Annotated in this window: 803 protein-coding genes, 10 tRNA genes, 2 other RNA genes, 3 pseudogenes and 1 riboswitch (1 of these 819 cut by a window edge); of the genes and pseudogenes, 412 read left to right on the forward strand and 406 right to left on the reverse strand. The window is 70.1% G+C overall.

Features of this window, described 5'->3' with window-relative positions:
• Positions 1-674, reverse strand: partial view of a DVUA0089 family protein gene (locus ACEN96_RS10890; protein WP_495588031.1) — the 5' portion only. The gene continues 28 nt to the left of window position 1, outside the view; the window shows 674 of its 702 coding nt (coding positions 1-674); the start codon lies at positions 672-674; its stop codon lies beyond the left edge, outside the window.
• Between the two features lie 321 nt (positions 675-995).
• Here ACEN96_RS10890 and ACEN96_RS10895 point away from each other — a divergent pair, with 321 nt between their 5' ends.
• Genes ACEN96_RS10895 through ACEN96_RS10905 form a run of 3 tightly spaced genes read left to right on the forward strand, consistent with a single transcriptional unit; the run spans position 996 to position 3,655 of the window.
• Positions 996-1,655: a response regulator gene (locus ACEN96_RS10895; protein WP_495588032.1), complete on the forward strand. Its 660-nt coding sequence runs from the start codon at positions 996-998 to the stop codon at positions 1,653-1,655.
• Positions 1,652-3,025 (forward strand): sensor histidine kinase, encoded by a 1,374-nt coding sequence (locus ACEN96_RS10900; RefSeq protein ID WP_495588033.1) that lies wholly within the window; start codon positions 1,652-1,654, stop codon positions 3,023-3,025. Before ACEN96_RS10895 ends, ACEN96_RS10900 begins: the two co-directional genes overlap by 4 nt.
• A 54-nt stretch (positions 3,026-3,079) precedes the next feature.
• Complete coding sequence (locus ACEN96_RS10905; RefSeq protein ID WP_495588034.1) at positions 3,080-3,655, forward strand: outer membrane beta-barrel protein; 576 nt, start codon at positions 3,080-3,082, stop codon at positions 3,653-3,655.
• Between the two features lie 487 nt (positions 3,656-4,142).
• Here ACEN96_RS10905 and ACEN96_RS10910 read toward each other — a convergent pair whose 3' ends face one another.
• Entirely contained in the window at positions 4,143-5,018 is an 876-nt protein-coding gene (locus tag ACEN96_RS10910; RefSeq protein WP_495588035.1) for a DUF2968 domain-containing protein, read from the reverse strand.
• Positions 5,019-5,150: 132 nt separating this feature from the next.
• Here ACEN96_RS10910 and dusA point away from each other — a divergent pair, with 132 nt between their 5' ends.
• Positions 5,151-6,197, forward strand: a complete 1,047-nt coding sequence (gene dusA / locus ACEN96_RS10915) for a tRNA dihydrouridine(20/20a) synthase DusA (protein WP_495588036.1) — start codon at positions 5,151-5,153, stop codon at positions 6,195-6,197.
• 24 nt (positions 6,198-6,221) lie between these two features.
• On the forward strand, positions 6,222-6,803 hold the full coding sequence (locus ACEN96_RS10920) for a methylated-DNA--[protein]-cysteine S-methyltransferase (RefSeq protein ID WP_495588037.1): 582 nt from the start codon (positions 6,222-6,224) through the stop codon (positions 6,801-6,803).
• Positions 6,804-7,014: 211 nt separating this feature from the next.
• On the opposite strand, the gene ACEN96_RS10925 is transcribed toward ACEN96_RS10920, so the two are convergent.
• The 6 genes from ACEN96_RS10925 to aptA all read right to left on the reverse strand — a co-directional run bounded on the left by ACEN96_RS10925 (position 7,015) and on the right by aptA (position 13,419).
• Entirely contained in the window at positions 7,015-8,031 is a 1,017-nt protein-coding gene (locus tag ACEN96_RS10925) for a recombination-associated protein RdgC (RefSeq protein ID WP_495588038.1), read from the reverse strand.
• Positions 8,032-8,178: 147 nt separating this feature from the next.
• Positions 8,179-8,871: a DsbA family oxidoreductase gene (locus ACEN96_RS10930; RefSeq protein ID WP_495588039.1), complete on the reverse strand. Its 693-nt coding sequence runs from the start codon at positions 8,869-8,871 to the stop codon at positions 8,179-8,181.
• 22 nt (positions 8,872-8,893) lie between these two features.
• Entirely contained in the window at positions 8,894-9,889 is a 996-nt protein-coding gene (locus ACEN96_RS10935) for a succinylglutamate desuccinylase/aspartoacylase family protein (RefSeq protein WP_495588040.1), read from the reverse strand.
• Between the two features lie 134 nt (positions 9,890-10,023).
• Positions 10,024-10,959, reverse strand: coding sequence for a PIG-L deacetylase family protein (locus ACEN96_RS10940; RefSeq protein WP_495588041.1), 936 nt, complete (start codon positions 10,957-10,959; stop codon positions 10,024-10,026).
• Between the two features lie 150 nt (positions 10,960-11,109).
• On the reverse strand, positions 11,110-12,084 hold the full coding sequence (locus ACEN96_RS10945) for a DMT family transporter (protein ID WP_495588042.1): 975 nt from the start codon (positions 12,082-12,084) through the stop codon (positions 11,110-11,112).
• 24 nt (positions 12,085-12,108) lie between these two features.
• Entirely contained in the window at positions 12,109-13,419 is a 1,311-nt protein-coding gene (gene aptA / locus ACEN96_RS10950) for an omega-aminotransferase AptA (RefSeq protein ID WP_495588043.1), read from the reverse strand.
• Between the two features lie 134 nt (positions 13,420-13,553).
• On the opposite strand from aptA, the gene ACEN96_RS10955 reads away from it, so the two are divergent.
• Entirely contained in the window at positions 13,554-14,027 is a 474-nt protein-coding gene (locus tag ACEN96_RS10955) for an Lrp/AsnC family transcriptional regulator (protein ID WP_343641440.1), read from the forward strand.
• 25 nt (positions 14,028-14,052) lie between these two features.
• On the opposite strand, the gene ACEN96_RS10960 is transcribed toward ACEN96_RS10955, so the two are convergent.
• Both ACEN96_RS10960 and ACEN96_RS10965 read right to left on the reverse strand, forming a co-directional pair.
• Entirely contained in the window at positions 14,053-14,946 is an 894-nt protein-coding gene (locus tag ACEN96_RS10960) for a DMT family transporter (RefSeq protein WP_495588044.1), read from the reverse strand.
• Positions 14,947-15,004: 58 nt separating this feature from the next.
• Positions 15,005-15,826: a ferritin-like domain-containing protein gene (locus ACEN96_RS10965; RefSeq protein WP_495588045.1), complete on the reverse strand. Its 822-nt coding sequence runs from the start codon at positions 15,824-15,826 to the stop codon at positions 15,005-15,007.
• Between the two features lie 114 nt (positions 15,827-15,940).
• Between ACEN96_RS10965 and hslO the strand changes: the two genes are divergently transcribed.
• Positions 15,941-16,921, forward strand: a complete 981-nt coding sequence (hslO, locus tag ACEN96_RS10970) for an Hsp33 family molecular chaperone HslO (RefSeq protein ID WP_495588046.1) — start codon at positions 15,941-15,943, stop codon at positions 16,919-16,921.
• A gap of 26 nt (positions 16,922-16,947) precedes the next feature.
• Here the strand turns inward: hslO and ACEN96_RS10975 are convergent, their stop codons facing one another.
• From ACEN96_RS10975 to ACEN96_RS11020, 10 genes are all read right to left on the reverse strand, one after another.
• Positions 16,948-18,708 carry a bifunctional metallophosphatase/5'-nucleotidase gene (locus ACEN96_RS10975; RefSeq protein ID WP_495588047.1) on the reverse strand — a complete coding sequence of 587 codons (1,761 nt, stop codon included), beginning with the start codon at positions 18,706-18,708 and terminating at the stop codon, positions 16,948-16,950.
• A 113-nt stretch (positions 18,709-18,821) separates the two neighbouring features.
• Complete coding sequence (locus ACEN96_RS10980; RefSeq protein ID WP_495588048.1) at positions 18,822-19,493, reverse strand: AAA family ATPase; 672 nt, start codon at positions 19,491-19,493, stop codon at positions 18,822-18,824.
• Between the two features lie 13 nt (positions 19,494-19,506).
• Complete coding sequence (pnuC, locus tag ACEN96_RS10985; protein WP_495588049.1) at positions 19,507-20,193, reverse strand: nicotinamide riboside transporter PnuC; 687 nt, start codon at positions 20,191-20,193, stop codon at positions 19,507-19,509.
• Between the two features lie 17 nt (positions 20,194-20,210).
• Positions 20,211-20,480: a septum formation initiator family protein gene (locus tag ACEN96_RS10990; RefSeq protein WP_343641447.1), complete on the reverse strand. Its 270-nt coding sequence runs from the start codon at positions 20,478-20,480 to the stop codon at positions 20,211-20,213.
• Between the two features lie 118 nt (positions 20,481-20,598).
• Positions 20,599-21,885 (reverse strand): phosphopyruvate hydratase, encoded by a 1,287-nt coding sequence (eno, locus tag ACEN96_RS10995; protein ID WP_495588050.1) that lies wholly within the window; start codon positions 21,883-21,885, stop codon positions 20,599-20,601.
• Between the two features lie 143 nt (positions 21,886-22,028).
• A complete protein-coding gene (gene pyrG / locus ACEN96_RS11000) occupies positions 22,029-23,705 on the reverse strand; it encodes a CTP synthase (protein ID WP_495588051.1) in 1,677 nt (558 codons plus the stop codon).
• Positions 23,706-23,776: 71 nt separating this feature from the next.
• A complete protein-coding gene (locus tag ACEN96_RS11005) occupies positions 23,777-24,619 on the reverse strand; it encodes an alpha/beta hydrolase (RefSeq protein WP_495588052.1) in 843 nt (280 codons plus the stop codon).
• Between the two features lie 26 nt (positions 24,620-24,645).
• On the reverse strand, positions 24,646-27,243 hold the full coding sequence (gene mutS, locus ACEN96_RS11010; protein WP_495588053.1) for a DNA mismatch repair protein MutS: 2,598 nt from the start codon (positions 27,241-27,243) through the stop codon (positions 24,646-24,648).
• Positions 27,244-27,412: 169 nt separating this feature from the next.
• On the reverse strand, positions 27,413-27,880 hold the full coding sequence (locus ACEN96_RS11015; protein ID WP_495588054.1) for a Panacea domain-containing protein: 468 nt from the start codon (positions 27,878-27,880) through the stop codon (positions 27,413-27,415).
• A gap of 186 nt (positions 27,881-28,066) precedes the next feature.
• Positions 28,067-29,029 (reverse strand): inositol monophosphatase family protein, encoded by a 963-nt coding sequence (locus tag ACEN96_RS11020; protein WP_495588055.1) that lies wholly within the window; start codon positions 29,027-29,029, stop codon positions 28,067-28,069.
• 137 nt (positions 29,030-29,166) lie between these two features.
• On the opposite strand from ACEN96_RS11020, the gene ACEN96_RS11025 reads away from it, so the two are divergent.
• Together ACEN96_RS11025 and cysE are read left to right on the forward strand one after the other, a co-directional pair.
• A complete protein-coding gene (locus tag ACEN96_RS11025) occupies positions 29,167-29,985 on the forward strand; it encodes an RNA methyltransferase (protein WP_495588056.1) in 819 nt (272 codons plus the stop codon).
• A gap of 105 nt (positions 29,986-30,090) precedes the next feature.
• Complete coding sequence (gene cysE / locus ACEN96_RS11030) at positions 30,091-30,858, forward strand: serine O-acetyltransferase (RefSeq protein ID WP_495588057.1); 768 nt, start codon at positions 30,091-30,093, stop codon at positions 30,856-30,858.
• A 96-nt stretch (positions 30,859-30,954) separates the two neighbouring features.
• Here the strand turns inward: cysE and ACEN96_RS11035 are convergent, their stop codons facing one another.
• From ACEN96_RS11035 to yjgA, 3 genes are read right to left on the reverse strand one after another with little or no spacing between them, the layout of a single operon-like run.
• Positions 30,955-31,458: an FKBP-type peptidyl-prolyl cis-trans isomerase gene (locus ACEN96_RS11035; protein WP_495588058.1), complete on the reverse strand. Its 504-nt coding sequence runs from the start codon at positions 31,456-31,458 to the stop codon at positions 30,955-30,957.
• Positions 31,459-31,508: 50 nt separating this feature from the next.
• Positions 31,509-32,126, reverse strand: a complete 618-nt coding sequence (gene mog / locus ACEN96_RS11040; protein ID WP_495588059.1) for a molybdopterin adenylyltransferase — start codon at positions 32,124-32,126, stop codon at positions 31,509-31,511.
• A complete protein-coding gene (yjgA, locus tag ACEN96_RS11045) occupies positions 32,119-32,724 on the reverse strand; it encodes a ribosome biogenesis factor YjgA (protein ID WP_495588060.1) in 606 nt (201 codons plus the stop codon). The genes mog and yjgA overlap by 8 nt, the downstream gene beginning before the upstream one ends.
• Before the next feature lie 120 nt (positions 32,725-32,844).
• Here yjgA and pmbA point away from each other — a divergent pair, with 120 nt between their 5' ends.
• Both pmbA and ACEN96_RS11055 read left to right on the forward strand, forming a co-directional pair.
• On the forward strand, positions 32,845-34,212 hold the full coding sequence (gene pmbA, locus ACEN96_RS11050; protein ID WP_495588061.1) for a metalloprotease PmbA: 1,368 nt from the start codon (positions 32,845-32,847) through the stop codon (positions 34,210-34,212).
• Positions 34,213-34,340: 128 nt separating this feature from the next.
• The gene (locus ACEN96_RS11055) at positions 34,341-35,423 is read left to right on the forward strand and encodes a TRAP transporter substrate-binding protein (RefSeq protein ID WP_495588062.1); all 1,083 of its coding nucleotides are present in this window, start codon (positions 34,341-34,343) and stop codon (positions 35,421-35,423) included.
• A gap of 109 nt (positions 35,424-35,532) precedes the next feature.
• Here the strand turns inward: ACEN96_RS11055 and ACEN96_RS11060 are convergent, their stop codons facing one another.
• From ACEN96_RS11060 to ACEN96_RS11070, 3 genes are all read right to left on the reverse strand, one after another.
• Positions 35,533-35,691, reverse strand: coding sequence for a hypothetical protein (locus tag ACEN96_RS11060; protein ID WP_495588063.1), 159 nt, complete (start codon positions 35,689-35,691; stop codon positions 35,533-35,535).
• 242 nt (positions 35,692-35,933) lie between these two features.
• The gene (locus ACEN96_RS11065) at positions 35,934-36,308 is read right to left on the reverse strand and encodes a hypothetical protein (protein ID WP_495588064.1); all 375 of its coding nucleotides are present in this window, start codon (positions 36,306-36,308) and stop codon (positions 35,934-35,936) included.
• Positions 36,309-36,421: 113 nt separating this feature from the next.
• Positions 36,422-37,069, reverse strand: a complete 648-nt coding sequence (locus tag ACEN96_RS11070; protein ID WP_495588065.1) for a hypothetical protein — start codon at positions 37,067-37,069, stop codon at positions 36,422-36,424.
• 468 nt (positions 37,070-37,537) lie between these two features.
• Here ACEN96_RS11070 and ACEN96_RS11075 point away from each other — a divergent pair, with 468 nt between their 5' ends.
• The 4 genes from ACEN96_RS11075 to ACEN96_RS11090 all read left to right on the forward strand — a co-directional run bounded on the left by ACEN96_RS11075 (position 37,538) and on the right by ACEN96_RS11090 (position 41,446).
• On the forward strand, positions 37,538-38,161 hold the full coding sequence (locus ACEN96_RS11075) for a hypothetical protein (RefSeq protein ID WP_495588066.1): 624 nt from the start codon (positions 37,538-37,540) through the stop codon (positions 38,159-38,161).
• Positions 38,162-38,316: 155 nt separating this feature from the next.
• A complete protein-coding gene (locus tag ACEN96_RS11080; RefSeq protein WP_495588067.1) occupies positions 38,317-38,667 on the forward strand; it encodes a hypothetical protein in 351 nt (116 codons plus the stop codon).
• A 1,114-nt stretch (positions 38,668-39,781) separates the two neighbouring features.
• Positions 39,782-40,996 carry a hypothetical protein gene (locus ACEN96_RS11085; protein ID WP_495588068.1) on the forward strand — a complete coding sequence of 405 codons (1,215 nt, stop codon included), beginning with the start codon at positions 39,782-39,784 and terminating at the stop codon, positions 40,994-40,996.
• A gap of 6 nt (positions 40,997-41,002) precedes the next feature.
• Positions 41,003-41,446, forward strand: coding sequence for a hypothetical protein (locus ACEN96_RS11090; RefSeq protein ID WP_495588069.1), 444 nt, complete (start codon positions 41,003-41,005; stop codon positions 41,444-41,446).
• 45 nt (positions 41,447-41,491) lie between these two features.
• Here ACEN96_RS11090 and ACEN96_RS11095 read toward each other — a convergent pair whose 3' ends face one another.
• From ACEN96_RS11095 to ACEN96_RS11115, 5 genes are all read right to left on the reverse strand, one after another.
• Positions 41,492-42,106, reverse strand: coding sequence for an immunity protein Imm33 domain-containing protein (locus ACEN96_RS11095; RefSeq protein ID WP_495588070.1), 615 nt, complete (start codon positions 42,104-42,106; stop codon positions 41,492-41,494).
• Between the two features lie 37 nt (positions 42,107-42,143).
• Positions 42,144-42,464 carry a hypothetical protein gene (locus tag ACEN96_RS11100; protein ID WP_495588071.1) on the reverse strand — a complete coding sequence of 107 codons (321 nt, stop codon included), beginning with the start codon at positions 42,462-42,464 and terminating at the stop codon, positions 42,144-42,146.
• A 157-nt stretch (positions 42,465-42,621) separates the two neighbouring features.
• On the reverse strand, positions 42,622-42,972 hold the full coding sequence (gene rbp, locus ACEN96_RS11105) for an RNA-binding regulator (RefSeq protein ID WP_495588072.1): 351 nt from the start codon (positions 42,970-42,972) through the stop codon (positions 42,622-42,624).
• A 96-nt stretch (positions 42,973-43,068) separates the two neighbouring features.
• The gene (locus tag ACEN96_RS11110) at positions 43,069-43,290 is read right to left on the reverse strand and encodes a hypothetical protein (protein ID WP_495588591.1); all 222 of its coding nucleotides are present in this window, start codon (positions 43,288-43,290) and stop codon (positions 43,069-43,071) included.
• 273 nt (positions 43,291-43,563) lie between these two features.
• Positions 43,564-43,890 (reverse strand): EthD family reductase, encoded by a 327-nt coding sequence (locus ACEN96_RS11115; RefSeq protein WP_495588073.1) that lies wholly within the window; start codon positions 43,888-43,890, stop codon positions 43,564-43,566.
• 556 nt (positions 43,891-44,446) lie between these two features.
• Here ACEN96_RS11115 and ACEN96_RS11120 point away from each other — a divergent pair.
• The 3 genes from ACEN96_RS11120 (at position 44,447) to ACEN96_RS11130 (ending at position 45,896) form a co-directional block, all read left to right on the forward strand.
• Positions 44,447-45,223 carry a GH12 family glycosyl hydrolase domain-containing protein gene (locus ACEN96_RS11120; protein ID WP_495588074.1) on the forward strand — a complete coding sequence of 259 codons (777 nt, stop codon included), beginning with the start codon at positions 44,447-44,449 and terminating at the stop codon, positions 45,221-45,223.
• Between the two features lie 87 nt (positions 45,224-45,310).
• A complete protein-coding gene (locus ACEN96_RS11125) occupies positions 45,311-45,706 on the forward strand; it encodes a type II toxin-antitoxin system RelE/ParE family toxin (protein WP_495588075.1) in 396 nt (131 codons plus the stop codon).
• A 22-nt stretch (positions 45,707-45,728) separates the two neighbouring features.
• Complete coding sequence (locus tag ACEN96_RS11130; protein ID WP_495588076.1) at positions 45,729-45,896, forward strand: hypothetical protein; 168 nt, start codon at positions 45,729-45,731, stop codon at positions 45,894-45,896.
• A gap of 4 nt (positions 45,897-45,900) precedes the next feature.
• On the opposite strand, the gene ACEN96_RS11135 is transcribed toward ACEN96_RS11130, so the two are convergent.
• From ACEN96_RS11135 to ACEN96_RS11150, 4 genes are read right to left on the reverse strand one after another with little or no spacing between them, the layout of a single operon-like run.
• Complete coding sequence (locus ACEN96_RS11135) at positions 45,901-47,922, reverse strand: ATP-binding response regulator (RefSeq protein ID WP_495588077.1); 2,022 nt, start codon at positions 47,920-47,922, stop codon at positions 45,901-45,903.
• Between the two features lie 3 nt (positions 47,923-47,925).
• A complete protein-coding gene (locus ACEN96_RS11140) occupies positions 47,926-48,384 on the reverse strand; it encodes a response regulator (protein WP_495588078.1) in 459 nt (152 codons plus the stop codon).
• 12 nt (positions 48,385-48,396) lie between these two features.
• Positions 48,397-50,709: an ATP-binding protein gene (locus ACEN96_RS11145; RefSeq protein WP_495588079.1), complete on the reverse strand. Its 2,313-nt coding sequence runs from the start codon at positions 50,707-50,709 to the stop codon at positions 48,397-48,399.
• Entirely contained in the window at positions 50,706-51,317 is a 612-nt protein-coding gene (locus ACEN96_RS11150) for a biliverdin-producing heme oxygenase (protein ID WP_495588080.1), read from the reverse strand. Before ACEN96_RS11150 ends, ACEN96_RS11145 begins: the two co-directional genes overlap by 4 nt.
• Before the next feature lie 242 nt (positions 51,318-51,559).
• Here ACEN96_RS11150 and ACEN96_RS11155 point away from each other — a divergent pair, with 242 nt between their 5' ends.
• Positions 51,560-51,934 carry a response regulator gene (locus ACEN96_RS11155; RefSeq protein ID WP_495588081.1) on the forward strand — a complete coding sequence of 125 codons (375 nt, stop codon included), beginning with the start codon at positions 51,560-51,562 and terminating at the stop codon, positions 51,932-51,934.
• 253 nt (positions 51,935-52,187) lie between these two features.
• Here ACEN96_RS11155 and ACEN96_RS11160 read toward each other — a convergent pair whose 3' ends face one another.
• Together ACEN96_RS11160 and ACEN96_RS11165 are read right to left on the reverse strand one after the other, a co-directional pair.
• The gene (locus ACEN96_RS11160) at positions 52,188-53,528 is read right to left on the reverse strand and encodes a sigma-54-dependent transcriptional regulator (RefSeq protein ID WP_495588082.1); all 1,341 of its coding nucleotides are present in this window, start codon (positions 53,526-53,528) and stop codon (positions 52,188-52,190) included.
• Positions 53,521-55,407, reverse strand: a complete 1,887-nt coding sequence (locus ACEN96_RS11165; RefSeq protein ID WP_495588083.1) for a sensor histidine kinase — start codon at positions 55,405-55,407, stop codon at positions 53,521-53,523. The genes ACEN96_RS11160 and ACEN96_RS11165 overlap by 8 nt, the downstream gene beginning before the upstream one ends.
• A 281-nt stretch (positions 55,408-55,688) precedes the next feature.
• On the opposite strand from ACEN96_RS11165, the gene ACEN96_RS11170 reads away from it, so the two are divergent.
• Genes ACEN96_RS11170 through ACEN96_RS11185 form a run of 4 tightly spaced genes read left to right on the forward strand, consistent with a single transcriptional unit; the run spans position 55,689 to position 59,292 of the window.
• Positions 55,689-56,612, forward strand: coding sequence for a branched-chain amino acid ABC transporter permease (locus tag ACEN96_RS11170; RefSeq protein ID WP_495588084.1), 924 nt, complete (start codon positions 55,689-55,691; stop codon positions 56,610-56,612).
• 10 nt (positions 56,613-56,622) lie between these two features.
• Positions 56,623-57,738: an ABC transporter permease subunit gene (locus ACEN96_RS11175; protein WP_495588085.1), complete on the forward strand. Its 1,116-nt coding sequence runs from the start codon at positions 56,623-56,625 to the stop codon at positions 57,736-57,738.
• A 21-nt stretch (positions 57,739-57,759) separates the two neighbouring features.
• The gene (locus ACEN96_RS11180; protein WP_495588086.1) at positions 57,760-58,551 is read left to right on the forward strand and encodes an ABC transporter ATP-binding protein; all 792 of its coding nucleotides are present in this window, start codon (positions 57,760-57,762) and stop codon (positions 58,549-58,551) included.
• Between the two features lie 24 nt (positions 58,552-58,575).
• The gene (locus ACEN96_RS11185) at positions 58,576-59,292 is read left to right on the forward strand and encodes an ABC transporter ATP-binding protein (RefSeq protein ID WP_495588087.1); all 717 of its coding nucleotides are present in this window, start codon (positions 58,576-58,578) and stop codon (positions 59,290-59,292) included.
• Positions 59,293-59,489: 197 nt separating this feature from the next.
• Here ACEN96_RS11185 and ACEN96_RS11190 read toward each other — a convergent pair whose 3' ends face one another.
• Positions 59,490-60,446, reverse strand: a complete 957-nt coding sequence (locus ACEN96_RS11190) for a PEP-CTERM sorting domain-containing protein (protein WP_495588088.1) — start codon at positions 60,444-60,446, stop codon at positions 59,490-59,492.
• Positions 60,447-60,774: 328 nt separating this feature from the next.
• Between ACEN96_RS11190 and ACEN96_RS11195 the strand changes: the two genes are divergently transcribed.
• The 18 genes from ACEN96_RS11195 to ACEN96_RS11280 all read left to right on the forward strand — a co-directional run bounded on the left by ACEN96_RS11195 (position 60,775) and on the right by ACEN96_RS11280 (position 83,199).
• Complete coding sequence (locus ACEN96_RS11195; RefSeq protein WP_495588089.1) at positions 60,775-61,656, forward strand: ThiF family adenylyltransferase; 882 nt, start codon at positions 60,775-60,777, stop codon at positions 61,654-61,656.
• Between the two features lie 139 nt (positions 61,657-61,795).
• Positions 61,796-62,434: an XrtA/PEP-CTERM system exopolysaccharide export protein gene (locus ACEN96_RS11200; RefSeq protein ID WP_495588090.1), complete on the forward strand. Its 639-nt coding sequence runs from the start codon at positions 61,796-61,798 to the stop codon at positions 62,432-62,434.
• A 133-nt stretch (positions 62,435-62,567) separates the two neighbouring features.
• Positions 62,568-64,160 carry an XrtA system polysaccharide chain length determinant gene (locus tag ACEN96_RS11205; RefSeq protein WP_495588091.1) on the forward strand — a complete coding sequence of 531 codons (1,593 nt, stop codon included), beginning with the start codon at positions 62,568-62,570 and terminating at the stop codon, positions 64,158-64,160.
• 13 nt (positions 64,161-64,173) lie between these two features.
• Positions 64,174-65,160 carry an XrtA-associated tyrosine autokinase gene (locus ACEN96_RS11210; protein WP_495588092.1) on the forward strand — a complete coding sequence of 329 codons (987 nt, stop codon included), beginning with the start codon at positions 64,174-64,176 and terminating at the stop codon, positions 65,158-65,160.
• 4 nt (positions 65,161-65,164) lie between these two features.
• Positions 65,165-66,748 carry a TIGR03016 family PEP-CTERM system-associated outer membrane protein gene (locus ACEN96_RS11215; RefSeq protein ID WP_495588093.1) on the forward strand — a complete coding sequence of 528 codons (1,584 nt, stop codon included), beginning with the start codon at positions 65,165-65,167 and terminating at the stop codon, positions 66,746-66,748.
• Positions 66,749-66,769: 21 nt separating this feature from the next.
• The gene (locus tag ACEN96_RS11220; protein WP_495588094.1) at positions 66,770-67,867 is read left to right on the forward strand and encodes an XrtA/PEP-CTERM system-associated ATPase; all 1,098 of its coding nucleotides are present in this window, start codon (positions 66,770-66,772) and stop codon (positions 67,865-67,867) included.
• Positions 67,864-68,733: an XrtA system polysaccharide deacetylase gene (locus ACEN96_RS11225; protein ID WP_495588095.1), complete on the forward strand. Its 870-nt coding sequence runs from the start codon at positions 67,864-67,866 to the stop codon at positions 68,731-68,733. The genes ACEN96_RS11220 and ACEN96_RS11225 overlap by 4 nt, the downstream gene beginning before the upstream one ends.
• Positions 68,730-69,788, forward strand: a complete 1,059-nt coding sequence (locus ACEN96_RS11230; RefSeq protein WP_495588096.1) for a FemAB family XrtA/PEP-CTERM system-associated protein — start codon at positions 68,730-68,732, stop codon at positions 69,786-69,788. The genes ACEN96_RS11225 and ACEN96_RS11230 overlap by 4 nt, the downstream gene beginning before the upstream one ends.
• Before the next feature lie 9 nt (positions 69,789-69,797).
• A complete protein-coding gene (locus ACEN96_RS11235) occupies positions 69,798-71,033 on the forward strand; it encodes a TIGR03087 family PEP-CTERM/XrtA system glycosyltransferase (protein ID WP_495588097.1) in 1,236 nt (411 codons plus the stop codon).
• Between the two features lie 79 nt (positions 71,034-71,112).
• Positions 71,113-72,717, forward strand: coding sequence for an exosortase A (gene xrtA, locus ACEN96_RS11240; protein WP_495588098.1), 1,605 nt, complete (start codon positions 71,113-71,115; stop codon positions 72,715-72,717).
• Positions 72,714-73,910: a TIGR03088 family PEP-CTERM/XrtA system glycosyltransferase gene (locus tag ACEN96_RS11245; protein ID WP_495588099.1), complete on the forward strand. Its 1,197-nt coding sequence runs from the start codon at positions 72,714-72,716 to the stop codon at positions 73,908-73,910. The genes xrtA and ACEN96_RS11245 overlap by 4 nt, the downstream gene beginning before the upstream one ends.
• Before the next feature lie 21 nt (positions 73,911-73,931).
• On the forward strand, positions 73,932-75,848 hold the full coding sequence (locus tag ACEN96_RS11250; RefSeq protein ID WP_495588100.1) for an XrtA/PEP-CTERM system amidotransferase: 1,917 nt from the start codon (positions 73,932-73,934) through the stop codon (positions 75,846-75,848).
• A gap of 17 nt (positions 75,849-75,865) precedes the next feature.
• The gene (locus ACEN96_RS11255; protein WP_495588101.1) at positions 75,866-77,074 is read left to right on the forward strand and encodes a glycosyltransferase family 4 protein; all 1,209 of its coding nucleotides are present in this window, start codon (positions 75,866-75,868) and stop codon (positions 77,072-77,074) included.
• Between the two features lie 5 nt (positions 77,075-77,079).
• Positions 77,080-78,282: a glycosyltransferase family 4 protein gene (locus ACEN96_RS11260; RefSeq protein ID WP_495588592.1), complete on the forward strand. Its 1,203-nt coding sequence runs from the start codon at positions 77,080-77,082 to the stop codon at positions 78,280-78,282.
• On the forward strand, positions 78,275-79,591 hold the full coding sequence (locus ACEN96_RS11265) for a putative O-glycosylation ligase, exosortase A system-associated (RefSeq protein ID WP_495588102.1): 1,317 nt from the start codon (positions 78,275-78,277) through the stop codon (positions 79,589-79,591). The genes ACEN96_RS11260 and ACEN96_RS11265 overlap by 8 nt, the downstream gene beginning before the upstream one ends.
• Entirely contained in the window at positions 79,591-80,553 is a 963-nt protein-coding gene (locus ACEN96_RS11270; RefSeq protein ID WP_495588103.1) for a polysaccharide deacetylase family protein, read from the forward strand. The genes ACEN96_RS11265 and ACEN96_RS11270 overlap by 1 nt, the downstream gene beginning before the upstream one ends.
• A gap of 131 nt (positions 80,554-80,684) precedes the next feature.
• Positions 80,685-81,893 carry a hypothetical protein gene (locus tag ACEN96_RS11275; RefSeq protein ID WP_495588104.1) on the forward strand — a complete coding sequence of 403 codons (1,209 nt, stop codon included), beginning with the start codon at positions 80,685-80,687 and terminating at the stop codon, positions 81,891-81,893.
• 22 nt (positions 81,894-81,915) lie between these two features.
• Positions 81,916-83,199, forward strand: a complete 1,284-nt coding sequence (locus ACEN96_RS11280) for an AAA family ATPase (protein ID WP_495588105.1) — start codon at positions 81,916-81,918, stop codon at positions 83,197-83,199.
• A gap of 49 nt (positions 83,200-83,248) precedes the next feature.
• Here the strand turns inward: ACEN96_RS11280 and ACEN96_RS11285 are convergent, their stop codons facing one another.
• The 7 genes from ACEN96_RS11285 to phnD are packed head-to-tail and all read right to left on the reverse strand — an operon-like array spanning position 83,249 to position 90,821.
• Positions 83,249-84,460, reverse strand: coding sequence for an alkaline phosphatase family protein (locus ACEN96_RS11285; protein WP_495588106.1), 1,212 nt, complete (start codon positions 84,458-84,460; stop codon positions 83,249-83,251).
• Between the two features lie 50 nt (positions 84,461-84,510).
• On the reverse strand, positions 84,511-85,929 hold the full coding sequence (gene phnY, locus ACEN96_RS11290) for a phosphonoacetaldehyde dehydrogenase (RefSeq protein WP_495588593.1): 1,419 nt from the start codon (positions 85,927-85,929) through the stop codon (positions 84,511-84,513).
• 38 nt (positions 85,930-85,967) lie between these two features.
• Positions 85,968-87,077, reverse strand: a complete 1,110-nt coding sequence (gene psrA / locus ACEN96_RS11295; RefSeq protein ID WP_495588107.1) for an iron-containing alcohol dehydrogenase PsrA — start codon at positions 87,075-87,077, stop codon at positions 85,968-85,970.
• Between the two features lie 9 nt (positions 87,078-87,086).
• On the reverse strand, positions 87,087-88,322 hold the full coding sequence (phnA, locus tag ACEN96_RS11300; protein WP_495588108.1) for a phosphonoacetate hydrolase: 1,236 nt from the start codon (positions 88,320-88,322) through the stop codon (positions 87,087-87,089).
• Positions 88,322-89,137, reverse strand: coding sequence for a phosphonate ABC transporter, permease protein PhnE (phnE, locus tag ACEN96_RS11305; RefSeq protein WP_495588109.1), 816 nt, complete (start codon positions 89,135-89,137; stop codon positions 88,322-88,324). Before phnE ends, phnA begins: the two co-directional genes overlap by 1 nt.
• Positions 89,134-89,943 carry a phosphonate ABC transporter ATP-binding protein gene (gene phnC, locus ACEN96_RS11310; RefSeq protein ID WP_495588110.1) on the reverse strand — a complete coding sequence of 270 codons (810 nt, stop codon included), beginning with the start codon at positions 89,941-89,943 and terminating at the stop codon, positions 89,134-89,136. The genes phnE and phnC overlap by 4 nt, the downstream gene beginning before the upstream one ends.
• Positions 89,940-90,821, reverse strand: coding sequence for a phosphonate ABC transporter substrate-binding protein (gene phnD / locus ACEN96_RS11315; RefSeq protein WP_495588111.1), 882 nt, complete (start codon positions 90,819-90,821; stop codon positions 89,940-89,942). The genes phnC and phnD overlap by 4 nt, the downstream gene beginning before the upstream one ends.
• A gap of 215 nt (positions 90,822-91,036) precedes the next feature.
• Between phnD and ACEN96_RS11320 the strand changes: the two genes are divergently transcribed.
• Positions 91,037-91,930: a LysR substrate-binding domain-containing protein gene (locus tag ACEN96_RS11320; RefSeq protein WP_495588112.1), complete on the forward strand. Its 894-nt coding sequence runs from the start codon at positions 91,037-91,039 to the stop codon at positions 91,928-91,930.
• 10 nt (positions 91,931-91,940) lie between these two features.
• Here ACEN96_RS11320 and ACEN96_RS11325 read toward each other — a convergent pair whose 3' ends face one another.
• From ACEN96_RS11325 to ACEN96_RS11370, 10 genes are all read right to left on the reverse strand, one after another.
• On the reverse strand, positions 91,941-93,602 hold the full coding sequence (locus tag ACEN96_RS11325; RefSeq protein WP_495588113.1) for an asparagine synthetase B family protein: 1,662 nt from the start codon (positions 93,600-93,602) through the stop codon (positions 91,941-91,943).
• Positions 93,599-94,594, reverse strand: a complete 996-nt coding sequence (locus ACEN96_RS11330; RefSeq protein WP_495588114.1) for a glycosyltransferase family 2 protein — start codon at positions 94,592-94,594, stop codon at positions 93,599-93,601. The genes ACEN96_RS11325 and ACEN96_RS11330 overlap by 4 nt, the downstream gene beginning before the upstream one ends.
• Positions 94,591-96,030 (reverse strand): lipopolysaccharide biosynthesis protein, encoded by a 1,440-nt coding sequence (locus ACEN96_RS11335; protein WP_495588115.1) that lies wholly within the window; start codon positions 96,028-96,030, stop codon positions 94,591-94,593. The genes ACEN96_RS11330 and ACEN96_RS11335 overlap by 4 nt, the downstream gene beginning before the upstream one ends.
• Before the next feature lie 85 nt (positions 96,031-96,115).
• The gene (locus tag ACEN96_RS11340; RefSeq protein ID WP_495588116.1) at positions 96,116-98,287 is read right to left on the reverse strand and encodes a GNAT family N-acetyltransferase; all 2,172 of its coding nucleotides are present in this window, start codon (positions 98,285-98,287) and stop codon (positions 96,116-96,118) included.
• A complete protein-coding gene (locus ACEN96_RS11345; protein ID WP_495588594.1) occupies positions 98,284-99,543 on the reverse strand; it encodes a glycosyltransferase in 1,260 nt (419 codons plus the stop codon). The genes ACEN96_RS11340 and ACEN96_RS11345 overlap by 4 nt, the downstream gene beginning before the upstream one ends.
• A 25-nt stretch (positions 99,544-99,568) precedes the next feature.
• Entirely contained in the window at positions 99,569-100,771 is a 1,203-nt protein-coding gene (locus ACEN96_RS11350) for a DegT/DnrJ/EryC1/StrS family aminotransferase (protein ID WP_495588117.1), read from the reverse strand.
• Positions 100,768-101,610, reverse strand: coding sequence for a tetratricopeptide repeat protein (locus ACEN96_RS11355; protein ID WP_495588118.1), 843 nt, complete (start codon positions 101,608-101,610; stop codon positions 100,768-100,770). Before ACEN96_RS11355 ends, ACEN96_RS11350 begins: the two co-directional genes overlap by 4 nt.
• A 12-nt stretch (positions 101,611-101,622) precedes the next feature.
• Complete coding sequence (locus ACEN96_RS11360) at positions 101,623-102,555, reverse strand: hydrolase 1, exosortase A system-associated (protein WP_495588119.1); 933 nt, start codon at positions 102,553-102,555, stop codon at positions 101,623-101,625.
• Positions 102,552-103,439 carry a hydrolase 2, exosortase A system-associated gene (locus ACEN96_RS11365; protein ID WP_495588120.1) on the reverse strand — a complete coding sequence of 296 codons (888 nt, stop codon included), beginning with the start codon at positions 103,437-103,439 and terminating at the stop codon, positions 102,552-102,554. Before ACEN96_RS11365 ends, ACEN96_RS11360 begins: the two co-directional genes overlap by 4 nt.
• A gap of 28 nt (positions 103,440-103,467) precedes the next feature.
• Entirely contained in the window at positions 103,468-103,719 is a 252-nt protein-coding gene (locus ACEN96_RS11370; RefSeq protein ID WP_343641195.1) for an acyl carrier protein, read from the reverse strand.
• A 141-nt stretch (positions 103,720-103,860) separates the two neighbouring features.
• Here ACEN96_RS11370 and ACEN96_RS11375 point away from each other — a divergent pair, with 141 nt between their 5' ends.
• The 6 genes from ACEN96_RS11375 to ACEN96_RS11400 all read left to right on the forward strand — a co-directional run bounded on the left by ACEN96_RS11375 (position 103,861) and on the right by ACEN96_RS11400 (position 112,738).
• Positions 103,861-105,468, forward strand: a complete 1,608-nt coding sequence (locus tag ACEN96_RS11375) for an acyl-CoA ligase (AMP-forming), exosortase A system-associated (protein ID WP_495588121.1) — start codon at positions 103,861-103,863, stop codon at positions 105,466-105,468.
• Between the two features lie 158 nt (positions 105,469-105,626).
• Complete coding sequence (locus ACEN96_RS11380; protein ID WP_495588595.1) at positions 105,627-106,838, forward strand: pyridoxal-dependent decarboxylase, exosortase A system-associated; 1,212 nt, start codon at positions 105,627-105,629, stop codon at positions 106,836-106,838.
• Positions 106,835-107,869 (forward strand): acyltransferase family protein, encoded by a 1,035-nt coding sequence (locus ACEN96_RS11385; RefSeq protein WP_495588122.1) that lies wholly within the window; start codon positions 106,835-106,837, stop codon positions 107,867-107,869. The genes ACEN96_RS11380 and ACEN96_RS11385 overlap by 4 nt, the downstream gene beginning before the upstream one ends.
• 101 nt (positions 107,870-107,970) lie before the next feature.
• Positions 107,971-108,861 carry a sialate O-acetylesterase gene (locus tag ACEN96_RS11390; protein ID WP_495588123.1) on the forward strand — a complete coding sequence of 297 codons (891 nt, stop codon included), beginning with the start codon at positions 107,971-107,973 and terminating at the stop codon, positions 108,859-108,861.
• Positions 108,862-109,061: 200 nt separating this feature from the next.
• Positions 109,062-110,957, forward strand: coding sequence for an aspartyl protease family protein (locus tag ACEN96_RS11395; protein WP_495588124.1), 1,896 nt, complete (start codon positions 109,062-109,064; stop codon positions 110,955-110,957).
• Complete coding sequence (locus ACEN96_RS11400) at positions 110,954-112,738, forward strand: aspartyl protease family protein (protein WP_495588125.1); 1,785 nt, start codon at positions 110,954-110,956, stop codon at positions 112,736-112,738. The genes ACEN96_RS11395 and ACEN96_RS11400 overlap by 4 nt, the downstream gene beginning before the upstream one ends.
• Positions 112,739-112,754: 16 nt before the next feature.
• Here ACEN96_RS11400 and ACEN96_RS11405 read toward each other — a convergent pair whose 3' ends face one another.
• From ACEN96_RS11405 to ACEN96_RS11455, 11 genes are all read right to left on the reverse strand, one after another.
• Positions 112,755-113,318 carry a hypothetical protein gene (locus ACEN96_RS11405; RefSeq protein WP_495588126.1) on the reverse strand — a complete coding sequence of 188 codons (564 nt, stop codon included), beginning with the start codon at positions 113,316-113,318 and terminating at the stop codon, positions 112,755-112,757.
• 121 nt (positions 113,319-113,439) lie between these two features.
• Positions 113,440-113,928 (reverse strand): DUF1203 domain-containing protein, encoded by a 489-nt coding sequence (locus ACEN96_RS11410; RefSeq protein WP_495588127.1) that lies wholly within the window; start codon positions 113,926-113,928, stop codon positions 113,440-113,442.
• 109 nt (positions 113,929-114,037) lie between these two features.
• Positions 114,038-122,752, reverse strand: coding sequence for a GH36-type glycosyl hydrolase domain-containing protein (locus ACEN96_RS11415; protein ID WP_495588128.1), 8,715 nt, complete (start codon positions 122,750-122,752; stop codon positions 114,038-114,040).
• Positions 122,753-122,871: 119 nt separating this feature from the next.
• Complete coding sequence (locus ACEN96_RS11420; protein ID WP_495588129.1) at positions 122,872-123,072, reverse strand: hypothetical protein; 201 nt, start codon at positions 123,070-123,072, stop codon at positions 122,872-122,874.
• Positions 123,073-123,245: 173 nt separating this feature from the next.
• Entirely contained in the window at positions 123,246-123,779 is a 534-nt protein-coding gene (sodC, locus tag ACEN96_RS11425) for a superoxide dismutase [Cu-Zn] SodC (protein WP_495588130.1), read from the reverse strand.
• Positions 123,780-123,850: 71 nt separating this feature from the next.
• Complete coding sequence (locus ACEN96_RS11430) at positions 123,851-124,477, reverse strand: LysE family translocator (RefSeq protein WP_495588131.1); 627 nt, start codon at positions 124,475-124,477, stop codon at positions 123,851-123,853.
• Positions 124,478-124,623: 146 nt separating this feature from the next.
• On the reverse strand, positions 124,624-125,451 hold the full coding sequence (locus ACEN96_RS11435; protein ID WP_495588132.1) for a DUF3037 domain-containing protein: 828 nt from the start codon (positions 125,449-125,451) through the stop codon (positions 124,624-124,626).
• Positions 125,448-126,176: a HipA family kinase gene (locus tag ACEN96_RS11440; RefSeq protein WP_495588133.1), complete on the reverse strand. Its 729-nt coding sequence runs from the start codon at positions 126,174-126,176 to the stop codon at positions 125,448-125,450. Before ACEN96_RS11440 ends, ACEN96_RS11435 begins: the two co-directional genes overlap by 4 nt.
• 148 nt (positions 126,177-126,324) lie before the next feature.
• Positions 126,325-126,415, reverse strand: a tRNA-Ser gene (locus ACEN96_RS11445).
• Between the two features lie 100 nt (positions 126,416-126,515).
• A complete protein-coding gene (locus ACEN96_RS11450; protein ID WP_495588134.1) occupies positions 126,516-127,442 on the reverse strand; it encodes an SPFH domain-containing protein in 927 nt (308 codons plus the stop codon).
• A gap of 98 nt (positions 127,443-127,540) precedes the next feature.
• Complete coding sequence (locus ACEN96_RS11455) at positions 127,541-127,972, reverse strand: NfeD family protein (protein ID WP_495588135.1); 432 nt, start codon at positions 127,970-127,972, stop codon at positions 127,541-127,543.
• Positions 127,973-128,213: 241 nt separating this feature from the next.
• On the opposite strand from ACEN96_RS11455, the gene ACEN96_RS11460 reads away from it, so the two are divergent.
• On the forward strand, positions 128,214-130,490 hold the full coding sequence (locus ACEN96_RS11460; protein WP_495588136.1) for an Orn/Lys/Arg family decarboxylase: 2,277 nt from the start codon (positions 128,214-128,216) through the stop codon (positions 130,488-130,490).
• A gap of 94 nt (positions 130,491-130,584) precedes the next feature.
• Here the strand turns inward: ACEN96_RS11460 and fabI are convergent, their stop codons facing one another.
• Complete coding sequence (fabI, locus tag ACEN96_RS11465) at positions 130,585-131,367, reverse strand: enoyl-ACP reductase FabI (RefSeq protein WP_495588137.1); 783 nt, start codon at positions 131,365-131,367, stop codon at positions 130,585-130,587.
• 189 nt (positions 131,368-131,556) lie between these two features.
• On the opposite strand from fabI, the gene rimP reads away from it, so the two are divergent.
• The 6 genes from rimP to typA all read left to right on the forward strand — a co-directional run bounded on the left by rimP (position 131,557) and on the right by typA (position 140,190).
• On the forward strand, positions 131,557-132,246 hold the full coding sequence (gene rimP / locus ACEN96_RS11470; protein WP_495588138.1) for a ribosome maturation factor RimP: 690 nt from the start codon (positions 131,557-131,559) through the stop codon (positions 132,244-132,246).
• The gene (gene nusA, locus ACEN96_RS11475) at positions 132,243-133,721 is read left to right on the forward strand and encodes a transcription termination factor NusA (protein WP_495588139.1); all 1,479 of its coding nucleotides are present in this window, start codon (positions 132,243-132,245) and stop codon (positions 133,719-133,721) included. Before rimP ends, nusA begins: the two co-directional genes overlap by 4 nt.
• A gap of 81 nt (positions 133,722-133,802) precedes the next feature.
• A complete protein-coding gene (gene infB / locus ACEN96_RS11480) occupies positions 133,803-136,802 on the forward strand; it encodes a translation initiation factor IF-2 (RefSeq protein ID WP_495588140.1) in 3,000 nt (999 codons plus the stop codon).
• Positions 136,803-136,877: 75 nt separating this feature from the next.
• Positions 136,878-137,258 (forward strand): 30S ribosome-binding factor RbfA, encoded by a 381-nt coding sequence (rbfA, locus tag ACEN96_RS11485; protein ID WP_343641226.1) that lies wholly within the window; start codon positions 136,878-136,880, stop codon positions 137,256-137,258.
• A 52-nt stretch (positions 137,259-137,310) separates the two neighbouring features.
• The gene (truB, locus tag ACEN96_RS11490; RefSeq protein ID WP_495588141.1) at positions 137,311-138,270 is read left to right on the forward strand and encodes a tRNA pseudouridine(55) synthase TruB; all 960 of its coding nucleotides are present in this window, start codon (positions 137,311-137,313) and stop codon (positions 138,268-138,270) included.
• A 96-nt stretch (positions 138,271-138,366) separates the two neighbouring features.
• Positions 138,367-140,190 carry a translational GTPase TypA gene (gene typA / locus ACEN96_RS11495; RefSeq protein ID WP_495588142.1) on the forward strand — a complete coding sequence of 608 codons (1,824 nt, stop codon included), beginning with the start codon at positions 138,367-138,369 and terminating at the stop codon, positions 140,188-140,190.
• 118 nt (positions 140,191-140,308) lie between these two features.
• Here typA and xdp1 read toward each other — a convergent pair whose 3' ends face one another.
• From xdp1 to ACEN96_RS11510, 3 genes are all read right to left on the reverse strand, one after another.
• On the reverse strand, positions 140,309-141,142 hold the full coding sequence (gene xdp1, locus ACEN96_RS11500) for an exosortase-dependent surface protein XDP1 (protein WP_495588143.1): 834 nt from the start codon (positions 141,140-141,142) through the stop codon (positions 140,309-140,311).
• A 194-nt stretch (positions 141,143-141,336) separates the two neighbouring features.
• Positions 141,337-144,141: an XrtA/PEP-CTERM system TPR-repeat protein PrsT gene (gene prsT, locus ACEN96_RS11505; protein ID WP_495588144.1), complete on the reverse strand. Its 2,805-nt coding sequence runs from the start codon at positions 144,139-144,141 to the stop codon at positions 141,337-141,339.
• 10 nt (positions 144,142-144,151) lie between these two features.
• Entirely contained in the window at positions 144,152-144,646 is a 495-nt protein-coding gene (locus ACEN96_RS11510) for a YajQ family cyclic di-GMP-binding protein (RefSeq protein WP_495588145.1), read from the reverse strand.
• Between the two features lie 68 nt (positions 144,647-144,714).
• On the opposite strand from ACEN96_RS11510, the gene murB reads away from it, so the two are divergent.
• Positions 144,715-145,785 (forward strand): UDP-N-acetylmuramate dehydrogenase, encoded by a 1,071-nt coding sequence (gene murB, locus ACEN96_RS11515; protein WP_495588146.1) that lies wholly within the window; start codon positions 144,715-144,717, stop codon positions 145,783-145,785.
• Between the two features lie 25 nt (positions 145,786-145,810).
• Here the strand turns inward: murB and ACEN96_RS11520 are convergent, their stop codons facing one another.
• Together ACEN96_RS11520 and ACEN96_RS11525 are read right to left on the reverse strand one after the other, a co-directional pair.
• Positions 145,811-146,653, reverse strand: coding sequence for an HNH endonuclease family protein (locus ACEN96_RS11520; RefSeq protein ID WP_495588147.1), 843 nt, complete (start codon positions 146,651-146,653; stop codon positions 145,811-145,813).
• On the reverse strand, positions 146,650-147,459 hold the full coding sequence (locus ACEN96_RS11525) for an AAA family ATPase (protein WP_495588148.1): 810 nt from the start codon (positions 147,457-147,459) through the stop codon (positions 146,650-146,652). Before ACEN96_RS11525 ends, ACEN96_RS11520 begins: the two co-directional genes overlap by 4 nt.
• A gap of 74 nt (positions 147,460-147,533) precedes the next feature.
• On the opposite strand from ACEN96_RS11525, the gene ACEN96_RS11530 reads away from it, so the two are divergent.
• Complete coding sequence (locus ACEN96_RS11530; RefSeq protein WP_495588149.1) at positions 147,534-147,677, forward strand: hypothetical protein; 144 nt, start codon at positions 147,534-147,536, stop codon at positions 147,675-147,677.
• Positions 147,678-147,916: 239 nt separating this feature from the next.
• Here ACEN96_RS11530 and ACEN96_RS11535 read toward each other — a convergent pair.
• The 3 genes and pseudogenes from ACEN96_RS11535 to ACEN96_RS11545 form a co-directional block, all read right to left on the reverse strand.
• Positions 147,917-148,084: pseudogene (locus ACEN96_RS11535) on the reverse strand (AAA family ATPase); the annotation flags it as partial.
• Positions 148,085-148,126: 42 nt separating this feature from the next.
• Positions 148,127-150,043: an ATP-binding protein gene (locus ACEN96_RS11540; RefSeq protein WP_495588150.1), complete on the reverse strand. Its 1,917-nt coding sequence runs from the start codon at positions 150,041-150,043 to the stop codon at positions 148,127-148,129.
• Positions 150,044-150,045: 2 nt separating this feature from the next.
• Positions 150,046-150,585, reverse strand: a complete 540-nt coding sequence (locus ACEN96_RS11545) for a putative pterin-binding protein (protein ID WP_495588151.1) — start codon at positions 150,583-150,585, stop codon at positions 150,046-150,048.
• Positions 150,586-150,841: 256 nt separating this feature from the next.
• Here ACEN96_RS11545 and ACEN96_RS11550 point away from each other — a divergent pair, with 256 nt between their 5' ends.
• Positions 150,842-152,554 (forward strand): long-chain fatty acid--CoA ligase, encoded by a 1,713-nt coding sequence (locus tag ACEN96_RS11550; RefSeq protein WP_495588152.1) that lies wholly within the window; start codon positions 150,842-150,844, stop codon positions 152,552-152,554.
• Between the two features lie 160 nt (positions 152,555-152,714).
• Here the strand turns inward: ACEN96_RS11550 and ACEN96_RS11555 are convergent, their stop codons facing one another.
• The 3 genes from ACEN96_RS11555 to ACEN96_RS11565 are packed head-to-tail and all read right to left on the reverse strand — an operon-like array spanning position 152,715 to position 156,287.
• Positions 152,715-153,563 (reverse strand): DUF924 family protein, encoded by an 849-nt coding sequence (locus tag ACEN96_RS11555; protein ID WP_495588153.1) that lies wholly within the window; start codon positions 153,561-153,563, stop codon positions 152,715-152,717.
• Positions 153,560-155,686 (reverse strand): prolyl oligopeptidase family serine peptidase, encoded by a 2,127-nt coding sequence (locus ACEN96_RS11560; RefSeq protein ID WP_495588154.1) that lies wholly within the window; start codon positions 155,684-155,686, stop codon positions 153,560-153,562. Before ACEN96_RS11560 ends, ACEN96_RS11555 begins: the two co-directional genes overlap by 4 nt.
• Before the next feature lie 40 nt (positions 155,687-155,726).
• Positions 155,727-156,287 (reverse strand): YaeQ family protein, encoded by a 561-nt coding sequence (locus tag ACEN96_RS11565; RefSeq protein WP_495588155.1) that lies wholly within the window; start codon positions 156,285-156,287, stop codon positions 155,727-155,729.
• A 187-nt stretch (positions 156,288-156,474) separates the two neighbouring features.
• Here ACEN96_RS11565 and ACEN96_RS11570 point away from each other — a divergent pair, with 187 nt between their 5' ends.
• Complete coding sequence (locus tag ACEN96_RS11570; protein ID WP_495588156.1) at positions 156,475-157,137, forward strand: hypothetical protein; 663 nt, start codon at positions 156,475-156,477, stop codon at positions 157,135-157,137.
• Positions 157,138-157,277: 140 nt separating this feature from the next.
• Positions 157,278-159,332 carry a M3 family metallopeptidase gene (locus ACEN96_RS11575; RefSeq protein WP_495588157.1) on the forward strand — a complete coding sequence of 685 codons (2,055 nt, stop codon included), beginning with the start codon at positions 157,278-157,280 and terminating at the stop codon, positions 159,330-159,332.
• A gap of 107 nt (positions 159,333-159,439) precedes the next feature.
• Here the strand turns inward: ACEN96_RS11575 and ACEN96_RS11580 are convergent, their stop codons facing one another.
• The 3 genes from ACEN96_RS11580 to ACEN96_RS11590 all read right to left on the reverse strand — a co-directional run bounded on the left by ACEN96_RS11580 (position 159,440) and on the right by ACEN96_RS11590 (position 161,793).
• Entirely contained in the window at positions 159,440-160,033 is a 594-nt protein-coding gene (locus ACEN96_RS11580) for a GNAT family N-acetyltransferase (protein ID WP_495588158.1), read from the reverse strand.
• A 125-nt stretch (positions 160,034-160,158) separates the two neighbouring features.
• A complete protein-coding gene (locus tag ACEN96_RS11585; protein WP_495588159.1) occupies positions 160,159-161,151 on the reverse strand; it encodes an alpha/beta fold hydrolase in 993 nt (330 codons plus the stop codon).
• Between the two features lie 147 nt (positions 161,152-161,298).
• Positions 161,299-161,793 (reverse strand): MarR family winged helix-turn-helix transcriptional regulator, encoded by a 495-nt coding sequence (locus ACEN96_RS11590; RefSeq protein ID WP_495588160.1) that lies wholly within the window; start codon positions 161,791-161,793, stop codon positions 161,299-161,301.
• Positions 161,794-161,983: 190 nt separating this feature from the next.
• Here ACEN96_RS11590 and ACEN96_RS11595 point away from each other — a divergent pair, with 190 nt between their 5' ends.
• Positions 161,984-163,018 carry a hypothetical protein gene (locus ACEN96_RS11595; protein WP_495588161.1) on the forward strand — a complete coding sequence of 345 codons (1,035 nt, stop codon included), beginning with the start codon at positions 161,984-161,986 and terminating at the stop codon, positions 163,016-163,018.
• A gap of 28 nt (positions 163,019-163,046) precedes the next feature.
• Here the strand turns inward: ACEN96_RS11595 and acpA are convergent, their stop codons facing one another.
• Positions 163,047-164,753 carry an acid phosphatase gene (gene acpA, locus ACEN96_RS11600; protein WP_495588162.1) on the reverse strand — a complete coding sequence of 569 codons (1,707 nt, stop codon included), beginning with the start codon at positions 164,751-164,753 and terminating at the stop codon, positions 163,047-163,049.
• Positions 164,754-165,085: 332 nt separating this feature from the next.
• Between acpA and ACEN96_RS11605 the strand changes: the two genes are divergently transcribed.
• A complete protein-coding gene (locus ACEN96_RS11605) occupies positions 165,086-166,306 on the forward strand; it encodes a cytochrome-c peroxidase (protein WP_495588163.1) in 1,221 nt (406 codons plus the stop codon).
• 86 nt (positions 166,307-166,392) lie between these two features.
• Positions 166,393-167,478: a substrate-binding domain-containing protein gene (locus ACEN96_RS11610; RefSeq protein WP_495588164.1), complete on the forward strand. Its 1,086-nt coding sequence runs from the start codon at positions 166,393-166,395 to the stop codon at positions 167,476-167,478.
• Positions 167,479-167,485: 7 nt separating this feature from the next.
• Here ACEN96_RS11610 and ACEN96_RS11615 read toward each other — a convergent pair whose 3' ends face one another.
• The 3 genes from ACEN96_RS11615 to ACEN96_RS11625 form a co-directional block, all read right to left on the reverse strand.
• Complete coding sequence (locus ACEN96_RS11615) at positions 167,486-168,301, reverse strand: class I SAM-dependent methyltransferase (protein ID WP_495588165.1); 816 nt, start codon at positions 168,299-168,301, stop codon at positions 167,486-167,488.
• 98 nt (positions 168,302-168,399) lie between these two features.
• Positions 168,400-170,574, reverse strand: a complete 2,175-nt coding sequence (locus tag ACEN96_RS11620) for a TonB-dependent receptor (RefSeq protein ID WP_495588166.1) — start codon at positions 170,572-170,574, stop codon at positions 168,400-168,402.
• A gap of 117 nt (positions 170,575-170,691) precedes the next feature.
• Complete coding sequence (locus ACEN96_RS11625) at positions 170,692-171,042, reverse strand: hypothetical protein (protein ID WP_495588167.1); 351 nt, start codon at positions 171,040-171,042, stop codon at positions 170,692-170,694.
• Between the two features lie 206 nt (positions 171,043-171,248).
• Here ACEN96_RS11625 and lepB point away from each other — a divergent pair, with 206 nt between their 5' ends.
• The gene (lepB, locus tag ACEN96_RS11630) at positions 171,249-171,929 is read left to right on the forward strand and encodes a signal peptidase I (RefSeq protein ID WP_495588168.1); all 681 of its coding nucleotides are present in this window, start codon (positions 171,249-171,251) and stop codon (positions 171,927-171,929) included.
• A gap of 109 nt (positions 171,930-172,038) precedes the next feature.
• Positions 172,039-172,749 carry a glutathione S-transferase N-terminal domain-containing protein gene (locus tag ACEN96_RS11635; protein WP_495588169.1) on the forward strand — a complete coding sequence of 237 codons (711 nt, stop codon included), beginning with the start codon at positions 172,039-172,041 and terminating at the stop codon, positions 172,747-172,749.
• A gap of 316 nt (positions 172,750-173,065) precedes the next feature.
• Here the strand turns inward: ACEN96_RS11635 and ACEN96_RS11640 are convergent, their stop codons facing one another.
• Genes ACEN96_RS11640 through ACEN96_RS11655 form a run of 4 tightly spaced genes read right to left on the reverse strand, consistent with a single transcriptional unit; the run spans position 173,066 to position 177,380 of the window.
• A complete protein-coding gene (locus ACEN96_RS11640) occupies positions 173,066-173,308 on the reverse strand; it encodes a SlyX family protein (RefSeq protein ID WP_495588170.1) in 243 nt (80 codons plus the stop codon).
• Positions 173,305-175,164 (reverse strand): DUF885 domain-containing protein, encoded by a 1,860-nt coding sequence (locus ACEN96_RS11645; RefSeq protein WP_495588171.1) that lies wholly within the window; start codon positions 175,162-175,164, stop codon positions 173,305-173,307. The genes ACEN96_RS11640 and ACEN96_RS11645 overlap by 4 nt, the downstream gene beginning before the upstream one ends.
• 43 nt (positions 175,165-175,207) lie before the next feature.
• Complete coding sequence (feoB, locus tag ACEN96_RS11650) at positions 175,208-177,070, reverse strand: ferrous iron transporter B (protein ID WP_495588172.1); 1,863 nt, start codon at positions 177,068-177,070, stop codon at positions 175,208-175,210.
• On the reverse strand, positions 177,063-177,380 hold the full coding sequence (locus ACEN96_RS11655) for a FeoA family protein (protein ID WP_495588173.1): 318 nt from the start codon (positions 177,378-177,380) through the stop codon (positions 177,063-177,065). The genes feoB and ACEN96_RS11655 overlap by 8 nt, the downstream gene beginning before the upstream one ends.
• Before the next feature lie 302 nt (positions 177,381-177,682).
• Here ACEN96_RS11655 and ACEN96_RS11660 point away from each other — a divergent pair, with 302 nt between their 5' ends.
• The 11 genes from ACEN96_RS11660 (at position 177,683) to dut (ending at position 188,880) form a co-directional block, all read left to right on the forward strand.
• A complete protein-coding gene (locus ACEN96_RS11660) occupies positions 177,683-178,675 on the forward strand; it encodes a BMP family lipoprotein (protein ID WP_495588174.1) in 993 nt (330 codons plus the stop codon).
• A gap of 24 nt (positions 178,676-178,699) precedes the next feature.
• Positions 178,700-180,277 carry an ABC transporter ATP-binding protein gene (locus ACEN96_RS11665; protein WP_495588175.1) on the forward strand — a complete coding sequence of 526 codons (1,578 nt, stop codon included), beginning with the start codon at positions 178,700-178,702 and terminating at the stop codon, positions 180,275-180,277.
• Entirely contained in the window at positions 180,274-181,407 is a 1,134-nt protein-coding gene (locus tag ACEN96_RS11670; RefSeq protein WP_495588176.1) for an ABC transporter permease, read from the forward strand. Before ACEN96_RS11665 ends, ACEN96_RS11670 begins: the two co-directional genes overlap by 4 nt.
• Positions 181,400-182,365, forward strand: coding sequence for an ABC transporter permease (locus ACEN96_RS11675; RefSeq protein WP_495588177.1), 966 nt, complete (start codon positions 181,400-181,402; stop codon positions 182,363-182,365). Before ACEN96_RS11670 ends, ACEN96_RS11675 begins: the two co-directional genes overlap by 8 nt.
• Positions 182,366-182,367: 2 nt before the next feature.
• A complete protein-coding gene (locus ACEN96_RS11680; protein ID WP_495588178.1) occupies positions 182,368-182,808 on the forward strand; it encodes a cytidine deaminase in 441 nt (146 codons plus the stop codon).
• A gap of 38 nt (positions 182,809-182,846) precedes the next feature.
• Positions 182,847-183,704, forward strand: coding sequence for a purine-nucleoside phosphorylase (locus tag ACEN96_RS11685; protein WP_495588179.1), 858 nt, complete (start codon positions 182,847-182,849; stop codon positions 183,702-183,704).
• Between the two features lie 91 nt (positions 183,705-183,795).
• Entirely contained in the window at positions 183,796-184,572 is a 777-nt protein-coding gene (gene deoC, locus ACEN96_RS11690; protein ID WP_495588180.1) for a deoxyribose-phosphate aldolase, read from the forward strand.
• Positions 184,573-184,651: 79 nt separating this feature from the next.
• On the forward strand, positions 184,652-185,968 hold the full coding sequence (gene deoA, locus ACEN96_RS11695; RefSeq protein WP_495588181.1) for a thymidine phosphorylase: 1,317 nt from the start codon (positions 184,652-184,654) through the stop codon (positions 185,966-185,968).
• 299 nt (positions 185,969-186,267) lie between these two features.
• Positions 186,268-187,029, forward strand: coding sequence for a tRNA (guanosine(46)-N7)-methyltransferase TrmB (gene trmB, locus ACEN96_RS11700; protein ID WP_495588182.1), 762 nt, complete (start codon positions 186,268-186,270; stop codon positions 187,027-187,029).
• Between the two features lie 126 nt (positions 187,030-187,155).
• A complete protein-coding gene (gene coaBC, locus ACEN96_RS11705; protein WP_495588183.1) occupies positions 187,156-188,385 on the forward strand; it encodes a bifunctional phosphopantothenoylcysteine decarboxylase/phosphopantothenate--cysteine ligase CoaBC in 1,230 nt (409 codons plus the stop codon).
• Between the two features lie 45 nt (positions 188,386-188,430).
• A complete protein-coding gene (gene dut, locus ACEN96_RS11710) occupies positions 188,431-188,880 on the forward strand; it encodes a dUTP diphosphatase (protein WP_495588184.1) in 450 nt (149 codons plus the stop codon).
• 269 nt (positions 188,881-189,149) lie between these two features.
• On the opposite strand, the gene ACEN96_RS11715 is transcribed toward dut, so the two are convergent.
• Together ACEN96_RS11715 and ACEN96_RS11720 are read right to left on the reverse strand one after the other, a co-directional pair.
• On the reverse strand, positions 189,150-192,527 hold the full coding sequence (locus ACEN96_RS11715; protein ID WP_495588185.1) for an amidohydrolase family protein: 3,378 nt from the start codon (positions 192,525-192,527) through the stop codon (positions 189,150-189,152).
• A gap of 124 nt (positions 192,528-192,651) precedes the next feature.
• Positions 192,652-193,215 carry a hypothetical protein gene (locus tag ACEN96_RS11720; RefSeq protein ID WP_495588186.1) on the reverse strand — a complete coding sequence of 188 codons (564 nt, stop codon included), beginning with the start codon at positions 193,213-193,215 and terminating at the stop codon, positions 192,652-192,654.
• Positions 193,216-193,382: 167 nt separating this feature from the next.
• Here ACEN96_RS11720 and ACEN96_RS11725 point away from each other — a divergent pair, with 167 nt between their 5' ends.
• Complete coding sequence (locus ACEN96_RS11725; RefSeq protein ID WP_495588187.1) at positions 193,383-194,051, forward strand: hypothetical protein; 669 nt, start codon at positions 193,383-193,385, stop codon at positions 194,049-194,051.
• A gap of 154 nt (positions 194,052-194,205) precedes the next feature.
• Positions 194,206-195,354, forward strand: coding sequence for a YfaP family protein (locus tag ACEN96_RS11730; RefSeq protein WP_495588188.1), 1,149 nt, complete (start codon positions 194,206-194,208; stop codon positions 195,352-195,354).
• Positions 195,355-195,511: 157 nt separating this feature from the next.
• Here ACEN96_RS11730 and fusA read toward each other — a convergent pair whose 3' ends face one another.
• Positions 195,512-197,614, reverse strand: coding sequence for an elongation factor G (gene fusA / locus ACEN96_RS11735; RefSeq protein ID WP_495588189.1), 2,103 nt, complete (start codon positions 197,612-197,614; stop codon positions 195,512-195,514).
• 371 nt (positions 197,615-197,985) lie between these two features.
• On the opposite strand from fusA, the gene ACEN96_RS11740 reads away from it, so the two are divergent.
• Positions 197,986-198,234 carry a hypothetical protein gene (locus ACEN96_RS11740; RefSeq protein ID WP_495588190.1) on the forward strand — a complete coding sequence of 83 codons (249 nt, stop codon included), beginning with the start codon at positions 197,986-197,988 and terminating at the stop codon, positions 198,232-198,234.
• A gap of 181 nt (positions 198,235-198,415) precedes the next feature.
• Complete coding sequence (purL, locus tag ACEN96_RS11745) at positions 198,416-202,420, forward strand: phosphoribosylformylglycinamidine synthase (protein WP_495588191.1); 4,005 nt, start codon at positions 198,416-198,418, stop codon at positions 202,418-202,420.
• A gap of 19 nt (positions 202,421-202,439) precedes the next feature.
• On the opposite strand, the gene ACEN96_RS11750 is transcribed toward purL, so the two are convergent.
• The 11 genes from ACEN96_RS11750 to ACEN96_RS11800 all read right to left on the reverse strand — a co-directional run bounded on the left by ACEN96_RS11750 (position 202,440) and on the right by ACEN96_RS11800 (position 221,219).
• Positions 202,440-203,852, reverse strand: a complete 1,413-nt coding sequence (locus ACEN96_RS11750; protein ID WP_495588192.1) for a hypothetical protein — start codon at positions 203,850-203,852, stop codon at positions 202,440-202,442.
• A gap of 174 nt (positions 203,853-204,026) precedes the next feature.
• The gene (locus tag ACEN96_RS11755; protein WP_495588193.1) at positions 204,027-205,031 is read right to left on the reverse strand and encodes an LLM class flavin-dependent oxidoreductase; all 1,005 of its coding nucleotides are present in this window, start codon (positions 205,029-205,031) and stop codon (positions 204,027-204,029) included.
• Positions 205,032-205,113: 82 nt separating this feature from the next.
• Positions 205,114-206,202 (reverse strand): S1C family serine protease, encoded by a 1,089-nt coding sequence (locus ACEN96_RS11760; protein ID WP_495588194.1) that lies wholly within the window; start codon positions 206,200-206,202, stop codon positions 205,114-205,116.
• Between the two features lie 34 nt (positions 206,203-206,236).
• Positions 206,237-206,830, reverse strand: coding sequence for a response regulator (locus ACEN96_RS11765; protein WP_495588195.1), 594 nt, complete (start codon positions 206,828-206,830; stop codon positions 206,237-206,239).
• Between the two features lie 9 nt (positions 206,831-206,839).
• Positions 206,840-207,085 (reverse strand): hypothetical protein, encoded by a 246-nt coding sequence (locus ACEN96_RS11770; RefSeq protein ID WP_495588196.1) that lies wholly within the window; start codon positions 207,083-207,085, stop codon positions 206,840-206,842.
• Complete coding sequence (locus tag ACEN96_RS11775; protein ID WP_495588197.1) at positions 207,085-210,723, reverse strand: response regulator; 3,639 nt, start codon at positions 210,721-210,723, stop codon at positions 207,085-207,087. The genes ACEN96_RS11770 and ACEN96_RS11775 overlap by 1 nt, the downstream gene beginning before the upstream one ends.
• Positions 210,720-214,013 carry a response regulator gene (locus tag ACEN96_RS11780; RefSeq protein WP_495588198.1) on the reverse strand — a complete coding sequence of 1,098 codons (3,294 nt, stop codon included), beginning with the start codon at positions 214,011-214,013 and terminating at the stop codon, positions 210,720-210,722. The genes ACEN96_RS11775 and ACEN96_RS11780 overlap by 4 nt, the downstream gene beginning before the upstream one ends.
• Positions 214,014-214,147: 134 nt before the next feature.
• A complete protein-coding gene (locus ACEN96_RS11785) occupies positions 214,148-215,353 on the reverse strand; it encodes a response regulator (RefSeq protein ID WP_495588199.1) in 1,206 nt (401 codons plus the stop codon).
• Positions 215,350-218,922 carry a hybrid sensor histidine kinase/response regulator gene (locus tag ACEN96_RS11790; protein ID WP_495588200.1) on the reverse strand — a complete coding sequence of 1,191 codons (3,573 nt, stop codon included), beginning with the start codon at positions 218,920-218,922 and terminating at the stop codon, positions 215,350-215,352. The genes ACEN96_RS11785 and ACEN96_RS11790 overlap by 4 nt, the downstream gene beginning before the upstream one ends.
• A gap of 133 nt (positions 218,923-219,055) precedes the next feature.
• Complete coding sequence (locus ACEN96_RS11795) at positions 219,056-220,045, reverse strand: hypothetical protein (RefSeq protein ID WP_495588201.1); 990 nt, start codon at positions 220,043-220,045, stop codon at positions 219,056-219,058.
• Positions 220,046-220,202: 157 nt separating this feature from the next.
• Positions 220,203-221,219, reverse strand: coding sequence for a hypothetical protein (locus ACEN96_RS11800; protein WP_495588202.1), 1,017 nt, complete (start codon positions 221,217-221,219; stop codon positions 220,203-220,205).
• A gap of 51 nt (positions 221,220-221,270) precedes the next feature.
• Between ACEN96_RS11800 and ACEN96_RS11805 the strand changes: the two genes are divergently transcribed.
• Genes ACEN96_RS11805 through pdeM form a run of 4 tightly spaced genes read left to right on the forward strand, consistent with a single transcriptional unit; the run spans position 221,271 to position 227,312 of the window.
• Positions 221,271-222,356, forward strand: coding sequence for a ligase-associated DNA damage response exonuclease (locus ACEN96_RS11805; RefSeq protein WP_495588203.1), 1,086 nt, complete (start codon positions 221,271-221,273; stop codon positions 222,354-222,356).
• On the forward strand, positions 222,353-224,026 hold the full coding sequence (locus ACEN96_RS11810) for an ATP-dependent DNA ligase (protein ID WP_495588204.1): 1,674 nt from the start codon (positions 222,353-222,355) through the stop codon (positions 224,024-224,026). Before ACEN96_RS11805 ends, ACEN96_RS11810 begins: the two co-directional genes overlap by 4 nt.
• Positions 224,023-226,596, forward strand: coding sequence for a ligase-associated DNA damage response DEXH box helicase (locus ACEN96_RS11815; RefSeq protein ID WP_495588205.1), 2,574 nt, complete (start codon positions 224,023-224,025; stop codon positions 226,594-226,596). Before ACEN96_RS11810 ends, ACEN96_RS11815 begins: the two co-directional genes overlap by 4 nt.
• Positions 226,593-227,312, forward strand: coding sequence for a ligase-associated DNA damage response endonuclease PdeM (pdeM, locus tag ACEN96_RS11820; protein ID WP_495588206.1), 720 nt, complete (start codon positions 226,593-226,595; stop codon positions 227,310-227,312). Before ACEN96_RS11815 ends, pdeM begins: the two co-directional genes overlap by 4 nt.
• A gap of 45 nt (positions 227,313-227,357) precedes the next feature.
• On the opposite strand, the gene ACEN96_RS11825 is transcribed toward pdeM, so the two are convergent.
• The 8 genes from ACEN96_RS11825 to ACEN96_RS11860 form a co-directional block, all read right to left on the reverse strand.
• On the reverse strand, positions 227,358-227,594 hold the full coding sequence (locus ACEN96_RS11825; RefSeq protein ID WP_495588207.1) for a hypothetical protein: 237 nt from the start codon (positions 227,592-227,594) through the stop codon (positions 227,358-227,360).
• A gap of 131 nt (positions 227,595-227,725) precedes the next feature.
• Entirely contained in the window at positions 227,726-228,265 is a 540-nt protein-coding gene (locus ACEN96_RS11830; protein ID WP_495588208.1) for an MgtC/SapB family protein, read from the reverse strand.
• Positions 228,262-230,001 (reverse strand): ABC transporter ATP-binding protein/permease, encoded by a 1,740-nt coding sequence (locus ACEN96_RS11835; RefSeq protein ID WP_495588209.1) that lies wholly within the window; start codon positions 229,999-230,001, stop codon positions 228,262-228,264. The genes ACEN96_RS11830 and ACEN96_RS11835 overlap by 4 nt, the downstream gene beginning before the upstream one ends.
• Before the next feature lie 276 nt (positions 230,002-230,277).
• Positions 230,278-231,477: an NAD(P)/FAD-dependent oxidoreductase gene (locus ACEN96_RS11840; protein WP_495588210.1), complete on the reverse strand. Its 1,200-nt coding sequence runs from the start codon at positions 231,475-231,477 to the stop codon at positions 230,278-230,280.
• Positions 231,478-231,554: 77 nt separating this feature from the next.
• Positions 231,555-232,586: a serine hydrolase gene (locus ACEN96_RS11845; protein ID WP_495588211.1), complete on the reverse strand. Its 1,032-nt coding sequence runs from the start codon at positions 232,584-232,586 to the stop codon at positions 231,555-231,557.
• 144 nt (positions 232,587-232,730) lie between these two features.
• Positions 232,731-233,204, reverse strand: a complete 474-nt coding sequence (locus ACEN96_RS11850; protein WP_495588212.1) for a hypothetical protein — start codon at positions 233,202-233,204, stop codon at positions 232,731-232,733.
• A 2-nt stretch (positions 233,205-233,206) separates the two neighbouring features.
• Positions 233,207-233,701 carry a hypothetical protein gene (locus ACEN96_RS11855; protein ID WP_495588213.1) on the reverse strand — a complete coding sequence of 165 codons (495 nt, stop codon included), beginning with the start codon at positions 233,699-233,701 and terminating at the stop codon, positions 233,207-233,209.
• Between the two features lie 110 nt (positions 233,702-233,811).
• The gene (locus ACEN96_RS11860; RefSeq protein ID WP_495588214.1) at positions 233,812-235,902 is read right to left on the reverse strand and encodes an ATP-dependent helicase; all 2,091 of its coding nucleotides are present in this window, start codon (positions 235,900-235,902) and stop codon (positions 233,812-233,814) included.
• Positions 235,903-236,042: 140 nt separating this feature from the next.
• Between ACEN96_RS11860 and ACEN96_RS11865 the strand changes: the two genes are divergently transcribed.
• The gene (locus tag ACEN96_RS11865; protein WP_495588215.1) at positions 236,043-236,897 is read left to right on the forward strand and encodes a TspO-related membrane protein; all 855 of its coding nucleotides are present in this window, start codon (positions 236,043-236,045) and stop codon (positions 236,895-236,897) included.
• On the opposite strand, the gene ACEN96_RS11870 is transcribed toward ACEN96_RS11865, so the two are convergent.
• The 7 genes from ACEN96_RS11870 to ACEN96_RS11900 all read right to left on the reverse strand — a co-directional run bounded on the left by ACEN96_RS11870 (position 236,812) and on the right by ACEN96_RS11900 (position 244,796).
• Positions 236,812-237,867 (reverse strand): ABC transporter ATP-binding protein, encoded by a 1,056-nt coding sequence (locus ACEN96_RS11870; protein WP_495588216.1) that lies wholly within the window; start codon positions 237,865-237,867, stop codon positions 236,812-236,814. The genes ACEN96_RS11865 and ACEN96_RS11870 overlap by 86 nt on opposite strands.
• A gap of 13 nt (positions 237,868-237,880) precedes the next feature.
• A complete protein-coding gene (locus ACEN96_RS11875) occupies positions 237,881-238,765 on the reverse strand; it encodes a carbohydrate ABC transporter permease (protein ID WP_495588217.1) in 885 nt (294 codons plus the stop codon).
• Positions 238,766-238,781: 16 nt separating this feature from the next.
• Positions 238,782-239,660 carry a carbohydrate ABC transporter permease gene (locus tag ACEN96_RS11880; RefSeq protein ID WP_495588218.1) on the reverse strand — a complete coding sequence of 293 codons (879 nt, stop codon included), beginning with the start codon at positions 239,658-239,660 and terminating at the stop codon, positions 238,782-238,784.
• A gap of 113 nt (positions 239,661-239,773) precedes the next feature.
• Entirely contained in the window at positions 239,774-241,027 is a 1,254-nt protein-coding gene (locus tag ACEN96_RS11885; RefSeq protein WP_495588219.1) for an ABC transporter substrate-binding protein, read from the reverse strand.
• A 100-nt stretch (positions 241,028-241,127) separates the two neighbouring features.
• On the reverse strand, positions 241,128-242,315 hold the full coding sequence (locus tag ACEN96_RS11890; RefSeq protein WP_495588220.1) for a maltoporin: 1,188 nt from the start codon (positions 242,313-242,315) through the stop codon (positions 241,128-241,130).
• Between the two features lie 244 nt (positions 242,316-242,559).
• Positions 242,560-244,053: a sensor histidine kinase gene (locus ACEN96_RS11895; RefSeq protein ID WP_495588221.1), complete on the reverse strand. Its 1,494-nt coding sequence runs from the start codon at positions 244,051-244,053 to the stop codon at positions 242,560-242,562.
• 53 nt (positions 244,054-244,106) lie between these two features.
• On the reverse strand, positions 244,107-244,796 hold the full coding sequence (locus ACEN96_RS11900; RefSeq protein ID WP_495588222.1) for a response regulator transcription factor: 690 nt from the start codon (positions 244,794-244,796) through the stop codon (positions 244,107-244,109).
• Positions 244,797-244,956: 160 nt separating this feature from the next.
• On the opposite strand from ACEN96_RS11900, the gene ACEN96_RS11905 reads away from it, so the two are divergent.
• The 14 genes from ACEN96_RS11905 to ACEN96_RS11970 all read left to right on the forward strand — a co-directional run bounded on the left by ACEN96_RS11905 (position 244,957) and on the right by ACEN96_RS11970 (position 257,545).
• Positions 244,957-245,172, forward strand: coding sequence for a hypothetical protein (locus tag ACEN96_RS11905; protein WP_495588223.1), 216 nt, complete (start codon positions 244,957-244,959; stop codon positions 245,170-245,172).
• A 132-nt stretch (positions 245,173-245,304) separates the two neighbouring features.
• Positions 245,305-246,534: an acyl-CoA dehydrogenase family protein gene (locus ACEN96_RS11910; RefSeq protein ID WP_495588224.1), complete on the forward strand. Its 1,230-nt coding sequence runs from the start codon at positions 245,305-245,307 to the stop codon at positions 246,532-246,534.
• A 13-nt stretch (positions 246,535-246,547) separates the two neighbouring features.
• On the forward strand, positions 246,548-247,393 hold the full coding sequence (locus ACEN96_RS11915) for a methionine ABC transporter ATP-binding protein (RefSeq protein WP_495588225.1): 846 nt from the start codon (positions 246,548-246,550) through the stop codon (positions 247,391-247,393).
• Positions 247,386-248,060 carry a methionine ABC transporter permease gene (locus tag ACEN96_RS11920; protein ID WP_495588226.1) on the forward strand — a complete coding sequence of 225 codons (675 nt, stop codon included), beginning with the start codon at positions 247,386-247,388 and terminating at the stop codon, positions 248,058-248,060. Before ACEN96_RS11915 ends, ACEN96_RS11920 begins: the two co-directional genes overlap by 8 nt.
• Positions 248,061-248,168: 108 nt before the next feature.
• Positions 248,169-248,978, forward strand: coding sequence for a MetQ/NlpA family ABC transporter substrate-binding protein (locus tag ACEN96_RS11925; protein ID WP_495588227.1), 810 nt, complete (start codon positions 248,169-248,171; stop codon positions 248,976-248,978).
• Positions 248,975-250,441: an LLM class flavin-dependent oxidoreductase gene (locus ACEN96_RS11930; RefSeq protein WP_495588228.1), complete on the forward strand. Its 1,467-nt coding sequence runs from the start codon at positions 248,975-248,977 to the stop codon at positions 250,439-250,441. Before ACEN96_RS11925 ends, ACEN96_RS11930 begins: the two co-directional genes overlap by 4 nt.
• Positions 250,438-251,439: an aliphatic sulfonate ABC transporter substrate-binding protein gene (locus tag ACEN96_RS11935; protein ID WP_495588229.1), complete on the forward strand. Its 1,002-nt coding sequence runs from the start codon at positions 250,438-250,440 to the stop codon at positions 251,437-251,439. Before ACEN96_RS11930 ends, ACEN96_RS11935 begins: the two co-directional genes overlap by 4 nt.
• Complete coding sequence (locus ACEN96_RS11940) at positions 251,436-252,191, forward strand: ABC transporter permease (RefSeq protein WP_495588230.1); 756 nt, start codon at positions 251,436-251,438, stop codon at positions 252,189-252,191. The genes ACEN96_RS11935 and ACEN96_RS11940 overlap by 4 nt, the downstream gene beginning before the upstream one ends.
• Positions 252,188-252,949, forward strand: a complete 762-nt coding sequence (locus ACEN96_RS11945) for an ABC transporter ATP-binding protein (RefSeq protein ID WP_495588231.1) — start codon at positions 252,188-252,190, stop codon at positions 252,947-252,949. The genes ACEN96_RS11940 and ACEN96_RS11945 overlap by 4 nt, the downstream gene beginning before the upstream one ends.
• A gap of 91 nt (positions 252,950-253,040) precedes the next feature.
• Positions 253,041-253,631: an NADPH-dependent FMN reductase gene (ssuE, locus tag ACEN96_RS11950; protein WP_495588232.1), complete on the forward strand. Its 591-nt coding sequence runs from the start codon at positions 253,041-253,043 to the stop codon at positions 253,629-253,631.
• Positions 253,632-253,683: 52 nt separating this feature from the next.
• Complete coding sequence (locus tag ACEN96_RS11955; protein WP_495588233.1) at positions 253,684-254,679, forward strand: sulfonate ABC transporter substrate-binding protein; 996 nt, start codon at positions 253,684-253,686, stop codon at positions 254,677-254,679.
• 13 nt (positions 254,680-254,692) lie between these two features.
• Positions 254,693-255,874 (forward strand): FMNH2-dependent alkanesulfonate monooxygenase, encoded by a 1,182-nt coding sequence (gene ssuD / locus ACEN96_RS11960; protein WP_495588234.1) that lies wholly within the window; start codon positions 254,693-254,695, stop codon positions 255,872-255,874.
• Position 255,875: 1 nt separating this feature from the next.
• Complete coding sequence (gene ssuC, locus ACEN96_RS11965) at positions 255,876-256,670, forward strand: aliphatic sulfonate ABC transporter permease SsuC (protein ID WP_495588235.1); 795 nt, start codon at positions 255,876-255,878, stop codon at positions 256,668-256,670.
• The gene (locus ACEN96_RS11970) at positions 256,670-257,545 is read left to right on the forward strand and encodes an ATP-binding cassette domain-containing protein (RefSeq protein ID WP_495588236.1); all 876 of its coding nucleotides are present in this window, start codon (positions 256,670-256,672) and stop codon (positions 257,543-257,545) included. Before ssuC ends, ACEN96_RS11970 begins: the two co-directional genes overlap by 1 nt.
• Before the next feature lie 213 nt (positions 257,546-257,758).
• Here ACEN96_RS11970 and ACEN96_RS11975 read toward each other — a convergent pair whose 3' ends face one another.
• Positions 257,759-258,640 (reverse strand): MBL fold metallo-hydrolase, encoded by an 882-nt coding sequence (locus ACEN96_RS11975; RefSeq protein ID WP_495588237.1) that lies wholly within the window; start codon positions 258,638-258,640, stop codon positions 257,759-257,761.
• Between the two features lie 110 nt (positions 258,641-258,750).
• Between ACEN96_RS11975 and ACEN96_RS11980 the strand changes: the two genes are divergently transcribed.
• Positions 258,751-259,665 carry a LysR family transcriptional regulator gene (locus ACEN96_RS11980; RefSeq protein WP_495588238.1) on the forward strand — a complete coding sequence of 305 codons (915 nt, stop codon included), beginning with the start codon at positions 258,751-258,753 and terminating at the stop codon, positions 259,663-259,665.
• Here the strand turns inward: ACEN96_RS11980 and ACEN96_RS11985 are convergent.
• Entirely contained in the window at positions 259,660-260,622 is a 963-nt protein-coding gene (locus ACEN96_RS11985) for a hypothetical protein (RefSeq protein WP_495588239.1), read from the reverse strand. The genes ACEN96_RS11980 and ACEN96_RS11985 overlap by 6 nt on opposite strands.
• Before the next feature lie 90 nt (positions 260,623-260,712).
• Here ACEN96_RS11985 and metE point away from each other — a divergent pair, with 90 nt between their 5' ends.
• A complete protein-coding gene (metE, locus tag ACEN96_RS11990; RefSeq protein ID WP_495588240.1) occupies positions 260,713-263,004 on the forward strand; it encodes a 5-methyltetrahydropteroyltriglutamate--homocysteine S-methyltransferase in 2,292 nt (763 codons plus the stop codon).
• Between the two features lie 60 nt (positions 263,005-263,064).
• Here the strand turns inward: metE and ACEN96_RS11995 are convergent, their stop codons facing one another.
• The 6 genes from ACEN96_RS11995 to ACEN96_RS12020 all read right to left on the reverse strand — a co-directional run bounded on the left by ACEN96_RS11995 (position 263,065) and on the right by ACEN96_RS12020 (position 269,204).
• Complete coding sequence (locus tag ACEN96_RS11995; RefSeq protein WP_495588241.1) at positions 263,065-264,021, reverse strand: lysylphosphatidylglycerol synthase domain-containing protein; 957 nt, start codon at positions 264,019-264,021, stop codon at positions 263,065-263,067.
• The gene (gene clsB / locus ACEN96_RS12000) at positions 264,018-265,313 is read right to left on the reverse strand and encodes a cardiolipin synthase ClsB (RefSeq protein WP_495588242.1); all 1,296 of its coding nucleotides are present in this window, start codon (positions 265,311-265,313) and stop codon (positions 264,018-264,020) included. The genes ACEN96_RS11995 and clsB overlap by 4 nt, the downstream gene beginning before the upstream one ends.
• The gene (locus tag ACEN96_RS12005) at positions 265,310-266,047 is read right to left on the reverse strand and encodes an endonuclease/exonuclease/phosphatase family protein (protein WP_495588243.1); all 738 of its coding nucleotides are present in this window, start codon (positions 266,045-266,047) and stop codon (positions 265,310-265,312) included. Before ACEN96_RS12005 ends, clsB begins: the two co-directional genes overlap by 4 nt.
• A gap of 410 nt (positions 266,048-266,457) precedes the next feature.
• A tRNA-Ala gene (locus tag ACEN96_RS12010) sits at positions 266,458-266,533 on the reverse strand.
• An 82-nt stretch (positions 266,534-266,615) separates the two neighbouring features.
• Positions 266,616-267,953, reverse strand: a complete 1,338-nt coding sequence (locus ACEN96_RS12015) for a hypothetical protein (protein ID WP_495588244.1) — start codon at positions 267,951-267,953, stop codon at positions 266,616-266,618.
• Between the two features lie 138 nt (positions 267,954-268,091).
• Positions 268,092-269,204, reverse strand: a complete 1,113-nt coding sequence (locus ACEN96_RS12020) for a C40 family peptidase (protein ID WP_495588245.1) — start codon at positions 269,202-269,204, stop codon at positions 268,092-268,094.
• 307 nt (positions 269,205-269,511) lie between these two features.
• On the opposite strand from ACEN96_RS12020, the gene ACEN96_RS12025 reads away from it, so the two are divergent.
• A complete protein-coding gene (locus tag ACEN96_RS12025; protein WP_495588246.1) occupies positions 269,512-271,410 on the forward strand; it encodes a propionate--CoA ligase in 1,899 nt (632 codons plus the stop codon).
• Here ACEN96_RS12025 and ACEN96_RS12030 read toward each other — a convergent pair.
• Positions 271,388-272,245: an HAD family hydrolase gene (locus ACEN96_RS12030; RefSeq protein ID WP_495588247.1), complete on the reverse strand. Its 858-nt coding sequence runs from the start codon at positions 272,243-272,245 to the stop codon at positions 271,388-271,390. The genes ACEN96_RS12025 and ACEN96_RS12030 overlap by 23 nt on opposite strands.
• A 96-nt stretch (positions 272,246-272,341) precedes the next feature.
• Between ACEN96_RS12030 and mdtD the strand changes: the two genes are divergently transcribed.
• Positions 272,342-273,805 carry a multidrug transporter subunit MdtD gene (gene mdtD, locus ACEN96_RS12035; protein WP_495588248.1) on the forward strand — a complete coding sequence of 488 codons (1,464 nt, stop codon included), beginning with the start codon at positions 272,342-272,344 and terminating at the stop codon, positions 273,803-273,805.
• 72 nt (positions 273,806-273,877) lie between these two features.
• Here the strand turns inward: mdtD and ACEN96_RS12040 are convergent, their stop codons facing one another.
• From ACEN96_RS12040 to ACEN96_RS12050, 3 genes are all read right to left on the reverse strand, one after another.
• Entirely contained in the window at positions 273,878-275,593 is a 1,716-nt protein-coding gene (locus ACEN96_RS12040; protein WP_495588249.1) for a PhoH family protein, read from the reverse strand.
• A 361-nt stretch (positions 275,594-275,954) separates the two neighbouring features.
• A complete protein-coding gene (locus ACEN96_RS12045; RefSeq protein WP_343640515.1) occupies positions 275,955-276,434 on the reverse strand; it encodes a peroxiredoxin in 480 nt (159 codons plus the stop codon).
• Between the two features lie 172 nt (positions 276,435-276,606).
• Complete coding sequence (locus tag ACEN96_RS12050) at positions 276,607-276,981, reverse strand: Mth938-like domain-containing protein (RefSeq protein WP_495588250.1); 375 nt, start codon at positions 276,979-276,981, stop codon at positions 276,607-276,609.
• Positions 276,982-277,112: 131 nt separating this feature from the next.
• Here ACEN96_RS12050 and ACEN96_RS12055 point away from each other — a divergent pair, with 131 nt between their 5' ends.
• From ACEN96_RS12055 to ACEN96_RS12085, 7 genes are all read left to right on the forward strand, one after another.
• Positions 277,113-278,339 carry a pyridoxal phosphate-dependent aminotransferase gene (locus ACEN96_RS12055; protein ID WP_495588251.1) on the forward strand — a complete coding sequence of 409 codons (1,227 nt, stop codon included), beginning with the start codon at positions 277,113-277,115 and terminating at the stop codon, positions 278,337-278,339.
• A 29-nt stretch (positions 278,340-278,368) separates the two neighbouring features.
• Positions 278,369-279,691, forward strand: a complete 1,323-nt coding sequence (locus ACEN96_RS12060) for a homoserine dehydrogenase (protein WP_495588252.1) — start codon at positions 278,369-278,371, stop codon at positions 279,689-279,691.
• Positions 279,688-281,097: a threonine synthase gene (gene thrC / locus ACEN96_RS12065; protein WP_495588253.1), complete on the forward strand. Its 1,410-nt coding sequence runs from the start codon at positions 279,688-279,690 to the stop codon at positions 281,095-281,097. The genes ACEN96_RS12060 and thrC overlap by 4 nt, the downstream gene beginning before the upstream one ends.
• 64 nt (positions 281,098-281,161) lie before the next feature.
• The gene (locus ACEN96_RS12070; protein ID WP_495588596.1) at positions 281,162-282,394 is read left to right on the forward strand and encodes a molybdopterin molybdotransferase MoeA; all 1,233 of its coding nucleotides are present in this window, start codon (positions 281,162-281,164) and stop codon (positions 282,392-282,394) included.
• A gap of 43 nt (positions 282,395-282,437) precedes the next feature.
• Positions 282,438-282,689 carry a molybdopterin converting factor subunit 1 gene (gene moaD, locus ACEN96_RS12075; protein ID WP_495588254.1) on the forward strand — a complete coding sequence of 84 codons (252 nt, stop codon included), beginning with the start codon at positions 282,438-282,440 and terminating at the stop codon, positions 282,687-282,689.
• Between the two features lie 234 nt (positions 282,690-282,923).
• The gene (locus ACEN96_RS12080) at positions 282,924-283,223 is read left to right on the forward strand and encodes a type II toxin-antitoxin system RelE/ParE family toxin (RefSeq protein ID WP_495588255.1); all 300 of its coding nucleotides are present in this window, start codon (positions 282,924-282,926) and stop codon (positions 283,221-283,223) included.
• Positions 283,204-283,521, forward strand: a complete 318-nt coding sequence (locus ACEN96_RS12085) for a helix-turn-helix domain-containing protein (protein WP_495588256.1) — start codon at positions 283,204-283,206, stop codon at positions 283,519-283,521. The genes ACEN96_RS12080 and ACEN96_RS12085 overlap by 20 nt, the downstream gene beginning before the upstream one ends.
• A 13-nt stretch (positions 283,522-283,534) precedes the next feature.
• On the opposite strand, the gene ACEN96_RS12090 is transcribed toward ACEN96_RS12085, so the two are convergent.
• Entirely contained in the window at positions 283,535-285,172 is a 1,638-nt protein-coding gene (locus ACEN96_RS12090) for a flavin monoamine oxidase family protein (RefSeq protein ID WP_495588257.1), read from the reverse strand.
• Entirely contained in the window at positions 285,169-286,776 is a 1,608-nt protein-coding gene (locus tag ACEN96_RS12095; protein WP_495588258.1) for a polyamine aminopropyltransferase, read from the reverse strand. Before ACEN96_RS12095 ends, ACEN96_RS12090 begins: the two co-directional genes overlap by 4 nt.
• Positions 286,777-286,876: 100 nt before the next feature.
• Between ACEN96_RS12095 and ACEN96_RS12100 the strand changes: the two genes are divergently transcribed.
• Positions 286,877-287,305: a hypothetical protein gene (locus ACEN96_RS12100; protein ID WP_495588259.1), complete on the forward strand. Its 429-nt coding sequence runs from the start codon at positions 286,877-286,879 to the stop codon at positions 287,303-287,305.
• A gap of 77 nt (positions 287,306-287,382) precedes the next feature.
• On the opposite strand, the gene ACEN96_RS12105 is transcribed toward ACEN96_RS12100, so the two are convergent.
• Together ACEN96_RS12105 and ACEN96_RS12110 are read right to left on the reverse strand one after the other, a co-directional pair.
• Positions 287,383-287,823 (reverse strand): VOC family protein, encoded by a 441-nt coding sequence (locus ACEN96_RS12105; protein ID WP_495588260.1) that lies wholly within the window; start codon positions 287,821-287,823, stop codon positions 287,383-287,385.
• A gap of 73 nt (positions 287,824-287,896) precedes the next feature.
• Positions 287,897-288,298, reverse strand: coding sequence for a 4-oxalocrotonate tautomerase (locus tag ACEN96_RS12110; protein ID WP_495588261.1), 402 nt, complete (start codon positions 288,296-288,298; stop codon positions 287,897-287,899).
• Between the two features lie 143 nt (positions 288,299-288,441).
• On the opposite strand from ACEN96_RS12110, the gene ACEN96_RS12115 reads away from it, so the two are divergent.
• The gene (locus ACEN96_RS12115; protein ID WP_495588262.1) at positions 288,442-289,014 is read left to right on the forward strand and encodes a TetR/AcrR family transcriptional regulator; all 573 of its coding nucleotides are present in this window, start codon (positions 288,442-288,444) and stop codon (positions 289,012-289,014) included.
• A 120-nt stretch (positions 289,015-289,134) separates the two neighbouring features.
• On the opposite strand, the gene ACEN96_RS12120 is transcribed toward ACEN96_RS12115, so the two are convergent.
• The 8 genes from ACEN96_RS12120 to ACEN96_RS12155 form a co-directional block, all read right to left on the reverse strand.
• The gene (locus tag ACEN96_RS12120; protein WP_495588263.1) at positions 289,135-289,905 is read right to left on the reverse strand and encodes an ABC transporter ATP-binding protein; all 771 of its coding nucleotides are present in this window, start codon (positions 289,903-289,905) and stop codon (positions 289,135-289,137) included.
• Positions 289,905-291,032 (reverse strand): succinylglutamate desuccinylase, encoded by a 1,128-nt coding sequence (locus ACEN96_RS12125; protein ID WP_495588264.1) that lies wholly within the window; start codon positions 291,030-291,032, stop codon positions 289,905-289,907. Before ACEN96_RS12125 ends, ACEN96_RS12120 begins: the two co-directional genes overlap by 1 nt.
• Before the next feature lie 70 nt (positions 291,033-291,102).
• Positions 291,103-291,789, reverse strand: coding sequence for an ABC transporter permease (locus ACEN96_RS12130; RefSeq protein WP_495588265.1), 687 nt, complete (start codon positions 291,787-291,789; stop codon positions 291,103-291,105).
• Between the two features lie 58 nt (positions 291,790-291,847).
• Positions 291,848-292,540 (reverse strand): ABC transporter permease, encoded by a 693-nt coding sequence (locus tag ACEN96_RS12135; RefSeq protein ID WP_495588266.1) that lies wholly within the window; start codon positions 292,538-292,540, stop codon positions 291,848-291,850.
• Positions 292,541-292,608: 68 nt separating this feature from the next.
• Positions 292,609-293,406 (reverse strand): ABC transporter substrate-binding protein, encoded by a 798-nt coding sequence (locus ACEN96_RS12140; RefSeq protein ID WP_495588267.1) that lies wholly within the window; start codon positions 293,404-293,406, stop codon positions 292,609-292,611.
• 140 nt (positions 293,407-293,546) lie between these two features.
• Positions 293,547-294,521, reverse strand: coding sequence for an alpha/beta fold hydrolase (locus ACEN96_RS12145; RefSeq protein ID WP_495588268.1), 975 nt, complete (start codon positions 294,519-294,521; stop codon positions 293,547-293,549).
• Positions 294,518-295,309, reverse strand: a complete 792-nt coding sequence (locus ACEN96_RS12150) for a sulfurtransferase (protein ID WP_495588269.1) — start codon at positions 295,307-295,309, stop codon at positions 294,518-294,520. Before ACEN96_RS12150 ends, ACEN96_RS12145 begins: the two co-directional genes overlap by 4 nt.
• Positions 295,310-295,519: 210 nt before the next feature.
• Positions 295,520-296,596 (reverse strand): peptidylprolyl isomerase, encoded by a 1,077-nt coding sequence (locus ACEN96_RS12155; protein WP_495588270.1) that lies wholly within the window; start codon positions 296,594-296,596, stop codon positions 295,520-295,522.
• Positions 296,597-296,655: 59 nt separating this feature from the next.
• On the opposite strand from ACEN96_RS12155, the gene dnaE reads away from it, so the two are divergent.
• Positions 296,656-300,222 (forward strand): DNA polymerase III subunit alpha, encoded by a 3,567-nt coding sequence (gene dnaE / locus ACEN96_RS12160; protein ID WP_495588271.1) that lies wholly within the window; start codon positions 296,656-296,658, stop codon positions 300,220-300,222.
• A gap of 410 nt (positions 300,223-300,632) precedes the next feature.
• Complete coding sequence (locus ACEN96_RS12165) at positions 300,633-301,931, forward strand: patatin-like phospholipase family protein (protein WP_495588272.1); 1,299 nt, start codon at positions 300,633-300,635, stop codon at positions 301,929-301,931.
• 34 nt (positions 301,932-301,965) lie between these two features.
• Here ACEN96_RS12165 and ACEN96_RS12170 read toward each other — a convergent pair whose 3' ends face one another.
• The 6 genes from ACEN96_RS12170 to glf form a co-directional block, all read right to left on the reverse strand.
• Positions 301,966-303,264: an ATP-binding protein gene (locus ACEN96_RS12170; protein ID WP_495588273.1), complete on the reverse strand. Its 1,299-nt coding sequence runs from the start codon at positions 303,262-303,264 to the stop codon at positions 301,966-301,968.
• Positions 303,261-303,965: a response regulator gene (locus ACEN96_RS12175; protein ID WP_495588274.1), complete on the reverse strand. Its 705-nt coding sequence runs from the start codon at positions 303,963-303,965 to the stop codon at positions 303,261-303,263. The genes ACEN96_RS12170 and ACEN96_RS12175 overlap by 4 nt, the downstream gene beginning before the upstream one ends.
• 143 nt (positions 303,966-304,108) lie before the next feature.
• Positions 304,109-305,029: a peptidase associated/transthyretin-like domain-containing protein gene (locus tag ACEN96_RS12180; protein ID WP_495588275.1), complete on the reverse strand. Its 921-nt coding sequence runs from the start codon at positions 305,027-305,029 to the stop codon at positions 304,109-304,111.
• A gap of 104 nt (positions 305,030-305,133) precedes the next feature.
• On the reverse strand, positions 305,134-306,942 hold the full coding sequence (gene msbA / locus ACEN96_RS12185; RefSeq protein WP_495588276.1) for a lipid A export permease/ATP-binding protein MsbA: 1,809 nt from the start codon (positions 306,940-306,942) through the stop codon (positions 305,134-305,136).
• Positions 306,943-307,067: 125 nt separating this feature from the next.
• Positions 307,068-307,973, reverse strand: coding sequence for a hypothetical protein (locus ACEN96_RS12190; RefSeq protein WP_495588277.1), 906 nt, complete (start codon positions 307,971-307,973; stop codon positions 307,068-307,070).
• Between the two features lie 7 nt (positions 307,974-307,980).
• A complete protein-coding gene (gene glf / locus ACEN96_RS12195) occupies positions 307,981-309,081 on the reverse strand; it encodes a UDP-galactopyranose mutase (RefSeq protein WP_495588278.1) in 1,101 nt (366 codons plus the stop codon).
• Between the two features lie 169 nt (positions 309,082-309,250).
• On the opposite strand from glf, the gene ACEN96_RS12200 reads away from it, so the two are divergent.
• A complete protein-coding gene (locus ACEN96_RS12200; protein WP_495588279.1) occupies positions 309,251-310,387 on the forward strand; it encodes a glycosyltransferase in 1,137 nt (378 codons plus the stop codon).
• Positions 310,388-310,401: 14 nt separating this feature from the next.
• On the opposite strand, the gene ACEN96_RS12205 is transcribed toward ACEN96_RS12200, so the two are convergent.
• From ACEN96_RS12205 to gyrA, 12 genes are all read right to left on the reverse strand, one after another.
• Positions 310,402-311,463, reverse strand: a complete 1,062-nt coding sequence (locus tag ACEN96_RS12205; RefSeq protein WP_495588280.1) for a glycosyltransferase family 2 protein — start codon at positions 311,461-311,463, stop codon at positions 310,402-310,404.
• 10 nt (positions 311,464-311,473) lie between these two features.
• Entirely contained in the window at positions 311,474-312,241 is a 768-nt protein-coding gene (locus tag ACEN96_RS12210) for a glycosyltransferase (RefSeq protein WP_495588281.1), read from the reverse strand.
• Positions 312,242-312,262: 21 nt separating this feature from the next.
• Entirely contained in the window at positions 312,263-313,420 is a 1,158-nt protein-coding gene (gene lapB / locus ACEN96_RS12215; RefSeq protein WP_495588282.1) for a lipopolysaccharide assembly protein LapB, read from the reverse strand.
• The gene (locus ACEN96_RS12220; RefSeq protein ID WP_495588283.1) at positions 313,410-313,709 is read right to left on the reverse strand and encodes a LapA family protein; all 300 of its coding nucleotides are present in this window, start codon (positions 313,707-313,709) and stop codon (positions 313,410-313,412) included. The genes lapB and ACEN96_RS12220 overlap by 11 nt, the downstream gene beginning before the upstream one ends.
• Positions 313,710-313,813: 104 nt before the next feature.
• Complete coding sequence (locus ACEN96_RS12225) at positions 313,814-314,131, reverse strand: integration host factor subunit beta (RefSeq protein WP_279757796.1); 318 nt, start codon at positions 314,129-314,131, stop codon at positions 313,814-313,816.
• A gap of 165 nt (positions 314,132-314,296) precedes the next feature.
• The gene (gene rpsA / locus ACEN96_RS12230; protein ID WP_495588597.1) at positions 314,297-315,982 is read right to left on the reverse strand and encodes a 30S ribosomal protein S1; all 1,686 of its coding nucleotides are present in this window, start codon (positions 315,980-315,982) and stop codon (positions 314,297-314,299) included.
• Between the two features lie 185 nt (positions 315,983-316,167).
• Complete coding sequence (locus tag ACEN96_RS12235) at positions 316,168-318,189, reverse strand: bifunctional 3-phosphoshikimate 1-carboxyvinyltransferase/cytidylate kinase (protein WP_495588284.1); 2,022 nt, start codon at positions 318,187-318,189, stop codon at positions 316,168-316,170.
• Positions 318,190-318,226: 37 nt separating this feature from the next.
• The gene (locus ACEN96_RS12240; protein ID WP_495588285.1) at positions 318,227-319,114 is read right to left on the reverse strand and encodes a prephenate dehydrogenase; all 888 of its coding nucleotides are present in this window, start codon (positions 319,112-319,114) and stop codon (positions 318,227-318,229) included.
• Positions 319,115-319,147: 33 nt separating this feature from the next.
• Positions 319,148-320,287: a prephenate dehydratase gene (gene pheA / locus ACEN96_RS12245; protein ID WP_495588286.1), complete on the reverse strand. Its 1,140-nt coding sequence runs from the start codon at positions 320,285-320,287 to the stop codon at positions 319,148-319,150.
• Entirely contained in the window at positions 320,280-321,404 is a 1,125-nt protein-coding gene (gene serC, locus ACEN96_RS12250) for a 3-phosphoserine/phosphohydroxythreonine transaminase (protein ID WP_495588287.1), read from the reverse strand. The genes pheA and serC overlap by 8 nt, the downstream gene beginning before the upstream one ends.
• 128 nt (positions 321,405-321,532) lie before the next feature.
• Positions 321,533-322,144, reverse strand: coding sequence for a DUF2059 domain-containing protein (locus tag ACEN96_RS12255; RefSeq protein ID WP_495588288.1), 612 nt, complete (start codon positions 322,142-322,144; stop codon positions 321,533-321,535).
• 5 nt (positions 322,145-322,149) lie between these two features.
• Positions 322,150-324,846, reverse strand: a complete 2,697-nt coding sequence (gyrA, locus tag ACEN96_RS12260; protein WP_495588289.1) for a DNA gyrase subunit A — start codon at positions 324,844-324,846, stop codon at positions 322,150-322,152.
• Between the two features lie 259 nt (positions 324,847-325,105).
• On the opposite strand from gyrA, the gene ompA reads away from it, so the two are divergent.
• From ompA to ACEN96_RS12295, 7 genes are all read left to right on the forward strand, one after another.
• Positions 325,106-325,756: an outer membrane protein OmpA gene (gene ompA / locus ACEN96_RS12265; RefSeq protein ID WP_343640249.1), complete on the forward strand. Its 651-nt coding sequence runs from the start codon at positions 325,106-325,108 to the stop codon at positions 325,754-325,756.
• 175 nt (positions 325,757-325,931) lie between these two features.
• A complete protein-coding gene (gene ubiG / locus ACEN96_RS12270; protein WP_495588290.1) occupies positions 325,932-326,633 on the forward strand; it encodes a bifunctional 2-polyprenyl-6-hydroxyphenol methylase/3-demethylubiquinol 3-O-methyltransferase UbiG in 702 nt (233 codons plus the stop codon).
• Positions 326,630-327,337 carry a phosphoglycolate phosphatase gene (gene gph / locus ACEN96_RS12275; protein WP_495588291.1) on the forward strand — a complete coding sequence of 236 codons (708 nt, stop codon included), beginning with the start codon at positions 326,630-326,632 and terminating at the stop codon, positions 327,335-327,337. Before ubiG ends, gph begins: the two co-directional genes overlap by 4 nt.
• A 106-nt stretch (positions 327,338-327,443) precedes the next feature.
• Positions 327,444-327,802, forward strand: a transfer-messenger RNA (tmRNA) gene (gene ssrA, locus ACEN96_RS12280).
• 99 nt (positions 327,803-327,901) lie between these two features.
• On the forward strand, positions 327,902-329,836 hold the full coding sequence (locus ACEN96_RS12285) for a UvrD-helicase domain-containing protein (protein ID WP_495588292.1): 1,935 nt from the start codon (positions 327,902-327,904) through the stop codon (positions 329,834-329,836).
• 125 nt (positions 329,837-329,961) lie between these two features.
• Positions 329,962-330,951, forward strand: a complete 990-nt coding sequence (locus ACEN96_RS12290) for a hypothetical protein (protein ID WP_495588293.1) — start codon at positions 329,962-329,964, stop codon at positions 330,949-330,951.
• Between the two features lie 42 nt (positions 330,952-330,993).
• Entirely contained in the window at positions 330,994-331,413 is a 420-nt protein-coding gene (locus ACEN96_RS12295) for a hypothetical protein (protein ID WP_495588294.1), read from the forward strand.
• Between the two features lie 17 nt (positions 331,414-331,430).
• On the opposite strand, the gene ACEN96_RS12300 is transcribed toward ACEN96_RS12295, so the two are convergent.
• The 22 genes from ACEN96_RS12300 to ACEN96_RS12405 all read right to left on the reverse strand — a co-directional run bounded on the left by ACEN96_RS12300 (position 331,431) and on the right by ACEN96_RS12405 (position 352,223).
• On the reverse strand, positions 331,431-332,255 hold the full coding sequence (locus ACEN96_RS12300; RefSeq protein ID WP_495588295.1) for an alpha/beta fold hydrolase: 825 nt from the start codon (positions 332,253-332,255) through the stop codon (positions 331,431-331,433).
• A gap of 25 nt (positions 332,256-332,280) precedes the next feature.
• Positions 332,281-334,434: a TonB-dependent siderophore receptor gene (locus tag ACEN96_RS12305; protein ID WP_495588296.1), complete on the reverse strand. Its 2,154-nt coding sequence runs from the start codon at positions 334,432-334,434 to the stop codon at positions 332,281-332,283.
• Positions 334,435-334,619: 185 nt separating this feature from the next.
• The gene (gene sctT, locus ACEN96_RS12310) at positions 334,620-335,432 is read right to left on the reverse strand and encodes a type III secretion system export apparatus subunit SctT (RefSeq protein WP_495588297.1); all 813 of its coding nucleotides are present in this window, start codon (positions 335,430-335,432) and stop codon (positions 334,620-334,622) included.
• Positions 335,433-335,460: 28 nt separating this feature from the next.
• A complete protein-coding gene (sctS, locus tag ACEN96_RS12315; RefSeq protein ID WP_495588298.1) occupies positions 335,461-335,733 on the reverse strand; it encodes a type III secretion system export apparatus subunit SctS in 273 nt (90 codons plus the stop codon).
• A 74-nt stretch (positions 335,734-335,807) separates the two neighbouring features.
• Positions 335,808-336,458 (reverse strand): type III secretion system export apparatus subunit SctR, encoded by a 651-nt coding sequence (sctR, locus tag ACEN96_RS12320; RefSeq protein ID WP_495588299.1) that lies wholly within the window; start codon positions 336,456-336,458, stop codon positions 335,808-335,810.
• Positions 336,459-336,467: 9 nt separating this feature from the next.
• Complete coding sequence (locus ACEN96_RS12325; RefSeq protein WP_495588300.1) at positions 336,468-337,286, reverse strand: hypothetical protein; 819 nt, start codon at positions 337,284-337,286, stop codon at positions 336,468-336,470.
• Complete coding sequence (locus ACEN96_RS12330) at positions 337,283-337,972, reverse strand: response regulator transcription factor (protein WP_495588301.1); 690 nt, start codon at positions 337,970-337,972, stop codon at positions 337,283-337,285. The genes ACEN96_RS12325 and ACEN96_RS12330 overlap by 4 nt, the downstream gene beginning before the upstream one ends.
• Positions 337,969-339,222: a sensor histidine kinase gene (locus ACEN96_RS12335; RefSeq protein ID WP_495588302.1), complete on the reverse strand. Its 1,254-nt coding sequence runs from the start codon at positions 339,220-339,222 to the stop codon at positions 337,969-337,971. Before ACEN96_RS12335 ends, ACEN96_RS12330 begins: the two co-directional genes overlap by 4 nt.
• 13 nt (positions 339,223-339,235) lie before the next feature.
• Positions 339,236-340,150, reverse strand: a complete 915-nt coding sequence (locus tag ACEN96_RS12340; protein ID WP_495588303.1) for a hypothetical protein — start codon at positions 340,148-340,150, stop codon at positions 339,236-339,238.
• Positions 340,147-340,860, reverse strand: a complete 714-nt coding sequence (locus ACEN96_RS12345; protein WP_495588304.1) for a GNAT family N-acetyltransferase — start codon at positions 340,858-340,860, stop codon at positions 340,147-340,149. Before ACEN96_RS12345 ends, ACEN96_RS12340 begins: the two co-directional genes overlap by 4 nt.
• A complete protein-coding gene (locus tag ACEN96_RS12350) occupies positions 340,835-341,566 on the reverse strand; it encodes a hypothetical protein (RefSeq protein ID WP_495588305.1) in 732 nt (243 codons plus the stop codon). The genes ACEN96_RS12345 and ACEN96_RS12350 overlap by 26 nt, the downstream gene beginning before the upstream one ends.
• Complete coding sequence (locus ACEN96_RS12355) at positions 341,560-342,090, reverse strand: hypothetical protein (protein WP_495588306.1); 531 nt, start codon at positions 342,088-342,090, stop codon at positions 341,560-341,562. Before ACEN96_RS12355 ends, ACEN96_RS12350 begins: the two co-directional genes overlap by 7 nt.
• A complete protein-coding gene (locus ACEN96_RS12360; RefSeq protein ID WP_495588307.1) occupies positions 342,087-343,442 on the reverse strand; it encodes a FliI/YscN family ATPase in 1,356 nt (451 codons plus the stop codon). The genes ACEN96_RS12355 and ACEN96_RS12360 overlap by 4 nt, the downstream gene beginning before the upstream one ends.
• A complete protein-coding gene (locus tag ACEN96_RS12365) occupies positions 343,439-344,086 on the reverse strand; it encodes a FliH/SctL family protein (RefSeq protein ID WP_495588308.1) in 648 nt (215 codons plus the stop codon). Before ACEN96_RS12365 ends, ACEN96_RS12360 begins: the two co-directional genes overlap by 4 nt.
• A complete protein-coding gene (locus ACEN96_RS12370) occupies positions 344,083-344,733 on the reverse strand; it encodes a hypothetical protein (protein WP_495588309.1) in 651 nt (216 codons plus the stop codon). The genes ACEN96_RS12365 and ACEN96_RS12370 overlap by 4 nt, the downstream gene beginning before the upstream one ends.
• Positions 344,726-345,508, reverse strand: a complete 783-nt coding sequence (sctJ, locus tag ACEN96_RS12375; RefSeq protein ID WP_495588310.1) for a type III secretion system inner membrane ring lipoprotein SctJ — start codon at positions 345,506-345,508, stop codon at positions 344,726-344,728. Before sctJ (ACEN96_RS12375) ends, ACEN96_RS12370 begins: the two co-directional genes overlap by 8 nt.
• Before the next feature lie 4 nt (positions 345,509-345,512).
• Positions 345,513-345,938 carry a hypothetical protein gene (locus ACEN96_RS12380; protein WP_495588311.1) on the reverse strand — a complete coding sequence of 142 codons (426 nt, stop codon included), beginning with the start codon at positions 345,936-345,938 and terminating at the stop codon, positions 345,513-345,515.
• Entirely contained in the window at positions 345,935-346,225 is a 291-nt protein-coding gene (locus ACEN96_RS12385) for a hypothetical protein (protein ID WP_343640280.1), read from the reverse strand. The genes ACEN96_RS12380 and ACEN96_RS12385 overlap by 4 nt, the downstream gene beginning before the upstream one ends.
• Positions 346,226-346,296: 71 nt before the next feature.
• Positions 346,297-347,265: a SctD/MshK family protein gene (locus tag ACEN96_RS12390; protein WP_495588312.1), complete on the reverse strand. Its 969-nt coding sequence runs from the start codon at positions 347,263-347,265 to the stop codon at positions 346,297-346,299.
• The gene (sctC, locus tag ACEN96_RS12395) at positions 347,262-349,349 is read right to left on the reverse strand and encodes a type III secretion system outer membrane ring subunit SctC (RefSeq protein ID WP_495588313.1); all 2,088 of its coding nucleotides are present in this window, start codon (positions 349,347-349,349) and stop codon (positions 347,262-347,264) included. The genes ACEN96_RS12390 and sctC (ACEN96_RS12395) overlap by 4 nt, the downstream gene beginning before the upstream one ends.
• Positions 349,350-349,374: 25 nt before the next feature.
• Entirely contained in the window at positions 349,375-351,345 is a 1,971-nt protein-coding gene (locus ACEN96_RS12400; protein ID WP_495588314.1) for an FHIPEP family type III secretion protein, read from the reverse strand.
• Positions 351,342-352,223, reverse strand: a complete 882-nt coding sequence (locus tag ACEN96_RS12405) for a lytic transglycosylase domain-containing protein (RefSeq protein ID WP_495588315.1) — start codon at positions 352,221-352,223, stop codon at positions 351,342-351,344. The genes ACEN96_RS12400 and ACEN96_RS12405 overlap by 4 nt, the downstream gene beginning before the upstream one ends.
• Positions 352,224-352,558: 335 nt before the next feature.
• On the opposite strand from ACEN96_RS12405, the gene sctU (ACEN96_RS12410) reads away from it, so the two are divergent.
• The 5 genes from sctU (ACEN96_RS12410) to ACEN96_RS12430 all read left to right on the forward strand — a co-directional run bounded on the left by sctU (ACEN96_RS12410) (position 352,559) and on the right by ACEN96_RS12430 (position 357,878).
• Positions 352,559-353,734, forward strand: coding sequence for a type III secretion system export apparatus subunit SctU (gene sctU / locus ACEN96_RS12410; protein ID WP_495588316.1), 1,176 nt, complete (start codon positions 352,559-352,561; stop codon positions 353,732-353,734).
• 203 nt (positions 353,735-353,937) lie between these two features.
• Complete coding sequence (locus tag ACEN96_RS12415) at positions 353,938-354,612, forward strand: hypothetical protein (protein WP_495588317.1); 675 nt, start codon at positions 353,938-353,940, stop codon at positions 354,610-354,612.
• A 152-nt stretch (positions 354,613-354,764) separates the two neighbouring features.
• Positions 354,765-356,018, forward strand: a complete 1,254-nt coding sequence (locus tag ACEN96_RS12420) for a TolB family protein (protein ID WP_495588318.1) — start codon at positions 354,765-354,767, stop codon at positions 356,016-356,018.
• A gap of 56 nt (positions 356,019-356,074) precedes the next feature.
• Positions 356,075-357,130, forward strand: coding sequence for a TolB family protein (locus ACEN96_RS12425; protein ID WP_495588319.1), 1,056 nt, complete (start codon positions 356,075-356,077; stop codon positions 357,128-357,130).
• Between the two features lie 31 nt (positions 357,131-357,161).
• Entirely contained in the window at positions 357,162-357,878 is a 717-nt protein-coding gene (locus ACEN96_RS12430; protein ID WP_495588320.1) for a DUF6683 family protein, read from the forward strand.
• A gap of 18 nt (positions 357,879-357,896) precedes the next feature.
• Here the strand turns inward: ACEN96_RS12430 and ACEN96_RS12435 are convergent, their stop codons facing one another.
• The 3 genes from ACEN96_RS12435 to ACEN96_RS12445 all read right to left on the reverse strand — a co-directional run bounded on the left by ACEN96_RS12435 (position 357,897) and on the right by ACEN96_RS12445 (position 361,493).
• The gene (locus ACEN96_RS12435) at positions 357,897-358,733 is read right to left on the reverse strand and encodes a hypothetical protein (protein WP_495588321.1); all 837 of its coding nucleotides are present in this window, start codon (positions 358,731-358,733) and stop codon (positions 357,897-357,899) included.
• A gap of 130 nt (positions 358,734-358,863) precedes the next feature.
• Positions 358,864-360,486, reverse strand: coding sequence for a TIGR02594 family protein (locus ACEN96_RS12440; RefSeq protein ID WP_495588322.1), 1,623 nt, complete (start codon positions 360,484-360,486; stop codon positions 358,864-358,866).
• Positions 360,487-360,644: 158 nt separating this feature from the next.
• The gene (locus tag ACEN96_RS12445; protein WP_495588323.1) at positions 360,645-361,493 is read right to left on the reverse strand and encodes a DUF1521 domain-containing protein; all 849 of its coding nucleotides are present in this window, start codon (positions 361,491-361,493) and stop codon (positions 360,645-360,647) included.
• 253 nt (positions 361,494-361,746) lie between these two features.
• On the opposite strand from ACEN96_RS12445, the gene ACEN96_RS12450 reads away from it, so the two are divergent.
• The 4 genes from ACEN96_RS12450 (at position 361,747) to ACEN96_RS12465 (ending at position 363,906) form a co-directional block, all read left to right on the forward strand.
• Positions 361,747-361,989 carry a hypothetical protein gene (locus tag ACEN96_RS12450; protein WP_495588324.1) on the forward strand — a complete coding sequence of 81 codons (243 nt, stop codon included), beginning with the start codon at positions 361,747-361,749 and terminating at the stop codon, positions 361,987-361,989.
• A 32-nt stretch (positions 361,990-362,021) separates the two neighbouring features.
• On the forward strand, positions 362,022-362,651 hold the full coding sequence (locus tag ACEN96_RS12455; RefSeq protein ID WP_495588325.1) for a hypothetical protein: 630 nt from the start codon (positions 362,022-362,024) through the stop codon (positions 362,649-362,651).
• Between the two features lie 197 nt (positions 362,652-362,848).
• Positions 362,849-363,262, forward strand: a complete 414-nt coding sequence (locus tag ACEN96_RS12460; RefSeq protein WP_495588326.1) for a hypothetical protein — start codon at positions 362,849-362,851, stop codon at positions 363,260-363,262.
• 68 nt (positions 363,263-363,330) lie between these two features.
• Positions 363,331-363,906 carry a DUF6933 domain-containing protein gene (locus tag ACEN96_RS12465; RefSeq protein WP_495588327.1) on the forward strand — a complete coding sequence of 192 codons (576 nt, stop codon included), beginning with the start codon at positions 363,331-363,333 and terminating at the stop codon, positions 363,904-363,906.
• Positions 363,907-363,943: 37 nt separating this feature from the next.
• On the opposite strand, the gene ACEN96_RS12470 is transcribed toward ACEN96_RS12465, so the two are convergent.
• Positions 363,944-364,471, reverse strand: a complete 528-nt coding sequence (locus tag ACEN96_RS12470; RefSeq protein WP_495588328.1) for a hypothetical protein — start codon at positions 364,469-364,471, stop codon at positions 363,944-363,946.
• A gap of 109 nt (positions 364,472-364,580) precedes the next feature.
• Between ACEN96_RS12470 and ACEN96_RS12475 the strand changes: the two genes are divergently transcribed.
• Positions 364,581-365,060 carry a GNAT family N-acetyltransferase gene (locus ACEN96_RS12475; RefSeq protein WP_495588329.1) on the forward strand — a complete coding sequence of 160 codons (480 nt, stop codon included), beginning with the start codon at positions 364,581-364,583 and terminating at the stop codon, positions 365,058-365,060.
• Between the two features lie 46 nt (positions 365,061-365,106).
• Here the strand turns inward: ACEN96_RS12475 and ACEN96_RS12480 are convergent, their stop codons facing one another.
• Entirely contained in the window at positions 365,107-366,213 is a 1,107-nt protein-coding gene (locus tag ACEN96_RS12480) for a Leu/Phe/Val dehydrogenase (RefSeq protein ID WP_495588330.1), read from the reverse strand.
• Between the two features lie 234 nt (positions 366,214-366,447).
• Here ACEN96_RS12480 and ACEN96_RS12485 point away from each other — a divergent pair, with 234 nt between their 5' ends.
• The 3 genes from ACEN96_RS12485 to ACEN96_RS12495 are packed head-to-tail and all read left to right on the forward strand — an operon-like array spanning position 366,448 to position 369,568.
• Positions 366,448-367,896, forward strand: a complete 1,449-nt coding sequence (locus ACEN96_RS12485) for a sensor histidine kinase (RefSeq protein WP_495588331.1) — start codon at positions 366,448-366,450, stop codon at positions 367,894-367,896.
• Between the two features lie 5 nt (positions 367,897-367,901).
• Positions 367,902-368,327 carry a response regulator gene (locus ACEN96_RS12490; protein WP_495588332.1) on the forward strand — a complete coding sequence of 142 codons (426 nt, stop codon included), beginning with the start codon at positions 367,902-367,904 and terminating at the stop codon, positions 368,325-368,327.
• Entirely contained in the window at positions 368,324-369,568 is a 1,245-nt protein-coding gene (locus tag ACEN96_RS12495; RefSeq protein WP_495588333.1) for a hybrid sensor histidine kinase/response regulator, read from the forward strand. The genes ACEN96_RS12490 and ACEN96_RS12495 overlap by 4 nt, the downstream gene beginning before the upstream one ends.
• A 79-nt stretch (positions 369,569-369,647) precedes the next feature.
• On the opposite strand, the gene ACEN96_RS12500 is transcribed toward ACEN96_RS12495, so the two are convergent.
• On the reverse strand, positions 369,648-370,394 hold the full coding sequence (locus ACEN96_RS12500; protein WP_495588334.1) for a 2OG-Fe dioxygenase family protein: 747 nt from the start codon (positions 370,392-370,394) through the stop codon (positions 369,648-369,650).
• Positions 370,395-370,475: 81 nt separating this feature from the next.
• The gene (locus tag ACEN96_RS12505) at positions 370,476-371,513 is read right to left on the reverse strand and encodes a CDP-6-deoxy-delta-3,4-glucoseen reductase (RefSeq protein WP_495588335.1); all 1,038 of its coding nucleotides are present in this window, start codon (positions 371,511-371,513) and stop codon (positions 370,476-370,478) included.
• A 143-nt stretch (positions 371,514-371,656) separates the two neighbouring features.
• On the opposite strand from ACEN96_RS12505, the gene ACEN96_RS12510 reads away from it, so the two are divergent.
• On the forward strand, positions 371,657-372,580 hold the full coding sequence (locus tag ACEN96_RS12510) for an SDR family oxidoreductase (protein WP_495588336.1): 924 nt from the start codon (positions 371,657-371,659) through the stop codon (positions 372,578-372,580).
• A gap of 28 nt (positions 372,581-372,608) precedes the next feature.
• Here the strand turns inward: ACEN96_RS12510 and ACEN96_RS12515 are convergent, their stop codons facing one another.
• On the reverse strand, positions 372,609-373,202 hold the full coding sequence (locus tag ACEN96_RS12515) for a rhomboid family intramembrane serine protease (protein ID WP_495588337.1): 594 nt from the start codon (positions 373,200-373,202) through the stop codon (positions 372,609-372,611).
• Between the two features lie 273 nt (positions 373,203-373,475).
• Positions 373,476-373,560: transfer RNA gene (locus tag ACEN96_RS12520), tRNA-Leu, on the reverse strand.
• Between the two features lie 102 nt (positions 373,561-373,662).
• Between ACEN96_RS12520 and cysM the strand changes: the two genes are divergently transcribed.
• The 3 genes from cysM (at position 373,663) to ACEN96_RS12535 (ending at position 375,529) form a co-directional block, all read left to right on the forward strand.
• Positions 373,663-374,589: a cysteine synthase CysM gene (cysM, locus tag ACEN96_RS12525; protein ID WP_495588338.1), complete on the forward strand. Its 927-nt coding sequence runs from the start codon at positions 373,663-373,665 to the stop codon at positions 374,587-374,589.
• Positions 374,590-374,708: 119 nt separating this feature from the next.
• Positions 374,709-375,236, forward strand: coding sequence for an NUDIX domain-containing protein (locus ACEN96_RS12530; protein WP_495588339.1), 528 nt, complete (start codon positions 374,709-374,711; stop codon positions 375,234-375,236).
• Positions 375,237-375,301: 65 nt separating this feature from the next.
• Positions 375,302-375,529: a sulfurtransferase TusA family protein gene (locus tag ACEN96_RS12535; protein WP_343640311.1), complete on the forward strand. Its 228-nt coding sequence runs from the start codon at positions 375,302-375,304 to the stop codon at positions 375,527-375,529.
• A gap of 132 nt (positions 375,530-375,661) precedes the next feature.
• Here ACEN96_RS12535 and galU read toward each other — a convergent pair whose 3' ends face one another.
• On the reverse strand, positions 375,662-376,531 hold the full coding sequence (galU, locus tag ACEN96_RS12540) for a UTP--glucose-1-phosphate uridylyltransferase GalU (protein ID WP_343640312.1): 870 nt from the start codon (positions 376,529-376,531) through the stop codon (positions 375,662-375,664).
• 84 nt (positions 376,532-376,615) lie between these two features.
• Here galU and ACEN96_RS12545 point away from each other — a divergent pair, with 84 nt between their 5' ends.
• Positions 376,616-377,590: an NAD(P)-dependent oxidoreductase gene (locus ACEN96_RS12545; RefSeq protein ID WP_495588340.1), complete on the forward strand. Its 975-nt coding sequence runs from the start codon at positions 376,616-376,618 to the stop codon at positions 377,588-377,590.
• Here the strand turns inward: ACEN96_RS12545 and ACEN96_RS12550 are convergent.
• Positions 377,532-380,390, reverse strand: a complete 2,859-nt coding sequence (locus tag ACEN96_RS12550) for a valine--tRNA ligase (RefSeq protein ID WP_495588341.1) — start codon at positions 380,388-380,390, stop codon at positions 377,532-377,534. The genes ACEN96_RS12545 and ACEN96_RS12550 overlap by 59 nt on opposite strands.
• A 347-nt stretch (positions 380,391-380,737) precedes the next feature.
• Between ACEN96_RS12550 and ACEN96_RS12555 the strand changes: the two genes are divergently transcribed.
• The 13 genes from ACEN96_RS12555 to ACEN96_RS12615 all read left to right on the forward strand — a co-directional run bounded on the left by ACEN96_RS12555 (position 380,738) and on the right by ACEN96_RS12615 (position 393,237).
• Positions 380,738-381,409, forward strand: coding sequence for a hypothetical protein (locus ACEN96_RS12555; RefSeq protein WP_495588342.1), 672 nt, complete (start codon positions 380,738-380,740; stop codon positions 381,407-381,409).
• On the forward strand, positions 381,409-381,765 hold the full coding sequence (locus tag ACEN96_RS12560) for a 4Fe-4S dicluster domain-containing protein (RefSeq protein ID WP_495588343.1): 357 nt from the start codon (positions 381,409-381,411) through the stop codon (positions 381,763-381,765). Before ACEN96_RS12555 ends, ACEN96_RS12560 begins: the two co-directional genes overlap by 1 nt.
• Complete coding sequence (locus tag ACEN96_RS12565; protein WP_495588344.1) at positions 381,743-382,462, forward strand: response regulator transcription factor; 720 nt, start codon at positions 381,743-381,745, stop codon at positions 382,460-382,462. The genes ACEN96_RS12560 and ACEN96_RS12565 overlap by 23 nt, the downstream gene beginning before the upstream one ends.
• On the forward strand, positions 382,459-383,745 hold the full coding sequence (locus ACEN96_RS12570; RefSeq protein WP_495588345.1) for a sensor histidine kinase: 1,287 nt from the start codon (positions 382,459-382,461) through the stop codon (positions 383,743-383,745). Before ACEN96_RS12565 ends, ACEN96_RS12570 begins: the two co-directional genes overlap by 4 nt.
• Positions 383,746-383,968: 223 nt before the next feature.
• The gene (locus ACEN96_RS12575) at positions 383,969-384,556 is read left to right on the forward strand and encodes a hypothetical protein (protein ID WP_495588346.1); all 588 of its coding nucleotides are present in this window, start codon (positions 383,969-383,971) and stop codon (positions 384,554-384,556) included.
• 265 nt (positions 384,557-384,821) lie between these two features.
• Positions 384,822-385,934 carry an IS481 family transposase gene (locus ACEN96_RS12580; RefSeq protein WP_495588347.1) on the forward strand — a complete coding sequence of 371 codons (1,113 nt, stop codon included), beginning with the start codon at positions 384,822-384,824 and terminating at the stop codon, positions 385,932-385,934.
• 424 nt (positions 385,935-386,358) lie between these two features.
• On the forward strand, positions 386,359-387,180 hold the full coding sequence (locus ACEN96_RS12585; protein ID WP_495588348.1) for a MipA/OmpV family protein: 822 nt from the start codon (positions 386,359-386,361) through the stop codon (positions 387,178-387,180).
• Between the two features lie 11 nt (positions 387,181-387,191).
• Positions 387,192-387,875: a response regulator transcription factor gene (locus ACEN96_RS12590; RefSeq protein ID WP_495588349.1), complete on the forward strand. Its 684-nt coding sequence runs from the start codon at positions 387,192-387,194 to the stop codon at positions 387,873-387,875.
• Positions 387,847-389,343 (forward strand): sensor histidine kinase, encoded by a 1,497-nt coding sequence (locus tag ACEN96_RS12595; RefSeq protein WP_495588350.1) that lies wholly within the window; start codon positions 387,847-387,849, stop codon positions 389,341-389,343. The genes ACEN96_RS12590 and ACEN96_RS12595 overlap by 29 nt, the downstream gene beginning before the upstream one ends.
• Positions 389,344-389,502: 159 nt before the next feature.
• Positions 389,503-389,976, forward strand: a complete 474-nt coding sequence (locus ACEN96_RS12600) for a helix-turn-helix transcriptional regulator (RefSeq protein WP_495588351.1) — start codon at positions 389,503-389,505, stop codon at positions 389,974-389,976.
• Between the two features lie 77 nt (positions 389,977-390,053).
• A complete protein-coding gene (locus ACEN96_RS12605; protein WP_495588352.1) occupies positions 390,054-390,467 on the forward strand; it encodes a VOC family protein in 414 nt (137 codons plus the stop codon).
• Positions 390,468-390,479: 12 nt separating this feature from the next.
• On the forward strand, positions 390,480-390,905 hold the full coding sequence (locus ACEN96_RS12610; RefSeq protein ID WP_495588353.1) for a DUF1801 domain-containing protein: 426 nt from the start codon (positions 390,480-390,482) through the stop codon (positions 390,903-390,905).
• A 31-nt stretch (positions 390,906-390,936) separates the two neighbouring features.
• Positions 390,937-393,237 (forward strand): diguanylate cyclase domain-containing protein, encoded by a 2,301-nt coding sequence (locus ACEN96_RS12615; protein WP_495588354.1) that lies wholly within the window; start codon positions 390,937-390,939, stop codon positions 393,235-393,237.
• A gap of 69 nt (positions 393,238-393,306) precedes the next feature.
• Here ACEN96_RS12615 and hxsA read toward each other — a convergent pair whose 3' ends face one another.
• From hxsA to hxsB, 3 genes are read right to left on the reverse strand one after another with little or no spacing between them, the layout of a single operon-like run.
• Positions 393,307-393,975 carry a His-Xaa-Ser repeat protein HxsA gene (gene hxsA / locus ACEN96_RS12620; protein ID WP_495588355.1) on the reverse strand — a complete coding sequence of 223 codons (669 nt, stop codon included), beginning with the start codon at positions 393,973-393,975 and terminating at the stop codon, positions 393,307-393,309.
• Entirely contained in the window at positions 393,968-395,077 is a 1,110-nt protein-coding gene (gene hxsC / locus ACEN96_RS12625; RefSeq protein WP_495588356.1) for a His-Xaa-Ser system radical SAM maturase HxsC, read from the reverse strand. The genes hxsA and hxsC overlap by 8 nt, the downstream gene beginning before the upstream one ends.
• A 2-nt stretch (positions 395,078-395,079) precedes the next feature.
• Positions 395,080-396,495, reverse strand: coding sequence for a His-Xaa-Ser system radical SAM maturase HxsB (gene hxsB, locus ACEN96_RS12630; protein WP_495588357.1), 1,416 nt, complete (start codon positions 396,493-396,495; stop codon positions 395,080-395,082).
• A gap of 353 nt (positions 396,496-396,848) precedes the next feature.
• Between hxsB and ACEN96_RS12635 the strand changes: the two genes are divergently transcribed.
• From ACEN96_RS12635 to ACEN96_RS12660, 6 genes are all read left to right on the forward strand, one after another.
• The gene (locus ACEN96_RS12635; protein WP_495588358.1) at positions 396,849-397,040 is read left to right on the forward strand and encodes a DUF4304 domain-containing protein; all 192 of its coding nucleotides are present in this window, start codon (positions 396,849-396,851) and stop codon (positions 397,038-397,040) included.
• 402 nt (positions 397,041-397,442) lie between these two features.
• Positions 397,443-402,617, forward strand: a complete 5,175-nt coding sequence (locus tag ACEN96_RS12640) for an FG-GAP-like repeat-containing protein (RefSeq protein WP_495588359.1) — start codon at positions 397,443-397,445, stop codon at positions 402,615-402,617.
• 11 nt (positions 402,618-402,628) lie between these two features.
• A complete protein-coding gene (locus tag ACEN96_RS12645; protein ID WP_495588360.1) occupies positions 402,629-406,045 on the forward strand; it encodes an RHS repeat-associated core domain-containing protein in 3,417 nt (1,138 codons plus the stop codon).
• Positions 406,046-406,561: 516 nt separating this feature from the next.
• Positions 406,562-407,275, forward strand: a complete 714-nt coding sequence (locus tag ACEN96_RS12650; RefSeq protein WP_495588361.1) for a hypothetical protein — start codon at positions 406,562-406,564, stop codon at positions 407,273-407,275.
• 157 nt (positions 407,276-407,432) lie between these two features.
• The gene (locus tag ACEN96_RS12655) at positions 407,433-409,262 is read left to right on the forward strand and encodes an RHS repeat domain-containing protein (RefSeq protein ID WP_495588362.1); all 1,830 of its coding nucleotides are present in this window, start codon (positions 407,433-407,435) and stop codon (positions 409,260-409,262) included.
• Positions 409,259-409,876: a hypothetical protein gene (locus ACEN96_RS12660; protein WP_495588363.1), complete on the forward strand. Its 618-nt coding sequence runs from the start codon at positions 409,259-409,261 to the stop codon at positions 409,874-409,876. The genes ACEN96_RS12655 and ACEN96_RS12660 overlap by 4 nt, the downstream gene beginning before the upstream one ends.
• Here ACEN96_RS12660 and ACEN96_RS12665 read toward each other — a convergent pair.
• A complete protein-coding gene (locus tag ACEN96_RS12665; protein WP_495588364.1) occupies positions 409,850-410,182 on the reverse strand; it encodes a DUF6572 domain-containing protein in 333 nt (110 codons plus the stop codon). The two genes, ACEN96_RS12660 and ACEN96_RS12665, sit on opposite strands and share 27 nt — an antisense overlap.
• 865 nt (positions 410,183-411,047) lie before the next feature.
• Here ACEN96_RS12665 and ACEN96_RS12670 point away from each other — a divergent pair.
• The 3 genes from ACEN96_RS12670 to ACEN96_RS12680 all read left to right on the forward strand — a co-directional run bounded on the left by ACEN96_RS12670 (position 411,048) and on the right by ACEN96_RS12680 (position 414,168).
• The gene (locus ACEN96_RS12670) at positions 411,048-413,108 is read left to right on the forward strand and encodes an RHS repeat domain-containing protein (protein WP_495588365.1); all 2,061 of its coding nucleotides are present in this window, start codon (positions 411,048-411,050) and stop codon (positions 413,106-413,108) included.
• 8 nt (positions 413,109-413,116) lie between these two features.
• Positions 413,117-413,440: a hypothetical protein gene (locus tag ACEN96_RS12675; RefSeq protein WP_495588366.1), complete on the forward strand. Its 324-nt coding sequence runs from the start codon at positions 413,117-413,119 to the stop codon at positions 413,438-413,440.
• Positions 413,441-413,775: 335 nt separating this feature from the next.
• Positions 413,776-414,168 (forward strand): hypothetical protein, encoded by a 393-nt coding sequence (locus ACEN96_RS12680; protein WP_495588367.1) that lies wholly within the window; start codon positions 413,776-413,778, stop codon positions 414,166-414,168.
• Positions 414,169-414,523: 355 nt separating this feature from the next.
• Here the strand turns inward: ACEN96_RS12680 and ACEN96_RS12685 are convergent, their stop codons facing one another.
• The 4 genes from ACEN96_RS12685 to ACEN96_RS12700 all read right to left on the reverse strand — a co-directional run bounded on the left by ACEN96_RS12685 (position 414,524) and on the right by ACEN96_RS12700 (position 416,694).
• Positions 414,524-415,051: an RNA polymerase sigma factor gene (locus ACEN96_RS12685; RefSeq protein ID WP_495588368.1), complete on the reverse strand. Its 528-nt coding sequence runs from the start codon at positions 415,049-415,051 to the stop codon at positions 414,524-414,526.
• 16 nt (positions 415,052-415,067) lie between these two features.
• On the reverse strand, positions 415,068-415,274 hold the full coding sequence (locus ACEN96_RS12690) for a YgaP family membrane protein (RefSeq protein ID WP_495588369.1): 207 nt from the start codon (positions 415,272-415,274) through the stop codon (positions 415,068-415,070).
• A gap of 181 nt (positions 415,275-415,455) precedes the next feature.
• Positions 415,456-415,875 carry a VOC family protein gene (locus tag ACEN96_RS12695; protein ID WP_495588370.1) on the reverse strand — a complete coding sequence of 140 codons (420 nt, stop codon included), beginning with the start codon at positions 415,873-415,875 and terminating at the stop codon, positions 415,456-415,458.
• A gap of 216 nt (positions 415,876-416,091) precedes the next feature.
• Positions 416,092-416,694: an alpha-ketoglutarate-dependent dioxygenase AlkB gene (locus ACEN96_RS12700; protein WP_495588371.1), complete on the reverse strand. Its 603-nt coding sequence runs from the start codon at positions 416,692-416,694 to the stop codon at positions 416,092-416,094.
• Between the two features lie 109 nt (positions 416,695-416,803).
• Here ACEN96_RS12700 and ACEN96_RS12705 point away from each other — a divergent pair, with 109 nt between their 5' ends.
• From ACEN96_RS12705 to ACEN96_RS12720, 4 genes are all read left to right on the forward strand, one after another.
• Positions 416,804-417,217, forward strand: coding sequence for a hypothetical protein (locus tag ACEN96_RS12705; RefSeq protein ID WP_495588372.1), 414 nt, complete (start codon positions 416,804-416,806; stop codon positions 417,215-417,217).
• Positions 417,218-417,233: 16 nt separating this feature from the next.
• Entirely contained in the window at positions 417,234-417,632 is a 399-nt protein-coding gene (locus ACEN96_RS12710) for a hypothetical protein (RefSeq protein ID WP_495588373.1), read from the forward strand.
• A gap of 130 nt (positions 417,633-417,762) precedes the next feature.
• Positions 417,763-417,960 carry a hypothetical protein gene (locus tag ACEN96_RS12715; protein WP_495588374.1) on the forward strand — a complete coding sequence of 66 codons (198 nt, stop codon included), beginning with the start codon at positions 417,763-417,765 and terminating at the stop codon, positions 417,958-417,960.
• 18 nt (positions 417,961-417,978) lie between these two features.
• Complete coding sequence (locus tag ACEN96_RS12720) at positions 417,979-419,064, forward strand: serine hydrolase domain-containing protein (protein WP_495588375.1); 1,086 nt, start codon at positions 417,979-417,981, stop codon at positions 419,062-419,064.
• Positions 419,065-419,215: 151 nt separating this feature from the next.
• Here the strand turns inward: ACEN96_RS12720 and ACEN96_RS12725 are convergent, their stop codons facing one another.
• Positions 419,216-419,746 carry a gamma carbonic anhydrase family protein gene (locus ACEN96_RS12725; protein ID WP_495588376.1) on the reverse strand — a complete coding sequence of 177 codons (531 nt, stop codon included), beginning with the start codon at positions 419,744-419,746 and terminating at the stop codon, positions 419,216-419,218.
• Positions 419,747-419,780: 34 nt separating this feature from the next.
• Here ACEN96_RS12725 and ACEN96_RS12730 point away from each other — a divergent pair, with 34 nt between their 5' ends.
• Both ACEN96_RS12730 and ACEN96_RS12735 read left to right on the forward strand, forming a co-directional pair.
• Complete coding sequence (locus tag ACEN96_RS12730; RefSeq protein ID WP_495588598.1) at positions 419,781-420,167, forward strand: hypothetical protein; 387 nt, start codon at positions 419,781-419,783, stop codon at positions 420,165-420,167.
• Between the two features lie 63 nt (positions 420,168-420,230).
• Positions 420,231-421,232, forward strand: a complete 1,002-nt coding sequence (locus tag ACEN96_RS12735; RefSeq protein ID WP_495588377.1) for a threo-3-hydroxy-L-aspartate ammonia-lyase — start codon at positions 420,231-420,233, stop codon at positions 421,230-421,232.
• Here the strand turns inward: ACEN96_RS12735 and ACEN96_RS12740 are convergent.
• Positions 421,216-422,172, reverse strand: coding sequence for a hypothetical protein (locus ACEN96_RS12740; RefSeq protein WP_495588378.1), 957 nt, complete (start codon positions 422,170-422,172; stop codon positions 421,216-421,218). The two genes, ACEN96_RS12735 and ACEN96_RS12740, sit on opposite strands and share 17 nt — an antisense overlap.
• Entirely contained in the window at positions 422,169-423,176 is a 1,008-nt protein-coding gene (locus ACEN96_RS12745) for a family 43 glycosylhydrolase (RefSeq protein WP_495588379.1), read from the reverse strand. The genes ACEN96_RS12740 and ACEN96_RS12745 overlap by 4 nt, the downstream gene beginning before the upstream one ends.
• A 285-nt stretch (positions 423,177-423,461) precedes the next feature.
• Between ACEN96_RS12745 and ACEN96_RS12750 the strand changes: the two genes are divergently transcribed.
• The 8 genes from ACEN96_RS12750 to mmsB all read left to right on the forward strand — a co-directional run bounded on the left by ACEN96_RS12750 (position 423,462) and on the right by mmsB (position 431,789).
• Positions 423,462-424,409: a M15 family metallopeptidase gene (locus ACEN96_RS12750; protein WP_495588380.1), complete on the forward strand. Its 948-nt coding sequence runs from the start codon at positions 423,462-423,464 to the stop codon at positions 424,407-424,409.
• Positions 424,410-424,501: 92 nt separating this feature from the next.
• Positions 424,502-424,969: a hypothetical protein gene (locus tag ACEN96_RS12755; RefSeq protein WP_495588381.1), complete on the forward strand. Its 468-nt coding sequence runs from the start codon at positions 424,502-424,504 to the stop codon at positions 424,967-424,969.
• A gap of 88 nt (positions 424,970-425,057) precedes the next feature.
• On the forward strand, positions 425,058-425,681 hold the full coding sequence (locus tag ACEN96_RS12760; protein ID WP_495588382.1) for a phosphohydrolase: 624 nt from the start codon (positions 425,058-425,060) through the stop codon (positions 425,679-425,681).
• Between the two features lie 172 nt (positions 425,682-425,853).
• Positions 425,854-427,362, forward strand: coding sequence for a CoA-acylating methylmalonate-semialdehyde dehydrogenase (locus ACEN96_RS12765; RefSeq protein ID WP_495588383.1), 1,509 nt, complete (start codon positions 425,854-425,856; stop codon positions 427,360-427,362).
• Positions 427,363-427,375: 13 nt separating this feature from the next.
• Positions 427,376-428,536, forward strand: coding sequence for an acyl-CoA dehydrogenase family protein (locus tag ACEN96_RS12770; RefSeq protein ID WP_495588384.1), 1,161 nt, complete (start codon positions 427,376-427,378; stop codon positions 428,534-428,536).
• Positions 428,537-428,868: 332 nt separating this feature from the next.
• Positions 428,869-429,672, forward strand: a complete 804-nt coding sequence (locus ACEN96_RS12775; protein ID WP_495588385.1) for an enoyl-CoA hydratase — start codon at positions 428,869-428,871, stop codon at positions 429,670-429,672.
• Positions 429,673-429,682: 10 nt separating this feature from the next.
• The gene (locus ACEN96_RS12780) at positions 429,683-430,825 is read left to right on the forward strand and encodes an enoyl-CoA hydratase/isomerase family protein (protein ID WP_495588386.1); all 1,143 of its coding nucleotides are present in this window, start codon (positions 429,683-429,685) and stop codon (positions 430,823-430,825) included.
• 28 nt (positions 430,826-430,853) lie between these two features.
• Entirely contained in the window at positions 430,854-431,789 is a 936-nt protein-coding gene (gene mmsB / locus ACEN96_RS12785) for a 3-hydroxyisobutyrate dehydrogenase (RefSeq protein ID WP_495588387.1), read from the forward strand.
• Positions 431,790-432,162: 373 nt separating this feature from the next.
• Here the strand turns inward: mmsB and ACEN96_RS12790 are convergent, their stop codons facing one another.
• Positions 432,163-433,581 carry a short-chain fatty acyl-CoA regulator family protein gene (locus tag ACEN96_RS12790; RefSeq protein WP_495588388.1) on the reverse strand — a complete coding sequence of 473 codons (1,419 nt, stop codon included), beginning with the start codon at positions 433,579-433,581 and terminating at the stop codon, positions 432,163-432,165.
• Between the two features lie 105 nt (positions 433,582-433,686).
• Here ACEN96_RS12790 and ACEN96_RS12795 point away from each other — a divergent pair, with 105 nt between their 5' ends.
• Genes ACEN96_RS12795 through ACEN96_RS12815 form a run of 5 tightly spaced genes read left to right on the forward strand, consistent with a single transcriptional unit; the run spans position 433,687 to position 440,120 of the window.
• Complete coding sequence (locus tag ACEN96_RS12795; protein ID WP_495588389.1) at positions 433,687-434,193, forward strand: acyl-CoA thioesterase; 507 nt, start codon at positions 433,687-433,689, stop codon at positions 434,191-434,193.
• Positions 434,190-435,344, forward strand: a complete 1,155-nt coding sequence (prpC, locus tag ACEN96_RS12800; RefSeq protein WP_495588390.1) for a bifunctional 2-methylcitrate synthase/citrate synthase — start codon at positions 434,190-434,192, stop codon at positions 435,342-435,344. Before ACEN96_RS12795 ends, prpC begins: the two co-directional genes overlap by 4 nt.
• On the forward strand, positions 435,344-438,019 hold the full coding sequence (gene acnD, locus ACEN96_RS12805) for a Fe/S-dependent 2-methylisocitrate dehydratase AcnD (RefSeq protein WP_495588391.1): 2,676 nt from the start codon (positions 435,344-435,346) through the stop codon (positions 438,017-438,019). The genes prpC and acnD overlap by 1 nt, the downstream gene beginning before the upstream one ends.
• A complete protein-coding gene (gene prpF / locus ACEN96_RS12810) occupies positions 438,016-439,260 on the forward strand; it encodes a 2-methylaconitate cis-trans isomerase PrpF (protein WP_495588392.1) in 1,245 nt (414 codons plus the stop codon). Before acnD ends, prpF begins: the two co-directional genes overlap by 4 nt.
• A complete protein-coding gene (locus ACEN96_RS12815) occupies positions 439,257-440,120 on the forward strand; it encodes an isocitrate lyase/PEP mutase family protein (RefSeq protein WP_495588393.1) in 864 nt (287 codons plus the stop codon). Before prpF ends, ACEN96_RS12815 begins: the two co-directional genes overlap by 4 nt.
• A gap of 271 nt (positions 440,121-440,391) precedes the next feature.
• Here the strand turns inward: ACEN96_RS12815 and ACEN96_RS12820 are convergent, their stop codons facing one another.
• Positions 440,392-442,278, reverse strand: a complete 1,887-nt coding sequence (locus tag ACEN96_RS12820; RefSeq protein ID WP_495588394.1) for a TonB-dependent receptor domain-containing protein — start codon at positions 442,276-442,278, stop codon at positions 440,392-440,394.
• A 70-nt stretch (positions 442,279-442,348) separates the two neighbouring features.
• Positions 442,349-442,624, reverse strand: a riboswitch (cobalamin riboswitch).
• 47 nt (positions 442,625-442,671) lie between these two features.
• On the reverse strand, positions 442,672-443,595 hold the full coding sequence (locus ACEN96_RS12825; protein ID WP_495588395.1) for a LysR family transcriptional regulator: 924 nt from the start codon (positions 443,593-443,595) through the stop codon (positions 442,672-442,674).
• 96 nt (positions 443,596-443,691) lie between these two features.
• On the opposite strand from ACEN96_RS12825, the gene ACEN96_RS12830 reads away from it, so the two are divergent.
• Positions 443,692-444,447: a uroporphyrinogen decarboxylase/cobalamine-independent methonine synthase family protein gene (locus ACEN96_RS12830; RefSeq protein WP_495588396.1), complete on the forward strand. Its 756-nt coding sequence runs from the start codon at positions 443,692-443,694 to the stop codon at positions 444,445-444,447.
• On the opposite strand, the gene ACEN96_RS12835 is transcribed toward ACEN96_RS12830, so the two are convergent.
• Entirely contained in the window at positions 444,440-445,417 is a 978-nt protein-coding gene (locus ACEN96_RS12835) for a GMP reductase (RefSeq protein ID WP_495588397.1), read from the reverse strand. The two genes, ACEN96_RS12830 and ACEN96_RS12835, sit on opposite strands and share 8 nt — an antisense overlap.
• Positions 445,418-445,665: 248 nt before the next feature.
• On the opposite strand from ACEN96_RS12835, the gene ACEN96_RS12840 reads away from it, so the two are divergent.
• The 3 genes from ACEN96_RS12840 to ACEN96_RS12850 all read left to right on the forward strand — a co-directional run bounded on the left by ACEN96_RS12840 (position 445,666) and on the right by ACEN96_RS12850 (position 451,159).
• Positions 445,666-446,787 carry a beta-ketoacyl-ACP synthase III gene (locus tag ACEN96_RS12840; RefSeq protein WP_495588398.1) on the forward strand — a complete coding sequence of 374 codons (1,122 nt, stop codon included), beginning with the start codon at positions 445,666-445,668 and terminating at the stop codon, positions 446,785-446,787.
• 118 nt (positions 446,788-446,905) lie between these two features.
• Positions 446,906-447,931 carry a substrate-binding domain-containing protein gene (locus ACEN96_RS12845; protein ID WP_495588399.1) on the forward strand — a complete coding sequence of 342 codons (1,026 nt, stop codon included), beginning with the start codon at positions 446,906-446,908 and terminating at the stop codon, positions 447,929-447,931.
• Between the two features lie 15 nt (positions 447,932-447,946).
• A complete protein-coding gene (locus tag ACEN96_RS12850) occupies positions 447,947-451,159 on the forward strand; it encodes a hybrid sensor histidine kinase/response regulator (RefSeq protein WP_495588400.1) in 3,213 nt (1,070 codons plus the stop codon).
• Here the strand turns inward: ACEN96_RS12850 and ACEN96_RS12855 are convergent.
• From ACEN96_RS12855 to ACEN96_RS12880, 6 genes are all read right to left on the reverse strand, one after another.
• Entirely contained in the window at positions 451,127-452,431 is a 1,305-nt protein-coding gene (locus ACEN96_RS12855; protein ID WP_495588401.1) for a hypothetical protein, read from the reverse strand. The two genes, ACEN96_RS12850 and ACEN96_RS12855, sit on opposite strands and share 33 nt — an antisense overlap.
• Positions 452,432-452,539: 108 nt before the next feature.
• Entirely contained in the window at positions 452,540-453,061 is a 522-nt protein-coding gene (locus tag ACEN96_RS12860) for a hypothetical protein (RefSeq protein ID WP_495588402.1), read from the reverse strand.
• Positions 453,062-453,267: 206 nt separating this feature from the next.
• Complete coding sequence (locus ACEN96_RS12865) at positions 453,268-454,293, reverse strand: ribonuclease T2 family protein (RefSeq protein WP_495588403.1); 1,026 nt, start codon at positions 454,291-454,293, stop codon at positions 453,268-453,270.
• An 83-nt stretch (positions 454,294-454,376) separates the two neighbouring features.
• Positions 454,377-455,195, reverse strand: coding sequence for a transporter (locus ACEN96_RS12870; protein ID WP_495588404.1), 819 nt, complete (start codon positions 455,193-455,195; stop codon positions 454,377-454,379).
• A 25-nt stretch (positions 455,196-455,220) separates the two neighbouring features.
• Complete coding sequence (locus ACEN96_RS12875; protein ID WP_495588405.1) at positions 455,221-457,674, reverse strand: penicillin-binding protein 1A; 2,454 nt, start codon at positions 457,672-457,674, stop codon at positions 455,221-455,223.
• A gap of 166 nt (positions 457,675-457,840) precedes the next feature.
• A complete protein-coding gene (locus ACEN96_RS12880; RefSeq protein WP_495588406.1) occupies positions 457,841-458,713 on the reverse strand; it encodes a CPBP family intramembrane glutamic endopeptidase in 873 nt (290 codons plus the stop codon).
• Between the two features lie 111 nt (positions 458,714-458,824).
• Between ACEN96_RS12880 and sbcB the strand changes: the two genes are divergently transcribed.
• From sbcB to ACEN96_RS12895, 3 genes are all read left to right on the forward strand, one after another.
• A complete protein-coding gene (sbcB, locus tag ACEN96_RS12885) occupies positions 458,825-460,282 on the forward strand; it encodes an exodeoxyribonuclease I (protein WP_495588407.1) in 1,458 nt (485 codons plus the stop codon).
• 80 nt (positions 460,283-460,362) lie between these two features.
• A complete protein-coding gene (locus ACEN96_RS12890; protein ID WP_495588408.1) occupies positions 460,363-461,292 on the forward strand; it encodes a GGDEF domain-containing protein in 930 nt (309 codons plus the stop codon).
• A 408-nt stretch (positions 461,293-461,700) separates the two neighbouring features.
• The gene (locus ACEN96_RS12895; RefSeq protein ID WP_495588409.1) at positions 461,701-462,006 is read left to right on the forward strand and encodes a flagellar basal body protein; all 306 of its coding nucleotides are present in this window, start codon (positions 461,701-461,703) and stop codon (positions 462,004-462,006) included.
• 7 nt (positions 462,007-462,013) lie between these two features.
• Here ACEN96_RS12895 and ACEN96_RS12900 read toward each other — a convergent pair whose 3' ends face one another.
• Positions 462,014-463,960, reverse strand: a complete 1,947-nt coding sequence (locus ACEN96_RS12900) for a bifunctional 2',3'-cyclic-nucleotide 2'-phosphodiesterase/3'-nucleotidase (protein WP_495588410.1) — start codon at positions 463,958-463,960, stop codon at positions 462,014-462,016.
• 4 nt (positions 463,961-463,964) lie between these two features.
• Positions 463,965-464,480, reverse strand: a complete 516-nt coding sequence (locus ACEN96_RS12905; RefSeq protein WP_495588411.1) for a GAF domain-containing protein — start codon at positions 464,478-464,480, stop codon at positions 463,965-463,967.
• A 116-nt stretch (positions 464,481-464,596) separates the two neighbouring features.
• Here ACEN96_RS12905 and ACEN96_RS12910 point away from each other — a divergent pair, with 116 nt between their 5' ends.
• The gene (locus ACEN96_RS12910) at positions 464,597-465,247 is read left to right on the forward strand and encodes a hypothetical protein (protein ID WP_495588412.1); all 651 of its coding nucleotides are present in this window, start codon (positions 464,597-464,599) and stop codon (positions 465,245-465,247) included.
• Between the two features lie 41 nt (positions 465,248-465,288).
• On the opposite strand, the gene ACEN96_RS12915 is transcribed toward ACEN96_RS12910, so the two are convergent.
• From ACEN96_RS12915 to ACEN96_RS12935, 5 genes are all read right to left on the reverse strand, one after another.
• On the reverse strand, positions 465,289-465,765 hold the full coding sequence (locus ACEN96_RS12915; RefSeq protein ID WP_495588413.1) for a DUF2269 family protein: 477 nt from the start codon (positions 465,763-465,765) through the stop codon (positions 465,289-465,291).
• A 65-nt stretch (positions 465,766-465,830) separates the two neighbouring features.
• Positions 465,831-466,220, reverse strand: a complete 390-nt coding sequence (locus tag ACEN96_RS12920; protein WP_495588414.1) for a DoxX-like family protein — start codon at positions 466,218-466,220, stop codon at positions 465,831-465,833.
• Positions 466,202-467,065: an NAD-dependent epimerase/dehydratase family protein gene (locus ACEN96_RS12925; protein WP_495588415.1), complete on the reverse strand. Its 864-nt coding sequence runs from the start codon at positions 467,063-467,065 to the stop codon at positions 466,202-466,204. The genes ACEN96_RS12920 and ACEN96_RS12925 overlap by 19 nt, the downstream gene beginning before the upstream one ends.
• 4 nt (positions 467,066-467,069) lie before the next feature.
• On the reverse strand, positions 467,070-467,567 hold the full coding sequence (locus tag ACEN96_RS12930; protein ID WP_495588416.1) for a thiol-disulfide oxidoreductase DCC family protein: 498 nt from the start codon (positions 467,565-467,567) through the stop codon (positions 467,070-467,072).
• A gap of 75 nt (positions 467,568-467,642) precedes the next feature.
• Entirely contained in the window at positions 467,643-468,173 is a 531-nt protein-coding gene (locus ACEN96_RS12935) for a GbsR/MarR family transcriptional regulator (RefSeq protein WP_495588417.1), read from the reverse strand.
• Positions 468,174-468,752: 579 nt separating this feature from the next.
• On the opposite strand from ACEN96_RS12935, the gene ACEN96_RS12940 reads away from it, so the two are divergent.
• Positions 468,753-469,595: an Ig-like domain-containing protein gene (locus ACEN96_RS12940; RefSeq protein ID WP_495588418.1), complete on the forward strand. Its 843-nt coding sequence runs from the start codon at positions 468,753-468,755 to the stop codon at positions 469,593-469,595.
• Positions 469,596-469,600: 5 nt separating this feature from the next.
• Here ACEN96_RS12940 and ACEN96_RS12945 read toward each other — a convergent pair whose 3' ends face one another.
• From ACEN96_RS12945 to ygfZ, 4 genes are read right to left on the reverse strand one after another with little or no spacing between them, the layout of a single operon-like run.
• Positions 469,601-470,833, reverse strand: coding sequence for an alpha/beta hydrolase family protein (locus tag ACEN96_RS12945; RefSeq protein ID WP_495588419.1), 1,233 nt, complete (start codon positions 470,831-470,833; stop codon positions 469,601-469,603).
• A gap of 52 nt (positions 470,834-470,885) precedes the next feature.
• A complete protein-coding gene (locus ACEN96_RS12950) occupies positions 470,886-472,622 on the reverse strand; it encodes a cation:proton antiporter domain-containing protein (protein WP_495588420.1) in 1,737 nt (578 codons plus the stop codon).
• Positions 472,622-472,963: a DUF4936 family protein gene (locus ACEN96_RS12955; RefSeq protein ID WP_495588421.1), complete on the reverse strand. Its 342-nt coding sequence runs from the start codon at positions 472,961-472,963 to the stop codon at positions 472,622-472,624. The genes ACEN96_RS12950 and ACEN96_RS12955 overlap by 1 nt, the downstream gene beginning before the upstream one ends.
• The gene (ygfZ, locus tag ACEN96_RS12960; RefSeq protein WP_495588422.1) at positions 472,960-473,937 is read right to left on the reverse strand and encodes a CAF17-like 4Fe-4S cluster assembly/insertion protein YgfZ; all 978 of its coding nucleotides are present in this window, start codon (positions 473,935-473,937) and stop codon (positions 472,960-472,962) included. Before ygfZ ends, ACEN96_RS12955 begins: the two co-directional genes overlap by 4 nt.
• A gap of 122 nt (positions 473,938-474,059) precedes the next feature.
• Between ygfZ and mltG the strand changes: the two genes are divergently transcribed.
• From mltG to ACEN96_RS13015, 11 genes are all read left to right on the forward strand, one after another.
• On the forward strand, positions 474,060-475,043 hold the full coding sequence (gene mltG / locus ACEN96_RS12965; protein WP_495588599.1) for an endolytic transglycosylase MltG: 984 nt from the start codon (positions 474,060-474,062) through the stop codon (positions 475,041-475,043).
• 39 nt (positions 475,044-475,082) lie between these two features.
• A complete protein-coding gene (gene tmk / locus ACEN96_RS12970; protein ID WP_495588423.1) occupies positions 475,083-475,694 on the forward strand; it encodes a dTMP kinase in 612 nt (203 codons plus the stop codon).
• On the forward strand, positions 475,691-476,752 hold the full coding sequence (holB, locus tag ACEN96_RS12975; protein ID WP_495588424.1) for a DNA polymerase III subunit delta': 1,062 nt from the start codon (positions 475,691-475,693) through the stop codon (positions 476,750-476,752). The genes tmk and holB overlap by 4 nt, the downstream gene beginning before the upstream one ends.
• Before the next feature lie 53 nt (positions 476,753-476,805).
• Positions 476,806-477,189, forward strand: a complete 384-nt coding sequence (locus ACEN96_RS12980) for a PilZ domain-containing protein (protein ID WP_495588600.1) — start codon at positions 476,806-476,808, stop codon at positions 477,187-477,189.
• Between the two features lie 40 nt (positions 477,190-477,229).
• Positions 477,230-478,015, forward strand: a complete 786-nt coding sequence (locus ACEN96_RS12985; RefSeq protein ID WP_495588425.1) for a TatD family hydrolase — start codon at positions 477,230-477,232, stop codon at positions 478,013-478,015.
• An 80-nt stretch (positions 478,016-478,095) separates the two neighbouring features.
• Complete coding sequence (locus ACEN96_RS12990) at positions 478,096-478,773, forward strand: ankyrin repeat domain-containing protein (protein ID WP_495588426.1); 678 nt, start codon at positions 478,096-478,098, stop codon at positions 478,771-478,773.
• A 185-nt stretch (positions 478,774-478,958) separates the two neighbouring features.
• Positions 478,959-479,237: a hypothetical protein gene (locus ACEN96_RS12995; protein WP_495588427.1), complete on the forward strand. Its 279-nt coding sequence runs from the start codon at positions 478,959-478,961 to the stop codon at positions 479,235-479,237.
• 164 nt (positions 479,238-479,401) lie between these two features.
• Positions 479,402-480,031 (forward strand): OmpA family protein, encoded by a 630-nt coding sequence (locus ACEN96_RS13000; RefSeq protein WP_495588428.1) that lies wholly within the window; start codon positions 479,402-479,404, stop codon positions 480,029-480,031.
• Positions 480,032-480,057: 26 nt separating this feature from the next.
• A complete protein-coding gene (locus ACEN96_RS13005) occupies positions 480,058-480,768 on the forward strand; it encodes a hypothetical protein (RefSeq protein WP_495588429.1) in 711 nt (236 codons plus the stop codon).
• Positions 480,769-480,971: 203 nt separating this feature from the next.
• Positions 480,972-481,133 carry a DUF1328 domain-containing protein gene (locus ACEN96_RS13010; RefSeq protein WP_091733447.1) on the forward strand — a complete coding sequence of 54 codons (162 nt, stop codon included), beginning with the start codon at positions 480,972-480,974 and terminating at the stop codon, positions 481,131-481,133.
• A 59-nt stretch (positions 481,134-481,192) separates the two neighbouring features.
• Positions 481,193-481,741, forward strand: a complete 549-nt coding sequence (locus tag ACEN96_RS13015; RefSeq protein ID WP_495588430.1) for a hypothetical protein — start codon at positions 481,193-481,195, stop codon at positions 481,739-481,741.
• 185 nt (positions 481,742-481,926) lie between these two features.
• Here the strand turns inward: ACEN96_RS13015 and ACEN96_RS13020 are convergent, their stop codons facing one another.
• Both ACEN96_RS13020 and ACEN96_RS13025 read right to left on the reverse strand, forming a co-directional pair.
• The gene (locus ACEN96_RS13020) at positions 481,927-482,052 is read right to left on the reverse strand and encodes a hypothetical protein (RefSeq protein ID WP_495588431.1); all 126 of its coding nucleotides are present in this window, start codon (positions 482,050-482,052) and stop codon (positions 481,927-481,929) included.
• A 238-nt stretch (positions 482,053-482,290) separates the two neighbouring features.
• Positions 482,291-482,770, reverse strand: a complete 480-nt coding sequence (locus tag ACEN96_RS13025; RefSeq protein ID WP_495588432.1) for a carboxymuconolactone decarboxylase family protein — start codon at positions 482,768-482,770, stop codon at positions 482,291-482,293.
• A 167-nt stretch (positions 482,771-482,937) separates the two neighbouring features.
• On the opposite strand from ACEN96_RS13025, the gene ACEN96_RS13030 reads away from it, so the two are divergent.
• Positions 482,938-484,233, forward strand: coding sequence for an MFS transporter (locus ACEN96_RS13030; protein ID WP_495588433.1), 1,296 nt, complete (start codon positions 482,938-482,940; stop codon positions 484,231-484,233).
• 124 nt (positions 484,234-484,357) lie between these two features.
• Here the strand turns inward: ACEN96_RS13030 and ACEN96_RS13035 are convergent, their stop codons facing one another.
• Together ACEN96_RS13035 and ACEN96_RS13040 are read right to left on the reverse strand one after the other, a co-directional pair.
• Complete coding sequence (locus tag ACEN96_RS13035) at positions 484,358-484,573, reverse strand: CsbD family protein (RefSeq protein ID WP_343641788.1); 216 nt, start codon at positions 484,571-484,573, stop codon at positions 484,358-484,360.
• A gap of 91 nt (positions 484,574-484,664) precedes the next feature.
• Positions 484,665-484,889, reverse strand: coding sequence for a hypothetical protein (locus ACEN96_RS13040; protein ID WP_495588434.1), 225 nt, complete (start codon positions 484,887-484,889; stop codon positions 484,665-484,667).
• Positions 484,890-485,465: 576 nt separating this feature from the next.
• Here ACEN96_RS13040 and ACEN96_RS13045 point away from each other — a divergent pair.
• A complete protein-coding gene (locus ACEN96_RS13045) occupies positions 485,466-485,783 on the forward strand; it encodes a hypothetical protein (protein WP_495588435.1) in 318 nt (105 codons plus the stop codon).
• Positions 485,784-485,873: 90 nt separating this feature from the next.
• On the opposite strand, the gene ACEN96_RS13050 is transcribed toward ACEN96_RS13045, so the two are convergent.
• Entirely contained in the window at positions 485,874-486,569 is a 696-nt protein-coding gene (locus ACEN96_RS13050; RefSeq protein ID WP_495588436.1) for a Bax inhibitor-1/YccA family protein, read from the reverse strand.
• A gap of 118 nt (positions 486,570-486,687) precedes the next feature.
• Here ACEN96_RS13050 and ACEN96_RS13055 point away from each other — a divergent pair, with 118 nt between their 5' ends.
• Together ACEN96_RS13055 and ACEN96_RS13060 are read left to right on the forward strand one after the other, a co-directional pair.
• Entirely contained in the window at positions 486,688-487,089 is a 402-nt protein-coding gene (locus ACEN96_RS13055) for a GlcG/HbpS family heme-binding protein (protein WP_495588437.1), read from the forward strand.
• Positions 487,090-487,257: 168 nt separating this feature from the next.
• Positions 487,258-487,755 (forward strand): FxDxF family PEP-CTERM protein, encoded by a 498-nt coding sequence (locus tag ACEN96_RS13060; protein WP_495588438.1) that lies wholly within the window; start codon positions 487,258-487,260, stop codon positions 487,753-487,755.
• 199 nt (positions 487,756-487,954) lie between these two features.
• Here the strand turns inward: ACEN96_RS13060 and ACEN96_RS13065 are convergent, their stop codons facing one another.
• Both ACEN96_RS13065 and ACEN96_RS13070 read right to left on the reverse strand, forming a co-directional pair.
• Positions 487,955-488,995 carry a quinone-dependent dihydroorotate dehydrogenase gene (locus ACEN96_RS13065; protein ID WP_495588439.1) on the reverse strand — a complete coding sequence of 347 codons (1,041 nt, stop codon included), beginning with the start codon at positions 488,993-488,995 and terminating at the stop codon, positions 487,955-487,957.
• A gap of 377 nt (positions 488,996-489,372) precedes the next feature.
• A complete protein-coding gene (locus tag ACEN96_RS13070; protein ID WP_495588440.1) occupies positions 489,373-490,323 on the reverse strand; it encodes a LysR family transcriptional regulator in 951 nt (316 codons plus the stop codon).
• 152 nt (positions 490,324-490,475) lie between these two features.
• Here ACEN96_RS13070 and ACEN96_RS13075 point away from each other — a divergent pair, with 152 nt between their 5' ends.
• From ACEN96_RS13075 to rpiA, 3 genes are all read left to right on the forward strand, one after another.
• Positions 490,476-491,471 carry a DMT family transporter gene (locus ACEN96_RS13075; protein WP_495588441.1) on the forward strand — a complete coding sequence of 332 codons (996 nt, stop codon included), beginning with the start codon at positions 490,476-490,478 and terminating at the stop codon, positions 491,469-491,471.
• Between the two features lie 52 nt (positions 491,472-491,523).
• Entirely contained in the window at positions 491,524-492,657 is a 1,134-nt protein-coding gene (locus ACEN96_RS13080; protein ID WP_495588442.1) for a 3-deoxy-7-phosphoheptulonate synthase, read from the forward strand.
• Positions 492,658-492,727: 70 nt separating this feature from the next.
• A complete protein-coding gene (rpiA, locus tag ACEN96_RS13085) occupies positions 492,728-493,387 on the forward strand; it encodes a ribose-5-phosphate isomerase RpiA (protein WP_495588443.1) in 660 nt (219 codons plus the stop codon).
• Between the two features lie 10 nt (positions 493,388-493,397).
• Here the strand turns inward: rpiA and ACEN96_RS13090 are convergent, their stop codons facing one another.
• Positions 493,398-494,948 carry a methyl-accepting chemotaxis protein gene (locus ACEN96_RS13090; protein WP_495588444.1) on the reverse strand — a complete coding sequence of 517 codons (1,551 nt, stop codon included), beginning with the start codon at positions 494,946-494,948 and terminating at the stop codon, positions 493,398-493,400.
• A gap of 285 nt (positions 494,949-495,233) precedes the next feature.
• On the opposite strand from ACEN96_RS13090, the gene ACEN96_RS13095 reads away from it, so the two are divergent.
• Positions 495,234-495,647 carry a hypothetical protein gene (locus tag ACEN96_RS13095; protein WP_495588445.1) on the forward strand — a complete coding sequence of 138 codons (414 nt, stop codon included), beginning with the start codon at positions 495,234-495,236 and terminating at the stop codon, positions 495,645-495,647.
• Positions 495,625-496,032, forward strand: a complete 408-nt coding sequence (locus ACEN96_RS13100; protein WP_495588446.1) for a hypothetical protein — start codon at positions 495,625-495,627, stop codon at positions 496,030-496,032. Before ACEN96_RS13095 ends, ACEN96_RS13100 begins: the two co-directional genes overlap by 23 nt.
• 6 nt (positions 496,033-496,038) lie before the next feature.
• Here the strand turns inward: ACEN96_RS13100 and mnmC are convergent, their stop codons facing one another.
• Together mnmC and ACEN96_RS13110 are read right to left on the reverse strand one after the other, a co-directional pair.
• On the reverse strand, positions 496,039-497,979 hold the full coding sequence (mnmC, locus tag ACEN96_RS13105; RefSeq protein ID WP_495588447.1) for a bifunctional tRNA (5-methylaminomethyl-2-thiouridine)(34)-methyltransferase MnmC2/FAD-dependent 5-carboxymethylaminomethyl-2-thiouridine(34) oxidoreductase MnmC1: 1,941 nt from the start codon (positions 497,977-497,979) through the stop codon (positions 496,039-496,041).
• Positions 497,980-498,078: 99 nt separating this feature from the next.
• Complete coding sequence (locus tag ACEN96_RS13110) at positions 498,079-499,623, reverse strand: DEAD/DEAH box helicase (protein WP_495588448.1); 1,545 nt, start codon at positions 499,621-499,623, stop codon at positions 498,079-498,081.
• A gap of 395 nt (positions 499,624-500,018) precedes the next feature.
• Between ACEN96_RS13110 and ACEN96_RS13115 the strand changes: the two genes are divergently transcribed.
• On the forward strand, positions 500,019-500,726 hold the full coding sequence (locus ACEN96_RS13115) for a winged helix-turn-helix domain-containing protein (protein ID WP_495588449.1): 708 nt from the start codon (positions 500,019-500,021) through the stop codon (positions 500,724-500,726).
• A 28-nt stretch (positions 500,727-500,754) separates the two neighbouring features.
• Here the strand turns inward: ACEN96_RS13115 and ACEN96_RS13120 are convergent, their stop codons facing one another.
• The gene (locus ACEN96_RS13120) at positions 500,755-502,386 is read right to left on the reverse strand and encodes an ABC transporter substrate-binding protein (RefSeq protein WP_495588450.1); all 1,632 of its coding nucleotides are present in this window, start codon (positions 502,384-502,386) and stop codon (positions 500,755-500,757) included.
• A 196-nt stretch (positions 502,387-502,582) separates the two neighbouring features.
• Between ACEN96_RS13120 and ettA the strand changes: the two genes are divergently transcribed.
• From ettA to ACEN96_RS13140, 4 genes are all read left to right on the forward strand, one after another.
• Positions 502,583-504,247: an energy-dependent translational throttle protein EttA gene (gene ettA, locus ACEN96_RS13125; protein WP_495588451.1), complete on the forward strand. Its 1,665-nt coding sequence runs from the start codon at positions 502,583-502,585 to the stop codon at positions 504,245-504,247.
• 194 nt (positions 504,248-504,441) lie between these two features.
• Positions 504,442-505,020, forward strand: a complete 579-nt coding sequence (locus tag ACEN96_RS13130) for a Spy/CpxP family protein refolding chaperone (protein ID WP_495588452.1) — start codon at positions 504,442-504,444, stop codon at positions 505,018-505,020.
• A 95-nt stretch (positions 505,021-505,115) separates the two neighbouring features.
• Positions 505,116-505,829 (forward strand): response regulator, encoded by a 714-nt coding sequence (locus tag ACEN96_RS13135; RefSeq protein WP_343641821.1) that lies wholly within the window; start codon positions 505,116-505,118, stop codon positions 505,827-505,829.
• Positions 505,830-507,341, forward strand: a complete 1,512-nt coding sequence (locus ACEN96_RS13140; RefSeq protein ID WP_495588453.1) for a sensor histidine kinase — start codon at positions 505,830-505,832, stop codon at positions 507,339-507,341.
• 19 nt (positions 507,342-507,360) lie between these two features.
• Here the strand turns inward: ACEN96_RS13140 and ACEN96_RS13145 are convergent, their stop codons facing one another.
• The 3 genes from ACEN96_RS13145 to trpS are packed head-to-tail and all read right to left on the reverse strand — an operon-like array spanning position 507,361 to position 510,235.
• On the reverse strand, positions 507,361-508,740 hold the full coding sequence (locus ACEN96_RS13145) for an MATE family efflux transporter (RefSeq protein ID WP_495588454.1): 1,380 nt from the start codon (positions 508,738-508,740) through the stop codon (positions 507,361-507,363).
• Positions 508,733-509,215 (reverse strand): DUF3717 domain-containing protein, encoded by a 483-nt coding sequence (locus tag ACEN96_RS13150; RefSeq protein ID WP_495588455.1) that lies wholly within the window; start codon positions 509,213-509,215, stop codon positions 508,733-508,735. The genes ACEN96_RS13145 and ACEN96_RS13150 overlap by 8 nt, the downstream gene beginning before the upstream one ends.
• Before the next feature lie 15 nt (positions 509,216-509,230).
• Positions 509,231-510,235, reverse strand: coding sequence for a tryptophan--tRNA ligase (trpS, locus tag ACEN96_RS13155; RefSeq protein WP_495588456.1), 1,005 nt, complete (start codon positions 510,233-510,235; stop codon positions 509,231-509,233).
• A gap of 96 nt (positions 510,236-510,331) precedes the next feature.
• Between trpS and purN the strand changes: the two genes are divergently transcribed.
• Positions 510,332-510,970, forward strand: a complete 639-nt coding sequence (purN, locus tag ACEN96_RS13160) for a phosphoribosylglycinamide formyltransferase (protein WP_495588457.1) — start codon at positions 510,332-510,334, stop codon at positions 510,968-510,970.
• 57 nt (positions 510,971-511,027) lie between these two features.
• Here purN and ACEN96_RS13165 read toward each other — a convergent pair whose 3' ends face one another.
• Together ACEN96_RS13165 and ACEN96_RS13170 are read right to left on the reverse strand one after the other, a co-directional pair.
• A complete protein-coding gene (locus ACEN96_RS13165; protein ID WP_495588458.1) occupies positions 511,028-511,678 on the reverse strand; it encodes a DUF1345 domain-containing protein in 651 nt (216 codons plus the stop codon).
• A 5-nt stretch (positions 511,679-511,683) separates the two neighbouring features.
• A complete protein-coding gene (locus tag ACEN96_RS13170) occupies positions 511,684-511,911 on the reverse strand; it encodes a DUF1653 domain-containing protein (protein WP_495588601.1) in 228 nt (75 codons plus the stop codon).
• A gap of 100 nt (positions 511,912-512,011) precedes the next feature.
• Between ACEN96_RS13170 and ACEN96_RS13175 the strand changes: the two genes are divergently transcribed.
• From ACEN96_RS13175 to ACEN96_RS13185, 3 genes are all read left to right on the forward strand, one after another.
• The gene (locus ACEN96_RS13175) at positions 512,012-513,280 is read left to right on the forward strand and encodes an RsmB/NOP family class I SAM-dependent RNA methyltransferase (protein WP_495588459.1); all 1,269 of its coding nucleotides are present in this window, start codon (positions 512,012-512,014) and stop codon (positions 513,278-513,280) included.
• 259 nt (positions 513,281-513,539) lie between these two features.
• Positions 513,540-514,751, forward strand: coding sequence for a DesA family fatty acid desaturase (locus tag ACEN96_RS13180; RefSeq protein WP_495588460.1), 1,212 nt, complete (start codon positions 513,540-513,542; stop codon positions 514,749-514,751).
• A 140-nt stretch (positions 514,752-514,891) separates the two neighbouring features.
• Entirely contained in the window at positions 514,892-515,410 is a 519-nt protein-coding gene (locus ACEN96_RS13185; protein WP_495588461.1) for a DUF3016 domain-containing protein, read from the forward strand.
• A 70-nt stretch (positions 515,411-515,480) separates the two neighbouring features.
• Here the strand turns inward: ACEN96_RS13185 and rpmG are convergent, their stop codons facing one another.
• From rpmG to trxB, 3 genes are all read right to left on the reverse strand, one after another.
• A complete protein-coding gene (gene rpmG / locus ACEN96_RS13190) occupies positions 515,481-515,651 on the reverse strand; it encodes a 50S ribosomal protein L33 (protein ID WP_058934741.1) in 171 nt (56 codons plus the stop codon).
• Between the two features lie 22 nt (positions 515,652-515,673).
• A complete protein-coding gene (gene rpmB / locus ACEN96_RS13195) occupies positions 515,674-515,907 on the reverse strand; it encodes a 50S ribosomal protein L28 (protein ID WP_067067039.1) in 234 nt (77 codons plus the stop codon).
• Positions 515,908-516,143: 236 nt separating this feature from the next.
• On the reverse strand, positions 516,144-517,103 hold the full coding sequence (gene trxB / locus ACEN96_RS13200; protein WP_495588462.1) for a thioredoxin-disulfide reductase: 960 nt from the start codon (positions 517,101-517,103) through the stop codon (positions 516,144-516,146).
• Positions 517,104-517,284: 181 nt separating this feature from the next.
• Between trxB and ACEN96_RS13205 the strand changes: the two genes are divergently transcribed.
• The 5 genes from ACEN96_RS13205 (at position 517,285) to ACEN96_RS13225 (ending at position 523,480) form a co-directional block, all read left to right on the forward strand.
• Positions 517,285-517,953, forward strand: a complete 669-nt coding sequence (locus ACEN96_RS13205; RefSeq protein ID WP_067067043.1) for a Crp/Fnr family transcriptional regulator — start codon at positions 517,285-517,287, stop codon at positions 517,951-517,953.
• Positions 517,954-518,062: 109 nt separating this feature from the next.
• Positions 518,063-520,441, forward strand: a complete 2,379-nt coding sequence (locus ACEN96_RS13210) for a DNA translocase FtsK (protein WP_495588463.1) — start codon at positions 518,063-518,065, stop codon at positions 520,439-520,441.
• Positions 520,442-520,452: 11 nt separating this feature from the next.
• Entirely contained in the window at positions 520,453-521,076 is a 624-nt protein-coding gene (lolA, locus tag ACEN96_RS13215) for an outer membrane lipoprotein periplasmic chaperone LolA (RefSeq protein WP_495588464.1), read from the forward strand.
• Between the two features lie 64 nt (positions 521,077-521,140).
• The gene (locus ACEN96_RS13220; protein ID WP_495588602.1) at positions 521,141-522,475 is read left to right on the forward strand and encodes a replication-associated recombination protein A; all 1,335 of its coding nucleotides are present in this window, start codon (positions 521,141-521,143) and stop codon (positions 522,473-522,475) included.
• Between the two features lie 27 nt (positions 522,476-522,502).
• Positions 522,503-523,480 (forward strand): amino acid ABC transporter substrate-binding protein, encoded by a 978-nt coding sequence (locus tag ACEN96_RS13225; protein WP_495588465.1) that lies wholly within the window; start codon positions 522,503-522,505, stop codon positions 523,478-523,480.
• Here the strand turns inward: ACEN96_RS13225 and ACEN96_RS13230 are convergent.
• Complete coding sequence (locus ACEN96_RS13230) at positions 523,395-524,414, reverse strand: LysR family transcriptional regulator (RefSeq protein WP_495588603.1); 1,020 nt, start codon at positions 524,412-524,414, stop codon at positions 523,395-523,397. The genes ACEN96_RS13225 and ACEN96_RS13230 overlap by 86 nt on opposite strands.
• Before the next feature lie 128 nt (positions 524,415-524,542).
• Here ACEN96_RS13230 and sugE point away from each other — a divergent pair, with 128 nt between their 5' ends.
• The gene (gene sugE / locus ACEN96_RS13235) at positions 524,543-524,863 is read left to right on the forward strand and encodes a quaternary ammonium compound efflux SMR transporter SugE (protein ID WP_495588604.1); all 321 of its coding nucleotides are present in this window, start codon (positions 524,543-524,545) and stop codon (positions 524,861-524,863) included.
• A gap of 16 nt (positions 524,864-524,879) precedes the next feature.
• Here sugE and ACEN96_RS13240 read toward each other — a convergent pair whose 3' ends face one another.
• The gene (locus ACEN96_RS13240) at positions 524,880-525,866 is read right to left on the reverse strand and encodes a hypothetical protein (protein WP_495588466.1); all 987 of its coding nucleotides are present in this window, start codon (positions 525,864-525,866) and stop codon (positions 524,880-524,882) included.
• A gap of 200 nt (positions 525,867-526,066) precedes the next feature.
• Here ACEN96_RS13240 and ACEN96_RS13245 point away from each other — a divergent pair, with 200 nt between their 5' ends.
• A complete protein-coding gene (locus ACEN96_RS13245) occupies positions 526,067-526,387 on the forward strand; it encodes a hypothetical protein (protein WP_495588467.1) in 321 nt (106 codons plus the stop codon).
• Positions 526,388-526,396: 9 nt separating this feature from the next.
• Here ACEN96_RS13245 and ACEN96_RS13250 read toward each other — a convergent pair whose 3' ends face one another.
• The 5 genes from ACEN96_RS13250 to rpsU all read right to left on the reverse strand — a co-directional run bounded on the left by ACEN96_RS13250 (position 526,397) and on the right by rpsU (position 529,931).
• Positions 526,397-527,974 carry a TRAP transporter large permease gene (locus tag ACEN96_RS13250; RefSeq protein WP_495588605.1) on the reverse strand — a complete coding sequence of 526 codons (1,578 nt, stop codon included), beginning with the start codon at positions 527,972-527,974 and terminating at the stop codon, positions 526,397-526,399.
• Positions 527,974-528,582 (reverse strand): TRAP transporter small permease subunit, encoded by a 609-nt coding sequence (locus ACEN96_RS13255; protein WP_495588468.1) that lies wholly within the window; start codon positions 528,580-528,582, stop codon positions 527,974-527,976. The genes ACEN96_RS13250 and ACEN96_RS13255 overlap by 1 nt, the downstream gene beginning before the upstream one ends.
• Positions 528,583-528,707: 125 nt before the next feature.
• Positions 528,708-529,049: a protein tyrosine phosphatase family protein gene (locus tag ACEN96_RS13260; protein ID WP_495588469.1), complete on the reverse strand. Its 342-nt coding sequence runs from the start codon at positions 529,047-529,049 to the stop codon at positions 528,708-528,710.
• Positions 529,050-529,085: 36 nt separating this feature from the next.
• Positions 529,086-529,532: a GatB/YqeY domain-containing protein gene (locus ACEN96_RS13265; RefSeq protein WP_495588470.1), complete on the reverse strand. Its 447-nt coding sequence runs from the start codon at positions 529,530-529,532 to the stop codon at positions 529,086-529,088.
• Between the two features lie 186 nt (positions 529,533-529,718).
• Positions 529,719-529,931, reverse strand: a complete 213-nt coding sequence (rpsU, locus tag ACEN96_RS13270) for a 30S ribosomal protein S21 (RefSeq protein ID WP_012346814.1) — start codon at positions 529,929-529,931, stop codon at positions 529,719-529,721.
• A 317-nt stretch (positions 529,932-530,248) separates the two neighbouring features.
• Between rpsU and ACEN96_RS13275 the strand changes: the two genes are divergently transcribed.
• Positions 530,249-531,274 carry a GGDEF domain-containing protein gene (locus ACEN96_RS13275; RefSeq protein WP_495588471.1) on the forward strand — a complete coding sequence of 342 codons (1,026 nt, stop codon included), beginning with the start codon at positions 530,249-530,251 and terminating at the stop codon, positions 531,272-531,274.
• A gap of 22 nt (positions 531,275-531,296) precedes the next feature.
• Here the strand turns inward: ACEN96_RS13275 and ACEN96_RS13280 are convergent, their stop codons facing one another.
• The 8 genes from ACEN96_RS13280 to ACEN96_RS13315 form a co-directional block, all read right to left on the reverse strand.
• Entirely contained in the window at positions 531,297-531,734 is a 438-nt protein-coding gene (locus ACEN96_RS13280; RefSeq protein ID WP_495588606.1) for an EVE domain-containing protein, read from the reverse strand.
• Between the two features lie 131 nt (positions 531,735-531,865).
• Positions 531,866-532,044, reverse strand: a non-coding RNA gene (gene ssrS, locus ACEN96_RS13285) — 6S RNA.
• A 30-nt stretch (positions 532,045-532,074) separates the two neighbouring features.
• Positions 532,075-532,401: a cell division protein ZapA gene (locus ACEN96_RS13290; RefSeq protein WP_495588472.1), complete on the reverse strand. Its 327-nt coding sequence runs from the start codon at positions 532,399-532,401 to the stop codon at positions 532,075-532,077.
• Positions 532,398-532,652, reverse strand: coding sequence for a DUF904 domain-containing protein (locus ACEN96_RS13295; protein WP_495588473.1), 255 nt, complete (start codon positions 532,650-532,652; stop codon positions 532,398-532,400). The genes ACEN96_RS13290 and ACEN96_RS13295 overlap by 4 nt, the downstream gene beginning before the upstream one ends.
• A 48-nt stretch (positions 532,653-532,700) precedes the next feature.
• Entirely contained in the window at positions 532,701-533,339 is a 639-nt protein-coding gene (gene nth, locus ACEN96_RS13300) for an endonuclease III (protein WP_495588474.1), read from the reverse strand.
• A 25-nt stretch (positions 533,340-533,364) separates the two neighbouring features.
• Entirely contained in the window at positions 533,365-533,997 is a 633-nt protein-coding gene (gene rsxB / locus ACEN96_RS13305; RefSeq protein ID WP_495588607.1) for an electron transport complex subunit RsxB, read from the reverse strand.
• A 116-nt stretch (positions 533,998-534,113) separates the two neighbouring features.
• A complete protein-coding gene (locus ACEN96_RS13310) occupies positions 534,114-535,436 on the reverse strand; it encodes a polyhydroxyalkanoate depolymerase (protein WP_495588475.1) in 1,323 nt (440 codons plus the stop codon).
• A 241-nt stretch (positions 535,437-535,677) separates the two neighbouring features.
• On the reverse strand, positions 535,678-536,880 hold the full coding sequence (locus ACEN96_RS13315) for an amino acid aminotransferase (RefSeq protein WP_495588476.1): 1,203 nt from the start codon (positions 536,878-536,880) through the stop codon (positions 535,678-535,680).
• A 167-nt stretch (positions 536,881-537,047) separates the two neighbouring features.
• Between ACEN96_RS13315 and uvrB the strand changes: the two genes are divergently transcribed.
• Entirely contained in the window at positions 537,048-539,213 is a 2,166-nt protein-coding gene (uvrB, locus tag ACEN96_RS13320; RefSeq protein ID WP_495588477.1) for an excinuclease ABC subunit UvrB, read from the forward strand.
• Between the two features lie 11 nt (positions 539,214-539,224).
• On the opposite strand, the gene ACEN96_RS13325 is transcribed toward uvrB, so the two are convergent.
• Positions 539,225-540,910 carry a rhodanese-like domain-containing protein gene (locus ACEN96_RS13325; RefSeq protein ID WP_495588478.1) on the reverse strand — a complete coding sequence of 562 codons (1,686 nt, stop codon included), beginning with the start codon at positions 540,908-540,910 and terminating at the stop codon, positions 539,225-539,227.
• A gap of 181 nt (positions 540,911-541,091) precedes the next feature.
• Between ACEN96_RS13325 and ACEN96_RS13330 the strand changes: the two genes are divergently transcribed.
• Positions 541,092-541,538, forward strand: a complete 447-nt coding sequence (locus ACEN96_RS13330) for a hypothetical protein (RefSeq protein WP_495588479.1) — start codon at positions 541,092-541,094, stop codon at positions 541,536-541,538.
• Here ACEN96_RS13330 and ACEN96_RS13335 read toward each other — a convergent pair.
• On the reverse strand, positions 541,463-542,416 hold the full coding sequence (locus ACEN96_RS13335; protein ID WP_495588480.1) for a LysR substrate-binding domain-containing protein: 954 nt from the start codon (positions 542,414-542,416) through the stop codon (positions 541,463-541,465). The two genes, ACEN96_RS13330 and ACEN96_RS13335, sit on opposite strands and share 76 nt — an antisense overlap.
• Positions 542,417-542,549: 133 nt before the next feature.
• Between ACEN96_RS13335 and ACEN96_RS13340 the strand changes: the two genes are divergently transcribed.
• The 36 genes from ACEN96_RS13340 (at position 542,550) to ACEN96_RS13515 (ending at position 578,134) form a co-directional block, all read left to right on the forward strand.
• Positions 542,550-542,948, forward strand: coding sequence for a RidA family protein (locus tag ACEN96_RS13340; protein WP_495588481.1), 399 nt, complete (start codon positions 542,550-542,552; stop codon positions 542,946-542,948).
• A 20-nt stretch (positions 542,949-542,968) separates the two neighbouring features.
• Positions 542,969-543,433: a low molecular weight protein-tyrosine-phosphatase gene (locus ACEN96_RS13345; protein WP_495588482.1), complete on the forward strand. Its 465-nt coding sequence runs from the start codon at positions 542,969-542,971 to the stop codon at positions 543,431-543,433.
• Between the two features lie 168 nt (positions 543,434-543,601).
• Entirely contained in the window at positions 543,602-544,135 is a 534-nt protein-coding gene (locus ACEN96_RS13350) for a Fe-S cluster assembly transcription factor (protein WP_091724267.1), read from the forward strand.
• Between the two features lie 67 nt (positions 544,136-544,202).
• Positions 544,203-545,423, forward strand: coding sequence for an IscS subfamily cysteine desulfurase (locus tag ACEN96_RS13355; RefSeq protein ID WP_495588483.1), 1,221 nt, complete (start codon positions 544,203-544,205; stop codon positions 545,421-545,423).
• A 42-nt stretch (positions 545,424-545,465) separates the two neighbouring features.
• Positions 545,466-545,864, forward strand: a complete 399-nt coding sequence (gene iscU / locus ACEN96_RS13360) for a Fe-S cluster assembly scaffold IscU (RefSeq protein ID WP_495588484.1) — start codon at positions 545,466-545,468, stop codon at positions 545,862-545,864.
• 8 nt (positions 545,865-545,872) lie between these two features.
• Positions 545,873-546,196 (forward strand): iron-sulfur cluster assembly protein IscA, encoded by a 324-nt coding sequence (gene iscA, locus ACEN96_RS13365; protein WP_343637529.1) that lies wholly within the window; start codon positions 545,873-545,875, stop codon positions 546,194-546,196.
• Between the two features lie 78 nt (positions 546,197-546,274).
• Positions 546,275-546,796: a Fe-S protein assembly co-chaperone HscB gene (hscB, locus tag ACEN96_RS13370; protein WP_495588485.1), complete on the forward strand. Its 522-nt coding sequence runs from the start codon at positions 546,275-546,277 to the stop codon at positions 546,794-546,796.
• A 30-nt stretch (positions 546,797-546,826) separates the two neighbouring features.
• Positions 546,827-548,695: a Fe-S protein assembly chaperone HscA gene (gene hscA / locus ACEN96_RS13375; protein WP_495588486.1), complete on the forward strand. Its 1,869-nt coding sequence runs from the start codon at positions 546,827-546,829 to the stop codon at positions 548,693-548,695.
• Between the two features lie 34 nt (positions 548,696-548,729).
• Positions 548,730-549,068 (forward strand): ISC system 2Fe-2S type ferredoxin, encoded by a 339-nt coding sequence (gene fdx, locus ACEN96_RS13380; protein ID WP_279759358.1) that lies wholly within the window; start codon positions 548,730-548,732, stop codon positions 549,066-549,068.
• Between the two features lie 7 nt (positions 549,069-549,075).
• Positions 549,076-550,134, forward strand: coding sequence for a tRNA (adenosine(37)-N6)-threonylcarbamoyltransferase complex transferase subunit TsaD (gene tsaD, locus ACEN96_RS13385; protein ID WP_495588487.1), 1,059 nt, complete (start codon positions 549,076-549,078; stop codon positions 550,132-550,134).
• 98 nt (positions 550,135-550,232) lie between these two features.
• Positions 550,233-551,447 (forward strand): branched-chain amino acid ABC transporter substrate-binding protein, encoded by a 1,215-nt coding sequence (locus ACEN96_RS13390; protein WP_495588488.1) that lies wholly within the window; start codon positions 550,233-550,235, stop codon positions 551,445-551,447.
• 184 nt (positions 551,448-551,631) lie between these two features.
• A complete protein-coding gene (gene rpsO, locus ACEN96_RS13395; RefSeq protein ID WP_343637517.1) occupies positions 551,632-551,901 on the forward strand; it encodes a 30S ribosomal protein S15 in 270 nt (89 codons plus the stop codon).
• A 287-nt stretch (positions 551,902-552,188) separates the two neighbouring features.
• A complete protein-coding gene (pnp, locus tag ACEN96_RS13400; RefSeq protein WP_495588489.1) occupies positions 552,189-554,327 on the forward strand; it encodes a polyribonucleotide nucleotidyltransferase in 2,139 nt (712 codons plus the stop codon).
• Between the two features lie 28 nt (positions 554,328-554,355).
• A complete protein-coding gene (locus ACEN96_RS13405; protein WP_495588490.1) occupies positions 554,356-555,342 on the forward strand; it encodes an NAD(P)H-quinone oxidoreductase in 987 nt (328 codons plus the stop codon).
• 48 nt (positions 555,343-555,390) lie between these two features.
• On the forward strand, positions 555,391-556,131 hold the full coding sequence (tpiA, locus tag ACEN96_RS13410; RefSeq protein ID WP_495588491.1) for a triose-phosphate isomerase: 741 nt from the start codon (positions 555,391-555,393) through the stop codon (positions 556,129-556,131).
• Between the two features lie 34 nt (positions 556,132-556,165).
• On the forward strand, positions 556,166-556,549 hold the full coding sequence (gene secG / locus ACEN96_RS13415) for a preprotein translocase subunit SecG (RefSeq protein WP_495588492.1): 384 nt from the start codon (positions 556,166-556,168) through the stop codon (positions 556,547-556,549).
• 134 nt (positions 556,550-556,683) lie between these two features.
• A tRNA-Leu gene (locus ACEN96_RS13420) sits at positions 556,684-556,768 on the forward strand.
• A gap of 292 nt (positions 556,769-557,060) precedes the next feature.
• Positions 557,061-557,420, forward strand: coding sequence for an NADH-quinone oxidoreductase subunit A (locus ACEN96_RS13425; RefSeq protein ID WP_343637507.1), 360 nt, complete (start codon positions 557,061-557,063; stop codon positions 557,418-557,420).
• 171 nt (positions 557,421-557,591) lie between these two features.
• Entirely contained in the window at positions 557,592-558,068 is a 477-nt protein-coding gene (locus ACEN96_RS13430) for a NuoB/complex I 20 kDa subunit family protein (protein ID WP_067067101.1), read from the forward strand.
• Positions 558,069-558,088: 20 nt separating this feature from the next.
• On the forward strand, positions 558,089-558,685 hold the full coding sequence (locus ACEN96_RS13435) for an NADH-quinone oxidoreductase subunit C (protein ID WP_495588493.1): 597 nt from the start codon (positions 558,089-558,091) through the stop codon (positions 558,683-558,685).
• A gap of 2 nt (positions 558,686-558,687) precedes the next feature.
• Entirely contained in the window at positions 558,688-559,944 is a 1,257-nt protein-coding gene (locus tag ACEN96_RS13440) for an NADH-quinone oxidoreductase subunit D (protein WP_495588494.1), read from the forward strand.
• A gap of 11 nt (positions 559,945-559,955) precedes the next feature.
• Positions 559,956-560,483, forward strand: a complete 528-nt coding sequence (locus tag ACEN96_RS13445) for an NADH-quinone oxidoreductase subunit NuoE family protein (protein ID WP_495588495.1) — start codon at positions 559,956-559,958, stop codon at positions 560,481-560,483.
• Positions 560,484-560,495: 12 nt separating this feature from the next.
• A complete protein-coding gene (gene nuoF, locus ACEN96_RS13450; RefSeq protein ID WP_495588496.1) occupies positions 560,496-561,884 on the forward strand; it encodes an NADH-quinone oxidoreductase subunit NuoF in 1,389 nt (462 codons plus the stop codon).
• Positions 561,885-561,905: 21 nt separating this feature from the next.
• Positions 561,906-564,260, forward strand: a complete 2,355-nt coding sequence (gene nuoG, locus ACEN96_RS13455; RefSeq protein WP_495588497.1) for an NADH-quinone oxidoreductase subunit NuoG — start codon at positions 561,906-561,908, stop codon at positions 564,258-564,260.
• Between the two features lie 13 nt (positions 564,261-564,273).
• Positions 564,274-565,368, forward strand: coding sequence for an NADH-quinone oxidoreductase subunit NuoH (gene nuoH / locus ACEN96_RS13460; RefSeq protein WP_495588498.1), 1,095 nt, complete (start codon positions 564,274-564,276; stop codon positions 565,366-565,368).
• Positions 565,369-565,383: 15 nt separating this feature from the next.
• Positions 565,384-565,866 (forward strand): NADH-quinone oxidoreductase subunit NuoI, encoded by a 483-nt coding sequence (gene nuoI, locus ACEN96_RS13465; RefSeq protein WP_343637497.1) that lies wholly within the window; start codon positions 565,384-565,386, stop codon positions 565,864-565,866.
• Between the two features lie 81 nt (positions 565,867-565,947).
• Positions 565,948-566,595: an NADH-quinone oxidoreductase subunit J gene (locus tag ACEN96_RS13470; protein WP_495588499.1), complete on the forward strand. Its 648-nt coding sequence runs from the start codon at positions 565,948-565,950 to the stop codon at positions 566,593-566,595.
• Positions 566,595-566,906 carry an NADH-quinone oxidoreductase subunit NuoK gene (gene nuoK / locus ACEN96_RS13475; protein WP_343637493.1) on the forward strand — a complete coding sequence of 104 codons (312 nt, stop codon included), beginning with the start codon at positions 566,595-566,597 and terminating at the stop codon, positions 566,904-566,906. Before ACEN96_RS13470 ends, nuoK begins: the two co-directional genes overlap by 1 nt.
• A gap of 25 nt (positions 566,907-566,931) precedes the next feature.
• Complete coding sequence (nuoL, locus tag ACEN96_RS13480; protein WP_495588500.1) at positions 566,932-568,968, forward strand: NADH-quinone oxidoreductase subunit L; 2,037 nt, start codon at positions 566,932-566,934, stop codon at positions 568,966-568,968.
• A gap of 18 nt (positions 568,969-568,986) precedes the next feature.
• Positions 568,987-570,456: an NADH-quinone oxidoreductase subunit M gene (locus ACEN96_RS13485; protein WP_495588501.1), complete on the forward strand. Its 1,470-nt coding sequence runs from the start codon at positions 568,987-568,989 to the stop codon at positions 570,454-570,456.
• Between the two features lie 12 nt (positions 570,457-570,468).
• The gene (gene nuoN / locus ACEN96_RS13490; protein ID WP_495588502.1) at positions 570,469-571,950 is read left to right on the forward strand and encodes an NADH-quinone oxidoreductase subunit NuoN; all 1,482 of its coding nucleotides are present in this window, start codon (positions 570,469-570,471) and stop codon (positions 571,948-571,950) included.
• A gap of 27 nt (positions 571,951-571,977) precedes the next feature.
• Positions 571,978-572,313, forward strand: a complete 336-nt coding sequence (locus ACEN96_RS13495) for a DUF2818 family protein (protein ID WP_495588503.1) — start codon at positions 571,978-571,980, stop codon at positions 572,311-572,313.
• A complete protein-coding gene (locus ACEN96_RS13500) occupies positions 572,294-572,953 on the forward strand; it encodes an NUDIX domain-containing protein (protein WP_495588504.1) in 660 nt (219 codons plus the stop codon). The genes ACEN96_RS13495 and ACEN96_RS13500 overlap by 20 nt, the downstream gene beginning before the upstream one ends.
• Before the next feature lie 12 nt (positions 572,954-572,965).
• On the forward strand, positions 572,966-573,445 hold the full coding sequence (locus ACEN96_RS13505; RefSeq protein ID WP_495588505.1) for a DUF1178 family protein: 480 nt from the start codon (positions 572,966-572,968) through the stop codon (positions 573,443-573,445).
• Positions 573,446-573,590: 145 nt separating this feature from the next.
• A complete protein-coding gene (gene ggt, locus ACEN96_RS13510; RefSeq protein ID WP_495588608.1) occupies positions 573,591-575,261 on the forward strand; it encodes a gamma-glutamyltransferase in 1,671 nt (556 codons plus the stop codon).
• 155 nt (positions 575,262-575,416) lie between these two features.
• On the forward strand, positions 575,417-578,134 hold the full coding sequence (locus tag ACEN96_RS13515; RefSeq protein WP_495588506.1) for an EAL domain-containing protein: 2,718 nt from the start codon (positions 575,417-575,419) through the stop codon (positions 578,132-578,134).
• On the opposite strand, the gene ACEN96_RS13520 is transcribed toward ACEN96_RS13515, so the two are convergent.
• Positions 578,110-579,465, reverse strand: a complete 1,356-nt coding sequence (locus ACEN96_RS13520) for a 3-deoxy-D-arabino-heptulosonate 7-phosphate synthase (protein ID WP_495588507.1) — start codon at positions 579,463-579,465, stop codon at positions 578,110-578,112. The two genes, ACEN96_RS13515 and ACEN96_RS13520, sit on opposite strands and share 25 nt — an antisense overlap.
• Before the next feature lie 183 nt (positions 579,466-579,648).
• Positions 579,649-580,905 (reverse strand): NADH:flavin oxidoreductase/NADH oxidase family protein, encoded by a 1,257-nt coding sequence (locus ACEN96_RS13525; protein WP_495588508.1) that lies wholly within the window; start codon positions 580,903-580,905, stop codon positions 579,649-579,651.
• 91 nt (positions 580,906-580,996) lie between these two features.
• Between ACEN96_RS13525 and ACEN96_RS13530 the strand changes: the two genes are divergently transcribed.
• Positions 580,997-581,470, forward strand: coding sequence for a MerR family transcriptional regulator (locus ACEN96_RS13530; RefSeq protein ID WP_495588509.1), 474 nt, complete (start codon positions 580,997-580,999; stop codon positions 581,468-581,470).
• On the opposite strand, the gene chrA is transcribed toward ACEN96_RS13530, so the two are convergent.
• Positions 581,415-582,788 carry a chromate efflux transporter gene (gene chrA / locus ACEN96_RS13535; RefSeq protein ID WP_495588510.1) on the reverse strand — a complete coding sequence of 458 codons (1,374 nt, stop codon included), beginning with the start codon at positions 582,786-582,788 and terminating at the stop codon, positions 581,415-581,417. The two genes, ACEN96_RS13530 and chrA, sit on opposite strands and share 56 nt — an antisense overlap.
• A gap of 561 nt (positions 582,789-583,349) precedes the next feature.
• Between chrA and ACEN96_RS13540 the strand changes: the two genes are divergently transcribed.
• From ACEN96_RS13540 to ACEN96_RS13550, 3 genes are all read left to right on the forward strand, one after another.
• Entirely contained in the window at positions 583,350-583,772 is a 423-nt protein-coding gene (locus tag ACEN96_RS13540) for a hypothetical protein (RefSeq protein WP_495588511.1), read from the forward strand.
• Between the two features lie 169 nt (positions 583,773-583,941).
• Positions 583,942-584,484: a GAF domain-containing protein gene (locus ACEN96_RS13545; protein WP_495588512.1), complete on the forward strand. Its 543-nt coding sequence runs from the start codon at positions 583,942-583,944 to the stop codon at positions 584,482-584,484.
• Between the two features lie 32 nt (positions 584,485-584,516).
• Positions 584,517-584,663: a hypothetical protein gene (locus ACEN96_RS13550; RefSeq protein ID WP_495588513.1), complete on the forward strand. Its 147-nt coding sequence runs from the start codon at positions 584,517-584,519 to the stop codon at positions 584,661-584,663.
• On the opposite strand, the gene ACEN96_RS13555 is transcribed toward ACEN96_RS13550, so the two are convergent.
• Both ACEN96_RS13555 and ACEN96_RS13560 read right to left on the reverse strand, forming a co-directional pair.
• Positions 584,636-584,878, reverse strand: a complete 243-nt coding sequence (locus ACEN96_RS13555) for a hypothetical protein (RefSeq protein WP_495588514.1) — start codon at positions 584,876-584,878, stop codon at positions 584,636-584,638. The two genes, ACEN96_RS13550 and ACEN96_RS13555, sit on opposite strands and share 28 nt — an antisense overlap.
• A gap of 236 nt (positions 584,879-585,114) precedes the next feature.
• Positions 585,115-585,618 carry a hypothetical protein gene (locus tag ACEN96_RS13560; RefSeq protein WP_495588609.1) on the reverse strand — a complete coding sequence of 168 codons (504 nt, stop codon included), beginning with the start codon at positions 585,616-585,618 and terminating at the stop codon, positions 585,115-585,117.
• 347 nt (positions 585,619-585,965) lie between these two features.
• On the opposite strand from ACEN96_RS13560, the gene ACEN96_RS13565 reads away from it, so the two are divergent.
• Together ACEN96_RS13565 and ACEN96_RS13570 are read left to right on the forward strand one after the other, a co-directional pair.
• On the forward strand, positions 585,966-586,130 hold the full coding sequence (locus ACEN96_RS13565; protein ID WP_279756418.1) for a hypothetical protein: 165 nt from the start codon (positions 585,966-585,968) through the stop codon (positions 586,128-586,130).
• 135 nt (positions 586,131-586,265) lie between these two features.
• On the forward strand, positions 586,266-587,984 hold the full coding sequence (locus ACEN96_RS13570; protein WP_495588515.1) for an NAD(P)/FAD-dependent oxidoreductase: 1,719 nt from the start codon (positions 586,266-586,268) through the stop codon (positions 587,982-587,984).
• Between the two features lie 43 nt (positions 587,985-588,027).
• Here ACEN96_RS13570 and ACEN96_RS13575 read toward each other — a convergent pair whose 3' ends face one another.
• Positions 588,028-589,176, reverse strand: a complete 1,149-nt coding sequence (locus ACEN96_RS13575) for a lytic polysaccharide monooxygenase (RefSeq protein WP_495588516.1) — start codon at positions 589,174-589,176, stop codon at positions 588,028-588,030.
• 223 nt (positions 589,177-589,399) lie between these two features.
• Here ACEN96_RS13575 and ACEN96_RS13580 point away from each other — a divergent pair, with 223 nt between their 5' ends.
• The 23 genes from ACEN96_RS13580 to ACEN96_RS13690 all read left to right on the forward strand — a co-directional run bounded on the left by ACEN96_RS13580 (position 589,400) and on the right by ACEN96_RS13690 (position 611,024).
• A complete protein-coding gene (locus ACEN96_RS13580; RefSeq protein ID WP_495588517.1) occupies positions 589,400-590,314 on the forward strand; it encodes a LysR family transcriptional regulator in 915 nt (304 codons plus the stop codon).
• 33 nt (positions 590,315-590,347) lie between these two features.
• Positions 590,348-591,793 (forward strand): 3-isopropylmalate dehydratase large subunit, encoded by a 1,446-nt coding sequence (gene leuC / locus ACEN96_RS13585; RefSeq protein WP_495588518.1) that lies wholly within the window; start codon positions 590,348-590,350, stop codon positions 591,791-591,793.
• A 127-nt stretch (positions 591,794-591,920) separates the two neighbouring features.
• A complete protein-coding gene (leuD, locus tag ACEN96_RS13590) occupies positions 591,921-592,571 on the forward strand; it encodes a 3-isopropylmalate dehydratase small subunit (RefSeq protein WP_495588519.1) in 651 nt (216 codons plus the stop codon).
• A 7-nt stretch (positions 592,572-592,578) separates the two neighbouring features.
• A complete protein-coding gene (gene leuB / locus ACEN96_RS13595) occupies positions 592,579-593,700 on the forward strand; it encodes a 3-isopropylmalate dehydrogenase (RefSeq protein ID WP_495588520.1) in 1,122 nt (373 codons plus the stop codon).
• Positions 593,701-593,825: 125 nt separating this feature from the next.
• The gene (asd, locus tag ACEN96_RS13600) at positions 593,826-594,956 is read left to right on the forward strand and encodes an aspartate-semialdehyde dehydrogenase (RefSeq protein ID WP_495588521.1); all 1,131 of its coding nucleotides are present in this window, start codon (positions 593,826-593,828) and stop codon (positions 594,954-594,956) included.
• A gap of 383 nt (positions 594,957-595,339) precedes the next feature.
• Positions 595,340-598,036 carry a FimV/HubP family polar landmark protein gene (locus ACEN96_RS13605; protein ID WP_495588522.1) on the forward strand — a complete coding sequence of 899 codons (2,697 nt, stop codon included), beginning with the start codon at positions 595,340-595,342 and terminating at the stop codon, positions 598,034-598,036.
• Positions 598,037-598,137: 101 nt separating this feature from the next.
• Positions 598,138-598,920: a tRNA pseudouridine(38-40) synthase TruA gene (gene truA, locus ACEN96_RS13610; RefSeq protein WP_495588523.1), complete on the forward strand. Its 783-nt coding sequence runs from the start codon at positions 598,138-598,140 to the stop codon at positions 598,918-598,920.
• 34 nt (positions 598,921-598,954) lie between these two features.
• Entirely contained in the window at positions 598,955-599,590 is a 636-nt protein-coding gene (locus ACEN96_RS13615; protein WP_495588524.1) for a phosphoribosylanthranilate isomerase, read from the forward strand.
• Between the two features lie 43 nt (positions 599,591-599,633).
• Entirely contained in the window at positions 599,634-600,953 is a 1,320-nt protein-coding gene (gene trpB / locus ACEN96_RS13620) for a tryptophan synthase subunit beta (protein WP_495588525.1), read from the forward strand.
• A complete protein-coding gene (gene trpA, locus ACEN96_RS13625; protein WP_495588526.1) occupies positions 600,950-601,747 on the forward strand; it encodes a tryptophan synthase subunit alpha in 798 nt (265 codons plus the stop codon). The genes trpB and trpA overlap by 4 nt, the downstream gene beginning before the upstream one ends.
• Before the next feature lie 52 nt (positions 601,748-601,799).
• Positions 601,800-602,672, forward strand: coding sequence for an acetyl-CoA carboxylase, carboxyltransferase subunit beta (gene accD / locus ACEN96_RS13630; protein ID WP_495588527.1), 873 nt, complete (start codon positions 601,800-601,802; stop codon positions 602,670-602,672).
• Positions 602,673-602,752: 80 nt separating this feature from the next.
• A complete protein-coding gene (gene folC, locus ACEN96_RS13635) occupies positions 602,753-604,132 on the forward strand; it encodes a bifunctional tetrahydrofolate synthase/dihydrofolate synthase (RefSeq protein WP_495583639.1) in 1,380 nt (459 codons plus the stop codon).
• 152 nt (positions 604,133-604,284) lie between these two features.
• Positions 604,285-605,250 (forward strand): SPOR domain-containing protein, encoded by a 966-nt coding sequence (locus ACEN96_RS13640; RefSeq protein ID WP_495583640.1) that lies wholly within the window; start codon positions 604,285-604,287, stop codon positions 605,248-605,250.
• 64 nt (positions 605,251-605,314) lie between these two features.
• Complete coding sequence (locus ACEN96_RS13645; RefSeq protein ID WP_495583641.1) at positions 605,315-605,803, forward strand: CvpA family protein; 489 nt, start codon at positions 605,315-605,317, stop codon at positions 605,801-605,803.
• Between the two features lie 60 nt (positions 605,804-605,863).
• Entirely contained in the window at positions 605,864-607,375 is a 1,512-nt protein-coding gene (gene purF, locus ACEN96_RS13650; RefSeq protein ID WP_495583642.1) for an amidophosphoribosyltransferase, read from the forward strand.
• Complete coding sequence (locus ACEN96_RS13655) at positions 607,375-608,610, forward strand: O-succinylhomoserine sulfhydrylase (RefSeq protein ID WP_495583643.1); 1,236 nt, start codon at positions 607,375-607,377, stop codon at positions 608,608-608,610. The genes purF and ACEN96_RS13655 overlap by 1 nt, the downstream gene beginning before the upstream one ends.
• Positions 608,607-609,995, forward strand: a complete 1,389-nt coding sequence (gene gltX, locus ACEN96_RS13660; RefSeq protein WP_495583644.1) for a glutamate--tRNA ligase — start codon at positions 608,607-608,609, stop codon at positions 609,993-609,995. Before ACEN96_RS13655 ends, gltX begins: the two co-directional genes overlap by 4 nt.
• A gap of 145 nt (positions 609,996-610,140) precedes the next feature.
• Positions 610,141-610,216, forward strand: a tRNA-Ala gene (locus ACEN96_RS13665).
• Between the two features lie 43 nt (positions 610,217-610,259).
• Positions 610,260-610,335, forward strand: a tRNA-Glu gene (locus ACEN96_RS13670).
• Between the two features lie 182 nt (positions 610,336-610,517).
• Positions 610,518-610,594 (forward strand) — tRNA-Asp (locus tag ACEN96_RS13675).
• Between the two features lie 49 nt (positions 610,595-610,643).
• Positions 610,644-610,719: transfer RNA gene (locus ACEN96_RS13680), tRNA-Ala, on the forward strand.
• 50 nt (positions 610,720-610,769) lie between these two features.
• Positions 610,770-610,845 (forward strand) — tRNA-Glu (locus ACEN96_RS13685).
• Between the two features lie 102 nt (positions 610,846-610,947).
• A tRNA-Asp gene (locus ACEN96_RS13690) sits at positions 610,948-611,024 on the forward strand.
• An 83-nt stretch (positions 611,025-611,107) separates the two neighbouring features.
• On the opposite strand, the gene ACEN96_RS13695 is transcribed toward ACEN96_RS13690, so the two are convergent.
• Together ACEN96_RS13695 and lexA are read right to left on the reverse strand one after the other, a co-directional pair.
• Positions 611,108-611,413 (reverse strand): helix-hairpin-helix domain-containing protein, encoded by a 306-nt coding sequence (locus ACEN96_RS13695; protein ID WP_495583645.1) that lies wholly within the window; start codon positions 611,411-611,413, stop codon positions 611,108-611,110.
• A 17-nt stretch (positions 611,414-611,430) separates the two neighbouring features.
• Positions 611,431-612,108: a transcriptional repressor LexA gene (gene lexA, locus ACEN96_RS13700; protein WP_495583646.1), complete on the reverse strand. Its 678-nt coding sequence runs from the start codon at positions 612,106-612,108 to the stop codon at positions 611,431-611,433.
• Between the two features lie 136 nt (positions 612,109-612,244).
• Between lexA and ACEN96_RS13705 the strand changes: the two genes are divergently transcribed.
• Positions 612,245-613,180 (forward strand): asparaginase, encoded by a 936-nt coding sequence (locus ACEN96_RS13705; protein WP_495583647.1) that lies wholly within the window; start codon positions 612,245-612,247, stop codon positions 613,178-613,180.
• Between the two features lie 86 nt (positions 613,181-613,266).
• Here ACEN96_RS13705 and ACEN96_RS13710 read toward each other — a convergent pair whose 3' ends face one another.
• The 10 genes from ACEN96_RS13710 to queF all read right to left on the reverse strand — a co-directional run bounded on the left by ACEN96_RS13710 (position 613,267) and on the right by queF (position 622,878).
• On the reverse strand, positions 613,267-613,701 hold the full coding sequence (locus ACEN96_RS13710; protein ID WP_495583648.1) for an organic hydroperoxide resistance protein: 435 nt from the start codon (positions 613,699-613,701) through the stop codon (positions 613,267-613,269).
• Between the two features lie 46 nt (positions 613,702-613,747).
• On the reverse strand, positions 613,748-614,254 hold the full coding sequence (locus ACEN96_RS13715) for a MarR family winged helix-turn-helix transcriptional regulator (protein ID WP_495588610.1): 507 nt from the start codon (positions 614,252-614,254) through the stop codon (positions 613,748-613,750).
• Positions 614,255-614,525: 271 nt separating this feature from the next.
• Positions 614,526-616,520 carry an ATP-binding cassette domain-containing protein gene (locus ACEN96_RS13720; protein ID WP_495583649.1) on the reverse strand — a complete coding sequence of 665 codons (1,995 nt, stop codon included), beginning with the start codon at positions 616,518-616,520 and terminating at the stop codon, positions 614,526-614,528.
• Positions 616,517-617,416: a 50S ribosomal protein L3 N(5)-glutamine methyltransferase gene (gene prmB / locus ACEN96_RS13725; protein ID WP_495583650.1), complete on the reverse strand. Its 900-nt coding sequence runs from the start codon at positions 617,414-617,416 to the stop codon at positions 616,517-616,519. The genes ACEN96_RS13720 and prmB overlap by 4 nt, the downstream gene beginning before the upstream one ends.
• Complete coding sequence (dapE, locus tag ACEN96_RS13730; RefSeq protein WP_495583651.1) at positions 617,413-618,564, reverse strand: succinyl-diaminopimelate desuccinylase; 1,152 nt, start codon at positions 618,562-618,564, stop codon at positions 617,413-617,415. Before dapE ends, prmB begins: the two co-directional genes overlap by 4 nt.
• A gap of 8 nt (positions 618,565-618,572) precedes the next feature.
• Entirely contained in the window at positions 618,573-619,739 is a 1,167-nt protein-coding gene (locus ACEN96_RS13735) for a PilT/PilU family type 4a pilus ATPase (RefSeq protein WP_495583652.1), read from the reverse strand.
• Positions 619,740-619,779: 40 nt separating this feature from the next.
• Positions 619,780-620,598, reverse strand: coding sequence for a 2,3,4,5-tetrahydropyridine-2,6-dicarboxylate N-succinyltransferase (gene dapD / locus ACEN96_RS13740; RefSeq protein WP_495583653.1), 819 nt, complete (start codon positions 620,596-620,598; stop codon positions 619,780-619,782).
• Between the two features lie 53 nt (positions 620,599-620,651).
• The gene (dapC, locus tag ACEN96_RS13745) at positions 620,652-621,926 is read right to left on the reverse strand and encodes a succinyldiaminopimelate transaminase (protein ID WP_495583654.1); all 1,275 of its coding nucleotides are present in this window, start codon (positions 621,924-621,926) and stop codon (positions 620,652-620,654) included.
• Between the two features lie 63 nt (positions 621,927-621,989).
• The gene (locus ACEN96_RS13750) at positions 621,990-622,415 is read right to left on the reverse strand and encodes an SET domain-containing protein (RefSeq protein ID WP_495583655.1); all 426 of its coding nucleotides are present in this window, start codon (positions 622,413-622,415) and stop codon (positions 621,990-621,992) included.
• A gap of 31 nt (positions 622,416-622,446) precedes the next feature.
• Positions 622,447-622,878, reverse strand: a complete 432-nt coding sequence (gene queF / locus ACEN96_RS13755; protein ID WP_091725219.1) for a preQ(1) synthase — start codon at positions 622,876-622,878, stop codon at positions 622,447-622,449.
• A 245-nt stretch (positions 622,879-623,123) separates the two neighbouring features.
• Here queF and smc point away from each other — a divergent pair, with 245 nt between their 5' ends.
• The 4 genes from smc to ACEN96_RS13775 all read left to right on the forward strand — a co-directional run bounded on the left by smc (position 623,124) and on the right by ACEN96_RS13775 (position 628,926).
• The gene (gene smc, locus ACEN96_RS13760; protein ID WP_495583656.1) at positions 623,124-626,636 is read left to right on the forward strand and encodes a chromosome segregation protein SMC; all 3,513 of its coding nucleotides are present in this window, start codon (positions 623,124-623,126) and stop codon (positions 626,634-626,636) included.
• Between the two features lie 67 nt (positions 626,637-626,703).
• Positions 626,704-627,804: a cell division protein FtsZ gene (locus tag ACEN96_RS13765; RefSeq protein WP_495583657.1), complete on the forward strand. Its 1,101-nt coding sequence runs from the start codon at positions 626,704-626,706 to the stop codon at positions 627,802-627,804.
• A gap of 187 nt (positions 627,805-627,991) precedes the next feature.
• A complete protein-coding gene (locus tag ACEN96_RS13770) occupies positions 627,992-628,582 on the forward strand; it encodes a hypothetical protein (protein ID WP_495583658.1) in 591 nt (196 codons plus the stop codon).
• Entirely contained in the window at positions 628,582-628,926 is a 345-nt protein-coding gene (locus ACEN96_RS13775; RefSeq protein WP_495583659.1) for a hypothetical protein, read from the forward strand. Before ACEN96_RS13770 ends, ACEN96_RS13775 begins: the two co-directional genes overlap by 1 nt.
• Here ACEN96_RS13775 and ACEN96_RS13780 read toward each other — a convergent pair.
• On the reverse strand, positions 628,923-629,675 hold the full coding sequence (locus tag ACEN96_RS13780) for a phosphoribosyltransferase (RefSeq protein WP_495583660.1): 753 nt from the start codon (positions 629,673-629,675) through the stop codon (positions 628,923-628,925). The two genes, ACEN96_RS13775 and ACEN96_RS13780, sit on opposite strands and share 4 nt — an antisense overlap.
• A gap of 129 nt (positions 629,676-629,804) precedes the next feature.
• Here ACEN96_RS13780 and ku point away from each other — a divergent pair, with 129 nt between their 5' ends.
• Complete coding sequence (gene ku / locus ACEN96_RS13785) at positions 629,805-630,824, forward strand: non-homologous end joining protein Ku (RefSeq protein ID WP_495583661.1); 1,020 nt, start codon at positions 629,805-629,807, stop codon at positions 630,822-630,824.
• A 46-nt stretch (positions 630,825-630,870) separates the two neighbouring features.
• Positions 630,871-633,591 carry a DNA ligase D gene (ligD, locus tag ACEN96_RS13790; protein WP_495583662.1) on the forward strand — a complete coding sequence of 907 codons (2,721 nt, stop codon included), beginning with the start codon at positions 630,871-630,873 and terminating at the stop codon, positions 633,589-633,591.
• Here ligD and ACEN96_RS13795 read toward each other — a convergent pair.
• The gene (locus tag ACEN96_RS13795) at positions 633,569-637,177 is read right to left on the reverse strand and encodes an ATP-binding protein (protein WP_495583663.1); all 3,609 of its coding nucleotides are present in this window, start codon (positions 637,175-637,177) and stop codon (positions 633,569-633,571) included. The genes ligD and ACEN96_RS13795 overlap by 23 nt on opposite strands.
• Before the next feature lie 156 nt (positions 637,178-637,333).
• Between ACEN96_RS13795 and ACEN96_RS13800 the strand changes: the two genes are divergently transcribed.
• Positions 637,334-637,831 (forward strand): SixA phosphatase family protein, encoded by a 498-nt coding sequence (locus tag ACEN96_RS13800; protein WP_495583664.1) that lies wholly within the window; start codon positions 637,334-637,336, stop codon positions 637,829-637,831.
• A gap of 108 nt (positions 637,832-637,939) precedes the next feature.
• Positions 637,940-639,262, forward strand: coding sequence for a polyamine export protein PaeA (gene paeA, locus ACEN96_RS13805; RefSeq protein WP_495583665.1), 1,323 nt, complete (start codon positions 637,940-637,942; stop codon positions 639,260-639,262).
• Here paeA and ACEN96_RS13810 read toward each other — a convergent pair.
• The 8 genes from ACEN96_RS13810 to ACEN96_RS13845 are packed head-to-tail and all read right to left on the reverse strand — an operon-like array spanning position 639,204 to position 647,461.
• Complete coding sequence (locus ACEN96_RS13810) at positions 639,204-639,734, reverse strand: lytic transglycosylase domain-containing protein (protein WP_495583666.1); 531 nt, start codon at positions 639,732-639,734, stop codon at positions 639,204-639,206. The two genes, paeA and ACEN96_RS13810, sit on opposite strands and share 59 nt — an antisense overlap.
• An 11-nt stretch (positions 639,735-639,745) precedes the next feature.
• Positions 639,746-640,822, reverse strand: a complete 1,077-nt coding sequence (locus ACEN96_RS13815) for a type II secretion system F family protein (RefSeq protein ID WP_495583667.1) — start codon at positions 640,820-640,822, stop codon at positions 639,746-639,748.
• A 3-nt stretch (positions 640,823-640,825) separates the two neighbouring features.
• Positions 640,826-642,631 carry a GspE/PulE family protein gene (locus ACEN96_RS13820; protein WP_495583668.1) on the reverse strand — a complete coding sequence of 602 codons (1,806 nt, stop codon included), beginning with the start codon at positions 642,629-642,631 and terminating at the stop codon, positions 640,826-640,828.
• Complete coding sequence (locus ACEN96_RS13825) at positions 642,628-643,335, reverse strand: hypothetical protein (protein WP_495583669.1); 708 nt, start codon at positions 643,333-643,335, stop codon at positions 642,628-642,630. Before ACEN96_RS13825 ends, ACEN96_RS13820 begins: the two co-directional genes overlap by 4 nt.
• Positions 643,292-644,728: a type 4b pilus protein PilO2 gene (pilO2, locus tag ACEN96_RS13830; protein WP_495583670.1), complete on the reverse strand. Its 1,437-nt coding sequence runs from the start codon at positions 644,726-644,728 to the stop codon at positions 643,292-643,294. The genes ACEN96_RS13825 and pilO2 overlap by 44 nt, the downstream gene beginning before the upstream one ends.
• Positions 644,725-646,377 (reverse strand): secretin GspD/PilQ domain-containing protein, encoded by a 1,653-nt coding sequence (locus tag ACEN96_RS13835; protein ID WP_495583671.1) that lies wholly within the window; start codon positions 646,375-646,377, stop codon positions 644,725-644,727. The genes pilO2 and ACEN96_RS13835 overlap by 4 nt, the downstream gene beginning before the upstream one ends.
• The gene (locus ACEN96_RS13840) at positions 646,374-646,808 is read right to left on the reverse strand and encodes a toxin co-regulated pilus biosynthesis Q family protein (protein WP_495583672.1); all 435 of its coding nucleotides are present in this window, start codon (positions 646,806-646,808) and stop codon (positions 646,374-646,376) included. Before ACEN96_RS13840 ends, ACEN96_RS13835 begins: the two co-directional genes overlap by 4 nt.
• Before the next feature lie 11 nt (positions 646,809-646,819).
• Entirely contained in the window at positions 646,820-647,461 is a 642-nt protein-coding gene (locus ACEN96_RS13845) for a type 4 pilus major pilin (protein ID WP_495583673.1), read from the reverse strand.
• A 125-nt stretch (positions 647,462-647,586) separates the two neighbouring features.
• Between ACEN96_RS13845 and ligA the strand changes: the two genes are divergently transcribed.
• Positions 647,587-649,665, forward strand: a complete 2,079-nt coding sequence (gene ligA / locus ACEN96_RS13850) for an NAD-dependent DNA ligase LigA (protein WP_495583674.1) — start codon at positions 647,587-647,589, stop codon at positions 649,663-649,665.
• A gap of 6 nt (positions 649,666-649,671) precedes the next feature.
• Here the strand turns inward: ligA and ACEN96_RS13855 are convergent, their stop codons facing one another.
• Positions 649,672-650,958, reverse strand: coding sequence for an MFS transporter (locus ACEN96_RS13855; protein ID WP_495583675.1), 1,287 nt, complete (start codon positions 650,956-650,958; stop codon positions 649,672-649,674).
• Between the two features lie 146 nt (positions 650,959-651,104).
• Here ACEN96_RS13855 and ACEN96_RS13860 point away from each other — a divergent pair, with 146 nt between their 5' ends.
• Positions 651,105-651,695: a TetR/AcrR family transcriptional regulator gene (locus tag ACEN96_RS13860; RefSeq protein WP_495583676.1), complete on the forward strand. Its 591-nt coding sequence runs from the start codon at positions 651,105-651,107 to the stop codon at positions 651,693-651,695.
• Here ACEN96_RS13860 and ACEN96_RS13865 read toward each other — a convergent pair.
• The 3 genes from ACEN96_RS13865 to ACEN96_RS13875 are packed head-to-tail and all read right to left on the reverse strand — an operon-like array spanning position 651,658 to position 654,643.
• A complete protein-coding gene (locus ACEN96_RS13865; protein ID WP_495583677.1) occupies positions 651,658-652,548 on the reverse strand; it encodes a DMT family transporter in 891 nt (296 codons plus the stop codon). The two genes, ACEN96_RS13860 and ACEN96_RS13865, sit on opposite strands and share 38 nt — an antisense overlap.
• Positions 652,545-653,117, reverse strand: a complete 573-nt coding sequence (locus ACEN96_RS13870) for a methylated-DNA--[protein]-cysteine S-methyltransferase (protein WP_495583678.1) — start codon at positions 653,115-653,117, stop codon at positions 652,545-652,547. Before ACEN96_RS13870 ends, ACEN96_RS13865 begins: the two co-directional genes overlap by 4 nt.
• The gene (locus ACEN96_RS13875) at positions 653,114-654,643 is read right to left on the reverse strand and encodes a DNA-3-methyladenine glycosylase 2 family protein (protein WP_495583679.1); all 1,530 of its coding nucleotides are present in this window, start codon (positions 654,641-654,643) and stop codon (positions 653,114-653,116) included. The genes ACEN96_RS13870 and ACEN96_RS13875 overlap by 4 nt, the downstream gene beginning before the upstream one ends.
• A 205-nt stretch (positions 654,644-654,848) precedes the next feature.
• Between ACEN96_RS13875 and ACEN96_RS13880 the strand changes: the two genes are divergently transcribed.
• Together ACEN96_RS13880 and ACEN96_RS13885 are read left to right on the forward strand one after the other, a co-directional pair.
• On the forward strand, positions 654,849-656,237 hold the full coding sequence (locus ACEN96_RS13880) for a phosphomannomutase/phosphoglucomutase (protein ID WP_495583680.1): 1,389 nt from the start codon (positions 654,849-654,851) through the stop codon (positions 656,235-656,237).
• Positions 656,238-656,271: 34 nt separating this feature from the next.
• Entirely contained in the window at positions 656,272-657,594 is a 1,323-nt protein-coding gene (locus ACEN96_RS13885; RefSeq protein ID WP_495583681.1) for a 3-deoxy-D-manno-octulosonic acid transferase, read from the forward strand.
• On the opposite strand, the gene ACEN96_RS13890 is transcribed toward ACEN96_RS13885, so the two are convergent.
• The gene (locus tag ACEN96_RS13890; protein WP_495583682.1) at positions 657,572-660,103 is read right to left on the reverse strand and encodes a GspE/PulE family protein; all 2,532 of its coding nucleotides are present in this window, start codon (positions 660,101-660,103) and stop codon (positions 657,572-657,574) included. The genes ACEN96_RS13885 and ACEN96_RS13890 overlap by 23 nt on opposite strands.
• Positions 660,104-660,315: 212 nt before the next feature.
• Here ACEN96_RS13890 and pcp point away from each other — a divergent pair, with 212 nt between their 5' ends.
• Positions 660,316-660,954: a pyroglutamyl-peptidase I gene (pcp, locus tag ACEN96_RS13895; protein WP_495583683.1), complete on the forward strand. Its 639-nt coding sequence runs from the start codon at positions 660,316-660,318 to the stop codon at positions 660,952-660,954.
• Between the two features lie 9 nt (positions 660,955-660,963).
• Here the strand turns inward: pcp and ACEN96_RS13900 are convergent, their stop codons facing one another.
• Positions 660,964-661,926: a helix-turn-helix transcriptional regulator gene (locus tag ACEN96_RS13900; protein WP_495583684.1), complete on the reverse strand. Its 963-nt coding sequence runs from the start codon at positions 661,924-661,926 to the stop codon at positions 660,964-660,966.
• A gap of 131 nt (positions 661,927-662,057) precedes the next feature.
• Here ACEN96_RS13900 and ACEN96_RS13905 point away from each other — a divergent pair, with 131 nt between their 5' ends.
• From ACEN96_RS13905 to ACEN96_RS13920, 4 genes are all read left to right on the forward strand, one after another.
• The gene (locus ACEN96_RS13905) at positions 662,058-662,720 is read left to right on the forward strand and encodes a LysE family translocator (RefSeq protein WP_495583685.1); all 663 of its coding nucleotides are present in this window, start codon (positions 662,058-662,060) and stop codon (positions 662,718-662,720) included.
• A 188-nt stretch (positions 662,721-662,908) separates the two neighbouring features.
• Positions 662,909-663,199: a BufA1 family periplasmic bufferin-type metallophore gene (locus tag ACEN96_RS13910; protein ID WP_495583686.1), complete on the forward strand. Its 291-nt coding sequence runs from the start codon at positions 662,909-662,911 to the stop codon at positions 663,197-663,199.
• Positions 663,196-664,164 carry an MbnB/TglH/ChrH family RiPP precursor modification enzyme gene (locus tag ACEN96_RS13915; RefSeq protein WP_495583687.1) on the forward strand — a complete coding sequence of 323 codons (969 nt, stop codon included), beginning with the start codon at positions 663,196-663,198 and terminating at the stop codon, positions 664,162-664,164. Before ACEN96_RS13910 ends, ACEN96_RS13915 begins: the two co-directional genes overlap by 4 nt.
• Positions 664,151-664,957 (forward strand): hypothetical protein, encoded by an 807-nt coding sequence (locus ACEN96_RS13920; protein ID WP_495583688.1) that lies wholly within the window; start codon positions 664,151-664,153, stop codon positions 664,955-664,957. The genes ACEN96_RS13915 and ACEN96_RS13920 overlap by 14 nt, the downstream gene beginning before the upstream one ends.
• Positions 664,958-664,991: 34 nt before the next feature.
• Here ACEN96_RS13920 and tolA read toward each other — a convergent pair whose 3' ends face one another.
• The 13 genes from tolA to ACEN96_RS13985 all read right to left on the reverse strand — a co-directional run bounded on the left by tolA (position 664,992) and on the right by ACEN96_RS13985 (position 682,144).
• Positions 664,992-665,930, reverse strand: coding sequence for a cell envelope integrity protein TolA (tolA, locus tag ACEN96_RS13925; RefSeq protein WP_495583689.1), 939 nt, complete (start codon positions 665,928-665,930; stop codon positions 664,992-664,994).
• 22 nt (positions 665,931-665,952) lie between these two features.
• Positions 665,953-666,393, reverse strand: coding sequence for a protein TolR (gene tolR, locus ACEN96_RS13930; RefSeq protein WP_495583690.1), 441 nt, complete (start codon positions 666,391-666,393; stop codon positions 665,953-665,955).
• A 28-nt stretch (positions 666,394-666,421) separates the two neighbouring features.
• Positions 666,422-667,114, reverse strand: a complete 693-nt coding sequence (gene tolQ, locus ACEN96_RS13935; RefSeq protein ID WP_343641657.1) for a protein TolQ — start codon at positions 667,112-667,114, stop codon at positions 666,422-666,424.
• Between the two features lie 101 nt (positions 667,115-667,215).
• Positions 667,216-667,647: a tol-pal system-associated acyl-CoA thioesterase gene (gene ybgC / locus ACEN96_RS13940; RefSeq protein WP_495583691.1), complete on the reverse strand. Its 432-nt coding sequence runs from the start codon at positions 667,645-667,647 to the stop codon at positions 667,216-667,218.
• A 12-nt stretch (positions 667,648-667,659) separates the two neighbouring features.
• Entirely contained in the window at positions 667,660-668,856 is a 1,197-nt protein-coding gene (locus ACEN96_RS13945) for a pyridoxal phosphate-dependent aminotransferase (RefSeq protein WP_495583692.1), read from the reverse strand.
• A 56-nt stretch (positions 668,857-668,912) separates the two neighbouring features.
• Complete coding sequence (locus ACEN96_RS13950) at positions 668,913-673,754, reverse strand: hypothetical protein (RefSeq protein WP_495583693.1); 4,842 nt, start codon at positions 673,752-673,754, stop codon at positions 668,913-668,915.
• A gap of 624 nt (positions 673,755-674,378) precedes the next feature.
• Complete coding sequence (locus ACEN96_RS13955) at positions 674,379-675,338, reverse strand: carbohydrate kinase family protein (RefSeq protein WP_495583694.1); 960 nt, start codon at positions 675,336-675,338, stop codon at positions 674,379-674,381.
• The gene (locus ACEN96_RS13960) at positions 675,331-676,416 is read right to left on the reverse strand and encodes an ADP-ribosylglycohydrolase family protein (protein WP_495583695.1); all 1,086 of its coding nucleotides are present in this window, start codon (positions 676,414-676,416) and stop codon (positions 675,331-675,333) included. Before ACEN96_RS13960 ends, ACEN96_RS13955 begins: the two co-directional genes overlap by 8 nt.
• A gap of 14 nt (positions 676,417-676,430) precedes the next feature.
• On the reverse strand, positions 676,431-677,414 hold the full coding sequence (locus tag ACEN96_RS13965) for an ABC transporter permease (RefSeq protein ID WP_495583696.1): 984 nt from the start codon (positions 677,412-677,414) through the stop codon (positions 676,431-676,433).
• Positions 677,411-678,547: an ABC transporter permease gene (locus ACEN96_RS13970; RefSeq protein ID WP_495583697.1), complete on the reverse strand. Its 1,137-nt coding sequence runs from the start codon at positions 678,545-678,547 to the stop codon at positions 677,411-677,413. Before ACEN96_RS13970 ends, ACEN96_RS13965 begins: the two co-directional genes overlap by 4 nt.
• Before the next feature lie 47 nt (positions 678,548-678,594).
• Positions 678,595-680,211 (reverse strand): ABC transporter ATP-binding protein, encoded by a 1,617-nt coding sequence (locus ACEN96_RS13975; RefSeq protein WP_495583698.1) that lies wholly within the window; start codon positions 680,209-680,211, stop codon positions 678,595-678,597.
• Positions 680,212-680,231: 20 nt separating this feature from the next.
• The gene (locus ACEN96_RS13980) at positions 680,232-681,344 is read right to left on the reverse strand and encodes a BMP family lipoprotein (protein WP_495583699.1); all 1,113 of its coding nucleotides are present in this window, start codon (positions 681,342-681,344) and stop codon (positions 680,232-680,234) included.
• A 47-nt stretch (positions 681,345-681,391) separates the two neighbouring features.
• The gene (locus ACEN96_RS13985) at positions 681,392-682,144 is read right to left on the reverse strand and encodes a GntR family transcriptional regulator (RefSeq protein WP_495583700.1); all 753 of its coding nucleotides are present in this window, start codon (positions 682,142-682,144) and stop codon (positions 681,392-681,394) included.
• A 239-nt stretch (positions 682,145-682,383) separates the two neighbouring features.
• Between ACEN96_RS13985 and ACEN96_RS13990 the strand changes: the two genes are divergently transcribed.
• The 6 genes from ACEN96_RS13990 (at position 682,384) to ACEN96_RS14015 (ending at position 691,784) form a co-directional block, all read left to right on the forward strand.
• Positions 682,384-684,669 (forward strand): TonB-dependent receptor, encoded by a 2,286-nt coding sequence (locus ACEN96_RS13990; RefSeq protein ID WP_495583701.1) that lies wholly within the window; start codon positions 682,384-682,386, stop codon positions 684,667-684,669.
• Positions 684,666-685,844: an esterase-like activity of phytase family protein gene (locus ACEN96_RS13995; protein ID WP_495583702.1), complete on the forward strand. Its 1,179-nt coding sequence runs from the start codon at positions 684,666-684,668 to the stop codon at positions 685,842-685,844. Before ACEN96_RS13990 ends, ACEN96_RS13995 begins: the two co-directional genes overlap by 4 nt.
• Positions 685,841-686,428, forward strand: coding sequence for an RNA polymerase sigma factor (locus ACEN96_RS14000; RefSeq protein WP_495583703.1), 588 nt, complete (start codon positions 685,841-685,843; stop codon positions 686,426-686,428). The genes ACEN96_RS13995 and ACEN96_RS14000 overlap by 4 nt, the downstream gene beginning before the upstream one ends.
• A gap of 150 nt (positions 686,429-686,578) precedes the next feature.
• The gene (locus ACEN96_RS14005; protein ID WP_495583704.1) at positions 686,579-687,544 is read left to right on the forward strand and encodes a hypothetical protein; all 966 of its coding nucleotides are present in this window, start codon (positions 686,579-686,581) and stop codon (positions 687,542-687,544) included.
• Positions 687,545-687,559: 15 nt separating this feature from the next.
• Complete coding sequence (locus tag ACEN96_RS14010; RefSeq protein ID WP_495583705.1) at positions 687,560-689,305, forward strand: hypothetical protein; 1,746 nt, start codon at positions 687,560-687,562, stop codon at positions 689,303-689,305.
• A 250-nt stretch (positions 689,306-689,555) separates the two neighbouring features.
• Positions 689,556-691,784, forward strand: a complete 2,229-nt coding sequence (locus tag ACEN96_RS14015) for a hypothetical protein (RefSeq protein WP_495583706.1) — start codon at positions 689,556-689,558, stop codon at positions 691,782-691,784.
• A 487-nt stretch (positions 691,785-692,271) separates the two neighbouring features.
• Here ACEN96_RS14015 and ACEN96_RS14020 read toward each other — a convergent pair whose 3' ends face one another.
• The 15 genes from ACEN96_RS14020 to ACEN96_RS14090 form a co-directional block, all read right to left on the reverse strand.
• Positions 692,272-692,940: a hypothetical protein gene (locus ACEN96_RS14020; RefSeq protein ID WP_495583707.1), complete on the reverse strand. Its 669-nt coding sequence runs from the start codon at positions 692,938-692,940 to the stop codon at positions 692,272-692,274.
• 68 nt (positions 692,941-693,008) lie between these two features.
• Positions 693,009-694,331 carry a type III secretion system ATPase SctN gene (gene sctN / locus ACEN96_RS14025; protein ID WP_495583708.1) on the reverse strand — a complete coding sequence of 441 codons (1,323 nt, stop codon included), beginning with the start codon at positions 694,329-694,331 and terminating at the stop codon, positions 693,009-693,011.
• Positions 694,332-694,345: 14 nt separating this feature from the next.
• Entirely contained in the window at positions 694,346-695,116 is a 771-nt protein-coding gene (gene sctL, locus ACEN96_RS14030) for a type III secretion system stator protein SctL (protein ID WP_495583709.1), read from the reverse strand.
• Entirely contained in the window at positions 695,113-695,775 is a 663-nt protein-coding gene (locus tag ACEN96_RS14035; protein WP_495583710.1) for a type III secretion protein HrpB4, read from the reverse strand. Before ACEN96_RS14035 ends, sctL begins: the two co-directional genes overlap by 4 nt.
• Before the next feature lie 8 nt (positions 695,776-695,783).
• On the reverse strand, positions 695,784-696,671 hold the full coding sequence (gene sctJ / locus ACEN96_RS14040; RefSeq protein ID WP_495583711.1) for a type III secretion system inner membrane ring lipoprotein SctJ: 888 nt from the start codon (positions 696,669-696,671) through the stop codon (positions 695,784-695,786).
• Positions 696,672-696,727: 56 nt separating this feature from the next.
• Positions 696,728-697,123: a hypothetical protein gene (locus tag ACEN96_RS14045; RefSeq protein WP_495583712.1), complete on the reverse strand. Its 396-nt coding sequence runs from the start codon at positions 697,121-697,123 to the stop codon at positions 696,728-696,730.
• Positions 697,124-697,146: 23 nt separating this feature from the next.
• Positions 697,147-697,617: an HrpB1 family type III secretion system apparatus protein gene (locus tag ACEN96_RS14050; RefSeq protein WP_495583713.1), complete on the reverse strand. Its 471-nt coding sequence runs from the start codon at positions 697,615-697,617 to the stop codon at positions 697,147-697,149.
• A 115-nt stretch (positions 697,618-697,732) separates the two neighbouring features.
• On the reverse strand, positions 697,733-698,443 hold the full coding sequence (locus ACEN96_RS14055; RefSeq protein WP_495583714.1) for a hypothetical protein: 711 nt from the start codon (positions 698,441-698,443) through the stop codon (positions 697,733-697,735).
• A gap of 39 nt (positions 698,444-698,482) precedes the next feature.
• A complete protein-coding gene (locus tag ACEN96_RS14060; RefSeq protein WP_495583715.1) occupies positions 698,483-699,856 on the reverse strand; it encodes an HrpF/NolX family T3SS translocon protein in 1,374 nt (457 codons plus the stop codon).
• Between the two features lie 83 nt (positions 699,857-699,939).
• Positions 699,940-700,233, reverse strand: a complete 294-nt coding sequence (locus tag ACEN96_RS14065; protein ID WP_495583716.1) for a hypothetical protein — start codon at positions 700,231-700,233, stop codon at positions 699,940-699,942.
• A gap of 94 nt (positions 700,234-700,327) precedes the next feature.
• Positions 700,328-700,750 carry a hypothetical protein gene (locus tag ACEN96_RS14070; RefSeq protein ID WP_495583717.1) on the reverse strand — a complete coding sequence of 141 codons (423 nt, stop codon included), beginning with the start codon at positions 700,748-700,750 and terminating at the stop codon, positions 700,328-700,330.
• A gap of 16 nt (positions 700,751-700,766) precedes the next feature.
• On the reverse strand, positions 700,767-701,027 hold the full coding sequence (locus tag ACEN96_RS14075) for a hypothetical protein (protein WP_099863940.1): 261 nt from the start codon (positions 701,025-701,027) through the stop codon (positions 700,767-700,769).
• 48 nt (positions 701,028-701,075) lie between these two features.
• Complete coding sequence (gene hrpD5, locus ACEN96_RS14080) at positions 701,076-702,086, reverse strand: HrpD5 family protein (protein ID WP_495583718.1); 1,011 nt, start codon at positions 702,084-702,086, stop codon at positions 701,076-701,078.
• Positions 702,087-702,126: 40 nt separating this feature from the next.
• A complete protein-coding gene (gene sctC, locus ACEN96_RS14085) occupies positions 702,127-703,941 on the reverse strand; it encodes a type III secretion system outer membrane ring subunit SctC (protein WP_495583719.1) in 1,815 nt (604 codons plus the stop codon).
• Positions 703,941-704,171: a hypothetical protein gene (locus ACEN96_RS14090; protein WP_495583720.1), complete on the reverse strand. Its 231-nt coding sequence runs from the start codon at positions 704,169-704,171 to the stop codon at positions 703,941-703,943. The genes sctC (ACEN96_RS14085) and ACEN96_RS14090 overlap by 1 nt, the downstream gene beginning before the upstream one ends.
• A gap of 277 nt (positions 704,172-704,448) precedes the next feature.
• Between ACEN96_RS14090 and ACEN96_RS14095 the strand changes: the two genes are divergently transcribed.
• The 3 genes from ACEN96_RS14095 to ACEN96_RS14105 are packed head-to-tail and all read left to right on the forward strand — an operon-like array spanning position 704,449 to position 708,238.
• Entirely contained in the window at positions 704,449-704,892 is a 444-nt protein-coding gene (locus tag ACEN96_RS14095; RefSeq protein ID WP_495583721.1) for a hypothetical protein, read from the forward strand.
• Positions 704,885-705,565 (forward strand): lytic transglycosylase domain-containing protein, encoded by a 681-nt coding sequence (locus tag ACEN96_RS14100; RefSeq protein ID WP_495583722.1) that lies wholly within the window; start codon positions 704,885-704,887, stop codon positions 705,563-705,565. Before ACEN96_RS14095 ends, ACEN96_RS14100 begins: the two co-directional genes overlap by 8 nt.
• Positions 705,566-705,571: 6 nt before the next feature.
• Positions 705,572-708,238 carry an ankyrin repeat domain-containing protein gene (locus ACEN96_RS14105; protein WP_495583723.1) on the forward strand — a complete coding sequence of 889 codons (2,667 nt, stop codon included), beginning with the start codon at positions 705,572-705,574 and terminating at the stop codon, positions 708,236-708,238.
• A gap of 71 nt (positions 708,239-708,309) precedes the next feature.
• Here ACEN96_RS14105 and ACEN96_RS14110 read toward each other — a convergent pair whose 3' ends face one another.
• From ACEN96_RS14110 to ACEN96_RS14130, 5 genes are all read right to left on the reverse strand, one after another.
• Positions 708,310-709,788, reverse strand: coding sequence for a helix-turn-helix transcriptional regulator (locus tag ACEN96_RS14110; protein ID WP_495583724.1), 1,479 nt, complete (start codon positions 709,786-709,788; stop codon positions 708,310-708,312).
• Between the two features lie 274 nt (positions 709,789-710,062).
• Positions 710,063-710,527, reverse strand: coding sequence for a hypothetical protein (locus ACEN96_RS14115; protein ID WP_495583725.1), 465 nt, complete (start codon positions 710,525-710,527; stop codon positions 710,063-710,065).
• A 76-nt stretch (positions 710,528-710,603) separates the two neighbouring features.
• Positions 710,604-711,404: a hypothetical protein gene (locus tag ACEN96_RS14120; protein WP_495583726.1), complete on the reverse strand. Its 801-nt coding sequence runs from the start codon at positions 711,402-711,404 to the stop codon at positions 710,604-710,606.
• A gap of 140 nt (positions 711,405-711,544) precedes the next feature.
• The gene (gene sctT / locus ACEN96_RS14125; RefSeq protein WP_495583727.1) at positions 711,545-712,372 is read right to left on the reverse strand and encodes a type III secretion system export apparatus subunit SctT; all 828 of its coding nucleotides are present in this window, start codon (positions 712,370-712,372) and stop codon (positions 711,545-711,547) included.
• Between the two features lies 1 nt (position 712,373).
• Complete coding sequence (locus ACEN96_RS14130; RefSeq protein WP_495583728.1) at positions 712,374-712,886, reverse strand: hypothetical protein; 513 nt, start codon at positions 712,884-712,886, stop codon at positions 712,374-712,376.
• A gap of 450 nt (positions 712,887-713,336) precedes the next feature.
• On the opposite strand from ACEN96_RS14130, the gene ACEN96_RS14135 reads away from it, so the two are divergent.
• Positions 713,337-714,131, forward strand: coding sequence for a winged helix-turn-helix transcriptional regulator (locus ACEN96_RS14135; protein WP_495583729.1), 795 nt, complete (start codon positions 713,337-713,339; stop codon positions 714,129-714,131).
• A gap of 31 nt (positions 714,132-714,162) precedes the next feature.
• Here the strand turns inward: ACEN96_RS14135 and ACEN96_RS14140 are convergent, their stop codons facing one another.
• From ACEN96_RS14140 to ACEN96_RS14180, 9 genes are all read right to left on the reverse strand, one after another.
• Positions 714,163-714,618, reverse strand: coding sequence for a CesT family type III secretion system chaperone (locus ACEN96_RS14140; protein WP_495583730.1), 456 nt, complete (start codon positions 714,616-714,618; stop codon positions 714,163-714,165).
• A complete protein-coding gene (locus ACEN96_RS14145; protein WP_495583731.1) occupies positions 714,615-715,610 on the reverse strand; it encodes a hypothetical protein in 996 nt (331 codons plus the stop codon). The genes ACEN96_RS14140 and ACEN96_RS14145 overlap by 4 nt, the downstream gene beginning before the upstream one ends.
• Positions 715,607-715,867, reverse strand: a complete 261-nt coding sequence (gene sctS / locus ACEN96_RS14150) for a type III secretion system export apparatus subunit SctS (protein ID WP_343640950.1) — start codon at positions 715,865-715,867, stop codon at positions 715,607-715,609. The genes ACEN96_RS14145 and sctS (ACEN96_RS14150) overlap by 4 nt, the downstream gene beginning before the upstream one ends.
• A 43-nt stretch (positions 715,868-715,910) precedes the next feature.
• The gene (sctR, locus tag ACEN96_RS14155) at positions 715,911-716,519 is read right to left on the reverse strand and encodes a type III secretion system export apparatus subunit SctR (RefSeq protein ID WP_495588611.1); all 609 of its coding nucleotides are present in this window, start codon (positions 716,517-716,519) and stop codon (positions 715,911-715,913) included.
• Between the two features lie 50 nt (positions 716,520-716,569).
• Positions 716,570-717,715, reverse strand: coding sequence for a type III secretion system cytoplasmic ring protein SctQ (gene sctQ, locus ACEN96_RS14160; protein ID WP_495583732.1), 1,146 nt, complete (start codon positions 717,713-717,715; stop codon positions 716,570-716,572).
• Positions 717,712-718,392, reverse strand: a complete 681-nt coding sequence (locus ACEN96_RS14165; protein ID WP_495583733.1) for a type III secretion HpaP family protein — start codon at positions 718,390-718,392, stop codon at positions 717,712-717,714. Before ACEN96_RS14165 ends, sctQ begins: the two co-directional genes overlap by 4 nt.
• Positions 718,393-718,414: 22 nt before the next feature.
• Positions 718,415-720,469, reverse strand: coding sequence for a type III secretion system export apparatus subunit SctV (sctV, locus tag ACEN96_RS14170; RefSeq protein WP_495583734.1), 2,055 nt, complete (start codon positions 720,467-720,469; stop codon positions 718,415-718,417).
• 24 nt (positions 720,470-720,493) lie between these two features.
• A complete protein-coding gene (gene sctU / locus ACEN96_RS14175; RefSeq protein WP_495583735.1) occupies positions 720,494-721,606 on the reverse strand; it encodes a type III secretion system export apparatus subunit SctU in 1,113 nt (370 codons plus the stop codon).
• 381 nt (positions 721,607-721,987) lie between these two features.
• Entirely contained in the window at positions 721,988-725,800 is a 3,813-nt protein-coding gene (locus ACEN96_RS14180) for a hypothetical protein (protein ID WP_495583736.1), read from the reverse strand.
• Positions 725,801-726,129: 329 nt separating this feature from the next.
• Between ACEN96_RS14180 and ACEN96_RS14185 the strand changes: the two genes are divergently transcribed.
• From ACEN96_RS14185 to gtfA, 8 genes are all read left to right on the forward strand, one after another.
• Positions 726,130-727,821, forward strand: coding sequence for an HrpF/NolX family T3SS translocon protein (locus ACEN96_RS14185; protein ID WP_495583737.1), 1,692 nt, complete (start codon positions 726,130-726,132; stop codon positions 727,819-727,821).
• A 20-nt stretch (positions 727,822-727,841) separates the two neighbouring features.
• The gene (locus ACEN96_RS14190) at positions 727,842-728,327 is read left to right on the forward strand and encodes a type III effector protein chaperone (RefSeq protein WP_495583738.1); all 486 of its coding nucleotides are present in this window, start codon (positions 727,842-727,844) and stop codon (positions 728,325-728,327) included.
• A gap of 13 nt (positions 728,328-728,340) precedes the next feature.
• A complete protein-coding gene (locus ACEN96_RS14195; RefSeq protein WP_495583739.1) occupies positions 728,341-729,642 on the forward strand; it encodes a hypothetical protein in 1,302 nt (433 codons plus the stop codon).
• Positions 729,643-729,810: 168 nt separating this feature from the next.
• Positions 729,811-731,181 (forward strand): glycoside hydrolase family 27 protein, encoded by a 1,371-nt coding sequence (locus tag ACEN96_RS14200; RefSeq protein WP_495583740.1) that lies wholly within the window; start codon positions 729,811-729,813, stop codon positions 731,179-731,181.
• A gap of 44 nt (positions 731,182-731,225) precedes the next feature.
• The gene (locus tag ACEN96_RS14205; RefSeq protein ID WP_495583741.1) at positions 731,226-732,272 is read left to right on the forward strand and encodes a LacI family DNA-binding transcriptional regulator; all 1,047 of its coding nucleotides are present in this window, start codon (positions 731,226-731,228) and stop codon (positions 732,270-732,272) included.
• Positions 732,273-732,560: 288 nt separating this feature from the next.
• Positions 732,561-734,870 carry a TonB-dependent receptor gene (locus ACEN96_RS14210; RefSeq protein ID WP_495583742.1) on the forward strand — a complete coding sequence of 770 codons (2,310 nt, stop codon included), beginning with the start codon at positions 732,561-732,563 and terminating at the stop codon, positions 734,868-734,870.
• Between the two features lie 69 nt (positions 734,871-734,939).
• Complete coding sequence (locus tag ACEN96_RS14215; protein WP_495583743.1) at positions 734,940-736,283, forward strand: MFS transporter; 1,344 nt, start codon at positions 734,940-734,942, stop codon at positions 736,281-736,283.
• Positions 736,280-737,776, forward strand: coding sequence for a sucrose phosphorylase (gtfA, locus tag ACEN96_RS14220; protein WP_495583744.1), 1,497 nt, complete (start codon positions 736,280-736,282; stop codon positions 737,774-737,776). Before ACEN96_RS14215 ends, gtfA begins: the two co-directional genes overlap by 4 nt.
• Before the next feature lie 102 nt (positions 737,777-737,878).
• Here the strand turns inward: gtfA and ACEN96_RS14225 are convergent, their stop codons facing one another.
• Complete coding sequence (locus ACEN96_RS14225) at positions 737,879-738,370, reverse strand: Fic family protein (protein WP_495588612.1); 492 nt, start codon at positions 738,368-738,370, stop codon at positions 737,879-737,881.
• Positions 738,371-738,447: 77 nt separating this feature from the next.
• Between ACEN96_RS14225 and ACEN96_RS14230 the strand changes: the two genes are divergently transcribed.
• From ACEN96_RS14230 to ACEN96_RS14260, 7 genes and pseudogenes are all read left to right on the forward strand, one after another.
• Positions 738,448-740,289 (forward strand): type I restriction-modification system subunit M, encoded by a 1,842-nt coding sequence (locus tag ACEN96_RS14230; protein ID WP_495583745.1) that lies wholly within the window; start codon positions 738,448-738,450, stop codon positions 740,287-740,289.
• Positions 740,286-741,626, forward strand: coding sequence for a restriction endonuclease subunit S (locus ACEN96_RS14235; RefSeq protein WP_495583746.1), 1,341 nt, complete (start codon positions 740,286-740,288; stop codon positions 741,624-741,626). The genes ACEN96_RS14230 and ACEN96_RS14235 overlap by 4 nt, the downstream gene beginning before the upstream one ends.
• Positions 741,627-741,631: 5 nt before the next feature.
• On the forward strand, positions 741,632-741,958 hold the full coding sequence (locus ACEN96_RS14240) for a hypothetical protein (protein ID WP_495583747.1): 327 nt from the start codon (positions 741,632-741,634) through the stop codon (positions 741,956-741,958).
• A 17-nt stretch (positions 741,959-741,975) separates the two neighbouring features.
• Entirely contained in the window at positions 741,976-742,602 is a 627-nt protein-coding gene (locus ACEN96_RS14245; RefSeq protein WP_495583748.1) for a nucleotidyltransferase domain-containing protein, read from the forward strand.
• Positions 742,550-743,002: a DNA-binding protein gene (locus ACEN96_RS14250; RefSeq protein ID WP_495583749.1), complete on the forward strand. Its 453-nt coding sequence runs from the start codon at positions 742,550-742,552 to the stop codon at positions 743,000-743,002. Before ACEN96_RS14245 ends, ACEN96_RS14250 begins: the two co-directional genes overlap by 53 nt.
• A complete protein-coding gene (locus ACEN96_RS14255) occupies positions 742,999-746,115 on the forward strand; it encodes a type I restriction endonuclease subunit R (RefSeq protein ID WP_495583750.1) in 3,117 nt (1,038 codons plus the stop codon). The genes ACEN96_RS14250 and ACEN96_RS14255 overlap by 4 nt, the downstream gene beginning before the upstream one ends.
• Positions 746,116-746,240: 125 nt before the next feature.
• A pseudogene (locus tag ACEN96_RS14260) lies at positions 746,241-747,287 on the forward strand (IS256 family transposase).
• 47 nt (positions 747,288-747,334) lie between these two features.
• Here the strand turns inward: ACEN96_RS14260 and ACEN96_RS14265 are convergent.
• Positions 747,335-748,714 (reverse strand): TAXI family TRAP transporter solute-binding subunit, encoded by a 1,380-nt coding sequence (locus ACEN96_RS14265; RefSeq protein WP_495583751.1) that lies wholly within the window; start codon positions 748,712-748,714, stop codon positions 747,335-747,337.
• 220 nt (positions 748,715-748,934) lie between these two features.
• Positions 748,935-749,573: a GNAT family N-acetyltransferase gene (locus ACEN96_RS14270; protein ID WP_495583752.1), complete on the reverse strand. Its 639-nt coding sequence runs from the start codon at positions 749,571-749,573 to the stop codon at positions 748,935-748,937.
• A gap of 237 nt (positions 749,574-749,810) precedes the next feature.
• Here ACEN96_RS14270 and ACEN96_RS14275 point away from each other — a divergent pair, with 237 nt between their 5' ends.
• Complete coding sequence (locus tag ACEN96_RS14275) at positions 749,811-751,010, forward strand: pectate lyase (protein ID WP_495583753.1); 1,200 nt, start codon at positions 749,811-749,813, stop codon at positions 751,008-751,010.
• An 81-nt stretch (positions 751,011-751,091) separates the two neighbouring features.
• Here the strand turns inward: ACEN96_RS14275 and ACEN96_RS14280 are convergent, their stop codons facing one another.
• Positions 751,092-754,181, reverse strand: a complete 3,090-nt coding sequence (locus ACEN96_RS14280) for a hypothetical protein (protein ID WP_495583754.1) — start codon at positions 754,179-754,181, stop codon at positions 751,092-751,094.
• A gap of 187 nt (positions 754,182-754,368) precedes the next feature.
• Between ACEN96_RS14280 and ACEN96_RS14285 the strand changes: the two genes are divergently transcribed.
• The 8 genes from ACEN96_RS14285 (at position 754,369) to ACEN96_RS14320 (ending at position 764,556) form a co-directional block, all read left to right on the forward strand.
• A complete protein-coding gene (locus ACEN96_RS14285; RefSeq protein ID WP_495583755.1) occupies positions 754,369-756,537 on the forward strand; it encodes a glycerophosphodiester phosphodiesterase family protein in 2,169 nt (722 codons plus the stop codon).
• 71 nt (positions 756,538-756,608) lie between these two features.
• Positions 756,609-757,901: a pectate lyase gene (locus tag ACEN96_RS14290; protein ID WP_495583756.1), complete on the forward strand. Its 1,293-nt coding sequence runs from the start codon at positions 756,609-756,611 to the stop codon at positions 757,899-757,901.
• Positions 757,902-758,142: 241 nt separating this feature from the next.
• Positions 758,143-758,589, forward strand: coding sequence for a hypothetical protein (locus ACEN96_RS14295; RefSeq protein ID WP_495583757.1), 447 nt, complete (start codon positions 758,143-758,145; stop codon positions 758,587-758,589).
• Positions 758,586-759,092 carry a hypothetical protein gene (locus tag ACEN96_RS14300; RefSeq protein ID WP_495583758.1) on the forward strand — a complete coding sequence of 169 codons (507 nt, stop codon included), beginning with the start codon at positions 758,586-758,588 and terminating at the stop codon, positions 759,090-759,092. The genes ACEN96_RS14295 and ACEN96_RS14300 overlap by 4 nt, the downstream gene beginning before the upstream one ends.
• Positions 759,089-760,939 carry a hypothetical protein gene (locus tag ACEN96_RS14305; RefSeq protein WP_495583759.1) on the forward strand — a complete coding sequence of 617 codons (1,851 nt, stop codon included), beginning with the start codon at positions 759,089-759,091 and terminating at the stop codon, positions 760,937-760,939. The genes ACEN96_RS14300 and ACEN96_RS14305 overlap by 4 nt, the downstream gene beginning before the upstream one ends.
• A gap of 87 nt (positions 760,940-761,026) precedes the next feature.
• Positions 761,027-761,845 carry an alpha/beta fold hydrolase gene (locus tag ACEN96_RS14310; protein WP_495583760.1) on the forward strand — a complete coding sequence of 273 codons (819 nt, stop codon included), beginning with the start codon at positions 761,027-761,029 and terminating at the stop codon, positions 761,843-761,845.
• A 141-nt stretch (positions 761,846-761,986) separates the two neighbouring features.
• Positions 761,987-762,937 carry a LysR substrate-binding domain-containing protein gene (locus ACEN96_RS14315; protein WP_495583761.1) on the forward strand — a complete coding sequence of 317 codons (951 nt, stop codon included), beginning with the start codon at positions 761,987-761,989 and terminating at the stop codon, positions 762,935-762,937.
• Between the two features lie 83 nt (positions 762,938-763,020).
• Positions 763,021-764,556 carry a catalase gene (locus tag ACEN96_RS14320; RefSeq protein ID WP_495588613.1) on the forward strand — a complete coding sequence of 512 codons (1,536 nt, stop codon included), beginning with the start codon at positions 763,021-763,023 and terminating at the stop codon, positions 764,554-764,556.
• Between the two features lie 7 nt (positions 764,557-764,563).
• Here the strand turns inward: ACEN96_RS14320 and ACEN96_RS14325 are convergent, their stop codons facing one another.
• Entirely contained in the window at positions 764,564-765,331 is a 768-nt protein-coding gene (locus ACEN96_RS14325) for a hypothetical protein (protein ID WP_495583762.1), read from the reverse strand.
• 295 nt (positions 765,332-765,626) lie between these two features.
• Here ACEN96_RS14325 and ACEN96_RS14330 point away from each other — a divergent pair, with 295 nt between their 5' ends.
• Positions 765,627-766,811 (forward strand): DUF4382 domain-containing protein, encoded by a 1,185-nt coding sequence (locus ACEN96_RS14330; protein ID WP_495583763.1) that lies wholly within the window; start codon positions 765,627-765,629, stop codon positions 766,809-766,811.
• Here ACEN96_RS14330 and ACEN96_RS14335 read toward each other — a convergent pair.
• Together ACEN96_RS14335 and ACEN96_RS14340 are read right to left on the reverse strand one after the other, a co-directional pair.
• On the reverse strand, positions 766,798-768,387 hold the full coding sequence (locus ACEN96_RS14335; protein WP_495583764.1) for a sensor histidine kinase: 1,590 nt from the start codon (positions 768,385-768,387) through the stop codon (positions 766,798-766,800). The two genes, ACEN96_RS14330 and ACEN96_RS14335, sit on opposite strands and share 14 nt — an antisense overlap.
• Positions 768,384-769,085: a response regulator gene (locus tag ACEN96_RS14340; RefSeq protein ID WP_495583765.1), complete on the reverse strand. Its 702-nt coding sequence runs from the start codon at positions 769,083-769,085 to the stop codon at positions 768,384-768,386. Before ACEN96_RS14340 ends, ACEN96_RS14335 begins: the two co-directional genes overlap by 4 nt.
• A 225-nt stretch (positions 769,086-769,310) precedes the next feature.
• Between ACEN96_RS14340 and ACEN96_RS14345 the strand changes: the two genes are divergently transcribed.
• A complete protein-coding gene (locus ACEN96_RS14345; RefSeq protein ID WP_495588614.1) occupies positions 769,311-770,510 on the forward strand; it encodes an NAD(P)H-dependent flavin oxidoreductase in 1,200 nt (399 codons plus the stop codon).
• A gap of 97 nt (positions 770,511-770,607) precedes the next feature.
• Here ACEN96_RS14345 and nusB read toward each other — a convergent pair whose 3' ends face one another.
• From nusB to ACEN96_RS14400, 11 genes are all read right to left on the reverse strand, one after another.
• Entirely contained in the window at positions 770,608-771,108 is a 501-nt protein-coding gene (nusB, locus tag ACEN96_RS14350) for a transcription antitermination factor NusB (protein ID WP_495583766.1), read from the reverse strand.
• Positions 771,105-771,569 (reverse strand): 6,7-dimethyl-8-ribityllumazine synthase, encoded by a 465-nt coding sequence (gene ribH / locus ACEN96_RS14355; protein ID WP_495583767.1) that lies wholly within the window; start codon positions 771,567-771,569, stop codon positions 771,105-771,107. The genes nusB and ribH overlap by 4 nt, the downstream gene beginning before the upstream one ends.
• A 13-nt stretch (positions 771,570-771,582) precedes the next feature.
• Positions 771,583-772,692: a bifunctional 3,4-dihydroxy-2-butanone-4-phosphate synthase/GTP cyclohydrolase II gene (gene ribBA, locus ACEN96_RS14360; protein ID WP_495583768.1), complete on the reverse strand. Its 1,110-nt coding sequence runs from the start codon at positions 772,690-772,692 to the stop codon at positions 771,583-771,585.
• 26 nt (positions 772,693-772,718) lie between these two features.
• Positions 772,719-774,374 carry a bifunctional diaminohydroxyphosphoribosylaminopyrimidine deaminase/5-amino-6-(5-phosphoribosylamino)uracil reductase RibD gene (ribD, locus tag ACEN96_RS14365; RefSeq protein WP_495583769.1) on the reverse strand — a complete coding sequence of 552 codons (1,656 nt, stop codon included), beginning with the start codon at positions 774,372-774,374 and terminating at the stop codon, positions 772,719-772,721.
• Positions 774,371-775,477, reverse strand: a complete 1,107-nt coding sequence (locus ACEN96_RS14370; protein ID WP_495583770.1) for a pilus assembly PilX family protein — start codon at positions 775,475-775,477, stop codon at positions 774,371-774,373. The genes ribD and ACEN96_RS14370 overlap by 4 nt, the downstream gene beginning before the upstream one ends.
• A complete protein-coding gene (locus tag ACEN96_RS14375) occupies positions 775,474-776,130 on the reverse strand; it encodes a PilW family protein (RefSeq protein ID WP_495583771.1) in 657 nt (218 codons plus the stop codon). Before ACEN96_RS14375 ends, ACEN96_RS14370 begins: the two co-directional genes overlap by 4 nt.
• An 11-nt stretch (positions 776,131-776,141) precedes the next feature.
• Positions 776,142-776,561 carry a type IV pilin protein gene (locus tag ACEN96_RS14380; protein WP_495583772.1) on the reverse strand — a complete coding sequence of 140 codons (420 nt, stop codon included), beginning with the start codon at positions 776,559-776,561 and terminating at the stop codon, positions 776,142-776,144.
• The gene (locus ACEN96_RS14385) at positions 776,558-777,175 is read right to left on the reverse strand and encodes a GspH/FimT family pseudopilin (protein ID WP_495583773.1); all 618 of its coding nucleotides are present in this window, start codon (positions 777,173-777,175) and stop codon (positions 776,558-776,560) included. The genes ACEN96_RS14380 and ACEN96_RS14385 overlap by 4 nt, the downstream gene beginning before the upstream one ends.
• Positions 777,176-777,315: 140 nt before the next feature.
• Entirely contained in the window at positions 777,316-777,759 is a 444-nt protein-coding gene (gene nrdR, locus ACEN96_RS14390) for a transcriptional regulator NrdR (RefSeq protein ID WP_343641010.1), read from the reverse strand.
• 16 nt (positions 777,760-777,775) lie between these two features.
• Positions 777,776-779,026, reverse strand: coding sequence for a serine hydroxymethyltransferase (gene glyA, locus ACEN96_RS14395; protein WP_495583774.1), 1,251 nt, complete (start codon positions 779,024-779,026; stop codon positions 777,776-777,778).
• A gap of 318 nt (positions 779,027-779,344) precedes the next feature.
• Positions 779,345-780,196: a lytic transglycosylase domain-containing protein gene (locus ACEN96_RS14400; RefSeq protein WP_495583775.1), complete on the reverse strand. Its 852-nt coding sequence runs from the start codon at positions 780,194-780,196 to the stop codon at positions 779,345-779,347.
• 310 nt (positions 780,197-780,506) lie between these two features.
• Between ACEN96_RS14400 and ACEN96_RS14405 the strand changes: the two genes are divergently transcribed.
• Positions 780,507-782,060, forward strand: coding sequence for a UbiD family decarboxylase domain-containing protein (locus ACEN96_RS14405; RefSeq protein ID WP_495583776.1), 1,554 nt, complete (start codon positions 780,507-780,509; stop codon positions 782,058-782,060).
• A gap of 221 nt (positions 782,061-782,281) precedes the next feature.
• Here the strand turns inward: ACEN96_RS14405 and ACEN96_RS14410 are convergent, their stop codons facing one another.
• On the reverse strand, positions 782,282-783,049 hold the full coding sequence (locus ACEN96_RS14410; protein ID WP_495583777.1) for a YdcF family protein: 768 nt from the start codon (positions 783,047-783,049) through the stop codon (positions 782,282-782,284).
• Between the two features lie 85 nt (positions 783,050-783,134).
• On the opposite strand from ACEN96_RS14410, the gene ACEN96_RS14415 reads away from it, so the two are divergent.
• The 7 genes from ACEN96_RS14415 to ACEN96_RS14445 all read left to right on the forward strand — a co-directional run bounded on the left by ACEN96_RS14415 (position 783,135) and on the right by ACEN96_RS14445 (position 793,044).
• The gene (locus tag ACEN96_RS14415; protein WP_495583778.1) at positions 783,135-787,046 is read left to right on the forward strand and encodes a DUF748 domain-containing protein; all 3,912 of its coding nucleotides are present in this window, start codon (positions 783,135-783,137) and stop codon (positions 787,044-787,046) included.
• A 76-nt stretch (positions 787,047-787,122) separates the two neighbouring features.
• Positions 787,123-787,698: a peptide-methionine (S)-S-oxide reductase MsrA gene (msrA, locus tag ACEN96_RS14420; protein WP_495583779.1), complete on the forward strand. Its 576-nt coding sequence runs from the start codon at positions 787,123-787,125 to the stop codon at positions 787,696-787,698.
• The gene (locus ACEN96_RS14425) at positions 787,698-788,378 is read left to right on the forward strand and encodes an ABC transporter ATP-binding protein (protein WP_495583780.1); all 681 of its coding nucleotides are present in this window, start codon (positions 787,698-787,700) and stop codon (positions 788,376-788,378) included. Before msrA ends, ACEN96_RS14425 begins: the two co-directional genes overlap by 1 nt.
• Positions 788,375-789,628, forward strand: coding sequence for an ABC transporter permease (locus ACEN96_RS14430; protein ID WP_495583781.1), 1,254 nt, complete (start codon positions 788,375-788,377; stop codon positions 789,626-789,628). The genes ACEN96_RS14425 and ACEN96_RS14430 overlap by 4 nt, the downstream gene beginning before the upstream one ends.
• A gap of 97 nt (positions 789,629-789,725) precedes the next feature.
• The gene (locus tag ACEN96_RS14435; protein WP_495583782.1) at positions 789,726-790,286 is read left to right on the forward strand and encodes a DUF3299 domain-containing protein; all 561 of its coding nucleotides are present in this window, start codon (positions 789,726-789,728) and stop codon (positions 790,284-790,286) included.
• Between the two features lie 24 nt (positions 790,287-790,310).
• Entirely contained in the window at positions 790,311-790,727 is a 417-nt protein-coding gene (locus ACEN96_RS14440; protein WP_495583783.1) for a hypothetical protein, read from the forward strand.
• A gap of 151 nt (positions 790,728-790,878) precedes the next feature.
• A complete protein-coding gene (locus ACEN96_RS14445; protein WP_495583784.1) occupies positions 790,879-793,044 on the forward strand; it encodes a TonB-dependent receptor in 2,166 nt (721 codons plus the stop codon).
• A gap of 403 nt (positions 793,045-793,447) precedes the next feature.
• Here ACEN96_RS14445 and pdxH read toward each other — a convergent pair whose 3' ends face one another.
• Entirely contained in the window at positions 793,448-794,083 is a 636-nt protein-coding gene (pdxH, locus tag ACEN96_RS14450; protein ID WP_495583785.1) for a pyridoxamine 5'-phosphate oxidase, read from the reverse strand.
• A gap of 150 nt (positions 794,084-794,233) precedes the next feature.
• On the opposite strand from pdxH, the gene ACEN96_RS14455 reads away from it, so the two are divergent.
• Entirely contained in the window at positions 794,234-794,878 is a 645-nt protein-coding gene (locus ACEN96_RS14455) for a nucleotidyltransferase family protein (protein ID WP_495583786.1), read from the forward strand.
• Between the two features lies 1 nt (position 794,879).
• Here ACEN96_RS14455 and ACEN96_RS14460 read toward each other — a convergent pair whose 3' ends face one another.
• Positions 794,880-795,503 carry a gamma-glutamylcyclotransferase gene (locus ACEN96_RS14460; RefSeq protein WP_495583787.1) on the reverse strand — a complete coding sequence of 208 codons (624 nt, stop codon included), beginning with the start codon at positions 795,501-795,503 and terminating at the stop codon, positions 794,880-794,882.
• Between the two features lie 172 nt (positions 795,504-795,675).
• Here ACEN96_RS14460 and edd point away from each other — a divergent pair, with 172 nt between their 5' ends.
• Entirely contained in the window at positions 795,676-797,496 is a 1,821-nt protein-coding gene (gene edd / locus ACEN96_RS14465) for a phosphogluconate dehydratase (RefSeq protein WP_495583788.1), read from the forward strand.
• A gap of 60 nt (positions 797,497-797,556) precedes the next feature.
• Entirely contained in the window at positions 797,557-798,192 is a 636-nt protein-coding gene (eda, locus tag ACEN96_RS14470; protein WP_495583789.1) for a bifunctional 4-hydroxy-2-oxoglutarate aldolase/2-dehydro-3-deoxy-phosphogluconate aldolase, read from the forward strand.
• Between the two features lie 283 nt (positions 798,193-798,475).
• Here the strand turns inward: eda and ACEN96_RS14475 are convergent, their stop codons facing one another.
• A complete protein-coding gene (locus ACEN96_RS14475; protein WP_495583790.1) occupies positions 798,476-799,030 on the reverse strand; it encodes a PaaI family thioesterase in 555 nt (184 codons plus the stop codon).
• Between the two features lie 122 nt (positions 799,031-799,152).
• Between ACEN96_RS14475 and ACEN96_RS14480 the strand changes: the two genes are divergently transcribed.
• Positions 799,153-799,671: a MarR family winged helix-turn-helix transcriptional regulator gene (locus ACEN96_RS14480; protein ID WP_495583791.1), complete on the forward strand. Its 519-nt coding sequence runs from the start codon at positions 799,153-799,155 to the stop codon at positions 799,669-799,671.
• Between the two features lie 24 nt (positions 799,672-799,695).
• Here ACEN96_RS14480 and ACEN96_RS14485 read toward each other — a convergent pair whose 3' ends face one another.
• The gene (locus ACEN96_RS14485) at positions 799,696-800,460 is read right to left on the reverse strand and encodes an exodeoxyribonuclease III (protein WP_495583792.1); all 765 of its coding nucleotides are present in this window, start codon (positions 800,458-800,460) and stop codon (positions 799,696-799,698) included.
• A gap of 306 nt (positions 800,461-800,766) precedes the next feature.
• On the opposite strand from ACEN96_RS14485, the gene ACEN96_RS14490 reads away from it, so the two are divergent.
• Entirely contained in the window at positions 800,767-802,632 is a 1,866-nt protein-coding gene (locus ACEN96_RS14490) for a carbohydrate-binding module family 20 domain-containing protein (protein ID WP_495583793.1), read from the forward strand.
• 92 nt (positions 802,633-802,724) lie between these two features.
• On the opposite strand, the gene ACEN96_RS14495 is transcribed toward ACEN96_RS14490, so the two are convergent.
• Positions 802,725-803,219 (reverse strand): Lrp/AsnC family transcriptional regulator, encoded by a 495-nt coding sequence (locus ACEN96_RS14495; RefSeq protein ID WP_495583794.1) that lies wholly within the window; start codon positions 803,217-803,219, stop codon positions 802,725-802,727.
• A 159-nt stretch (positions 803,220-803,378) separates the two neighbouring features.
• Between ACEN96_RS14495 and ACEN96_RS14500 the strand changes: the two genes are divergently transcribed.
• Positions 803,379-804,395: a 1-aminocyclopropane-1-carboxylate deaminase gene (locus tag ACEN96_RS14500; RefSeq protein ID WP_495583795.1), complete on the forward strand. Its 1,017-nt coding sequence runs from the start codon at positions 803,379-803,381 to the stop codon at positions 804,393-804,395.
• Between the two features lie 9 nt (positions 804,396-804,404).
• Here ACEN96_RS14500 and ACEN96_RS14505 read toward each other — a convergent pair whose 3' ends face one another.
• The 3 genes from ACEN96_RS14505 to ACEN96_RS14515 form a co-directional block, all read right to left on the reverse strand.
• Positions 804,405-806,018, reverse strand: a complete 1,614-nt coding sequence (locus tag ACEN96_RS14505) for a hypothetical protein (protein WP_495583796.1) — start codon at positions 806,016-806,018, stop codon at positions 804,405-804,407.
• Positions 806,019-806,131: 113 nt separating this feature from the next.
• Positions 806,132-806,710 (reverse strand): DUF4337 domain-containing protein, encoded by a 579-nt coding sequence (locus ACEN96_RS14510; protein ID WP_495583797.1) that lies wholly within the window; start codon positions 806,708-806,710, stop codon positions 806,132-806,134.
• Positions 806,711-806,767: 57 nt separating this feature from the next.
• A complete protein-coding gene (locus ACEN96_RS14515; RefSeq protein WP_495583798.1) occupies positions 806,768-807,274 on the reverse strand; it encodes a dihydrofolate reductase in 507 nt (168 codons plus the stop codon).
• Positions 807,275-807,394: 120 nt separating this feature from the next.
• Between ACEN96_RS14515 and ACEN96_RS14520 the strand changes: the two genes are divergently transcribed.
• Positions 807,395-808,525 carry an SGNH/GDSL hydrolase family protein gene (locus ACEN96_RS14520; RefSeq protein WP_495583799.1) on the forward strand — a complete coding sequence of 377 codons (1,131 nt, stop codon included), beginning with the start codon at positions 807,395-807,397 and terminating at the stop codon, positions 808,523-808,525.
• 21 nt (positions 808,526-808,546) lie between these two features.
• Here the strand turns inward: ACEN96_RS14520 and ACEN96_RS14525 are convergent, their stop codons facing one another.
• A complete protein-coding gene (locus ACEN96_RS14525; protein WP_495583800.1) occupies positions 808,547-808,849 on the reverse strand; it encodes an antibiotic biosynthesis monooxygenase family protein in 303 nt (100 codons plus the stop codon).
• Between the two features lie 146 nt (positions 808,850-808,995).
• Between ACEN96_RS14525 and ACEN96_RS14530 the strand changes: the two are divergent.
• Positions 808,996-809,742, forward strand: a pseudogene (locus ACEN96_RS14530) (inorganic phosphate transporter); the annotation flags it as partial.
• A gap of 105 nt (positions 809,743-809,847) precedes the next feature.
• Positions 809,848-810,771, forward strand: coding sequence for a polyphosphate kinase 2 (gene ppk2, locus ACEN96_RS14535; RefSeq protein ID WP_495583801.1), 924 nt, complete (start codon positions 809,848-809,850; stop codon positions 810,769-810,771).
• A 43-nt stretch (positions 810,772-810,814) separates the two neighbouring features.
• Here the strand turns inward: ppk2 and ACEN96_RS14540 are convergent, their stop codons facing one another.
• Together ACEN96_RS14540 and ACEN96_RS14545 are read right to left on the reverse strand one after the other, a co-directional pair.
• Positions 810,815-811,615 (reverse strand): response regulator, encoded by an 801-nt coding sequence (locus ACEN96_RS14540; RefSeq protein WP_495583802.1) that lies wholly within the window; start codon positions 811,613-811,615, stop codon positions 810,815-810,817.
• Between the two features lie 377 nt (positions 811,616-811,992).
• Entirely contained in the window at positions 811,993-812,793 is an 801-nt protein-coding gene (locus ACEN96_RS14545) for a helix-turn-helix transcriptional regulator (protein ID WP_495583803.1), read from the reverse strand.
• A 232-nt stretch (positions 812,794-813,025) separates the two neighbouring features.
• On the opposite strand from ACEN96_RS14545, the gene ACEN96_RS14550 reads away from it, so the two are divergent.
• Both ACEN96_RS14550 and ACEN96_RS14555 read left to right on the forward strand, forming a co-directional pair.
• Positions 813,026-814,240, forward strand: coding sequence for a hypothetical protein (locus tag ACEN96_RS14550; protein ID WP_495583804.1), 1,215 nt, complete (start codon positions 813,026-813,028; stop codon positions 814,238-814,240).
• On the forward strand, positions 814,237-815,331 hold the full coding sequence (locus ACEN96_RS14555; RefSeq protein ID WP_495583805.1) for a tetratricopeptide repeat protein: 1,095 nt from the start codon (positions 814,237-814,239) through the stop codon (positions 815,329-815,331). The genes ACEN96_RS14550 and ACEN96_RS14555 overlap by 4 nt, the downstream gene beginning before the upstream one ends.
• Positions 815,332-815,430: 99 nt before the next feature.
• Here ACEN96_RS14555 and ACEN96_RS14560 read toward each other — a convergent pair whose 3' ends face one another.
• On the reverse strand, positions 815,431-815,772 hold the full coding sequence (locus ACEN96_RS14560) for a PRC-barrel domain-containing protein (protein ID WP_495583806.1): 342 nt from the start codon (positions 815,770-815,772) through the stop codon (positions 815,431-815,433).
• A 105-nt stretch (positions 815,773-815,877) separates the two neighbouring features.
• Here ACEN96_RS14560 and ACEN96_RS14565 point away from each other — a divergent pair, with 105 nt between their 5' ends.
• From ACEN96_RS14565 to ACEN96_RS14595, 7 genes are all read left to right on the forward strand, one after another.
• Positions 815,878-816,837, forward strand: a complete 960-nt coding sequence (locus ACEN96_RS14565) for a YihY/virulence factor BrkB family protein (protein ID WP_495583807.1) — start codon at positions 815,878-815,880, stop codon at positions 816,835-816,837.
• Positions 816,838-817,029: 192 nt separating this feature from the next.
• Positions 817,030-818,091 (forward strand): hypothetical protein, encoded by a 1,062-nt coding sequence (locus tag ACEN96_RS14570; protein WP_495583808.1) that lies wholly within the window; start codon positions 817,030-817,032, stop codon positions 818,089-818,091.
• Positions 818,092-818,154: 63 nt separating this feature from the next.
• Positions 818,155-819,240: a glycosyltransferase family 9 protein gene (locus ACEN96_RS14575; protein ID WP_495583809.1), complete on the forward strand. Its 1,086-nt coding sequence runs from the start codon at positions 818,155-818,157 to the stop codon at positions 819,238-819,240.
• A gap of 60 nt (positions 819,241-819,300) precedes the next feature.
• Positions 819,301-819,888: a hypothetical protein gene (locus ACEN96_RS14580; protein WP_495583810.1), complete on the forward strand. Its 588-nt coding sequence runs from the start codon at positions 819,301-819,303 to the stop codon at positions 819,886-819,888.
• 214 nt (positions 819,889-820,102) lie between these two features.
• Positions 820,103-820,447, forward strand: coding sequence for a hypothetical protein (locus ACEN96_RS14585; protein ID WP_495583811.1), 345 nt, complete (start codon positions 820,103-820,105; stop codon positions 820,445-820,447).
• A gap of 411 nt (positions 820,448-820,858) precedes the next feature.
• On the forward strand, positions 820,859-822,325 hold the full coding sequence (locus tag ACEN96_RS14590; RefSeq protein WP_495583812.1) for a sigma-54-dependent transcriptional regulator: 1,467 nt from the start codon (positions 820,859-820,861) through the stop codon (positions 822,323-822,325).
• Positions 822,326-822,371: 46 nt separating this feature from the next.
• Positions 822,372-823,472, forward strand: a complete 1,101-nt coding sequence (locus ACEN96_RS14595; protein ID WP_495583813.1) for a DNA topoisomerase IB — start codon at positions 822,372-822,374, stop codon at positions 823,470-823,472.
• Here the strand turns inward: ACEN96_RS14595 and ACEN96_RS14600 are convergent.
• Positions 823,384-824,067, reverse strand: a complete 684-nt coding sequence (locus ACEN96_RS14600; RefSeq protein ID WP_495583814.1) for a D-glycero-alpha-D-manno-heptose-1,7-bisphosphate 7-phosphatase — start codon at positions 824,065-824,067, stop codon at positions 823,384-823,386. The two genes, ACEN96_RS14595 and ACEN96_RS14600, sit on opposite strands and share 89 nt — an antisense overlap.
• 19 nt (positions 824,068-824,086) lie before the next feature.
• Complete coding sequence (locus ACEN96_RS14605; RefSeq protein WP_495583815.1) at positions 824,087-824,632, reverse strand: response regulator; 546 nt, start codon at positions 824,630-824,632, stop codon at positions 824,087-824,089.
• 267 nt (positions 824,633-824,899) lie between these two features.
• On the opposite strand from ACEN96_RS14605, the gene ACEN96_RS14610 reads away from it, so the two are divergent.
• The 4 genes from ACEN96_RS14610 to ACEN96_RS14625 all read left to right on the forward strand — a co-directional run bounded on the left by ACEN96_RS14610 (position 824,900) and on the right by ACEN96_RS14625 (position 827,029).
• Positions 824,900-825,403 (forward strand): hypothetical protein, encoded by a 504-nt coding sequence (locus ACEN96_RS14610; protein WP_495583816.1) that lies wholly within the window; start codon positions 824,900-824,902, stop codon positions 825,401-825,403.
• A 127-nt stretch (positions 825,404-825,530) separates the two neighbouring features.
• Entirely contained in the window at positions 825,531-825,896 is a 366-nt protein-coding gene (locus ACEN96_RS14615; RefSeq protein ID WP_495583817.1) for an ElaB/YgaM/YqjD family protein, read from the forward strand.
• Positions 825,897-826,077: 181 nt separating this feature from the next.
• Entirely contained in the window at positions 826,078-826,452 is a 375-nt protein-coding gene (locus tag ACEN96_RS14620; protein WP_495583818.1) for a hypothetical protein, read from the forward strand.
• Positions 826,427-827,029, forward strand: a complete 603-nt coding sequence (locus ACEN96_RS14625) for a hypothetical protein (protein WP_495583819.1) — start codon at positions 826,427-826,429, stop codon at positions 827,027-827,029. Before ACEN96_RS14620 ends, ACEN96_RS14625 begins: the two co-directional genes overlap by 26 nt.
• Here ACEN96_RS14625 and ACEN96_RS14630 read toward each other — a convergent pair.
• The 3 genes from ACEN96_RS14630 to ACEN96_RS14640 form a co-directional block, all read right to left on the reverse strand.
• Positions 827,026-827,484 (reverse strand): ferritin-like domain-containing protein, encoded by a 459-nt coding sequence (locus ACEN96_RS14630; protein WP_495583820.1) that lies wholly within the window; start codon positions 827,482-827,484, stop codon positions 827,026-827,028. The genes ACEN96_RS14625 and ACEN96_RS14630 overlap by 4 nt on opposite strands.
• Before the next feature lie 45 nt (positions 827,485-827,529).
• Positions 827,530-829,905, reverse strand: a complete 2,376-nt coding sequence (locus tag ACEN96_RS14635; protein WP_495583821.1) for an ATP-binding protein — start codon at positions 829,903-829,905, stop codon at positions 827,530-827,532.
• Positions 829,906-829,987: 82 nt separating this feature from the next.
• Positions 829,988-831,199 carry an AI-2E family transporter gene (locus tag ACEN96_RS14640; RefSeq protein ID WP_495583822.1) on the reverse strand — a complete coding sequence of 404 codons (1,212 nt, stop codon included), beginning with the start codon at positions 831,197-831,199 and terminating at the stop codon, positions 829,988-829,990.
• A 467-nt stretch (positions 831,200-831,666) separates the two neighbouring features.
• Here ACEN96_RS14640 and rpoN point away from each other — a divergent pair, with 467 nt between their 5' ends.
• The gene (gene rpoN, locus ACEN96_RS14645) at positions 831,667-833,070 is read left to right on the forward strand and encodes an RNA polymerase factor sigma-54 (protein WP_495583823.1); all 1,404 of its coding nucleotides are present in this window, start codon (positions 831,667-831,669) and stop codon (positions 833,068-833,070) included.
• A 48-nt stretch (positions 833,071-833,118) separates the two neighbouring features.
• On the opposite strand, the gene ACEN96_RS14650 is transcribed toward rpoN, so the two are convergent.
• Positions 833,119-833,511 (reverse strand): hypothetical protein, encoded by a 393-nt coding sequence (locus ACEN96_RS14650; RefSeq protein WP_495583824.1) that lies wholly within the window; start codon positions 833,509-833,511, stop codon positions 833,119-833,121.
• Positions 833,512-833,585: 74 nt separating this feature from the next.
• On the opposite strand from ACEN96_RS14650, the gene ACEN96_RS14655 reads away from it, so the two are divergent.
• Together ACEN96_RS14655 and ACEN96_RS14660 are read left to right on the forward strand one after the other, a co-directional pair.
• On the forward strand, positions 833,586-834,347 hold the full coding sequence (locus ACEN96_RS14655; protein WP_495583825.1) for a hypothetical protein: 762 nt from the start codon (positions 833,586-833,588) through the stop codon (positions 834,345-834,347).
• A 50-nt stretch (positions 834,348-834,397) separates the two neighbouring features.
• Complete coding sequence (locus ACEN96_RS14660; RefSeq protein ID WP_495583826.1) at positions 834,398-835,519, forward strand: mechanosensitive ion channel family protein; 1,122 nt, start codon at positions 834,398-834,400, stop codon at positions 835,517-835,519.
• A 46-nt stretch (positions 835,520-835,565) separates the two neighbouring features.
• On the opposite strand, the gene otsB is transcribed toward ACEN96_RS14660, so the two are convergent.
• The 4 genes from otsB to ACEN96_RS14680 all read right to left on the reverse strand — a co-directional run bounded on the left by otsB (position 835,566) and on the right by ACEN96_RS14680 (position 839,458).
• Entirely contained in the window at positions 835,566-836,327 is a 762-nt protein-coding gene (gene otsB, locus ACEN96_RS14665; RefSeq protein ID WP_495583827.1) for a trehalose-phosphatase, read from the reverse strand.
• Positions 836,324-838,612 carry an alpha,alpha-trehalose-phosphate synthase (UDP-forming) gene (locus ACEN96_RS14670; RefSeq protein WP_495583828.1) on the reverse strand — a complete coding sequence of 763 codons (2,289 nt, stop codon included), beginning with the start codon at positions 838,610-838,612 and terminating at the stop codon, positions 836,324-836,326. The genes otsB and ACEN96_RS14670 overlap by 4 nt, the downstream gene beginning before the upstream one ends.
• Positions 838,609-839,175 carry a hypothetical protein gene (locus tag ACEN96_RS14675; protein ID WP_495583829.1) on the reverse strand — a complete coding sequence of 189 codons (567 nt, stop codon included), beginning with the start codon at positions 839,173-839,175 and terminating at the stop codon, positions 838,609-838,611. Before ACEN96_RS14675 ends, ACEN96_RS14670 begins: the two co-directional genes overlap by 4 nt.
• 70 nt (positions 839,176-839,245) lie before the next feature.
• Positions 839,246-839,458, reverse strand: a complete 213-nt coding sequence (locus ACEN96_RS14680) for a hypothetical protein (protein ID WP_495583830.1) — start codon at positions 839,456-839,458, stop codon at positions 839,246-839,248.
• Between the two features lie 523 nt (positions 839,459-839,981).
• On the opposite strand from ACEN96_RS14680, the gene ACEN96_RS14685 reads away from it, so the two are divergent.
• The 3 genes from ACEN96_RS14685 to ACEN96_RS14695 all read left to right on the forward strand — a co-directional run bounded on the left by ACEN96_RS14685 (position 839,982) and on the right by ACEN96_RS14695 (position 841,932).
• Complete coding sequence (locus tag ACEN96_RS14685; RefSeq protein ID WP_495583831.1) at positions 839,982-840,974, forward strand: SDR family oxidoreductase; 993 nt, start codon at positions 839,982-839,984, stop codon at positions 840,972-840,974.
• 65 nt (positions 840,975-841,039) lie between these two features.
• On the forward strand, positions 841,040-841,372 hold the full coding sequence (locus tag ACEN96_RS14690) for a hypothetical protein (protein WP_495583832.1): 333 nt from the start codon (positions 841,040-841,042) through the stop codon (positions 841,370-841,372).
• Complete coding sequence (locus ACEN96_RS14695; RefSeq protein WP_495583833.1) at positions 841,369-841,932, forward strand: hemerythrin domain-containing protein; 564 nt, start codon at positions 841,369-841,371, stop codon at positions 841,930-841,932. The genes ACEN96_RS14690 and ACEN96_RS14695 overlap by 4 nt, the downstream gene beginning before the upstream one ends.
• A 112-nt stretch (positions 841,933-842,044) precedes the next feature.
• On the opposite strand, the gene ACEN96_RS14700 is transcribed toward ACEN96_RS14695, so the two are convergent.
• On the reverse strand, positions 842,045-844,549 hold the full coding sequence (locus tag ACEN96_RS14700) for a catalase (protein ID WP_495583834.1): 2,505 nt from the start codon (positions 844,547-844,549) through the stop codon (positions 842,045-842,047).
• A gap of 141 nt (positions 844,550-844,690) precedes the next feature.
• Between ACEN96_RS14700 and ACEN96_RS14705 the strand changes: the two genes are divergently transcribed.
• A complete protein-coding gene (locus tag ACEN96_RS14705) occupies positions 844,691-844,891 on the forward strand; it encodes a DUF6496 domain-containing protein (RefSeq protein WP_495583835.1) in 201 nt (66 codons plus the stop codon).
• 41 nt (positions 844,892-844,932) lie between these two features.
• Here ACEN96_RS14705 and ACEN96_RS14710 read toward each other — a convergent pair whose 3' ends face one another.
• The 3 genes from ACEN96_RS14710 to ACEN96_RS14720 all read right to left on the reverse strand — a co-directional run bounded on the left by ACEN96_RS14710 (position 844,933) and on the right by ACEN96_RS14720 (position 849,574).
• Positions 844,933-846,348, reverse strand: coding sequence for a PQQ-dependent sugar dehydrogenase (locus ACEN96_RS14710; RefSeq protein ID WP_495588615.1), 1,416 nt, complete (start codon positions 846,346-846,348; stop codon positions 844,933-844,935).
• Positions 846,349-846,452: 104 nt separating this feature from the next.
• Positions 846,453-847,814: a hypothetical protein gene (locus ACEN96_RS14715; RefSeq protein WP_495583836.1), complete on the reverse strand. Its 1,362-nt coding sequence runs from the start codon at positions 847,812-847,814 to the stop codon at positions 846,453-846,455.
• Between the two features lie 176 nt (positions 847,815-847,990).
• Positions 847,991-849,574, reverse strand: coding sequence for a hypothetical protein (locus ACEN96_RS14720; RefSeq protein WP_495583837.1), 1,584 nt, complete (start codon positions 849,572-849,574; stop codon positions 847,991-847,993).
• 197 nt (positions 849,575-849,771) lie between these two features.
• On the opposite strand from ACEN96_RS14720, the gene ACEN96_RS14725 reads away from it, so the two are divergent.
• Positions 849,772-851,910, forward strand: coding sequence for a TonB-dependent receptor family protein (locus tag ACEN96_RS14725; protein WP_495583838.1), 2,139 nt, complete (start codon positions 849,772-849,774; stop codon positions 851,908-851,910).
• Positions 851,911-852,438: 528 nt separating this feature from the next.
• On the opposite strand, the gene ACEN96_RS14730 is transcribed toward ACEN96_RS14725, so the two are convergent.
• Positions 852,439-852,897 carry a hypothetical protein gene (locus ACEN96_RS14730; protein ID WP_495583839.1) on the reverse strand — a complete coding sequence of 153 codons (459 nt, stop codon included), beginning with the start codon at positions 852,895-852,897 and terminating at the stop codon, positions 852,439-852,441.
• Positions 852,898-853,088: 191 nt separating this feature from the next.
• On the opposite strand from ACEN96_RS14730, the gene ACEN96_RS14735 reads away from it, so the two are divergent.
• The 8 genes from ACEN96_RS14735 to ACEN96_RS14770 all read left to right on the forward strand — a co-directional run bounded on the left by ACEN96_RS14735 (position 853,089) and on the right by ACEN96_RS14770 (position 861,655).
• Positions 853,089-854,237, forward strand: a complete 1,149-nt coding sequence (locus ACEN96_RS14735) for a hybrid sensor histidine kinase/response regulator (protein ID WP_495583840.1) — start codon at positions 853,089-853,091, stop codon at positions 854,235-854,237.
• Between the two features lie 23 nt (positions 854,238-854,260).
• On the forward strand, positions 854,261-855,052 hold the full coding sequence (locus ACEN96_RS14740; RefSeq protein WP_495583841.1) for a beta/gamma crystallin-related protein: 792 nt from the start codon (positions 854,261-854,263) through the stop codon (positions 855,050-855,052).
• On the forward strand, positions 855,049-858,609 hold the full coding sequence (locus ACEN96_RS14745) for a response regulator (protein ID WP_495583842.1): 3,561 nt from the start codon (positions 855,049-855,051) through the stop codon (positions 858,607-858,609). Before ACEN96_RS14740 ends, ACEN96_RS14745 begins: the two co-directional genes overlap by 4 nt.
• A gap of 13 nt (positions 858,610-858,622) precedes the next feature.
• The gene (locus tag ACEN96_RS14750; RefSeq protein ID WP_495583843.1) at positions 858,623-859,474 is read left to right on the forward strand and encodes a CheR family methyltransferase; all 852 of its coding nucleotides are present in this window, start codon (positions 858,623-858,625) and stop codon (positions 859,472-859,474) included.
• An 87-nt stretch (positions 859,475-859,561) separates the two neighbouring features.
• Positions 859,562-859,927 carry a DUF2946 family protein gene (locus ACEN96_RS14755; protein ID WP_495583844.1) on the forward strand — a complete coding sequence of 122 codons (366 nt, stop codon included), beginning with the start codon at positions 859,562-859,564 and terminating at the stop codon, positions 859,925-859,927.
• An 87-nt stretch (positions 859,928-860,014) separates the two neighbouring features.
• Complete coding sequence (locus ACEN96_RS14760) at positions 860,015-860,611, forward strand: SCO family protein (protein ID WP_495583845.1); 597 nt, start codon at positions 860,015-860,017, stop codon at positions 860,609-860,611.
• Between the two features lie 43 nt (positions 860,612-860,654).
• Positions 860,655-861,164 carry a copper chaperone PCu(A)C gene (locus ACEN96_RS14765; RefSeq protein WP_495583846.1) on the forward strand — a complete coding sequence of 170 codons (510 nt, stop codon included), beginning with the start codon at positions 860,655-860,657 and terminating at the stop codon, positions 861,162-861,164.
• An 86-nt stretch (positions 861,165-861,250) separates the two neighbouring features.
• Entirely contained in the window at positions 861,251-861,655 is a 405-nt protein-coding gene (locus ACEN96_RS14770; protein WP_495583847.1) for a hypothetical protein, read from the forward strand.
• 506 nt (positions 861,656-862,161) lie between these two features.
• On the opposite strand, the gene ACEN96_RS14775 is transcribed toward ACEN96_RS14770, so the two are convergent.
• The gene (locus ACEN96_RS14775; RefSeq protein WP_495583848.1) at positions 862,162-862,461 is read right to left on the reverse strand and encodes a hypothetical protein; all 300 of its coding nucleotides are present in this window, start codon (positions 862,459-862,461) and stop codon (positions 862,162-862,164) included.
• A 386-nt stretch (positions 862,462-862,847) separates the two neighbouring features.
• Between ACEN96_RS14775 and pepA the strand changes: the two genes are divergently transcribed.
• Entirely contained in the window at positions 862,848-863,648 is an 801-nt protein-coding gene (gene pepA, locus ACEN96_RS14780; RefSeq protein WP_495583849.1) for a flocculation-associated PEP-CTERM protein PepA, read from the forward strand.
• An 88-nt stretch (positions 863,649-863,736) separates the two neighbouring features.
• Here the strand turns inward: pepA and ACEN96_RS14785 are convergent, their stop codons facing one another.
• The 8 genes from ACEN96_RS14785 to ACEN96_RS14820 form a co-directional block, all read right to left on the reverse strand.
• Positions 863,737-864,528, reverse strand: a complete 792-nt coding sequence (locus tag ACEN96_RS14785) for a Crp/Fnr family transcriptional regulator (RefSeq protein ID WP_495583850.1) — start codon at positions 864,526-864,528, stop codon at positions 863,737-863,739.
• Positions 864,529-864,641: 113 nt separating this feature from the next.
• Positions 864,642-865,352, reverse strand: a complete 711-nt coding sequence (locus ACEN96_RS14790; RefSeq protein WP_495583851.1) for a heavy metal response regulator transcription factor — start codon at positions 865,350-865,352, stop codon at positions 864,642-864,644.
• A gap of 6 nt (positions 865,353-865,358) precedes the next feature.
• Positions 865,359-867,581, reverse strand: coding sequence for an aldehyde oxidoreductase molybdenum-binding subunit PaoC (paoC, locus tag ACEN96_RS14795; RefSeq protein WP_495583852.1), 2,223 nt, complete (start codon positions 867,579-867,581; stop codon positions 865,359-865,361).
• The gene (locus ACEN96_RS14800) at positions 867,578-868,543 is read right to left on the reverse strand and encodes an FAD binding domain-containing protein (protein WP_495583853.1); all 966 of its coding nucleotides are present in this window, start codon (positions 868,541-868,543) and stop codon (positions 867,578-867,580) included. Before ACEN96_RS14800 ends, paoC begins: the two co-directional genes overlap by 4 nt.
• Entirely contained in the window at positions 868,540-869,280 is a 741-nt protein-coding gene (gene paoA, locus ACEN96_RS14805; RefSeq protein WP_495583854.1) for an aldehyde dehydrogenase iron-sulfur subunit PaoA, read from the reverse strand. The genes ACEN96_RS14800 and paoA overlap by 4 nt, the downstream gene beginning before the upstream one ends.
• A 249-nt stretch (positions 869,281-869,529) precedes the next feature.
• Entirely contained in the window at positions 869,530-869,712 is a 183-nt protein-coding gene (locus tag ACEN96_RS14810) for a DUF3606 domain-containing protein (protein ID WP_495583855.1), read from the reverse strand.
• Positions 869,713-869,723: 11 nt separating this feature from the next.
• Entirely contained in the window at positions 869,724-871,859 is a 2,136-nt protein-coding gene (locus ACEN96_RS14815) for a sensor domain-containing diguanylate cyclase (protein WP_495583856.1), read from the reverse strand.
• A gap of 67 nt (positions 871,860-871,926) precedes the next feature.
• A complete protein-coding gene (locus ACEN96_RS14820) occupies positions 871,927-873,444 on the reverse strand; it encodes a RecQ family ATP-dependent DNA helicase (RefSeq protein ID WP_495583857.1) in 1,518 nt (505 codons plus the stop codon).
• Between the two features lie 184 nt (positions 873,445-873,628).
• Between ACEN96_RS14820 and ACEN96_RS14825 the strand changes: the two genes are divergently transcribed.
• Positions 873,629-873,784, forward strand: coding sequence for a DUF3309 family protein (locus ACEN96_RS14825; RefSeq protein ID WP_343640794.1), 156 nt, complete (start codon positions 873,629-873,631; stop codon positions 873,782-873,784).
• Positions 873,785-873,817: 33 nt separating this feature from the next.
• Here ACEN96_RS14825 and ACEN96_RS14830 read toward each other — a convergent pair whose 3' ends face one another.
• Both ACEN96_RS14830 and ACEN96_RS14835 read right to left on the reverse strand, forming a co-directional pair.
• Positions 873,818-875,155 carry a 3-oxoacyl-ACP reductase gene (locus tag ACEN96_RS14830; protein WP_495583858.1) on the reverse strand — a complete coding sequence of 446 codons (1,338 nt, stop codon included), beginning with the start codon at positions 875,153-875,155 and terminating at the stop codon, positions 873,818-873,820.
• Positions 875,152-876,000 carry an ATP-binding protein gene (locus ACEN96_RS14835; protein ID WP_495583859.1) on the reverse strand — a complete coding sequence of 283 codons (849 nt, stop codon included), beginning with the start codon at positions 875,998-876,000 and terminating at the stop codon, positions 875,152-875,154. The genes ACEN96_RS14830 and ACEN96_RS14835 overlap by 4 nt, the downstream gene beginning before the upstream one ends.
• A gap of 4 nt (positions 876,001-876,004) precedes the next feature.
• On the opposite strand from ACEN96_RS14835, the gene ACEN96_RS14840 reads away from it, so the two are divergent.
• The gene (locus ACEN96_RS14840; RefSeq protein WP_495583860.1) at positions 876,005-876,517 is read left to right on the forward strand and encodes a DUF4148 domain-containing protein; all 513 of its coding nucleotides are present in this window, start codon (positions 876,005-876,007) and stop codon (positions 876,515-876,517) included.
• 189 nt (positions 876,518-876,706) lie between these two features.
• Here ACEN96_RS14840 and ACEN96_RS14845 read toward each other — a convergent pair whose 3' ends face one another.
• Positions 876,707-877,765 (reverse strand): alpha/beta fold hydrolase, encoded by a 1,059-nt coding sequence (locus ACEN96_RS14845; protein ID WP_495583861.1) that lies wholly within the window; start codon positions 877,763-877,765, stop codon positions 876,707-876,709.
• A gap of 324 nt (positions 877,766-878,089) precedes the next feature.
• Here ACEN96_RS14845 and ACEN96_RS14850 point away from each other — a divergent pair, with 324 nt between their 5' ends.
• From ACEN96_RS14850 to ACEN96_RS14865, 4 genes are all read left to right on the forward strand, one after another.
• The gene (locus ACEN96_RS14850; RefSeq protein WP_495583862.1) at positions 878,090-879,208 is read left to right on the forward strand and encodes a beta family protein; all 1,119 of its coding nucleotides are present in this window, start codon (positions 878,090-878,092) and stop codon (positions 879,206-879,208) included.
• 102 nt (positions 879,209-879,310) lie between these two features.
• On the forward strand, positions 879,311-879,508 hold the full coding sequence (locus tag ACEN96_RS14855) for an AbrB/MazE/SpoVT family DNA-binding domain-containing protein (protein WP_495583863.1): 198 nt from the start codon (positions 879,311-879,313) through the stop codon (positions 879,506-879,508).
• Complete coding sequence (locus tag ACEN96_RS14860; RefSeq protein ID WP_495583864.1) at positions 879,505-879,747, forward strand: AbrB/MazE/SpoVT family DNA-binding domain-containing protein; 243 nt, start codon at positions 879,505-879,507, stop codon at positions 879,745-879,747. The genes ACEN96_RS14855 and ACEN96_RS14860 overlap by 4 nt, the downstream gene beginning before the upstream one ends.
• Positions 879,747-880,250 carry a type II toxin-antitoxin system VapC family toxin gene (locus ACEN96_RS14865; RefSeq protein WP_495583865.1) on the forward strand — a complete coding sequence of 168 codons (504 nt, stop codon included), beginning with the start codon at positions 879,747-879,749 and terminating at the stop codon, positions 880,248-880,250. The genes ACEN96_RS14860 and ACEN96_RS14865 overlap by 1 nt, the downstream gene beginning before the upstream one ends.
• Here ACEN96_RS14865 and ACEN96_RS14870 read toward each other — a convergent pair.
• Genes ACEN96_RS14870 through ACEN96_RS14880 form a run of 3 tightly spaced genes read right to left on the reverse strand, consistent with a single transcriptional unit; the run spans position 880,168 to position 882,913 of the window.
• Positions 880,168-881,223, reverse strand: a complete 1,056-nt coding sequence (locus ACEN96_RS14870; protein ID WP_495583866.1) for an aldose epimerase family protein — start codon at positions 881,221-881,223, stop codon at positions 880,168-880,170. The genes ACEN96_RS14865 and ACEN96_RS14870 overlap by 83 nt on opposite strands.
• The gene (locus ACEN96_RS14875) at positions 881,220-882,164 is read right to left on the reverse strand and encodes an SMP-30/gluconolactonase/LRE family protein (RefSeq protein ID WP_495583867.1); all 945 of its coding nucleotides are present in this window, start codon (positions 882,162-882,164) and stop codon (positions 881,220-881,222) included. The genes ACEN96_RS14870 and ACEN96_RS14875 overlap by 4 nt, the downstream gene beginning before the upstream one ends.
• Positions 882,161-882,913 (reverse strand): SDR family NAD(P)-dependent oxidoreductase, encoded by a 753-nt coding sequence (locus ACEN96_RS14880; RefSeq protein ID WP_495583868.1) that lies wholly within the window; start codon positions 882,911-882,913, stop codon positions 882,161-882,163. Before ACEN96_RS14880 ends, ACEN96_RS14875 begins: the two co-directional genes overlap by 4 nt.
• A 214-nt stretch (positions 882,914-883,127) precedes the next feature.
• Here ACEN96_RS14880 and ACEN96_RS14885 point away from each other — a divergent pair, with 214 nt between their 5' ends.
• From ACEN96_RS14885 to ACEN96_RS14930, 10 genes are all read left to right on the forward strand, one after another.
• Positions 883,128-884,057, forward strand: coding sequence for a dihydrodipicolinate synthase family protein (locus ACEN96_RS14885; RefSeq protein WP_495583869.1), 930 nt, complete (start codon positions 883,128-883,130; stop codon positions 884,055-884,057).
• A 29-nt stretch (positions 884,058-884,086) separates the two neighbouring features.
• Complete coding sequence (locus ACEN96_RS14890; protein ID WP_495583870.1) at positions 884,087-885,535, forward strand: aldehyde dehydrogenase family protein; 1,449 nt, start codon at positions 884,087-884,089, stop codon at positions 885,533-885,535.
• Complete coding sequence (locus ACEN96_RS14895) at positions 885,535-886,506, forward strand: arabinan endo-1,5-alpha-L-arabinosidase (RefSeq protein ID WP_495583871.1); 972 nt, start codon at positions 885,535-885,537, stop codon at positions 886,504-886,506. The genes ACEN96_RS14890 and ACEN96_RS14895 overlap by 1 nt, the downstream gene beginning before the upstream one ends.
• Positions 886,507-886,580: 74 nt before the next feature.
• Positions 886,581-887,672, forward strand: coding sequence for an ABC transporter ATP-binding protein (locus tag ACEN96_RS14900; RefSeq protein ID WP_495583872.1), 1,092 nt, complete (start codon positions 886,581-886,583; stop codon positions 887,670-887,672).
• Positions 887,669-888,571, forward strand: coding sequence for a carbohydrate ABC transporter permease (locus ACEN96_RS14905; protein ID WP_495583873.1), 903 nt, complete (start codon positions 887,669-887,671; stop codon positions 888,569-888,571). Before ACEN96_RS14900 ends, ACEN96_RS14905 begins: the two co-directional genes overlap by 4 nt.
• Entirely contained in the window at positions 888,568-889,404 is an 837-nt protein-coding gene (locus tag ACEN96_RS14910; RefSeq protein ID WP_495583874.1) for a carbohydrate ABC transporter permease, read from the forward strand. Before ACEN96_RS14905 ends, ACEN96_RS14910 begins: the two co-directional genes overlap by 4 nt.
• The gene (locus ACEN96_RS14915) at positions 889,404-890,762 is read left to right on the forward strand and encodes an extracellular solute-binding protein (protein WP_495583875.1); all 1,359 of its coding nucleotides are present in this window, start codon (positions 889,404-889,406) and stop codon (positions 890,760-890,762) included. The genes ACEN96_RS14910 and ACEN96_RS14915 overlap by 1 nt, the downstream gene beginning before the upstream one ends.
• Positions 890,759-891,733 (forward strand): glycoside hydrolase family 43 protein, encoded by a 975-nt coding sequence (locus ACEN96_RS14920; RefSeq protein WP_495583876.1) that lies wholly within the window; start codon positions 890,759-890,761, stop codon positions 891,731-891,733. Before ACEN96_RS14915 ends, ACEN96_RS14920 begins: the two co-directional genes overlap by 4 nt.
• Positions 891,734-891,850: 117 nt before the next feature.
• On the forward strand, positions 891,851-892,612 hold the full coding sequence (locus ACEN96_RS14925; RefSeq protein ID WP_495583877.1) for a FadR/GntR family transcriptional regulator: 762 nt from the start codon (positions 891,851-891,853) through the stop codon (positions 892,610-892,612).
• Between the two features lie 12 nt (positions 892,613-892,624).
• Positions 892,625-893,590 (forward strand): LysR family transcriptional regulator, encoded by a 966-nt coding sequence (locus ACEN96_RS14930; RefSeq protein WP_495583878.1) that lies wholly within the window; start codon positions 892,625-892,627, stop codon positions 893,588-893,590.
• A 228-nt stretch (positions 893,591-893,818) separates the two neighbouring features.
• On the opposite strand, the gene ACEN96_RS14935 is transcribed toward ACEN96_RS14930, so the two are convergent.
• The 5 genes from ACEN96_RS14935 to ACEN96_RS14955 all read right to left on the reverse strand — a co-directional run bounded on the left by ACEN96_RS14935 (position 893,819) and on the right by ACEN96_RS14955 (position 899,459).
• Positions 893,819-894,793 (reverse strand): glycoside hydrolase family 43 protein, encoded by a 975-nt coding sequence (locus tag ACEN96_RS14935; RefSeq protein WP_495583879.1) that lies wholly within the window; start codon positions 894,791-894,793, stop codon positions 893,819-893,821.
• 53 nt (positions 894,794-894,846) lie between these two features.
• Positions 894,847-895,848, reverse strand: coding sequence for a galactofuranose ABC transporter, permease protein YjfF (gene yjfF, locus ACEN96_RS14940; protein WP_495583880.1), 1,002 nt, complete (start codon positions 895,846-895,848; stop codon positions 894,847-894,849).
• Positions 895,845-896,876, reverse strand: coding sequence for an ABC transporter permease (locus ACEN96_RS14945; protein ID WP_495583881.1), 1,032 nt, complete (start codon positions 896,874-896,876; stop codon positions 895,845-895,847). Before ACEN96_RS14945 ends, yjfF begins: the two co-directional genes overlap by 4 nt.
• An 85-nt stretch (positions 896,877-896,961) precedes the next feature.
• Positions 896,962-898,482 (reverse strand): sugar ABC transporter ATP-binding protein, encoded by a 1,521-nt coding sequence (locus ACEN96_RS14950; RefSeq protein ID WP_495583882.1) that lies wholly within the window; start codon positions 898,480-898,482, stop codon positions 896,962-896,964.
• Positions 898,482-899,459, reverse strand: coding sequence for an ABC transporter substrate-binding protein (locus ACEN96_RS14955; RefSeq protein ID WP_495583883.1), 978 nt, complete (start codon positions 899,457-899,459; stop codon positions 898,482-898,484). Before ACEN96_RS14955 ends, ACEN96_RS14950 begins: the two co-directional genes overlap by 1 nt.
• Before the next feature lie 213 nt (positions 899,460-899,672).
• Here ACEN96_RS14955 and ACEN96_RS14960 point away from each other — a divergent pair, with 213 nt between their 5' ends.
• Positions 899,673-900,191 (forward strand): pyridoxamine 5'-phosphate oxidase family protein, encoded by a 519-nt coding sequence (locus ACEN96_RS14960; RefSeq protein WP_495583884.1) that lies wholly within the window; start codon positions 899,673-899,675, stop codon positions 900,189-900,191.
• An 89-nt stretch (positions 900,192-900,280) separates the two neighbouring features.
• Here the strand turns inward: ACEN96_RS14960 and ACEN96_RS14965 are convergent, their stop codons facing one another.
• The 3 genes from ACEN96_RS14965 to ACEN96_RS14975 form a co-directional block, all read right to left on the reverse strand.
• Positions 900,281-901,210: a pyridoxal-phosphate dependent enzyme gene (locus ACEN96_RS14965; RefSeq protein WP_495583885.1), complete on the reverse strand. Its 930-nt coding sequence runs from the start codon at positions 901,208-901,210 to the stop codon at positions 900,281-900,283.
• Positions 901,211-901,236: 26 nt separating this feature from the next.
• A complete protein-coding gene (locus tag ACEN96_RS14970) occupies positions 901,237-902,172 on the reverse strand; it encodes a DUF6602 domain-containing protein (protein WP_495583886.1) in 936 nt (311 codons plus the stop codon).
• Positions 902,173-902,296: 124 nt separating this feature from the next.
• Positions 902,297-903,064, reverse strand: coding sequence for an SDR family oxidoreductase (locus tag ACEN96_RS14975; protein WP_343636931.1), 768 nt, complete (start codon positions 903,062-903,064; stop codon positions 902,297-902,299).
• Positions 903,065-903,184: the final 120 nt, after the last annotated feature.

Genomic DNA, 903,184 nt, shown 5'->3' on the forward strand with positions numbered 1-903,184 from the left:
GCCTTGCGGCGGCGGATCAGGCCGGCGGCGCCGAGCGCCGCGCCGGCCAGCAGCAAGCTGCCGGGCTCGGGCACGTCGGAGGCGGCCGCGCTGGCGCCGGTCAGGACGATCTCGTAGTCGCCCGATTCGCTGGTGATGCTGTTCCAGCCGCTCAGCGCGCCCGCGCCGGGATTGGCCGCGACGTTGCCGGCCTGGCCCAGCAGCGACGGGAAGATCGCCGCGCCGCCGCTCACCGGCGTGTAGCTCGCGCCGGTGATGGCCAGGTAGTACAGGCCGCTGACGGTCGGGATGTAGCCGCTCAGCGTCGATTGCGAGCCGCCGGCATTGCCGTCGTCGTCATTGGCGATCAGGCCCTTGCCGGCGGCGTCGAACAGGTACAGGACCGTGTCGAAGAAGTTGTACGGGAAGCCCGCCGCGGTCGTCGTGGCCGAGAAGGCCGTGCCCGCGGTCAGGTAGACGGCGAACAGGTCGGCGTCGGCGCCGCCGTCCAGCGTGCCGCGGATCGCGTCGACCGAACCGGAGCCGGTCACGGCCGTCGCGGTGGCGAGGGATTCACCGGCATCGGTGCCGCCCTCGAGGAAGACCGCGGCGGCCTGGGCGGACGTCGCCGCGCCGAGGGCCAGTGCCGCGATCGGCAGCCAGGTGTGCTTGAAGCGCTTGATTCTTGTGGACATCGTGATCTCCCTTGATCGTGTGGACACAACGCACCGGGGCAACCGCGCTCGGTGCGGTACTGCACACATCATCTGTTTGCAGGAGGTGTGCCAGGTGTTGTCCCGGCGTCAGGGGGCGTGGCCGCGGAGGCCGATGGCGACTGGCGTCGCGCCGATCCAGGCAGAGCCGTGCGGCGTACGCCGAGGCGCGAAGGCAATCCCGCGAACGCGGGGTGTAAAGCCGGCCGACTCCGGGTTTACGCGGGAGGTGAGGCGGGCGGCGGCGGGCGGCGGTTCGGCGAAGATGCCGCTCCTCCAAGCTGTCCGAGCCCCGAACGCGACATGCACATTCTTCTGATCGAGGACGACCTCGACCTTGGCCGCGCGCTGCAGGCGGCGCTCCAGCTCGAAGGCCATAGCAGCGAATGGCTGCGCTGCGCCGACGCCGCGCCGCCGCGGCTGGACCCGGCGGCGCAGGATGCCGTGCTGCTGGACCAGACGCTGCCGGACGGCGACGGGCGGGCGCTGCTGGCCCGCTGGCGCCGGCAGGGCAGCGAAGTGCCGGTGATCGTCGTCACCGCCCGCGCGGGCCTGCAGGACCGGCTGGCCGGCTTCGACGGCGGGGCCGACGACTACGTGGTCAAGCCTTTCGAGATGCCCGAGCTGATCGCGCGGCTGCGCTCGGTGCTGCGCCGCAGCGCGCAGCAGGCCAGCGACTGCTGGCGGCTCGGCGCGTTGACCCTCGAACCGCGCCGCCATCGCGCGCTGCTGGATGGCGAGGAACTGGCGCTGTCGCCGCGCGAGTACCAGCTGTTGATGGAACTGGCGCGCGAGCGCGGTGGCGTGGTGGCCAAGCGCACGCTCGCGCAACGCCTGTCCCCGCTGGGGGAGCCGCTGGACTTCGGCGCGCTGGAGGTGCACCTGTCCAACCTGCGGCGCAAGATCGGCGCGTCTCGCATCGGCACCGTGCGCGGCGTGGGCTATTGGCTGGAGTGCGCATGAGGCGCTGGCGGGTCCCCACGCTGACGCGCCGCATCACCGGCGCGCTGGTGTTGGCGGTCGCGCTGCTGGCCGTGGTCGTGCTGGTCCAGGACCAACTGGACCTGCGGCGGGAGATGGCCACCGATCCGGGCGTCGGCCGGATGGGCCGGATGATCGGCGCGGGCCTGCATGAACTCGACGATCCCGGACAGGCGGCAAGGCTGGTGGCCGGCCATGCCCGCCACGGCAACCGGGAGCGGCACCGTTCCGGCCTGCTGCACGGGGACCTGCTGATCCAGCTCTATGACCGGTCGGGGCGCCTGCTCTACGCATCCGCCCCTGCGGCGCCGATCGAGGCGGTCGGCATCGGAACCCAGGTCCTCGCCGGCCAGCCGCATTGGACCTATCGCGAGGACGGCCCGCGCTGGTCGCTGCGGATCGCGGAACCCTCGATCACCAGCGCCAGCCTGCTCGGTTTCTCGAGCGTGGAACTCGGCAAGCAGCTCGCGCTGGCATTCCCGCTGATGGTGCTGCCGTTGTGGATCGCGGTGCACACGGGGCTGCGCCCGCTGCGCCGGCTGACGCGCCGGATCGAGCAGCTCGACGCCAGCCACGCGCTGGAGCCGCTGGCCATGGACCTGCGCTACGCGGAACTGCGTCCGTTGGGGGAGGCCTTCGACACGCTGATGCGCCGGCTGCGTGAGCGGGTCGTCCGGGAGCAGTCCTTCGTCCAAGATGCGGCGCACGAGTTGCGCACGCCGCTCGCCGTCATCGCGACGCAGGCGCACGTGCTGGCGAACGCGGCGGACGCGCCGGCGCGCGAGGCCGCCGCCGCGGCCATGCAGGACGCGGTGGCGCGCGGCGCGCACCTGTCGGGGCAGTTGCTCGATCTCGCGGCGCTCGATCGGGGCGGCCAGGCGTCGCCCGAGACCGTCGACTTGGCCGAGCTGACCGCGCGGATGCTGGCCCGGCAGGCCGGGGCGGCGCGCCGGGCGGGCCTGTCGCTGTCGCTGGAGGCGCCCGAGCGGCTGTCCCTGGCCCTGGACGGCATGGCGTTCCAATCCATCCTCCAGAACCTGCTCGACAACGCGCTGCGCTATGTGCCGGCCGGCGGCCGCGTCGAGGTGGTCCTCGCGCACGAGCGGCGCCAGGGCCTGCGGCTGACCGTGTCGGACGACGGACCCGGCATTGCCGGGCAGGACCGGGAGCGCGCGTTCGAGCGCTTCTGGCGCGGGCCGGGGCACGACCGCCCGGGCTCGGGCCTGGGCCTGGCGATCGTCCGGCAGGCCGCGTCGCGCCTGGGCGGGCGCGTGAGGCTGGGCGCCGGGCTGGAGGGGCGGGGCGCCTGCTTCGAGCTCGAGGTGCCGGCCGCGGCCTTGGGCATTCCTTAAGGTCGGCGTTTTCAGAATGGCCGCGTCAATGTCGACAGCCTTCTGAAAGCCGCAGTGAAGACGCTTCCGAACTTCCTTTTCCTGATCGCCTCGACGGCGCTGACGGCCTCCGTGGCCCGCGCCGCCGACCCGTACGCCGGGGTGTCGCTCGCCACGCCGGGCGAGGCGCGGATCAATGCCGGCCCTGGCGCGACGCTCGGGAACGACAATCATCCGGCGGCGTTCAAGCTCTATGCCGGCCTGCGTTTCAGTCCGGAATGGTCGGTGGAGGCGGGTTATGGCGCCTTTGGCAGCTGGCGCTTCTCGGATCCGGCGCCGGGGGCCGTGGACTCGGCGCGGATCGCCTCGAACGCGTTCACCGTCGCCGCGCGTTACACCGTGGACCTCGGTGAGGCGGTTTCGGTGTTCGCCAAGCTCGGCCTGGCGGCCAACCGCTTCCGCTACAGCGACAGCGCGGGCCAGTCGGCGCGCGGCAGCTTCGTCCGGCCGCTGTGGGGCTTCGGCGCGGAACTCAAGCTGAGCAAGGAACTCAGCGTGCCGCTGGAGTTCGAGTCCTTCGGAAAGGGCCGGACCGCGCTGGGCGAGTTCCATCAGCGCAAGCTGGAACTGGGGTTGAGGTATCAGTTCTGACGACGGGCCGGCCCGTTGACCGCCTCCGCCCCGTCAATTCCGGTCCGGGCGCAGCGCGCGGCCCTCGGGCGATTCGCCCGCCTCGGTGACCCGGCCGCTGGCCTTGCGGCTGGCGGGCCCGGTTGCCGGGCGGGGAGGCGGGCTTTCCTGCTCCGCCGAGGACGGCTCGATGGGCGTCTGCACGGCGGGGGAGGGGCCTGGCGCGGGGGCTGGGCCGACGCGGCCGGCGGGGCGCTCCACTGGCCGGCATCGATCGGCGGACCGACGGTGCCGGACTGGCGCCGGCTCGCGCTCGACGCGGCGGGCGCTTCCGGTGTCTGGGCGATGGCCGCGGCGGCGGCGGCGACGGTCATGCTCGCGGCGAGCAGCGTCATCTTGCTGAGGCGCTTCATGGCGGCTCCTCGCGGGACTGCGATAGGCGAAGTCTTCGCCCGTTGGCGGGGGCTGTCTGTAGGACAGGGCCGCGTATTGGAGCGCTGGCGGGGGCCTAGCGCGTGGGCAGCGGTGTGGACGCGGCCGGCTCCAGCCGCAGCGAGGCGCGGGCCTCGGCCTGTCGCACGAGCTGTTCGAAGGCGCGATCGGCATCGGCGGCATCGCGGCTGCGCACCATCATCACGACCGTCGCGTGGCGGGTGAGCGCCGCGAAGAACTCCTGGGTCTCGCTGCTCCAGACCAGACGCACGACGTCGTCTCCGATGCGCTGGCGGCGCACCGTCTCCACCGCGCTGCCGAAGAAGCGCAGGTCGGGGCCGTCGGACAGCGGCGTCATCGGCACGGCGGGCAGCAGCATCTCGGACGGCAGCGTGGACCGCGCCGGTGTCGAGGCGGGGACGTCGTCGGTCATGCGGCCCAGCAGGACCGGGCGGCCGACTTCGCCAGCAGCGGCCATGCGCCGGAAGCTGTCGAAGTGCTGCCACGCGATCGACTCGTCGGCGGTGGTGAGCGTGCGCCGCATCGCGCCTTGCTGCGACACGGCGACGTAGTACTTGCGGGGGGCCGCGCTCGACCAGACCTCGATCGCGACATCGTCGACCTCGGCGCGGCGCGCCAGTTGCACGGACTTCGCGGCCAGCCGCTGGCGGAGCTCGTCCATGTCGGCGGCTTCGGCCTCGATGGCGGCGGGGGCGGCGCTTGCCGCGGAGGCCGGCCGCTGCGGCGGCGCTGCCGGTTTCGTCTTGCCGCCAGGCTTGCCAGCGGGGACGGTCTTTCCGGCTTTCCCTCCCTTGGAGGGCTTGGAGGGCTTGGAGAGCTTGGCTGGGGCGGCCTTCCGGGGGGATTTCTCCTGCGCCGCCTGGGCGGTCGAGGACGCGCCGGCCAGTGCGAGGCCGACCGCGGTCAGCAGCGCGATGACCGGACCGCGCACTGGCGCGAGACCTCGGGAACGACGGAAGGGCGGAACCATGAGCGGTCGGCATGGTACGACGTACGCGCCCCCGCGAGGCACCGCGCCCGCGCCGCCGACGCAAATCGACACACGGCGGATAATCCGCGCCCTATGTCCCCGAAGTTCTCCCCCTGGCGGCTGTCCGTCGCGCCGATGCTCGACTGGACCACCGCGGATTGCCGTTTCCTGCACCGGCTGCTGACCCGCCACACGCTGCTCTACACCGAGATGGTCACGACCGGCGCGATCCTGCATGGCGACAAGCCGCGCCACCTCGACTTCAACGCCGAGGAGCATCCGGTCGCGCTGCAGCTGGGAGGCTCGGAGCCGGCCGATCTGGCCGCCTGCGCGAAGCTGGCGCAGCAGTGGGGCTATGACGAGGTCAACCTGAACTGCGGCTGCCCCAGCGAGCGCGTCCAGCGCGGCGCGTTCGGCGCCTGCCTGATGGCGGAACCGGGACTGGTGGCCGACGGCGTCAAGGCGATGCGGGACGCGGTTGCTATCCCGGTGACCGTCAAGCACCGCATCGGCATCGACCGGATCGAGAGCTACGGATTCGTTCGCGACTTCGTCGGCCAGGTGGCCGAGGCGGGGTGCGAGGTCTTCATCGTGCATGCGCGCAACGCCTGGCTGCAGGGGCTGTCGCCGAAGGAGAACCGGGACATCCCGCCGCTGCGGTACGAGCTCGTCCACCAGCTCAAGCGCGAGTTTCCCGGGCTCACGATCGCGATCAACGGCGGCCTCAAGGCCGATGACGAGATCGCGGAGCAGCTCCAGCATGTCGACGGCGTGATGATCGGCCGGCAGGCGTATCACGAGCCCTGGCAGATGGCGCAGTGGGATCAGCGCTTCTTCGGCGAAGCGGCGCCGTGCGTGACGAGCCGGGAGGAGGTCGAGGCGCGGTGGCTCGAGTATCTGGACCGGCAGGTTGCGCTGGGGCGGCCATGGTCGCAGGCGATGCGGCACGCGCTGGGGCTGTGGAACGGATTGCCGGGCGCGCGCCGCTGGCGGCAGGTGTGGTCGGATCACAAGCTCAAGGCGCTGGCGCCGCGCGAGGTGGCCAAGCTCGCCACCGAGGCCCGCGTGCAGGCCGCGGAGATCGCCCGGCAGCATCCGGCATTCCAGGAGCCGGCGGCGCAGGCGCCCGTCACCAGCTGACGCGGCGGCGAGGAGCATCGCGCGATGGCGCCGCAAGTCTTCTTCCATTGCTATCCGACGGCGCTCGGGCACTGCGGCATCGCGTGGACCGAGCGCGGCATCGTGGGCTCGCAGTTGCCGGAAGAGACGCCGTCGATGACGCGCGATCGCATGTGGGTGAGATTCCCCGCGGCGCGGGAGGAGATGGATGTCGAGCGCCTGCCGGAGGCGGTGAGGCAGGCCTGCGAGGGGGTGCGCGCGCTGCTCGAAGGGGAGGCGCGGGATCTGCTCGAGGTGGAGTTGGACGACAGCGCGGTGCCGGCTTTCGATCGGGAGGTGCTCGCGCTGACGCGGCGCATTCCGGTCGGGCAGACGCTGACTTATGGCGAAGTGGCCGCGCGGCTCGGCCATCCGGGCGCGGCGCGCGCGGTGGGCCGGGCGGAAGGCCACAACCCGTTCGCGCCGATCGTGCCTTGCCATCGCGTGATGGGCGCGCCGGCCACGGGCAAGGCGGCCAACCTCACGGGCTTCTCCGCCGCGGGCGGCGTGGCGACGAAGCTCAAGATCCTCGCGATCGAGGCGCGCGCGACAGGACAGCAGGTCGGCGAACAGCAGGATCTGTTCTGAGGTTGAGCCCTTGCGCAAGAACTCCCTCGCCCCCCGCGAGGGGGGAGAGGGCAGGGGAGAGGGGGGGCTTCGAAGGGCAGCAGCGCTATGGCACGAGCCCCCTCTCCCCTCCCTCTCCCCGCTGGGGCGAGGGGGTTTACTACGACGTCCGGCTCATACTCCCTCGCCCGCTTGCGGGAGAGGGCAGGGGAGAGGGGGTTCGTGGCGCCCCTCAATCCCAGGGCGCCGCCTCAGTCGCGAGGTCCTGATCCTTCGCGGCGGAAGGCGCCGCGGCGGGCTTGGCGGCAGCGCCGCCAGGCGCGTGTTCCGCCGCGATCTTGGCCGACTGCCCGATGAAGTCGAGCTCGCCGCCCAGTCCCTCGATCAGGTCGGGGATCAACTGCGCGAGCTCGCCGGTCGCCAGCGCCGCGTCCACATCGAACGCCTCATCCTTGGCCGGCTTGTCCCGCCCGTCGAAGACCACGTCCAGGAACTTGATGCCCTTGATCTGCATCGTGTCCGTCAACGTGAACGACACGCGCTCCTTCCAGGTCATCGCCAGCCGCGTCGGCATCTTGCCGCTGGTCAGATGCGCCTTCACCTCATCGGTGTCCAGGTTGTGACGCGCATAGCGCACCGCCGCCTTCATCTCATCGGCCGCCTTCAACTCGCAATCGCGGTCGATGATGAAATCCTTCGGCGGTACGCCGTCCATCAGCCACGCGGCCATGCACGCCGCCGGCGATTCCGCGCTCTGCAGCAGATGCAGGTTGATCGACGAATCCGCCTTCACCAGCAGCGTGATCAGCTCATCCGCCTTGCCGATCGAGCCCGCGTCCACCATCAGCAAGCCCTGCTTCGGCGAGACCCACACCCGCAGGTGCGACTGCAGCGTGAACGCGCGCGGCAGCAGTTCCAGCGTGGCCTGGTCCTTCATGTCGCGCTGCTGCTTCTTGCCGGGACGCCGGCCGGTCTCGTTCTCGATCTGCTCGACCATCTCCTCGACCCGCTCGCGCACCACCGAACCCGGCAGCACGCGCTTCTCCATGCGCAGGCTGAGCAGCCAGTGGCCGTCGATCTCCTCCAGCAGGCGGGCGCCGGGCTCGCCGCGCGGCGGCACCCAGCCGGCCGACAGCGCCTGCGTCGCGCCGCAAGGCTGGAAACGCTCCTGCTCGAGCGCGTCCTCGAGCTTCTCCACATTGGGCTGCCAGTCGTTGGACAGGCGGTAAACGATCAGGTTCTTGAACATCTCGGAACTACGGCAGGCAAGGACGGCGCGCCAGGGCGCCAGGAATGACGACGGGGCCACGCGGACGACGCGTGGCCCCGTTCAAACGATGGGCGATTGTCTCAGTTCCCGCGGCCGCTCCGGCCACGGATCAACCCGGTTGCGCGTTCAGGACGAGGCGGATTCGGCGGCGATCTGGCGCAGCGCCTGCTCGAAGGCCTCGGGCGGCTGGCCGCCCTGGATCAGGTACTTCTCGTTGATCACGACCGCCGGCACCGAGTTGATGCCGCGCGTCAGCCACAGCGACTCGGCATCGCGCACCTCGTCGGCGTAGCCGCCGCTGTCGAAGACGCGCGCCGCCTCGGCCGCGTCCAGCCCGATCTCGCGCACCGCGGCCAGCAGCGTGTCGCGCTCGCCCGGGTTCCGGCCGTGCGTGTGATACGCCGTCAGCAGCGCCAGCTTCAGGTCGTGCTGCGCCTTGAGCGACTGCAGCCCGGCCCAGTGCAGCAGGCGATGGGCGTCGAAGGTGTTCCAGACCCGGCTGCGCGCGCCCTCGGTGAAGGTGAAGCCGACATCGGCGCCGCGCTGGCGCAGATGCGCGCGGATGTCCTTGCGCTGCTCGGGCGTCGAGCCGTACTTGCGCGTCAGGTGCTCCTCGATGTCCTCGCCCTCGGGCGCCATCTGCGGATTGAGCTCGAAGGGCTGGAAGTGGATGTCCACCGGCACGTCCGGCAGGCGCTCCAGCGCGGTCTCCAGCGACTTCAGGCCCACCGCGCACCAGGGGCAGGCGACGTCGGAGACGAAATCGATGCGCAGCGGCTGCGGCGCGCCGGCGGAGGCGGAAGCGGAGGTGTCGTTCATGCCCGCGACTCTAGCCACAAGCTCAAGTCAACACGCGGTCGCTGGGCTTTGCCAGGTAGAACCACTCGTGGCCGGGCTCGGCGTTGTTGTTGGGAAAGACGATGCGTCCGCCGGCAGGCGCCAGCACCGGCGTGCCGTCGGCGCGCGTGCCGATGCGCTCGCCCGCGGCGACGGCGTCGAAGCTGGCCCAGGCGCGCTCGAAGCGGTCATCCAGGCTCTCGCGGTCGATGACCTCGTAGAGCTGCAGCAACTCCACCGGGCGCTTCGGATCGGCGAGCTCGATGTCCGCCGGCGCCACCATGCCCAGCAGCGCCAGCGTGCGCAGGATCGCCTTGAAGGCGACTTCGGGCCCTTGCGGGTCGGCGTGCTGGCCGCATTCCAGCGTGATGCAGTAGCCGCCGGTGCTGCGCATGTACTCGGTGGTGCCGACGCCGTAATGCGGGTCCTGCTGCAGCGCCATGCGGCGCGAGCCGTCGGCCGCCTTCCCGGCGCGGCGCTTCAGGCCGAGCGCGTAGGTCGACAGCCAGCCCTCGACGATGCGCGAGGTGCCCACCGCCAGCGCCAGCGCGGTTTCCGCGGCCTGATGGCGGAAGGGCTCGAGCTCGCCGTCGTTGTCGCGCGGGCCCATCATCGCGAAGGCCGGTCCGGGGTTGTTGAAGCTGTGAAGGTCCAGCAGCACGTCGCTGGCCGCGATCCACGGGCACAGGCGGTTGGCGACGCGGTCCTCGAAATCCTGCGGGATCGGATTGACGCGCAGGTTGCGGTTCAGGTTGCGCTCGCCCTCGCGGCGCTGCAGCCGGTGCGCCAAGGGGTTGACGACGGGGATCATCGTCAGCGTCCCCTTGAGCAGCGTGAGCCGGCCCTCGTCGAGCATCCGCATCACGCGCTCGATCGCGCCGACGCCGGCGACTTCGTTGCCATGCACGGCGGCCGTGACCAGCAGCTTCGGACCGGGCGTCAGGCCGGCGAACTGGTGGACGCGGAGATGGGTCGGGTGATCGAGGCGGGCGTCGCTCATGGCGTGAGGAGGGGGGCTCGAAAAAGGTCGAAAGGGGAAGCGCCGAGCATAGGCCCGCCGCGCGGACGCGCGTGCGCGCCGCGCATATCGAAAGCGCGGCCGGCCATGAGTTCAGGTGCGGAGGCGGGCGGCGCTCAGCCGCCGAGCAGCGCCGCCGCGTCGAGCGGCGTGTCGCAGGACCAGTGCGTGCTCGGCAGATCGCCGGCGGGCGCGCCATCGGCCCAGCGCGTCAGCCGGTACAGCGTGCCGAAGGCGAAATCGGGCGGCGCCTCGCCCGCGCCGGCGAGCAGCTCGCCGCCGCGGCGCACGTTGTCGGCCATCCAGGCCGGCAGGCGCAGGTGATACGGATTGCGCGCGATCTCGCCGTGATGGCAGGCCAGGGCGCGCACCAGCCGCGCGGTGTCGCGCTGACCCGTCTCGATCAGCGTGGTCGGCGACGGCTGCGTCGCCCAGAACTCGGTGTGGGCGAAGACGGTGGCGATCCGCGCCTGGGTCAGCGCCTCGGTGACCAGCAGATGGACGCCGATGTGGGTCGGAATGCCGTCGCCGGCGTGCGGCACCAGGATCAGCGCCGGCTTCTCCGCCACCAGCAGCTCGGCGACCAGGCGCACCTGCTCCTGCCATTGCGGCGTGCGCGCGGCGGCGGCCTCGGGCTTGACCTGCTCGAAGCCGTCGGCGGCCAGCAGGCGCAGGTCGAAGCCCAGCACGTCGCAGGCGGCGCCCAGCTCGGTCCAGCGCTCGGCGCGCCGGCCCTGCTTGCTGCCCAGCGTCACCGCGATGTTGGTGACGCGCCAGCCGGCCTCCTGGCGCAGCCGCAGCGGCAACGCGCCGACGATGCATTCGTCGTCCGGATGCGGGGCGAAGACCAGCGCCAGCGGCGCGGGGCCCGCGGAACCGGATCCGTCCGGGGCGGATCGCGCCGTCAAAGGACTGACACCGGTACGCACGGGTTGCTGCAGGACGGCATACCAGCTGGCGATCCAGGCTTCCCAGTCGGCCTGGCTGGCGGCGGGGCGGGTGCTGATCGGAAGGGCAGGCGTGGGGGCCGGGGGAGAGGCGTTCGCGTTCATCGGCGGGGATGTTGCGGCCCGGAAGCGAGACCTCCGGGCGGGTTCGTTCGGCCCATTCTGGCGGGCCGCATCCCCAAATGGTATTACATTGGTAGTAAAACTAGAAGCAGACCGGTGTAATTCCGGAAGCGGAGCGGTCGCCTCGCGGGTTCAGCCGCGGGCGGGGCGCGCCGGTCTGCCCGGCCAGGTTGCCAGCACGACGCCGCCCAGCGCCAGCGCATAGGCCAGCAATTGGGTGGCGCTCATGCGCTCGCCCAGGAAGAGAAGGCCGATCAGCGCCGTCGACACCGGCAGGAAGACCATGAACACCCCGGCCTTGGCGGCGCTGACGTGCTGCAGGCCCTTCATCCACAGCCAGACGGTGACCGTGCTGGCGGCGATCGCGTAGAAGAGCAGCAGGCCCCAGTCCTTGGGCGCGACGGCGCCGAAGTCGAAGTCCACCGCCTGCCACAGGCCCAGCGGCGTGACGAGCACCAGCCCCCACAGGTTGATCAGCGCGCTGATGCGCCGGGGCGGCAGATCGGCCGTCAGCCGCTTGCCGATGACGACGTAGCTGGCCTCGCAGCACATCGCGCCCACCAGCAGCAGCGCCCCCCAGACCGAGGTCTGGCCGAGTTCGCCGTCCGGCCCGGCGCCATGGCGGTCGAGCGCCACCATGACGATCCCGCCCACCGCCGCCGCGATGCCCAGCAGCGTCCGCGGCGCGATGCGCTCGCGCAGGAAGAGCCAGCTCATCAGCGCGACCGTCGCCGGGATGCCGGCCATGATCACGCCGGCCACCACGGCCGAGCTGTGCTTCATCCCGAACAGCAGGCAGATCGAGAACAGGAAGTTGCCGAAGAACGATTCGAGGAACAGCAGGAAGCGGGTGCGACCGGAGAGCGGCTTCTCCGCCGGGCCGCGCCGCAGCCACGGCAGCATGAACACCGCCGCCATGCCGAAGCGCAGGAAGGCCAGCAGGAAGACCGGGAAGGCCAGCACCAGCAGCTTGGACAGGCCGACGTAGCTGCCGATCAGGCTGGTGCTGGCGGCCAGGCTCAGGTAGGAGAGCCACGGCACCGGGTGGCCGTGGCGACCCGGGTGATCATGCGGAACGGGCGTCGGATCGGTGGTGGCGCTGGACATGGTGCGCGATGATGCCCGACGCCGTCACTTCAGGCGCCGCAGCGCCACGCGGATCGCGTCGATCATGCGGTCCAGGTGCTCGCGCTGGGCGATCAGCGGCGGCGACAGCGCCAGGATGTCGCCGGTGGTGCGGATGAGCACCCCCTGCTGCCAGCAGTCGAGGAAGGTCTCGAAGGCGCGCCTGGTCGGCTCGCCGGCGCGCGGCGACAGCTCCACGCCGCCGACCAGCCCGAGGTTGCGCACGTCGATCACGTGCGGCTCGCCGCGCAGCGCATGCAGCTGTTCGGCGAAGTGGTCCTGCAGTTCCGAGGCGCGCGTCAGCAGGCCGTCCTCGGCGTAGGTGTCCAGCGTCGCCAGGCCCGCCGCGCAGGCCAGCGGATGCGCCGAATAGGTGTAGCCGTGGAAGAACTCGATCAGGTGCTCGGGGCCGGTCATGAAGGCGTCGTGGATGCGCTGCTGCGCCAGCACCGCGCCCATCGGCACGCAGCCGTTGGTCAGCCCCTTGGCCACCGTCATCAGGTCCGGCGTGACGCCGAAGGTCTGCGCCGCGAAGGCCTGGCCGGTGCGGCCGAAGCCGGTGATGACCTCGTCGAAGATCAGCAGGATGCCGTGCCGGTCGCAGATCTCGCGCAGGCGCTGCAGGTAGCCCTGCGGCGGGATCAGCACGCCGGCCGAGCCGGCCACCGGCTCGACGATCACCGCCGCGATCGTCGACGCGTCGTGCAGCGCGACCATCCGTTCGAGGTCGTCGGCCAGTTCCGCGCCATGGGCCGGCTGGCCGACGCTGAAGGCGTTGCGCGCGAGGTCGTGGGTGTGACGCAGATGGTCGACGCCGGCCAGCAGCGTCCCGAACATCTTGCGGTTGGCGACCATGCCGCCCACCGACATGCCGCCGAAGTTGACGCCGTGATAGCCGCGCTCGCGGCCGATCAGCCGGGTGCGCTGGCCTTCGCCGCGGGCGCGGTGGTAGGCCAGCGCGATCTTGAGCGCCGTCTCCACCGACTCCGAGCCGGAGTTGGTGAAGAACACCTTGTTCATGCCCTGGGGGGCGATCTCCGCCAGGCGCGACGCGAATTCGAAGGCCTTGGGATGGCCCATCTGGAAGGGCGGCGCGAAGTCCAGTTCGGCGGCCTGCTCCTGGATCGCCCGGACGATGCGCGGCCGGTTGTGGCCCGCGTTGACGCACCACAGGCCGGCCACGCCGTCCAGGATCTGGCGGCCCTGGTCGTCGGTGAAGAACATGCCGTCGGCGCGCGTGAGCAGGCGCGGCGACTGCTTGAACTGGCGGTTGGCCGTGAACGGCATCCAGTAGGCGTCGAGGTCTGGCGTGGTCATGGGAACTCCGAGGTCAATGGCGGCCAGTCTAGGCAAGCCCTCGCGCAATCGGTGAGCGTTCCGGAGGCGGGTAAACCCGTGAATGCGCAATCCAGTGCGGCGTGTCGATGACTTCCTCGAACACAATGCCGCCCATGGTCAAGGAAGTGCAACTGGATGCGATCGACCGCGCGATCCTCGCGGTCTTGCAGCGCGACGCGCGCATCTCGAATCAGGACCTCGCGCAGCAGGTCCATCTGTCGCCATCGGCCTGCCTGCGGCGGGTCAAGCGGCTGGAGGACAGCGGCGTCATCGACCGCGTGGTCGCGCTGCTGAACCCGAAGGCGATCGGCAAGCCCGGCACCAGCTGGACCATCGTCAATCTGGAGCGGATGACGCCGGCGGCGCTCGCCGAGTTCGAGCAGGCGGTCAAGGACGCGCCCGAGCTCCTCGACTGCTTCTACGTGGCGGGGACCAATGACTACCTGCTGCGCTTCGCCTACAAGGACGCGGACGACCTCGAGCGGCTGCACACGCACGTGCTGATGCAGCTGCCGGGCGTGGCCAAGGCGAACTCGATGCTGGTGCTGCGGACGGTGAAGAAGTCGAGCGCGTTCCCGCTGGACTGAGCCGCGCCGCGCGGCCGTGGCCGTGTCAGGCCGCGCGCGGTCTGAGCACGCGCAGCATCGGCAGCAACTGGATCAGCAGCATCGCGCCGAGGATCAGCGCGCAGCCCGCCAGGCCGGCGCTGCCCAGCCGGTCGCCCATCAGCAGGTAGCCGAAGATGGCGGCGAAGAGCGTCTCCGACGACAGGATGATCGCGGCGTCCGCCGCATGCGCGTAGCGCTGCGCCACCACCTGGGCGGTGAAGGCCACGCCCACCGACAGCACGCCGGTGTACAGGAGCGGGCCGGCCGCGGCCTGCAGGCCGGCCCAGCTCCAGGACTCGAAGCCCAGCGCCCAGGCCAGCGCCACCACGCCGCAGAACAGGAACTGGCCGCCGGCCACGGTGAACGGCGCGTTCATCCGGTCCGCCACCAGGCCCACCAGCAGCACGTGCACCGCCCAGGGCAGCGCCGACGCGATCACCCAGGCGTCGCCCAGGCCGATGCTGAGCTCGTGCGCGCCCGACAGCAGGAAGGCGCCGACCAGGCAGGCCAGGGCGCCCGGCCACACGGACCAGTGCGGCAGGTGGCGCAGCAGGAGCCAGCCCAGCAGCGGCACCAGCGGCACGTAGAGCGCGGTCAGGAAGCCGGCGTTGGTCACGGTCGTGTACTGGATGCCGATCTGCTGCAGCGCCGCGCCGACGGTCAGCAGCGCGCCCAGTCCCATGATCTTCAGCGCGTCGCCGCCGCGCAGCGCGGTCGCGCCGGGCGCGCGGCGCTCGCGCACGATCAGCGGCAGCACCACCAGCGCGCCGATCAGGAAACGCACGCCGGTGAACATCATCGGGCCGATGCTCTCCATGCCATGGGCCTGGGCGACGAAGGCGGAGCCCCAGATCATCGCGATGAGGGTGAGCAGCAGATTGGCTTGGATGCGGGTCATGGAGCGGGAGTGTGCGGCATGGCCGGAGCGCCGGCCGATGGCCAGGACGCGTCAGCCTTCATGAGCTGAGATAGGCGATTTCTTCAGGGCTGAAGCCCGCGGCGCTGCGCGCCTCGACATTGAAGGGCGGGCGCAGCTTGGGCGCCTCGAAGCGCTCGACCAGCGCCGGATAGAGCGCCACCGGATCCAGTCCGCGCTCGCGGCACAGGTGGCGGTACCAGTGGTTGCCGATGCGCACGTGCCCGACCTCGTCGCGCAGGATCACGCCCAGGATCTCCACCGCGCGCGCGTCGCCGGCCTTGGCGAACTTGGCCTGCAGCGGCGGCGTGGCGTCCAGCCCGCGCGCCTCCAGCGTGCGCGGCACCAGCGCCATCCGCGCCAGCACGTCGCCGGCGGTGCGCCGCGCCATCGACCACAGCCCGTCATGCGCGTCGAAGTCGCCGTAGCGGCGGCCCAGCGATTCGCGCAGGTGGCCGTCCAGCAGCGAGAAGTGCAGCGCCTCTTCCGACGCGACCTGCAGCCAGTCCAGGTAGAACGCGCGGGGCATGCCGGGGAAGCGCCAGACCGCGTCCAGCGCCAGGTTGATGGCGTTGAACTCGATGTGCGCGATCGCGTGCAGCAGCGCCGCGCGGCCCTCCGGCGTGAATGGCGAGCGCGAGGCCACCTGCAGCGCCGCGACCAGGCGCGGCCGCTCGGGGCGGCCGGGGGGCTCGGTCTCGGGGACGAGGAGGGCGGCGGTGTCCAGCGCGAGGGCCGGCGCGCCGCCCGCGGGCGTGGCGCCATCGGCGGTGGCGTCGGCATGCAGCGCGCGGGCCGCCTGCGCCTTGGCCTGCGGGTCCGCGATCAGAAGGACCTGCAGCGCGCGGGTTCGAAGTTCCATTCGTAGAATTATCGGCCTGCGCAACGATGCGCCGCGCGGCCCGCTTGCGCGCGCGCCGTTTGCCCCCATCTCCGGACCTTCCCCCGATAACTCGAATTCCCCGAAGGACTCGCCATGACCACGCCCCTCAAGCCCGCCACGAGCGAGCTGCACAAGTTCCTCTTCGAAGGCCTGCCGGTGCGCGGCATGCTGGTGCGCCTGGACGAGGGCTGGAAGGAACTGCTGGGCCGCCGCAAGGAGCCGCTGGCGCCGGCGGTGCGCGACCTGCTCGGCCAGATGACCGCCGCCGGCGTGCTGATGCAGGCCAACATCAAGTTCAACGGCGCGCTGGTCTTCCAGGTCATGGGCGACGGGCCGCTGAAGCTGGCGGTGGCCGAGGTCCAGCCGGACATGACCTTCCGCTCCACCGCCAAGACCCGCGACGCGGTGCCGGACGGGGCGACGCTGCAGCAGATGCTCAATGTCCATGGCCAGGGCCGCTGCGCGATCACGCTCGATCCGAAGGACAGACTGCCGGGCCAGCAGCCCTATCAGGGCGTGGTGCCGCTGAATGGCCCCGATGGCCGGCCGCTGGAGAAGCTCAGCGACGTGCTGCAGCACTACATGCGCCAGTCGGAGCAGCTCGAGACCACGCTGGTGCTGGCCGCCAACGACCAGCTCGCGGCGGGCCTGCTGATCCAGCGCCTGCCCATCGAGGGCGAGGGCAACCTGGAGGCGGGCGCCTCGTCGGGCGTCGCGCGCGAGGAGATGGAAGAGGCCTACAACCGCATCAGCATGCTGGCGTCGACGCTGACCTCGGAGGAGCTGCTGACGCTGGACAGCGACACCATCCTGCGCCGCCTGTTCTGGGAAGAGACGGTGCGCCGCTTCGACCCGCAGTACCCGCGCTTCCAGTGCACCTGCTCGCGCGAGCGCGTCGGACGGATGCTGCTGGGCCTGGGCCGCCAGGAGGTGGACGAGGTGCTGGCCGAGCTGGGCGGCGTCGAGATCGGCTGCGAGTTCTGCGGCAACCACTACGTCTTCGACGCGGTGGACGTCGGCGAACTCTTCACCGAACCGCAGAAGCAGGCGCCGGGCTCGCGCAAGGTCCAGTAAGGGGATGGCCCCGAGGGGCCAGCTCCTCAGCGATCGACGCGCACTGCGCGATCCAGCGCCGTGGGCTGCACGCGCGTGGCGCCCTGGGCCTTGAAGTAGGCCTCCAGCGTTTCGACGTCCACCGGGCCGGTCTGCACGAAGCGCGCGTCCTTCAGCGCGACGAAGCCGTCGCCGCCGACCTGCAGGAACGAATTGATCGCCACGCGCAGCGTCTGGTCCGGGCCGATCGGCTTGCCGGCCAGCGTCATGCTGCCCGGCACGACGCGCGCGCCGAACGGGCGGCGCTGGTCCCAGCGGTAGCTGAAGCCTTGCGACAGCTGCAGCGGCATCCACTTCGCATCGTTGTTCTGCCACTGCTGCTCGAGCACCTGCTGCAGGCGTGCGCCGTTCATCTCGACGACGACCACCATGTTCGAGAACGGCAGCGCCGCGAACAGGTCGCCGAAGGTGACGCGGTCATCGTCACGATGGATCAGGCCGGTGCGCACGCCGCCGATGTTGACGAGCGCGATCTGCGCGCCGCCGGCGGCCGGCGCGCGGGTGGCCGCCAGCATCGAGTCCGCGACCAGTTGGCCCATCGTCGTGCCGCCGCCTTCGTTCTTGTCGCGGTCTTCCTTGCTCAGCGCCTGGCCGAGGAAGCCCACCGGCCGTTCGATCAGCGGCTGGGCGACCTGCTGGTAGCTGTTGATCAGCAGCGTCTGGCGCGGATCCTTCGCGGTCTCCGGACGGACGACGACGTTGTTCGCGCTGGCCTGCGTGAGCGTCCCGGTGGCGCGGTCCAGCGTCAGGTCGATTTCGGTGACCAGCGTCCCGTAGCGGTGGCTGCTGGTGACGAGACGGCCGTCGATGCGGCAGTTGTAGGCCTGGTGCGTGTGGCCGGACACGATCAGGCCGACGCGCTTGTCGAGCTTCTTCACGATGTCGACGATCGGGCCGGAGATGCCCGGGCAGTCGTTGATGCCGCCGGTCGGATAGCCGCCTTCATGGATCAGCACCACGACGGCGTGCACCCCCTGGCGGTCCAGCTCGGGCACCAGGCGGTTGATGGTCTCGGCCTCGTCGTCGAAGCGCAGGCCCTGGATGCCGGTCGGGCTGACCAGCTCCGGCGTGCCCTTGAGCGACAGTCCGATGAAGCCCACCGGCACGCCGTCGAAGCGCTTGATCGCATAGGCCGGCAGCACGGACTGGCCGGTCGCCGTGTCGATCGTGCTCGCCGCCAGGTACTGGTACTTCGCGCCCTTGAACTCGGTCGGCCCCTTGCAGCCGTCCTTCGGATGGCAGCCGCCGCGCTGCTTGCGCAGCAGCTCGCCGATGCCCTGGTCGAACTCGTGATTGCCCACCGACGACAGGTCCAGTCCCATCAGGCCGAGCGACTCGATCGTCGACTCGTCATGGAACAGCGCCGACAGCAGCGGGCTTGCGCCGACCAGATCGCCGGCGGCCACGAACACGTGGTTGGGATTCTTCGCCTTGATCTGCGCGACCACGGTGGCCAGGCGCTCGGCGCCGCCGGCGTTCAGCGTGACCGTCTTGTCCGGATGCTGCGGATCGGGCAACTGGATGCCGCCGGCCGGGGGCATCAAGTTGCCGTGGAAATCGTTGATCGCGACCACCTTGACGGCGACCTGGCCGGTGCGCGCCGGCGCGGGGGCGGGCGGAGCGCTCAGGATCGGCGGCTGCGGCGCCTGCGGGCCCGACGGGTTCAGCGAGCCGCAGGCGGCGAGCAGTGCCGCGCTCAGCAGCATCGACAGCGTGCCCAGCGGGCCGCGCGTGGAAGGACGATTCATCAAGAAGGCTCCGGGACCGAACGGAAAGTGCCTGACAACGCGTGCGCAAATGTTTGCGACGGCAAAGCGGCGGATTGTGCCTCGCGCTTCTTGCGATGCCGTGAGGGCAGCGTTCAGGCGCGCGGAAGGCGCGCCGCGGTGCGGCTGGCGTGCTCGCAGTCGGGGTCGTCGCACAGTTCGCAGCGCCAGTCGCCGCCGAGCTGCTCGCCGCGCTGGAGCAGGCGGCCGAACAGGCCGTCCTCGCGGCCCAGGCGCGGCCGCAGCAGCGGGCCGAGCGCGTTCAGCGCCTGTTGCAGGCGCTCCGGCCCCGTGCCGGTGACCAGGCTGTAGCCCAGGCCCGCGTCGCGCAGCGCGCGGCGGAGCAGCCGATCGGTGGGCTGCTGCGCATGCGGGCCGTCGCGCTGGCCGTCGGCCACCCAGGGCAGGTCCAGCGCCATCAGCAGCGTCGCGTCCATGCGGGCCTGGACCTCGAGCGCGAACGGGTACAGCGACTCGTCGTCGAAGAGCTGCTCGCTGTAGACGGCCGTCATCAGCGGCGTGGTGTCGTGGATCACCACGTCGTGACCGGCGGCGGCGGCCTCGGCGCGGCGCCATTGCTCCTGGGCGATCGCGCGCTGCTCGTCGGGGCGCGGCGTGCGCCCTTCGCGGTCGCACCATTCGCGCAGGACCTCACCGACCAGCGCGCAGCGCAGCCGCGTCTGTGATGCCAGGTGATCGAGCAGCGCCACGCCCAACTGGCTCTTGCCGGTGCTCTCGGCGCCGACGAGGGCGATGTGCAGCGTCATGACGGACCGGCGTTCAGGCCGCGATCGCGGCCGGACGCAGCTGGCGCTGCCAGGCGCGCCAGCCCGCCACCGACATCGGCACGAACACCGCGTACAGCACCACCGTCAGCCAGTAGCCCTTGAGGGCGAACAGCGCGATGCTCACCAGGTTCACCATCACCCAGACGGGCCAGTTCTCCTGGTACTTGCGGCCGAGCAGCCACTGCCCGGTGATGCTGGCCACCGTCGGGAGGGCATCCCAATAGGGGAGCGGCGAATCGGTGCGGTGCTGCAGGAACAGCCCGAGCAGCGGCCAGGCCGCGAGCGTGACCAGCAGCGCGGTCATGCGGCCGCGCGGGCCCAGTGTGCGCACGCGCAGCGCCTCGCCCTCGGCGGTGCGGCCGCGCAGCCACTGCCACCAGCCCCACAGCGCGAGCGCCGCGAAGAGCAGCTGCAGCGTGGCCTCGCCGTAGAGCTTGCCGCTCCAGAACAGCAGGAAGTACAGGAGCGAGCTGGTCAGCGCCAGCGGCCAGGCCAGCACCTGCACCCGCATGTTGCAGACGACCATCCAGATCGCCAGCACGAAGGCGATCAGCTCCAGCCAGCTGATCGGACTGCCGAGCGCCGTGAAGGCCGGCGACAGCGCCCAGCCCAGCGAATGGGAGAGCAGGGAGGGGAGGGCCGACAACGGGCCGGTCAACGCATCCATCGGCGTGAGCATGCGGGAATTGCGGAAGTTCAGCGGCGCAGCGGGACGAAGACCTCGTCCGGCTTGACCATGCCCAGCTCCATGCGGGCTTTCTCCTCGACCATCTCGAGGCCCTCGCGCAGGTCGAGCAGTTCGGCCTGCAGCTGCGCGTTGCGCGCGCGGGCCTTCTCGTTGGCGTCCTCCTGCTCGCGCAGTTCGGCGCGCAGCTGGACACCGCGGGCCAGGCCGCCCTTGCCGGCCCAGAGCTGGGCCTGGATGGCAACGAGGAAGGCGGTGAGGACGATGGCCAGGGCTTTCACAGGCCGCGAGTGTAGCTGCAATGAAAAAAGGCACGCCCCTTGGGGCGTGCCTCCTGGCGCGGCTTGCACGCCTTGATCGCGGCATTCCCCCGCGAAACGGGGGGAGCCGCGCGCGGGATCAGCGCAGGTTGTAGAACGCGGCGCGGCCCGGGTACACGGCCACGTCGCCCAGGTCTTCCTCGATGCGCAGCAGCTGGTTGTACTTGGCCATGCGGTCCGAGCGCGACAGCGAGCCCGTCTTGATCTGGCCGGCGTTCAGGCCGACGGCGATGTCGGAGATGGTCGAGTCCTCGGTCTCGCCCGAGCGGTGCGAGATCACGGCCGTGTAGCCGGCGCGCTTGGCCATCTCGATGGCGGCGAAGGTCTCGGTCAGCGTGCCGATCTGGTTGATCTTGATCAGGATCGAGTTGGCGATGCCCTTGTCGATGCCTTCCTTCAGGATCTTGGTGTTGGTGACGAACAGGTCGTCGCCCACCAGCTGCACCTTGTCGCCGAGCTTCTCGGTGATGTGCTTCCAGCCGTCCCAGTCGCCTTCGGCCATGCCGTCCTCGATCGAGATGATCGGGTACTTGTCGACCCAGGTGGCCAGCATGTCGGTCCATTGCCCGGCCGTCAGCTGGATGCCGCCTTCGCCTTCCAGCACGTACTTGCCGTCCTTGTAGAACTCGCTGGCGGCGCAGTCCAGGCCCAGGGCGATCTGCTCGCCGGCGGTGTAGCCGGCCTTGTCGATCGCTTCCAGGATCATCTGGATCGCGGCTTCGTGGTTCTCGACGTTGGGGGCGAAGCCGCCTTCGTCGCCGACGGCCGTGGACATGCCCTTGGCGTCGATGATCTTCTTCAGCGCGTGGAAGACCTCGGCGCCCCAGCGCAGCGCTTCGCGGAAGCTCGGCGCGCCCACGGGGATGATCATCAGCTCCTGCAGGTCGATCGAGTTGTTGGCGTGGGCGCCGCCGTTGATGACGTTCATCATCGGCACCGGCAGCTGGTTGCCGGCCATGCCGCCGAAGTAGCGGTACAGCGGCAGGCCCGATTCCTCCGCGGCGGCGCGCGCCACGGCCATCGACACGGCCAGCATCGCGTTGGCGCCCAGGCGGCTCTTGTTCTCGGTGCCGTCCAGGTCGATCAGGGTCTTGTCCAGGAAGGCCTGCTCGGAGGCGTCCAGGCCCAGCACGGCTTCGGAGATCTCGGTGTTGATGTGCTCGACGGCCTTGAGCACGCCCTTGCCCAGGTAGCGGGACTTGTCGCCGTCACGCAGTTCGATGGCCTCGCGCGAACCGGTCGACGCGCCCGAGGGCACGGCGGCGCGGCCCATCACGCCGGACTCCAGCAGCACGTCGCATTCCACGGTGGGGTTGCCGCGGCTGTCGAGGATCTCGCGGCCGACGATGTCAACAATGGCGCTCATGGGAACAGTCTCCAGAAGTGAAAAAACTCGGTCGGCGCGCATGGTGCCAGCAACGGGTTACCCGTGCTGAACAAGCTGCGGCCTGAAAGGGGGACGGAGGACCCTCACTCTTGAAGTCCTGGCGTCCGTCGCGGCCTGGGCGTTCAGGCCGCCGCGGGCGCGCTGACGTCGTGGCCGGCCCTGGCCTTGTGTTCCAGCGCGGCCTTGATGAACGCGATGAACAGCGGATGGCCGTCCCACGGGGTCGACTTGAACTCCGGGTGGAACTGCACGCCCATGTACCAGGGGTGCACGTTGCGCGGCAGCTCGACGATCTCGGTCAGCTTCTCGCGCTGCGTGATCGCCGAGATCACCAGGCCCGCGTCCTGGAGCTGGTCCAGGTATTGCTCGTTGGCCTCATAGCGGTGGCGGTGGCGCTCGTTCACGACCGGACCGTAGATTTCATAGGCCAGCGTGCCGGCCTTGACGTCCGAGCTCTGCGCGCCCAGGCGCATCGTGCCGCCCAGGTCCGACTGCGCGGTGCGCTTCTGGATCGAGCCGTCGGCGTCCTGCCATTCGTCGATCAGCGCGATCACCTTGTGCGGGGCGTCGGGTTCGAACTCGGTCGAGTTGGCGCCGTCGAGGTGGGCCTTGTGGCGCGCGTACTCGATGGTCGCGACCTGCATGCCCAGGCAGATGCCCAGGTAGGGCGTCCTGTGCTCGCGGGCGTACTGGGCGGCGAGGATCTTGCCCTCGACGCCGCGCTTGCCGAAGCCGCCCGGCACCAGGATCGCGTCGTACTTCTCGAGCTGCTTGACGTGATCGGCGTCCAGCGTCTCCGAGTCGACGTACTCGATGTTGACGCGCGCGTGGTTGTGGATGCCGGCGTGGCGCAGCGCCTCGTTCAGCGACTTGTAGCTGTCCGACAGGTCGGTGTACTTGCCGCACATCGCGATCGTCACTTCGGTCTTCGGGTTCTCGACCTCGTTGACCAGCATGTCCCAGCGCTTCAGGTCGGCGGACTTGGTGTTGAGCTGCAGCTTGGTGCAGATCAACTGGTCCAGGCCCTGCTCGTGCAGCACGCGCGGCACCTTGTAGATCGTGTTGACGTCCCACATCGAGATCACGCCGTACTCGGGCACGTTCGTGAACAGCGAGATCTTCTCGCGCTCGTCGTCCGGGATGCGGCGGTCGGCGCGGCACAGCAGCGCGTCGGGCTGGATGCCGATCTCGCGCAGCTTCTGCACGGTGTGCTGGGTGGGCTTGGTCTTGAGCTCGCCGGCGGCGGCGATCCACGGGACGTAGGTCAGATGCACGAACGCGACGTTGGTCGGTCCGAGCTTGAGGCTCATCTGGCGCGCGGCTTCCAGGAAGGGGAGCGACTCGATGTCGCCGACGGTGCCGCCGATCTCGACGATCGCCACGTCCACCGCGTCCGCCGAGCCGTGACCGGCGCCGCGGCGGATGAAGTCCTGCATCTCGTTGGTGATGTGCGGGATGACCTGGACGGTCTTGCCGAGGTAGTCGCCGCGGCGCTCCTTCTCCAGGACCGACATGTAGATCTGGCCGGTCGTGAAGTTGTTGCTCTTCTTCATCCGCGTGGTGATGAAGCGCTCGTAGTGGCCCAGGTCCAGGTCGGTCTCGGCGCCGTCGTCGGTGACGAAGACTTCGCCGTGCTGGAACGGAGACATCGTGCCCGGATCCACGTTGATGTAGGGATCCAGCTTGATGAGGGTGACTTTGAGGCCGCGGGACTCGAGAAGGGCCGCGAGAGAGGCCGATGCGATGCCCTTGCCGAGGGAGGACACGACACCGCCGGTGACGAAGACGTACTTGGTCATTGTCTTGCAGCGCCTGATTGCGTCCGGATGCGTCGTACCGGACCTCAAAACGCCGTGGTGGTAAAGCGCGATTATAGCGACGCCGACCTGGCCTTCATTTCACCGATCAGCGCCAGCACCAGCCGGGCCGTGTCGTCGGGCCGCTCGAACGGATAGAGGTGGGTGCCCTCGAACCAGCGGAACAGGTCCTTGGCCAGCGCCTTGGAGCCGGCGGCCGTGGCCTGTCTGAGCTCCTCGGACTGCGTGCCCGCGATGAAGGCCACCGGGCATTTCGGCGCATGGCGCTTGAGGATGCGCGGCAGGTTGTGCGGCAGCGTGTTGTAGATGCGGGTCTCGATCTCGCGGCTGAAACCCAGGCGCACCTGGCCGTCGTCGTGTTCGTCGAAGCCGCTGTCGATGTAGTCCTGCAGCACGCGCGGATCCCAGCGCGCGAACTTGCCCTTGGCGGCGAAATGCGCATGGACGTCGGCGCGGCTGGGCCACTCGTAGCGGCGCTGGTGCGAGACCTTGCCGGGGGAGACCCGCTTGATGAAGCCCGCCGACTTGGCCACGCGCAGGCTGTGCGCGCGCCAGCCGTCGACGACCGGCGAGTCCAGCATCACCAGCCCCTGCGCGAGCGCCGGCTTGCGGCATGCGGCCAGCAGCGACAGCAGCCCGCCCAGCGAATGCCCGACCAGCATCACCGGTCCGGCGGGCTTCACCTCGTCCTGGATGAAGTGCAGCAGTTCGTCGCGCAGATGCGGCCAGTTGCTGGTCACCGGATAGCGCGGGTCGTGTCCGATGCGCGGCAGCGCGTGCACGGTCCAGCCAGCGTCGCGCCAGATGTCGAACAGCACGCGATAGCAGCCCGACGGAAACCCGTTCGCATGCGAGAAGACCAGCGTGCGGAGCGGCGGGGTGGGGTCGGTGTCCATGGCGGGTGGTTGGGCGGCGGAAGGCGTCAATGGCGGCCGGCGGCCAGCGTCTTCAACTGGTAGAGCGCCGCGTGCGCCTCGCGCGGGCTGAGCGCGTCGGGGTCGAGGTCGCGCAGCGCGTCCAGCAGCTCGGACGGTTCCTGCGTGACCACGCCTGGTGCCGGTTCAGGCGGCGCGGCGAACAGGTCGATCTGGGACTCGCCTTCGCTGGCGCGTGATTCGAGCGCGTCCAGCGCCGTCCGCGCCTGCCGCACGACCATCGTCGGCATGCCCGCCAGCCGCGCGACCTGCACGCCATAGCTGCGGCTCGCGGGGCCGGGCTGGATCTCGTGCAGGAAGACGATGTCATCGCCGCTCTCGACCGCCGAGACATGCATGTTGACCGCCTGTGGATGCTTGGCCGGGAACTCGGTCAGTTCGAAGTAGTGGGTCGCGAACAGCGTGAACGCGCGGCACTTGTCGTGCAGGTGCGTCGCGATCGCGCCGGCCAGCGCCAGGCCGTCGAAGGTCGAGGTGCCGCGGCCGATCTCGTCCATCAGCACCAGCGACTGTTCGGTCGCGCTGTGCAGGATCGCGGCGGCCTCGGTCATCTCGAGCATGAAGGTCGACTGGGCGTTGGCCAGGTCGTCCGCCGCGCCGATGCGGGTGTGGATCGCGTCGATCGGACCGAGCCGGCACGCCGTCGCCGGCACGTAGCTGCCGATGGCCGCCAGCAGCGTGATCAGCGCCGCCTGCCGCATGAAGGTGCTCTTGCCGCCCATGTTCGGGCCGGTGATGACCATCAGCTTGGTGCGGGCGTCGAGCCGGCAGTCGTTGGCCATGAACTCGCCGGCGCCGGTCTCGCGCAGCCGTGCCTCGACGACCGGATGGCGGCCGCCCTGGATGTCGATGCAGGGATGCGAGACGAATTCGGGGCGGCACCAGTTCAGCACGGCCGCGCGGTCGGCGAGCGCCGCCAGCGCGTCCAGCGACGCCAGCGAACGCGCCAGCCGGCCCAGCGCCGGCATCTCCTCGGTGAGCTGGTCCACGACCAGCTCATAGAGCATCTTCTCGCGGGCGAGCGCGCGTTCGTTCGCCGACAGCGCCTTGTCCTCGAAGGCCTTGAGCTCCGGCGTGATGAAGCGCTCGGCGTTCTTCAGCGTCTGGCGGCGGGTGTAGTCGCTGGGGATCTTCTCCAGGCCGCTGTTGGTGACCTCGATGTAGAAACCGTGGACCTTGTTGTACTGGACACGCAGGTTGGCGATGCCGGTGCGGGCCCGCTCCCGGACCTCGAGGGCGAGCAGGAACTCGTCGCAGTTGGTCTGCACCGCGCGCAGGTCGTCGAGTTCCTCGTCGAAGCCCTTGGCGATGACGCCGCCCTCGCGCAGCAGCGCGGACGGTTCCTCGGCGATCGCCCGGGCCAGCAGCTCCGCGAGGTGCGGCGAGGCGCGCAGGCCCTCGGCCAGCTGGTCCAGCAATGGCGCGCCGGCAGGGACCGTCTGTGCCAGCTCCGGCAGGATCTGCAGCGTGCAGCGCAGGCCGGAGACTTCGCGCGGACGCACCTGGCGCAGCGCGATGCGCGCGGCGATGCGCTCCACGTCGGAGACCTGGCGCATCGCCTCGCGCAGCGGCTCGAAGCCGGTCGTGATCAGCTCGGCGATGGCCTCCTGGCGTTCGCGGGCGGTCGTGCGCTCGCGTTCCGGATGCAGCAGCCAGTGGCGCAGCGCGCGGCTGCCCATGCCGGTGCGGCAGACGTCCAGCAGCGACAGCAGCGTGGGCGAGGTCTCGCCGCGCAGCGTCTGCGTCAGCTCGAGGTTGCGCTGCGTCGCCGGCGGCAGGTCCAGCAGGTCGGTCGCGCGCTGCACGTGGAGTTGCTTCACGTGCAACAGCGCGCGGCCCTGGGTCTTCTGACCATAGGCCAGCAGGCAGGACGCGGCGGCGTGGGCGGCGGTGAGGTCCTGCGCGTTGAAGCCTTGCAGGCTCGCCACGCCCAGCTGTTCGCAGAGCTTGCGCTGGCCCAGCGGCGCATCGAACTGCCAGCTCTGGGCGTAGCTCACGGTCAGGCGCGTGGCGGCGAGCACGGGCGGCACCTTCTCGCGATCGACCAGGACCTCGGCCGGCGTCAGGCGCGCGAGCCACGAGGACAGCTCCCGTTCACTGCATTGCGCCAGGCCGATGCGGCCCTGCGTCATCGACAGCCAGGCCAGCCCGATCGACTTGCCCTGGACCGCGAGGGACAGCAGCACCGAATCCTGCTTGTCGGAGAGCAGTTCGAGGTCGATGACGGTCCCGGGCGTGACGACGCGCTGCACCTTGCGCTCGACGGGGCCCTTGCCGACGCCGACCTCGCCGACCTGTTCGGCGATCGCGACCGATTCGCCAAGGCGGATCAGCTTGGACAGATAGGTCTCGAGCGCGTGCACCGGGATGCCGGCCATGACCACGGGTTCGCCGGCGCTCTGGCCGCGGGTGGTCAGCGTGACGTCCAGCAGCGTGTTGGCCTTGCGCGCGTCGGCGAAGAAGACTTCATAGAAGTCCCCCATGCGATAGAACAGCAGCGTGTCCGGAAACTCCGCCTTGAGGCGAAAGTACTGCTGCATCATCGGCGTGTGCTGGCTGAGATCGTCGGTCGCGGCGGGGGTCATCGGAGGCGGGAAATGGACAACGCCCTCGGTCGGAGGGCGCTGTGGTGGGTGGCTGGGAAGGGAGTGTAGGGCATGGCCGGACACGGTCGGGTGTCCTGGCGTCACTGGTAGAGACGGTGCTCGGGATCGAGCCAGACGACGTAGAAGACTTCGTCGAGCTTCCGAACGTTCATGCTTCCTCCGCCCGGGTGGCTTCTTCATGGAAGAACCGCCGCATCGAGTCATGACTGATTTCCTCGCACGACTCGTCATGGTTGGTGAGGCCCTTCCTGGCCTCCTGCCAAGGCGGTTCGGCGCGACTGCGCAGATGCAGGGAGAAGCCCGTGTCCATGCCGTATTCATCGATGACGTCATCGATGACCTTCTTGAGCCGGAGGTCAGAGATCGCTGGACGCTGGATCGGCTCGACGATGGGTGCCCATCGCAGATGCCCGAACGTCGACTGGACCGAGGGGCATGTCGGCCCGGCAATCCAGGCCTCGATGCGATCGTCGAACGCGGGCTCTCCATGGAGTCCGAGGTGCCAGCCCTGCACGTAGTACAGCAGCCGATGGAGCTTGCCCGAGGGAATCGGGTCACACATGTCCTGGAAGAAGGCAAGGAGGTACTCTGCGACGGTCTTGGCGCTGGCTGGCATGGACTTCACCTCATGGGCTGTTGTGCGATTCGCATGCAGCCATGCTAGGTCGGCGCCGGCGGGTCGCGCTTCAACCGTTCGCGCCAAAAACGACAAAGCCCTCCTGAGGAGGGCTCTGTCAGTTGGCGTAAGGAACACCTCGCGCTGCGCCGCTCATCGCCCCGAAGGCCGATGGCGGCGGGCTTCTCAGCCTTCCGCGTTCTCGTCGGTCGCCTTCTTGATGCGCACCGGGCCGCGCTTCTTGGGCGCCTCGCCGTCGACGGGGGCCTTCTTCTTGGGGGCTGGCTTTTCCGCTGCCTCGTCCACCGAGGCAGCATCCGCGTCCAGGTCGTCCTGCGTGATCACGCGGGTGTACGGCGCCAGGATCTGCACCAGCGGGCCGTAGATGCGCGGCGTGCCGGCGACGATCTCGCGCTGGTGCAGGAAGTCCGGCTCGCCGGTGAAGTTGCCGACCAGGCCGCCCGCCTCCTGGATGATCAGCGAGCCGGCCGCCACGTCCCACGGATTCAGGCCGGTCTCGAAGAAGCCGTCGTAGTGGCCCGCGGCCACGTAGCACAGGTCCAGCGCCGCGGCACCCGGGCGGCGCACGCCGGCGACTTCCGTCATGACCGCCTCGAACATCTTCAGGTAGCGCTTGAAGTTGTCGCCGCGGCGGAACGGGAAGCCGGTGCCGATCAGCGCGTCGCTCATGCGGGTGCGTTTGCTGACGCGGATGCGCTTGTCGTTCAGGTAGGCGCCGCGGCCCTTGGTCGCGTAGAACAGGTCGTTGCGGGTCGGGTCGTACACCACCGCCTGCTGCACCACGTTGCGGTGCGCCAGCGCGATCGACACGCAGTAGAAGGGCAGGCCGTGGATGAAGTTGGTCGTGCCGTCGAGCGGATCGATGATCCACTGGAACTCGGAATGCCGCGCGCCGTGCTGGCGGCCGGACTCTTCGGCCAGGATGCCGTGGTCGGGGTAGGCCTGCAGCAGCGTCTCGATGATCACCTGCTCGGCGGCCTGGTCCACTTCGGTCACGAAGTCGTTGGGCGACTTGGTGTTGATCTTCAGGATGTCCAGGTCCATCGACGCGCGGTTGATGATCGCGCCGGCGGAACGCGCCGCCTTGATGGCGACGTTGAGCATGGGATGAAGGGCGGCTTGCGTCATGCGGGACGTTTCCTGTGCTGGGAAGTGGACTGGCGAAGGGAAAGAGCGGGGCGGCGGGCCTCGAAACGACGGGATCGGATCGGGGCGGGTCCGGCGCGGATAATCGGCCATTTTGGCACAGACTCGTGGTTTCCCCTATGCCCCCGGCTGACCCCGGCCTGACCGCACCCCCTCCGGCGTCCGATCCGACACGCTTCGTGCTGATCGAGACCAGCCATCCCGGCAACGTCGGCTCGACCGCTCGGGCGATGAAGGTGATGGGCTTCCGCGACCTGATCCTGGTGAGACCGCGCTTCGCCGACGTGCTGAGCCAGGAGGAGACGGTCGCCATGGCCAGCGGCGCGGCCGACATCCTGGCGCGGGCGCGCATCGTCGACCGGCTCGAGGACGCGCTGGAGGGCTGCACCTTCGTCTGCGCCACGGCGATGACACCGCGCGACTTCGGTCCGCCGACGCGCATGCCGCGCGAGCTGTTCGAGGAACTCGCTCGCAAGGGGGAAGCGCCGGGTGAAGGCGCCACCCATCAGGTGGCCTTCCTGTTCGGCTCCGAGCGCTACGGCATGAGCAACGAGGACGTCTACCGCGCCCATGCGGTGTTGTCGATCCCGACGCATCCGGAGTACGGCTCGCTGAACCTGGCGCAGGCGGTGCAACTGGTCGCCTACGACTGGCGCCAGGCGCTGGGCGGCTTCGCCGTCGAGGCGCGCACCGCCGATCCGCGGCTGGCGGACGCGCGCGCGGTGCAGGGGCTGCTCACGCATCTGGAGAGCAGCCTGGTGCACCTGGGCTATCTGGATCCGTCCTCGCCCAAAAAGCTGATGCCGCGGCTGAACCAGCTGTTCAACCGGGCCGGGCTGACGCAGGAGGAGGTGCATATCCTGCGCGGCATCGCCCGGGCGATCGAGAAGACCCGGCCCGCCGCCGGCACGCCCCCCACGCTCGGGGGAGACGAGTAAGCCTTGCGCCACGGCGAGTAGGCCTGTGCGGGGCAAGGTCGGGACCCGCCGCTAAACTGGCCGACCCTCAGCATCGGACCCCTCGCGGGTTCATCGGGTTCTTCCATGTTCCAGCGTCTTCGCGAAGACATCGCCTGCATCCTCGAACGCGACCCCGCCGCCCGCTCGGCCTGGGAGGTGCTGACCTGTTACCCGGGTCTGCACGCGCTGACGCTGCATCGATGCGCGCACTGGTTCTGGACCCGCGGCTTGCGGTGGCTGGGCCGCTTCACGTCGCACATCGGGCGCTTCCTGACCGGCATCGAGATCCACCCCGGCGCGACCATCGGCCGGCGCGTGTTCATCGACCACGGCATGGGCATCGTCATCGGCGAGATGACGGAGATCGGCGACGAGGTCACGATCTACCAGGGCGTGACGCTGGGCGGCACCTCGCTGGTGAAGGGCGCCAAGCGGCATCCGACGCTGGAGCGTGGGGTGATCGTCGGCGCCAATGCCTGCATCCTCGGCGGCTTCACGGTCGGGGAGGGCGCGCGCGTCGGCTCCGGCGCGGTGGTGACCAAGCCGGTGCCGGCGGGCGCGACGGCGGTCGGCAACCCGGCCCGCATCATCGAGGCCAAGGGCGATGCGCAGCGCGAGGCGGTGGCGGCGCGGATGGGCTTCTCGGCCTACGGCGTCACGCAGGGCGACGACCCGGTGGCGCAGGCGATGAAAGGCCTGATCGACAACGCGGCCGGCCACGAGCACCAGATCGCGCTGCTATGGCAGGCGATCGCGAAGCTGTCGGAGGCCGAGCGCAAGGACTGCGTGCCGCAAGAGGCGCAGCAGGCCGAGAACTTCGACGCGGCGGAGCTGTCGAGACTGGTCAAGTAGCCGCTCGTCCCCTCTTCCCCTTTCTTCTCTTCGCTTTCCAACTCCCTCGCCCCCGTGAGGGGGAGAGGGCAGGGGAGAGGGGGTCTTCGAAGGGCCTCAGTGATGATGGCCATGATCGCCATGGGCATGCCCATGGTCGATCTCTTCCTGCGTGGCGGCGCGCACGTCCTTGACCTTGACGCTGATCTTCAGGTGCTGGCCGGCCAGCGGGTGGTTGCCGTCCAGGTGCACGGTGTCGCCCTTGATCTTCACGACGGTGAAGACATGGAAGCCGTCATCGGCCGAGGGCTCGGACTCGCCTTCGGCGGCCTGGCGGATCTGCAGCTGGCCGCCGATCTTCACGCCGGGCGGGAAGTCCTTCTTCGGGATGGTGATGAGCAGGCTCTCGTCGCGCTCGCCGAAGCCGGTCTCGGGCGTCAGCTCGATGGTGGTGGCGAAGCCCTTTTCCTGGCCTTCCAGCGCGGTTTCGATGGCCGGCAGCGTGTTGCCGTAGCCGCCGATCAGCAGCGCCATCGGCTCGTCGGTCTTCTCGATGACCTGGCCGAGCTTGTTCGCCACTTTCAGTTCGACGGTGGCGATGGTGTCCTTGGTGATCTTCATGATGTGATGCTCTTCGCTGTTGCTTCTCGTGGAGGCGTCGGGAGGGGGAGTCAGCCCGCGCGCTTGGGGCGCTGGGCGGTCTTGGGGCGGAAGGCGGCGCAGATCGCGTCGCGCGTCTCGAGATAGGGGCCGCCGATCAGGTCGAGGCAGTACGGCACCGCGGCGAAGATGCCGCGGGCGGCGTCATGGCCGGCGAGGGTTTCGGCGATCGCCTTGGGCTGGCCCGGCAGGTTGATGATCAGCGCCTGACCGCGGATCACCGCGACCTGTCTTGACAGGATCGCGGTCGGGACGAAATGCAGCGAGATCTGCCGCATCTGCTCGCCGAAGCCCGGCATCACGCGGTCGGCAACGTCCATCGTCGCCTCGGGCGTGACGTCGCGGATCGCCGGGCCGGTGCCGCCGGTGGTCAGCACCAGGTCGCAGCGCGCGTCGTCGACCAGCTCGCGCAGCGTTCGCGCGATCAGCTCGCGCTCGTCGGGGATCAGTCTGGGCTGGAACTCGATCGGATTGAAGAGCGCGGCGCCCAGCCACTCCTTCAAGGCCGGCAGGCCCTTGTCCTCGTAGACGCCGGTCGAGGCGCGGTCGCTGATGGACACGATGCCGATGCGGACCGCCTCCGGCGGCGGCAGGCCGTCGCCAGCGCCCGCGGCGGCCGCCTCACTCATCGCCGGCCTCCGCCTCGTCCGCGTCGTCATCGGCCGGCGCGGAGCCCTTGGCCGCGAGCACATGGCCCTTGATGAACTGGAACAGCTCGCGCCAGGCGCGGCCGTTGCGCTGCTCGGGCGCCAGGGCGCGGTCCTTGCGGGCGGCGCGGATCAGGCTGCGCAGCTGCTGGACGTCGACCTCGTCGAAGCTGTCGATGAAGCCCTGCAGCGCGTTGTCGTCGCCGACGAGGCGCTCGCGCCAGCGCTCGGCCTGATGCAGCTCCAGCGAGTCCTGCGCGCGGCCGAGCTTGAACTCGGCCACCGCCTCACGGATCGGTTCGGGGTCGACCTGGCGCATCAGCTTGCCGATCAGCTGCAGATGGCGCTTCTTGCCGCTGCGGGCGGTGCCGGCGACGATGCGGCGGCCTTCCTTGATCGCGTCCATCAGCGACTCGGGCAGGTTCAGGGCGGCGACGCGCTTCTCGGGCAGCGTGAGCAGTTCGGCGCCCAGGGCCTGGAGCGCGTCCATGTCGCGCTTGAGCTGGCTCTTGCTGGGGCGGTCGTCCTCGAAATCGTCGAGGTCCGCGCGGTCGTCGTGGTCGTCGTGAGCGTCGTGCATGGGGGAAGAAAGCGAGAAGCCCCGACCGGAAGGGCGGGGCACAGCGCCCGTATGATAGTCGCCACCCCGTCGCGGCCTCGGATTTCCCCAGGCCGCGCTGCTTTCAAAGAGACCGCATTCATGAGCCAAGCCGAGCAAGGATTCGCCTACAGCCAGGACCAGTTCCGCCAGTTGATCGAGGACGTGCTCGCCGAGGCCAAGGCCCTGGGCGCCAGCGACGCTGGCGCGGAAGTGTCCGAGGGCAGCGGCATGTCGGTGTCGGTGCGCCGGGGGCAGCTCGAGAACGTCGAGCGCAACCGGGACAAGTCGCTGGGCGTGTCGGTGTACCTGGGCCAGCGCAGAGGCAACGCGAGCACCTCGGACTTCTCGGCCAAGGCGCTGAAGGACACGGTGCGGGCGGCCTACGACATCGCGCGTTTCACCGCCGAGGACGAGTTCGCCGGCCTGCCCGACGAGCAGGACCTGTCGCTGGACGAGTCGGCGCGTCCGGCGCTGGACCTGTTCCATCCCTGGGCGATCACCGCCGAGCAGGCGGCCGAGCTGGCGCTGCGCTGCGAGGATGCCGCCCTGAAAACGGATGCGCGCATCACCAATTCGGAGGGGGCGGCGGTGTCGGCGCAGCAGTCGCATTTCTTCGCGGGGAACTCGCGCGGTTTCCGCGGCGGGTACGCGAGCTCGCGGCATTCGATCTCGGTCGCGCCGATCGCCGGCCGCGGCGCGGGCATGGAGCGCGACGCCTGGTACAGCTCGATGCGTGACGCGGCGGAGCTGTCCTCGGCCGAGTCGATCGGTAGATACGCCGCCGAGCGCGCGCTGGCGCGGCTGAAGGGGCGCAAGGTCAAGACGGCGAGCGTGCCGGTGCTGTTCGAGGCGCCGGTGGCGGCCGGGCTGCTGGGCGCGCTGGTGCAGGCCACCAGCGGCGGCGCGCTGTACCGCCGCGCGAGCTTCCTGCTCGACAGCCTGGACCAGCAGATCCTGTCGCCGCACATCGAGGTCGTCGAGGACCCGCACATCGTCAAGGGCAAGGGCAGTTCGCCGTTCGATGACGAGGGCGTGGTGACGAAGGCGCGCACGGTGGTCGAGGCGGGCGTGCTGAAGGGCTACTTCCTGTCGACCTATTCGGCGCGCAAGCTGGGCCTGCGCACGACGGGCCACGCGGGCGGCTCGCACAACCTGACGATGCGCAGCAAGGCGACGGCGCCGGGCGACGACCTGGCGACGATGCTGCGCCGGCTGGGCACGGGTCTGTTCGTGACCGAGCTGATGGGGCAGGGCGTCAACTACGTGACGGGCGACTACTCGCGCGGCGCGAGCGGCTACTGGGTCGAGAACGGCGTCATCGCGCACCCGGTCCACGAGATCACGATCGCGGGCAACGTGAAGGAGATGTTCCGGCAGATCGTCGGCATCGGCGCGGATGCGTACACGCTGGGCAGCAAGACGGTGGGCTCGATCCTGATCGAGAACATGAAGCTGGCCGGCGCCTGATCCCAGGGGAAAAGGGGGCGCTCTTCAGAGGGAGGGCGCCTCCGGGCTTGTCAGGTTGACGCCAGCGCTGCGGTGGTTAATCCTGCTTTCGATTTGCGAGTTTGCATACCAACGAAAGAGGAGACTTCATGGAGCGTCGTTCGTTCGTCAAGAATGCCGGCCTGGCTGGCGTGCTGGCCGCGGGAGCGGCCCCCGCCATCGTGCATGCGCAGGCCAACATCCGCTGGCGCATGGCGTCGAGCTTTCCCAAGCAGTTGGACACGATCTACGGCGGCGGCGAGGTCTTCGCCAAGAAGGTGAGCGAGCTCAGCGGCGGCAAGTTCCAGATCAGCGTGCACGCGGGCGGCGAGCTGATGCCGGCGTTCGGGGTGGTCGATGGCGTGCAGAACGGCACCGTCGAGATCGCGCACACGGTGCCTTACTACTTCTTCGGCAAGGACGAGACTTTCGCGATTGGCGCGTCGATTCCGTTCGGACTGAACTCGCGGCAGATGACCGCGTGGACCTTCCACGGCAATGGCCTGAAGCTGATGCGCGAGTTCTACCGGAACTACAACATCATCAACTTCCCTGGCGGCAATACGGGCGCGCAGATGGCGGGCTGGTATCGCAAGGAAATCAAGTCGGCGGCGGACTTCAAGGGATTGAAGTTCCGCATTGGCGGTTTCGCGGGCCGGGTGATCGAGCGCATGGGCGGCGTGCCGCAGAACCTGCCGGGCGGCGAGCTGTATTCGGCACTGGAGAAGGGCACGATCGACGCGGCGGAGTGGGTGGGACCGTATGACGACCTGAAGCTGGGCTTCAACAAGGTGGCGCCGTACTACTACTACCCCGGTTGGTGGGAGGGCGGCCCGCAGGTCGACTTCTATCTGAACATCAAGGCCTACGAGGGGTTGTCGCCGGAGTACAAGGCGATCGTCGAGGCGGCGTCGGCGTACACGCATGTGGACATGCAGGCCAAGTACGACGTGGTGAATCCGCCGGCGCTCAAGCAGCTGGTGGCGGCGAAGACCAAGCTGATGAGATTCCCGAAGGACGCGATGGACCTGGCGTTCAAGGAGTCGATGGCGCTGTACTCGGAGCTGTCGGCGAAGAACCCGAACTGGAAGAAGGTGTACGAGGATTACGCCAACTTCCGTCGCGACCAGAACCTGTGGTTCCGATTCGCGGAAGCGGGCTTCGACGACTTCATGCAGTCGCAGCGGTTCTGATTACGCAAGAGCTCAATGAAGCGAGCCGTGTCCGGGAGGGCACGGCTCGTTGTCTTTGTGGGATGGGTTGTGGGGAATGCCGCTCGTCTCGCGGCGGTGGCTGAGGCGGTCAGTGCTGGGTCTCCTCGTTGTTGCCGGTGGTGAGGATCTGGAAGAAGTGCTCTTCATGCACAGCCACTTCGACGACGGTCAACATGATCGACATCTCGTGAAGCAGGTCGGCATTCATCGCATGGAGGTGGCCGGCGTCGGTGTTTTCCGTGCCCATCGGGACCGATCAAGCGTCCAGCCACGCGAACCTGCCGAGCCTTTCCGGGCTCGCAAGCCGCGAGCGCTCAGCGCCGGTGGTCGGCGCTCCTCGCGTCGTTAAGGCTCTCGGATTAACCGCACACTCTTGAGCACGTCGTCCATCCCCCGGCGTTTTGTCCCATGCAGGGTTCTTGTCCGCGATTCACGGTGAGCGACGTTTAATGATCGCGAGCGCAGCGTTTGTCTTCCGATGACAAGTCGTTAAGTTTCTGCGGCCAATGATGAGTTGCATGTGAGGATGTCGTCAAACCTGCACACTGCGGCGTTCGACTGTTTCAGAAGGAACTCTGGCCGCCTTTCCACCCTCACAATGCGGGCAACTGCAAGCTGCTCTGTAATCAGCGGCTTGATTTGGTCGGGGATGACTTGGCACCAACTCAGGCGCGAGCGAGAAACTTCAACGACCGGCGCGATTGTCAGAATGCATCGCAATGGCGTCGACTGCACCGGGAACACGATGATTCGATTGATTGGACTTGCCGTGGTCGCGGTGACTTGTGCGGCCATGACCCTTTGGTTGGCCGCGCAGACGGCGCTCGGCGTCGGACATTGGCTGGGCACGAAGCCTGAGGTCATTCGCCTCTTGGCGGGTTTGGGCTGGCTGGGGCCCGTGTGCGCCGCGATTCCCATTGCGCGTCGGAAGTGGCGAGACTCGACCAAGACTTCAAAGTAGCGCGCCGCGCGGCTGTCTAGTTCCCCGCCCCGAACAGCCGCGAAACACCGGCGACAGCCTTCCCGACCGTCAACTCGTACAACCCGCGTCCCAGGCGCGCGACGGCCATGCGCATCATGGTCTTGCCGTACACGGCCGAAGCTTCGGTTCTCGCCTCGAGCGCGGCCACGGTCACCGGATGCGTCTCGCCGAGTTGGGCCTTGAGCTGGTCATGCAAGGTCTCGGTCGCACCAGCCCACGCGGTGAGCTGATCCTTCACAACCTCCCTGTTCGCCCGAAGCTCTGCCACCGGCGTCTGATTGACGGCCCCCGCGGTCACATGCCCCGCGTCCTTCAACCGCTTCACATGCGGCGCCAGCGTATCGGCTCGCTGTTGCGGGTCCTGCAGCAAGGCAGCACTCACCGAGTCGAGCTTCGTTGCCTCGACCAGCTGCGATGAAACAACCGCCATGGCTTCGAGGCGCGGAGCGAGTGCCGGAAACGGCATCGCAGGGCCCGTCGGCGCCGGCTCGGCCACAAGACCCACGAGGCGCGCGGTCTGCATGCCGAGATCCCGATACGCAGGCGGCAACGACGCAAACCCGTCATTGGCGCCTTGCTGCAACGTGGCCAGAGCACCGTTCGAAAGCTGTCCCGATACCTCGTTCACGAGACTCCGGATCATCGCCTCATTCGAAGCGGCGGCCGGGGACGAGGGAAGCACGCTTCTCGGCGGTGACGTCGCTGGACTCGCTGAACCGCTGCGAGCGCGACCCGCCAGTACTGGATGGGCCGGCCCTGTCTGCTCGGATATCGGCTGAGAGTTGCGCGAGGTCTCTCGAGTAGGGGTTGAGGGTCGACTGTGAGTCGGACTCGAGACGGGCGTGATCATTGCGACAAACTCCTTTGCTTCGGCGCGCGTTTCCTGGAGCGGCTCTGCCGCAATCAGCAGGGTAGGAAAGGTGTCTGCAACGCCCGTCGGAGTGCCCGAACGCATGTGCGAAGAAGCGAGCCCGCCGCTGTTTGGGCTCCGGGGCGGCGTTTTAACGTGCAGCGACGACGGCAAGAATCGAGCGCGTGGAGGGTGACCTTTTTCACTGTGGAGCAGGGCAGGTCATGCCTAGGCTGAGCCAATTTCAAGGGGGGCGACAGCATGGGTTATGACTTCTTTCGTAAGGAGCGACCGGAGGTGTTCCTCACGCGTTTGCAAGCGCCGACGGAGGGCAAGAACTTCTACTCGCTCAGGTCAGCCGTGATCTTTGAGGCCAAGAATGCCTCCGGAGCCAAGAAATTCGCCGTCGAGGTCAGTGGCAGGAAACGCCGATTGAAAGCCACGGTTTCCGGTAAGACGTTGGTGATTTCCGAAGACGAGGGACCCAATAAAGACAAGGTGCTTCTTCACCTGACGGAAGACAGCATGCACACGGCCTTGAGCTTGCCTCGCTCCGCGCAAGCAGCGTCGCTGGCATGCCAGGTCGCGAGGCGGCTCTGCCAGGATCACGCGGTCAGTTCGTCCTCGTCCCCGTTGATATCGGGATGCGAGGTGAATAACTTCGCGGCCGCCACTGCCTACGAAGGGCAGCGAATGCACCTGACGCTCAAGAGCCGGAAGCCTTTCGCGAACCCGCTGTGTTCCGGCAACGAGAAGGAGGTCTTCTTGATCGGCCGCGTGGAGTACGCCGATTGCGAGCTGGTCAAGTATCTGGGCAGCACTCGCGGGCGGACCGTCAGTGAATTGGTTCGAGGCGCAGAAAGCAGGATCCCCAAGCCCGGTTGATGCGCTGATTGCAAATCGCCGACCTTCAAAGACGACGACATCAGGAATCTGACTCACACATGAAGCCGGGTGACTCTCTCGCCGCATTCGCGGCGTTCGTGAACGCCAGGGGACTGAGCGTTTCCCAATGCACGGCTCGACAAGGAGTGGAGCAGATGCTCTCCTTCTACCGGTCGGTCCAGCCAGTGGGATGTGACGGGCCCAGCGCGGACATGTTGCTCTTCCAATGGGGGACTTTCGACTGGGGGGAAGGCCCGCGATTCGAGCTCGATATCACTCGGCAGTTCATTGAAGACGACGAGCAGGATGACGATGCGATCAGCCAACTGTGCCTGACGTTCCGATTTGAGCCAACCGCGGAGCGGGACGCTCTGGGCGACGGGAACAGATGGTGCGATGGGCTGGCGGAGATTGCCGACTTCAGACAGTTCGCGATGTCGTCAGTCGCCTTTCTCGCGCTGGCTGATGAGCGTGCTGAAGTGAAGATCTCCCATTCCTACGTTTAGCGCTCAGTTAGAACGGCGCGGATAACCAAACGGAGTGGCTACCCTGTGCGACGTAAGAGTCACCCCGATAGCTGACGAGGTAAGTGAAGAGCGGCATGTCTGCGCGGAACTCATGCGGGTGCGCAGCCAGCGCCCAAGTCTGGTAAGGTCAAGCTTCTTCGGCCACTGCGAAAGGAGGTGATATGTCTTCAACTTCTAGGTCTGGGGCGGATCCCCAGCTCATGTAGTTGGCTCTGTAGCCAGACCCGCGGGCGCTCCACATGAAAGTGTCGAGCGCCCGCGTCATTCCTGGGCTACGCACAGTCTGAACTCCGATGTTCAGGCGCCTTGGCGTACGAACCGTCGACGTCCGCTTCCGCTGGAGGCGGTCCTTGGCCGGATGCGTTGATGCGCGTCCACAGAGGCGACCTCTCTCGGACCTCAGACGATGGACATGTCCACCCGGTACGCGATCTCGATGAGCTGCTCCGGGAAGGCTGCACGCACTTGCCTTGCGCAAGAACTCCCTCGCCCCCCGCGAGGGGGGAGAGGGCAGGGGAGAGGGGGTGCTTCGAAGGGCAGCAGCGCTGTGGCACGAGCCCCCTCTCCCCTCCCTCTCCCCGCAGGGGCGAGGGGGTTTACTACGACGCGCGGCTCTTACTCCCTCGCCCGCTGGCCCTCGCCCCTCCCGCAAGCGGGCGAGGGGGTAAGAAAGGGCTGCCCGCACTTGCCTTGCGCAAGAACTCCCTCGCCCCCCGCGAGGGGGGAGAGGGCAGGGGAGAGGGGGGGCTTCGAAGGGCAGCAGCGCTGTGGCACGAGCCCCCTCTCCCCTCCCTCTCCCCGCGGGGGCGAGGGGGTTTACTACGACGCCCGGCTCTTACTCCCTCGCCCGCTTCGGGAGGGAGACCTCTACCGAACGCGCGCGGCTCAACCACAGCAAAGTCGCCTCGACCCTCGACGGCCCGCTCCGTCTCCCTAGTCCTTGGGAGACGCTGACGGAAGGATCGCCGGGACACTTCGCCTTTCGCGTTCTTGCAGGAAGTCCATGCGCCGTTCCGAGTTCTTCCGCCGTTCTTCCTCGATCCTGTCTCGCGCCGCGATGGCGGCTCTGCTGGTCGGTCCGATCTCTTTGGCCATGGCCTTCAGCCCACCGCCCGGCTGGACCATGCGGGTTCACGAGGACGGTCTGCTGCTGCAGCCCGCCAGCCTGCCGCCCGGCAAGGTGATGCAGTTCTGGGCCGCGCCGCCGATGGCGGTCGGCCGCGACGAAGGCCTGGCCGCCTTTGCGCGCATCAAGGAACCGCTGCGCGGCCTTGGCGCCGCGGGCCAGCCGGCCTGCAAGCCGCCCGAGGTGCTGAAGGCCGGAGTCGTCGTGCAGAGCTGCGTGATCAGCGTCAACGGCGCCTCCGTCGAGACGCAGGTCTACATGCGCCCGCCGCGCGACGGCCAGCTCGAATGGATGCGCGTCGCGTTCTCCCAGGAGGAAGCGCTGCTGCAGCAGTACAGCGGCGGGCTGAAGGTGATCTCGGCCAGCACGAACGAGCTGTGGCCGACGCTCAAGTCGCTGGCCGGCGATGCGCGCCAGCAGCGCGAGCAGGCCGAGCGGGCCGCGGCCATGGAGCGGCGGGCGGCCGCGGAGCGCGCGATCCACACGGCTCCAGGCAAAGGCGTGGCGGAACGCGACATCGCCTTCATGCTCTGGACCCGGTACCAGCCCAGCGGCGAGAGCATGGTCGAGAACCTGCACCTGCTGCTGAAGGACGGCACCGGCTACCGCGACCTCGATCTGCCGCCGGATGAACTCGACATCGCGGCGGCGCGCCGGATGAAACCGGACCGCATCATCCAGTGGCGCCGCAATGGCACGGACTGGCAGATCAAGGACCACGACGACAAGGACTGGCGGACGGTGATCGGCTCGCCAGCGGCCCCGGCGTCGGCGGGGCAGCGGATCACGGGCATCTACACGCATTCCCGGTATTCGATCCTGGGCGGCGCCAGCTCGCAGAACCGCTTCCACTTCCTGCCCGACGGCAGCTTCGAGCAGACCGGCAAGTCGGTGTTCGGCACCGGCGCGATGGCCGCCGCGAACGGCGTGGCCGGGATGGCGACCAACTCGTATTCGCGTGGCGGCAGCACCTCGACCTCGTCGGTGAGCGCGGTCGGCGCCGGGGCGGGCGGTGCGACGCAGCAGCGGCGCAATGGGGCGGACTTCGTCGGCCGCTACCGGCTCGAGGGCTGGGCCATGCAGGTCGAACGCGAGAACGGCTCGACCGAGCGCGTGCTCTTCGCCTTCAGCGGCGACCAGCAGCGGGCAGTGTTCATCAAGGACCAGGGCTATTCGAAGTAGGCCGCGATGAGCGACGACGTCTTCGCAGGCCTGCCGCCGACGGAACCCGATCGACGGCTGTTGTCGCTGGCGCCGTTTGAGGACGCGAACGGCCGGCATCTGCGGCTCGTGATCGAGTGCCGCCTGGCCGCCACGAGCTGGCGGGTACGGGCCAGGCGTGCGTTGATGGCGCTCGGGTTGCGCCGGGCGGCGCAGCGAATGCCACAGCGCGTTCGGATCGACATCGAGCTGTTCGCGGTCCAGTCGATCTCAGGGGACCTGGTCGATCGCGCCGGGGTGCCTGCGGATGACCTCTTCGGTTCAGTGCCGCCGCGGGTGCTGCTCCTGGAGCTGGAGTCCACGCCGGCACAGGGCGCGGTGTATTACCTGCTGCGTCTGCGAACCGACAAGGGCGCGGCGGAGTTTCCTTCCTTGGAGGCCATCGTGCGGGGGCAGTTCCTGCCGGCTTGAGGGCTCCGGGCCTGAATGGCCTGGCGGCGAAGTGCCTTGAGGCCGTCAGTCGCGCGCATCTGGAACGAAAAGCCCCGAGGCCTCATCGCGCATGAACGCCGAGCCCTCCGGCTCGTCCAGAAGGTGGAGGATGGAGTCGTCCTTCGACAGCACGGCGCCGAGCGACACGTAGCTGATGCTGTCAGCGTCTTGCATGTGTTCGTCCGTCTCGTCGCCGGCCGTGAATCGCCAGCCGCTGTCCTGGTCCTCGTCCGGAGCGTCGCGGTAGAGGAAACGGATCGCTTGACCGTCGTAGAGGATCCGATTGGTCACGAAAGCGCGCTTGACGTACTTGGCGGTGAGGTCGTGCGGGTCGCTGTGTTCCGTGTGGATGATGTGCCGTGCCTCGAAGCACACCGGGTCTCCGGGTTTGAGGCCCCGGATGTACTTCGGCTCGTTATCCAGCCGCCCCTCGAAACCACCGCCGGCAAGCACGGCGTCCACCAGGACCCACATGCGCTCGACATGGACGTTGCTGGCGTCGTCGCCATGGCCTCGGAAGATCAGCTTCACGACCTCGCCCACGCAGACCTTGGAGATCACGTCCAGCGACGGCTTGTAGAAGGTGTACTTGTTGGCCGCCGCAATGCCGGTCGGGTCGTCGAGTTGCCAGGTCTGCATGGGAATGGCGAGGTGGATGGAGGCCGGGGCGGACATCCTAATGGGCCGACCAGCCGCTCGCCACCCCGTTTGATTCCACGACCACGAAGCCTGAGAACTCGCGGTTCGTGAGCAGGATGCGTCCCTTGTTCGCATGAGCGGCCACGAAGTCGATCGCTGCGGGCAGGGGGAACATTCCACCTGCCTTCCGGTTGGCCTCGACCAAGAGTGAATCGGCGCTGATGTATCGCCGCACGAGGCCTTCGAGGACGGAAACGCGCAGACCCTGTTCATCAACCGCGACGACCCATTCAGTCGCCGATTCAGGGCGCTCCGGGAAATGCGCTCGCATCAGTTCGTGCACGCGACGTGGATTCATTGATTCATCCTGAGGCATCGATCATCCGTTATCTTTCCGCTGGACTGGACGCGTGTATCCGGAGCTCGCCTCCCGTGTCCGCAACGAAACTGATCATGGCCCCAAAAAGAAAAAAGCCGACTCGCTTGAGTCGGCTTTTCAGGTGGAGCGCCGCGGCTTAGTAGCGGCCGCCGCCATAGCCGCCGGTGCCATAACCAACATCCGAGCGTTTGGTCGAACGGAATTCGCCGGAAGGACGAGCGCCCGACGGCTTTTCCGCGTCACGCGGGCGTGCCAGGGTGACGACGATCGAGCGACCCTGCACCGACATGCCGTGCAGCGCCGTGATGGCGGCTTGGGCGTTTTCGGCCGAGTCCATTTCGACAAAGCCGAAACCCTTGGAGTTGCCGGTCTCCCGGTCCATCATGACCTTGGCCGAGGATACGTCGCCGAATTCGGCGAAGTTGCTGCGGAGGCTGGAATCGGTCACGGAGTAGGGCAGGTTACCCACGTAGATCTTGCTGCTCATTCAAGGAGCCTTTCTCGTTGAGGCGCGCCTGCGGACGATGCACAGATCGTGTACGCGGCGCGCGGGAAGCCAGAGACGAATCTGCCGGGCAGGTCGTCAGCAGGCCAGGGATGGGGGAGCGGGCTGGGGCATCGAGGATTCGAGCCAGCCTTGGGTCACCGCGAAGAGCTGTGCCGCGTGACGGGAAGCGAAGGTCCTGTCGAAGCGGAATACCCGGCAGTACGTGCCATTGCCGTCCGAGCGCCTGATGGCGAAGGAGGCGCTGAAGCGGCCGCAACCGGTCGGGTGGGTCGCGGGCGACACGACGTATTTGCCCATGGAGATGGCGTTGTTCGGAATCTTGTTCAATCGGTTATCAGGCCGCGATCGGGCCTGAAGCAGCGAAGTACTGCTGGTCAGACTGCTTGAAGTCAGGAGCAGTCCTGAAAGGCGACAGTCACACACCGTGACACCGGGCGGCATATGTGTGCTGGCGCGAGGGAGATCACCGAGACATGGCTCAAGGTGAATCGTGCTTTATAGCATTCCCAGGACGCAAAAGCAAGCTTCTGTTCCAACCCCGATGGCGGGTTCCCGTTCGACGCGGTTCACTCAACCCTCCGAACGCTCCACGACCACCTCACTGATCTGCAGCACCGGCTGTATGTCCGTGTAGTTGGCGATGTCGTCCCCGATCTCCCGCGCGTGCGGGGCGCGGGCCGCCATGAAGGCCTCGATGGAGGTGCAGATGAAGTCGCACCTGGCCACGTAGACCGGGTCGGCGCCCGGAGCGCCACCCGCGATGCCCTTGTCCACCGTGTAGTACAGGCATGCCGCGCCGAGCCGCTGTTTCACCATGGGCATGTGCTTCTCGCGGTAGTACGCATGATCGAATCTCACGCCCGCGGCGTAGGGGTACATGACACTGACTTTGATCATCGGGTTCTCCTGTGGCTGCATGGGGCGCTTCAATCGTACCGGTCGGACCGCCGGCATTCGGCAACCAGACGCTTGGCCCTCTCCGACCGGTCAATGACGCGGTAACGGCCGCCGCATGCCTCGGCCGCTGCGCTGTAGCAGGCCGGCCAGCCCTCAGGGCTGTCGCACGTCACGACGAATCCCTCGCGACCGCGCGGGGTGGTGATGGGATCCACGGTCGCCGCGCAGGCGCTGAGCAGGCAGACAAGCGCGGCGAGCGGCGCAATGGAGAGTCTCACTTCGGTACTTCCTCGATCAATGTCCGGCGGGAGGCCGGACTGCGGAATCAGTGTCCAAGCTGCGCCTGAATTCAAGCTTGGGAGCACATGAAGAATCCGTGAAGCGCTCATGTCGATGAGGTGCCGATGCCAAGGCACCATCACGGGCGCGGGCTCGCGGCGGCCGGGTAAGCCCGATGGTTGAACTAATTGTTGAGCGCTCGAATTTATTCGCCGATTGCCCTCCCCCATCCGGGGCAGATGGCACGGCACCCTCAACAACAAGGACACGGAGACCTATGACCTCGACCCATCGTCAACTGCTCGCAGCAGCCTTTGTCACCCTGGCCTGCGCCTCCACGGGCGCGCAGGCCGCCACCTGGGCCGCCTCCTCGCCGGCGACCTCGTCGTGCTCGGCGTCCAACCTGTTCGCCACCTGGACCTACGGCAGCTATGGCTTCAACAACGACGTCTGGTCGCCTTGCAGCGGCCTGGCCGCCGGCGCCCAGACCATCTGGGCCAACTCCAATGCCGATTGGGGCGTCTGGTCCGATCAGCCCAACACCGGCGGGATCAAGTCATACCCGCACATCAGCTACACGGTGAACCGCACGATCAGCTCGCTCTCCACGCTGACCTCGACCGTCAGCGCGACCACGCCATCCGGCGGCGCGTGGGAGTCCACCTACGACATCTGGGTGGGCAACAACGCCCACGAGATCATGCTCTGGCTGAACTACACCGGCACGGCGGGCGGCTGCGGCAACGTCAAGCCCATCTCCTACAACTGGACCTCGGCCGGCTGCGCCATTCCCGTCTACACCAACGTGTCGGTGGGCGGCTCCACCTGGAATGTCTACCGTGGCAGCAACGGCAACAACATGGTGTATTCGTTCCTGCGCACGACGAAGACCAACAACACCACGGTCGACGTGCGCGCCATCCTCAACTACCTGAAGAACCTCGGCTGGATGGGCGACCTGGTCGTGGGGGACGTCCAGTACGGCTTCGAGATCACGTCCTCGGCCGGCGGCATGAACTTCGGCTCGAAGAACTTCACGGTCAATGTGAGGTGAGCCCCCGCAGCTCCCCCATCAGTAGGCCGTCCTCAGGACGAATCGTTCGATAGCAAGACCTGGCACTGACCTTCATCGCAGTGATGCGTGGAGGTCGATGTGGCAGTTTTTGCAATGCGTTGGTTTCGTCGATGGATGCGCCAGCAGGGGTTGGTTGACCGCGATCTCTGTCGGGCCGTCGTCGAGATGGCACGTGGTCTGATCGATGCGGATCTGGGCGGCGCGCTCTTGAAGAAGCGGATCGCCAGGATCGGTCAAGGAAAGCGTGGTGGCTATCGGACGTTCGTCGCACGACATGAGTACGGCCACTGGCTCTTCATCTACGGTTTCGCAAAGAGCGACAGGGCCAACATCAGCGCGGCCGAGGACCTTGAATGCCGCCGGGCTGCGAAGGAGTTCCTGTCGCTCACAGAGCGCCAGCGAGCCCGACAGCTCGATGACGGACTTCTCTCCAAGGTGAATTGCGATGCACAAATCTCTTAGGCCTTTCGATCGAATGATCTTGATGACCTACTTCGACCTCAAGCGAGCGGGGCTGATCGATCGGGCAACCTACATGGCCGTCCAGGCCCGCCATCGCCCACGACTGCAACCGAGGCTGCCTGCGGAACCCAGTCGCCGCCGCAAGGCCAGGGCGCTCAGCGCTGCCGGCCCGCGCAAGGGCCGGCACTGACCGCTCAATCCCCGCCGGCCTTGCGCCCCAGCACCTCCTGAATCGCCCGCGTCAGCGCGCCCAGCTCGATCGGCTTCGCCACATACCCCTGGAAGCCGGCCGCGAGACCCTCCTGCCGGTCCGTCACCATCGCGAACGCCGTCAGCGCGACCGCCGGCAGCGCCTCGGCGCAGCCTCCCGGCAACTGCCGCACCGCGCGGATCAGCGAGCGTCCATCCATCTCCGGCATCCCGATGTCGGACACCAGCAGGTCGAAGCGCTCCCGCGTCAGCCGCTCCAGCGCCTGCGCCGCGGTCGCCGCGACCTCCACCCGCGCGCCCAGCCGGCTCAGCGCCACCTGGCCGACCTCCCGGGCGTCCTCTTCATCGTCGACGAGCAGCACCCGCACGCCCGCCAGCAGGTCCTCGGAGAAGGCCACCGGCTCCGCCGCCGGCGGTGGCGGCAGCGCCTGCTCCTCGAGCAGCGGCAACCGCAGCTCGAGGGTCGCGCCGCCGCCCGGCCCCGGGCTGTCGGCGCTGATCCGTCCGTGATGCAGCTCAGCGATCGCGCGCGCGATCGCCAGTCCCAGTCCGAGGCCGCCGACCTTGCGCGTCGACGAGCCGTCCTCCTGCCGCAGCCGCTCGAAGACAAAGGGCAGGAACTCGCGCGAGATGCCGCGCCCGGTGTCGCGCACGCGAACGCGCGCCCAGCCGTCATCGACATCCACCTCGACCTCCACGCGTCCGCCGCCGTCGGTGAACTTGATCGCATTGCCGATCAGGTTCGCCATCACCTGTGACAGCCGCTGCGCGTCCGCCGGGATCCACACCGGCGCCGGCGCGCGGCAGTTCAGCGCCACGCCCTTGCCCTGCGCCTCGTGCAGCGCCCCCAGCACCGCGTCCGACGCCAGCGCCGACAGGTCCAGCGGCGCCGTCTGCAGCACCAGCTTGCCCGCCGCCACCGCGCTCATGTCGAGCAGGTCGTTGATCATCCGCGCCTGCAGCTGCGCGTTGCGCCGGATCACCGTCGCCGCCTTGCCCAGCAGCGGATGCGCGTCCGCGAAGTTCCCCAGGATGTCCGCCCAGCCCGTGATCGCGCTCAGCGGCGAGCGCAGCTCGTGCGACAGCACCGCCAGGAACTGGTCCTTGAGCTCGTTGGCGCGCTCCGCCGCCTCCTTGCCCAGCCGCAGCGCCTGCTGCGCCTCGTAGGCTGGCGTCGTGTCGCGGATGATCTTGGAGAACCCCGTCGGCGCCCCGGCCGCGCTGAACAGCGGCGTCACCACGCCCTCGGCGCGCAGCCGCGAGCCGTCCCGCCGCATCAGCCAGCGGTCGTCGCGCGCCTGCCCCAGCGTCAGCGCCACCGCCAGCTCGTTCTCGAGCACGCCGGCCGCCCGGTCCTGCGGCGTCAGCAGGATCTCGGCGGACAGCCCCCGCACGTCGTCCAGCGCATGCCCGAAGATGCTCCCCGCCGCGCGGTTCCACTCCCGGATGCGGCCCTCCGAGTCCAGCAGGATCACCGCATGGTCCTGCAGCGAATCGACCACCCGCGCGTACAGCGCATCGGCCTCGCGCAACTGCGCCTCGGCCAGATGCTGGGCATCGCGCTGGCGCACCTCGCGCAGCGCGCGGTCGATCGCGACCGGCAGCCGCGCCAGCCGGCCCTTCATCACGTAGTCGGTGGCGCCGCGCTTGAGCAGCTCCACCGTGTTCTCCTCGCCGATCACGCCCGACACGAAGATGAACGGCGTGCCCGGCACCCGCTCCTGCGCCAGCGCGAGCGCCTCGGCGCCGGTGAAGCCCGGCAACTGGTAGTCCGACAGGATCAGGTCGAAGCGCTGCGTCTCCAGCGCGCCCAGCAGGCCCGCCTCGTCCTTCACCCAGGTCACCCGCGCCCGCGGATGCGTCGACTCGAGCGACGCCAGCAGCAGCTCCGCGTCGAAGGTCGAATCCTCGAGCAGCAGGATCTCCAGCGGCGGCGCGTTCGCCCCGGATGGCGCGGCGCGCGCCGCCGCGGTCGGCGATCCGGGAGGCGTCATCGGTTCAGCCATGGCTCATTCGTAGCGCCGCGCGGCGCGCAGCGATCCGGGCGGCGGCTCGTTCAGCACCGCCCAGAACACGCCCAGGTCCGCGATCGCCGCCACGAACTGCTTGAAGTCCACGGGCTTGACCACGTACGCATTCACGCCCAGCTCGTAGCTCTGCACCACGTCCGTCTCCGTCTGCGACGAGGTCAGCATCACCACCGGCACGCTCTTGAGCGTCTCGGTGCCGCGCACCGCCTTCAGCACCTCGAGCCCATTCACCTTCGGCAGCTTCAGGTCCAGCAGGATCACCGCCGGGTTGCCCTCCGCGCGGCCGGCATGCGCGCCGTCGCGCAGCAGGTAGTCCAGCGCCTGGGCACCGTCGCGCACCACGATCACCTCGTTGGCGAGCTGGCTGCGTTCGAGGGCGACCAGCGTCAGCTCGAGGTCACGGGCGTCGTCTTCGACAAGGAGGATGGGCTTCAACATGGGCGTCGGGGGTCAGTCGTCGGTGCGGGAGGCGGCGAAGGGGGAGGCCAGGGAGGCGGCGAGGGGGGAGGAGAGGGCGGCTGTGTCGCCGGAACGCGCGTCCAGCATCGCGCGCGTCGGCACGGTGAAGCTGAAGCACGCCCCGTCCTCGGGCTGGCCCCAGGCGTCGACCCGTCCGCCATGGCGCTCGACGATGCGGCGCACGCTCGCCAGGCCGATGCCGGTGCCCTCGAAGGCCTCGTTCTGATGCAGGCGCTGGAACACGCCGAACAGCTTGCCGGCGTACTTCATCTGGAAGCCCACGCCGTTGTCGCGCACGCTCAGCCCGGTGCCGGTCTCGTCCTCGATGCCGGTGATCTCGATGCGGGCCAGCTCGCGCGGCCGCGTGTACTTCACCGCGTTCGAGACCAGGTTGCGGATCGCCACCTGCAGCAGCAGCGGGTCGCCCCACAGCCGCGGCAGCGGTCCCCGCACCACCCAGTCGATCCGCCGGTCCTTGGTGAGCGTGTTCTGCTCGGCGATCAGGTCCTCGATCAGATGTTCGGCGTTGACCAGCGAATGCTTGATCGCCGAGCGCCCCATGCGCGAGAAGTCGAGCAGTGCGTCCACCAGCTGCCCGGCGTGCGCCGAGGCCTCCTTCACATGCGCGAGGTAGCGCTGCGCGCGCGCGGAGAGCGCCTCGCCCTCCGTCTCCAGCACCAGGTCGACGAAGCCCGCGATGTGGCGCATCGGCGCGCGCAGGTCGTGCGACACGGTGTACGAGAAGGCCTCCAGCTCCTTGTTCACGCGGCCCAGCTCCATCGCGACCTCGGCCATCTCCTCGGCGCGCCGCAGCACGATGCCGATCAGCGCCTGGCGCAGCTCCCGCACCGCATGGATCTCGCCGGGCGTCCACGGCAGCGACCGGCCGCTGACCTGTTCCTTCCAGCTCGCGAAGCTGCGGCGCGGGTGCAGCCGGGTGTCCGGCCCGGTCGAGGACGCTTTGCGCGGATCGCCGGCCCAGACGATGGTCTGCGCGATCTCCGGCCGGAACCAGACGATGTGATGCCGGTGCAGCCGCGAGATCGAGATCGCCAGCAGCCCCGTCATCGCGCCGAGCGAGCCGCCCAGCGACGGCGCCTCCACCGGCAGCCGGTCGCTGTGCCAGACCTGGTCGACGCGATGGGCCAGCCACTGGCCGAGTTCGAGCAGCGTGTCGTGAGCCGGCGTCTCGCCCACCGACCAGCAGCGGTCGTTGAGGATCACCGCCGCGCCGGCCGCGCGTCCCAGCCGCAGCAGCGGGCCGGGCTCGTCGACCAGGCGCTGCAGCGTCGCGTCGCTGTCCGCGAGCTGCGACACGATCGCCAGCGTCAGCTGGCGCAGGCGCAGCTGCTCGGACACCTGCTCGTTCTCCTCCTTGGCCTCGATCTGCAGCGACAGCAGCTGGCCGAGGTGCTCGCAGGCCATGCGCGTCTGCCAGGAGAGCTGACGCGGCGCGTGGTCGTGGCAGGACACCAGTCCCCACAGCTTGCCGCCGACCACGATGGACACCGACATCGACGCGAGCGTGCGCATGTTGCGCATGTACTCGAGGTGCACCGGCGAGACGCTGCGCAGCGCCGCCTGCGACAGGTCCAGCGCCGTGGCGTCGCGGCCGTCGACGAAGCGCACCGGCACGGGCTCGTATTGCGCGTCGGCGATCAGCCGGATGTGGTTGATGCGGTACAGCTCGCGCGCCTGCGCCGGAATGTCCGAGCCCGGGAAGCGATGGCCCGCGTAGAGGTCGTAGCCCGGATCGGCCGATTCGGCCAGCACCTCGCCATGGCCCTCGGCATCGAAGCGGTAGGCCAGGCAGCGGCCGAAGCCGGTGAGCCGCTTCATCTCCGCGACCACGACGCGGCAGAGCTCGTCCACCGCGCCAGTGCGCTGCATCAGCGGCACCAGGTGGCGCGCCAGGCTGTAGATCGGCGCGCGGGCGCCGGGGTCCTCGGCGTCCGGCTCGAGTTCGAAGTAGGCCAGCTCACCCAGCCGATGCCCCGACACATGCAGCCGCCGGCCGCCGATCGTCCATGCGCCGCAGGACACGGGGCCCTCGCCGTCGATCAGCGCATGGCGCGCGGCGATCACCGGATCGAGCGCGCCCTGGATGCGCGCGGGCAGCAGGTCCTGCGGCGAGGGCAGCAGCGCGGCCCAGTTCTCGCTGAAGGCGACCAGGGCGCCCTGGCGGCCATCGACCGCGGCCAGCCAGCCATGCGGCTGGATCGCGCCGGGCACGCGGATCGGCTCGCTGGCGCACTGGGCGAGCTGCAACGCCGTCGGCGTCCCGCCGGTGGGCACGGGCGTCATGACGCGGCGACCGGTTCGAAGGTCGCCAGCAGCGCCTTGAAGGTCTGGACCGCGGCGCGGCAGGCCATGGCGCGGCTCGCCGCGTCCTGGCCGGCCTGGGCGTCGGCGAACTGGCGGAACTCGCGCCACATGGCGCCGGTGCGCGCGCCGAAGCCGTTGAAGTAGGCGGCGCCGCGCTCCGGCGTCAGGCCGTGCGCGGCCAGCAGCCGCGGTGTCAACACCTGACCCCCGAGCGCCGAGCCCTCGATCACGTAGAGCGAGCCGATCGCGGCCGCCGGCGAGTCCAGGCGGATGCGTGGCTGGGACGCGCGGGCGGCGGCGCGCAGCGCGGCGTCGTCGGGCACCGCCAGGGCGGTGAGGTCGCGCGCGGCGAAACCGGCGCGGCCGCGGTCGTCGAACCAGGGCCGCAGCGGCGCCGGCAGCGCATGGCGCACGCGCGGCTCCCACAGCTGGAGGAATTCGTGGAAGCCGCGCAGGATGCGGCCGTAGCGCGCGATCGGCATCGGCGCCTCGAGGCCGAGCAAGGCCTCGATGTCGTCATGCAGGGGGCGGGTGCAGCGCCGCAGGCGGGGAAGCAGGTCGGTATCGGTCGAGACGTCGGTCGTCATGGGGGGCGGCAGGCGAGTCAGCGGCAGGCGCGGAAATGAGCGGTGAGGAGTCGCGGGGGCAATCTGCTGTCCTGCCCCCTTGAAGAAGGGGGATGGCCCGTCCAGTCGGAAAGGGGTGGAGGGCACGGAATTTGCCGTATGGCGTGATCGCCTGCCTGCGATGCGTGGATGGGGTCTGGTCTTGCGGCCGGCCTGTTGCGCGCGCGGGTGCTTCTTCTGGACGTCTTGCCGCAGGGTTTGCCATGCCACTCCATGCCGTCATCGTCGATGACAACCTTGAGTCCAGCGAGACGCTGGGCATTCTTCTCGAGCTGGAGGGCTACTCCGTGGCGACGGCCGGGACCCTGCGCGAGGCGCGCCAGCGCCTGTCCGAGCACCGCCCGGAGGTCATGATCCTGGACCGTGCCTTGCCGGATGGTCAGGGCATGGATTTCCTGGGCGAGGCCTTGCGCGAGGGTCCCATGACGATCGTCATGCTGACGGGCACGTCCAGCGCCGGTGACGCGGCGGAGGCGATCCGTCGCGGCGCGACGGCTTATCTGGTGAAGCCCGCCACGATCGACCAGTTGAAGGAAGTGCTAGACCGCGCCATCCTGGGCACCCGGCAGGCCGCATGAACGCATGAACGCATGAACGCAAGCGTTGCCGCCTCCGCATGAACTCCCTCGCCCCCCGCGAGGGGGGAGAGGGCAGGGGAGAGGGGGTGCTTCGAAGGGCAGCAGCGCTCTGGCCAGACCCCTCACCCCTCCCTCTCCCCGTCCCGGGGAGAGGGTGTTCTACCGAGCGCCTGAAGAGACGCAGGTGGCGCGCAGCGGGCATTTCAGCCCTCTCACCGTGGAGGCGAGGGGCGAATACCTTGCGGGAAGCGATTCAGCGGAAATCGTCGAGCTGGATCCCGTGCCGGTGGAGCTTGTCGTAGAGCGTCTTGCGCGGTGTCCCGAGCAGCTCCATCGCCGCTGGCACCTTCCCGCCCGAGCGCCGCAGCGCCTGTTCGATGAGCGCCTTCTCGACCATTTCCATCTGCCGCGCCAATGCCAGGTTCGGAACCGCCTGGATCGCCGCCGAGCTGTCGAGGTCGTCCAGCGCCAGCACGAACCGGTCGGCCGCGTTGCGGATCTCGCGCACGTTGCCGGGCCAGTCGTGGGCCATCAGTTCGCGCAGCTTGTCGGGGGTGAGTTCCGGCGCCGGGCGCTCGTAGCGCTTGCAGGCCTGGGCCACGAAGTGCTCGAACAGCAGCGGGATGTCCTCGCGCCGTTCGCGCAGTGGCGGCAGCACCAGCGTGGCGATGTTGAGCCGGTAGTACAGGTCGCTGCGGAACTGTCCGCGCTCGCCCATCTCCTTCAGGTCGGCCTTGCTGGCCGCGATGAAGCGCACGTTGATCGGCTGTTCCTCGTTGGAGCCCAGCCGTTCCACGCGCCGTTCCTGCAGCACCCGCAGCAGCTTGATCTGCAGCGGCACCGGCATGGTCTCGATCTCGTCGAGCAGCAGGGTGCCGCCGTTGGCGTGCTCGACCTTGCCGATGCGGCGTTTGCCGGCCGAGGTGAAGGCCCCGGACTCATGGCCGAACAGCTCGCTCTCGAACAGCGCCTCGGGCAGGCCGCCGCAGTTGATGGCGACGAAATGGCGGTCGCGGCGCGGGCTCTGGTCATGCAGGCAGCGCGCGACCAGTTCCTTGCCGGTGCCGGTCTCGCCCAGGATCATCACGTCGGCCGAGGTCGACGCCAGGTTGAGCACCTGACGCCGCAACTGCTGCATCGCCGCGGACTTGCCCAGCAGCGCCGCCTCGATGCCGCTGGCCGCCGACAGCTGCGCGCGCAGCTCGTCGGCCGAATGGCGCAGCAGCCGCAGGTCCAGCGCGCGCCGCGCGGTGTCCAGCAGCCGCTCGGGCGCGAACGGCTTCTCGATGAAGTCGTAGGCGCCGTTGCGCATCGCCTGCACCGCCATGTTCACGTCGCCGTGGGCGGTGATCAGGATCACCGGGATCTGCGGATCGGTCGCCTGCACGTGGGCGAGCAGCGCGCGCCCGTCCATGCCGGGCAGCCGCACGTCGGTGATGACGATGACCGGCGCGCCGGGCTGCACGTGCGGCAGCGCCTCCTCGGCGGAGCGGCATGGCACCACGCTCAATCCCTCGAGCTCCAGCGTCTGGGTCAGGCTGACCCGCACCGGCAGGTCGTCCTCGACGAACACGACCTTGTAGCCCTCAAACATACTGACCCTCCTCGGCCTGCCAGGTATCGACCTCCAGGTCGAATTCGAAACTCATGCCCTGTTCCAGACGGTGCGCCTTCAGCGCGCCGCCGAACTCGTGGACGATCTTGGACGAGATCACCAGCCCCAGCCCGAGGCCTTCGCCGGCGGGCTTGGTGGTGAAGAACGGCTCGAACAGCCGCGGCAGCAGCGATTCGCTCAGCCCCGGTCCGCTGTCCTGCACCTGCACGCGCACGCGCCGGCCGTCGTCGGCCGGCACCGCGGCCACGCGCAGCCGGCGCTCGTGTCCTTCATGCGCCGGCTCCGATGCGATCGCGTCGATGCCGTTGGCCAGCAGGTTCACCAGCACCTGCTCGAGCCGGTTGGACTCGGCGCTGACGCGCAGCCCCGCCGGCACCTCGACCTCGATGCGCAGGTCCAGCGCGCGGGTGCGATGGTCCAGCAGCAGCCGCGCATTGTCGACGCAGGCCAGCAGCGACACCGACGCGCGCGCCGGCTCCGCCTTGCGGGCGAAGCTCTTGAGCTGGCGGGTGATCCGTCCCATGCGCTCGACCATGTCGTCCATCGTCTGCAGGTTGTCCGCGACCGCTTGCGTGCGGCCGGCCTCCAGCAGCCGTTGCGAATTCCGTGCCAGCGCGCGCAGCGCCGTCAGCGGCTGGTTGACCTCGTGCGACAGGCCGGCCGACATCTGCCCCAGCACCGCGAGTTTGCTGGTCTGCAGCAGCTCGCCCTCGGCCTGGCGGCGCTGGGCGATCTGCTCGAGCAGCTCCTCGTTGATCTGGCGGAGTTCCGCCGTGCGCTCGTCGACGATCAGCTCCAGCTGCGCGTGCGCGTTCTGCAGCTCGGTCTTGGCATGGAACAGCTGGCGCAGCGCGCGCCGCCGCGACGCCAGGTAGAGCAGCAGCATGCCGATCGCCGCGCCGAAGGCGGCGCCGCTCCACGCCGCCAGCCGCGCCTGGCGGCGCACCTCGGACAGGTCGGACAGCGCCAGCAGCCGCAGCCCCAGCGGCAGCAGCTGCCGCTCCTGCGCCAGCAGCGTCGTGCTGGCCGGGGCGGGCGCCCGCACCAGCTGGCTGTTGTAGGCCTCCAGCGCCGGCGGCAGGTTGAGGTCGGGCCCCACGCGCGGGTAGCGCGCGCTGGCCTGCAGGCGGTCGCGGCGCTCGACGTCGGCGCGGTTGAGCACCGCGTAGCGCCAGTCCTCCACCGAACTCATGATCACCACGCCCTGGTCGTCCGAGACCAGGATGCGCTCGCCCTGCGATCTCAGGCCCAGGTCGACCCAGGTCGACTCCAGCGGCGCGAGGTTGAGCTTCACCACGATCACGCCCAGCAGCTGCTGGTTGCGGCGCAGCGGGTGCAGCAGGAAGAAGTTGGTCGAGCCGCTCAGGCCCGCCTGGCCCGCATCGGAGGCGAAGAAGTGGTGGCGGTCCTGCTCGATCGCCTGCTGCAGCCGCGCCGGCGGCGTCAGCGGCTCGCTGGCCGCGAGCACGCGCCCGCCCGGGTCGGCCACGAAGATCTGCGTCGTGCCCGCGCGCACGTTCACGCGCGCCAGCATCAGGCTGGCGGCCTTGCGCTGGGCCTCGTCGTCGGGATGGTCGACCAGCCGCACCACCGCGTCGTCGATCGCCAGCAGGCTGGGCAGGTAGGCGTGGCGGCCCAGCTCGGTCTGCAGGTTGGAGGCGTAGAGCTCGAGCCGCTCGGTGGCCAGGGCGCTGAGCTGGTCCAGGCTGGCGCGCTCGCTGAGCCGGTGGCCCAGCAGCAGCCCCAGCAGCATCAGCAGGCCCGTCATGTACAGGTAGAAGCTGGGCCTGCTCAGGAAGACCCCCAGCCGCCGGCCCAGCGAGGACGAGGCGAAGGAGGAGGTGACGACCGGTTCCATGAGAGACGACATGCGCCGCCCAGTGTGCCCAAGTTGGCGCGCGCCACGCACCCGCCAGGACGGCTTTTTTGTGACTGGCGAGGTTTCGCCCGGCTGTCGAGGCGGTTTGTGCGGATTTCCGCACCGCGTGGCGTGGCCGAGACTGGGAACACAACGTCGGCGAGTGCGCACGCATCGCACTTCGTCGGTGAATACCCTTGAAACCGACGGACTGGCACGGGGGTTGCACCCCGATCCTCGTCACGCGGCGCGAGCCGTGGCCAACAACACGCTGGGGCCTTATGGAGATACTTTTTCAGCAGATCATCAACGGCCTGGTGCTCGGGAGCATGTATGCCCTCGTCGCACTGGGTTACACGATGGTGTACGGGATCATCAACCTCATCAACTTCGCTCACGGCGAGGTGTTGATGGCCGGCGCGCTGGTGAGCTGGACCGTCGTCACGGCGCTGGCCGGCGCGGGCCTGCCGGGCTGGCTGCTGATGATCATCGCGCTGGTGTGCGCGATCGTCGTCTGCACGCTGCTCAACTTCGCGATCGAGAAGATCGCCTACCGGCCGCTGCGCAATGCGCCCAGACTGGCCCCGCTGATCACCGCCATGGGCATGTCGCTGCTGCTGCAGACGCTGGCCATGATCATCTGGAAGCCCAATCCCAAGCCCTTCCCGCAGCTGCTGCCCACCGACCCGATCCAGATCGGCGGCGCGGTGATCACGGTGACGCAGGTGCTGATCCTGGTGTCCACCGTCGTGATCCTGGGCGGCCTGCTGTTCCTGGTGAACCACACCAAGATGGGCCGCGCGATGCGCGCCACCGCCGAGAACCCGCGCGTGGCCGCGCTGATGGGCGTCAAGCCTGACGCGGTGATCTCGCTGACCTTCGTCATCGGCGCCGCGCTGGCCGCGGTGGCCGGCCTGATGTGGGCCGCCAACTACGGCACCGTGCAGCACTCGATGGGCTTCATGCCCGGCCTGAAGGCCTTCACCGCCGCGGTGCTGGGCGGCATCGGCAACCTCGCCGGCGCGATGGTGGGCGGCGTGCTGCTGGGCCTGATCGAGGCCATCGGCGCCGGCTACCTGGGCGACCTGACCGGCGGCGTGCTGGGCAGCCATTACGCCGACATCTTCGCGTTCATCGCGCTGATCCTGGTGCTCACGCTGCGTCCGTCCGGCCTGCTGGGCGAACGCGTCGCCGACCGCGCCTGAGGAACCGACCATGTTCGAGACCAAGACCTCCAAACTCATCACCTTCCTGGTCGCCGGCGCGCTGCTGCTGGTGCTGCCGCTGTTCGCGCAGTCCTTCGGCAACGGCCCGGTGCGCATCATCGACCTGGCGCTGCTGTACGTGCTGCTGGCGCTGGGCCTGAACATCGTGGTCGGCTACGCCGGCCTGCTGGACCTGGGCTACGTCGCGTTCTACGCGGTGGGCGCGTATCTCTTCGCGCTGCTCAACAGCCCGCACCTGGCGGAGAACTTCGAGCACATCGCCGCGGCCTTCCCGCAGGGGCTGCACATGCCGCTGCTGGTGGCCATCGTGCTGGCGGCCTGCCTGGCGGGCTTCTTCGGCGTGCTGCTGGGCGCGCCCACGCTGAAGCTGCGCGGCGACTACCTGGCCATCGTGACGCTGGGCTTCGGCGAGATCATCCGGGTGTTCCTGAACAACATGGAATATCCGCTGAACATCACCAACGGCCCGCGCGGCATCGGCCAGATCGACGGCGTGCACTTCCTGGGCTTCGAGTTCAGCCAGAACCACGACTTCTTCGGCTACACCGTCAACTCGGTGTCGATGTACTACTACCTGTTCCTGGCGCTGGTGATCGCGTCGGTGGTGATCTGCTACCGGCTCGAGAACTCGCGCATCGGCCGCGCCTGGATGGCCATCCGCGAGGACGAGATCGCCGCCAAGGCCATGGGCATCAACACCCGCAACATGAAGCTGCTGGCCTTCGGCATGGGCGCGACCTTCGGCGGCGTGGCCGGCTCGATGTTCGGCGCCTTCCAGGGCTTCGTCTCGCCCGAGTCCTTCAGCCTGCAGGAGTCGGTGATGATCGTGGCGATGGTGGTGCTGGGCGGCATCGGCCACATCCCGGGCGTGATCCTGGGCGCGCTGCTGCTGGCGGCGCTGCCGGAGGTGCTGCGCTACGTCGCCGGCCCGCTGCAGGAGATGACCGACGGCCGCCTGGACGCGGCCATCCTGCGCCAGCTGCTGATCGCGCTGGCGATGATCGTGATCATGCTGATCCGTCCGCGCGGCCTGTGGCCGTCGCCCGAGCATGGCAAGTCCCGGCCGCTGCCGGCCGAGGCCAAGCCCGCGGCCAAGCCGGTCTGATCAGCGCAGGAGCAACAACGAATGACTGAAACCGTACTGAAAGTGGCCGGCGCGTCCAAGCGCTTCGGCGGCCTGCAGGCGCTGTCCGATGTCGGCATCGAGATCAAGAAGGGCCAGGTCTATGGCCTGATCGGTCCGAACGGCGCCGGCAAGACGACCTTCTTCAACGTGATCACCGGGCTGTACGTGCCCGATGGCGGCACCTTCGAGCTGGGCGGCCAGCCCTACAAGCCGCAGGCGGTGCACCAGGTCGCCAAGACCGGCATCGCGCGGACCTTCCAGAACATCCGGCTGTTCGCCGAGATGACCGCGCTGGAGAACGTGATGGTGGGCCGCCACGTGCGCACCCACTCGGGCCTGGTGGGCGCGGTCTTCCGCAGCCCGGGCTTCAAGAAGGAAGAGGCCGAGATCACCGCCCGCGCCCGCGAGCTGCTGGAGTACGTGGGCATCGGCAAGCACGCCGACTTCAAGGCGCGCACGCTGTCCTACGGCGACCAGCGCCGTCTGGAGATCGCGCGCGCGCTGGCGACCGATCCCAAGCTGATCGCGCTGGACGAGCCGGCCGCCGGCATGAACGCGACCGAGAAGGTCGTGCTGCGCGAGCTGATCGACCGCATCCGCAACGACGGCCGCACGATCCTGTTGATCGAGCACGACGTGAAGCTGGTGATGGGCCTGTGCGACCACGTGTCGGTGCTGGACTACGGCAAGCTCATCGCCTCCGGCACGCCGGCGGAAGTGCAGCGCAACCCCAAGGTGATCGAGGCCTACCTCGGTGCCCACGCGGCGCAGGAAGCCCACGCGGCTCCCTGATCCCGACCCATGGAAATCGAAAAGATGGCAGACAACATCCTCCTCCAGGTCGAGGGCCTCAAGGTGGCCTACGGCGGCATCCAGGCAGTCAAGGGCGTGGACTTCGACGTGCGCGAGGGCGAGCTCGTCTCGCTGATCGGCGCCAACGGCGCGGGCAAGACCACCACGCTCAAGGCCGTCACCGGGCTGCAGCCGGTGGCCGTGGGCGACATCAAGTTCCTCGGCCGCTCGATCAAGGGCCAGGGCGCCTGGAACCTGGCCAAGCAGGGCCTGGTGATGGTGCCGGAAGGCCGCGGGACCTTCACCCGCATGACCATCACCGAGAACCTGCAGATGGGCGCGTTCATCCGCAAGGACAACGAGATCGCCGCCGACATCGACAAGGTCTTCGGCCTGTTCCCGCGGCTGAAGGAACGGCGCGCGCAGCTCGCCGGCACGATGTCCGGCGGCGAGCAGCAGATGCTGGCGATGGGCCGCGCGCTGATGGCGCGTCCCAAGCTGCTGCTGCTGGACGAGCCGTCGATGGGCCTGTCGCCGATCATGGTGGACAAGATCTTCGAGGTCGTGAACGACATCCACCAGCAGGGCGTGACGGTGCTGCTGGTCGAGCAGAACGCCAGCCGCGCGCTGGAGCTCGCCACGCGCGGCTACGTGATGGAGTCCGGCGCGATCACGATGAAGGGCGAGGGCAAGGCCCTGCTCAATGACCCGAAGGTGCGCGCCGCCTACCTCGGCGAATAAGCGCAGCGCCCACGACAAAGCGCCTTGCAGGATCTGCAAGGCGCTTTTTGTTTGCCTGTGCGCCTGTGCTTGCCTGTCCCTCGCCTGTCCTGGAAGGCCGGATCGGGCCCAAGGCCGTGCTCAAGCGATGACGGGCCGAGGCAATGAAAAAGGCCGCTCAGCCTTCGCTGAGCGGCCTTGGCCGGAAGAACTCCGGATTACTTGCGCTGGCTGCGGCGGCGCTGGGCGAAGCCCAGGCCGGCCAGGGCCAGACCGGCCAGGGCCAGGGAGCCCGGTTCCGGCACGTTGATCACCAGGGAGCCGTCCAGCGTCGACTGACGGATCAGGCCGCCGCCGGCGTTCCACAGCTGGTCCGGGGTCGGGATCGGGGGATCCACGTTGGTGTCCAGGATCCAGCTCACCGAGATGTTGTTGTTCAGCCAGTTGCTGTACAGCGTGCCCAGGCCTTCACCGGAGCTGAAGAAGTTCTGCACGAAGGCATCACCCACCGCGTAGCTGTAGTCGACGTAGCCCTTGACATTCAGGTTGGTCAGCTGGATGTCGGAACCCGTCACGACCAGGCGCAGGACTTCCTTGCCGTTGTTCGGGTCGGTCGCGGCGCTCTGGTAGTAGACGTGGAACACGCCGCCGGTGTATTGGACGTAGTCCGACACGCCGTCGCTGTTCGAGTCCACCGTCTTGCCGGTGATCTGGTACTGGTAGGTCAGGCCCCAGGCACCGCCCAGGCCGCCGACGTTGCCGGCGCCGTACTGCGGGAAGCTCACGCCGCCCGTGAAGCCGTTCAGGTCATTGCCCGGACGCGGGTTGTTCAGCGAGTCGATGTTGGTCTGCGACGGGGCGTTCGGATACGAGAAGTTCGCGCTGCCGCCGCTCAGCGTCGTGTGGCTGCCGGCCGAGAAGCCGTACGAGTTCATCACCGACGGGATGTTGGTGTCGATCACCGTGGTGCCCGGCGTCGCCGGCGAGCCCAGGTAGATCGACGTGGCCAGCGTGCCCGAGTAGCCCAGCTGGTCGAACACCGCGGTGGTGGTCAGGCCGTTCGGGTCGAGGTTGAAGTCATGACCGGTGTCGATGTACAGCGGGGCTGCCATCGCCGGCAAGGTCGCCGCCGCCAGCGCCGCGGCTGCCAGTGCGAGCTTTGCTTGCTTGAACATGTGTCTCTCCTTGAGGATGCGTCTTGCCAGATGCACGTTAGGAAGCGGCACGTGCCGGCTTCTTGTCCGACTTCAAAGCGAGGAGCGTGCCAGTGCACTTTCGTCCTTTCAAATCAACGACTTGACATTCGCTTGCGTGAATCTTCAGCGCCTCTTGTCAAGTTTCTCGACAGCGGCTTTCCCCACGTTCGCGGGGGATGGGGGAGGGCCCCGGACGGGGTGTGCCGGCCGCGGCCGCGCGTCCCTTCAGCGGGCTTCCCCGGCGCTGGCCCGTCACCGCGCGGGCGCATACTCGCCGGCTGCAGGGAATACGACAAAAGGGAGCCTCATGAGCCGCGCCACGCCTTCCGGTTTCACATTCGATTACGACCGCGCCTTCTCGCGCAATATCGGCTGGATCACGAAGGACGAGCAGCAGCGATTGCGCAAGGCGCGCGTCGCGATCGCGGGGCTGGGCGGCGTCGGCGGCTCGCATGCGCTCACGATGGCGCGTCTGGGCGTGTCGAATTTCAATATCGCCGACTTCGATGAATTCGACGTCCACAACATGAATCGGCAGGCCGCCGCCTTCATGTCGACGATGGGCCGTCCAAAGCTCGACGTGGTCGGCGAGATGGTCCGCGACATCAACCCCGAGAGCGACGTCCGGCTTTTCCGCGAAGGCGTCAACGACGCCAACATGGACGAGTTTCTCAAGGGCGTCGACGTGTATATCGACAGCCTCGATTTCTTCGTGCTCGAGGTGCGCCGCAAGGTGTTCCGCCGCTGCCGCGAGCTGGGCATCCCGGCGATGACCGCCGCGCCTCTGGGCATGGGCACCGCCTTCCTGTACTTCAGTCCCACCGGCATGAGTTTCGAGGACTATTTCCAGGTCGAGGGCCGCGACCACGAGGAGCAATATGCGCGCTTCATCGCCGGGGTATCGCCGGCGATGCTCAGCCGGCAGTATCTGGTGGCGCCCGAGGCGGTCAATTTCAAGGAGCGGCGCGGCCCGTCCACGGTGATGGCCTGCGAGTTGTGCGCCGGCGTCATGGGCACGAATGTCCTGAAACTGCTGCTGGGTCGCGGTCCCTTGCGCGCTGCGCCCTGGGGAATGCATTTCGACGCTTACCGCGGCACGCTCAAACACACCTGGCGGCCCTGGGGAAATTCGCACCCGCTGCAGCGTTTGCTGATCGCGCTGATCAAGCCGGTGCTCAAGGGACGATAAGGATGGGGAAAACAGGTTTCCGGGGCGCCGCCGCTAGCACGGAAATCCATCACGTCAGGGAGGGATCGCCCTCAGTCCAGGGGGTTCCACACCCGCGCGCGCTGAGGTGCAATCCGGTCAGCTTCCTGCAGGGGTGGACATGTTGAAGAACACTGGATTGAAGAACGCTTCCATGAAGGCGGCCCAGGCCGCGCTGCTGGGCCTGGCCGCCGTGCTGGCGGGCTGCTCGACCACCGGCAACCACCCGCCCGCGCCGGTGTCCGCCTCCCAGGCCGACTACAGCTACGTGGTCGGCGCCGGCGACAACCTCAACATCATCGTGTGGCGCAACCCGGAGCTGTCGCTGACCGTTCCCGTGCGCCCCGACGGCAAGATCGCCGCCCCCCTGATCGACGAGCTGCCCGTGCAGGGCAAGAACTCGGTCGAGATCGCCCGCGACATCGAGAAGCAGCTCGGCAAGTACGTGCGCGACCCGGTCGTCACCGTGATCGTCACCAGCTTCGTCGGCCCGTACAGCGAGCAGATCCGCGTCGTCGGCGAGGCCGCCAAGCCGCAGTTCCTGCCCTACAAGCAGAAGATGACGCTGCTGGACGTGATGATCGCCGTCGGCGGCCTGACCGATTTCGCGGCCGGCAACTCCGCCACCATCCTGCGCACGGCCGAAGGCAACAAGCAGTACTCGGTGCGCCTGAAGGACCTGATCCGCCGCGGCGACGTGTCGGCCAACGTCGAGATGCGCCCGGGCGACATCCTCATCATTCCGCAGAGCTTCTTCTGACCGGCGCCCGGAGCGCCGCGCCCGGCCGCCCGCAGGCCGCCGCGCCGGCGCCCGCGCCCCCGATTCGCGCAGTACCGGCCCGCTCCGCGCCGGGCCCAGCCGGCGTCGATGCCGGCGCAACCGAGATCGCCGCATGGATTCCCTGATCGCGCAACTGATGGCCGTGTTCAAGCGGATGTGGCGCTACCGCTGGCCCGGACTGGTCGCCGCGTGGCTGGTGGGCATTGCCGCCGCCATCGTGGTGTTCGTCGTGCCCGACCGCTACGAGGCCAGCGCGCGCGTCTACGTGGACACCCAGTCCATCCTCAAGCCGCTGATGTCGGGCATGGCCGTGCTGACCAACACCGAGCAGCAGGTCAGCATGCTCAGCCGCACGCTGATCAGCCGCCCCAACGTCGAGAAGCTGGTCCGCATGGCCGACCTGGACCTCAAGGCCACCAGCAAGTCCGACCAGGAGGCGCTGATCGATCGCGTCACGCGCAACCTGTCGATCCAGACCGCCGGCAACTCGGCCAACAACCTGTACCTGCTGTCCTACCGCGACTCCTCGCCGGAGATCTCGAAGAAGGTGGTGGCCTCACTGCTGTCGATCTTCATGGAGTCCAGCCTGGGCGCGAGCCGCAAGGACAGCACCACCGCCGCGACCTTCCTGAACGAGCAGATCAAGACCTACGAGACCAAGCTCGAGGAAGCGGAAGCGCGCCGCAAGGAATTCCGCCTGCGCAACCTGCAGCTGACGCAGGCCGACGGCAAGGACGCCGCGGCGCGCCTGGCCGAGTCCAGCAACCAGCTCGAGGCCGCCCGGCTGCAGCTGCGCGAGGCGGTCAATGCCCGCGACGCGGCCAAGGCCCAGCTCGACCTGGAGACCAAGCGCAGCGCCGCCGGCGGCAGCCTGTCCAGCCTGCTGCAGGAGAGCGCGCAGAAGTTCGCCACGCCCGAGCTCGACGCCCGCATCGCCGAGCTCAAGCGCGGCCTGGACCAGCTGCAGCAGCGCTACACCGACCAGCATCCGGACGTGGTCAACACCAAGCGCCAGATCAAGGACCTGGAAGACCAGCGCAAGCGCGAGGTCGCCGAGCTGCAGAAGGCCGCGCTGGCGCAGCCCGCCGCCGCGGGCGGCCGCAACGACAGCCTGGCCAACCAGGAACTGGCGCGCGTGCTGGCGACCAAGGAGGTCGAGGTGGCGCAGATCCGCGCCCGCGTCGACGAGTACGCGACCCGCTACAACGCCGCGCAGGGCGCGATCAAGCTGGCGCCGCAGCTCGAGGCCGAGTTCGCGCAGCTCAACCGCGACTACGACATCATCAAGAAGAACTACCAGGAGATGGTCGAGCGCCGCGAGTCCGCGTCGCTGTCCACCGACCTGGACAACACCTCGGGCGTGGCCGATTTCCGCATCATCGATCCGCCGCGCGCCTCGCCCAAGCCGGTGGCGCCGAACCGGCTGATGCTGCTGGCCGCGGGCATGGTCGTGGCGCTGCTGGCCGGGCTGCTGACCGCCTTCGCCGCGAGCCAGATCCGCCCGGTCTTCCACGACCTCAACGAGCTGCGCCACCGCCTGGAGCTGCCGATCCTGGGCGCGGTCTCGCGCCAGGAGACGCCCGAGGACCGGCGCCGCCTGAAGGTCGACCTGCTGCGCTTCGGCGTGGCCTCCGGCAGCCTGGTCAGCCTGTACGCGGTCGGCCTGATCGGCATGGCCATCTGGATCAGCCGGCAGGCCGGGTGAGGGGAGTTTTCGCATGACGAGCCTGATCGAACAAGCCGCCCAGCGGCTGGAACAACTGAAGCAGGCCGGCGTCGACGTCGGCCTGCCACCCGCGCCCGCCCCGGCGCCGGTGGCCGCGCCCGCCCCGGTGGCCGCGCCCGCGGTGGTGCCGCTGCCGTCCGCGCCGGCGGTGGCGCGCGCCGGCGACGGCCTGTCCAAGCGCGTCGAGCTGGACCTGGAGGCGCTCGCCGCGCAGGGCTTCCTGACGCCCAACGCGCCGCGCACCGTGATGGCGGACCAGTACCGCAACATCAAGCGCCCGCTGATCCGCAACGCGATGGCGCGCGGCGCCGGCTCGCTCAAGCACGCCAACCTGATCATGGTGACCAGCGCGCTGCCGGGCGAGGGCAAGAGCTTCACCTCGCTGAACCTGGCCATGTCGATCGCGGCCGAGTTCGACAACACCGTGATGCTGGTGGACGCCGACGTCGCCCGCCCGTCGATGCTGCGCATGCTGGGCCTGCCGCCCGGCCCGGGCCTGCTCGACGTGCTGGAGAAGGAAGTCGACATGGCCGGCGTGCTGCTCAAGACCAACGTCGACAAGCTGACGCTGCTGCCCTCGGGACGTCCGCACGCGCGGGCCACCGAGCTGCTGGCCTCCGACGCGATGAGCGCGCTGCTGGACGACATGGCCCAGCGCTATCCGGACCGGATCATCATCTTCGACAGCCCGCCGCTGCTGCTGACCACCGAGTCGCGGGTGCTGGCCACGCACATGGGCCAGATCGTCATCGTCGTGCAGGCCGAGCGCACGCCGCAGAGCGCGGTGCAGCAGGCGGTCAGCGCGATCGAGAACTGCCCGCTGAAGATGGTGCTGCTCAACCAGGCCAGCAACAAGCGCAGCAGCGGCTACGGCTATGGCTACGGATATGGCTACGGCTACGGGTATGGCTACGGCCAGGCCGATGGCCAGGGCGGTGCGGCGACCCCCGCGGCCGGTGCCGGCCGGGATCGGACCTGACGCGATGACGCGGGTCATCGTCCACCGCCGCCGGCCGCTGTCCCTGGTGAGCCTCGCCGCGCTGGCGATGCTCGGCGCGCTGGCGCACGCGCCGGCCCGCGGGCAGCAGGCGGGCGAGGGCGGCGACGGCGGCGGCCGTAAGGGCTGGACGCTCGAACCCCGGATCGGGGTCACCGAGACCTGGACCGACAACCTGCAGCTCGCGCCCAGCGGCTTTCGCGACAAGGCGATCATCACGGCCATCTCGCCCGGCGTCTCCATCGCCAGCAACAGCGGCGCGGTGCGCGGCAACTTCGACTACACGCTGGATGGCCTGATCTACACGAAGAGCGAGCGCTCGGCGCGGGTGCAGAACCAGCTCAACTCGCGCGTGCTGGCCGAGCTGGTGCCGCAGGCGCTGTTCGTCGACGTGCGCGGCAACATCAGCCAGCAGTCGATCTCGGCCTTCGGCCAGCAGACCGTCAACAACCAGCTCGACAGCCCCAACCGCACCGAGGTGCGCTCGCTGCAGGTCTCGCCGTACTGGCGCGGCATCCTGGCCGGCATGGCCAGCTTCGAGCTGCGCGCCACCGGGCTGATCCGCAGCTCCAGCGACGGCGGCAACGGCGCGCTGGGCGGCTCCGGCAGCGGCGACAGCAAGCAGGGCACGCTGTCGCTGAACCTCTCGGGCCCGCAGGGCCGGGTCTTCAACTGGGGCCTGAACGCGAGCACCCAGCGCGTGCACTTCGACCAGACCGGCATCGACAACCGCACCACCTCGGTGGTGGGCTCGCTGTACTGGATTCCCGACATCGACTGGATGCTGGGCGTCAACACCGGGCGCGAGCGCAGCGACTACTTCGGCAGCGAGACCTCGACGATCTACGGCGTCACCGCGCGCTGGACGCCGACGCCGCGCACCCGCATCGACGGCGAATGGCAGCACCACAGCTACGGCAACAGCCACAACCTGGCGCTGGAGCACCGCATGCAGCAGATCGCGCTGCGCGTGTCGAGCTCGCAGAGCGTGCAGACCAACGACGCGCCCAGCGGCCAGGCCACCAACTACCAGCTGCTGGACCTGCAGTTCCAGGGCATCCAGCCCGACCCGGTCAAGCGCGACGCGCTGGTGCGGGCAGTGCTCGCGGCGATGGGCCTGAACGCCGACGCACTGACCGGCAACGGCTTCATCTCCAACACCGCGATGCTGCAGCGGCGCACCGACCTGTCCATCGGCTACAACGGTCCGCGCCTGGTCGCGACGCTGGCCGCCAACGACAGCCTGAGCCGGCGCCTGGGCGTGTCGCCCACCGGCAGCGGCGACCTGGCGCTGACCAACCGGCTGCGCCAGCGCGGCGTGTCGGTCAGCGTGGGCTACCGCTTCACGCCGCTGACCACCGGCAGCCTGAGCCTCACGCGCCAGCGCACCAGCGGCGACGAGGTGGGCTCCACCGACATGAGCTCGCTGCTGGCCAGCGTCGCCGTGCGGCTGGGCCCCCGCGCCGACGCCAGCTTCGGCGTACGGTACACGAAGTTCGATGACAACGCGCTGGGCAACTCGGGCTATCGCGAGAACGCGATCTACGCCTCGCTGTCGCAGCGCTTCTAACGCATCCACGCACCCATCGCCATGTACGAGGCCTTCTACGGGCTGGCCAGCAAGCCGTTCCAGCTCAGTCCCGATCCCAGCTTCTACTTCGGCAGCAAGCAGCATCGCCGCGCCAAGGCCTACCTGGACTACGGCGTGCTGCGCAGCGACGGCTTCATCGTCATCACCGGCGAGATCGGCGCCGGCAAGACGACGCTGGTGCGCGGGCTGCTGGACAGCCTGAACCGCAGCAACGTCGTCATCGGCAACATCGTCACGACGCAGCTGGACGCCGAGGACACGCTGCGCCTGGTGGGCGCGGCCTTCGGCGTGCGGGTCAAGGACCTGCCCAAGAGCGAGCTGCTGATGGCGCTGGAGGCCTTCTTCGTCAGCGAGGCCAGCCGCGGCAAGCGCTGCCTGCTGATCGTCGACGAGGCGCAGAACCTGACCGCCCGCGCGGTCGAGGAACTGCGCATGCTGTCCAACTTCCAGTTCGGCAACCAGTCGCTGGTGCAGACCTTCCTGGTCGGGCAGCCGGAGTTCCGCGGCATCCTGCAGCGGCCCGAGATGGAGCAGTTCCGCCAGCGCATCGCGGCGAGCTGCCACATCGGCCCGCTCGACGAGGAGGACACGCAGCGCTACATCGAGCACCGCCTGAAGTGCGCCGGCGCCAGCGGCAAGCCGAGCTTCGACGCCGACGCCTTCACCGCGCTGCACCGCGCCAGCCATGGCATCCCGCGCCGCATCAACACGCTGTGCGACCGGCTGCTGCTGCTGGGCTTCATGCACGAGAACCCGCATCTCACCGCCGCCGACGTGGAGGAAGTGGTGCAGGACCTGTCGCGCGAGTCGGCCTCGGCGCCGCCGCCGGCGGTGCATGGGTCCGAGATCGACGGCCGCCTGAATGGCCGGATGAATGGCCACGCCGGCGGCGGCGAACTCGATCTGGACCTGACGCGGCTGCGCGCGCGCGCGGGCCAGGACGGCGAGCTCGGCGCGCTGGCGCAGGAGCTCGCCGGCATGGACCTGGACAGCCAGGACGCGCGGCTGCAGCGCATCGAGGACAGCCTGATGCGCCTGGAACGGATCAACCAGCAGACGCTGGCGCTGCTGCACAAACTCGTGGGAGCGATGCGATGAACCCGAGCCGCGCGGTGATCCGCAATGCGATGAGCATCGACGTCGAGGACTACTTCCAGGTCTCGGCCTTCGCGCCCTACATCGCCCGCGGCGACTGGGACCGGCGCGAATGCCGCGTCGAGCGCAACGTGGCGCGCATCCTCGATCTGCTGGACGCGCGCGGCGTGAAGGCGACCTTCTTCACGCTGGGCTGGATCGCGCAGCGCTATCCGGCGATCGTGCGCGAGATCGTCGCGCGCGGCCACGAACTCGCCAGCCACGGCTTCGGCCACGAGCGCGCCAGCGACCTGGACCGCGCCTCATTCCTGAAGGACGTGGGCGATGCGAAGGCGCTGCTCGAGGACCTGGGCGGCGTCGAGGTCAAGGGCTATCGCGCGCCGAGCTTCTCTATCGGCAAGGACAACCTCTGGGCCTTCGACGTGCTGCAGGCCTGCGGCTACCGCTACAGCTCCAGCGTCTACCCGATCCAGCACGACCACTACGGCATGCCGGATTCGCCGCGCTTCGCCTACGAGGTGCGGCCGGGCCTGATCGAGGTGCCGGTGACGACGCTGCGCTGGCGCGGCAAGAACTATCCGAGCAGCGGCGGCGGCTGGTTCCGGCTGCTGCCCTACGGCATGACGCGCTGGATGATCGAGCGCTTCAACCGCATCGAGGGCCGCAGCGCGGTCTTCTACTTCCATCCGTGGGAGATCGATCCGGCGCAGCCGCGCATTCCCGGCATCGATGCCAAGACGCGCTTCCGGCACTACGTGAACATCGGCCGCACCGAGTCGCGCATCGACCAGCTGCTGGGCGATTTCGCGTGGGGGCGGATGGACGAGATCTTCCTCGCGCCGGGCGGCGCGGAGCGGCTGGCGGCATGAGCGCGGCGCCCAAGCCTGCGCTGCAGGTCAAGCGCCTGGCGCTGAAGGACACCGCCGGCGCGGCGCGCTGGGATGCGTTCGTGCGCGCCTGCCCGTCGGCGACCTTCTTCCACCTCGCCGCCTGGCAGCGGATCCTGCGCAGGCAGTTCGGCCACGAGGGCTACTTCCTCTACGCCGAGCGCGATGGCGTCCTCGAGGGCGTGCTGCCGCTGGCGCAGAACAAGAGCCGGCTCTTCGGCCATGCGCTGGTGGGCCTGCCGTTCGCGGTCTATGGCGGCGTGGCCGCGGTCTCGGAGGAGGCCGCGCGGGCGCTGGAGGACGAGGCGCAGGCGCTGGCGCGCCGGCTCGGCGTCGAGCACCTGGAGCTGCGCAACACCCGGCGCCGCCATGACGACTGGCCCCATCAGGACCTGTACGTCACCTTCCGCAAGGAGATCCTCGCGGACGTGGAGGCCAACATGCTGGCCATCCCGCGCAAGCAGCGCGCGATGGTGCGCAAGGGCATCAAGCACAACCTGAAGGCGGAGATCGACCGCGACGCGGGCCGCTTCTTCGCGCTGTACGCCGACAACGTCCATCGCCACGGCACGCCGGCCATGCCGCGGCGCTACTTCCAGGCGCTGCTGGACGAGTTCGGCGGCGACGCCGAGGTGCTGATCGTGTCCAGCGAGCAGGGCGAGCCGCTGTCCGGCGTGCTGAGCTTCTACTTCCGCGACGAGGTGCTGCCGTACTACGCCGGCGACGCGGTCGCCGCGCGCGACCTGGCGGCCAACGACTTCAAGTACTGGGAGCTGATGCGCCGCGCCTGCGGGCGCGGGCTCAAGGTCTTCGACTACGGCCGCAGCAAGCAGGGCACGGGCAGCTACGCGTTCAAGAAGAACTGGGGCTTCGAGCCCACGCCGCTGCATTACGAGTACTGCCTCTACAAGCGCGAGGCGGTGCCGCAGAACAACCCGAGCAACGCCAAGTACCAGCTGATGATCAAGGCGTGGCGCCGGCTGCCGATCTCGGTGGCCAACTGGCTGGGCCCGCACATCGTGCGCAGCCTGGGCTGAGGAGCGGCCATGGCCAACATCCTCTACCTCGTCCACCGCCTGCCGTATCCGCCCAACAAGGGCGACAAGCTGCGCTCGTACCACCTGCTCAAGCACCTGGGCGCGCATCACAAGGTCTGGCTGGGCACCTTCGTCGACGACGCCGAGGACTGGCCCCATGTGCCGGCGCTGCGCGCGCAGTGCGAGGAGCTCTTCGCCGCCGACCTGAACCCGCTGCTGGCGCGCGTGGCGAGCCTGCGCGGCCTGGCCACCGGCGAGGCGCTGAGCCTGCCGTACTACCGCCAGCGCGCGATGCGCGACTGGATCGACCGGATCGCGCGCGAGCAGCGCTTCGACGCGATCGTGGTGTTCTCGTCGACGATGGCGCAGTACGCCGAGCAGCTGCGCGCGATCGCGGGCCCGGTGCCGATGCTGATCGACTTCGTCGACGTGGACTCCGCCAAGTGGACCGATTACGCCAAGGCGCGCCGCTGGCCGATGTCCTGGTTGTACCGCCGCGAGGGCCGCGAGCTGCTGGCCTATGAGCGCCGCGTCGCCGAGCAGGCGCGCTGCTCCTTCTTCGTCACCGAGGGCGAGAAGGCGCTGTTCCAGCGGCTTTCGGCGACCGGCGCGCCCGTCGAGGCGCTGGGCAACGGCGTGGACAGCGGCTACTTCGCCCCATTGCCGCAGCAGGCCAGTCCCTTCGAGGCCGACGAGCTGCCGCTGGTCTTCACCGGCGCGATGGACTACTGGCCCAACGTCGATGCGGTGCAGTGGTTCGCCGCGGAAGTGCTGCCGCAGCTGCGCCAGCGCTGGCCGACGCTGCGCTTCACCATCGTCGGCCGCGCGCCGGCGCCGTCGGTGCTGGCGCTGGCCGGCGAGGGCGTGCGCGTGACCGGCACCGTGCCGGACGTGCGGCCCTACCTGCAGCACGCGGCCGCGGTGGTCGCGCCGCTGCGGCTCGCGCGCGGCGTGCAGAACAAGATCCTCGAGGCGATGGCAGTGGGCCGCCCGGTGGTGGCGGCGCGTTCCTGCGTCGAGGCGCTGGGCGCCGATGGCGTGCTCGCCGGCCAGGACCTGCTGTCGGCCGACAGCGCCGCGGATTACCTCGAACTCGTGCATGCGCTGCTCAGCGCGCCGGCCCGCGCGCAGGCGATCGGCCAGCAGGCCCGCGAGCGCGTGCTGCGCCAGTTCAGCTGGCAGGCGCATCTGTCCAAGCTCGACGGCTACCTGCCGCGCGAGACGCCGCAGGGGAAGGCGGCATGAGCGCAGCGCAGGGCCGTCCCAAGCAAGCTCGCGTTCCCTCGGGGGACCGGCCGCGGCCCGCCGCGGGCGAGGGGCACGCATGAGCGCGATGACGCCGTCCGCGTTGCAGGAGCGCGGCATCCCCGCCACTTGGCGCCGCCCGCTGGCGGTGCTGGTGCTGCTGACGATCGCGCTGCTGCTGCTGTACCGCCAGACGGCGATCGGCATGGTCACCATCTGGTGGCGCTCGGGCACCTTCACGCATGCCTTCCTGGTGCCGCCGATCGCGCTGTGGCTCGCATGGCGCCGCCGCGCGCTCGTCGCGCCGCTGGTGCCGCGGCCGGTCGCCTGGCTGGCGCTGCCCATCGCTGGGCTGGGCGCGGTCTGGCTGTTCGCCGACTTCGCCGCGATCAATGCCGCCACCCAGTTGACGCTGGTGGCGATGCTGGTGCTGCTGGTGCCGGCCGTGCTGGGCTGGCGCGTCGCGCGCGAGATGGCCTTCCCGCTGGGCTTCCTGTTCTTCTGCGTGCCGGTCGGCGAGTTCATGCTGCCGCAGCTGATGGACTGGACCGCCCGCTTCACCGTCGTCGCGCTGCGGCTGAGCGGCCTGCCGGTCTACCAGGAAGGCCTGCAGTTCATCATCCCGAGCGGCCAGTGGTCGGTCGTCGAAGCCTGCTCCGGCGTGCGCTACCTGATCGCGTCGGCGATGGTGGGCACGCTCTACGCCTACCTCAGCTACCACTCGACGCGCCGCCGGCTCGGCTTCATCGCCTTCGCGCTGGCGCTGCCCCTGGTGGCGAACTGGGCCCGTGCCTACCTGATCGTGATGATCGGCCACCTGTCCGGCAACACGCTGGCGGTGGGCGTGGACCACCTGATCTATGGCTGGCTGTTCTTCGGCCTCGTGATGATGGCGATGTTCCTGATCGGCGCGCGCTGGGCCCAGCCGGAGCTGCCGCTGGTGCCGCCGGCGCGCGAGGCCGTGCCCGCCGCCGCCGCGACGGGCTGGGGCGCCACCGTCGCCGTGCTGCTGGCCGTCGCGCTGCCGGTGGCGGCCGGCGCCTGGCTGCGCCAGGGCCACTCGGCCCCGATCGACACGCTGCCCGCCGTGGCCGCGGCGCCGGGCTGGCAGGACCAGGTCGTGCCCTCGGACGCGTGGGTGCCCGACTTCGAGGGCGCCAATGCCGCGCGCCATCAGCAGTTCACCGCACCGGCGGGCCAGCCGCGCGTCGGCCTGCACCTGCAGTACTTCCGCGGCCAGGACTACGAGCGCAAGCTGGTGAGCTCCAGCAACGCGGTCGTGTCGCCGGAAGACAAGCAGTGGGCCGTCACCGGCCACGGCACGGCGGATGTCGTGCCGGCCGGCGCGCAGCGCGCCGCCGCGGTGATCCCGGTGCTGACCACGCAGGTGCGCGCCTCCTCGCTGGACGTGGTGAGCGCGCCCCGCATGCTGGTGTGGCATGTCTACTGGATCAACGGCCGGCCGATGACCAGCGCCTGGCGGGCGCGGGTCTGGGGCGCGCTGGAGCGGCTGCGCGGGCAGGGCGACGACGCCGCGCTGGTGCTGGTCTACACCGACGCCGACGCGCAGGCGCCGCGCCGGCTCGACGCCTTCCTGCGCGAGCATTGGTCCGCGATCGACGCCCAGCTGCGCCGGGTGCGCGATGCCGGCCAGCGCGGCGCGGCGGCGGGAGCCTCGCGATGAGCGCCGGCATGAGCGTCGAGCGCGCGATGGCCGCGGCCGACGAGCGGCCGCTGGTGCTGCACGTGATGTACCGCTTCGACACCGGCGGTCTCGAGAACGGCGTGGTGAACCTGATCAACCACATGCCGGCGAAGGACTACCGTCACGCGATCGTCGCGCTGACCGAGGTCACCGATTTCCGCAAGCGCCTGCAGCGCGACGACGTCGAGTGCTACGCGCTCAACAAGCCGCCGGGACAGGGCTTCTGGCTCTATCCGAAGCTGTACCGGCTGTTCCGCGCGCTCAGGCCCGCGATCGTGCACAGCCGCAACCTCGCGGCGCTGGAGGTGCAGCTGCCGGCCTGGGCCGCGCGCGTGCCGGTGCGCATCCACGGCGAGCACGGCCGCGACGTCGGCGACCTGGACGGCCGCAACCGCGCGTACCAGCGCGTGCGCCGCTTCTACAAGCCCTTCGTCTCGCACTACATCGCGCTGTCGCGCGACCTGGGCGACTACCTCACCGGACCGGTCGGCGTGCCGCCGGCGCGCGTGAGCCAGTTCGTCAACGGCGTCGACACGCAGCGCTTCCAGCGCCTGCAGGCCGGGGCCATCCCGGGCTGCCCCTTCGATCCGGCCGCGCACTGGCTGATTGGCACCGTGGGCCGCATGGCGCCGGTCAAGGACCAGCTGATGCTGACCCGCGCGTTCATCGCGATGATCGGCGCGGCACCGGAACTGCGCGAGCGCGCGCGCCTCGTGCTGATCGGGGATGGTCCGCTGCGGGCGCCGTGCCAGGCGCTGCTCGACGAGGCGGGCCTGACCGCGCTGGCCTGGCTGCCGGGCGAGCGCGCCGACGTGCCCGCCGTGATGCGCGGCCTGCATGTCTTCGCGCTGCCGTCGCTGGCGGAGGGCATCTCCAACACCATCCTGGAGGCGATGGCCAGCGGGCTGCCGGTGGTCGCGACCGAGGTCGGCGGCAACGCGGACCTGGTCACGCGCGATGAGAGCGGCCTGCTGGTGCCCGCCGCCGCGCCCGAGGCGATGGCCGCCGCGCTGCTGGCGCTGGCGCGCGATCCGGCGCGGGCGGCGGCGATGGGCGAGGCCGGCCGCGCGCGCGTCGAGCGCGACTTCAGCATGCGCGCGATGGTCGCCCGCTACCAGGGGCTGTATGACACGCTGCGCGGCCATCATGCCGGCGGCCACAAGAACGACTGAGGGATAGGCAGGGGAACGAGCATGTGCGGAATCAGCGGACTCTTCGACACCCGGGGGCGGCGCGACTTCGATGGCGCGCTGATGCATCGCATCAACGACTCCCTGCACCACCGCGGCCCCGACGAGGGCTCGATCCATCTGCAGCCCGGGCTGGCCTTCGGCCACCGCCGGCTGTCGATCATCGACATCGCCACCGGCCAGCAGCCGCTGTTCAACGCGGATCACTCGGTGGGCATCGTCTTCAACGGCGAGATCTACAACTACCGGCAGCTCACCGACGAGCTGACCGCGCTGGGCTACGTGTTCCAGACCAAGAGCGACACCGAGGCCATCGTCCACGCCTGGTCCGCCTGGGGCGAGGACTGCGTGCACAAGCTGCGCGGCATGTTCGCCTTCGTGCTGTGGGACAAGGCGCGCGACCAGCTGTTCATGGCGCGTGACCGGCTCGGCGTGAAGCCGATGTTCTACGCGCTGCTGGACGACGGCACGCTGGTCTTCGGCTCCGAGCTGAAGGCGCTGCTGGCGCACCCGGCGATGAAGCGCGACATCGTGCCGCAGGCGGTGGAGGAGTACTTCGCGCTGGGCTACGTCGCCGAGCCGCGCACCATCTTCCGCCAGGCGCTGAAGCTGCCGCCGGCGCACACGCTGGTGATCCGGCGCGGCGAAGCGCTGGGCCAGCCGCGCCGCTACTGGGACGTCAGCTTCACGACGGACAGCCGGATCGACGAGGTCCAGGCGCAGGAAGAGCTGACCCGCCGCCTGCGCGAGTCGGTCAAGCTGCGCCTGATCTCCGAAGTGCCGCTGGGCGCCTTCCTGTCGGGCGGCGTCGATTCGAGCGCGGTCGTGGCGATGATGGCCGGCGAGACCAACGGTCCGGTGAAGACCTGCTCGATCGCGTTCGACGATCCGCAGTACAACGAGTCCGAGTTCGCGCAGATGGTCGCGGACCGCTACCAGACCGACCACCATGTCGAGACCGTCCAGAGCGATGACTTCGACCTGATCGACACGCTGGCGCGGCTCTACGACGAGCCCTATGCCGACAGCTCCGCGATCCCGACCTACCGCGTCTGCCAGCTCGCGCGCAAGCACGTGACGGTGGCGCTGTCGGGCGATGGCGGGGACGAGAGCTTCGGCGGCTACCGCCGCTACAAGCTGCACATGATGGAGGAACGCATGCGCGCCAGCCTGCCGCTGGGGCTGCGCAAGCCGCTGTTCGGCACGCTGGGCCGGCTCTATCCCAAGGCTGACTGGGCGCCGCGCGTGTTCCGGGCGAAGACGACCTTCCAGGCGCTGGCGCGCAACTCGGTCGAGGCCTACTTCCACACCATGTCCGTGATCCGCGACAACGAGCGGTTGCCGCTGTACAGCGCGCGCTTCAAGTCGGAGCTGGGCGGCTACAACGCGCGCGACCTGTTCCTGCAGCACGCCGAGCGCGCGGGCACCGACGACCCGCTGGCGCTGATCCAGTACATCGACCTGCAGACCTACCTGGTCGGCGACATCAACACCAAGGTGGACCGCGCGTCGATGGCGCATTCGCTGGAGGTGCGCGAGCCGCTGATGGACCATCCGCTGGTCGAGTGGCTGGCCACGCTGCCGTCCCACCTGAAGCTGCGCGGCGGCGAGGGCAAGTACCTGTTCAAGAAGGCGCTCGAGCCGCACCTTCCGAACGACGTGCTCTACCGGCCCAAGATGGGCTTCGCCGTACCGCTGGCGCGCTGGTTCCGCGGGCCGCTGCGCCAGCGCGTGCGCGGCGCGCTGCTGGGCGGACCGCTGGCGGATTCCGGCATGTTCGACCTGAAGGCCGTCGGCGCGATGGTCGAGCAGCACGAGAACGGCTCGCGCGACCACAGCACGCCGCTGTGGACGCTGCTGATGTACGACGCCTTCCTGCGCAACGTGATGGGCGCGTCTTCGCTGCGCGAAGCCGCCTGACGTCCCCCGGGCACCGGATGAAGATCCTTTATCACCATCGCACCGCGTCCAAGGATGGCCAGGCGGTCCACATCGAGGAAATGATCGGCTCGCTGCGCGCGCTCGGCCATGAGGTGCGCGTCGTGGCGCCGGGCGGCGAGTCCGCGCCCGAGGAGAAGGCCCGGATGGGCGACGACGCCGGCTGGGTGCACCGCCTGCGCGCCAAGCTGCCCAAGTTCGTCTACGAGCTGCTGGAGCTGGCCTACTCGCTGGTGGCGTATCGCCGCCTGGCCGCCGCGGCGCGCGAGTTCCAGCCCGACCTGATCTACGAGCGCTACAACCTCTACCTGCTCAGCGGCCTGATGCTGAAGAAGCGGCTGGGCCTGCCGCTGCTGCTGGAGGTCAACGCGCCGCTGGTGGACGAGCGGGCGAGATTCGGCGGCCTGGCGCTGCCGCGCGTCGCGCGCTGGGCCGAGGACACGGTCTGGCGCGGCGCCGACGCGGTGCTGCCGGTGACGCGGGTGCTGGGATCGATGATCGCCGCGCGCGGCGTGCCGCTGGAGCGCATGGTCGTGATCCCCAACGGCATCAACGAGGCCCATTTCGACGCCGCTCCGCCGCCCGAGGCCGCCAAGCGCGCGCTGGGCTGGGACGGCGCGCTGGTGCTGGGCTTCACCGGCTTCGTGCGGGACTGGCACGGCATGGACAAGGTGATCCGCTGGATGGCCACCGGCGCGGCGCCCGCGAACGCGCGGCTGCTGATCGTCGGCGACGGACCGGAGCGCGCCAACCTGGAGCGGCTGGCCGGCGAGCTCGCGCTTGGCGAGCGCGTGCGCTTCACCGGCGTGGTCTCGCGCGATGCGGTGCCGGCGCACGTGGCCGCGTTCGACATCGCGCTGCAGCCGGCGGTGGTGGCCTACGCGTCGCCGCTCAAGCTGTTCGAGTACCTGGCGCTGGGCAAGGCCATCGTCGCGCCGAGCACGCCCAACATCGAGGAAGTGCTGGACGACGGCGCGAACGCGCTGCTCTTCGATCCGGCCGAGGCCGGCGCGCTGGAGACGCGGCTGGCGCGCGTGGCGTCGGATGCCGCGCTGCGCGAGCGGCTGGGGCAGGGCGCCCGCGCCACCATCGGCCGGCTGCATCTGACCTGGCACGGCAACGCTGAGCGCGTGGTCGCGCTGGGCCAGTCGCTGCGGGCCGGCCGCGGCGTGACGGGGGCCGCCAAGCCCACCGACGCGAGGGTCTGAGCGTGTTGAAGCTGCTGACCTTCTCGACGCTGTATCCGAGCGCGGTGATGCCCAGCCACGGCATCTTCGTGGAGACGCGCCTGCGCCACCTGGTGGCCTCGGGCCAGGCCGAGTCGCGCGTGATCGCGCCGGTGCCCTGGTTTCCGCTCAAGGGCGAACGCTTTGGGGACTACGGCAAGTTCGCCGCGACACCGGCGCGCGAGTCTCGCCACGGGCTGGAGATCGCGCATCCGCGCTTCATCCGCCTGCCCAAGGTCGGCATGAGCAGCGCGCCGTACACGCTGGCCTGGACCTTTCTGCGCGCGGCCAGGGGGCTGCAGGCGCAGGGCTACGACTTCGACCTGATCGACGCGCACTACTTCTATCCGGACGGCGTGGCCGCGGCCTTCGTTGCGAAGGCGCTGGGCAAGCCGCTGGTGATCACCGCGCGCGGCACCGACATCAACCTGATCCCGGCGTACGCCTTCCCGCGCAAGCTGATCCTGCGCGCGGCCGATCAGGCCGACGCGATGATCACCGTCTGCGAGGCGCTCAAGGACGAACTGGTCGGGTTGGGCGCCGACGCGGCCAAGGTGACGGCGCTGCGCAATGGCGTGGACCTCAAGCTCTTCCATCCCGCTGGACGTGATGAAGCGCGGGCCGTGTTGCAGCTCGCGCCCGGTCGCTTCACGCTGGCCTCGGTGGGCCACCTGATCGAGCGCAAGGGCCATGAGCTGGTCATCGGCGCGCTGGCCGAGCTGCCGGACGCCGACCTGCTGATCGCCGGCGCCGGGCCGGAGGAGGGCGCGCTGCGCCGGCTCGCCGAGTCGCTGGGCGTGGCGGGGCGGGTGCGCTTCCTCGGCGCGCTGCCGCAGGCGCGGCTGCGCGAGGTGTATGCCGGCGTGGACGCGCTGGTGCTGGCCTCGAGCCGCGAGGGCTGGGCCAACGTGCTGCTGGAGGCGATGGCCTGCGGCACGCCGGTGGCGGCATCCAACGTGTGGGGCACGCCGGAAGTCGTCGCGCGCCCCGAGGCCGGCGAGCTGATGCCCGAGCGCAGCGCGGCCGGCGTGGCCGAGGCGGTGCGGCGGCTGCGCGCGGCGCCGCGCGATCGCGCCGCGACGCGCCGCTATGCCGAGCAGTTCAGCTGGGACGCGACGACGCAGGGCCAGCTCGCGCTCTTCCATCGGATCCTGGCCGCGCGGCGGTCGCCGGAGCTGCGTCATGCGTGACCTCGTCATCCTGGGCCTGTTCCTGGTCCTGATCTACAAGACCTTCAAGGACCCGATGTGGGGCGTGCTGGGCTGGGTCTGGATGGGGGTGATGAACCCGCACCGGCTGGCCTACGGCTTCGCGCACGACGCGCCGTGGTCGATGGTGATCGCGCTGGCGCTGTTCATGAGCCTGCTGCTGCACCGGGACAAGCTGGTGAAGTTCCCGTTCAACGCGGTGACCGTGCTGCTGGCGATCTGGATCCTGTGGATCGGCGTGTCGCCGCTGCTGTTCTCGTTCTATCCGGACAAGGAGATGCACTACTACGCGCGCGCCTTCAAGGTGCTGCTGATGGTGCTGGTCTCGCTGCTGGTCGTGCAGCGCCGGCGCGACCTCGACCTGCTGGTGCTGGTGCTGGTGATCTCGATCGGCTACTACGGCATCAAGGGCGGCGTGTTCACGGTGCTCTCGGGCGGCAGCGCGCGGGTGTGGGGGCCGGAGGGCTCGTTCATCGAGGACAACAACTCGCTGGCGCTGGCCACCATCATGACGGTGCCGCTGATCCGCTACCTGCAGCTGCAGGCGGACAAGCGCTGGCAGCGCTACCTGGCGATCGCGGCGATGGTGCTGTGCATGGCCTCGGCGGTGGGCTCGCAGTCGCGCGGCGCGTTCCTGGCGATCGTGGCGATGTCCTTCTTCATGTGGATGAAGAGCCGCAACAAGCTGCCGCTGGCGCTGGTGGTGCTGGTGGCGCTGCCGCTGATCTTCGTGTTCATGCCGGACAGCTGGACCGACCGCATGAACACGATCAAGACCTACGACCAGGACGCGTCGGCGCTGGGGCGCATCAATGCGTGGCAGACGGCGTGGCGGATGGCGCTGGACCTGTTCCCGTTCGGCGGCGGCTTCACGGTGGCGGGGCCGGCGGCCTTCGCCAAGTACGCGCCCGATCCGTCGATCCCGCTGACCGCGCACAGCATCTACTTCCAGGCGCTGGGCGAGCACGGCTTCATGGGGCTGTTCCTGTTCGTGGGCATCTTCGTGATGACCTGGCGGCTGGCCAGCGCGACGATCAAGGCCAGCAAGGGCCTGCCGGAACTGCAGTGGGCGCGCGACCTGTCGGCCATGTGCCAGGTGGGGCTGATCGGCTACGCGACCGGCGGGGCCTTCCTGAGCCTGGTGTATTTCGACCTCCCGTACTACCTGGTGCTGATCGTCGTGGTGCTGAACCGCGTGGTCGCGGCGGCGATGGCGGAGCGCCAGAAGTCCGCGATCGCGTCGGGCCAGGCGCCGCGCGACGTGCATTCGCCGTTCTGGGAGGGCGCGTGATGCTGGCTTCGCTGAGCCTGCTGGGCTGGCCGCGGGGGGAGCCCGCGCTGAGCATCCTGATCTACCACCGCGTGCTGCCGTCGCCCGATCCGCTGCGGCCGGGCGAGATCGACGCCGCGCGGTTCGAGGCGCAGGTCGCGTTCCTCGCCCGGCACTTCGAACTGCTGACGGTGAGCGACGCGGCGGCCGCGCTGCGCGAGCGGCGGCTGCCGCGGCGCGCGGCCTGCATCACCTTCGACGACGGCTACGCGGACAACTGGACGGTGGCGCATCCGATCCTGGCGCGCCACGGCGCGCGCGCGACGGTGTTCGTCGCGACCGGCTACCTGAACGGCGGCCGCATGTTCAGCGACACGGTGATCGAGTTCGTGCGGCGGGTGCCGGGGCCGGTGCTGGACCTGTCGGCGGCCGGCATGGGCGTGCATCCGGTTGGCACGATGGCGGAGCGGCTGAAGGCGGTGACGGCGCTGCAGGTGCAGCTGAAGTACCTGGCGCCGGACGAGCGCGACGCGCAGCTGCGGCGCATGCTGGCGGCGCGGCCGGTCGGCGCGATGCCGGACGACCTGATGCTGACCGATGCGCAGCTGCGGCAGCTGGCCGAGGCGGGTCACGAGATCGGCGGCCACACCGTCGACCACACCGTGCTGACGACGCTGACGCCGGAGGGCGCGCGGGCGCAGGTGGCGCAGGGCAGGGACCGCTTGCAGGCGCTGCTGGGGCGGCCGGTGCGCAGCTTCGCCTATCCGAACGGACGGCCGGTGCGCGACTACGACGCGGGCCACGCGGCGATGCTGCGCGAGCTGGGCTTCGAGGCCGCGGTGAGCACCGCGGCTGGCGTGGCGCGGCCGGGCACCGACCCCTTCCAGCTGCCGCGCTACACGCCGTGGGGCGCGTCGATGACGATGTTCGCGGCGAGGATGATGCGCAACGCGCGGATGGGCGGGCCGGCGGCGGTTGTCTGACGGCAAGCACCCCCCCCAAAAGATAGTTCGTCATTTCGTCGGCAACGCGCAACGGCTGACCCCGTTTCAGCACGGTCGTTCGTTTCTGGGGTCTTTCAGCGGGCGAAGAATTTGTGGCCTGGAGGTGTTCCATGTCGCAAGTTCAAGAGTTTTCGCAGCGCTCGCCGGCGGGGGCGGCGCACTTGTTCCATCGCCCCGCGCTCGCGTCGTCGCTGGCCGATCAGCTCATGTCCGAGAGCTTCAAGTCGGGCCTGTTCCTGACCGGACCGCGCCGTACCGGCAAGACGACCTTCGTCCGCGGCGAGCTGGCCGCCGCGCTGAGGGGCGAGCACGGCGCCTTCGTCCTCTACGTGGACCTGTGGGACGACCAGAAGCTTGATCCCGGTGTCGCGATCTACCGTGCCGTCGGACTGGCGCTCGATGCCTTCGACGGCTGGGGTGTCCGGCTGGCCCGCCGGATCGGCCTGAAGGGGTTCCGGCTGTGTGGCGTCGAGATCAGCCTGGAGCGGATCAACGCGGGGCAGGTGGAGTCGCTCACGACCTCGCTGCTGAGGTTGACCCGGGTGACCGGCAAGCGCGTCGTGCTGCTGCTGGACGAGGCGCATCGCTGCCAGACGACGGAACTCGGGCGGGTGGCGCTTCATGGCCTGAAGGCCGCGCGCGATGCCCTGCTGCTGACGCCCGGTCCCGGCTTCCGCTTCCTGGCGACGGGCTCGCACGCGCACAAGCTCGAGCACATGGTGCGCGAGAAGCGCGAGCCCTTCCTCTGCGCGAGGACGAGGGCGCTGCCGGTCATGGGCGAGGACTTCCTCCACTGGCAACGCGGACTCTGGGAGGATGGCTCCCGCCCCGGCCTCGCGGTGATGAGCGAATCGTTTGATCGCCTGTTCCATCGCGTGGAGGACTTCATCGAGGTCTGCAACGGCGCGCGGGCGATGGCGGCGGCCGATGCGGCGGATGCGGACCGGCTGCTGATCGAGCAGGTGGACCTGTGGCTGGCCAACGAGAAGAAGGTCTTCGCCGAGAAACTCATCGCGGCCGGGCCGCTGGCCACGGCCTTTCTCTACCTCAAGGCCGAGCGCGGCCCTCAATTCGCGCCGCACTTCTCGCGCTCCCACGAGCGGGCGATGCAACTGCTGGCCCTGATGGGGGAGACGGCGATGCAGCCCGACTTCAGCCTGCAGGGCGTGGAGGCGACGCTGGCTCGGCTCGAGCAGCTCGAGCTGCTGTGGCACTGCCGGATCTACGTGATCGAGGACGCCCGCCACGTCGGCTGGCTGCTCGAGATGGAACTGTCGACCTTGTTCGGTGCCGATCGGGGCGTCGCAAAGGCGGCATGAACGCGGCCGTTGGAGGGTACTCATGCTGCAAGTGGTCCAACGCGTCGTCGCCCGCTTCAAGGGCCGATCCCTTCCCGTCGCCGAACAGCAGTGCGAGTCCGCTGGCCGGATCTTTCATCGTCCCGAACTGGCTCGCCGGCTCGCGGCCGATCTGATGTCCGACTTCTACGACTCGGGCATGTTCCTCACGGCGCCGCGCCGCACCGGCAAGAGCACCTTCATTCAGCACGACCTCAAGCCGGCGCTTGAAGCCGGACATGGGGCCCTGGTGCTGTACGTGGACCTTTGGGAGCGCCGCAAGGAAGACCCCGGGGCCGTGGTCGAGGGCCTCGTCGAGCAAGCCTTGAAGGCCTGTGAGGCCTCGAGCCGCGGACTGTTTCGACGGTTGCGCCTGTCCCGGCTGAAGGCTCCGGGTGTCGAGATCGAAGTGTCGAATCAGGAGACCGGCCAGCGGCACTCCCTGTTCCAGGCCTTGGAGCGGCTTGCCAAGCGATCGGGAAGGCCGGTGGTGCTCATCGTCGACGAGGTCCAGCAGACGCAGACGACGGCGTACGGACGCGACGTGCTCTACATGCTGAAGTCAGCGCGGGACCAACTGAACGGGCGTGATCGCGTGATGTTCCGTTTCCTGGCCACCGGCTCCCACAACGAGAAGATCGAATGCCTGGTCAGCGACAAGCATCAGGCGTTCTACCTGGCACCGCTGGAGGTGCTGCCAACGCTCGGCGACGACGACTATCTGTCCTGGGCGCGCCGCATTCACGGGCCACGGTTCGACCCGGAACTACCGGCGATGGCCCGGGCCTTCGAGATCTGCCTGCGCCGTCCCGAGGCCTTCCACAAGGCATGCCGCGGCGTGGCCGCGATGGGACCGCAGAGCAGCGAGACACAGGAGCAGATGCTGCTGTGTCTGGCGCGCGAGCAGATCGATCTTGAGAAGCGCAAGCTGTTTGTCCGCCTTCAGCGGCTGAGGCCCCTGGAGCAGGCCGTGCTGCGCCTGCTCGCCGAGGACGGCGTTGATTTCACACCGATGTTCCCCGACGCGAGGCGCCGCTTGAAGGCCATGCTGTCGATCCTGCCGGAGGATCAACTCCCACAGGTGACGGACGACAGCATCCAAGCCGCACTGGATCGGCTCTGTGAGGCCAAGCTCGTGTGGTGCGGCGACGGACCGTATGCGTTGGAAGAAAGCCAGTTCGCGAGCTGGCTGCTCGAACGGCAGCCCGTGGAGGCGGCCCAGCCTGCATCACAGGTCGCGCGGCACGTCGGCCTCTCGGTCGCCGGCTGCGATGAGGCCGCGGCCTGAAACGGAGTTGAACCATGCTTGAAGCAGCTTCCATTCGTCACGGCCCGGCTCACGAACCGCAGACCGCGCTCTTCCTCCCCGGCGTCGGATTCGACATCTTGAAGAAGTCCAGCACGTGAGGCGTGAGCGCATCGATCTGCACCATCGGCGTGTGGGTCAGCTCGCCCCGGCAGTACGCCGTCCTGCCGCTCTGGCCGTAGGTGTTGTTGAGGATCAGGATGGTGCTGCGCTCGCCGGCGCTCTGGCCGCCGTGACCGTAGCCAATGCCGCCGTGATCGGAGACGACGGCGATCAGCCACTCCTCGTTCGCGAAATTCGGTCGCGCCTTGAGCGCCGTCAGCACTTGACCGATCTGCCGGTCCTCGCCGGTGATCTTGCTCTGGTAGAACGCGTTCAGCGGCTCGTAGCTCGGCAGGTGGATGTCGGGGTTGTGCAGGTAGTAGAAGATCGCCGTCGGCGCATGGCGCCACGACAGCCAGTGCTTCACCGCGTCGGTCGCCTCCTGCGAGTTCTTGGCCCCGTTCGCCGCGACGAAGTCCGCCCGCGCCGGCTTCAGGTTGCGCGTGATGTTCTCCCAGTCCCCCACCACCGCGACGGTGGCCGTCGGCCACAGCGTCTTCAGCCGGTCCAGCACATGCGGCTTGAGCAGCACCTTGCCCAGGTCATTGCTGGGCATGCCGTGATCGGCCGCCCAGTACCCGGTGAACAGCGTCGCCCAGCCCGGACCGCTGAAGGTGTCCTGCGGTCCGCCGGCCAGCACGTTGCGGTGGTAGGCGCCGCCCTGCGCCAGCGCCAGCAGCGACGGCGTCGCCGCGCAGCCGTTGCAGAACAGCGCATCCCCGCGCAGGCCGTCGATGCCGATGATCAGCACATGCTTGCGCCCCTGCGGACCGCTGATCGGATTGGCCACGCCCAGGTCCGCGTTCAGCGCGTAGTGGTCGTAGGGGTTGCCGGGGTAGTCGTTCTTGAGCCCGCCGACCTCCGACGCGCGCTTGTCGCTGAGGTCGCATTGCCGCAGGGTCTTGTGATGGTCGATGGACCGGCACCAGGCCGCGCGGCTCGCGTCGATGCACGCGGCGGCGCATTGCTCCGGGGTCTTGCCGGTCAGGCGCTCCGTGTTGTGGCCCGGGATCGCCGCGTTGACCGTCCGCGTGAACCGGGACAGCGCCGAGGCCTGCGCCTGGGCCTCGGGCATCGTCAGCGCCATCAGGCCGCAGGCCGCCGCCAGCACGCGCGCGAAAGTCGACATGGATCTGCTCATCGTGGTCTCCGTCGTTGTGCGGCCGGTAGCGCGGCCTTTGCTGGCCCCGCTCACCAGGGCATCGTGAACGTCTTGGTGTTGCTGAAGGACTTCATCGCCTCCTGGACGCCTTCCTTGTGCCCCAGTCCCGAGTCCTTGATGCCGCCGAACGGCGTCAGCTCGATGCGGTAGCCCGGCACCTCCCACACATTGACCGTGCCGACCTGCAGGTCCTGGGCGAAGCGGATCGCGTCGTCCATCCGGTTAGTGCACACGCCCGAGGACAGGCCGTAGGCCGTCCCGTTGGACAGCGCGATCGCCTCGTCGATCGTCTTGAAGCCCAGGATGGGCGAGACCGGCCCGAAGGTCTCCGAGCGCACCACGGTCATCTCCGGCCGCACGTTCTCCAGCACCGTGGGCGCATACAAGGCCCCCTCGCGCCGATGACCCGCCAGCACGCGCGCGCCCTGCGACACGGCCTCGGCCACGACCCGCTCGATCTGCATCGCCGCCGCCTCGTCGATCACCGTGCCCATCTGGTTGCGCTCGTCCATGGGGTCGCCATGGCGCCAGGCCAGCGTCTTCTCGACCACCAGCTGCGTGAAGCGCTCCTTCACCGCCTCGTGCACCAGCATCCGCTTGACCGCCGTGCAGCGCTGCCCCGAGTTCTTGTAGGAGCCCTGCACCGCGAGCTCGCTGGCGCGCTCCAGGTCGGCGTCGTCCATGACGATCAGCGGATCGTTGCCGCCCAGTTCCAGCACCGTGCGCCGGTAGCCGGCCTTGCTCGCGATGGCCTTGCCGATCGACACGCCGCCGGTGAAGGTGATGAGATCGACATGCGGGTTCATCACCAGTTCATTGGCGATCTCGCGCGGATCGCCGGTCAGCACCTGCAGCATCTCGCGCGGCAGGCCGGCCTCGTAGAGCAGCTCGGCGAAGAAGTAGGCCGACAGCGGCACCTTCTCGGACGGCTTGAGCACCATGCGGTTGTTGGTCGCGATGCTGGGCACCACCTTGTGCGCCACCTGGTTCATCGGGTGGTTGAACGGCGTGATCGCGGTGATCACGCCCTGCAGCGGCTCGCGCAGCGTGATCACCTTGCGGCGCTTGCCATGCGGCGTGAGGTCGCAGGAGAACACCTGCCCGTCGTCGCGCAGCGCCTCGGTGGCGCCGAAGCCCAGCACGTCGATCACGCGCCCGATCTCGTAGCGGCTGTCCCGCTTGCATAGGCCCGATTCCATCGTGATCAGGTCGGAGGCGGTCTCGGCGCGCGCGCGCAGCAGCGCGGCGGCGCCGTTCAGGATCTGCGCCCGCGCATGCCGCGACAGCGTCGGCCGGTAGCCGTGCGCGATCGTCATCGCGCGCCGCACATGGTCGACGGTGGCCATCGCCACCTGGCCCACCTGCTGCCCGGTGTAGGGGCTGCGCACGGCCAGATGGCGGTCGGTGTGCAGGATCTCGTCGCCCAGGCGCAGGCCTTCGTCGATCATGGACGGCGCCACCCAGGAGCGCAGGTTCTTGGTCGTGCTCATGCGATCTCCTCGGGGGTGTCGGCGCCCGCGCCGATGAAGTTGAGTCCGCGCGCGCCGGCGAGGGCGCGGGCGATCAGGTCCTGCGCCTCCTGGTCGCCCAGCCCGTAGGAGGCGAAGCGCGTGGGCACGCCCAGGCCCTCGAGGAAGGCCGCCAGCCGCTGCGGCGCATCGGCCAGTGGCTGGCCCAGCGCCCGCCCCAGCACCGCGTCCCGCTCGGCCGAGCGGCCCAGCGCCATGCGCAGCACCAGCGGCAGCGGGAAGGCGCAGGCGATGCCATGCGGCAGCCCCAGCCGCAGCGTCATCTCATAGGAGATGGAATGCGCCAGCGCCGTCCTCGTGTTGGAGAAGGCCATGCCGGCCTTCAGCGCCGCCAGGGCCATGCGCGCGCGCAGCTCGCGGCTGACCGGGCGTCGCATCAGCGCGGGCAGCGTCGCCAGGATCTCGCGCGCGGCCGACACCGCGTAGGTGTCCGACAGCGGATTGGCGTTGCGGTTCCAGATCGCCTCCAGCGCGTGGGACAGCGCATCCAGGCCGCTCTGCAGCGTCACCGACGGCGGCAGCGACTGCATCAGCAGCGGATCCACCAGCGCGATCTCGGGCCAGGTCGAGCGCAGTTGCAGCGAGTGCTTGCGCTGCTGCTCGCGGTCCCAGATCGTGGCCCAGGGCGTGACCTCGCTGCCGGTGCCGGCGGTCGTCGGCACGGCGATCAGCGCCTTGACCGCGTGCGGCTCGAACGGCTCGCCGCGCTGCAGCAGTCCGATCAGTTCGTCGAAGCGGCCGCCCGCCGTGCCCACCATCAGCGCCTTGGCGGTGTCGATGGCGCTGCCGCCGCCCAGCGCCACGATCGCCGCCGTGTCGCGATGCTCGCGCCAGAAGCGCTCGTACTGCCCGCGCAGCTCGGCCACGTCGGGATTGGGGCGCACGTCGTCGATGACGCCGGCCAGCCGGTCGCCCAGCAGCTCGCGCACCTGGGTCACCAGGCCCAGCGAGGCCGCCTCCGGAAAGGTCACCAGCAGGGCGCGGCGCCGGCCCAGCAGGCCCGGCAGGGACAACAGGGCCCCCTCCCCGTAGACGCTGCGCACGGGGTTGAAGTACTCGTGGATCATGGAAGGCCTCTAGGCGGGTTGGGCGTGGTTGAGCGCCAGATCGAAGACGTCGAAGTTGCGCAGCCGGCGGTCCGGGTCCAGACCGTCCAGGCGACGGTTGAACAGCAGCGGCACCAGCTGTTCGGAAAGCCCGCCGTGCGAGCGCAGCGGCACCGTCAACCCGCTCAAGTCATGGCGGTCGGCGCGCGTGCCGAGCACCGTGAGGTGGTCGGCGATGACGACCAGGTCGCCGATCCGGTCCGGCGGCAGCTCGAAGCGCTCGGCGGCCGTGTCGCGGTCCAGCACGCACTCGATGCCGGGCAGGCGCTGCAGCCGCTCGCGCGTGCGCGCCAGCGCCGCCGGCGGCGCGTAGACCGTGGCGAAGGAGCCCAGCGCGCCGTGGTGCACGACGTAGGGATCGGTGATGGGCAGGATCACGCGCGCGACGGCCGCGCCCAGCGTGTCGTCCAGCGCCTGCTGCAGGAACAGCACCCGCGGCCGGCCGGCGGCGTCGGTCTTGGCGCTCATGCCGTGGTCCGCGGTCAGCGCGATCACCGCGCCCATCGCGTCCAGCCGCGCCAGGTGGCGGTCCATCATCGCGTAGAAGGCGTTGGCCTCCGGCGCGCCGGGCGCGCACTTGTGCTGGATGTAGTCGGTGGTGGAGAGGTAGGTCAGGTCGGGGCGATGCGTCTCCATCAGCCGCACGCCGGCGGCGAAGACGAACTCGCTGAGCGCGGCGCTGTAGACCGGGGGCACCGGCATCCCGACCAGCTCCGGCACGCGCTCGATGCCCGCGTTCTCCAAGGTCGCCTCGGCCGCCTTCTCCGCGGAGAAGCAGATGCCGTCCAGCCCGTGGCCCAGCAGCGAGCGCAGCTTGTCCTTGGCGGTGACCACGGCGACGCGGGCGCCGCTGGCGGCGAAGCGGGCCAGCAGCGTCGGGGCGCGCAGATAGGCCGGGTCGTTCATCATGACCTCCTCGCCGCGCGCGGCGTCCAGGAAGTAGTTGCCGCAGATGCCGTGCACGGACGGCGGCACGCCGGTGACGATCGACAGGTTGTTCGGGTTGGTGAAGCTGGGCACCACGCACTCGCCGATCAGCGAGGTGCCCCGCTCATGCAGGCGCGCCAGCCAGGGCGCCACGCCGGCCTGGATCGCATGGGTCAGGTAGTCCGGCTCGCAGCCGTCCACGCACACCACCACGGTGGGGGCGCGGGGGCGCGCATAGCGGCGGCCATTGGCCTGGACCGCCTCGTCGATCGCGTTCATCAGTGAGCTCCTTTCTGGATCCAGGCGCGAAGCCGGGTGGACATCTGGTCGGCGGCCATGACCATCACGATGATCACGACGATGCAGGTGGCGGTGTCCTGGTACTGGAACAGCTTCATGCTGCCCACCAGTTCGAAGCCGATGCCGCCCGCGCCGACCATGCCGAGCACCGTGGCCTGGCGCAGGTTGGTCTCGAAGCGGTAGAGCACCACCGCGATCCAGGCCGTGACCACCTGCGGCAGCACGCCGAAGATGATGGTCTGGAGGGGGCCGGCGCCGGTCGCGCGCAGCGCCTCGATGGGTCCCTGGTCGATCTCCTCGATCGACTCCGCGAAGAACTTGCCCAGCATGCCGGCGCCGTGCACCGCCAGGGCCAGCACGCCGGGGAAGGGCCCCAGGCCGACCGCCGCGACGAAGATCAGCGCCAGGATGATCTCGTTGATGCCGCGCGTGACGTTGAACACCTGCCGCATCGCATGGAAGACCAGCGCGTTGGGCGCCAGGTTGCGCGCCGCCAGGAAGCACACCGGCACCGCCAGCAGCGCGGCGAACAGCGTGCCCCAGATCGCGATCTGTATCGTCTCCAGCGCCGGCTGGACCAGCTTCTCGAGGAAGGCCCAGTTCGGCGGGAACATGCGCGCGAGGAAGTCGCCGATCCAGGGCAGTCCCTTGATCAGCTCGCCGAAGCTGACCTGCGCGCCGCGCGCGGCCCATTGCAGCAGCGCCAGGAGCGCCGCGCCGGCCAGCAGTCGCGGCCACCAGCCGTGCCGCCCCGAGGGCCGGCCCAGCAGCAGCGTGTAGGCACCGGGTCTCATGCTTCCTCCAGGGTCAGGCTGTGCGGGGGCTGGGCGGACCGGGCGCGCGGCGCGGCGCCGCGGGCGGCCTCGTCGTCCAGTCCGGGATAGATGCGGCGCAGCACGTCGGCGGTCAGGCCGTCCGGTCCGCCCTCGAAGACGATGCGGCCGCCGGAGACGCCCACGATGCGTTCGCCGAATTCGCGCGCGTAGTCGATCTGGTGCAGGTTGCACACCACCGAGATGCCCAGCTCGCGGCTGGCCTGCTTCAGGTAGGTCAGCACCGTGCGCGAGGTCTTCGGATCGAGGCTGGCCACCGGCTCGTCGGCCAGGATGACGCGCGGCTGCTGGGCCAGCGCGCGCGCGATGCCCACGCGCTGCTTCTGGCCGCCGGACAGCGTGTCGGTGCGCAGGTCCGCCTTGCCGTCGAGCTCGACGCGGCGCAGGCATTCCATGGCGATCTCGATGTCCTGGCGCGGGAAGACCTGCAGCCATGAAAGCAGCGCCGGCATGGTGCCCAGGCGGCCGGTGAGCACGTTCTTGCGGACCGACAGCCGCGGCACCACGTTGTAGTGCTGGAAGATCATCGCCACCTTGCGCCGCACGCGCCGCAGGCCGGCGCCGCCCGCCTCGACGCGCGCGCCGTCGACATGGATCTCGCCCTCGGTGGGCGCGCACAGGCGGTTGATGCAGCGCAGCAGGGTGGACTTGCCGGCGCCCGACGGGCCCAGCACGACCAGGAATTCGCCGGGCGCCACGTCGAGGTCGATGCCGCGAAGGGCCTCGAAATCGCCATAGCGCTTGGTCAGGCCTCGGATCTTGATCACTTCATGCCCCTCAGGTCGAGCTTCAGCACGCGCGCCGTCTCGCGGATGACGTCGTAGGCGGCGTCGCTGGTCGGATGGAAACCGTTGAGCAGCCCCTGGTCCGACCACGGGATGTCCTTGACCTCCAGGAAGGCGGCCTGCACGCGTTTCTTGAGCTGCGGGTCCAGGTCCTTGCGCCACACCGTCGGAGATTCGGGAATGGGCGCGGACTTCCACACCACCACCAGGTCCTCGCGGCGCGCCTGCCCCTTCGCGATCGCGCTGTCCAGGATGCGGTCCGCGATCGCGACCGCGTCGATCCGGCGGTTCTGCACCGCCACCGCGTTGGAGTCGTGCGAGCCCGAGAAGATCACGCGGCCGAAGGCCTTGTCCGGATCGAAGCCCTCCTTCAGCAGGCCGGCCTTGGGGAACAGGTGGCCCGAGGTCGAGGTCGGATCGACGAAGGCGAAGGTGCGTCCCTTGAGGTCGGCCAGCGTGCGGATGCCGCTGTCCTTGTGGGCCACGATCAGCGAGTGGTAGCTGGTGCGTCCGGCCTTCTTCGTCTCGGCGACGGCGAAGGCCTCGATGTTGGCGACGGTGGCGCCCAGCACGTAGGAGAAGGGACCGAGGTAGGCCACGTCCAGGCGCCGCGAGCGCAGGGCCTCGATCACGCCGTTGTAGTCGGCCGCCACGAAGGGCTTGACCGGCATGCCCAGCGCGCGCGACAGCATGTCCATCATCGCCTGGCTGTTGGCGATCATGGCGCGCGAGTCCTCGGAGGGGATCAGGCCGACGGTCAGCACGCCGTCGGCGGCGCGGGCGCCGCCCGCATGGCTGAACAGGGCCGGCGCCATCAGGGCCGGGGCGGTCGCGAACAGATGTCTCCGAGTGATCGGCATGGCGGTCTCCAGTGGCTCTTGTCGTCGCGATCCCCCGGGTCTGCGAGGTGCCCGGATCGATCGCGTGCTGCTACTGTGCGGCCAGCGCAGGCATTGGACCAATTCAAGTTTTCGGCCCGGTGCATTCACTGCCTCTATGCATCGCCAGGGAAAACCAGCAGAGGACGGGCACGACGCCGCCAGGCCGACCCGTCCCGGTCGACCAGGAGACGCCCATGCGCCTCACCCAGCTCCGCTCCTTCCATGCCGTGGCCGCCACGGGCAGCTTCACCCGCGCCGCCGAGCGGCTGCATGTCAGCCAACCCACGGTGACGACGCAGGTCGCGCAGCTGGAGGCGCTCTACCGCGTGGAGCTGTTCCATCGCGGCGGGCGGCAGGTGCGGCTGACGGGACTGGGCGAACGGCTGCTGCAGCTGTCGCGCCAGATCTTCGGCATGGAGGCCGAGGCGGTGCAGCTGCTGCGCGATGAAGGCGAGCTGCGCTCAGGCCACCTGCGCGTGGCGGCGGTGGGGCCGCATCACGTCACCCGCATGCTGATGGCCTTCCACCAGCGCCATCCGGGCGTGAGCATGGCGGTCAGCACCGGCAACTCGCAGGACGTGCTGGACCGGCTGCTGGCCTACGAGGCCGATGTCGGCGTGCTGGCGCAGGCCTCGCGGGACCGGCGCTTCGCGGCCGTGCCCTACAGCGAGCACCCGGTGCTGATCTGCTGCAACCGCGCGCATCGCTTCGCGCGGCGGCGCTCCATCGGCATCGCCGAGCTGCGGCACGAGAAGCTGCTGATGCGCGAGCAGGGATCGACGACGCGCCTGGCGCTCGAGGCGGCGCTGCAGGCGGCCGGCGTGGCGCCGGAGGTCGTGATGGAGATCGCCAGCCGCGAGATCATCCGCGAGGCGGTGATGCTGGGCGCCGGCGTGGCGGCGGTCTCGGCGGTGGAGTTCGTGCCCGGCCCGGGGCTGCACGCGGTGTCCATCAGCGATGCCTGCGTGCGGACCTGCGCCCATCTGGTGTGCCTGGCCGAGCGGCGCGACATCGGCATGGTGCGCGTGTTCATGGACCTGTCGGAGGCCAGGCAGGCGCCGGAACAAGCGCCCGAGCCAGGACCATGAGGGCGCGGAGTCAGACCCGGTAGTTGGGCCGCCGCGCGCGGAGCCACTGCTCCATCATCATCAGGATCCACACCATCTCGCCGTAGTAGCCGGGGTGCTCGGGCAGCCGCTCCTTGAGCAGGCTCTGGATGAACGCCGGCCGGACGATGCCGCGCGTGGACAGGCTGCCCAGCGAGTCCGCCGCCAGTGCGCGCAGGCTGTCGTCGCGCGTGGCCCAGACGCCGAAGGGCAGGCCGAAGCCCTGTTTCTTCTTGACGATGATTTCGTCCGGGAGGAAACCGCGCAGCGCCTCCTTGAAGAACCAGCGCAGCTTCAGCCCCTTGAGCTTGTAATCGGCCGGCAGCCGCTGCGAGAACGCCAGCAGTTCGTCGTCCAGCATCGGGAAGCCGACCGAGGTGCCCGCCAGCTGCGTCGTGCCCACGACCTTGGGCAGGTCGGTGTCGGCCAGCGTGTAGCGCCAGTCGAAGGCGAGCATGCGGTCCACCAGGCTGCCGGTCTTCACCGCGTTCCAGACCTGGCGCTGCTGCTTCTGCGGCCCCATCGGATCGACGCGGCGCAGGAAGTCCGTCTCCAGCACCTCGGCCAGGCCCAGCCGCGTCAGCAGGTTGTAGCTCTGCAGGCGGTCCGGCATCGGCACGCGCGCCTGGTCGATGTAGCTCGCGCCCTTCTTCAGCAGCGGCAGCCGGCCCAGCGGCGAGCCCAGCACCGGCTGCAGCACCAGCTCCCGCAGCGGCCCCGGCACCTGGCCGTACCAGGAGAACACCGTCTGCTTCGCGTAGCGCGTGTTGCCGCCGAAGAGCTCATCGCCGCCGTCGCCCGCCAGCAGGTGGCGCACGCCGTTGTCATGGGCCCGGCGCGCGCAGTAGTACGCCGGCAGCGCCGAGCTGTTGCCGAAGGGCTGGTCGTAGTGCGCCGCGACCTTCGCGATGCCGTCGACCAGGTCCTTGGGCGTCACGTAGTACTCGTGATGGCGGCAGCCGAAGTGTTTCGCGGCGATGCGCGCGAAGGCCATCTCGTCGTAGCCCTCGGCCTCGAAGCCGATCGAGTAGGTGTCCGCGCCGCGGCCCGCGACGCGGCTCAGCATGCCGGCCACGGTCGAGCTGTCGGTGCCGCCGCTCAGGAAGCAGGCCGCGTCCGGCGCCTGCATCTGGCGCGCCACGGCGCGTTCCAGGATCTGCTGGAACTCCGCCTTCAACTCGTCGAGGCGGGGCGCCGGATCGGCGCGGAACTCCGGCGTCCAGTAGGGCCGCACGCGCAGCTCGCCGCGCTCGAAGATCGCCACGTGCCCCGGCGGCAGCCGGAAGATGTTGCGGAACACCGTCCGCGGCGACGGGATCACATGGAAGTAGAGGTAGTCGAACAGCGCCTGCGGATCGAGGTCGGCATCGTCGCCGGCGAGGTCGTCCGCCCGCGTCGCGAAGCGCAGCTCGTGGCCGACGATGCGGTAGCACAGCGGCTCGATGCCGAAGCGGTCCGTCGCCAGCACCGTGCGGCCGCCGGGCTGCGCCCAGGCCACGGAGAAGCGCCCGCCGACCTGCGACAGGCCGGGCGCCGGATCGGCCGCCGCCAGCAGCGTCCGCCAGGCCGCGTCGCGCTGCGCCTGGAGGGCGTCGATGCCGAGGCCGGGCAGGCTCGGATGCCCGGTGGACAGGAAGGTGGCGGTGCGGGTCATGGTGCTCGGTCTTCTGAGGGCCGGGTCGAAGGAACGGGCGGCAACCAGTGCGGCCCGCGGGTCAGGCAGGCATCGCGGTGCCGGCGGATGCGCGGCACTTCCGGAATGACGCGCAGGACGGCCCCCCAGCCGGCCAGCGCCTCCACCCAGTTGAAATAGACGAACAGCTGCAGCGCGCCCTGCACGGCCTGCGAGGCCAGCGCGTACCAGAGGTTGCGGCCGAAGCGGCCCTCCGGCTTCTTGATGTCGTTGACCACGATGGAACGCAGCCGCGAGCCCCGCTTGCGCAGCCGCTGCCGCGCCGGGATCGACGACGGCGGCACGTGGAAGCCGCGCAGGTGGCGGAAGCTCGCCGCCGGCACCAGCGCGATGCCGAAGCCGTGGTGACGCGCGCGGGCGCACAGGTCGTCGTCCTCGCAGTAGAGGAAGAACAGCGGGTCGAAACCGCCGACCTGCTCGAGGAACTCGCGCGTCAGCAGCCAGGCCGCGGCCGGCAGCGCGTGCGCGCGGTAGTGGGGCGCGATCGGATGCCCCATCACCGCGTCGGTCAGGTAGGCCGTCGCATGCGGGGCGACGTAGTAGCGCAGGAAGGTCGGATCCATCGAGCGGCCGTCCCCATCGAGCTGCAGCGGGCACAGGATGCCCAGCGAGGGATCGGCCGCGGCCTCGCGCAGCAGGTGGGCGATGGCGTCGGGCGCCAGCACGGTGTCCTGGTTGAGGATGAAGACCTGGCGCGCGCCATCGGCCAGCGCGCGCGCGATGCCGATGTTGTTGGCGCGGCCGAAGCCCAGGTTCTCCGCCTGCGGCAGCAGCGTCACTTCGGGGAACTGGCCGGCGATCGCGCGCGTGTCGTCCGAGGACGCGTTGTCGACGACGATCACCCGCAGCGGCACGGTGCTCCCGCGCAGCGCGCGCAGGCAGTCCGCCATCCACGGCGCGCCGTTGAAGCTGACGATGACGCAGGCGACGTCGGGCCGGGGCAGGGCGTTCATGGCGTGGCTCGCTTGCGCAGATGGTGGAAGGCGCGCAGCAGCTCCTGCGCGAGCGGGTGCCGCAGCGCCTGGGCCGCGATCAGCAGCCCGGCGATGCCGGCGCCGCCGGTCAGCATCAGGCCGATCAGCAGCGGCAGCTGGGCGCGGTGCGCGAGCTCGGCGGCCAGCGCCTGCGCCGCGATCGAGCCGGCCGCGACCATCGCGCTCTTGACGCTGGGGCTCAGCAGCGTGCGCGTCGTCGCGCCGAGCAGCGAGCGCATGTAGTAGACGTAGAGCGTGAGCGCCACCAGATGGCTGACGATCCACGAGCCGGCCAGCGCTTCGAGGCTGAAGCGCGACGCGATCAGCAGCACGGCCAGGTGGACCGGGCTGTAGATCAGGTTGATGCGCAGCCGCTTGGCGACGTGGCCGGTGGCGTTGAGCAGGTTGGGGCCCAGGCTGTAGAGGTAGGTCGGCATGATCGCCAGCGCCAGCAGCGTGCAGATCGGCGCGGCCGCATCCCATTGCGGGCCGAACAGCAGCCGCAGGATGTCGCGCGACATCAGCGCGACGAAGCCGAAGAAGGGCCACGCGATCGCCGTCATCATCGCCGTGCCCTGCGCATAGAGCGCGGGCAGGTCGCCGCCCTGGCGGTGCTGGTCGGCGAAGGCCGGGGTGGCCACGCGCAGCACCGCCGAGGTGACGTTCGTGTAGAACATCTCCAGCAGCCCCAGCGCGCGGCTGAACAGGCCCACCGAGGTCAGCCCGAACACGCGCGCGATGATGAATTCATGGGCGTTGCGGGTGAAGGTCTCGATCAGCCGGCTGGTCACGAAGTAGGAGCCGTAGCCGAACACCTGCTTCATGCCCTTCACGCCGGGCAGCAGCAGCGTGCCGGGTGGCCGCATCGCCAGCAGCAGCAGCGCCTGGAAGCCGGTGTTGGCCACGCTCGCCCAAGCCAGGCTGCGGAAACCGAAGCCGTTCATCGCCAGCAGCACGCCGGTGCAGGCATGCACCATCGATGACGAGAACTGGATGATGAAGATCCTGCGGAACTCCATGTGCCGGTTCAGCAGCGCGAAGGCGGGCGACGCGAAGGGCAGGATCGCGAAGTTCAGCGCCAGGATGCCGATCACGTCGACGACGCCGGGCTCGCGCAGCGCCTGCGCCAGCGGATGCCGCGCCAGCAGCGCCACCAGCCCCACCGACCAGCCGATCGCGATCGCGCCCGCGTAGGCGGCGCGCAGCTTGTCGTCGGTGAGTTCCTTCTCCTGGATCAGGTATTCGCTGATGCCGAAGTCGCGCAGCACTGTGGCCACGGTCACGAAGGCCGCGCACACGGAGTAGACGCCGATCTGCGCCGGCGTCAGCAGGCGCGCCAGCGCCATCGTCGAGGCGATGTTGACGATCAGGCTGGCGTAGCGTTCCGCGAAGGACCAGACGAGAGCCCCTCGCACCTTGGCGTTCACTGGGGCACCCCCCGCTTCGCGTACCCCTCCGGGAGGGGAAGAACGCCGCCTTCGGGCGGCCGTGCGGCGGCGTTCATGCGGCCGCGCTCCCTGGCCGCCGCCGCAGCTTCTCGCCGAGCACGCGGAAGGGCACGGCCGCGGCGTAGAGCAGGAAGGTCGGGTCGAAGCGCACGATGTCGCGCAGCAGCTTGAGCTTGACCGCCTTGCCATGCCGCACGCGGTGCAGCAGGTCGCGCACCACGTCCTGCTGCAGCTTGCGGATGGTGCGCTGGTTGTTGCGGCGCTGGCCGTCGGTCAGCCGGTAGAAGCGCGGCACCGAGGTCCAGACGAACAGCTCGTTGCGCAGCCGGTGCAGCGAGCGCTCGGTGCCCCAGCCGGCGCTCTGGTAGATGTTGATGCCCTCGCCGTTGTTGCAGTCGACCTCGGTGGAGAAGCAGAAGCGCGCGCCGCCGGCGCCCAGGTCCATCCAGAAGAAGAAGTCCTGGCCGTTGAAGAACTCCTCGCGGAAGCGCAGCGCCGGGAAGCGGTCGAAGCGGTAGACCACCGTGGAGGTCTGGATCAGTCCGCCGCCGTCGCTCAGGATGTGCTCCAGCGGCGAGACGCCCAGGTCGAAGCCGGGCGGCTGGGCGCACACGGACGCATGCGGCTTGTCCAGCGTGCCGATGCGCTGGAAGTTGGTCTGGTCCGGATGGTTGAAGGACCACCAGTCGGCGAAGTAGCCGTCGAAGCGCTCGCCCATCACGGCCAGCGCGTTGGCGAGGTGCCCGGGACGCCACTCGTCGTCGGAGTCGAGGTAGGCGACGTGGGTCGTGCCCGGCGGCACCAGGTCCAGCGCCTTGTTGCGGGCAGATCCCGCGCCGCCGTTGGGCTTGCGGTGCACGGTCAGCTGCCCGCGCGGGAACTCGGGATGGGCGTCGATCTCGGCCTGCGCCGGCACCGGCGATTCGTCGTCGACGACGATGACATGCAGGCGGTCGGCGATCGTCTGCGCGAAGGCCGAGGCCAGCGCCTTGGGCAGCAGCCCGGGCTGGCGCTGGAAATGCGGGATGACGACGGCGATCAGCGGGGCGGTGGTGCTCATTGGGGGGGCTCCCTGGACATCGGCCCGCGCCGGCGCCACGCGTGCGGCGGGCGTGTCGGGTGGCGCCGGTTCCCCGGGGGAGGGCGCGGCGGAGGGCGCGGCGGACGTGTCGCCGCCGCGCAGCAGGCGCTTGAGCGCGGGGACCCAGCCCCAGCGGTACAGCGTCGCGTGGTAGATCGGGCGGGCGTCGGCGGTCCAGCGGGTGTGCCACTCCATGACCTTGCCGTAGAACTCGATGCGGCGCAGCGGGCCGCCGGCCGCGGCCGCGTCGAACAGCTGCTGGAACTGCACCTGGCGCATCAGCGTCGATGGCGACACGGCCTTGTGGGCCTCGTCGTAGGCGGTCTTGAGGATCACGATCCTGGCGCCCGACTCGATGCACAGGTCCATCGCGACGACGGCGTCGTCGAACCAGTATTGGTAGAGACGGGCGCGGCCGTCGCGCGCGAACGCCTCCAGCATCGCGCGATAGAACTCGTACTGCGGATGGCCCGGCGCGATCGCCGTGCCTTCCTGGCCCTTCCAGCCGCTGGCCTCCAGGCGGCCGTAGTCCGTCAGCGCCTGGGCGACGTCCTCGGGATGGATCAGGCACTCGATGCGGGTGGCGGTGCCGGCCGTCTCCAGCTTCTTCTGCTGCTTGCGCAGGTTCTGGCGCAGGTTCTTGCCGCGCGCTTCCCAGTAGCTGTCGAAGTCGCCGGCCAGGTCGACCCAGGCGGTGTCGATGTAGTCCTGGCCGCGCCAGCGCGGGCCGTCGGCGGCGCGCGGATGCAGGAGGCTGTCGAGCTGCGTCAGCCCCAGCGCCAGCGCGGGGAAGGGCAGCGCGCGCAGCAGGCCGGCGGCGAGCGGCTCGAGCGGCGCGCCGGCCGGGCTCAGCCAGGCGCCCAGCGGCAACTGCGAGGGCTGGAAGGTGGCCCACTGGCCGCTGCCGGCCGGCGCGATGATCGCCGCCGCGCTGGGCGCCTTGGGATCGCCGAGCAGCGCCAGCCGCTCGCGGCCGGTGCCGAACACCGCCAGCAGCGGCGCGAGGAAGGCGCTCTCCAGGAAGGGCAGGCCGGCGACGCGCGATTGCAGCGCGTCCCACGCCGCGGCGTGCGGCGCGAACGCGGCGGCGCTGTTCAGCGGGACCAGCGTCCAGGACAGGGAACTCAGGGGCGTCGGGGTCATGGACGGGCCTCGGCGGTGGGCATGTGGAGGGCGCAGGCCTCGTCGAGCACGCGCGCGAGCTCGCCGGTGCGGGCCTCGCGCGAAGCCTCGGCGATGGCGCGCGGCGAGGGCGCCGCGGCGAGGCCGTGGCGCAGGTCGTCGAGGAAGCGGTCGAGGGCGGCGGCGACGCCGGGGCCGTCCTCCAGCGCCGCGGCATGCGGCAGTCCGGCGCGGCGCATCAGCTGCGCGGTGTCGCCGGCCGGATCGGCCAGCGTCAGCACGGGCCGGCGCGCGCGCAGGTACTCGTAGGCCTTGGCGGGGATCTGGTCGTTGCAGTCCCGGGACTGCAGCAGCAGCAGGCCGTCGGCGCGCAGCATCTCGGCCAGCGCGTCGGCGTAGGGAATCGGGGGCGCGATCTCGACCAGGTCGGCGATGCCATGGCGCGCGGCCAGCTCGCGGACGAAGTCGTCATGCGCGGTCGCGCGCAGCCGCAACCGCAGCCGCGCCGCGTCGACGCGGCCGGCGGCCTTCGCGGCGGCGAGCGCCTCGAACAGCCGCGCCGGGCTGCGCCAGTCGGGATAGACGACGCCGCTGTGCAGCAGCACGCGCGGCGCGCCGGCCGGCGCCGCGGGGGTGGCGTGGACGGCGCGCTCGGCCTGCTGGAACGCGTCCTCGCTGTAGCCGTTCTCGATCACGCGCAGCCGCTCGGCGGCGGCCGGGAAGCGGGCCGCGTAGAGCCGCGCGGCGCCCGGCGTCGTGAAGGTCAGGCGCGTCGCGCGCGAGAACACCTTGCGCTCGACCGCGGCGAAGCTGCGCCACAGCGCCGGGTCGGCCGGATAGCCGTCGTGGGCCATCGGATCGCGGAAGTCCGCGACCCAGGGCAGGCCGCTGAGCCGCGACAGCCAGTAGCCGATCAGGTGCGCGGTCGGGATCGGATAGGTGCTCCAGATCGCGTCGGGGCGGGCCTCGCGGATCAGCTTCAAGCCGGCCGGCACGGCGCCGAGCAGCCAGCTGTGCCAGCGGTCCGGCCGCGCCAGGAAGCCGGGGTAGCGGCCGCCGATCGACAGGTGCCGCGCCGCGTCCAGCGCGAAGGCGCGGCGTACCGGCAGTCCGGGCGGGATCTCGCCCAGGAGGTCCCCGCCGGTCTGGGCGTGCACGCGCGGATCGGCGGTCAGGATGCTGGGCGACCAGCCCAGCGCGGGCAGCTGCTGCGCGAAGCGCAGCGCGCGCTGCACGCCGCTGGTGCCCGCCATCGGCGGGAACTGGAAGGAGACCATGAGCACGCGCCGCATCGCCGGACCGTCAGCGCGCGGGCGCGATGTAGAGCCGCTCGACCTGCTCGACGATGCGCCGCAGGTCGGCGTCGCTCAGGTCCTGATGACAGGCCAGCTGCAGCACGTGGTGCGACCAGGACTTGCCGGCGTCGCCGGGCAGTCCCGGCACGCCGGGCCACAGGCGGTCCCAGCGCGACACCGGCACGCCGAGCTTGCGCATCTCCAGGTAGCCTGGATCGGGCGTGCGCACCCACAGCGGGAACACATAGGGCGCGCAGTCGGCCGGCAGCGCGGGCAGCAGCGCGTGCACGCCGTCGCGGCCGGCGAAGGCCTCGATGAAGAACGCGTAGTTGCGGCGCCGGGCCTCGACGATGCGCTGGCGCGGCACCCGCGTCGAGATCCAGCCGCTGGCGCGCGTCAGCGCGCGGTGCGATTGGGAGCGGTCGATCAGCGCCATGTTGGCGTCGATCTCGTCCGCTTCGTCCAGCTCGCCATGGCGGCTCGGCGCGGCGGGCCTGCCGGCCGGGCGGCCCAGCATCGCGCGCAGCCCGCTCTTGAGCGCGAACGCGCCGCGGATCAGGCCGTTCAGGCCGGTGAGCCGGTCGTGGCTGGCGCCCATGTGCAGGATGTCGGAGGCGGCCTTGACCTGCTCGATCGCGGAGGCCGGCGCCAGCGCCGGCAGCGTCAGTCCCGCGCGGTTGAGCGCCAGGATGCCGCCCTCGGGCGTCGGGAAGAACTTGGTCAGGCTGGCGATGGCCACGTCGCCCCAGGAGCCGATCGCGCGCGCGCCGGCGCGGCCGAACATCGCATGGGCGCAGTCCTCGATCAGCGCGATGCCGCGCGCGTCGCACCAGGCGCGCGCCTCGTCCATCGGCTGCGGCAGGCCGAAGTAGTGCGGCACCAGCAGCGCCTTGGTCCGCGCCGGCACGTGCGCCGAGAGCCAGTCCAGCCGCGGCGCGCCGCGCTCGTCGATCGGATAGAAGACCGCGTCGGCGCCCAGCGTCTTCACCGGCGAGACCATGGTCGGGCAGTGGTAGGTGGGCAGCAGCACGACGTCGTCCGGCCCGACGGCCAGGCATTCGAGCGCGAGCAGGATCGCGGCGCGGCCGCTGGTGGTCAGCTCATGGCGCGGATGCGCGAGCAGCGTCGGCACTGCCGCCTCCTGCGGGCCGGAGAAGGTGTTCCAGCCGACGACGGGCAGCCGCGGCGCGGGCAGGCGGGATGCGCTCACGGCCGGCCGGGCGCGGACGCGGCGGCGCCGGAGGTCGAGGGGGCGGAGGCCGGCGCGGAGGCCGCGCTGGCGGAGGACGCGGCCGGGGCGGCCTCGGCCGCGCCCGGCTGCGAGGCGGCCTCGTCGGCCTCGGTCCAGCGCCGGGCGCCGATCAGCCGCTGCTTGAGCACCGGCTGCGTCATGCCGGCCGAGTAGGCCTTGCGTGCGTACTCGACGGCGGTGGCGTAGTCCTCCAGGTCGACGGCGACCATGCCCAGGTTGTACTGGCTGAACGGGTTGGTGGGCGCCAGCGCCTTGGCCTCGCGCAGCTGCTCGCGCGCGGCGTCCAGGCGCTTGCTGTCCTTCAGGTACACGGCGAAGAGCAGGCGCACGACGATGTCGTCGGGCTTGAAGCGGATCGCGCGGTTGAAGTAGCAGGACACCGTGTAGCGGGCGTCGACGGCCTTGTCGGTGTTGCTGCGCGCGGCCAGCTTGACCATCGCGACCAGCGCGCGGTGGTGGTTGGGGAAGGCGCGCAGCGTGTAGTCGAACTCGCGGCCCGGCGTGCCGGCGGCGCAGTAGACCATCGCCTCGCAGGTCTCCAGGAAGTGCGCGCTCTCGACCAGGAACAGGTTGGAGCTGGCGCCGGTCTTGGGATCCTTCTCGGGGGCGTCCTTGTACTCGCGGTAGTCGTAGGGACCGAAGTTGTTCTCCAGCGGGCCGCAGCCGCCGGCGGTCTGCGCCGCCGCCAGCGTGGTGGCCAGCGCGGCGGCCAGGGCGCCCGCGCCCAGCAGCGCGCCGCGGGCCGCGCGCAGCAGGCGCTGGCGCAGCGGAAGGGGGCATCGGCGAATCGTCGTCATGCGGGGACTCCGTCAGGCCGGCAGCGCGTCGCGGACGAAGGCGGCGGTGAGCCGCTCGACGTGCGCGCGCCAGGCGGCGGTCGAGAAGGTGTGATCCGCCTGCGGCAGATCCTCGCGGCGCAGGCCGGGGCGGGTCAGCAGGCCGCGCCAGGCCGGGCCGCCATCGCGGCAGCGGTCCAGGAATTCCTTGGCGACGTAGTCGTCGCCGGACAGGATCAGCAGCACCGGGCCGCCGAAGGCGCGCAGGCCATCGGCCATCTGCTCGGTGTAGTGGCGGGTGTCGGCGATGGGCGCGCCGGCGCGGCTCTGCGCGACCTTGGCCAGCAGCTCCTTCACGGCGGCAAGCCCCACGCGGCCGCTCAGCAGCTTGCGCCAGAAGGCCGGCTGGCGCAGCCGGTCCAGGTAGTAGTGCTTGACCTGCGTGCGGGCGAGGCTGGCCTCGGTGCGGACCCAGGGATTGGCCAGGCACAGGCCGGCGACGCGCGCGTCGCGGCGGCGGTGGACGTAGAGCAGCGCGGCCGAGGCGGCGTCGCACAGGCCCCAGAGCACGACGCGGCGCAGCGCGGGATGCGCGCGCTGCCAGGCGTCGATCGCGGCGGCGATGTCGGCGTCGACCTGGTCGAAGGGCCGCTGATCGCCGCCGGCATCGCCCATGCCGCGGTAGTCCAGGCGCAGGCAGGGCACGCCGGCAGCGGCCAGCGCGCGGCCCAGCAGCGTGAACTGGCGATGGCTGCCGACGCGGTACTGCGGGCCGCCGACGATCAGCAGCACGCCGGTGCCGGCGGCGGGCGCGGCCGCTTCGGTGGCCATCTCGGAGCCCTTTTCGGAGCCCATTCCGGAGCGCATTCCGGTGGCCGGCTCGCTCAGCACGCCGACCAGCGCTTCCCCCGCGCAGTCGATGGCCAGCAGGCGGTCGCGGTGGGGCAGGGCGTGCGGCGCGTTCATGCGGAGACGGCCTCGGCCGGACGATGCGCGAAGTCCGCGCCGGCCTCGAGCGCGGCCAGGCTGGCCTCGATCAGGCGGGGCGCTTCCTCGATCTCGGTGGCGGCCCAGAAGGACGGGCCCTGGCAGACGGCGGCGCGCACCTGGGCGCCTTGCGCGGTCCAGGCCTCGATGGCCATCGCCGCGGCCGGCGTGAGCGGGGCGTCCTCGCGCGGAGAGAGTTCCAGCCAGGCGACGCGGCCCACGCCGGTCACGGGCTTGAGCTGGGCGGCCTCCAGGCCGTGGGCGAGCGAGGGGGCGAGCAGGTAGCCGGCGATCTCGACCGGCTCGCCGCGGGCCAGCTGGTCGCGCATCGCTTGCACGGCGCCCTTGGCCTGGCCGCCGATCAGGTCGGCCGCCACGCGCAGCCGCATGAACTGCTGCAGCTGCACCTTGCCGCTGGTCACGGGCTGCCACAGCAGCAGATGGATGGGGCGATCGATGACGGCCTCGATGACGGCCGGCGCCAGCAGCGCGCCGGCGCGCAGGCCCCACAGCCACAGCGGGGGCCGCCGGTCGTCGGCGCCAGGCGGGGCGCGCCGGGCGAGCCAGTCCGCCGCCAGGCGCGCGTCGTCCTGCCAGTCCTGCCAGCTCGCGTCGCCGAAGTCGCCGCTGCTGTCGCCGCAGCCCAGCAGGTCCAGCGTCAGCGCCTCGAAGCCGGCGGCGGCGAAGGCGCGCGCGGCCAGGGCGGTCATGCGGCGGGACTTGTTCATCTCCTCCGCGAACGGCGGCAGGAGCAGGATCTGGCCGCGCGCCGAGGCGCCGGCGCCCCGCGCGGGATAGTGCACGCACAGCCGTTGGCCACGCGCGCCGGCATCCAGGAAGAAGGGCGTGGAGGCGGCGGCCATGGGGACGGTGGCGCGGCGGTCGCGCCGGTCAGGCGGCGAGCTTGCCGTTCACGAAGTCCAGCAGGGCGCCCACCGTGGCGAAGGTGGCGCCGTCGATCTCGTCGTCGTCGACGACGAAGCCGAACTGTTCCTCGAGCGCGGTGATCAGGCTGACGACCGCCATGGAGTCGAGCTCCGGGATCGCGCCCAGCAGCGCGGTGTCGACGCTGAAGTCCTTGGCGCGGCCTTCCAGGCTCAGGACGTCGTCGAGGATGGCGAGCAGGTGTTGTTGGGTGTTCATGATCGGGGCGGATCTTAACTGTGGCCCTCTGGAGGAACCCCCGGGGCGCCCCCCCATCCCAAGGGGATCGCCACCCGATCGTGAGGGATTGCCGCGGGTGTGCGTGAGATACTTTTTTCGCCCTCGTACAGTGACGCCACCGTGACCGCCACCGCCACCGACAGCCACCTGCTCCCGCACCTGATCCGGCTCAGCGCCGAACGCGATCCGGCCGCGCCGGCCTTGCGTGACGGCGCCCGTTCGCTCAGCTATGGCGAGCTCGCCAGCCAGGTCCAGGCGCTGGCCAGCGGCCTGCTGTCGCTGGGGCTGGAGCGCGCCGGGCGCGTGGGCATCTACCTGGACAAGCGGCTGGAGACGGTCGTCGCCAGCTTCGCGGCGCCGGCCGCGGGCGGCGTGTTCGTGCCGGTCAATCCGATCCTCAAGCCCGAGCAGGTCGGCTTCATCCTGCGCGACTGCGAGGTCCGCATCCTGATCACCTCGCGCGACCGCTTCGCGTCGCTGCAGCCGGTGCTGGCGCAATGCCCGTCGGTGCGGCACGTGGTGCTGGTCGACGCGGCGCCGGAAACCGCGCCCGCCGGCTGGATCCGCTACAGCGACCTGCTCGACGCCCCGGCCCAGGCGGCCCATCGCGTCATCGACACCGACATGGTGGCGATCCTCTACACCTCGGGCTCGACCGGCCGGCCCAAGGGCGTCGTGCTGTCGCACCGCAACATGGTGGCCGGCGCGAAGAGCGTGGCCAGCTATCTCGGCAACCGTCCCTCGGACCGGCTGCTGGCGGCGCTGCCGCTGTCCTTCGATGCCGGCTTCAGCCAGCTGACGACGGCCTTCCACGCCGGCGCGTCGGTGACCCTGCTGAACTACCTGATGCCGCGCGACGTGCTCAAGGCGCTGGAGCGCGACCGCATCACCGGCCTGACGGCCGTGCCGCCGCTCTACATCCAGCTGGCGCAGCTGGAGTGGCCGGCCGCGATCGACGCCGATCTGCGCTACTTCGCCAACACCGGCGGCCGCATGCCGCGCGAGACGCTGAACCTGCTGCGCCAGCGCGTGCCGTCGGCGCAGCCCTTCCTGATGTACGGCCTGACCGAGGCCTTCCGCTCGACCTATCTGCCGCCGGAGGAGGTCGACCGCCGGCCCGATTCGATCGGCAAGGCGATCCCGAACGCCGAGATCCTGGTGCTGCGCGAGGACGGCACGCCCTGCGCGCCCGACGAGCCCGGCGAGCTGGTGCACCGCGGCGCGCTGGTCGGCATGGGCTACTGGAACGACGCCGAGAAGACGGCCGAGCGCTACAAGCTGCTGCCGCCCGGCGCGGCGGGCCGCGAGGCCGGCCTGCAACTGCCTGAGTACGCGGTCTTCTCCGGCGACAACGTGCGCAGGGATGCCGAGGGCTTCCTGTACTTCATCGGCCGGCGCGACGAGATGATCAAGACCTCGGGCTACCGCGTCAGCCCGACCGAGGTCGAGGAGATCCTGTACGCGACGCAGCTGGTGGGCGAGTGCGTCGCCTTCGGCGTCGACCACGCGGCGCTGGGTCAGTCCATCCAGGTGATCGCGACGCCGCCGGCGGGCGCCGAGGCGCTCGACGCCGCCGCGCTGCTGGCCGCCTGCAAGGCGCGCATGCCGGCCTACATGATTCCATCGGGCATCGAGGCGCAGGCCGGCCCGCTGCCCCGCAACCCCAACGGCAAGATCGACCGCAAGCTGCTGAGCACCGACTGGGTGACCCGGCAGGAGACCCGCTGACCGGCGCCATTGACCGGCGCCATTGACCCGCGCCGTTGACCCGCGCCATTGACCCGCGCCATTGACCGGCCGTGACCCGCCCAGGACCCCGCCCCGTGAGCACCGACGACCAGCCCCTTTCCGCCCCACCCGCCAAGGCCGCGCCGCGGCACGCGCCGATGGACCAGTTCGCCACGCGCGACGGCGTGCTCCAGATCGGCGGCCAGCCGCTGACGCGACTGGCGGACCGGGTCGGCCGCACGCCGTTCTACGCCTGCGACCGCGCGCTGCTGACGCGCCGCGTCGAGGAACTGCGCGCCGCGATGCCGGCCGGGCTGGAACTGCATTTCGCGATGAAGGCCAACCCGATGCCGGCGCTGGTGGCGCACATGGCGCGGCTGGTGGACGGCATCGACGTCGCCTCCGCCGGCGAGCTGCAGGTGGCGCTGGACGCCGGCGCGGATCCGCGCGAGATCAGCTTCGCCGGTCCCGGCAAGAGCGCGCTGGAGCTCAAGCAGGCGCTGGCCGCCGGCATCCTGATCAACCTGGAGTCCTTCCGCGAGGTCGAGCTGCTGCGCGCGCTGTGCGCCGAGACCGGCTACGCGGCGCGGGTCGCGGTGCGCGTCAATCCGGACTTCGAGCTGAAGTCCTCGGGCATGAAGATGGGCGGCGGCCCCAAGCAGTTCGGCGTCGACGCGGAGCAGGTGCCGGCGCTGCTGGCCCGCATCGGCGAGGCGGGCCTGGGCTTCGAGGGCTTCCATCTCTTCGCCGGCTCGCAGAACCTGAAGCCGGAGGCCATCGTCGAGGCGCAGCTCAAGAGCTATGAGCTCGCGCTGCGGCTGGCCAAGGACGCGCCGGCGCCGGTGAAGGTGCTGAACCTGGGCGGCGGCTTCGGCATTCCGTATTTCCCGGGCGAGCAGCGGCTCGACCTCGCGCCCATCGGCGCCAATCTGGCGGCGCTGGTCGAGCGCGCCGCGGTCGAGCTGCCGCAGGCCAGGCTGGTGGTCGAGCTTGGCCGCTACCTGGTCGGCGAGGCCGGCGTCTATGTCTGCCGCGTGGTCGACCGCAAGGTCTCGCGCGGACAGGTCTTCCTGGTCACCGATGGCGGGTTGCATCACCACCTCGCGGCATCGGGCAACTTCGGCCAGGTCATCCGCAAGAACTATCCGGTCGCGATCGGCAACCGCATGGGCGAGGGCGCCGGGCTGGAGGCTGGCGTCTCGGTGGTGGGGCCGCTGTGCACGCCGCTGGACCTGCTGGGCGAGCGCATGAGCCTGGCGCGGGCCGAGCCCGGCGACCTGGTGGTGGTGTTCCAGTCCGGTGCCTACGGCATCACGGCGAGCCCGCAGGGCTTCCTGAGCCATCCGGCCGCCGCCGAGGTCCTGGTGTGAGCGCCGCGCCGCGCCTGGCGCAGCTCGATGCGCTGCGCGGCATCGCGGCGCTGGCGGTGGTGCTGTTCCATTACACGACGCGCTACGACCAGCTCTTCGGCCACGTCCAGGCGCCGTGGCTGTCGTTCCCGCGCGGGTACGTGGGCGTCAACCTGTTCTTCATGATCAGCGGCTTCGTCATCTTCATGACGCTGGAGCGCACCGCGCGGCCGATGGACTTCGTCGTCTCGCGCTTCAGCCGGCTCTATCCGGCCTACTGGGGCGCGATCCTGCTGACCTTCGCGCTGACCCATGCGATCGGGCTGCCCGGCAAGACCGTCGGCTGGGACGCGCTGCTGGTCAACACGACGATGCTGCAGGGCTTCTTCGGCCTGCCGCACGTGGACGGCGTGTACTGGACGCTGGAGATCGAGCTGCTGTTCTATGCCTGGGCGCTGCTGAGCTTCCGGCTCGGCGGCGCGGCGGGGCTGCGGAACTTCCTGTTCGGGACGCTCGCGCTGCGGCTGGTCTACGTGGCGGCGCATGCCTGGGCCGGCGTGGATCTGCCATGGCTGGGCCAGCGCTGGCTGCTGCTGCCGCACATCGCGTGGTTCGCGCTCGGCGTGGCGATCTACCGGCTGAGCCGCGAGGACGCCGGCTCGCGCCGCGATCGCGCGCTGGCGCTGCTGGCCATCGCCGTGATGGGCGTGGCCGACGGCTGGCAGTGGGCGGCCCTGGCGGCGGTGTTCTTCGTCGTGCTGCACGGCGCGGCGCGCGGACGCTGGACCTGGCTCGAGCACCCGGCGCTGCTGTGGCTGGGCACGATCTCCTACACGCTGTACCTGCTGCACGAGAACATCGGCTGGGCGGTGCTGCGCCGGCTGGAGGCGGCGGGCGTCGAGGTGCACGCCGCGATCGCGCTGACGATGGCGCTGTCGGCCGCGCTGGCGCATGGCCTGACTCAGTGGGTCGAGCAGCCGGCGATGCGCTGGATCCGCGACCGCTATCGCGCGCGCCGGCCGCGTTCCGAAGCGGCGGCTGCGCGCGGTTGAGCGGCTGAGCGGGGCGCCCCGCACGGGGGCTTTGGGCGAGGGCGGTCCGGCGCGGGGACAATGCGCGCTCCCTGGACTCCGCCGCCGATCCGGCGCGCCCCATGACCGAAGAACGGAAGAACTCCCTGATCCCGCTGGCGATCGGCGCGGTGGCGCTGCTGACCTGCGGCGGCATGATCGCGGCCGGCGTGGCGATGCTGCGGCAGTCGCGCGGCGCGACGCCCGCCGACGACCTGGCGCGGCGCCTGGCGGCGATCCATGACATGCCGGTCACGGCGCCCGATTGCGGCGCGGTCTTCGGCGGGGAGCAGCCGGTGGTGGTGCTGGTGCTGGGCCAGTCGAACGCGGCGAACCATGCCGATCCGGTGCCGCCCTCGGCCGCGCCGGTGCCGCCGATGCCGGTGCTGCATCTGGGCGGCTGCGGCCTGTCGGGCGCGCCGGTGCCTGGGGCCACGGGCACGGGCGGCAGCCCCTGGCCGGCGGTGAACCAGGCGCTGGGCGGGCGCTGGCGCGGTCATCCGATCGTCTGGTCGGTGATCGCGGTCGAGGGCAGCTCCATCGCCGAATGGACCGCGCCGCAGAGCGCGCTGCGCGGCTACTGGCAGACGCAGCTCGACCGCATCAAGGGCACGCGCTGGCCGGTGGCGGCGGTGCTCTGGCAGCAGGGCGAGGCCGATGCCCGCGACCGCACCGCGATGGCCGACTACCGCGACGCGCTGGCCGCGCTGAAGGCGGGCATGGCGGCGCGCGGCGTCGACGTGCCATGGTGGATCGCGCGCTCGACCTGGTGTCCGCCGCACGACGGAGGCCAGATCCGCGAGGCGGTGCGGGAGCTGCTCGCCATTCCGGGCAGCGGATTCCGCGCGGGGCCGGACATGGACGTGCTCGGCGCGCCGCTGCGCAATGGCTGCCATTTCAACGTCGACGGCACGGCGCGTGCCGCGGCCCTGTGGGCGCAGATCCTGAAGCCGGCGGCGGACGGCAAGGACTGACCCTCTCCACGAGCGCGAGCGGACGACGCGGAAGACCAACGGTGAACGAGGATGAAGCCGGCCTCGACGCGTTGCTCCTCACGGCGCCTTGACACCGTTTCCCCCTTCGAAGGGGGATATTCCTGCCGTCGAAGGGCGTATCGTCCCGGGTCGCGAGGGGCGGCCCATCGCCCGCGCGACACATCCCGAGGGAGGGGCGATTGAACGCACGTCTGAAAGCACGCCTGAGTGCACGCCTGAACGCAGGTCTTCTGGCGCCGGTGCTGGCGCTGACCCTGGCCGCCATGGGCCAGGCGGCCCACGCGGCCGAGCCCGATCCGAACCGCTGCCGGATCGAGACCATGGACATTCCGGTGCGGCTGGTCGAGCACCGGCCGGTGGCCACCGTCAAGCTCAACGGCGTGGCGGTGCCGATGCTGGTGGACAGCGGCGCCTTCTACAGCTTCCTCAGCGAGGCCAGCGCGAAGCAGCTCGGCCTGCGCCTGCGGCCGGCGCCGTCCAACATGCGCGTCTACGGCATCACCGGCGCGATGGAGGCGCTGAAGGTGACCACGGTCAAGAGCGTCGTGCTGGAGAAGGCGGAGGTGCCGGGCGTCGAATTCCTGGTGGGCGGCAACGAGATCAACGCCGGGATCATGGGCGTGCTCGGCCGCAACTTCCTGTCGATCGCGGACACCGAGTACGACCTGGCGCACGGCGTGGTGCGGCTGGTCCTGCCCAAGGGCAATTGCGAGCGCACGCCGCTGGCCTACTGGGCGGGCGATGCGCCGGTCATCGAGACGCCGCTGATCGGCTACGGCAGCAACGACCGCGCGGTGCGGGTCGAGGTGCGCATCAACGGCCAGAAGACGACGGCCATCATGGACACCGGCGCGCCCACCTCGGTGCTGGGGCTGGGCTCGGCGCGCAAGGCCGGCATCGCCGAGGCGGACATGACCGCGGCGGGCCGCACCGGCGGCGCGGGCACCGACTTCACGCAGCAGTGGACGGCCAACGTGGAGACCTTCGAGATCGGCGGGGAGAAGGTCTCCAGGAACCGGATGCGGGTCAGCAACATGCGCGGCCTGGACGAGGACATGCTGCTGGGGCTGGACTATTTCCTGTCGCACCGGGTGTATGTGTCGCGGCTGCAGGGCAAGGTCTATGCGACCTGGAACGGCGGGCCCGTCTTCACCAAGGGCCAGCCGGTGGCGCAGGGCGACGACCTGCGCTATGCCGCCAAGGCGGAGCAGATCGCGGCGGACGACGCCGACGGCTTCGCGCGGCGCGGCAACGCGGCGCTGGTGGCGGGCAATCCGGCCGGCGCGCTGGAGGACCTGGACCGGGCGATCCAGCTGTCGCCGGCGGTGGCGGCGTACTTCGAATCGCGCGCGCGGGTGAGGCAGGCGCTGAAGCAGCCGAAGGCGGCACTGGCCGATCTGGACGAGGCGCTGCGGCTGGATCCGGCGATGGCGGCCGCGCGGCTGCGCCGGGTGTCGCTGCGCATGGCGGGCGGTGACCGGGAGGGCGCGGGCGCGGACCTCGCCGCGCTGGACGAGGCGCTGCCGCCGGGTTCCAACCTGCGCGCGCAGATGGCGGCGATCCATGCGCGGCGTGACGAGGCGCCGCAGGCGCTGCGCCAGTTCGAGCTCTGGATCGCGAGCCATTCCCGCGACGCGAGTCTGGCGTCCGTGTACGGGGAGCGCTGCTGGCTGCGGGCGCGGATGAACCTGGAGCCGGCGCGGGCCGTGGACGACTGCAAGGAGGCGGTGGACCTTGACGATGGGGAACCGGCGTACCGCTCGTTCCTTGGCTGGGCGTGGCTGCGGCAGGGCGATGCCGCGCGGGCGAGGAAGGCCTTCGATCAGGCGATCGAGCAGAAGCCGCAGGCCTGGGCCCTGTATGGGCGCGGGCTGGCGCTGACCCGGCTCGGCGATGCCGAGAAGGGGCGGATCGACTTCGAGGCCGCGCGCAAGCTGGTGCCGGCGATCGACGACGGCGTCAGGAAGGCGGGCTTCGCGTTCGACGACCTGCCCGCGCGCCCGGCGCGGCCGCAGGCAGTGGTCTCGGCAGTGGTCTCGGCGGCGGCCTCGGCGGCGTCGGGAGCGGGGCAATGAGCCGGTGGGCGCGGGGGTGGGGCGCGCTCGCGATCGTGACGGTCGCGGCCATTTCCGCGGCGGCGCAGGCCGCGCCGGCCTGCCGGCTGCGGCCGGTCGAGATGCCGGTGCGCATCGTCGGCTCGCGGCCCGTGGCGACGCTGACGCTGAATGGCGCGGAAGTGCCGATGCTGGTCGACAGCGGCGCCTTCTTCAGCATGCTGACGCCGTCGGTGGTCGACGAACTCAAGCTGGTGAAGGTCAGTCTGCCGTATGGCATGCGGGTGGAGGGCTACACCGGCGCGGTGTCGGCATCGATGACGAAGGTGGAGCGGGTGGGGCTGCTGGGCGCGCAGTTGCCCAACGTCGAGTTCATCGTCGGCGGCAGCGAGATTGGCGCCGGCATCAAGGGGATCATCGGCCGCAATCTGCTGGCGACGGCGGATACCGAATACGACCTGGCCCACGGCATGGTGCGGCTGGTCTTCCCGCAAGGCGACTGCGAGAAGGTGGACATGGCGTACTGGGCGCCGAAGGAGACGCCGGTGGTGATCCTGCCGCTGGACAACCTGGGCGAGCAAGAGGCCAACGCGATCCGGGTGCGCGCCAAGGTCAACGGCCATGGGATGGACGCGCTGCTGGACACCGGCGCGCCGCAGACCTCGATGACGCTGCGCGCGGCGAAATGGTCGGGCCTCAAGCAGGAGGACCTCAAGGAGGTCGGCCGCACGGGCGGTCTCGGACAGCAGCTGGTGACGACCTACGAAGGGCGGATCGACAAGGTCGAGATGGGCGGCGAGGTGGTGCGCAACAACGTACTGCGGATCGACGACGTGTACGACGGCGACGACATGCTGGTGGGGCTGGACTACTTCCTGTCGCACCGGATCTACGTCTCGGCGCTGCAGCGCAAGGTGTACATCACGTGGAACGGCGGACCGGTCTTCGCGCAGGGTACGGACCGCGCGGGCAGCTATGACCGGCGCTTCGCGGCGCTGCCGCCGGAGGTGTCCTCGGAGGACGCCGATGCCCTGGCGCGCCGCGGCGCGGCGGCCCTGGCGGCCGGCGACAAGGCGCGCGCGCTGGAGGACCTGGACCGGGCGATCGCGCTGGCGCCGAAGGAGGCGCGGTACCGCGAGTCGCGGGCCCGGATCCGTCTGGCCTTGGGAGATCAGCGGCGTGAGGCGCTGGCGGATCTCGATGAGGCGCTGCAGCGGGATCCGGCGCTGGACGAGGCGCGCGCCTTGCGCGTGTCGCAGCGCTTGGCAGCGGAGGATCGCGACGGTGCGCTCGCCGACCTGAAGGCGCTGGACGAGCGGCTGCCGCCGTCGTCGCACCTGCGGGCCGACCTGGGGCGCTGGTACGTGGCGCTGTCGCAATGGCCCGAGGCGTTGCGGCAATGGAAGCTCTGGATCGATGCGCATCCGAAGGACCTGCGGCTGGCGGGGATGTTGAACGCGCGCTGCCGGCTGCGTGCGCGGCTGGGCGAGGACCTGCCGGCGGCGGTCGACGACTGCGAGCGGGCGATGCAGATCGATCCGTCGATCGTGGACTACCGGGTCAGCCTCGGCTGGGTCTACCTGAGGATGGGCGAGGCCGCGCAGGCGAGAAAGGCCTTCGACCGGGCCAACGACGAGGTGCCGCACGCGGTGGCGCTGTACGGCCGGGGACTGGCGGACTTGAAGCTCGGCCGCAAGGCTCAGGCGCAGTACGATCTGACCCAGGCGCGCAAGCTGATGCCGGAGGTCGACGACCACCTGGCGAAAGAAGGACTGGAGACGGCGCCGGCGGGCGCGTTGTAGGCCGCCGGGGCGGACGTCAGTCCGCGCGATGCGACCGGCGCTTCATCGCGTCGACCGCTCGCCTGAACTCTTCCGCGCGTTCGGGCTCCCACCTCATTGCGTGGCGCAGCACGGCTTCGGCCTGTTCCTCGCGGCCATGGGTGCGGAGGATGCGCGCGGCCTCCATCGGGTCGAGCGCGTGGGGATCGAACACCACCTTCCCCGTCAGTGAGCGACGCACGCTGATGGCGATGCCAATGAGGGCCAGGCCCAGCGGAATGCCGAACAACAGCCGCTCGGTCGGCGGCAACGGACCATCCAGGACGAACCACGTCATCGGCGCGATGAAAGCCACGCCACCGACGACGCTGAAGAACGGCCGCCACGGCCGGCCCAGGCGGCGAAAGGCCACCAGCGGCGCCGTGGCCATGAAGGACAGGCCGATGCTGGTGACCCACCAATGGTGGGGCGACGTGAACAAGGCGCGCCGCCGTCCAGGCAGCGGCGCATACGGCACCACGTCCACCGACAGCAGCACGATGTACAGGCCGATGGCGAAGAAGGCGAGGCTGGTCCAGCGGGGAATGGGACGGCGGCGCATAGGTTCAAAGACAGAGTCCGCCACGGATGTATCGAATCCGATACGTTGAAGCCGGAAAGTATCGAATCCGATACATAAAGGGTCAAACAGGTTTTGCGAGATCCGGACGCGGGCAGGGAGCCTACACCGACAAAGCCTCGTCGCCCCACCGCTCCACCCGCGCCGCGAAGCATCCGCGCTTGGCGTAATGCACCTGCAGGAAGGTCACCTCCGGCTGCGCGAACAGCTTCTGGATCAGCGGCTCGACGCGGTCGCCTTCGATGACGTCGGCATCGACCATCATGCCGGCCGCGTCGAAGGCGCGCACCGACAGCAGCCGGCCGCGCAGCGATTTCGGGATCTCGTTGACGCGGTCGAAGCGCTCGCCGCCTTGCTCGCGCAGGTAGATCGCGTGCGTGCCGCGATACGGCGTCGAGACGTCGAGGTAGACGTAGTTGAGCAGCAGCACCGTCTCGCCCGGCTCGGCGTCGTCGAGCGTGATGCGGTCCGGCGCGGAGCGAGGGCTGTCGATGCGCACGCGCAGCACGCCGCGCTCGCGCAGGGCGTCGTCGGAGAGTCCGAAGAGGGGACGGAACGGGGCGGGGTCGAGACCCAGGATGCGGAAGTCCATGTGAGCGCGGCGCAAAGGCCGTCGTGGTGAGTGATGGACCTCACGATAGGGAGCCTCGCGTCGCCCGTCGCGCCGTTTCCGGACATGGAATTGCAGCGCGCCGCGTCCCTCAAGAGCCGGCGCGCAGATCGCTCGCCGCACCGGCGCCCGTCGTCTCCGGCAGCGCCACCACCTCCGGCACGCTCACCACCACCAGCGCCTGGTCCGGCGACAGCGACGCCAGTTCGATCGACTCGTTGGCGTTCTCGCGCCGCGAGCCCGGCTCGCGCGCCAGCGCCGCCCGGCAGGCGGTCTCATTGGCGCAGACGATCACCCGCAGCCACTGCCCACCGCGCCGGATCCGCACCTCCGCCTGGTCCCAGTGCACCGGCAGGCAGGCGCGCACGCGCAGCCGGCCCTGCTCGACGACCACGCCGCAGATCGACTCCAGCGAGGCCCGCAGCAGCCAGCCCGCCGAGCCGCTGTACCAGCTCCATCCGCCGCGGCCCACCCAGGGCGCATGCGAGTAGATGTCGCCCGCCATCACGTAGGGCTCGATCGCGTACACCGGCCCCAGCCGCGGATCGGCCCAGCGGTGCGCGGGGCTCAGCCCGGTGTAGACCTGCCACATCGTGTCGCGCTGCCCCAGCCGCGCCAGCGCCATCAGCGCCCACACCGCCGCGTGGTTGTACTGGCCGCCGTTCTCGCGCACGCCCGGCGCGTACGACTGGATGTAGCCCGCGCTGGGCTGCGAGACCGCCAGCGGCGGATGCAGCAGCCGCGCCAGCTTCGCCACCGGATCGAGCAGTTGCGCGCAGGCGCTCGCCATCGCCTGCCGCGCATGCGCCGGATCGGCGGCGCCGGTCAGCACCGCCCAGCTCTGCGCGATGAGGTCGATGCGGCACTCCGCGTTGCGTGCCGATCCCAGCGGCGAACCGTCGTCGAAGAAGCCGCGCCGGTACCACTCGCCATCCCAGCCGGGCCCGTCGAGCGCCGCCACCCAGCCGTCGCGCGCCGCCTTCCAGCGCTGCACGCGCTCATGCTCGCCGCGCGCCGTGGCCACCGGCGCGAAGTCCTCGATCACCTGCGCCAGGAACCACGCCATCCAGATCGACTCGCCCCGGCCTTCGTGGCCGACGCGATTCATCCCGTCGTTCCAGTCGCCGGTGCCGAACAGCGGCAGCCCATGCGGGCCGCTGCCCAGGCTGCGGTCGATCGCCCGCGCCGCGTGCTCGTAGACCGTCGCCATCGGGCCGTCGGTGCGCGGGCTCTCGTAGATGTCCTCGGCGCCTTCCGGCACCTGCTGGCCGTCGAGGAAGGGCACTGCGTCGTCGAGCAGCGTCAGGTCGCCGGTCCGCGTCAGGTAATGCGCGAGCGCATACGGCAGCCACAGCCGGTCATCGGCGAAATGCGTGCGCACGCCGGCGCCACCGGGCTCGTGCCACCAGTGCTGCACGTCGCCTTCGGGGAACTGCCGCGCGGCATTGCGGCGGATCTGGTCCGCCAGCAGCTGCGGCGCGACGTCGGTCAGCGCCATCGCGTCCTGCAGCTGGTCGCGATAGCCGAACGCGCCGCCCGCCTGGTAGAAGCCCGCCCGCGCCCACATCCGGCAGACCAGCGTCTGATACGGCAGCCAGTGATTGGTCAGCGCGTCGAAGCGCGGATCCGGCGTCGCGACCTGCAGGCCGCCGAGCAGCTCCGGCCACTGGCGGCGCTGGCGATCGAGCCGCGCCGCCGGATCGACCGCCCAGGCCGCCTCCATCAGCGCATGCGTCGCTTCGGGTGACGGACCGTGGCCCAGCAGCACCGTCAGCATCGCGGGCTGCGCGCCGTCGAGCTCGATGCGCGCCGCCAGCGCCGCGCAGGCATCCAGCCCGCCGCCGCAGCGGCGGCTCAGCGCCTTGGGCAGCACCATGCGGCCGGCGCCGTCGAAGAACTCGCGCCGGTCGCAGGTCCAGTCCTGCTGATCGAGCCGCACGCGGGCCGGACCCGCGCCGCCCCGCACGTCAGGGCCTCCGGCGCCACCGGCGCGTCCGTCGGTCGGCTGACGCGGCCGGATGCACAGGGCCGCCGTCGCGTCGCCGAAGCCGCCCAGGTGATCGAGCTGCGTCGCCTGCAGCGTCAAGGCGCGCTCGGGCTGCGGCAGTCCCGCGCCCAGCTCGCCGACCGTCAGCCAGTCGGCGCGGGTCGCGACCGACAGGCGCTCGCTGCGCGCGCTGCCCAGTTGCCACTCCGCCAGCGCGACCAGCCGCAGCCGCCGGCGCGCGCGGCCGTCTTCCGCGGCGATCGACACCTGCACCTGCTTCAGCGCCGCATCGCGATCGACGCACCAGCAGAGCTCGACCGTCAGGTCGTCGATGCGCTGCCGGCTGCGCGAGTAGCCGATGCCATGCTCGATCGTGAGCGGCGCGTCGCGCCGCAGCTGCCGGCCGAGCGGCCAGACCCGGTCGTGATCGAGGTCATGCAGCAGCAGCCACTCGCCCGGCGGATCGAGCAGCGGATCGTTGGACCAGGGCGTGACCTGATGCATGCGGCTGTTGCCGGCCCAGGTGTAGCCGGCGCCGATCTCGGTGACCTGGCAGCCGAAGTCGCGGTTCGCGAGCACGTTGACCCAGGGCCGCGAGGGATGCCGCTCCGGCGAGACCTCGAACGAGAAGCCGCCGTGCGACGGATCGAAGCGGCCCTCCGGCGCGCGGGGCACCGCCTCCGGCAGCGGACGCTCGACGAGCGCGTGCGCCACCGGCAGCCGCGGCGCGTCGTTCGCGGGCGCGGTGTCCTCGATCCAGCGCTCGAGCTGCTGCGACAGCGCGCGCCCATCGGCCTGCAGCCGCATGCGCGTCAGCGTCTGCAGCGTGAAGCGTTCATCGGGCTGCAGATCGGCATCGCGCAGCACGTGCAGCGCGGAACACAGGTGGCCCGGCCGGCCTTGCGCCTGTCCCTGGAGCCGCGACTGCAGGGCCTGCAGCGCCTGCTGCACCGGCGCCTGATAGGACGCCGGCTCCTCGTTCAGCACGACGAGGTCGACGCCGACCGCATGCGTGGTCCACATCCGCAGCGCCTTCTTGAGCGCGCGGATCAGGTCGATGCCTTCCTCGCCGCTGACGGTGACGACAAGCAGCGGCCGGTCACCCGAGATGCCGAAGCGCCACAGCGCCCGGCGATCGCAACGCCCGCGCGGATCGCGCGGATCACGCGCATGCGCCGGGTCGCGCACCGCCTGCCCGGTCACCAGCGTGTTGAGCTGCAGCAGCGCGCCCCAGGTGGCCGTGTCGAACTGCAGCTCGCGCAGGCGGATGCCGCCCATCGTGTGCGACATCGACGCCGAGCGCTCCACGTGCGCCGGCTGGCGGTATTTGTCGACCAGCGCGGCGAGCAGGTCGGCGTCGCGCGACGCGGCCGTGCAGAAGGTCAGGCGCACCGAGGCGCCGGGCGCCAGGTCCAGTCCGACGCGCAGGCCGGCCACCGGATCGAGGCCGGTATCGAGCAGCCGGCCCGCTTCGCCGGCGGCGCCCAGGTCGGCCTCGTCATCGACGAAGGCCGGCCGCGCGTCGCCGACCGGGCGCGTCGAGCTGCCGTAGCGGCCCAGCCAGCGCGCGCGATCGGCGATGGGCAGCACCTCGCGCACGAGGTGGCCATCGGGCTGGCAGTCCGCCTCGCCATCGCGCCGCGGCGCCTTGCCGCAGGCCGCGCCGCCGTCGATGCCGGCGAGGAAGAACACCGCCCGCATCGCCGCCTCGTCGAACAGGCGCGGCTGGCGCCGCAGGTGCAGCGCATGACCGGCCTCGTCCCAGCGGGCCTGGATGAAGAGGTTGGAGAAGGCGGGGTGCGCCTCATCGCTGCGCTGCGGCGCCAGCGTGGCTTCGAAGCAGGACACGAGATCCAGCGCGAGCGGCCGGTCGCCGCGGTTGGTCAGCTCGACCTGGCGCAGTTCGCAATCGTCCTCGGGGCTGACCCACACCGTGGTGCAGCTGTGCAGGTCGGGCCAGCTGGCCTCGAACAGCACCCGCTCCGCCTGCATCCGCGCCGAGTACCGCGCGCGCGGATCGGGCGCCGGGCGGGCGGTGGTGCTGGCCCAGTCCTCCTCGCCCGCGCGCCGGATCAGCGTGAAGCTGCCGTGCTGGTCGCGCAGCAGGTCGTCGCGCCAGCGCGTGACCGCGATGCCCTCCCAGTTGCTGTAGCCGCCGCCATGGCTGCGCAGCACCACCGAGTAGCGCCCGTTGGTCAGCATGTGCGTCAGCGGCAGCGTCTCGGTCAGCGGCTCGCTCTCGCGCACCATGCGCGTCTTGCGGACCGGGCGCTTGCGCGGCAGCACCTGCGCCGCGGCGTCCGACAGCGGCGCCACTTCGCGCGGCGCGCGCTCGTGCAGCAGCGTCGCGACCGCCTTCATGTGCGGATCGCTCATCAGCCAGCGCCGCGGCGCCTCGTCCGCCAGCACATGGGTCAGTGCGGCGAAACCCATCGCCTGGTGGTGCGCCATGTAGGTCTGCACCAGCGTGTAGCCGGCGCCGGCGGTCTGGCGCTGCGGCGTGTAGTCGACCGCCTCGATGAAACCGAAGGCGCCGCGCGCCCCCAGCCGCTCCAGCGCCAGCAGGTTGGACACGACCCGCACCGGCGCCACGATCGCGGCCATCACCGTCGCATACGGCGCGAGCACGCGCTCGTCGACCGCCAGCCGCGCCAGCGCCAGCGACTGCACGCCCTGCGGGCCGTACTGGTAGGCGAGGGTGTGGTCCTGGCCGGCGATCGCCGATTCGGAGATGCCCCAGGGCGTGCCGCGGCCGCGCGCTTCCAGCCGCTGCTCGGCGACCGCCGTGCGGATCGCCCGCCCCAGCGCGCTGGCCGCGGGCTCGCGCAGCACCAGCGAGGGCATCAGGTACTCGAACATCGAGCCCGACCACGATTTCAGCCCCAGCGAGTCGCCCGCGCCGTCGCGCGAGAAGAAGGGCCGGCCCAGCGCGCGCCAGTGCTCGGGCGGCAGGTCGCCCTTGGCGATCGCGATCAGGCTGGTCAGCCGCGCCTCGCTGGCGAGCAGGTCGTAGTGGTTGTCGTCGAGCTGCTGCGCGTCGCCGCGCCAGCCGATGCGCAGCAACTGGCGCTCGGGATCGAAGAGCGGGCGGTAGTCGGCCTCGAGACCCAGCCGGCGCGCGCGGCGCGCGAGCTGCCGCAGCTGCTGCCGCGACTCGGAGAATGGCGCGCCATGATCGCGCCACCAGGACTCGAGCTGCGCGATGAGGTCACGCAGCAGCCAATGCGCCTGGGGCGCCTGACGCGTCTCGTCGCCGTCCGCGGCGGCCAGGGCGTCCAGCTCCGCCTTCGCCGCCTCGACCCGTGCCCGCAGCACGGCCTGCAGTTCCTCCGCCCCGGCCTCGGCGTTCTCGGGAACCAGCAGCGCGGCCACCAGCGCGGCACCGGCGGGCAGGCGTCCATCATTCGCGAGCGGCGGCTGCAGCACGCGCAGCCGCTGCAGCGCCTTCGCGAGCGCCTGGCGCGGCGCCTGCGCGAGCTGCTCGGGCGTCATCTCGGCCGCCAGCTCGCAGGCCCGCGCGACGGTCAGCAGATGCGCCGAGCAGTTGCCGCTGTCCACCGCCGACACATAGCCCGGCGCCAGCACGACCAGCGATTCCGTGTCGTACCAGTTGTAGAAGTGGCCCTGCCAGCGCGGCAGGCGCTCCAGCGTGTCCAGCGTCGCGGCGAGCCGCTCCGTCATCGTGACCAGACCGATGAAGCCGAGTTCCCGCGCGCAGGCCACCGTCAGCAGGTACATGCCGATGTTGGTCGGCGAGGTGCGGTGCGCCACCAGCAGGTGCGGCGTGAGCTGGACGTTGTCGGGCGGCAGGTGGTTGTCGGCGGCGCCGACATGCGTGTCGTAGAAGCGCCAGGTGTCGCGGGCCAGTCCCCACAGGTAGTCGCGGCCCTGCGGGTCGAGGCTGGCCTCGCGCTGGAGCAGGGGCATGCGCGGGGCGCTCGCCCACCAGATCCACAGCGGCGACAGCGCCCAGACGGCCAGCAGGAAGACCGCCGCGGCGCCGTCGACCGGCGCGCCCGACAGCGCCGCCATCGCCAGCAGGCCGCCCAGCACGGCCGCCGCGATCGGCACCCGCAGGTGCTGCGCGGCCAGCGCGGGCAGCTCGCGCCGCGCTGCGGCCTGCGCGGCGGCGGCGGTGGTCCATTCGAGCAGGTGGCGGCGCGAGACCCACTGGCGCCACAGCGCGCGTCCGATCGCGTCGAGGTAGAGCAGCGACAGATGCAGCAGCAGCGCGACATGCCAGGCCGCCAGACCGAGCGCGCGGCGCAGGTCGTGGCCGGTCTCGCGGTAGAAGTGGCGCCGCGCCAGGCCGTCGCGGCCGGGCACCAGTCCGGCCAGCGCGCCCACCAGCGGCCCGATCGCGAAGGCGCCCGCCACCACCAGCAGCGTCAGCCCGAAGGGCAGCACGCCGGTGCCCAGCACCAGCAGCATCAGGCCCAGCGCCATCGGCGCGACCAGGGAGCGGCGCAGGTTGTCGATCAGCTTCCAGCGGTTGATCGGCGCAATGCCGTAACGGCCCGCGCGGGCGATGAAGGGCAGCAGCTGCCAGTCGCCGCGCGTCCAGCGGTGCAGCCGCGCATGCGCGACGTCGGCATGCATCGGCGAGTCCTCCACCAGCGTGATGTCGGAGACGCCGGCGCAGCGCGCCAGGCCGCCTTCCAGCAGGTCGTGGCTGAGCACCTGGCCCTCGGGCAGCCGCGCGTCGAGCACCGCGTGGCAGGCGCGCACGTCGAGCAGGCCCTTGCCGGTGAAGCTGCCCTCGCCGAACAGGTCCTGGAAGATCTCGGAACTGACGGCGCTGTAGGGATCGATGCCGAACTGGCCGACGAAGAGGCGGTGATAAGGCGTGCTCTCCTGGTCATCGGGCATGGGCGCGAGCACGCGCGGCTGCAGGATGGCGTAGCCCTCGACGACGCGGCGGCGCGCCAGGTCCACGCGCGGCCGGTTCATCGGATGCGCGGCGGTGCCGACCAGCGCGCGCAGGCGGCCCGGCGGCATGTCGGTGTCGGCGTCCAGCGTGATCAGGTGGCGCACGCCGGCGGCCGGGCGCGACATCGCGCCGAAGTCGGAGAACGGCGAGGTGAAGGCCGGCGACGCGAGCTGCCGCAGCAGCAGCTCGAGCTTGCCGCGCTTGCGCTCCCAGCCGATCCAGCGGCGCTCCGTCGGCGACCATTCGCGCGGCCGATGCAGCAACAGGAAGCGCGGGCTGCCATCGGCCAGCGGGCCGTGGCGCTCGTTGAGCGCGGCGATCGCGTCCGCGGCGGTGACCACGATCATGGTGTCGCCGCTCTGGTGTTCCTCGTAGGCATCGGCGTGATCGCTCAGCAGCGCGAACTGCACGAGCCGCTCGGGATTGGCGAGGTGGTGCTGCTCGAGCTGCGCCACCAGCGGCGCGACGGCCTCCTCGCGCGGCAGCAGCACCGGCATGACGACGAGGGTGCGCTCGGCGTCGGGGATGCCGGCGGAGAAGTCCAGGCGCGGCAGCCGGCAAGGGCGGGCGAGCTCGCTGATCCAGCGGTTGGTGAGCGCGACGACGGCCTCGCCGATCGGTCCGGCCGCCAGGATCGCGGTCAGCCACCACAGCCAGGGCGGCACGTCGGCGCGCGCCTCGCTCATCAGCCAGTACAGCCCCAGCAGGCCCAGCAGCCCGAGTCCGCCGAGGTAGGCGACGGCCGCCCAGCGCTGGCCCGGCGCGGTGTCCAGCGGCGGCCAGCGCCGCTCGCGCATGCCCAGCTCCGCCAGCAGCGTGGGCCGGCCGACGCCGCGCCACCAGTAGATCGGCGCGGCGCGGCGGTCGGGCTCGCCGTCCTCGGGCGGGCCGGCGCGCTGCGTCAGCGCCAGCAGCTGGCGCGCGATCTCGAGTTCCGTCCGCGCGCACTTGCGCGCCAGGCGTTCGATCTCATGCAGCGTCAGGTCCTGCGTGTCCGGCGCCTCGGCGGCGAAGACCGGCGATTCGCCCAGCGTCTGCATCACCGGGCTCACCGACTGGATCAGGCGCCGCCAGTCGGTCTGGTCGATGCGCCGCAGCGCGGTGATCGCGTTGCGGATGCTCTGCAGGTCCTTGATCGACTCGTCCTGCTGCCGGGCCAGCGTCTGCGCCGGCGCCGGCAAGCGGGTGCTCAGCCACGCGGCGAGCTCGCCCGACAGCGGCTGCGGCAGTTCCTCCAGCCGGTGGTCCAGTTGCAGCCAGAAGGCCTCGACCACGCCGCGTTCCTTCATGCGGGGCTCGAGCGCGGTGATCGCGTCCAGGCCGGTGTCGGCGGGATGGCCGTCGTACCAGTGATGCACGACGTCGCGCGCCGCCTGCAGCGTCGCGAAGCGCTCGGCCAGGCGGCGCAGGTTCTCGACCAGCACGACGCGCAGCGTCGTCGGGAGCGCCCAGAGCTCGGCGAGCGAGAGCGGGCGTTCCTCCTGGTAGGCGCGCAGGTAGGGGCCGAGCAGGCCGGCGTCGAAGTTGCCGTCGGTGTGCGCCACCCAGGCCCAGGCGATGCCGTAGATGCGGGGCAGGCCGGCGAGCGGCTCGTCGCGCAGGCGCGGCAGCAGCCGGAAGAAGCCGCGCGGCAGGCCGCGGCGGACCTGGTGGGTCTGCTCGTCGATCAGCGCGGCGTTGTCGAGCAGCCATTTGCCGGCCGCGCCGAGGTGGCGGAAATCGCGATGGCGCTTCTCGATCAGGCGGCGCGTCTGTTGCAGCATCGCGACGTTGTCGTCGAGCCGCGGGAAGAACTGACCCGCGCCGGCGGTGCCCTGGACCGCCTGGGCCTGCGCGAGGCTGCGCCCATGCTGTTCGAAGCGCGCCAGCCCGAACAGCACGGCCCGCACGGGCGGCTCGATCGGGCCCAGCGCCGGATTCAGCAGCGCAAGTTCTTCCGCAATTTCAGGGGGAGGCTCCGGGGCGGCGTCTACCTTTTGGGCCGGGTCGTCCGCGGGCGGTGCGGCGGTCATAGCCAGTGGGCGAAGAGGCCCAGCGTCACGGCGCTCAAGGCGGCGGTGGTGACCAGCCGAGGCAGCACGACGTCGTGGATGCGCTCGGCGAACAAGGCAACGCCGAACCATCGCCCGCGGGCCTTGGCGCACTGGACCAGGTGGCGCTGCAGCGCCTTGGCCTGATCGTTGGCGTGCGGGCCGGCTGGGCTGGTCATGGCAATTCCCCTCTGCAAGTGGTTGAACCCGGATGAAACCGGAAGTTTCAACTTGGCAAATCCCATGCCTGCGCATGGAAGGACATTTGCCCTGCTCGCCGAAGGGAGACGGTCAGCCAGTCACGCCCTCGCCCCGTGAGGGCGAGAGGAGAGGGGAGAAGGGGACCGGGGCCTTACTGGATCACGCCGCAGGCGATGCGCGCGCCGCCGCCGCCCAGCGCGGCCGGATGGTCCGAGTGGTTGTCACCGCCGGCGTGGACCATCAGCGCGTGGCCCTTGACGTCGGCCAGCGTCAGACGCGGCGCGAGCACCGGCTGCACCGCCTCACCCTCGCCATTGACGAACAGCGGCGGCAGGTCGCCAAGGTGGCCATCGCCCCACGGTTCGCCGTGCTTGCCCGATTTCTTCGGGTCGAAGTGGCCGCCGGCGCCATCGGCCGCGACGGGCTTGCCGTCCTTCTCGCCCGCCGCGCAGGACGGGTTGGCATGGACGTGGAAACCGTGCAGGCCGGGCGGCAGGCCGGTGAGCTTGGGCGTGAAGACCAGGCCGTACTTCGTCTCCTCCATCGTCACCGTGCCGACAGGGCCGCCGTCGCCCTGCGGCGTGGCGACCTTCAGGGTCACGGTGGCGGTGGCGTCCGCGGCCAGGGCGGCGGTCATCGGCAGGCAGGCCGCGAGCGCGGCGGCGAGCAGTGGGCGAAGGGTCATGCGGATCTCCTTGTAGGAAGGGGGACGGAAGCGGGAGGGGAGCGGGAAGGGAAGAGGAGCGGCGAAGGTCCTCAACGGGCCACGATCAATCGCAGGCCGAGCGCGACGAACACCGCGCCGGCGACGCGGTCCAGCCATAGGCCCGCGCGCGGCTTGCGCTGCAGCCATTGGCCGATCGCGCCGGCGAAGTAGCCGAGCAGGCCGAAGAGCACCGCCGCCTGCAGCGTGAAGGTCACGCCCAGCAGCGCCGTCTGCGCGGCCACATGGCCGTGCGACGCGACGACGAACTGCGGCAGGAAGGACAGGAAGAAGAGCACGACCTTCGGATTGATCGCGTTGGCGAAGACGCCCTTGAAGAACAGGCGCCAGAGCGAGTCCTCAGCCTGCGAGGCGTCACCGACGCTGGCGCCGCCGCGGCTGCGCAGCGCCTTGATGCCGAGCCAGATCAGGTAGAGGCCGCCGCAGACCTTCAGCGCGGTGAAGGCCGCCGGCGAGGCCGCGATGAGGGCGCTGACGCCGATCGCCGCGAGCACCGTGTGGCTCAGGCAGCCGAGCGCGCATCCGAGGCCGAAGGCCATGCCGTGCCGCCGTCCCTTCGAGATGCCCATGCCGAGCACCATCAGGTTGTCCGGACCTGGCGACGCGGTGATCAGCATCGCGGCGAGCAGGAAACCGAAGAATTGTTCGAAGGTCAGCATGGGGCGGGATGATAGGCGCTGGCCCGCCAACTATCACCACGCGCAAAAGAAAACGGAAAACGGGCACTGATCACTCAGGGCCCCTACTTCACGGGCACTTCTAGAGCCACCCCGACGCGGTCATTGCCGCTTCGCCCTCCGTGAGCCTAATGATCGAGGGCAAAGCTCGCGATTTCTTCCGTACGGGCCGCGTCAATCGGGACGACACTTTGGGCTTCGAGACTCCTGCAGATTTCCTGAAACGCAGTGTGGCGCTTGAAATCTGTCGCCGGTGGCCCCACCACCGCAAACATGACGTTTGCTGGCAAGAGCTTGCGATCCCTTAAGCGGCGCACTTTGTCCACCCAGACTGCTCCATGATCGTAAATGCCCATGGTTTCGCTCTGACTGAGATTGAATGGCTTGATGATCTTGGCCACCTCGCCACCTCGCTTTTGCACGAGCGGAAATCGAGCGTATACATCGTCGTCACCCACGCGCTCGGGTCGGAACGGTCGCTGCAGCTGAAGCTCATCCAGCATCTGTTTAAGCCGACGCTCTATCGCCTGTTCCACATATTCCTGGGTAACGAACGCTCGATCAACGTAATGATCAAACTGTCGCACCACTTCCGCCTCCGGGCTGCTCGTCATGAGCACGCGCGGTTGACTGAAGCGAATCAGAGCCTCTCTCGGATGGGCGAGCGAATCGAACGTCTGGCGTAGGAACTCCGCGCGATCAGGCGGGCTTGCTTGGCGAAGTACTTCATCCACCCGCGTAAGCTCGTCCCGCATCACCTGCATCGCGCGCAGATACACCTCCTTGGGAAGCTCTCCGAAGAAGTCTGTGAGGCGCTTGTGCTTCCTGGTCTGCAACCGGAAGCCGAAGTAGCCCGTACGAGGGCAGATCAAGACGATCCCTACGTTTGCGAACTCGCCCGTTTCCCTGTAGGGCACAAACTGGAGTACGGCATAGCGGCAAGCGAACTTGTTCATTCCGTCCTCCAGAGATCGAGCGAAGCACAGCGGGCCAACGTTGCGAGGGCCCGATCAACGTCAAATCGACAAGGGATGTCGAACTCGGAATTTTCCCACATCCATTCGTTCGGAGCTGTCGTCGCGGCTTCCCTTGCAGCAGCCAGGCCCGCTGTAAGTCTGTCAACGTAGGCGTCGCGGATCTCCAGATCTCCGATGATCGCGTTCCACTGCTGTGCGAAGACGTGATGCTGCAGAAACTCTGCAGAGTCGAATTCAGGCTGGAGAGCCATGTTGTGATCAATGACGACCAGAGACTCAAGTTGGGCGTCCCAAAGCAGATTCGTATTGCCCTCAAGGCGATCAGTGTTCTTGACCCACCAATCGAATACAAGCACGTCCCTTTGTACCGCGACCGGTACGTTCCGAACCATCGCAAGCTCGAGCCAGGCCGCGTGCGGGTTCGCTCTGGAGCCGAAGGCTGGAAGACATCCGATTCCGCGCAAATCTCTAGGCACTTCGGCGAGCAAGTCCTCGTCGACTTGGACGAGCTGGAAAGGTGGGATCGTTAAACCGATGGCGCGGGCGGCATGGCCGCAGATCCACTCTGCCCATAAGCTCGATCGATTCGTCTGCTGCCCCTTGACGTAGTACAGGGCATCATCCTCGCCTCGACACAAGTAGGGCAGTGTTTTGCCCTGCTCTGACTGGCTGATCACTTCCACGATCTGAAGCACTTGCGGCATCGCCCCCTCGGCTCGTTTGCGTGCGCTACGGCTGATTAACAGGCCGTGATCATCAGCGCTAGACCATTCACACCCGATGCGTCTTCCAGTCAGAAACTGACGGGTGGATGTGAAAAACGGGCCGCAAGGGCCCGTTTTCTGTGGTTCTTGGCGGAGAGAGAGGGATTCGAACCCTCGGTAGGCTATTAACCTACACACGCTTTCCAGGCGTGCGACTTAAACCACTCATCCATCTCTCCGAAGCCCGCCATCATAGCGCAGTTTTCAGGCCCATAAGGAAAGTTGTCGAGCCGCCGCCGCGCGAAGCGCGTGCGGCCATCCTCGGGCCGGGCAGGGCGCTCAGCGTCCCGGCTGGATCACCTTGTCGCTCTTGATCAGCGCCATCGCCGTGCCGATCAGTCCCGAGACCTCGCTCATGTTGGCCGGCACGATCATCGTGTTGTTCTTCTGCGCGAGCTGCGAGAAGGCCTCGACCGCCTTCTCCGCCACCTTCAGCTGCACCGCGTCGCCGCCGCCCGGCTGCTGGATCGCCGCGGCGATCTTGCGGATCGCGTCGGCGCTGGCCTCCGCCACTGCCGTGATGGCCGCGGCCTCGCCCTGCGCCTTGTTGATCTCGGCCTGCTTCTCGCCCTCGGAGCGCGCGATCGCCGCCTCGCGCTCACCGGTGGCGATGTTGATCTGCTCCTGCCGCCGGCCTTCCGAGGCCGCGATCAGCGCGCGCTTCTCGCGCTCGGCCGTGATCTGCGCCTGCATCGAGCGCAGGATCTCCGCCGGCGGCGTCAGGTCCTTGATCTCGTAGCGCAGCACCTTCACGCCCCAGTTGAGCGCGGCCTCGTCCAGCGCCTGCACGACGGAGCTGTTGATCACGTCGCGCTCCTCGAAGGTGCGGTCCAGCTCCATGCGGCCGATCACCGAGCGCAGCGTCGTCTGCGCCAGCTGCGTGATCGCGACGATGTAGTTGCTGGAGCCATAGCTGGCACGCATCGCGTCGGTTACCTGGAAGTACAGGATGCCGTCCACGGTCAGCTGGGTGTTGTCGCGCGTGATGCAGACCTGGCTGGGAACGTCCAGCGGGATCTCCTTGAGCGAATGCTTGTAGGCCAGCCGGTCCACGAAGGGCACCAGGATGTTCAGGCCGGGCGTGAGCGTGCCGTGATATTTGCCAAGACGCTCCACCACCCACGCGTGCTGCTGCGGGACCACCTTGACGGACTGCACGACGAAGACGATGGCGACGACCAGTAGGACCAATGCGACGATTTCCATGAGCGGGACTCCTCCTCCAGGAATGAACGGGAAAGCGAAACGGAAGCGGGACGCGGGACGCGGGACGCGGGACGCGGAATGGGGCAGGGGGGGCGCGCTCAGGCGGCCTCGACCAGCAGGCAGCTGCCCTCGACGGCGCGGATCACATGTCTGCCGCCGCGCGGGGCGCCGTGGCCGACGAAGCGCGCCTGCCAGGCCGCGCCGCGGTAGCGGACCTCGGCGGTGCCGTCGGCGCGCCATTGGAGGACGTCCAGGCTCTGGCCGATGTCGAGGTTGACGTTGGGGTTCTCGCTGGCCGGCACGCGCGGGTGCCGGCGTTGACGGCCATGCCACCAGGCCACCGCGCCGCCGCCGACCGCCGCCGCGACCGTCAGCTGGGCCCAGAACGGGCTGCCGAGGTGCGCGGCCAGCGCCGCCGCCGCGGCGCCCAGCGCCAGCATCAGCAGGTAGAAGGTCGTCCCGCTGGCGAGCTCGGCGGCCACCAGTCCGCCGCAGATGACCCACCACCAGGTGGGCAGGGTCCAGTCCATCAGATCCTCCTAGTGGCCGGGCGATCCGTGATTCGCCCGGTCCGGTTGAATCGGGTCAGTGTACGCCCCGGATCCGGGCCGCCGGCCGTGGTCGAAGCGGGCCGCCGCGCCCGCATTTCCGGGCCATTGACGACAACGCCGTTCGGTTTCCGCGACACCCTCCGATCAACACTTGCGTGACACGGCTGACGCCCTACACTTCGCGCCTTTCTTGTTTGACCCGCCCCGATCTGGAGGCTTCATGACGCCGCGTTTCCGCTTTCCCATCGTCATCATCGACGAGGACTATCGCTCCGAGAACACCTCGGGTTTGGGCATCCGCGCCCTGGCGGAAGCCATCCAGAAAGAGGGCTTCGAGGTGCTGGGCGCGACCAGCTACGGCGACCTGAGCCAGTTCGCCCAGCAGCAGAGCCGCGCCAGCGCCTTCATCCTGTCGATCGACGACGAGGAGTTCTCCGGCAACGGCGACGGCGTGGAGCTGGACCCGGCGGTGCTGAACCTGCGCAAGTTCATCCAGGAGATCCGCTTCAAGAACGCGGACATCCCCATCTACGTCTACGGCGAGACCCGCACCTCGCAGCACCTGCCCAACGACGTGCTGCGCGAGCTGCACGGCTTCATCCACATGTTCGAGGACACGCCCGAGTTCGTGGCGCGTCACATCATCCGCGAGGCCAAGAGCTACCTCGACGGCCTGGCGCCGCCGTTCTTCAAGGCGCTGATGGACTACGCGCAGGACGGCTCGTACTCGTGGCACTGCCCGGGGCACTCCGGCGGCGTGGCCTTCCTGAAGAGCCCGGTCGGCCAGATGTTCCACCAGTTCTTCGGCGAGAACATGCTGCGCGCCGACGTCTGCAACGCGGTCGAGGAACTCGGCCAGCTGCTCGACCACACCGGCCCGGTCGCCGAGAGCGAGAAGAACGCCGCCCGCATCTTCAACGCGGACCACTGCTTCTTCGTCACCAACGGCACCTCGACCTCCAACAAGATGGTCTGGCACCACACGGTGGCGCCGGGCGACGTGGTCGTGGTCGACCGCAACTGCCACAAGTCCATCCTGCACAGCATCATCATGACCGGCGCGGTGCCGGTCTTCATGACGCCCACGCGCAACCACTACGGCATCATCGGCCCGATCCCGGAGAGCGAGTTCTCGCCCGAGACCATCCGCAAGAAGGTCGCGCGGAATCCGCTGCTCAAGGGCGTGGATCCGAAGAAGGTCAAGCCGCGCATCATGACGCTGACGCAGAGCACCTATGACGGCGTGCTCTACAACACCGAGACCATCAAGGCCAAGCTGGACGGCTGGATCGACACGCTGCACTTCGACGAGGCGTGGCTGCCGCACGCGGCGTTCCACAACTTCTACGGCTCGTACCACGCGATGGGCAAGCACCGCCCGCGGCCCAAGACCGCGATGGTCTACGCCACGCAGTCGACCCACAAGCTGCTGGCCGGCATCTCGCAGGCGTCGCAGGTGCTGGTGCAGGACTCGCAGAACGTGAAGCTGGACAAGCATCTGTTCAACGAGGCCTACCTGATGCACACCTCGACCAGCCCGCAGTACTCGATCATCGCCAGCTGCGATGTCGCGGCCGCGATGATGGAGCCTCCGGGCGGCACCGCGCTGGTCGAGGAATCCATCATCGAGGCGCTGGACTTCCGCCGCGCGATGCGCAAGGTCGAGAAGGATTACGGCAAGGACTGGTGGTTCAAGGTCTGGGGTCCGGACAAGCTGGCGGCGGAAGGCGTCGGCAAGGCGGCGGACTGGATGCTCAAGGCCAACGAGAAGTGGCATGGCTTCGGTCCGATCGAGGCCGGCTTCAACATGCTGGACCCGATCAAGTCCACCGTGATCACCCCCGGCCTGGACATGAGCGGCAAGTTCGCCAAGACCGGCATCCCGGCCAGCATCGTCACCAAGTTCCTGGCCGAGCACGGCGTCGTGGTCGAGAAGACGGGCCTGTACTCGTTCTTCATCATGTTCACCATCGGCATCACCAAGGGCCGCTGGAACACGCTGCTGACCGCGCTGCAGCAGTTCAAGGACGACTACGACAGGAACGCGCCGATCTGGCGCATCCTGCCGGACTTCGTGGCCGCCTTCCCGCGCTATGAGCGCATGGGACTGCGCGACCTGTGCCAGAGCGTGCACGAGGCCTACGCGTCCGGCGACATCGCGCGCCTGACGACCGAGGTCTACCTGTCCGACCTGGAGCCGGCGATGAAGCCGTCCGACGCGTATGCGCACATTGCGCATCGCAAGACGGAGCGCGTCGAGATCGACAAGCTGGAAGGCCGCGTCACCACCGCGCTGCTGACGCCGTACCCCCCGGGCATCCCGCTGCTGATCCCGGGCGAGCGCTTCAACAAGCGGATCGTGGATTACCTGAAATTCACGAGAGACTTCAACGCGAAGTTCCCGGGCTTCGCGACCGACGTCCACGGGCTGGTCTCGGAGAAGGGCGCCGATGGGGTGACCCGCTACTACGTCGATTGCGTGATCGACGCTAAATGAAGAACGGGACCCGAGGGTCCCGTTTCTACTCCAAGCACCACCGTCCCTGATCCACCGAGGTGATCGGCGGGGGGCGGGGATCGAGCCCGTTGTCTTATTCCGTGCCGGCCATCGCGCCGTGGCTGAAGCCGCCGTCGACGTAGATGATTTCGGAGCTGACACCGGCCGCCAGGTCCGACAGCAGGAAGGCCGCCGTGTTGCCGACGTCCTCGATCGTGACGTTGCGCTTGATGGCGGCGCTGTCGGCGAACTGCTTCAGCAGCTTGCCGAAGTCCTTGATGCCCGAGGCGGCCAGCGTCTTGATCGGACCCGCCGAGATGCCGTTCACCCGGATGCCCTTGGCGCCCAGGCCGTACGCCAGGTAGCGCACGCTGGCTTCCAGCGAGGCCTTGGCCAGGCCCATGGTGTTGTAGTTCGGCACGAAACGCTCTGCGCCCAGGTAGGACAGCGTCAGCAGCGCCGCGCCCGGGCGCAGCCGGCTTTGCGCCGCCTTGGCCATCGCCGGGAAGCTGTAGGCCGAAATGTCGTGCGCGATGCGGAAGTTCTCGCGCGTCATGCCATCCAGGAATTCCCCGGCGATCGCCTCGCGCGGCGCGAAACCGATCGAGTGGACAAATCCGTCGAATTCCGGCCAGTGCTGGCCCAGGTCCTCGAACAGGCGTTCGATCTGGGCGTCATCGCCCACGTCGCAATCGAACACCAGCTTGGAATCGAATTCCGCCGCGAATTCGGTGATGCGATCCTTGAATCGCTCGCCCACGTAGCTGAAGGCCAGTTCAGCGCCTTCGCGGTGGCAGGCCTTGGCGATGCCGTAGGCGATCGAGCGGTTGGACAGCACGCCCGTGATCAGCAGCCGCTTGCCGGCGAGAAATCCCATGTCTGCTCCTGGTATTCATTGATTCGAGGGAGGGCGGGATTCTCGCACGCCAGCCCGTGACCGATGCCGCAGCCTTGTCGGCATGCTGTTTGCATAGTACACTTCGAGCTTCGCTGAAAAAGTGAACGGTGGGCGGATTCATCCAGCCCATTTTTTTTGGCTGTCCCTACAGGATAGATACCGTCGTCGATGAATTTGAGCTGGCAAGCCGTTGTTGAAAAGACCGTGACCGGATTGGGTTACGAGGTGGTGGGCTGCGAACGCAGCGCCGGAGGCTTGCTGCGCGTGTACATCGACAAGCCGCTCGTGAACGGCCAGGAACCGGAGCAGCCGGTCAACGTCGAGGACTGCGAGCGCGTGACGCGCCAGCTCCGCTACGTGATGGAAGTCGAGGAGATCGACTACCAGCGCCTGGAAGTCTCGACGCCCGGCCTGGACCGTCCGCTGAACCACGCCGGCGACTACGCCCGTTTCAGCGGTCACGAAGTGGAAATCACGCTGCGCGAGGCTTTCCAGGGCCGCAAGAAATACAAGGGCGTCCTGGCGCCGGCCGAGGGCGTCGCCGACGACGCGCTGGCCGCGAGCACCAGCTGGCGCGTGATCTTCTCCGACGGCAAGACCGAGCAGGCGCTGGATTTCGCGCTGGACGAAGTGCGTTCGGCCAAGCTGGTCCCGGAGATCGTTTTCAAGAACCGCGCGTCGGGAACGGCGAGCGGTGCCGCGGCAGGGAAAGCCGCCGCGGCGAAAAAGAACACGGGCTTGGCGCCCGGATCGGAATCTGCTGACGGAGGGGCTGCGAAGCCCAAGGCGTCGAAGAAGAAGAGCAATGCCAAGTCCCGGCAGACGGATGACAAGGTTGACGGAGGTCTCGATCAATGAACCGCGAACTGTTGATGCTGGTGGACGCCATCTCGCGCGAGAAGAGCGTGGAGCGCGATGTGGTGTTCGGCGCCGTTGAGGCGGCGCTGGCCTCGGCCACCAAGAAGTTGTATGGCGGCGAGGTCGACATCCGCGTGGCCATCGACCGCGATACCGGCGAGTACGAGACCTTCCGCCGCTGGCACGTCGTGCCGAGCGAGGCCGGTCTGCAGAACCCCGATTCGGAGATCCTGCTGTTCGAGGCGCAGGAGCAGATCGCCGACATCGAGGTCGACGACCACATCGAGGAGGGCGTCGAGTCCGTCCCGATCGGCCGCATCGGCGCCCAGGCCGCCAAGCAGGTCATCCTGCAGAAGATCCGCGACGCCGAGCGCGAGCAGCTGCTGAACGACTTCATGTCGCGCGGCGAGAAGATCTTCGTCGGCACCGTCAAGCGCCTGGACAAGGGCGACATCATTGCCGAGTCGGGCCGCGTCGAAGGCCGCCTCAAGCGCAATGAAATGATCCCGAAGGAGAACCTGCGCACCGGCGACCGCGTCCGCGCGGTGATCCTGGGCGTCGACCCGACCCAGCGCGGCCCGCAGATCATGCTGTCGCGCTCCTCCGGCGAGTTCATGAAGGAACTCTTCGCGCAGGAAGTGCCCGAGATCGAGCAGGGCCTGCTGGAGATCAAGAGCTGCGCCCGCGATGCCGGCAGCCGCGCCAAGATCGCCGTCGTCTCGCACGACAAGCGCGTCGACCCGATCGGCACCTGCGTCGGCGTGCGCGGTTCGCGCGTCAACGGCGTGACCAACGAGCTGGCCGGCGAGCGCGTGGACATCGTGCTCTGGTCCGAGGATCCCGCGCAGTTCGTGATCGGCGCGCTGGCGCCGGCCAACGTGCAGTCCATCGTCGTCGATGAGGAGCGCCACGCGATGGACGTCGTCGTCGACGAGGAGAACCTCGCGATCGCGATCGGCCGCGGCGGCCAGAACGTGCGTCTGGCCTCGGAGCTGACCGGCTGGAAGATCAACATCATGACCGCCGAGGAGTCCGCCGCCAAGCAGGCCGAGGAATCCGACGTGGTGCGCAAGCTGTTCGTCGAGAAGCTGGACGTGGACGAGGAAGTCGCCGACATCCTGATCGCCGAAGGCTTCGCCTCGCTGGAGGAAGTCGCCTACGTCCCGATGCAGGAGATGCTCGAGATCGAGGCCTTCGACGAGGAGACCGTCAACGAGCTGCGCACCCGCGCCAAGGATGCGCTGCTGACGATGGAGATCGCCCGCGAGGAGAAGGTCGAGGAGGTCTCCCAGGACCTGCGCGACCTGGAAGGCATGACCCCGGAGCTGATCGCCAGGCTGGCGGGCGGCGACATTCATACCCGCGACGACCTGGCCGACCTGGCCGTCGACGAGTTGGTCGAGATTTCGTCCCTGGACGAGGCAGCGGCACGCGCTTTGATCATGAAGGCGCGCGAGCACTGGTTCAACGCATAACACGCCGAGCTGACACGCTCTGAAGCGATTTCAAGCGAAACCAGACCGCTCCGCCCCACACAAGATTTAAGGATTTCAACAATGGCCGTGACCACCGTCGCCCAGCTGGCCGCAGAGCTGAACAGGCCTGCGACCACCTTGCTGGAGCAGCTCCAGGCTGCGGGCGTCAAGAAGGCGTCCACCGAGGACACCCTGAACGAAAGCGACAAGGAACGCTTGCTGGACCATCTGCGCACCGCGCATGGCACCAGCGGCGCCGAACGCAAGAAGATCACCCTGACCCGCAAGTCGACCAGCGAGATCAAGCAGGCCGATGCCTCGGGCAAGGCGCGCACCATCCAGGTCGAGGTGCGCAAGAAGCGCGTCTTCGTCAAGCGCGAGGATGGCGTCGATGAAGCCTCCGCCGCCGCCGCGGAGGAAGCCGAGCTGAAGCGCCGCGAGGAAGAAGCCCAGGCCCAGGCCGAGGCGCTGCGCCAGCAGGAAGAGGAGCTCTCCCGCAAGATGCGTGAGCGCGAGGAAGCCGAGCGCGCCGCGCGCGAAGCCGAAGAGAAGCGCCGCGAGGAAGAGCGCGCTGCCCGCGAGGCCGCCGAACAGGCCGCCGCCGCAGCCGCCGCGAAGGCGGCCGCCGACGAGGAAGCGCGCAAGGCCGCGGAGGCCGCCAAGACCAAGGCGGAGAAGACCGCCGACAGGGCCGCGGAGAAGACCGCCGAGAAGGCCGACAAGGCTGCGGAGAAGTCCGCCGAGAAGGCCGAGAAGGCTGCTGCGCCCGCGCCCGCTCCGGTGGCCGCCGCGCCGGCCCCGGCGCCGGTCGAGCCCGCCAAGCCGGTGCTGCGCGTGGTCAAGGCCGCCGACGTGGCCGCCGACGAGAAGGCCCGCCAGGTCGAGCTGGAGCGCCGCCGCAAGGCCGCCGAGGCCGAGGCCGCCGCCATCCGCGCGATGATGAACGCGCCCAAGAAGGTGCTGGTCGCGAAGAAGGAAGAGCCCAAGCCCGAGGCCGCGGCCGCCGGCATCAAGGGCACGATCCACAAGAAGCCGGGTGGCGCCCCGGGCGCCGCCGGCACGACCGCTGCCGCGGGCGCCGGCGCGAAGCCGGGCGACAAGAAGTCGGTCAAGTCCGAGAAGCTGTCGTCCAGCTGGGCCGATGACGCCAAGAAGCGTGGCGCCGCCGGCAAGCCCGGTGGCGGCCGTGATGCCGGCGCGGGTGCCCGTCCGGGCGGTGGCGCCGGCTGGCGCGCGCCGGGCCGTGGCGGCCCCGCGGGCCGCCGTGGCGGCCGCGACGATCGCGGCGGCATGTCGTCCAACTTCCAGGCGCCGACGGAACCGGTGGTGCAGGAGGTCCATATCCCCGAGACCATCTCCGTCGCCGACCTGGCGCACAAGATGTCGGTGAAGGCCTCCGAGGTCATCAAGCAGCTGATGAAGCTGGGTCAGATGGTCACCATCAACCAGCAGCTGGACCAGGAAACGGCCATGATCCTCGTCGAGGAAATGGGCCACAAGGCGTTCCCCGCCAAGCTGGACGATCCGGACGCCTTCCTCGAGGAAGAGGGGACCGAGGCCGAGCACGAGCTGCTGCCCCGCGCGCCCGTCGTCACCGTCATGGGTCACGTCGACCACGGCAAGACCTCGCTGCTGGACAGCATCCGCCGCGCCCGCGTGGCGGCTGGCGAAGCCGGCGGCATCACGCAGCACATCGGCGCCTATCACGTCGACACGCCGCGTGGCATGGTCACCTTCCTGGACACCCCGGGTCACGAGGCCTTCACGGCCATGCGTGCCCGCGGCGCCCAGGCGACGGACATCGTCATCCTGGTCGTGGCCGCCGACGACGGCGTCATGCCGCAGACCAAGGAAGCCATCCACCACGCGAAGGCCGCCGGCGTGCCGATCGTGGTCGCGATGAACAAGATCGACAAGCCCGATGCCAACGCCGAGCGCGTGAAGAGCGAGCTGGTGGCCGAGGAAGTCGTGCCGGAAGAGTTCGGCGGCGAGTCCCCGTTCGTCCCGGTGTCGGCCAAGACCGGCCAGGGCATCGACGATCTGCTGGAGCAGGTGCTGCTGCAGGCCGAAGTGCTGGAACTCAAGGCCCCGAAGGATTCGATGGCCAAGGGTCTGGTCATCGAAGCCAAGCTGGACAAGGGCCGCGGCCCGGTCGCGACGGTGCTGGTGCAGTCCGGCACGCTCAAGCGCGGCGACGTGGTGCTGGCGGGCTCGACCTACGGCCGCGTGCGCGCCATGCTGGACGAGGACGGCAAGGCCGCGACCGAAGCCGGCCCGTCGATCCCGGTCGAGATCCAGGGTCTGACGGAAGTGCCGCGCGCCGGCGACGAATTCATGGTCCTGGGCGACGAGCGCCGTGCCCGTGAAATCGCCACCTTCCGCGCCGGCAAGTACCGCGACGTCAAGCTGGCCAAGCAGCAGGCCGCCAAGCTGGAGAACATGTTCGCCGACATGACCGCCGGCGACGTGCAGACGCTGCCGCTGATCATCAAGGCCGACGTGCAGGGTTCGCAGGAAGCGCTGGCGTCCTCGCTGCTCAAGCTGTCGACCGACGAGGTCAAGGTGCAGATCGTCCACGCGGCGGTCGGCGCGATCAGCGAGTCCGACATCAACCTGGCGATCGCCTCCAAGGCCGTCGTGATCGGCTTCAACGTGCGTGCCGATGCCGGCGCGCGCAAGGTGGCCGAGCACAACGACGTCGACCTGCGCTACTACAACATCATCTACGACGCCGTGGATGAGGTGAAGGCGGCGATGGCCGGCATGCTGGCTCCGGAGCAGCGCGAGGAGATCATCGGCACCGCCGAGATCCGCACCGTGTTCGTGGCGACCAAGATCGGCACCATCGCCGGTTCGATGATCACCAGCGGTCACGTGACCCGCAACGCACGCTTCCGCCTGCTGCGCGACAACGTCGTGGTCTACACCGGCGAGATCGAGTCGCTCAAGCGCATGAAGGACGACGTCAAGGAAGTCCGCGAAGGCTTCGAGTGCGGTATCAAGCTGAAGAACTACAGCGACATCAAGGAAGGCGACCAGCTGGAAGTCTTCGAAATCAAGGAAGTGGCGCGCACGCTGTAACCCGGCGAGCCGACGCTTCATGCCCGGCGGGTCGCCCCGCCGGGCTTTGTTGTTTGAGAGAGTGAGGAAAGAGCCATGCGTCACAAGCGATCGATCCCCAACCGCGGTCTGCGCGTGGCGGACCAGATCCAGCGCGACCTGGCCGAACTGATCCGCGAGTTGAAGGACCCGCGCATCGGCATGGTGACGATCAGCGCGGTCGAGGTCACGCCCGACTACGCGCACGCCAAGGTCTTCTATTCGCTGCTGGTCGGCGACGAGAAGGCCACCGGCGAGGCGCTGAACGAGGCGGCGGGATTCCTGCGCAACGGCCTGTTCAAGCGGCTGCAGATCCACACCGTGCCCAGCCTGCATTTCCATTTCGACCGCACGACCGAACGGGCGGCCGAGATGAGCGCGCTGATCGCGAAGGCGAATTCGTCCCGCGCCAAGGACGACGAGACCACCGAGGACTGACCTTCCTCCGAGACTGAAAGAGACGCCGGCCCGAGAGGGCCGCCGCCCCGTGATGAGTGCAGTTGCCCCCCGCCCGAAAATCGTGAAGCGCGCCGTGCACGGCGTGCTGATGCTGGACAAGCCGCTCGGCCTGACCAGCAATGACGCCTTGCAGAAGGTCAAGCGCCTGCTGCGCGCGGAGAAGGCCGGCCACACCGGCACGCTGGATCCGCTGGCGACCGGCCTGCTGCCGCTGACCTTCGGCGCGGCGACCAAGTTCAGCCAGGTCAGCCTGGAGGCCGACAAGGGCTACCGCGCGACGCTGCGCCTGGGCATCGCGACCACCACCGGCGATGGCGAGGGCGAGATCCTGGAGCAGCGCGACGAGGTCGCCAAGCCGCTGGACCTGGACACGATCCGCGCCGCCTGCGAGGCCTTCCGGGGCCCGATCTCGCAGCTGCCGCCGATGTACTCGGCGCTCAAGCACCAGGGGCGCGCGCTGTACGAGCTGGCCCGCGAGGGCGTCACCGTCGAGCGCGCGCCGCGCGACGTCACCATTCACGCGCTGGACATCGTCGACTGGCAGCCTGCCGAGCTGCTGCTGGTGATCGACGTGCGCTGCTCCAAGGGCACCTACATCCGCACGCTGGCCGAGGACATCGGCGCGAAGCTGGGATGCGGCGCCCACCTGGCCGGCCTGCGCCGCACGGCCAGCGGGCCGGTGTCCGTCGAGCAGGCGGTCACGCTGGAGCAGATCGAGGCCCTGGACGATGCCGGCCGCCTCGCGCTGCTGACCGCGCCCGACAGCCTGCTGGGCGAATGGCCCGAGGTCGAGCTGAGCAACGACGAGGCCGGACGCTTCCTGAGCGGCATGCGCCGCCGGGTGGCGCTGCCGGACCTGCCGCAGGTGCGCGTGTACGGGCAGATGCCGCGCGCCTTCCTCGGCAGCGCCCACGTGACCGGCGGCGAGCTGATCGCCGACCGGCTGCTGAGTCCGGCCGAGATCGCCTCCATGCTGATCCAGGCGGCCTGAGCGCCGCCGCCACGAACGAGTTCCAGAGATACCGAGTTCCCCGATTTCCCGAATCCCCGAGAAAGCCTAGAAAGCCCTCTTAGCGAAAGCGTCCCCATGAGCAAGCAAATCCGCAACATCGCCATCATCGCCCACGTCGACCATGGCAAGACCACCATGGTGGACCAGCTCCTTCGCCAGAGCGGCACCTTCGCCGAGCACGAGAAGGTCGTCGACACGGTGATGGACAACAACGCCATCGAACGCGAGCGCGGCATCACCATCCTGGCCAAGAACTGCGCGGTCAGCTGGGAAGGCACCCACATCAACATCGTCGACACCCCGGGACACGCGGACTTCGGCGGCGAAGTGGAGCGCGCGCTGTCGATGGTCGACGGCGTGGTGCTGCTGATCGACGCGCAGGAAGGTCCGATGCCGCAGACGCGCTTCGTGACCAAGAAGGCGCTGGCGCTGGGCCTCAAGCCCATCGTCGTCGTGAACAAGGTCGACAAGCCGGGCGCCAAGCCGGACGCCGTGATCAACGCGGCCTTCGACCTGTTCGACAAGCTCGGCGCCACCGACGAGCAGCTGGACTTCCCGGTCGTGTACGCCTCGGGCATCAACGGCTGGTCCTCGCTGGAAGAGGGCGCTCCCGGCGAGAAGTGGGGCGAGGACATGTCCGCGCTGTTCAACACCGTGCTCAAGCATGTGCCGCCGCAGAAGGGCGATCCGGACGCGCCGCTGCAGCTGCAGATCTCCGCGCTGGACTTCTCGACCTTCGTCGGCCGCATCGGCGTGGGCCGCATCAGCCAGGGCACGCTCAAGCCGGCGATGGACGTGGTCGTGATGGAAGGTCCGGACGGCAAGGTCACCAAGGGCCGCATCAACCAGGTCCTGACCTTCCAGGGCCTGGATCGCGTGCAGGCCGCGGAAGCCGGCCCCGGCGACATCGTGCTGATCAACGGCATCGAGGACATCGGCATCGGCGTGACCGTCACCAGCCCGTCCAACCCGGCCCCGCTGCCGATGCTCAAGGTCGACGAGCCGACGCTGACGATGAACTTCTGCGTCAACACCTCGCCGCTGGCCGGCCGTGAAGGCAAGTTCGTCACCAGCCGCCAGATCTGGGACCGCCTGCAGAAGGAGTTGCAGCACAACGTCGCGCTGCGCGTGAAGGAAACCGACGAGGACGGCATCTTCGAGGTGTCCGGCCGCGGTGAACTGCACCTGACCATCCTGCTGGAGAACATGCGCCGCGAAGGCTATGAGCTGGCCGTGTCCAAGCCGCGCGTGGTGTTCCAGGAGATCAACGGCGAGAAGTGCGAGCCGATCGAGCTGGTCACCGCCGACGTCGAGGAAACCCACCAGGGCGGCGTGATGCAGGCGCTGGGCGAGCGCAAGGGCGAGCTGGTCAACATGGAACCGGACGGCCGCGGCCGCGTCCGCCTCGAGTACCGCATCCCGGCCCGCGGCCTGATCGGTTTCTCCAACGAGTTCCTGAACCTGACCCGCGGCTCGGGCCTGATCTCCAACATCTTCGACGGGTACGAGCCGCACAAGGGCGACATCGCCGGCCGCAAGAATGGCGTGCTGATCTCGATGGACGCGGGTGAGATCTTCACCTACGCGCTGGGCAAGCTGGACGACCGCGGCCGCATGTTCGTGAAGCCGAACGACCCGGTCTACGAAGGCATGATCGTCGGCATCCACAGCCGCGACAACGACCTGGTCGTCAACGCGACCCGCACCAAGCAGCTCACCAACTTCCGCGTCAGCGGCAAGGAAGACGCGATCAAGATCACGCCGCCGATCGAGCTGACGCTCGAGTACGGTGTCGAGTTCATCGAGGACGACGAACTGGTCGAGATCACGCCGAAGTCGGTGCGCCTGCGCAAGCGTCATCTGTCCGAGAACGACCGCAAGCGCGCGTCGCGCAGCTGATCACGGCCAGCCGGCCGAAATGACAACGCCCGGTGCATCGCACCGGGCGTTTTTCATTGCGAGGGGACAAAAAAAGGCGACCCGCGCCGCAGGCCGCCTTCTTGCGGAGCAGGGAGGCTCAGCGTTGGGACTGCTTGCGGCGGCGCACGCCGATCACGCCCAGCAGCGCGAGCGAGGCCAGCGCCAGCGAGGCCGGTTCCGGCACGTTGCCGCCGCTGCTGCCACCGCCGCCGGCCTTGTTGCCGGAGACGGAGAACAGCTTGATGAAGTCGTAGCCGGTGTAGCTGGTGCCGATGCCGCGGGTCAGGCCGGTGGTGGAGCCATCGCCGCCCGTGGGATTGCCGCCCAGTTGCGAGTTGTAGGCGGTGACGATCCACCAGCTCGAGTTGATGCTGGTGCTGACGTTGGCCACGCCGTTCTTGTTCTGCAGGTCGGCGTAGCTGCTGACCAGCGACCAGCCGTTGGCCGACTTCAGCGTCGCGGCCGTCTTGCCGGCGATGGTGTTGGCGATGTTCACGCCGGCCGTCGGACCGGTGTAGGCCAGCAGCGTGATGTCGGCGTCGCCGTACCACCAGCCGAGGTTGATCTGCGTGAGGTTCACCAGGTCATCGAACTTCAGCAGGATCAGGTCCTGGTAGCCGTAGTTGTCCAGCGAGTGCTGCGGCGAGCCGGTGTCGTTGACCGGCGCGGTGACGCCGAAACCATTGCCGCTGTAGTACTGCAGCGTGCTCTGCGCGAAGCCGTTGGTGCTGCTGTAGGCGCCGGCGCTGGTGGTGTTGACGGAGGCCGAGTAGGCGGAGTAGCTGACGTTCGGGGCCGAGTCGCCCGTCTCGCTGCAGTTGCTGAGACAGCTGCCGGCGGTCCAGGTCGAGACGGCTTGCGCGCTGATCGGCAGCATCGCGGCCAGCGCCACGGCGGCCAGTCCCATCAGGCGTTTTTCAACTTGTCGCATGGTGTTCCCCTCGCTCCCCCGACGCGGTCGGGCCTCTGATTCATTGCGGGTTCGTCTTGCAAGCACCGGGCCAGCTTCACGATTCCCTTACGGCTCAAGCACTTGGTGTGAAAAGCGCGTGTGGTTTGGGAGCGGACTGTAAGTTCTTCCGACAGGCCCGAACACCCCTCACCGAAGGGGCTCCCTCCACCCGCTCAGCGCAGGCTCTGGCTCAAGGCCAGCGCCTCCTTGTGGCTGTCGAAGCCGGTGCTGCGCAGCGCCGCGTCGAGCTCCTCGCGCGCCTCGCCCTTGCGGCCGGCCTTGGCCAGCGCCGCCGCGAGGTGGTAGCGGATGTCCGGGCTGCCGGGCTCGCGCAGCCGGGCGTCACGCAGCAGCTGCAGCGCGCGGTCGGCATTGCCGGCGAGGTGCTGGGCCCAGCCCGCCGTGTCGATGATGGCGGCGTTGCGCGGATCGAGCGCCAGCGCCTGCTCGGCCGTCGTGGCGGCCGCGGCCGCTTCGCCTTGCCGGATCATCGCGTTGGCCAGGTTGTTGAGTGCCTCGGCATCCTTGGGCCGCAGCTTGAGCGCGGCCTCATAGCCGCGGCGGGCGGCGGCGAAGTTGCCGGCGCGGGCCTGCGCGTCGGCCAGCGCCTTCCAGGCCGCGACGTCGCCCGGATGCGACTTGAGCCAGCGCTCGGCCAGCTCCTGCGCCGAACGCCCCGTCGGATCCTGGCGTCCCAGCGCCCGCACCAGCGCCAGCAGGCTGCCGCTGGTCGGCTGCGCCTCATGCGCCTTGCGCAGCGCCTCGACGGCCTGCGCCGGCTGCTGGCGCGCCTGCGCGACGTCCGCCAGCAAGGTGTAGCCCAGCGCCGCCTGGGGCCGCAGCTGGATGACCTGGCGGGCCTGCTTCTCGGCCAGCGCGAGATTGCCCTGCTGTAGCGCCACCGTCGACGCCAGCGCCAGCGCGCCCACGTGCTGCGGTGCCGTCTGCAGCGCCTTGTCCAGGCTGTAGGCGGCGCCGGCCAGATCGCGCGCGTCGAGCTGCAGCCCGGCGATCTGAGTGAGCGGATCGGCACCGAAACCGGAGCGCCGCGCCGCGTTGGTCAGCGTGGCCTTGGCGCCGTTGAAGTCGCGGTTGGCGAGCTGCGCGCGGGCCAGCGTGATCAGCGTCTGGGGATCGTCCGGCGCCTTGCCGAGCAGCCGCCTGGCCGCCTCGAGCGCGGGGCCGGGCTGTTCCTGCCTCAGCAGCCAGGCCACCAGCGCCTGATCCGCGCGCGTGTTGCGGGAGCTGCTGACGTCCGCCGCCTTGGAGAGCCAGCGCAGCACGTCCGCGGTCTGGCCGCGCGCCTCGCTGAGCAGCGCCATCTCATAGAGCGTGTCGGGGTTCTTCTCGTCGGCCTTGAGCATCGCAGCCAGCCGTGCCTGCGCGGCGTCGAACTGGCGCTGCGCGATGTCGATCCGCGCCAGGCCGAGCTGGGCTTCGCTCAGGCCGGGATCGAGCTGGCTGGCCTTCTGATAGGCCTCGCGCGCGCCGGCGAGGTTGCCGGCGCCGCGCCGCGCGATGCCGAGCTGCATCCACGCGGACGGATTGGCCGGCTCCTGCCTGACCAGCTTGTCCGCGATCGCGACCGCCTTGGCCGCTTGACCGCCGCGCAGGTAGAGCGTGACCAGCGCCATGCCGGCGTAGGTCTGGCGCGGGTCGCGCTGGAAGGCCTTCTCGAGCTCGCCGACCGCGTCGCCCGCCTGGCCGCCGCGCAGCAGCGACAAGCCCAGCGCGGTGCGGAACTCGGGCGCGTCCTTGGCCTTGAGCGCCTCCTGCATCAGCGTGGCGGCGCGCGCGTGGCGGCCCTGCGCCATCTGCAGCGAGGCCATCATCACCAGCGCCTGTCCGTCGCCCGGATAGGCCTTGAGGTAGGACTCGAGCACGTCGGAGGCGCGATCCAGATTCGGCTCGGCGACATAGACCTGCGCGAGCAGCTTGGACAGCGGACTGTTTGGCGTCTGGCGCTGGGCGTACTCGAGGTAGGGCTTGGCTTTCTCCATCTCGCCCAGCCCGAAATGCGCCAGGCCGTTGAGCATCAGCGCCTGCGGACGGTAGCGGATGAACTCGATGGGCACCGGATCCAGCTCGGCGCTGATCGCCTTGAGCGCGGCCTTGGCCGCGGCGGCATCGCCGCGCCGTTCGGCCAGCACGGCGCTCAGGTAGAGCACGCGCGGCTCGCTCGGCGCCAGCTTGAGCAGCGACTGGACCTGCGCCTGCGCATCGGCATCGCGGTTCAGGTCGATCAGCAGGCCGCCGCGCGCGAGCTGCGCCTCGACATGCCGGGGATCGGCGGCGATCGCGCGCTCGTAGCCCTTGAGCGCCTCCTCGAGGCTCCCCTGCACATGGGGCACCGAGGCCCGCTGATAGAGCGCCTCGCCGTTGTTCGGCGCCAGCAGCAGCGCCTTGTCGGCGGCGGCCCAGGCCTGGTCGAACTGCCGCGCGCGCAGGCGCAGCGGGACTTCGGCCAGGTAGGTGTCGGCGTTGTCGGGCGGGATCGCGCGGGCGAGCTCGATCTGCTGCTGCGCGCGGACCGGATCGCCCAGGTCCGACGATGCGGCGGCGCGCACCAGCAGCAGCGGCTTGCGGATGTTGTCCGGCAGTCCGTCCGGCACCAGCGCCGGCAGCTTGAACACCTCGGCCTGCTTGCCCTGCGCGACCAGCGCCTGCGCCAGCGGCACGGCGACCTCGGCGCGGTTGATGCCCTGCGAGAGGGCTTCGGTGAACTCGATCTCGGCGGCCGCGGCCTCGCTGCGCATCAGCAGCGCCTTGCCCAGCAGCACATGCACGGCCAGCAGGCGCTTGTCCTGCTGCAGCGCATTCTTCAGCTGGATGACGGCGCCATCGATGTCCTGACGCTCGAAGCGCTGCAGCGCGTCCTCGTAGAAGCGCGCCGCCTTGGCGCTGTCCGCGTGCGCCGCCGACGCGCACAGCGTCAACAGCGCCGCGGCGGCGCAGGCGCGCCAGCCGGGTGAGCTCATCGCGCGGCGCTCACTTGCGGTAGTTGTCGAAGCTCAGCGGCAGGTCGGACAGCTCCTTGCGCAGCACGGCCTGGGCGGCCTGCAGGTCGTCCAGCGACTTGCCGGTGATGCGCACGGTGTCGCCTTCGATCTGGGCCTGCACCTTGAGCTTGCTCTCCTTGATCGCGGCGACGACCTTCTTGGCCTCGGCGGCCTCCAGGCCGTTCTTGATCTTGTAGACCTGCTTGACGCGGTCGCCGCCCAGCTTCTCGATCTTGTCCTGCTTGTCGACGAAGCCCAGCACCACGCCCTGCTTGGTCAGCTTGGCGTAGAGCACGCCCTCGATCTGTTCGAGCTGGAACTCGGCGTCGCCGGTGGCGTGGATCTCCTTTTCCTTGTCCTTCCACTCGATCGAGGCGCTGGTGCCCTTGAAGTCGAAGCGGGTGGTGATTTCCTTGGCGCTGGCGTCCACGCTGTTGCGGACCTTCACCATGTCGGGTTCGAGGACGGTGTCAAAGCTGGGCATGGGGGAACTCTTTCTGTGGGGCGAGGGCCGGGACCGGCCCTCGGGGGATATGGGCGAGAATTCTAGCCATGCAGTCTCCCCCCAATCCCCCCTCGACCGAGCGCCGCGAGGGCGTCGTCATCGAGACCGACGTCAATCTCAAGGCCTACAACACCTTCGGCCTGCCCGCGACCGCGCGCCGCCTGGTGCGCATCCGCGAGGAGCTGGACGTGCGCCGCGTCGTCGATCACCCCGAACTGGGCCGCGCGCCGAAGTTCGTGCTTGGCGGCGGTTCGAACCTCGTCCTGACGAAGGATGTGGACGCGGTGGTGCTGAAGATGGAGATCCCTGGCCTGCGCGTCGAGGAACGTGACGACTGCTGGATCGTCGAGGCCGGCGCCGGCGTGCCGTGGCACGAGGCGGTGGCCTGGTCGCTGGCGCAGGGCGTGCCGGGGCTGGAGAACATGGCGTTGATCCCCGGCACCGTGGGAGCAGCGCCGGTGCAGAACATCGGCGCTTATGGCATCGAACTGAAGGACCGGCTGGAGAGCGTCGACGTGGTCGACCTGACGACCGGCCGGCGCGTGACGCTGCCGGCGGCGGTGTGCGGTTTCGGCTACCGCGACAGCGTGTTCAAGCAGACCGGCTACGGCGGACTGGCGGGCAAGAGCGTGATCACGCGGGTGCGTCTGCGCTGTCCGAAGCCGTGGCAGCCCCAGCTCGGCTATCTGGACATCGAACGCAAGATGAGCGAGACCGGCATCCACGCGCCCGATGCGCGGCAGGTCTTCGACTGGATCTGCGAGATCCGGCGCGCGAAGCTGCCGGATCCGGCGCGCATCGGCAACGCGGGCAGCTTCTTCAAGAACCCGGTGGTGAGCGCGGAGCAGTGCCGCGACATCATCACGCGCGATCCGCACATCGTGCATTACCCGATGCCCGATGGCAGCTTCAAGCTGGCCGCGGGCTGGCTGATCGATGCCTGCGGGTGGAAGGGCAAGAGCGTGGGCGGCGCGGCGGTCTACGAGAAGCAGGCGCTGGTGCTGGTGAACCGCGGCGAGGCCCGCGGCGCCGAGGTCGTCACGCTGGCGCGGGCGATCCAGGAGAGCGTCTACGGCCGCTTCGGCATCCGGCTGGAGCCGGAGCCGGTCGTCGTCTGATCGGCGCCGGCGCGGGCGCCCGCCCTCAGACCGGCAGCAATCCCCACGTCCGCAGGAAGTGCCGTGACATCGCCGCGAACGGCTGGTGGTCATCGGCTTGGCGGCGCAGCCGCGCGAGCACCTTCGGCGCGTTCGGCGAATCGTGATCCATCTCCTGGAACGCCAGCGCCGCGGTGTAGAGGAACTCGTAGCGCTGGTAGCGCAGCCGCAGCAGTTCCGAGCGGTTCAGGCCGAGCACCTCCCCGGCGGCCTTGGCTGCCGCCTTGGCCCTCGCGGAGCGGCCGCGCGCGACCAGCCAGACCTCTCGCGTCGCGTCGATCGCCTGCCACGAGAACAGCTTCTCCGGATCGTCGAGGTACGGGTCGGGCAGATGCGCGTCCTCGCCGGCGAAGAACCGCCTGAGCGCGGCGTCGGTCGCGGACGCGGGATCGGGGCAGAAGCGCTGCGCGAGCGCCAACGCCCTGGCCGCATCGGCCGGCCGCGCGGCGGGCATGCGCGGCGGCTTCAGCCGCGCGCCGGTGACCGGGAAGCGGTTGCCCTTGTGGATCTGGTTGCAGACCTGGCAGCTGAAGGTGAAGTTGTCGACGCAGTAGGCCAGCCACCAGTACGGCACCTTGGGGCGGAAATGCTCGACGTCGCCATGCGCCACGACGGCCGTGTCGGCCTCGCAGTAGGCGCACTTGCCGCCGGTCTCGCGCTTGAGCGCCGGCTTGGCGGCGGACCAGACCTGGCGCGCCTTCGGACGGAAGTCGACGGCGCGGCCGTCGTCGTAGAAGTAGCCCTCGAGCCTGAGCAGCTTCTGCTGCAGCTTCGCGCCGGTGAACGCGCCCAGGCTCGCGGCGTCGCGTCGCCTGCGCAGCCGGATCACTTGGACTTCTCCACGCGCTTGACCGCGGCCCTCAGCTTGGTGGGCGACAGCGCGGGCGCCGCCTTCGCGACGCCCTTTCGCGCCACCGTCTTCTTCGCCGAGGCCGCCGCCGGGACCTCATTCCTCGCGGCGCCGCCCGCCGCCTGCTTGGCGATCGTCGCCTTCAGCTCCTTCAGCAGGGCGTTCTGCTGGCGCGCGTAGTCGGGCACCGCGTCCCACTCGGGCGCGGCGCTCAGCACTTCGGCGCTGCGCGCGAGTTGCGTGCGCTCGCGCGGCGTCAGCGCCTTGCCTCGCGCGGCGGTCTTCGTGTGCAGCTTGCGTGCCGTGTCGCGCGCCTTCTCCACCGCGACGGAGTCCGTCGATTCCAGCCCGAACATCGGGCTCATCAGCAACTGGTGCAGCTGCATCAGCCGCGGCTCGCCGACGAAGGGCACCAGCACCGGCCGCTGTTTCGCGCCCTCGCGCCGGATGACGAAGAGCTCGCCTTCGCCGCTCTGCTGCGCGGTCAGCGCCGAATGCGTCGTCGCGATGAACTGGAAATGCGGCAGCAGCGCCGACAGGAAGTCCACCAGCTGCCGGCGCCACACCGGATGCAGGTGCAGATCGAGCTCGTCGATCAGCAGCACGCCGCGCGTGGCCAGCGGATCCTTGCGATCGGGGAAGGCTTCGGTGATGCGGTACAGCAGGTCGCCGCACCAGGCCGCCATGTTCTGGTAGCCGTCGGAGAGCTGGTTCAACGGCACCTCGCCATCGATGGTCCGGAACATCAGCTGACCCGACTCCTTGTCGATGCGCGAGAAATTCATGCCGGCGCATCAGCTGGTTGAGCGCGGCGCGGATCGGCGCGAGCGCCGCCTCGCCGCGGCGGTAGTCGAGGTCCATGGCCCAGCGCTGCAGCGACACCAGCGACGCGTCCGGCGAGAACATCGATGCCAGCGCGCGCGCCCGGGACGACCGCGCCGAATCGTCGAGCGGTCCGCTCAGCCGCTTGCCGCTCTCGGGCGGGCGGCGCGACACGCCGTAGCCCAGCACGAAGTAGTTGCGGTCGGCATGCCGGATGGCCGCGTCCAGCGCTTCCAGCGATTGCGCGTTGCGCTCGAAGAGCTCGCGCAGGCCATCGCCGCGATGCAGCTCGAGCGCGATCTCGCGCGGCTCGCCCTTGGCGGTGACGAGGGTGCCCGCGATGCGGCACTGGCGCGTGCCGTTGCGGATCCAGGCGTCGACGTCGCCCAGCAGCTCGGGCAGTGCCTCGCTGCCGGCCAGCAGCAGGCCGATCGCGCGCAGCACCGTGCTCTTGCCGCAGCCGTTCTCGCCGAGCAGCAGCGTCCAGCGCCGGTTCGTGCCGGGGGGCGCGTCCGGACCGCCGCCGAAGTCGATCGCCAGCGACTCCATCGAGCGCACATTGGTCAGCGCGATGCGGGACAGGTACATGGATCAGGGCTCTGCGTTGCGGAGAGCCACTTTAAGCGCAGATCAGGCCGCCTCGGGCCGCGCGCGCGAGGGCGCCAGCGTCTGCAGGCAGGCGCGCAGCGTCTCGAGCTCGACCGGCTTGGACAGGAAGGCGCTGATGCCGGCCTCGTCGGCCTTCTGGCGCGACTCCTCGAAGGCGTCGGCCGACAACGCGATGATCGGCAGCCGCCCGCGCGGCGGCGGCAGCTCGCGCATCAGCCGCGTCGCCTCGAAGCCGTCCATCTGCGGCGTGTGCAGATCCATCAGCACCGCGTCGAAGGGCTGCTGCCGCAGCGCGTGCAGCGCCTGCAGGCCGTTCTCGCACAGCGTGGGCTGATGGCCGAGCCGCTGCAGCATCGCCTCGATGACGATGCGGTTGGTCGGGTTGTCCTCGCTGACCAGCACGCGCAGGCTGGCGGCCGGGCCCGGCGCGTCCACCGGCCCGGCCGGCCCGGCCTGCCCGGCCTGTTCATGCGGCGCCGGACCGGGCGGCACGCCCATCCGGCTCGCCGGCAGATCCACGCCGGCGCGCAGCGGCAGCGTCAGCGTGAAGCGGGCGCCCTGGCCGGGCGCGCTCTGCACGTGGATGTCGCCGCCCATCGCCCGCGCGAGCCGCCGCGAGATCTCCAGCCCCAGCCCCGCGCCGCCATGGCGCCGCGAGGTGCTGGCGTCGCCCTGGCTGAAGCGCTGGAACAGCCGCGCCTGCGTCTGGGCGTCGATGCCGGGGCCGGTGTCGCTGACCTCGAACATCAGCAGGTCCTCGCCCAGCGCGCCGATGCCGCGCCGCAGCTGGCAGCCGACCTGGCCGCGGTCGCAGAACTTCAGCGCGTTGCTGAGCAGGTTGAGCAGGATCTGCCGCAGCCGCGTCGGATCGGCCAGGACCCAGCCGGGCACGTCGTCCTCGATGCCGAACTGCAGCATCAGCCGCTTCGCCGAGGCCTGCGGGCGGCTCAGCGCCTCGAGTTCCTTCATCAGCGCGCCCAGCTGCAGCGGCTCCGGCGCGATCGACAGGCCGCCGGCCTCCATCCGCGTCACGTCCAGGATGTCGCCCAGCACCGCGAGCAGGTGCCGCGCGCAGTCGTTGGCCGCCTTGAGCTGGTCCTGCTGCGCGGGGGTCAGCGGCGCCTCCCTGATCAGCCCCAGCATGCCGAGCAGTCCCTGCAGCGGCGTGCGCAGCTCGTGGCTCATGTTGGCCAGGAACACCGTCTTGGCGCGGTTCGCCGCGTCGGCCTCGCGCTGCGCGTCGTTGAGCCGCGCGGCCAGCGCCTTCTGCTTGTCGCCATAGCGCTCGAGCCCGCGGAACTGCCGGTAGATGACGGCCGCGAACAGCAGCGTCATCGCCGACAGCGCCGCCGTCAGGCCCAGGCTCACGCGGCTCTGGCGGCGGATGATCTCGTTGCGCTGGGTGACGTCCTCGGCGACGTGGTGCGTGGAGGTCAGCGACAGCTCGCGGATCGGATCGGCCAGCGGCTCGAGCCGCTCGGCGACCTCGCGCACCCGCTCGGGATGCTCGCGGATCAGCGCGCCATTGAGCGGCAGCGCATCGGCCCAGCGCACGAACTCCTGCGCGCGCGCCACCGTGCGCTGGTAGTCGGGATGGTGCGCGAGCACCTGCGCCGCGTGCTCGCTCTCCACCAGGTTGAGCCGGCTGACGAAGATCTCGTAGCGCTGCGCGACCTGGTCCGGATCGACGGCGACGCTCGGCCCCGCAGCCTGCTCGAGCGCCAGGCGCAGCTTCAGGTACTCGGTCTCGAACTGGAACAGGCTCCAGACGAGGTAGTCGTCCTGGTAGCGCCGCGTGCCGTTGAGCGCCTCGTACTGCCGCGCCTGCAGCCAGGCCACGCCGGCGAGCGCGACCACCAGCAGCAGTCCCATGGCGGTCACCGCGACGCGCCAGCGGCGCTGCCGGGCGGCGACGAGACGGTCGGCGTCGCGCGTCATGGTCAGCGCAGCTCCAGATGGGTCAGCTGCCACGCGGAGCGGCCGTAGTAGACGCTGTTGCGCAGCTCGGGCGCGCGGTCGAACGGATAGATCAGGAACAGCGGGCCCTTGTCGCGCACCGCCATCGGCTTGTCGTCGAGCAGGCGCGCGACGATGACGTCGTAGCGCCGGCTGTCCTCGACCGGCAGCGAGACGCGGTAGTCGTTGAGCGCGCGGGCCTCGATGCTGCGGCCCTGCGCGCCCGCCGCGGCGAGGACGTCGCGCAGCAGCGGGCCGGTGAACTTGCGCGGCCGCGGGTACCAGGGCGTCTGCGTGCTGAAGCTGACCTGCGGGAGCTTCTCGAGCATCGCCATGTCGAAGGTGGCGCGTCCGTCGCGGTTGGCGTTGCGCAGCGCGCCGCCGAGGGTCAGCACCACGGGGCCGGCCGGCGTGTCCAGCGGCGCGTCGGCGGGCATCGCCCAGGCGGGGGTGGCCAGGGCCGGTCCGATCGACAGGAGACAGGTCAGCAGGCCCTGGAGGGCGGTACGGCGCGCGGTCGGCATGAAGGACAGGGGAACGGCCCGGCCGCGCGCCGCCTCCTTTCGAGGGAGCCGCGCCCGCGGCGCATTGGTGAAAGCCCGCATGCTACGCGGGGAGGGGAGGGCCAGCATGTCCGGAACCACCCCAATGGCGGGGGCGAGTCTGGTTTGCGCCACACCGCGCGGCGGCGGCGCGCGCGAGGCTTGTCCCGATGGAGACAGGCGGCCCGGCCGGGTGGGCAGAAGATCGATCGGATAACAGCGACAGGAGACAGCACCGATGACGCGCGTGGTCACCCCCCGTCCGGAGAACGCCGGCGTGCAGTACAGCCATTGGCCGGCGCGGCTGCCGCGGCAGCTGTCGATCCCGCGCACGTCGCTGTGGTTCAACCTGGAGGTCTCGGCCTCGCGCTATCCGGACAAGGCGGCCACGCAGTTCCTCGGCGCGACGCTGACCTACCGCGAGATGCGCCGGCAGGCCGAGGCGCTCGCCGGCTGGCTGCGGGCGCATGGCGTGGGCAAGGGGGACCGGGTGGCGCTGTTCATGCAGAACTGCCCGCAGTACCTGATCGCCTTCTATGCGATCAACCGCGCCGACGCGGTGGTGGTGCCGGTCAATCCGATGAACCGCGAGGACGAGTTCGGCCATTACCTGACCGACCCCGAAACCAAGGCCGTGATCTGCAGCGGCGAGCTGGCCGGCATCGTGGCGAAGGCCGCGGCCAGGCTGCCCGAGGCGCAGCGGCCGCGCGCGCTGCTGGTGACCCAGTACTGGCAGATGCTGCCGCCCGCCGGCCCCGATCCGGCCTGCGACGCGCCCGAGGCGATGCGCGCCTGGCTGACCGCCGTGCATGAACTGCCGCCCGGCGCGACCGACTGGCGTGAGGCGATCGCCGCCGGCCACGCCCCCGGCCCGCACACGGCCGGGCCGGACGACCTGGCGATGCTGCCCTACACCTCGGGCACCACCGGCCTGCCCAAGGGCTGCATGCACACCAACGCGACGCTGATGGCCAACAGCTGCGGCGGCTGCCAGTGGGGCTACGCGAGCGCGGAGGCCGTCGGCCTCGCGGTGGTGCCGATGTTCCACATCACCGGCACGCTCTATGGGGTGCTGGGCCCCGTGTTCATCGGCATGACGCTGGTGATCATGCCGCGCTGGGACCGCGAACTCTGCGGGCGCCTGATCTCGCGCCACCAGGTCACGCACTGGACCTGCATCCCGACGATGATCATCGACCTGTTCGCCAGCCCCAACTACCGCAGCTTCGACCTGCGCAGCCTGCGCTACCTGAGCGGCGGCGGCGCGGCCATGCCCAAGGCGGTGGCCGAGCGGCTGCAGCAGGAATTCGGCCTGACCTTCGCCGAAGGCTACGGCCTGACCGAGACCGCCGCCCCCAGCCACGGCAACCCGCCCGAGCGGGCCAAGCTGCAATGCCTGGGCATCCCGATCTTCGGCGTGGACGCGCGCATCGTGGATCCGACCACGCTCGAGGAACTGCCCGTCGGCGACGTCGGCGAAATCATCACCCACGGACCCATGGTGTTCCAGGGCTATTGGCGTCAGCCGGAAGCCACCGACGCCGCCTTCGTCGAGCTCGACGGCCGACGCTTCTTCCGCACCGGCGACCTCGGGCGCATGGATGAGGAAGGCTATTTCTTCATCACCGACCGGCTCAAGCGGATGATCAACGCGAGCGGCTACAAGGTCTGGCCCTCCGAGGTGGAGATGCTGCTGTACCGGCATCCGGCCGTGCAGGAGGCCTGCGTCATCGCGGCCAAGGACGCGTACCGCGGCGAGACCGTCAAGGCCATCGTCGTGCTGCGCGCCGACGCCAAGGGCACGACCACCGACAAGGACATCATCGACTGGGCCCACGAGCACATGGCCGCCTACAAGGCACCGCGCCTGGTGCAGTTCGTCGACAGCCTGCCCAAGTCAGGCTCGGGGAAGGTCATGTGGCGGCTGCTCCAGGAACAGGAAGCGAACTGACGTCAGGCGCACCACCCCGCGCAGTCAACTCCCTCGCCCCCACAGGGGGAGAGGGCAGGTGAGAGGGGGCGCTTCGCAGTGTCCGGACGCTGCCGCGATGCGCAGACCCCTCTCCCCCACCCTCTCCCCGCAAAGCGGGGCGAGGGAGTTCTTGGAGGCCTTAGAAGCGCGAGCCAGGCTGCTTCAGGAACTCCAGTTCCTCGGGCGTGCTCGTGCGGCCGACGATCTCGTTGCGGTGCGGGAAACGGCCGAAACGCGCGATGACCTCGCGATGGCGGCGTGCGTAGTCGAGCGCATCCTTCAGCCGCGTATCCTCCCCGGCCAGCGCCTCGAACACCGCCACGCTGCGATCCTGCATCGCCAGATCCTCCGCATGCTCCAGCGGCATCGCCGCGAACCACCGCTCCAGCGTGCCCAGGTCCTGCGCGCGCGGCAGCAGCGCCAGCGCCGCCGTCAGCGCCAGCGCGTCACCCGCGAACGCCCGCGGCGTGTCCCGATGGATGTTGCGCGTGAACTGGTCCAGCACCACGATGCGCGCCAGCGCGCCCCACGGCGTCGTGTCCCACTCGCGCAGTCCGCCGCGCAGCGCCTCGTCGACCAGCGCGCCAAAACGCTCGCGCAGCGACGCGTCGAAAGCCGCATCCTTCTGGAACCACTTCATCTGGACCTGCCCGTCCTGCGGACCACCCGGCAGACCAAACCATTCATTGAGCACGCGCTGCGCCGCCGCCGGCGTCTGCAGCCGCTGCCAGCGCGGATGCCGGTGCAGCCAGTGGCGCACGTAGCTGCAGCCCGGCACCAGCTGCAGCGGAAACTCCGCCAGCCAGCGCGCCGCCGTCTCCACCAGCGCGGCCGCCAGGCCCTGCCCGCGCAGCTGCGCCGGCACGCCGGTGTGGGTGATGATCAGCTGTTCGCCGTGGCGCTCATAGTCGAGCCGGCATTGCAGTCCGGGTTGCGGCTGCGCAAGAAAGCATCTCGCGTCGGGATGATGCTGGATGACGATGTTCACACTGTGTCTCCACGCTTGGCCTCCCTGCCGAGTTGTCGCCACAAGTAGCTGAACTCCAGGGCTTGCAACAGCGCGCGCTGCCGGTTGTCCGCAGCGCCGCCGTGGCCGCCCTCGATGTTTTCGAAATAGAAGCACGCCTGCCCCAACGCAAGCATGCGGGCCGCCATTTTCCTCGCGTGACCCGGATGCACGCGGTCATCGCGCGTCGACGTGGCGAAGAGCGCCCTCGGATAGCTCACGCCCGGCTGCAGCCGCTGGTACGGGCTGTACGCGGCGATGCTGGCCCAGTCGTCCGCGTCGTCGGGGTCGCCGTACTCGGCCACCCAGGAGGCGCCGGCCAGCAGCAGGTGATAGCGCTTCATGTCCAGCAGCGGGACCTGGCACACGACCGCGCCGAACAGCTCCGGCCGCTGCACCATGCAGGCGCCCACCAGCAGCCCGCCATTGCTGCCGCCCATGATGCCCAGCCGCTGCGGCTGCGTCAGGCCCTGCGCGATCAGGTCCTCGGCCACCGCGATGAAGTCGTCGAAGCTGCGCTGCTTGTGCGCCAGCGTCGCCGCCTGGTGCCAGCGCGGGCCGTACTCGCCGCCGCCGCGGATGTTGGCCACGACCAGCCGTCCGCCGCGCGCCAGCCACGCCCGGCCGTTGCCGCCCGAATACCATGGCTGCAGCGAGATCTCGAAGCCGCCATATCCGTAGAGCAGCGTCGGCGTGTCCGCGCCGCGGCCGGCCTTGCCGATGACGAAGTAGGGAATGCTCTCGCCGTCGGCGCTGGTGGCGAAGCGCTGCTCCACCGTCATGCCGTGCGCGTCGAACTGCGCGCCGCGCTGCTTGAGCGTCTCGCGCGCGTCGGTGCCGGCCCGCGCCAGGCACACGATGTCCGGCGTCAGGAAATCGCAGTAGTGCAGCAGGTAGCGGTCGCCCAGCGCGTCCTCGGGCAGCTCCGGGTCATGCAGGCTCTGCACGCTGAGCGTGCCGGGGAAGGGCGCCTTCACCTGGCGCAGCACCGGCGTGCGATGCGACAGGTCCCATTCCTCGAGCCGGCTCGCCACATGCTCGCTGACGTTGAGCAGCAGGTGGTGGCGCGTCAGCGTGTAGTCCTCGAGCGAGCGGCCCGCCGTCGGCGAGAACATCACGCGCAGATGCCTGTCGTGGCGTTCGTCCTTCCAGAACGCCGCCTCCTCGATCAGCAGCAGCGAGCCCGACGGATAGGTCGGCCCGTGCGGGAGGTGCCAGTCGGTGCGCGGACGCAGCAGCATCCACGGGCCCTCCAGGTGCACGCTCATGTCGGAGGGCAGGTCGATCAGGACGAACTCGCCGTCCTTCCACAGGAAGCGGCGCTGGTTGTAGAAGTCCAGTTCGCGGCTGAACACGACGCGCTCGTGGCCCGGCGTGCGGTCCACCGACACCATCACCGAGACGTCCTCGCGCTCGCCCTCGAAGATCACCGGCGCCGCCTCGAGCGGCGTGCCGCGCGTCCAGCGCCGGATCTGGCGCGGATAGCCCGACGCCGTCAGCGAGTCCGGCCCGAAGTCGCTTCCCACCAGCAGCGTGTCCGCGTCCAGCCACTCGACGTCGCTCTTGGCCTCGGGCACGAAGAAGCCGCCGTCGGCGGGCGCGATGAAGCGCAGGGTCTCGAGGTCGAACTCGCGCAGCTCGTGCGCGTCGGCGCCGCCGTCGGACAGCGAGACCAGGCAGCGCCGGTACTCGGGCGCCAGCGAGGTCGCGCCGTGGAAGACCCAGCTGCGGCCCTCGTCGCGGCCCAGCGCGTCCAGGTCCAGCACCAGGCGCCAGGGCGGCTCGGCGAGCTGGTACTCCTCGAGCGTGCAGCGCCGCCACAGGCCGCGCGGATGGGCCTCGTCCTGCCAGAGGTTGTAGAACCAGTCGCCGCGCCGCGCGACATGCGGAATGCGGTCACGCGCGTTGAGGATCTGCAGCAGCTCCTCGCGCAGCGGCTCGAACTCGGGCTCGGCCTGCAGCGCGGCCAGCGTCTCGCCGTTGCGCTCGCGCACCCATTGCAGCGCGCGCTCGCCCTCGGCGCCGTCGAGCGCCTCGAGCCACAGGAACGGATCGTCCGCGGCGGCGTTGGACTCGGTGGAAGCGGATGACACGGATTGCGGCACGACGGTCTCCTGATCAAGGACGCTCACCTTACCCCACGGGTCAGGCCTCGCGTTCCTTCAGCAACAGTGGCGTGATCTCCACAGCGCCCTTCTCGGTGCTGACGTACGCCGTCCCGTCCTGGATGCTGACCTGCCACTGCATGCCGCGTTCGGCCAGCGCGGCCAGCGCCTGGGACTGCTCCGCCGGAATCTGCCACACCGCCAGCTTCGGCGTGCGTTGCAGTTTGTTCTGGATGCCGCTCCACCACACCGGCGTGCTGGACGCGTAGCTGATCACGGTGACGCGCTCGGCCCGGCCGTGGGCCTGGCGCAGGCGGCGCTCGTCGGGCTGGCCCAGCTCGATCCAGTGCACCACCTCGCCGGTCAGGTCGAGCTGCCACAGCGGCGGCTCGTCGACGTCGGACAGGCCCTTGCTGAATTCGAGACGGCCGCGCAGGTCGTCGGCCGGCACGTTCAGCGCGAAGGCCAGGATGCGCAGCATCATGCGTTCGTCGGTCTCGGACGGATGGCGGGCCACGGTGAGGGCGTGGTCGCCGTAGACATGGCGGTCCATGTCGGAGAGTTGCAGCTGGGCTTTGTGGATGGTGGCCTTGAGCGCCATGGTCGGTATGCCGCCTGGCGGCGGTCGGTGCGGAGTGGACGGGCCGCGTGCGGGCTGCACCCGGGCCGGAAACGATCTGAAGCGGCGCATTATCCCGGTCGTGGCATCATCCCGACCCGCACGGCGGCCCGGCCCGGGCCGCACCGACGAGACAGCGCCCACCCGGCGCAATGAACTGAGAGACGACATGAACACTCTTCGCACCTCCCTCGCCGTGGCCACGCTGCTGGCCTGCGGCCTGGCCGTCGCCCAGACCAATACCGGCAACGCCAAGCCCGCCGCGAAGCCGGCGGCGCAGACCGCCGCGCCGGCCAAGGGCGGCAAGGGCAAGCTGATGACGCGCGACGAGCTGCGCGCCTGCATGGCCTCCAACGATCAGAACGACGCCACCTCCGCCGAGCTCGACAAGAGGAAGGCCACGGTCCTGAAGGAGCGCGACGAGCTCAAGGCCGCCAAGGCCGAGTCCGACAAGTCCGAATCCGACCTGCAGGCGCAGGGCACGGCCCTGAAGGCCGAGATCGAATCGGTGAAGGCCTTCGGCGCCGAGATCGAGGCGGGCGCCGCCAAGATGGAGAAGGCCGACCTGAAGGCCAAGCAGGAGGAGTACCAGGCCCGCGCCAACGCGCTGCAGCCCAAGATCGACGCCTTCAACAAGGCGCGCAACGACCGCGTCGAACTGAACAAGTCCTTCAACGCCCGCGTCGAGGCGCACCAGAAGGTCGCCGACGACTTCAACGAGGCCGTCGAGGAACTGAACGAGAAGCGCAACGAGTGGAAGCTCAAGTGCGGCAACCGCTCGTACGACGAGGCCGACGAGATCGCCATCAAGAAGGAACAGGGCAAGAAGTAAACCCTGGCGCGGGGGCGCGGAGCGTCCCTGTCGTCGCGTCGGGAACGGCGGCGGCACCGCGAGCGGTCCGGCGCCGTTTCTACAATCGGCGCCGATGGCCACGGCAGACCTGGCCACGCAGATCTGGCCACGGAGACACGATGAGCGCCGCCAATCCCCTGCTGTCCGCCTGGACCGGCCCCTACGGGCTGCCCCCGTTCGATGCGATCCGCGCCGGACATTTCGAACCCGCCTTCGAGGCCGCGATCGCCGCGCACCGCGCCGAGCTCGATGCGATCGCCGCGCAGCCGCAGGCCCCGACCTTCGAGAACACGATCGCCGCGCTGGACCGCTCCGGCCGCGCGCTGACCGCGCTGGAGCACCTGTTCTCGACGCTGAGCGCCTCGGCCAGCTCGCCCGAGCTGCAGGCGGTGCAGCGGCGCATGGCCGCTCCGCTGGCCGCGCATGCCAACGCGATCTACCTGAACGCCGCGCTGTTCGCGCGCGTCGAGCAACTGCACGAGCAGCGCGGCGCGCTGGGCCTGACGCCCGAGGCGCTGCGCCTGCTGGAGCGCGTGCACCTGGACTTCGTGCGCGCCGGCGCGCGGCTGCAGGGCGAGGCCCGCGAGCGCTATGCCGCGAACATGGAGCGCCAGGCCGAGCTCAACACCCGCTTCGCGCAGAACGTGCTGGCCGACGAGAGCAGCTATCAGCTGGTGCTGCGCGGCGAGGCCGAGCTGGCGGGGCTGCCGGACTTCGTCCGCGCGGCGGCCCGCCAGGCCGCGCTGGATCGCGGGCTCACCGAGGCGGGCGCGCATGTGGTGACGCTGTCGCGCTCGCTGATCGTGCCCTTCCTGACCTTCAGCGACCGGCGTGACCTGCGCGAGCAGGCCTGGCGCGCCTGGGTCGGCCGCGGCGACGCGACCGGCGAGACCGACAACCGCGAGATCGTGCGCGAGCTGCTGACGCTGCGCCGCGAGCAGGCCGCGCTGCATGGCCAGCGCAGCTACGCGGACTACGCGCTGGCCGACACGATGGCCGGCCGCCAGTCGGCGGTGCAGGGGCTGCTGGACCAGGTCTGGGAGCCGGCCAAGGCCGCCGCCGCGCGCGAGCGGGCGATGCTCGACGAGGTGCGCGCGCAGCTCGGCCACGACCTGGCGATCGAGGACTGGGACTGGCGCTGGTATGCCGAGAAGGTGCGCCAGCAGCGCTTCCAGCTCGACGAGGCCGAGGTCAAGCCCTACTTCCCGCTCGACGCGATGGTGCAGGCGATGTTCGACTGCGCCGAGCGGCTCTACGGCCTGCGCTTCGTCGCGCGGCCGCAGGTCGCCGGCTACCACCCCGACGTGAAGGTGCATGAGGTCCAGCGCGCCGACGGCTCGGTGCGCGGCCTGTTCGTCCAGGACAACTTCGCGCGGCCGACCAAGCGCAGCGGCGCCTGGATGAACGCGCTGCGCTGGCAGGCCCGCAACGGCATCGACGCGCTGCCCATCATCCTGAACAACAACAACTTCGCGAAGGGCGCGCCCGGCGAGCCGACGCTGCTGTCCTTCGATGACGTGCGCACGCTCTTCCACGAGTTCGGCCACGGCCTGCACGGGCTGCTGTCGGACGTCGAGTTCGAGCGCCTGTCCGGCACCCAGGTGCTGCGCGACTTCGTCGAGCTGCCGTCGCAGCTGATGGAGCACTGGATGGCCGAGCCGGCCGTGCTCAAGCGGCATGCGCGCCATTACAGGACGGGCGAGCCGCTGCCCGATGCGCTGCTCGAGCGCCTCAAGGCGGCCGCGACCTTCAACCAGGGCTACGAGACGGTGCGCTACTGCGCGTCGGCGCTGGTGGACCTGGCGATCCACGCGCTGGAGCAGGACCAGGCGCCGGACCCGGTGGCCTTCGAGCGCGAGACGCTCGCGCGGCTGGGCCTGCCGCCGGCGATCGGGATGAACCACCGGCTGACGCATTTCCAGCACCTGTTCTCGGGCAACTCGTACGCGGCCGGCTACTACGTCTACCTGTGGGCGGAGGTGCTGGACTGCGATGCCTTCGAGGCCTTCGTCGAGGCTGGCGACCCCTTCGACACGGCGGTGGCGCGATCGGTGCTGGAGAACATCCTGGCGGTGGGCAACAGCCGCGAGCCGGGCGCGACCTACCGGGCCTTCCGCGGCCGCGACGCGCGCGTCGAGCCGATGCTGAGGGGGCGGGGGCTGATCCCGGCGTGAGGGCCGGGTCATGGCCGGGTGATGTGCCGATCAAGCGCCGATCAAGCGCCGATCAAGCGCCGATCAAGCGCCGATCAAGCGCCGGTCAAGCGGCGGTCAAGGGGCGCTCAAGCCTCGCCGGGGCGGTCGCGCGGCACGAGCTTGAGGTAGTCGGCGATGCGGCCGCCGTCCAGCGGCTTGACCATCACGCGCAGCGCGTTGAGCCGCTGGCCCATCGTGATGCCATCGCGGCGCCGCACCTCGGCGAAGCCCTGGCGTTCCCAGAAGCGCTCCGCGCGCTGGTTGCCCACGACCACGCCCAGCCGCACCCAGGCGGCGCCGCGGCGCTGCATCCAGTGCTCGAGCTCGGCATAGATCTCGCGCGCGGCCGGTGAGCCATGCAGCGAGGTGGCGACGATGAACAGCCCCACCAGCCACACCCGCGGCGCCATCAGGTCGGACACCAGCGAGGCCATCGCGACCAGCTCGCCGCTCTCGTCGGCGTAGCCCAGCAGCCGCTTGGCGGTGAAGCTCCAGCCCTCGGGCGGCAGGTCCCGGAGTTCCTCGCGGGCCTCGTCGGGGCGGGGCGGTTCGCCGTTGACCTCCTCGAAATAGAGCGGGTTGCGCTCGTAGAACCGCTGGAGCAGCGCCTCGTCGCCTTCCTGGAGTTCGAGCACGCGGACATGCGGCAGGGTGTCGGTGGGCGGGAGGGGCATCGGCATCGGAGGTCCAGGAGCCGGCGCGTCCAGGCGCCGGCCTTCGGAAAGATCACCCGAGCGTACCAAACGAATCGCGGGGGGGAACCCCGCGTCTCCCTTCCCCCGAAGGTGGGGGAAGGGCGCTCGCGTTATTGGCGGATGAAGGCCAGCAGGTCGGCGTTGAGCCGGTCCTTGTGCGTGTCGGTCAGGCCGTGCGGCGCGCCGGGGTAGACGATCAGCCGGGCACCGGGGATCAGGCGGGCCGAGGCGCGGCCCGAGATGTCGATCGGCACGATCTGGTCGTCATCGCCGTGGATCACCAGCGCGGGCTTGTCGATCTTCTTCAGGTCCTCGGTGAAGTCGGTCTCGGAGAAGGCCTTGATCGAGTCATAGGTGTTCTTGTGGCCGCCTTGCATGCCCTGAAGCCACCAGTTGTCGATCAGGCCCTGCGACACCTTCGCGCCCGGCCGGTTGAAGCCGTAGAACGGCCCGGCGGGGATGTCCTTGTACAGCTGCGAGCGGTTGGCGAGCTGCGCCGCGCGGATGCCGTCGAAGACGTCCTTGGGCACGCCGTTCGGGTTCTTGTCGGACTTGACCATGATCGGCGGCACGGCCGAGACCAGCACCGCCTTGGCCACGCGCGAGGTGCCATGGCGGCCGATGTAGCGGGCGACCTCGCCGCCGCCGGTGGAGAAGCCGACCAGCACCGCGTTCTTCAGGTCCAGCGTCTCGATGACGGTGGCCAGGTCGTCGGCGTAGTGGTCCATGTCGTTGCCGTCCCAGGGTTGGCTGGAGCGGCCGTGACCGCGGCGGTCATGCGCGATCACGCGGTAGCCCTGGTCGGCCAGGAAGATCATCTGCGACTCCCAGCTGTCGGAGTTGAGCGGCCAGCCGTGGCTGAACACGATGGGCTGGCCATTGCGGGGGCCCCAGTCCTTGTAGTAGAGCTGCACGCCGTCGCGGGTCGTGATGTAGGCGCCGGACGGACGGGCGTCGGAGGCCGATGCGGCGGCGCCGGCCGAGGCGCGGGAGCCCGCGGCCTGAGCGGGCGCCGCCAGCGAAGCCGCGGCCGCGACGGCGAGCGTCGACACGGCCAGCAGGCGGCGGCGGGACTGGCGGGCGAGGGTGGAGAAAGTGGTCATGGTGATGTCCTCTTCAGAGTGCAAGGGGGTGGTGGGTGGGAACTGCAAGGGAAAACGGATAGTGATGCGTTTGCAAATAATTAGTGTGCGAAGTAAATGGGAGGGAAAGGAACCGGGACAGGCGTTCGACGAAATGACGGATGGTTGTCAGCCGGCCTTGCGGGCCATGCGTTCGCGCAGCGCGAGGAGGCGGTCGCGCAGCTCGATGATCTCGGCGAGCTCGGTGTCCGAGGCGTCGACGATGCACTGCGGCAGATGGGTCGAGCGCTTGCGCAGCGCGCGGCCGGCGTCGGTCAGCGTGATCAGGACCTGGCGCTCGTCCTGCGGCGAGCGGTCGCGGCTGACGAAGCCCGCGGCCTCGAGCCGCTTGAGCAGCGGCGTGACGGTGGGCGAATCCAGGAACACCCGCGCGCCGATCTCGCCGACGCTGAGGCCGTCGCGCTCCCACAGCACCAGCATGACGAGGTACTGGGGGTAGGTCAGGTCCAGGTCCTTGAGCAGCTCGCGATAGACCTTGTTCAGGCCGAGCATCGTCGAGTAGATCGCGAAGCAGAGCTGCTGGTCGATCTCCTGCGGGACGCAGGCGTCGGCCGCGGCCGGCTTGTGCGACTTGGACTGCTTGGAGGAGGTGGTGCGTGCCATGGAGCGAAATTTAATTCGCATGCGAATGAATGGCAAGCGAATTGAATTGCCGGGGTTGCCGGCGGGGCTTCTCGGAAAGGACCGCGCACGCGAGGAGGGAGGGGCGGTACATCGCGCGCGGGTAGCATCCGCCGCACTGCGTGAGCGACGCAGTGGAGGGATCTCGGATGAAAACGCAGAAGGAGGACGCGTGAGCGGGAACAACGACGACACGGCCGCGGCGCCCGTGGCGCTGCAGCCCAGGGACCTGCCCGCGTGGCGGCGGATCAAGTGGATCGCGGCGGCGTCCGGGGCGCTGTACGGGCTCGCGATGCGGCTCGTCTTCGGCCATCTGGCGGAGCTGACGCGCTGGCTGGGGCTGTCCAAGGACACGGGCGACGTCATGAGCACCGGCTTCGTGCTGATGACGCCGGTGGTGGTGGGCGCGCTCACGGTCTACGTGATGCGCGGCATCCGGCCGACCTGGGGGCAGGCGATCTTCATGCCCTGGCGCTCCATCCTGCTCATGATGCTGGGCAGCATGGTGACGCTGCTCGAGGGCTCGATCTGCGTCATCCTGATGGCGCCGGCCTTCGTGGTCCTGGCCTCGCTGGGCGGCCTGCTGATGAAGGCGGCGCTGGAGACGACCCGCATCGGCACCGTCCGCGTCGGCGCGCTGGCGACGATGCCGCTGCTGTTCACGGTCCTCGTGGGGCCGATGACGAGCGAGCAATGGCAGCGCATCGACCGCGCCACGATCATCGACGCGCCGCCCGAGCGCATCTGGTCCGAGATCGTCGACGCGCGCGGCATCCGGCGCGAGGAGCTGCCCACGACGCTGATCCACCTGATCGGTGTGCCGCGTCCGGTCGAAGGGATCAACCGCATGACGCCGGAAGGCGAGGTGCGCGACTCGCGCTGGGAGCGCGGCGTCCACTTCCGCGGCCACGTCACGCAGCGCGTGGAAGGGCGGACGATCGCGTGGCGCTACGAGTTCAAGCCCGATTCATTCCCGCCGGGCACGATGGATGAACACGTGGTCGTGGGCGGACGCTACTTCGACCTCGGCGAGACCCGGTTCACGCTGACGCCGATCGACGCGGGGCATACGCGGCTCGAGGTCGAGGCCCACTACCGCGTGACCTCCGGCATCAACGCGTACGCGGTGCCGGTGGCGGGCCTGCTGGGACGGGACTTCGTCGACACGCTGCTGGCGCTGTACAAGCGCAGGAGCGAGGCGGGCTGAGCCCGCCTCCTCCCCGCGCCCGGCGCGCTTACTGCAGCGTCAGCGCGGCCGTCATGTCGCCCATCGGCTGGCCGCCGGCGGCCTTGAGCGCGTCGTCACGCTGCTTGAGGCCCGGCAGCAGGTCCAGGCCGAAACGGCGCGTGATCAGGCGCAGCACCGAGGCGGTGTCGTACGGCGTGTGATCGACCGTGCCCTTCTTCGAGAACGGCGAGATGATCAGCGCCGGGATCCGCGTGCCCGGGCCCACCTTGTCGCCCTTGGGCGGCGAGACGTGGTCCCACTGGCCGCCGTTCTCGTCGTAGGTGACGACGATGACCATGTTCTTCCACTGCGGGCTGGCCTGCAGCTTGGCCACGAGGTCCGTGATCTTCTGGTCCGCGTTGACGATGTTCGCGTAGCCCGGATGCTGGTTGTACAGGCCCTCCGGCTTGTAGAAGGCCACCGCGGGCAGGGTGCCCGCCGCCGCGTCCTTCACCAGGTCGTCGTAGTCCTTCAGGTGCGCCGCGCGGTCCGCGGCGTTCTTCACCGGGTCCATGTTGGCGTAGTAGTTGAACGGCTGGTGGTGCGTCTGGAAGTCCACCGCGTCCGTGGCCGCGACGCCATTGGCGTTGCCCGCGTAGATCACCGTGCGCTTGGCGGTGGCGGCCTGCTGGCCGTCCTTCGCCGCGGCGTTCCACGAGCCCGCGTACCAGGCCCAGCTGACGTTCTTCGCCGTCAGCAGGTCGCCGATGTTCTTCTGCGTCTGCGGCGGCAGCGTGGTGGCCTTGCCGGTGTCCGCGTACATCGCGTCGTTGCCGTTCAGGTCCGCCGGCGCGTTGCCGCTCGGCTGGAAGGCCGGCTGCATCGTGTTGACGGCGTAGAACTTGTTGTCGCCGAAGTAGTTGGCCGGCGTGATGTTGCCCGGGCCCGCGAAGGTCGGCGCGCCATCCAGCGCCGAGGCCTTGCTCGTCGCCGCCAGCGTGAGGTTGGTGGTGTACGAGCCGTCGGCGTTCTTGTCGACGATCTGGATCGTGGGCTTGGCCGCGGCGGTGTCGGCGTTCGGATACTCCGGCACGCAGGCGCAGATCAGATACTGGTGGTTCAGGAAGGAACCGCCGAAGGCGCCCTGGAAGAAGTGGTCCGCCAGCGTGTACTGCTGGGCGAGCTTGTACAGCGGCGAGGCGCTGTAGTCGAAGTAGCCCATGACCAGGCCGCCCGAGTCGGCGAAGGCGGCGAACATGTCGTTCTTGCCGCCGTTGATCTGCATCTGGTTCTCGAAGAAGCGGTGGTACATGTCGCGCGTGACGACGGTGCCATCGATCGTCGCGTTGGCGCTGGCCTGGAAGGCGGTGCCGACGTTGAAGGGCGCGTTGGCCAGGCCGGCGCTCTGCGCCTGCGACACGGTGACCGCGCTGCCCGGCATCGTCACGCCGCCCCAGACCGGCGGCAGCGTGGCCAGCGCCTGGCCGTTGCGGTCCTTCTGCGCGATGTAGGCGGCGGTCGGCTTGCCATCGCTGCCGATGACGGTGCCCAGGCCGTCGGCGCCGGGGAAGTTGCCGTAGAGGTTGTCGAAGGCGCGGTTCTCGGCGTAGATCACGACGATGTTCTGCACGTTGTTCTGCAGCGCGACGGTCGGATCCACCGTCGCGGTGTCATCGCCGTCCTTGCCGAGGCAGCCGCCCAGCATCAGCATCGCGCCCAGCGCGAGAGGGGTCAGCGCCATCGTCAGGCGCGGGGCACGGATAGAAGTCTTCATTGAGGGAGCTCCAACAGAGGAATTGGCGGACGGCGCGCAGCTTCGTTTCGCCGCGTGACACGTCCGTGTCATTCCTCATCGGTACACCGTTGTTTGCGCACAGATCCTGCGCAATGCGTGATGGACGCGTTAAGAAGATTGCGTGATCCCGTTATTTTGTTGCTGTTTCGTTGCTGACTGCCGTGATTCCACCGACCGCCACCCCCTCTGCCGATCCTTCCCGCGACAAGCCCCTCGCGCCACGCGCGCCACTCGCCCATCGGTGGGGGAAGGCCGCCACCTTGGCCGCGGGCGCGATGGCCTGTCTCGCCCTTGGGGCGGGTCTTGGCTTGATGGCGGCACCCGTGGCGGCCTCCGGCACGGTGACCGCCGCGGCCACGGCACCCCGGCCCTTCTATGCAACGGCCTTCGAGCGCCGCCCCGACGCGAACGCGCTGACCGAGCTCGGCCGCAAGCTGTTCTTCGACAAGGCGCTGTCGGCCTCGGGCACGATGGCCTGCGCGTCCTGCCACGACCCCGCGCATGCCTACGGACCACCGAACGCGCTGGCGGTGCAGCCCGGCGGCGTCACGGGTACGGTGCCCGGCCTGCGCGCGGTGCCGTCGCTGATGTACCGGCAGCAGACGCCGCAGTTCTCGGAGCACTTCTTCGACAACGACGGCGACGACAGCCTGGACCAGGGCCCGACCGGCGGCTTCGCCTGGGATGGCCGCGCGGCATCGGCGCACGAGCAGGCCGAGGCGCCGCTGCTGTCGCCGTTCGAGATGGCCAACACGGACCGCGGCGCGGTGGTGAAGCGGATGCAGGCATCGCCGAACGCGGCCGCGTTGCGCGAGGCGTTCGGCCCGCATCTGTTCGACGACGCCGGCCTGGCCTGGAACGCGCTGGTGCTGTCGCTGGAGGTGTTCCAGCAGAGCCCGAAGGACTTCGCGCCGTTCAGCAGCCGCTACGACGCCTACCTGCGCGGCCAGGGCGCGCTGACGCCGCGGGAGGCGCGCGGGCTGGCGCTGTTCGAGGACAAGGGGAAGGGGAACTGCGCGTCCTGCCACGTGAGCACGATCAAGCGCGGCGCGTTCCCGGTGTTCACCGACATGGGCCACATCGCGATCGGCGTGCCGCGCAATCCGGCGATCCCGGCCAACCGCGATCCGGCCTTCCACGACCTGGGCACCTGCGGACCCTTGCGCACCGACCTGAAGGACCACCCCGAGTACTGCGGCCTGTTCAAGACGCCGTCGCTGCGCAACGTGGCGACGCGGCAGGTGTTCTTCCACAACGGCGCGATGCGCTCGCTGGAGGAGGCGGTGCGCTTCTACGCGCAGCGCGACACCAATCCCGGCCGCTACTACGCGCGCGGCGCCAAGGGACGCGTGCAGCCCTACGACGACCTGCCGGAGCAGTACCGGCGCAACCTCAATGTCGAGCGGCCCTTCGGAGGGAAGCCCGGCGGCCAGCCGTCGCTGAGCGAGGCCGAAATCAAGGACATCGTCGCGTTCCTGAGGACCCTGGACGACGCGCCCGCGACGGCGCGTCCGGCCGCGGCGGCCCGCTGAAGAGACCCCGGCGGCTCCCCCCGTACTTGCACGATGTCGCCGCTGGCGCGACAGGCGCAAGATCGCGTCCCGAGGAGACACATTCGATGCATGTCCGCCGCGCCGCCGGGCTGTCCCGTCGCGCCGTCCTGATGACGGCCGCCGTGCTTCTTTCCCTCGGCGGCAGCGCCCTCGCGTCGCAGGCCAGCGCGCCGGCCGCCGCGAGCCGCGACAAGGAGCGTCCCCGCCGCGTCACCTTCATCGCGCAGGACTTCCGCAATGGCGGCATCGCCGCGGTGTTCCGCGGCTTCGAGGAGGCCTGCCGCGAACTGGGCTGGACACTGACGACCAGCAATGCCAGCGGCGAGCGCGCGCGGGTGCGCGCGTTCTTCGAGCAGGCGATCGCCGGCGACTCCGACGGCATCGTGCTGGGCGGCTTCAATGAATCCGACGTCGCCGACCTGATGCCGCAGGCCTCAAGCGCGGACAAGCCGGTGCTGGTGGGCTGGCACGCGGCCGCCCATCCAGGCGCGACCCCGCTGCTCTACGCCAACATCACGACCGATCCGGCCGCGGTGGCGGAGAAGGCGGTGGATCTGGTGCTCAAGTCCGACCGGCCGCGCCTGGGCGTCGTGATCTTCGGCGACAGCCGCTTCGAGATCGCCAACGTGAAGACGCGACGCATGGCCGAGGTGCTGCAGCGCTGCGGCCGCTGCGAGGTGCTGTCCATCGAGGACCTGCCGATCTCCGACGCGGCGCGCGACATGCCCGCCGCGCTGACGCGCCTGCAGCAGCGCTTCGGCGCGCGCTGGACCCACGTGCTCGCGATCAACGATGTCTACATGGACTCGCTGAGCTTCCCGCTGCGCGCGATGCAGCGGACGGACATCGTCGGGATCGCCGCGGGCGACGGCTCGCGCACCGCGCTGAGCCGCATCCGCTCGGGACGCTCGATGCAACTGGCGACGATCGCGGAACCGATGGGCCTGCAAGGCTGGCAACTGGCCGACGAGCTGCGCCGCGCCTTCGCCGCGATGCCGGCCAGCGGCCGTGTCGCGCAACCGATCGCCGTGACGACGCAGCTGCTGCAAGGCCTGCCCCCGCTCGGCAATGTCGACGACCGGCTGCTCTATCGCGAGAACTATCGCGTGGAGTGGTTCGGCAGCCCCGAGACGCGCGTGCCGCGGCGCTGAAAGCCGCTCACTCGGCCTTCTTCCTGCAGAAGAACTCCCACACCGATTTCGGCCTGCCGTAGCGGCTCAGCGTGCGCTTGGCCAGGTGCTCGATCTCGAAGCACGCGGCAAGCGACTCCTCCAGCTTCTCGCGCGTGAAGAACTGCTTGGCGACGCCGTCGACCACCACCAGTTCCCATGCCGAGGCATCGTCCGGCGCGCCGTAATGCCAGTCATCAGCCGCGTTGACGCAGCCAATCAACTTGCCGTTCGGCGCCAGCACGCGCGCGATCTCGCACAGCGCGCGGCGCGTGTCCTCACGATCGAAGTAATGCAGCGACAACTGCGCCACCGCCAGATCAAACTCACCATCGGCCAGCATCGGCATCGCCCGCACGTCGGCCAACAACGGCCTCGCCCCCGGCGACTGCTGCCGGCAACGCGCCAGCGCCTCCGCCGATATGTCCATCGCCGTGACCTCCACCCCCAGATCCAGCAAGGCCGCCGTCTCCCAGCCATCACCACACCCAATGTCCAACGCGCGCCGCACACCAGGCAGGCGATGACGCCAACCATCCAGCCACGCATCCTGGCGACTCAGCGGGTGGGCAGCGTAGCGACGGTTCCAGATGTCGCGGGGGGATTCCTCCACGTCGGGAGACCGAGCGGAAGCCGGAGGCGCCGGGGCCCCTTTCCGCTCAAACGCCTGCGCCCGCTCGGCATTCGCTTCAAGGGGCCCCGGCGCCTCCGGCTTCGAACCGTCGCGGGACTTCGGGCCATCGGCAGGCGTCGAGGCGTCGAGCGGGTCGTCGGGAGCAATGAAGTCAGGCGGCGTCGCGGTCATGCGGCGCAGCCTACCGCGATCACGAACAATCCGCCGTGCGCCGGCCCACGTTCGCCCAATCCAGGCGACAGGGCCGGCCCCGCAGCGGCCTCGCGGCGTCAGAACTCCTTCGTCAAGCTCACGTAGACCGTGCGGCGTTGACCGTATTGCGGCGCGCCAACGCCAATGCCCGAGCCGTCACGCAACTGATAAACCCGGTCGAACAGGTTGACCACCGACAGGCGCGCCTCCACCGGACCCCCGCCACCCAGATCGAAACGCTTGCTGACATCGGCATTGACGCTGGTGTACGAGGGCAGGTGGGTGGTGTTGGCGAAGCCATTGCGCAGACCCGTGCCGAACAGCGCGCTCGCACCCACCGCGTAACCCTCGGCCAGCCGCACGTTGACACCGGCCGAGGCGCTCAGCTTCTGCTCATGATCCAGGTGCACCCAGTTGCCGGCGATGAAGTCCAACTCGTCCTGCTCGAAGTTGAACTGGCCCGTCTCCACCTGCTTGGCGCGCGCATGGACGGTGCCGAGGTTGGCGTAGGCGGACCAGTCCTTCTCCTTGTAGCTGGCCGAGAGGTCGACGCCATAGATGCGCCCATGCGCGTAGTTGAAGGCCGAGTAGATCAGCGCGTTGCCGAACTGGCCCTCGTCCTGCAGATGCTGCACCGCGCGGTAGTAGCCATCGATGCCCAGCGTGAGCTTGGACGTGACCTGCCAGGCCGCGCCTGCGTCGTAGTAGTTGGAGCGCTCGGCGCGCACCGCCGTGTTGGCGTCCGAAGGCAGCGCGTTGGTCGTGCCCGCGAAGGCCGCCACCGAGGTGGTGTCGATCTTCTCGGTCGGCGGCGGCGTGAAGTAGCGCGCATAGCCGGCGTGCAGGCGCAGCGCCGGCGTCGCGTCCCACACCAGGCCGACGCGCGGGCTGAGCTGATGCTCCTTCGAGACCGTGTCCACCTGGTCATAGCGCACGCCGTAGTTCAGCGTCAGCGCGCGGTCCAGCTTCCACTCGTCCTGCAGGTAGGCGCCCCACAGGTGACCGCCCAGCCGGCCGCCGTCGGCGATGGACACGGGCGTGGTGCCCGCCTGGTTGCCGTCGGCGTCGGCCGGGAAGACCAGCGCGCCGTCGCGCGTGCTGGCGTGCTCGCGCTGCGCGAAGAGGCCGGTGCGCAGCGTGTGCGCGCTGTCCAGGCGCCAGCTCAGGTCGGCCTGGACGCCGTTGGCCTCGTTGCGGCGCAGGATGTCCGCGGCGACGCCCAGGTACTGCAAATCGCCGACCGGGTCCGGCGAGTAATGCACATCGGTCGTGCGGTGGAACAGCGAGACCTGGTAGTCCACGTTGCTGCCGATGACGCTCTGGTAGCTGAGCACCGCGAAGCGGTTGCGCTCGCGCTGGCGCGCGTCCAGGGTGCTCGAGTCCTTGTCCGGCGTGTCGGCCAGCGTGAACGCGGTCGACTGCCCCGGCGAGTTGGGGATCTGGAAGCGGTTGTTGGTGATGCCCGCCATCGCGGTGATGCGGCTGTCGTCGCCGATCAGGTAGGACACCAGGCCGAAGGCCTTGCCCTGATGGGTGCGGTCATGCAGCGCGTCGCGCGACGGCGTCGGATTCTCGATGCCCAGGTCGTTGCCGAGGTAGGAGCCGCTGAACTCGTAGCTGAGCCGGCCCTGGCTGCCATGCAGCGAGAGGTCCAGTTCGCGCGAGCGCTGCGTGCCCACGGTGACGCCGACGCTGCCGGCGATGGGCTTGTCATCGGCATCGACGCCCTTGGTGGTGATGTCCACGATGCCGGCGGTCCGGTACCCGTATTGCGCGGGCAGCGCGCCGGTGAGCAGGCTGATGCTGTCGGCGAAGCGCGTCTCCAGCGTCTGGCCGAAGCCGCTGATGGCTTCCGGGACGACGACGCCGTTGATGCGGTACTGCAGGTTGGCGTGATCGCCGCGCACGTGCAGGCCGCCGTAGGAGTCCTGCACGACGCCCGGCGTCTGCAGCAACACCTGGTTCAGCGGCGTGTCGTCGCCTTGCGGCAGGCGGGCGATGTCGTTCTTGTCGAACTTGTAGATCGTGCTGCCGGTGTCTGGCGAGAGGCCGTTGCGCGCGGCGTCGAGCCGGCCGCGCGCGCCCTGGACCTGGACGGTGGGCAGCGGATTGCCGGCGGCGGGCGTCGGGCTGGCGGACGAGGACGCGGTGGCGGGGGAGGCCGCTTCATCGGCGCGCGCGGGCAGCGCGTGAAGCAGCGGATAGGCGATGGACAGGGACAGCGCGAGCACGCGCAGCGGAGGCAGGGCCATGGTGGTGGATCTCTGAAAACGGTCGGACGGACGCGGGCCGCCGATCGCGGCGTGCCGGCGCGGCTTCAGCGAAGCGCGCGGACGTGGCCGGACGGCGATGCGGTCAGGGGAGCGAGGTCAGAGGAGGGCGGGCGGACCGCGGCTGCGCGGCAGCGGCGCAGGCTCCGGACGCGAGGCGGTCTCGGCGGCCGGGGCCTGGACGTGGATGGCCTCGGCCAGCGCGAGCACGGGCGGCTCGGAGCGCGCCGAGGCGGCCAGGTCGTCGAAGGCGAGGCAGACCTCGCAGAGCTGATCGGCGGAACGCTCGTCCGGATCGGCATGGGCGCGGCCGTCGTCGTGCGCGAAGGTGGCGCCCGACGGCGCATGACCCCGCGCATCGGTCAGGTGACCGAAGCCATGCCACACCGCGCCCTGCTGCGACAGCAGCATGAACAGCGGGAGCAGCAAGTGCAGGAGGTGCTTGCGCATGGGGCGGGATTATGGGCGCCGAACGCGGGCGGACCGAAGGTCAGCCTGTCCCGAAGCTGTCGGGAAGCTGTCGGTCATTCCCCCGTTGCACCGCCGTTGCACCGCCATTGACGCGCGGATTCCCGCCACTCGCCGCACGCCGGGCCAAGCCCGCACGGCCGCTCGCTACAACGGAGCCCGTCGTCCACTTTTCTTGGAGATTCCCGATGAAGCTCCCTGTCACCGCCTGGCTCCGCGAGAACCGCAGCTTCCTGCTGTTCGTGGCGGGCTTCCTGTTCTTCCGGACCGCGATCGCCGACTGGAATCCGGTCCCCACCAGTTCGATGCGGCCAACCATCCTGGAAGGCGATGTCGTCTTCGTCGAGCGCGTCGCCTACGACTGGAAGCTGCCGCTGACCGACATCTCGGTGCGGCGCGTGGGCGAGCCGCGGCGCGGCGATGTCGTGACCTTCGGTTCGCCGCGCGATGGCACGCGGCTGATCAAGCGCGTGGTGGCCGTGCCGGGCGATACCGTGGAGCTGCGCGGCGACCGGCTGATCCTCAACGGCGAGGCGGCGACCTACGCGCCGCTGGCCGAGGTGGAGGAGCTGCTGGCGCCCGGCATCGAGGTGCGCGGCGTGCGCGAGATGGAGCAGTGGGGCGGGCAGCGCCACGTCGTCCAGTTCCTGCCCGACATTCGCGCGCGGCGCGATTTCGGTCCGGTCACGGTGCCGCCTGATCAGTACTTCATGATGGGCGACAACCGCGACAACAGCGAGGACTCTCGCTTCATCGGCCTGGTGCCGCGCCGGCTGATCATCGGCCAGGCGCATCGGGTGCTGGTGTCGGCCGACATCACGGCCCGCTGGGCGCCGCGCTGGGACCGCTTCGCGTCGCCGTTGCGTTGACCGCCCGCGGCACGGATCGCATTGACCCGTGCCGGGCAGGGTCTCTGCGACGGCCCCGAGAATGGCCCGTCGCCAGACATCCCTCACACAACGATCCGACGGAACCCCCATGACGGACCTGTCCCGCTTTCCCATCACGAAGAAGTGGCCCGCGCAGCACCCCGAGCGCCTGCAGCTGTATTCACTGCCGACACCCAACGGCGTGAAGATCTCGATCGCGCTCGAGGAACTGGGCCTGCCCTACGAGCCGCACCTGGTCAGCTTCCAGACGGACGACCAGTTCACGCCCGAGTTCCTCTCGCTGAACCCGAACAACAAGATCCCCGCGATCATCGATCCCGACGGCCCGGGCGGCGCGCCGCTGCCGCTGTTCGAGTCCGGCGCGATCCTGGTCTATCTGGCCGAGAAGACCGGCAAGCTGATCCCGCAAGACCCGGCACGGCGCTACGAGACGCTGCAATGGGTGATGTTCCAGATGGGCGGGATCGGGCCGATGTTCGGGCAGGTCGGCTTCTTCCATAAATTCGCCGGCAAGGACTACGAGGACAAGCGGCCTCGAGACCGCTACCTGGCCGAGTCCAAGCGCCTGCTGGGCGTGCTCGAGCAGCGCCTGACCGGCCGCGGCTGGATCATGGGCGACGAGTACACGATCGCCGACATCGCGATCTGGCCCTGGGTCAACAACCTGGTCGGCTTCTACGGCGCCGGCGAGCTGGTGGGCTTCAGCGAGTTCAAGGAAGTGCAGCGCGTGCTCGCGGCCTTCCTGGCGCGCGATGCGGTCAAGCGCGGGCTCAACATCCCGGCGCGCCCGGCGAGCTGAGTTCTCTCATTCCCTCTCCCGCTTGCGGGAGAGCAACCGTGTCAAGCGCTGCTGCTCACCAACTCCCTCGCCCCGCTGGGGCGAGGGGGTAAGAAGGAGCGAGCGTTGCCGGCAAGAACTCCCTCGCCCCCCGCGAGGGGGGAGAGGGCAGGGGAGAGGGGGTGCTTCGAAGGGCAGCAGCGCTGTGGCACGAGCCCCCTCTCCCCTCCCTCTCCCCGCTGGGGCGAGGGGGTAATACGGGCGGCGCTCGATCGTCTGACCCCCTCGCCCGCTTGCGGGAAAGGGAGGGGTGAGGGCCAGCAGCCGTCGCAGGATTTCAATAATGCGGCGGCAGCTCATCGCGCAGCGAGCCCGCGCCGTCGCCTCTGCCGTCGGGCACCTGCTTGCGCAGTTGCGCGATCTCCCGCACCAGCGCGTCGATCTGCTCCTGCTGTTTCGCGACCTGCGCGTTCAGATGATCGACCAGGTCCTCGGCGAAGCTCGCCTTGATCTCGAGCTCCGTGATCCGCGCCTCGAGCACCCGAACCTCCGCCGCGTCCGCACCCCCATCCGCGCTCATGGCTGCGCCTTCGCCGGCGACCCCGACATCAGCTCGGCGATCACCGGCACCGGCGCGTTCCCATAGCTCAGGAACTGCTCGTTGAAGTCCTTCAGCCTGAAGTCCTTCCCCTGCGCCTGCTTGCGCTGCTCGCGCAGTTCCATGATGTCGCTGTAGCCGCTGAAGTAGCTCGTCAGTTGCACCGACGTCAGCTGCACCCGCCGCCATTTCTCGCGCGCCTCGCGCTCGGTCTGGAACGCCTGTCGCATGAGCAGGTCCAGCGCCTGCTGTTCGCTCATCCCCAGCACATGAACGCTGTAGTCGAGGATCGTGTTGGTGACGCTGCGCAAATTCCACTTGCCCCACATCAGCCACATCTCCGGCGCGTTCCCGCCGTAGCCCGACTCGAGCATCATCCGCTCGCCATACACCGCCCAGCCCTCGACCATCGCGCCGTTGCCGAACAGCGTCTTCACCAGCGACGGCGACTTGTTGGCATGCACCAGCTGCGTGTAATGCCCGGGCACCGCCTCATGGATGTTGAGGATCTGCAGGATCCAGCGGTTGTACTCGCGCAGCGTGCTCTCGGCCTGCTCCGGTGTCAGGTCATCCAGCGGCGTGACGTTGTAGTAAGTGCGGTCCTGCGGCCGGTAAGGCCCGGGCGCCTCGATCCCCGCGCCCGCCACGCCGCGCTGGTACACCGGCGTCTCGCGCACGATCAGCGGCTTGCTCTTGTCCTGCGTCAGCAGGTCGTGCTCGTCGATCCAGCGCTCCAGCTGCGGGATCTGCGCGCGGATCTCGGTGACGAAGTTCTCGCGCTTGACGTGCTGCTCGCTGAGCTTGCCGATCACCGCGCCAATGCGTGCGATGCGGTCCTCGGGCTTGGGCGCGTCGCCCATCGTCTGCGTCCACAGCTGATCGGACAGCTGCGCCATCCGCGTCAGCAGCGCCTCGCGCGCCTTCAGCGCGCGCTGGTACATCTGCTCGGCCGAATGCGTCGACTGGATGTCGTAGCCGAATTTCTTCTCATACAGCGCCTGGCCGAGCCGGAAGCTGCGCGCCTTGCCGCTGGCCTGGCCGTCGGCGAGCAGCTTCCTGAGCTGCGCGCGATAGTCCTCGACGGCCGCCTTCGCGGCCGCGATGCGTTCGTCGAGCTGCCGGCGCTCGGCCGGCGTCAGCGACGCGGCGTCCGCGCCCTGCGCGGCCTTGCCGACCTCGTCCAGCACGCTGAGCACGCCCGGCGCCTGGTCGATCGCCAGCTGCGTGTGCTCCAGCGTCGGCTGCCTGAGCAGCGCCGCGCCGGCGCGGTAGTACGCCGGCACCTTCGCCAGCCGGGCCGAGATCGTCTTCAGACGCGCCGGCAGCGGCGCGTAATCGGTCGCGAGGATGTAGTCGATCGGACCGGCGATGTTCAGGTAGGACGGATTCCACTCGAACTCGCGCAGCTCGGCCAGCTGGAAGCGGTCGCTGCGCAGCTTGTTGAGCAACTGGCCGAGGTCGGTGCGCGAGGCCGCGCTCAGCGCGGCAGGGTCGACGGCCTCGAAGCGCTTGAGCCAGTCGGCGGTGAAGGCCAGCGCGCGGGCGCGCATCGCGCGATCGGGCGCGGGCAGCTCGGCGGCGTATTCATAACGGCCGGCGCTGATCGCGGCATCCGGGTCCTCGCGCCACAGCGCCTCGATGTAGTCGTTGGCCAGGCGCTGGAAGCGCGTGTCCGCATCGGCGGCCGCGTCGGGCTCCGGCTTGATGAGGCTTCGCGTCGGCTTGACGGGCGCGTCGGCCGCCAGGACGGGGTCCGCGTTCAGCGCGCCGAGCGCGGTCAGCGCGGCCACGGCCAGCGCGGAGAAGGACAGCCGGGAAGGAGTGGGGCGTTTCATCATGGGGCGCGAGCATAGCCCCACCGCGCTCCGCCTTCGAGTGCCGTCAGCCGATGATCCAGCGCGCGATGTGGAAGGTCGCCCAGGACGCGCCGTAGGCCAGCGCGAAGAGGTAGGCCAGCATGATCGCGGGGATCTTGTAGCCGCCGGTCTCGCGCTTCACCGCGGCGATCGTCGACACGCACTGCGGCGCGAAGATGAACCAGGCCAGCAGCGAGAACGCGGTCGGCAGGCCCCAGCTCGACGCGATCAGCGGCGTGAGCGCCTGCGCCGCCTCGTCGCCGGTGGCCGACAGCGAGTACACCGTGCCCAGCGCGCTGACGACGATCTCGCGCGCCGCCATGCCGGGCACCAGCGCCAGGCTGATCTGCCAGTTGAAGCCGATGGGCTCGAAGATCCAGGCCAGTCCGCGGCCGAGGTAGCCGGCGAAGCTGTACTCGATCGCCGGGCCGGTGGCGCCCTCGGGCGCCCCCGGGAAGGTCGACAGCACCCACAGCAGCAGCGTCAGCGCCAGGATGATGCCGCCCACGCGCTTGAGGAAGATCTCCGCGCGCTGCAGCAGGCCGATGGCGATGTTGCGCGCATGCGGCCAGTGGTAGCTGGGCAGCTCCATCATCAGCGGCCGCACCTGGCGGCCGGCATCGGTGAAGCGCTTGAGCACCCAGGCCACCGCCATCGCCACCAGGATGCCGGCGAAGTACAGCACGAACAGCACCAGCCCCTGCAGCTCGATCCCGCCCCACAGCTCGCGCTGCGGAATGAAGGCGCCGATCAGCAGCGCGTACACCGGCAGCCGGGCCGAGCAGGTCATCAGCGGCGCGATCAGGATGGTGACCAGCCGGTCGCGCGCGTTGGCGATCGAGCGCGTCGCCATGATCCCGGGGATCGCGCAGGCGAAGCTGGACAGCAGCGGGATGAAGCTGCGGCCCGACAGCCCCACCGAGCCCATCAGCCGGTCCAGCAGGAAGGCCGCGCGCGGCAGGTAGCCCGATTCCTCCAGCAGCAGGATGAAGAAGAACAGGATCAGGATCTGCGGCAGGAACACCAGCACGCCGCCGACGCCCGCGATCAGGCCATCGACCACCAGGCTGCGCAGATGGCCCTCGGGCAGCAGCGCGCCGGCCTGCTCGCCGAGCCAGCCGGTGCCGGCCTCGATCCAGCCCTTGGGCACCTCGGCCCACGCGAACACCGCCTGGAACAGGAAGAACAGCAGCACCGCCAGCAGGATCGGGCCGACGACCGGATGCAGCACGACGCGGTCCAGCCTGTCGCTGGGCAGTTCGCCCTGCAGCTGGTCCAGGCCGAGCTCCTTGAGGATGTGATTGATGCGGGCCGTGTCCTCGCCCTCGGGCACCGTCGACGCGGCGGCCCAGCGCTCGGGCTGGTCCAGCAGCGCGCGCAGGTCGTCCAGGCCGGCGCCGTCCGTCGCGACGGTGCGGATCACCGGCACGCCCAGCAGCGCGCCGAGTTTTTCGGTGTCGATCTCGATGCCGCGGCGCTGGGCCAGGTCGGCCATGTTCAGCGCGACCACGCAGGGCAGGCCCTGGCGCTGCACCGACAGGAACAGGCGCAGGTTGCGGCGCAGGTTGGTCGCGTCCAGCACGCACACGACCAGGTCGGGCCGCTTCTCGCCGGTGGCGCGGCCGGCCAGCACATCGACGGTCACGCGCTCGTCCGGCGAGCGCGGATACAGCGAGTAGGTGCCCGGCAGGTCCAGCACGCGCAGCAGCTTGCCCGCCGCCGTCTTCAGGCGGCCTTCCTTGCGCTCGACGGTCACGCCGGCGTAGTTGGCGACCTTCTGCCGGCTGCCCGTGAGCCGGTTGAACAGCGCGGTCTTGCCGCAGTTCGGATTGCCGACCAGCGCCAGCAGCGGCCCGGCCGGATGGATGTGGACGACGGCCTCACGCATGAGCGGCTCCGGCAGCCACGCCGGCCTCGGCCGGCACGGTCAGCCCGCCCGCGCCGCCGCCTTCCAGCACCACGCAGTCCGCCTCGGCGCGGCGCAGCGCGAAGGTCGACTGGCCGATGCGCACCACCAGCGGATCCGCGCCCGGCATCGCCCGCGCCAGCACGGCGACATGCTCGCCCGGCACGAAGCCGAGTTCCTCCAGCCACTGCTTCCATTCCGGCGCATGGGCCGGCGCCTGCAGCGCCTTGACGCGGTGCGCCTGGCCGATGTCGGCCTGGGCGAGGGTGGGGACGGGAAGAACAGCGCTCATGTCGTCGGAGTGGCCCGCGGGCTTGCGAAGCGAAACATTCTAAATGATAGTGATTCTCAACTTGCCGTGCATGCCCGGGGTGAGGGTTCGGTCAACCTTGGGGCGGACTGCGGAGAAGCCGTGAGCGATGGAACCGAAGCCGGCTTTCAATCCCTCTTCCAGGTCGGCGTCAATGACTCTCCTTAGTGAAGCGGCCCTTGATTTGATGAGCGCGCAAACGTTTAGCGTTTTCCTTGACGTCGCTTACACTCGCGCCTTCATAAAATGCCCGGTTGCTCCTCACCCTCGCAACGAGACCGCAAATGATGAAGCCCTCCCTGTCGTTCTCCCCGATCGCCGCTGGACTGGCCCTGGCCCTGTTGGCTGGCGCGGCGGCCGCGCAGACCACCCCGGCGGTGATCTTCGACATGGGCGGCAAGTTCGACAAGTCGTTCAACGAGGCCGCCTACCGCGGCGTCGAGCAGTGGAAGAAGGACACCGGCGGCAAGTACCTCGAGTTCGAGATCAGCAACGAGACCCAGCGCGTGCAGGCCATCCGCCGCATGGCCGAGCGGGGCGCGAGCCCGATCATCTCGGTCGGTTTCGCGCAGGCCTCGGCGCTGAACCAGGTCGCCAAGGACTTCCCCAAGACCCGGTTCGTCATCATCGACGAGAAGGTCAACCAGCCCAACGTGCAGTCGGTGCTGTTCAAGGAGCAGGAAGGCAGCTTCCTCGTCGGCGCGCTGGCCGCGCTGACCAGCAAGACCGCCAAGGTGGGCTTCGTCGGCGGCATGGACATCCCGCTGATCCGCAAGTTCGAGTGCGGCTATGAGCAGGGCGCGAAGGTCGCCAATCCCAAGGTCGAGGTCTTCAAGAACATGACCGGCACGACCGCCTCGGCCTGGAACGATCCGACCCGCGGCGGCGAGCTGGCCAAGGCGCAGTTCGCCAAGGGCGTGGACGTGGTGTTCGCCGCGGCCGGCGGCACCGGCGTCGGTGTCTATCAAGCCGCCAAGGACGCCGGCAAGCTCGCCATCGGCGTGGACAGCAACCAGAACCACCTGCAGCCCGGCACCATGCTGAGCTCGATGGTCAAGCGCGTGGACGTGGCCGTCTACAACGTGCTCAAGGAATGGAAGCCCGGCATCAGCGTGCTGGGCCTGAAGGAAGGCGGCGTGGAGTACGCCGTCGACGCCAACAACGCCAAGCTGATCGCGCCCGCGGTCAAGGCCAAGGTCGACGCCTACAAGGCCGACATCATCGCCGGCAAGATCAAGGTCGCCGACTACATGGCGGACAACGCCTGCAAGAACTGACCCTCGCGAGCGAGCGTTCCTGACATGACACAGCCTCCACGCGGCGCCGCCGCGCCCGCGGTCCGTCTGTGCGAGATCTCCAAGCGCTTCGGCGCGGTGCAGGCCAACCGGGCGGTGAGCCTCGCGGTGGAGCGCGGCACGGTGCACGGCCTGGTCGGCGAGAACGGCGCCGGCAAGAGCACGCTGATGGCGATCCTCTACGGCTACTACCACGCCGACGAGGGCCACATCGAGATCGACGGCCAGCGCGTCTCGATCGCGAATTCGCATCAGGCCATCGCGCTGGGCATCGGCATGGTCCATCAGCACTTCATGCTGGTGGACACGCTGTCCGCGCTGGACAACGTGATGCTGGGCGCCGAGCCGGCGTTCTTCCTGTCGCGCGCCAAGCGCCAGGTGCGCCGCGAGCTCGAGACGCTGATGCGCGACACCGGCCTGACGGTGCGGCTGGACGCGACGGTGGCCGATCTGCCGGTGGGCGAGCTGCAGCGGCTGGAGATCCTGAAGGCGCTGTACCGCGGCGCCCGGATCCTGATCCTGGACGAGCCCACCGCGGTGCTGACGCCGCAGGAGACCGACCAGCTGTTCGACGTGCTGCGCCGCCTGCGCGAGCGCGGCACGACCATCCTGCTGATCACGCACAAGCTGCGCGAGGTGATGGCGCTGTGCGACGCGGTGACCGTGATGCGCGCGGGCACCGTGATCAAGACGGCCGCGATCGCCGACACGAGCCCCGAGGACCTGGCCGAGAGCATGGTCGGCCGCAAGGTCAACCTGGGCCGTGACGGCGGCGCGGTCAAGCCGCGGTCGGACCAGCCGGTGCTGAAGGCCGACGGCCTGACGGTGGCGAGCGACACCGGCTCCGGCGTGCACCTGCTGAGCCAGGCGACGCTGGCGCTGCGTCCGGGCGAGATCGTCGGCGTGGCCGGCGTGTCCGGCAACGGCCAGAGCGAACTGCTGGAAGTGCTGGCCGGCATGCGCGCGCCCGACGCGGGCGCGCTGCACGTCGCGGGCCGCGACTTCCAGGCCGATGCCTGGATGGATCCGCGCACCGCGCGCGAGCTCAAGCTCGCCCACGTGCCGGAGGACCGCCACGCGCTGGGCATGGTGCTGAGCTTCCCGGCCTGGGAAACGGCCGCGCTGGGCTATCACGGGCAGGACCAGTACTGCGCCGGCCCGCTCGGGCTGGGCATGAACCAGCGCCACCTGCGCGCGCAGACCGCCGAGATGATGGAGCGCTTCGACGTGCGCCCGCGCAACGCGGAGCTGGGCTCGTCCAAGTTCTCCGGCGGCAACCAGCAGAAGCTGATCCTGGCCCGCGAGATCGGCCAGCAGCCGGCCGTGCTGCTGGTGGGCCAGCCCACGCGCGGCGTCGACATCGGCGCGATCGAATTCATCCACAACCAGCTGCGCCGCCTGCGCGATGCCGGCTGCGCGATCCTGGTCGTGTCGAGCGAGCTCGACGAGATCCTGGCGCTGGCCGACCGCGTCATCGTCATGAACGCCGGCCGCATCACCGGAGAGCTCGCGATCGACGAGTGCTCCGAGAAGAACCTGGGAATGCTGATGTCGGCGTCCCCCACCCAAGAGAAAGCCGCATGAGCGCCCAAGCCTTGCAGATGCCGCGCTGGATGGACCTGGTCCTGCTGCCGCTGTGGAACCTGCTGATCGCGCTGGCGGTGGCCGGCGGCGTGGTGCTGCTGATCGGCGCGAGCCCGGTGCAGGCGCTGACCGTGCTGCTGGACGGCGCGCTGGGCAGCGCGCGCGGCCTGGGCTACACGCTGTACTACACGACCACCTTCATCTTCACCGGCCTGGCGGTGGCGGTCGCCTTCCACGGCGGGCTGTTCAACATCGGCGGGGAAGGGCAGGCGACGCTGGGCGGCATCGGCGTGGCGCTGCTGTCGCTGTGGCTGGCGCCCAGGCTGCCCGGCATCGTGATGATCCCGCTGGCGATCGTGGCCGCGGCGCTGCTGGGCATGCTCTGGGCCGCGGTGCCCGGCTACCTGCAGGCCTGGCGCGGCAGCCACGTCGTGATCACGACGATCATGTTCAACTTCCTGGCCGCGGGCCTGAACGGCTACCTGCTGGTGAACTGGCTGCGCCCGGCGGGCTCGATGTCGGTGGAGAGCGACGCCTTCGCGGACTCCGCCCGCATGCCCGCCGTGCATGAGCTGCTCGCGAAGCTGGGCATCGAGTGGCCGTCCTCGCCGCTGAACCTGTCCATCCTTCTGGCGCTGGCCGCCTGCGTCTTCGTCTGGTGGTTCCTGTGGAAGAGCCGCGCCGGCTATGTGCTGCGCGCGGTCGGCTCCAATCCGGGCGCCGCCCATTACGCCGGCATCCGGCCGCGCTGGCAGGTGCTGGCGGCGATGGGGCTGTCGGGCGCGCTGGCCGGACTGGTCGGCGTCAACGAGATCGCCGGCGTGCAGGGCAAGCTGACGCTGGACTTCGTCGCCGGCGCCGGCTTCACCGGCATCGCCGTGGCGCTGATGGGCCGCAACCATCCGGTGGGCATCGTGCTGGCCTCGCTGCTGTTCGGCACGCTCTATCAAGGCGGGGTCGAGGTGTCGTTCGACGTGCCGGGTTTCAGCCGCGAGATGGTGGTCACGGTGCAGGGCCTGATCGTGCTGTTCGCCGGCGCGATGGCGATGGTGAGCGCGCCGATGTTCGCGAAGCTCTATGGCTCGTTCGCGCGCAGGCAGCGCGCGGCGGAAGGGAAGTCCCATGGATGAGGTGCTGATCGGCTCGGTGCTGGCGTCGACGCTGCGCGTCACCACGCCGCTGCTGTTCGCGGCGCTGGCCGGGCTGCTGTCGGAGCGTTCCGGCGTGGTCGACATCGGCCTGGAAGGGAAGATGCTGTCGGCCGCCTTCGCCGCGGCGGCGGTGGCCAGCGTGTCGCACTCGACGGCGCTGGGCCTGCTGGCCGCGATCGGCGTGGCCATCGCGATGTCGATGATCCATGGCTTCGCGACGGTGACGCACCGCGGTGACCAGGTGGTGTCCGGCGTCGCGCTGAACATGGTGGCCGCGGGCCTGACGGTGGTGCTGGGCATCGCCTGGTTCGCGCAGGGCGGCCAGACGCCGCCGATCGAGGCCGCGCAGCGCATCACCGGCCTGCTGCCGCAATGGGCCGAGCCGGTGCCCGGCAGCTGGTTCGCGTCGGTGATCGGCCATGGCCTGCTGAGCCACAACGCGCTGGTCTACCTGGCCTTCGCGCTGGTCGCGGTGGTGTGGTTCTTCCTGGAGCGCACCCGTCCCGGCCTGCGCCTGCGCGCGGTCGGCGAGAACCCCGCGATGGTCGATGCGGCCGGCGTGTCGGTGCCGCGGCTGCGCTACACCGCGCTGGCGCTCAACGGCGTCCTGTGCGGCCTGGGCGGCGCCTACCTGACGCTGGCGCAGAACGCCTCGTTCTCGCCCAACATGACCGCGGGCCGCGGCTTCATCGCGCTGGCCGCGATGATCTTCGGCAAGTGGAAGCCGGTGCCGACGCTGTGCGCCTGCCTGCTGTTCGGCTTCCTGGACGCCGTCGCGATCCGCCTGCAGGGCGTGTCGCTGCCGGGCATCGGCGAGGTGCCGGTGCAGCTGATCCAGGCGCTGCCCTACCTCCTGACCGTGGTGCTGCTGGCCGGCTTCATCGGCCAGGCCATCGCGCCCAAGGCGCTCAGCAAGCCGTACGTGAAGGAGCGCTGATCATGAGCCACGACCCGATCGCCTCGATCCCGCTGCCGGCCGAGCTCGTCGCCCGGCTGCTGAAGGCGGCGCTGGACGCGCGCCAGCATGCGCATGCGCCGTATTCGAAGTACTTCGTCGGCGCCGCGGTGCTGGACGAGCACGGCCGCATCCACGCCGGCTGCAACATCGAGAACGCCGCCTATCCGCAGGGCTGGTGCGCGGAGACCAACGCGCTGGGCCACATGATCATGGGCGGCGGGCGCATCGCGCGGGCGGTGATGGTGACGGGCGCGGGCTCGGAGATCATCACGCCCTGCGGCGGCTGCCGCCAGAAGCTGCGCGAGTTCGCGCGGCCCGAGGAGCTGATCGTGATCGCGGGCGACGCCAGCGGCGTGCGCGCGCACTGGACCCTGGAGCAGCTGCTGCCGGCGAGCTTCGGTCCCGACCATCTGAAGAACTGACATTGACGCGGCCATGCCGGCCGCGACAGGAGAAAACCATGTCCATGCCCCTGCAAGGCGCCGAACTCGACGCCGCCATCACCACGTCCATCGCCACGCTGAAGGCCACCTTCGGCGAGCAAGGTCCCGAAGTCGCCGTGGTGCTGGGGTCCGGCTGGGCCGGCGCCGTCGACCAGCTGCAGGACGCGAAGCACCTGCCGTACGCGCAGCTGCCGGCGTTCCCGCAGCCCAAGGTCGAGGGCCACGTGGCCGAGATCGCGGTCGGCCGCGTCGGCCAGCAGCGCGTGGCGATGCTGCGCGGCCGCGCGCACACCTACGAGAGCGGCGACTGCACCGGCATGGCCGGCGCGATCCGCTCGCTCAAGGCCTGGGGCGTGAAGGTGCTGGTGCTGACGAACGCGTCGGGCAGCCTGCGCTCGCACCAGCCGCCGGGCAGCCTGATGCTGATCTCGGACCACATCAACGCGCCGCAGCGTTCGCCGCTGACGGGCCTGCCGGGCAGCGACCGCTTCTGCGACATGAGCGTCGCCTATGACCGCGAGCTGCGCGAGCAGGGCTTCAAGGTCGCGCGCGAGCACAACCGCGTGCTGACCGAAGGCGTGTACGTGTGGGCCGTCGGTCCGCACTTCGAGACGCCGGCCGAGATCCGCATGTTCGCGGCCTGGGGCGCGGACGCGGTGGGCATGAGCACCGTGCCGGAGACCATCCTGGCGCGTCACGCCGGGCTGCGCGTGGCGGGCCTGGCGCTGATCACCAACATGGCCGCCGGCATGTCGGACGAGGCGATCACGCACGCGCTGACGCTGCAGCAGGCCAAGGCCTCGAGCGAGCGCGCCTCGGCCTTCCTGGGGCAGTACTTGGCCTCGCTGGCGACGCTGGAATCGCTCAAGGGCTGATCGTCCGGAAGGTGCAAGATCGGGGCGCCCGCCCCGGTCGCGGCGTGCCACGGGTGTGGCGGCGCCGGGGTGGATCAGTAGGGAGTAGTCGATGAAGACCGAGATCAGTCTTGAACGCGCGGCGCGACTGGCGTTGCAATGCCTGGACCTGACCAGCCTGAACGACGGCGACACCGCCGCGGACATCGAGGCGCTGTGCGCGCGCGCCATCGGCGCGCCGGAGCGCGGCCATGTGGCCGCCGTGTGCGTGTGGCCGAAGTTCGTCGCGCAGGCGCGCGCCGCGCTGCCCAAGGACATCCGCGTCGCGGCGGTCGCCAACTTCCCCGATGGCGGCCTGGACCTGCCGCGCGTGCTGGCCGAGATCGACGCGATCGCGCAGGCCGGGGCGCAGGAGGTGGACGTGGTGCTGCCGTACCGCGCGCTGATGGCGGGGCAGTCGACCGAGGTGGGGGAATTCCTGTCCGAGGTGCGCCATGCCACGCGTCCGCTGACGCTGAAGGTCATCATCGAATCGGGCGAGCTGGGCTCGGCCGCGCGCATCGCCGAGGCCACGCGCCAGGCGCTGATGGCCGGCGCGGACTTCGTCAAGACCAGCACCGGCAAGACCAAGGTGTCGGCGACGCCGGAGGCGGCGAAGGCGATGCTGCGCGAGATCGCGGGCAGCGGGCTCGGCAACGCGGGCTTCAAGGCCTCGGGCGGCATCCGCTCGGTGGCGGATGCGCGCGCCTATCTGCAGCTGGCGGAGGAGGCGCTCGGCGCGGGCGCGCTGACGCCGCAGCGCCTGCGCTTCGGCGCGAGCGGGCTGCTCGGCGACATCGAGGCGGTGCTGGCCGGACAGGACAGCGCGGCGATCAGCGCCGCGTACTGAGCGCGGCGCGGCGGCAGGCCGCGAGGGTCCGCGGCGCGCGGACCGCACGACGACAACACAGATCGAGGGGACGCGGCAGATGCTGGCGCAGGAAATCATTCGGGCCAAGCGCGAAGGGCGCGCGCTGGACGAGGCACAGATCCAGCACTTCGTGCGCGGGCTGGTGGACGGCAGCTGGAGCGAAGGCCAGGTGGCGGCGCTCGGCATGGCGGTGTTCCTGCGCGGCATGGGGCGCGACGAGGCGGTGGCGCTGACGCGCGCGATGATGCGCAGCGGCCGCGTGCTGGCCTGGCCGGACATGCCCGGTCCGGTGCTGGACAAGCACTCGAGCGGCGGTGTCGGCGACAAGCTGAGCCTGATGATCGCGCCGATGGTGGCGGCCTGCGGCGGCTACGTGCCGATGATCGCGGGGCGCGGGCTGGGGCACACGGGCGGGACGGTCGACAAGCTCGAGGCGATCCCGGGCTACACGACGACGCCGGACCCGGCGGACTTCGATCGCATCGCGCGCACGCTGGGCTGCGCCATCATCGGCCAGACCAGCGACCTGGCGCCGGCGGACAAGCGCTTCTACGCGGTGCGCGACATCACGGCCACGGTCGAGAGCGTGCCGCTGATCACCGCCAGCATCCTGTCCAAGAAGCTCGCGGCGGGCCTGCAAGGGCTGGCGATGGACATCAAGTGCGGCAATGGCGCGTTCGCGGCGACGCCGGCGTTCGGCCAGGAGCTGGCGCGGAGCATCGTCGACGTCGCGGGCGGGGCGGGGCTGCGCACGCGGGCGTTGATCACCGACATGAACCAAGTGCTGGGCTGGGAAGTGGGCAACGCGCTGGAGGTGCGCGGGGCCATCGAGTATTTGAAGGGCGATAGGCCCCGCGAGGCGCGCACGCACGAGCTGACGCTGGCGCTGTGCGCGGAGATGCTGGTGCTGGGCGGGCTCGCGCCCGACACGGCGGCCGCACGGGTGAAGCTGCAGGCGGCGCTGGACAGCGGCGCGGCGGCGGAGCGTTTCGCGAAGATGGTCGCGGCGCTGGGCGGGCCGGCGGATCTGATGGAAAGGCCGGAGGCTTACCTGGCCGCGGCGCCGGTCGTGCGGGCGGTGCCCGCGCCGCGCGCGGGGCGCGTCGTCGGGATGAAGACGCGAGAGATCGGGCTGGTGATCGTGGAACTGGGCGGCGGGCGGCGTCTGCCGGGCGACGCGCTGGACATGCGGGTCGGGCTGGATCGCTTCGCGCAACTGGGCGACGTGGTGTCGGCGGGCGATCCGATCGCCTTCGTCCACGCGGCGGACGAGGCGTCCGCGGATCGCGCGATCGCGCAGGTGCTGGAGGCGGTCAGCATCGAGGACTCGCCGCATTGGATGCCGGCGCCCCTGGTCATGGCCGAACTCGGTTGACTGCGGGACAGCCCCCTCTCCCTCGCCCTCTCCCCCTCGCGGGGGCGAGGGAATGATTCTGGCGAAGGAATGATTCTGGCGAAGGAATGATTCTGGCGAAGGAATGGTTCTGGCGAAGGAATGGTTCTGGCGAAGGAATGGTTCTGGCGAAGGAATGGTTCTGGCGAAGGAATGGTTCTGGTGAGGGGACGATTTCAACTCCCTCGCCCCGCTTGCGGGGAGAGGGCAGGGGAGAGGGGTCTTCGAAGTCCATCAATGCTGGCCGATAGAATCCCGCCCCTCGTTCCCTGATTCCCGACATGTCCGATTCCATCGACCCCATCGACGATCCCATCGATAGCGACGACGCCGGCGATTCGCCGGCGGGCGAGGGCGTCCACCACCCGCGCGCCCGCATCCGCAGCTTCGTCGTGCGCGCCGGCCGCATGGGCACGGGGCAGATCAAGGCGCTCGCGGAACTGGGCCCGAAGTTCGTGCTGCCGTTCAAGCCCGAGGCGCTCGACTACGAAGCCGTCTTCGGCCGCAAGGCCCCGGTGGTCTTCGAGATCGGCTTCGGCATGGGCGGCCCGACCGCCCAGATCGCCCGCACGCTGCCTGATGTCGACTTCATCGGCTGCGAGGTCCACGAGCCCGGCGTCGGCGCCTTGCTGAAGCTGATCGGCGAGCAGGACATCCCCAACATTCGCATCTTCCAGCACGACGCCGTCGAGGTGCTGGACGCCATGATCCCGAAGGGCTCGCTGGCCGGCGTGCACATCTACTTCCCCGATCCCTGGCACAAGAAGCGGCACAACAAGCGCCGCCTGGTGCAGCCGCCGTTCATCGCCAAGCTGGTGCAACACCTGGCCCCGGGCGGCTACCTGCACCTGGCCACCGACTGGGAACCCTACGCGCAGCAGATGCTGGAGGTGCTGGCCGCCGATCCGGACCTGGTCAACGGCTCGGCCCGCCCCGACGGCTACGCCGACAAGCCGGAATACCGCCCGCTGACCAAGTTCGAGCACCGCGGCCTGAAGCTGGGCCATGGCGTCTGGGACCTGGTGTTCAAGCGCCAGGGCTGAATCCCGCATCCACGACCGCCCGGCGGGCCGCGAGGGCAGGGCGGTGGATGACCAAGGTCAGTCGCGACCGTGCCTGCAAGGCCTTTCAGGGCGCGCGAAAAGGTCGCGCTGGTAGAGTTCCGCCCCATGTCCGAATCCAACTCCCTCGCCGGCCGGCACGTGCTGCTGGGCCTGTCCGGCGGCATCGCCTGCTACAAGATCGCCGAGCTGACCCGGCTGCTGGTGAAGGCTGGCGCGACGGTGCAGGTCGTGATGACCGAGGCCGCCGAGGCCTTCATCACGCCGGTGACGATGCAGGCGCTGTCGAACCGGCCGGTGTTCACCAGCCAATGGGATGCGCGCCCCGAGAACAACATGGCGCACATCAACCTGACGCGCGAGGCGGACGTGATGCTGATCGCGCCGGCCAGCGCCGACATGATCGCCAAGCTGGCGCAGGGACGCGCGGACGAACTCCTGTCGCTGACGGCGCTGGCGCGCCCGGCGCAGCGCTGCGGGCTGCTGCTCGCGCCGGCGATGAACCGCGAGATGTGGGCCCATCCGGCGACGCAGCGCAACCTGGCGCAGGTGCAGGCCGATGGCGCGCGCGTGCTGGGCGTGGGCAGCGGCGACCAGGCCTGCGGCGAGGTCGGCGACGGCCGCATGCTGGAGCCGCAGCAGCTGCTGGAGCATGTGATCGCGCATTTCCAGCCGAAGGTGCTGGCGGGGCGCAAGCTGCTGATCACGGCCGGGCCGACCTACGAGGCGATCGATCCGGTGCGGGGCATCACGAACCGCTCGAGCGGCAAGATGGGTTTCGCGATCGCGCGCGCCGCGGCGGAGGCCGGGGCCGAGGTGACGCTGGTGGCGGGTCCGGTGCATCTGCCCACGCCGCTGGGCGTGACGCGCGTGGACGTGCAGAGCGCGCGCGAGATGCTGGACGCGGTGCTGCCGCGGGCGGCGACGCATCAGGTGTTCGTGGCGACGGCGGCGGTGGCGGACTGGCGTCCGGCGCAGGCGGCCGAGCACAAGATCAAGAAGAACGCCAAGGCTGGCGAGGCGGTCGCGCCCGCGCTGGCGCTGGCGGAGAACCCCGACATCCTGGCGACGGTCGCCGCGCTGGCGCATCCGCCGCTGTGCGTGGGCTTCGCGGCGGAGAGCCAGGACCTGATCAAGCATGCGCGCGAGAAGCGCCAGCGCAAGAACGTGCCGCTGATCGTGGCGAACGTCGGCCCGGCGACCTTCGGGCAGGACGACAACGCGCTGACGTTGGTGGATGCGCGCGGCGAGCGCGAGCTGTCGCGCGCCGACAAGCTGACGCTGGCGCGGGAGCTGGTGCGCGAGATCGCGCAGCGGCTGACGACCTATGCAGCCTGAGCGCGGCGGCGCGCGGGCGACCGATTTCCCTTTTCCGTTGATTCCATGACCACCATTGATCTGAAGGTGCTCGACCGCCGCATGGCCGAGCAGCTCCCCGCCTACGCGACGGCCGGCAGCGCCGGCCTGGACTTGCGCGCCTGCCTGGACGAGGCGCTGACGCTGGCGCCGGGCGACACGGTGCTGGTGCCGACGGGGCTGGCGATCCACATCGGCGACGCCAGGCTGGCGGCGATGATCCTGCCGCGCTCGGGGCTGGGTCACAAGCACGGCGTGGTGCTGGGCAACCTGGTGGGGCTGATCGATTCGGACTACCAGGGGCAGCTGATGGTCAGCGTGTGGAACCGCGGCAAGGACACGTTCGTGATCCAGCCGATGGAGCGCATCGCGCAGATGGTCATCGTGCCGGTGGTGCAGCCGAGCTTCCGCGTGGTCGAGGACTTCGATGCGTCCTCGCGCGGCGAGGGCGGCTTCGGATCGACCGGCAAGGCGTGAAGGCGGCGGCGCTCGCCGCCGCAACGACTCTCTCGCGTTCATCCATTCCGCGCGGCAAGAGTTCCCTCGCGTTCATCCATTCCCTCGCCGCAAGAACTCCCTAGCGCTTATCCATTCCCTCTCGGCAAGAACTCCCTCGCCCCCTATGGGGGAGAGGGCAGGGGAGAGGGGGAACGTGGAAGGAAGTCGGTGCTCTGCGACGAGCCCCCTCTCCCTCACCCTCTCCCCCTCACGGGGGCGAGGGGATAAGAAAGAAGAAAGGCGCGAGGTCAATCCCCATGCCCGTGCCCGTTCTCCACGCCCGCTGCCTCCGCATCGACCGGCGCGCTCGCATTGGCGCCATCGAAGAAGAACGGCTTGCGCGCCTTCTTCGCGGGCCAGACCTCGTTCATCGACGGGATGTCGAAGACCTTGCCGCCCTGCATGACCTGTGAGATGCGATCGCTCTGCCGGATGTCCTTGAGCACATCCCCGTCGACGATCACCAGGTCCGCGAGCTTGCCCGGCTCGAGCGAGCCGATGTCCTTGTCCAGCCCCAGGTAGCGTGCCGGATTGAGCGTCGCCGTGCGGATCGCCTCCAGCGAGGACATGCCGCCCAGCCCCATCATCCACATCTCCCAATGGGCGCCGAGCCCTTCGCGCTGGCCGTGCGCGCCGATGTTCACCGCCACGCCGGCGCGTTGCAGCTCGGTCGCGGTCTTCGCGACCTGGATGACGTTGAAGTCTTCCTCGGGCGCCGTCTCGCGTCGCACGCTGCGCGGCTCGAGCACCGCCTTGGGCACGAACCTGCTGAGGATCGGATGGCGCCACACGTCGGTGCGCGCGTACCAGTAGTGCTCGCCGTCGAGGCCGCCATAGGCCACGTTCAGCGTCGGCGTGTAGCCGACCTGCGTCTGCGGCCAGAGCTGCTTCACGTCGTCGTAGACCTTGGCCACGGGCAGCGCGTGCTCGATGCCGGTGTGGCCGTCGATGACCATGCTCATGTTCATCTGGAACAGCGAGCCGCCCTCGGGCACGACCATCATCCGCGTCTCGCGCGCGGCCTCCAGCACCTGCTGGCGCTGATCGCGGCGCGGCTGGTTGTAGCTCTTGACGCTGATCGCGCCGGCCGACTTCAGGCGCTTCAGATGCGTCTGCGCGTCCTCCAGGCTGTTGATCACCGCGCTGAAGTCGGCCTTCGCGCCGTAGAGCACCGTGCCGGTCGAGAAGATCCGCGGTCCCACCACACGGCCGGTGCGCTGCATCTCGGACTGCGTGTAGATGTCGCTGGTGCGGTTGGACGGATCGTGCAGCGTGGTCAGGCCGAAGGCCAGCGAGGCGTAGTTGATCCAGCTCTGCTGCGGAATGATCTCGCTCTCGGCCATGGTGCCGTGCCAGTGCGCGTCGATCAGGCCCGGGATCACGGTCTTGCCGCCGGCCTGGATCGTTTCCGTGCCGGCGGGGATGGCGACCGACGCGCGCGGCCCGATGGCCGCGATGCGGTCGCCGTCGACCAGGATGGCGCCGTCCTCGATGACCTCGTCGGGCTTGCTCGCGTTCATCGTGACGATGCGCGCGCCGACGATCGCGATGCGGCCCTTGGGCTTGTCGGCGGTCAGGGTCAGTTTGATGGGCGCGCCATGCTCGGCCGGCTTGAAGCCCGGCTGCAGCGCCTGCGCGAGCGGCACGGTGAAGAGCTCGTTGCCGAGCGCGTAATGCAGCGCATAGGGCCGGGACTTGCCGTCGCCGGACCAATCGAGGTCGTCGCCCGCGTTGACGTCGAGCATCTTCACCGGCATCGCGTCGGCCTTGGGACCGACGGTCTGCAGCTTGCCCGCGGGCGCGAGCGGCGTGACGTAGGTGTGGAAGCGTTCGGTGAAGCCCAGCCACTGGCCATCGGGCGACACGGTGAAGCGCGTCGCGAATTCGCTCTTGGCGACGGCGAGCTCGCTGTGCTCCGTCAGGCTCAGGCGGATGAGCTGATGGTTGCCGTCGACCTCGCCGGTCTGCTGGCGGCGGGTGACGTAGAGCGTGTCGTTGTCGGCGCCGAACTGCGGCGCCTCGCCGTCCTTGGTGACGCGGCGCGGCTGGCCCTTGCCGTCGGCCGAGGCGATGTAGACGCCGGGCTCCAGGCTGTTCCAGGGCGAGGTCAGGTAGCCGCCCTTGGCCTTCTGATAGGCGATGGCCTTGCCGTCGGGCGAGAACGCCGGGGACAGGTACTTGCCGGGTTCGGGCGTGACGACGGTGTCGCGGCCGCTGGCCAGGTCGAGCGTGCGCACGCGGCCCTGCTCGGCGTCGTTCCAGCTGACGTAGACGAGCTGGCGTCCGTCGCGCGAGAACGAGGGGAAGTATTCGAAGCGATCGGTCTGCGCGGTGAGGCGCTTCGCTTCGCCGGTGGGCAGGCCGTCGCGCAGCTCGCTGGCGTAGAGGTAGCCGGCGGACGAGAACACGACCCGGCGGCCATCGGGCGAGACCTTCACCCAGCGCAGCATCTTCGAGTCGAAGGAGGGCGGCGCGACCTCATGCGCGAAGCGGACGGCGGGGGAGACCTGGCGTTCGTCCTTCACATGGAAGGGGATCTCGGCGGCGCTGGATTTGAAGGGATCGATGCGCCAGAGCTTGCCCTGGGCCCAGGCGACGAGCTGCTTGCCATCGGGCATCCAGGCGATGCCGGGGTAGACGCCGTGGACGGACCAGGACTCCTGGAGGTCGCGTTCCATGCCGGTCCAGGCGGGGAACTCGCGGCCGGTCTTGAGGTCCTTGAGGAAGAGGGCGGTGCGGCCGCCCGAGGCGTCGCGCAGGCGGCGGATGAAGGCCAGGTACTTGCCGTCGGGCGAGGGCGTGGGACGGATCGCGCCGCCGGCGCCGGTGACGAAGGGCTCGGTGGTGCCGTCGGTCAGGTCCTGGCGGTAGATGCGGAAGATCTCGCCGTTGCTGTCCTTGTTGTATTCGAACTGGCGGCCGGGGGTGCTGTCCTGCGAGTAGTAGAGGTACTTGCCGTCGGGCGAGAGCGCGGGCTCGCCGAGGTCCTTCTGCCAGTTGGGCTTCTCGTTGAGCTGCTGGCCCTTGCCGCCGTCCAGGTGGTAGAGCCAGATCTCGCCGCTGCCCAGCGAGCGGGTGCCGGTGAAGTGCTTGCGGGCGGCGATGTACTTGCCGCTGGGGTGCCAGACGGGGTTGTTGAGCAGGCGGAAGTCTTCGGTGGTGAGGGCGCGGGCGTTGGCGCCATCGGCGTCCATGACCCAGATGTTGTCGCCGCCGCCGGCGTCGGAGACGAAGGCGATCTGCTTGCCGTCGGGGGAGAAGCGGGGCTGCATCTCCCAGGCGATGGAGTGGGTGAGGGGTTTGGCTTCGCCGCCTTCGATGGGCATCACGTAGAGGTCGCCGAGCAGGTCGAAGACGACGCGCTTGCCGTCGGGGCTGACATCGACGGACATCCAGGTGCCGGAGCGGATGTCGAGCGTCGCGGTCTTCTTGTCGCCGGGGGGCTGGTTGACGTTCCACTTGGGCGCGGAGGCCGCGGCGGCGGGCGCGGGCGCAGCGGTGGGGGCGTCGGCGGCGAACGCCGCGGCCTGCAGCGCGAGCCCGAAAGCGATCACGCCCGCGCGGGCGGGCGTGACGGTGAAGAGGCTGGTGAGCGGGGTCGGCTTCGTGAGCGTCTTGGTCGGCATGGAGCACCCTGGGATGAAGAGTGCCGGGAGCATATTCGGCGGTCCCGGGCTAACCCGGGAGGGTTTGCGAGGGCGTGACGAATGGCAGTGCGAGGAACGCGCCGATGGCTGCGTCCGGTTTGGATCAATCTGCTGGTGGCAGATATGAACAGGGTGGACCCGCTATCAGATTCGGATTCCGATCGCTGGAGTCAGCGGGTTTTCTCTCAGTATTTTCAGAAGCTTTTTTTGACAGATCCCTTTTTCCGAGTGTTCCGTCGAAGTAGTAGCCGGCCGTTGTCGGAAACGCTTCGAGGACGCCATTCGAAATCAGCGAGAAGAGATGGCCGCGCGCCTTTGACTCGATGGCTTGTCGGTCTGCGTCGGAGAGGTCCGGGGCTTGAGAAAAGAGCACCTCCGCCTGACCGCCGTAGAGCCACATGGCGTAGAAATCACCATTCCTGGCGGCTCTGTCGAGCCAGTCGAATGATTGAATCCGGGTGGGAATCCAGTCGTCGGCCGAATGGGAAGGAGTTCCCCAGAGGTTTGGCGCCCGATTGGCGACAGCGAGGAAGGCAGCAGTCGATACGCCGGATTCTCCCTCGCGGGCCCTGTCCAGTATTTTCTGCGGCTCGGAAAATGCCTGAGGCAGCCACCGATCGGCGGCGGCCTTTTGCTCTGAGAACCGCTTGTTGCTTGAGGTATCCATGCTCGAGTTTTGGAGTGGGGCTGGGGCGGATTTCTCCGAGGGTCGTATAGACCGGTCGTTGAGCGGTGGTTGGGTTCACATCGGTTCACAGCCAAATGGGGGAGGGCTGGGCGGCTTCCGCTGTTCCGGTCACTGTGGGGTTTCGTGGCCATGCCAAGGAGCTCCAAGTGCAATGGAAGATGTGGTTGACAGTGACGATCGGTGTCGCCGCCGTGGCGGCGAACGGTGCGGCAGTCTGGTTGTTGTTGAGGAGCGATGTCGCCCAAACGGGCGAGGCTGATCGTTCGGCGTCGCACGAGGGCGGTGTGGATGTTCCGCGCGGCACTTCCTCCGAGCCAGTGCCGGAAGGAACGTCGCCTGCCGCGCCGGCTGCGAACGAACAGGATCCGGGCGATGACCACGCTTCGCTCGCCAAGGCGATTGCGGACCTCGAGGCGCGAGGCGAGTTGCCCATCCTGGACCGGACTGACTCGCTGACCGGCATCGATGCCGACGGCAATGGCATTCGCGACGACCTGGACCGCTACATCGATCGCAGCTTTGGTGATCCCGCTCAGCGGGAAGCAGCAATCAGATTGACGAAGACGATCCAGCAAACACTGCTCGTCGATCTTTCGAACCATGTCCGGCTCATGGAGGTCGCCCGACGGCATACACGGGACTTGGCGTGCTTCAGCAGCAAGTTCGATCACGACGATGCGGCGGGGTCTCAGCATCGCGCGCAGCTGCACTCGCTGACTACCAACACGAAGGCGCGCTTGCTGGCGTACCTTAGATTTGATCGCGCGCTGAGCGGTCAGGTTTTCAGGATGCCGGAAGGAGACGGCTGTGAATAACACACTTGCCGTTTGGGCATTGGTGCTCTGCACGCTGACTCTGCCAAGGACGGGCGCGTGCATTGATACGGAACAGCTTCCTTGCCAGAGAACGTTCGTCACCGTCGGCTACTTCAATGGAGTCAGAACCACACGTGAGAGCGCGGAAGACACCTTGCGTCGAATCACCAAACGATATGACGCTCGAAGCAGCCAAGGGCATGTGCTCCGCTACGAACTCTTCTACAACAACAGCGCCGGCTTCGAAGACTTCGTCGAAGTCTTCGAGCAACGACTGAAGGAAAAGAACGGCGTGCTGGCGGGGCGCTTCGAGCTCTTCCTGGAGGCCTGGCACGGCGGCGGATCGAAGTGGGACAAGATCCTCAAGGCCGCTCCCGAATTGGGCGGGCTCTTTGCCGGCTTCATGAGCTGGGCCGACGCCAAGTTGATGCGCATGATGACATCGGTGATCGCCGCGCCGCCGAGCGAGGTCGAGCAACTGGTCCATCGCACCCTGATCGACAGGCTCCTGCTGGAGGGCAACGCGCTACTGTTGATCGCCCATTCGCAAGGCAACCTCTTCGCCAACGCCGCCTACGCCCATGCCATGAAGACCTCCACGCCGAATTCGGTGCAGATGGTGCACATTGCTCCGGCATCGGAGCGGGTGAATGGCCAGTACACGTTGGCGGACCTGGATCTGGTGATCAACGGGCTCCGGCTCGCTGGCGGGGTTCCGACGGTGACGTCCACGATTCCGCCCTATGCATCGAGGCCTCCCGGCGAGAACGGAAGGAAGGACCTGCTCGGTCATGGGTTGGTCGAGATCTACCTGAACCCCGCGCTCAGCGTGTCGGGCCGCATCGACGAGCACGTGCGCCACGCGCTGGGCGTACTGCTCCCCGGCCGAAAGATCGCCCAAGCTGGCACCTTCACGGTCACCTTGACCTGGGACGGCGCCGGCGACGTCGACCTGCATGTCTACGAGCCAGGCGGAAGGAAGGTGTACTACGGAGCCCGGGAAGGGGGCGCAGGCGCCCTGGACGTCGACAACACGCGGGAGATCGGCCCCGAGCACTACTACGCGTCGTGTGATCCTCGTCGACTGAAACTCGGGCGCTACATCGTGTCGGTGGCCAACTACTCCCGCGCGCAAGGCAGGACGGCCACGGTGCAGGTCGCCTCGCTCGACGACGGCGTACTCGGGACGAAGTCCCTGGTGCTCGGCCCGCCGACAGGCAGTTACGCGATGTCGACGCTGTTCACGGTCGATGTCTCGAAGGACGAGAACACGGGACGTCTGGAGGCCCGTCTCATCGAATGACCCGTCAACCGAGGCTGGAGTCAGCCCACACGGCCTGAGGCTTCGTGCTGCGCATCAAGCGGATTGGCGCCTCCCGGCGCTGTTGAAAGAAAAACGGGCCGCGCATGCGGCCCGTCCGTTTCGGCGCTTCAAGCGCCGATCCGCTCATCGCTTCCGATCACTTGGCCCGCGACGTCATGATCGCGTCCGCCACGTTCTTCGGCGCCTCGTTGTAGTGCTTGAACTCCATCGTGTACGTCGCGCGGCCTTGCGTCGCCGAGCGCAGCGAGGTCGAGTAGCCGAACATCTCCGACAGCGGCACCTCCGCCTTGATGATCTTCCCGCCCCCGACCATGTCGTCCATGCCCTGCACCATGCCGCGCCGGCTGGACAGGTCACCCATCACCGTGCCCGCATAGTCCTCCGGCGTCTCCACTTCCACCGCCATCATCGGCTCCAGGATCACCGGGCTCGCGCGGCGGCAGGCCTCCTTGAAGCCCATCGACGCCGCCATCTTGAACGCGTTCTCGTTCGAGTCCACGTCGTGGTACGAGCCGAAGGTCAGCGTGACCTTCACGTCCACCACCGGATACCCCGCCAGCACCCCATTGGGCAGGGTGTCGATCACCCCCTTCTCCACCGCCGGGATGTACTCGCGCGGCACCACGCCGCCCTTGATGGCGTCCACGAACTCGAAGCCCTTGCCCGCTTCCTGCGGCTCCACCGTGAAGACCACGTGCCCGTACTGGCCCTTGCCGCCGGACTGGCGCACGAACTTGCCTTCCACGTCGCTCACCGACTTGCGGATCGTCTCCCGGTACGCCACCTGCGGCTTGCCCACGTTCGCCTCGACACCGAACTCACGCTTCATCCGGTCGACGATGATCTCCAGATGGAGCTCGCCCATGCCGGAAATGATGGTCTGCCCCGACTCCTCGTCCGTGCGCACCCGGAAGGACGGATCCTCCGCCGCCAGCCGGCCCAGCGCGATGCCCATCTTCTCCTGGTCCGCCTTGGTCTTGGGCTCCACCGCCTGCGAGATCACCGGCTCCGGGAACACCATCTTCTCCAGCGTGATGATCGACTCCGGATCGCACAGCGTCTCGCCCGTCGTCACGTCCTTCAGGCCCACGCAGGCCGCGATGTCCCCGGCCAGGATCTCCTTGATCTCCTCGCGCTGGTTCGCATGCATCTGCAGGATCCGGCCGATGCGCTCCTTCTTCCCGCGCGTCGGGTTGAACACCGAATCCCCCGATTTCAGGATGCCCGAGTACACCCGCACGAAGGTCAGCTGACCCACGTACGGGTCGGTCATCAGCTTGAAGGCCAGGGCGCTGAACTTCTCGTTGTCATCGGCCCGGCGCGTCGTGTCCTGCTCGTCGTCGTCGGTGCCATGCACCGGCGGAATGTCGACCGGCGACGGCATGAAATCGATCACCGCGTCCAGCATCCGCTGCACGCCCTTGTTCTTGAACGCCGTGCCGCACAGCATCGGCTGGATCTCGCCCGCGATCGTGCGCTGCCGGATCGCGCGCTTGATCTCCGCCTCGTCCAGCTCGCCGCTCTCGAGGTACTTGTTCATCAGCTCCTCGTCCGCCTCGGCCGCCGCCTCGACCATCTTCTCGCGCCATTCCACGGCCTTGGCCTTCAGGTCGGCGGGGATCTCCTGGTACTCGAACTTCATGCCCTGCGACGCGTCGTCCCAGACGATCGCCTTCATCTTCAGCAGGTCGATCACGCCCTTGAACTGGTCCTCCGCGCCGATCGGCAGCACGATCGGCACCGGGTTCGCCTTCAGCCGGTCCACCATCATCTGGCGCACGCGGTAGAAGTCCGCCCCGATCCGGTCCATCTTGTTCACGAAGGCCAGCCGCGGCACCTTGTACTTGTTGGCCTGGCGCCAGACCGTCTCGGACTGCGGCTGCACGCCGCCCACCGAGTCGTACACCATCACCGCGCCGTCCAGCACGCGCATGGACCGCTCCACCTCGATGGTGAAGTCCACGTGCCCCGGGGTGTCGATGATGTTGATGCGGTGCTCCGGGTAGGACAGGTCCATGCCCTTCCAGAAGCAGGTCGTCGCGGCCGACGTGATCGTGATGCCGCGCTCCTGTTCCTGCTCCATCCAGTCCATCGTCGCGGCGCCATCGTGCACCTCGCCGATCTTGTGATTGACCCCGGTGTAGAACAGGATGCGCTCCGTCGTCGTCGTCTTGCCGGCGTCGATGTGCGCCGAGATGCCGATGTTGCGGTAGTGCTCGATGGGGGTCTTGCGGGACATGGTGGTCTCCAGTGGCGATGAACGACCCGCGCGCGCCTGGCCTCCTCGGAAGCGTCCGCCGGTCCAAACCGGTCAATGTAGCGACAAGCCATGACAGCCGCCATCCGCCATCCGGAAGAGCCCGCCGCCACCGGGGGCTGAACCGGCACCCCCGATGCCAGGCCGGCGCGCATGCCTGCCTCGGTCCAGCCTCATCCGCCTGACGAGCGCCACCCCGCGAATGAGGGTGAGGTGCCGGTGCGAACGGCGGTCTTCCCACCGAGTTACGTCATGGGACGCCGATACATTCGGTCACTCAAACAGTTCAGGGAGTAGACGAGATGTTGCGTGCTTTTGCAGGCCTGTTGTCATCAGGTTCGGCGACTCTTGTATTGGCCGCGAGCGCGGCCGCGGCGCCCGGCGCGGTCAATGCCGCCGTGGCCGAAGGCATGACCTGCACCGTCCCGGACGGCTGGTGGTCGCTGGATCGCGACCGCCCGGCCCAGCCCGAGCCGGTGAAGGTGCTGGCGCTGAAGTCGCTGACCACCGGCGCCCCGGGCGCCTGGGTCCAGCCGCTGCGCGGCAAGCTCGCCGACCAGCAGCTGCACCTGGCGCTGGAGCGCCTCACCGAGTGCCGCTGAATGGGGCGCTGAATGGGGCGCTGAATGGGGGCCGAGCGGCCGCTGACCGGCCGCTGACCGGGCTCTGACCGGGCGCTGACGCGAGCGCCCCCCAGGGGGTAAACCCGGGCCGTCCGGCCGCGCTGGCTAGAATGCCGGGCTCACCGCCGCGGCGCGCGCGGCGCAAACCCCCCGGGATCCCATGGCCAGCACCAATACCCCCAAGCACCTGATTCACTTCGAGGGGGGCAATGCCCTCTCGTCCTTCCGGTCCGCGGCGCTGCTGGCGCGCCTGCAGGCCGTCAGCGAGCGCATCGCCACCGTCCACGCGCGCCACGTGCACTGGGTCTGGACCGATGCCGCGATCGACGCCGAGGGCCGTTCCAGGCTGGCCGCGCTGCTGGACTACGGGGACCGCTACGAAGGCCCGTCGGACGGCGCGCTGATCGTCGTCGCCCCGCGCCTGGGCACGCTGAGCCCCTGGGCCTCCAAGGCCACCGACATCGCCCACAACTGCGGCCTGGCGATCCACCGCGTCGAGCGCGTCACCGAATTCCGCCTGACGCTGAAGTCGGGCCTGCTGGCCGGCCTGACCGGCGGCGCCAAGCCGCTGTCCGAGCAGGAGCTGCTGGCCTGCGCCGCGCTGCTGCACGACCGCATGACCGAGAGCGTGCTGCTGTCGCGCGAGGCCGCCGCCCATCTGTTCGACGACAGGCAGGCCCAGCCGCTGGCCCACGTGGACGTGAGCGGCCGCGGCCGCGCGGCGCTCGAGGAGGCCAATGCCGCCTGGGGCCTGGCGCTGTCCGACGACGAGATCGACTACCTGGCCGCCGCCTTCCGGAAGCTGGGCCGCGACCCGAGCGACGTCGAGCTGATGATGTTCGCGCAGGCCAACAGCGAGCACTGCCGCCACAAGATCTTCAACGCCGAGTTCACCATCGACGGCCAGGCGCAGCCGCTGTCGCTGTTCGGCATGATCCGCAACACCGAGAAGGTGTCGCCGCAGCACACCGTCATCGCCTACGCCGACAACGCCGCCGTGATGGAAGGCCATGCGATCGAGCGCTGGCTGCCGGCCGGCGACCGCCGCGCGCCCCGGTACGAGGCCCGCGCCGAGACCGCCCATGTGCTGATGAAGGTCGAGACGCACAACCACCCGACCGCCATCTCCCCGCATCCGGGCGCCTCCACCGGCGCCGGCGGCGAGATCCGCGACGAGGGCGCCACCGGCCGCGGCTCCAAGCCCAAGGCCGGCCTGACCGGCTTCTCGGTCTCCAACCTGCACCTGCCGGGCCTGTCCGAGCCCTGGGAGCAGCACCCCGTCGGCAAGCCGGCCCACATCGCCAGCGCGCTGCAGATCATGACCGAGGGCCCGCTCGGCGGCGCCGCGTTCAACAACGAGTTCGGCCGACCCAACCTGGCCGGCTACTTCCGCGTCTTCGAGCAGGACGTCGACGGCATCCGCCGCGGCTATCACAAGCCGATCATGATCGCCGGCGGCCTGGGCGCGATCCGCTCGGACCTCACGAAGAAGATCGAGTTCCCCGCCGGCACGCTGCTGATCCAGCTGGGCGGCCCCGGCATGCGCATCGGCATGGGCGGCGGCGCCGCCAGCTCGATGGCCGCGGGCACCAACACCGCGGACCTGGACTTCGACTCGGTCCAGCGCGGCAACCCCGAGATCCAGCGCCGCGCGCAGGAGGTCATCAACCACTGCTGGGGCCTGGCCGGGCGCAATCCCATCCTGGCCGTGCATGACGTCGGCGCGGGCGGCATCTCCAACGCTTTCCCCGAACTGGTCAACGACGCCGGCCGCGGCGCCACCTTCGACCTGCGCAAGGTCCCGCTCGAGGAGAGCGGCCTGGCGCCCAAGGAGATCTGGTGCAACGAGAGCCAGGAGCGCTATGTCCTGGCGATCGCGCCGGAGAGCCTCGAGCTCTTCACCGCGATGTGCGAGCGCGAGCGCTGCCCGTTCGCGGTCGTCGGCGTGACGACCGGGGAGCGGGAACTGGTGCTCGAGGACGGCGCCGGCGGCGAGCGCGCCATCGACATGCCGATGGACGTGTTGCTGGGCAAGCCGCCGAAGATGCACCGCGACGTCAAGCGCGTCGCGCGCTCGGGCGGCGCGCTGACGCTGGACGGCGTCGAGCTGGCCACGGCCGCGCGCACCGTGCTGCGCCACCCGACGGTGGCCAGCAAGCGCTTCCTGGTGACCATCGGCGACCGCACCGTCGGCGGGCTGAACCACCGCGACCAGATGGTCGGCCCGTGGCAGGTGCCGGTGGCCGATTGCGCGGTCACGCTGGCCGATTTCAAGGGCTTCGCCGGCGAGGCGATGAGCATGGGCGAGCGCACGCCGCTGGCCGCCGTCGACGCGCCCGCGTCCGGCCGCATGGCCGTGGCCGAGGCCATCACCAACCTGCTGGCCGCGCCGATCGAGCTGCCGCGCGTGAAGCTGTCCGCCAACTGGATGGCCGCCTGCGGCGAGCCGGGCGAGGACGCCGCGCTCTACGACACCGTCAAGGCCGTGGGCATGGAGCTCTGCCCGGCGCTGGGCGTGTCGATCCCGGTCGGCAAGGATTCGCTGTCGATGCGTACCCGCTGGACCGAGGACGGCGCGACGAAGCAGGTCACCGCGCCGGTGTCGCTGATCGTCACCGCCTTCGCCTCGCTCAGCGACGTGCGGGGCACGCTGACGCCGCAGCTGCAGGGTGGCGACACCACGCTGATCCTGGTCGACCTCGGCCAGGGCCGCATGCGCATGGGGGGCTCGATCTTGGCGCAGACGCTGAACCAGTTCGGCCCCGAGGTGCCCGACCTCGACGATCCGGCGCTGCTGAAGGCGCTGGTGGCGGCGGTCAATGAGCTGCGCGGCCAGGGCCGCCTGCTGGCCTACCACGACCGCAGCGATGGCGGCCTGTTCGCGGCCGCCGTCGAGATGGCCTTCGCCGGCCAGCGCGGCGTCAGCCTCAATGTCGACATGCTGGTCACCGAGGGCGACGGCATCAGTGACAGCCGCGCCGAGGTGGGCGACTCCAAGAACTGGGCCGCGCAGGTCAGCGGCCGCCGCGACGAACTGACGCTCAAGGCGCTGTTCAACGAGGAACTGGGCGCCGTGCTGCAGGTCGCCACGGGCGACCGCGACGCGGTGCTGCAGACGCTGCGCGCGCATGGCCTGTCCAAGGTCTCGCATGTCGTCGGCAAGACCAACGACGCGAAGCAGGCCGAGGTCTGGCGCGACGCGAAGAAGGTCTTCGCCGCGCCGCTGCACGAGCTGCAGCAGGAATGGGATCAGGTGTCCTGGCGCATCGCCCGCGAGCGCGACAACCCCGCCTGCGCGGACCAGGAACACGCGCTGGCCGGCGCGCCGGGCCAGGGCCTGCACTGGCTGCCCAGCTTCGACGTCAAGGACGATGTCGCCGCGCCCTTCATCGCCAGCGGCGTGCGTCCGAAGGTCGCGATCCTGCGCGAGCAGGGCGTCAACTCGCATGTCGAGATGTCGTATGCGATGGCGCAGGCCGGCTTCGACGCCTACGACGTGCACATGAGCGACCTGCAGGCCGGCGCGGTCGACCTGAAGGACTTCAAGGGCTTCGTCGCCTGCGGCGGCTTCAGCTACGGCGACACGCTGGGCGCCGGCGAGGGCTGGGCGCGCTCGATCCTGTTCAATCCGGTGCTGAAGGCGGCCTTCGAGGCCTTCTTCGCGCGCCCCGACAGCTTCGCGCTGGGCGTGTGCAACGGCTGCCAGATGCTGGCTGCGCTGTCGCCGATGATCCCTGGCGCGCAGCACTGGCCGAAGTTCGTGCGCAATCGCAGCGAGCAGTTCGAGGCCCGCCTGGCGCAGGTCGAGATCGTCGATTCGCCGAGCATCTTCTTCACCGGCATGGCCGGCAGCCGGCTGCCGATCGCGGTCGCGCACGGCGAGGGCTTCGCGGACTTCTCGCAGCGCGGCAACCCGGACCAGGTGCTGCGCGCGATGCGCTATGTCGATGGCGACGGCCAGCCCACCGAGCAGTACCCGCTGAACCCGAACGGGAGTCCGCAGGGCCTGACCGCGGTGACCACGGCCGATGGCCGCTTCACCGCGCTGATGCCGCACCCGGAGCGGGTGTTCCGCAACATCCAGATGAGCTGGACCGGCGGCGATGCCGGCGAGTTCAGCCCCTGGATGCGGATGTTCCGCAACGCGCGGAAGTGGGTCGGGTGAGCTGGATGGGGGCTGAGGCTCAGCCCCCTTTGGCCTTCACCCAGGTCCGGTTGCGCCCGCACGCCATGACGAACACGCCTCGCGCGGGATCGGGGTCCTTGTAGAGCGCGATGTTCCCGCCGCTGGATTGCGGGTCGCTGTCCTGGTCGTTGCAGGGCTGACCGGGCTGGCGCAACGGCAGCCGCAGCCCGGCGAGACGCGGGTCGAAGACCTCGCCGCCGCGTTGCTGCGTCAGGTCGGCATAGCCGTCGTGAATCGTGAGCTTCCCGGCCAGTTGCATGCCGCCGGTCCCGTTCGGATCGAAGAGGTAGTTGGAGTGGTTGCCGCCCACGATCAGGCCCTTGCGCACCACCGCATTGCCGTGGACTTCGAAGATGGGACCCATCTGGCTGCTGCTTCGCCCGAGGGGACCCGCGTGCGACACCATGCCGCCGTCGGGATTCTTGACCACGAGGCCGCCATTGGCTTGCAACAGGCCGCCAACGTCCGCAGCCCTTTGGACACCGAGCCGTCCCACCTCGGTCAGGTCCTGACCCGCAAACGTCCAGGCCCCGGTTGGCGGCGCCGAGCCGTTCCGGCAGGCGGCGCCGCTGACGCCTCCGCACTCCGGTGCGGGCGCGGCGTGGGGCAGCGCGGCGGGTCCCACGCGCTGGAAGGTGGCCAGCACGCCCGGCACGCCGTCTCCGGGCGCCGCGCCCTGCAGCGGGTTGCTGGCGGCGGGGCTGCTCGGCCCGCGCAGCTGGCTCGCGGCCCGCGGCGTGTCGCCGGGCCAGGAGGCCACGCCATGCGGCCCGGCTGCCCGCAGCGCCGCGTTCAGCTGCGCGCCGTGGCCATAGGGCAGTTCGTCGGCGGCGAAGAAGGGCTGGGTGTTGAACACCGTGACGGAGAACGCCGGCGCCGAGGCGCCAGCCGCCGCGGGCGCCGCGCCGCAATGCTCGACGCAGCGGATGGACACGGCCCAGCGCGGCTCGGCGGGCGCGCCGGTGCGCCCGTCGATGACCTGCTTGCCGTGCTTGAACGGCAGCGCGTCATTGACGTCCATGAAGCCCAGCCCCTGGAGCTCCCGCGCGGTGGGTTGCAACGCATTGGCCACCGGCGGCTTGTCGCCGACCCGCAGGCCGCAGTCCGGCGGCAGCGGCGGCGCGGCGCGCGTGGCCGAGGCCAGCGCCAGCTCCGCGCAGCGCTCCGGCCGCGCGGCCAGCGCCGCGCCGTGCGCCTGCACGTAGCGCCGCGCGCCGTCGCTGAGGGCCGCCAGTTTCTGGCCGGCATGGCGTCCGATGTCGACCATCTGGTCGAACTGCCGCAGGCGCGTCGCGCCGACGTAGAACACGATCGACACGAGCGTCGCGAAGCTCACCTCCAGCAGGCTGAACCCGGACTGGCGGGCGGGAACGCGCCGGCGGGCGGCGCGCGATCGGACTCGGGCGGACATGCGGGGCTCCTGGCGTCAAGGACGGAGCCCGGAATGCTCGCAAGCCGGCACGCGCGCGGCAATTCGCGAGCTTGAGCATCGGCAGGGAGCCGGCTCCCCGATCGCGGCGCCCGCCTGCCTGAATTCCGCGGGTGCGCTGCGCGCGCCGCACGCCAGGCGGCTTCAGCGCCGGCGTCAGGCCGGCGCGGTCTCCGCGGCCACGCCGGCCAGCAACTCGTACGAGCGGCGGCGCGCGGCCGCGTCATGCAGCGCGCAGGCGACGATGAACTCGTCCGCGCCGGTGCGCGCCTGCGTCTCGCGCAGCCCCTCGCGCACGGTGCGTGGTGAGCCGACGATCGCCTCCGCCAGCATCCGCTCCACGGCCAGCTTCTCGCCGGCCGTCCACAGCGCATCCATGTTGTCGACCGGGCGCGGCAGCGCGCCGCGCTGGCCGCGCTGCATGCCCAGGAAGCGCTGCTGCAGCGAGGTGAACAGGCGCTGCGCCTCGGCATCGGTGTCGGCGACCACGACGTTCAGGCCCACCATCGCGTACGGCTTGGGATGGCGCGCGCTGGGCCGGTACTGCTCGCGGTACATCTCGAGCGCCTGCATCAGCATCGCCGGCGCGAAGTGCGACGCGAACGCGAAGGGCAGGCCCAGGTAGGCGGCCAGCTGTGCGCCATACAGGCTGGATCCCAGCAGCCACACCGGCACCTCGGTGCCCTGGCCGGGAATCGCGCGCACGACCTGGCCCTCCTGCTCCGGCGCGAGGTAGCTGATCAGTTCCAGCACGTCCTCGGGGAAGCGGTCCTCATGCGCCGTCGCGAGGTGGCGTCGCAGCGCGCGCATCGTCGGGCCGTCGGTGCCGGGCGCGCGGCCCAGGCCCAGGTCGATGCGGCCGGGGAACAGCGTCGCCAGCGTGCCGAACTGCTCGGCGATCGTCAGCGGCGCGTGGTTGGGCAGCATGATCCCGCCCGAGCCGACGCGGATCGTCGAGGTCGCGGCGGCGATCTGGCCGATCAGCACCGCGGTTGCGGACGAGGCGACGCCGTCCATGTTGTGGTGCTCGGCGACCCAGTAGCGCGTGTAGCCGAGCCGCTCGGCGTGGCGCGCGAGGGCGAGGCTGTCATGGAGCGCCTGGGCGGCGCTGCCGCCTTCCACGATGGGGGCGAGATCGAGGATCGAGAGTCGGGCTTGCATGGGCGCGCAGTCTAGGCGCGCCTCCCGGACCGGGGCGGCGTCAGGGTTATCGCCGGATGGGGTAGGCGATCGGGGCGCTCGATCAATCGCTGGTGAGCTGGGCCTGGACCTGGCGCGTCTTGCCGCCGTTCCAGACCGACAGCGTGACCTTGTCGCCGACCTGGCGCTCCTCGAGCTCATTGAGCAGTTCGTCCAGGTCGCCGACCGGTTTGCCATTGACCGCGGTGATGACGTCGCCGCCGACGATGCGGCCGTCGCGGCCGCGCATGAACGGCTGCAGCCCGGCGCGCTGCGCGCCGCCGCCGGGCCGCAGCCCGATCAGCACCACGCCCTTGGGCAGGCGCAGCACCTGGCGCAGCTGGTCGGTGCCCGCGGTCAGGCCCAGCGCCGGGCGGATCACGCGGCCATGCTTGATCAGCTGCGGCACCACGCGGTTCACCTCGTCGGCCGGGATCGCGAAGCCGATGCCGTTGCTGCCGCCGCTGGGGCTGAAGATCGAGGTGTTCACGCCGATCAGCCGGCCCGCCGAGTCGAGCAGCGGGCCGCCGGAATTGCCCGGGTTGATCGCGGCGTCGGTCTGGATCGCGCCGCGGATCGTGCGCTGCGTCATCGACTCGATCTCGCGGTTCAGCGCCGAGACGATGCCGCGCGTCAGCGTCTGGTCCAGGCCGAACGGATTGCCGATCGCATAGACCGTCTGCCCCACCTGCAGGTCCTTGCTGGCGCCCATGGGCACCGGCTGCAGCTTCTCGCGCGGCGCGGCGATGCGCAGCACCGCCAGGTCGCGGTCGGGATCGACGCCCACCAGCGTGGCGTCGTACGAGGACTGGTCCGACAGCGTCACCTTGGCGGCCGAGGCGCCGCGGATCACATGGAAGTTGGTGACGATGTGGCCCTGTTCATCCCACAGGAAGCCGGAGCCGGTGCCGCTGGGCACCTCGGTCACGTTGCGCGAGAAGAAGTCGCGCTGCTGCGCCAGCGTGGTGATGTGGACCACCGACGGCGACAGCTTGCGGAACACCGCGATGTTGTTCTGCTCCTGGGCGTCGAGCGGGCCGCGTGGCGTCACCGGGCGGGGCTGCGCGCCGGCCGCGGTCAGGGCGGCGAGCAGGAGGACGAGGATGGCGGGAAGGCGCGTGGCGCGCAAGACCTGGCACGGTCGGACGGGCATGGCGGTGAAAGGGGCGTCGCGGCGATGCGCGCGATTATGACGAGGCCTGCGGGTCGCCGGACCGGCGCGCGATCTCGGCCTCCAGATGGGCCGCGCGTTCGCGCAGCAGGTCCGCCGCGGCCTTCAGCCGCAGGTGCGTGCGCACGCGCGCGAGCAGGATCGGCGGGCTGATCGGCTTGGTGATGTAGTCCTCCGCGCCGAGGGCCAGGCCGTGGCTCTCGTCCGCCACGTCGGAGCGCGAGGTCAGGAACAGCACCGGGATGTCGCGCGTGGCGGCGTCCGCCTTGAGCCAGCGGCAGATCTCGTAGCCGTCCATGCCCGGCATCAGCACGTCCAGCAGGATCAGGTCGGGGCGCGGCGCCTCGGCGGCGATGCGCAGCGCGCGGTCGCCGGTGATCGCGACCTTGACGCGGTGGCGGTCCTTCAGCAGCTCGTAGAGCTGCGACAGGACCTCGGGAGAGTCGTCCACGACGAGCAGGGTCGGGCGCGCGTCGAGGGCGGTGTCCGTGGCGCTGGCGTCGGTGTACGTGCTCGTGCTCGTGCTCGTGTTGGTGCTGGTGCTGGTGCTGGTGCTGGTGTCTGTGTTGGCGTCGGTGTTGGTCGTTGCGGGGGGATGATCGTCGTGCATGGTGCTCCCTTAGCGGCTGGCGCGAGCCGCCGCCTGTTCATCGTCGCTCGGCGGCGTGGCCGCGTCGAGCAGCCGCAGCGCGGCCTCGAAATCGAACCGCGCCGCCGCTTGCGCCGCCTCGCGCAGGCGGGCGGCGCGCTCCGGGCCGATCTGGCCGGTGATTTGGTCCAGCGCCTGCGCCAGCGCTTCGGCGGTCTCGGCCGCCGCGCCGTCGTTGCCGGCCAGTTGCCGGCGCCACCGCGCCAGATCGGTCATCAGCCGCGCGAGCGCCTCCTCGGGCGCCGGCGCGGGCGCTGCGCCCGGCATCGGCACGCCCGGCGGCAGCGAGGGCGCGGGCGAGGTGGGCAGCGCGTCCAGCGTCCGGTCCAGCCCGCCCAGCAGCCGATCCAGCGCGGCGCGCGTCTCGGCCGCCAGCGCGCGCCGGCGCGGCGCGGGCGCGCCAGCGCGCGCCGGCGCGGCGCGGGCGCGCCGGCGCGGCAGGCCTGCTCGAGCGCCGCGGCGGCCTCGCACAGCGTCATCGCGCCGATCGTGGCCGAGGCGCCCCGCAGCGCGTGCGCGATCCGCTCGAGCGCTTGCGGATCCTCCCCGGCCGCGTCCAGTTGCGCGGCCGTGGCCTGCTGCGTCTGGTGGAACACGCGCAGCAGCCTCAGGTACAGCGTGGTGTTGTTGGCCGCGGTGGCCAGGCCGGTGCGGGACTCCAGCCCCTCGATCGCGGGCACGGGGGAGGGCGCCTCGGCGCTGAGCGGCACGCCGCCGCCGGCCTCCGGGCCCTGCGCCCGGTCCGGCCTGTCCGCCGCGCGCGGGCGCACCCAGCGGGCCAGCGTGTCGAACAGCGCGTCGGCATGCAGCGGCTTGGCGATGTGATCGTTCATGCCGGTGGCCAGGATGCGCGTCCGGTCGGCGCCCGTGGCGTTGGCCGTCAGCGCGATGACGGGCAGGGCGCGCCAGCGGGGGTCTTCGCGCAGTTGGCGGGTGGCCTCGTAGCCATCCATCTCCGGCATCTGGCAGTCCATCAGCACGCCGTCGAAGGCGTCCGGGGACGCTCGCAGCAGCGCCAGCGCGATGGCGCCGTTGCCGGCCAGCGTCACCGAGATGCCGGCGCGCGACAGCAGTTCCTCGGCCAGGTCCCGGTTCACGGCGATGTCGTCGACGACCAGGAGGCGCGCGCCGGCGAGTCCGCGCATCGCGGCGCGGGTCGCCGCCTGGCGGCGGGCCTGCGCGCCGCCGGGGCCGCCGCAGGGCGGGGCGGCGCCCAGCACGCCGCGCAGCATGGCGGCCGTCACCGGCTTGGCGAGCACCGGCGGGCGCTGGCCGGTGGGCAGCCGCGACATCGCTTCGTAGAGCGTCTCGTCATTGCTGAACGCGGTGACCAGCGCGATGCGTGGCGGCTGGGCGAATTCGTCCAGCAACAGGGCCGCCGCGGAGAGTCCGCTCATCTCCGGCATCCGCCAGTCCAACAGCACCCAGTCGAAGGGGCGCCCGGCGAGCGCCGCGGCACGCGCCATCCGCAGCGCGGCGCGGCCGCCGGCGGCCATCTCCGGCGCCAGCCCCTGGGCCCGGCACAGGGCCGCGAGCAGTTCGCGCGCGACACGGCTGTCGTCGACCACCAGCACGCGCGCGCCGGGCGGGACGCCGGCGGCGCCGATGCCGGCAGCGGCGTCCGCATCGATGCGTCCTTCGACATCGACCTCGATCTCCGCATCGCCATCCGCATCGCCATGCGCGTGATGGCCGGTGTCCATGTCCGGGCCGCGATCCGCCGCCTGCAGGCCGAGTCTCACGGCGAAGTGGAAGGTGCTCCCGACGCCGGGCATCGACTCGACCCACAGGCGGCCGCCCATCATGTCCACGAGTTGCCGGCAGACGGCCAGCCCCAGGCCGCTGCCGTCGGGGACGGCGGGCTCGGCCTCGTCGAGCTGGCGGCGCACCTGCGCCAGCTGCGCCGGCGTCAGCCCCGGCCCGCCGTCGCTGACGCTGAACTGCAGGAGGACGCCGCCGGCGGCCGGGGCGCCGGGCTCGCCGGGCTCGCCGGGCGTCACCGCGATCACCACCTCGCCCTGGCCGGTCACCCGCGCGGCCTGCTTGCCCAGCTGCGCCAGCACCTGTCCCAGACGCAGCGGATCGCCGACCAGCGCCGCCGGCACGCCCGCCGGCACGTTCAGCAGCAGCTCGACGCCCTTCTGTTCGAGGCCCAGTCCCAGCACCTGCACCGCGTGGTCCAGCACCTCGCCCAGGTCGAAAGGGATGTGCTCCAGCGCCAGCCGGCCGGCCTCGATGCGGCTGAAATCGAGGATGCCGTCGATGACCCCGAGCAGGTTCTCCGCCGCGTCGCGGGCCTTCTCGACGTAGTTGCGCTGGCGCGCGTCCAGCTCCGTCTGCAGCGCCAGGTCGGACATGCCGATGATCGCGTTCATCGGCGTGCGCAGCTCATGGCTCATGTTGGCCAGGAAATCGGCGCGCAGCCGCGTGGCGTTCTCCGCGGCCTCCCGCGCGCGGCGGATGTCGGCCTCGGCCTCGATCTGGTCGGTCAGGTCGGTGAGCCAGACCAGGATCCCGCGCCGGTGCAGCGCCACCGGCAGGAAGACCGCCAGGCAGTCGTGCCGCTGGCCGTCCGGACCGAGCAGCGCCAGCTCCACGTCGCCCTCGCGCGGCGCGATGGCGCCGCGCAGCATCGCGGTGGCGCGCTCGCGGCTGGCCTCGTCGGCGTAGGCGTCCGGCCAGGGCTCGCCCACGCGCACGCCGGTCAGCCGTCTCAGCGCCGGATTGGCCACCCGCACCCGCTGGTCCGCGATCACGCCGATGCCCACCGGCGTGCGGGCGATGATGGTCAGGTAGCGGCGCTCCTGCGCCTCCAGCTTCAGTTCCAGCGCCTGGCGCGCGACGCGCTGGGCCAGGTGCCGCAGCAGCGCGGCCTGCAGGGCGAAGGCGATCAGCGCGGCCAGGGCGCCGATCACCGCCTGCGCGGGCGGGCTCAGCGCCTGCCGCAGGTCCGCCACGTACACCAGCCGCCACGGGCCGGCGGGATCGCCCCATTCGACGGGCCGGCTGACGACGGCATGGCGGCGTCCTTCCAGCGTCACCGTCAGCTCGGCGGGGTTGAAGGGCAGCAGCGTCACGCGGGCCGGATCGTCGAAGCCGCGGCCGTACTGGCGGTCCACGCCGAGCAGCCGGCTGCGCTCCGCCGACGCGCGTCCGGCCAGCGTCATCACCCAGGCCGGTTCGCTGGAGGCCATGACCACGCCGTGCGGCGAGACGAGCAGGCCGGTGGCATCGGCGCGCGTGCCGAGGAAGCGATCGAGTTGCTCCGCGAGGTAGCGCGACGAGATCACGCCGATGATCGGCCCTTCCTCGCCGCTGCCCGCGTAGATCGGCGCGCTCAGGAAGACCGAGCGCCGCGAGGCGGTCAGGCTCAGCGCCACGAACACGCTGGGCCGGCCGCGCATCGCCTGGCGGAAATACTGGCGGGCGCGCACGTCCTGGCCGATGGAGGTGGGCTGGACGTCGCCGCGGGTCCAGTCGCTGACGATGCGGCCCTCCCGGTTGACGATGAAGCTGAGTTCCGCGCCGACGTGGTCGGTGAGCACCGCCAGCACGTCCGCGCCGGGGCGGGTGAGGCGCGCGACGTCGACGTCGCTCACGGCCGTGGCCGTCTTCAGCTCCGCGTTGACCTGTCCGGCCAGGCGCACGGCGCCCATCGCGCGGCTGTTCTCGGTCAGGCCCTTCAGGAGCAGCAGTTCCCGGTCGCCCCAGGTGGCCAGGCCGGCGCGGAAATCGGCTTCCTCATGGCGCCGCGCCAGATCCGCCGCGAGCACGCCGGCCAGGACCGAGAGCAAGGCCACGCCCAGCCACAGCAGCGGCCGGTGGGCCATGAGCCGCCGGATGGCGCCGGTCATCGCGCCCACCGCGCGGCGGCCGCGCCGCCGTCCCAGCGCAGCAGGGCCAGCGCCTCGTCGAACCGGAAGCCGGCCGCCGCCGCGGCGACGCGCCGCAGCAGCACGGTCCGCGCCGGCGCCGGCGGGTGGGCCTCCAGCTCCCGCAGCAGCGCCGCGGCGGTCTCGACCGCGCCGGCGTCGCCCGCGTGAAGATGCCGCGTGAGCCGGCGCAGCAGCGCCTCGAGCCGGGCGGCCGGTTCGCCGGCGCGCGGCGCGGCGGACGGCGGCGCGGCGGCCGCCTCGGGAAAGCGCGGCGCGAGCCATCGCGCCAGCGTCTCGAACAGGCGCTCGACGTTGAGCGGCTTGGGCAGGTGGTCGCTCATGCCGGCGGCGAGGATGCGCTCCCGGTCGCCGCTCATCGCGCTGGCGGTGAGCGCGATCACCGGCAGCTCGCGCCAGGCCGGCTCGCGGCGGATGAGGCGCGTGGTCTCGTAGCCGTCCATGACGGGCATCTGGCAATCCATCAGCACGGCGTCGAAGCCTTGCGGCGCGGCCGCCAGCCGGTCCAGCGCCTGCTGGCCGTTGCCGGCCAGCGTGACGTCCAGCCCGGCCGCGCGCAGCAGCTCGGCGGCCAGCTCCTGGCTGCCGGGATCGTCCTCGACCACCAGCAGCCGCGCCCCGGCGAGCTGCATCATCGCCAGCCGGGTCGAGGCCCGGCGCCGCGGCGCCGGCGGCGGGCGGCGGCTGGCGTGGCCGCTGGCGGCCGCGATGGCCTGCAGCAGCGTCGAGGCCGTGACCGGCTTGTTCAGCTGCACCGGGCGGTCGCGCGGGTCGAAGTCCGCCAGCGCGGCCGTCAGCGTCTCGTCGCGTCCGAAGGCCGTCACCAGCAGCACGTGCGGCGGCGCGGCCAGGCGTCCGTCCGCGATCAACCGCGCCGCCTCCAGGCCGTTCAGGACGGGCATCTGCCAGTCCATCAGCACCAGGTCGTAGGGATCGCGCGCCGCCTGGGCCTCCAGCACGGACTGCACGGCATTGGCGCCGTTCACGGCGCGGTCCACGCGCATGCCGAAGCCGGCGCACAGCGCGCCGAGGATCTCGCGCGCGGCATCGTTGTCGTCGGCGACCAGCACCCGCAGGCGGCTGACGTCCACGGGCGCCGCCGCTTGCGCCGCCTGGGCCGGCGCCTGCAGCCCCAGCCGCACGGTGAAGCTGAAGGTCGAGCCCTCGCCGGGCCGGGAGCTCACGCCGATGGTGCCGCCCATCAGCTCCACCAGCTGCCGGCTGATCGCCAGGCCCAGGCCGCTGCCGCCGTACTTGCGTGTCGTCGAGGTGTCGGCCTGGACGAAGCTGGCGAACAGCCGCGCCGCGGCCTCCTCGCTCATGCCGATGCCGGAGTCGCGGACGCTGAAGTGCAGCTCGACCTCGCCGGATGAGGCGCTGGATGAGGCGCGCTCGATGGCGACGACCACCTCGCCCTCCTCGGTGAACTTGACCGCGTTGTTGGCCAGGTTGACCAGGACCTGCCCGAGCCGCGTCGGGTCGCCGATCAGCGCCGTCGGCACGTCATGGGGCAGGTGCAGCAGCAGCTCCACGCCCTTGTCCTGCGCGCGCAGCGCGATGAGGGTGACCATGTGGTCCAGCACCTGGTCCAGGTCGAAGGGCACGGCCTCCAGCGTCAGCCGACCGGACTCCATGCGGCTGAAGTCCAGGATGTCGTCGATCAGGTCGAGCAGGCTCACCGCGGCGTCGTTGACCTTCTCCAGGCAGGTGCGCTGGCGCGCATCCATGCCGGTCTGCAGCGCCAGGTCGGACATGCCGATGATCACGTTCATCGGCGTGCGGATCTCGTGGCTCATGCTGGCCAGGAAGCTGGACTTGGCGTGCGCCTCGGCCTCGGCGGCCTCCTTGGCGCGCAGCGCCTCGCGGGCCGCCTCGCGCCGCCGCGTGATGTCCATCAGCCACAGCAGCAGGGCCGGCTTGTCGCCCTCGTAGTCGATGGGCATCGTGGACAGCAGGAAGTCGCGCGGCTCGCCGGCCGTGTCGATCAGGCGGACGTCGACGTGGCGCCGCTCGAGCCGGTAGGCCAGCACCTCGGCCATGACGGCGCGGCTGGCGTCGTCGGCGGCCCGGTCCGGCCAGCGCTCCTGCAGCCGCATCCCCAGCCGCGAGGCCAGCGCCGGGTTGGCGAACTCGACTCGCCCGTCGAGCAGCAATCCGACGCCGATCGGCGCCATGTTGAAGATGGTCCGGAACTGGTCGGCGCGGGCCTGGATCTCCGCCACGTGGCGGGCGCTCTGGCGCCGCTGGGCCGCCATCAGCCGGGCCAGCGCGATGGCGGCGAACAGCAGGATCGCGCTCGATGCCGCCACCAGGACCTGCTGGCGCGCCGACATCGCGCCGGCGAGGTCGTCCAGCAGCACCAGGCGCCAGGGGCCCGCCGGGTCGTTCCATTCGACCGGCGCGGCCGCGACGGCCAGGCGGCGGCCATCGATCAGCGCCACCGCCGCCGCGTCCGGGTCGAACGGCAGCCGCCGCGAGGCCGCGGGATCCTCGAACAGCGCGGCGTAGCGCCGCGCCGCCATCAGCGCGCGCGCCCGGTCCGCGCTCGGGGCGCCGGCCAGGGTGAGTTCCCATGCCGGCCGGCTGGCCGCGAAGACCACGCCGTGCGGCGACACCAGCAGCGCGCCCGCATGGCGCGGTGACTTGACGATCCCGTCCAGCATCCGCGGCAGCTTGCGTCCCACCATGACGCCGATGACGCCGCTGGACTGCTGATAGCCCGCGTAGACGGGCGCGGTGAACAGGATGGCGCGCTCGCCCAGGCGGGCGCTGAGCGCGGTGAAGATCGACGATCGTCCCTGCAGCGCCTGCTGGACATAGGGCCGGTAGGCCAGGTCCAGCCCGATGGCCTGCTGCTCGGGGCGCTTCACCCATTCGGCGACGATGAGGCCGGCGCGGTTGATCACGAAGGCCTCGTCGCCGTCCAGCGAGGCCGCGATGGCGGCGAGATGGGCCTCGCCGGGGCGGTCCTGGCGGGCGCGCCGCGCATCGGTCTGCAGGGCGAGCGACTTGACGACCGGATCGAGCAGGCCGCTGATCTCGATGGCGCCCATGTCCTTGCCGGAGAGCGTCTCCTGGAGCAGCGCGACGGCTTCGCGCTCGGCGGCGGTGCGCAGCGCGCGATGGTGGTCGCGCTCGAGCACCCAGCGCTGCGCGGCGCTCAGCGCGATGCCGGCCGCGATGGTGGCCAGCGCGATCGCCCCCCAGCACAGCGCCTGCCGCAGGCCCTCGCTCCGAATCGACAGACCCATCCCTGATCCCTTGCGCAACGCCCGCGGCGACAGGTGTCGGATGTGGTCGGCGCGCTCCCCGTGGCGCGCCGCGCGCCGTCGGACGGGAGCGCCGAGTGTTCGGGCCGGGGTCGGGTCTTGTCAAGCGCGTCTGGTCAAGGAGGAGGACTGACGGTCTCCATCCATTCGCGCTTGCGCGCCAGCGCCTCGTCGTCGTCGGCGAAGCGCTGGGCGATCTCCTGGAACTGCGGCTGGATGCGCAGGAAGGCCTGGACGATGTCGGGGTCGAAGTGCCGGCCCGCCCCCTCGGCGATGATGCCGGCCGCCTGCCCATGGGGCATGCCGTCCTTGTAGACGCGCCGGCAGATCAGCGCGTCATAGACGTCGGCCAGCGCCATCAGCCGCGCGGAGAGCGGGATCTCGTCGCCGCGCAGGCCCTGCGGATAGCCCGAGCCGTCCCACTTCTCCTGATGCGAGTAGGCGATGTCCTTGGCCGTCGACAGGAAGCCCACCGTGGTGCCCAGCTGCGCCTCGGCCTGCGCGATGGCGTCGCGGCCCAGGCGCGGATGGGCCTTCATGACCTCGAACTCCTCCGGCGTGTAGCGGCCCGGCTTGAGCAGGATGCGGTCCGGGATGCCGACCTTGCCGATGTCGTGCAGCGGCGCGGACTTGTACAGCGTGGCGATGTACTCGGGCGTCAGCGTGGCGGCGAAGCGCGGATGGCCGCACAGCGCCTCGGCCAGCGCGCGCACGTAATGCTGGGTGCGGCGGATGTGGTTGCCGGTGTCGCTGTCGCGCGTCTCGGCGAGCGAGGCCATCGCCAGGATGGTCACGTCCTGGATCGCCGCGAGCTCGGCGGTGCGGCGCGCCACCTCGGCCTCGAGGAAGCCCGCCTTGTCGCGCAGGAAGTCCGCGCTGGCCTTCAGGCGCAGGTGCGTGCGCACGCGCGCCATCACGATCGGCGGGCTGATGGGCTTGGTGATGTAGTCCACCGCGCCGAGCGCCAGTCCGCGCGTCTCGTCCGCCACGTCGGACCGGGCGGTCAGGAAGATCACCGGGACGTCGCGCGTCGCGGCCTGCGCCTTGAGCCGGGCGCACACCTCGTGGCCATCCATGCCCGGCATCATCACGTCGAGCAGGATCAGGTCCGGACGGGGTTCCGCGCCGGCGATGCGCAGCGCCTTGTCGCCGCTGTTGGCGATCTTCACGCGGTAGCGGCCGCGCAGCAGTTCGCTCATCAGCGCGAGGTTGTCCGGCGTGTCGTCGACGACCAGCACGGTCGCGCCGTCGGTCGGATCGGGGTCCGTCTCCGGCGCGCGGGCCGACAGGGACGGGGTCGTCGGTGAAGCGGTCGCGTTCATGCGGTGCTCCCGGAGGATGTGGGATCGGTGTCGGCCTGGCGCGCGTCCTCGCGCAGCAGCGTCAGGGCCGCGTCGAAGTCGAAGCGCGTGGCGGCGTCCGCCGCGCGGCGCAGCGCGCGCAGCCGCGCGGTGGGCAGCGGCAGGCCGTCGAGCATCGCCGACAGCTCCTGGGCCGCGTCGGCGGCCGTGGAGTCGCTGTCGTCGAGCAGGCGCTCCAGGCGCAGGATCAAGGCCTCCAGCCGGGCCTTGGCCGCGTCGTCGATGAAGGCGGGCCGCGCCGGCGCGTGGGTGGCCGCCGCGGCGGCGGCCCCCTGCGCCATCGCCTCGCGCGCCAGGTGCCGGCCCAGCGACAGCAGCAGCGTCGCCAGCAGCGACTGCGCGCGGGTCAGCAGCGGATCGCGCTCGGCGGCGGACAGGCGCTGGCCGCAGGCCTGCTCGAGCGCGCCGGCCGCCGCCGCCAGCGGACGCGCGCCGAGCGTGGCGGCGGCGCCGCGCAGCGAATGCGCCAGCCGCGTCATCGTCGTCCAGTCGGCGGCGGCGGAGGCCGCGGCGAAGCGGGCGGCGAAGTCGGTCTGCGAGTCGTGGAAGGTGCGCAGCAGCTTGCGGTACAGCGGCACGTGGCCGGCGGCGGTCGCCAGTCCTGCCTGCACGTCGAGCCCGGCGATCTGCGGCAGGCCGTCCGGTCCGGCGGCGGGCGGCTCGCCCGCGGGCGGCGCGCCGGTGGCCGGGCCGCCGTCCTCGAGCACCGGCACGCGCGGGCGGCGCGTGTCGACGCGCCGGCCGGAGCCGGAGCGCGTGTCCATCGGGACATCCGCCGCGGGGATGGCGGGCTGGACCCAGCGCGCCAGGGTCTCGAACAGCAGGTCGACGTTGAGCGGCTTGGAGATGTGGTCGTTCATGCCGGCCTCGATGACCTTCTCGCGGTCGCCGCTCATCGCGTTGGCGGTCATCGCGATCACGGGCAGCGCGCGCCAGCGCGGATCGGCGCGCAGCGCGCGCGTGGCCGCATAGCCGTCGAGCACCGGCATCTGGCAGTCCATCAGCACGCCGTCGAAGCCGTCGGGCGAGCCGGCCAGCAGCTCGAGCGCGACCCGGCCATTGACGGCCAGCGTGACGTGCAGGCCGGCGTCCTCGAGCAGCGCGGAGACGAGCTCCTGGTTCAGGTCGTTGTCCTCGGCGACCAGGATGCGCGCGCCGGCCAGGCGCCGGATCGCCTCGCGCGCCGAGTCGCGCCGGCGCTGCGCGGCCGGCGCGGGCAGGTCGGCATGGCCGAGCGCCTCGCCGATCGCGCCCAGCATCGACGAGGCGGTCACCGGCTTGGTCAGCAGCACCGGACGGCGCTCGCCGCCGGCCGCGGCCAGCGCGGCGGTGAGCGCGTCGTCACGCCCGAACGAGGTCACCAGCACGACGGCGGGCGCGCGTTCGAGCCGGCCGTCGCCGAGCTGGCGCGTGGCCTCCAGGCCGTCGACGACCGGCATCTGCCAGTCCATCAGCACCAGCTCATAGGGACGGCCGTCGGCCTGCGCGCGCTCGGCGTCGCGGATCGCCTCGGCGCCGTCGGCGGCGGTGCTCACGTCCAGGCCGAAGCTCGCGCCCAGCGTGGACAGGATCTCGCGCGCGGCGCGGTTGTCGTCCACCACCAGCGTGCGCATGCGCGCGAGCTCATGCGCCATCAGCGCGCGCCGCGCCGGCAGGTCCGAGCCCTCGGGCTGCAGCGCGAAGCGGGCCGTGAAGTGGAAGGTCGAGCCCTGGCCCGGGGCGGACTCCAGCCAGATGCGCCCGCCCATCATCTCGACCAGCTGCCGGCAGATCGCCAGGCCCAGGCCGCTGCCGCCGTACTTGCGCGTGGTCGAGCTGTCGGCCTGGCTGAAGCTCTGGAACAGCCGGGCCTGCTGCTCGGGCGTCATGCCGATGCCGGTGTCGCGGACCCAGAAGTGCAGCTCCACCTCCGGCGTGCAGACCGCGTCCAGCGCGGTCGAGGCGTCGCGCGCGGCGGCGGGGTTCGAGGCGATGCCGACGATGATCTCGCCGCGGTCGGTGAACTTGGCGGCGTTGTTGCCCAGGTTGACCAGCACCTGCCCGAGCCGCAGCGGATCGCCGACCAGCGCGGTGGGCAGGTCGGCCGGGAGGTTGAGCAGCAGCTCCAGGCCCTTGTCCTCGACGCGGAAGCCGATCAGGTTGACCAGGTGGTCGAGCACGTCCTCCATGCGGAAGGGCACGCACTCCAGGCTCAGCTTGCCGGCCTCGATGCGGCTGAAGTCGAGGATGTCGTCGATGACGCCGAGCAGGTTCTCGGCGGAGCGGTGCACCTTCTCGATGTAGTTGCGCTGGCGCGTGTCCAGGCCGGTCTGCAGCGCCAGGTGGGACATGCCGATGATCGCGTTCATCGGGGTGCGGATCTCGTGGCTCATGTTGGCGAGGAAATCCGACTTGGCGCGGGTGGCGTCCTCGGCCGCGTCCTTGGCCTGCTGCAGCGCCTCCTGGGCGCGCTCGCGGTCGGCCAGCAGCGTCTGCAGCTGGCGGTGCTGGGCCTGGAGCTCGAGGTCCTTGCGGTCGCGGGCCACGCCGTGGGCGAGGCTGCGCATCGAGGCCACCAGCAGCCCGAAGGCCAGCAGCGCGACCAGGCCGGCGATGGTGAGCCGCGTGGCGAGGGGCTCGAGCGCCTCCAGGTCGCCCAGCAGCACCAGGCGCCAGGGGCCGGCGGGATCGTTCCAGGCGACCTCGGCCTGGACGGCGGCGTGGCGCACGCCGCCGATCTGGACGATGGGGGCGGCGGGGGCGAAGGGCAGGGTGTGGGTGCGGGCGGGGTCCTCGAAGAGCCTGCCGTACTGGCGCGAGGCGGTCAGCGCCTGCGAGCGCCGCGGCGTGGCGGCGCCGTCCAGGCTCATGCGCCAGTCGGGCCGGCTGGCGGCGAGCACCACGCCCTGCGGGGAGACGAGCAGCGCGCCGGCGTAGCTGCGGGTGTCGAGGAAGCGGTCGAGCGCGTCGGCATAGAGCCGGGCGGCGACGACGCCGATGATCTCGCCGCTCTGGCCGGGCTGGCGGTAGATGGGCGCGGTCAGCCAGAAGGCGCGCTGGCCGGTGGTGATGCTGATGCCGGCGAAGACGTTGGGCTGGCCGCGCAGGGCCTGGCGGAAGTATTGGCGGAAGCTGACGTCCAGGCCGATGGTGACCAGGCCCTCGTCGTCCCAGCTGGCGATGATGCGGCCGGCGCGGTTGACGACATAGGCCTGCTGGGCGCCGACGCTGGTGGCCAGGACTTCGAGCGTGTCGGCGGCGGGGCGGGTGCGGCGGGCGGCGTCGGTGTCGGTGAGCTGGGCGGCGGCCTTGAGGGCGGGGTTGAGCTGGCCGGCCAGCACGACGGCGCCCATGCCTTTGCCGGTGAGGGTCAGGCCCTGGAGGGCGAGGGCCTCGCGCAGGGCGGCGTTGGCCAGGCCGCGGTGGAAGTCGTGTTCGAGCGAGCGCCGATGCGCCTCGCTGACCGCGATGCCGAGCGCGAGCGCCGCGACGGCGGCCGCGATCCAGGCGATCGGGCGGTGCCGCAGCAGCCAGTCGGAGACACGACCCATCCCTTTCCCTCCCCGGAAGGCCCGGTCGGTGGCCGCCGGGCCGTGGTGGATGAACGTCCGGGCAGTGTAGGGGAGTTGAGGCGGCTTGCGGGGAAGGCGTGGCGCCTCCCGCCGTCAAGCCTTCTCGCGGACTTCAGATCGATGAGGAGCCCACCGGGACGGCCTTCTCCTGCGGCTTGGGGAACCATTGTTGCCAGAGCGCCTGGCAACGTTTCCCGGCGGTATCACCAGGCTTCTCCCATTTTGGCGGAGAGGCAAGCTTCTCTAGCACGGGGAGCAAGGCGCCGTCCATCTTCCTTCTCAGCGTGCCCCGATCGAGAGCCCCCTTCTTCAGTGCCAGCAGGCGATCGATGCCGTCGACGAAGGCCTGGGTTCGAGGGGTGTCGCCAACGTACAGCATGTCGCCAATGCCGCGGCTGTCCAGGGCGTCCACCATGTCGTTCGCGAAGTTCGGATGGTTTTCTGCCAGAGCCACGGCGAAATCGAAGAGGACGGGCGCCGCCGGCGACGCGTCGAGATCATTGATGCCTTCCGTCGTGAAGTCGAAGGCGGTGGAGCCCTTCCTGCCGGGTCCGCACCGTCCTCTTTCGCCAAGCACGATGTCCGTGAGGTCCTCAGCGGTCAGCGCGCCCTTCTTGCGAAGATTGAGCAGGCAGTCGCACAGGGCTGAGAGGTTGGCGGAACCATCCGTGCCGGTCGCCTTGTCCTTCAAGCAGCAATTCTCCGCAAACAGCTCCAGTGGCGTCCGAGTTTGGACGTGACTGTTCCTGCACATGAACATCAAACGAAGGTCCGAGCCCTTCAACAGCTTGGCGTCGACTGCTGCTTCCAGTTGGGTCAGGAAGGCCTTCAGATGGTCGAGGCGCCGGTGATGAAAGCCCGAATGCAGGGCAGTCTGACCGTCACGCCCCGTGGCCATGAAGGCATTGCGCAGTTCATCCTGGTTCATTTCGTTGTGGCTCGCGCGCTCGCACAGGCACTTCATCGTCGATTCCACGTCTTTCGAACTGCCGTTGAGCATGACGTCATGCAGGTCGGGCGTTGCTGGCGTGCCTGGAGCGCGCGCCGCGATGGCGTCGGCGGCACACAGGGGAGCTTCTTGCCGGGGCGGGAGAGGAAACATTCGACTTGCGTTCCACAGTGAAGAGGTCCAGTGAGTACGGAATTCCGCGACCCGGGGTTCGCCGCCGATGCCAGTGACGCGAACCGGAGTTGCCGCCGCGCGGAGATGCGGGCTCGTCCTACAAGCGATGTGTGAGGGCGTGCGCAGCCCCGACGCCTCAGACGGCTGAGGAGAACCAGTCCTCATCCGCGGCCTTGGCCTGTTTCTGGCAGCGTTCCCTGGCCTTCGCGGGTATCACCTCGCTGCCGGCGGTTGCCAGTGCCTTCCCCATGACCGCCTTCAGGATCCCAAGATCGAGCGTGCCGGTGTTGCGCAGGCCATTGATGCCGTCGATGAGCGCTGTGACGCGAGGCGTGCCGCCGAGTTGGAACAGGTCCTCGATCGACCTTTTGTCCAGCGCCTGCAGCAGCTTGTTCGCGAACATCGATCGGCCTCTCTTCTTCGCCTCGACCTCCTTCTGCTCGAACCGCACCAGCGTCTCGGCGAGTTTGAAGAGGGCGGGCGTTGCCGCGTGTGGGACGCGGCCCCACTCCATCGCTTGGTCGAAGGCGTTCCAGCCTTCCCTGCCGGCGAGCACGATGGAGGTGAGGTCGTCAGTGCTCAGCGCCCCCTTGTTGCGCAAGCGGATCAGGCAATCGCAAAGGGCCAAGAGGCTGTTCGCATTGGTGTCCGCTCCGTCTACGAACAGCTGGAGCGGGGTCTGACCGAAGCGGTCCATATGGAGGAACATCGAACGAAGGTCTGAGGCATGCAACAGCTTGTCATCGACGGCCGCTTCCACTTGGGTCAGGAAGGCCCTCAGGTTGCCAAGGCGTTCCGGGTTGAAGCCGGAATGCAGGGCGGTCCGTCCACCGGGCTTCATGGCCATGAAGGCGTCGCATAGCTGATGGCGGGAGATGGTGTTCTTCTTCGCCTGCTCGCGCAGTGTCGTCATCACGGATTCGACGTCTTTCGGATTGCCCCTGAGCATGACGTCATACAGGGGGGGCGTTGCCGGCGTGATGTCTGAGGCCAGTCCCTCGGTGGCATACGCAGGAGCGGCGGGCCGGGTCAGGAAACGAAGCATTGCCATTGCATTCCGGAGTGATGAAGCCCAGTCAGTACGGAACACCCCGGACCGGGGTTCGCGCATGACACCGGCGCCGCAGGGGAGGCTTGCCGGCTCCATGGACATGCGGGCTCGTCCTACACGCCGCGTGCGAGGGCAGGACTAGCATCGACGCGCATGCGTACGACAAACTCCGAGCCGCGAACGATGGACGAGGACCTCGTCATCGCCCGCCCCGAAGGCCTGTACTGCCCGCCCGGCGACTTCTTCATCGATCCCTGGAAGCCCGTCGACCGCGCGGTGATCACGCACGGGCACAGCGACCATGCGCGCATGGGACATGGGCACTACCTGGCTCACCGCGACAGCGCCGCGATCCTGCGGCGGCGGCTTGGCGACGACATCACGCTGCAGATGCTCGGCTATGGCGAGGTGATCGAGCACCACGGCGTGCGCCTGTCGCTGCACCCGGCCGGCCATGTGCTCGGCTCGGCGCAGGTGCGGCTGGAACACGGCGGGCGGGTCTGGGTCGCCTCGGGCGATTACAAGCTCGAGGCCGACGGCACCTGCGCGCCGTTCGAGCCGGTGCGCTGCGACACCTTCATCACCGAGTCGACCTTCGGCCTCCCGATCTACCGCTGGCCCTCGCAGGCGGCGCTGTTCGCCGAGATCGACGCCTGGTGGCGCCGCAATGCCGCCGCGGGCCGCGCGTCGGTGCTCTACGCCTACGCGCTGGGCAAGGCGCAGCGGCTGCTGCATGGCGTGGACGCGTCCATCGGGCCCATCGTCGCGCATGGCGCCGTGGAGCCTCTGAATGCGGTCTATCGCGACGCCGGCGTGACGCTGCCGCCGACCTTCAGCGCGATGGATCCGGCGCTCGACAAGGCAGCGCTGGCGCGCGCGCTGGTGATCGCGCCGCCGTCGGCCGCGCGCTCGCCGTGGCTGCGCCGCTTCGGCGCCGATCCCGCCGACGCGTTCGCCAGCGGCTGGATGCAGCTGCGCGGCACGCGCCGGCGGCGCGGTGTCGATCGGGGCTTCGTCGTCTCGGACCATGCCGACTGGCCCGGGCTGATGACGGCCATCCGCGCCACCGGCGCCGAGCGCGTGATCGTCACGCATGGCAGCGTGCCGGTCATGGTGCGCTGGCTCAATGAGCAAGGCCTGCGCGCGCAGGCCTTCACGACCGAGTACGGCGAGGAGGATGCCGGCGAAGCCGCGATTCCCGATGCCGTTGGCACGCCTTCAGGGGATGCGCCCGCATGAAGGCCTTCGCTGCGCTCTATCGCGAACTGGACGCGTCGACCTCCAGTCTCTCGAAGCAGTCGGCGCTGCAGGCCTACCTGCGCGAGGCCCCGCCCGCGGACGCGGCCTGGGCCGTCTACTTCCTCGCCGGCGGCAAGCCGCGCCAACTCGTGCCCACCAAGCTGCTGCGCGAGCAGGCCCGCCTGGCCGCCGGGCTGCCGGAATGGCTGTTCGACGAAAGCTATGAAGCCGTCGGCGATCTCGCCGAGACGATTTCGCTGCTGCTCCCCGAGCCCGCCGAAGCCGTCGAGCGCCCGCTGTCCGACTGGATGACGGACTTCCTGCTCCCGCTGCGCGGCCGGCCGCCCGAGGCGCTGTCCCTCGAGCTGCAAGCCCAGTGGGCCTCGCTCGCGGTCGAGCAGCGCTTCGTCTACTTCAAGCTGATCACCGGCGCCTTCCGCGTCGGCGTGTCGAAGCTGCAGGTCACGCAGGCGCTCGCCGCCGTGAGCGGGCTCGATGCGAAGCTCGTCGCCCAGCGGCTCATGGGCTACACCCACATCGGCGCGACACCGGCCCCGGCCGACTACGCCGCGCTCATCGCGCCCGCCGCGAGCGAGGCCGATGGCGGCGCGGAGCGTGGCGCGCAGCCGTATCCGTTCTTCCTGGCCCATCCCTTCAACCTGCCGCTCGCCCAGTTCGACGCGGCGCTCGGGCCGGCGTCGGACTGGCTGGTCGAGTGGAAGTGGGACGGCATCCGCGCGCAGGTGGTGCATCGCGGCGGCGAGGCCGCGATCTGGTCGCGCGGCGAAGAACTGATCACCGACCGCTTCCCCGAGTTGCGCGCGATGGGCGAGGCGCTGCCCGAAGGCACCGTGCTCGACGGCGAGATCCTCATCTGGCGTGACGGCCGCGCGATGCCCTTCGCCGAACTGCAACAGCGCATCGGCCGCAAGACGCTGAGCGCCAAGCTGCTGCGCGAGCTGCCGGCAGCGCTGTGCGTCTACGACCTGCTCGAGGAAGCCGGCGAGGACCTGCGCGAGCGCCCGCAGCACGAGCGCCGCGCGCGTCTGGAACGCCTGGTGGCGGCGCATCCGCTGCCGGGCCTCAAGCTCAGTCCGCTGATCCAGGGCGCCGACTGGGCCGACCTCGCGCGGCAGCGCGAGCAGGCGAGGGCGCTGGGCGTCGAGGGGATGATGCTCAAGCGCCTGGACGCGCGCTACGGCGTGGGACGCACCAAGGACGTCGGCGTGTGGTGGAAGTGGAAGATCGATCCGCTCTCCGTCGACGCCGTGCTGATCTACGCGCAACGCGGCCATGGCCGGCGCGCCAGCCTCTACACCGACTACACCTTCGCGGTCTGGAACGGCCCGCAGGACGATCCGGCGCGGCAGCTGGTGCCCTTCGCGAAGGCCTACTCGGGGCTCACCGACGCGGAGATCCGCGAGGTCGACGCCATCATCCGCAAGACCACCGTCGAGAGCTTCGGACCGGTGCGCAGCGTCACGCCGACGCTGGTCTTCGAACTCGGCTTCGAAGGCATCGCGCGCAGCGGGCGCCACAAGAGCGGCATCGCGGTGCGCTTCCCGCGCATGCTGCGCCGGCGCGAGGACAAGCCGGTGGAGGAAGCCGACACCTTGCAGTCGCTCCAGGCGCTGCTGCCCGCGGGGACGGGCGATGGAGCGATCGAATGACCGCCTCGCCGGTCGATGCCTGGATCGACGCGCAGGGCTGGACGCCGTTCCCCTTCCAGCGCCAGGTCTGGGCCGAGATCGCGGCCGGGCGCAGCGGCCTGCTGCATTCGAGCACCGGCAGCGGCAAGACGCTGGCGGTGTGGCTGGGCGCGCTCGCCGCGCTGCGCGGCGAGATCGGCGCCGAAGGCCGCGAAACCGGCAAAGCGGACCAAGCCGGCAAAGTGGACAAAGCGGGCAAAGTGGACAAAGCGGGCGGTAGGCCGCTCGCGGCGCCGTTCTCCGTCCTCTGGATCACGCCGATGCGCGCGCTCGCGGCCGACACGCTGCGCGCGCTGCAGGCGCCGATGGCGGCCCTGTGTCCTGGCTGGACCGCGGGCCTTCGCAGCGGCGACACCTCGTCCGCCGAGCGCGCCGCGCAGGACCGGCGGCTGCCCACCGTGCTGGTGACGACGCCCGAGAGCCTGTCGCTGCTGCTGTCTCGCGCCGACGCGCGGGAGCAGCTCGGGCGGGTGCGATTGGCCGTCGTCGATGAATGGCACGAGCTGATGGGCAACAAGCGCGGCGTGCAGACCCAGCTCGCGCTGGCGCGCCTGCGGCGGTTCCGGCGCGAGCGCGGCGGCGCGCTGATGACCTGGGGCCTGTCGGCGACGCTCGGCAATCTCGACGAGGCGATGCGCACGCTGCTCGGCGCCGAGGCCCGCGCGCAGGGCCGGCTGGTCCGGGGCGAGACCGACAAGGCGCTGCTCATCGACACGCTGCTGCCGGTCTGCGTCGAGCGCTTCGCCTGGGCCGGCCACATGGGGCTGTCGATGCTGCCGCAGGTGGTCCAGGCCATCGAGGCCAGCGCCAGCTGCCTGGTCTTCACCAACATGCGCTCGCAGGCGGAGCGCTGGTACCAGGCGCTGCTGGAGGCGCGGCCCGACTGGGCCGGCGTGCTCGCGCTGCATCACGGCTCGCTGGACCGCGAGGTGCGCGAGTGGGTCGAGCTCGGGCTCAAGGAGGGCCGCATCAAGGCCGCGGTCTGCACGTCGAGCCTGGACCTGGGCGTCGACTTCCTGCCGGTGGACCGCGTGCTGCAGGTCGGTTCGGCGAAGGGCGTCGCGCGGCTGGTGCAGCGCGCCGGACGCTCGGGGCATGCGCCGGGACGGCCCTCGCGGATCACGCTGGTGCCGACCCACAGCCTGGAGCTGGTCGAGGCCGCCGCCGCGCGCGCGGCGGTGCGCGCGGGCCAGATCGAGGCCCGGCACAGCCCGCGCGAGCCGCTGGACGTGCTGGTGCAGCACCTGGTCACCGTGGCGCTGGGCGGCGGCTTCCGGCCGGACGAATTGCTGGCGGAGGTGCGCGGCACCGTGGCCTACGAGACGCTGGGCGCCGAGGCCTGGCAGTGGTGCCTGGACTTCGTCCACCGCGGCGGCCCGTCGCTGACCGCCTATCCGGACTATCAGCGCGTCGTGCCCGACGAGGAAGGCGTCTGGCGCGTGCCCGACGCGCGCCTCGCGCGGCGGCATCGCGTCAACATCGGCACCATCGTCAGCGACGCCGCCATCCAGGTGCAGTACATGAGCGGCGGCCGTCTGGGCACGGTGGAGGAGAGCTTCATCGCGCGGCTGCGCCCCGGCGACGTCTTCATGTTCAGCGGCCGGCTGCTGGAGCTGGTGCGCGTGGAGCAGATGACGGCGCTGGTGCGGCGCGCCGCCGCCGGACGCGCCTCGGTGCCGCGCTGGAACGGCTCGCGCATGCCGCTGTCGAGCACGCTCGCCGACGCGGTGCTGCGCGAGTTCGCCGCCGCCGACGCGGGGCACTTCGACTCGCCGGAGATGCGCTGCGTGAAGCCGCTGATCGATGTCCAGCGCCGCTGGTCCGGCGTGCCGGCGCCGGACGTGCTGATCGCCGAGACGCTGAAGTCGCGCGAGGGCTGGCATCTCTTCCTGCACGCCTTCGCCGGCCGGCAGGTGCACCTGGGCCTGGCGGGCCTGATCGCGTGGCGCGCGGCGCAGCCCGAGACCGGCACCTTCTCCATCGCGCTCAATGACTACGGCATCGAGCTGCTCAGCGCCAAGCCGATGGACTGGGCCGCGCGGCTGCCGGCGCTGCTCGCGGTGCGGCCGATGGAGACGCTGCTGCGCGAGGTGCTCGCCAGCCTGAACGCGACCGAGCTGGCGCGGCGGCGCTTCCGCGAGATCGCGCGCATCGCCGGGCTGATCTTCCAGAGCCACCCCGGCGAGCGCCGCAGCAACCGCCAGCTGCAGGCGTCCGCGACGCTGTTCTTCGAGGTCTTCCAGCAGCACGACCCGCGCAACCGGCTGCTCGCGCAGGCGGAGCAGGAGCTGCTCACGCAGGAGCTGGACGTGCGCCATCTCGCCGCGGCACTGGAGCGGATGAGCCGGCAGACGCTGCAGGTGCATGCCCTGAAACGTCCCACGCCGCTGGCCTTTCCGCTGATGGTCGAGCGCTTCCGGGAGAAGCTCAGCAATGAGTCCTTCACCGACCGCATCGCGCGCTTGGTCGCGCAGCTCGAGAAGAGCGCCGGTGACGCGCCGGTGGGACTCGGTGCGAGGATGGGCGGATGAGCCTGTCATCGAATGAGGCCAGCGGCCTGGGATCCGATGCGCCAGCGCACGCCGATGCGCCGGCGGGTGCGCTCGCGCTGAGCCTGGCGGGCGAACGGGTCTGGCTGCTGCCGGCCCGCGCGCTGTGGTGGCCCGCGGCCCGCACCGTCTTCGTCGCCGATGTCCATCTGGGCAAGGCGGCGAGCTTCCGGGCGCTGGGGCAGCCGGTGCCCTCGGGCACCACGCGCGACAACCTCGACCGGCTGAGCGCGCTGATCGATGGCCAGCGCGCGACACGATTGGTGGTGCTGGGTGACCTGCTGCATGCGGCGGCGGCGCAGCAGGCGCAGGTGCTCGATCCGGTGCATCGATGGCGCGAGCGCCATGCGGGCGTCGACTGCCTGCTGGTTCGCGGCAATCACGACAGCCGGGCCGGCGATCCGCCGCCGTCATTGCGTTTCGAGATCGTCGATGAGCCGCATCGGATGGGCCCGTTCGCGGCCTGCCATCACCCGCGCCGCGTCGAGGGCGCCCACGCGCTGGCGGGGCATCTGCATCCGGCGATGGTGTTGCGGGGACGCGCGCATGAGCATCAGCGTCTGCCCTGTTTCTGCGAGGCCCAGGGGCTGATGATCCTGCCCGCCTTCGGGGCCTTCACCGGCACGACGCTCGAGGGCCTGCCGCCCGGATCGCGCTGCCATGCCGTCGGGGGCGGCGCGGTCTGGGCGGCGCCATAGCCGCCACGCGAGCCAGCGGGCCCCGCAGTCCTGGAGGGCGCCGGGTCAGAGGTTGAAGCCGCCCACGTCGGTGTGGAAGTCGCCGACCTCGGTCCATTCGCGCAGGTCGGCCGGCACGGCGAAGCGTTCGGACAGAGCTTTCGCCGCTTCCTCCGCCGTGGCGAAGGAATCGCCCCAGGGCATGCTGTCGTGTTTCACGCGCCAGCGCCGCGACAGGCGGGGCTTGATCGTGAACGTGCCATCCAGGCTTTGGAATACGTAGGTGATGGTGTCGATGTCCATGCTGGGCTCCGGGGCGCCTCCCGAGCGCCGACCCTATCGCACCTTGCGGCAACTGTCATACCCGCGTCGCGGATGAGGGCGACGCGCGCCCTCGCGCGCCACTTGGGTGATGTGCTTCACCGCCGCGCGGCTCAGTCGAGGCGCGGCTCGTCGCGCGCCGCCGCCTGATCCGCCTCGGGGCGGCGGTGGCGCCGGCGCTTGCGCGCGAATTTGGGCAGCAGCTCCAGGATGCCCAGCGCCAGCAGCATGCTCAGCACCGCGGTGGCCTCGCGGCCCAGGCCGCAGGCGACGCCGATCGCCGCCGTCATCCAGATGCCGGCGGCGGTGGTGAGGCCGTGGACCTGCTCCTCGTTCTCGAGCTTCAGGATCGCGCCCGCGCCGAGGAAGCCGATGCCGGCGATCACGCCCTGCAGCACGCGGCTCATGTCGGTCAGGTGCATGCCGCCCTGCTGCGGGACCAGCACGAACAGCGCCGCGCCCAGCGACACCAGCATGTGGGTGCGCATGCCGGCGGCCTTGCCGTGGTGCTCGCGCTGGAAGCCCAGGATGCCGCCCAGCAAGGCGGCCAGCATCAGGCGCACCGTGATGCGGGTGATCTGCTCGATGTCGGGGATGTCGGAGAACTCCGAGCGCAGCGTGGCGAGCACGGCGTCGGTCCAGGAAGGGGTCATGCGGGGTCCTTTCGCGCGGCGGCCGGCGAGGAGGGCTCCGCCTCCGCGCCGGCCTCGGCCGCGTCGAAATCGTAGCCGTCCGCCGGGTGCAGCGCCCACTCGCCGTTGCCCTTGAGCTCGAGCACGTGGCTGTGATGCCGCAGCACGCCGCGCCGGTGCGCGATGCTGACCAGCGCGATGCCGTCGCGGCACAGGCGTTCGTAGAGACGGCGCTCGTTGCCGCTGTCGAGCGCGCTGGTGGCCTCGTCCAGGATCGCCAGGCGGGGCCGGCGCACGAGCACGCGCGCGAAGGCCAGCCGCTGCTGCTCGCCCATCGAGAGCAGCTTCTCCCAGTCCTGCACCGCGTCCAGGCCACCGACGCGGTCGGCGAGTTCGGGCAGGCAGACGTCGGCGAGGATCGCGCGCAGCGCGTCATCGTCGAGCTCGGTGCGCGTGTCGGGATAGATCATCTGGCTGCGCAGCGTCCCGGGCTGCAGGTAGGGGCGCTGGGGCAGGAAGAACACGTCCTCCATCGGCGGATGCTCGATCGTGCCCTCGCCGCAGCGCCACAGGCCGGCGATCGCGCGCAGCAGCGAGCTCTTGCCGCAGCCGCTCATGCCGGTGATGAGCAGGCTCTCGCCAGGCTGGAGCGCGACGTTCAGGCGCTCGACCAGCAGGCGGTCGAACTGCGGCGTGTAGAGCGTCAGGTCGCGCAGCGCGAGCTGCTCGGCGGGGGCGCTGCGGATGCGCTCGCGCGCGCGTTCGTCGCGCGGCTTGCGCGGGCGCATGACCTCGGACAGCGCATGCAGGCGGTCGATGCCGGCCACGAAGCGGCTCAGGCTCTCGAAGTTGTCGACGATCAGCGAGACGGCGGTCAGCACCGCGGCGAAGGCGCCCGCGGCCTGCACGGCCGCGCCGACCTCCAGGTCGCCGGAGAGCACGCGGTCCGCCAGCAGCACGCTGGGGACCACCAGCGTCAGCTGGTTGAAGCCGCGCTGGAACAGGTTGAGCGCGCGCTGCTTGCGGATCAGCTGCCAGTAGTTGCCGTAGACGGCATCGAAGCGCTGGTCGATCTGGGCGCGCTCCTGCGGCTCGCCGCGATAGAAGGCGATGGACTCGGCGTTCTCGCGCAGGCGCATCAGGCCGAAGCGGAAATCGGCCTCGCGGCGCAGTTGCCAGAAGTTCAGCTGGATCAGCGGCGAGCCGAAGACGTACAGCGCGAGGAAGGTGCCCACCGTCGCGTAGATCGCCAGGAACAGCACCAGCAGCTTGGACAGCGACCACAGCACGGCCGAGAACGCGATCAGCTGCATCGCCGAGCCCAGCATCAGCAGCGAGAAGTGGGTGGAGCGGCCGGTGAAGGTGTTGATGTCTTCGGAGATGCGCTGGTCGGGGTTGTCGATGTCGGCGGGGCTGGCGCCGCCGCCGCCGATCTCGTAGTAGCGGCGGCCGTCGAGGTAGCCGTCCAGGAAGCGCCCGGTGAGCCAGCGCCGCCAGTGGTTGGAGAAGGCGTCGCGCATGTAGTAGTAGAAGGCGTACACCGGCACGGCGAAGGCCAGCACGATCAGGCTGTCGCGCACGGCGAGCCAGAAGCGCGGGTGGTCGCGGGCGGCGAGCGCGGAGGTGAGCTCGCCGGTCTTGTCGTTGAGCAGCACGGCGAGCTGGGTCTCGCACAGCATCAGGACGATCAGCAGGAAGAGCAGCCCCCAGGCCGCCTTGCGCTGGTCGCCGAGCCAGTAGGGCCGCGCGATCTGCACGAACTGGCGCCAGGCCGCGGCGGAGAGGCGAGGAGGGCGCCGGCGGCGGGCCTTGCGTTTGCGGGGGGCGGGGGGCGCGACGGGGGGCGTCGCCGGGGAGGGTGACGGCTTGCGGGCACCGGACGGCGGCAGGTCCGTCGCGGAAGAGGGGGGTGGAAGCATGAGGGCCGGACGCGGTCTGCCGAGATGGCTCGACAGTAGCTCCGCCGGCTCATGCGGCAGGTAGGACGGGGCCTACTGGCGGTGAAGGAGAGAGGCGCGAGAAGCGCGCCGCGATCACGCGAACAGCGCCGCGAGCCGCTTCACGGCCTCCTCACTCATCGCGCGGTCGATGCGCCGATCCGGGTTGTTGAAGTCGTGCTCGCCCTGGGCCTGCACCAGCAGGCCGTCGCGGCGCGGCACGACCATCAGGTTGTGGCCGCGCCAGGCCACCATGTAGTCCACCTCCGGCTGCGGCACCAGCCGCGCGATCTGGCCGCGGACCGGGATCAGCGAGTCGTCGCCGAACAGCGCCCGCGCGCCGTAGCCGGTGCAGTTGACGATCGTGCGCTCGGGCAGGCCGGCCAGCTCGCGCGCATGGGTGAAATCGCGGGTCACGATCTCGCCGCCCTCGCGCAAGAAGTCCTCCAGCAGCAGACGCTGATACGGACGGATGTTGAAGGTCATCTGCGTGAAGCGCCGCGCGTGCGGCACCGGGAACGGGTGCTGCGCCGGCGTCAGCGTCATCGAGCGCGGATGCAGGTCGGGGATGAGTTCGAGCAGGTCGGGATAGTCCGGTTCGGCGGCGCTGCCGTGCGCGCTGGCGTCGGGCAGCGGCTGGTCGAAGGGCGTGTCCGACAGCACATAGCCATCCCGCCACTCGACCGGCGAGCCCGCCAGGCCCAGCAGGTCCTGCCAGGCGCGGAAGCTGTGGCGCGCCATGCGCTCCCACATCGCGTTGAAGGCGGGCGTCGCGTGCGCCTCCGACACGATGCGCGAATCGGGCGACCACATGCCGGTCGCGAAGGTCGAGGCGACCTCGGGCGGACGCTCGCGGCAATAGATGCGGACCTTCAGGCCGGCGCGCTGGGCGACGCGCGCGGTCGTCAGGCCGACGGCGCCGCTGCCGATGATGGCGATCCGTCTGGCGCCGGTCTCGCGGATCAGCGGCAGCGCGCCCAGCGTGGCGGAGCCCCACGACAGCGACCAGCCGGCGCCGCCGTGGCCATAGTGATGGATGACCGTCTTGCCATGCAGCCGCTGCGCCTCGATGCGAGGTCCTTGGACGCGGAAAGGACGCGTGCAGACGGTGATGTCGACGATGCGGTCCGCCGATACCCGCATGCGGGCCGGGCGCGGCGGTTCCGCGAAGGGGAGCGAACCCGGTGCGGCCGCGCCGGCGCCGGGCGCCGTGGGATCCGGCGATTGGGAACGGCCGGCGAGCGGCCATGCGGCGGCCCAGGCGCTCGCGGCGCCGAGCCAGTGACGGCGGTTCATGGGAACTCCTCGGGTCACCGGCTCGAGGCCGGAAATGGGCGGACGGCCGGGCGGCCTTGTCCGCGATCAGGGGGGTGTCAGCTCAGCTTGGCCAGCGACTTGCGGATGGCCGCGGCGTCGCGCAGGCGCTGGGCCGAACCATCGGCGTCCAGCAGCACGACGGTGATCGTCTGGCCGCCGCTCTTCATCCGCATCGCCAGGCAGCGGCCGGCTTCCTCGGTGTAGCCGGTCTTGGACAGGCGGATGTCCCAGCCCTTGGCGCCCACCAGATGGTTGGTGTTGCGCAGCTCGCGCGGCCGGCCGTTGACCTCGACCTCGCTGGACTTGTCGCTGCTGATTCTCGCGATGACCGGATAGCGGGCCGCGGCCGCGGCGATGCGGGCGACCTCGGCGGCCGTCGAGGTGTTGGCCGGCGACAGGCCGGTGGGATCGGCCAGCGCGGTGTGGCTCAGGCCCAGCGCGCGGATCTTGGCGGCCACCGCCGCCTCATAGGCCGGCAGGCCGCCCGGGAAATGGCGTGCCAGCGCGGACGCGGCACGGTTCTCGGACGAGATCAGCGCCAGCTCCAGCGCCGCCTCGCGGGTCATCGTGGCGCCCACCTTCACGCGCGAGCGGCTGTGCTTGAGGCGGTCCACGTCGGCGTCGTCGATGCGGATCTCCTCGTCCATGTCCTGCTTCGCGTCGAGCACCACCATCGCCGTCATCAGCTTGGTCAGCGAGGCGATCGGCACGACGGTGTCGGCGTCCTTGGCCATCAGCACCCGGCCGCTGTCGTCGATGACCAGCATGTGGCGGGCGTTGACCGGGAGCTTCATCAGCGGCCCGTCGGACGGCGCGGGCGCCTGCAGCGGCGGGATGGCGGCGGGCTGCGGCGCCTGCGCCACCGCCGAGGCGGAGGGCGCCGGCGCGGAGGCGGCGTGCGGGTCCGGCGTCACGACGCCCGACGGGCTGATCGCGGCCGTGGTGGGGGAGGTGGTGGGGACGACGACCTCGGGGTCGCTGCTGGCGGCCTGCACGATCAGGCAGCCGCAGGTCAGCAGCAGCGCCGGCAGCGCGAGGCGCCAGTTCGTGTGGGCGAGGGTGCGGAGAACGGTGTCGCGGATCGTCACGGCGGTCGGGCGGGGGCTGGCGGCGGAGAGGAGGGCAGCAGCGCTGCTGCCCGAGGGTCATGTATTGACTGGCGCGGAGTTTAATTTCTTCCGGATCGGCGTCCATCGGGGGTTGCCGTAACGTGCGTTACGCAGGCGAAGCCTTCATGTGAAGCGCGCAACGAACGACGCCCTGTAGCGGCGGAGCTTGGCGACGAGCCCCTCTTCATCCTCTCGGCGATCCGCCACTTGGGAAGGCTGGTCATCCCGAGGCTGCCGGACAAGGGTGGCCAAGACGTCGCCGACGCAAGTCAGACGCCGCTGGACCAAACGATAGAGGCTGCTCACGTTCATCCTCGAGTCGGTCTCCTGCCAGATCTCGTGACCCTGGCCGTCCAGGATGGAGAGCACGGTGCGGGTGATCCACGGGTCGGGAGTCGCCCCTTGGAACGGACACAGCTGAGGATATTGATAGAGGGCGAACCGGAAGCCCATATGGGCTGCCTCGTATCGCAACGCAGTGGGCGGGTGCGTGGGGTCACCCGGAACGGGCGGCGAGATCCGCCATTCGACTTCCCGAAGAAGTGTCTTTGTGTGAAGGGAAGATGCGAGCAATTGCGCTTCGATGTTGACGGACACGTTCACCCCCATTGCAGGTCAGCGGAAGCCTGGGACAAATGAATCAAGGCACGATTGAGCGCGTTGCGCGCGTCACCGGCAGCGACGGCGATCCGGGATGAATCGAGATCGACGCGGCCTACCGCGTCTCGGATGTCTCGAATCGCCAGGTTCGCGATCTCGCGAGACTCGGGCGTTGCAAACGGCAGCGCCGTCTCGAGCCGTGCGGATGCAGAGAACAGCTCTTGGCGCAAGGGCAGCCACGGCAGCGCTGGCTCCTCCAACATCCGGTCCAAAGCGGCCAGCGAGAGCGCCAATTTCTCAGTGATGGACGGCAATTGCGCGCGCGATCGAAACGACAGCCGGACATTTCGCACCTGCCACCACACGCCGATCGTGATCGCGAAGCTGATCAGGCCGACGGCCGTGTTGATGTCCTGGATCCACTGCGGGATCAGACTGGGAGGACAGACCACAGCGAAAGTGGCGGCGGCCATGGCGATGAGCGGGTACTGCATGCGTCCATGCTAGGAGCACTCCAGCGGGTCGCCGTTCACCGAGTTGCAGCCGTGCGACGAACGCGGCGGGGGAGCACCGATGGGGGATTGCCTCGCCCGGAAGGGGGTTCTCAGTCCCAGGCCTTGCGCAGCTTCGCCGCGACGTCCATCGCCGGCTTCACCAGCTCCGGCAGCGCCGCCTGCGGCTGGTTGGCAGGGCCGGCCTTGTCGAAGTGGCGCACCACTTTCCCGGGCAGGAAGCGCGACACGCTCGCGTAGAGGTGGCGGTCGCCGTGCCGCGTCTGCTGCGTCACGTAGAAACGCTGCGGCACCATCACCGCCAGGTGGTCCTTGGCCCGCGTCATCGCCACGTACAGCAGCCGCCGCTCCTCCTCGATCTGCGCCTGCGCGCCCGTGCTCAGGTCCGACGGCATGCAGCCGTCCACGCAGTTCAGCAGGTAGACCGCGTTCCACTCCTGCCCCTTGGCCGAATGGATCGTCGACAGGATCAGGTAGTCCTCGTCCTTGAGCGGCACGCCGGACTCGTCGCTGCTGGCCTCCGGCGGGTCCAGCGTCAGCTCGGTCAGGAAGCGCTCGCGCGAGCCGTGGCCCTGCGCGATCCGCGCCACCTGCTCCAGGTCGGCGAGGCGCACCGGCGCATCGTCATGCAGCCGCTCCAGGTGCGGGGCGTACCACTCGACGATCTCCTCCAGGTCCAGCGGCCATTCGGAGCCCGCGATCAGCCGCAGCATCAGCGCGCGCAGGCCGGCCCAGGCCGCGGCGGCCGCGCGCGGCGGCTCGAAGTCGCGCAGGGCCTGCGCGGGATCCGCCGCGGGCGACATCGCGTCGAGCAACCGGCGCGCGCTTGCCGGTCCGAAACCCGGCAGCAGCTGCGCGACGCGGAAACCGGCCAGCCGGCCGCGCGGGTTCTCGGCCCAGCGCAGCACGCTGAGCACGTCCTTCACATGCGTGCTCTCGAGGAATTTCAAGCCGCCGAACTTCACGAACGGAATGTTCCGGCGCGTCAGCTCCAGCTCCAAGGGCGCGCTGTGGCTGGAAGTCCGGAAGAGCACCGCCTGCTTCTTCAGCTTCAGCCCCTGCTCACGGCGCTCGAGCACCTTGTCCGCGACCCACAGCGCCTGGCGCGCCTCGTCGTCGACGGTGACCAGCTGCGGCCGTTCGCTCGAGGCCTTGTCGGTCCAGAGCCGTTTCTCGTGGCGCTCGCGCGCCATCGCGATCACCGCGTTGGAGGCATCGAGGATGGTCTGAGTCGAGCGGTAGTTGCGCTCCAGCGCGACCACGCGCGCGGGCGGCTCGAACTGCGCCGGGAACTCCAGGATGTTGCGGACCTCGGCCGCCCGGAACGAGTAGATCGCCTGCGCGTCGTCGCCCACCACCGTCAGGCGGTCGCCGCGCGGCTTCAGCCGTCTGAGGATCGTCGCCTGCAGCCGGTTGGTGTCCTGGTACTCGTCGACCAGCACGTGCTGGAAGCGCTCGCCGAGCTCGGCCGCCAGCGTGTCGTCGCTCATCAGTTCGGCCCAGTAGAGCAGCAGGTCGTCGTAGTCCAGCAGCTGCTGGTGCTGCTTCTCCTGGACGTAGGCCTTGAACAGGCGCTTGAGCTCGTCGTGCACCGGGAAGCACCAGGGGAAGTGCTCCTGCAGCACCTGGTCGAGCCGGGCCTCGCTGTTGACCACGCGCGAGTAGATCGTCAGGCAGGTGGCCTTCAGCGGGAAGCGCTCGGTGGTCTCGGCAAGGCCCAGGGCCTGGCGCTGCAGGCCCATCAGGTCCTCGGCGTCGGCGCGGTCCAGGATGGTGAAGTTGGGCGCGAGACCGATGCGATGGGCGTACTCGCGCAGCAGGCGCGCGCCGACGCTGTGGAAAGTGCCCGCCCAGGGGAAGCGCGGCGGCGCCTGCGTGCCGCTCAAGCCGAGCGCGCGATGCAGCACGCGGCCGGCGCGGCGCTCCATCTCGCCGGCGGCGCGGCGGGAGAAGGTCAGGAGCAGGAGGCGCTGCGGATCGGCGCCCGACTGGATCAGGCGCGCGACCCGCGCGGCCAGCGTCTTGGTCTTGCCCGAGCCGGCGCCGGCGATCACCAGCAGCGGGCCGTGCCCGCGAATGCCGTGTTCATCGAGCCCGTGCTCGACCGCCGAGCGCTGCTCGGGATTCAGGTCGGCGAAGACGTCGGCCGCGCGGGGCGGGGCGTCGGCGAGGGCGGAGGACATGGGGCGGCATCATAGCTGTATGCAAAAACAGTGGACCGCGGAGGCCGCTGGCCCTCACCCCTCCCTCTCCCGCAAGCGGGCGAGGGTGTAAGAGTGGGGTACGCGCATTGCCAAGGGGGAGCAAACTCCCCGCCATCGCCATGCTTCAAGTGCTCGTCATCCTCGCGGCCCTGTCCATGCCACTCGTGGCCTGGGCTTCCCAGCGCGGCGTCTTCGGCCCCGACAACGGCACGATCTCGGACCGCTATCCGACCCTGCTGGTCGCGGACGGCTACGCGTTCTCCATCTGGGGCGTGATCTTCCTGCTCGACCTGGTCTTCGCCGTCTGGCTGCTGCGCGGTCAGCGCCCGGTCCCGGACCGCGAGGGCCATCGCGATTCCCATCGCTGCCACTGGCTCGTCGTGACCGGCTTCGCGCTCACCGCCAGCTGGATGATCGTGTTCTCCCGCCAATGGTTCTGGCTCGCGCTGGCCATCATCTGGCTGTCGCTGGTGTGCCTGCTGTGGGCGCTGATGCTGGTGGCCCGCGCCGTGCCGCGCGGCGCGCAATCGTGGCTCGCCGTCCTGCCGCTGGCGCTGCACAGCGGCTGGCTCTCCCTGGCCGCCTTCCTCGACACCGCGCAGACCGCCGTCGCGCAGCAGCTGCTGCCCACCGTCGATCAACTGCCCTGGACGCTGGTCCTGTGGGCGCTCGCGGCCTTGCTGCTGCTGGTGGCCAACGCGCGGCTGCATGCGCCCGGCACCGGCCCGGCGGCGCTGGGCTACGCCGCCGCGGCGATCTGGGGACTCGCCGGCGTCCACGTCAAGCAGAGCGCCTCACCGATGCCCGGCGCCGCCGGCTCGGCCTGGATCGCGCTGATCCTGGCCGCCGTGCTCGCCGCGCAGACCCTGTGGCTGCGCCTGCGGCCGGTCAGGCCAGGCGGCGCTCGTCCTTCGCGTCGAACAGATGGGCCGCTTCCGCCGCCCACTGCAGGTTCACCGCGTCCCCGACCTTGAGGTGCGGATTGCCCGCCACGCGCGAGGTGATCGGCCCCATCGCCGTGTCCACCAGCAGATAGGTCTCGGGACCCGTCGGCTCGATCATCTTCAGCCGCCCCTGCACGCCGCTGTCGCTCAGCCGGATGTGCTCCGGACGCAGCCCGTAGAGCACGCCATCGCCCTTGATCGTGGCCTGCTGCGCCGCGTTCACCGGCAACGCCACGCCCTGCGCCGCCAGCCCGTCCGCGCTGCGCGCGGCGCTGACGAAGTTCATCGTCGGCGAGCCGATGAACTCGGCCACGAAGCGGTTCGCGGGCCGCGTGTAGATCTCCTCCGGCGTGCCGAACTGCTGCACCAGTCCGTCGCGCATCACCGCGATCCGGTCGCCCAGCGTCATCGCCTCGACCTGGTCGTGGGTCACGTAGACCGTCGTGGTCCGCGTGCGCTGATGCAGCAGCTTGATCTCGGCGCGCATCTCGATGCGCAGCTTCGCGTCCAGGTTGGACAGCGGCTCGTCGAACAGGAACAGCTTCGGATCGCGCGCCAACGCGCGCCCCATCGCCACGCGCTGGCGCTGGCCGCCGGACAGCTGGCCCGGCTTGCGGTCGAGCAGGTGCCCGATCTGCAGCATCTTGGCCACGCGCTGCACGGTCTCGTCGCGCCTGGCCCTGGGCACCTTGCGCATCTCCAGCCCGAACGCGATGTTCTGCGCGACGTTCATGTTGGGATAGAGCGCGTAGCTCTGGAACACCATCGCGATGTCGCGGTCCTTGCTCGGCAGGTAGGTGACGTCGCGGTCGCCGATGTGGATGGCGCCCGAGGTCGGATGCTCCAGCCCGGCGATCATCGCCAGCAGCGTCGACTTCCCGCAGCCCGACGGGCCCACGAGGATCAGGAATTCGCCGGCCTCGATCGACAGGTCGATGCCCTTGAGGATGTCCGCCGCGCCGTAGCTCTTGCGGACCTGAGAAATGGTGAGCGCGCCCATGCGTTGACTCCTCTTAACCCTTGACGGCGCCGGCGGTGAGCCCGCGCACGAAGTACTTGCCCGCGACCACGTAGACCACGAGCGTCGGCAGCGCGGCGATCAGCGCCGCGGCCATGTCCACGTTGTATTCCTTGACCGAGCTGGACGTGTTGGCCAGGTTGTTCAGGCCGACCGTGATCGGCTTGCTGTCGGCCCCGGAGAACACGACCCCGTACAGGAAGTCGTTCCAGATCGAGGTGAACTGCCAGATCAGCGTCACCACGAGGATGGGCGTCGACAGCGGCACCACGATGCGCCAGAAGATCTGCCAGAACGAGGCCCCGTCCAGCGTCGCCGCCTTGATGAGCTCGTCGGGCAGGCCGGCGTAGTAGTTGCGGAAGAACAGCGTGGTCGAGGGCATGCCCGCCAGGATGTGCACCAGGATCAGGCCCCACACCGAGCTGGCGATGCCCAGCGCGCCCAGCACCTGGCTCATCGGCAGCAGCACCACCTGCATCGGCATGAACACGCCGAACAGCAGCAGCCCGAACAGCAGCTCGCTGCCGCGGAAGCGCCACTTGGTCAGCACGTAGCCGTTGATCGCGCCCAGCGCCGTCGAGATCAGCACCGCCGGCACCACCATCAGCACCGAGTTCATGAAGAAGGGCTTCAGGCCGCCGCAATCGGTGCCGGTGCAGGCGCTGGTCCAGGCCTTGGACCAGGCGTCCAGCGACGGGCTCAGCGGCAGCGACAGCAGCGTGCCGCCCCGCACCTCGTCCATGCTCTTGAGCGAGGTGCTCAGCATCACGTACAGCGGCGCCAGGAAGAAGGCCGCGAACACCAGCAGCACCGTCCACAGCAGCAGCCGCTGCGCGGTCAGGGCCCGGGCCCGGGCGGGAGAGGAAAGGGAAGGACTCATGTCGCGTCGCTCCGGCTTACTGCTTCGAGCGGAGCTCGGAATAGAGATAGGGCACGACGATGGCCGCGATGGTGGCCAGCATCATCGTGGCGCTGGCCGCGCCCAGGCCGATCTGGCCGCGCGAGAACGCCATCGTGTACATGAAGGTCGCCGGCAGGTCGGTGGCGTAGCCGGGGCCGCCGGCCGTCAGCGCCATCACCAGGTCGAAGCTCTTGATCGCGATGTGCGCCACGACCATCAGCGTCGAGAAGAACACCGGCCGCAGCGTCGGGATGATGATGCGCCAGTAGATCCGCGGCAGCGAGGCGCCGTCGACCTGCGCGGCCTTGATGATCGAGTCGTCGATGCCGCGCAGCCCCGCCAGGAACAGCGCCATCACGAAGCCCGACGACTGCCACACGCCGGCGATGACGATGCAGTAGATCGCCATGTCCGGGTCGACCAGCCAGCCGAAGCTGAAATTCTCGAAGCCCCATTGCTGCATCAGGTGCTCGATGCCCAGGCCCGGGTTGAGGATCCATTTCCACGCCGTGCCGGTGACGATGAAGGACAGCGCCATGGGGTACAGGTAGACGGTGCGCAGCACGCCTTCGCCGCGGATCTTCTGATCCAGCAGGATCGCCAGCAGCAGGCCCAGCGCCATCGCGCCGCCGATGAACAGCGCGCCGAAGATGCCCAGGTTGGTCAGGGCCAGCCACCAGCGTTCGTTGTCGAACAGCGCGCGGTACTGCGCCAGGCCGACGAACTCGTAGTTCGGCAGCAGCCGCGACGCGGACAGCGACAGGTAGCCGTTCCACGCCATCAGGCCGTAGATGAAGAGGAAGGAGACGAGGAAGGTCGGCGCGACCACCAGCTTCGGAAGCCAGGGACTGCGCGGGGCTCGGGGAGCGGACATGCGGAGCGGACCTGCAAGGGCGCCGGCGTGGCGCGTGGAAAGGAACGTGGCGAAACGCGGAGGGCCCGCGAACGCCCTCTCCCGCGCGCGGGAGAGGGGCAGGGGTGAGGGTATTACTTCGTCTTGGCGGCGGCCACCAGGCGGGCCTGCGCGTCCTTGGCGCTCATCCGGTCGCTGTTCCAGAACTGGCTCACGACGTCCTTCATCGCGCCCTCGGCCGCGGCCGGGACCGCCATGCCGTGCGCGATCGACGGCACCAGCGTGCCGGACTTGGCATCGGCGGCGAAGTCCGTGGCCGACTGCTTGGCGCAGTCGTCGAACTTGTCCATCTTCATGCCGGTGCGCACCGGGATCGAGCCCTTGTTCAGGTTGAACAGCTCCTGGAACTCCGGCGACATGATCGCGGTGGCCAGGTCCTGCTGCGCCTTCTCGTTGGCGGCGTTCTTCAGCTTGAACAGCGCGAACGAGTCGATGTTGAAGGTGAAGGACTTCTGCGTGCCGGGCGCGGCGACGCACAGCACGTCCTTGCCCGGCGTCTTGCCGGCGGCGACCCATTCGCCCTTGGCCCAGTCGCCCATCAGCTGCATGCCGGCCTCGCCCTTGATCACCATCGCGGTGGCCAGGTTCCAGTCGCGGCCGGCGGCGTTCTTGTCGGTGTAGTCCTTGATGCGCTTGAAGGTCGTGAGCACCTTCTCCATCTGCGGACCGGACAGCGTCGCGGGGTCGAGCTGCACCAGCGCCTTCTTGTAGAAGTCCACGCCGCCCACGCCCAGCGCCACCGATTCGAAGGTGGTGAAGTCCTGCCAGTTCTGGCCGCCGTGCGCGACCGGCACGATGCCCGCCTTCTTCAGCGCCTCGGCGGTGGCGAAGAACTCGTCCCAGGTCGTGGGCAGCTTGGCGCCCGCCTTCTTCAGCGCCTCGGGATTGACCCACAGCCAGTTCACGCGGTGCACGTTGACCGGCGCGGCGATGTAGTGGCCCTGGTACTTCATGATGCTGGCCACCACCGGCGGGATCACCTCGTCCCACTTGCCGGCCTTGGCCACGCTGTCGACGTTGGTCAGCACGCCCTCGGCCGCCCATTCCTGCAGCGACGGGCCCTTGATCTGCGCCGCCGCGGGCGCGTTGCCCGAGACCACGCGCGACTTCAGCACCGTCATCGCGGAGTCGCCGCCGCCGCCGGCGACCGCGAAGTCCTTCCAGGTGTGACCCTGCTTCTGCAGCGTCGCCTTGAGCGCGGTGGCGGCCTTGGCCTCGCCGCCGCTGGTCCACCAGTGCAGGACCTCGACCTCGCCGGCCTGGGCCGCGCCGGCGGCCATCAGCGCGCACAGCGCGGCGGCCCGGGAAAGTTGCTTGAATTGGTGCATGCCGTTGTCTCCGTGTCGTCGGGGGGTTGGAGCGAATGTTGTCATGGGATGTCGGACGAGCCGGGGCGGGGACCGCCCCTCGGACCCGCGCGCCGCAGCGTCAGAACCAGACCTCGACCTGGGCGCCGAAACTGGTGCCGGAGGTCTGGCCGTCGTAGCCGGGCTCGCCGGTCACGTTGCCGGCGGCCTTGTTCCACTTGGCGTGGGTGACGTAGAGGCGGAACTCGGGTCGGTCCATCAGGGCCGGGCCGGTCGACAGGGTCGGCGCGAAGGTCACCTTGGTCAGGCGGGCGCGCTGACCGCCATCGGGCTTGTATTGCGACACGCCGGCCTCGGTGAGCAGCTTGAAGTTGCGGGTGACCCCGTAGGACACGCGACCGCCGATCGAGGTGGACACCGTGGCCTTGCCGGCGTTGTCCTTCTCGTTCGCCCACAGCAGCATGCCCATGCCGCCCCAGGCACCTTGCTGGAAGTTGACCGATTCGACGATGCGGAACTTCTTGGCGGCCGAGGTGTCGGTCTGGTTGCCGAAGTTGGAGTTCAGCCCGGCCGAGCCCTGGGCATACTGCACCCACAGCACGTTGTTCAGGGCGCTGCCGAAGAGCTTCTCCTGCACGTGCTTGGCGGCCAGGCCCCAGCCGTTGGTGCCGCCGGCGAACTGCGACTTGGTGACGGTGCCGAAGAAGTTCAGCGTGCCGCCCGGGTTGGTGGGCATGTCGACGTACTCGACGTTGCCGCGGTGGCCGGGACGCTGGTTGTTGTCCTTGTCGTTGGTGTAGTACGCCACGCCCAGCTTGCCCGGGCCCAGCGCCAGGCCCTTGATGCCGGCGCCGATGCCGGCCATCTCGGTGAAGTAGGTGTCGACGATGTGCACGTCGCCGCGGCGGCCGCGTTCCTTGCCGGCCCAGACGGTGGCCTCGGGGGCGAAGTCGAAGCCCTTGGCCTCGGCGTACATCTGCGCCAGGCGCATGTGCTTGGCGTCGTCGGCGTCCGAATGGGGGTTCCAGTAGTCCGTCATCAGCACGACCTTGTAGTCGATGCCGTCCTTCTTGAAGCCCTGGGCGAGCTGGAACTCGCCGTAGATGTCGCACTCGTTGCCGAGGCGGTACTTCATGCCGCTGGTGCCGCCCTGCAGGGCGTAGCAGGCGCGGCTCACGCCGCCGTCGGTGGTGCCGCCGGGGCCGGCGCGGAAATAGCCGGTGAAGTCGACGGCTTGGGCGGATCCGGCGGCCAGCAGCAGGCCAGCGGCCGTGGAAAGCGTTGCGCGCAGGCGCGGGGTGCGAGTCATGTTCAGTCTCCGGTGTGTGGGTCCGATCAGTGGCGCTCCGGGCGTGCAGCCGTTAATCAGACGTTCATTTTTCTTGCATGCGGGCTGAACTTTAATTTTCCATTAATGAAACTATATTGGTGCTTACCACTAGCGTTGTCGCCCCTGAATGGGATGCCGCGCGGGCGAGTGGCGGCCTCGCCGCGCCGCATTGGGGCGCTTGGGCGATGCGTGAATGAAACCGCAGGGAATCGGGGAAGGCGGCTCAGCCCGCCAGCGGCAGGGTGATCGAGGCCCGCAGGCCGCGCGGCTCGGCGCCGGAGAGCGCGATGTGGCCGCCATGGCGCTCGACGATCTCCTTGACGATCGCCAGGCCCAGGCCGCAGCCGTTGCCCTCGTGGGTGCCGCGGAAGAAGCGCTCGAAGGCCTGCTCGCGGATCGCCTCGGGGATGCCGGGGCCGTTGTCGGTGACGACCAGTTCGGCGCGGCCGCGCGCCCGGTGCACCTGCACCGTGATGCGGGCGCCGCGGCCGGCGTAGCGCAGCGCGTTGTCGACCAGGTTGACCAGCGCCTCGCGCAGCAGCAGGGGGATGCCGACGATCTCGACCGGCCGCTCGGGCGCGTCGCCCGGGGCCGCGCCGGCCTCGGGCGCGCGCTCCTCGAGCTGCGACGCGGAGAGGCACTCCGGATCGCCGTCGGGCCCGTCGTAGCCCAGGTCCACGTTCTGCTGCAGCGCGCGCGGCACCAGTTCGGCGGTGACCTCGCGGGCCAGGCGGCCCAGGTCCACGCGCACCTGGGTCTGGCGCGTCACCGATTCCGGCTCGGTGCGCGCGAGCGCCAGCAGCTGGTTCACCAGGTGGGCGCTGCGCGTGGCGCTCTCATGGACGCGGGCCAGCCGCATCGTCAGCGGGCCGGGCGGCGCCTCGGCCAGGGCGAGCTCGCTCTGGCTCTTCAAGCCGGCCAGCGGCGTGCGCAGTTGATGCGCGGCATCGCTGATGAAGCGGCGCTGGCCCTGCACGTTGTGCCGCACCGCCTCGAGCAGGTCGTTGATCGCCTGCGCCAGCGAGCGCAGCTCCTGCGGCGCGGCGTCGAGCTCGATCGGACGCAGGTCGTTGGGCTTGCGGCCCTCGACGAGGCGGCGCAGCCGCATGATCGGCGCCAGGCCCGCGCCCACGCCGGCCCACACGATCATGCTCATCAGCACGATCAGCACCGACAGCGGCAGCATGGTGTCGATCAGCAGCCGGCGCGCGAGCAGCTCGCGGTTGGCGCTGGAGCGCGCGACCTGCACCAGCATGGTCTGCTGGGCCTTGGGGTTCTCGCCGAACTGCAGGTAGAGCGCGGCCACGCGCACCGGCGCGGCGGGGCGGCCGTCGTCGGCGTCGAGTTCGCCGTCGTAGAACTGCGCCTGGCCCAGCGGCGGACTGGCGGGCATGGCGGGCGGGCTGGGCAGGTTGCGGTTGCCGAGGATGAACTGCCCCGGCGGCGAACTGACGGTGTAGAGCAGCTTGTCGCTGGGATCGGCCTCGAGCACGTCCTGCGCGGCGCGCGGGAAGTCGATCAGCAGGCCGTTGCCCATCGGCTTGACCTGGCGCGCGAGCGAGCGCGTGGCCTGCAGCAGCGCGGCGTCGACGGCCTCGTTGGCATAGCGGCCGGCGAGCCGGTAGCTGAAGACGGCGCCGGCCAGCCACAGCACGACCTGCGGCAGCAGCAGCCACAGCAGCAGCTGGCGCTTGAGCGAGAAGCGCGACGGGGCCATGGGTCGGGGCGGCGGGGCGGGACGGGGCGCGGCGAGGAGGGGGACGCGCGCCGTCAGGCGCGTTCCAGCTCCAGCAGGTAGCCCAGGCCGCGCACGGTGCGGATGGCCACCTGCGCGCCCTCGAGCTTGCGGCGCAGGCGATGGATGTAGACCTCGACGGCGTTGGTCGCCGCGCCGCTGTCGGTGACGGCGGTGCCGGAGCGGTCGCCCGACCAGGCCTGGTTGATCTGCTCCTTCGTGATGACGCGGCCCTGGTGCGTGAGCAGCAGGTCGAGCAGGTCGAACTCGCGCGGGCTGAGCTCCAGCATCTCGCCGCGCACCTGCGCGCTGCGGGTCTCGCGCTGCATGCTGAGCTGGCCCAGCTCGGTGCTGGCCTTGGAGGCGCGGCTGCGGCGCAGCAGCGCGCGCAGTCGGGCCTCGAGTTCGGGGAAGTCGAAGGGCTTGGTCAGGTAGTCGTCGGCGCCGGCGTTGAGGCCGGCGACGCGGTCCTCCAGGCTGTCGAGCGCGGTGAGGATCAGCACCGGCAGCGAGGCGTCGGTCTGGCGCAGCTGCTTGAGGACCTCGATGCCGCCGACCATGGGCAGTCCCAGGTCGAGCACGACCACGTCGAACTGCTGCTTGGCGAGCAGGTATTGCGCGACCGCGCCGTTGGGCGCGTGCTCCACGGTGAAGCCGCTGGCGCGCATCTGTTCGCACAGGGCGTCGGCCAGGATCGCATCGTCTTCGGCGAGCAACAGGTTCATGAAAGGAAGATTAACAGGGCGGCGCCAGGCCCTTCCCTGGGGCAAGCCCGGGTCGGCACTCCTGCACGCGGCCCGCGGATGTAGGGCGATGCCCGACAGGCGCTGGCGAAGAACGCCTCTCGCGCGGGCGGGGGGCGCTTCGGAATACTCCGGCCCAACCATGAATGCCGCCGACCTCAAGCAGACGCTGTGGCGCGTCGTCTATACGAAGAACGCGAACCTGCAGAGCGCAGGGGACGCGGCGGGGCCGTGGCATCCCGACCGGCGGCACATCGAGCAATGCGCCGCGGCGCTGCGCGGGCTGGCGCAGGAAGTGGGCATCCAGAGCAATGCGCAGGCGGCCAAGAACGCCACGACCTGGTTGACGGAAGGCTGAAGGAAGGCTGACCAGGAAGGCCGGCGGACTTCGCCGTCCGCATAAGCACAGTCGAATATCTCGCTTCGGTTCGCGCCGCCCGGCGGGAACACTCGGCGGCATCGCGCTTCCCGCGCCCGATTGCCCTTGCCGATGACCACCTCCACGCTGCAGCGTTCCGATGACGCGCCCGCCGTTCCCACATCGCCCTCGCTGGCCCAGGTGCTGGGGCCGGGCCTTGACCAGCTCGCCGATCAACTGGCCGCCACGGCGGTGCAGCGCGACCGGCAGGGCGGCCACGCCGCCGAGCAGCGCGAACTGATCCGCGCCAGCGGCCTGCTCGCGCTCACGATCCCCGAGGCCCATGGCGGCCTGGGCGGCGGCATCCCCGCGTTCTACGCGGTCGTGCGCCGGCTCGCCCGCGTGGACAGCGCGCTCGCGCACGTGCTGGCCTTCCATCATCTTCAGCTCTATGGCGTCAGTCTCTACGGCGGGCCCGCCGCGACGGCCCATGGCGCGCGCCATCTGCGCGAGACCGCCGAGCAGCGCCTGTTCTGGGGCAATGCGCTGAACCCGGCCGACACGCGGCTGACGGCGGTGCGCGAGGGCGCCGGCTGGCGCCTGGAGGGCGTGAAGAGCTTCTGCTCCGGCGCGCTGGGCTCGGACCGGCTGACCGTGTCGGCGACGACCGACGACGGCGGCTTCCTGATCGGCATCGTGCCGACGCGGCGCGATGGCGTGACGGTCGAGCAGGACTGGGATGCCTTCGGCCAGCGCCAGACCGACAGCGGCACGGTGCGCTTCGACGCGGTGCGGCTGGACGATGACGAGCTGCTGCAGCTCCCCGGCCATGGGCCGACGCCGCGCGCGACGCTGCGCTCGCAGATCGCTCAGCTGATCATGACCCACCTGTACCTGGGCATCGCCGAGGGCGCGTTCGACGAAGCGCGCCGCTACACGGCGACGCGCGGCCGGCCCTGGTTCGCGTCGGGCGTGGACCGCGCCGTCGACGATCCGCTGCTGCAGCATCGCTACGGCGACCTGTGGCTGAAGGTGAGGGCGGCGCAGGCGGTGGCCGGCGAGGCCGTCGAGCGCCTGCGGACGGCGCTCGATCGCGGCGAGGCGCTGACCGCGCGTGAGCGCGGCGAGGTCGCCGTCGCGGGCGCCGAAGCCAAGGTGCTGGCGCATCGCGCCGGCGTCGAGGTCAGCAGCCAGCTGTTCGAGCTGACCGGCGCGCGCAGCACTGCCGCCGTGTTCGGGCTGGACCGCTTCTGGCGCAACGCGCGGGTGCACACGCTGCACGACCCGGTCGACTACAAGCTGCGCGACCTGGGCCGCCACGCGCTCGAAGGCCGGATCCCCGATCCGACGGCCTACTCCTGATCGCGGAGGGTTCATGAGCGATCCACTGATCCGCCTCGATGGCGTTTCCAAATCCTTCGCGCTGCCCGACGGCGGCCGCTTCGACGCGGTGCGCGAGCTCAGCCTGTCCGTGCGCGCGGGCGAGATCCTCGGCCTGATCGGCAAGAGCGGCGCGGGCAAGTCCACGCTGCTGCGGCTGATCAACCTGCTGGAGCGGCCGGACGCGGGCCGCGTCTGGGTGGGCGGCCGCGAGCTCACCGCGCTGAAGCCGGCCGAGCTGCGCCGCGAGCGCCAGCGGCTGGGCATGATCTTCCAGCAGTTCAACCTGCTGCAGAACGCCACGGCGGCCGAGAACGTCGCCTTCCCCTTGCGGCTGCATGCGGGCCGCTCGCGGCGGGAGATCGCCGAGCGGGTCGAGGAATGCCTGTCGCTGGTCGGCCTGGCCGACAAGGCGGATCACCATCCGGCGCAGCTCAGCGGCGGCCAGAAGCAGCGCGTCGCGATCGCGCGGGCGCTGGCACCCCAGCCCGACGTGCTGCTGTGCGACGAGCCGACCTCCGCGCTCGACGCCGAGACCACGCGCGAGCTGCTCGCGACGCTGGCCGGCATCAACGCGCGCCTCGGCGTCACCATCGTGATCGTCACGCATGAGCTGGAGGTGGTGCGGACGCTTTGCCGCCGCGCCGCGGTCATCGCGCAAGGGCGGCTTGTCGAGACCTTCGACGTCGCCGACGCGTCGCGCCACGCGCGCTCGCAGCTGGGACTCGAGCTGGTGCGGCTTCAGTTGCAGGCGTCGAGGCTGGCGGCGCTCGACGCCTCGGCGCGCGAGACCTCCGAGGTCATCGCGTCCATCGGACGCCGCGAGGTCCGCCATGCTTGAGAACCTCGCCGGCCTGTTGCCGGAGATCGCGCTCGCGCTCGGCCAGACCGCGCTGATGCTGGGCATCGGGCTGAGCGCGGCGGTGCTGCTCGGCGGTCCGCTGGGCGTGCTGCTGTTCCTGCTGAGCCCCGGCCAGTCGCTGTCCGGCCACCCCGGCGCGGCGGTCGCGCATCGTCTGATCGATGCGGTGGTGAACACCGTGCGCAGCTTCCCCTTCATCATCCTGCTGGTCGCGCTGGTGCCGCTGACGCGCGTGGTCGCCGGCACCTCGATCGGTCCGCTGGCCGCCGCCGTGCCGCTGTCCTTCGCGGCGATCCCGTACTTCGGGCGCCTGGTCGAGCAGTGCCTGCGCGAAGTGCCGCGCGGCGTCATCGAGGCCGCCCAGGCGATGGGCGCGTCCGAGACGCAGATCGTGCTGCGCGTGCTCGTGCGCGAGGCGCGCGCCGGGCTGGTGGGCGCGCTGACGGTGCTGGCGATCAGCTTCCTGTCCTACTCGGCGGTGGCCGGCGTGGTCGGCGGCGGCGGCATCGGCGACCTCGCCATCCGCTACGGCTATTACCGCTTCCAGACCGACGTGATGGTGCTCACCGTCGCGATCCTCGTCGCGCTCGTGCAGCTGATCCAGTTCACCGGCCAGCGGATCGCGCGGCGGCTCGACAAGCGCTGAACCGCGATCTCCGGCAGCGCCCCCTTTCCCCTTTCCCCTGTCCCCATTTCCCCCTTTCCCCATTTCCCCATTTCCCCCTTTCCCTCCATCCGGACCCCAAGGACCTCCATGCCCATTGCCCGCCGCGCACTGCTCACCCTGGCGCTGTCCGCCGCCGCGCTGTCCGCGCCTGCCGTCCACGCGCAGGACAAGAAGGAAGTCACGATCGGCGCGACCGCCGGCTCCAACATCGAGGTGTTGCGGCTCGGCATCAAGCCATTGCTGGAGAAGCGCGGCTACAAGGTCAAGCTGGTCGAGTTCAACGACTACGTGCAGCCCAACATCGCGCTGGCGCAAGGCGCGCTCGACGCCAACTTCTTCCAGCACATCACCTACCTGAACCGCTTCCGCGAGGACCGCGGCCTCGATCTGGTGGACGTGGTGCAGGGACCGATGGCGCCGTTCGGCATCTATTCGAAGAAGCGCAAGAGCCTGGCGGAGGTCAAGCCCGGCGACCGCATCACGCTGGCCAACGATCCGGCCAACCTCGCGCATGGGCTGGCGCTGCTGGCCGACCAGAAGCTGCTGACGCTGAAGCCCGGCGCCGACCCCATCCGCGTCACCGAGAAGGACATCGCCAGCAACCCGCTGCGCCTGAAGCTCCAGCCGATCGAGGCGGCGCAGATCCCGCGCACGCTCGACGACGCGGAGTACGCGATCGTCAACGGCAACTTCGCGATCTCCAGCGGGCTGAAGCTGACCGACGCGCTGCTGCTGGAGAAGACGCCGGATCACTACATGCTGGTGCTGGCGGTGAAGGGCAAGGACCGCGGCCAGCCGTGGACGCAGGCGCTCGCCGAGGCGTTCCGCGCGCCGGAGTTCAAGACGGTGCTGGACCAGAAGTTCCCCGGCTACGCGCGGCCGGCGTTCCTGCAATGAGCGCCGCCGGGCCGCGGGCGCCCAGGCCCGTCCGCTTCAACGCCTTCGCGATGAACACGGTGGGGCATCAGTCGCCAGGGCTGTGGACGCACCCGCGCGATGAGTCGCATCGCTACACCGATCCCGACTACTGGATCGAGCTGGCGCGCCTGCTGGAGCGCGGCGGCTTCGACAGCGTGTTCCTGGCCGACGTGCTCGGCGTGTACGACGTGCATGGCGGCACGCCCGACGCGGCGCTTCGCCATGCGGTGCAGGTGCCGCTGAACGACCCGCTCGCGCTGGTGCCGTTGATGGCGTCGGTCACCCGGCACCTGGGCTTCGGCGTGACGGCGGCGCTGACCTACGAGCCGCCCTACAGCTTCGCGCGGCGCATGTCGACGCTGGACCACCTGACGCGCGGCCGTGTCGGCTGGAACATCGTGACCGGCTACCTCGACAGCGCGGCGCGCAACCTCGGCCATGACGCGCAGCGCGCGCACGACGAGCGCTACGACCTGGCCGACGAGTACCTGGACGTCGTCTACAAGCTGTGGGAGCTCAGTTGGGAGGAGGGCGCGGTGAAACGCGACAAGGCGGGCCGCGTGTTCGCCGATCCGGCCAAGGTGCACGCGATCGGCCATCGCGGCGAGCACTACCGCGTGCCCGGCGTGCATCTGTGCGAGCCCTCGCCGCAGCGCACGCCGGTGCTGTTCCAGGCCGGGACCTCGAGCCGCGGCCGGGCCTTCGCCGGCCGGCACGCCGAGTGCGTCTTCGTCAGCGGGCCCAGCGTCGCGGTGGTGAAGGGCTACGTCGACGGCCTGCGCGCGGCGGCGGCCGAGGCCGGGCGGTCTCGCGACGACGTGCTCGTCTATGGCCAGGCGCTGATCGTCACCGCGCCGACGAGCGCCCAGGCGCGGGCCAAGCATGAGGACCTGAAGCGGCACGTCGACATCGAGGCGGCGCTGGCGCTGCTGTCCGGCTGGACCGGCGTGGACTTCAGCCGCTATCCGCTCGACGCGACGATCGACTACCTCGACACCCAGGCGGGCCGCACGGCGCTGGCCTCGTTCAGCAGCGCGGATCCGGCGCGGCGCTGGACCGTCGGCGAGGCGGCCGCGTTCATCGGCCTGGGCGGGCGCGGGCCGGTGTTCGTCGGCGATCCGGCGGAGATCGCGGATCAATTGATCGCGTGGCAGGACGCCACGGGCCTGGATGGATTCAATCTCGCGTACGCGCTGGCGCACGAGACCTTTCGCGACGTCGTCGATCTGGTGGTGCCGGAGCTGCGACGGCGCGGGCGCTATCGGGCGGCGCACGGGCAGGGTGCCGATGACGACGCGGCCGCGCGGACGCTGCGGGCCCGGCTGTTCGACCGGGGCGACCGGCTGCCGGCGAATCACGCGGGGCGGCAGGTGCGCCTGGGCGGTCCGGCCGACGCGTCCCTGCCTTCCCTGACCATTCCCTTGACGGAGCCCGTCGCATGACCCGCGAGACTTCCCCGACGCGCCGCGAGGCGCTCACCCTTGGACTTGGCATCGCCGCCGGCCTGGCCGCGGGACCGGCGCGCGCGCAGGGCGCGGGCGCGCCCAGGGAGCTGAGGCTCGACTACGCCTATTACTCGCCGACCAGCCTGGTGCTGCGCCGCTTCGGCTGGCTGGAGGAGGACCTCGGCAAGGACGGCATTCCGGTGCGATGGGTGCTGAGCGCCGGCAGCAACCGGGCGCTGGAGTACCTGAACGCCGGTGGCATCGACATCGGATCGACGGCCGGCCTGGCCGCGCTGCTGGCGCGCGCGAATGGCAATCCGATCCGCGCGCCCTACATCTTCTCGAGGCCGGAATGGACGGCGCTGGTCGTGCGCGGCGACTCGGGCATCCGCTCGCTGGCGGACCTGAAGGGCCGCAAGGTGGCGGCGACCAAGGGCACGGATCCGTATCTGTTCCTGCTGCGCGCGCTGCACACGGCCGGACTTCAACGCGCCGACATCGAGCATGTGGCGCTCCAGCACGCCGATGGCCGCGCGGCGCTGGAGCAGGGGCGCGTGGAGGCCTGGGCCGGGCTTGACCCGCTGATGGCGGCGAGCGAGCTCGACGCGGGCTCCAGGCTGCTGTATCGCAACGTCGGCTTCAACACCTATGGTTTCCTCAACGTGCGCGAGGAGTTCCTGAGCCGCCATCCCCAAGTCGTGCGCCGCGTGATCGCGGCCTACGAGCGCGCGCGGGCGTGGACGCTGGCGAATCCATCGGAGGCCGCGCGGATCCTGTCCGAGGAGGCCAAGGTGAGCCTGCCGGTGGCGCTGCTGCAGGTGAAGCTGCGCACCGACTTCTCGCATCCGCAGCCCTCGGACGAGCACGTGAAGGCGCTGCAGGCCGCGGCGCCGATCCTGAGCGCGGAGCAGCTGGTGCGCCCGGGCGCGGACCTGAATCGCACGATCGCGGAGCTCGTCGACACACGCTTCGCGAATGGGCTGATCAAGACATGAGGCTGCTTGGCGCGCTGCCGCCGCTCGTGGCGCTGGCGCTGATCGAGGCGGCCGTGCGCCTGGGCTGGATCGCGCCGCATCTGCTGCCGGCGCCAAGCGAGGTCGCCCTCGCGCTGGCGCGGATGGTCCGCGACGGCCAACTCGCGCAGCACGTGCTCGCCAGTTCGCTGCGCGTGGCGGCCGGCTTCGCGCTCGGCGCGGCGCTGGCGGTGCTGTTCGGCGCGCTCGTGGGCCTGTCGGCCACCGCTGCCGCCGTGTTGACGCCGAGCTTCCAGGCGTTGCGCGCGATTCCCTCGCTCGCCTGGGTGCCCTTGCTGCTGCTGTGGCTGGGCATCGATGAGGCATCGAAGGTGGCGCTCATCGCGATCGGCGCCTTCTTCCCGGTCTACATGGGCGTGGCCTCGGGCTTCCGGGACGTCGACCGCAAGCTGGTCGAGGTGGCCCGGCTGCGCGGGCTGGGGCGCGTGGCGCTGGCGCGGCGCGTGCTGCTGCCGGCCGCGCTGCCGGCCTTGCTCACGGGGCTGCGCAACGGGCTCAGCCTGGCATGGATGTTCATGGTCGCGGCCGAGCTGATCGCCGCGAGCCGCGGGCTGGGCTATCTGCTGACCGATGGCCGGGAGACCGGGCGCGCCGACCTGGTGCTGGCGGCGATCGTGCTGCTGGCCTTGCTCGGCAAGCTCAGTGATGGCGGCATGGCGGCGCTGGAGCGGCGAGCGCTGCATTGGCGGGACAGCTTTGGAGGAGCGGCATGAGCCTGCTGACGGTGAGGGTGCGAGAGAAGCGCTTCGCGCGCGAAGTGGTGCATGCGGTCCATGGACCGGCGGCCGCGCGGCCGCCGGTGCTGCAGGACATCCACTTCGAGCTGGTGCCGGGCGAGGTGCTCGGCCTGGTCGGCGCGAGCGGCTGCGGCAAGAGCACGCTGCTGCGCATCGTGGCGGGGCTCGACCCGGACTTCGACGGCGAAGTGCGTCTGGAGGGCCGCGCGCGGCGCGGGCCGGACCGCGACATCGGTGTCGTGTTCCAGGAGCCGCGGCTGTTCCCGTGGCTGACGGTGGCGGAGAACGTCGGCTTCGACCTGGGCCAGGGGCATGACGCGGCCTGGGTGGCCACGCTGCTGCGCGAGGTCGGACTCGCCGATCTTGGCGAGGCGCTGCCGCGACAGCTCTCGGGTGGCCAGGCGCAACGCGCCGCGATCGCCCGCGCGCTGTACACGCGGCCGCGCGTGCTGCTGCTCGACGAGCCGTTCTCGGCGCTGGATGCGTTCACTCGGATGCGGCTGCAGGACCTGGTGCGGGACGTGGCCCGCGCTCACGGCACCAGCCTGCTGCTGGTGACGCATGACATCGAGGAGGCCGTGCTGCTTGGCGACCGGGTGCTGGTGCTCGGATCGGCGCCCGGACGCATCGTGCGGGAGATCGGCGTGGACCTGCGTCATCCGCGAGGCCGTGGCAGCGCCGAGGTCGCCTCGCTCCGGCGCGAGGTCCTGTCGGCCCTGGAGCCGGCGGGATAGCCGTTTTACGCCTATCCATCGACGTTCTGCTTCGTTCATGGAAGGGCGGCTGATTCGCAGAATGGATCCGTCCCTGCTTCATCCCCCCGCCATGACCGCCACCGCCACCGCTTCACCCGTCCTCCTCATCGCCGCGAGCCCGAGCCTGCGCTCCCGCTCCGGCGCGCTGCTCGGCGCCGCGGCCGAGAAGCTCCATCACCACGGCCTGGGCACCCGCTCGCTGCGCCTGCGCGAGTTGCCGGCGGCGTCGCTGCTGCACGCGGATGTCGACGATCCCGCGATCCGCGGCGCCGTGGCCGCCGTCGCCCAGGCGCGCGTCGTGGTGCTGGCGACGCCCATCTACAAGGCCGCCTACAGCGGGCTGCTGAAAGTCTTCCTCGATCTGCTGCCGCAGGACGGCCTGGCCGGCAAAACCGTCTGGACGCTGGCCACGGGCGGCAGCCTGGCGCATCTGCTGGCGCTCGACTACGGCCTGCTGCCGGTGCTGTCCGCGCTCGGGGCGCGCTCGCACATCGACGGCGTCTATGCGAGCGACGCGCAGATCGCCAAGGACGCCGCGGGCGAGTACCGCGTCGGCGACGACATCGCCCGCCGCCTGCTGGCCGGCGCGTCGCAGGTGCTCGATCGCGTGCCGGCGCCCGAGCGCGCCGCGCCCCTGGCGCGTCCCGCGCTGGTGCTCTGAGCGGCGGCCCCGTCCGGCGCTCCTCGACTTCCTCCCACTCCGCGACCTCCTCATGAAGTCCTTCCTCGATCGCCGCGCGGCGCTGATCCGCGCCGCCACCTTCTCCGCCGCGCTGGGCGCGACGCTCGCCTTCCATGCCGGCCCCGCGAGCGCCCAGACGCCGGCCCCACCCGCCGAGCTCCGCATAGGCTTCCAGAAATACGGCACGCTGACGGTCCTCAAGGCCAAGGGCGACCTGGAGAAGCGCCTCGCGCCGCTGGGCATCACGGTGAAGTGGACCGAGTTCCCCGCCGGGCCGCAGCTGCTCGAGGGGCTCAACGTGGGCTCGCTCGACTTCGGCACCGTCGGCGAGGCGCCGCCGATCTTCGCGCAGGCCGCGGGGGCGGACCTCGTCTACGTGGCCAACCAGCCGCCCGCGCCGGCCGCCGAGGCGCTGGTCGTGCCGAAGGACTCGACCATCCAGTCGCTCGCCGATCTGAAGGGCCGGAAGGTCGCGCTCAACAAGGGCTCCAACGTCCACTACCTGCTGGTCAAGCTGCTGGAGAAGCAGGGCCTGAAGTACACCGACATCCAGGTCGTCTACCTGCCGCCGGCCGATGCGCGCGCCGCCTTCGAGCGCGGCGCCGTCGACGCCTGGGTGATCTGGGACCCGTTCCTGGCCGCGGCGCAGCGCCAGCTCGGCGCGCGCGTGATCGCCGATGGCAAGGGCGTCGTCGCGAATCACCAGTTCTACCTGGCCGCGCGCGGCTACGCGGAGAAGCATCCGCAGGTCGTGCAGGCGATCGTCGACGAGCTGGCCAAGCTGGACCGCTGGGCGCAGGGCAACACGCAGGCAGTCGCCGCGCTGCTGGCGCCGCAGATCGGGCTGGACGCCGCGACGACCGAACTGGCCGCGAGCCGCTTCGCCTACGGCATCCAGCCGATCACGCCGGCCATCGCTGCCGAGCAGCAGAAGATCGCCGACGCCTTCCATGCGCTGAAGCTGATCCCCAAGCCGATCCGCATCGCCGACGCGCTGCCGAAGTCGGTCCGCACCGCCGCGAAGTGAAGGAGACCCCGGCATGAAGATCCTCTGGTTCATCCCGACGCACGGCGACTCGCGCTATCTCGGCACCGCCAAGGGCGCGCGCGTCGTGGACTTCGACTACTACCGCCAGGTCGCGATCGCGGCCGACAGCCTCGGCTACGAGGGCGTGCTGCTGCCCACCGGGCGCAGCTGCGAGGACAGCTGGATCGTCGCGGCCAGCCTCATCGAGGCGACGCGGCGGCTGAAGTTCCTGGTCGCGCTGCGGCCCGGGCTGGTGCAGCCGGTGCAATCGGCGCGCATGGCGGCGACGCTGGACCGGCTTTCCGGCGGCCGGCTGCTGGTCAACCTGGTCACCGGCGGCGATCCTGACGAGCTCGCCGGCGACGGGCTGTTCCTGCCGCACGAGGAGCGCTACGCGCTCTCGACCGAGTTCCTCTCGATCTGGCGCGATGTGCTGCGCGCCAGTCACGACGGCGAGGCGATCGACTTCGACGGCGACCAGCTGCGGGTGAAGGGCGGCAAGCTGCTGTACCCGCCGGTCAGCCGCCCGTATCCGCCGGTGTTCTTCGGCGGGTCCTCGGGACCGGCGATCGAGCTGGCGGCCGAGCAGGTCGACACCTACCTGACCTGGGGCGAGCCGCCCGCGGCGGTAGCGGAGAAGCTCGGCGAGGTGAGGCAGCGCGCCGAGGCCAAGGGCCGGCGCCTGGAGTACGGCATCCGCCTGCACGTCATCGTCCGCGAGACCGAGGAGGAAGCCTGGGCCGCCGCCGGCGACTTGGTGAAGCACCTCGATGACGACGTCATCGCCGCGGCCCAGGCCAAGTTCGCCGCGATGGACTCGGTGGGGCAGCGCCGCATGGCCGAACTGCACCAGGGCCGGTTCAACAAGGACGACATCCGCAGCGGGCTCGAGATCTCGCCCAACCTGTGGGCCGGCGTGGGCCTGGTGCGCGGCGGCGCGGGCACGGCGCTGGTGGGCAATCCGCAGCAGGTGGCCGATCGCATTCAGGAGTACGCGGCGCTGGGCCTGGAGTACTTCGTGCTCAGCGGCTATCCGCATCTGGAAGAGGCCTATCGCTTCGCGGAGCTGGTCTTCCCGCTGCTGCCGCTGGAGGTGCGCGAGAAGCTGAGCGCGCCCAAGCTGACCGGGCCGTTCGGCGAGATCGTCGCCAACAGCTACGCGCCGGGCCAGATCAAGCTGGCGTCCGCGAGCTGACATGACCACCGCCGCGATCAAGCGCGCCGCGCAGCGGCGCACGCTCGATGGACTGGTGCCATGGCTCGTGCCACTGGCGGTGCTCGCGCTGTGGCAACTGAGCGCGCAGGCGGGCTGGCTGTCGACGCGGGTGCTGCCCGCGCCGTCGGCGGTGGCCCGGGCGGCCTGGGAGCTGGCGCTGTCCGGCGAGCTGTGGCGGCATCTGGCGGTCAGCACGGGCCGGGCCTTCATCGGCTTCGCGGTGGGCGGCGGACTCGGGCTGCTGCTGGGGCTGTTGACCGGCTCGCAGCGCTGGGCCGAGACGGCGCTCGACACCTCGCTGCAGATGCTGCGCAACATCCCGCCGCTGGCGCTGATCCCGCTGGTGATCCTGTGGTTCGGCATCGACGAGACGGCCAAGCTGTTCCTGGTCGCGCTGGGCGTGTTCTTCCCGGTCTACCTGAACACCTTTCACGGCATCCGCGGCGTGGACCGCGACCTGATCGAGATGGCGCGTTCCTACGGCCTGAGCGGCTGGGCGCTGTACCGCCAGGTGATCCTGCCGGGCGCGACGGCCTCGATCCTGGTCGGACTGCGCTTCTCGCTCGGCCTGACCTGGGTGCTGTTGATCGTGGCCGAGACCATCTCGGCGCAGAGCGGCATCGGCTACATGACGATGAACGCGCGCGAGTTCCTGCAGACGGACGTGGTGCTGGTCGGCATCCTGGTCTACGCGCTGCTGGGCAAGCTCGCCGACGTCGCGGCGCAGGCGCTGGAGCGCGCCTGGCTGCGCTGGCATCCGGGGTACCAGACATGATGAGCGTGACCGAGATCGACGTGCTGTCCAAATGGCAGGACTCCCGGCAGGATTCGCCGCCCGCGGCGCTGCATCGCCAGGAGGTGGCCGTCGCGCCGCATCGCGGCGGACAGGCGGTCGCGCTGGATGGCTTGGGCAAGGCCTTTGGCCATCGAGCGGTGCTGCAGGACATCGACCTGCGGATCGCGCCCGGCGAGTTCGTCGCCATCATCGGCCGCAGCGGCTGCGGCAAGAGCACGCTGCTGCGATTGCTCGCGGGGCTGGACGCGCCGAGCCAGGGGGCGCTCCACGCGGGCAACGCCGCGCACACGCGCTTCATGTTCCAGGATGCGCGGCTGTTGCCGTGGGCGAGGGTGCTGGACAACGTGGCGCTGGGGCTCGAAGGCGAAGGGGCCGATGCGCAGGCGCGCGAGGCGCTGGCGCAGGTCGGTCTCGCGGATCGCGCGGGCGAATGGCCGGCCCGCCTGTCCGGCGGTCAGCGGCAGCGCGTCGCGCTGGCGCGGGCGCTGGTGCATGCGCCGCGGTTGCTGCTGCTCGACGAGCCGCTCGGCGCGTTGGATGCGCTGACCCGCATCGACATGCAGCGCCTGATCGAGACGCTGTGGACGCGTCATCGCTTCACCGCGCTGCTGGTGACGCACGACGTCGCCGAGGCGGTGGCGCTGGCCGATCGTGTGCTGCTGATCGAGGACGGCCGTCTTGCGCTCGACCTGCGGGTCGACCTGCCGCGCCCGCGGCGGCGCGACGCGGTGTTCGCGGCGCTGGAGCAGCGGCTGCTCGACCGCGTGCTGAGCACGCCGGGGCGGGAGCCCGAGGAATCAAAGGCGCGCGTCGTGGAGCCGGTGCCGGCCCCGATGCTGCGCTGGGCGGTGTAACCGCCCGGACCGGGTGTTGCGCGGGCCTTCGGCAGGGAGGGGCTGGGGGGCTCTCAACCGCCGAAGGCCTCGCGCAGCCTTTTTTGATCGGCGCCGCCGGACAGGCCCGCGGCGCCGGCGGGCGCTCAGGCGAGGGCGGCGTCCAGTGCCCGGTTCATCGCCGGAGTACGAGCGCTTGGTACGGCTCGCCAAACACCGCGCCGGTGAGCCCGCTCACCACTTCATCTCGCCCTTGGCGACCTTGGCCCCGATGTCCAGCGCGATGCCCAGGCCGGCGGCCGGGTAGGCGGCCTTCATCGCGCTGATCAGCTCGGCGCTGTTGCTGGTCTTCTTCAGCTCGGCATCCCAGCGCTGCAGGTAGGCCTGGGTGTAGGCGACCTGCGAGACATCGCGCGCCTCGCCCGGCGCCGAGTGGCCCGGCACCACCACCGCCGGATGCAGCGCGGCGATGTCGCTGAGCTTCTTCGACCAGGCGGCGCGGTCCTCGGCGCTGGCGGCGTCGGCGGTCCACACATGCAGGCCGGCGAAGACGTTGACGCCGCCGACCACCGCCTTGATGGACGGGATCCACACGTAGCTGCGATGCGGCAGCCGGTCATCCAGGCCGCGGATCTCCAGCGTCTGGCCTTCCAGCGTGATCGTGTTGCTGCTCAGCGCCTCGGGCAGGCTGACGCCCTTGGGCGCGTTGGCGCCCATCTTGGGCGGCCAGAAGGCGAGCTTGGCGGGCAGCGTCGCTTCGATCTTCTTGACCGTGGGCGCGGTGGCCACGACCTTCGCGTCCGGGAAGAAGGACTTGAGGACGTCGATGCCGAAGTAGAAATCCGGATCGGGCTGGCTGATGTAGATGGTCTTGAGCGTCTTGCGGCTGTCCAGGACCATGGCCGCGATCCGCAGCGCGTCGGCGCGGGTGAAGCCCGCGTCCAGCAGCACGGCATCGGTCTTCCCGGCGACCAGCACCGAGTTGACGTTGAAGCTGTCGGCGTCCGCTTGATAGACCTGCAGGGTCAGCGGCGCGGTCTGGGCGTCAGCGGAGGCGGCGGTGACGGTCAGCGTGGTCACGGCGGCCACGTGGGTGAGGGTGCGGACGATGGACATTCGGTTCTCCAGTGAAGGCAGGGATCTGCCATGGGAAGCACTCTATTGATTACTCAATCGTCGATAAACTCCATTCCGATTGAATGTTTGTCAACTGAATCGAGCAGATCATGGATCGTCTGACCGCGATGCGGGTCTTCGTGGAGATCGTGGACCGCGGCAGCGTCAGCGCCGCGGGGGAGGCGCTGGACATGTCGCGCGCCATGGCCAGCCGCTACCTGGAGGGACTCGAGGATTGGCTCGGGGCGAGGCTGCTGCATCGCACCACCCGCCGGCTCGCGCTGACCGATGCCGGGCAGCATGCGCTGGCGACGTGTCGCGAGATGGTGGGGCTCGCCGAGGACGTGGTTGCCCAGGCGGGTCACGGTGCGGCGGAGGCGCACGGGCGGTTGAGGCTGACCTCGTCGCCCTCGTTCGCGACGGCTCAACTGACGGCTGCCGTCGTGGACTTCCAGACGAGACACCCGAAGGTGGAGATCGACCTGGTGATGGTCGATCGCACGGTCGATCTCGTGCAGGACCGCATCGACCTGGCGATCCGGCTGAGCAACCGCGTCGATGAAGGGCTGGTGGCGCGCCGGCTCGCGCTGTGCCATTCGGTGCTTTGCGCGTCGCCGGGCTATCTCGCGCGCGCTGGCGTGCCGCAGGCGCCTGCCGATCTGGGCGGACACCAGTGCCTGATCCACACGACCGGCTTCGCGCCGGAGTACCGGCTGCTGCGCGGCGGCGAGGCGGTCACCGTCGCGGTGGGCGGGGCGATCATGGCCAATGAAACGGCGGTGATCCGCGCCGCCGTGCTGGCGGGCGCGGGCATCGCCATGCTGCCGACCTACTTCGTGGGCGAGGACCTGGCGCGCGGCTCATTGCAGCGCGTGCTGCCGGAATACGCGCTGGAGCCGCTGGACATCCAGGCCGTCTACCTGTCGCGGCGCCACCAGCCCTTGCCGCTGCGGCTGCTCATCGAGTTCCTCGCGGAGCGATTTGGCGGGGAGGTGGCGCCTTGGGATCGAAGATCCGCGTCATAGCCCGAGCGCGGCGAGATCCTTGTGCTCGATGCTCCTCGCTATCAGCGCGGCCTGACGGCGCACCAGCTCCTGCTGCCCGGCATCCAGTCCGTTGAGGAGATGGGCCTCCAGGGAGCCTGCGCACAGGCCGGCGGATGAGCACAGGTGAAGGTAGGGGAACGATGAAGGGCCGCAGTCGTAGCCGAGCGAACACTGGCTGAGGAGCACCGCGGTGCCCACATGGGTGGCTTCCCTGAGTTCCTTCGGGAGCGTGCCGGGATGGACGCCGGCGGCCCACTCGATCCATGAACTCAAGGCCGGTGCCAGCCAGAGAAGGTCATCAGCGCCGGATTTATCCAGTCCACGCTTCAAGGCGTGCCTTGCCTCGTGAATGTCTTCCTCGGTGGGCGCGCGAGGCAGCTCGGCATTGGATGGGGGCAGCTCTGCGTTCTGGACCCAGCCATTCAGTTGCGTGCGTTGACGAATGAGCGTTGGGGCAGGGACGGCGGAGAACTCCGCGCAGGCGCGTTCGAGGATGGCGCGGGTCCGAGCGAGTTCCGCCGCATTGGTTCCGGCGTCCCGATTGGCGGCTTCGGGAAAAGGCTGCTTCATGGCAAAGGGCAGGCAGACATTCAGCGCCTCTCTCGCCATGTAGCGCTGCTTCGCATCGGTCGAATCGACACCAGCGCGGTAGAGCTCGAAGAGCCGATCGTGCGACGCCCAGAAGTCCCTTGGACGATGCGGCGGCGCAGGAGCCTTGTCGTCGCCCTCGAGGACTGCCGGCCATGCGTCGTCCGCCGGTTGCGCATGGCGCGTCGGCTCAGTAACCGCGGGGATCTTTTCCTCCTGCGCTATCCAGATGGACGACCCCATGGCCAGCGCGGCAACGGCACAGATCGCAACGAACAGAGGGCGTTTGGTCATGGCGGTGACGAGGCACGTTTCGACGAGGTTGGTCGGATCATGAATGTAGTTCATGAAATTTTGAATTAATACCGTTTTACTTCATGGACTTGAGTTTCTACGCTTGCGCCCTTCGCAGTTCCCAGCTCGAGAGAGCGCTCTCCCATGACCAAGATCCACAACCTCGGTTTTCCTCGCATCGGCGCCAAGCGCGAATTGAAGTTCGGCCAGGAGGCCTACTGGAAGGGCCAGAGCGGCCGCGATGAGCTCAAGGCCCTGGGCGCGCAACTGCGCGCGCGGCACTGGGCCGATCAGCAGGCGCTGGACCTGGTCCCAGTGGGCGACTTCTCGTTCTACGACCAGATGCTGGACATGAGCTTCACGCTGGGCAACCTGCCCCAGCGCGTGCGCGACTTCCACGGCGATCCGCTCGACAACTACTTCCGCGTCGCCCGTGGCCGCTCGGCCGAAAGCGCCGAGGCCCACGCCCAGTGCTGCGGCGGCGTGGCGGCCGGCGAGATGACCAAGTGGTTCGACACCAACTACCACTTCATCGTGCCCGAGTTCGACGCGTCCACGAGCTTCACGCTCGACGCCTCGCGCCTGCTGGAGCAACTGGCCGAAGCGAAGGCGCAGGGCGTCAGGGCCAAGCCGGTGATCGTCGGGCCAGTGACCTATCTGGCGCTGGGCAAGGCCAAGGACGAGTCCGACAAGCTGACCTTGCTGCCGAAGCTGCTGCCGGTCTATGCCGAGCTGCTCAAGACGCTGGCCGCGCAGGGCGTCGACTGGGTGCAGATCGACGAGCCCATCCTCGTCACCGAGCTGGAGACCGGATGGGATCAGGCCTTCAAGACCGCCTATGCGGCGCTGTCCGGCGCCGGCGTGAAGCTGCTGCTGGCCACGTACTTCGGCCAGCTCAAGGAAAACCTGCCGCTGGTCGCCAGCCTGCCGGTGCAAGGCGTGCACCTGGACGCGATCAATGCGCGCGATGAGGTCGCCGCGCTGATCGCGGCGCTGCCGGCCGACCGCGTGGTCTCGCTGGGCGTCATCAACGGCCGCAACATCTGGAAGTCGGATCTCGACAGCGTGCTCGACTGGCTGGAGCCGGTCGCGCAGCAGCTCGGCGATCGCCTGTGGATCGCGCCATCGTGCTCGCTGCTGCACGTGCCGGTCGACCTGGCGAGCGAGCACAAGCTCGATGCCGACGTGAAGTCCTGGCTGGCCTTCGCGCTGCAGAAGCTGGCGGAACTCGACGTGCTGGCGCGGGCCTTGAAGGGCGGCCGCGCCTCGGTCGAGGTGGAGCTGGCGGCCAATCGCCAGGCGGTGGCCGCCCGCCGCAGATCGCCGCGCGTGAACAAGCTCGCCGTCAAGGCCGCGGTCGCCGCGATCGATGCCCGGCTCGGACAGCGCCAGACCGCGTATGCGGTGCGCGCGCCCAAGCAGGCCGCGCTGCTGAAGCTGCCGGCCTTCCCGACGACCACGATCGGGTCGTTCCCCCAGACCGGCGAGATCCGCCATGCCCGCAGCGAATACAGGGCGGGGCGCCTCGACGAGGCCGGCTACCGGGCGGTGATGCGCGCCGAGATCGCGCGCAGCATCGAGGAACAGGAGGCGCTCGGCCTGGACGTGTTCGTGCATGGCGAGGCCGAGCGCAACGACATGGTCGAGTACTTCGGCGAGCAGCTCGATGGCTATGCCTTCAGCCAGTTCGGCTGGGTGCAGAGCTACGGCTCGCGCTGCGTCAAGCCGCCGATCCTGTTCGGCGACATCAGCCGTCCGAAGGCGATGACGGTCGAGTGGATCCAGTACGCGCAGTCGCTGACGAGCAAGCCGATGAAGGGCATGTTGACCGGCCCGGTCACCCTCCTCAACTGGTCCTTCGTGCGCGATGACCAGCCGCGCTCGGTCTCGTGCCGGCAGCTGGCGCTGGCGATCCGCCAGGAGGTGCTGGACCTGGAGCGGGCCGGCGTGCGCGTGATCCAGATCGACGAGGCCGCGCTGCGCGAGGGTCTGCCGCTGCGCCGCGCGCAGTGGAAGGACTACCTGGACTGGGCCGTCGAGTGCTTCCGCATCACGGCCAACGGCGTGAAGGACGAGACGCAGATCCACACGCACATGTGCTACTCGGAGTTCAACGACATCATCGCGTCGATCGCCGACATGGACGCGGACGTGATCACGATCGAGACCTCGCGCTCGGACATGGAGCTGCTGGACGCGTTCGACAGCTTCAAGTACCCCAACGAGATCGGGCCGGGCGTGTATGACATCCATTCGCCCAACATCCCGACGCAGGCGCACATCGTGGACCTGATGAAGAAGGCGGCGGAGCGCATTCCCGCCGAGCGGCTTTGGGTGAACCCCGACTGCGGCCTGAAGACCCGTCAATGGGGCGAGGTGATCCCGGCGCTGACGAACATGGTGGCCGCGGCCAGGACGCTGCGGCAGGGCGTCTGATCGCTTTCATGCGATGACGCGGGCATCCCGGGCTTGCCCGGGATGCTGCTGCCGCCGCGCCTACTTCCTCGCCTTCGCCTCCAGCACGAAGTACCCGGCCGCCGCGGCCAGCAGCGGAGCGAGGTAGTACAGCGCCCGGTAGGCGATCAGCGCCGCGAGCACCGTGCCCGGACCGAGCGCCGGCCCCAGGAGCGCGACGAACACGCCTTCCAGCACGCCGAGTCCCGCCGGCACATGCGTGACCACGCCGGCCACCGCCGCGACCAGCAGCACCGCCAGCGTGTGTCCGTAGTCCACGCGCTGCTGCAGCAGGACCCACAGCACGGCGCCCATCGTCAGCCAGTTCGCGCTCGAGATCGCCAGCTGCATCAGCGCGATGCGCAGGCTCGGCACGAAGAACTCATGGCCCCGCAGCGTGAGCTCGCGCCGGCGAGCGAAGGCGCACAGCGCGAGGTAGGCCGCGACGAGCACCCACATCAGCGCGCCCAGCGCGCACAGCGCGGAGCCGCCGATCTTCCAGTCCGGCGGCGGCGCGAGCCATCCGAACAGGAACAGTCCGCCCGCCAGCAGGCCATAGCCCAGCCAGTTCGAGGCCATGCTCAGCGCGAGCACCTTCGCCGGCACCGGATGCTTCAAGCCCTCGCGGGCATACAGCCGCAGCCGCATGCCGATGCCGCCGACCAGCGAGCCGAGATTCAGATTGAACGCGTAGCTGATGAACGTGATCAACATCACCCGCCGCGCAGGCACCGCGTGATGCGCCCACTGCTTGCCGATCAGGTCATAGCCGCTGTAGATCAGATGGCTGAGCGCGCACAGCGCGGCGCCGGCCGCCAGCACGCCCGCCGGCAATTGCCGCAGCGCGCCGCCGACCTCGTCCCAGTCGACCTTGTGCGCCGCCCAGGCGAGCAACGCCACCACGCCGATCGCGAAGAGCGCGCTCAGCCATCGGCCCCAGCGCCGGCCGCCGCGGCGCGCCGTGTCGCCGCTGCCGTCGCGTGGAGCGGGCGGCGTCACTCCGCCGCTTCCTCGCTCAAGCGCTTCTCGGCGTGCCATTGCCAGGCCTGTGCGGGCGGTGTCTGCGGCGCGCTCACCACCACCGGCGTCTGCGCCGCCGGCATCAGCGGCTGCGTCGCCCGCGGCAGCCGCGCCAGCCAGCGCGGGAAGTGCCGCATCACGTGGAAGACCAGCGCGCCCACGCCCAGCCGCCACCACCAGCGCCGCGACGCGGTCTCCTCGATCGTCAGCAGGCGGCACTGGTCGCGCATCAGCGGCTGCAGCTTCCCGCGCAGCGCGCGGTTGAAGGCGGGGTCCTCGACGATCAGGTTGGCCTCGAGGTTCAGCGACAGGCTGAGCGGATCGAGGTTGCTCGATCCCACCGTCGTCCACGCGTCGTCGACCAGCGCGACCTTGCCGTGCATCGGGCGCTCGCAGTACTCGTGGATGTGCACGCCCGAGCGCATCAGCTGGCCATAGACCATTTGCGCGGCCCATCGCGCCCAGGCGATGTCGGGCTGCCCCTGCAGGATGAGGTGGACATCGACGCCGCGCCGCGCCGCGCGCTGCATGCTCCGCAGCAGCAGGAAGCCGGGGAAGAAATAGGCGTTGGCGATGATCACCTCGCGCTTGGCCGCATGCAGCGCGAGCCGGTACATGCGCTCGATGTCGTCGCGATGCCGATGGTTGTCGCGCACGACGACCACCGCTTTCGCGGGCCCGGCCGGCGAGGGCGTCGCGGTGACCTCCGGCGGCGGGGTCGAGGTGGGCGACGCCGCGCGGCTGGGCCACCAGTGGCGATGCGCGGCGGCGAGCGTCCCGACCGTCGCGCGCCGCAGCTGCGCGACCACCGGTCCGCGCACGCGCACCGCGTAGTCCTGCTTGGCCTCGGGGCCGTAGTCGATCAGGTGATCGGCCGAGAAGTTGATGCCGCCGATGAAGCCCGTCGCGCCATCGACGACGACGATCTTGCGATGCAGCCGCCGGAACGGGCGCAGCCGCCGCGACAGGCGGGGCGGCGGATCGAAGACGTGCAGCCGCACGCCCGCGTCAGTGAGTCCGCGCACGAAGTCCTCCGACAGCATCGGCGATCCGAAGCCGTCCACCGTCATGTCGACGCGCACGCCGCGCCGCGCCGCGGCGATCAGCACCTCGCGCAGGGCCAGGCCGACCTTGTCCTCGAAGAGGATGAAGGTCTCGATCAGCACCTCGTGGCGCGCGGACTCGATGGCGTCGAAGACGGCGGGGAAGAACTCCTCGCCGTTCTCGAGCAGCGCGAGCTGGTTGCCGGCGGTCCAGTGCGGGCGCTTCATAGCCGGATCTCCGCCGCCAGCGGCGCATGGTCGGAGAGGTGGGACCATGGGTGGCGCGGCAGCACGATGGGATGCTGCACCGACGCGCCGCGCACGTAGATGCGGTCCAGCGGCAGCAGCGGGAAGCGCGCGGGGAAGGTCCGCGCGGCCGCGCCATAGGCCTTCACGAAGACCTCGCCCAGTCCCGCGCAGCGGCTGAGCATGCGGTGGGCGCGCTGGCGCCAGTCGTTGAAGTCGCCCGCGACGATCACCGGATCCTCCGGCGGCAGGCTGTCGATCAGCTGGCACAGGCGCTCGCACTGGCGCTGGCGGTGCGACTCGCGCAGGCCCAGGTGGACGCAGATCGCGTGCAGCTCGCGGCCGTCGGCCACCTTCAGCACGCTGTGCAGCAGGCCGCGGCGCTCGGGGCCCTCGACCGAGACATCGTGGTTGGTGTGATGGGCGATCGCGAACTTCGAGAGCAGCGCGTTGCCGTGATGCCCCTGCGGATAGACCGCGTTGCGGCCGTACGCGAAATCGCTCCAGAGGCTTTCCGCGAGGAATTCGTAGTGGGGGGCCTGCGGCCAGGTCGGGACGCGCGCGGCATGGAGTTCATGCTCGCCGAGCACTTCCTGCAGGAACACCACGTCGGCCGACACGGCGCGTACCGCTTCGCGCAATTCGTGCAGGATGAAGCGGCGGTTGAAGAAGCCGAAGCCCTTGTGCAGATTGACGGTGAGGACGGTGACCTTCATGGCCTGCCATGGCGGCAAGCCCTGTGCCCGTCATGGGATCAGAGCCTGGCGTCGGGCTCAGAGGTCCTCGGTGTTCAGCATCATGGGGCCGACGCACAGGACCCCGAAGGTGAGGGCGAACGCGCCCACGAGAATCGCGCCGATCAGTTCAAGCATGGGGTGCTCCTGGAAGGCGGTTGGCCGCGTGGCGGCGGGCTCCCGGCTCCCGGGCGCGAGGCCCGGAACGCCGGGTGGGAGCGATCAATACTAGACCTGTCCCCTTGGCCGCCGCAATCGCGGGAAGCGGTGACCCGCCACCGATTCGGGGGATTCCCGGGGGTGTTTGCGGAATCGTGCCGGACGTGCTGGTCGGGAAAAGATTCCCGGAAAGACAAAAGCCCCAGAGGTTTCCCTCTGAGGCTTGGATCTGTTGGTGGAGAGGAGGAGGATCGAACTCCCGACCTTCGCATTGCGAACGCGACGCTCTCCCAGCTGAGCTACCCCCCCAACGAAGACTTGGACTATAGCAGAGATTTCTCGCTCGCCAGCGCTTTGCAGGGAACCGGGCGCGAATCGCACACGCCGGCGCTCACCACCGGCAGCCCTTGTCGCGCGCGGCGTCGCGCACCAGCGGGACCACCGCCAGCAATCCCTTGTCCGCGTAGGCCTTTCGGCAGTCCTGCTGGCCCGCCTTGCGCATCTCCTCGGCCAGCGCGTCCTTGTCCTCCGGAGGCTTCGGCACCGCCGAGATCACGCCCGACGGCGTGCCTCGCGGCCGCATCGGGCCACGCGACGGATTCAGGTCGAGGTTGAGCTTGGGCGCGGTCGGCGAGGCCGACGCGGGCGTCGCCACGTCATGGCCGGTGCGCGCGCCCGCGTCGGGCACGCCGACGCTCGGCTGCGTGGTCGTCGGCGTGGTCGCGCCGTCAAGCGACACGCGATTCGGTGGCGCCGGCGTTGTCGATGGCGTGGTCGCCGCGCGCGGCTGCGCCGTGGGGGCCGGTGTCGCGGTAGCGGCCGGCGGCGTCGGCGATGGAGCCGGTGCCGGTGTTGGCGTCGGCGGGGCAGGCGTGGACGTAGGCGTGGGCGGAGCGGGAGTTGGTGCCGGCGCGGGCTGTGGGGCGGCGGCGGGCGCCGGCGTCAGTGGCGGCAGTTCCGCCGGAGCCTTCAAGTCCGTCGGCACGGGCGGCGGCTGCATGCGCTCGATGGGATTGCGATCGATGCGGCGCAGGGTGGTCGGCGTCTCGCTGAGGATAGGCGCCGGGCGTTCCGGCAACTGCAGCGTGGGCGAGGGCGCTTGCAGCGCCTCGGTGGCGGGCGTGGGTCTCGCGGTGGCCGCCTCCCGCGCTGGCGCAATGCGCGTCGGCGCCGGAACCGTCGCCTCGCCCGGGGTGCTCAGCGTCGTGATCGCCGCGGGCGGCTCAGGTGCCGGCGTTGGCGTCGGCGTGGGGGCAGGGGCTGGTGTGGGTGCAGGCGCGGGTGATGCCGGGGCCGGCGTGATCGTCGGCGCCGGGGCCGTGCTCACGGGTGGCACGCTGCGGTCCGCGGGCGCGTCGCCGGTGAGCTCGTCACCCGGCTGCGGCCGCCACTGGCCTTGACGCGCGGCGCCTGGCGTCTTGCGCTCCTCGGGCGTCGGGGCACGCTCCCGCACCGCGCCTCCGGATCTTGGCTGCTTCGCCTCGCCAGGCGGGCCGCGCTCGGGCAGCACCGTGGCCGGCTCGCCCGAGCCCGGCTCGAAGCGGTCCCCTTTCAGCCTCACGTTCAGCGGGCCCCAGGCACCTTCGCCCGGCTTGGCCGAGCCGCCCGGCGCGTTGCCCACCACCAGCACCAGCAGCACGTGCAGGAGCACGGCCAGCAGCAGGGCCTGCCCCATCTGGTCGGGGGCTCGATGCAGCGGGGTCGTGGCGGGATCGAGGACGGCGGACAAGGTGGATCGCGGATGGCCGCGGCGGACGGCGCCGGGGCGCAGCATAGCCGGGATCGGCGCGCCGCCGGGTCAGGACTTGTCTCTGGATTCGCGCGAACGAGACCGGACAGCCGCCGGTGCCGCGCTGCAGGCGGGGACTCAGCCGCCCGCGTTCGCCTGGTTCAGGTCGGCGCGGCGCGCGCCGGTGAAGCGCTTGGCCCAGTAGGCCTCGCGCATGTCCTCGACGCGCACGGCGCCGCCGACACGCGGCGAGTGGATGAACTTGCCTTCGCCGACATAGATGCCGACGTGCGAGAAGGTCGCGCGCATCGTGTTGAAGAAGACCAGGTCGCCGGGCTTGAGGTCTTCCTTCTTGATCGGGACCAGGCTCGACATCTTGGCCTGCTCGTCGGCGCGGCGCGGCAGCACCAGGCCGACGCTCATCTCGAAGATGTGGCGCGTGAAGCCGCTGCAGTCGAAGCCGTTGTTCACCGAGTTGCCGCCGCGCTTGTAGGGCACGCCCAGGAAGTTCATCGCGGACAGCACGAGATCCGAGGCCTTGTCGCGCACCTGGTTCAGCAGGCCGGGCGAGGCCGTCTCGGCGGAAGGAGGCAAGGCCTGGCCCTGCGCCTGCGCGACGATGCCGCGCTGCTGCAGGAAGCGGGCGACCGAGTCGCTCGCGTTGGCGTTCGCGTTGCCGACGGCGGCGCCCATCAGGGCGGTTGGCGGCAGCGCGGTGGCCGGAGTGGTGGAAGCAGTGGGCGTCGCTGGCGCCGTGGCGGCCAGGGCCGCGGCGGTGCCGGCGGCTGCGACGGTCGTCGCCGCGGCCGCGGTGCCCGCGGGCGAGCGCATCAGGCTCTGCCCGTAGGCGCCCATCATCGTGCCGGCGGGCGGCGCGGCTTCGGCGCGGCTGTCGTTGCGAGCGTCGGCCTTGGTCTCGGCGGTCTTCGCCTCGGGCTTGGCCGTCGCGGTCTTGTCGGTGGCGGGCGCCTTCTCGGATTTCTCCGCTTCGGCCGGCTTGGCCTTCGCGTCCTTGCCTGCGTCCTTGGCCGTGTCTTTGGCGGCGTCTTTAGTGGCGTCTTTGGCGCTGTCCTTGGAGGCCGTCTTCTTGCCCGACTTCGCCGGCTTGGCGGACGCCTTCGCGTCGGCCTTCTTCGCCGCCGGCTTGGCCGCCTTGGCGTGCGTCTTCGGCTTGTCGCTGGTGGACGGTGTCGACTGCTGCGCCCAGCAACTGCCGCTGGCCAGGACGCAGATCAGCCCCAGTGCGGCCATGGCGCGCTGGAGCGGTTTACGTGGGGGAGCCGAGCGGGAAGGACGAACAGTTCTCATCGTTGTTGGGCGCGGAGACTAGGCACCATCTCCGTGCCGGTCAAGCGCGAATGCCCTGGGGACCGCGCTTGGCTAGGGAAAGTCCGGGCGTGGCCGCATGACCCTTCCCAGGAAAAACCCGGATTGGACCACAGGCCCCCGACGCAGCGTTGTGAACGAAAGTTTCAGCAAAGCTCCCGGTGTCAGGATGCGTGCGTAATTCGCGCGCCGGGTCTTGCCGCCGGCGAACCAACACGACAAGGAGACCGCGATGACGTCCAGCCATGAGGACTTTTACCGGCGTTCGATTGACGATCCGGACGGCTTCTGGACCGAGCAGGCCCGGCTGATCGACTGGGACCGGCCCTTCGATCAGGTCTGCGACGCGAGCCATCCGCCGTTCGCGCGCTGGTTCGTCGGCGGGCGGACCAATCTCTGTCACAACGCGGTCGATCGCCATGCCGCCCAGCGGCCCGGCGATGCGGCGCTGATCTGGGTCTCGAGCGAAGTGGGGCAGGAGCGCGTGATCCGCTTCGCCGAATTGCAGGCCGAGGTCGAGGCCATGGCCGCGATGCTGCGCGAGCAGGGCGTGGGCATCGGCGACCGGGTCCTGATCTACATGCCGATGATCCCGGAGGCGGCGTTCGCGATGCTGGCCTGCGCGCGCATCGGTGCGATCCATTCGGTGGTGTTCGGCGGCTTCGCGAGCCATGCGCTGGCCAATCGCATCGACGACGCCGAGCCCGTGCTGATCGTCAGCGCCGACGCGGGCAGCCGCAACGGCCGCATCGTGCCGTACAAGCCGCTGCTGGACGAGGCGATCCGCCTGGCCGCGCACGCGCCGGCGAAGGTGCTGATGGTCGATCGCGGTCTGAGCGCGTTCGAGCGCGTGGCCGGCCGCGACCTGGACTACGCCGCGCAGCGCGCGCGCCTGCTCGGCACGCGGGTGCCTTGCGAGTGGCTGCCGTCCGAGGCGGTCAGCTACACCCTCTACACCAGCGGCACGACCGGCCGGCCCAAGGGCGTCCAGCGCGACGTGGGCGGCTACGCGGTCGCGCTGGCGGCGAGCATGGTCCACATCTACGACGGCCACCCGGGCGAGACCTTCTTCTCCACCAGCGACATCGGCTGGGTCGTGGGCCACAGCTACATCGTCTACGGCCCGCTGATCGCGGGCATGGCGACGCTGATGTACGAAGGCACGCCCGTGAGCCCCGACGCGGCGATCTGGTGGAAGCTGGTCGAGCAGTACCGCGTGACGGTGATGTTCAGTGCGCCGACCGCGGTGCGCGTGCTCAAGAAGCAGGATCCGGCGTGCCTGACGCGGCATGACCTGAGCTCGCTGCGGGCGCTGTTCCTGGCCGGCGAGCCGCTGGACGAGCCGACCGCGCGCTGGATCGCCGAGGCCCTGGGCAAGCCCGTCATCGACAACTACTGGCAGACGGAGACCGGCTGGCCGATCCTGACGCTGGCGCGCGGTGTCGAGCCGGTGGAGCCGCGCTTCGGATCGCCCGGCAAGCCGATGTACGGCTATCGCGTGCAGCTGCTGGACGAGCGCACGGGCGAGCTGCTCACCGAGCCGAACCGCAAGGGTCTGCTCGCGCTCGGCTTCCCGTTGCCGCCGGGCTGCATGCAGACGGTCTGGCGCGACGACGAGCGCTTCGTGCGGACCTACTGGACCAGCGTGCCCGGCCGGCAGGTCTACTCGACCTTCGACTGGGCGCTGCGCGACGAGGACGGCTACTACTTCATCCTCGGCCGCAGCGACGACGTCATCAACGTCGCCGGCCACCGGCTCGGCTCGCGCGAGATCGAGGAGTGCATCGCCGGCCATCCGGCCGTGGCCGAGGTCGCGGTGGTGGGCGTCGCCGACGCGCTCAAGGGGCAGGTCGCGCGCGCCTTCGCGGTGCTGAAGGATCCGGCCCGCGCGGCCACGCCCGATCAGGCGCTGGTGCTCGAGGCCGAGATCCTGCGGCGCGTGGACCAGCAGCTGGGGGCGGTCGCGCGGCCGTCGCGCGTGAGCTTCGTCGGGCTGCTGCCCAAGACGCGTTCCGGCAAGCTGCTCCGCCGCGCGATCCAGGCGGTGTGCGAGCAGCGCGATCCCGGCGACCTGATCACGCTCGACGATCCCGCCGCGCTGCAGCAGATCAAGGCAGCGGTCGAGGGCTGAAGGCGCGCCAGTCGTCGCGGATGAAGCGCACCACCGCGTCCTCGTGGTGGGCGCCGATGATGCGGTGCGCGGCCAGCTTGACGTCGTCGCTGGCATTCGCCACGGCGATGGCGTGATGCGCCGCCTTCAGCATCGTCAGGTCGTTGACCTGGTCGCCGAAGACCACCAGCTCGCGCTCGTGCAGCGCGTAGCGCTGGGCCAATGTCGCGATCGCCTGGTCCTTGCTGGCGCGGCGGTCGTGCACGTTCAGCCAGGGCCAGCCTGGCATGTACAGGTCCTCGGCCAGATGCGTCGTGACCAGGTCGCCGCAGGTGGCGAGGATCTCGGCCTGCAGTGCTTCCAGCGTCGGCGCCCGGCCGACGACGAGCAGCGTGACCATCGGGTCCTTCAACTGGTCCTGCAGGCGGGCGACCTGGCGCAGGCGCGGATCGGCATTGCGTTGGCGCTCGGCGACGAAGCGCTGCTGACCCTCGTTCTGCACTTCCTGCCAGAACAGCTGGTCGCCTTTGGCGCCGTGCGTCGCGATGAAGGGCATCAGGCCGTGCCGCCGCACCAGCGCGAAGATCGACTGGCCCAGCGCAGGCGCCATCGCGTTGACGAGCTCGTGCCGGCCGGTGCGCAGGTCGCTGATGTAGGCGCCGTTGGACGAGACGACCGGCAGCGAGATCGGCAGCCCGTCCAGGATGCGGGCGATCGACACCACGTGCCGCGCGCTGGCGACGGTGAAGGCCAGGCCTTCGGCGAGGAGTTCGGTCAGGCCCGCGCGGGTGGCGTCGGAGAGCCGGGCTTGCGGGTCGAGCAGGGTGCCGTCGAGATCGGAAACGTAGAAGCGCATGGGTCGTTCGGGCGGGCGATCACCGTGATCGCCGCGATCGCCGCGATAGGCGCACATCCTACGCTGGCGCGGTTCGATACTTGCCGGATGCCGCCCATGCCTTCCTCCTCGACGACCCCGCTCGACGTGCTCGGCCGCCCCGTGCTCGACGACGCCACCCGCCGCTGGCTGCCCTGGGTGGTCGCGCTGGCGTTCTTCATGCAGACGCTGGACACGACCATCCTCAACACGGCGCTGCCGGGCATGGCTCGCGACCTCGGCGAGGACCCGCTGCGGATGCAGTCGGCCGTCGTCGCCTATCTGCTGACGGTGGCCTTGCTGATTCCCGCTTCCGGGTGGCTGGCGGACCGCTTCGGCACCCGGACCGTCTTCCTGTGGGCGATCGCGCTGTTCAGTCTGGGCTCGCTGGCCTGCGCGCTGTCGCCCAGCCTGCACGTGCTGGTCGCGGCGCGCGTGGTGCAGGGGGTCGGCGGCGCGCTGCTGGTGCCGGTGGGACGGCTGGTGGTGCTGCGGGCCTTTCCGAAGGCGGAGTTCCTCGCGGTGATGACCTTCATCAGCCTGCCCGGGCTGGTCGGGCCGTTGCTCGGGCCGACGCTGGGCGGCGTGCTGACGGAGTTCGTCAGCTGGCACTGGATCTTCCTGATCAACCTGCCGGTCGGCCTGGCCGGCGCCTTCGCCTGCCGGCGCTACATGCCGCAGATCAAGGGACCCGTCGGGCGGCGCTTCGACTGGGGCGGCTATGGGCTGTTCAGCCTGGGGCTGATGCTGCTGTCGCTGGCGCTGCAGGGCTTTGGCGAGCACGTCGTCAGCACGGCGCTCTGCGTCGTGATGCTGGTGGCCGGCGTGGCCTGCATGATGGCCTACTGGCTGCACGCGACGCGCGCCGAGGAGCCGCTGTTCTCGCCCGCGCTCTTCGCCGTGCCGACCTTCCGCATCGGGCTGCTGGGCAATGTGTTCGCGCGGCTGGGCAGCGGCGCGACGCCGTTCCTGACGCCGCTGTTCCTGCAGGTGGGACTGGGCTTCACGCCCAGCGAGGCCGGCCTGTCGATGATTCCGTCGGTGCTGGGCGCGATGTTCACCAAGACGCTGGCGATCCGCCTGATCCGGCGCGCCGGCTACCGCCGCGTGCTGATCGTCAACACGCTGCTGCTGGGACTGCTGATCGCGAGCTTCGCGCTGATCCCGCGCGGCGTCGGGCATGTGTGGCTGGCGATCCATCTCGGGACCTTCGGGATGATCAACAGCATGCAGTTCACCGCGATGAACACGCTGACGCTGGGCGACCTCGACGAGCGCACCGCCAGTGCCGGCAACAGCCTGCTGGCGGTGGTGATGCAGCTCTCGATGAGCCTGGGCGTGGCGACCTCGAGCGCCTTCCTGCTGCTGTTCTCGCACGGCCTGCCGCGCACCGAGGGCGCCGCGATCGTGCCCGCGTTCCATGGCACCTACCTCGCGCTGGGCGCGATGGCGGCGATGGCCTCGTTCATCTTCCATCAGCTGCGGCTCGATGAGGGCGCCGCCGAGGAAACCGTGCAGTCCAAGCTGACGCCGGAAGAGTAGGGCGGGGCGGGCAGACGCGCGGCATGAAAAAAGCCACCCCGAGGGGTGGCTTCGTCGTGGAGCGCGTCCGGCTCAGAGCACTTCGGAGGCGAAGTCCGCGAGCCGCGAGCGCTCGCCGCGCGCGAGCGTGACGTGGCCGCTGTGGGCCCAGCCCTTGAACTTGTCGACCGCGAAGGTCAGGCCCGAGCTGCCTTCCGTCAGGTACGGCGTGTCGATCTGCGCCAGGTTGCCCAGGCAGACGATCTTCGTGCCCGGACCCGCGCGCGTGATCAGCGTCTTCATCTGCTTGGGCGTCAGGTTCTGCGCCTCGTCGATGATCACGTACTTGTTCAGGAAGGTGCGGCCGCGCATGAAGTTCAAGCTCTTGATCTTGATCTTGCTGCGCACCAGGTCGTTGGTCGCCGCCCGGCCCCATTCGCCCGCGGCGCTGTCGCCGCGCGCCAGCACCTCGAGGTTGTCGTCGAGCGCGCCCATCCACGGGCTCATCTTTTCCTCTTCGGTGCCGGGCAGGAAGCCGATGTCCTCGCCGACCGGGACCGTCACGCGGGTCACGATGATCTCGCTGTAGCGGCGCTCGTCCAGCACCTGCGACAGGCCCGCGGCCAGCGTCATCAGCGTCTTGCCGGTGCCGGCCGAGCCGGTCAGCGTGACGAAGTCGCAGTCCGGGTCCATCAGCAGGTTCAGCGCGAAGTTCTGCTCGCGGTTGCGCGCGGTCACGCCCCACACCGAGTGCTTCTGGTGGCCGAAATCCTTGAGCGTGCGCAGCACCGCGGTCTTGCCGGTGATCTCCTGCACCTTGGCATAGAGCGGCGCGGCGCCGGGCGCCTCCAGATAGACCAGCTGGTTCACCAGCAGCGTGGGCACCAGCGGACCGCTGATGCGGTAGAAGGTCGTGCCGCCTTGCTGCCAGCTCTCCATGGTCTTGCCATGGCGCTCCCAGAAGTCCGCCGGCAGGGCCTGGACGCCGGTGTAGAGGAGGTCGGAATCCTCCAGCGTCTTGTCGTTGCGGTAGTCCTCGGCCGCCAGGCCCAGCGCCCGGGCCTTGACGCGCATGTTGATGTCCTTGGACACCAGCACCACCTCGCGGCCCGGCTGCTGCGCCTTGAGCGCCTGCACGACACCCAGGATCTGGTTGTCGGCCTTGCCCTGCGGCAGGCCCTGCGGCAGCGGGGCCTCGAACAGCGTCGTCTGGAAGAACAGCTTGCCGCCGGCCTCGCGGTGGCCGGTCTGGTCCAGCGGCAGGCCCTTGGACATTTCCTCGATCGAGCTCGATTTCAGCGACGCGGCCAGCGCGTCCAGGTCTCGGCTGACCTGGCGCACGTTGCGCGCGACTTCGGTCATGCCCTTCTTGTGGCCGTCCAGCTCCTCGAGCGTGATCATCGGCAGGTAGATGTCGTGCTCCTCGAATCTGAAGAGCGACATCGGGTCATGCATCAGCACGTTGGTGTCGAGCACGAACAGCTTGGCGTCGCCGGCCGGCTTGCGCGCCTTGGCGCGACCGGCGGCGGCCTTCTTGGCCGGGGCATTGGGCACCGCCGGCGGCACGAGGGCCAGCGACGGCGAACCGCCGCCGCGTGCCTCGACCGGCTCGGCGCGCGAGCGCGCGCCAGCCGCGGGAGGCTGCGCGGGCGAGGCGGCGGGGAGCGTGGCCTCGGCGAGGTTGGAGGCAAGCGGGGCGGCGGAGGAGGCCTCGTGCGCGGGAGGACGTTTGCTGGGCGACAGGTTGGTCGCGAAGGCGTCGGAATCTAGGCGGCTGGCGCGCTTGGTCGGAGGCTTGGGCAGTGGCATGTGCGGGGGTGACGGGCTTGCGTGGTGAGCCTGGGTCGGTGCGGACCAGGGGTCATGCCCCAGGCCTGACGGGCGGTGGCGATGCCGGAGGTGTCGGCGGCATCGGCGGCCTCGAAGTCGCTGGCGGACCCCAGAAGACAAAAAGCCGCACCGGGGGCGGTGCGGCTCGTCCTTCGGGATTCAATCGCTGCGATCAGGCACAGGGGCATGCGGCCGATTATGCACAACTCACCGGGTGTGCCCGTGACGGACGGATGGCGGCGTTGCTGTCGGACGGCGCCTCATCGCGGTCGGTGGAAACCCGGGGTGCGGAATGCCGGCGGCGGTGGTCCGATCCAGGGTTTACCTTCCGACGCGACGATCAGGCGGCTTCCTTCTTGAGCGCCTTGACCGCCTTCAGGACTTCGTCGACGTGGCCGGCGACCTTGATGCCGCGCCATTCCTCGCGCAGGATGCCCTGGGCATCGATCAGGAAGGTCGAGCGCTCGATGCCCTTGACCTTCTTGCCATACATGATCTTGTTCTTCACGACGCCGAACATGTGGCAGAGCTTTTCCTCGGTGTCGGCGATCAGCTCGAAGGGGAGTTCCAGGTTCTGCTTGAACTTGTCGTGCGAGGCCATGTTGTCGCGCGAAACGCCCAGCACGACGGCGCCGGCCTTCACGAAATCCTTGTGGCGGTCGCGGAACTGCATCGCTTCGGTGGTGCAGCCCGGGGTGTTGTCCTTCGGGTAGAAGTACAGCACCACGGCATGGCCCAGGAAGGCCTGGGGTGTGAACTTCACGCCTCCCGTGGCAAGAGCTTCAATATCCGGAAGGGGTTTGTTGAGCGCTGGCGTCATGTGGCGTTCTTCAGAGAGATGTGCCCCGGCGGGCATAGCCAGCGATTATACGTTGAATGGGTCGTTCCCTGGCCTGGACGGCAAGGACGAGTCGGTGCGCTCCCACAGAGAGGGAAGGCATCCCTGCCGCTGCCACCCGCGAATGGGGTGGCCCGGGACGATCGCGTCCCGTTCAGTCCTCGATCAGCAGGGCCGCCAGGACCGCGCGCCCTTCGCTGGCGAGCACGTTGTAGGTGCGGCAGGCGGCGCCGATGTCCATGGTCTCCATGCCGATGCGTGCATCGATCAGGCCGCGGTACAGCGCCGGCTTGACGAAGCGGATCTTCGAGCCGCTGCCGAAGATCACCAGCTCCGGCTTGAGCCGCAGGATGCGCTCGAAGTGGGCCTCGGTGAGATCCTCGAAGCGGCGCACGCTCCAGTCCTCGGGCTGGCCCTGCCACGGCACGAGGACGCTGTGGGCCTGCTCGACGCCGTTGACCCAGACGTGGTGCAGGTCGTGCCTGGAGATGCTGTTGCCGCCCAGCGGCAGGTCGGGTTGAAATTTCATTGAGGCTGATTTTGGCAGCGACGCAGGGTGGCATCGGACTCGCGTGCGATTACCCGCGATAACCCTGTGTTTAAATCGACGCTCCCCGATTTTCCCTCTGGGAACCCGTGAAACCCTGATCCGGAGCCATCTTGAGAACCGTCACCAAGTCCAGCAAATTGGCCAATGTCTGCTACGACATCCGGGGACCCGTGCTGGACAAGGCCCGGCAGATGGAGGAAGAGGGCCAGAAGATCATCAAGCTGAATATCGGCAACATCGCCGCCTTCGGCCTGATGCCGCCCGACGAGATCGTGCAGGACATGATCCGCAACCTGCCCGACGCGGCGGGCTACACCGATTCGAAGGGCCTGTTCGCGCCGCGCAAGGCGGTGGTCCATTACTGCCAGGAAAAGGGCATCCGCGGCGTCGCGATCGATGATGTCTACCTCGGCAACGGCGCCTCCGAACTGATCGTGATGGCGCTGAACGCCTTGCTGGACAACGGCGACGAGGTGCTGCTGCCCGCGCCGGACTATCCGCTGTACACGGCGGCCGTGGCGCTGTCGGGCGGCAATCCGGTGCACTACGTCTGCGACGAATCCAGCGACTGGTTCCCGGACATCGCCGACATCCGGTCCAAGATCACGCCGCGCACGAAGGCGATCGTCGTGATCAACCCGAACAACCCGACCGGCGCGCTCTATCCGGAGCCGCTGCTGCGCGAGATCGTCGAGATCGCGCGCCAGCACCAGCTGATCATCCTGGCCGACGAGATCTACGACAAGACGCTGTACGACGGCAACGTGCACACCAGCATCGCGTCGCTGTCGGACGACGTGCTGACGCTGACCTTCAACGGGCTGTCGAAGAACTACCGCAGCTGCGGCTATCGCGCCGGCTGGATGGTGGTCTCCGGCGACAAGCGCCATGCGCTGGACTACATCACGGGCCTGAACATGCTGGCCTCGATGCGGCTGTGCGCGAACACGCCGGGCCAGCTCGCGATCCAGACCGCGCTGGGCGGCTATCAATCGATCAAGGACCTGGTGGCGCCGGGCGGACGCCTGGCGCGCCAGCGCGACCTCGCCTACGAGCTGCTGTCGCAGATCCCGGGCGTGAGCGTCGTCAAGCCCAAGGCCGCGCTGTACATGTTCCCCCGCCTCGACCCCAAGATCTATCCGATCGAGGACGACCAGCAGTTCGCCTACGAGCTGCTGGCCGAGGAGAAGGTGCTGATCGTCCAGGGGACGGGCTTCAACTGGAAGGCCCCCGATCATTTCCGGCTCGTGTTCCTGCCCAACACGGACGATCTCCGTGAAGCCGTCGGCCGCATCGAGCGTTTCCTGGCCACCTATCGCAAACGCCACGGACGCTGACCTCTCGACCTTCTGAAAGACCCATGACGATGAACCCGATCAAAGTTGGCCTGCTGGGCATTGGCACCGTCGGCGGCGGCACGTTCCAGGTGCTGCGCCGCAACCAGGAAGAGATCCGCGGACGCGCCGGCCGCGGCATCGAGATCGCGATGGTGGCCGACCTGGACGTGGAGCGCGCCAGGAGCATCGTCGGCGACGCCTGCGCCGTGGTGGCGGACGCGCGCGAGGTGATCGCGAATCCGGAGATCGACATCGTCGTCGAGCTGATCGGCGGCTACGGCATCGCGCGCACGCTGGTGCTGGACGCGATCAAGGCCGGCAAGCACGTGGTCACGGCCAACAAGGCGCTGCTGGCGGTGCATGGCAGCGAGATCTTCGCCGCCGCGCGCGAGCAGGGCGTGATGGTCGCCTTCGAGGCGGCGGTGGCCGGCGGCATCCCCATCATCAAGGCGCTGCGCGAGGGGCTGACCGCCAACCGCATCGAGTGGATCGCCGGCATCATCAACGGCACGACCAACTTCATCCTGTCGGAGATGCGCTCCAAGGGGCTGGACTTCGCGACGGTGCTGAAGGAGGCGCAGCGGCTGGGCTATGCCGAGGCCGATCCGACCTTCGACATCGAGGGCGTCGACGCCGCGCACAAGGCCACGATCATGAGCGCGATCGCGTTCGGCATCCCGGTGCAGTTCGAGCAGGCGCATGTCGAGGGCATCACGGCGCTGCAGGCCACCGACATCAAGTACGCCGAGCAGCTCGGCTACCGCATCAAGCTGCTGGGCATCGCGCGCCGCCGGCAGGACGTGAAGGACGGCGGCATCGAGCTGCGCGTGCACCCGACGCTGATCCCGGCGAACCGCCTGATCGCCAACGTCGAGGGCGCAATGAACGCGGTGCTGGTGCAGGCCGACGCGGTCGGCACCACGCTGTACTACGGCAAGGGCGCGGGCGCGGAGCCGACGGCCTCGGCGGTGATCGCCGACCTGGTCGACATCACGCGCCTGGCGACGGCCGATCCGGACCACCGCGTGCCGCACCTGGCCTTCCAGCCGGACGCGATGAACGACACGCCGATCCTGCCGATGGAGCAGGTGCAGACCGCCTTCTATCTGCGCCTGCGCGTGGCGGACCAGGCGGGCGTGCTGTCGCGCATCACGACCATCCTGGCCGAGCACGAGATCAGCATCGACGCGGTGCTGCAGCGCGAGTCGGCCGAAGGCGAGAGCCAGACCGACCTGATCATCCTGACGCACGACACGCGGGAAGGCCGCATGAGCGAGGCGCTGGCGAAGATGCAGGCGCTGGAGACGGTGCTGGCGCCGATCGTGAAGCTGCGCAAGGAAGAGCTGGCGTGAAGTACCTGAGCACCCGCGGCGACAAGGCCGAGCGCCACTTCTGCGACATCCTGCTGGAGGGCCTGGCGCCCGATGGCGGGCTGTACCTGCCGACCTCCTATCCGCGGGTCGACGCCGCGACGCTGGCGCGCTGGCGCGGGCTGTCGTACGCCGACCTGGCCTTCGAGATCCTGTCGCTCTACATCGACGACATCCCGGCCGCGGACCTGAAGGCGATCGTGCATCGCACCTACACCGAGGCCGTCTTCGGCACGCCGCAGATCACGCCGCTCAAGCCGCTGGAGCCGGGGCTGGCGCTGGTCGCGCTGTCCAACGGGCCGACGCTGGCCTTCAAGGACATGGCGATGCAGCTGCTCGGACAGCTGTTCGAGTACGAGCTCCAGCGCCGCGGCGAGACGCTGAACATCCTGGGCGCCACCTCCGGCGACACCGGCAGCGCCGCCGAATACGCGATGCGCGGCAAGGCCGGCATCCAGGTCTTCATGCTGAGCCCGCATGGCCGCATGAGCCCGTTCCAGCAGGCGCAGATGTTCAGCCTGGCGGATCCCAACATCCACAACATCGCCGTGCAGGGCGTGTTCGACGACTGCCAGGACATCGTCAAGGCGGTCTCCAGCGACCTCGAGTTCAAGCGCGGCCATCGCATCGGCACGGTCAACTCGATCAACTGGGCGCGGCTGCTGGCGCAGGTCGTCTACTACTTCGCGGCCTACTTCCAGGCGACCAAGGGCGAGGGCGAGCGCGTCGCCTTCACCGTGCCCTCGGGCAACTTCGGCAACGTCTGCGCCGGCCATGTGGCCCGCATGATGGGCCTGCCGATCGAACGCCTGGTCGTGGCCACGAACGAGAACGACGTGCTCGACGAGTTCTTCCGCACCGGCGTGTATCGCCCCCGCGGCGCCGAGCACACGCTGGAGACCTCCAGCCCGTCGATGGACATCTCCAAGGCCAGCAACTTCGAGCGCTTCGTCTTCGACCTGCTGGACCGCGACGCGGCGCGCGTGAAGCGGCTGTTCGGCGAGGAACTGGCCTCGAAGGGCTTTTTCGAGATCAGCGCCGAGGAGCGCGCGCGGATCTCGGCGCGCTATGGCTTCATCTCGGGCCGCAGCACGCATGAGGACCGTGTCGCGACGATCCGCCAATGCCATGCGCGGTACGGCGTGATCATCGACACGCACACGGCGGATGGCCTCAAGGTCGCGCTCGCGAACCGCCAGTCCGGCGTGCCGATGCTGGTGCTGGAGACGGCGCTGCCGGCCAAGTTCGCCGCGACGATCGAGGAAGCGCTGGGCGTCGTGCCGCCGCGGCCCGCCGCGCTGGCCGACCTGGAGTCGCGTCCGAAGCGGGTCGCCGTGTTGCCGGTCTCGGTCGAGCAGGTCAAGCAGTTCATCGTCGAGCATGTCTGACGCCGCCACGCCTGGTCCCGTGCCCGATGCCAAGGCGGCGCCGGCCGCCGGCGCGCGCGCGCCGATGATGCCGATGGAGGAGGCCCTGGAGCGCCTGCTCTCGCAGGTGGCGGCGCTGGGCCGGACCGAGGCGGTGGCGACGCCGCTGGCGCGCGGCCGCGTGCTGGCGCGGGACCTGGTGTCGCCGCTGGACGTTCCGCCCTACGACAACAGCGCGATGGACGGCTACGCGATGCGCGCGGCCGACGTCGCGGCCCAGGGCGGCGAGGGCGCGGTGCTGGCGGTGTCGCAACGCGTGCCGGCGGGCTCGGTGCCGGTGGCGCTGCAGCCAGGCACGGCCGCGCGGATCTTCACCGGCGCGACGGTGCCGGAGGGCGCCGATGCCGTGCTGATGCAGGAGCACTGCGAGGCGATCGCCGACCCCGCGGGCGCGGGCCTCGGGCGGGTCCGCATCAACGCAGCGCTGACGCCCGGACTTCACATCCGCCGCCGCGGCGAGGATCTGCGCATCGGTCAGACGGTGCTGAGCGCCGGGTCGCGCCTGAATGCCGCATCGCTGGGACTGGCGGCGACCGCGGGCGCGGCGGCGCTGACGGTGGCCGCGCGTCCGCGTGTCGCGCTGTTCTCGACCGGCGATGAGCTGGTGCTTCCCGGTCAGCCGCTCGGCCCGGGCCAGATCTACAACTCCAACCGCACGACGCTGCATGCGCTGCTGCTGGCGATGGGGTGCGAGGTGCGGGACCTGGGCATCGTGCCCGACACGCTGGACGCGACGCGCGCGGCGCTGCGCGACGCGGCGAAGGACGTGGACCTGATCCTCAGCTCGGGCGGCGTGTCCGTCGGCGAGGAGGACCATCTGAAGCCCGCGCTCGAGCGCGAGGGCCGGCTGGACCTCTGGCAGATCGCGATCAAGCCGGGCAAGCCGCTGGCGTTCGGCGAGGTGACCAGCCATGGCGGCCGCACCTGGTTCATGGGCCTGCCGGGCAATCCGGTGTCGAGCTTCGTGACCTTCCTGCTGTTCGTGCGGCCGGTGCTGCTGCGGATGCAGGGCGCGACGCAACTGGCGCCGCGCGGCTTCCAGCTGCCGGCCGAATTCACCTGGACCAAGGCGGACAAGCGCCGCGAGTTCCTGCGCGCGAAGCTGAGCGACGCGGGCGGGCTGCAGCTGTTCGGCAACCAGAGTTCCGGCGTGATGAGCTCGGCCGCGTGGGCGGACGGGCTGATCGACCTGCCGCCGGGCAGCACGGTCGAGCCCGGACAACTGCTGCGCTTCCTGTCCTTCAACGACCTGTTCTGATCCGGGATCCACGTCCCGGTGCGACCTGACGAGCTGTATTGAGATGACGATCACCGTGCGCTACTTCGCCTCGCTGCGCGAGGCCCTCGGGACCGACGAGCGCATCGCGCATCACGCGGGCGCGACGCTGGGCTCGATCCGCGACGCGCTGATCGCCAGCGATGCGGCGCATGCCCAGGCGCTGGCCCGCGGCAAGGCGATCCGCTGCGCGCTGGACCAGCAGATCCTGCCGGAAGACACGCCGGTGAAGGACGGCTCGGAAGTGGCGTTCTTCCCGCCGGTCACGGGCGGCTGAACGGGCGGCTGAGCGCCCGGCACGCGGGATGCGTGCCTCGACCAACACTAACACCCCCTTCGGGGTGCCGCCTTCAGCGCGAAGTCAGACCTGTCAAAACCTGGCACCGTTCTGCATTCCCGTGATGCATGGAGGCGGGCATGGCTGGACCGGTGTTCGTGATCGAGGGTTTTCTACGCTGGATGCGAAAGCAAGGCCTGCGGAGACAGTGACCTGTGCGATGCCGTGGCTGAAATGGCACAGGGCCTGATCGATGCAGATCTTGGTAGTGGACTCGTCAAGAAGCGGATCGCACGATGCGGCGCGGGCAAGCGTGGCGGGTACCGGGTATTCGTCGCCAATCGACGCGGCGGCCCTTGGTTCTTCATCAAGGGCTACGCGAAGAACGTGATGGATGACGTGGACGCCGAGACGCTGCTCCTGTGCAGGACCGCCGCTCGCGAATTGGCCGCCATGTCGGAAAGGACACTGGCGGAGTCGGTGGCGGATCGACAACTGAAAGAGGTGTGTTGTGATGCGCAAACGGAAGAATGAGACCGTCAAGGAGATCTTGAAGATGAGTCGGGCGCTGCATGAGTGCGGCGCCTTCGATGACGATGCGATCCGGCGGATCGAGCACGCGGGGATGTTGCCGCCGGAGCCCATGACGCCGAAGGATTTCCGGCTGATCCGGGAGCAGTCGTCCTACAGCGTGTACACGCTGGCGCGCATGCTCAATACGACCGCGAAGCGCCTTAGGCGCTGGGAGCTCGGGCAAGGCAAGCCGCATGGCGCGGAACTGAGGCTGCTGCGCATGATGCGGGAGCGCGGTGTTGATGCGGTATTCCCGTGATGGAGGGGCGGGGTCAACGTCCCGCGCGGTCGCTCTTGAGCAGCCTGGCCGCCACCGCTTCGCCCTGCGTGAACGCTTCCTCGAACACCGAATAGCCCGCCAGGTCCGCGTGCGCGAAGTGCAGCCGGCCCTGTGAGCGCTCGCGCAGCGAAGCCAGCGCCGCCGAGCCCCGCAGCCCTGGATGCGGAATGCTCATCGCGTGCCCATAGCGCATCAACTCGATGCGCTGCAGCCGCTCCGGCAGGTCCGGATGCAGCGGCGCCATGTCGGCCAGCACGCGGCCTGCCCAGGCGCGCCAGTCGTCCTGCAGCAGATCCTTGCGCTGCGACTCGCGCAGGGCGCGATAGGCCGTCAGCACCAGCGGGCCGCGGCTCGGATCGAGATCCTGCTGGTCCGCGTTGACGTAGCCCAGCGCCTCGCCGCCGTAGACGACGTTGTCCCACGACAGCGGCGCGCCGAGCCGCTCCAGCGGCGGCGCGTCGAGCAGCAGGTTCGCGACCAGCCACGGCGCGTAGCGCATGCCGCGCGCCGCATCGGTCAGCGCGGCCGGCGGCTGCTCCGGCAGCCTCGCGCCGATGAACAGCGGCATCGCCATCACGACCTGGTCCGCTTCCCAGCGCTCGGCGGCCTGCTCCCGGCCGTTCCAGACCAGCACCTGCACGCCGTGCCGTTCCTCGCGAAGACGCACCGCGGTGCGGCCGCCGTGGAAGGCATCGGCCAGCGGCGCGGCCAGGCGCTCCGACAGCCACCCGTTGCCCTGCGGCCAGGTCAGCACGGCCTCGCGTTCCTCGCCGCTCATGAAGCCATGCCGGCTGCCGAAGTAGTGCAGGCCCGCCCAGGCCGACACCTGCGAGGCATCGGCGCCGTAGTCGTCGCGGCAGCAGTAGTTGAGGTACCAGCGCAGCGGCGCGGCCGTCAGCCGCTGCTCGTCGAGCCACGCCGCGAAGGTCTTCGCGTCCAGCGCCTGATGCGCAGGCGACCACGCCTGCTTCGAGCTCGGCATCGAGAAGCCGATGTCGCGCCGCGCCTGCTCGACGAGTTCGCCGAAGCGGCGGTACTGCGCCAATTCGTCCGGCGTCCGCGCCGGCGGCAGCAGGCCGTCGACCCATTGATCGTTCCACCAGAGCCGCTCCTGCGGGCTGTGGCAGAGCCAGCGCTCGTCGTAGACCCAGCGGCCGTGCTCCAGGCTCGCGAGGCCGAGGTCCTCCAGCAGCGTCCGCACTTCCACGGCGTCGGGGCCCGGCGTCGGCAGGTAGTGGGCGCCGAGCGGGCAGCGCAGGCCTTCGCCAGGCGCCGATCCCGCGCCGATACGATGGCCACGGCTGTTGCCGCCCGGGTGATCCTCCAGATCGAGCAGCGCGACATCGATGCCGCGCAGCCGCAGCCGGCGCGCGCAGGCCAGCCCCGCGATGCCGGCGCCCAGCACCAGCACCTGCGCCCGCTTCGGCGAGCCCGCGGCGGATGACCAGGCGGGCAGGGCGCCGCGCAGGCGGTGTCCGCGCTCCCAGTTCGCGCCGGTCCATCCGCCGGGGATCCCGGCCAGGCGCGAGGCCAGCCGGTCCGCCATGGGCCGCGCGTCGCGCCCGCAGGCGGACAGCATCGGCACCAGCGAACTCGCCAGCGTCCGCGTCAGCAGCTCACGGCGATTCAATGCAGCTTGCCCCATTCGCGCTCGAACTCATGGACCAGCACCTGGTTGGAGAGCCGGTTCACTTCGAGCCCTTCGGGCCGCGCCATGTCGGGCGGGAAATTCATCAGCGCGGGCATGCCGTCCAGACTCAGGAATCGCAGCCCCGCCGGCAACTGGCGCGGCATCGCCCACGGCCGGTGGCTGGCCAGCACATAGCCCCATTCGCCGAAGCTCGGCACATGCGCGTGATACGGCGTCGCGACCAGCCCCACCGACTCGACGGTGTTGACCACGGTCCAGAACGCGCGCGGCGCGACCAGCGGCGAAGTCGACTGGATCACCGCGTAGCCGGAGGCGCTCAGGTGCTGGTCGACCAGCTTGTAGAAGCTGGCCGTGTAGAGCTTGCCCAGCGCGAAGTTGCTGGGGTCGGGGAAGTCGATGACGATGACGTCGTAGGTCTCGTCGCTGGTCTCCAGCCAGCCGAAGGCGTCGGCATTGACGATGTGGAGCTTGGGGCTGAGCAGCGACGCCTTGTTGAGCTGCTTCAGCAGCGGCATCGTCGAGAACAGCGTCGTCATGTGCGGGTCCAGCTCGACCAGCGTGATGTGCTCGACGGATGGATAGCGCAGGATCTCGCGCACCGCCATGCCGTCGCCGCCGCCCAGCACCAGCACCTTGCGCGGCGCTCCCTGGGCGGCCATCGCGGGATGCACGAGCGCCTCGTGATAGCGGTACTCGTCGCGCGAGTGGAATTGCAGATTGCCGTTGAGGAACAGCCGCGTTCCGCCCGCGCCCTGCGTGACGACGATGCGCTGGTAGCTGCTGCTCTCCTTGAAGACGATCTGCTCGCCGTAGAAGCGGTCCTCGGCCCAGGTGCTGAGGCGGTCCGCGCCGGCCATCGCGGCGACCAGCAGCGCGATCGACACGGCGCAGGTCAGCGCATGCGAGCGCCAGGCGCGAAGCTCGGCGCGGAAGAGCCACAGCGCCCATACCGCGACGGCGACATTCAGCAGCCCGAAGAACAGGCCCGTGCGCACCAGGCCCAGGTTGGGCACCAGCAGCAAGGGGAAGGCGACGGCGACGAGCAGCGCGCCCAGGTAGTCGAAGGTCAGCACCTGCGACACCAGTTCCTTGAGCGCATAGCGCTGGCGGAAGTGGCGCTTGAGGATGCGCATCACCAGCGGGATCTCCAGCCCGACCAGCGTGCCCACGAGCAGCACCAGCCCGTAGAGCAGCACGCGGAAGGCCATCCCCTGCGAGGGAGGGAGCAGGCTGTGCGCGGTGAAGAGCGCGGCGGGCATCAGCCCGCCGACGACGCCCACGAGCAGTTCCAGCCGCAGGAAGTGCGCGACCAGCTGCCGGTCGATGTAGCGCGACAGCCAGGAGCCCAGTCCCATCGCGAACAGATAGGCGCCGATGATGGTGGAGAACTGCAGGACCGAGTCGCCGAGCAGGTAGCTGGCGAGCGCGCCGGCGGCGAGTTCGTAGACGAGGCCGCAGGCCGCGATGACGAAGACGCTGGCGAGCAGCAGGACCTCGGGCAGCGAGGCGCGGGAGCGGACGTCGGGGGCTGCGCCGTCGCCGTCCATCGGGGAGGGCGAGCCGGCGGAGGGGTGCTGGGACATGGGGCGCGAGGCTATCACGCGCGGGAGTCCCTCCAGCGGGGGACCCGCGCTCGCTGCTCACCCGGAAGAGGCAGGCGCGCGGCCGCCCGGATCGCTATTCTTGGATCTCCATTCCCTTGCCTTGCTCATCATGTCGACCGACGCCTGCCATCAGCTCCGCCGCAGCCTGCTCGAACTCCACCGCGCCCTGGTCGAGCTCGAACGCGGTGACTATCAGAAGACCCATGGCCCGCAGAGCGCGGGTGAGTTCCTCCAGGTCCTGGCCTTCAGCGACGAGATGCGCTGGCTGGAGCCCCTGAGCCGCCTGATCACGATGCTGGACGAGGCGATCGACGGGCTGGCCGACGCGGGCGCCACGCCGCTGCCGGTGGCGCAGCGCGCCCGCGATCTGCTGAGCCTGGATCGCGACAGCGAGGACCCGTTCAAGCGCCGCTACGCGCAGCGCTTCGATCAATCGCCTGAGCTCGTGCAGGCGCATGCCGCGACCCTGGTGGCGCTGAAGGCGGTGGGGACGGTGGCGCCAGACTGAGACCGCACGCCGTCTGATCGATGCAGATCTCGGTAGTGGACTCTTCATGAGGAGGTGTACACACGCACTGCTTCTCCTCAGCGAGAACCTCTAGCGCGTACCTCCGGCAGTCGCCGTCGAGCGGGCTCATGGAAGTTCAACATCCATTGCACACCGAAGCGGTCCGTCAGCTTTCCGTGGTAGTCGCCCCATGGCTGCATGCCGAGTGCAGTCGTTACGAGACCTCCTGAACTCAACGCGCTGAACAGCCGATCGGTCGATTGCCTGCTGTCCATCGCAAGATGGTGAGCGGACCCTCGCATCGGCTCGGCGTCGTCGTTGTCCGAGGCGTAGAAGACGACGCCGTCTCCTTCGAACTTGGCGTGCATGACCTTCCCGAGCATTGCCTCGCTCTTGGCGGGCATCCCGTCCGCGTCGTACCGCAGCATCTCGACAATCCGGCCCAGGCCGCATGCCTCATAGAAGCGCAGGGCCTCCTCGCAGGCGTCAGTAAAGAACAGGTAGTTTGAAAGCAGCATCAAGCGCTCCCGGTAGAAGGCATGGAGGCGCGACAGGTCCTCCTCGCAAAACCTTTGACGCAAGCTCGCCGAGTCAGCCCACGAGTTGCGCGTTGGTCAACGCCACACCGCCAATTCCCCAGGCGCCGTCCACCGCGTGAACCACGTTCACCCAGATGCGCTCCTTGGGTTGCTTCTCGCCCGACATCGAGTGGATGATCTCGGTGGCCTCTTCGATGTACCCCGATTGAATCTCGCGGGTGTTGAATGCGAACGCCGGAACCTTCCACTCGATGAACGCAACGGCCGCCTCCTTCGATCCGGAGAACGTGTGCTCCTTTGGCACGACGTTGATCGAACCAACGATGTTCGGCGCAATGGCCGCGTTCCCTGTCAGTCCGTGCCACTTGAGCATGGCATCGGAGAGCCGGGCGAAAGCTAGCGTTTCTTGGCCCTTGGGGAGAACGCCTTCGGTGACAGTGAGAGTGAGTGGCATGAAATTTCCCGAGTCAGAGGGTTGCGGCGTCAAGAGCAGCTTGGCCCGACAATCGAGCGTCGCGTAACGACCGTGATGCGAATATAGATAACGATCGTTATTCGGTCAACTACAATGCGATCTGGCTGACGGAGAGGATTTCAATGTCACGAGCTGAACAGAAGGCGAGCACGCGTCAGCGCATTCTTGAGGGATCAGGACGTGCGTTTCGCAAGGGCGGATACGCAGGAACAGGAGTCGATGCTCTGGCCAAGGAGGCGGGTGTCACCTCTGGTGCCTTCTACGTCCACTTCGACTCCAAGGGCGACGCTTTCCGTGAGTCGCTGAGACAAGGAATGGACGATTTGCGCGGAGGCATCCTTTACTTCCAAGCAGAGCATGGGCGCGCCTGGTGGACAGAGTTCGTGCGGTTCTATCTCAGCGCAAAGCGAACCTGTGACCTGTCAGAAGGCTGCACGCTGCAGACGATGCCGACTGAGGTGGCACGCTCCGACCAGGAGTCGCGCACTGCCTTCGAAGTGGGACTGCGCGAAGTTGCACAGGCTGTCGTAGATGGCCCCGCCTCGCCACGCGCCCCCAGGAACCTTGAAGCGGCGTGTTCAGCTTTGGCTTCCCTAGTAGGCGCGGTGACACTCGCACGTGCGGTCGGAAACCCGGCCTTTGCAGATCAGATTGCGAATGCGGCCGAGGCGGCGCTGCTGGGCCCGGTTCGATGAAGGTAACTTCGCTTCCCAAAAGCTGCCCCAAAAACTGCCGCCCGTGAGGGCCCGCACCTGACCGAGAGCAGTCGTCGGAGGCGCGGACCCCTCACCGTCGCAGGCGCGCTCTGCCGCCCGCTACTTCAACCCGCCGCTCAGGAACGCCTTCAGGCGCTCGCTCTGCGGCTTGGCCAGCACCTCGCGCGGGTTGCCTTGTTCCTCGACGCGGCCCTGGTGCAGGAACATCGTGTGCGACGAGACCTCGCGCGCGAAGCCCATTTCATGCGTCACGACGATCATCGTGCGGCCCTCCGCCGCCAGGTCGCGCATCACCTTCAGCACCTCGCCGACCAGCTCCGGATCAAGCGCCGAGGTCGGCTCGTCGAAGAGCATCACCTCCGGCTCCACCGCCAGCGCGCGCGCGATCGCCACGCGCTGCTGCTCGCCGCCCGACAGCTGCGCCGGATAGACGTCCTTGCGATGCGACACGCCGACCCGCGCCAGCAGCGCCTCGGCCTTCTCGATCGCCTGCGCGCGCGACTGCTTGAGCACATGCACCGGCGCCTCGATCACGTTCTCCAGCACCGTGCGGTGGCCCCACAGGTTGAAGTTCTGGAACACCATCGCCAGCCGCGCGCGCCAGCGCTGCAACTGCGCCGCATCCCCGGCCTTCAGGCTGCCGTCGCGGTCGCGGACGAGCTTGAGCTCCTCCGTCCCCAGCTTCAGGGTGCCCTCGAAAGGCTGCTCGAGCAGGTTCAGGCAGCGCAGGAAGGTGCTCTTGCCCGAGCCGCTCGACCCGATCAGCGTGATCACGTCGCCCGGCTTCGCGGCCAAGGACACGCCCTTGAGCACTTCGCGCTCGCCGTAGCGTTTATGGAGGTTGTCGACAACAAGACTGGCCGCGGACATCAACGGGCTCCCAACAGTTTTCCGGTGCGGGTCGCCTCGCGGCCCGCGACTTTCGCGACACGCGCGCCGGCCGTGACCAGGCGCAGCGTGTCTCGTGCAAACAGCAGCCCGTCGATCGGGCTCTTCAGATCGGTCACCGAAGCGCTGATCGGGTCGATGACCTGGGCGATCACGTCGCCGGCGCTGACCGTCTCGCCGACCTCGCGCAGGAAGGTCAGCACGCCGCCAACCGGCGAGGGGACCGGGATCGACCCCGCCAGCGGCCGCGCGTCGCCCACGGGCGCCGGCACCGGCGGCGCCGCGCCGTCCGGCGCGATCACGCCGCGATGGATGAGGAAGTCGACGATCGCCTGCGCATCCTTGGCGGCGAGCGCGTGCGTGACGTCCTGCTGGCCGCGCAGCTCCACCGTCACCGACAGCGTCGCCTGCGGGATCGGGAAGCGCTCGCCGAAATGCCGCGCCCACTTCCACCACACCTGCGAGCAGGCCTCGTCGAAGGGGTTGTCGCCCGAGTCCGTCGCCAGCAGCGTCACGCCGGCGCCCAGGTAGGCCGCCAGCGGCTCGCACTGCGGCCAGCACGGCGTCTCGGTGTAGAGGTGCATCACCGCCTGCGCGTCGCAGTGCAGGTCCAGCACGACGTCCGCGTCGCAGGCCATCAGCATCAGCGTCTTGCGCAGCGCCTTGAGTTCGGTGTCGGCGGGCGAGGCCTGGATCTCGGTCTTCAGCGCGGCGCGCAGCACCGCGACGTTCTGGGCCGCGTCGGCGCCCAGGCGCGGCTCGGCCTGTCTGGCCGCGGCCTCGACGTGCTCGGGATAGTGGCGGTTGAAGTTCTCGCCCGACAGTCCCTCGAAGCGGCCCAGGTGCGATTGCAGCCACCACTGCGAGAGCCCGATCGGATTGGCCATCGGCACCAGGATCACCTCGCCGCGCAGGCGGCCGGCGGCCTCCAGCGCGTCGAAGTGGCGGCGCAGGTGCCAGGCGGTGAGCATGCCCGGCAGCTCATCGGCATGCAGCGAGGCCTGGATGTAGACCTTCTGGCCCTGGCCGGGCTGGCCGTAGTGCAGCGAGACCAGCTCGCGCTGCGTGCCCGGGGTCGGGCTCGGGAGCGGATGTTGTCGTACTTGCATGGAATGTCTTTCGATGCCCGCCGCCGGGCGCGTGGGATGCGGCGCCGCGCGGGAGCAGGTGCAAAGGGGATCAGCGCGGCATCAGCGGCTTCAGCCAGCGCTTCTCCGCCTGATGGAACAGTCCGACCAGCACCAGCGTCATCGCGAAGTAGAAGATCGCCGCGGTGATGAAGGCCTCGAACGGGATGTAGTAGGTGGCGTTGATGTCGCGCGCGATGCCGGTGACGTCCATGATGGTCACCACGCTGGCCAGCGCCGTGCCATGCAGCATGAAGATCGCCTCGTTGCTGTAGGCCGGCAGCGCGCGGCGCAGCGCGTGCGGCAGCACGATGCGGCGCAGCATCACCCAGCGGCTCATGCCCAGCGACTTCGCGGCCTCGATCTCGCCGTGCGGCAGCGCGCGGATCGAACCCGCGACGATCTCGGTCGTGTAGGCGCCGGTGTTCAGCACGAAGGTCAGGCAGGCGCAGAACCAGGCTGAGCTGAACAGCGGCCACAGCGCGCTCTGCTGCATCCACTCGAACTGGCCCAGGCCGTAGTAGATGAGGAAGAGCTGCACCAGCATCGGCGTGCCGCGGAACACGTAGGTGTAGACCCAGACCGCGCGCGACAGCCATTTGATCGGCAACGAGCGCAGCACCCCCAGCGGAATGGCGATGAGCAGCCCGATCAGCAGCGAGATGAGCAGCAGCTCCGCGGTGGTCAGCGCGCCGGCGAGGTAGCGCGGGAGGTTCTCGACGATGGCGTCCAGGTTCATGAAGGGCTTCGTTCGGTCGATGTCGGAGGGCGGGGCGCGGATGGCCGGACGGCCGGGCTCACAGCGAATGCCGGCGCACGCCGACGGACAGGCGCTTCTGCAACTGGTCGAAGACCAGCTCGGACACCGAGGTGAAGATCAGGTAGATCAGCGCGACCGCCAGGTAGAACACGAACGGCTCGCGGGTGTTGCCGGCGGCCTGCGAGCCGCGCGTCATCAGGTCGTGCAGGCCGATGACCGACACGATGGCGGTGCTCTTGATCAGCACCAGCCAGTTGTTGGACAGTCCCGGCAGCGCATGCCGGAACATCTGCGGGAAGGTGATGCGCCACGCGACCTGCGCGGGGCTCATGCCGAAGGCCAGGCCCGCCTCGCGCTGCCCCGGCGGCACGGCCAGGAAGGCGCCGCGGAAGGCCTCGGTCAGGTAGGCGCCGAAGATGAAGGCGATCGTGACCACGCCGGCCACGAAGGGATTGACGTCGATGTACTCGTCGTGCCCCATCTGCAGCGCGATCGCGTTCACCGCGACCTGTCCGCCGAAGAAGATCAGCAGCATCAGCACCAGGTCCGGAACGCCGCGGATCAGCGTCGTGTAGACGGTGGCGATACCCTTGGCGACACGGAACTTCGACAGCTTGGCCATCGCGCCGAGCAGCCCCAGCGCCATGGCCAGCGCCATCGAGCTGAGGGCCACGCCCAGGGTCAGTACGGCGCCCTCGAGCAGGCTGGGCAGGTACCCGTGCAGGATCATTCGACGTCCTTCTTCGTTCTCATGGAAAGAGGCCCGGCTGCGCCGGGCCTCGGGGCCTCAGGGCCGCGTCACTTGGCCGAGATGTCGTACTCGAAGTACTTGTCGTTGAGCTTCTTGAACGTGCCGTTGGACTTGACCGCGGCGATGGCGTCGTTGAACTTCTTGCCCAGCGTCTTCTCGTCGGCCTTGCGCATGCCGACACCGCTGCCGACGCCGAAGTACTTCACGTCGCTGTAGCTCGGGCCGGCGAAGGCGAAGCCCTTGCCGGCCGGCGTCTTCAGGAAGCCGACGTCGGCGGCGACCAGGTCCGCCAGCGTCAGGTCCACGCGGCCCGACTTCAGGTCCAGGAAGGCCTGGTCCTGCGTCGCGTAGCGGACGATCTCGCTCTGCTTGAAGGTCTCGGCGGCAAACTTCTCGTGGATGGTCGCGCGCTGCACGCCGATCTTCTTGCCCTTCAGGCCGGCGGGCGAGAAGTCGAACTTGGCGTCGGCCTTGGCGGTGAAGCGGGCCGGGGTGTTGTAGTAGGGGTTGGAGAAGGCGATGACCTTCTTGCGCTCGTCGGTGATGGACACCGAGGCAATGATCGCGTCGACCTTGCGCGCCTGCAGCGCCGGGATCAGGCCGTCGAAGTCCTGCTGCACCAGCGTGCACTCGGCCTTCATCTCGGCGCACAGCGCGTAGGCCAGGTCGATCTCGAAGCCCTTGAGCTTGCCGTCGGCGCCGACTTCGGAGAACGGGGGGTAGGCGCCCTCGACGCCGATGCGGATCTTCTTCCAGTCAGGGGCCTGGGCGCTGGCGGCGCCGGCGGTGGCCAGCAGGGCGCAGGCGGCCAGGGCGGCGCGAGCAAGCAGTTGTCGTCGTTGCATGAAGGCTCCTTGGTGTTGAGCAGGCGTCGTGGATTGGACTTCCGGTTCCACCCTCCTGGCGGTTCGAACCCGCGTCGGAGGGAGGTCGTTCCGGAATGGGGGGGATTGTTGCAATGCCGCACGCGTGGCGGCCATCAGGGTTAAGGAGAGTGCAAAAACGTGTGAACGGCCTGGACGGTGGACGCGGGGTCCTCCTCCTGGGGGACATGCCCCAATCCGGGGAACACCTGCACGCGGCTGTCCTTGATGGCGGCGTGGAAGCGCTCGGCCGCGGCTGGCGGGATCAGACGGTCCCGGCCGCCCCACAGGATCAGCGTGGGCGCCTGGATGCGCGCCAGCAGGCCGGCATCGCGGCCGGGCTCGCGTTGCGCCAGCCGCTGCGCGAGGGCTTCGCGGTTGCCTTCGCGCAACGTCAGCTCGAAGTAGCGGTCCACCAGGGCGGCCGTGACCTTGGATGGATCGCCGTAGACCTCGCGCACGCTGCGGTCCACCAGCGGCCGCGGCAGGAACACGCCGGCCAGCCAGTGCAGCACGCGCCATTGCGGCACGCGGAAGCCATCGGGCACGGCCTCGCTGTGGACATCGAGGCCGCCGGCATCGACCAGCACGAGCGCCGCGACCTGCTCCGGATGTCGCGCGGCAAACTGCCAGGCCAGTCCGCCGCCCATCGAGTTGCCGCCCAGGACCATGCGGCCAATCTGCAACTGCCCCAGGAACGACAACAGGAACGAGTCATAGGCGCCGTCGCTGTAATCCCCTAAGGGCGAGGGCCCGGTGAGGCCGAAGCCCGGCAGGTCCAGCGTGACGACGCGCCGCGTCGCGCTCAGTGACTTCACCCATCCCTCCCAGGTGTGCAGGCTGGCGGCGGTGCCATGCAGCAGCACGATGGGCGTGGTGTCGGAGCGCGGACCTTCGTCGCGGTAATGGACCAGCTGCACCTGGCCGCCCGGCAGCTTCAACTCCATGAAATCGGACGGCGGCGGCGCCCAGCGCGCGACCAGGCTCTCCAGCGGCCGGTCCGGCGCGCGGAAAGCCATCGCCAGCAGCGCGGTCGCCAGCACGGCCAAGCCCAGCAGCTTCATCAGCCGGGCGCCGAAAGTGGGGCGCTCGCTCATTCGACGACGGAATCGGGCGACGGCGCCAGCTCGGGATCGACGGCGCGGCGCTCGTCGAAGACGAAGCAGGTGCCGTGGTAATGCGCGCCGCCGACTTCCTCGAAATACTTCAGGATGCCGCCCTCGAGCTGGTAGACCTTCGCGTCCAGACCATGCCGGCCCGCCTCCTGCTCCAGGTAGAGCGCGGCCTTCTCGCAGCGGATGCCGCCAGTGCAGTAGCTGACCACGGTCTTGCCCTCGAGCTCGGCGCGATGAGCCCGCACGGCGTCGGGAAACTCGCTGAACTTGGCAATGCGCCAGTCGATCGCGCCGTCGAAGGCGCCCACGTCCACCTCGAACGCATTGCGCGTGTCCAAGGTGACCACCGGCCGGCCCTCGTCATCATGACCCTGGTCCAGCCAGCGCCGCAGCGTCGCCGCCGGCAGCGCCGGAGCCCGGGGCGCCCGGTCCGGCCGGATCGTCGGATGATTCATCCGGATGATCTCCGGCTTCACCTTCACCAGCAGCTTGCGGAACGGGACCGCCTCGCTCCAGCTCTCCTTCGGCGCCAGCGCGGCGAAACGCGAGTCGCCGCGCAGCGCATCCACCCACGTCCGCACCGCGTCCGCGGAGCCCGCGAGGAACAGGTTGATGCCTTCCTCCGCGATCAAGATCGTGCCCTTGAGACCCAGCGCCTGCGCGCGTTCGTGCAGCAGATCCCTCAGCACATCCGGCGCGTCGATCGCGACGAACAGGTAGCAGGAGATGTTGAGGATCGACAAGGAATCAGGCGGGACAGCAGTGTTCATGCCGTTGCGGCGGCGTCAGGCCGCGCAGGATCAGCAAAACGCGCGATTGTAGGAGCGTTGAACAGGCATCACTGCGGGAGGCCAGGCGCGGGCACTCCACGGTGCAGGGGGCATCGCGTCCGCGAACCCCCAGCACCATTCCGGCCCCACCCGCGCTCGCTGACCTTGCCGGCGCCATGCGCCGGGAGCGCGCGGCGCGTCAGAGGCGGATCAGCGGCGGGTCTCGGGAGATTTGGGCTCGTTGAGCTTGACGTCCGGGCCCGAGGCCGCAGCGGCCGGCGCGGCCGCCATGGGCTTCGCGCGGACCGGGACCGAGGCGCTGCACAGATCCGTGTAGCCAGGGCTGTGCACGAACCAGCCGCCACGGTGACGGCGCGCGTTCAGCAATTCCTGCCAGGTCGTGGTGTCCGTGCGCAGCACCTGCAGCGCCGGGCGCTGGTCCTCCGGCAAGGTCGACGCCAGCGCGACACGCTCGATGCCCAGACGCTGCTCGGGCTTGTCATAGAAACCCATCGTCGCGCCGCCGCGCGGCAGCGAGGACAGGAACTCCATGCCCTTGAGCACCCGGCCCACCACGGTGATGTTCAGGTCCAGCCCGCGCGGCGCATGGCCAATGACCGCATACAGCTCCGCCCCGGTGCTGGAATCGACCGCGTTGCCCCGGCCAGCGCCCACGCTGCCGTAGCAGTGCGCCAGCCAGGCCCGGCCGGTCTTCGGGTCGGCGGCGGCCGGGAACCCATCCACCTGGCCAGCGCGCGGCGCCCAGCCGTCCACGTCCGGCAGCACCGTCAGGGGGACACCCTTGAGAGGGATCGAGAACTCGGCCGGGAGATGCGCCTTCGCGCCAGCCGGGAAGGGCCGGGCCTTGCCCTTGATGCCGGCTTCCTCGTCGTCGGCATCGGGATCGCCCCATTGGGTGACGAAGTTGTCCTGCACCCGGACGATCGCCAGACCGTCGTAGTAGCCGCCGCGGGCCAGCGCGCGGATGTTGTCGACGTGCGCCGGCGCGAAGCGCGGCGCGAGCTCGATGAAGACCTGACCCTTGGGCAGCGACATCACCAGCAGGTTGTCCGGGTCGACGTCGCGCCAGTCGGCGGCCGGCGCCGTGGCGAGGATGTCCGCGCTGCTCCGGACCGGCTTGGCGGCCGCCTCGGCCGCTGCGACGGGTTTGGCGGCGACCCGGGGCGCGGCCTTCTCGATGGCCGGCCGCGGCGCGGCGGCGGAGGCCGGCAGGGACGCGGCCAGCGTCAACGCGGCCAGCAGGGACAGGGAGGTCGACATCGTCATCCGGGCGCTCCGTGGGAGTGTTCGATGGGAGGCGAGCATAGCCTTCTTACAATCCCGGGATGGCTTTCGTTCACCTCCGCATCCACACCGAGTTTTCAGTCGTCGACGGCACCTTGCGCGTCGACGACGCCGCCAAGGCGGCCGCCAAGGACAAGCAGGTCGCCCTGGGCCTGACGGACCTGGCGAACATGTTCGGCGGAGTGAAGTTCTACAACGCCTGCCGCAAGAACGGCGTCAAGCCGATCCTGGGCGCCGAGGTCTGGCTGGAGCCCGACGCCGCCGACAAGCCGCCCAGCCGCGTGCTGCTGCTGGTGCAGAACTTCCAGGGCTACCTGAACCTGAGCGAGCTGCTGTCGCGCGCCTGGATCCAGAACGTGCAGCGCAACCAGGCGCTGCTGAAGCTGGAGTGGATGCAGGAACTCCACGAAGGCCTGATCTGCCTGGGCGGCATGCAGTTCGGCCCGATGGGCCAGGCGCTGGTGGCCGGCGACGAGGCCAAGGCGCTGGACTGGGCGCGGCGGCTGTCGGCGATCTATCCCGGCCGCTTCTACGTCGAGCTGCAGCGCGCCGGCCTGCCGGGCCAGGAGGCGCTGCTGCGCCAGCTGGTGCCGCTGGCCGCGAAGGCGAAGCTGCCGGTCGTGGCGACGCATCCAATCCAGTTCCTGGAGGAAGACGACTTCGGGGCGCACGAGGCGCGCGTGTGCGTCGCCGACGGCGACACGCTCGCCAATCCGAAGCGGGTGAAGCGCTTCCTGCCCAGCCAGCACTTCAAGTCGCAGGCGGAGATGGAGAAGCTCTTCGCCGACCTGCCCAGCGCGATCGCCAACACGGTGGAGATCGCCCGCCGCTGCAGCCTGTCGCTGGTGCTGGGCAAGCCCCAGCTGCCGAACTTCCCGACCCCGATCCAGGCCGACGGCACGCCGATGCCGATGGAGCAGTACTTCCGCATGCTCTCGTACGAGGGCCTGGAGGACCGGCTGCGGCTGCTGTATCCGGACGAGGCCAAGCGCGAGGCCGTGCGCCCGCGCTACGTGGAGCGGCTGGAGTTCGAGCTCGCGACCATCATCAAGATGGGCTTCCCCGGCTACTTCCTCATCGTGGGTGACTTCATCCGCTGGGCGAAGAACAACGGTTGCCCGGTGGGCCCGGGCCGGGGCTCGGGCGCGGGCTCGCTGGTGGCGTACGTGCTGCTGATCACCGACCTGGACCCGCTGCAGTACAACCTGCTGTTCGAGCGCTTCCTGAACCCGGAACGGGTGTCGATGCCCGACTTCGACATCGACTTCTGCCAGGGCAACCGCGACCGCGTCATCGAGTACGTGAAGGACAAGTACGGCCGCCCGGCGGTGAGCCAGATCGCGACCTTCGGCACCATGGCGGCCAAGGGCGCGCTGCGCGACATCGGCCGGGTGCTGGGCATGGGCTTCGGCCACGTGGACTCGATCGCCAAGCTGGTCCCGGCCCCGCCGGGCAAGACGGTGACGCTGGCCAAGCTGCCGCCCGACTTCGATCCGGACAAGGCCAAGATGGTCTACGCGCGCCACGAGTCGCCGGAGATCGAGGAACGCGAGGCGCAGGACGAGGAAGTCGCCGGCCTGCTGGAGATGGCGGCGCGCGTCGAGGGCACGGTGCGCTCGATCGGCATGCACGCCGGTGGCGTGCTGATCGCGCCGGGCAAGATCACCGACTTCTGCCCGCAATATCAGCAGCCGGGCTCGACCTCGGCGGTGAGCCAGTACGACAAGGACGACGTCGAGGCCATCGGCCTGGTCAAGTTCGACTTCCTGGGGCTGGCGACGCTGACCATCCTGGAGCTGGCCAAGGACTTCATCGTCTCCCGCTATCCGGATCAGGCGGACTTCGCGTTCGAGACCATCCCGCTGGATGACAAGCGGACCTACAAGCTGTTCTCCGACGGCCTGACGGAGTCGGTGTTCCAGTTTGAATCGAGCGGCATGCAGCGCATGCTCAAGGACGCGAAGCCCTCGCGCCTGGAGGACCTGATCGCGCTGAACGCGCTGTACCGGCCGGGCCCGATGGACCTGATCCCCAGCTTCGTCGCGCGCAAGCACGGCAAGGAGGTCGTGGAGTACCCGCATCCACTGGTGGAGCCGGTGCTGTCCGAGACCTACGGGATCATGGTCTACCAGGAGCAGGTGATGCAGACCGCCCAGGTGCTGGGCGGCTACTCGCTCGGCGGCGCGGACATGCTGCGCCGCGCGATGGGCAAGAAGAAGGCCGAAGAGATGGCCATGCACCGCGACCTGTTCCGCAAGGGCGCGGCCGAGAAGGGCATCGGCCAGGACAAGGCCGACGAGGTCTTCGACCTGATGGAGAAGTTCGCGGGCTACGGCTTCAACAAGTCGCACGCGGCCGCGTACTCGCTGCTGGCTTATCACACGGGTTGGCTCAAGGTCCATTTCACGGCGGAGTTCTTCGCCGCGAACATGACGATCGAATCGGACGACACGGACAAGCTCAAGGTGCTCATGAATGACGCCAAGCTGTTCGGAATCGAGTTCGAGCCGCCCAACATCAATCTGGGCGTGGGCCGTTTCGAGCCGATGGGCGCGGACGAGGGCACGGTGCGCACGGCGCCGAAGGAGGGCGGGAAGCCGGGCCTCACGCCGCGCGCGCGCAAGATCAACTACAGCCTGGGCGCGATCAAGGGCACCGGGGCGGGCGCGATCGAGGCGATCGTGCGCGCCCGCACCGAGGGTGGTCCGTTCACGAGCTTCTTCGACTTCTGCGCGCGGGTGGACCGCAAGGCGGTGAACAAGCGCGTGGTGGAGGCGCTGATCAAGGCGGGCGCCTTCGACGCGCTGCATCCGGACCGCGCGCGGCTGCTGGCCAGCGTGGCGCTGGGCTACACCTACGCGGACAACCTGGCGCAGAACGTCAACCAGGGCGGGCTGTTCGACTTCGACGGCACGCATGGCTCGTCGACGGCGGAGCCGGACTTCGTGGAGGTGCCGCCCTGGGGCATCAAGGAGCGGCTCAGCCTGGAGAAGACGGCGATCGGCTTCTACCTGTCGGGTCACCTGTTCGACCAGGCGGAGACGGAGCTGCGCAAGATGGTCAAGCGCCGGATCGTGGACCTGCAGGACAGCCGCGAGCCGACGACGGTGGCGGGGATCGTGTCGGACATGCGGGTGATCAACGGCTCGCGCGGACGGGTGGCGATCTTCAAGATCGATGACAAGACCCATGCGATCGAGGCGGTGGCGAACGAGGAACTGCTCAACGCCAACAAGGAACTGCTGGCCGAGGATGAACTGATCATCGCGGTGGGCAAGGTGCAGAACGACCGCTTCTCGGGCGGGCTGCGGATGAACGTGCAACAGGTGTTCGGGCTGGCGGCGGCGCGGGCGCGCTTCGGCCGCTACCTGCGCACGGCGCCGAACCTGCCGGCGTCGGCGGTGCTGGACCTGGTCAAGAGCTGGCCGGCCAAGCGGGTGGAGACGGAGCAGGGCGTGCTCAGCCAGGGGCTGGAGCTGCGCATCCCGATCAAGCGCGACGGGGCGACGGCCGAACTCGGCCTGGGCGGCGCGGGCAAGTTCTGGCCCAGCGACGAAGCGCTGGAGAAGCTCAAGCCGGCGGAGATCGTGTACGACGCGGGCGGATGAGCTGTCCAACCTGGGTTCCGACAAGGAACTGGCCGAATTGATGGCGGACACCGTTCCGCTGACGGTGCACGCAAAGAGGAAGCCCCGATGAGCGCCGCGTCCAAGCCTGTCTGGCTCTGGCTTCCTGGGGACGTGGAACCGACGGCGTGTGGGCGCTTTACGTTGGAGGGCCGGGTCGGGACATTCGAGTACCGGCAGGCCTATGTCGACGACCATGATTCGAGGAAGACGATCTGCCGTTCCAGGATCCGGTCTGGCTCGACACCAAGCGCCCGCCGGATCTGAAGCCGCGCCGGGACGACCGACGCCGCTGATTCCGGGATCGCTCGCGATCCCGGCTGTTCGTCATCCCCCATTTGCCGGGTAAACCGGCGACATCCTGTCGGCCTGCCGGGCGTAAGCTGCGCCCCATGCGGGATGGCAAGCCCAAGACTGGCCTGATCCTCACCGGGGGAGGCGCGCGCGCGGCCTATCAGGTCGGCGTGCTGGCCGCCATCGCCCAGCTCCGCCGCGATGCCTGCACCACCGGCGACAACCCCTTCCAGGTGATCGCCGGCACCTCCGCCGGCGCGATCAACGCCGCCACGCTCGCTTGCCAGGCGGACGACTTCTGCTCCGCCGTCGACGGCCTGATGTACATCTGGCAGAACATCCACGTCGAGCAGGTCTATGCCGCCGATTCCCTCGGCGTGATCCGCTCCGGCGCCAAGTGGCTCACCATGGTCTCGCTCGGCTGGGCGCTGAACCGCTGGCGCCGCACCCGCCCCCGCAGCCTGCTCGACAACACCCCGCTGCGCGGCCTGCTGGCCCAGTGGATCAAGATGGACCGCCTGGACGACATGCTCGCCCAGGGCTACATCGACGCGCTCGCGGTGTCCGGCTCGAGCTACACCTCCGGCCATCACGTCACCTTCTATCAGACCCACCAGCAGCGCGAGCCCTGGATCCGCACCCAGCGCCTGGCGACCCGCATCCCGCGGCTGTCCATCGAGCACCTGGTCGCGTCCTCCGCGATCCCGTTCATCTTCCCGGCCGAGCCGCTGGACCTCGGCGGCCAGGTGGAATGGTTCGGCGACGGCTCGATGCGCCAGACGGCCCCGATCTCGCCGGCCGTCCACCTGGGCGCGGAGAAGGTCCTCGTGATCGGCGCCGGCCGCATGCACGAGGCCGGCGGCGAAGGCCAGCACGGACCCACGCCGACGGGCCATCCGAGCCTGGCGCAGATCGCCGGCCATGCGCTGTCCAACATCTTCCTGGACGCGCTGGCGGTCGACATCGAGCGCCTCAAGCGGATCAATAGCACGCTGGCGCTGCTGCCCGAGGAGGCGCTGCGCAACACGCCGCTCAAGCCGATCGAGGCGCTCGTCATCGCGCCGAGCCGGCCGCTGGACAGCCTCGCCGCGGAGCACCAGGGCGCGTTGCCGCCGGCGATCCGGGGGCTGCTGCGCGGCGTCGGCGTGTCGGGCGAGGGCGCCACGGCCAGCGGCTCGGCGCTGGTCAGCTACCTGCTCTTCGAGCCCGAATACACCAGCGAGCTCATCACGCTCGGCATGGCCGACACGCTGGCCCGGCGCAGCGAGATCCAGAAGTTCTTCGACTGGCCCGCGCAGCCGCCGCAGGTGGATCCGGCGACGATGCGCCGGCGCGGCGGCGGCTTCGCGCTGCAGATGCCGCCGAATCCACCAGGGCCACCCCGGTTGGTGGCTTGATCCTCCTTCGGGGCGAGGTCTCGACGGCGAGCGTTCAGACCGGCAGCAACCGCACTTCCGCCATCAAGCCCCCTTCAGGGCGATTCGACAGCACCAGCGAGCCGCGCTGCCGCAACGTCAGCTCCCGAGCGATGTACAGCCCGAGACCCGCGCCGCCGGTATGCCGGTTGCGCGATTCGTCGAGGCGGTAGAAGGGCTCGAAGACCGCTTCCAGCTGCGCCTCCGGAATGCCCGGGCCTGAATCGGTCACGCGCAGCCAGACGCCTTGCGCATCACGGCCCACGCGGACCTCGGCGCTCCCGCCATAACGCACCGCGTTGCCGACGAGATTCCCGAGCACGCGCCGTAGCGCCATCGGCTGGCCCTTCGCCAGCACAGGCTCCTCGGGGGCCTCGAAGGCCACGGGCAGGGCCTGCTCGATCAGGTCGTCCGTCAGCGCCTGGGCCAGCGCGCCGAGGTCCAGGTCCTGCAGCGGCTCGGCCGCGCCCGGCCCATCGCCGCGGAACAGCTCCATCACCGCATCGACCAGCGCATTCATCTCGCGGATGTCCTCCACCGAGCGCTGGCGCTGCAGCTCCTCGATGTCCAGCGTCTCCAGCCGCATCCGCAGCCGCGTCAGCGGCGTGCGCAGGTCGTGGGAGATCGCCGCCACCATCAGTCCGCGCTCGTTGAACTGGCGCCGCAGCTGTCGCGCCATCGCGTTGAAGACCTGGGCGCTTTCGCGGACCTCGAGCGTGCCCCGGCGTTCATCGAGCAGCGGCAGCGGCTCCTGCTTGTGCAGCGACTGGCCCAGCGCCTGCGACGCCCGCACCAGGTCCCGCATCGGCCGCGCCAGCCAGCGCGACGCGATCCAGGCCGCCAGGCCGGTGACCAGCAGGCGGATACCGTAATCCAGCGTCAGCTCCCAGGCCGTGAGCGTTCTGAAAGGGCCTCGCCAGTGACCCTTAGACATGGGGCGCTCGGGCGCGTGCCCGAAGTCGCGCGGCTCGCCGGCCGGCGGCGGCATGTCGCCCGGCAGCGGCGGGTCATGGAGGTCGGAGGGGCCGGGCTGACCCGGCGGCTGTCCCGGCGGTTGATCCGGCGGCCGCCCCTGCGGACCATGCATCAGCCCCGGCAGCGGCGGCAGGGTGGGCGCGCCCGGCATGCGAGCCACGTTGAAGTCGCCGCGCACCCAGGTCACCACGCCGATCGCCAGCGCCTGGGCCGCCACCAGCGTGACCCACAACAGGATGAAGATCCGCCGCGCCAGCGTGTCGCCGAATGCGCGCCCGATCCGCTCCCGCATCGCGCGGCCAAGGCCGCCGAAGCCGCCAGGAGCCGGGGCGCCGCTCAAGCCTGCACCTGGGCGTCGAACAGGTAGCCCTCGCCCCGCATCGTGCGGATCAGGCGCGGCTCCTTCGGCGAGTCCCCGAGCTTCTGCCGCAGCCGCGAGATCGTCAGATCCACGCTGCGGTCGTTCACCTCGACGCCAGGCGCGCGCGTCAGCTCGATCAACTGCTCGCGGCTCAGCACCCGGCCGGGACGCTCGACCAGCGCGCTCAGCATGCGGAACTCGGCGCTCGACAGCGGCACGACGACCTGCCGCGGCGACACCAGCTGCCGCAGCAGCCGGTCGAAGGCCCAGCCCTCGAAGCGGAACTCGCGGCGCGCCTGCGCGTCGCTCTCGCCCCGCCGCGCGCGGCGCCGGATCGCATGGATGCGGGCCACCAGCTCGCGGGGCTCGAAGGGCTTGGCCAGGTAGTCGTCGGCGCCCATCTCCAGTCCCAGCACGCGGCTGATCGGATCGCCGTGCGCGGTCAGCATGATCACCGGCACCGACGGATGGTGCTGCTGGATCCACTGGCACAGCGTCAGGCCGTTCTCGTCGGGCAGCATCAGATCCAGCACGACGACGTCGAAGACCTGCCCCGCCATCTGGCGGCGCATCTCGCGGCCGTCGGCCGCCGTGCCCACGCTCACGCCGAACTTCTGCAGATACTCGTCGAGCGAGCGGCGGATCTCCGCATCGTCATCGACCACCAGGCACCGCGTCATCCTCACCTCCACCGGCGGGACCGGCGCCGTGCCGGACGCAGCGCCGGATCCAGGGCCGGATCCAGCGTCGGAAGATACACCGGCTGAAGCGGCACCGCCGCCCCGCGCGGCCGAGGGAATGAAGCGCGGCATCGGGACCCGGATCAGGCGGCGATGCCGACCGTCAGCGTCGCGGCATAACCATTGGTGACGTCGCCGCTGAGCGTCGCCAGCTGCGTCGTGTAGCCATCGCTGAAGACGTTGTCGGTGGCGAACGTGATGCGGTTGAAGTTGGTCAGGCTGCTGCCGTAGCCCGAGGCGGTGCTGTAGACCGTCGTGCAGACCTCCGTCGGGAACGCGATCTGCGAGGTCTTGATCTTGTTGGCATACGAGGTGGCGGCGCTCGCGCTGGCGTAGACCTCGAAATGCATGTGGGGCATGCGGCCGTCGTAGCAGCCGGGGAAGATCGTCGTGAAGGTCACCGTGCCGCCGCTGCCGGTGCTCTGCACGCCGCGCAGGTAGTTCTCGTTGATCACGCTGGCGCTGTACAGCGAGTAGCGCCCCTCGCGGTCGCAGTGCCACAGGTAGATCGCGTAGCCGGACAGGTCGGCGCAGCCGCTGCTCGTGTTCACCAGCTTGAGCGTGAGCGTCAGCGGCACGCCGCCGGCGACGCCGCTCGCCGTGCCGATGCTGCCGCGGATGTCGCTGCGCACGATGCCGCTGAGCGCCAGCGCGTTCGTCACGCCGCTGCCGTTGCTGTTGGAGCCGTCGCCGGGGTAGGGGCCGGCGGTTTCCTCGGGGATCACCGTGCAGCTGGACGTGGTCGTCGTGCCGGTGGAGCCAGTCGATCCGGTCGATCCGGTGGAGCCGGAAGAACTCGACGAGCCCGTGGTGCCGGCATCGCTGCCGCCTCCGCCGCAGCCCATCAGCGACAGGCCGCCCAGGCCGGCCAGGCCCGCCAGCAGGCCGAGCGCGCGGCGGCGCTGCTGCATCACCGCGAGGTCATGCGCCAGGCCCTGGTTATGGTCATGGTCGTCGTGGCCGTGGTCCGGCAGGCTGGAAGCGATGTGGCGATGAGGCTGCATGCGGGGCTCCTGAAGGGGATGAGCCGCATTGGACCGGGCGGTCTTGTCGAGCGCTTATCGTCTTTGTGTCGAGCGTGACACGCGCGGCCCGGACCGCGCGGCGCTCAGTGCTGGACCTTCACCATGCCGGCGTAGACGGCGTCCCGGGCCATCAGCGCGTCGTGATCGCCGGACTCGACCACCTGGCCGTCGGCCATCACCTGGATGCAGTCCGCGCGGCGGATCGTCGAGAGCCGGTGCGCGATCACGATCAGCGTCTTGCGGCCCTGCCACTGCTCCAGCGCCTGCTGCACGGCGCGCTCGCTCTCGGTGTCCAGCGCCGAGGTGGCCTCGTCGAAGATCCACACCGGCGCGTCCTTGTACAGCGCCCGCGCGATCGCCAGCCGCTGCCGCTGGCCGCCCGACAGCTTGCTGCCGTTGGCGCCCACCGTCGTGTCCAGCCCCTCGGGGAGCGTCCGCACGAAGTCCCACAGCGCCGCGGCGCGCAGCACCTGCTCGAGCTTGGCGTCGTCGCGGGCCTGCCCGTAGGCGATGTTGTCGGCGACCGAGAGGTCGAACAGCACGATGTCCTGCGACACCACCGCGAACTGCCGCCGCAGGTTGGCCTTGGTCAGCTCATCGATCGGCACGCCGTCCAGCAGGATGCGGCCGCTGTCCGGGCGCTCGAAGCCCAGCAGCAGGTTCACCACCGAGGTCTTGCCCGCGCCCGAGCTGCCCACCAGCGCCGTGGTCTTGCCCGGCGGGATGTGCAGGTCCAGCGCGGCCAGCGCGTCGCGGCTGGCGCCGGGATAACGCAGCGTGACCCGCTCCAGCACGATGTCGCCGCGCGCGTCGCGCAGCTCGCGCACGCCGGTGTCGGGCTCGGCCGGCGTGTCCAGCAGGCCGATGCAGCCGCGCGCCACCACCAGCGCGTTCGTGATGGGCTGCATCACGTCGCTCAGGTGCCGCAGCCGCGAGCTCATCAGCAGCAGCGCCGCGACGAAGGAGGCGAACTCGCCCACGCCGGTGCCGTTCACCCGCGACTGATACAGCGCCAGGCTCACGATGATGGAGATGCCGATGCTGGCCATCAGCTGCGACAGCGGCTGCGCCATGGCGTTGGACGCCGCCGTCTTCAGCGAGCTGCGCTGCACCTCGCGGGCCTGGTCGGCGAAGCGGCGTCTTTCATAGTCCGCCGCGTCGAAGCTGCGCACCACGCGCCAGGCGCGGGTGACGTCCTCGACGACCGACACCAGCCGCAGCTGCGCGTCATAGGCCCAGGTGCCCATGCGGCGCACCCGCCGGTTGACCTTGCGCACGACGAAGGCCAGCCCCGGCACCGTGATCAGCGACAGCAGCGTGAGCTTCCAGTTGATGAAGAACAGGTAGCCCATCAGCGCCATCGCCGGCAGGCCATCGCGCAGGATGGTCACCAGCGCGCCGGCGATCAGCGTCACCACGTGCTGCGGATCGTTGACCACCTTGGTCACCGCGGTGGCCGGCTGCAGGCTCGTGTAGACGCGGGCATCCGCGCGCAGCAGCACCTGGAGCAGCGCCGCGCGCAGGTCCATCACCGTGTGCGAGATCGTCCAGTTCAGCAGGTACTGGCCGCAGAAGCTGAACAGCCCGCGCAGCGCGAACAGCCCGATCAGCACGATCGGCACCATCCAGATCGGGAAGCTGTACTGCACCTGCATCGACGGCATCGACAGGCCGCCGGGCAGGGTGGACGAGGCGCCGGCCGCCTTGCCGCTGAAGCCCTCGCCGAGCGCGTAGCCCAGCAGCTTGGGGATCAGCGGCTCGGTCGCCGCGACCAGCACGAAGGAGAGGATCGACAGCAGCAGCCCCCATCGGTGGGGCTTCATGAAGCGCCAGAGTCGGCTGGCGGTGGGGCCCAGCGGTTCGTTGTCGCTGACGGGGGCTTTGTCGGTCATGGCATCGGCCGGCGCCGGGCGCCAGGCGCGGGCTCCAGCCAGGTGGTCGAAAGGAGGAACTGGCGATTGTGCCGGAGTCGCGCACCGTCAGCGGCAAGCGCCGCGGGGCGCGTCGGCGCCGCGCGTCAGCTGGATTCGTCCAGCCAGCCGGCCACGATCCGCGCGGCGCGCCGCTTCCAGCGGATCCACTTGTTGGGCGTCTCGCGCTGCACGAAGGTGCGGTGGTACCACGGGCTGTCGCGCAGCGCCGGCGCCTCGCGGGCGATCAGGTCCAGGCTGGCCTGGCGCAGGATCTGGCGCTCCTGCCAGGCCGTGCGGCCGTTGCGATAGACCTTCCCGCCACTGGTCACCGGGCGGCGATGGCTTGCCATCACCGCGTCCAGCAACGCCGTGCGCGTCTGGCCGCGCAGCTGCTGCAGCGCCGGGATCAGGAAACGGTCCAGCCCCCAGGACGAGATGTTGTCCTGGTAGTGCGCGCGCGCCGCCATGAACAGGTCGCCGCGGTAGAACGGCATCATGACCTCGACCCAATCGACCTCGCGGTAGATCCGGTTCGGCTGATGGCGCATCCATTGATGGGAATACGGGCTGTCGTGGCTGAGGGAGGGGGAGAAGACATCCAGCCGCTCGCAGCGCGCGAGGTGCAACGCGGTGTTGATCTGGGCCACCGAGATGAGGATGTCGTCGTCGATGATGCCGACGTACTCGGGCCAGGGGCCGTCGTCGCCAGTGCCGGTCGCGGCAGTCGCGGCAGTCACTGCAGTCACGGCAGTCGCGGCCAGATGGTCGGCCAGGTGCTTGAAGATCTCGCCCTTGCACTCGGTCTTCGCGGCGAGCACCGTCATGGGCTGGCCGCGCAAGGTGCGCGCGCCGCAGGCCTGGCGGCCGGTGTAGTCGAACAGGATCCAGTCGAATTCGGGCGGCGCGTCCTGATGCACCAGCGCCAGCGGGAGGCTCTCGCCATCCCAGGACACCAGCACGGCGGGCCGCCGGACCGCGTCGCGCGGCCGGTCTTCGGAAAAAACGGTCATCCCGCCATCATGCCCGCTCTTCGAACAGCTCCTGCGCGGTCTTCAGCGCGGCGGCGACGATCTGGTCCATGTTGTAGTAGCGGTACTGCGCCAGGCGGCCGACGAAGGTGACGCCCCGCGCCTGGTCCGCCATCTCGGCGTAGCGCTTGTACAGCGCCTCGTTCTCGGGCCGCGGCACGGGGTAGTAGGGGTCGCCCTCGGCCTGCGGGTACTCGCGCACGATCGAGGTGCCGGCATGCGTCTCGCCGGTCAGGTGCTTGAACTCGGTGATGCGGGTGTACGCGTGGTCGTTCGGGTAATTGACCGTGCCCACCGGCTGGACCTGCGCGGTCGCGGGCAGGTGCTCATGGTCGAAGCGCAGGCTGCGGTAGGGCAGGTGTCCGTGGCAGTGGTCGAAGTAGGCGTCGATCGGGCCGGTGTAGATGATGTGGACCCCGAGGAAATCGCGGCGCGCGTCCTGGAAGTCGACACCGGTGCGGACCGTGATGGCCGGATGGTCGAGCATGCGCTCGAACATCGCCGTGTAGCCGTCGGCCGGCATGAACTGGAAGGTGTCGCCGAAGTAGCGGTCGTCGTCGTTGCTGCGCGTCGGGATGCGCGCGGCCACGCCGGCGGACAGCTGCGACAGGTCCAGCCCCCACTGCTTGCGCGTGTAGCCGCGGAAGAACTTGTCGCACAGGTCGCGGCCGACCGAGTTCAGCACCACGTCCTCGCTGGTCTGGATCGGGTCGCGCGGCTCGCGCACCGTCTCCAGGTAGCCCTGCACCTCGTCCTCGGTCAGCGACAGGCCGTAGAGCGTGTTGATCGTGGTGCGGTTGATCGGGATCGGCAGCAGCTGCTCGCCGACCTTGGCCAGCACGCGGTGCTCGTAGAAGCGCCAGGTGGTGAAGCGGGACAGGAACTCGAACACCTTCTTCGAGTTGGTGTGGAAGATGTGCGGGCCGTACGGGTGGATCAGCACGCCGTGGGCGTCGCGCTCGTCGTAGGCATTGCCGCCGATGTGGGGCCGTTTGTCGATCAGGTGGACCGTCTTGCCGGCATCCGCCAGCACGCGCGCGCACACCGAGCCGGCAAAGCCGGCGCCGACGATCAGGTAGTCAGTCTTCATGGTTTCGCCCCGGGGGCGGTCTCCTGCGCTCAAGTGGATCGGATTGTGGTCGGCGTCACGGGCGAGGGGCGCCCGGAACAACACAGCTTTACCCGCGCTTCTCGAAGCAGCCGGCGTGCCCGCCCCGATCCTGCACGGTAACGGAACGTGCCCCGCATACACTGCCGCGATGCTTCAGCCCTCCCTCAGCGCCCCGGACGAGAGACGGTCCCGCCGCCGGGTGCTGCACTTCGTGACCGGCGGTTTTTCCGGGGCCACGCAGGTGGCGATCGACCTGTGCCTGGCCCAGCTGCACAGCGCGGCCATCGAACCCATCCTGGTCCTGCGCCGCAAGCGCCGCACCGAGAACGCCACCAAGCTCGCGCGCATCGCCGCCTTGCGGGAGCAGGGTCTGCAGGTCCACGTCGTGCCGGGCTGGGCGCATCTGGCGACGATCTGGGCGCTGCGCCGGCTCTGCGAGCAGCTGCGTCCGGACGTGCTGATGGCGCATGGATTCCCCGAGCACCTGCTGGGCCGCCGGGCGGGCCGGCTCGCCGGCGTGCCGGTGCTGGTGCAGGTGGAGCACAACTCGCGCGAGCGCTACACCCCCTGCAAGCGCGCGCAGGCGCGCCGGTTGAGCGCCGCCAGCGCGCGGCTGGTGGGCGTGTCCGAGGGCGTGCGCCGGCGCCTGGTGGACCTGGGCATGCCGGCCGAGAAGACGATGGCGATCCCCAACGGCATCCGCCTGGACCGCTTCGCCGCCGCCGACGAGCGGCCCGCCGACCGGCGCGAGCCCGGCATCGTGATGTCGGCCCGTTTCGCGCGGCAGAAGGATCCACGCACGCTGGTGCGGGCGATGGCGGTGCTGCGCGAGCGCGGATTGCGCCCGCCGTTGTATCTCGCGGGCGGGGGCAAGGACACCTATCGCCAGGGGACCGAGCGCCTCACCCGCCAGCTGGGCCTGGACGGGCAGGTGCATTTCCTGGGCCACCACGGCGACATCCCTGGCCTGCTGATGAATCAGCGCATCTTCGTGCTGTCGACCCATTGGGAGGGGATGCCGCTGGCGCTGCTCGAGGCCATGGCCGCGGGCTGCGCCTGCGTCGCGTCACTCGTGCCGGGCGTCGAGGGCGTGCTGGAGGATGGCCGCACCGGGCTGCTGGTGCCGGAGGCCGATCCGGTGGCGCTGGCCGGCGCGATCGAGCGCCTGCTGCGCGATCCCTCGCTGGCCGCGCGCCTGGGCGCCGCGGCGCGCGCGCGGGCGATCGAGGAGCACGGCGTCGACCTGATGATGCGGCGCTACGAAGCCATGCTGATGGCGCTCTGAGCGCCGCGGCGCCGTCAGGCCACGGCGGCCGCCGTCTGGCGCTCGGCCACGCGCATCCAGTGGCGCAGCCGCATCGCCCGCACGAACCAGCCGCGGCGCTTGTAGGCGCGGTCCAGGTCCCGCAGCGGGATCGGCGAGGCCTCTTCGTAGGCATCCCGGAACATCGCGACCGCCGCGCCGCATCCCTGCGGCAGCGCCTTGTGCGCGATGCGCGAGGCGCCAATGAAATTGCGCGCCGCGAAATGCGCCCAGGCGAAGCGGGCGCCCTCGTCCAGGTCCTTGCCCACGGCCGCCTCGCGCAGGTTCGCGAGCGCATGGGCCATGTGCTCGGCCTTGGTCAGGTTGGGCGTGGCCAGGATCGATCCGGCCCGCTGCCGGTAGGCCACCCAGACCGCCGGCTCGTACCAGGCGGTGTCGGCCAGCAGCGCCAGGAAGGGCGTGGTGGACATGTCCTCGAAATAGCGGCCCACCGGGAAGCGCAGCTGCTCGCCCCAGACGCCGCGCCGGGCGATCTTGGACCAGCTGTGCATCTGGCCGGCTTCGAACAGCCCGCGCATCAGCTGCGAGTGGTCGCGCAGCAGCTGCCGCGCCGGCCCGTTGAAGGTGTGCCGGTGCAGCTCGCCGCGCAGCCGGTGCTTGAGCTTCATCCGCTCGCGCAGCATGAAGAAGTCGCACAGCACCAGCGCGGGCGCGTGCTGGCCGACGATCTCGCGCAGGCGCGGGATCGCGCCCGGCATCAGGTAGTCGTCGGAGTCCAGGAACCACACGTACTCGCCGCGCGCCGCCTGCAGCATCGTGTTGCGGGCGCCGGACAGGCCCTGGTTCTGCGCATGGAACAGACCCTGCACGCGCACCGGGCCGGCCGCATGCTCGCTGACGAGCTCGCGCAGCAGCGCGTCGGAGCCGTCGGTGGAGCAGTCGTCCACCATCAGGACCTCGACGCCGGCGTCGGCCTGCGCGATCACCGACGCGAGGCACTCGCGCAGGTAGTCCTTGACGTTGTGGACGGGGATCAGCACCGACAGCCAGGGGCCGCCGGGGGGGAGGGCGTCGGAAGAAGCGGAAGGGGCGCTCATCGGAAGGGGCTCACTCGTGCCAGTGGTCGGCGATCCAGGGCGCCGGCTTGGGCTTGCGCCAGTTGCCGTTGCTGCGCCCGGCCAGCGCGTCGGGCGGGTTCATGACGCCGTGGAAGATCAGGATGCGCGCGCCGTCCGGGATGGACGGCGCCTGGAAGTAGTTCAGCGGCCAGCGCGGGATGCTGTGGTACTTGAAGCTCGCGCACCAGCGCGCGTCCCAGTAGGCCAGCAGGCCCCTCTGATGCATCTCGTCGGAGAGGTAGGCCTGCTCGTTGCGGAACTTCGCGCGGATCGCGTCGAACTCGCGCCGGAACTTGGCCAGCACCTCCGGGTGCGCGCCCAGCGTGAAGCGGTAGACCGACGAGTTGCCGGTGATGCGCCAGGGCCGCTTCCAGTCGTGAATGATGAGGAACTCGCCGGGCACTTCGAAGAAGGGCGTGATGTCGCCGACGATCACCACGTCCAGGTCGAGGAAGAGGGCGGTGCCGCGCAGGCCGTACTTCTGGACCAGGTCGTCGCTGAAGGTGGTCAGCTTGGTCCAGCCGCGCTCGGGGCTGCCGGGCGGCAGGTCCAGCGGCGGGATCGGCAGGCATTCGACCTCGGGGCGCACGCCCTCGCCGCGGTCGGTCAGGCAGACGAAACGGAAGTCGCCGCGCAGGTGCCGGTGCACCATCGCATAGAGCCGGTTGACGTACTCGGGGCCGTACTTGGTGCCCCATTTCATGCAGAGGATGACGCGTTCGCCGCTGGCGGGCGTCGTCGTGGCGGGGGCGCTCATCGAGGTGTTCATCGGGACGGGTCAGAGCTCTTCGACGTGGCGCGGGGGATAGCTGTCCCAGCTGAGGCAGCCGGGGCATTGCCAGAAATAGTGCTGCGACTCGAAGCCGCAGGCGGCGCAGCGGTAGCGCTGCAGCGGCCGCACGGCGCGCTGCAGCGCGGTGCCGACCAGTTGCGCCTCGTCGTCGCTCAGCGGCTGCTGGCGCGACTGGCTCTGCTGCAGCAACTGCGTCGCGGCCGACAGCGCCGGCTCGACGCGCAGGTGCTCCGCGAGCCGTCTGCGCTGCGCCTCGGGCGCCGGCTCCAGCAGCGCGACGGCCTGCAGCAGCGCCATGCTGGGATGGCGGCGGTACTGGGCCTCGATCAGCGCCAGCGCCTGGCCGGTCTTGCCGGTCGCCTGCGCGGCCTGCGCGTAGTCGCGCGCCACCAGGTTGAAGGCGTCCGGATTGGCCTTCAGCAATTCGCCGTAGACGGCCATCGCGCCGGGCTGGTCGCCCTGGCGGGCCAGCATCTGGCCGAGCAGCACATAGGCCCGGGCCGATTGCGGCGAACGCTCGCGCGCCTGGTCCAGCCAGCGGCGCGCCTGCGCCTCGTCCTGGCGCGCCTGCGCCTCCAGCGCCAGCTCGCACCAGTAGTTGGCGATGCGTCCGGCGAAGCTGCCGGTACCGGCCGCCTCGAGCTGCTCCGAGACCTCGGCCGCCTTGGCCCATTCGCGCGAGCGCTCGTACAGCGACAGCAGCGCCAGCGCGGCGTCATGGTCGAAGGCCGTGCCCTTGAGCGCCTCGTAGGCGCTCTCGGCGCGATCGAACAGGCCGGCCTTGAAGAAGTCCTGCGCCAGCGCGTACTGGGCGCGGTCGCGCTCCGTCTTGGGCAGGTCGCCGCGCGACAGCAGGTGCTGGTGCACCCGCACGGCGCGTTCGTACTCGCCGCGGCGCCGGAACAGGTTGCCCAGCGCGAAGTGCAGCTCGGAGGTGTCGGGGTCGGCCTGCACCGCCTCGATGAAGGCGTCGATGGCCTTGTCCTGCTGTTCGTTGAGCAGCAGGTTCAGGCCCTTGAAGTAGGCGCGGGGGGCGTCGCGCTGCTCGCGCTTCCACTGGCGCGAGTCCAGCTTCGAGGCGAGCCAGCCCAGGCCGAAGACCAGGGGGACGCCGATCAGCAGCCAGCTCAGATCAAATTCCATCGGGGATCTTGGGGTCGTTGGCGGACGCGGTCACCGCGGGCGGCGGGAGGTCGTCCGCCGGAGGGAGCGAGCGCGCGGCGGCGCGCTTGTGGCGCCACCAGGCCGGGACCATCGCCAGCACGCCGAAGGCGCAGCCCAGCCCGAAGGTCAGCAGCACCACGATCACCAGCGGAGACCGCCACGCCTGGCCGAAGAACCAGTGCACGACGACCTCCTGGCTGTTGTTCAGCGCGAAGGCGAACAGGCAGAAGAACAGGAATGCTCGGAAGAGCCAGACCAGGATTCGCATGGGGGGCGATTCTAGGGCGGGGGAACCCGCGGGCGAAAAAAAGCGCCGCGGTGGGCGGCGCTCGTCGTCGGGGTGAGGTCCGGGCGTGCCGGACCGGGGCGCGCTCAGGCGGCCTGCTGGTCGTCGTCCTCGAGGACCGGCAGCTGCGCGTCCACCGCTTCCCTCAGCGCCTTGCCCGGCTTGAAGTGGGGCACCAGCTTCTCCGGGATCAGCACCTGCTCGCCGCTGCGCGGGTTGCGGCCCATGCGCGGCGGGCGGCGGTTGATCGAGAAGCTCCCGAAGCCGCGGATCTCGATGCGGTGGCCGCGGGCCAGCGCGTCGGACATCGCGTCCAGGATGGTCTTGACCGCGAACTCGGTGTCTCGCTGCGTGAGCTGGCCGAAGCGCTCGGACAAGTGGGCCACCAGGTCGGATCGGGTCATGGTCGTCAGCATCTGAAGAAAAACAGGCTCGCTGCGGGGCGAGCCTGTCGGAGTGGTTTCGCGTGTCTGCGCAGGCAGGCTAACCCAGCCCGCCGCCGGCCAGAACAGGGGATTCTCTCGAGACCGGGCGCGCCGCTGCGCAGTGCGCCCGGGCCTTCAAGAGATTCAGCCGTTGTTCTGGTTGTCCAGCTTGGCGCGCAGCAGGGCGCCCAGGCTGGTCGTGCCGGCGTTCTCGCGCTCGTTGGACTGCGACAGACGCTGCATGGCCTGCTGCTCGTCGGCGTTGTCCTTGGCCTTGATCGACAGCTGGATGCTGCGCGACTTGCGGTCGACGTTGACGATGATGGCGGTGACTTCGTCGCCTTCCTTCAGCACGTTGCGGGCATCTTCCACGCGGTCGCGGGCGATTTCCGAAGCGCGCAGGTAGCCGGTGACGTCCTCGCCCAGGTCGATCTCGGCGCCACGGGCGTCGACGGTCTTGACCTTGCCGGTGACCGACATGCCGCGGTCATTGACCGAGACGAAGGTCGAGAACGGGTCGCCGTCCAGCTGCTTGATGCCCAGCGAGATGCGCTCGCGCTCGACGTCCACGGCCAGCACGATCGCTTCGACTTCCTGGCCCTTCTTGTAGTTGCGGACGGCGGTTTCACCCGGCTCGTTCCACGACAGGTCGGACAGGTGCACCAGGCCGTCGATGCCCTGGGCCAGGCCCACGAACACGCCGAAGTCGGTGATCGACTTGATCGGGCCCTTGACGCGGTCGCCGCGCTTGACGTTCTCGGCGAACTCTTCCCACGGGTTGGCGCGGCACTGCTTCATGCCCAGCGAGATGCGACGCTTGTCTTCGTCGATCTCCAGGACCATGACTTCCACTTCGTCGCCCAGCGAGACGACCTTCGAGGGCGCCACGTTCTTGTTGGTCCAGTCCATTTCGGAGACGTGCACCAGGCCTTCGATGCCCGGCTCGATCTCGACGAACGCGCCGTAGTCGGCGATGTTGGTGACCTTGCCGAACAGGCGGGTGTTGGCCGGGTAGCGGCGCGACACGCCGAACCACGGATCGTCGCCCAGCTGCTTCAGACCCAGCGAGACGCGGTTCTTCTCGGCGTCGAACTTCAGGACCTTGGCGGTCAGTTCCTGACCCACGGTCACCACTTCGCTCGGGTGACGGACACGGCGCCAGGCCATGTCGGTGATGTGCAGCAGGCCGTCGATGCCGCCCAGGTCGACGAACGCACCGTATTCGGTGATGTTCTTGACCACGCCGTTGACGATGGCGCCTTCGGTCAGCGTCTCCAGCAGCTTGGCGCGCTCTTCACCCATGGAGGCCTCGACCACCGCGCGGCGCGACAGCACAACGTTGTTGCGCTTGCGGTCCAGCTTGATGACCTTGAATTCCATGGTCTTGCCCTCGAACGGGCTCATGTCCTTCACCGGGCGGGTGTCCAGCAGCGAACCGGGCAGGAAGGCGCGGATGCCGTTGACCAGGACGGTCAGGCCGCCCTTGACCTTGCCGGAGACGGTGCCGGTGACGAACTCGCCGGATTCCAGCGCGTTCTCCAGCGACAGCCACGAGGCCAGGCGCTTGGCCTTGTCGCGCGACAGGATGGTGTCGCCGTAGCCGTTCTCGATGGCGTCGATGGCCACCGAGATGAAATCGCCGACCTGGACTTCGACTTCGCCCTGGTCGTTCTTGAATTCCTCGACCGGCACGTAGGCTTCAGACTTCAGGCCGGCATTCACCACCACGAAGTTGTGCTCGATGCGGACAACTTCAGCCGAGATGACCTCGCCGGTGCGCATGTTGGCCTTCTGCAGCGATTCCTCGAACAGGGCGGCGAAAGATTCCATTTGGGACATGTGAGATTTCCTTGCCAGGCACAGAGCGTCCGGCGGCTTGTGATTCAAGCAGCCTGATCCGAGAGGTGCGCGGGCTTGTGTTGCAAGCGGACTTGCGGGTTAGGTTGTAGAACACGTCACCCCCAGTGGACTGGCGTCCGGAGGGAGGGGTGACGCTCCTGTTCGCGCGCCGGGCCTCAGGCCGGGAACGGACGCCGCTCCTGCCACCAGCTCAGCACCAGGTCACGGGATTCCCCGATGGTCTGCTGCGAGTTGTCCAGCTCGATCGCGTCCGCGGCGGCTTGCAGCGGGGACGCCGTGCGACCCTTGTCGCGAGCATCCCGCGCTTCAAGATCAGCGCGCAAGCTTTCTATATTAGCCGGAATCCCCTTGGAAATCAATTGCTTGTAGCGGCGTTCCGCCCGCGTGGCTGCGCTGGCGGTGAGGAAGACCTTCAGCGGCGCCGCGGGGAAGATCGCCGTCCCCATGTCGCGGCCGTCGGCCACCAGGCCGGGCAGGCGGCGGAAGTCCAGCTGCAGCTGATGCAGCGCGCGGCGCACCGCGGCATGGGCGCCGACCTGCGACGCCATCAGGCCCGTCGCCTCCTGGCGCAGATCGGCGGAGACATCCTCGTCGTCGAGCAGCACGCGGCCGGATTCGAACTTCAGGTCCAGCGTCGGCACCAGCGCCGCGACGGCCTCGCCGTCGTTCAGGTCCAGGCCGCGGCGCGTGGCCGCCAGCCCCGTCACGCGGTACAGCGCGCCGGAGTCCAGCACGCCGTAGCCCAGCGCCTGGGCGACCTCGTCGGTCAGCGTGCCCTTGCCGGAGGCGGTGGGGCCGTCGATCGTGATGACGGGGATGTCGTCGATCTCGGCGCGCACCACGCCGAACAGCGTCTCGAAATAGTCGGGGAAGGTCTTGGCGACGCATTGCGGATCGAGGATGCGCACCGGCACCGCCGCGCCCTGGCGGTCGTCCTGCAGGCCGTTGAACGCCGCCAGCGAGAAGCACATCGCCACGCGGTGATCGTCGTAGGTGTGGATGGACGCGGCCTTCCATGCCTTGAGCGGATGCACGCGCAGCCAGTCGGGGCCTTCCTCGACGTTCGCGCCGAGCTTGCGCAGCTCGGTCGCCATCGCGGCGATGCGGTCGGTCTCCTTGACGCGCCACGAGGCGATGTTGCGCAGCGTGGTCGGGCCGTCGGCGTAGAGCGCCATCACGGCCAGCGTCATCGCGGCGTCGGGGATGTGGTTGCAGTCCAGGTCCAGCGCCTTCAGCGGCCAGGCGCCGCGGCGCACTTCCAGCCAGTTCGGGCCGATGTCCACGCGCGCGCCCATCGCCTGCGCGGCCTCGACGAAACGGACGTCGCCCTGCACCGAGGCCGAGCCCACGCCCTCGATCCGGATCGGCGCATCCGTTGCCGCGATGGCGCCGAGCGCGACGAAGTAGGACGCCGACGAGGCGTCGCCTTCCACGTGGACCTCGCCCGGGGAGCGGTAACGGCTGCCCGCCGGGATGACGAAGCGCTGCCAGTCGTCGTCGCGGCGGACCTGCACGCCGAAACGGGCCAGCAGCTCCAGCGTGATGTGGACGTAGGGCTTGGAGATCAGCTCGCCGGTGACCTCGATGACGACGTCGTGCTCGGCCACCAGCGGCAGCGCCAGCAGCAGCGCGGTCAGGAACTGGCTGGAGACGTCGCCGCGCACGCGCACCGGCGCGTCGAGCTTGAGCGGGGCGGGGCCGTTCAGCCGCAGCGGCGGATAGCCTTCCTGGCCCAGGCAATCGATCGGGCAGCCCAGCGCTCGCAGCGCGTCGACGAGGTCGCCGATCGGCCGTTCATGCATGCGGGGCACGCCCGACAGCTCGAACGCGCCGCCCTGCGTCGCGGCCAGCAGCGCCAGCGCGGCCGTCAGCGGGCGCATCGCGGTGCCGGCATTGCCGAGAAAGAGCTTCGCCTCCCGCGTCCGCGGCCGGCCGCCGATGCCGGTCACCGACAGGACGCCTTCGGCATCGGTCTCGAGCTGGCAGCCCAGTTCGCGCAGCGCGGCGAGCATGACCTTGGTGTCGTCCGACGCCAGCAGGTCGTGGACGCGTGTCACGCCGTCGGACAGGCCGGCCAGCAGCAGCACGCGGTTGGAGATGCTCTTGGAGCCGGGCAGGGACACGGTGCCCGCGGCGCCGCGCAGCGGGGGCAGGTCCAGGAAGGGGATCTTGTACATGACGCGGTCCGGCGCGCGGCGCGCCGTCGGGAAGGGGTTACTTGGACTTCGACGACGGACCCGGTCCGCCGGGCTGCCATTGCGCCCGGCCTTCGGACGCCTGCCGGATCATCGATTCGAGCGCCTGCGCGTCGCCCGCGCGGATCGTCTGTTCCATCTGGTCCAGCATCTCGCGGAAGCGTTGCGACTGGGTCAGCAGGTCCTGCTTGTTGGCCATCAGGATGTCGCGCCAGATGGTCGGATCACTGGCCGCGATGCGGGTGAAGTCGCGGAAGCCCGAGCCGGCCAGGCTCAGGAAGTCGCGCCCCGAGGGCTGCTTCGCGACCGAGCTGAAATAGGCGTAGGCCAGCAGGTGCGGCAGGTGGCTGACGGCGGCGAAGGCCTCGTCGTGGTGGTGCGGCGCCATCTTGAGCACCTGGCAGCCGAGCGCCGACCACAGGTCGGTGGCCTTCTGCACCATCTCCGGCCGGGTCTGCTCCAGCGGCGTCAGGATGACCTGACGGCCCTGGTACAGCGCGGCGTCGGCATGCTGCACGCCGGCGCTCTCCTTGCCGGCGATCGGATGCGCCGGCACGAAGCTCGGCAACTGCTTGCCGAGCGCCCGCTTCGCGGCGTCGACGACGTCGCTCTTGGTCGAGCCCACGTCCATCAGCAGCACGTCGGCGCGCACCAGGTGGCGGATCGCCTTCAGCGTCGATTCGGTCGCCGCGACCGGCACCGCCAGCAGCACGATGTCCGAACCGGACACGGCCAGCAGCGCCGACTCGGCGGCGAGGTCGATCACGCCCATGCGGCGGGCGGTGTCGGTCGTGGACGGGCTCTTGCTGTAGCCGACCACGCGGCGCACGAGGCCGGCTTTCTTCATGGCCAGCGCGAACGAGCCGCCCATCAGGCCGCAACCGATCACGCCGAGTTGGTTGTACATCGCGAGGAACCTCTTTCGCTCAAGACTTCTGCGTCAGGACTTCAGCGGGTAGGCGCCGATGACCTTGTAGAACGCGCACAGGGATCGCAGCTCGGCCAGCGCCGCCGCCACGTGCGGCTGGGACGGATGGCCATCCAGGTCGATGTAGAAGTAGTACTCCCACTGACCGGTGCGGGCCGGGCGCGATTCCAGGCGCGTCATCGACACGCCGTGCTTCTTCAATGGCACCAGCAGATCATGCATCGCGCCCGGGCGGTTCGCCACGGAGACGATGAGGCTGGTGCAGTCCCGCCCCGTGGCCGGGGGGGTGGCCATGGTCTGCGGCAGGCAGATCACGGCGAACCGGGTGCGGTTGTAGGCCTCGTCCTGCACCGCGTGCGCGGTGATGTGCAGGCCGAACAGCGTCGCCGCGCGCTCGCTGGCGATCGCGGCGTAGGCCGGGTTCTGGGCGGCCAGCCGCGCGCCCTCGGCGTTGCTGGAGACGGCGCGCCGCTCGGCGTTCGGCAGGTGCTTGGAGAGCCAGTTCTGGCACTGGGCGAGCGCCTGGGGGTGCGCCAGCACCGCCTCGATGCCCTCCAGCGAGTTCTCCTTGCGCAGCAGGTTGTGGCGGATCAGCAGGCTGACCTCGCCGACCACATGCGTCGGCGTATGCAGGAACAGGTCGAGCGAGCGGGTCACCACGCCCTCGGTCATGTTCTCGACGCCGACGACGCCGTACTGCGCGCTGCCGGAGGCGGTCGCGTGGAAGACCTCATCGAAGCTGTTGCAGTAGATCAGGTCGGCGGCGCCGCCGAAGTATTCGATCGCGGCCTGTTCGCAGAAGGTGCCGAAGGGGCCCAGCACGGCCACGCGCTGCGGCGACTCCAGCGCCAGGCAGGCGGACATGATCTCGCGCCAGATGGCGGCGACGTGGTCGCCCTTGAGCGGCCCCGGGTTCGCGGTCTTGATCTTGGCGATCACCTGCGCGACGCGATCGGGCCGGAAGAAGGGCGTGCCGTCGCGGCGCTTGATCTCGCCGACCTGCTCGGCGACATGGGCGCGCTGGTTCAGCAGCGTCAGCAGCTGCGAGTCGAGGGCGTCGATCTGGTCGCGCAGCGCGAGCAGTTCGGGATCGGCCACCGGCGCCGGGGGCACCGGGGCGTCGGCATCGGGAGGGATCGGCGTGTCAGCCATGTCGGGTCTCGAAGTCTTTCAGGTAGCTCACCAGGGCTTGAACGCCCTCCAGCGGCATCGCGTTGTAGATCGATGCCCGCATGCCGCCCACCGACTTGTGGCCTTTGAGTTGCAGCAGCCCCCGCTCCCTGGCGCCGGCCAGGAAGGCGTCGTTCAGACGCTCGTCGCGGAGGAAGAATGGGACGTTCATCCGCGAGCGGCAGTGCGCCGCCACGCGGTTCTCGTACAGGGAGGAGCCGTCCAGCGCCGTGTAGAGCAGGGCGGCCTTGTCGATGTTGCGCTGCTCGATCGCCGCCAGGCCGGTCTTGCCGCCATAGGCGAAGCGCTTGAGCCATTGGAAGACCAGGCCGGCGACGTAGATGCCGAAGGTCGGCGGCGTGTTGTACATCGACTCGGCCTCGGCCACGATCTTGTAGTCGAAGGCGGACGGGCAGATCGGCAGCGCGTGGCCGAGCAGATCCTCGCGGACGATGACCAGCGTCAGGCCGGCCGGGCCGATGTTCTTCTGCGCGCCGGCGAAGGCGATGCCGACCTTGGACCAGTCGACCGGCCGCGACGCCACGTGCGACGAGAAGTCGATCGCCAGCGGCGCGTCGCAGCCCAGCGCCTTCAGGTCGGGCAGCGACTGGAACTCGATGCCGTCGATCGTCTCGTTGGTGCAGACGTGGACATAGGCCGCGTCGCGGCGCAACTGCCAGGTGGCCGGATCCGGGATGTCGACATACCGGCCGCCGGCCTCCGGCGCCGCGGCGTCGGCGGCGATGCGCACGTCGGCATAGCGGCGGGCCTCGCCGGCGCTCTTCTTCGACCAGGAGCCGGTGACGACCACGTCGACCGCGCCGCCCCGCGACAGGTTCATCGGGAGGATGGCGTTCTCGCCCAGCCCGCCGCCCTGCATGAACAGGATGCGGAAGCGGGCCGGCACCTGCAGCAGCTCGCGCAGGTCGGCCTCGGCGGCCTCGTAGATCGAGATGAACTCGCGGCCGCGATGGCTCATCTCCATCACGCTCATGCCCGAGCCGTGCCAGTCCAGCATCTCCTCGGCCACCAGGCTCAGGACCTCGGGGGGGAGGGCGGCGGGGCCGGCGGAGAAGTTGAACGGGCGGACGGGGTGCATGGCGACGCGGTGAGGACGGAACGGCGGCGGGATCTCCGGGGCGCCCGCCCAGCCGGCCGGTTCAGCCGGCTGGGCGGAGGCCTCGGGCGGCGGCGCGGCGGCGCCAGGCCGCCGCGCCGCCGAGGGGCTTACTTCTTCGGCGCGGGCTTGGCGGCGGGCTTGGCGCCCGACGCGGGCGCGGCCGGCGCGGCAGGGCCGGCTTCCAGGCCCAGCTGCTTCGCGACGCTCTGCTGCAGCGCGGTGAACTTCTCGTCCAGCTGCTTGCCGTTGTCGTCGATCAGCTTCTTGGTGTAGAGCTGCTGCAGCTCCTGCGAGGACTCGGCGAACTTCTTGCTCACCGGCGATTCCAGCCAGGCCAGCAGTTGCTTGAGCTCGTCCTCGGTGAACTTCTCGTCCAGCGCGACGCCCATCGTCGACGGCGCCAGCTTCGTGCCCTTGTCGACCAGCGGCTTGGCGTTGTCTTCCATGAACTTGCGCAGGTCGGTGTCGATCTGCTTGGCGACGGCTTCGCGCTTGGCTTCGGGCACGTTGCGCAGCGCCGGCGCGGCCTTGGCGGCGAGCTCGTTGACCGGGCGGCTCAGCACGCCCATCGTCAGCGCCTCGATGGCCGGCTGCTGGATCTTCAGGATCTTCGCGATGACGTCCTTCTTGGACTGCGGGCTGTCGGCCTTCTGTGCGAAGACGACGGGGCTCGCCAGCAGCGAGGCGGCGAGGGCGCCGGCTTGGATGGACTTCAGCAACAAGGTCATTCCTTCACGTCGGGGGTGGAATCGCCCGCGGCGCCCGTGGCGTCGCCGGCATCGGAACCGTCGGCGCCGGAGGCGTCCGCATCGGTCGATTCTGTCGGTTCGATCGATTCAACCGCATCGTTCTCCACGATGCGCTGCAGGCCCGAGAGCTTCGCGCCCTCGTCCAGCGAGATCAGCGTCACGCCCTGCGTGGCGCGGCCCAGCTCGCGGATCTCGGCAACCCGCGTGCGCACCAGCACGCCAGTGTCGGTGATCAGCATGATCTCGTCCTCCGGACGGACCAGCGTCGCCGCGACGACCTTGCCGTTGCGCTCGCTCTGCTGGATGGCGATCATGCCCTTCGTGCCGCGGCCGTGGCGCGTGTATTCGACGATGCTGGTGCGCTTGCCGTACCCGTTCTCGGTGGCGGTCAGCACGCTCTGCGTCTCGTCCTCGGCCACCAGCATCGCGATCAGGCGCTGATCGGGCTCGAGCATCATGCCGCGCACGCCGCGGGCCTGGCGGCCCATCGGACGGACGTCGTCCTCGTCGAAGCGCACCGCCTTGCCGCCGTCGGAGAACAGCATCACGTCATGCTGGCCATCGGTCAGCGCGGCGCCGATCAGGTAGTCGCCCTCGTCCAGGTCGACGGCGATGATGCCGGCCTTGCGCGGGTTGCTGAAATCCTTCAGCGAGGTCTTCTTGACGGTGCCCAGCGCGGTGGCGAAGAAGATGAAGTGGTCTTCCGGGAACGAGCGGAACTCGCCCGTCAGCGGCAGCACGACGTTGATCTTCTCTTCGGGCTGCAGCGGGAACATGTTGACGATGGGCTTGCCGCGCGCGTTGCGCGAGCCCTGCGGCACTTCCCAGACCTTGAGCCAGTAGACGCGGCCGCGGTTGCTGAAGCACAGCATCCAGTCATGCGTGTTGGCGATGAAGAGCTGGTCGATCCAGTCGTCGTCCTTCGTGGCGGTGGCCTGCTTGCCGCGGCCGCCGCGGCGCTGCGAGCGGTATTCGCTCAGCGCCTGGCTCTTGATGTAGCCGGTGTGGGAGAGCGTCACCACCATGTCGGTCGGCGTGATCAGGTCCTCGGTGCCGAGTTCCTGCGCGTTGTGCTCGATCACGCTGCGGCGCGCGCCCAGCTTGGTCTGGCCGAACTCCTGCTTCAGCGAGACCAGTTCGTCGCCGATGATGGTCGTCACGCGGGCCGGCTTGGCCAGGATGTCCAGCAGATCGGCGATCTGCGCCATCACGTCGCGGTATTCGCCGACGATCTTGTCCTGCTCCAGGCCGGTCAGGCGCTGCAGGCGCATCTGCAGGATCTCGCCGGCCTGCTCGTCGGACAGCTTGTACAGGCCGTCCTCCTGCATGCCGTACTGCGCGGGCAGGCCTTCCGGGCGGTAGGCGTTGCGGCCGCCGGCGGCTTCGCCCTCCGCGCGCTCCAGCATGTCGCGCACCAGCGACGAGTCCCAGGCGCGCGCCATCAGCTCGGCCTTGGCGACCGGCGGCGTCGGGCTGCGTTTGATGATCTCGATGAAGTCGTCGATGTTGGCCAGCGCGACGGCCAGGCCTTCCAGCAGATGGCCGCGCTCGCGCGCCTTGCGCAGCTCGAAGATGGTGCGGCGGGTGACGACCTCGCGGCGGTGCTCCAGGAAGACCGTGATCAGGTCCTTCAGGTTGCACAGCTTGGGCTGGCCGTCGACCAGCGCCACCATGTTCATGCCGAAGCTGTCCTGCAGCTGCGTCTGCTTGTAGAGGTTGTTCAGGACGACCTCGGGCACCTCGCCGCGCTTGAGCTCGATGACGATGCGCATGCCGGAGCGGTCCGACTCGTCCTGGATGTGGCTGATGCCCTCGATCTTCTTTTCCTGCACCAGCTCGGCGATCCGCTCCAGGAGCGTCTTCTTGTTCACCTGGTACGGGATCTCGTCGACGATGATCGCCTGGCGCGCGCCGCGGTCGATGTCCTCGAAATGGACCTTCGCGCGCATCACGACCTTGCCGCGGCCGGTGCGATAGCCCTCGCGCACGCCCGACAGGCCGTAGATGATGCCGGCGGTGGGGAAGTCCGGCGCCGGGATGATCTCCAGCAGCTCGTCGATCGAGCACTCCGGGTGCTTCAGCGCGTGCATGCAGGCGTCGACGACCTCGTTGAGGTTGTGCGGCGGGATATTCGTCGCCATGCCCACCGCGATACCGGCCGAGCCGTTGACCAGCAAACTCGGCAGGCGCGTGGGCAATACCAGCGGCTCTTTCATCGAGCCGTCGTAGTTGGGGCCGAAATCGACGGTTTCCTTGTCGATATCGGCCAGCATTTCGTGGGCGATTTTCGACAGCCGGATTTCGGTGTATCGCATGGCGGCGGCGTTGTCGCCGTCGATGGAGCCGAAATTGCCCTGGCCGTCCACCAGCATGTGGCGCAGCGAGAAGTCCTGCGCCATCCGGACGATGGTGTCGTACACGGCGCTGTCGCCGTGCGGGTGGTATTTACCGATGACGTCGCCGACGATGCGCGCGGACTTCTTGTAGGGGCGGTTCCAGTCGTTGTTCAGCTCGTGCATCGCGAACAGCACCCGGCGATGCACCGGCTTGAGGCCGTCGCGCGCGTCGGGCAGCGCGCGGCCGACGATCACGCTCATCGCGTAATCCAAGTACGAGCGCCGCATCTCCTCTTCGAGGCTGATGGGCAGGGTTTCCTTGGCGAACTGGGTCATGCGCGTGGGGCCGCGCGCACGCGTGCGCAGCCTCTGGAGAGAACGGAAGACGCTGATTCTAATTGCGGGCGCTTGTCGTGCTTGCGCAACAGCTTCATGAACAGTTGCACGGCGTGCCGCGAGAATGGAGGCGTCCTGTTGCCCTATGGCACAATCGGTTCGTCCCTAGGAGAAACCCTTGGTCAGGGAACTCCTGAGGTTTTAGTTCCGACATTGGACGTTTCGCAGGGCAACTGCGGCTTTCCTTGAGAGGAGAATCATGAAGAAACTGAACCGCGTGGCAGCTCTCTTTGCTGTCGCCGCTGTGGCCACCTCGGGCGCGATGGCCCAAACCGTGGACAACTGGCGCGCAACGGATGGCACCGTTTGGAAGAACGGTACCAACGAGCTGTGCTGGCGCGATACCGCTTGGACGCCGGCCACGGCTGCCAAGGATTGCGACGGCGCCCTGAAGCCGGTTGCCCAAGCTCCGGCCGCTGCGCCTGCTCCGGCGCCCGCTCCTGCGGTCACCCCGGCTCCGGCGCCCGCGCCGATCGTTGCTCCCACGAGCGAGAAGGTCACGTACGCCGCTGACGCCTTCTTCGACTTCGACAAGTCGGTCCTGAAGCCGGAAGCCAAGTCCAAGCTGGATGACCTGATCTCGAAGACGGGTGGCATCAACCTGGAAGTGATCATTGCCGTCGGCCACACCGACAGCATCGGTACGGACGCCTACAACCAGAAGCTGTCGGTTCGCCGCGCAGAAGCCGTCAAGGCTTATCTGGTGTCGAAGGGCCTGGAAAAGAACCGCGTCTACACCGAAGGCAAGGGCAAGAAGCAGCCTGTCGCCGACAACAAGACCGCGGAAGGCCGCGCCAAGAACCGCCGCGTCGAGATCGAAGTGGTCGGTACCCGCGCCGTCAAGAAGTAATCGATGTGAGAGGGCGGCTTCGGTCGCCTTCCTGCAAACCCCGCCAGCCTTCAGGCTCGCGGGGTTTTTTCATGGCGCGGTCATGAATCGCAGGGTCGTCCGATGCTGTCCCGGAATCATTTCGCACCGATGGAATCGGCCTCACGAGAGTTTCGCTCGGCTACCATTGCGCCCCATGGCGAATGTCGATGCAAAAGAGCTCGAGAAGTTCAGCGAGCTGGCCCACCGCTGGTGGGATACCGAAAGTGAATTCAAGCCCCTGCACCAGATCAATCCCCTGCGATTGAACTGGATCGATGGCCTTTGCGGCCTGAAGGGCAAGACGGCGCTGGACGTCGGCTGCGGCGGCGGCATCCTGGCCGACGCGATGGCGCGCAAGGGCGCGAATGTCCTGGGCATCGACCTGGCGACCAAGTCGCTGCGGGTGGCCGAGCTGCACGCGATGGAGGCCGGCACGGCCAACGTTGCCTACCAGGAGATCGCCGTCGAGGACCTCGCCGCGCAGCGCCCCGCGTCATTCGACGTGGTGACCTGCATGGAGATGCTGGAGCACGTCCCCGACCCTGCCTCGGTCGTGACGGCCCTGGGTCAACTGGTGAAGCCGGGAGGCTGGGTGTTCCTGTCCACCCTCAATCGCAATCCCAAGTCCTTCCTTTTCGCGATCGTCGGCGCGGAATACGTGCTGCGCATGTTGCCTGCCGGCACGCATGAATACGCCCGCTTCATCCGTCCGTCGGAGCTGGCGCAGATGTGCCGCGACGCGGGTCTGGAAGTGCAGGGCGCCAAGGGCCTGACCTTCAATCCGCTCACGCAGCGCTACGCGTTGAATTCGGATACCGACGTCAACTACCTGCTCGCCTGCCGCCGTCCCGCATGAGCACGGTGATGCCGAACTCCCCGATCGGCGCGCCGGTGCGCACGACGATTCGCGCGGTCCTCTTTGATCTCGACGGTACGCTGGTGGACAGCGCGCCCGATCTGGCGGGCGCCACCAACGAGATGCTCGCCGCGCGCGGCCTGCCCGAGGTGCCGTTCGAACGCCTGCGGCCGATGGTGGGAGCGGGCGCGCGCGGGATGATGGGGGTGGCTTTCGGCGTCTCTCCGGCGGAACTGGCATTCCCGGCGCTGCGTGACGAGTTCTTCGATCGCTACGAGCAGCGCCTGCTGCGCGAGACGCATCCGTTCGATGGCATCGCGGCGATGCTGCGCGCGCTCTCGGACGACGGCCTGAGCTGGGGCATCGTGACCAACAAGTCGGAGCGTTTCGCGCTGCCGCTGGCGCGGGGGCTGGGCTGGTCGACCCTGGCGGCGGCGGTGGTGGGCGGCGACACGACGCCGCACAGCAAGCCGCATCCAGCACCGTTGCTTGAGGCGGCACGGCGCGCGGGCGTATCGCCGGCCGAGTGCGTCTACGTGGGCGACGACGCGCGCGACGTCCTCGCGGGCCGCGCGGCCGGCATGCCGACGGTGGCGGTGCGCTGGGGCTATCTGGGTGACGGTGAGCCCATCGACGCCTGGGGCGCCGATGTGGTCCTCGACACGCCGGCGGCGTTGACCGAATGGCTGCGGCGTTCGCGTTGAGCACGCGGAGCCCCTGGTTCCTTCGATGCCGGTCGAATTTCAGAAAGATGTCGCGGTTGAGGTCTTGAAGTCCCGGCGGCTGGCATAATCTGAGACTTCTCTCTCTGGGGCCGACCTGGTTTCGACGTGGGTACGGAGTCGGAGTAGGGCATGCCGAGCACCAGTTCGCTCGTAAATCCACTGGAAACAAACTATCTGCGAACGATAGCAAGTACCTGGCTGCCGCTTAATGCGGTGACCCCTCGCAGCAGCTCGCCCATGGGCTGTGGTGGCAACACCGGCGAGGTTATTCACATGGGCTGGTCTTGAGCCGTGTCACACGGCGCCTGACGAGATCTAGTGACTGGCGTCTTGGTAGCGTGCTCCTGCGCGACCACGACGTGAGATTCAAATCAGAGAGCTAAGCATGTAGAACTGCCCGGCAAAGGCTTGCGGACGCGGGTTCAATTCCCGCCGGCTCCACCATCTCAATGGCTCGTGACCTGTCATGAGCCCGATCAAGCGCCCAAGTGATTCGTTCACCTGGGCGTTTTTCGTTTGACGGTCAGGACAGGAAAGGCGCGCATGGCTTGGAAGCAGTCCCCGTTCACGCCGACGGCCGAGCAGGCCCGCATCGAGCACGCCAAGGCCCGCCGCGTCATCGTCGAGGCCAATGCCGGCGTCGGCAAGACGACGGCGCTGTGCCTGCGCGTGCTGCGCATGATCCGCGAGGAGCGCGCCGACCCCGCCCGCATCCTGATGCTCACCTTCACCGAGCCCGGCGCCGAGGCCATCCGCCGGACCGTCGAGCGGCTCGGCGCGCCGGCCAGCCTCTCGCAGCGCCTGGGCGTGCGCACCTTCGACCAGTTCTGCGCGGTGCGGCTGCGCCGCATGGGCGAGCCGGCCGCGCAGGACCTGCGCCGTCCCGAGCAGATCAAGGGCGCCGTGCTGGCCGCCATCCAGACCGCGCGCGAGCACGCCCTGCAGTCCGGGCATGAGGACGACTTCAAGCTGCAGGGCAGCGGCCACCTGATCGTCGAGCGCCTGCTGAAGGACTTCGAACGCCTCAAGGGCGCGATGGTGCTGCGGCGCCAGGACGAGGACTTCCGCCTGACCCCGGACTCGGCGCTCGAGACCGGCTTCGACTACACGACGCTCGCCATCTTCCTGGCCTACGAGGCGGATCGCCTGGGCGGCGGCCCCGGCCGCGACGAGGTGCGCTTCCGTACGCCGGGAGACGCGACCTACGACATGGCCTGCGCGCTCACCGCCGCGGATCCCGTCTTCGCCTACGAGAACCATCCCTTGCGCGTCGGCCCGCTGCATGCGGTCGTCGTCGACGAGTTCCACGACATGAACCGGGCCATGGCCACGGTGCTGCGCGAGCTGCTGTCGCTGTACCCGGAGCTGCCTTTCACCGGCGTCGGCGACGTGGACCAGGTCATCCATGCCGAGAGCGGCGCCGACTCGTACTTCCTGCGCGCCGGCTTCGACATCGAGTTCGGCCGTGCCGAGCGCATGACGCTCACGCACGCGCAGCGTTTCGGGCCCGGCATCGCGGGGCCGCTCGAGGCCTTCGCGCGCAAGCCGTACCCCTCGCACCCGGAGCGGGGCGGGCGGCTCGAGGTCCTGCGGTTCGAAGGCATGCCGGAGCTGGTCCAGCACCTGCGCCGCGTGCGCGACGAGCGCCAGGCCGCCAAGGCGCCGCTGAGCGAGGTCGCCGTGCTGCTGCGCCATCCGAGCGCGGCGCTCGATCTCGAGTACGGCCTGCTCAACGCCGGCGTCGACTACGAAACCGCCGGCTTCGCGACCTACACGAGCCGGCCGGAGATGCTCTTCGTGCGTCTGCTGCTGGCCGCCGCGGTGGGCAGCCGCGACGCGTTCACCGAGGCCTCGTTCCAGGCGGCGAAGCTGGCGGCCTGGGAGTTCATCGGCGGTGCGCTGCCGCTGGCGGGCGGCGACGACCCCGACACGATGGCGAAGATCGTCAACGCGCCGCAGGGCGCGTTCCTGGACTTCATGCTCGAGGACCTGCTGGCGCGCACGCCCCGCACGCAGGCGGCCGCCTGCGTGCGCGAAGCCTTGAACATCGCGCGTGGCGACCGGGTGCCGGACCTGGTGCCGGCGCTGAAGGCGCTGCGCATGGCGCGGCTCGCGGAGCACGTGCTGGTGAAGGCGGAGGCGATCCGCGGCGCCGCCGCGTCGGTGCTGGCGCTGGAGCGCCTCGTGGAGCGCGAGAACTTCCTGTCCATCACCGAGATGCTGCGCGTCATCCGGGCGCAGGAGGAGCGTCAGCAGCAGGATTGGACCGCCCGGCATCGCCTCGTGCTGTCGACGATCGAGCAGTCCAAGGGCCTGGAGTACGAGCACGTGCTCATCCCTGGCTTGAACCAGGGCCAGTTCGATGGCGACGACGAGGACGAGCGCCATCGCTTCTACGTGGCCGTGTCGCGCGCGAAGCAACTGGTGCAGCTGATCCACGATGCCGGCCCGCCGAGCCGATTCCTCCCGCGTTCCTGAGCGCCTCCCCACTGCGGGGGAAGGGGTGACCGGTTCAGGGGACCCTGAAGGCGGGGGGCGAGCGCGTCCGTGACCTGCCGCGAAGGCGGAGCGATGGGGAGAATCGTCGCGGGAGGAGATCACCGATGACGACTGTTCCGATCGACCGGCGCGCCGATGCGCCGCGCGCCATCGCGCGCTGGACCCACTGGGGGCCGCTGTGCGCGGCCGGACTCGGCCTGGCGCTGCTCCAGGGCTGCGCGAACTATCAGGCCGCATCGTCCTTCGCCGCGCAGACGAACTCGCTGACGGGCATCGTCAAGACCGAGTTCGCGCAGCTCGACGCCCTGTGCACCTGGCAGGGCGAACTCGACATCGTCACCGCGAACCGTGACGACGAGCGACCGCTCGACGCCTGTCGCCAGTACCAGGCGGCACAGGGCCGGCTGGCCGATGCCACCGTCACGGTGCTCGAAGGCTATGCGCAGGCGCTCGCCGGGCTGGCGGACGACAAGCCCTTCGATCTCTCGCCGGACATCCATGGGCTAGGACAGAAGCTGCAGGGCCTCAAGGACAAGGAGGGCCGCGCGCTGGTGAGCGATCGCGAGGCGGGCACGCTGACGAAGCTGGCCGACGCGCTGCTGCGCATCGCCACGGAGCGCAAGCGGGCCGAAGGCATCGCGGAGATGGCGCGGCAGGTGCCCGACCTGCGCGTCACCGGCCAGTTGCTGAAGTCCTTCTTCGTCGCGTCGGCCGACGCGCCGCCCGGCCGGGCGCAGCCGCCGTACCGCAACTTCGCGGCGATCCTGCAGCAGCGTGGCGACCAGAGCGGCAAGCTGCTGAACGGCCCCGCGCTGCGTGCCGCCGAGCCGATCCGCACCGCCGAACTGCGTCGCGAACTCGCCCAGCGCGCCGCGTTGCTGAAGACGCGCGCCGAGGGCGGCGATCCCGATGTGCCGCGCCGCATCGCCGAGGCCATCGACGCCTGGCTGCAGGCGCTCGACGTCTTCGAGGCCGACGCGCTGAAGACGGAACCGGCGGCGCTGCTCGAACGGCTCAAGGCCCTGCGCGTGAAGTTACAGGCGGCGCGGCAGGCGGCGGGCCTCACCGGCCAGGGGCCGGGCTCGGGCTTGTGAGTCCGGCGCGCGGGGAATCATCAGCGACGAGGGAGACGACAGATGGCCGATGAGGCATTGCCCACCGCGACCGCCGGGGTCGCGATCACCGGAGCGGAGCTCCAGGACTCGATCGATCGCCTTCGCCAGTGGGCGGAGGATCTGGATGCCGTGGTGGCGAGCGCCACGGAGGTTCAGGAGGCGCAGGCCGCGGCGCGGCTGCAGCAGGATCTGCTCGATCAGGCGCTGGTTCTGGTCGGCGCGCAGATCGACCTGATCGCCGGCGAAGCCCAGGTCGCCGCCGCGCACATCAACGCGGCGACGCAGTACGCGCAAGGCGTGATCGCGCGGATCGCAGATTGGAAGCGGCGCATCGAGAAACTCGGCCAGGTGCTGGACTTCCTCGCGGTGCTGGCGACCGGCAGCGGGACGAAGATCGTCGCCGCGGCGGTGACGCTCAAGCAGGGGCTCGACGAGGCTTGACCGGTCTCGAGGCGCCCTCAGCGCAGATGCGCGAGGAACGCCGCGATCGCCGCGATCACCTCGTCCTGCGCCTCGCGATGCGGGCCGTGGCCCAGGCCGGCCATCGTCAGCCGGGTGACCGGCCCTGAGACGAGCGCCGCGATCAGGTCCTGGTGCGCGGGACTGCCGTATTCATCGAGTTCGCCGTGGATCGTCAGCACCGGGCAGACGACGCGCGGCAGCACCCCGCGCAGCGACCAGCCGGCGAAGTCCGGCGCGAGCCAGCGCTCGGTCCAGGCATTCAGCACCCATGAGGCCTTGTCGCCGTGATACCGGCGCAACCGGTCGATCTGTCCCGGCGCCTGGAAATCCTCGCGTGACGCGCGCACGCCGGCCAGCGTGCGGTCCTCGAGGAAGGTCTGCGCCGCGATGGTGATGAGCGCTTCGCAGCGGTCGGGCAGCTGGGCGGCGATCTCGATCGACATCCCGCCACCGACGCTGTGCCCCATCGCGACGAAGCGCCCGATGCCGAGCTGGTCCACCACCGCGGAGAACCCGCCGCGCGCCTCATCGGCGATGAAGCCGGGATCGGGCAGGGCGGCGAGCGCGCTGGACTCGCCGAAGCCCAGGCGGTCGTAGGCGACGACCCGGCGCCCCGTCGCGACCGCAAGCGCCGCCGGCAATCCTCGCCACAGGCTCACCGCGCCGAGCGAATCGTGCATCAGCACGAGGGGCGCGAGGCCATCGCTGCCAGTTGGGCCCGGCACTGGCGTCCAGCAGCGCGCGTGGATGGTGCCGCCGTCGTGATGCACGGCGTGGCGGGTCTGCTGGCAGGGCTCGGGCTCGCAGGCAATGGGCGTCATGCGCGGAATCGGGGTCTTGCGGGGCTCACAGTTTGTAGTCGAGCGACACGCCGACGCTGCGCGGCGCGCCGTAGATCGCACCGTAGGCCAGCCCGGCGACGTACTTCTTGTCGAACAGGTTGTTGACGTTCACGCGCAGCGTCGCGGCCCGGGTCAGCTCATAAGAAGCGAAGGCGTTGGCGACGACGTACGCGCCTTGCTTCGCGCCGCCGAGCTTGCTCACCTCCGACTGCCAGCGGCCGCCGACGCCCAGACGCAGCGCGGGCAGGGCGGGCACGCGGGTGTCGACGCGGAAGTTCAGCGTGTGGCGCGGCACCCATTCGTAGAGGTCCTGGCCGTCGGCGCCGGTCAGCATCAGCCGCGTGTAGCCGACGGTGAGCTTGGTGTCCTTGGCGACTCGGCCGGTGGCCTCCAGCTCGAAGCCCTTGGACTTCACGTCCTGCGGGAAGTACCAGCTCTGGTTGTAGAACGGGCTGTTCGGGTCGTCGATCGTGCCGCCCAGCGTGGCCAGGCCTTCCTGCTTCGCGGTGAAGACGGCGGCGGTGGTCAGCAGCTGCCTGTTCAGCCACTCGGCCTTCACGCCGGCCTCGGCGTTCACGCCCTTCATCGGCGCGAGATAGCGGCCCTGGGTGTCGGTCTGGTCCTGGTTCTGGAAGATGTCCGAGTACGACACGTAGCCGAGCAGCTCGGGCGTGAAGTCGTAGGTCAGGCCGACATAGGGCGTGGTCTTCTTCGTGTCGGGATAGCTGACGTTGTTGGCGGCGTTGCCGTAGATGGACTGGCCTCTGCGCTCGAGCTTCACCGCGTTGACGCCGAGCACCGCGTGCAGCGCGTCGGTCAGCGTCAGGCGCGAGGCGGCGTACAAGCGCGTCAGCGTCTGCTCGCCGCGCGTGGACGGCGTGCGCGGGCCCCAGTCGGGCTCGGTGTAGACGTCGCCGCCGTACGGGAAGGCGGGCAGCGGATCCGCGGTGTGCGTCAGCGCGGCATAGGTGTCGGTGGCGGTCTTCTGGCGCGACTGGCTCAGGCCCACCAGCAGCGTGTGCTCGCGGCCCAGCGCCGAGAACTTGCCGTTGAGGTTGGCATCGAAGACATGGTTGTCGCCGCTGCCCAGGCTGCGGTACGGCCAGCCGCCCAGGCCGGTGTCGTCGGGGTTCAGCACGCCGGTCTTGTAGACCGGGTCCAGCACGCCGGAGGAGGCGTAGAACAGCCGCGCCGCCTCGTTGCTGTGGCGGAAGTTGTACGTGAGCTTGGCTTCCCAGTCCTGGCGCAGCTGATGCGTGTACTCGGCGAAGGCGCTGTAGGACTTGGTGTTCCAGTAGGTCCAGTTCTGCGAGGTCGACGAGCCGCGCGGGAAGTCGGCCTGCGAGCCGTCGCTGCGGCGCAGCGTCAGCGAGCCCCACATCGGCGAATCCTGCTTCGCATCGACGGCGGTGACGCCGACCGTCAGCACGCCGTTCGCGCCGATCTGGCCGTCGACGACGCCGTACACCGAGGTGCGCTTGTCATGCAGGTCGCGCAGGTAGGAGTCCTTGTCCTCCTGCGCGACGACGAAGCGGCCGGCCCAGGTGCCGTCCTGCGTCAGGACCTTGTTGTAGTCCAGCGCGGCGCGCTTGAGGCCGTAGGAGCCGAGCGTGACGTTGAACTCGCCGCCGTCCTCGTTCTTCGGCCGCTTGCGGATGTAGTTGATCGTGCCGGACGAATTGCCCACGCCGGTCAGCAGGCCGTTGGCGCCGCGGATCAGCTCGATGCGCTCGAACAGGAAGGTGTCCTCGCGCCCGACCACGGTGCCCCAGGCGTTGGTCATGCCCAGGCCGTCGACCTGCGTCAGCTGGATCTCGAAGCCGCGCGCGTTGAAGGTGGCGCGGTTGGTCTCGTACTGGTCGACGTTGATGCCGGTGGCCAGCGCGAGCGCCTCGTTGCTGCCGCTCAGGCCGAAGTTGGCCATGTCGTCCTGGTCGATCGAGCTGATGGTCTGCGGCGTGTCCTTGATGTCCATCGGCAGGCCGGTGGCGCCCTTGGAGACGCGGTTGGCGCGCTTGCCGGTGACGACGATCCTCTCGAGCGCGCGGTCCTGCGCCTGGGGCTGCGGGTCGGCGGACGTGGACTGGGCCAGGGCGGGGCCGCCCATCGCGAGGGACGCCGCCAGCGCGCAGGCGGTCATCAGGAATTGCTGCTTCATCGAGGGTTCCGAGGGGGGTCGGGCGGCGGGATTGGGGGATCGCGCCACCTGGAAGGAGGGGTCGCGGACAGCCGTCCGGCGAGTCAGATGCGACTCTATCTCAAATGCGAGTAATTCTCATCGGTGCGCCGGATCGGCCGGAACCGGCATGTGGTAGCGATACCACGGGCGCCGTGCCCGGGCGGCTACTGGAACATCCGCTCCAGCAGATGCCGCAGCACCTGCGGCTGTCCGACCAGCCGGCCGGCGAGCAGGTCGGCGAGGAAGGCGACCTGGACCCACAGCAGCCACATCACCGCGATCATCTTCAGCGAGCTCGCGATCGAGGACAGGTTGAGCTGCGGCGCGAAGCGGTTGACCAGGCCCAGCGACAGGTCCATCACCCACGACAGCAGCAGGGCCGGCGCCGCGACGATCAGCGCCAGCAGCATCAGCTGGCCGAAGGCGGTCTCGAACAGCAGTTGACCGCGCGGCAGCAGCGACAGCGAGGGCGTCGACAGCGGCCACATCGCGTAGCTGTCGAGCAGGCTGCCCACCATCAGCATGAAGCCGCCGCAGCTCATGAACACCCAGCCCGCCAGCCGCGACAGCAGCGCCCCGGTCAGCGAGGTCTGATGGCCGCCCAGCGGATCGACGATCTGCGCCATCGTCGCGCCGACCTTGGTGTCGATGATCTGGCCCGCCGCCTCGAAGGCCCACAGCAGCACGGCCCAGAAGAAGCCGATCGCCACGCCGATCACGACCTCGCGGCCGAAGCGCAGCAGCATGGCCCAGGCGTCGTCCCAGGGGATGGCCGCCTGCAGCAGCGCCGGCCCCTGCAGCGCCAGCGCGAGCGCGGCCAGGCTCATGAAGATGGCGTTGCGCACCAGCGGCGGCACCACGTCCTGCGTGAACAGCGGCAGCAGCAGGAAGGCGCCGATGATGCGGGCCGCGCACAGGCCCCACAGCAGCAAGGCCTGCGTCAGCGACAGGGTGCCGAGGAAATCGGAGGGCTGCATCGCCGGGACCGCGCGGGGCGTGCCGCGGCTAGCGCCGCGTCACCAGGCTGGCGAAGTCGCTGAACACGCGGTCGGCGAACTGGTACAGCCCGCCGCCCAGCAGCGACGCGGTCACGAACAGCGTGATCACGATCGCCACGAACTTCAGCAGGTAGGGCAGCGTCTGCTCCTGCAGCTGCGTGGCGGCCTGCACGAAGGCCACCAGCAGCCCGACGATCGCCGCCAGGATGATCGGCGGCGCCGACAGCAGCAGCACGAACCACAGCGCCTGCTGCGTCAGCTGGATGACTTCGGCGTTCATGGCAGGGACCTCGCGGTGACGGGGCAGGGAAGGCGCGGCGTCGATGGCATCGGGGTGTCCGGCGTGTTCGGGGATCAGTGGTAGGTCAGCACCAGGCCATGCACCAGCTTGACCCAGCCGTCGATCAGCACGAACAGCAGCAGCTTGAACGGCAGCGAGACGGTGGTGGGCGACAGCATCTGCATGCCCATCGCCATCAGGATGTTGGCGATGACCAGGTCGATGACAAGGAAGGGCAGGAAGATCAGGAAGCCGATCTCGAACGCGACCGACAGCTCGCTCACCGTGAAGGCCGGCACGATGACGATGAAGTCGCGATCGCTGAGCAGCCCGGCCGAAGCAGCATCCAGCGCGTTGCGCGCGGTCTTCAGGAAGAAGGCGCGCTCCACCGGCCGCGTGTGGCGGATCAGGAACTCGCGCAGCGGCTCCTTGGCGGTGTCGGCCGCGGACAGCATCGCCTGCGCGGAGTTGCCGATCTTCTGCTCACCCAGCCGCTGCTGCATCTGCACGCCCACCGGATACATCACGTAGAGGCTGAGCACCAGCGCCAGGCCGTTGAGCACGATGTTGGGCGGCGTCTGCTGCAGCGCCAGCGCGTTGCGCAGCAGCCCGAAGACGACGACCAGCTTGGTGAAGGAGGTCACCATCACCGCGACGAAGGGGGCCAGCGCCAGCAGGACGACGGTCAGCAGCGCCGAGGCCGGCGAGAAGGTGGTCAGGTCCATGGCGGGGGATCAGGGCCGGATGGCGGCGGTCGAAGGCGAGGGGAGGGACTCCGGCGGGGCGGCCATCCGCGTGACGCGCAGCGCGTGGCCGCGGCCCCAGGGCAAGGCCTGGCCCTCGGCCAGGCAAATCGGCGCCGCGCCGCGCCGGTGAAGGTGCAGCTCCAGGCGCAGCGGGGCGTCGAGCACGGGCGGCGTGTCCCGGCGCGCGTGACCGGTCCAGCCGGCGAGCACGGGCACGGGCAGCGGATCGGGCAAAGTCATGCGGACTTCGAGTCCATCGAACCCGCCATCGCCATTGCAGCCGTCGTTGCCATCGTCGCTGCCGTCGTCATGGGCAGCGCCCAGGCGGCGCAGCGCGACGGGCCACGGCCGCGAGAAGCTCGCTTCCATCAGCAGCACGCTGCCCACCGCGAGTCCATCGAGCCCCTCGGGCGGCAGCGGTTGACGCGTCAGCAGCAGCTCGGCATCGAGCGAGGGCCAGCGCAGGCCGAGGCCATCGGGCGGCGCGGGCAATGCGCGCAGCCGGCGCCAGGGCAACGCCAGGCGCGGCGCGCGTCCTTGTCCGGCGACGGTCGCGTGGATCCAGTCGCCCCAGGCCTCGTCCGCGCGGGCGTCGGCAGGCCGCCAGTCGAGCCCCTCCTCCGGCGCGAGCCAGTCCTCGAGCGCGGTGATCCAGGCCGCGTCGTCGCGCAGCGCCACGGCCGCGCCGGTCGCGTCGCCGACCGCGTCGCCCCACGACAGCCGCACCGGCGCGCCGCCGGCCCAGGCGCGCAGTTCGAAGCCGGACCGGCCCGCCGGCGCGGCCCCGCGCTGGAGCAGCGCGCTCATGCCTGCCGGCTGACCATCATCCGGGTCAGTTCCGCCACCGATTTCGCGCCCATCTTCCCCATGCCGCGCGCGCGATAGAGCTCGATGGTCTTGACCGACAGGTTCATCCGGTCCGCGATGTTCTTGTTGTAGATGCCCTGGATCACCAGCGCGAGCACCTCGCGCTCGCGCGGGGCCAGCGAGGCCTCGCGGCGGCGGAACTCCTGCTGCGCCGCGAGCGTGCGGGCATCGGCGTCCTCGCCGTCCGGCGCCGCCGTCCGTGGCAGGGCGGCCGCGGCCGGCCGGCTGAACGCCGCCTCCAGCGCCTCCAGCAGCGCGGACTCGTCCAGCGGCTTCTCGAGGAAGCTGATCGCGCCCTTGCGCATCGCCTTCACCGCGAGCGCCACGTCGGCATGGCCGCTCATGTAGACCACCGGCAGCCGCAGTCCCTGCTGCGCCATGCGGTCGTGCAGGTCCAGTCCCGAGACCTCGGGCATGCGCACGTCCATCAGCACGCAGCCGGGGCGGCCGGGCGGATGCGCCGCCATCGCGGCCAAGGCCTCGGCCGGATCGCCCAGCGACAGCACGTCGTAGCCGGCGGCATCGAGCCAGAACAGCGCCGATGCGCGGAAGTCCGCGTTGTCGTCCACCAGATAGATCTGGGCCTGCGCCTGGCCGGCGGCGGTGCTCGCAGTGGTCGCGCTCATGCGGACATCTCCCTTGCTGTGGTGTTCATCGCGGTCCTGGCGGTGTCGTCCTGTCCGTCGCCGCTCGCGGCGGCGGCCACCGGCAGGTCGACGTGGAAGCTGCAGCCGCGGTCGTCGTTGCGGCTGAACCAGAGGCGCCCCTGATGCAGCTCGACGAAGGACCGGCAGATCGCCAGCCCCACGCCCATGCCCGAGGGCTTGGTCGAGTTGAACGGCACGAACAGGCGGCTCTGCGCGTCGTCGGACAGGCCGCAGCCGTTGTCGCGCACGGTCAGCGTGGCATCGCTCGCGCCGGCGTCGTGGCGCAGCGTCACCGTGAGCAGCGGCTGCCGCGGCGGCGACTGGCGCATCGCGTCGAGCGCGTTGCGCATCAGGTTGACGAGCACCTGCTGCAGCATCGTCGCGTCGCCGCGCACCTGGACCGGCGTCGCGGGCAGGTCCAGGCGCAGCCGCACCTGGCCGCGTTGCAGGTCCCAGTCGAGCAGCGCGGCCGACTCGCGCGCCAGCGCGGCCAGGTCGATCAGTTGCTGGCGCGGCCGGCGCGAGTGGGTGAACTCGCGCACGCGGGCGATCACGCGGGAGGCAAACATCAGCTGCTCGATGGACTGATCGAGCGCTGCCGCCTCCTGCGGCGTCATCGCGGCGGATCCGGCGCGGCGCGACAGCCGCATGCGCAGACCGCGCATCAGGTTGCTCGCCGCGCCGATCGGCTGATTGAGCTCATGCGCGAGCGTGGTGGCCATCTCGCCCACCGAGATGACGCGCGAGGTGAACAGCAGCTGCTCACGGTCGTCCAGCTGCCGCTGCAGCGCCTGCACGCGTTCGCGCCGGTCGCGCAGCCGCACCAGCACGCGGCCGTCAGGCAGCCGCCGGGCGCGCGCCTCCCAGGCCGCGTCGGCACCGAGCGGCAGCGGCGTCATCGCCTCGTCCAAACCGGCGTCCGCGTCTTCGCTGGTGTTGCCATCGGCGCTTTCATCGGTGTTTCCCTCGGCGCTTCCCTCGGCGGATCTGCGGGTTCCCGCGAGCGCGGCGCCCAGTCCCGGCAGGACCGGCTCCAGCGCGTCGAGCGTCGATGGCCAGGCGTGATCCGGGCAGGCCCGGCGCCATGCGGCCGACGTGCGCGGCGGTGCGCCCTCGGCGAGCAGCAGCGCGGGCTCGTCCATCAGGTCGAGCCAGTCCTCGGCAGTCATCGCGGCCGCCGCCGTGGCGGACCCGGCGGCGGCGAGGGCGGGAACGGACAGATCGTTCATCGGGCCTCCGGCATCAGTCATCCATCCAGCAACCGCGCGTGGCCATCAGCCACAGGCTCCATTGCGAACCGAGCGCGGCGCGGAACCCATTGCCGCCGTCCAGGCGCACGCCCAGGTCGGACCAGCGGCGCTCGGCCGCCAGCCCGGGCCCGATCTGCAGCACGGCGGCGGCGCGCGTTTCGCCGGGTTCGGGGCACGGGGTCATCTGCCAGGACTGGCCCGGCGCGGCTTCCTTGACCATGCGCGAGCAGAACCAGCGCGAGGCGGCGGGCGGCTCGGCCACCCACATCAGGCGCACCGGCCAGCGCGTGCCGTCCAGCACGAGACCGCCCGGACCGGCGCACCCCATCAGCAGCGACGCCCAGGCGGGCGCCTCCGTGACGGTGCCCGGCGCGGCGCTCGCCTGCCGTGTGCCGCAGACCAGCAGCACGCGCCGGCCGCAGGCCCACTGCGTGCGCGCCAGCTGCAGCCCGCGCAGCGCGGCCAGCGACTCGGCGCGCGTCCATCGGCGCGCCAGCGCCGCGAGCCAGTGCTCCGGCGGCGAGTCCACCATCTCGTGGCCCCACGACGAGGAGCGGTCGTCCGGCGGCATGAAGTCGTCATCGAGCGCGCGCTGGCGCCTGCCGTCGCGGAAGGTCCGGCGCGCGGCGGAGTCCGCCGATGCATCGGGCCGCGGCGGCAGCGTCATCGCGAAGTGCGTCGCATCAAGACGCAACTCGCTGAGCCGCATCGGCGTCGCCGGCTGCTGCGTCGCGGACGAGGCCGGCAAGGCCGGCTGCGCGGCCTCCTCGCGCGCTTCCGAGGGCGGCGCGGCCTGCGCCACCTGCTGCGCCATCTGCGCTTGCGCCTGGCGCCAGAGCGCCATCGCGCCGCCGCCGATCGCCTCCGAGGCGCCGACGGCCGGGAGGCTCAAGGGGGAGCCGCTCATGTCCTCGCCTCCACGGCGGTGTCGCGGCCATCGACCGCTCCAGCGCCCAGGCGCCGTGAACGCGCGGCGCGCAGGCGCTCGCGGCGCGGCAGGCGGCGCCAGCCGCTCCAGTGTGCGCGCTCGATCGCCGCGTAGACGCCGGGGCGGCCGTCGTAGTCGTCCAGCCCTTGCTCCTGGAAGCCGAGCGCCGCCAGACAGGCGCGCGCCGAGCGATTGTCCGGATCGCAGGTGGCCCACACGCGGGGCAGGCTCAAGCGGTTGAAGGCGTGGTCGAGCAGCAGCTCGCCGCCTTCCATCGCGAGCGCGCCGCCCCAGGCGCCGGGCACCAGCCGGCTGCCGAGCTCGATCGCGCCGTCGCCGCGCGCCGGCAGCGGCATCAGGTTGAACCAGCCGATGAAGCGCGGCGCGGCGTCGTCGCCGCCGCCGGCCGAGGCGTGCCAGATGCCCAGGCCCTCATGGCGGCGGTAGACGCGGCTGACATGGACGAGGAACTGCACGGCGGTCAGCGTCTTGTCCAGCGGCTGGTCGTCGAGCAGGTGCGCGCGCAGCCGGCGGTCCGCATGCATGCGCATCAGGTCGGCCAGGTCCTCGGCGCAGAACTCGCGCAGCCGCAGCCGCTCGCCGCGCAGCCAGGGCGCGGGCGGCGCGTCGGGCAGGCGGGGCGAGGGCGAGGGCGAAGGGGGCTCAGCGCTGATCAGCGGAAGCGTCATCGTCGGACCTTTCATCGAAGGGGTCGCCGCAGCGGCGGCCGATGGCGGAACGAGGCGTGTCGATCGAGACCTGCAGCGATCCCGGCGTCACGCCGCTGCGCGCGAGCCGGGCGGCCAGACGGTCGAACTGCGCGGCGCTCACCGCCGGGATCGCGCCGGGCGGGATCGCCGCGGACATCGGCCCGGACATCGGCGCGGACATCGGCGCGGAGACGCCCGCGGGCATCGCGCCCGCGGGCAGGCCGACCTGGACCGACCAGCTGGCCTGGACACCGCTTCCCGCGCGCAAGCCGGCCTCGGCGGGCTGGCGCTGCGCGTTCAGGGTCAGGGGCGCGGCATGGGCATGGGCGCTGATCTCGAGCTGCCACTGGCGCGGCAAGGCGCCGGGCTCGCGGGCGAGCGCGAGCAGCGTGGGACTCGACGCCGGCGGCGCGGAGCCGGGCGACGGCGGCGGCACCGCCGCCGGGGCATCCGTGCGCTGCGCCACTGGCGCCGCGGCCAGGGGGATCAGAGGGGGCTGCGCATCGGTGGACGCGGCCTCGCCGCCGCGCTCGTCCCGCGAGGACTCCTCCTCGCGCAAGCGCAGCCGGAACGCAGCGGCCATCGGCAGCGCGGCCAGGTCGACCGGCTCGCGCGCGCCAGGATCGCGCGGTCCGTTCAACGGCACCGCCTTCGCGCCGGCGGCAGATCCTGGTCCGATCACCATGCGCGGCCTCCCGCGGCGCGGTCTTCGCGCTCGGCATCCTGGCGGCGCTCCTCGCCGCGCGCGCGATGGCGCCGTTGCTCGTCGAGCAGCGCCGACGCCAGCGACTCGCGATGCTCGCAGCGCGCCAGTTCGCGCCGGCGTTCGGCGAGGCGATCCTGCGCCTGCTCCAGCACCCGCTCGTCATTGATCAAGGCGTACTCCTCGCGTTCGAGTTGGTCATCCAGCCAGGCGCGATGCGCCGAGGCCCACGGCGCCCATTGCGGCAGCCGCGCGGCGAGCCGGCCGGCGATGTCGGTGAGCAGCTCGGCGCGCGAAGCGCGCGTGCGCGTCACGCGCTCCTGCCGATGGTCCAGCGCCTGCTGCGCGCGGCTCACGTGGTCACTGGCCTCGGCCACCGCGCTGCGCGCGCGGCGCAGCTGCAGTTCGCGCAGCTGCAGCAACTGGCGCGCGTCGGCCGGGGCGAGGCCACGGCCCGGGGCCGCCAGGTCCGCCAGGCCGGGCAGGGCTCCGAGCGGCGCGCTCATGCCAGCGCCTCCAGCAGCGCGCGGCGGCAGTCGCCCCACGCGGTGTGCTCGTGCGGTGGCTGGCGCAGCAACGCGTGCAGCCGCGGCAGGCGCTCGATGGCCTCGTCGGCGAGCGGATCGCTGCCGGCGCGGTACTCGCCGACGCGCAGCAGGAACTCCACTTCCGCGTGCCGCGCCAGCAGCGCGCGCAGCCGCGTGGCGGCGCGCTGGTGCTCGGCGTCGGCGACGCGCGAGAACACCCGGCTCGCGCTGTCCAGCACATCGATGGCGGGATAGTGCTGCGCCTGCGCCAGCTTGCGCGACAGCTGCACGTGTCCGTCGAGCAGCGAGCGCACCTCCTCGGCGATCGGGTCCTCGCCGGACTCGTCCTCGGCGAGCACCGTGTAGAACGCGGTGATCGAGCCGTGCGCGTCGTTGCCGGCGCGCTCGAACAGGCGGGGCAGCTCGGCGAAGACCGAGGGCGGATAGCCGCGCCGCACCGGCGGCTCGCCGGCCGACAGGCCCAGCTCGCGCAGCGCGCGCGCATGTCGCGTGACGGAGTCCATCATCAGCAGCACGCGCCGGCCGCGCGCGCGGAAGCCTTCGGCGATCGCGGTGGCGACCACGGCGGCGCGGGCGCGCTCCAGCGCGGGGCGCTCGGAGGTCGAGACCACCACCACCGAGCGCGCCAGCCCTTGCGGACCGAGCGCGTCGTCGATGAACTCCCGCACCTCGCGGCCGCGCTCACCGATCAAGGCGATCACGTTGACGTCGGCCTGCGCGTGGCGGGCGAGCATGCCCAGCAGCGTCGACTTGCCGCCGCCGGCCATCGCGAACACGCCCACGCGCTGGCCCTCGCCGACGGTCAGCGTCGCGTCGATCGCGCGCACGCCGGTGGCGAAGGGGCGTTCGACGGGCCGGCGCGACAGCGGATGTGGCGCCTCGCGATGCAGCGGCGCGCGCTCGCACGGCGGCAGCGGCAGGCCGTCGATCGGCGCGCCCAGCCCGTCGAGCACGCGGCCCAGCAGCGCGTCGTCGCAGGGCACGGTGGCGCGGGATTCCTCGGCGATCACGAGCGCGCCGACGGGGAGGTCCTGCAGCGGGCTGAAGGGCGCGAGCAGCAGTTCCCCATCGGCATAGCCGACCACCTCGGCGCGCAGCAGGCCAGCGGGCATCGCATGCCCGGCCCGATCCGCGCCGCTCTCCCGCGAGGGATCGACGATGTGGCAGATCTGTCCGATGCGCGCGCGCAGGCCGCGGGCGCGCAGCAGCGTGCCGACGGCCTGCACCACGCGGCCGCGCTCCTCGAGCGGCTGCGCATGCTGCAGCGCCTGGAGCAGGCGCGCGGTGGCGGGGGACGGGCTGTCGATCACTTCAGCCCCCAGCCGCGCGCGAGCCGTTCGAGCTGCACCTCGAGCGTCGCGTCCGCATCGCCGCTGGGGCCGCTCAGCCGGCAGGCCTCGAGCGGCAGGGCGGCGTCGCCCTGCACCGACCACTGCGCGCCCGCGTCATTCGGCGCGCCGGCGTTCGACGCCGTCATCGCGGCGAGCACGGCGCGCACGTCCTCCTCGTGGGCGGGATGAACGCGCAGCACCAGCGCGCCGCCATCGGGCAGCGACTGGCGGGCGGCTTCCTGCGCCAGGCGCACGAGGCGCTCGGCCGCCGGCAGCTGGCCAAGCAGCTTGCGCGCGATCTGCAGCGCCAGCATCGCGAGTTCGTCGCGGCAGGCGTCGCGCGCTTCGGCGATGGCCTGCTCCGCGGCGGCGAGCACGGCGGCCGACGCGCGCGCGCCTTCGGCCAGTCCGGCCGCGCGTCCTTCCGCCAGGCCCTGCGCCAGGCCCGCCGCCCGTGCGTCCTCGCGCGCCCGCTCGGCATCGCGCGCGAGTCCGGCGCGCTCGTCGGCCAGCCGCGCGCAGAGCTGATGGACGTCCTCGAGCGCGACGACTTCTTCCGGCGAGAACAGCCGCCGCGGGCTCGCGAGCGAGGGATCGTCGCCATGCCAGAGCAGGTAGCTCATGCGGCGCTCCCTTCAGGCATCGGCTGCGCCGCGCCCGTGGCGGACAGCGCCGCGGCCGGTGTTGCGGTGCCGAGCTGCAGCGCGCGCTCGGCGAGCGCCAGCGCATGCGGCGCCGGCATCATGAGTTCGGCGAGCGGGGCCAGCGCCTGGCTGACCGCGTGACGCAGCGCGCCGTGCGGCAGCGTGCAGACCAGCACCGCGGCGCCGCAGCCGCGCAGCAAGGGCGCGACCGCGGCGGGGTCGACCGTGCCGGCCGAGCCTCCCTCGGCCTGGCCCTGCGGCCAGTCGGGCAGGCCCGCGGGCAGGGCGGCGGCCTGCAATGGATCGCCGGCGCGCAGCAGCGCGCGATAGAACGCATCGCCGACGGCGCCGCGCAGCGCCTGCACGCGCCGGGCGTCGATCCAGCGGCGCAGCGCCGGCGCGCAGAACACGGCACCGACGCGGCGCTGCCAGAGCAGCAGGGCCTCGTCGGAGACGCCCAGCCAATCGGGCGCGGCGTCGAGCGCTTCCCAGCCCAGCGTGGCCGCGGCCACGGGTGCGCCGCGGCGCAGGCGCTCGGCGATGCGGGCGCGGCGCTCGCGCCGCAGGCGCAGCCGCTCGCGCGCCGGCATGCCGCCATCGTCGATGGCCAGGGCGATCTCAGCCATGGGGCGTCTCCGAGCGCACGATCAGGGCCGGCTCGCGGGTGCCGGTGCGCGGCCGCGCGCGGCGCTGCCGCACCAGCCAGGCCGCGCCGACCAGCGCCGCGCCGCCCAGCGCCAGCGACGCCGGCAGCCACGGCGAGGCCAGCGCGAGCTCCGCCGCCGGCTTCGCCACGGGCACCGGCGCGGGCGCGGGCAGCGCCGGGAACAGCGCCACCGTGACCTTGTCGGCGGGCAGCCCCTCGACGCTGTTGATGATCAGCGCGCGGATCTTGGGCGTCAGCGCGGCGAGGTCCACGTCGGGCCGGTGCTTGATGAACACCGACGCCGCCGAGGGCTGCGGCTTGTCGTCCAGCGGGTGCTTCTCCGGCACGACCAGGTGCACGCGCGCGGCGACCACGCCGTCGATGCTCGCGACCGTGTTGGAGAGTTCCTGCGACAGCGCGTACAGCAGCCGCGCCCGCTCCTCGAGCGGCGTGGACACGAAGCCCTCGCGCTTGAAGACCTGGCCCAGCGAGTCGTAGCTCTCGCGCGGCAGGCCCTGCGCGCGCATCAGCTGCACGGCCGCCGGGAAATCGTCGGCGCCGACGTGCACCGCGTAGACCTTGTCCTCGCGCAGCTTCTCGGCGGCGATGCCGCCCTCGCGCAGCGCGGCGACGACCTCGTTGGCCTGTCGCTCGGTGAGGTCGCCATACAGGGTCTGTTCCTTGCACGCGGCCAGCAGCGCCGCCGTGGCGGCGATCAGCAGGACGGTGCGCGGGGAGCGGTGCGGTCGGCGCATGGCATCAGCCTTGTTGACGGAAGAGTTGCTGCAGCCCGTCCGACCCGCGGTTGGCGATGTTGGCGGTGAGCTGGCAATGGAACATGAACTCCTGGCAGCGCAGCGTCAGCTGGACCACGTCGCCGGGCCGCATGTCGTTGCCCGCGGCGCGGGCCGACTCGGCCAGGCGGCCCAGGCTCTCGGCCTCGGCGTTGATGTGGTCGAAGGGCTTGAACAGCTGCGCGGCGACCTCGGAGGCCGGCGCCACGCGCGGGGCGCCGGCGCGCCCCTCGGCGCGCAGCAGCGCCTGCTCGAAGCCGCCGATGTCCGCCAGCGACAGGCCGTAGCCGGCCCGCGCGCCCGATGCGGATCCCGCGGCGCCGGCCTCGCCGGCCGGCCAGGCCGGTCCGGCGGTGAGCGCCGGCAGTCCCAGCGTGCCGGTCGCGCTCATTGCTTGCGCGCCATCGTTTCGAGCGCGGAGCCCACCGAGGCCAGCGCCGTGTGCGACGAGTTGCTCAGGAAGCCCATCTCCAGGGACATCGCGGTCAGCTCGGTGATGTCGGCCGGCTTGTCGGCCGATGCGTCGCCGATCTGCGCGGACTTGGCGCTGATCTGGTCGGCCTTGGCGTCCAGGGCCTTGCCCCAGGCGTCGGCCATCGCCTCGAACCAGCTGCCGGTGCCGCCGCCGGTGCCGCCGGTGGCCGCGCCGAGCAGGGAGTTGCGTTGGATCGTGCTCATGGGATGCTCCTTGGTTGGTGGTGGAGGAGGAAATCGCGCCGGTGTCCGATGGGTGAGGACGGCCGGCGGCGTCAGAAATCGATGCGGGTCTCGCGCCCGTCGCGTTCCAGGACCACGCCCTGCGGCAGCACCGCCGCGAGGCGATGGCCGCTGGGCAGCGTCGCCCCGACGAAGTAGCGCCCGCCGTCCGCGGTGACCAGATGCGGCAGCGCGCCCTGGCTGACCAGCGTGACGATGCGCTTGCCGGGCTCGTTGCCGGCGGCGGGCAGCATCGGCGCGGCGGGCGCGGCCGGCTCGGGCGCGGGCTTGACGGCGGCCACGGCCGGCGCGGGGGCGCTCGGCGCCGTGGGCGGCGGCAGGACGTCCTGCGGCTGCTGCGCGGTCATGGCGATGGGCGCCGGGGCCCGATGGACCGCCGCCTGCGGCGCGGTCGGCAGCGTGACCAGCAGCGACCAGACGAGCCCCGCGACGCCGAGCACCGCGCCGCTGCCGGCCAGCCACGCGTCCAGGCGGCCGCGCGCCGGCGGCTCGTCCGCCGCGCCGTGATCGTGTTCAGCAGCGTCGTCGTGGCCTTCGTCGTCGTGCCCGGAGGAAGCGCCCGGCAACTCCTCGGCGGCGGCCAGCGCCCAGATCGGCGTCTCCGTATCGCCGAAGGCGATCGCGAGCGAATCGCCCAGCTGCAGCGGCACCTGGCGCGGCCATTCGAAACGGGACCCGGCGCCCTGCGGCTCGCCGTCCATCGCCACCTCGCCGCGCAGCACCTCGCAGCGCGCCTGGCCGCGGGCCAGCGCGCGCAGCCGCAGCCGCACCGGCGCCTCGCCGAGCAGCTGCAGGTCAGCGGGCTCGCCGTGGACCTCGCCGTCGTCGCCCACGGCGAGGATCAGCGCGCGGCCCGGCTCCGGCCAGGCGATCGCCGCGCCCGCCTGCGGACCGCCGAGGACGCGCAGCTCCAGCGGCGACGCCGGCTGCTGCGGCGCCAGCACGGGCTCCCGGGCGGCGGCGCCCGCGTCCGCGCGGGCTTGCGGATGTCGAGCGTTCATGAGGCGCTCCCGGTGGCGCGGCTCAGGCCGGCCGGCAGCGCGGCATCGGGACCGCGCGCCGGCGCTGGCGGCGCGGGCTGCGACAGGGGCGCGGGGTCGACGCGGCCCGGCTCGCGCGCGGGGCTCGTGATGGCCGGCGCGCCAGAGGGCAGGGAAGGCGACGAGGCCGCCGCGTCCGGCGCAGGCGCCGCCGCGCCGGCCGACGGGGGCGGCATCGGCGAGCCGCCTCCGCGCAGCGCGCTGTCGCCGGCGGGCCGGCCCGCGGGCGCCAGGCGCGGCGTGATCAGGAACATCCGCTCGATGCGGCTGTTGTTCTGCTTGTCGGTGCGGAACAGGTGGCCCAGCACCGGCACGTCGCCCAGCACCGGCACCTTGCTGACGCCGCTGCCGCTGCTGTCGCGCACCATGCCGCCGATCAGCAGGCTCTCGCCCTCGGTGATCAGCGCCTGGGTCTGGATGGTGGAGCGCTCCACCACGGGGATCTGGTCGACCTGGGCCGGCGTCAGGTTGCCGTCCTCGACCTGCACCAGCAGCTTGATGCGGGTGCGGTCGCGATCGGTGAAGACATGCGGCATCACCCGCAGCGAGGTGCCGGCGGTGACGTTGAACAGGTCGACCTGCTCGCGCCCGGCGACCCGCACGTAGAAAGTGGAGCTGCTGTCGAAGATCGCCTCGACGTTGGACAGCGTCAGCACCTGCGGGCTGGAGACGACCTTGGCCGCGCCTTCGTCCTGCAGCGCGCTGATGCGGGCGACGAAGTTGTTGCGGCTGCCCAGCACCGCCGAGATGAAGCCGCCGCGCCCCGAGGGCGTCACGTCGCGGCCGCCGCGCAGGTTGAGGTCGCTGGCGGTGCCGTTGCCGAAGAGGAACTCGCTGCCGCCCGGGCTGGACCAGCGCCAGTTGATGCCGAGTTCGCGCATGCGGTCGGTGTTGATGTCGATGACGGTGGCCTCGATCTCGAGCGCCTGCGGCTCGATGTCCAGCGCCTGGATCAGCGAGCCGTAGCGGTCGAGCCGGTCGGGCTGGTCGCGCACGATGATCGCGTTCAGGCGCGGATCGGCCTCGATGCGCGGGCCCGCCAGGGCGGCCGGCGCGGCGGCCTGCGGCTCGCGGCCGCGCATCGCGCCGGGGTACTGCATCGCGGCCTGCACGAGTTCCGCCTCGCCGCGGGCACCGTCGCCACCGCCGCCGTAATTGCCGCCGTAATTGCCGCCGTAATTGCCGTAGCCGCCCCCGTAGCCGAGCGTGCCGCCGGCGCCGCCCGCGCCAGTCACGCCGGCCGGCGAGGCCTGCGCCGCCAGGCCCTGACCGCGCAGGCCCGGCACGGTGCTGGCGCGATCGCGCGGCCCGGTCTGCGTGCCGCCGCCCGGCGCGCCGACCAGCGTGCGCAGGATCGATGCGACGCCCGGCACGCTGAAGGGCCGGCCGCCGACGGACATGCTGACGTCCTGCGCCCAGGCGTAGCGCAGGTAGAAGACGCGGAAGTCCTCGCGCCCGACCGCGCTCACCGCCGCCGACACCGGCTGCGTCGGGTCGTTGGCGCGCGTGAGCTCCGCGATCATGTCGATGAACGCGGGATGACCGCGCGCCACCAGCGTGCCGTCCGCGCCGCGGCGCAGCGTGTTCTGGCCGTCGGTGAGCTTGAGCTCCTCGGCATTGCGCAGCGTGCGCTGCGTGGCCAGCGCGCTGAGCGGGAACTGGCGCTGCTGCGTCTCGCGCGACGGCGCGATGTGCGTCACCAGGCCATCGTGGAAGACGACCAGCCCGTAGGCGCGCGCGATCTCCTGCAGCAGCGTCTGCGCCGGCATGCGGAAACGGCCGCTGACCTGGCCGCTCAGGTTGGGACTCAGGGACACCGGCGAGTCGATCTGCGCGAACACGCCTTCGAGGAAGGGCGCGAGCGGCTGCTCGCGCGCGGTCGCGATCACCGGCTGCGCGCCCTGGGCCCAGGGCATCGCGGCGGCATCCAGGCCGATGGACAGGGCCATCGCGGCCATCGCGGCGCTCAGGGCCGTGATGACGGAGCGGGGCGGGCGGGCGCGGCGCCGATGGCGGGGCAGGGCGGGGGAGCGCGGCAGGATCATGGACGGATTCCGGTTCGGGTCGGGCTCAGGCGGCCCTCAGCATCGGCAGCTCGGGGAGCTCGACGCGCTCGACGACCTCCAGCCGCAGGCTGGCGACGAGTTCATGGAAGGACAGCACCGGCGTGTCGAAGGCCTCGGCCTCGATCAGCTTGCGCACGTGCCAGCGCAGGTCCACCGCGGTGACGATGGCGGCCGCGCCGTGCGCGGCCTGCGCGGACAGCAGCGCGCCGGCGATCTGCTGCGCCAGCGCCGGCTCGATGGACAGCTGCGCCACGCCGCCGCTCACGCGCAGGCCCTGGCGCAGCGTCTCCTCCAGCGCCGGGGTCAGCATCAGGCAGCGCAGCACGCCGCCGGGCGCGACCCGGTGGCTGGTCTGGCGCTTGAGCGCGATGCGCGCGAACTCGGTCAGCGTCTGCACGTCCTTCTCGCGCTGGCCGGACTCAGCCAGCGACTCCAGCACGTCGCGCAGGTTGCGGATCGAGACCTCCTCGGCGACCAGGCGCCGCAGCACCTCGGCCACGCGCTGGATCGGCAGCGCGCGCAGCACTTCCTTGACCACGTCGGGCAGCTCGGCCGAGGCCTGCGTCAGCATCGCGGTCGTCTCCTGGATGCCGACGAACAGCGGCGCATGGCGGCGCAGCGTCTGGCGCATCGCCTCGGCCAGCAGCGGCGCGACCGGGCCCGCGGCGGCCGGCGGCATGGCGCCGGCGGCCACCGGGGTCTCGTAGACCATCAGCTCCCAGACCGCGCCGTGACCGGCATCGCGGCCATGCAGCGCGATGCGCGGCAGCGGCACGCCCAGGTGCAGCTGGAAATCCGCCACCATGCGGCCCAGCGCGTCGCCGAGCGCGCGGCCGTCGTCGCCGCGCAGCGCCGGCGCCGGCAGCAGCAGGAGCAGCGGCAGCGCCGGCGGCAGCTGCGCGGCGGGCGCCTCCTGGATCGCGGGCGGCGCCTCGCGCTTGCCGGCGGGCAGGGCCCGGCCGCGCAGCCGCTCCAGGCGGCGCTGCCAGATCGGCATCAGCAGCAGGCCGCTCGAGAGCATCAGCAGGCCCAGGAGCAGGAACACCGGCGCCGGGAAGCCCGGCACCATCGAGAACAGCGCGCACACCGCGCCGCCGACCACCAGCACCCGCGGCTTGGCGCCGAGCTGGCGGCGGATCGCGTCGCCGAGGTGGCGCTCGTCCTCGTCGGCGGTGCGGGTCACGATCAGGCCGGCGGCCATCGCGCCGAGCAGCGCCGGGATCTGCGCCACCATGCCTTCGCCGATCGACAGGATCGAGTAGGTGTGCAGCGCCTGGCCCACCGCCAGGTCCTGCTGCAGCACGCCCACCGCCAGGCCGCCGATCAGGTTGATGGCGATGATGACGATGCCGGCGATCGCGTCGCCCTTCACGAACTTCATCGCGCCGTCCAGGCTGCCGTGCAGCTTGGATTCGAGCTCCAGATGGCGGCGCTTGCGCCTGGCCTCGTCCTTGTCGATCAGGCCGGAGCGCAGGTCGGAGTCGATCGACAACTGCTTGCCCGGCATCGCGTCCAGCGAGAAGCGCGCCGCGACCTCGGCCACGCGTTCGGCGCCCTTGGCGATGACGATGAACTGGACCACCGTGATGATCAGGAACACCACCAGCCCGACCACCAGGTTGCCGCCGGCCACCAGCTTGCCGAAGGTGGCGATGATGTGGCCGCCGTCGGCATGCAGCAGGATCTGGCGCGTCGTGGCGATCGACAGCGACAGCCGGAACAGCGTGGTGATCAGCAGCAGGCTGGGGAAGACCGCGAATTCGATCGGCCCGGCGATGTACATCGCCACCAGCAGCAGCAGGACGCCCGAGGCCATGTTGGCCGCCACCAGCAGATCGATCAGCCACAGCGGCAGCGGCAGCACCATCAGCGCGACGATGGCGATCACGCCGGCCACCAGCAGCAGGTCGACATAGCGCGACAGCAGCCCCTCGCGGCTCCCGGTGGCGCGATCGAAGTAGGCGTGCAGGCTCATGGCGCGGCGCCGCCCGGGCTCGCGACGGTGACCTCCCGCAGCGCCCGGTAGGCGCGCAGGACCTGCGCGACGTAGTCGCGGGTCTCCGGATAGTCGGGGATGCGGTTGCCGTGGCGCTGCACCGCGCCCTCGCCGGCGTTGTAGGCCGCCAGCACCAGCGGCAGGTCGTTGCCGAAGCGCGCCTGCAGCGTCTTGAGGTAGGCCGCGCTGACCTCGACGTTGAGCGGCGCGGCCATCAGCTCGCGCTGCGGATCGCGCAGGCCGAAGCGCCGCGCGGTGGCGGGCATCACCTGCATCAGGCCGCGCGCGCCGGCCGGCGACACCGCCGCGGCGTTGTGGCGTGACTCGACATGGGCGATCGCGTGGAGCAGCAAAGGGTCGATGTCATGGCGCTCCGCAGCCGCGTTTAACGTTTGCGCCATCGCAAGGATGCGCTGCGTGGCGCTTTGTTTCGACGGGAACGGCGCTGGCGGAAAGGGCCCCTGGCGGGCCGGACGCATCGATGGCATCGACATGTCCGGCGCATCGGCCGTTTCAGGGGCGAGGCGGCCGGAGCGATAGCCGGTCGCATAGAGCTCGAGCTGCGCCGCGCGCGGCGCCTGCGCCGGCGTGGCCGCTTCGGCCGCCGCCGCGCCGCTGCAGTAGCGCGCGACCAGGCTGAACTTGGCCGGCGTCAGGTCTTGCCCGGCCGCCGCAAGCCCTGACCCCGGCGCGATGTCGGGCACCTGGCAGTGCACCGTGTCGGCCGCCCGCGCGAACGGCGCGGCGCCCAGCAGCAGCAGCGGTGCCAGGAACGAAAGCGGAAATGGAAACGTCGAGCGCGCCCGAGCGCTGATGAAGCGTTGCGTTGCGGCCCGACCGTTCTGCGTGGAAGGCATCGGTCGTGTTCTCCCTGTTCGGGGCGGACTATTCCGATGCCGGCGCGATTCACCAATAGCTCCAACGGCCAGGCGTAACGGTGTGTTTCAAACCGCGTCGCGATGGCACAGCGCTTGCCATTAAGCGTAGTTGCAAGCATCAAAACGTCAGGTGCCGGGAGGCACCCCCTAAGAAACAGGTGCTTACGTTTGAAACGGGTTGGTCATCCAAGTCCCATGGAATCTGCGTCGAATGTGAACTCTTTCACGCGGAATGACCCTGCCCGGCGGTCGGCGAGCGACCGGGGCGGGGCCGTGTCTCCGCGTCAACCTCAGTTCCAGGAGGACCCGGGAGGATGGCCGACAGCGGTGGCGACAAGACCGAGAAACCCACCCCGAAACGCCTGCTCGATGCCCGCAAGAAGGGCGACGTGCCCAAGAGCCGCGACCTGGTCAGCACCGTCACGCTGCTGGTCTGGGTGCTGCTGTTCGCGGTGCTGATCCGCCCCGCGGCGGACCGGCTGTGGGCGCTCAACGAGCTGCTGTTCATCGCGCTGGAGCGCGGGTGGGACGCGGGCGGCTTCGCGCAGGTGGCGCGCTCGCTGGGCGGCGCGGCGCTGGAGTGCGTCGCGTGGCTGACCGCGGCGCTGCTGCTGCCGGTGGTGGCGGTGGGGCTGCTGACCGACTTCCTGCAGGTCGGCGCGGTGTGGGCGATGGAGAAGGTCTCGCCCAAGCTCGAGCACCTCAACCCCGCCGAGGGGATCAAGCGCATGTTCTCGATGGACAGCCTGATGGAGCTGGTCAAGAACGTCGCGAAATCGGCGGTGCTGCTCGGACTCGGCTGGCTGCTGGTGCGCCACAGCCTGCCGCAGTGGATCGCGCTGCTGCGCCAGGACGGCGATGGCGCGCGCGCCTTCGGGGACCTGCTCTGGGACGCGACCTGGCGGCTGGGCGCGTGGGCGCTCGGCGCCTTCGTGCTGGTGGCGATGCTGGACACCGCGTGGCAGCGCCACTCGTTCACGAAGAAGATGCGCATGAGCCTGCGCGACATCAAGCAGGAGTTCAAGGACAACGAGGGCGATCCGCTGCTCAAGCAGCAGCGCAAGCAGGCGCATGCGGAGTGGTCGCAGCAGAACTCGTCGCAGGCGGCGCGGGTGGCCAGCGCGCTGGTGGTGAACCCGACGCACATCGCCGTGGCCATCGACTACGACCGCGAGCGCTGCCCGGTGCCGTCGATCTCGGCCAAGGGCGAAGGCGAGGTCGCCGCCGCGATGCGCGCGGCCGCCGAGGAGGCCGGCGTGCCCATCGTGCGCAACGTGCCGCTGGCGCGCGACCTGCTCGCGCGGGCCGAGGTCGGCGAGGCGATCCCGCCGGACCTGTTCGACATCATCGCCGAGGTCATCCTGTGGGCCCGCGAGGTCCGTCGCGAAGGACAGCGCGAGACGGATGGCATCGCCGCGCCCGGCGAGGACCTCACGGTGCGCCGCCGGGACGGCGCGAATGCGGACAACCCTAGTCGGGACGCGCCCTGACTGCCGACGGTCCTGACTTTCGGGGAAGGGCGCTTGGGACTGAAATGCAATCCGTCGGCGCCGCGAAGGCTTCCGGGATTCCGGGACCAGGCGGCGCGGGCTTCGAGTTCATCGGCCGCCACGAGGCGACGGGTGATGGTCAACAGAGCAGCCGTCGAGTCCTGGGCATCGGGACCGCGGCCGCGACATTCAGGAGAGAAGCAATGTCTGGAGCTTTGAACAGCGTTCTCGGCGGTAGCGGCGGCGGTCTGCTGAGCGCCATCGGTGGTCTGGTCGGCGGCGCCTTCGGCGGCCCCATCGGCGCCATGATCGGCCAGGCGGTCGGCAACCTGCTGCAGGACGCGATCGGCGACGCCGTCAACGGCGCGGTCAACGAGCTGCAAGAGAAGCACGGCATGCCGAAGTTCATCGGCGACGAGATCAAGGACGCCTCGCGCTCGACGCTGGCCGGCCTGCGCGACAACAGCGTCTCGGCCGACCTGCAATCGGCGGTGAAGTCGGAGGCCGGCGGCGCCTTCGACAAGTTCAAGACCAACCTGCAAGGCAGCCTGGTCGACGAGGTCCTGTCGCAGGTGCGCCGCACCGCGACCGGCGACGACGACTCCGGCGAAGGCGGCTGGCTGCAGGCCATCGCCAAGGCCATGGGCAAGGTGCTGGGCGACAAGGCCAGCCACCTGGTCGGTCTGTCGGCCGAGATGTCCAAGCTGAACAAGAAGACCGGCGACGTGGAGACCGACAAGGCCAACGCCGAGACCTTCAACCAGAAGATGACCGAGTTCCAGGCCACCAGCCAGGAATACAGCATGCTGAACAACACCTTCTCCACGGCGATCAAGTCGCTGGGCGAAGCGCTGGGCTCGATGGCCCGCAAGCAGTAAGGCGAACGACGGCGCGCCCCGGCGACGGGGCGCCGGCCGCGATGGCGGAGGGGGCTGGGCCTCCTCCGCCTTTTCCGTTTCTTCCGCTGCCTCGCATCCCTCTCGCATCCTCCCGCCTTTCCCCACCAGGTCCGATCCAGGAGTTCCAGACGATGAGCGCACGCACCGACACCCGTTCCCGCCGCTCCGAGCCCGCATCGCTGAAGGCGGCGCTGGCCGGCGTGGCCGCCGCCGTGGCCGTGGCGGCCTGCGGCGGCGGCGGCGGGGACGCCGCGCCGGCACCGCCGCCGGTCTCCGGCACCAATCCCAACGCGCCCGCGCCGGCCCCGGCCCCAGCGCCCGCTCCGGCACCTGCACCGGCACCTGCACCTGCACCTGCACCTGCACCTGCACCGGCGCCGGCACCGGCACCGGCACCGGCGCCCGGTCCCACGGCGACGCCGACCGATCAAGGCCGCCTCATCGTCGACACCAGCGGCGCCGGCCCGGCGCGCATCACGCTGGCCAGCGGCACTGCCGACACGCTGCCGCGCAGCCAGATCGCGACCGCCTACTCGAGCCTGCCCGACGCCTGGTACGGCGGCTGGGGCGGCACGCTGACGCGCGTGGACGACTCGGGCAACCTGACGATCTTCTCCACCGCGACGATGGCCGATGCCGGCGGCATCAAGGCCGCGGACCTGGCCAACACCGACCAGCCCGACTACCAGAGCCCGGTGCGCGTGTCGCCGAACGGCCAGTACCTGCTGTCCTACTTCAAGGCCAACTACCGCAGCAGCGCGCCGCTGATCACGGTGATGGACCGCGCGGGCCGCATCGTGGTGTCCGGCTCGAACTTCAGCTACGACCGCTTCGCGCATCGCCAGCTGTTCGACTGGCTGCCCGATGGCCGCTACGTCTACCTGGCCGGTCCGCGCATCGTGGTGGCCGACCTGGCCGCGGGCGTCGAGACACCGACGGCGCTGACATTGCCCGCCAACGTCGAGACCGATGGCGGCTCGCTGCGCGTCAGCCCCGATGGCACGCAGCTGCTGCTGACGCTGCCCACGACGCTCAACGGCACCACCTTCATGCTGCTCTACGCCGTGAACCTGGACGGCACGGGCTGGCGCCAGCTGACCAAGCCCTCGGACCGCGCCGCGACGGCGGGCGCGCGGCTCGCGCACTCGAACGCGGTGTGGTCGCCGGACGGCCGCTGGATCGCGTTCTCGGTGCGAGGAGTGAATCCCGGTGTCCCCGGTTTCAACGAGGTGTGCCAGCCGGTGCTGGTGATACCGTCCAGTTCGAACGCGCTCGCCATCGACGGGCTGTCCGATGCCGCGGACGCGAAGCTGACCGTCACCGGCGCCGATGGCGCGAAGAAGGTCATCAACGATTGCGGAGGCTGGGGGATGAGCTGGCAATGACGGAGGGATCGCGCGGAGCCCCTGAACACCGGGGCAGGCGATGGGCGGCGGCCGCGATGCCCGTGTTCATCGGGATCGCCGCGCTGGCCGCGCTCGTTGGCGGCGCGATGCCGACCGCCTCGGCGGCTTCTGCGGCTTCGGCGGCCACGGCGAACCTGCCCGGCCGGATGCTGGTCGAGGACAGCCGCGGACGCGCCTTCGACACGCGGCTGATCGAGCTGTCCAGCGGGCGCTCGCGCGTGCTGCCGCGCAGTCCCGCCGGCCAGGCGCAGACCAGCGCCGACGTGTGGCAGCCGGGCCAGCCCGGCGGCAGCGGCACGCTGGTGCGCACCGACCCGGTCGGCAACCTGTCCTTCTTCGATGCCCGCTCGCTGCGCGAGGACGGCGGCATCGGCCTGCAGCCGCTGCGCCAGCGCGGGCTGGATCCCAAGTTCCGCTCGGCCATTCCATCGCCCGACGGCCAGTTGCTGGCCGGCTACTGGTGGCCCAATGGCGACGGCAAGCCGCGGCTGTTCGTCATCACGCGCGGGCTGAAGCTCATCGACAACGGCTCGCCGCTGCGCTATCCGACCGAGCGCGCGACGCTGGCCATCGACTGGCTGCCCGATGGCCGCTACGTCTACCTCGCGGGCGACACGCTGGTGGTCGCGCGGCCGGGCGGGGGCATCGTGTCGCAGAACCGGCTCGCGCTGCCGCGCGCGGTGGACCCCGAGGGCGCGCGCCTGAAGGTCAGCCCCGACGGGCGGCATGTGCTGCTGACGCTGCAGACGCGCGGCGAGGTGCCGCTGGGGCTGCTCTTCACGGCGCGCATCGATGGCAGCGGGCTCAAGCTGCTGACCGAGCCCGGGCCGCGCCTGGCGCGCGGCAACGTGCGCCTGTCCATGCAGGGCGCGACCTGGTCGCCCGATGGGCGCTGGATCGCGTTCGTGGTGCGCGGCGTCAATCCGGGCATGGCCGGCGGCTACGACGCCTGCCGGCCGGTGCTCGTGCTGCCGTTCGACGAGAGCGCGCATGTCGTCGACGGCGTCGGCGACGAGGAGCGCTACGGCCTCCGCGTCGCGGGCGACGGCGCCCCGCTGAAGTCCTGCGGGACCGTCGGCTGGTTGCCTTGAATCCTGGAACCGCTTGAACAGGGAGAGTGCGATGTCGATCCATCGATCCATCCGGACCACGACGGGAGGCGCCACGATGGGCGGCGCCATGAAGGTGGCGATCGCCGGCGCCGCGCTCGCGGCGATGCTGGGCGGCGCGCCGCTGGCCGCGCGGGCGCAGGTGCTGGAGCCGTTCCCGGAGCTGCTCGACGAGGCGCTCGGCCGGCCGTCGCCCGGGGCGGCCGCCGCGGTGGGCAGCCAGGCGCCCATCGCCAATGCCCCGCCACGCGTCGAGCAGAACGCGCGCGAGATCGCGCAGCGCTTCCCGAAGGCGCAGCAGGCGGCGATGCAGTCGACGCTGGCGCAGAGCCTGGAGGTCTATCAGAAGCTCGAGGCCAAGTTCGGCTGGCCGCGCAACGACGTGGCGGGCGCGGTGGCGGCCTTCCTGGTCGGCAACTACATGGTGATGAAGGGCGCGCAGGTGGCGGACGAGGACTTCGTCGCCGTCGCGCAGCAGCTGCGCGCGAGCCCGCAGCTGCGCAACACGCTGGGCCGGCAGTCGCCGCAGGCGCTGCGCGACTTCTATGAGCAGCAGGCGATGGTGGGCACCTTCATGGCGCTGGCGCAGATGTCCAACGAGAAGCAGCCGCTGCCCGCCGACCGGCTGGCCAACCTGCGCGACTCGGCGCGCGCGAACCTGCGCATGGCGCTCAAGCGCGATCCGTCGCTGATGACGATCGGGCCGGCCGGGATGACCGTCGGGCCCTGAGCGCCGCGATGCAAGGGCTCAGCCCTTGCACCGGCTGAAGACGCTGCGCGAGGCGTTCAGGTATTCGATGCGCCAGCCGCGCGGCGTCCACGCGAGCGTCATGGCGTCAGCGAGGTTGAGGCCCCGCTTGGTGCTGCTCACCGGCGGCATGTCGATGCGGGGATCGGCGGGATCGGCCAGCATCTGGCCGATCGTGATGCCCTTCACCGGCGCGATCACGTCCGGCATGCAGCGCGCGCCGGTGCGCATGATCGAGGACGGCGCTTCCATCACATCGGGCCCTTCGGCGAACTGGACCTTGGGCAGCGACAGGCGCTGCAGCAGCGCGCCGTCATCGCGCGCGATGGCCTCGCGCAGCGCGCGCCAGAACTGCACCAGCGCGCCATCGCGGTCGACCGAGGCCGTGCAGCCCTTGGCACCGGGCGTGAGCGTCGCCGAGGGCGCCAGCGCCAGCGCGCCGCACTGCGCCGGTGACACCGTCACGCGGTAGCTCGCGCCCGAGCGCGTGACATTCATCTGGTAGGGCTGGTGGAGCAGCGCGTCATTCCACGCGAAGCGCCAGGAGCCATCGGGCTGCGCCTGCGCCGGACCCGAGCTGGACACATCGCAGTCACGCGTGCCGGCGACGACCGACGCGCCGGCGGCCAGCGGCGCGCCATTGCCGTCGAGCCGGACGAAGAAGCGGTTGATGTCATCGGCCGAGCACGACAGCAGCGTGGGCGGCGTGTCGATGCCGGCGGCGGGTTTCTCCGCGGCGTTCGGCGAGCCGGCCTTCGACGGCGCATCGGCGGCGATCGCCGGGCCGCTGAGCGCGGCGGCGAGCAAGGGAGGGAGGAGGGACAGGCGAGCGTGCATCGGAAGCGCCGGCCCGTCGGCCGGAAAGCGGCGATGCCGGGCAGTATCGGCGCGAGGCACCGCCTGTCCGGCATCGAAGGGTGACCGCGTGTCGCGGGAAGTGGGGGCGGTGTTCAGCCGCCTTCCGGACTCAGGGCGCGCGGCGCACCCCGATGGCGTCGGAGAGCGCGCGGGTCGAGTAGGTCACCGCATCGGGCCGGGTGCCGTCGGCCTGCAACTGGCCGCGCTGGTTGCCGCCGAGCACGCGCACCTGGCCGTTGGCCAGCACCGCGTCGACGATCGCCACGTGGCCCTGCGCCGGGTTGTTGCCGCGCGGGAACACGATCACGTCGCCGGGGCGCACGTGCGCGGCGTCGCGGGGCACGGCCTGCCCCCAGTTCAGCCAGCTGCGCGCCGCGGCGCTGCCGCTGCCCTGGATGCCGGCCTGCTGCATCGACCAGTTGACGAACGAGGAGCACCACGAGGTCTCGTCGTCCTTGGCCTTGAGCGAGGTGGCCTGGTGGTACTCGACGACGCGCGGGTTGTCGCGGCCGCCGCGAATCTCGGTGGTGCCGAGCTCGCCGCGGGCGATCTCGAGCCAGCGCGGCGCGTTGCCTGCCGCGGGCGCGCTCGCGGGTGCCGTGGCCGCGGGGGCGTTGGTCAGCAGGCCCTGGCGATCCAGTGCCGTCTCCACGGCGTTGGTGCGGCGCTGCTGGTCGGCGCGGATGACGTTCTGCACCTCGGCTTCCGTCGGCGCGCGGCCGAGCTGGTTGCGCGCGATGGTGACGAAGCCGCTGCCGGCCTGGCCGCCGTTGCTGAGGTGGAAGCGCTCGCCGGTCGAGCGGTCGACGTAGCTGTTGACGCGCAGGTCCGTGAGATGCGCCGCGTCGATGGGCTGGCCGCGCAGCGTGTCGAGCTGGTTGAGGAAGCGCTGCGCGGCGGTGGGCGACTGGTTGTAGAGGTCGAGGTAGGCCGAGGCCAGCCGGGCGTTGTTCGGGTCCAGGCCGGCCTGGCGCGCGGCGGCCTCGTAGGCGGGCAGGCGGTCCTGCAGCGTCTGCAGCTGGCGGCGGTCCGCGTCGGCGGGGCTCGAGGCCGCGTGCTGGTACGAGAAGGAGCCGCGGTTGTGGGCCGCGTTGCCGGGGTCGGTGTGACCGCCGTAGGCGGCGGTGAAGCCGCCGTCGGGGCGCCGGGTGCCTTCGGCATTGCCGATGACGATCGCGGCGGGCGCGTTGGAGCCGAGCACCGGATCGGTGAAGCGGCGCAGGTCGATCGAGGCGTTGGCGTGACCGGCGATGGGCGCGGCCGCTTGCTGGACGGCGGTGCCCACGGCGGTGTCCACCGAGGCTCGCGCGGCCGAGTCGCCGGGCACGGGCGCCGGGGCGGGGCGGTGGATCAGGTCGCCGATGTTCAGCAGGTCGGGGTCCTGGCCGCGGCCGCTGCCGCGATGGCTGCCGAGCTTGCTGGCGTCGAACTGCGGGTTGGCGGCGAGCAGCTCCTTGACGCTGACGCCCCAGTGCGCGGCGATGCCGGCCAGGGTTTCGCCGGCGACGACGCGATGGTCGCGCTCGAGTCCGGCGGTGGCCACGGGGATCTTCAGCTGCTGACCGACCTGGAGCCGGTCGGGGTCGGCGGCGCCGCGGCCGGCGTGGCCGTCGGCCTGGCGGGCGTCCATGCCGTTGGCGCGCATCAGCGCTTCAGGCGAGACGCCATGGCGATGCGCGATGCCGGTGACGGTGTCGCCGCTCTGGACGCGGTAGTTCTGCACTGCACTCATGTCGGGCTCCTTGTCTGCCGGCCATTGGAGGACGCCGGCGGGCGCGGCGGAAGCCGGGGCGTCCGCGATCGGACGGGCCGCGGCGCGCCGGGCATGGGGACGGCCCTGGCGCCCGCCGAGGGCCGGGCCGTCCGATCACTTTTCTGGGAGGCCTGGGCTCAGGCGTTCCAGCGCGTCATCGACAGGCTGAAGCTGAGGTCCAGGCGGCTGGTCCACGAGGACGCGGCGTTGCTGGCCGAACCGGCTTCGTTGAACCAGGGGTTGCCGCCGGCGTAGACGCGGCCGCCATGGCCGGCGTCGTCGCCGCCGAGGCTGCGCAGCAGCAGGCCGGCCATCGCGATGCCGACCAGGCCGCTCATCGAGAACGCAGCGCGGTAGAGGTCGGCCATCTGCGCCTGGGCCTGCGCGGCGGCGCCGCCCTTCTGCAGGTCGGTGGCGTTGATGTAGGACTGGTCGACCTGGCGGAACTGGCCGTTGTTGTCGACGGCGATGAAGCCCTTGCCGAAGGTGTTCTCGTGCAGCGTGTTGCCGTCGGCGACGGCGTTGTCGAGCACGCGGCCCCAGCCCTGGGCCTCCTCGACATGCAGGTCGCCGACCTTGTTGGTGTCGATGCCGGTGATCTGGGCGGCGTAGTCGCCGCTGGTGATCGTGAGCTTGCTGGCCAGCGTCATGTTGTTGCTGGCGGGCACGGTCTCGACGGTGAGCTTGGTGCCGTCGTCCAGGCGGAAGGTGGTGGTGCCCCAGAAGTCGAAGCTGTGCTTGCCGTCGATGTCGACGTGGGGGTCGCCCCAGATGCGGTAGTCCTCGCCGGTGTTCTTGTTGTGGATCTTGATCTCGTTGTTGTCGCCGGCGGTGATGCGGTAGTTGTCGTTCTCGAAGACGGCCTTGCCGCCCTGCATGCTGGTGCTGGCATGCGTGGGGTTGCTGGACAGGACGCCGCCGGGGCCGGTCTGCGCGCTGGTGGCCGACGCGCTGAGCGACGCCGACACGGTGGTGTTGCTGATCATCTCGCTCTCTCCTCTGCTGACAGGTGATTTGACCGGGCGCCGCGTGGCGGACGGCCCGGTGGTGGTGGAACTGCAGCGAGATTGAAGCGGCTGGGCCGGAGCCGCGAAAGCTGGGAGCGTTCGCAATGCGGTTCGCCCCAACTAGGAATGGCCGCAGTTCCCGGCGCGGGCGAGGGCGGGTAGGCTTCATGCCACTGGATCGAGCGCCCCCCATCAGGGGGCCGACCTCCGGGTGCCCCCAACGAGTGCCGCCATGACGCCCTTGTCCTCCACCTCGCCGCTGCCTGCCGCCGCCGCGCTCGCCACCGAGCGCGCGCTTCCTTCCGGCCTGGGCACGGGGGTTGGCGCCTTGGGAGGCGCGGCGGGCGAGGGCAGGCGCGAGCTGCCGGTCGGCGACGCGCTGCTCCGGGCGGACGTGGAGCCGCAGGCGCGGGGCCTGGGCGTGCAGGCGCATGCCGCGCGGGTGCTGGCGGCGCTGGCGGGTGAGCCCGCTTGATGGGGCCTGATGCGGGCGGGACTCGCATCCCCATGAACGATCGCGCGCGCGAGCCCGAATGGCGCCGCGCCGCGCAGGCGCTGCTGTCGGGTTGCGTGGACCTGGGCGACGCGGGGCAGCGGCTGGCACTGCTCGAGCAGATCTGCCGCGGGCTGGGCGATGCGCTCTATCCGGACTTCCTGACGCTGCTCGCCTATGTGGGGGAGAACGGCGATGCGCAAGCCTGCGCGGTGGTGGCGTCGACGCTGCTGGAGGGGCTGCGCAGCGGGCGCATTCCGAGCGGACGCCGGCAGGCGTGGGGCGGGGCGCGGCAAGGCGGGGCGTGGCGATCGCTGGGGCCGCTCGAGTACCTCTGCGCGCAGCAGGAGCCGGCCGAGGCGGTGTCATGGAGCGAAGCGCGCTTCCGGCGCGAGGGCCAGGCCTTGCTGCGGCTGCTGGGCAGCGACGCGGACACGCGGCGGCTCTATATCGAGCGCCTGATGGCGCTGGCGGATGACCCGCTGGAAGGCGGCCTGTCGCGGCAGGCGAGGGCGGGGCTGCGTCGGATGGCGCAGGCGTGGGGCGAAGGCGAGACGCCCGCGGCGGTATGCGAGCGCTACCTGGAGAGCCTCGCGGAGCCGCGAGGCGGCTTGGGCGCGCTGGCGGCGGGGTTCAGGCGCTGAGCTCGCCGTGGGATTCCGAGAACAAGGAAGCCCCCTAGATTGCTGGCGAAAACGGACGCGGCATAGACAAGGTTGCGGATGCGAGCAGATGTCCGCGGCCGAATAGTGGGTCTCGCGGCGGGCGTTCCTGCCCTGACCGCGCCCGCGGCGAGCTGGCGGCTCGCCATTCGCATTCAGCATGGAAAGAGGAACCGATCATGGCTCAGGAACTTGTGGCGACTTTCGATGGACCGCTGGACAGCTTCAGCATCAACCTCAATCTTCAGAACGCCAGCAGCGGAGAGATTCGCGAGGTGGGCGTCAGCACGAGGACGGCCAAGTTTCCGATCCTCTTCGACACATTCGGCTTCTTCTCCGGACCCGCGACGCTTGTCGGTACCGATGGTGTGGACACCGAGGTGGTGACGGCGCGATTTGCCAACTTCTCGCCTGACAAGGCGGTGAGGTTTGGGGGAATCGATCCGGATTTCCAAGGGGATGTGTCGTCCGGCGTCCGCGTTGGCGATTTCGCTGGCTCGCGCATGGTGGTGCTGTTCGCGGACGGATCGACCGGGTTCGGGGAATTCCAGCCAACGAACGACGGCAAGCTCCGTGCCGTCGCCACGAAGTAGCGAGCCGTCGGGCCGCGTGAGGCCTGACGTCTGCGCAACGGGGTCTCGTGCCTTGGCGCGAGACCTCCTTGAAGCCGTTCGATGCACCGGGAACATTGGCCAGCCTCGATACTTGGCTTTTGTCTTCCCGTCTCAGCATCGTGTTTGCCCTTCGCTGCACCGAGAAGCTCCTCGACCGGCTGAACGCCGCGCCTGAACCAGGGCCGGCACCGCCGGACACTGTCCTCGGCGACTGGTACGCCAATCTGATCCGCGTTGGCCGGATACAGGTCGTGCTCGCTGTCAGCGAGCGAAGCTTGCTGCCCGTCGTGGTGCCGGCACGGGAGGTCCAGCGGCTGTGCGAGGCGGTGGAGCTGATGTTCACCGCCATTGGCGTTCCAGCGGACGATGCGACTGCCGAGCTCGACGCAATGCAACGTTGGGTCGTTGGAAAGACGGCAAGCCGCCGTGTCCTGGGATCGCTCAACGACTTGGCATTTCAGCTTCAAGTCGCGCTGCGCGAATTGCCGGATCGAACGCTGCTGGAGCACTCGCTCTGGTTGGCCAGAACGCCCCTGAAGTTCATCGACTACGGTGGACCTGACCAAGCCACACTGGCCGCGTTCGCTGCTCACCGCGCGCTGCGGGCGGTCATCGGCCGATGACCGCTTCACTCTGAAGCGCAGGGGCGCCGGCCATTCCCTACGGAACGAAGACCGGTCCGAGCAAACCGTCTGATGGATCGGCGACGAGTCGATCGAAAGTCACCGAGCTCGTCGGTGCCTGAATCCGTATACCGTATCTCAAGAGATCCTGAGGCCGAACGAGCAACCAATCTCGAGGTTTTCCATCGTTGGCGCCGCGGTCGGGCCGCTGGGAGCGGACGATGATTTCCTCGAGGCGCGGATATTTGGACATGTATTCCTCGTCCTGACGCGCGACCCGCCAGAGCGTCAAGTAATTTGAAACCCCCCACTGGATGACGCCGTCGATGGCCGATGACTGCTGGAAACAGGCCCATGGGCTGCCGTGAAATTCAATGGTTGCATTGACGAGAGTAACCGCCCTGGCCGCCGGCAGCAGGTAATTGGCGCAGGCCGACATGCAGAATCCAGCAACCCGCAGCGAAAGCCCGGATGTTTCGAGAATTCCGGCAATGCGTATGGCGGCGACCGCGTCGCCACCCAAGCTGTTGATTTCCAGAACCTTGAGGCCGTTATCCAGTGTCAAGCGACTGTCGTGATTACTCGCTGAGCCGGTGACCACTGGGTTGGATATCGATTCGCCGAATCACGTAGACTGCCTCGCCTTTTCGACTGGTGGCATCCGAAGGAGTGAGATGACGGTTCAGATGGACTCCGCCGTGGAGCAGCAGGCTTGGGCGGTGCGCCGCGCGCTGCCCTCGGACGCCGAGCAGATCGCCGCGCATGCGTGTCATCGGGAGGATGACGCGCCGCGACGGGCTGGCTATGCCGAATGGGTGCGTCCGCGAATCGGCAGCCGCCGCTACATCGGCTTCTTCGCCATGCATGAGGGCCAGGTGATCGGCGGCGCAGGCGTCGTGCTGCTGGACTGGGGACCGACGCGGGCCAATCCCGGTGGAGTGATGGGGCGCGTCGCCAATGTCTTCACCGACGAGGCGTTCCGTGGCCAGGGCATCGCGCGCGATCTCGTCGCACGCGCGATGTCAGCCTGCGAGGCGCTCGGCGTGCGCGAGTTCAACCTCGGCGCGACGCCGCAGGGCAAGGGCCTCTATCGATCGCTCGGCTTCGTCGAGTACCCCGCCGAGATGCGGCGCCGCGTGACGCTGGCCCCATGAAAAACGGCGCCCCTCGGGGCGCCGCTGCGTCGAATGAGCCGTCCGCTCAGGCCGGCTTGACCAGCAGCGAGCGCGCCCAGGCGTCCGCTTCGCGGGCCGGCGTCTGGCCGCTCGTCTTGATGCGGTCCAGCAGCTCCGCCACGCGGCCGCGGATCTGGCCGACCTCAGCCATCACCGCGCTTTCCTCGCCTTCATTGCGGTACTCGCGCGCCACGCTGATGATGCCGCCCGCATTCACCAGGTAGTCCGGCAGGTAGGTGATGCCGCGCGCCTGCAGCGCGTCGCCATCGGCCGCCGTCGCCAGCTGGTTGTTGGCCGCGCCAGCGATCAGTTGTGCCTTCAGCGCGGGAATCGACTGCGCGTTCAGCGTCGCGCCCAGCGCGCACGGCGCCACCACGTCGACGTCGGCCGCCAGGATCTCCGTCACGCCCACCGCCTTGGCGCCCAGCTCGGTCTGCGCGCGCGCGACCTTCTCGGCGTTGACGTCCGCCACGACCAGCTTCGCGCCGGCCTGGTGCAGGTACTCGGCCAGGTGCCAGCCCACCGCGCCCAGACCCTGCAGCGCCACGCGCACGCCTTCCAGCGAGTCGCGGCCCAGCACGCGCTTGACGCCTTCGTCGATGGACACGAACACGCCGTATGCGGTCTTCGGGCTCGGGTCGCCACCGAAGGCGCCATCACGCGGAATGCCCGACACATACGAGGTGTGGGCCATCATGCCCTTCATGTCGGCCGTCGTCGTGCCGACGTCCTCGGCCGTGATGTAGGCGCCTTGCAGCGACTGCACCGCGCGGCCGAAGGCCGCGAACAGCGCCGCGCGATCGAATTCGCCCTGCGGCTTCAGGATCACCGCCTTGCCGCCACCGAAGGGCAGGTTGGCCAGCGCGTTCTTCAGGCTCATGCCTTGCGACAGGCGCAGCGCGTCGTTCAGCGCGGCCAGCTCGTTGTCGTAGCTCCAGAAGCGGCAGCCGCCGAAGGCCGGGCCGCGCGCGGTGCTGTGCACCGCCAGGATCGCCTTCAGGCCGGTCACCGGATCGGCGGCCAGCAGCACGCGTTCGTGCGGGGCCTGGTCGGGCAGGCCGAAGAGCGAGGAGGGGAGGGAGTCGGACGAGCCGGCGGCCAGCGCGCGGGCGATGTCGGTCAAGGCGTTCATGTCGGAGCCTGCACTTGTGATGCTTGAAGGGAAACCGGCGCCACGCAGGGCGCCGTGCGGTCCCCAGGCGCTTGTGGCGCATGGGGGTCGCCAGTGTAAGCGGTGCCCTCGCCGCGAACGCTGCCACAACCCGTCGCCCCCCTCGGCGACGAGCCCCCTTGGCGGACGCCCCGCGCCCGTGATACACCTGCGTTCAAATCTTGTGCGAAAAACGCACGCCCAGGGAGGGCTCCCGTGACAGACAACCCCGCCGACGACCGGTTCCGGTCGATCGTGGAGGCGATCCCGAACGCCATCGTGCTGGTGGACCGGGAGCGCCGGATCCGGCTGGTCAATCGCAAGGCCGAGGAGCTCTTCGGCTATGCGCGGGAGGACCTGCTGGGCGCGACGGTCGAGACCCTGATACCGACCCGTTTCCGCGCTGGCCATCCGCGCCATGTCGACGACTTCTTCGCGCGGCCGGAAACACGCGCCATGGGCGCGGGCCGCGACCTTTTTGGCCGGCGCAAGAACGGCGAGGAAGTGCCCATCGAGATCGGCCTGAGCCCCATCGACACGGCCGAGGGCCTGTGCACGCTGGCCGCCATCATCGACATCACCGAACGCAAGCGCGCCCAGGAACGCTTCGAGCTGGTGGTCGAGGCCTCGCCCAGCGCGATGATCATGATCGACTCGGCGCGCCGCATCCGGCTGGTCAACCGGCGGGCCGAGGAGATGTTCGGCTACGAGCGCGCCGGGTTCCTCGGCCAGCCCATCGAGATGCTGGTCCCCGAACGCTACCGGGCCGGACATCCGGGCCACGTGGCGGCCTTCTCCGGCCGGCCCGAGGCGCGGCCCATGGGCGCGGGCCGGGAGCTCTTCGGGCTGCGCAAGGATGGGTCGGAGATGCCGGTGGAGATCGGGCTGACGCCGATCGACGCGCCCGATGGGCATTACGTCGTGGCCTCCATCATCGACATCACCGAGCGCCGCCGCAGCGAGGACGAGCTGCGCCGCAGCAATGCCGAGCTGGAGCAGTTCGCCTACGTCGCCTCGCACGACCTGCAGGAGCCGCTGCGCATGGTGGCCAACTACACGGAACTGCTGGCCCAGCGCTATGCCGGGCAGCTCGACGAACGCGCCGACAAGTACATCCGCTATGCCTCCGACGGCGCGCGCCGCATGCAGCGCCTGGTGGCGGACCTGCTGGCGTACTCGCGGGTGGGCTCGCAGGGCAAGCCGCTGATGCCGGTGGAGACGGAGCAGGTGCTGCAGGCGGTGACCCACGCGCTGCAGCGCCTGCTGCGCGAGTCGGGCGGCATCGTCGACAGCGGTCCGCTGCCGCGCGTGCAGGCCGACGAGGGCCAGTTGCATCAGCTGCTGCAGAACCTCATCAGCAACGCGATCAAGTTCCGGTCGGAGGCGCCGCCGCGGGTGCGGATCTCGGCGCGGCCGCAGGGGCATCGCTGGCTGTTCCAGGTCAGCGACAACGGCATCGGCATCGACATGCAGTACGCCCAGCGCGTGTTCCAGATGTTCCAGCGCTTGCACGAACTGGGGCGCTACGAGGGCAGCGGCATCGGCCTGGCCATCGCCAAGCGCATCGTCGAGCGCCACGGCGGCACGATCTGGATCGACTCCGCGCCGGGGCAGGGCAGCACCGTGTCCTTCACCCTGCTGGCAGCCCGCCCCGAAGGAGCCTGAACCCCATGAGCCAACCGCTGAACATCCTGCTCATCGAGGACAACCCCGGCGACGCCGACCTGGTGGCGGAGACGCTGGAGCACAGCCGGCTGCGCCTGGACATCGCCGTCGCGGTGGACGGCGCGCAGGCGCTGGCGCGGCTGCTGCGCGAGCCGCCCTATGAGGAGGCGGCGCAGCCCGACCTCATCCTGCTCGACCTCAACCTGCCCAAGCTGAGCGGCCGCGAGGTGCTGGCCCGCATCAAGGTCGAGCCCGACCTCAAGGAGATCCCCGTGGTGGTGCTGACCTCCTCCGACGCGGAGCACGACATCGTCAGGAGCTACCAGCTCGGCGCCAACTGCTACGTCACCAAGCCGGTGGGACTGGTGGCCTTCCAGTCCATCGTGCAGGCGATCGAAGGCTTCTGGTTCACGGTGGTGAAGCTGCCATGAGCGCGCTGCCCGACGACCTGGGCGCGCAGGCGCGCCGCGCGCCGCTGCCCATCCTGCTGGTCGAGGACAACGACGGCGACGCCGACCTGATCACCGACCTGCTGGCCGAAGCCGCGCCCATGGCGCCGCGCACCGTGGTGCGGGCGACGCGGTTGTCCGAGGCGGTGGCGCTGCTGGAGCGGCACCGGGTGGCGGCGGTGCTGCTGGACCTGCACCTGCCCGATGCCGCCGGCACCGAGTGCGTCAGCGCCGTGCGGGCGCAGGCGCGTGATACCCCGATCGTGGTGCTCACCGGCATGGATGACGACGCGCTGGCGATGTCCTGCATGACGGCCGGCGCTCAGGACTACCTGTCCAAGCACGACGTGCGGCCACGCACGCTGGTGCGCGCGATCGACTACGCCGAGGCCCGCACCCGCGAGGCGCGCGCACGCATGCGCGCCCAGGCGCTGCGCCTGCGCAGCGCCGAGCTGGAGCTGGAGAACAAGCGCATCCTGGAGATCAGCCGGCACAAGGGCCGGCTGCTGGCCAACATGTCGCACGAGCTGCGCACGCCGCTGAACGCGGTGATCGGCTTCTCGCAGTTGATGTCGGACGGCGCCGCCACCCTGCCCGCGGAGCGGGTGCGCAGCTACGCGGGGCACATCCTGTCCAGCGGCCGCCACCTGCTGGACCTGATCAACGACATCCTGGACCTGGCGCGGCTCGAGGCGGGGGGCGTGGAGCTGCATCCCGGCCGGACCAACGTGGCCGAGGTCGCGCGCGAGGTGGTGGACGTCGTGACCGGCAGCTTCGCCGAGAAGCCGCTGGCGGTGGACATCGAGATCGACGAGCACCTGGGCCTGGTCTGGACCGACACGCTGCGGTTGCGGCAGGTGCTCTACAACTACCTGTCCAACGCCTGGAAGTTCACGCCCGAGGGCGGGCACCTGACGGTGCGGGCCGCGCCTTGCGGCGAACACCGCTTCCGGGTCGAGGTGGAGGACACCGGGCCGGGCATCGCCGAGGAGGACCTGGCGCGGCTGTTCACCGAGTTCACGCAGTTGCCCTCGGCGGTCCGCCGCCAGTACCCCGGCACGGGGCTGGGCCTGGCGCTGACCAAGCGCATCGTCGAGGCGCAGGGCGGCCAGGTCGGCGCGCGCAGCGAGGTCGGACGGGGCTCCACCTTCTTCGCGGAGCTGCCCGACCCCGGAATGCACGGCGAGGCGGCGCCGCCGGCCGGCATCCCGGCGCCAGGCTGAAGGGGCCGCTTGGGGCGGAGCCCCGGCGGGCCGTGGGCGCGGTGGTGACGCTCAGCGCCCGTGCGGGCTTTTCTCGCGGTCAGCGGCCCATGAAGGCGTCGGCGCGCAAGGTCACGACCAAGGTGTCGCGATGGCCTGGATGGGCGGGCTCGATCGGCTGGATGGGCGTGGTCTCATGGATGACGCGCTCGTCGTCGAGCAGCAGCAGCGTCCACGGCTCCATCATCGTGAAGCGCTGGCCGCGCGGTCCGTCGGCCTCGAACACGCGCGACTCACCGCCCTTGATGCCATGCCGCGCCAGCATGAACACCGCCACCAGATCCACGCCGTCGCGGTGGGCGCCCTCGGGCGTCGGACGGCCGATGCCGCCGGCCGTGTCGATGCGGAACTGGTGCGCCTCGACGAACCACGGACGCGCGCCCTTGAGCCGGTCCGCCACGCCCGCCAGACCCAGCAGCAGCCGCGGCCAGATCGGCAGGTCGATCGCCGCCGCGTCCATCGGCTCGAACCAGCGCTCGATGCCGCCGTGCAGGGCGTTGTAGTCCACCGGTTGCCAGTGCGCGCGATGCGGCGCCAGGCGCACCGACGGGTCGGCCTGCGAGTCGACCACGAAGCTCGCATGCCGCCGGAAGCGGTAGCGGCCGCCGTCGCGCAGGTAGGCGTCCGGGGGCAGGTCGTTCCAGTACTGCTGCAGCCCGCGCAGGTCACCGGCCTGGCAGTGCAGCCAATGCGTCAGGCTCTCCGGCGCGATGACGGTGTGACCGAGATCCTGCAGTTGCTGCTCGAACTGCGCGGCGCTGGAGTAGGGCGGCGGGAAATGCTTCATGGGCGGCAGTATGGAACGGCGCGCGCCCGATGGCACATGTCACGCCGTGAGCAGGGAGTTCGAAGTGCGTTGAACGCGGCGTCAGCCGCCGTGTTTGTCCAATTCGGAGGTGAACGCGTCGGCGTAGAACTCCTGCGGCGGAAGACCGCAGCGCGCGACGAAATCGCGCTGCGCGGACTCCACCATCACCGGCGCGCCGCAGGCGTAGATCTGGTGTTTCGACAGGTCGGGGAGGTCGGCCATCACCACCTGATGGACGAAGCCGGTGCGGCCGGTCCAGCCGTCCTCGGCCTTGGGCTCGGACAGCACCGGCACGTAGGTCAGCGTCGGCATCGCCGCGGCGGCGGCCTCGGCCCAGCCGTGCAGGTAGAGGTCGGCCTTGGAGCGGCAGCCCCAGTACAGCGTCACCGGCCGCGTGATGCCCTGGTCCTGGATGCGTTCCAGGATCGCCTTGATCGGCGCGAAGCCCGTGCCCGACGCCAGCAGCACGATCGGCTTGTCGCTGTCCTCGCGCAGGAAGAACGAACCGAACGGCCCCTCCATGCGCAGGATGTCCTTCTCCTTCATCGCGCCGAACACGTGGTCGGTGAACTTGCCGCCGGCCATGTGGCGGATGTGCAGTTCGATCGCGGGCGGCGTGCCGAGCCGGCTCGGCGCGTTGGCCATCGAATAGCTGCGGCGCGCGCCGTCGCGCAGGATGAATTCGACGTACTGGCCGGCGCGGAACTGCAGGTTCTGGTTGGCCGGCAGCTGCAGCTTGACGACCGCCACGTCGCCCGCGGGCTTCTCGATCGTGATCACGCGGCTGGGCAGCTTCAGCACCGGGAACTCGCCGGCGCCGGGCACCGTGCGGGCCTCGACGGTGCAATCCATCCGCGGCCTCGCGCAGCAGGTCAGGATCATGCCGGCGGCTTCCTCCTCGGGCGACAGCGCCTTGGACTGGTGCTCGCCATGCACCACCTGGCCTTCGACCAGCTTGCTCTTGCAGGAGCCGCAGGCGCCGTCCTTGCAGCCGTAGGGCAGGCCGATGCCCTGGCGGATGGCGGCGGCCAGCAGGGTTTCGTCGTCGTCGACGGAGAAGTTGCGGCCGGCGGGCAGGACGGTGACCTGGAAGCTCATGGTGCGGAGTCGGCGCGGCCTCGGGAGCCGCGCGAAGTCGAGGAGTGAACGGGGCGGAAGCGACACGGCCCGCGCGGTCCATGGACCGGGCGCGAGCCGTAAACTGATCCGCCATTTTGCCCCAGCCCGCCTTGCGCTCCCTCATGCCAGGTTCCAACCCCGCGTCGCCCCCCCTTCTTCGCCGCGCCCGCCGCGGCCGTCTGTTGATCATCGGCTGCGGCGACGTCGGCCTGCGGGTGCTGCGGCAACTGGCCGGACGCTGGACCGTCTTCGCGCTGACCAGCAGCGCCGCGCGGGTGCACGCCTTGAGATCGGCCGGCGCGATTCCGCTGATCGGCAACCTGGATGACGCCGCCTCGCTCGGCCGGCTGGCGGGGCTCGCGGACCGCGTGCTGCATCTGGCGCCGCCCGCGGCGCAGGGCCGCACCGACGAGCGCACCCGCCGCCTGCTGCAGGCGCTGTCGCGCTCGGCGGCGCCGCGCCATCTGGTCTACGCGAGCACCAGCGGCGTGTATGGCGATTGCGGCGGTGCGCGCATCGACGAGACGCGGCGCCCCCATCCCGCCAACGACCGCGCCTGGCGGCGCGTCGATGCCGAGGCGCAATTGCGCCAGTGGGGACGCGTGGCCGGCTGCCCGGTGACGATCCTGCGGGTGCCTGGCATCTACGCGCTGGACCGCGAGGGCGGCCATCCGAAGGAGCGGCTCGGCAAGGGGCTGCCGGTGCTGGCGCGCGAGGACGACGTCTACACCAACCACATCCAGGCGGACGACCTGGCCCGGGCCTGCGTGCTGGCGCTGATGCGCGGCCCCGCGCAGCGCGTGATCCACGCCTGCGACGACAGCGAACTGCCGATGGGCGACTACTTCGATCTGGCGGCGGACCTGTGCGGCCTGCCGCGGCCGGCGCGCGTCGCGCGCGCGCAGGCCTCGGGCGTGTTCTCGCCAATGCAGATGAGCTTCATGAACGAATCGCGCCGCATGGACAACGGCCGCCTCAAGCGGGAACTCCGCCAGCGCCTGCGCTATCCGACGCCGGCGCAGGGGCTGCTCGCGGTCGAGACCTGACCCTCGCGCCAGCGGCCAGGGCCGCGGGTCAGCGTCTGCGGCCGCTGCGCCAGTGGTTGATCATCAGCCACGCGCCGAGCATTCCGCCCAGGTGGGCGAAGTGCGCGATCCCGCTGCTGCCCGAGAACCCGAGGATGAGTTCGATCGCGCCGAAGATGGCCACGAAGATCTTGGCCTTCATCGGGATGGGCGGAAACAGCGGCATGATGATCCGGTCCGGGAAGCGCAGCCCGTAGGCCAGCAGCAGGCCGAACAGCGCGCCGGACGCGCCGACGGTGGGCGCGTAGCTGCTGGTCACCAGCGTGAACACGAGTTGCGCGGCGGCGCCGGTCAGCGCGCTGGCGAGCAGCAGCAGCAGGTAGCGCGAGCGGCCGTAGACGATCTCCAGCTCCGAGCCGAACATCCACAGCCCGAGCATGTTGAAGAACAGGTGCAGCGTGTCGCCGTGCAGGAAGGCGTAGGTGACGGGCTGCCAGAGTTCGAAGCGGCCGGAGTTCAACGGCCAGAGGGCCGCCAGGGCCATGGTCGTGCCGTAGGCGCCGCCTGGCAGCAGCTGGAGCAGACAGAACAGGCCCACGCAGAACAGCATGAGGGCCTTGGTCACCGGAGGGATGGTGGGCATGGATCGGCGTCTTCAGATGGCGCCGGGCGGCGCGAGGGAAGGCGCAATGGTCATGTCAGCCAATGCGTTCGGGCGAGTGTAGCCGCGCCCCGGGGTCTGGCCGCCCATGAAACTGAGGCCGGGCTGAAGCTGGTCCCGAAGCCGGTCCCGAAGCCGCGCGCGTGGATGGCCGCCAGCGGACGGACGCAGGCAAGGCTTGACCCGCTGGACGCGGCGCGGCGCGGCTTGAAGAAGGGGGGAGAAAAGAGAAGAAGGGGAGAAGAACGCTGAGAGTGGTGCCCGGAGCCGGACTCGAACCGGCACACCTTGCGGCGGGGGATTTTGAGTCCCCTGCGTCTACCGATTTCGCCATCCGGGCTCATCAGCGATGCGGCCCTTCGTCTGCAGGAGAGGCGAGGGGCCGCGAAAGAAAAGCATTATGCCACGCACTGCCTTCCCGCCGCTGAGAGAATCCGCCTCCATGAGTGAATCCAGCGCCTCCCCCCCGTCCTATCCGACCCTGGAAGACGTGATCGGCAACACGCCGCTCGTGCGCCTGCAGCGCGTGCTCGGTCCCGAACTCGCGGCGCGCGGCAACGTGCTGCTGGCCAAGCTCGAGGGCAACAACCCGGCCGGCTCCGTCAAGGACCGTCCCGCGATCAGCATGATCCGGCGCGCCGAGGAGCGCGGCGAGATCAAGCCCGGCGACACGCTCATCGAGGCCACCTCCGGCAACACCGGCATCGCGCTGGCGATGGCCGCGGCGATCCGCGGCTACCGCATGGTGCTGATCATGCCGGAGGACCTGTCGGTGGAGCGCGCGCAGACGATGAAGGCCTTCGGCGCCGAACTGATCCTGACGCCGCGCTCCGGCGGCATGGAGTACGCGCGCGACCTGGCCGAGCAGATGCAGCGCGACGGCAAGGGCCGCGTGCTGGACCAGTTCGCCAACAACGACAACCCGCGCATCCATTACGAGACCACCGGGCCCGAGATCTGGCGCGACACCGGCGGCCGCGTGACGCACTTCATCAGCGCGATGGGCACGACCGGCACCATCACCGGCGTCTCGCGCTTCCTGAAGGAGAAGAATCCGGAGATCCGCATCATCGGCGCCCAGCCGGCCGAGGGCTCGCGCATCCCCGGCATCCGCAAGTGGCCGGCGGCCTACCTGCCGAAGATCTATCGCCCCGAGACGGTCGACGAACTGCTGCATGTCAGCCAGTCCGACGCCGAGGACATGGCCCGCCGCCTCGCGCGCGAGGAGGGGCTGTTCGGCGGCATCTCCGCGGCCGGGGCCTGCTGGGTCGCGATGCAGATCGCGCGCCAGGTCTCGAACGCGACCATCGTGTTCGTGGTCTGCGACCGCGGCGACCGCTACCTGTCGACCGGCGTCTTCCCCGCGTGAATCTCCGGCCTGAACTTCCGGCCTGAACTCCAGGCCTGAACTCCAGGCCTGAACTCCGGGCCTGAACTCCGGGCCTGAGGCCGCGCCACCCGATCGAACCCGCCTGCTGGAGCTCCGAGATGACGTTCCGCTTCTGTCCGCAATGCGCGTCCGAGCTCGCCTGGATCGAGCTGCCCGAGGACGGCGGTCCCAAGACCCGGCTGCGCTGCACGAACTGCGACTTCACCCACTGGAACAATCCGACGCCGGTGCTGGCCGCCGTCGTCGAGTGCGTCGACCGCGAGGGGCAGGTCTTGCTCGCGCGCAACGCCGCCTGGCCGACGCGGTTCTTCGGCCTGATCACCGGCTTCATGGAGGCGGGCGAGTCGCCGCAGGAGGGCATCCGGCGCGAGGTGCTCGAGGAGACCTCGCTCGAGGCGCTCGGCGCGACGCTGATCGGCGTCTACGACTTCCAGAAGAAGAACCAGGTCATCATCGCGTACCACGTGCCGGCGCGCGGCGAGATCGCGCTGTCGCCCGAACTGGCCGAGTACACGCTGACGCTGCCGGAGCAGCTCCAGTGCTGGCCCGCCGGCACCGGCCAGGCGCTGGCCGACTGGCTGCGCGGCCGTGGCATCGAACCGGCGTGGATGCCGCCCCGGACCTAGAATCGCGCCTCATCGCCCGCTGCTCGGCCGGTCATCGCCGGACGGGCCGGCGCAAGGACGCTCTCATGGACATTCACAAGGAACTCGACACCCGCGGCCTGAACTGCCCGCTGCCCATCCTCAAGGCCAAGAAGGCGCTTGCGGAGATGGAAAGCGGCCAGTTGCTGAGAGTGGTCGCGACGGACCCCGGATCGATGCGCGACTTCCAGGCCTTCTCGCGCCAGACCGGCAATGAGCTGGTCGAGCAGACCAGCGCGGGCGACGAATTCATCCACGTGCTCAAGCGCCGCTGAGCGCCGCACGAGTCCCTCGGCGCGCCGTCCGCCCGGTTGCGTCCTGAAACGAAGAAGGCCACGCATCGCGTGGCCTTCGCGCTTCATGACGGGTCAGTGACGGGAAGTCCTGCCGTCAGAAGTTCAGCGCGGTCAGATTTCCAGCGTCTTCAGGTACTCGCGGAAGCTGGCGCCCAGTTGCGGGTGGTCCAGCGCGAGCTCGACGTTGGCCTGCAGGAAGCCTTCCTTGCTGCCGCAGTCGTAGCGCTTGCCGTCGTAGCGGAACGCGAACACCTTCTCGCGGCGCATCAGCGCGGCGATGCCGTCGGTCAGCTGGATCTCGCCGCCGACGCCGCGCGGCTGCGTGGCGATCTCGCGGAACACGCCCGGCGTCAGGATGTAGCGGCCGGCCACGCCCAGGCGCGACGGGGCGTCCTCGGGATTGGGCTTCTCGACCATGTGGGTCAGGTCCATCAGGCGGTCGCTGATGGCCGAGCCGGCCACGATGCCGTAGCGCTTGGTGTGCTCGGCCGGGACTTCCTGGACGGCCAGGATGGAGGCCTGCCATTCGGAGAACTGGTCGACCATCTGCTTGAGCACCGGCGGCTTGCCGACCATCAGGTCGTCGGCCAGCAGCACCGCGAAGGGCTCGTTGACGACCACGCACTGCGCGCACAGCACCGCATGGCCCAGGCCCAGCGCCTTGGGCTGGCGGATGTAGATGCACTCCATGTCGTCGGGCTTGATCGAATGGACCAGCGCGAGCAGCTCCTTCTTGCCGGCGGCCTCGAGTTCGGTCTCGAGCTCGAAGGCGGTGTCGAAGTGATCGGGGATGGCGCGCTTGTTGCGGCCGTTCACGAAGATCATCTGGCGGATGCCGGCCGCGTAGGCCTCCTCGACCGCGTACTGGATCAGCGGCTTGTCGACCACCGGCAGCATCTCCTTGGGCTGCGCCTTCGTGGCGGGCAGGAAGCGTGTGCCGAGTCCGGCAACCGGGAAGATTGCCTTGTTGATGAGGGCCATTTACGTACACTCCAACGGTAATTGCGCCGGCATTCTTGCATGGCGCTACTGAAAGAAAATCAAACAATCCTCTCCAAACCCCTCATGTCAGTGCTAGTCCTGGAACCGCTGGAGGCTGACGTCCTGGAATGGCTGGCGGAGCGCCACGCGATCCAGGCCGCGCCCGATTTGGCGGCCGCACCGGCGACATTGAGAGAGCATGTTGCGCAGGCCCAGGCAATTTTCCTGCCCGCCTCGGTCGCGCTGGATGCGGAGCTGGTCCGGCGCGCGCCGCGGCTTCGCGCCATCGGGCGCATTGGCGCCGGCGCCGAGAACATCGACCTCGAGGCCTGCCGCGCCGCCAACATCGAGGTGGTGCGCGCGCCCACCGCGGCCGCGTCGGCCGAAGCGGAATTCGTCATCGGTGCCTTGCTCGCGCTGCTGCGCCGCGTGCCGGTGCAGGGCGCGGACGGCAATTGGGTGGGACGGGAACTGGGCTGCGCGACGGTCGGCCTGGTCGGCCTGACGCCCGCCGCGCGCCAATTGGCGACGCTGCTGCCCGTGTTCGGTGCGCGTGTGATTGGTTACGACCCCAGCCTGCACCACGCCGATCCGCTGTGGGCGCAATGGGGCATCGAGCCCTACGGCCTGCGCGAGTTGATGCAGGCGGCCGACGCGGTCAGCGTGCAGCTGGCCTACTTCCCGCGCTATCGCGGCCTGATCGGCGAGCGGGTGCTGAACTTCTGCAAGCCGTCGCAGGTGCTGGTGTCGACCTCGCACTCGGCGCTGTTCGACGAACAGGCGCTGGCTGACGCGCTGCATGGCGGCCGCCTGCTGGCCGCCTGGCTGGACTTGATGGAGCCCGGCCTGATGGAAGCCGGACGCCCGTTGCACGGGGCGCCCGGTCTGCAGGTCACGCCGCGCGTGGCGGCGACGACCCGGGAGTCACGGATGCGCGCCGCGTGGAGCGTGGCGCGGCGGATCTCGGAGATCCTGTCCGCGCCCGCGGCGCAGCCTGAGTTCAGGCCGACCCACCCAGGCGCGCTGCCTGATCTTTTAGCCGAGCCACGGTGGCGCTGAAGTCGGCGATGCGCTGACGTTCCTGCTCCACGACGGCCGCCGGCGCGCGCGCCACGAAGCTCTCGTTGCCCAGCTTGGCGTTGGCCTTGGCGATCTCGCCTTCCAGGCGGGCGATCTCCTTGCCGATGCGGGCGCGCTCGGCCTCGACGTCGATCTCGACCTTCAGCGCCAGACGCGCGGCGCCATGCACCAGCACCGGCGACATCGCGCTCTGCTGGTTGAACGCCGTCTCGTCCTCGATCAGTTCGACGCTCTGCAGCTTGGCCAGCACCTTCAGCGCGGGCGCGGCCTCGCGCAGGAAGGACAGGTCGCCGCCGGCCAGCAGCGGCACGCGGTCGGACGGGCTCAGGCCCATCTCGCCGCGCAGGCTGCGGCAGGTGCCGACCACGGCCTTCAACTGCTCGACCCAGGCGATGGCCTGCGGGTCGATGCGCTCGGGCTGCGCGACCGGGTAGGGCGCGGTCACCAGGAAGTCGGTCGACTTGCGGCCGGCGATCGGCGCGACGGTCTGCCAGAGTTCCTCGGTGATGAAGGGCGCGATCGGGTGCAGCAGGCGCAGGATGGTCTCCAGCACGCGGATCAGCGTGCGGCGCGTGGCGCGCTGCGCGGCCTCGTCGCCATCGGCCTGCGCGGTCTGCAGCTGCACCTTGGCCAGCTCCAGGTACCAGTCGCAGTACTCGTCCCACACGAAGGAATAGATCGCGTTGGCGACCAGGTCCAGCCGGTAGTCGGCGAAGCCCTGCGCCACGGCCTGTTCGACCTTCTGCAGCTCGCTGACGATCCAGCGGTCCGCCTGCGAGAAGCGCAGGTAGCCATGGGCCTTGCCGCCGGGCGCGCAGTCCTCCTTCGTGTGCTCGGCCAGGCCGCAGTCCTGGTCCTGCGTGTTCATCAGCACGAAGCGGGTGGCGTTCCACAGCTTGTTGCAGAAATTCCGGTAGCCCTCGCAGCGCTTGCTGTCGAAGTTGACGCTGCGGCCCAGCGTCGCCATCGCCGCGAACGTGAAGCGCAGCGCGTCGGCGCCGTAGCCGGGGATGCCGTCGGGGAATTCCTTCTCGGTGGCCTTGCGGACCTTGGGCGCGGTCTCGGGCTTGCGCAGGCCTTGCGTGCGCTTGTCCAGCAGCGGGGCCAGCTCGATGCCGTCGATCAGGTCGACCGGGTCCAGCACGTTGCCCTCGGACTTGCTCATCTTCTTGCCTTGCGCGTCCAGCACCAGGCCGTGGATGTACACGTGCTTGAAGGGCACCTTGCCGGTGAAGTGCGTCGTCATCATGATCATCCGGGCGACCCAGAAGAAGATGATGTCGTAGCCGGTCACCAGCACCGACGAGGGAAGGAACAGGTCCTGCTCGAGCGTCTTCGCCGGCCAGCCCAGCGTCGAGAACGGCACCAGCGCCGACGAGTACCAGGTGTCCAGCACGTCCTCGTCGCGTGTGAGCGGGCCGGTGTAGCCGGCCGCGGCGGCCTTGGCCTGCGCCTCGGCCTCGTCATGGGCGACGAAGATCTCGCCGCCGCTGCCGTACCAGGCCGGGATCTGGTGGCCCCACCAGAGCTGGCGCGAGATGCACCAGTCCTGGATGTTGTTCATCCACTGGTTGTAGGTGTTGACCCAGTTCTCGGGCACGAACCTGACCTCGCCCGAGGCGACCACGTCGATCGCCTTCTGCGCGATGGACTTGCCGTCGCGGCCCGGCTTGCTGGTGGCGACGAACCACTGGTCGGTCAGCATCGGCTCGACGATCTGGCCGGTGCGCGTGCAGCGCGGGACCATCAGCTTGTGCTTCTTGACCTCGATCAGCAGGCCCTGTTCCTCCAGCGCCTGGACGATCGCCTTGCGCGCGGCGAAGCGGTCCAGGCCGCGGTACTCGGCGGGGATCTCGTCCATCGTGTCGACGACGGTCGCGTCCAGCGTGAAGATCGTCAGCATCGGCAGCTGGTGGCGCTGGCCGACCTGGTAGTCGTTGGTGTCGTGGGCCGGCGTGACCTTGACGACGCCGGTGCCGAACGCCTTGTCGACGTACTCGTCGGCGATCACCGGCACCAGGCGGCCGGTGATGGGCAGCTTCACCTGCCTGCCGATCAGGTGCCTGTAGCGCTCGTCCTCGGGGTGGACCATCACGGCGGTGTCGCCGAGCATGGTCTCGGGCCGCGTGGTCGCCACGACCAGCGACTCCTCGCCCTCGGCCAGCGGATAGCGGATGTGCCACAGCGAGCCGTCCTCCTCCTCGCTCTCGACCTCGAGGTCGGAGACGGCGGACTTCAGGATCGGATCCCAGCTGACCAGGCGCTTGCCGCGGTAGATCAGTCCCTCGTCGAAGAGCTTGACGAAGGTGTCGACGACGACGGTCGACAGCTTCTCGTCCATCGTGAAGTACTCGTGGCCCCAGGACACCGAGTCGCCCATGCGGCGCATCTGCTGCGTGATGGTCGAGCCGGACTGCTGCTTCCATTCCCAGACGCGGGCGACGAAGTTCTTGCGGCCCAGGTCGTGACGGCTCTGGCCCTGGCCCTGCAGCTGGCGCTCGACGACGATCTGGGTGGCGATGCCGGCGTGGTCGGTGCCGGGCACCCACAGCGTGTTGTAGCCGCGCATCCGGTGGTAGCGCGTCAGCGAGTCCATGATGGTCTGGTTGAACGCGTGCCCCATGTGGAGCGTGCCGGTGACGTTGGGCGGCGGCAGCTGGATGCTGAACGACGGCCTGGCCGGGTCGAGCGTCGGCTCGTAGAGGCCCTTGGACTCCCACAGCGGGCCCCAGTGGGCTTCGAGAGAGGAGGGTTCGAAGGACTTGGCGAGTTCGGTCATGGGGGCGCTCCGCCGCGAGGCGGTGTCATCTAGGCGAGGGACACGGAGCCCGCGATTGTAGAGGGCCATGGCCCCGGAGAGCCCCGTCCGGGGCGCCCGTGGAACGGGGGACAGCCAGAGGGGGATCACCGTCGCCCGGGCGGGGGATGTCGAAATCCGGCTCCCTGACGCGTCGTGTCAGCAGAGACGCGCGATCCCCCTTCGGAGGCCTTCCGTCGGGCAGGGGAGCGGCGATACAAAACGAAAAGCAGCGATACCGCGGTGAGATGCCCTCGCGAGGGGGCATGGGAATCATGGCGACATGGATTCACCGCCCGGACACCCGGGCTTTACCGAGGAATTGCACCATGCACCTGTTTCGACGCTGGAGCCACCACCATGAACGTCACGACACTCACTTCGGCCACGATGGCCACCGCGGTCCTTTCGGCCCTGTGCGTGACGATGGCTTCTACGGCCCGCTGCCCATCGATGGACCCTGGTTCCGCCTCGGCGGTTTCGGCGGCTTCCCGCATGGCTGGGGCGGTCTCGGACGCGGACACGGGCGCCACGGCCACCACGGTGGCCCTGGTCGCCACGGCGGTCATGGGTGGGGCGGCTTCGGCGGGGGCCTGGGACCCGATGCCGGTCACGCCGGCCGCGGCGAGAGGCTGCAAGCCCGGGCCCGTGCCTTTCTGGACCTGAGCGGCGAGCAGTCGGCGCTGTTCGAGCGGCTGATCGGGCAGCTGGGCACCGCCCGGCGCGCGCTGAAGGCGCTGGCCAAGGGCCCGGAGGTGGCCCGGCTGATCGACAGCGAGAACTTCCGCCGCCAGGAGGCGCAGGCGCTGTTCGATGGCCAGGTCGAGGCGCTGCGCGCGACCGGTCCGGCGCTGGTGGCGGCCTTCGGCGACTTCTTCGACGCGCTGGACTTCGACCAGCAGCAGATGCTGCGCTTCCTGATGCGGCGCCTGCGCCGCCGCGCGGGGCGCGATGACGGCCGCGGCGGCCGCGGCGATCATGGTGATGGCGGGGGCCTCTGATGGAGGCGCGCGACTGCCGGCAGCCGCCGGGGCTGCTGCGTCCGGTCATCGACCGGAACAGCTGCGAAGGCAAGGGCGATTGCGTCGAGGTCTGCCCCTATGGCGTGTTCTCGGTGGGCACCTTGCCGGCCGATCGCCGCAAGGAGCTGAGCCTCTTCGGCAAGCTGCGCGGCTATGCGCATGGCTGGCAGCAGGCGTTCACGCCGAATGCCGACGCCTGCCGGGCCTGCGGCCACTGCGTCAAGGCCTGCCCCGAGCGCGCCATCACGCTGGTCCGGCATACCCGCGCTCCGGGTCCGGCCGGCCAGGCGGCTGGGCACAATGGACGCCACGATGCATCGACTGCTGCTGATTGACGACGACGAGGCGCTGGCCGCGCCGCTGGCGAGCTACCTGGCGCGCTTCGATTTCGAGCTGAGCGCGGTGACGCGGCCGAGCGCCGCGCTCGCGCGGCTCGCCGGGGAGCGCTTCGACGCGCTGATCCTGGACGGCATGCTGCCGGAGATGGATGGCTTCGCCTTCTGCAAGCAGTTGCGCGGCGGCCAGGATCCGTGGCGCGAGATTCCCATCCTGATGCTGACCGCGCGGGGCGACCTGACCGACCGCGTGGTCGGGCTGGAGCTGGGCGCGGACGACTACCTGGCCAAGCCCTTCGAGCCGCGCGAGCTCGCCGCGCGGCTGCAGACCATCCTGCGCCGCGCGCGGCTCGCGCCGGCGGCTGCGGCGCCCGCGACGCTGCTGCGCTTCGAGGGCCTGGACATCGACACCGCGCGCCGCCAGGTCATGGCCGGGGGCGGGCCGGTCGAGTTGACCAGCACCGAGTACGAGCTGCTGGTGATGCTGGCGCGCGAGCCGGGGCGGGTGTTCTCGCGCGACGAGATCCTGAACAGGCTGCGAGGCCAGGAGGCCGACCTGTTCACGCGGGCGGTCGACATCCTGGTGAGCCGGATGCGCCGCAAGCTGGAGCCGCTGGAGGCCCTGAAGACGCTGCGCAACGCGGGCTACTGCTTCGCGCTGCCGCCGGCCGGAGAGCGGCTGGAGGGCGGGCGATGAGCGGGCAGGGGCGCCCGAAAGGGCCGAAGGCGCCGAAGGGGCCGTGGGGGCCGAGAGGTCACCAGCATCCTTACGACCATTGGGGGGACGCCCGCGGGGCGCGGGGGCCGGGCGGTCCGGGCGAGGGCTTCGATCCGCGTTGCGGCGATCCGCGCTGGCACGCCAAGCGCGACGCCTGGTGGCTGCGCATGCACGAGGCGCGGCTGAAGGAGCATCAGCGGCGCCTGACGAAGATGCGCCGCTGGGCGGAGATGGAAGCCGGCACCGTGCCGTTCCCGCGGCGGCGCGGCTGGCGCTGGCACCTGCGGGTGCGCAACCGCTGGCACCAGCGCTGGCACCGGCAGCATGCGATGTTCCGGCACTCGCTGGGCGCGCGGCTGACCGCGGTGTTCGTGATCCTGGCCTGCCTGGGCAGCGCGATCCTGTGGGGCGCGATGACGGTGGAGTACGGCCTGCTGTGGGCGGTGCCGCTGCTGTTGCTGGTGACCGGCCTGGCCTATGCCGGCATCCGCCACATGGTCGATCCGCTGCATCAGCTGGCGCTGGGCGCGGAGGCCTTCGGGCGCGGCGACCTGTCGCATCGCATCCTCGTGCGCCATGACGATGAGATCGGCGACCTGGCGATGCGCTTCAACCAGATGGCCGAGGACATCCAGGGGATGCTCGACGGCAAGCGGGCACTGCTGCTGGCGATCAGTCACGAGCTGCGCAGCCCGCTGACGCGGGCGCGGCTGCATGCGGAACTGGTCGACGAGGGAGCATCGAAGGCGGCGCTGCTGGGGGAGCTGGCGCAGATGCGGGAGCTGATCTCGGCGCTGCTGGAGAGCGAGCGGCTGGGCAGCGGGCACCGCGCGCTGCTGGTCGACGACTGCGACCTGGGCGCGCTGGCGCGCGAGCAGGACCAGCCGGGCGTGGCGCTGCGCGTCGACCGCGACCTGCCGCTGCTGAAGCTGGACCGCATGCGGGTGCAGCTGCTGCTGCGCAACCTGGTGAGCAACGCCCTGCGGCACAACGATCCGGACGCGGGGCCGGTGATGGTGTCGGTCGAGCGCGACGGCGAGGGCGCGCGCCTGACGGTGCGCGATCACGGCGCCGGCGTGCCGCCCGAGGCGCTGGCGCAGCTCGGCCAGCCGTTCTACCGGCCCGACCAGGCGCGCGCCCGCAGCGAAGGCGGCGTGGGCCTGGGCCTGTCGCTGTGCCGGCTGGTGGCGCAGGCGCATGGCAGCCGGCTGGAGCTGCGCAACGCGCAGCCGGGGTTCGAGGCGGTGGTGAGATTCGGATAGGTAGGAGCCGGAAGGCTTCCTACCGCGACAAGTCGGTCGCCTCCCCAGAAGCCGTGTGGCGCCGATGCCGACGCCTTCATCGAATCGATTTCATTGATCTTTTCGTGCCAGGTCTTGCGCGGCCGGGGCGGATCATCCGTTCCCCGCGTCACCCGGCGCGGTCCGTCGTCATCCCATCGAAGGTGATGCCTATGCGTTGATTCCGATCCGAATGGAGCTGTCCATGTCCTCGATGTCCTTCCCCGCCGCCGGCGCGTCCGGCACCCCGTCCTCCGCGGCCACGGCCGCCGCCGCCGCTGCTGCCGCGGCCCATCTCGCCGACCTCGACGTCGACGACACCGCCGGCCTGGGCGAGCCGCCCGCGCCGCCGCCGGGTCCGTCGCCGCGCCCGGCGCGCACGCTGTTCATGCAGCGCGTCCTCGACAACATCCGCCCGCTGCAGCGGATGAACCGCGAGGAGTTCGAAGCCTTCCTCTATGTCTCGCGGATGTACCCGTCGCTGAGCCGCTTCGAGCCCGCCGGCGTCGAGTTCTTCGTGCCGCGGCGCGACATCACCGTGGGCCTGGCGATGCGCACGCTGCGCGAGCGGCTCGAGCACGCGGCCTGCATCGCCGAACTGGTCTGCCGCTTCAAGCGCGAGGACCAGGAGGAGGGCGCGCTGTGCAACGACGACGAGGCCGTCGTCGCCGCCGCGGCGATCCGCGACGCCACGCGCGAGGCGCTGGGCATGCTGGGCGTCTACGAGCAGGCGGTGCGCGAGGGCCTGGCCGTCGTGCAGTACCAGGAGCCGGTGCCGGCCGAGGCGGCCTGACCGGAGTGGGGCGCCACGAGGCGCCCCGAATGGCACTTGCTTGCGGGAGCGCAACCGTGTCAAGCGCTGCTGCTGACCAACTCCCTCGCCCCCCGCGAGGGGGGAGAGGGTAGGGGAGAGGGGGTGCTTCGAAGGGCAGCAGCGCTGTGGCACGAGCCCCCTCTCCCCTCCCGCTCCCCGCTGGGTGTATGGACCGAGGACATGGGTAACAGGTGTGCCAGGACATGGGTGACACTTTTCCCGCCTAGTCAGCGGGAGGACGAAGTTGCCTTGGAGCCCAGTCACCGTGAAGGGCCAACGAGAGGAATTCGTTCGTTTCGCCCGGCAGCCTGATGCCAACATCAGCGAGCTGTGTCGACGCTACGGAATCAGCCGAAAGACCGGCTACAAGTGGCTCGGCCGAGACGATCTGGAGGATCGATCACGGCGCCCCCACGACTCGCCGACTCGCACGCCTGAGCCGCTGCAGGCGCATGTGCTGGCCCTGCGGGCCATGTACCCGGCCTGGGGGGCTCGCAAGATCGCCCATGTGCTGGCTCGCGACCACGGTGTGCAGATCGCCGCGAGCACGGCCAATTGGGTGCTGCGTCGCCATGGTCTGATCGATCCGCACGCCAGCAAGGTCGCCACGAGCTGGCAGCGCTTCGAACACGAGACGCCCAACGCGATGTGGCAGATGGACTTCAAGGGCCATTTCGCCACCGACTCCCAGCGCTGTCACCCGCTGACCGTGCTGGACGACCACTCGCGCTTCAACGTGGTCCTGCAGGCGCTGGGCAACGAGCGGCTCGAGACCGTGCAACCCGTGCTGCAGCGCGCCTTTGAGCGCTATGGGTTGCCCGAGCGCATCAACGCGGATAACGGCCCGCCCTGGGGCTCACCCACGCGTGGAGCGCTTACCGAGCTGGGCGTGTGGCTCATCCGCCTTGGCATTCGGCTGAGCCACAGCCGGCCGGCACATCCGCAGACCAACGGCAAGGATGAGCGCTTCCATCGCACGCTCAAGGCCGAGCTGCTGGCCTCGCGGCATTTCAAGGACCTGGACGATGCGCAGCATCACTTCAGCCAGTGGCGGCACCTGTACAACTCCAAGCGCCCGCATCGAGCGCTGGACATGGACACGCCGGCGAGTCGCTACACGGGAAGCCCGCGCTCAATGCCAAGCATGCTGGCGCCCATCGAGTACGGGGATGGCGACCTGGTGCGCCGCGTCGGCGACGGCGGGCGGATCTGCTTCAAGGGCAGGCTCTACCGTGTCGGCCGAGGCCTCATCGGCCAGCCAGTTGCCCTGAGACCGCATCTTGATTTCGACGGCAGCTTCGACGTCTTCTTCTGCCATCAAAAGGTGCGCTTGATTGACCTGTGCCAGGCCGACTAACCTGGTCCTGACCTGTTACCCATGTCCCGGCACACCTGTCACCCATGTCTCCGGTCCATACACGCAGGGGCGAGGGGGTAAGAAGGAGCGAGTGTCGGCACTTGCCTTGCGCAAGAACTCCCTCGCCCCCCGCGAGGGGGGAGTGGGCTGGGGCGAGGGTGTGCTTCGACGGGCAGCAGCGCTGTGTCACGAGCCCCCTCTCCCCTCCCTCTCCCGGCTGGGGCGAGGGGGTAATACGGGCGGCACTCGATCGTCTGACCCCCTCGCCCGCTTGCGGGAGAGGGCGGGGGTGAGGGCCAGCGGCGGCGGTCGTGCGCTCCCGGCAAGACCTGGACAGTAAGAAGCGGGTAAGTCGTCCCACAGGACCATCCGCCCGTCTTCACTTGGAGTTGCCTCGATGGCCGCCTCTCTGTCGCTTCGGTCTTTGCCCCGTCCCTCTTCCTTCTCTTTCATCCCCACCGCCACCCCCCACGCAGCGCTGCTCGCGCTGTCGCTCGCCGCGCTGGCCACGCCGGCCCATGCGCAGGTGTTCGGCGATGTCGATCCCGCTGCGTCCTCCGGCACCCAATGGGGGCTGGGCATTGGCGTGGCCAGCCGTCAGCGTCCCTACGCGGAAGCCGACCGCAAGAACAACGTGCTGCCGATGCTGTCCGTCGAGAACCGCTGGTTCCGGCTCGCCGGTCCTGGCGCCGAAGTCAAGCTGTGGCGCCATTCCTTCGGCCCGGGCAACAGCCTCGAGGCCGGTCTGCGCCTCACGTACGAGGACGCGGGCTACAAGGCCAGCGACTCGCCGGTACTCGCCGGCATGGACAAGCGCAAGGACTCGTTCCTGGGCGGCGGCGCGCTGGGCTGGAAGACGCCCTGGATCGACCTGGGCGCCGAATGGGTCGCCGACCTGTCGAACGAGAGCAAGGGCCAGAAGCTCAGCCTGCAGGCCTCGCACCGCCTGGGCTGGGGCGTGCTGGGCGTGACGCCGCGCGTGAAGGCGCAGTGGCTGGACAAGAAGTACGTCGACTACTACTACGGCGTCCGCGCCAGCGAGGTCACCGCCGATCGCGCGTTCTACGCCGGCAAGTCCGCGATGACTACCGAGCTGGGGCTGCGCGTCGATTACGCGATCGTGCGCAAGCACGTGGTCTTCTTCGATGCTAGTGTCACGCGCCTGCCGGACGAGATCCGGCAGAGCCCGATCGTCGGCCGCAAGGACACCTCGCGGCTGGCGGTCGGCTACCTGTACCGCTTCTGAACCCGTTGTCGATGAATCGAATCGCCCTGGTCGAGGATCATGTCCGGCTCTCCGGACTGATCCGGCAGGCCCTGCAGACCGCCGGCATCCCGACCGATGTCTTCCACGCGATGGAGCCCGCCTGGGCGGCCCATCGCGAGGTCGGCTACGCGGCGCTGGTCATCGACCGCGGGCTGCCGGACGGCGATGGCCTGGCGCTGGTCAAGCGGCTGCGCGCCGCGCGCCAGGGCACGCCCTGCCTGATGCTGACCGCGCGCGACGCGCTGCATGACCGCGTCGACGGCCTGGAGTCCGGTGCCGACGACTACCTCGCCAAGCCCTTCCCGATGGAGGAGCTGGTGGCGCGCGTGCGGGCGCTGATGCGCCGGCCGGCCGCGGTGCGGCCGCCGCGCGCGACCCTTGGCGACCTCGAGGTCGTGGCCGAGGAGGCGCTGCTGGTGCGCGGCGAGCTGTCGGTGGCGCTGGCGCCGGCGGAGTTGCAGATCGCCATCGCGCTGGTGCAGCAGCAGGGGCGGACCGTGCGGCGCGCGGCGCTCGAGGCGGCGGCCTGGGGGCTGTCCGAGGCGGTCACGCCCAACGCGCTCGATGTCGCGCTGCACCGGCTGCGCAAGAAGCTCGCGTCGATCGGCTCGACGCTGCGCATCGTCAACCTCAGGAATCACGGCTATGCCCTTCAAGACGCGCTGGCCGAATAGCCTGCGCAACCGCGTGCTGGCGGTGCTGGCGGCGAGCATGGTGTCGAGCATGTTGATCGTGGGCGTGGCCTCGATGGTGTTCTGGGAGCCCTTCACGCGCTGGGTGCTGCGGGACCAGATCGAGGACAACAGCGAGGCGCTGGCGCGCCATCTGCTTTTCGACGCGCGCGGCGTGCCCGTGCGGCTCGATCCGAAGGTCGAGCCCTGGCTGTTCGACAGCCTGCGCACCGAGGCGGTGCTGCGGGTCGCCGATGGCGACGGGCGCGTGGCCTTCGCCACCGATGGCCAGGAAACGGTCATCACCCGCGACGGCCAGCCCTACGAGCCGGTGCGCCAGTCCTTCGTGTTCACGCGCCATGGGGTGGCGATGCATGGCGCGACCGTCCCCTACGACCACGCCGGCCGGCGCTGGTACGTGCAGTTCGCGGTCAGCGACCGCATCGTGCTGCGCATGCGGGAGTCGATCGGCTTCGACGTGCTGCGCCAGGGGCTGATCGCGCTGGGGGCGACCTTCGTGCTGGTGTTCCTGGTGACCATCCACCTGTCGCTGCGCCAGGCGCTGCTGCCGGTGCGGGCGGCGTCGAGCGCGGCGCGGCGGATCTCGCCGCGCACGCTGTCCAAGCGCCTGCCGGCCGCCGAGCAGCCGCGGGAGCTGCGGCCGCTGGTCGAGGCTTTCAACGCGGCGCTGGACCGGCTGCAGGGGGCGTTCACGACGCAGCAGGAGTTCCTCTCGAACGCGGCCCATGAGCTGAAGACGCCGCTGGCGCTGATCCGCGCGCAGGTGGAACTGGCGGAGCCGGGCGCGTGGCGCGAGCAGATCCTGGAGGACGTCGACCGCGTCGCGCGCCAGGTGCAGCAGCTGTTGCTGCTGGCCGAGGCCAGCGAGCAGCGCAACTACCGCGTCGAGGCGATCGATCCGAAACCCGCCGTGCGCGAGGTCTTCGACTTCATGGAGCGGGTGGCGGCGCGGCGTGGCGTGACGCTGGGCTTGCTGCTGAGCCCCGACCTGCGTTTCTGGCAGGCCGACCGGGGCGCGCTGTTCACGCTGCTGAAGAACCTGGTCGAGAACGCGATCCAGCACAGCCCGCCGGAAGGCGTGGTCACGCTGGCGGTGGGGCCGGAGGGCTTCTCGGTGACGGACCAGGGCAAGGGCGTCGCGCAGGAGGATCTGCCGCGCATCTTCGATCGTTTCTGGCGCGGGCCGGACCGGCGCGAGCAGGGCGCGGGGCTGGGGCTGGCGATCTGCAGCGAGGTCGCGGCGGCGCATGCGTGGCGGCTCAGCGCGCACCGGCGCTCGCCCGGTCTGGAATTGCGCTGCGACATGAGCGCCGAGGCCGTGCCGGAGGCGCCAGCCGGGCATGACGCGCCGGGTGAGCCGCTCGAACCCGGGGTCCGGGCGGCGCGGGTTCCCGCCGGCGCCGGCGTGCAGACCGGCTACTCGCAGGCGGTGCGGCGCGCGCTGTTCTGATCCGCCCCGCCGCTCCCCATTGGGGCGCCGATCCGTTTCCGGTTTCCCTTCCCGGATCGGGCTGACTTCCGGTCTCCCGGTCTCCCGGTCTCCCGGTCTACGGGATGGTCCCGATCCGGCGAGTGGCGTCGCGCCTTCCGGGCTGGGTAGGATGCCCGGATGTCCGCCGCCGCTCCCGACATCCCCGCCCAGACCCGTGCCGAGGCGCCCGACACGCGCCTGCGCGACCTGGCGCGGCTGCGCCGCGTGCGCGACCGCATCGACCGAGAGTACGCGCAGCCGCTGGACGTGGACGCGCTGGCCCAGGGCGTGCACATGTCGGCCGGCCACCTGAGCCGGCAGTTCCGGCTGGCCTATGGCGAGTCCGTCTACGCCTACCTGATGACCCGGCGCATCGAGCGCGCGATGGCGCTGCTGCGCCGGGGCGACCTCAGCGTCACCGAGGTCTGCTTCGAGGTCGGCTGCGCCTCGCTGGGCACCTTCAGCACCCGTTTCACCGAGCTGGTCGGCGTGCCGCCCAGCGTGTACCGGCGCGACTCCGCGGCCGAAGCCGAAGGCATCCCGTCCTGCGTCGCCAAGCAGGTGACGCGACCGATCAGGAATCGAGAAGCGCCGGAAAAACAGCCCACCTAGACTGCGTCGCAGGGGTCCGGAACCCTGGCGGCGACGGCCGCCGACCACGCTGACCGCAACCCTTTCTGGAGATTCACATGGACATCACCATCCACTCGGCCTTCCTGCCGCACACCGATGCCGAGGCCTCGCTGGCCTTCTACCGCGACGGCCTGGACTTCGAGATCCGCAAGGACGTCGCCTTCGGCGGCAACCGCTGGATCACGATCGGTCCCAAGGGCAAGCCCGACACCTCGATCGTGCTGTTCCCGCCGAACGCGACGCCCGGCGTCACCGACGACGAAAAGCGCACCATCGCCGAGATGATGGCCAAGGGCACCTTCGCGATGCTGCTGCTGGGCGCGAAGGACCTGGACGCGACCTTCGAGCGGCTGCAGTCGCGCGACGCGGAGATCGTGCAGGAGCCCACCGACCAGCCTTACGGCGTGAGGGACTTCGGCGTGCGCGACCCGGCTGGCAACATGATCCGTATCCAGCAACTGAAGCGCTGAGGGGAGGACGACATGCCCACCACGACCACGGCCGAGGCCGGCGCCGTCGACGCGGCCAGGATGATCGATGCCCGCATCGCGGAACTCGGCGACTGGCGCGGCGAGATGCTCGCGCGGCTGCGCAGGCTGATGAAGGAGGCGGTGCCCGGCGTCGAGGAGACGTGGAAGTGGCGGGGCACGCCGGTCTGGGAGCGCAACGGCCAGATCTGCACCGGCGAGACCTACAAGGAGGTCGTGAAGATGACCTTCGCCAAGGGCGCGAAGCTGGACGATCCGGCGCGGCTCTTCAATTCGAGCCTGGACGGCAACGTGCGCCGGGCCATCGACATCCGCCAGGGCGACCCGGTGGACGAGCAGGCGCTGAAGGCGCTGTTCAAGGCCGCCGCCGCGTTGAACGACGCGGCGGCGAAACCGAAAAAAGCGACGCGAGCGGCGTGACGCCGGCTTGCCTTCCGGGGGACCTGGCATCGTGACCGGCGTCTACGACCCGCTGCTGGTGGCGCTGTCCATCGTGACGGCGGTGATTGCCTCGTTCGTCGCGCTGGACATGGCGAGCCGCGTCGTCGCGGCGGCCGGGTCGCCGGCGCGCTCGGCGTTCTGGCTCGGCTGCGGCGCGCTGGCGATGGGCACCGGCATCTGGGCGATGCACTTCGTGGGCATGCTGGCGTTCTCGCTGCCCATCGCGTTGGCTTATGACGTGCCTCTCACGCTGGTGTCGCTGGCGGTGGCGGCGTTGTCGTCGGCGCTGGCGCTGCACACGATCGCCCGGCCCAGCCTGGGGCGCCGGCGGCTGCTGATCGCCGGCACGCTGATGGGGCTGGGCATCGCCTGCATGCATTACCTCGGCATGGAGGCGATGCGGATGCAGCCCGGCATCCGGTACGACCCGGCGCTGTTCGCGCTGTCCGTGGTGCTGGCGGTGGCGGCCTCGACGGCGGCGCTGCTGATCTGCTTCCGGCTGCGGCACGAGACCATCGTCACCGGGCCCTGGAAGAAGTCCGCGAGCGCCGTCGTCATGGGCGCGGCGATCGTGGGCATGCATTACACGGGCATGGCGGCGGCCAGCTTCCCGGAGGGCAGCATCTGCGGCGCGCTCGCCGGCGGCATGGGCGGCGCCTGGCTGGGCTTCGTCATCGCGGGGCTGGCCACGCTGTTCCTGCTGACCACGCTGCTGAGTTCCGTCTACGAGGCGATGTCCCCGACCATCCGGTCGCGGCTGGTGTTCCTGGTCATCGCCGCGGTCATGCCGCTGGCCTTGATGACGCTGGCGCTGGTGCTGCTGGACTTCCAGCGCATGCGGGACGCGAAGGCGGGCGACCGCCTGAACACCGCGCGCGCCATCGCGGCCGCGGTGGACCGGGACCTGAGCGGTGTCGAGTCCGGCCTGCGCGTGCTCGCGGCGTCCCAGCTGCTGCAGGGCGACAGCCTGGCCGCGTTCTCGCTCGAGGCCCGGGATGCGATGCCGCTGCTGCATGCCTCCGGGCTGCAGCTGGAGGATGCTGCCGGCAATCTGGTGATGGACCTCCGTCAGCCGCGGTCCGCGTCGATGGTGGCCCGCAGGGCCGGCGCCGCCGCGTCCGGGGTGTTGCGGACGGGGTCCGCGGCGGCAGGGGGCGCTGCCGCCGTGCCGCGCGGCGAGACGGAGCTGGAGCGTCTGATCGAGGTCTCGGTCGCCGTGCCGGCGGACAAGACGGCGCAGTTGCAGGGGGCGACCGTGCTGCGGGCGCGGCTGTCGCCGGACCGCTTGCGGGACCTGCTGGCGCTACAGCAGATGGATCCGGACTGGCTGGCGACGGTGTATGACCGGGAAGGCCGTGTCGTGGCGCGCACGCGCAGCGCGGATCGGTACTTCGGCGTCGAGGCGCCGCGGGACCTGCTGCTCAAGCTGCGCGGGCAGTGGGAGGGGCTGGTGGACACGACCAGCCTGGACGGGGTCGCCGTGCAGACGGCGTTCGTCCGGTCGGAGGGCACGGGGTGGGCCGTGGGCATCAGCGTGCCGCGGGCGGGGCTGAATTCGCCGCTGATGCGGGCGCTGGCCTGGCTGGTGGGGGGCTTCGTGCTGACGATGGCGGGCAGCCTGTTGCTGGCCTGGCGGATCGGCGGCCGGATCGCGGGCGCGGTGCAGGCCTTGACGCAGCCGGCGCTGGCCCTGGGCACGGGCACGGGCGTGGCGGTGGAGGTGCCGCCGCTGGGCGTGATCGAAGTCGATCGCGTGGGACGCGCGCTGACGCATGCGGCGCGGCTGCTCGACGCGGCGCAGCACGAGGCCAACCATGACGCGCTGACGGGGCTGGCGAACCGATCGCTGTTCCGGCAGATGGTGCAGCAGCAGCTGGCGCTGGCGCGCCGCAACGGGACGAGCGTGGCGGTGCTCTATGTGGACCTGGACGGCTTCAAGGAGGTCAACGACACCCATGGCCATGGGGTTGGCGATCTGCTGCTGAAGGAGGCCGCGCAGCGCCTGCGCACGGCGGTGAGGGCAGGGGACCTGGTGGCGCGGCTGGGGGGCGACGAGTTCGCCATCGCGCTGGTGCACCCGGGCCCGCAGGGCGCGGCCAAGGTGGCGGCGAAGCTGGTGCGGTGGCTCGCCGAGCCGTTTGAGATCGGCGGCCTGCAGGTGTCGGTGTCCGCGAGCATCGGCGGCGCGTCGGCGCCGTCGTCGCCCGTCGATGAACCGGCCGACTGCGACGCCCTGCTGGAACAGGCCGACGCGGCCATGTACCGGGCGAAGCAGTCGGGGAAGTCGAAGTTCGTGCTCGCCGAGGCGTAGGCGTAGCCTTGACGCTTCAATGCGCTGCGTGGAGTGCGGCTGGTCACGGTCCGCGACTTCTTTCGCCGTTCAATTGACCGCAGGCACTCCGAGTGCGTTCAACGTCGGAGTTGTCATCATCCCGCTTGCCGGAAGGCCCTTCACGGTTTGGAAGTGAGACAGCGCTTCTCGCGTCTCCGCGTTGAAGATGCCGTTTACCGCTCCTTCGTAGAGACCAGTTCGCTTCAATGCAATCTGCACGCGCAGGACTTGAAGGCGTAGCTTTTCGCCGTTGTTGAGGCGGGGAGCATCGGCGTCTTCACGTGCGCCGCCCGGAGTCGATGCGGTGCCGTGGGGGCTGGACGCGGACGGTCGAGGCGTCTTTGGCTTCATCCCCTTTTCGTCACTTGACGGGTCGTCGAGCAGGTGCGAAGGAGAGTTCCGTGGGGCTGGTGCCGGACTCGGGGCCGGTGGCGAAGCTGGCGGGATGAACGCCGCGGGCGGAGGGGGAGAAGGCGAAGCGTAACTACCGCTCGAGCCGGAATAGTGGGAGCTATGGCTTGAGTGAGACCGATGACTCGAATGCGACCTGTGTCCGGCGAACAGGTTATCTGTCTCCAGGTTCAATGGCCGAAGGGATACAGGCTTGGGGTCCTCCGAAGGGGCGGTGGCAGGGCCGGCGGCCTCTGCCTTGGCCTTCGCACCGAGCAGCGGCGCGCTGGCCACGAAGAGCGCCAATGTGCGGATGAACTTAGACATTCAATCCCTCCAATTCGCGTCGCAGCACGGGCTTCAAACCTGTGCGATAGATCTTCGTGTTGTCCCAAACAAAGAAGCCGGCACAGCGGGGTTTCAATTCGCAGTTTTGGCATTCCGGTGCGTACTCGTTCTTCCAGTCGGAGATGCTCACTGCTGCAAGAGAACGCAGCGTCGCAGGAACCTTGCAGAGAGGCATGTTCATCAGGATCGGCTTCAAACCGTAGCTCATGAGGGTGTCTGCAGCGGTCGTAAGCTCTCGCGCGTAGTCGAGGACGTCGATGACTGTCATCGCCTTGTTTGCCAACGCGAAACCGACCGGCTCGGTGGCCATCAACGCAACCGCATGAACGAATGGCAAATTTCTTCCAACAAAATGTGCCCATGGGGTCAGCCCGTCAATCACCGGCTGAATCAATACAGCTCGAAGCTGAATCGTCTGACCAAACTCTTGAAGATTCAGCAGGCCAGCAATGGTCTCGTCAAATGCTCCAGGCGACTGAACCACGAAGTCATGCGCTTCGTCATGCCCTGCGTACAGCGGCACTAGCCAATGGGTTCGTCCCGGTGCCAAGCCGCCAAGGAGCGTGCGTGCCACCTTCGTGTCTCCGAGATGGCGTCCGTTCGTGAGTACCTCGACCTGAGTTTCTGGCCACCTTGCGTGCAAGAGATTCAGCAAGGCACGCAAGCGTGCAGGATGGAGCGTCGGTTCACCGCCCGATATCCCGACCGCCGCTGGCGGCTTCAGAACAAGATTGACGATATCCGTGGCCTCATCAAAGAGCCACCCGTCCTCTTGCGGCGTAGGTGGCTGAGAACACATGAGGCAGCGGCTATTGCACTGGTTGGTGACAAACAGGGTGTGATGGCGATCGCGTTCCCGGTAGCAGACGATAACCCTGCTCAGTCCTGCGCTCAGCTTCACGACATCGCCAACCTCCAAGCCAACTGACAGGTTCCGATTGACTGCGGTGGGAATCTCGAAGAGTTTGACCTCAACGTCTGGGTTGAATGGCCTAACCAGGGTCGCACTTGCCGGATCGCTGCGCCAGACACGAAAGATGCCTGAGACGGGCGACACCTCAGCGAGTTGAACTTCGCGCATGGCTATCCCTCCATTCCTGCGGGTGAAGCCCATCGTTGCAGCAGCCGGGCCAGAGCTGGTCTCTCTGCTCGGGCCTGCGCCAACAGGCCAAGCATTTCGTCGAACAAGGCCGTGTTGCGCTTGCAGTGCTCAGTATCGCGAGTCGCGATCAAGCTGACGCTTCCCCCGGCTGCGGCCGCGTCCACGGGGCTGGGGGCGCAGTAATGTCTGAAGGCGCACATGGAGCAATCAGAATCGTTTTCGACCGTCCCGAGTGCTCGAATGCGCTCAAAAGCTTCACTCTTGAGCAACTCTTCCATGGGTGCGCCGATACGCCCCATGCGGAAGCTGGTGTCGCCCGACTCGGCCAGCATCCGCGCCTCATCGCTTGGGTAGACATATCCATCGTAGTTGTAGACCAGGACAGCGGTCCCCGATGCATTTGGACTCTGCAAGTCCACGTAGCCCGCATCGAAGCTTGAAACAAGCTTGTTCAAGACGAGGCTGGCATAGACCTCGCGCATCGGTACGCCTCGCTCGTTCCACCACAGGATGCGCTTGAGCGCTCGGCGATAGAAGGTCATGAAATGCTCGCTCGTGTATCCGAGCAACGGGAGGTTTCGCTTTGCGAAGCCGTAGTGGCTCAACGGCCGAAGGAATATCTCCGGGAGGCCGAGAGCTGCATACTCATCGACGATGTCTTCGGCGTGATCGAGGCTGAGCTTGGTAGTCGTCATTAACGCCGAGACGCTCTCCTTGCCGAGCACCGTCTTGGCCAGCTCGATCCCGGCGACGGTGCGCGCATGTGAATCCCGGGAAGGGATCGGACGATTTCTGTTGTGCAGCCATGCGGGTCCGTCAATGCTCGTAGACAGTTTCACGTCGTGCTGCGCGAAGTATCGGCACATGTCCTCTGTGAGCTGGTGCAGCGTGGACGCCACCACGAAGCGAATCTTTCGACCTCGACGCTCGGGATGATGAGCCAGCGCCTCGATGGCCAACTCGATCAGGTCGAAGCGGTTGAGTGGGTCACCGCCCTGGAACTCAACGGTTAGAACCTCGGCGCCGCTGCGCATGACATGGTCGCAGGCCGACAGCACTTGCGATGGCGACAGTGAGAATCCTTTGGCGTCCAGCGCTCGGCTGACTTGGCAGTATTGACAGCTATGCGCGCACTGAAGCGTCGGAACGATGATGTGGAGTTCCGGGCCGCTCGCAGCGGTGGAGCGCTTTGCAGCGAGTCGCGAGGCGAAGAGTCGGTCTGCACCTGGCGTGGCGCCAACGCTCTTGAGCAGGTGCCGGCTCTTGAGTTCCCGGATGGTCTCAGGCTCCAGAGCGGCTGGATCGAGTCGAAGTTGCCGCAAGTCCTCGTTCGAAAGAAAAGCCACCTCGCCAATTGGCGACAGGCATGCTGAAGTGGTCGCGTTGATGCGGCGCACCTCAATTGTGCGAAGTTGCGGCGAATACCGCCCTAGTTGCGCCAAGCTCTCCCTCCGATTCGTTCTACGCGGAAGCCTGCGATGAGCCGGCCTCGCGTTCGTTCTCGCAGGTGCCAAATGTTCCAATCGGTGCGAGTCCGTCATCTATAAAACGGATTTCCGCCGGGCGACCCGACAGCGCAAAGATTCTGGTATTCCCTAGCCGTGAAGCGTCAGGACGTCATGCCCTGACGCACGCCAAGCTCGGTCGGAACATCTGAAGTCGACGCGCGAAGGTGAGTGGGGCATGCTTGCGAATATTCAGGCTGCTGTCTCTTGTTCGAGGGGCACGTAGTGAAACGAGCGAGTGATTCATGAGAACAGTGCGCGAAGCGACCCAGGAAGTGGTGAAGACCGGCTTGGCGCCGATGCTCAAGCGGCACGGCTTCAAGAAGAATGCCTTCAGCTTTGGTCGGCGAAGAGGCTCCGTCGGGCACTACTTCGATGTCCAGTTGTCTCAATGGAATCGAGGTTCCGAAGGCGGCTGCTTATTTCGGCGACGCTGATCGCTCAGTTCGACAAGGTGAACACCAATGTTCGCCAACGTCAACAGTACGTTGGGTCGTGCGGAGGCGGTGTCAGCGCAACAGTCATCGCCCGTTCGACGGCGTTATGAATTGCACGCCGGCTCGTAGTAATACGCGCACTCGCGCGCGGTCGCGTTTGTCGCCTTCCCGCGAGCGCGGCAAGTGGGCTTTCCATTACGGGTTCCGAGCGCTCGCCTGAGGGAAGCGCATCGCGTCTAATGAGTCCGCCTCGGTGTGGCGCTTTCGCGCATCTCCGGTGCAACAAGAAACAACAGAGAGTTCCGACAGGGAGGGATCCTCAGCGAGGCCGCGCCGCATGACCGACTCCGGTTCACGCGACGTGGCGCATTGCGCCTGTCCGGACATCGGGAGCAGGCAGCTTTGAAGAGAGAACTCCAGGCCTTGCGCGACATGCGCGAGGCAGGCCATGCGTCGTCGAGGGGCGATGCATCGAGCGGCCGTCTGGCCATTACCGCCATGCGCTGGGCCGGGCGAGCGGCCTTCGCGGCGCTGGCCGCGGGCACGCTGGCGGTGTGGGCACAGACCGCCGTCACCATCCAGCCGCCCAACCTGTCAGGGCCCGTCGCCGGGACGCTGGCGGGTCAGGCCGGTGTCTCGAGCGGCGGCGCGGCGACCTACAGCGTTGCGTTGCCGCTGCCTCCTGGCACGGCCGGCCTCTTGCCGACGCTGTCGCTGGACTACTCGAGCCAGTCGGGCATGTCGTCGATGGGCTTCGGATGGCGGCTGGACGGGCTGTCGCAGATCACGCGCTGCCCCAAGACGATCGTGCAGGACGGCGTACGCCGTGGCGTGACCTTGACGGCCGAGGACCAGTTCTGCCTGGACGGTCAGCGGCTGCTGATGGTGGCGGGCAGCGGCACGCACGGCGCGGCCGCGGAGTACCGCGTGCAGATCGACAGCCAGAGCCAGGTCAAGTCCTTCGGCAGCGATCCGGCCAAGGGGCCGGACTACTTCGAGGTCCGCGGCAGGAAGGGCCTGGTGTTCACCTACGGCAAGACGGCCGACGCGACGATCGAGGCGCAGGGCACGGGCCGGCCGGTGCTGACCTGGGCGCTGTCGCGGGTCATGGATCGGCGCGGCAACTACTACGACGTGCGCTACAGCAAGAGCAACACCGCGACGCTGAGCGAGGCCTATCCGGAGCGTGTGCTCTACACCGGGCACATCGACCAGGGCGGCGGCGGCGCGAACCTGGCGCCCTATAGCGCGGTGCGCTTCGTCTATGAGGACCGGCCCGATCTACAGCTGGCCTTCGTGGCGGGCAGCCGGCTGACCAACTCCAAGCGGCTCACGGCGGTGCGGACCTACGCCGGCACCGATGCCGACGGCAATGGCGGCACGCTTGCGCGCGACTTGCGCATCAGCTACGTCGTCAACGCGACCAACGGCCGCAGTCTGGTGGACCGCATCAGCGATTGCGACGCTGCCGGCAATTGCCTGCCGCCAACCACTTTCAGCTGGACCACGGCCGATCCGGCCGGCAGCGCGGGGGCTGACACCGGCAGCGGCAACTGGGGCGGACCACAGGTCGCGCTGACCTCGCTCGCCATCGATGGGGACAGGAGCCAGCAGGTGAAGTCGCAGGTCGTCATGGGCGACTTCAACGGCGACGGCATGGTCGACCTGATGCGCGGCGACGGCAGCAACTGGCAGGTCTGCCTGTCCACGGGCAGCGGCTTCAATTGCAGCAACTGGATGCCCTCGAGTTCGCTGACGCGCGACGTCGTCACCGGCGACTTCAACGGCGACGGCAAGACCGACGTGGCGGTGTACCCGAAGGTCGACGGACCGGGCACCTGGACGGTCTGTCTGTCCACCGGCTCGGGCTTCAACTGCAGCCAGTGGCCAGGCTACGGGGCGAACAACTACTACGCCAACGGCCAGACCAGCGGTGCGCTGGTGGGCGACTTCAATGGCGATGGCCGCGACGACATCGCGATCGCCGGCCCCAACGGCGACAACGAGCGCATCTGCTGGTCCACGGGTTCGGGTTTCCAGGGCGGGACCTGCCAGACCTATCCGGGCTCCTTCCTGTTCATGTACGCGGCCAAGCTCCAGACCGAGGAGAGCGTGCAGGCCTTCCAGACCGGGCAGATGAGCGTGGACATCGATGGCGACGGCCGTGTGGACGTCATCCAGTACTTCGGCACGCGCCGCAACAATCCGTCGATCTATCCGAAAGGCGCGTGGATGGGCATTCGCGCGACCGATGCGGGCTTCGTCAGTTTCTCCGCCGCCTCGACGGGACAGATGCTGCTCGATGGCGTGACGAGTCCCGGCGACTCGCGCGCCGCCGACGTGACCGGCGATCCCTACGGCAGCCTGAGCGATGTGGTCAATGGCTACATCACCGATGGCACCAATCCCGCGCGGATGGAGATCTGCCGCAGCAACGGCCTGACGCTGGTGAACTGCCTGGCGCTGCCGGGCGCGGGCAGCGCGACCGGGCCCGTGTCCTATGTGCGGGACCTCGATGGCGATGGCCGGCCCGACGTCATCGCCGCGGGCCAGGTCTGCCAGCTGCAACTGAGCGCGTACGGCGCGGGCAACGCCGACCAGTACGCGCTGACCTGCGCGCCGCGACCCGCGGGCAGCGGTGGGAGTGACACGAGTCCCGCGCTGGTGTCGTATGCGGGGGACTTCAACGGCGACGGACGTCCGGACAGCGCGTCCTACGTCATGACGTCGAACACGACGGGCTACTGGCGCGTCTACCTGTCAGGCCATGTCGGCTTCGCCGACCTGCTCGACACGGTGACCAATGGCGTGGGCCAACCGACCCGGTTCAGCTACAAGCGCCAGGGCGATCCAGGCATCTACACGCCGGGTGCCGCGGTGACTTACCCCAAGCGCAACCTGGTGGGCGGTGGCGGGGCGCTGGTGTCGTCGATGCAGACGGGCAACGGCGTGGGCGGCTGGCTGACGACGGACTACGGCTACGAGGGCGCGCGCGCCGACCTGAGCGGTCGCGGGGCGCTGGGCTTCGAGAAGCGGCGCGTCATCGACCGGACCAAGGGCATCACCACGCAGACCACGGTGAGCCAGGACTTCCCCACGATCGGCATGCCGCTGGAGACACGCTCGACGCAGACCAACGGCACGGTGCTGAGCCTGTCGACGGTGAGCTATGGCAGCCAGGCGACGTCGGGCGGCGCGGTGTGTGCGTATCCGCAGTCGTCGACGCTGCAGACGCGTGATCTCAACGGCACCGCGATCGCGACGACCTCGTCGAGCGTGGCGGCCGGCGGCATTGATGCCTACTGCAACGTGACCGATGCGAGCGAGACGGTGAGCACTTCGGACGGCGCGTCCTTCGCGACGCGTACGGTCACGAGTTACCTCAACAACCCGGCGGCCTGGCTGATCGGCCTGCCCGCGAACGTCGCGGTGACAAAAACAGCGGTACAGCCGTACGCTGCGGCCAGCGCGTTGTCGCTGTCCGCGTGCGTGAGCTCTGTACCCACCAACGCCGCGGCAACCTTCAGCTGCACGCTGGCCAACGGTGGCCCCGACGCCGCGACTGGCCTGGGCTATTCGAGCGGCAGCGGGACGACGGTGAGCGGCCCGCCCAGCTGCGCGGGCAACTCGGCGAACTGCGGCCTCGTCGTGGTGACGACCACCGCGTCCCCCGCGACCTACAGCGGGACGCTGCGCGTGACGGCGGGCAACAGTGGCAGCGCCGCGTCGGCGATCTACGCGTTGACGGTGACCACTCCGCCAGCCCTGGCGCTGTCGAACTGCAGCAGCTCCGCACCGACAACCTCGGCGGCCACGATGAGCTGCCGGCTTTCCAATGGCGGGCAGACCGCGGCAAGCGGCATCGCCTACGCGGCGGGCAGCGGCGTGACGGTGAGCGGGCCGGCGTCCTGTCCGGCGGGTTCGGCGGATTGCGGCATTGTGACGGCGACGACCTCGGGCGCGCCAGGTGGCTACAGCGGCACGCTGACGGCTACGCCGTCGTCGGGCACGGCGGCGTCGTCGGCCTACTCGCTGACAGTCAACACCTCATCGGCGCTGTCGCTGACGGGTTGCAGCAGTTCATCGCCGTCGACCTCGGCCGCGACGATGACCTGCACCCTGGGCAACACCGGCCAGACGGCGGCCAGCGGCATCGTCTATGGCACGGCCTCAGGCGCCTCGGCCAATGGACCGTCGTCCTGCGCGGCGGGTACTGCCAACTGCGGCGCGGTCACCGTGTCGACCTCCGGATCGCCTGGCAGCTACAGCGGCACGCTGACCGCGACACCAGCGTCCGGCAGCGCCGCGTCGGCGGCGTATTCGCTGACTGTCTACACGCCGCCGGCGCTGACGCTGGCGAGTTGCGTCAGCTCGTCTCCGACGACGGCAGCCGCGACGATGAGTTGCACGCTGGGCAACAGCGGCCAGACGGCGGCGAGCGGCATCGCCTACAGCGTCGGTTCGGGCGCGTCCGCCGGTGGGCCCTCGAGTTGCGCCGCGGGGTCGGGCAATTGCGGCACGGTGACGGTGACGACCTCGGGCGGCGCCGGCAACTACGGCGGCACGCTGACCGCGACGCCGGGCAACGGCGGCAGCGCGGCGTCAACGGGCTACTCGCTGGCGGTCTACACGCCGCCGGCGTTGGGCCTGGCGAACTGCGCCAGCACCGCGCCGTCGACCTCCGCCGGCAGCATGAGCTGCACGCTGATCAACAGCGGCCAGACGAGCGCGAGCGGCGTCAGCTATGGCGCGGGCTCGGGCGTGTCGGTGGGCGGGCCGCCGAGCTGCGCGGCGGGGTCGTCGAACTGCGGCGCGGTGACGGTCACGTCGGCGGCCAGCCCCGGCACCTACGCGGGCACGCTCAGCGCCTCACCAACGAACGGTGGCACCGGCGCCTCCATCGGCTATTCGCTGGTGGTATTCACGCCGCCGGCGCTGCGCTTTGCGGGCTGTTCGGCGACCTTGCCGTCCACGGCCGTGCAGACCTTCACCTGCAACCTCGCGAATGACGGGCAGGCCGCCACATCAGTCGGGTATGCGTCGGGCAGCGGCACGTCGGTCAGCGGGCCGGGCGTGTGCGCCGGCAGCAGCGGCAACTGCGGCGCGGTCGTGGTCAGCACCTCGTCCACGCCGGGGCTGTATAGCGGTGCGCTGTCCGTGAGCGCGCTCAGTGGCGGCACGGGCGTGGGCACGGGCTACTCGCTGCGCGTGTACTCCGACGGCACGACCTTGTCGGCCTCGCCGATGACGCTGGACTGGGGCACGTTGACGGGCGGCTCGCCGACCAAGTCGCTGACGATCCAGAACACCGGCCTGGCACCGACCACGCTGAGCTGGGGCTTGGCCTACACGGCCGGCTCGATCGGGATGGGCAACTACTCGGTGGTGACGGCGCAGTCGAGCTGCACGTCGGGGCAGTCGCTGGACATCGGGCAGAGCTGCACGGTGACGTGGGCGATGAACACCCAGTGCACGACCAAGGGCGTGCGCAGCGCCAAGATGACCATCAACGGCGGCACGTCCGCGGTGGTGGTATCGATGTCGGCCAACGTGCAGCGCACGACGCTGTGCCAGTGAGGGAGCCGACCATGGAAAACAACAAGATGAAGCATCCGATGGCGCTCCTGGGAGGAGCGCACCCGCTGACGGCGGCGCTGGCGCTGGCTGGGGCGTTGGCCGGCACGCTCGGTGCCCCGGCGCTGGCGCAGACCACGACGGTGACGCGCGTGGTGAGCTACGAGTACGACGCGTACGGCCAGCTCAAGAAGGAGACGGTGCAGCCCGACGACGCGGCGCTGCGGCTGTCCACCGAGTACACGCGCGCGCCGGTGGGCGGCGTGGACTTCGGTCTGGTCAGCGCCAGGACGCTGACGTGGCTGGATCCGGTGAGCGGGACGACGAAGACGCGCGTGGTGCAGAGCACCGGCTACGACGCGCAGGGCCGCTTCGCGCTGACGCAGACCAACGCCAAGTCGCAGACGGTTGCCAGCGCCTACGACGCGGCCACCGGCGCGGTGCTCAGTGCCACCGACGCCAACGCGCTCACGACGAGCTGGGGCTACGACGGCTGGGGCCGCAAGACGAGCGAGTCGCGCGTGGACGGCACGGCCACGACGTGGGCGTACCGCCAGTGCGTGGACAGCTGCGGCTGGGCGGTGTCGGTGACGGTGACGCAGCAGTGGGCGGCGCAGGGCAGCGCCGGCCAGGTGCAGATGGCGGTGCCCAAGGAGGACTTCACCGACCGGCTCGGGCGCGTGGTGCTGGGGCGCACCTGGGGCTTCGACGGCACGGCGGTGGTCACTGAGACGGCGTTCACGGCGTTGGGGTACACGGACTCGGTGGCGCGGCCCAGGTTCCAGGGCGCCTCACCGGTGTGGACGTACTACGAGCGCGACGAGATCGGACGGGTCAACAAGATCCGCTCGCCGGCGCCCGACGGCAGCGGGTACGCGCAGACGACCTACACCTACGACGGGCGGGTGACGTCGATGCGCAATGCCAAGGGACAGACACGCGTTGAGGAGCGCAACGCGCTGGGCAAGCTCAAGGCGGCCACCGACGCGCTGGGGCACACGACGAGCTACCTGTACGACGGGTACGGGAACCTGGCGCGCACGCAGGACCCGCTGGGCAACGTGATCGGGATCGGGTACGACGCGCTGGGACGAAAGACGTCGCTGAGCGACCCGGATGTGGGGCTGGTGTCGTACGGCGTGGACCCGCTGGGGCAGACGTGGAAGCAGCGCGACGCCAAGGGGCAGGAGACGACGTTCGAGTTCGATGAACTCGGCCGCCTGGTGCGGCGGCTGGAGCCGGACCTGGACTCGCGCTGGGAGTACGACACGGCGAGCAAGGGAGTGGGCAAGCTGGCGGAGAGCACGACCTGGGTCAATGGAGCCAAGGACGTGCGCCGGGTGATGACGTACGACGCGCTGGGCCGGCCCAGCGTGACGGTGGCCAGCCTGGACTGGGACTACGTGACGCAGACCGCGTACGACGGGTTCGGTCGGGCGAGCGTGCAGAGCTACACGCGGCGCGCGCGAGGCGCGGTCAGTGGCGGGGTGAGCACGGCCATCGTCAACGCGTTCAACGCGATGGGGTACGTGGACAAGACCTACCGGCGCAGCGACGGCGTGGACACGCTGGTGTGGCAGGGGCTGGCCATCGACGCGGAAGGCCGGGAGACGAAGCAGCGCATCGGCACGAGCGCGCTGGTGGTGCACGGCTACAACGCCAGCACGGGAAGGCTGCAGAGCATCGTCAGCGGGGCGGCGTCGGGCGAGACGGCCGACGCGACGCTGCAGAACGACGTGTACCAGTACGACGTGCTGGGGAACCTCTCGTACCGGGCGCTGCTCAACGGGACGGGCACGCTGCTGCAGGAGTCGTTCGAGTACGACGAGCTCAACCGGCTCAAGGCCAGCTACCTGGGCAGCCAGAGCAATACCTTCGCGTACGACGCGCTGGGGAACATCACCAGCAAGGCCAATGTCGGGACGTACAGCTACCCGACGTCGGGGTATGGCGCTACTCGGCCGCATGCGGTCTCGAGCATCACCGGGACGGTGGCCGGGCTCACGAACCCGGGCTTCAGCTACGACGCCAACGGGAATCTGGTCAACGGATTGAACCGCGCGTACACGTGGACCGCGGCGGACACGCCGGCGACCATCGACAAGCTCTCGGGCGGACAGGCGGTGCAGCGCACGGAGTTCGTGTACGGGCCGGATCACGAGCGGGTGCGGCAGGTGGTGAGGACCATGAGCGGCGGACAGCCGCAGGGCATCGTCAACACGGTGATCTACGCCGGGGCGGTGGAGAAGGAGATCGACGCCGAGAAAGGCGTGACGATCATCCGCACGAGCCTGGGGGCGGATGGCTTCGTTGAGGAGCGCATCAGCGGGACGGCGATCGACGCCAATACCGCGGGAACGAGGAACGCGAGGTTCTTCCTCAAAGACCATCTGGGCTCGACCATCGGGATCGTCGATGAGGGCGGGCAACTGCTCCAGCGCATGAGCTACGACGCGTGGGGACGCAGGCGCAATATCGACGGCAGCGACGACAGCTGGGGCAGCCTGGGGACAATCAAGAACGACCAGGACAACTCGGGCTACACGGGGCACGAGCAGATGGACCAGCTCGGGCTGGTGCACATGAATGCGCGGCTGTATGACCCGATCACCGCACGGCACGTCAGCGCCGATCCCACCATCCCGGATCCGAAGGATCAGCAGGCGTTCAACAGGTTCAGCTATGTGCTGAACAACGCGCTGGCTTATACCGATCCGACCGGACTCGGGCCAGAGGCGGTCTTTACGACGCTCAGCAACCCGTTCTGGGGATTCGCCTCGCAGGCGAATGAAGCGTCGGCCAAGAAGGCCGCTCAAAAATGCCCGGCGATGTGGATTTGCATCGTGCCCGGGCAGGAAGAAGACGGCACGCCGCAGAAGAAGTCCAAGACACAAAGCGAGGACCCACAAGTTGGTGGCGTTCCGGACTACAGGGTAATAATCCAGCAGCTTATCGATTCACAGACTGAGGCACTCTCCGATGCAGCGGTCGCCGCGCTACTGGCGGTGGCCGATAAATTGCGGGAATTCGATCAGTCAGAGTTGGGCCATGCATTGCAGGCGTTACCACCTGAAGTCGCTGGGCTGAAGTTCTCCAAAGCAGCGCTCGTCGCATTAGCCGCCCGTTTGCAGAAGGCTGAAAACATCGCGGCGAAGGGCATTTCGCCCGCAAGGACTGTTGTTGAAGAAGCAAGTGTCATTAAAAAGGCAGACGCATTAACCGGTCGTAAAGCGGAAGCCTACGAAAAGATCAAAAACGCGCTTTCGCAAGGCCTGCCGGGGGGGAATCAGCACGAGCTCAAGGGCGATTTAAAAGGGAAGTTGGCGATCGATCTCGGTGGCAGCGGAAAGGGCCGCGGAGCAGAGCGGGTGATCTACAGTGTTACCGACAATGAGATTATCATTCACGATATCGTGGACTACCATAAGTGACGCATATGACTTGGGAATATAGGGTGATGGATCGCAATGGTGAACTGGCGATTTATGAGGTTTACTATTATGAGGACGGGAGGGTTCGCGGCTATAGCGCGACCCCGGCCTTTCCGACTGGCCTCTCCCTAGAGGAACTTCGGGACGCCTGCAATATATACACAGTCGCCTTGGTCAAACCAGTACTTCAGTATGAAGATTGAATTTCTGCCACATTAACAGGCCACTGAAATTCTGCCCGATTTACAGCGCCTGCGTTGGCGTTGGCGTTGGCATCCTTATCGCTGATCTAGCGCCCGGCCGACGGATTTGTGCCAGCGAGCGTGTAGGACCAAGAGGGATCGGCCATCGCCAAGCGAAGCCCGGCGGGATCGCCGTCCAGCCGCAACGGCACGGCGCGCAGCGATCGCGCGAGCGCCAACCCCGGCGCACCGAACACGTGTGTGAGTGGAGCGTGTAGTCGTGCGTTTGACACGATCATTCGCCGCTCCGATCTGGGACTACGGTGAGGCAGTAATGCTCGAAGCAGGACTTGAATTTGATGAGGGCGCGACTGATCGTGTGCTAACGGTATTTGCCGGGCTGCCGCTGCCGCTTCGGCCGATTCACTTCAGCCATGAAGAGAAGGTTGGCAGCGATGCAGATCGGATCGAGGATCAGAAGCGATTTGCGACCTTCGTTGCAAAGAGCAAGTCGGGCTTCTTCTTGCTTGGGCCTGTGGTCACCTACAGCATGCGCATAGCGTCAGGCAGACCATTGGTTTGCGACTGTTTTATGGATGTGGAGCCAAGGGTTGCCAAGCAATTCTTGGAGCACATGTCGACGGCTCGACCGATCTTCGGCTTCGCTTGTGCATCGAGTGAGCGTGAGAGGCGGAATCGAGTCACGACACAGCAAGGCGTAAACACGATCGAAAGCTGGGTCGGGCGCGATACGCAGAAGTATGTGCCAGGGTTCTACTGGCTGACACTACTGCCTGACGCCTTGGCGAAACGGCACGGTGTCCCACTCACTTCCGTGAAGGCGGTTGCTCGGGAGCACATCGAGCTTGAAGGCGGAGAGCACCTGTTCCGCTTTTATGAGCGGCCGGAGGGTTGGGCGGGAACGCAGGCTGTGACTGAGCTGTGCAGGTCGCTGCCCGGGGTGTTCGATGTCGAGAAGATCAAGCCGAAGCTATTGGAGGCGAAAAACTTCTTGGAACTGAACTCGATGTTGAGGGAATGGAAGTAGTTGCTGGCTGTCCTCGCGTTCTCTTCGTGAAGAGAACGCAAATCCCCAAGGGCCGCTTCTGCGGCCCTTGTTGCATCTGAGCGCTGCGCGAGCACGGTCTGGAGCATCTCGGTGACGAAGCGGTGGGGGCCGTGGGCAGCTCGGCGATGGCCTCGACGTGTACCAGTACGACGTGCTGGGGAACCTCTCGTACCGGGCGCAGCTCAACGGGACGGGCACGCTGCTGCAGGAGTCGTTCGAGTACGACGAGCTCAACCGGCTCAAGGCCAGCTACCTGGGCAGCCAGAGCAATGCCTTCGCGTACGACGCGCTGGGGAACATCACCAGCAAGGCCAATGTCGGGACGTACAGCTACCCGACGTCGGGGTATGGCGCTACTCGGCCGCATGCGGTCTCGAGCATCACGGGGACGGTGGCCGGGCTCACGAACCCGGGCTTCAGCTACGACGCCAACGGGAATCTGGTCAACGGATTGAACCGCGCATACACGTGGACCGCGGCGGACACGCCAGCGACCATCGACAAGCTCTCGGGCGGACAGGCGGTGCAGCGCACGGAGTTCGTGTACGGGCCGGATCACGAGCGGGTGCGGCAGGTGGTGAGGACCATGAGCGGCGGACAGCCGCAGGGCATCGTCAACACGGTGATCTACGCCGGAGCGGTGGAGAAGGAGATCGACGCCGAGAAAGGCGTGACGATCATCCGCACGAGCCTGGGGGCGGATGGCTTCGTTGAGGAGCGCATCAGCGGGACGGCGATCGACGCCAACACCGCGGGAACGAGGAACGCGAGGTTCTTCCTCAAGGACCATCTGGGCTCGACCATCGGGATCGTCGATGAGGGCGGGCAACTGCTCCAGCGCATGAGCTACGACGCGTGGGGACGCAGGCGCAATATCGACGGCAGCGACGACAGCTGGGGCAGCCTGGGGACGATCAAGAACGACCAGGACAGCTCGGGCTACACGGGGCACGAGCAGATGGACCAGCTCGGGCTGGTGCACATGAATGCGCGGCTGTATGACCCGATCACCGCACGGCACGTCAGCGCCGATCCCACCATCCCGGATCCGAAGGATCAGCAGGCGTTCAACAGGTTCAGCTATGTGCTGAACAACGCGCTGGCTTATACGGATCCGACGGGGCTTTCGCCTGAAGGCTCATTTGTCGTCTTCCAGACCTTGAGTAACCAGCTCATGGAGGTCGATCAGGGCGTAGCGGGATCCTGGGGATGCGTGCTTTGGAGATGTAGGCCAGAGCGGCCTGAGAAGCCGAAGCCCATTCCCGATGAGGAGAACCCGGAGAAGCAAGCAAAAACTCCGGGGAAGTCTGGTACATCAGGAGATCGACCGCGGATTCCTTTGCCTCCGGGATTGGCAATGAACTCGCCAGGCGGCCCGTATCAAGAGCCGACTTGGTCGGAGATTGCCGCCGGCAGCGCCATTGGCGTGGGCTCGGTGGCTGTTGGAGGGGCGGCGGCGGAGCTCGGGGCGTTCGCGTACGCCACCGGCGTTGATCTATTTACTGTGGGGCCGGTAGCCACCTACCTTTCGAACGCGCTGGCATACAACGCGGCGGGGCTGGGGGCGTTTGAACTGGTGGCGGGCGCTCCTGTAGTAACCTTCTCTGCAGCTTCCGCCGCAAAGGGTGGACTCGGTCCCGTCTTGAAAGGCGAGTCCGGTGTTGCGAAGTCAATTGCGGCGGCTGAAGCTCGCGGCGAAACCGTGCTGGGCAGAGAGATCACCATGCAGACCACCGGGGGTCGTACTCGGCCGGATTTTCTGGTGCGCGATGCGCAAGGTAATCTGAAGTTCATCGAGAGCAAGTGCGGTCCTGGCGCTTGCCTCAACCCCAATCAAGCTGCTCGGTTCCCAGAGCTGCAGCAGTCAGGCGGTATACCCAGGGGCGGAAATGCTGCTGGTGCAGGCTTGACGCCTGGAAGGCCGATTGGGCCCACGCCGGTGCAAGTTGACTACTGGCCCCGATGACTTTGCTTAAGAAGATCGAGGGATCTCTTGTGCCGCTTCTTGGAGTCGAGGGCTTCAAGAAGCGGTCGGGAGAAGTCTTCACCGTCGAGTTGGCGGAAGGGTTCGTTGGTTGGCTTGGCTTGAACCGAGCCAAACACCCTCAGGGACTTGAGCTGAATCCGGTTGTCGGCGTTAGATGCCAGGAGCTTGAAGGCTTGCTCTCAACGCTCTTGAGGGAGCGGCCGCACAAGTATGTTCCGCCGACTCTGTCGACTTCACTCGCATACCTGATGCCAGAACAGCAATATCGATGTTGGGTGCTTCAAGAGGACGCTGTCATCAGTTCTGTCGCTGACATGGTGGCGGCCATCGTGCGCTATGGGGTTCCGTTTATGGAGTCAGCCTGCAGCCTGAGCAAAATTGGTGAATTGCTTGAGTCCCCGCGATTCAGTAGTACCGAGAATGCGATGTATCGACGGCCATTGATCAAGTGGCTTATGGGCGATCGAGAAGGTGCCCTTGAGGTCTGCGCTTCTTCTGCTCGGCAGTTTGACGAGAGGTCTGATCTGGCGGCCGAGCACTTCATGCAGTTTGCGCGAGGTCTTGAGTCATTGGGAAATCAGATTGACGCATAGCCGAACGCCGTGCTGAAGCAGCAATGCTTGTGCTTGCGTGACGATTCGATCTGCATTCGGTGGTAGCGCTGCCGCGCTGTCGATCTGGATTTTTGTTGGCTTGCCCTTGCTCTGAGGGAAGTGCTCGACCAGACCGCCATCGATCACGAAATTGAGGTAGTTGTTTATCTTCTGAAGAAGAAGGGCCTGCTCTTCTTCTGAGCCATCCCAGTCATCCATTGCGGAAATGATCAAGACGTACTCTTGGCTTGCTGGGTCGAGAGTTACGAGGTCGAGCTTCTCGGGGTTCTTTAGGTTGGTCTGCATGCTTGGTTGGCCTGAGTGAACGCCATTACTGTTTGGTCTGTCCGCGCGATCCAGAAGCTTTCTTGCTCTTGTCGTCCGGCGTGACGAACCCGATAGGCCGCTTGGTCGGATCGGACGGGGTCACGAGTTCGCGACAGCCGCTTCTGGCCGCTGCGGCCGCCTATCACAACGTTCCGTAGTCGCGCCCCAGGCGTCCGCATCCAGATGTGCCGCCATCTTCCAAGCTGCGAAGTCTCGAAATGAGTACTTTCGACCGGAACCGTCGGGCACAAACATCAAGACCTCGGGATTCCCCGACATGTCATCACCGTTAAAGCAAGCGACGTCTTTGCGGTCATCCTCGACCAGAGCGAATGGAATCAGGTTCCTGCCATCGCCTCCCTGAACCTTCCACGCCAACTGGCCAACAACACTATCTGGGTCAACAAAGACCCACGGATACAGGTCGACATCGTTGGTTGTTGCCGCCAAATTGGTTGGGTAGCGAAAACCTGCTGGCGGTAGCTCTGCTTGGAACGGTCGAAAAACTCCCACGAAGCACCCTCAGAACGTGAACGGATGCCAGCGTACCCGAAAGGCGACGCTCTTCAACGTCAGGTTGTGGCCGGGAACTCCTGTTTACGCATACGCCGCATAGCTGCCATCAGGCGATCGGGCGGACCCAAATCTTTGGCGAGCTCTCTAGTCCTCCGAGTCACGCCCTTGGGACATCTCGATGAAAGCGTCCATCGCGCACATCTTGGCGGGGCTCCGGATGAGCGAACTCGCCCTCTAGGCGCCGACGAATCGGCGGCCCGCGCTTCGATGGCGGGGTCAGTACTAGTACTAGGATGGGTACGAACATCCCGTTCTGAACTGGGACTACGTGACGCAGATCGCGTACGACGGGTTCGGTCGGGCGAGCGTGCAGAGCTACACGCGGCGCGCGCGAGGCGCGGTCAGTGGCGGGGTGAGCACGGCCATCGTCAACGCGTTCAACGCGATGGGGTACGTGGACAAGACCTACCGGCGCAGCGACGGCGTGGACACGCTGGTGTGGCAGGGGCTGGCCATCGACGCGGAAGGCCGGGAGACGAAGCAGCGCATCGGCACGAGCGCGCTGGTGGTGCACGGCTACAACGCCAGCACGGGAAGGCTGCAGAGCATCGTCAGCGGGGCGGCGTCGGGCGACACGGCCGACGCGACGCTGCAGAACGACGTGTACCAGTACGACGTGCTGGGGAACCTGGCGTACCGGGCGCAGCTCAACGGGACGGGCACGCTGCTGCAGGAGTCGTTCGAGTACGACGAGCTCAACCGGCTCAAGGCCAGCTACCTGGGCAGCCAGAGCAATGCCTTCGCGTACGACGCGCTGGGGAACATCACCAGCAAGGCCAATGTCGGGACGTACAGCTACCCGACGTCGGGGTATGGCGCTACTCGGCCGCATGCGGTCTCGAGCATCACCGGGACGGTGGCCGGGCTCACGAACCCGGGCTTCAGCTACGACGCCAACGGGAATCTGGTCAACGGGTTGAACCGCGCGTACACGTGGACCGCGGCGGACACGCCGGCGACCATCGACAAGCTCTCGGGCGGACAGGCGGTGCAGCGCACGGAGTTCGTGTACGGGCCGGATCACGAGCGGGTGCGGCAGGTGGTGAGGACCATGAGCGGCGGACAGCCGCAGGGCATCGTCAACACGGTGATCTACGCCGGAGCGGTGGAGAAGGAGATCGACGCCGAGAAAGGCGTGACGATCATCCGCACGAGCCTGGGGGCGGATGGCTTCGTTGAGGAGCGCATCAGCGGGACGGCGATCGACGCCAACACCGCGGGAACGAGGAACGCGAGGTTCTTCCTCAAGGACCATCTGGGCTCGACCATCGGGATCGTCGATGAGGGCGGGCAACTGCTCCAGCGCATGAGCTACGACGCGTGGGGACGCAGGCGCAATATCGACGGCAGCGACGACAGCTGGGGCAGCCTGGGGACGATCAAGAACGACCAGGACAGCTCGGGCTACACGGGGCACGAGCAGATGGACCAGCTCGGGCTGGTGCACATGAATGCGCGGCTGTATGACCCGATCACCGCACGGCACGTCAGCGCCGATCCCACCATCCCGGATCCGAAGGATCAGCAGGCGTTCAACAGGTTCAGCTATGTGCTGAACAACGCGCTGGCTTATACCGATCCGACCGGACTCGGGCCAGAGGCGGTCTTTACGACGCTCAGCAACCCGTTCTGGGGATTCGTCTCACAGGCGAATGAAGCGTCGGCCAGGAAGACCGCTCAAAAATGCCCGGCGATGTGGATTTGCATCGTGCCCGGGCAGGAAGAAGACGGCACGCCGCAGAAGAAGTCCAAAAAGCAAAGTGATGATTCGCAGCCGACCGCTGGCTCAATGGCACTTGCCTATGCGACGGACGTGCTGGTTGGTTTCTATAACGGAACCGTCAATACTGTAGAGGTCACCCTCAATCTCTTTCCCGGACTCACCGTTCCTTGGGCGTCTGACTATGCGAATCTGGATGATCTGAAAATAGACCATCCCTATAGTGACCGAGCCGTTGGTCTGACCTCGGAGTTCCTAGCCGGCGGTCTTGGTATGCTTGGGAAGCTGAGAGCCGTAAAGGGAACAATCGCCGCGGAAAGAAGCGTAGGTGAGGCCGCCAATGCTGGCAATGTTCTGAAGCTAAAAAATCAGCTTGCAAGTCAAGCCCAGATGGCTGAGGCTGGGACGATCATGGCGGGCCCCGGGGGGCGAGTTGCGTTCCGCGACGCTCAGCGCGTGGCGAGCGAGCACGGTGGCAACGCTGCTGATTGGGTCAAGAAGACCAGTTCCTCCTTCAACGACGGTAAGGGCACAATATTCGAAGTCCATTGGGTCGAGAACATTAAGACCGGACAGCGGGTTGAGTTCAAGACGAAATTTCCTGAGTGAGAGCAACGATGGAACACATAGAGAACCTCTCTTCGAAGCGAAATGAATTGCTCGCTGTGGCGAATGCGATGCTGACGGGCGAAAGCAATTTGCTTGAGGGCGTACGCCGTCTATGTGAACTGCGATTTGCTGTCGAAGATCCCGAAAACGAAGTTTTTTTGGCGATTCTCGGCATCGACTCGGAAACTGATCACTTTCCCGTCGGAGCCATGCGTGCGGCCTGTAGCCCGGAGTACTTGAGACGTGCCGACGACGAAATTCAGGCCTACCTAGCGGACGCGCGCGATGACATTCTTCAGGCTTGTCGGAAGATTATTGCCACGTTCTCTTGAGGACGCTGACGGCGCCTTAGCAGCCCGTCAACATACCTTCGCATTCTGCTGCAGTTCATGAAGTTGATAGCGACAACGCGGCATGAAGGGAGTTTCATACCTTCACCGAAAACCTATTAGCATCAAGACGCTGCACGATTTTGCCCATACAACGCGTCCACCGTGTGCGATCCAGGAAGGACCTGAGGACATATGACGCTGGGGCTGGGCAGCGCGCCAATATCGGTGCGCGCCCCGATACCGCGCAGCTCCAGCGCCGCTGCACTCGCTCGGCTGCAGTTCCACCAAGCGAGTTGCGGCGGGTCTTCAGCCCACCGGATTGCAGGAGCACACCTATGGTGCGCTGGGACTTGCTCGCCGTAGGTCAAGTCTCCACGCGGCGCAAGGTCACTGCAGCGCAGCAGAGCGGACTCGGCGATCGCGCGAACCACGGTGAAACGGTGCGCCGCCGCGCAGTCGTGACGTGGTGCTCACGAGCGGTGATCACGCCGTTCATCGGAGACCGTTGGCTCCGTTCACGCGGCGCCGAACACACTGTTCATCTGCTCCCGAAATATGCAGGCGGCTTCTATCTGAATGCCGGTGTCATGTTCGATGACATCTGCGCGTTGCGGGGCGGGGAACCACCAGCGATTCCGAAATACCCAGACTGCCAATTCATGGTGCGTTTGGAGCGCTTGAACCCCGGTCTTCCAGGCCTCTTCAAAGTCGACGAGAAACCGATCTGAACGCGCTCGCGGAGCAGATCTCCGAGGCTGTCGAGCGCACCTTCGTCGTGCCGCTCAATGAAGTCTCGTCGGCCCAGGCCTTCGAAGCGACTGGCTGGCTGAGCGCCACTCCGTGGAGCTTTCCGGCGGTGTACAGATACGTCACCGGGAATCTCGCGGAAGCGCGCCGTCTGGTTCAGCTGGAGGCTGACGCGTTCGCCGATCGCGGGTGCACGTTTCAATCGATCGCGGCAGGCCTCCATTTGACCTTTCCGTCCTGAATGGATATCAACGATCCTTCTTTGCTGTGGCACGCCCGGATAACCTGAAACGTTGAATCGAGCGGCGGCCGGCGTTGCCATGCGGCGCTGGGCCGTCAGTTGTCAGGCGGGAGCAGATACTCGCGTGCCAGCGCTCGTGCGCGATGGAGACGGCTTTTCACGTTTGGACGCGTCAATCCGGTGCGGGAGGCAATCTCGTCCACCGTCAGCTCTTCGAAGTCGCGCATCAAAAGCACTTCACGGTAATGGACCGGAAGCGACTCCATCGCGGCTGTCAGGTCGTGCCGAAGAGACAGGTCATCGCGCACAGCCAGCCACGCTTCGAGGCGTTCTTCGTCATAGGGGTCGTAGTCGAACGCCTTTCGGCCCAGCCGCCGGCACTCGCGCTGCACGAGCCGGAACATCCAGCCGGAGAAGGCGGCAAGAACGCGCAGAGTCGGCAGACGTCGGGCAACGATCAGAAGCGCTTCCTGGACCGCGTCGTCGACATCGCTGATGAGGCAATGCTGTTGCGCATAACGGCGGACGTCCGGCCGCGCGACGCGCAACAGTTGATCGAGCGCGGCCGGGTCTCCGGCATGGGCCGCTGCCAGCAGGGGCTGGTGTTGGGACTGGAGTGCCATATGCGTTCTCAGGGCATCAGGAACGGAGCTTGCGCCCGAACATCGCGCAGGCGGGGCAGAAGCCGACGATGCCGGAGATCGCCAGTCCGACCGCAGACGCACCAACGAGCCAACCCGGCCAACCGCCGAGGAATGAAACGCTCACTACCGTGCCGGCCAAGCCAGCGCAGAGCCGGACGACGCGTTCGACGGGAGGGACATTCTTCACATAGAAGGGGGACATGAGTTGCTCCAGGCAGTTGGTGAACGGCCAGGAGATGACTTTGTCTCCTGGCCTCAGCTGCTAAGAGGCGCGGTACCTCCAAGTGGATTCGCCTGTTACAAAATTCCCCGAGAGGCAGGCGGCTCCTTGTGTCGGCCGATGCAGTGGTCGATGCCGCCACGGCGATGCGGGTGGCATCGCCTCAACCCTGCTGGCTCGCGAAGGTCCTGCGGAACTCTGGTGACGCGTCTTCGCGGGTGTTGACCTCGAGCATCACGCCGCCGGGCATCCAGCAGAAGAAACGCGAGCCGCGCACATGCGTGATCAGCTCGGTCTCCATGCGGATGTCCGCCGCGAGCATGTCGGCATGGATGCGCTCGAGGTCCGAGCGCGTCGCCACTTCGACGCCGACATGGAAGTTGCGCGGCCAGGTGCAATCGCGGTCGCGGCCGTCCTCGATGACGATGTCGAGCTGGTCCTTCTTGACGATGCGGCTGTGGCCGAAGGAGGCCACGGAGAAGCCGAGGAAATGCTCGAAGAACGCGGCCGTCGCGGGAGCGTCGGGCGAGGGGAAGCTCAGGTGGTTGAAGGTGGAACGAACCGTGGTGGAGTGCGTGGTCATTGCTATGCCTATGCGCAAGCCGGCGCGACGCTGCTGCGTCGGGGAACCGGCGGGGTTGCGCGTTGGCTGACGTAAACGCTTACGGCTCGGTGCAGGTCAAGGCGATCACTGCGAAGCGGGCGCGATCGTAGTGGCGACCCGCGCGGGCGGTCAAGCGGCGCGATGCAAAGGACCGCAGCCGCGTGGGGCCATCGGCGCGGGCGCCGTGTCGGCCGATCACTTCGGCCGCGCGGTCCGGAACGTGATCGACCATCGCAGCCGCTCGACGGGCGCGACGCTGTGCTGCCAGGCCCAGCGCGAGGGTCCGCGCAACGCGTAGATGGATCGCGGCTCGACGCTGAGCTTGAGGACGTTCGCGCGCTTGGGCGCATCGGGTGGATAAGGCCGGAAGCGCAGCGTCGCCGGCGCGCCGAGCGACACGCCGAACACGTCCTCGAAGTCCGGCACGTCGCGGTGCCAGCCGAGCGGCGTGCCGGGCGCGTATTCCGCGACGAGGGTGTGGACGAGCGTCCCCGGCGCGATGCCGGCCCAGCGCGCGACGCGCTCGCGCAGCGGATGCAGCGCCTCGATGAGCGGCTGCGCGGGGCGCAGGCGGTTGGTGTCGTAGTCGAAGCTGCCGCCGTAGCTGACGACGCGGCGGCGCGCGGTGTACGCCTTGTACTGCGCGGCTTCGAGCGGCAGCGTGCCGATGAGCGCGATCAGCGCCCGCTCCTCATCGACCGACAGGAACGCGGATTGGTAGCGCATGCCGTCGGGCAGGGCGTCGGCGGGCGGATCGAAGTCGTCGAAGAGGGAGGGTTGATCGGCGCTGGGGGGCATGCGGGCGAGTATTGCAGGTGGCGGGCGGAGCCTTATGCTCGCGCCTTCGCGCGGCGACGACATCTCTTCATCACAAGCGGCGCGGATATTCGAAAGTGGGAGGGAAGCGATGAACGACGGCGATGCCAGCGGCAGGATCGGCACCGGCAACGAGTTGGACGGGAAGAAGCCGTTCCTGCGGCAATGGGGCGTGTTGATCGCGTTCGTCATCGTCGCGATCGCCGCGATCGGCGGCTTCCGCATGTGGACGGAGCATCAGGCGAATCAGCCCGTCGTCGAGCCGTACCGGGCCTACCTCGCCGGATTGGCCGCGGCCTCGCCGCGCGCGGCGGATTTCCTCAAGCGCTACCAGGCGGTCTATGGGCGCGACACGGTGATGTCGAAGCACTACCTCCAGATGTGCGCGGTCATGACGCGCGTCGCGGCCGAGGAGGGCGCGCATCCCGAGAAGATCCATGCCGGCCAGGCGGGGACCTGCGCCGCGATGGCGCAGATGATGGTGGAGCCGCTGGAGTTGCCGTGATCGGCCAGCTTGCCTCATGAAATCGCTATCCGCATGGCCTGCCTGGGCGGTGGCGCTCGTCATCGCCGTCATCGGCGGCGGTCTCGGCGTGATGTGCCACGTCGTGATTCCGGCCTGGCTGTCGCATCCCCGCGGGGCATGGCTGGCGGATTTGCGTATCACGCTTTCACTGACTGTGCTCCTCGCTGCGGTGTTCTACGCCGGCTTCGTTGAAATCGAGCCCAGGCGGCGGCGCGACCGCATCCCGCGGTGGCACTTGCTGATCGCCGGCACGGTGGCGGGCATTGCCTGCGCGGTCCTGTTGAGCGCGAGCGCCGGGATGCGCCTCGACATCGAGGTCCTCGTCGGCAGCTCGATCCTCGGAGCGATGCTCGCCGCCTCGGGCGTATTCGGCTTCATCGCGAGGGGGCTGTGAGGGAGAGGTGTTCCGCTTCTGGCGACGAGCCGGTTCGAAATCGGGCGACCTTCCGCACCGTCCGCTGCGCTTCCCGCTGCCACCGGGGACCTACACCGTGCTGTTGCCCGACGCGCCTCACGATGCAAACATGACTTGCTTCTATCGGCGAGTGGAGCCCCAACTGAACTCCTATCCGAATCATCCGAATGCGCACGTCTATCTGATGGCGGGCGTGCTGGCTGGTATCCAGGCCAAGTACCAGGCCAAGTACCAGGCACCGCCCAAGACCGCTTGCGTGGACCTGCATGAGGTCTCTTCATGTCTCGGAGCACCACTGGATCCCTGACGAGCGAGATTTGCCATCGTGTCCTTCAAACGTCGCCGCTTTCTCGCTTTGTCACTCATGCAATGGGCCGCTGAGGGGCCGACGCTGCTCGCGGCGCCCTTGGCCCGTACGCAGGCATGGCCGGCGCGTGAGTGGGAAGGAATCGCGCCCGGACAAGCCGGCTGGTCAACGGACTGGCTCGATCGCGCGGCGGACTTTGCGCAATCGATCGGCACGGCAAGCCTCCTGGTGACCCAGCACGGTCGAACGATCTTCAGTTGGGGTGAGATCGACCGCCGGCTGCAGTTGTACTCCGTGCGCAAGAGTCTGCTGAGCGCATTGATCGGCATCGCCGTCGAGCAGGGCCAGATCGACCTGGAGGCGTCCTTGGGATCGCTCGGCATCGACGACGTGCCCCCGGGCTTGAGCGACGTGGAGAAACTCGCCACGGTCCGCCAACTGCTTCAGGCGCGGTCCGGCGTGTTTCACCCGGCCCTGGCTGAAACCGCGGGGCAGAAAACGCGTCGCCCAGCCCGGGGCAGTCATGCGCCCGGGACGTTCTGGTACTACAACAACTGGGATTTCAACGTTCTCGGCACCCTCTACGAGCGTGCGGTCGGGAGCTCGATCTTCGAGAGCTTCAAGCGGCACATCGCCGATCCGCTCGGTATGCAGGACTTCAGAACGGGAGACGGGAACCACCTGCGCGGCGCCGATTCCATGTACCCGGCTTACCCATTTCGCATGAGCGCCCGCGATCTGGCGCGGTTCGGCCTGCTGTTCCTGCGCGGCGGACGGTGGCGCGACACCACCATCGTCCCTTCGGCCTGGGTCAGGGAAAGCACGACGGCCTGGTCCGAAACGTATCTCCGGTCTGGCTATGGGTACATGTGGTGGACCGGTTTCCCGGATCGGCGCGTCGCCATCATGAATCTGTCACCCGGAGGCTTCTGGGCTGACGGTCTCAACGGCCAGTACGTGGTGGTCGATCCGGCGAACGATCTTGTCGTCGTGCACCAGACCGACACCGGCAAGGTCGATGAAAGGCAGATGGGTCATCTGATGTGGCTCATCCTGAATGCCGCCGGGGCTGTCGATACGGGGCGGGATCCCTTGTCGAAATGAGTGAACGAGCCAGCCTCGGCGGTCGCCGTTCATGGCATTCGGCGCGCTGCCCGCGGGGTTGGCGGCATGGGCCATCGGCACCGCCGACAGCGCGGACATGAGCAGATCTCGGCGCCGCATGGCGGTCTCCTTGCGCGAGCGGGCGCCGTCTTCAGGCGCCCAGGTAGTTGCCCTTGACCCGGATGTAATGCTCGGCCGAGTACTTCAGATAGGCGATCTCCTCGGCCGTCAGCTCGCGCACCGCGACCGCGGGCCGGCCGATGTAGAGGTGCCCGCCCTTGAGCACCTTGCCCGGCGACACCAGGCTGCCGGCGCCGATCATCACGCGGTCCTCGACGACCACGTCGTCCATCACGATCGAGCCCATGCCGATCAGGCACTCGTTGCCGATGCGGCAGCCATGCAGGATCACCGAGTGCCCCACCGTCACGTGGTCGCCGATGATCAGCGGCGAGCCCTCCGGCTTCTTCGCGGACTTGTGCGAGACATGCCCCATCGCGAAGTCCTGGATGTTGCTGCCGGTGCCGATGACAATCCGGTTCACGTCGCCGCGCAGCACGGTGTTGCACCAGACCGAGCTGTCGGGGCCGATCGACACGTCGCCGATCACCTGGGCGGACTCATGGATGAATACGCGCTCGGCGACGGCCGGCGAAGTGGAGAGGTAAGAGGACAAGGGCATGGCGGATGGCGTCGGGAAACGGAAGAAGAAGGCGATTGTCGCGAAAGGCGGCGAGCCCGTTGCCGCCAAATCGCCCAAGGCGCCCAAGGCGCCGCGCGCGAAGCGCCATCACCACCACGTCTACGTCGTCGAGCTCGCCGACCAGGTCTGGAACGAGCCGCGCTTCCGCAAGGCCAATCCGGACCACCGGCTGGGCATGCCCTTCGTCTACGTCGGCATGACCGGGCTCGATCCCGACCTGCGCTTCGACAAGCACAAGGCCGGCATCCAGGCCAACCGCTTCGTCTTCGACTACGGCCTGCGTCTGCTGCCCCAGCTCTACGAGGTCTACAACCCGATGCCCTACGAGGCCGCGCGCGAGATGGAGGTCGAGCTCGCCATCGGGCTGCGCGAGGCCGGCTACGGTGTGTGGCAGGCCTGACGCTGTTGCGGTACAGCCTGCGGCGATGATGGCGCGGCCCATCGATCCGCTTCAGGAGCCGCCATGACCGCCACGCCCGAGACCCTGCCCACCTACGCCGACGTCGAGGCCGCCGCCCGCCGCATCGACGGCCATGCGCATCGCACGCCAGTGCTGACCTCGCGCACGGTCGACGAGCGGCTCGGCGCCCGGGTCTTCTTCAAGTGCGAGAACTTCCAGCGCATGGGCGCCTTCAAGTTCCGCGGCGCGTTCAACGCGCTCTCGCGCTTCACGCCGGAGCAGCGCCGGCGCGGCGTGGTGGCCTTCTCGTCGGGCAATCACGCGCAGGCGGTGGCGCTGTCGGCGCGGCTGCTCGGCATGCCGGCCACGATCGTGATGCCCAAGGATGCACCGGCCGCCAAGATCGCCGCGACGCGCGGCTATGGCGGCGAGGTCGTGCTCTACGACCGCTACACCGAAGACCGCCAGCAGATCGGCCGCGATCTGGCCGAGCGGCACGGCTTCACGCTGATCCCGCCCTACGACCATCCCGATGTGCTCTGCGGGCAGGGCACCGCGGCGAAGGAGCTGATCGAGGAGGTCGGCCCGCTCGACGCCGTGTTCACGCCGCTGGGCGGCGGCGGCCTGCTGTCGGGCACGGCGCTGGCGGTGCGCGCGCTGTCGCCGGCCGCGAAGATCTACGGGGTCGAGCCCGAGACCGGCAACGATGGCCAGCAGTCCTTTCGCAGCGGCAGGCTGGTCCACATCGACACGCCGCGCACCATCGCCGATGGCGTCCAGACGCAGCAGCTCGGCGACCTGACCTTCGCGCTGATCCAGCGCCTGGTCGATGACGTCGTCACCGTCCCCGACGCCGCGCTGGTCGACGCGATGGGCTTCTTCGCGACGCGGATGAAGATGGTGGTCGAGCCGACCGGCTGCCTGGGCTTCGCCGCCGTGCAGGCGATGAAGGATCAACTGAAGGGCCAGCGCGTCGGCATCGTCATCAGCGGCGGCAATGTCGACATCGCGCGCTTGTGCGAACTGGTCGGCGGCGCGCAGGCCGGGCTCAGCCCGGCGGCTTGAGGAAGCGGTCGGCGTCGCGCGCGACGACGGCGGCGCGCAGCCGCGCCACCCACGCGAGCACCGCCGCGCGGCGCTCCGGATGCTCGCCGGCCTGGACGTTGTTCATCACGACGTCCTCACGCGACGAGGCCGCGCAGAGGCCGTCGGCCAGGCAGGGACCCCAGACGATCACGTCGTTCCCGTCGCAGACCAGCCCGAGCGAGCAGGGCAGCAGCATCGCGGCGCCTTCCAGCAGCTGGCGTTCGTCGCCGTCGATGCGCCGGCCGTCGAAGACGAGGGACTCGCCGTCCCGCGCCAGCAGGCTGGGGCCGAGCTCGGCCAGCATCAGCGGATCCGGGCGCGACAGGATCGCCGTCAGGCGCTCGCGCGCCTCGGCGCTGCCGGGACGGGCGGGCTGGTCCATCACCGCGATCAGCGGATCGACCGAGTCCGGCGGCACGTTCATCGCCTCGCGCAGTTCGTCCGGCTGGAGCTGCGAGCAGCCCGTCGCCAGCTGGTCGCGCATCGCCAGCGCCCGCTGCACGCCAGCCTGGTTCACGTCCATGGCCGGCTGGAAGACCGCGGGCATCAGCCGCTCGCGCATCGCGACCATCTCCAGCACCGAGCACTGCCGCGCCAGCGCGCGGGCATAGAGCCAGCCGCCCTCGGACCGGTGCCGCAGCGCGGTCAGCAGGCTGCCGCGGAGCTCCGACGGCGGCGCGCGCAGCAGCGCGCCCAGATCGGCATGGCCGTCGCTGACCAGGGCCAGCCGCGCGGCGAGCGGCGCCGGCGCGGCGCTCGCCGCCAGCGCCGGGCTCGCGAGCGCATGGAACGCGGGCGGGGCCGCGCCGGACCCGGCCAGCGTGACGGGCTCGCGGCCCGGGCCGGCGAGCCAGCCCGCCGCGAAGCCGGTCAGCGCCCCCATCACGGCCGCCAGGACCGCGACGCGGGCGGGGCTCACCAGACCGCCTGCGGCCAGCCGTCCGAGCCCCAGGTCACGTTGTTGATGAAGAGCACCGGCGCGCCGTTGTTCTGCGCGTCATAGGCATGCCAGGCCATCACCGAGCCGTCCGCCAGCAGCGACTGCCCGCCCGGGCCCTTGAAGCGGGCGCCGCTGGACGCCAGCACCGTGCCGCCGCCGGACATCATCGCCACGCCCGACTTGTCGGTGTAGGGGCCGGTGATCGAGCTCGAGCGTCCGACCACGATACGGTAGGTGCTGTCCGCGCCCTTGCAGCAGGCGCCCTTGGACGCGAACAGGTAGTACCAGGTCGTGCCGCCGGTCGCGTGCGAGATGACGAAGCTGTTCTCGATGCCATTGGCCGTGTCGCGGGCGATGTTGGTGGGCGTGCCGGTGGGCTTGAGCGTGGTGCTGCTGACCGGGCGGATGAAGATGCCGTTCCAGAACGAGCCGTAGACCAGGTAGGGGCTGCCGCTCGTGGTCTTGGCCAGCGCCGGGTCGATCGCGTTGAAGTTGTCGCCGGGGGCGGACGTGATGACGGCGCCCTGGTCCACCCACTTGCCGGCCGCGATGCCGCCGGCGGAGGTCGTCAGCCCGATCGCCGACTTCTGCGACCCGAAGCTCGACACCGCGTAGTAGCAGTAGCCCATCGAACCCCATTCGCCGCAGCCCGGCGCCCAGACCTGCGCGGTCTTGTTGGCGGGGATGTAGCTCTTCCACCAGGACAGGCCGCCGCTGAAGATGGGGCCGCCCTGGGTCCAGGCGTGGCCGTCGCCGGAGAACTTCACGCCGATGCCGCCGTTGTCGGTGGTCTCGAACAGCCACCAGGTGGAGCCGCTCTTGTAGATGTCGGGATCGTGCGTGCCGAGCGAACCGCTCAGGGTCCAGGGCGCCGCGGCGGCGGCGGTGGCGAGCGCGGCGGCGCCCAGGGCGAGGAGGCCGCGTGAGAGGCCACGCGAGAGGCCACGCGAGAGGCGCGCGAGGCGCGGGAGGGCGAGGGTCATGTCTTGTCTCCGGTCTTGTGGTTGTCGTGACCGGGTCCGCGCCGCCGCGGATCGTGCCGCGGCGGTCTTTGGACCCGCGCAGGATGCTAGGAAGCGGGCGCTGGCCGCACCAATGAAATCGGGAGGGCCGCCGATGCCGGTTCCGGCATCGAGGGGAAACGCGCGGTCGCGTCACGGGCGCGGGGGACGCCCGCGGGGCGGGATGACCTTGGTCAATGCCGGCGCGCGGGCCGGGCGCCCAGAATGCGAGCGCCATCCGATTCCAGATAGCCAAAGGATCCCCGCGTGCAAGCCCATCTCACCGCCTCCGTCGGCGCCGCCGGCGCGAACCGCAAGCCCGACGTCGAATCCGTGCAGCGCCTGCTGGTCGCGCACCGCCTGTACGCGGGCCGCGTCGACGGCCTGTGCGGGCCGCTGACCGTCGACGGCATCCTGCGCTTCCAGCGTGCCTTCATGGGCAAGCCGGATGGCCGCATCGACCCCAACGGCCGCACGCTGCGCCGCCTGGCCGAGGGCAGCGCGCCGGCGGCCCACGCCGCCCCCGCCACGCGCCCCGCGCCCGCCGCCCTGCGCCCCGCCGCGCCGGCGATCCCCGCGGCCGCCCGTCCGGCTCCGTCCGCCCCGGCCGCCTCCGCCGCCGCGCCGGCGCCGGCCGCCTCGACCACGGCCTCGACCAACGCCGAGGCCCGCAAGCTGCTGAGCAAGCTGGTGCCGCGCCCCGAGGCGCACACGATGAACCCCGGCCTGGTGGCGGTGTCGCCGTCCTACATGGTCCAGTCGCTGGGCCAGCCGCGCGAGTCCTACTCGCAGGACTGCCAGCCGCTGACCAACCTGAAGCTGAAGAAGCACATCGTCTCGCGCTCGGTGGGCCCGTTCAAGGCCACCGGCCTGGACCTGGCCGTCGAGAGCCTGGCCCAGGTGATGGAGGACATCCGCAAGGAGCAGCCCGCCGTCTACGAGGCGCTGGGCACCGCCGGCATGCTGTGCTGCCGCAACATCCGCGGCTCGAGCACCGGCATCTCCAACCACTCCTGGGGCACCGCGATCGACCTGACGCTGAACGGCGTACTGGACCGCCGCGGCGACAACCAGGTGCAGGTCGGCCTGACGCTGATCGCGCCGATCTTCAACCGCCATGGCTGGTACTGGGGCGCGGCCTTCCGCACCGAGGACGCGATGCACTTCGAGGCCAGCAAGCTGCTGATCTCGCAGTGGGCGCCGCGCCTGGTCTGACCGGCGGCGCGCGCTCCGGCGCGTCACCCGTTGTTGCAACCTCCGCCGCGCGTGCCGGACGGCGCGCGGGCGGACATGGATACTCCGCCGTCATGAAGCTCAGTTCCTTCGCTCTTCTCCGCGTGCTGGCGCTGGCCGGCCTGACCCTCACCGCCGCCTGCCAGCCGACGCTGGCCGCCTGCAACGTGACCACGCCGCCCGAGGGCTGGGCCGCCGGCTCCGCCCGCTGGGACGGCGCCTGCGCCGGCAGCCAGGCCGACGGTCTGGGCGTGCTCAAGGAGCAGCAGGGCGCCGCGGTGAAGCGCATGTTCCTGGGCCGCGCGGCCAAGGGCGAGCTGGCCATCGGCGTGGTCGACATCCCGGACGAGGGCTACATGGCCGGCCGCTTCGCGGCGGGCAAGCTGCAGCCGACCGAGGACCGCCAGCAGATCATCCAGGCCTTCGACGAGGCGGCCAAGGCGGCCACCGCCGCCGCCGATCGCTTCGAGAAGGCGGGCAATGCCGGCTCCGCGAAGTTCTATCGCGCCAAGGCCAAGGCCCTGCGCGAGCAGATGGACTGAGCGCCGGATGGACTGAACGCCGGAGGGATTGAACACCAGCAGCCGCTGCTGCCAATCCTGGCCGGGCCGGCTCGCTACAGTCGGCCGCATGACCGACCATCCCCGCGCCTGGATCCGCCTGCCCTCCGGGGCGGCGCTCGACCTGATCAATCCCTCGCCGCAGGCCTGGACCGACCAGGACCTGGCGCTTCGCCTGGCGCGCACCTACCGCTGGGGCGGCGAATCCATCTGGCCCTGGCCGCTGTCCGTCGCGCAGCACTCGCTGCTGGTGCTGGCGCTGCGGCGCCAAGGGGCCGAGGACGCCGGCGCGCCGCTCTCGCTCGCGCTGCAGCGCGCCGAACTGCTGCATGACGCCGAGGAGGGCTTCCTCGGCTTCGACTGCATCTCGCCGCTCAAGCGCGTGCTGGGCGAGCCTTTCCGCATCGTCGGCGACCGGCTGATGCAGGCCATCGCCATGCGCTACCGGCTGCCGGACTGGACGCCGGAGACCCATGCGCTGCACAAGCGCGCCGACAGCACCGCCGCCGCGACCGAGGCCGTGCACTGCACCGGCTGGTCCGAGCGCGAAGTGCGCGAGGTGCTCGGCATCACGCATCCCGTGCTCGACACCGATCCGCTGCAGGCGCGGTACGGCGGTACGCCATGGGAGCCCTGGCCGTCGGACGTGGCGGCGGCGCGGTTCCTCGATGAGCTGAGGCGCCTCGCCGACTGAGCGCCGCGCCACGCGCGGTCCGCCCGCTTCGCAAACTTCGCGGGCCGGTCCGCGGGGCTGCGAAGCGCTTCGCCACTTTTCCTTTTCACACCGGGGCGCGGGCGCGCCGCGCGGGCCGTTCGCCGATAGATTCTTCTGGAACCCCTGACCGAGGGGAGTACCAGGAGACACGATGACCCGCGACGACGTGCCGCGCATTCCGCTGTTGATCAACGGCGAGTTCGTTCAATCCCGCAGCGCCGAATGGCGCGACGTGATCAACCCCGCAACGCAGCAGCGCCTGGCGCGCGTGCCGATGGCCACGCCCGAGGAAGTCCAGGCCGCCATCGCCGCCGCGCGCGAGGCCTTCAAGACCTGGCGCAAGACGCCGATCGGCGCGCGCGCCCGCATCTTCCTCAAGTACCAGCAGCTGATCCGCGACCACATCAAGTCGCTGGCCGCGACGCTGACCGCCGAGCAGGGCAAGACGCTGGCCGATGCCGAGGGCGACGTGTTCCGCGGGCTGGAGGTGGTGGAGCACGCGGCCAACATCGGCTCGCTGCAGATGGGCGAGCGCGCGCACAACGTCGCGGGCGGCGTCGACACTTACACGCTGCTGCAGCCGCTAGGCGTGTGCGCCGGCATCACGCCGTTCAACTTCCCCGCGATGATCCCGTTGTGGATGTTCCCGATGGCGATCGCCTGCGGCAACACCTTCGTGCTGAAGCCGTCGGAGCAGGACCCGATGGTGACGATGCGGCTGGTCGAGCTGGCGCTGGAGGCCGGGATCCCCAAAGGCGTGCTCAACGTCGTGCATGGTGGCGAGGACGTGGTCAATGCGCTGTGCGACCACGCCGACATCCGCGCGGTGTCCTTCGTCGGCTCGACGCGGGTGGGCACGCTGGTGCACGACCGCGCGACCAAAGCCGGCAAGCGCGTGCAATGCATGATGGGCGCGAAGAATCACGCCGTCGTGCTGCCGGATGCGCACAAGGAGCAGACGCTCAACGCGCTGGTCGGCGCCGCCTTCGGCGCGGCGGGGCAACGCTGCATGGCGGTGTCGGTGGCGGTGCTGGTCGGCGCGGCGCGCGACTGGCTGCCCGAGCTGATCGAGAAGGCCAGGGGCCTGAGCGTCGGCGCCGGCGATTCGGCGACGACGGACGTGGGGCCGCTGATCTCGTGCGCGGCGCGCGATCGCGTCGAGCAGCTCATCGCGCGCGGCATCGAGGACGGCGCGACGCTGGCGCTCGACGGCCGGCTTCCGCCGCTGAGCGGCCAGCTGAAGGAAGGCAACTTCGTCGGCCCGACGGTGTTCAGCGGCGTGAAGCCCGGCATGTCGATCTACGAGCAGGAGGTCTTCGGCCCGGTGCTGTGCGTCGCCGAGGCCGCCACGCTCGACGAGGCGATCGCGATGATCAACGCCAACCCGAACGGCAACGGCACGGCGCTGTTCACGCAGTCCGGCGCGGCGGCGCGGCGCTTCGAGGACGAGATCGACGTGGGCCAGGTCGGCATCAACGTGCCGATCCCGGTGCCGGTGCCGCTGTTCTCGTTCACCGGCTCGCGCGCGTCCAAGCTGGGCGACCTGGGGCCGTACGGCAAGCAGGTGGTGCTCTTCTACACGCAGACCAAGACGGTGACGGCGCGCTGGTTCGACGATGCGTCCACTGGCGGCGTCAACACGACGATCAGCCTGAAGTGAGGCGGAGCCGTCCATGGACTTCGAGCTGAACGAGCAGCAGCGCGCCTTCCAGCAGGCGGCGCGCGACTTCGCGCGCGACGAGATGGCGCCGCATGCGGCGGCGTGGGACGCGGGGGCGATCTTCCCGCGCGACACGCTGCGGCACGCGGGCGAGCTGGGCTTCTGCGGGCTCTACGCGGACGAGGCGGCGGGCGGGCTCGGATTGCCGCGCCTGGACGCGACGCTGGTCTTCGAGGAACTGGCGGCGGCCTGCCCGTCGACGACGGCGTTCCTGAGCATCCACAACATGGCGACATGGATGGTGACCGCGTTCGCGCGGCCCGAGGCCGCCGCGCGATGGGGACCGGCGCTGTGCGCGGGCACGACGCTCGCGTCCTACTGCCTGACCGAGCCGGGCGCCGGATCGGACGCGGCCTCGCTGCGCACGACGGCGCGGCGCGACGGCGATGCCTACGTGCTCGACGGCGGCAAGGCCTTCATCTCCGGCGCCGGCGCGACCGATGTGCTGGTCGTGATGGCGCGCACCGGCGGACCGGGCGCGGACGGCATCTCCGCCTTCCTGGTCGAGGCCGATGCCTTGGGCATCGAGTACGGCCGCAAGGAGGACAAGATGGGCTGGAACAGCCAGCCCACGCGCGCGATCGCCTTCGACGGCGTGCGCGTGCCGGCGGCGCAGTTGCTCGGCGGGGAAGGGCAGGGCTTCCGCATCGCGATGCAGGGGCTCGATGGTGGACGCATCAACATCGCGACCTGCTCGGTCGGCGCGGCACAGGGGGCGTTGACCGCGGCGCAGCGTTACATGCACGAGCGCCGGCAGTTCGGGCGGCCGCTGGCCGACATGCAGGCACTGCAGTTCAAGCTCGCCGACATGGCCACCGAGCTGGTGGCCGCGCGGCAGATGGTGCGGCTGGCCGCGTCCAAGCTGGATGCGAAGTCGCCTGACGCGCAGGTGTACTGCGCGATGGCCAAGCGGCTGGCGACGGACATCGGCTTCACCGTCTGCAACGAGGCGCTGCAGATCCACGGCGGCTACGGCTACATCCGCGAGTACCCGCTGGAGCGCTACCTGCGCGATGCGCGCGTGCACCAGATCCTGGAGGGCACCAACGAGATCATGCGGGTCATCGTCGCGCGCCGGATGCTGCAGGACCACGCACCCGAGACGATCCGGTGACCACCGCTCGCCGCTCTTACACCCTCGCCCCCGGCAAAGTGCAGCCGCCTCCTTCTTGCACCCTCGCCCGCTTGCGGGAGAGCAACTGTGTCAAGCGCTGCTGCTGACCAACCCCCTCGCCCCCCGCGAGGGGGGAGAGGGCAGGGGAGAGGGGGTGCTTCGAAGGGCAGCAGCGCTGTGGCACGAGCCCCCTCTCCCCTCCCTCTCCCCGCTGGGGCGAGGGGGTTTACTGCGCCGTCCGGCTCGTCTTACTCCCTCGCCCGCTTTGCGGGAGAGGGGGGGGTGAGGGCCAGCGGCCGTCGCCAACCACATTTCTTCTTCCATTCATCGCCATGCCCCTCTCAACCGACAGCGACATTCAATACGCCGGCTTGCGCCTGGAACGGCGCGGCCACACCGCGATCGTCACGCTGACGAATCCGCCAGCCCACACCTGGACCGCCGAAAGCCTCGCGGCGCTGACGCGCCTGGTGGGCGACCTCGACCGCGATCGCGAGATCTACGCGCTCATCGTCACCGGCGATGGCGAGAAGTTCTTCAGCGCCGGCGCCGACCTGAAACTGTTCGCCGACGGCGACAAGGGCACCGCCGCGACGATGGCGCGCCGCTTCGGCGAAGCCTTCGAGGCGCTGGCCGGTTTCCGCGGCGTGAGCATCGCGGCGATCAACGGCTACGCGATGGGCGGCGGGCTCGAATGCGCGCTCGCCTGCGACCTGCGCATCGCCGAGCCGCACGCGGTGATGGCGCTCCCCGAGGCGGCTGTTGGCCTGTTGCCCTGCGCGGGCGGCACGCAGTGGCTGAGCTGGACGGTTGGCGAGGCATGGGCCAAGCGGCTGGTGCTGCTGGGCGAGCGCGTCGACGCGGAGACCGCGCTGCGCATCGGGCTGGCGGATGAGCTGGCACCGAAAGGCGGCGCGCTGGCGCTCGCGCTGCAGTGGGCCGAGCGCGTGCAAGGACAGAGCCCGACCAGCGTGGCCGCATGCAAGCGGCTGATCCAGGGCGCGCGCACGTTGCCGCCGCAATCGCAGCTGGCGGCGGAGCGGGAGGCCTTCGTCGCGCTGTTCGATTCGGAGGATCAGCGCGAAGGCGTGCAGGCCTTCCTCGGCAAGCGCAAGCCGCAATGGCGCAATGCGTGAGGAGCGGACGATGACCCCTTCGATGGAGAAATCCGGCGACGCGCCGGTGCGCTTCGGCACGCTGGTGACAGCCTCCGGACACCGCTTCGGCCACGCGACGCTGAACGCGCCGGACAGCCTCAATGCGCTGACGCTGACGATGGTCGACGCGCTGCAGGCGCAACTGGACCAATGGGCCGAGGACCCTCGCATCGCCGGCGTGCTGCTCGATGGCAGCGGCGAGAAGGCGTTCTGCGCGGGCGGCGACGTCGTCGGCCTGTACCGCGCGATGCGCGAGGCCGGCGCCGGCCGTGTGCCGAAGCCCGCGGCGGATTTCTTCGAGCGCGAGTACCGCCTCGATCACGCGATCCATCGCTATCCGAAGCCGCTGCTCGTCTGGGGCCAAGGCATCGTGATGGGCGGCGGCATCGGCCTGATGGCGGGCGCGTCGCACCGCGTCGTGACGCCGCGCAGCCGGCTCGCGATGCCGGAGATCACGCTGGGCCTGTATCCCGACGTGGGCGGCAGCTGGTTCCTGTCGCGGCTGCCGGGCCGGGTGGGGCTGTTCCTCGCGCTGACGGGCGCGCCGTTGAACGCGGCCGATGCGCTGTGGGCCGGACTCGCCGACCGGGCGGCTCGCGCGGAGGATCGCGGCGCGCTGCTGGAGGCCATCGCCCGCGCGCGCTGGACCGGCGAGCGCGCCATCGATGCCGAGACGCTCGACGACCTGTTGCGCGCCATGCCTGCTGCGGAGCTGGCGCCGTCGGCGCTGGCCGCGCATCGCGATCGCATCGACGCGTTGATCGGGCCGCATGACGGGCTCGCGACGATCGCGCCGCGTCTGCGCTCGCTCGCGGGCGACGCCGATCCGTGGCTGGCCGCGGCGGGCGCGGCCTTCCTGAAGGGCTCGCCGACTTCGGCCGCGCTGGCGCTCGCGCTGCAGCGGCGCTTGCGGCACGCGTCGCTGGCGGAGGTGCTGCGCCTCGAGTACCAGGCATCGGTGGGCTGCTGCGTGCATCCGGACTTCGCCGAGGGGGTGCGCGCGCTGCTGATCGACAAGGACAGGTCGCCGCGCTGGCAGCCGGCGGCGATCGACGAGACCGGCGAGGCGCGCGTGGATGCGCTGCTCGCGCCGCGCTTCGACGGGCCGCATCCGCTCGCCGATCTGCGGTGATGCTTCAACGACTTCGAGGACACGCACGATGAGCAACACGATGAACAGCACGAACGCGGTGGAAGAACGCATCGCCTTCATCGGCCTTGGGCACATGGGCGGACCGATGGCGGTGAATCTCGCGAAGGCGGGGTATGCGGTCACCGCGTTCGACGTGAGTCAGGGCGCGCTGGAGCGCGCCGGCCAGGCGGGCGTGATGGCGGCGCCATCGGCCGCGGCGGCGGTGGAGGGCGCGACGGTGGTGATCTCGATGCTGCCGGCGAGCCGGCATGTCGAGGCGCTCTACCTGGGCGAGGGCGGGCTGCTGTCGCGCCTGGCCGCGGGCGCGCTGGTCATCGACTGCGGCACCATCGCGCCGGCGAGCGCGCAGCGTGTCTCGCTGGCCGCGGAGACGCGCGGCATCGCGATGCTGGACGCGCCGGTCTCGGGCGGCACGGCGGGGGCGGCGGCCGGCACGCTGACCTTCATCGTCGGCGGCGAGGCGCAGGCGCTCGAGCGCGCGCGGCCGGTGCTCGGAGCGATGGGGAAGAACATCTTCCACATGGGCGTCTCCGGTGCGGGGCAGGTCGCCAAGCTGTGCAACAACATGGCGCTGGGCGTGATCATGGCGGTGACCGGCGAGGCGCTGGCGCTGGGCGTGTCGCATGGGCTCGATCCGCAGGCGCTGTCCGCGATGATGGCCGTCAGCACCGGCAGGAGCTGGGCGACGGAGGTCTGCAACCCCTGGCCGGGCGTGAAGCCGGAAGCGCCGGCGTCGCGCGGTTATGCGGGCGGCTTCGGGAATGACTTGATGCTGAAGGACCTCGGCCTGGCGGTGGAGGCGGCGCTGCAGGTCGGCGCCGCGGTGCCGCTCGGGGAGCTGGCGCGCAATCTGTATGCGCTCAACAGCCGGGCAGGGCGGGGCAGGCTGGATTTCTCGAGCGTGCAGCAGCTCGTGGCGGGGGATGGCGGGCCGTTGGGATGAGGACGGCAGTGCGGGGGAACAACCGTGTCCGGCGCTGCTGCACTGCTTCCGCCGTTGGCCCTCACCCCTCCCTCTCCCACTTCGCGGGAGAGGGTGTAAGTGCAAGAGCCCTTGCGCAAGAACGCCCTCGCCCCCCGCGAGGGGGGAGTGGGCAGGGGAGAGGGGGTGCTTCAAAGGGCAGCAGCGCTGTGGCACGAGCCCCCTCTCCCCTCCCTCTCCCCGCTGGGGCGAGGGGGTTTACTGCGCCGCCCGGCTCTTCTTGCCCCCTCGCCCGCATGCGGGAGGGATGAGGGCCAGCGGCCGCAGAAATGCCGAAGCCTCTTGCCTCTTGCCTCTTGCCTCTTGCCTCCTGGCCCGCCCCCGGAGCGCCAACTCATCTCGTCCCATACGGCTCCGCCGTGCGCTCGTTCTCATCGATGCGCAGGTGTTTCCCCAGCGCCGGGAACGCCCGCTGCGCGCAGCCTTCGCGCTCGCACAGCTTGCAGCCCGGGCCGATCGGCGTGGCGCTGTCCGGATCGCCCAGATCCAGCCCCTTCGCATACACCAGCTGCTCCGCGTGCCGCAGGTCGCAGCCCAGGCCGATCGCGAACTCGCGCGCCGGTGAGCCGTAGCCGCCGGTGGCGCGCACCTCGCAGTGCGCGATCCACAGATAGCTGCGGCCATCGGGCATGCGCGCGACCTGCGTGAGCACGCGGCCCGGCTGCCCGAAGGCCTCGTAGACGTTCCACAGCGGGCAGGTGCCGCCGCTGCGCGAGAAGTGGAAGTCCGTCGCCGACTGCCGCTTCGAGATGTTCCCCGCCCGGTCCACCCGCACGAAGAAGAACGGCACGCCGCGCGCCTCGCGCCGCTGCAGCGTCGAGAGCCGGTGGCACACGGTCTCGAAGCTCACGCCGAAGCGCTTGGCCAGCAGCGCGATGTCGTGCCGCAGCGCCTGCGCCGCCGACAGGAACGCACGATAGGGCAGCACCACCGCGCCAGCGAAATAGCTCGCCAGCCCGATGCGCGCCAGCGCCGCGGCCTCCTTGCTGAAGCTCGCCGATGCGATCAGGCGGTCCATCTCCGCGCCGCATTCCAGATACGCCAGCTGCGTCGCGAGCTGGAACGCGCGCTGGCCCGGCGACAGCGATGCCGACAGCAGCAACAGGCGCTGCGCCGGCTCGTAGCGCCGCAGGCGCTCGTCCGCCACCAGCTGCACCTGGATCCGATGCGCGGCGATCAGATGCGCCTCCAGCCGCTGTGCCAGGTCTTGCTGCGAGAGCGGCGTCGCCGCCGTCTCATCGCCGCCGAGTCCGATCGCCAGCGCCTCCGCCGCCCGGTCCAGCGCGTCCATGTGGTTGTGATGGGCGTAGAAGAAATCGCGCACCTCCTCGTGCGGCCCCGGCCCCGCCGCGAGCGGCGCCCCACGCTCGCCGCCATCGAGGTTGCTGACCCGCTGCTCCGCGCCGCGCGCGCGGCCGTGCAGCCGCAGCATCAGCTGCGCCATCGCCGGCATCTGCTGCACCAGCGTGCGCAGCTCCGACTCGGGCACGCCGCCCGGCACCGGCGTCTCCGCGACGATCTCGTGCAACTGCGCGAAGAGCCGCGCCTCGTCGTCCTCGGAGAAGAACTGCAGGTCGATGCCCAGCGCCGACTGCAGCCGCAGCAGCACCGCGACGCTCAACGGGCGCTCGTTGTTCTCGAGCTGGTTCACGTAGCTGGGCGAGAGCTTCAGCGCTTGCGCCAGCGCGGCCTGGGTCAGGCCGCGCTGCTCGCGCAGGGTCTTGAGCTTCACGCCGAGGAAGGTCTTGCGCATAGGCTTCCATCAGGTTCGCAAGATTCGCAAACGTTGCGAATCTCCTTCGCATTTCATTGCTAATTCAGCCATTGAGTGCCATCGGCCGCGCTGCAAAGATTGCGAATGACGCGACTATCCCATGCCCCCATGGACTGGATCAAGGCCCTGGCCGCCACGCCGCTCAACGAGCTCACCCACCGCGAGCTCGTGCTGCCCCATCAATCGAATCACTACGGCACGCTGTTCGGCCCCGAGGCGCTGGCGCTGCTCGGCCGCACCGCGTACCTCGCCGCCGCGCGCTTCAGCCAGCAACCGGTGGTGATGGCCGCCGCGCGCGGCGTGGAGTTCCTCGCGCCCATCGGCGTCGGCGCGCTGCTGCATCTGCATGCGCGTGTCGTGCGGCTGGGCCGCACCTCGATCACGGTGGACGTGCGCGCGGCGCTCGACGCCGCGCCGGGCCTGCAGCCCCGCGAGGTGCTGCGCGCGAGCTTCGAGATGGTCGCCGTCGACCCGCAGGGCCGACCCGTGCCCATCGAACCGCGCGAACCGCGCGCGGCGCTGCCGCGGACGCTGTCCGCCATTGCCCAGGATTCCCAGGATTCCCGGGATTCCCAGGAGGAGACCCCATGACCGACACCCTCGCCCCGGCGTTCAAGCCGAAGAAATCGGTGGCCCTGTCCGGCGTCGCCGCCGGCACCACCGCGCTGTGCACCGTCGGCCGCACCGGCAACGACCTGCATTACCGCGGCTACGACATCCTCGACCTGGCCCAGGCCTGCGAGTTCGAGGAGGTCGCCCACCTGCTGGTGCACGGCAAGCTGCCCAACGCCGCCGAGCTGCGCGCCTACAAGGCCAAGCTGAAGGCGCTGCGCGGCCTGCCGGCCAGCGTGAAGGAGGCGCTGGAGCGCCTGCCCGCCGGCGCGCATCCGATGGACGTGATGCGCACCGGCGTGTCCGCGCTGGGCTGCGTGCTGCCGGAGAAGGACGGCCACGCGCTGCCCGGCGCGCGCGACATCGCGGACCGGCTGATGGCCTCGCTCGGATCGATGCTGCTGTACTGGTACCACTGGGCGACGCAGGGCCGCCGCATCACGGTGGAGACCGACGACGACTCCATCGGCGCCCACTTCCTGCACCTGCTGCATGGCCGCAAGCCCGATGCCCGCTGGGAACGCGCGATGCACACCTCGCTGATCCTGTACGCGGAGCATGAGTTCAACGCGTCCACCTTCACCGCCCGCGTGATCGCGGGCACGGGCAGCGATCTGTACTCGGCGGTGGCCGGCGCGATCGGCGCGCTGCGCGGTCCCAAGCACGGCGGCGCCAACGAGGTCGCCTTCGAGGTGCAGAAGCGCTACGACTCGCCCGACGAGGCCGAGGCCGACATCCGCCGCCGCGTCGAGGCCAGGGAGGTCGTGATCGGCTTCGGCCATCCGGTCTACACCGTCAGCGATCCCCGCAACGAGGTCATCAAGAAGGTCGCGCGGCAGCTGTCGGCCGACGCCGGCACGACCAAGATGTTCGACATCGCCGAGCGCCTGGAGCGCGTGATGTGGGACATCAAGCGCATGTTCCCCAACCTCGACTGGTTCAGCGCGGTCAGCTACCACCTGATGGGCGTGCCCACGGCGATGTTCACGCCGCTGTTCGTCATCGCGCGCACCAGCGGCTGGGCCGCTCACGTGATCGAGCAGCGCCAGGACAACAAGATCATCCGCCCCAGCGCCGTCTACACCGGCCCCGAGGACCAGACCTTCGTGCCGCTTGCCGCCCGCCAGTGATGACCGCAACCCCCGCCGCCACGATTTCCCCCACCGCGCGCTACAACACCGCCTGGCGCCGGCCCTTGCCGGGCACCGCGCTCGACTGGTTCGACGCGCGCGCCGCCATCGAGACACTGCGGCCCGGCGCCTGGGCGCGGATGCCGTACACGGCGCGCGTGCATGCCGAGAACCTGGTGCGCCGCTGCGATCCCGCGATCCTCGACCAGGGTCTGCTGCAGCTCGCCGATGGCTTGAGCGAGCGCGATTTCCCCTGGTATCCGGCGCGCGTGGTGTGCCACGACATCCTGGGCCAGACGGCGCTGGTCGACCTGGCCGGCCTGCGCGACGCGATCGCGGCGCAGGGCGGGGATCCGTCGCAGGTGAATCCGGTCGTGCCTGTCCAGCTGATCGTCGATCACTCGCTGGCCGTCGAGTGCGGCGGCGATGACCCCGAGGCCTTCGACAAGAACCGCGCCATCGAGGATCGCCGCAACGAGGACCGCTTCCACTTCATCGCGTGGTGCCGCGCCGCGTTCCGCAATGTCGACGTGATCCCGCCGGGGAACGGGATCATGCATCAGATCAATCTGGAGCGGATGTCGCCGGTGGTGCAGGTGGAGCGCCAGGGCGCGCGCGGTCTCGCGTACCCCGACACCTGCGTGGGCACCGACAGCCACACGCCGCATGTCGACGCGCTCGGCGTGATCGCGGTCGGCGTCGGCGGGCTGGAGGCGGAGAGCGTGATGCTGGGCCGCGCCTCGTGGATGCGGCTGCCGGAGATCGTCGGCGTCGAGCTCAGCGGCCGCCGCGCGCCCGGCATCACCGCGACCGACCTGGTGCTGTCGCTGACCGAGTTCCTGCGCCAGCAGAAGGTCGTCGGCGCCTACCTGGAGTTCTTCGGCGAGGGCGTCGCGGGGCTGACGCTCGGCGACCGCGCCACCATCGCCAACATGGCGCCCGAGTACGGCGCCACCGCCGCGCTGTTCGCGATCGACGAGCAGACGCTGGCCTACCTGCGCCTGACCGGCCGCGAGGACGCGCAGGTGCGCCTGGTCGAGACCTACGCGAAGGCGGCCGGCCTGTGGTCGGGCGCGGGCGACACGCTGGCCGGCGTGGTCTATCCGCGGGTGCTGCGCTTCGACCTGGGCAGCGTCGAGCGCACGCTGGCGGGACCGTCGAATCCGCATCGCCGGCTGCCCACCTCGGCGCTGGCGGCGCGCGGCATCGCCGCGCCCTGGGCCGACGAGCCAGGCCGCATGCCCGATGGCGCCGTGATCATCGCGGCCATCACCAGCTGCACGAACACCAGCAATCCGCGCAACGTGATCGCCGCCGGGCTGCTGGCGCGCAACGCGCGCCGGCTGGGCCTCGCGCGCAAGCCATGGGTGAAATCCTCGCTCGCGCCAGGCTCGCGCACGGTGACGCTGTACCTGGAGGAGGCCGGCCTGCTTGGCGATCTCGAAGCGCTGGGCTTCGGCGTCGTCGCTTACGCGTGCACGTCGTGCAACGGCATGTCGGGCGCGCTCGACCCGGCGATCGAGCGCGAGATCGTCGAACGCGACCTCTACGCGACCGCCGTGCTGTCGGGCAACCGCAACTTCGACGGCCGCATCCATCCGCGCGCGAAGCAGGCCTTCCTCGCGTCGCCGCCGCTGGTGGTCGCGTACGCGCTCGCGGGCACGATCCGCTTCGACATCGAGCGCGATGTGCTGGGCGTCGTCGACGGACGCGAGATCCGGTTGAGCGAGCTCTGGCCGGACGACGCCGAGATCGACGCGCTGGTGCGCCAGTGCGTGAAGCCCGAGCAGTTCCGCCGTGTCTACGAGCCGATGTTCGCGATCGCGCCCGCCGCGGCGGCGGCCACGGTGCCGCTCTACGACTGGCGGCCGCGCTCCACCTACATCCGCCGCCCGCCGTACTGGGAAGGCGCGCTCGCCGGCGCACGCACGCTGCGCGGCCTGCGCGCGCTCGCGGTGCTGCCGGACAACATCACCACCGATCACCTGTCGCCGTCCAACGCGATCCTGGCGGACTCGGCGGCGGGCGAGTACCTCGCCCGCATGGGCCTGCCGGAGGAGGACTTCAATTCCTATGCGACGCACCGCGGCGATCACCTGACCGCGCAGCGCGCGACCTTCGCCAATCCGGCGCTGCGCAACGAGATGGTCCGGGGCGCCGATGGCGGCGTCATCGCGGGCTCGCTGACGCGGCTCGAGCCGGATGGCCGCGTGATGCGCATGTGGGAGGCGATCGAGACCTACATGGCGCGCCGCCAGCCGCTGATCGTGATCGCCGGCGCGGACTACGGGCAGGGTTCGTCGCGCGACTGGGCCGCCAAGGGCGTGCGGCTGGCCGGTGTCGAGGTCATCGCGGCCGAGGGCTTCGAGCGCATCCATCGCACCAACCTGATCGGCATGGGCGTGTTGCCGCTGGAGTTCCTGCCCGGCGTGACGCGCCTGACGCTGGGGCTGGACGGCACCGAGGTCTACGACGTGGCTGGCACGCCGGCGCCGCGTGCGACGATGACGCTGATCGTCCACCGCCGCGACGGCGCCCGCACCGAGGTGCCGGTGCGCTGCCGGCTCGATACCGCCGAGGAGGTGGCGATCTACCAGGCGGGCGGCGTGCTGCAGCGTTTCGCCCAGGACTTCCTCGCGGCCGCGGCGCCGCGCGACCTCGAAGTGACGTCATGAGCTTTCTTCCGCAATTGAGGATCCCCGCCACCTATCTGCGAGGCGGCACCAGCAAGGGCGTGTTCTTCCGCCTCGAGGACCTGCCCGAGGCGGCCCGCGCGGCGGGCCCGGCGCGCGACCGGCTGCTGCTGCGCGTCATCGGCAGCCCCGATCCCTACGGCAAGCAGATCGACGGCATGGGCGGCGCGACGTCCAGCACCAGCAAGGCGGTGATCGTGTCGCGCAGCGCGCGCGAGGGGCATGACGTCGACTATCTCTTCGGCCAGGTCGCGATCGACCGGGCGCTGGTGGACTGGTCGGGCAACTGCGGCAACCTGTCCGCGGCGGTGGGGCCGTTCGCGATCCATGCGGGCCTGATCGACGCGGCCGTGCTGCCGCGCGACGGCGTCGCGACGATCCGGATCTGGCAGGCCAACATCGGCAAGACCATCGTGGCCAAGGTGCCGATGCGCGATGGGCAGGTGCAGGAGAGCGGCGATTTCGAACTCGACGGCGTGACCTTCCCGGCGGCGGAGATCGAGCTGGCCTTCCTCGATCCGGGCGATGACGGCGGCGATGACGCCGGCAATGCGGGCGAGGGCGGCGGCGCGCTGTTTCCGACCGGCCAGGTCATCGACGAGCTGACGCTGCCCGAGGCGCTCGTGCCCGGCGGCCGGCTGCGCGCGACGCTCATCAACGCGGGCATTCCGACAGCCTTCGTCGAGGCGAGGACGCTGGGCTACGCCGGCACCGAGCTGCAGGACGCGATCAATGGCGACGCGGCGGCGCTCGCGCGGCTGGAGGCGATTCGCGCGCACGCGGCGCTGCGCATGGGCCTGATCCGGACGCTCGACGAGGCGAAGACCCGCCAGCACACGCCGAAGCTGGCCTTCGTCGCGCCGCCGGCGGACTACCGCGCGTCGAGCGGGAAGGACGTCGAAGCCGGCAACATCGACCTGCTGGTGCGGGCGCTGTCGATGGGCAAGCTGCATCACGCGATGATGGGCACGGCGGCCGTGGCGATCGGCACCGCGGCTGCGATTCCCGGCACGCTGGTCTGCGAGGCCGCCGGCGGCGCGCCGCTGCCGGCGGTGCGCTTCGGTCATCCGTCCGGCACGCTGCGTGTCGGCGCGGAGGCCGTGCTCGACGGCGGCCAATGGCGGGTCACGCGCGCGGTGATGAGCCGCAGCGCCCGCATCCTGATGGAGGGCGCCGTGCGCGTGCCCGCCGAGTCCCTCATGCCCGCGAAGGAACTTCCATGACATCGACCCGCAAGACGCTGCGCGCGCTGGTGGAGGCGCGCCGCGGCGTGCTGGTGCCCGGCGCCTTCAATGCCCTGTCGGCCAGGGTGATCGAGGACCTCGGCTTCGAGGCCCTCTACGTCACCGGCGCCGGCGTGACCAACATGTGGTTCGGCCTGCCGGACCAGGGCTTCATGGGGCTGGCGGAGATCGCCGACCACACCGCCCGCATCCGCGACGCGGTCGAGCTGCCGCTGATCGTCGATGCCGACACGGGTTTCGGGAACGCGCTCAACGTGAGGCAGGCGGTGCGCACGCTGGAAAGGGCGGGCGCGGATTGCATCCAGCTGGAGGACCAGGTCGCGCCCAAGCGATGCGGGCATTTCAGCGGGAAGGAAGTGATCTCGACGGAGGAGGCGGTGAGCAAGATCAAGGCGGCGGTCGACGCGCGCCGCGATCCGGACCTGCTGATCATGGCCCGCACCGATGCGTGCGCGACGCAGGGCTTCGAGGCGGCCGTCGAGCGCGCGCAGCGCTTCGCGGAGGCTGGGGCGGACCTGCTGTTCGTCGAGGCGGTGACGACGCCCGGGCAGATCCGGGAGCTGCCGCGGCGTTTGTCGACGCCGCAGCTCATGAACATGGTGATCGGCGGAAAGACGCCGATCACGGATTCGGCCGAGCTGCAGGAGCTGGGCTACGGCGTCGTGCTGTACGCCAACGCGGCGCTGCAGGGCGCGGTGGCGGGCATGCAGAAGGCGCTCGGCGTCTTGAAGACGCAGCGCCGGATCGACGAGGACCCGGCGCTGGTCGCGCCGTTCGCGGAACGCCAGCGACTGGTCGGCAAGGCGGAGTGGGATGCGCTGGAGAAGAAATACACCTGAGGGGAAGGCGGGTAGCCAATAGGGTGTAGGAACGAGCGAGCGCTGCCGGCACGAACTCCCTCGCCCCCCGCGAGGGGGGAGAGGGCAGGGGAGAGGGGGTGCTTCGAAGGGCAGCAGCGCTGTGGCACGAGCCCCCTCTCCCCTCCCTCTCCCCGCTGGGGCGAGGGGGTTTACTACGACGCCCGGCTCTTCTTACACCCTCGCCCGCTTGCGGGAGAGGGTGGGGAGCGAGGGCCAGCGGCCGCGCAAGACAGCGCGGCAAGCCGAAGGCTCAGAACCCCTTCATGTCATAGCGCACGCCGACCCAGGCCTGGCGGCCCAGCCCCTGGTAGGCGAACACCGGCTCGACATCCCGGTCGGCCGCGTTGAGCACCTTGGCCTCCAGGCGCCATTGCGGCAGGAAGCGCCAGGTCGCCCGCAGATCCAGCAGCGCGTAAGCCCCCAGCGTCGCGCCGATGTCGGGCCGCTTGCCGATGTCGGTCAGCGTCGCGCCGGCGCTCCACACCCCCGTGTCGTAATCGACGGAGACGCTTTCCTGATGCGCCGCGCGCCGCACCAGCCGGTCACCGGTGACCGTGTCCTTCGCATCGAGGAAGTCGACGTTGGCCGCGATGTTCCAGTTGCCCATCCGGTGCGCGCCGGTCAGCGTCGCGCCCTTGAGCGTCGCCCGGCCGACGTTGGCCGCGCAGCCGAAGGCGAAGTCGTCGGTCGGCGGGCACAGCGCCGGATCCGGGTTGTAGATGATCAGGTCCTTGACCTTGTTGCGATAGATCGTCGCCGACGCGCTGCTCGCGCCCGAGCGCCAGTTCAGCCCCAGCTCCATGCTGCGGCCCTTCTCCGGCCGGATGCCGTGGTGGCCGTAGAACGGGAAGTCCGTGTCGTTGAAGGTCGGCGCGCGGAAGGTCTTGCCCGCCAGCGCGCGCAGCTTCAGCGTCGGGCTCAGCGCGTAGCTGCCGCCGATGCTGCCGGTCGTGTTGTCGCCGTAGGACGAGTTGTCGTCGCGGCGCAGGTTGGCCTCCAGCGCGGCCGGGCCGAACTGGCCGCTGTAGCCCGCGATGTAGGCGTTGTTGGTGCGCTTGAGCGTGTCGCTCAGCACGCCGTCGGCCTTCTCCTGCAGCCGCTCGTAGGCCAGCACCACCTGCTGGTCCGGAGCAATGCGCAGCGCGTTCTGCCAGGTCGCCTGGTCGCGCGTGGTCTTGAAGCGCGGCGCGTCGGCCAGCCCGCTGATGGAGTCGTCCGTGGAGCGCGCGTACTGCAGCGCCGTGGTCCAGATCGGCGACAGCGTGCCGCGGTAGTCGATCGCGGCCTCGCGCGTCTTCAGGCGGTTGCGGTAGTCGCCCGACGGATCGGCCGGCGGGCCGAATTCGTAGCTGTCGTACTGCGCGTTCAGGCGGCTTTGCGTCGCGCTGAGGCCGATGCGATGGCCTTCGGCCGGCGTGAAGCCCAGCCGCGCCGACGCGACCGTGCGGGCGAAGCCGTCGCGATCGGGGTTGTAGGACAGGCTGCCGCGGTCGCCGCGGATGGCGGACATGCCATCGCTGGTCTCGCGGCTCAGGCTGGCCGCGTAGTCGAACCCGGCCCGCGCGCCGCTGACCGCGATGTCGCCCAGGCGCGAGCCGTAGTCGCCGACGGCCAGGCCGGCATTCAGGTTCAGCGGGCCCTGACCCTTCTTCGTGACGATCTGGATCACGCCACCCACCGCGTCGGCGCCGTACAGGCCGGAGGCCGGGCCGCGCAGGACCTCGATGCGCTCGATGCTGGACAGGCTCATCGATTCGAGGGACGCCTGGCCCAGCGTCGCCGAGCCCACGCGCACGCCGTCGATCATGACGACGGTGGCGCTGGTGTTGGCGCCGCGCAGGAAATAGCCGGTGTTCTGGCCGGGGCCTCCGGTGGGCGTCAGCTGCACGCCGGCGTAGCGGCGCAGCACGTCGCCGACGCTGCCCGCGCCGCTGTTGCGCAGCGTGTCGGCGTCGATCAGGACGACGTCGGCGACGCTCTTGCTCAAGGGCTGCGCCTCGCGGGTGCCCACGACGATGACGGGATCGAGCGAGGACTGCGCGGCGGCGATCGACGGGACCAGGGACAGGGCGGGCGCGGCGATCAACGCGGCACGGGCGACGGCGCGCAGCGCGGCGCGGGGACGGGAGACTTGCATGTCGGATTCACAAAGCGGCGGCAGGCGGCCGCTTCCCCGCGGCCGCATGCGGAATGGGCGCGTCGCCAGGCGACGCGTCCGCCTGTTGGCCGGTATCCGGGCTGTCGGAAGAATGAACCCGTGTTGCCTTCCCGGACAGCCGTCCAGTGGTCTCAGACACGAGCCGCGCGCCGCGAGGGCCGATGGCATCGGGGATCCGACGATCTCGGCGGGGCGCGCCTTCCGCTTACCGTTGCGGGGGCAGCTCAGGTTGGGGCCGCATCGCGCTGCGCGCGGTCCCTCCTGATTCCCGTTGAACTGCGCCGGCGGAGGACCGGGCGCGAGCACCAACGGGCGGCATCATAGCGGCGCGCGCGTTGCGCGGACGCCGCATCGAGGGGCTTGCCTCGCGCCTCAGAGCAGGCTCACGCCGCTGAGATTCACCAGCGAGGTCTCGCGCATGATCCGCACGAAGTCGGCGAGGAAGGGCTTGGCCGCGAGCCGGGCCGGCGTGACCGCGTAGAGCCGGCCGGTGAGGCCCGCCTGGCCGATGCGCTGGCGCGCCACGTAGCCGCGCGACAGGTAGCTCTCGACCGCCCACAGCGGCAGCGCCGCGAAGCCGCGGCCGCTGGCCACCAGCTGCAGCATCGCCACCGTCAGCTCGCTGGTGCGCCGCGGCGGCGTGATGCCGGCGGGCTTCAGCACGCTGCGGACCAGGTCCAGCATCTCGTCCGGCACCGGATAGTGGATGTAGGCCTGGCCGGCGAAGTCCGCGGCCTCCAGCCAGGGCTTGGCCAGCAGCGGATGGCCCTTGGGCAGCAGCGCGACGATCTCGAAGCTGAACAGCGGATGCACCGCGACGCTGGACTCGTCCGCGTCCACGTCGGACACGATCGCGAGTTCCGCCCGGTCCTGATGCAGCAGCCCGACCGGATCGGCCTGGAAGCCGGACACGATGTCCAGCTCGACCTCCGGCCAGCGCTCGCGGAAGGCATCCATCGCCGGCATCAGCCAGTCGAAACAGGTGTGGCATTCGACGGCGATGCGCAGCTGACCCGCCGATCCTTCGACAAGCCGGCGCATGTCGCGATCCGCCTCGTCGATCTGCGGCAGCACCTGCTCGGCGAGCTTCAGCAGCCGCTGGCCCGCGACGCCGAAGCTCAGCGGATTGGATTTGCGCTCGAAGAGCTCGATGCCGTAATGCTCCTCCAGGCCCTTGAGCTGGTGGGAGAGCGCGGACTGCGTCAGGTTCAGCAACTGCGCGGCGCGCGAGACGTTGCCTGCCTCGCGCAGCGCGACGAGCGTGCGCAGATGGCGGAGTTCCAGCGGTGTGTACATGAGCCGTTCCGATGATCAAGTCGAAAAACTTTCGTTTGAATCATAGAGGCGCTCCTCCCATGATGTCGAATCAAGTTCATGTTGAAGAAGAAAATCATGATTCGGACTCATGCGATCGGTGTCGCCTCCTGGGATGAGCAACGCGCGGCGGGCCTCGACTACGTGACGGTCGGCGCGGTCGCGGCGGAGCGGCGGGTCGAGGATCTGGCGCGGCTGCTGGGCTGGGAGCCGGGCGTGGCGATGGGCGCCAACGCGGCGTTCGCGCTGAATGCGGAGGCGCTGTTCGCCGCCGTCGACGCGGCGATTGCGTTGCCGTGCAGTCCGAAGGCCGCGCTGCTGGGGCCGGTGAGCTTCCTGCGGCTGGCGGCCGTCGAGGCGGGCGTGGATCGTCTGGCGCTGCTGGACCGGCTGCTGCCGGTCTATGAGGGGCTGCTGGTGCGCCTGGCCGCGCGCGGCGTGACCTGGATCCAGCTCGACGAGCCCATCCTCGGCGAGCCGCTGCCGGACGACTGGCAGGCGGCGCTGCGCAAGACCTACGCGCGGCTGGCGCAGGTGGATCCGCAATTGCTGCTGGCGGCGGATGCTTCGCCGCTGGGCCCGAACCTGCCGCTGGCCTGCGAGTTGCCGGCGGGCGGCCTGCATGTGGACGCGCTGCGCGCGCCGGAGGAATTGCGGGAGATCGCCCGCCGCCTGCCGCCGGATCGCGAGCTCTCGGCGGGCGTGGTCGACGCGGCCGTGATCCGTCCGGACGACCTGCCGGCGGCGCTAGCGGCCATCGGCGACGTGCGGGAGATGCGCGGCGGCCGGCTGTGGCTCGCCGCGCAGGGCGGGCGCGCCGCCGGGCTCACATGAACAGATGCTCGCCCGCGTTCTCGCCGCCGAGCACCACGTAGTTCACCTTGCGCAGATCGGCCAGGCTGCGGCCGCCGGCATAGGACACCGAGCTCTGCAGGTCCTCTTCCATCTCGCGCAGGGTGTCCGAGAGGTGGCCCTTCACCGGCTCGAGGATGCGCTTGCCTTCGACGTGCTTGTACTCGCCCTTGTTGAAGTCGGACGCCGAGCCGTAGTACTCCTTGTAGCGCTTGCCGTCGACCTCGACGGTATTGCCCGGCGACTCCTCGTGCCCCGCGAACAGCGAGCCGATCATCACCATCGCCGCGCCGAAGCGCACGCTCTTGGCGATGTCGCCGTGATGGCGGATGCCGCCGTCGGCAATGATGGGCTTGGTCGCGACCCGCGCGCACCACTTCAGCGCCGAGAGCTGCCAGCCGCCCGTGCCGAAGCCGGTCTTGAGCCGCGTGATGCAGACCTTGCCCGGGCCGATGCCGACCTTGGTGGCATCGGCACCCCAGTTCTCCAGGTCGATGACGCCCTCCGGCGTGCCCACGTTGCCCGCGATCACGAAGGTCTTGGGCAGCTTGTGCTTGATGTGGGCGATCATCCGCTGCACCGAGTCGGCGTGGCCGTGCGCGATGTCGATGGTGATGTAGTCGGCGCCGACGCCTTCGGCGGCCAGGCGGTCGATGAGCGCGTAGTCGGCGTCCTTGACGCCGGCGCTGAGGGACACGAACAGCCCCTTGTCCCGCATCGCGCGGGCGAAGGCGAGGGCGTCCAGGTCGAACCGGTGCATCACGTAGAAGTAGCCGTTGGCGGCCAGCCATTCGGTGATGGACTCGTCGACGACCGTCTTCATGTTCGCGGGCACCACCGGCAGCTTGAAGCGGCGGGGGCCGAAGTCGATCGAGGTGTCGCACTCGCTGCGGCTGGTCACGCGGCACTTGCGCGGCAGCAGCAGGATGTTGTCGTAGTCAAAGATTTCCATGGTCCAAAGTCGCAAAGTCGGGCTGCGTTGATGCAGTGCATGCCCTGGGCTGCGAGCGCTTGACTTGAGACCCGGCCAAAAAAAAAACCGGGTCCCAAAATTTGGGCCCGGTGGCTCATTCTACGCATGACGGCGGGCACGCGTGCCGCACGGCGGTGCGAACCGCCCCGATCAGGGGCTTTTGAACCCGGTTCGCTAAACTTCGCCCCTTGGCCCCACGCCCGGGGCGCTCCCACAAGACAAGCCACATGCACTCCGTCGTCATCAGCGGTACCGGTCTCTACCAGCCCCCGCACGTCATCACCAACGCCGAACTGGTGGACGCCTTCAACCGCTACGTCGACCTCCAGAATGCCGAGCACGCCGAGGCCATCGCCGCCGGCACGCGCCAGCCGCTGGTGCACTCGAGCGTGGAGTTCATCGAGAAGGCTTCCGGCATCAAGCAGCGCTACGTGATCGAGAAGGAGGGCGTGCTCGACCCCGCGCGCATGCATCCGCGCTTCGAGGAGCGCGCGGATGACCAGCTGTCGCTGATGGCGGAGATCGCGGTGGATGCGGCGCGCAAGGCGCTGGCGGCGGCGGGGCGCCAGCCGCAGGACGTGGACGCGGTGTTCTGCTCCGCGGCCAACATGCAGCGCGCCTATCCGGCGATGGCGGTGGAGATCCAGCAGGCGCTGGGCGCGGGCGGCTATGGCTTCGACATGAACGTGGCCTGCTCGTCGGCGACCTTCGCGCTGGAGCAGGCCTTCAACGCGGTGCGTTCGGGCGCTTCCAGGTGCGTGCTGATCGTGAATCCGGAGATCACCTCGGCCCACCTCGAGTGGAAGGACCGCGACTGCCACTTCATCTTCGGCGACGTGTGCACCGCGATCGTGGTCGAGCGCGCCGACCTGGCGGTGGCGCCGGAGCAGTGGGAGATCCTGGGCACGAAGCTGGCGACGCAGTTCTCGAACAACATCCGCAACAACTTCGGCTTCATGAACAAGGCCGAGGACAGCGATCCGGAGGCGCGCGACAAGACCTTCCGCCAGGAGGGCCGCAAGGTGTTCAAGGAAGTGGTGCCCATCGCCGCGGCGCACATCGAGCAGCACCTGGCCGCGCTGCACATCCAGCCCACCGACGTCAGCCGCTACTGGCTGCACCAGGCCAACCTGGGCATGAACCAGCTGGTGATCAAGAAGCTGGTCGGCGGCGAGGCGGGCGCGGAGATCGCGCCGCTGATCCTGGATACCTACGCCAACACGGCGTCGGCCGGCTCGGTGATCGCGTTCCACGAGCATCGCGCCAACCTGAAGCCGGGCGACCTGGGCGTGATCTGCTCGTTCGGCGCCGGGTACTCGGTGGGCAGCGTGATCGTGAAGAAGCGCTGACGCGCACCGGGCCCCCTGAACAGGTGGCCCGCGCCCGCTCCTGATCGGCGCAGCATTGCGCACGGAGCCCGCCCCGCATGCCGCGGCGCGGCGCGCCGTCCTCACCGGGGAGCGAGCCATGGTCCTGTTGCTCCGCGCCTTCCTCGCCGGCGCCATCCTCCTGCCGGTGGCGCCACCGTCCTTGTCCCAGACCACCGGGCCGGCGCCGCCCCTGTCGCCCCCGTCACCGGTGCAGCGCCAGCGCGTCGTGATCATCCCCAAGCTGGTGGGGATCACCTACTACGACGCGGTGAAGTCCGGGATCGATGCCGCCGCCCGCGAACTCCCCGACCTGGACCTGACCTGGACCGGCCCCGCGCAGGACCAGGTGGAGAAGCAGATCGAGATGATCGAGCGGCTCATCCCGACGAAGCCCGCGCTGATCGCCGTGGCCGCGAACGATCCGGTGGCCATTGCGCCGGTGCTCGCGAAGGCGCAGCGCGCCGGCATCCACGTGATGAGCTGGGACGGGGACAGCCAGCAGCGCGAGTTCTTCGTCAACCTGGTCGACTTCGAGGAATTCGGCGCCCGGCTCGTCGAGTCCGTGGTGAAGGAGATCGGCGAGAAGGGCGACCTGGCCATCGTCACCACCAGCTTCACCGCGCCCAACCAGACGAGCTGGATCGATGCGATGAAGAAGACGATCTACGCGCGGCATCCCGGCCTGCGCATCGTCGACATCCGCCCCGCCGGCGAGAGCACCGAGGAGGCCTATCGGATCGCGCAGGACTACCTGAAGTCGATGCCCGGCCTGAAGGCCATCGTCGCGCTGGGCGCACCGAATCTTCCCGGCGTCGCGCGCGCGGTGAAGGACGCGCAACTGGCCGGCCGCATCGCGGTGATCGGCAACTCGACGCCCAACCTGATGCGCGGCTTCCTCAAGGACGGCACCGTCAGGACGGTGCTGCTGTGGAACGCGCCCGACCATGGCTATCTCACCGTCTACTGCGCGCGCCAGCTGCTCGGCGGCGGACTGAAGGCCGGCCAGCCGTTCGAGGCGGGCCGCCTGGGCCGCTTCACGCCGCGCAAGGACGCGGTCAACCTGCAGGTCGCGCTGCCGGTGCTGGTGTTCACGAAGGACAACGTGGACCAGTTCAAGTTCTGAGGCGAGGGGCCGGCGGTGAAGGTCTCGACGCGACTCAACCTGCTCTCGCTGCTCACCGTGCTGGTGATGACGGTCCTGGTGCTGGGCGCGGCGGTGGCCTTCCTGCAGGCCGACCTGAAGCAGTCGCGCGAGCGCCTGATGCAGCTGGAGCTGCAGGGCGCGACTCAGGCCATCCGGCAGCAGCTCTACCGCTCCGGCGTGCTGGCGGCGGCGAAGGAGGCCGAGGAGCAGCTGCGCCAGCTGCGCGGAAAGGAGGGCTTCGCCACGGCGACGCTGTTCATCGTCGAGCGCAACGACCTGCGCGTCGTCTACCACCCGCAGGGGACGATCGGGCAGCGGGCGCGGCATCCGTTTGTCGAGGAGATGGTGCGCCGGGGCACCGGCACGCTGGAGTACGAATACCTCGGCGAGCGGCGCCTGGCGGTGTTCCACGCGCTGGAGCCGGTGGGCTGGCTGATCGGGGTGGCGGTGTCGCAGCGCGAGATGTACGCGCCGATGTTCCAGTTCATGCGGGCGATCGGCGGCATCACCTTCGTGGCGCTGTGCCTGAGCGGCCTGGCGGTGAACCTGTTCGGGCGCTGGCTGATGCGGCGGGTGCGGGCGGCGCTGCTCTGCGTGCAGCAGATCGGCCAGGGCGACTTGTCGGCGCGCGTGCCGCAGGCGCTGGTCGATGACGAGATCGGCGACCTGCAGCGCGGCATCAACGCGATGGCCGGGCGCATCGAGGCGCGCACCGCCGAGCAGCGCGAGGCCCGCCAGGCGCTGAGCGCGGGCGAGTCGCGGCTGCGCCGCGTGATCGAGTCCAGCATGATCGGCGTGTTCTTCTGGGACGTGTCCGGCGCGGTGACCGAGACGAACGACGCCTTCCTGGAAATCATCGGCTACGCGCGCGAGGACCTGGAGGCCGGGCGCATCGACTGGACCGCGCTGACGCCGCCTGAGGAGGCCGACGCGGACCGCCGCGCCGTGGCGCTGCTGCGGGCCACGGGCCGCTGTCCGTCCTACGAGAAGCACTACATCCGCAAGGATGGACGGCGGGTGCCGGTGCTGATCGGCGGCGCGCTGCTGAGCGACTCGGCGCAGCAGGGCGTGGCCTTCATCGTCGACCTGACCGAGCGCCGCCAGGCGGAGGCGGACCGGCAGGCCCGGCGCGTGGCCGAGGCGGCCAGCCAGGCCAAGGGCGAGTTCCTGGCCAACATGAGCCACGAGATCCGCACGCCGATGAACGCGATCCTGGGCATGTCCTATCTCGCGCTGCAGGGCAGTCTCGACCCGCAGCAGCGCAACTACATCCAGAAGGTGCACGCGTCGGCCGAGTCGCTGCTGGGGATCATCAACGACATCCTGGACTTCTCGAAGATCGAGGCCGGCAAGCTGGACATGGAGACCATCCCCTTCGACCTGTCCGACGTGATGGACAACCTGGCCAACGTGATCGGACTGAAGGCGGAGGAGAAGGGGCTGGAGCTGCTCTTCGACGAGCCGCCCGACCTGCCCACGGCGCTGGTGGGCGATCCGTCGCGGCTGGGGCAGGTGCTGCTGAACCTGGGCAACAACGCCGCCAAGTTCACCGAGCAGGGAGAGATCGTCATCGCCGTGTCGGTGCTCGAGCGCGATGCCGGCGGGGCGCGCCTGCGCTTCGAGGTGCGCGACACCGGCATCGGCATGAGCCAGGCGCAGCAGCGCGGCCTGTTCGAGCCCTTCACGCAGGCGGACGCGTCGACGAGCCGGCGCTATGGCGGCACCGGGCTGGGGCTGGCGATCAGCCGCCAGCTGGTGCGGCTGATGGGCGGCGAGCTCGAGGTCGAGAGCGCGCCGGGGCGCGGCAGCCGCTTCGGGTTCAGCGTGCGGCTGGGCCTGGATGCGCGGGCTTCGGCGCCGGAGCGGGCCCGGCTCGACCTGGAGCGCCTGCGCGGCGCGCGGGCGCTGATCGTCGACGACAACGCGAGCGCGCGCGAACTGCTGGCGGAGATGACGGGCGCGCTGGGCTTGAAGGTCGAGACCGCGGTGGATGGGCTGGATGCGCTGCGGCAGGTGGCGCTCGCCGAGGCGCGCGACGAGCCCTACGACCTGCTGCTGCTGGACTGGCGCATGCCGGGCATGGATGGCGTGGCCTGCGCGCGGGCGCTGTCCGAGCGCCGGCATCCGCGCCATCCGATGCCGCCGGTGCTGATGCTGACGGCCTTCAGCCGGCATGAGGTGCAGCAGCGGCTGGACGATCAGCGGGTCACGGTGGGGGCGCTGCTGACCAAACCGGTGACGCCGTCGACGCTGTTCGACGCCTGCGCGACCGCGCTCGGGCTGAAGGGCACGCCGGCGACGCGCCGCGCGCAGCGGGAGGAGTCGATGCAGGGCTACCGGGCCGCGCTGCAGGGCGCCCGCATCCTGCTGGTCGAGGACAACGCCTTCAATCAGGAGCTCGCGCTGGACGTGCTGCACCGGGCCGGCATCGAGGTCAGCGTCGCGGGCAACGGGCGGGAGGCCTTGGCGATGCTGGAGGCGCACGCCTTCGACGGCGTGCTGATGGACTGCCAGATGCCGGTGATGGACGGCTATGCCGCGACGCGGGCGCTGCGGGAGGATGCGCGCTGGCGCGAGCTGCCGGTGATCGCGATGACCGCCAACGCGATGGTCGGCGACCGGGACAAGGCGCTGGCCGCGGGCATGAACGATCACGTCGCCAAGCCGATCCGGATGGAGGAGCTGTTCGGGGCGCTGGCGCGCTGGGTGCGGCCCGGGGCGGCGGCGCCTGGCGTGGCCGCGGATGGCTCGAAAGGCGCGGACGGCGCGGACGGCGTGGACGCGCGTGATGCCCTGGACTCGGGGTTCGGTGGTCTGCCGCAACTGCCGGGCGTCGACTTGAAGGCGGGCTTGGCCGGAATGATGGGTGATGGCGCGCTCTACCGGCGGCTGCTGCGGATGTTCCAGGAACGTCAGACCGACTTCCTGGCGCGCTTCCGCGCCCTGCGAGCCGCGCACGACGCGGCCGCGATGCGGATGGCCCATGACCTGAAGAGCGCGTCGGCGGCGCTTGGCATGAAGCAGGTCCACGCCGCGGCGCAGGCGCTCGAGCAGGCTTGCCTGCATGACGCGGACGAGGCCGCGCTCGATCCGCTGGCGCGCGAGGTCGATCGCGTGCTGATGCCCGTGCTGGCCGGGCTGCGGGCGCTCGACGGCGACGGCGAGGGCGCGCCGTCAGCCGGCGGGCGGCCGCGCGCCGGCGCCTGAGACCTCGGAGGGGCGCTTCCCGGCGCCCTTGCGCGGCTCCGCGGCTTCCCGCGCCAGCTGCTCGCGCGCGAGCTCGATGTCGTCGCGATCCAGGCGGTCGAGCTGATACCGGAAGTCCCGCATCAGGCCGTCGCATTCGGCCAGGCGCGCGCGATCCGCGCCGGAGCGGCGATCGAGGGCGTCGAGCAATTGCCGCACGTCGTTCGGCAGGCCCGGGAGCTCGCTGTCGTCCGGCGCGTCCTCGGGGCGCGCCCAGTCGGCCATGTACACGCGCATGGCCAGCCACAGGTCCGAGTGAACGGCCTGAAGGGCGAAGGCCTGGCAGGCCGGATCCGCGCTGTGCTTGCCGTCCGGGCAGACCCGGCGCGCGGCTTCCACCACCGTCACGCCGATTGGCGGCGCGTTCATCTTCAGCAGGACCGCGCCGCCTTGTTCCGGGGTGGCGAATCCCATCTGGGCGAAGCGGCGCAGGGCCAGTTCATCGCCGGTGCCGGCATGCGTGGCGCCGCGGCTGCCGTCCATGATCGAGCGGGCGGCGGCGGTGTCCTGGCTCTGGCCGGCGGCCATCCAGTAGGGGAGCAGGTTGCCCGGGTCCATGGCCATCCAGCGCGAGGCCGGCACGCGCGTGCAGATCTCGGGATGACCGGCGGAGCAGCGCGACGCGACCATGCCGAAGACGGCGGGATCGCTGGTCGACTCCGCGATCGAGATCGCGCGCGGCCAGTCGTCGCGCAGCAGCGCGGCGATGAGTCGGCCGGGCTCGTCGGTGGCGCCGTCGAGCCGCTGGGCGAAGGCCTCGATGCGGCGCTGAAGCGGGGTGCCTTTCCGGGAGAGGCGTTCGTCGACGGAGTTGCCGTTGCGCCGGTTCACGCGCGTGTCGTCGCCGCAGAGCGTGCCGATGCCATCGATGAAGGGAGCCTCATCCGACGAGGCGTAGGTGTCGTGGTCCTCGGGGTCCGCGTCATCGAGGTGGTCGAGGTCGTCGGCGTCGAAGAGCTGGAGTTCGTCCGCCAGGTCGTGGTCCGCGGCGCCAGCCGTTCCGGCCTCGGCGAGGAGCGTGCCGGAGGCGGAGGCGGAGGAGGGCGGGGCGGCAGGGGCCGATTCGGCAGGGACATCGAGGGCCGCGCGAACCCGTTCCAGCGGCAAGGCCCCGAACGATGCGGCGAGCGCCACGGCCACGGCGATCGCGATGCCGCCCACGGCGACCGCCCATCCACGCCAGGAGCGCTGGCGCTGACGGGGTGGCTTCGAGGGGGCGTCTCCAGAGGGCATGCGTCGCTTGGTTGTCGGCGCGCAGCATACAGGCGAAGGGCTCAACCACCAGAGACGCGTGCACGCAGCGTCATCGCGAGGCAGGTATCGCTCTCGCGTGACACCGGATTAGGCGAACTTCTTGACGATACTTCCCCGGCTGTCCAAATAGCTCCCCAGGTAAGAAGGCGGCAAGCTGTTGAAAGCCGACGCCCTCCCGGTCGGATCTCGATAAACCGCATGGAGGTTATTGGTTCCGGCGATATGGTCGAACATCAGCTGGTGATTTTCACGAATCACCGCATGCGCGTACCGAGGACCGCTGGAAAGGCAGTCGGAGATTCTTCCTATTTCGGCGTCTATGGCATCGGCCGGAATAGGTTTGAGGGAGAACGCTGTTTTCAACTTGCCTGACGGACGTACGGGCTCGCCAGTCCCCAGCGTGGCGGTCACGAAAGGCGTTTCGGGGTTGCCTCTCTCGCCGTAGGTGTGGACCTTTTTCAGACCTTGCCAAGGATCCACCACGATCGCATGGTCGCCTGCCTCGGGCGCGCGCCAATCCCCAATGATCACAAGACTGTGCTTCTTCGATTCCAGTACTTTGAATACCGGCTGGTCTCGCCGATGGCTCTGGAGTTCGGCAAGCACCATGTTTGCATACCGCAGGCCTTTGCTGGGAAGACGAGGGCCGCATCTGCTCGCCGTAGGTCACGGGTGCCTGGGCACCGTCCATTCGGCCGCATATATTCCCCATTGCCGTTCTCTCCCATTCATGAAACGCAGGAGAAACCCATTGGACGGCATGGGTCCGGCGGGCTCGGGTACCCGCCGAATGGACGAACGGAAATCCGAATTCCTCAGCGCCCGCTCGCCTCGATCCGGATCTCGTCCGCGCGGCAGGTGCCGCCGCCGCTGCCGCCAGGCTGGGCGCCCAGCAGTTGCTTGAGCGATCCCCCCGCCTGGTAATCGCGCGGCAGCTTCACCTGGATCTCCGTCAGGTACTGCCCCGAGCACATCAGCTTCACGCTGTCCCGATAGGCGTCACTGCCGGTTTCGGCCTTCAGCTTGTCGTAGAACGCGCGCCGCGAGATCGATCCGCCGATGTTCTGCCGGATGTATTGCCCGACGCCCGAATCGTTGAACTGCTTCACCAGGTCCACCGCCCGGCGGAAGTACGCATCCGGGTTCATCGCCTGGCAGGTGCCGTGCTTGCGCCACTCGTGCTCGCCGAAGCCCTTCTCGTACATGAAATTCGGCATCCACGGCCCGATGTAGGCCACCGTCTCCTTGGACACCGTCATCGGCGCCGTGCTGCAGTTGCCGTAGCTGATGCCGCATTGCTGGCGGTTCGGCCACAGCCCGTGCAGCGTCAGGTTGCTGACCTTGAGCTTGCCGCTCTCCATCGCCTCGCACTCCGGCTTGCCGCGCTTGCCGCCCGCCGTCCATTCGCAGAAGCCGGGCTGCCACGACATCGCCAGCACGAAGCTGTCGTACTCATTCGCCGTGGAGCACATGCCGCCGCGGCCCGACATCGACGGTCCGCTGCCCTCGGCCGGCGCACGGCCGGACTTGGCCGGAGCGGCGGCGTCCGAGCCGCCGCCCGCGCTGCCGCAGTCGTTCTGCACCCAGCGCTCGGGCGGCCGCGCGCCCGGCACCTGCACGCGGGTCCAGCCGGCGTCATGCGTCTCCAGGATCGTGTAGCCAGTGCCCGGCGACAGCCTCGCGCCGTCGGGGTTGGTGGTCTTGCGGAAGGACTGGAAGGCCTCGCAGGCGCGCGAGGCGGTGAAGGTGCCGCTGGCGGGCGCCGCCCAGGCCGAGGGCAAGGCGCCGCAGGCGAGCGACAGGAGAGCGGTGTGCAGGAAGGTGCGGAGGGCGAGGCGCATGGGCATCAAGCAAGGCTGAAACGACAGCCGGCTTTGTACGTCATCTCGCCGCTCACGGGGACCCTCCCGGCGAGCGAGCGGCCTCAGAACCCGATCGACACGCCCAGGCCCAGCACCCAATCGGGGGTCTGCTTCGTCAGCCCGCGGTTGAGCGAGGCATCGAGCTGCAGCCGCCGGTCGAGCAGCCAAGTCACCCCCGTGCCCGCCGAGATGCTCCGGCCGCCATTGCGGTTGGATGCCAGCTGATCGCCGGCGACCTCGACGTAGCCCTTCCAGCGCTCCGCGATCGGCCAGCCCAGCGAGGCGCCCAGGATGCCGCCGACGAAATGCCCGCCGTCCTCGCGCCGGTCGCGGTACAGGCCGCCGATCACGCCGGCCGACCAGTCGTGCGGCAGGTCCCATTCCGCCGTCAGCCGCAGCGACGGCCGCACGCCCTGGCCCCGGAACGCGGCCGAGCCGCTGTCCATGTCCATGTGCAGCAGCCACGCCAGGCCCGGCTTGCCGTGCTCGCCATCGCTGTCCTGCCAGTGCCACTTCACGCCGAGCGCCGTGTCGGCCCAGCCGCTCACGCGCGCCGTGCCGTCGGCATCGGTCGCGCGCAGGCGCTGGTAGCCGTCGGTCTCGATGCGGAACTCCCAGTCCTCGGCGAAGCCGAATCGCAGCAGCGTCGGCGTCGACCACAAGCGGCTGCGGACACCGTCGCTCTTGTCGCGCTGGTAGCCGATCCCCGTCTCCAGCAACGCGCGGCCCTTGCCGACGGTGCTGCTCGATTCGACGATGCCGGGCTGGTCCGGCTCGATGGCGTCGGCCTCGTCGGCCGCCCACGCGGACATCGAGGCGGACATCGACACAGCGGCGATCAGCAGCGCCGCGGCGCGGCCGCGAAGGAATTCAGGCTTCATGTCGAGGGCTCCCTGTCGATTCGGATCATTGCCCGCCGCGCTCGCCGCCCATCCACCAGGACGGCGGCACGCCCGAGGCCCCGGACGCCGGACCCGAGGCCGCGTCCGAGGCCGGCAGCGGCGGCGGCATCGGGCCGATCGTCTTCAGGCCGGCCTCGCCGGCGAATTCGCTGTAGACCCAGTCCGGCCCATATGGTCCTTCCTCCTGGACCAGTCCGCCATCCTTGGGCGGCTCGATCTCCGACGGCGCGATGCCCTTGAGCGCCACCGTCATGTAGTCGATCCACGCCGGCAGCGCGATGCCGCCGCCGGATTCGCCGGCGCCTAGGCTGCGCGGCTGGTCGTAGCCGATCCACACCACCGTCGCCACGCGCCGCTGGAAGCCCGCGAACCACGCGTCCACCGCGTCGTTGGTCGTGCCGGTCTTGCCGTAGAGGTCGTAGCGCTTGAGCGCCGCGCTGGCCCGGTAGGCCGTGCCGCGGATCGCGACCTCGCGCAGCAGCGTGCCGGTGATGAAGGCGTTGCGCGCGCTGATCGCGCGGCGGTCATCGGTGAGCTTCTCCGGCTCGGCCGCGAACAGCACCTGGTTCTGCGCGTCGACGATCTTCGTCACCAGCAGCGGCTTGAGCAGGTAGCCGCCGTTGGCGAAGACCGAATACGCGCTCGCCATCTGCAGCGGCGTCACCGAGCCCGAGCCCAGCGCCAGCGTCAGGTTGTCGGGCTGCTTGTCGACGTCCAGCCCGAACTTGCCGGCCCACGAGCGGCCGCGCTCCGGCGTCAGCTGCTCCAGCAGCCGGATCGTGACCATGTTCTTGGACTTGGCCAGCGCCTGGCGCAGCGTCAGCGGGCCGTCGAACTGGCCGTCCGAGTTGCGCGGATTCCAGTCGCCGACCGAGATCGGCGCGTCGTCGACCAGCGTCGCGGGGCTGGCGCCGATCTCCATCGCGCCCGAGTACAGGAAGGGCTTGAAGCTCGAGCCCGGCTGCCGCCAGGCCTGCGTCGCGTGGTTGAACTGGTTGCGGTTGAAGTCGAAGCCGCCCACCAGCGCCAGGATCTTGCCGCTGTCGGGCTCGACCGAGACCAGCGCGCCCTCGGCCTCCGGCGACTGCGTCACCGCCCAGGCGCCCTTGGGGAACTCCTTGGTCGGATTGCCGCGCAGCACGCGGATGATCGAACCGCGCTGGATGCGCAGGTTGGGCTTGACCTTCTCCGACAGCGCCGACAGCACCGATCTCAGCCCGTCGCCCTTGATCTCGATGTCCTCGCCATCGGCCAGGCTGGCCTGCAGCCGGTTGCTGGCGACGCTGGTCACCACCGCGGCGCGCAGGTCGTCGTTGTCGGGATGGTCGTTGAGCGCCTGCGCGATGGCGGCGTCCTGGTCCTGCGCGTCCATGCCGGCGGGCAGGTCGACCTCGCCCTCCGGGCCGCGCCAGGCCTTGCGGCGCTCGTAGTCCATCAGCGTGCGGCGCAGCGCCTTGTACGCGGCCACCTGGTCGTCCATCCTCAGCGTCGTGGTCACGCGCAGGCCGCGGCTGTAGGCCTCGTCGCCGTATTGCGCGTGCACCACCTGGCGCACCATCTCCGCCGCGTACTGGCCATAGGGCAGCCGCTGCTCCTGCGCGGTGCGCAGATGGACCGGCTCATCGCGCGCCTGCCTGGCCTGCTCCGCGGTGATCATCCCGGTGTCCACCATGCGCTGCAGCACCACCGACTGGCGGCGCTGCGCGCGCGGCAGGTTCATCAGCGGGTTGGCGTAGTAGGGGTTCTGCGGCAGGCCGGCCAGCATCGCCGTCTCGCCGATCGACAGGTCCTTCAGCGACTTGCCGTAGTAGGCCTGCGCCGCCGCCTCGAAGCCGTAGGCCCGCTGCCCCAGGTAGATCTGGTTCATGTAGACCTCCAGGATCTTGTCCTTGGAGAGCTGGCTCTCGATCTTGAAGGCCAGCAGGATCTCGACGAACTTGCGGGTGTAGAGCTTCTTCTTGGTCAGGTAGAGGTCGCGCGCCAGCTGCTGCGTGATCGTCGACGCGCCCTGGCTGCGCGAGGAGAACAGGTTGGCGATCGCGGCCCGGAAGATGCCGGTGAAGGACACCCCCTGGTGCTCGTAGAAGTTGGCATCCTCGACCGCCAGCAGCGCCTGCTGCATCTGCTTGGGGATCTGCTCCAGCGGCAGGTAGCTGCGGCGCTCGGCGCCGTACTCGGCCAGCAGCTGGCCGTCCTCGGTGTAGACGCGCAGCGGCTGCTTGGGGTTGTAGTCGGTCAGCCGGGCCAGGTCGGGCAGGCCCGGCCAGACCACCGCCGCCGCGCCGGCCAGCAGCAGCGCCAGCGCCAGCACGCCGGCGCCGGACCACACGGCGATGCGCTTCCAGGCAGGAAGGCTGCGCAGCGAGGCCCGCATCGGCGCGGTGCGGCGCCACAGCGCCTGGAAGAGTCCGGTCACGGCACGGACCACGTGGCGGGCGAATTGAGCGATCTGCTGCATGCGGGGCGCACGAGTTCAGGTCGGCGGATTATCGTCAGACATCGCGGCTTGTTTCGGGACGGGCGCGGGTCGCAACAATCGGTACACACAGGACACACGGCCGCCGTACGGTCTGCACGGTCTGCACGGTCTGCACGGTCTGCACGGGCGATGCAACCCTGGGGCATCACCCGACCCTGAGGTTCAGCGTCAGGAACACCAGCGCGTTGAGCGCGAAGTGGATCAGGATGGCGGCCTCGATGCGGCCGGTGAGCGCGTAGACGAGGCCATAGCCGAGGCCGGCCAGCGCCGCCAGCGCCACGTAGACCGGACCGCCGGCCGCGTGCGCGAGGCCGAAGAGCAGCGCGGCCGCCAGGATCGGCAGCCAGCCCCGCGCGGTGCGCAGGTCGGCGCCGAGGCGGCGCGCCAGCAGGCCTTGCAGCACGCCGCGGAAGGCGGCTTCCTCGGCGACGCAGGTCAGCATCAGGTTGGCCGACAGGAACAGCGCCGCGTTGTCGGGCCAGCGCAGCGCCGGCTGTCCGAGCCCGCTGGCCACGGCGAGGAGCCACGGCAGCGCCAGCGTCGCGGCGATCACGGCCGCCAGCGCCAGGCGCGTCTGGCCTGCCGCCCGCACCGGGGACGCGCCGCCGGCCTGGCGTTGTCTCCGCTGCTGCTGCGCCAGCACCGCCAGCATCAGCATGCCGGCGACGCCCTTGTCGAAGTTCAGGTACTTGATCGACGGCGGCCGCGTGTCGGAGGCGGCCACGAGGTAGGTCGGGTTCAGGAATCCCGGCAGCGCGTGCATCGCCAGGGCCATCCCGACCACCAGCATCAGCAGCATCAGCGCGGCCTCGCGGCGCGGGCGGTGGCGCGCCTCGATCGTCATCCAGGCCAGCGCGGCCAGCGCGGCGACCGGCACCATCGCCGCGATGCCGAGCTGGCCGTGGATCAGCCCCGCGGTCACCGCCATGATCAGCAGCGACATCCAGGGCCAGGGGGCGCGGATCGGCAGCAGGGCCGCGAGGATCGACAGGCACAGGAGCAGGTGGCTGAGCGGCATCTCGTTGGATCTTCGTCCGGTTGGGGGAGCGGCCGGCCCCCGGAGTTCCTCCCTCCGAGGGCCCGCGAGGGCGCCGAAGTATCCATGAGGTCTGAGGTATCGTGCCGCCCCATGCAAGAGATGACTTTCTACTGGCACGACTACGAGACCTTCGGACGCGTGCCGCGCCGCGACCGGCCGGCGCAGTTCGCCGGCGTGCGCACCGATGCCGATCTGAACGAGATCGGCGAGCCGCTGATGGTGTATTGCCAGCCGCCGACCGATTCGCTGCCCGATCCCGAGTCCTGCCTGCTGACCGGCATCCTGCCGCAGACCTGCGCGGAGCAGGGGCTGCCCGAGCACCGCTTCGCCGCCGGCATCCATGCCGAGCTGTCGCGCCCCGGCACGGTGGGGCTGGGCTACAACACGATCCGCTTCGACGACGAGGTCACGCGCTTCCTGTTCTGGCGCAACCTGATCGATCCCTATGGCCGCGAGTGGCAGAACGACTGCGGCCGCTGGGACCTGCTGGACGTCGTGCGCTGCGCCTACGCGCTGCGGCCCGAGGGCATCGAGTGGCCGAAACACGAGGATGGCCGGCCGTCGTTCAAGCTGGAGCACCTGACGGCGGCCAATGGCCTGGCCCACGAGTCGGCGCACGACGCGCTGTCCGACGTGCGCGCGACGATCGCGCTGGCGCGGCTGATCAAGCAGCAGCAGCCGCGGCTGTGGGACTTCTGCCTGAAGCTGCGCCGCAAGGACGCGGTCTGGGCTGAGATCGGCGTGAACCGGCCCTTCCTGCATGTCTCGGGCATGTACGGTCCGGACCGCGGCTGCATCGCGCTGGTGTGGCCGCTGGCGCCGCACCCGACCAACAAGAACGAGCTGATCGTCTGGGACCTGGGCACCGATCCGTCCGAGCTGATGGGCCTGGACGCCGAGGCGATCCGGCTGCGCCTGTACACCAGGCAGGAGGCGCTGCCCGAGGGCGTCACCCGGTTGCCGATCAAGACGATCCACGTGAACAAGTCGCCGATCGTGATCGCGTCGCTGAAGATCCTCTCGCCGGAGATGGCGGCGCGCTGGGGGCTGGATCTCGAGCAAGGCCTGGCCCGCGCGGCCGCGCTGCAGGCGCGCGGCGGCGAGCTGGCGCGGCTCTGGCCGCAGGTGTTCCAGCGCCCGGCGGGCGAGGGCGGCGTCGATGTCGACGAGGACCTTTACGGCGGTTTCGTCTCGAACGAGGACCGGCGCTCGCTGGAGCGGCTGCGTGGCCTGTCGGCCCAGGCGCTGGCCGACCGCGTCGCCCAGGGCAAGGTCGCCTTCGAGGACGGCCGGCTGGAGGAGATCCTGTTCCGCTACCGCGCACGCAACTTCCCGGACAGCCTGAGCGGCGACGAGCAGGCGCGCTGGGAGCATCACCGCGCCGCGCGGCTGCACCTGGGCGAAGGCGGCGCGCAGACGCTGGAGGCCTTCTTCGAGCGCATCGACGAACTGGGCCAGGCGGCCGAGGAAGCGGACGACGAACGCGCCCAGGAGATCCTGTCGGCGCTGTACGACTGGGCCGAGCAGATCGCGCCACCGCCACCTTGATTCCCCGGAACCGGGTCCTGTCCGGGGTTTTCAGGGTCGGGTAAAACGGGTACACCTGCGTCATTCCCCCAGGAGACGACATGCAATCCCAACACGACGCCGCCGACCCGATTGCCGCCCGCATGCGGGCCCTGCTGGTGCGGGCGCCCCTGGCGGTGGCCTTCGTGGCCGCCGGCCGCTTCGAGGTGGTCAGCGAGCATTTCAACCACCTGTTCGGCCACGGCGACGAGACCGACCTGACCGGCACCGACCAGCGCGCCTCCGTCGTCTCCGACGCCGCCCATCAGGCGCTGCATGCCCGCATGGGCGCGGCCTTCAGCGCCGGGCGGCCGCTGGATGAGGAGGTCGAGTTTGTGCGCCGCGACGGCTCGCGCTTCTGGGGCCGGCTGCAGGCCACCCCCGTGCACTGGGAGCAGCCCGCCGGCGAGGCGATGTGGGTCGTCGACGACGTCACCGCCGCCCGCACCCAGCGCCTGCAGCCGACCTGGTCGGCCAAGCATGACGAGGTCACCGAGCTGTCCAACCGCCGCGAGATGGAGCGCCGGCTCGCCGAACACGTCGGCAGCCGCCGCAACGAGCCGGTGTCGGTGCTGTTCATCGACATCGACCGGTTCGCCGAGGTCCTGCAGGGCATGGGCGCCGAGGTCGCGGACCATTTCCTGTACGGCGTGGGCCAGATGCTCGTGACCAAGGTGCGGGCGTCGGACACGGTGGCGCGCATGGAGAACGATCATTTCGTCGTCCTGCTGCCGGATTGCGATCAGCACTACGCGCAGATCGTGGCGGAGAAGATCCGTTCGGCCATCGCCGGCTACCGGTTGCGCTGGGGCCTGCACCGCGCGCGCGTGAAGGCGAGTCTGGGCGTCGTGCAGTTGCAGCCGTCGCTGGACACGGTGGACGCGGTGCTCGGCGCCGGCCAGCACGCCTGCGAGGAGGCCAAGGCCGCCGGCGGCGACAGCGTCCGGGTGTTCATCTCCAGCGGAAGCTTCGAGGAACTGGCCGGCGCCTGAGCGCGGCAAAGAGACCCCTCGCCCCTCCCGCAAGCGGGCGAGGGTGCAAGAAGCAGTGAGTGCTGCCGCGCGTATGAACTCCCTCGCCCCGCTTGCGGGGAGTGGGCAGGGGAGAGGGGGCGTGCCAGTACGCCGGTGTCGCTCTGCGCCGAGCCCCTCTCCCTCACCCTCTCCCCCTCACGGGGGCGAGGGAATGAATCGGCGCGCTGTTGGAGAGGGATGTGGAGAGGGATGTGGAGAGGGATATTGGAATCGAGGGTTAACCCGTAGTTCCTTGATGTGAATAACTGGCCGGAAAAGGCCATTCTTTTCTAAAGATCGGCAGCCAGATGCCGATGACGGCGAATAGAGTGACCGCTTGAGACCCGCCGCAGCGACGTCGGGCCAGCGAACTACGAGGGTTTCGCCATGTCCACCGTCAGCCTGTCGACCGCCTTGTCCGGCCTGTCCGCCGCCAACGAGCGCCTGCGCGCCTCCGCGAACAACGTCGCCAACGCCTCGACGCCGGGCTATCGCCGCGAGCGCATCGAGGCCGAAACCGCCCCCGACGGCGACGGCGTGACGACCAAGGTCGAGAAGCTGCCCGAGCCCGGCGCCGATCTGACCGCCGACCTGGTCGAGCAGAAGTCCGCGACCTACGCCTTCGTCGGCAACCTGCGGGTGCTGCAGACCCAGATCCGGGCCGAGGGCGCCTTGCTCGACATCCACGTCTGAGCGTTGATCAGGGCTTGAGCTCGAACAGCGACGAGCCGTCCCCGTTGTCCTTCACCAGCCCGACCTGCGGCGTGTCCGCGAGGTGCGCCGTGGCGCCATTCCCCGCGACGAACTGCATCGCCACGCCCGGCACCGGCCGGATCCGCCACGACGGCGCCGCCACCGCCGCGCTCAGCGAGGGCTGGGCGGCCAGGAAATGCGCCACCGCTTCGCGGGTCTCGTCCGGCGCGTCGACGACGACCTTGTCCGCCCCCAGCGCCGGGAAGTGGCCGCCGCCGTAGGCGCGGTAGTTGTTGGTCACGACGAGGAACTCCGCCCGCTCATCCAGCGGCTGGCCGCGCCAGCTCAGGCCCGCGACGCGATGACCGTCGCCGACCTGCTTGCCGTCCTTGTCGAAGCGGGCCGGCTGCGTCAGGTCGAGCTCATAGCGCAGCGCGCCATCCTGACCCAGCATCATGTCGAAGTTGAAGCTCGGATAGCCCGCGTCGACGAGGTCCTGCCGGGCCGGTCCCGTCGGATCGATGCGGCGGAACTGGCCGGCCGACATCTCCAGCCAGTCGCGCACCTGGGCGCCGGTCAGCTTCACGACCTTGATCGTGTTCGGGTAGACGTAGAGGTCGGCGACATGCTTGATCGCGACGGGACCGGCCGGGATGTCGGTGTACTGCGTCCAGCCCTGGCGGCCGCCCGACTTGAACGGCGCGGCGGCGCTGAGCATCGGCAGCTTCTCCAGCGCCGTGCCCTGGACCGCCTTCAGCGCGTAGGCCAGTTGCGCCTGCGCGACCAGCCGCACCGCGGTGCCATCCAGCACCTGCGAGAAATAGCTGTGGATGGGCCGGTCCGCGATGGCGACCTGGCTGCGGACGTAGTCCAGCGTCGCCTGATGCTCCGCGGCGATGACGGCGGCCGGCATCGGATCGGCGTCGGCCAGCGGCTGGCGGCTGGCGCGGTCGAAGATCGGCCGCAGGCTGGACCGGCTGTCGACCACCTGCCAGCGCTTGCCGGCGGGCTTCAGCGTCAGGTCGACGATGCCGAGATGGTCGCCCCAGCGGCCCGGCATCACGGCCGGCGTGCCGAAGAGCTTGCCCGACGCCAGGTCCACGCCCGGATAGCCGGCGAAGCCCGGGCCTGGGAACTCGGTGTGCGCGTGGCCGAGCAGCAGCGCATCGACGCCCTTCACGCGGGCGAGCTGGGCGGCCATGTTCTCGGAGAGCTTGGGCAGCTCGGTCTTGTCGATGCCGGTGTGGGCGATGACGACGATCAGGTCCGCGCCGCGCTGGCGCAGGCGGGCGACCTGCTCGGCGGCGGCCTCGACCATGTCGCGCACCTGGACCTTGCCGGCGAGGTTCTGCCGGTCCCATTCGAGGATCTGCGGCGGCGTGACGCCGACGACGCCGATCTTCAGGCGGTGCTCCCGGCCGGCCTCGTCGCGCATCGCGCGCTCGAGCATCACGCTCGGCGTGAACGCGTGGCGGCGGCCGTCGGCCTCCATCACGTTGGCGTTCAGAGACGGGAAGTTCGCGCCCGCGATGGCCTGACGCAGGAAGGGCAGGCCGTAGTTGAACTCGTGGTTGCCGAGATTGCCCGCGGCGACGTCCAGCAGGTTCAGCACCTTGTAGGCGGGATGCGTGTCGCCGGCCTTCAGCGGCTTCACGCGGGCGACGACGTCGCCCAGCGGATTGCCCTGCAGCAGGTCGCCGTTGTCGAAGAGCAGGCTGTTGGGCGCCTCGGCGCGGGCCTGGTGGATCAGCGTGATCGTCTTGGCCAGGCCGAACTCCTGGGACGGGCGGTCCTGGTAGTAGTCGTAGTTCAGCAGGTTCATGTGGATGTCGCTGGTCTCCAGCACGCGGAGCTTGAGCTCGGCGGCGGACAGCGGCATCGACACGGCGGCCAGGGCGCTCAGGCCCAGCGCCGCGAGGGCGCGCGAGGCGGCCGGCAAGGGCAGGGCGCGCATCGGATCAGTTCCAGTCCGTGCCGTCGACCAGCACGGCGAGCGCGCGCTGGAAGCCCTCGGCGTCGATCGCGTCGAAGCGGGCGGGCTCGGGGCTGTCGAGGTCGAAGACGGCGCGCAGCCGGCCGCCGGCGACGACCGGCAGCACCAGTTCCGAGCGCGAGGCCGCATCGCAGGCGATGTGACCGGGGAAGGCGTGGACGTCCTCGACGAGCTGGATCTCCCGCGTGCGGGCGCAGGCGCCGCAGACGCCGCGCGAGAAGGCGATGCGCACGCAGGCCACCTTGCCCTGGAACGGGCCGAGCACCAGCTCCTGGTCATTCCTGGCGTTCACCATGTAGAACCCGGCCCAGTTCAGTGCCGGGACGGCGTTGAACACCAGGGCGGCGAACTGCGCCAGATTGGCGAGCCAGTCGCGCTCGCCATGCAGCAGCGCCTGCGTCTGGGCGGTCAGCGTGTCATAGGAGGCGCGCTTGGCCTCGGGCGTGGACATGTCCAGCAGCGGAGTGGGATCGAAGCTCATGGGGCGGGATTGTGGCGGAGGTCATCCGTGAAGGCGGCCCGCGTCGTCGAGAATCCGCCCGCTTCAAGGCAGTGAGGGAGAGCACGACGATGCGGGCAGTATGGAAATTGGCGGTGATGGCCGTCTGGCTGGGCGTGGCCTTTCAGGGCTTCGCCGCGGAAGGGCCCGAGACCGCGGCCAGCGCCGCGCGAGGCGATTCGCCGCTGCTCGCGCCGGCCGAGCAGGTGGGCTGGGTCTCGCAGGGCGAATGGTCGCGGCGCTGGTGGGAGTGGGCGATGTCCTTCGACAACGCCAGCAGCCCGGTCGCCGATCGCACCGGCGCGCTGTGCGCCAACCGGCAGGAGGGCGATGTGTGGTTCCTCGCCGGCACCTACGGCACTGCGCGGACGGTCCGCAGTTGCCGCGTGCCGCGCGACAAATACCTGTTCTTTCCGCTGATCAACTACGTCCTCGCGCCGGGCCGCGGCCGCACCGCCACCTGCGCCCAGATGTCACGCGACGTCGCGCGCTTGACGGACGGTGTCGAGTTGCTGGTGCTGGAGATCGACGGCGTGCGCTACGACAACCTCGCGCGGCATCGCCAGCCGACGCCCGAGTGTTTCAACCTCTGGGCCCGCAGCGGGATGGGGGCCAGCGCCTTCCCGTCGGCGGCGAACGGCTATTACGTGATGCTCAAGCCGCTGACGCCGGGCCGTCACACGATCAATTTCGGCGGCGCGCTGCGTGACATGTCGCAAGCAGTCAGCTACACGCTGTGGGTGGAGTGATGGTGGAGTGATTCCGCTGCGCAGGAGGCGGCGGCGCGGGCTCAGCCCCACAGCGCCGGCTTGTTCACCATCAGGTAGAACACGACCAGCACCGCGAGGAAGGCCGGATAGCCCAGGCCTTCCCACCAGCGCGCATAGCGCCAGTAGAGCGCCGGCAGCGCCTGGCCGCTGGCCAGCGCAGCGTCCGCCATCCGCGACAGCTGGATCTGCAGCCACAGCACCGGCAGCCAGCAGGCGCCCGCCAGGACGTACAGCGCGATCGAGGCCGCCAGCCACGGCGTGTCCAGCGCCCAGCCGGCCTGCGTGGCCAGCCAGATGCCGCTCAGCGGCTGCACGATCACGGCCGGCGTCGTGAACCACAGGTCCGCGCGCTTGACCAGCCGCGCCACCACCGCCTGCGCCGCCAGCGAGCCGCTGCGGTTCGCGAAGAACAGGTAGAACGCCGAGCCGAAGCCGGTGCCCGCCAGCAGCACGCTCGACACGATGTGCAGCCACTTGATCACGAGATAGGTGTTCATCAGGGTCCTCCGGGGTCTTGTTGGATGTCTTGTCTCGAAGGCGCGCGAGCGCGCGCGCCAGGCGTTCAGGCGGGCGCGTCCTCGTCGAGGATCAGCAGCAGCACCGCCACCGGCAGGTTCTTGGTCAGGCAGCCCAGCGGGTCCAGCCACAGCGAAGGCAGGATCACCGTCGCGACCGCCGTCATCAGCAGCATCATGGCGCCCGCCAGGCGGTACACCCAGCGGCGGTGCCAGCGCCACATCGACAGGCCGATCAGCAGGTCCACGAGCGCGCCCGCGATGATCACCGGCGCGATCCCGTCCTCGGGCGTGCCCGCGGCGGCCATCAGCGCGCGGCTCTGGCCGCCCAGTTCGACGAGGCTGGCGATGCCGGTCGCGAGCCACAGCGCGATCAGGGCGCCCCGCGCGACGAGCCGCGTGCGGCGGTGGCGGAAGTTCACGAGCCCGATGCCCATGCGGCCTCCACGAATCGTTCGACCGGGATCGCCGGCCGCGCCAGCAGCGATTGCAGGCGTGACGCGTCGCCGGTGTTGTCGGCTTGCAGCAGCGAGAGCGTCTCGGTGCCCCAGGTCTGGAAGGGCAGGCGGTCGCCGACACGGGCGCTCCAGCGGCTCACGCCCGGCCAGAGCATCAGCCGCCAGGCCGGCACGCGGCCCTGCTGGCGGCGCAGTTCCGCGATGAAGTCGGCCAGCGTCAGCGCGCGCGGCCCGACCGCCTCCAGCAGCTCCGGCCCCTTGTGCGCGAGCAGCGCGGCGCAGGCCTCGGCCAGGTCGACCGTGGCGATCGGCTGGACCCGGGTGCGCGCCGCCTCGGCCGGCAGCACCAGCAGCGGCAGCCGCGCCAACTGCATGAAGAGCCGGCTGCTGACGCCACGCGGACCGAAGACGATGCTCGGCCGCACGATGGTGGCGTCGAGCCGGCCGGCGCGATGCAGCGCGAGCAGCGCGGCATCCGCGGCGCGCTTGCTGGTCGCATAGCGTGTGCCGTTGCCCTCGATGCCCAGCGCCGAGATCTGGATCACCCGCCGCACGCCCATGTCCGCGCAGGCCTGGAACAGCGCCGCCGGCGCGCGGTGGTGCAGCGCGTCCATCGGGCGTTCCGGCGTGTCGCGCAGCACGCCCACGGCGTTGATCACCGCGTCGATGCCTTCGAGCCGCGGGCGCCACGCGGCGGGATGCAGATCGGTGGCGAAGTTCATCGTCGACGAGCGGCCCTCGACCACCTCGTGACCAGCCTCGCGCACCGCGTGCGCGATGGCCTGGCCGATGAAGCCGCTGGCGCCGCAGAGCAGGACCTTCATGGCGTCACTCCCCGCGATGTTCGGGCATGCCGCAGACGCTGTCGCGGCACGGCGAGGCGCCGGCGCGGCGCTCGGCCGCGCGGCGCAGGGCGGTTTCGAAGAGCAGCCGCGCGACCGGGCGCGGAATGCGGTAGCGATTGCGCGCGAAGACCGGATAGGTCCGGTCGCACAGCTGCCGCAGCACCGGCAGTTCCATCACCCGTGCCAGCCATCCGAGCTGGGCGCCCCGATAGGCGAGGCGCAGGGCCTCGGCACCGATGGCCAACCGGCCGTCGGCCCGCTTCGCATGCATCAGGCTCATCAACGCGTCCATGTCGGTGCCGCTCGGAAAGGCGCAGAAGCCCGGTGCCGAGATATCGACGAAGCGCAGCAGCCCCGCGGTGTTGCGCAGCATCAGGCTGCGCATCTCGCCGTTGCAGACCGGACAGGCCCCGTCGTAGTAGAGCGTCAACGGATAGATCGCCGGATCGGGGCGGGCGGTCGCGGAGAGCGGAATGGTCATCGTGTCCTCCTGTGCTTATGGAATATTCGATATTTCAGTAGAGACAGAAACTTTGGCTCAAAAAAAGGGGGCGGATCAGGATCCGTCCCCGCGCACGAAACGCTGCACGCTCGCGCCCAGCTTGAGCACCTTCTCGAGCGTCGACGGCGAGAGCCGCATCATTTCCTCGGACCAGGCCCCCAGCGTCTGCATCAGCCGCAAGCATTCGCGAACCCGGTCCTGGGCGTCGGGCGACTCGGCCTGGAAGCCGGGATCGGCCACCAGCTCCGACAGCATCCGCACCGTCGGATCGAATTCGCGATGCTTGCGCTCCCGCACGATGGTGCGCAGCAGCTCCCACACGTCGGCGGTCGTCTCGAAGTAGTCGCGCCGGTCGCCCAGCACATGCGTCACGCGGATCAGGTTCCAGCTCTGCAGTTCCTTCAGGCTGGTGCTGACGTTGGACCGCGCCACCGACAGCGTTTCCGCCAGTTCCTCGGCGTTCAGCGGCCGGCCATGGAAATACAGCAGCGCATGAATCTGCGCCACGGTGCGGTTCACGCCCCAGGCGCTGCCCATCTCGCCCCAGTGCAGGACGAAGCGGCGGGCGGTGTCGGTGAGTTCCATGGAGGCCGACTGTAGTCGTACGGAAATTTCTGTCAATACAGAAATTAGCGGCGCCAGTCGCACGCGAACGACAGAATGACGCGCCGGCCGACCCCGGTGCGCGAGTGCGCCGCCGCCGATGCGCTGATGGCGGGAGATGCCTGCCGAGCCCGGCCTTTCGATACTTTCCTCTTTGGCCGAAGAGGAGCTTGAAAAGTGTCGAAGGAACCACGCAGCGGCGCAGCACGCGCACCGCAAAAGCGACCCGAGGACGAGGCGTGCGCGTCCGATGGCGCCTCTTGCGCGCCGGAAGGCCAGGCCCCGGCGGAAACGGGCGCTGGGGGCGCCGCGGGCGGTCTGCCGGTCGGCGTCGGCGTGGGCCTCGCGCTGTCCGGCTTGACGGCGCTGTTCTTCCTGGGAAACGGGGAACGTGAAGGCGGGGCGTCTGGCGGAGGTTCTTCCACGCCCCCGGACCCCCGGCCGGTCCCGCCCACCCCCTTGCCGCCCCTGCCGGCGAAACCGCCGGCCCCCGCGCACGGGGCCTATTCGCGCCCGTTGCCGGCGCCCGACCCGGTATCCGCGGCACCGGCCGATCCGACGATGTCGCGGCAACCGTCCAAGATCTCCGGGACGTCGATCAGCAAGGCGCCCGACGATCCCGCGCCGGTGCCCGAGATACCGCCGGCGCGGCCTGTGCTTGACCTGATGGGCAGCCCGCCGGTGCAGCCGGTCGATCCGATCACCCCGCGGAGGGTGACGCCCAGTCTCGAGCCCAGCCCGGGTGACTGGCCGGATCATGCGGCGTACGCCGGTCCGGGCCGCCCCGTGCCCCCTTTCACCCTGCGCCTGAAGCACGATTCCGGCGAGAGCGGCAGCGATCGGTTGACGCGGGACGCGACGGTGCTGATCGAGGGTCTGGATCCCGCCGTTCACCCGCATTGGTGGTACAGCATCGATGGCGGGCCCTGGCGACAGGGATCGGGCAACACGATTCCGGACGAGGCCATCCCGGGCGATGGCCCGCGGCAGGTGGCGGTGGAGGCGACCGACGCCCTGGGGCACGTGATCGACGTGGCCTCGCTGCACGTCGAGGTCGACCGGACGCCGCCGGATCCGCAGCGTCACTGGGTGCGGCTCGAGGGGGCGAGCGGCCAGTTCGTGAACGAACTGGGCTTGCCCGATCCGCTCGGCGCCTACCAGCTCGTCACGGACGCCACCGTGACGGTCGGCCCGCTGCCGCAGGACGTGCGATGGAACTACGCCATCCAGCAGGGCGCCGCCAGCGATGCCGCCCCTCGGCAGGAAGGGCGGGACGGCGAGATCCCCCACGCTGTCTTCAAGCGTGGGGCCAACGAGCTGTCACTCGCGTTCCGCGACGTGGCGGGCAACATCGCCGACACGATGCACCTGCATCACCTCTACCTGGATCCGCCGGTTCTCTGACGCGTTCAGCGGCCGCCGGTCAGCACGCCGACCTGGCCCATCCACGCTTGCGCCGGCCCGGCCAGCCAGGCGCGGGCCGCGGCCGATTCCTTGATCCGCGCGTCGAGGAAGGCGACGCTGACCTGCCGGGCCGCGATCACGCCGAGCTGCTGCTCGTGCAGGCGCCTGTAGTCCGGCACGGCCGGCACGGGCGCCATCCGCGCCGGGCCTTCGCGTCCCCCGCGGCCGCCGCGGCGGCCCTGCTGGGGCTGGGACTGCGCGTCGTCCTCGGCCTTGCGGATGCGCTTGTTCTCGCGCTCGACGTCCTCGGGCCGCGGCTCGTTCCCGCCGAAGGCGGCATGCCGCACTTCCGCAACGCTCAGCAGCCAGCCCCGGCCCGCCGGCATCGCGGCGAAGGGCAGTTCACGCCAGCGCAGGTCGCGCACCAGGCCCAGCACGTCGCTGTCCTCCGGGCCGGTCAGGCCGAGCACCGGGATGGCGACGTCGCGATAGCGCGCCGGATCCGGCTGCGCGAACACCTGCGGGCTGATCACGATCGCGGCGGCGGGCCGCAGCACGCTCGAGGCCAGCACCGTCCCGTCCGCCTGGCGCTCGCCGGCCAGCGCCATCGCCATCTGCGCGCCCAGTTCATAGCCCGCGACCGCCGTGCGCGACCAGTCCAGCGAGCGCCACGGCGCGGCGCCTTCACGGCTGAGCCGCTGCGCCTCGGTCAGCAGCTCGTCGAGCCGGGCCAGCCGGCGGCGCGTCTGCGCCTCCGCGTAATGGCGCCGGCCGAGTTCGGTGAACTCCGCCGAGCGCGCCAACTCCGAGGACCAGGCCATCGCGTCATCGTCCAGCGGCTGCAGCGACAGCACCGCGTAACCCGCCGCGGCCCAGGCGCGCCGCCAGCGCAGGCCGGCAGTCTCGGGCTCGCCCAGGCCGGGCAGGTAGACGATCACCGGCCGCTGCTCGGCCTTCGAGCCGGTCGGTCCGGGCAGCGCCAGGCTCAGCCGCACGTCGTCGCCGCGCAGGCGCCAGGCGATGGGCTGCACCTCGGCCCCGCGCTGCGCCAGATCCCCCGCGTAGCCGCGCGACTCGAATTCGCGCTGAAGCTGCTGTTCCTCGAGCCGCGCTTTCGGCGGGCCGCCGCCGCAGGCGCTCAGCAGCAGCGACGCGCCGATCGCGGCGCAGCACGCCAGGACCAGCGAACGCGCGCCGGCGCGCAGGCGGGAACCGGGGAGGGACGTGAGTTCGATCATGGCGCGCGACCCTATGCGGTCGATGTAAAGCGTCGATTGCTGCGGGCGGCGCTCAGTGCGCCGCTGACGCCATCGGTGCGTGCTCGTCCGGCATCGGCGCGTTGAAGCGCTGCAGCACGTGGCGGCTCATGCCCTTGGCGAGTTCCTCCTCGCCATAGAACACCGTGCCCAGGCCTTCCTTGCGCAGCAGCGCCGACTCCTCCTCGCCATGGGTGCGCAGCACGATCTCGATGCCGGGATTGAGCTGGCGCGCGGTGTCGGCCATCTGCCGCGCCTTCATCGAGTCCGGCACCGCCACGACCAGCATCGCGGCGTTGGCGATGTGGGCCTGGACCAGCACCATCGGGTCGCTGGCATCGCCGCTGACCGCCGCCAGTCCGCGCCGGCGCAGCGCCTCGACGGTCTCGCGGCCCTGGTCGGCCACCACGAAGGGGATGCCGCGCTCGGTCAGCGCGTCGGCGATGCGCCGCCCCACGCGGCCGAAGCCCACCAGCACCACCTGGCCCTCCAGGTACTGGCGCGCGGTGGTCTGCGGCAGCTCGGCGTAGGGATCGTCGCGCGCCTCCAGCCTGCGCGCGAAGGCCGAGCGGCCCAGCACCCAGCGCCGCAGCGGCTGGATCATCGCGAACATCACCGGATTCAGCGCGATCGAGATCAGCGCCGCCGCCAGCACCAGGTTCATGCCCGCCTTGGGCAGCAGGCCCAGCTGCAGGCCCAGGCCGGCCAGGATGAAGCTGAACTCGCCGATCTGCGCCAGGCTGGCCGAGACCGTCATCGCCGTGTTCAGCGGATAGCGGAACAGGATCACCAGCGCCGCCGCCGCCAGCGCCTTGCCCAGCATCACGATCGCCACCACGCCCAGCAGGTGCAGCGGCTGGTCGACCAGCGTCATCGGATCGAACAGCATGCCCACCGACACGAAGAACAGCACCGAGAACGAGTCCCGCAGCGGCAGCGATTCCTGGGCGGCGCGGTGGCTGTATTCGGACTCGCGCATCACCGTGCCGGCGAAGAACGCGCCCAGCGCGAAGGACACGTGGAACAGCTCCGACGCGCCGTAGGCGATGCCGATCGCCACGGCGATGACCATCAGCGTGAACAGCTCGCGCGAGCCGGTCCGCGCCACCTGCCACAGCATCCACGGCAGCACGCGCCGCCCCACGACCAGCATCAGCACGACGAACGCGGCCATCTGGGCCAGCGTCTCGGCGATCGTGCGCCACAGCGGCGCGTCGGCGGAGGCGCCCGGCGCCGCGTTGCCGCCCAGCACCGTGGACAGCGGCGGCAGCAGCACCAGGATCAGCACCGTGGCCAGGTCCTCGACCACCAGCCAGCCGACCGCGATGCGGCCGTTCATCGATTCGAGCGAGCCGCGCGATTCCAGCGCCTTCAGCAGCACCACCGTGCTGGCGCAGGACAGCGTCAATCCGAACACCAGCGCCTGGCCCGCCGGCCAGCCCCACCACATCGCCAGGCCCAGGCCCAGCGCCGTGGCGGCGGCCATCTGCACGACCGCGCCGGGCAGCGCGATGCGCTTGACCGCCATCAGGTCCTTCAGTGAGAAGTGCAGGCCGACGCCGAACATCAGCAGCATCACGCCGATCTCGGACAGCTGGGCGGCGATGCCCACGTCCGCGACGAAGCCCGGCGTGGCCGGCCCGATCGCGATGCCGGCCAGCAGGTAGCCCACCAGCGCCGGCAGCCGCAGCCGCTCGGCGATGAAGCCCAGGATCAGCGCCAGGCCGAAGCCCGCCGCCAGCGTGGAGATCAGGGAGACGTTGTGTTCCATCAGGCGGCCGCTCCCGGACCGGCGAGGGCGGCGAAGGCCTCGCGGTGACGGGGTCCCTGGGCGAAGTCGCCCAGGGCGGCGGCGATCCGGCGCTCGGCGTCCGCCGCGTCGGGCAGGCCGGGACCGTAGATCTCCATCCAGGTCTGGAAGACCGGATCGTTGTCATGGCGCCGCAGCAGCCGCACCGGCTGCGCGCCGCGCGCCTGTTCGAAGGCGGCCAGCGCGGACGCGAGGTGGTCCGTGTGGACGCGGTAGTAGACGTAGAGCTCGGCCGGCGCGGCCGGCGCGGCTCGGAGGCCGGGAGGCGGGGCGGCGGTCCGCGTCGGCGGCGAAGAGGTCATTCCGGTTCTCCGATGGCGTAGGGCAGGGGACGGGGCGTGAGCAAGGCGCCTTGCGCGCTGCCCAGGTGCAGCGTGCCCGACGCCAGCGCGGCCAGCTTCACCTCGGCCAGCAGCAGCGGACGGCCCTCCAGCCGGCCGAAGCCGGCCACCATGCCGGCCGGCTGCTCCGGGTCGGCGCTGTGGAAGATCTCCTGGCCGGGCGTGGCGTCGGCGTCGGTGCCCTCCAGCGCGAACAGATGGGCGCGGCGCTTGACCGTGCCGCGGTACTGGCTGCGCGCGACGACTTCCTGGCCCGGGTAGCAGCCCTTCTGGAAGTTCACCCCGCCGACCAGTTCCAGGTTGATCATCTGCGGCACGAACTGTTCCACGGTGCCTTGACGGATCCAGGCCAGGCCGGCGGTCACGTCCAGGCCCTGCCATTCCTCGGGATCGATCGCCGGCAGCGCGGGCGCCTGGGCGCCGGAGGGCTGCAGCAGCAGGAAGCGCGGCGTCAGGCCGTCGTCGGGCAGACGCGTGGCGAACGCCTCCTGGCCGTCGGCGAGCGCCAGCCGGCTCACCGCCCAGACCTGCGCCGGCGCCGAGGCGCCCAGCCAGTCGCGCGCCTGCGCGCCGGACAGGCCCCACACCGACCAGGCGGCGCTGTCGTCGCTCAGCTTGCACTTCGCGCGCAGGACGAACATCGACAGCCGCTTGACGGTCGCGGGGACCAACTCGGCCGGCAGCGCCAGGAGCACCGATTGCTCGTCCGGCTTGACCGCCAGCATCGTCGCCAGCAGCCGCCCCTTGGCCGAGCAGTAGCCCGCCAGGCGCGCCTGCGCGGGGGTCTGCAGGGCCAGGTCTTGCGTCAGCTGCGAGTGCAGGAACTTGGCGGCTTCCTCGCCCTGGGCGCGGATGACGCCCCAGTCGGCGAGCCGGACGGCACCCAGCGCCGAGGACGGCACGGGCGGCGGGGCGTGGTGGAGGTCTTCGATCATGGGGCCGATTATCATCAGCCCCCGCATTTCACGAAGGGCGCCGGGTCTTGTCACGCGCGAAGCACTCCCCTCGCCGCGCAGCGAGGAAATCGAAGAAGCAATCGGGCCGCATCGGACGCTGGCTGCTGTCCCTGCTGGTCGCGCTGGCGGTGCTGGCCGCGGGCGCGGCGGGCGCCGTCTGGTGGTGGCTGCAGACGCCCCTGGCGCTGGAGAAGGAGAGCCTGGAGCTCTCCATCGAGCCCGGCACCCCGCCGCAGCAGGTCGCGCAGGCCTGGGTCGGCGCCGGCGTGCAGACCGATCCGCGCTTCCTGTACGCCTGGTTCCGCTATTCGGGACAGGCGCGCAAGATCCGCGCCGGCAGCTACGAAGTCCATGCCGGCGTCACGCCGCGCGAGCTGCTCGACAAGATGGTCCGGGGCGACCAGACGCTGGAGCAACTGCGCATCATCGAGGGCTGGAACTTCCGCCAGCTGCGCGCCGCGATCGCGGCCGCGCCGGCGCTGAAGCAGACCACCGCGGCGATGACCGACGAGCAGATCATGGCCGCGCTGGGCGCGCCGGGGCAGGCGGCCGAGGGGCGCTTCTTCCCCGATACCTACGCCTACAGCCGCGGCGTCAGCGACCTGACGGTGCTCAAGCGCGCCCACGCGCTGATGCAGAAACGGCTGGAGAGCGCCTGGTCGGGCCGCGGTGACGGCCTGCCGCTCAAGAGCGCCGACGAGGCGCTGACCCTGGCCTCCATCGTCGAGAAGGAGACGGGCGCCGCCGCGGATCGCGGGCTGGTGGCGGCGGTGTTCGTCAACCGGCTCAAGGCCGGCATGCCGCTGCAGACCGATCCGACGGTGATCTACGGGCTGGGGACCGACTTCGACGGCAACCTGCGCCGGGTCCATCTGCAGACCGATACGCCGTTCAACACCTACACCCGCGGCGGGCTGCCGCCGACGCCGATCGCGATGCCGGGCCTGGCCGCGCTGCAGGCGGCGCTGCATCCGACGCCGTCCAAGGCGCTGTACTTCGTGTCGCGTGGCGACGGCACCAGCCAGTTCAGCGAGGACCTGGCCGCGCATAATCGCGCGGTCAACAAGTACCAGCGCGGCCGCTGAGGCGTCCGCGCTGCGCTTTTTCCGGAAGAGCATCCACGCGTGAGCGGCCGATTCATCACCTTCGAAGGCATCGACGGGGCGGGCAAGTCCACCCACATCGCGTCGGTCGCCCACCACCTGCGCCAGGGCGGCGCCGAGCTGGTCCAGACCCGCGAGCCCGGCGGCACGCCGCTGGCCGAGTCGCTGCGCGGGCTGTTCCTGCACCAGGACATGGACGGCCTGACCGAGGCGCTGCTGGTGTTCGCCGCGCGCCGCGACCATGTGCAGCGCGTCATCGCGCCGGCGCTGGCGGCCGGGCGGACCGTGCTCTGCGACCGCTTCACCGATGCGAGCTTCGCCTACCAGGGCGGCGGCCGCGGCATGGACCTGCAGGTGCTGGGCACGCTGGAGCAGTGGGTGCAGCAGGGCCGCGAGCCGGACCTGACCTTCTGGTTCGATGTCGATCCGGCGATCGCCGCGCAGCGCCGCGCGCAGGCGCGCGATGCCGACCGGCTGGAACAGCTGGACCTGGACTTCTTCGCCCGCGTGCGCCAGGGCTATCAGCGCCGGGCCGAGGCGGCGCCGGGGCGCATCGTCCGCATCGATGCCGGCGACACGATCGAGGGCGTCGCGGCCCAGATCCGCGCCGAGCTGGAGCGCCGCGGATGGTGAGCGAATCGTCCGTGACCGCCGATGGCGCCGCCGCGCTGGCCGAGGGCGGCCAGCTGCCGCTGCCCTGGCTCGCCGCGCCGCTGCATCAGGCGTTGACGCAGGGACGCAGCCACGCGCTGCTGCTGCAGGGACCGGCCGGCGTCGGCCAGTTCGACCTGGCGCTGCTGCTGGCGCAGGCCTGGCTCTGCGAGGCGCGCTCCGCGCCGGACCAGCCCGGCTGCGGCCGCTGCGCGAGCTGCCACCTGCTGCGCTCGCGCTCGCACCCCGACTTCCAGGTGCTGCTGCCCGACGCGCTGCGCGAGCCGCTGGGCTTCGGCGCGATGGAGGCGGAAGGCGAGGGCGGCTCGACCGCCAAGGCGGGCAAGGCCAAGCCCAGCCGCGAGATCAAGATCGAGGCGGTGCGGCAGGTGCTGTCGTTCTCGCAGGTCAGCGCGGCGCGCGGCAAGGCCAAGGTGGTGGTCGTGTACCCGGCCGAGGCGCTGAACATGGTGGCCGCCAACGCGCTGCTCAAGACGCTGGAGGAGCCGGCCGGGCTGCTGCGCTTCGTGCTGGCGAGCGCCGCGCCGCAGCAGCTGTTGCCGACCATCCGCAGCCGCTGCCAGCCGCTGCAGATGGCGCTGCCGGCGCGCGAGGCGGCGCTGGCCTGGCTGACGGCGCAAGGCGTCGACCAGGCGGGCGTGCTGCTCGACGCCACCGGCGGCCGGCCGCAGGAGGCGCTGCAATGGAGCGAGGAGGGCATCGCCGCCAGGACCTGGCTCGAGCTGCCGCGCCGCATCGCCCGCGGCGAGGCGGTGGCGCTGACCGACTGGCCGGTGCCGCGCGCGATCGCGGCGATGCAGCGCCTGGTGCACGACCTGATGCGCATCGCCCATGGCGCCGGGCCCGCCTACTTCCCGCGCGACGCGCTGCCCAAGCTGCCGGCGGTGCGCGCGGCGCTGGAGGGCTGGGCCAAGGTGCTGCAGCAGGCGGCGCGGCATGCCGAGCATCCGCTCAATGCCGGGCTGCTGATGGAGTCGCTGGTGGCGCAGGGCCAGCAGGCCATGCGGCCGGCGCGCTGAGGCGGGACATACGAGTAGACTCGCTGCCCATGAGCGAACTCAGCCTGAAACCGATGAGCACCACTCCGTCCGCGTCCGCCCCGGCCACGAGCGCCGGCGCCCGGCCCAGCGTGATCCAGCTGGTGTTCAAGGAGAAGGGCGCCCTCTACGCGGCCTACATCCCGATCTTCTCGGAAGGCGGCGTCTTCGTGCCGACGACGCGCGAGTACAAGCTGGGCGAGGACATCTACCTGCTGATGACGCTGCCCGAGGACCCCAACCGCTACCCGGTCGCGGGCAAGGTCGCCTGGCTGACGCCGGCCAATGCCTCGGGCGGCCGCACCCAGGGCGTCGGCGTGCGCTTCCCCGGCGACGAGAAGACCCGGCTCATCAAGCTCAAGATCGAGGAGCTGCTGGGCACGGCGATCTCCTCGGCCAAGCCCACCCAGACCATCTGAGCCGGCGCGGCGGTCCGCGCCGCGGCTCGACCCGTTCCCGATGTACATCGATTCCCACTGCCACCTGAGCTTCCCCGAGCTCAAGTCCCAGCTCCCCGACCTGCTCGCCGCGATGGCGCAGGCCGACGTCTCGCAGGCCGTGTGCATCTGCACGACGATGGAGGAGTTCCCCGAGGTCCGCGGGCTGGCGGACGCGCATGCGCAGCTGTTCGCCACCGTCGGCGTCCACCCGGACAGCGACGAGGTCCACGAGCCCAGCGTCGACGAACTGGTCGCCGGCGCGGCGCATCCCAAGGTCGTCGCGATCGGCGAGACCGGCCTGGACTACTACCGCCTGAACGGGCGCACCATCGAGCAGATGGAATGGCAGCGCGAGCGCTTCCGTCACCACATCCGCGCGGCGCGGCGCACCGGCAAGCCGCTGGTGATCCACACGCGCTCGGCGGCCGAGGACACGCTGCGGCTGATGCGCGAGGAGCAGGCCGGCGAGCCCGGCGGCGTGGTGCACTGCTTCACCGAGACGATGGACGTCGCCAGGGCGGCGCTGGACCTGGGCTTCCACATCTCGTTCTCGGGGATCGTGACCTTCAAGAACGCGGCCGATCTGCGCGAGGTCGCGAAGATCGTCCCCGCCGACCGCCTCCTGATCGAGACCGACAGCCCCTACCTGGCGCCGGTGCCGTATCGCGGCAAGCTCAATCAGCCGGCCTATGTGCCGCACGTCGCGAAGCTGATCGCCGAGGTGCGCGGCATGCCGGTCGAGACGCTCGCCGCGCAATGCACGGCCAACACGCGGCGGCTGTTCCGGCTGCCGGAGGCGGCGTGAGGCGGCTGCGGAGCGCGGCCGCGATGGCCGCGATGACGGTCGCCGTGACCGTCGCCATGACTGTCGCCATGACCGTCGCCATGACTGGCGCATTTCCGGCCGCGGCGCAAAGCCGGTTCGGCTCGCAGCCGTCCGCGGTGCCGGCGGCGCCCGACAGCGCGCCGCTTCCCGAGTTGCACGTCGCCGCGCGCAGCGACCACGCCAGCACCGTCATGAAGCTGCTGCTGGCCGGCGCCGACCCGAATGCCCGGGACGGCCAGCGCAACACCGCCTTGCACGTCGCCATCCGCGAGGAGTCCGGCAAGGCGATGGAGGCCCTGCTGCAGAGCCCCGCGACCGACGTCAATGCGATCAACCAGGCCGGCGAGACGCCGCTGATGCTGGCCGCGATCAAGGGGCGGCTCGACTGGGTCCAGACCCTGGTCAAGCGCGGCGCGCTGGTCAACGAGGCCGGCTGGACCGCGCTGCACTACGCCGCCGCCGGTCCGAACGAGCACGTGGTGCGCTGGCTGCTGGCGCAGGGTGCCGAGATCGACGCCCGTTCGCCCAACGGGACGACGCCGCTGATGATGGCCGCCGGCTACGGCGGCTTGAGCGGCGCCGAGGCGCTGATCGCCGCCGGCGCCGACATGACGCTGCGCAACGATCACCAGATGAGCGCCGCCGACTTCGCCCGCCGCGCCGGCCAGGACGAACTGGCGGACAAGCTCGACCAACTCGCGAAGGCCCGCGCCAGGCGGCCAGCCGCCGCGCCGTGAGGCGCTTGCTGGCATACCCCTAGGAATCCGTCTGACACGCCGTTTGGCCGGCCGCCCACTGTTGGCGGCCCGGCCCGGTCTCTACAGTTCATTCCATGCCGACACGGTGTCGGCGGCCCCAGCAACCGCTTCGAGGCCACGCTCACCGGCCCTTCTGGAATCGACGACATCCCCTGGAGACCGACATGCTGACCTCGACCCAAGCCTTCGCCGCCAACCCGTTCGCCATGCTGCTGGACCCGGCCGGCGTCGCGCATGAAGTGGCCTGCTCCGAACGCCTTTCCCGCCTGCGCAGCCGCGTCTACCGCCCGCTGGACAAGCCGCTGATCGCGCGCGTCGATGCCGCCGACCAGGCGCGTTTCGACGAGGAGGTCGACGCCACCGAACTCACCGAAGCCGACCTGCCGCCGCTGGAGGAGGTGTCGGCCGAGGACGGCGCCACTGGCATCGCGTTCGGCGCCTGACGATCACTGCCGGGGCAAGGATTTCCGGGGTGCTTGTCGGTCCCGTCTGACCCCCGCTTCCGCCGGCCGACTACACCCGCCGCCCCGCGATCTCCCTAGCATGACGCTCACCAAGGTCCGCCGTATCGTGTGATCCTGCCCACCGCCTTCATGGAGAGCCCGTCATGCGCCGCCCCCGAGTCCTCCCCACCGCCGTCATCGCCGAGTCCGACCGCCGCTGGCGGCGGATCGCGGTGACCAGCCTGCCGGTCCTCGCGATCGCGCTGCTGATGGCGCTCGGGGGATGCACCTCGACCGGCGGCCGGATGGAAGCCCCAGGCACCGCGGCCCCGGCCGCCACGCCGGATGTCGTGGCCGGCAACCGCTGGTCCTCCGGCATGGACGAGCGCCGTGAGGCCATCACCCGCGCCGGCGGCGGCGTCGTGGCGACCCGCACGGCCGACAACCAGCTCAAGCTGACGGTGCCGGCCGACGCCGCCTTCGAGGCCGGCCGGTCCGAGATCCGGCCGGCGCTGCGCCCGGCCCTGGACGAAGTCGCCCGCGGCCTGGATGGCACCGTGCGCATCACCATCGTCGGACACACTGACAGCTCGGCCGGCGACGCGGTGAACGGACCGCTGTCGCTGGACCGCGCCGAATCGGTGCGTGAATACCTGGTCCAACACGGCGTGCGGCGCGGCCGCCTGCTGGTGGAGGGCCGCGGCGGGCGGCAGCCGGTGGCCAGCAATGCCACCGAGGCCGGCCGGGCCGCCAATCGTCGGATCGAAATTTTCCTGTCGCAACCCGCGTCCTAAGCTGTACCAAGAACGGGAGTTGAGCCATGACTGTCTTCTGCCCCCGCACCCTTGTCCTCGCCGCGCTGGCGCCCGCCGCCCTGTCGCTCGCCCAGGCCGCCCTGGCCGCGGAGACCGCGCCGACCTCGCTCGACGACCGCGTCGAGCTGTCCGGCGGCAGTCTGTCCGACCGCGCGGCGCTTCGACAGCGCCAGCAATTGCGCGAGTCCTCCGGCGCCTCGCGCTTCACCGTCACCCACAACGTGGCGGAACCGCTGGCCACCGCGAACCAGTCCGCCGGCGCGGCCGGCTGGCATGGCCGCTCACCCCAATCCACGCAGACGATGCTGTGGGCCCGGCCGTGGTCCGGCAGCGGCATGCGGCTGGGGGTCGGGGTCGAGCAGCGCAGCCCGGCGATCGGCGGCGGTCTCTATTCCACGCCGTATCAGAACCTGCATCCCGGCGCGGGCGCCGATGCCGGTGTCCTGGTCGGACTGGCGGTGCCGACCGGGCCGCGCTCGCATGCGTTCGTGCAGACGCCGCTGGTCGACGCCTCGCGGCCTCAGATCGACGACCTCAACGGGCCGGGCCTGGCGGGCCGCGAAGGCCGCCAGGTGCGCGTGGGCCTGGCCTTCAACAGCCGCAAGCCCTACGCCGACCTGCGCAAGGGCTTCCGCATGGAGCTCAGCGGGCAGTCCTCGCTGACGCTGCGCCCGCGGGGCGGCAAGGTGGGCGTGACCTTCCAGAAGATCTGGTGACCCGGCGCCCGCCTCGGTCCCCCTGATCCCAGCAGAGCCGGCGCGAGCCGGCTTTTTCGTTGGCGGCGCGGGTCGGTAGGTCCTCTCCTACAGCGCCTCGATGAACGCTCCGACGCCGCATCGCGGCCCGGGACTGCCCGAGCCGCCCCGCCCAATCCCTACAGTGAATCCATCGCGGCACGGTGCCGCGCAGGAGAGCCAAGATGCTGCACTACGCCGTCGTCTTCTTTGTCATTGCCTTGATCGCCGCGCTGTTCGGCTTCGGCGGCATTGCCGCCGGCGCCGCCGGCATCGCCAAGATCCTGTTCTTCGTCTTCGTCATCATGGCCGTCGCGACCTTCGTGATGAGCCTGTTGCGAAAGTGACCCTCGCCGCCGCTGTTCCGGATCCTCGACATCCCTGCGACAACAACGAAAGGAAGCCCATGAACAAGCCCGCAACCGCTGCCCTGATCGCCGCCGCACTGAGCCTGTGCGCCGGCATGGCCCAGGCCGCCAACTTCTCCAAGTCCGTCTACGACGGTGCCAAGGACGACATCAAGAAGACCTACAAGGTCGAGAAGGATGCGTGCGACAAGCTGTCGGGCAACGCCAAGGACATCTGCGTCAAGGAGGCCAAGGGCCGGGAGGACGTGGCGCTGGCGCAGCTCGAGTACAACTACAGCGGCAGCGCCAAGGACGAGGCCAAGCTGATCGAGACCCGCTACGAGGCGCGCTACGACGTCGCCAAGGAGCGCTGCGACGACCGCTCCGGCGAGGCCAAGGACCTCTGCCAGCGCGAGGCCAAGACGTCCTATGAGAAGGCCAAGGCCGAACTCAAGATGAACAAGAAGGTCGCCGCGGCCGTCGATGACGCCGAGGAGACCCGCGTGAAGGCTGACTACAAGCTGGCCTCGGAGAAGTGCAACACCCTGTCCGGCGACGCCAAGGACGTGTGCGTGAACTCGGCCAAGGCGCGCTACAACCAGCGTTGATGGCCAGCTGATTTCAACCCCGGTGGGGGGCGCGGCTGGATTCCGCTGAGCCGCTCCCGACGTTGAACCGGCGGATCCGGGCCAACAACTCGAACATCGCCCGGATCCCCCTGTCGACTTCCATGACCACGGCGCCCCTCGGGGCGCCGTTTTCTTGTCGCTGGCCGGGCATGGCCGGCCAGGGGTCAGGTGGCCAGCAGGGGGCCGGCAAGGATCATCGCCGAGGCCGCCGCGGCCACCAGGAAGCCCAGGACGATGCAGAGCACCCGCCCGAATCTGCGCTCCCGCGTCGTGGGGATCTCATTCCACATGACAGGGCTCCGCGGCGGATCGGACGGCGCCAATGGGAATGGCCGGACGAGCCGGCCAGGAGAACGGGGGAGGGGCGGGGAACTGGGGTCGTTGCATGAAGGAACTCCGGGTGGATACGCCTCGCGCGAAGCGAGGGGCGCATCGTCGGATGCCGCATGCAAACCGACCATGACCTCGATCAGGAGGACATGGCGCGCAGGTGACTGATTGAAGGGAGTCGCCTCCCTTTCTCGCGGGTCAGGCGAGCTGCGCCTTGTCCAGGCCGTAGGCCTTGTCCTGCGAGCCGGGCACCGACTGGAAGGCGACGTTGAGGCGATTCCAGGCGTTGATGGTCGACACGGCCCAGGTCAGGTCAGACAGCTCCTTCTCGCTGAACTGTTCGCGGGCCTGGGCGTAGATCGCGTCGGACACGCCGGTCTCCGGAATGCGGGTCAGGGTTTCGGTCCAGAGCAGCGCGGCGCGCTCGCGGGCCGAGAACAGCGGCGACTCGCGCCAGATCGCGACGTGGTGCAGGCGCAGCGCGCGTTCTCCGGCGATGACGGCCTGCTTGACGTGCATGTCCAGGCAGAACGCGCAGCCATTGAGCTGCGAGGCGCGGATCTCGACCAGGTACTGCAGGCCGTGCTCGATGCTGCTGTCCTTGATGTTCATCGAGAGATCGACCAGCTTCTTGAAGGCGACGGGCGAATGCTGCAGGGAATTCAGGCGTTGGCTCATGGTGGGCTCCGTGGTGAAGGACGGGAAGGGGATGAAAAAAGGGGTTGGTATCCACAAGACGAAACAGCCTGCGCGCGTGTGACATCGCCAGCCGCCCAGGCCCGCGAAACGCGTCGCTAAACTGGCCGGCGCCCGCCCAAGAAGGCCACCCCGCAGCCCCTCCCGCGATGACCGCCCCCACCCCCGCCTCCACTCCCGCGCTCGCCGGCGCCGACGCGCCGGCCCCCACGGCCAGCGTCTTCCGCCATCCCGGCTTCACCGCCTTCCTGATCTGCCGCCTGGCCGCCGTCTTCGCCGGACAGATCCAGGCGGTGGTGGTGGCCTGGCAGGTCTACGACCTCACGCGCCAGCCGTTGGCGCTGGCCTACGTCGGCCTGGCGCAGTTCATTCCCATGCTGTTGCTGTTGCTGCCGGCCGGCGACCTGATCGACCGCTTCAGCCGCAAGCCGATCCTGGCGATCAGCTGGGCTGTCAGCGCCGGCTGCAGCCTGGCGCTGTGGTGGCTGGCCGGCCACGGTCACGCCGGCGTGACCGGCATCTATGCGGTGCTGGTGGTGTTCGGCTGCGCCCGGGCGTTCTCGGGCCCGGCCTTGCAGAGTCTCTTGCCGCAGATCGTGCCGCGCGAGCAACTGGCCCAGGCCATCGCCGCCAACAGCATGCTGATGCGCGTGGCCAGCATCGGCGGCCCCTTCCTGGGCGGCCTGCTGTACGGCTTCGGCGGCGCCTCGCTGACCTATCTCGTCTGCCTGGCCTGCTTCGGACTGGGCACCGCGCTGCTGGCCGGCGCCGTGCCGGTGCGCTTCGCCGCGCCGCCATCGCCGGCGGGCGGCAACATCTGGCAGCGCTTCGGCGCCGGCATCCACTTCATCCGGTCGCGGCCCATCATCCTCGGCACCATCTCGCTGGACCTGTTCGCGGTGCTGCTGGGCGGCGTCGTGGCCTTGCTGCCGATCTACGCGCACGAAGTGCTGCATGCCGGGCCCGAGGGCCTGGGCGCGCTGCGCAGCGCGATGGCCGTTGGCGAAGTGACGGCCGGACTCTTCCTGAGCCTGCGCCCGTTCAACCGGCACGTCGGCAAGACGATGTTCACCGCGGTGGCGGTGTTCGGCGTGGCGAACCTGGTGTTCTCGCTGTCGCAGACCTTCTGGCTGTCGTTCGCGGCGCTGGCGGTGGCTGGCGCGGCCGACATGGTCAGCGTCTACATCCGCGGCGCGCTGGTGCAGTTCTCGACGCCCGACGAGATGCGCGGCCGCGTCAACGCGGTGAACATGCTGTTCATCGGCTCGTCGAACGAGTTGGGCGAGTTCCGCGCCGGCAGCGCCGCCGCCGCGCTGGGCGCGGTGCCGGCGGCCGTCGCGGGCGCCGTCTGCACGCTCGGCGTGGTCGGCGCCTGGGCGGCGCTGTTCAAGCCGCTGCGCACCGTCGACCGCTTCGAGGAGGCGACGCCCGCCATCACCCGCTGATGCCTGCGCTGGCCGCGTTCCCCCGAGCGCCCGCGGGCGCAAAAAAAGAGCCGCGCTGGCCCGTGGGGCGCAACGCGGCAACAGGGAGGATGCAGTCAATCGTTCAGAAAGCGGAGGCGGGATCTCAACTCAGCCAGCGGTCGTCGGCGCGGGTCTGCCAGTCGTTGAGCTGCTTGTCGGCCTCGTCCTTGGCGATGCCGTAGCGCTCCTGGATCTTCCCGGACAGCTGGTCGCGCTTGCCGGCGATGACGTCGATGTCGTCATCCGTCAGCTTGCCCCATTGCTCGCGGACCTTGCCCTTGAGCTGCGTCCAATTGCCTTCGATGCGGTCCCAGTTCATACAGGCTCCTTTCAGGGAGAGTGACGATGACGAGGACTTGGCAAGCGGCGGGCCCAATCGGCTGGCGCCTGCCTGGAAGAGGTCGGGGAACTCAATGATTGGTGCGGCCGCGGATCGCGGGCGGGAGGTAATCCTTGCCGACCATGGCGCGGGCGAACAGGTAGTTGTTGCGCGCGCGGGTGGGCAGGCTGTCGAGGTCCACGTGGCCTTGCGGATCGCAGGGGAAGGACATCGCGCGGCCGGCATCGAACAGCGATTCGAAGCGGATCTCGAACTGCGGCGCGGTGGCGTCGGCGGCAATCTGGAGGTGGCTCATGATGGTTCTCCTGGTGAGTTCCTTTGCATCCACTATCGGCGCTGGCGAGGACCGCTCCCATCAGCGCAGCTCGGTGCGCGTTGTCGGTGCCGGTCGGCGGAAGGTGTCCGGCGTCGTCCTACAGCTTGTGGGCACAACGGAAGGGCTCCGCGCCGCGTTGACGGCCGGGCCGGAGACCGCCCGCGGATTCACACAGCTTTGCATCGGTCACCGGGGCGCGCGGCTCGGCGCCAATTGTTCGGCGCGCGGCTGTACGGGTGCCCCCAGCGCGCCATGCGGCGTCCGGCATCGGGCCTGCCGGATCGAGGCTGGGCATCGCGCGCGTGTCCCGCGCGCCTTCGGCGAGCCGGTGTGGGACTGCACCTACACCGCCTCGCGGTGCCCGCCGCTTCGTCGGCCGTGGGGGCGCGGCGACCATGGGCTCATCCACAACCCGTTCCTTCGCGCTGCGAGGTCCGCCATGGACGACATGCTGATGCTGATGACGCTGGCCACCTGCACCGCCACCGCGGTGGCGGTGCGCATGTGGCAATGGCTGGACGGGCTCGCCGCGGACGACACCCAGGAGGACCTGCCATGAGCGCCCGACCCCCACTGCCCCCCGAACATCCCGCCGATGAATCGGCGCTGGATCCTTCCGTCGAACGCGTGGCGGTCGAGGAACATCCGCTGACCCAGTCCGCCTATGTCTGCGGCGAGGTGAGCTACCGCACCGGCGACGGCCCGCTGATGGTCATCCGTCAGGGCCCGGTCCATGTCGAGGTCAACGAGCACGACGTGACGCTGGGCTGGGAGGACGGGGACGCGCGCCTGAGCACCGTGATGCCGCGCACCGAGTACGCGCGCTTCATCGGGATGGGCGCGATCAAGCCGGTGGTGGCGCACAAGCCGTGAGGCTGATCGCCGCGATCCGTGGCGATCAATGAAAAAGCGCCTCGGAACTCCGAGGCGCTTTTCATTGGGGGTCTGGAACCGGACGCTCGATCAGTCGCGGTCGCCGCCGAAGATGCCCAGCAGCTGCAGCAGCGCGGTGAACACGTTGTACAGGTCCAGGTAGATGTTCAGCGTGGCGCTGATGTAGTTGGTCTCGCCGCCGTCGACGACGCGCTTGACGTCCACCAGCATGAAGGCCGAGAAAATGCCCAGCACGGCGACCAGCAGCGCCAGGTGCACGCCGGTCGACTGCAGGAAGACGTTGGCGATGCCCGCGATCATCGCGATCACGGCGCCGACGAACAGGAACTTCTGCAGGCCGGAGAGATCGCGCTTGACGACGGTGGCCAGCGAGGCCATCGCGAAGAAGATCGCGGCCGTGCCGCCGAAGGCGGTCATGATCAGCGTGCCGCCGTTCTTGAAGCCCAGGATCGCGGCCAGCAGGCGCGAGAGCATCAGCCCCATGAAGAAGGTGAAGCCCAGCAGCGCGGCGACGCCGGTGGCCGAGTTCTTCGTATTCTCGACGACGAACATCAGGCCGAAGGCGCCGACGAAGAACAGCAGCATGCTGGCGCCGGGGCCCATCGCGGCCAGCAGGCCGGTGGAGACGCCGATCCAGGCGCCCAGGACGGTGGGGATCAGCGACAGCGCGAGCAGCGCGTAGGTGTTGCGCAGGACGCGCTGGCGGTCCGGGGAGAGCGACGAGCCGTGGCTGCCGCCGTTGAGGTCGATGATGCGGTCGTTCATGTGCGTGCGCCCCATGAAGTGAGAGTTGTCGTTGATTGTAGGCATGGGTCTTAAGGGTTCGTTAAAGTGGCCGCCTTCCTTTCTCCTGAATCCCACTTCAACGCTCCCGAGGCCACCCATGAAACAGAAGCCTTTTCTGACCCTGGACGACGTCAAGCGCATCGCCGCCGCCGCCGAAGCCGAGGCGCTCAAGAACAACTGGCCGGTGACGATCGCCATCGTCGACGATGGCGGCCACCTGCTGTGGCTGCAGCGCCTGGACAACGCCGCGGCGACCTCCGCCGTGATCGCGCCCGCCAAGGCCAAGACCGCCGCGCTGGGCCGCCGCGAGTCCAAGGTCTACGAGGACATCGTCAACAACGGCCGCAACGCGTTCCTGAGCGTGCCGCTGGAAGGCATGCTCGAGGGCGGCGTGCCGGTGGTGGTCGACGGTTTCTGCGTCGGCGCGGTCGGCGTCAGCGGCGTGAAGTCCAACGAGGACGCCCAGGTCGCCAAGGCCGGCATCGCGGCCCTGGGCTGAAACCCGGCGCGGCGCGCGGCGCCGCGTTCCAGCCTCCCGCAGGCCTGTGACGCCTGTGACGGACTGGTACACATCTCGCACATTTCGAGCGGGACTTCTTGTGTGTCCGGGATGCAAACTATTTCACGAGCGAGCCACCATGGGCTCGTCACGTGAAATGGATCAGCCATGAACAAGAAAACCCTGATGCTTGCCGCGATCGCCACCCTGCTCGGAGGCGCCGCCAGCGCCACCACGCTGGACCCGGTGTTCGTCACGCCATCCAACGGCAGCTTCTCCGACATCGTCCTCGGGTCCTTCACCCTGACCCAAACCTCCGACGTCAGCGGCTCGGTGCTCGCCGCCACGTCCATCGACTTCGGCCACAACATCACCCTGCCGCTGCAGTCGGTCACCTTCAGCTTCGCCGGCCTCAACGGCAAGACCGACCTCGACGCCTCCGCCACCGGCTTCCACTACGCCAGCCTCGCCGCCGGCACCTACCAGCTGCTCGCCAGCGGCACGCTCGGGGGCTCGGGCTTCGGCAACATCGCCGTGCTGTCCACCAGCCTCAATACCGTCGCGGCAGTGCCGGAACCCGCTACCTACGCACTGATGCTCGCCGGCATCGCGGGCGTAGGATTCGCGGCTCGCCGCCGTCAGAAGACGGACGCGGCGAAGGGCTGATCGTCCAAGGCCTGAGCGCTTGCTGGGAAAGCCCGCGGGAGATTGAGCGCGGGCACTCCACGATGCAGGGGGCATCGCGTCCGCGAACCCCCAGCATCATTCCGGCCCCAGTGACGCTCGTGCGGATCGGGCCTTGGCTTGGCGAATGAGAAGAGCGCTCCTCGGAGCGCTCTTTTCGTTGGGGCGTGGGGCGGGGGCGTCAGAGGCGTGCCATCGCCGTCGCGCACTCGGGCACCAGCGCGGGACCCTTGTAGATCAGGCCCGTGTAGAGCTGGACCAGGTCGGCACCCGCCTGCAGCTTGGCGCGCGCGTCCTCGCCGCTGAGCACACCACCGACGCCAATGATCGGATAGCCGCCGCCCAGCGCCGCGCGCAGCAGACGGATGACCCGGTTGCTGGCCTCGAAGACCGGCGCGCCAGACAGGCCGCCCGTCTCGCCGGCATGCGGCAGGCCCTGGACGGCGTCGCGCGCGATGGTCGTGTTGGTGGCGATGACGCCATCGATGCCATGCCGCTTGAGGCTCGCGGCGATGACGGCGACCTGGTCCTCGTCGAGGTCCGGCGCGATCTTGACGAACAGCGGCACCTGGCGGCCGCTGGCATTCTGCAGCGCCAGCCGGCGCGCCTGCAACGGACCGAGCAGCGCATCCAGCGCCTCGTCGCTCTGCAGCTGGCGCAGGTTCTTGGTGTTCGGGCTGGAGATGTTGACGGTGATGTAGTCGGCGTGCGGGAACACGCCCTCCAGGCCGATGAGGTAGTCGTCGACCGCGCGCTCGATCGGCGTGACGGCGTTCTTGCCGATGTTCAGGCCGAGCAGGCCGCCCCGGTGGCGGAAGCTGTGCGAGCGCTTGACGTTGGCGATGAAGGCGTCCAGCCCCTCGTTGTTGAAGCCCAGCCGGTTGATCAAGGCCTGCTTCGCGGGCAGGCGGAACATGCGGGGCTTGTCATTGCCGGGCTGCGCCTTGGGCGTGACGGTGCCGACCTCGATGAAGCCGAAGCCCATCGCGCCCAGGCCGTCGATGCAGCGGCCGTTCTTGTCGAGACCGGCGGCCAGGCCGATGCGATTCGGGAAGGTGAGGCCGGCGACGGTGACCGGATCCGAGACCCGCGTCTGCGCCCAGGCGCATTGGGCAGGGGTGTTCTGGAGACGGGCGATGCTGCCCAGGGTCAGTTCGTGCGCGTGTTCGGGATCCAGACCGAACAGGAAGGGACGGGCGAGGCCGTAGGGGATGAGAGCCATGATGGGGCGGCATTGTCTCATCGCGCCTCGGACCCCCTTACTCCTGGCGTGCGAACGGTGATGGGGGACTCGCCCTAGCTCGATCGGATCAGCCCGCGGATGAAATTCCTCGCCAGTGCGCCTCCGGTGGCGCACCCTCTCCCGCGAAGTGGGCGAGCAACCGTGTCAAGCGCTGCTGCTTACCAACCCCCTCGCCCCCCGCGAGGGGGGAGAGGGCAGGGGAGAGGGGGTGCTTCGAAGGGCAGCAGCGCTGTGGCACGAGCCCCCTCTCCCCTCCCTCTCCCCGCTGGGGCGAGGGGGTTTACTACGACGTCCGGCTCTTACCCCCTCGCCCGCTTACGGGAGAGGGAGGGGGTGAGGGCCAGCAGCCTGCGCAGTCATGAAGCCTCTGGCCGGTCCCACGGCGGCGTGCCGCCGAACCGCTCGACGCAGAAATCAATCAACGCCCGGACCTTCGGACTCGGGAACCTGCTCGGCAGGTAGACCGCGTACAGGACATTGGCGTCCGCCGGCCCGCCCAGCGGCGTCCAGTCCGGAAGCAGGGCGGTCAAGCGCCCCTCGCGCAGGTCGCGGCCGATGGCGTAGGTGGGCAGCACCGCCAGCCCCATGCCGGCGAGCGCCGCCACGCGCAGCGACTCGCTGCTGTTGGCGGTGAGTCCGCTCTCGAAGCGCAGCGCGCCCGCCGTCTCGACCTCCGCCTCGCCCTCGGCCGGATGGCGGAAGCGCCAGCGCTCCGGCGTGTGCAGATACCCGAAGCGCAGGCAGCGGTGATCGGCGAGTTCCTCGACCGACCCGGGCGTGCCCCATTCCGCCAGGTAGCCCGGCGAGGCGCACAGCACGAAGCGGATGTCGGCCAGCTTGCGAGCGACCAGCCCCGGACTGGGCCGGCTCGTCAGCCGCAGCACGACGTCGAAACCTTCCTCGGCCAGGTCGACGTAGCGGTCATTGAGCCCCAGCACCACCTGCAGCTGCGGATGGAGCGCGCAGAAGTCCGCCATCAGCGCCGTGAACTGCAGGTTGCCGAAGGCGGTGGAGGTGCTCAGCCGCAGCACGCCGCGGGGTTGCTCCCGTTGGCCGGCGAGTTCCGCATCCAGCGCCTGCGCCTCCTCGAGCAGGCGCAGCGCGCGCTCATACACGCCGCGGCCCTCGGCGGTGGGGCTGATGCTGCGCGTGGTCCGGTGCAGCAGCCGTGTGCCGAGCTGCTGCTCGAGCCGCGCCACCTGCTTGCTGACCGCCGATTTGGTGGTGCCGAGCAGCTTGGCGGCGCTCGAGAAGCTGCGCGCGTCGACGACGCGGGCGAAGGCGTGAAGGTCTTCCAGGCGTCCCATGGCGGGGTCCTCGTGTTTCCAGACGGGCAGGGCGCCGAAGGGCGCCCTGATTGTTCTCGATATGGAAACTCTAAAACGAACAATCAGTAGATTGTGTCCCAAGAGGCGCTTTTCTAAAGTCCATTCCATCGCCTTCCACCCTGGAGATCGCCATGTCGACACCCGCTCATGCCGTTCGAGGACCGCTTCCCTCCGACCTCCACCGCCTCGCGCCGGCGGGCCGCCGGACCCTGGCGCCCTCGCCCTCGCCCTCAGCCGCGTCCCGGCCGGGCGGCCTCGGCGCCCTGGTCGCGCTGAGTCTCCCCGCGCTCTTCATCCTGCTCTGGAGCACCGGCTACGTCGCCGGCAAGCTGGCGCTGCCCCACGCGGGCCCGTTCACGCTGCTGGCGCTGCGTTTCGGCCTGGCCGCGGCCGTGCTGCTGACGGTCTCCGCCGCCACGGGCGCCCCCTGGCCGAAGACGCCGCGGGCCTGGATCCACCTCGGCGTGGTGGGGCTGCTGATGCAGGTGCTGCACTTTTCCGGCGTGTACTGCGCCATCGCGTGGGGCCTGCCCACCGGCGTCGCGGCGCTGCTGATCGGGATGATGCCGCTGGCCACCGCCCTGGGCGCGCACCTGTGGCTGGCCGAGCGCATGAGCGCCGGCCAGTGGTTCGGCATGCTCGGCGGCGTCGCCGGCGTGGCGCTGGTGATCGCGGACCGGCCGCTCGGCGGCGGCGCGTGGATGGCCTACGGCGCGGGCCTGCTCGGCCTGGCGGGGCTGGTCGCCGGCACGCTGTACCAGAAGCGTTTCTGCGCCGGCATGGACCTGCGCACCGGCAGCGGCATCCAGATGGCGGTGTCGGCGCTGGCCGTGACGGCGCTGGCGCTGTGGCGCGAGCCCGGCGGCCCGGACTGGAGCGCCGAGCTGATCGGCTCGACGCTGTGGTTGGGGCTGGTGAACTCGATCGGCGCCTTCAGCCTGATGTTCGTGATGATCCGGCGCGGACAGGCCGGCGCCGTGGCCCGCCTCTTCTACCTGATCCCCGGCGTGTCCGCGCTGATGGGCGTGGCGCTGCTCGGCGAGCGCCTGGGCGCGCTGGCGCTGGCGGGCTTCGTCGTCTCGGCCGCGGCCGTGGGTCTGGCCTCGATGTCGCGGGCAGGCAGATAATCGGCGGTTCCATTCCGCGTTTTCCGCGCCCGACAGGCGCGCCGCCGCCGCCATGAAACACCTCGACCATCCGCAGCACGATCGCGAAGTCGGCTCCGCCGACACCACCCGCGACGACACCCGCACCGACGACACGCGCATCGACGCGGTCCGCCCGCTGATCTCGCCGGCGCTGCTGCTGGACGAGTTGCCGCTGCCGGAACGCTCGCTGAACGTCGTCGAGACCGCGCGCCAGGAGATCAGCGCCGTGCTGCACGGCCGCGACGACCGGCTGCTGTGCGTGGTCGGGCCGTGCTCGATCCACGACCACGGCCAGGCGATGGACTACGCGCGCCTGCTCAAGGACCTGCGCGAGGAGCTGAAGCAGGATCTGCTGGTCGTGATGCGGGTCTACTTCGAGAAGCCGCGCACGACGGTGGGCTGGAAGGGCTACATCAACGACCCGCACCTGGACGGCAGCTTCCACATGAACGAGGGCCTGCGCCTGGCCCGCCAGCTGCTGCTGGACGTGACGGCGCTGGGCCTGCCGGCGGGCACGGAGTTCCTGGACCTGCTGTCGCCGCAGTACATCTCCGACCTGATCGCCTGGGGCGCGATCGGCGCCCGCACCACCGAGAGCCAGAGCCATCGCCAGCTGGCGTCGGGCCTGTCCTGCCCGGTGGGCTTCAAGAACGGCACCGACGGCTCGGTGAAGATCGCCGCCGACGCGGTGCTGGCCGCGCGCGCCAGCCACGCCTTCATGGGCATGACGAAGATGGGCCTGGCGGCGATCTTCGAGACCCGCGGCAATGACGACTGCCACCTGATCCTGCGCGGCGGCAAGGCGCCGAACTACGACGCGGCCTCGGTGCAGGCGGCGGCCGAGGTGCTGAAGGCGGCCGGACTGCGCGAGCAGCTGATGATCGACTTCTCGCATGCCAACTCGTCGAAGAAGTTCGAGCGCCAGATCGACGTCGGCCACGACGTCGGCGCGCAGATCGCCGGCGGCGATGAGCGCATCACCGGCGTGATGATCGAGTCCCACCTGCAGCCGGGCCGCCAGGACCTGCTGGCGGGGCAGACCAAGGCGGACCTGCTGCCCGGCGTGTCGATCACCGACGCCTGCCTGGGCTGGAGCCAGACCGAGCCGCTGCTGCGCGGGCTCGCCGCCGCGGTGCGTCAGCGCCGCGAGCGCCGCGGCGCCTGAGCCGGCGCGGCCCGAGGAGTGTCCCCGCCGCGATAATCGCGCCTTCCGTTTCCCCTCCATCGAGCTCCCCATGACCCAAGACGAGTTGAAGACCCTGGTCGGCCAGGCCGCATTGCAGTACGTGACGCCGGATACCGTGGTGGGCGTGGGGACCGGCTCGACGGTCGACAAGTTCATCGATGCGCTGGCCGCGAGCGGCATCCGCATCGCCGGCGCGGTGTCGAGCTCGGTGCGCAGCACGGAGCGGATGAAGGCGCTGGGCATCGCGGTGCTGGACGCGTCCGGCGTCGAGTCGCTGCAGGTCTACATCGACGGCGCCGACGAGATCGATCGCCAGGGCCACATGGTCAAGGGCGGCGGCGCGGCGCTGACGCGCGAGAAGATCGTGGCCGACCTGGCCAGGACCTTCGTCTGCATCGCCGACGAGAGCAAGCTGGTCGACGTGCTGGGCCGCTTCCCGCTGCCGGTCGAGGTGATCCCGATGGCGGCCGCGCAGATCGCGCGCCGCTTCGTCGCGATGGGCGCGTCGCCGGTGCTGCGCAAGGACTGCGTGACCGACAACGGCTGCCACATCCTGGACGTCACGGGCCTGAAGATCGCCGATCCGGCGGCCTTCGAGGCCGATGTGAACCAGTGGCCCGGCGTGGTCACGGTCGGCGTCTTCGCCCGCAACAAGGCGGGCGTGTGCCTGCTGGGCACCTCGCAGGGCGTGAAGACCTTGACCTTCTGAACCGGCGCGATCAGCGCAGCCGGAACACCGAGATCGCGCCCGCCAGACGCTGCGACTGCTCCTTGAGGCTCTCGGCCGCCGCGGCCGATTCCTCGACCAGCGCGGCGTTCTGCTGCGTCATCTGATCGAGCTGGCCGACGGCCGCGTTGACCTGGTTGATGCCGTCGCTCTGCTCGCGCGCCGCGGCGCTGATCTCCCCGATGATGTCGGCCACGCGCTGCACGCTGGCCACGATCTCGGTCATCGCGCCGCCGGCGTCCTGCACCAGCCGCGAGCCCGATTCGACGCGCTCGACGCTCGCGCTGATCAGCGACTTGATCTCCTTGGCCGCCTCGGCGCTGCGCTGCGCCAGCGAGCGCACCTCGCCCGCCACGACCGCGAAGCCGCGGCCCTGCTCGCCGGCGCGGGCCGCCTCGACCGCGGCATTCAAGGCGAGGATGTTGGTCTGGAAGGCGATGCCGTCGATGGTGCCGATGATGTCGGCGATGCGGCGCGAGCTGTCGCTGATCTCGCCCATCGTGCTGACCACCTGACCCATCACCGAGCCGCCGCGCTGCGCGGTCTCCGCCGCCGAACTGGACAGCTGGTTCGCCGTCATCGCCGCGTCCGCGGTCTGGCGCACGGTGCCGGTGAGCTGCGTCATCGACGCGGCGACCTCCTGCAGGTTGGAGGCCGTCTGCTCGGTGCGCGCGCTCAGGTCGTGATTGCCGGTGGCGATCTCGGCGCTGGCGGTGCCGATGCTCTCGGCCGAGCCGCGCACGTCGCCGATCAGCTTCAGCAGCTGCGACTGCATGCCGCCGAGCGAGCCCAGCAGCTGGCCGGTCTCGTCGCGGCCGGCCTCAGGCACGCGGCGGGTCAGGTCGAAGTGGGCGATGGCGTCGGCCACCTCGGCGGCGCCCTGCAGCGGGCGGGTGATCGAGCGCGTCAGCGCGACGGCGAACCACACACCCAGCCCCAGCGCGACCAGCGAGAACACCAGCAGCGCCGAGCGCGCCCGGCTGTTGGTCTCGACCAGCTGCCTGGCGGCCTCGTCCAGCAGCGAGCGCTTGTGCTGCACGATGGCCTGGATGGCCTGCTGGAACTTCGCGGCGGCGGGCTGGAAGTCGCGATCGAAGACCTCTTTCGCCTTGTCGGCGTCGCCGGCCTTCTTGCTGGCCGCGACCGCGTCGCGCGTGCTCAGGTAGCCCTTGCGGGCCTCGCTGAGCGTGTCGAACATCGTGCGCTCCTCGGGCGTGACCATGTAGCCGTCGAGCTGCTTCTGCAGCTCGCCCGACTGCTTGGTCGATTCGGCGGACGTCGCGGCGAAGAACTGGGCCAGGCTGGGGTCGGCGCTGACGGCGATGGCGCTGGTGCGGTTCACGCCGTTGGTGATGTTGCGGTACCAGTCGGAGGCGACGCGCTCGGCGGCCAGGTCCTGGTTGAGCATCACGTCGGTCTCGGCGGCGACGCGGCCCAGGGCCAGATAGCTCAGGCCGGAGCCGGCGAAGGCGATCAGCAAGACCAGGCCCAGCACCACGCCGAGCCGCTGGCCGATCGTGCGGCCCGCGACGAGATGAATCATGTATGTCCCCGAGAGTTGGATGTCGTTGGATGGCGTCCATGCGGACGCGGGCGCCCGGGAGGGGCCTTCGACTCTTATCGACCGGCGAGGGGGAAAACTTAAGCGGGGCTGACTTTGACGCGCCTCAATGCTTCTTCGAATCCCCCATCGATCCCCCCGAAGGTTGAAAGCCAGACCGCGGCCGCGGTGGCAGAGTGAGTGGCTTGGACAGGGCGGGACCTGTCGTCGCGGTGGCGACGCTCATGACGGCGTTGATGCCGCTGATGATTTCGCAGGCGCGAGGCCATGAGCCCGTCGCCCTGGCTGTGCCGCTTCATGGAGAAGACGATGGAAGCTAAGGATCATCAACAGGGGCTGCGTGAGCGGGCCTGGCAGCGCGATGCGGAGATCGCGGCGCGCGTCCAGGCGCTGGAGACGCAATGGCGGGTGGTCGTCCCGACGCTGGCGACGCGGGAGCAACTCGAGCAGTTGCGTGGTGATCTGCGCTGCGAGATGAAGGAGGGCTTCGGCGCGATGCGCGCGGAGATCCATCAGATCGGGGTCAATTCGTTGCGTTGGTCGGTCGGCATCACGATCAGCGCCATCGTCGCCGTGGCGACGCTGATGACGGCGTTGATGCCGCTGATGATCTCGCAGGCCCGAGGCCGTGAGGCTGTCGCCCTGGCTGTGCTAACTCATGGAGAAGACGATGGAAACTAAGGATCATCAACAGGGCCTGCATGAGCGGGCATGGCAGCGCGACGCGGATATCGCGGCGCGCGTCCAGGCGCTGGAGACGCAATGGCGGGTGGTGATCCCGACGCTGGCGACGCGAGAGCAACTCGAACAACTGCGTTGCCAGATGGAGAAGGGGCAGGGGGCCCTGCGCACCGAGATGGAAAAGGGCTTCGGCGCGATGCGCGCGGAGATCCATCAGATCGGGGTCAACTCGTTGCGCTGGTCGGTCGGCATCACGATCAGCGCCGTCGTCGCCGTGGCGACGTTGGTGGCGGCCCTGATGCCGCTGGTGATGTCGCAAGCCCGCGGGCACCAGGTCGTGGTCCCGGCCGCCGTGGATGCCATCGCCGTGGATGCCGGTGAGTGAGGGCGCTCAGCCGGTCCGCTGGCGCTTCGCGCCGAAGCGCGCGGGGTCCAGCGCCTCCGCGAGGCTGGCCTCCACGGGCCATGGAGCCCCGGTGAGTTGCGCGGCAACCAGCTCGGCGCACAAGGTCGCCCAGGTGAGACCGCGTGACGCGAGCGCCCCCACGACCATGAGCCCCGGCTGCCGCGGCCAGAAGCGCACCTGCTCGGCGCGCTGCGAAGGGACTCCGGCGGGCAGGGCGCCGACGATCGGCAGCCGGTCCGGCACGAGGCTGCGCCAGCCCACGCGGCCCGCGAGCGGCAATTCATCCGGCAGCTCGGCGGCGGGCAGCAATTGCCGCAGGCGCTCGAGGTTCTGCGCCTGATCCGCTTCGCGCAGCGAGGCGTCCGCGTCGCCCGCGTCAGCGCTCGCGCCGAAGCACAGCGTGCCGTCGGGCAGGCTCAGCGCATAACCGAGGCCGGCGACGGGCATCGCGAGTGAAGGCGAGCCCGCGATGCGCGGCGGCATGACGCTCAATTGGCCGCGTTGCGATACCCATGGCCATGTCGGCCCCGCCGCCCAGCCGGCAACAAGCGGGTCGCTGCCAGTCCCGCCGCACAGCAGCACCGCATCGGCGGAGGCGATGGCGTTGCCAGCGGCGTTGAACGCGGTCCAGCGCCCGCTGATGTCGTCTCGATGCAGGCGAGCGACCCGCGTGTTCACGCGCAGCTCGAAGCCGTCGGCCGTGGCCGCCTCATCGAGCCAGGCCTTCACCAAGGCGGGAGGCGACACGGCGCCGCCGCCGGGGAAGAACCACGCGGGCTGAGCCAGCGGCGTGCCCGCGCGCACGCTGGCGCTGTCGGCATCGAGGGCCTGGACGTAGTCGGCCGGCAGGCCGCAGCGATCGAGCAGCGCGCGCATCTCGTCGAGCGCCTGCGGCTGCCGCTCCACGCGCAGCAGCCCCCATTGCAGCCAGGGCAGCGCCGGCGAGAGGCGGCGCAGCTCGCGCGCCGTCGCGAGCGCCGCCGTCCGGTTGAATCGCGCATGAAGCCCGTCGTCCGCATGCAGCGTGCCGTGGAACAGGCCGCCCGGATTGCCCGAGGCTTGCGCCGCGGCCGTCTCGCCGGCTTCGATCACCGTGCAGCGAAGGCCCTCGCGCGACAGCACGCGCGCGCAGGCCGCGCCGGCCAGGCCGGCGCCGACGATCAGCACGTCCCGCGCCGACGGCGCGATCGCGGCTCGGCCCGGTGGCACGGCCGCGCGATGCCGGGGTGCGAAAACCGCCGAGATCACCTGCCATTTGCCCGCCTGGCCCGGCCGCCGCGTGACCTCGAAGCCGGCGTCCGCGAGCCCGTCGCGCACGCCGCGCGCCACGCTCCAGGTCGCGGCGGTCGCGCCCGGCGCGGCCAGCCGAGCCGCCTGCTTGAAGACGGCCGCGTCCCACAGGTCCGGGTTCTTCGCGGGCGCGAAACCGTCGAGGAAGAAGGCGTCGACCGAGGCCACCAGCTCCGCCAGCCACTCGCGCGCGTCGCCGAAGGCCAGCATCAGGCGGACGCGGCCGCCCTCGAAGTCGAGCGTGTGCAGGTTGGGCGTCAACGATGGCCAGGCGTCGAGCAGTTGCCGGGCCAGCGCCGGCTCGGGCGACGAGGCGTGGGCACGCGCCAGGTCCTCGCGCGTCAGCGGGTGCTTCTCGATGCTCAGGAACACCAGCCGCTCGCAACGCCGGGGATCGCCGCGCCAGGCCGCCCAGGTCGCGAGGAAGTTGTTGCCCAGACCGAATCCCGTCTCCAGCACGACGAAGCGCCGCCGGCCGTCCCAGCGGCCGGGCAGCCCGTTTCCGTCGAGGAACACGTGCCGCGCCTGCGCGAAGGCGCCCGCCTGGCCGTGATAGGCATCGCCGAACTCGGGCGAGCGCGGCGCGGCGGCGTCGGAGAAGTCGACGCGGGCGGGGACGATGGGCGCGGTCTTCATGGGGGATCGATGGCCGCGAGTATGCCGAAGGCACGCTCGGCGGCTGGAATGAAAAACGGCGCCGTTCGACGGCGCCGTTTCATCGCGGAAGGTCCTGGATCAGGAGGTCGACTTCGGGCGCGTCAGTGCCGAGCCGGCCGGGCGGTTGCCCTGGCTGCCGTGGCGGCTGCCCTGGCCCTGGCCTTGCCCCTGGCGCTGGCCGCCCTGGCCCTGGGCCTGTCGCTGACCTTGCCCTTGGCCTTGGCCCTGTCCGCCCTGGCGCTGACCCTGCGACTGACCGCCGGCGCGCTGGCCGCCTTGCGCGCCCTGAGTGGAGCGCGACTGGCCCTGGCCGCCGCCCTGCGGACGGCCCTGGCCCTGCGGACGGCCACCACCGCCGCTGCCACCGCGACGACCGCCGCCACCGCCGCCACCCGCCGGACGCGGCGAGCCCGAGGACTTGCCCAGTCCGCCGTTGAGCACCATGCGGCCCATCACGATCGGCTCGGGCTTGGCGTTGGGATCCGGCTCGAAGCCCGGCACCACCTCACGCGGGATCTCGCGCTTGATCAGCTTCTGGATGTCGCGCAGGAAACCTTCCTCGTCGATGCACACCAGCGACAGCGCCTCGCCCTGCGCGCCCGCGCGGCCGGTGCGGCCGATGCGGTGCACGTAGTCCTCGGCGACGTTGGGCAGCTCGTAGTTGATGACGTGCGGCAGCTGGTCGATGTCGATGCCGCGCGCCGCGATGTCGGTCGCGACCAGCACCTTCAGGTCGCCGCTCTTGAACTCCGACAGCGCCTTGGTGCGGGCGCCCTGGCTCTTGTTGCCGTGGATCGCCATCGCGGTGATGCCCTGCTTGTCCAGGAACTCGGCCAGACGGTTGGCGCCGTGCTTCATCCGCGTGAACACCAGCACCTGATGCCAGTCGTGCTTGGTGATCAGGTGGGCCAGCAGTTCCTTCTTCTTGTCGCGGTCGACCGGGTGGATGCGCTGGGCGATCGTGTCGGCCGTCGCATTGCGGCGCGCGACCTCGATCAGGCCCGGGTTGTCCAGCAGGCGGTCGGCCAGCGCCTTGATCTCGTCGCTGAAGGTCGCCGAGAACAGCAGGCTCTGCTTCTTGGCCGGCAGCAGCGCCAGCACCTTCTTGATGTCGTGGATGAAGCCCATGTCCAGCATGCGGTCGGCTTCGTCCAGCACCAGGATCTCGACCTTGGACAGGTCCAGCGTGCCTTGCTGCGCGTGGTCCAGCAGGCGGCCCGGCGTCGCCACCAGGATGTCCACGCCCTTGCGCAGCTTGTCGATCTGCGGCTGCATGCCGACGCCGCCGAACATCACCATGCTGGTCAGCGGCAGGTACTTGCCGTAGGTGCGCACGCTTTCCTCCACCTGCGCCGCGAGTTCGCGGGTCGGCGTCAGCACCAGCGCGCGGATCGCGATGCGGCCCTTGGCGTCGCGCACGGGCTTGCTGGCGGAGAGGCGCTCCAGCAACGGGAGCGTGAAGCCGGCGGTCTTGCCGGTGCCGGTCTGGGCGCCGGCCATCAGGTCGCCGCCGGTCAGGACGGCGGGAATCGCCTGGGATTGGATGGGGGTGGGGGTCGAGTAGCCGGCATCGGCGATCGCGCGGAGCAGGGGCTGGGAAAGGCCCAGTGCGTCAAAACTCATAAGCTGCTTTGTTCTTGCCCGATCGGGCTTTGTGTGCAGCACGCCGGCCCGTGGGGCCTGGCGCCAGTCTTCGGCTGCCGTGGGAGAGCGTGAGCTCAGAAACATGAAAGCCGCGACAAGACTGAGCCGCGGCGATGGGGCGCATTGTAGCCGAGCGGGTCAGTCGGGCTTTCGAAAGGGGATGGCGGGAAGCCGCAGGAATGCGCGGCGGGGGCGGACAGCTTCCCGCAAGCTCGCCGACAGGCCGCGAACAGGCTGGCGTGTCGGCGTCCGCAGCCGTGTTTCAGCGCGGTTAACCGCGGGTAAAAGGGGCTGCGAGGCCCGTGCCGACCGGCCTTCAAGCGGGCCCGCGGCGGCATAGTCTTGCGCCAGTGTGTCCACTCGCCCCAGGTTCCATGAACGCCCTGTTTCCCGATGCCGCCGTCGGCACCCACCTGCTGCTGCTGGATCCCGATCCGCAGGCCCGCCTGCGTCTGGCCGCGCTGATCCGGGCCTGGGGCTTTCGCGTCACGGACAGCGCCGAGCCGGCGCTGCTGGACCGCGTGCCGCTGCTGCCGGCGGACCTGGCGCTGATCGATCCGAGCGACGCCCGCGAGACCGGCTGGGGCGCGCTGACGCGATTGCGGCAGCGCTCGCGGTTGCCGGTGATCGTGCTGCTGCAGCAGGACAGCACGCTGGAGCGGGTGCTCGCGCTGGAGCGGGGCGCCGACGCGGTGCTGCCCAAGGACGGCGAGCCGCGCGAACTGCAGGCCCGCATCAAGGCGCTGCTCCGGCCGCGTGAAGGGGATGCGGCGGAGGTGCTGATGTTCGGGCGCTTCCGGCTCGAGCCGATGACGCGGCGGTTGAGCGGGCCAGGGGGCTTCTGCGTGGTGCTGTCGCAGAGCGAATACAAGCTGCTGCGCGCGTTCCTGGAGCGGCCGCACAGCGTGCTGCAGCGGCAGGAGCTGCTGCATCTGGCGCGTGGGGATGGCGTCACGGCGCTGGAGCGCAGCGTGGACCTGATGGTCTCGCGGCTGCGTCAGAAGCTCCACGACGACCCGAGCGCGCCGCTGATCCGGACGGTGCGGGGGATCGGGTATCTGTTCGATCCGCCGTTGAGGTGACGCAAGCGGCGGCGGAAGGGCCTGATGCTCACTTCGCGGCGACGGAGGCCCAGTTCAACTCGAACCAGTTGTCCGGCCGGTGCGTCACCGTCACGTTGGCGCGCGTCGCCCACGGGATCATCTGGCGGTGCAGCGGGATCAGGTGCACCTGGGCGCGGAACTCCCGCAGCGCGGCCTTGATCAGTTCCTCGCGCTTCTTCGGATCGGCCTCCTCGCTGGACTGCGCGGCCAACTGATCGAACTTGTCGTCCTTCCAGTTGCCGAAGTTGTACTGGCCGACCGCCTTCTCGCCGCGGTTGCGCATCAGCGGCGTCAGCGCGACCTCCGCGTCGGTGATGCTGCCGCCCCAGCCGTAGAGGTAGAGGCTGGTGTCGAGCTTCTCCAGCTTCGGGAACATCAGCACCCGCGGCTGCGCGTTGACCTGGACCTTGACCTTCAGCTGCGCCCACATCGAGGCCAGCGCCAGGCAGATGCGCTCGTCGTTGATGTAGCGGTTGTTGGTGCAGTCGAGCGTGACCTCGAAGCCGTCCGCATAACCCGCATCGGTCATCAGCTTGCGCGCCGCCGCCAGGTCGAAGGGCAGCCGCGTCTCCAGCTGCGGATCGTTGAACGCGCCCAGCGGCGACGGCGTCAGCCCGCCGGTGGGCAGGCTCAGGCCGTTCATCAGCTTGGTCCGCAGCGCGTTGATGTCGATCGCCTGGTAGAGCGCCTGGCGCACGCGCAGGTCCTTGAACGGGTTCCTGTCCCCCGGCACCTTGCCGTACAGCAGCTTGTCGCGCGCCTGGTCCATGCCGATGAAGACGATCCGGTTCTCCGGACCTTCCTGGACCTTCACCCCCGCCGTCTGCTTGAGCTTGGGAATGTCGCGCGGCGACGGGTCGAGCACGAAATCGATCTCGCCCGACACCAGCGCCGCCAGGCGCGTCGCGTCGTTGGCGATCGGCGTGTAGACGGCGTCCTGGACGTTCCCCTGCGCCTTGCCCCACCAGGCGGGATTGCGCTTGAACGTGGTCCTGATGCCGGGCTCGCGGCTGACCATCAGGAAGGGGCCGGTGCCGTTCGAGTGGGTCGCGGCGTAGGTTTCCTGCTTGTCCTTGAAGTTCTGCGGCTTGGCGACGTTGTGCTGCTCGCACCACTTGCGGCTCATGATGAACAGCGTGTCCAGGTGCTGCAGGAAGATCGGATTGACCTTGTCGAGCTGGAACTCGACGGTGAAATCGTCGACCTTGCGCACCGTGCCGACCGCCTGCGCGTAGACGCTGATCTGCGAGTTCGGATCCTTGGCGCGGTTGATCGAGAAGACCACGTCGTCGGCGGTGAAGGGCGTGCCGTCCTGGAACTTCACCCCCTGGCGCAGCTTGAGCCGCCACAGCGTCGGCTTGAGCTGGGTCCATTCGGTGGCAAGACCCGGCACCAGGTTCAACTGGCGGTCGCGCGAGACCAGGCGCTCGTAGACCTGGCCGTTCATCGCGTTGGTGACGATCTCGTTCTGCGCATGCGGGTCGGCGGTCTGCATGTCGCCCTGGCTGGCCCAGCGCAGCGTCTGCGCCTGGACGCCGCCGGCGAGCAGCGCCAGCGCCAGCGGCAGGGTGCCCAGGGCACCCAGGGCACCCAGGGCGGCCCGGGGGCGGAGACGGACGGAGATGGGTCGGAACAGCATGGTGGGCATCTCGTGAACGGGAAGGGCGGTCGAGTTTAGGGGCACGGGCGGAAGCTGCGACAATGCACGCCTATTGCCCGGGCCATCCGCCGCCAGGGCCGGGCCGAGCGTCCGCAGAACGTGTGCCGCCACGCTGTCGAATCCGCCGCCGCAAGGCCCCTCCGGTCAACCCACGAAACGCTGAACAACCATCGCCATGGCTCAATACGTCTTTTCGATGAACCGCGTCAACAAGACGGTTCCCCCGAAACGCCACATCCTCAAGAACATCTCGCTGTCCTTCTTCCCGGGCGCCAAGATCGGCGTGCTGGGCCTGAACGGTTCCGGCAAGTCCACGCTGCTGAAGATCATGGCCGGCGTCGACAAGGAGATCGAGGGCGAAGCGGTCCCGATGCCGGGCATCAAGATCGGCTACCTGGAGCAGGAGCCCAAGCTGAATCCGGACCAGACCGTGCGCGAGGCGGTCGAGGAAGGCATCGGCGGCGTGCTGGCCGCCAAGAAGCGCCTGGACGAGGTCTACGCCGCCTACGCGGAAGAGAACGCGGACTTCGACGCGCTGGCCGCCGAGCAGGGCGAGCTGGAGGCGATCATCGCCGCCGCCGGTTCCGAGAACACCGACCTGCAGCTCGAGCTGGCCGCCGACGCGCTGAACCTGCCGCCCTGGGACGCCAACATCGGCGTGCTGTCCGGCGGCGAGAAGCGCCGCGTCGCGCTGTGCCGCCTGCTGCTGTCCAAGCCGGACATGCTGCTGCTTGACGAACCCACCAATCACCTGGACGCCGAATCGGTCGAGTGGCTGGAGCAGTTCCTCTCGCGCTTCCCCGGCACCGTGGTGGCCATCACCCACGATCGCTACTTCCTGGACAACGCCGCCGAGTGGATCCTGGAACTGGACCGCGGCCACGGCATCCCCTGGAAGGGCAACTACTCCGACTGGCTGGACCAGAAGGAGCGCCGCCTGGAGCAGGAGCAGAAGTCCGAGGACGCCCGCGCCAAGGCGATGAAGGAAGAACTGAAGTGGGTGCGCTCGAACGCCAAGGGCCGCCAGGCCAAGAGCAAGGCGCGTCTGGCCCGCTTCGAGGAACTGAGCGACGTCGAATACCAGAAGCGCAACGAGACCAACGAGATCTTCATCCCCGTCGCCGAGCGCCTGGGCAATGAGGTGATCGAGTTCGAGGGCGTGACCAAGTCCTTCGGCGACCGCGTGCTGATCGACAACCTGTCGTTCAAGGTCCCGCCGGGCGCGATCGTCGGCATCATCGGCCCGAACGGCGCCGGCAAGTCGACGCTGTTCCGCATGATCCAGGGCGTCGAGCAGCCGGATTCGGGCACCGTCAAGATCGGCAAGACGGCCAAGCTGGCCTTCGTCGACCAGAGCCGCCAGAGCCTGGACGCCAACAAGACGGTGTGGGAAGACGTCTCGGGCGGTCTGGACAACATCATCGTCGGCAAGTTCGTGATGCCGTCGCGCGCCTACATCGGCCGCTTCAACTTCAAGGGCAACGACCAGCAGAAGATGGTCGGCCAGCTCTCCGGCGGCGAGCGCGGCCGCCTGCACCTGGCCAAGACCCTGGCCCAGGGCGGCAACGTGCTGATGCTGGACGAACCGTCCAACGACCTGGACGTCGAAACCCTGCGCGCGCTGGAAGAGGCGCTGCTGGAGTTCGGCGGCTCGGCGATGGTGATCTCGCACGATCGCTGGTTCCTGGACCGCATCTGCACGCACATCCTGGCCTGCGAGGGCGACTCGCAGTGGTTCTTCTTCGACGGCAACTTCCACGAGTACGAAGCCGACAAGAAGAAGCGCCTCGGCGAGGAAGGCGCCCGTCCGAAGCGGGTCCGCTTCAAGCCGATCACCTGATCGATCCCCGGATGAAGCGCCGGCCGCCAGCGGCCGGCCCTTCAATGACGCCCGCGATGCGCTCTTTCAAGAGGGCGCCGCGGGCGTTTTTCATTGGCGCCGATTCATTTCACGATTCTTTACGGCAGGCCCACGGCGAGTTGACGCGCGGGCTCGACGATGCCTCCATCCCTGAACGCACTTGGAGATTCGAGATGGTCAAGAGCTTTTCCCGCCCCCTGAAGATGCTGGGCATCGCCGCGGCGATGAGCATGGCCGCCCTGGCGGCCCAGGCCCAGCAGGCCCCGGCCGACGCGTCCCCGCCGCCGCCCGCGATGCATCGCGGCGGTCCGGACTTCGGCGGCCCTGGCGGCTTCGGCGCGATGCACGGCCGGCTGCTGAAGGAGGCCGGCGTCTCCGACGCCCAGCGCGCCCAGCTCAAGCAGATCTTCGACGCCGCGCGCAACGACCTGAAGGGCCAGCGCGACACGATGCGCCAGCTGCATGAGCGCATGGAGGCGCTGTTCACCGCGCCGACGGTCGACGCCAATGCCGTCGAGCAGCTGCGCCAGCAGATCGCCGCGCAGCGCGAGGTCGCCTCCAAGCGCATCACGCTGGCGATGATCGACGCGTCGCGCGTCCTCAGCCCCGAGCAGCGCGCCAAGCTCGCCGAGCTGCGCAAGCAGGAGCGCGAGAAGATGAAGGCGCACATGAAGGACCGCATGCAGCACATGAAGGAGCGCCGCGGCGGCAATCCGGACAACCCGCTGCCGGCCCCCTTCACCGAGCGCTGATTCGCGAGAGGACGGCTATGCTTCAGACTTTCGATGAGTCCGCGGCGCGCGGCCAGGCCGATCCGGCCCGGGGCGCGGCCGCCTCGCAACGACCGATGAATCCACGACTGCTCCTGATCGACGACGATGCCCGCCTCACCGCGATGCTGGGCGACTACCTCAGCAGCGCCGGCTTCGACGTCAGCTTCGCCGGCTCGCTGGCGCAAGGCCGCACCGAGCTCGAGGCCGGCCAGTTCGAGCTGCTGGTGCTGGACCTGATGCTGCCGGACGGCGACGGCCTGGAGTTCTGCCGCCAGCTGCGCAGCGACAAGCGCTGGCGCCGCCTGCCGGTGCTGATGCTGTCGGCGCGCGGCGAGCCGATGGACCGCATCCTGGGCCTGGAGCTGGGCGCCGACGACTACCTGCCCAAGCCCTTCGAGCCGCGCGAGCTGCAGGCCCGCGTCAAGGCGCTGCTGCGCCGCACCGAGCCGCAGGCGATGGGCGACGAGGTGCTGCGCTTCGGCCGGCTGGAGATCGACCTGGCGGCCCGCCAGGTGCGCCTGGACGGCAATGCCTGCGACCTGACCAGCCACCAGTTCGACCTGCTGGTCGTGCTGGCGCAGAGCCCGGGCCGCGTGCTGTCGCGCGACCAGATCATGGATGCGCTCAAGGGGCATCCGCTGGAGGCCTTCGACCGCTCGATCGACGTGCACATCTCGCGCATCCGCTCGGTCATCGAGGACGACCCCAAGAACCCGCGACGGGTGCTGACGGTGCGCGGCGCCGGCTACGTGTTCGCACGCAAGCAGGACGCCGAAGGCCTCGACTAAGTGAAGGCGCTGTACCTCCGGATCTACGTCACCGTGGTGGTGGTGCTGCTGGCGTTCGCGCTGGGCAGCGCGTGGCTGTTCCAGGGGCGCATCGAGCAGGAACGCGGCAGCTTCGAGCAGGCCGCGTCGGAGCGCCTCGTGGCGCTCGCGGTGCTGGTGCAGCGAGCGCTGCCGCCGGCGACCGCGCCGGCCGATGAGCAGGCCGATGCCGTCGAGGACTGGGGTCAGCGGCTGCGCATGGCGCTGGCGCTGGAGGACTCGCGCGGTCACCGGATCGGGGCCTCGCCGCTGTTCGAGCGGCGCGAGGACCTGCCCGGTTCGCGCATCCAGCGCATTCCGCTGGACGACGGCCGGCATCTGCTGTTCCTGCGCCTGACCCGGCCGCCGGGCGTGTCGGGCCCGATCGGCCAGGCCGCGCTCGAGGCCGACGCGGGCGCGAGCGGCCCGAAGCGCGTCTTGCGCGAGCGCCGCGATCCCTTCTTCGATGGTCCGCCGCCGGACGTCCGCCCGCCGCGCCGCGAGGCGCGTCCCGAGGCGGAGCAGGCCCGGCAGCGCATGCTGGACCGGCTGGAGCAGCAGCGCCGCGAGGAGGCCGCCAATGGCTCCTGGCTGCCGGGCTGGATCCCGCGCCCGAGCGGCGAGGCGCTGGCGGTGCTGCTGGCCGTGCTGTTCCTGGCGGTGGCGGGCGGCGCCTATCCGGTGGTGAGGCGGCTGACGCGCCGGCTCGAGTCGCTGAAGTCCGGCGTCGAGCAGTTCGGCTCGGGCGATCTGAGCTTCCGCGTGGAGGACAACGGCAAGGACGAGGTCGCCGCGCTGGCGAGCAGCTTCAACCGCGCCGCCGAGCAGATCGAGACGCTGCTGCGCTCGCACAAGAGCCTGCTGGCCAACGCCAGCCATGAACTGAGATCGCCGCTGGCGCGGCTGAAGATGGCGTTCTCGATGCTGGACGACGCGTCGCCGGCGCAGCGGGTGCGGCTGGGGCAGGAGATCAACACCAACATCGCGGAGCTGGACGCGCTGGTCGAGGAAGTGCTGCTGGCGAGCCGGCTCGAGGGCGGCGCGCAGTCGCTGCGGCTGGAGCCGGTGGACCTGCTCGCGATCGCGGCGGAATCGGCGGCGCCGGCCGGCGCGGAGCTGGAGATCGAGCCCGGCATCGAACGCCTGACGATCAAGGGGGACGACCGGCTGCTGCGGCGCGCGCTGCGCAACCTGCTCGAGAACGCGCGCCGCTACGGCGGGCCCGTGGTCGAGCTGAAGATTCGCCGCGCCGGTCAGGAGCGGATCGAGTTGATGGTCTGCGACCGCGGTCCCGGTGTGCCCGAGCCGATGCGCGAGCGCATCTTCGAGGCCTTCTTCCGGCTGCCCGGACACGCCGAGGTGTCGGGCGGCGTGGGCCTGGGGCTCAATCTGGTCAAGCAGATCGCGACGGCCCACCAGGGCCACGTGCGCTGCGACGCGCGCGAGGGTGGTGGCAGCTGCTTCGTCATCACGCTGCCGCTGAACGCGAGCTAGGGCAGCGGCCGCGGAAGTCCTAGGCCCGGATCTCTCGGCGATGCACCAGCGCCAGCAGGGCGCCCAGTCCGATGGCCGCCGCCGCCAACCCGACCGACGCCGCGCTCCAGAACCCGCGCGCCCCTTGCATGATCGCTGGCAGCGCGACGTCATGCTCCCCGAAGGCGAGCCAGTAGCCGCCTCCCAGCCCCAGCCCCCAGATCGCGAACGCGTAAATGAGCATCGGCGCGGTCGCGACGTGATGCGCGCGCAGCACGAAGGCGGCGACGGTCTGCCCGGCGTCGGACACGTGGAACAGCCAGAGCCAGCCCAGCAGCGGCAGCGCGGCCGCGACGACCGCCGCGTCGCTGGTGTAGAGCCCCAGCACCTGCTCCCGCAGCGAGAACACCACCCCGCCCAGCACGAACGCGATCGCCAGCGCGATCTCCAGCCCATGCCACCCGAGCCGCCTTGCCGCCGCGTCATCCCGCGCGCCGAGCGCCTGCGCGACGAGCGTGCTGCAGGCGTTGGCCTGCGACAGCGGCAGCATGAACATCATCGCGACGAGGTTGGCGCACAGCTGGTGCCCCGCCACCGGTGTCGTGCCGAGCCGCGCGATGAAGATCGCCATGAAGGTGAAGCCGGTGACCTCGATCAGCACCGACGCGCCCATCGGCACGCCCAGCTTGACCAGCCGCAGCAGCGTGTCCTTGCGCGGCCGGTGCAGGCCCGCGCGGGCGAAGCCGAAGGGCGCATAGAACGGATCGCGCCTGAGCACCGCGAGCGCGATCAGCAACTGGCTCCACATCACGATCGCCGTGGCGATCGCGCAGCCCACCGCGCCCAGCGGCGGCACCTGGACCGGGCCGAGCGCGAAGCCGCCGATCAGCAGCGCGCTGGCCGGGAACTTCAACACCAGCCCGCCGATCTGCAGCGCCATCACCGCCTTGGGCCGCGACACCGCGGTATTGAAGCCGCGATACGCCGTGAACAGCAGCGCGGCCGGCAGCGCGACGCCCAGCATGCGCAGGTAGCCGCGCACCTTGGCGGCGATCTCCGGCCCGACTTGCGAAATCGCCAGGAAGGGCTGCGGGAACCACAGGATCAGCTCGCCGGCGACGGTCAGCGCCAGCGCGAGCCACGCCGCCTGGTGCAGGCTGTCGCCGGCCTCGGCCATGCGTCTGGCGCCGAACAGCTGGCCCGCGACCGGCGAGATCGCCAGCACCACGCCCATCAGCCCCACGAACACCGAGGTGTAGACCGCCGAGCCCACGGCCAGCGCCGCCAGGTCGGTCGCGGAATGCCGCGCCACCAGCAGCGTGTCGATCGTCGAGTAGGCCAGCACCGCCAGTTGCCCGATGAACACGGGCCACGCGAGCGGCAGGATCTGGCGCAGGCTCGCCAGACGGCTGCTATTCATTCGATGGGCCACCCGATGGACCGCCCGGCGCGTCCACGCCCGCCTCGCCGGACGAGGACGGCGCCTCCCGGCGCCGCTCGATCGCCCGCTCGGCATAGCGGTTGAAACGCCACGCCGTGCCCTCCAGCGTGATGCGCCGCCAGGTGGCGCGCTTCTCGCCCGGCGTGAACACCGGCCAGTCCTGCACCTCGTCGAAGCTGCGCCCGCAACCCTTGCAGAGCTCGTCGCCCTGGCTCGTCGAGCAGATCGCGATGCAGGGCGCGTCCGGCGTCGTGTCGTACCAGCGCAGCCAGGCGGCCAGCGCCGGCGCGGGCATGCTGTCCTCGTCGCACTCGGCCTCGTGGTGGAAGACCATCAGCGCGTAGACCTCCGCCAGCGCCCGCAGTTCGGGGCCCAGCGTCACGCCATCGCCGGGCGCGCGCTGGCGCCACCAGTTGATGGCGGATTCGATGTCGGTGATGTGGATGCCTGCCATCTCGAGCGATCCGGTTCAGTAGTCGATGCCCATCGCGCCGCGCACCTCGCGCAGCGTCTTGCGCGCCACCGCGCGCGCCCGTTCGGTGCCGACCTCGACGATCCAGTGGACCTTCTTCGGATCCGCCAGCAATTCGTCGGCCCGCTCGCGCCACGGGGCCTGCTCGTCATGGATCGCGTCGATCAGCGGCTGCTTGCAGTCCAGGCAGCCGATGCCGGCGCTGCGGCAGCCGGACTCGACCCAGGCGCGCGTGTCGCTGTCCGCGTAGACCTTGTGCAGCGCCCACACCGGGCAGCGCTCGGGCTCGCCCGGGTCGCCGCGGCGCGCGCGCTGCGGGTCCGTCTGCATCTTGCGCACCTTGTCGGCCACCACCTCCGGCGCGTCGCGCATCGCGATCGCGTTGCCATGGGTCTTGCTCATCTTGCGGCCGTCCAGGCCGGGCAGGCGCGAGGTCTCGGTCATCAGCGCCTGCGGCTCGGGCAGCAGCGGCGCGTAGAGGTGGTTGAAGCGGCGCGCGACCTCGCGCGTCACCTCGACGTGCGGCGCCTGGTCCTCGCCGACCGGCACGAACGCCGCCTTGTAGATCAGGATGTCCGCCGCCTGCAGCAGCGGATAGCCCAGCACGCCGTAGGTGGCCAGTTCACGGTTCTCCGCCACCAGCTCCTTGTAGCTGGGCATGCGCTCCAGCCAGCTCGACGGCGTGCTCATCGCCAGCAGCGTGAACAGCTCGGCATGCTCGGGCATGCGGCTCTGGATGAAGAGCGTCGCCTGCTCCGGGTCGATGCCGGCCGCCAGCCAGTCGACGACCATGTCGTAGACGTTGTGCTCCAGGCCCTCGCGGTGCTGGTAGTGCGTGGTCAGCGCATGCCAGTCGGCGACGAAGAAGAAGCAGTCGTAGGCCGCCTGCAGCCGCACCCAGTTCTTCAGCGCGCCGTGATAGTGGCCCAGGTGCAGCGCGCCGGTGGGCCGCATGCCGGACAGCACGCGCTGGCGCGAAGGGGGGAGGGGGAGGTCGGTCATGGCGATGGCGGCGGCGGCGGCGGGACGGCGATTGTAGGGAGCGGTGGCCCGCGAGGCGGCCGGTCACGTCCATGCCCTTGGCTACACTGCCGCCCCATGAAGAACATCGTGATCCTGATCTCCGGCCGGGGCTCCAACATGGAAGCCATCGTCCAGGCCTGCGCCGCCGGCGGATGGCCGGCCCGCATCGCCGCGGTGATCAGCAACCGGCCCGACGCGGCCGGTCTGGCATTCGCCCAGTCGCACGGCGTCGCCACGGCGGTCGTCGACCACAAGGCCTTCGGCAAGGGCGATGCCGCCCGCGTCGCGTTCGACGCCGAACTGCAGCGCGTGATCGACGGCTTCGACCCCGACCTGGTCGTGCTGGCCGGCTTCATGCGCATCCTGACGCCGGGCTTCACCGCGCATTACGCGGGCCGCATGCTCAACATCCATCCGTCGCTGCTGCCGGCCTTCCCGGGCCTGCACACGCATCAGCGCGCGATCGAGGCCGGCTGCCGGGTCGCCGGCGCGACGGTGCACTTCGTGACGGCCGAGCTCGATCATGGGCCGATCGTGGCGCAGGCGGTGGTGCCGGTGCTGGACGGCGACGACGAGGCGGCGCTCGCCGCGCGGGTGCTCAAGCTCGAGCACCGCATGTATCCGAGCGCCGTGCGCTGGTTCGTCGAGGGGCAGCTCGCCACCGAGGGCTCGCGCGTCAGCCATCGCGGCGCGGAGCCGCAGATGTTCAGCTGAAGGGCGGCCGAAGGCGGCTCGAAAGCGGCTCGAAGGCGATCCGGCGGTCGCGCCGGCTCAGCCCAGCATGCCCGCCAGGAAGTTGATCGTCAGCGCCAGCACGACGGTGTTGAACACGAAGGCCTGCACCGCCTGGACCAGCACCAGCCGCCGGAGCGGCCGCGAGCTGACGACGACATCCGAGGTCTGCGAGGTTGCCGCCACCGTCGCGGCGAAGTAGAGGAAGTCCAGGTAGTCGGGGGCGTCCTCGTCGCCGGGGAACTCCAGCCCATGCGGCGCTTTCGGTCCGCTGTGGAACAGCGACGCGTACGCCAGGCCGAACTCCACCGGCAGCAGCAGCCAGGAGCCGGTCAGCGTCGCCGAGGCCACCAGCAGATGCGGCCAGCCGGCGGCGATGCCGGCGTCCTTCAGCCGGGCCAGCTCGAGCGAGATCGCCGCCATGCTGGCCGCGCCGCCGATCATGGCCAGGATCAGCACCGTCGACACGCCGTCGGCGACGGCGCGGGCCTGGTCCTCGACGTCCTCCGCGCTGGTGCGCAGCATCATCCAGCCGATCAGGATCAGGTAGGTCCAGACGCCGGCGCTCCAGCCCAGCAGCGCCCGCGTATGCCACGCGAGCTCCACCGGCCAGGCGGCCGCGAGCAACGCGCCGGTCGCCGCGCCGATCAGCAGGCGAGGGCGGCGCCGGATCTGGTGCAGCAGCGGCATCGCGCTCAGCCGCCGATGCGCGCGAAGCGGGGCTGCGCGAGACCGTCGACCTCGACGCTGCCGAAGAACATCGCGTAGGGGCGCACCCACAACAGGCCGCTGTCGTTGTAGAGCGGCGCGTAGAGCACCAGCGGCTCCAGGGTCTCGCTGTGGCGCACCACGCCGCGGACCTCGTACTCGCCGCCCTTGTAATGACGGTAGCGGCCCGGGGCGGCCTGCGGCAGCGGCGCCAGCGGATCACCGGCGCCATGGGCGGCGGGGGCGGCGAGGGCCGGATTGGGGAGGTCGGGAGTGGGATCGCTCATGCGGGGCGGGTTCCGGGATAATCCGGCGATGCATCCTAATGCCCTTCTTGAACTCTGCGCCGAACTGGTGGACAGCCTGCTGCTGTTCGACAAGCCCGCCGACACCCTGGTCTCCGACTTCTTCCGCGCCCACAAGGCCCTGGGCCAGCGCGAGCGCCACACCCTCGCCGAAACCGCCTATGCCGTGCTGCGCAAGCGGGCGCTGCTGCAGCATCTCGCGCAGTCCGGGCGCGGTCCGATGGCGCGGCGGCTGGCGATCCTCGCCTGGGCCGGCAACGAAGCCTTCCTGCGCGGCGCCCTCAAGGAGGAGGAGCTGCAATGGCTCAAGCAGGTCGAGAAGGTCGACCGCAGCAAGCTGCCTGAGAAGCTGCGTCACAACCTGCCGGACTGGCTGGTCGATCCGCTGCGGCAGCGCCTGGGCGACGAGCAGTTCTGGCAACTGGCCGACGCCGTCAACGAATCCGCCCCGCTGGACCTGCGTGTCAACCTGCTCAAGGCCAAGCGCGAGGATGTCCAGGCCGCGCTGAAGGCCAAGGGCTTCGACTCGGCGCCGACGCCGTATTCGCCATGGGGCCTGCGCCTGGACGGCAAGCCGGCGCTGCAGAAGCTGGATGTCTTCATCAGCGGCCAGGTCGAAGTGCAGGACGAGGGCAGCCAGTTGCTGTCGCTGCTCACCGAGGCCAAGCGCGGCGAGATGGTGGTCGACTTCTGCGCCGGTGCCGGCGGCAAGACGCTGGCGCTCGGCGCCGCGATGCGCAACACCGGCCGGCTCTACGCCTTCGACGTGTCCGGGCACCGGCTCGACAAGCTCAAGCCGCGCCTGGCGCGCAGCGGGCTGTCCAACGTGTACCCGGTGCAGATCAGCAACGAGCGCGACGAGCGCGTCAAGCGTCTGGCCGGCAAGATCGACCGGGTGCTCGTCGACGCGCCGTGCTCGGGCCTGGGCACGCTGCGCCGCAATCCCGACCTGAAGTGGCGCCAGACGCCGCAAGGCGTCCAGGAACTGCATGACAAGCAGCTCGCGATCCTGAACAGCGCCTCGCGCCTGCTCAAGCCGGGCGGCCGGCTGGTGTACGCGACCTGCTCGCTGCTGGACGCCGAGAACGAGGCGGTCGCCCGCGAGTTCGCCCAGGCGCATCCCGACTTCACGCTGGTGCCCGCCCAGGACGTGCTGACGCACGCGCAGGTCGAGGCGGCGCAGGCGGCCGAGCTCTCCGAGGACGGTTTCCTGCGCCTGTGGCCGCACCGCCATCACAGCGACGGTTTCTTCGCGGCCGTCTGGGAACGGAAGAAGTAAGGCCTCCGCCGCTCGATTCGATTTACGAACAAATTGCCGGGCTGGGCGAAGGGTCAATGGCCTTGCGCCTCGGATTCCCGCCCCGATCTGAAGCGTTCGATCAATCACGCCTTCAGGGGCTTCCGGCCCGGAAGCGTCAAAAGACCGACGGGAATGCCGTATTCCTCGGCAAGATTTCTAGAGGGGCTCGCCTACAATCGTGGCTTCCTGTGGACAACTGGCTCCTCGCGAGCAGGGTTAGGACCGAATGAACGTATTGATGTCTGTGCACGATGCCGTCCTGAATTGGATGATCGACGGCCTCACCGGCGCCAGCTGGTGGCAGATCGTGGTCTTCACGCTGGTGGTGACGCATATCACCATCGCCGCCGTCACGATCTTCCTGCACCGCGCCCAGGCGCACCGCGCGCTGGACCTGGGCCCGATCCCGTCGCACTTCTTCCGCTTCTGGCTGTGGCTGACGACCGGCATGGTCACCCGCGAGTGGGTGGCCATCCACCGCAAGCACCACGCCAAGTGCGAGACCGAGGACGATCCCCACAGCCCGGTCACCCGCGGCATCAAGACCGTCATGACCCGCGGCGCCGAGCTCTATCGCGCCGAGGCCAAGAACCAGGAGACGATCAAGAAGTTCAGCCATGGCGTGCCGGACGACTGGGTCGAGCGCCACATCTACAGCGGCCGCTCGGTCTGGGGTGTGTCGCTGATGCTGATCCTCGACGTGGCGCTGTTCGGCGTTGCCGGCCTGGCGGTCTGGGCGACGCAGATGGCGTGGATCCCGATCTGGGCTGCCGGCGTCATCAACGGTGCGGGCCACTACTGGGGCTATCGCAACTTCGAGGCGACGGACGCTTCGACGAACGTGTCGCCGTGGGGCCTGATCATTGGCGGCGAAGAGCTGCACAACAACCACCACACCTATCCGACGTCGGCCAAGTTCTCGGTCAAGCCGTTCGAATTCGACATCGGCTGGGGCTACATCCGTGCGATGGAAATGATCGGCTGGGCCAAGGTCCGCAAGACCGCGCCGCAGATGAAGACGGGCGAGCTCAAGCCGGTGGCCGACAAGGACACGCTGGAAGCGATCATCGCCAACCGCTACGAGGTCATGGCGCGCTATGCCCGCGACCTGCGCGGCGTCTGCAAGGCCGAGCTGAGCCAGTTGAAGGCCGCGGGCCAGCAGCACAGCGACAAGTTCCACCAGTTCAAGCTGGCCAAGCGGTGGCTGCATCGCGACGCGGAGAAGATCCCGGCAGCCCTCCAGGCGCAGCTGGAAGGCGCCCGCGCCGCCAGCCCGGTGCTGGACAAGCTGGTGACGATGCGCGAGGAACTGCGTCAGCTGTGGACCCGCACGAACGTGTCGGCCGAGCAGCTGGTGCACGATCTGCAGGCTTGGTGCCGCAAGGCCGAGGAAAGCGGCATTGCCGAGTTGAAGGCCTTCGCGATGGGATTGCGCGCGGTGCGCGCCTGATCCTGGAGCAGGGGAGATGCCGTCCGGAGTGACGGTCATCACCCGGCACAGTTGAAGGAATGCAAAGGGCGCCCACTTCGGGCGCCTTTTTTCATTGAGGCGACCATAATTTGTCAGAACCGTCACACAAGGAGACTGACATGACTGCCTCGACCCTGATCAAGCGCACGGTGGTGTTCGGCTTGACGACCCTGAGCCTCGGTGTGCTGGCGTCGGTTGCCCAGGCGCAGGCGGAGGTGAACTTCATCAAGCCGGAGAACTTCTCCGACATCGGACGGATGTCGGTGGATCGCGAGAATGCGATGAAGCAGCTGGCCGATCACTTCAAGGCATTGGCTGCCCGGGAGTTGCCCGGCAAGCAGCTGAAGATCGACGTGACGGATGTGGACCTTGCGGGTGAAATAGAGCCACGTGCTCGCGATCAGATTCGTATCCTGCGCACGGTGACCATTCCGCGGATGAGTTTCAGCTATACGCTCAGCGAGAATGGACAGGTCCTGAAATCCGGCAAGGCGGATATCAAGGATATGGATTATCAAAACTCCCTCGGCAATCGCTACTTTGATACCGAGCCGCTGCGCTACGAGAAGAAGATGATCGACGACTGGATGGCCCGAGAACTGCTGGGCAAGTCGCGCATCGATCGCATGACGCCCTGAATCAGCCGTTCTCGCTCAGAAATGAAAAAACCCGCCAATTGGCGGGTTTTCTTCTTCAAGGAAGGCTGAATTACTTCAGCTTGGTTTCCTTGTACAGCACGTGCTTGCGTGCCTTGGGGTCGAACTTCATGAATTCCAGCTTTTCGGGCGTGGTCTTCTTGTTCTTGTTGGTGGTGTAGAAATGACCGGTGCCGGCAGTGGATTCCAGCTTGATCTTTTCGCGTCCGCCTTTGGATGCCATGGTGTCGCTCCTGGTTCAGTGATTAGGCTTGACCGCGAGCACGCAGGTCGGCCAGCACGGCGTCGATGCCGTTCTTGTCGATCAGGCGCAGGGCGGCGTTGCTGATGCGCAGGCGGACCCAGCGGTTTTCGCTCTCGACCCAGAAACGGCGGTATTGCAGGTTCGGCAGGAACCGGCGCTTGGTTTTGTTGTTGGCGTGGGAAACGTTGTTCCCGACCATGGGCTTCTTGCCCGTGACTTCGCAGACGCGTGCCATGAGGACACTCCGATATGTCATCCGGCGACCATCCCATTCGTTCCATCTGCTGGAGCGCGGGTGGCGGCCTCACCTCGCCATAGGGTGGCGGTAACCCATCTTCCTCGCGTCGAGATCCTTCACAGGTTTTCGGCGCAAGAAAAACGAAGAGTGTAGCAGAAATGAACCGGCCCGCGCAAAGGCGGGCCGGTGAGTGAGCGCAGGCGGGGAGGCGCAGGCCTCTCCCGCCGGCGCCGTCAGGCGGATTCCTGCTCGAGGAAGCGCTGTGCGTCGAGCGCGGCCATACAGCCGGTGCCGGCGCTGGTGATGGCCTGGCGGTACACATGATCCTGCACGTCGCCGGCGGCGAACACGCCCGGCACGCTGGTCATCGTGGCGAAGCCTTCGAGGCCGCTTCGGGTCCGGATGTAGCCGTCCTTCATCTCGATCTGGCCGGCGAAGATGTCGGTGTTGGGCTTGTGCCCGATCGCGATGAAGCAGCCTTGCAGCTTGATGTCGGTGGCCGAGCTGTCCTGCGTGCTCTTCACGCGCACGCCGGTGACGCCGCTGGCATCGCCCAGCACCTCGTCCAGCGTGTGGAACAGATGCAGCTCGATCTTCCCGGCCTTGACCTTGTCCATCAGCTTGTCGACCAGGATGGGCTCGGCGCGGAACTTGTCGCGGCGGTGGATCAGGTGGACCTTGCTGGCGATGTTGGACAGGTACAGCGCCTCTTCCACGGCCGTGTTGCCGCCGCCCACCACGCACACCTCCTGCTCGCGATAGAAGAACCCGTCACAGGTCGCGCAGGCGCTCACGCCGCGGCCCATGAAGGACTCCTCCGACGGCAGGCCGAGGTATTGCGCCGAGGCCCCCGTCGCCAGGACCACCGCGTCGGCGGTGTAGACGGCGCTGTCGCCGGTCAGCGTGAACGGGCGCTTGGAGAAGTCGACGCTGTTGATGTGGTCGAAGACGATCTCGGTCTGGAAGCGCTCGGCGTGCTCCTGGAAGCGCTGCATCAGCTCCGGCCCCTGCACGCCCATCACGTCGGCGGGCCAGTTGTCGACTTCGGTGGTGGTCATCAACTGACCCCCTTGCGCCATGCCGGTGACCAGCAGCGGCTTGAGGTTGGCGCGGGCCGCGTAGATGGCGGCGGTGTAGCCGGCGGGGCCGGAACCGAGGATCAACAGCTGGGCGTGGCGGGTGTTTTGGCTCATGACTGGGGAGATGGGGATGCGCACGGTGGACGCAAGGGTCGACAGCCTAAGGGGACTGTCGGCGTAGACCCTATGAACAGCCGTGAACAAATTGGCACAATGCATCCATTCTAGGTGGCGGGTCCCTCTGCCATCCTGGACACCACGATTGACCCTAACCCCCGACAGGAGGCACCCCTTCATGGCCATGTTGTCCAATTTGGATCTGATCCGCAGGGTTCCCTTGTTCTCCCTGCTGACCGCCGACCAGGCCCAGTCCATCGCGGACAGCGTGGTGAAGCGGCGATTCAAGCGCGGCGAATTGATCGTCGAGCAGGGCACCAAGTCCAACGCCCTCTTCATCCTGCTGAACGGCCGCGCGCGCGTGCTGACCGCCGACAGCCGCGGCCGCGAAGTCATCCTCGCGGTGCTGCAGCCCGGCGACTACGTCGGCGAGATGAGCCTGATCGACAACGAGCCGCATTCGGCGACCGTTCGCGCCGAGGTGCAGACCGACATGCTGGTGCTGGGCCGCGCCGATTTCGCGCGCGGCCTGCCGGAACCATCGAGCCTGGCCTACGGCATCCTGCGCGGCCTGGTCGCGCGGCTGCGCAACGCGGACCGCCAGATCGAATCGCTGGCCTTGCTCGATGTCTACGGCCGCGTCGCGCGCACGCTGCTCGACATGGCCGAGGAAGAGAAGGGCGTGAAGATCATCCGCGGCAAGGTCTCGCGCCAGGACATGGCGAAGGTCGTCGGCGCGTCGCGCGAGATGGTCAGCCGCGTGATGAAGGACCTCGAGGACAAGGGCGTGATCGAGACGCTCGAGAACGGCTCGGTGGTCATCAAGGAGCGCCTGCAGCACGATTGACGCGGCGGGGCCGGGCACGGACGGCGCAGACGTCCGCGCCTCAACGTTTCTTCACCATGCGGCCGGCGCCCGGGTCCGGGACCCGGGTCAGGTGCGTCACAATCGCGGGATGAGTTTTCCCGGTTCCCTGCTGGGCGGCGGTGACGACGCCGCCACGCCCGAGCGCCCCGCGCCGGCGCGCAAGTCCAAGAAGGCCGCGGCCGCCGCGGCGGCTCCCGTGGCGACGCCCAGTCCGCTGCGCACGCCGCTGTGGTTGCTGGCCGGCGCGCTGATCTGGTGCCTGGTCTTGCTCGCGATGGTCAGTCACGACCGCGCCGACGCCGCCTTCAGCACCGCCGGCACCTCGGCGCCAACGCACAACCGCGTCGGTTCGCTCGGTGCCTGGATCTCCGACCTGCTGCTGTTCGGCTTCGGCTACTCCTGCTGGTGGCTGATGCTGGCGTCCCTGCGCGCATGGCTGAGCGGCCTGGCGCGCCTGCTGCGCGCCGACGGCAGTCCCACGCCCACGCTCAGGCAGCGCCTGCCGGCCTTCGCCGGCCTCGCGCTGCTGATGGCCGCGAGCTGCGCGCTCGAATGGACGCGCCTGTACGGCTGGGAAGCGCGGCTGCCGGGTCACGCGGGCGGCGTGCTGGGCTACCTGCTGGGCCCGGCCAGCATGAAGCTGCTGGGCTTCGCCGGCTCGGGCGTGGTCTGGATCGCGGCGCTGGTGACCGGCGTCGCGCTGGCGCTGAAGTTCTCGTGGCTGCGCGCGGCCGAGCAGATCGGCACCTGGATCGAACGCCTGATCGAGAAGCGCGAGACCCGCCGCGAGATCGCCGAGGACAAGCGCGTCGGCAAGGAAGCCAAGCGCGAGCGCGAGGCGGTCGTCGAGGTCGAGCGCCAGGTCGAGGAGGAGCACCACATCCCGATCGTGATCGAGCCGCCGGTGCCGGAAGTGCCCAAGTCCACGCGCGTCATCAAGGAGCGCCAGCAGACGCTGTTCACCGACCCGGCCGACACCAAGCTGCCGCAGGTCGACCTGCTGGACGCGCCGCCGCCGCGCATCGAGACGGTCACGCCCGAATCGCTGGAGATGACCAGCCGCATGATCGAGAAGAAGTTGAAGGACTTCGGCGTCGAGGTGCGGGTGGTGGCGGCCTCGCCGGGCCCGGTGATCACGCGCTACGAGATCGAGCCGGCGACCGGCGTGAAGGGCTCGCAGATCGTCAACCTCGCCAAGGATCTGGCGCGCTCGCTGAGCCTGACCTCGATCCGCGTGGTCGAGACCATTCCCGGCAAGAACTTCATGGCGCTGGAACTGCCGAACGCGCGGCGCCAGACCATCCGCCTGTCGGAGATCCTGGGCTCGCAGATCTACGCGGACGCGTCGTCGGCGCTGACGATGGGCCTGGGCAAGGACATCGTCGGCCTGCCGGTGGTGGCCGACCTGGCCAAGATGCCGCACTGCCTGGTGGCCGGCACGACCGGTTCGGGCAAGTCGGTGGGCATCAACGCGATGATCCTGTCGCTGCTGTACAAGGCCGAGGCCCGTGATGTCCGCCTGATCCTGATCGACCCGAAGATGCTGGAAATGAGCGTCTACGAGGGCATCCCCCACCTGCTCGCGCCGGTCGTGACCGACATGAAGCAGGCCGCCAACGCGCTGAACTGGTGCGTCAACGAGATGGAGCGTCGCTACAAGCTGATGTCCAAGCTCGGCGTGCGCAATCTCGCGGGCTACAACAAGAAGATCACCGACGCGGCCGAGCGCGAGGAGAAGATCCCCAACCCGTTCAGCCTGACGCCGGAGGAGCCGGAGCCGCTCGAGCGCCTGCCTCACATCGTCGTCGTCATCGACGAACTGGCCGACCTGATGATGGTCGTCGGCAAGAAGATCGAGGAACTGATCGCGCGCCTGGCGCAGAAGGCGCGCGCGGCCGGCATCCATCTGATCCTGGCGACGCAGCGCCCGTCGGTGGACGTGATCACCGGCCTGATCAAGGCCAACATCCCGACGCGCCTGTCGTTCCAGGTGTCGAGCAAGATCGACTCGCGGACCATTCTCGACCAGATGGGTGCCGAGGCGTTGCTGGGCATGGGCGACATGCTCTACATGGCCTCGGGCACCGGGCTGCCGGTGCGGGTGCATGGCGCCTTCGTCAGCGACGACGAGGTGCACCGCGTTGTCGAGTACTTGAAGGAGCAGGGCGGCGAGCCCAACTACATCGAGGGCATCCTTGAGGGCGGCGTGCTCGATGGCGATGGCGGCGGCGATGGGCTGCCGGGCCTGACGGCCGGCGGCGACGGCGAAGCCGATCCGATGTACGACCAGGCGGTCGCGGTGGTGCTGCAGCACAAGCGGGCGTCGATCTCGCTGGTGCAGCGCCACCTGCGCATCGGCTACAACCGGGCGGCCAGATTGCTGGAACAGATGGAGAAATCCGGCGTGGTGTCGGCGATGGCCACCAACGGCAACCGCGACATCATCGTGCCCAAGCGAGACGAATGAGCAAGACCGACATGTCCCTCCGTTCCCTGATCCGAGGCCTGGCCGCGATCGCGCTGAGCGCCACGGCCGCGCTGGCCCATGCCGACGGCGTGAGCGCGCTGCAGCAGTTCGTCACCGAGGTGAAGAGCGGCCGCGCCAGCTTCACGCAGACCGTCACCGCGCCGGATGGCAAGCGCAAGAAGACGAGCTCGGGCGTGTTCGAGTTCCAGCGCCCCAACCAGTTCCGCTTCGCCTACGCGAAACCGGCGGAGCAATTGATCGTCGCGGATGGCAAGGAGGTCTGGGTCTACGACCCGGACCTGCAGCAGGCCACGGTCCGCCGCATGGATCAGGCGCTGGGCGCGACCCCGGTGGCGCTGCTCGCGGGCGGCGACCTGTCCAGGGACTTCGTGCTGAAGGCGCTGCCGGCGGCCAACGGGCTGGACTGGGTGCAGGCGACGCCCAAGCGCAACGACGCGAACCTGCAGAGCCTCAAGCTCGGCTTCAAGGGCCGCGAGCTGTCGGCGCTGGAGATCCTCGACGGTTTCGGCCAGCAGTCGGTGATGCAGTTCTCCGCGGTCGAGCCCAATGCCAAGGTGCCGGCCGAGCGCTTCCGCTTCACGCCGCCGCCGGGCACGGACATCGCGCGCCAGTGATCCGCCGATGAGCAACGCGTCGCTGTTCCCGGACGAGTTCGACCCCGTGCCGAGCGCCCAGCGCATGGCCGCGGCGCCGAGTCCGCATGCGCCGCTGCCCGAGCGGCTGCGCCCGCGCCAGCTCGACGAGGTGGTCGGCCAGCGCCATCTCCTGGGCGAGGGCATGCCGCTGCGCGTCGCGCTGGAGAGCGGCCGGCCGCATTCGATGATCCTGTGGGGTCCGCCGGGCGTCGGCAAGACGACGCTGGCGCGGCTGATGGCGCAGTTCTTCGACGCGCAGTTCATCGCGATCTCGGCGGTGCTGGGCGGCGTCAAGGACATCCGCGAGGCGGTCGAGCGCGCGCAGGCCGCCGCGGGGCAGGGCCGCCGCACGATCGTGTTCGTCGACGAGGTGCACCGCTTCAACAAGGCGCAGCAGGATGCCTTCCTGCCGCATGTCGAGTCGGGACTGTTCAGCTTCATCGGCGCGACGACGGAAAACCCGTCCTTCGAGGTGAACTCGGCGTTGCTGTCGCGGGCGACGGTGCATGTGCTGAAGTCGCTCGACGAGCAGGACATGCGCGAGCTGCTGGCGCGCGGGCGCGAGTCGCTGGGCGCGCCGCCGGTCAGCGAGGCCGCGACGCTGCGCCTGATCGGCTACGCCGACGGCGACGCGCGGCGCCTGCTGAACACGCTGGAGACGGTGGCGCAGCTGACGCCGCCGGACACCGCGGAGATCGACGAAGCGCTGCTCGAGCGCACGCTGGGCGAGCAGCTGCGGCGCTACGACAAAGGCGGCGACCAGTTCTACGACGTGATCTCGGCGCTGCACAAGTCGGTGCGCGGCTCCAATCCGGACGCGGCGCTGTACTGGCTGGTGCGGATGCTCGATGGCGGCGTCGACGCGCGCTACATCACGCGGCGGCTGATCCGGATGGCGAGCGAGGACATCGGCAACGCCGATCCGCGCGCGCTGCGGATCTGCCTGGACGCGGCCGAGACCTACGAGCGGCTGGGTTCGCCCGAAGGCGAGCTGACGCTGGCGCAGGCGGTGGTCTACCTGGCGATCGCGCCGAAGTCGAATGCGGTCTACAACGCCTACAACCAGGTGCGCGCGCTGATCAAGCAGGACAGCTCGCGGCCGGTGCCGGTGCACCTGCGCAACGCGCCGACGCGCCTGATGAAGGAACTCGGCTACGGCAAGGCCTATCGCTACGCGCATGACTTCCCTGGCGCCTACGTGGCCGGCGAGCAGTACCTGCCGGACGGCCTCGAGGACCAGCGCTTCTACCAGCCGGTGCCGCGCGGGCTGGAGATCAAGATCGGGAGCCGTCTGGACGAACTCCGCCGCCTCGATGCCGAAGCGCTGGGTCAGCCAGGGCCGGAATCGTCCGATGCCGACCCTTCCAGCGAGGCCTGATCGATGAACGCGAGGATTGCCAGCGTCATGGCCGCGGCTATCCTGGCGCTCGCCGGCACCGTGTGCGCGGCGGTGTCGCCCCCGAGAGCCGGCAAGCTGGTCTCGACGAAGCCGGCGGCTCCGGCGCCGCATGCGGCCTCGCGTCCCGCTCAACCGGCCGAGGGGCCGACGCTCACGCGCATCCGCGAGACCGGCGTGATCGTCATCGGCTATCGGCCCGCGTCGGCGCCGTTCTCCTTCCTGGATGCCCAGCTGCGGCCGACCGGCTACTCGGTCGACCTGTGCGAGCGCGTCATCGCCTCGCTGCGGGTCCGGCTCAACCTCCCTGACCTGGAGGTGCGGCGCGTGGCGGTCGGCTCGGCGACGCGGATGCCGATGGTCAGCAACGGTTCGCTCGACATGGAGTGCGGCATCACGACCAACACCGCGGAGCGTGCGCGCAGCCAGGCCTTCTCGGTGACCATCTTCGTGGCCGAGACCAAGCTGATGACGCGTCACGGCGAAAAGGTGCAGAGCCTGCCCGACCTGCGCGGCCGGCCGGTGGTGAGCACCATCGGCACGACCAGCATCCAGCATCTGGCCAAGGTCAACGAGCAGCAGGGATTGGGCATCCGCATCGTCGCCGGGCTGGACGATCCCGATGCGTTCCAGCTGCTGCGCAGCGGCCGGGCCGATGCTTTCCTGATGGACGACGTCATCCTGCGCACGCTGCTGGCGCAGCAGGGGGCGGCGGTCTCGGCGGACGACTACGTGATCTCCGACCACGCGCTGACGATCGAGCCCTATGCGATCGGATTGAACCGCGACGATCCGATGTTCAAGACCATGGTCGACGACGTGCTGACGGGGCTGTATCGCAGCGGCGAGATCCACGCCATCTACAAGCGCTGGTTCGAGTCGCCGCTGCCGCCCAGCGGCATCAACCTGAAGCTCCCGATGTCGGCCTCGTTCCGGCGCGTGATCGCGCAGCCGACGGATTCACCGGACCCGGAGCGTTACCGCTGAGCGTCACGGCGGCCGGCGTCCGGTCGCCGGCGAGCTGGCCCGAGCAGCCTTCGCGCCCGTTCAGCAGCGCCACGAAGCGCCGCGCGGCCAGGCCCAGGGGCCGCGCCTGCGTCCAGACCACGTCGACATAGAGCTGCAGCGCCGTCGTGAAGTTGCCGGCGGGGATCTGGGCGAGTTCGCCCGAGGCCAACGCCCCGCGCACGAAGCCCGAGGGCAGCCAGGCCCAGCCGAGGCCCTCCGACACCATGCGCAGCGCCGCCACCGGGCTGTCGGTGCGCCACTGCACGCGCGAGACCGAGATCCGCTTGTCGACGTCGCAGGCATCGCGGCCCGCCACGAGGATCTGACGCTCCGCGATCAGGTGTTCATCGCGCAGCGCGGACGGGTCGCGGGCGAGCATCGGATGCGAGGCCGCCGCCACGGCGATCAGCGTCTCGCGGGCGACCTCCTGGAAGCTCTCGGAGGGATCGAGGCCCTGGCGCTCGAAGACCAGCGCGAGATGGGCGCGGCCGGCCTTCAGCATCGCGAGCGCATCGGCTTGAGGCGCCGTCAGCACCTCGACCTCCAGGAGCGGAAACTCGGTCGAGAGCGTCTTCAGCGCCTCGCTCCACGGCGTGGCCGCGACGAGTTCCGGGACCACGGCGATCACCAGCGAGGGCTCCAGGCCCTGCGTCATCGACAGCGCATGCCGGTTGAGCTGACCCAGCTGTTCCGCCAGGCGCCGCGCCTGCGGCACCAGCGCCCGGGCCTGCGCGGTCGGGACCGGCTCCCGGCCGGTGCGGTCGAAGAGCGTCAGGTCGAGCTGCGCTTCCAGGTGGGCGATGGTCATGCTCACCGCCGAGGGCACCCGGCCCAGTGAACGGGCTGCCGCGGAGAACGAGCCGTGATCGATCGCGGCGAGGAAGACGCGGAGGTTGTCGAGATCGAAAGCCATGTCGTTCCAGGTCAAGGCGGTGATCTATCAGTCATGCTGAAAGAATCTGACTTCATGTATCAATTCCTCGAACATACATTGGGCCCCTTCGCCTTTCAAGGCAGTGCTTGAACGACAAGGAGATCGACATGGTGTGGGGTGTGCTGTTCCTGGCCGGACTGTTCGAGATCGGCTGGGCCGTGGGCCTGAAGTACACGGAAGGATTCACGCGGCTGTGGCCGACGGTGGGCACGGTGACCGCGATGGTGACGAGCGTGGTGCTGCTGGGCTGGGCGCTCAAGCACCTGCCGGTGGGAACGGCCTATGCGGTGTGGACCGGCATCGGCGCGGTCGGCACCGCGATCGCGGGCATGGTGCTGCTGGGCGAATCGGCGTCGCTGGCGCGGCTCGCGTGCATCGGGCTGATCGCCGCGGGGATCATCGGACTGAAGATGGTCACGCCGCAGTGAGCGGCCCGGTGGGCCGTCAGCGGAAGGTCTTCAGCGCCTGCTGGCCGGCCGGCGTCAGGAAGGGCCAGACGGCGTCGAGCGGGAGCGCGACGTCCTCCGCGCAGGGCGTCATCGCGTAGGAGGCCTGGGTGTGGAACACCAGGGCCTTAGGCGCCGGATGGATGAAGCGGCCCATCCAGCGGACCTCGTCGCGGCATTCGGCCTCGGCGCCGTTGCCGCCGCCCTCGGCGTAGGCCTTCGTCAAGAGGCGTCCGAGCTTGGAATCCTTCGAGATTTCGTCGTTCCACTCGGCGCGCAGCCAGGACTGGACTTCGGCTTCGGCGCCGGTGTCGAGACGATAGGTCGTGACGCTGTTGTCGTGCCACGGATGCGCGCCGCCGCAGAAGCCTTCGTTCCACGTGTTGATCACGACGAAGGCCGCATTCCAGGCCAGCACCGATTGCGTCTGGGAGGAGGAGTAGCCCACGTCCGGCCCGCGATCGCGGCGCCCCATCGCCGCGCAATCCAGGTGGTCCATCACGGCATCGATGGACCTGGCCAGCAGCGTGGCGTTGACCGCGTCGATGCCGGGCGTCGAGCCGGCCAGGCGGATGCCGCCGTGGACCGCGTCGATGTCCGCGTCCTTCTTGCCGGTGGCGCCGGGGAGGGGGAAGGAAAGTTCCTCGTAGCGCTGTCCGCCGATCTGGCCGGTCTTCACGACCTTGGGCTTGAGGCCGGCCTTGCGGGTGGCGTTGTACTCGGCGTCCTTGATCGCGCTGGCGGCGATCGGCAGCTTCTTGGCGCCGTCGACCGACTGCCATTCGCCGCTGAGCGTGCTGGCATCGCAGCTCAGGCTGAGGCGGCCCGTGAGCTTCTCCTTGGGGTCGAGTTCCTGCCACTGGCCGGACTTCGCGTCGGGGACCAGCGTCAGGTCCGCGAGCGAGGCGCGGTAGTAGTAGCGGCCCATCGCGGGGCGCTGGCCTTCGGCGGGCGAGAGCTCGATCGAGACCGGCGCCGTGCCCACGGTGCCGCGCCACGTGCCGTGGTCACAGGCTGCCGGCGCGGCATGTGCGGATGCGGCGCCCAGCGCCGCGCAGAGGAGGGGAGCGAGCGCGTGAACGCGGCGGAGGAAGGGGGGAGGGCGGGAGCGCATGGCGGCGACTGTAGCCGCGCGCAGGGCATGGCACTTGCCGACGAAGGTCATCCAGACTTCCGGAGACGCTCATGCCCGACTTCGACGAACGCCGCGACAAGGCCTACGACCGCGAGCGCGAGGCCGCCTACTGGCGCGACAACTACGCCAAGCGCCCCTACATCCAGCCGGGCGACACCCATGACGATTTCGGCCCGGCCTATGCCTACGGCGTGGACGCGTTCTCGCGCTATCCGGACCGTGAGTTCGACGACTTCGAGGCCGAACTGCACCGCGACTGGGGCAGCCAGCGCCAGGGCTCGTCGCTCGAATGGGCGCGCGCGAAGCCGGCGGTGAAGGACGCCTGGCAGCGCATCAAGGAGGCATCGAACATGCCGCCGTCAACGCGCTGAGCCCGCGGCTCACTTCTTCTCCTGGAGCGCGCGCGTCACCGCCTCCATGGGGTCCTGCGCCTCGGAGGCGGGCGAGGATGCGGCCGAGGCCGGCGCCGACGCGGCGTCCGGCAGCCCGAACAGCGCGCTCGTGTCGGCGTTCGGATCGACCCGGCCGGACTGGCCGGCGTCCATGCCTTGCAGCATCTCGGTGGCCTTGTCCAGGTCCACCGCCTCCGCCTTGTCCAGGAAGGCCGTCACCGTCACCGGGAAGAAGATGACGATGGCCACGAGGATCAACTGCATCAGCACCCACGGGATCGAGCCCAGGTAGATGTCGCTCGACTTCACCCGCTGCGGCAGCGAGCCGTTCTTGAACAGCGAGTCCGCGATGCCGCGCAGGTAGAACAGCGCGAAGCCGAAGGGCGGGTGCATGAAGCTGGTCTGCATGTTCACGCACAGCATCACGCCGAACCACACCAGGTCGATGCCCATCTTGTCGGCGACCGGCCCCAGCAGCGGCAGGATGATGAAGGCGATCTCGAAGAAGTCCAGGAAGAACGCCAGGAAGAAGATGAACAGGTTCACCACGATCAGGAACCCGATCTGGCCGCCCGGAAGGTTGGTCAGCAGGTGCTCGATCCACTTGCCGCCCTCGACGCCCTGGAATACCAGCGAGAAGGTCCGCGACCCGATCAGGATGAACACCACCATCGCGGTGATGCGCATCGTCCCGATGGAGGCCTCCTTGACCACCGGCCAGGTGAGCCGCCGGTGCATCGCCGCCAGCAGGAAGGCGCCCACCGCGCCCATCGCGCCGGCCTCGGTCGGCGTGCAGATCGCCGTGTCGATGCCGGGCAGCCCGCCCATCGAGCCCAGCACCGCGAAGATCAGGATCGCCGACGGGATGATGCCGCGCAGGCACTTGCGCCACAGCGCCCAGCCGTTGAGCGTGCGGGCCTCCTTCGGCACGCCGGGCACGTGCTCCGGCTTGATGCGCGACAGCGCGAAGGTGTAGAGCGCGAAGATCAGCACCTGCAGGATCGACGGCCCCCACGCGCCCTTGTACATGTCGCCGACCGGCTTGCCGAGCTGGTCCGCCAGCACCACCAGCACCAGCGACGGCGGCACCAGCTGCGTGATCGTCCCCGACGCCGCCAGCACCCCGGTCGCGTAGCGCATGTTGTAGCCGTAGCGCATCATGACCGGCAGCGAGATCATCGCCATCGCGATCACCTGGCCGGCCACCGTGCCGGTGATCGCGCCCAGGATGAAGCCGACGATGATCACCGAATAGCCCAGCCCGCCGCGCACCGGCCCGAACAGCTGACCCATCGAATCGAGCATGTCCTCGGCCAGGCCGCATTTCTCCAGCAGCGCGCCCATCAGCGTGAAGAACGGGATCGCCAGCAGCAGGTCGTTGGACAGGATGCCGAAGACGTTCTGCGGCAGCGCCGACATGAACTCCGGCGGGAACCAGCCCTGGCTCACCGCGAAGAACCCGCAGGCCAGTCCCAGCGCCGCCAGCGAGAACGCCACCGGGAAGCCGATCAGCATGATGACGATCAGCCCCGCGAACATCAGCGGGGGGAATTGCTCCATCGTGATCATTGCAGCGGCCTCTCGTAATGGGTGTCCATCTCCACGAGATGGGCCAGGTAGCCGATGCGCTTGATCACCTCGGAAACGCCTTGCAGGAACATCAGCAGGAGGCCCAGCGGCAGCGTCAGCGCCGCCGGCCAGCGGATCAGGCCGCCGGCGTTGCCCGACAGCTCACCGCTGCTGAGCAGCTTCCATGCATAGCCGCCCAGGCCGAGCGCGGCGACGGTGTCGCCGGGCCGCATGCCGGTGGTCAGCTTCACCAGGAAGAAGTCCCACGACAGCCAGCCCGCGTAGCCCATCACCGGCAGCAGGAAGACGATCAGTCCGAACAGGTCGACGTAGACCTTGCCGTGGCCGCGCAGCCGCGTGTAGACGATGTCCACCCGCACGTGCTCGTTGAGCCGCAGCACCTGCGCCGCGCCCAGCATCACGCAGACGGCGAACAGGTACCACTGGATTTCGAGGAAGGCGTTGGAACTGATGTCCAGGCCGTAGCGGATCACCGCATTGGCGGCGCTGATCAAGCACGACAGCAGGACGGCCCCGGCGGCAAGCGTGCCGAACCGGTCCGTCAGCCAGTCGATGCCCTTGGCGAATGCAAGCAGGGCGTTCATCGACGAGTCCGTCTCCAGGAGCCCCGACGGGAGGGCTCGGTTCTTGTGTGTGGAGACGGACTGTAGCCAGCGCGCGCTGACGGAAAGCTGATTTCAGGCGGGCCTGCGGGAAAGCCCTGACCCGCTCAGAGCTGCGTCGCGGCGGCGAAGAGACGCGTGGAGCGCGCGCCGGAGCGGCAGAACGCCAGGACCGGCTTGGGCACCTCGTCGAGCAGCGCGCGCATCGCGGCGATCTCCTCCGGCGACTGGTAGCCGCCTTGCACGGGCAGGTGGCGATAGACGAGGCCGGCCGCCTCGGCCGCGGCGCGGACCTGCTCGCTGGTGGGCTGGTCGGGGCCGCCCTCGAAGTCCGGCCGGTTGTTGATCACCGACTTGAAGCCGGCCGCGGCCAGCGCGGCCATGGCTTCGGGTGTCAGCTGCGGCGCGACGCAGAAATCCGGCGTCAGTTGTTGGACGGTCAGTTCCATCGACATGCTCCTGTGTGCTCGAGAGGCGCCGCGAGCTCAGCCCGCCAGCGCGGCCTTCACCGCCGCCGAGACCAGCCCCATGTCGGCCTTGCCCGCGAGCTTGCCCTTCACGGCGCCCATCACCTTGCCCATGTCGGCCGGGCCCTTGGCGCCCAGGTCGGCCACGATGGCGGCGACCTCGGCCTGGATCTCGGCCTCGCTCAGGCGCTGAGGCAGGTAGGCCTCCAGCACCTTCAGTTCGGCGCTCTCCTTGTCGGCCAGATCCTGACGGCCCGCCGCGGCGAACTGGCTGATCGAATCCTTGCGCTGCTTGATCAGCTTGTCGACGATGCCCACCAGCATCACGTCGTCGACGTCGACGCGCTCATCGACTTCCTTCTGCTTCACCGCGGCCAGCAGCATGCGGATGGTGCCCAGACGTTCGCTGTCCTTGGCGCGCATCGCCGCCTTCATGTCTTCGGTGATCTGTTCCTTCAAGGTCATACAAGGCTCCTTGCTGATTTTCTGAATGGGGGCTCGAGCGGGCGGAATATCGCCGCGAAGTGGCCCGAGTCTCGCGCAAAAAACAGAAAAGCCCGCGGCAGCGTCCTGCGCGGGCTTTCTGTGCTGTTCGGGCGGTGGGGATCGTCGGTCGAGAATCCCCGGCGCCGAAGCGGTCCGATCCGTGGATCAGTACAGCTTCTTGGGCAGCTGCATGCTGCGCACGCGCTTGTAGTGGCGCTTCACGGCGGCAGCCTTCTTGCGCTTGCGCTCGGCCGTCGGCTTCTCGTAGAACTCGCGGGCGCGCAGCTCGGTGAGCAGGCCCAGCTTTTCGATGGTGCGCTTGAAGCGGCGCAGGGCCACGTCGAACGGCTCGTTTTCTTTGACGCGAATGGTGGTCATGAAATTCCTTCAAATAGCGCTCGGTGTTCGCGAGGAAGGGCGGTGCCTTCGAAGCGGAGTATCCGGATTCCACTTCCGAATCGACGCGCAGGGTTTGCCAGCAAAACGCGCATTCTAGCCTTATTTTTGACCGCTCGCCAAATCGCATGACAACAGCGCTGAATCGCCGCCGCGGCGCGCTAGGATGCCGCACCCCAAGCTTAGGGGGAGTGGCGCCCTGTCCCCGCCGCCGGCACTTGCCCGGGCAACGGACGCCCATCTACATTCGATCCACCACCATTCGACTGCCAGGGGCACGCCCCGGCCCGGCCCCACCCATGGAATTACAAGCCGCCGCGACGCCCGCGCCTGCCAGTTTCGATGCTTGGCTGGCGTCGTCGGGATCGCCGCAGGGGCCCGTCGCGGCCGGCCTGCTGAGCCTGCTCGAACCCACCGGCGCCTGCCTGACCGTCAAGTCGATGGCCACCGGGCGCTACGTGTTCGCGAGCCCCGGCATGAACGAGCTGTTCGGCCGCCTGGAGACCGGCATCGTCGGCGCGGCCGACGCCGAGCTGATGCGCGGCGACGAGGTCCAGGCGATGCGCCGCTCGGAGCAGGCCACGCTGGCGCAGCGGGGCGTCGTGAGCTCCGAGCACCGCCTGGAGATCGGCGGCCGCCGTCGCGAGTTCATGGTCACGCGCGTCCCGCTGGGCGCCGAGCACGTGATGGCGCTGTGGAGCGACAAGACCGAGGAGCGGCATCGCGAAACGCATCTGCAGCGCGCGCTGCAGCAGCTCGAGCAGCAGCAGAAGTCGCTGGAGCAGATGCGCCGCGAGCTGCAGCAGGGCAGCGGCCGCGACGAGGTGTCGGGCCTTTACATGCGCGCGCAGTTCGACGACCAGTTGTTGCGCGAGATCGATCTCTCCACCCGCGAGCACCGCGAGTTCACGCTGGTGCTGATCGCGCTGGACCCGGTGCCGGCCGACGCCGTCGAGGGACTCGGCGACGAGGCGCGTCAGCGTCTGCTCGAAGGCCTGGGCCGCATGCTGCGCGCGAACACGCGCGCCATGGACGCCGCCTGCCGCATCGGCGACGACCTGTTCGCGGTGCTGCTGTCGGGCGTCGGGCTCGCCACGGCGCACGCGCGCATGGAGCAGCTGCGCCGCCAGTGCCACGCGCAGATCGTCGTGCTGCAAGGGCAGGATCTGGGGCTGTCCCTGTCGATGGGCGTGGCGAGCTTCCCGCACACCGCCTCGCGCCAGGAAGAGCTGCTGGGCGCCGCTGAAATGGCGGTCAGGGAAGCGCTGCGCCGCGGCGGCAATCAGGTGGTGCTGGCCTCGATCCCGTTCGGAATGAGCGGCTGAGGCCGCACGCGGCGCCCGCCGATCAGGCGAGCAGCCGCTGCAGGTGTTCCCACTCCGCCGGCGTCACCGGCGTGATGGACAGCCGGTTGCCCGGCTGCAGGGTTTTCATGCCTGCGAGCGCGGGATCGCGCTTCATCTCCGCCAGGCTCAGCAGCCGTGTCTTGCGCACGAAGCGCACGTCGACGTGCAGCCAGCGCGGCTCCTCGCGCCTGGCCTTCGGATCGTGGTACGGGCTCCGCGGATCGAACTGGGTCTCGTCCGGATAGGCCGTGCTGCTGACCTCCGCGAAGCCCGCGATGCCGGGCTCCGGGCAGGACGAGTGATAGAACAGCACGCCATCGCCGACGCGCATCGCATCGCGCATGAAGTTGCGGGCCTGGTAGTTGCGCACGCCGGTCCAGGGCAGTTCGCCGGCCGCTTGCAGATGATCGATCGAGGCCTCATCCGGCTCGGACTTCATCAGCCAGTACTGCCGGGCGCCGTGCGTCGTGGAAGTGCTCAAGACCTGTCCCTCGCGAGGTGGGCCGACCGGGCGGCCGGCCAAGAAAAAACCGCGCTCGACGGGATCATCAGGCGCGGTTTCGGGAAGAGGTGTCCACGGCGAGCCGTGAGCCGCATTCCTGAACCCAAGGGGTACAGGTGGGCGAGGTCAACATGGCTTCGGGTTCATCTGACGCGAGACGCTCACACCAGCCAGGTAATGTTCCAAGCCCTTGCTCGCGAGAGCATCGGTTCAAGGAAATATAAAACTCACGCGAACGCAGTGGACGGGGTGGATTCTACGCGCGGCGTGTCATCGATCACAGCAGTTGCCCGTCTTGGACAAGGGCTTCATCGAGCTTCTTCATCAGCGCGTCAAGATCGGGTAGGGACTCGCCGTCACCGGCCGTTGCATCGGTTGCAAGGGCCGTCGTCATCGGGGTCGCCGGCGATTCGGTGAGCGAATACGCGAGGTTCAGCGCGGCCAGCACCGCGATGCGTTCGCGGGCCTTGATGCGGCCGGCATCGCGGATCGCGCACATCTCCTTGTCGACCCGGGCGACCGCCTTCTGCAGCGCGGCCTCGCCGCCCTCGGGGCAGCCGAGCAGGTAGCTCTGCCCCATGATCGTCACTTCCATCTGCTTCATGCGCCAGGCTTTCCAGAGTCGGGGGAATCGGCGCCATCGGCGCCTTCGATGAGATCGGCCGCCTCGAGCGGCAGGCGGTCCAGCAGCGCGTCGACGCGCGCGCGGGCCGCGGCCAGTCTCGAGCGCAGGCTGTCGCGCTCCAGCGTGAGCGCCTGGACCTGCTGCTCCAGCAATGTGTTCGTGCGCTTGAGCTCCTCGTGGCGCACCAGCAGGCGCTCCACGCGGTCGACAAGATCGTTGATGCTGGACATGGCTTCTCTGACGGAATGAACGCCCGGATTGTAGGCGCCGGGGTTCGCTCAGCGTGCCGCGGCCATGGGCGCGCTGTCACATTGCGCGACGACGGCGCAGCGCTCGCACAGCGGCCGGCGCGCCTGGCAGACATAGCGCCCATGCAGGATCAGCCAGTGATGCGCGTCGACCAGGAACTCCTCGGGTACGCGTTCCAGCAGCTGCCGTTCCACCTCCAGCACGTTCTTGCCCGGCGCGAGCCCGGTGCGGTTGCCGACGCGGAAGATGTGGGTGTCGACCGCCATCGTCGCCTCGCCGAACGCGACGTTGAGCACCACGTTCGCCGTCTTGCGGCCGACGCCGGGCAGCGACTCGAGCGCCTCGCGGCTGCGCGGCACCTGGCTGTCGTACTGCTCGACCAGGATGCGGCAGGTGGCGTACAGGTTCCTGGCCTTGGTCTTGTACAGGCCGATGGTCTTGATGTACTCGGCGAGCTTCTCCTCGCCGAGCTCCAGGATCTTGCGCGGCGTGTTGGCGACGACGAACAGCCGCCGCGTCGCCTTGTTGACGCCGACGTCGGTGGCCTGTGCCGACAGCAGCACCGCGGCGAGCAGTTCGAAGACGCTGGCGTACTCGAGTTCGGTCTGCGGCGCCGGATTGGCCTGGCGCAGGATCTCGAAGAACTCGCGGATCTGGGTCTTGTTCATGGCGAGCGGGCGGGCTGGCGGAGAGTCATGCGCCGCGCTTGGCGCGGGCGCGGGCGAGGGCGGCGGCAATGACGGCGCGCTTGCGGTCGAGCTGGCCGGGATCGGTCAGCCGCGATTCTTCCTCGAGGTGGGCCAGCTTGTGCTCGGCCTTGGCCTCGAGCCGTTCATCGTGCTCGCGCTTCTCGCGCTCGATGCGGATCTCGTGCCAGCGGTAGCGCTCGCGGGCGCGGGCGGCCTGCGCGTCGCTCCATGCCGCCCAGCCGCCGCGGCCCGGCGTGACCGCGGTCAGCGAGATGCAATCCACCGGGCAGACCGGGATGCAGAGCTCGCAGCCGGTGCAATCGGCGTCGATGACGACGTGCATCTGCTTGTTGCTGCCGACGATCGCGTCGACCGGGCAGGCCTTGATGCAGAGCGTGCAGCCGATGCACCAGGCTTCGTCGATGACGGCGAGCTGGCGCGGGCCTTCGACGCCGTGTTCGGGATTGAGCGGCCGCGTCTCGCGCCCGGTCAGGGCGGCGAGGCGGGCGATGCCCTCGGCGCCGCCGGGCGGGCACTGGTTGATCGCCGCCTCGCCGCGTGCGATCGCGTGGGCGTAGGAGTGGCAATCCGGATAGCCGCAGCGCGTGCATTGCGTCTGCGGCAGGGCCAGGTTCAGGCGCTCGACGAGGTCGTCGAACGCGGCGCCCCGCGCGGGCGCCTCGGTCGCGGGGGCGGAAGGGGCGGGCGCGGAGGGCGAGGGGAGCAAAGGGGGCGTGAGGGGCGCTTCGGGATTCACTCGGTCGGCTTGCGCGGGCGGCGCGCCGCCGGCCGGGTGCTGGTGGCGCGCTTGGCCGCGGCGGGCTGGTGCAACGGGGCCGAATCGTACTTGGCAATGAAGTCGCGGATCACCGGGTACACCTTCTCGCGCCAGCGGCGGCCCGAGAAGATGCCGTAGTGGCCGGCGCCGATCGCGTCGTAGTGGACCTGGTCCTTGGCGTCGATGCCGCTGCACAGCTCATGCGCCGCCTTGGTCTGGCCGGCGCCGGAGATGTCGTCCAGCTCGCCCTCGACCGTCAGCAGCGCGGTCTCGGTGATGTCCTGCGGGCGCACCAGGTCGCCGCCGACGGTCCAGGTGCCGTTCACCAGCGCGAAGTCCTGGAACACCGTCTTGATCGTGTCGAGGTAGTACTCGGCCGGCATGTCCAGCACGGCGTTGTACTCGTCGTAGAAGCGGCGGTGGGACTCGGCGCTGTCGTCGTCGCCGCGCACCAGGTCGAGGAAGTAGTCGTAATGCGAGGTCAGGTGGCGGTCCGGGTTCATCGCCACGAAGCCGGTGTGCTGCAGGAAGCCGGGATAGACCTCGCGGCCGGCGCCCGGATAGGTGGTCGGCACGCGGTAGATGACGTTGTTCTCGAACCAGCTGTAGCTCTTGTTCATCGCCAGGTTGTTGACCGCGGTCGGGCTCTTGCGGGCGTCGATGGGGCCGCCCATCATCGTCATCGAGCGCGGCGTGGTCTCGCCCTTGGAGGCCATCAGCGAGATCGCCGCCAGCACCGGCACCGTCGGCTGGCAGACCGAGATCACGTGGCAGTCCTCGCCGGCGTGGCGGATGAAGTCCTGCACGTAGTAGATGTAGTCGTCGAGGTGGAAGGGGCCGGCCTCGAGCGGGACCATGCGGGCATCGGTCCAGTCGGTGATGTAGACCTTGTGGTCCTTGAGCAGCTGCTTGACGGTGTCACGCAGCAGGGTCGAGTGGTGGCCCGACAGCGGGGCGACGATCAGCACCGTCGGCTGCGCCTTCATCTTGGCCAGCACGGCCTGGTCGTCGGTATAGCGCTTGAAGCGCAGCAGGCGGCAGAAGGGCTTCTCCAGCGCCACCAGCTCCTGCACCGCGACATCGATGCCATCGACCTCCACGCTGCGGATCTCGAATTCCGGCTTCTCGTATTCCTTGGCCAGGCGGTGCATCAGGTCCAGGCCGGCCGACATGCGGTGCGACATCGGCGTGTGCGCGAACGGCGACAGCGGATGGCTGTAGAGCTTGGCCGTGGCGCTGGCGAACTCGGAGAACGGGCTCAGCAGCGCGCGTTGGGTTTCATAAAGCTGGTAGAGCATCTGGCGGACCTCGGGAGGGGGGAGGGAGGCGAAGGCTGGCACCCATTGTGCATCGCAGCAATTCTAGGTCCCGGCTTTTGCGAGTGTGTGTCGCGGGGGCGGCGTGCAGGGCGCGGGCAGGGACTTCGAAGCGTCCGATTTCGCCATAAATGCGCAGGGCCGGCCCGCTTGCGGCGGCACCGGCCCTGGTTCGATGAGCGATCGTGCGATCAGCGCATCGAAGTGTGGTGTCGAGGGAGGATCAGGCCTTCTTGACGGCCGCGATCGCGGCGGCGACGGGCTTGAGGTTCTTGCTGTTCAGCGCGGCGACGCAGATCCGGCCGGAGTCGACGCCGTAGACGCCGAACTCGGCGCGCAGGCGCTGCATCTGCGCGGCGGACAGGCCGCTGTAGCTGAACATGCCCTTCTGGCGGATGACGTAGCTCAGGTCGTCGGTGATGCCGGCGGCCTGGAGCTCGGTGACCAGCGCCTCGCGCATCTGCTTGATGCGCACCCGCATGCCGGCCAGTTCCTCTTCCCACTGGGCGCGCAGCGCGGGCGTGGACAGCACGGTGGCCACGACCTGCGCGCCATGCGTCGGCGGGTTGGAGTAGTTGGTGCGGATCACGATCTTGAGCTGGCTCAGGACCTTGGCGGCTTCCTCGGCCGAGGCGCAGACCACGCTCAGCGCGCCGACGCGCTCGCCATAGAGCGAGAAGCTCTTGGAGAAGCTGGTCGAGACGAAGAAGTCCAGGCCGGCGGCCAGGAACTGCTGGATCACGGCGCCGTCCTCGGCGATGCCTTCGCCGAAGCCCTGGTAGGCCATGTCGAGGAAGGCGACCAGATCGCGCGCCTTGACCGCCTCGACGACCTGGGCCCACTGGGCGGGCGTCAGGTCGTAGCCGGTCGGGTTGTGGCAGCAGGCGTGCAGCACGACGACCGTGCCGGCCGGCGCGGCGTTCAGCGCGCCCAGCATGCCGGCGAAGTCGATGCCGCGGTGGGTGGCGTCGTAATAGGGATAGGTCTCGACCGGGAAGCCGGCGTTCGTGAACAGCGCGCGGTGGTTTTCCCAGGACGGGTCGGAGATCAGCACCTTGGCGTCCGGGTTCAGGCGCTTGAGGAAGTCGGCGCCGATCTTCAGGCCGCCGGTGCCGCCCAGGGCCTGCACGGTGGCGACGCGCTTGCCCTCGAGGACCTCGCTGCCGGCGCCGAAGACCAGGCCCTGCACGGCGCTGTCATAGGCGGCGATGCCGTCGATCGGCAGGTAGCCGCGCGGCTTGGGGGCGGCCTGCATCTGTGCCTCGGCGGCGGCCACGCAGGCCAGCAACGGGAGCTTGCCGTTGTCGTCGTAGTAGACGCCCACGCCCAGATTGACCTTGGCGGGATTCGGGTCGGCGTTGAATTGCTCGTTCAGACCCAGGATGGGGTCGCGGGGGGCCATGGCGACGGCGGCGAACAGGGACATGGAGGCTTTCCTGACAGTGCGTTGGCAAGAGCGGGGAGGGGTGAGGCCGGAGAAACCCGTCCGGCTGCGCTACGCTGTCGCGTCCTGACGCCCGAGGCGCCTCCCGCGCGCCCAGCGAAGCCCGCCGATTGTAGGCAGGGAACAAGCGTTGCCCCTGGGAAACCCTGATGAGCCGATCCACTGCCGCCAAGCCCGCCAACCCCGTCGCCAAGGGGAAGAAGTCCGAGTCGACCGGGGCGACGACCGCCCCGGCGGGCGAGCCGCCGAAGGGCGAATTCGTTTCTTTCGAAGGCTCTCCGTTCCAGCTGTTCCAGCCGTACCCGCCCGCGGGCGACCAGCCGGTGGCGATCCAGCAGCTGGTCGAGGGCGTCAACGACGGCGAGAGCTTCCAGACGCTGCTGGGCGTCACGGGCTCGGGCAAGACCTTCACGATGGCCAACACCATCGCGCGGCTGGGCCGGCCGGCGATCGTCTTCGCGCCCAACAAGACGCTGGCGGCGCAGCTCTACAGCGAGTTCCGCGAGTTCTTCCCGAAGAACGCGGTCGAGTACTTCGTCAGCTACTACGACTACTACCAGCCCGAGGCCTACGTCCCGCAGCGCGACCTGTTCATCGAGAAGGACAGCGCGATCAACGAGCAGATCGAGCAGCTGCGGCTGTCCTGCACCAAGAGCCTGCTGGAGCGGCGCGACGTGGTGATCGTGGCGTCGGTGTCGGCGATCTACGGCATCGGCAACCCGAGCGACTATCACCAGATGGTGATGACGCTGCGGGTGGGCGACAAGCTCGGCCAGCGCGACATCATCCAGCAGCTGGCGCGCATGCAGTACACGCGCAACGAGATGGAATTCACCCGCGGCCACTTCCGCGTGCGCGGCGACACCATCGATGTCTTCCCGGCCGAGCACTCCGAGCTGGCGCTGCGCATCGAGCTCTTCGACGACGAGGTCGAGGGGCTGACGCTGTTCGATCCGCTGACCGGCCAGATCCGGCAGAAGATCCCGCGCTTCACCGTCTACCCGTCGAGCCATTACGTCACGCCGCGCGACCGCGTGGTGGCCGCGATCGAGACGATCAAGGAGGAGCTGCGCGAGCGCGTGGCCTTCTTCATCAAGGAAGGCAAGCTCGTGGAGGCGCAGCGGCTGGAGCAGCGCACGCGCTTCGACCTGGAGATGCTGCAGGAGGTGGGGCACTGCAAGGGCATCGAGAACTACACGCGCCACCTCTCGCAGGCGGCGCCCGGGGATCCGCCGCCGACGCTGGTCGACTACCTGCCGGCGGATGCGCTGATGTTCCTGGACGAAAGCCACGTGCTGATCGGCCAGTTCAGCGCCATGTACAACGGCGACCGGGCGCGCAAGAGCACGCTGGTCGAGTACGGCTTCAGATTGCCGTCGGCGATGGACAACCGGCCGCTGAAGTTCGAGGAGTACGAGCGCAAGATGCGCCAGGCCATCTTCGTCAGCGCGACGCCGGGGGACTACGAGAAGCGCCAGGCGGGCGCGGTCGTCGAGCAGCTGGTGCGGCCGACGGGGCTGGTGGATCCGGTGGTCGAGGTCAGACCGGCGACGCACCAGGTGGACGACGTGCTGCAGGAGATCCGCGATCGCGTCGAGGTCAACGAGCGCGTGCTGATCACGACGCTGACCAAGCGCATGGCCGAGCAGCTGACGGAGTACCTCAGCGACAACGGCGTCAAGGTGCGCTACCTGCACTCGGACGTGGACACGGTCGAGCGGGTGGAGATCCTGCGCGACCTGCGGCTGGGCACCTTCGACGTGCTGGTCGGCATCAACCTGCTGCGCGAGGGGCTGGACATCCCGGAGGTATCGCTCGTGGCGATCCTGGACGCGGACAAGGAAGGCTTCCTGCGCGCCGAGCGCAGCCTGATCCAGACCATCGGCCGGGCGGCGCGCAACGTGAACGGCAAGGCGATCCTGTACGCGGACCGCATCACCGAATCGATGAAGAAGGCGATCGGGGAGACCGAGCGGCGGCGCGCCAAGCAGATCGCATTCAACGAGGCCAACGGCATCACGCCGCGCGGCGTGGTCAAGCGCATCCGCGACCTGATCGAGGGCGTCTACAGCGACAAGCCGGGCCGTGACGACGCCAAGGTCATCGCCGAGACCGCCGAAGTCGAGGCGATGAGCGAGAAGGACCTGAGCAAGCGCATCCAGCAACTGGAGAAGCAGATGCTCGAGCACGCGCGCAACCTCGAGTTCGAGAAGGCGGCGCGGCTGCGCGACCAGCTCGCGCAGCTCAAGGAACAGGCCTTCGGCGCCGCGGTGCACGACAACGTCGTGCCGATCACGGCGGGCAAGGGCCGGTAAGTCCGCCGCGCTCAGCCCTCCGCGACGCGGAAGAAGTGCGTCCCGTCGCGATCGAGCTGCGCCAGCAGACCGGTCTCCCAATCGAGGTAGGCCTGGATCTCGTCGCGCGGGTGATGCGTGCCTTCGTAGGGGCGGCGATAGCGATCGTCGCGCGGGAAGGCCAGGCGCGGATTGGCTGATTCGATGGGCAGGCCCGCGTCGTACCAGGCGCTGGTGCCGCCTTCGAGCACCAGCAGCTCGCGTCCTTCGGCGGCGAGCTCGGCCGCGAGGTCCGCGGCCACGAAGCGCGGCAGCACGCCCAGGTTGCCCGTCAGCACGATGCGGCGGGCATGCGGGATCACTGTCCGGAGCGCCTCGGCGAGGCGCGCGCGCGGGCTCCACCAGGCGCCCGGGATGTGCCGGACGATGTAGGTGATGCTGGGCGCCACGTCGACGACCACGGTATCGGGATGCTCGCGATCGGCCTCCTCGGCCCGCCACCGCGCGAGCTGGGCGGGCGTCACCGTCGCCACGGCGGGGGAGAGCGGCTGCGGCGGCAGGTCGGGGCCGGTCTCCGTGTGGGCGGCGTCGTCGGGCGGGAGCACGGCGGTTTCCCATCCCATCTGCGCCAGCCAGGCGGCGGCGATCGGCGCGCGGATGCCGTCGTCGTCGGCGAGCACGATGCGGGCGCCGCGCACCGGGACGAACTGATCGGTCTCCTGGACCAGCTGGCCGCCCGGCGCGTGACGGAAGCCGGGCCGATGGCCGCGCGCGTAGTCAGAGGTGCCGCGGACGTCGAAACGGTAGGTCGTGCGGCGCGGATCGGCGAGCCATTCCGCGACCACGGCCGCGTCGATGCGCTGCACCCGCGCGCGGCGGGCGAAGGCGGAGGCGCCTTCGCGGGCGGCGCCGAGGTCGCCGAGCGGCAGGTCTTCATGCGAGCGCCCCTGGCCGCTCGCCAGCGGCAGACCCGCCAGCGTCCAGCCGATCGTTCCGTTGCGCAGCGCGAAGACGGGATTCGGCAGGCCGGCGTCGATCAGCGACTGGGCGCCGATCAGGCTGCGCGTGCGGCCGGCGCAGTGCACGACGAGCGTCGTCGACGGATCGGGCGCGAGGTCGCGCGCGCGCCGGACCAGTTCGCCGGCGGGCACGCTGATGGAGCCGGGCAGGCTCGCGGTCCGGTACTCGTCGAATCGGCGGGCATCGAGCACGACGAGGTTCTCGCGCCGCTCCAGGCGGGCGTGGACCTCTTCGGCGGACAGCGACGGCGTGCGGCGGCGCGCGTCGAGCAGTTCACCGAAGGCCTTGCTCGGGACGTTGAGGTCGCGGAACAGCTCGAAGCCGTCTTCGCGCCAGGCGGAGAGCCCGCCGGCGAGCAGCGCGACGTCGGTGTAGCCGAGCGACTGCAGCTTGCGCGCCGCGATCGTGGCGACGCCTTCGCCATCGTCGTAGACGACGATGGGGACATCGCGGCGCGGCAGGCGGCCCCAGGCGTCGAGCTCCAGCCGGGAGGCGGCGAGGTGGGCGGCCCACAGCGGATGGCCTTCGGCGAAGGCGGCTTCCTCGCGGACATCGAGCAGCGCGATCTCGACCCGGGCGAGCAGCGCCGCGCGGACGTCGGCGGCGGTGCGTGTGGGCAGCGGCGTGGGATGCGTCGGGACGGGCGGGCGCGGCAGGGACGCGGTCGCGGTCGAGGCGAGAGGGTCGAGGACGGACATGGCGGCTTCCTTGGAGCGGTCGGCGATTCCGCAGCCTAGGAGCGCCGCCGGCGGGGCCAAACGAAGCAATACGAGGATCGATAGGCGGTCCTGTTCCTAAATGCGGTGGCGAATGCCTTCAATCTGCTAAGTAAATATCCCGGGAAGAATTTGAGTCGCGATGGCTCTAGAGTTTCCAGCGATGACACTCAAACGTGATCGAATGATTTTCCTGTCCTTGCTCATCGGGCTCGGCACATCGATATCCGGCGCGGCGGTTGCAGGCGAGGCGCCAGTCGAGCTGCCGGCGGCGATCGCGCATGCGCGCTTTTACGCCTGGGGCGTCGTTGGTACGCCCGGGCAGATCTCTGAAGAGGAGCAGGCGGCTCGGGCCATTGCCAGGGATTGGTCGAGTCAGAAGCTTGTCGCCTCGATTCCGCAGGCAAATGCCGAAGGACGTCTGTATTTGCTTTGCGTGCTGCGACGGAAATTTTCGACCGATTACCCAAAGGCAAAATCCCTTGCCGGATTTTCGGCAGGACAGCGGGTTTCAATATTCTCCGGATCCGTTCTTCAGAAGGTCGAAGCGGAGGATTTGATTCGCCAGCTGGAAGCCAGTCGTTGCGCGCCGCTCGGCTGGCCGCAATGAGCCCCTTGGCCGCGGAGCCATTCCATCGCCGCCACCGCGCTCGCTGACGGCGCGCGTTCGCTGCTGACGGCGACGTGATACGTGTGGCCGTCGATGACAGGGCCGAAGGGCTGTTCGAGGTGACCTGCGGTCAGTTCCTCGGCGACGAGCGCCTGACTGACCAGCGCGATCCCATGTCCCGCGACGGCGGCCTGGATCGCATGTCCCTCGTCGGAGAAGCGGAGTTGCCCTGCCGGTGAGAAACCCTCGATGCCGGCGGCGGCGAGCCAGCGCTCCCACGTCGGGTTCTCCGGCTGCGCGCGCTTCCAGTCGAAGCAGATCAGCGGCACTCGCGAAAGGTCCTCGATCGACCGCACGCCGAGCCGGGGATTCGCGACCGGCGCGAAGTGATCCTGGAACAGTGGCTCCGCCACGAGGCCGGGGTAGGGGCCTCGGCCGTAGCGGATGGCGATGTCCACGGCGGTCGAGCGCAGGTCGACGATATCGTCCGAGGCCTGCAGCTGCAGATCGATCCCGGGATGCCGCTGGCGGAAGTCGGCCACGCGCGGCACCAGCCATTTCACGGTGAAGGCGTTGGTCGCCGAAATCACCACCTGCGGCCGGCGCCGCGGCTGCGTCAGGCGCTCGAGCGCTGACTGGAACGCGTCGAAGCCGTCGCGCAGGATGGGATAGAGCTGGGCGCCTGCCTCGGTCAGCGTGACGCGCCGCACTTGGCGCTCGAAGAGCGCGACGCCGGACTGCTCCTCCAGTCCTCTGATCTGGTGGCTGATCGCCGTAGGCGTCACGGCGAGCTCCTCGGCCGCGGCCTTGAAGCTGCCCAGTCGGGCGGCGGCCTCGAACGCCCGGAGCGCGGACAAGGGTAGGCGGCGTCGATCCATGGCTCTGGCTTTCAGATGAATTCAGATCATCTTACGGCTGACAAATCGCCCTTTGTCGGCACGCGGACGTCTCTCTATCGTTCATTCACCGGCGGCGCTTCCGTCGTCCGGAATGAATGAAGGAAAAGACATCATGCTGGAACGCGTCGTCACCCATCCCGATCCCTATGAGCCCTTCCTGCTGTCGCAGGGCATCAAGTCGGGCGGGTTGCTGTTCATCTCCGGCCAGGCCGGTGCCGGAGAGGACGGTCGCATCGTCCCGGGCGGCTTCATGGCGCAGGGCGAGCAGGCCTTCGCGAATCTGCGCCGGGCGCTCGAGGCCGGCGGATCGAGCCTGAAGCACGTGATCAAGGTGACCATCTTCGTCACCGATATGGGTCACTTCGAGGGCGTCGTGGCGCTGCGGCGCAAGTTCTTCTCGGTGCCGTACCCGGCCGACACGATTGCCGAGATCAAGGCGCTCTACACGCCGGAAGCCATGATCGAGATCGAAGCGATCGCCGAGGTGCCCGATGAGGAAGGGCGGGCATAAGGGCGCGACAATCGCCGCCCATGCCCGCCGACCTGTCGATCCTGTTCATCTGCACTGGCAATATTTGCCGATCCCCCACCGCCGAGGGCGTCCTCTGCCACCAGTTGGAGCGGCTGGGCCTGGCCGACCGCGTGCTGATCGACTCCGCGGGCATCCAGAGCTGGCACGCCGGCGAGGCCCCCGACGAGCGCTCCCAAGACCACGCCCGACGCAGGGGCTATGAGCTCTGCGATCAACGGGCGCGCGCAGTGCGCCCCGACGATTTCGAGCGCTTCGACCTGCTCGTCGCCATGGACGCCGGCCATCTGCGCGAGCTCCGCCGCCGCTGTCCTGCGGCACTGCAGCACAAGATTTCCCTCCTCCCGGGGGAGATCGAGATCCCGGATCCCTATTACGGCGGCCCCGACGGCTTCGACCACGTCCTCGACCTCATCGAGTCCGGCTGCGAACGCCTAGCGCAAATCGCAGCCAGCCGCCTGGCCTGAACCGGCCCCCTCGACGCCAGTCGGGGGTAACCCGAGCAAGCTCCTTCTTAATTGAGTAAAATGCTCGGACATTGCAGGGGGAAACCCTGCTTCGTGAGTCGACCCGGCGTCAGCCGAGCCGCCGCCTCCATGTCCTGAAGCCCGACACGGGCGCCAAGGAGAAGTTCGATGCGTCTCACCACCAAAGGTCGTTTTGCCGTCACCGCGATGATCGATCTGGCCCTGCGCGAAAACAGCGGCCCCGTCGCGCTGGCGGCGATCAGCCAACGCCAGCAGATCTCGCTGTCCTACCTGGAGCAGCTGTTCGGCAAGCTCCGCCGCCATCAGCTGGTCGAATCGACCCGCGGGCCCGGCGGCGGCTACTCGCTTGGCCGCCGTTCCGATGAGATCACCGTCGCCGACATCATCGTCGCCGTCGACGAGCCCATCGACGCCACCGGCTGCGGCGGCAAGGAAAACTGCATGGGCGACGACAACGGCCGCTGCATCACGCACGACCTCTGGACCGCGCTCAACAACAAGATGATCGAGTTCCTGGACTCCGTCACGCTACGCAAGCTCGTCGACGACCAGCTCGCCAAGGGCGTCACCGTCGAGGAAGCGCCGGTCAAGCGCGCCATCTCCAGCACCCCCGTCGTCAAGCCCATCCGCATCACCGCGCCGAACTCCGTCTTCGCGCTCGGCAATGCGATGAGCAAGTGATCCCGGCCCTCCGGTCCGCTCCGATCCGCGTCAACCCGATTCAGTAGTCGATAAGAAGAACGTTCCCATGGACATGACCCCGCACTTCCCCATCTACATGGACTACGGCGCCACCACGCCGGTGGATCCGCGCGTCGTCGACGCGATGATCCCGTGGTTGCGCGAGCATTTCGGCAACCCGGCGTCGCGCAGCCATGCCTGGGGATGGGAAGCGGAAGAAGCCGTGGAGAAGGCCCGCGGCCAGGTCGCCGCGCTGATCGGCGCCGATCCGCGCGAGATCGTCTGGACCTCCGGCGCGACCGAGTCCAACAACCTCGCCATCAAGGGCGCGGCCAACTTCTACCAGTCCCGCGGCAAGCACCTGATCACCGTCAAGACCGAGCACAAGGCCGTGCTCGACACGACGCGCGAACTGGAGCGCCAGGGCTTCGAGGTGACCTACCTCGACGTCAAGGAAGACGGCCTGATCGACTTCGACGTGCTGAAGGCCGCGATCCGCCCCGACACCATCCTGATCTCGGTGATGTTCGTGAACAACGAGATCGGCGTGATCCAGGACATCCCGGCCATCGGCGCGCTGTGCCGCGAGAAGGGCATCATCTTCCACGTCGACGCCGCGCAGGCCACCGGCAAGGTGGAGATCGACCTGGCCACGCTGCCGGTCGACCTGATGAGCCTGGCCTCGCACAAGAGCTACGGCCCCAAGGGCATCGGCGCGCTGTACGTGCGCCGCAAGCCGCGCGTGCGCCTGGAAGCCCAGATGCACGGCGGCGGCCACGAGCGCGGCCTGCGCTCGGGCACGCTGCCCACGCACCAGATCGTCGGCATGGGCGAGGCCTTCCGCATCGCCCGCGAGGAGATGGCCACCGAGCTGCCCCGCATCAAGGCGCTGCAGCAGCGCCTGCTGGACGGCCTGAAGGACATCGAGCAGGTCTTCATCAACGGCGACCTCGAGCGCCGCGTGCCCCACAACGTCAACGCCTCGTTCAACTACGTCGAGGGCGAGTCGCTGATCATGGGCATCAAGGGCATCGCCGTGTCCTCGGGCTCGGCCTGCACGTCCGCCAGCCTGGAACCCAGCTACGTGCTGCGCGCGCTGGGCCGCAGCGACGAACTGGCGCATTCCTCGCTGCGCATGACGATCGGCCGCTTCACGACCGAGGAAGAGATCGATTACGCCGTCACGCTGCTCAAGGATCGCGTGGCCAAGCTGCGCGAACTGTCCCCGCTGTGGGACATGTACAAGGACGGCATCGACATCAGCACCATCCAGTGGGCCGCCCACTGACGCGCCCGCGCACCCCCGAACAAGAGACGTTGGAGAACTGACATGGCATACAGCGACAAGGTCATCGACCACTACGAGAACCCCCGCAACGTGGGTGGCTTCGACAAGGGCGACGAGTCGGTCGGCACCGGCATGGTCGGCGCCCCGGCCTGCGGCGACGTGATGAAGCTGCAGATCAAGGTGAACCCGGCCACCGGCCTGATCGAGGACGCCAAGTTCAAGACCTACGGCTGCGGCTCCGCCATCGCGTCGAGCTCGCTGGTCACCGAGTGGGTCAAGGGCAAATCCCTCGACGAGGCGCTGTCCATCAAGAACAACCAGATCGCCGAGGAACTGGCGCTGCCGCCGGTCAAGATCCATTGCTCGATCCTGGCCGAGGACGCGATCAAGGCCGCCGTCGACGACTACCGCGCCAAGCACGGCGCCGCCGTCACCGCCTGAGGTCCGCGATGTCCGTCACCCTGACCGAAGCCGCCGCCCGCCACGTCACGCGCTACATCAGCAAGCGCGGCCGCGGCGTGGGCGTGCGCCTGGGCGTCAAGACCACCGGCTGTTCGGGCCTGGCCTACAAGCTGGAGTACGCCGATGAGGTCGCTCCCGAGGACATCGTCTTCGAAGGTCATGGCGTCAAGGTGCTGATCGATCCCAAGAGCCTTCCGTACCTGGACGGCACCGAGCTGGACTTCGTCCGCGAGGGCCTGAACGAGGGCTTCAAGTTCCGCAACCCGCGCGAAAAGGACCGCTGCGGCTGCGGCGAATCCTTCCGCGTCTGAGTTCGCGCGCGAGGAAAGGCGCGGCCGCGGAGCCGCGCTTTTTTCTTCGTGCGCGCCAGCGACCGAGCGACTGAGTTCATGAGACTCGACGACGACGACTTCACCCTGTTCGGCTTGCCGCAGCGCTTCGCGCAGGACGGCGCCGAGATCGCGCAGCGCTGGAAGGCGCTGGCGGCCAAGGTGCATCCGGACCGCTTCGCCGCCGATGGCGCCGCCTCGCAGCGCCTGGCGATGCAGTGGTCGCTGCGCGTCAACGAGGCGCACCAGCGCCTGCGCGATCCGCTCAAGCGCGCCTCCTACCTTTGCGAGCTGCGCGGCGCCCCGATCCAGGCCAACGAGAACACCCGCATGCCGGCTGCCTTCCTGATGGAGCAGATGGAATGGCGCGAGTCGCTGGACGAGGCGAAGACGCCCGAGGCGATCCTGGCCATCGACCAGCAGGTCGCCGGCCGCGAGCGCGCGCTGCTGGCCCAGGCCGGCCGCCAGCTCGACGACGAGGGCAATGCCGCGGCGGCCGCCGAATCGGTGCGCGCGCTGATGTTCCTGACGCGCTTCCGCGCCGACATCGACCAGCGGCTGGACGCGCTCGAGCATTCCTGATTTCCCCTTCGAAGAACAAGACCAGACACCATGGCCCTGCTGCAAATCTCCGAACCCGGCGCGTCGCCCGATCCCCATCAGCGGCGCATCGCCGTGGGCATCGACCTGGGCACGACGCATTCGCTGGTGGCGGCGGTGCGCCACGGCGTCGCCGAGTGCCTGCCCGATGACCAGGGCCGCGTGATCCTGCCGTCGGCGGTGCGCGTGATGCCCGAAGGGCGGCGCCAGTTCGGCTACGACGCGCTGGCCGCGCAGGCCGAGGATCCGGAGAACACCATCGTCTCGGTGAAGCGCTTCATGGGCCGCCGCGTCGACGACATCGCCAATCGCGACAAGCTGCCTTACCGCTTCGAGGACACGGCCGGCATGCTGAGCCTGGCCACCCGCGAGGGCCTGAAGTCGCCGGTCGAGATCAGCGCCGAGATCCTGGCCACGCTGCGCCAGCGCGCCGAGGACACCTTCAACGACGACCTGTTCGGCGCCGTCATCACGGTGCCCGCGTATTTCGACGACGCGCAGCGCCAGGCCACCAAGGACGCGGCGCAACTCGCGGGCCTGAACGTGCTGCGCCTGATCAACGAGCCCACCGCCGCCGCGATCGCCTACGGGCTGGACAACGGCAGCGAAGGGCTCTACGCCGTCTACGACCTGGGCGGCGGCACCTTCGACATCTCGCTGCTGCGCCTGACCCAGGGCGTCTTCGAGGTCGTGGCCACCGGCGGCGACGCGCAGCTGGGCGGCGACGACTTCGACCGCCTGCTCGCCGATTGGGCGCTGCAGCAAGCGGGTTTGACCGTGACCAGCGCGCAGGACAAGCGCCGCGTGCTGGTGGCGGCCCGCCAGGCCAAGGAAGGCCTGACCGACAGCGAGCGCGTGACGCTGAGCGCCGCGCTCGACGCCGGGCCGCTGGGCGTCGAGGTCTCGCGCGCCCAGTTCGACGAGCTGGCGATGCCGCTGGTCCACAAGACGCTGCTGGCGGTGCGCCGCGTGCTGCGCGACGCGAAGGTCACGGCCGGCGAGGTCCATGGCACGGTGATGGTCGGCGGCTCGACGCGCATGCCCATCGTGCGCCGCACCGTCGGCGAGCTGTTCGGCCGCGAGGTGCTGACCAATCTGAATCCCGACGAGGTCGTCGCGCTGGGCGCCGCCGTGCAGGCCAATCAGCTGGCCGGCAACAGCGCCGACGGCGAGATCCTGCTGCTGGACGTGATTCCGCTGTCGCTGGGCCTGGAGACCATGGGCGGCCTGGTCGAACGCATCATCGAGCGCAACGCCACCATCCCGGTGGCGAAGGCGCAGGACTTCACCACCTTCAAGGATGGCCAGACCGCGTTGGCGGTCCACGTGCTGCAGGGCGAGCGCGAACTGGTGAGCGAGTGCCGCTCGCTGGCCCGCTTCGAGCTGCGCGGCATCCCGCCGATGGCCGCCGGCGCGGCCCGCATCCGCGTGACCTTCCAGGTCGATGCCGACGGCCTGCTGAGCGTGTCGGCGCGCGAGCTGGGCTCGGGCGTCGAGGCGGCGGTGCAGGTCAAGCCGAGCTACGGCCTGTCCGACGACCAGATCGCCTCGATGCTGCGCGAGGGCTTCGCGAGCGCCGAGTCCGACATGGCCGCCCGCAAGCTGCGCGAGGCGCGCGTCGAGGCCGAGCGGATGATCCTGGCCACCCAGTCCGCGCTGCGCGCCGATGGCGACCTGCTCAGCGAGGCCGAGCGCGCCGACATCGCCGCGCTGCAGGCGGAGCTGCTCGCGCGGGCGCAGGCCGACGACACCGCCGCGAACGCCGATGCCATCGATGCCGCCGTCCAGGCGCTGGCCAAGGGCACCGAGGCCTTCGCCGCCGCGCGCATGAACCGCGGCATCCAGCAGGCCCTGACCGGCCGCAGCATCGATCAAGTCTGAACGCGAGCCCCGCCGCCAGCTTCAAGGACATCCCATGCCCGTCATCAAGATCCTTCCCCATCCCGAGTACGCCCCCGAGGGCAAGACGCTCTCGGCCCCGTCCGGCACCACGATCTGCGAGGCGCTGCTGGACAACGGCGTCGAGATCGAGCACGCCTGCGACCAGGTCTGCGCCTGCACGACCTGCCATGTGATCGTGCGCGAGGGCTTCGCCTCGCTGTCCGAGATGGAGGAGAACGAGGAGGACATGCTGGACCGCGCCTGGGGCCTGGAGCCCAACTCGCGCCTGTCCTGCCAGGCCATCCTGTCCAACACCGACGTGACGGTCGAGATCCCCAAGTACTCGATCAACCACGCCAAGGAAAACCATTGAGGTAGCGATGCGGGTCCTCGGCATCGAATCCTCCTGCGATGAAACCGGCGTGGCGCTGGTCGACGCGTCCGGCGACGGCGTGCCCCGGCTGCTGGCGCATGCGCTGCACAGCCAGATCTCGATGCACCAGGCCTACGGCGGCGTGGTGCCCGAGCTGGCCTCGCGCGACCACATCCGCCGCGTGCTGCCGCTGACGCGCGAGGTGCTCGCCAGCGCGGGGCTGTCGCTGGCCGATGTCGATGTCGTCGCCTACACGCAGGGGCCGGGGCTGGCCGGCGCGCTGCTGGTCGGCGCGGGCGTGGCGGCCTCGCTGGGCGCGGCGCTGGACCGGCCGGTGATGGGGATCCATCACCTGGAGGGGCATCTGCTGTCGCCGTTCCTCTCCGAGGATCCGCCGGAGTTCCCGTTTGTCGCGCTGCTCGTCTCGGGCGGGCACACGCAGCTGATGCGTGTCGACGACGTCGGCAGCTACGAGCTGCTCGGCGAGACCATCGACGACGCGGCCGGCGAGGCCTTCGACAAGTCGGCCAAGCTGCTCGGCCTGCCGTATCCCGGCGGCCCGCATCTGTCGAAGCTGGCGGAGCGGGGCGATCCGGAGGCGTTCGCGCTGCCGCGTCCGCTGCTGCACAGCGGCAAGCCGGACTTCAGCTTCGCCGGCCTGAAGACGGCGGTGCTGACCCAGGTCCGCAAACTCGAGGCCCAGCCCGGCGGGATGACGGACCCGCAGCGCGCGGATCTCGCCGCGTCGACGCAGGCGGCGATCGTCGAGGTGCTGCTCAAGAAGGCGCTGCTCGCGCTGAAGGAAACCGGCCTGAAGCGGCTGGTCGTCGCGGGCGGCGTCGGCGCGAACCAGCGGCTGCGCGAGCAGCTGAATGCCGTCTGCGAGAAGCGCCGCGTCCGCGTCCACTATCCCGAGCTGCATCTGTGCACCGACAACGGCGCGATGATCGCGCTCGCCGCCGCGCTGCGTCTGCAGCGCGACATGGCGGCGCTCACGCGCGGCGGCGGCTTCGAGGTCAAGCCGCGCTGGGATCTGTCGCAACTGGCCGGTCCGGCGCAGCTGTGATCCGGCGGACGAGGCGGGCGGCGGCCGTCCGGGGCGCCGCGATCTGCGCCGCGGCATTGGCCGTCATCGCGGCGGCTGCATGGCTGCCGCCGGCCGCCATGGCCCAGAGCCGGGCGCCCATCCGCCTCGCGCTGATCGAAGGCCTGTCCGGCCCGCTCGGCAATGGCGGCGAGGCGGTGCTGCGCAACCTCGTCTGGGCCACCGAGCGCGTCAACGCGCGCGGCGGCGTCAAGCTGCCCGGCGGCGCGCGGTCGCTCGAGCTGGTGCGCTTCGACAGCAAGGGCTCGGTCGAGGAGTCGCTGTCGCTGCTGCGCGGGGCGACCGACCAGTCCATCCCTTTCGTGCTGCAGGGCAACAGCTCGGCGGTGGCCGGCGCGCTGATCGCGGCGCTCGACAAGCACAATGCCCGCGAGCCGGCGCGCCGCGCGCTGTTCCTCAACTACGCGGCCGTCGATCCGGTACTCACCGGCGCGCAGTGCAGCTTCTGGCACTTCCGCTTCGACGCGCACACCGACATGCGGCTCGCCGCGCTGATCGAGGTGATGGCGCAGGATCGCGCGCTCAAGCGGGTCTACCTGATCGGCCAGGACTACAGCTTCGGCCAGCATCTGCGCGAGCAGGCGAGGGCGATGCTCGCCAGACGCCGCCCGGATCTGGAGATCGTCGGCGATGAGCTGCATCCGCTCGGACGCGTGAAGGACTTCCTGCCGTACGCCACCAAGATCCGCGCCAGCGGCGCGCAGGCCGTGCTCACCGGCAACTGGGGGAATGACCTGACGCTGCTGATCAAGGCGGCCCGCGACATCGGCCTGGATGCGCGCTTCTACACGTTCTACGGCAATGCGCTGGGCGTGCCGGGGGTGCTCGGCGAGGCGGGGGTCGACCGCGTGCTGGCGGTGGCCGAATGGCATCCGAACGTCGGCAGCGCCGATGCGGAGCGCTTCTACGCCGCCTTCCGCCAGCGCTTCCCGAAGCCGGAGCACGACTATCTGCATGCGCGGATGCAGCTGATGGTCGAGATGCTGGTCGCGGCCATCGAGAAGGCGGGCAGCGCCGAACCGAGGGCGGTCGCGCTGGCGCTGGAGGGGCTGAAGCTCGACGGGCGGCCGCTCGGCGTGGCGCACCAGGGCTGGATGCGGCCGTCGGACCACCAACTGCAGCAGCCGCTGTACGTCAGCGTCATGCGCCGGGCGGGCGAGGCCGGCGTGGCGCACGACAACGAGGGCTCCGGCTACGGTTTCCGCACCTTGCGCTACCTCGACGCCGCCCAGGCGGAGCAGCCCGCCAACTGCCGGATGACGCGCCCCTCCTGAAAAGCGTGGCGTTGCGCTATACTGCGCGGCTGTCCTGGCGGGTCATCCGCTGGGACGATCAGCACGGCACGGGTCGGTTTCACCTGTGACCGCAAGTCCAACCTCGGAAACCGTCTGCGCACTCGATGCCTTCCTGGGCCATGCCGGCGGACCTTCCGAATACATCCGGAACAAGGATCGCAACATGTCCAGCTTCGACCAGAACAAGGCCGAGATCGTCAAGGCCAACGCCCGCAGCGCCAACGACACCGGCTCCCCCGAGGTGCAAGTCGCCCTGCTGACGGCCCGCATCAACGAGCTGACCCCCCACTTCAAGCTGCACGCCAAGGACCACCACGGCCGCCGCGGCCTGCTGAAGATGGTCAACCAGCGCAAGAGCCTGCTGGCCTACCTGAAGAACAAGGACGCCGACCGCTACACCGCCCTGATCCAGAAGCTGGGTCTGCGCAAGTAATCGGCGCATGAAAGCAAAGAGCCTGATTGGTCTGATTCCAACAGGCTCTTTGTCGTTTCTGAACGCCGCCGGCGGGACGTCCCGCCAGCGGCGGATCCACCGGTGGATCCGCCGGTGAACTGAACAGACGGAGTCGGGCTGACGTGGCGCTGCTGTGTCATTCCAATGCGCTTGCCGGCAGGGCCGGGCAAGCAGGCGCTCTGGAATGGCATCCCGCCAAACCCAGCTTCACTCCCGGTTCCGCGCCGCACCGCGAGCGGCGCATCCATGAACTGAGGAGAACTCGAATGAGCATGTTCAACAAGGTCACGAAGACCTTCCAATGGGGCCAGCATCAGGTCGTGATGGAGACCGGCGAGATCGCCCGTCAATCCACCGGCGCCGTGCTCGTGAACATCGAGGACACCGTGGTGCTGGCGACCGTCGTCGCCAAGTCCTCTCCCAAGGCCGGCCAGGACTTCTTCCCGCTGACCGTCGACTACATCGAGAAGACCTACGCCGCCGGCAAGATCCCCGGCAGCTTCTTCAAGCGTGAAGGCCGTCCGAGCGAGCTCGAGACCCTGACCTCGCGCCTGATCGACCGCCCGATCCGCCCGCTGTTCCCGGAAGGCTTCTTCAACGAAGTCCAGGTCGTCATCCACACCGTCTCGCTGAACCCGGAAGTCCAGGCCGACATCGCCGCGATGATCGCGACGAGCGCCGCGCTGTCGATCTCGGGCATCCCGTTCAACGGCCCGATCGGCGCCGCGCGCGTGGGCTATGTCAACGGCGAGTACGTGCTGAACCCGGGCAAGACCCAGCTGATCGACTCGAAGCTGGACCTGGTGGTCGCCGGCACCGAAGCCGCCGTGCTGATGGTCGAGTCCGAAGCCGACCAGCTGAGCGAAGACATCATGCTGGGCGCCGTCACCTACGGCCACGACCAGGGCAAGATCGCGATCGCCGCGATCAACGAGCTGGTCCGCGAAGCCGGCAAGCCGTCCTGGAACTGGACCGCGCCGGCCAAGGATGAAGCCTTCATCGCCAAGGTCACCGCGCTGGCCGAGGACGAACTGCGCGCCGCCTACCAGATCCGCTCGAAGCAGGCCCGCACCGAGGCCTGCCGCACCGCCTACGCCAAGGTCAAGGACGCCCTGACCGCCGAAGGCGTCGCCTTCGACGGCGTGGAAGTCGACGGCCTGCTGTTCGAGATCGAAGCCCGCATCGTGCGCGGCCAGATCCTGGCCGGCGAGCCGCGCATCGACGGCCGCGACACCCGCACCGTCCGCGCCATCGAGATCCGCAACAGCGTGCTGCCGCGCGCCCACGGCTCGGCGCTGTTCACCCGCGGCGAGACGCAGGCGCTGGTCGCCGCGACGCTGGGCACCGACCGCGACGCGCAGGTCATCGACGCGCTGGCCGGCGAGTACTCCGAGCGCTTCATGCTGCACTACAACATGCCCCCGTTCGCCACCGGCGAAACGGGCCGCGTGGGCAGCCCCAAGCGCCGCGAGATCGGCCACGGCCGCCTGGCCAAGCGCGCGCTGGTCGCGGTGCTGCCGACCAAGGAAGACTTCCCGTACTCGATCCGCGTGGTCTCGGAGATCACCGAATCGAACGGCTCCTCGTCGATGGCCTCGGTCTGCGGCGGCTGCCTGTCGCTGCTGGACGCCGGCGTGCCGCTGAAGGCGCACGTCGCCGGCATCGCCATGGGCCTGATCAAGGATGCCAACCGCTTCGCCGTGCTGACCGACATCCTGGGCGATGAGGATCATCTGGGCGACATGGACTTCAAGGTGGCCGGCACGACCGCGGGCATCACCGCGCTGCAGATGGACATCAAGATTCAGGGCATCACCAAGGAGATCATGCAGGTCGCCCTGGCGCAGGCCAAGGAAGCGCGTCTGCACATCCTGGAGAAGATGGTCGGCGCGATGGGCTCGGCCAATGCCGAGATCTCGCAGTTCGCGCCCCGCCTGTACACGATGAAGATCAATCCGGAGAAGATCCGCGACGTGATCGGCAAGGGCGGCGCCACCATCCGCGCGCTGACCGAGGAAACCGGCACGCAGATCGACATCGCCGAGGACGGCACCATCACCATCGCCTCGACCGATGGCGACAAGGCCGAACTGGCCAAGAAGCGCATCGAGCAGATCACCGCCGAAGCGGAGATCGGCAAGGTCTACGAAGGCCCGGTCACCAAGATCCTGGACTTCGGCGCGCTGATCAACATCCTGCCGGGCAAGGATGGTCTGCTGCACATCAGCCAGATCGCGCACCAGCGCGTCGAGAAGGTCACCGACTTCCTGAGCGAAGGCCAGATCGTCAAGGTCAAGGTGCTCGAGACCGACGAGAAGGGCCGCATCAAGCTGTCGATGAAGGCGCTGCTGGACCGCGACGCGGCCCCGGCCGCTCCTTACCACGGCGAAGGCTCGGCCGAGTAATCGGCCCGATCGCACCGCGCGTCACGTCATGAAGGCGATCGCCATCACCCAGCCCGGCGGACCGGAGGTCCTGCAACTGGTCGACCGCGCCGAGCCCGTCGCCGGGGTTGGCGAATGCCTGATCCGCGTGCAGGCCTACGGCATCAACCGGCCGGACGTCCTGCAGCGCAAGGGCGCGTATCCGCCGCCGGCGGGTGCCAGCGATCTGCCGGGCCTGGAAGTCGCGGGGACCATCGAGTCCGGCGATGCCCAGGCGCTGGCCGCCGCCGGTCTGAAGACCGGCGACGCGGTCTGCGCGCTGGTCGCGGGCGGCGGGTATGCCGAGCGATGCGTGGCGCCGGTGGTCCAGTGCCTGCCGGTCCCGGCGGGCTGGAGCATGGCCGAGGCCGCCAGCCTGCCGGAGACCTTCTTCACCGTCTGGAGCAATGTCTTCGAGCGCGCCCGCCTGCAGCCCGGTGAAAGCCTGCTGGTGCACGGTGGCAGCAGCGGCATCGGCGTGACGGCGATCCAGATCGCGAAGGCGCTGGGCTCGAAGGTGCTGGTCACCGTCGGCAGCGCGGACAAGGCCAGGGCCTGCCTGGCGCTGGGCGCCGACGTCGCGATCAACTATCGCGAGCAGGACTTCGTCGAAGAGGCGAAGGCCGCGACCGAGGGGCGTGGCGTCGACGTGATCCTGGACATGGTGGCGGGTGGCTATGTCGCCCGCAACGTGCAATGCCTGGCCGACGACGGACGTGCCGTGATCATCGCGGTGCAGGGTGGCGTGAAGGCCGAGTTCGACGCGGGTCAGGTCCTGCGCCGCCGGCTGACGATCACGGGATCCACGCTGCGCCCGCGTCCGGTCGAGTTCAAGGCTGGCATCGCCCGCGCGCTGCGCGAGCGGGTGTGGCCGCTGCTCGAGTCGCGGGCCATCGCTCCCGTGATCTATCGCCAATTGCCCGCGTCGGATGCCGCCGCGGCGCATGCGCTGATGGAATCGGGTGAGCATGTCGGCAAGATCGTGCTGACGTGGTGAGCCTCGGGCTTCGCCACAAGGATTTTCGGTTTCAAGGGAGTTGATCTGATGCGCAAGAAACTGGTGGTCGGCAACTGGAAGATGCATGGCAACCGTGCAGCCAACGCCGTGCTGCTGGCGGGCCTGAAGGAAGCTGGCCCGTGGAATGCCCAGGTCGCCGTGTGCGTTCCGTTCCCGTACATCACGGAGACGGCGCTCGCGCTGACCGGCACGCAGGTCGCGTACGGCGCGCAGGATTGCTCGGCGCACGAGCAGGGCGCGTTCACCGGCGAGGTGTCCTCGGCGATGCTGGCGGACATCGGTTGCCGCTATGCGATCGTCGGCCACTCGGAGCGCCGCGCGTACCACGCCGAGAGCGACCAGCTGGTTGCCGACAAGGCCAAGGCGGCGCTGGCGCATGGCGTCACGCCGATCGTCTGCGTCGGCGAGACGCTGGCCGAGCGCGAGTCCGGCCGCACCGAAGAGGTCGTCAAGCGCCAGCTGGCCGCGGTGATCCACACGCTGACGCACTGCATCGGCGAGATCGTGGTGGCCTATGAGCCGGTGTGGGCGATCGGCACCGGCCTGACGGCCACGCCGGAGCAGGCGCAGCAGGTGCATGCCTTGCTCCGCCAGCAGCTGCGCGCGGCCACGCAGAAGGCTGATCAGATGCAGATCCTGTACGGCGGCAGCGTCAAGCCCGACAACGCCGTCCAACTGTTTGCGCAGCCTGACATCGATGGCGGCCTCATCGGAGGCGCCGCGCTGAAGGCCGCTGATTTCGCGGCGATCTGCCGCGCTGCCGGCTGAAGCCCGGCGTTCAAGGTTCCTGGAGAAAAAAGCAATGCAAGTGATGATGAATCTGGTGCTGGTGCTGCAGCTGCTCGCGGCCCTGACGATGATCGGCCTGGTGCTGGTGCAGCACGGCAAGGGCGCGGACATGGGTGCCTCGTTCGGCAGCGGCGCCTCGGGCTCGCTGTTCGGCGCGACCGGCAGTGCCAACTTCCTGTCGCGCTCGACCGCGGTCGCGGCGACGATCTTCTTCGTGTCGACGCTGGCGCTGGCCTACATGGGCAGCCATCGCGACGGCGGCTTCAACGCCGGTCCGTCGGCGGGCGAGCAACTGCTGGAGCGCGCCGCTCAGCCGGCATCCGCCGCCGCGCTGCCGGGCGCCTCGATCGCTCCTCAGGCCGCGCCGTCGGCCGCGGCTTCCGCGGCGTCCAACTGACAGACGTGGGCGGCAAGCGCAAGCGCCTGAATAAAATTGCCTTGGTTTCCTTTCGGACCCCAGAAAGCTGTATAGAATTCGAGGCTGTCTGAAACGCGAGCCGTCAAGACAAGGTCACTGAAGGGTGACAACAAGCCGACGTGGTGAAATTGGTAGACACGCTATCTTGAGGGGGTAGTGGCGAAAGCTGTGCGAGTTCGAGTCTCGCCGTCGGCACCAAAATAAATCGGCCTGCCATGGTCTTCGCGATCTAGCCGGAAAGCCGGATCGAGAGTGATCAAGCGGGTCGAGGGACTCAGGAAATCTCCACGCAATACATGTGTGCGATTCTCCGGAGGACAAGGCGGGCGCGGTCCGTGAGCGATTGGATAATCGCTGGCGGCGCGCCCGTTGCTTTTGCCGAATCGTTGGTCGGCCTCAGGTCCGCCAATCATCGGTGACACGTCGGGAATTGGTTTTGCCGCGCCCAGTCGGCATATTTCGAATCCCGGCATCAAAACGAGAGCAAGCCGTGAGCCTGGAACAATACCTGCCCGTCATCCTTTTCATCCTGGTCGGTTGCGGAGTGGGTATCGCCCCGCAAGTGCTGGGCTTCCTGGCCGGCCCGCGTCGCCCTGACGCGGCGAAGAACAGCCCCTACGAGTGCGGCTTCGAGGCCTTCGAGGACGCGCGCATGAAGTTCGACGTGCGCTACTACCTCGTCGCCATCCTCTTCATCCTCTTCGATCTGGAAATCGCCTTCCTGTTCCCGTGGGCCGTCTCGCTGCGCGAGATCGGTGCGCCGGGCTTCTGGGCGATGATGATCTTCCTGGGCATCCTGGTCGTGGGCTTCGCCTACGAGTGGAAGAAGGGCGCGCTCGACTGGGAGTGAGCGCCCGGTGGCGGACTCCCGGCCCCGGGGCCGGAGCCGTGAATGCATCAGGACACGGCGCCCGTTTCGGGCGCGTGTCCGTTAGGGAAGGGCGAGTCGTCAAGAGGGCGTCAAGTGATGTCCGCAGATCGAAACCCTTCTCCGCTGATCTCGAAAGATTGGAAATTCGATATGGGTAACGAAGGCGTTTTGAAGGAAGGCTTCATGACCACCCAGCTGGACAAGCTGGTGAACTGGTCCAAGACCGGCTCGTTGTGGCCGATGACCTTCGGTCTCGCCTGCTGCGCGGTGGAGATGATGCACGCGGGCGCCGCGCGCTACGACATCGACCGCTTCGGCATGCTGTTCCGTCCGAGCCCGCGCCAGTCCGACCTGATGATCGTGGCCGGCACGCTGTGCAACAAGATGGCGCCGGCCCTGCGCAAGGTCTACGACCAGATGGCCGAGCCGCGCTGGGTGCTGTCGATGGGCAGCTGCGCGAACGGCGGCGGCTACTACCACTACAGCTATTCGGTGGTGCGGGGCTGTGACCGCATCGTCCCGGTCGACGTCTATGTCCCGGGCTGTCCGCCGACCGCCGAGGCGCTGCTCTACGGCATCCTGCAGCTGCAGGCCAAGATCCGTCGCGAGAACACCATCGCTCGCTGAGCAGAAGCAGGCTGACTCCCATGACCATGAAACTCGACACCCTGCAGGCGGCGTTGCATGCCGTGCTGGGCGACCAGATCGTCGCGTTCAAGCGCGAGCTGGGCGAAATCACCATCACCGTCGCGGCCAAGGACTACTTCAACGTCGCCAAGCTGCTGCGCGATCACTCGGAGCTGCGCTTCGAGCAGCTGATCGACCTGTGCGGCGTGGACTACTCGGCCTACAAGGACGGCGCCTACGACGGCGCGCGCTTCGCGGTCGTCTCGCACCTGCTGTCGATCAACAAGAACTGGCGCCTGCGCGTCAAGGTCTTCGCGCCGGACGACGACTTCCCGTCGGTGGCCGCGGTCACGCCGATCTGGAATGCCGCCAACTGGTTCGAGCGCGAGGCGTTCGACCTGTACGGGATCATCTTCGAAGGGCATGAGGACCTGCGCCGCATCCTGACCGACTACGGTTTCATCGGCCACCCGATGCGCAAGGACTTCCCGGTGACGGGCCATGTCGAGATGCGCTACGACCCCGAGCAGAAGCGCGTGATCTACCAGCCGGTCACGATCGAGCCGCGCGAGATCACCCCGCGCGTGATCCGCGAAGACAACTACGGGGGCCTGTGAGCATGCCAGCCGAAATCAAGAACTACACCCTGAACTTCGGTCCCCAGCATCCGGCCGCGCACGGGGTGCTGCGCCTGGTGCTCGAGCTGGACGGCGAAGTGATCCAGCGCGCCGACCCGCACATCGGCCTGCTGCACCGCGCCACCGAGAAGCTGGCCGAGTCCAAGACCTTCATCCAGTCGCTGCCCTACATGGACCGCCTCGACTACGTGTCGATGATGGCCAACGAGCATGCCTACTGCCTGGCCATCGAGAAGATGCTGGGCCTGGAGGTCCCCGAGCGCGCGCAGTACATCCGCGTGATGTTCTCGGAACTCACCCGCATCCTGAACCACCTGCTCTGGCTGGGCGCGCACGGCATCGACTGCGGCGCGATGAACATCCTCATCTACTGCTTCCGCGAGCGTGAGGACATCTTCGACATGTACGAGGCGGTCTCGGGCGCGCGCATGCACGCGGCCTACTTCCGTCCGGGCGGCGTGTACCGCGACCTGCCGGACGCGATGCCGCAGTACAAGGTCAGCAAGATCAAGAACCAGAAGGCGATCGACAAGCTCAACGAGAACCGCCAGGGCTCGCTGCTCGATTTCATCGAGGACTTCTGCAATCGCTTCCCGGCCAACGTCGACGACTACGAGACGCTGCTGACCGACAACCGCATCTGGAAGCAGCGCACGGTGGGCATCGGCGTCGTGACGCCGGAGCGCGCGCTGAATCTGGGCCTGACCGGCCCGATGCTGCGCGGCTCGGGCATCGCCTGGGACACCCGCAAGACCCAGCCCTACGACGTGTACGGCCGCATGGACTTCGACATCCCGGTCGGCACCAACGGCGACACCTACGACCGCTACTGCGTGCGGGTCGAGGAGATGCGCCAGTCCAACCGCATCGTGCAGCAGTGCGTGAAGTGGCTCAAGGCCAATCCGGGTCCGGTCATCACCGACAACCACAAGGTGGCGCCGCCCTCGCGCGTGGCGATGAAGACCAGCATGGAAGAGCTGATCCACCACTTCAAGCTGTTCACCGAAGGCTTCCGCGTCCCCGAGGGCGAGGCCTACGCCTCGGTCGAGCATCCGAAGGGCGAGTTCGGCATCTACATCGTCAGCGACGGCGCCAACAAGCCGTACCGGCTGAAGATCCGCGCGCCGGGCTATTCGCACCTGGCCGCGCTGGACGAGATGGCCCGTGGCCACATGATTGCCGACGCCGTGGCCGTGATCGGCACGATGGACATCGTGTTCGGTGAAATTGACCGTTGAGTGGTGAAGCGATGAGCAGCACTGAATTTGTCTTGAGCGAGGCCACCGCGGCCCGCTTCGCGCGCGAGGTCGCCAAGTACCCGGCGGATCAGGCGCAATCGGCCGTGATGGCCTGCCTGTCCATCGTCCAGCAGGAGCAGGGCTACGTGTCCCGCGAGGCCGAGGACGCGATCGCCGACTACCTGGGCATGCCGGCGATCGCCGTCTACGAGGTCACGACCTTCTACAACATGTACAACCAGCGCAAGCTGGGCCGGTTCAAGCTGAACGTCTGCACCAACCTGCCGTGCCAGCTGCGCGACGGCCAGAAGGCGCTGGACCACCTGTGCGCGAAGCTGGGCGTCGAGGCCGGCGGCACCACCGCCGACGGCGTCTTCACCGTGCAGCAGAGCGAGTGCCTGGGCGCCTGCGCCGACTCGCCGGTGATGCTGGTCAACGACCGCCAGATGCTGAGCTTCATGAGCGCCGAGCGGCTGGACGAGCTGGTGGACGCGCTCAGAGCGCACCATGGCCAGCAGTCGGCAGCCAACCAGAACTGAGGGACCAGGACGATGACGAACATCGATCTCTCGAAGTGGCAGGCCACCGGCAAGGAAACCTGCTTCCACGACCGCAACATCACCCCGCAGATCTATGCGGGCCTTGATGGCAGCAACTGGTCGCTGAAGGACTATGAAGCGCGCGGCGGCTACCAGGCGCTGCGCAAGATCCTGGCCCAGGGCGAAGGACAGGGCATGACCGCCGACCAGGTCATCGCCGAAGTGAAGGCCTCGGGCCTGCGCGGCCGCGGCGGCGCCGGCTTCCCGACCGGCCTGAAGTGGAGCTTCATGCCGCGCCAATTCCCGGGCGCGAAGTACCTCGTCTGCAACAGCGACGAAGGCGAGCCGGGCACCTGCAAGGACCGCGACATCCTCATGTACAACCCGCACATCGTCATCGAAGGGATGGCGATCGCGGCGTATGCCATGGGCATCAAGGTCGGCTACAACTACATCCACGGCGAGATCTTCGAGGTCTACGAGCGCTTCGAGGCGGCCCTGGAAGAGGCCCGCGCGGCCGGCCTGCTGGGCGACAACATCCTGGGCAGCGGCTTCAGCTTCCAGCTGCATGCGCACCACGGTTTCGGCGCCTACATCTGCGGCGAGGAAACCGCGCTGCTGGAATCGCTGGAAGGCAAGAAGGGCCAGCCGCGCTTCAAGCCGCCGTTCCCGGCCTCGTTCGGCCTGTACGGCAAGCCCACCACGATCAACAACACCGAGACCTTCGCCGCGGTGCCCTGGATCATCCGCAACGGCGGCCAGGCCTACCTGGAAGTCGGCAAGCCCAACAACGGCGGCACCAAGATCTTCTCGATCTCCGGCGACGTCGAGCGTCCGGGCAACTACGAGATCCCGCTGGGCACCCCGTTCGAGAAGCTGCTCGAGCTCGCCGGCGGCATGCGCGGCGGCCGCAAGCTCAAGGCGGTGATCCCGGGCGGCTCGTCGGCGCCGGTGCTGCCGGCCGACATCATGATGCAGTGCACGATGGACTATGACTCCATCGCCAAGGCCGGCTCGATGCTGGGCTCGGGCGCCGTCATCGTGATGGACGAGACCCGCTGCATGGTGACGAGCCTGCTGCGCCTGTCCTACTTCTACGCGCACGAGTCCTGCGGCCAGTGCACCCCCTGCCGCGAGGGCACGGGCTGGATGCACCGCGTGATCGAGCGCATCGCCCACGGCAAGGGCCGCGTCGAGGACATCGACCTGCTGAACTCCGTGGCCGACAACATCCAGGGCCGCACCATCTGCGCGCTGGGCGATGCCGCGGCGATGCCGGTGCGCGCGATGCTCAAGCACTTCAAGGGCGAGTTCATCGCGATGATCGAGCAGGCCCAGCAGAACAAGGCGCCCGCCGCGTCGTCCCCGTCCGCCACGGCGAAGTCGCCGGCGCATGCCTGATCGGAGCCGCTGAGAAGAACTATGGTTGAAATCGAACTCGACGGCCAGAAGGTCGAAGTGCCCGAAGGCAGCATGGTGATGCATGCCGCCGAGAAGGCCGGGACGTATATCCCGCACTTCTGCTACCACAAGAAGCTGAGCATCGCGGCCAACTGCCGCATGTGCCTGGTCGACGTGGAGAAGGCGCCCAAGCCGCTGCCCGCCTGCGCCACGCCGGTGACGCAGGGCATGATCGTCCGCACCAAGAGCGAGAAAGCCATCAAGGCCCAGCAGGGCGTGATGGAGTTCCTGCTGATCAATCACCCGCTGGACTGCCCGATCTGCGACCAGGGCGGCGAATGCCAGCTGCAGGATCTGGCCGTCGGTTACGGCGCGAGCTCCTCGCGCTACACCGAAGAGAAGCGCGTGGTGTTCCACAAGAACGTCGGCCCGCTGATCTCGATGGAGGAGATGAGCCGCTGCATCCACTGCACGCGCTGCGTCCGCTTCGGCCAGGAGATCTCCGGCGTGATGGAGCTGGGCATGGCGCACCGCGGCGAGCACAGCGAGATCCAGACCTTCGTCGGCCGCACCGTGGACTCGGAGCTGTCGGGCAACATGATCGACATCTGCCCGGTCGGCGCGCTGACCAGCAAGCCCTTCCGCTACAGCGCCCGCACCTGGGAGCTGTCGCGCCGCAAGAGCGTCAGCCCGCACGATTCGACCGGCGCCAACCTGATCGTCCAGGTCAAGAACAACGAAGTGCTGCGCGTCGTCCCGCTGGAGAACGAGGCCGTCAACGAGTGCTGGATCGCCGACCGCGACCGCTTCTCGTATGAGGCGCTGAACAGCGACGAACGCCTGACGACGCCGATGCTGAAGCAGGGCGGCGAGTGGAAGCCGGTGGACTGGACCACGGCGCTCGAGTACGTCGCCAACGGCCTGAAGCAGATCAAGACCGAGAAGGGCGGCGCGTCCATCGCGGCGCTGGGCTCGGAGCACAGCACCGTCGAGGAACTGCACCTGCTGGCGCAGCTCGTGCGCGGCCTGGGCAGCGAGAACATCGACACGCGCCTGCGCGTCGTCGATCCGGCGCTGCGCGCCGGCGAGGGCAAGGCCTTCTGGCTGGGCACCTCGATCGCGTCGTTGTCGGCGCTGGATCGCGCCTTCGTCGTGGGCTCGTCGCTGCGCAAGGACCATCCGCTGTTCGCGCAGCGCCTGCGCCAGGCGGCCCGCCGCGGCGCGCAGGTCGTCGCACTGGGCGGCTCGGTCGAGGACTGGAAGATGACGGTCGCCTCGACCCTCGTCGCCGCGCCGTCGGCCTGGGCGAACGAGCTGGCCAACGTCGCCGCCGCGATCGCCGCGGCCAAGGGCGTGAGCGCCCCGGCACAGACGGCCCAGGGCCAGGCCACCGACGCCGCCAAGGCGATCGCCGACGCGCTGCTGTCGGGCGAGCGCAAGGCGGTGCTGCTGGGCAACGCCGCCGTGCAACACCCGCAGGCCGCGATGCTGCTGTCGCTGGCGAACTGGATCGGCGAGCAGACCGGCGCCACCGTCGGCGTGCTGTCGGCCGCGGCGAACACCGTCGGCGCCCAACTGGTCAAGGCCCAGCCGGGGCAGGGCGGCCGTTCGGCGGCCCAACTGCTGAACGACCAGCCCGCCAAGGCGCTGCTGCTGCTGAACACCGACCCGGTGCTGGATGGCCCCAACGCCGCCGCCGCCGCCAAGGCCGTCAACGCGGCCGAGATGGTCGTCGTGCTGAGCCCGTTCAAGACCGGCCCGGTGGTCGAGTTCGCCGACGTGCTGCTGCCGACGGCGCCGTTCACCGAGACCTCGGGCAGCTTCGTCAACGCCGAAGGCCGCCTGCAGAGCTTCGTCGGTGTGGCCAAGGCCCGCGGCGAGACCCGTCCGGGCTGGAAGATCCTGCGCGTGCTGGGCAACCTGCTGGGCCTGCAGGGCTTCGAGTTCGACAGCTCCGAGCAGGTGCGTGCCGCGGCGCTGGGCGCCTCGCTGGACCTGGGCAACCACCTGGGCAACCAGCTGGACAGCGCCGTGACGGCGCCATTCGCCGCCAGCGCGCCGGCGCAGGGCCTGGAGCGCCTGACGACGGTGCCGATCTACGCGACGGACGCGCTGGTGCGCCGCGCCACCTCGCTGCAGCTGACGCGCGACGGCCGTGACGCGGCCATCGCCTCGCTGCCACAGGCGCTGTGGACCAGCCTCGGCCTGACCGAGAAGGGGGCGCAGGTGCGCGTGTCGCAGGACGGTGGCGAAGCCGTGCTGGCCGCGCAGCTGGACGCGTCGCTGCCCGCGAACGTGGTGCGCATCCCCGCCGGCGTCCCCGAGACCGCCGCGCTGGGCGCCCTGACCGGCGCGATCGCCGTGACGAAGGCCTGAGGACGAGACGACGATGGAAAACTTCTACAACGCCGGCGCCTCGGCGCTGGGCATGCTGTGGCCGGTGATCTGGAGCCTGCTCAAGATCATCGCCGTGCTGCTGCCGCTGCTGGGCTGCGTCGCCTACCTGACGCTGTGGGAACGCAAGGCCATCGGCTGGTCGCAGATCCGTCCGGGTCCGAACCGCGTCGGTCCGATGGGTCTGCTGACCCCGATCGCCGACGCCGTGAAGCTGATCTTCAAGGAGATCATCGTCCCGAGCGCCGCGAACAAGAGCCTGTTCTTCCTCGGCCCGATCATGACGATCATGCCGGCGCTGGCCGCCTGGGCGGTCGTGCCTTTCGGCCCGGGCGCCGCGATCGCCGACGTCAACGCCGGCCTGCTGTTCCTGATGGCCATCACCTCGCTGGAGGTCTACGGCGTCATCATCGCGGGCTGGGCGTCGAACTCGAAGTACGCCTTCCTGGGCGCGCTGCGGGCCTCGGCCCAGATGGTGTCCTACGAGATCGCGATGGGCTTCTGCCTGGTCGTGGTGCTGATGGTCACCGGCTCGATGAACGTCAGCGCCATCGTGATGAGCCAGGAGAAGGGCCTGTTCGCGTCGCACGGCGTGAACCTGCTGTCCTGGAACTGGCTGCCGCTGCTGCCGATCTTCCTGGTGTACTTCATCTCCGGCCTGGCCGAGACCAACCGCCATCCGTTCGACGTCGTCGAAGGCGAGTCGGAGATCGTCGCCGGCCACATGATCGAGTACTCCGGCATGTCGTTCGCGATGTTCTTCCTGGCCGAGTACGCCAACATGATCCTGGTGTCGGCGCTGGCGGTGCTGATGTTCCTGGGCGGCTGGTCGGCGCCGGTCTCGTGGTCGCTGCTGGGCATGGAGACGCCGCACTTCTTCCAGCAGACGATGGCCTTCTGGAACTGGTTCTGGCTGTTCGCCAAGACCTTCTTCGTCGTGACCTGCTTCCTGTGGGTGCGCGCGACCTTCCCGCGCTATCGCTACGACCAGATCATGCGTCTGGGCTGGAAGATCTTCATTCCGGTCACCCTGGTGTGGCTCGTCGTGGTGGGTCTGTGGATCCAGTCGCCGTTCAACATCTGGAAGTAATCCGAGGTATCTGCTGTGATCAAGGACCTAGTCAAGAGCTTCATGCTCACCGAGCTGCTGAAGGGCATGGCCCTGACGGGCCGGCATTTCCTCTCGAAGAACATCACGGTGCAGTTCCCGGAAGAGAAGACCCCGCTGTCTCCTCGCTTCCGCGGCCTGCACGCGCTGCGCCGGTATGAGAACGGCGAGGAGCGCTGCATCGCCTGCAAGCTGTGCGAGGCCGTGTGCCCCGCGATGGCGATCACGATCGAGTCCGACGTGCGCGCCGACGGCTCGCGCCGCACCACGCGCTACGACATCGACCTGACCAAGTGCATCTTCTGCGGCTTCTGCGAGGAGAGCTGCCCGGTCGATTCGATCGTCGAGACCGAGATCTTCGAGTACCACGGCGAAAAGCGGGGCGACCTGTACTTCACCAAGGACATGCTCCTGGCGGTCGGCGACCGCTACGAGAAGCAGATTGCCGCTAGCAAGGAGGCCGACGCCAAGTACCGCTGACCGGCCCGGCGGTCCCTCTGCCGGCTCGCTCGCGCGAGCGGGGAGGGGACCGCGGCCGGCGGCCTGCTTGCAGGAACCCGCATGGATATCACTACCGCGCTGTTCTACGTTTTCTCGGCCGTGCTGCTGGGCTCCGCGTTCCGTGTCATCACGGCGAAGAGCACCGTGCACTCGGCCCTGTTCCTGATCCTCGCGTTCTTCAACGCCTCCTGTCTGTGGATGCTGCTGAAGGCCGAGTTCCTGGCCATCACGTTGGTGCTGGTCTACATCGGCGCCGTCATGGTGCTGTTCCTGTTCGTGGTGATGATGCTGGACTTCGAGTCCACCGCCGTCCGCGAGAGCGTCTGGAAGCACCTGCCGATCGCGAGCCTGGTGGGCGCGGTGATCGCGCTGGAGATCGCGGCCGTGCTGATGGGCGGCTTCCGCGGCGTCGAGAACGCCCCGGAGATCGCGGGCATGGCGCAGCTGGGCAACACCAAGCTGCTGGGCGTCGAGATCTACACCAATTACCTGTTCCCGGTGCAGATCGCGGCGGTGCTGCTGCTGGTGGGCATCATCGCGGCGATCGCGCTGACGCTGCGCGGCCGCAAGGACTCGCGCCACCAGGATCCGTCGCAGCAGGTCAAGGTCCGCAAGGCCGACCGCCTGCGCATCGTGAAGGTCGCGGCGACCGTCGAGGCGCCCAGCGCGGCGCCTGTCCCGGCTGACAAGAACGAAGGAGCCGCGTGATGACCGCGCTGAGCCTGAACCACTTCCTGATCCTGGGCGCGTTCCTGTTCGCGCTGTCGGTGATCGGCATCTTCCTGAACCGCAAGAACCTGATCGTGCTGCTGATGGCCATCGAGCTGATGCTGCTGGCGGTCAACATGAACTTCGTGGCGTTCTCGCACTACCTGGGCGACATGGCCGGCCAGGTGTTCGTGTTCTTCATCCTCACGGTGGCGGCCGCCGAGTCGGCGATCGGCCTGGCGATCCTGGTGGTGCTGTTCCGCAACCGCAGCAGCATCGACGTGGAAGAGCTGGACGCCCTGAAGGGCTGACGAGCGTCAGGAAGAGAGAAAAACAATGTCTGCAACACTCTCCCAGAACATGCTGCTGGCGGTGCCGCTGGCCCCGCTGGCGGGCGCCATCGTGGCGGGCCTGTTCGGCAAGCAGGTGGGGCGCCGCGGCGCCCACACCGTGACCATCCTCGGCGTGCTGGTCGCGTTCATCCTGTCGGTGATGACCCTGAGCGCGGTGCTGGACGGCGCGCGCTTCAACCAGACCGTCTACGAGTGGATGGCGCTGGGCGGCCTGAAGATGGAAGTCGGCTTCATGATCGACGGCCTGTCCGCGATGATGATGTGCGTGGTGACCTTCGTCTCGCTGATGGTGCACATCTACACCATCGGCTACATGGAGGAAGACCCCGGCTACCAGCGCTTCTTCAGCTACATCTCGTTGTTCACCTTCAGCATGCTGATGCTGGTGATGGCCAACAACATGCTGCAGCTGTTCTTCGGCTGGGAAGCGGTGGGCCTGGTGTCCTACCTGCTGATCGGCTTCTGGTACACGAAGCCGACGGCGATCTTCGCCAACATGAAGGCCTTCCTGGTGAACCGGGTCGGCGACTTCGGCTTCATCCTGGGCATCGGCCTGCTGGTGGCCTACGGCGGCTCGCTGAACTACACCGAGACCTTCGGCAAGGCCGGCGAGCTGGCCCGGATCGGCTTCCCCGGCACCGACTGGATGATGCTGACGGTGGCCTGCATCTGCCTGTTCATCGGCGCGATGGGCAAGTCGGCGCAGTTCCCGCTGCACGTGTGGCTGCCGGACTCGATGGAAGGCCCGACCCCGATTTCGGCGCTGATCCACGCGGCGACGATGGTGACGGCCGGCATCTTCATGGTGTCGCGCTTCAGCCCGCTGTTCGAGCTGTCCGACACGGCGCTGAACTTCGTCATGGTGATCGGCGCGATCACGGCGCTGTTCATGGGCTTCCTGGGCATCATCCAGAACGACATCAAGCGCGTGGTCGCGTACTCCACGCTGTCGCAGCTGGGCTACATGACGGTGGCGCTGGGCGCCTCGGCCTACTCGGTCGCGGTCTTCCACCTGATGACGCACGCGTTCTTCAAGGCGCTGCTGTTCCTGGGCGCGGGCTCGGTGATCATCGGCATGCACCATGACCAGGACATCCGCAACATGGGCGGCCTGCGCAAGTACATGCCCATCACCTGGATCACCTCGCTGCTGGGGTCGCTGGCGCTGATCGGCACGCCGTTCTTCTCGGGCTTCTACTCGAAGGACTCGATCATCGAGGCGGTGCACGCCTCGCACCTGCCGGGCGCGGGCTTCGCGTACTTCGCGGTGATGGCCGGCGTGTTCGTGACGGCGTTCTACAGCTTCCGGATGTACTTCCTGGTCTTCCACGGCAAGGAGCACTTCCATCACAAGCCCTTCCCGGGCGAGCACGACCATCACGACGACCACGGCCATGGCCACGACCACGCGCCGCACGAGTCGCCGTGGGTGGTGACGGTGCCGCTGATCCTGCTGGCGATCCCGTCGGTGGTCATCGGCTACTTCACGATCCAGCCGATGCTGCACGGCGAGTTCTTCAAGGACGCGATCGTCGTCAACCACGAGCTGCATCACGCGATGCACGAACTGGGCGAGGAATTCCACGGCGCCTTCGCGATGGCGCTGCACAGCCTGCAGTCGCCGGTGCTGTGGCTGGCGGTGGCCGGCGTGGTGGCGGCCTACGTGTTCTACCTGGTCAACCCGGCCATCCCGGCCTGGTTCGCGCGGACCTTCCGTCCGGTCGTGACCCTGCTCGAGAACAAGTACTACATGGACTGGTTCAACGAGAACGTGCTGGCCCGCGCGGCGCGCGCGATCGGCACCGGCCTGTGGAAGGCCGGCGACCAGGGCGTCATCGACGGGGTCCTGATCAACGGCTCGGCGCGCACGGTGGGCGGCATCGCCGGCCTGGTGCGCCTGATCCAGACCGGCCACCTGTACTGGTACGCGCTGGTCATGATCCTGGGTGTCGTGGGTCTGATGACCTGGCAGCTGTGGCCTTCCATGTGGCCCCAATTCAAGGCCCTGCTGGGTCTGTGACGCGGGCGGAGAATAAGAATGTTGCTGAGTCTCTCCATCTGGCTGCCCATCCTGTGCGGCAGCCTGCTGCTCGCGCTCGGACGCGACAACAACGCCGGCGCGGTGCGCTGGATGGCGTTGGTCGCCTCGATCGCCTCGTTCCTGGTGACGCTGCCGCTGATCTCGGGCTTCGACACCTCGACCGCGGCGATGCAGTTCGTCGAGAACGCGTCCTGGATCGAGCGCTTCAACATCCACTACCACCTGGGCGTGGATGGCATCTCGATGTGGTTCGTGCCGCTGACGGCCTTCATCTCGATCATCGTGGTGATCGCGGCCTGGGAAGTGATCGAGACGCGGGTGCACCAGTACATGGGCGCCTTCCTCATCCTGTCGGGCCTGATGATCGGCGTGTTCTGCGCGCTCGACGGCATGCTGTTCTACGTGTTCTTCGAGGCCACGCTGATCCCGATGTACATCATCATCGGCGTCTGGGGCGGACCGCGCCGGGTGTACGCGGCCTTCAAGTTCTTCCTGTACACGCTGGCGGGCTCGCTGCTGATGCTGATCGCGCTGCTGTACCTGTACAGCCAGTCGGGCAGCTTCGAGATCCTGGACTGGCACAAGCTGCCGCTGGCGATGCCGGCGCAGACGCTGCTGTTCTTCGCCTTCTTCGCGGCCTTCGCGGTGAAGGTGCCGATGTGGCCGGTGCACACGTGGTTGCCGGACGCGCACGTGGAGGCGCCGACCGGCGGCTCGGTGGTGCTGGCGGCCATCATGCTGAAGCTGGGCGCCTACGGCTTCCTGCGCTTCTCGCTGCCGATCGCGCCTGACGCGGCCCGTCACTACGACTGGTTCATCATCGGCCTGTCGCTGACCGCGGTGATCTACATCGGCCTGGTGGCGATGGTCCAGCGCGACATGAAGAAGCTGGTGGCCTACTCGTCGGTCGCGCACATGGGCTTCGTGACGCTGGGCTTCTTCATCTTCAACGAGCTGGGCGTCTCGGGCGGCCTGGTGCAGATGATCTCGCACGGCTTCGTGTCGGGCGCGATGTTCCTGTGCATCGGCGTGCTGTACGACCGCGTGCATTCGCGCGAGATCGCCGACTACGGCGGCGTCGTCAACACGATGCCCAAGTTCGCGGCGCTGGCGGTGTTCTTCGGCATGGCCAACTGCGGCCTGCCGGCGACGGCCGGTTTCGTGGGCGAGTGGATGGTGATCATCGGCTCGGTGGCGCACAACTTCTGGATCGGCCTGCTGGCGGCCACGGCGCTGATCTTCGGCGCGGCCTACACGCTGTGGATGATCAAGCGCGTGTACTTCGGCGCGGTCACCAACGACAACGTCCGCAACCTGACCGACATCAACGGCCGCGAGTTCCTGATGCTGGGCGTGCTGGCGGCGGCGACCCTGTACATGGGCGTCTACCCGAAGCCGTTCACCGACGTGATGCACCAGTCCGTCGACGCGCTGCTCAAGCACGTCGCGGTCTCCAAGCTCCAATAAGGACCCAACACAATGAACGACATGAACTGGGTCGCGGTCTATCCCGAAATCCTGTTGCTGGCGTTGGCCTGCGTGGTCGCGCTGGTGGACCTGTTCGTCACCGACCCGCGCCGCACGCCGACCTTCTGGCTGACGCAGCTGTCGCTGGCGGTGGTGGGCGCGATGCACTTCGCCGCCATGGGCCAGCCCTCGTCGGAAGCGATGCAGGGCATGCTGGTGGTCGATCCGCTGAGCCATCTGCTGAGCGGCGTGAGCGCGATCGCGCTGATCGTCACGCTGGTCTACGCGCGTCCGTACGCCGAGTCCCGCGACATCCTCAAGGGCGAGCTGTTCACGCTGAGCCTGCTGTCGCTGCTGGGCGTGAACGTGATGGTGGCGTCCAACAACTTCCTGTCGATCTACCTCGGCCTGGAGTTGATGAGCCTGTCGCTGTACGCGCTGACCGCGCTGCGCCGCGATCACTCGGTCTCGACCGAGGCCGCGATGAAGTACTTCGTGCTGGGTGCGCTCGCGTCGGGCTTCCTGCTGTACGGCCTGTCGATGATGTACGGCGCGACCGGCTCGCTGTCGATCCCGCGCGTCTTCGAGGTGATCTCCACCGGCACGCTGAACAAGGGCGTGCTGGTGCTGGGCGTGGTCTTCGTCGTCGCCGGCCTGGGCTTCAAGCTGGGCGCCGCCCCGTTCCACATGTGGGTGCCGGACGTCTACCAGGGCGCGCCGACCGCCGCCACGCTGCTGATCGGCGCCGCGCCCAAGCTGGCCGCGTTCGGCATCACGCTGCGCCTGCTGGTCGAAGGCATGCTGCCGCTGGCCGCCGACTGGCAGCAGATGATGCTGGTGATGGCCGTGGCCTCGCTGGTGGTGGGCAACCTGGCGGCGATCGCGCAGACCAACCTGAAGCGCATGCTGGCCTACTCGACCATCTCGCAGATGGGCTTCGTGGTGCTGGGCCTGGCCTCGGGCGTGGTGAACAACCAGCCGGACGCGCACGCGCTGAACGCCTACAGCTCGGCGATGTTCTACGCGATCACCTACGTGCTGACGACGCTGGGCAGCTTCGGCCTGATCATGCTGCTGGCGCGCCAGGGCTTCGAGTCCGAGCAGATCAGCGACCTGTCCGGCCTGTTCAAGCGCAGCCCCTGGTATGCGCTGGTGATGGCGATCTACATGTTCTCGCTGACCGGCATCCCGCCGACGGTGGGCTTCTACGGCAAGCTGGCCGTGCTGCAGGCGATGGTCACGACCGGCCAGTCGCTCTATCTCTGGCTGGCGGTGATCGCGGTGATCCTGTCGCTGATCGGCGCGTTCTACTACCTGCGCGTCGTGAAGGTCATGTTCTTCGACGAGCCGGCGGATCACAGCCCGCTGAGCGCGCCGGCCGACGCCCGCGTCGTGATGTCGCTGAACGGCATCGCGGTGCTGGTCTTCGGTCTGCTGCCGGGCGGCCTGCTGGCGCTGTGCAGCCAGGCCGTGACCCGCGCGCTGGCGCACTGAGCGCCAGCCGCTCGCAACGGATCGCTGATGGAGCAGGGCGCTTCGGTCTGGGTGGTGCTGGTGGTCGCGCTGGTCGCGGCCAACCTGCCGTACCTGAGTTCCCGCATCCTGCTCGTCGGCCCGCGGCGCGAGCCCAAGGCCGCCGGCTGGCGGCTGCTGGAACTGTTCCTGCTGGCGCTGATCACGCTGGCCGTCGGCTTCGGACTGGAGTCGCGGCTCGGGCAGCGCGCGCCGCAGGGCTGGCAGTTCTACGCGGCGGCGCTGGCGCTGTTCGTCACGCTGGGCTTCCCGGGATTCGTGTGGCGCTACCTGCGCCGGTCGCGCTCGAAAGTGCGGGAGTTCGATGACGAAGAAGCTGCCTGAGGCCAACCGGCCCGACGTGGAAGGCGTGATCGGCATCGCGCCGGCGGCCGATGCCGACGCGCATCTGCGCGAGACCCCGCTGTCCTCCGACTGGATCCTGCGCGGCAACTTCCTTCACGTGAAGCGCGACCGCATCGCGCTGCCCAATGGCCGGGAGGCCACGCGCGAATACATCCGCCACCCCGGCGCCGTGGTCGTGGTGCCGCTGCTGGACGACGGCCGCGTGCTGCTCGAGCGGCAGTACCGCTATCCGATGGGCCGCGTGGTGATGGAGTTCCCGGCGGGCAAGCTGGATCCGGACGAATCGCCGCTGCGCTGCGGCATGCGCGAGCTGCTCGAGGAGACCGGCTACACCGCGCGCGAATGGGCCTACGCGGGCGTGATGCACAACGCGATCGCCTATTCGGACGAGCGCATCGAGATCTTCTTCGCGCGCGGCCTGACCGGCGGCGAGCGGCAGCTGGACGACGAGGAGTTCCTCGACCTGCTGCCGGTGGCCGAGGACGAGCTCGACCGCATGGCCTGCGACGGCCGCGTCACCGATGCCAAGACGCTGACCTGCCTGCTGTGGCTGCAGCGCTGGCGCGCCGGCGCCTGGCCGCTGGACTGGATGCCGGCGGACGAGGCGGCGCGGCGCTAGCATCGACGCATCATGCTGGTCCTGAATCTGGCGTGCGACGCCGGCCATGCGTTCGAAGGCTGGTTCGCCTCCTCCACCGACTTTGAATCGCAGCAGCAGCGGCAGCTGCTGAGTTGCCCGCTGTGCAACAGCGTGGACGTGCGCAAGATGCCGAGCGCGCCGCGCCTGAACCTGTCCTCCGCGCCCGAGCCCTCGTCGGCCCCCTCGGCAACGCCGGCCGCGCCGGTGCCGGCCCGGACGCCCGAGGGCGTGCCGGCGATGGCGGTGGAGTTGCAGAAGCAGGTGATGAAGGCGGTGCGCACGATGATCGCCAACACCGAGGACGTCGGCGACCGCTTCGCCAACGAGGCGCGCCGCATCCATTACGGCGAGACCGAGCAGCGCGGCATCCGCGGCCGCGCCACGCCGCAGGAGGCGCGTGAGCTTGCCGACGAAGGCATCGACATCGTCGCACTGCCGGTGCCGGACGCGCTGAAAGACCCGCTGCAGTAACCCTCTGACGCGCGTTCGAGTTGCGTCCGCGCTGCCGATGGGTGTCGAATCGGCCTCGTTTCAGCAACGAGGATTCCGGCTCATGAAGACTTTCCGATGGCTTGTCTGCGCCGCGGCGGTGACCGCGAGCGTCGCGTTCGCGCCGATGGAGGCGTCGCTGGCGGCGTCCGCCGCGCCGGTGGCCGCCCAGAACGGCATGGTGGTGACGGCGCAGCATCTGGCGACGCGTGTGGGCGTCGACGTGCTGAAGGACGGCGGCAACGCGGTCGACGCGGCGGTGGCGGTGGGCTACGCGCTCGCGGTCGTGTATCCGGCGGCGGGCAATCTCGGGGGTGGCGGCTTCATGACCATCCAGTTGGCCGACGGTCGCAAGACCTTCCTCGATTTCCGCGAGAAGGCGCCGCTGGCCGCGACGGCCAACATGTACCTGGACAAGGACGGCAACGTCGTCAAGGGCCTGAGCACCCATGGCCATCTGGCGGTGGGCGTGCCGGGCACGGTGTCGGGCATGGAGTACGCGCGGGAGAAGTACGGCACGATGAAGCGCACGGCGCTGATCGCGCCGGCGATCGCGCTGGCGGACCGCGGCTTCGCGCTGGACCAGGGCGACGTCGACATGTTCCAGACGGCGACCAGGGACTTCCAGGCCGACCCGGCCTCGGCGGCCATCTTCCTGAACCAGGGGCAGGCCTTCCAGGCCGGCGACAAGCTGGTGCAGAAGGACCTGGCCAAGACGCTGCGCGAGGTTTCGGCCAAAGGCACCGACGGCTTCTACAAGGGCTGGGTGGCGAAGGCGCTGGTCGAGTCCAGCCAGGCGGGCAAGGGCATCCTGACGCAGGCCGACCTGGACCAGTACCGCACGCGCGAGCTCGCGCCGGTGGAGTGCGACTACCGCGGCTACCACGTGGTGTCGGCGCCGCCGCCGAGCTCGGGCGGCGTGATCATCTGCGAGATGCTCAACATCCTCGAGGGCTATCCGCTGCGGCAGCTGGGCTGGGGCTCGGCGCAGGGCACGCACTACATGATCGAGGCGATGCGGCATGCCTACGTGGACCGCAACAGCACGCTGGGCGATCCCGACTTCGTGAAGAACCCGCTGCAGCGGCTGCTGGACAAGGACTACGCGGCGAAGATCCGCGCCGCGATCGATCCGGCGAAGGCGGGCGTGTCGATGCAGATCAAGCCGGGGGTGCCGCCGCATGAGGGCAGCAACACGACGCACTACTCGATCGCCGACAAGTGGGGCAATGCGGTGTCGGTGACCTACACGCTGAACGACTGGTTCGGCGCGAAGGTCACGGCGGCGAAGACCGGCGTGCTGCTCAACAACGAGATGGACGACTTCACCTCGAAGGTGGGCGTGCCCAACATGTACGGCCTGGTGCAGGGCGAGGCCAACGCGATCGCGCCCGGGAAGCGGCCGCTGTCGTCGATGAGCCCGACCATCGTGACCAAGGACGGCAAGCCGGTGATGGTGGTGGGCACGCCGGGTGGCAGCCGCATCATCACGGCGGTGCTGCAGACGATGCTCAACGCGATCGACCACGACATGACGGTGCAGGAGGCGGTGGACGCGCCGCGCTTCCACCAGCAGTGGCTGCCGGATGTGACCAACGTCGAGCCTTATGCGCTGTCGCCGGACACGAAGCGGATCCTCGAGCAGATGGGGCACAAGCTGGGCGCGCCGCAGCCGGCCAACCACCTGGCGGCGATCATCGTCGGCGCGCCGTCGCTCGGCGGCAAGCCGGTCGGCAACAACCGGTTCTACGGCGCGAACGATCCGCGGCGCAACACGGGGCTGGCCGCGGGGTATTGAAACCGCCGGGTCCCCTCAGCGCGCGCTTGACCCGGCGCGGGCGGGACCGCGCCGTAGTCGTTTTGCCGACACCATGATCCGGGGTCGCCGTCTTCCTGCCGCTGCGTGGCGTCACAAGAATCGGTCGAAGCGCTTTCCTTGACAGGGAGGTCTCGATGGAACGAGGACAAGAGGCGACGTGGCGGCGGTTGGATGCGCTGGACGGCGCTCTCCCGCAGCAGGCCCGCAGAGGCAGCCCGCTGGCGGTGCTGGAAGCTCGCGTTGGCGGCACCCTGGCGGCCGCCGTGCTGGTGGTCGGCGCCTTGCTCGCCGGCACCTGGGCCATCGCCCGTGTCCACGAGCGCGCTGGGGCCAGCGCCAACCGCGCCCGCGAGCATCTGCAGCATCTGGCCTACGTGCGGGCGGCGACGCTGCAGTCCGAGCTGAGCAGCCAGAGCTTCCGCATCTCCGGCGAGGAGCGGCAGGTCGACGATCGCGATCGCGCGATCCAAAGGCGCGAGAGCGCCATGGCGAAGCTCCTGGACACCTTGCGCGACGACGATCGTCAACTGGCGCACTGGCACGAACTCCGGCGCCTGATCGATCTGCGCCTGGCGATCTCCCGGCAGGTGGAGGCCTTGCGCCGATCCGGGCAGGTCGAGGCGGCCGGGGCCTTCGCCGCGACCGCGCCGTTGCGGGAGTCCCGGACCGCCGTCTTCCAGGTGCTGGACGCGATGGACCATCGCGAGCAGCAACGCCTGGAACAGGCGCTCGAGGACGAAGCCCTGGCCAGCCGCTGGGCGCTGGCCGGCGCTGCGCTGGTCACGGCGGTGGTGGTCGCGCTGCTCGGGCTGAGCTACGCGCTGATCCGCCGCCAGCTGCGCACCACCGCGCGCAGCTATGAGCGCCTGGCGCAGGCGCGCCGCGCCATCGCGGAACAGAACCAGGTGCTGGAGCAGCGCGTCGGCGAACGCACCATCCGTCTGCGCGAGCGCGAACAACAGATCCGCGGGCTCAACGAGGAACTGGCCGGCCGCGTGGAGGAGCTCGAGCACTTCACCCGTGCGCTGCGCACGCTCAGCGCCGGCAATCGCGCGATGCTGCGGGCGCGGTCCGAGCCCGAGCTGCTGACCGCGATGTGCGAGGCCATCGTCGGCGCCGGCGCGTATGGGATCGCGGTGGTCTGGTATCGCGACGAGGGCCCGGGCCGGCGCCTCCTGCCGGTGGCTGAGCGCGGCTATCCCGGCGGGGCGCGGGCACTGGCCGATCTGGACGTCACCTGGGCCGACGAGGCGCGGGGCCAGGGCGTGGCCGCGGGAGCGGCGCGCACCGGCGAGGTCCGCCTGGTGCGGGACATGCGCACCGATCCGTCCTATGCGTTGTGGCGGGGGCACCTGGGCGGGCAGGCCTCGGGGCTGGCGATGCCGCTGTTCGTCGACGGCGCGCTGATCGGCGCACTGGCGCTCTACGCCTCCGAGCCCGACGCCTTCGACGCCGAGGAGGTCCATCTGCTGAGCGAATCGGCGGAAGACCTGGCCTTCGGCATTGCCACCTTGCGGGCGCGCGAGGAACAGTTGCGCACGCAGGTCGCGATGCGCCGTCTCGTCTCGGAGGACGGATTGACGGGCCTGGCCAACGAGCATTCGTTCAGCGCGCGCTTGCGCACGGCCTTGGCCGACGGCGCGGATCGAGGACAGCCGTTCTCGGTCGTGCAGGTCAACCTTGAGCAACTGCGCGATGTCAACGATGCGCTGGGCTTCGACCATGGCGATCAGCTGCTGCGGGATTTCGCCGGCCGGCTGCGCGCCGCGGTCGAGGGCGAGGGGGAACTCGCGCGGCTGCGCGGCGACGAGTTCGCCGTGCTGCTGCCGGGCGCCGAGCGCACCGCGGCGATGAAGGTCGCCGGACGGATCCAGGACGCGCTGCGCGCGCCGGCGGCCATTGCCGGCATTCCGATCGACCTGCGGGCCAGCCTGGGCATTGCCTGCTTCCCCCATCACGGCACTACCGTCCGCGACCTGCTGCGCCACGTGGACATCGCGACCCGCCGCAGCCGTGACGTGGGGCTGGGGGCCGTCGTCTTCGATCCCGAGGTCGCGCGCGAGCAGCCCGCGCGTCTGCAGATGGCCGGCGAACTGCGCCGGGCGATCGAGCATGGCGAACTGCGCCTGTACCTGCAGCCCAAGGTCGACATGGCCACCGGCGCGGTTGCCGGCGCCGAGGCCCTGGTGCGTTGGCAACATCCGGAGCGAGGACTGGTCATGCCCGGCGAGTTCATCACGCTGGCCGAGCAGACCGGGCTGATCAAGCCGTTGACGGACTGGATGCTGCATGCGGTGCTGGAGCGGCTGGCCGTCAGCGCCGCGTGCGGTCTGCCCCTGCCGATCGCCGTCAACCTGTCGGCCCGCAACCTGCGTGACGAGGCCCTGCCCGGGCTCGTCGCGCGGCAGCTGCGGGATGCCGGCGTGCCGGCCTCGCTGCTGGAGCTCGAGATCACCGAGAGCGTCGCGATGGAGGATCCGGAGTTCACGATGCGCGTGCTGGGAGAGCTGCGCGGGCTGGGCATCGCGCTGTACATCGACGACTTCGGCACCGGCTATTCGTCGCTGAGTTATCTGGCGCGTCTGCCGGTGTCAAGCATCAAGATCGACCAGTCCTTCGTGCGCCGCATGGGACAGAGCCCTGACTGCGTGACGATCGTGCGATCGACGGTGGACCTGGCGCACGACCTGGGCCGCTCGGTCGTCGCCGAAGGCGTCGAAACCCTGGAGGACTGGCAGTGTCTGCGCGCGCTGGGCTGCGATACCGCGCAGGGTTACCTGCTCGGCCGTCCGATGCCGGCGCAGGAATTCCCGGCGTGGCTGGATGCCTATGTGGCGCCGGGCTCTGCCTGAACCGCGGCCATCAGGTCGTGCGGATGCAGCATCAGCTCGCGCACGGTGCGCAGCGTCAGGTACTGACGCAGCACCGGGCTGAAGGCCGGTGATTCGAGCAACTGGCGCCAGACCGGCGTGAGCGCCGACGGGTCCGGCGCGGCGCCGTCCTCGAGCCGCGCGGCGGCCGCCAGGCTGGCCTCCGCGGACAGCAGCTGCATCCGGCTCGCGGCGTTGAGCGGACGCGGCGCGCGCTCGACATCCCCGTCGCTGCAATAGATCACCGCGCGGGCGAGGCCGGCTTCCTCGGTCGGCAACGCGGCCAGCGAGGCGCCACGCAGCCAGACCTCGCCGCCGCGCGCGGCGAACGGATAGTCCGTGTCGATGTCCGCGCGCGCAAGCACGCGAAGCCCTCGCAACAGACGGGGCAGGTCGGTGGTCGCGGCGTCGGGCGAGGCCTTGGCCTCGACGATCAGGCACAGGTCCCAGGCCTGGTCCGCCTCATGGCGGCGCAGCAGCGCGGCGTCCCATTCGCTCTTCGCGCCATGCGCATCGCCGCCCAGCGAGGATGGCACGCGCAGCGAGGTCGCGATGCGGTAGCGCGAAGCGTCCCGGGCCGCCTCGGCCTGCGCATTCAGGCGGTCGGCCAGGGCCTGAAGCGCCGCGGCGGCCAACGCCTCCACGGCGTCGCCGCGCCGCTGCGCGCCGGTGCCGGTCGACGCGGCCAGCTCGGTGCCTGCCGCGGGGCCTTGCCGCGCCCATAGCGCGCGATAACGCTCGACCTCCGCCAGCTTGGACAGCGCGTCGATCCGGCGCAGCCGTGTGAACGCGTCATCGAAGACGACCCGCTCCAGGCTGCGAAACAGCACGGGATCGTCCTGGACCTCGGGCAAGGCCATGAGGTCCAGGATCGGCTCAGCGACGCTGGACCAGTCGCCGGCGGTGCTCGCCTCTTGCGCGCGCTGCAGCGTGTCCCGGATCGGGCCGGGCGGCTGGCGCTGCAGCTTCTCCGGATGGGCGAGTGCATTGACCCCCGAGCGGATCTGCCGCCGGTCCCGCTCCGCATGCGCGTTGAGCGAGGCGAACTCGCGCACGGCCGGCGAGCGATGGCGCAGCACCATCGCCTGGAACGCGGCATCGCCGTGCTCCGGCCGCATGGCCTCGGCGATGTGGCGCGCCAGCGCGTCCAGGAACAGCGCGCGGATCTCGTCCCCCGGCGCCGAGCCGGCGGCCAGGGCCTGCCGCGCGCGCTCGATCGCGGTGGCGAGCGCGGTCGCGGTGCCTCGGGCGCGCGCCTCCTCGAGCGAGTCCGGCAGGGCCGGCGCGCGGAAGCGCCGCGCGGCGAGCTTCAACCGGTCCGCGATCGCGGGCGGGAGCGGGAGCGGGAGCGGCCCGCATCCCGGACGCGGCTCGGGCGATGACGAAGGCAGAGGCGGCGAAGGGGACGGCATGGGGGCGACAAGGCGTCGAAAGCGCGCCGACAGCGCGGTGAGGCGCCATTGTGTCCCCCTCGTGCGCCCTGGTCAGCGCCGCGATCAGCGCTGCGGCAACGCCGCGGACGCCCGCCAGGCGCGATAGCGGCGCGTGAGCCGCGACGCGCGCCACTGGTCCATCAGCAGCGTCACCAGCGGCGACACGCGCCGCGACGGCGCCGCGCCGGAGGCCATGCGCGCCAGCTGCCGCCGCGCCAGCGCCATCGTCGCGAGGGCGCTCAGCACCTTGTTCTTCCACGTCACGGTCACGGGCTCGGCGACCGCCTCGGCGCTGATCCAGCGCGCCGGCAGGTCCGGCTCATACGCGAGCGCCGTACCCAGCCCCACCACCGCGATCCCGCCCGCCAGCACGCGTTCGGCGACGGCGCGCCGGCGGATGCCGCCGGTCGTCATCACCGGCATGCGCGCGTGCCGGGCCAGGTCTTGCGCGAACTCCAGGAAGTAGGCCTCGCGCGCCAGCGTACAGCCGTCGGCGGTGCTGCCTTGCATCGCGGGGCTCTCGTAGCTGCCGCCGGAGAGCTCGAGCAGGTCGATGCCTTCGGCGTTCAGCATCTCGACGACCGCGCGCGCGTCAGCCTCGTCGAAGCCGCCGCGCTGGAAATCAGCGCTGTTGAGCTTCACCGCGATGGCGAAGCCCGGGCCGCCCTCCGCCTTGACGGCCCGCACGACCTCGAGCAGCAGCCGGGCGCGATGCGCGATCGGACCGCCGTAGCCGTCGTCGCGGCGGTTTGCCAGCGGCGACAGGAACTGCGACAGCAGATAGCCATGGGCTGCGTGGACCTGCACGCCGTCGAAGCCGGCCTCGCGCGCGGCGCGGGCGGTGTCGGCGAAGCGGCGCACGATGGCGGCGATCTCGGGACCGGTCAGCGCGCGGACCGGCGCGAACAGCTTGCCGTGCTTGCCCATCTCGAGCGCGACCTCGGACGGCGCATAGCCCGGATTGCCCAGCGCGGCGAAGACCTGCCGGCCGGGATGATTGATCTGCATCCAGACCTTGGCGCCGCCGGTCTGCGCGGCGCGGGCCCAGGCGCGGAAGGGCGCCAGCGGCGTGCCGGCCTCGAGCACCAGCCCGCCAGGGCCGGTCAGCGCGTCGGGCGCGATCATGACGTTGCCGGTGATCAGCAGGCCGGCGCCGCCCTCGGCCCAGCGGCGGTAGAGCGCCTCGCTGCTGGCGCCGGGCAGTTGGCCGGGTTCGGCGAGCGCCTCTTCCATCGCGGCCTTCGCGATGCGGTTCTTCAGGGTCTGGCCGCTGGGCAGGACCAGCGGCAGGTGCAGGGCGGACGAAGCAGCGATCGACATGGACGTGGACCCGCCGGAAAAAGGGGCGGTTTGAAAGGGAGAAGGCCGCCAGCGTAAGCTTCAAGTTGAGTTGAAGGTCAAGAGGTGGGGCATGCGGATTGGAGAACTGGCGAAACAGCTCGGGATCAAGCCATCGGCGATCCGGTTCTATGAGGCGAGCGGGCTGCTGCCGCCGGGCGAGCGCGGCTTGAACGGCTATCGCGACTACGGACCGGAGACGCTGCAGCGGCTGCAGTTCATCCAGCTGTCGCAGCGGCTCGGGTTCTCGCTCGATGGCATCCGGCAGGCGCTGGCGCAGGAAGTGGACGGCCGGCTGCCGCAGGAGCTGGTGCAGGCCAACCTGCAGCGGCGCCGCGAGGAGATCGCCCGCATGCGGGCCGAACTCGATGCGCAGGACGCGGAGCTGGAACGGCTGAGCAGGACCTGCCAGGAGAACTGGGCCCAGGGCGAATGCTTCGACCAGGAGGCCTTCCTGGCGTCGATGGAAGGGGCGCTCGATGCCGCCGCCGTCACGCCGGCGGCAGCGCCATCGCCAGCGCGAGCCCGAGCGCGCCGCATGCGCTGAGCAGCGGCAGCACCCCCCACTTGAATCGGAACAGCGCGATCGCCGCCGCGGCGGCGATCAGCGCGGACACGGCGTCGAAAGGTCCGCTCAGCCCCTGCGGCCAGAACACGTGTCCGGCGAAGAACAGCGCCAGGTTCACGATGACGCCGACGACCGCGGCGGTGATCGCCGTCAGCGGCGCGGTCAGGCGCAGGTCGCCATGGGTGGCCTCGATGACCGGCCCGCCGGCCAGCACGAAGACGAAGGACGGCAGGAAGGTGAAGAAGGTGACCACCGCGGCGGCGGTGGCGCCGGCGGCGAACAGCGCGTCCGGACCGAAGACCTGCTCCTTCCATCCGCCGACGAAGCCCACGAACGCGACCACCATGATCAGCGGGCCTGGCGTGGTCTCGCCGAGCGCGAGGCCGTCGATCATCTGCGGCCCGGTGGCCCAGTGGTGATGCTCGACGGCGCCCTGCACGACGTAGGGCAGGACCGCGTAGGCGCCGCCGAAGGTCAGCAGCGCGGCCTTGGTGAAGAACAGGCCCATCTGCGTGAATGCGCCGTCGAGGCCGTACACGGCGATGAGCGCGGCCATCGCGGCGAGCCACAGTCCGACGCCCACGATCAGCACGCGGGCCAGGCGGGCTCGGGTGAAGAGGGCGTGGGCGGGCGTGGGGGTGTCGTCGTCGATCAGCGCGGGACCGTAGCCGGCCTGCGTGGCGGCGTGCGCGGGGCCGCCCGAGAACACCTGGGGCGCGAATCGCGCGCCGATCGCGCCGATGAGGCCCGCGCCCAGCACGATCAACGGGAAGGGCAGGTCGAGGAGGATCGCCACCAGTGCCGCGGCGGCGATGCCCCAGAGCCAGCCGTTGCGCAGCACGCGGCGGCCGATGCGGTGCGCGGCGTGGAGCACGAGCGCGGTGACGGCCGGCTTGATGCCGTGGAAGATGCCCGCGACCGCGGGCAGGGTGCCGAAGGCGACGTAGATCCAGGACAGCGCGATGAGGATGACCAGCGATGGCAGCACGAACAGGCCGCCGGCGACGAGGCCACCCCGGGTGCGGTGCATCAGCCAGCCGATGTAGGTGGCGAGCTGCTGGGCCTCCGGGCCGGGGAGCAGCATGCAGTAGTTGAGCGCGTGCAGGAAGCGCCGCTCGCTGATCCAGCGGCGGCGCTCGACCAGCTCGGCATGCATGATCGCGATCTGCCCGGCCGGGCCGCCGAAACTGATGAAGCCCAGCTTCAGCCAGAAGCGGAAGGCTTCCCGGAAGGAGACGGGGGAGGGGCGCTCCAGGGGCGAAGCGGGCGCGGCTGGGGAATCGGTCGGACGGGTCATGCGCGGAGGCTGGCGGCATGCGGACCTGACGCGGGCCGCGAACAACGGACTGGCGCGCAGTGTGCCTCATGCCAAGGCCTCCCTTGCACCCTCTCCCGCGAAGCGGCGCGCTTCGGGCGCGCAACCGCCGGCGCGCTTCGACGGACAGCGGCGCTGTGGCACGAGCCCCCTCTCCCCTCCCTCTCCCCGCGGGGGCGAGGGTGTAGGAACGAGCGAGCGCTGCCGGCAAGAACTCCCTCGCCCCCCGCGAGGGGGGAGAGGGTGTAGGAACGAGCGAGCGCTGCCGGCAAGAACTCCCTCGCCCCCCGCGAGGGGGGAGAGGGCAGGGGAGAGGGGGTGCTTCGAAGGGCAGCGGCGCTGTGGCACGAGTCCCCTCTCCCCTCCCTCTCCCCGCTGGGGCGAGGGGGTTTATTACTACGACGTCCGGCGCTTACCCCCCCGCCCGCTTGCGGGAGGGGTGAGGGCCAGCGGCGCAGGCAGTGCTGCCGTGGCTATCATGCGCACCCGCCGCGCCGCATCAATTCGAAACAACTGGCCGGCTTGAATCAGGGAGAAGAAGTCATGCGTGCTGTGTTGCTCCTCGTCCTCGTGGCGGTGGCAGGCGTCATTGGATGGAAGAAGCGGGACGAGATCCCCTTCCTGCGCGATGCCGCGCGCCAGGTGGAGAACGTCGAGGTGCCCAAGATCCGCTTCGACAACGACAAGCCTTCGGCCGCGGGCGCGCAGGACCGGCCGGCGGCCCCGTCGGGCGCGCCGCGCCGCTGCCTGGTGGGCGGCAGCGTGCTGTACACCAACGATGCCTGCCCGGCGGGCAGCACCGAGCAGAAGGTCAAGGGCGGGGCCGTGACGGTGGTGCCGGGCTACAAGGCACCGGTGGCGCCGGCCTCGGCGGGATCCGGCATCCCCAACGCGCGCGAACTGCTCGCGCCCAAGGGCGGCACGCTGAAGGAGCAGGCGCAGGAGCGCGCGATGGAGAGCCTGTGAGGTTCCCAAGTCCGGCGATCCGACGATCCGAAGCCTCCCGTGAGGGGGGCGCATGCCGCACCAGTCGCTACAAGCCGTAACCCAGGCGCCACGCATCCGGCGCCGGGCCAGCTTGGCGAATGGGTAGCATGGTCCGTCAATCCCGTTCACCGCCATTCACCGCGTCTCGATGTACGACCGTCCGTTCACCGCTCACTCCCTTGATGTCGCCATTTCCGAGTTGCTGGCGGCCACGTCGGACAGCTTCGATCCGGACCTCGATGCGCGCATCAGCGACGTGCTGCGTGGGCTGCGCGAGCAACTGGGCATGGATGTCGTGTTCGTGTCCGAGTTCCAGGACGGGGAGCGCGTGTTCCGCTTTGTCGATGGCGAGTCGGAAATCGGCGTGCAGGTGGGCGATTCCGCGCCGCTGGAGCAGAGTTACTGCCAGCGCATCGTCGAGGGGCGCGCGCCGGAGCTGATGACGAACGCCTCGGTGGTGGCCGGGCAGTACCAGCTGCCGCCCACGCCGGCACCCATCGGCGCGCATCTGAGCACGCCGGTGGTGCTGTCCGACGGCCGGATCTTCGGCACCGTGTGCTGCTTCAGCGGCCACCCGAATCCTGGACTGCAGATGCAGGATCTCTCGCGCTTGAAGGGCTGCGCCAAACTGGTGGCTCGCAAGGTCGAGGTGCAGAACTTCCAGGACACGATGCCGTTCCTGAACGATTGAATCGCGGCGCCTTTCCCGTGATGTCAGGTTCGATGTCCATTCCCACGCTGCTGTCGGAGTGCCTGGAACTCAGCGCGCCCGATCGCCATTGCGAGGCGCAGGCCTACCAGGCCTGGCAGTGGCCGACGGCGCACGGGGGCGTTGTCCTGATTCATGACTCGAGGTCCGACATCGGCTGAGTCAATCGATAGCGCTGATCCTCGAACAGCATGACGGACACGATGCGCAGCAGGGCGTCGATCTCGTCGAGCAGACGGATCACCCGCTCGCGGTCGTTGACCTGACGGGCGTCGGAGTCGGTCGGCAGCATCAGCTGGGCGAGCTCCCGGGCTTGATCAACGCGATCGCACAGCGCCTGGAACGCATCGCGCGTGGTGAGCTGGCGGCTCAGCACGGAACACCTCCGGATGGCGGGGACAGGACTTGCGAGGCGTCATGGCTCGCGGGCGGCATCGGTCCGGGTGTTGGTGTCGGCAGCGTCCGCGTCGACGGATTGGGGAGGATCAGCATCGGTCAGGCAGCTCATGGTGTCGTCCTGCTACCCATCGTCGCCAGCGGCGACGAATGACGCCATGACTGGATCCAGTACGCATCGACGATGGGGTGCCTTGGACCAGTAGGCGCGCCGACTCACTTCAGCTTGTGATCCTCCCGCTTCGCCTCCTGCATGGCCTCGGGCTCGAGTTCCTCGGCGGCGCGATTGAGGCGGATGAACAGCCCCCATCCCGTGAGCAGCGCGCCCACCGCGAGCACCATCGCCGCCGCGTGCAGCAGCAAGGTCGAGTCCGCGTGCGCCGCGCGGAACGTCGCCACGAGCGCCTCCACCGCGAGCGCCACCACGATCACCACCATGAAGCGCGACAGGAAGCGCCGCACCCGCGTCGGCGCGCTGATGTGGGCGCTGCGGATGACTTCCTCCTCGGTGATCGTCTGCGCGATCTGCAGCGCCACCACGGCCGCGGCGAGCACGCCCATCGCCTCGATCACGAGCTGCGCGGCCTCGTCGTTCAGCTCCAGGCGCATCGCCATCCAGATCTCCCGCGCGGCGATCACCAGCAGCAGCAGCGCCATCGCGGTGAAGAGCAGCGCCAGCGCCGCATGCACGACGGAGAAGCCGCGCAGCAGCGCGGGCACGGCGTCCTCGCCGGGGGAGGGCGCTTCCCGGCGGGCAGCGGGCATCGCCCCGGGAATCGCCCCGGGATTGGCCGCGGTGTCGGGCTTGGGCTTGGGCCTGGAATCGGCGTCGGAGGGTTCCATTCGACGACCTTAGGCCGCGCGCGGCCGCTCGTCTGTAGGAAGAGCGGCCGCGTCGGCGACAGCGTGCGCCGCCTGCGCTTCGCCCCGGGGCATCAGCGCGTGTAAACTCCCGCCCTTCACCGTATTTCCGACGCTGCTCTAGGCTGCCGGTCGCCCGCTCGGGCCCGAGGCCGGCGAGTCTGTGACTTCGGGCAGGTGTTTCTCAGTTCATTACCGGAGCCAACATGGGCAACAAGATCATCACCGAAGCCGATCGCAAGGCTTCCCCGCGTCCCGTCGCGCCCAAGGGCGTGACCGTCACCTCGCACCGTGGCCAGAAGAGCAGCCTCGAGCGCGGCTCGCACACCCGCTCGAAGAAGAACCCGGGCAAGCGTCCGCACTCGGGTTGAGATCGCGGGGAGCAAGACCCCATCGATCCGGCAACAGGCCCACGCCCCCGCGGCGGGGCCTGTTTTGCTTTCAGCCGTGCCGCGCCGCGGCGCTCGCCGGCATGACCCGCCCCTGCCGCTGCCCGATCAATCGCCATGATCCGCATCAACGAACTCCGCCTGCCCCTCAACCATCCCGAGGAGGCCCTGCGTCCCGCCGTCCTCCAGCGGCTCGGCATCCCGGACGCCCAGCTCCAGGCCTTCACCGTCTTCAAGCGCAGCTATGACGCGCGCAAGAAGTCCGCGATGGTGCTGATCTACTCCGTCGACTGCGATGTCGGCGACGCCGCCGCCGAAGCCGCGCTGCTCAAGCGCCACGCCGGCGACGCGCACATCAAGCCCTCGCCCGACACCGCCTACCGCTTCGCCGGTCACGCGCCGGCCGACTTCTTCGCCGCCGGCCGTCCGCGCCCCGTGGTCATCGGCTTCGGCCCCTGCGGCCTCTTCGCCGCGCTGATCCTGGCGCAGATGGGCCTGCGGCCCATCGTGCTGGAGCGCGGCAAGCAGGTCCGCGAGCGCACCAAGGACACCTGGGGCCTGTGGCGCGAGAGCGTGCTCGACCCCGAATCCAACGTCCAGTTCGGCGAGGGCGGCGCCGGCACCTTCTCCGACGGCAAGCTCTACAGCCAGATCTCCGATCCGCGCTTCCTGACCCGCAAGGTGCTGACCGAGTTCGTCAAAGCCGGCGCGCCCGAGGAGATCCTCTTCGTCAGCAAGCCGCACATCGGCACCTTCCGGCTGGTGAGCATGGTCATCAAGATGCGCGCCGAGATCGAACGCCTGGGCGGCGAGATCCGCTTCCAGCAGAAGGTCACCGACCTGCTCATCGAGCCCGATGCCGATGGCCAGCGCCACGTGCGCGGCGTGACGCTCGAATCCGGCGAGCAGATCCGCGCCGACCACGTCGTGGTCGCGCTGGGCCACAGCGCCCGCGACACCTTCACGATGCTGCATGGCCGCGGCGTCTACATGGAGGCCAAGCCCTTCTCCATCGGCTATCGCATCGAGCATCCGCAGTCGATCATCGACAAGGCCCGCTTCGGCCCGAACGCCGGCCATCCGATCCTGGGCGCGGCCGACTACAAGCTGGTCCATCACGCGGGCAACGGCCGCTCGGTCTACAGCTTCTGCATGTGCCCGGGCGGCACCGTCGTCGCGGCGACCTCGGAGCCCCACCGCGTCGTCACCAACGGCATGAGCCAGTACTCCCGCGCCGAGCGCAACGCCAACGCGGGCATCGTCGTCGGCATCTCGCCCGAGGACTATCGCCAGGACGGCAAGAAGGACGGCAGCGCGGTGAACCCGCTCGACGGCTTCGCGTTCCAGCGCTTCTGGGAGTCGCGCGCCTATGAGCTGGGCGAGGGCCGCTACCTGGCGCCGGCCGCCCTGGTCGGCGACTTCATCAAGCGCCAGCGCAGCACCGCGCTGGGCAGCGTCGAGCCGAGCTACAAGCCCGGCGTCACGATGACCGACCTGCAGCAGAAGGGCTTGGGCAGCCTGCCGGAGTACGCGCTCGACGCGATCCGCGAGGCGCTGCCCGCCTTCGAGCGCCAGATCCGCGGCTTCTCGATGAACGACGCGGTGCTCACCGGCGTCGAGACGCGGACCTCGTCGCCGCTGCGCATCACGCGCGGCAAGGACTATCAGAGCCTGAACGTCCGCGGTCTCTATCCGGCGGGCGAGGGCGCCGGTTACGCCGGCGGCATCATGTCCGCCGGCGTCGATGGCATCGAGGTCGCCGAGGCCGTCGGCCGCAGCGTCCTGGGCCTGGACGCCAGCATCGGCGCCAGCATCAACGCCAACATCGACGCCTGACCCCGGGAGCCCCGCGCGCGGAGCCCCCGGCCGGCGCGTCAGCTCAGAGCGCCTGCCACAGCGTGGGCGAGGCCGCCGGCGTCCAGCCGGCGCCCGCGTAGGCGGTGTGCGCCTGCAGGCAGCGGTACTGCCGGCCCTGGTAGCTCACGACCTGCCCCACCGTGTAGCTCGCGCCCTCGGCCCAGGCGGTGCTGCCGGGCGGGTTGGGCGGCGTCGTCGGCAGCACCACGTCCATCGCGTAGCTCGCCCCCGAGCTGGCGTGCTGCAGGTAGACGTCCATCACGGTCGCGCCGCTGGGCACGATGACATTGCCGCCTTGCAGCGTGCCGACCTTCAGATAGCCCGAGGTCTGGTTGACCTGGGTGGCGATCTGGCCGAGCCACACGGCCTTGGCCGCCGCGGCGGTCAGCGTGATCGAGATCGTCTCCAGGTCGTTGCCCGCGCCGTTGAACACGCGCAGCTTCACCGCGCTGCCCGCCGGCAGGTCCTGCGCCGCCGAGACCTGGCCGATCTGCTTCATGTCCGAGGGCGTGCCGGGCGGCGTGGTGCCGCCGCCGAAGTCGACGTCGGAGCAGGCGTAGAACGCCTCGGTGCTGTCCGAGCGCTGCCAGGCCGAGAACAGCACATGCTTGCCGGTGCGCCTGGGGAGCGTGAGCTTCATCGTGTAGATCGTCTTGCCGCTGGTGACGATCTGGTCCGGCCCGAGCTGCTGCACCTGCTCCAGGTCGGACCAGCGCAGCGGCGACGTGGCGGGATTCCAGCCGTCGCGCGTCAGGAAGAAGGTCCAGTTCAGCGAGCGGTGCGGCGCGGTGGCGTTGTAGCGGTACTCGTACTTGCCATCGGCGCCCGGCGAATACGCGGTGGCCGGCCAATCCGCCCGCGCGAGGTCGAAGCCCTTGAACTTCTCCTGCCCGCCGGCGCAGATCTTGAGATCGGGCACGACCGCCCGGTGGTTGCCGTTGGCATTGGCCTGGTTGACACCGTTCCAGTCGTAGATGGCCTGCTCGCCGCCGTAGGCGATCGCGGCCTGGCAGGCCGGCAGCGACGGATTCTTGAAGCAGTTGTACTGGCGCGAGATCGGGAACTCGGGCGCGCCGTGGGCGAGGGCGGCGCCGGGCGCCAGCAGGGCGCTCAGCGCCGCCGACAGCGCGGCCAGCGCGAAAGCGCCGGGGGTTCGGGCTCGGATTGACATGGGGTCTCCTGAAAGTGGTGGATTTGGCGCCCGGTGAGTGGCCCGACACCACACCAAAGCAGGACCACCATAGGACCTGAAGAAGACCAATACAAGCCGAACAACAGTAACGACGGTCGCCTAAGATTTTCTAGCTTTCGTTTCGGGCGAAGGGATTATCATGAACGACCATAGTCTTGCTCTTTGAGCGAAGGCTACAGTTCAACCCAGCCGCCGCCCACCCATGCGCCTCGACCTCACCACCCTGAATCTCGTGTTGGCGATCGAACAGACCCGATCCATCACCCGTGGGGCCGAGCGCGAGCATCTGGCGCTGGCCGCGGCGAGCAAGCGCATCTCCGACCTCGAAACGCGTCTGGGCGTGCAGCTGTTCGAGCGCCGCGCCCGCGGCGTCGAGCCCACCGAGGCCTGCCGCGCGCTGGTGCGCCACATCCGTTCGCTGCATGCCTCGCTGCATGCGCTGGAGAGCGAGGTCGTCGAGTTCGCCCGCGGCATCAAGGGCCACCTGCGCATCGCCGCCAACGCCGGCGCGATCGCCGAGGCGCTGCCGCCCGATCTCGCCGCGTTCTCCCAGGCCCATCCGCAGATCCGCATCAGCCTCGAGGACCAGACCTCCGCCGAGGTCCAGGCCGCCGTCGCCGAAGGCCGCGCCGATGTGGGCGTCTTCACCGCGCCGCTGCTCGACAACCGGCTGCAGACCTGGGCGTACCGCACCGGCCGTCTGTCGGTGCTGGTGCCCGCCGCCCACGAGCTGGCCGGCCGCGCGTCGGTCAACTTCGACGACCTGCTGGAGCACGACCTCGTCGGCCTGCACAGCGGCGCCGCCGCGCAGGAACTGATGCTGCAGGAGGCGATGACCCGCGGCCGCACGCTCAAGGCGCGGCTGCAGGTGCGCGGCTTCGACGCGATCGCGCAGCTGGTCGAGGCCGGCATGGGCGTCGCCGTGCTGCCCGACGCGCCGGCGCGCCGTTTCGCGCAGGTCTTCGACGTGCGCCGCCTCGACCTCGATGAAACCTGGGCCCAGCGCGATTACGTGCTCGGTGTCGCGCGCCAGGAGCGCCTGCCCACGGTGGTGCAACGCTTCGTCGAGGCGCTGTGTCCCGCCGCGAAGAACGACCCCAACGGCGGCTCCAAGTGAACCGCCTGAACTGAAGTGATGGAGAGCCATCCCATGACCGCCAACATCGCCAACGCCGCCATTGCCGGCTCGCCCCGCACCCTCTACGACAAGCTGTGGGACGAGCACGTGGTGCACACCGAGGAGGACGGCACCGCCGTCCTGTACATCGACCGCCACCTGGTCCATGAAGTCACCAGCCCGCAGGCCTTCGAGGGCCTCGATCTGGCCGGCCGCAAGGTCTGGCGCCTGTCGGCCAACCTGGCCGTCAGCGACCACAACGTGCCGACCACCGACCGCAGCCAGGGCATCGCCGATCCGGTCTCGCGCCTGCAGGTCGACACGCTGGACAAGAACTGCGACCGCTTCGGCATCACGCAGTTCAAGATGAGCGACAGGCGCCAGGGCATCGTCCATGTGATCGGCCCGGAGCAGGGCGCCACGCTGCCCGGCATGACGGTGGTCTGCGGCGACAGCCACACGTCGACGCATGGCGCCTTCGGCGCGCTGGCGCATGGCATCGGCACCTCCGAGGTCGAGCACGTGCTGGCCACCCAGACGCTGCTGGCCAAGAAGGCGAAGAACCTGCTGATCAAGGTCGAGGGCCAGGTCATGCCCGGCGTCGGCGCCAAGGACATCGTGCTGGCCATCATCGGCCGCATCGGCACCGCCGGCGGCACCGGGTACACCATCGAGTTCGCCGGCAGCGCCATCCGCGCGCTGTCGATGGAAGGCCGCATGACCGTCTGCAACATGGCGATCGAGGCGGGCGCCCGCGCCGGCCTGATCGCCGTCGACGACACCACCATCCAGTACGTCAAGGGCCGCCCCTTCACCCCCTCCGGCGTCGAATGGGACCAGGCCGTGCAGTACTGGCGCACGCTGCATTCCGATGCGGGCGCGAAGTTCGACGCGGTCGTCGAGCTGGACGCCGCGCAGATCCGTCCGCAGGTCACCTGGGGCACCTCGCCCGAGATGGTCCTGTCCATCGAGGATCGCGTGCCCGATCCCGACAAGGAGAAGGACGCCGTCAAGCGCGGCGCCATCGAGCGCGCGCTGCAGTACATGGCGCTGGAGCCCAACAAGGCGATCAACGACATCCGCATCGACAAGGTCTTCATCGGCAGCTGCACCAACAGCCGCATCGAGGACATGCGCGAGGCCGCGGCCATCGTGAAGCGCCTGGGCGGCCGCGTGGCCAGCAACGTCAAGCTGGCGCTGGTGGTGCCGGGCTCCGGCCTGGTGAAGGCGCAGGCCGAGGCCGAAGGCCTGGACCAGATCTTCAAGGCCGCCGGCTTCGAGTGGCGCGAGCCGGGCTGCTCGATGTGCCTGGCGATGAACGCCGACCGCCTCGAGCCGGGCGAGCGCTGCGCCTCGACCAGCAACCGCAATTTCGAAGGCCGGCAGGGCGCCGGCGGCCGCACCCACCTCGTCAGCCCCGCGATGGCCGCGGCGGCCGCGATGGAAGGTCACTTCGTCGACGTGCGCCGCCTGGCATGACCCACCCCCTACGCGCTTCGCGCGCCCCCTCGAGGGGGCGTCACCAGGCGCCCGGCAAAGCCGGTCGCCGGTGCCCGCTTGGTCAATGCGGCCGAGGCTGAAGCAAGGCAATCAGAAAGAGCGAGTGATGGACAAGTTCACCGTGCACAAGGGCCTCGTGGCCCCGATGGATCGCGAGAACGTCGACACCGACGCGATCATCCCCAAGCAATTCCTCAAGTCGATCAAGCGCAGCGGCTTCGGCCCGAATCTCTTCGACGAGTGGCGCTACCTCGATCACGGCGAGCCGGGTCAGGATCCGGCCTCGCGCAAGCCCAATCCGGACTTCGTGCTGAACCAGCCGCGCTACCAGGGCGCCTCGATCCTGATCGCGCGCGGCAACTTCGGCTGCGGCTCCAGCCGCGAGCACGCGCCCTGGGCGCTGCAGCAGTACGGCTTCCGCGCGCTGATCGCGCCGAGCTTCGCCGACATCTTCTTCAACAACACCTTCAAGAACGGCGTGCTGCCGATCGTGCTGCCGGAGAGCCAGGTCGCGCGCCTGTTCGACGAGGTCTTCGCCTTCCCCGGCTACCAGCTGACCGTGGACCTGGAGCGCCAGGTCGTCGTCAAGCCCGACGGCCAGGAGCTGCCTTTCGACGTCCAGCCGTTCCGCAAGTACTGCCTGCTCAACGGCTTCGACGACATCGGCCTGACGCTGCGCCACGCCGACAAGATCAAGGCCTTCGAGGCCGAACGCATCGCCACCAAGCCGTGGCTCAACAACCGAATTACTCGCTGAGGACCCCATGAAGATCGCAGTCCTGCCCGGTGACGGCATCGGCACCGAAATCGTCGCGGAGGCCGTCAAGGTCCTCAAGGTCCTGGACCTGCCGCTGGACATGGAGACCGCGCCCGTCGGCGGCGCCGCCTACGAGGCCGCCGGCCATCCGCTGCCCGAGGCCACGCTCAAGCTGGCGCAGAACGCGGACGCGGTGCTGTTCGGCGCCGTCGGCGACTGGAAGTACGACAAGCTCGAGCGCGCGCTGCGTCCCGAGCAGGCCATCCTCGGTCTGCGCAAGGCGCTGGGCCTGTTCGCCAACTTCCGCCCCGCGATCTGCTATGAGCAGCTGACGCACGCGTCCAGCCTCAAGCCCGAGCTGGTCGCCGGCCTGGACATCCTGATCATTCGCGAGCTCACCGGCGACATCTACTTCGGCCAGCCGCGCGGCCGCCGCACCGCCGTCGACGGCCACTTCCCCGGCAGCGAGGAAGCCTTCGACACGATGCGCTACTCGCGCCCCGAGATCGAGCGCATCGCCCATGTCGCCTTCCAGGCGGCGCGCAAGCGCAACCGCAAGGTGACCTCGGTCGACAAGGCCAACGTGCTGGAGACCTTCCAGTTCTGGAAGGACGTCGTGACCGAGGTCCACCAGCAGTACCCGGACGTCGAGCTCGAGCACATGTACGTCGACAACGCCGCGATGCAGCTGGTCAAGGCGCCCAAGAAGTTCGACGTCGTCGTCACCGGCAACATGTTCGGCGACATCCTGTCGGACGAGGCGGCGATGCTGACCGGCTCGATCGGCATGCTGCCCAGTGCCTCGTTGGACAAGAACAACAAAGGTCTGTACGAACCGAGTCATGGCAGCGCGCCAGATATAGCAGGAAAGGGGATTGCCAATCCGCTGGCTACAATCCTCTCCGCTGCCATGATGCTCAAGTTCTCCCTCAACCAGCCCGAAGCCGCCGCTCGCATCGAGTCGGCGGTTCAGTCCGTGCTGGCCCAGGGTCTGCGTACCGCGGACATCTGGAGCGAGGGCACCCGGAAGGTGAGCACGCGCGAGATGGGTGATGCCGTCGTGACCGCCGTCACGGCGTCCAAAGGCATCGCCACGTCCATTACCACGACCAAAACCATCAAGAGCTAGCAAGCTCCGGTTCGTCTCGCCCCAACTCACAAACCCGGCGAAGCGAGCCGGGCAGGCTCCCCAGGGTTTGTGACGGTGTTTGGGCGATGCCCGGCAGAGCCGGGTCTTTCAACGAAGGTAAGCAAATGACGACATTGGTTGGTTTGGTGGGATGGCGCGGCATGGTCGGCTCGGTGCTGATGGACCGCATGGCGCAGGAGCGCGACTTCGATCTGATCGAGCCGCTGTTCTTCAGCACCTCGAATGCCGGCGGCACCGCCCCGTCGTTCGCGAAGAACGAGACCGCGCTCCAGAACGCGTTCGACCTGTCGCAGCTCAAGCGCTGCGAGATCATCATCACCTGCCAGGGCGGCGACTACACCACCGAGGTCTATCCCAAGCTGCGCGCCGCGGGCTGGAATGGCCACTGGATCGATGCCGCGTCCTCGCTGCGCATGGCGGACAACGCCGTGATCGTGCTGGACCCGGTCAACATGCCGGTGATCAAGAATGCGCTGGCCAAGGGCGGCAAGGACTGGATCGGCGGCAACTGCACCGTCAGCTGCATGCTGATGGGCGTGGGCGCGCTGTACAAGGCCGGTCTGGTCGAGTGGATGTCGACGCAGACCTATCAGGCCGCGTCGGGCGGCGGCGCGCAGCACATGCGCGAGCTGCTGACCCAGTACGGCACGCTGAACGCCGCCGTGCGTTCGCTGCTCGACGACCCGAAGAGCGCCATCCTCGAGATCGACCGCCAGGTCATCGCCAGGCAGCGCGCGCTGTCGGGTGACGAGGTCGCCAACTTCGGCGTGCCGCTGGGCGGCTCGCTGATCCCGTGGATCGACAAGGACCTGGGCAACGGCCAGTCCAAGGAAGAGTGGAAGGGCATGGCCGAGACCAACAAGATCCTCGGCCTGGGCGAGGGCTTCGGCTCCGCCGCGATCCCGGTGGACGGCTTCTGCGTGCGCGTCGGCGCGATGCGCTGCCACTCGCAGGCGCTGACCTTCAAGCTCAGGAAGGACGTGCCGCTGGATGAGATCGAGGCCATGATCGCCGCCGACAACGACTGGGTGAAGGTCGTGCCCAACACCCGCGAGGCCACGATCAAGGACCTGACGCCGGTGGCCGTCACCGGCACGATGACCATCCCGGTGGGCCGCATCCGCAAGCTGGCGATGGGTCCTGAGTACCTCGGCGCGTTCACGATCGGTGACCAACTGCTGTGGGGCGCCGCGGAACCGCTGCGCCGCATGCTGCGCATCCTGCTGGATCGCTGAGGCTGCCCGCACGGGTTCGGCGCATCCTGCGCCCATCCCGCGCCCATCCGGTGAAAGCGGTGGCACTGCCACCGCTTTTTTTCCGTCTGATTAGGGATTGCCAGGAGTCGCGCCGCGTTGCCTTCTAGCGACAAGGCCGTAACGACCTGTGAATCAAGGCTAGCTCATCGATGTTATTCATGAGCTACCTCAGCAACGATGCGTATATGCTTGCCACCGTTGTGATTTTCTACCGCGGGAAGGGCTGGGAGCCTGCGCGGGCGCATCAGCCGCACAACAACAATACGTCATGACAAGCGGTCCGCAGGGTGGGCCGCTTTGTTGCTTTGGGGGACGCCTTGAAAAAACATGCGAGCGCATATGCGCGATTTGCGCTGAGCCAGGTGGCCGCGGTCACCGCGTTGGGACTGGCGGCGGGCTCTGCCTGGGGTCTGGGACTGGGGAAACTGACGGTGCAATCGGCGCTCGGCGAAACGCTGCGCGCCGAGATCGACGTCAGCAGCCTGAGTCCGGAGGAGGCCAGTTCGCTCAAGCTGCGCGTGGCGCCGCCGGAGTCCTACCGCGCCTCGGGCCTGGACTACAACGGCGTGCTGGCCAGCACGCAGGTCCAGCTCGCGCGCCGCGCCGACGGCCGGCCCTACCTGAGACTGAGCAGCGACCGCGCCATCCAGGAGCCGTTCGTCGACGTCATCCTCGAGCTGAACTGGTCCAGCGGCCGCCTGACCCGTGAGTTCACGCTGCTGTTCGATCCGCCGAGCAACGGCAACGTCGCCCGCGCGCCCGAGGCGACCACCTCGCCGGTGATCTCGGCGCCCGCGCCATCGCCGGCCGCCGCGCCGGCCGCGCCGGTGGCCCGCACCCAGCCGCCGGTGGCGTCCGCCCCGGCCGCGCCGGTGAGCCAGCCGCCCGCGCCGGCCGTGACCGCTCGCGCGCCGCGTCCCGCGCCGGCTCCGTCGCCCGCCGCGGCGCCGGGACCGAACGCCGGAGCCTCCGAATACACCGTCAAGCCCGGCGACACGCTGTCGCGCATCGCGGGCCGCACGCAGCCCTCCGGCGTCTCGCTGGACCAGATGCTGGTGGGCCTGTATCGCAGCAATCCGGATGCCTTCATCAACAGCAACATGAACCGGCTGAAGTCGGGCGCGGTGCTGTCGGTGCCGGGCAGCGACACGGTCCAGTCCATCACGCCGCAGGAGGCGCGCCGCGTCATCCAGGCGCAGAGCAGCGATTTCGGCGGCTACCGCCAGCGCCTGGCCGAAGCCGCGCCGACGCTCAAGCCCGACGAGAACGCCCGCCAGGCCAAGGGCTCGGTGCAGGCCGCCGTCGAGGACCGCAAGCCGGCGACCTCGGCCACGCCGGACAAGCTGACGCTGAGCAAGCCCAAGACCGCGGGCGGCGAGGCCAAGGTCTCGAAGGAAACCGAGAAGAAGGATTCCGCCGCGCGCGTCGCCGAGCTGACCCGCAACGTCGAGGAGCTGAAGAAGCTCTCCGCCGCCACGAAGGCGTCCGCGCCGGTGGCGGCTACGGCCGCCGCGCCGGCCCCCGCACCGGCTCCGGCCCCGGCCCCGGCTCCGGCTCCGGCTCCCGCGCCGGTGGTCGCTTCCGCGCCCGCCGTGAATGTGGCGGCCAACGTGCCTGCCGCTGAAACCGCCGCCAGCGCCTCCTCCGCGGTCGCGGCCGTCACGCCGGCGTCGGCACCGGTCGCCGCCTCGGCGCCGCGCGCCGTGCCGGCGCCCAAGCCCGCGCCGGAAGAGCCGGGCTTCCTGGACTCGCTGACCGACTACCTGCCCGCCATCGGCGCGGCGCTGCTCGTGGTGGTCGGCGGCATCGGCTACAACCGCTGGCGCGCCCGCCGCGACGCGGCCTCGCGTTCCGAGACCGCCTTTGCCGAAAGCCGCCTGGCGCCGGATTCGTTCTTCGGCCACAGCGGCGGCCAGCGCGTCGACACGCGTGATGCGTCGACCACCGGCCAGTCGTCGATGAGCTACTCGCTGAGCCAGCTCGACGCGATCGGCGACGTCGATCCGGTCGCCGAGGCCGACGTCTACCTGGCCTACGGCCGCGACCTGCAGGCCGAGGAAATCCTGAAGGAAGCGCTGCGCGCCAACCCCGAGCGTCTGGCGATCCGCCTGAAGCTGCTCGAGGTCTACGGCAAGCGCCGCGACATCAAGGGCTTCGAGCAGCTGTCGGTGCAGCTGTACGCCGAGACCCGGGGTCAGGGCGAGGACTGGCTGAAGGTCCAGGAACTCGGCCGCCAGGTCGATCCGGACAATCCGCTGTACCAGCCGGGCGGCGCGCCGACGATGTTCGAGAGCGACGATGAGCGCCCCGAGCCGATGAACGCGAGCACGCTGCCGGCCGCTGGCCTGGCCCATCCGGGCGGCGATGCGCTGGCCCGCGCGGCGGCGACCGCCGCGGCAGGCGCGGCTGTTGCCGCGGCCGCTCCCCGCGATGCCGGCCCGTCCAGCCTGATGGACCTGGACCTCGACCTGGACCTGGGCTCGCCCCCGGCCCCGGCGCAGGCGATGGCCGCCACGCAGGCGCTGCCGTCGTCCGGCAGCCAGGCGCCGATGAACATGGACCTGGACCTGAGCACGCCCCCGGCGGCGCCGGCCGCGGCCCATGCCCATGAACTCGAGTTCGACCTCGGCGACCTGGACGACCTCGGCGGCACGCCCGCCGCGTCGCCGGCCGCGCCGTCGGCCGATTCGCTGGACTTCGACCTGTCGAGCATCGACCTGGACCTGCCGGCCGCCACCCCGGCCAGCCGCGACGAGCGCACGATCAGCAAGGTCGGCGACATCGAGGACATCCCCTCGGTCGACCTGCCCGACCTGGACGCGCTGCCCGACCTCAAGCCGGCAAGCGCCGACACGATGAGTCTGGACGACCTGGGCGTCGACCTGGACAGCATCGATCCGAACGACGACGAAGCGCTGCAGCGTCAGCTGGAACTGGCCGAGGAATTCCGCCAGATCGGCGACACCGAAGGCGCCCGCGACGTGCTGCAGGAGCTGGTCGGCAAGGCCGGCGGCCCGCTGCGCGACCGTGCTCAGCAGATGCTGGACCAGCTTCGCTAAACTGCGGGTCCTTCGCGACAAGGCGCTCGGCCCTGGCCGGGCGCCTTTTCTTTTTGGGGCGCCCGCTGCGCGTCCTCCCTTCCTGAGATCCGGAGACCTGCATGCGCGTGGCGCTGGGCGTGAGTTACCGCGGCGAGGCCTACAAGGGCTGGCAGAGCCAGCCCGGCGGCGGCACCGTGCAGGACGCGCTGGAAGCGGCGCTCGCGCAGTTCGCCGCGCAGCCGATCCGCACCATCTGCGCCGGCCGCACCGATACCGGCGTGCACGGGCTCAACCAGGTCGTGCATTTCGACTCGCCGGTCGACCGCGAGCCGTTCTCGTGGGTGCGCGGCGTCAACCGCTACCTGCCGCGCGACATCGCGATCCAGTGGGCCGCCTTCCCCGGCGAGGACTTCCATGCGCGCAACCTGGCGCGCGGCCGGCGCTATTGGTACCTGCTGCTGGAGTCCAACGTGCGGCCCGCCATCGAGGCGCACGGCGTCGGCTGGACCTTCCGCCCGCTGGACGGCGACGCGATGCGCGACGCGGCCCGGCGGCTGGTCGGCGAGCACGACTTCAGCTCCTTCCGCTCGGCGGAATGCCAGGCGGCCTCGCCGGTGAAGACGCTGCATCGGATTTCCGTCGAGAAGCGCGGCGCCTACTGGCGCTTCGAGTTCGACGGCATCGCCTTCCTGCATCACATGATCCGCAACATCATGGGCTGCCTGGTCGCGGTGGGGGCCGGGCAGCAGCCGCCCGCATGGATGGACGAGGTGCTGGCGGCGCGCTCGCGCGACGCGGCGGCGCCGACCTTCCCGCCGGACGGCCTGTACTTCGTCGGTCCCACCTACGACGATCACCTGAACCTGCCGCGGCACACCGCCGCGATGGACTGGCTCCCGTGAGCGCCGGTCCCAGCGCCTGGAAAGACTCCGCCCCATGAGCCGAACCCGAATCAAGATCTGCGGCCTGACGCGTGAAGCCGATGTCGACGCGGCCGTCGAGGCCGGCGCCGACGCCATCGGCCTGGTCTTCTACGACAAGAGCCCGCGCGCCGTGAGCGTCGCGCGCGCCGCCGAGCTGGCGCGGCGCCTGCCGCCGTTCGTGACGCCGGTGGGCCTCTTCGTCAACGCGCCGGTCGCCGAGATCGACGCGGCGCTGTCCGCGATCCCCACGCTGACGCTGCAGTTCCACGGCGACGAGGCGCCCGAGGACTGCGACCGCTGGTCGCGCCCTTATCTGCGCGCGGCGCGCATGGCGCCGGGCTTCGATTTGCTAGACTTCGCGACTCGTTTCTCCCGCGCCCAGGCCGTGCTGGTCGACACCTTCGTCGACGGCTACGGTGGAGGCGGAAAGGTCTTCGATTGGTCACTGCTGCCTCCAAGCGTTCCCTCTCCGGTCGTTTTGTCTGGTGGGTTGAGTGCAGCCAACGTGATCGATGGCGTGCGGCAGGTCCGGCCCTGGGCCGTTGACGTCAGCTCCGGCGTGGAGGCCGCCAAGGGCCTCAAGGACGCCGCGAAGATCCGCCAGTTCTGCGATGCCGTGCGCGAGGCCGACCGCCTGAAGTCGGCGTGATCCCTTCCTGATCGCGCGCGGGCATCCTCACCGAGGACCCCTCATGTCCAAGACCATTCCCGATTCGATCCCGTTCGTCACGGGACCGCTGCCCGGCTACGCGCAGCCCGACGCGCAAGGCCGCTTCGGCCCCGTGCCGACGGCCGACGCCCACGGCTACTACGGTGGCCGCTTCGTCGCCGAGACGCTGATCCATGCGCTCGACGAGCTCAATGCGGCCTATGCCCGCTACAGCCAGGACGCGGAGTTCATCCGCGAGTTCCAGTACGAGCTGGCCCACTTCGTCGGCCGCCCGAGCCCGATCTATCACGCCCGCCGCCTGAGCAGCGAGCTGGGCGGCGCGCAGATCTTCCTCAAGCGGGAGGACCTGAACCACACCGGCGCGCACAAGGTCAACAACACCATCGGCCAGGCGCTGCTCGCGCGCCGCATGGGCAAGAAGCGCGTCATCGCCGAGACCGGCGCCGGCCAGCACGGCGTGGCCACCGCCACGATCTGCGCCCGCTACGGCATGGAGTGCGTGGTCTACATGGGCTCGGAGGACGTGAAGCGCCAGTCGCCCAACGTCTACCGGATGAACCTGCTCGGCGCCAAGGTCGTGCCGGTCGAGTCCGGCTCCAGGACGCTGAAGGACGCGCTCAACGAGGCGATGCGCGACTGGGTCACCAACATCGAGTCGACCTTCTACATCATCGGCACCGTGGCCGGCCCGCATCCCTATCCGATGATGGTGCGCGACTTCCAGCGCATCATCGGCGGCGAGTGCCTGATCCAGATGCCCGCGATGACCGGCCGGCAGCCGGATGCGGTCATCGCCTGCGTCGGTGGCGGCAGCAACGCGATCGGCATCTTCTATCCCTACATCCCCCACCAGGACGTGCGCCTGATCGGCGTCGAGGCGGCGGGGCAGGGCGTCGACACGCCCAGGCACGCGGCCACGCTGAGCGCGGGTTCGCCGGGCGTGCTGCACGGCAACCGCACCTACCTGCTCCAGGACGGCGCGGGCCAGATCATCGAGACCCACTCGATCTCCGCCGGCCTGGACTATCCCGGCGTCGGCCCCGAGCACGCCTACCTGAAGGACATCGGCCGCGCCGAGTACGTCGGCGCCACCGATGCCGAGGCGCTCGCCGCCTTCCACCGGCTGTGCCGCACCGAGGGCATCATCCCGGCGCTGGAATCGAGCCACGCGCTCGCGCACGCGATCAAGCTCGCGCCGACGATGCGTCCCGACCAGCACCTGCTGGTGAACCTGTCCGGCCGCGGCGACAAGGACATCGGCACCGTCGCCGACCTGTCGGGCGCCGAGTATTTCGACCGGCCCTCGATGGCCGGCCATGCCGTGAAGGGAGGTGCCCGATGAGCCGCATCCAGGCCACGTTCGCGCGGCTGGCCGCCGCGGGCCGCAAGGCGCTGATCCCCTATGTCACCGCCGGCGATCCGTACGCCGACGTGACGGTCGAGCTGATGCTGGCGATGGCCAAGGCCGGCGCCGACGTGATCGAACTGGGCGTGCCGTTCTCCGACCCGATGGCCGATGGCCCCGTCATCCAGCGCGCCAGCGAGCGCGCGCTGCTCAAGGGCATCACGCTGACCCAGGTGCTGGAGATGGTGCGCGCCTTCCGCCAGCAGGACGCGGACACGCCGGTCGTGCTGATGGGCTACGCGAACCCGGTCGAACGCTTCGGCCTGGACCGCTTCGTCACCGAAGCCCAGGCGGCCGGCGTCGACGGCGTGCTGGTCGTCGACTATCCGCCCGAGGAGTGCGAAGCCTTCGCCACCGCGCTGAAGGCCAAGGGGCTGGATCCGATCTTCCTGCTGGCGCCCACCTCCACCGACGAGCGCGTCGAGCGCCTGGGCCGGCTGGCCAGCGGCTACGTCTACTACGTCTCGCTCAAGGGCGTGACCGGCGCCGGCCACCTGGACACCGGCGCCGTCGCCAGCGCCATGCCGCGCCTGCGCCGGCACGTGAAGGTGCCGCTGGGCGTGGGTTTCGGCATCCGTGACGGGGCGACGGCCGCCGCCGTGGCCCGGCATGCGGACGCGGTGGTGATCGGTTCGGCCCTGGTTCAGCTGATCGAGGTGCAATCCAGGGATAATGTCGCGATCCAGGCTGCGGCCTTCATCCGAGACATCCGCGCCGCGCTGGACGCCTGAGCGGGGCAATCTGCCCCGCTTTCGCGTTTCGCGACAGACATAGGAGCCCGCCATGAGTTGGCTTGAGAAACTTCTCCCGCCCAAGATCCAGCAGACCGATCCCGACCAGCGCCGCACGGTGCCGGAAGGCCTGTGGATCAAGTGCCCGTCCTGCGAGACGGTGCTCTACAAGACCGACCTCGAGCAGAACGTCAACGTCTGCCCGAAGTGCGGCCACCACCACCGCATCGGCGCCCGCGCCCGCCTGGACGCGTTCCTGGACGGGGAAGGGCGCTACGAGGTCGGCCAGGAAGTGCTCCCGGTCGACGCGCTGAAGTTCAAGGACAGCAAGAAGTATCCCGACCGGCTCAAGGAAGCGCTGGAGAACACCGGCGAGACCGATGCGCTGATCGTGATGGGCGGCGCGGTGATGAGCATCCCCGTGGTCGTCGCCTGCTTCGAGTTCGACTTCATGGGCGGCTCGATGGGCTCGGTGGTCGGCGAGCGCTTCGCGCGCGGCGTCGAGACCGCGCTGGAGCAGAAGACCCCCTTCATCTGCTTCACCGCCACCGGCGGCGCGCGGATGCAGGAAGGCCTGCTCTCGCTGATGCAGATGGCCAAGACCAACGCCGCGCTGACGCGCCTGGCCAAGGCGAAGCTGCCCTACGTCAGCGTGCTGACCGACCCGACCATGGGCGGCGTCTCGGCGAGTTTCGCGTTCGTGGGTGACATCGTCATCGCCGAGCCCAAGGCGCTGATCGGCTTCGCGGGCCCGCGCGTGATCGAGAACACCGTGCGCGAGAAGCTGCCCGCCGGCTTCCAGCGCGCCGAATTCCTGATGGAGAAGGGCGCGATCGACATGATCGTGGACCGCCGCAAGCTGCGCGAGGTCGTGGCCCGCAACCTGGCCATCCTCCAGCGCCAGAGCGCCGACGCGGTCGCCTGACGCAACCAGGCGGTCCCGGTACTCAGCACGGCCAGACCGGACCCGGTCTGGCCGTCTTCATTTGAGCCTTGGACATTCCGATGACTTCTTCCCCGAACGACCTGTCGATCCCGCAACTGGCCCCGGGCGGCGATGCCCAGCAGGCGCTGGAGGCCTGGCTGTCGCGCTGCGAACGGCTGCACCCCAAGGAGATCGACATGACCCTGGCCCGGGTCGCCGAGGTGCGCGACCGGCTGGGCCTGCGCTTCGGCGCCGACACGCCGGTGGTGATGGTGGCCGGCACCAACGGCAAGGGCTCGACCTGCGCGATGCTGGAGAGCATCGCGCTGCAGGCCGGCTACCGCGTCGGCCTCTACATCAAGCCGCACCTGGTGCACTTCCAGGAGCGCTGCCGCGTCGGCGGCGCGCCGGTGGACGCGGCCTCGCTGCTGCCGCACTTCGAGGCGGTCGAGCAGGCCCGCGGCGAGCTGACGCTGACCTACTTCGAATTCACCACGCTGGCGATCCTGCACCGCCTGGCCTCGGAGCCGCTGGACCTGGTGATCCTGGAGGTCGGCCTGGGTGGCCGGCTGGACGCGGTCAACGTGATCGACGCCGATTGCAGCGTCATCACCAGCATCGACCTGGACCACACCGAGTACCTCGGCCCGGACCGCGAGTCGGTCGGGCGCGAGAAGGCGCACATCATGCGGCCGGGCAAGCCGGCGATCGTCTCCGACCCGATGCCGCCGGCCTCGGTCGCGGCGCATGCCGAAGCCATCGGCGCGGACCTGCGCCAGCTCGGGCGCGATTTCAGCTACTCGGGCGACCGCCAGCAGTGGCAGTGGGCCGGCCGCGCGCGGCGCTACAGCGGCATGTCCTATCCGGCGCTGCGCGGCGTCAACCAGTTGCTGAACGCCTCGGGCGTGCTGGCGGTGTTCGAGGCGCTGTACGAGCGCCTGCCGATCTCCGCCCAGGCCGTGCGGGCCGGCCTCGCGCTGGTGGAGCTGCCGGGGCGCTTCCAGGTGATCCCAGGCTCCCCGATGCTGGTGCTGGACGTGGCGCACAACCCGCACGCGGTGGCGGCGCTGGCGCAGAACCTGGATCAGATGGGCTTCTATCCGCGAACGCGCGCGGTATTTGGCGCGATGGCCGACAAGGACCTGGCCAACATCCTGGCCCGGATCTCGCCGCTGATCGACCACTGGCATTTCTGCGACCTGCCGATCGCCCGTGCGGCGACCGCCCAGGCGCTCGAGCAGCGCTTCGGCGAGGCCCGCGCGGCGGGCGCGCTGCAGACGCCCAAGGCGGTGGGGCATTCGCTGCATCCGGACCCGATGGCGGCCCTGTCCGCGGCGGCGGCCGAGGCGGACCCCGCTGATAGAATTTTGGTCTTCGGTTCGTTCTTCACCGTGGGCGGCGTGCTCAAGCATGGCATCCCGAGACTGGGCAGCGGCGTCCAGCCGGAATCCCAGCCTTGATCCGGCTTCCGTTGAACGCATCGCAACGCTGCATTCGAACCTGTCGCAGTTGAAGCCGGCGGCCCTGACCGTAGATGCGGAAGGGCCGCTTTCCGCTCCAGAGGCGGCTTCAGTCCGGTGATCCCGCGGCAACAACCAGGCCTTCCGATTCCATGGGTTTTCTGTCCTTCCTGAAGCGCGGCGAAGCGAACGACTCCGGTGACCGAGGCGCCGAGCGCGATCGGGGCCGTTCCGGCGACGGCGGGCGTGGCCGCGGACGTGGCGGCGCGGACGCGGTCGATGACGTCCAGCAACTGCGCCTCAGGGCCCGCCGCCGGCTGATCGGCGCGGCGGTGCTGGTGGGCATCGCGGTGATCGTGTTCCCGCTGCTGTTCGAGACCCAGCCCCGTCCGATTCCGGTGGACCTCCCGATCGACATCCCGCGCAAGGACGGCGCCGTGCCGCTGGCGATTCCCGCCCCGGCGGCGCAGACGCCGCGCGCGGCGACCGATGGCGACGCCGGCCGCGGCATCATCACCGAGACCCCCGAGCAGGCCGCCGCCGACCGCGCCGTGCCGCCGCCGGCGCGCGTCGCCCAGGCCGTGCCGGTGCCGGACCCGGTGCCGCCCGCGCGCACCGAACCCAAGCCCGAAGCCAAGCCCGAAGCCAGGCCTGACGCCAAACCCGACGCGAAACCGGACGCCAGGCCCGAGCGCGCCGAGCCCAAGCCCGAGCGCAAGCCCGAACCGAAGGTGGCCGAGGCCAAGCCCGAACGCAAGCCCGAGCCCAAGCCGGACCCGAAGCCGGCGGAGGCCAGGTCCGACCACCGCACCGCCGACTCGGCCCGCGCGCAGGCGCTGCTGGAGGGCCGCGCCGCGCCAGATAGAAAACCCGATGCCGCCGCCTCCGGCGCGCGCTTCATCGTCCAGGTCGGCGCCTATGCCGATGGCAAGGCCGCGCAGGACGTGCGCGCCAAGGTCGAGCGCATGGGCCTGAAGACCTACACGCAGGCGGTCGACACCGCCGATGGCAAGCGCGTCCGCGTCCGCGTGGGCCCGTTCAACTCGCGGGACGAGGCCGACAAGGCCGCGGCGAAGGTCCGCGGCGGTGGTCTCGCTCCCGCCGTGCTGACGCTCTGACCGGCCGGCACGGAGATCGCCCGATGGACCGCCATGACCCTCTCAAGCCGAACCGGTCGCCCCGATGAACTGGGTCGACCTTGCGCTGCTGGCCCTGGTGGCCGTGTCCGTGCTGCTGGGCGCGTGGCGCGGCCTGGTCTTCGAGGTGATGACGCTCGCCGGCTGGGCGGTGGCCTACGTGGCGGCGCCCTACGTCGCGCCGATGGTCGAGCGCTTCATTCCCCTGGACAGACCGGGCCCGGCGATGGCCCATGCGATCGGCCTGGTGCTGGCCTTCGTGCTGGTGCTGCTGATCTGGGGCATCGGCGCGAAGCTGATCCGGGCGCTGATCCACGCGACGCCGCTGGGCGTGCTGGACCGGCTCGGCGGCGCGGGCTTCGGCGTGCTGCGCGCGGCGCTGCTGGCGCTGCTGGCCACCGTCATCGTCGGCATGACGCCGGCCGCGAAGTCGGCGGCGTGGACCGGGTCCCAAGCCGCCCCATGGCTGCAGGCGGCGCTGGCGCAGGTCCGGCCGCTGCTGCCCGAGGCCCTGCACGACTACATTCCGGCCTGAGCGTCACGAGCGCCCCGGCCTTCGCTTTCCTCCCGTTCCCAGAGCATTGAAGGACCTCCCATGTGCGGCATCGTCGGTGTGATTTCCAAGGCGCCGGTCAACCAGTTGATCTATGACGCGCTGCTGCTGCTGCAGCATCGCGGCCAGGATGCGGCCGGCATCGTCACCATGCAGGGCCAGAAGTGCTTCATGCACAAGGCGCGCGGGATGGTGCGCGACGTGTTCCGCACCCGCAACATGCGCGCGCTGCCCGGCAACGTGGGCCTGGGCCAGGTCCGCTATCCGACCGCCGGCAACGCCTACAGCGAGGAAGAGGCGCAGCCCTTCTACGTCAACGCGCCCTACGGTATCGTGCTGGTCCACAACGGCAACCTGACCAACGCCCATGCGCTGAAGGCCGAGCTGTTCGAGGTCGACCGCCGCCACATCAACACCGAGAGCGACACCGAGGTGCTGATCAACGTGCTGGCACACGAGCTGGAGATGGCCGGCCGCGACCTGCCGCTGACGCCGGCGCAGATCTTCAAGGCGGTGAGCGCGGTGCACAAGCGCATCAAGGGCTCGTACGGCGTGATCGCGCTGATCGCCGGCCATGGGCTGCTCGCGTTCCGCGATCCGTATGGCATCCGGCCGCTGTGCTTCGGCCAGTCGGGCGATGGCGAGGTGATGGTGGCCAGCGAGAGCGTCGCGCTCGAGGGCACCGGCCACACGCTGACGCGCGACCTCGCGCCCGGCGAGGCCCTGTTCATCGACACGGACGGTGCCCTCCACACGCAGCAGTGCGCCGAGAATCCGACGCTGAACCCCTGCATGTTCGAGTTCGTCTACCTGGCGCGGCCGGACTCGGTGATGGACGGCATCTCGGTCTACCAGGCCCGCCTGAACATGGGCGAGACGCTGGCCCAGCGCCTGATCTCGACCATCCCGCCCAGCGAGATCGACGTCGTCATCCCCATCCCCGAATCGAGCCGCCCGTCGGCGATGCAGCTCGCGCACCGCATCGGCAAGCCCTACCGCGAGGGCTTCGTCAAGAACCGCTATGTCGGCCGGACCTTCATCATGCCGGGCCAGTCCACGCGCAAGAAGTCGGTGCGCCAGAAGCTCAATGCGATCGGGCTGGAGTTCAAGGGCCGCAACGTGCTGCTGGTCGACGACTCGATCGTGCGCGGCACGACCTCCAAGGAGATCGTGCAGATGGCCCGCGAGGCTGGCGCCAACAAGGTCTACCTGGCCTCGGCCGCGCCGCCGGTGCGCTTCCCCAACGTCTACGGCATCGACATGCCGACCAAGGAGGAACTGATCGCCCACGGCCGCTCGGTCGAGGAGATCCGCCAGTTCATCGGTGCCGACGCGCTGATCTACCAGGACGTCGACGCGATGAAGCGCGTGGTCGCCCAGCTGCGTCCCGGGTTGAACGGCTTCGAGGCCTCGTGCTTCGACGGCACCTACATCACCGGCGATGTGTCGGCCGAGGACTTCGCGACGCTGCAGGCGCAGCGCAAGTCGCAGCCCGAGGAAGAGGACCTGCCGGCGCGCAGCCGTCTGGCGCTGCAGAGCGGCGGAGACCAGTGATGGCCAGCGACAAGAAGGGCGGCATCCCGCGCGTGGCGCTGCCCGCCGACGCGCGGCTGGACACGCTCGCGGTCCGCGAGGGCCTGCCGGCGACGCCGTGGGGCGAGAACTCCGAGGCGCTGTTCCTGACCAGCAGCTTCGTGCATCCGGACGCGGCGACCGCCGCGCGCCGCTTCGCCAACGAGGAGGAGGCCTTCGTCTACAGCCGCTTCTCGAATCCGACGGTCATGATGATGGAGCGCCGCCTGGCCGCGCTCGAAGGCACCGAGGCCTGCATCGCCACGTCCTCGGGCATGTCCGCGATCATGCTGCTGGTGATGGGGCTGCTGAAGGCCGGCGACCACGTGGTGTGCTCGCGCTCGGTGTTCGGCTCGACGATCAAGCTGCTGCAGGGCGAGTTCGGCAAGTTCGGCGTCCAGACCACCTTCGTGTCGCAGACCGACCTGGCCGAGTGGAAGAACGCGCTGCAGCCCAACACCCGGCTGCTGTTCGCCGAGACCCCGACCAATCCGCTGACCGAGGTCTGCGATGTCGCCGCGCTGGCGGAGATCGCCCATGGCCATGGCGCGCTGCTGGCCGTCGACAACTGCTTCGCGTCGCCCGCGCTGCAGCAGCCGGCGAAGATGGGCGCGGACTTCATCATCCATTCCGGCACCAAGTACCTGGACGGCCAGGGCCGCGTGATCGCGGGCGCGATCTGCGCGTCGTCGAAGTTCGTCGACGAGGTGTTCACGCCGGTGATGCGCTCGGTGGGCATGTCGCTGTCGCCGTTCAACGCCTGGGTCGTGCTCAAGGGCATGGAGACGCTGTCGGTGCGCATGAAGGCGCAGACCGCCAGCGCCGCCGTGCTGGCCCAGTGGCTGGAGGCGCATCCCGCCATCGAGCGCGTCTACTACCCGGGCCTGAAGTCGCACCCGCAGCATGAACTCGCGATGCGCCAGCAAGGCGGGCAGGGCGGGGCGGTGGTGTCCTTCATCGTCAAGGGCAGCGCCGAGGACAAGGGCCGCGCGGCCGCCTTCCACGTGATCGACCAGACGACGATCTGCTCCATCACCGCCAACCTGGGCGACACCAAGACCACCATCACGCACCCGGCCAGCACCTCGCATGGCCGGCTCACCGAGCCGCAGCGCCAGGCGGCCGGCATCACGCAAGGCCTGATCCGCGTCGCGGTCGGCCTGGAAGACATCGAAGACATCAAGGCCGACCTGGCCCGCGGTTTGAACTCCCTATGACCACCATCCGTACCCGCATCGCTCCCTCGCCGACGGGCTTCCTGCACCTGGGCACGGCGCGCACCGCGCTGTTCTCCTGGGCCTATGCGCGTCACTTCGGCGGCCAGTTCGTGCTGCGCATCGAGGACACCGACGTCGCCCGCTCGACGCAGGACTCGGTCGAGCAGATCCTGGCCTCGATGAAGTGGCTGGGCCTGGACTACGACGAGGGCCCGATCTACCAGATGCAGCGCCTGGAGCGCTATCACGCGGTCGTCGAGCAGATGATCGCGGCCGGTACCGCCTACCGCTGCTATTGCTCGCCGGAAGAACTGGATGCGATGAAGGCCGGCCAGGAGGCGCGCGGCGAGAAGCGCCGCTATGACGGCACCTGGCGTCCGGAGCCGGGCAAGACGCTGCCGCCGGTCCCTGAAGGCGTGACGCCGGTGGTGCGCTTCAAGAATCCGGTCGACGGCGACGTGACCTGGGAGGACGTGGTCAAGGGGCCGATCACCATCAACAACCGCGAGATCGACGATCTGATCATCCTGCGGCCCGATGGCGTGCCGACCTACAACTTCGCCGTGGTGATCGATGACTGGGACATGGCCATCACCCACGTCTTCCGCGGCGACGAGCACATCAACAACACGCCCTGGCAGATCAACATCTTCAACGCGCTGGGGGCCAGGCTCCCCGCGTTCGGCCACATTCCGGTGATCCTGGGCGACGACGGCCAGAAGCTGTCCAAGCGCCGCGGCGCCGTCAGCGTGACCGCCTACGAGGACAACGGCTATCTGCCCGAGGCGATGCTGAACTACCTCGCGCGGCTGGGCTGGAGCCACGGTGACGACGAGCTGTTCTCGATCGAGCAGATGGTGTCGTGGTTCGACGGCGGGCACATCTCGAAGAGCCCGGCGCAATGGGATCCGGCCAAGCTCGAGTGGGTCAACGCCCATTACATCAAGCAGGCCGGCGACGCGCGCCTGGCCACGCTGGTGGCGGCCCAGCTGGCCAAGCGCGGCTTGGCCGCGCCGGCGCGGCTGGAGGCGATGTGCGGCCTGTTCAAGGACCGCTGCAGCACGACGGTGGCGCTGGCCGACTGGCTGGCGATGTATGTGTCGCCGGTGACCGTGGGCGACGCCGACCGCGCCCAGCATCTGACCGAGGCGGTGAAGCCGGCGGTGCTGATGCTGGCCGACAAGCTCGAGGCGCTGGCCACCTGGGACAAGGCGGCGATCAGCGCCGCCATCAAGGAAACGATCACCGCGCAGGGCTTGAAGATGCCGCAACTGGCGATTCCGGTGCGCGTGCTGGCGTGCGGCCGCGCGCAGACGCCGTCGGTCGATGCGGTGCTGGAACTCTTTGACAAAGAAATTTTGTTGAACCGCTTGCGTTCCGTTTAAAACTCGGTCTATACTCTCGTTCTCGCTTGAACAGCGCGTAGTTCGAAACGAACTTCAAAGCGGCAGACAGCGAATCAAAACGGGGAGCGCGAGCTCCCCGATGAGATTCCAGGAAGCCGAAGAGACGCCGGATCGAATCCCCAAAGGGGGTATAGCTCAGCTGGGAGAGCGCTTGCATGGCATGCAAGAGGTCAGCGGTTCGATCCCGCTTACCTCCACCAAACTTCGGTTTGTGTGGCGCGCGGTTCAAGGAAAGAAGGTTTAGTCCCCTTCGTCTAGAGGCCTAGGACACCACCCTTTCACGGTGATTACAGGGGTTCGAATCCCCTAGGGGACGCCAAGTTTCGAGCTTGGTTACTGATCAGAGATTGATCGAGAAAATCGAAAAATTCTTCGGAAATCGATTTGATCGTTGTCAATATCAGGTATAGTAACGAAATCGACGCGGCGCTGACATCAAGCAATTGATGGCGGCAAAGCGAGAAGAGTTTGATGCGACGGATCAAAAGATCTTGAGTATCTGGAGTGGTAGTTCAGTTGGTTAGAATACCGGCCTGTCACGCCGGGGGTCGCGGGTTCGAGCCCCGTCCACTCCGCCAACAATGAGTTGAGACTCGGGCTGCGTACCGATTCGATGCGAAAGCATTCGGGGGTATAGCTCAGCTGGGAGAGCGCTTGCATGGCATGCAAGAGGTCAGCGGTTCGATCCCGCTTACCTCCACCAGAATCCTTCACGGAGACTGGGCGCGGACCGAGTCGCAGCAAGAAGGTTGAGTCCCCTTCGTCTAGAGGCCTAGGACACCACCCTTTCACGGTGATTACAGGGGTTCGAATCCCCTAGGGGACGCCAAGTTTGACAAGGCTTGGCTGCATCGCGGTTCCGAACGGAATCGGTGGCTTGCAGCGAAACTTGTTCGCTAACGATATCGACGTGCTTAACAACGTCGTATTTGGAGTGGTAGTTCAGTTGGTTAGAATACCGGCCTGTCACGCCGGGGGTCGCGGGTTCGAGCCCCGTCCACTCCGCCAACATTGAAACCCTGTCGATGCAAGTCGACAGGGTTTTTTCTTTTGTCCGTTCGGATTTGAATGGACCGCGCCGCGGCTGGTATTCAGAGATCTGGATACTCGCGCTTGCGTTGCGCCGTATAACTCCACCAATCTCGCGCCGGTGCGCCGTTCATGAAATCGACGGCTGCCATATAGGTATCCAGCACGCAGGGATCGTGGCGCTGACCGGTCAGCTTGCAGATTCGCTGATACAGCGCGAAGGCGTCGGCACCGATGAGATCCGCCGGCTGGCGAATCCCCATCGATTCAAAATCCCGAACCATCGCGGGGCCGATGTTGGGAATCTGCCGCAATGTCTGACATTCAGCGGCCGAAGCCGCTTTGGTGTGCGTCTTTCGCGCGGACATGCCGGGCTCCGGCAGGGTCAGTGAAACCCGCCGGAACGGATCAAGCCGACCGCCAGACCTTCGATGGCGAACTGCTCATCCGGTGTGACGTCGATCGGCTCGAAATCCGTGTTCTCTGGCAGCAGCCGGATGCCGCCCGCATGACGCTGGAAGCGCTTCACGGTGACCTCGTCGCCAATGCGCGCGACGACCACCTGCCCATTGCGCGCTTCGCTGATCTTCTGCACGGCGAGCAGGTCGCCGTCCATGATGCCGATGTCTTTCATGCTCATGCCTTTCACGCGCAGCAGGAAGTCGGGCGCCTTCGAGAACATCGAAGGGTCGACGCTATAGTGCTGCTCCACGTGTTCCTCGGCGAGGATCGGCGCCCCGGCCGCGACTCGGCCCACCAGCGGCAGCGTCAGTTGCGCCAGGCTCGCGAGCGGCAGTGCGAACTGGCTGTGCTCGCGGGCGCGGTTGACCTGGCGAAGCGCCGTCGACGGCAGGCGGATGCCGCGCGCCGTGCCGCCCACCAGCTCGATGACGCCCTTGCGGGCGAGCGCCTGCAGGTGTTCCTCGGCGGCATTGGCGGACTTGAACCCCAGCTGCTGCGCGATTTCGGCGCGGGTGGGCGGGGAGCCGGTGCTCTCGATGCTGTCGCGGACCAGATCGAAGATCTGTTGCTGGCGGGCGGTGAGTTTGGGTGGTGTTGCCACGGGCACAGGCCTTTATTCCATTGAGGACTGGACGTTGCTTCCCGGCGCGGCTCGAGGTTCGAGGTTCGAGGTTCGAGGTTCGAGAGCCGCCTGAGAATTCATCCAGCATCTGGATTTTTATACAGGAGACGACAAATTGCAAAGTGCGGCGCAGACGCTCGTGATCATCGGCACCGGCGGGACCATCGCGGGGGCCTCCGGCAGCGCGACGGACAACGTCGGCTACAAGGCCGGTTCGCTGTCGGTGGCGTCGCTGGTGAAGGCGGTGCCGGCACTGGCGTCGAGGCCGCTGGAGGCTGAGCAGCTGGCCCAGCTCGACAGCAAGGACATGGACCATGCGACCTGGGCGCGGCTGGCCAAGCGGGTGCGGGAGCACCTGGACCGGCCGGAGGTGCGCGGCGTCGTGATCACGCATGGCACCGACACGCTGGAGGAGACCGCCTACCTGTTGCAGCGCGTCCTGGCGCCGGAGAAGCCGGTCGTGCTGACCGCCGCCATGCGCCCGGCGACGGCCATCCAGGCGGATGGTCCGCAGAACCTGCTGGACGCGGTGGCCGTCGCGGAGAGCGATGGGGTGCGCGGCGTCGTCGCGGTCGTGGCGGGGCAGGTGTGGTCTGGATTGGAGCTGCGCAAGACGCACAGCTACCGGCTCGACGCCTTCGAGGCAGGTCCCGATGCCGGACCGCTGGCCGTGGTCGAGGAGGGCGCCGTGCGGCGTTTTCGTGACTGGCCGGCGGGCGAGGCGCTCGGCGCGTCCCTGCTGCCGGATGACGCGGCGCAGTGGCCTTGGGTGGAGGTGCTCGCCAGCCACGCGGGCGCGGAGGCGCGTTCCCTCGAGGCCTGGCGCGCCGCCGGCCTGCAGGGGCTGGTGCTGGCCTGCACGGGCAACGGCACGGTGAACCAGGCGCTCGAGGCGCCGGTGCGCGCGCTCAAGGAAGCCGGCGTGCCGGTGTGGCGGACCACGCGATGCGCGCAAGGCCGCATCGTGGGCGCGCAGGGCGAGCCCGCGGCGGGGCTGTCGCCCTGGGCGGCGCGCGTCGAGCTGATGCTCGCGCTGCTGCGGCAGCGCTGAAGATCAGGGCGCCCAACGACAAAGCGCCGGCGGATGCCGGCGCTTTTTTCATGGCGGGCCCGGGATGACCCGGGTGATCGCGGTGCTTAGACGATCGTCAGCGTGACGTCGACGTTGCCGCGGGTCGCGTTCGAGTACGGGCAGACCTCGTGGGCCTCGGCGACCAGCTTCTCCAGCTGCGCGCGGTCCATGCCCGGCACCGAGATCTTCATCGACACGGCGATGCCGAAGGCGCCCGGCTTGTTGGCGTGCGGGCCGATGCCGACTTCGCTGGTGATCGAGACTTCGGCCGGCAGCGCGACCTTGTTGCGCGCCGAGACGGCCTTCATCGCGCCGATGAAGCAGGCGGAGTAGCCGGCCGCGAACAGCTGTTCCGGGTTGGTGCCGCTGCCGCCGGCGCCGCCGAGTTCCTTGGGGGTCGACAGCTCGACCTTCAGCGCGCCGTCGGACGATTGGGCCGTGCCTTGACGGCCGCCGGTGGCGGTGGCGGTGGCGGTGTAGAGGGCTTTTTCGATGGCCATGTAGGGCTCCTTGGTGGGTGAGAGGGTTGGGAAAGAACGCTTGGGGTCAGGTGTTGCCATCCTCGCCGCCGTCCGCCGCGAGGGCGGCGGGATCGGCGGCGAGATCGGCGGCGAGATGGGTCAGTACATTCGTCCGCAGTTCCTGCAGACGGCGCGTCAGCGATTCAAGTTCGGCCGGACCGCAGGCACTGGCGCAGGCCAGTTGCTCGGGAATGCCGACCGCCTGATCGCGCAGCGCGCGGCCGGAGGCTGTGAGATGGATCTCGACGCGGCGCTCGTCGCTGCGGGCACGCTGGCGCTCGATCAGGGCACTGGCTTCGAGCCGCTTCAGCAGCGGTGTCAGCGTGCCGGAATCCAGGCTCAGCCGTTGCCCCAGTTCCGAGACGCCAATGCCATCGGTTTCCCACAGCACCAGCATGACCAGGTACTGCGGATAAGTCAGGCCAAGCGGCGCCAGCAGGGGCTTGTAGAGCTTGGTCATCGCCAGCGAGGTCGAATACAGCGCGAAGCACAGCTGCACATCCAGCTTCAGCCAGTCGGTGCCCGCGGGCATCGATGGCTGGCCGCCAGCGGCGCCGACGGGAGCGGCGGCGTCCTGCGGTCTGGGGCGGTTCGTCTTCGGCATGGGATGAACTGTAGCGAGCTATTTAATTGCACACAATTTAAATGGTCTTTGCCCGTAGTTGAGACGGACTATCGGCGCCCCGGGCTGCTGCCACCAGCACGGAAAGAGGGGACGCGCCAAGACGGTCCCTGTTCGAATGCCCCGGTGAGAACTCCCTCTCCCGCCTTGCGGGGGAGGGGATTGAAAGGCCGGGGCCCGCTCAGCCGGCGGACTGCATCGCGTCGACCTGCTCGCTCAGCTCGAGCCAGCGCATCTCGGCCTCGTCGATCTCGTCGCCGATGGCCTTCAGGCGCTTGCCGGCGTCCGCGATCTGCGCGGGCGTCTGGCCGGGGCTGGAGAGCTGCGCTTCGAGCGCCGCGCGTTCCTGCGTCCAGGCCTTCATCTTCGCGTCGATCTGCTCCATCTCCTTGCGCAGCGGCCGGGTCTGCTCGTTCAGCTTCTGGCGGGCCTGGCCGCTGAGCTTGCGGTCCTCGCGCTTGACCGGCTCGGCGGGCGCGGGAGCCGGGGCCGCGGCCACGGGCGCCGGAGCCGGCGCGCTGGCGCCCCGCGCGTCGCGCAGCGCCTGCTTGGCCTGCTCCTTCGCGATCTTGGCGGCCTCCTTGGACTGCTCCAGCAGCCAGCGCTGATAGTCGTCGAGGTCGCCATCGAAGGGCGCGAGCCTGCCGTCGGCCACCAGCCAGAACTCGTCGCAGACCTCGCGCAGCAGCGCGCGGTCGTGGCTGACCAGCATGACGGTGCCCTCGAACTCGTTGAGCGCCATCGACAGCGCCTCGCGGGTCTGCAGGTCCAGGTGGTTGGTCGGCTCGTCCAGCAGCAGCAGGTTGGGGCGCTGCCACACCAGCATCGCCAGCACCAGCCGGGCCTTCTCGCCGCCCGACAGGCTGCCGACCTCCTGGTTGACCATGTCGCCGACGAAGCGGAACTGGCCCAGGAAGTCGCGCAGCTCCTGTTCGCGCGCGTTCGGGCTGACCTCCTTGGCCAGCCGGATCATGTGCATCAGCGGGCCCTCGTCGGGCCGCAGCACGTCCATCTCCTGCTGCGCGAAATAGCCGATCGACAGGCCCTTGCCCTCGGTGATCGTGCCGCCCATCGCGCGCTGCATGCGCGCCACCGTCTTCACGAAGGTGGACTTGCCCTGGCCGTTCGCGCCCAGGATGCCGAAGCGCTGGCCGGCCAGCACCGAGCGGTCGATGCCGCGCACGATGACCTTCTCGCCCTCGTCCGTGTCGTAGCCGACCGAGACCGTGTCGAACATCAGCATCGGGTTGGGCAGGTTCAGCGGCTCGCGGAATTCGAAGCTGAAGTCCGATGCGGTGAGCACCGGCGCCAGCCGCTCCATGCGCTCCAGCGCCTTGACGCGGCTCTGCGCCTGCTTGGCCTTGGAGGCCTTGGCCTTGAAGCGGTCGATGAACTTCTGCAGGTGCGCCATGCGCTCCTGCTGCTTGTCGAAGGCCTGCTGCTGCTGGAGCATGCGCTCGGCGCGCATGGCCTCGAAGGCCGTGTAGTTGCCGCCGTAGCGATGCAGCTTGGTCTCGTCCAGGTGCAGCGTGACCTTGGTGATCGCGTCCAGGAATTCGCGATCGTGGCTGATGATGATCAGCGTGCCTTCATAGCGCTGCAGCCAGGCTTCCAGCCAGACCAGGGCGTCCAGGTCCAGGTGGTTGGTCGGCTCGTCCAGCAGCATCAGGTCGGAGGGGCACATCAGCGCCCGCGCCAGCTGCAGGCGCATGCGCCAGCCGCCGGAGAAGCTGTTCACCGGCGCATCGACCTGCGTGCCTTTGAAGCCCAGGCCCATCAGCAGCGCCTGCGCGCGGGCGGGGGCATCGAGGCTGCCGGCGTCCATCAGCTGCGCGTAGGCATCGGCGATCGCGTGACCGTCGTCGGCCGCTTCCGCGTCGGCCAGCGCCTGCCGGGCGGCCATCAGGCGGACGTCGCCTTCCAGCACGAACTCGGTGGCCGGCATCTCGGTCTCGGGCATGTGCTGCGCGACCTCGGCCAGCGCCCAGTGGCGGGGAATCTCGACATCGCCCTTGTCGCTGTGCAGCCGGTCGGTCAGCAGCGCGAACAGGCTGGACTTGCCCGCGCCGTTGCGGCCGACCAGGCCGACCTTCTCGCCAGGCTGGAGCACGACGCTCGCGTCGTCGAGGACGATCTTGGTGCCGCGCCGCAGCACCACGTTGCGCAAGGTGATCATGCGGACGCTCCCGACGCGGCCGAGCCGAAGCCGGCGGCCGCCAGCGCCTCGCGCGTCAGCAGCAGCACCTGGTCCTCGCCGGCCGAGGTCTCGAGCCAGGCCGCCTCCAGCCGCGGGAAGGCGGCTTCGAAGAACTCGCGCTCGTTGCCGATCTCCAGCACCAGCACCGCGTGCGCGCTCATCCGCGCGGGCGCATCGGCCAGCAGGCGGCGGATGAAGTCCATGCCATCGGCGCCGCCGGCCAGCGCGAGCTCGGGCTCGGCGCGGTACTCGTCGGGCAGCGCGGCCATCGATGCGCTGTTGACGTAGGGCGGGTTGCACAGGATCAGGTCATACGGACCCTGCGCCGGCGCGAGGCCGTCGCCCTGCAGCAGCCGGATCCGGTCCTTGAAGCCGTGGCGCTCGACGTTGATCGCCGCGACCGCGAGCGCGTCGGCGCTCAGGTCGATCGCGTCGACCGACACCTCGGGCCAGGCCATCGCCGCCAGCACGGCGAGACTGCCGTTGCCGGTGCACAGGTCCAGCACGCGGGTCGTCTGGTCGGACAGCCAGGCGTCGATGGTCGCGTCGGCGAGCACTTCGGCGATGAAGCTGCGCGGCACGATCGCGCGCTCGTCGACGTAGAAGGGCACGCCCTGCAGCCACGCCTCGCGGGTGAGGTAGGCGGCGGGCTTGCGCGTGGCGATGCGCTCGGCCACCAGCGCCTCGGTCTTCGCGCGGCCGGCGTCGTCGATGACATCGGCCCCGTGTTCATCCAGCGCGTCCAGCGGCAGGTCCAGCGCCCACAGCGCCAGCCAGGCGGCCTCGTCGAAGGCGTTCGCGGTGCCATGCCCAAACGAAACGCCCGCCTCTGAGAGGCGGGCGGCCTGGGCCTCGATCAATTCCAACAGCGTCACAGCAGCAAATTCTCCAGCGTGCGTCGGTAGATGCGCGTCAGCGGCGCGATCTGGTCCAGCGGCACGTATTCATCGATCTTGTGGATGCTCGCATTGAGCGGTCCGAATTCCACCACCTGGGGGCACAGCTTGGCGATGAATCGCCCATCCGAGGTGCCGCCGGTCGTGGAGAGTTCGGTGGTCACGCCGGTTTCGTCGGCGATGGCCGCGCCGATCGCGGCCGACAGCGCGCCCACCGGCGTCAGGAAGGGCTCGCCCGAGAGCGTCCAGTCCAGCGTGTATTCAAGGCCATGCCGGTCCAGCAGCGCGTGCACGCGCTGGCGCAGCGTGTCGGGCGTGGACTCGGTCGAGAAGCGGAAGTTGAAGTCCACCGTCAGCTCGCCGGGGATCACGTTGCCGGCGCCGGTGCCGGCCGCGAGGTTGGACACCTGGAAGGTCGTCGGGGGGAAGTGGTCGTTGCCGGCGTCCCATTCGGTCACCGCGAGCTCCGCCAGCGCCGGCGCGGCTTGGTGGACCGGGTTGCGCGCCAGCTGCGGGTAGGCGACGTGGCCCTGGATGCCGATGACGCGCAGGCGGCCCGACAGCGAGCCGCGGCGGCCGTTCTTGACCGTGTCGCCCAGGCGCTCGACCGAGGTCGGCTCGCCGACGATGCAGTAGTCCAGCCGCTCGCCGCGCGCGCGCAGGCGCTCGACGCAGACGACCGTGCCATCCCGCGCCGGACCTTCCTCGTCACTGGTGAGCAGGAAGGCGACGCTGCCGCGGTGGTCCGGATGCGCGGCGGCGAAGTCCTCCGCCGCCACGACCATCGCCGCCAGCGAGGTCTTCATGTCCGCCGCGCCGCGTCCGTACAGCCGGCCGCCGCGCACCGTGGGCACGAAGGGATCGCTGCTCCACCGGGCAAGATCGCCGGTGGGGACGACGTCCGTGTGGCCGGCGAAGACCAGCACCGGTCCCTCGGCCTCGCGGCCGCGCCGCACCGCCCACAGGTTGGCCACGCGGAAGCCGCCGGGGCCGCTGTCCATGCGTTCCAGCGTGAAGCCGGCGGCGGCCAGGCGCTGTCCGATGAGCTCGAGGCAGCCGGCGTCGTCCGGCGTTACCGACGGGCGGGCGATCAACTGCTCGAGCAGCGCGAGCGTGCGCTCGTCCATCGCGGCCGTCAGCCCGGCTGCACGTCGAGCGTGATCGACGTGAAGTTGGCGGTGTCGTCCGCGGGCTCTTCCTTCTTCGACGCGCCGGGGCCGCCGGGCTTCACGCCGGGGCCGTCGTTCTGCAGGCGCCAGAGCAGGTTGGTCGGCGAGTCGGCGAAGGCCAGGCCTTCCTCGCGCGTGATCGCCCCTTCGGTGATCAGCTTGGCGAAGTGCTCCTCGAAGCTCTGCGAGCCTTCGGCGATCGACTTCTCCATCGCCTCCTTGACGCCGGCGAAGTCGCCTTGCTCGATCAGCTCGGCGATCAGCTTGGTGTTCAGCAGGATCTCGGTGACCGGCACGCGGCCGCCCGCGGCGGCGCGCACCAGGCGCTGCGAGATCACCGCCTTCAGGCCCGCGCCCAGGTCGTTGAGCATCGCCGGACGGGACTCCGGCGTGTAGAAGGACATGATCCGGTTGAGCGCGTGGTAGCTGTTGTTGCCGTGCAGCGTGGCCACCACGAGGTGGCCCGACAGCGCGTACGAGATCGCGGCCGTCATCGTCTCGCGGTCGCGGATCTCGCCGATCAGGATGCAGTCCGGCGCCTGGCGCAGCGCGTTCTTCAGCGCGATCTGCAGCGACGCGGTGTCGCGGCCGACCTCGCGCTGGTTGACCAGCGAGCGCTTGTTGGTGAACAGGTATTCCAGCGGATCCTCGATCGTGAGGATGTGGCCGGTCATCGTCTGGTTGCGGTGCTCCAGCATCGACGCGAGCGTGGTGCTCTTGCCGGTGCCGGTCGCGCCGACCATCAGGATCAGGCCGCGCTTCTCGGTGATCAGCTTGCCCAGGATGGGCGGCAGGCCCAGGCTGTCCAGCGTCGGGATCACGTGCGGGATGTGGCGGAACACCGCCGCGATCGAGCCGCGCTGGCGGAAGCCCGACAGCCGGAAGCTGCCGACCTTCGGGATCGAGACCGCCAGGTTCAGCTCGCCGTTGTTGTCGAGCTCGGCCAGGTGCTGCGGGTCGATGACCTCGGAGATCAGCGCCCGCGGCTGGGCCGGCGTCAGCAGCTGGTCGGACAGCTGCAGCATCTGCCCGTTGATCCGGATCAGCACCGGCATGTTGGCCGACAGGTAGGTGTCGGACGCGCCTTTCTCTGCCATCAGGCGCAGGATGCGCTCCATGTTTCCCGTGCTCATGCGGTCTCCTCCGGACGGATGCTCTTCTTCAGGCTGGGGATCAGGCGCGCAGCAGCTCGTTGATGCTGGTCTTGGCGCGCGTGCCGGCGTCGACCTTCTTCACGATGATCGCGGCGTACAGGCTGTACTTGTCGTTCTTGGGCAGGCTGCCGCTGATGACGACCGAGCCGGCCGGCACGCGGCCATAGGAGACGGTGTCGGTCTCGCGGTCGTAGATCGGGGTGCTCTGGCCGATGTACACGCCCATCGAGATGACCGAGTTCTCCTCGACGATCACGCCCTCGACGATCTCGGAGCGGGCGCCGATGAAGCAGTTGTCCTCGATGATGGTCGGGTTGGCCTGCAGCGGCTCCAGCACGCCGCCGATGCCGACGCCGCCGGACAGGTGGACGTTCTTGCCGATCTGGGCGCAGGAGCCGACGGTGGCCCAGGTGTCGACCATGGTGCCTTCGTCGACGTAGGCGCCGATGTTCACGTAGGACGGCATCAGCACCACGTTCCTGGCCATGAAGCTGCCGCGGCGGGCCACGGCCGGCGGCACCACGCGCACGCCGGTGGCGCGCAGCGCCTCGTCGCTCATGCCGCCGAACTTGGTCGGGACCTTGTCGAAGAAGGTCATGTCGCCGGCGCCCATCTGGCGGTTGTCGTTCAGGCGGAACGACAGCAGCACGGCCTTCTTGACCCACTGGTGCACGGTCCATTCGCCGACGGCCTTGCGCTCGGCCACGCGCAGCGAGCCGGCGTCCAGGCGGCCCAGCACCTCGTCCACCGCGGCGCGCACCTCGGGGCTGTTGGCGGGGTTCAGGTTGGCGCGGCCTTCCCAGGCGAGGTCGATGATCGATTGCAGGTCTTGCGTCATGGTGCGGGGATGTTCGAGAGGATTCGGAGGAGCGGCGCGAAGCGCCTGGAGGTTCAGGCCGTCGATCCGGCCGGTGACTTGAGTTGCTTCGCGAAGGAGACGATGCGGTGGGCGGCTTCCAGGCATTCGGCCTGTCCGGCCACCAGCGCCAGGCGGATGCGGCCGGCGCCCGGGTTGAGGCCGTGGGCGTCGCGGGCCAGCAGGCTGCCGGGCAGAACGCCGACATTGTATTGAGCGAGCAGGCCCTGGGCGAAGCCAATATCGTTACCGTCTGGCACCGCCGCCCACAGGTAGAAACCCGCGTCGGGCAGGGCCACGTCGAGGACCTCAGCCAGCAGCGGCGTGACGGCGGCGAACTTGGCGCGGTACTGCGCGCGGTTCTCGATCACGTGGGCCTCGTCGTTCCAGGCGGCGATGCTGGCGGCCTGGATCAGCGGGCTCATCGCCGAGCCGTGATAGGTCCGGTACAGCAGGAAGCGCTTGATCCACGCGGCGTCGCCAGCCACGAAGCCCGAACGCATGCCCGGCACGTTGGAGCGCTTGGACAGGCTGGTGAACGCGATCAGGTTGCGGAAGTCCGGCCGGCCGAGCTGGACCGCGGCCTGCAGGCCCGACAGCGGCGCGGCGTCGGGGCCGTCGCGGAAATAGATCTCGGAGTAGCACTCGTCCGAGGCGATCACGAAGCCGTGGCGGTCGCTGAGTTCGAACAGCGTCTTCCACTCGGACAGCGGCATCACCGCGCCGGTCGGATTGCCCGGCGAGCAGACGTAGAGCAGCTGCGTGCGGGACCAGGTGGCCTCGTCGATCTGCGACCAGTCGGCGGCGAAGTTGCGGGCCGGGTCGGAGTTCGCGAAGGCCGGCGTCGCGCCGGCCAGCAGCGCGGCGCCTTCGTAGATCTGATAGAACGGATTGGGGCAGACGACGGTGGCGCCCGGACGGCTCGGATCGATCACGACCTGCGCCAGCGCGAACAGCGCTTCCCGCGAGCCGTTGACCGGCAGGATCTGCGTGGCCGGGTCCAGGCTCAGCGCGTAGCGGCGCCGCAGCCAACCGGCGATGGCCTCGCGCAGCCTGGGGTCGCCGGCGGTGGCGGGGTAGCTCGACAGGCCCTGGAGGTTGGCCATCAGGGCTTCCTCGACCAGTCGGGGCGCCGGATGCTTGGGCTCGCCGATGCCCAGCGAGATCGGGCGGTGATCGGGGTTGGGGACGATGCCCTGGGTCAGGGCGCGCAGCCGCTCGAAGGGGTAGGGGTTCAGCAGCGCCAACCGGGGATTGACCGGAGCATGGGCCGCAGGACTGACCGGGGACGTGGCAGCGGGGGAAGTCATCCCGGAATCATAGGGCGGCGGGTCCCGGTGGCCGTACTCGGGTGGACAACGCTGGGTTGTCGCTCAGAGCGAGCCTCGGCAGTCCGGCGCGCCGCAGCGGCAGCTCAGGCGGCCTTCGTGATGGGTGAGGCCGTAGTCGACGGTGATCTCGTCGCCCGGCGCCAGGTGCTGGAGCGCGAAGAAGCTGACCTCGCCGTCCTCGACCTGGATGCGCGCGTTGGGCCGGCAGCCATGGTTGGTGAAGCGCATCGCGTCCTGCGAGCGGCTGGCATCGATCGCCCGCGCGGGCGAGAGCTCCACCAGCATCAGCCGCGTGCCGGCCTGGGCGCGGCGGCGCGCCTCGGCCACGGTGATCGATTCGCCGGTCAGCAGGCCGAGCCGCGTGCCGGCGGGAATGGCCTCGGCCGCGAACACGCCGTAGCCGTCGATGCGGCTGCGCCTGAGCGCCACCGCGACGAACTGCGTGCTGGTGTCGTAGGCCAGGGCCATCCCGGTCGCCTCAGCGTCAGCCGCGGGCCGCTCAGCGCAGCAGGCCGGTCTCGAAGCCGTGCGCCGGCAGATCGACCGCCGGCAGCGGCTTCCAGCCCTTCTTGCGGTGCTCGGCCACGACGTTGGTGTAGATGCCGCCGCGCACGTACCACTTGGCGGTGATGCGGATGAAGCGCGGATTCGTGACCTTCACGATGTCCTCGAGGATGGTGTTGGTCACCTTCTCGTGGAACGCGCCTTCGTCGCGATAGCTCCAGAAGTACATCTTCAGGCTCTTGAGCTCGACGCAGTACTGGTCCGCGATCATGTCGATCGTGAAGTGCGCGAAGTCGGGCTGGCCCGTCAGCGGGCAGTGGCAGGTGAACTCGGGGATCTGGAACTGGATGACGTAGTCGCGCTCCGGGGCCGGGTTCGGGAAGACGTGGATCTCCTTGCTGGGCCGGCTCGGCGGGTTGGGCGGCATCTCGCGCATCTTGGGCGCGGCGGCGGTCCCGGCGGTCTTGGCCGGCTTGGCCGGCTTGGCGGCGGACTTCGGGGCCGCCTTGGCGGCCGGCTTGGCGGAGGGGTTCTTGGCCATGGGGCTGGGGAAAAGACGAAGGGCGCGATGGTATCATCCGCCGCGAACCGGACGCCCCTGCATGGGGCGTTTTCACAATCAAATCAAAGACTTGGCTCACATTCCGGGCGGGTCATGGTTCGAACGTCTCGATGCGACTGAACTCGATCAAGCTCTCGGGCTTCAAGTCCTTTGCCGATCCGACGAACTTCCAGCTGCCCGGGCAACTGGTCGGGGTGGTCGGACCCAACGGCTGCGGCAAGTCCAACATCATGGACGCGGTGCGCTGGGTGCTGGGCGAAAGCAAGGCCAGCGAACTGCGCGGCGAGTCCATGCAGGACGTGATCTTCAACGGCTCGGGCAACCGCAAGCCGGCCAGCCGCTCGAGCGTGGAACTGGTGTTCGACAACACCAGCGCGCGCGCCGGCGGGCAGTGGAACCAGTTCACCGAGATCGCCGTCAAGCGCGTGCTGACGCGCGACGGCACGTCGAGCTACTTCATCAACAACCAGCCGGTGCGCCGGCGCGACGTGCAGGACGTGTTCCTGGGCACGGGCCTGGGGCCGCGCGCCTACGCCATCATCGGCCAGGGCACGATCAGCCGGATCATCGAATCCAAGCCCGAGGAACTGCGCATGTTCCTCGAGGAAGCCGCGGGCGTCTCCAAGTACAAGGAGCGCCGCCGCGAGACCGAGAACCGCCTCAAGGACACGCGCGAGAACCTGACCCGCGTCGACGACATCCTGCGCGAGCTCAACAGCAATCTCGAGAAACTGGAGCGCCAGGCCGAGGTCGCCGCGAATTACCGCCACCTGCAGGAGCAGGGCACGCTGAAGCTGCATCAGCTGTGGTTCCTGAAGCACCGCGACGCGGCCGGCGAGTCGGCGCGGGTCAAGGGCGAGCACCTGGAGGCGGTCAACGCGCTGGAGGCCCGGATGGCCGAGCTGCGCCAGCTCGAGGCCGAGCTCGAGACCATCCGCCAGGCCCACTACGGCGCCGGCGACGAGCTGCATGCCGCGCAGGGCCGCATGGCCGAGGCGCAGATGGAGGTCAGCCGGCTCGAGGAGCGCATCCGCTACGTCGTCGAGGGCCGCCAGCGGCTCGAGCAGCGGCTGGTGGAGCTGCAGGCGCAGAACCAGCAGTGGCAGGAGCGCGCCGAGCAGGCCCAACTGGAGCTGGACGACGTCGCCACCCAGATCGCCCAGGCCGAGGAGCAGAGCGAGATCCTCGCCGCGCAGGCCGAGGACCAGGCCATGAAGCTGCCCGAGGTCGAGGACCAGGTGCGCGCCGCCCAGGCCCGCGCCAACGAGCAGCGCACCCAGGTCACGCAGGTGCAGCAGCAGATCCAGGTGCTGGCGGCGGAGAGCCGCAGCGTCGACGAGCAGCTCAAGGGCCTGCGCGGCCGCCGCGAGCGCCTGGCGCAGGAGCGCCAGGGCCTGGCCGCGCCGCAGCACGACAAGCTCGACGAGGTGAAACGGCTGTCCGTCGCCGCCGACGAGCAGCAGGCGGTCGCCGACGCGCGGCTGGCGGAACTGGCCGAGGCCGCGCCCGCCGCCGACCAGGCGCGCCAGCAGGCCCAGCAGGAATCGCAGCAGCAGGCCGCGAAGCTGACCGACATCGTCGCCCGGCTGACCGCGCTGCGCGCGCTGCAGGAGAAGGTGCAGACCGAGGGCAAGCTCAAGCCCTGGCTGGCCAAGCACGGGCTGCAGGACATCAAGGGCCTGTGGACCCAGCTGCACATCACGCCGGGCTGGGAGAACGCGCTCGAGGCCGCGATGCGCGAGCGCATGGGTGCGCTGTCGGTGGGCCGGCTGGAGACGGTGCAGGCCTTCGCGTCCGACCCGCCGCCGGCGCGGCTGGCGTTCTACTCGCTGCCCAGCGGCGACATCGCCAACACGCATCGCGCGCTCGCGCCGCTGAGCGACCTGCTGAAGCTGGAATCCAGCGGCATGAAGGCGCTGCTGAACGACTGGCTCGAGGGCATCTACACGGCGGAGTCCATCACGGACGCGCTGGCGCAGCGACCGAAGCTGAGCCACGGCGAGGTCATCATGACCCGCGAGGGCCACGCGGTGAGCCAGTTCGCGGTCAGCTTCTACGCGCCCGACAGCGAGACCGCCGGCCTGCTGGCGCGGGCGCAGGAGATCGAGAACCTGGAGCGCGAGCAGCGCGCGCAGACGCTGATCGCCGAGGAGGCGCGCGCCCAGGCGATCCGCGCCGAGGCCGCCTACACCGACGTGTCGCAGCGGCTGGCGGTGGTGCGCCGCGAGGCCAGCGAGACTCAGGCCCGGGCGCATCAATTGCAGGTCGAGCTGCTGCGCCTGGCGCAGCAGACCGAGGCCGCCGTGGCGCGCCGCGCGCAGCTCGATGACGAGCTCGGCGAGATCGACGCGCAGACCGAGGCGCTGATGGAGCGCCGCATGGAAGGCGAGGCCCGCTTCGAGGAGCTGGACCTGCAGCTCGCGGCGACGCAGGAGAAGCATGCCGAGCTCGACGAGTCGGTGATCCTGTCCGAGCGCAAGCTGGCCGAGGCGCGCGAGCATCAGCGCGTGCTGGAGCGCCGCGCGCAGGAGGCGGTGTTCAGCGCCCGCGCGCTGGCGGCCAAGCGCGGCGAGCTGCAGCGCAGCATCGAGACCTCGCGCCAGCAGGTGCAGGTCAACGAGCAGACCGTGCAGAACATGGCGCAGGAGCGCGCCGAGCTGGACGACGCCGCGGCCCAGGCCGGGCTGCAGGACGCGCTCGCGCTGAAGATGGAACGCGAGCAGGCGCTGGCGCTGGTCCGCGCCAGCTACGACGACCTCAGCCAGCGCCTCAAGCGCAGCGAGGAGCAGCGCATGACGATCGAGCGCGCGCTCGATCCGCTGCGCGAGCGCATCACCAAGCTGCAGCTCGACGAGCAGGCGGCCTCGCTGGGCGGCGCGCAGTTCATGGAACAGCTGGTCGCCGCGGGCGTCGACCTGGCGGCGCTGGCCCAGGGCATCGAGGACGGCGGCGTGAAGCTGTACGGCCTGCAGGGCGAGATCGACCGCATCACGCGCGACATCGCCGCGCTGGGCGCGGTCAACCTGGCGGCGCTGGACGAGCTGGGCGCGGCGCGCGAGCGCAAGACCTTCCTGGACTCGCAGTACGCGGACCTGACCAGCGCGATCACGACGCTGGAGGATGCGATCCACAAGATCGACCTGGAGACGCGCGACCTGCTGGGCACGACCTTCAACCAGGTCAACGAACATTTCGGCCGCATGTTCCCGAGCCTGTTCGGCGGCGGCCAGGCGAAATTGGTGATGACCGGCGACGAGATCCTGGACGCCGGCGTGCAAGTGATGGCTCAGCCGCCAGGCAAGAAGAACTCGACCATCCACCTGCTGTCGGGCGGCGAGAAGGCGCTGACGGCGATCGCGCTGGTGTTCGCGATCTTCCAGCTGAATCCGGCGCCGTTCTGCCTGCTGGACGAGGTCGACGCGCCGCTGGACGACGCCAACACCGAGCGCTATGCGCGGCTGGTGTCGGAGATGAGCAAGATCACGCAGTTCCTGTTCATCTCCCACAACAAGATCGCGATGGAGATGGCCAGGCAGCTGATCGGCGTGACGATGCAGGAGCAGGGCGTGTCGCGCATCGTGGCGGTGGACATGGAATCCGCGCTGGCGATGGCCGAGCAATGAGGATGACGACGGTGATCGCGGCGCACGTGGTGCACGAGGCGCGCGGGGCCGCAGGAGCAGATGAGCGATGACGACGGACTGGAACCTGACGACGCTGTTGGCCGCGCTGGGCGGCGTGGTGCTGGTGGGGCTGCTGGCGCAGGGCTGGTGGAGCGCGCGCAAGGCGGGCCCGCGGCGCGCCGAGCCGATCGTGCCCGCGGGTGACCGCCAGGAGCCGAGCCTGGGCGCCGGTGGCGCCCAGCGCGAGCCGGCGATCACGCTGGACGGCACCCCCGATGGCGCCGCGCTGCCGGACCTGCGCACGCTGGACGAGACGGTGCCGGCGGTGGCGCGCACGCGCAAGTCCTCGACGCGCATCGATGCGCTGATCGATGCGATCGCGATGCTGACGCCGGAGTCGCCGGTGAGCGGCGAGATGGCGCTGTCGCACCTGCCGGGCAGCCGGCGCGCGGGGACCAAGCCCTTCCAGGTCGAAGGCCTGAACGCCGACAGCGGCGAATGGGAGCTGCCGCATCCGGGCCAGCGCTACAGCGAGTTCCAGGCCGGGCTGCAGATGGCCAACCGCAGCGGGGCGCTCAACGAGATCGAGTACTCCGAGTTCGTGCAGAAGATCCAGGGCTTCGCGGACGGCATCGGCGCGATGCCGGAGTTCCCCGACATGCTGGACGTGGTGGCGCGGGCGAGGGAGCTGGACCAGTTCGCCGCCGGCCACGACGCGCAGCTGGCCATCGTGTTGCGGGCGCGCGGCGCGGCGTGGACGCTGGGCTTCGTGCAGCAGGGGGCGCTGCGGCACGGTTTCGTGCCGGGATCGATGCCGGGCCGGCTGGTGCTGCCGGCGTCGGAGGAAGGCGCGCCGCCGCTGCTGACGCTGAATTTCGACGCGCAGGCGGCGCTGGCGGAGGATCCGCAGGCCTCGTCGCTGCGTGAGCTGACCTTGGCGCTGGACGTGCTGCAGACGCCGGAGGCGATGGAGCCGTTCGCCAACTGGCAGGAGGCGGCGCGCGCGCTGGCGCGCGACTTCGAGGCCGATGTCTGCGACGACCGCGGCCAGGTGCTGCAACTGCATGCGTTCCAGGCGATCGGGCAGGAGCTGGCGGAGCTCTACAAATCGCTGGCGGCGCGGGATATCGCGGCGGGCAGCGCGGTGGCGCGGCGGCTGTTCAGCTGAGAGCGGCCATCGCCGACGACAACGGGCGCCTTCGGGCGCCCGTTTGCATTGGGCCGCGCCTGGCAGCATCACGCACAAGTTCGAGTGGGCGCGACTGCGTGTTCATCTAGGCATCGGCTTGGTTCGCAGGGATTTCGGTCATCGCGTCCCGAACGAAGGATCGGCACAGTGAGGGACTTCTGTGTGGATGGACGCGGCCTTGGCAACGAGGCGCGGTGACGAAGTGATCGAAACCCTTGAATCTCGAACCGTTCCAACCTCGAAGCCGTCGAGCGCGACGTCTTCGATCGATGCATTGGCCTTCCCAAGTGATCCGGCACCGGAGGTCAACCCGCATGTCTTCATCCTCAGCACCACCTTTGGATCGAAAGGGCAACTGGCGGCACTTCTCGAGGTGGCTCCAACGGTCGTCGAGCAGATGGATCGGGATCGACAACTGTTCAGTTTCTTCAGCCGATCCAAGCGATATCGGCTCTACGGCCTTTACCAGGCATTGCCGCAGGTGGCCGGCAAGCCGCTGAAGGCCGTCCTCGCCCGTTTCTACCAAGCCATCGACGCCGGGGAGACCTGGATGACCGAACAGCACTTCGCGTCGTTCTTCAGGGCGCCCAACAACATGCTGGCTTGGGCGACTCCGTTGGAGGTGTTGTTGGGGCATCGCCTGTATGACGCGCCCATTGAGCAAGAAGCCGCATGGCTGTACGAGCAGGACGCCGACTTTCGTCTGCGCGCGGTTCTCGGGGCGGCGCACGACGAGCTGATGCATCGGAGGAATTGATGGAACACGTCCAGATGCCCGTGCGCGTGCCACCGTTCCGTGGGCAGGAACTCCAACTGGAACTCATTGATGCCGGGACCGTCACGCTCCTGCGGTCCTATCAGCACCCCCATGCGGATTGGGAGCCGCCGCCCGTTGAGTTCCGTACCAATCGTCAGCTGGGCCGGGTTTATGCGATCTGGCACTCCCGCAAGGAAGATCTCGATCTATCCGCGAGCGTGGAGCGCCCTCTGCTCACCGAAGACCCGGAGTTTCAGGCCTTCCTGGCAGCTCACCCTTTCATTGACCTGCTGCGCACCGCCGCCTCGGATGAGCTCGGGAAACCGCAACTCGCTGCGGCTTAGGCCTTCGCCACGGTGGTGGACTCGGAGGCTGCCGTCAGCAAGCGCCGCACCTCTTCGTCCGTCGTCTGCTCGAAGCGCTCGTACCACTGCCCGACCGAGCGGAAGCGCTCCGGCGTCTGCCCGCAGATGACCTCGTCCGCGTCCTGCCCCAGCAGGTGGCAGGTTTCCGCCGCCGACACCGGCACCGCCACGACGATCCTCGCCGGCGCCAGTTCCCTCAGCGCATGCACCGCCGCGCGCATCGACGCGCCCGTCGCCATGCCGTCGTCCACCAGCACCACCTGCCGTCCCGCCACCAGCGGCATCGGCCGATCCCCGCGATAGAGCTTCTCGCGCCGGTGCAGCTCCCGCAGCTCGGCGCGCGTGACGATGTCGATCGCCGAGTAGCTGATCGCCAGCTGCTGGATCACCTGCGTGTTGAGCACCCGCACGTCGCCGGACGCGATCGCGCCCATCGCGTACTCCGGCTGGCCCGGCAGACCGAGCTTGCGCACCACCAGGATGTCCAGCGGCGCGTCGAGCGCCCGCGCGATCTCCGCCGCCACCGGCACGCCGCCGCGCGGCAGCGCCAGCACGATCACGTCGTCGCGATGCGCGTAGGCGCCCAGCCGTTGCGCCAACTGCCGCCCGGCATCACGCCGGTCGACGAAGCTGTGTCCCAGCGCCGGCAGCGGCTGCGGCCGCGCCGGGGTATCCGGCATGTCGAGGGAGGGCAGCACGGGCAGCATGGCGTGGGTCTCGGGGGACATGATGGGCTCGCAACGACATCGTTTCCATCCCCAGTTCAGAGCAAGCCGGATGCCCGCCGAGGCAGCCATCGCGGGCGCGCCATTTGCCGCTCACGGGACTCTTCCGACCCCTTCGATGTCGAGGTCCGCATGCCCAGCCGTTCCGCATCCACGTCCTCCCGAGCGACCCGCGCGTCGCGCCCGGCGCATGGCTCGTCCGCCAGCCACCGCACCCACCGCACGACGCATGGGGCCGCGCGCAAGCGCGCCTCCAACGCGGACCGCGGCTCGCGCGGCAAGTCGGGCGGCGAGGGCGGCTCCGCCCGCGGCGACAGCGACGACGCGCCGGCCGCGCGGCGCGCCATCTGGAAGGGCGCGATCAGCTTCGGCCTGCTGCACGTGCCGGTCGCGCTGTACCCCGCCTCGCGCGACCAGCGCGTCGACTTCGACTGGCTGGACAAGCGCACCATGGATCCGGTGGGCTACAAGCGCATCAACAAGCGCACCGGCAAGGACATCGACAAGACGCAGATCGTCAAGGGCGTGAAGCAGGACAACGGCGACTACGTGCTGGTCTCCGACGACGAGATCCGCAAGGCCTATCCCACCACCACCCAGACCATCGAGATCGAGACCTTCGTCCCCGCCACGCAGGTCTCGTTCGTCTACCTGGAAAAGCCGTACTACCTGGAGCCGATCGGCAAATCGGGCAAGGTCTACGCGCTGCTGCGCGAGGCCATGTCCGATGCCGGCCTGATCGCGATCGCGCGCCTGGTGATCCATAGCAAGGAGCATCTGGCGGCGCTGCTGCCGGCCGGGCCGGCGCTGATGATCGGCATGCTGCGCTGGGCCAACGAGATCCGCCCCTGCGACGACCTCAACCTGCCCGCCGAAGGCAGGTCGGCCCATGGCTTCAAGCCCAGCGAACTGCAGATGGCCCGCCAGCTGATCGACGAGATGAGCAGCGACTGGCATCCCGAGGACTACCACGACGAGTTCACGGCCGCGATCCGCGGGCTGATCGCGCGCAAGGTCGAGGAAGGCGAGACCGAGACCGTCACGCCGCTCGAGGCCGCGCCGGAGGCCGCGGGCGAGGGCGGCAACGTGGTCGACCTCACCGAGCTGCTGCGCCGCAGTCTCGGCGGCAAGTCGAAGAAGAAGTCCGCCTGAGCGCTGGCCCGGACCACCGCCCCAGGACCGCTCCAGGACCGCTGCCATGCCGACCTCGACCCGCCAGGATCCGCTGTCCCGCTATCGCCAGAAGCGGGACTTCCGCATCACGCCCGAGCCCGACGACGCCGGGCAGCGGTCGCGCCCGGCGCGCAAGACGTCCAGGACGTCCAGTCCCGCCAGCGCGGCCAAGGCGCCGCGACGCGCCGCCAAGCCCGGGACGCTGTCCTTCGTGATCCAGAAGCACTGGGCCAGCCATCTGCACTACGACTTCCGGCTGGAGCTGAACGGCGTGCTGCTCAGCTGGGCCGTGCCCAAGGGCCCGTCCTACGACACGAAGGAGCGCCGCATGGCGATCCATGTCGAGGACCATCCGCTGGCCTACGGCGGCTTCGAGGGCACGATCCCGCCGAAGCAGTACGGCGCGGGCGAGGTGATCGTGTGGGACAACGGCACCTGGGAGCCCGAGGGCGACGCCGAACAGGGCCTGCGCGACGGCAAGCTGGTCTTCCGGCTGCATGGGCAGAAGCTCGCCGGACTGTGGCAGCTGGTCCGCACCTCGCGCGACGCGTCCAAGCGCGAGCAGTGGCTGCTCATCAAGAAGCATGACGGGCTGGAGCGGCCGCATGCGGAGTACGACGTCACCGTCGCGCTGCCCGACAGCGTGATCCAACATCCGCTCGGACTCGCGGAAGAGCGCGCGGGCAAGGGCGATGGCAAGGGCGATGGCAAGGGGGACGGACCGGCTGCCCCCGGCGCGGCCGGCTCCGGGACGCCCGACCTGAGCCGCGCGAAGAAGGCCAGGCTCCCGGCGGAGCTCGGCCCCCAACTCGCGACGCTGGTCAGCGCGACGCCGCCCGGCGACTGGATCGCGGAGGCCAAGTTCGACGGCTATCGGCTGATGGCGCGCGTCGACAAGGGCAAGGCGCGGCTGATCACCCGCGGCGGCAACGACTGGACCGACCGGCTGCCGTCGCTGGCCGAGGCGATCCAGGCGCTGGACGTCGACAACGCCTGGCTCGACGGCGAGATCGTCGTGCTGCGCGACGACGGCGCGCCCGACTTCAACCTGCTCCAGAACGCGATCGGCCACCCGAAGCGCACCCGCCACGAGGACATCGTCTACTTCCTCTTCGACGTGCCCTTCCTCAATGGCCACGACCTGCGCGAGGTGCCGCTGATCGACCGGCGCGCGGTGCTGCGCGCGCTGATGGCCGGTCACGAGGGCGAGCGCCTGCGCTTCAGCGAGGACTTCGCCGTGCCGCCGCAGGACATGCTCGCCGCGGCCTGCCAGATGCGGCTCGAGGGCCTGATCCTCAAGCGCCCCGACAGCGCCTATGTCTCCTCGCGCAGCGAGACCTGGGTCAAGCTCAAATGCCAGCTGAGGCAGGAGTTCGTGATCGTCGGCTTCACCGATCGCTCCGATGGGGCGAAGGCGCTGGGCAGCCTGCTGCTCGGCTACTACGAAGACGGCGAGCTGCGCTACGCCGGCCGCGTGGGGACCGGCTGGTCGCAGGCGCAGGCCGCCGAGCTCCACAAGCGCCTGAGCGCGATCGAGATCCGCAAGCCGCATTTCGACGAGGCCACGATCGCGCGCAGCCACTGGGCCAAGATGAGCGGCCGCTCCGGCGGCGCGGCGCGCTGGGTGAAACCGGCGCGGGTGGTCGAGGTGGCCTTCGCCGAGTGGACGCCGGAGGGCCACATCCGGCATGCGTCCTTCCAGGGCGAACGCGAGGACAAGGCGCCCACGGAGGTCGGACGCGAGTCGGCGAAGCCGGCGCAAGAGGTCAAGCCGCCGAAGGCATCGAAGGCATCGAAGGCATCGAAGGCAACTAAGGCGGCGAAGGCGGCGGTGGCGGCGGTGGCGGCGAAGGCGGCACCGGCATCCAAGGCCGCGAAGGCCGAGGCGGCGCAGTCGAAACCGCCGATCAAGGCGGCCGGCGAGCTGCGCATCACCCATCCCGACCGCGTCATCGACCCGTCCACCGGCCACACGAAGATCGAGCTGGTGCGCTACTACGAGAGCGTCATCGAATGGCTACTGCCGCATCTGGGCCAGCGTCCGGTGGCGATCGTGCGCGCGCCCGATGGCATCGAGGGGCAGCTGTTCTTCCAGAAGCATGTCGAGGGCGACGAGCTGATCGTGATTCCCGACGCGGCGGCCCTGATGCATCTGACGCAGATGAACGCGATCGAGTTCCACACCTGGAACGCGCAGGCGGACCGCCTGGACCGCGCGGACCGGATCATCGTCGACCTCGATCCGGGCGAGGGCGTCGCGTTCAAGGCGGTCGTCGAGGCGGCGCTGATCACGCGCGCGCTGCTGAAGGAGCTGGGCCTGCGCAGCTGGTTGAAGACCAGCGGCGGCAAGGGCCTGCACGTGGTCGTGCCGCTCGAGCGGCGTCACGACCACGCCACGGCGAAGGCCTTCAGCCAGGCTGTCGTGCAGCACCTCGCCGCGACCTTCCCGAAGCAGTTCTCCGCCAAGAGCGGACCGCGGAACCGGGTCGGCAAGATCTTTCCGGATTACCTGCGCAACGGGGAAGGGCAGACCACCGCCGCCGCGTTCTCGGCCCGCGCCCGCCCGGGGATGGGCGTGTCGATACCGATCGACTGGGACGAGCTCGCCGAGGTCAAGCGCGGGGACCAGTGGACCATCGCCAACGCCCGCGACCGCCTCAGCTTCCAGAAGGAGGATCCCTGGAAGGACTACGCGGCCTGCCGCCAGACGCTGACGGCCGGGCTCAAGCGGCTTGGTCTGAAGTGACCGGCTGATCGACGGCGATCACGGGCAGGCGCAGTTCGAAGCGGGCGCCGCGCGCGGGCCCCTCGCTGTGGACCGTGACGCCGCCGCCATGCATCCCCATCAGCTGCTTGACCAGCGAGAGTCCGATGCCCAGCCCGCCTTGCGAGCGGTCCAGCGTGCGGTCGCCCTGCACGAACAGGTCGAACATCGTGGCCTGCAGCGACGGCGCGATGCCGACGCCGTTGTCGCTGACCGCGATCAGCGCGGTGCCCGCGTCGCCCGCCATCGGCGCCTCCAGGCTCAGCGTCAGGGCGATGCGGCCTTCCGGATCGGTGTACTTCGCGGCGTTGGTCAGCACGTTCGCGACGCATTGCACCAGGCGCGCCTGGTCGCCGCGCACGCGCGGACTGCGTCCAGGCGTGGTCACCGAGAAGTCATGGCGGCGCTCGTCCATCAGCGGCTCGACGGTCTCCACCGCCTGCGAGATCACCTCCGACAGCGCCACCGTGCCCCATTGGAGCTCGATGCGGCCCTGCGTGATCCGCGACACGTCCAGCAGGTCGTCGACCAGCCGCGTCAGCGTTTCCACCTGCCGGCGGATGATCTCGACCATCCTGCGCGCGCGCTCGTCCGGCAGACCCAGCCGCGACAGCACGTCGCCGGCGCTGCGGATCGGCGCGATCGGGTTGCGCAGCTCATGGGCCAGCATCGCCAGGAACTGGTCCTTCTGCCGGTCCGCCGCTTCCAGCCGCCGCCGCGCCTTCAGGCGCGCCGAGATCTCGCGGTAGTAGCAGACCACGCCCGGCGCGCCATCCGCCAGCGGGATGCGGTTGATCTGCCATTCGTAGGCCTCGGTGACGCCCAGGTCGCTGCGCTCCTGGACGAACTCCGGCGTCTGGTAGGGATCGCCGGTGGCCAGCGTGCGCTGGAAGAGCGCCACGATCTGGTCCGACAGCGGCCTGCCCCACAGCCGTTCCACCAGCGTGTCGAAGCGCTCGCCGATCAGCCCTGGCGGATGGCCGAAGGTGGCCCGCGCGGTCGGATTCGCCTCGCGCATGCGCAGCGCCTCGCCATCGTGCGCGACCAGGAACACGCCCATCGGCGCCTCATTGAGCAGGGTCTCGAACTGCTCGGTCCTCAGCCGGAAGGCGGCCTCGGTGGCCTGGCGCAGGCGGCGCAGCTCGAGCAGCGCGCCCAGCCGCGCCAGCAGCTCGCGCGCCGAGAAGGGCTTGATCACGTAATCGTCGGCGCCGGTGTCCAGGCCCTCGATGCGGGCCTCCTCGCCGGCGCGCGCGGACAGCAGCAGCACCGGCACGCCGCTGAGCCGCGGATCGTTGCGCAGCGCGGTCAGCAGGGCCAGGCCGTCGAGCCTGGGCATCATGACGTCGCTCAGCACCAGGTCCGGCGGCGCGCGGCGCGCCGCCTCGAGCGCCTGCAGGCCATCGGCGGCGAGCTCCACGGCGTACCACGGCGAGAGCAGGTCGCGCAGGTAGGCGCGCATGTCGGCGTTGTCGTCGGCGATCAGCACGCGCGAGCCGAAGGTCGACGCGAAGGGCCGGCGTCCGCCCGCCGCCTCGCCGGCGGCGATCCGCGCGGGCCCGGACCCGGCCGGAAGGCCTGGCACCGCCTCAGGGGCGGGCAGCCAGCGCAGCGCTTCCTCGACGAAGGCGCGCGCGCCGGTGGTGTCGGCCGCGGCCGGCGCGGCCTCGGAGACCGCCGGGGCGGTGTCGATCCGCTCGCGCGGCAGGTGCGCCTGCCCCAGCGGCAGCAGCACGCGGAAGATCGAGCCCTGGCCATGGACGCTGGCGGCCTCCAGGCGTCCGCCGTGCAGCTTCACCAGCTCCTGCACCAGGGCCAGGCCGATGCCCGAGCCCTCGTGGGTGCGCCCCTCGGCGCCCGCGACCCGGTGGAAGCGCTCGAAGACGCGGGGCAACTGGTCGGCGGGGATGCCGCTGCCGGTGTCCGCCACCTCCAGCACCGCCAGGCGCGGCTCGTCGCCGTCCTGCCGCAGCCGGACCGTCACCTGGCCGCGCATCGTGAACTTGAAGGCGTTGGACAGCAGGTTCAGGACGACCTTCTCCCACATCTCGCGGTCGACCCAGGCCGGCTCGTCCAGCGCCGCGCAGTCGACCTCGAAGGCCAGGCCGGCGCGCTCCATCGCCGAGCGGAAGGTGCTCGCCAGGTCGCGGGTGAAGGCCGCCAGGTCGGTGGCCTCGCAGCGCGCCTGCGCGCGGCCGGCCTCGATGCGGGAGAAGTCCAGCAGCGAGGTCACCAGCCGCTGCAGGCGCCGGGCGTTGCGCAGCGTCAGCGCGAGCCGGTCGCGCTGCGCCGCGTCCAGGCCGTCCGAGGTCACCAGCTCCTCCAGCGGCCCCAGCATCAGCGTCAAGGGGGTGCGGAACTCGTGGCTGATGTTGGAGAAGAACAGCGTCTTGGCCTCATCCAGCGCCGCCAGCGCCTCGGCGCGGCGGCGCTCGGACTCGTAGGCGCGGGCGTCGGCGAGCGCCGCGGCCACCTGGCCGGCCACCAGGTCCAGGAAGTGGCGGGCCGCCTCGTCCAGCGGCCGCCGCGGGCTGACGCCGGCGACGAGCAAGCCCGCGAGGTCCTTGCCGGGACCCCCGAGCGGCAGCACCAGCGCCTGCGCGGGCGGTTCCGGCCACGGCGGCAGCGCGCGCGTCAGACCCAGCTCCGCCAGGGAAAGGACTTGCGCGCGTTCTCCTTGCGTCCCTTGCGCCCCCTGCGTTCCCTGCTGCGTCCCCTGCTGCGTCCCGTTCGCGAGCGCCGCCAGCGGCCATCCCGGCGGGGGCTCCCGCAGGGACAGGCGCTCCGGCAGCCCGTCCCCGGGCAGCGCCTCGCCGTGACCACCGCCGGCTTGCGGACAGCCGGCGCGCCGCGCCGAGTGGCCGCCGGGCTCCATCAGGTAGAGCGCGGCGAACGGGATCTCGAGCGGGAAGGCGGTCAGCGCCTCGCAGGCCCGGTGCGCGCAGTCCTGCGCGTGCTCCGCGCCCACGCAGCGCGCGGCCAGTTCGCGCAGCACATGCAGGCGGCGCTCGCCGATCACCCGGTCCGTCACCTCGGTGACGACGCACAGCATGCCGCTCACCCGCAGCGCGTCGTCATACACCGGGCTGTAGGAGAAGGTGTGATACGTCTCCTCCGGAAAGCCGCTGCGCTCCAGCACCAGCATCAGGCCCTCGTCCCAGGTCGCCTCGCCGGTGGTCTGGACATGGCGGATGCGGCTGTAGGCGGCGTCCCAGACCTCCGCCCAGACGCGCTCCGAGCGCGCTCCCAGCGCCCAGTCGCGCTTGACGCCCAGCGTCGGCAGGTAGGCGTCGTTGCAGAAGAAGGTCATCTCCGGTCCCCAGGCCATCCACATCGCGTAGCGGGAGTCCAGCATCATCCGGATCACCGTCTTGAGCGACTGCGGCCAGCCGTCGGGCGGGCCCAGCGGCGTGGCGGCCCAGTCGAGCGCGCGCATGCGCGCGCCCATCTCGCCGCCGCCGTCCAGGAAATGCTGGCGCCGGGGCGGGCCGGAGGGCGGGGCGGAGGAAGCCGTCTCGTCGGCGCGCGCGCTGGGCAGGCCGGCAGGACCGGCGGGCTGTCGTTGCATCGGCGGTGAATCCGTTGTCAGGGCCAGGAGCGGGTCTTGCGCCGTCGAGCAAACGGCGCGCCCGTGGCGCACCGGCCGGCGCGGGGCCGGCTTCGGCCCGCGGGAGCGCAAGTTGCCGCAAGAACGCTTCGACCAAGCCAGACCTGGAGCGCGCACGTGCCGGAATCGATGGACCTGATCCTCTGGCGCCACGCGGAAGCCGCCGATGCCGCGCCGGGCATGGACGACCTGTCGCGCGTGCTGACCGCCCGCGGCGAACGCCAGGCCCGCGACATGGCGCATTGGCTCGACAAGCATCTGCCCAAGGACACCCGCGTGCTGGTCAGCCCGGCGGTCCGCACCCGGCAGACGGTGCAGGACCTCAGGCGCAAGGTCGAGCTGAGCGACGCCCTCGCGCCCCAGCGCGGTGTGGCGGCGCTGCTGGGCGCGGCCGGCTGGGCCGAGGCGAAGGCGCCGGTGATGGTCGTCGGCCACCAGCCGACGCTGGGCCTGGCGCTGGCGCACCTGGTCGGCGGCGTGCCGCTGGATCAGCTGGCGCGCAAGACCCCCTGGCGCCTGCGCAAGGGCGGCTTCTGGTGGCTGCGCTGCGAGCGCGATCCCAAGGACCGTCCCGGCGTGGCCGTGCTGGCGGTCCGCTCCCCCGATCTGCCGTGAGCCTCCCTCCAATGGACGGTCCGCGGCCGCCGCACTGGCCCCGATGGGGGGCGGTGTCTCTCGGGGGGCGCCCGCTACACTGGCGGCTTCCGCGTTCCGAAAGCCGCCTTGAGTTCCAGCCTGTTCCTCATCTTCCTGCTGATTTCCGCCAGCGCGTTCTTTTCGATGGCGGAGCTGTCGCTGGCCGCCTCGCGGCGCCTGAAGCTGCGCCAGCTGGCGGACGAGGGCGACCCGCGGGCCGCGCAGGTGCTGAAGGTCCAGGAACAACCCGGCTACTACTTCACCGTCGTGCAGATCGGCGTCAACACGCTGGCGATCCTGGCCGGCGTGGTCGGGGAGGGCGCGCTGACGCCGCACTTCGAGACGCTGCTGCGCCCGCTGATCGACGTGGACACCGCGCAGCGCGCGGCCTTCGCGCTGTCCTTCGTCTGCGTCACCACGCTCTTCGTCGTGCTGGCGGACCTGCTGCCCAAGCGGCTGTCGATGAACGAGCCCGAGCGCGTGGCGATGGCGCTGGTGCGGCCGATGCTGTTCCTGACGCTGGTGCTGCGGCCGGTGGCCTGGGCGCTGAACCTGATCTCCGACGGGCTGCTGCGCCTGCTGGGCCGGCCGGTGAGTCCGGACAACACCATCACCCATGACGACATCCTCGCCCTGGCGGCCGCGGGCCAGCAGGCCGGCGTCCTGGCGGCCGCGGAGCAGCAGGTGATCGAGAACGTCTTCGAACTGGAGACCCGGACCGTCGAGTCCTCGATGACCTCGCGCGAGCGCGTCGTGTATTTCTCGCTGGACGACGACGAGGCGCTGGTGCGCACGCGCATCGCCGACTCGCCGCACTCGACCTACCTGGTCTGCGATGGCGAGATCGACCGGGTCGTCGGCTATGTCGACGCGACCGACCTGTTCCAGCGCGTGCTGCGGGGCGAGGTGATCTCGCTGCGGGCCGAGCCGGCGCTGATCAAGAAGGTGCTGATCGTGCCCGACCGGCTGACGCTGGCCGAGGTGCTGACGCAGTTCCGCCAGGCGCATGAGGACTTCGCGGTCATCGTCAACGAGTACTCGCTGGTGGTGGGCGTGATCACGCTGAACGACGTGATGAGCACGGTGATGGGGTCGATGGTCTCCACCGACGAGGAGGAGCAGCAGATCATCCGGCGCGACGACGGCAGCTTCCTGGCCGACGGCATCACGCCGATCCCCGATGTGCAGCGCGCGCTGGGCGTGGACGACTTCCCCCATCCGGGGCAGTACGACACGCTGGCGGGCTTCCTGATGGTGATGCTGCGGCGCATCCCCAAGCGCACCGATGTCGTCGAATGGCACGGCTGGCGCTTCGAGGTCGTCGACGTCGACAGCCACCGCGTCGACCAGGTCATGATCGCGCGCGTGGGCGGGCCGGCGCCGGCGGGATCCCGGGACGCGGCGGACTGAGTTCCGCGCGCAGCGCCGCGTAGTGGCGCAACACCTGCCGGGCATAGGCCAGCCGCCGGGCCGGATCGCGCGCGTTGTAGGCGCCCAGCGCCTGCACATTGCGGCCCATCGACCGGAAGTTGCTGCCCAGGATCCAGGCCCCCACCAGGATGTTGGCGCAGGGCACCTGCAGGTCGGCCTCGCGCACGCCATGGCGCGCCAGCGCCGGCAGCCAGGAGGAGTTGATCTGCATCAGGCCGATGTCGGTCGAGCCGTTCGTGTTGCGGTTCAGCGCCGCGGGATTCAAGCCCGATTCCTGTCGCGCGATCGCCTTCAGCAGCAAGGGCGGCACGCCATAGCGCCGGCCGGCGGCGAGGAAGCAGCGGTCGAAGCGTGACGCGTCGCCCGTCCGGGCCTGGGCTGGCGCCAGGCCCGCGGCGAGGGCCGGGAGGGCCGTCAGCGCCGTGAGCGCCGCGAGGGCCACGAGGGCCACCCGCGCGCGCCTCACAGGCCCCCCATTTCCGCCTGCAGGCTCTGCTGCGCTTCCATGACGGTGGACAGGAAGCCGCCGAGCAGGAACAGCAGCAGTGCCGCGGCCGCGATCATCAGCGCCGCGTTGAGCCGCGCGGCGGAGTCGGCGATGCCCAGTTGCAGGCGGTCGATGGAGCCGATGCCGATGCGCACGAAGGCGGCGACCGGATCGCGGCGTTCGGCGGCGTCCTGCACGCGCTCCTCCATGGCCGGCGGGAGCACGCCGGTGGCGAAGGCGCGGCCGAACTGCGCGGCCTCGGCGCCGGACAGGCGCGCCAGGATCTGGCGCAGATGCCAGCGCATCCAGGGCGCGCTGAAGCGGCCGGCGCGCTCCAGCGAAGCCCGCAGCGACACGCCGGCCCGCATCAGCGAGGACAGCGAGATCACCAGCATCGCCCCGGAGAAATCGCGGTAGAGGCTGAAGGGCGGATGCCGGTCCAGCCAGCGGCGCGCGCGGCCCTGCCAGCGCGGCAGGGCCCACAGGAAGAGCGCCGCGGCCCCGAGCGCGGCGCCCCCCAGCGCCAGTCCGTGATGACGCACCGTCCAGGCGACCGCGTGCAGCGCGCGTCCCAGCGGCGGCCAGCGCTGCGGGTCCAGCAGGTCGGCCAGCACGGGCACGGCCTGCAGCGAGAAGGCCACCAGGATGACGGTCATCGCGCCCAGCAGCAGCAGCGGATAGGCCACGGCCTTGCGCACCGCGCGGAACATGCCGTCGACCTTCTCGGCCGTGGTGGACAGGAAGTGCAGGCCCTGGGCCAGGCGCTCGTCGCCGCCGCCCTGCAGCGCGTCGATCATGATCACCTCGGTGGGCGGGACCACGCCGTGCAGCGCCCGGGCCAGCGAGCCGCCCATGGCCGCGCGCAGCATGCGCCGGTACAGCAGCATGTCGCCGCGCGAGCGCCGGCGGGCGCGGGTTTCGAGCTTGCGCAGGATGGTGAAGAGCGGCACGCGGTCCTCCAGCGCCGACGCCAGGTCGTAGTAGAAATCGCCGCGCCGGCGCCGCAGCCGTCGCGCGGCCAGGCGCAGCAGCAGCCAGTCCAGCGGCGTCATCGCTCAGTCCTCGTCGTCGCCGAGCATCTTGGCCAGCAGCAGGGCGCTGCCGAAGGTCCGCTCGAAATGGAAGGGATCGACGCGCCCATGGGCCACGTCGTACAGCACATGCCCCCAGGCGTCCTTGCCGTCCATGTCGGCGTCGGTGAACGGCGCCTTGCGGCGGCGGCGCCAATGGCGCCGGGCCTCGGCGTCGCGGCCCTGGCGCAGCAGGTCCAGCAGGCGCAGGTCCGGGACGATCACCTCGGCGCCGACCTTGACGCCGGCGGTGCCGTTGCGGGCCTCGCCGGACGGGGGAGTGGCGCCGCCGTCCTCCAGGCCCGGCGCGCCATCGCCGTAGTCGATGCCGGAGCGCCGGCAGTGCGGACAGCCGCGCGCGCTGGCACAGTGAATGGTCAAGGGATCGAGGCCGAAGCCCGCCTGGAACACCCGCAGCGCGTCGGCGCTCATGACCTGCGCGGCCGGCCTCTTGCAGTGCTCGCAGTTGACCGGCATCAGCACCTGGTAGACGAGGGCGGAGATGAATTCCGGATCGCACAGGTCCTCGCGCGCCAGCCCGAGCAGGCGCGACGACAGCCGGCCGACGATGCCCAGCGCCGAGGTGGCATGCACCGTCGACAGGATCTTGTGGCCGCTCTGGATCGCGCCCTGGGCCATCGAGGCCGACAGCCCGTCGCGGATCTCGCCGAACAGGCCGACGTCCGGGTCCATCCGCAGGAACGCGAGCATCGCCGCGTGGAAGGGGTCGGCGCCCCCGGACGCGCCGCGCTGGATCGAGAGGTGGCTGACGCCGGGCGTCTCGTACTCGACCGGATCCTCGATCGTGAAGAGCTTGCGCGAGCCCTCGCGGGCCAGCATCGCCATCATGGTGTTGAGCGTGGTGGTCTTGCCGGAGCCGGTGACGCCGGCGACGAACACGCCGCCCCAGGCTGAGGCGAGCGCCTGATGCAACTGGCTGGCCTGCCAGGGCGTGAAACCCAGCGTCGCCAGCGAGCGCCCGGTCGCCCGCGCGGCGGGTTCGCGGCCATCCGTGCCCGCCGCGGCGGCGCCGCCCGACGCGCGCAGCAGCCGGATCACCACGTCCATGCCGCCGACCGCCGGATGGCTCTGGTAGCGCAGCGTCAGGCGCTGGCCGGCCAGGTCCAGCGGAATCATGGCGGCCTGCGGCACGGCGCCGTTGAAGGCGACCTCGGTGCGGGAACGCTCCTCCGCCAGCATGGTGTAGGCGGAGGAAACGCCGTCGATGGCGGCGCGCGCCGGATGCCGGCCCAGCAGGCGCATCTGGCCGTCGAGCCGCACGCGGGCCAGCGCGACCGGCCCGCGCAGCTCCAGGTGCAGGTCGCTGGCGCCGGCCTCGAGGGTGCGCCGCACGATGCCCCGGAACCATTCGATCGGCGACGACCCCGCCACCAGCGCGTCGATGTCGCGGGCGCTCTCGGCGGCGTGGCGCTCGTCGAGCGTGGGTTTGGCGGGAGGCGCGCCCGCGGCCGCCTCCGCGGCCGCGAAGGCGGCGCCGGCGCTCAGCGCGGCGAAGACCGGGGCCTCGGCGGTGAGATGGCCGGCGAAGCTCAGTCCTCGCGCCTTGCCCGCCTGGACCAGGCGATACCAATCCGGCTGATGGACCTCGCCGGCCGCGGACACCACGAGGAACCGCCCACCCGGCAACGCCAGCGCGGCCAGCCGGTCCTGCTTGCCTGCCGGCACGGGCAGCAGTCCGCCGCGGTCCGCTTCCAGCGCTTCGTCGGCCGGGACGGACAGCAGGCGCTCGAAGGGCGGCAGACCCGAGGGATCGTCGATGTGGCGCGTCATGGCCAGACCTCCGGCACCGGAGCCGCCCCGTCGACGGGCGGGAGCCCGGCCGCCTGGCGCAGCGCGTCCTGCTCCTCGGCCGTCAGCGACAGGGCCTGGGCTGGCGATTCCCGCCGCCCGGACGGCGTCTCGAAGCCATAGGCTGCCGCCAGCGTGCCTCGGCAGGGCGGCGCCAGCACGAGTCGCCGTGCTTCCCGCGCCGCCCCGGACGAGCGCTCGAGGATCAGGCCCTCCGGCGCGAGCTCCACCACCCGCCACGCGCCGATGCGGACGGCGGCGTCGATGGGCGCGTCGATCCGGTGCACGCGGCCGCGATGCAGCACTTCGGCGCGCCAGCGCGGACCGACCCCCTGGAGCGTCCACAGCCGGGGCGCCTCGGCGTCCTCGCGCGCGGCGGCTTGCCCGGCCCCTGGCCGGCTGCCCTGCGCGGGCGCACGCCCGGCGAGCTTCGCGGCCGCCGTGGCCAGCTCGTCCGCCTTGTGGCGCTGCGCGGCCTCGACCAACTGGCGCAGCGTCACGGCAGGGGCGCGATCGAGGACCGGCGAGGCCGCGGCGGCCGCCATGAACGACGCGCCGGCGAGCCATGCGACCGCGCGCCGGCGCGGAATGGGGCCGCGAAGGGAGAGCGCCGGCCGGGCCGGCGGCGGAAGATCGATGAGGTCAATAGCGGTCGCCGACGGCGAACAACGATCCGGAAAGTTCATAGGACAGCGGCGAGTCGCCGAGGTTCAAGGTCAGGGAGTCGACGACGACATAAGGGGGGATCTGCAGCAGCGGCAGCGACCAGAGGCCGTCCTTCAGACGCCACGCGAGACGCATCGCGCGAGGCGAGCCGGCCGCGGCGTCCGCGGCGTCCGCCACGAGCGGCACGCCGGCGTCCAGCAGCGCGGCGCCGCCGCCGACCAGCATCAGCTCCTGCAGCCGGCTGCCCCAGCCATTGACCGCGTCGCGCAGCGGCGGCAGCGCGCCGGGCGTGAGGGCCTCGGCGTCCGAGGGCAGCTCGGCGGTTCCCGGCAGCGCCGCCGGCATCGGGGCCGCCAGCCAGTCCGGCATCGACTGGCGCTCGATGGCCAGGACCGGCGCGGCGAGGGCGCCCGGCCGCGGCTCGCTCGAGGCCTGCCAGGTGGCATCGAGCTGAGCCAGCGTGCCGTGATGCCGCGTCCAGGTCGCGATGCACCCGTCGACGCGGCTGCAGGTGAGCTGGCGCAGCGTCCATCCGGCCCGGTTCAGCGGCATGAGGGCGATGGCGGCACGCCAGCGATCCAGCGCGCCGGAACCGGGCCGGCCCGCGGTCTCCAGGGTCCGGGCGACCTGGCCGGCGCGCTCGCGGGCCGCCTGCGCCGCCCGGTTCGCCGCGGTCGCGGCGGCATCGCGGGCCTGATCGGCGGCGAGGCGCTCCTGTTCGTGCTGCCGCATCAGCCAGGCCGCGCCCAGGCCCGCCGCCAGCAGCGCGCCGGCCGCGAGCGCGGCGATGGCCGCCACGCGGCGCTCCCGGCCAGGCAGGGGGCGCAGGCGGGTCTCCGGGTCGGGGCGCTCGAACAGCAGGTCCACGGACAGCGCCTCGCCCACGCGCCCCTGTCCCGGCAGATGGCTGGCCACGCGCACGGTCTGTCCGGGATGCAGATCGCGGAACTCGCGCAGCAGCGCCTGGGCCGCGTCGAGGTCCGGCAGCAGCCGATCGAAGCCGGGCACCGGCCGCCGGTCCATCAGGCCGACGAAGCCGACCTGCCGGCCCGCGCCGATCAGGCAGGCCTCGGCGCCGTGATCGGAGAAGCGCGTGACCAGCAGCGCCGCCGCTGAATAGGCGCGCTGGGCGCGCTGGGCGCGCCGCGCGCCGTCGATGCGGCGGGCCAGGCCCACGAGGCCACCCGCGATGCCGCCCGCGATGCCGCCCGCGATGCCGCCCGCGATACCGCCAACCGGCAGCCCCGCCGCGAAGTGGAATCCCGCGGCGCGGGCGAGGCGCCACTCGGCCGCGAGGTCCGCGGGCCGCGTCAGCGGCTGCCATTCCAGCCCGAAGGCCAGCGGCAGGCCGGCGATGTCGACGACGGCCGCGACGCCGGGTTCCAAGGGGGCGGTCGCGCGAGGGGCGTTCACGGCTCCACCAGCCGCGGCGTGATCAGCACCACCGTGCCCTGCCTGCTCCGCGCGCCGCGGCGCGCCAGCGGCAGCAGGCCGCGCACGATGTCCGCGTCGTCGAGCTGGGCCTGCTCGCGCTCGAAGCCGGTCAGCACCAGCGTCCGCCCGGCGGGCACGCTGATGCGCTGCATCGCGCTGAAGCTCATGGTCTCGGGCAGTTGCACCGATTGCGCCGAGTCGCCGGTGCCGCTGGTGAAGGCCCTGAGCTGGCGCAGCTCGCTGACCTGCAGCGCCGTCTGCAGCAGCACCAGGTTGGAATCGAGGATCACCGGCAGCACCGTCAGGCCCAGGCCGGTGGACAGCTTGGCGGACTCGAGCGCGCCGGGCGTCGTCAGGCCGGTGATGGGGTTGTGCGTCGCCGCGGTGGAGCGCTGCACGTAGGAGCGCGTCTGCAGCGCGCCCAGCGGCACCGGCATCCGGTTGGTCGTGGTCACGACGCTGGAGTAGGCGGTGGACACGCGGCCGTACTCCTGCAGCGCCTTGGCGATCCATTCGCTCGCCGAGCCGCGCGACGCCGACGGCCCGAGCACGAAGCCCAGCGCGGCCGCCGTTCCGCCGCTCATCGGGCCGAGCGCGGCCGGCGCGGAGACCTGCAGGCGGTTGCCCTGGTCGAGCCGGCCGATCACGGCGTGCCAGTCGATGCCGTGGCTGTACTCGTCGAAGAAGCTGACCTGCAGCACCTCGACCTCGAGCACCACCTGGCGCAGCAGGTTCGCATTGAGCGCGTCCAGATGGGCCTGCACGCGCTCGACATTGATCAGCGCGTCGGTGACGGTGACCAGGCCGGCGCGCGGGTCCACCTGCAGCGAGGCGGCCGGGGAGAGCATGGGCCGCAGCACGTCGGCCAGGCCGTGCCAGTAGTCGCTCTGGGCGCTGAAATCGACCTTGGCGGTGCCGGCGCCGCCCTCCGGGCCGCCCAGCACGTCGAAGGCGGCGCTGGCGTCCAGTCCACCGGGCAGCGCCTTGACCGGCAGCGCGCGGGTGACGACGCGGGAGAACACGATGCGCCCGCCGGCATGGACCCACTGCAGGCCCGCCTGGGCGGCGATGCGGTCCAGCAGCGCGCGCAAGGGGCCGGCGTGGTCGATCTCGACGGTGTTGCGGTGCGCCGAGGGCGGCACGTCCAGTTGGCGGGCGCCGGCCTGCGCGGCCAGGCGGCGCGCGCCGGCCTCGTCCGCGAGCGCCGCGCCGGCGTCGAAGGCCGGCCGGGCGGCGGCGCCGGGCGCGTAGTCGGCGGCATCGTGCAGCGCGTCGGGCGTCATGAGGACCGGCAGGTCGATGGTGCGCGACAGCAGCTCCGCGGCGGCGGCCAGCGACAGGCGGCCAGGCACGTGCAGCCGGACATCGCCCAGGCGGGCCGGGAGGCTTTCCTCGCGGCGCAGCGGGATCGAGCGGCTCGTGAAGCGCGGCACGGGATCGACGACGAGCAGCCGCGCGGGCGCGGGCGACTCCCGCAGGCGGGACTGGAGGTCCTGGGACCGCCCGGCCAGACGCTCGTGGATCTGCGCCGTCTCGCGCGCGGCCGGAAGCGCGCAGGCGCCGAGGAGCGCCGCGAGCGCGGCCGCGCAGAATCGCGTGGGCCGCGCGGGATGGGGAGCGGGGCTCATTGCCGCGCCCCCTCGGGCAGGAATCGCCCGATGCGCACGACGCGCGAGGCCGGCTGGAGCCGGGCCTGCAGCGGAAAGTCGGTGCCGTGCAAGGCGCTCATCGCCTGGTGCAGGGCCTCGGCGAAATCGCCGCGCAGCGTGACCTCGGCGTCGATGGGGAAGTCGCGATCGACTTCCCACACGAGTTGCCAGCCGGCCTCGCGCGCCCAGCGCGAGAGCGCGTGATGCACGGTCCCGTCGGCATGCGTGAAGGTCCACTCGGCGCGCGCGGGCGAGGGGGGCGCGGGCACCGGCGCGGAGGCGGGCGTGGAGGAGGGCGCGGAAGGCAGCGGCATGACGGCCGGCTCGGCCCGCGCCACGCTGGCGAGCACCGCGGCGGACAGGAGTGCCAGGCAGCCCGCGCCAGCGGCGAAGGAGGGGCGAGGAATCATGGATCCGCGGCTCACGGGCCGATCAGCGCGTGGATCGTGACGGTGTCGGCGCCGGTCGGGTTGCATTGCGCGACCAGGCTGGCGACATCGATCGGCGCGGCGCTGCCCGGCGTCTTGAGCATCTTGTCCGGGGTCGTCATCTCGCCCGAGGGCGCCTCGGCCTTGGTGTCGACCCAGACGCCTTCGGCCAGCATGGCCAGGCCTCGCACGAGGCTGGCGCACTCCGCCCTGGGAATCGCGGCGTAGGAGATCGCGAAGGCGCGGCCTTTCTGCAGCGGCGGGATGTCCTTGGTCAGGCCGGTCGCGAAGATCTGGCCGTCGAACTGGTGGAACACCTTGTCTCCCTCCCTGACCATGTCCCTGGGGAAGGCGCCCATCTTGACCGCGGCCGCCGTGGTCAGGCCCTCCAGGTCGGTGCGGTCGGCATTGCCCATGCCGGCGATGATCAGCTTGGTCTGCGGCAGCTGGCGCAGCAGGGCGGAGCGGTCGATCTGCGCATTCAGGCTGCGCATGCCGACCAGCACCATGACCATGACGACGATGATCACCCCCATCCCGATCAGCAGTTCCAGCAGCGTGACGCCGCGCTGCCCTCGCGGGACGGCGCGCTGCATCCGGGCGCGGACGGGAAGAAAGGGTGCGTGGGATTTCATGGAACAGGCCTCCTTGCAGGGACATCGGGGGACGGCGCGCCCGCCGGTTGCGGCGGGTGCGCCAGGGATCGGGGATGCCGGCCGTGACCAGCGGTCGCTCAGTGGGGGTGCGCCACAATGGGCGCATGACTCCCAAACCGTTCGACGTGACCTCGCTCTCCGACCCACAGGCCGCCGCGCGCGCCGCCGAGCTCCGCGACCAGCTGCATCACCACGCCCACCTCTACTACGTGCTGGACGAGCCCGCGTTGCCGGATGCGGCCTATGACCAGCTGTTCCAGGAGCTGCAGGCGATCGAGGCCGCGCACCCGCGGCTGCTGACACCGGACTCGCCGACGCAGCGCGTGGGCGGGCAGGTGCTGGAGGGTTTCGAGCCGGTGAAGCACGTGGTGCCGATGTTGTCGATCCGCACCGAGACGGACACCGAGGCCAGCGGCGCCGAGAACTTCGATGCCCGCGTGCGCCGCGAGCTGGACCTGGAGCCGGACGCCGCGCCCGTCGAGTACGCGGCCGAGCTGAAGTTCGACGGCCTGGCGATCAGCCTGCGCTATGAGCGCGGCGTGCTGGTGCAGGCCGCGACGCGCGGCAACGGCGAGACCGGCGAGGACGTGACGCAGAACGTGCGCACGATCCGGCAGATCCCGCTGCGGCTGCGTGGCGACGGCGCCAAGGCCGAGGTGCTGGAGGTGCGCGGCGAGGCCTACATGCGCCGCGACGACTTCGAGAAGCTCAACGAGCGGCAGCGCGCCAACAACGAGAAGACCTTCGTGAACCCGCGCAACACGGCGGCGGGCGCGATCCGCCAGCTCGATCCGGAGCTGGTGCGGCAGCGGCCGCTGAGCTTCTTCGCCTACGGCATCGGCCAGACGCGGGGCTGGGACATCCCGGCGACCCACAGCGGCATGCTCGACGCCTTGAAGACCTATGGCCTGCCGGTCAACGCCGACCGCGCCGTCGTGCGCGGGGCCCAGGGGCTGGTGGCGTTCCATCGCGAGATCGGCGAGAAGCGCGACGCGCTGCCGTTCGACATCGATGGCGTGGTCTACAAGGTCAACAGCCGCGAGCTGCAGCGGCGGCTGGGCTTCGTGTCGCGCGAGCCGCGCTGGGCGGTGGCCCACAAGTACCCGGCGCAGGAACAGATCACGCGGCTGGATCGCATCGAGATCCAGGTCGGCCGCACCGGCAAGCTCACGCCGGTGGCCAAGCTGGAGCCGGTCTTCGTCGGCGGCACGACGGTCAGCAACGCGACGCTGCACAACCTCTTCGAGATGCGCCGCAAGGGCATCCGGGTGGGGGACCAGGTGATCATCCGGCGCGCGGGCGACGTGATTCCGGAGGTGGTGGGCAAGGTCGACGCCAGGCGCGCGAGCTATGTGCCCAATTTCCGCATGCCGCGGCACTGCCCGGTCTGCGGCAGCGATGTGATGCGGGAGAAGGGCGGCATCGACCACCGCTGCAGCGGCGGCATCTTCTGCCCGGCGCAGCGCAAGCAGGCGCTGCTGCACTTCGCCGGCCGCCGCGCGATGGACATCGAGGGCCTGGGCGACAAGCTGGTCGACCAGCTCGTCGACGGCGGCATCGTCACCAGCCTGCCGGGGCTGTACAAGCTCGGCGTGGCCAAGCTCACGGCGCTGGAGCGCATGGGCGACCGCAGCGCGCTGAACCTGGTCGACGCGCTCGAGAAGAGCAAGCACACGACGCTGGCGCGCTTCCTCTTCGCGCTGGGAATCCGTCAGGTGGGGGAGACCACGGCGAAGGACCTGGCCCGGCACTTCGGCAACATCACTGCGCTGATGGGGGCGGACGAGGCGCAGTTGCTCGAGGTCAAGGATGTCGGGCCGGTGGTGGCCAGGAGCATCGCCGCCTTCTTCGCGGAGGCGCACAACCGGGAGGTGGTCGAGCAACTGATCGCGGCGGGGGTGAGCTTCCCGGAGAGCGAAGGCGCGGCGGCCGCGCCGGCCGGGCCGCAGCCGCTGGCGGGCAAGACGCTGGTGCTGACGGGGACGCTGCCGACGCTGTCGCGCGACGAGGCCAAGGAGCTGATCGAGGCCGCGGGCGGGAAGGTGAGCGGCTCGGTGTCGAAGAAGACCAGCTACGTGATCGCGGGCGAGGAGGCGGGCTCCAAGCTGGAGAAGGCGCGCGAGCTCGGCGTGGCGATCCTCGACGAGGCCGGGCTGCAGGCGCTGCTCGCCGGGGAGGAATGAGGGCGATCAGCCCGCTGCAGTCCTGCGCTTGATCATCATCGCCATGCCCGCTGCCAGCAGGCATGCCGCGCCCGCCACGTAAAGCGCGGGCGCATAGCTCAGCAGCAGGCTGCGGCTGAGCCCGGCGCCATAGGCCGCGACCGCCGCGCCGATCTGATGCCCGGCGAACACCCACCCGAACACCATCCCCACCCGTGCCGCGCCGAACCGCTCCGCGCTCAGCCGCACGGTCGGCGGCACGGTCGCGATCCAGTCCAGCCCATAGAACACCGCGAACAGCGACAGCCCATACAGCGTGAATTCCGCGTTCGGCAGCCACATCAGCGACAGGCCGCGCAGCGCGTAGTACCAGCACAGCAGCTTGCGGGCGTCATACCGGTCGCTGAGCCAGCCCGATGCGATCGTGCCGATGAAATCGAACATCCCCATCATCGCCAGCACCGACGCCGCCGGCACCGCCGCCAGCCCATAGTCCCCGCACAGCGAGATGAAGTGGGTCTGGACCAGCCCGTTGGTCGACAGTCCGCAGATGAAGAAGGTGCCGAACAGCAGCCAGAACGTGGGCTGGACCGCCGCCTCGCGCAGCGCGGTGAACGGCGTGCGCCAGGTCACCGGCGCCGCGGGCGCCGCCGCGGGTGCCGCGCCGGGCCCCGCGCCGGGCTTCGCGCCGTACGGCGCCAGTCCCACGTCGGATGGCCGGTCGCGCATGAACAGCAGCACCAGCGCCATCACCGCCAGGCACAGCACCGCCAGCGGCAGCAGCGGCGAGCGCCAGCCCCAGCGCTCGATCATCCATGCGGCGATCGGCAGGCAGATCAACTGCCCCGTCGCGGCGCTCGCCGTGAGGATCCCCATCACCAGCCCGCGGCGCACCGCGAACCAGCGGTTGGACACGATCGCGCCCAGCACCAGCGCCGTCATCCCGCTGCCGATGCCCAGCATCACGCCCCACAGCAGCACCAGCTGCCACAGCTGCGTCACCAGCCCCGCCAGCAGCATCCCGCCGCCCACCAGCGACAGCGCCACCGCGACCACCGCCCGCACGCCGAAGCGCTCCATCAGCACGGCGGCGAACGGCCCCATCAAGCCGAACAGCGCGAAACGCAGCGCCAGCGCCGACGAGATCTGGCTCGTCGACCAGCCGAATTCCTTGGCCAGCGGCTGCAGCATCGCGCCGGGCAGGCCCAGCGCCGCCGACATGAACAGCATCGTCAGGAAGGTCAGCCCGGCGATCACCCAGCTGAAATGCAGGCCGCGCGGGGCCAGGCGGCGGGACAGGGCGATGGCAGGCATCCTCGATTCCTCGTCGTCGTTGTTTTGATGACGCGCGGCATCGTATCGGGATTTCCGCGCCCCGGCGCTGGTTTGATGATGACCTTGTTCAAAACGATGCCTTCACGGCACGGTGCCGGCGCTCGTTTCCTACAATCCCGCCCACCATGAAAGTCACCAAAGAGCAATCCGCCGCCAACCGCCAGGCGCTGGTGGACGCGGCATCCCGGCTGTATCGCGAGCGCGGCGTGGCCGGTGTCGGGCTGTCGGAGATCTCGCGCGAGGCCGGCTTCACGCACGGCGGCTTCTATGGCCGCTTCGCCTCGAAGGAGGAACTCGCGGCCGAGGCCTGCGAGCTCGCCTTCGAGAACGCGATGGCCAAGCTCTCGGCGCAGTTCGAGCGCCACGGCGGCGACCTGACGACGCTGCTCAAGCGCTATTTCAGCGCGGCGCACCGCGACGCGCCCGGCGCCGGCTGCCCGATGACCTCGCTCGCGGTGGACGCGGCGCGCGAGGGCGGACTGCTCGCGCAGGCGATGGGCGAGGGCATCGCCGCCTATGTGCGCGAAATCGCGGCCCACCGGCCCGACGGCACGGTGGTGGACGCGCCTTCCGCGGACGACGAGGCGCGCGCGATCCGGCTGCTGTCCACCATGGTGGGCGGACTGGTGCTGGCCCGCGCCTGCGCGGACGCGGCGCCGGCGCTCTCGGACCAGATCCTCAGGACGTCGCTCGAGACGTCGACGAAGGCAGCCTGAGCACGCCCACCGCCAGCGCGGTGCCCAGCAGCACCACCAGGCAGCCCAGCGCCATGCCGGTGCTCAGCGTCTCGCCCAGGAAGATCCAGCCCCACAGCAGGCCGAAGACCGGGATCAGGAAGGTCACCGAGATGGTGTTGGTCGGACCGACGCGCTTCATCAGGCGGAAGAACAGGATGTAGGCGACGCCGGTGCACAGCAGCGCCAGCAGCGCGACGGCGCCCCAGGCATGGCCGCTGGGCATCGCGGCCGGGCGCAGCGTCCAGGCGGGCAGCGCCAGCAGCAGCGCGGCGGCGAACTGGCTGCCGGTGGCCACGGCCAGCGGGCTGGCGCCGGTCAGGTAGCGCTTGGTGGCGTTGGCGGCGACGCCGTAGCTCAGCGCCGCGATCAGGCAGGCCACGATCGCGAAGCCGCTGCCGCCGGCCCTGAAGGACGCCTTGTCCCAGGCCAGCAGCACCACGCCGGTGAAGCCCAGCGCCAGGCCCACCAGCCGCGAGCCGTCCAGGCGCTGCCCGAACCAGGCCCAGGCCACCAGCGCGCCCCACATCGGCGTCGTCGCGTTGAGGATGCTCGACAGGCCGGCGTTGATCGACAGCGCGGCGAAGCTGAACAGCGCGAACGGGAAGGCGCTGTTCAGCAGGCCCACCAGCAGCAGGCCCTTCCAGTGGGTGCGCAGGTCGCCAAGGCCCTCGCGCAGGCCCAGCAGCGGGATCAGGAACAGCGACGCGCCGGCCACGCGCACCGCGGCGGTGGCGACGGCGCCGAACTCCGGCGCCGCCAGCCGCATGAACAGGAAGGACGCGCCCCAGATGGCGGCCAGGACGAGGAGTTCGATCAGATCGCTTCGTTTCACGCGGGCACCCTTGGCTTGTTGTTCCGGCGCTGGGCCGGGTTCTTGGACGGGGAGGCGCGAAGCGTAGCGGGCAAACCGCCCTCGATTGTCAGTAGGGCCTCCTTGCGGTGCAGGCCGCCGGCGTAACCGGTCAGGCTGCCGTCGGCGCCGAGCACGCGGTGGCACGGGATCAGCACCGAGACCGGGTTGCGGCCCACGGCCGCGGCGACGGCGCGGACCGCCTCCGGACGGCCCACCCGCGCGGCCAGTTCGCCATAGGTCACGGTCTTGCCGGCGGGGATGGCCAGCAGCGCCTGCCACACGGCCTGCTGGAACGCGGTGCCGGCCGGCGACATCGGCGGCAGGGCCCCGCCCGGGCGGCCCGCGAAGTAGGCCCGCAGGGCCGTGACGGTGGCGCTCAGCAGCGGGTCGTCATCGGCGCGGGGCGCGTCCAGCGCGCCGGGGTGGTATTTCTGATCCTCGAACCACAGGCCCGACAGGCCGCCGGCGTTGCGGGCGAGGAGCAGGCGGCCCAGCGGCGTGTCGGTGTCCGTCCAGGCGGTGTGGCGCGCGGAATGAGCGGTCTTCATGGCGTGGTTCCTTTGCGGGGTTTGAGCGCGGCTTCGCGCCAAAGTTGCAACACGGCGTAGCTGCGGTAAGGAGCGAAATGCTCGGCGGCGGCGATCAGTTCGCGCGGGCGCAGCGGGCCGCCGGCGCGCTGCTCCAGGCATTGCCTGAGGACGACGTCGCCCGGCAGCCAGGCATCGGGCCAGCTCCAGCCACGCATCAGCATGTAGTGCGCGGTCCAGGGGCCGAGGCCGGGCAGGGCGGCCAGTTCGGCGATGGCGGCCTCGACGCTGCCGCGGCCTTGCGCGAAGGCCAGCGCCGGCCATTGGCGCGCGAGGTGGATCAACGCCTCGGCGCGGCGGGCGGGCATGCCCAGCGGCGCGACGTCGTCGACCGTCGCGGCGGCCAGCGCCGCGGGCGCCGGGAACACATGCGTGACCCCGGGCGGGGCGCCGCAGCCTTCGGGCAAGGGTTCGCCGAACTTCGCGATCAGGCGCGTGGCCAGCGTGCGGGCCGCCGCGACGGTCACCTGCTGGCCGAGCACCGCCCGGATCGCCAGCTCGAAGCGGTCCAGCGAGCCGGGCAGCCGCAGGCCCTGGGCGGCGGGCCCCAGGGTCTCGCCGAGCGCCGCGGCGATGGCCTGCGGATCGGCGTCCAGGTCCAGCCAGCGGCGCAGGCGCGGCATCAGCGGCGCGATCGCGGGCCACAGCGACGGGCTCAGCGACAGCCGCGCCTGTGGGCGCTCGGCGCCGTCCGGGCTCAGCCGCAGCGACAGCCAACCCAGCAGGTCGGGCTGGCCCGGGCGGACCAGCCGGACGCTGCGCGACAGGCTCATCCGCGCCACATCGACCTGCTCCACGCCCGGCACCGCGCGGGCGGCGAGGAAGCTCAGCAGCGCCGTGCCGAGCAGCGGGGGGCGCAGGTCCAGGCGCAGCTCGGCCGTTTCCGGCGCCGGATCGGCGGATTCGGCCTCGGCGCCGCCCTTGCGCAGCGCGGTCGGGCTCAGGCGGTAATGCTCCTGGAAGGCGGCGTTGAAGCGGCGCAGGCTGGAGAAGCCGGCGGCCAGCGCCACCTCGGCCACCGGCAGCCGCGTGTCGGTCAGCAACTGCTTGGCGAGCAGCAGGCGGCGTGTCTGCAGGTACTGCAGCGGCGCCACGCCGTGCACGGCGGTGAAGACGCGGCGCACGTGGCGCTCGCTGACACCCAGGTGCGCCGCCAGCGCGGGCAGCGAGGCGTCCTCCGGCGCGCAGTCATCGAGCCAGCGGGCGGCCTCGCGCGCCAACACCTCGGCGGCGTCCATCGTGCTCCAGGGCCGCGACGCGGGCGCCAGCTCGGGCCGGCACTTCAGGCAGGGGCGGAAGCGCGCGGCCTCGGCCAGCGTCGCGCTGGGGAAGAAGCGGCAGTTCTCGCGCCGCGGCGTGCGCACCCGGCAGATCGGGCGGCAGTACACGCCGGTCGAGGTCACGCCGACGAACCATTGCCCATCGAAGCGCGCATCCCTCGCCAGCAGGGCGGGGTAGCAGTGGTCGGGGTCGAGGAGGAAGTCCATGGGCTGGATGATAGGAGCCGGTCCGCGCCGGATCTGGCCGTTTTCGGACATGTCCCTGCGCGCTTTCCGGCCGGCTCCCGGCCGGCTCCCGGCCCGCCCCTGGCCCGCCGTTTGCCTGCGTGCACCGGGTTACACGGCGGCTTCAAAGGGCCTGCCTACAATGCGCCCCAGTTTTGAACCATCACCAATTCCTGCAAGGACGCACATGCAAGTTCACGCATCCATCTTCAAGGCCTACGACATCCGGGGCGTGGTCGGTACGACGCTGGACGAGGCCCTGGCCGAGCACCTGGGCAAGGCCTTCGGCACCGAGGCGGTCGCGGCCGGCGAGAAGGCCGTGGCCGTGGGCCGCGATGGGCGCCTGTCGGGCCCGGCGCTGGTGGATGCGCTGATCCGCGGCCTGAAGTCGACCGGCCTGGACGTGGTGGACATCGGCGCCGTCACGACGCCGATGCTGTATTACGTCGCCGCCACGCGCGGCAAGCATGGCTGCAACTCCGGCATCCAGGTCACCGGCAGCCACAACCCCAAGGACTACAACGGCTTCAAGATGGTCCTGAAGGGCGCCGCCGTCTACGGCGAGCAGATCCAGGGCCTGAAGCGCCGCATCGAGGCCGAGGACTACGCCACCGGCAAGGGCCGCGTCGCGAAGATGGACATCACCGCGGAGTACACCCACCGCATCGTCAACGACGCCAAGCTGGCCCGTCCGATGAAGATCGTGGTCGACAGCGGCAACGGCATCCCCGGCGCGACCGCGCCGGCCATCCTGCGCGCGCTGGGCTGCGAGGTGGTGGACATCTTCTCCAAGGTCGATGGCGACTTCCCCAACCACCATCCGGATCCCTCGCGTCCCGAGAACCTCGAGGACCTCAAGCGCATCGTCCACGCGACCGGCGCCGAGCTGGGCCTGGCCTTCGACGGCGACGGCGACCGCCTGGGCATCGTCACCAAGGACGGCACGATGATCATGCCGGACCGCCAGATCATGCTGATCGCGGCCGACATCCTGACGCGGCTGCCGGGCTCGGAGATCATCTTCGACGTCAAGTGCACGCAACGCCTGGCCCCGTGGATCCGCGAGCATGGCGGCAAGCCGCTGATGTGGATGACGGGTCACTCGCTGGCCAAGGCCAAGCTGAAGGAGACCGGCGCGCCGCTGGCGGGCGAGCTCTCGGGCCACATCTTCTTCGCCGAGCGCTGGTACGGCTTCGACGACGCCATGTACACGGCGGCGCGCATGCTGGAGATCCTGTCGCGCAGCGACGACCCCAGCCAGGTGCTGAACGACCTGCCCAACAGCGTCAATACGCCCGAGCTGAACGTCCCCTGCAAGGAAGGCGAGCACCACGAGGTCGTGGCCAAGCTCAAGGAGATCGCCGAGTTCCCGAACGCCAAGGACATCATCACGATCGACGGCATCCGCGTGGAGTACGACGACGGCTTCGGCCTGGTGCGCGCGTCCAACACGACGCCGGTGCTGGTGCTGCGCTTCGAGGGCCACACGCAGGAGGCGCTCGAGCGCATCCAGAAGGAAGTGCTGGCCCAGCTGGCGCGCGTGAAGCCGGACATCACCTTCACGTCGGGCCATTGAGCGTCGTGCCCATCCGTTCGATCCGTCCGCTCCGTTGAGCGCCGACTCGTTCAAGGAGCGCCTGGCGCGCGGCGTCTTCAGCACCGTGCTGAGGCTGGCGACGCCGGCCTACCTGCTGCGGCTGTTCCTGCGCGGACGCCAGGAGCCGCTGTACCAGGCGCATCCGGCGGAGCGCTTCGGCTTCGGCGCGGCGATCGAGCCGGGCTCGATCTGGGTGCATGCGGTCTCGCTGGGCGAGACGCGGGCGGCGGCGGCGCTCATCGAGCGCCTGCGCCACGACCGGCCCGGCATGCGGCTGCTGCTCACGCACACGACCGCGACGGGCCGCGAGGCCGGCCGCGCGCTGCTGCGCGACGGCGACACGCAGCGCTGGCTGCCCTTCGACACGCCGGGCGCGGTGCGGCGTTTCCTCAAGCGCACGCGGCCGGCGGTCGGCGTGCTGATGGAAACCGAGATCTGGCCCAACGTGCAGCATCAGGCGCTGAAGGCCGGCGTGCCGATGGTGCTGGCCAACGCGAGGCTGTCCGCGCGCAGCCTGCGCCGCGGCGAGCGCTTCAAGGCGCTGCTCGCGCCGGCGGCGCGCGCGCTGCGCCTGGCGCTGGCGCAGACGGCGGCCGACGCCGATCGGCTGCGCCAGGCCGGCGTGCCCGATGTGCGGGTCTGCGGCAACCTCAAGTTCGACCTCCAGCCCGATGAGGCGCTGCTGGCGCGCGGCCGCGCCTGGCGCGCCGGGCTGAACCGGCCGGTGGTGATGCTGGCGGTCTCGCGCGAGGGCGAGGAGGCCGCGATGCTGGCCGCGTGGAAGGACGCGAAGGCGGCGAGGGCGCAGGCCGGTTCGCCGCTGCTGCTGATCGTGCCGAGGCACCCGCAGCGCTTCGACGAGATCGCGGCGCTGGTCACCGGCGCGGGTTTGACGCTGGCGCGCCGCAGCGCCTTCGGCGCCAGCGCGATCGCGACGCCGCCCTTGAGCGCGGGCGTGACGGACGCGTGGCTGGGCGACTCGATGCGCGAGATGGCGCTGTACTACGGCCTGGCCGATGTCGCGCTGCTGGGCGGCAGCTTCGAGAAGCTCGGCGGGCAGAACCTGATCGAGACGGCCGCCTGCGGCGTGCCGCTGTTCATGGGTCCGCACACCTTCAATTTCGCCGAGGCGGCGGAGCTTTCGTTGCAGGCGGGCGCGTCGCGCCGCGTGGAGACGCTGCCGCAGGCGCTGAACGAAGCGCTGGCGCTGCTCACGAAGCCCGATGAGCGCGAAGCGATGGCGGCCGCCGCGACGGCCTTCGCCGCCGCGCATCGCGGCGCGGCACAGCGCATGGCCGCGCCCATCCTGGCGCTCACTGGTTACTCGTCGACCTGACTTCCCCGAGGGTGGTGACGCCCTGCAGCACCTTGGCGATGCCGTCCTGCCGCAGCGTGCGCATCCCTTCGGACATCGCCAGGTGCATCAGCTCCTCGGCCCGGCCGCCGGTCTGGATCAGCCGCCGGATCGGCCGCGAGACGGTGAGCAGCTCATGCAGCCCCGCGCGCCCCTTGAAGCCGGTGTGATCGCACTTGTCGCAGCCCGGCGAGTGGTAGTGCAGCAGGTTGGGCTGGCCGAAGGCGCCTTTCCATTCGGCCAGCACCGACTCGCGCGACGGCCGGTTCTCGGCCGAGAACACATGCAGGTAGTCGTCGAGCAGCTCGTTGAGCACCGTATCCGGCATGGGCTCGGCGGTCCGGCATGACGAGCAGATCCGCCGCACCAGCCGCTGCGCCAGCACCGCCAGCAGCGAATCGGCGAAGTTGAACGGGTCCATGCCCATGTCGAGCAGCCGCGTCACCGTCTCCGGCGCGCTGTTGGTGTGCAGCGTCGACAGCACCAGGTGGCCGGTGAGCGAGGCCTCGACCGCGATCTCCGCGGTCTCCTCGTCGCGGATCTCGCCCACCATGATCACGTCCGGGTCCGCCCGCAGGAAGGCGCGCAGCGCCTTCGCGAAGGTCCAGTCGATCTTCGGATTGACCTGCACCTGCCGCAGCCCCGCCTGCGTGATTTCCACCGGATCCTCGGCCGTCCAGATCTTGCGCTCCGGCGTGTTGATGTTGGCCAGCACCGAGTGCAGCGTCGTCGTCTTGCCCGAGCCCGTCGGCCCCACGCACAGCACCATGCCGTAGGGCCGCTCCGACGCCGCCTTCAGCTCGCGCAGGTTGCGCTCCGAGAACCCCAGCTTCTCCATCGGGATCGGCTTGGCCGAGGCCAGGATCCGCATCACCACGTCCTCCAGGCCGTTGTTCGTGGGGATCGTGGCGACGCGCAGCTCGATCTTGTGGCGCTCCGAGAACTTGGCGAAATTGATCTTGCCGTCCTGCGGCTTGCGGCGCTCGGAGATGTCGAGGTCGCACATGATCTTGATGCGCGCGATCATCGCGCTGCGGTAGGTGTGCGGCAGCTCCAGGTGGGGCTGCAGCACGCCGTCCTTGCGGAAGCGGATCTTGACCTTCTCCTTGCCCGGATAGGTCTCGATGTGGATGTCCGACACGTTCTGGTTGTGCGCGTCGATGATCATCGTGTTGATCAGCCGGACCAGCGAGTTGTCGCTCTGCTCGATCTGGCGGTCCTTCTCCTCCTCGCGCGCCGCCTCGCGCGCGACCTGCTCCTGGCCCTCGCGCTCCAGCGTCTCGATCAGCTTGTCGGAGCTGTCGAGCTCGAAATCCATCGTCAGCGCCGGCAGGCCCGTGGCCGAGACCGGCTGCCCGCCGAAGCGCTCGTACGAGGTCGGGATCGCGAAGGCCAGCGAGCCCAGCCGGGACAGCGCCGGCACGACCTTGAGCTGGGTGATGAACTCGACCTCGTCGATGCAGTCGCGCCGCGTCGGATCCTCCATCGCGACGATCAGGCGGCCGTCGCGCAGCACCAGCGGCAGCACCTCCAGCCGCTTGGCCACCGAGAACGGCAGCTTGCGCACCGCGTCCGGCTCGATCGCGAAGTTGTCGGCGTCGACCAGCGGATAGCCCATCTTGCGGGCCAGCGCGGACTGCAGCTGCGCCCGCGTCACGATGCCCTTGCGCACCAGCAGCTCGCCCAGCGGCACCGAGCGGTCCTGCTTCTGCTGCGCCAGCGCCTCGTCCAGCTGCGCCTGCGTGACCAGCTCCAGCGCCAGCAGCGCCTCGCCGATGCGCACCATCGGCATCTTGGCCTGCTGCTCGATGGCGATCATCAGCTGCTCGGCCGACACGATGTGCTGCGCCACCAGGATGTCGCCGACGCGGCGGTCGCGCAGCTCGCGCTGCTCGTCGGCGGCGTCGTCGACCTGCGCCTGCGTCGCCACCTGCTGGCGCACCAGCAGGTCGCCGATGCGCTCGCCGACCTCGAAACTCACCAGCACCTCGCGCGGCACGAACATGCAGCGCACCCAGTCGCTGGTGTCGCTGACCGGCGGGAACAGGAACAGGCCCAGGTCGGTCTCGTGGTGGCCGATGGTCGTGCCCTTCTGCTCCTCGCCGCCCTGGTAGACCAGCTTGAACTCGCTGCGCGGACGCTGGTCCAGCGACAGCGGATCGCTCGCCGTGGCGGGGTCGCGCGGCGGGACCTCGACGGCGTGCAGCAGCTTGAGCGCCTTGAACTGCGAGAACTTCAGCGGCATCGCGTTGCGCGCCGGCGGCACCACCACCTGCGCCAGGCGCTCCGACGGCACCATCAGGATCACCTTGCCGACCGTGCGGCTGCCGTTCAGGCCGAGGATCTCGCAGGCCTGCGGCTCGCGTTGCGGGCGGGGGCGGGGATAGGCGGCGAACGGCGGCGTGGGCCATTCGAACGGCGGTGCCGCTTCAGCCGGGGCGGGTCCCGGCTGGGCATTGGGCCATTGCAGCGGCACGGACGGGTCGGTCATCTGGCGGTCTCCGCGGGGAAGTCTGTCTCTGGACGTTTCAAGGCGGGAGGGTAACCCGTTTGAGAGGGGCTCACTAGCCGGATAAGCAGGTGGCGTGCCCGCCTCAAACGCCCGGGCGGCCGGCGCTGCCCGGACCGCCCGGGACGCATGAACCGGCCCGGCGCCGGGGGGGCAAGACCTGGCCGCGTGCCCGGCGCCGTAGACTCGCCGCCATGAAGAACGTGCTGCTCACCGGCTTCGAGCCGTTTGGCGGGGAATCCGTCAATCCGTCCTGGGAACTGGCGCGGGCGCTCAACGGCGAGGTGATCGCCGGCCTGCGGGTGGTGGCGGTGCAACTGCCCTGCGTGTTCGGCCAGGCCCTGTCGCGGCTGGACGAGGCGCTGGCCCGCGTGAAGCCGGCCGTGGTGCTGGCGATCGGGCAGGCGGGCGGACGCTGCGACCTGTCGCTCGAGCGCGTGGCGATCAACGTCGACGATGCGCGCATCCCGGACAACGCCGGCGCCCAGCCCATCGACGAGCCGGTCGTGCCGGACGGACCGGCCGCCTATTTCTCGACGCTGCCGATCAAGGCGATCGTGGCGGGCCTGCGGGAGGCGGGGTATCCGGCCTCGGTGTCGCAGACGGCGGGCACCTTCGTCTGCAATCACCTGTTCTATGGCCTGCAGCACCTGCTGGATGGACGCGGCGTGCGCAGCGGCTTCATGCACATCCCCTACCTGCCGGAGCAGGCGGCCCGCCATCCCGGCGCGCCGAGCCTGCCGCTGCCGACGCTGGTCGCCGCGACGCGCGTGGCCGTCGAACTGGCCGTGACCGCGGAGGAAGCCCGGATCGGCGGCGGCCAGCTCGACTGAGCGGCCGGTTCAGGCGGGCGCCGGCGCTTGACCGGCGAGGGCCAGGAGTTGCCTGGCATGCGCGGCGATCTCCCGCGCCAGCGCGTCCGGCTCGAGGATGCGGAACGGAAAGGGCAGGGCGGCGAATGACAGCGCCATCCAGGGCAGTTCATCGGCCTGGCAGCGCAGCAGCACGCCGTCCTCGCGCTGCTCCAGGCTGCTGATCGCGGCCAGCGGCTGGCGGGTCAGCGCCTCCAGCGGCGCCCGCACCAGCGCCCGCACCGCATGGGCGCGCGGCATCTCGACGAGTGAGGCGTTCAGGTGCGCGAGCACGTCGAAGCCCTCCGGGCGTCCGAAGCTCTGCGGCAGCGGATCGACCGCCTCGATCCGGTCCAGCCGGAACGAGCGCAGCGCGCGCCGCAAGCCGCAGTGGCCCACCGCATACCAGCGCCCGCCGCGGTAGCCCAGTCCGTACGGATCGAACGGCCGGTCGCTGAGCCGGCCCTGCATGTCGCGGTAGCGCAGCGCCACGCGCTGCTGCGCCAAGGCCGCCGCGCCCAGCGTCGAGAGCGCCGCCGGGTGCGCGGGCACGGCCGGCTGCAGGTCGAGGGCGACGCGCTCGGCGATGCCGCGCTGGCGCTGCTTGAGCGCCGCGGGCAGGACGCGCTCGAGCTTGGCCTGCGCGCTGGCGACCGCCGGCGCGGTGTCGGCCAGGCCCAGCTGCCGCGCCGCGAGCAGCCCCAGGCCCAGGGCCAGCGCCTCGTCCTCGCTGAACATCAGCGGCGGCAGCCGGAAGCCGGTCGCCAGACGGTAGCCGCCGAAGCGGCCGCGCTCGCGGTCGACCGGGATGCCCAGCGCCTCCAGCGCCACGATGTAGCGCCGCACGGTGCGGCGCTCGACCTGCAGTTCGGCGGCGATCGCGGCGCCATCGAGCTGTCCGCGCGACTGCAGCAGTTCGAGCAAGGCCAGGATCCGGGAGGCAGGGAGCGGCATGCGGGCGAGTCTACGGCCGCTGCGTTCGATATAGGTCCGGTTCCGTCCTATATCGGTCCTACGCTGCGGGCCATTCCGCGCTTCAGGCGCAGCCAAGGCGCCACGGCCGCGCCGAACCAGGAGAGCCCCGAATGAATCCCGCCGATCTGACGCTGTACTTCGCCCTGGTGCTGGGCATCGTGCTGATCCCCGGCATGGACATGGCCTTCGTCGTCGGCCACAGCCTGACCGGCGGGCTGCGCGCCGGGCTGGCCGCGCTCGCGGGCATCGTCGCGGGCGCGTTCTGTCATCTCACGATGGGGGCGATGGGGCTGGCGCTGCTGCTCAAGGCCCTGCCCGGCGCGTTCACCGCCATGCTCGTGGCCGGCGCGGCCTACCTGGCCTGGCTCGGATGGGGGCTGATGCGCATCCAGCCAACCGCCGCACCGCAGGCGCGCCCCGTCGGCGGCCCGCGAGCGCGCTCCGCCTTCTTCGGGGCGATGCTGACCAACCTGCTCAATCCGAAGGCCTATCTCTTCAGCCTCGCGGTGCTGCCGCAGTTCGTCCATCCGGAACGCGGCGGCCTGGCGCTTCAGCTCGGCCTGATCGGCCTGGTCACCGCGGGCACGCAGATCGGCGTCTACGGCGGGCTGGCGTGGCTGGCGGCCGGCGGACGGCGCCGGCTCCAGGGCGCGGATGCCGCGGCCCTGCGCCGGCAGCGGCTGCTGCTGCGCCTGGTCGGGCTGCTGCTGTGGGCAACCGCGCTCTACACCGCGTGGCAGGCCTGGGTGCAGTCGGCCTCGCCGCTGACCTGAGCGCCTGCCGGTTCTCAGTCGCGCCGCGCACGCCTTGACCGATGTCAATGACAGGGCGGCTCCCGGCGCGCGAGTGAGGCGGGTGACCCAACTGAGGGGCCGGCGCTTGGCGGACACGGTCGGAGGACCCGCCGTCGGACGCCTCCTTTTCCCCCTCGCGGGCGAGGCCCCGCACATCGGAGTTGCTCATGTCCACTCGTCCCATCGTCCTGGCCGCGCTGACGGCCGCCCTGTCGGCCAGCACCGCCGTCACCGCCCATGCCGCCGACGGCAAGGCCAAGGAGAAGTGCTACGGCATCGCCAAGGCAGGTCAGAACGACTGTGCCGATCTGTCAGGACTGCATGGCTGCGCCGGCCAGGCGCGCTTCGACAACGACCCCGAGGAATGGAAGTACCTGCCGCAGGGCGGCTGTCATGCGGCGGGCGGCAAGACCGCCGAGGAGGCCAGGGCCGCCAAGGCCGGCAAGGCGCCTCGATGAGGGCCGCCGCCTCGCTGTGGCCGGTGGCGGTCGGTGTCGGCTGGCGCGAGCCCCATTACCGGGAGGTGATGGCCACCGGCGCCCCGGGGATCGATTTCCTGGAGGTCCACACCGAGAACTTCCTGGCGCCCGGCGGCGCCACGCGGCAACTGCTGCGGGACGCGGCGCTCAAGTTCCCGCTGAGCCTGCATGGCGTGGGGATGAGCCTGGGATCCGCCGCCGGCATCGACCTCGGGCATCTGAAGCAGGTCCGCGCGCTGGTCGACGAGGTCCGCCCCGGCCTGGTGTCCGAGCATGCCGGCTTCAGCCGCGTGCGGCGCGACCAGGGCCCGATGCACGCGCATGAGCTGCTGCCCGTGCCGTTCAGCGAGCGCGGCCTGGCGCTGCTGGTCGCGCAGGTGGACACGGCGCAGCAGACGCTGGGCCGCCAGATCCTGATCGAGAACCTCAGCGCCTACGTCGCGTGGGAGGAGGACACGATCCGGGAGCCCGAGTTCTTCAACCGCCTGGCCGCGGCGACCGGCTGCGGTCTGCTGCTCGATCTCAACAACCTGCACGTGAACGCGCTCAACCGCGGCCTGGACGAGGACGCGGCGGTCTGCGACTGCACCGCGTGGCTGGACGGCATCGACGCCGGCGCGGTCGGGCAATACCACCTGGCGGGTCATGCGCGGGTGGACGGCATGGTCCTCGACCATCACGGCGGGCGCGTCGCCGAGGCGACCTGGTCGATCTACCGTCACGCGCTCGGGCGCATCGGCGCGCGCCCCACGCTGATCGAGTGGGACGCGGAGCCGCCGGTCCTGTCCACGCTGGCTGGGGAAGCCGCGCGCGCGCGGCGGGAGCAGGGCGCCTTCGAGCGGGAGCTGATCGCGCCGCCGCCGGCCCGGCCGGCGCCGCGATCGCCGTCGCGCCGGCGCATGAGCAAGCCATTGACGCAGGAGCTCGGTCATGCGGCGCCTTGAATCCGGCGGGGAGGACGAGCGCCAGGAGCTCGCGGCGCTGCAGGCGGGGCTGGTGGACGCGGTGCTCGCGCCGCCCGGCCTGGAGCCCGCGCAACTGGCGCCCAAGGGGCTGAAGGCGCTGCCTGGCATCAGGGGCGCGCTGCCCCAGGCGCTGCGGGCTTACCGCGGCCATGCGCGCGCGCTGTCGGAACGCGCGTTGACCTCGATCTTTCCGCGGCTGCGCGAGCGCATGGAGGGCCGCCATCCCGGCAGCTTCGCGGCCATCGCCTGGTCCTGCTGGCGGCGTCACGCGCCGGTGGAGGGCGACCTCGGCGAATGGGGCCAGGCCTTGACCGGCCTGCTCGCCGAGGCCGAAGCCGATGGCCTGCCGCCGGCCTGGACCGCGCTGGCGCGCCTCGAGTGGGCGCTGCATCGCGCGGAGCGGGTCGCCGATCCGGTGCAGGACCTGGGCTCGCTGGCGCTGCTGGGCCGCCTGCCGGCCCGGGCGGTGCGGCTGGTGCTGGCGGACCACGTCGACCTGCACCGCGGCGACACGGCCGCGATGCGCGAGCTGCTGGCGCTGCCGCCGGAATGCTTCGGCGCCGGGCCGCGCGAGGCCGTGATCGTCTGGCGCGACGGCTGGCGCGGCCAGTGGGCCGCGCTGGACGGATCGGTGCTGCGCTGGTGCGAGGCCCTGCGCGAGGGCGCGGACCTGGAACGCGCGCTGCTGGACGCCGGCCTGGCGTTCGACTTCAGCGCCTGGCTGCCGGCGGCCGTGGCGCGCGGCTGGTTGGCGCGGGTCGAGACCGTCTAGACCGTCTAGACCGTCCAGACCGGCGCCGGCGGCCTCACTCCCTGGGGCGGAAGGTGATGATCATCACCTGCGGCACGCGGCCGTCGGTGTCGGGCGGGAACTTCTCGGTCTTGTCCAGCGCCCGCAGCACGGCGTTGTCGAAGTCGGGCAGGCCGCTGGACTTGACGACCCGGCGCGCGATGATCGTGCCGTCCGGCGCGGCGCGCACCTCGACCTCGGCTTCCGGATTCGACGGGCCGCCCGGATCGCTGTAGATGATGTTGGGCCGCACGCGCGCCTTGATCCGGCCCGCGTAGTTGGCCGACGGCCCCGAGCTCTTGAGCGCCGAACCCGTCGAGGTCGGACCGCCGCTGGCCCCGGCCATGCCCTGGATGCGCCGCAGGTTCTCCTGGCGCTGCGCCTCGGCGCGCGCCTCGGACTCCTTGCGGGCCTTCTCGGCTTTTGCCTTGTCGGCCTTGTCGGCCTTCTCCTTGGCCTCGTCCCTCTTCGCCAACTCCTCCTTGGCCTTGCGGTCGCGTTCCTTCTGGTCCGCTTCCTCCTTCTTGCGCAGCTGTTCCTGCTTGCGCTTGTCGTCGGCCTCGCGCTGCTCCTGCTCTTCCTTCTGCTTTCGCTCCTTGGCCTTGGCGATCGCGATGTCGGCGTCGCGCTGGGCCTGGACCTCCTGCGGCGTCGGCTGCTGGGGGCGCGGCGGCTCGGGCTGCGGCTTGGGGGGCTCGGGCTGCGGCTGGGTGGGGAGCTGCTCCTTGGGCGCGGCGGCCTGGGGCACGGCGGACCAGAGCTCCGCCTCCAGCGCCGGCACCGGCGTCGAGCGCCAGCTCACGCCGAAGCTCAGCGCCACCACCAGCAGCACGTGCGCGACGACCGCCAGGCTGAAGCCGCGGCCCAGTCCGGGCGCGGGCGGCGGCCGCAGCGGGTCGCGGTCGGGATGGAAGCGGGAGGCCAGGCCCATGGCGGGATTCGCGGCGTTGCTCATCGAAGGGGGTCGCTCCCGGCGCTCAGCGATCGGCCGGGGCGCCGTTCTTCACGGACAGCCCGACGCGCTGGATGCCCGCGCGCTGCAGCGCGTCCATCGTCTTGACGACCGCCTCGTACTTGACGTTGCGGTCGGCGGAGATGACGACCGGCGTCGCCGCGTCGCCCTTCTGCGCGTCCTTGACGCGGGCGGCCAGCGCCTTCAGCGGCACCGGGGAGGGGTCCTGGTCGCCGTCGAGCTTGATCTTGAGCTGCTCGTCGGTGCCCACGATCACCTGGATCACGTGCTGCGGCTGGGCCTTGGCGGTGCCGACGCTGGGCAGGTCGACGACGCCGGTGGTGATGAGGGGCGCGCTGACCATGAAGATGATCAGCAGCACCAGCATGACGTCGATGAAGGGGACCATGTTGATCTCGTTCATCGTGCGGCGGCGCGAGCCGCCGCGGGAGGACATCGCGGGCATGTCGGGGCTCCGGTGGATCGCGGCGCGCTCAGCGCTGCGCGGCGGGGGCGGGCTGGCCGGCGTTGCGCTGCAGGATGTTGGAGAACTCCTCGATGAAGCTCTCCAGCGTGATGGCGTTGCGGTCGATCTGGCGCGCGAAGCGGTTGTAGGCCAGCACGGCCGGGATCGCGGCGAACAGGCCGATCGCGGTGGCGACCAGCGCCTCGGCGATGCCGGGCGCCACGGTGGCCAGCGTCACCTGGGTCAGGTTGGACAGGCCGACGAAGGCATGCATGATCCCCCAGATCGTCCCGAACAGGCCCACGTACGGCGACACCGAGCCCACCGACGCCAGGAAGGACAGGTGCGATTCCATCGCGTCGAGCTCGCGCTGGAAGCTGGCGCGCATCGCGCGGCGGGCGCCGTCCAGCAGCGCGCCGGAGTCGACCACGCGCTTCTCGCGCAGCTTCAGGAACTCGCGCATGCCGGAGGCGAAGATGCGCTCCAGCGGGGCGCCGTCCTGGCGGTTGGAGACGTTGTTGTAGAGGTCGTTGAGGTTCTTGCCGGACCAGAACTCCTGCTCGAAGCCCTCGTTGCGCGCCTTGACCCGGCCCAGCGCGATGAACTTGCTGAAGATCACGCTCCAGCTCGCCAGCGACACCAGCAGCAGCGCGGCGATCACCAACTGCACCGTGAGGCTGGCATGGGCGATCAGGGAAATGATGGAGAGGTCTTGGTTCATGAGGTCAAGGGGCGGTCGTCAAGGGGCGCGAAGGCCGAATTGTGACAAGACTGGCGCCCTCGTCGGCAAACGGCGGGCCAGCCAACATGCAAAGAAGCGTGTCAGCCCCGCGGGAGCGGGAGCGCGGCGGCCGGTTGCAGCGCCTGCAGGATGCGCGCCGGGATGCGCGCGGGCTTCAGGCTGAGCGCGTCCACGCAGCCGATGCGGATGCGGCCCTGCGTCAGCAGCTGCTCGCCGCGGAAGACCTGCTGGTCGATCGTCAGGCTGGCGCGGCCGGTCTCGACGGGCTCGACGCTGACGCGCAGCCAGTCGTCCAGCCGCGCCGGCGCCAGGTAGCGCAGCGCGGTGTCGCTGACGACGAACATCAGGCCCTCGTCGCGGCGCATGGTTTCCTGCTCGAAGCCGAGCGCGCGCAGCCATTCGGTGCGGGCGCGCTCCATGAACTTCAGGTAGTTGGCATAGAAGACGACGCCACCGGCGTCGGTGTCTTCCCAGTACACGCGCAGCTCATGCTGGTAGGCGGGGACGGTCATGCGGCGCGGCTTTCAGCGGTGCTTGAGTTGCTCGAGGCGGGCCTGGACGCGCGCGAGCGCGTCGCGCAGGTCGTCCATGCCGCTGGCGAAGGACAGGCGCAGGAAGCGCTCGCCGAAGGCGGGGCCGAAGTCGCGGCCCGGCGTGAGCGCGACCTGCGCGTGCTGCATCAGGTCCATGCACAGGTCCCAGCTGCCCAGGCCGGTGCCGGAGGCGTCGGCCCAGGCGTAGAACGCGCCGTCGGGCACGACCGGCACGGGCAGGCCCATCGCCTCGAGCGCGGGCACGACCAGGTCGCGGCGGCGGCGCAGCTCCTCGCGGCGGCGTTCGTACTCGGTCAGCGACTCGGGCTCGAAGCAGGCCAGCGCGGCCTGCTGCGCGATCGTCGACGGGCAGATGTACAGGTTCTGCGCCAGCTTCTCGACCGGCTTGATCAGCGCCTCGGGCAGCACCAGCCAGCCGAGCCGCCAGCCGGTCATGCCGAAGTACTTCGAGAAGCTGTTGATCGACACCACGTCGCTGCCCAGCGCCAGCGCGCTGCGCGCGTAGCGGTCGTCGTAGCTGAGCGGCTGGTAGATCTCGTCGACGATGGTGACGCCGCCGCGCTCGCGCACGAAGGCGTGGATGCGGGCGAGCTCATCCGGCGCGATCGAGGTGCCGGTCGGGTTGCTGGGCGAGGCGAGCAGCACGCCGCGGCTGCGGCCGGTCCAGCGCTCGCGCAGCCGCTCCAGGCTGAGCTGGAAGCGCTCGGCCGCGGTCGACGGGATCAGCACCGGCGTGGCGTCCACGGCGGCGACGAAGTGGCGGTTGCAGGGGTAGCTGGGATCGGGCATCAGCACCTCGTCGCCGGCCTGGAACAGCGCTAGGCAGGCCAGCTGCAGCGCGGCGGAGGCGCCGGCGGTGATGACGATGCGCTCCGGATCGATGTCCAGCCGCTGGGTGTTGCGGTACCAGTCCGAGACCCGCTGGCGCAGCGCGCGCAGGCCGTTGGCATGCGTGTAGGGGATGCGGCCGGCGGCGGTGAAGCGGGTGGCGGCCTCGCGCACGGCGGCGCTGGCGCCGAAGTCGGGCTCGCCGATGTTCAGGTAGATCATGTGCCGGCCGCCCTGGGCCGGATCGCAGACCGCCGAGCGGGCGATCTCGTCGGCCCGCTTGGCGCATTCCATGACGTAGAACGGTTCGATGTTCCCGATGCGGCTGGCAAGTCTCATGGCTTGGAGGAGTCAGTAGCGGCGCCCATCTTAGGGCGTCCGCGCCCGGCGCCGGATCAGGCCGGGCGCGCCGCGGCCCGCGTCTCCTCCGGCGCGCCGAACTGCTTCACCAGCGCCGCCTGCAGCGGCAGGTAGTCGGCGCGGACCGCGTCCTTCATCGTGTCCAGGATGTCCTGGGCGCCGCGCTGCGCCGCCTTGTCGGGCCGCAGCGCGCCCGCGGCGTCCTCGGTGTAGCGGCCGGCCTCGGGATAGGCCTGCCGCACCAGCGCATGCACCAGGCCGCCCAGCGTCGGGCCGGTCCCGGCCCCGGCCTCGTCCATCCTGGCCATCTCGCGCCGCCCGCCGCGCACCTGCGGCGTGAAGACGCCATCGGGCGCCACCACGATCACGTGCGCCGGCTCGTGGCGCTTGTCCGTCAGATCGCTGAGTTCGGCCTCCCGCTTGAGGTCGATCTTGTCGTAGGTCATGTCGAAGGGCTTGCGCTCGGCCTGGCCGGACGCGTCGAGCACCACCAGCTCGATCCGCTTGCGCAGCAGGCTGGTCATGAGCCAGCTGAAGGACTCGGCATCCCGGGCCGAGAGCGGACTGGACAGCGCCTTCGCGCCGATGCCGTCCGCCACCGCCTGCGCCTGCTCCCGCACGGCCTGGCGCTGCGCGGCGGCCTCGCGCGCCGCCGCGGTGGCGGCATAGCCGCCGGCCTCGCGGAAGTGGGCGTGGTGCACGTTCTCCGTCGCGAGGTCCAGCAGCCCCTCGGCCACCAGCGGGTCCTTGCCCAGGATCAGCGCATGCGTCGCCTCCTTGATGGCCCGCATCGACTGGTCGCCGCTGTAGGGATGCAGCCAGCGCGCGCGCTCGGGCGGGCCCTGCTCGCCGGCGCGGTCCAGGTCCTCCAGCCCGCGGCCGAGGAAGTAGCTCTTGTTGTTGGACCACTCGAGCACCTGCCGGCCCGCGTCCTTCGCGCTGTCCAGGCGCCGGAAGCGGTCCTCGCCGAGGTCGAACACCCAGGCATCCGGCGCCGGCTGGCGGGTGGCCTTGAGCAGATGGCCCGAGCGCGGCTCCATCGCCTCCTGCCCCTCGCGCAGGTCCACCGACGGCCGCGCCTTCTTCTCATGGAAGCGCTGCTCCAGCTCGTAGGTGTTGACCTGCTCGAAATACACCACCTGGCCCAGGTCCTGCACGTTCTTGCCGGGGGCGTCCACGCCCGGGCCCTTGCCCGCGTCGGCGTCGATCTTGCGCACCCGCATCAGCACGCCGGGCACGGCCACCACCTCGCCCTGGGCCAGGTCGCTCACCTTGGCGAAGTTGACGCCGCTGAGCAGCTTGGCGTGGATGCGCAGGCTGCGGTCGCGCGTCGCCCCGGCGTTGATGCCGGCGCCGAAGTAGGCCGCCATGCGGCTGGACGTGGTGGCCGAGTACATCTCGGTGAGCGCCACCACCTCGCCCTCGGTGACGGTCTTGTTCGGCGACGCGCCGTGCTCGACGGGCTGCCCGAAGCGGGTCTGGCCGCCCGGCGCGATGTAGGACGCCTCGGTGACCGCGGCGCGGTCCAGGTTGGCCGGGAACTTGGGGGCGTAGCGCGCCGCCAGGTTGACGTCCAGGATGGCGCTCGGATCGACCAGGCCCTCGCCGCCATCGGGCTTGCGGCCCGAGGTGGTGAGCACCATGTGCGGCACGCTGATGAGGCTCTTGGGCCGGATCGGCTGGTACTGCAGCTGGCCGACGTAGTCGAAGCGCAGCGGCAGGTGGAACATGCCGGACTCGACCGTGTAGAGGAAGGCCGAGTTGGTGGCGCGTTGGCGCAGCAGATCGGACACCGGCGGCAGCCCGGTGTCCTGGCGCGGCGTGTGGATCCCGGGCGCGCCCGCCATCAGCGCGGTGGTGGGCCAGGCCGCCGCCTGGCCGCGCCGCGTCCAGGTGGTCACGTTGCGCGGCACCTCGGCCGAGTCGAGCAGCAGGCCCGGGCGCGCGTCGACCGGCCGGCCGCGGTTGCTGTAGTCGTTGACGATCTCGTGGTGCTGGCTGGTCTGCGGCGAACTGCCGCGCCGGGACCATTGCTCGCGCGCGGCGCGGCTCTGGCGCTCGAAGGTCTCGCGGTCCTTGGCATCCAGCAGCGCGACGTCGTAGCGCAGCGCCTCGGCCCGGGCCTGCGCCTCGGTGGCCGCCGGCCCGCCATCCGCCGCCTCGATGAGCGCGTCCAGCTTCTCCTGCAGGCGCTCGTTCATGGCCCGCTCGCGGTCCGGGGTCAGCGGCTTTGAGGCATGCCTGATCGACTCGTGGACCGCCGCCAGCTCGGAGCCGATCTCGCTGAAGCGGCCCGCCTCGTGCTCGAGCGGGAAGCGGCTCAGGTACTGCCGCACGCCCTCCATGCCCTCGCGCACGCTCAGCAGCATCATGAGCGCGGTCCGGTTCTCCTCCAGCTTGCGCCCCGCCAGATCGGCGGCGGCGTTGGAGACGTCGGTGATGGCGCGGTCGATGATCGAGATCGGGTTGCCCATCCCGCGCGTCTCGCGGCTCATCTGGTGGTCGTAGGCGCTGGCGTTCTCGCCGACGAAGCCCGCGCTGTTGAGCATGGTGGCCAGCATCGGCTCGTACATCGTGTCGAGCCGGCCGATGGCGCGCGCGGCCAGCGTCGCGCCGACGGTGCGCGCCGATGGATGGCCGTCGCCGCCCGGCAGCGTGAAGGCGTTGGAGACGCCGCGCGCGACGTTGTAGATCGTGTTGTAGAGCAGGGTCAGCGACAGATGGGCGGCGGCATGGTTCGCGGGATCGCCGGCGCGCGACTTCATCCATTCGACGCCGCCCTTGGCGACCGAGGCGGAGGCCAGCGACATCACGTCGACCGCGTTGCCGCGGTGCAGCCCGAAGGCCTGCTGCAGCTTCATGTTGAGGGACAGGCGCAGCATCTCCTCGGCGCCGGGCAGCATGGCGCGGATGGCGAACCGGCCCATCCGGCCCTCGGGCCACTGGAAGTGCGCCGGCATCATCTTGCCGAACTGCGTCATCGCGAAGGTGGTGGCCTCCTGCGCCGCCACCATGCAGCCCACGGCCTTGGCCAGGCCCTCGAAGCCGATGCCGCCGCCGCCCTGGCTGCTCAGTCCGGCGACGCCGATGCCGGCGGCCGCCATGCGGCCCAGCATGTTGAATCCGTAGACCACGCCGGTCTTGGCGGCCACCTTGACGGCGGTGTTGATCGTGTAGTCCAGCGTGCGCTCGGTGCCGACGCCCACCGCCGGCTGCGAGGTCATCAGCCGCAGCGTCGCGCGTGCCGTGCGCTCGATGACCGAACGCGGCACGGACGGCGCCTGCTTGATCAGCGGGCCGGCCGGCAGCGCCTCGCCGGTGGAGAGCACCAGCGCCGGCTCGGCCGTGCCGGACCTGCTCGCGCGCAGGCCGTTGTACTGGCCTTCGTAGGAGTACAGGTCGATGTCGGCCGCGGCGCCATGGCCGGCCTGCATCATCCCTGCGCTGTCGCCGTGGCCGGCGCTGGGCGTCGGGTTGAGCAGCTTCATGTGCAGGCCCTTGGCGCCCGCGGTCAGTTCATGCACGGCCTGGTCGTCCGTGGTGAAACGGATGACGACCGGCTTGTCGCCGCTCGCGTCCGTTCGCGCGTGCCCGAGGTGCTCGCGCAGCGTGTCCATCAGCGCCTCGAAGGCGCGCGCGCCCTTGGCGGACTTCACGCCGGTCAGCTCGGTCGGGCCCATCACTTCCCACTGCCTGATGCCGCGGATCTTGGCCAGCACCGGCCCGCCCACGTTCACCGCCGAGGGCGGGTGCTCCAGGTCCCCGGCGGTCTGCGCGCGCAGCGCGGGCGGGCGTTCGGCCGGCGGGGTGAACTGGCCGCGGTGCTCCTCGTAGCCCTCCATCGCGGTGATGAGGAACAGGCGTTCCGACTTGTAGAAGTGCGGCGTGAGGGCGGTCAGGCCATTGGGCAGCGTCGGCCCGAAGCCCGGCAGCGTCGCCGTCTCGGGACTGGACCACCACTGGGCTTCCTTCGGCATCGCGCTGGGGTTGGGCGGCACCTGCATGATCGGGTCGTCGGACTCGGCATGGGAGCGCCGCGCGTGCAGCGCCGAGTCCATCGACAGCTGCTTGATCGCGGAGCGCAGCGAGGTCTCCATGTCGCCGCGGGCCGGCGATGGCTGGCCCGAGGGAGGCGGGCCGGCCTCCAGGTCGGGCGCGGCGCCGCCGCTGGGCGGCCGGCCGGCGAGCACGCCCCTGCCTTCGAGCGCCTCCAGGTCGGCCAGCCTGATCAGCCGGTCCCCGTAGCCCTTGACGAAGAAGCGCGGCTCGGCTTCGCCGGGCAGCGTCTGGCTGATGACGGGCAGCCGCTCCGCCACGGTCATGCCGTGCGGGCCGTGGCCGGTCAGCTTCAGCACGTGGCTGTGGTCGTTGAGGTCCTCCAGCTGCGCGCCCGCGGACGCGGAGGGCACCAGCGCCGCCTCGAAGCGCGCGGTGAAGCGCGTCATGTCTTCGCGGGTGGCGCCGTAATCCGTCTTCAGCTGGGCCAGCCGCGCCGGATCGGCCGGCGCCGCGGCGAGGACCCGCTCGACGGCAGCGACGGGATCGATGCGCTGGACGGGACCGGTCTGGGCTGCGGCGGCGGTGGATGGCGCGCCCGCGGCGGTGGTGGGCGGCGCGCCCGGCAATGGCGCCGCGGCGGCTGTGCCGCGCGACAGCAGCTGCGCCAGCGTGGTCACGTCGGCGCGAGGCGGCGGCTGCAGCGGCGGCTGCGAGGACGCCCGCGGGTTGCGCTCCAGCGCCTGGCCGCCGGAGCCGGTCGGCATCGAGCCGGCGGTGCTGGGGGGGAGCACGGTGCCCGTGGACGAACCAGGCGGGGGCGTGAGTTCGACGGCGGAGGACGAAGGGGACGTCGGACCGACGGGCGTCAGCGTGACCATGGCGGGGCGCTCCAGGGATGCGATGCGCGAGGAGTCGCGCGCTGGATCGCAGGCTAGGGCGGCGCCGTGCCGCGCCGGCGCGGGAAGCGCAGCGCCGAGCGGGGAGGCGAAGCGGCGCGCTTCGGGCGCGCAACCGCCGGGGTGCTTCGAAGGGCAGCAGCGCTGTGGCACGAGCCCCCTCTCCCCTCCCTCTCCCCGCTGGGGCGAGGGTGTAGGAACGAGCGAGCGCTGCCGGCAAGAACTCCCTCGCCCCCCGCGAGGGGGGAGAGGGCAGGGGAGAGGGGGTGCTTCGAAGGGCAGCAGCGCTGTGGCGAGAGCCCCCTCTCCCCTCCCTCTCCCCGCTGGGGCGAGGGTGTAGGAACGAGCGAGCGCTGCCGGCACGAACTCCCTCGCCCCCCGCGAGGGGGGAGAGGGCAGGGGAGAGGGGGTGCTTCGAAGGGCAGCAGCGCTGTGGCACGAGTCCCCTCTCCCCTCCCTCTCCCCGCTGGGGCGAGGGTGTAGGAACGAGCGGGCGCTGCCGGCAAGAACTCCCTCGCCCCCCCGCGAGGGGGGTTACTACGACGACGTCCGGCTCTTACCCCCTCGCCCGCTTGCGGGAGAGGGCGGGGGTGAGGGCCTTGCGAATCACCAGACGGTGTCGGGACCGTCCGGGCGTCGCGAGCGCGCCTCGCCGAGCCGCGCGTCGACCGCGGCCCGCGACGGCAGGCCCGCGCGGGCGCCGACCTCCGCGATCACGAAGCTGCTCACCGCGCACGCGAAGCGCAGGCACGCCGCCAGCGGCTGGCCCTCGAGCTGGGCCAGCACGAAGGCAGCATTGAACGCGTCGCCAGCACCGGTGGTGTCGCGCACCGGCACGTCCAAGGCTGCCTGGCGGACGGCGCCATCGCGGTCCGCCGCCATCGCGCCCCGCGCGCCCAGCGTGACGACGACGCAGGACGGCCCCAGCTCAAGCAGGCGTCGCAGCCCGTCGGCGGAAGGCGCTTCCCCGGTGCCGGCCCGGAAGCCGGCCTCGTTGAAGAACACCAGGTCGGCGCAGGGCAGGCGCTGCGACAGGGCCTGCGGGTCGCCGGCCGCCGTCGGTTCAAGATCAATCGCCACGCGCGTCCGGGTGCGCCGCGCCAACTGGCTGATGCGCGTCAGCTCCGCCTGGTCGCGGGGCATGGCGTAGAGCACGCGCGACTCCAGCAACGCATCGTGCAGGCGCTGCGCGGGGAAGGGCGGCGGCGCGGCGGCCATCGGCGCGACCACCAGGCCGCGGTCGCCGCCCGGCGGCAGCAGCGAGATGGCCAGGCCGGACGGCAGCCCCGGCGCGACCTGCAGGTGCTCGACGTCGACGCCGTCGTCGCGCAGCGAGCGCCGCAACTGCTCGCCGAACAGGTCGGCGCCGATGCGGCCGAACACCGCCGCGCGCCCGCCCAGCCGCGACAGCGCGCAGGCCGCGTTGGCCGTGGTGCCGCCCGCCGAATGGCCGGCCGCGCGCGCCATCACCTTGCCGCCGGCCTGGGGCCACTGCTCGACGTCCAGGTTCAGGTCCATGCAGGGATCGCCGAAGGCCAGCAGATCCCAGCGGCGGCGCTCAGTCATGGCGCCGCTCCCGCCAGTGGCGCCAGGCCAGCGCGCCCAGGCCGGACGCGAGGGCGTCCAGGTCGAAGTCCGCGCGGTTGGCGGCTTCGAACTCCGCGCGCAGCCCCTCCGGCACCCCGGCCAGTCCGCGCCACGCGCCGGCGATCGCGCCGGCCATGGTGGCGATGGAATCGGTGTCGTTGCCGATCGACGCGCCGATCGCGATGGTGCGCATCGGATCGCCCCGGGTGTAGGCCACGATGCCGACGGCGGCGGGGACGGACTCCGCCGCCAGCACGGAGTTGCCCACCAGCCCCTCCATCCGGGTCATGAAGCCGTGGTCGTCGCGCGCCTCGACGGCGATCTCGAGCGCCGCCTCCAGCCGCGCCAGGTAGCGCGGGCCGGCGACGCCGCGGGCGCGCTGGCGGGCGATCTCCTCGCCCCGGATCGCGCCGTCCACGGCGGCGGCCAGCACTTCTCCCAGCGCGTCGGGCGCGTCCGGCGTGACCAGCGCCCGCGACACCGCGGCGGCGATCGAGCAGGCCGCGGAGATCGCCACGCCGGTGTCGTGCGAGGGCATGCAGGTGACGAAGGCCTGCTCGCAGGCCGCGGCCAGGTCGCCGGGGTGGATCAGGCCCGCCGGCGCGACCCGCATCGCGGCGCCGTTGGTCGTGCCCATGCCGGTGAGCTTGCGGCGCGACTGCCCGATCACGCCCACGCTGGCCAGGTCCGTGCCGTCCTGCAGCGCCTTGACGATGCCGGCGGTGCTGGGGCCCATGAAGCCGGCCTTGGGGCTGGTGCGCACCCAGTCCAGCAGGCATGCGACCCAGCCAGGCTGGTCCAGCCGGCCATCGGCGGCCACCAGCGCGCGGGCCAGGTAGTACATCTGGCTGGCGTCGTCCGTCACCTCGGCGCGCAAGCCGCCATTCACGCCGGCGAAGGTGTCGGGCGTGGGCGTCTCGAAACGCGTGACCAGCCCGCCGAAGCTGGCGGCGATCTCGTCGATGCTCCATTGCTCGGTCGGCGCGCCGAGCGCGTCGCCCATGCCGGCCAGCGTCAGCGACGCCTGGATGCGCTCGCGCAGTTGCTCTTGGTTCATCCTGGAAAGGTCCTTCAAAGTCTGTGGGGAATCTCGGGGGCGCCGGGCCTGGGCCGCCGGGCGCGGCGCGCGCCGGCCACGGCCATGGCGATCAGGGTGACGGCCGGCGGCAGCATCTGCGGCAGCTGCGGCCGCCAGGCCAGCGCGCCGAGCTGCGTGGCCAGCACCGCGCTGGCGCCGAACAGCAGCGCCGCGGCGGTGGTGCCCGCCAGCGCGCGGGCGCCGAGGAACACGGCCGCCAGCGCCAGGAAGCCGCGGCCGGCGCTCATGTCGGCCTGGAACAGGGTCACGTAGCCCATGCTGAGGTAGACGCCGCCCAGGCCGGCCAGCGCGCCGCTGGCCAGCAGGGCCAGGTATTGCATGCGCTTGACCGGGATGCCGGCGGCCAGCGCGGCGGCCGGGTTCTCGCCGGCCGCCCGCAGCCAGCGGCCCCATGGGGTGCGGTACAGCAGCAGCCCCACCGCCGCCACCGCCAGCGGCGCCAGCAGCAGGGGCAGCGGATGGCCGCGGCCACCCTCGCCGTTGACCAGCAGATCCAGCGCCGGCCAGCCGGCCAGGCCGGGCAGCCGCAGCGCGGGCAGCGCCGGGCTGACGAGCGCGGCGGTGGAACCCTTGTCGCCCACCCAGCTGGCCATCAGGAACACGGTCAGCCCGGCGGCCAGCAGGTTCATCGCGATGCCCGCGACGATCAGGTCGGCGCCGAACTCGAGATGGAAGACCGCCAGCAGCAGCGCGAGCGCGAGCGCCGCCAGCAGCGCCGCGCCGCCGCCGACCAGCGCATGGCCCCAGACCGGCAGCGCCGGCCAGAGCTCGGCGGCCTGCACGGCGCCCATGACGCCGGAGAACGCGGCGATCAGCATCAGGCCCTCCAGCGCGACGTTGATGCAGCCGGCCAGCTCCGACACCAGCGCGCCGAGGGCCGCGAAAAGAATCGGCGTGGTGGCGCGCAGCAGCGCGACGGCGAGTCCGGCGGCGGCGAGCGTCCAGGCGTCGGTCATGAGGCGGCTCCGGGGGAGGGCTCGGCGCGTTCGATCGCGCGGGGGCCGCGCCGGGACCGCCGGCGCGCGAGGCCGTCGGCCAGCCTCGGCCACAGGCGCTCGGAGACGACGAACAGGATGATCAGCGCCTGGATCACCAGCACCATCTCGCGCGGCACGTCGGTGCTGCGCTCCATCGCCTGCCCGCCGGCGCGCAGGTAGGCGTAGAGCAGCGCGGCCATCGGGATGGCGCGCGGCTCGTTGCGCGCCAGCAGCGCCACCACCAGCCCTTCATAGCCGAGGCCGGCGGGCAGGTCCACCGGCAGCCGCCCGAGCAGCGCATGGCTGACATGCAGGCCGGCCAGTCCCGCGAACATCCCGCCCAGCGCCGTCGACAGCATCACCGTGCGCGCCACTGGCAGCCCCATCCGCCGCGCGAAGTCCGGCGCCTGCCCGACGGCCCGCAGCGCATAGCCGGCGCTGGTACGGTCCAGCATCGCCTGGGCGGCCCAGGCCAGCAGCGGCACCAGGAGCAGCATCGCGCTCACGTGGGTGCCGGGGATCAGCACGCCCAGCGACGCGGCCGGCGGCAGCAGCGGCGTGGCGATGAATCCGGCTTGCGGATCGCTCATCCACTCGCTGAGGATCAGCCGGAACAGCTGCACCGCGATCAGGTTGAGCATCAGCGAGGTGACGATCTCGCTGGCGCCGTGGCGCAGCTTCATCCATCCGGGCAGCAGGCCCCAGGCGCCGCCCACGGCCATCGCCGCCAGGAACGAGGCCGGCAGCACGATGACCGCCGGCAGCGCCGCCAGCGCCAGGCTGGTCGCGACGGCGGCCAGCGCGCCCAGGAACATCTGCCCGTCCGCGCCCAGCGTGAACTGCCGCGCCCGCAGCGGCAGTGCGATCGCCAGGCCCAGCAGCGCCAGCGTGATCGCGTCCTCGATCGCGGCGCCGAACAGGACCAGGCGCCGCGCTTCCCAGCCGTTCGGGCCGAGATGCAGCTCCGGCAGCGGGCCGGTCAGCAGCGCCAGCCAGGCGCGCAGCGGCTCGTCGCTGACCAGCGCGGTCAGGCCGAAGCCGGCCAGCAGCGCCGCGGCCAGGGACAGGGGCAGGGTGCCGATGCGGGCGCCGGCCCGTGCGAGCAGGGTCATGAGGCCGGTGCGGCGCGAGCTCCGGAGCGCGGGAGGGGCGGCGGGCGTCACGGCAGGAGATCCTCGTCGGGGGTGAAGGGGGCGGCCAGGCCGGCGCGGGCCTGTGGATCGCGGCGCACGCCGGTCATGTACAGGCCCAGGCGCCGCGCGTCGACCTGCGCGGCCGCGAAGTGCCCGGCCAGCCGGCCCTGCGACATCACGGCGATGCGATCGGACAGGGCCAGCAGTTCGTCCAGGTCGGCCGAGATCAGCAGCACGGCCGCGCCGCCGTCGCGCAGGGCCAGCAGCCGCTCGTGCAGCGCCTGGCAGGCGCCGATGTCGACGCCGCGCGTCGGCTGGCTCGCGATCAGCAGGCGCGGGGCGAGCGCGATCTCGCGCGCCAGCACCACCTTCTGCATGTTGCCGCCCGACAGCGAGCGGATGGGCGCCTCGGGCGAGGCGGCCACGACGCCGAAGTCCCGCAGCAACCGGGCGGTCTCGCGCGCCGCCCGCGCAAGGTCCAGCGCGCCGAACCAGCCGGGCAGGCCGCGCCGCGCCAGCGGCGGCGCGGCATGCCGGTTGGCGATGGCGTTCTCGGTGATGCTCATGTCCGGCGCGACCCCGTCGCGCAGCCGGTCTTCCGGCAGCGCCGCGACGCCCGCGGCCCGGGCCGCGCGGATGCCGGCGTCGCCCTGTCCGCTCAGCGGCACGCCGTCGACCGAGACCTGGCCGCGCGCGGCGCGCGTCAGTCCCGCGATCACGTCCGCGAGCAGGCCCTGGCCATTGCCCTCGACACCGGCCACGCCGAGGATCTCGCCGCCGGCGATCTCCAGCGTCAGGTCCTCCAGCGTCTGGCGGCCGCCGGGATCGCGGGCCGAGAGATCGCGCACGCTCAGCACCGGCGCGCGGGGCGAGGGCGCCGGCGAGGACCGCGGCCGCCGCGGCGCCGCGGCGTGGCCCATCACCAGCGCGGCGATCTCGGGCTCGCCGACGTCCCGGGTCGCGGCGCTGCCGGCCACCCGGCCGCCGCGCAGCACGGTGAAGCGGTCCGAGACCTCGCGGATCTCCGCGATCCGGTGCGTGATCAGGACCACCGCCAGGCCGCTGTCGGCGTAGCGCCGCAGCGCTTCCATCAGGGCCGCGGCCTGCTGGGGCGCCAGCACCGCCGTCGGCTCGTCGAGCATCAGGATGCGGGCGCCCTGGTGCAGGGCCTTGAGCAGGCCCACCGCCTGCTGTTCTCCGAGCGAGAGCCGGGACACCGGCGTGCGGGGATCCAGCGGCAGGCGGAAGCGGCGCGCGGTCTCGGCGACCTGCTCGGCCGCGGCGCGCGCATCGAGCAGCGGACCGCGGCGCGGCTCCTGGCCAAGCACCACGTTGTCGGCGACGCTGAAGGACGGCACCAGGGTCACGTGTTGCGGCACCAGGCCCATGCCGGCGGCGATCGCCTCGCGCGGCGTGCGCCAGCGCACCGGCCGGCCGTCCAGGCGGATCTCTCCGGCGCTGGGCTGCTCCAGCCCGTAGAGCATCTTCATGACGGTGGACTTGCCGGCGCCGTTCTCACCGACGATCGCATGCACCTGGCCCGGCGCGATGGACAGGCTCACCTGGTCCACCGCCAGCGTGCCGGTGGCATAGCGCTTGGAGACGCCGTGCAGCGACAGCAGGCCGGGCGGGGCGGCGCTCATCCCGGCATTCATCCCGGCATTCATTCCGGCGTTCCTCCGGGCGTCCCCCGCGAGAAGGCGCTGGGCACGCGGCGCTGCCCGGCGACGATCTCCGCGCGCACCTGCTCCAGCTCCTGCCACAGCGCCGGCGGCCACTGCGCCAGCAGGCCGGCCCGGGGCGCGAGGCTCACGCCGCGCTCGGCCAGGCCGAGCGACACGACGCCGCCCGGCGCCGCGGGCTGCCGCAAGGACGCGCGCAGCGCCTCCAGCACCGCGACGTCGACGTTCTTGACGACGGAAGTGACGATGCGCGCCGCCAGCGCCGGCTGGCGCGTCTGGTAGAGCGCGTACTGGTCCACGTCGACGCCGATGGCGTAGCGGCCGGTCTCCAGCGCTGCCTCGTTGACGCCCTGGCCGCTGGCGCCCGCCACATGGAACACGATGCCGGCGCCGCGCGCGAACAGCGTCTTGGCGATCTCCTTGCCCAGCGCGGGATCGGAGAAGGAGTTGGCGTACTGGGTCGCGACCGGCAGATCCGGCGCCGCGGCCTTGGCGCCGGCACGGAAGCCCACGATGAAATCGTCGACCACCGGAAACTGCATCCCGCCCATCACCCCCAGGCCGCCGCCGGGCGCGACACCGGGCAGGCCGGCCCGGTCCAGCCGCGCCGCCAGCCAGCCGGCCAGGTAGGCGCCCTCGTTCTGGCGGAACAGCAGCGAGCGCACGTTGCGGCAGGCGCAGCGGCCGGCGTCCACGGCGGCGTCATAGAGCACGAAGCGACGGTCCGGATAGGCCCGCGCCAACTGCTCGACGTAGGGCGCCATGGTGAAGGTGCCGGTGACGATGAGGTCGAACTCGCCGCTGTCGGCCAGCGCCGTCAAGGCCGGGAGCCAGCGCGTCGGATCGGTCCCGCCTTCGACGATCCGGACCGCGACGGGCAGTTGCCGCGCCGCCTCGCGCATGCCCCTGGCGGCGCCGTCGAAGAAGGATTTGTCGCCCAGCGTGCCGTTGATGAAGAGGACCGCGCGCAGCCCATGGCCGGCCTGGGCACGGGGCAGCAGCCGCTCGCCCGCCGCCTTGAGGGCGTAGAGCAGCGCCACGGCCGCGAGCAGCCAGAGGAGCTGGCCCAGGAGGAAGCGGAGGGAAGGGCGCATCGGCGGCGGTGCCGGGAAGGGGGGCGGAAGAGGGCGGCCGAAGGCGCTCAGGCCAGCCGGGTGGATTGCGTGATCCGCGCGCTGTACCGGTAGCTGGACACGTACTTCATGAGGCAGTACTCGATCGGCTCGCGCCGCTCGGACAGCGTGATGCGCTCGCAGACCAGCAGCGGCGCGCCTTCCGGCACGCCGAGCAGCCGCGCTTCCTCCGCGTCGGCGGTGGCGGCGAACAGGTTCTCCACGGCCTCCACCGGCGCGAAGCCCGCGCGCTCCATCAGCAGCTGGTACAGCGAGCGGGTGCGCTCCACCTCCTGCAGCTCCAGCTTCACGCCGGGCGGCAGCGGGAAGTAGGCGTCGTGCAGGCCGATGGGGACGCCGTTGGTCAGGCGCACGCGGCGCACGCGGGTCAGCGGGTGGCCCGACTCGAGCTGCAGCAGCTGGGCGATCGCCATCGTGGCGGGACTGAACTCGAGGTTGAGGATGCGCTGGCTGGGCACGCCGCCGCGCTGGCGCGTGTCCTCGGAGAAGCCATCGATGTAGCGCGACATGCGGCGCACCAGCGCCGGCGCCACGAAGGTGCCGCGGCCATGGTCGCTGTAGACCAGCCCGTGGTCCTCGAGCAGCCGCACCGCCTTGCGGACGGTGTCGCGGCTGACCTGGTGCTGTTCGGTGAGCTCGCGCTCGGAGGGCAGGGCCTCGTTGTCGGCGAGCCGGCCGTCATCGATCGCCGCGCGCAGCGCATCGGCGACCTGACGGTAGCGGGGAGGGGGCGCGGAGGCCTCGGTGGGGCGTTTGCTCATGTCCATCAATGCTCTCATGGTACGTACCAGACGGTCAAGAGGCGTCCTCGCCGGCCGCTTCGCATGGCTTGCTTACGCCGCCGTGACAGGTGTTGTGCCAGAAGGAAAACCCGGAGTTCTAACGAAAAGATGTCGTGGTGAGATTGACGTGGTACGTACCAGTGAATGATCATCCGGCCCGAACCACGCAGTACCTCCCCACCCCGTGTTCCGGTCATTCCGCTGAAAGCTCCTCCACCATGCGCTCCCTCGCAAGACAACCCTTCCCGCCGCTGCCGCTGGCGGCGCTGCCCCTGGCGACGCTGCTGCTGGCCGCCCACGTCCAGCCGGTCCTGGCCCAGGAGGCCACGGCCCGCCCCGCCAGCGAGGCCGCGCCGGCGTCGCAGCCGGCCTCGCAGTCGCTGGGCCAGGTGACGGTGATGGGCGAGTCCATCGGCATGCGCCAGTCGCGGGCCAACGTGAAGATCACCGCGGCCGACCTGGAGCACTATCCGACCGGCGTTTCGGCCGACAAGCTGCTGGAGCGCGTGTCCGGCATCCAGGTCGGCTCGTCCAATGCCTTCGGCGGCGACGGCTTCGAGAGCACGATCAGCATGCGTGGCTTCGGCAAGGACAGCATCGGCTTCTCGATCGACGGCATCCCCAACGGCCGCACGACGCTGGGCGGCGGCTCGGTGCCGACGCGCTTCTTCGACAGCAGCAACCTGGCCGCGATCGACGTGTCGCAGTCGGCCGGCATCGTCGGCGCGCCGTCCCACCAGGCGCTGGCCGGCCACATCGACTACCTGACCCAGGATCCGGGCCGCGCCTTCGGCCTGCGCGTCGAAGGCGCGGCGGGCAGCGCCGCGCTCGGCCGGCTCCATGCGCGCGTGGACAGTGGCGAGCTCGCGCCCGGCCTCAGCGCCTACCTGAGCGTGTCCCGGCAGCAGTGGCAGGTGTCCTACGTGGACGATCCCTCCGGCCATGACACCCGCGATCACGCCGACTTGAAGCTGGCGTGGCGGCTGGGTCAGGACACGACGCTGAAGCTGTACTCCAGCTTCAACGAGCGCAAGGAGACGAGCGCGAGCAACATCGTCACGCTCAAGCAGTTCCAGGCCGATCCGAAGCAGGACGGCTACACCGACCACTGGACCGGCGTGCCCGGCGTCGACCGCAACTATCGCGGCTTGAAGGGCAACCCGCGCGAGGACCGCTTGAGCTATCTGAGCCTGAGCACCGCGCTGGGCGCCCTGAAGGTGTCGGCCAAGGCCTATCACCATGGGCAGGACGGGACCGGCAAGGAGACGGGCCTGGGCAATGGCGGCTATCCGGGGCTCGATGGCTCGGCCAGCAGCCTGTACTTCCGCGGCAACGGCTACGACCTGTCGCGCAACGGCGCGCTGGCGGAGGTGGGCGCCCGGCACGGCGACCTGCTCGACTGGCGCGCGGGCGCCTGGTACGAAAGCTATGAGCGCGGCCAGGTGCGGCGCTGGCATCCGGTCGTCGACGAGGCCGCGGGGCCGGACTACGCGGCGGCGCCGGTCGCGATCAGCGAGGACAAGCACTGGAAGAACCGCAGCACCATGGTGTACCTGGCCAATCGCAGCAGCCTGCTCGATGGCCGGATCAAGCTGGACTACGGCCTGACCTACCTGGACAACCGCGTCGACTACCGGGCGCCGACGCAGGACTCGCGCACCGGCAGGCTGAACTTCGTCAACGAGGCGCGGGTGAACTCCGGCGTGCTGCCCAAGCTCGGCGCGCTGGTGCCGCTGGGCGCCAACACCGAGCTGTTCGCGGGCTACGCCAAGAACGCGGCCACGGTGACCGACGCGACGCTGGAGGGCGGCGCGGCCGCGACGATGGCCGCGGCCGCGCGGCCCAGCGGCATGGACAGCGCCAAGGCCTTCGACCTGGGCCTGCGCCACAAGGGCGACGGCTATGCGCTGAGCGTGCAGGGCTTCTCGATACGCTCCAAGGAGACGGTGGCCGCGGACATCGCCGGCACGCTCCAGTCGGAGAACGTGGACCAGGGCCGCCGCATCGATGGCATTGAGCTGAGCGCCAACGCCCGCGTCGGCGCGGCCTGGCGGCTGTATGGCGCCTTCACGTACCAGAAGGCGCGCTACGCGCTGGGCGATGTCGACGCGCAGGGCTATCCGGCCAAGGGCTTCATCCGCGACGGCGCGGACCTGGTCGGCATCGCGCCGCGCAACCTGTTCCTGGAAGCCACCTGGCGCCCGGGCGACGCCTGGCGGCTCGGGGCCAACCTGCGCCACGTCTCCAGCCAGGCCGGCTACTACGCCAATCCGCGCGTGGCGGGCAGCGGCGTCGACGAGCGCATGCCGGCGTACACGCTGCTCGGCGCGAGCGGGTCGTACCAGTGGGAACGCCTGACCCTCGGCCTGAACCTGGAGAACATCACCAACAGGCACTACCTCTCCGGCGTCGCGCCCGAGCTGATGACCAGCCCTTCCAGCATCGGGCGCTACTTCATCGGCGCGCCGCGCACGGTCGTGGTGTGGGCAAGGATGGAACTGTGACGCGCCCTGCGCTGGTCCGGTCCGGCGGCGCGGCGGTCCTGCTCACGGCCGCCGCCTGGGCCGCGGCGCTGCTGGGCGGCTGCGCGCCGCTGACGCGGTGGGCGGAGCCGCCGATGCGCCTGCGCCTGATCGGCGAGACCCTCATCCCGCGCGTCGATGCCGATCCGCTGCTGCGCCACCTTGGCGGCATCTCCGGCCTGGACTACGACCCCGCCCGGGACACCTGGTATCTGCTCAGCGACGACCGGTCCGACGAGGCGCCGGCGCGCTTCTACACGGCGACGCTGCGTTGGAACGCCGATGGGCTGGAGGACGTGCGCGTGACGGGGCTCACGACGCTGCTGCAGCGGGATGGCCAGCCCTATCCGAATGGCCGCGCGGCGGCGCATCCCGGCGAGCCGCGCCCCGAGATCCCCGATCCCGAGGCGATCCGCCTGGACCCGCGCACCGGCCGGCTGCTCTGGTCCAGCGAAGGCGACCGGCCGCGCGGCATCCAGCCCTTCATCCGCTGGTCGGAGCGGGACGGGCGCTTCGCCGGCGAGCTGCCACTGCCCGAGCGCCTGCGCGTGCATCCCGGCGAGCCTCGCGGCGCGCGCGACAACCTCAGCCTGGAAGGGCTGGGCCTGGCGGCGGACGGCTCCGTGTGGGCGAGCATGGAGGCGCCGTTGATCGAGGACGGCGAGCCGCCCACGCTGCAGGCGGGCGCGCTGACCCGCTTCACGCACCTGGACCGGCAAGGCCAGGTGCTGGGGCAGTACGCCTATCCGGTGGATGCGGTCCCGCGGGCGCCGACGGGTGGCAAGCGCCGCGCCGACAACGGCGTCAGCGAACTGCTGGTCACGCCGGCCGGCACGCTGCTCGTGCTGGAGAGGTCCGGCCGGGAGGTCGCCGAGCGCGTGTTCGAGTTCCACGTGCGGCTCTACGAGGCGCGCGCCGACGGCGCGACGGACATCGCGGCCGTGGCTTCGCTGCGCGACGCCGACGTCGTGCCGATGCGCAAGCGGCTGGTCCTGGATCTCCAGGCCACCGGCGCGCGCGGACCGATCGACAACCTCGAAGGCATGGCCTGGGGACCGGCGCGGCCGGATGGCCGGCGGACGCTGGTGATGATTTCCGACGACAACTTCTCGCCGCACCAGCGCACGCAGGTGCTGGCCTTCGAGGTGGATCAATGAACGACGAGGATCTGGAAGCGCTGCTCGAGGCCTGGCTGCAGGCGGCCGGCACGGGGGACCGCGCGGCGTTCGAGCAGCTGTACCGGTATTTCCATCCGCGGCTGACGCGCTTCATCCAGCGCTGCTGCTCGCGGCCGCACTTGGCGGAGGAGGCGGTCAACGATGCGCTGTGGGTGGTCTGGAAGAGCGCCGCCAATTTCCGTGGCGAGTCGCGCGTGACCACCTGGATCCATGGCATCGCGTACCGCTGCATGCTCAAGGCGCTGCGGGACCGCGAGAACGCGCAGGAGATCAATGCGTCGGCGGTGCCGGAGGCGGAGCTCCTCGCGGCGGAGCCGGCCTTCGACGAGGGCCCCGATCGCGAACTGCGGGACTGGGTGAACCGCGGGCTGGCCGAGCTGCCGCTGCCGCAGCGCACGACCCTGGAGCTGGCCTACTGCCAGGGCGAGTCCTGCGAGGAGATCGCCCGGATCATGGGCTGCCCCTCGGGCACGGTGAAGGCGCGCCTGATGCGCGCGCGCGAGAAGCTGAAGGACGTGCTGCCGGCGATCGCGCGGACGTCGGCCGGCACCCGCGCCGGCTGAGCGCGCTCGCTGGAACCGCGCGGCCGATGACGACGCCGCGTTCGTTTCGGGGCGCCAGCCTTCGCGTCCATCGCGCGAGCGTCATCTCGCCGTGCCTATCGTCATTCCCGGCCGAACCCCCTCACTCCACAACGCGGCCAGGGAGCACCCATGACGACCACCCTCGCGTCAACGACACCTCCGGCGAACGGGATGATCCCCGGCCACGCCGCCGCCGTTTCCACGCTCATCGGCGACTGGCGCCGCGAGGCCGCGCAGCGGCTGGGCGCCAGCCCCGAGGTCGCGCGGCATTTCGGCGAGACCGGCCTGATCGAACTCGACGGGCAGCCGCTGTCGCTGCATCCGCTGCGGGACGAGCCCTCGGGGCCCTGGCTGGCCGTCACGCGCGCCGCGCGTCCGGCGGCGGTCGGCGAGGAGGCGTGGTGCGATGCGCTGCTGCTCGCCACCGGGCAGGCGCTGGCCGGCACGCACGCGGCCTTCGGACTGAACGACGACGGCGAGGCCGTGCTGATCCTGCGCACCGCCGCCGGGCATGAGCATCCCGATCTGCTCGCCGTCGAACTGGCCGGGCTGCTGCAACTGCGGCAGGCGCTGCTCGAGGGCGTGTCGGCGCCGGCCGAAGCGGCCATGCTTGCCGCCCGGCCCGCGGACGCGGCGCCTGGCCGAGGCGCCGAGGTGGCCGATGTCGACGCGTCATTCCTGGAAGCCCCCGAGCGCGTGCTCGTGCGCGTGCACGGGGCGCTGCTGCAAGCAGGCCTGCCCGCGGGAGACGCGCTGGCCGGCGCGCGCAGCGGCTCGTTCACGCTGGAGGGCATGCCGATCGGCCTGGCCTGCGAGGACGGGACCGACACGCTGGTGCTGGTCTCCGACCTCGGCGCCGAGGCGCTGGACACGCTCGAGCGGCGGCGGCTCGCGCTGCAGGCCAACACGACGCTGATGGCCCTGGCCGGCGTCGCCGTGGCCCGCGAGCGCGGCCGCGCGCGCCTGATGTCGCGCTGCCCGGTCGATGGCCGCAGCGCCGTCGATTTCGCCGACGGCTTCGCCGTCTGGCTGCGCGACTTCGCGCGCCTGGCCCGGGCCACGGCGGCGTCCCGCGACACCGCGGCCGCGCATTGAAAGGGGGGAGTCGACATGCCCGGATCCATCACGCCTTCGACGTCCAACCGGATCGAATCGTTCCGCCTGCCCACCGATGCAGGCACGCCTGTCCCAGGCGCCGCGGGTCCCGCGGGCACTGCGGCTGAGATCACCCCTGCCGCGCTTGAGCGGCCGCACGATGTGCCGTCGTCGCGCGCCACCCCGCCGTCGGCCTCGGGCGGCGAGGAACCGCGCGAGCGCCGGCCGTTGCCGGAGCTCATCGGCGCGAGTCCGAACCGCTCGCTGCTGGGGGACTCGCACAGCCTGTCGGACTCGCGCGAGTGGTCGTCGCGGCGCCTGGACAACCTGGCGCGGGCGCGCGGCCTGAGCGGGCCGCTCTCGGCCACCCCTTCGGACCTGGGCCGGCAACTGCGGGCCGAACCGACCTTCAACCTGTCCCGTCCCGTGGCGGCGGAGCGCAGCTGGCGCTCCGTCGCGAGCGCGATGTCCGGCGAACTCACCCGGCTGGCCGGCGTGGCGGGCCGCGAGGCGTTGCGCACGCTGGGCGCCGTCGTTCCGCCGATGCCCGAGGCGCGCCTGGCCAGCGTGGTGGCGGGGCATGCCGTGCATCAGACGGTCGCGGTGGCGCTGCCGACCTTCGCGCGGGAGATGCTCGCCAACGCGGTGATGCACGCGCTGCGGGCCGCGCCCCCGCCCGCCGTGATGGGCCTGCAGGCCGCGGTGGGCGCCGTCAACCTGACCTTGCAGGTGGTGCGGGAGCTGCGCGAGCGGCGCAATCCGGACGAGGCGGCGCGCGCCTACCACTCGCTCACTCCCGAGCAGTGGCAGGCGAAGACGCCCGGCGAGCAGCAGGCGATGCGGGATCACACGGCCAAGATCTCGCGGCTGTTCACGGTGCTGCAGGCGTCGTCCTCCTTCACCAACCTGATGCTGATGCATCACGGGTTCCAGCAGGGGGACCGGGCGGCCGCGCTCCAACCGCTGGCCAACGAACTGAAGGTCGGCGTCTACGCCGCGATGCGGGATGGCCTGCAGGCCAGCTTCAGCATGGTCAAGGTGAACAAGCCGCCGGCGCCCGCGGACGGCGGCCCGCAGCCGGAGCTGGCGGCCGGCATGTCCGGTGCCGCGCAGGCCGCCGCCGTGGCCACCTACGCCGGCGTGAACGTGGTGAACGGCTTCCTGGGCGATGCGCTGAAGGACGCATGGGTGCCTCATCGAGGCGCGGCGGCCGCGGTGCTGCTTGGGCAGTCCACGGCCATGGGTGCGGGCGATGCCTGGCGCGTCGCGGCCGGGGCTGCCGCGATCAGCACGCTGACCAACACGCTGGGCGAGACGACGGACTGGTTCCAGCGCCTGCAGCTCTTCGCCAACCAGACGCCCGGCGCGACGCAGGAGTGGGCGCCGGTGCGCACCGGCACGGACCGCGGCCGCGTGCTGGACCAGGCGCAGGCGCGGACCTCGCTCGCCAACACGCTCTTCTCGGCGCTGACCGCGGCGGGGCAGGGCATGGCGCACAGCCAGCTGCCGCCCGCCGTGCAGCAGCTCATCGGCAACGTCGGGGCAGCGGCCCTGGGCGCGATGCTCGATTCGCCGATCACCGGCCTGTGGCAGGCGCAGGAGGCGGTGCGGGCCAAGCCCGTGCCGGACGCGCCTGTCGATCTGGAGCTGGCGCTGCGTCCGGACTCGCCGCGTCTGCCGTCGAGCTCGGCCTCGTCGGTGGCGGACATCCCCGTGCCGCAGCGGCGCACGCCACGCGTCAACGTCGACGAACTCGATTGAAGGAGCCATGACCGGTCCGATCCGTTCCCCCTCGGGAGGCGCGCCATCGCGCGCCACCGTACTGCCCGCAGGCCGGCCTCCCGCGCAGGCCTCCTCCGGCCAGGTCGGTCCCGCGGCGGGACCTCCCGAACTCGACCGGGCGCCGCCTCGGCTGGCCAGCGCATCCGGAGCCGGTGAGGCCGACAGCGCGTCAGCGGCCACGCAGCGGCGCGCCTCATTGCCGGTGTCGAGGCCGACGGAGGCCGCGGCGATGGCGGGCTCCTCCGCGGGGGCGCCGTTGGCAGTGGCGTCGCCGTCGGTCCAGCTGAGGTCGCTCGCGGACGAGCTCTCCCGGTTGGAGACGGAGCGGGCGGCGTTGCAGGCGCGCCTTGCCGAGCTGCAGGAGCGGCGTCACGACGCGCGCGCTTCCGGCGCGGGCGAGCGGAGCGACGAAGTCGGCCGTCTTCAGTCGCGCGCCGATCACGCGCGCGGCCAGCTGGCCTCGCTGCAGGCCCGGCATGACAAGGAGACTGGCGAGCTGGCTGATGCCGAGCGCAAGCTGGCGTCCGCGCGGCGGCAGCTCGAGGGCTTGACGCTGGCGGCGGAGCCGCGGCCGGCGCAACCGGCTCGATCCGGGCGCGCGCGGACGGGCCGGCGTGGCGGCGCCAAACCGGCGCGACCGACGCCCGCGGCCGCGAAACCGGATCCCCGAAGTCCCGCGGAGGTCGAGGCCCAGGCGCGCATCAAGCGGCTGGAGGGGGAACGCGACAGCCTCAAGACGCAGATGGAGGCGGCCAGTCGCCGCGTCGCGGAGGCGCGCGCGACCTTGAAGCGCGACACCGACTTCGCGGAGCTCGTGCTGGATCCCCGCTTCAACGAGCCACGGATCGACGAGGCCGCCGCCACCCACCTCAACCCGTTCCTGGCGCACTACGAGCTTCCCGCCATCGATCAGGTGCCACCGGGCGAGGACACGAGGCATGCCCGCTACCTGGCCGCGTTCACCAACGTCGACGCGGGCGCGCGGCGCCTGGACGAGTCGCTGTTGCAGAACCCGGCGCACAGCTTCTCGGCGTTCTCCGCCCTGTACAGCACTTTGTGGCCCGATCGCGTCAACGGGAGCCTGCTGAGGAACCTGCTTGGCGGCGACATGAGCGCCGTGATGGCGGCCGTGCGCACGGGGGGCGAAGGCCTGGGGAATGCGGTGAGCCGGCATGTGCTGGCGCAGTTCACGGAGGAGATGAGGTACTGCGCGCTGGCGGCGGCCAACACGGGCCTGCCCGATGGCACGACGGCGCGCCGCGTGAGATTGAGCAGCGGCAGCCGGGTGACGCAGACGGCGCTGGCCGAAGGCCGCGCTCGGGCCCGCGAGCTGATGCCGCTGCAGGAACTGCCGGCGCATCGCGGCCGCATCGTCGTGGGCGCGATCCAGCAGGCGACCTCGATGATGGAGACCATCGCCGAGGAGTACCGCGAGGCGTGTGGCGACGTCCAGCGGTCCCAGTCCGCGCTGGACGGCGCGTTGAAGGACCGGAGCGCCCTCGTCGAGCGCGGTGACCAGCTGAAGAACGAACTCGGCGCCGCGCTGGCGGCGCTCAGCGGCCTTCGCGACGAGCGCCGGCAGCGGGATGCCGCGCAGTCGGCGCAGTCGGCGCAGTCGGCGCAATCGGCGCCATCAGCGCCATCGGCGCAGCCGGTCTCGCGCGATGCCGGGCCGGACGCGGCCATTCCGCAGCTCCCGGTGGTGGCCGGGTCCTCGTCGCCAGATGTCGAAGCTCGCAGAATGCGGCTGCGCGGCGACGTGGACCGGCACACCGCCCATGCGGATGAGGCGCGCGGCCGGGTCGACCGGACCGCGCGCGACATCGGCGAAGCGCAGGCCGACCTGCGCCGCTCCGCGCAAGCGCACGAGGCGGCCGCCGCGGCGCTGGCGCGAGAGACCGCGAATGCCAGCCGCGAGCACGACGAAGTCCGTGCCGCCCAGGCCGGGCTGCGCGAGCGGCTCGCGGTGACCGAGGCCCGGATCGGCGAGGTCCGCGAGACCTTGCATCAGGCGCCGCCGCGCCGCGCCGCGATCAGCGATCTGGCCTGGGAGCGCGCCATCGACCGGCACGTCGGCATCAGCGATGAGGCCATGCGGGAGCGCGCGCCCGAGACCGGCCATGTGGGGAGCTATGACTCGTTGTCGACGCTGTCCCAGGTGGTCGCCGATCTGCATGCCCATGTGTCCTGGCATGCCGACCTGCGGCCGGTGCTGGCGGCGCGCAACCGCCGCGAGTTCGACAGCGCCGTGGCCCGCGTGCCGGGCGGCGTGACCGACCTGGTGTTCGATCACGGCCGCCAGGTGGGACGCGGCTTCAGCAACGCGCTGGACCGCACCGAGCGGGCAACGCCGCTGCAGCACAGCAGCTACTCGCTGGATTTCGTGCAGGGCAGGGTGGTGGTGTCGCACCTGCATCCGCATGTGCCGCGCCGCACCTTGCAGGCGGCGGAGCTGTGAAATGAAGAGAGGGCCCCGTTGGGGCCCTCGGCGCGTCTGCATGGTGTGGCAAGACAGGGCTGCCCGCACTTGCCTCGCGCAAGAACTCCCTCGCCCCCCGCGAGGGGGGAGAGGGCAGGGGAGAGGGGGTGTTTCGAAGGGCAGCAGCGCTGTGGCACGAGCCCCCTCTCCCCTCCCTCTCCCCGCTGGGGCGAGGGTGTAGGAACGAGCGAGCGCTGCCGGCACGAACTCCCTCGCCCCCCGCGAGGGGGGAGAGGGCAGGGGAGAGGGGGTGCTTCGAAGGGCAGCAGCGCTGTGGCACGAGCCCCCTCTCCCCTCCCTCTCCCCGCTGGGGCGAGGGTGTAAGAAGGAGCGAGCGCTGCCGGCAAGAACTCCCTCGCCCCCCGCGAGGGGGTAAGAAGGACCGAGTGCCGCCAGCGCCCGCCACAGTACCCGAGCCTTCTTGCCACCTCGCCCCGCGAGCGGGGAGAGGGCACCGGAGGGTGCATCACTGCGCGATCGGGTCGGCGGCCAGCAGCTCGATGTAGCGCCGCGGGCCGGTGTCCAGGCTTCCCGCCAGTTCCGCGTCGCCGCCGGAGCGGGCCTCGGACGTCAGCCGTTCGGCGGGAATGCCGCGGCTGGCGAGTATCGCCTCGGTGCCGCGGGCCCAGCCCAGCGCCTGGTTGCGCGCCTTCGCCGCCGCGGGCGAACTCCCCGGCGCACTGCCGCGGATGCCCGCCTCGACGCGCACCCGCACCGCCGGCGCGCGCGCCAGCACCTCGCCGGCGCGCTCCACGAAGCGCCGGAAGCGCGGCTGCAGCGCATCGCGGCGGTCCAGCGCGTCCGCCGCGTCGATGCGTACGCGCACCTGGTTGGCGGCCGTGCGCATCACCTCCACCTGGCCGTTGTCCAGCGCCAGCTGCTGCAGCTCCCGCGCCACCGCCGCCATGTCCGGCGACCAGACGTGTCCCTCCTTGACGTCCAGCGGCGGGGCCGGCGGCGGCACCGGGATAGGTGCCGGCGCCGCGGCGGGCGGCTCCGGAGGCGGGCGCCGCGACGCGCAGCCGCTCAGGCCGGCACCCAGCGTGAGCAGCGCCAGCAGCGCCAGCCGTTCAATCACGCGCGCGGCGCACCGGCCGCGGCCCGGGACGCGAAGGGAGCGATGGTGTGCATTCATCAAGCAACTCCGGATCGTTGAAACAGCCCGGCCTCAGGGCCGGCGGGGATCGGGACGGGCGCAGCCGCTCATCCCGCCACGACCTGGCCCAGCGACCCCAGCGTGCGGTCGAAGTCCCAGAGGTCGTCGGTCGACTGGCACAGGAACTCGCGCACCGGCTGCAGCTTGCGCATGGCCTCGTCGGCGAGCGCGTCGTTGCCGGGCTTGTACTCGCCCATCTGCACCAGCGGCTCGATCTCGTCGTACTTGGCCATCAGCGCCCGCAGGTGGCCGGCGGCCGCCTGATGCGGCTTGGGCACGATCTGCGACATCACCCGCGACAGGCTGCCCAGCACGTCGATCGCGGGGTACTGGTTCCGCGCCGCGATCTTGCGCGACAGGATCATGTGGCCGTCCAGGATGCCTCGCACTTCCTCCGAGATCGGGTCGTTGCCGCTCTCGTCCTCGTACAGCACGGTGTAGAGCGCGGTGATCGATCCGCGCGCGCCCATGCCGGCGCGCTCGAGCAGCCGCGGGATCTCGGCGAACACCGACGGCGGGAAGCCGCGCCGCGCCGGCGGCTCGCCCGCCGCCAGGCCGATCTCGCGCTGCGCCCGCGCGAAACGGGTCAGCGAGTCCATCATCAGCAGCACCTTCAGGCCCTGGTCGCGGTAGTACTCGGCCACTGCGGTGGCGACGTGCGCCGCCTTCGCGCGCTCGCTCGACGAGCGGTCCGAGGTCGCGCACACCACGACCGAGCGCGCCATGCCGGCCTCGCCCATGATCAGTTCGATGAACTCGCGCACCTCGCGGCCGCGCTCGCCGATCAGCGCGATGACGCTGACGTCGCATTGCGTGCCGCGCGCCAGCATGCCCATCAGCGTGGACTTGCCGACACCGGCGGGCGCGAAGATGCCCATCCGCTGACCTTCGCCCAGTGTGATCAGCCCGTCGATCACCTTGACCCCGGTGGGCAGCGGGCGCTCGATCATCTCGCGCTCCATCGGTGTCGGCGGCAGCGCGAACACCGGGCGGGTCTCGGTCGTGCGCACCGGGCCCTTGCCGTCGATCGGCCGGCCCAGGCTGTCGATCACGCGGCCCAGCAGCGCCTCGCCGACCGGCACCGACAAGACCTGGCCCAGGCCCACCACGCGCGTGCCGCCGCGCACGCCCAGGATCGATCCGAACGGCGACAGGATGCTGCGCCCGCCGGCGAAGCCCACCACCTCGGCCGTCTGCAGCACGCCCCCGTCGTCGTCGAGCACCTCGCACAGTTCACCCAGCCGGGCGTCCAGGCCGCTCACGCGCATCAGCGTGCCGATCACCTCCGTGACCTTGCCGGTGCGGCCCACCATCGTGGCCGAGGCCAGTTCGGCCTCCATCAGCTCGGTGAATCCCTGCAATGCCTTCATCCGGCGCTCCTGGTTCAGTGTTCGGCGAGTTCGTGGCCGTGATGGGCGTCATCGCCGTCCTCACCGGCGCCGGCCAGCGGCAGGCTGCTCGCCAGTGCCTTGCGCACCGCGCGGTCCATCGCCGCGCGCAGCCCGTCGAGCTGCGTCTGCAGGCTGGCGTCGAGGATGCCGACCTCCGACTCGAACACGCAGCTGCCGGCCCGCAGCGCCGGGTCGACGCTGACCTCGATGTGCAGGCCCTGCGTCTGCAGCGCCTTCAGCGAGTCCAGCGCGGCGCGCGCGTGGGCGTGGTCGTCGGCGCTGACGCGCAGGGCCAGCGTGCTCGCGCCGCGCGCGAAGCTGCGCACGCTGCGCAGCGCGCGCTGGTACAGCGCCGCGCGCTCCTCGGTGTGGACGATGCGCTCGACCGCGCCGGTGACGATGGTCGCCAGCTTCTCGTGCATGCCGCGCAGCACCTGCGCGTTGTCGATCGCCTGCACCGTCTGGCGCTCGTGCCATTCGAGCGCCGCCTGGCGCCGGCCGGCCTCGCAGGCCTCGACCCGCAGCCGTGCGGCCTCGGCGCGGGCCTCGGCCAGCAGGCGGGCCGCCTCCTCGCGCGCCTCGCTCACGAGCCGCAGGGCTTCGTCCCGCGCCTGCGTCAGGACCGCATCGCGCTGCCCGTCCATCGCGCGGCGCAGCGCGTCGAGTTCCGCGGCCCCGTCGAGCTCGGTGGCGCGCAGGATGCCGTCCTCGGCGCCCAGTCCGCCGAGGCGGTCCGCGCCGCCGCCATGCAGCCAGATCATCATGTCGGTTCCTTCGCGAAGAGCGCGTCCAGACGCGTGAGGCCCTCGAGCGCGCAGGCGTGGCGCACCGGCACCTGGTGCCGGCCGCCGGGCACCGGCCACCGCGCCGGCAGCGCCAGCCGCACCAGACGCCGCAGGCCGCGATGCGGCCACGCGCCGGCGAGCGCCAGGTCGGCGTAGCCGACGCAGGCCCACTGGATCGGCGACCAGGCCGCCACATGCGCCGGCACCACCGCGCCCTGGCGCGCGGACTCGCGCAAGGCCGCCATCGCGGGACCCAGCGCGCCTTCGAGCGCCTGGCGCGCGCGGATCTCGACGCAGCAGCGCAGCACGCCGGGCCGGCCCGCCAGCGCCACCGCGCACAGGCGCGACAGCAGCCCCAGCCGCCCATGCAGCGCCAGGCGGCCGCCCGGCGTCGCGAGCAGCCGCAGGTCGGGCAGCGGCCCGCACCAGCGGCGGTACAGCGCGAGCATCAGGCGGCGGCGCGAGGGACCGTCCGGCAACTGGTCGAGCGCCGGCCGCAGCGCGTTCAGCGCCGCCCAGCCATCGTCCAAGCCTTCAGGCAACTGGTCGAGCCGGCGCTGGAACATCAACGCGAGCCGGGCCAGTTCGCCGGGATCCGCGGGCGTCGCGGCCGGCGCGGGCGTCAGGGCGGTGTCCATCGCGGGCCTCAGGTCGCGGAGGCTTGCGCCGCGCCGGCCGCGGTGGCGCCGCTCGCGCCGCCAGTCGTGGCGCCATTGGTGACGCCATTGGTGACGCCATTCGCGGCGTCCGCGGCCGGCGGCGCGGCGGGCTCGATCACGCCCGGCCGCAGCCGGCGCGCCAGCGGCTCGGGCAGCCACTCCGGCTTCTTCCACGCGACCCCGGCCGCGCCGCCCAGGCCCAGCAGCGCCAGCGCCGCCGCGATCCAGACGCCGATCCCGCCGGGCGCGGGCGGCGGCGGCGGCGCGATCATCGCGCCGGCCACCAGCGTCACGGAGACGTTGTCGTAGGACAGGCCCTCGACGCTGCGCGCCACCATGTTCTTGATCGCCGGCGTGAGCGCCGTGAGGTTGGCCTGCGGCCGGTACTTCACGAACACCGACGCGCTGGAGGGCTTGTTCTCCTGCGCCATCGGATCGTTGTTGGGCAGCACGATGTGCACGCGCGCGGTCACCACGCCGTCGATCTGGCTCAGCGTCTCGGAGAGCTCCTGGGAGACGCCGTGGATGAAGCGCACGCGCTCCTCGGTCGGCGAGGAGATCAGCCCCTCCTTCTTGAACATGTCGCCCAGGCTGACGTGCTTGTCCTGCGGCAGGCCCTGCGCGCGCAGCACGGCCAGCGCGCGCACCACGTCGGCCTCGTCGACCTTGACGCTCCAGGTCTTGCCCCCGTCGGGCGTCTGCTTGCCGGCGGCGATGCCGCTCTCCAGCAGCGCCGACACCATGTGGTTGGCGTCGGCCTCGGACTGCTTGGTGTAGAGGTCGGTGTCGCAGGCGGCCAGGCACAGCGCCAGCGCGGCGCCCAGCAGCAGGCGCGGCCAGCACCAGGCGGCGCGCCCTTCGGTTGGGGAAGGCATGTCGGAACTCCGTTCTCCGTTCTTCGCGGCCGGACGGCGCCGGCCCCGGGGGCGCGTCACTGGTTCTTCATCAGCGTCTGCAGGCCGCTCTTGCTGCTCTGCGCGACGTAGACGCCGGCGTTGAACTGGACCTGCACCATCGCCAGCTGGTAGCTCAGCGAGATGTGGCGCGCGGCCAGCTCGCCCGGATTCATCGCCGGCGCCTGCTGCGAGAACGCGCGCACGCTGTCGAAGGTCTGCCGCAGCACGCCTTCCTGCGCCTCGATGAAGTGCGAGACCGGCGAGCGCTCGCCGACCTCGGTGCCGTGCGGCGCGGGCCCGGCGGGATGTTCCAGCATCAGGCGCTGGAAGCGGTCGGACAGGCCGCCGAGCGCGTCGGGCGCGGCCGCGGCGCGATCCAGGACCTGCGTCGGGGAGGCGCCGGACACGGCGCCGATGGCGGGGACAGTCATGCGGATCTCCTGCGGAAGTGGCTTCAGGCGCGCAGCAGCGGCGCGTGCGGCAGCGAGCGCGGGTCGTAGTCCGCGAAGCTGGTGGCGGCCGAGGCGTCGGGCTCGGGCTCGCCGACGTTGACGTCCTTGCCCAGCAGCAGGCGCACCAGGCTGCGGGCCTCCTGGGTGGAGTCGCCCTCGATGACTTCGTGGGCGCTGACGCTCCAGGCCGGATCGCCGACGGCGAACTGGCAGAAGGCCATCAGCGCGCGTCCCAGGCTCCAGTTGCGCGTGTTGGCGTCCAGGTTGTTGAGCGTGCGGATCGCGTCGTGCCAGTGGCCGCGGCTGATCGCGATCCAGGCCTCGAAGGTGTCGAGCTCGGTCAGGTGAGGGCGCAGCTGGCGCACCGCCACCAGCACCGTCTCGGCATCCTCGATGCGCTTGTGCGTGATGCCGAGGCTGACGACCTCGATGAGGGCGCGGACGAAGGGTTTGCGATGAAAGGTCGGATCCATCTGTGTGCTCCTGGGGAAGTGCCTGTCCTGAACGGACGCGTGTCCGCTCGGGACAGGCACGTCGCGTGCAAGACGCGGCGTGCCCGGCGGGGGCCGCGAACGGCCCCCGCGCGCATCAGAACAACATGCCGGTGGTGCGGCCGTTGAAGATGTTGAACAGGTTGACGCCTTGCGTGAGCTCCTTCTGCGACAGGTTGGGGCCGCCGAAGGTCTGGGCCCAGTTCAGCGCGTCCGTCTGCGTGAACGGCTGGTTCAGGCTGGTGAACGGGGTCTGCGCGAACGAGGCGTTGTACGGCGAGGCCGTGCCACCGGCGTACGGCTGCTGGAACGCGGTGAACGGCTGCTGGGCGAACGACTGCGTGTACGGCGAGGCCACGGACGGCTGCTGGGCGAAGGGCTGCGGGTAGGCGGGGATGCCGCCGCCGAGGCCGCCACCCAAGCCGCCACCCAAGCCGCCACCCAACTGGCTGGCCACCGAGTTGGCCAGCGGGTTGGCCGTGCCCAGGCCGCCCAGGCCGCCGCCGCCCAGCGCCTGCAGCAGCGGGGTCAGCGCCTGCAGCAGCTGGACCACGCCCTGCAGGATGCCCTGCAGGCCCTGGCCGGCGCCTTGCGGGCCGCCCAGGCCCGGTGCGCCAAGACCCGGCGCGCCCGCGCCGGGCAGCCCGCCGAACTGGCTCTGCTGCGCCTGCACGAGGTTCTGCAGCAGGCCGGTGCTGAACTGCATCAGCGTGGAGGCGATGTCCATCGTGCTGGACAGGGCCGAGCCCAGCGGCGACTGGGGCGCGTACGACGAGACCGGAGAGGTCGGAGGAATCGAGAAGCTCATGGTGGGAATCCTTTCAAGCGGGTGGTGCGAGCGTTCCGATCAGTACAGGCGCACCGAGGTCGGCACGTTCTGGAAGGTCGTCGAGACGTTGTCCTTGAACGACTGCGGCACCTGCGGCACGTTGTCATTCAGGCCGCGCAGCAGCAGGCCGGCGAGCGAATCGGCGCGCACGTTCCCGAAGATCTCGCCCTTCAGGCCGCTGGGGCCCGGCTGGGTGTCGGCGCCCTTGAGCACGTCGCGCAGGTCGTCGGCGCTGATCAGGCCGTCGCCGCGCTGGTCGCCGCGATGCTTCTGGCGGATCTGGAAGGCGTTGTCGAGCTTGGTGAACAGCTCCGGCTGGCTCAGGATCAGCTTGGCGGCGTCCTTCATGTCCTGCGGCGCGGCGGTGCCGTCGGGCATCTTGCCGGTCTTCACGATGGCTTCCAGCTCGGGCTTGCTGACCATCTTGTCGCCGGAGGCGAAGAAGCTGTTGCCGTACTTGGCCAGCGTCTGCAGCGCTTCCTTCTCGCCGACGCTGAAGCTGGTCGCCTGCATCGCGGCGGTGGTGTCGCCCTTGCCGATCTTGCCGTCGGCATGGCCCTTGAAGCCTTGCGCCTTGGAGTCCGCGGTCTCCAGCGACTTGAAGTCGTCCGGATGGTCGAGCAGGTACTTGGCGGCGGCGCGCAGCTCCGGCGTGTAGTTCGCCGAGACCTGGAAGCGCTGCATCTCGCCGTTGGCGATCGCCTTCAGGTCATCCTTGGTGATGAACTTGTCCTTGCCGCTGGTCAGCTGGTCGAAGTTGCGGGCGATCTCGCGGGTCGCGCGGTCCTTGTCCATCTGCACGTTGCCGGCGGCGTCGAACTTGACCTCGCCGGTCGGGGCGACCTGCGTCGGCACGTTGGGCGCGGCGCCGAAGGCGTTGGTCTGCGGCGCGTTCGGGAAGTTGCCGTTGGGCAGGGGCGCGCCGTTGGCGACACCGCCATTGGGCAGCGCCGCGCCAGGCAATCCGCCGCCGCCCAGCATCTGCAGCAGCTGCTGCACCGCGCCCAGCGGGTTCTGCAGCATCGGATTGGCCAGCATCGGGTTGGCCAGCATCGGATTGATGCCCGCGCCGAAGGCGGGGTTCATGCCCATCTGCGGCAGGAAGGGCTGCTGCAGGCCGGGCATCGGCTGCTGCGCGAAGGGATGGCCGCCGAAGGCGTTGGCCGGCAGGGTCGGCAGCATCGGCATGCGTTGCAGGCCCGCCATCAGCAGCGGCGAGACGGCGTTGAGCACGTCGCCGATCGAGCTCAGGACGTTGCCCAGCCGGGCCGGGTCCAGCGACAGGGGCACGGCGCCCAGCGGGCTGGACACGGCGGACGAGCTGGTGGATTCCAGGCCGAGGCGCATGTTGTAGCTGTTGACCTGGGACTGCTGCAGGGAATTGACGCTCATGAAGATCTCCCGTGGGAATGAGGAATGAATCGAGAACGGATTCGGGTGGATGAGAGGGGGTGCGAGGAGGGCGGCGGCGCCGCTTACGCGAGACCCTTGATGGCTTCGCCGATGGCCTTGAAGAGCTTGGCGAGCGCTTCGTTCATCTTCACGACCATCTGGATGATCCCCATCTGCGTCTGGAACTGCATCTGCATCGCAGCCGTCTGCTGGATCTGGTCCATCATGGCCGAGCCGTCGCTGCCGGCGGCCTGGGTGCCCTGCGCGCTCAGCCCGGCGGCGCCGGACTGGAACATGTTCATGGTGTTGCCCATGCTCGCGCCGGTGCCGGCGCCGGTGCCGGTGCTGCTGCTGGTGCTGGTGCTGGGAATTGACATCGTCTGCTCCTGAGGGAATGCGGAAGTTCCGCGTGGGTTGCGCCGCGGGATGCGGCTTGCTCGAGAAGGGGAGCCGGGACTGCGCCCCCGGGGATCAGTGGCTGGTCCGCAGACCGGCCAGGTAGGCGAGGACGCCGTTGGCGGCCTCGCGGGCCTGCTGGTCCGTGCTGGTGGCCAGCACGTTGTTCAGCCAGTGCTTCCACTCCGGGTCGCCGCTGAGCATCATCGAGACGCCCAGCGCCACCTTGGAGTTGTCGTCGTCGGGCTGCTGCTCGATGCGGCGGCCCAGCGAGGTCTTGGCATAGGAGGCGTCGCCGCCCATCGCGACCGCGATGGCGCGGTGCATGACGTACATGGTCGAGTCCTCGAGGGTCATCTCGACGGCCTGGTGCACGATGGCCGCGTCCTCGCTGGCGCGATAGATCGCGCCCAGCAGGCCGATGGCCATCAGGTTGCGGTAGACCTCGGGGTACTGGGCGCCCGGCGCATCGCCGGCGCTCGCGTGGATGTGTTGCATGGAGGGCCTCCGCGGGTCAGACGGCGAGCGACGCGTTGTGCAGCGTCTCCCAGATGTGGCGCACGATGCGCTGCGCGGCGTTGAAGGCCTCGATCAGCTGCGAGATCAGCTGGCGCTCGGCGGCGGCGGCGGTCTGCAGCAGGCCTTCGCTGCTCCTGGCCACGTCGGCGAAGTAGGACAGCATGGCGCGCGCGCGGTCGCCGGTGGCGTCCTCGGCCAGCGACTTCTCCAGGTTGGCCAGGTCGCCGAAGACGGTTTGCTCGAGTTGCTCGTTCATGGTCGAAGTTGCTCCGTGAAAAAGGGGCGGATGAAAGTCCGGTTGGGGTCAACGGGCCGGCGGCGTCGGCGGATCGCTCAGTTCGCCGATGGGCTCCGGGGTCAGGGAGAGGTGCTTGGCGCCGTCGCGCGTCTGCACGTACTGCAGGCCGTCGGTGGCGAGCATCGCCCCCACCGGCACGCTGTCGGGGACCGGCGCGGAGGCCACCGCCACCTCGATGCCGCGCACCAGCGGCGCGAGATCGGCGGCCACGCGCGTCGAGGCGTCGCGCACCTGGTCGGGATGCGCGGCACGGCCGCCGACGACGAACACGCCGCGGTCGCGGTAGCGCACCACCAGCCCGGGCGTGTCCAGCGCGTCGGAGATGCTCTGCGCGATGTCGGCCGCCGAGGCGTACTGATGCTGGATGCGCTCCGCCGGGAAGCGGTCCAGCAGCTGGCGCAGCGTCTGCGCGGCGGCGGCGTCGGGCAGCAGGCCCTCGACGATCACGTGCTCGCCGGCGGCGCGCACGGTGATCTCCGGGATCGCGGCGTTCGCGATCGCGCGGTACACCTGGCCCACCAGCGGCTCGGGCCTGACCGCGCCGCGCGCCGCCTGCGCGTGCCGCGCGATCACCGTGACCAGCAGGCCGCCGAGCGTGAGCGCGGCCACCAGGCCCCAGGCCAGCAGGCGGCGGCTGCCCGCCGCGGCCGCCTCGACCACGGGCGCGGCCGCCTCGGCCACCGCGCGCGCCGGACGCATCAGCCGCTCCATCAGCTCGATGTCGGAGGGCCAGGCCGCGCCGGCGGGGCCCACGCACAGCACCACGTCGCCGAAGCGGCGCGGCTCGAAGTCGGCCATCGGCGCGGCGTCATCGGGCGCCGCGCCGGGCAGGGCGTTCAGCGGGGAGGCGAGGGCGAGCACTTGTCCGTTCTCCGTGAGTTCGAGGACCAGGGGATCCGCGTGCCAGTCGACGAGCTGGATGTCGGCCTGCTCGTCCGCGGCGATGCGGTATGTCGATGGGCTCAACGGTAGGTGGACCCCCGCATGCACACCGGTCAGGACACGAAGCTGTTTCATGGATTGCGAATGCCTGCGCGAGGGTTGGCGGCGGGGCGCTTCAACGCGCCAGCGGCGCGGCGGGCGCGCCCGGATCCAGGTCGCCGCCCGGGGGCGGCGCCAGGGCGGCCGCGGCGTTGCCGCCGACCAGCTTGGGCGTGATCAGGAACAGGCGCTCGGTGCGCGTGGCGCGGCTGCCGCTCCATCGGAACAGGCCGCCGACCAGCGGCACGTCCTTGAGCAGCGGCACGCCGGACTGCTGGTCGGTGCTGGCCTCCACCATCAGGCCGCCGATGAGCAGGCTCTCGCCCTCGCGCACATGCGCCTCGGTGCGGATCTCGGTCTTCTTCAGCACCGGCACCTGGTCGACCGAGGTGGCCTCGAAGTTGCCGTCCTCGATGTAGAGCGAGAGCTTGATCTGGTTGACGCCGCCCGAGGACACCACCTGCGGCGTGACCTGGAGCAGGGTGCCGGCCTCGATCTGGTAGAGCTTCGCATCGAGGTTGCCGGCCACGCGCACCGTGGCCACGCGCTTCTCCTTCATCACCGCGGGCCGGTTGGCGACGCCCAGCACCGAGGGCTTGGAGACGACGCGCGCCTTGCCCTCGCCCTGCATCGCGTTGATGCGCAGCATCAGCTGCCGGCCGGCGTCCGCGACCAGCGTGCCGATCGTGTAGGTGCCGTTGCCCAGCAGCCCCTGTCCGCCGCCGGTCTGCGGCGGGCCGCCGCCGGGCGAGGTCACCGACAGCTGGCCGCGGTTGCCCTGCACGGACCAGTCGATGCCCAGCGAGCGGGCGTTGTCCTCGCTGACGTCGATGATCATGGCCTGCAGCTCGACCAGCACCGGGCGCTGGTCCAGGCGCTGGATCAGCGCCTCGTACTCGCGCATGCGGTAGGCGCGGCCCTGCACGATGACGGCGTTGGTGCCCTCGTCAGCCTCGAAGCGGGGCTGGTCCTCCTCGAAGTTCACCGGGCTGCGCAGCATGCGCGCGCTCTGTCCGGGCTTCTCCGCCGGCGGTCCGCCGCCGCCCTGCGTCGCCGAGGGCAGGTCCGGCACCAGCTTGCCGGCGCCGTACATCGACTGCATGGCCTTGATCTTCTGGTCGACCGGACTGGCCGGCTGGCCGGTCACGGTGTCGGGCTGCATGCTCTGCGCCGCGTAGAGATTGCGCAGGATGGTCGCCACGCCGGGCACGTTGCTCTCGCCGAGCAGCCGGTCGTTGGCGGACGCGAAGCGCAGCGGGAAGACGCGCACGACGCGCTCGTTGCCCTCGGCCGCGCCCAGGTCCAGCGAGTCCAGCGCCTGCGCGATGAGCTCGACGTGGCGCGGCGGGCCGTAGGCCAGCAGGGTGCGCTGCGCGTCGTTGAAGCGCAGCGGATAGCGCTTGTCGCCCAGGTTCAGCGAGTTCAGCAGCTCGGTCACCTCGCGCCGGCTGTAGCCCTTGAGCCGGAACATGCGGCTCTGGACGGCGCGCGCCGGATAGAAGTACAGCGCGGTGCCGTCGTCGTACCAGATGAGGCCGTAGGCCTTGGCGATGGCGGTGAGGAAGACCTGCGGCGAACTGTCGAAGCTGGCGTTGACCACGCCGTCGACGCCATCGCCGACCACCGCCGGCACGCCCTGGCTCGCGGCGAAGTCCTGCAGCACGTCGGACAGGCGGCGGCTCTCGGCGCGGTAGACGAAGCGGCGCTCCAGGCGGCGGTCGCTACCGGCCGCGCGTACGCGAGGCTTGGCGGCCGGCGTGGCCGCGGATGAGGCCGGCGCGGCCTCGTGCGCGTCCTGCGCCAGCAGCGTCGCGGGCGCGCTGCCCGAGCCGGCGACGGCCATCGCCACGCAGGCCGCGAGCGCGCGGCGCCTGAAGACGGGCGGCCGCATCACAGCGGCTCCGCGTCGGGGTCGTCCTCGTCGGGCTCTTCTTCCTCGAAGAACTTGCCCAGCGCATCTTTCATCATGCCCTGGCCGCCCTGGAAGATGCCGCTCACCACCTGCTGGAAGGCCTTGGACTTGGTGATGTCGCCGCCGCCGTCATCGCCCGGCGGCGCCGGCGGACTGCTGGAGGGCGAGGGGCCCGGTCCGCCCACTCCGTTGACGCCATTCACCGACATGGTCAGCTCCTTCTTGTTGACGATCGGGAGGCTAGGGCGCCGGCCCACGGCGTCGCCGGATGGACGCGAAGCGCCGTGCGTCACCGCGAATGCGCGGGCCGCGCCGGCACCGCGCGCGCCTCGCGGACGGCACCGCGCGCGCCGCCGCGTTCGCATCGGCGGACCGGCGTTCGCGCGGCCGGGCCGCCGCCGGCGCCCGCTGCCGACACTGCCGGCGGGACCGGAGCGCGCGTCGCGCGGGAGTCCCTCATCCCTCGTCCTCAACCAGGAGTCCCTCATGCTGACTGCCCCCTCGCTGGCCGCCGCCGGTTACCACGACCTCTTCGCCTCGCTGCAGACGGTGCAAGCCACCGTGCAGACGCAGGTCGACCGCTTCCAGCGGCTGATGCTGGAGATCAAGCGCGTCAGCGCGCTGCGCCAGGACGACGACAGCCTGCGCAGCGCGGGCGAGATCGCGCTGAAGCTGCATCGCGTGCACACGCTGCTGTTCGGCGGCGCGCTGATGGCGCAGCCGGCCGGGACCGCCGCCGCGGCGGACGGCGCGGACGATGGCGCGGACGATGGCGCGGACGATGGCGCGGACGATGGCGCGATTGACCTCGACGGCGCGATGGCCGAGTTCTCGTCGCTGCTGAGCCGTACCCAGCTCGCGTCGACCGAGGCGGAACTGCTCCTGGCGCAGGCCGGCGAAGAGCTGGCCGCGCTGCGCGGTGATGCCTGAAGTCCGCGCGGCGCTGCCGATGGTGCTGATGGCGCTGTGGGCGGGTCCGGCCGAGGCCGGCGTGCGCTATCGCTGCGAGATGCTCGACGGCAGCGAGCGGATCGCGCTGGAGGATCTGTCGGCGCGCTTCAGCGCCGCGGTGCGCCGCTGCGCGGCCTTCGAGGCCGCGGAGCTGCCGGCCCGGATCGAGGCCGAACCGGCCAGCCTGGCGTTCGCGCGGCCGCGGCCCTCGCCGATGCCCTGGCGGCCGGGATCGAACCGGCCGCCACTGGCGCTGGGCGCGCCGCACCTGCAGCTGATGGTGCAGCAGGCCAGCCGCAAGCACGGCCTGGATCCGCGCCTGGTCGGCGCGCTGGTGCATGTCGAGTCGGCCTACCAGACGCAGGCGCGCTCGCCCAAGGGCGCGCTCGGGCTGATGCAGATCATGCCGGCCACCGGCGCGCGCTACGGCGTCGGCTCCACGCGCGAGCTGCTCGATCCGGCCACCAACATCGACGTCGGCGCGCGCTACCTGCGCGACCTCAACGAGATGTTCGACGGCCGCGTGGACCTGGTGCTCGCCGCCTACAACGCCGGCGAGGGCGCGGTGAAGCGCTACGGCAACCGCATCCCGCCGTATCCCGAGACACAGGACTACGTGCGCAGGATCCTGAAGCTGTACGAAGGGGATTGAGCCGCCATGGGCATCCACCGCCTGCCGCCGCCCGCGCTCCGGCCGCCGGAGGCTTCCGCGGGCGCCACCGCGTCCACGGCCGCGGCCGGCGCGCCGTCCTCGCCAGTTGCCGGCGGCGCGCCGGCCTGCGGCTTGCTGAGCGGCCTGCTGCAGATCGGCCGCCGTCCGCCGGTCCGGTCACCGGCGAGCGAAGCCCGCGCAGCCATGCGCGAGGCGGACATGGCCCGGCTGGAGCAGCTGCTGGCCGCGTCGCCGGAGGTCGCGGTGGCGCAGGATGCCCATGGCGACAACCTCCTTGGCGTGGCGGTGCGCGGCGGCCACGTCGACGCGATCCGCGTGCTGCTCGACTACAGCGGCCTGTTCCCCGGCGGCGAGACGGCCCTCGTGAATCACCGCAATGCCAAGGGCGACACGCCGCTCGCCCTGGCGGCGGCAGGCGCCTCCTTCGACGCCGTGTTCGCGTTGCTGTCGGCGGCCAGCATCGATGTCAACGCGCCCAACGCCAAGGGCGAAACGGCCCTGCATCAGGCCGTGCAGAGCGCGAGCGCGCTGATCGTCGGCGCGCTGCTGGCCCACGAGGGCATCCGCCCCGGACTCCAGGATGCCAACGGCGACACCGCGTTGCATCTGGCCACGGCGCGCGACGATGCCCTGTGCCTTGAACTGCTGCTCGAGGCACCGGGGACGGCGGTCAACCTGGCCAACGCCCGGGGGCAATCGCCGTTGCAGCTCGCGATCCAGACCGGCCGGCTGCAGGCGGCGCGCGTGCTGCTGGCAAGCCCGCGTGTCGATCTCGGCGTGCTGGACGATCGGGACGGCGCGACCCTGCTTCATCGGATGGCGGCCGTGGGCGGCTTCGAGCCGGCCTGGGTGACGCTGCTGGCCTCCCATCCGATGCTGGCCAACCGGCCCGACGGCCTCGGCCGCACGCCATTGGATCTCGCCATCGCGAACGACCAGCATGCGGCGCTGGCCGGGCTGCTCGGCAGCGACCTGGTCGAGACGGAGCGTTTCGACGAGCACCTGCGCGGGCCGTTGCAGCAGGCGCTGGAACGCATCGCGCAAGCGCCCGCGACGCGCGACCAGGAACGCCGCATCCGGACGCTCCGGGTCCTGATGACGGGACCGACCGTCGATCCCAACGAGGTCTTCGCCAGCGGCGAGACGCTGCTCACCCAGCTGTGCGCCCACCCGCCCGGCGGCGATCCGCGGACCGGCCGGAAGCTCGCGTCGATGACGCTGGCCAGCCTCCTGGAGCGCGATGGCGGCCGGCTGGACCTGAACAAGGCCAATGCCCACGGCAAGACGCCGTTGGAGGCCGCGGTCGGCGCGACGCGCCCCGATCTCCTGCGTCTCCTGCTGGACGATCCCCGCTCCGATCCCAATGTGCTGGCGGGATGGCTGACGGAGTCACCCGAACAGGCCCATCGCCTGCTACAGCCGCAGGGCAGGCGGCTGTCGCAGCCGGAACTCGAGCGCTTCGTCGACAAGACCCTGGCGCAGTGGGCCGACAAGACCGACGCGGCGGGCAGGCGGCATCGCCTGGCGCATGCCGGCAATGCGGCGCTCGGCGCGCGGCTGGCTGCCCGGGAGCGGGCCGGGCCCGGTGCCGGCCATCCGCCGCCCGCGGACTGCGCCAAGGGCGCGGTGTTCCGGCTGTCGCTCGCGGTGGAACAGTGCCTGGACACGCAGCAATATCGCCCGCTGGCCGAGCGGGCGGCCGCGCTGCTGGCGCAGGCGCCGGCAGCGCTTCGGACTTTCAATCTGCAAGGCGTGGAGGTCTCCCGCACCGAGATCGAATCCTGGGCCGCGGGCCGGCTGCCCGAGGGCGGCGTGAACCGGCTCATCGACGCACGCGTCGCGCAGGCCGGGCTGGCCAATGCGCACAACATCGGCCTGACCGCGCGCGGCCACCTGATCATGCAGGCCATCCACGAGCGGCTTCCCGCCGAGCGGCTGACCGAGGCGCAATGCATCGAAGCGGTGCGGACGGCCATTCGCGAGGCGCCGGATGTCGATGCCGACTGGCGGCGCAAGGCGGCGCTCGGCCTGGACAAGGCCCTCGCACACACCACGCGTGTCGGTGAAGGCTTGAACACCACGGTCAGCGAGGCGCTGGTGACGATGTGGAACCACATCGCGTCGCAGGCGGCGCCCGCATCGGCGGACGAATCCGATGCCGACGCGGCCCGGCGGCACGCGTTGCACGGCGCGCTGACGCGCTCGCTGCTCGACAACATGGTCGACATGAGCGCGGGCTACTGCGACACCGGCTGCGTGCAGCGCATCCTCTACTGCGTCGACGGCATCGACCTGTCGCTGCTGCCGGGGGAGCCGACGGCCGACCTCATCCGCGACGAGATCGGCACCCTCGCGGGCCGGGTGAACAACCGGTTCGAACAGCTCTATGGCGACAGCGAGACCGACCTGAAGGCCAAGGGCCCTCAGAACGCCGAGGCCTGCGCCGGCGGCGCGCCCTTGAGCGCGAAGGAGCGCAAGGTCATCGCGCGCTACCAGGGCCGGCGGCCGGTCGACGAGCGCCTGGCGATCCAGCTGAAGCAGGACCTGCTCGAGGCGGCCGTCGTGGCCGAGCTCGTCGACCGCCGAGGCTGGCGCCTGGCCGCCGTGCGGCCCGAACTCGACCGGATGAAGGCGTTCATGAACGACCTGTGAGCCGCGCCCCGCCATTCAGCCGATCAATCGTTCAGCCGTTCAGCCGTTCAGCCGTTCAGCGGTTCAGCGGTTCAGCGCGTCGCCATGACGTCGTCTTCGGGACTGCCGCGCAGCGTCTGGGTCGGCGTCTCGTCGAAGCGGCTGCGGTAGTTGTGGACCAGCGTCGAGCGGTTCTTCACGCCCCAGCGCGAGGCGATCTCGAGCACGCCGGCCTCGCCGCCATGCGCCTGCAGGTCGCCGTGGATGCGCTCGACGCGGCGGGTGCGGATCATCTCCGCCGGCGTGACGCCCAGGTGGGTGCGGAACGCGAGCTGCAGCGCGCGCTCGGTGACGCCGACATGCGCGGCGACCTGGCGCACCGACAGATGCTCGTCGGTCAGGTGATCCATCATGAACTGGTAGGCGCGGCGGTAGCGCAGCGGCAGGCGCAGCTTGGCGGGATCGCCGGCGTCCGCGCCGGCCCTGGCCTGCTGCAGGAAGCCCGGCGCGCGCGCGGCCGCCGCGTAGGTGCGCAGCGACTGCACCGCGTGCTGGGTGTGCAGCCGGTACAGCCGCAGCGCGTCCAGGTGGCGGCCCTGCTGCTGGTGCAGCTTGGCCTGGCAGTACTGCAGTTCCAGCGCATGGCGGCTGCGGTGCATCTGCTGCTCGTTGAAGGTCAGCGGCGCCAGCAGCTCCGACGCGGCGTGCGACGCGCCGCGTCCCATCAGCATCAGCGCGCCCTCGATGCGGGCCTGGGTCTCGAGCTCGCTCATGCGGCGCTCGCGCAGCCAGTTCAGGTGCTGCGCGACCTGCGCCGCGGCGGCCGGACCGGTGCAGTCCGCGGCCAGCATCCGCCGCAGGTGATCCATGCGCGCGGCCACCAGCGGCGACCAGCTCCGGACCGCGTCCGCGGCCGCGCCGAGCTGCTGATGCATCAGCGTGTGGTCCGGCGCGTCGCCGGCGCCTTCGCGGTAGACCGAGCCCAGCGCGTGGTCGTTCAGCGCGTCGCCGCCGCGCTCGCGGTGCAGCGTCGCGAGCTCCAGCGCCATGCAGTCGACGAGCTGCGCGAAGCGCGGGTCGCCGAGCGCGGCCGTCAGGTTGCGCGCCGCGTCCAGCGAGCGCATCGCGCCGCCGCAGTCGCCGGCGCGCAGCATCGCCTGCGCGACGCCGGCCATCGCCTCGACGCGGGCCGCGACCGGCGCGCGCACGTCGTCACCGACCTGGCCCAGGCATTCGATCGCGCGGCCGGGCTTGTTCAGGTGCAGCAGCATCGCGCCCTGGTCCATCGCGCCGTACCAGCGCACCATGTGGCGCGACATGGCCTCGTAGTGGCGCAGCTGGCGCTGGAACAGCTCCTCGGCCTCCTCCTCGCGGCCGCAGGCCAGCAGCATGCGGCCCAGCAGCTGGCCCAGCGCGGAGCGCTGCGGCGCGGTGTCGGGCGTGCGCTGCAGGCGCTCGAAGTGGTCGCCACCCATCCGCAGCGCGGCGGGCAACTGACCCTCCAGGGTCAGGCGGGCCAGGTCGCCGTGCAGGGGCATGGCGCGCAGCGAGGTCATTGCAAGCAGAAGCATGAAATCTCCAACGAGGTCGTGAACGGAATGCGCTCATGCTAGGAGCGAGCCCCTTCGCGATGGATCACAAGGCCTCGGCGAAATCCTCACGAATCCTCTGTTCGTTTCCCTCCAGTTTCACGACGTTGCCGTCTCATTGGTGAACGGACGCAACAGCGCTTGCGGGCGCACGGCGCGCGTGCAAAAGCAGCGAGGCCCGCGCGTCTGCCGACGGGCGGGCCTGTGTGGGGGGCGAGGGCGCGGCGGACGCCGCGAGGAGCGAGGAACGCCAGCGTCAGCTGGCCGCCTGAGCGATCTTCGTGCCGATGTCCTTGATCGCCTTGGCCTGCGCCTCGACGAAGCCCTTGACCATCTGCAGCTGCGCCATGTCCATCTGGAACTTCATGTTGATCTCGTTGATCTCCCTGAGGTTGTCCATCGAGGTCTTGGCATCTTCCTTGGCCTGCGTCGTGGACTCCTTGCCGCCATTGGCCAGGATGCTGTTGGAAGTCTCGTTGCGCGGGCCCGGCTTGTTCGGACCGTCCGGGCCGCCGGAGCTCGGCGGCACCAGCCCGAATTGCTGGCCGATGCTCGCGCGCGGCGCCATGCCGGTGTCGGTCGAGGCGCGCGTCTGCAGGCCGACGGGCGCCTCCTGGGTCTTGGGCGGCGCCTGGAAGTCCGAGGGCTTGGCGGGGGTGGGCAGGAAGTCCGACGGACGGACCAGTGCAGGATTACTGCCGGGGATGTTGTTGACAGACATGAAGGGCTCCTGGTGAAGACTGCACGGCAGTCGGTTAAGGGAAGGGCGCGTCCTCACCGGGCGCGCGGTCGGGGGATCAGTCCATGGGCAAGGGGAGCGCGCCGGTCTTCCATCGGGCCGCGAAGGCGGCCGCGACGGCGCCGGTGGCGCTGACGGCGCCGGTGAACAGCGCGCGGGCCACCAGCTTGGGTCCGACGTCGCGGGCGAGCTGCTCCGCGGTGCCGGTCAGCGCGAAGTCCGGCTCCTGCAGCACCTGGCGGGCGACGCGGCGGGCGGCGTCGAGCAGGGCGCGCACCGCCAGGGCCACCTCGGCCTCCGAGGCCTCCGGGCCCAGCGCGCAGCGGTGATGCAGGGCGACGGTCCGGAACTGCGGCGACTCGAGCAGCGCCACCACGCCGTGCACCGTCTCGCCGGTGAGGCGCGCCTGGCCCCGGACGAAGCAGCGCGAGGTGTCGATCACCAGCTGCTGCGCCAGCAGGTCGACATACAGCGGATGCCTGTCCGGATCCCCGATCACGCGCGGCGCGGCCGCGGCCAGCCGGCGGTAGCTCAGCGCGTCCACGTAGGCCTGGTCGAGGCCGCCGGCGAGGAAGCGCACGGCCTCGGGCCGCAGCAGCCCTTCCTGGCCGAGCAGCAGCTGGGCCAGCCGCAGCTGCAGGCCCTCGATGCTGAAGCAGCGCATGGTCAGCAGCGCGTCATTGCCGTCGGGCATCGCGTGGGCGGATTTCCACACAGTGCCGACGTCGATGTCGAACAGCCCCGTGCCGGGGGCGGCGGGCCCGTCGCGCCGCGCGGGCGGCAACGGCGGGTCCAGCATGATGTGCGGCGTCAGCGGTGGCGTGCCGCGCCGCGCGGTCGATGATGAAGCCAGGGTCATGACGGGTCCTCCTTCCAGGGACAGCTTGGGTATGCAGAGCATCCGCGCCACCGCGGCGCCGGGCGCCGGGCAGGCGAAGCGCCGCCGTTGGATACGAAACGAAACGATCCGGATGAAACGTTCCTCACGGCACGGCCGCCTCAATGGGCCGGCTGGAACCAGGCGGAGAGCTCGCGCGCCATCGTGTGCAGCGCCAGCTGCGGCTTGACCTGGTCGAAGAACACCGCCACCAGCAGCACCAGCATCAGCAGCGCCACCGCGCCCTTGATCGGCTGGCTCAGGTTGTTGGGCTCCAGCTTGTCGGCCGTCTTGGAGATCAGGCCGATGCCCAGGTCGATCAGCAGCAGCACCATCACGACCGCGCTGCAGATCTTGATCATGGCCTGCAGGTAGCCGGTGATCTGCGCCTGCAGGAAGCGCTCGAGCAGGTTGGACCAGTCGGGCATCGCCCGGTTGAGCGGCCACCACTGGAAGGACTCGAACAGCAATCCCACCAGCGCCATCAGCCCGCCCAGCAGATAGAAGCCGCAGATCGCCAGCTGCGACAGCAGGTTGCCCACCGGCGTGCTCTGCTCGCCGCTGAGCGGGTTGGTCTGCTGGACGTTGTTGTAGCCGGCCTGGTTGTCGATCAGCACGCCGATGCCCTCGGCGACCCAGAACACGGTCGAGACCGCGTAGCCCAGCAGCAGCCCGATCAGGCCTTCCTTGGCGATCAGCACGCACAGCGCGAAGGTCGACAGGCCGTCCACCACCTGCAGCGGCTGGCCGCAGGCGATGAAGATGCCGATGGTCAGCGCCAGGCCGTTGCGCACCACGCCCTGCAACACCTGGTCGTTGGTGACCGGCAGCACCAGCATCGCGACATAGCCGCGCAGGCTGCTCAGCGCCAGCAGCGTCAGCAGGCTCTTGACCGATTCACCGAGGTGGATCAGCGCCTGGGTGCCGCCCAGCGGATCCGGGGCCGCCATCTCAGGCCGCCTCCGGCTGGCGGTCCGGCCGCGCGGCCAGCATCCGGGCGACCGAAGCCTCCTCGGCCTCCTCGTCCTGCTGGTCGTCCTGCTCCGCCTGCTGCGTGCGGAGCGTGGTCTCCAGCCGCTGCCGGCAGCCGTCGAGCTGCTGCTCGCCGCGCCGGCGCGCGTGCTGGGCCGACACGACCGCCTGCCGCGTGGCCTCGGCCTGGCGCTCACCGTCCTGCACCCGCTTGGCCGCGGCGAGCGTGGTCCGCGCCGCTTCCTCGAGCAGGTGCTGCAGCGTCACCAGGTCGCTGGGGCGGAAGCCCGCCGCCGTGCCGGCCAGGGCGTCGAGCCTGGCGCGCTGCGCGTCCTCGCGCGCGCGGCAGCCGTCGGCCTCGGACATCAGCGCCTCCAGCTGTTGCTGCTGCTGCCGCGCCTGGGCCCGGGCGGCGTCCAGCGCCGCGTCGAGCTGCTCCAGCCGGCGCTCCTTCAGCCGGACGAGGGTGCGCCATCCGCGCGTGCTGCTCATGGATCAAGGCCTCCGTGGGCGGGGAGGGGAGGGACTTGGGCCATTCCCCGCCAGGACAGCCGCCGGGCGAGCTTGCGGCGCCGGCCGGCGCCGCGCGGCGGGCGGCGCGAAGTCTTCCGCGCGGCCCCGAAGCGCCGCGTGACAACCTTGATCCGAAACTATTGATGGGATGAAAGTGAATGGCGCGTGGACGCGAGGTGAACGTTACATGGCGTTCGCGTGAACCGCTGATTAACAGCCTCAGGTTGTGCTTCTTGTCACAACAATGGCCATCGAGACGCAACTGAACGTGAGCCAAACTGGAACCCTGATAGATCAGCGAATGAACTATTTCGCTAACGGCGGCGGCTTCGGGATGGGCCGTCATACCGGAACGGGCAACCGTTCCAAGCCGTCACGCCGGCAAGCAATGGAAGACACATTCCACCGGCGTGGCACAGGAGAATTTCAGTGAAGCTCGTTGGACTGTTCATCAACAAGGCCAGGCAGGCCGCCCTCGTTCGCGATCTGTCGGTGCATGGCGTCGAGCTGCGGCCGATGGCGTCGCCGGCGGCGCTGCTGCATGCGATCAAGCGCGGGGAGGCGCAGGCCGTGCTGCTGGAGGATGCCGATGCCAGCCTCATCGACTGGCTTGCCATGCTGCAGCTGCGCCTGGGCGGTGTCGTGCCCATCCTGGTCGTCAGTGGCGACAACGCTGTCGGCATGGTCGATGCGCTGGCGCACGGCGCGACCGACTACGCGGATTACGCGGACTCGGTCGAGCCGCTGCTCACGCGGCTGCGGGCGCGCGTGGGCCGGCCGCAGCAGCTGCGGCGCATGGGGCTGGAGGTCGGGCCGTACTCGCTGGACGCGGCGGCGTCGGCGGTGCGGCGCGACGACCGGGAGATCAGCCTGACCGCGCGCGAGTTCGCGCTGGCCTGGGTGCTGTTCTCCAACGCCGGGCGCGTGGTCAGCGCCTCCAGCCTGGCGGCGCGGGTCTGGGGCGGCGGCACCGACATCTGCAAGCGCACGCTCGAGCAGCATGTCTACCGGCTGCGGCGCAAGCTCAGCTGCGGTGCGCGCGAGTCGGTGGTGCGGATCCAGGCGGTCTACAGCATCGGCTACCGGCTCGACCTGCTGCACGAGCAGCCGCTGGGCTGGGCGATGCCGGACTACGGTCTGGCCGCTCCCGGGCTGCCGCTGCATGCGCAGCCGCAGGAGCAGCCGCCGGGCTACCTGCGCCACCTCTGGCCCGGGGAGTTCTGAGCGCGGCCCGGCCGCGCGGGCGGGCGCCGGCTCAGGCGCGGATCCAGAAGTAGTCGCCGGCGCAGATGCCGAGGAACATTTCCTCGGTCGCGTTGGCGATGTTGTCGCGCCAGTAGCGGCCGTGCTCGGCGTAGTGGGTCAGCGTCTCGGCCAGCCAGGGCGCGTCGATGGTGTCGCCCAGCGGCACGCGCACGATCAGCACGATGCCGCCGGTGTCGGCGTGCAGGCCCAGCTGCGCCTGGTCCTGCGCGTAGACGCTGAGGTTGGCCTCCAGCAGCAGCCGGAACACGCGCAGCGTGCGCCCCGCGGTGACGATGCCGTAATGGAAGTTGAGGTACATCGCGCCGGGATCGTTCGAGAAGTTGGCGAGGTTGACCTCGAACCCCTCGACCTCGATGGTCCCGCGGCGCAGCACGTCCTCCGGGTCCGGCAGGTCGATGTGCCGGCACAGGTCGCGCACCAGCGCCTGGAAGCGTTCCTGGCTCATCGCTCCGGCGCCCCTGACGCCGCGCAGACCAGCGCGATGCGGTCGCAGGCCTGGCCGTTCTGCGCCTCGGTGCGCGGCCGGTCGGCGTTCAGCAGTTGCAGCGGGCGCAGCAGGTTGCGGTTCTCCCGCGCCTCCACGGCCGGATCGGCGGGATCGGCCGCGGCGGGCGCGGGCGGACGCGGCTCCGAGCGCTGGTCGAGCAGCGCCTGCTTGACGCGCGCCAGCGTCGCGAGCGGTCCGGGTTCCGCGCGATGCAGCAGGTAGGCGCGCACGGCGGCGAGGGCCAGCGCCGTGGTCTGCCCGGATGAACCGGATGAACCTGCTGAACTGGATGGACCGGATGGACCGGCTGGCGTGGCCGGCGCGGCCTCCAGCGCCAGCAGCGTGCCCACCAGCGCCATCGCCCGGTACTCCGGCAAGGCGGCGGTGATCATGCCTGGCGCCACGGGCGCCAGCGCCTTCGCATTGGCGCCGGCCCGGGCCTCGAGCGCCGCCTGCCAGGCCGCGGGGCCGGCGGGCGGCTCGGAGCGCGCGCCGATCCGCCAGCGCAGCCGGCCGCGCGCTTCCTCGCGGCGATGTTCCTGGTCGCGCTCGCCCGGCTCGTCATGGCGGGTCAGCGGCCCCGGCTCGAAGCCGGGCGCCAGCAGCGCCTCGCCGGCCGCCGCGCCACCCGGCGTTGGCGGCGGCGGGGCCTGCTCGTCGTGATCCAGTTCGGAGGCGCCGGCGCCGGGCGGCGCGGGCGGCCGGCGGCGCGGCGTCGGCGTGCGCCGGGTGGGCGGCGGCGTCGGCGCGCGGACGTTGCGGAACACGTAGCCGCGGAAATGGCCGCGATGACCCTGGCTGCGCTGCAGCTCGCTCTCATGCGGATCGAGGTTGTGCCGGTGCGCCACGGCGGCGCTCCGGGCCTCGGTCACCCGCGAGGCGGCGGCGGCGGTCTCGGCGGCCTGGGCTGCCTGGGCGGTCAGCTGGCGGCGGATCGATCCGGCGCTCATAGGAACATCGCCGCCAGCAGGTTCTCGGAAAAGCGCAGCAGCGTCGAGCCGGCCCAGGGCGCGCAGATCGCCACCACCACCGTCACCGCCAGCAGCTTGATGCCTTGCGAGATGCTGGAGTCCTGCAGCGAGGTGATCGCCTGCACGAAGGAGATCAGCAGGCCGACGATGGCCGACACCGCCACCGCGGGCAGCGACAGCATCAGGCACATCATGAGGGCTTCGGAGGTGAGGCGGATGATGTTCTCGAAGTGCATGGCGGTGGCGGTCAACGGCGGTCAGCGGCGGTTGAGGGGCAGTTCAGCGGTAGGTCAGCACCAGCCCGTGGATGAGCTTGGGCCAGCCGTCCAGCACGATGAACAGCAGCAGCTTGAACGGGATGGCGACGTTGGTCGGCGTGACCTGGGACAGGCCCATCGCCAGCAGCACGTTGGCGATCACCAGGTCGATGACGACGAAGGCCAGGTACAGCAGGAAGCCGATGCGGAAGGCGGCGGAGAGCTCGGTCAGCAGGAAGGCCGGCGCCAGCACCAGCAGGTCGTCCTTCTTGAGCTGGGCGGCGCGCTCGGCCGGCCAGATCGCGGCGGCGGACTTCAGGAAGAAGGCCTTCTCGGCCGGATCGGCGTGCTTGTCGAGGAAGCGGCGGAAGGGCTCGCGCGCGGCGTCGGCGGCGCCCAGCAGCTGCTGCGCGTTCGACTGCGTCCCCGTCGGCGAGGCGCCGCGCATCTGCTCGGAGGCCTCCATCAGCACGGGCGCCATGATGTAGCAGGACACGATCATCGCCACGCCGTTGAGGACCATGTTGGGCGGCACCTGCTGGACGCCGATGGCGTTGCGCAGCAGGCCCAGCACCACCGCGATCTTGGTGTACGAGGTCACCACCATGGCGGCGAACGGCAGCACCGCCATCGCCGCCAGCACCAGGAACAGCGAGACCGGATCGGTGCTCGGCAGCGGCATCATGACGGCTGCCCCATGCCGGTCACGCCAGGCATTGCGGCCATTGACGCCATTGCGGTCAGGCCGGCCGCGGGCCCCGTTCCGGTGGCGCCCAGGCCCATCCGCAGGATGCGCACGCCGAGCTGGTCACCGATCGCCACCAGCTGCCCGATGCCCAGCGTCTGCCCATGGCAGACCAGGCGCACGCTGGCCTCGGACAGCGGCACGTCGAGTTCGATGACCGCGCCTTCGCCCAGGCTGGCCAGCTCGCCCAGCGCGATGCGGGCGCTGTCGATCTCGAAGGACACCGGCACTTGCAGATGCTCCAGCCCCTGGGCCTGCGGCGCGGCGAGCGGCGCGGCCATGGCGGCCTCGTCGACGAGGCGGGGCGGGGCCGCGAGGTGGGCGCGGGAGGCATCGAGGTCGAGGTCGGCAGTGGCTTGCATCGTGATTCCCAGTCCGAATTTCAAGGTGACGCGCCAGCGCGGCCCGGCGCGGCGCGCGGCGCCGGCCAGCACCACGTCGCCAGCGGCCAGGCCGCGCAGCGCGCGCTGGCCCAGCGGCCGGTCGAACAGCGCCAGGCGCATCGGCACCCGCAGCGCGGCCAGCCGGCCCAGCGGCGAAGCCGCGCCATCGCGCATCAGCGCGTCGAGGTGATCCGCCAGCGCCCGGTCCAGCCGCACCAGCGACAGCTGCCCGCCCCCGACCGCCAGCGCCGGCAGGCCGCCGTCGCTGACGGCCGCCGATGGATAGCGGCGGATCGCGCCCAGGCGCAGCCCGGGCAGCAGCGGCGCGAGCCGCGCGGCCAGCGGCGCCAGCAGCGCGTCGGCGACCTCGCGCGCCAGCTCGGCGTCGGGCAGTGCCGCCGCCATCGCGAGCGCCGGCCATTGCGCCGGATCCAGCGCCACGTCGGCGCGGCCGGCCGCGCTGCGCAGGTCCAGCGACAGCAGCTCCGTCGGCGGCCGCGCGGCATGCACCTGCGCCGCCACGCCGACCCGCTCGGAGAGCCAGCGGGGGAAGCGGCCGTCGAAGCCGACGCGCGCCGCGCGCGCCGCCGCCGGACGCAGCGCCGGCAGCCGGCCGGTCAGGCTCTCCGCGCGCGCCACCGCGGCGCGCGGCGGCGGGGCGGGGATCGGCGTCGTGGCGGTCAGCAGCTCAGGCGTCATAGGACTTCGATGTCGATGCCGTGGGGCAGGTGGGGCAGGCGCTCGAGCTGCTCGAGCAGCCGGGGGCGGTATTGGCAGACTAGGTGGTGCGACCGCGGCGACTGCGTCGAGAAGCGAAGCGCGAGCCAGTGCTGCGAAAGACTCAACTGCAGCGTCGTCTCCGGCAGGACCGCCGGATCCATCGGGATCGTGACGGTCCAGTTCACGATGGCCGGATCGGCGCGGGCGCACAGGGTCGCGATCGACGCGGCCATGCGCCGCGGCCAGTCGTCGGCGGCGGCGGCCGGCGTGTCCAGGCCGTCACCCTCGGCCGGGACATCGATCGCTTCCGGTGCAGGTCCGTCGTCCCGCGGAAGCAGCGCGTGAAGGACCGCCGCGGCCCGCTGCGCGGCCAGGGGCGCCGCCGGCCCGGCGAGGGTGGGGGGATGGTCGGCGCGGGCCTGGGGGCCGTGCCCTTCCGGATGGGCGGAGGAGGCGGCCGTGTCCTGCGCGGCCGGGGCGCTCGACGACGCCGGCGTGGCGGCCTCGGCCGGCTCCTGCCGGCGCGTGGCGCCGAGCGTGCGCCGGAACCGGTCCGCCGACTGCTGCGCCGCCGCTTGCGCGGCCGCGGCGGGGCGCCCCGCGACCTCGGCGGGCTGCAGCAGCCGCAAGGGGCGGCGGGGCTCGGTGCGCGACATGGGACGCCGGCGGTCCGCGGGCTCAGCCGCTCACGCGGCCGATCGGCCGCAGCTCGACGAGGCTGCCCAGTTCCTGGAAGGAGTAGACGCGCAGCCAGTCGAGCCGGCCCTCGATCATCTTGCGCACGTAGCGGCGGATGTCCATCGAGGTGACCAGCGCCACGCCTTGCGCCGGCGTGCCGGCCAGCTCGGCGATGCGGTCGGTCAAGGCGATCGCGTTCTCGGGCGGCATCGCCAGGTAGTTGCCGGCCGGGGTGGGCTTGATGCACTGGCGGATCGCCTGCTCGATGGCCGGATCCAGCAGCACCGCCGACAGGTGGCCGCGGCCCGCCGTCGCCTCGAAGGCCAGGTAGCGGCCGAGGTCGCCGCGCACGTACTCGGTCAGCAGCAGCATGTCCTTCTCCTTCGGGCCCCAGGCGATCAGGCTCTCGAAGATCGAGCGCACGTTGCGGATGGGGACCTGCTCCTCGAGCAGCCGGCGCAGCACTTCGGCGATGCGCTGCAGCGGCAGCACCTTCTGCACCTCGGCCACCAGGCCGGGGTACTCGGGCGAGACGCGGTCGATGACCCACTGCACCTCCTGCACGCCCATGAACATGTGGGCGTGGCGGCGCAGCACGCCGAAGACCTGCGCGGCGATCACCGACTCCAGGTCCATGCAGGCGCCGCGCTGCGCCTCGGGCACCGCGGCGAGCGGCAGCCACAGCGACTCGGCGTGATGCAGGATCGGTCCGTGGCGCTGGGCCGCGCCGGCGAGCGCGCTGGCCGGGTCGGTCAGCAGCAGCAGCCGGCCGGGGACCGTGTGCTGGCTCGCGGGCACGTCGTTGAGCAGCACGTCGAAGCGGTGCTCCGGCAGCTCGGCGGACACCCACATCGCCGCGCCGGGGAAGGGCAGGCCCAGATGGGCCTGCAGCCTGTGGCGCTCGGATTCCAGCGCCTCGTCGAGGCGGTCGGCTTCGAGCAGCTCGCCCAGCGGGCGCGACATCCGGATCGCCAGCGGCTTGGCGAAGTGCGGCGGCTGCTGCAGGATCGCGGGCGCCTCGCCCTTGCCGCCCTCGCGCTGCAGCGCGCCGATGGGCTTGGACAGCACGGTGGCCTCCTCCTTGCGCTGGCGCCTGCCCAGCCAGTGGGCGATGGCCACCAGTCCCGCCGCCAGGCCGAGGAACTGCAGCGCCGGGAAGCCCGGCACCAGCGCGAAGGCCATGGTCAGCCCGCCGGCCAGGTAGATCGCGCGGGGGTTGCGCGAGAGCTGGGCGCCGATCTCCTGGCCGAGCGAACGCGGCTTCTTCTCCTGCTCGTCGGCGACGCGGGTGATCAGCACGCCGGCGGCCACGCAGATGAAGAGCGAGGGCACCTGCGACACCATCGCGTCGCCGATGGACAGCACGGCGAAGCGGGTCGAGGCCTCGCCGGCGGTCATGCCGTGGTACAGCACGCCGACCACGATGCCGGCCAGGATGTTGACCATCGTGATGATCAGGCCGGCGATGGCGTCGCCCTTGACGAACTTCATCGCGCCGTCCATGCCGCCGTGCATCTGGCTTTCCATCGCCAGCATGGCGCGTTTGCGCTTGGCTTCCTCGGCGGTGAGGATGCCGGCGCGCAGGTCGGCGTCGATGCTCATCTGCTTGCCGGGCATCGCGTCGAGGGTGAAGCGCGCGCCGACCTCGGCCACGCGCTCCGAGCCCTTGGAGATCACGATGAACTGCACCACCGTGATGATGATGAAGACGACGATGCCCACCACCAGGTTGCCGCCGACGACCAGGTTGCCGAAGCTCTCGATCACGTGGCCGGCGTCGGCGTGCAGCAGGATCGCCTTGGTCGAGGCGATGTTGAGCGAGAGCCGGAACAGCGTCGTGAACAGCAGCAGCGACGGGAACGAGGACAGCGACACCGCGTTGGGGATGAACAGCGTGGTCATCAGCAGCAGCACGCTGACGGCGATGTTGATCGCCAGCAGCGTGTCGATCAGCATCGTGGGCAGCGGCAGGATCATCAGCGCCACGATGGCGACGATGAGCCCGGCCATCGTGAGGTCGTTGCCCATGGTGGGACTGAGGCGCAGGGTGGCCATGGCGGCGGATCCTTCCGGGAGGGGTCAGGGGGGCGGGGGCGCCGATGCGGCGGTCGCGGCGGTCGCGGCGGGCGCCGGGATGGGCGCCGGCGAGGTCATCGTGTGCAGGTAGGCGACCCAGCGCAGCACGGTGGCGACGGCCTCGAAGAGTTCCTCGGGGATGGCGTCGTCCACCGGCAGCTTGTGCAGCGCGCGGGCCAGCGGCGGGTTGCCGACGATGGGGACGCCGGACTTCTCGGCGATCGCGCGGATGCGCAGCGCCTCGGCGTCCATGCCCTTGGCGACGATGACCGGCAGCGGTGTCTCGCCGGGCTCGTAGCGCAGCGCGACCGCGTAGTGGGTCGGGTTGGTGACGACGACGGTGGAGCCGGGCACGCGCTGCTCGGGCGGCGTGGTGGCCATCTCATGGGCGAGCTCCTTGCGCTTGCCCTTGAGCTGCGGGTCGCCCTCGCTCTCCTTGTGCTCGCGCTTGATCTCGTCCTTGGACATCTTCTGGTCGCGCTTGAAGAGCCACAGCTGCAGGCCGAAGTCGACTGGTCCGACGATGATGAAGACCAGGCAGCCAGCGGAGATCAGCTTGATCAGCGCTTTCCAGCCGAGCACGCCGACGCCGGCGGCGTCGAAGTAGGCGGCGCCGACGAGCAGCGGCACCAGGCCGCGGATCATGACCCAGAGCACGGCGCCGAGGGCGATGGCCTTGGCCACCATCTTCAGGAAGTCGACGATGGAGCGGACCGAGAAGAGCTTCTTGACGCCCTCGGCGGGATTGAGCTTGTCGAACTGCAGGTTGAGCGGCTCGAACGACAGGTTGAAGCCGACCTGGGCGAAGGACGCGATCACGCCCAGCGCCACGGACACGGCGACGAAGGGCAGGGTGGCGAGGAAGCCGGAGCGCGTGATGTCGATGGTCAGGGCGAGGAGTTCCTCGTTGCTCCTGGCGGCGACGCCCTCGCGCAGGGCGCGCGCGATCAGGGCGCAGAGCTGGTCCAGCGTCGACTCCGCCATCACGATCAGCACGATGAGCAGGCCCACCAGGCTGAGCGCGGCGTTGACGTCCTGGCTCTTGGGGCTCTGGCCCTTCTTGCGGGCATCGTCGAGCTTCTTCTTTGTCGGCTCTTCGGTCTTTTCGCCGGACATGATGGACGGGCCTCGCAGGCAGGAGCAGCGCGGGCGCTGCGACAGGAGTCAATCTAAGAGCCGGAGCCATCGCGTCCGGGCGGCGAGGCGAAGCGATGCGATCGGGCGCGAAGCCGGCGTGACGATGGACTCCGTGGGTAAGAAGGAGCGAGTGTCGGCACTTGCCTCGCGCAAGAACTCCCTCGCCCCCCGCGAGGGGGGAGAGGGCAGGGGAGAGGGGGTGCTTCGAAGGGCAGCAGCGCTGTGGCACGAGCCCCCTCTCCCCTCCCTCTCCCCGCTGGGGCGAGGGGGTTTACTGCGCCGCCCGGCTCTTCTTACCCCCTCGCCCGCTTGCGGGAGAGGGCGGGGGTGAGGGCCAGCGGCGACGGCCGCGCGAAGCCGTCACCCGCGCGGGAACAGCACGTCGTTGTGCGCGCCTTCCGAGTTGTCGGCGACGCGCACCTCCAGGCCCAGCAGCGTCACGCCGGGCTGGTTGGCGGTGTTGAACACGTTGTTGATCGCCATCCGGCGCGGCTGCCAGCTCGAGTCCTCGGCCAGGAAGGCTTCGCGCTCGGCGTGGATCGCGGCTGCCTCCTCGGGCTTGCCGAGCTTGCGCGCCAGGACGGCGCTGGCGTCGTAACCATCGACGATGGCCGCGGCCGGCACCTGCATGCAATCCACCGCCAGGTACTGCTTGAACTGGTTGTCCAGCTTGCCCGCGTCCTGGAAGATCTGCCGCAGGTCCGACTCCGACGACTGCTGCCGGAGCCGGAAGTCGCCCGCCTCCTTCTTGAAGTCCTCCGGGAACTTCGTGTAGGTGTTGCCGTGGTTGATCCAGCGGGCACGATCGGCTTCGATCGCCTGCTCGAAGCGCGGCAGGTCGACGAACTCGGTGATGCGGCGCGTGCGCATCGGTGCCGTCACGCCGTCCACGGTGACCAGGCGCTTGGTCACTTCGGTCCCGCCGATGTGGTCCCCCATCCGGCTGGCCCCGGCGACGTCGGCCGCGTTGATCGTCTTGCCATCGCCGAATTTCTTCAGGTTCACGCTGAGACTGGCCGCCATGCCGCTCTGGACCAGGGTCCGGGCGCCGGCCCGCTCCTCCGGATAGCGGTAGTAGCCCGACGCTTCATCCGCCATGGCGTGCCGGACCTCGCCCACGGTGCGCCCCTGCCACAACGCCGCGCGCGCCTGCGCGACCTGCGCCAGCGGGGCGGTCGCCGCCGATGGGGACGGGGCCGGGGCGAGCTCCGAGGCGCCTGACGCCGGCGCCGCCGCTGCCGCCGGCGCGCCGGCCACCGGCCGGGAGAAGGTGAGCTGCGGACTGGCGACGGTGCCGGAGAGCTCGCCGCGGATGGCCTCGCGGTTGTACTTGCCCAGCAGGTTGAGCGAGGCCACGTCGACCTTCGTGAGGATCGCGTCGACGGGGCCGGCATGGCCCATCTCCTCCCACATCACCGCGTGGCGCAGCATGTCCTCGAACTCGAGCTGGTTCTTGGGCTGGGTCGGCACGTCCTGCGGCACGCGCACCTGCAGGCCGTTCTGCCATTGGTTCTCGTAGCTGGCGGCGGCGGTCAGGTCCGCCGCCCGCAGGCTCAGCGACACCTCGCCGGTGGTGAGCCGGGTCGAGGCGCCGGTGCCGAAGCCCAGCTTCCCCGCCACGGTGCTCTGGGTGCCGGCGGTGAGGTAATAGGCGGCCGTCGTCATGCCGACCTCCATCACCAGGTCGTGCTGGTACTTCCCGGCCGCCGCCACGCGCATGGTCAGCGACAGCGGGTCCGGGAAATCGCTGGGCTTGACGCCCATCTGCACCCGCGAGGTGTCGAAGCCATAGCTGTTGCCGCCGCTGAACTTGAACTTGTCCCGCACCGACATCAGCCGGGCGATCGAGATCAGGCCGTCCAGCAGCTGCTGCCTGTCGTCGATCTGGCCGCGGTTCCAGATCGCGGAGCCGACCGCGGCATCGAGCGTCTTGCGGAACGCGCCGACGGTCTTGGCCGCGTCAGGCTCGCCAGCTGCGGTGAGATCGGTGGCGGCCAGCCGCGCGAGCTGATGCGCGGCCTCGGCCGGCTTGATCTCGCCGTCGGCATAGCGGCCCCACAGCTCGGCCAGCTTCGGATGCGACTGCAGGGTCCGGTCATCCAGGCCGAAGCGCACGGGCACCTGCACCTCGGCCACCGTCGCATGGAGCAGGTGTTCCGGCGTCTCCCTCGGCACCGCAGCATCGAGCGCGCCAGCCAGCGTCTTCAGCGCGCGTTCGGCCGGCAGGGCGCCGTCGCCATCACGCAGCGTCCCGATGCCGTCCCGCATCGCGTCCACCGCCACGGCCGTGCTGGTGATCAGGCCGGCCTGCGCCAGCGTGCGCGTGGCCGAGGCGATGGCCGAAGGATTCAGCGCCGTGGCCCCGCCCACCGGCAGCGTGCGCGCGATCATGCCCTTCAGGGAGTTCTCCCGAGACACGCTCGACAGCATGTCCGTGGTCAGGCCCTTGAGGTAGTCGTCGGCCTGCTGCAGCGGCGTGCCCGGGCCCTTCTCGAAGAACTCGTTGCGCACCGCGTTGAACGCATGACGTTGCTCGGGCGGCAGTCCGTCCAGCTTGAAGTCCGAGGTCTGCAGCGCCTGGGCGGCGGCACTGCGGGCCAGCTGCGGCAGCTCGCCGCCGGAGGCCTGCAGCGCGGCGTCCGCCGTGAACAGCACGCGCAGCGCCGCGACGCGGCGATCCGAGGTCTCGAGGTCGAGCGCCGGCGCGCCTGCCGGCGGCGGCGCGATCAGCGCGGACAGCATCTCCACGCCGCGGGGCAGCACCGCGACTTCCCGCGCCAGGGCCACGGCCGCGGACTGCGCGGGCGTGCGCGATCCGGGGTCGGCGGTGAGATTGGCCAGTTGGCCCGCATCCAGCGCGCCCAGCGTCTGCAAGGCATGCGTCATCTGCGCCGCCTGTCCCTCTCCCAGGCTCAACGGGCCGGTCGCCGCGCGCGGCGCGAAGGCCACGATCCCGGCGTTGAAGACGTTCTCCAGCACCGTGTCGCGCGGCAGCTGATCCTCCTTGGGCGGCCGGGCGCCGAGCCGGTCCGCCACCGCGCGCAGCTCGCCGCCCAGCGGCGCATGGAGGCCGCGCGCCTGGTCGACGAGCGTGTCCATGCGCTCGTTCTGCAGCGTCGACAGGCGTTCCTGCGCGGCGGCATGCCGCTGCGTGGCCTGGGCCTCGGCCATGACGGCGCCGTCGAACTTGCTCATCGCCTGATGCAGCGCCGTCTGCACGTCGGGCGGCAGGTCCAGCATCTTCTGGCCATGCAGGCGCAACGCGCCTTCGGCCGCTTCGCGTTGCTCCGGCGGCGCGTCCGCGGGCAGACGGCGCAGCGCGGTCAGCAGCGGCTTGAAGCCGGTGACGACGGCCTCCACCTGCGACCCCTTGTCCCCCGCGGCGGCCTGCAGGCACTGCACGGCCTTGTCGACCTCGATCTCGATGCCGCGGGCCGCGTACCGGGCGCCGGCCAGCTCGATGAAGGCCCGCTGCTCGCCGACTCGGGCGTTCAGCATCGGCGAGCCGGACTCGGCGGCCGCGCGCGCCTCGGGCGAAGCCATGTCGGCCAGCGTCGCCGTGGGGCGGGCGGCGATCCCGACCGATTGCAGCGCCACGGTGGTGGCGCCGACCACGGCCTGCGCCGATGCGCCGAGGATCTGCGACAGCGGCGAGGCCGCACCGGGCGAGCCCGCCGCTGTCTGCGGCGCGGGCAGCCACTTGTCGAGCGCGGGCGTGTCCAGCAGTGCCGTCGCCAGCTTCAACTGGGCACCGCGCTCCGCGGGAACGGCGAAGTTGAAACGGTCCGGCTCCAGCGGCGGCAGCTTGGGCGCCTTCGGCATCTCGCCGGGCGGGCCGCCGGCGGAGAGCTGGTTCCACGCCTGATAGCCCAGGACCGTCCCCGTGGTGGTGACCGGGTGCTGCATCTTGGAGCCGTAGGTGGCGATGAGCCCCTGCTGCAGCTTGGGCGCCAGCGCCGAGGAAAAGCCGATGGACGCGTCGTCCGCGGGAGGTCTGCCGGACTCGATGTCGCCCTGGCGATTCGGACGGCGGCGCAGGCCGAAGAAATGGGAGGAAGAGGCCTCGGCGGCTGGCGGCGTGGCCGGCTGCTGAGCGGTCTCTTGCGCAATGCTGGGAGTGGTGCTGGCCGACAGGAGCGGCGCGGGGCTGCTGGAGCTGGGGATTTCCGGCATGGGGGCCTCAGGTGAGCTGATCGTTGGAAGGCGCCAGATTCGGTGCAGACGCGCACCGGTGTGGGGTGCGGGCGAAACGATCGCCCGGCATGCGAAGCCGGAGGGCTGGAGCAGCCCTGATCGAGGGCCATCGCCGCGCCAGCTGGCATCGGCATGCGCCCGGATCGTGCAGGCCGCGGGCGGCCTCGCGCGGCCGGCTTCGTTCGAGCGGCCCGCGCTTCGCCTGCCGCCATTCGAGGCCGCGGGCGCTGCAAGAGCATGTGTCGAGGCGCTGTCAGGCCGCGCTGCTTCCCATCGGCCTGCATCGGCCCACGCACAAGGAAAGAGTGATGTCCCAGCCCATCGTGAACCGGGGACTGCCCACGCCGCCGCTCCCGGCGACCGGTGGCCCGACAGCGGACCCCGCCGCCGGACTTCCGCCGGACTACCAGCAGCGGCTGGATGCGGTGGTGACCACGTCGCTGAGGCGGTCGGCCGACGCGCCGTCTCCGCAGGCCGGGCCCGAGGCGCCGCCCGTCGCCGTCCCGGTGCCGATGGACCGCCTGCAGACGGTCTCCACGCTGCAGCGCAACGAGCGGCTGTTCGACAAGCCCAAGTCCGACGAGGACCTGCGGCGCCTGGCCGACGATCCGCACACCGCGCCGGAACTCGGGCGCGCGCTGCGGACCGTCCTGGTGGACGAGGAACTGAAGCAGGGGCTGGACAGCGCGAGCAATGGCCGGGTCGATGGCCTGATCGGGCGCGGCGACCTGCGCAACGTGTCGGAATCCCATGAACTGATCCGCTACAACCGCCGCCGTGCGGAGAGCTTCAGCCACCACTACCTCGCCTCCGACAACGGCGATCAAGTGCGCGAGCAGGTCCGGGAGATGACGCGCTCCGACGCGGCGCGCGAGCTCTACAAGTACTCCGACTACCTGCCGAAGGCCACGTCGCTGCAGACGCTGCGGGAGCTCGTCGACGGCACGCTGTCGATGGATCGCCGGCCGCCGCAGGTGATCGCGGCGGCGCGCTACTTCGCCGACCGCCCTGGCGAATGGGAGCAGGTGACCGGGCGGACGCAGGACGAGGCGATCCCCCGCGCCCGGCTGGCCGATGCGCTGGGCCGCAACGTCCAGCTGCGCCCGGAGGAGCGCCGCGCCGTGCGCACGATCGAGCACCATGCCGATGACTTCTTCGACGGGCGTCTGTTCGATCGAGAGAAGCTGCGGCGCATCGTCGAGGATCCGCGCCAGCCGCGCGGGCATGTCGAGGCGGCGAGGGTACTGCTGGCCGATCCCGTGCTGTTCGGCCTGCTCGACAACGCGGAACGCGGACACAAGAGCAACGCCTGGCGCTCGTCGGACGACGGCCGGATCGGGCGCAAGGATCTGCGGCGCTTCATCGAGCGGGTCGACGTCAACGCGGGACCGCCGGCGGAGACGCCGCCCCGCGGCGAGGTCCCTGCCGGGCTGTCGCGCGACGCGGCGCCGGAGCGCGACCCGGCGGCGGTGCGCGAGATGGTCGATGGCCGCTGGAACCAGCCCGACACGCGCGCCGTGAAGGGCGGCAAGCTGAGGGGCGTCGTGACCGGCGTGATGAAGGGCTTGTCCATCTTCGAGAAGATCGGCTCGACGACCCTGGGCGCGATCGCGGCGCTGAAGATTCCGCTGATCAGCCAGGCCGCCGCGGCCGGATCGATGGTGACGAACGCGATCGCGGGCGGGCTCGACGTGGGACGCACCGCCATCGACGGCGGTGACGTGAAGCGGGCCGCGGCCAATGCCGGCAAGAGCTTCGGCGGCAATGCGCTGGGCGTGCTCGCGGCCCCTGGGGCGGGCAAGGCCGTCACCGCGAGCACCGGCGTGATCGCGAAGACCGCCGCGAAGGCCGCGGTCAAGGAAACCGGCAAGCAAGTGCTCAACGAGGTGGTGAAGCCCAAGGCCGAGGAGCTCGCGCTGCGCCATCTCACGCCGCGCCCGGGCGACCGGCCGGTACTCCCTGGGACGCCTCCGGACGAACCGCGGCCCCCGCAACCCTGACACCTCCTGGAGACGTCTTCATGATCACGACTTTCGACAGCTCGACCCTCTTTGCGGACCCGGAGTTCAGGCCGCCATCGGATGCGGGCAACCTGCTGACCCGCGTTCATGCGCTGACGCGCGAGGCGGCCCGCGCGCTCGGCATGGATGCCGCGGCGGCCGAGCAGGCCGCGCTCGACGGCGGACTGGTGCTCGATGGCGAGGTGGTCCTCGTGTCGCCCGTGGCGCTGGGGACGGAGGGCGCCAACTCGCTGGTGATCTCGGTGAGCCTGGGGCGGCGCGTGGGACAGATGCCGGTCTCGGCCTTGTCCAGCGTGCTGGCGCAGGCGCCCGGACTGCTCGCGGTGCACCGCATGACCATCGGCTGCGATCCCGACGGCGAGCTGATGCTGCACGGCACCGCGGACGCCGGGACCGCGACATCGGCGAGCCTGGCGCGGGACCTGCTCGCCGTGCGGCAGCTGGCGCTGCTGCTGCAGGACTTCACCGCGACCAGGACGCAATGAAGCGGGGCTTGCGATGAGCGCCGGCGGCATCCACCGCGTCTCGCATGGGCTGGCGGCGGGCACGGGCGCCGTCGATGGCCAGCGTTCATCGGCGTCGCCGGAGCCGGCGCGACCGCAGACGCTCGAGACCCCCGAGGGACTTCGCCAGCGTCCGCCGGCCGCCGCCGCGGAGCCGGCCGCGTCGACGGCGCGCCGCGTCAGCCTGCCCTCGGTCATGAGCGCGGCGAAGGACCTCGCCTTGCCGAATGTGTCGATGATCGGCAGCGCGCTCGCCACCAGCATCAAGGCGGTGAAGCAGTTCGTGCGGCCGGTGGTGTCCAGCGCGCCGCTGCAATCGGCGCTGCGGAGCGACCTGGCGCAGGGCGCCGCGCAGTTGGACGCCCATGCGGCGGCCGTGGCGTACGGGAAGGGCTCGGCCACCTGGCTGGACCGGACGGTGCCGCTGGTCCACTCGGTGCTGCGCCAGGCCATGGCCACCACCGCGGCGGAGGTGGATCGCGTGGCGGCCTCGGCATCGGGATCCTTGTTCGCGCGTCTGGCCGCGGGACAGACCGGCGAGGTGCTGAGCAGGAAGCTCGTGGGACCGCTGATCGACCGGCTGCCCCGTCAGTTCGATGCCATCGACGCCAGGGCCGTGGTGCCGGACCAGATCGTGCGGGACATGAATGCGCTGGTGCCCGGATCGGGCGACCGGCTTCGCGCATCGGTGCCGGCCCGGCAGGCGGAGATCGCCGATCTCGGCAGCGCCAGCAACACGAAGCTCGCGGCGCTGTCGGACGACGCCGCGAATCGCGCGCGCGTGGCCGCGATGGCCACGCCGCTGGGCTTGGCCGGGCAGGCGGGGCTGGGCCTCGGGGCCGAGGCGGCGGCGGGCGGCGTCGTCGGCGGCGTGATGGCGATGCGCCAGTCGGTGGCGACCCTCACCGTGCCGGACGCCGGGCAGTTGAGGGCGCTGGTGGCGTCGCGCCCGGACGATGGCGCGCGGGCGCTGGAACAACTGATGAAGGCCAGCGGCGGCGAGCATCCCACGGCGCACAAGGTGCCGCTGTTCTTCGCGAAGCAGCTGCGAGGGACGGCCGAGCCGGCTGCTGACGCGGGCCAGCGCGCGCGGATGGCGGCGTCCCGCGAATCGCTGGTGCAGGGCATCAAGGCCGTGCCGGCGGATGCGGCCGCCGCGGCTCCCCCGGCCGTGCGCACGATGTCGGAAGGCGACCGCGGCGTGGATCCGCGCACGGCCGTGGCGATCGGCAGCGCGGTCGGGGCGCATGCGGCGCTCAGGCCCGTGCTCGACGCGGCCGTCGGCCCGGGACACTGATATCGGCTTGGATATCGATGGGCGGCAAATTGTGATCGCGGTGCCGGACGAACGCCGCGACGCCCCGTGATAGTTTCCTGCCGCCTCCGGCGCTGAGCATGGACGGCATGGCCGCGGTGCCAGGCATTGCCTGGCGGCGCCATACAAGCAGAACTCACGGAGACAGGAATGATCAGTCGTCGCGCGGTGATCCGCACGGGCTTGGCCGGCATGGCCGCAACGGCCGGTGTGGCCACCACGGCCACCACGGCCGCAATGGCCGCAACAGCCGGATCGAGTGGGGTGGCGGCGGACGTGCTCGCTCCCACGCCGCCGATGGGATGGAACAGCTGGAACAGCTTCGCCACCACGATCAACGAGGAGCAGGCCCGCGAGACCGCCCGCATCATGGCCGACAAGCTGCTGCCGGCCGGCTACAACGTCTTCACCATCGACATCCAGTGGTATGAGCCCGGGGCATCGAGCTACACCTATGCCGCCAACCCGGAGCCGGCGATGGACGGCCACGGCCGGCTGATCCCGGCCGAGAACCGCTTCCCGTCCAGCGCCGGCGGCAAGGGCTTCGCCGCACTCGCGGCCGACGTGCATGCCATGGGCCTGAAGTTCGGCATCCACCTGATGCGCGGCATCCCGCGCCTGGCCGTCAAGCGCAACCTGCCGATCCTGGGCACGTCGTACCGGGCCGCCGACATCGCCGACACGGCGAGCGTGTGCTCATGGAATCCCGACATGTACGGCGTGGACATGCGCAAGCCGGGGGCGCAGGCGTACTACGACAGCGTCTTCGCGCTGTATGCGTCGTGGGGCGTGGACTTCGTCAAGATGGACGACATGAGCCGCCCGTATGACGCGCACGCGGCGGAGATCGAGGCGGCGCATCGCGCGATCGTGCGCACGAAGCGGCCGATGGTGCTGAGCCTGTCGCCGGGCGAGACGCCGGTGATCCGCGGCGAGCATGTCCGCGAGCATGCGCAGATGTGGCGCATCTCGGACGACTTCTGGGACGACTGGAAGATGCTGGAGGCGCAGTTCACGCGGCTGGAGAACTGGAACCCATGGCGCCGGCCGGGCGCCTGGCCGGATCCGGACATGCTGCCGCTGGGGCGCCTGGCGCTGGGCGAGCGGGACACCAAGTTCACGCCCGATGAGCAGCGCACGCTGATGACGCTGTGGGCGATCACGCGTTCGCCGCTGATCATGGGCGGTGATCTGAGGCACCTGGACGAGCCGACGCTGGCGCTGCTGACCAATCCCGAAGTGCTGGCCGTGGACCAGGCCAGCTCGGACAACCGGCCCCATTTCGTCGAGGACGGCGTGCGGATCTGGTCCGCGCGGCCAGCGGACGGGAAGGGGCGCTATGTCGCGCTTTTCAATCCTGGCGAGAAGGCGAGGGAGGTCTCCATCGCGTTGCGGGATCTGGCGCTCGAGGGCGCGCAGCCGGCGCGCGACCTGTGGGCGAGACGGCCGCTCGGCGAGGCCTCGGACCGGTTCGCGCGGACGCTGCCGGCGCACGGCGCGGGGCTTTATCGGGTGGGCTAGCCATCTGCGAAACTCGCGCCGATTCGCTCGAGAAGGTCGCGTTCATGAAATCGGATGAGAGGGAGGCTGCCGACCGGCGGCGCTTGCAGATGGCGGACATCGCGCGGATGGCCGGCGTGTCCGTCTCGACGGTCTCGCGCTGCCTCAATGGCAGTCCGCTCGTCAACGCGGAGACTCGCCGGCGGGTCGAGGAACTGGCCAAGTCGCTGAACTACACCATCAACCTCGGCGCCAAGAGCTTCCGGTTGCAGGAGAACCGCACCGTCGCGGTGGTCGTGCCCTATGACCGCGACTCGCGCCAGCACATCTCCGATCCCTTCTTCCTGACCATCGTCGGCGCGATCGCCGACGTGCTGACCGCGCGCGGCTTCGACATGCTGCTGTCGCGCGTCGATGCGGACCATCTGGACCAGGCCGTGCGCGGCGTCGAGATGGGCAAGGCCTGCGGGCTGCTGCTGATCGGCCAGTGGCGTCACCACGATCAGCTCAACGAGCTGGCCGCGCGGCACATGCCGGTGGTCGTCTGGGGCGCGGAGCTGCCGCAGCAGCTCTACTGCACCGTCGGGGGCGACAACCATGCGGGCGGGCTGATCGCCACGCGGCACCTGATCGAGGCCGGCCGCCGCCGCATCGCCTTCCTCGGCGATGCCCAGCTGCCCGAGGTGCTGCACCGCCGGCAGGGGTACTGGCAGGCGCTGCGCGACGCCGGCCTCGCGCCCGAACCGGCGCTGGAACTGCCGGTCTCCTTCGCGCCGGCCGCCGCGCGGGCGCCGATCGAGGCCTTCTTTACCGCGCACCGGGAGGTCGACGCGGTGATGGCCTGTTCCGACCTGCTGGCCCTGGAGGCGGTGCGCGCGCTGCGCGCGGCGGGACGCTCGGTGCCGGGGGACGTGTCCGTCACCGGCTACGACGACATGGCGCTCGCCGCCTATGGCACGCCCGCGCTGACCACCGTGCATCAGCCGGTGGCCGAGGCCGCCGAGGCCCTGGTCGATGCGCTGATGCAGATGCTCGCCGGCGAGCGCGTCGCGCCGCTGACGCTGCCGGTCCACCTCGTCGTTCGCGACAGTTCCCAGCGCGCGCCGGGCTGAGGCTCAAACGCCGGCTTTCACGTCACAGCGCGTCGCAGGCTTGATTGCAACCGATTGCATTTTCTTTTGTCTCTTGATCAGGCGAACGGTGTGCTCTCGCGCCAATATGCCGTTGTCTTTGGACGTACAAGATGATTTCCAGGGTCGAGACTTAGGGTTTTCGCTGCATTGCAATCGATTGCAATGAAGAGATTGGTCGACCACAATGCATGCACGCCGCCATCAGTGCGGTGATCCCCGTCGGCCCATGTCGAGGCCGGCGCGGCACAACGATCCGGAGACACCGACATGCGTCCTTCCACGCCCTTGCGCCGGCTGCCGCTGGCGATCGCCCTCGCGCTGGCATTTCCCGCCGCCTGGAGCCAGACGGCCCCGCCCGAGGCCTCGCCTGCCGCCGCTTCGGCCAGCGAGCCCGCCGGCGCCGCGGCTCCTCAGAACGCGCCGTCCGATGCGCTGTCGCTGAATCAGGTCGTCGTGACCGGCGCCTCGACCAAGACCAGCAAGATGAAGCAGAGCCTGTCCATCAGCTCGATGGGCAGCGAGCAGATCGCCAAGACCGGCGCGACCAACGCGGCGGAGCTGCTGCGCGCGGTGCCGGGCCTGCGCGCCGAGTCCTCCGGTGGCGAGGGCAATGCCAACATCACCGTGCGCGGCGTGCCGCTGTCGGCCGGCGGCTCGCGCTACGTGCAGATCCAGGAGGATGGCCTGCCGGTGCTGCTGTTCGGCGACATCGCCTTCGGCACCGCCGACCAGTTCCTGCGCGCCGACGTCAACATCGATCGGCTGGAGGTGGTGCGCGGCGGTTCGGCCTCGACGCTGGCCAGCAATTCACCGGGCGGCCTGATCAACTTCATCAGCAAGACCGGCAAAGGCGAGCAGGGCGGATCGATGGCGCTGACGGGCGGCCTCGACCACCGCCTGTGGCGCCTGGAGGCCGACTACGGCGGCTCGCTGGGGCGTGGCACCAGCTTCCACATCGGCGGCTTCCAGCGCCAGGGCGAAGGCGGCCGTCCCACCGGCCGCACCCTGGAGCAGGGCGGGCAGATCAAGGCCAACGTCACCCAGACCTTCGATGCCGGCTATCTGCGGCTCAACCTCAAGGCGCTGGACGACCGCACGCCCTCGCTGATGCCGGTGCCGGTGCGGGTCGTCGACGGCCAGATCCGGACCGTCGCCGGCATCGATCCGCGCCAGGCCTTCTTCCTGACCTCGGGCCTGCCGGCCGACACCAGCGTCGACAGGAACGGCAATCCCGTCACCACGAGCACGCGCGACGGGCTGCGGGTCAAGAGCTTGGCCATCGGGCTGGAGACCAGCCTGGACCTGGGCCGGGGCTGGACGCTGGAGGACCGCTTCCGCCGCACCAGCAACTCGGGCCGCTTCATGGCGCTGTTCCCCGCGGACAACGGCAACAACGGCAGCAACGCCTTCTTCACGGGCACGCTGTTCAACACCTCGCTGGACGACCTGGGCAACACCTTCAACGACCTGAAGCTGAGCCGCAAGTTCGAGCTGGCCGGAGGATCGGCGACGGTGCTCGGCGGCCTGTTCAACGGCGTGCAGCAGGTGGCGCAGACCTGGTTCTGGAACCAGTACAACCTGAGCTTCAGCAACAACGGCGCGCGCGTGGTCGATGCCGCGGGCCAGCCCTCGGCGCTGCCGGTGAGCAGCGGCTGGGACACCTGGGGCGGCTGCTGCGCACGGACCTTCGACGTGCAGTACACGCAGACCTCCCCGTACCTGGCGCTCGCCTGGGAGGGCGGCCCGGTTAATGTCGACCTGAGCGTTCGCCGGGATGGCCAGCGGGCCAGCGGCTACACGCTGGCCGGCAACGCCCAGACGCGCGGCTGGGATCCCGCGTCGCGCCAGGACGTGGACTACAAGGTCTCCCACACCTCCTATTCGGGCGGGGTGAACTACGCGGCCAGCAGCGACCTGGCGGTGTTCGGGCGCGTCAGCAACGGCGTGGCCTTCTCCGCCGATCGCCTGCTCTACGGCAATCCGCTGGATGGCTCCGTGCCGGTGGCGATCAACGAGATCGACCAGACCGAGCTCGGCCTGAAGTGGCGCGACAAGTCCGGCCTGAGCCTGTTCGTCACCGCCTTCGATGCCCGCACCAACGAGAGCAACTACGAGGTCACGACCCGGACCTTCACCGCCAACCGCTACCGCGCCCGCGGCCTGGAGCTGGAAGGCGCCTACGCGAGTGGCCCATGGCGGCTGACCGCCGGCGCGACCTGGACCCATGCCCGCATCCGGAGCGCCAGCGACCCGGCGCTGGTGGGCAACAAGCCGCGCCGGCAGGCCGCCCTGGTGTGGCAGCTGGCGCCGTCGTACACCGCCGGCGACCTCGAACTGGGCGCGGCGGTGGTGGGCTCGGGCAAGTCCTACGGCGACGATGCCAACACCATCACGATGAAAGCCTATGCCGTGGTCAATGCCTTCGTGAACTACGCGCTGACGGAGAAGGTCATGCTGGGTCTGTCGGCCAACAACCTGTTCGACAAGCTGGCCTACACCGAGATCGAGGGTGACGGCCATGCGGCCCGGGCGCTCAATGGCCGCACGTTGCGCGCCACGCTGAAGATCGACTTCTGAGGCCCGCATGCACAATCCAACACCGCAGCCCGAGCGGCCGGTTCTGAAGCTGGCCGCGCCGGAGCGGACATGAACGACATGAAGCCGCGGCTGAGCCTGGCGCAGATCGTCAACATGAACGTCGGGTTCCTCGGGATCCAGTTCAGCTTTGGTCTGCAGCAGAGCAACATGAGCCCGATCTACAAGTACCTCGGCGCCGACGAGGCCACGCTGCCGCTGCTGTGGCTGGCCGGCCCGGTGACGGGGCTGCTGGTGCAGCCGCTGATCGGCGCGGTCAGCGACCGCACGGTGACGCGTTGGGGCCGGCGCACGCCGTACTTCCTGTTCGGCGCGCTGCTGTGCAGCCTGGGGCTGCTGCTGATGCCGATGAGCCCGGCGCTGTGGTTCGCCGCGGGCCTGCTGTGGATCCTCGACGCGGCCAACAACGTGACGATGGAGCCCTACCGCGCCTATGTCAGCGACCGGCTGGACGAGTCGCAGCACGTGCCCGGCTTCATGATCCAGAGCGCCTTCACCGGCCTGGCGCAGACGCTGGCCTACCTGACGCCGTCGCTGCTGGTGGCGATGGGCATGAGCCGCGACGCGGTCGGCGGCAACCACATCCCGCAGACGACGACGGTGGCCTTCGGGCTGGGCGCGCTGCTGTCGTTCACGACGGTGTGGTGGTCGGTGCGCCGCGTGCCGGAGCTGCCGATGACGCCGGGCGAACTCGACGCGCTGCGTGCCCAGCCGCGCACGCCGGGCGCGATCGTCGGCGAGATCGTCTCGGCGCTGCGCGAGATGCCCGAGACGATGCGCCGGCTGTGGTGGATGAAGCTGTGCCAGTGGTACGCCATGATGTGCTACTGGATCTACATCGTGCCGAGCCTGGCGCGCTCGCTGTTCGGCACGGGCGACGCGTCCTCGGCCGGGTTCCGCGAGGCGGGCCTGCTGAACGGGCAGATCGGCGGCTTCTACAACTTCGTCGCCTTCCTCGCCGCGCTGGCCATGCTGCCCCTGACGCGCCGCCTGGGCGCGCGGCGGGTGCATGCGGCCTGCCTGGTGGCCGCCGGCATCGCGATGTGGAGCCTGCCGCTGGTGCGCGAGCGCGCCTGGCTGTTCGTGCCGATGCTGGGCATCGGCGTGGCCTGGGCCAGCATGATGGGCAACCCCTACGTGATGCTGGCCGGCTGCATTCCCCCGGCGCGGGCTGGCGTCTACATGGGCATCTTCAACATGTTCATCGTGATCCCGATGCTGCTGCAGATGCTCACGCTGCCTTTGCTCTACGACACGGTGCTGCACGGCGATCCCGCCAATGTGCTGCGCCTGGCCGGCACGCTGATGCTGCTGGCCGCGCTGGCGACGCTACGGGTGAAGGCGCCCGCGCGCGCGCCGTCGCTTCCGCCCCCCGTCACCCTCGACCGTCCATGAAGAACCAAGTCCAACTCATCACCTATGTCGACCGCCTGGGCGGCGGGGACCTGCGCGCGCTGCAGGCGCTGCTGACGCAAGGCGAGGGCAATCCGCTGCGCGGCCGCTTCGGCGGCGTGCACCTGCTGCCGTTCTTCCATCCGATCGACGGGGCGGACGCGGGCTTCGATCCGATCGATCACACGCGGGTGGATCCGCGCCTGGGCGACTGGTCGGACCTGGCGGCGCTGGCGGCGCCGCAGACCGGGCTGGACGTGATGGCCGACGTGATCGTGAATCACATGTCCTCGCAGTCGCCGCAGTTCCTGGACTACCAGGCGCGCGGCGAGGCGTCCGAGCATGCGGGGCTGTTCCTGACGCTGGACGCCGTGTTCCCCGACGGCGCGAACGAGGCGCTGCTGACGGCGGTCTACCGCCCGCGTCCCGGCCTGCCGCTGACGATGCTGCCGGCGGGCGATGCGCGGCGCCTCTTCTGGACCACGTTCACGCCGCAGCAGATCGACATCGACGTCGAGCATCCGAGCGGCGAGGCCTATCTGGACGCGATCCTGCGCCGCTTCGCCTCGGCCGGCATCCGCAGCATCCGGCTGGATGCGGCGGGGTATGCGATCAAGCGGGCGGGGCGCTCGTGTTTCATGATGCCGGAGACCTTCGACTTCATCGCCGCCTTCAGCGCGAAGGCGCGGGCGCTGGGCATCGAGGTGCTGGTGGAGGTGCACAGCTACTACCGCCGGCAGATCGAGATCGCGCGCCAGGTCGACTGGGTGTACGACTTCGCGCTGCCGCCGCTGGTGCTGCATGCCTTCGCCTTCGGTACGGCCGGGCCCTTGAAGCAGTGGGTGGACATGCGGCCTCGCAATGCGCTGACGGTGCTGGACACGCATGACGGCATCGGCATCATCGACATTGGCGCGGATGCCGCCGACCGCGCCGGATCGCCGGGACTGGTGCCGCCGGAAGAGCTGGATGCGCTGGTCGAATGGATCCACCGCAACAGCAAGGGCGAGAGCCGGCTGGCCACCGGCGCGGCGGCCTCCAACCTCGACCTGTACCAGGTCAACTGCACCTTCTTCGACGCGCTGGGCGGCAACGAGCGCGACTACCTGCTGGCGCGCGCGGTCCAGTTCTTCCTGCCCGGCATTCCGCAGGTGTACTACGTCGGCCTGCTGGCGGGCCGCAACGATCTGGCGCTGCTGCAGCGCACCGGCGTCGGGCGGGACATCAACCGCCATCACTACACGCGGGCCGAGATCGATGAGCATCTGCGCAGCGATGTGGTCCAGCAGCTGTTGCGGTTGATTGAACTGCGCAACGTGCATCCGGCCTTCGGCGGCCAGTTCGAGATGCTCGGCGGGGGTGACGACGAGCTTCGACTCGCCTGGACCCACGGGGAGCACCGGGCCGAGCTGTGGATCAACTTCAAGGATCCGGCGCAACATGCCTTGCGCTTCTCGAGCGTGGTGGGTGAAGAGACTGAGCTGCGCTTCGCTTGAAGCCATGGGGTCGACGGCGCCGTTGGCACCGGTCGGGAGGCTAGTGCGACGCGGGGCTTCTCAATTCAGCTGTTGCAGGACGTGTAGGCGACTTGTATTCGCTCACGGCTTGGCGTGCTGCCGGCGTAGGCGCTGGCCCTGGACCGTCAAGCGGTAGCGCTGCATGCGGCTGGTCGGCTTGTCTGGCAGGGTCATCTCGACTAACCCGGCTGCCAGGGCTGGCTGAAGGTAGTGCTTCCGGAAGTGCTCACCGTTTTTCAAGCCCATCGCATGCTGAAGCGCTTGCCGGGAGAATTCGCCCTCCAGGGCATCCACCACCCTGGTCACTTCCGTGGCGACTTCCGTGGCGACTTCCGTGGTGCGCAGTGTCAGCGTCACACCTGAGGCGTCACTGTGCCACTCGGGGGGCGGCAACCCGTCATCCGCAAAGGCCTTGGCGATCAGCATGCCGCCACGGCCCAGTTTCTCCATCAAGCCTTGCAGATACAGCACATGGGCGATGTCCGGGTTGCGCAATACGGAAATCTGCCCCGAACTGAGTTTGTCCGGGCTCAGTTCCGCAGGCAGTTCCCCCGAATTCCATATCTCCCGCAGATTTCACGACCCTATTTGCTGAGAAAATCAGTAGCTTCACAGGGGTCACGGCCTCGAACAATAAAAGCTGGGGCTCCATGAACCATCAAGCGCTGTCGTCTTTCATCTGGTCGGTCGCCGACCTTTTGCGCGGCGACTACAAGCAATCCGAGTACGGCCGCGTCATTCTCCCCTTCACCGTGCTGCGCCGGCTGGACTGCGTGCTGGAAGCGACCAAGCCCGCCGTGCTCAAGGAGTTCGAAGCCAAGTTCAAGGCCGGCTTGAACCCCGAGCCCTTTCTGCTGCGCAAGTCCGGCCAGAACTTCTACAACAGCTCGGCCCTTGACCTAGTCACCCTGCTGGGCGACCAGGACCACATCCGGCAGAACCTGTATGCCTACGTGCAGGCCTTCTCGCCGGCTGCGCGCGATATTTTCGAGCGCTTCGACTTCTACACGCAGGTCGAACGCTTGGCCAAAGCCAACCTGCTCTATCTCGTCGTCGAGAAGTTCGCCAATATCGACCTGCATCCCGAGGCCGTCGACAACGCCCGTATGGGCGCAGTGTTCGAGGAACTGATTCGCAAGTTCGCCGAAATCAGCAATGAAACGGCCGGGGAGCACTTCACGCCCCGCGAGGTCATCCGCCTAATGGTGGACCTGCTCTTCATCGAAGACGACGACGTGCTCACGCCCGGCAACGCCGTGGTCCGGACCATCTACGACCCGACGGCCGGCACCGGCGGCATGCTGTCGGTGGCGGGCGAGTATCTGCTGGAGCACAACCCGCAGGCCCGCTTGACGATGTTCGGCCAGGAGCTCAACGACGAGAGCTACGCCATCTGCAAGGCCGACATGCTCATCAAGGGCCAGCCGGTCGAGAACATCGTCGTCGGCAACACGCTCAGCGACGACGGCCACGCCCACACCAAGTTCGACTACATGCTCTCCAACCCGCCCTTCGGTGTGGAGTGGAAGAAGGTCGAGAAGGTCGTGCGCCGGGAGCACGAACAGAAGGGCTTCGACGGGCGCTTCGGCCCCGGCCTGCCGCGTGTCAGCGACGGCTCAATGCTGTTCCTGATGCACCTGCTGTCCAAGATGCGTCCGGCCAAGGACGGCGGCAGCCGCTTCGGCATCGTGCTCAACGGCTCGCCTCTGTTCACGGGCGGCGCCGGCAGCGGCGAGAGCGAAATCCGCCGCTATGTGCTGGAGAACGACCTGGTGGAGGCCATCGTCGGCCTGCCCTCCGACATGTTCTACAACACCGGCATCGCCACCTACGTGTGGATTCTGTCCAACAAGAAGCCGGCCGACCGCAAGGGCTTCGTGCAGCTCATCGACGCCTGCAGCTTCTGGCAGAAGATGCGCAAGAGCCTCGGTTCAAAGCGCAAGGAAATGAGCGAGGCGCACATCGCCACCGTCACGCGCCTGTTCGGCGACTTCACCGAGGCTGAGCTGGTCACGGGGTTCGACGCTGCCGGCCAGGTCCAGGGCGAGCCGCAGCTGGTCACGGGCACCGACAACCTGCCTGCCGCACCCGAGGGCGGCAAGCTCAGGCGCGTGCCCATCTCGCGCATCTTCAAGAACCAGGACTTCGGCTACACCACCATCACGGTGGAGCGTCCGCTGCGGGACGAACAGGGTCAGGTCGTGCTGGGCTTCAAGGGCAAGCAAAAAGGCAAGCCCCAGGCCGACAGCGCGCTGCGCGACACCGAGAACGTGCCGTTGGGCGAGGACATCCAAGCCTACTTCGAGCGCGAGGTGCTGCCGCACGCGCCGGACGCCTGGATTGACGAAGAGAAGAGCAAGGTCGGCTACGAGATTCCGTTCAACCGGCACTTCTACGTCTTCGAGCCGCCGCGCAGCCTGCACGCTATCGACGAAGAGCTGAAGACCGTCACGGCCAGCATCATGAAGATGCTGGAGGAGCTGGCGGAATGAGTTTTCCGAGGTATGGGGAGTACAAGGACAGTGGCATAGCTTGGCTGGGCTCAGTTCCTTCGCACTGGCAGGTGCAACGGCTCAAGTACGCATGCACGGTGTTTCCGAGCAATGTTGATAAGCACTCTCGGGACGACGAAGCCACGGTTCGACTCTGCAACTACACCGACGTCTACTACAACGACCGAATCACCGCCGACATGCCGTTCATGGAAGCGACAGCGTCGGAAGACCAGATTTCCAAGTTCACGCTCAGAGCGGGCGACACCATCGTCACTAAGGACTCGGAGACAGCCGACGACATCGCAATTGCGGCTTATGTTCCGGAGGACTTACCGGGCGTGGTCTGCGGCTACCACTTGTCCATGGTTCGCCCACGCGCCGGGACTGCTGGTGCATTCGTGAAGCGGCTGTTCGACTCGGTCTACGCCAAAGCGAAGTTCGCAGTCGCAGCGAATGGACTGACGCGGGTTGGATTGGGGCAGTACGCTCTGGACAACGTCGAATTGCCGTTTCCCCCGCATCGTGAGCAAACTGCCATTGCCAACTTCCTCGACCGCGAAACAGCAAAAATCGACGCGCTAATTGCCGAGCAGGAAAAGCTCATCGCCCTGCTGGCCGAAAAGCGCCAGGCCACGATTTCCCACGCCGTCACCAAGGGACTCAACCCCAACGCGCCGATGAAGGATTCCGGCGTGGCCTGGTTGGGGGAAGTGCCCGCGCATTGGAAACTTGCCAAGCTCGGCCTCTACGCTACTGTTGAGAACGGGACCACTCCGAGCCGGGCGGTCATGGAGTACTGGGAGGGTGGGAACATTCCGTGGCTCGCATCGGGCGAAGTCAACCAACTGAAAATCAGCGAGGCATCAGAGTTCATTACGGCAGCCGCACTCGCAGGTTGCTCGCTAAGGTTGCTGCCGGTCGGCACAGTTGTCGTTGGCATGATTGGACAGGGCAAGACACGCGGCATGTCGGCCATCCTGCAAATCTCAGCGACTATCAATCAGAACCTCGCCGCGATTTGCCCAGGTCCAAGCATCAAAGGCGAGTACATCTTGTATGTGTTCCACGCTATGTACGAGTGGCTTCGGGAAGCTGGCCGCGGGGGCAATCAGGCAGCCATGAACTGCGAAATGCTATCTGCGCTGCGAATTCCCATACCGCCTGCAGCAGAACAAGGGGCCATCGTAGGCTTCATCGAGCCAGAGGCAGGCAAGCTCGACGCGTTGAAAGCTCAAGCGGAGCACGCCATCGTCCTGCTAAAAGAACGCCGCAGTGCTCTCATCGCCGCCGCCGTCACCGGCCAAATCAACGTGCTCGGCGCTGTCGCCGCATAGGGCCTATGAAAGCTGCCGCACCCAAGACCATCCAGATGTTCATGCCAGGCGGCGAGCCCACGGGCATGCGGGTGGCCGAAATCACCAGACGCATCGTCCAGGTCATCGAGGTGCAGCGCAAGCTGCTGCCCGAGTTCTTCAGGATGCCCGAGAGCGCGCACGTCGCGGTCTGCCACTTGGTCGCTACGCCCGAGCACGGTAGCCGCCCGCAGGTCTACATCGGCCAGACGGGCGACTTGCGAGCGCACTTGGCGGCTGATTCGCAATTCGCGAATTGCGCATGGGGCAGCCGGCAGGGGCGCCGCGCGGGCTTTCAAAAAGTCGCCTTTTAGGCAACAATCGTCGCCCAATGAGCAACACATCCTTGATGGACTTGCTGTTCCCCGCAGCGCGCCAGCGGGTGCTGGCCTTGCTGCTGCTCCAGCCGCGGGTGAGCTTTCATCTGCGCGAGCTGGCGCGGCTGACGGGCAGCCATGCTGGCACCTTGGCGCGCGAACTGGACAAGCTCACGCAGGTGGGGCTGTTGCTGCGGGGCGAGCAGGGCAATCAGGTGCATTACCAAGCCAGCGTGGGCCACCCGCTGTTCGAGGACCTGGCGGCGATGTTCCGCAAGACGCACGGCGTGGTTCCGATGCTGCGCGAGGCACTGGCTCCGCTAGAGGCGCGGATTGAACTCGCGCTGGTGTTCGGCTCCGTTGCCCGCGGCGCGGAGACTGCGGGGAGCGATGTGGACCTGCTGGTATTGGGTGAGGTGGGCTTTGGCGAATTGGTGCAGGCGCTGTATCCGCTGCACGACGCGCTCAAGCGGGAAGTGAACCCGGTGCTGTACTCATCGCATGAATTTGTGGAACGCGCGCAGGCCGGCGAAGCCTTTGCGCGCGAGTTGCTGGACAAGCCCAAGCTGTGGGTGAAGGGAGCGGACGATGACCTTGCAAAACTTGTTGGCCATCCAGCGCCTGCAAGCCCACACGCCTGAGGGCGCGGCCATACGCAAACTGCTGGAGGCGGCGCGCCGCAATCTGGCCGATGCGCAGGTGACGCAGGTCAGCGCCGACAACCGCTTTGACGCCGCCTACAAGTGCATCATGCAATGCGCCATGCTGGGCTTGTGGGCCAATGGCTATCGCACATCGACCAGCCAACCGGGCCATCATCAAACCGCCATCCAGAGCCTGGGCTTGACGATGCAAGTACCGGCAGCCGACATGATTGTTCTAGACGCCCTGCGCCGCAAGCGCAATCTGGGCGATTACGAAGGCGACCCGGTGTCTGCGGCCACGCTGAAGTCGTGCCTGGACGAGGCAAAGAAGTTGCTGGCGCACACCGAGCAGTGGCTGACGCAGATGCACCCTGACTGGATGGGCGGCCAAGCATGAACCTGCACCAGGAACACCACTTCGAAGCCGAAGTCTGTGCCAGCCTGGCGGCGAACGGTTGGCTTTATGCCGAGGGCGATGCGGCGCTGTTCGACCGGGCCAGCGGCCTGTTCATGCCCGACCTGCTGGCCTGGGTGGAAGCCACGCAGGCTGATAGCTGGCAGCGCCTGAACAAGACCCATGGTGCGGCTCTGCCCCAGGTGCTGGCCGAGCGCGTGCGCAAGAGCCTCAACGAGCGCGGCACGCTGGAGGTGCTGCGGCGCGGCGTCGAGCTGCTCGGCCTCAAGGAGTCCCTGATGCTGGCTCAGTTCAAGCCGGCGCTGGCCATCAATCCAGCGACCCAGGCCCACTACGCAGCCAACCGGCTGCGCGTAGTGAGGCAGGTCTGCCATTCGCCGAACAACCCCAAGGCAGAACTGGACCTGGTGCTGCTCCTGAACGGCATCCCGACGGCCACCGCCGAGCTGAAGAGCGATTTCACGCAGAGCGTGCACGACGCGGTAGACCAGTACCGCTTCGACCGCCATCCGCAGCCCAAGGGGGGCGTGCAAGAGCCGCTGCTGGGCTTCCCTGGCGGAGCCCTGGTGCACTTCGCGGTCAGCCAGAGCGAGGTGATGATGACCACCCGCCTGGCCGGGCCGGCGACGCACTTCCTGCCCTTCAACCGCGGCAATGCCGGCGGCGCCGGCAATGCGCCGAACCCGGCCGGTTTCGCCACGGCCTATCTGTGGGAAGAGGTCTGGGCGCGTGAGAGCTGGCTGGACATCCTGCATCGCTATCTCATTGGCAAACGCGACGACAAGAAGCAGCTCAAGAGCGTCATCTTCCCGCGCTATCACCAGCTCGACGCCACGCGCCGGCTGGTGGCCGATGTGCTGGCCCAGGGTGCGGGGCAACGCTATTTGGTCCAGCATTCGGCCGGCTCGGGCAAGACCAACTCGATTGCCTGGGCCGCGCACTTCCTGGCCGACCTGCACGATGCCGAGCACCAGAAGATGTTCGACAGCGTGCTGGTGGTGAGCGACCGCAATGTGCTGGACGCGCAACTGCAGGAGGCCATCTTCGATTTCGAGCGCACCACGGGCGTGGTGGCCAGCATCACCAACGAGTCGGACAGCAAGAGCGCCCAGCTCTCGCAGGCGCTGAAGGACGGCAAGAAGGTCATCGTCTGCACCATCCAAACTTTTCCCTTCGCCCTGCAGGCCGTGCAGGAGCTGGCGACGACCGAGGGCAAGCGCTTCGCCGTCATCGCCGACGAGGCCCACAGCTCGCAGACCGGCGAGGCCGCCGCCAAGCTCAAGCAGCTCTTGTCTGCACAGGAATGGGCAGAGCTGCAGGACGGCGGCGAGGTGGACACCGAGGCCTTGCTGGCCGCACAGATGGCCGCGCGCAGCGGCGGCGAGACCAAGGGCCTGACCTATGTGGCCTTCACCGCCACACCCAAACAGAAGACGCTGGAATTGTTCGGTCGACCCGGCCCCGACGGCCTGCCGCAGCCCTTCCATGTCTACTCGATGCGCCAGGCCATCGAAGAGGGCTTCATCCTCGACGTGCTCAAGAACTACACCAGCTACAAGCTGGCGTTTAAGCTGGCCCACAACGGCCAGGAGTACGACGAGAGCCAGGTCGAGCGTAGCGCGGCGATGAAGGGCATCATGCAATGGGTACGGCTGCACCCGTACAACATTGCTTCCAAGGTGCAGGTGGTCGTCGAGCACTACCGCGAGAACGTGCAACCGCTGCTGCAGGGCCGCGCCAAGGCCATGGTGGTTGTGGGCTCTCGCCGCGAGGCGGTGCGCTGGCAGAAGGCCATCCGCGCCTACATCGAGAAGCAGCACTACCTGTTGGGTGTGATGGTCGCGTTCTCGGGCGAAGTCGACGACCCGGAGAGCTATCCGCAGGCCGTGACGGAGACCAGCAAAGACCTGAACCCTGGGCTAAAGGGCCGCGACATCCGCGAAGCCTTCGCCGAGCCCGACTACCACCTGCTGCTGGTGGCCAACAAGTTCCAGACCGGCTTCGACCAGCCCCTGCTGTGCGGCATGTACGTGGACAAGATGCTGGGCGGCATCCAGGCGGTGCAGACGCTGTCACGGCTGAACCGCGCGCATCCCGGCAAGGACACAACCTACATCCTCGATTTCGTCAACGACGGTGACGACATCCTGGAGGCTTTCAAGACCTACTACGAGACGGCTGAGCTGGAAGCTAAGACCGACCCGCATCTGGTCTATGACCTGCGCGCCAAGCTCGATGCCAGCGGGCACTACGACGACTACGAGGTCGAGCGCGTGGCCAAGGTGGACACGGACCCCAACGGTACGCAGAAAGTCCTGGACGCCGCGATTGCGCCGGTAGCCGACCGTCTGCTCAAGCGCTACAAGGCAGCCCAGCAGGCCAAGGCCGCAGCCGATGCCGAACAGGACGGCAAGGCAAGCCAGGCGGCCAAGGACACACTCGATGCCCTGGTGCTGTTCAAGAACGACATGGGCGCCTACGTGCGGCTCTATGCCTTCCTCTCGCAAATCTTCGACTACGGCAACACCGACATCGAGAAGCGCTTCCTGTTCTACAAGCGGCTCATCCCGCTGCTGGACTTCGGCCGCGAGCGCGACACTGTGGACCTGAGCAAGGTCGTGCTGACCCACCACACCCTGAAGAACGCCGGCAAGCAGCCGCTGAACCTGAACGCCGACGGCAGCTACAAGCTGCCACCGATGGACGCGGTGGGCAGCGGTTCGGTGCAGGAGAAGCAGCAGGCCTATCTGGTGGAAATCATCCAGAAGGTGAACGGCTTGTTCGAGGGCGAACTGAGCGACGACGACCAGTTGGTCTACGTGAACGGCGTGCTCAGAGGCAAGTTGCTGGAGAACGACACGCTGATGCAGCAGGCGGCCAGCAACAGCAAGGAGCAGTTCGCGAACTCGCCCGACCTCGGAAGGGCGCTGATGGACGCCATCATCGACGCATTCGAGGCCCATCATTCCATGAGCACGCAGGCCTTGGGCTCGGAGCGCGTTCGCGATGGCCTGAAGGACATCCTGCTGGGTCCGGCGCAGCTCTACGAGGCGCTGCGGGCACGTGCGGATACCGGGCGCGCGGCGCGCCCGTAGAGTTGGCACCGACAGGGGACGCGGAGGTTTGGAAAGACGCCCCGACGAAGAAGTGGATTCCGAACGACGGGGCCTGTCCTGAATTTTGTGTGCGAGGCATAACATGACCCGACCCGGGAGCAGTTATGCCAATCGACAAGCCTGTGAGCAAGACGAAGCGGCGCAACGCCGCAATTGCGGCGGAGTCTGCGGCGCTGCCGAAGGTCCCCAATGAGCTGATCGACCAGATCGTCAGGGGCCAGCCCATGACAGGCGAGGAGGTGAATGCCGCCTCACGAGCCTTCAAGAAGGCCCTGATCGAACGGGCGCTCGGGGCCGAGATGGAGGTTCCACCTGGACTACCCCAGCGGCGCGGCCAAGCCCGAGGCCACGAAGCACCTGCGCAACGGCAAGAGCGGCAAGACCGTGATCACCGAGGATGGGCCGCTGCGCATCGACGTGCCGCGTGACAGCGATGCGCTGCGCGTGAAGATCCGCGAGGACGCGGTGGTGCGCAACAAGGCCGTCTACCTGGCGCTGGGCGTACTGCCGGACGGCACCCGCGACATCCTGGGGCTGTGGATCGAGGGAACCGAAGGTGCCAAGTTCTGGATGAAGGTCTTCAACGACCTGAAGACCTGCGGGGTCAACGACGTCCTCATCGCGGTCACGGACGGGCTCAAGGGCATGCCCGAGGCGCTGGAGGTGGTGTACCCGGCCACCACGCTGCAGACCTGCATCGTTCACTTGATCCGCAACAGCCTGGAGTTCGCCAACTGGAAGGACCGCAAGCAACTCGCCGCGGCCATAAGCGGATCTACACGGCCCCCAGCGCGGAGCCGGCGCGGGACGAACTCGATACCTTCGAGAAAGGCCCCTGGGGGCAGAAATTCCCCACCGTGGTCGCGGCTTGGCGCAGGGCGTGGGACCGCGTGATTCCGTTCTTTGCCTTGCCGCCGGAGGTGCGTCGGGTGATCTACACGACCAACGCCATCGAGAGCATCAACGCGCAGTTGCGCAAGATCATCAAGTCACGCAGTCACTTCCCCAGCGACGATGCGGCGAGCAAACTGCGCTGGCTGGCCTTGCGCAACATCACTGCCGAATGGGGCCGAGCCGCAAAGAACTGGCGCGACGCCATGAACCAATTCCCCATCCTCTACGCTGACCGATTCACCAAGATCGGCGTGTAGCCCCCCAGGAATGCCTCAAACACAGAATTTCTGACACTCCCCGATGATCAGTCGTCCGTCCCATCCACCGGCCGCGACCGCTGCGCCAGCAGGCGCTTTCGCACCGCATAGATGTTGTTGCGCAGCGCATAAAGCTCTTCCGCATACGACAGCGGCACCGCGATCCGGTGCGTGACGCGATCCAGTTCGTCCAGCTCATCGAGCAACGCCTCGCGCTCGCCCGTGCCGGTTTCCAGCTTCGCTTCCACCTCGCGCAGCCGCGCATACCAGCGGAACACGCGCGAGCGCACGCGGAAGGTGTACAGCGGCGGCACCACGCGCGACAGCGGCAGCATCAGCACCAGCAGGCCGCCCACCACCAGCCACATGCGTTCCAGCAGATTGCCGGCCCAGAACGGCAGGTAGCGCGCCCAGGCCGGCGGCGTGCCGTTGATCGCGCGGTCACCCTCCGCGCTGACCGGCAGCTCGCTCGTGCGGGTGTTGGGGAAGTCGCGCGCGCCGTTGAACCAGCCAGCCTCGCTGTGCTGGCCCAGGGCCGCCTGCGCGAACAGCTGGCGCAGCGCCGGGTGCGTCTGCTCGCGCGCCAACAGGGCCGTGGTGGTGGCCAGCAGCGGCACGTCGTGCGGCGGCAGATCGGCCGCCAGGTCCACCACGCCGCGCGGCAGCGTCACGGTGGACAGGAAGGGCAGGTGGCGCGAATAGGCTTCGTTCTGCTCGAAAGCCATCAGCCCAATGGCCGGGTCGCGCAGCAGCGCGCGGATCAGCCCGGCCTGCGGCGCCGAGATCAGCACCGCGGCGTCCAGCCGGCCCTCGCGCAGCGCCGCGCCGGCGGCGTCAGGCGCCAGATTGGACAGCCGCAGATCGGCCGGCTTCAGCTGGTTCAGTGTCAGCAGCTTCTCGACGATCTGCGGTACCCCGCTGCCGTCCTGGTCCACATTGACCCGCAGCCCGCGCAGCTGGGTCAGGCGCTGCAGTTCGCCGCCAGGCTGGCGGCGCGCGATGCCGAGATCGCGGCGATAGAAGATCCAGATCGGCTCGTAGAACAGGCTGCCCAGCGAGACGATGCCCGCCTCCGTATCGGCCACCGGATCAGCCATGCCGCCGCGCACGAAGCCCACATCGGCCGTGCCCGCGCGCAGATGGGCGAGATCGTCCTGCGCGCCTTCGCTGCCGATCAGCTCCACCTGGATGCGCTCGCGCGCCAGCGCCTTCGCATAACCCTCACCGAAGCCGGCGTAGGCGCTGCCGGCCGGACCGGTGGCCAGCCGCACCTGGCGCGGCGGCTGCGGATCCAGCCACCAGTAGGCCGCCACCAGCAGACCACCGCCGAGCAGCAGCAGCGGCCCCATCGAGACCATCATGTCGCGCAGCGTCTGCAGCAGCAGGCGCAGGCTGCGGGTGGCGTGCCATTGCTGAATCGGGGTCATGGCTTGCCGTCCTGCGCGTTCACACGAGTGGTGACCGCAAGGGTGAGCATGATCGTGATGCCGGCGCGTCGCATGAGCTGGGTCTTTGCCGATGGAGGAACGGACCATCGTATTCGAGGCCTGCCGGCTGGACTGTTACGCCGCGCATCGTCCATCTCCTCCGAGGTAGCGCGTCATGGCCGCCAGGCCGAAGCCGGGCCGGTGCCGGTGCCGTTCAGGCTCAATCCGCGCCCAGCGCCCGTCCGAGGATCACCATGTCCCGGCTCCGCGCATCCGCCCACACGATGCCGGGCAGGCGGCCCCAGGCGCTGAAGCCCTCGGCGCGGAACAGCGCCAGGCTGGCCGCGTTGTCGTGCCAGATGAAGGCCATCAGGCGGTCGATGTGCCACAGCGGCGCCTCGGCCTGCGCGTGGGACAGCAGGCGCCGTCCGACACCGCAGCCGCGCCAGCCGCGCGCGATGTAGATCGCGACCTCGGCCGCGGGCATGCAGGCGGGCCGGTCGGCGAAGCCGAGCAGGCTCAGCCATCCCACGACCTCCATGCCGGCCTGCGCGACCCACAGCGGACGGCCATTGGCGCGATGCGACGCCATCCAGTTCGCCAGACCGTCCGCCGGCAGTTGCTGCAGGCAGCTGCCGAGCAGCGGCCGGCAGCCCGCGCGCGCGTCCACGCTGGGCAGCGGCGCGGGCAACGGCGGCAGCGACTCGTTGTAGATCCGCGTGATCGCCGCGAGATCGCCGTCCAGCGCCGGGCGCACCGCGATCGCCGCCGCGGCCGCGATGGGCGGCTCGCCCGTGATCGCCGCCAGGGCCACGGCGAACGCGGTGGAAGCGGGCAGGGCATCGGTCGTCGCGTGCATGGCGGTTCGGCGCGGAAGTCTTGGATGCCTGCAATCTAGGAAGCCGCGTGATCCGGCACGGCGCATTTCGCGAAGCGGGGCTCCGGCGAGCGAAGGGGGCAAGACCCGGCCCCACGGCGCTTCGCCGCCCGGTACGCCGCTTCGCCCAGGGGCGCAGCGTGCGCAGGGCGATGCCTACGCTCACCAATTCATCACGCGCAGCGCGCCGCGCCATTCCGGCCTTACCCAGGAGCAGCCATGTCCATCGATGCGATCGATCGCCCCTCGTCCGTGCAGCGCCCGTCGCCGCTCGACCTCTACAGCATGTACCTCAACGCGCCCGCCGCGCAGCCGTCAGGGCCCGCCAGCGGCGGGTCGCCCGGCCAGGTCGCGCTGGTCAACAGCATCCTCCAGTTGCTGCAGGCCTTGTTGCCACTGCTGCAGTCGCTCTCGCAGAACGGCCTGCAGCCCACCAGTGCCGCCAATCAGCTGGCCAACCAGTTCGGCGGCGGTGGAGGCGGGGGCTTCGGCAGCGGAGCGGGCGGCGGCGGCGGCGGCGGCGGTGGCGCCTCGCCATTCGGCGGCATGGGCGGCCCGTCGCCGGGCGCGGGTGGACCGGGCGGCGGCTCGCCGTTCTCGTCGATGCCATCGATCCCATCGATCCCATCGATGCCTTCTTCGCCGGAGTCCGATCCCTGGTCGTCGCCGAGCACGCCATCGACACCGGCCAACCCGGGCACGCCGTCGACGTCGAGCACGCCGAGCACGCCGTCCGCGCCGCCGTCTCCGTCCTCTCCACCCGCGCCCACGTCCGCCTCGGGCGCGGGCAAGCCGACCGAGATCCCGCCGGCGACCGGAAAGGTGATCGTGAACGAGCCCATCGTGGTCAAGGCCGGGCAGACCTTCAACGGCGAGGGCAAGCTCTACCAGGCCGGCCCGTCGCTGGGCGACGGCGGTCAGAGCGAAACCCAGAAGCCGGTTTTCATCCTCGAGCCCGGCGCGAAGCTGGAGAACGTGCAGGTCGCCGGCGGCGACGGCATCCACACGCGCGGCGACGCGACGCTGAAGAACGTCTGGTGGAAGGACGTCGGCGAGGACGCGATGACGATGAAGGGCCCGGGCAACGTCCACGTGATCGGCGGCGGCGCCTACGCGGCCGCCGACAAGATCTTCCAGATCAACGCGCCGGGCTCGCTGTCGATCGACGGCTTCACCGCGGACGGCTTCGGCAAGGCGGTGCGCACCAACGGCGGCCACGACTTCCCGATCAGCATCGACATCCGCAACTCGGTCTTCCGCAACGGCAAGGAGGCCGTGGTGCGCAGCGACGTCGAGAAGGCCAACATCAACATCGCGCCGGACGTGGCGATCGAGAGCACGCCGGACAAGGTGCTCGCGCCCGACACGGCCAACGTTCGCGGCGTCGGTGCCTGGGACTACAAGCCCTACAGCGGCTGATCGTGAACCGCCCCGGCCTGGTGCCGGGGCTTCGCGGACGAGGGCTTGCCGAGGAAGGTTCGCGGCGGGACGCGCGCGGGCTCAGCGCGCCGGCACGTCGACCCGCGCGTCGATGTGCGAGGCCTCGGCCGCGGTCACGCTGCCGAGCTGGACGACCAGGTCCAGCCCGTGCGTGCGCTGCGCCATGTTGCGCTCGTAGGAGCGCATCGAGTACGGCCGCATCGCGGCGGGATCGCGCCATTGGGACTCGATCTCGCGCTCCAGCGCGGCCGCTTCCGCCGGCAGGCCGCCCGGCTGGCGCTCGCACAGCGCGAGCGCGGAGCGGAACGCATCGTCGCGCAGCCGCATCGCCGTCCCGACCACCATCCGCGCCGCGGCGCTGTGGTTGGGACTGGCGTGCTGCTGGATATCGGCGACCAACTGTTCCAACCGCCGGCGATCCGCGCCGGCCGCGACCCAGTCGCCGAGCTGCGGCGTCACCTGCCTGGCAAACGCTTCGAGGTCCTGGTATTCGGTCTCGACGAAGGACAGCGGATGCAGGCGGCCGTCCTCGTAGACGGCCTCGCGGCGCTCGAAGACGCCGCCCAGGATGCGTTCCGCGCCGATGCCCGCCTGCAGCGCGCCCATCGTGAGGTCGGCCTTGCCGGCATCGCCGACCGATCCGGCCACCGTCTGCGACACGCCCAGCGAAGCCCGCACGGCGACGCCGGCGCGGCTGCCATGCCCGTCGATGCTGCGTTCGACGCGCATCGCGCCGCTGGCGTCGCCGTAGCGGCGGGTGACGTCGCGCTGCGTCTCGACGTAGCCTCCGGCGCTGGCCGTCGCCTTGAGCCGCCATTTGCCCAGCGACGCGGTGACGTCGGCGCCCAGGCCGTGCCGGCGGCGCGCGTCGCCCGCGTCGCCGATGTGGTTGATGGTCACGTCCGGAAACTCCTGCAGCAGCTGGCGCAGCAGCGATGGGTCGCCGGGGTTGCGGGCCGCTCCGCCGGCGCTGTGGTCGATGAGCCGGTCGATCAGGCGCGAGAAGTCCTCGCGCAGCTCGGCCACCGGCCGTCCCACGCGCGGCAGGCGCAGCGACAGTCCCTGCAGCTCGGAGCGGTCGTGGCCGTAGAGCAGCGCGTCGACAGTGCCGCCGACCTTGAACAGGCCCAGATCCGGCCCCGCGCTCACGCCCACGCCCACCTGGTGCGTGGCCTGGCGCTGCGTCCCGAGCACGATCTCCATGTCGTAGGGCGGCATGGCGATCTCGAAGACGGCATGCCGCGCCCGCTGCGCGCGGGCATCGACGCGTCCGCGCACGAACAGCGCCGAGGCCACCGCGCTGATCGACGCCGTGATCTGCCGCAGCCCGACGCCGGCGATGCCGCCACCGGTCAAGCGCAGCCGCGACGAGCCCTCGATGTTGGCGACGATGTCCTTGAGCGCGGTCCGCAGCGTCTCGCGGTCGACCGCCTTCACGCGCGTGTCGCGGCCGTTGGCCTCGTCCTCGGCGCGGGCGAGCGCGGCCGATGCGGTGAGGAGCAGGGATCCGGACGGACCGGACGCCGCGTTGGCGGAACTCGCGCCGTCCGAGCGGGCATCGGCCACCCAGGCGGTCAGTGCCGCCGAATCCAGGCGCAGCGCGCCCAGTGCCTCCATCTCGGGCAGCTCGCCGAGCCGGCGGGCGAGGGCGCTCACCACCGGCGGATCCGCGGCGGCCGCCTCGGACAGCATCAGCCGCGCCAGGCGCTCCGCGATCGCCGAGCGCGCATCGGCATCGAAGCCGGCGCGCTCGAAGGCAGGCCTCGTGTCCTCCAGGCAGTGCGACAGGACCGCGGCGCGCAACAGGGCGGCCGGCACCGAGGCCGGCCCGCTCGAGCGGCCTGCCGGCGCGCGCAGCAGCTCGTCCCGCAGCGCGGTGGCGGCTTCGGTCAAGGCGCGCTCGCGCGCCGGGCGATGGCGTGCCGCGGCCGGTCCGCGTTCCACGCCCTGCACGCCATGCCGCAGCGCCCGGAACGGGGACTTGCCGATCAGCGGATTGCGCAGGCCCAGGCCGTCGCGCGGCGCGGCGCGGTCGATCCAGCGGCCCATCTTCATCAGCCGCGCGTCGAGCGCCGCGAACAGCGTGCCGGGGCCGGACTCGTGCAGGTCGTTGCGCACGGCCGCGAGCGCCCAGCGATGCGGCTGCGCGGCCTCCACGTCGCCCGCCATCCGCGCGGCGGCGCAGAAGACCGCCTCGCCGGTGAGCGACCGCAGCGCGGCCGGATCACGCAGCAGCGCCGTCGGATCGCCGCGATGACCGAGCTCGCGCGGCGCGCCCTCCGAGGCCTTCAGCAGCAGCGCGAAGTCGCGCCGCCGCGCGGGATCGACCGGCCGCGCGGTGACCGCCATCAGCACGTCCATGCCAGCCGGCGTGCCGCCCAGCGCGGAGGAGGTCCGCCATGCAGCCTGGCGGGCAGCGAGCTCGTCCGCGGCCGCGTGCTCGATCAGCATCGGTCCCCAGCCCAGCCGGTTGTTGCGCAGCCCGTCCTGGCGCCGGCGGCGCCCGACGTCGGTGAGCCGCCCGGGACCCAGCAGCGCGGCGGACGGCGATGGCGACGCGGACGGCAGCGGCGAGCCCGCCGGCGTCCGGTTCGCCCCGGCCTGCCAGGCCGCGATCAGCTCCGCCTCCGCGTCGAGCGCGGCCAGCGAGTCCAAGGCATCCATCGCCAGGCGCGCGTCGCCGTCGCAGGCGGCCGCCAGCGACTGCGTCAGCAGCACCACCGGCGCGGACGGCAGCTCGGGTGTCGGCGGCGCGCCGGACAGGTCCAGCCGCGACAGCCGGGCGGTCAGCAGCGCCAGGTCCTCGGGCACCGCGGTGTCGCGCGCGAACAGGGTGGCGGTCAGCGATGCGAAATCCGGACGGGCGGCGCGCATCGCGTCGAGCAGCACCGCGCCGGTGGGCGCGGCGCGCGACGCCAGGTCTGGCGCGGACACGGCGGCCGCGGCGCTGGCGCCGGCATCGATCGCCTGGGCCGGAAGCGGGGCGCGCGGCGCGGCGCCGGCGTCGGGCTGCGGCCGCGCCGGCGGGATCTCCAGCGGGCGGATGGCCGTGCTGGGCAGCAGCGGCGTGCGCTGCTCCTGGGACAGGGGCGTGTCGACGTTGACACGGGAGATGCCAAGCTGGCGCGCGATTCGGGTGGTGAAGGACATGGACAGCTCCTTCGCCAGGATCGTGGCGGGCCGGTGATCCGCGGCGCCGCGCCCGGGCGCAGCAGCGTCGTCCCGCGCGAAGGGCCGCGGCGGCTTCGCGCCCTCGGACGGCGCTTCGGCGGGTGTCAAAAGGCGGTCAGGTCGGCTTTCGACAGTGACGGTCATTCCTCCCTCAGAGATCGTTGTCATGCCGCCCATCACTCCCGTCGCCTCCTCCCTCGCGCCGTCCATCGCGACGGCCGCCACGCCTCTCGCTCCAAAGGCCGCCGAGCCGCTGGCGGCGCCGGCCCTGCTCCAGGGGCCGGAAGGCCTCGGCGGCCGCCGGGCCGGACCGAAGGATCCCGGCGGCCCCCGCCAGCTGCGCGCGCAGTTGCCGGGCCAGGGCGCGCTGGCCGACGCGATCCTGCGGCCCTACACCTTCGAGCATCAGGTGGCGGGCAACAGCAAGACGCTGCTCGCGATCGACGCGCCGCTGTGGAAGGGCGCCGACGCGCGGCTGGCGGCCCATCGCATCGTGCTGGAAGCCGCCGGCGCCCATGTCGCCAAGGCGCTGGGCGACGCGAAGCCGCCGAGCGGCAGCGCGCTGGGCAAGTTCACGTCGGGCCGGCTGGACCATGTCTATGTCGACGCCAGCCACTTCAAGGCGCTGGCGCGGGACGCCCGGTCCGTGAGCGGTCAGCCCGACCGGTTCCCCGTGTTCATCGACACCGCGCGCAACCAGCTGGTCGTCAACATCGACAAGGCCTTCGCCGCCAGCGACGACCTGACGCCCGCCGCCCAGCGCGGCCTGAAGGCGGCCCTGGGCCCGCAGACGAAACCGCTGGACCTGTTGCCAGCCTACGCCGGCCATGCCATCCCGTCCTCGACCCAGGGCGCCGATTTCTTCCAGCCCAACAGGCACGAGGCGATCGGCGGCCAGCGCCAGGACGTCAGCGCGTTCACGCATCCCAACTACTTCGACGCTGCCGACACGAAGGCGCTGGGCAAGGAGATCGTCGTGCACCGCGGGTTGATCGACAACCGCAACGGCATTCCGGAGAACTCGCTGGCGGCCATCGACAACGCCTACAAGGCGGGCTATCGCAGCCTGGAACTCGACATCGAGGTCAGCCGCGACGGCGTGCCGGTGATGCTGCACGACTTCACCATCGGCCGCATGACCGACGACCCGAAGAACCGGCTCGTCAGCCACGTCGACGCGGCCGAGTTGACCGCCAAGCCCCTCGTGATCCGTCATCCGGCCAGCGGCGACTTCGTCCAGACCGACCAGAAGATCGCCACGGTCAAGGACGCGCTGCTCGACATCGCCCGCACCAAGCCCGGCATGTCGATCGCGCTGGACTGCAAGGAGCAGACCGCCGAGGCGGCCTTCGACCTGCTCAGGCAGCAACCGGAGCTGCAGCGCTTCACCGCGCTGAAGCTCTATGCGAAGGCCTATCCCGGCGGCTTCGACCAGTTCCTGGGCAACCTGCAGGAACGCTACGGCATCCATCCGACCCGGCCCGAGGACCGCGAGCGCCGCCAGGAGCTGCTGCAGACGCTGCAGGGGATCAAGGTGGTGCCGGTGTTCAGCGAAAGCTTCATCGAGAACCCCGACCTGCGGCGGCTGTACCCGGCCAAGCCCGGTCACGACCCGCAGGGCGCGCAGGGGATGGCGGACACGGCGCTGGCCTGGATCCAGGGCTGGCAGGCGATGGCCATCAAGGTGATCGAGGCGCCGTCGTCCGGGGCGGGCTCGGTCACGGGCCAGGCGATGGCGCTGGTCGGGCAGAGCATGGCCGCGGACAAGGACGGCCTGGGCAAGGCCGCGACCTCGGCGGCCTACCGCTACGAGGACTTCTCGGTGAAGCCTGAAGGCGGCGACCGGCAGTTCTTCACCTGGCAGATCCTGGGCGGCATGACCGACGTGACGGCCAACGCCGCCAGCGCGAAGTCCGAGACCGCCGGCACCTTGCGCCACGCCGGGGAGAACACGCTCACCGACCAGCCCGAGGAAGAGGTCTACGCCGCCCGGCATGACACGACGCTGCCCCGCGGTCATTCCGGCCTGCGGATCGAGCTCAAGCCGGGCGAGCACATCGAGACCGGACGCAACCAGGAGCTGGTCGACCTGCGGACCAAGGTCTTCGTGGTCGAGAAGCAGGCGCTCGACGCCGATCGCATCGCGGCGGTGAGGGCGGGCCGCCTGGCCGACGCGGCGCATGTCGCCGGCCCGGTGGCGCGGAACTCGCCGCAGGAAGCGGCCGCGGACGGGCCCGGCGTCGGGGCGCTGCTGGCGCAAGGCGCCGTCGCCGCCGGCGGCCTGGCCGCCACTGCTTTCGGGCTCTCCAAGATGCGCGCCGCTCGCCAGCGGTGACACGCCCCCGCTTCATTCCCACCGCCGCGGCTTGACTGCGGCGTTCGTCATTCCAACGCCAAGGAGCTTCCATGAGCGCCATCGATCCGATCTCTTCCCTCAACGGCAGCGGCAGCGGCAGCGGCTCGAGCCTGTCGCCGATGCAGCAGCTGTACCAGCAGCAGCTCTACGCGGACCCGCAGCCCGCGCCGCAGGCCAACACCATCGCTCCGCTCATGACGCAGCTGGTCCAGCAGATCATCGCGATGCTGGTGCAGCAGCTGCTGCAGTCGCTGCAGGCCGCGCAGCAGGGGCAGCAAGGGCAGCAAGGCATGCCTGGCGGAGGAGGTGGCGGAGGTGGTGGAGGCGGCATGGGTGGTGCCCCGGGCGGCGGCATGGGCGGCGGTATGGGTGGTGGCATGGGTGGTGGCCTCGGTGGCACGGGGAGCGGAGCCTCCGGGGCCGCCGGCCCTGGCGATGTGCCGCCAGCTCCAGCGCCTGTGCCCGCGCCGCCGGAAGCGGCTCCGGCTCATGGCCGTCATCACCATCACCATCACGCGGCGGCTCCGGCGACGCCCGATCCGCTGCTCGATCCCGCGCCCGCGCCGGCACCTGCGCCCTCCATCGGACCCGCTGGCAAGCCCGATGGCACGAGCCCGGTGTCCACGAGTTCCCCGGCGACGTCGGTGCTGCCGCCCCATCGCGGTGAGGTCGTGGTGGACAAGCCCATCGTCGTCGGCGCCGGCCAGACCTTCGACGGCAAGGATCAGTTGTTCACCGCCGGGTCGGGGCTCAACGGCAACTCGGCCGAGACCTACCAGCCGGTGTTCATCCTCGGCCCGGGCGCCACGCTCAAGAACGTGCAGTTCAAGGGCGGCGACGGCGTGCATCTGCTGGGCGACGCCAAGATCGACAACGTGCATGCGGTGCAGGGCGGCCCGGACGACATGATCACCATCGACGGACCGGGCAACCGGGCCCACGATGCCCAGCTGGCGGGGATCTCTCCGGGATCGATTCCCAACGACCGGCCTGCCGAGGTCGAGATCCGGAACTCCTCGTTCCGGCACTCGCATGACAAGGCGATCCAGGTCAATGGCGACGCCAACGTGAAGCTCAGCGGCGTCTATGCCGAGGACGTCGGCCAGTTGCTGGTGACGCTGGGCGGCCAGCCGATCAAGGCCAACGTGTCGATCGACGATTCGCAGTTCAGCGGCGTGCGATCGCACCTGGTGCGGCTGGACGACCGCGACTCGACGCTGCGCATCGGCCCGAAGGTCAGCACCGATACGGGCCGCCTCCAGGTCATGATGGGCACGCCGGCCAATGCCGAGGGCGCGACCGTGGTGATGCCGTCGTCCAGCCCGGCGGGGGGCAACGACTGACCCCGATGGATTCGTTCCCGCGCACGGCCCTTCGCGCGATGCGGTTGCAGCTCCGTTGCAATTCCTAGCATCGAGTCATGGTCCCAACGGGCCATCGGCAGCGCGGGTGTTCCGTCCTGCCGAGCGCGCGGCCCCCCAGCGCCGCAGGAGAAGGGTCATGACATTCACATCATCGCCAGCGTCAGAGCCGGCGCACACGGCGGAGGCTGCGTCAGCCCTGTCGCCTCGCCAGCAGCAGTGCTTGAACGACGCCGCCATCTCGCTCGGCGCCGGCCCGGCCCAGGCCCGGCGCTTCGCCGGCAGCGGCGCCATCGCGGTGGACGGCCTCGTGGCGCGGGTGATGCCATCGCCGGATGAGGACGGCGCCTGGCTGATGACCCTGCAGGTGCCGCAGCCGGACGGCGTGCCGGCCTCGGTCTGGGCCGACGCGCTGCTGCTGGCCAACGGCCAGGCCATGCTGGCCCATGCCTGGGCCTTCGGCCTGGAGGAGGACGGCGACGCCGTCCTGCTGATGCCGTTGCCCGCCGGCCTGGACGATGCCGCGCTGCTGGCGGCACGGCTGGACGGCATGCTCGAACTGGCCCGGGCGGTCAGCGCGGGCGCCGCGGCGGCCGCGGGCCTCAAGACCGTCGAGACCGTCGAGACCGTCGAGGCCGTCGAAGCCGGACGCGAAGGAGCCGCCGCATGAACGACAGGACGCTCGACGCGCCAGCGGCGCTGGAACAGGAACTCGAGGCGCCGCCCGCCGCGCTGGCGCTGTGGCGCGACGCGGCGCTCGCGCTCGGCGCCACGGGCGCGCAGGCGGCGGAGGCCGCGCGCACCGGTGTCATCGCGCTGGAATGCCGCGACATCGCCGCCGCCTTCTCGGACGGCGACGGCGCGCTGGTGCTCAGCACCGCGCTGCCGGCCACCTGGCTCGACGATGCCGCCACGCGGCGCGATGCCTTGCGCGCCAGCGTGCCGCTGATGGTGCGATCGGGCGTGACCATCGCCCGCACCGCCACGGGACCCGCGCTGCTGTGCCGCTGGTCCATCGGCGATCGCCGCGCGCCGGCCTTCGCCGCCTGGCTGCGCGAGTTCGCCGCGCTGGCCAACCTCGTCACGGTCGCGGTGCCGCGGCTGGCCGGCCTGACCGCCGCCGCGTCGGTCACGCCGTCCCGGTCCTCCTTTGCCGAGGCCGCGCGATCATGAGCATTCCCAGCATCCCCAACGTCCGATCGACCGGCGCCCCCGCGTCCACGGCCGGCGGCGACTCCTCGCTGACGCGGCGCGCCGATACCGACGTCGACCGCCGGCAGCCCACGCTGACGCATGAGCACCTGACGGGCCGCTCGGCGTCGATGCCGCACGCGGGGCCGATGTCGCCACGGGCCGAGGTGCCCGGCGGCCGACCGACGCTCGAGGCGCAGTTCAGCCCCGGCCGTTCGCAGGACACCGAAGCCATGCTGCCGGGGCACTCGGGGCGGAGCAGCGTGTTCTCGACCACGGCACTGCCGGCGTGGGATTCGGCGAGCGAGGTCTGGTCCGAGCGCCGCTCCGGCCATGGCGACATCGAGACCGGTCAGGCGGTCGTTCAGGAGCCGCCCGCGGCGCGCAGCTGGCGGGCGACGATCGCCGCCGTCTTCAGCGATGCCGGCGCCACGCTGGGCCGGGCGGCGGACGCGACGGCGCGAACTGCGGCACAGGCGGCCACCACGGTCCGGCAGACCGCCACGGAGACAGCCGCCACCGTGCGTCACGCGGCCGGTCAGGTCGCGAGCGAGGTGTCCGGCCGCGCGACCGCCGCCGGCCACCGGGTCGCCGGGGCCGCGCGCAGCGTCGGGAACGAGGCCCTCGAGCAGGCGTCCTCGCTCAGCCTGCTGAACCCTGGCGGCCGCCTCGCCGGCGCGGCGGCGGGCCACCTGATCCACCAGTCCATCACCGTGGGCGTGCCGACCTTCCTGCGCGAGATGATGGCCGAGGCGATGATCCTGTCGATGCGGCACATGCCGCCGAATCACGCGCTGGGATTGCAGGTCGGCATGGCCGTGGTCAGCGTGGGCGCGCAGTCGCTGCGCCGCTACCGCGAAAGCCGCAATCCGGACGCGGCGGCGCGCGGCTTCCATGCGATGTCGCGAGCGCAGTGGGACGCGCTGCCGCCCGACGCGCAGGCGAGCAAGCGCTTGGAGCAGCAGAAGCATTCGCGCACGGTCAGCACGCTGCAGGTCGTGGCGTCGCTGACGCACATCGCGGTGGGCCAGCTGGCCGCGCGTGGCGCGAACCCCGACAACGAGCGCGCCACGCGGCTGTTCGTCACCGACTTCAAGGCCATGCTGTATTCCGGCATGCGCGATTCGCTGCAGGCCTCGTTCTCCATGGTGGGCACGGCGGGGCCGACGAACGGCGGCGTCAGCGGCATCCACATGGTTGCGTCGGCCAAGTTCTACGGCATGGCCAACGCGGTGGGCAATCACGCGTTCAGCTATCTGCCGTCGGCCGTGCCCGGCGCGGCCGAGGCCGACGCGGTGCTGCGCGGCACCAGCACCGCGATGACGCGGGGCGAGGCCTGGATGACGAAGGCGGCGGTGTCGGCGGTGAAGGCCGCCATCAACACGGCGGTGGAGGCCTCCGACTGGTTCTCGGTCACGCAGCACGAGGCCGAGCAGGCCGGCACGGTGCAGCAGTGGAGCCCGCAGCTGAAGGCGCTCGATCCCGCCAAGCGCGACTACGGCCGGCTGCTGGATCAGACGCCGGCGCGGATGACGGCGATCGGCGCCGGCAACGCGATCTTCAACGGCCTGGGCTTCGCGCTGAAGGACCAGCCGGAATGGTTGCGGGTGGGAGTCACCAACCTGGTGGAGGCGGCGTACGAAGGGCTCAAGTACAAGACCATCGGCGGCACCTGGCAGGCCGACGGGGCGGTGCGGGCCGAGCCGGTCCGGGTGCCCGCGGAGCCCGGGCAGGAACTCGTGCCGCCGCGGCCGTTGATCGAGACCGGGGAGGGGCAGCCGCAGCTTAGGCATCGGCACGCGCATGAGGACGCGCAGACGCATTCCTGACCTGGACACACTCACGCCCGGCGGCCGCTCAGCGGGTGGGCGATGCCCCTCCCGCGGCTTCCCCATTCCCCTCACTTCACGCACCCCATGCCCATCATCGACATCGCCGGCCGCTCCTTGCATTTCCAGGAGCGCGGGACCGGATTTCCTCTTCTGCTCGCACACAGCTACCTCTGGGATTCCGCCATGTGGGCGCCGCAGATCGAGGCGCTTTCGCGGACCCATCGCGTCATCGCGCCCGACCTCTGGGGCCATGGACGATCCGACGCGCCGCCCGAGGGCACGCGCACGCTGGGCGACCTGGCCGCGCACGCGGGCCTGCTGCTCGACGCGCTGGACATCCGCGAATGCGCGGTGGTGGGTCTGTCGGTCGGCGGCATGTGGGGCGCGGAGCTCGCCCTGCGCGAGCCCGGACGCGTGCGCGCGCTGGCGATGATGGACACCTATCTCGGCGCCGAGCCGGACGCGACCCGCATGCGCTACTTCCAGATGCTCGATACGGTCGAGTCGCTGGGCAGCTTCCCGCCGCCCATCCTCGACGCGGTGGTCCCGCTGTTCTTCCGCGGCGGCGCCGACCTGAGCGGCCCCTTGCCGACGGCCTTCCGGCGCGCGCTGGAGGGCTTCTCCACCGCGCGGCTGCGCGAGGCCATCGTGCCGCTGGGGCGCCTGATCTTCGGACGTCCGGAGTCGGTGCAGCGCCTGTCGGCGCTGGATGCCGGGCGCACGCTGCTGATGTGCGGCGCGCTGGACATTCCGCGTCCGCCAGCCGAGACCGCCCGGATGGCCGAAGTCATCGGCTGCGAGCGGGTGATCGTTCCCGACGCGGGTCACATCTCGAATCTGGAGAACCCCGGCTTCGTGACGCGGACGCTGACGGCCTGGCTGGCGCGCCAGACTGCCAGCTGAGCGGACGCCTCAGTTGGACGGGCGCCCGCGGCGCGCCGTCCATTCGATTGCATGTATCGCCGCCATAGCGATGTTTTCGCGCGGGCCGCGAGTTCGGCGGCCAGGCTTCGATACCCTCGCCGCAAGCTCAAGGAAGACACCATGACATTGCGGGAGTTGCGCTATCTGGTGGCGCTCGTGGAGCATCGGCATTTCGGCCAGGCGGCCGAAGCCTGCTGCGTGACCCAATCGACGCTGAGCCTTCAGCTGCGCAAGCTGGAGGACTACCTCGGCGTGACGCTCATCGACCGCAGCGGCCGCCGTCCGGTGCCGACCTCCATGGGCGAGGTGATCGCCGAGCGCGCCGCGCGCCTGCTGGGCCTGGCCGACGAGATCCTGCTGCTGACCCGCCAGCGGCGCGGTCCGCTCGAAGGCGCCTTCAACATCGGCGTCATCCCGTCGCTGGCGCCGTACTACCTGCCGTGGATGCTGCCCCAGCTGTCGCGCCAATATCCGCGCCTGCACCTGGTCCTGGTCGAGGACACGACCCGCCGGCTGGAGGAGAAGCTCGACGAGCAACAGATCGACGCCGCCGTGGTCGCGCTGCCCGCGTTCCGCCGTTCCGACGTGGTCGAGCATCCGCTGTTCGACGAACCGTTCTTCGTCGCCTGTCCGCCCCGGACGGAAGGACTCCCCGACGGGCCCATCGATGCCGCGCAGCTGGCGCATCTCAAGCTGCTGCTGCTCACCGAGGGGCATTGCCTGCGCGGCCAGGCGCTGGCCATCTGCGAGCGGCGGGGCATCGCGCCGGACCATGCCTCGGACTGCCGCGCCACCAGCCTCGAAACGCTGCGCCAGCTGGTGTCCGCCGGCCTGGGCTACACCTTCCTGCCCGCGCTGGCCGCGCGCGCGGAGCAGGGCGCATCGCGGCTGCTCGTGCGGCCCTCCGCCGGCGGCGAGTCACGCCGCATCGGCCTGGCCTGGCGCGCCGGACATCCGCGCCGCGAGGAACTGGCCAGCCTCGCGGCCAGCCTGCAGGCGCCGCTGCCGGACGGCGTGCTGCCGCTGGCGTCCGCGCCTGGCCAGGCGGTGATCGAGGACATCAATCGCTGATTCAGAAAGGTTCAATTGAACGGGCAGGGGGGTGTCACTACGCTCGCGCATCCCTGTATCGATCAAGGAGGACCGATCCCATGATGCGCTCGATCACCCGCCGGCTGCCGCTGGCCACCCTGGGTCTGGCGACCCTGCTGTCCACGCCGACCCTGGCCTGGTGCCAGGCCTTGACCCGCGACAACGGCGCGCCGGTCGGCGACAACCAGAACTCGCAGACCGCCGGACCGAACGGCCCCGTGCTGCTCCAGGACGTGCAGCTGATCCAGAAGCTGCAGCGCTTCGACCGCGAGCGCGTGCCCGAGCGCGTCGTGCATGCGCGCGGCACTGGTGCCCACGGCGAATTCGTCGCCTCGGCCGATCTCTCCGGCGTGACCCGCGCCAAGGTCTTCGTGCCGGGCACGCGCACGCCGGTGTTCGTCCGCTTCTCCACGGTGATCCACGGCAACCATTCGCCGGAAACGCTGCGCGACCCGCGCGGCTTCGCGACGAAGTTCTATACCGCCGAGGGCAACTGGGACCTGGTGGGGAACAACCTGCCGGTCTTCTTCATCCGCGACGCGATCAAGTTCCCGGACATGGTCCACAGCCTCAAGCCGAGTCCGGACACCAACGTCCAGGATCCCAACCGCTTCTTCGACTTCTTCTCGCACGTGCCGGAGGCGACGCACATGCTGACCCGGGTGTACTCGGACCAGGGCACGCCGGCCAGCTACCGCACGATGGACGGCAACGGCGTGCACGCCTACAAGTTCGTCAACGCGCAGGGCGGCATCACCTACGTCAAGTTCCACTGGAAGAGCCTGCAGGGCCTGAAGAACCTGACGGCGCGCGAGGCCTCGGAAGTGCAGGGCCGCAGCTTCAATCACGCCACCGAGGACCTGGTCCAGGCCATCAACGCCGGCAACTTCCCGAAGTGGGACCTCTACGTCCAGCTGCTCAAGCCCGAGCAGCTCGGCGCCTTCGAGTTCGATCCGCTGGACGCGACCAAGATCTGGCCCGGCGTGCCCGAGACCAAGGTGGGCACGCTGACGCTGAACCGCAATCCCGCCAACGTCTTCCAGGAGACCGAGCAGGCCGCGTTCGCGCCCGGCAACCTGGTGCCGGGCATCGAGCCCTCGGAGGACCGCCTGCTGCAGGGCCGGGTCTTCAGCTACAACGACACGCAGCTGCATCGCATCGGCGCCAACGCCTATCAACTGCCGATCAACGCGCCCAAGGCGGCGGTGAACAACAACAACCAGGATGGCGCGCTCAATGGCGGCGCCCGGGTCGGCAAGGTCAACTACGAGCCCTCGCGTCTCGAGCCCAAGCCGCAGGATGCCGCGCTGCGCTACAGCACCCTGCCGCTGAGCGGCACCACGCAGCAGGCACGCATCGCCAAGACGCAGAACTTCCGGCAGGCGGGGGACTTCTACCGCTCGCTGTCGAAGCAGGAGCAGGCCAACCTCGTCGCCAACCTGGCCGGCGACCTCGGCCAGGTGAAGGACGAGACGACGAAGTACACGATGCTCTCGTTCTTCCAGAAGGCCGACAGCCAGTACGGCGCCGCCATCGCCAAGGCCGTGAACGCCGACGCGCAGCGGGTCAAGGACCTCGCGGCCGCGCTGGCCGACTGAGGGCCGGTCAGCGTCCGCGCGCGGTGAGGAAGCGCTGCAGCGCTTCCTCCCGATAGCGGGCCACCGTGCCCTGGCGCTTCATCGCGTGCAGCGTCTCCGACAGCGCCGGCACGATCGCCTCGTGGCGGCGATGCAGGTAGGCGTGGCCGGTCGTGGACTCGACGACCTTCAGCAGGCGCGGCGCCACGCCCGCGCGCAGTTCCGGGCTCGCGTCGCCGAACGAGAGGTAGTCGTCGACGGCTTCCCGCACGTCGAAATACAGCGCGATGCGCTTGAGCTGAAGCCGCCGTATCCCTTGCTCGATGGTCGTGACGGTGGACACATGCGCCGGAGCGACCTCGCGCCCCAGCAGCGCGGCGAGTTCGAGGATGCCCCGGCGATGCTCGCAGTCCAGCCCCCTCGACCGCACCGCGGGCCATCCCGGGAACGCCGTCAGACCGGCGTCACCGGCCGCGTAGACGGCGAACTCGACGTTGTTGTTCGGTTCAGGCACGCGCACCAGCGACGGATAGAGCTGGCCGTAGCCCCAGGTGCGGCCGAGCTCGCCATCCGCGTCGCCGGACTCGATCGCGAGCGGCGCGCGGCCGGCGGGCACGTCCAGGAATTCGAACTCCACGCCGAGCGTGGCCAGCGCCTCGCGGTACACCGCGATGAGCCACTGGGTCCGCGGATCGTCGCGCCGGCGTGAGAAGGTGAAACGCAGCACGCGGGGCTGCGCCGCGGCGGACGCGCAGGGCAGGACCGCCAGCGCCGGCAGCGCGGGAAGCGCCGTCAACGCGCGCAGACACGCCCGTCGATCCGGGTATCGCGTGTTGCCGTTCATGAATCAGCAGGGCGCCGAGGCGCCTTTGGGCAGAACTCCCTGGGCACGCCAGGCTCTGCGGCGGTCGTGCGTCCTTGAGGCAATGTAGTCGAAAGGCAGCAGCCGCAGGAGCCGCGGGCCGGTTGCAACTGGTGATGATTGATTGAACTTCAGCGTCTATCCGAAGCGCTGCCCGGAGCGTAGGCTTTTCGGACCGGTCGCACGGGGTCCTCTTTTCCGGCAATGACGACCGGTAAAGGAAACCATCATGAAGTTCCATCGCTCCCTTTCCGCGATCCTTTCGGTCGCGACCCTCGCGCTCCTGTCCGCCTGTGGCGGCGGGGGCGGCGGCGATGCCATGGCCGGCGCCAACGGCACGCTCGCCCTTTCGCTCACCGACGCGCCCGCCTGCGGCTACGACCACGTGAACGTGGCGATCCAGAAGATCCGCGTCAACCAGAGCGCCACCGCCGGCGACGCCGACGCGGGCTGGACCGACCTCAGCTTCGCCACGCCGCGGCGCGTCGACCTGCTGAGCCTGACGAACGGCGTGCTGGCCTCGCTCGGCCAGATCCCGCTGCAGGCCGGGCACTACACGCAGATGCGCCTGGTGCTGGCAGCCAACGATGGCGCCAATCCGCTGATGAATTCGGTCGTGCCCACGGGCGGCACCGAGGTCGCCCTCGACACGCCGAGCGCGGTCCAGTCCGGGCTCAAGCTCAACGTCGACATCACGATCGCCGCCGATCAACTGGCCGATTTCGTGCTCGACTTCGACGCCTGCAAGTCGGTGGTGACCGCCGGCAACTCCGGCAAGTTCCTGCTCAAGCCGGTGGTGCGCGTCACGCCGAACCTGATCTCCGGCGTGAGCGGCTACGTGGACCCGTCGCTGGCCAATGGCAACACGATGGTGTCCGTGCAGCAGGGCGGGGTGGTGATCAAGGCGACGGCGCCCGACGCCACCGGCAAGTTCCTCCTGCAGCCGGTCGCGCCGGGCAGCTACGACCTGGTGATCACCGCGCCCGGCCGGGCCACCGACGTGGTCACGGGCCTGACGGTGACCGCCTCGACGGTGACGCTGCTCAACGCCGCCAGTTCGCCCGTGACGCTGGGCAGCTCGCTGAGCGCCACGGCCGCCGGCGCCGTGACCACCGGCGCCATGCCCGTCGACGCCAGCGTGCGCGCGGTGCAGACGCTGGCCAATGGCGACAAGGTCGAGATATTCGCCCAGGGCGTCGACTCGGCCACTGGCGCCTACCGCCTGACGCTGCCGGTCGGCGCGCCGATGGTCGCGGCCTATGTGGCGCCGCAGGGCGCGCTGAACTTCGGCGCCGACGCGGCCGCGGCGGCGAAGTACGGCCTCGAGGCCAGCTCGGGCGCCAGCGTCAAGATGGCCGGACCGATCACCTTCGCGGCCGGCGTGACGACCACGACCAACTTCACTTTCCCCTGACGGGATCCGGGCAGACGGCGGCCGCGGGCTGCGCGATGCCTGGGCCGGGCAGGCCCGGCCCCTCCTGCGTGATGGTCTGGCCGTGCAGCGGCAGATGGACGACGACGCGCAGGCCGGGGCCCGGGCCGGGCGTCGTCAGGCGGACCTGGCCGAGATGGCGCTCCACCACCGACTTCACGATCGCCAGGCCCAGCCCGCTGCCGCTCTGCGCCTGGTCGGGGCTGCGGAAGAAACGGTCGAAGACGCGCGCGTGCAGCGCCTGCGGAATGCCGGGGCCCTGGTCGTCGACATGCAGCGTCGCGCGCCCGGCGCGGCTGGACAGCCGCACGACGACCTCGCCGCCGGCCGGGCTGTACTTGATCGCGTTGTCGACGAGGTTGTCGATCATCGACACCAGGCTCTCGCGCTCGGCCAAGACCGGCTGCGGACCCGGCGAGACCAGTTCCAGCGTCACGCCGCGCAGGTCGGCCAGCGTCTCCAGCAGCGCGAGGCGATCCTGGATCAGCTCCTCCAGGTCCAGCACCGCGTAGGCGTCCGGGCTCTTCTCGGCGTCGCTGCGCATCAGCTGCAGCAGCTGGCTGACCAGCCGCGACGCGCGCTCGTTGCTGCGCAGCAGGCTGCCCATCAGCGCGCGCTCGCGCGGATCGGTGGCCTGGTCCTTCAGCGCCTCGACATTGACGCGGATCGCCGCCAGCGGCGTGCGCAGCTCGTGGGCCGCGTCGGCGATCAGGCTGCGCTCGCGGTCCGCGCTCTCGCGCACGCGCTGCAGCAGCGTGTCGATGGCCTGCGCCAGCGGCTTGAGTTCCTGGTGCCGCGACTGGAAGCGCAGCGGCGCCAGGTCGTTCCAGCCGCGCGAGGCGACCTCGTCGCTGACCTCGCGCCACGGGCGCAGCGCGACGCGCACCGTGAGCCAGGCCGGCAGCACCAGGAAGGGCAGGCTCACCAGCAGCGGCAGCAGGTAGTACCCATGGTCGTGGATGGTCAGGACCATCTGCCAGAGGCCGGGCGCCATCATCGTCACGCGCACGTCGGAATGGCGCGACCGCGAGGTCTTGACCAGCCACCGGCGGCCATCCGGCGCGGTGAGCTTTTCCAGCACGCCAGGGGCGGAATTGCGCAGCAGCGGCGCCTCCTGCGAGGTGCGGTAGATCAGCGTCTCGCCCTGCCAGACCAGCAGGCTGGGCGAAAGCGCGGCCTCGGCGTCCTCGTCCTCCTTGTCCCGCTCGGTGGCACGCCCTTGCGCGCGGCGCTCGGCGCGATCGCTCTGCTCGTTGCGCACCGCGCGATCCATCGCCAGCAGCGCGGCGTGCTGCCGCGCCGGCTGGTCGCGCAGGCTTTCCGCGACTTCGATGAAGGCATCGTGGATGGAACCGCTCTCGATCAGCTCGTTGCGCATGCTGGACTCGTACAGCACCCAGGCGAAGAGCAGCGTCCACAGCAGCACCAGGACCACCATCTGCGCCACCACCAGCCGCCGCGCCAGCGACGGGAAGGCCACCAGCGACCAGAGCCGCTTCAGCCGGCGCGCCACGGCGTGCACGGCGTTCAGGGCATTCACCGCGATCGAGGCATTCATGGCGCGCCGTCCAGCGCGCTGTCCGCGGACTCCTCGCGCTGCCGCGCGTCGACCACGTAGCCGATGCCGCGGACCGTGCGCACGAAGCCCTTGCCGATCTTGCGGCGCAGGTTGGACATGTGGACGTCGAGCGCGTTGCTCTCGTTGGTCGGCCCGCCGGGCAGCACCTGCTGCTCCAGCGCGCGCCGCGTGACCACGCGGCCCATGCGCTTGAGCAGCAGCGCGAGCAGGTCGAACTCGCAGCGCGACAGCTCGACCTCGCGCCCGTTCACGCTCACGGAACGGGTCGCCTCGTCCAGCGCCAGGCCGCGCAGCGTCAGCTGGTCCTCCTCGAAGCCGTAGCTGCGCCGCGCCAGCGCGCGCACGCGCGAGAGCAGCTCCGCCAGCGCGAAGGGCTTGACCAGGTAGTCGTCGGCGCCGCCGTCCAGGCCGCGCAGCCGGTCCTGCAGGCGGTCGCGCGCGCTCAGGATCAACACCGGCAGGTTCTTGCGGTGGCGCCGCAGGCGCCCCAGCAGCTCCAAGCCGTCGCCATCGGGCAGGCCCAGGTCGAGCAGCACCATGTCGAAGGTGTTGGCATCCAGGCTGCTCGCGGCATCGGACAGGCGGCGCACCCACACCACCTCCATGCCCTGGTCCGACAGCGCGATGCGCACGCCATTGCCCAGCTCCAGATCGTCTTCCAACAGCAGAACCTTCATCGCCCTCGGCCCATTCCCGCAATCGTCCTTGCGCGTGGGACCGGAGTGTCCACGCGTGGAAGCCCGCAGGTTAACGAACTCTTCATGTAGACCGGCCGTCATCGCACGCGCGCTTTTCGAGCCCGACCCGCCGGAATCGCCTTTGCTTGAGCGGCGTCAAGGCGCAACGGCGCCTGAGCCGCCACCATCCGGGCTTTCGTCTTCCCCGGAATCCCGACCATGACCATGCCTTCGCTCCTCGACCGCGTCCGCGATGCCGGATTGCGCCCCTTGCGCCTCGCCGGCCGCGAGCTGCTGCCCATCGTTCAAGGAGGCATGGGCGTGGGCGTCTCGGCGCACCGGCTGGCCGGCAGCGTCGCGGGGCAGGGGGCCTGGGGCACGATCGCGTCGGTGGACCTGCGCCGGCATCATCCCGACCTGATGGCCCGCAGCGAGCCGCTGCGCGACGGCGACGAGAAGAAGGCCGTGATCGAACAGGCCAATCAGGAGGCGCTGGCGCGCGAGATCCGGCAGGCCCGCCTGATCTCCGAAGGGCGCGGCCTGCTGGCGGTCAACGTGATGCGCGCGGTGAGCGATTACGCGGCGTCGGTGCGGACCGCGCTCGAGTCCGGCATCGACGCGCTGGTGGTGGGCGCGGGCCTGCCGCTGGACCTGCCCGAACTCGCGCAGGACCATCCGCGCACGGCCCTGATCCCCATCCTGTCGGAGGCCCGCGGCGTGACGCTGCTGTGGAGGAAGTGGGAGCGCCGCCAGCGGCTGCCGGCGGCCGTCGTCATCGAGCACCCCGGCCACGCGGGCGGGCATCTCGGCGCGGCGCGGGTCGCGGATGCCGGCGATGGCCGCTTCGATTTCGAGACCGTGCTGCCCGCGGTGCGGCGCTTCATCCGCGAGGCCGGGGTCGAGGGGCAGGTGCCGGTGATCGCGGCCGGCGGCGTGCGGCGCTGCGAGGACATCCAGCGCCTGCAGTCGCTGGGCGCCGATGCGGTGCAGCTCGGCACGCCCTTCGCCGCGACCCTGGAGTGCGACGCGCACCCTTCGTTCAAGCGGGTGCTGGCCGAGGCGCGCGACGAGGACCTGGTCGAGTTCTGCAGCGTCGCGGGCCTGCCCGCGCGGGCCGTGATGACGCCCTGGCTGAAGAAGTATCTGGGCGCGGAGGCCCGCCTGCAGTCGGTCGCGCAGCTCAAGAAGCGCTGCACCATGGCCTTCGACTGCCTGAGCCAATGCGGCCTGCGTGACGGCCTGAAGGACTGGGGCCAGTTCTGCATCGATCAGCGGCTGGCGTCGGCGCTGCGCGGCGAGACCGCGAAGGGCCTGTTCTTCCGCGGACGCGGCGCGCTGCCGTTCGGCAGCCAGATCGCCAGCGTGAGGCAGTTGCTGGAGCGCCTGCTGACGCCCGGCGTTCCCCTCGGCACGCCAGCGGCCTGAGACGCCCGGCCATGACAAAGGGCCCGCGGACGGAGCGTCCCGGGCCCTTGAAGCGTCTGGCGCCTGATGCGCCTGATGCGCCTGCCGCGCCTGGGCCTCAGCCGCGCACGGCCTTCACCTCGACCGGCCGCAGGTCGATCGCCGCGCGATCCAGCACGCCGTTGACGTACTTGTGCCCATCGGTGCCGCCAAAGGACTTGGCCAGCTCGACCGCCTCGTTGATCGCGACCTTGTACGGAATGTCGATGCAGTTCTTCAGCTCGTACGCGCCGATCATCAGGATCGCGTGCTCGATCGGCGACAGCTCGGTCGTCTTGCGGTCCGCATGGCGCGCCAGCACCGCGTCCAGATCGGCCGCTTCCTCGATCGCGCCGTTGAAGAGCTTGTCGTAGTGGCCGCGGTCGGCCTTCTCGAAGCCGTCCTGCTCGCGGGTGTGCGCGTCGATCACGCCGAGGTCGTCACCGGTCACCAGCCATTGATAGATGCCTTGCAGCGCGTGCTCGCGCGAGCGGCGGCGGGCCGACTTGGCCGGCGCCTTCTTCGCGGCGGGCTTGCCGCCGTTCTTGCCGGCGGGGGAGGAGGTGTCCTTGCTATTCACTTGAGTTCTTTCAGCAGCTGCGCCATCTCGACGGCGACGGTTCCGGCATCCCGGCCCTTGTCCTCGGCCCGCGCCCAGGCCTGTTCCTCGTTTTCCACCGTCAGGATCGCGTTGGCGATCGGCAGGCGGTGATCGAGCGTCAGGCGCGTCACGCCCGCGCCGCTCTCGTTGGCGACCAGTTCGAAGTGGTAGGTCTCGCCGCGGATGATGCAGCCCAGCGCCACCAGCGCGTCGAAGCGTCCGCTGACCGCCATGGCCTGCAGCGCCACCGGCACTTCCAGCGCGCCCGGCACGGTCACGTGGCGGATGTCCGCCTCCTGGACGCCAAGGCGGCCGAGCTCGGCCAGGCAGGCCTTGGCCAGCGCCGTCGTCAGCGCGTCGTTGAAGCGAGCCTGGACGATGCCGACGCGCAGTCCGCGTCCGTCCAGCCGGGTCGACTGACCCTTGTCAGATCCTTGCATGCGGTCCTCGGGTTCAGCAGTCGTTGGGGGAGGCCTGCGCGGCCTGGAAACCAGTCACCTCGAGCCCGTAGCCCGTCATGCTGGGCATGCGGCGCGGGCTGCCGAGCAGCTTCATCCGGTGCACGCCGAGTTCGCGCAGGATCTGCGCGCCGACGCCGTAGGTGCGCAGGTCCATGGTCGTCTGGCGGGGTTCGTCCGCCGACGGCGGCTGCAGGCGGGCCAGCAGCGCGTCCGCGTCCTCGCCGCAGTTCAGCAGCACGGCGACGCCGGCGCCCTCGCGCTGGATCGCGGCCAGCGCCTGCGGCAGCGGCCAGCTGTGGCCGCAGCGGCCGGCATCCAGCAGGTCCATCGCGGAGAAGGGCTCATGCACCCGCACCAGCACGTCCTGGTCCTTCTGCCACTGGCCCAGCGCCAGCGCCATGTGCACGTTGTTGGAGCGGTCGCGGAACACGTGGCACTCGAAGCGGCCTTCGCGCGTCTCCAGCGGCCGCTGCGCGATGCGCTGGATGATCGACTCGTTGCGGCTGCGGTACTCGATCAGGTCGGCGATCGTGCCGATCTTCAGGCCGTGCTCCTTGGCGAAGATCTCCAGGTCCGGCAGACGGGCCATCGTGCCGTCGTCGTTCATGATCTCGCAGATCACGCCGGCGGGCGTCAGGCCGGCCATGCGCGACAGGTCGCAACCGGCTTCGGTATGGCCGGCGCGCATCAGCACGCCGCCGTCCTGCGCCTGCAGCGGGAAGATGTGGCCGGGCTGGACCAGGTCCGACGCGACGGCGCCCTTGGCCACCGCGGCCTGCACGGTCCGCGCGCGGTCGGCGGCGGAGATGCCGGTGGTGACCCCGGTGGCCGCCTCGATCGACACGGTGAATGCCGTCCCGTGCTTGGTGCCGTTGCGCGTGGCCATCGGCGGCAGCTGCAGCTGCTCGCAGCGCTCGCGGGTCAGCGTCAGGCAGATCAGGCCGCGGCCATGCTTGGCCATGAAGTTGATCGCCTCGGGCGTGACGTGATCGGCGGCGAGGACGAGGTCTCCCTCGTTCTCGCGGTCTTCCTCGTCGACGAGGATGACCATGCGGCCGGCCGCCAGTTCGGCGACCAGCTCGGGAATCGGTGAAATAGGCATGGGCGCGATTGTAGGCGGGGGCTGGTTCAGTCGCTCGCGGCCGGTCTGAGGCGCAGGCGGAGGTCGCCGCCGACGGCCAGGGCCTCGATCAGCTGGAAGCGCGGCGCCCCGTCCAGCGCGGTGAGCGCCCCCAGGTCCACCATGCCGCGGCCGTCGCCCAGCAGCATCGGCGCCAGATAGATCAGCAGTTCGTCGACCAGGCCGGCGCGCAGCAGCGAGCCATTGAGTTTGTAGCCCGCCTCGACATGCAACTCATTGACCTGGCGCTGCCCGAGGTCGCGGATGGCCGCGGCCAGATCGACCTTGCCCCGCGCCGGTTCGGCGACGGAGACGAGCTCGGCGCCGCGCGCCGCGAGCGCCGCGCCGCGCTCACCCGGTTCGGGGAGCGCGTGATAGATCAGCAACTGCCCCGGCGGATCCAGCAGCCGGGCGGCTGGCGGCAGCTCCAGGCGGGAGTCGACCAAGACCCGGCGCGGCTGCAGCACGGTCTCGACGTCGCGGACGTCCAGGCGCGGATCGTCCTCGCGCGCGGTGCCTATCCCGGTGAGCACCGCGCCCGCCCGGCGCCGCCAGGCGTGGCCGTCGCGGCGCGCTTCCGGCCCCGTGATCCATTGGCTGACACCGTTCGCCAGCGCGGTGCGGCCATCCAGCGAGGCGGCGATCTTCATCCGCACGAAGGGACGCCCATCGCGCATCCGGGTCAGGAAGCCGATGTTGAGTTCGCGCGCCTCGATCGCCGACGGGTGGCCGGGCGGGAGCACTTCGGTCGCAATGCCCGCGGCCCGCATGCGCGCCAATCCCTGGCCCGCGACCAGCGGATTCGGATCGCCGAGCGCGACGACCACCCGGCCGACACCGGCCGCGATCAGCGCGTCGCAGCACGGCGGCGTGCGGCCGTGGTGGGCGCAGGGCTCGAGCGTGACGTAGGCCGTCGCGCCGCGCACATCGCGGCCCCGGGCCTGCGCATCGCGCAGCGCCATGACTTCCGCATGCGCCTGCCCGGCCGGCTGCGTGTGGCCTTGGCCGATGACCTGGTCCTGGGCGTCGACCAGGATGCAGCCGACACGCGGGTTGGGGTCGGTGAGGCCAATGGCGTCCTCGGCCAGCCGGACCGCCGCGGCCATCCAGTGATCGTCGCGGGAGGCTGGCGCGGGGGGGCGGAGCGAGGAAGGCGGTCGGGCGTCTTGCATGGCGCGCAGTCTAGCGGCCGCCTCCGGGCTGAGCAGCAGCAGGGCGGAGAGCGCCGGATCGTTGGTCGGCAGCAGGCTGTCCAGCGCGAGCGACTGGGTCTGTCCGGTGCGATCGGTCCATTGCGCGCGCAGCCGCGCTGGACGGATCGTGAGCGAGGACTGGACGTCCGCGTCGGCGTGGGCGATGCCCAGCGCCTCGGCCGCCGTGGTGGTCTGCCCGGAGATTTCAAACGCGGCGGATGGACCCTCCCAGGTCAATGACGGAGGCAGGGCCTCGGGACGCCATCGCCAGCGCTCGAGTTCATTGCGGGCCAGCCGCAGGGCCTGGTCCTGCTGGCGGATCTCGTCCGCCGCCAGCCGCAGCCGGAACTGCAGCGACAGGAGGCCGACGGTGCCGAGACTCAGCAGCACGAGCGCCACCAGCGCTTCGACGATGCCAAAGCCGCGGCCTCGGGCGCGTTGGCGTGGCCGGGGAGTCGGTGGGCGGATCATCGCGTCGGCGTCCATCCGCCCGGAACTGGCAGGAAGCTGCCCATCTGGCGCTGGATCCGCGTCAGCACCGCGCCGTCGTGGATCACTTGAACGGAGCGGCCGTGGCCGATGACCCCATCGGTCACGACGGCACCGCGCAGGGAGGCCGCCAGTCCGGCGGGCGGGTGCCAGTTGACGCCGCCGCGGGCATAGAGCAGGCCCTGTGGGTGGCCGGGAGCCGACAGGTCGAGCTGACCGTCGACGATCAACACCAGCGGTTCACCGTTCAACGCCGCGTCGGGCCATCGCGACAGGCGCGCGTCGCCGTCGAACCAGATGAGCCGGCGACCCCGCGCCAGCGCCTGGGCCAATGGCTCGGCGCAATCGCCAGCGCAGCGCAGGCGTACCAGGGCCGGCTGGCTGCGATAGCGGGCCGGCGGAATGCCGAAGACGCGGACGAAGCTGCCCGGTCCTTCGACGCGGGCCGTCGCCGGCGGCGAACGCAGCGCGCTGAGCAGCGCCAGATGCTGGGCCGACTCCGCCACCGCCACGGGCCCGGCGGACAGGTCGTCGCAGTCCGCGCGCTGGTCGCTGCAGCCGCGCGCGATGAGCTTCACCTGGCCCGGCCAGCCGGCGTCGGCGAAACGCACGCTGAATTGGGGGCGCGCTCCAGCCCCTGGCGTCGCCGGGTCGCCAGCGCCCGCCATCGCACCGCCGGATTTCGTCGCGCAGCGACAGATCCAGCGCAGGGGTTCCGCGTTCGAGCAGCCCGGCAGTCCCGCGGGCGCCGCGTCGAAGGGCGCGCGATAGTGGCCGTTCATGCTGATCTCGAGGAAGCGGTTGCGGAAATCGGAGGCGGAGGGAGCGCCAGGAGATGCGCTCGAGCCCGGCGCCGAGGCCGGGCGGCAGGCATCGTCGATCGCTCCGCCATTGAGCATCGCGACCGCCCAGGCGAGTCCCGACTCGGCCGCCTCGAAGGCGAGCGCCGCGCGGAAATCATTGGCGGCCACGCGCTGCGCGGTCGTGAGCTGGCGCGTCGCCCAGGCCGCACCGAGCGCCAGCACGCCAAGAAGCACCGCGCACATCGCCAGCGTGCTGAAGCCTTGTTCCACGCGCCGCGTCATGGGCAAGCTCGCGAGAAGGCGTCATTGCGCAGGCGGCTGGTCAGCGTCACGCGGTGACTGACCCGGCGGTCATGGGCGGCCTCGACATCCAGCGACAGCTCGATCAGACGGGCGGTCAATCGCGGATCGCAGGCGTCTCCGAGCCGATGAGGCAGTGCGCCGACCCGCGCGTCGAACCGGGTGACCCGCATCACGGCGGGATCGGTCAGCGGCTGGTAGCGGCCCGCGATCCATTGGTCGATCCGGCCCTCGGCCAGGCGGAATCCCGATCCTTCCCGCCCACCGGCGCCTCCGCTCGGTGAACTGCCGTCGCGCGCATAGCTGTAGGTGAGACGCGCGCCGGCATCGTCGATCGACAGGTCCGCGTACGGATTCGCATCGGGCGTGATGGCCGGGTCGTGCCAGACGCCGTCCTGCGCCCTGTCCCAGAACGCGGCGCGGCGGAGATCGCGCTGCATGAGCTCGGCGGTCGCGCGCAGTTCCTGTTGGACCTGCAGTTCAAGCAGCAATCGATGATGCTCGCCCAACTGCACGCCGGCCATCGCGAAGGCGCCGGCCATCAGCGCCAGGCTGATGGCCAGTCCGATCATCAGCTCGACCAGCGTGAAGCCTCGAGCGGCACGAGGCGCGGGTTGGCGGCGGTGGCGCTTCATGGCGCTGCTCCTCATTGCGGCCAGCAGGCGTCGGCCTGCTCGGTGCCCCGGTCATCGAAACCGGTCGTCTGGACGGTGCCGGCCTCCACGCGCAGGGTGAGCACGCGGCAGGACTTGTCGCCGGTCTGACTGCCTTGTGCGATCGCCTCCACCACGTGGCGGACGGCATCCGCCTGCACGATCCGCAACTGGTACAGCCCGCTGCGCGTCGCGCTGGCCAGGGCCAGCTCCTCGAGGGTCCCGGCGTAGCGCGGCGAGCGGGAACGGAACCGTTCCTGCGCCAGTTGAACGGCATGCAGCGCATCGCGGGCCTCGCCGCGGCGCCCCTTGAGGACCTGGGCGCGGAAACCGGGGAGCGACAGCGCGGCCAGCACCGCGAGGATCGCCAGCACGGCGACGATCTCGACCAATGAATAGCCCCGCGTCTTCATGCGCACCTCGGCAGGCGGGTGAGCGCGCCGTCGGTCGAGCAGCTGCGCACGCGGCCGGTGATGTGCACGACGTGGCGCACGGTGCCGATGCCGGCCATCCGGACCTCCAGGGTGCCGCTGACGGACACCGTGCCCTGACGGCCGCTGAACAGCATCGAGGGAACGTTGGAGACCACCTCCGCCTGACCTCGCGCCCGCTGCCAGCGCGCCTGCTTGATCGCCTGCGCGCCGGCGTCGCAGACGGGCGGCGCGTCCAGGCGGCAGGCGCAGCCGCCCACCGGGCCCGTGTGCAGCACGTAGCAGCGGCTGCTGCCGCCGAGGCCGGACTCGTCGCCGCCGAAGCGCAGGATCACGTTGCGCGCGCCCTGGATCGCCTCGCTGCGCGCGAGTTGCAGGTCGCCGAGGACCGCCTGCGCCAGGTTGGCCAGGCGTTGCCGCCAGAGCCAGTCGCGCAGGTCGGGGCCGGCCATCGTGGCCAGCAGGGCCACGAGCGCGACGCTGATCAGCGCCTCGATCAGGCTGAATCCGCGCGGCGGCGGACGGTGCCGCGAACGATGTGGCGGACGAGGCGGGAGCGGAAGCGGGAGCGGAAGGCGCGGAACGGAAGCGGACACGGCGGGTCTCCGGAAGAGTTGCTGAGAACTCTAGGGAGACCGGCGAAATCGCGCTTCGCCTTCAGGAGGGGAAAAGCGGCCACCTGAAGGGGGCCGGCTTTTGGGGGAGAGATGTCCGCGGAGCGATCGCCCGGCGCGGATCAGATGTCCCGGATCAGCTGGCGGAACTCGTCGACGTCCTCGAACGAGCGGTACACCGAGGCGAAACGCACGTAGGCGACCTTGTCGATGCGCTTGAGTTCGCGCATCACATGCTCGCCGAGCTTGGTCGACGGGATCTCGCGGGCGCCGCTGCTCAGCAGCTTTTCCTGGATGCGCTCCAGCGCCGCGTCGATCTGTTCGATGCTGACCGGACGCTTGCGCAGCGCCAGCGTCATCGACGCGCGCAGCTTGCCCATGTCGAACTCGGCGCGAGTGCCGTCCTTCTTCACGACCATGGGCAGCGCGATCTCCGCGCGCTCATAGGTCGTGAAGCGCTTCTCGCAGGACTGGCAGCGCCGCCGCCGGCGCACCACGTCGCCCTCGTCGGACTCCCGGGTCTCCGAGACTTGCGTGTCACCGTGACCGCAGAAGGGGCAGCGCATGCGCCGTCGGCTCCGCTCAGCGGTAGACCGGGAACTGACGGGTCAGCTCGGCCACCTGCGCGCGCACCTTGGCCAGGTTGGCCTCGTCGTGCGGGTTGTCCAGCACGTCGGCGATCAGGTGCGCGGTCTTGCGGACCTGCTCCTCCTTGAAGCCGCGCGTGGTCATCGCCGGCGTGCCCAGGCGGATGCCGCTGGTCACCATCGGCTTCTGCGGGTCGTTGGGGATGCCGTTCTTGTTGCAGGTCATGTGGGCCGCGCCCAGGATGGCCTCGGCTTCCTTGCCGGTCAGGTTCTTCGGACGCAGGTCCACCAGCATCACGTGGCTCTCCGTGCCGCCGGACACGATGCGCAGACCGCGCTCGATCAGCGTCTGGGCCAGCACCTTCGCGTTCGCGACAACCTGCTGCTGGTAGGCCTTGAACTCTGGCGTCAGCGCCTCCTTGAAGGCGACCGCCTTGCCGGCGATCACGTGCATCAGCGGGCCGCCCTGGATGCCGGGGAAGATCGCCGAGTTGATCTTCTTGGCGATCGCCTCGTCGTTCGTCAGGATGATGCCGCCGCGCGGGCCGCGCAGGCTCTTGTGGGTCGTGGAGGTCACGACGTCGGCATGCGGCAGCGGGTTCGGATAGACGCCCGCGGCGATCAGGCCGGCGTAGTGCGCCATGTCGACCATGAAGTAGGCGCCGATCTCCTTGGCAATCCTGCCGAAGCGCTCGAAGTCGATGCGCAGCGAGTAGGCCGAGGCGCCCGCGATGATCAGCTTGGGCTTCTTCTCGCGCGCCAGCGCCTCCATGGCGTCGTAGTCGATCTCTTCCTTGGCGTCCAGGCCGTAGGAGATGACGTTGAACCACTTGCCGCTCATGTTCAGCGACATGCCGTGCGTCAGGTGGCCGCCTTCGGCCAGGCTCATGCCCATGATGGTGTCGCCGGGCTGCAGCAGCGCGAAGAACACACCCTGGTTGGCCTGCGAGCCGCTGTTGGGCTGCACGTTGGCGAACTCGGCGCCGAAGAGCTGCTTCAGGCGGTCGATCGCCAGCTGCTCGACGATGTCCACGTACTCGCAGCCGCCGTAGTAGCGCTTGCCGGGATAGCCCTCGGCGTACTTGTTGGTCAGCTGGCTGCCTTGCGCTTCCATGACCGCCGGAGAGGTGTAGTTCTCCGAGGCGATCAGCTCGATGTGCTCTTCCTGCCGCTTCGTTTCCTGCTGGATGGCGGCGAAGATGTCGGCGTCGACGGTGGCGAGGGTGTGTTGGGTGCGGTCAAACATGATGATGTCGGCTCAAGGGTTGGCGCCGCCCGCCCGGCCTCGCGGACGCGGGTCGACAAGGCGACCCGGCGGCGGAAACCGGAACGGCGGCGGCCCAGGCGAACGGCACGGACAACCGGAGGAATTCTCCGGCCGCTCGCGCTTCCCGGTGGTGACCCACCTCGGGCGACGCCTGCCGGGCGACAGCATGTCGTCGGTCAGGGCGCCCTGATCGCCAGTTGCGCGAAGCGTGCAGTGTAGCCGCACCGGAGAGGGGCACGGCGCGCGCCGTGACATTGTTCCGGGGACGGCCGCGGACGCGGCAGCGGCAGGCGCCGCTCAGTGCATCACGGCGGTCATCGCGACCTGCTCGCCGGTCGTCGCGGGTGCCGAGGCCGGCTCGCGGATCGGACGCGGCGCCGACGGGCTGACGTTGCGGCCCTGCACGACGGCCTTGAGCAGTTCCTGCTCGGCCAGCACGCGGCCGGCGTAGCCGGTGTCATCGGGCAGGTTGGCCGCGCCGACGTAGCGCCGCAGACCTTCCTCGAGGCTGCCGGCGCGCTGGATGCATTCCTTGAGCACCTGCACGCCGACGCGCAGGTTGGTGATCGGATCGAACGCGGCCAGGTTGCCGCCGAAGGCTTCGTACTTGTCGTCGTGGACGCGGGTCATGACCTGCATCAGGCCCTGGGCGCCGACGGCGCTTTGGGCGAACGGATTGAAGCCGGACTCGATGGCCATGATCGACAGGATCAGCGTGGGATCGACGCGGGCGCGCTGACCGACATCCCAGGCTTCCTTGACCAGACGGCTGACCGGCTCCGGCGCCACGCGGTAGCGGCGCGCCAGGTAGTTGGCCACCAGCGCCTGCTGGCGCGTGAGTTCCTTGGGATCGACCGCGGTGGCGCGGGTGATCGCCTCAGGTTCGGCCATCAGGGCGAGGACGTCGCCCGAGGCCTCGACCCGCGCCTCGTGACGGGCGTTGAGCCAGCCCAGCACCTGGCCTTCCAGCTGCTGGCGCAGGTCCGCCTGGCTGGCGAAGACCAGTCCGACGGCGATCACGGCGAAACCCACCAGGGCGAGCGTGTTGTGGCTGACGACCAGCAGGCCCTGGCCGATGTCCTTGACGAACAGCACCAGGGCGGAACGCGCCTGGCGGGGGAGGGATAGCAATTGAGAACGCGCTGTCATGCGACTCCTTTCTCCGACCACGTCCGTCCTCGCGGCGACCGGGGAGCTCCAGCGGAGTTCCGTCGTCGGGCGCGGGGCAGTGCGTGGCGATAATGGGCCGGTTCGGACGTCGTCGACGGCCCGGAGGGCTCTCAGAGGGCTCCGGGCGCTTGGCGCGACGGACGGCGATCCAGCGTCCATTGGCAGCGGACCGGCTTCGCGTCCCACAGCGAAGACCGGGATAACCCTGGGGGTCCAGGGCAGGGCGCGATTCTATGGATCAAAAATAACCCGTCAACCGCATAGGGCTTGTTCTAAACAACTATTGGTTATGAAGTACCGAGATCTGCGTGACTTTGTGGGCGCTTTGGAGGGCATGGGGGAGCTGCGGCGCGTGGCCGAGCCGGTGTCCCCGGTGCTGGAGATGACGGCGCTGAGCGACCTGGTGCTCCGGGCGGAGGGCCCGGCGCTGCTGTTCGAGCGGCCGGCCGGCCATGCGATGCCGGTGCTGGCGAACCTGTTCGGCACCCCCAGACGGGTGGCGCTGGGCATGGGCGCCGAGTCGACCACCCAATTGAGGGAGGTTGGCCAGCTGCTGGCGACCCTGAAGGAGCCGGAGCCGCCGCGCGGGCTGCGCGACGTCGGCAAGCTGGCGCAGATGGGCAAGGCGCTGTGGGACATGAAGCCGGCGCTGGTGAAGCGGCCGGTCTGCCAGGAGCAGGTGTTCGAGGGCGCCGACGTCGACCTCAAGCGCCTGCCGATCCAGACCTGCTGGCCCGGCGACGCCGGTCCGCTGCTGACCTGGGGCCTGGTGGTCACGCGGGGACCGCAGGCTATCCCCAACCCGCGGCTGCGCCAGAACCTGGGCATCTACCGCCAGCAGCTGATCGGAAAGCGGCAGCTGATCATGCGCTGGCTGGCGCATCGCGGCGGCGCCCTGGATTTCCGCGACTTCGCGATCGCGAATCCGGGACAGCCGTTCCCGATCGCGGTGGCGCTGGGGGCGGATCCGGCGACGACGCTGGGCGCGGTGACGCCGGTGCCGGACTCGCTGTCCGAGTACCAGTTCGCCGGCTTGCTGCGCGGCTCGCGAACGGAGGTGGCCGACACCCAGGTCGGGGAGTCCGGCCGGATGCTGCAGGTGCCGGCGACGTCGGAGATCGTGCTCGAGGGCCACATCCCGCCCGCCGCCCCCGGCTTCACCGGCCACAGCGAGGACGGCATCCCGCTGAAGGAGAAGGGCGGCTACCTGCACGCGCTGGAAGGGCCTTACGGCGACCACACCGGCTATTACAACGAGCAGGACTGGTTCCCCGTGTTCGAGGTGAACCGCATCACCCAGCGCGACGGCGCGATCTATCACTCCACCTACACCGGCAAGCCGCCGGACGAGCCGGCCGTGCTCGGCGTGGCGCTGAACGAGGTGTTCGTCCCCATCCTGCAGAAGCAGTTCCCGGAGATCGCCGACTTCTATCTGCCGCCCGAAGGCTGCAGCTACCGGATGGCGGTGATCTCGATCAGGAAGGCCTATCCGGGACACGCGAAGCGGCTGATGTTCGGCTTGTGGAGCTACCTGCGCCAGTTCATGTACACGAAGTTCATCGTGATCGTGGACGAGGACGTGGACATCCGCAGCTGGCAGGACGTGATCTGGGCGATCACGACCCGGATGGATCCGGCGCGGGACACGACGCTGGTCGAGTCCACCCCGATCGACTACCTGGACTTCGCGTCGCCGGTGTCGGGCCTGGGCGGGAAGATGGGGTTGGACGCGACCAACAAGTGGCCCGGCGAGACCAGGCGCGAGTGGGGCCGCGTGATCGAGATGCCGGCCGAGCAGAAGACCCGGGCGGCGGATCTCTATCAGCGTTTGTTCGGGGGCTAGGTATTCACCAGTTCCTAGGGATCATGGCTTGAAAGGGCCGGGGGGCGGATCTAAGGTTGTCAGGCCTTTCCGGCACTTTCTCTGGCGCAGTCTCTGCGCGCCAGGAGCCCTGCGGCAGATGGCCGTGGAGCCCCAAAGGCGGCTGGTCCGCCCACCCCTTCCGCGACCGGGTTGCCCGGAGCGGAAGGGGTTTCTATTTGCGGCGTCCCGGCGTCCCGGCGTCAATGGCCGGCGGCGTAGCCCAGCCATTCGTAGCCGAGGTAGCGCGCCCGCGCCGTGCCTTCCTGCGAGGGCAGCAGGTCACGCCATTCGACGCCGGGCAGCGCCAGGCCCATGGGCGCGGGAATCAGTTCGACGTCCGGCGGCAGCGCCTCGCGGAAGGCGCGCATCGCGCGGCGCATGTGGACGTCGTGGGTGACCAGGATCACGCGCCGTATCCCCTTGCCGCGCAGCAGCTCGGCGGTGTACTTCGCGTTCTCGCGGGTGTCGGTGGCGCGATCCTCCTTCCAGGCGAGCGTGAAGCCGAACTCCTGCGTCGCGGTGCGCTCGGCCAGCATGGCCTCGGTCAGGGTCTCGCCGGGCGCGTCGCGCGGCGTGCCGCCGGTGAAGACGAGCGGGATGTCCGTCTGGCGCGACAGCCAGATGCCGTAGCGCAGCCGCTCGATCGAGGCCGTCTTGAGCTGCGCGGTGCCGTACTCCGGCATCAGCCTGCGGGCGCCGCCGCCCAACACCACGATCACGCTGTGCCGCGGCGGGCTGTCGCGCAGCGCCTGGATCCGGACCGCCTGCTGCCGGCCGAGCAGCCGGTCCTGCAGCCACAGCGCGCCGAACTCGGTGCTGCCCACCCACACGGCGACCAGGCCGGCGGCGAACAGCGCGCCCGACAGCCAGCGCCGGCGGTGCCGCAGCCACCACGCGAGCAGCAGCAGCGGGAAGGCGCCGGTGGGAGGCAGCAGGAAGGCCGCCACCGCATGTATCAGGTCGTTCATCGAGGCACTGGACGGTGTCAGGTGTTGAGCCCGCCAGCATAATCGGCTTCCTTGACGACTTGTCCGGCGAACGCCGGTGGATCCCGTGTTCCTCTCCGCTCTTCCCGTCTGGCCCCGCCGCGCGCTGCGCGCGCTCGCGGGCCTGGTGCTGGCCGTCGTCGCGCTGCTGCTGGTCGCGTGGGTGGCGCTGCCGATGTGGATCGAGCGGGCCGGCGTGCGCATCGCCTCGGAGCAGCTGGGCCGGCCGGTGACGCTGGGCGGCGCGAGCTTCACGCCGTGGCGGCTCGCGCTGACGCTGGACGAGCTGAGGATCGGCGGCCCCTCGGCCTCCGCGCCGCCGCAGCTGGAGGTCAAGCGCTTGCGGGCGGCGCTGTCGCCGCGCTCGCTGTGGCATCTGGCGCCGGTGCTGTCCTCGCTGACGGTCGACGCGCCGCGGGTGCGCGTGGCGCTGCTGCCCGATGGCAAGACCGACCTGGACGACGTCGTCGCGCATCTGAACGCGGCGTCGAAGGCGCCGGCCAAGCCTGACGACGGGCCGGCCGAGGTGGCCGTCTACAACATCGAGCTGACCGATGGCGAATTCCGGCTCGACGATCGCGCGGCCGGCATGGTCCACGAGCTCAAGGCGCTGCACCTGGGCATCCCGTTCCTGTCGACGCTGGACGCGGATGAAGAGGTCCACGTGCTGCCGCGGCTGTCGGGCCAGCTCAACGGCGTGGGCTTCCAGAGCGAGGGCGAGGCGCAGCCGTTCGCCGACACGCGCAGCGCGAGCATGACCGTCAGGCTCGACGCGCTGGACCTGTCGGCGTACCGCGCCTACTGGCCCAAGGCGGTGCCGATGCGCCTGGCCAAGGGGCTGATCGACGCGCAGGTGAAGGTGGATTTCCGGCAACCGCCGAAGCAGGCGCCGGAGGTGAAGCTCAGCGGGCGCGCCGCCGTGCGCGAGCTGTCGCTGCAGCGGCGCGCGGACTCGGGCGGAGCCGGCGGCGCTGAAGGCGCCTGGGAGGACTGGCTGCGCTGGCAGGCGCTGACCGTCGATCTGGCGGACGTGCAGCCGCTGAAGCGGCAGGTGCTGCTGGGCGCGATCTCGCTGAAGCAGCCCGAGCTGTTGATGGGCCGGGATGCGCAAGGGCGCTTGTGGTTGCCGGAGATGGCGCCGCCCGCCCCCTCGGCCGCGGTGCCGGCCCAGGCGTCCAAGCCGGCGTCCGGCGCCGCGGCGCCCGCGCCTTGGCGCGTCGGCGTTCAGCAGCTGGTGCTCGAAGGCGGGCGGGTCGGCTGGACCGACGAGACGCTGCGTCCCGCCACGACATGGCGCGTCGACGGTCTGACCCTGAAGGGCACCGGGCTGGGCTGGCCGCTGGCGGCCAAGGCCGCGCCCGTCGAGATCTCCGCGAGCCTCGCGCCGGAAGGCGCCAAGGTGCCGGCCAGTCTTTCCGGCCAGGGCCAGGTCGGGGCCGCGGGCATCGCGCTCGAATGGGCGCTCAAGGACCTCGCGCTCGACGGCCTGGCGCCTTATCTGAAGGGCGCGACGCCGCTGTCGCTGCAGGGGCGCTTCGCGACGCAGGGGGCCGTGCGGGCCGGGCCGAATGGCGAGGACCTCAAGCTGTCGCTGAAGGGCCTGAGCCTGGAGGACGTGCAGCTCGCCGACGGGAAGAAGACGGTGCTGGCGTTGAAGCAGCTCAGCCTGGATCAGGGAGAGGTCGCGCTGGACAGCCACAGGCTGACCGCCGGGCGGGTGGCGCTCTCCGGGCCGAAGCTGGACCTGGGCCGCGACAAGGCGGGCAAGTGGAGCTGGGACGGCTGGATGACGGCTTCCGCCACGCCGGCCGGACCGGGCGCCGCGACGCCTTCCGGTCGCCGCGCGCCCGCGGGCCGTGGCGACCGCCTGACGCTGGACGCGCCCGAGCACGGCGAGGTGGCGGCGAAGCCCGCCGGCAACGCGCCCTGGAGCGCGCAGATCGCGGAGATCGCCGTGGAGGGCGGCGAGGCAACGCTGCTGGACCTGGCGACCCACGTGCTCGATGACGAACCCGCGCGTCCGATCGGCGTCCAGGAACTGAGCTTGAAAGTGGCCGGCATCGACTGGGATGGCAGACAGCTGCGCAAGCCGCTGCCGGCGCAGTTGAGCGCGACGCTGCGGCGCCCCGACTCGACCCGGCGCGCGGCGAGGGACGTTCCCCGGTTCCGCTGGGATGGCCAGCTCGCGCTGGCGCCGCTGAAGGCTTCGGGCCGGATCACCGCGGAGCACTTGCCGCTGCACTGGGCCGACCCTTACCTCGATCCGGCGATCGGCATCCACCTGCAGCGCGCCGAGGGCTCGATCCGTGGCGACTTCGACTTCACCGAGACGCCGAAGGGGCCGTCGGTGCGCGCGGGCGGCGAGCTGCTGATCGCCGACCTGCGGTTGCGCCAGGCGCGCCTGCAGGACGGCAAGCGGCGTTCGGCCGAGGACCTGCTGAGCTGGCAGGGCTTGAAGCTCGCCGGGCTGAAGCTCGCGCTGGCGCCGGGCGGCGCGCCCGACGTCAAGATCCAGCAGGCGGTGCTGGACGAGTTCTACGCGCGCCTGATCGTCAACGAGCAGGGCCGGCTCAACCTGCGTGACCTGAACCAGACCGCCCAGGGCCAGGCGGTGGCCGCCGCGGCGGGCACGCCGGCCGCTTCCGCGCCGGTGGCCGCGACGGTGGCGAGCGTGGCCTCGGCGCCGCAGCCGACCGCGGCGTCCGCGGCCGCCTCGTCCGCGGCGGGCGAGCCGCCGCTGCGGCTCAGCATCGCGGAGACCCGTGTCAATGGCGGCAAGGTCGACTTCAACGACCGCTTCATCAAGCCCAACTACAGCGCCAACCTGAGCGAGCTCACCGGCACGCTGGGCGCGTTCTCGGCCGGCTCGGCGGCGATGGCGCCGCTGCAGCTCAAGGGCAAGGTCGAAGGCACCGGGTTGCTCGACATCAGCGGCCAGCTCAATCCGAGCGGCGCGCCGCTGGCGCTGGACATCACCGCCAGCGCCACCGATGTCGAACTGGCGCCGCTGTCGCCCTATGCCGGCAAGTACGCCGGTTACGCGATCGAGCGCGGCAAGCTGTCCACGCGGGTTCACTATCAGATCGAGCCCGGCGGCCGGCTGCAGGCCGACAACAAGATCGTGCTGAACCAGCTGACCTTCGGCGACCGGATCGACAGCCCGTCCGCGACCAGGCTCCCGGTCAAGCTGGCGGTGGCGCTGCTCAAGGACCGCGATGGCGTCATCGACGTCAACCTGCCGGTCAGCGGCTCCCTCAACGATCCGGAATTCAGCGTCGGCGGGCTGGTGGTCAAGCTGATCATCAACCTGCTGACCAAGGCGCTGACGGCGCCGTTCTCGCTGCTTTCGGGCGGCGGTGGTGGCGAGACGAGTCACCTCGAGTTCCCTCCCGGCACCGCGGCGCTGGCGCCCGAGACGGCGAAGAAGCTGGACCCGCTGACCCAGGTGCTGGCGGACAAGCCGGCGCTGCAGCTGAGCATCACCGGCTGGGTCGATCCGGAAGCGGAGCGCCGCGCCGCGCAGGCGGCCCGGCTGGAAGAGGCGATGGTGGCCGAGCGCCGCCGCGAGCTGCGCCGGGCGTCCTTCACGTCGGCGGCGCCGGCGGCCTCGGCGGCATCCGATGCGGCGCAGGCGCCGGTGGCACTCGACGACGCGCAGCGCGCGCGGCTGCTGAAGGTGGTCTATGACAGCGCCAAGCTGCCGAATAAGCCGCGCAACTTCATCGGACTGGCCAAGGACCTGCCGGCCGAGCAGATGAGGACGCTGCTGATGGACAGCTACACCGTCACCGACGAGCAGCTGCGCGAACTGGCGCTGCAGCGGGCGGTCGCGGTCCGCGACGCGCTGATCGAGCGCGGGGTGCCGAACGCGCGGATGTTCCTGGCTTCGCCCAAGCTGCATGCGAAGGCGGACGATCGCGGCGAGGACAGGGACAAGCCCTGGCAGCCGCGCGTGGATCTGGCGCTGAGCGCACAGTGAGCGGCCGGCGGCGGGACTTGATCCGCGATGATCCGGCCCGATCTGAGCCGGCCGACAGTTTTCAAGAGGACACGCCATGAGCACCACGCCCAACCCCGTCACGCTAGCGCCCGGTGAGGACCTCATCACCCTCGGCGGCGGCTGCTTCTGGTGCACCGAGGCGGTCTTCCTGCGGGTGAAGGGCGTGCGCGCGGTCGAGTCCGGCTACACCAACGGCCAGGTCGTCCAGCCCAACTACGAGCAGGTCTGCTCCGGCAACACCGGGCATGCCGAGGTCGTGCGGGTGCGCTTCGACACCAGCGCCGTCTCGCTGGAGGACCTGCTGCAGGTGTTCTTCACCATCCACGACCCGACCACGCTGAACCGCCAGGGCGCGGACACCGGGACGCAGTACCGCTCGGGCATCTACTACACCCGGCCCGAGCAGCTCGGCGTGATCCGGCAGGTGCTCGACGAAGCCCAGCGCGCCCATGGCGGCAAGGTGGTCACCGAGGTCCAGCCCGAGCAGAACTACTGGCCCGCCGAGGCCTATCACCAGGACTACTTCGCGAACCATCCGGAGCAGGGCTACTGCGCCTTCGTCGTCGCGCCCAAGGTCGACAAGTTCGCGTTGAAGTTCAAGGCGCTGCTGAAGGACGAGGCGGCCGGCTGATGGCCGAGGGAGCGCTGGTCGGGTTCGACGGCCTGGCTTATCGCTACGGCGCAGGGGCCGAGCTGCGCTTCCCTGACTTCTCGTTGGACGCCGGCGGGCACCTGCTGATGCGTGGCGCGTCCGGCAGCGGCAAGAGCACGCTGCTCGCGCTGATGGCGGGGCTGCTGACGCCGTCGGCGGGACGGCTCGCGATGGATGGGGTGGAGGTCGGAGCGCTCGCGCCGGCCGCGCGCGATGCGTGGCGTGGCGCCAAGCTCGGATTCGTGCCGCAGCGCCTGCACCTGAGTCCCTCGCTCAGCGTGCGGGACAACCTGTCGCTGCCCTATGTCGCCGCGGGGCTCGCGCCGGACCTGGCGCGCATCCGGACGGTGCTCGGCGAACTCGGTGTCGGCGCCTTGCTCGAGCGCCGGCCGCACGCGCTCAGCCAGGGGCAGGCGCAGCGGGTCGCGCTGGCGCGGGCGCTGCTGCGGGCGCCGCGCTTCGTGCTCGCCGACGAACCCACCGCCAACCTCGACGACGAGGCCTGCGACGCGACGCTCGCGCTGCTGCGGCGCGCCGCCGATCAGCATGGCGTGTGCCTCGTCATCGCGTCGCACGACGCCCGCATCGAGCGCGCCTGGGCGGGCTGGAGCGCGCTTGGCCGGCTGGCGCTGGGTTCGCGGGCCGCGGAGGCCGCATGAGCCGCGCGCCGCTGAACCTGCCGCGCCTGGCGTGGCGCTACCTCTGGGCCCGTCCGATGCTGACGGCGCTCAACCTGCTGCTGCTGAGCCTGGGGCTGGCGGCGATCGGCTTCGTCGTGCTGGTCAGCGAGCAGCTGGAGCAGGGCCTCAAGCGCGATCTCGACGGCATCGACCTGGTGGTCGGCGCCAAGGGCAGCCCGATGCAGATCCTGCTGGCGGGCGTGTTCCACCTGGACCAGTCGACCGGCAACATTCCGCTCGCGACCGTCGCGCAGTTGCGTGCCCAGCCGCTGGTGGCGTCCGCCGTGCCCATCTCGCTGGGCGACAGCTTCCGAGGCTTCCGCATCGTCGGCACGACGGGCGGCTATCTCGAGCTCTACCGGCTCGAGATGGCGCAAGGGAAGGGCTGGCAAGCCCCGATGCAGGCGGTGCTCGGCGCGGAGGTGGCGGCGCTGACGGGCTTGAAGCCGGGCGACCGCTTCCACGGCACGCACGGCCTGGCCTCGGGCGGCGGCGAGCACGAAGAGGCCTATCAAGTCACCGGCGTGCTGGCGGCCACCGGCGGCGTGGTGGATCGGCTCGTGCTGACGGACCTGGCCTCGGTCTGGGAGGCGCATGCGGCGCACGGGCACGGACCGGCGAGCCATGAGGACCACGAGGACCACGCGCATGAGGACCCTGGCGCGGCGCCTGACGATCTGGCGCTGGAGGTCAGCATGGTGCTGGTGCGCTATCGCAGCCCGCTGGCCGCGGTGATGCTGCCGCGCTGGGTGAATGCGCAGGCCGGCCTGCAGGCCTCGGTGCCGGCCCTGGAAACGGCTCGGCTGCTGAGCCTGCTGGGTGTGGGCGTGGAAGTGCTGCGGGGCTTTGGCGGCGTGCTGTTGCTGGCGGCCTCGCTGTCGGTGCTGGTGGCGCTGCTGAACGCGGTGCGCGAGCGCCAGGGCGATCTGGCGATGCTGCGCATGCTGGGCGCGGCGCCGGCGCGCGTCGCGGCGCTGATCGGCATGGAGGCGCTGATGCTGGCGGGACTCGCCGCCTTGATCGCGCTGGCGCTGGCGCACGCGCTGACGTCCGGGCTCGGCGCCGTGCTGGCGGCGCAGCAGTCGGTGCGGATCTCGGGCGCCTGGCTCTCGCCGTGGGAGGCTCTGGTGCCGGCACTGGCGCTGGGCCTGGCGCTGATCGCCGCGGCCTGGCCGGCCTGGCGCGGCTATCGGCTGGAAGTCACCGAACTGCTGCAGACGCCGCGGTGATCGCGGCTCGCCCGCGGGTTCGTTTGAGCCATCGTCCGCGCGAGGCACAATGCTCGCTTTCACGCGGCGTTGAGGCCGCGTTCACGCTCCTCCGCCGATGACTGCACGCTCCGTCACCGCTGCTCCCCGTTCGCGCCGGTTCCTGGCTGCCGGCGTGGCTGCCTGCCTGACGGGCGCCGCCGCGCTGGCTTCGGCCAGCGACGTGATCGCGCAGGCCGCCGCGGGCGGTGCGATCCCGATGGGCTCCGGTCCGGGCTATCACGACCCGCGCAGTCCGTTCAAGCCGCTGCAGGAAGTCGACGGCGTCGTCAGCTGGAAGCTGCTGTCCTCGGTGACGGTCAAGGCGGACAAGAGCAAGGTGATCCCGAGCTTCCCGGCCGGCGTGCTCGCGCTGGACAAGCGCACGGTGAAGGTCCAGGGATTCATGATGCCGCTCGAGCCGGGGGACAAGCAGAGCCATTTCCTGCTGTCGTCGGTGCCGACAAGCTGCTCGTTCTGCGTGCCGGCGGGTCCGGAAGGGCTGGTCGAGGTGCGCAGCAGGTCGCCGGTGCGCTACACGCTGGACGTGGTGACCGTCGAGGGCCAGATGACGGTGCTCAACGACGATCCCTACGGGATGTTCTACCGCGTCATGCAGGCGGTGCCCGCGGCCCGCTGAGGCGCGCGGACTGGAATCGACCCGATGCGCGCCGCGTCCACCTCGCCGATGACCCGCCCGCCGCTCGGCTGGGTCTGGCTGTGCGTGGTGGCGCTGCTGGGCTTCCAGGCGCTGGGCCTGGTGCACCGGGCGCTGCACGGCGGCCCGATGCCCGAGCCGGTGCGGCTCGCGGTGCAGGCCGCGAAGCAGGCGGCCGAACTGGAGCGCGTCGCGGCGGCCAGCGGCGCCGACGAGGGCGCGTCGCTGTTCAAGATCGGGCATGTCGCCGGCTCCGGCGATTGCCAGCTGCTCGACCAGCTCAGCCATGCGCTGGGCCCGATCGTCCAGGCCTTCGCCTGGACCGTGGCGCTGCCGGATCATCCGCTCGGCGGCGCCCAGCCCCACGACGCCACGCTCGCGCAGCTGTGGCGCAAGTCCGCCCGCGGCCCGCCCAGAGCCTGACCCCTCCATCGATTCCGCCCGCGCTCAGACACGTCCGTTGACGTGACCGGGCCGTTCGCGCCCGTCCTCGGTGTCGCGGCGGCCTCGCGCGGGCTCTCCAAGAAATTGATGGCGCCGCGGCGCTCGGCCGCCGGCGCTCGAGAGTGTCCTCATGGCCATCCCCTTTGCTTCGATCCGTTCGTTGGCGCCGTCGCGCGCCGCTTTCCAACCCGCCCTCCAGCCCACGCTGCTGGCCCTGGCCTTAAGCGCCGCGTCGGCGGGCGCGTGGGCGCAGCAGGCGCCGGCGGTGCCAGCCGCCCAGGCCGCCGCTGAAGGCGCCGGGGCCGACCCCGCGGCCGCGGCCGATACGGCCTCCGGCGGCGGCGCCCGCGCGCACAAGCACAAGCTCGATGCGGTCGTGGTGACCGGCAACCCGCTGAGCCAGCGCGAGCTGGCCGCGCCGGTGCAGGTGCTCAGCGGCGATGCGCTGACGCTCAAGCGCGGAGCCAACCTCGGCGAGACGCTCGATGGCCTGGCCGGCGTGGGCTCGACCTACTTCGGCCCCAACAGCAATCGCCCGACGATGCGCGGCCTCGATGGCGACCGGGTGCGCATGCTGAGCAACTCCGGCGCCTCCGTCGATGCGTCCAGCCTCAGCTTCGATCACGCGCTGCCGGTCGATCCGCTGGTGCTGACGCGCGTGGAGGTGCTGCGCGGCGCCGCGGCGCTGCAGTACGGCGGCAATGCGATCGGCGGCGTCGTCAATGCGATCGACAACCGCATTCCCCGTCTCGCGCAGCCTGGCCTGAATGGCGCGGCGGAAGTGCGCCTGGGCGGCGCGGCCAAGGAGCGCGGCGGCGCCGTCGTGCTCGATGGCGGCGGCGACGCCTTCGCCTGGCACGTCGACGCGGCCGACCGTCATGCCGACGACCAGCGCGTGCCGCGCTTCCTCAGCGAGGACGGCTGGCGTTCCCGCGTCCGCAACTCCGACAGCCACGGCCGCAGCGGCGCGGTGGGCGGCTCGCTGCTGTTCGCACAAGGCTATGCCGGCGTCTCGGTCGAGGACTATCACAACGATTACGGCGTCACCGTGGAGCCCGACGTGCGCATCGAGATGCAGCGCCAGCGCCTGGCCACCGCCGGCGAATGGCGCGATCCGCTGCCGGGGCTGGCGCGTGTGACCTGGCAGTTCGCGAGCAGCCGCTACAAGCATCAGGAATTGGAGGGCAGCGGCGAGGTCGGCACCGTCTTCTCGTCCAAGGGCAAGGACGGCCGCGTCGAGGCGACGCACGCGGCGCTGCAGGGGGACTGGGGAAGGATGCAGGGCGTGCTCGGCTGGCAGTGGGAGCAGAGCGACTTCTCCGCGCTTGGCGAGGAGGCGCTGGTGCCGGGCACGAAGACCCGCAATCACGCGCTGTTCCTGATCGAGCAGTTCAAGTCCGGTCCCTGGAGCCTGCAGGCCGGCGCGCGCGCCGAGCGCGTGAACGTGTCGTCGACCGGCGGCGACGAGGAGCGCTTCGGCGACCCGGTGACACGGCGCTTCAGCCCGAAGAGCTTCTCGCTGAGCGGCGCGTACGAGCTGGGCAACGGCTTCAGCCTGTCGAGCAACCTGAGCAGCAGCCAGCGCGCGCCGACCTTCTACGAGCTGTTCGCCAACGGCGAGCACGTGGCGTCGGGGGCCTTCGAGGTCGGGGACGTGAACCTGGGGCTGGAACGCGCGAAGGCGATCGACCTTGGCCTGCATTGGAAGCAGGGCGACGCGAAGTGGAGCGTGCAGGTCTATGAGACGCGCTTCGCGAACTACATCGCGCTGGATGCGAGCGGGCGCTCGATCGATGAGGTGGGCGAGGACGGTGAGACGAAGTCGGTGCCGGAGTTCCTCTATCGCGGCGTGCGGGCGCGCCTGCATGGTGTCGAGCTGGAAGGACGCCAGCCGCTGCCGGCGGTGGCGGGCTGGGGGCTGACGCTGGGCACGACGGTGGATCTGGTGCGCGGCATCAATCGCGATACGGGCGAGGCGCTGCCGCGCCTGTCGCCGGTGCGGGGCAGCCTGTCGCTGCAGGCGGAACGGGGGCCGTGGCTGATCCAGGCCGAGTTGCGCGGCGCGATGCGCCAGGACCGCGTGCCGGCCTTCGACACGCCGACGGCTGGCTACGGCATCCTGCGGTTGAACATCGCGCGCCACTTCGACATCGGCAAGCTCGATGCGATGTGGTACGTGAAGCTGGACAACCTCGCCAACAAGCTGGCCTACAGCGCGGGCAGCGTGCAGACGATCCGGCCGCTGACGCCCCTGCCGGGACGCAGCTTGTTCGCCGGGATGCAGGTCAGGTTCTGACTCGAGCGCGGTGACCTCGCGCTAGAACTCCCTCGCCCCCCGCGAGGGGGGAGAGGGCAGGGGAGAGGGGGTGCTTCGAAGGGCAGCAGCGCTGTGGCACGAACCCCCTCTCCCCTCCCTCTCCCCGCTGGGGCGAGGGTGTAAGAAGGAGCGAGCGCTGCCGGCAAGAACTCCCTCGCCCCCCGCGCGGGGGGAGAGGGCAGGGGAGAGGGGGTGCTTCGAAGGGCAGCAGCGCTGTGGCACGAGCCCCCTCTCCCCTCCCTCTCCCCGCTGGGGCGAGGGTGTAAGAAGGAGCGAGCGCTGCCGGCAAGAACTCCCTCGCCCCCCGCGAGGGGGCGAGGGGATAAAACTGCGCGTTGACGTGAGGCCAGAGCGTGGAGACGAGAGGCGAGGGCCCGCAGCCTCAAGGTGCGAGGCGCTCGCGGATCCATGCCGCGCCGTCTCGGCGATAGACCAGCCGGTCATGCAGCCTCGACTTGCGCCCCTGCCAGAACTCCCAGCGCTCAGGCACCAGCCGGAAGCCGCCCCAGTGCGGCGGCCGGCTCGGGTTCAGCCCATGCTGGGCCGCCGCCTTCGCCGCGTTGGCCACCAGCACCGCGCGCGACGCGATCACCTGGCTCTGCGGCGAGGCCCAGGCGCCCAGCCGCGAGTCCAGCGGCCGCGACGCGTAGTACGCATCCGACTGCGCCGCGTCGACCTTCTCGACCGCCCCTTCGATGCGCACCACGCGCTCCAGCTCCACCCAGTGGAACTGCAGCGCGGCGAACGGGTGCTCCTCGAGCTCGCGGCCCTTGCGGCTGTCGTAGTTCGTGTACCAGACGAGTCCGCGTTCCTCGATGTCCTTGACCAGCACGATGCGCGTCGACGGCCGGCCATCGCGGCCCACGGTGGCCAGCGTCATCGCATTGGGCTCGGGCACCTTGGCGTCCAGCGCCTGCTGGAACCAGTCCCGGAACTGGCGCAGCGGCTCGTTGGCGGCCAGTTGTTCATCGAGCTCGTCGCGCTCGTAGCTCTTGCGCAGATCGGAGAGTTTGTCCATTCACCCAGTATCGGGCGAATCCTTAAGTAAAGCTCCCACTCGTGAAACTCCGGGTGCGGCCGTCCCCGCGCGGCAGGCATGCTCTCCGCACGAAGCCGCGCCCACGAGAGGCGGCCAGGGGGATCGGGACCAAACCAGAAGGAAGTACGCATGAATCAACGACGACCCGCCGTCGTCGTGCTCGCGGCAGGGCGCGGACAGCGCTTCCGCGGCGAGGGCCACAAGCTGGAACAGGTCTTGAACGGGGACACCGTGCTGGCGCTCACGCTGCGCCAGACGCTGGCGTCCGGCCTGCAGATGCTGGTGGTGACCTCGACCGCGCTGGCGCCGCTGGTCCGACGTCACGTGGCCTCGCGCGACATGCTGGTGTTGCCCGACCAGGATCGCCTGGGCCGTCCGGCACCGCTGGGCATGGGGCATTCGATCGCCGCCGGTGTCGCCGCGACAGGGGACGCGCCGGGCTGGCTGATCCTGCCGGCCGACATGCCGATGGTGCGCGCCAGCACGCTCGCGGCCGTCGCCGGCGCGATCGCCAAGGACCCGATCGCCTACGCCCAGTACCGCGGCCGGCGCGGCCATCCGGTGGGCTTCAGCGCCGAGCTGTTCTCCGAACTCACCAGCCTGCAGGGCGACGAGGGCGCGAGGCGGCTGCTGGCGCGCTATCCCGCCCAGGCGGTCGAGGTCGACGACCCCGGCGTGCTCATCGACGTCGACACCGTCGAGGACCTGGAGCGGCTGGCGATCGATCCGTCCACGCCGCGCCCCAGCGACGTCGGCCTGCGGTCCCTGGGCTGACTCACAGGCCGTTCTGCCGGGCCAGCGCGAGCTGCCGCTCCAGCGCGCGGTCGTGGATGCCGTGCTCGCGCAGGCAGGCCACGGCGCGCTGCAGGTAATCGAGCGTCGTGCCGTAGCGGCCGCGCGCGTGACGCAGGATGTGCAGCAGGCGGTCGTCGGCGATGTCGCCGGCCCAGCCCGGACTGCGCCGCGACAAGGTGAACGCCAGCGCCTTGCGCGTGCCCCCGCCGCCGGCGCAATGGCACGCCAGCCAGCGCGGCACGTAGGTGCCGACCACCATCTCGCGCAGCCAGAGCCGGCGCAGCGTCGCTTCGCTGTCCTGGGGCTCGACCCGGTACAGCAGGCCGCGGCAGCTGCCGCCGGACAGCAGCGTCATGACCAGGCCGGGCTGCTCGGCGCTGCCGCGATTCACCAGCGAGCGCAGCCGCAGCGCGCGGTGATAGCCCTGGACCCTGGCCACCAGCGTCTGCGCCGGCACGAAACCCGGGTTCCACATCAGTGAACCGTAGGCGAACAGCATCAGCCCGTGCTCGCGGTCCCACTGGCGCTCGGCGATGTCCAGAAGCTGCTGGCTGTGGGCGGGGAGGTCTTCGAGGCGGGCCTGCGCGAGGGGATCGTCGATCATGGCCGACATGCTGCCATGGCGCGGGTACGTGGCATGCCGCCAGGGTTTCGGGGCGCGCGCGTTTCTGTAACCACCTTGTACCTGGGAAACCAGATCGGGAGGCGACGCCGGCCCTGCGGGCGTGTAATATGGTTACCAATCTAACCCTGGCCGAGTTACATCGGCAGACGGCATGAACAAGACGCTTCTGGACGTCACCGCGCGCATCAAGGCGCGCAGCGCCGCTTCGCGCGAGCGTTATCTGGACCTGATCGAGCGCATGGCGGGCCGCCAGCGCGGCGTGCAGCGCCTGGGCTGCGCGAACGTGGCCCACGCCGTGGCGGCGATGCCCGCCAACGACAAGTTGCGCATCGTGGCCGAGAAGGCGCCCCATCTGGGCATCGTCACCGCCTACAACGACATGCTGTCGGCGCACCAGCCCTACGAGGGCTATCCCGCGATCATCCGGGACGAGGTGCATCGCCAGGGCGCGACGGCGCAGGTCGCCGGCGGCGTGCCGGCGATGTGCGACGGCGTCACGCAAGGCACGCCGGGCATGGAGCTCAGCCTGTTCTCGCGCGACACGATCGCGATGGGCACGGCGGTGGCGCTGTCCCACGACGTGTTCGACGCGGCGCTGCTGCTGGGCATCTGCGACAAGATCGTCCCCGGCCTGCTGATCGGCGCGCTGCATTTCGGGCATCTGCCCTGCGTGTTCGTGCCGGCGGGGCCGATGAGCTCGGGCCTGTCGAACAACGACAAGGCCAAGGTCCGCGAGCTGTACGCGCAAGGCAAGGTGGGCCGCGACGAGCTGCTGCAGGCCGAATCGCAGGCCTATCACGGCGCGGGCACCTGCACCTTCTACGGCACGGCCAACAGCAACCAGATGCTGCTCGAGGCGATGGGCCTGCATGTGCCGGGCGCGGCCTTCGTGCATCCGCATGACGGGCTGCGCGAGGCGCTGACCCGCGAGGCCGTGCGCCAGGCGCTGAAGATCATCCCGCAGCGTGACTACACGCCGATCGGCCGCATGGTCGACGAGCGCAGCATCGTCAACGCGATGGCGGCGCTGCTCGCGACGGGCGGCTCGACCAACCATCTGATCCACTGGATCGCGGTGGCGCGTTCCGCCGGCATCCTGATCGACTGGAGCGATTTCTCCGAGCTGTCGGCGGTGGTGCCGCTGCTGGCGCGTGTCTATCCGAACGGCAGCGCCGACGTGAACCAGTTCCAGGCCGCGGGCGGCCCGGGCTTCGTGATCCGCGAGCTGATCGGCGCCGGCCTGATGCATGGCGACGTGCTGACCTCGGTGTCGGGCCAGGACCTGAACGCCTTCGCGCGCCTGCCGCATCGCGCGGAGGACGGCAGCGTGACCTGGACCGGCCTGCCCGCCAAGAGCAATGACGAGGCGGTCGTGCGCACGGCCGCGGCGCCGTTCTCGCCGACGGGCGGCCTGAAGCTGCTGGCGGGCAACCTGGGGCGCGCGGTGATCAAGGTCTCGGCGGTGCCGGAGGACCGGCACACGGTCGAGGCGCCGGCGCGCATCTTCGACAGCCAGGAGGCGATGCAGGCCGCGTTCAAGGCGGGCGAGCTGGAGCGGGACGTCGTCGTCGTGGTGCGCTTCCAGGGGCCGCAGGCCAATGGCATGCCGGAGCTGCACAAGCTGACGCCGCCGCTGGCGGTGCTGCAGGGCAAGGGCTTCAAGGTGGCGCTGGTGACGGACGGCCGCATGAGCGGCGCGTCGGGCAAGGTGCCGGCGGCGATCCACGTCAGCCCCGAGGCGCTGGCGGGCGGTCCGCTGGCGAAGCTGCGCGATGGTGATCTGGTGCGCGTGTGCGCGGGCAGCGGTGAGCTGACGGCGCTGGTGCCGGCGGCGGAGTGGGACCGGCGCGAGCTGGCCCAGATCACCGCGGATGCGGTCGCCGAGAACGGCGCGGGCCTGGGCCGGGAGCTGTTCGCCGGCATGAGGCGCAACGTGACCTCGGCGGAGGAGGGCGCGGTCACCTGGCTGTGAGCCGGGCTTGACCGCGGACCGCCGACGGGGCGAAATCGAAGAGGACTACGAGGAGATCGCATGAGTTCCATCCTGAACACCCTGAGCCTGGCCCAGCACGGTCCGGTGATTCCGGTGATCGTCATCGACCGCGTCGAGGATGCGGTGCCGCTGGCGCGCGCGCTGGTGGCGGGCGGCGTGAAAGTGCTGGAGGTGACGCTGCGCACGCCGGCGGCGCTGGCGGCGATCGCGGCGATCGCCAAGGAGGTGCCGCAGGCCTTGGTCGGCGCCGGCACGCTGCGCGCGCCGGGTGACGCGGCGGCGGCGAAGCAGGCCGGGGCCTGTTTCGCGGTCAGTCCTGGTTTCACGCATGAACTGGCTGGTGCCTGCGAGGCGCATTTCCTGCCGCTGCTGCCGGGCGTGTCGACGGCCAGCGAAGTGATGATGGCGGCGGACGCGGGCTACACCTTCCTGAAGTTGTTCCCGGCGACGGCGGTGGGCGGCGTGAATCTGCTGAAGTCGCTGGCGGGGCCGTTCCCGGACGTGGCGTTCTGCCCGACGGGCGGCATCACGGTGCAGACGGCGCCGGACTTCCTGGCGCTGCCGAACGTCAAGGTCTGCGGCGGTTCCTGGCTGACGCCGGCCGACGCGGTGAAGGCGGGCGACTGGGCCCGCATCACGCAGCTGGCCAAGGAGGCCAGCGCGCTGCGCGCTTGAGTTTTCTCGAACGCGGGCGCGTTACGGGCACGACTGCCGTACTTCGACGGCCCCTCTCCCCGCAAGCGGGCGAGGGGGAAGAAGAGCCGGGCGGCGCAGTAAACCCCCTCGCCCCCACAGGGGGAGAGGGTGGGGGAGGGGGCTCTTGCCCCAGCGCTGCTGCCCTTCGAAACGCCCCCTCTCCCCCACCCTCTCCCCCTGTGGGGGCGAGGGAGTTGGCAAGCAGCAGCGCTTGACACGGTTGCTCTCCCCGCAGGCGGGGAGAGGGTGAAAAAGAGTGGGGTCAGCGCGCGGCCGGATCGAATATCAAGCAAGTCGTACTGCCATGCGCATACAGCTTGCCGTCATGCCCGACCAGGTCGGCCTCCGCCGTGGCCATCTGGCGTCCGACGTGTCGCACGCGGCCGATGGCGCGCACGACCGGCACGCGCTCGTTGAGCGCCCGCACCAGGTTGATCTTGAGTTCCAGCGTCGTATAGCCGCGGCCTGGCTCGAGCGTCGTATGCACGGCGCAGCCCAGTGCCGAATCCAGCAGCGTCGCGTACCAGCCGCCATGCACCGTGCCCATCGGGTTGTAGTGCCGGAACTTCGGCGAGCCCTGGAAGATGACTTCGCCCTTGCTCACGCTCAGCAGCGTGAAATCCAGCGTCTGCGCGATCGGCGGCGGCGGGAGCTTGCCGTCCAGCATCGCCTGCATCTGCTGCAGGCCGTTCAGCCCGGCGATCTCCGCCATGGTGGCCACGCCATGCTCGGGCCGCAGATGGGCGCGGACCGCCTTCTCTTCAGCCAGCCACTGGGCCAGCGCTTCGTCGTGCGAGGGGGTCAAAGCTGCGCTCATCGTGCATTCCTGTCGGGTGAAGGGGAGGTCATCCGGAAACTTGTGGCTGCAATGGTTGCAGCTACAATCTTCCGCTGTCAAGCACCCCTGCGACAACCGCAGGCTTCCACTGGAAGGGCCTCATGAACGCCTCCGTCACCGCCACGAAGACGTCCGCCGCGGCGAGCGCCGCCCAGGCCGAGCCGATCTCGCCGAAGGGCTGTACCAATTTCAAGCTTCGTCAGGTGACACGGCTGGTCTCCAACCACTGCGAGGCCCATTTCGCCGAGACCGGCCTGAAGACCACGCAGTACGCGCTGCTGTCGCACATCGTGGTGCTCGGCCCGATCCAGCCGAGCGAGCTCGCGCGCCGCATGGACCTCGACCTCTCGACGCTGTCCCGGAACATCCAGCCCTTGCTCGCGATGGGGCTGGTGGAGACCCTGCCCGGGCCGGACGCGCGCAGCCGTCAGCTGCAGGCCACCGAGGAGGGCCACGCCCGCCGCAGGCAGATGAAGGCGACCTGGAAGCGCGCGCAGCTCTCGCTCAACGAGCGCCTGGGCGATGAGCGCGTGCGGCGCCTGCATGCGCTGCTCGATGAATGCGCCGCGTTGATGCGTGGCGACATGGATCCGGACGAACTCGACGGCGACGCGGCCTGAGCGCCGCCCGCGGCGGCGCTCAGGTCAGTCGAGCGTGACGATGACCGGGGCGTGATCGCTGGGCTTGGGCAGCTTGCGCATCTGGCGATCGATGGTGCAGGCGGTGACGCGGGGCTTCAGCGCCTCGCTCACGAGGATGTGATCGATGCGCAGGCCCTTGTTCTTCTGGAAGCCGAGCATGCGGTAATCCCACCAGCTGTAGCTCTTGGGCGGCTGCTCGAACATCCGGTAGGCATCGGTGAGTCCGAGGTCGATCAAGGCCTGGAAGTGCGCGCGCTCCTGCGGCGAGGTGTGCGTCTGGCCGACGAAGGCGGCCGGGTCATAGCAGTCGCGGTCCTCGGGGGCGATGTTGAAGTCGCCCATCAGCACCAGCTGCTTGTGCTGCTGCATCTCGCTGGCGAGCCAGGCGCGCAGGCCGTCCAGCCAGGCCATCTTGTAGACGAACTTGTCGCTGTCCAGCGCCTGGCCATTGGGAAAGTAGGCGCCGATCACGCGCACGCCGCCGACCGTGCCGGCGATCAGCCGCGCCTGGTCGTCGGCATAGCCGGTGATGTTCTTGACGACGTCCTGGGCGGGCTCGCGCGACAGCAGCGCCACGCCGTTGTAGGTCTTCTGCCCGAACCACTGGACCTGGTAGCCGGCCTCGCCGATTTCCAGGGTCGGGAACTTGTCGTCGGTGAGCTTGGTCTCCTGCAGCACGATCGCGTCGACCGGATTGGCGGCCAGCCAGTCGAGCAGCTGCGGCAGGCGCACGGCCAGGGAGTTGACGTTCCAGGTGGCGAATTTCATGGGGCTCGTGAGGTTCTGAACTGACGGGCATCGTACATAGCCATTCTTGTACCGGCGCCTCATCGCGTTGATGTTGAACCGAGTTCATGGGGATCGGTAGCGAAACTACATTAGAAAACGACCAGACCTCTCCATATTTAAGGGCAAACGGCGTGACTTGGTAGTTTTCCTACGGAATTTTTGCGTGGGCGTGTTTAGAGTCGCCGCACTTTCCGACTGCGGAAAGTGCGGCCATGGCATGCAGTCGAGTGGCCGAAGCCAGCTGCCCGCGACAAGGGCGGCGGTCCTCAACACCGGAGACACGACATGCCCCAGCTGCCCTTTTCGAGCCGCAGGCTCGCCCGCGCCTTGACCGTCGCCGTCAGCGCCGCCCTTGCCGTCTTCGCCAGCCCCGCGCGGGCGCTCAACCCGAACTCGACGTCGGTGCAGATGTTCGAATGGGCCTGGCCCGACATCGCCACCGAATGCACGCAATGGCTGGGTCCCAAGGGGTTTGGCGGCGTGCAGATCTCACCGCCTGGCGCGTCCAAGAACGCGAGCGGCTGGTGGGGCGTGTACCAGCCTGTGAACTACGCCAACCTGACGAGCCGCATGGGCACGCCCGCGCAGCTGCAGGCCATGATCAACGCCTGCCACGCGGCCGGCGTGCGCGTCTATGCCGACATCGTCGTCAATCAGATGGCCGACGGCAGCGGCACGGCCACGGACGGCTCGACCTGGAACGCCGCGACGCTGAGCTACCCCTTCTTCAGCGCCAGCGACTTCCACGCCAACTGCGCCATCAACGATGCCGACTACAACTCGCCGGCCGGCCGCGGCAACGTGCAGAACTGCCGCCTCGGCGGCCTGCCCGACCTGGCGACGGAAAGCAGCTACGTGCAGGGCCAGATCGCCAACTATCTGAAGGCCTTGCTGGCGCTGGGCGTCGACGGCTTCCGCATCGACGCGGCCAAGCACATGCCGGCCAGCGCGTGGACGTCCATCATGAGCGCGGTGACGGCCGCCTATCCCAAGACGCTGCAGGGCGAGAACCTCTGGGTCACGCAGGAGATCATCAACGACGGCGAGGTGGACCGGCCCAGCTACTTCCCCATCGGCACGATCAACGAGTTCCAGTTCCCCTACGCGATGCGCGACGTGTTCCGGGGCCAGAACGGCAACACGCTGTCCAGCATCCCCGGGATCATGGGCACGTGGGGCAACTGGGGCGGCAGCTGGGGCTTCATCCAGCCGCAGAACGCCACGGTCTTCGTCACCAACTGGGACACCGAGCGCAATGGCAGTTCGCTGAACATCAACAACGCCGCCAACAACGACGCCGCGAACCAGCGCTACACGCTGGCCAACATCTTCATGCTGGCCCAAGGCTATGGCGAGGCGCAGCTGTACTCCGGCTTCAAGTTCAGCAGCACCGACGCCGACCGCCCCACGGCCAGCCCCTACAGCGGCGGCGTGCCGCAGATCAACGTGGTGTGGGACTTCGCTCACCGCTGGACGCCGCTGGCCAACATGGTGGGCTTGCGCAATGCCAGCATCGGACAGGCGCAGCAGAACTGGATCGTCGGGGACAACGGCAACCAGGTCGCCTTCAGCCGCGGCAGCGTCAGCTTCGTCGCGCTGAACAACAGCGGCAGCGCCTGGACCCGGAGCTTCGCCACCGGCCTGCCTGCCGGCACCTACTGCAATGTGATCAACGGCACCAGGAACACCGCCGGCACCGGCTGCACGGCCGACTCGGTGACGGTGGACGCCGGCGGCAACGCCAGTTTCACGGTGCCGGCCAACACCAGCGGCAGCACGCCCGCGGTGGCGATCTACACGGGCCAGCAGATCAGCGGCGGCGGCACCGGCAACTGCGCCGTGACCTTCACCATCGCCAATGCCAACACGGTGCCGGGCCAGAACCTGCGCGTGGTGGGCAACGTGAGCGGCCTCGGCGCCTGGGCGCCGGGCTCGGGCTTCGCGTTGACCATCCAGGGATCAGGCGCCAACGTGCCGTGGACCGGCACCGTCAACCTGCCCGCCGGCGCGGCCGTCCAGTACAAATACGTGAAGTGGAACGGCTCGGCCGCCGTGTGGGAAAGCAACCAGGCCACCGGTAGCGGCAACCGCGAGTTCACGAGCTGCGCGAGCGGCTCACAGGCCCGGTCCGACGGCAACTTCAAGTTCTGAACGAGGCGCCCAGCCGCACCGCGGCGAGATCCGACAGCTGTGCAGGCCCAGCTGGTCTCCCAGCACGATGACCAGGGAGCGCACGGTGCTCTTCATGGCACGGGGATGGCCGTCGTGGAGAGCACTTCCTTGAGGACCATGAAGGTGCGGATCTGGCGCACGCCCGGCAGATAGAGCAGGTGCTCGGCGTGCAGCCTGTTGTAGTGCTCGTTGTCTCTCGCGCGCACCAGCATGAAGTAATCGAATTCGCCGGTGACGACGTGGCATTCGAGGCAGCCCGGCACCTTCTGCACGGCCTTCTCGAACAGGGCGAACGACTCGGGGGTCGATCGGTCCAGCACCACGCCGATGAGCACCAGCGTGCCAGCCTGCAGCGCCTTGGGCTCCAGCAGCGCGACGACGGCCTTGATCAGCCTCAACTGCTTGAGTCGGTCCACTCGTCGCAGGCACGCGGGCGGGCTCAGGTTCACCTGGCCGGCAAGCGCGACGTTGGACATGGAGGCGGCGCGCTGAAGGAGCCGAAGGATGGCCTTGTCCGTGCGGTCAAGCGCGTAGGGCGCGGACGCGTTGCCATTCTTGGCTTGCAATAAAGTTTCTTTCAATCTGCTCTCCACGGAATTTTGGCGAAGTGAGGCGCGAATGGAGCGCCAAAGTGTTGGTCCGGGGGGCGATGTTTGCAAGAACAAAAACCTCTCGAATTCCTATCATCCAGCGACTGTGTTCTTCACCACGACAGGAGCCGCGAGATGAAGCTTTCCAAGTTCCCGCGTTACCCGCTGACCTTTGGACCCACGCCCATTCATCCGCTCAAGCGGCTGTCCAGGCACCTGGGGGGGCGGGTCGAGCTCTACGCCAAGCGAGAGGACTGCAACAGCGGGCTGGCCTTCGGAGGCAACAAGACACGCAAGCTCGAGTACCTCATCCCCGAGGCGCTGGAGGGTGGCTACGACACGCTGGTGTCCATTGGCGGCATCCAATCCAATCAGACGCGGCAGGTGGCGGCGGTTGCCGCGCACCTCGGGATGAAGTGCGTCCTCGTGCAGGAGAACTGGGTGAACTACTCGGACGCCGTCTACGACCGGGTGGGCAACATCGAGATGTCCCGGATCATGGGCGCCGACGTCCGGCTTGATGCCGCGGGGTTCGACATCGGCATTCGTCCGAGCTGGGAGCAGGCGCTGGAAGAGGTCCGGCGTGGCGGCGGCAAACCCTTCCCGATCCCGGCGGGATGCTCCGAGCACCCGCTCGGAGGTCTGGGCTTCGTGGGCTTTGCGGAAGAGGTGCGGCAGCAGGAAGCCGAGCTCGGCCTGCGATTCGACTACATCGTCGTCTGCTCGGTGACGGGCAGCACGCAAGCAGGCATGGTGGTCGGCTTTGCCGCGGATGGTCGCGCCGACCGCGTCATCGGCATCGATGCGTCGGCCAAGCCCGAGCGGACGCGCGCCCAGATCCTGCGCATCGCAAGGCAGACGGCGGAGCTTGTGGACCTGGGGCGGGCCATCGAGGAGGCCGACGTGGTGCTCGACGATCGCTTCGGCGGGCCCGAGTACGGATTGCCCAGCAGCGGCACGCTCGAAGCCATCAGGCTGTGCGCGCGCCAGGAGGGCATGCTCACCGATCCCGTCTACGAAGGAAAGTCCATGCACGGCATGATCGAGATGGTGCGGCGGCAAGAGTTCCCGGCGGGCTCCAAGGTCCTGTACGCGCACCTGGGCGGCGTTCCGGCGCTCAACGCCTACAGCTTCCTGTTCCGCCAGGGCTGAGGGCGGCCCCTACCGCAGCCGCTCCACGATGCTTCGTTGCTCCGGCCACTCCTGGTGGGCGGTGGGGCGCTGGTTCTCGAGCTCGGTGAAGGTCCGGAGCTGGTGCTCGTCGGTCTTGCGCATCGCGCGCGCGATCGAATCCCGCGTCGTGTCGATCAGCGTCGTCACCGTCCTGCTGTCCTGCACGGTCGTCGCGTCGTAGTTGCCACCCGCGCGGTCCAGCAGATAGGTCCGCGACTTCTGATAGCTGGCGGTCAGCTCCTCGGTCTGGGACTGCGTGATGGACTGGCCGCCCGTCGCCTCGTTGGCGCGGCTCGACGTCGTCTGGCCGATGCGGTACTCGGCATGGCCAGCCTCCTTGACGCCGCCGAAGCGGTTCGTGCGCTGCGAATCCGCGCTGAAGCTGGCCTTGAAATCCGCCAGGCCGCTTTGCATCGATTGCACCTGCGAGCGCAGCGGGTCGCTCAGTGCCGGCACGGCAGCATCCTTGTCCGCCGGCTCCAGGTTCCCGGCCTTGATGGCGATGTCCCGGCCCTTGACGGCAGCCGACGGACCGCCGGCCGCGTCCGCCACATCCGACGCCGGCGCCTGCAACTGCCTGAAGGCCTCCTTGAAGTTCCTCGTCATGCCGGCATCGGCATGCCCGCGCTCGGCCGCGGCGTCGATCTGCTTGAGCAGCCGATCGATGGCGCTCCAGCGCTGCTGGCCATTGGCCGTGCCGCCCGTTGTGGCGTCGACTTCGAGGTTCATCTCGCCGCTGGTCGTCTGCAGCGACAGCGACTTCTTGTCGGCGCCCAGGTGCATCGCGAATGACTTCATCCGGCCCGGGACATCGGCCGGCGCGTTGGGATCGTCCACCTTCAGATCGAGTTCGGCGAGCGCGCCGTTCTGGCCGAAGGCCGCCAGCTTGGACAGGTCCAGCGAGGGCGCGCCTTCGCCGAGGCCTTCCAGCACCTGGTCGAGCCCGCCGGCCAGTTCGGTCAACGCGTCGCGCTCGCCGTCGCTGAGCGGCCCCGAGCTTTTCACGTCGACCTGCAGGCCGCGCGTGCCACCCTTGCTGCCGTCGTTGACGCCGATCTTCAGCTCGACGGTCTGGCCGGAGCGGGTCTTGATCTTGAGTTCGACCGTGGCGGCGCTCGTCGAGACGCCGCTCACGGCCTCGTTCTTCAGCGCGGCGGCCGCCGTGGCGGGATCGCTGCCGGAGGCGACGCCGACCGCGTCGCCCTCCACCGGCGGTACATGGTCCGCGAGGGTCTGCTGATAGCTGCCGCCCGTCCCGGCGAGTTGCTTGAGGAGCGCGCCACCCAGGCCGCGCCAGCGGTCGGACAGCGTGTGGGCCTCGCGGCCGCTGTTGCGCGCCATCAAGGCGCTGATGTCATCGTCGCGGGTGGCGGACCAGAAGCGCTGGGCACCGAGGGCGGGGCCCTTGGGCATCGCATAGACCAGATCGCCGGCGCTGCCGGCGCTGCCGGCGTTGAGCGTCAGCTGCGTGCGGCGCGAGGCCGCGGCGGCGGCCTCATCGCGGGCCTGCGACGTCCCGGCCGCGGGGCGGTAGGCGGTCGACGCGCGGCTCGCGCCGATGCGGTCCAGCAGGCTGGCGCCCGCCGCTGAAATGGATGTCATGCGAAGCGCCTCCCTGGCGGCCGTCCCGCGCCGCTCTGGATGGCGGCGGAGGTCCCTTCGCTATCGACCGGCCACGCCCCAACTTGAGGCCGGGCGTCCGCGGATCGCCCGTCTCAGACGTGCAGCCAGGCCGCGATGCCCAGGCCGATGCCGATCACGCCGGCGCCCAGCGTGCCGTACTCCAGCCAGCGGCGCTTGGTCAGCAGCGCGATCGCGGCCATCGCGATGCCCACCTGCAGCACGGTCGTCGCCTGGGCCCAGCGGTGATGCAGATGCAGCTGCTCGTCGCTCTTGTGGTCCCACTCGGCGGACTCGGCCTCGAGCTTCTCGGCCTGCGCCTTGATCTCGTTCTTCTCGGTCTCGTAGCGGGCGATCTTCTCGCGGTACTTGGCCTTCTGCTCCTCGCTCGCCGTCAGGTCGAGCGCGAACTCGGCCAGGTTCTGCTTGCTGCTCTTGGCCTGGAAGTAGTTCCAGCGGTTGGCGGCCTCGGTCTTGGTGATCGCGGCGTTGTTCTTGTAGAGGCCGGCGTTGGACTGCGTGGCGCCGCCCATGTACGAGAAGATCGCGCCCAGCGTCGCCAGGATGGCCGTGATCACCGCCAACTGGCCGGCCAGGCCGTTGGGCTCATGCTGGGCGGCGTGCTCGAGTTCGTGATCGTGCGGGCCGTGGACGTGGAAATGATTGCCGGACATGGGACAGCGGGTTCGGTTGAATGCAAGAGCGGTGGAAGGGGCGGGCGCCGGCCGCGATCAGCGGCGGCGCTCGTAGCGGACGAAGTCGTAGGGCCAGTCGTGGCCGCGCTCGGCGGGGCTGTGGTGGCGCTCGCGCGAGACCTCCGCGAACAGCCGCGGATCGACGGCCGGGAAGAAGGCGTCGGCCTCGAAGCGGGCGTCGATCTCGGTGAGCTCGAGCGCGTCGGCGCGCGGCAGCGCGAGCGCGTAGACCTGCGCGCCGCCCATGACGAACACGGCTTCCTCCGGGCCGCAGGCGGCCAGCGCGGCGTCGAGCGCCGGGAAGACCTCCGCGCCGTCCAGCCGCAGGCCGGACTGGCGCGACAGCACCAGGTTGCGCCGCTGCACCAGCGGCCGGAAACGGGCGGGGATCGAGTCCCAGGTCTTGCGGCCCATGATCACCGTGTGGCCGAGCGTCAGCGCCTTGAAGCGCGCCATGTCCTCGGGCAGTCGGACCAGCAGTTCGTTGTCGCGGCCGATGCCGCGCGCGCGGTCAAGGGCGGCGATGAGGGTGAGGTGGGGCATGGGGCAGCGGGAAGACAGGCGCGGAAGTTTAAGGGTGTCGACCTCGTCGGCGAAGGGAGTTTCGTTTGGCGGCCGAACTAATATGCGCGGATCCCGCTTCCGAACTGAACCGAACGACCGATGCGCACCCGACGTCCTCTCACGATTCCGATCCTGCCGGCGGTCTGCCTCGGCATGACGCTGGCCGGCGCTTCGGCCGCCATGGCCCAGGCCGTGGTGCGGCTGGAGGCCGAGCCGCCCGGCCTGCAACCGCTGACGGCCCAGGTGTCGGGGCGCGTCTTGGCGGGTCCTGACGGCAGCCTGCGCCGGCAGTGGCCGGGCACCTATGCCGAGGCCGCCTTCATCGGCAGCGAGGCCTACTTCCGCGTCGGACCGGGTGAGGTGAGCCTGCGCGTGCGGCTCGACGCGCAGGCGCCGGTCGCCCTGGTCAGGCCTTCGCCCGGTCTGTATCGCGTGACCGCCTCCGCGCAGGCGGCGCCCCATCGGCTGCGGATCGACGTGGCCAGCGAGAGCCAGGCTGGCGCCACCAGCTTCGGCGGCTTCTTCCTGGCCGCGGACGGGCGCCGGGCGCCGCTGCCCGCGCGCATGCATCAGATCGAGTTCATCGGCGACTCCCACACGGTGGGCTATGGCAACACCGCCCCATCGCGGGCGTGCAGCGAGGACCAGGTCTGGGCCTTCACCGACACCACCCTGGGGGTGGCCCCCCGGGTGGCCGCCCGTTATGACGCCGACTATCAGGTGAACGCCATCTCGGGACGCGGCGTCGTGCGCAACTTCGACGGCTTCGCGGCCGACGTGCTGCCCGCGGCCTATCCCTTCGCGCTGTTCGACAAGACCACGGCCGCCGCCGACCCGGCGTGGCGGCCGCAGGCGGTGATGGTGAACCTCGGCACCAACGACTTCGCGACACCGCTGCATGGCGGCGAGCGATGGACCACGAGGGCACAGCTGCAGGCGGACTACGTGGCCGGCTATGTCGACTTCATCCAGACGCTGCGCAAACGCCATCCGCAGGCCTATCTGCTGCTCTGGGCCGCGGCCGGCGAGGACTCGGAGCTGGTCGTCCAGGTGCGCAAGGTCCTGCGGCAGGTCCGGCAGTCGGGCGACGCGCGGATCGGGCTGGTGACGGTGCCGGGCCTGTCGATGTCCGGCTGCAACTTCCATCCCAGCGTGGCGGACGACGAGCGCATCGCGCGGGCACTCGCGCGTCACCTCGAAGCGCGCGTGCCGGAACTGGGCGCGCCCTAGCGCGGGCGGCGCGGCGGCGCTTCAGCCCTCGGCACCCTCGACCGCCTCGTAATGCGACACCACCGGGAAGGGGTCGTAGAAGTGGTGCAGCTGCGTCTTCCACTCCTGGTAGTGGGCTGACTTGCGGAAGCCCACCTCGTGGTCCTCCAGCGAGCGCCAGCGCACCAGCAGCAGGTACTCGCCGGGCCGCTCCAGGCAGCGCTGCAGCTCGTGGCCGAGGTAGCCGGGCATGGCCGCGATGATCTTCTGCGCCTGCGCGAAGGCGGCCTCGAAGGCCGCCTCCTGGCCGGGGCGCACGGGCAAGGGGGCGACTTCGAGAATCATCGGCGGTCCTTCGAAACGGGGGGCGGGGCGGAGGTGAAGCGGGGCGGCGCATTTCAACACGAGCCCGCGCAGTCACGAAGCCGTCATCGCCCCCGCCGATGCTCGTCCGGTTGATTCACCGAACGATTCACCGACAGGGCCCCGCGATGGACACAGGACTGCCTTCTCCCGCCGCCGCGCATGCCGCGGCCGACACCCGGCCCAAGCTCGACGGCGGCGCCAGCCCGCTGGTCAAGCTGATCTTCGGCGCGCTGCTCGCGCTGGGACTGGCCTTCGGCGCGCACAGCCTCTACAGCGACGTGGCCGATGCCGGCACGATCTCGGCCCACTGGCTGCCGCTGCTCCTGCTGGGCGTCGCGCTGCTGATCGCGCTCGGCTTCGAGTTCGTCAACGGCTTCCACGACACGGCCAACGCCGTCGCCACCGTCATCTACACCCACTCGCTGCCGCCGCACTTCGCGGTCGTGTGGTCGGGACTCTTCAACTTCCTGGGCGTGGTCGTGTCCAGCGGCGCGGTGGCCTTCGGGATCATCTCGCTGCTGCCGGTCGAGCTGATCCTGCAGGTGGGCTCCGGCGCGGGCTTCGCGATGGTCTTCGCGCTGCTGATCGCGGCCATCGTCTGGAATCTGGGCACCTGGTGGCTGGGCCTGCCGGCCTCGTCCTCGCACACGCTGATCGGCTCGATCATCGGCGTGGGCGTGGCCAACGCGCTGATGCACGGCCGCGACGGCACCAGCGGCGTCGACTGGAGCCAGGCCGCCAAGGTGGGCTACTCGCTGCTGCTGTCGCCGCTGATCGGCTTCGGCCTGGCCGCGATCCTGCTGCTGGTGCTCAAGGCCGCCGTCAAGAACCGCGAGCTCTACGACGAGCCCAAGGGCAACAAGCCGCCGCCATCCGCAACCTGCTGATGGCCTGGGTGCTGACGCTGCCGGCGGCCATCCTGCTGTCGGGCTCGCTGTACTGGCTCTTCGTTCAACTCTTCTGATTCCCGCACCCCCATGACCGCTGCCAACGACCGCGACGATCTCGTCGAACGCATCCGCCGAGACCTCCAGGACGGCTACGACGAGGAACTCGAGCTCGAGATCGAGGACCGCCACGTCGACGAGGCGCTGCGCGCGCTCGACGAGGAGGACACCGACAGCGCGCACGACGAGCGGCACGCCTACTTCAAGCACCTGTTCCGGCTGCAGCGCGAGCTGGTCAAGCTGCAGGACTGGGTGCAGCACACGCGGCAGAAGGTGGTGATCCTCTTCGAGGGGCGCGACGCTGCGGGCAAGGGCGGCGCGATCAAGCGCATCACGCAGCGCCTGAATCCGCGCGTGTGCCGCGTGGTGGCGCTGCCCGCGCCCAACGACCGCGAGCGCACCCAGTGGTACTTCCAGCGCTACGTGCCGCACCTGCCGGCGGCGGGCGAGATCGTGCTGTTCGACCGCAGCTGGTACAACCGCGCCGGCGTCGAGCGGGTGATGGGCTTCTGCGAGGACGGCGACGTCGAGGAGTTCTTCCGCTCGGTGCCCGAGTTCGAGCGCATGCTGGTGCGCTCCGGCATCACGCTGATCAAGTACTGGTTCTCCATCAGCGACGAGGAGCAGCACCTGCGCTTCCTGGGCCGCATCCACGACCCGCTCAAGCAGTGGAAGCTCTCGCCGATGGACCTGGAGTCGCGCCGGCGCTGGGAGGACTACACGCGGGCCAAGGAGATCATGCTGGACCGCACCCACATCGCCGAGGCGCCGTGGTGGGTGGTCGCGGCCGACGACAAGAAGCGCGCGCGGCTGAACTGCATCCAGCACCTGCTGGACCAGTTCCCCTACCACGAGGTCGAGCGCACCGAGATCCGGCTGCCCGACCGCGAGCGCCACGACGACTACGTGCGGCATCCGGTGCCGCCGGAGATGTTCGTGCCGGAGCGGTACTGAAGGGGGACTGAACGGCGCCGCGCGGCGCGCGGCCCGGGCCGGCTCAGCGCGGCGGGCGCGCGTCGAGCGTCGTGAGACCCTCGCGCAGCGCGAAGCGGGTCAGCTCCGCGATGCTCTGGATGCGCAGCTTGGCGTAGACGTGCTCGCGGTGCGTCGCGACGGTCTTGGCGCTGACGTGGAGCTGGTCGGCGATCTGCTGCGCGCTGTAGCCCTCGGCGAAGAGCTGGACCATCTCGCGCTCGCGCGGCGTGAGCTGAGCGATGGCGAGCTCGCGCGGGTCCTGGCGCATGCCGGCGAGCGTGCCCTGCAGCAGCTCGCCGCTGATGAAGATCTGGTCCTGCATGACGCGGCGCACGCCGCGCACCAGCTCGTCGAAGGAGTTGTCCTTCAGCACGAAGCCCTGGGCGCCGGCGTCGATGGCGGCGACCACCTCGCGCGGCAGGGCCCGCGAGGACAGGCACACGGCCTTGCAGGCGATCGGCTCGGCGCGGATGCGCCGCAGCGCCTCCAGGCCGTTCATGACCGGCATGTCGGTGTCCACCAGCAGCAGGTCGGGACGGTGCTCGCGGGCCAGGCGCACCAGCTCCAGGCCGTCCCGGGCCTGCGCGACGACGTCGATGTCGGGCTCGCGCCGAAGCAGCGCGACCAGGCCGTCGCGCACCAGCAGGTGGTCGTCGGCCACGATCACGCGCAGCATCGTGGCCGGCGCCGCGCGGACCGGCGCGCGGCTGGCGGCCAGCGCCTCGGAGAGCAGATGCCGGGTCCGCAGCGCGGCGGACGAGGGCGGGTGCGCGTGCTCGAGCTGAAGCAGCGCCTGCGTCAACAGTTGGGTCAGTTCCTGCATGGGTCCTCCCTGCCGGCGTTCTGCCGTGTCAGCCGCTCTGCGAGGGCGGACGCGCAGGGTAGTGAGCGCGCATGACCAGCGTCAACCTGTGAGACCTTGCAGGAGCCGAAGGGGGCTGGGCATGTCGGGAAGGCGCGCGCGATTACGTTGTGCGCGGCGCAGTCGCCTTCTCGGCATCGGGGCGGCGCGGTCTCGGATTTCCGGAAGCGCGATCTCGGACATCCGCTGAGGCGCGGCGGATCCGCACGCTTGACCTTGACCCCGGCGGGAAGCCTCGGCCTCCCCCTGTTCAGGTGGTCGAAGCCGGGATGGTGGGCAAGGTGGCGGTGAAGTGAGGCCGCGAAGGCCATCGCGCAGGCCATCGCCCCGGCCGCCGCTCATGCGGTCGTCGTCAGCAGCCGGCGATCGCCCTGCCGGAGCGCTCGCGGCGAACAGCCGAACTCGCGCCGGAAGGCGCGGTTGAAGTTCGACAGGTCCGCCCAGCCGGTGTCGTAGGCGACGTCGGTGACCGGGCGGCCGGTGTCGCGCAGCAGGCGCAGCGCGTGCATCAGCCGCTGGCGCATCAGGTACTGGTGCGGCGTCACGCCGATCGACTGCCGGAACACGCGCAGCAGATGGAACGGGCTCAGGCCGGCGGCCAGCGCCACCTCATCCAGGGTCAGCGCCTCGGCGCTGCGCGCCTCGATGCAATGCGCCGCGGCGCGGGCCCGCTCGTCCTGGCGCGGCAGCGGGGAGGGCGCCTCGCCGCCATCCAGCGCCCGGCGCACTTGCGCCACGATGGCCAGCGCGGCCTCCTCGAGCGCGAAGCCTTCGCCGCCCCCGTCGTCCAGCCCGCGGAAGAGGCTGGCCACGCGCGGGAGCGGCGGCAGGCAGGCGCGTTCGAAGCGCCCGGCGTCCCTGGCGGCACCGGCGCCGCCGAGCGCCTCCAGCGTGTCCTCGAGCATCGAGGCCGGCAGCGACAGCACCGTGCAGTCGTCGCCGGTGCCATCGCAGTCCTCATGGGAGCAGGCGTAGCCGTCACCGGCGTTCCCGAGCATCAGCCAGCCCGGGCCAAGCAGCGCGCCACCCGCGCGCGTCCTGTAGGTGAATTGGCCGCGGTCGACCAGCGTGATGGAGAAGGCGCGATGTTCCTCGTCGACCGGCCGCGCGCCCTTGGGCGCGCGGCATTGGCAATGCATCAGGCGCAGGCCATCGTCCGACCGCAGCGGACGGTATCGGCGCTCGGATCCAGGCGGGGCGGGAGGGGGCGCGGACAGCGGTGTTGGCATCGGCAAGGGCATCGAAGCGGGCCTCCAGGTGGGCTCCAGGGGCGGCGTGTCCGGGATGCTAGGCCGCCGGCTTCCCTGGACTGTCAGCAGGACCGCAGTTTTTGCCAAGTTTTCCGAGGCCGCGATCCCTACTCTCGGCGGCATGAACCACACCGCCTTCCTCCCTCTGCGCCGGCTGATCTGGGCCGCGCTCCTCGCCGCCGCGCCGGCGCTGGCCGCCGATCACCTGGACACGCCCACGGTCACCGCCGATCCGGCCGCCGACATCGGCGACCTGTTCGCATGGACCTCCGCCGATGGCAAGCGCCTGAACCTGGTCATGGACATCGTCGGCAAGCGCTTTTCCGACCAGGTGCAATACGTCTTCCACGTCGACAGCGGCTCCCGCTTTGGCGACGCGACCGTGGGCACGCGGCTGCTCTGCCAGTTCGACGCGGCTGGAGCGATCCGATGCTGGGCCGGGCGCGAAGACACCGCCGAGGGCGACGCGAGCGCGCCATCGGGTCTCGCGAGCCGGGGCGGTCGCTTCCGCGTCTTCGCCGGGCAGCGGGACGATCCCTACTTCAACAACGTCCGAGGGACGCGGGCCGCGCTGAACGCCGCCGCCGACGCGATCCGCGCCGGCAAGGCGCCGCGGGAGGCGAGCGGCTACCGCTTCGACACGGACACGCTGCGGCGCATCGGCACCCTCTGGGGACAGACCGAGGGTGGACCCGCGCGGAACTTCCTCGCCGGATGGACCACCTCGGCGCTGGTGCTCTCGGTGGACCTCGGGCTGGTCGATGCCGGCGGGCCGATGCTGGCCGTGTGGGGGCGGACGGAACGGCGCCAGCCGGCGGATGCCGGACCGCCGCCGCCGGGCGCGCCCATCGATCGGATGGGCCGCGCACTGACCGGCAACGCATTGCTCGGGACCATCGGCACGGACGAGGCCGCCGATGCGATGAAGGAGGCCTACAACCGCGCCGATCCTGTCCACTGGCCGGACTTCGCGGCGGAGATCGGCCGCAACCTCGCGCTGTATGACAGCTTCGACGGGGTCGCCGGCAACCAGTGGCTGGCGGAGACGAAGGCCGCGGGCGCGGGGCGCTATCGGAGACTGGCGGAGCTGCTCGCTGACGACCGCCTGTGGGTGGACAGCCGGCAGACGCGCTGCGAGGACTATCTGGCCGTCGAGCGGCGCGCCTTCGGCGCCGCCAACCCGCCCGACTGCGGCGGCCGGACGCCGCTGCACAACGTCAACGCGGTGTTCCGGTCGCTGCTGATCCGGGGCACGCCCGACGTGGCCGACGACGGCGTCACGCGCGACGACCACCGGCATTCGATCGTCGAGTTTCCATTCCTGGCGGCGCCATGAAGGCCGCATCGATCCTTCTGGCCGCGCTGGCGGGTGGCGGCACGATGCCCGCTTCTCAGCCGACGGCGCTGCCTGGTCCATCGCGGACGGTCGAGTCCACGACGCAGGGCGCGATCGCGCTCGTCAATCTCGACCAGCAGATTCAGCAGATGGGCCGTGACCCGGCCGGGCTGGAATTGCGGCTGATGCGCCTGCAGTTCGTCGCTGACTACGAGGTGCTCGATGACGTCGCGGTGATGGCCGATGAGCCCGCCATGAGCGCCCCGGCATTGCTGCGGCGGGCGCGGGCACGGACGGCGCTCCATCGCTTCGCGGCCGCGGAGCAGGACCTGGCCGCAGCCGGTGCCTCTGCGCTGCGGCGAGCCGGCGTGTTGATCGCTACAGGGCGGGCGGCCGAGGCGCTGCCCGCGTTGCGAGAAGAAGCGGCGCGGCGGCGCGGCTTCTCGAGCCTCGCGGCGCTCGCGCGCGCCGAGGCCGCCGTGGGACGGCTCGAGGAGGCGGACCGGCATTACGCCGAGGCCTTGGCCATGCTGGACACCACGTCGCCCTTTCCGGGCGCATCGATCGCCTTCGCCCGAGGATTGATGTGGAACGAGCAGGGCGGCGACGCGGCGCGCGGCGCGGCTTTCTATGCCGAGGCGTTGCGCCTGCTGCCCGATTACGCGGCGGCGGCCATTCACCTGGCCGAGATCGAGCTGGCGCGGGGCGAGCACGCGCGGGCGCAAGCGAGGCTGCGCCGCGTGGCTGAACGTTCGGGTGAGCCCGAAGCGCTTGCGCTGCTCGGGGAGCTGCATCGGCGGCAAGGGCGCCTCGATCTGTCGAAGGACGAGATCCTGGCGGCAAGCCGCCGTTATGAGGCGCTGCTGCGGGATCACCCGGAAGCCTTCGCGGACCACGCCGCCGAGTTCTATCTGGGTGTCGGGCAGGACCCTTTGCGTGCCTGGACCTGGTCTCAAGCCAACCTGCGCGAGCGTCCGACACGCCGCGCCTTCCAACTGGCGATCCGCGCGGCCGAGGCCGTGGGGAAGGGCATCGAGGCGCGATGGCTGCGCGAGCGGATGGCAAGCCGCCATGGTCCGCGCTCGGCCTGATTCACGCGCGAGAGGCGCATGCGGAGCGGGAGGCGGCCGGTCATGGCCGTCTCCCGCCGCGCCGATGGCGCCGGTGGCGCGCATCGGGCGCTCAGATCGTCACATCCAGGCGACGCCGTAGTAGTCGTAGACCTTGCGGCCGTACTCGTCGGTGTACTCGGGCCGGTCGGTCTGCGCGTAGCGCGGCGCCTTCTCGAGCTGATCCTCGCGCAGCGGCACGACATAGCCGTCCAGGCTGGTGTCGTACTTCAGCATGTTCCACGGGATCGGGTAGCGGTCGGTGCCGATGCCCAGGAAGCCGCCGAACTCGAGCGCCGCGTAGCGGACCAGGCCCGAGCGCTTGTCGATCACGAGGTTGTCGATCGAGCCGAGCTTGTCGCCGTTGCCGTTGTAGACCTTCGTGCCTTCGACACGGTCCGATGCGATGGTGGTGCTGGCCATGAGGAGATCTCCTAGTCAGTTGGGACAAGGACAACGAGGCAAATCGCGTGCCGCCATCCCGGCCGCCGCGGGCGCGGCGCGGCGGGTATTTCCCTTGCCTCGACCATGGATACGCCCGTTTCCCGCCGCGCCACGCGGCGGCCTTCCCGCATGCTCAAGCTGCCGCCCGCCGTCCACGAAGCCGTCGAGATCGTCCGCGAGGCCGCGCAGGGCTGGAGCGACGACAACGCCCCCAGCATGGGCGCGGCGCTGGCCTACTACACGCTGTTCTCGATCGCGCCGCTGCTGCTGATCGTCATCAGCGTGGCCGGCATCGTCTTCGGCCAGCAGGCGGCGCGCGGCGAGGTCATGGACCAGCTCGCCGACCTGATCGGCCTGCAGGGCGCGATGGCCGTCGAGGACCTGCTCAAGCGCGTCAACCGGCCCGAGGAGGGCGGCTGGGCCGCGGTGATCGGCACCGTCGTGCTGCTGATCGGGGCGACCTCGGTGTTCGCGGAGCTGCAGAACGCGCTCAACCGGATCTGGAAGGCGCCCCTGGCGCGCTCCGGCCCGGTCTGGAGCAGCCTGCTGACGCTGCTGCGCAAGCGGCTGCTGTCGCTCGGCCTGATCCTCGGACTGGGCTTCCTGTCGATGATCTCGATGGTCGCGAGCGCCGCGCTCGCCGCGATCAGCAAATGGTGGACGCCGTGGCTGGGCTCCGAGTTCGTGCTGCTCGCGCAGATCCTCAACGCGACGCTGGCCTATGCGCTGATCACGGTGATGTTCGCCGTCATCTACAAGTGGGTGCCCGACGTTCCCGTGCGCTGGCGCGACGTGTGGGTCGGCGCGTTGATCACGTCGGCGCTGTTCAGCCTGGGCAAGACGCTGATCGGGCTCTACATCGGCCGCAGCGGCGTGAGTTCGGCCTACGGCGCCGCCGCTTCGCTGGTGGTCATGATGCTGTGGGTCTACTACTCGACCCAGGTGTTCCTGATGGGCGCCGAACTCAGCTGGGCCTTCGCCAAGCGCCACAGCCTGCGGGAGGAGGCCGCCGCCACCGCCGAACGAACGCTCAAGCCGGTTTGAATCCGCGCCAGGGCAGGGATGTTCGTGCGCCCGTCGAATCGCCGGGATGGCCGATGAACACGGTGATCTCCCGTGATGAAGGGATGCTTGAAGTCTTCATGGAGGAGGCATGGGGCTTGCCTGTTCACGTGTGATTCGGCGGCGTGGGCCGCCGGGTTTGTACAACCGGCCAAACGCTTGAAAGGAAGCGCCATGAACCAGTATGGGCAACGAGGACGACAAGATCAGCGTCACGACAGCCAGTGGGATCAGAACGACCGCGACCGACCGAACTATGGCGCCCAGAGCGGCGGCTACCGGTCGCAGGACCGCTCCCGCGAGGACTACCAGCCGGCCTATCAAGGCTCGAGCTTCCAGGCGGATCGCGATGAGCAGCGCGGCGGCTATGGCGGCGGCCAGGGCGGCGGACGCGACTACCGCGACGAGTACCGTCAGGACTACCGCGGCCACGGCGACATGCAGAGCCAGGGCGGCTATCGCGGCGGCTACGAGAACGAAGGCTGGGGCGGCGGCCGCGAGCGCTCGATGAGCGGCAACTACGGCGGCGGCAGCTACGGCGGATCGGGCGGCTATGGCGGCTACAGCGGCTCGGGCAACTACGGCACCAGCAGCTATGGTGCGTCGAGCGGCTATGGCCAGGGCAGCCCGGGCAGCCAGGGCGGCGGCTATCGCGACCAGGGGCCGCGTCATGAAGGCTGGCGCGAGGACAGCGGCCGCCGTGACTACGGCGGCATGTCCGGCGGCGGCTCCGGCAGCTATGGCAGCACGCTGGGCGAGCACTATGGCGGCCAGGGCTATCAAGGCGGCGGCCAGGGCGGGTATCAGGGCGGCTCGCAAGGGCAGCTCCCGCATGACCCCGACTACCAGCAGTGGCGCGCGGAGCAGGTGCGCAACCTCGACAACGACTATCACAGCTGGCGCCAGGACCGGTACCAGAAGTTCTCCGAGGACTTCAACAAGTGGCGTTCGGAGCGCTCGGGCCGGCAAGGGGCGACGGGGTCCACGGGATCGTCGGGATCGTCGAGCCAGTTCAGCTCGGCCGGATCTTCGTCAGGTCAGCAGGCGGGCCAGCAGGACACGTCGGACTCGACGCGTTACGGGCAGGGCGGCAATTCGCTCGGCAGCGGCACGGGCACGCATGAGGGCAGCCTCTCGACCTCGACCGGGTCGTCGAGCCTGTCCAGCGCGTCCACCGGCACCTCGCCGGGTTCGACCGGCGCTTCGTCCGGCAGTTCCGCCGGCAAGACGAAGTGATCTAGCGGAACGCGAGCGTGCGATCACGCGCGAAGGCGCGCCGTTGCTCGCTCCGCGTCCGGCATGCCGCTTGCCCGGACCAGCGGCATGATCGCGACCTCGCTCGAACTGCGCGCCCGCCCGCCGGACCCTCCGGGATCCGGCGAGGCGGGCGTTTCCGTGCTCGAGGCGCCAGCGCCGGTCGACGCGGCCACGCAGGCGGGCGAACGCCATCGCCGCTGGTGCAACGTGCGGCGCGTGCTGCTGGTGCGGCTGGACGGTCTCGCGGGCGTGCTCGCCTCGACGGCCGCGTTCGCGGCCCTGCACGAGACCATGCCGTGGACGCAGCTCACGCTGCTCGCCGCGCCGCAGGCGCTGGCCCTGCGCCCCCACCTCCAGGCCGTCGACGACGTCATGACCTTCAACGCGCCCTGGACCGCCGCCGGCGCCGCCGCGCTCAACGCGGAGCCGCCCACCATGCGCGGCGACGCCGAGATGCATCTCGTGCGCCGTCTGCGGCGCAGCCACTTCGATGCGGCGGTGCTGTTCTCCCCGTCGACGCAGGACGCCCTGCCGCCCGCCTTGCTGTGCCGCATGGCCGGCATCCCCCTGGTGCTGGCCCACGTGCGCGAGCCGGCGCATGGACTGCTCAGCGACGGACTCCTCGATGACGGCGCTGTCCACGACGACACGCGCCGCCAGCTCGACCTGGTCGCCCACATCGGCATGCGCACGGCGGACGAACGTCCGCGCCTGCGCCTGCTGCCCAAGGACAGCCACCACATGCGCAACGCCTTGCAGCAAGCCGGTCTGCGCTTCGGTCAGCGTTACGTGCTCGTCTGCCCGGGCGGCGGCGGCGCGCGCGCCTGTCCGGCGGCGGCCTTCGCGGCGGCCGCCGAGACGCTGGTCGATGCCTGGGCCGACGACACCGCCATCGTGCTGTGCGCATTCCCCGGCGAGGAGGCCGCGCTGCTGGAGCTTCGGGCGGCGATGCCCGCGCGGGGCCAGGCCTTGCCACCGGTCGGCTCGATCGGCGAGCTGGCGGCGCTCGCGGCGGACGCCCGCGTGCTGGTGGCGACCGACGACCTGCCGCTCACCATCGCCGCCGCCGCGCGCGTGCCGGCGGTGCTGCCCGGCGAGGCGCTGCGGCGTGAGAGGAACTTCTCCTGACGGGACGCCGACGAAGCGCAGTCCCCGAGCCGGGGTCGATGTCGTTCGAAGGAGGTCTCGATGCACCCAATGAATGCAGCGCGCCCTGGCGTTGCCCATTCGTCGTACGCGGAGGAGCCCGCGGCGTGGGAGACGGACCGCGACAGCGGATCGGATCTGGCGGATGAGGAGGCCGTCTCCGATGACCTGCGAGGTCGTGCGGATCGATCACGCCAGTTAGGCGACGCGATCAATCGGCAGCGCGCCGACCAACTGCGCGCCAGAGCCCCTGTGCAGAGGCATTGGTCTCCTGCCGTGCAGCATCCGCGGATATCGATGCCCGCGGCGGCACGAATGCCGAACCCGGTGCCGCTGTTTTCTTCCTCGCCCGTGCCATTCACCCCTTACGCCTTCGGTACCGGCGCAGGGACGTACTCGCCGGACTTTTCCTTCCCTCCAAATTTCTCCCCCAATTTCTCCCCGTTCCAAGGCGCAGGAGCGGGCCTGCTGGCCGGCGGCATCGGATTCGGCCTCGGTGCGCTGCTGGGCCACTTCGCCGCGGCCGTCCTGAGCCCCTGCGCGCCGATGCCGCCATATGGCGGCTTCCACCACGCCTGCTTCGGCGTGCCTTGGGCCGCGCCATGGGGCCCCGGCTGGCCCTGGTGCTGAGGCGTTGACCGTGGCGGCCAGCGATGGCCGCCGCGCCACTTCGGCCTGTCCCGGAAACACGTGTGAAATCGTCACCGATCGTTCGTCCGGGCACGGTGCTTGCCTCCTGTCCCGGCCGCGCGTGGACGTGTGGCGACCGCGGCGGCTGGGCGGATGTCCGGCCGCCGCAGACGGAGCCGACTCCCTTGGCTCGTCTTCATCACAGGAGGTTTTCATGCACCTGCGCAAGCTCGCCTGGGCGATGCCGCTGCTGCTGGCCGCGTCCGCGGCCCATGCGGAGGGCTCGGGCAGTTTCCTGGAGGGTGCCAAGCTCGCGGCGCTGACGCGCCCGGAGACCACGACTCCGGCCACCAGCCCCTCCCACCGTCTTCCGGCCAGCGCCAGAACCGCCCCCCAGGGCCAGGCGCCGACCTCGCCCACCTCAGCGACGGCGACCCCGGCGCCCGCGCGCGACGCGGACGCTGAATCCGGCACGACCTTCGAGATCCGCAACTTCCTCACCCTGGTCGTCGCCTTGGCGCTGGTGGGCTGGATCCAGCGCCGCCGCCGGGATGCCTGACCCTGACCACGCGACCCATCGCGGTCATTGACCGCTCGCGGCACCGGACCCCGCCCGTCCTCGCGCGGCGTTCCGGTGCCGCTTTTTCGTGCCTGTTGTTCGTATCGCGTTCGTGATGCTCCCCGCATCGCGCCGCGTCGCCGGAATTTTTTTCAAATCAAATCCCCATGGGGGCTGGCAAGCGGTCCGCTTGCTGCAAGAATGAGTTATGGAGGTTCAGCAGACATTTCTCACGAAGAACCGAACCGCGGGTGATGCGTGCAAGTGGAGGCGATGTCCCAGGCATCGAGGGCACGCGTCACGGACAGAAACCAGAAGGCGGCAAGCGCTGGCAACGGGTTGTGACGTTGACGGCCGGCCCGCCACACGGAGCGCCAATGCAGGCGGCTCCCAACCATCAAGGATGTACCGGTGACCCATGCGTTGATCGTGGATGACGATGTCGATTCCGTCGCCACCCTGCAGGAGTTGATTGCGAGCGAGAAGTTCACCGTCTCGGTGGCCCACACCCTGCGCGATGCCCGGCGGCACATCGCGCTGCAGCAGCCCGACGTGGTGCTGCTGGACCTGCAGCTGCCGGACGGCAACGGCATGGAGCTGTTCCAGGACCCGCAACTGGTGGCCAATTCGGAGGTGGTGCTGATCACCGGCCATGCCAGCCTCGACACCTCGATCCAGGCGCTGCGCATGGGTGCCGCGGACTACCTGGTCAAGCCGATCAACATCACGCAGCTGCAGGGCGTGCTGTCGCGCGTCATGAAGCCGGCGGCGCTGCAGGCGGAGGTCGCCGACCTGAACGCCAACCTGGCGCACAGCGGCCACTTCGGCCTGCTGTGGGGCCGCACGGTCCCGATGCAGCGCATCTATGAGCAGATCTCGCGCGTGGCCGGGACCAGCGTCTCGGTGTTCATCAATGGCGAGAGCGGCACCGGCAAGGAACTGGTCGCGCAGACGGTGCATGACCTCAGCCGGCGCCGCAAGAAGCCGTTCCTGGCGGTGAACTGCGGCGCGATCTCGCCCAACCTGATCGAGAGCGAGATCTTCGGCCACGAGAAGGGCGCCTTCACCGGCGCGGACAAGCAGCACGAAGGCTTCTTCGAGCGCGCCAGCGGCGGCACGCTGTTCCTGGACGAGCTGACCGAGATGCCGATGGAGCTGCAGGTCAAGCTGCTGCGCGTGCTGGAGACGGGCCGCTTCATGCGCGTGGGCTCCACGACGACGCTGGACGCCGACGTGCGGGTGATCGCCGCGTCCAACCGCCCGCTGCTGCAGGCGGTGCAGGCGGGCAAGCTGCGCGAGGACCTGCTGTACCGGCTCAACGTGTTCCCGATCGAGATGCCGCCGCTGCGCGACCGTCTCGACGACGTGCCGCTGCTGGCCGACCACTTCCTGCGCCAGATCGCGGCCAAGGAAGGCAAGAACAAGCGCTTCACCGCCAAGGCGCTGGCGCAGCTGCAGACCTACCACTGGCCCGGCAACGTGCGCGAGCTGCGCAACGCGGTCCAGCGCGCGTACGTGATGGCGGCGGGCGAGGTCGTCGACGAGCAGTGGCTGCCCAAGGGCGAGGGCGCCGAGCCGCAGTCGACGGCGGCCTCCGCCGCGGCGGCGACGAGCTTCGCCGCGCCGGCAGCGGCGGCGCCCGCGCCGGCGTTCGCGGCCCCCTCGCCGTCGGAGTCGTCCGGGCCGGCGGTGACGATGCCGCTCGGCAGCTCGATGGCGCAGGTGGAGAAGGCCTTCATCCTCGCGACGCTGCAGCACTACAAGCATCACAAGGAGCAGACGGCGGCCGTGCTCGGCATCAGCCTGAAGACGCTCTACAACCGCCTGAAGGAGTACGCCGCGGAAGACGCGGCGGCGGCGGACAAGGCCGCGCAGTAGGCGGCTGCGGCATGCGGCCTGCCTTGCCTGGGCAAGGAGGACAGACATGCCGCTTCGTTGGGTCTCCGATTGCGATCCGGGGCTGCGCCGTCTGCGCGCGCCCAAGGGCTTCCGCTACGTTGACGATCAGGGCCGCCCGGTGCGCGATGAAGGCACGCTGCGGCGCATCCGCGCGCTGGCGATCCCGCCGGCCTATGTCGACGTCTGGATCTGCGCGCGCGACGACGGCCACATCCAGGCCACGGCCCGCGACGCGCGCGGCCGCAAGCAGTACCGCTATCACGCCGACTGGATGGCGCTGCGCGGCGAGAACAAGTTCGGCCTGCTGCTGGACTTCGGCCAGCGCCTGCCGCGGCTGCGCCGCCAGGTGCAGCGCCGGCTGCGCGAGGGCGGGCTGGACCGCGATCGCGTCATCGCCGCGCTGGTCCGCCTGCTGGACCGCACCTGGATGCGCATCGGCCACCGCGAATACGCGCGCAGCAACGGCTCCTATGGCTTGAGCACGCTGCTGTCTCGCCACGTGAAGGTGCGCGGCGACCGGCTGCTGCTGAGCTTCCCGGGCAAGAGCGGCGTGCGCCATGAACTCGCGGTGCGCGACGATCGCGTGGCCGCGCTGGTGCGCCATTGCCGCGACCTGCCGGGGCGGGAGCTGTTCGGCTACGAGGACGAGTCGGGCCAGCCTCACCGCATCGACGCGGCCGACGTCAACGACTGGCTGGGCACCGTGGGCGGTCCGACCTGCAGCGCGAAGGTGTTCCGGACCTGGCACGCGAGCGTGCTGGCGCTCGACCTGCTGCTGGGTCACGCGCGCGCCGGCACCGCGCCCGCCGACGCGCTGAAGCAGACGGTGAAGGACGTGGCGGCGCGGCTGGGCAACACGGCCGCGGTCTGCCGCAAGTCCTACATCCATCCGGCGGTGCTCGAGTGGGGACAGGCGCGGCAGCTCGCGGAACTGCCATCGCAGCGCTGGGTGCGCGCGCCGGCGGCCGCGCCGGGCCTGAGCGCCGCGGAGCGCCGCCTCATGGGCCTGCTGAAGACGCAGCCGCGGGTGGAGGTCGCTACGCCGGTGCCAGCGCCGCGCCGGGCGGCGCGTTCGTCGTCGCGGACACGCGCGCCAGATGATCGGCCAGCGAGGGCCAGTCGCTGAACGCACCATCCGGCTCCCGCAGCGGCGAGCGCCGCCAGACGGTCTCGCCGCCGGTGTCCAGCAGCAGCGCCGACGCGCCGGCCCGATGGCCGGCCTCGACGTCGTCCAGCAGGTCGCCGACCATCCACGAGCGCGCCAGGTCCAGGCCATGCGCCCGCGCCGCGCGCGTCAGCATGCCGGGCGCCGGTTTGCGGCACAGGCAGGCCGGGCGGCCTTGCGGGTCGGGCGCGTGCGGACAGACCGCGACATCGGTGAGCGTCACGCCGAACTCGTCCGTCAGCCGCCGCAGCAGCGTGCCCTGGAGCCGCGCGAACTGGGCCCGCGTGAACGCGCCGCGCGCGATGCCGCTCTCGTTGGTGACCAGCACCAGCGCCAGCCCCGCCGCCTGCAGCCGCGCGAGCGCCTCGCCGGCGCCGGGCATCCAGCGCAGCCGCGACGGGTCGGCCACGGCCTGTTCATCGGGTTCGACCAGCGTGCCGTCCTTGTCGACGAACACGGCCGGCCGCAGGCGCGGCGCGGCCTCGCGCGCCTCGCCCGGGAAGTCGATGTGGTGGAGGGAGAGGGTGCTCAGCGGTGCATCGAGCCAGGCGGTCACGGGGGCCTCCGCGCTGCGTTCAGCGCACCCAGCCGTAATCGGTCTGGCGCGGCGCCAGCGACTGCTTGTGCCGGGCCATCATCCCCGGTTCGCGCCGGCCGCCATCCGCGGCCGGATCGATCGCGACACCCGACGGACCGCCGCCGGCGTCGTGCGCGGCGGCCGGCCGGGGCGGCGCCGCGAGCAGCCCGCTGCGGGGCGGCGGCAGCAGTTCGGCCAGCCGGTCCAGCGTGCGGCGCACGTCCAGCGGCTTGGCCCACAACTCGAGGAAGCCGGCGCCCAGCGCGTCGAAATCGGAATCGGCGGTGACCGCGATGGCCGGCACCTGCGACCAGCCGCGCCGCATGCGCAGCAGCTTCAGCAGGTCCGAGCCGTGGCAGTCGGGAAGGTTCAGGTCGACCAGGAGCAGGGCCGGCTGCAGCTGCGCGCTCAAGCGCCAGGCGGGCATGCCGGCTTCGGCGACGTGCAGCCGCAGGTCGCGGCGTTGCTCGAACATCGCCTCCATCACGATGACGTTGAGCGGACTGTCTTCGACGTACAGCACCGACGTGAGGCCGTCATTCATCGCTCGCTCCTTCCCTGTCTCGATAGTTGGTCGGGACGAATGGCAATCGCCGTGCCCGGCGGGCTCCCCAAGCTTGGGGATTTCACCGACGGATTCAGGGGATTCAGCGCGTCCGGTGTAACCCCCCGATGACCCGATCGTCAACGGGGTCGACACGGAAGCGGGGACATGCGTGTCCCCTCGCTTCGTGCGCCGGAAAGGCAGCAGGCGCCATGGGTACGAGGCTTGCCTTGCCGGGAGAGTCCGTCCGACTTCAAGGAGCCCGACATGGCCACCTCCCTCCGTTCCGGCGCGGCATCGGGCCGCGACGATGAGCGCCCCACCAGTTTCGGCGTGCACAAGCCGGTGGATCATCTCGTGATCAGCTTCGCGGCCCCCGCCGACGCCGCCCAGGCGCGCGCCGCCTTGAGCGCGCACGGCATCGCCGGCGAGGACCTGCATGCGATCGACGACCGCGAGATGGTGGCGCTGGTCGAGCGCGACCTGAAGCGGGCCAGCCCGCTCGCGGCCATCGGCCAGGAAATCAACCTGCTGCGCAGTCACGGCGAGCTGGCGGAGCGCGGCTATCACTTCCTGGTCGTCAAGGCCAAGGACGACCAGCAGGCGCGCGAGATCGCCGAGATCGCGCGCCGCAACCGCGCCGAGCGCGCCCAGTACTACGGGCACTTCATCATCGAGGAGATGCTGGAGCCCGAGGGCGGCCGGCCGCAGGTCGCCGAGTCCCCGCATCGCGGGCTCGACGCCCATCCCAAGCCCCCACTGCCGCGATGACGCTTGACGCGCGGCGCGTGCTGACGGAGAAGCACGCCAGGCGGTACGCCGCTTGCCATCCACGCTTGCCATCGATTCACTCACCGCTTTCCACCACTGCCCCGTGCACGACGAAAGGATCCACGCCATGAGCACCACGCCGAACAACGAGAAGAGCGACAAGACCGTGCCGTTCACGACGGCCGAGGATGCCGCCAAGGCCGCCAACGGAAGCACGCCGTCCAGCACGGCGGCGGCCGACCTGGTGAATCGCGTGGCCGACAAGGCGCACGCGACGATCGACCGGCTCGCCACCACCGCCGCGCCGGCCGCGCAGCAATTGCAGAAAAGCCTGGAGGACACCAACGACCTGCTGCACGAGCGGGCCGACCGCCTGCGCACGACCGGCAACGAATGGTGCGACAGCCTGCGCGCGAACGTGCGCGAGCATCCGCTGATGGCGGTGGGCACCGCGCTGGCGGTGGGCCTGCTGATCGCGCGCCTGACGCGCTGAGTCCGGCGCGCCCATGAGCGACAGCGCCGGCACGTCCGCGTCTTCCGCAGCCGCCTCGGCGGCTGCTTCTGCTGGCGGCCTGCCGCCTTCTCCGCCCCCGCCATCGCCCCCGCCCCCGCCATCGCCGCCCGCTCCGCCGGTCCCGCCCCCGGAGACCGGCTGGCTCGGCGATGTCCAGGGCATGGCCCGCGCCGCGCGCGGCATGGTGTCGGGCCGCCTGCTGCTGCTGGCGCTGGAACTGCGCCGCGCCCGGCATGGCCTGATCAGCCTGGCGATCCTCGGCGTCATCGCCGCGATCGCGGGCGCGACGGCCTGGCTCGCGCTGTGGGCGCTGCTGGCGGCGCTGGCGGTGCACTTCGGCCTGAGCTGGCCCTGGGCCTTCGCCGGCGTGCTGGTGCTGAACCTGCTGGTGCTGCTGTGGGTCGCCGCCGCGATGAAGGCGCTCGCGCCGATGCTGTCGCTGCCCGCGTCGCGGCGCCAGTTCCACTGGCTGTTCAACGATCCGATGGATCCCGAGGAGTCGAGTCCCGATGTCCGTCCCCCCCCAACGCCATGATCGCCCCGACCCGCGCCGCATTCCCGATCTCCCCGATCCGGCGCTGCCCGAGACCATCCAGGACCTGACCCTGCGCATCGAGATGGCCGAGCTGCGCGTGGTCCGCCGCGACCTCGAGTTCCAGCTGCATTGGGATTCGCTGCGCCAGCGCGGCAAGGCCGTGATGGTGCCCAGCCGCTGGCTGCTGCCCGCGCTTGGCACCGGCGCGAGCTGGCTGTTCTGGCGTCTGGTGCGGGGCCGCCGGCATCGGCATGAGCGGCAGCACGAGCGGCATGGGCGCCGCGAGCGTGTCGATGCGCATCGCCCGGATGGCGGACGCGACGCGCAGGCGGCCCGCGGACAGGACGCCGAGCGTCCCGAGCTCGGGATGCTGCAGCTGCTCACCGTGCTGTGGGGCTTCGCGCCGGCCAGCCTGCGCGGCCGCGTCGGTCCGGAGCTGACGCAGCTGCTGCTGGGCGTCGTCGCCGGCTTCCTCCACGGCCGCAAGCAGCGGCGGGAGGAGGAGGGCGCAGGCCAGGCGGCGCAGCGGGCGGAACGGGCGCAGCGGGCCGGTCAGGACCGGCCCGCGGCCCCTTAGACCTTCTCGGCGTTGCGCGCCTGGTCGCGCAGCATCTTGACCTGGTCATGGTTGCGCAGCGCGCCGGCGAGCTGGCGCTGGACGACCTCCAGCACGCCGGCCGGCAGGTCCTTCTGCGCCGCCTTGCGGTAGCGGGCCACCGCGGCATCCTCGCCGCGCTCGCATTCCTCGAGCATCGCCTTGTCGCTGTAACCGGTCAGCGTGCCCTTGACCGCGACCCAGCCGCGATGCATCGCGCCGCTGGTGCTGCCTTCGTCTTCGGGCTGGCCGCCGTGCTGCCGCACCAGTTGCTGCAGTTCCGCGCAGGCCTGGCGGCAGTCCGCGGCGCGCTGCGCGAAGACCTCGCGCAGGCTGGCGCTCTTGACGTGCTCGGCGCAGCTCAGGAAGCCGTATTCGCCGTCCTTGCAGGTCTCGATGAGCGTGTTCAGTTCGTCGATGACATCCTTGTTGTCCATGGCAGTCCTTCAGAAAGGGAGTGGAGACGCCAGGGAATCAGCAAGTCACATACCCGTGGGCAGCCCCATCGCGCGCTGCAGCGCTTCCAGGATCTGCGACGGCGAGGCCGGCTTGCGCAGCACGATGAACGAGGACTCCGCCGTGAGCGCCTCGCTGAAGCCGCTGATCAGCACGATGGGCAGGCCGGCGCGGCGCCGGCGCAGCTCGCGCGCCAGCGCCTGGCCGTCCATCGAGCCGGGCATCACCACGTCCGACAGCACCACGTCGACCGCCGCGCCGCTGCCGAACAGCTGCAGCGCCTCGTCCGCGTCCTTGGCCGACAGCACCTGACACGAGAAGCTGCGCAGCAGGCTGGCGGTGACGCGGTTGAGCTCCTCGTTGTCCTCGACCAGCAGCACCCGCGCGCCGGCCAGGTGATTGGGGCGGGCGTCCTCGCGCGGCTGCGCGGGACGCGCGCGCGCCGGCGCATTGGCCTGCGCGGGCAGCAGCAGCGTCACCGTGGTGCCGGCGTCGGACTGGCTCGCGATGCGCGCCGTGCCGCCGGCCTGGACGCAGAAGCCCATCACCTGGCTCAGTCCCAGCCCGGTGCCCTTGCCGACCTGCTTGGTCGTGAAGAAGGGCTCGAAGACGCGCGACAGGATGTCCTCGGGGATGCCCGGGCCGCGGTCGGTGACCGTGATGGCGACGTACTCTCCGGGCGCGAGGTCCTGCGTGTCGCCCGGCGCGGCGCGGCCGGCCTCGAGCGTGATCTCGCCCATGCCGTTGGTCGCGTCGCGCGCGTTCAGCGCGATGTTGATCAGCGCGAGCTCCAGCTCCGAGGGATCGACTCGCACGCTGGGCAGGTCCGGCGCCATCGTGGTCGTCAGCTGCATGCGCTTGCCCAGCACGGTGGCGAGCAGCTCGTTCATCTCGCCCAGCGTCGAGCGCAGGTCGATCACCTGCGGATGGACGGACTGCCGGCCCGCCACGCGCAGCAGATGCTGCGTCAGGCGGCTGCCAACGTCCACCGAGCGCATGATCGCGCCCAGCGGCATCGCCAGCGACTCGGCGTGCGGGCTGCGCTGGATCAGGTGGGCGCTGTTGCTGATCACGCCGAGCAGGTTGTTGAAGTCATGCGCCACGCCGCCGGTCAGCCGGCCCAGCGCCGCGATGCGCTGCGCGCGCGAGCTGAGCTGCTCCGCCTCGCGGGTGCGGTCGATGGCCTCGTTGACGCGGTCCTCGAGCTCCGAGCGCCCCTGGCGGATCGCGGCGCTGGCGTCCTCGAGCGCCAGCGCGACCTCGTCGCACTCGAGCATGCCGGTCTTGGGCGCGCGCACCGGCTCGCCGGCGCGCAGCTCATTGGCGATCTCGTTGAGCGCATGGATGGGGCCGGAGATCCGCCGGCTGATCCACAGCGCGCCGAACATGCCGACCAGCACCAGCAGCAGCGCGCCGATCGCGATCGGCTGCAGCGCGGTGCGTCCGCCCAGGCCGGCCAGGCCCAAGTCCCGCGGCACGGCGGTGACGACGGTCCAGCCCTGCGGCGACTTGCTGAAATAGCCCGCCACCGGCTTGCCATCGAGGTTGACGGACTCGAAGCGCGCCTCGTCGCGCGTGGCCATCAGGCGCCGGAGGTCGTCGCTGGGCGTGCGGCCGGCGTAGCTGATGCCGCCGGGATGGCGCGCGACGATGGTGCCGCGGCCGTCCATGATCGTGGCGGTCCAGTCGCCCGGCAGGCGCTGGCCATCGATGATCTGCTGCAGCTCCTGCGGCAGCACGGTGATGTTCATGTTCAGCCAGACCTGGCCGCCGCGCTCGATCGGCTGCACGATCTGCGCGCGCAGTTGCCCCGTGGCCGGATCCGGACCGAGATCCCCGATCACCGCCTGCTCCAGCAGCGGCACCGCCTCGCGCGCGAGCACCGGCCGCGAGGCGGCGATGCTGGGCAGGCCGGGCGGGCGCGAGGTGGCCGGCGTGGACGCGGCCATGGCCGGCGCGATCGGCGCGATCGGCGCGGCCGCCGTTGGCGGTGACAGCGGCGCGGCGGTGGCGGGCGCGGCCAGCGGCGCCTCGGGCGCGCGTTCGGCGGCCAGCCGCGTGCTGAACAGCGTGCGGTCCGGCGCGGTCAGCTCGACCCAGCCCGACAGCCCCTGCATCGCGCGGCGCGACTGCAGCTCCAGCATGGCCAGGTCCTCGGGCGCGATCTGCGGCGCGCTGTCCAGGATCTGCGACAGCGACAGCACCCGCGCGATGCCGGCCCGGCGCGCCAGCTCCTTGTCCACGACCATGGACAGCGCGCGCGTGCTGTCGCGCATGTGGCGGACGGTGGCTTCCTGTTCGTCGCTCCAGGTCTGCCAGCTGACCCAGAGCGCCGCGATGATGCCCGGGAGCATCACGGAGAGGACGAGCACGAGCAGGCGGGATCGGATCGGCAGCGGCATGGGGGATGTGGCGGAGGAACGGTCGGGCCGCCGCGCCCAGGCGGCAGCCAGTGCCCGCGCGCCGAGGCGCCGGGGCGGCAGATTATGGGCGGTGCTGTTCAAGGGGATCGGGACGGCCGGGCGGGACGGCGGTGTCGGCATGGTTGGCACTGTGGGCGGAGAAGGGCGCGGCCGCGGGCCGCAGCAGCGTGTTCAGCGGCGCGCAGGGACGGTCGCTGCCGCGCAGGTAGACGGCCACGGGCCGCATGTGGCGGTTGCGCTGGCTGATGCTGCGCAGGCAGATCAGCAGCGGCACCGCGAGCACGGCCCCCGCGACGCCCCAGAGCCAGCCCCAGAACATCACCGACAGCAGCACCGAGAGCGGATTCATCGACAGCCGCCTGCCGATGACCATGGGCGTCACGAAGTTGGACTCGACCGCGTGGATGCACAGGTAGGCCACCACCGGCGCGGCCAGCGCCGCGAAGCCCGCGTCGCCGAGCGACGAGGCCAGCGACGCGGCCAGCAGCAGCCCCGAGAGGATCAGCGGGCCGAGGTAGGGGACGAAGTTCAGCAGGCCCGCGAGCGCGCCCCACAGGCCGGGATTGGGCAGGTCCACCCACCACATCGTGCCGGCCACGACCAGGGCGACGCCCAGGTTGATCGCGCAGGCCGAGACCACATAGCGCGAGATGTCCCGCTGCGCCGCCCGCAACCCGCCCAGCACCATCGCGCGCAGGCGGGGCCGGTGCGGCAGCAGCTCGATGCAGCGCGACAGCACCCAGTGCTCGGACGCGAGCAGGAAGTACAGCAGGATGGTGGTGGCGGCGGCCGAGATCAGGAACTTCAGGCTGGTCCCGACCACCTGCGCGGTCAGCGCGACGCCTTCGCTGGCGAGCCGCTCGCGCAGCGGGTCGGCGGGCGGGGCCGGCGCGCGGCCGCTGGCGCGCCGCTCCACCGGCGGGCCGAAGCCGGGGATGGACGCGCGCCAGCGGTCGACCCGGTTGAGCGCCTGCGACACCGCCACCGGCGCGCGCTGCCACCAGTCCGCCACGGGCTCCGCGAGCAGCGCCACGCTCAGCACCGTGCAGCCGACCAGCGTCGTCACCAGCATCGCGGCGCTCACCGCTTCCGGAATGCCGTGATGGCGCATGGTCCGCACCACCGGCGCGAGCACGAAGGTCAGGATCAGCGCGACCAGCACCGGCAGCACGATCGCGCTGGCTTCCTTGAGCAGGAAGACCAGCGCGATCAACAGGAGGCCGCGCGTCGCCCAGCGGCGCATCGCGATCGGGGGCAGGGCGGCGGAACGCAAGATGGTAAGGATGACGTCACGGGATCGGGACGAGCCATTCCAAGCAAGCGCCGGGCCAACCGCGTTGCGGACGTGGGTACGAGGCGTTACGTCTGGCGGGGAGGGCAATCGGCGGGCCCGATCGGTAAATGGTGCGGAAAGCCTTGCCGCGCCGCGCCCGCGCGGGACCGAGGGTCCGTCCGGAGGCGGCGATGGCGCGGTCCGCGCGACCGCGTCGTCGCATGGGTGGACGAAACGCCGGCAGGCCCCGTGCCTAAAGGGTTTGCGGGACATGGGCGGGCATGCCGAATGACGCCGCGTCCGCGATGTGAAACCGCGCGGCGGCGGTGGCATGGTCCTTGCGCTATGGGTTCCATCAGGCCGACCACCGGCACTGCCTACAACTTGTTCCTTCTTGCGCGGAAACGCCGGAATCGGTTGCAGGCGGTTTCAAACCCTTTCGCACAGGAGTCTCGCAAGTGGGAGCAATGGAACTCAGGCACGAGCACAAACAGACGCAGACGCTGTCGCCCCGCCTCCAGCACGCCGTGCGGCTGCTGCAGATGTCCTCGTTGGACTTTTCAACCATGGTCACCGACATGCTGGGACGCAATCCGTTCCTGGAGGTGACCGAGAGCGGTGACGACTCGCTGCCGCTGGACGCCGACGTCCCGGTGGCGCCGTCGCCGGTGATGTCGGAGACGCCCGAGCCGCTGCCCGACGACCGCGAGATCTGGCGCGCCGAGAGTTCCGGTTCAATGCGGCGCGCCGATGACGGCGAGCTCAGCGCGCTGGAGATGACCGCGGCCCAGACCTGCCTGCGCGAGCATCTGCGCAGCCAGCTCAACGTGCTGCGGCTCTCGCCGCGCGACCTGGTGCTGGCGACGATCGTGGCCGAGTCGGTCGATGACGACGGCTATCTGCGCAGCTCGCTCGAGGAGCTGGCGGCGGTGGCGCAGATGCAGCCGCCGGTGGCCATCGAGGAGATGCAGATCGCGCTCAAGCGCGTGCAGGCGCTGGACCCGCTGGGCGTGGGCGCGCGCAGCGTCGCCGAATGCCTGCTGCTGCAGCTGCCCAAGATCGAGGAACCGCGCAGCCGCATGCTGGCCGAGCGCATCATCACGCAGCATCTGAACCTGCTGGCCTCGCGCGACATCCCGGCGCTGGCGCAACTGCTGGATGTCAGCGTGGCGGAAGCGGAGGCGGTCTGCCTGAAGCTGCGCCGCTTCGATCCGCGGCCGGGCTGGCGCTACGAGACCACGCAGGCCGCGTACATCGTGCCGGACGTGCTGACGACCAAGGTGCGCGGACAGTGGCGGGTGCAGCTGAATCCGGCGGTGATCCCCAAGGTGCGGATGAACCAGGTCTATGCCGAGCTGTTCCAGCGCCACCGTCAGCAGGGGCATGCCGAGATGGCGAACCATCTGCAGGAGGCGCGCTGGACCATGCGCAACATCGAGCAGCGCTTCTCGACCATCCTGGACGTGGCCAGCGCGATCGTGCGCCGGCAGCGCCACTTCCTGGAGTTCGGCGCGATGGCGATGAAGCCGCTGGGCCTGAAGGAGATCGCCGACGAGGTCGGCATCCATGAGTCGACGGTGTCGCGCGTGACGAACAACAAGTACCTCGCGACGCCGACCGGCGTGTACGAGCTGAAGTACTTCTTCTCGCGCGCGATCGTGAGCAGCAACGGCAGTGCGTGCTCGGGCACGGCGATCCGCGGGCTGATCAAGGACATCATCGAAGCCGAGCGTCCGGACAATCCGCTGTCCGACGCCGAGATCACGCGCCAGCTCGCGCGTCAGGGCCTGGTGGTCGCGCGGCGCACCGTCACCAAGTACCGCCAGATGCTGCGTATCGACGCGGTGGAGCGGCGCCGCCAGCACAGCTGAGCGCCGCCAGCCGGCGGCGCCTCGGGATCACCGGGATGATCACCCGGGTCAACGGCGGCCGGTCTCCTTCGGGGCCGGACCGCCTTTGGTCGCGTCCTCCTTGACGAGTTGATCGCGCTGCTGCGCGTCCAACCCGGGCGTGGCCCGCATCTCGGTGTCGACCTGGCCCTGCCTGAGGTCCTTGCCGGCCTGGCCCATCACCTCGCGCTGCCGGTCGCCCGCGGCGCCGGTGCCGAGACTTCCCGTCGAGTCGCCGCCGACGCTCTGGTCGCGCTCGTGCGGCAGCTGGGCATCGGCGTCTGCGGTGCGTTCGTCCGCATGCGCGGTCCCCGGCGCGACGGGCGCCTTGTCGAGCATGCGCCGCGGAGCGGCATCGCCGGTCCGCGTGCCGGTCTTGTCGTCGTGGCTGGTGGCCATGGCGGAATCCTTGTTCGTGGTCATGTCCGATTCCAGGCAATCCGAAGGCCTGTCGGCGCCCACTGATGGCGCCTCGGACTTCGATTGAAACGACATTCATGACCTTCAGACCCACCGCGCCATCGAGCGCCTCCCCGTCGGCCACTGGCGCGACAGGCCTCGACGCGTCGGAGACACGCGCCGCGCAGATTCAGCAGGCCATCCTCACCGCGGACCTGCGAGCGTTCCAGATGCGCATCCTGAGCAAGCATGCGCAACTGATCGACGTCCTGAAGGACATCGACGCATCCCGCGTCGCGACGCATGAGCCCCTCATGCCTCGCCGCGACCGTCTGGTCGAGGGCCTCATGCAGGCGAGCCGCGGCCTTGGGTTGCCGGAAACGATGGACACGGAGCAGGTCTGGCGAGCCTGGACAGGCCAGCGCACGCGGGAGCAGCTCGAGCAGGCGCAGCTCCGGCTGGACGCCAGTCTGAGCGCGGCAGCCCGGCTGACGCAACTGCTCTCCGAGGCGGGATCCCCGATGACGCCGCGCACGCATGGCGCCCTGGCTGAGTACGAGGCAGCCGTCGCCCGGGCGCGCCGGCAGGTGCCGGCGGCGCAGTTGGGACCGTGCCTCGTCAAGCTGGATGCGCTTGACGTCGACGAGCTCGACAGACCGTCGGGCTACCGGGAGCGACTGGGACAACTGCTCGACAGCGGGTGTCCGGCTGGCCGGCGGGCCATGCAGGCGCCACGAGCCAGGCAGGTGCCGGATGCCGTGGAGATGGTGATGCTGGAGGCGCCGGGCTTCGACGAGCCGGAGCACTCGGCGGACGGCAGCACGCCGCCGCCGTCGCCCGGCCCCTTGCGGGAGCGCTGAGGCGGCGGGCGCCGTCAGGCGCCGGAACGGCGCTTGCCGCACCGCCCGCCATGAACGCCTGGCAATCCCGATTCACGCTGCTCGACGCCGACCTCATGCTCTGGGGTCAGCTGTTGCTGGGCGGCCTGGTCATCGTCGCGGGCGCGCTGCTGCTGCATGCGGTGCTCAAGCCCATCGCGCTGCGCCTGACGCGCTTCTCGTCCGTGCTGACCTCGGTCGTGCAGCGCTGCACGAACCCGGCGCGATGGGCGATGCCGCTCGCCGGGCTGCTGATCGCCACGCAAGGCGTGCCCGACACGGTGCCCGGGATCAACGGCGTCCAGCACCTGCTGGGCGTGCTGACGATCGTGGCGATCGGCGCGGTGGCGAGCGGCGCGATCACCGGCGTGGCCAACGGCGTCACCGCGATGCACCGCGTGGACGTGGAGGACAACCTCCAGGCGCGCCGCATCCAGACGCAGACCCGGGTGCTCGCGCGCATCGCCAAGGGCGCGGTGTTGCTCACGGCGCTGGCCTTCGTGCTGATGACCTTTCCGCGCGCCAAGCAGGTGGGCGCGAGCCTGCTGGCCTCGGCGGGCATCGCCGGGCTGGTGTTCGGCCTGGCGGCGCGCTCGGTGTTCGGCAACCTGCTGGCCGGCCTGCAGATCGCGATGGCGCAGCCGATCCGGCTTGACGACGTGCTCATCATCCAGGGCGAGTGGGGCCGGGTGGAGGAGATCACCTCCACCTACGTCGTGCTGAAGATCTGGGACGAGCGCCGCCTGGTGATCCCGCTTCAGTGGTTCATCGAGAACCCGTTCCAGAACTGGACGCGCACCAGCGCGAGCATCCTGGGCACGGTGATGCTGTGGGTGGACTTCACGCTGCCGGTGTCGGAGCTGCGCGAGAAGGCGGCGGCGATGTGCAAGGCCTCGGCGCATTGGGACGGACGCGTGTGCGGCGTGCAGGTGGTCGAGACCACCGAGCGCACGATGCAGATCCGCGTGCTGGTCAGCGCGAAGGACTCGGGCAAGGCCTTCGACCTGCGATGCGAGCTGCGCGAGGGCCTGATCGCCTGGCTGCAGAAGACCCACCCGCAGTCGCTGCCGCGCGTGCGCGCGCTCGTCGAGGACCTGCCCGCGCCGGCGGCGCCGGTGGTCAAGCCGTCGCTGCCGCCGTCGCCGGCGCCCTGACCCCGTCTCCGGGTCTCCTGTCCCCGCATCCGATGCTTGCCGCGGCTCAGCCGATCGCGTCCAGCATCAGCCGCAGCACCTCGTCGATCTCGGCCTGCTCGTTGAGGAAGTAGCGCGCGTGGCTGTGGTCGAGCCGAGGCCCGACGCGCACGGTGACCCAGCTGCCGCCGACCTGCTCGAAGGCCGGCTCGTCGTTGGTGTCGTCGCCGATGAAGAAGCCGGCATCGGTGCCGTAGCGCCGTGCGAGCCGCGTCAGCGCGTCGCCTTTGTGCGGCGCGTCGGTCACCAGCACGTTGACGACGCGCTTGCCGTTCTCGGCCTCGACGCCAGGCGGCAGATCCCGCATCAGCTCGGCGATCGCCTCGCGGGCGATCACCGGGTTGGGCGCCATGCGGTAGTGGATCGCGATCGAGGCCCCCTTGTCCTCGATGGTCGCGCCCGCTTCGTTCAGCATCGGCTCGAGCCGCCGCGCCTCGCGGCGAAAGGGCGCGAGCGCCGCCACCACGCGCGGATCGGGCCCGTCGAACTCATCCTCCGCGCCATGGTTGCCGACGATGTGCGTCGGCTTGAAGCCGAGCCGGTGCCGCACGTCCAGGACCTGGCGGCCACTCACCACGGCCACCGGCAGCCGCGCGGCGAGCCGCTCCAGCAGGCGTGCCGTGGGCTCCGGAATCCGCGCCTCGTCCGGGTGCATGACGATGGGGGCGAGGGTGCCGTCGAAGTCGAAGCCCAGCAGCGGCCGGCGCTTCATCAGATCGCCGAGTGCCGCGCGGCCCTCGGCGTCGAGCAGGTAGCGGGTCGGCATCATGGCGACAGCGCCTCCTCGCCCGATTCGCGCGCGCGCCGCTGCACGCGCCGCGTGATGCGCTCGCGCAGCCGCCATTGGCCCGCGTCGGCCAGCATGCGGCCGGCCCAGCGGTAGACGTTGAACTCGCGCACCGTCATGCGCAGGCTGGCCATGCGCTCGCGCTGTTCCTGCGCCGGCATCGTCGCGGCGCGATGCAGCGCATCGGTGGTCTCCTCGACGTGGTACGGATTGATCACCAGCGCCTCGGGCAGCTCGCGCGCCGCGCCGGCGAAGCGGCTCAGGATCAGCACGCCCTGGTCGTCGTCGCGCGCCGCGATGAACTCCTTGCACACCAGGTTCATGCCGTCGTGCAGGCTGGTCACCACGCACATGTGCGCGGCGCGATAGAGCTCCATCAGCGCCGAGTGGTCGTGGTGCTCGGCCAGCAGCAGCACCGGCTTGTAGCCGGCCTCGCCGAAGCGCAGGTTGATGCGCTCGGTGACCCGGTGGATGCGGTCCTGGAACTCGCGGTACTCCTCGAGCGCGCTGCGCGTGGGCGCCGCCACCTGGACCAGCACGAAGCGGCCCTGCCACTGCGGGTACTTCTCGAGCAGCCGCTCCACCGCGTGCAAGCGCTCGAGGATGCCCTTGGTGTAGTCGAAGCGGTCCACGCCCACGGCCATCACCGTGTCGGGCGCCAGGCCCAGCCGCTCGAACACCGCGGCGCGCGCGTCGGCCGGGGAGGGCCAGCCGGCGCGCTCCTCGTCGGTGGGCCAGGCGATCGAGATCGGATAGCTCTGCACCAGCGTCGGCTCGCCCTGGTAGCTGATGGTCGAGTGCTCGTGCTCGATGCGGGCCTCCAGGTAGCGGTCCACCGTCTCGGTGAAGTTCTTGCAGTGGAAGCGCGTGTGGAAGCCCAGGATGGTGCTGCCCAGCATCCCTTGCAGCAGCTCGCGCCGCCACGGGCAGATGCCGAAGGACTCCGGGTTGGGCCAGGGGATGTGCCAGAAGGTGATGATGGTCGCCTTGGGCAGCTTCTCGCGCACCATCGCCGGCAGCAGCGCGAAGTGGTAGTCCTGCACCAGCACCACGGGGTCGTCGCCGCGCGCCTCGGCCACGACGGCGTCGGCGAAGCGCTGGTTGACCGCGCGGTACTGCGCCCAGTCCGATTCGCGGAACACCGGCCGCACGTGCGCGACGTGGCACAGCGGCCAGAGTCCTTCGTTGGCGAAGCCCTGGTAGTAGCCGCGCTCTTCCTCTTCGGTGAGCCAGATGCGGCGCAGCACGTATTCCTGCGTGTCGGGCGGCACGGCGACGCGGTCCTGCGCGTCGACCACGTCCTGGTCCGCGGTGCCGCTGCCATGCGCGATCCAGGTGCCGGAGCAGGCCCGCATCACCGGCTCCACGGCGGTGACCAGGCCGCTCGCCGGGCGGCTGACGGTGATGCCGTTGGGCCCGCGCTGATGGATGTAGGGCTCGCGGTTGGAGACCACGATCACCTGATCCCCGCGCAGCTGCGTGCGCAGCAGCCCGCGCAGGCGGTCGGGGTCCCAGGGCGTCAGCGGACCGTGCTCGCGGTAGAGGTTGTCCTCCAGTTCGCGGATGTGCTGGCGGATTTCCACCTCCAGCGGCTGCAGCTCCGGCGGCGCGGTCTGCGGGCCGCCGCGCTCGGTGGCGCCGCCCAGCAGCGGCCGCACGAGGCCCTCGCCGCGCAGGATCGCGCGCATGCCGGAGACCCAGCCGCGCCAGCTCAGCTGCGCGACGATCATCGTGATGCCCGCGACCGCCAGGCCCAGCACCGTGATGAAGATGATCATGTAGCGCCGCGTGTCCAGGCTGCGGCGATCGGGCAGGCTGAGGTCGTGCAGCAGCACCAGGCGGTCGGAATCGGCCTGCTGCGGGTTGACCGGGAACACGCCCACGTGCACCGCGCCGCTGGCCAGTTCCAGCCGCGGGTCCTTGCGCGTGGCGGTGACCTCGGCCTCCTTGCAGCTCAGCGTGTCGGGGAAGCCCTTGGTGCTGAGCACCTGCGTGCCGTCGGCCGCGCACATCGCGATGCCGACCAGGCGCTCGTCGAGCACGCCGCGCTCGAGCAGGTTGCGCAGGCGGTCGCGCTGGGCGGTGGGATCGATGTCGGTGATCGCGACGGAGAGCGTCTTGGCCACCATTTCGCCGCGCGCGCTCAGGTCGCGCGAGAACCAGCGCAGTGTCATCCGGTCCAGCAGCGGCAGCGCCAGCAGCGCGGCCACGGTCAGCGTGATCAGCAGCGGAACCAGGAAGCGGATCTGAAGATGCAGCGACTTCATGCGCGGCTGCCCGCGCGTCGGGGCGCAGGGTCTGCCAGGACGCTGAAGTCCTCGTCGTCGTCATCGATGCCGTCGATGCCGCCGGGGTCCGCGGCCACGCGAGGACGTCCCCGCAGCGCGTGCAGGCCGCCGAGCGCCAGGCCGGCCGCGAAGCCGCCGTAGACCATCAGCAGGCTCATCGCCGAGGGCGGACGCGTGCCCGAGGCGGTGGCGCGCCGGTCGGCGCCCGGCGTCAGCACGCTGGGCGTGACGACGCGATCGACGCCGACCGCCACGGCGGTCAGCAGCAGCGCGTCGGTGACCGCGTTGGCGGGGGTGGGACGATCGCGCAGGGCGCGCAGCCGGTCGTAGAGGGCGCCCCACACCAGGCTGGTGGCGGCGTGCAGCGCGATGTCGGCCGCGGAGGATTTCAGCGGCGGACGGCCGACGCGGTACTCGGAACGGCCGACCAGATGGGCCTGATCGGACCCGCTGCCGCGCAACAGCGCCAGACCCGAGAACAGGCTGGCCAACACGCCGTCGGCGCACGCCCGGCGCAGGGCCGGGAGCAGCAATGCATTCAAAGGCGACTCCTGTGACAGAGGGAAACAGCCCTCCAGAGAGGCAATCGCCGTGCCGTGCCTGGACGCGCCCTCAGTTCATCGCGGTGGGCGGCGGCATGTAGGGCGGTTCGCGCACCGGAATGGGGTTCTCGCCAGGGATCGGGGGGTCGATGACGTCCGGGGGATCGGTATCGGGCCCCGGCGTGGGGCCATGCGGCGGCGGTGGAACGTAGGGCACTTCGTTCGGATGCGGCGGGCTCGGCGGCACCGTGTGGGCGTGGAGCGGCGGGGCGAATGGCGTCATGGGCGGTCCTTGTGTCGCCCCACCGCCTGCAAGCGGCGCGCCCGGCTTTCAAGTGGCGGCTTCGCCGCAATGTGACGGCCCCTCACCCCTCCCTCTCCCCGCCAGCGGGGAGAGGGTGTGCGAAGAGTGGCGCCAGTCGCTAGCGGGGAGAGGGTGTGCGAGGAATGGCGCTAGTCGCCAGCGGGGAGAGGGTGTGCGAAGAGTGGCGCCGGCATTACTCCCTCGCCCGCTTGCGGGAGAGCAACCGTGCCAAGCGCTGCTGCTTACCAACTCCCTCGCCCCCCGCGAGGGGGGAGAGGGCAGGGGAGAGGGGGTGCTTCGAAGGGCAGCAGCGCTGTGCCACGAGCCCCCTCTCCCCTCCCTCTCCCCGCAGGGGCGAGGGGGTTTACTACGACGTCCGGCTCTTGCCCCCTCGCCCGCTTGCGGGAGAGGGTTGGGGGTGAGGGCCCGCGGCGGTGGAAGTACAGCTTGGTCCGGCGCTTGCCGATTCCCGGCATCGATGACCGTTCCGAAGGAGTACCCCATGACGACGAAGACCGCGAAGGACACCGTGGAGAAACAGCAGCACGTCCAGCACCAGCAGGACGTCAAGGACCAGGAGAGGGCCGCGAAGCAGGCCGGCAGGAAGTCCGCGAAGGACGAGCCGGTACAGGCCGGCCCGCGCGAGGAGCCGGGCCGCTTTCCGGCACAGCACCTGGACAAGCCCGGTGAAGAGGGCGATCTCGCGACCGCGCCGCGCTTCCTCGCGCCGGACTACCGAGGCAGCGGCAAGCTCGAGGGCCTGACCGCGATCGTCACCGGCGGCGATTCCGGCATCGGACGCGCGGTGGCGGTGCTGTTCGCGCGCGAGGGCGCCGACGTCGCCATCGTCTACCTCGATGAGGACGAGGACGCGCGCAAGACCGCCAGCCACGTCGAGGCGGAGGGCCGTCGATGCGAGCTGATCAAGGGCGACGTGCAGGACCGGGAGTTCTGTCTGCAAGCGGTGCAGAAGGTCGTGCAGCGCTTCGGGCGCCTGGACGTGCTGGTGAACAACGCCGCGTTCCAGGAGCACGCGCAGGGTCTGGCCGACATCACCGAGGAGCGGCTGGAGCTGACCTTCCGCACCAACATCTTCGGCTACTTCCACATGGCGCAGGCCGCGCTGCCGCATCTGAAGAAGGGCGCCAGCATCATCAACACCGGCTCGGTGGTGGGGCTGCAGGGCAGCGCCACGCTGCTGGACTACGCCTCCACCAAGGGCGCGATCCACGCCTTCACCAAGTCGCTGGCGCAGAACCTGCTGCCCAAGGGCATCCGCGTGAATGCGGTCGCGCCGGGACCGGTGTGGACGCCGCTCAATCCGGCCGATGCGCCGGCCGACAAGGTCCCCGAATTCGGCGCGAAGAGCGACATGAAGCGCGCCGCCCAGCCCGAGGAGCTGTCACCGGCCTATGTGTTCCTGGCCTCGCCGGTGTGCTCGGGCTACGTGACCGGGATCGTGCTGCCGGTGACCGGCAGCGTCGGCGCGATCTAGGCCGTTCGTGGCCACCGCGGGGCGGGGGCATCCCGATTGCCCGCAGCCGCATCAAGGAGAGGCCCATGAAGGACAAGGCTTTCGACACGCCCTGGCAACGGGTCCGGCGCGCCGATGCGGCGAGCCTGCAGTTGCCGCACGTCAGCGCCCCGTTTGAGCGGGAACGTCCGCCAGCCGTGCTGATCGCCGCGGGCGGAGCGCCGAAGCGGGAGCAGGGCTCGGAGAAGGAGTCCGACGCCGGACGCGAGCGTCCCGCCGAGCCGCCCGCGCCCGGGCCGGAGCAGGCGCCGCACGAGCATCCGGACGATCCGGGCGTGCATCCCGACGGACCGCGCCGCTATCACGACGATCACGCGACGCCCGCGCGCCAGAGCGCGGAGGAAGGGGTGCCGGCATGAGGTCCCAGGTCCTGCCGCAGAGCGGCTTCCGCGCGGACCTGCTGGCGCGCGACGAGGTCGTGGCGCTGCTGGTGGATGACCACCAGCGGGCGCAGCATGCCTTCCACCAGTTCGACCGGCTGTGGGAGCGCGGTGAACACGAGTCCTGCGAGGCGCTCGTGCGCCGCACCTGCGCGCTGCTGACGGTGCATGCGACGCTGGAGGAAGAGCTGTTCTATCCGGCGGTGCGCAGGTGTCCGGAGATCGGCGCCGTGGAGCGCCGCCTGATCAACGAGGCGGAGATCGAGCACCTGGTCGTGCGCATCCTGATGTCGCAGCTGCGGCGCATGCGATCCGACGACTCGCAGTTCGCGCCGCTGGTGGGCGTGCTGGGCCGCTACGTCGCGCATCACGCGAAGGACGTGGAGCAGGGCATCCTGCCGCGGCTCACGCATGCGTCGTCGGTGGACTGGCGCGCGCTGTCCAGCGCGCTGCGGCGCCGCCGCGACGAGCTCGAACGCCAGTGGCGCGACGAGCTCAGCCTGGAGAGCTCGGAGTACGAGCGGCAGCAGGACGCGTGAGCGCCAAGGTGGTCGGCTGACGACCTTGGCACGGCAACAAAGTTCCATTTCCGGTTGAATTGGAACTTTGTTGCCGTGAGTGGTCCGGCCCTCGAGAGGGCCGGACGCCACGTCACCGCAACACCGGCTCCTTCTCCCGATCGAAGCGCCGCGGCTGGCCCAGCGCGGTGACGAAGGCCGCGATCGCGTCGTTGCCCGCCGCGCCCTGGAAGAACAGCATCGCGTCGCCGCTGGCCTCGTCGGCCGAGGAGGGCGCGCGCGCCGCTTCCAGCAGCGCGCTTTCCGCGCCCAGCACCAGGATCGGCTTGCAGTGGCGGTAGATGTCCTGGACGAAGTTGACCGCCAGCGTCGACGTGGACAGCGTCGGCATCTCGTCGGACTCCGCCGGCACCACCACCGCGTCCCACACCGGCCCCGGCGCCGTGTCGACCGTCACCTCCACCTGGATCGGATCGCCGCCGCCCGCCGGCACCACCTCGCCCAGCCGGTGACCGACGAAGCGCGGCACGCCGCCCGCCTCGAGCACCGCCTGATGCACCGCGCGCAGGCCATCGGCCTCGATGCCCTGGTGCACCAGCAGCGCGACCTTGCGGCCCTGCAGCGTGCCGTCGCCCGGATGCGCCGTCAGCGACAGCGCGCCGGAGCGCCGCACCTCCGGCGCCTGCACCGATCCCTCCACCGCCGCGCCCACGGCCGTCGGCGCGAGCAGGTCCGGCGCCGGGGCCGGCAGCTCCATGCCCAGGCCCTCGGCCACGCGCGCGGCCAGTCCCGCATCCACCCGCAGCAGGTTGGACACCATCCGCTGCCGGATCGCCGGCACCTGCACCCGCGTCAGCTCGAAGCGGAACGCGTTGACGATGTGCGCCTGCTCGGCTTCGCTCTGGCTGTTCCAGAACAGGGTCGCCTGCGCGAAGTGCTCGGCGAAGCGCTCCGGCTTGCCGCGCAGCGACTCGCCGTTGACCGGCTGCGGGAACGAGACGAAGCCGCTCGCGCCGGCCTGGAACGGACAGCCGCCGCCGAGCGAGTTCGGCTCGTACGCGACCCGCCCGCGGTTCAGCGCCTGGCGGTGCATGCCGTCGCGCTGGTTGTTGTGCACCGGCGCCACCGGCGAGTTGATCGGGATCTCGTGGAAGTTGGGCCCGCCCAGCCGCGAGATCTGCGTGTCCACGTACGAGTGGATGCGGCCCTGCAGCAGCGGGTCGTTGGTGAAGTCGATGCCGGGAACGACGTGCGCCGTGCAGAACGCGACCTGCTCCGTCTCGGCGAAGAAGTTGTCCGGATTGCGCGTCAGCACCATGCGCCCGACCGGCCGCAGCGGCACCAGTTCCTCCGGCACGATCTTGGTCGGATCGAGGATGTCGAAGGACCAGCCCTGCGCCTGCTCCTCGGTGAAGACCTGCACCGCGAGCTCCCATTCGGGCAGCACGCCGCCCTCGATCGCTTCCCACAGGTCACGGCGATGGAAGTCCGGATCGGCGCCGGCGATCTTCACCGCCTCCTCCCAGACCAGCGAATGGGTGCCGGCCTTGGGCGTCCAGTGGAACTTGACGAAGCGCGCCACGCCCTGCGCGTTGACGAAGCGGAAGGTGTGCACGCCGAAGCCCTGCATCATCCGGTAGCTGCGCGGGATCGCCCGGTCCGACATCGCCCACATCAGCATGTGCGTGGACTCCGGCATCAGCGACACGAAGTCCCAGAAGGTGTCGTGCGCGCTCGCCGCCTGCGGCATGCCGTGGTGCGGCTCGGGCTTGAGCGCGTGGACCAGGTCGGGGAACTTCATCGCGTCCTGGATGAAGAACACCGGGATGTTGTTGCCCACCAGGTCCCAGTTGCCCTCGTCGGTATAGAACTTGACCGCGAAGCCGCGCACGTCGCGCGCGGTGTCGATGGAGCCGCGTTCGCCGGCGACGGTGGAGAAGCGCACGAACACCGGCGTGCGCTTGCCGGCGGCCGCGAACGGCGCCGCCATGGTCAGCTCATCCAGCGCGTCGTAGCACTCGAAGTAGCCATGCGCGCCCGAGCCGCGCGCATGCACCACGCGCTCCGGGATGCGCTCGTGGTCGAAGTGGGTGATCTTCTCGCGGAGGATGAAGTCCTCCATCAGCGTCGGTCCGCGCAGGCCCGCCTTCAGCGAGTTCTGGTTGTCGCCCACGCGCACGCCCTGGTTGGTGGTGAGCGGCTGTCCGCCGCTGTCCACGCGCACGCGGTCCAGCGATTCGGTGGTCGCGTTGTAGCCGGATTCGGGCAGGCCGTCGCCGACCTTGTCGGAGGCGAAATCCTCGCTCACCGTGCTGCCGGCGACGAGTTCGTCGGACGGCCCCGTGGCGGCGCCGGGCACCGGGTGGATGGCGTTGTCGCGCCCGTGCTCGACCGCCTTGAGCGGATTGGTCGGCATCGATTCCGCGAGCGCCGCGGTGCCGCCGGCCTTGCGCGCGAGGCGCACCTGCGATTCGGTCAGGCCGGCGGCGGCGCTGAGTTCGGCGCGCGCGGGTCCGCCGAAGGTGCTCAGCGCGGAGCCGAGTCCCTCGTTGGACGGGCCGGTCGCGGGCTTGGCGGAGGGCTTGGCGGCGGCTTTGGCAGCGGGCTTGGCAGCGGGAGCGGTTTTCTTCGTGACCATGCAATGTCCTTGGCTGGCGTGGAGGAGTGGCTGCGGGCGCAGCCGTCCAGCCAGGGATGGCAATCGCGATGCCGCCGCGCGGCACGCCGGTTGCCGCGTGCAGGCATCCCCTTTTTTTCCTGTTGCATGAAAGGACACGCCATGACCGCGCGATACGGCAAGAAGGCCCAGGACGAAGTGCACAAGGCCATGCACGAGGAAAAGCACGGCGAGCTCAAGAGCGGCCGCAGCGGCAAGAAGGTCACGAACCCGAAGCAGGCCGTCGCGATCGGCCTGTCCAAGGCGCGCAAGGCGGGCGCCAAGGTGCCCGCCAAGCGCTCAGCGTCGAAGGCGCATCACTGAGACCGGATGTCCGCGCCCGCGCGCCCGCAGCTCACTACGGCTCACTGTGAAGCCGGCGTGCTGGCCGCGCCGGCGGCGGCCGGGAAGGCGGCCTTCGGTCCCGCGGCGCCCGCCGCGGTGACGCGCCAGATCACGTTGCCAACGTCGTCCGCCACCAGCAGCGCGCCCTGGCGGTCGAGCGCGACGCCGACCGGCCGGCCCTGGGCATCGCCCTTGGCGTTCAGGAAGCCGGTCAGCACGTCGACCGGCATGCCGCTGGGCTTGGCGCCGACGAAGGGCACGAAGATGACCTTGTAGCCGGACGGCACCTTGCGATTCCACGAGCCGTGCTGGCCGACGAACATGCCGTGCGCGAAGGTCTGCGTCAGCGCATTGCCGTCCGCGGCCGCCAGGCCCAGCGAGGCCGTGTGCGCGCCCACCGCGTAATCCGGCATCAGCGCCTTGTCGACCAGTTCGGGCCGCTGCGGCTTGACGCGATCGTCGACGTGGCGGCCGTACCAGCTGTAGGGCCAGCCGTAGAAGCCGCCGTCCTGGACCGAGGTGATGTAGTCGGGCACCAGGTCGTCGCCGAGCTCGTCGCGCTCGTTCACGGCCACCCACAGCGCCTTGCTGGTGGGTTCCCAGGCCAGGCCCACCGGATTGCGCAGGCCCGAGGCGAACACGCGCGTGGCGCCGCTCTGCAGGTCGATTTCCAGGATCGCGGCGCGGCGCTGTTCGTTCTCGATGCCGTTCTCGGCGACGTTGCTGTTGGAGCCGATGCCGGCATACAGCTTGGTGCCCTCGGCGTTCGCGACCAGGCTCTTGGTCCAGTGGTGGTTGATCGAGCCGCCGGGCAGGTCGGCCACCTTTTCCGGCTGGCCGCCGAGCCGGGTCTGGCCGGTGGCATACGGGAAGCGCACGACGGCGTCGGTGTTGGCGACGTAGAACTGGTTGCCGATCAGCACCATGCCGAAGGGGGAGTTCAGGCCCTCGGCGAAGACGAAGCGCTGGTCGGCGACGCCGTCGCCATCGGTGTCGCGCAGCAGCGTGATGCGGTTGGCGCTCCTGGGGGTCGCGCCGGCCTTCTTCTGGAACTGCTTGGTGATCCAGGCCTTGGGGCCCTTGCCGTCGTCGGGGCGCGCCGGCGCGTTGGTCTCGGCGACCAGCACGTCGCCGTTGGGCAGCACGTAGAGCCAGCGCGGGTGATCGAGCTGGTCCGCGAAGCGCGCGACCGCCAGGCCCGCGGCCGCGCGCGGTTTGCCGCCGGCCGGCCAGCCCACCGCCTTGGCGACGTTGATGGTGGGCAGCAGGCCCTTCTGAGGCTCGGGCAGCGTGGGGTTCGGGCCGTAGCCGGGCGGCGTGGCGGGCTGGGCCTCGAGCGCGAGCGTGGCGCCCGCGCCGCCGGCCAGGGCGGCGAGCAGGCAACTGGTGAACAGGACGCCCGCATTGCGACGGACGCGGCGGGCACGAGGGGGCATGTTGTGGTTCATCGGGTTCTCCATCGATGCGCCGCTTCACGGCGGCCGGCTGCAGCGGACCCTCCAGCAAGCGGGGTGCCCGGCGCGGCCGCCTTGCCCGTCGATCACTGGTGGGGCGACAGCGACAGCTCCTCCGCGGCGTCGACCAGCACCTTGGCCAGCGGCAGCTCCGGGTCGGCCCTCAAGGCGGTCTGCAAGGCGCGCAGCGGCTCCAGCAGGCGCGGGACCGCATCCTCGCGGGAAGCAGCGACGTTCGCGCGGGCGGTGACCCCGGTGACCGAGTTGCGAAGGTCGATCAGGTCCCGGGCGGTTGTCATGTCCTTGGCCAGGGCTTGCAGGTCGAGGGAGCGCAGCGGTCCTCCCAGCACCGCGTCGAGCGGGCGGTGCAAGGCGGGGATCGGCTCGCCAGTGGCGGGGTGGAACAGCAGGGGCGGCATGCCCCGCAGTCCATCGCGCGCGATGTCGAGCGGCTCGTGCGCGGCGTCCAGCAATCGGCGAGGGCGCAGCAGACGCGTCTGTTCGTCGAAGTTCACGTCCGACCATGTCGCGCCGGGCCGCCCCAGCACCCATTGCGCCAGCACCGCGCGCTGCAGCTCGGCGGCCGGGAGCTCGGAGAGCCAGGCGTCGGGCGGGGAGGGGTCCGGGTCGTCCACCAGGACGCCCGGCACGCCGTCGAGGATTGCCGAGGTGGCGCACGGGAAACGCAGATCCAGGCGGGTCTGATCAACGATCTTCCGGTGCAGGACCGACGCCAGGACCGCATGCTGCGGGCCGGCGTCGGCCGGCGCGATGGCCTGCCGGGTCGGCATGGGGCAGAAGCGATAGAGCCGGCGGCCGTCCCCGCGCATCACAAACCGCTCGGAGGTGCCATCCCAGGTCCCCTGGACATTGGGCAGCTTCTTCACGATGCAGTCCGCGTGCCGTTGCCGCTCGTCGGTGCGTTCGGCCAGGTCGGGGGACAGCAGCTTGGGACAGGAGTCGTCGATCCCTCGCTGAAGCAGCAGGCGATGCTTCAGGACGCGGGCATCGATCCAGGCCACGTAGCGCCGAGCCTGATCGAGCCTGAGCTGCCGCACTTTGCCTGGATGGGAGTCGCCGGCATGGCGTTCCAGGTATTGCGTGGCGAGCTCCCGCGTGGACAGGGCCCTGTCTTCATCGAACGGGTACGCGAGTTCCATCGCGCGGAAGTCCGCCTCCAGCGCCTTGAACGTGCCCAGATTCGGCGCCGTGAGCGTCCTTTGGAAACTCTGGAAGGCCTCCTTGGTTCGCCTGAACGAGAACTGCCTGGACGGACTGGGTTCGGCGGCGGCGAGGCACGCCTTCTTTTCCGACTTGCAGCTCCAGAAGTTCAGCAGCCGTTTCTTGAACACGCCTTGCTTGCCGATCAAGATCCCGCCGCTGGGCGTCAGGGACGGATCGGCCGAGGCGGCCGGCAGGGTGCGCGAGGGTGAGAGACCTTTGGCCATGATGGGTCCATTTCAGCGCCCGGCCGCCAGGTCCGGAGGAACTGCCGCGGAGGCGCCTGCGCATCTGTCCCGGCCCGTTCCCCGCGGGTTCTCGCGCGCAGGCCAGGGCTGCGGGGTCGTGAGCGACCCCGCTTGCCGGATGCGCTGCCTGGTCGCCCGGCGCGCAACGCGTGACGTCAGGCGCGCAGGAGCGGCGTCCGCGCCGGGTGGTCCGCCGTCCTCACGCGGCGCCGGCGCGAGGGCAGCCGCCGGCGCAGTTCGGCGCCGCGGCGGCGCACGATCCGGCCGAAGCGGGCGATGCGCGCCATGACCCTGGAGATCGCCGAGCGCTTCACGCGCTTCAAGGGTTTCACAGGGGCGGCACAGGCGGCGGGAGGCGCTTCCGCCGGGACCAGACCGTTCCCGCTGATCTCCTCGAGGACCTCCGCCGCCTCGGCCAGAACCAATGGCAAGGTCGCGGTGGCCGGGACTCGGGCGACGGCCTGGCGCAGCGCTTGCAGATTGCGTTTGGCCTGCTTGATCGTGTCGTCGGGAAGGAGTTCGGGGCGCGCCTGGCCGACTTCACCGTAGATCTCGTTGCGATGGTGAAGCACGGCGTTGTCCAGTTGCAGTTCGAAGTCACTCTGGGGTCCGACTTCAAGCGCCAGCAGCCCTTTGCGCAGATCGTCGTCAAGCGGTTGCCTCAGCAGGCGTACGCCCGCCGTCGCATCGTCTTCGTCCTGGATCGGCCCTTCTTTCCGGAACAGATTTTCGTCTTGGAACAGCGCCGGAAGAAGCCAGCTGGCCTCGTCCGCGGCGTACGTGCCGGTCACAGGCCAGGGCGTGGCATCGCGGCGCGGCCGCAGCACACCATCCTTGCCGATATGGAAGTCGTCCCAGGCCGCGCCATGGCGACCCAGCAGCCACTGTCCGAGCGCAGCGCACTGCAGCGCCTTCGTGGGCACGGCTTGCAGGAGCCCGGGATCGAACTCAGGAGGTGAATCGACCAGGGTTCCCGCCACGTCGCCAAGTTTGGCCGGCGTCCCTTCCTCCTGCGGCCCGTGGAGTTCGAAGCCGCCGGGGTGCACCTGGCGCAGCGTCCGGGCCACGGTATCCGCCAGCCAGCGCCGCTGACTCGGCAAGCCGGTGATCGGAGGCGAGTCGGGCGAATCCAAGGGAGCAAATTGGTAGACCGGTCGATCCAGCAGGTCGACGATCACGCCCGATTCGGGCACCTTGCAATGACCTTCTTTCCAGGGATCGAGCAGACACGCGGCGTGGGCCTGGCGGCCGGCGGCATCCCGAGGCCGACTCGGAAATCGCTTGTCGAGCTGCTGCTGGCGGCGCTGATGCAGGGCGGCCAGCCAACTGGAGATCAGTTTGGCCCGGTTCTCCGGCGCGCCGGGGTTTTCGTCACAGTAGCGGGAGACGTTGTCTCGAAACAGGCGAGCGTCCTCGAGTGCCAGCGGCGTATCCCGTTGCTGCACGCGGATGGCCTGGTCCGAGAGTAGGTCGAAGAGCGATGGCGCGGGTTCGGGTTTGGATCTGGGCTCAGGCGTTTTGGCGGCCGGGGGCGCCGTCTCGACATTCACCGCATGCATCAGACCATTCACGACCTTGTCGCCGAAGACCTGGACCGTTGTCTTCACGTTCGAGGCCGCGCCTGTGACACGTTGCCGCAAGCGGTTGAAGAACTGCGCGGATTTCCCTTCCTGCACGACCGGACCGTCGTCGTATTGCCCGTGCGCTACCTGCGGGCTGCCGGCTTTCGTGACCGTCATTCAGCGCATCTCCTGGTGACTCCGTCCGCCGGAATCGGCGATTCCGAAGCGGGAAGTTGGGATCTGGGTTCGATGACGGCCGGTCCAGGTTCCGCGAAACAGGCTGTATCTGTGTTGTCGGCTGGCACCCCGCTTGCTCTTCCTGCGGCTTGTTCGCTGAAGGCTTAAGGTCTTGTCCGTTCGAATCAAGGAGCAGCATGACGACTGTGCATCGGGGAGCGGGAGCCGTGGCGCTCCTGGGGGGCGTGTTGTCGGGCGCCGTGGCCGCGCAGGCCGGCCCGGCGGCGCTGCCGGCCGTGGTGGTGACCGGCAGCGTGTCGGAGCGCGCGAGCGACGACGCGCCCTATGCGGTCACGGTGATCGATGCCGACACGCTGCGCGCCGCCGGCCCGCGGCTGCAGCTGTCGGAAGCCTTGAACCGCGTGCCGGGCCTGACCGCCAACAACCGCCAGAACTACGCGCAGGACCTGCAGCTGTCGTCGCGCGGCTTCGGCGCGCGTGCGCCGTTCGGCGTGCGCGGGCTGCGGCTCTACACCGACGGCATTCCCGCCACCATGCCCGACGGCCAGGGGCAGGTCACGCATTTCGACCTGGCCGGCGCGCAGCGCGTGGAAGTGCTGCGCGGACCGTTCTCGGCGCTCTACGGCAACAGCTCGGGCGGCGTGATCGCGCTGGTCGGCGCGCCGGTGCGGCAACGGTTCGCCGAGCTCGGGCTCGACGCCGGCGACGCGGGACTGCGCCAGACGCGCGTCGCCGCCGGCCTGCCGTTCGGCGACGGCTGGGAGGCGCGGATCGGCGCGTCGCATCTGGAACTCGATGGCAACCGGCCCCATAGCGCCGCGCGCCGCGATCTGGCCGAAGGGCGTCTGGCCTGGAACGGCCCGCGCGATCAGGTGCTGGTGCTGCTCAACAGCATCGATCAGCGCGCGCAGGATCCGCTCGGCCTGACGGCGGCGCAGCTGGCGGCCGATCCGGATCAGACCGCCTCGCAGGCCGAGCAGTTCGACACCCGCAAGAACGCGCGTCAGACCCAGCTGGGCGCCCGCTGGCGTCATCGCTTCGACGCGCCGGGCCCGCTGGCCGAGACCGCGCTGACCGTCTACACGGGACGCCGCGCGGTGGCGCAGTGGCAGGCCATTCCGGTCGGCGCGCAGACGCCCCCCGGCAGCGGGGGCGGCGTCGTGGACTTTCATCGGCGCTACGGCGGCGCCGATGCGCGGGCGACGTGGCGGATCGGCGACGCGCGGCTGGCCACGGGTCTCAACGTCGAGCGCCAGCGCGATGACCGCCAGGGTTACGAGAACTTCATCGGTGCCGGCGCCGCGCAGCAGCTCGGCGTGACCGGCGCCTTGCGGCGCGACGAGGAGAACGAGGCCATCACGCGCGAGGCGTATGCGCAGCTGGAGCTGCCGCTCACCGAGACGCTGAGCGCGAGCGCCGGCGCGCGCGCCGGCCGCGTGACGCTGTCGGCGCGGGATCGCTTCCTGTCGAACGGCGATGACTCGGGCTCGCGCCGCTATGGCTACGTGAACCCGGTGGCGGGCCTGGGATGGCGCATCACGCCCGCGCTGCTGCTGCATGCCGCGGTCGGCCGCGGGTTCGAGTCCCCGACGCTCAACGAACTGGCCTACCGCGCGGATGGGCTGGGGGGATTCAACAGCGGCTTGCGGCCTCAGAAGAGCCTGCAGCAGGAGATCGGTGCGAAGTGGCGCGGCCAGGAGGTCGAGCTGGATGTCGCCGCCTTCCATGTCGCCACGCGCGACGAGATCGCCGTGTTGTCCAACAGCGGCGGCCGGTCGAGCTATCAGAACGTCGGGCGCACCCGGCGCAGCGGGGTGGAGCTGTCCGGCGCCTGGGACTTCGCGCCGCGATGGCGGGCGATGGGGGCCGTCGGCTCGCTCAAGGCCCGCTATCGCGATGGCTTCCTGACCTGCCTGGGTTCGCCCTGCGCCGCCGCGAACGCGCCGGTCGCCGCCGGCAACCGGATCGCGGGCACGAACGGCGGCAGCGCCTACGCCGAACTGGCGTGGCGGCCCTTCACGGCGGTGAAGGACGGCGAGCTGGCGCTGGAATGGCGCGGCGTGAAGCGCACCGCCGTCAATGACGTCAACAGCGAATGGGCGGCCGGCTACGGCGTGCTGAACCTGCGCGGGAGCCGGGCATGGACATGGGGCTCGACGCGCGCCGAACTGATCGCCCGCGTCGACAACGCCGCCGGCCGCCGATACGCCGGCAGCGTCATCGTCAACGACGGCAATGGCCGCTTCTTCGAGCCGGCGCCGGGGCGCTCGTTCTGGGTCGGGCTGTCGCTGGGGGCGAGAGAGGCGGCGGAGTAGCGGCGCCTGCCCGCTCCGGCAGGGAGCTCGTCATCGAAGTCGAAGTCGAAGTCGATGTCGACTGGGGTCATGCGGAAGAAATGGCGCGGAGTCGCCATCCTGTGGGCTTTCGGGACCTCTTTTGTTGCTTCGCAGAGCTCGCTCAACTGGCGCAGGGCGGCGTCCGCCGTGCGCTCCGCCAAGTCGCAGCGCGACTCGAACAGTTTCCCCGGCGCGGCAATATCGAGGTAGCGGTCGGCGGCCTCGAACATCTGGATCAGCAGCTCCTTGAGCGGGTCCGGATTCCACGCCCAGCTTTCTTTTGCGTTGCAGACGTCGCTGGCCAGATCGCAGAGCGAGACGAAGGCCGGGTCGCCTCCCGTCGGGCGGCAAAAGCAATGGCAGGTTGGCAGCGCCGCAGCGCGGGCCTTGGCCAGGAGCCGTGGATCGTCCAGGAGCGACTTCTCGATGACCTTGGCCGGCGTCGGCGCCTCGATCAGCGGCTCTTCCTCGGACGGGACGGTCGCGTGGGCCGCAAAGGCGGAACCATCAACGGGAAACATGGGCGCGATCTCCCTGCGCGAAGCGCTCCAGGTTGCGCAGCGCCGCCTTCAGCGTCGCCTCCAGCGACATTTCAATGAAGCCGTTCTCGTCCATCAACTGGATCAGTTCGTCCGGCGGCAGCAGGTCGCCGGCTCGCGCGAGCAGGGCGCGCAGCCCGGCGCCCGGATCCGACGCGGCCTCGTCGCTGCCCAGCCGGGCCAGTTCCTCGCCGAAGCGGTCCAGCCCGGCGGTGATCTCGGCGATCGCGTCGGCCAGCGCCTCCTCGATGGTGGCCGCGTCCGGCAGCGGCGCGCAGCGCTCGCGGACCACCGGCGCCAGGTCGTCCAGCGAGGCCTGGACACGCCGTTTCGCCGCCGACCAGCATCGGCTGGCGGCAGCGCGCCGCGCGTCGCCGTCGGTCTCCTCGCGGTCCGTCGCGACCGCGCCATGGAAGCGGGAACTCATGCCGCATCTCCGTTGTTGGACAGACCGCTTGTGTCATGCGGCCGCGCGATGTCGGTCGACACCGGCGTTGACATTCGTCATCCGCCGGCCGCGCCGCCTCGAAAAAGCGGCCGAACCCGCCGCGGCGTTCGGCCGCCGCCGCGCCGCGGTGCGCGCTCCGGGTTTGTCCGGAACCGGCGCGGGCATGCCCCTTGCCCGATGCCGCTGTCATCGACGACAAGACCGACGATTGGGAGAGTGATGTGACGCAAGCGATGAGCGTGCTGGTGGTGGACGACAAGCCGCAGAACCTGCTCGCGATGCGGGCCTTGCTGGCCGATTCCGGCCTGCAGGTCCTGACCGCCGAGAGCGGGGCGCAGGCGCTGGAGTTGCTGCTCGCGCACGACGTGATGCTGGCGCTGCTCGATGTGCAGATGCCGGGCATGGACGGTTTCTCGCTCGCCGAACTGATGCGCGGCGCGGAGCGCACGCGCCACGTGCCGATCATCTTCCTGACGGCCGGCTCGCAGGAGACGCTGCGCAGCTTCAAGGGCTACGAGGCCGGCGCCGTCGATTTCATCTACAAGCCGGTGGACGCGCATGTGCTGCGCAGCAAGGTCGCGGTCTTCGCCGACCTGCATCGCCAGCGCCTGCTGCTGGCCGAGCGCATCGTCGAGCAGGAGCGCCTGGCGCGCGTGAACGCGCTGATGCTGAGCGCGCTGAGCCACGACATCCGCAGCCCACTGTCGGTGATGATGCTGAACGCCGAACTGCTCATCCGTCAGACCGAATCCCCCTCGCTGCAGAAGGCCGGCCAGCGCGTGAAGGCGGCGGCGACGCTGCTGGGGCGTCAGGTCGATCACCTGGGCAGCCTGGCGCGCCGGCCCTGCGAACTGCTGCAGGTGCGGGCGGTGAGCGGCGATCTGGCCACGCTGGCCGCGCAGCGCCTGGACATCGAGAGCAACCAGACCGTGCTGTGGTCGCCGCCGGCCTTCGAGCGCGTCGGCGACACGCGCGGCGACTTCGATCCCGAGTTGATGGCGCAGGCCATCGACCAGTTGCTGATGCAGGCCGCCACGCATGCGGGCGACAGCACGCTGCGCATCCAGGTGGATGGCGGCGCCCAGCGCTCGCTGGCGCTGCGGATCAGCTTCGACAACGTGCTGAACGCCGAGGCCTCGATCCATCTGTTCGGCGGCGGCGAGCCGGTCTCGGGCATGTCCTCGGCCCAGGTGGGCCCGGGCCTGCAGGAGCCGGAGCGGGTCGCGCGCGCCCATGGCGGGTCGCTGATCGGCACCTCGCGGGCGCGGCAGGGCACGCTGTTCGAGCTGCTGCTGCCCCGGCTCCAGTCCGAACGTTGATTCCAACCAAGATGGGGACAGTCATGAACCGATCCACCGTTCGCGCGATGAAGGCGGCCGTCGCGGCCGCCGCCTGCGCACTGGCCAGTCATGCGATGGCCGACATCACCTTCTACGAGAACGAGAACTTCCGCGGCCGCACCGCGGGCATCGACTCGCAGGTGAACTTCCTGAAAGAGATCGGCTTCGACGATCGCGCGTCCTCCATCGAGGTGCGCGGCGAGCGCTGGGAGGTCTGCGAGGACCCCGGCTACCGCGGCCGCTGCCGCGTGCTGCAGCCCGGCAGCTATCCGTCGCTGCGCTCGATGGGCTTGGACAACCGCATCAGCTCCGCGCGCCGCGTCGACGAGAAGATGGACGTCGGCCGCGACCGCTACGGCCCCGATCCGGAGCCCACCTTCTACCGCCGCGGCGAGGAGGCGCTCTATCAGGCGCAGGTCGTGTCCGTGCGCGCGGTGATGGGGGATGAGCAGCAGCGCTGCTGGATCGAGCAGAAGGAAGTGCGCGACCGGCCCAATGTCGGCGGCGCCGTGGTTGGCGGCGTGCTGGGCGGCATCCTGGGACACCAGTTCGGCGGCGGCAGCGGGCAGGCGGTGACGACCGCCGCCGGCGCGATCGGCGGCGCGGTGGTGGGCAGCAACGTGAACCGCAAGGACGTGCGCAACGTGCAGCGCTGCGGCGCCGTGCCGGACCGCGGCACGCCGCAGTTCTGGGACGTCACCTACCGCTTCAAGGGCCAGGACCACTACATGCAGACCCGGCAGCCGCCGGGCGCCACCGTGACGGTCAACGCGCGCGGCGAGCCCCGCGAATGAACGGCACGAAGACACCCCTGGATGCCGGCTTCTCGCGCGGATCGGCGCTGCGCCACCTGGACTGGCTGCCGCTGCCGACGCTGCTCGGTTTCATCCTGGCGGCGCTGACCATCCTGGTCACGGCCTGGTTCTCCTGGCGCTCGCAGCAGTGGCAGTCGGAGTCCGCCGACGCGATGGCGCGCTCGCTCGCGGTCCAGGAACAGATCCAGGCGCTCGGCTCCGCGGTCAAGGACGCGGAGACCGGTCAGCGCGGCTTCCTGATCACCGGCTCGGACAACTACCTGATTCCGTTCAACACCGCGCAGGTGACGATCCCCGCGGCCACCGAGCGGCTGCGCGCCGCGTTCCAGAACTACCGCCCGCAGCTGGCGCGGCTCGAGACGGTGGAGCAGCTGTTCAAGGCCAAGCTCGGCGAGATGGAGGAATCCATCGCCATGCGCCGCAAGGGCGATGGCGTCGGCGCGGTGACGGTGGTGCAGGGCGACCGCGGCCGCATCCTGATGGAGCGCATCCGCACGCTGCTCGGCGAGATGGAACGCGAGGAGCGCGATCGCGCGGCGGAGCGCCGCGCGCTCTGGGACGCGGCCGTGCAGCAGACCACGGCCGTCATGTGGGGCGGCTCGGCGCTGCTGCTGGTGCTGACCGCCGTGGCGGCGGTGCTGAGCGCGCGCGCCCACCGCGCCGCCAAGATCGAGGAATGGCTGAAGGCCGGCCTGGCGGGCTTGAGCGTCGAGCTGCAGGGTGATCCGCACGTGGAGCGCCTGGCCGAGATCGCCACGGGCTTCCTCGCGCGCTGGACCGGCGCGCGCGTCGGCGCCTTCTACGTGTCGCAGGAGGACGGCAGCTTCCTGCGCGTCGGCGGCTACGCGCTGCCGCTGCCGCAGGGCGACGTGCCGCCGGTGGTGCGCGGCGGCGACACGCTGCTGGGCCAGGCCGTGCGCGACCGCCGTCCGGTGCATGTCACGGCGCTGCCGGCCGACTACCTGCCGGTCAGCTCGTCGCTGGGCCGCGCCGGCTCGGCCGAGCTGCTGATCGCGCCGGTCGGACTGGACCGCCGCGTGCATGGCGCCGTCGAGCTCGGCTACCTGCATCCCGTCGGCGACGCCGAGCGCGAGCTGCTGGCCCGGGTCGCCGAGCCGATCGCGATGGCGCTGCGCGCCGCCCGCGACCGCAGCCGCCTCGAATCGCTGCTCGAGGAGAGCCGCCGCCAGGCCGAGGAGCTGCAGATGCAGCAGGAAGAGCTGCGCGCCTCCAACGAGGAACTCGAGGAGCAGGGCAACGCGCTGCGCGACTCGCAGCTGCGGCTGGAGCGCCAGCAGACCGACCTGGAGGAAAGCAATGTCCGCCTGGAGGAACAGGCGCGCCAGCTGGAGATGCAGCGCAGCGAGCTGACCCACGCGCAGACGCTGCTCACCGAGCGCGCCGAGGCGCTGGAGCGCTCCAACCAGTACAAGAGCGAGTTCCTGGCCAACATGAGCCACGAGCTGCGCACGCCGCTGAACTCCACGCTGATCCTGGCCAAGCTGCTGTCGGACAACAAGGACGGCAACCTCACCGACGAGCAGGTGCGCTTCGCGCAGACCATCACCTCGGCGGGCAACGACCTGCTGATGCTGATCAACGACATCCTGGACCTGTCCAAGATCGAGGCCGGCAAGGTCGACATGCAGGTCGACCGCGTCTCGCTGCCGCGCCTGCTGCAGCAGCTGACGCAGGTCTTCGCGCCGATCGCGGCGCAGCGCAACCTGGCCTTCGGGCTGCAGATGGCGCCCGGCGCGCCCGAGTGGATCGAGACCGACGAGTCGCGGCTCGGACAGATCCTCAAGAACCTGCTGTCCAACGCGCTCAAGTTCACCGAGCGCGGCTCGGTGCGGATGGAGGTCGGCGCGACCGCGGACGGCCGGGTGGCCTTCGCGGTCAAGGACACCGGCATCGGCATCGCGCCGCACCAGCAGGCGCTGATCTTCGAGGCCTTCCGCCAGGCCGACGGCAGCACGCATCGCAAGTACGGCGGCACGGGTCTGGGGCTGTCGATCTCGCGCGACCTGGCGCGGCTGCTGGGCGGCGACATCCACCTGCAGAGCGAGCCGGGGCAGGGCGCGACCTTCAGCCTGGTGCTGCCGCTGCGCCACGAGGCGCCGGCCGAGCAGGACCGCCCGCGTCCGCTGTCGCCGGTCCAGGCGCCGCTGACGGCGCCGCCCGCGATGGCGCCGGCGCCGGCCTTCGGCGCGGCGCTGCCGGACGGCACCGACGAGGACATGGCCGGCGAGCTGGCCGTCTCGCTGCTGCGCGAGCCCGCGCTCGCCGCGCCCGATCCGCGCCTGCCGCAGCTCGACGACGACCGGCTGTCCTGGGTACCGGGCGACCGCGCGATCCTGGTCATCGAGGACGACCAGCGCTTTGCGCTGATCCTGCGCGACCTGATCCGCGAGATGGGCTTCGTCTGCCTGATGGCGCACACGGCCGAGAACGGCCTGTCGGTCGCGCAGCGCTACGCGCCCAGCGCGATCCTGCTGGACATGAACCTGCCGGACCATTCCGGCCTGGGCGTGCTGGACCGGCTCAAGCGCGAGCCGCTGACGCGCCACATCCCGGTGCATGTGATCTCGGTGGCCGACTACACGCACGAGGCGCTGGAGCGCGGCGCCATCGGCTACGCCTTCAAGCCGGTCAAGCGCGAGGAACTGGAGGTCGCGCTGCACAAGCTCGAGGCCAAGTTCTCGCAGCGCGTGCGCACGGTGCTGGTGGTCGAGGACGATGCGCGCCAGCTCGACAGCATCCGCCACCTGCTGGCGGCGGACGAGGTCCGCATCCAGGGCGTGGCGACCGCGGCCCAGGCCCTGGACGCGCTGCGCCAGTCGACCTTCGACTGCATGGTCATGGACCTGAACCTGCCCGACATGAGCGGCTACGACCTGCTCGACCAGATGGCGCGGCAGGAGGACGTGGCCTTCCCGCCGGTGATCGTCTACACGGGGCATTCGCTGTCGCCGCAGCAGGAGCAGCAGCTGCGGCGCTACTCGCGCTCCATCATCATCAAGGGCGCGCGCTCGCCGGAGCGGCTGCTGGACGAGGTCACGCTGTTCCTGCACCAGGTCGAATCGCAGCTGCCGCCGGAGCGCCAGCGCATGCTCAAGGAGGTCCGCGCGCGCGACAACATGCTGGAGGGGCGCCGGGTGCTGATCGTCGAGGACGACGTGCGCAACATCTTCGCGCTGTCGGCGGTGCTGGAGCCCAAGGGCGTGAAGGTCGACATCGCGCGCAACGGCCGCGAGGCGCTGGAGCGGCTCGACGCGCCGGCGCAGGGGCCGGGGGCGCAGGCGCCGATCGACCTCGTGCTGATGGACATCATGATGCCGGAGATGGATGGCTACACCGCGATGCGCGAGATCCGCGCGCGGCCCGAGCTCAAGCGGCTTCCCATCATCGCGCTGACCGCCAAGGCGATGAAGGACGATCAGGAGAAGTGCATGGCCGCCGGCGCCAACGACTACATCGCCAAGCCGCTGGACATCGAGAAGCTGCTCTCGCTGGTCCGGGTCTGGATGCCGCGCTGAGGACCGGCGGCCGATGGCGAACGGACCCTCCGGCCCGCCGGGATCGCATGAGCAGGACATCGAGGTCCGGCTGATCCTCGAGGCGATCTACGAGCGCTACCACTACGACTTCCGCGACTACGCCGGCAGCTCGCTGCGGCGCCGGCTGCGCGCGGCGATGCAGCGCTTCGGCTGCGCCAACCTGTCGATGCTGCAGGGCCGGCTGCTGCGCGAGCCGGAGGTGTTCCGCTCGGTGCTGGGCGACCTCACGGTGCAGGTCAGCGAGATGTTCCGCGACCCGGAGTACTTCCTCGCGCTGCGCGAGCAGGTGGTGCCGGTGCTGCGCACCTTCCCGTCGCTGCGCCTGTGGGTGGCCGGCTGCAGCGCGGGCGAGGAGGCGTACTCGATGGCCATCCTGATGAAGGAGGAAGGCCTGCTGGAGCGCACGCTGATCTACGCCACCGACATCAGCCAGGAGGCGCTCGCGCAGGCGCAGGCGGGGGTCTACCGGCTGGACCTGGCGGCGGGTTTCTCGGCCAACCACCGCGCGGCGGGCGGCAGGGGCGCGCTGTCGGAGCACTTCACCGCTGCGTACGACCACGTGCTGATGGACAAGTCGCTGAAGGACCGCATCGTCTTCAGCGATCACAGCCTGTCCACGGACAGCGTGTTCGCCGAGGTGCAGCTGGTCTCCTGCCGCAACGTGCTGATCTACTTCAACCGCGCGCTGCAGGACCGCGCCTTCGGCCTCTTCACCGAGGCGCTGTGCCGCAACGGCTTCCTGGGCCTGGGCGCGCGCGAGACGCTGCGCTTCTCGCAGCATGCCGGCGAGTACGTCGAGATCGCCGCCAAGGAGCGGATCTACCAGAAGCGCACCGGCGGATGAGGGCGCGCCGGCGCGATCCGGCTCCGGCCCCTAGAATGCCGCCCCATGCACGCGACGCGGACTTCGATCCAACGCCTGGCATGGCTCGTGGCCCTCGCGATCCTGCTGGCGGCGATGCTGCCGTCGCTCTCGCATGCGGTGCTCGCGAAGCAGGGCGCCACCTTCGCGGAGATCTGCTCCGCGACCGGCGCGAAGGTCGTGTTGATCGAGCCCGCGATCGAGGCCGCGGCGGACACCGGCGCCGGCAGCCGCGACCACGCGCCGATGAAGGCGGCCATGGTGTGTCCGTACTGCGCCATCCATCATGGCGCGCCGGCGCTGCCGCCGGCCGGTGTCCAGTGGACGCCGCCGGATGCGCTCCGCTTCGAGCAACCCCGCCTGTTCCTGTCCTCGCCGCGTCCGCTGTTCGCGTGGACGCCGGTCCTCGCGCGCGCGCCGCCCGTCCTGGCCTGACTCCGCCGTTGATCCCCCGGGGCGCCGCCGGGCCGTGAGGCCGCTTGGCCGCGCGCCCAGGGCCCCGAGTTCCGACAGGACACCCTCATGTTGAACACCGACATGAGCCGCCGCGCCGCTCTCGTGAGCGCGCTGGCGGCTCTCTCCGCGCTGGCCGCGTGCCAGGACAAGGAGCCGCCGTTCCACGGCGTCTCCCTCACCGGCGCGTCCTATGGGCGCGACTTCGCGCTGAAGGATCCCGACGGCCGCACGCGCCGGCTGGCCGACTTCCACGGCAAGGCCGTGCTGCTGTTCTTCGGCTTCACGCAGTGCCCCGACGTCTGCCCGACCGCGCTGACCCGCGCCGCCGCCGTGCGGCAGCTGCTCGGCAAGGACGCGAACCACCTGCAGGTGCTGTTCGTGACGCTGGATCCGGAGCGCGATACTCCGGCGGTGCTGCGCAGCTACACGACCGCCTTCGATCCCGGCTTCCTCGGCCTGTGGACCGACCTGCCCGGCACGGCCGCGGTCGCGAAGGACTTCAAGGTCTATTTCGAGAAGATGCCCACCGGCTCGAGCTACACGCTGGACCACACCACGCTCAGCTACCTCTTCGATCCGCAGGGACGCCTGCGCGTCGCGATCAAGCACGACATGAGCGCCGCCGACGTCGCCAGCGACGTGCGTCGACTGCTCATCCCGTGAGCCCTGCGAATTCCTCATGCCCCGTTTCAACAAGGACCTTTCCATGACCATTTCCCTGATCTCTCCGAAGCATGCCGTCCGCGTTCTCGCGGTGTTCGCCGGCCTGTCGATGGCCGCCGCCGCGCAGGCGCAGGTCGTCGTCAAGGACGCCTGGGTGCGCGCCACCGTGCCGCAGCAGCGCGCCACCGGCGCCTTCATGCAGCTCACCGCGGCGAAGGACGCCCGCCTGGTCGGCGTCAGCACGCCGCTCACGCCCAAGGCGGAAGTGCACGAGATGGCGATGCAGGACAACGTCATGCGCATGCGCCAGATCACGGCGCTGGAGCTGCCCGCCGGCAAGCCGGTGACGCTGCAGCCGGGCGGCCATCACGTGATGCTGCTGGACCTGGCCGCGCAGGTGAAGGCGGGGGACACGGTGCCGCTGACGCTGACCTTCGAGGACAAGGCCGGCGCGCGCCAGACCGTCGAGGTGAAGGCGACGGCGCGGGCGCTCAACACGCCGGCGATGCCGAAGGATGGCAAGGACATGGGCCACGGCGAACACGCCCACTGACCGCGCATTGAGCGCGCCGGCGCCGCGGGCCCCAAGCTTGCCGAATCTCCTGCAGCGACCGAGAGGTCTTGCAAAGGAGAACCACCATGGCCACAAGCAGCATTCTTGGCGGCACGCCGGTGCCGGAACAGTCCAAGGGGCGCGGCACCGACGCGCTGGGTCCGAGCGACAGCTCCGACAGCGGCAGCGACGTGCTTGGCGAGCGCCGGATGAGCACCGGACCGGACGATCCGGACGAGTTGGGCGCGACGCCGGCGGAGAAGGGCAGCGACACCGACCGCTTCGGCACCGGCGAGCGGGCCTCGGCCACGCCGGGCGGGGAGCTGGACGCGGCGGACATCCTGCCCGACCGCGTCAGCAGCGAGCCGCAGGCGGATGACATCGATGCATCGATCGACGTCGAAGAGCTGGCCAGCGGCGATGACCCGTCGGCGGGTCCCGATCCGGAACACGCGGACGACGCCGACGCTGACGATGCCGACGAGGTCTAGCTCTACTCTCCCCCGAGAACTCCCTCGCCCCGCTTTGCGGGGAGAGGGTAGGGGAGAGGGGTCTTTCGATGGACGCCAGCGGTGGCGAAGACCCCTCTCCCCCGCCCTCTCCCCGCACGCGGGGCGAGGGAGTTCTCTGGGGCAAGTGGTCTGACTGAGTTCGATTGGCAGAAGCTGCAAGAGAAGCTGCCGGCAGCGCCCGTGCGCCGCCGGCGCTGCTCAGCCGCGCCGGTTGCGGGCCCGATGCGGCGAAGCCGGCCTTCCACCACACCAAGGTGTCATCGACGCGGAGCACTCACGGGCGAGCGACGCGGCGATGGGGGAGGTGGCGATGTGACAGAAGGCTGGCATCGCGCGATGGATGGCAAGCACTGTGCCCGCTGCGGCCCCGTGATGCCGCCGTCAAACCGTCAGACCGCCGAGCCGTCAGACCGTCAGACCGCCGAGCCATCAGACCGTCGAGCCATCAGACCGTCGAGCCGTCGAGCCGTCAGACCGTCGGGCCTTCAAAAGGAGCCGGTCGCGTAGATCGACGCCAGCACGCCCGCCGCGAGCGCGGCGACCCACAGGCGCAGCGGCGCGGGTTCGGTCTTCGGACGGCGCAACTGATGGCGATGCGCCAGGAAGCAGGCCACCGCCGCGCCGCCCGCCAGCAGGAACACCAGCGCGAAGCCCAGGCCTTCCACCGAGCGTCCGTGATGCATGGCCAGTGCGAGCACAACCTGGCCCAGCATCAGGCCGGCGATGCCGGAAGCAGCCGTGGAGGAGAGGGCGGACGAAGCGGCGGAGCGGGGGGACTGCGACATGGCGGAGGAAGGTGTGCGCGGGCCGGGGAGGCCCTGGGGGATAAACCTGGGGGATAAACCTGGGGGATAAACGTCGGGATGTGGGGGATTGTCCGGCCGCGGCCTCGGCCGGGAGACGGGGAAAAGGCGCTGGCGAGCGCAGTAATTCGCGGCCTCGCGATTCGATTTGGCCCCGATGCCATCGGGGATGCGGGCTTTTCACCACGCCGGCCATCCCCGCGAATGCGGGGGCATTTCAGGCACGGCCTCCCCCTTTCGTCGCACCTTCCCGGTACATCCGCGCGGGGGCGCATTTTTATGTGGGTGGACGCACAGACTCCCTCTGTAGGGGGTGGTGAACTTCAGCGTCCGCGATGTGCGGACATCTCTCTATCGGAGCAACCACCATGACTCTGCCTTTGCTCTCCCGCAAGCCCGTGGCGTTCCAGCGTACCCTGCTGGCTCTCGCCTTGGCGGCTGCAAGCGCCAGCGCATCCGCGCTGCCGCAATTCACCTGGGACCCGGCCGCTGCCGGCTTGAACGGCTCGTCGTTCACTGCCGACAACCTGCTGGTTTCCAACTACTCCACCATCACATTCGGCGCGGGCAACGCGTTCGCTGAATCGGGCTATCTGTCGATCAGCGCGGCTCAGTTGGGCGGCACGACGCTGCCCTCGGGCGGTCTGAACTCGGACTACGGGTTCTACATCCGCTTCGACGGCGCCGGCACGCTGACGCAGAATGGCAACCCCGGCCAGGTGTCCACGACCGGCACGCTGACCTCGCTGTCCTACACGCTGTACGGCTACAACGGCACCGCGTCGTTCGGCTTCAGCGGCAACACCCCGACCGAGACCGCCGCCAATGAAGTCGCGCTGGCCTCCGGCTCGCTGGTGCTGGGCACCGTGGCCACCACGCCGCTGGGCGACGGCACCTTCAACCCGTCGGCCAACGCCAAGCTGACCCTGAACTGGCTGGTACCCGGTTTCCAGACCTCGCTGCCGCTCTACAACATGGCGCTGACGTCGTTCTCCAACACGACCTCGCAGGTGGAGCCGTTTGCCGGCGGCTTCCGCATCCGTCAGGGCGGCGGCTCGATCAACTTCGCGGCCGCTGCGGTTCCGGAGCCCTCGACCTACGCCATGCTGCTGGCCGGCCTGTGCGCGGTCGGCTTCGTGGCGCGTCGCCGCACCCGGTCGGAGAAGTGATCGGGAGACCGGCCCCGCGCGGGCCGGTCGGAGGTCCCGGGATCACCCCAGGGCATGCGGGTGCCCTCGATCCCGGACCTCGTGGTCCTCAGGCCTGCACGGCGACGGGCGCGAAGGTGGCAGAGGTGGCCGCGTTCACGCCGTCCGGTTCCTGGGGCAGCAAGCGAAGGAAGTCCTGCTTGAGCAGGGCATAGCACTCGCAAGCCCGGGCCTCCAGCCCCGGCCGGTCCAGCACCGCGACATGTCCGCGGGAGTAACGGATCAGGCCGGCGGCCTGGAGGCGCTGGGCGCTTTCGGTGATGCCCTCGCGGCGCACGCCCAGCAGGCTGGACACCAGCTCCTGCGTCACCGACAGTTCGCAATGGCCATGCTGGCGATCCAGGCACAGCAGCAGCCAGCGGCACAGCTGACGCTCCAGCGAATGATGGCGGTTGCACACCGCCGTGTGCGCGGCCTGCGTGATCAAGGACTGCAGGTAGCGCATGAGGCGCTGCACCACGGGCCCGCTGCGCAGCATCTCCTCGCGCACCACCGGGATGCGCATGCGGAACGCCAGGCCCGCGCGCTGCACCACGGCGCGGCAGGCGGGCGACTCGCCCCCCAGCGCGGCCGCGAGACCGGCGGCCCCTTCCGAACCGATCATCGCGATCTGCGTGGCATCGCCCGAATGCGTCGTGTGGATCAACGACACGATCGCGGTGATGGGGAAGTAGACGTGCAACGCGGGGCTGCCCGCCTCGAACAGGACGCGGCCCTTCAACAGCTCGACGGTCTCGAGCTGAGGGGACCAGCGCGCCTGGTCTTCCGCGGGCATCTGCGCGAGCAGCAGGTTGGCGCGCGGGGACGGGGCGGAAGGGTTTGCGGCAAGGGACAAGGACATCAATCGCTCCTGGAACGGGACCACTGTTCCAACCAGAGCGCTTGGCAATTCACGTGCCCGCCGGCCGCCGCGGGCCTCACGCGCGCGTGACAGGTGTGCCAAAACGTTTCGGTTCAGGCGGCATCGGTGGCCGCGGGCGCGCGGTCCTCGAGCACGTAGCCCATGCCGCGCACGGTGTGCAGCAGCGGCCGGTCGAAGGGCTTGTCCAGCTTGCCGCGCAGGCGCCGCACGGCGACCTCGACCACGTTGGTCTCGCTGTCGAAGTTCATGTCCCAGACCTGCTCGGCGAGCTCGGTGCGGGACAAGACCTGGCCCTCGCGCCGCAGCAGCAGCGTCAGCAGGGCGAGTTCCTTGGGCGTGAGGTCCAGCCGCTGGCCGGCGCGATGGACCTTGCGGCGCAGCAGGTCGACCTCCAGGTCGGCCAGGCGCAGCACCGCCGCCTCGGCGGACGGGGCCGCGCTGGCGCGGCGCAGCAGCGCCTGGATGCGCGCGACCAGTTCGGAGAAGGCGAAGGGCTTGACGAGGTAGTCGTCGGCGCCGGCCTGCAGGCCGCGGACGCGGTCCTCGACCTCGGCGCGCGCCGTGAGCATCAGCACGGGAAGGGTGCGCGTGTGGTCCTGCTGGCGCAGCGCGGCCAGCACCGCCAGGCCGTCGATGCCCGGCAGCACGCTGTCCAGCAGCACCAGGTCATAGGGCGCCTCGCTGGCCAGGTGCAGCCCGTCGACGCCATCGCGCGCCAGGTCGACGACAAAGCCTTCCTGAGTCAGGCCGCTGCGCAGGTAGTCGCCGAGCTTGTCCTCGTCTTCGATGACGAGCAGCTTCATGTCGCGTCAGGCCTCCTTTGGCAAGCCCTTCAACAGCTTGTCCAGCGTGACCGGATAGTCCCGCACGCGCACGCCGGTGGCGTTGTGGATGGCGTTGGCCACCGCCGCCGCGACGCCGCAGATGCCCAGCTCGCCGACGCCCTTGGCCTTCAGCGGCGACGAGATGGGATCCGTCTCGTCGAGGAAGATCACCTCCTGGTGCGGGATGTCGGCGTTGACCGGCACCTCGTAGCCGGCGAGGTCGTGATTGACGAAGAAGCCGCGACGCTCGTCGACATGCAGCGATTCCATCAGCGCCGCGCCCACGCCCATCGTCATCGCGCCGATGACCTGGCTGCGCGCCGACTTCGGATTCAGGATGCGGCCCGCCGCGCACACCGCCAGCATGCGGCGCACGCGCACCTCGCCGGTGTACGCGTCGACGGCCACCTCGCAGAAATGCCCGCCGAAGGTCGACTGCTGGTACTTCTTGTCCAGATCGCCGAACTCGATGCGGTCCTCCGCCGCGAGGCCCTCCACGCCCGCGACCTCGCCCAGCGCGAGGCTGCGTCCGCCGCCGCGCACCTGGCCGCCGGCGAACACCGCATCCTTCGGATCGAGGCCGGCCTTCTTCGCCACCATCTCGCGCAGCGCCATGCAGGCCGCGTAGACGCCGGAGCACGAGCTGTTGCCGCCCCATTGGCCGCCGGAGCCCGCCGACACCGGCAGCGCCGAATCGCCCAGCCGCACCACGACCTGCTCCAGGCCGACCCCCATCATCTCCGCCGCCGTCTGCGCCAGGATGGTGTAGCTGCCGGTGCCGATGTCGGTCATGTCGGTCTCGACGGTGACCAGGCCGTTGCGGTCCAGGCGCACGCGGGCGCCGGACTTCATCACCAGGTTGTTGCGGAAGGCCGCCGCCATGCCCAGGCCGATCAGCCATCGGCCGCCCGGCCCCTCGCGCCGCTGGCCGGGCGCGGCGCGGCGGCTCCAGCCGAAACGCTCGGCGCCGGTGCGCAGGCATTCCGTCAGGCGCCGCTGCGAGAAGGGGCGCTCCGGCTTCTCCGGATCCACCTGGGTGTCGTTGAGGATCCGGAACTGCACCGGGTCCATGCGGAGCCGCTCCGCCATCTCGTCGATCGCGATCTCCAGCGCCATCAGGCCGGGCGCCTCGCCGGGCGCGCGCATCGCGTTGCCTTCCGGGAGGTCGAGCACCGCCAGCTTCATCGCCGTCATCCGGTGCGCGCCGGCGTACAGCAGCCGCGTCTGCGCGACCGCGGTCTCGGGGCTGCCGCCGGGCAGGTCGCCGGACCAGCTCTCATGGGCGATGCCGGTGATGCGGCCGTCGCGGCCGGCGGCGATGCGGATGCGCTGGATCGTCGCGGGCCGGTGCGTCGTGTTGTTCATCATCAGCGGGCGCTGCAGCGCGACCTTCACCGGACGGCCCGAGGCCTTCGCGCCAAGCGCCGCCATCAGCACGTCCGCGCGCAGGAACAGCTTGCCGCCGAAGCCGCCGCCGACGAAGGGCGAGATCAGCCGCACCTTGTCGCGCGGCAGGCCGAGCGTGCGGGCCAGGTCGCCGCGGCCCCAGTCCACCATCTGGTTGGCGGTCCAGACCGTCAGCCGGTCGCCTTCCCACACCGCCAGCGTCGCATGCGGTTCCATCATCGCGTGGCTCTGGTCAGGCGTGGTGTAGGTCTCGTCGAGCTTCACCGCGGCCTGCGCGAAGGCGGCATCGAAGTCGCCGACGCGGGTCTCGGGCGGCGTGCCGCCGGGGCCGTCGTCCTGCTTGGGCGGCTTGGCCTGGTCCTTGGCGCGGGCCAGGCTGAACGCGCCGGCTTCGGGCGTGTAGTCGACGCGGATGAGCGCCGCGGCGGCGCGCGCCTGCTCGAAGCTTTCGGCCACGACGACGGCGATGGCCTGGTGGTAATGCTCGATCGCGGGCCCGCCCAGCAGCGAGGCGGTGTTCATGCGGCCCTTGCCCAGCTTGCCCGCGTTCTTCGCGGTGACGACGGCCAGCACGCCGGGCGCGCTCTCCGCGGCGTGGACGTCCATCGCGGCGATGCGGCCCTTGGCGATGCCGGCGCCGACGACGACGCCATAGGCCGGGTTCCTCGCGACGTCATGGCGCTCGTAGGCATAGGGCGCGGTGCCGGTGGTCTTGCGCGGCCCGTCGATGCGGTCGGTCGGCCGGCCGACGATCCGTCCCTGGTCGATCGGGTTGGTGGTGGCGGGGGTATCGAATTTCATGCGGTCCTCCCGGACGTCGAAGCCTGCGCGAGCACCGCGGCGAGCGTGCGCTCGACCAGCGGCAGCTTGAAGGCGTTGTCCGCCGTCGGCTTCGCGCCGGCGAGCACGATCCGCGCCGCCGAGGCGGCGCCCTGGCGGAGCGCCGCCTCGGCGGCCTCGACGCGCCAGGGCTTGGGCGCGATGCCGCCGACGGCGAAGCGGCCGCTGCCGTCGCGCTGGATCACCGCGGCGACGGACACCAGCGCGAACGCATAGGACGCGCGGTCGCGGACCTTGTGATACAGGTGCGTCCCGCCCAGCGGGCGGGGCAGCGTGACGGCGGTGATCAGTTCGCCGGGCTCGAGCACCGTCTCGACGTGCGGCGTGTCGCCGGGCAGGCGATGGAAGTCGGCGATCGGGATGCGCCGCGGGGCGCCGCTCGGGCGCGAGGTCTCGACCGTCGCGTCCAGCAGGCGCATCGCGACGGCCATGTCGCTGGGATGCTGCGCGATGCAGGCGTCGCTGACGCCGATCACCGCGAGCGGCCGGCTCATGCCGCCGATCGCCGGGCAGCCGCTGCCGGGGCGGCGCTTGTTGCAGGGCTGGTCGGTGTCATAGAAGTAGGGGCAGCGCGTGCGCTGCAGCAGGTTGCCGGCCGTCGTCGCGCGATTGCGCAGCTGGCCCGACGCGCCCGCCAGCAGGGCGCGGGACAGCACGCCGTAATCGCGCCGCACGCGCGGATCGGCGGCCAGGTCGGTGTTGCGCACCAGCGCGCCGATGCGCAGGCCGCCGTCGGCGGCCGGTTCGATGCGATCCAGGCCAAGGCCGTTGACGTCGATCAGGTGGGCGGGCGTCTCGATCTGCAGCTTCATCAGGTCGAGCAGGTTGGTGCCGCCGGCGATGAAGCGGGCGCCGGGTTCGCGCGCCGCGGCGGCCACGGCGGCGGCCGGGGAGGGCGCGCGCTCGAAGGTGAAGGGCTTCATGCGGGCCTCCGGTCGTTGGCACCCGGGACGGGGACGCCGGCCACCTCGGCCATGGCGTCGATGATGTTGGAGTAGGCGCCGCAGCGGCACAGATTGCCGCTCATGCGCTCGCGGAGCTCGTCGATGGAGAGCAGCGGTCGGGTGGTCAGGTCGGGCGTCACGTGGCTGGGCTGCCCGGCCTTGATCTCATCGAGCACCGCGACCGCGGAGCAGATCTGGCCCGGGGTGCAGTAGCCGCATTGGTAACTGTCGTGGCGCACGAAGGCGGATTGCATCGGGTGGAGTTTTTCCGGCGTGCCCAGGCCTTCGATGGTGGTGATGGCGGCGCCTTCGTGCATCACGGCGAGGGTGAGGCAGGCATTCACGCGGCGGCCGTCCAGATGGATGGTGCAGGCGCCGCATTGGCCGTGGTCGCAGCCCTTCTTGGTGCCGGTGAGCTGCAGGTGCTCGCGCAGCAGGTCGAGCAGGGAGGTGCGGTTGTCGACGGCCAGCGTGTGGACCTGGCCGTTGACGGTGAGCGTGACACGGGTGCTGGCCACGAGGTTCTCCTGTGGGGATGCGCCGGGACGGGAGGCGGATTGGGCGGCGGCGTCAAGCGGCGCGCCGGCGGCGACGGCGGCTGAAGCGCCCGCCCCGGCGATCAGCACGCCCCGGCGGGAGATCGCAGGGGATTCAGCGTCGCGTGGGACTGCGCCCGGGGGAGACAGGGAAGACGCGAAGTCCGTGTCGGCATCCATGCTGGGTACTCCTGGCTGGCCGGGATCGGCAAACCATCCAGGCAGCAATCGATGTGCCTAGCGGAAGCTGGTGCGCAAGAACTCCCTCGCCCCCCGCGAGGGGGGAGAGGGCAGGGGAGAGGGGGTGCTTCGAAGGGCAGCAGCGCTGTGGCACGAGCCCCCTCTCCCCTCCCTCTCCCCGCTGGGGCGAGGGGGTAAGAAGGAGCGAGCACCGCAGTACTGCTTGCGCCGCTGGCGCTCACGCGCCCCTCATCGGTGCGCCTGGAGCCACTCCTCGACGGATTTCGCGCTGGTCCCGACCGCATCCACCGCGTGCCGCAGCAACTCCGGCGAGACCCCGAAGCGCTCGCCCCAATAGCGCAGCTCATAGTCATCCTGCACATTGACCCGATGCCGGTCGCTGGTGTGCGGACTGGAGGTTTCCTCGGTCATGGCGCTCTCCCTCAACGGGCCTTCTTCGACGGCGGCAGCCGGCTGCTGTCTTCCCCGTCGAGCGTGGCGCCTGGATCTTCCTCCCCGGCGACCGATTCGTCGAACGAATGGTCCGGCACGGCCGGCGGCCCCGGATCCTTCGGCCGCGCCGGTTCCGCGGCCGGCCCCCGGTCGGTCCCCGGCTCCGGCGCTGGGCTCGAAGGCGTGTCGATCGCGTCGACCGGTGTCGGCGCATCCGGCCCGACCGAGGTCGCGGGCGCGTTCGTGGCGTTCATGGTGTTTCCCGGCATGCTGCTGGCCGACACGATCCGGCTCTTGCCGGCCCGCTTGGCCATGGTCATCGCCGTCTCGGCCAGTCGCATCAGCGACTCGGCCTGGCGGCCGTGGTGCGGGGCAAACGCGATGCCGATGCTCGCCGTCACCGCGCAGTGGCCGCCGTCGGGCAGCCGGATCGGCTCCCGCAGCGCATCCAGCATCCGCCGCAGCGCCGGCTCCGCCTCGTGCTCGGCGCGCAGCGCGGTCAGCAGCAGCGCGAACTCGTCGCTCCCCATGCGCGCCACCAGATCGTGGTGGCGCACCCCGCCCAGCAGCCGCTGCGCGACCACCCGGAGCGCCACGTCCCCGGCCTCATGGCCGAACTCGTCGTTCAGTTCCTTGAAGTGGTCCAGGTCCACCCAGCACACCGCCACCAGCCCGACGCGCTCGCCCAGCAGCGTCAGCGCGCCGGCCAGCCGCTCGGTGAAGCGCACGCGGTTGGGCAGGCCCGTCAGCCCGTCATGCACCGCCAGGTGCTGCGCGGTCGCCTCGCTCTCCTTGAGCGCGGTGATGTCGACCATCATCCACAGCGACTCGCGCGCCGACACCGACGCGCCGCTCAGGTCGATCCACACCGGCGTCCCGTCCTTGCGCCGCATCCGCAGCTGCCGCCGGAAGCGCCGGCCCGATTCGATCGCCGGATAGGCCGCGTCGCCGACCTCGCGGAAGCTCTCGTCGTCCAGATAGAGCAGCCGCGTCGGCTCGCCGACCAGTTCGTCCGCGGCGTACCCGAACAGCGTCGCCATGGCGCGGTTCTTCCAGACCACCGTGCGGTCGCGCAGCCGCATCATGCCGACCATGTCGTTGTCCAGCATCAGCGCCTGCTCCAGCGCCAGGCGCTGCAGGCCGGCGGCGGCGCGCCGGTCCCGGCGCTGCTGCAGGAACACCAGCACCGAGCAGCCCAGCACCGTCAGGATCACCGCCGCCGCCAGCGCGCCCTGCTGCAGCGCCTCGCCGCGCCAGGCGGCCAGGAAGTCGGCGGTGCTGGCCCCGGTGAAGACCGCCAGCGGATAGCCGCGCACCTGGCGGTAGCAGGTGATGCGCTCGATGTTGTCGAGCCGGGTGCGCGTCATGTACCAGCCCTGCTGCGGATTGGCCGCCATCTTGCGCATCAGGTCCTCGGACACGATCACGTCGCCGACGCCGCGGATCGAATGCGGCTCGGCCGCCGAGTAGCGCGCGATCAGCCGCTGGCTGCGCGTGCGCAGCGAGATCGCGCCCTCCGACCCGATGGTCAGGCCCTTGAAGCCCTCGATGAAGTGCTCGGTCGACAGCGTCGTGTAGACGACACCGGCGAAGGCGCCGTCGTCGGTCTCCAGCCGCCGCGCCACGACGATGCCCCATTTGCGCAGCACGCGGCCGAACAGCGGCTCGGAGATCACCGCGCCGTCGCCGTCGCGGGCGCGCTGGAAGTAGTCGCGGTCGCCGACGTTCACCGAGCTTTCGCCGGCGGTCAGGCCGTGGACGACCTGGCCGCGCGCGTCGGTCATGCGGATGGCGTCGACCTGCGGCAGCAGGCTGCGCTGGTCGGCGAGGGCACGTTCCAGCGTCTGCGCGGCCTGCTCCGGCGTGCCGCCGGTGCGGCGGTACTGCAGCGCCAGCGTCGACAGCGCGTTGTCCACCTGCTTGAGCTCGGCGCCGATCTCGATGCTGAGGCTGGCGGCGAGGTTCTCGGTGGTCTCGCGGGCGCGGGTCAGGTCGGACTCGCGGCCGGCCTGCAGCGCCAGCCAGGTCGCGGTGACGATGGCCGCGGCGATGACGAGGTTGCCCGCGGCCAGCCAGGCGGCCAGCCGGGTCAGCGAGCGAGGGGTGTAGGGGGCGGGTCGTTCCATCGGATGCGCGCGGGACCGGCCATCCTAACCGCGCCGCGCGCCTCGTGGGAGCGCCAAGGGGACGGCCTCAGGCCTGCCGCGCCGTCTCGCGTTCGTGCGCGTCCATCCGCTCGCAGCTGTCGCAGGCGTGGCAGCGCTCGAAGTCCGCCGACTCGTCGAAGGCCTCGAGGATCAGCCGCCACCGGCACCGGCCGCTCTGCGCGTAGTCCACCATCTGCGCCAGCCGCCGCCGGTCCTGCCCGGCCTTGGCCTCGTAGCGCGCGATCGCCTCGGCCAGCGTGCGGGCGGCGCCGGGTCCCCGCGCCGCCGCGTCCAGGACACCGTCGTGCTCGGTCAGCCAGCCCTCGTCGGCGAGCAGCCCCGCCAGCACCTTCAGCTTGGTGAGCGGCCGCCGGGTGCGGCGCTTCAGCGCCTCCAGCGTCCATCCGGCGCCGTCGGGCGGCGGCGCGCGCAGCGCCTCCATCAGGGCCTGCGCGTCCGCCTCGGACGGATAGCGGCCGTTGAGGAAGAACTGCTGCACCGACCGGTCTCCCGGCACGAACAGCAGCGTGCAGTCCGCCCGCCCGCCGTCGCGGCCGGCGCGTCCCGACTCCTGGTAATACACGTCCAGCCCGGCGGGCAACTGGTAATGGACGATGCGCCGGATGTCCGGCTTGTCGATGCCCAGCCCGAACGCGTTCGTCGCCACCATCACGCGCGCCTGGCCGCCCATGAACCGGTCCTGCGCCTCGTGGCGCGACGCGGCGCGCAGCCGGCCGTGATAGAGCGTGGACGCGATGCCCGCGCCCAGCAGCGCCTCGTGCACCGACTCGGCGGCTTTTACCGTCGCGGTGTAGACGATCGTCGAAGGGAGGCCGCCGGCATCCGCCGTGTCCCCGCCGGCCTCCAGCAGCGCCAGCAGCCGCCGGCGCTTGTCGTCCTCGTCGGCCAGCGGCTCGACGCGGTAATGGAGATTGGGCCGGAAGCTGCCGCCGACCAGGCATCCGGCCGCCGGAATGTCGAGCTGACGGGCGATGTCGTCGACGACCTCGGCGCTGGCCGTCGCCGTCAGCGCGAGCACCGGCGGCTTGCCCAGGCGCTCGCGCGCCTCGCCGATGCGCAGGAACGCGGGGCGGAAGTCGTGTCCCCAGGCCGAGATGCAGTGCGCCTCGTCGACCACCAGCAGATCGGTCGGCCGCTCGGCCAGCCGGTCCAGCCAGCCGTCGTCGGCCAGCCGTTCGGGCGTGAGCAGCACGACCCGCGCGCTGCCGTCCAGCGCGGCGCGTTCCTGCGCCGCGGCCGTGGCGGCGTCCAGGCCGCTGTGCACCTGCGCCGACGCGATGCCCAGCGCCTCCAGCCGCTCGCACTGGTCCTTCATCAGCGCGATCAGCGGCGACACCACCACCGTGCGGCCCGGCAGCAGCGCCGCGGGCAACTGGTAGCACAGCGACTTGCCCGCGCCGGTCGGCATCACCGCCAGCGTGCCGAGCCCGCGCAGCACGCGGTCGACCACGTCCTTCTGTCCCGGCCGCCAGACCCGCAAGCCGAAACGGCGCAATTGCTGCTGGATGAGTTTCTCGGCGGGGGGGCGGCGGCGTGCGGGCATGGGCGGTGTCGAGGGGAGGGCCGCGCCTCTGAGCAAGCCACGCGCCCGATCACGCCCCGCCGCCCGGCGGCGTCGTCACCGGGTCCGTGAACCGGGCACAGGGGTTGCCAAGTCCCCGGCATCCCCGTGTCGCGGCGCGATGACGCCCGGGCGCGGATCCGATTCACGAGACCCGGAGGTCCGAATGATCACCACCATCCTGCTTGTCGTCCTGATCCTGCTGCTGATCGGCGCGCTGCCGTCGTGGCCCCACAGCCGCGGCTGGGGTTACTACCCCAGCGGCGGCCTGGGCCTGGTGGTGGTGATCCTGATCATCCTGCTGCTGCTGGGCTACATCTGACGGCGCCCTCGCGCCGATTTCCGCCGGAGCGGGTCAGGCGCCGAGCAGCGACTGCCCGCACACGCGCAAGACCTGGCCCGTCAGCGGCAGCGCGCCCGGCGACGCGAGGAAGGCGATCGCCTCCGCCACGTCGCCCGGCGTGCCGCCTTGCTTCAGCGCGTTGAGCCGGCGGCCGGCCTCGCGCACCATCACCGGCATGCGGCGCGTCATGGCGGTCTCGATGAAGCCCGGCGCAACCGCGTTGATCGTGCCGCCGATCGTGTCCATCGCGGCCGCCCGGGCCGCCGCGTAGCCGATCAGCGCGGCCTTCGAGGCGCTGTAGTTCGTCTGTCCCGCGTTGCCGGCGATGCCGCTGATCGACGACAGGCAGAGTTCGCGCGCGCCGGCGTTGAGCAGGCCCGCCTCGTCCAGCCTGGCATCGATCGCCAGGATCGCCGCCAGGTTCACGGCCATCACCGCGTCCCACTGCGCCGCGGACATCCGGGCCAGCGTGCGGTCGCGCGTGATGCCGGCGTTGTGCACCAGCACGTCGATGCCGCCTAGGCGCCGCGCCGCGTCGGCCAGTTCATCGAGCGCGCCCGGCGCCGTGAGGTCGGCGGCCAGCAGGGCGCCGCCGATCTCGCGCGTCAGCGCCTCCAGGGGCGCCCGGGCCGCGGGAACGTCAATGCACAGGACGCGCAGGCCGTCCAGCGCCAGCCGGCGCGCCGTCGCCGCGCCGATGCCGCCGGCCGCGCCGGTGACGAGTGCCACGCGCGTCCGGGCCGGCTCGCCGATCAAGGCGGCGGCCGCGTGATCCGGCTCCTTGCGCCAGGTCAGCACCTGGCCGGACACATAGGCCGAGCGGTCCGTCGCGAAGAAGCCCAGCGCGCCCGCCAGCGCCGCGGCGGAGGCGGCGCCTTCCTGCAGCACGAGGGCGTTGGCCGTCGCGCCGCGGCGTCCGATCTCCTTGGCCAGCGCGCGGATGAAGCCGGGCACCGCCTGCAGGCAGGCGGCCTCGGCGGCGCTGGAGACGCCGCGGGAGGTCAACGCCAGCACGCGAGCGCGCGGCGCCAGGCGCGCGACGGCGTGCTGCGCCTGCTCGAACAGCGCATGCAGCGCCGCGATGTCGCGGCAGCCGGTCGCGTCGATGACCAGCGATTGCACCGGCCCGTCGCCGCTGGACGAGCCGCCTTCCGCGACGATGGCGGCCAGCAGCGACGGCATCGGCGCGGCGCTTCCTGGCGCGATGGCGAGCACCGTGCGGCCCGCGAGTTCCTTGTCCGTCCAGGCGTCCTGCCGCCGCGCGAGCGCCACGGGCCGGGGCAGGTTCAAGGCGCGCGCGAGGCGGCGGCCCAGGGGATGCTGGACGAACGAGAGCAGGCGGTCGGTCATGTCGGCGTGGACGGCGTGGACGGGGGCAAGGGGTGTGAGCGGCGCGCAGTGTAGGCGCGCGGTGCCGAGGCGCCGGTCAAGGTCAACCCGATGCGGGTCTGCGCCACATCCGAGCGCGCGAACGGCGCGCCGCCATGCATCCGCGCGATCGCGTCGACGATCGACAGGCCCAGGCCGAGGTGGTCGGCGCCGTGCGCGCGGCGCGGGGCGGGCTCGGCGCGGTAGAAGCGGTCGAACAGGCGCGGCAGGCGGTCGGCCGGGATGACCGGCCCCTCGTTCGCGACCCACAGGCGCACCAGCCCCGAGCGCGAGCGTTCGATGCCCACGCGCAGCGCGCTGCCCGCCGTCGCGTAGCGGGTGGCGTTGCCGATCAGGTTGGACAGCGCGCGCTTGAGGAGCGCCGCGTCGAAGTCGCCCGCGGCGTCGCCCTCGACGCGGCAGCCGAGTCCGGCGTCCTCCAGCGCCGCGTCGTGGAACGCCACGACCTCGCGGGCCAGCGCGGCCAGGCTGTCGACGCGCTCGCGCCGCGCGCGCTGTCCGCCGTAGGCCCGTGACAGGAACAGCATGTCGGCGACGATGCCGTCCATGCGCCGCAATTCCTCGAGGTTGGCGCCGAGCCGGTCCACCGCCTGCGGCGGCAGGCCGCGATCGCGCATCGCGAGCTCGGTGCCGGTGATCAGCGTCGCCAGCGGCGATCGCAGTTCATGGGCCACGTTGGCGCTGAAGGCCTCCATCTGCGCATAGGAGCGCCGCTGGCGCTCCAGCATCGCGTTGAGCTGGTCGACGCGCTGGCGCAGCGCGCGCAGCAGTCCGCCGGCGCTGCGCAACGATGACAAAACGGTCATCCGCATGTCCGCCTCGCGTCAGCACGCCGGCCGTAGAGTGGATGCCAACCTGTTTGAAAGGAGTTTCACCATGCGTCACTTCCAGAAGCTGTCGATCCCGATCGGCATCGCCGCGGTGACCGCGGCGCTGGCTGTGCCTGCGTTCGCGCAGGTCGAAGAGGAAATCATGTCCGGCCCGAAGTCGCGTGACCAGGTGGTCGCCGAGCTTGAGCAGGCGCGCGCCGACGGCGCGCTCGACCAGATGCGCGGCGAGCAGACCTACGCGCCCGACTTCGACGAGGCCAGGGGCTTGGATGTCCGTTATTCCAATCGTCAGGCCGAGGCCGACACGACGGTGGGCATGTCCTCGGACACCAACTCGGAGCTGCGCTTCGGGGCTCCAGCGGCAGGCGGCAAGACGCGTGCCCAGGTGATCGATGAACTGGAACGCGCTCGCGCCGATGGGTCGCTGGACCGCATCTGGAGCGAGCAGGGATATGCGCCGGAGTTCGAGGCGGCGCATTCGTCGCGTCCTTGAACGCTCCGTCTGCGCGGCACCGGCCGCGACGATCCGCGTGTCGGGTCCGAGCGAGACAGTGCCGGCCAGCCGGACCGAAGGATGGACGCCGGGAGGATCCGACCAGGAACGAACGATCCTCCACTTCGAGCAACGGGGCTCCCACGCGGGAGCCCCGCTTTCATTGGGGCGCCGGACGCGCCCCGCGGCTCAGGGCCGCGTGACGTCGATGACGGCCTGCGCGAAGGCCTTGGGCGCCTCCTGCGGCAGGTTGTGGCCGATGCCGCCGCTCAGGTCGCGGTGCTCGTAGCGGCCGGCGAACTTGGCCCGGTAGGCCGACGGCGCCGGGTGCGGCGCGCCGTTGGCATCGCCCTCGAGCGTGATCGCCGGCAGCGCGATCCGCGGTGCGGCGCCGATGCGGGCCTCGATCTCGTCGAAGCGCGATTCGCCATCGGCCAGGCCCAGGCGCCAGCGGTAGTTGTGGACCACGATCGCGACGTGATCCGGGTTGTCGAAGGCGGCGGCGCTCCGGGCGAAGGTCGCGTCGTCGAAGCGCCATTGCGGCGAGGCCAGTTGCCAGATCAGCCTCGAGAACTCGGCGCGGTACTTCTCGTAGCCGAGGCGGCCGCGCTCGGTCGCGAAGTAGTACTGGTACCACCACTGCAACTCGGCGGCGGGCGGCAGCGGCTGCTCGTTGACCTTGCGGCTGACCAGCAGGTAGCCGCTGACGGACACCAGCGCGGTGCAGCGCTCGGGCCACAGCGCGGCGAGGATGCCCGCCGTGCGCGCGCCCCAGTCGCAGCCGGCGACGATCGCCCTGGGCATGCGCAGCGCATCCATCAGCGCGATCGCGTCGCGCGCCAGCGCGCCCTGCTGGCCGTTGCGCGGCGTGGCGTCCGAGAGGAAGCGCGTCGTGCCATAGCCGCGGGCGTAGGGAACGATCACGCGATAGCCGGCGGCGGCCAGCAGCGGGGTGACCTCCTCATAGGTGTGCACGTCGTAGGGCCAGCCGTGCAGCAGCAGCACGGGCGGGCCGTCCGCGGGGCCGGCTTCGACGTAGCCGACGCGCAGGTCGCCGGCATCGATGTGCTTGAGCGTGCCGAACGAGGGCGCGATCGCGATGGCGGACCCGCCGGCAGGCGCGGGGCTGGCGCCGAATGCAATGCCGGGCAGCAAGCCGCCCAGCGGCAGGACGGCCGCGGCCGAGGCGGCGGCGCCCACGCGCAGGAACTGGCGGCGGGGCAGGGGAGTCTCGATCGGATCGGTCATGTCGGGTCTCGATGTGTGGTGGGGACAACCGCAGTGGACCCGCGCGATGTATCCCCGGCTTGTCAGGCAACGACCCGGTTTGCATGCGGCTGTGAGCGCGAAGCCGGTGGATACACGGCCATACAAACCCGGAGAAGACCGGGAGAAGACGCGGCGAAGCGGCGGAAAGCGGCAGAGAGCGGCGGAGAGCGGCGGAGAGCGGCGCGATCTCTGACATCGATCAAACCGTCCCCTGGCTTTCGCGTCCAGGCGTTCCTAGCCTGCCCGTCCGGGCGCGCGGTGCGTCCGGACGGACGAGGGCGAAGGCCCGGGGGGAGCATGCGAATGGTTGAGGTGTCGCTGGACGAGATCGTCTACTTTCCGTCGCTGCGCACGCAGCCGGCGGAGCTGCGCGCGCTGCGCGAGCTGGACAGGGCGCGCAAGCGCGGGATGCTGCCGCTGATGCAGCTGGTGCCCGAGGCGCGCATGCCGGACGTGGGGGACTTCCGCCGCGCCGCGCAGCAGGCCGGGGAGGTGATGCAGGGGTTGCCGCATCTGATCGATCTCGGACGGGCGCCGCTGCAGCACGCGCTGGCCTGGCGGCGGCTGGCGGATCCGGCGCAGGGCTTCCGCGCGTGGCGGGAATTCGCGCGCGGGCTTCGGCAGGACGTCATTCCGGTGGTGCAGATGAACGCCACCGCCGGCGAGCGCGCCATCGTGCAGCAGGCGGCGGGGATAGAGCGGGACTTCGGGCTCGCGGTGTTCCGGCTGCGCGGGCCGGTGCCGTTGGCGGCGGCGATGGAGCGCGCGATCGACGGACTGATCCGGCCCGAGCGGGCGATCGTCGTGCTGGACTTCGGCACCGAGCGCGAATGGCTGCTGGGCTGCGCGGGCAGCGGGCGGGAGCTGCTCGCGCGCTGGCGGGCGCGGTGGCCCGGGCTGCGGGTGGTGGTGATGGGCAACAGCTTCCCGGCGACCGCGCAGTGGGTGGGCCGGGCGCCGTTCGGCGAGACGCCGCGCTCGGGGCGGCTCGCGATCCTGGAGCGGGAGCTGCATCAGCGGATGGGCGGCTGGCCGCTGGTCGATTACGGCGATCACGCCGCGATCCACGCGCCCAGCGAGCCCGGGCCGGAGCTGCCGGGCGGGGTGGTGCGGATCGACTATCCGTGGCAGGGCGAATGGCGTTTCGAGCGCCGCCGCCGCGAGACCAGCGACGAGGCGAATCGCGACGCGGCGCTGGCGATCGTCGCGGCGGCGCCGTCGTTCGGGGAACGCGGCCTGTGGGGTGAGCACGAGATCCAGGAGGCCTCGAACGGACGGGTGTACGCGCGTGGGCGCGAGGCGTGGACGGCGGTGCGCGTGAATCTGCATCTGGCGACGCAGGTGGATGAGATGCGGAGCTTCCGGTTGTCCAGCGACACGACTCATCCACGGGAGCGCGATGCCTCGTCGGAGTCGGCATGAGCCCATGTCGACAGGTCCGAGTCATGGAACCGGCAGCGGGGTGTTCCTACAGTGGGTGCCTCGCTTCGAAAGGAGAGCGCTTTGTCGACATCGAGGATGGAGATGAACGGCCGCATCGTGGTGCCGAAGGACATCCGCAAGGCGGTCGGGGCCCGGCTGGGTACCCGCTTTACTTGGGAGCTTCAGGAGGACGGCAGCATCCGGGTCACCGCCAAGTCGAGGCGTCCGACGGACGCCGACCAGACGTCATTGCCGCCAGAAGGCGAAAGCACAGCTCAAAGCAAGGAGTTCAAACAATGAGCAAGAAGGAGCATTCAATGGAAGAGTCATTCCTGAACGCGAAGGGGCAACTGACCTTGCCCGCGTCGATCCGCAAGAAGCTGGGTGCCAAAGCCGGTACGCGCTTTCTCTGGGGACTGATGCCCGATGGCACGCTGCTCGTGCAGCCGAAGAACAGGTCCATCCTGGACATGGCCGGCATGCTGGTCCCTCAGGACGGGATTCATGTGTCGATCGAAGAAATGAATCCCTGGGTCTGATGAGCGCCGTCGACACCAATGTCCTGGTTCGCTACATAGTCCGGGACGATGCGCTCCAGTTGCAGTCGGTCGTTCGACTCATGGAACGGAGCATCGCTCGCGGTGAACCCATGTTCGTGCCGGTCACGGTCCTGCTCGAACTTGAATGGGTGCTCCGAACTCGATTCAAGTTCAGCAAGGAGAGCGTGATAGAAGCGTTCCATACGCTGTTCTCTGCAAACGAACTTGCGTTTGAATCGCTATTTGCGGTCAGGAAGGCGCTTCGCTCCTACCGCACGAGCGTTGCCGATCTCGCGGACTGTTTTCACTTGGCGCTCGTGAATCAATCCGGCGAATGCCCGATGTTCACCTTCGATCGACAAGCGGCCCGGATGGACGGCGCGAGGCTGCTGTCCGCAGCCTCGCTCGATGAGATGGACCTCAGCGCGTGGAAAACCGATGCAGCGTCCGGCTCTTATAGACCTCCCCGGGTCTCAGCACCGTGGACGGCCAGTCCGGGCTGACCGGGCGGTTCGGCGAGTCCGGGTTGTGCTGCGTTTCCAGGCAGATGCCGTCGCCTTGGCGGTGGAACTCCCCGCCGCTGCCGAGCAGGCTGCCATCGAGGAAATTCCCCGAATAGAACTGCATCGCCGGCTCGGTCGTCAGCACTTCCATCGTCCGGCCCGACACCGGATCACGCAGCCGCGCGGCCAGATGCAGCTCGCCGTCGAAGGGCGCATCGAACACCCAGCTGTGGTCATAGCCCTTGCCCCGCTGCAATTGCGGATGCGCATGACGCAGCCGCGATTCGATGATCCGGGGCTCGCGGAAGTCGAAGGGCGTCTCGGCCACGGGCGCGATCGCGATCGGAATCGCCGCCGCGTCGACCTCGCAGTAGCGGCTCGCGGGGATCTGCAGCTCATGCCCCAGCGCCGAGCCACGCCCCGCCAGGTTGAAGTAGTCGTGGTGCGTCAGGTTCACCACCGTCGGGCGGTCGGTCGTCGCCTCGTACTCGATCTGCCAGCCCATGTCCTCGACCAGCCGGTAGCGCACCGTCGCCTGCAGCCGCCCCGGGAAGCCTTGATCCCCATCGGGGCTGTCCAGGTCGAAGCGCAGGCAGCTGTCGCTCTCCGCCTCGGCGCGCCAGAGCTGCAGGCCGAAGCCGCGCGGGCCGCCGTGCAGGCAGTTGACGCCATCGTTGGCCAGCAGTGCCTGGCGTTCGCCATCGAGGCGGAAAGCCGCATCCGCGATCCGGTTGCCGTAGCGCCCCACGATCACGCCGAAATGCGGATTGCGCAGCACGTAGTCCTCGAGCGTCGGCAGCCCCAGCACGACGTTCGCGAGTTCGCCGCGCGCGTCGGGCACCTCCAGCCGCGTGACGAGCCCGCCATAGGTGATCGCCGACAGCCGCAGCCCGCGGCCGTTGTCCATCGTGTACTCATGCACCGGCCGCCCGTCGGGCAGGTGGCCGTAGACCTTGCGTTGAATCGGTGTCATGTGATTTGGAATCGGTGAGGTGCCAGGCCGCGATGGCCTTGCGGGTCGAGCTCGAACAAGGCGCCCGCCAGCGCTTCATGTTCGCACTGCTTGCGGGCGGTGATGACGAACAGGCGGTCCAGCGCGGGCCCGCCAAACACGGGGCAGGTGGGCTGCGAGGCCGGCAAGGGCAGGCGCAGGGTCTCGCGCCCCTGCGCGTCGAAACGGATCACGACGCCATCGCCCCAGATCGCCGACCACAGTCCGCCGTCCGAGTCGACCGCCGCGCCATCGGGTTCGCCGCCCTCCATCGGCAGCTGCGCGAAGACGCGCCGCTCGCCAAGCCGCCCATCGGCGTGGTAGTCCATCGCCCAGATCGTCCGGGTGGGGGAGTCGGTGTAGTAGAGCGTTCCCCCATCGGGGCTGAAGTTGAGCGAGTTCCCCACGATCCCGGGCGGCAGCGGCAGGCGCTCGACCTTCAGGCCGCGTCCGATGCCGATGCCCGCCATTTCCGCGCGGTAATAGCCGCCGACCGGAGCGCCATGGGGATTGAACATGCCGAAGACGAAACGGCCCTGCGGATCGCAGCGCCCGTCGTTGATGCGGGTGCGCGGCTCGTCGGCCTCGACCGGGACCAGCGGGCCGATCTCGCCGCTCGCCAGGTCGAACAGCGCCACGCCGGACGCCAGTCCCAGCAGCAGCCGTCCCGGCGCGTCGCACAGCGCGAAGCTGCCCAGCGGCTCGGGCATGGCCCAGTGCGTGAGCTGGCCCTGGGCCGGACCCTCGGCCTGGCCCTGGGCCTGACTCCCATGCGCCTGCCAGCGCGACAGCCGCTGGCCGTCGATGTCGGTCCAGTACAGCGCCTGCTCGCGGTCGCACCACAGCGCGCATTCGCCGAGCCGCTCCCGGCAATCGACATGGACCCGGGCCGCGCCCGCCACCGCGCGATCCGGTGCCGTCATGCCCAGCCCCCGTCGACGATGTAGTCCTGCGCGCTGCACATCGCGCTGTCGTCGGCCGCGAGGAACAGCGCCAGCGCCGCGACATGGTCCGGCATCAGCGGCTGCTTCAGGCACTGGTTGGCGTCGATCTCCTTCTTGGTCTCGTCGTTGACCCAGAGCTGGAGCTGTTTCTCCGTCATGACCCAGCCCGGCACCAGCGTGTTGACGCGGATGTTGAAGGGCCCGAGGTCCCGCGCCAGCGAGCGCGTCAAGCCCTGCACGCCGGCCTTGGACGTGGTGTACGCCGCCATGCCGCCCTGCATCAGCATCCAGCTGAACGAGCCGAAGTTGATGATGGAGCCGCCGCCCAGCGCCTTCATGTCGGGCGCCACCGCCTGCGCGGCGAAGAACTGGTGCCTGATGTTGACGGCGATCGCCTGGTCCCAGAACTCGGGCGTGACGTCCTCCAGCGCGTGGCGCTTGTCGTTGGCGGCGTTGTTCAGCAGCGCCTTGAAGGGCCCGCCCAGTTGCTCGCGCAGCGTCGCGATCGCGGCGCGCAGCTGCGCGATGTCGGTCAGGTCGGCGGCGACGAAGGCGCTGCCCGGCAGCTTCGCCGCGAGCGCGTGGCCGGCTTCGGCCGCGATGTCGATGAAGCCCACCCGCGCGCCCTGCGCGGCGAAGCGCTCCACCAGCGTCGCGCCGATGCCGGTCGCTCCGCCGGTGATGAGCACGCGCTGCTCGCGCAGGCTGGGATAGATGGCGCTGGTCATGTCGTCTCCGTGTCTGCGGGCGCGAGTGTCGCGCCTCTTCGTGGGGTCGTGCGCGAAGCCGCCGCCACGCGGCCGGCTTCCGAGGCGCTGATTCTATAAGTCTGACTATTTATTGAGTCAAATCCATTCGATTGAGGGTTTGCCCGGATACGTACAGTCATAAAGTAATACTTTAATTCGATCCCACAAGAGTCCTGAGAACCCTGGAGACAACATGAGCCTGAGCTTCCCTCGGCCCTACAAGGGCGTGTTCCCGGTCGTCCCGACCACGTTCGACGAGCAGGGCGGCCTCGACCTCGAGAGCCAGAAGCGCTGCATCGACTTCATGATCGACGCCGGCTCCAACGGGCTGTGCATCCTGGCCAATTTCTCGGAGCAGTTCGTGCTCGGCGACGACGAGCGCGCCGTGCTGACACGGACCATCCTGGAGCACGTCGGCGGCCGCGTGCCGGTGATCGTCACGACGACGCACTACAGCACCCAGATCTGCATTGAGCGCAGCCGCATGGCGCAGGCGCTGGGCGCGGCGATGGTGATGGTGATGCCGCCGTACCACGGCGCGACGCTGCGCGTCGGCGAGGCCGGCATCCACGAGTTCTACGCCCGGCTGTCGGATGCGATCGACATCCCCGTGATGATCCAGGACGCGCCGATGTCCGGCACGCCGCTGCCGGCGCCCTTCCTGGCCCGCATGGCCAAGGAGCTCGAGCAGATCCGCTACTTCAAGATCGAGACCGCCGGCGCCGCGAGCAAGCTGCGCGAGCTGATCGCGCTGGGCGGCGAGGCCATCGAGGGCCCGTGGGACGGCGAGGAGGCGATCACGCTGCTGGCCGACCTCGATGCCGGCGCGACCGGCGCGATGACCGGCGGCGCGTTCCCGGACGGCATCCGCCGCATCGTCGATGCCTACGCCGCGGGCGACCGCGAGACCGCCGTGGCCGAGTACGGCCGCTGGCTGCCGCTGATCAACTACGAGAACCGCCAGGGCGGCATCCTGACCGCCAAGGCGCTGATGAAGGAGGGCGGCGTGATCGCCTGCGACCTGCCGCGCCATCCGTTCCCGACGATGAACCCGCACGTGCGCGCGGGCCTGCTGGACGCGGCCAAGCGCCTCGATCCGCTGGTGCTGCGCTGGGCGCGCTGAATCCCTTCGACTTCCACCCGAGCCCTGTCATGAGCCAGATCCCCGAGTTCAAGAACTACATCGGCGGCGAATGGGTCGCCGGCGTCGACCAGCGTCCCAACATCAACCCGTCCGACACCGGCGACGTGATCGGCCTGTACGCGCAGGCGGACGCCGCGCAGACCGAGACCGCCATCGCCGCGGCGCAGGCCGCGTTCCCGGCCTGGGCCTCGAGCACGCCGCAGCAGCGCTTCGACGTGCTGGACGCGGTGGGCAACGAGCTGCTCGCGCGCCGCGACGAGATCGGCCGCCTGCTGTCCCGCGAGGAGGGCAAGACGCTGGCCGAAGGCCTGGGCGAGACCCACCGCGCCGCGATGATCTTCAAGTTCTTCGCCGCCGAGGCGCTGCGCTGCGGCGGCGAGACGCTGGCCTCGGTGCGGCCCGGCGTGTCGGTGGACGTGATCCGGCAGCCGGTGGGCGTCGTCGGCCTGATCGCGCCGTGGAACTTCCCGATCGCGATCCCGGCCTGGAAGATCGCGCCCGCGCTGGCCTACGGCAACACCGTCGTCTTCAAGCCGGCCGAGCTGGTGCCGGGCTGCGCCTGGACCATCGCCGAGATCCTGTCGCGCACCGCGCTCACCAAGGGCGCCTTCAACCTGGTGATGGGCGCGGGCTCGCAGGTGGGGCAGACGCTGGTGGATTCGCGTCAGGTCAAGGCGCTGAGCTTCACCGGCTCGGTCGCGACCGGCCGCCGCATCATCTCGGCCTGCGCCGCGCGCCAGGCGAAGGTGCAGGCGGAGATGGGCGGCAAGAATCCGCTGATCGTGCTGGACGACGCGGACCTGGGCGTGGCCGTCAACTCGGCGGTGCAGAGCGCGTTCTTCTCGACCGGCCAGCGCTGCACCGCGTCGAGCCGGATCATCGTCACGCAAGGCATCCACGACCGCTTCGTCCAGGCCGTCGTCGAGAAGCTGCGCACGCTCAAGATCGATCACGCGCTCAAGGCCGGCACCGACATCGGCCCGGTCGTCGACCAGCGCCAGCTCGACCAGAACCTGCGCTATGTCGAGATCGCGAAGCGCGACGGCGGCACGCTGGCCTTCGGCGGCGAGGTCGTCGAGCGCGAGACGGCCGGCTTCTACCAGCTGCCGGCGCTGATCACCGAGACCACGAACGCGATGACGATCAGCCGCGAGGAGGTCTTCGGCCCGGTGGCCAACGTCGTGCGGGCGCGTGACTACGACGAGGCGCTCGCGCTGGCCAACGACACCGAGTTCGGCCTGTCCGCCGGCCTCTGCACGCAGTCGCTGAAGCACGCGGCCCATTTCAAGCTGCATTCGCAGGCGGGGATGGTGATGGTCAACCTGCCGACGGCGGGCGTGGACTATCACGTGCCCTTCGGCGGCACGAAGGGCTCCAGCTACGGGCCGCGCGAGCAGGGCAGCTACGCGCGCGAGTTCTACACGACGGTCAAGACCGCCTACACCTTCCCCGGCTGATGGCCTCGACCGCGCCTCGCGTCCGCGGCGCCGTGGCGGTGATCGCCGCGGTGGCGCTGGCGGCCTGCTCCAGCGCGCCGCCGCCCGGCGCGGGTCCCGAGGACCCGGCCGGCGCGCACGACCCGACGCTGATCGAGCAGGGCGGCGCCTTCCACGTCTTCACGACGGGGCCCGGCATCCAGCATCTGCGCTCGGACGATGGGCGCCGGTGGCGGCGGCTGGCGCCCGCGTTCACCCAGGCTCCGGCCTGGTGGGCCGAGGCGGTGCCGGCGCATCGCGGGCTGGACGTCTGGGCGCCGAAGGTCGTCGCGCTCAAGGGGCGCTACTGGCTGCTGTACTCGATCTCGACCTTCGGGAAGAACCGCTCGGCGATCGGCCTGGCGAGCAGCGGGACGCTCGACGGCCCCTGGCAGGACGAGGGCATGGTCGTGCACAGCGTTGAGGGCGATGACTTCAACGCGATCGATCCGGACCTCTTCGTCGATGCGAAGGAGGCGGGCGGTGACGGCCGGATCTGGTTCAGCTACGGCTCGTTCTGGGGCGGGATCCGCGTCGCCGCGTTCGACCCGGAGACGATGCGGCCGAGCGGTCCGGCGCGTTTCATCGCGCGGCGCAAGGCCGGCATCGAGGCGCCCACGATCGTGCGGCACGGCGAATGGGTCTACCTGTTCGTCTCGCACGACCTGTGCTGCCGCGGCATGGCCAGCAGCTACAACATCCGCGTCGGGCGCTCGCGCTCGGCGCTAGGGCCCTTCCTCGACAAGGAAGGGCGGGATCTGATGGACGGCGGCGGCACGCTGGTGGAGCAGGGCGGCGGCCGCTGGATCGGACCGGGCCATCAGGACGTCGTTGGCCGATGGATCGTGCGGCATGCCTATGACGGCGAAGATCGCGGCAAGCCCAAGCTGCGCCTGGACGAGCTGCGGTGGACCGGCGACGGCTGGCCCGCGCTGGCGCCGGGCGGGCGCTGAGACGGCACGCGGCACGCGGCCCGCGGATGGCCGCGGCCCTTCAAGAAGACAAAAAGACATCAGGAGACATTCCGTTGGCAGCCCTCAAGCTGGAGCAGATCGGCAAGCGCTATGGCGCGGTGCAGGTCATCCCGGACCTGTCGCTCGACGTGGCGCCGGGCGAGTTCATCGTGTTCCTCGGCCCGTCGGGCTGCGGCAAGACCAGCCTGCTGCGCATGATCGCGGGGTTGGAGGAAGTCACCGCCGGCCGCATCGAGATCGGCGGCAAGGATGTGACCCATGCCCCGCCCGGCCAGCGGCAGCTCGCGATGGTGTTCCAGCACTACGCGCTGTATCCGCACATGACGGTGCGCGAGAACCTGGCCTTCGGCCTGCGCAACATCGGCCTGGCGGAGGATGAGATCGACCGCCGCATCCAGGAGGCGGCCCGGATGCTGGAGCTGGACGCGCTGCTGGCGCGCAAGCCGGGGCAGCTGTCCGGCGGTCAGCGCCAGCGCGTGGCGATCGGCCGCGCGGTGGTCAAGGAGCCGGCGCTGTTCCTGTTCGACGAGCCGCTGTCCAACCTCGACGCGGCGCTGCGTGGACGCACGCGGCTGGAGCTGGCGCAGCTGCATCGGCGGCTGGGCGCGACCATGATCTTCGTGACGCACGACCAGATCGAGGCGATGACGCTGGCGACCCGGATCGTGGTCATGAACGGCGGGCGCATCGAGCAGGTGGCGCCGCCGTCGGAGCTGTACCGCCGCCCGGCGACGCGCTTCGTCGCCGGTTTCATCGGCACGCCGGGCATGAACTTCATTCCGGCGCGGCGGCTGTCCGACCGGCAGGGCATGGCCGTGATCGAGCTGCCCGGCGGGCAGGAGCTCGCGACCCGCGTGGCCGCCACCGTGCCGGGCAGCGAGCTGACGCTCGGCATCCGTCCGGAGCATCTGGTCACCACGGCGCGCGGACCGCTGCCGGCGGTCGTCGAGATGGTCGAGTTCCTGGGCGAGCGCAGCCTGGCGCATGTGCGGCTCGTCGACGGGACGCGGGCGATCGCCACGGTGGCGGGCGCGTCGCCGGTGGCCGGCGAGCCGGTGCAGCTTGAACTCGCGATGGAAGAGGCGCACCTCTTCGACGCGCAAGGGCGCGCGCACCATGCGCTCGCGCAGGGACAGCCGGCATGAGCGCCGCGCCTGCCGTCGGTCTTCGCGCCTCACGTCCGGCGCATGCGCTGTTCGTGCTGCCCTTCGTCGCGGTCTACGTGCTGCTGCTGCTCTGGCCGCTGGCCAAGGGCTGGTTCATCAGCTTCCACGACCATGACCTGCTGTCCAACGACAGCTTCTTCATCGGCCTGCAGAACTACCGCGAGCTGCTCGACGACGACGTGTTCCACCAGGTCGTCTGGAACACGATCCGCTTCGTGCTGATCAGCGTGCCGGTCTTCGTCGTCCTGTCGCTGATGCTGGCGCTGGCGCTGAACCGCCCCGGGCGGCTCGCCGCCTTGCTGCGCGCCGTGTTCTTCTGCGCGAGCGTCTTCTCGGTCACGCTGATCACGCTGGTCTGGCAGCTGGCGCTGATGCCCGAGCGCGGCCTGGTCGCGCAGGGCAGCGCGGCGCTGGGCATTCCTCAGCTGCCCTGGCTCACCAGCGACCTGCTGGCGCTGCCGACGCTGGCGCTGGTGACGGTGTGGTGGATCATCGGCCTGCCGATGATGCTGTTCCTCTCGGCGCTGCAGCAGATCCCGTCGGACGTCTACGAGGCCGCCGCGCTGGACAACGCCAGCCGCTGGCGCACGCTGATCCATGTGACGCTGCCCGCGCTCAAGCGCACGGTGGCCCTGGTGGCGGTGATCGAGGTGATCCGCCAGTTCCAGGTCTTCCCGCAGATCATGCTGATGACCAACGGCGGCCCCAACAACACGACGCGGCCCATCGTCCAGTTCATCTACGAGCAGGCCTTCATGCAGCTCTCGCTGGGCTACGCGACGGCCGCGTCGCAGGTGCTGCTCGCCGTGATGCTGGTGGGCGTGTCGGTGCAGATGTGGCTGGAGCGGCGCGACGCCGCGCAAGGAGCGCGCCGATGACCCCGATGCTGCGCAAGGGCTGGTTCGACCGGGCGGTGATGGCGCTGCTGGTCGCGCTGGCGGCGCTGTGGATGCTGCCGCTGCTGTGGGTGCTGGCGCTGTCGTTCAAGCCGAACGAGCTGCTGATGGTGCGCACCGACGTCTTCCTGGCGCCGCCGTACACGCTGGCCAACTACGCGGACATCCTGCAAACCTCCGCGGTGTTCCGCTGGCTGGGCAACAGCGCGCTGGTCGCGGCGCTGCAGACGCTGGGCGTGCTGGTGCTGTCGTCGCTGGCGGGCTATGGCTTCGCGCGCTGCGAGTTCCCGGGGCGGCGCTGGCTGTTCCCGCTGGTGCTGTTCGGCCTGGCGGTGCCGTCGCAGAGCGTCTTCATTCCGCTGCACCGGCTGTTCTCCGACTGGGGCCTGCAGAACACCTACGCGGGGCTGGCGCTGCCGGGGCTGGCGGCGCCGTTCGGGGTGTTCCTGATGACGCAGTACTTCAAGGCCGTGCCGATCGACCTGGAGGAGGCGGCGCTGCTGGACAACGCCTCGCGCTTCAAGACCTTCCTGCGCGTGGTGCTGCCGCTGACGCTGCCGGCGCAGGCGACGCTGGGCATCTTCACCTTCCTGGCCTGCTGGAACGACTACCTCTGGCCGCTGGTCATCGCGACGCAGCCGGAGATGTACACGCTGACGCGCGGGCTGGCGTCGACGCAGACCAACTTCGCGCAGTCCGAGGGACTGGGCTTCCTGATGGCGCAGGCGGTCTTCGCCGGCGCGCCGGTGCTGATGATCTATCTCTTCTTCCAGAAGCATCTGGTCACCGCGGTGGCGGGAACGGGGCGGTCGTGATGAGGCGCTCCCTGCTCATGGCGATGCTGGCTGGCGCGGCGCTGCTCGCCGGCTGTGGCGACCGCGCCGCGACGGCGACGGGTTCGGGCGCCAGGCCGAAGACCGAGATCACGCTGATGCGCTTCTTCGGCAGCTGCGACGCCAAGTTTGGCGCGGTGAACGACGCGAGCCAGGGCGTGGGCGAGTGCGGCATCGTGACCGCGATGGTCAACGAGTTCAACGCGACCAATCCCGACGGCATCGTCGTGAAGACGCAGGTCGCCGAATGGGCGCCGTACTACGACCAGTTGACCGCGCGCCTGGTGGCGAAGGACATCCCGACGGTGGCGGTGATGCATGAATCGGCGCTGGGCGACTATGTCCGCCGCCGGTTGATCGAGCCGCTGGATGCGGAGCTCCCCGCGCTCGGCATCGACACGGCCGACTTCACCGACCACGCGCGCCGCGGCGTGACGCTGGACGGCCGGATCTACGCCTTGCCCTTCGACACCTGGGCCTGGCTGTGGCACGTCAACACGACGCTGATGTCCCAGGCCGGGCTGATGGGCGCGGACGGCAAGCCCAGGCTGCCGCACACGCCGGACGAACTGCTCGCGATGGCGCGGCAATTCAAGCAGCGGACCGGCAAGCCGTACTTCGCGTGGGCGATCGTCAAGGAGACCGCGGCGACGAACCGCACCTTCCAGACGCTGATCGCTCAGCAGGAAACCAAGCTGTTCAGCGAGGACGGCAAGCGCATCGACATGCATCAGCCGCAGGTGGTCAACGCGCTGGCGCTGATGCAGCAGCTGTATGCCGAGGGGCTGGTCAAGCCCAACCTCGACTACGGTGGCGCCAACCAGGCCTTCCTGAATGGCGAGGCCGGCGTGGTGGTCGTCGGCACCTGGACCATCGACCAGTTCCTGCGCGAGGCCCGCAAGCCCGGATCGCCGCTGAAGGGCGGCTACACCGTGGTGCCGTTCCCGCGGCTGTACCAGCGGCCGGCGGTGTTCGCCGACGGCCACAGCTGGGCGCTGTTCAAGGGCGGCGCCGCGACGCCCGAGCAGCACGCGGCCGCGCTCAAGCTGCTGCAGTTCATCTGGAAGCGCAATGCCGAGTGGGCCCGCACCGGGCACCTGCCGGTGCGCCGCTCGGTGGCGGAGAGCGCGGCGTTCAAGGCGCTGCCGTTCCGCGAGAACCTGACCGAGATCACCCGCACCGGCACGTCGATGCCGGGCAACGTGCCCACCCAGCGCGCGATCGAGCTGCTGATCGGCGAGGACGTGAGCAACCTGATGGTCTCCAACAAGCCGATCGCCGAGGTGCAGGCCGACGTGGAGAAGCAGGTCAACAAGGCCTTGAAGAAGGTCAGACGATGAAAGCGCGAGACGACGCCATGACGCTGAACTGGTCCAACCCGCTGATTCCCCAGCGCGCCGATCCGCACCTGTCGCTGCACGATGGCCGCTACTGGTTCACCGCGTCGGTGCCCGGCTTCGATGCGATCGAGCTGCGCGGCGCCGCGAGCATCGAGGACCTGCCGCGGGCGGCACCCCGGATCGTCTGGACGCGCCATGCGCAGGGACCGGCGAGCTGGCACATCTGGGCGCCGGAGCTGCATCGCGTCGATGGCCGCTGGCTGATCTACTTCGCGGGCGGCGAGCGCGACGACATCTGGAAGATCCGCATGCATGTGCTCGAGAACGCGCATGAGGACCCGACGCAAGGCGAATGGATCGAGCGCGGGCAGATCCGCACGCCGCTGGATGACTTCGCGCTGGACGCGACGACCTTCGCCCATGGCGGCGAGCAGTACCTGTGCTGGGCCGAGGCCGATACCTCGCGCCAGGGGAAGACCAATCTCTATCTCGCCACGCTGGCCAACGCCTGGACGCTGAAGAGCGCGCCGACGCTGATCAGCGAGGCCGTGCTGCCGTGGGAGCGCATCGGCTTCGCCGTCAACGAGGGGCCGGCGGTGCTGCAGCGGCATGGCCGCGTGCTGGTTGCCTACTCGGCGGCGGCGACCGATGCCAACTACTGCATGGGCCTGCTGTGGGCGGACGCGGCGGCGGACCTGCTCGATGCCTCGGTCTGGCACAAGTCGCCGGTGCCGGTCTTCGCCAGCGCCAACGGCCAGTACGGCCCGGGCCACAACAGCTTCACGACGACGCCGGATGGCCGCACGGACCTGCTGGTCTATCACGCGCGCAACTACCGGGAGATCGTTGGCGATCCGCTGCACGATCCCAACCGCCATGCCCGGGTGCAGCCCTTCGAATGGCGTGCCGACGGCTTGCCGGCGTTCGGTCAGCCGCAGCCCGACGGTCCGGTGCAGGCGGTGGAGGCATGAAGCGCCGGTGGTTCGCGAGGCTTCCCGGCGGCGACCTGCAATGCGCGGCGCCACTCGCCAAGGGAGGATTTGTCGCGAGTTCCGGGGCCGGGCGCCCGTGATAGCCTGCCGCCCGATATGAAGACCCGCGCCGATCATTCGACCTACAGCCCGCGCGCGCGCCGCGCCGAGGGCAAGAGCCAGCATGGCCGCATCGTCAGCGAGCTGGGCCTGGCCATCGTCTCCGGCGAGCTCGAGCCCGGCGACCGGCTGCCCGCCGAGCAGCAGTTGCTGGACCGCTACGACATCAGCCGCCCGGTGCTGCGCGAGGCCGTGCGGGTGCTGGTCGCCAAGGGCCTGGTGGTGTCGCGCCAGCGCGCCGGCGCCATCGTGCGGCCGCGCAACGAGTGGCATCTGCTGGACCCGGACGTGCTGTACTGGCTGATCCAGTCCAAGCCGCAGCAGGAGTTCCTGAACACGCTGATGGAAGTGCGCCGCGTGTTCGAGCCGGCCGCGGCCGCGCTGGCCGCGAAGGCGGCGACGCCGGAGCAGCTCGAGCGCATCGAGCAGGCTTTCGACGGCATGTCCGCCGCCACCGATACCGAGCACCTGCTCGAGCCCGACCTGGCCTTCCACCGCCACATCGCCGAGGCCACCAACAACGACCTGATGGCCTACATCGGCAACATGCTGTCGCTGGCGCTGCGCGAATCCATCATCCTGAGCAGCCAGCTGCCCAACACCCATGGGCTGTCCTTGCCGCGCCACGAGGCGATCCTGACGGCGATCCGCAACCGCGACCCGCTGGGCGCGCGCCAGGCGACGCTGGTCCAGTTGCAGGAGACCGGCGATGACCTCAGCAGCGTGCTGTCCACCAAGGGCATCGTGGACCTGGCCTGACGGAAGAACGTGATGGATGACGCCCCGAATCCCAACTGGTTCCTGCGCGCGCGGCTGAAGACGCGCCAGCTGCTGCTGCTGATCGCGCTGGATGACCACCGCAATATTCACCGCGCCTCCGAGGCGCTGTGCATGACGCAGCCCGCGGCGTCCAAGCAGCTCAAGGACCTGGAGGACATGCTGGAGGTGCGGCTGTTCGAGCGCCTGCCGCGTGGCATGGAGCCGACGCTGTTCGGCGAGACCATGATCCGCCACGCGCGCATGGCGCTGACCAGCCTGGCCGCGGCGCATGACGACATCGTCGCGCTGAAGAAGGGCCTGACGGGCCAGGTCGAGGTGGGCGTGATCATGACGCCGGGGATGGCGCTGCTGCCGCGTGCGATCGCGCGGGTGAAGGCGCAGGCGCCGCTGCTGCGCATCGGCGTGCAGATGGAGACCAGCAAGGTGCTGATGGAGCAGCTCAAGCGCGGGACGCTGGATTTCATGATTGGCCGCATCCTCGAGGAGGACAGCGCGAGCGGTCTGCAGTACGAGGAGCTGAGCGGCGAGCCGGCCTGCGCGGTGGCGCGGCTGGGGCATCCGCTGCTGGAGCGGACGGACCTCACGCTGCAGGATCTGGCGACGCAGCCGTGGATCCTGCCGCCGCCGGGCAGCGTGCTGAGACACCGATGGGAGCTGATGTTCCGGCGGGCGGCGATCGATCCGCCGGCGGATGCGGTGGACACGACGGCGCTGCTGGTGATCACGGCGCTGCTGCAGCAGACGGATTCGCTGCATGTGATGCCGATCGAGGTGGCGCGCTACTACGCATCGCTGAGAGCCTTGGCGATCCTGCCGATCGAGCTGCCATGCAGCATGGATGCCTTCGGCATCATCACGCGCGAAGACCATCTGCTGTCACCCGGCGCCCGCGCGCTGCTCCACGAGGTGCGCGCGGTCGGCAAAGAGCTGTACCAGCCGACAACAAAGCCAAGCTGAGTCCGCTGGCCCCCGTTGCTAACTCCCTCGCCCCCCGCGAGGGGGGAGAGGGCAGGGGAGAGGGGGTGCTTCGAAGGGCAGCAGCGCTGTGGCACGAGCCCCCTCTCCCCTCCCTCTCCCCGCTGGGGCGAGGGGGTTTTTTACTGCGACGACGTCCGGCTCCTACCCCCTCGCCCGCTTGCGCGAGAGGGAGAGGGCGGGGTGAGGGCCAGCGGCCTCCGCAGGCCTTCAGCCCTTGCATCCTGGCGACGGATTCGCTGCTGGCCCGGCGTCCGTCTGCGGCACGAACTGGATCGTCCCGTCCGCGTTGTAGTGCAGTTCCTCGACGGCGACCGATCGCCGGAACTCCCCACCGCCAGGCAGTTTGGCGTTGTGATACGCGATATAGCTCTTCCCGTTGAACTCGAAGATCGCCTGATGGATCGTCGGTGTCTTCTCATTCTTCGCCATGATCACGCCGCGTGGTGTCCAAGGCCCGACGGCGCGGGGCCCGGTCATGTACGCGGTTTCTTCCGGAAAGTGCTGCGAGTACGACAGGTAGTACGTCCCGCCATGCTTGTGCAGGTAAGACGCCTCAGTGAAGTCCTTCACCGCCACGGCATTGATCGACCCCGCGAGTTCCGTCATCGACCCCTTCAGCTTCACGTACTTCAGCACCGTGTTCCCGAAGTACAGATAAGCCTGCCCATCATCATCGACAAAGATCGCGGGATCGATGTCATCCCAGGCGATGTCGGTCTGTGTGGTCATGTCGTTGGTGATCAACGCCGACCCGCGCGCGTCCTTGAACGGGCCGAGGGGACTCTCCGCCGTCGCGACCCCGACCGCGAACCCCGGGATCGACGCATGCTCCACGGTCGCATAGAAGAAATACTTCGGCTTCCCATCGACAACGCGCCGGGTGATATCCGATGCCCACGCGCGGCCCTTGGCCCACTTGAAGTCGAGTGCCTTCATCGGCGCGCCATGGTCGGTCCAATGCGTCATGTCGCAGCTGGAGAACACGCGCCACTCGTTCATGACGAAGTCCTTGCCGCCCGGCTCGGCCTCGTCATGCCCGACATAAAGGTACACGCGCCCGTTGTCGACCAGCACGGCGGGATCGGCCGTATAGAGCTGCGGAAAGAGCGGATTCGCCGCTCGCGCCGGAGCGCCGGCGAACGCGAGCGCCGCGGCCAGCGCGGCGGCAATGCAGGTCTTCATCAAGGAAAGCTTCCGGAAAAAGCGAAACGAAGAAGAGGCACCACGCGTCCCCATCAAGCCTGCCCCGCCGGCCGGGCGAGCAGCCGCTGGACGACGCAGAACACGAACAGCAGCGCGCCGATGACGATCTTGGTCCACCAGGAGCTGAGCGTGCCGTCGAAGGCGATGAGGGTCTGGATGACGCCGAGCACCAGCACGCCGGAAAGCGCGCCGGCGACATAGCCATAGCCGCCGCTGAGCATCGTCCCGCCGATGACGACGGCCGCGATCGCGTCGAGTTCCGCGCCCTGCGCATGCAAGCCATAGCCGCTGAGCATGTAGAACGCGAACAGCAGCCCCGCCAGCGCGGCGCAGAACCCGCTGACGCCATACACCGCGAGCTTGGTTCTTCCGACCGGCAGTCCCATCATCAGGGCCGACTGCTCGTTCCCGCCAAGCGCGTACACCGCGCGCCCGAAGGCGCTGCGATGCGCGACCCAGATCCCCGCGGCCAGCACCGCGAGCGCGATCGCGGCGCTCGGCGAGATGAACCCGCCCGGAACGGACCACTGCGTCTGCGAGATGGCGACGAAGGTGGGATCGTCGATGGTGATCGAGTCGACGCTGATCAGGTAGCAGAGCCCGCGCGCCAGGAACATGCCGGCGAGGGTGACGATGAAGGGCTGCAGCTTGAAGAAGTGGATCAGCGCGCCCTGCAGCACGCCGAAGACCGCGCCGCCGCCCAGCACGAGCGCGATCACGGCCCAGGCTGGCCAATGGGCCTGATGCAGCAGCCAGGCGGCGATCGTCGTCGAGAGCGCCAGCACCGCGCCCACCGAGAGATCAATGCCGCCGGACAGGATGACCAGGCTCATGCCGACGGCGAGCACCAGCAGGTAGGCGTTGTCGATCACCAGGTTGAGCATCACCTGCGGCGACGCGAAGCCGGTGTAGTGCGCGCCACCGGCCGCGATCAGCGCGAGCAGCAGCACGACGGTGATCTGCGCGCTGAAGGCGGGCTGCCGCAGCCAGCGGCGCAGCAGGTCCAGGGGGCTGGGCGAGACGACGGCGTTCATCGGGCGGCTCCGCGCAGACGCTGCAGCATCGGACGCAGTTCGCTGGACTGCAGGATGCAGAGCACGAAGACGACGACGGCCTTGACCACCATGTTGATCTCCGGCGGAACACCGAGCGAGTAGATCGTGGTGGTCAGCGTCTGGATGATCAGCGCCCCCACCAGCGCGCCACCGAGGTGGTACTTGCCGCCGGCCAGCGACGCGCCGCCCAGCGTCACCGCGAGGATGGCGTCGAGCTCCAGCAGCAGGCCGGCGTTGTTGGCATCGGCACTCTTGATGTTGGACGCGATCATCAAGCCGGCCAGTCCTGCGCAGGCGGCCGCGAACACATAAGTCCCGAAGATCAGCGTGGCGGTGCGCAAGCCCGCCAGGCGCGAGGCCACCGGGTTCAGGCCGACGGCCTGGACGAACAGGCCCAATGCGGTCTTGCGCAGCAGCGCGGTGGTCGCGAGCGCCAGCGCCGCGACGACCCACAGCGACACCGGCAACCCGAGCAGGTAGCCCCCACCGAGGACGAAGAAGTCATCGCGGTAGACAGTCAGGATCTGTCCATCCGACAGCAACTGCGCGAGACCGCGCCCAGCCACCATCAGGATCAACGTCGCAATGATCGGCTGCAGCTTCAGCCCGGCCACCAGCGCACCATTCCACACCCCGCACAACAACGCGGCGCCCAGCGCACCCGCATAGGCCGTCGTCAGCGAGTGATCCGCGTTGACGAGCGAGGCCGCGACCGTCGCGGCAATCGCAACCACCGCGCCGATGGACACATCTATGCCACGCGTGGCAATCACCAGACTCATGCCCAACGCCGCCAGCATCAGCGGCGCCGCACGGTTCAGGATGTCGATCAACGGACCATACAGATGACCATCCTTGATCTCCAGGTGCCAGAAACCCGGCAGACAGATCACATCGATCAGCAACAGGATCGCCAACGCGGCAACCGGACGCAGCAGAGGATGCGCCACCATCCACGCGAACACACGGCGTCGCGCAGGCTTGGCGGCGGCAGGGGCACTGCTCATGGAAAGAGTGTCAATCACAGGTTGCTTTCACTTCGACGAGCAGCGCGTTGGCCGCCATGGCATGGGGCCACCTTCAACGGTTCTGCTACCGGGGACCATCGCCGGCAATCACTTCGAGGACCGAGCGTTCGTCAAGATCACCCCGGACGTAGGTGCCGATGGCCTGGCGGTCGCGCAGGACCACGAGACGATCACTGCAGCGCAAGACCTCCGGAAGCTCCGACGAGATGAAGAGCACCGCCATGCGGCGGTCGGTGTCATCACCCTGGGCGCACAGGCGGCGGACCTCGTCCATGATCTCCTCCTTCGCGCGGACATCGATGCCCCGCGTCGGCTCGTCCAGGATCAACAGACGCGGCTGCGTCAGCAGCCATCGGGCCAGCAACGCCTTCTGCTGGTTGCCCCCCGACAGGAGACCGATCGGCGTCTCGATGTCCGCGGTCTTGATGCCCAGTCGGCGCACGTAGTCGTCGGCAACGGCCTGCTGACGCTTGAGCGGAATCGCGCGCCACCATCCCTGCCGCGCCTGCAGGGCCAGCACGATGTTCTCGCGGACGGAGAGCGCGAGCACCGCGCCTTCCAGCTTTCGGTCCTCCGAGCAGAACGCCAATCCATTCGCGATCGCCTGCCGCGGCGAGGCGAAGCGCTGACGCTTCCCGTCGATCTCGATGTCGCCGGCATCGGCACCGTCGGCACCGAAGAGCAGCCGCGCCGTCTCCGTGCGGCCCGAGCCGAGCAGACCGCACAGGCCGAGCACCTCGCCGCGGCGGATCTCCAGGTCAAGCGGCTGCAGCGCGCCCTTGCGCGCCAGGCCATGCGTGACGAGCGCGGGCTCCGTCGATTGGGCGCAGGCCGTCAGGGGCTGGCCAGCGGCCGTGTGCGGCCCGACCATCTTCTGGATGAGCTCGAGGCGGCCGAGGTCCTTGGGCAGGAACTCGCCCTCGGTGCGGCCGTTGCGCATGACGGTGATGCGGTCGGAGACGGCGTAGACCTGATCGAGGAAGTGGGTGACGAAGAGGATGGCCATGCCCTGCTCGCGCAGGCGCCGCATGACGCGGAAGAGGTGCTGGACGGCGGCCTCGTCGAGGCTGGAGGTGGGCTCGTCGAGGATGAGGACGCGCGCCGAGATGTTGAGCGCGCGCGCGATCGCGACCATCTGCTGGATGGAGAGCGAGTAGCGGGCCAGCGGGGCGTCGACGTCGATGTCGAGTTCCAGCTCGGCCAGGAGCTGACGGGAGCGCTCGCGCATGCGCGGCCAGTCGATCTGGCCCCAGCGGCGCGGGTAGCGGCCGATGAAGAGGTTCTCGGCCACCGAGAGGTTGGGGACGAGGTTGACCTCCTGGTAGACGGTGCTGATGCCCAGGTCCTGGGCGTGGGCGGTGGAGCGCGGGGCGATGGGATCGCCGGCGAGCTCGATGCGGCCGGCATCGGGCGCGTACAGGCCGGTGAGGACCTTGATGAGCGTGGACTTGCCGGCGCCGTTCTGGCCCATGAGCGCGTGGATCTCGCCGCCGAACAGACGCAGCCAGACCCCGGAGAGCGCCTGCACGCCGGGGAAGCCCTTGTCGATGCCGCTGAGCGAGAGCAGCAGTCCGGGGGCGTCCATCAGTACTTGCGGTTGGGGAGTTCCTTGGCGGCGACGTCGGCGGTGAAGACGCCTTCCTCGGTCGTGATGCGCTTGGCCACGGGTTTGCCGGCGACGACGTCCTTGGCGAGCTGCATGAGCTGCGGGCCGAGCATGGGATTGCACTCGACGGTGACGTTGAGCTTGCCGGCGGCCATGGCCTGGAAGGCGCCGCGCACGCCGTCGATGGAGACGATGGCGATGTCCTTGGCGGGCTTGAGGCCGGCTTCCTCGATGGCCTGGATGGCGCCGATGGCCATGTCGTCGTTGTGAGCGAAGAGGACGTGGATCTTCTTGTCCTTGGCCTTGAGGAAGGCCTCCATGACTTCCTTGCCCTTGGCGCGGGTGAAGTCGCCGGACTGCGAGCGGATGATCTTCAGGCGCGGCTCGGCCTGGATGACTTCCTCGAAGCCGCGCTTGCGGTCCAGGGCGGGTGCGGAGCCGACGGTGCCCTGGAGCTCGACGATGTTGACCTCGCCGGTGGGGGCGTTCTTCTTGGCCCAGTCGACGAGCCAGCGGCCGGCCTTGCGGCCTTCCTCGACGAAGTCGGAGCCGATGAAGGTGACGTAGAGGGAGGGGTCGCTGACCTTGACGGCGCGGTCGGTGAGGATGACGGGGATCTTGGCGTTCCTGGCCTCGCGCAGGACGGTGTCCCAGCCGGACTCGACGACGGGCGAGAAGGCGATGACGTCGACGCGCTGGGCGATGAAGGAGCGGATGGCCTTGACCTGGTTTTCCTGCTTCTGCTGGGCGTCGGCGAACTTGAGGGTGATGCCGGCCTGCTTGGCGGCGTCCTTGATCGAGTTGCTGTTGGCGGTGCGCCATTCGCTTTCGGCGCCGACCTGGGAGAAGCCCAGGACGAGCGGCTTGCCGTCCGCCGCGAAGGCGGGCAGGGCGGGGAGGGCGGTGCCCAGCGCGAGTGCGCTCAAGGCCAGCAGCTGACGACGCGTGGTCTTCATGATCGTTGTCTCCTCGTTGGTTGTTGATGTCGGGGCGCGCCGATGCGGCAGCGCCCCTTGTGAGGTGTTCGTGATCCTAGGGAGGGGCGGGATGCCGGACCAATCACATTTGATGCGGGGGTGATGTCGGGATTGGTATCGGTGAAGGCGATCCTGGACGTGAGTCACAGGAGCGCCTCTTGCTGAACCTCCTCAGCAACCCAGGAGCCCTCCATGACCGACCACTCGCCCTCCGATGCCGAACGCCGCGCCAAGCTCTGGAGCTTGATCAAGGACATCCGGATCGGCTTGTTCACCACGCAGCATGCCAACGGTCATCTGCACTCGCGCCCGATGACGCTACAGAACCAGGACCTGCACGAGGACGAGAACCTCTGGTTCTTCATGTCCCGCAGCGGCGATCCGTTCAGCGACATCGTCGCGTCGCCGCAGGTGAACGTCGCCTTCGCCAACCGTGACGACGACACCTACGTGTCGGTGTCCGGGACCGCGACGCTCAGCGAGGACCGCGCCAAGCGTCAGCAGCTCTGGAACAAGGCCGCCGAGGCCTGGTTCCCTGGCGGCATCGACGATCCCGACCTGGCGCTCGTGAAGGTGCGCATCAGCCATGCGAGCTATTGGGACGTGAAGTCCTCCAAGTTGATGCAGCTCTACGCGATGGCGAAGTCCGCCGTCACCGGCAAGCCGCCGACCAACCTCGGTGAAACCGGCAAGGTGCGCATGGACCGCTGAGCCGAGGCCGCTCGACGAAGCCGCCTTCATCGCCTGGGTGAAGGCCGCGAGCGAGTTGCCGGGCGAGCGGATGTGACCGCGGCGAGCGTTCAGGCCTTGCTGGCGCTTTCCGCGGCCCAGGCCTGCAGGTCCTCATAGGTCGCGCAGGCGCCGCCGCAGAGGATCACCAGCACGTTGCGCGCCTTCTGCAGGACCGGCACGGCGCGCTGGCGCGCCACCGCGACCGCCGCGCCGCAAGCCGGCTCGACGATCAGGCGGTGCTCCTTGGCAACGTCGAGGCAAGCTTGCACGGCTTGCGCATCGGTGACGGTCGCGCTGACGACCTCATGCCGCCTCGTCCATTCGAAGGCCTGTTCACTGACGCGGCGCGCGCCGAGCGAGGTCGCGATGCTTGTGATCGCATCGAGCGTCACGAGTCCGCCGGCCGTGATCGCGGCATTGAGCGAATCGGCACCGATTGTCTCGGCCGCGACGAGCGGCACGTCGCTCCAGCCGACGGCATGCATCCCTTGCAGCACGCCGCTCATCAATCCGCCGCCACCCACCGACAGCACGACCGCATCCGGCTTCGGACACTGCGTCGCGGCCTCTTCGATCATGGTCGCGTGGCCGTCCCACAGCAGGGGGTCGTCGAACGGATGGATGAACGCGTCCGTCGGCTGGCGCAGCGACATCAGATGCTCGTTGGCCTCCATCCAGCTCTTGCCGTGGACGATGACCTCCGCCCCCTGGCGGCGGATCAGCGTCTTGGGCCATTCGCGCGTCGTCTCGGGCACGACCACGACGACCGGCAGCCCGAGCCGCCGTCCCGCGTACGCGACCGCCATGCCGGCATTGCCGCCCGAGGACGACAGCAGCCGCTTCGCGCCGCGGGCGGCATGGACCTCACAGGCGTGGCCGATGCCGCGCAGCTTGAACGAGCCGCAGGGTTGCAGGGCTTCGAGCTTCAGCCAGAGGCGTTGATCGGGGGTGCTGAAGGCGTCGGAGTCGACGGTCGGGGTGGGGAGATGGATGGGCATCGGGAAAGGCTCGGAGTGTGCAGATCTCAAACGGGATCGGCGTCGATGTACCGGATCGGGTCAGGGCGAACAATGTACGTTGCCATGTCGGGGAAGAAGACAGAGACCAGATTGAGCGTCGAATTGAGCATGGTGCAGAAATGCCGGATGTGGTCCAGGGATCCCTCCTCCGGCAGCAGCGCCCGATTCTTCAGCGGGCGTGCCTGCAGACGCACTTCCTGCACCTGCGACGTCCCCTTGCAATCCTCGACCTGCGTCAGCTTGGTGGGAAAGGGATAGAGGACACCGTCGCCATGGGAATGGAGATAGCACAGCAGTCCGTCCCTGATGCTCAGCACCAGGTTGTGCCGCAGATTGGCGGGAAGATCCGGCGCTTCTTCCCGGTAGCACGACACGACGTCCTTGAGCTTGTCCGTCATGTCGAAGTCGAAGCGCTCACAGATCAGGAACGTCACCATCTGGTCCCGTTCGTCCCTCTGCGGCGCAAAAGTCTCCCGGTCGATGTCCTTCTTCGAGTGGACGTACATCGGCTCATGCAGGCAGTCCCGGATGTACTTCACCATCGCCAGCTTGCGCAGGGTCTCCTTCAGCGCCGTGAGCGTCATCACGGACTTGACCTCGCCGACCGCGCACACCGACTCGACCGGGAAGAAGCGCTGCTTGTTGGCGTTCTGCAGCAGCGGGGTGATCGAGCGCTCGTAGATGACGATGTCGCACTGGGAGCTGATCCGCCCGCCTGAGTCGACGACGAAACCCGTGTCGATGGCCAGGCGCTGTGGCGTGATCGCCTGCAGGAACTCCCGCGTGATCGCCTCGCGATAGGTGCCGAACTCGCCCGGATGGATCAGGTGACCCTCGTCGTCGACGAACAGCTGGCGCGAGTTCTCGAGGAACTCGCTGGAGAAGGCCCGGATCTTCTCCGTCAACAGCGCCTGGATGGCGTTCTCGGACTGCCGCTTCATTCACATCTCCCTTGCTGCCCGCAATGCGCGGCGGATCCTAGGCGATCCGCCGCGCATGCCGTGCGATCCGGCGAAGGAAGTGCTGCGATCGGGCGGCCAGCGCATGCCGCCTGTCTGCCCAGCCTCAGGTCCGCGTGATCGACACGCCGCCGTCGACCAGCGAGGCCGTCCCCGTCACGAAGGACGAGTCGTCCGAAGCCAGGTACAGCACCGCGCGTGCCAGCTCTTCCGGCTTGCCCACGCGCTTGAGCGCGTGCAGGTTGGTGACGAAGCTCTGCGCCTCGGGCGTGTCGTTCTTCTCGCGGAACATGTCCGTGTCGACGGCGCCCGGCAGCACCGCATTGACGCGCACGCCCTGCGGGCCGTACTCGGCCGCGAGCGCCTGCGTCAGGCCGATGAGCCCCGACTTGCTGGCCGCATAGGCCGCCATGCCGGGGAACGCGAAGGTGTGGCCGACGAAGGTCGAGGTGAAGACCACCGAGCCGCCGCCGTTCTTCGTCATCTGCGCGATCTGATGCTTCGCGCCGAGGAAGGCGCCAGTGAGATTGATGGCCAGCGTGTCGGTCCAGCCGGCTTCCGAGACCTCGGTGCTGGGGCCGCCTTCGCCGAGCGTGCCAGCGTTGTTGAAGGCGACGTCCAGGCGGCCGAAGCGCTCGACCGCGAGGTCCACCAGCGCCTTGGCATAGGCCTCGGAGCGCACGTCGCCCGCCAGCGCGACGGCCTGGCCGCCGGCGGCGTGGATCTCGGAGACGAGCTGGTCCAGCTCGGAGGCGCGGCGGGCGCCGACGACGACCTTCGCGCCTTCGGCGGCGAAGAGCAGGGCGGTGGTGCGGCCGATGCCGGAGCTGGCGCCGGTGATGAGGGCAACCTTGTCTTGGAGGCGATGGCTCATGAGGGAACTCCTTGGGGGGCTTGACCGGGGAACCGGTCGGGGGTTGATCGATGAGTCCAATGTCGGCGACGGCCGGCGTTTCCGGAAGCCGGCCAATGGCGGAACTGCTGTTCTGGCTTT

Source organism: Roseateles sp. Mitsp63, assembly GCF_059491535.1.

Coding starts and splice junctions, on each gene's coding strand:
- ACEN96_RS14250 (WP_495583749.1), top strand. CDS start 742,550: ATGACCTTGCAAAACTTGTTGGCCATCCAGCGCCTGCAAGCCCACACG.
- ACEN96_RS11285 (WP_495588106.1), bottom strand. CDS start 84,460: ATGAGCAGATCCATGTCGACTTTCGCGCGCGTGCTGGCGGCGGCCTGC.
- ACEN96_RS11665 (WP_495588175.1), top strand. CDS start 178,700: ATGACACAGCCTCCACGCGGCGCCGCCGCGCCCGCGGTCCGTCTGTGC.
- ubiG (WP_495588290.1), top strand. CDS start 325,932: ATGGCGAATGTCGATGCAAAAGAGCTCGAGAAGTTCAGCGAGCTGGCC.
- ACEN96_RS11090 (WP_495588069.1), top strand. CDS start 41,003: ATGAGCGACGACGTCTTCGCAGGCCTGCCGCCGACGGAACCCGATCGA.
- ACEN96_RS10955 (WP_343641440.1), top strand. CDS start 13,554: ATGGTCAAGGAAGTGCAACTGGATGCGATCGACCGCGCGATCCTCGCG.
- ACEN96_RS14595 (WP_495583813.1), top strand. CDS start 822,372: ATGCCGCTTCGTTGGGTCTCCGATTGCGATCCGGGGCTGCGCCGTCTG.
- ACEN96_RS14100 (WP_495583722.1), top strand. CDS start 704,885: ATGCCTGAAGTCCGCGCGGCGCTGCCGATGGTGCTGATGGCGCTGTGG.
- pepA (WP_495583849.1), top strand. CDS start 862,848: ATGACTCTGCCTTTGCTCTCCCGCAAGCCCGTGGCGTTCCAGCGTACC.
- ACEN96_RS12875 (WP_495588405.1), bottom strand. CDS start 457,674: ATGCAGCAGATCGCTCAATTCGCCCGCCACGTGGTCCGTGCCGTGACC.
- ACEN96_RS14550 (WP_495583804.1), top strand. CDS start 813,026: ATGAACCACACCGCCTTCCTCCCTCTGCGCCGGCTGATCTGGGCCGCG.
- ACEN96_RS12925 (WP_495588415.1), bottom strand. CDS start 467,065: ATGAAGGTCCTGCTCTGCGGCGCCAGCGGCTTCATCGGCCAGGCCATC.
- sctJ (WP_495588310.1), bottom strand. CDS start 345,508: ATGCGCCGACCGCACCGCTCCCCGCGCACCGTCCTGCTGATCGCCGCC.
- ACEN96_RS12390 (WP_495588312.1), bottom strand. CDS start 347,265: ATGAACGCTCGACATCCGCAAGCCCGCGCGGACGCGGGCGCCGCCGCC.
- ACEN96_RS14555 (WP_495583805.1), top strand. CDS start 814,237: ATGAAGGCCGCATCGATCCTTCTGGCCGCGCTGGCGGGTGGCGGCACG.
- ACEN96_RS13145 (WP_495588454.1), bottom strand. CDS start 508,740: ATGAATAGCAGCCGTCTGGCGAGCCTGCGCCAGATCCTGCCGCTCGCG.
- ggt (WP_495588608.1), top strand. CDS start 573,591: ATGGAGGCGTCGCTGGCGGCGTCCGCCGCGCCGGTGGCCGCCCAGAAC.
- ACEN96_RS11390 (WP_495588123.1), top strand. CDS start 107,971: ATGACCGAAGAACGGAAGAACTCCCTGATCCCGCTGGCGATCGGCGCG.
- ACEN96_RS13330 (WP_495588479.1), top strand. CDS start 541,092: ATGACACTCAAACGTGATCGAATGATTTTCCTGTCCTTGCTCATCGGG.
- ACEN96_RS11790 (WP_495588200.1), bottom strand. CDS start 218,922: ATGGGTCGTGTCTCCGACTGGCTGCTGCGGCACCGCCCGATCGCCTGG.
- ACEN96_RS11430 (WP_495588131.1), bottom strand. CDS start 124,477: ATGCTGACCTTCGAACAATTCTTCGGTTTCCTGCTCGCCGCGATGCTG.
- sctN (WP_495583708.1), bottom strand. CDS start 694,331: ATGAAGGCATTGCAGGGATTCACCGAGCTGATGGAGGCCGAACTGGCC.
- ACEN96_RS11715 (WP_495588185.1), bottom strand. CDS start 192,527: ATGCCGACCAAGACGCTCACGAAGCCGACCCCGCTCACCAGCCTCTTC.
- ACEN96_RS11900 (WP_495588222.1), bottom strand. CDS start 244,796: ATGAACCTGTTGCTCGCCGAAGACGATGCGATCCTGGCCGACGCCCTG.
- ACEN96_RS13345 (WP_495588482.1), top strand. CDS start 542,969: ATGCCCGCCGACCTGTCGATCCTGTTCATCTGCACTGGCAATATTTGC.
- ACEN96_RS13540 (WP_495588511.1), top strand. CDS start 583,350: ATGCGTGCTGTGTTGCTCCTCGTCCTCGTGGCGGTGGCAGGCGTCATT.
- ACEN96_RS12635 (WP_495588358.1), top strand. CDS start 396,849: ATGAGAACAGTGCGCGAAGCGACCCAGGAAGTGGTGAAGACCGGCTTG.
- ssuC (WP_495588235.1), top strand. CDS start 255,876: ATGACCACCGCCGCGATCAAGCGCGCCGCGCAGCGGCGCACGCTCGAT.
- ACEN96_RS13770 (WP_495583658.1), top strand. CDS start 627,992: ATGGACGCGGCCTTGGCAACGAGGCGCGGTGACGAAGTGATCGAAACC.
- nth (WP_495588474.1), bottom strand. CDS start 533,339: ATGAACAAGACCCAGATCCGCGAGTTCTTCGAGATCCTGCGCCAGGCC.
- eno (WP_495588050.1), bottom strand. CDS start 21,885: ATGAGCGCCATTGTTGACATCGTCGGCCGCGAGATCCTCGACAGCCGC.
- pdeM (WP_495588206.1), top strand. CDS start 226,593: ATGAGCCTGTCATCGAATGAGGCCAGCGGCCTGGGATCCGATGCGCCA.
- ACEN96_RS12515 (WP_495588337.1), bottom strand. CDS start 373,202: ATGCCCACCATCCCTCCGGTGACCAAGGCCCTCATGCTGTTCTGCGTG.
- ACEN96_RS14855 (WP_495583863.1), top strand. CDS start 879,311: ATGAACGGCCGCATCGTGGTGCCGAAGGACATCCGCAAGGCGGTCGGG.
- mmsB (WP_495588387.1), top strand. CDS start 430,854: ATGAGCAACACGATGAACAGCACGAACGCGGTGGAAGAACGCATCGCC.
- ACEN96_RS11460 (WP_495588136.1), top strand. CDS start 128,214: ATGACGCCGCGTTTCCGCTTTCCCATCGTCATCATCGACGAGGACTAT.
- ACEN96_RS11110 (WP_495588591.1), bottom strand. CDS start 43,290: ATGGGCAAATACGTCGTGTCGCCCGCGACCCACCCGACCGGTTGCGGC.
- ACEN96_RS13570 (WP_495588515.1), top strand. CDS start 586,266: ATGATCCGCATCAACGAACTCCGCCTGCCCCTCAACCATCCCGAGGAG.
- ACEN96_RS11795 (WP_495588201.1), bottom strand. CDS start 220,045: ATGTTTCCTCTCCCGCCCCGGCAAGAAGCTCCCCTGTGTGCCGCCGAC.
- ACEN96_RS13340 (WP_495588481.1), top strand. CDS start 542,550: ATGCTGGAACGCGTCGTCACCCATCCCGATCCCTATGAGCCCTTCCTG.
- glf (WP_495588278.1), bottom strand. CDS start 309,081: ATGAAGACTGACTACCTGATCGTCGGCGCCGGCTTTGCCGGCTCGGTG.
- ACEN96_RS12225 (WP_279757796.1), bottom strand. CDS start 314,131: ATGACCCGATCCGACCTGGTGGCCCACTTGTCCGAGCGCTTCGGCCAG.
- ACEN96_RS12955 (WP_495588421.1), bottom strand. CDS start 472,963: ATGACCTCTTCGCCGCCGACGCGGACCGCCGCCCCGCCTCCCGGCCTC.
- lolA (WP_495588464.1), top strand. CDS start 520,453: ATGTCCCTCCGTTCCCTGATCCGAGGCCTGGCCGCGATCGCGCTGAGC.
- pyrG (WP_495588051.1), bottom strand. CDS start 23,705: ATGACCAAGTACGTCTTCGTCACCGGCGGTGTCGTGTCCTCCCTCGGC.
- ACEN96_RS13710 (WP_495583648.1), bottom strand. CDS start 613,701: ATGGCCATCGAAAAAGCCCTCTACACCGCCACCGCCACCGCCACCGGC.
- dusA (WP_495588036.1), top strand. CDS start 5,151: ATGTCCCCGAAGTTCTCCCCCTGGCGGCTGTCCGTCGCGCCGATGCTC.
- ACEN96_RS11890 (WP_495588220.1), bottom strand. CDS start 242,315: ATGACTCGCACCCCGCGCCTGCGCGCAACGCTTTCCACGGCCGCTGGC.
- ACEN96_RS14840 (WP_495583860.1), top strand. CDS start 876,005: ATGTCCGCCTCGCGTCAGCACGCCGGCCGTAGAGTGGATGCCAACCTG.
- ACEN96_RS13000 (WP_495588428.1), top strand. CDS start 479,402: ATGCGCCGCCCCCGAGTCCTCCCCACCGCCGTCATCGCCGAGTCCGAC.
- ygfZ (WP_495588422.1), bottom strand. CDS start 473,937: ATGATCGAAGACCTCCACCACGCCCCGCCGCCCGTGCCGTCCTCGGCG.
- secG (WP_495588492.1), top strand. CDS start 556,166: ATGCAAGTGATGATGAATCTGGTGCTGGTGCTGCAGCTGCTCGCGGCC.
- ACEN96_RS14605 (WP_495583815.1), bottom strand. CDS start 824,632: ATGAATGACGGCCTCACGTCGGTGCTGTACGTCGAAGACAGTCCGCTC.
- rpmG (WP_058934741.1), bottom strand. CDS start 515,651: ATGGCATCCAAAGGCGGACGCGAAAAGATCAAGCTGGAATCCACTGCC.
- coaBC (WP_495588183.1), top strand. CDS start 187,156: ATGTCCGAATCCAACTCCCTCGCCGGCCGGCACGTGCTGCTGGGCCTG.
- typA (WP_495588142.1), top strand. CDS start 138,367: ATGAGCAAGCAAATCCGCAACATCGCCATCATCGCCCACGTCGACCAT.
- ACEN96_RS11755 (WP_495588193.1), bottom strand. CDS start 205,031: ATGCAAGCCCGACTCTCGATCCTCGATCTCGCCCCCATCGTGGAAGGC.
- ACEN96_RS14200 (WP_495583740.1), top strand. CDS start 729,811: ATGATCAGTCGTCGCGCGGTGATCCGCACGGGCTTGGCCGGCATGGCC.
- ACEN96_RS12345 (WP_495588304.1), bottom strand. CDS start 340,860: ATGACGCTTCCGCTGATCAGCGCTGAGCCCCCTTCGCCCTCGCCCTCG.
- ACEN96_RS11580 (WP_495588158.1), bottom strand. CDS start 160,033: ATGCCGATGCCCCTCCCGCCCACCGACACCCTGCCGCATGTCCGCGTG.
- ACEN96_RS14335 (WP_495583764.1), bottom strand. CDS start 768,387: ATGAATGCCTCGATCGCGGTGAATGCCCTGAACGCCGTGCACGCCGTG.
- asd (WP_495588521.1), top strand. CDS start 593,826: ATGACGACATTGGTTGGTTTGGTGGGATGGCGCGGCATGGTCGGCTCG.
- ACEN96_RS14730 (WP_495583839.1), bottom strand. CDS start 852,897: ATGAGTTCCCGCTTCCATGGCGCGGTCGCGACGGACCGCGAGGAGACC.
- ACEN96_RS11940 (WP_495588230.1), top strand. CDS start 251,436: ATGAGGCTGCTTGGCGCGCTGCCGCCGCTCGTGGCGCTGGCGCTGATC.
- sctL (WP_495583709.1), bottom strand. CDS start 695,116: ATGATGATCTGGCTGCATGGCGGCGGCGCGGACCGCCTCGGCGGACTG.
- ACEN96_RS12945 (WP_495588419.1), bottom strand. CDS start 470,833: ATGATCGAACTCACGTCCCTCCCCGGTTCCCGCCTGCGCGCCGGCGCG.
- ACEN96_RS11660 (WP_495588174.1), top strand. CDS start 177,683: ATGATGAAGCCCTCCCTGTCGTTCTCCCCGATCGCCGCTGGACTGGCC.
- ACEN96_RS12555 (WP_495588342.1), top strand. CDS start 380,738: ATGCACCTGTTTCGACGCTGGAGCCACCACCATGAACGTCACGACACT.
- ACEN96_RS11435 (WP_495588132.1), bottom strand. CDS start 125,451: ATGAACAAGTTCGCTTGCCGCTATGCCGTACTCCAGTTTGTGCCCTAC.
- ACEN96_RS11255 (WP_495588101.1), top strand. CDS start 75,866: ATGAAGATCCTTTATCACCATCGCACCGCGTCCAAGGATGGCCAGGCG.
- ACEN96_RS13220 (WP_495588602.1), top strand. CDS start 521,141: ATGGCCGCGGCGCCGAGTCCGCATGCGCCGCTGCCCGAGCGGCTGCGC.
- ACEN96_RS11185 (WP_495588087.1), top strand. CDS start 58,576: ATGGCAGACAACATCCTCCTCCAGGTCGAGGGCCTCAAGGTGGCCTAC.
- ACEN96_RS12490 (WP_495588332.1), top strand. CDS start 367,902: ATGAGCCAACCGCTGAACATCCTGCTCATCGAGGACAACCCCGGCGAC.
- ACEN96_RS13965 (WP_495583696.1), bottom strand. CDS start 677,414: ATGACCGACGCCTGGACGCTCGCCGCCGCCGGACTCGCCGTCGCGCTG.
- ACEN96_RS12815 (WP_495588393.1), top strand. CDS start 439,257: ATGACATCGACCCGCAAGACGCTGCGCGCGCTGGTGGAGGCGCGCCGC.
- ACEN96_RS12865 (WP_495588403.1), bottom strand. CDS start 454,293: ATGCGCCTCGCCCTCCGCACCTTCCTGCACACCGCTCTCCTGTCGCTC.
- ACEN96_RS12140 (WP_495588267.1), bottom strand. CDS start 293,406: ATGCAACGACGACAACTGCTTGCTCGCGCCGCCCTGGCCGCCTGCGCC.
- ACEN96_RS12890 (WP_495588408.1), top strand. CDS start 460,363: ATGCAATCCCAACACGACGCCGCCGACCCGATTGCCGCCCGCATGCGG.
- ACEN96_RS12145 (WP_495588268.1), bottom strand. CDS start 294,521: ATGAGCGAGCGCCCCACTTTCGGCGCCCGGCTGATGAAGCTGCTGGGC.
- ACEN96_RS12125 (WP_495588264.1), bottom strand. CDS start 291,032: ATGCAAGTACGACAACATCCGCTCCCGAGCCCGACCCCGGGCACGCAG.
- ACEN96_RS14270 (WP_495583752.1), bottom strand. CDS start 749,573: ATGCACGCGACGACCGATGCCCTGCCCGCTTCCACCGCGTTCGCCGTG.
- ACEN96_RS11615 (WP_495588165.1), bottom strand. CDS start 168,301: ATGACCGCGACGCCGCCTGACTTCATTGCTCCCGACGACCCGCTCGAC.
- ACEN96_RS14515 (WP_495583798.1), bottom strand. CDS start 807,274: ATGCCCCACCTCACCCTCATCGCCGCCCTTGACCGCGCGCGCGGCATC.
- ACEN96_RS13325 (WP_495588478.1), bottom strand. CDS start 540,910: ATGTCCGTCCTCGACCCTCTCGCCTCGACCGCGACCGCGTCCCTGCCG.
- ACEN96_RS11800 (WP_495588202.1), bottom strand. CDS start 221,219: ATGTCCATGGAGCCGGCAAGCCTCCCCTGCGGCGCCGGTGTCATGCGC.
- ACEN96_RS11825 (WP_495588207.1), bottom strand. CDS start 227,594: ATGGACATCGACACCATCACCTACGTATTCCAAAGCCTGGATGGCACG.
- ACEN96_RS12155 (WP_495588270.1), bottom strand. CDS start 296,596: ATGACGATGTCGACCTCCCTGTCCCTGCTGGCCGCGTTGACGCTGGCC.
- uvrB (WP_495588477.1), top strand. CDS start 537,048: ATGAGCCGATCCACTGCCGCCAAGCCCGCCAACCCCGTCGCCAAGGGG.
- ACEN96_RS13485 (WP_495588501.1), top strand. CDS start 568,987: ATGTTGCTGAGTCTCTCCATCTGGCTGCCCATCCTGTGCGGCAGCCTG.
- tpiA (WP_495588491.1), top strand. CDS start 555,391: ATGCGCAAGAAACTGGTGGTCGGCAACTGGAAGATGCATGGCAACCGT.
- ACEN96_RS12895 (WP_495588409.1), top strand. CDS start 461,701: ATGTCCACCGTCAGCCTGTCGACCGCCTTGTCCGGCCTGTCCGCCGCC.
- ACEN96_RS13880 (WP_495583680.1), top strand. CDS start 654,849: ATGCAAGTTCACGCATCCATCTTCAAGGCCTACGACATCCGGGGCGTG.
- ACEN96_RS12450 (WP_495588324.1), top strand. CDS start 361,747: ATGACGCCCTTGTCCTCCACCTCGCCGCTGCCTGCCGCCGCCGCGCTC.
- ACEN96_RS12695 (WP_495588370.1), bottom strand. CDS start 415,875: ATGACCACGCACTCCACCACGGTTCGTTCCACCTTCAACCACCTGAGC.
- ACEN96_RS11955 (WP_495588233.1), top strand. CDS start 253,684: ATGAAGTCCTTCCTCGATCGCCGCGCGGCGCTGATCCGCGCCGCCACC.
- ACEN96_RS12935 (WP_495588417.1), bottom strand. CDS start 468,173: ATGGAACTCACCGACACCGCCCGCCGCTTCGTCCTGCACTGGGGCGAG.
- queF (WP_091725219.1), bottom strand. CDS start 622,878: ATGCCGCCCAACCCGCCGAGCCGGCCCAGCAAGGAGATCCACGTCTTC.
- ACEN96_RS12400 (WP_495588314.1), bottom strand. CDS start 351,345: ATGAGCCTGCACGCCTACTTCGATCGCGCCACCGGGAGCCGCGAGGGG.
- ACEN96_RS14540 (WP_495583802.1), bottom strand. CDS start 811,615: ATGCAGGAACTGACCCAACTGTTGACGCAGGCGCTGCTTCAGCTCGAG.
- ACEN96_RS14070 (WP_495583717.1), bottom strand. CDS start 700,750: ATGCAACACATCCACGCGAGCGCCGGCGATGCGCCGGGCGCCCAGTAC.
- ACEN96_RS12900 (WP_495588410.1), bottom strand. CDS start 463,960: ATGCGCGCCCTGCCCTTGCCGGCCGCCTCGCGCGCCCTCGCGGCGCTG.
- dapC (WP_495583654.1), bottom strand. CDS start 621,926: ATGACTTCCCCCGCTGCCACGTCCCCGGTCAGTCCTGCGGCCCATGCT.
- ACEN96_RS13720 (WP_495583649.1), bottom strand. CDS start 616,520: ATGATCACCTTGCGCAACGTGGTGCTGCGGCGCGGCACCAAGATCGTC.
- ACEN96_RS11165 (WP_495588083.1), bottom strand. CDS start 55,407: ATGGAACCGGTCGTCACCTCCTCCTTCGCCTCGTCCTCGCTGGGCCGG.
- trpA (WP_495588526.1), top strand. CDS start 600,950: ATGAGCCGCATCCAGGCCACGTTCGCGCGGCTGGCCGCCGCGGGCCGC.
- sctQ (WP_495583732.1), bottom strand. CDS start 717,715: ATGACGCCTGAGCTGCTGACCGCCACGACGCCGATCCCCGCCCCGCCG.
- ACEN96_RS13110 (WP_495588448.1), bottom strand. CDS start 499,623: ATGAGTTTTGACGCACTGGGCCTTTCCCAGCCCCTGCTCCGCGCGATC.
- ACEN96_RS14215 (WP_495583743.1), top strand. CDS start 734,940: ATGAACGACATGAAGCCGCGGCTGAGCCTGGCGCAGATCGTCAACATG.
- ACEN96_RS11115 (WP_495588073.1), bottom strand. CDS start 43,890: ATGATCAAAGTCAGTGTCATGTACCCCTACGCCGCGGGCGTGAGATTC.
- ACEN96_RS11330 (WP_495588114.1), bottom strand. CDS start 94,594: ATGAACGCCCTGCCCCGGCCCGACGTCGCCTGCGTCATCGTCAGCTTC.
- ACEN96_RS12930 (WP_495588416.1), bottom strand. CDS start 467,567: ATGACCATTCCGCTCTCCGCGACCGCCCGCCCCGATCCGGCGATCTAT.
- ACEN96_RS12510 (WP_495588336.1), top strand. CDS start 371,657: ATGCCAGGTTCCAACCCCGCGTCGCCCCCCCTTCTTCGCCGCGCCCGC.
- ACEN96_RS11035 (WP_495588058.1), bottom strand. CDS start 31,458: ATGAAGATCACCAAGGACACCATCGCCACCGTCGAACTGAAAGTGGCG.
- ligD (WP_495583662.1), top strand. CDS start 630,871: ATGCCGACCTCGACCCGCCAGGATCCGCTGTCCCGCTATCGCCAGAAG.
- ACEN96_RS13020 (WP_495588431.1), bottom strand. CDS start 482,052: ATGTGGAATGAGATCCCCACGACGCGGGAGCGCAGATTCGGGCGGGTG.
- ACEN96_RS12910 (WP_495588412.1), top strand. CDS start 464,597: ATGGCCGTCTGGCTGGGCGTGGCCTTTCAGGGCTTCGCCGCGGAAGGG.
- ACEN96_RS10980 (WP_495588048.1), bottom strand. CDS start 19,493: ATGACGCTGCACATCGCCCTCGTCGGCGCCGAGAGCACCGGCAAGAGC.
- ACEN96_RS14820 (WP_495583857.1), bottom strand. CDS start 873,444: ATGCCCGCACGCCGCCGCCCCCCCGCCGAGAAACTCATCCAGCAGCAA.
- ACEN96_RS13005 (WP_495588429.1), top strand. CDS start 480,058: ATGACTGTCTTCTGCCCCCGCACCCTTGTCCTCGCCGCGCTGGCGCCC.
- murB (WP_495588146.1), top strand. CDS start 144,715: ATGCAGTCTCCCCCCAATCCCCCCTCGACCGAGCGCCGCGAGGGCGTC.
- nuoF (WP_495588496.1), top strand. CDS start 560,496: ATGACGAACATCGATCTCTCGAAGTGGCAGGCCACCGGCAAGGAAACC.
- ACEN96_RS12435 (WP_495588321.1), bottom strand. CDS start 358,733: ATGCACGCTCGCCTGTCCCTCCTCCCTCCCTTGCTCGCCGCCGCGCTC.
- ACEN96_RS14660 (WP_495583826.1), top strand. CDS start 834,398: ATGAACGCCTGGCAATCCCGATTCACGCTGCTCGACGCCGACCTCATG.
- ybgC (WP_495583691.1), bottom strand. CDS start 667,647: ATGACCGTCCCCGCCTACCAGCATGAGCTGCGCGTGTACTGGGAAGAC.
- ACEN96_RS14885 (WP_495583869.1), top strand. CDS start 883,128: ATGAGCCTGAGCTTCCCTCGGCCCTACAAGGGCGTGTTCCCGGTCGTC.
- ACEN96_RS14480 (WP_495583791.1), top strand. CDS start 799,153: ATGAACGCCTCCGTCACCGCCACGAAGACGTCCGCCGCGGCGAGCGCC.
- gtfA (WP_495583744.1), top strand. CDS start 736,280: ATGAAGAACCAAGTCCAACTCATCACCTATGTCGACCGCCTGGGCGGC.
- ACEN96_RS14610 (WP_495583816.1), top strand. CDS start 824,900: ATGGCCACCTCCCTCCGTTCCGGCGCGGCATCGGGCCGCGACGATGAG.
- ACEN96_RS13075 (WP_495588441.1), top strand. CDS start 490,476: ATGTCGACACCCGCTCATGCCGTTCGAGGACCGCTTCCCTCCGACCTC.
- ACEN96_RS12105 (WP_495588260.1), bottom strand. CDS start 287,823: ATGCTGCTTTCAAACTACCTGTTCTTTACTGACGCCTGCGAGGAGGCC.
- ACEN96_RS14750 (WP_495583843.1), top strand. CDS start 858,623: ATGGCGAACGGACCCTCCGGCCCGCCGGGATCGCATGAGCAGGACATC.
- ACEN96_RS11360 (WP_495588119.1), bottom strand. CDS start 102,555: ATGAACGCGCCGCACGCCCTGCCCCACCGCGACCGCCTGCTGGCCATC.
- ACEN96_RS11265 (WP_495588102.1), top strand. CDS start 78,275: ATGCGTGACCTCGTCATCCTGGGCCTGTTCCTGGTCCTGATCTACAAG.
- hscA (WP_495588486.1), top strand. CDS start 546,827: ATGGCCCTGCTGCAAATCTCCGAACCCGGCGCGTCGCCCGATCCCCAT.
- ACEN96_RS11380 (WP_495588595.1), top strand. CDS start 105,627: ATGGACCAGTTCGCCACGCGCGACGGCGTGCTCCAGATCGGCGGCCAG.
- ACEN96_RS14190 (WP_495583738.1), top strand. CDS start 727,842: ATGATCACGACTTTCGACAGCTCGACCCTCTTTGCGGACCCGGAGTTC.
- ACEN96_RS14690 (WP_495583832.1), top strand. CDS start 841,040: ATGAAGGACAAGGCTTTCGACACGCCCTGGCAACGGGTCCGGCGCGCC.
- ACEN96_RS13015 (WP_495588430.1), top strand. CDS start 481,193: ATGAACAAGCCCGCAACCGCTGCCCTGATCGCCGCCGCACTGAGCCTG.
- ACEN96_RS11150 (WP_495588080.1), bottom strand. CDS start 51,317: ATGACGACCGACGTCTCGACCGATACCGACCTGCTTCCCCGCCTGCGG.
- ACEN96_RS13180 (WP_495588460.1), top strand. CDS start 513,540: ATGTCTGTGCACGATGCCGTCCTGAATTGGATGATCGACGGCCTCACC.
- ACEN96_RS14970 (WP_495583886.1), bottom strand. CDS start 902,172: ATGAAGCGGCAGTCCGAGAACGCCATCCAGGCGCTGTTGACGGAGAAG.
- ACEN96_RS13495 (WP_495588503.1), top strand. CDS start 571,978: ATGGAGCAGGGCGCTTCGGTCTGGGTGGTGCTGGTGGTCGCGCTGGTC.
- tolQ (WP_343641657.1), bottom strand. CDS start 667,114: ATGAACCAAGACCTCTCCATCATTTCCCTGATCGCCCATGCCAGCCTC.
- ACEN96_RS11550 (WP_495588152.1), top strand. CDS start 150,842: ATGACGCGCGTGGTCACCCCCCGTCCGGAGAACGCCGGCGTGCAGTAC.
- ACEN96_RS11405 (WP_495588126.1), bottom strand. CDS start 113,318: ATGCGCCGCCGTCCCATTCCCCGCTGGACCAGCCTCGCCTTCTTCGCC.
- ACEN96_RS11610 (WP_495588164.1), top strand. CDS start 166,393: ATGCATGTCCGCCGCGCCGCCGGGCTGTCCCGTCGCGCCGTCCTGATG.
- ACEN96_RS11250 (WP_495588100.1), top strand. CDS start 73,932: ATGTGCGGAATCAGCGGACTCTTCGACACCCGGGGGCGGCGCGACTTC.
- ppk2 (WP_495583801.1), top strand. CDS start 809,848: ATGACCGCTGCCAACGACCGCGACGATCTCGTCGAACGCATCCGCCGA.
- ACEN96_RS14455 (WP_495583786.1), top strand. CDS start 794,234: ATGAATCAACGACGACCCGCCGTCGTCGTGCTCGCGGCAGGGCGCGGA.
- chrA (WP_495588510.1), bottom strand. CDS start 582,788: ATGACCCGTCCGACCGATTCCCCAGCCGCGCCCGCTTCGCCCCTGGAG.
- ACEN96_RS11065 (WP_495588064.1), bottom strand. CDS start 36,308: ATGACCTCAGGCTTCGTGCCCAGCCAATGTCCGACGCCGAGCGCCGTC.
- ACEN96_RS13545 (WP_495588512.1), top strand. CDS start 583,942: ATGTACGACCGTCCGTTCACCGCTCACTCCCTTGATGTCGCCATTTCC.
- ACEN96_RS14060 (WP_495583715.1), bottom strand. CDS start 699,856: ATGAGCGTCAATTCCCTGCAGCAGTCCCAGGTCAACAGCTACAACATG.
- ACEN96_RS11545 (WP_495588151.1), bottom strand. CDS start 150,585: ATGCCGACCGCGCGCCGTACCGCCCTCCAGGGCCTGCTGACCTGTCTC.
- ACEN96_RS14710 (WP_495588615.1), bottom strand. CDS start 846,348: ATGCCCCCTCGTGCCCGCCGCGTCCGTCGCAATGCGGGCGTCCTGTTC.
- ACEN96_RS12005 (WP_495588243.1), bottom strand. CDS start 266,047: ATGAAGGTCACCGTCCTCACCGTCAATCTGCACAAGGGCTTCGGCTTC.
- accD (WP_495588527.1), top strand. CDS start 601,800: ATGAGTTGGCTTGAGAAACTTCTCCCGCCCAAGATCCAGCAGACCGAT.
- ACEN96_RS14920 (WP_495583876.1), top strand. CDS start 890,759: ATGAAAGCGCGAGACGACGCCATGACGCTGAACTGGTCCAACCCGCTG.
- ACEN96_RS12290 (WP_495588293.1), top strand. CDS start 329,962: ATGACGACTGTTCCGATCGACCGGCGCGCCGATGCGCCGCGCGCCATC.
- ACEN96_RS13765 (WP_495583657.1), top strand. CDS start 626,704: ATGACGACGGACTGGAACCTGACGACGCTGTTGGCCGCGCTGGGCGGC.
- ACEN96_RS14620 (WP_495583818.1), top strand. CDS start 826,078: ATGGCCCGCGCCGCGCGCGGCATGGTGTCGGGCCGCCTGCTGCTGCTG.
- ACEN96_RS11015 (WP_495588054.1), bottom strand. CDS start 27,880: ATGCCAGCCAGCGCCAAGACCGTCGCAGAGTACCTCCTTGCCTTCTTC.
- ACEN96_RS12440 (WP_495588322.1), bottom strand. CDS start 360,486: ATGAGTGCAGTGCAGAACTACCGCGTCCAGAGCGGCGACACCGTCACC.
- dut (WP_495588184.1), top strand. CDS start 188,431: ATGACCACCATTGATCTGAAGGTGCTCGACCGCCGCATGGCCGAGCAG.
- ACEN96_RS11605 (WP_495588163.1), top strand. CDS start 165,086: ATGGCGGCACCCGTGGCGGCCTCCGGCACGGTGACCGCCGCGGCCACG.
- ACEN96_RS12660 (WP_495588363.1), top strand. CDS start 409,259: ATGACTTTGCTTAAGAAGATCGAGGGATCTCTTGTGCCGCTTCTTGGA.
- msbA (WP_495588276.1), bottom strand. CDS start 306,942: ATGACCGACAAAGCCCCCGTCAGCGACAACGAACCGCTGGGCCCCACC.
- ACEN96_RS13840 (WP_495583672.1), bottom strand. CDS start 646,808: ATGATTCCTCGCCCCTCCTTCGCCGCTGGCGCGGGCTGCCTGGCACTC.
- ACEN96_RS11780 (WP_495588198.1), bottom strand. CDS start 214,013: ATGGGTCTGTCGATTCGGAGCGAGGGCCTGCGGCAGGCGCTGTGCTGG.
- ACEN96_RS12595 (WP_495588350.1), top strand. CDS start 387,847: ATGCCCTTCAAGACGCGCTGGCCGAATAGCCTGCGCAACCGCGTGCTG.
- ACEN96_RS11985 (WP_495588239.1), bottom strand. CDS start 260,622: ATGAACTACATTCATGATCCGACCAACCTCGTCGAAACGTGCCTCGTC.
- ACEN96_RS14290 (WP_495583756.1), top strand. CDS start 756,609: ATGAGCGCCATCGATCCGATCTCTTCCCTCAACGGCAGCGGCAGCGGC.
- ACEN96_RS13405 (WP_495588490.1), top strand. CDS start 554,356: ATGAAGGCGATCGCCATCACCCAGCCCGGCGGACCGGAGGTCCTGCAA.
- ACEN96_RS10965 (WP_495588045.1), bottom strand. CDS start 15,826: ATGGAACTTCGAACCCGCGCGCTGCAGGTCCTTCTGATCGCGGACCCG.
- rpmB (WP_067067039.1), bottom strand. CDS start 515,907: ATGGCACGCGTCTGCGAAGTCACGGGCAAGAAGCCCATGGTCGGGAAC.
- ACEN96_RS14875 (WP_495583867.1), bottom strand. CDS start 882,164: ATGACGGCACCGGATCGCGCGGTGGCGGGCGCGGCCCGGGTCCATGTC.
- ACEN96_RS14340 (WP_495583765.1), bottom strand. CDS start 769,085: ATGAAGGTTCTGCTGTTGGAAGACGATCTGGAGCTGGGCAATGGCGTG.
- ACEN96_RS14700 (WP_495583834.1), bottom strand. CDS start 844,549: ATGGTCACGAAGAAAACCGCTCCCGCTGCCAAGCCCGCTGCCAAAGCC.
- ACEN96_RS14345 (WP_495588614.1), top strand. CDS start 769,311: ATGCCTTCGCTCCTCGACCGCGTCCGCGATGCCGGATTGCGCCCCTTG.
- ACEN96_RS13120 (WP_495588450.1), bottom strand. CDS start 502,386: ATGCTGTTCCGACCCATCTCCGTCCGTCTCCGCCCCCGGGCCGCCCTG.
- ACEN96_RS13900 (WP_495583684.1), bottom strand. CDS start 661,926: ATGCCGCTCCCTGCCTCCCGGATCCTGGCCTTGCTCGAACTGCTGCAG.
- ACEN96_RS14765 (WP_495583846.1), top strand. CDS start 860,655: ATGACCATTTCCCTGATCTCTCCGAAGCATGCCGTCCGCGTTCTCGCG.
- mdtD (WP_495588248.1), top strand. CDS start 272,342: ATGCCTTCCTCCTCGACGACCCCGCTCGACGTGCTCGGCCGCCCCGTG.
- ACEN96_RS14485 (WP_495583792.1), bottom strand. CDS start 800,460: ATGAAATTCGCCACCTGGAACGTCAACTCCCTGGCCGTGCGCCTGCCG.
- ACEN96_RS12570 (WP_495588345.1), top strand. CDS start 382,459: ATGAGCGGGCAGGGGCGCCCGAAAGGGCCGAAGGCGCCGAAGGGGCCG.
- ACEN96_RS14045 (WP_495583712.1), bottom strand. CDS start 697,123: ATGACTGTCCCCGCCATCGGCGCCGTGTCCGGCGCCTCCCCGACGCAG.
- ACEN96_RS13050 (WP_495588436.1), bottom strand. CDS start 486,569: ATGAACGACCGCATCATCGACCTCAACGGCGGCAGCCACGGCTCGTCG.
- ACEN96_RS11205 (WP_495588091.1), top strand. CDS start 62,568: ATGGATTCCCTGATCGCGCAACTGATGGCCGTGTTCAAGCGGATGTGG.
- ACEN96_RS10975 (WP_495588047.1), bottom strand. CDS start 18,708: ATGAATCGTCCTTCCACGCGCGGCCCGCTGGGCACGCTGTCGATGCTG.
- ACEN96_RS13230 (WP_495588603.1), bottom strand. CDS start 524,414: ATGGCTTTCGATCTCGACAACCTCCGCGTCTTCCTCGCCGCGATCGAT.
- ACEN96_RS12200 (WP_495588279.1), top strand. CDS start 309,251: ATGCTTCAGCCCTCCCTCAGCGCCCCGGACGAGAGACGGTCCCGCCGC.
- ACEN96_RS13100 (WP_495588446.1), top strand. CDS start 495,625: ATGGAGAAGACGATGGAAACTAAGGATCATCAACAGGGCCTGCATGAG.
- edd (WP_495583788.1), top strand. CDS start 795,676: ATGAACAAGACGCTTCTGGACGTCACCGCGCGCATCAAGGCGCGCAGC.
- ACEN96_RS12840 (WP_495588398.1), top strand. CDS start 445,666: ATGCACTCCGTCGTCATCAGCGGTACCGGTCTCTACCAGCCCCCGCAC.
- ACEN96_RS13955 (WP_495583694.1), bottom strand. CDS start 675,338: ATGACTGAGCGCCGCCGCTGGGATCTGCTGGCCTTCGGCGATCCCTGC.
- ACEN96_RS13445 (WP_495588495.1), top strand. CDS start 559,956: ATGAGCAGCACTGAATTTGTCTTGAGCGAGGCCACCGCGGCCCGCTTC.
- folC (WP_495583639.1), top strand. CDS start 602,753: ATGACTTCTTCCCCGAACGACCTGTCGATCCCGCAACTGGCCCCGGGC.
- ACEN96_RS12285 (WP_495588292.1), top strand. CDS start 327,902: ATGGCTTGGAAGCAGTCCCCGTTCACGCCGACGGCCGAGCAGGCCCGC.
- ACEN96_RS13025 (WP_495588432.1), bottom strand. CDS start 482,770: ATGAGCCAACGCCTGAATTCCCTGCAGCATTCGCCCGTCGCCTTCAAG.
- ACEN96_RS13095 (WP_495588445.1), top strand. CDS start 495,234: ATGAGCCCGTCGCCCTGGCTGTGCCGCTTCATGGAGAAGACGATGGAA.
- ACEN96_RS14915 (WP_495583875.1), top strand. CDS start 889,404: ATGAGGCGCTCCCTGCTCATGGCGATGCTGGCTGGCGCGGCGCTGCTC.
- ACEN96_RS14020 (WP_495583707.1), bottom strand. CDS start 692,940: ATGAATGCACACCATCGCTCCCTTCGCGTCCCGGGCCGCGGCCGGTGC.
- ACEN96_RS12745 (WP_495588379.1), bottom strand. CDS start 423,176: ATGACCCTCGCCCTCCCGCGCCTCGCGCGCCTCTCGCGTGGCCTCTCG.
- ACEN96_RS11075 (WP_495588066.1), top strand. CDS start 37,538: ATGGGTTATGACTTCTTTCGTAAGGAGCGACCGGAGGTGTTCCTCACG.
- ACEN96_RS12560 (WP_495588343.1), top strand. CDS start 381,409: ATGGAGGCGCGCGACTGCCGGCAGCCGCCGGGGCTGCTGCGTCCGGTC.
- ligA (WP_495583674.1), top strand. CDS start 647,587: ATGACTCCCAAACCGTTCGACGTGACCTCGCTCTCCGACCCACAGGCC.
- ACEN96_RS14090 (WP_495583720.1), bottom strand. CDS start 704,171: ATGTCGGTGAATGGCGTCAACGGAGTGGGCGGACCGGGCCCCTCGCCC.
- ACEN96_RS12710 (WP_495588373.1), top strand. CDS start 417,234: ATGAAATCGCTATCCGCATGGCCTGCCTGGGCGGTGGCGCTCGTCATC.
- ACEN96_RS11910 (WP_495588224.1), top strand. CDS start 245,305: ATGACCACCTCCACGCTGCAGCGTTCCGATGACGCGCCCGCCGTTCCC.
- ACEN96_RS12350 (WP_495588305.1), bottom strand. CDS start 341,566: ATGGTGATCGGACCAGGATCTGCCGCCGGCGCGAAGGCGGTGCCGTTG.
- ACEN96_RS13205 (WP_067067043.1), top strand. CDS start 517,285: ATGGCCATGTTGTCCAATTTGGATCTGATCCGCAGGGTTCCCTTGTTC.
- ACEN96_RS12880 (WP_495588406.1), bottom strand. CDS start 458,713: ATGCCGCTCAGCCACCTGCTCCTGTGCCTGTCGATCCTCGCGGCCCTG.
- ACEN96_RS14715 (WP_495583836.1), bottom strand. CDS start 847,814: ATGGCCAAAGGTCTCTCACCCTCGCGCACCCTGCCGGCCGCCTCGGCC.
- ACEN96_RS12755 (WP_495588381.1), top strand. CDS start 424,502: ATGAAGCTCAGTTCCTTCGCTCTTCTCCGCGTGCTGGCGCTGGCCGGC.
- ACEN96_RS10925 (WP_495588038.1), bottom strand. CDS start 8,031: ATGTTCAAGAACCTGATCGTTTACCGCCTGTCCAACGACTGGCAGCCC.
- ACEN96_RS14850 (WP_495583862.1), top strand. CDS start 878,090: ATGGTTGAGGTGTCGCTGGACGAGATCGTCTACTTTCCGTCGCTGCGC.
- phnY (WP_495588593.1), bottom strand. CDS start 85,929: ATGATCGACGAAGGCCTGCGCCTGGGCGACGAGATCCTGCACACCGAC.
- ACEN96_RS12475 (WP_495588329.1), top strand. CDS start 364,581: ATGACGGTTCAGATGGACTCCGCCGTGGAGCAGCAGGCTTGGGCGGTG.
- ACEN96_RS11320 (WP_495588112.1), top strand. CDS start 91,037: ATGCGCCTCACCCAGCTCCGCTCCTTCCATGCCGTGGCCGCCACGGGC.
- phnA (WP_495588108.1), bottom strand. CDS start 88,322: ATGAACGCGATCGACGAGGCGGTCCAGGCCAATGGCCGCCGCTATGCG.
- pcp (WP_495583683.1), top strand. CDS start 660,316: ATGAAGAACGTGCTGCTCACCGGCTTCGAGCCGTTTGGCGGGGAATCC.
- ACEN96_RS13990 (WP_495583701.1), top strand. CDS start 682,384: ATGCGCTCCCTCGCAAGACAACCCTTCCCGCCGCTGCCGCTGGCGGCG.
- purL (WP_495588191.1), top strand. CDS start 198,416: ATGGCCAGCACCAATACCCCCAAGCACCTGATTCACTTCGAGGGGGGC.
- acpA (WP_495588162.1), bottom strand. CDS start 164,753: ATGAAGACTTCTATCCGTGCCCCGCGCCTGACGATGGCGCTGACCCCT.
- ACEN96_RS14430 (WP_495583781.1), top strand. CDS start 788,375: ATGAGCCGCGCGCCGCTGAACCTGCCGCGCCTGGCGTGGCGCTACCTC.
- ACEN96_RS14310 (WP_495583760.1), top strand. CDS start 761,027: ATGCCCATCATCGACATCGCCGGCCGCTCCTTGCATTTCCAGGAGCGC.
- ACEN96_RS11640 (WP_495588170.1), bottom strand. CDS start 173,308: ATGAGCGCGGATGGGGGTGCGGACGCGGCGGAGGTTCGGGTGCTCGAG.
- ACEN96_RS12425 (WP_495588319.1), top strand. CDS start 356,075: ATGCCCGTGTTCATCGGGATCGCCGCGCTGGCCGCGCTCGTTGGCGGC.
- mnmC (WP_495588447.1), bottom strand. CDS start 497,979: ATGAAGACCGCGCCCATCGTCCCCGCCCGCGTCGACTTCTCCGACGCC.
- ACEN96_RS14570 (WP_495583808.1), top strand. CDS start 817,030: ATGAACCAGTATGGGCAACGAGGACGACAAGATCAGCGTCACGACAGC.
- xrtA (WP_495588098.1), top strand. CDS start 71,113: ATGAGCGCGATGACGCCGTCCGCGTTGCAGGAGCGCGGCATCCCCGCC.
- ACEN96_RS14740 (WP_495583841.1), top strand. CDS start 854,261: ATGAACCGATCCACCGTTCGCGCGATGAAGGCGGCCGTCGCGGCCGCC.
- ACEN96_RS14670 (WP_495583828.1), bottom strand. CDS start 838,612: ATGAAGTCGCTGCATCTTCAGATCCGCTTCCTGGTTCCGCTGCTGATC.
- ACEN96_RS10935 (WP_495588040.1), bottom strand. CDS start 9,889: ATGAGCGACGCCCGCCTCGATCACCCGACCCATCTCCGCGTCCACCAG.
- prpC (WP_495588390.1), top strand. CDS start 434,190: ATGACCGACACCCTCGCCCCGGCGTTCAAGCCGAAGAAATCGGTGGCC.
- ACEN96_RS11720 (WP_495588186.1), bottom strand. CDS start 193,215: ATGGATACCTCAAGCAACAAGCGGTTCTCAGAGCAAAAGGCCGCCGCC.
- ACEN96_RS14410 (WP_495583777.1), bottom strand. CDS start 783,049: ATGAACGACCTGATACATGCGGTGGCGGCCTTCCTGCTGCCTCCCACC.
- ACEN96_RS13390 (WP_495588488.1), top strand. CDS start 550,233: ATGGCCCAGAGCCGGGCGCCCATCCGCCTCGCGCTGATCGAAGGCCTG.
- ACEN96_RS12825 (WP_495588395.1), bottom strand. CDS start 443,595: ATGTACACACCGCTGGAACTCCGCCATCTGCGCACGCTCGTCGCGCTG.
- ACEN96_RS12355 (WP_495588306.1), bottom strand. CDS start 342,090: ATGAGCGCGCCGCTCGGAGCCCTGCCCGGCCTGGCGGACCTGGCGGCC.
- yjfF (WP_495583880.1), bottom strand. CDS start 895,848: ATGAACGCCGTCGTCTCGCCCAGCCCCCTGGACCTGCTGCGCCGCTGG.
- ACEN96_RS11865 (WP_495588215.1), top strand. CDS start 236,043: ATGCTTCAAGTGCTCGTCATCCTCGCGGCCCTGTCCATGCCACTCGTG.
- ACEN96_RS14785 (WP_495583850.1), bottom strand. CDS start 864,528: ATGTCCTTGTCCCTTGCCGCAAACCCTTCCGCCCCGTCCCCGCGCGCC.
- ACEN96_RS11095 (WP_495588070.1), bottom strand. CDS start 42,106: ATGCAGACCTGGCAACTCGACGACCCGACCGGCATTGCGGCGGCCAAC.
- ACEN96_RS14230 (WP_495583745.1), top strand. CDS start 738,448: ATGAACCATCAAGCGCTGTCGTCTTTCATCTGGTCGGTCGCCGACCTT.
- leuB (WP_495588520.1), top strand. CDS start 592,579: ATGAAGATCGCAGTCCTGCCCGGTGACGGCATCGGCACCGAAATCGTC.
- prpF (WP_495588392.1), top strand. CDS start 438,016: ATGAGCTTTCTTCCGCAATTGAGGATCCCCGCCACCTATCTGCGAGGC.
- ACEN96_RS12095 (WP_495588258.1), bottom strand. CDS start 286,776: ATGTCCCAGCACCCCTCCGCCGGCTCGCCCTCCCCGATGGACGGCGAC.
- ACEN96_RS14895 (WP_495583871.1), top strand. CDS start 885,535: ATGGCCTCGACCGCGCCTCGCGTCCGCGGCGCCGTGGCGGTGATCGCC.
- ACEN96_RS13735 (WP_495583652.1), bottom strand. CDS start 619,739: ATGAGCACGGGAAACATGGAGCGCATCCTGCGCCTGATGGCAGAGAAA.
- trpB (WP_495588525.1), top strand. CDS start 599,634: ATGTCCAAGACCATTCCCGATTCGATCCCGTTCGTCACGGGACCGCTG.
- ACEN96_RS11920 (WP_495588226.1), top strand. CDS start 247,386: ATGCTTGAGAACCTCGCCGGCCTGTTGCCGGAGATCGCGCTCGCGCTC.
- ACEN96_RS11200 (WP_495588090.1), top strand. CDS start 61,796: ATGTTGAAGAACACTGGATTGAAGAACGCTTCCATGAAGGCGGCCCAG.
- ACEN96_RS14180 (WP_495583736.1), bottom strand. CDS start 725,800: ATGCCGGAAATCCCCAGCTCCAGCAGCCCCGCGCCGCTCCTGTCGGCC.
- iscA (WP_343637529.1), top strand. CDS start 545,873: ATGTCCGTCACCCTGACCGAAGCCGCCGCCCGCCACGTCACGCGCTAC.
- ribD (WP_495583769.1), bottom strand. CDS start 774,374: ATGATCCGCCCACCGACTCCCCGGCCACGCCAACGCGCCCGAGGCCGC.
- fusA (WP_495588189.1), bottom strand. CDS start 197,614: ATGTCCCGCAAGACCCCCATCGAGCACTACCGCAACATCGGCATCTCG.
- yjgA (WP_495588060.1), bottom strand. CDS start 32,724: ATGCACGACGCTCACGACGACCACGACGACCGCGCGGACCTCGACGAT.
- nuoL (WP_495588500.1), top strand. CDS start 566,932: ATGTCTGCAACACTCTCCCAGAACATGCTGCTGGCGGTGCCGCTGGCC.
- ACEN96_RS14635 (WP_495583821.1), bottom strand. CDS start 829,905: ATGCCGCTGCCGATCCGATCCCGCCTGCTCGTGCTCGTCCTCTCCGTG.
- ACEN96_RS14000 (WP_495583703.1), top strand. CDS start 685,841: ATGAACGACGAGGATCTGGAAGCGCTGCTCGAGGCCTGGCTGCAGGCG.
- ACEN96_RS13915 (WP_495583687.1), top strand. CDS start 663,196: ATGAGGGCCGCCGCCTCGCTGTGGCCGGTGGCGGTCGGTGTCGGCTGG.
- ACEN96_RS11680 (WP_495588178.1), top strand. CDS start 182,368: ATGAGCCACGACCCGATCGCCTCGATCCCGCTGCCGGCCGAGCTCGTC.
- ACEN96_RS14525 (WP_495583800.1), bottom strand. CDS start 808,849: ATGATTCTCGAAGTCGCCCCCTTGCCCGTGCGCCCCGGCCAGGAGGCG.
- ACEN96_RS13550 (WP_495588513.1), top strand. CDS start 584,517: ATGTCCATTCCCACGCTGCTGTCGGAGTGCCTGGAACTCAGCGCGCCC.
- ACEN96_RS12790 (WP_495588388.1), bottom strand. CDS start 433,581: ATGCGCAAGACCTTCCTCGGCGTGAAGCTCAAGACCCTGCGCGAGCAG.
- ACEN96_RS12600 (WP_495588351.1), top strand. CDS start 389,503: ATGTCCGCCGCCGCTCCCGACATCCCCGCCCAGACCCGTGCCGAGGCG.
- ACEN96_RS12300 (WP_495588295.1), bottom strand. CDS start 332,255: ATGACGCCCATTGCCTGCGAGCCCGAGCCCTGCCAGCAGACCCGCCAC.
- ACEN96_RS13150 (WP_495588455.1), bottom strand. CDS start 509,215: ATGGCAGGCATCCACATCACCGACATCGAATCCGCCATCAACTGGTGG.
- rpsU (WP_012346814.1), bottom strand. CDS start 529,931: ATGACCACCATTCGCGTCAAAGAAAACGAGCCGTTCGACGTGGCCCTG.
- ACEN96_RS12845 (WP_495588399.1), top strand. CDS start 446,906: ATGGTCCTGTTGCTCCGCGCCTTCCTCGCCGGCGCCATCCTCCTGCCG.
- ACEN96_RS12990 (WP_495588426.1), top strand. CDS start 478,096: ATGACTGGCGCATTTCCGGCCGCGGCGCAAAGCCGGTTCGGCTCGCAG.
- ACEN96_RS11590 (WP_495588160.1), bottom strand. CDS start 161,793: ATGGCACGCACCACCTCCTCCAAGCAGTCCAAGTCGCACAAGCCGGCC.
- ACEN96_RS11020 (WP_495588055.1), bottom strand. CDS start 29,029: ATGACGCAAGCCGCCCTTCATCCCATGCTCAACGTCGCCATCAAGGCG.
- nuoN (WP_495588502.1), top strand. CDS start 570,469: ATGAACGACATGAACTGGGTCGCGGTCTATCCCGAAATCCTGTTGCTG.
- ACEN96_RS11975 (WP_495588237.1), bottom strand. CDS start 258,640: ATGTCCATCGTCCGCACCCTCACCCACGTGGCCGCCGTGACCACGCTG.
- ACEN96_RS11225 (WP_495588095.1), top strand. CDS start 67,864: ATGAACCCGAGCCGCGCGGTGATCCGCAATGCGATGAGCATCGACGTC.
- xdp1 (WP_495588143.1), bottom strand. CDS start 141,142: ATGCGACAAGTTGAAAAACGCCTGATGGGACTGGCCGCCGTGGCGCTG.
- ACEN96_RS13175 (WP_495588459.1), top strand. CDS start 512,012: ATGCATCCTAATGCCCTTCTTGAACTCTGCGCCGAACTGGTGGACAGC.
- ACEN96_RS14035 (WP_495583710.1), bottom strand. CDS start 695,775: ATGGACACCGCCCTGACGCCCGCGCCGGCCGCGACGCCCGCGGATCCC.
- ACEN96_RS14565 (WP_495583807.1), top strand. CDS start 815,878: ATGGATACGCCCGTTTCCCGCCGCGCCACGCGGCGGCCTTCCCGCATG.
- ACEN96_RS14615 (WP_495583817.1), top strand. CDS start 825,531: ATGAGCACCACGCCGAACAACGAGAAGAGCGACAAGACCGTGCCGTTC.
- ACEN96_RS13970 (WP_495583697.1), bottom strand. CDS start 678,547: ATGACCCTGCTCGCACGGGCCGGCGCCCGCATCGGCACCCTGCCCCTG.
- ACEN96_RS14445 (WP_495583784.1), top strand. CDS start 790,879: ATGGCCATCCCCTTTGCTTCGATCCGTTCGTTGGCGCCGTCGCGCGCC.
- pnp (WP_495588489.1), top strand. CDS start 552,189: ATGAGCATGTTCAACAAGGTCACGAAGACCTTCCAATGGGGCCAGCAT.
- ACEN96_RS11365 (WP_495588120.1), bottom strand. CDS start 103,439: ATGGCCGCCGCCTCCACGCCCTTCTTCCTGGATGCCGGCGCGCGTGGC.
- ACEN96_RS13165 (WP_495588458.1), bottom strand. CDS start 511,678: ATGCCGCTGCTGCACCAGATCCGGCGCCGCCCTCGCCTGCTGATCGGC.
- ACEN96_RS11180 (WP_495588086.1), top strand. CDS start 57,760: ATGACTGAAACCGTACTGAAAGTGGCCGGCGCGTCCAAGCGCTTCGGC.
- metE (WP_495588240.1), top strand. CDS start 260,713: ATGACCAAGATCCACAACCTCGGTTTTCCTCGCATCGGCGCCAAGCGC.
- ACEN96_RS12705 (WP_495588372.1), top strand. CDS start 416,804: ATGAACGACGGCGATGCCAGCGGCAGGATCGGCACCGGCAACGAGTTG.
- ACEN96_RS14235 (WP_495583746.1), top strand. CDS start 740,286: ATGAGTTTTCCGAGGTATGGGGAGTACAAGGACAGTGGCATAGCTTGG.
- ACEN96_RS11770 (WP_495588196.1), bottom strand. CDS start 207,085: ATGACCGATCTGGCGCGGTGGCGCCGGCAACTGGCCGGCAACGACGGC.
- ACEN96_RS13750 (WP_495583655.1), bottom strand. CDS start 622,415: ATGGCCCTGGCCTACGACACCAGCACGCAGTTCGTCGCGGTGGCGCTC.
- ACEN96_RS13950 (WP_495583693.1), bottom strand. CDS start 673,754: ATGGTCACGCTGACGCCCGTCGGTCCGACGTCCCCTTCGTCCTCCGCC.
- ACEN96_RS14205 (WP_495583741.1), top strand. CDS start 731,226: ATGAAATCGGATGAGAGGGAGGCTGCCGACCGGCGGCGCTTGCAGATG.
- glyA (WP_495583774.1), bottom strand. CDS start 779,026: ATGTTTGACCGCACCCAACACACCCTCGCCACCGTCGACGCCGACATC.
- ACEN96_RS11275 (WP_495588104.1), top strand. CDS start 80,685: ATGTCGCAAGTTCAAGAGTTTTCGCAGCGCTCGCCGGCGGGGGCGGCG.
- ACEN96_RS12445 (WP_495588323.1), bottom strand. CDS start 361,493: ATGATCAGCAACACCACCGTGTCGGCGTCGCTCAGCGCGTCGGCCACC.
- ACEN96_RS12480 (WP_495588330.1), bottom strand. CDS start 366,213: ATGAACGCCTTGACCGACATCGCCCGCGCGCTGGCCGCCGGCTCGTCC.
- ACEN96_RS14370 (WP_495583770.1), bottom strand. CDS start 775,477: ATGACGCGGCGCGTGGAACAAGGCTTCAGCACGCTGGCGATGTGCGCG.
- ACEN96_RS11325 (WP_495588113.1), bottom strand. CDS start 93,602: ATGACCCGCACCGCCACCTTCCTGTCCACCGGGCATCCGAGCCTGCCC.
- ACEN96_RS12535 (WP_343640311.1), top strand. CDS start 375,302: ATGGACATTCACAAGGAACTCGACACCCGCGGCCTGAACTGCCCGCTG.
- ACEN96_RS12025 (WP_495588246.1), top strand. CDS start 269,512: ATGACGTCCAGCCATGAGGACTTTTACCGGCGTTCGATTGACGATCCG.
- ACEN96_RS11170 (WP_495588084.1), top strand. CDS start 55,689: ATGGAGATACTTTTTCAGCAGATCATCAACGGCCTGGTGCTCGGGAGC.
- ACEN96_RS12820 (WP_495588394.1), bottom strand. CDS start 442,278: ATGCAAGTCTCCCGTCCCCGCGCCGCGCTGCGCGCCGTCGCCCGTGCC.
- pheA (WP_495588286.1), bottom strand. CDS start 320,287: ATGGCTGACACGCCGATCCCTCCCGATGCCGACGCCCCGGTGCCCCCG.
- tolA (WP_495583689.1), bottom strand. CDS start 665,930: ATGAGCAACGCCGCGAATCCCGCCATGGGCCTGGCCTCCCGCTTCCAT.
- ACEN96_RS11085 (WP_495588068.1), top strand. CDS start 39,782: ATGGCCTTCAGCCCACCGCCCGGCTGGACCATGCGGGTTCACGAGGAC.
- ACEN96_RS11450 (WP_495588134.1), bottom strand. CDS start 127,442: ATGGAAATCGTCGCATTGGTCCTACTGGTCGTCGCCATCGTCTTCGTC.
- ACEN96_RS14305 (WP_495583759.1), top strand. CDS start 759,089: ATGAGCATTCCCAGCATCCCCAACGTCCGATCGACCGGCGCCCCCGCG.
- ACEN96_RS11245 (WP_495588099.1), top strand. CDS start 72,714: ATGAGCGCCGGCATGAGCGTCGAGCGCGCGATGGCCGCGGCCGACGAG.
- mog (WP_495588059.1), bottom strand. CDS start 32,126: ATGAGTGAGGCGGCCGCCGCGGGCGCTGGCGACGGCCTGCCGCCGCCG.
- ACEN96_RS14285 (WP_495583755.1), top strand. CDS start 754,369: ATGCCGCCCATCACTCCCGTCGCCTCCTCCCTCGCGCCGTCCATCGCG.
- ACEN96_RS13890 (WP_495583682.1), bottom strand. CDS start 660,103: ATGACCGACCCGTCCGTGCCGCTGCAATGGCCCAATGCCCAGCCGGGA.
- ACEN96_RS12120 (WP_495588263.1), bottom strand. CDS start 289,905: ATGTCCGCGGCCAGTCTTGTTGTCGACAACCTCCATAAACGCTACGGC.
- gyrA (WP_495588289.1), bottom strand. CDS start 324,846: ATGACCCAGTTCGCCAAGGAAACCCTGCCCATCAGCCTCGAAGAGGAG.
- mutS (WP_495588053.1), bottom strand. CDS start 27,243: ATGACCCCCGCCGCGACCGACGATCTCAGCCAGCACACGCCGATGATG.
- ACEN96_RS13575 (WP_495588516.1), bottom strand. CDS start 589,176: ATGTCAATCCGAGCCCGAACCCCCGGCGCTTTCGCGCTGGCCGCGCTG.
- ACEN96_RS11025 (WP_495588056.1), top strand. CDS start 29,167: ATGCCCCCGGCTGACCCCGGCCTGACCGCACCCCCTCCGGCGTCCGAT.
- ACEN96_RS12405 (WP_495588315.1), bottom strand. CDS start 352,223: ATGCCTTCCACGCAGAACGGTCGGGCCGCAACGCAACGCTTCATCAGC.
- ACEN96_RS12985 (WP_495588425.1), top strand. CDS start 477,230: ATGTACATCGATTCCCACTGCCACCTGAGCTTCCCCGAGCTCAAGTCC.
- ACEN96_RS11530 (WP_495588149.1), top strand. CDS start 147,534: ATGGCCCAGCGCTGCAGCGACACCAGCGACGCGTCCGGCGAGAACATC.
- eda (WP_495583789.1), top strand. CDS start 797,557: ATGAGTTCCATCCTGAACACCCTGAGCCTGGCCCAGCACGGTCCGGTG.
- ACEN96_RS12060 (WP_495588252.1), top strand. CDS start 278,369: ATGAACCCGATCAAAGTTGGCCTGCTGGGCATTGGCACCGTCGGCGGC.
- ACEN96_RS14110 (WP_495583724.1), bottom strand. CDS start 709,788: ATGCTTCTGCTTGCAATGACCTCGCTGCGCGCCATGCCCCTGCACGGC.
- ACEN96_RS14745 (WP_495583842.1), top strand. CDS start 855,049: ATGAACGGCACGAAGACACCCCTGGATGCCGGCTTCTCGCGCGGATCG.
- rpsA (WP_495588597.1), bottom strand. CDS start 315,982: ATGGAATCTTTCGCCGCCCTGTTCGAGGAATCGCTGCAGAAGGCCAAC.
- ACEN96_RS14930 (WP_495583878.1), top strand. CDS start 892,625: ATGGATGACGCCCCGAATCCCAACTGGTTCCTGCGCGCGCGGCTGAAG.
- iscU (WP_495588484.1), top strand. CDS start 545,466: ATGGCATACAGCGACAAGGTCATCGACCACTACGAGAACCCCCGCAAC.
- ACEN96_RS14585 (WP_495583811.1), top strand. CDS start 820,103: ATGCACCTGCGCAAGCTCGCCTGGGCGATGCCGCTGCTGCTGGCCGCG.
- ACEN96_RS12940 (WP_495588418.1), top strand. CDS start 468,753: ATGTCGCGGCAACCGTCCAAGATCTCCGGGACGTCGATCAGCAAGGCG.
- ACEN96_RS11510 (WP_495588145.1), bottom strand. CDS start 144,646: ATGCCCAGCTTTGACACCGTCCTCGAACCCGACATGGTGAAGGTCCGC.
- ACEN96_RS11930 (WP_495588228.1), top strand. CDS start 248,975: ATGAGCGCCGCCGGGCCGCGGGCGCCCAGGCCCGTCCGCTTCAACGCC.
- ACEN96_RS12685 (WP_495588368.1), bottom strand. CDS start 415,051: ATGGCACTCCAGTCCCAACACCAGCCCCTGCTGGCAGCGGCCCATGCC.
- ACEN96_RS12130 (WP_495588265.1), bottom strand. CDS start 291,789: ATGAACCTGGACGCCATCGTCGAGAACCTCCCGCGCTACCTCGCCGGC.
- ACEN96_RS14055 (WP_495583714.1), bottom strand. CDS start 698,443: ATGAGCTTCTCGATTCCTCCGACCTCTCCGGTCTCGTCGTACGCGCCC.
- ACEN96_RS14865 (WP_495583865.1), top strand. CDS start 879,747: ATGAGCGCCGTCGACACCAATGTCCTGGTTCGCTACATAGTCCGGGAC.
- pmbA (WP_495588061.1), top strand. CDS start 32,845: ATGAGCCAAGCCGAGCAAGGATTCGCCTACAGCCAGGACCAGTTCCGC.
- ACEN96_RS14625 (WP_495583819.1), top strand. CDS start 826,427: ATGTCCGTCCCCCCCCAACGCCATGATCGCCCCGACCCGCGCCGCATT.
- ACEN96_RS12505 (WP_495588335.1), bottom strand. CDS start 371,513: ATGAGCTTCCAGGTCACCGTCCTGCCCGCCGGCCGCAACTTCTCCGTC.
- ACEN96_RS12775 (WP_495588385.1), top strand. CDS start 428,869: ATGCCCCTCTCAACCGACAGCGACATTCAATACGCCGGCTTGCGCCTG.
- ACEN96_RS11625 (WP_495588167.1), bottom strand. CDS start 171,042: ATGCGCAAGCACCTCCTGCACTTGCTGCTCCCGCTGTTCATGCTGCTG.
- ACEN96_RS12050 (WP_495588250.1), bottom strand. CDS start 276,981: ATGAAATTTCAACCCGACCTGCCGCTGGGCGGCAACAGCATCTCCAGG.
- ACEN96_RS13080 (WP_495588442.1), top strand. CDS start 491,524: ATGAAACACCTCGACCATCCGCAGCACGATCGCGAAGTCGGCTCCGCC.
- ACEN96_RS11230 (WP_495588096.1), top strand. CDS start 68,730: ATGAGCGCGGCGCCCAAGCCTGCGCTGCAGGTCAAGCGCCTGGCGCTG.
- ACEN96_RS11400 (WP_495588125.1), top strand. CDS start 110,954: ATGAGCCGGTGGGCGCGGGGGTGGGGCGCGCTCGCGATCGTGACGGTC.
- prsT (WP_495588144.1), bottom strand. CDS start 144,141: ATGAGCTCACCCGGCTGGCGCGCCTGCGCCGCCGCGGCGCTGTTGACG.
- truB (WP_495588141.1), top strand. CDS start 137,311: ATGAGTGCAGTTGCCCCCCGCCCGAAAATCGTGAAGCGCGCCGTGCAC.
- rimP (WP_495588138.1), top strand. CDS start 131,557: ATGAATTTGAGCTGGCAAGCCGTTGTTGAAAAGACCGTGACCGGATTG.
- ACEN96_RS11145 (WP_495588079.1), bottom strand. CDS start 50,709: ATGACGCCCGTGCCCACCGGCGGGACGCCGACGGCGTTGCAGCTCGCC.
- ACEN96_RS14245 (WP_495583748.1), top strand. CDS start 741,976: ATGAGCAACACATCCTTGATGGACTTGCTGTTCCCCGCAGCGCGCCAG.
- tolR (WP_495583690.1), bottom strand. CDS start 666,393: ATGCCCGCGATGTCCTCCCGCGGCGGCTCGCGCCGCCGCACGATGAAC.
- ACEN96_RS11980 (WP_495588238.1), top strand. CDS start 258,751: ATGGATCGTCTGACCGCGATGCGGGTCTTCGTGGAGATCGTGGACCGC.
- ACEN96_RS12950 (WP_495588420.1), bottom strand. CDS start 472,622: ATGGAACACAACGTCTCCCTGATCTCCACGCTGGCGGCGGGCTTCGGC.
- ACEN96_RS12665 (WP_495588364.1), bottom strand. CDS start 410,182: ATGCAGACCAACCTAAAGAACCCCGAGAAGCTCGACCTCGTAACTCTC.
- deoC (WP_495588180.1), top strand. CDS start 183,796: ATGAAGACCGAGATCAGTCTTGAACGCGCGGCGCGACTGGCGTTGCAA.
- ACEN96_RS13580 (WP_495588517.1), top strand. CDS start 589,400: ATGCGCCTCGACCTCACCACCCTGAATCTCGTGTTGGCGATCGAACAG.
- ACEN96_RS13695 (WP_495583645.1), bottom strand. CDS start 611,413: ATGTCCGCGCGAAAGACGCACACCAAAGCGGCTTCGGCCGCTGAATGT.
- ACEN96_RS14835 (WP_495583859.1), bottom strand. CDS start 876,000: ATGACCGTTTTGTCATCGTTGCGCAGCGCCGGCGGACTGCTGCGCGCG.
- hslO (WP_495588046.1), top strand. CDS start 15,941: ATGACCACGCCCCTCAAGCCCGCCACGAGCGAGCTGCACAAGTTCCTC.
- ssuD (WP_495588234.1), top strand. CDS start 254,693: ATGAAGATCCTCTGGTTCATCCCGACGCACGGCGACTCGCGCTATCTC.
- ACEN96_RS14815 (WP_495583856.1), bottom strand. CDS start 871,859: ATGGAACGACCCGCCCCCTACACCCCTCGCTCGCTGACCCGGCTGGCC.
- ACEN96_RS11895 (WP_495588221.1), bottom strand. CDS start 244,053: ATGGCCCCGTCGCGCTTCTCGCTCAAGCGCCAGCTGCTGCTGTGGCTG.
- msrA (WP_495583779.1), top strand. CDS start 787,123: ATGAGCACCACGCCCAACCCCGTCACGCTAGCGCCCGGTGAGGACCTC.
- ACEN96_RS12980 (WP_495588600.1), top strand. CDS start 476,806: ATGAGCACCACTCCGTCCGCGTCCGCCCCGGCCACGAGCGCCGGCGCC.
- ACEN96_RS14460 (WP_495583787.1), bottom strand. CDS start 795,503: ATGATCGACGATCCCCTCGCGCAGGCCCGCCTCGAAGACCTCCCCGCC.
- ACEN96_RS12420 (WP_495588318.1), top strand. CDS start 354,765: ATGAGCGCACGCACCGACACCCGTTCCCGCCGCTCCGAGCCCGCATCG.
- ACEN96_RS13815 (WP_495583667.1), bottom strand. CDS start 640,822: ATGACGCCGCTGGACTGGCTGCTGCTGCGCCTGGCCGCGCGACGGCTG.
- sctU (WP_495588316.1), top strand. CDS start 352,559: ATGGCCGACAGCGGTGGCGACAAGACCGAGAAACCCACCCCGAAACGC.
- ACEN96_RS11760 (WP_495588194.1), bottom strand. CDS start 206,202: ATGCCCGTCCGACCGTGCCAGGTCTTGCGCGCCACGCGCCTTCCCGCC.
- ACEN96_RS11175 (WP_495588085.1), top strand. CDS start 56,623: ATGTTCGAGACCAAGACCTCCAAACTCATCACCTTCCTGGTCGCCGGC.
- ACEN96_RS14440 (WP_495583783.1), top strand. CDS start 790,311: ATGCGCGCCGCGTCCACCTCGCCGATGACCCGCCCGCCGCTCGGCTGG.
- ACEN96_RS13530 (WP_495588509.1), top strand. CDS start 580,997: ATGCGGATTGGAGAACTGGCGAAACAGCTCGGGATCAAGCCATCGGCG.
- ACEN96_RS11270 (WP_495588103.1), top strand. CDS start 79,591: ATGCTGGCTTCGCTGAGCCTGCTGGGCTGGCCGCGGGGGGAGCCCGCG.
- ACEN96_RS11565 (WP_495588155.1), bottom strand. CDS start 156,287: ATGGCGCTCAAGGCCACCATCCACAAAGCCCAGCTGCAACTCTCCGAC.
- ACEN96_RS14520 (WP_495583799.1), top strand. CDS start 807,395: ATGCGCACCCGACGTCCTCTCACGATTCCGATCCTGCCGGCGGTCTGC.
- ACEN96_RS14890 (WP_495583870.1), top strand. CDS start 884,087: ATGAGCCAGATCCCCGAGTTCAAGAACTACATCGGCGGCGAATGGGTC.
- ACEN96_RS14800 (WP_495583853.1), bottom strand. CDS start 868,543: ATGAAGCCCTTCACCTTCGAGCGCGCGCCCTCCCCGGCCGCCGCCGTG.
- phnE (WP_495588109.1), bottom strand. CDS start 89,137: ATGAGACCCGGTGCCTACACGCTGCTGCTGGGCCGGCCCTCGGGGCGG.
- ACEN96_RS13820 (WP_495583668.1), bottom strand. CDS start 642,631: ATGACGCGCCACATCGACGATCCCTCGGGTCTGCCGCCCTTCGAGCGC.
- ACEN96_RS12040 (WP_495588249.1), bottom strand. CDS start 275,593: ATGCCACTGCCCAAGCCTCCGACCAAGCGCGCCAGCCGCCTAGATTCC.
- ACEN96_RS11885 (WP_495588219.1), bottom strand. CDS start 241,027: ATGCACCAATTCAAGCAACTTTCCCGGGCCGCCGCGCTGTGCGCGCTG.
- ACEN96_RS13035 (WP_343641788.1), bottom strand. CDS start 484,573: ATGAACTGGGACCGCATCGAAGGCAATTGGACGCAGCTCAAGGGCAAG.
- sodC (WP_495588130.1), bottom strand. CDS start 123,779: ATGACCCTTCGCCCACTGCTCGCCGCCGCGCTCGCGGCCTGCCTGCCG.
- ACEN96_RS12760 (WP_495588382.1), top strand. CDS start 425,058: ATGACCGACCATCCCCGCGCCTGGATCCGCCTGCCCTCCGGGGCGGCG.
- ACEN96_RS14860 (WP_495583864.1), top strand. CDS start 879,505: ATGAGCAAGAAGGAGCATTCAATGGAAGAGTCATTCCTGAACGCGAAG.
- truA (WP_495588523.1), top strand. CDS start 598,138: ATGCGCGTGGCGCTGGGCGTGAGTTACCGCGGCGAGGCCTACAAGGGC.
- ACEN96_RS14955 (WP_495583883.1), bottom strand. CDS start 899,459: ATGAAGACCACGCGTCGTCAGCTGCTGGCCTTGAGCGCACTCGCGCTG.
- ACEN96_RS12715 (WP_495588374.1), top strand. CDS start 417,763: ATGACTTGCTTCTATCGGCGAGTGGAGCCCCAACTGAACTCCTATCCG.
- ACEN96_RS12240 (WP_495588285.1), bottom strand. CDS start 319,114: ATGTACAACCAACTCGGCGTGATCGGTTGCGGCCTGATGGGCGGCTCG.
- ACEN96_RS11280 (WP_495588105.1), top strand. CDS start 81,916: ATGCTGCAAGTGGTCCAACGCGTCGTCGCCCGCTTCAAGGGCCGATCC.
- paoC (WP_495583852.1), bottom strand. CDS start 867,581: ATGAAATTCGATACCCCCGCCACCACCAACCCGATCGACCAGGGACGG.
- ACEN96_RS14655 (WP_495583825.1), top strand. CDS start 833,586: ATGACCTTCAGACCCACCGCGCCATCGAGCGCCTCCCCGTCGGCCACT.
- ACEN96_RS14380 (WP_495583772.1), bottom strand. CDS start 776,561: ATGAAGACGCGGGGCTATTCATTGGTCGAGATCGTCGCCGTGCTGGCG.
- ACEN96_RS11925 (WP_495588227.1), top strand. CDS start 248,169: ATGCCCATTGCCCGCCGCGCACTGCTCACCCTGGCGCTGTCCGCCGCC.
- ACEN96_RS14330 (WP_495583763.1), top strand. CDS start 765,627: ATGAAGTTCCATCGCTCCCTTTCCGCGATCCTTTCGGTCGCGACCCTC.
- ACEN96_RS14320 (WP_495588613.1), top strand. CDS start 763,021: ATGCGCTCGATCACCCGCCGGCTGCCGCTGGCCACCCTGGGTCTGGCG.
- ACEN96_RS11805 (WP_495588203.1), top strand. CDS start 221,271: ATGCGTACGACAAACTCCGAGCCGCGAACGATGGACGAGGACCTCGTC.
- ribH (WP_495583767.1), bottom strand. CDS start 771,569: ATGCAAGGATCTGACAAGGGTCAGTCGACCCGGCTGGACGGACGCGGA.
- smc (WP_495583656.1), top strand. CDS start 623,124: ATGCGACTGAACTCGATCAAGCTCTCGGGCTTCAAGTCCTTTGCCGAT.
- ACEN96_RS12295 (WP_495588294.1), top strand. CDS start 330,994: ATGGCCGATGAGGCATTGCCCACCGCGACCGCCGGGGTCGCGATCACC.
- ACEN96_RS11100 (WP_495588071.1), bottom strand. CDS start 42,464: ATGAATCCACGTCGCGTGCACGAACTGATGCGAGCGCATTTCCCGGAG.
- ACEN96_RS14210 (WP_495583742.1), top strand. CDS start 732,561: ATGCGTCCTTCCACGCCCTTGCGCCGGCTGCCGCTGGCGATCGCCCTC.
- ACEN96_RS13780 (WP_495583660.1), bottom strand. CDS start 629,675: ATGTCCCCCGAGACCCACGCCATGCTGCCCGTGCTGCCCTCCCTCGAC.
- infB (WP_495588140.1), top strand. CDS start 133,803: ATGGCCGTGACCACCGTCGCCCAGCTGGCCGCAGAGCTGAACAGGCCT.
- sctC (WP_495588313.1), bottom strand. CDS start 349,349: ATGATCCTGCCGCGCTCCCCCGCCCTGCCCCGCCATCGGCGCCGCGCC.
- leuD (WP_495588519.1), top strand. CDS start 591,921: ATGGACAAGTTCACCGTGCACAAGGGCCTCGTGGCCCCGATGGATCGC.
- ACEN96_RS13030 (WP_495588433.1), top strand. CDS start 482,938: ATGACCGCCCCCACCCCCGCCTCCACTCCCGCGCTCGCCGGCGCCGAC.
- ACEN96_RS14475 (WP_495583790.1), bottom strand. CDS start 799,030: ATGAGCGCAGCTTTGACCCCCTCGCACGACGAAGCGCTGGCCCAGTGG.
- ACEN96_RS11220 (WP_495588094.1), top strand. CDS start 66,770: ATGTACGAGGCCTTCTACGGGCTGGCCAGCAAGCCGTTCCAGCTCAGT.
- ACEN96_RS13335 (WP_495588480.1), bottom strand. CDS start 542,416: ATGGATCGACGCCGCCTACCCTTGTCCGCGCTCCGGGCGTTCGAGGCC.
- ACEN96_RS11620 (WP_495588166.1), bottom strand. CDS start 170,574: ATGGCCCTGCCTCCGCTGCGCGTGCTCGCGCTGTCCCTGTCCATCGCC.
- ettA (WP_495588451.1), top strand. CDS start 502,583: ATGGCTCAATACGTCTTTTCGATGAACCGCGTCAACAAGACGGTTCCC.
- ACEN96_RS12765 (WP_495588383.1), top strand. CDS start 425,854: ATGACCCGCGACGACGTGCCGCGCATTCCGCTGTTGATCAACGGCGAG.
- ACEN96_RS11570 (WP_495588156.1), top strand. CDS start 156,475: ATGAACACTCTTCGCACCTCCCTCGCCGTGGCCACGCTGCTGGCCTGC.
- ACEN96_RS14425 (WP_495583780.1), top strand. CDS start 787,698: ATGGCCGAGGGAGCGCTGGTCGGGTTCGACGGCCTGGCTTATCGCTAC.
- ACEN96_RS12330 (WP_495588301.1), bottom strand. CDS start 337,972: ATGAGCGCGACCACTGCGAGCACCGCCGCCGGCCAGGCGCAGGCCCAG.
- ACEN96_RS12030 (WP_495588247.1), bottom strand. CDS start 272,245: ATGCGCTTCTACGTTTCCGATCTCGACGGCACCCTGCTCGACCCGCAA.
- ACEN96_RS11750 (WP_495588192.1), bottom strand. CDS start 203,852: ATGTCCGCCCGAGTCCGATCGCGCGCCGCCCGCCGGCGCGTTCCCGCC.
- ACEN96_RS11130 (WP_495588076.1), top strand. CDS start 45,729: ATGACCTACTTCGACCTCAAGCGAGCGGGGCTGATCGATCGGGCAACC.
- ACEN96_RS12870 (WP_495588404.1), bottom strand. CDS start 455,195: ATGAAGCCTGAATTCCTTCGCGGCCGCGCCGCGGCGCTGCTGATCGCC.
- ku (WP_495583661.1), top strand. CDS start 629,805: ATGCCCAGCCGTTCCGCATCCACGTCCTCCCGAGCGACCCGCGCGTCG.
- ACEN96_RS12780 (WP_495588386.1), top strand. CDS start 429,683: ATGACCCCTTCGATGGAGAAATCCGGCGACGCGCCGGTGCGCTTCGGC.
- serC (WP_495588287.1), bottom strand. CDS start 321,404: ATGCACCCCGTCCGCCCGTTCAACTTCTCCGCCGGCCCCGCCGCCCTC.
- tsaD (WP_495588487.1), top strand. CDS start 549,076: ATGCGGGTCCTCGGCATCGAATCCTCCTGCGATGAAACCGGCGTGGCG.
- ACEN96_RS13185 (WP_495588461.1), top strand. CDS start 514,892: ATGACTGCCTCGACCCTGATCAAGCGCACGGTGGTGTTCGGCTTGACG.
- ACEN96_RS13985 (WP_495583700.1), bottom strand. CDS start 682,144: ATGAGCAAACGCCCCACCGAGGCCTCCGCGCCCCCTCCCCGCTACCGT.
- ACEN96_RS11585 (WP_495588159.1), bottom strand. CDS start 161,151: ATGACCACTTTCTCCACCCTCGCCCGCCAGTCCCGCCGCCGCCTGCTG.
- ACEN96_RS14010 (WP_495583705.1), top strand. CDS start 687,560: ATGCCCGGATCCATCACGCCTTCGACGTCCAACCGGATCGAATCGTTC.
- ACEN96_RS11345 (WP_495588594.1), bottom strand. CDS start 99,543: ATGGTCTCCTTCCAGTTCCCGCCGATGGCGGGCACCAGCGGCGTGCAG.
- leuC (WP_495588518.1), top strand. CDS start 590,348: ATGACCGCCAACATCGCCAACGCCGCCATTGCCGGCTCGCCCCGCACC.
- hrpD5 (WP_495583718.1), bottom strand. CDS start 702,086: ATGAAACAGCTTCGTGTCCTGACCGGTGTGCATGCGGGGGTCCACCTA.
- clsB (WP_495588242.1), bottom strand. CDS start 265,313: ATGAAGCGCCCGCACTGGACCGCCGGCAACCAGCTCGCGCTGCTCGAG.
- ACEN96_RS14560 (WP_495583806.1), bottom strand. CDS start 815,772: ATGGCCAGCACCACCATCGCATCGGACCGTGTCGAAGGCACGAAGGTC.
- ACEN96_RS12070 (WP_495588596.1), top strand. CDS start 281,162: ATGATGCCGATGGAGGAGGCCCTGGAGCGCCTGCTCTCGCAGGTGGCG.
- sugE (WP_495588604.1), top strand. CDS start 524,543: ATGGTGTGGGGTGTGCTGTTCCTGGCCGGACTGTTCGAGATCGGCTGG.
- ACEN96_RS13135 (WP_343641821.1), top strand. CDS start 505,116: ATGAATCCACGACTGCTCCTGATCGACGACGATGCCCGCCTCACCGCG.
- ACEN96_RS14760 (WP_495583845.1), top strand. CDS start 860,015: ATGTTGAACACCGACATGAGCCGCCGCGCCGCTCTCGTGAGCGCGCTG.
- ACEN96_RS13470 (WP_495588499.1), top strand. CDS start 565,948: ATGGATATCACTACCGCGCTGTTCTACGTTTTCTCGGCCGTGCTGCTG.
- ACEN96_RS13115 (WP_495588449.1), top strand. CDS start 500,019: ATGAACGCCCTGTTTCCCGATGCCGCCGTCGGCACCCACCTGCTGCTG.
- ACEN96_RS12045 (WP_343640515.1), bottom strand. CDS start 276,434: ATGACGCCAGCGCTCAACAAACCCCTTCCGGATATTGAAGCTCTTGCC.
- ACEN96_RS12915 (WP_495588413.1), bottom strand. CDS start 465,765: ATGAACACCTATCTCGTGATCAAGTGGCTGCACATCGTGTCGAGCGTG.
- ACEN96_RS13290 (WP_495588472.1), bottom strand. CDS start 532,401: ATGAAGCAGATGGAAGTGACGATCATGGGGCAGAGCTACCTGCTCGGC.
- ACEN96_RS14075 (WP_099863940.1), bottom strand. CDS start 701,027: ATGAACGAGCAACTCGAGCAAACCGTCTTCGGCGACCTGGCCAACCTG.
- ACEN96_RS12115 (WP_495588262.1), top strand. CDS start 288,442: ATGTCACGAGCTGAACAGAAGGCGAGCACGCGTCAGCGCATTCTTGAG.
- ACEN96_RS11210 (WP_495588092.1), top strand. CDS start 64,174: ATGACGAGCCTGATCGAACAAGCCGCCCAGCGGCTGGAACAACTGAAG.
- ACEN96_RS13910 (WP_495583686.1), top strand. CDS start 662,909: ATGTCCACTCGTCCCATCGTCCTGGCCGCGCTGACGGCCGCCCTGTCG.
- ACEN96_RS14685 (WP_495583831.1), top strand. CDS start 839,982: ATGACGACGAAGACCGCGAAGGACACCGTGGAGAAACAGCAGCACGTC.
- aptA (WP_495588043.1), bottom strand. CDS start 13,419: ATGACCACGCCAGACCTCGACGCCTACTGGATGCCGTTCACGGCCAAC.
- ACEN96_RS12165 (WP_495588272.1), top strand. CDS start 300,633: ATGCGGGATGGCAAGCCCAAGACTGGCCTGATCCTCACCGGGGGAGGC.
- ACEN96_RS12905 (WP_495588411.1), bottom strand. CDS start 464,480: ATGAGCTTCGATCCCACTCCGCTGCTGGACATGTCCACGCCCGAGGCC.
- deoA (WP_495588181.1), top strand. CDS start 184,652: ATGCTGGCGCAGGAAATCATTCGGGCCAAGCGCGAAGGGCGCGCGCTG.
- ACEN96_RS14130 (WP_495583728.1), bottom strand. CDS start 712,886: ATGAGCAGCACGCGCGGATGGCGCACCCTCGTCCGGCTGAAGGAGCGC.
- ACEN96_RS13855 (WP_495583675.1), bottom strand. CDS start 650,958: ATGCCTGCCATCGCCCTGTCCCGCCGCCTGGCCCCGCGCGGCCTGCAT.
- ACEN96_RS11455 (WP_495588135.1), bottom strand. CDS start 127,972: ATGGACTGGACCCTGCCCACCTGGTGGTGGGTCATCTGCGGCGGACTG.
- rpiA (WP_495588443.1), top strand. CDS start 492,728: ATGACCCAAGACGAGTTGAAGACCCTGGTCGGCCAGGCCGCATTGCAG.
- ACEN96_RS13905 (WP_495583685.1), top strand. CDS start 662,058: ATGAATCCCGCCGATCTGACGCTGTACTTCGCCCTGGTGCTGGGCATC.
- ACEN96_RS14790 (WP_495583851.1), bottom strand. CDS start 865,352: ATGAAGCTGCTCGTCATCGAAGACGAGGACAAGCTCGGCGACTACCTG.
- ACEN96_RS10940 (WP_495588041.1), bottom strand. CDS start 10,959: ATGAACGCGAACGCCTCTCCCCCGGCCCCCACGCCTGCCCTTCCGATC.
- ACEN96_RS12455 (WP_495588325.1), top strand. CDS start 362,022: ATGAACGATCGCGCGCGCGAGCCCGAATGGCGCCGCGCCGCGCAGGCG.
- ACEN96_RS14545 (WP_495583803.1), bottom strand. CDS start 812,793: ATGCATTGCCAATGCCGCGCGCCCAAGGGCGCGCGGCCGGTCGACGAG.
- ACEN96_RS12735 (WP_495588377.1), top strand. CDS start 420,231: ATGACCGCCACGCCCGAGACCCTGCCCACCTACGCCGACGTCGAGGCC.
- hscB (WP_495588485.1), top strand. CDS start 546,275: ATGAGACTCGACGACGACGACTTCACCCTGTTCGGCTTGCCGCAGCGC.
- ACEN96_RS13715 (WP_495588610.1), bottom strand. CDS start 614,254: ATGCCCGCGGGCACCGACTGGCTGAAGCTGGATGTGCAGCTGTGCTTC.
- ACEN96_RS14960 (WP_495583884.1), top strand. CDS start 899,673: ATGACCGACCACTCGCCCTCCGATGCCGAACGCCGCGCCAAGCTCTGG.
- ribBA (WP_495583768.1), bottom strand. CDS start 772,692: ATGCCTATTTCACCGATTCCCGAGCTGGTCGCCGAACTGGCGGCCGGC.
- ACEN96_RS14065 (WP_495583716.1), bottom strand. CDS start 700,233: ATGTCAATTCCCAGCACCAGCACCAGCAGCAGCACCGGCACCGGCGCC.
- ACEN96_RS11525 (WP_495588148.1), bottom strand. CDS start 147,459: ATGAATTTCTCGCGCATCGACAAGGAGTCGGGTCAGCTGATGTTCCGG.
- ACEN96_RS14575 (WP_495583809.1), top strand. CDS start 818,155: ATGCCGCTTGCCCGGACCAGCGGCATGATCGCGACCTCGCTCGAACTG.
- ACEN96_RS12220 (WP_495588283.1), bottom strand. CDS start 313,709: ATGCGAATCCTGGTCTGGCTCTTCCGAGCATTCCTGTTCTTCTGCCTG.
- ACEN96_RS13825 (WP_495583669.1), bottom strand. CDS start 643,335: ATGAACTTTCCGGATCGTTGTTCGCCGTCGGCGACCGCTATTGACCTC.
- ACEN96_RS11765 (WP_495588195.1), bottom strand. CDS start 206,830: ATGCACGACGATCATCCCCCCGCAACGACCAACACCGACGCCAACACA.
- ACEN96_RS12565 (WP_495588344.1), top strand. CDS start 381,743: ATGCATCGACTGCTGCTGATTGACGACGACGAGGCGCTGGCCGCGCCG.
- ACEN96_RS12675 (WP_495588366.1), top strand. CDS start 413,117: ATGGAACACATAGAGAACCTCTCTTCGAAGCGAAATGAATTGCTCGCT.
- ACEN96_RS13260 (WP_495588469.1), bottom strand. CDS start 529,049: ATGGAACTGACCGTCCAACAACTGACGCCGGATTTCTGCGTCGCGCCG.
- galU (WP_343640312.1), bottom strand. CDS start 376,531: ATGGCCCTCATCAACAAGGCAATCTTCCCGGTTGCCGGACTCGGCACA.
- ACEN96_RS11080 (WP_495588067.1), top strand. CDS start 38,317: ATGCTCTCCTTCTACCGGTCGGTCCAGCCAGTGGGATGTGACGGGCCC.
- ACEN96_RS12590 (WP_495588349.1), top strand. CDS start 387,192: ATGAATCGAATCGCCCTGGTCGAGGATCATGTCCGGCTCTCCGGACTG.
- cysE (WP_495588057.1), top strand. CDS start 30,091: ATGTTCCAGCGTCTTCGCGAAGACATCGCCTGCATCCTCGAACGCGAC.
- ACEN96_RS10900 (WP_495588033.1), top strand. CDS start 1,652: ATGAGGCGCTGGCGGGTCCCCACGCTGACGCGCCGCATCACCGGCGCG.
- ACEN96_RS11410 (WP_495588127.1), bottom strand. CDS start 113,928: ATGGACTTCCGCATCCTGGGTCTCGACCCCGCCCCGTTCCGTCCCCTC.
- ACEN96_RS12835 (WP_495588397.1), bottom strand. CDS start 445,417: ATGGAAATCTTTGACTACGACAACATCCTGCTGCTGCCGCGCAAGTGC.
- ACEN96_RS13845 (WP_495583673.1), bottom strand. CDS start 647,461: ATGAAATCCCACGCACCCTTTCTTCCCGTCCGCGCCCGGATGCAGCGC.
- ACEN96_RS10960 (WP_495588044.1), bottom strand. CDS start 14,946: ATGACCCGCATCCAAGCCAATCTGCTGCTCACCCTCATCGCGATGATC.
- ACEN96_RS13060 (WP_495588438.1), top strand. CDS start 487,258: ATGAACAAGAAAACCCTGATGCTTGCCGCGATCGCCACCCTGCTCGGA.
- ACEN96_RS14680 (WP_495583830.1), bottom strand. CDS start 839,458: ATGACGCCATTCGCCCCGCCGCTCCACGCCCACACGGTGCCGCCGAGC.
- ACEN96_RS13045 (WP_495588435.1), top strand. CDS start 485,466: ATGAGCGCCCGACCCCCACTGCCCCCCGAACATCCCGCCGATGAATCG.
- ACEN96_RS14005 (WP_495583704.1), top strand. CDS start 686,579: ATGACGACCACCCTCGCGTCAACGACACCTCCGGCGAACGGGATGATC.
- ACEN96_RS12385 (WP_343640280.1), bottom strand. CDS start 346,225: ATGAGCACGATCCAACGCAACTCCCTGCTCGGCGCGGCCACCGGCGGC.
- ACEN96_RS14910 (WP_495583874.1), top strand. CDS start 888,568: ATGACCCCGATGCTGCGCAAGGGCTGGTTCGACCGGGCGGTGATGGCG.
- ACEN96_RS13055 (WP_495588437.1), top strand. CDS start 486,688: ATGAAACAGAAGCCTTTTCTGACCCTGGACGACGTCAAGCGCATCGCC.
- ACEN96_RS10920 (WP_495588037.1), top strand. CDS start 6,222: ATGGCGCCGCAAGTCTTCTTCCATTGCTATCCGACGGCGCTCGGGCAC.
- pdxH (WP_495583785.1), bottom strand. CDS start 794,083: ATGGACAAACTCTCCGATCTGCGCAAGAGCTACGAGCGCGACGAGCTC.
- ACEN96_RS14650 (WP_495583824.1), bottom strand. CDS start 833,511: ATGACCACGAACAAGGATTCCGCCATGGCCACCAGCCACGACGACAAG.
- sctR (WP_495588611.1), bottom strand. CDS start 716,519: ATGGCGGTGCTGCCGTTCGCCGCCATGGTGGTGACCTCGTACACCAAG.
- ACEN96_RS12110 (WP_495588261.1), bottom strand. CDS start 288,298: ATGCCACTCACTCTCACTGTCACCGAAGGCGTTCTCCCCAAGGGCCAA.
- ACEN96_RS13515 (WP_495588506.1), top strand. CDS start 575,417: ATGGAACGAGGACAAGAGGCGACGTGGCGGCGGTTGGATGCGCTGGAC.
- ACEN96_RS14935 (WP_495583879.1), bottom strand. CDS start 894,793: ATGAAGACCTGCATTGCCGCCGCGCTGGCCGCGGCGCTCGCGTTCGCC.
- ACEN96_RS13565 (WP_279756418.1), top strand. CDS start 585,966: ATGGGCAACAAGATCATCACCGAAGCCGATCGCAAGGCTTCCCCGCGT.
- ACEN96_RS11340 (WP_495588116.1), bottom strand. CDS start 98,287: ATGACCCCGACGCCCCTGAGTTCCCTGTCCTGGACGCTGGTCCCGCTG.
- ACEN96_RS13210 (WP_495588463.1), top strand. CDS start 518,063: ATGAGTTTTCCCGGTTCCCTGCTGGGCGGCGGTGACGACGCCGCCACG.
- ACEN96_RS12610 (WP_495588353.1), top strand. CDS start 390,480: ATGCCCACCACGACCACGGCCGAGGCCGGCGCCGTCGACGCGGCCAGG.
- ACEN96_RS11160 (WP_495588082.1), bottom strand. CDS start 53,528: ATGTTTGAGGGCTACAAGGTCGTGTTCGTCGAGGACGACCTGCCGGTG.
- ACEN96_RS11810 (WP_495588204.1), top strand. CDS start 222,353: ATGAAGGCCTTCGCTGCGCTCTATCGCGAACTGGACGCGTCGACCTCC.
- ACEN96_RS14240 (WP_495583747.1), top strand. CDS start 741,632: ATGAAAGCTGCCGCACCCAAGACCATCCAGATGTTCATGCCAGGCGGC.
- ACEN96_RS11880 (WP_495588218.1), bottom strand. CDS start 239,660: ATGTCCGCTCCCCGAGCCCCGCGCAGTCCCTGGCTTCCGAAGCTGGTG.
- ACEN96_RS11005 (WP_495588052.1), bottom strand. CDS start 24,619: ATGGACACCGACCCCACCCCGCCGCTCCGCACGCTGGTCTTCTCGCAT.
- ACEN96_RS12175 (WP_495588274.1), bottom strand. CDS start 303,965: ATGACGCGGTGCCTGGTGGTCGATGACGATGCGGAGATCCGCCGCTCG.
- otsB (WP_495583827.1), bottom strand. CDS start 836,327: ATGATGCCGACCCGCTACCTGCTCGACGCCGAGGGCCGCGCGGCACTC.
- ACEN96_RS12860 (WP_495588402.1), bottom strand. CDS start 453,061: ATGGTGCTTGCCGAACTCCAGAGCCATCGGCGAGACCAGCCGGTATTC.
- ACEN96_RS14400 (WP_495583775.1), bottom strand. CDS start 780,196: ATGACAGCGCGTTCTCAATTGCTATCCCTCCCCCGCCAGGCGCGTTCC.
- ACEN96_RS14725 (WP_495583838.1), top strand. CDS start 849,772: ATGACGACTGTGCATCGGGGAGCGGGAGCCGTGGCGCTCCTGGGGGGC.
- pnuC (WP_495588049.1), bottom strand. CDS start 20,193: ATGCTCACGCCGATGGATGCGTTGACCGGCCCGTTGTCGGCCCTCCCC.
- ACEN96_RS14950 (WP_495583882.1), bottom strand. CDS start 898,482: ATGGACGCCCCCGGACTGCTGCTCTCGCTCAGCGGCATCGACAAGGGC.
- ACEN96_RS12150 (WP_495588269.1), bottom strand. CDS start 295,309: ATGAACACTGCTGTCCCGCCTGATTCCTTGTCGATCCTCAACATCTCC.
- ACEN96_RS14015 (WP_495583706.1), top strand. CDS start 689,556: ATGGCGGGCTCCTCCGCGGGGGCGCCGTTGGCAGTGGCGTCGCCGTCG.
- ACEN96_RS12135 (WP_495588266.1), bottom strand. CDS start 292,540: ATGATCCTGCACGGGTACCTGCCCAGCCTGCTCGAGGGCGCCGTACTG.
- ACEN96_RS13775 (WP_495583659.1), top strand. CDS start 628,582: ATGGAACACGTCCAGATGCCCGTGCGCGTGCCACCGTTCCGTGGGCAG.
- ACEN96_RS12365 (WP_495588308.1), bottom strand. CDS start 344,086: ATGAGCTACCTGCTCTGGCATGGCGACGATCCCTCGCTCGCGAGCCCG.
- ACEN96_RS13795 (WP_495583663.1), bottom strand. CDS start 637,177: ATGCAACGACAGCCCGCCGGTCCTGCCGGCCTGCCCAGCGCGCGCGCC.
- ACEN96_RS13870 (WP_495583678.1), bottom strand. CDS start 653,117: ATGAAGACCGCTCATTCCGCGCGCCACACCGCCTGGACGGACACCGAC.
- ACEN96_RS13945 (WP_495583692.1), bottom strand. CDS start 668,856: ATGAGACTTGCCAGCCGCATCGGGAACATCGAACCGTTCTACGTCATG.
- ACEN96_RS11685 (WP_495588179.1), top strand. CDS start 182,847: ATGTCCATGCCCCTGCAAGGCGCCGAACTCGACGCCGCCATCACCACG.
- ACEN96_RS11875 (WP_495588217.1), bottom strand. CDS start 238,765: ATGAGTCCTTCCCTTTCCTCTCCCGCCCGGGCCCGGGCCCTGACCGCG.
- ACEN96_RS11855 (WP_495588213.1), bottom strand. CDS start 233,701: ATGCAGTACCCGCTCATCGCCATGGCCGCCGCCACTTTCGCTGTGGTC.
- ACEN96_RS12235 (WP_495588284.1), bottom strand. CDS start 318,189: ATGTACAAGATCCCCTTCCTGGACCTGCCCCCGCTGCGCGGCGCCGCG.
- ACEN96_RS14830 (WP_495583858.1), bottom strand. CDS start 875,155: ATGACCGACCGCCTGCTCTCGTTCGTCCAGCATCCCCTGGGCCGCCGC.
- ACEN96_RS13835 (WP_495583671.1), bottom strand. CDS start 646,377: ATGAGCCCCGCTCCCCATCCCGCGCGGCCCACGCGATTCTGCGCGGCC.
- ACEN96_RS11575 (WP_495588157.1), top strand. CDS start 157,278: ATGAGCGCCGCCAATCCCCTGCTGTCCGCCTGGACCGGCCCCTACGGG.
- nuoG (WP_495588497.1), top strand. CDS start 561,906: ATGGTTGAAATCGAACTCGACGGCCAGAAGGTCGAAGTGCCCGAAGGC.
- purF (WP_495583642.1), top strand. CDS start 605,864: ATGTGCGGCATCGTCGGTGTGATTTCCAAGGCGCCGGTCAACCAGTTG.
- lepB (WP_495588168.1), top strand. CDS start 171,249: ATGAAGCTCCCTGTCACCGCCTGGCTCCGCGAGAACCGCAGCTTCCTG.
- ACEN96_RS12325 (WP_495588300.1), bottom strand. CDS start 337,286: ATGAGCGCGCTGCTCCAGCGCGGGGCCGCGCCGGCGGGCCGGTCCGGC.
- ACEN96_RS14810 (WP_495583855.1), bottom strand. CDS start 869,712: ATGACCGAGGAAACCTCCAGTCCGCACACCAGCGACCGGCATCGGGTC.
- ACEN96_RS12770 (WP_495588384.1), top strand. CDS start 427,376: ATGGACTTCGAGCTGAACGAGCAGCAGCGCGCCTTCCAGCAGGCGGCG.
- ACEN96_RS14315 (WP_495583761.1), top strand. CDS start 761,987: ATGACATTGCGGGAGTTGCGCTATCTGGTGGCGCTCGTGGAGCATCGG.
- ACEN96_RS13010 (WP_091733447.1), top strand. CDS start 480,972: ATGCTGCACTACGCCGTCGTCTTCTTTGTCATTGCCTTGATCGCCGCG.
- ACEN96_RS12680 (WP_495588367.1), top strand. CDS start 413,776: ATGGTGCGCTGGGACTTGCTCGCCGTAGGTCAAGTCTCCACGCGGCGC.
- ACEN96_RS13640 (WP_495583640.1), top strand. CDS start 604,285: ATGGGTTTTCTGTCCTTCCTGAAGCGCGGCGAAGCGAACGACTCCGGT.
- feoB (WP_495588172.1), bottom strand. CDS start 177,070: ATGCGTGAGGCCGTCGTCCACATCCATCCGGCCGGGCCGCTGCTGGCG.
- nuoH (WP_495588498.1), top strand. CDS start 564,274: ATGGAAAACTTCTACAACGCCGGCGCCTCGGCGCTGGGCATGCTGTGG.
- ACEN96_RS11540 (WP_495588150.1), bottom strand. CDS start 150,043: ATGACGCGCGACGCCGACCGTCTCGTCGCCGCCCGGCAGCGCCGCTGG.
- ACEN96_RS12430 (WP_495588320.1), top strand. CDS start 357,162: ATGTCGATCCATCGATCCATCCGGACCACGACGGGAGGCGCCACGATG.
- nuoK (WP_343637493.1), top strand. CDS start 566,595: ATGACCGCGCTGAGCCTGAACCACTTCCTGATCCTGGGCGCGTTCCTG.
- sctV (WP_495583734.1), bottom strand. CDS start 720,469: ATGGCCACCCTGCGCCTCAGTCCCACCATGGGCAACGACCTCACGATG.
- ACEN96_RS13225 (WP_495588465.1), top strand. CDS start 522,503: ATGGCCGCGGCTATCCTGGCGCTCGCCGGCACCGTGTGCGCGGCGGTG.
- ACEN96_RS12920 (WP_495588414.1), bottom strand. CDS start 466,220: ATGGGCATCGGGCTCGTGAACTTCCGCCACCGCCGCACGCGGCTCGTC.
- dnaE (WP_495588271.1), top strand. CDS start 296,656: ATGGCTTTCGTTCACCTCCGCATCCACACCGAGTTTTCAGTCGTCGAC.
- ACEN96_RS14975 (WP_343636931.1), bottom strand. CDS start 903,064: ATGAGCCATCGCCTCCAAGACAAGGTTGCCCTCATCACCGGCGCCAGC.
- ACEN96_RS14630 (WP_495583820.1), bottom strand. CDS start 827,484: ATGGACAACAAGGATGTCATCGACGAACTGAACACGCTCATCGAGACC.
- ACEN96_RS12550 (WP_495588341.1), bottom strand. CDS start 380,390: ATGACCGAACTCGCCAAGTCCTTCGAACCCTCCTCTCTCGAAGCCCAC.
- ACEN96_RS11840 (WP_495588210.1), bottom strand. CDS start 231,477: ATGAACCGCCGTCACTGGCTCGGCGCCGCGAGCGCCTGGGCCGCCGCA.
- hxsA (WP_495588355.1), bottom strand. CDS start 393,975: ATGTCTAAGTTCATCCGCACATTGGCGCTCTTCGTGGCCAGCGCGCCG.
- ACEN96_RS12530 (WP_495588339.1), top strand. CDS start 374,709: ATGACGTTCCGCTTCTGTCCGCAATGCGCGTCCGAGCTCGCCTGGATC.
- ACEN96_RS12830 (WP_495588396.1), top strand. CDS start 443,692: ATGATTCGGACTCATGCGATCGGTGTCGCCTCCTGGGATGAGCAACGC.
- ompA (WP_343640249.1), top strand. CDS start 325,106: ATGAAGAAACTGAACCGCGTGGCAGCTCTCTTTGCTGTCGCCGCTGTG.
- ACEN96_RS14140 (WP_495583730.1), bottom strand. CDS start 714,618: ATGAGCCAGGAACGCTTCCAGGCGCTGGTGCGCGACCTGTGCCGGCAC.
- ACEN96_RS13525 (WP_495588508.1), bottom strand. CDS start 580,905: ATGTCGATCGCTGCTTCGTCCGCCCTGCACCTGCCGCTGGTCCTGCCC.
- ACEN96_RS14965 (WP_495583885.1), bottom strand. CDS start 901,210: ATGCCCATCCATCTCCCCACCCCGACCGTCGACTCCGACGCCTTCAGC.
- rbfA (WP_343641226.1), top strand. CDS start 136,878: ATGCGTCACAAGCGATCGATCCCCAACCGCGGTCTGCGCGTGGCGGAC.
- sctR (WP_495588299.1), bottom strand. CDS start 336,458: ATGGACCTGACCACCTTCTCGCCGGCCTCGGCGCTGCTGACCGTCGTC.
- ACEN96_RS14105 (WP_495583723.1), top strand. CDS start 705,572: ATGGGCATCCACCGCCTGCCGCCGCCCGCGCTCCGGCCGCCGGAGGCT.
- rbp (WP_495588072.1), bottom strand. CDS start 42,972: ATGAGCAGCAAGATCTACGTGGGTAACCTGCCCTACTCCGTGACCGAT.
- ACEN96_RS11860 (WP_495588214.1), bottom strand. CDS start 235,902: ATGTCCTCCGCCCTCGCCGACGCCCCGCCCCGCGCGGCCGACGTCTTC.
- lapB (WP_495588282.1), bottom strand. CDS start 313,420: ATGGAATTTGATCTGAGCTGGCTGCTGATCGGCGTCCCCCTGGTCTTC.
- gltX (WP_495583644.1), top strand. CDS start 608,607: ATGACCACCATCCGTACCCGCATCGCTCCCTCGCCGACGGGCTTCCTG.
- ACEN96_RS13315 (WP_495588476.1), bottom strand. CDS start 536,880: ATGTCCCTGTTCGCCGCCGTCGCCATGGCCCCCCGCGACCCCATCCTG.
- ACEN96_RS14195 (WP_495583739.1), top strand. CDS start 728,341: ATGAGCGCCGGCGGCATCCACCGCGTCTCGCATGGGCTGGCGGCGGGC.
- ACEN96_RS14265 (WP_495583751.1), bottom strand. CDS start 748,714: ATGACCCCGATTCAGCAATGGCACGCCACCCGCAGCCTGCGCCTGCTG.
- ACEN96_RS12605 (WP_495588352.1), top strand. CDS start 390,054: ATGGACATCACCATCCACTCGGCCTTCCTGCCGCACACCGATGCCGAG.
- ACEN96_RS14095 (WP_495583721.1), top strand. CDS start 704,449: ATGCTGACTGCCCCCTCGCTGGCCGCCGCCGGTTACCACGACCTCTTC.
- trmB (WP_495588182.1), top strand. CDS start 186,268: ATGTCCGATTCCATCGACCCCATCGACGATCCCATCGATAGCGACGAC.
- ACEN96_RS12795 (WP_495588389.1), top strand. CDS start 433,687: ATGACGCGACTATCCCATGCCCCCATGGACTGGATCAAGGCCCTGGCC.
- ACEN96_RS11815 (WP_495588205.1), top strand. CDS start 224,023: ATGACCGCCTCGCCGGTCGATGCCTGGATCGACGCGCAGGGCTGGACG.
- ACEN96_RS12080 (WP_495588255.1), top strand. CDS start 282,924: ATGGCACAGGGCCTGATCGATGCAGATCTTGGTAGTGGACTCGTCAAG.
- ACEN96_RS11060 (WP_495588063.1), bottom strand. CDS start 35,691: ATGGGCACGGAAAACACCGACGCCGGCCACCTCCATGCGATGAATGCC.
- ACEN96_RS11235 (WP_495588097.1), top strand. CDS start 69,798: ATGGCCAACATCCTCTACCTCGTCCACCGCCTGCCGTATCCGCCCAAC.
- rpoN (WP_495583823.1), top strand. CDS start 831,667: ATGGAACTCAGGCACGAGCACAAACAGACGCAGACGCTGTCGCCCCGC.
- ACEN96_RS13275 (WP_495588471.1), top strand. CDS start 530,249: ATGGAATTACAAGCCGCCGCGACGCCCGCGCCTGCCAGTTTCGATGCT.
- ACEN96_RS14775 (WP_495583848.1), bottom strand. CDS start 862,461: ATGTCGCAGTCCCCCCGCTCCGCCGCTTCGTCCGCCCTCTCCTCCACG.
- psrA (WP_495588107.1), bottom strand. CDS start 87,077: ATGATCCACGAGTACTTCAACCCCGTGCGCAGCGTCTACGGGGAGGGG.
- ACEN96_RS12700 (WP_495588371.1), bottom strand. CDS start 416,694: ATGCCCCCCAGCGCCGATCAACCCTCCCTCTTCGACGACTTCGATCCG.
- ACEN96_RS13500 (WP_495588504.1), top strand. CDS start 572,294: ATGACGAAGAAGCTGCCTGAGGCCAACCGGCCCGACGTGGAAGGCGTG.
- ACEN96_RS14845 (WP_495583861.1), bottom strand. CDS start 877,765: ATGACCGATCCGATCGAGACTCCCCTGCCCCGCCGCCAGTTCCTGCGC.
- ACEN96_RS14300 (WP_495583758.1), top strand. CDS start 758,586: ATGAACGACAGGACGCTCGACGCGCCAGCGGCGCTGGAACAGGAACTC.
- ACEN96_RS13090 (WP_495588444.1), bottom strand. CDS start 494,948: ATGATTCATCTCGTCGCGGGCCGCACGATCGGCCAGCGGCTCGGCGTG.
- ACEN96_RS13440 (WP_495588494.1), top strand. CDS start 558,688: ATGCCAGCCGAAATCAAGAACTACACCCTGAACTTCGGTCCCCAGCAT.
- ACEN96_RS12650 (WP_495588361.1), top strand. CDS start 406,562: ATGCTCGAAGCAGGACTTGAATTTGATGAGGGCGCGACTGATCGTGTG.
- ACEN96_RS14925 (WP_495583877.1), top strand. CDS start 891,851: ATGAAGACCCGCGCCGATCATTCGACCTACAGCCCGCGCGCGCGCCGC.
- ACEN96_RS13960 (WP_495583695.1), bottom strand. CDS start 676,416: ATGAACCAAGAGCAACTGCGCGAGCGCATCCAGGCGTCGCTGACGCTG.
- ACEN96_RS13350 (WP_091724267.1), top strand. CDS start 543,602: ATGCGTCTCACCACCAAAGGTCGTTTTGCCGTCACCGCGATGATCGAT.
- sctU (WP_495583735.1), bottom strand. CDS start 721,606: ATGTCCGGCGAAAAGACCGAAGAGCCGACAAAGAAGAAGCTCGACGAT.
- ACEN96_RS12305 (WP_495588296.1), bottom strand. CDS start 334,434: ATGAAGCAGCAATTCCTGATGACCGCCTGCGCGCTGGCGGCGTCCCTC.
- ACEN96_RS13435 (WP_495588493.1), top strand. CDS start 558,089: ATGACCATGAAACTCGACACCCTGCAGGCGGCGTTGCATGCCGTGCTG.
- nusA (WP_495588139.1), top strand. CDS start 132,243: ATGAACCGCGAACTGTTGATGCTGGTGGACGCCATCTCGCGCGAGAAG.
- ACEN96_RS11915 (WP_495588225.1), top strand. CDS start 246,548: ATGAGCGATCCACTGATCCGCCTCGATGGCGTTTCCAAATCCTTCGCG.
- ACEN96_RS13355 (WP_495588483.1), top strand. CDS start 544,203: ATGGACATGACCCCGCACTTCCCCATCTACATGGACTACGGCGCCACC.
- ACEN96_RS13875 (WP_495583679.1), bottom strand. CDS start 654,643: ATGGACTTCCTCCTCGACCCCGACCACTGCTACCCCGCCCTGCTGGCG.
- ACEN96_RS13310 (WP_495588475.1), bottom strand. CDS start 535,436: ATGCTCTACCAGCTTTATGAAACCCAACGCGCGCTGCTGAGCCCGTTC.
- ACEN96_RS12645 (WP_495588360.1), top strand. CDS start 402,629: ATGGAAAACAACAAGATGAAGCATCCGATGGCGCTCCTGGGAGGAGCG.
- ACEN96_RS12370 (WP_495588309.1), bottom strand. CDS start 344,733: ATGGCTGAGATCGCCCTGGCCATCGACGATGGCGGCATGCCGGCGCGC.
- ACEN96_RS12495 (WP_495588333.1), top strand. CDS start 368,324: ATGAGCGCGCTGCCCGACGACCTGGGCGCGCAGGCGCGCCGCGCGCCG.
- ACEN96_RS10895 (WP_495588032.1), top strand. CDS start 996: ATGCACATTCTTCTGATCGAGGACGACCTCGACCTTGGCCGCGCGCTG.
- hxsC (WP_495588356.1), bottom strand. CDS start 395,077: ATGCGCGAAGTTCAACTCGCTGAGGTGTCGCCCGTCTCAGGCATCTTT.
- fdx (WP_279759358.1), top strand. CDS start 548,730: ATGCCCGTCATCAAGATCCTTCCCCATCCCGAGTACGCCCCCGAGGGC.
- ACEN96_RS14120 (WP_495583726.1), bottom strand. CDS start 711,404: ATGACCCTGGCTTCATCATCGACCGCGCGGCGCGGCACGCCACCGCTG.
- ACEN96_RS14905 (WP_495583873.1), top strand. CDS start 887,669: ATGAGCGCCGCGCCTGCCGTCGGTCTTCGCGCCTCACGTCCGGCGCAT.
- ACEN96_RS13975 (WP_495583698.1), bottom strand. CDS start 680,211: ATGAGCGCCGCCCCGCCCGGCCTGCTGTCGCTGCACGGCGTCTCCAAG.
- ACEN96_RS11215 (WP_495588093.1), top strand. CDS start 65,165: ATGACGCGGGTCATCGTCCACCGCCGCCGGCCGCTGTCCCTGGTGAGC.
- ACEN96_RS11120 (WP_495588074.1), top strand. CDS start 44,447: ATGACCTCGACCCATCGTCAACTGCTCGCAGCAGCCTTTGTCACCCTG.
- ACEN96_RS11935 (WP_495588229.1), top strand. CDS start 250,438: ATGACCCGCGAGACTTCCCCGACGCGCCGCGAGGCGCTCACCCTTGGA.
- ACEN96_RS13505 (WP_495588505.1), top strand. CDS start 572,966: ATGCTGGTCCTGAATCTGGCGTGCGACGCCGGCCATGCGTTCGAAGGC.
- ACEN96_RS14945 (WP_495583881.1), bottom strand. CDS start 896,876: ATGAGCAGTGCCCCTGCCGCCGCCAAGCCTGCGCGACGCCGTGTGTTC.
- ACEN96_RS14500 (WP_495583795.1), top strand. CDS start 803,379: ATGAAGCTTTCCAAGTTCCCGCGTTACCCGCTGACCTTTGGACCCACG.
- ACEN96_RS11055 (WP_495588062.1), top strand. CDS start 34,341: ATGGAGCGTCGTTCGTTCGTCAAGAATGCCGGCCTGGCTGGCGTGCTG.
- ACEN96_RS10945 (WP_495588042.1), bottom strand. CDS start 12,084: ATGTCCAGCGCCACCACCGATCCGACGCCCGTTCCGCATGATCACCCG.
- ACEN96_RS12855 (WP_495588401.1), bottom strand. CDS start 452,431: ATGCCCTCTGGAGACGCCCCCTCGAAGCCACCCCGTCAGCGCCAGCGC.
- ACEN96_RS14185 (WP_495583737.1), top strand. CDS start 726,130: ATGTCCCAGCCCATCGTGAACCGGGGACTGCCCACGCCGCCGCTCCCG.
- ACEN96_RS12085 (WP_495588256.1), top strand. CDS start 283,204: ATGCGCAAACGGAAGAATGAGACCGTCAAGGAGATCTTGAAGATGAGT.
- ACEN96_RS12380 (WP_495588311.1), bottom strand. CDS start 345,938: ATGAGCGCGACCGGCACGCTGGGACTGCCGGCGCTCACCGCCGGACCG.
- ACEN96_RS13245 (WP_495588467.1), top strand. CDS start 526,067: ATGCCCGACTTCGACGAACGCCGCGACAAGGCCTACGACCGCGAGCGC.
- ACEN96_RS11675 (WP_495588177.1), top strand. CDS start 181,400: ATGGATGAGGTGCTGATCGGCTCGGTGCTGGCGTCGACGCTGCGCGTC.
- ACEN96_RS14695 (WP_495583833.1), top strand. CDS start 841,369: ATGAGGTCCCAGGTCCTGCCGCAGAGCGGCTTCCGCGCGGACCTGCTG.
- ACEN96_RS14165 (WP_495583733.1), bottom strand. CDS start 718,392: ATGTCGCGCACCGAGCCCCGCCGCCCCTTGCGGCTGCTGCAGCCCGCC.
- ACEN96_RS14580 (WP_495583810.1), top strand. CDS start 819,301: ATGCACCCAATGAATGCAGCGCGCCCTGGCGTTGCCCATTCGTCGTAC.
- ACEN96_RS13430 (WP_067067101.1), top strand. CDS start 557,592: ATGGGTAACGAAGGCGTTTTGAAGGAAGGCTTCATGACCACCCAGCTG.
- dapE (WP_495583651.1), bottom strand. CDS start 618,564: ATGGACGAGCGCACGCTCGCGCTGCTCGAGCAGTTGATCGCCCGCCCG.
- ACEN96_RS12460 (WP_495588326.1), top strand. CDS start 362,849: ATGGCTCAGGAACTTGTGGCGACTTTCGATGGACCGCTGGACAGCTTC.
- ACEN96_RS14375 (WP_495583771.1), bottom strand. CDS start 776,130: ATGAAGCGCCACCGCCGCCAACCCGCGCCTCGTGCCGCTCGAGGCTTC.
- dapD (WP_495583653.1), bottom strand. CDS start 620,598: ATGACGCAAGACCTGCAATCGATCATCGACCTCGCCTGGGAAGGCCGC.
- cysM (WP_495588338.1), top strand. CDS start 373,663: ATGAGTGAATCCAGCGCCTCCCCCCCGTCCTATCCGACCCTGGAAGAC.
- ACEN96_RS11970 (WP_495588236.1), top strand. CDS start 256,670: ATGAGCGTGACCGAGATCGACGTGCTGTCCAAATGGCAGGACTCCCGG.
- ACEN96_RS12415 (WP_495588317.1), top strand. CDS start 353,938: ATGTCTGGAGCTTTGAACAGCGTTCTCGGCGGTAGCGGCGGCGGTCTG.
- ACEN96_RS14490 (WP_495583793.1), top strand. CDS start 800,767: ATGCCCCAGCTGCCCTTTTCGAGCCGCAGGCTCGCCCGCGCCTTGACC.
- ACEN96_RS12545 (WP_495588340.1), top strand. CDS start 376,616: ATGTCAGTGCTAGTCCTGGAACCGCTGGAGGCTGACGTCCTGGAATGG.
- ACEN96_RS12340 (WP_495588303.1), bottom strand. CDS start 340,150: ATGAGCGGCTCCCCCTTGAGCCTCCCGGCCGTCGGCGCCTCGGAGGCG.
- ACEN96_RS13645 (WP_495583641.1), top strand. CDS start 605,315: ATGAACTGGGTCGACCTTGCGCTGCTGGCCCTGGTGGCCGTGTCCGTG.
- ACEN96_RS13920 (WP_495583688.1), top strand. CDS start 664,151: ATGCGGCGCCTTGAATCCGGCGGGGAGGACGAGCGCCAGGAGCTCGCG.
- ACEN96_RS13655 (WP_495583643.1), top strand. CDS start 607,375: ATGGCCAGCGACAAGAAGGGCGGCATCCCGCGCGTGGCGCTGCCCGCC.
- gph (WP_495588291.1), top strand. CDS start 326,630: ATGAGCACGGTGATGCCGAACTCCCCGATCGGCGCGCCGGTGCGCACG.
- ACEN96_RS14405 (WP_495583776.1), top strand. CDS start 780,507: ATGAAGTACCGAGATCTGCGTGACTTTGTGGGCGCTTTGGAGGGCATG.
- ACEN96_RS11655 (WP_495588173.1), bottom strand. CDS start 177,380: ATGAGCGCTGTTCTTCCCGTCCCCACCCTCGCCCAGGCCGACATCGGC.
- ACEN96_RS12995 (WP_495588427.1), top strand. CDS start 478,959: ATGCTGACCTCGACCCAAGCCTTCGCCGCCAACCCGTTCGCCATGCTG.
- rpsO (WP_343637517.1), top strand. CDS start 551,632: ATGTCCAGCTTCGACCAGAACAAGGCCGAGATCGTCAAGGCCAACGCC.
- acnD (WP_495588391.1), top strand. CDS start 435,344: ATGACCGCAACCCCCGCCGCCACGATTTCCCCCACCGCGCGCTACAAC.
- ACEN96_RS12020 (WP_495588245.1), bottom strand. CDS start 269,204: ATGGCCGCACTGGGGCTGATCTGCGTCCTGGCCAGCGGCAGTTGCTGG.
- ACEN96_RS11190 (WP_495588088.1), bottom strand. CDS start 60,446: ATGTTCAAGCAAGCAAAGCTCGCACTGGCAGCCGCGGCGCTGGCGGCG.
- ACEN96_RS12190 (WP_495588277.1), bottom strand. CDS start 307,973: ATGACCGTTTTTTCCGAAGACCGGCCGCGCGACGCGGTCCGGCGGCCC.
- ACEN96_RS12725 (WP_495588376.1), bottom strand. CDS start 419,746: ATGCCCTTGTCCTCTTACCTCTCCACTTCGCCGGCCGTCGCCGAGCGC.
- ACEN96_RS14435 (WP_495583782.1), top strand. CDS start 789,726: ATGACTGCACGCTCCGTCACCGCTGCTCCCCGTTCGCGCCGGTTCCTG.
- ACEN96_RS12690 (WP_495588369.1), bottom strand. CDS start 415,274: ATGTCCCCCTTCTATGTGAAGAATGTCCCTCCCGTCGAACGCGTCGTC.
- phnD (WP_495588111.1), bottom strand. CDS start 90,821: ATGCCGATCACTCGGAGACATCTGTTCGCGACCGCCCCGGCCCTGATG.
- ACEN96_RS11155 (WP_495588081.1), top strand. CDS start 51,560: ATGCCACTCCATGCCGTCATCGTCGATGACAACCTTGAGTCCAGCGAG.
- ACEN96_RS13615 (WP_495588524.1), top strand. CDS start 598,955: ATGAGCCGAACCCGAATCAAGATCTGCGGCCTGACGCGTGAAGCCGAT.
- ACEN96_RS11135 (WP_495588077.1), bottom strand. CDS start 47,922: ATGGCTGAACCGATGACGCCTCCCGGATCGCCGACCGCGGCGGCGCGC.
- ACEN96_RS14275 (WP_495583753.1), top strand. CDS start 749,811: ATGTCCATCGATGCGATCGATCGCCCCTCGTCCGTGCAGCGCCCGTCG.
- ACEN96_RS11355 (WP_495588118.1), bottom strand. CDS start 101,610: ATGACGACGATTCGCCGATGCCCCCTTCCGCTGCGCCAGCGCCTGCTG.
- ACEN96_RS11670 (WP_495588176.1), top strand. CDS start 180,274: ATGAGCGCCCAAGCCTTGCAGATGCCGCGCTGGATGGACCTGGTCCTG.
- ssuE (WP_495588232.1), top strand. CDS start 253,041: ATGACCGCCACCGCCACCGCTTCACCCGTCCTCCTCATCGCCGCGAGC.
- ACEN96_RS14280 (WP_495583754.1), bottom strand. CDS start 754,181: ATGTCCTTCACCACCCGAATCGCGCGCCAGCTTGGCATCTCCCGTGTC.
- trxB (WP_495588462.1), bottom strand. CDS start 517,103: ATGAGCCAAAACACCCGCCACGCCCAGCTGTTGATCCTCGGTTCCGGC.
- ACEN96_RS12180 (WP_495588275.1), bottom strand. CDS start 305,029: ATGCAGCCTCATCGCCACATCGCTTCCAGCCTGCCGGACCACGGCCAC.
- ACEN96_RS11420 (WP_495588129.1), bottom strand. CDS start 123,072: ATGACCAGCCCAGCCGGCCCGCACGCCAACGATCAGGCCAAGGCGCTG.
- ACEN96_RS14880 (WP_495583868.1), bottom strand. CDS start 882,913: ATGACCAGCGCCATCTATCCCAGCCTGCGCGAGCAGCGCGTGCTCATC.
- ACEN96_RS12335 (WP_495588302.1), bottom strand. CDS start 339,222: ATGAACGATCTGTCCGTTCCCGCCCTCGCCGCCGCCGGGTCCGCCACG.
- sctT (WP_495588297.1), bottom strand. CDS start 335,432: ATGCAGCCCTCCGATTTCCTCGGCACCCTGTCGCTGACGCAGGCCTTG.
- ACEN96_RS14050 (WP_495583713.1), bottom strand. CDS start 697,617: ATGGATCCGACCTTTCATCGCAAACCCTTCGTCCGCGCCCTCATCGAG.
- sbcB (WP_495588407.1), top strand. CDS start 458,825: ATGCAAGAGATGACTTTCTACTGGCACGACTACGAGACCTTCGGACGC.
- sctJ (WP_495583711.1), bottom strand. CDS start 696,671: ATGCCTTCCCCAACCGAAGGGCGCGCCGCCTGGTGCTGGCCGCGCCTG.
- ACEN96_RS11140 (WP_495588078.1), bottom strand. CDS start 48,384: ATGTTGAAGCCCATCCTCCTTGTCGAAGACGACGCCCGTGACCTCGAG.
- ACEN96_RS14770 (WP_495583847.1), top strand. CDS start 861,251: ATGGCCACAAGCAGCATTCTTGGCGGCACGCCGGTGCCGGAACAGTCC.
- ACEN96_RS11195 (WP_495588089.1), top strand. CDS start 60,775: ATGAGCCGCGCCACGCCTTCCGGTTTCACATTCGATTACGACCGCGCC.
- ACEN96_RS13255 (WP_495588468.1), bottom strand. CDS start 528,582: ATGAACGCCCTGCTTGCATTCGCCAAGGGCATCGACTGGCTGACGGAC.
- ACEN96_RS13280 (WP_495588606.1), bottom strand. CDS start 531,734: ATGAAGTCCGAGCCGGATGAGGCCTCGATCGATCATCTGCAAGCGGCC.
- ACEN96_RS11830 (WP_495588208.1), bottom strand. CDS start 228,265: ATGACCCCTTCCTGGACCGACGCCGTGCTCGCCACGCTGCGCTCGGAG.
- sctT (WP_495583727.1), bottom strand. CDS start 712,372: ATGGCGGCCCCGGATCCGCTGGGCGGCACCCAGGCGCTGATCCACCTC.
- ACEN96_RS14115 (WP_495583725.1), bottom strand. CDS start 710,527: ATGTCTGTCAACAACATCCCCGGCAGTAATCCTGCACTGGTCCGTCCG.
- ACEN96_RS13265 (WP_495588470.1), bottom strand. CDS start 529,532: ATGACCTTGAAGGAACAGATCACCGAAGACATGAAGGCGGCGATGCGC.
- ACEN96_RS12205 (WP_495588280.1), bottom strand. CDS start 311,463: ATGAGCGCCCCTTCCGCTTCTTCCGACGCCCTCCCCCCCGGCGGCCCC.
- nrdR (WP_343641010.1), bottom strand. CDS start 777,759: ATGCGCTGCCCCTTCTGCGGTCACGGTGACACGCAAGTCTCGGAGACC.
- ACEN96_RS14720 (WP_495583837.1), bottom strand. CDS start 849,574: ATGACGGTCACGAAAGCCGGCAGCCCGCAGGTAGCGCACGGGCAATAC.
- ACEN96_RS14255 (WP_495583750.1), top strand. CDS start 742,999: ATGAACCTGCACCAGGAACACCACTTCGAAGCCGAAGTCTGTGCCAGC.
- sctS (WP_343640950.1), bottom strand. CDS start 715,867: ATGCACTTCGAGAACATCATCCGCCTCACCTCCGAAGCCCTCATGATG.
- ACEN96_RS14705 (WP_495583835.1), top strand. CDS start 844,691: ATGACCGCGCGATACGGCAAGAAGGCCCAGGACGAAGTGCACAAGGCC.
- ACEN96_RS13130 (WP_495588452.1), top strand. CDS start 504,442: ATGGTCAAGAGCTTTTCCCGCCCCCTGAAGATGCTGGGCATCGCCGCG.
- ACEN96_RS13040 (WP_495588434.1), bottom strand. CDS start 484,889: ATGAGCCACCTCCAGATTGCCGCCGACGCCACCGCGCCGCAGTTCGAG.
- sctC (WP_495583719.1), bottom strand. CDS start 703,941: ATGCGGCCGCCCGTCTTCAGGCGCCGCGCGCTCGCGGCCTGCGTGGCG.
- ACEN96_RS11905 (WP_495588223.1), top strand. CDS start 244,957: ATGAATGCCGCCGACCTCAAGCAGACGCTGTGGCGCGTCGTCTATACG.
- ACEN96_RS11775 (WP_495588197.1), bottom strand. CDS start 210,723: ATGACCGGCGCCATCCGGCGGCTCATGGCCCACCGGCCGCTGCTGTGG.
- ACEN96_RS11870 (WP_495588216.1), bottom strand. CDS start 237,867: ATGGGCGCGCTCACCATTTCTCAGGTCCGCAAGAGCTACGGCGCGGCG.
- sctS (WP_495588298.1), bottom strand. CDS start 335,733: ATGAACGCCGAAGTCATCCAGCTGACGCAGCAGGCGCTGTGGTTCGTG.
- ACEN96_RS12575 (WP_495588346.1), top strand. CDS start 383,969: ATGTCCTCGATGTCCTTCCCCGCCGCCGGCGCGTCCGGCACCCCGTCC.
- ACEN96_RS11370 (WP_343641195.1), bottom strand. CDS start 103,719: ATGAACACCCAACAACACCTGCTCGCCATCCTCGACGACGTCCTGAGC.
- ACEN96_RS11070 (WP_495588065.1), bottom strand. CDS start 37,069: ATGATCCGGAGTCTCGTGAACGAGGTATCGGGACAGCTTTCGAACGGT.
- ACEN96_RS12210 (WP_495588281.1), bottom strand. CDS start 312,241: ATGAGCGCCCCCGCCACGACGACGCCCGCCAGCGGCGAACGCGTCATC.
- fabI (WP_495588137.1), bottom strand. CDS start 131,367: ATGGGATTTCTCGCCGGCAAGCGGCTGCTGATCACGGGCGTGCTGTCC.
- ACEN96_RS11945 (WP_495588231.1), top strand. CDS start 252,188: ATGAGCCTGCTGACGGTGAGGGTGCGAGAGAAGCGCTTCGCGCGCGAA.
- ACEN96_RS13070 (WP_495588440.1), bottom strand. CDS start 490,323: ATGGGACGCCTGGAAGACCTTCACGCCTTCGCCCGCGTCGTCGACGCG.
- ACEN96_RS14870 (WP_495583866.1), bottom strand. CDS start 881,223: ATGACACCGATTCAACGCAAGGTCTACGGCCACCTGCCCGACGGGCGG.
- ACEN96_RS11635 (WP_495588169.1), top strand. CDS start 172,039: ATGACGGACCTGTCCCGCTTTCCCATCACGAAGAAGTGGCCCGCGCAG.
- ACEN96_RS14505 (WP_495583796.1), bottom strand. CDS start 806,018: ATGACATCCATTTCAGCGGCGGGCGCCAGCCTGCTGGACCGCATCGGC.
- ACEN96_RS14825 (WP_343640794.1), top strand. CDS start 873,629: ATGATCACCACCATCCTGCTTGTCGTCCTGATCCTGCTGCTGATCGGC.
- ACEN96_RS11440 (WP_495588133.1), bottom strand. CDS start 126,176: ATGCCGCAAGTGCTTCAGATCGTGGAAGTGATCAGCCAGTCAGAGCAG.
- paoA (WP_495583854.1), bottom strand. CDS start 869,280: ATGGATGCCGACACGGACTTCGCGTCTTCCCTGTCTCCCCCGGGCGCA.
- purN (WP_495588457.1), top strand. CDS start 510,332: ATGAAGAACATCGTGATCCTGATCTCCGGCCGGGGCTCCAACATGGAA.
- ACEN96_RS11645 (WP_495588171.1), bottom strand. CDS start 175,164: ATGATGAAACGCCCCACTCCTTCCCGGCTGTCCTTCTCCGCGCTGGCC.
- ACEN96_RS13860 (WP_495583676.1), top strand. CDS start 651,105: ATGAAAGTCACCAAAGAGCAATCCGCCGCCAACCGCCAGGCGCTGGTG.
- ACEN96_RS14510 (WP_495583797.1), bottom strand. CDS start 806,710: ATGTCCGGCAATCATTTCCACGTCCACGGCCCGCACGATCACGAACTC.
- trpS (WP_495588456.1), bottom strand. CDS start 510,235: ATGACCGACCTCCCCCTCCCCCCTTCGCGCCAGCGCGTGCTGTCCGGC.
- ACEN96_RS11785 (WP_495588199.1), bottom strand. CDS start 215,353: ATGAACGCGACCGCTTCACCGACGACCCCGTCCCTGTCGGCCCGCGCG.
- moaD (WP_495588254.1), top strand. CDS start 282,438: ATGACGATCACCGTGCGCTACTTCGCCTCGCTGCGCGAGGCCCTCGGG.
- ACEN96_RS13980 (WP_495583699.1), bottom strand. CDS start 681,344: ATGCGCCCTTCCCTCCGCTTCCTCCTGGGCCAGCTCCTCTGGCTGCTC.
- ACEN96_RS12500 (WP_495588334.1), bottom strand. CDS start 370,394: ATGAAGCATTTCCCGCCGCCCTACTCCAGCGCCGCGCAGTTCGAGCAG.
- ACEN96_RS13065 (WP_495588439.1), bottom strand. CDS start 488,995: ATGGCTCTCATCCCCTACGGCCTCGCCCGTCCCTTCCTGTTCGGTCTG.
- ACEN96_RS14145 (WP_495583731.1), bottom strand. CDS start 715,610: ATGAGCGCCGGATCGATCCGCCGCCAGCTGACCGCCCAGGCAGCCCAG.
- ACEN96_RS10930 (WP_495588039.1), bottom strand. CDS start 8,871: ATGAACGACACCTCCGCTTCCGCCTCCGCCGGCGCGCCGCAGCCGCTG.
- ACEN96_RS13295 (WP_495588473.1), bottom strand. CDS start 532,652: ATGTCCAGCATCAACGATCTTGTCGACCGCGTGGAGCGCCTGCTGGTG.